General features: G+C 67.5%; 684 protein-coding genes, 1 tRNA gene, 2 pseudogenes and 2 riboswitches (1 of these 689 running past the window's edge). Of the genes and pseudogenes, 344 read left to right on the forward strand and 343 right to left on the reverse strand.

Annotated elements, in window-relative coordinates; genetic code table 11:
* A protein-coding gene (locus NCO8_RS11640; RefSeq protein WP_067638870.1) for an alpha/beta fold hydrolase crosses the window boundary here: on the forward strand, window positions 1-264 show its final stretch. It extends 618 nt beyond the left edge of the window; the window shows 264 of its 882 coding nt (coding positions 619-882); its start codon lies beyond the left edge, outside the window; its stop codon occupies window positions 262-264.
* A gap of 37 nt (window positions 265-301) precedes the next feature.
* Here NCO8_RS11640 and NCO8_RS11645 read toward each other — a convergent pair whose 3' ends face one another.
* Together NCO8_RS11645 and NCO8_RS11650 are read right to left on the reverse strand one after the other, a co-directional pair.
* Window positions 302-694, reverse strand: a complete 393-nt coding sequence (locus tag NCO8_RS11645) for an antibiotic biosynthesis monooxygenase family protein (protein ID WP_067640020.1) — start codon at window positions 692-694, stop codon at window positions 302-304.
* A 332-nt stretch (window positions 695-1,026) separates the two neighbouring features.
* Entirely contained in the window at window positions 1,027-1,626 is a 600-nt protein-coding gene (locus tag NCO8_RS11650) for a TetR/AcrR family transcriptional regulator (RefSeq protein ID WP_067638872.1), read from the reverse strand.
* A 158-nt stretch (window positions 1,627-1,784) separates the two neighbouring features.
* On the opposite strand from NCO8_RS11650, the gene NCO8_RS11655 reads away from it, so the two are divergent.
* Both NCO8_RS11655 and NCO8_RS11660 read left to right on the forward strand, forming a co-directional pair.
* Window positions 1,785-2,909, forward strand: coding sequence for an MFS transporter (locus NCO8_RS11655; protein ID WP_281201972.1), 1,125 nt, complete (start codon window positions 1,785-1,787; stop codon window positions 2,907-2,909).
* A gap of 197 nt (window positions 2,910-3,106) precedes the next feature.
* Window positions 3,107-3,604, forward strand: coding sequence for a nuclear transport factor 2 family protein (locus NCO8_RS11660; protein WP_245655320.1), 498 nt, complete (start codon window positions 3,107-3,109; stop codon window positions 3,602-3,604).
* 28 nt (window positions 3,605-3,632) lie between these two features.
* On the opposite strand, the gene NCO8_RS11665 is transcribed toward NCO8_RS11660, so the two are convergent.
* Complete coding sequence (locus tag NCO8_RS11665; RefSeq protein ID WP_067638878.1) at window positions 3,633-4,397, reverse strand: SDR family oxidoreductase; 765 nt, start codon at window positions 4,395-4,397, stop codon at window positions 3,633-3,635.
* A gap of 36 nt (window positions 4,398-4,433) precedes the next feature.
* Window positions 4,434-5,351, reverse strand: coding sequence for a helix-turn-helix transcriptional regulator (locus tag NCO8_RS11670; protein WP_067638880.1), 918 nt, complete (start codon window positions 5,349-5,351; stop codon window positions 4,434-4,436).
* A 214-nt stretch (window positions 5,352-5,565) separates the two neighbouring features.
* Here NCO8_RS11670 and NCO8_RS11675 point away from each other — a divergent pair, with 214 nt between their 5' ends.
* The 4 genes from NCO8_RS11675 to NCO8_RS11690 are packed head-to-tail and all read left to right on the forward strand — an operon-like array spanning window position 5,566 to window position 9,044.
* Window positions 5,566-6,051: a cyclophilin-like fold protein gene (locus NCO8_RS11675; RefSeq protein WP_067640023.1), complete on the forward strand. Its 486-nt coding sequence runs from the start codon at window positions 5,566-5,568 to the stop codon at window positions 6,049-6,051.
* A gap of 22 nt (window positions 6,052-6,073) precedes the next feature.
* Complete coding sequence (locus NCO8_RS11680) at window positions 6,074-6,841, forward strand: SDR family NAD(P)-dependent oxidoreductase (protein ID WP_067638884.1); 768 nt, start codon at window positions 6,074-6,076, stop codon at window positions 6,839-6,841.
* Between the two features lie 23 nt (window positions 6,842-6,864).
* Window positions 6,865-7,890: a zinc-dependent alcohol dehydrogenase family protein gene (locus tag NCO8_RS11685; RefSeq protein ID WP_067638886.1), complete on the forward strand. Its 1,026-nt coding sequence runs from the start codon at window positions 6,865-6,867 to the stop codon at window positions 7,888-7,890.
* 32 nt (window positions 7,891-7,922) lie between these two features.
* Window positions 7,923-9,044, forward strand: a complete 1,122-nt coding sequence (locus tag NCO8_RS11690) for an alpha/beta hydrolase (RefSeq protein WP_084456941.1) — start codon at window positions 7,923-7,925, stop codon at window positions 9,042-9,044.
* Window positions 9,045-9,139: 95 nt separating this feature from the next.
* Here the strand turns inward: NCO8_RS11690 and NCO8_RS11695 are convergent, their stop codons facing one another.
* Window positions 9,140-10,042: a LysR substrate-binding domain-containing protein gene (locus NCO8_RS11695; RefSeq protein WP_067638889.1), complete on the reverse strand. Its 903-nt coding sequence runs from the start codon at window positions 10,040-10,042 to the stop codon at window positions 9,140-9,142.
* Window positions 10,043-10,121: 79 nt separating this feature from the next.
* Here NCO8_RS11695 and NCO8_RS11700 point away from each other — a divergent pair, with 79 nt between their 5' ends.
* The 6 genes from NCO8_RS11700 to NCO8_RS11725 all read left to right on the forward strand — a co-directional run bounded on the left by NCO8_RS11700 (window position 10,122) and on the right by NCO8_RS11725 (window position 14,977).
* Window positions 10,122-11,072, forward strand: a complete 951-nt coding sequence (locus tag NCO8_RS11700) for an EamA family transporter (RefSeq protein ID WP_312032642.1) — start codon at window positions 10,122-10,124, stop codon at window positions 11,070-11,072.
* A complete protein-coding gene (locus NCO8_RS11705; RefSeq protein ID WP_067638890.1) occupies window positions 11,069-11,932 on the forward strand; it encodes an NmrA/HSCARG family protein in 864 nt (287 codons plus the stop codon). Before NCO8_RS11700 ends, NCO8_RS11705 begins: the two co-directional genes overlap by 4 nt.
* Window positions 11,929-12,888 (forward strand): SMP-30/gluconolactonase/LRE family protein, encoded by a 960-nt coding sequence (locus NCO8_RS11710; protein ID WP_157104886.1) that lies wholly within the window; start codon window positions 11,929-11,931, stop codon window positions 12,886-12,888. Before NCO8_RS11705 ends, NCO8_RS11710 begins: the two co-directional genes overlap by 4 nt.
* 183 nt (window positions 12,889-13,071) lie before the next feature.
* Window positions 13,072-13,308 carry a dienelactone hydrolase family protein gene (locus NCO8_RS32160; protein ID WP_210739959.1) on the forward strand — a complete coding sequence of 79 codons (237 nt, stop codon included), beginning with the start codon at window positions 13,072-13,074 and terminating at the stop codon, window positions 13,306-13,308.
* 233 nt (window positions 13,309-13,541) lie between these two features.
* Window positions 13,542-14,708, forward strand: coding sequence for a hypothetical protein (locus NCO8_RS11720; protein ID WP_067638891.1), 1,167 nt, complete (start codon window positions 13,542-13,544; stop codon window positions 14,706-14,708).
* Window positions 14,705-14,977 (forward strand): hypothetical protein, encoded by a 273-nt coding sequence (locus tag NCO8_RS11725; protein WP_067638892.1) that lies wholly within the window; start codon window positions 14,705-14,707, stop codon window positions 14,975-14,977. The genes NCO8_RS11720 and NCO8_RS11725 overlap by 4 nt, the downstream gene beginning before the upstream one ends.
* A gap of 179 nt (window positions 14,978-15,156) precedes the next feature.
* Here NCO8_RS11725 and NCO8_RS11730 read toward each other — a convergent pair whose 3' ends face one another.
* The gene (locus NCO8_RS11730) at window positions 15,157-15,711 is read right to left on the reverse strand and encodes a hypothetical protein (protein WP_245655321.1); all 555 of its coding nucleotides are present in this window, start codon (window positions 15,709-15,711) and stop codon (window positions 15,157-15,159) included.
* A gap of 1,299 nt (window positions 15,712-17,010) precedes the next feature.
* On the opposite strand from NCO8_RS11730, the gene NCO8_RS11735 reads away from it, so the two are divergent.
* Window positions 17,011-17,871, forward strand: coding sequence for a hypothetical protein (locus NCO8_RS11735; protein WP_157104887.1), 861 nt, complete (start codon window positions 17,011-17,013; stop codon window positions 17,869-17,871).
* On the opposite strand, the gene NCO8_RS11740 is transcribed toward NCO8_RS11735, so the two are convergent.
* The 5 genes from NCO8_RS11740 to NCO8_RS11755 all read right to left on the reverse strand — a co-directional run bounded on the left by NCO8_RS11740 (window position 17,858) and on the right by NCO8_RS11755 (window position 22,295).
* Complete coding sequence (locus NCO8_RS11740) at window positions 17,858-18,061, reverse strand: hypothetical protein (protein ID WP_067638898.1); 204 nt, start codon at window positions 18,059-18,061, stop codon at window positions 17,858-17,860. The two genes, NCO8_RS11735 and NCO8_RS11740, sit on opposite strands and share 14 nt — an antisense overlap.
* An 873-nt stretch (window positions 18,062-18,934) precedes the next feature.
* Window positions 18,935-19,066: a hypothetical protein gene (locus tag NCO8_RS32735; protein ID WP_281201973.1), complete on the reverse strand. Its 132-nt coding sequence runs from the start codon at window positions 19,064-19,066 to the stop codon at window positions 18,935-18,937.
* 43 nt (window positions 19,067-19,109) lie between these two features.
* Window positions 19,110-20,129, reverse strand: coding sequence for a crotonase/enoyl-CoA hydratase family protein (locus NCO8_RS11745; protein ID WP_067638900.1), 1,020 nt, complete (start codon window positions 20,127-20,129; stop codon window positions 19,110-19,112).
* Window positions 20,130-20,197: 68 nt separating this feature from the next.
* Complete coding sequence (locus NCO8_RS11750) at window positions 20,198-20,641, reverse strand: diiron oxygenase (RefSeq protein WP_067638902.1); 444 nt, start codon at window positions 20,639-20,641, stop codon at window positions 20,198-20,200.
* A gap of 22 nt (window positions 20,642-20,663) precedes the next feature.
* Window positions 20,664-22,295: an acyl-CoA dehydrogenase family protein gene (locus tag NCO8_RS11755; RefSeq protein WP_067638907.1), complete on the reverse strand. Its 1,632-nt coding sequence runs from the start codon at window positions 22,293-22,295 to the stop codon at window positions 20,664-20,666.
* Window positions 22,296-22,431: 136 nt separating this feature from the next.
* Here NCO8_RS11755 and NCO8_RS11760 point away from each other — a divergent pair, with 136 nt between their 5' ends.
* On the forward strand, window positions 22,432-23,160 hold the full coding sequence (locus tag NCO8_RS11760; RefSeq protein ID WP_067638908.1) for a PaaX family transcriptional regulator C-terminal domain-containing protein: 729 nt from the start codon (window positions 22,432-22,434) through the stop codon (window positions 23,158-23,160).
* A 221-nt stretch (window positions 23,161-23,381) separates the two neighbouring features.
* Here the strand turns inward: NCO8_RS11760 and NCO8_RS11765 are convergent, their stop codons facing one another.
* From NCO8_RS11765 to NCO8_RS11780, 4 genes are all read right to left on the reverse strand, one after another.
* The gene (locus NCO8_RS11765; RefSeq protein ID WP_067638910.1) at window positions 23,382-24,329 is read right to left on the reverse strand and encodes a capsular polysaccharide synthesis protein; all 948 of its coding nucleotides are present in this window, start codon (window positions 24,327-24,329) and stop codon (window positions 23,382-23,384) included.
* 75 nt (window positions 24,330-24,404) lie between these two features.
* Window positions 24,405-25,793, reverse strand: coding sequence for an MFS transporter (locus tag NCO8_RS11770; RefSeq protein WP_084456944.1), 1,389 nt, complete (start codon window positions 25,791-25,793; stop codon window positions 24,405-24,407).
* A gap of 77 nt (window positions 25,794-25,870) precedes the next feature.
* Window positions 25,871-27,376 (reverse strand): hypothetical protein, encoded by a 1,506-nt coding sequence (locus tag NCO8_RS11775; RefSeq protein WP_067638912.1) that lies wholly within the window; start codon window positions 27,374-27,376, stop codon window positions 25,871-25,873.
* Between the two features lie 580 nt (window positions 27,377-27,956).
* Entirely contained in the window at window positions 27,957-28,529 is a 573-nt protein-coding gene (locus NCO8_RS11780; protein ID WP_067638914.1) for a hypothetical protein, read from the reverse strand.
* 89 nt (window positions 28,530-28,618) lie between these two features.
* On the opposite strand from NCO8_RS11780, the gene NCO8_RS11785 reads away from it, so the two are divergent.
* Window positions 28,619-29,020, forward strand: coding sequence for a nitroreductase family deazaflavin-dependent oxidoreductase (locus NCO8_RS11785; RefSeq protein WP_084456947.1), 402 nt, complete (start codon window positions 28,619-28,621; stop codon window positions 29,018-29,020).
* A 123-nt stretch (window positions 29,021-29,143) separates the two neighbouring features.
* Here NCO8_RS11785 and NCO8_RS11790 read toward each other — a convergent pair whose 3' ends face one another.
* The 7 genes from NCO8_RS11790 to NCO8_RS11820 all read right to left on the reverse strand — a co-directional run bounded on the left by NCO8_RS11790 (window position 29,144) and on the right by NCO8_RS11820 (window position 35,756).
* Window positions 29,144-29,326 carry a DUF1918 domain-containing protein gene (locus NCO8_RS11790; RefSeq protein ID WP_067638918.1) on the reverse strand — a complete coding sequence of 61 codons (183 nt, stop codon included), beginning with the start codon at window positions 29,324-29,326 and terminating at the stop codon, window positions 29,144-29,146.
* Between the two features lie 139 nt (window positions 29,327-29,465).
* On the reverse strand, window positions 29,466-30,281 hold the full coding sequence (locus NCO8_RS11795) for an NAD(P)H-binding protein (protein ID WP_067638920.1): 816 nt from the start codon (window positions 30,279-30,281) through the stop codon (window positions 29,466-29,468).
* A gap of 34 nt (window positions 30,282-30,315) precedes the next feature.
* Window positions 30,316-31,188, reverse strand: a complete 873-nt coding sequence (locus NCO8_RS11800; RefSeq protein ID WP_067640033.1) for an alpha/beta fold hydrolase — start codon at window positions 31,186-31,188, stop codon at window positions 30,316-30,318.
* A gap of 65 nt (window positions 31,189-31,253) precedes the next feature.
* The gene (locus tag NCO8_RS11805; RefSeq protein ID WP_067638921.1) at window positions 31,254-31,859 is read right to left on the reverse strand and encodes a DoxX family protein; all 606 of its coding nucleotides are present in this window, start codon (window positions 31,857-31,859) and stop codon (window positions 31,254-31,256) included.
* 13 nt (window positions 31,860-31,872) lie between these two features.
* Entirely contained in the window at window positions 31,873-32,835 is a 963-nt protein-coding gene (sigJ, locus tag NCO8_RS11810) for an RNA polymerase sigma factor SigJ (RefSeq protein WP_084456950.1), read from the reverse strand.
* Window positions 32,836-32,837: 2 nt separating this feature from the next.
* Entirely contained in the window at window positions 32,838-33,095 is a 258-nt protein-coding gene (locus tag NCO8_RS33005) for a hypothetical protein (RefSeq protein WP_084456953.1), read from the reverse strand.
* A 483-nt stretch (window positions 33,096-33,578) separates the two neighbouring features.
* On the reverse strand, window positions 33,579-35,756 hold the full coding sequence (locus tag NCO8_RS11820; protein WP_067638923.1) for a malate synthase G: 2,178 nt from the start codon (window positions 35,754-35,756) through the stop codon (window positions 33,579-33,581).
* 266 nt (window positions 35,757-36,022) lie between these two features.
* Between NCO8_RS11820 and betT the strand changes: the two genes are divergently transcribed.
* From betT to NCO8_RS11835, 3 genes are read left to right on the forward strand one after another with little or no spacing between them, the layout of a single operon-like run.
* Window positions 36,023-38,149 carry a choline BCCT transporter BetT gene (gene betT / locus NCO8_RS11825; RefSeq protein ID WP_084456956.1) on the forward strand — a complete coding sequence of 709 codons (2,127 nt, stop codon included), beginning with the start codon at window positions 36,023-36,025 and terminating at the stop codon, window positions 38,147-38,149.
* A 10-nt stretch (window positions 38,150-38,159) separates the two neighbouring features.
* Window positions 38,160-39,674 carry an aldehyde dehydrogenase family protein gene (locus tag NCO8_RS11830; protein ID WP_067638927.1) on the forward strand — a complete coding sequence of 505 codons (1,515 nt, stop codon included), beginning with the start codon at window positions 38,160-38,162 and terminating at the stop codon, window positions 39,672-39,674.
* The gene (locus NCO8_RS11835; protein ID WP_067638929.1) at window positions 39,671-41,224 is read left to right on the forward strand and encodes a GMC family oxidoreductase; all 1,554 of its coding nucleotides are present in this window, start codon (window positions 39,671-39,673) and stop codon (window positions 41,222-41,224) included. Before NCO8_RS11830 ends, NCO8_RS11835 begins: the two co-directional genes overlap by 4 nt.
* 1 nt (window position 41,225) lies before the next feature.
* Here NCO8_RS11835 and NCO8_RS11840 read toward each other — a convergent pair whose 3' ends face one another.
* Window positions 41,226-41,684: a winged helix-turn-helix transcriptional regulator gene (locus tag NCO8_RS11840; protein WP_067638931.1), complete on the reverse strand. Its 459-nt coding sequence runs from the start codon at window positions 41,682-41,684 to the stop codon at window positions 41,226-41,228.
* An 84-nt stretch (window positions 41,685-41,768) separates the two neighbouring features.
* Between NCO8_RS11840 and NCO8_RS11845 the strand changes: the two genes are divergently transcribed.
* From NCO8_RS11845 to NCO8_RS11860, 4 genes are all read left to right on the forward strand, one after another.
* The gene (locus NCO8_RS11845; protein WP_245655322.1) at window positions 41,769-42,995 is read left to right on the forward strand and encodes an MFS transporter; all 1,227 of its coding nucleotides are present in this window, start codon (window positions 41,769-41,771) and stop codon (window positions 42,993-42,995) included.
* Window positions 42,996-43,250: 255 nt separating this feature from the next.
* Window positions 43,251-43,793, forward strand: coding sequence for an HNH endonuclease (locus NCO8_RS11850; protein WP_067640037.1), 543 nt, complete (start codon window positions 43,251-43,253; stop codon window positions 43,791-43,793).
* Window positions 43,790-44,035 carry a WhiB family transcriptional regulator gene (locus tag NCO8_RS11855; RefSeq protein WP_067488664.1) on the forward strand — a complete coding sequence of 82 codons (246 nt, stop codon included), beginning with the start codon at window positions 43,790-43,792 and terminating at the stop codon, window positions 44,033-44,035. The genes NCO8_RS11850 and NCO8_RS11855 overlap by 4 nt, the downstream gene beginning before the upstream one ends.
* A gap of 113 nt (window positions 44,036-44,148) precedes the next feature.
* Window positions 44,149-45,816 carry a substrate-binding domain-containing protein gene (locus NCO8_RS11860; RefSeq protein ID WP_084456959.1) on the forward strand — a complete coding sequence of 556 codons (1,668 nt, stop codon included), beginning with the start codon at window positions 44,149-44,151 and terminating at the stop codon, window positions 45,814-45,816.
* Here NCO8_RS11860 and NCO8_RS11865 read toward each other — a convergent pair whose 3' ends face one another.
* Window positions 45,817-46,398 (reverse strand): TetR/AcrR family transcriptional regulator, encoded by a 582-nt coding sequence (locus tag NCO8_RS11865; protein WP_067638935.1) that lies wholly within the window; start codon window positions 46,396-46,398, stop codon window positions 45,817-45,819.
* A 122-nt stretch (window positions 46,399-46,520) separates the two neighbouring features.
* Here NCO8_RS11865 and NCO8_RS11870 point away from each other — a divergent pair, with 122 nt between their 5' ends.
* Window positions 46,521-48,293, forward strand: coding sequence for an ABC transporter ATP-binding protein (locus NCO8_RS11870; protein WP_067638937.1), 1,773 nt, complete (start codon window positions 46,521-46,523; stop codon window positions 48,291-48,293).
* Window positions 48,290-50,005 carry an ABC transporter ATP-binding protein gene (locus NCO8_RS11875; RefSeq protein WP_067638938.1) on the forward strand — a complete coding sequence of 572 codons (1,716 nt, stop codon included), beginning with the start codon at window positions 48,290-48,292 and terminating at the stop codon, window positions 50,003-50,005. The genes NCO8_RS11870 and NCO8_RS11875 overlap by 4 nt, the downstream gene beginning before the upstream one ends.
* A gap of 93 nt (window positions 50,006-50,098) precedes the next feature.
* On the opposite strand, the gene NCO8_RS11880 is transcribed toward NCO8_RS11875, so the two are convergent.
* Both NCO8_RS11880 and gcvP read right to left on the reverse strand, forming a co-directional pair.
* Window positions 50,099-50,950: a Vgb family protein gene (locus NCO8_RS11880; RefSeq protein WP_210739960.1), complete on the reverse strand. Its 852-nt coding sequence runs from the start codon at window positions 50,948-50,950 to the stop codon at window positions 50,099-50,101.
* A gap of 156 nt (window positions 50,951-51,106) precedes the next feature.
* On the reverse strand, window positions 51,107-53,917 hold the full coding sequence (gene gcvP, locus NCO8_RS11885; RefSeq protein WP_067638939.1) for an aminomethyl-transferring glycine dehydrogenase: 2,811 nt from the start codon (window positions 53,915-53,917) through the stop codon (window positions 51,107-51,109).
* Between the two features lie 152 nt (window positions 53,918-54,069).
* Window positions 54,070-54,169: riboswitch (glycine riboswitch) on the reverse strand.
* A gap of 158 nt (window positions 54,170-54,327) precedes the next feature.
* Here gcvP and NCO8_RS11890 point away from each other — a divergent pair.
* The 5 genes from NCO8_RS11890 to NCO8_RS11910 all read left to right on the forward strand — a co-directional run bounded on the left by NCO8_RS11890 (window position 54,328) and on the right by NCO8_RS11910 (window position 60,807).
* Window positions 54,328-55,545: an acyl-CoA dehydrogenase family protein gene (locus tag NCO8_RS11890; protein WP_067638941.1), complete on the forward strand. Its 1,218-nt coding sequence runs from the start codon at window positions 54,328-54,330 to the stop codon at window positions 55,543-55,545.
* Window positions 55,542-56,978: an LLM class flavin-dependent oxidoreductase gene (locus NCO8_RS11895; RefSeq protein WP_067638942.1), complete on the forward strand. Its 1,437-nt coding sequence runs from the start codon at window positions 55,542-55,544 to the stop codon at window positions 56,976-56,978. Before NCO8_RS11890 ends, NCO8_RS11895 begins: the two co-directional genes overlap by 4 nt.
* A 61-nt stretch (window positions 56,979-57,039) precedes the next feature.
* Entirely contained in the window at window positions 57,040-58,422 is a 1,383-nt protein-coding gene (locus NCO8_RS11900) for a styrene monooxygenase/indole monooxygenase family protein (protein WP_067638943.1), read from the forward strand.
* Between the two features lie 40 nt (window positions 58,423-58,462).
* Complete coding sequence (gene sfnG / locus NCO8_RS11905; RefSeq protein WP_067638944.1) at window positions 58,463-59,578, forward strand: dimethylsulfone monooxygenase SfnG; 1,116 nt, start codon at window positions 58,463-58,465, stop codon at window positions 59,576-59,578.
* Window positions 59,578-60,807, forward strand: a complete 1,230-nt coding sequence (locus NCO8_RS11910; RefSeq protein WP_067638945.1) for an SfnB family sulfur acquisition oxidoreductase — start codon at window positions 59,578-59,580, stop codon at window positions 60,805-60,807. The genes sfnG and NCO8_RS11910 overlap by 1 nt, the downstream gene beginning before the upstream one ends.
* An 82-nt stretch (window positions 60,808-60,889) precedes the next feature.
* On the opposite strand, the gene NCO8_RS11915 is transcribed toward NCO8_RS11910, so the two are convergent.
* The 6 genes from NCO8_RS11915 to NCO8_RS11940 all read right to left on the reverse strand — a co-directional run bounded on the left by NCO8_RS11915 (window position 60,890) and on the right by NCO8_RS11940 (window position 64,758).
* Window positions 60,890-61,447, reverse strand: a complete 558-nt coding sequence (locus NCO8_RS11915) for a MerR family transcriptional regulator (RefSeq protein WP_133734085.1) — start codon at window positions 61,445-61,447, stop codon at window positions 60,890-60,892.
* A 167-nt stretch (window positions 61,448-61,614) separates the two neighbouring features.
* On the reverse strand, window positions 61,615-62,088 hold the full coding sequence (locus NCO8_RS11920) for a bifunctional nuclease family protein (protein WP_067488679.1): 474 nt from the start codon (window positions 62,086-62,088) through the stop codon (window positions 61,615-61,617).
* A gap of 173 nt (window positions 62,089-62,261) precedes the next feature.
* Window positions 62,262-63,017, reverse strand: coding sequence for a transcriptional regulator FtsR (gene ftsR, locus NCO8_RS11925; RefSeq protein WP_084456962.1), 756 nt, complete (start codon window positions 63,015-63,017; stop codon window positions 62,262-62,264).
* Window positions 63,018-63,087: 70 nt separating this feature from the next.
* Complete coding sequence (gene odhI / locus NCO8_RS11930) at window positions 63,088-63,573, reverse strand: oxoglutarate dehydrogenase inhibitor Odhl (protein ID WP_067488683.1); 486 nt, start codon at window positions 63,571-63,573, stop codon at window positions 63,088-63,090.
* Window positions 63,574-63,681: 108 nt separating this feature from the next.
* Window positions 63,682-64,080 carry a glycine cleavage system protein GcvH gene (gcvH, locus tag NCO8_RS11935; protein ID WP_067488684.1) on the reverse strand — a complete coding sequence of 133 codons (399 nt, stop codon included), beginning with the start codon at window positions 64,078-64,080 and terminating at the stop codon, window positions 63,682-63,684.
* A gap of 42 nt (window positions 64,081-64,122) precedes the next feature.
* Window positions 64,123-64,758: a CDP-alcohol phosphatidyltransferase family protein gene (locus NCO8_RS11940; RefSeq protein WP_067638947.1), complete on the reverse strand. Its 636-nt coding sequence runs from the start codon at window positions 64,756-64,758 to the stop codon at window positions 64,123-64,125.
* Window positions 64,759-64,880: 122 nt separating this feature from the next.
* Here NCO8_RS11940 and NCO8_RS11945 point away from each other — a divergent pair, with 122 nt between their 5' ends.
* The 3 genes from NCO8_RS11945 to NCO8_RS11955 all read left to right on the forward strand — a co-directional run bounded on the left by NCO8_RS11945 (window position 64,881) and on the right by NCO8_RS11955 (window position 67,965).
* A complete protein-coding gene (locus tag NCO8_RS11945) occupies window positions 64,881-66,278 on the forward strand; it encodes a DUF2252 domain-containing protein (protein ID WP_067638948.1) in 1,398 nt (465 codons plus the stop codon).
* 132 nt (window positions 66,279-66,410) lie between these two features.
* Window positions 66,411-67,292, forward strand: a complete 882-nt coding sequence (locus NCO8_RS11950) for a nuclease-related domain-containing protein (protein ID WP_243749953.1) — start codon at window positions 66,411-66,413, stop codon at window positions 67,290-67,292.
* 22 nt (window positions 67,293-67,314) lie between these two features.
* Window positions 67,315-67,965: a phosphatase PAP2 family protein gene (locus NCO8_RS11955; protein ID WP_067638949.1), complete on the forward strand. Its 651-nt coding sequence runs from the start codon at window positions 67,315-67,317 to the stop codon at window positions 67,963-67,965.
* On the opposite strand, the gene NCO8_RS11960 is transcribed toward NCO8_RS11955, so the two are convergent.
* Window positions 67,880-69,811, reverse strand: a complete 1,932-nt coding sequence (locus NCO8_RS11960) for an acyl-CoA dehydrogenase family protein (protein WP_067640044.1) — start codon at window positions 69,809-69,811, stop codon at window positions 67,880-67,882. The two genes, NCO8_RS11955 and NCO8_RS11960, sit on opposite strands and share 86 nt — an antisense overlap.
* A 101-nt stretch (window positions 69,812-69,912) precedes the next feature.
* Here NCO8_RS11960 and NCO8_RS11965 point away from each other — a divergent pair, with 101 nt between their 5' ends.
* From NCO8_RS11965 to NCO8_RS11975, 3 genes are read left to right on the forward strand one after another with little or no spacing between them, the layout of a single operon-like run.
* Window positions 69,913-70,560, forward strand: coding sequence for a TetR/AcrR family transcriptional regulator (locus NCO8_RS11965; RefSeq protein ID WP_067638950.1), 648 nt, complete (start codon window positions 69,913-69,915; stop codon window positions 70,558-70,560).
* Window positions 70,561-70,574: 14 nt separating this feature from the next.
* The gene (locus NCO8_RS11970; RefSeq protein WP_157104923.1) at window positions 70,575-71,480 is read left to right on the forward strand and encodes an ABC transporter ATP-binding protein; all 906 of its coding nucleotides are present in this window, start codon (window positions 70,575-70,577) and stop codon (window positions 71,478-71,480) included.
* Window positions 71,477-73,108: an ABC transporter permease gene (locus tag NCO8_RS11975; RefSeq protein WP_067638954.1), complete on the forward strand. Its 1,632-nt coding sequence runs from the start codon at window positions 71,477-71,479 to the stop codon at window positions 73,106-73,108. The genes NCO8_RS11970 and NCO8_RS11975 overlap by 4 nt, the downstream gene beginning before the upstream one ends.
* Before the next feature lie 35 nt (window positions 73,109-73,143).
* Here the strand turns inward: NCO8_RS11975 and NCO8_RS11980 are convergent, their stop codons facing one another.
* Window positions 73,144-74,640 (reverse strand): sugar transferase, encoded by a 1,497-nt coding sequence (locus tag NCO8_RS11980; RefSeq protein ID WP_067638956.1) that lies wholly within the window; start codon window positions 74,638-74,640, stop codon window positions 73,144-73,146.
* A gap of 486 nt (window positions 74,641-75,126) precedes the next feature.
* Here NCO8_RS11980 and NCO8_RS11985 point away from each other — a divergent pair, with 486 nt between their 5' ends.
* From NCO8_RS11985 to NCO8_RS12000, 4 genes are read left to right on the forward strand one after another with little or no spacing between them, the layout of a single operon-like run.
* Window positions 75,127-76,368 (forward strand): class I SAM-dependent methyltransferase, encoded by a 1,242-nt coding sequence (locus NCO8_RS11985; protein WP_067640046.1) that lies wholly within the window; start codon window positions 75,127-75,129, stop codon window positions 76,366-76,368.
* Window positions 76,365-77,141, forward strand: coding sequence for a glycosyltransferase family protein (locus NCO8_RS11990; protein WP_067638958.1), 777 nt, complete (start codon window positions 76,365-76,367; stop codon window positions 77,139-77,141). Before NCO8_RS11985 ends, NCO8_RS11990 begins: the two co-directional genes overlap by 4 nt.
* Window positions 77,138-77,788 (forward strand): PIG-L deacetylase family protein, encoded by a 651-nt coding sequence (locus NCO8_RS11995; protein ID WP_067640048.1) that lies wholly within the window; start codon window positions 77,138-77,140, stop codon window positions 77,786-77,788. The genes NCO8_RS11990 and NCO8_RS11995 overlap by 4 nt, the downstream gene beginning before the upstream one ends.
* Window positions 77,789-77,790: 2 nt before the next feature.
* Complete coding sequence (locus NCO8_RS12000) at window positions 77,791-78,825, forward strand: NAD-dependent epimerase/dehydratase family protein (RefSeq protein WP_067638960.1); 1,035 nt, start codon at window positions 77,791-77,793, stop codon at window positions 78,823-78,825.
* On the opposite strand, the gene rfbC is transcribed toward NCO8_RS12000, so the two are convergent.
* Window positions 78,803-79,366 carry a dTDP-4-dehydrorhamnose 3,5-epimerase gene (rfbC, locus tag NCO8_RS12005; protein WP_067638963.1) on the reverse strand — a complete coding sequence of 188 codons (564 nt, stop codon included), beginning with the start codon at window positions 79,364-79,366 and terminating at the stop codon, window positions 78,803-78,805. The genes NCO8_RS12000 and rfbC overlap by 23 nt on opposite strands.
* 14 nt (window positions 79,367-79,380) lie before the next feature.
* Between rfbC and NCO8_RS12010 the strand changes: the two genes are divergently transcribed.
* Window positions 79,381-80,463: a class I SAM-dependent methyltransferase gene (locus NCO8_RS12010; protein ID WP_067638965.1), complete on the forward strand. Its 1,083-nt coding sequence runs from the start codon at window positions 79,381-79,383 to the stop codon at window positions 80,461-80,463.
* 152 nt (window positions 80,464-80,615) lie between these two features.
* On the opposite strand, the gene NCO8_RS12015 is transcribed toward NCO8_RS12010, so the two are convergent.
* Genes NCO8_RS12015 through NCO8_RS12040 form a run of 6 tightly spaced genes read right to left on the reverse strand, consistent with a single transcriptional unit; the run spans window position 80,616 to window position 87,572 of the window.
* A complete protein-coding gene (locus NCO8_RS12015; protein ID WP_067638967.1) occupies window positions 80,616-81,761 on the reverse strand; it encodes a glycosyltransferase family 4 protein in 1,146 nt (381 codons plus the stop codon).
* Window positions 81,748-82,770, reverse strand: coding sequence for a glycoside hydrolase 5 family protein (locus NCO8_RS12020; RefSeq protein ID WP_067638969.1), 1,023 nt, complete (start codon window positions 82,768-82,770; stop codon window positions 81,748-81,750). Before NCO8_RS12020 ends, NCO8_RS12015 begins: the two co-directional genes overlap by 14 nt.
* Entirely contained in the window at window positions 82,724-84,316 is a 1,593-nt protein-coding gene (locus tag NCO8_RS12025) for an oligosaccharide flippase family protein (RefSeq protein ID WP_067638970.1), read from the reverse strand. Before NCO8_RS12025 ends, NCO8_RS12020 begins: the two co-directional genes overlap by 47 nt.
* Window positions 84,313-85,371 carry a glycosyltransferase family 4 protein gene (locus tag NCO8_RS12030; RefSeq protein ID WP_067638972.1) on the reverse strand — a complete coding sequence of 353 codons (1,059 nt, stop codon included), beginning with the start codon at window positions 85,369-85,371 and terminating at the stop codon, window positions 84,313-84,315. The genes NCO8_RS12025 and NCO8_RS12030 overlap by 4 nt, the downstream gene beginning before the upstream one ends.
* Window positions 85,368-86,738 carry an O-antigen ligase family protein gene (locus NCO8_RS12035; protein ID WP_067638974.1) on the reverse strand — a complete coding sequence of 457 codons (1,371 nt, stop codon included), beginning with the start codon at window positions 86,736-86,738 and terminating at the stop codon, window positions 85,368-85,370. The genes NCO8_RS12030 and NCO8_RS12035 overlap by 4 nt, the downstream gene beginning before the upstream one ends.
* Before the next feature lie 6 nt (window positions 86,739-86,744).
* Window positions 86,745-87,572: a glycosyltransferase family 2 protein gene (locus NCO8_RS12040; protein ID WP_245655323.1), complete on the reverse strand. Its 828-nt coding sequence runs from the start codon at window positions 87,570-87,572 to the stop codon at window positions 86,745-86,747.
* Between the two features lie 228 nt (window positions 87,573-87,800).
* On the opposite strand from NCO8_RS12040, the gene NCO8_RS12045 reads away from it, so the two are divergent.
* The 5 genes from NCO8_RS12045 (at window position 87,801) to NCO8_RS12065 (ending at window position 94,876) form a co-directional block, all read left to right on the forward strand.
* On the forward strand, window positions 87,801-88,814 hold the full coding sequence (locus tag NCO8_RS12045) for a hypothetical protein (protein WP_067638977.1): 1,014 nt from the start codon (window positions 87,801-87,803) through the stop codon (window positions 88,812-88,814).
* A gap of 13 nt (window positions 88,815-88,827) precedes the next feature.
* Entirely contained in the window at window positions 88,828-90,177 is a 1,350-nt protein-coding gene (locus NCO8_RS12050) for a GNAT family N-acetyltransferase (RefSeq protein WP_067638979.1), read from the forward strand.
* Complete coding sequence (locus tag NCO8_RS12055; RefSeq protein WP_067638981.1) at window positions 90,177-91,508, forward strand: glutamate-1-semialdehyde 2,1-aminomutase; 1,332 nt, start codon at window positions 90,177-90,179, stop codon at window positions 91,506-91,508. The genes NCO8_RS12050 and NCO8_RS12055 overlap by 1 nt, the downstream gene beginning before the upstream one ends.
* Complete coding sequence (locus NCO8_RS12060; protein ID WP_067638983.1) at window positions 91,505-92,611, forward strand: glycosyltransferase; 1,107 nt, start codon at window positions 91,505-91,507, stop codon at window positions 92,609-92,611. The genes NCO8_RS12055 and NCO8_RS12060 overlap by 4 nt, the downstream gene beginning before the upstream one ends.
* A 246-nt stretch (window positions 92,612-92,857) precedes the next feature.
* On the forward strand, window positions 92,858-94,876 hold the full coding sequence (locus tag NCO8_RS12065) for an SDR family oxidoreductase (protein ID WP_067638985.1): 2,019 nt from the start codon (window positions 92,858-92,860) through the stop codon (window positions 94,874-94,876).
* 107 nt (window positions 94,877-94,983) lie between these two features.
* Here the strand turns inward: NCO8_RS12065 and NCO8_RS12070 are convergent, their stop codons facing one another.
* From NCO8_RS12070 to NCO8_RS12085, 4 genes are all read right to left on the reverse strand, one after another.
* Window positions 94,984-95,862, reverse strand: a complete 879-nt coding sequence (locus tag NCO8_RS12070; protein ID WP_067638987.1) for an NmrA family NAD(P)-binding protein — start codon at window positions 95,860-95,862, stop codon at window positions 94,984-94,986.
* Window positions 95,863-95,913: 51 nt separating this feature from the next.
* Window positions 95,914-96,492: a sugar O-acetyltransferase gene (locus tag NCO8_RS12075; protein ID WP_067638989.1), complete on the reverse strand. Its 579-nt coding sequence runs from the start codon at window positions 96,490-96,492 to the stop codon at window positions 95,914-95,916.
* Between the two features lie 43 nt (window positions 96,493-96,535).
* On the reverse strand, window positions 96,536-97,066 hold the full coding sequence (locus NCO8_RS12080; RefSeq protein ID WP_245655324.1) for a cutinase family protein: 531 nt from the start codon (window positions 97,064-97,066) through the stop codon (window positions 96,536-96,538).
* Window positions 97,067-97,382: 316 nt separating this feature from the next.
* Complete coding sequence (locus NCO8_RS12085) at window positions 97,383-97,595, reverse strand: hypothetical protein (RefSeq protein WP_067488734.1); 213 nt, start codon at window positions 97,593-97,595, stop codon at window positions 97,383-97,385.
* 92 nt (window positions 97,596-97,687) lie between these two features.
* Between NCO8_RS12085 and NCO8_RS12090 the strand changes: the two genes are divergently transcribed.
* Complete coding sequence (locus NCO8_RS12090; protein WP_067638993.1) at window positions 97,688-99,379, forward strand: FAD-binding dehydrogenase; 1,692 nt, start codon at window positions 97,688-97,690, stop codon at window positions 99,377-99,379.
* Here the strand turns inward: NCO8_RS12090 and NCO8_RS12095 are convergent, their stop codons facing one another.
* The 4 genes from NCO8_RS12095 to NCO8_RS12110 form a co-directional block, all read right to left on the reverse strand.
* Entirely contained in the window at window positions 99,380-100,210 is an 831-nt protein-coding gene (locus NCO8_RS12095) for an IclR family transcriptional regulator (RefSeq protein ID WP_067638995.1), read from the reverse strand.
* Window positions 100,211-100,310: 100 nt separating this feature from the next.
* Window positions 100,311-101,231 carry a LysR substrate-binding domain-containing protein gene (locus NCO8_RS12100; protein ID WP_067638997.1) on the reverse strand — a complete coding sequence of 307 codons (921 nt, stop codon included), beginning with the start codon at window positions 101,229-101,231 and terminating at the stop codon, window positions 100,311-100,313.
* Entirely contained in the window at window positions 101,228-101,812 is a 585-nt protein-coding gene (locus NCO8_RS12105) for a YdcF family protein (protein WP_067638999.1), read from the reverse strand. The genes NCO8_RS12100 and NCO8_RS12105 overlap by 4 nt, the downstream gene beginning before the upstream one ends.
* Before the next feature lie 59 nt (window positions 101,813-101,871).
* Window positions 101,872-102,873 (reverse strand): YeiH family protein, encoded by a 1,002-nt coding sequence (locus NCO8_RS12110; RefSeq protein WP_067639001.1) that lies wholly within the window; start codon window positions 102,871-102,873, stop codon window positions 101,872-101,874.
* 174 nt (window positions 102,874-103,047) lie between these two features.
* On the opposite strand from NCO8_RS12110, the gene NCO8_RS12115 reads away from it, so the two are divergent.
* Entirely contained in the window at window positions 103,048-103,308 is a 261-nt protein-coding gene (locus NCO8_RS12115) for a hypothetical protein (RefSeq protein WP_067639003.1), read from the forward strand.
* 46 nt (window positions 103,309-103,354) lie between these two features.
* On the opposite strand, the gene NCO8_RS12120 is transcribed toward NCO8_RS12115, so the two are convergent.
* Window positions 103,355-103,831 carry a hypothetical protein gene (locus NCO8_RS12120; protein ID WP_067639005.1) on the reverse strand — a complete coding sequence of 159 codons (477 nt, stop codon included), beginning with the start codon at window positions 103,829-103,831 and terminating at the stop codon, window positions 103,355-103,357.
* A 96-nt stretch (window positions 103,832-103,927) separates the two neighbouring features.
* On the opposite strand from NCO8_RS12120, the gene NCO8_RS12125 reads away from it, so the two are divergent.
* Window positions 103,928-104,452, forward strand: a complete 525-nt coding sequence (locus NCO8_RS12125; protein WP_067639007.1) for a DinB family protein — start codon at window positions 103,928-103,930, stop codon at window positions 104,450-104,452.
* Here the strand turns inward: NCO8_RS12125 and NCO8_RS12130 are convergent, their stop codons facing one another.
* Window positions 104,453-105,103 (reverse strand): HAD family hydrolase, encoded by a 651-nt coding sequence (locus tag NCO8_RS12130; RefSeq protein ID WP_067639009.1) that lies wholly within the window; start codon window positions 105,101-105,103, stop codon window positions 104,453-104,455.
* Window positions 105,104-105,203: 100 nt separating this feature from the next.
* Here NCO8_RS12130 and NCO8_RS12135 point away from each other — a divergent pair, with 100 nt between their 5' ends.
* From NCO8_RS12135 to NCO8_RS12170, 8 genes are all read left to right on the forward strand, one after another.
* The gene (locus NCO8_RS12135; protein WP_067489130.1) at window positions 105,204-105,875 is read left to right on the forward strand and encodes a PaaI family thioesterase; all 672 of its coding nucleotides are present in this window, start codon (window positions 105,204-105,206) and stop codon (window positions 105,873-105,875) included.
* A gap of 177 nt (window positions 105,876-106,052) precedes the next feature.
* Window positions 106,053-106,823 (forward strand): GntR family transcriptional regulator, encoded by a 771-nt coding sequence (locus NCO8_RS12140; protein WP_067639011.1) that lies wholly within the window; start codon window positions 106,053-106,055, stop codon window positions 106,821-106,823.
* Window positions 106,824-107,051 carry a 4Fe-4S dicluster domain-containing protein gene (locus NCO8_RS12145; RefSeq protein ID WP_019046727.1) on the forward strand — a complete coding sequence of 76 codons (228 nt, stop codon included), beginning with the start codon at window positions 106,824-106,826 and terminating at the stop codon, window positions 107,049-107,051.
* 17 nt (window positions 107,052-107,068) lie between these two features.
* The gene (locus tag NCO8_RS12150) at window positions 107,069-108,496 is read left to right on the forward strand and encodes an ABC transporter substrate-binding protein (RefSeq protein ID WP_067639013.1); all 1,428 of its coding nucleotides are present in this window, start codon (window positions 107,069-107,071) and stop codon (window positions 108,494-108,496) included.
* A 137-nt stretch (window positions 108,497-108,633) separates the two neighbouring features.
* On the forward strand, window positions 108,634-109,476 hold the full coding sequence (locus NCO8_RS12155) for an ABC transporter permease (protein WP_067640052.1): 843 nt from the start codon (window positions 108,634-108,636) through the stop codon (window positions 109,474-109,476).
* Window positions 109,473-110,207 carry an ABC transporter ATP-binding protein gene (locus tag NCO8_RS12160; RefSeq protein ID WP_067639016.1) on the forward strand — a complete coding sequence of 245 codons (735 nt, stop codon included), beginning with the start codon at window positions 109,473-109,475 and terminating at the stop codon, window positions 110,205-110,207. Before NCO8_RS12155 ends, NCO8_RS12160 begins: the two co-directional genes overlap by 4 nt.
* Window positions 110,204-112,924, forward strand: coding sequence for a fumarate reductase/succinate dehydrogenase flavoprotein subunit (locus NCO8_RS12165; RefSeq protein ID WP_067639018.1), 2,721 nt, complete (start codon window positions 110,204-110,206; stop codon window positions 112,922-112,924). The genes NCO8_RS12160 and NCO8_RS12165 overlap by 4 nt, the downstream gene beginning before the upstream one ends.
* A 529-nt stretch (window positions 112,925-113,453) precedes the next feature.
* A complete protein-coding gene (locus NCO8_RS12170) occupies window positions 113,454-113,831 on the forward strand; it encodes a VOC family protein (RefSeq protein WP_067639020.1) in 378 nt (125 codons plus the stop codon).
* A 184-nt stretch (window positions 113,832-114,015) separates the two neighbouring features.
* Here NCO8_RS12170 and NCO8_RS12175 read toward each other — a convergent pair whose 3' ends face one another.
* Window positions 114,016-114,906, reverse strand: a complete 891-nt coding sequence (locus tag NCO8_RS12175; RefSeq protein ID WP_067639022.1) for a phosphotransferase enzyme family protein — start codon at window positions 114,904-114,906, stop codon at window positions 114,016-114,018.
* Window positions 114,903-116,147 (reverse strand): NsdA family TPR-like regulatory protein, encoded by a 1,245-nt coding sequence (locus NCO8_RS12180; protein WP_067640054.1) that lies wholly within the window; start codon window positions 116,145-116,147, stop codon window positions 114,903-114,905. Before NCO8_RS12180 ends, NCO8_RS12175 begins: the two co-directional genes overlap by 4 nt.
* Before the next feature lie 297 nt (window positions 116,148-116,444).
* On the opposite strand from NCO8_RS12180, the gene NCO8_RS31280 reads away from it, so the two are divergent.
* The 8 genes from NCO8_RS31280 to NCO8_RS12215 all read left to right on the forward strand — a co-directional run bounded on the left by NCO8_RS31280 (window position 116,445) and on the right by NCO8_RS12215 (window position 124,440).
* Window positions 116,445-116,843: a hypothetical protein gene (locus tag NCO8_RS31280; RefSeq protein WP_157104888.1), complete on the forward strand. Its 399-nt coding sequence runs from the start codon at window positions 116,445-116,447 to the stop codon at window positions 116,841-116,843.
* On the forward strand, window positions 116,843-117,325 hold the full coding sequence (locus NCO8_RS12185; protein WP_067639024.1) for a hypothetical protein: 483 nt from the start codon (window positions 116,843-116,845) through the stop codon (window positions 117,323-117,325). The genes NCO8_RS31280 and NCO8_RS12185 overlap by 1 nt, the downstream gene beginning before the upstream one ends.
* A gap of 59 nt (window positions 117,326-117,384) precedes the next feature.
* Window positions 117,385-117,543 (forward strand): hypothetical protein, encoded by a 159-nt coding sequence (locus NCO8_RS31285; protein ID WP_157104889.1) that lies wholly within the window; start codon window positions 117,385-117,387, stop codon window positions 117,541-117,543.
* Window positions 117,544-118,052: 509 nt separating this feature from the next.
* Entirely contained in the window at window positions 118,053-119,408 is a 1,356-nt protein-coding gene (locus tag NCO8_RS12195; protein ID WP_157104890.1) for a hypothetical protein, read from the forward strand.
* A gap of 10 nt (window positions 119,409-119,418) precedes the next feature.
* Complete coding sequence (locus NCO8_RS12200; protein ID WP_067639030.1) at window positions 119,419-120,105, forward strand: class I SAM-dependent methyltransferase; 687 nt, start codon at window positions 119,419-119,421, stop codon at window positions 120,103-120,105.
* Window positions 120,105-121,028 (forward strand): glycosyltransferase family 2 protein, encoded by a 924-nt coding sequence (locus NCO8_RS12205; protein WP_067639032.1) that lies wholly within the window; start codon window positions 120,105-120,107, stop codon window positions 121,026-121,028. Before NCO8_RS12200 ends, NCO8_RS12205 begins: the two co-directional genes overlap by 1 nt.
* A gap of 74 nt (window positions 121,029-121,102) precedes the next feature.
* Complete coding sequence (locus NCO8_RS12210; protein ID WP_067640057.1) at window positions 121,103-123,721, forward strand: valine--tRNA ligase; 2,619 nt, start codon at window positions 121,103-121,105, stop codon at window positions 123,719-123,721.
* Between the two features lie 209 nt (window positions 123,722-123,930).
* The gene (locus NCO8_RS12215; RefSeq protein ID WP_067639034.1) at window positions 123,931-124,440 is read left to right on the forward strand and encodes a P-loop NTPase family protein; all 510 of its coding nucleotides are present in this window, start codon (window positions 123,931-123,933) and stop codon (window positions 124,438-124,440) included.
* A 58-nt stretch (window positions 124,441-124,498) separates the two neighbouring features.
* Here the strand turns inward: NCO8_RS12215 and NCO8_RS12220 are convergent, their stop codons facing one another.
* The 3 genes from NCO8_RS12220 to NCO8_RS12230 are packed head-to-tail and all read right to left on the reverse strand — an operon-like array spanning window position 124,499 to window position 128,166.
* A complete protein-coding gene (locus tag NCO8_RS12220) occupies window positions 124,499-125,566 on the reverse strand; it encodes a flavin-containing monooxygenase (RefSeq protein WP_067639036.1) in 1,068 nt (355 codons plus the stop codon).
* Entirely contained in the window at window positions 125,563-126,786 is a 1,224-nt protein-coding gene (locus tag NCO8_RS12225) for an MFS transporter (protein WP_067639038.1), read from the reverse strand. Before NCO8_RS12225 ends, NCO8_RS12220 begins: the two co-directional genes overlap by 4 nt.
* A 9-nt stretch (window positions 126,787-126,795) precedes the next feature.
* Window positions 126,796-128,166 carry an FAD-dependent oxidoreductase gene (locus NCO8_RS12230; protein ID WP_067639040.1) on the reverse strand — a complete coding sequence of 457 codons (1,371 nt, stop codon included), beginning with the start codon at window positions 128,164-128,166 and terminating at the stop codon, window positions 126,796-126,798.
* 101 nt (window positions 128,167-128,267) lie between these two features.
* Here NCO8_RS12230 and NCO8_RS12235 point away from each other — a divergent pair, with 101 nt between their 5' ends.
* From NCO8_RS12235 to NCO8_RS12305, 15 genes are all read left to right on the forward strand, one after another.
* Window positions 128,268-129,107, forward strand: coding sequence for a helix-turn-helix domain-containing GNAT family N-acetyltransferase (locus tag NCO8_RS12235; RefSeq protein WP_245655325.1), 840 nt, complete (start codon window positions 128,268-128,270; stop codon window positions 129,105-129,107).
* A 154-nt stretch (window positions 129,108-129,261) separates the two neighbouring features.
* The gene (locus tag NCO8_RS12240) at window positions 129,262-129,624 is read left to right on the forward strand and encodes an ArsR/SmtB family transcription factor (RefSeq protein ID WP_067639044.1); all 363 of its coding nucleotides are present in this window, start codon (window positions 129,262-129,264) and stop codon (window positions 129,622-129,624) included.
* On the forward strand, window positions 129,621-130,721 hold the full coding sequence (gene arsB, locus NCO8_RS12245; RefSeq protein WP_067639046.1) for an ACR3 family arsenite efflux transporter: 1,101 nt from the start codon (window positions 129,621-129,623) through the stop codon (window positions 130,719-130,721). The genes NCO8_RS12240 and arsB overlap by 4 nt, the downstream gene beginning before the upstream one ends.
* Window positions 130,722-130,774: 53 nt before the next feature.
* Window positions 130,775-131,128, forward strand: a complete 354-nt coding sequence (locus NCO8_RS12250; protein WP_210740087.1) for an arsenate-mycothiol transferase ArsC — start codon at window positions 130,775-130,777, stop codon at window positions 131,126-131,128.
* A gap of 26 nt (window positions 131,129-131,154) precedes the next feature.
* A complete protein-coding gene (locus NCO8_RS12255; protein WP_067639048.1) occupies window positions 131,155-131,826 on the forward strand; it encodes an arsenate reductase ArsC in 672 nt (223 codons plus the stop codon).
* 32 nt (window positions 131,827-131,858) lie between these two features.
* Window positions 131,859-132,269 (forward strand): arsenate reductase ArsC, encoded by a 411-nt coding sequence (locus NCO8_RS12260; RefSeq protein ID WP_067639050.1) that lies wholly within the window; start codon window positions 131,859-131,861, stop codon window positions 132,267-132,269.
* Window positions 132,270-132,298: 29 nt separating this feature from the next.
* Window positions 132,299-132,682 (forward strand): arsenite efflux transporter metallochaperone ArsD, encoded by a 384-nt coding sequence (gene arsD, locus NCO8_RS12265; protein WP_067640063.1) that lies wholly within the window; start codon window positions 132,299-132,301, stop codon window positions 132,680-132,682.
* 5 nt (window positions 132,683-132,687) lie between these two features.
* A complete protein-coding gene (gene arsA, locus NCO8_RS12270; RefSeq protein ID WP_067640061.1) occupies window positions 132,688-134,466 on the forward strand; it encodes an arsenical pump-driving ATPase in 1,779 nt (592 codons plus the stop codon).
* A 158-nt stretch (window positions 134,467-134,624) separates the two neighbouring features.
* Entirely contained in the window at window positions 134,625-135,581 is a 957-nt protein-coding gene (locus NCO8_RS12275; RefSeq protein ID WP_067639052.1) for a PstS family phosphate ABC transporter substrate-binding protein, read from the forward strand.
* 53 nt (window positions 135,582-135,634) lie between these two features.
* Window positions 135,635-136,564 (forward strand): phosphate ABC transporter permease subunit PstC, encoded by a 930-nt coding sequence (pstC, locus tag NCO8_RS12280; protein WP_245655326.1) that lies wholly within the window; start codon window positions 135,635-135,637, stop codon window positions 136,562-136,564.
* The gene (pstA, locus tag NCO8_RS12285) at window positions 136,564-137,454 is read left to right on the forward strand and encodes a phosphate ABC transporter permease PstA (protein ID WP_067639056.1); all 891 of its coding nucleotides are present in this window, start codon (window positions 136,564-136,566) and stop codon (window positions 137,452-137,454) included. Before pstC ends, pstA begins: the two co-directional genes overlap by 1 nt.
* 22 nt (window positions 137,455-137,476) lie before the next feature.
* Window positions 137,477-138,355, forward strand: a complete 879-nt coding sequence (pstB, locus tag NCO8_RS12290) for a phosphate ABC transporter ATP-binding protein PstB (protein WP_084457139.1) — start codon at window positions 137,477-137,479, stop codon at window positions 138,353-138,355.
* Complete coding sequence (locus NCO8_RS12295) at window positions 138,339-139,151, forward strand: response regulator transcription factor (protein WP_067639058.1); 813 nt, start codon at window positions 138,339-138,341, stop codon at window positions 139,149-139,151. The genes pstB and NCO8_RS12295 overlap by 17 nt, the downstream gene beginning before the upstream one ends.
* A gap of 13 nt (window positions 139,152-139,164) precedes the next feature.
* On the forward strand, window positions 139,165-139,539 hold the full coding sequence (locus NCO8_RS12300) for an ArsR/SmtB family transcription factor (protein WP_067639060.1): 375 nt from the start codon (window positions 139,165-139,167) through the stop codon (window positions 139,537-139,539).
* A 121-nt stretch (window positions 139,540-139,660) separates the two neighbouring features.
* Window positions 139,661-141,703, forward strand: coding sequence for a PhoX family protein (locus tag NCO8_RS12305; RefSeq protein ID WP_067639062.1), 2,043 nt, complete (start codon window positions 139,661-139,663; stop codon window positions 141,701-141,703).
* Between the two features lie 275 nt (window positions 141,704-141,978).
* On the opposite strand, the gene NCO8_RS12310 is transcribed toward NCO8_RS12305, so the two are convergent.
* Window positions 141,979-143,358 carry an MFS transporter gene (locus tag NCO8_RS12310; protein WP_281201979.1) on the reverse strand — a complete coding sequence of 460 codons (1,380 nt, stop codon included), beginning with the start codon at window positions 143,356-143,358 and terminating at the stop codon, window positions 141,979-141,981.
* 137 nt (window positions 143,359-143,495) lie between these two features.
* On the opposite strand from NCO8_RS12310, the gene NCO8_RS12315 reads away from it, so the two are divergent.
* Window positions 143,496-144,152, forward strand: coding sequence for a TetR/AcrR family transcriptional regulator (locus NCO8_RS12315; RefSeq protein ID WP_067640067.1), 657 nt, complete (start codon window positions 143,496-143,498; stop codon window positions 144,150-144,152).
* A 235-nt stretch (window positions 144,153-144,387) separates the two neighbouring features.
* Here the strand turns inward: NCO8_RS12315 and NCO8_RS12320 are convergent, their stop codons facing one another.
* Window positions 144,388-144,795: a MerR family transcriptional regulator gene (locus tag NCO8_RS12320; RefSeq protein WP_067639066.1), complete on the reverse strand. Its 408-nt coding sequence runs from the start codon at window positions 144,793-144,795 to the stop codon at window positions 144,388-144,390.
* A 1-nt stretch (window position 144,796) separates the two neighbouring features.
* Window positions 144,797-146,314: a SulP family inorganic anion transporter gene (locus NCO8_RS12325; protein ID WP_067639068.1), complete on the reverse strand. Its 1,518-nt coding sequence runs from the start codon at window positions 146,312-146,314 to the stop codon at window positions 144,797-144,799.
* An 864-nt stretch (window positions 146,315-147,178) separates the two neighbouring features.
* Here NCO8_RS12325 and NCO8_RS12330 point away from each other — a divergent pair.
* Window positions 147,179-148,429, forward strand: coding sequence for a serine hydrolase (locus NCO8_RS12330; protein WP_067639070.1), 1,251 nt, complete (start codon window positions 147,179-147,181; stop codon window positions 148,427-148,429).
* A gap of 1 nt (window position 148,430) precedes the next feature.
* Here NCO8_RS12330 and NCO8_RS12335 read toward each other — a convergent pair whose 3' ends face one another.
* The 4 genes from NCO8_RS12335 to NCO8_RS12350 all read right to left on the reverse strand — a co-directional run bounded on the left by NCO8_RS12335 (window position 148,431) and on the right by NCO8_RS12350 (window position 151,931).
* Window positions 148,431-149,627, reverse strand: a complete 1,197-nt coding sequence (locus NCO8_RS12335) for a GNAT family N-acetyltransferase (RefSeq protein ID WP_067639072.1) — start codon at window positions 149,625-149,627, stop codon at window positions 148,431-148,433.
* Window positions 149,628-149,658: 31 nt separating this feature from the next.
* The gene (locus tag NCO8_RS12340; protein ID WP_174550258.1) at window positions 149,659-149,949 is read right to left on the reverse strand and encodes a hypothetical protein; all 291 of its coding nucleotides are present in this window, start codon (window positions 149,947-149,949) and stop codon (window positions 149,659-149,661) included.
* 195 nt (window positions 149,950-150,144) lie between these two features.
* Window positions 150,145-150,786, reverse strand: coding sequence for a response regulator (locus NCO8_RS12345; RefSeq protein ID WP_067639074.1), 642 nt, complete (start codon window positions 150,784-150,786; stop codon window positions 150,145-150,147).
* Window positions 150,783-151,931 (reverse strand): sensor histidine kinase, encoded by a 1,149-nt coding sequence (locus NCO8_RS12350; protein WP_245655328.1) that lies wholly within the window; start codon window positions 151,929-151,931, stop codon window positions 150,783-150,785. Before NCO8_RS12350 ends, NCO8_RS12345 begins: the two co-directional genes overlap by 4 nt.
* A 108-nt stretch (window positions 151,932-152,039) precedes the next feature.
* Here NCO8_RS12350 and NCO8_RS12355 point away from each other — a divergent pair, with 108 nt between their 5' ends.
* Window positions 152,040-152,588 (forward strand): hypothetical protein, encoded by a 549-nt coding sequence (locus tag NCO8_RS12355; protein WP_067639076.1) that lies wholly within the window; start codon window positions 152,040-152,042, stop codon window positions 152,586-152,588.
* Between the two features lie 152 nt (window positions 152,589-152,740).
* On the opposite strand, the gene NCO8_RS12360 is transcribed toward NCO8_RS12355, so the two are convergent.
* From NCO8_RS12360 to NCO8_RS12395, 8 genes are read right to left on the reverse strand one after another with little or no spacing between them, the layout of a single operon-like run.
* Window positions 152,741-153,685 (reverse strand): ABC transporter substrate-binding protein, encoded by a 945-nt coding sequence (locus NCO8_RS12360; protein WP_067639078.1) that lies wholly within the window; start codon window positions 153,683-153,685, stop codon window positions 152,741-152,743.
* Window positions 153,682-154,401: a class II aldolase/adducin family protein gene (locus tag NCO8_RS12365; RefSeq protein ID WP_067639080.1), complete on the reverse strand. Its 720-nt coding sequence runs from the start codon at window positions 154,399-154,401 to the stop codon at window positions 153,682-153,684. The genes NCO8_RS12360 and NCO8_RS12365 overlap by 4 nt, the downstream gene beginning before the upstream one ends.
* A gap of 14 nt (window positions 154,402-154,415) precedes the next feature.
* Window positions 154,416-155,585, reverse strand: coding sequence for an LLM class flavin-dependent oxidoreductase (locus NCO8_RS12370; protein ID WP_067639082.1), 1,170 nt, complete (start codon window positions 155,583-155,585; stop codon window positions 154,416-154,418).
* Entirely contained in the window at window positions 155,582-156,676 is a 1,095-nt protein-coding gene (locus NCO8_RS12375) for an LLM class flavin-dependent oxidoreductase (protein ID WP_067639084.1), read from the reverse strand. Before NCO8_RS12375 ends, NCO8_RS12370 begins: the two co-directional genes overlap by 4 nt.
* Window positions 156,673-157,698: an ABC transporter substrate-binding protein gene (locus tag NCO8_RS12380; RefSeq protein ID WP_067639086.1), complete on the reverse strand. Its 1,026-nt coding sequence runs from the start codon at window positions 157,696-157,698 to the stop codon at window positions 156,673-156,675. Before NCO8_RS12380 ends, NCO8_RS12375 begins: the two co-directional genes overlap by 4 nt.
* Window positions 157,695-158,450 (reverse strand): ABC transporter ATP-binding protein, encoded by a 756-nt coding sequence (locus NCO8_RS12385; RefSeq protein ID WP_067639088.1) that lies wholly within the window; start codon window positions 158,448-158,450, stop codon window positions 157,695-157,697. The genes NCO8_RS12380 and NCO8_RS12385 overlap by 4 nt, the downstream gene beginning before the upstream one ends.
* On the reverse strand, window positions 158,447-159,262 hold the full coding sequence (locus tag NCO8_RS12390) for an ABC transporter permease (protein ID WP_067639090.1): 816 nt from the start codon (window positions 159,260-159,262) through the stop codon (window positions 158,447-158,449). The genes NCO8_RS12385 and NCO8_RS12390 overlap by 4 nt, the downstream gene beginning before the upstream one ends.
* Window position 159,263: 1 nt before the next feature.
* Complete coding sequence (locus NCO8_RS12395) at window positions 159,264-160,301, reverse strand: NrtA/SsuA/CpmA family ABC transporter substrate-binding protein (RefSeq protein WP_067639092.1); 1,038 nt, start codon at window positions 160,299-160,301, stop codon at window positions 159,264-159,266.
* 209 nt (window positions 160,302-160,510) lie between these two features.
* Between NCO8_RS12395 and NCO8_RS12400 the strand changes: the two genes are divergently transcribed.
* A complete protein-coding gene (locus NCO8_RS12400; protein ID WP_067639094.1) occupies window positions 160,511-161,257 on the forward strand; it encodes an IclR family transcriptional regulator in 747 nt (248 codons plus the stop codon).
* Between the two features lie 94 nt (window positions 161,258-161,351).
* Complete coding sequence (locus NCO8_RS12405; RefSeq protein ID WP_067639096.1) at window positions 161,352-162,761, forward strand: MFS transporter; 1,410 nt, start codon at window positions 161,352-161,354, stop codon at window positions 162,759-162,761.
* A gap of 217 nt (window positions 162,762-162,978) precedes the next feature.
* Here the strand turns inward: NCO8_RS12405 and NCO8_RS12410 are convergent, their stop codons facing one another.
* Both NCO8_RS12410 and NCO8_RS12415 read right to left on the reverse strand, forming a co-directional pair.
* Window positions 162,979-164,238 (reverse strand): hypothetical protein, encoded by a 1,260-nt coding sequence (locus NCO8_RS12410; protein ID WP_067639098.1) that lies wholly within the window; start codon window positions 164,236-164,238, stop codon window positions 162,979-162,981.
* A gap of 123 nt (window positions 164,239-164,361) precedes the next feature.
* Entirely contained in the window at window positions 164,362-165,777 is a 1,416-nt protein-coding gene (locus NCO8_RS12415) for an amino acid permease (protein WP_067639100.1), read from the reverse strand.
* A gap of 142 nt (window positions 165,778-165,919) precedes the next feature.
* On the opposite strand from NCO8_RS12415, the gene NCO8_RS12420 reads away from it, so the two are divergent.
* On the forward strand, window positions 165,920-166,912 hold the full coding sequence (locus NCO8_RS12420; RefSeq protein ID WP_067488782.1) for an LLM class flavin-dependent oxidoreductase: 993 nt from the start codon (window positions 165,920-165,922) through the stop codon (window positions 166,910-166,912).
* Window positions 166,913-166,918: 6 nt separating this feature from the next.
* Here NCO8_RS12420 and NCO8_RS12425 read toward each other — a convergent pair whose 3' ends face one another.
* Entirely contained in the window at window positions 166,919-167,737 is an 819-nt protein-coding gene (locus tag NCO8_RS12425; RefSeq protein ID WP_067640071.1) for an NADPH-dependent oxidoreductase, read from the reverse strand.
* 122 nt (window positions 167,738-167,859) lie between these two features.
* Between NCO8_RS12425 and NCO8_RS12430 the strand changes: the two genes are divergently transcribed.
* On the forward strand, window positions 167,860-168,456 hold the full coding sequence (locus NCO8_RS12430; RefSeq protein ID WP_067488786.1) for a pyridoxamine 5'-phosphate oxidase family protein: 597 nt from the start codon (window positions 167,860-167,862) through the stop codon (window positions 168,454-168,456).
* On the opposite strand, the gene NCO8_RS12435 is transcribed toward NCO8_RS12430, so the two are convergent.
* Window positions 168,434-169,165 carry a glutamine amidotransferase gene (locus tag NCO8_RS12435; protein WP_067639102.1) on the reverse strand — a complete coding sequence of 244 codons (732 nt, stop codon included), beginning with the start codon at window positions 169,163-169,165 and terminating at the stop codon, window positions 168,434-168,436. The genes NCO8_RS12430 and NCO8_RS12435 overlap by 23 nt on opposite strands.
* Before the next feature lie 56 nt (window positions 169,166-169,221).
* Window positions 169,222-170,208: an SMP-30/gluconolactonase/LRE family protein gene (locus NCO8_RS12440; protein WP_167353274.1), complete on the reverse strand. Its 987-nt coding sequence runs from the start codon at window positions 170,206-170,208 to the stop codon at window positions 169,222-169,224.
* Between the two features lie 125 nt (window positions 170,209-170,333).
* Between NCO8_RS12440 and NCO8_RS12445 the strand changes: the two genes are divergently transcribed.
* Window positions 170,334-171,080: a M50 family metallopeptidase gene (locus NCO8_RS12445; protein WP_067640075.1), complete on the forward strand. Its 747-nt coding sequence runs from the start codon at window positions 170,334-170,336 to the stop codon at window positions 171,078-171,080.
* On the opposite strand, the gene NCO8_RS12450 is transcribed toward NCO8_RS12445, so the two are convergent.
* On the reverse strand, window positions 171,071-171,553 hold the full coding sequence (locus tag NCO8_RS12450; RefSeq protein ID WP_067639104.1) for a gluconokinase: 483 nt from the start codon (window positions 171,551-171,553) through the stop codon (window positions 171,071-171,073). The two genes, NCO8_RS12445 and NCO8_RS12450, sit on opposite strands and share 10 nt — an antisense overlap.
* Window positions 171,554-171,651: 98 nt before the next feature.
* Between NCO8_RS12450 and NCO8_RS12455 the strand changes: the two genes are divergently transcribed.
* A complete protein-coding gene (locus NCO8_RS12455; RefSeq protein WP_067640077.1) occupies window positions 171,652-172,569 on the forward strand; it encodes an LLM class F420-dependent oxidoreductase in 918 nt (305 codons plus the stop codon).
* 6 nt (window positions 172,570-172,575) lie between these two features.
* Here the strand turns inward: NCO8_RS12455 and NCO8_RS12460 are convergent, their stop codons facing one another.
* Window positions 172,576-174,618 carry a CocE/NonD family hydrolase gene (locus NCO8_RS12460; RefSeq protein WP_067640079.1) on the reverse strand — a complete coding sequence of 681 codons (2,043 nt, stop codon included), beginning with the start codon at window positions 174,616-174,618 and terminating at the stop codon, window positions 172,576-172,578.
* A 243-nt stretch (window positions 174,619-174,861) separates the two neighbouring features.
* Between NCO8_RS12460 and NCO8_RS12465 the strand changes: the two genes are divergently transcribed.
* Window positions 174,862-175,659, forward strand: coding sequence for a VOC family protein (locus NCO8_RS12465; protein ID WP_067639106.1), 798 nt, complete (start codon window positions 174,862-174,864; stop codon window positions 175,657-175,659).
* 50 nt (window positions 175,660-175,709) lie between these two features.
* On the opposite strand, the gene NCO8_RS12470 is transcribed toward NCO8_RS12465, so the two are convergent.
* Complete coding sequence (locus tag NCO8_RS12470) at window positions 175,710-177,335, reverse strand: PucR family transcriptional regulator (RefSeq protein ID WP_067639108.1); 1,626 nt, start codon at window positions 177,333-177,335, stop codon at window positions 175,710-175,712.
* Window positions 177,336-177,466: 131 nt separating this feature from the next.
* Between NCO8_RS12470 and pruA the strand changes: the two genes are divergently transcribed.
* The 3 genes from pruA to NCO8_RS12485 all read left to right on the forward strand — a co-directional run bounded on the left by pruA (window position 177,467) and on the right by NCO8_RS12485 (window position 181,614).
* Window positions 177,467-179,110 carry an L-glutamate gamma-semialdehyde dehydrogenase gene (gene pruA, locus NCO8_RS12475; protein WP_067639110.1) on the forward strand — a complete coding sequence of 548 codons (1,644 nt, stop codon included), beginning with the start codon at window positions 177,467-177,469 and terminating at the stop codon, window positions 179,108-179,110.
* The gene (locus NCO8_RS12480; RefSeq protein WP_067639112.1) at window positions 179,110-180,072 is read left to right on the forward strand and encodes a proline dehydrogenase family protein; all 963 of its coding nucleotides are present in this window, start codon (window positions 179,110-179,112) and stop codon (window positions 180,070-180,072) included. Before pruA ends, NCO8_RS12480 begins: the two co-directional genes overlap by 1 nt.
* 114 nt (window positions 180,073-180,186) lie before the next feature.
* Window positions 180,187-181,614 (forward strand): amino acid permease, encoded by a 1,428-nt coding sequence (locus NCO8_RS12485; RefSeq protein ID WP_067488801.1) that lies wholly within the window; start codon window positions 180,187-180,189, stop codon window positions 181,612-181,614.
* 25 nt (window positions 181,615-181,639) lie between these two features.
* On the opposite strand, the gene NCO8_RS12490 is transcribed toward NCO8_RS12485, so the two are convergent.
* Window positions 181,640-183,706 (reverse strand): AMP-binding protein, encoded by a 2,067-nt coding sequence (locus NCO8_RS12490; RefSeq protein WP_067639114.1) that lies wholly within the window; start codon window positions 183,704-183,706, stop codon window positions 181,640-181,642.
* A 282-nt stretch (window positions 183,707-183,988) separates the two neighbouring features.
* On the opposite strand from NCO8_RS12490, the gene NCO8_RS12495 reads away from it, so the two are divergent.
* Entirely contained in the window at window positions 183,989-186,547 is a 2,559-nt protein-coding gene (locus NCO8_RS12495; protein ID WP_084456981.1) for an ATP-dependent Clp protease ATP-binding subunit, read from the forward strand.
* A 56-nt stretch (window positions 186,548-186,603) separates the two neighbouring features.
* Here the strand turns inward: NCO8_RS12495 and NCO8_RS12500 are convergent, their stop codons facing one another.
* The 8 genes from NCO8_RS12500 to NCO8_RS12535 form a co-directional block, all read right to left on the reverse strand.
* Window positions 186,604-186,996, reverse strand: a complete 393-nt coding sequence (locus tag NCO8_RS12500) for a hypothetical protein (RefSeq protein ID WP_157104891.1) — start codon at window positions 186,994-186,996, stop codon at window positions 186,604-186,606.
* A 119-nt stretch (window positions 186,997-187,115) separates the two neighbouring features.
* Complete coding sequence (locus tag NCO8_RS30590) at window positions 187,116-187,358, reverse strand: carbohydrate-binding protein (RefSeq protein ID WP_084456984.1); 243 nt, start codon at window positions 187,356-187,358, stop codon at window positions 187,116-187,118.
* A 69-nt stretch (window positions 187,359-187,427) separates the two neighbouring features.
* Window positions 187,428-187,946 (reverse strand): lytic polysaccharide monooxygenase auxiliary activity family 9 protein, encoded by a 519-nt coding sequence (locus NCO8_RS12510; protein ID WP_218022663.1) that lies wholly within the window; start codon window positions 187,944-187,946, stop codon window positions 187,428-187,430.
* 411 nt (window positions 187,947-188,357) lie between these two features.
* Window positions 188,358-189,530 (reverse strand): cytochrome P450, encoded by a 1,173-nt coding sequence (locus NCO8_RS12515; protein WP_084457145.1) that lies wholly within the window; start codon window positions 189,528-189,530, stop codon window positions 188,358-188,360.
* 35 nt (window positions 189,531-189,565) lie between these two features.
* Entirely contained in the window at window positions 189,566-190,168 is a 603-nt protein-coding gene (locus tag NCO8_RS12520) for a GTP-binding protein (protein WP_174550318.1), read from the reverse strand.
* Window positions 190,143-190,493, reverse strand: a complete 351-nt coding sequence (locus NCO8_RS12525; RefSeq protein WP_067488806.1) for a DUF742 domain-containing protein — start codon at window positions 190,491-190,493, stop codon at window positions 190,143-190,145. The genes NCO8_RS12520 and NCO8_RS12525 overlap by 26 nt, the downstream gene beginning before the upstream one ends.
* On the reverse strand, window positions 190,493-190,903 hold the full coding sequence (locus NCO8_RS12530; protein WP_067488807.1) for a roadblock/LC7 domain-containing protein: 411 nt from the start codon (window positions 190,901-190,903) through the stop codon (window positions 190,493-190,495). Before NCO8_RS12530 ends, NCO8_RS12525 begins: the two co-directional genes overlap by 1 nt.
* The gene (locus NCO8_RS12535; RefSeq protein WP_067488808.1) at window positions 190,881-192,269 is read right to left on the reverse strand and encodes an ATP-binding protein; all 1,389 of its coding nucleotides are present in this window, start codon (window positions 192,267-192,269) and stop codon (window positions 190,881-190,883) included. The genes NCO8_RS12530 and NCO8_RS12535 overlap by 23 nt, the downstream gene beginning before the upstream one ends.
* Before the next feature lie 251 nt (window positions 192,270-192,520).
* Between NCO8_RS12535 and NCO8_RS12540 the strand changes: the two genes are divergently transcribed.
* A complete protein-coding gene (locus NCO8_RS12540) occupies window positions 192,521-192,952 on the forward strand; it encodes a type II toxin-antitoxin system Rv0910 family toxin (protein ID WP_067488812.1) in 432 nt (143 codons plus the stop codon).
* On the opposite strand, the gene NCO8_RS12545 is transcribed toward NCO8_RS12540, so the two are convergent.
* Window positions 192,943-193,824, reverse strand: coding sequence for a dihydrodipicolinate synthase family protein (locus NCO8_RS12545; RefSeq protein WP_067639122.1), 882 nt, complete (start codon window positions 193,822-193,824; stop codon window positions 192,943-192,945). The two genes, NCO8_RS12540 and NCO8_RS12545, sit on opposite strands and share 10 nt — an antisense overlap.
* Window positions 193,825-193,894: 70 nt before the next feature.
* On the opposite strand from NCO8_RS12545, the gene NCO8_RS12550 reads away from it, so the two are divergent.
* Window positions 193,895-194,797 (forward strand): LysR family transcriptional regulator, encoded by a 903-nt coding sequence (locus NCO8_RS12550; RefSeq protein ID WP_067639124.1) that lies wholly within the window; start codon window positions 193,895-193,897, stop codon window positions 194,795-194,797.
* Here the strand turns inward: NCO8_RS12550 and NCO8_RS12555 are convergent, their stop codons facing one another.
* Window positions 194,798-195,517, reverse strand: coding sequence for a GntR family transcriptional regulator (locus NCO8_RS12555; protein ID WP_245655329.1), 720 nt, complete (start codon window positions 195,515-195,517; stop codon window positions 194,798-194,800).
* Between the two features lie 160 nt (window positions 195,518-195,677).
* On the opposite strand from NCO8_RS12555, the gene NCO8_RS12560 reads away from it, so the two are divergent.
* From NCO8_RS12560 to NCO8_RS12585, 6 genes are all read left to right on the forward strand, one after another.
* Window positions 195,678-196,670, forward strand: coding sequence for a BMP family protein (locus NCO8_RS12560; RefSeq protein WP_067639126.1), 993 nt, complete (start codon window positions 195,678-195,680; stop codon window positions 196,668-196,670).
* 5 nt (window positions 196,671-196,675) lie between these two features.
* On the forward strand, window positions 196,676-198,331 hold the full coding sequence (locus NCO8_RS12565) for an ABC transporter ATP-binding protein (protein ID WP_067640085.1): 1,656 nt from the start codon (window positions 196,676-196,678) through the stop codon (window positions 198,329-198,331).
* Between the two features lie 143 nt (window positions 198,332-198,474).
* Window positions 198,475-199,530 (forward strand): ABC transporter permease, encoded by a 1,056-nt coding sequence (locus tag NCO8_RS12570; RefSeq protein WP_067640087.1) that lies wholly within the window; start codon window positions 198,475-198,477, stop codon window positions 199,528-199,530.
* Complete coding sequence (locus NCO8_RS12575; RefSeq protein WP_067639128.1) at window positions 199,527-200,453, forward strand: ABC transporter permease; 927 nt, start codon at window positions 199,527-199,529, stop codon at window positions 200,451-200,453. The genes NCO8_RS12570 and NCO8_RS12575 overlap by 4 nt, the downstream gene beginning before the upstream one ends.
* A 24-nt stretch (window positions 200,454-200,477) precedes the next feature.
* The gene (locus NCO8_RS12580) at window positions 200,478-201,458 is read left to right on the forward strand and encodes an ornithine cyclodeaminase family protein (protein WP_067639130.1); all 981 of its coding nucleotides are present in this window, start codon (window positions 200,478-200,480) and stop codon (window positions 201,456-201,458) included.
* Window positions 201,455-201,919, forward strand: a complete 465-nt coding sequence (locus NCO8_RS12585) for a nucleoside deaminase (RefSeq protein WP_067639132.1) — start codon at window positions 201,455-201,457, stop codon at window positions 201,917-201,919. The genes NCO8_RS12580 and NCO8_RS12585 overlap by 4 nt, the downstream gene beginning before the upstream one ends.
* 4 nt (window positions 201,920-201,923) lie before the next feature.
* On the opposite strand, the gene NCO8_RS12590 is transcribed toward NCO8_RS12585, so the two are convergent.
* From NCO8_RS12590 to NCO8_RS12600, 3 genes are read right to left on the reverse strand one after another with little or no spacing between them, the layout of a single operon-like run.
* The gene (locus NCO8_RS12590) at window positions 201,924-203,306 is read right to left on the reverse strand and encodes an MFS transporter (protein ID WP_210739965.1); all 1,383 of its coding nucleotides are present in this window, start codon (window positions 203,304-203,306) and stop codon (window positions 201,924-201,926) included.
* Between the two features lie 57 nt (window positions 203,307-203,363).
* Window positions 203,364-204,656, reverse strand: a complete 1,293-nt coding sequence (locus NCO8_RS12595) for an RNA polymerase sigma factor (protein WP_067639134.1) — start codon at window positions 204,654-204,656, stop codon at window positions 203,364-203,366.
* 4 nt (window positions 204,657-204,660) lie between these two features.
* On the reverse strand, window positions 204,661-205,080 hold the full coding sequence (locus tag NCO8_RS12600) for a YciI family protein (protein ID WP_067488828.1): 420 nt from the start codon (window positions 205,078-205,080) through the stop codon (window positions 204,661-204,663).
* Between the two features lie 209 nt (window positions 205,081-205,289).
* Between NCO8_RS12600 and NCO8_RS12605 the strand changes: the two genes are divergently transcribed.
* Entirely contained in the window at window positions 205,290-206,048 is a 759-nt protein-coding gene (locus tag NCO8_RS12605) for an enoyl-CoA hydratase-related protein (protein WP_067640089.1), read from the forward strand.
* Here the strand turns inward: NCO8_RS12605 and NCO8_RS12610 are convergent, their stop codons facing one another.
* Window positions 206,049-206,867 carry a hypothetical protein gene (locus tag NCO8_RS12610; RefSeq protein ID WP_157104892.1) on the reverse strand — a complete coding sequence of 273 codons (819 nt, stop codon included), beginning with the start codon at window positions 206,865-206,867 and terminating at the stop codon, window positions 206,049-206,051.
* 111 nt (window positions 206,868-206,978) lie between these two features.
* Between NCO8_RS12610 and NCO8_RS12615 the strand changes: the two genes are divergently transcribed.
* A complete protein-coding gene (locus NCO8_RS12615; protein WP_067639138.1) occupies window positions 206,979-207,680 on the forward strand; it encodes a class I SAM-dependent methyltransferase in 702 nt (233 codons plus the stop codon).
* An 11-nt stretch (window positions 207,681-207,691) separates the two neighbouring features.
* Here the strand turns inward: NCO8_RS12615 and NCO8_RS32740 are convergent, their stop codons facing one another.
* Together NCO8_RS32740 and NCO8_RS12620 are read right to left on the reverse strand one after the other, a co-directional pair.
* Complete coding sequence (locus NCO8_RS32740) at window positions 207,692-207,814, reverse strand: hypothetical protein (RefSeq protein ID WP_255284010.1); 123 nt, start codon at window positions 207,812-207,814, stop codon at window positions 207,692-207,694.
* 270 nt (window positions 207,815-208,084) lie between these two features.
* A complete protein-coding gene (locus NCO8_RS12620) occupies window positions 208,085-208,711 on the reverse strand; it encodes a TetR/AcrR family transcriptional regulator (RefSeq protein WP_067639140.1) in 627 nt (208 codons plus the stop codon).
* A gap of 139 nt (window positions 208,712-208,850) precedes the next feature.
* Between NCO8_RS12620 and NCO8_RS12625 the strand changes: the two genes are divergently transcribed.
* A complete protein-coding gene (locus tag NCO8_RS12625; RefSeq protein WP_067639142.1) occupies window positions 208,851-209,777 on the forward strand; it encodes a metal-dependent hydrolase in 927 nt (308 codons plus the stop codon).
* Window positions 209,778-209,789: 12 nt separating this feature from the next.
* Window positions 209,790-210,944: a hypothetical protein gene (locus tag NCO8_RS12630; RefSeq protein ID WP_067639144.1), complete on the forward strand. Its 1,155-nt coding sequence runs from the start codon at window positions 209,790-209,792 to the stop codon at window positions 210,942-210,944.
* Window positions 210,945-210,969: 25 nt separating this feature from the next.
* Here the strand turns inward: NCO8_RS12630 and NCO8_RS12635 are convergent, their stop codons facing one another.
* Entirely contained in the window at window positions 210,970-211,974 is a 1,005-nt protein-coding gene (locus NCO8_RS12635) for an oxygenase MpaB family protein (protein ID WP_084457149.1), read from the reverse strand.
* Between the two features lie 270 nt (window positions 211,975-212,244).
* On the opposite strand from NCO8_RS12635, the gene NCO8_RS12640 reads away from it, so the two are divergent.
* The 4 genes and pseudogenes from NCO8_RS12640 (at window position 212,245) to NCO8_RS12655 (ending at window position 216,393) form a co-directional block, all read left to right on the forward strand.
* On the forward strand, window positions 212,245-213,891 hold the full coding sequence (locus NCO8_RS12640; protein WP_067639146.1) for an AMP-binding protein: 1,647 nt from the start codon (window positions 212,245-212,247) through the stop codon (window positions 213,889-213,891).
* A 107-nt stretch (window positions 213,892-213,998) separates the two neighbouring features.
* A complete protein-coding gene (locus NCO8_RS12645; protein ID WP_067640093.1) occupies window positions 213,999-215,192 on the forward strand; it encodes a PucR family transcriptional regulator in 1,194 nt (397 codons plus the stop codon).
* Window positions 215,193-215,197: 5 nt separating this feature from the next.
* Window positions 215,198-215,347, forward strand: a pseudogene (locus NCO8_RS33010) (DJ-1/PfpI family protein); the annotation flags it as partial.
* Window positions 215,348-215,655: 308 nt separating this feature from the next.
* Window positions 215,656-216,393 (forward strand): oxygenase MpaB family protein, encoded by a 738-nt coding sequence (locus tag NCO8_RS12655; RefSeq protein ID WP_067639149.1) that lies wholly within the window; start codon window positions 215,656-215,658, stop codon window positions 216,391-216,393.
* Window positions 216,394-216,416: 23 nt separating this feature from the next.
* Here NCO8_RS12655 and NCO8_RS12660 read toward each other — a convergent pair whose 3' ends face one another.
* Window positions 216,417-217,265 carry an oxygenase MpaB family protein gene (locus NCO8_RS12660; RefSeq protein ID WP_084456994.1) on the reverse strand — a complete coding sequence of 283 codons (849 nt, stop codon included), beginning with the start codon at window positions 217,263-217,265 and terminating at the stop codon, window positions 216,417-216,419.
* A 46-nt stretch (window positions 217,266-217,311) separates the two neighbouring features.
* Window positions 217,312-218,475, reverse strand: a complete 1,164-nt coding sequence (locus NCO8_RS12665; RefSeq protein ID WP_067639151.1) for a thiolase family protein — start codon at window positions 218,473-218,475, stop codon at window positions 217,312-217,314.
* A 357-nt stretch (window positions 218,476-218,832) separates the two neighbouring features.
* On the opposite strand from NCO8_RS12665, the gene NCO8_RS12670 reads away from it, so the two are divergent.
* From NCO8_RS12670 to NCO8_RS12725, 12 genes are read left to right on the forward strand one after another with little or no spacing between them, the layout of a single operon-like run.
* Window positions 218,833-219,057, forward strand: a complete 225-nt coding sequence (locus NCO8_RS12670) for a hypothetical protein (RefSeq protein WP_067639152.1) — start codon at window positions 218,833-218,835, stop codon at window positions 219,055-219,057.
* Entirely contained in the window at window positions 219,057-219,254 is a 198-nt protein-coding gene (locus tag NCO8_RS12675; RefSeq protein ID WP_067639153.1) for a hypothetical protein, read from the forward strand. Before NCO8_RS12670 ends, NCO8_RS12675 begins: the two co-directional genes overlap by 1 nt.
* A complete protein-coding gene (locus tag NCO8_RS12680) occupies window positions 219,251-220,102 on the forward strand; it encodes an MlaE family ABC transporter permease (RefSeq protein ID WP_067488852.1) in 852 nt (283 codons plus the stop codon). Before NCO8_RS12675 ends, NCO8_RS12680 begins: the two co-directional genes overlap by 4 nt.
* Window positions 220,103-220,130: 28 nt before the next feature.
* The gene (locus tag NCO8_RS12685; RefSeq protein ID WP_210740100.1) at window positions 220,131-220,967 is read left to right on the forward strand and encodes an ABC transporter permease; all 837 of its coding nucleotides are present in this window, start codon (window positions 220,131-220,133) and stop codon (window positions 220,965-220,967) included.
* A gap of 9 nt (window positions 220,968-220,976) precedes the next feature.
* Window positions 220,977-222,401 (forward strand): MCE family protein, encoded by a 1,425-nt coding sequence (locus NCO8_RS12690; RefSeq protein WP_067639158.1) that lies wholly within the window; start codon window positions 220,977-220,979, stop codon window positions 222,399-222,401.
* Window positions 222,398-223,420, forward strand: a complete 1,023-nt coding sequence (locus NCO8_RS12695; RefSeq protein ID WP_067639160.1) for an MlaD family protein — start codon at window positions 222,398-222,400, stop codon at window positions 223,418-223,420. Before NCO8_RS12690 ends, NCO8_RS12695 begins: the two co-directional genes overlap by 4 nt.
* Window positions 223,417-224,433: an MlaD family protein gene (locus NCO8_RS12700; protein WP_067640095.1), complete on the forward strand. Its 1,017-nt coding sequence runs from the start codon at window positions 223,417-223,419 to the stop codon at window positions 224,431-224,433. Before NCO8_RS12695 ends, NCO8_RS12700 begins: the two co-directional genes overlap by 4 nt.
* Window positions 224,430-225,530 carry an MCE family protein gene (locus NCO8_RS12705; RefSeq protein WP_067639162.1) on the forward strand — a complete coding sequence of 367 codons (1,101 nt, stop codon included), beginning with the start codon at window positions 224,430-224,432 and terminating at the stop codon, window positions 225,528-225,530. The genes NCO8_RS12700 and NCO8_RS12705 overlap by 4 nt, the downstream gene beginning before the upstream one ends.
* Window positions 225,527-226,642, forward strand: a complete 1,116-nt coding sequence (locus tag NCO8_RS12710; RefSeq protein ID WP_067639164.1) for an MCE family protein — start codon at window positions 225,527-225,529, stop codon at window positions 226,640-226,642. The genes NCO8_RS12705 and NCO8_RS12710 overlap by 4 nt, the downstream gene beginning before the upstream one ends.
* Window positions 226,639-227,823, forward strand: coding sequence for an MCE family protein (locus tag NCO8_RS12715; protein ID WP_067639166.1), 1,185 nt, complete (start codon window positions 226,639-226,641; stop codon window positions 227,821-227,823). Before NCO8_RS12710 ends, NCO8_RS12715 begins: the two co-directional genes overlap by 4 nt.
* A 10-nt stretch (window positions 227,824-227,833) precedes the next feature.
* Window positions 227,834-228,457 carry an Rv1363c family protein gene (locus tag NCO8_RS12720; protein ID WP_174550319.1) on the forward strand — a complete coding sequence of 208 codons (624 nt, stop codon included), beginning with the start codon at window positions 227,834-227,836 and terminating at the stop codon, window positions 228,455-228,457.
* 40 nt (window positions 228,458-228,497) lie between these two features.
* Window positions 228,498-229,739 carry a TetR/AcrR family transcriptional regulator gene (locus tag NCO8_RS12725; protein WP_067639169.1) on the forward strand — a complete coding sequence of 414 codons (1,242 nt, stop codon included), beginning with the start codon at window positions 228,498-228,500 and terminating at the stop codon, window positions 229,737-229,739.
* Window positions 229,740-229,744: 5 nt separating this feature from the next.
* Here the strand turns inward: NCO8_RS12725 and NCO8_RS12730 are convergent, their stop codons facing one another.
* The 3 genes from NCO8_RS12730 to NCO8_RS12740 form a co-directional block, all read right to left on the reverse strand.
* Window positions 229,745-231,118, reverse strand: a complete 1,374-nt coding sequence (locus NCO8_RS12730; protein WP_067640097.1) for an FAD-dependent oxidoreductase — start codon at window positions 231,116-231,118, stop codon at window positions 229,745-229,747.
* A gap of 69 nt (window positions 231,119-231,187) precedes the next feature.
* Window positions 231,188-232,333 (reverse strand): acyl-CoA dehydrogenase family protein, encoded by a 1,146-nt coding sequence (locus NCO8_RS12735; RefSeq protein WP_067639171.1) that lies wholly within the window; start codon window positions 232,331-232,333, stop codon window positions 231,188-231,190.
* 29 nt (window positions 232,334-232,362) lie between these two features.
* Entirely contained in the window at window positions 232,363-233,871 is a 1,509-nt protein-coding gene (locus NCO8_RS12740; RefSeq protein WP_245655331.1) for an aldehyde dehydrogenase family protein, read from the reverse strand.
* A gap of 215 nt (window positions 233,872-234,086) precedes the next feature.
* On the opposite strand from NCO8_RS12740, the gene NCO8_RS12745 reads away from it, so the two are divergent.
* Genes NCO8_RS12745 through fadD5 form a run of 3 tightly spaced genes read left to right on the forward strand, consistent with a single transcriptional unit; the run spans window position 234,087 to window position 237,475 of the window.
* On the forward strand, window positions 234,087-235,073 hold the full coding sequence (locus NCO8_RS12745) for an NAD(P)H-dependent flavin oxidoreductase (protein WP_067488874.1): 987 nt from the start codon (window positions 234,087-234,089) through the stop codon (window positions 235,071-235,073).
* Window positions 235,070-235,876 (forward strand): enoyl-CoA hydratase, encoded by an 807-nt coding sequence (locus NCO8_RS12750; RefSeq protein ID WP_067639173.1) that lies wholly within the window; start codon window positions 235,070-235,072, stop codon window positions 235,874-235,876. Before NCO8_RS12745 ends, NCO8_RS12750 begins: the two co-directional genes overlap by 4 nt.
* Before the next feature lie 24 nt (window positions 235,877-235,900).
* Window positions 235,901-237,475, forward strand: a complete 1,575-nt coding sequence (fadD5, locus tag NCO8_RS12755; RefSeq protein ID WP_067639175.1) for a fatty-acid--CoA ligase FadD5 — start codon at window positions 235,901-235,903, stop codon at window positions 237,473-237,475.
* Here the strand turns inward: fadD5 and NCO8_RS12760 are convergent.
* From NCO8_RS12760 to NCO8_RS12770, 3 genes are all read right to left on the reverse strand, one after another.
* Window positions 237,465-238,502: an alpha/beta fold hydrolase gene (locus tag NCO8_RS12760; RefSeq protein WP_067639177.1), complete on the reverse strand. Its 1,038-nt coding sequence runs from the start codon at window positions 238,500-238,502 to the stop codon at window positions 237,465-237,467. The genes fadD5 and NCO8_RS12760 overlap by 11 nt on opposite strands.
* An 80-nt stretch (window positions 238,503-238,582) precedes the next feature.
* Entirely contained in the window at window positions 238,583-239,980 is a 1,398-nt protein-coding gene (locus NCO8_RS12765) for a lipase family protein (protein WP_210740102.1), read from the reverse strand.
* Window positions 239,908-240,870, reverse strand: a complete 963-nt coding sequence (locus tag NCO8_RS12770) for an AurF N-oxygenase family protein (protein ID WP_067639181.1) — start codon at window positions 240,868-240,870, stop codon at window positions 239,908-239,910. The genes NCO8_RS12765 and NCO8_RS12770 overlap by 73 nt, the downstream gene beginning before the upstream one ends.
* A 320-nt stretch (window positions 240,871-241,190) precedes the next feature.
* Here NCO8_RS12770 and NCO8_RS12775 point away from each other — a divergent pair, with 320 nt between their 5' ends.
* The 6 genes from NCO8_RS12775 to NCO8_RS32880 all read left to right on the forward strand — a co-directional run bounded on the left by NCO8_RS12775 (window position 241,191) and on the right by NCO8_RS32880 (window position 246,081).
* Complete coding sequence (locus tag NCO8_RS12775) at window positions 241,191-242,585, forward strand: ATP-binding protein (protein WP_067488885.1); 1,395 nt, start codon at window positions 241,191-241,193, stop codon at window positions 242,583-242,585.
* The gene (locus NCO8_RS12780; protein ID WP_067639183.1) at window positions 242,585-243,016 is read left to right on the forward strand and encodes a roadblock/LC7 domain-containing protein; all 432 of its coding nucleotides are present in this window, start codon (window positions 242,585-242,587) and stop codon (window positions 243,014-243,016) included. The genes NCO8_RS12775 and NCO8_RS12780 overlap by 1 nt, the downstream gene beginning before the upstream one ends.
* Window positions 243,013-244,260, forward strand: a complete 1,248-nt coding sequence (locus NCO8_RS12785) for a cytochrome P450 family protein (RefSeq protein WP_067639185.1) — start codon at window positions 243,013-243,015, stop codon at window positions 244,258-244,260. The genes NCO8_RS12780 and NCO8_RS12785 overlap by 4 nt, the downstream gene beginning before the upstream one ends.
* 253 nt (window positions 244,261-244,513) lie before the next feature.
* The gene (locus NCO8_RS12790; RefSeq protein WP_376739920.1) at window positions 244,514-244,864 is read left to right on the forward strand and encodes a helix-turn-helix domain-containing protein; all 351 of its coding nucleotides are present in this window, start codon (window positions 244,514-244,516) and stop codon (window positions 244,862-244,864) included.
* Between the two features lie 4 nt (window positions 244,865-244,868).
* Window positions 244,869-245,942, forward strand: a complete 1,074-nt coding sequence (locus tag NCO8_RS12795) for a DUF885 domain-containing protein (RefSeq protein ID WP_067639187.1) — start codon at window positions 244,869-244,871, stop codon at window positions 245,940-245,942.
* Window positions 245,851-246,081 (forward strand): DUF885 family protein, encoded by a 231-nt coding sequence (locus tag NCO8_RS32880; RefSeq protein ID WP_210739967.1) that lies wholly within the window; start codon window positions 245,851-245,853, stop codon window positions 246,079-246,081. The genes NCO8_RS12795 and NCO8_RS32880 overlap by 92 nt, the downstream gene beginning before the upstream one ends.
* Window positions 246,082-246,086: 5 nt before the next feature.
* Here NCO8_RS32880 and NCO8_RS12800 read toward each other — a convergent pair whose 3' ends face one another.
* Window positions 246,087-246,968 (reverse strand): sigma-70 family RNA polymerase sigma factor, encoded by an 882-nt coding sequence (locus NCO8_RS12800; protein ID WP_067639189.1) that lies wholly within the window; start codon window positions 246,966-246,968, stop codon window positions 246,087-246,089.
* A 172-nt stretch (window positions 246,969-247,140) separates the two neighbouring features.
* Here NCO8_RS12800 and NCO8_RS12805 point away from each other — a divergent pair, with 172 nt between their 5' ends.
* Genes NCO8_RS12805 through NCO8_RS12815 form a run of 3 tightly spaced genes read left to right on the forward strand, consistent with a single transcriptional unit; the run spans window position 247,141 to window position 249,273 of the window.
* Window positions 247,141-248,298, forward strand: coding sequence for a serine hydrolase domain-containing protein (locus NCO8_RS12805; RefSeq protein ID WP_067639191.1), 1,158 nt, complete (start codon window positions 247,141-247,143; stop codon window positions 248,296-248,298).
* 32 nt (window positions 248,299-248,330) lie between these two features.
* Entirely contained in the window at window positions 248,331-248,756 is a 426-nt protein-coding gene (locus NCO8_RS12810; RefSeq protein ID WP_067639193.1) for a DoxX family protein, read from the forward strand.
* 28 nt (window positions 248,757-248,784) lie between these two features.
* Window positions 248,785-249,273 (forward strand): carboxymuconolactone decarboxylase family protein, encoded by a 489-nt coding sequence (locus NCO8_RS12815; protein ID WP_067639195.1) that lies wholly within the window; start codon window positions 248,785-248,787, stop codon window positions 249,271-249,273.
* A gap of 9 nt (window positions 249,274-249,282) precedes the next feature.
* On the opposite strand, the gene NCO8_RS12820 is transcribed toward NCO8_RS12815, so the two are convergent.
* The 6 genes from NCO8_RS12820 to NCO8_RS12845 all read right to left on the reverse strand — a co-directional run bounded on the left by NCO8_RS12820 (window position 249,283) and on the right by NCO8_RS12845 (window position 255,343).
* Window positions 249,283-250,188 (reverse strand): DUF2797 domain-containing protein, encoded by a 906-nt coding sequence (locus NCO8_RS12820; protein WP_067639197.1) that lies wholly within the window; start codon window positions 250,186-250,188, stop codon window positions 249,283-249,285.
* 22 nt (window positions 250,189-250,210) lie between these two features.
* Window positions 250,211-252,283, reverse strand: coding sequence for a xanthine dehydrogenase family protein molybdopterin-binding subunit (locus NCO8_RS12825; protein ID WP_067639199.1), 2,073 nt, complete (start codon window positions 252,281-252,283; stop codon window positions 250,211-250,213).
* Window positions 252,280-253,272 carry an FAD binding domain-containing protein gene (locus NCO8_RS12830; RefSeq protein ID WP_084456998.1) on the reverse strand — a complete coding sequence of 331 codons (993 nt, stop codon included), beginning with the start codon at window positions 253,270-253,272 and terminating at the stop codon, window positions 252,280-252,282. Before NCO8_RS12830 ends, NCO8_RS12825 begins: the two co-directional genes overlap by 4 nt.
* Complete coding sequence (locus tag NCO8_RS12835; protein ID WP_067639201.1) at window positions 253,269-253,772, reverse strand: 2Fe-2S iron-sulfur cluster-binding protein; 504 nt, start codon at window positions 253,770-253,772, stop codon at window positions 253,269-253,271. Before NCO8_RS12835 ends, NCO8_RS12830 begins: the two co-directional genes overlap by 4 nt.
* 151 nt (window positions 253,773-253,923) lie before the next feature.
* Window positions 253,924-254,871, reverse strand: a complete 948-nt coding sequence (locus NCO8_RS12840) for a DUF4129 domain-containing protein (protein WP_218022664.1) — start codon at window positions 254,869-254,871, stop codon at window positions 253,924-253,926.
* A gap of 157 nt (window positions 254,872-255,028) precedes the next feature.
* Window positions 255,029-255,343 (reverse strand): MerR family transcriptional regulator, encoded by a 315-nt coding sequence (locus tag NCO8_RS12845; RefSeq protein ID WP_067639203.1) that lies wholly within the window; start codon window positions 255,341-255,343, stop codon window positions 255,029-255,031.
* 111 nt (window positions 255,344-255,454) lie between these two features.
* On the opposite strand from NCO8_RS12845, the gene NCO8_RS12850 reads away from it, so the two are divergent.
* The 4 genes from NCO8_RS12850 (at window position 255,455) to NCO8_RS12865 (ending at window position 258,307) form a co-directional block, all read left to right on the forward strand.
* Window positions 255,455-255,880 (forward strand): Hsp20/alpha crystallin family protein, encoded by a 426-nt coding sequence (locus tag NCO8_RS12850; protein ID WP_067489192.1) that lies wholly within the window; start codon window positions 255,455-255,457, stop codon window positions 255,878-255,880.
* A gap of 357 nt (window positions 255,881-256,237) precedes the next feature.
* Entirely contained in the window at window positions 256,238-256,444 is a 207-nt protein-coding gene (locus tag NCO8_RS12855) for an Rv3202a family protein (RefSeq protein WP_067639205.1), read from the forward strand.
* A 142-nt stretch (window positions 256,445-256,586) separates the two neighbouring features.
* The gene (locus tag NCO8_RS12860; RefSeq protein ID WP_067639207.1) at window positions 256,587-256,997 is read left to right on the forward strand and encodes a helix-turn-helix domain-containing protein; all 411 of its coding nucleotides are present in this window, start codon (window positions 256,587-256,589) and stop codon (window positions 256,995-256,997) included.
* A gap of 128 nt (window positions 256,998-257,125) precedes the next feature.
* Window positions 257,126-258,307: a sensor domain-containing diguanylate cyclase gene (locus NCO8_RS12865; protein WP_067639209.1), complete on the forward strand. Its 1,182-nt coding sequence runs from the start codon at window positions 257,126-257,128 to the stop codon at window positions 258,305-258,307.
* A gap of 10 nt (window positions 258,308-258,317) precedes the next feature.
* Here NCO8_RS12865 and NCO8_RS12870 read toward each other — a convergent pair whose 3' ends face one another.
* Window positions 258,318-258,734, reverse strand: coding sequence for a hypothetical protein (locus NCO8_RS12870; protein WP_067639211.1), 417 nt, complete (start codon window positions 258,732-258,734; stop codon window positions 258,318-258,320).
* 306 nt (window positions 258,735-259,040) lie between these two features.
* On the opposite strand from NCO8_RS12870, the gene NCO8_RS12875 reads away from it, so the two are divergent.
* From NCO8_RS12875 to katG, 5 genes are all read left to right on the forward strand, one after another.
* Window positions 259,041-259,343: a hypothetical protein gene (locus NCO8_RS12875; RefSeq protein ID WP_067639213.1), complete on the forward strand. Its 303-nt coding sequence runs from the start codon at window positions 259,041-259,043 to the stop codon at window positions 259,341-259,343.
* Window positions 259,344-259,379: 36 nt separating this feature from the next.
* Window positions 259,380-260,153, forward strand: coding sequence for a GTP pyrophosphokinase (locus NCO8_RS12880; RefSeq protein ID WP_067639214.1), 774 nt, complete (start codon window positions 259,380-259,382; stop codon window positions 260,151-260,153).
* Between the two features lie 41 nt (window positions 260,154-260,194).
* On the forward strand, window positions 260,195-260,803 hold the full coding sequence (locus tag NCO8_RS12885; protein ID WP_067639216.1) for a class I SAM-dependent methyltransferase: 609 nt from the start codon (window positions 260,195-260,197) through the stop codon (window positions 260,801-260,803).
* A 77-nt stretch (window positions 260,804-260,880) separates the two neighbouring features.
* Window positions 260,881-261,294 (forward strand): Fur family transcriptional regulator, encoded by a 414-nt coding sequence (locus NCO8_RS12890; RefSeq protein WP_174550330.1) that lies wholly within the window; start codon window positions 260,881-260,883, stop codon window positions 261,292-261,294.
* A 29-nt stretch (window positions 261,295-261,323) separates the two neighbouring features.
* Window positions 261,324-263,552: a catalase/peroxidase HPI gene (gene katG / locus NCO8_RS12895; protein WP_067639221.1), complete on the forward strand. Its 2,229-nt coding sequence runs from the start codon at window positions 261,324-261,326 to the stop codon at window positions 263,550-263,552.
* A gap of 49 nt (window positions 263,553-263,601) precedes the next feature.
* On the opposite strand, the gene NCO8_RS12900 is transcribed toward katG, so the two are convergent.
* From NCO8_RS12900 to NCO8_RS12905, 3 genes are read right to left on the reverse strand one after another with little or no spacing between them, the layout of a single operon-like run.
* A complete protein-coding gene (locus tag NCO8_RS12900; RefSeq protein WP_067639223.1) occupies window positions 263,602-264,105 on the reverse strand; it encodes a flavin reductase family protein in 504 nt (167 codons plus the stop codon).
* A gap of 55 nt (window positions 264,106-264,160) precedes the next feature.
* The gene (locus NCO8_RS31290; RefSeq protein ID WP_157104894.1) at window positions 264,161-264,310 is read right to left on the reverse strand and encodes a hypothetical protein; all 150 of its coding nucleotides are present in this window, start codon (window positions 264,308-264,310) and stop codon (window positions 264,161-264,163) included.
* A 22-nt stretch (window positions 264,311-264,332) separates the two neighbouring features.
* Window positions 264,333-265,382 carry a hypothetical protein gene (locus tag NCO8_RS12905; protein ID WP_067639225.1) on the reverse strand — a complete coding sequence of 350 codons (1,050 nt, stop codon included), beginning with the start codon at window positions 265,380-265,382 and terminating at the stop codon, window positions 264,333-264,335.
* A 154-nt stretch (window positions 265,383-265,536) separates the two neighbouring features.
* On the opposite strand from NCO8_RS12905, the gene NCO8_RS12910 reads away from it, so the two are divergent.
* The gene (locus tag NCO8_RS12910) at window positions 265,537-266,403 is read left to right on the forward strand and encodes a class I SAM-dependent methyltransferase (protein ID WP_067639227.1); all 867 of its coding nucleotides are present in this window, start codon (window positions 265,537-265,539) and stop codon (window positions 266,401-266,403) included.
* A 9-nt stretch (window positions 266,404-266,412) separates the two neighbouring features.
* Here the strand turns inward: NCO8_RS12910 and NCO8_RS12915 are convergent, their stop codons facing one another.
* The 3 genes from NCO8_RS12915 to NCO8_RS12925 are packed head-to-tail and all read right to left on the reverse strand — an operon-like array spanning window position 266,413 to window position 270,374.
* Complete coding sequence (locus NCO8_RS12915) at window positions 266,413-267,615, reverse strand: aminotransferase class V-fold PLP-dependent enzyme (protein ID WP_067639229.1); 1,203 nt, start codon at window positions 267,613-267,615, stop codon at window positions 266,413-266,415.
* A gap of 3 nt (window positions 267,616-267,618) precedes the next feature.
* The gene (locus NCO8_RS12920; protein WP_067639231.1) at window positions 267,619-268,938 is read right to left on the reverse strand and encodes a pyridoxal-phosphate dependent enzyme; all 1,320 of its coding nucleotides are present in this window, start codon (window positions 268,936-268,938) and stop codon (window positions 267,619-267,621) included.
* Window positions 268,935-270,374, reverse strand: coding sequence for a type III PLP-dependent enzyme domain-containing protein (locus tag NCO8_RS12925; protein WP_067639233.1), 1,440 nt, complete (start codon window positions 270,372-270,374; stop codon window positions 268,935-268,937). Before NCO8_RS12925 ends, NCO8_RS12920 begins: the two co-directional genes overlap by 4 nt.
* A 178-nt stretch (window positions 270,375-270,552) precedes the next feature.
* Between NCO8_RS12925 and NCO8_RS12930 the strand changes: the two genes are divergently transcribed.
* The 17 genes from NCO8_RS12930 (at window position 270,553) to NCO8_RS13010 (ending at window position 287,454) form a co-directional block, all read left to right on the forward strand.
* The gene (locus NCO8_RS12930; protein WP_067640108.1) at window positions 270,553-271,572 is read left to right on the forward strand and encodes a glutathione S-transferase family protein; all 1,020 of its coding nucleotides are present in this window, start codon (window positions 270,553-270,555) and stop codon (window positions 271,570-271,572) included.
* Between the two features lie 128 nt (window positions 271,573-271,700).
* Window positions 271,701-271,874: a CsbD family protein gene (locus NCO8_RS12935; RefSeq protein WP_067639236.1), complete on the forward strand. Its 174-nt coding sequence runs from the start codon at window positions 271,701-271,703 to the stop codon at window positions 271,872-271,874.
* A 188-nt stretch (window positions 271,875-272,062) separates the two neighbouring features.
* Entirely contained in the window at window positions 272,063-273,424 is a 1,362-nt protein-coding gene (locus NCO8_RS12940) for an MFS transporter (RefSeq protein ID WP_067639238.1), read from the forward strand.
* A gap of 46 nt (window positions 273,425-273,470) precedes the next feature.
* On the forward strand, window positions 273,471-274,130 hold the full coding sequence (locus NCO8_RS12945) for a response regulator transcription factor (RefSeq protein ID WP_067640110.1): 660 nt from the start codon (window positions 273,471-273,473) through the stop codon (window positions 274,128-274,130).
* Between the two features lie 16 nt (window positions 274,131-274,146).
* The gene (locus NCO8_RS12950) at window positions 274,147-275,817 is read left to right on the forward strand and encodes an ATP-binding protein (protein ID WP_067639240.1); all 1,671 of its coding nucleotides are present in this window, start codon (window positions 274,147-274,149) and stop codon (window positions 275,815-275,817) included.
* Window positions 275,818-275,881: 64 nt separating this feature from the next.
* Window positions 275,882-276,790, forward strand: a complete 909-nt coding sequence (locus tag NCO8_RS12955) for a TAXI family TRAP transporter solute-binding subunit (RefSeq protein ID WP_067640112.1) — start codon at window positions 275,882-275,884, stop codon at window positions 276,788-276,790.
* Between the two features lie 236 nt (window positions 276,791-277,026).
* Entirely contained in the window at window positions 277,027-277,884 is an 858-nt protein-coding gene (locus tag NCO8_RS12960) for an MlaE family ABC transporter permease (protein WP_084457004.1), read from the forward strand.
* Between the two features lies 1 nt (window position 277,885).
* Window positions 277,886-278,746, forward strand: coding sequence for an ABC transporter permease (locus tag NCO8_RS12965; RefSeq protein ID WP_067488943.1), 861 nt, complete (start codon window positions 277,886-277,888; stop codon window positions 278,744-278,746).
* Between the two features lie 10 nt (window positions 278,747-278,756).
* Window positions 278,757-280,142 (forward strand): MCE family protein, encoded by a 1,386-nt coding sequence (locus NCO8_RS12970; RefSeq protein ID WP_067639243.1) that lies wholly within the window; start codon window positions 278,757-278,759, stop codon window positions 280,140-280,142.
* 1 nt (window position 280,143) lies between these two features.
* Window positions 280,144-281,166: an MCE family protein gene (locus NCO8_RS12975; protein WP_067639245.1), complete on the forward strand. Its 1,023-nt coding sequence runs from the start codon at window positions 280,144-280,146 to the stop codon at window positions 281,164-281,166.
* Window positions 281,163-282,194: an MlaD family protein gene (locus tag NCO8_RS12980; protein ID WP_067639247.1), complete on the forward strand. Its 1,032-nt coding sequence runs from the start codon at window positions 281,163-281,165 to the stop codon at window positions 282,192-282,194. Before NCO8_RS12975 ends, NCO8_RS12980 begins: the two co-directional genes overlap by 4 nt.
* A complete protein-coding gene (locus NCO8_RS12985; protein ID WP_067639249.1) occupies window positions 282,195-283,268 on the forward strand; it encodes an MCE family protein in 1,074 nt (357 codons plus the stop codon).
* The gene (locus NCO8_RS12990; protein ID WP_067639251.1) at window positions 283,265-284,344 is read left to right on the forward strand and encodes an MCE family protein; all 1,080 of its coding nucleotides are present in this window, start codon (window positions 283,265-283,267) and stop codon (window positions 284,342-284,344) included. The genes NCO8_RS12985 and NCO8_RS12990 overlap by 4 nt, the downstream gene beginning before the upstream one ends.
* Window positions 284,341-285,537, forward strand: coding sequence for an MCE family protein (locus tag NCO8_RS12995; protein ID WP_084457007.1), 1,197 nt, complete (start codon window positions 284,341-284,343; stop codon window positions 285,535-285,537). The genes NCO8_RS12990 and NCO8_RS12995 overlap by 4 nt, the downstream gene beginning before the upstream one ends.
* A gap of 27 nt (window positions 285,538-285,564) precedes the next feature.
* Entirely contained in the window at window positions 285,565-286,137 is a 573-nt protein-coding gene (locus NCO8_RS13000) for an Rv1363c family protein (protein WP_067639253.1), read from the forward strand.
* Between the two features lie 11 nt (window positions 286,138-286,148).
* Window positions 286,149-287,222: an oxygenase MpaB family protein gene (locus NCO8_RS13005; protein ID WP_067640116.1), complete on the forward strand. Its 1,074-nt coding sequence runs from the start codon at window positions 286,149-286,151 to the stop codon at window positions 287,220-287,222.
* Between the two features lie 16 nt (window positions 287,223-287,238).
* On the forward strand, window positions 287,239-287,454 hold the full coding sequence (locus tag NCO8_RS13010) for a hypothetical protein (protein WP_243749965.1): 216 nt from the start codon (window positions 287,239-287,241) through the stop codon (window positions 287,452-287,454).
* Window positions 287,455-287,466: 12 nt separating this feature from the next.
* Here the strand turns inward: NCO8_RS13010 and NCO8_RS13015 are convergent, their stop codons facing one another.
* The 3 genes from NCO8_RS13015 to NCO8_RS13025 all read right to left on the reverse strand — a co-directional run bounded on the left by NCO8_RS13015 (window position 287,467) and on the right by NCO8_RS13025 (window position 289,345).
* Window positions 287,467-288,126 carry a TetR/AcrR family transcriptional regulator gene (locus NCO8_RS13015; RefSeq protein ID WP_084457009.1) on the reverse strand — a complete coding sequence of 220 codons (660 nt, stop codon included), beginning with the start codon at window positions 288,124-288,126 and terminating at the stop codon, window positions 287,467-287,469.
* A gap of 38 nt (window positions 288,127-288,164) precedes the next feature.
* Window positions 288,165-288,836, reverse strand: coding sequence for a cutinase family protein (locus NCO8_RS13020; RefSeq protein ID WP_245655333.1), 672 nt, complete (start codon window positions 288,834-288,836; stop codon window positions 288,165-288,167).
* Window positions 288,837-288,985: 149 nt separating this feature from the next.
* Entirely contained in the window at window positions 288,986-289,345 is a 360-nt protein-coding gene (locus tag NCO8_RS13025) for an Rv2640c family ArsR-like transcriptional regulator (protein WP_067639255.1), read from the reverse strand.
* Between the two features lie 99 nt (window positions 289,346-289,444).
* Here NCO8_RS13025 and NCO8_RS13030 point away from each other — a divergent pair, with 99 nt between their 5' ends.
* The 5 genes from NCO8_RS13030 to rph all read left to right on the forward strand — a co-directional run bounded on the left by NCO8_RS13030 (window position 289,445) and on the right by rph (window position 295,064).
* The gene (locus tag NCO8_RS13030) at window positions 289,445-289,957 is read left to right on the forward strand and encodes an ArsI/CadI family heavy metal resistance metalloenzyme (RefSeq protein WP_067639257.1); all 513 of its coding nucleotides are present in this window, start codon (window positions 289,445-289,447) and stop codon (window positions 289,955-289,957) included.
* Between the two features lie 94 nt (window positions 289,958-290,051).
* Entirely contained in the window at window positions 290,052-290,621 is a 570-nt protein-coding gene (locus tag NCO8_RS13035; protein WP_067639259.1) for a TetR/AcrR family transcriptional regulator, read from the forward strand.
* 73 nt (window positions 290,622-290,694) lie between these two features.
* Complete coding sequence (locus NCO8_RS13040) at window positions 290,695-291,729, forward strand: medium chain dehydrogenase/reductase family protein (RefSeq protein WP_067639261.1); 1,035 nt, start codon at window positions 290,695-290,697, stop codon at window positions 291,727-291,729.
* A gap of 29 nt (window positions 291,730-291,758) precedes the next feature.
* On the forward strand, window positions 291,759-292,322 hold the full coding sequence (locus tag NCO8_RS13045) for an ABC transporter permease (protein WP_067639263.1): 564 nt from the start codon (window positions 291,759-291,761) through the stop codon (window positions 292,320-292,322).
* 156 nt (window positions 292,323-292,478) lie between these two features.
* Window positions 292,479-295,064: a rifamycin-inactivating phosphotransferase gene (rph, locus tag NCO8_RS13050; protein ID WP_067639264.1), complete on the forward strand. Its 2,586-nt coding sequence runs from the start codon at window positions 292,479-292,481 to the stop codon at window positions 295,062-295,064.
* Here rph and NCO8_RS13055 read toward each other — a convergent pair.
* Complete coding sequence (locus NCO8_RS13055; RefSeq protein ID WP_067640120.1) at window positions 295,061-295,753, reverse strand: LmeA family phospholipid-binding protein; 693 nt, start codon at window positions 295,751-295,753, stop codon at window positions 295,061-295,063. The two genes, rph and NCO8_RS13055, sit on opposite strands and share 4 nt — an antisense overlap.
* A 138-nt stretch (window positions 295,754-295,891) precedes the next feature.
* Here NCO8_RS13055 and NCO8_RS13060 point away from each other — a divergent pair, with 138 nt between their 5' ends.
* Together NCO8_RS13060 and NCO8_RS13065 are read left to right on the forward strand one after the other, a co-directional pair.
* On the forward strand, window positions 295,892-296,215 hold the full coding sequence (locus NCO8_RS13060; RefSeq protein ID WP_245655334.1) for a hypothetical protein: 324 nt from the start codon (window positions 295,892-295,894) through the stop codon (window positions 296,213-296,215).
* A gap of 89 nt (window positions 296,216-296,304) precedes the next feature.
* On the forward strand, window positions 296,305-298,353 hold the full coding sequence (locus NCO8_RS13065; RefSeq protein WP_084457011.1) for a heavy metal translocating P-type ATPase: 2,049 nt from the start codon (window positions 296,305-296,307) through the stop codon (window positions 298,351-298,353).
* Between the two features lie 4 nt (window positions 298,354-298,357).
* On the opposite strand, the gene NCO8_RS13070 is transcribed toward NCO8_RS13065, so the two are convergent.
* A complete protein-coding gene (locus NCO8_RS13070) occupies window positions 298,358-299,044 on the reverse strand; it encodes a ZIP family metal transporter (protein ID WP_067639269.1) in 687 nt (228 codons plus the stop codon).
* 107 nt (window positions 299,045-299,151) lie between these two features.
* On the opposite strand from NCO8_RS13070, the gene NCO8_RS13075 reads away from it, so the two are divergent.
* Entirely contained in the window at window positions 299,152-299,508 is a 357-nt protein-coding gene (locus tag NCO8_RS13075) for an Rv0313 family protein (protein WP_067640124.1), read from the forward strand.
* Window position 299,509: 1 nt separating this feature from the next.
* Here the strand turns inward: NCO8_RS13075 and NCO8_RS31295 are convergent, their stop codons facing one another.
* Together NCO8_RS31295 and NCO8_RS13080 are read right to left on the reverse strand one after the other, a co-directional pair.
* Window positions 299,510-299,749 carry a hypothetical protein gene (locus tag NCO8_RS31295; RefSeq protein ID WP_157104895.1) on the reverse strand — a complete coding sequence of 80 codons (240 nt, stop codon included), beginning with the start codon at window positions 299,747-299,749 and terminating at the stop codon, window positions 299,510-299,512.
* 129 nt (window positions 299,750-299,878) lie between these two features.
* The gene (locus tag NCO8_RS13080; protein WP_067639271.1) at window positions 299,879-300,649 is read right to left on the reverse strand and encodes an ankyrin repeat domain-containing protein; all 771 of its coding nucleotides are present in this window, start codon (window positions 300,647-300,649) and stop codon (window positions 299,879-299,881) included.
* A gap of 411 nt (window positions 300,650-301,060) precedes the next feature.
* Between NCO8_RS13080 and NCO8_RS13085 the strand changes: the two genes are divergently transcribed.
* The 5 genes from NCO8_RS13085 (at window position 301,061) to NCO8_RS13105 (ending at window position 306,745) form a co-directional block, all read left to right on the forward strand.
* Window positions 301,061-302,290 (forward strand): PE-PPE domain-containing protein, encoded by a 1,230-nt coding sequence (locus NCO8_RS13085; RefSeq protein WP_067639273.1) that lies wholly within the window; start codon window positions 301,061-301,063, stop codon window positions 302,288-302,290.
* Window positions 302,291-302,324: 34 nt separating this feature from the next.
* Window positions 302,325-303,245 carry a LysR family transcriptional regulator gene (locus NCO8_RS13090; RefSeq protein ID WP_067639275.1) on the forward strand — a complete coding sequence of 307 codons (921 nt, stop codon included), beginning with the start codon at window positions 302,325-302,327 and terminating at the stop codon, window positions 303,243-303,245.
* A gap of 265 nt (window positions 303,246-303,510) precedes the next feature.
* A complete protein-coding gene (locus NCO8_RS13095; protein ID WP_210740113.1) occupies window positions 303,511-304,713 on the forward strand; it encodes a PP2C family protein-serine/threonine phosphatase in 1,203 nt (400 codons plus the stop codon).
* Entirely contained in the window at window positions 304,710-306,305 is a 1,596-nt protein-coding gene (locus tag NCO8_RS13100) for a sensor histidine kinase (RefSeq protein WP_312032643.1), read from the forward strand. The genes NCO8_RS13095 and NCO8_RS13100 overlap by 4 nt, the downstream gene beginning before the upstream one ends.
* Window positions 306,302-306,745, forward strand: a complete 444-nt coding sequence (locus tag NCO8_RS13105; RefSeq protein ID WP_067639279.1) for a response regulator — start codon at window positions 306,302-306,304, stop codon at window positions 306,743-306,745. The genes NCO8_RS13100 and NCO8_RS13105 overlap by 4 nt, the downstream gene beginning before the upstream one ends.
* A gap of 6 nt (window positions 306,746-306,751) precedes the next feature.
* Here the strand turns inward: NCO8_RS13105 and NCO8_RS13110 are convergent, their stop codons facing one another.
* Window positions 306,752-307,198 carry an ATP-binding protein gene (locus tag NCO8_RS13110; protein WP_084457017.1) on the reverse strand — a complete coding sequence of 149 codons (447 nt, stop codon included), beginning with the start codon at window positions 307,196-307,198 and terminating at the stop codon, window positions 306,752-306,754.
* Between the two features lie 162 nt (window positions 307,199-307,360).
* Between NCO8_RS13110 and NCO8_RS13115 the strand changes: the two genes are divergently transcribed.
* Window positions 307,361-307,732: an STAS domain-containing protein gene (locus NCO8_RS13115; protein ID WP_245655335.1), complete on the forward strand. Its 372-nt coding sequence runs from the start codon at window positions 307,361-307,363 to the stop codon at window positions 307,730-307,732.
* 54 nt (window positions 307,733-307,786) lie between these two features.
* Here NCO8_RS13115 and NCO8_RS13120 read toward each other — a convergent pair whose 3' ends face one another.
* Entirely contained in the window at window positions 307,787-309,340 is a 1,554-nt protein-coding gene (locus tag NCO8_RS13120; protein ID WP_067640130.1) for an acyl-CoA carboxylase subunit beta, read from the reverse strand.
* Between the two features lie 352 nt (window positions 309,341-309,692).
* Here NCO8_RS13120 and NCO8_RS31835 point away from each other — a divergent pair, with 352 nt between their 5' ends.
* The 7 genes from NCO8_RS31835 (at window position 309,693) to NCO8_RS13155 (ending at window position 315,218) form a co-directional block, all read left to right on the forward strand.
* A complete protein-coding gene (locus NCO8_RS31835) occupies window positions 309,693-309,854 on the forward strand; it encodes a hypothetical protein (protein ID WP_167353276.1) in 162 nt (53 codons plus the stop codon).
* Window positions 309,855-310,048: 194 nt separating this feature from the next.
* Window positions 310,049-311,311 carry a PucR family transcriptional regulator gene (locus NCO8_RS13130; RefSeq protein ID WP_067488994.1) on the forward strand — a complete coding sequence of 421 codons (1,263 nt, stop codon included), beginning with the start codon at window positions 310,049-310,051 and terminating at the stop codon, window positions 311,309-311,311.
* Between the two features lie 199 nt (window positions 311,312-311,510).
* Complete coding sequence (locus NCO8_RS13135) at window positions 311,511-312,431, forward strand: alpha/beta hydrolase (RefSeq protein ID WP_245655336.1); 921 nt, start codon at window positions 311,511-311,513, stop codon at window positions 312,429-312,431.
* A gap of 88 nt (window positions 312,432-312,519) precedes the next feature.
* Window positions 312,520-312,915 carry a DUF3592 domain-containing protein gene (locus NCO8_RS13140; protein ID WP_167353277.1) on the forward strand — a complete coding sequence of 132 codons (396 nt, stop codon included), beginning with the start codon at window positions 312,520-312,522 and terminating at the stop codon, window positions 312,913-312,915.
* 80 nt (window positions 312,916-312,995) lie between these two features.
* The gene (locus NCO8_RS13145; protein WP_067639289.1) at window positions 312,996-313,904 is read left to right on the forward strand and encodes a TIGR03564 family F420-dependent LLM class oxidoreductase; all 909 of its coding nucleotides are present in this window, start codon (window positions 312,996-312,998) and stop codon (window positions 313,902-313,904) included.
* Between the two features lie 91 nt (window positions 313,905-313,995).
* Window positions 313,996-315,087 carry a mechanosensitive ion channel family protein gene (locus NCO8_RS13150; RefSeq protein ID WP_067639291.1) on the forward strand — a complete coding sequence of 364 codons (1,092 nt, stop codon included), beginning with the start codon at window positions 313,996-313,998 and terminating at the stop codon, window positions 315,085-315,087.
* A 57-nt stretch (window positions 315,088-315,144) separates the two neighbouring features.
* Window positions 315,145-315,218: transfer RNA gene (locus tag NCO8_RS13155), tRNA-Pro, on the forward strand.
* Window positions 315,219-315,791: 573 nt separating this feature from the next.
* Here the strand turns inward: NCO8_RS13155 and NCO8_RS32885 are convergent.
* On the reverse strand, window positions 315,792-315,944 hold the full coding sequence (locus tag NCO8_RS32885; RefSeq protein WP_369689845.1) for a hypothetical protein: 153 nt from the start codon (window positions 315,942-315,944) through the stop codon (window positions 315,792-315,794).
* 203 nt (window positions 315,945-316,147) lie between these two features.
* On the opposite strand from NCO8_RS32885, the gene NCO8_RS32445 reads away from it, so the two are divergent.
* Window positions 316,148-317,086 carry a recombinase family protein gene (locus NCO8_RS32445; RefSeq protein ID WP_245655337.1) on the forward strand — a complete coding sequence of 313 codons (939 nt, stop codon included), beginning with the start codon at window positions 316,148-316,150 and terminating at the stop codon, window positions 317,084-317,086.
* Between the two features lie 72 nt (window positions 317,087-317,158).
* Here the strand turns inward: NCO8_RS32445 and NCO8_RS13165 are convergent, their stop codons facing one another.
* Window positions 317,159-317,980 (reverse strand): acyl-CoA thioesterase domain-containing protein, encoded by an 822-nt coding sequence (locus NCO8_RS13165; RefSeq protein WP_067639292.1) that lies wholly within the window; start codon window positions 317,978-317,980, stop codon window positions 317,159-317,161.
* A 358-nt stretch (window positions 317,981-318,338) separates the two neighbouring features.
* Between NCO8_RS13165 and NCO8_RS32450 the strand changes: the two genes are divergently transcribed.
* From NCO8_RS32450 to NCO8_RS13185, 4 genes are all read left to right on the forward strand, one after another.
* Entirely contained in the window at window positions 318,339-318,821 is a 483-nt protein-coding gene (locus NCO8_RS32450; protein WP_245655338.1) for a helix-turn-helix domain-containing protein, read from the forward strand.
* Window positions 318,721-320,172 (forward strand): site-specific integrase, encoded by a 1,452-nt coding sequence (locus tag NCO8_RS13175; RefSeq protein WP_157104896.1) that lies wholly within the window; start codon window positions 318,721-318,723, stop codon window positions 320,170-320,172. The genes NCO8_RS32450 and NCO8_RS13175 overlap by 101 nt, the downstream gene beginning before the upstream one ends.
* A 322-nt stretch (window positions 320,173-320,494) precedes the next feature.
* The gene (locus NCO8_RS13180) at window positions 320,495-320,926 is read left to right on the forward strand and encodes a S1 domain-containing protein (protein WP_067639299.1); all 432 of its coding nucleotides are present in this window, start codon (window positions 320,495-320,497) and stop codon (window positions 320,924-320,926) included.
* Complete coding sequence (locus tag NCO8_RS13185; protein ID WP_157104897.1) at window positions 320,923-321,531, forward strand: site-specific integrase; 609 nt, start codon at window positions 320,923-320,925, stop codon at window positions 321,529-321,531. The genes NCO8_RS13180 and NCO8_RS13185 overlap by 4 nt, the downstream gene beginning before the upstream one ends.
* A 108-nt stretch (window positions 321,532-321,639) precedes the next feature.
* On the opposite strand, the gene NCO8_RS13190 is transcribed toward NCO8_RS13185, so the two are convergent.
* Genes NCO8_RS13190 through NCO8_RS13220 form a run of 7 tightly spaced genes read right to left on the reverse strand, consistent with a single transcriptional unit; the run spans window position 321,640 to window position 330,448 of the window.
* The gene (locus tag NCO8_RS13190) at window positions 321,640-323,805 is read right to left on the reverse strand and encodes a 3-hydroxyacyl-CoA dehydrogenase NAD-binding domain-containing protein (RefSeq protein ID WP_067639303.1); all 2,166 of its coding nucleotides are present in this window, start codon (window positions 323,803-323,805) and stop codon (window positions 321,640-321,642) included.
* Between the two features lie 28 nt (window positions 323,806-323,833).
* Window positions 323,834-325,045: an acetyl-CoA C-acetyltransferase gene (locus NCO8_RS13195; protein ID WP_067639305.1), complete on the reverse strand. Its 1,212-nt coding sequence runs from the start codon at window positions 325,043-325,045 to the stop codon at window positions 323,834-323,836.
* A 29-nt stretch (window positions 325,046-325,074) separates the two neighbouring features.
* A complete protein-coding gene (locus tag NCO8_RS13200; RefSeq protein WP_067639307.1) occupies window positions 325,075-325,851 on the reverse strand; it encodes an enoyl-CoA hydratase in 777 nt (258 codons plus the stop codon).
* A complete protein-coding gene (mmsB, locus tag NCO8_RS13205) occupies window positions 325,848-326,741 on the reverse strand; it encodes a 3-hydroxyisobutyrate dehydrogenase (protein ID WP_157104926.1) in 894 nt (297 codons plus the stop codon). Before mmsB ends, NCO8_RS13200 begins: the two co-directional genes overlap by 4 nt.
* Window positions 326,738-327,808, reverse strand: coding sequence for an enoyl-CoA hydratase/isomerase family protein (locus tag NCO8_RS13210; RefSeq protein WP_067639309.1), 1,071 nt, complete (start codon window positions 327,806-327,808; stop codon window positions 326,738-326,740). The genes mmsB and NCO8_RS13210 overlap by 4 nt, the downstream gene beginning before the upstream one ends.
* Complete coding sequence (locus tag NCO8_RS13215; RefSeq protein WP_067639311.1) at window positions 327,805-328,944, reverse strand: acyl-CoA dehydrogenase family protein; 1,140 nt, start codon at window positions 328,942-328,944, stop codon at window positions 327,805-327,807. The genes NCO8_RS13210 and NCO8_RS13215 overlap by 4 nt, the downstream gene beginning before the upstream one ends.
* 4 nt (window positions 328,945-328,948) lie before the next feature.
* Window positions 328,949-330,448, reverse strand: a complete 1,500-nt coding sequence (locus tag NCO8_RS13220; RefSeq protein WP_067639313.1) for a CoA-acylating methylmalonate-semialdehyde dehydrogenase — start codon at window positions 330,446-330,448, stop codon at window positions 328,949-328,951.
* 213 nt (window positions 330,449-330,661) lie between these two features.
* On the opposite strand from NCO8_RS13220, the gene NCO8_RS13225 reads away from it, so the two are divergent.
* Window positions 330,662-331,822, forward strand: coding sequence for an acyl-CoA dehydrogenase family protein (locus tag NCO8_RS13225; protein ID WP_067639315.1), 1,161 nt, complete (start codon window positions 330,662-330,664; stop codon window positions 331,820-331,822).
* Window positions 331,823-332,221: 399 nt separating this feature from the next.
* Here NCO8_RS13225 and NCO8_RS13230 read toward each other — a convergent pair whose 3' ends face one another.
* Entirely contained in the window at window positions 332,222-333,232 is a 1,011-nt protein-coding gene (locus NCO8_RS13230; RefSeq protein WP_067639317.1) for an AraC family transcriptional regulator, read from the reverse strand.
* A gap of 173 nt (window positions 333,233-333,405) precedes the next feature.
* Between NCO8_RS13230 and NCO8_RS13235 the strand changes: the two genes are divergently transcribed.
* The 5 genes from NCO8_RS13235 to NCO8_RS13255 all read left to right on the forward strand — a co-directional run bounded on the left by NCO8_RS13235 (window position 333,406) and on the right by NCO8_RS13255 (window position 340,004).
* Window positions 333,406-334,812, forward strand: a complete 1,407-nt coding sequence (locus tag NCO8_RS13235) for an aldehyde dehydrogenase family protein (protein ID WP_067639319.1) — start codon at window positions 333,406-333,408, stop codon at window positions 334,810-334,812.
* Window positions 334,813-334,855: 43 nt separating this feature from the next.
* Window positions 334,856-336,505 (forward strand): acyl-CoA synthetase, encoded by a 1,650-nt coding sequence (locus tag NCO8_RS13240; RefSeq protein WP_067639321.1) that lies wholly within the window; start codon window positions 334,856-334,858, stop codon window positions 336,503-336,505.
* Window positions 336,502-337,998 carry a flavin-containing monooxygenase gene (locus NCO8_RS13245; RefSeq protein WP_067639323.1) on the forward strand — a complete coding sequence of 499 codons (1,497 nt, stop codon included), beginning with the start codon at window positions 336,502-336,504 and terminating at the stop codon, window positions 337,996-337,998. The genes NCO8_RS13240 and NCO8_RS13245 overlap by 4 nt, the downstream gene beginning before the upstream one ends.
* A complete protein-coding gene (locus NCO8_RS13250) occupies window positions 337,995-338,456 on the forward strand; it encodes an SRPBCC family protein (RefSeq protein ID WP_067639325.1) in 462 nt (153 codons plus the stop codon). Before NCO8_RS13245 ends, NCO8_RS13250 begins: the two co-directional genes overlap by 4 nt.
* Window positions 338,457-338,642: 186 nt before the next feature.
* Window positions 338,643-340,004: a wax ester/triacylglycerol synthase family O-acyltransferase gene (locus tag NCO8_RS13255; protein WP_067639326.1), complete on the forward strand. Its 1,362-nt coding sequence runs from the start codon at window positions 338,643-338,645 to the stop codon at window positions 340,002-340,004.
* Window positions 340,005-340,265: 261 nt separating this feature from the next.
* Here NCO8_RS13255 and NCO8_RS13260 read toward each other — a convergent pair whose 3' ends face one another.
* From NCO8_RS13260 to NCO8_RS13270, 4 genes are all read right to left on the reverse strand, one after another.
* Window positions 340,266-342,209: a linalool dehydratase/isomerase domain-containing protein gene (locus NCO8_RS13260; protein ID WP_157104898.1), complete on the reverse strand. Its 1,944-nt coding sequence runs from the start codon at window positions 342,207-342,209 to the stop codon at window positions 340,266-340,268.
* A 28-nt stretch (window positions 342,210-342,237) separates the two neighbouring features.
* Entirely contained in the window at window positions 342,238-343,071 is an 834-nt protein-coding gene (locus NCO8_RS13265) for an SDR family NAD(P)-dependent oxidoreductase (RefSeq protein WP_067639329.1), read from the reverse strand.
* The gene (locus NCO8_RS31305) at window positions 343,068-343,496 is read right to left on the reverse strand and encodes a hypothetical protein (RefSeq protein ID WP_157104899.1); all 429 of its coding nucleotides are present in this window, start codon (window positions 343,494-343,496) and stop codon (window positions 343,068-343,070) included. Before NCO8_RS31305 ends, NCO8_RS13265 begins: the two co-directional genes overlap by 4 nt.
* Window positions 343,497-343,884: 388 nt before the next feature.
* The gene (locus NCO8_RS13270; protein ID WP_067639331.1) at window positions 343,885-344,523 is read right to left on the reverse strand and encodes a TetR/AcrR family transcriptional regulator; all 639 of its coding nucleotides are present in this window, start codon (window positions 344,521-344,523) and stop codon (window positions 343,885-343,887) included.
* A gap of 247 nt (window positions 344,524-344,770) precedes the next feature.
* On the opposite strand from NCO8_RS13270, the gene NCO8_RS31310 reads away from it, so the two are divergent.
* Window positions 344,771-345,073 carry an MlaD family protein gene (locus NCO8_RS31310; RefSeq protein ID WP_312032644.1) on the forward strand — a complete coding sequence of 101 codons (303 nt, stop codon included), beginning with the start codon at window positions 344,771-344,773 and terminating at the stop codon, window positions 345,071-345,073.
* Between the two features lie 10 nt (window positions 345,074-345,083).
* On the opposite strand, the gene NCO8_RS31840 is transcribed toward NCO8_RS31310, so the two are convergent.
* Window positions 345,084-345,308, reverse strand: a complete 225-nt coding sequence (locus tag NCO8_RS31840; RefSeq protein WP_167353261.1) for a hypothetical protein — start codon at window positions 345,306-345,308, stop codon at window positions 345,084-345,086.
* A 122-nt stretch (window positions 345,309-345,430) separates the two neighbouring features.
* Between NCO8_RS31840 and NCO8_RS13280 the strand changes: the two genes are divergently transcribed.
* Window positions 345,431-345,859 (forward strand): hypothetical protein, encoded by a 429-nt coding sequence (locus NCO8_RS13280; RefSeq protein WP_067639333.1) that lies wholly within the window; start codon window positions 345,431-345,433, stop codon window positions 345,857-345,859.
* A gap of 361 nt (window positions 345,860-346,220) precedes the next feature.
* Here the strand turns inward: NCO8_RS13280 and NCO8_RS31315 are convergent, their stop codons facing one another.
* The 13 genes from NCO8_RS31315 to NCO8_RS13335 all read right to left on the reverse strand — a co-directional run bounded on the left by NCO8_RS31315 (window position 346,221) and on the right by NCO8_RS13335 (window position 358,374).
* Window positions 346,221-346,619: a hypothetical protein gene (locus NCO8_RS31315; RefSeq protein WP_157104900.1), complete on the reverse strand. Its 399-nt coding sequence runs from the start codon at window positions 346,617-346,619 to the stop codon at window positions 346,221-346,223.
* Window positions 346,620-346,816: 197 nt separating this feature from the next.
* Window positions 346,817-347,311 carry a hypothetical protein gene (locus tag NCO8_RS13290; protein WP_067639337.1) on the reverse strand — a complete coding sequence of 165 codons (495 nt, stop codon included), beginning with the start codon at window positions 347,309-347,311 and terminating at the stop codon, window positions 346,817-346,819.
* 180 nt (window positions 347,312-347,491) lie between these two features.
* On the reverse strand, window positions 347,492-347,980 hold the full coding sequence (locus NCO8_RS30620) for an MFS transporter (protein ID WP_084457026.1): 489 nt from the start codon (window positions 347,978-347,980) through the stop codon (window positions 347,492-347,494).
* A gap of 70 nt (window positions 347,981-348,050) precedes the next feature.
* The gene (locus NCO8_RS13295; protein WP_067639339.1) at window positions 348,051-348,269 is read right to left on the reverse strand and encodes a hypothetical protein; all 219 of its coding nucleotides are present in this window, start codon (window positions 348,267-348,269) and stop codon (window positions 348,051-348,053) included.
* Window positions 348,270-349,761: 1,492 nt separating this feature from the next.
* The gene (locus NCO8_RS31320) at window positions 349,762-350,403 is read right to left on the reverse strand and encodes an acyl-CoA dehydrogenase family protein (protein ID WP_157104901.1); all 642 of its coding nucleotides are present in this window, start codon (window positions 350,401-350,403) and stop codon (window positions 349,762-349,764) included.
* A 54-nt stretch (window positions 350,404-350,457) separates the two neighbouring features.
* Window positions 350,458-352,206 (reverse strand): amidohydrolase, encoded by a 1,749-nt coding sequence (locus NCO8_RS13300; protein WP_167353278.1) that lies wholly within the window; start codon window positions 352,204-352,206, stop codon window positions 350,458-350,460.
* A gap of 260 nt (window positions 352,207-352,466) precedes the next feature.
* Window positions 352,467-352,991, reverse strand: a complete 525-nt coding sequence (locus NCO8_RS13305; RefSeq protein ID WP_067639343.1) for a flavin reductase family protein — start codon at window positions 352,989-352,991, stop codon at window positions 352,467-352,469.
* An 11-nt stretch (window positions 352,992-353,002) separates the two neighbouring features.
* Window positions 353,003-353,350, reverse strand: a complete 348-nt coding sequence (locus NCO8_RS13310; RefSeq protein WP_067639345.1) for a cupin domain-containing protein — start codon at window positions 353,348-353,350, stop codon at window positions 353,003-353,005.
* Between the two features lie 12 nt (window positions 353,351-353,362).
* On the reverse strand, window positions 353,363-354,817 hold the full coding sequence (locus tag NCO8_RS13315) for a 4-hydroxyphenylacetate 3-hydroxylase family protein (RefSeq protein WP_067639347.1): 1,455 nt from the start codon (window positions 354,815-354,817) through the stop codon (window positions 353,363-353,365).
* 1 nt (window position 354,818) lies between these two features.
* On the reverse strand, window positions 354,819-355,499 hold the full coding sequence (locus tag NCO8_RS13320; RefSeq protein WP_067639349.1) for a DUF2848 family protein: 681 nt from the start codon (window positions 355,497-355,499) through the stop codon (window positions 354,819-354,821).
* Complete coding sequence (locus tag NCO8_RS13325; RefSeq protein WP_067639351.1) at window positions 355,496-356,308, reverse strand: carbon-nitrogen family hydrolase; 813 nt, start codon at window positions 356,306-356,308, stop codon at window positions 355,496-355,498. The genes NCO8_RS13320 and NCO8_RS13325 overlap by 4 nt, the downstream gene beginning before the upstream one ends.
* 14 nt (window positions 356,309-356,322) lie before the next feature.
* The gene (locus NCO8_RS13330) at window positions 356,323-356,967 is read right to left on the reverse strand and encodes a GntR family transcriptional regulator (protein WP_067639353.1); all 645 of its coding nucleotides are present in this window, start codon (window positions 356,965-356,967) and stop codon (window positions 356,323-356,325) included.
* 21 nt (window positions 356,968-356,988) lie between these two features.
* Window positions 356,989-358,374 carry an MFS transporter gene (locus tag NCO8_RS13335; protein ID WP_067639355.1) on the reverse strand — a complete coding sequence of 462 codons (1,386 nt, stop codon included), beginning with the start codon at window positions 358,372-358,374 and terminating at the stop codon, window positions 356,989-356,991.
* 356 nt (window positions 358,375-358,730) lie between these two features.
* Between NCO8_RS13335 and NCO8_RS13340 the strand changes: the two genes are divergently transcribed.
* Window positions 358,731-359,123 (forward strand): SRPBCC family protein, encoded by a 393-nt coding sequence (locus NCO8_RS13340; protein WP_067639357.1) that lies wholly within the window; start codon window positions 358,731-358,733, stop codon window positions 359,121-359,123.
* A gap of 9 nt (window positions 359,124-359,132) precedes the next feature.
* Here NCO8_RS13340 and NCO8_RS13345 read toward each other — a convergent pair whose 3' ends face one another.
* Window positions 359,133-359,987, reverse strand: coding sequence for a PucR family transcriptional regulator (locus NCO8_RS13345; RefSeq protein ID WP_167353279.1), 855 nt, complete (start codon window positions 359,985-359,987; stop codon window positions 359,133-359,135).
* A gap of 389 nt (window positions 359,988-360,376) precedes the next feature.
* Between NCO8_RS13345 and NCO8_RS13350 the strand changes: the two genes are divergently transcribed.
* From NCO8_RS13350 to NCO8_RS13360, 3 genes are all read left to right on the forward strand, one after another.
* Window positions 360,377-361,360: a 5-oxoprolinase subunit B family protein gene (locus NCO8_RS13350; RefSeq protein ID WP_067639360.1), complete on the forward strand. Its 984-nt coding sequence runs from the start codon at window positions 360,377-360,379 to the stop codon at window positions 361,358-361,360.
* Window positions 361,357-362,349: a 5-oxoprolinase subunit C family protein gene (locus NCO8_RS13355; protein ID WP_157104902.1), complete on the forward strand. Its 993-nt coding sequence runs from the start codon at window positions 361,357-361,359 to the stop codon at window positions 362,347-362,349. Before NCO8_RS13350 ends, NCO8_RS13355 begins: the two co-directional genes overlap by 4 nt.
* A 191-nt stretch (window positions 362,350-362,540) precedes the next feature.
* Window positions 362,541-363,986: an NAD-dependent succinate-semialdehyde dehydrogenase gene (locus NCO8_RS13360; RefSeq protein WP_067639364.1), complete on the forward strand. Its 1,446-nt coding sequence runs from the start codon at window positions 362,541-362,543 to the stop codon at window positions 363,984-363,986.
* Window positions 363,987-364,059: 73 nt separating this feature from the next.
* Here the strand turns inward: NCO8_RS13360 and NCO8_RS13365 are convergent, their stop codons facing one another.
* Genes NCO8_RS13365 through NCO8_RS13425 form a run of 13 tightly spaced genes read right to left on the reverse strand, consistent with a single transcriptional unit; the run spans window position 364,060 to window position 373,803 of the window.
* A complete protein-coding gene (locus NCO8_RS13365) occupies window positions 364,060-365,031 on the reverse strand; it encodes a 5-oxoprolinase subunit C family protein (RefSeq protein WP_067639366.1) in 972 nt (323 codons plus the stop codon).
* Window positions 365,021-365,938 (reverse strand): 5-oxoprolinase subunit B family protein, encoded by a 918-nt coding sequence (locus tag NCO8_RS13370; protein ID WP_067639368.1) that lies wholly within the window; start codon window positions 365,936-365,938, stop codon window positions 365,021-365,023. The genes NCO8_RS13365 and NCO8_RS13370 overlap by 11 nt, the downstream gene beginning before the upstream one ends.
* Complete coding sequence (locus NCO8_RS13375) at window positions 365,931-367,298, reverse strand: acetyl-CoA carboxylase biotin carboxylase subunit (RefSeq protein ID WP_067639370.1); 1,368 nt, start codon at window positions 367,296-367,298, stop codon at window positions 365,931-365,933. The genes NCO8_RS13370 and NCO8_RS13375 overlap by 8 nt, the downstream gene beginning before the upstream one ends.
* Before the next feature lie 7 nt (window positions 367,299-367,305).
* Entirely contained in the window at window positions 367,306-367,551 is a 246-nt protein-coding gene (locus tag NCO8_RS13380) for an acetyl-CoA carboxylase (RefSeq protein WP_067639372.1), read from the reverse strand.
* Between the two features lie 19 nt (window positions 367,552-367,570).
* Window positions 367,571-368,305 carry a 5-oxoprolinase subunit PxpA gene (locus NCO8_RS13385; RefSeq protein ID WP_067639374.1) on the reverse strand — a complete coding sequence of 245 codons (735 nt, stop codon included), beginning with the start codon at window positions 368,303-368,305 and terminating at the stop codon, window positions 367,571-367,573.
* Window position 368,306: 1 nt separating this feature from the next.
* Window positions 368,307-368,522 (reverse strand): tautomerase family protein, encoded by a 216-nt coding sequence (locus NCO8_RS13390; protein ID WP_067640136.1) that lies wholly within the window; start codon window positions 368,520-368,522, stop codon window positions 368,307-368,309.
* 38 nt (window positions 368,523-368,560) lie between these two features.
* Complete coding sequence (locus NCO8_RS13395) at window positions 368,561-368,896, reverse strand: monooxygenase system ferredoxin subunit (RefSeq protein WP_067639376.1); 336 nt, start codon at window positions 368,894-368,896, stop codon at window positions 368,561-368,563.
* Window positions 368,897-368,913: 17 nt separating this feature from the next.
* Window positions 368,914-369,963 carry a 2Fe-2S iron-sulfur cluster-binding protein gene (locus NCO8_RS13400; protein WP_067639378.1) on the reverse strand — a complete coding sequence of 350 codons (1,050 nt, stop codon included), beginning with the start codon at window positions 369,961-369,963 and terminating at the stop codon, window positions 368,914-368,916.
* Between the two features lies 1 nt (window position 369,964).
* Window positions 369,965-370,954: a ferritin family protein gene (locus tag NCO8_RS13405; RefSeq protein WP_067639380.1), complete on the reverse strand. Its 990-nt coding sequence runs from the start codon at window positions 370,952-370,954 to the stop codon at window positions 369,965-369,967.
* An 18-nt stretch (window positions 370,955-370,972) separates the two neighbouring features.
* A complete protein-coding gene (locus tag NCO8_RS13410) occupies window positions 370,973-371,281 on the reverse strand; it encodes an MmoB/DmpM family protein (protein WP_218022665.1) in 309 nt (102 codons plus the stop codon).
* An 8-nt stretch (window positions 371,282-371,289) separates the two neighbouring features.
* On the reverse strand, window positions 371,290-371,544 hold the full coding sequence (locus tag NCO8_RS13415; RefSeq protein WP_067639384.1) for a toluene-4-monooxygenase system B family protein: 255 nt from the start codon (window positions 371,542-371,544) through the stop codon (window positions 371,290-371,292).
* Between the two features lie 11 nt (window positions 371,545-371,555).
* Window positions 371,556-373,052: a YHS domain-containing protein gene (locus tag NCO8_RS13420; protein WP_067639387.1), complete on the reverse strand. Its 1,497-nt coding sequence runs from the start codon at window positions 373,050-373,052 to the stop codon at window positions 371,556-371,558.
* 28 nt (window positions 373,053-373,080) lie between these two features.
* Window positions 373,081-373,803: a hypothetical protein gene (locus NCO8_RS13425; protein WP_067639389.1), complete on the reverse strand. Its 723-nt coding sequence runs from the start codon at window positions 373,801-373,803 to the stop codon at window positions 373,081-373,083.
* Window positions 373,804-374,047: 244 nt separating this feature from the next.
* Between NCO8_RS13425 and NCO8_RS13430 the strand changes: the two genes are divergently transcribed.
* The 6 genes from NCO8_RS13430 to NCO8_RS13455 all read left to right on the forward strand — a co-directional run bounded on the left by NCO8_RS13430 (window position 374,048) and on the right by NCO8_RS13455 (window position 381,028).
* The gene (locus NCO8_RS13430) at window positions 374,048-374,899 is read left to right on the forward strand and encodes an HpcH/HpaI aldolase/citrate lyase family protein (RefSeq protein ID WP_067639391.1); all 852 of its coding nucleotides are present in this window, start codon (window positions 374,048-374,050) and stop codon (window positions 374,897-374,899) included.
* A gap of 1 nt (window position 374,900) precedes the next feature.
* On the forward strand, window positions 374,901-376,076 hold the full coding sequence (locus NCO8_RS13435; RefSeq protein ID WP_067639393.1) for a PucR family transcriptional regulator: 1,176 nt from the start codon (window positions 374,901-374,903) through the stop codon (window positions 376,074-376,076).
* A gap of 144 nt (window positions 376,077-376,220) precedes the next feature.
* A complete protein-coding gene (lpdA, locus tag NCO8_RS13440; protein ID WP_067639395.1) occupies window positions 376,221-377,678 on the forward strand; it encodes a dihydrolipoyl dehydrogenase in 1,458 nt (485 codons plus the stop codon).
* 11 nt (window positions 377,679-377,689) lie between these two features.
* The gene (gene pdhA, locus NCO8_RS13445; protein ID WP_157104903.1) at window positions 377,690-378,748 is read left to right on the forward strand and encodes a pyruvate dehydrogenase (acetyl-transferring) E1 component subunit alpha; all 1,059 of its coding nucleotides are present in this window, start codon (window positions 377,690-377,692) and stop codon (window positions 378,746-378,748) included.
* A gap of 19 nt (window positions 378,749-378,767) precedes the next feature.
* Window positions 378,768-379,751 (forward strand): alpha-ketoacid dehydrogenase subunit beta, encoded by a 984-nt coding sequence (locus NCO8_RS13450; protein WP_210740120.1) that lies wholly within the window; start codon window positions 378,768-378,770, stop codon window positions 379,749-379,751.
* Window positions 379,752-379,804: 53 nt separating this feature from the next.
* Window positions 379,805-381,028: a dihydrolipoamide acetyltransferase family protein gene (locus NCO8_RS13455; protein WP_245655370.1), complete on the forward strand. Its 1,224-nt coding sequence runs from the start codon at window positions 379,805-379,807 to the stop codon at window positions 381,026-381,028.
* A 686-nt stretch (window positions 381,029-381,714) separates the two neighbouring features.
* Here the strand turns inward: NCO8_RS13455 and NCO8_RS13460 are convergent.
* From NCO8_RS13460 to NCO8_RS33015, 3 genes are all read right to left on the reverse strand, one after another.
* Entirely contained in the window at window positions 381,715-383,268 is a 1,554-nt protein-coding gene (locus tag NCO8_RS13460) for an MFS transporter (RefSeq protein WP_067640142.1), read from the reverse strand.
* A 118-nt stretch (window positions 383,269-383,386) separates the two neighbouring features.
* Window positions 383,387-384,370, reverse strand: a complete 984-nt coding sequence (locus NCO8_RS13465; RefSeq protein ID WP_174550321.1) for a dimethylarginine dimethylaminohydrolase family protein — start codon at window positions 384,368-384,370, stop codon at window positions 383,387-383,389.
* A gap of 831 nt (window positions 384,371-385,201) precedes the next feature.
* Window positions 385,202-385,519, reverse strand: coding sequence for an MmyB family transcriptional regulator (locus tag NCO8_RS33015; RefSeq protein WP_067639401.1), 318 nt, complete (start codon window positions 385,517-385,519; stop codon window positions 385,202-385,204).
* Window positions 385,520-385,936: 417 nt separating this feature from the next.
* Here NCO8_RS33015 and NCO8_RS13475 point away from each other — a divergent pair, with 417 nt between their 5' ends.
* From NCO8_RS13475 to NCO8_RS13505, 7 genes and pseudogenes are all read left to right on the forward strand, one after another.
* Complete coding sequence (locus tag NCO8_RS13475) at window positions 385,937-386,734, forward strand: DJ-1/PfpI family protein (RefSeq protein ID WP_157104904.1); 798 nt, start codon at window positions 385,937-385,939, stop codon at window positions 386,732-386,734.
* A gap of 207 nt (window positions 386,735-386,941) precedes the next feature.
* Window positions 386,942-388,075 (forward strand): lipase family protein, encoded by a 1,134-nt coding sequence (locus NCO8_RS13480; RefSeq protein WP_210739971.1) that lies wholly within the window; start codon window positions 386,942-386,944, stop codon window positions 388,073-388,075.
* A 940-nt stretch (window positions 388,076-389,015) separates the two neighbouring features.
* Window positions 389,016-389,801, forward strand: coding sequence for an erythromycin esterase family protein (locus NCO8_RS32890; RefSeq protein ID WP_376739925.1), 786 nt, complete (start codon window positions 389,016-389,018; stop codon window positions 389,799-389,801).
* Window positions 389,802-389,855: 54 nt separating this feature from the next.
* Window positions 389,856-390,479 (forward strand): class I SAM-dependent methyltransferase, encoded by a 624-nt coding sequence (locus NCO8_RS13495; protein WP_210739972.1) that lies wholly within the window; start codon window positions 389,856-389,858, stop codon window positions 390,477-390,479.
* Window positions 390,480-390,775: 296 nt separating this feature from the next.
* Complete coding sequence (locus NCO8_RS32465) at window positions 390,776-391,063, forward strand: phosphotransferase (protein WP_245655340.1); 288 nt, start codon at window positions 390,776-390,778, stop codon at window positions 391,061-391,063.
* Window positions 391,064-391,468: 405 nt separating this feature from the next.
* A pseudogene (locus tag NCO8_RS31850) lies at window positions 391,469-391,772 on the forward strand (HIT family protein).
* A 758-nt stretch (window positions 391,773-392,530) separates the two neighbouring features.
* A complete protein-coding gene (locus NCO8_RS13505) occupies window positions 392,531-393,070 on the forward strand; it encodes a hypothetical protein (RefSeq protein ID WP_157104906.1) in 540 nt (179 codons plus the stop codon).
* Here the strand turns inward: NCO8_RS13505 and NCO8_RS13510 are convergent.
* The 6 genes from NCO8_RS13510 to NCO8_RS13530 all read right to left on the reverse strand — a co-directional run bounded on the left by NCO8_RS13510 (window position 393,045) and on the right by NCO8_RS13530 (window position 398,704).
* Window positions 393,045-394,769 (reverse strand): DUF6196 family protein, encoded by a 1,725-nt coding sequence (locus tag NCO8_RS13510; protein WP_174550322.1) that lies wholly within the window; start codon window positions 394,767-394,769, stop codon window positions 393,045-393,047. The two genes, NCO8_RS13505 and NCO8_RS13510, sit on opposite strands and share 26 nt — an antisense overlap.
* A 40-nt stretch (window positions 394,770-394,809) precedes the next feature.
* A complete protein-coding gene (locus NCO8_RS13515; protein ID WP_084457042.1) occupies window positions 394,810-395,961 on the reverse strand; it encodes an alpha/beta hydrolase family protein in 1,152 nt (383 codons plus the stop codon).
* 207 nt (window positions 395,962-396,168) lie between these two features.
* The gene (locus tag NCO8_RS31330) at window positions 396,169-396,477 is read right to left on the reverse strand and encodes a hypothetical protein (RefSeq protein WP_157104907.1); all 309 of its coding nucleotides are present in this window, start codon (window positions 396,475-396,477) and stop codon (window positions 396,169-396,171) included.
* A 161-nt stretch (window positions 396,478-396,638) separates the two neighbouring features.
* Window positions 396,639-396,824, reverse strand: coding sequence for a DUF2795 domain-containing protein (locus tag NCO8_RS13520; protein WP_067489007.1), 186 nt, complete (start codon window positions 396,822-396,824; stop codon window positions 396,639-396,641).
* Between the two features lie 104 nt (window positions 396,825-396,928).
* Window positions 396,929-397,825: a glycosyltransferase family 2 protein gene (locus NCO8_RS13525; protein WP_067639418.1), complete on the reverse strand. Its 897-nt coding sequence runs from the start codon at window positions 397,823-397,825 to the stop codon at window positions 396,929-396,931.
* A 3-nt stretch (window positions 397,826-397,828) separates the two neighbouring features.
* Entirely contained in the window at window positions 397,829-398,704 is an 876-nt protein-coding gene (locus NCO8_RS13530) for a glycosyltransferase family 2 protein (protein ID WP_067640148.1), read from the reverse strand.
* Between the two features lie 201 nt (window positions 398,705-398,905).
* Between NCO8_RS13530 and NCO8_RS13535 the strand changes: the two genes are divergently transcribed.
* From NCO8_RS13535 to NCO8_RS13575, 9 genes are all read left to right on the forward strand, one after another.
* On the forward strand, window positions 398,906-399,850 hold the full coding sequence (locus NCO8_RS13535) for a glycosyltransferase (protein WP_376739926.1): 945 nt from the start codon (window positions 398,906-398,908) through the stop codon (window positions 399,848-399,850).
* Window positions 399,851-399,881: 31 nt separating this feature from the next.
* Window positions 399,882-401,093, forward strand: coding sequence for a glycosyltransferase (locus NCO8_RS13540; RefSeq protein WP_067639420.1), 1,212 nt, complete (start codon window positions 399,882-399,884; stop codon window positions 401,091-401,093).
* Entirely contained in the window at window positions 401,090-402,052 is a 963-nt protein-coding gene (locus NCO8_RS13545) for a UDP-glucuronic acid decarboxylase family protein (protein ID WP_067639422.1), read from the forward strand. The genes NCO8_RS13540 and NCO8_RS13545 overlap by 4 nt, the downstream gene beginning before the upstream one ends.
* An 80-nt stretch (window positions 402,053-402,132) precedes the next feature.
* A complete protein-coding gene (locus NCO8_RS13550; RefSeq protein WP_067639424.1) occupies window positions 402,133-403,755 on the forward strand; it encodes a carbamoyltransferase family protein in 1,623 nt (540 codons plus the stop codon).
* Window positions 403,752-404,849: a glycosyltransferase family 2 protein gene (locus NCO8_RS13555; RefSeq protein WP_084457165.1), complete on the forward strand. Its 1,098-nt coding sequence runs from the start codon at window positions 403,752-403,754 to the stop codon at window positions 404,847-404,849. The genes NCO8_RS13550 and NCO8_RS13555 overlap by 4 nt, the downstream gene beginning before the upstream one ends.
* 3 nt (window positions 404,850-404,852) lie before the next feature.
* Window positions 404,853-405,416: a D-sedoheptulose-7-phosphate isomerase gene (locus NCO8_RS13560; RefSeq protein WP_067489020.1), complete on the forward strand. Its 564-nt coding sequence runs from the start codon at window positions 404,853-404,855 to the stop codon at window positions 405,414-405,416.
* A gap of 64 nt (window positions 405,417-405,480) precedes the next feature.
* Window positions 405,481-406,431: a glycosyltransferase family 9 protein gene (locus NCO8_RS13565; RefSeq protein WP_067639428.1), complete on the forward strand. Its 951-nt coding sequence runs from the start codon at window positions 405,481-405,483 to the stop codon at window positions 406,429-406,431.
* On the forward strand, window positions 406,424-407,764 hold the full coding sequence (locus NCO8_RS13570; protein ID WP_067639429.1) for a UDP-glucose dehydrogenase family protein: 1,341 nt from the start codon (window positions 406,424-406,426) through the stop codon (window positions 407,762-407,764). Before NCO8_RS13565 ends, NCO8_RS13570 begins: the two co-directional genes overlap by 8 nt.
* A gap of 180 nt (window positions 407,765-407,944) precedes the next feature.
* Window positions 407,945-409,255, forward strand: a complete 1,311-nt coding sequence (locus NCO8_RS13575; protein WP_067639431.1) for an FAD-binding oxidoreductase — start codon at window positions 407,945-407,947, stop codon at window positions 409,253-409,255.
* A 180-nt stretch (window positions 409,256-409,435) separates the two neighbouring features.
* On the opposite strand, the gene NCO8_RS13580 is transcribed toward NCO8_RS13575, so the two are convergent.
* Entirely contained in the window at window positions 409,436-410,749 is a 1,314-nt protein-coding gene (locus tag NCO8_RS13580; RefSeq protein WP_245655341.1) for a replication-associated recombination protein A, read from the reverse strand.
* Window positions 410,746-410,868 (reverse strand): hypothetical protein, encoded by a 123-nt coding sequence (locus NCO8_RS32750; RefSeq protein WP_281201975.1) that lies wholly within the window; start codon window positions 410,866-410,868, stop codon window positions 410,746-410,748. Before NCO8_RS32750 ends, NCO8_RS13580 begins: the two co-directional genes overlap by 4 nt.
* 116 nt (window positions 410,869-410,984) lie before the next feature.
* On the opposite strand from NCO8_RS32750, the gene NCO8_RS13585 reads away from it, so the two are divergent.
* On the forward strand, window positions 410,985-412,118 hold the full coding sequence (locus NCO8_RS13585) for a metallophosphoesterase (protein ID WP_245655342.1): 1,134 nt from the start codon (window positions 410,985-410,987) through the stop codon (window positions 412,116-412,118).
* Between the two features lie 108 nt (window positions 412,119-412,226).
* On the opposite strand, the gene NCO8_RS13590 is transcribed toward NCO8_RS13585, so the two are convergent.
* Window positions 412,227-412,898: a nuclease-related domain-containing protein gene (locus NCO8_RS13590; RefSeq protein WP_167353281.1), complete on the reverse strand. Its 672-nt coding sequence runs from the start codon at window positions 412,896-412,898 to the stop codon at window positions 412,227-412,229.
* 343 nt (window positions 412,899-413,241) lie between these two features.
* Between NCO8_RS13590 and NCO8_RS13595 the strand changes: the two genes are divergently transcribed.
* Window positions 413,242-413,742, forward strand: coding sequence for an alpha/beta hydrolase-fold protein (locus tag NCO8_RS13595; protein WP_067639437.1), 501 nt, complete (start codon window positions 413,242-413,244; stop codon window positions 413,740-413,742).
* 38 nt (window positions 413,743-413,780) lie between these two features.
* Window positions 413,781-414,377 (forward strand): DUF6968 family protein, encoded by a 597-nt coding sequence (locus NCO8_RS33020; RefSeq protein ID WP_376739927.1) that lies wholly within the window; start codon window positions 413,781-413,783, stop codon window positions 414,375-414,377.
* On the opposite strand, the gene NCO8_RS13605 is transcribed toward NCO8_RS33020, so the two are convergent.
* From NCO8_RS13605 to NCO8_RS13615, 3 genes are all read right to left on the reverse strand, one after another.
* On the reverse strand, window positions 414,284-415,333 hold the full coding sequence (locus NCO8_RS13605) for a cytochrome d ubiquinol oxidase subunit II (protein WP_067639441.1): 1,050 nt from the start codon (window positions 415,331-415,333) through the stop codon (window positions 414,284-414,286). The genes NCO8_RS33020 and NCO8_RS13605 overlap by 94 nt on opposite strands.
* 3 nt (window positions 415,334-415,336) lie before the next feature.
* A complete protein-coding gene (locus NCO8_RS13610) occupies window positions 415,337-416,758 on the reverse strand; it encodes a cytochrome ubiquinol oxidase subunit I (RefSeq protein ID WP_067639443.1) in 1,422 nt (473 codons plus the stop codon).
* A gap of 155 nt (window positions 416,759-416,913) precedes the next feature.
* Entirely contained in the window at window positions 416,914-417,213 is a 300-nt protein-coding gene (locus NCO8_RS13615; protein WP_067639445.1) for a winged helix-turn-helix transcriptional regulator, read from the reverse strand.
* A gap of 150 nt (window positions 417,214-417,363) precedes the next feature.
* Between NCO8_RS13615 and NCO8_RS13620 the strand changes: the two genes are divergently transcribed.
* Window positions 417,364-418,227, forward strand: coding sequence for an NAD(P)-dependent oxidoreductase (locus tag NCO8_RS13620; RefSeq protein WP_067639447.1), 864 nt, complete (start codon window positions 417,364-417,366; stop codon window positions 418,225-418,227).
* Between the two features lie 232 nt (window positions 418,228-418,459).
* Window positions 418,460-419,206, forward strand: a complete 747-nt coding sequence (locus NCO8_RS13625; protein WP_067639449.1) for a dienelactone hydrolase family protein — start codon at window positions 418,460-418,462, stop codon at window positions 419,204-419,206.
* A 19-nt stretch (window positions 419,207-419,225) separates the two neighbouring features.
* Here NCO8_RS13625 and NCO8_RS13630 read toward each other — a convergent pair whose 3' ends face one another.
* From NCO8_RS13630 to NCO8_RS13645, 4 genes are read right to left on the reverse strand one after another with little or no spacing between them, the layout of a single operon-like run.
* Window positions 419,226-420,473 carry a cytochrome P450 gene (locus NCO8_RS13630; RefSeq protein ID WP_067639451.1) on the reverse strand — a complete coding sequence of 416 codons (1,248 nt, stop codon included), beginning with the start codon at window positions 420,471-420,473 and terminating at the stop codon, window positions 419,226-419,228.
* Window positions 420,474-420,498: 25 nt separating this feature from the next.
* A complete protein-coding gene (locus tag NCO8_RS13635; protein WP_067639453.1) occupies window positions 420,499-421,791 on the reverse strand; it encodes an NAD(P)/FAD-dependent oxidoreductase in 1,293 nt (430 codons plus the stop codon).
* On the reverse strand, window positions 421,788-423,011 hold the full coding sequence (locus NCO8_RS13640) for a cytochrome P450 (protein ID WP_067639455.1): 1,224 nt from the start codon (window positions 423,009-423,011) through the stop codon (window positions 421,788-421,790). Before NCO8_RS13640 ends, NCO8_RS13635 begins: the two co-directional genes overlap by 4 nt.
* Window positions 423,008-424,246, reverse strand: coding sequence for a cytochrome P450 (locus NCO8_RS13645; RefSeq protein WP_067639457.1), 1,239 nt, complete (start codon window positions 424,244-424,246; stop codon window positions 423,008-423,010). The genes NCO8_RS13640 and NCO8_RS13645 overlap by 4 nt, the downstream gene beginning before the upstream one ends.
* Window positions 424,247-424,460: 214 nt before the next feature.
* Here NCO8_RS13645 and NCO8_RS13650 point away from each other — a divergent pair, with 214 nt between their 5' ends.
* The 6 genes from NCO8_RS13650 to NCO8_RS13675 are packed head-to-tail and all read left to right on the forward strand — an operon-like array spanning window position 424,461 to window position 429,416.
* On the forward strand, window positions 424,461-426,113 hold the full coding sequence (locus NCO8_RS13650; protein WP_067639459.1) for an AMP-binding protein: 1,653 nt from the start codon (window positions 424,461-424,463) through the stop codon (window positions 426,111-426,113).
* Between the two features lie 39 nt (window positions 426,114-426,152).
* On the forward strand, window positions 426,153-426,941 hold the full coding sequence (locus NCO8_RS13655) for a ferritin-like domain-containing protein (protein WP_067639461.1): 789 nt from the start codon (window positions 426,153-426,155) through the stop codon (window positions 426,939-426,941).
* Window positions 426,941-427,477, forward strand: a complete 537-nt coding sequence (locus NCO8_RS13660; RefSeq protein ID WP_067639464.1) for a PaaI family thioesterase — start codon at window positions 426,941-426,943, stop codon at window positions 427,475-427,477. The genes NCO8_RS13655 and NCO8_RS13660 overlap by 1 nt, the downstream gene beginning before the upstream one ends.
* Window positions 427,474-427,740, forward strand: coding sequence for an acyl carrier protein (locus NCO8_RS13665; protein WP_067639466.1), 267 nt, complete (start codon window positions 427,474-427,476; stop codon window positions 427,738-427,740). The genes NCO8_RS13660 and NCO8_RS13665 overlap by 4 nt, the downstream gene beginning before the upstream one ends.
* Complete coding sequence (locus tag NCO8_RS13670; RefSeq protein WP_067639468.1) at window positions 427,737-428,570, forward strand: SAM-dependent methyltransferase; 834 nt, start codon at window positions 427,737-427,739, stop codon at window positions 428,568-428,570. The genes NCO8_RS13665 and NCO8_RS13670 overlap by 4 nt, the downstream gene beginning before the upstream one ends.
* A 3-nt stretch (window positions 428,571-428,573) precedes the next feature.
* Complete coding sequence (locus NCO8_RS13675) at window positions 428,574-429,416, forward strand: acyl-ACP desaturase (RefSeq protein ID WP_067639470.1); 843 nt, start codon at window positions 428,574-428,576, stop codon at window positions 429,414-429,416.
* Window positions 429,417-429,472: 56 nt separating this feature from the next.
* Here the strand turns inward: NCO8_RS13675 and NCO8_RS13680 are convergent, their stop codons facing one another.
* Window positions 429,473-429,940, reverse strand: coding sequence for a PaaI family thioesterase (locus tag NCO8_RS13680; RefSeq protein WP_067639473.1), 468 nt, complete (start codon window positions 429,938-429,940; stop codon window positions 429,473-429,475).
* A 155-nt stretch (window positions 429,941-430,095) separates the two neighbouring features.
* Between NCO8_RS13680 and NCO8_RS13685 the strand changes: the two genes are divergently transcribed.
* The gene (locus tag NCO8_RS13685; protein ID WP_067639475.1) at window positions 430,096-431,316 is read left to right on the forward strand and encodes a cytochrome P450 family protein; all 1,221 of its coding nucleotides are present in this window, start codon (window positions 430,096-430,098) and stop codon (window positions 431,314-431,316) included.
* A gap of 97 nt (window positions 431,317-431,413) precedes the next feature.
* On the opposite strand, the gene NCO8_RS13690 is transcribed toward NCO8_RS13685, so the two are convergent.
* Together NCO8_RS13690 and NCO8_RS13695 are read right to left on the reverse strand one after the other, a co-directional pair.
* Window positions 431,414-432,115 (reverse strand): DUF8020 domain-containing protein, encoded by a 702-nt coding sequence (locus tag NCO8_RS13690; RefSeq protein ID WP_067639477.1) that lies wholly within the window; start codon window positions 432,113-432,115, stop codon window positions 431,414-431,416.
* 88 nt (window positions 432,116-432,203) lie between these two features.
* Window positions 432,204-433,136, reverse strand: coding sequence for a PDR/VanB family oxidoreductase (locus NCO8_RS13695; protein ID WP_439951677.1), 933 nt, complete (start codon window positions 433,134-433,136; stop codon window positions 432,204-432,206).
* A gap of 145 nt (window positions 433,137-433,281) precedes the next feature.
* On the opposite strand from NCO8_RS13695, the gene NCO8_RS13700 reads away from it, so the two are divergent.
* The 8 genes from NCO8_RS13700 to NCO8_RS13735 are packed head-to-tail and all read left to right on the forward strand — an operon-like array spanning window position 433,282 to window position 441,048.
* A complete protein-coding gene (locus NCO8_RS13700; protein WP_067639481.1) occupies window positions 433,282-434,442 on the forward strand; it encodes an acyl-CoA dehydrogenase family protein in 1,161 nt (386 codons plus the stop codon).
* 12 nt (window positions 434,443-434,454) lie between these two features.
* Window positions 434,455-434,979 (forward strand): YiiD C-terminal domain-containing protein, encoded by a 525-nt coding sequence (locus tag NCO8_RS13705; protein ID WP_067639483.1) that lies wholly within the window; start codon window positions 434,455-434,457, stop codon window positions 434,977-434,979.
* Window positions 434,976-435,896, forward strand: coding sequence for an alpha/beta hydrolase family protein (locus NCO8_RS13710; RefSeq protein WP_067639485.1), 921 nt, complete (start codon window positions 434,976-434,978; stop codon window positions 435,894-435,896). The genes NCO8_RS13705 and NCO8_RS13710 overlap by 4 nt, the downstream gene beginning before the upstream one ends.
* 8 nt (window positions 435,897-435,904) lie before the next feature.
* Window positions 435,905-437,035, forward strand: coding sequence for an ABC transporter ATP-binding protein (locus tag NCO8_RS13715; RefSeq protein WP_067639487.1), 1,131 nt, complete (start codon window positions 435,905-435,907; stop codon window positions 437,033-437,035).
* A gap of 31 nt (window positions 437,036-437,066) precedes the next feature.
* Window positions 437,067-438,434, forward strand: coding sequence for an ABC transporter substrate-binding protein (locus NCO8_RS13720; RefSeq protein WP_174550323.1), 1,368 nt, complete (start codon window positions 437,067-437,069; stop codon window positions 438,432-438,434).
* The gene (locus tag NCO8_RS13725) at window positions 438,434-439,291 is read left to right on the forward strand and encodes a metallophosphoesterase (RefSeq protein WP_174550324.1); all 858 of its coding nucleotides are present in this window, start codon (window positions 438,434-438,436) and stop codon (window positions 439,289-439,291) included. Before NCO8_RS13720 ends, NCO8_RS13725 begins: the two co-directional genes overlap by 1 nt.
* Before the next feature lies 1 nt (window position 439,292).
* Window positions 439,293-440,246, forward strand: coding sequence for a carbohydrate ABC transporter permease (locus tag NCO8_RS13730; protein ID WP_174550325.1), 954 nt, complete (start codon window positions 439,293-439,295; stop codon window positions 440,244-440,246).
* On the forward strand, window positions 440,236-441,048 hold the full coding sequence (locus NCO8_RS13735) for a carbohydrate ABC transporter permease (protein WP_067639494.1): 813 nt from the start codon (window positions 440,236-440,238) through the stop codon (window positions 441,046-441,048). The genes NCO8_RS13730 and NCO8_RS13735 overlap by 11 nt, the downstream gene beginning before the upstream one ends.
* A gap of 381 nt (window positions 441,049-441,429) precedes the next feature.
* Here the strand turns inward: NCO8_RS13735 and NCO8_RS13740 are convergent, their stop codons facing one another.
* From NCO8_RS13740 to NCO8_RS13790, 11 genes are all read right to left on the reverse strand, one after another.
* Window positions 441,430-442,794: an acetyl-CoA carboxylase biotin carboxylase subunit gene (locus NCO8_RS13740; RefSeq protein WP_067639496.1), complete on the reverse strand. Its 1,365-nt coding sequence runs from the start codon at window positions 442,792-442,794 to the stop codon at window positions 441,430-441,432.
* Window positions 442,791-443,327, reverse strand: a complete 537-nt coding sequence (locus NCO8_RS13745; RefSeq protein WP_067639499.1) for an acetyl-CoA carboxylase biotin carboxyl carrier protein — start codon at window positions 443,325-443,327, stop codon at window positions 442,791-442,793. The genes NCO8_RS13740 and NCO8_RS13745 overlap by 4 nt, the downstream gene beginning before the upstream one ends.
* Window positions 443,328-443,407: 80 nt before the next feature.
* Window positions 443,408-445,102, reverse strand: a complete 1,695-nt coding sequence (accD, locus tag NCO8_RS13750) for an acetyl-CoA carboxylase, carboxyltransferase subunit beta (RefSeq protein ID WP_067639501.1) — start codon at window positions 445,100-445,102, stop codon at window positions 443,408-443,410.
* Entirely contained in the window at window positions 445,099-446,667 is a 1,569-nt protein-coding gene (locus NCO8_RS13755) for a PfaD family polyunsaturated fatty acid/polyketide biosynthesis protein (protein WP_067639503.1), read from the reverse strand. Before NCO8_RS13755 ends, accD begins: the two co-directional genes overlap by 4 nt.
* Window positions 446,667-448,982 (reverse strand): hotdog family protein, encoded by a 2,316-nt coding sequence (locus tag NCO8_RS13760; protein ID WP_084457044.1) that lies wholly within the window; start codon window positions 448,980-448,982, stop codon window positions 446,667-446,669. The genes NCO8_RS13755 and NCO8_RS13760 overlap by 1 nt, the downstream gene beginning before the upstream one ends.
* 266 nt (window positions 448,983-449,248) lie before the next feature.
* Complete coding sequence (locus NCO8_RS13765) at window positions 449,249-455,908, reverse strand: type I polyketide synthase (protein WP_067639505.1); 6,660 nt, start codon at window positions 455,906-455,908, stop codon at window positions 449,249-449,251.
* 13 nt (window positions 455,909-455,921) lie between these two features.
* Window positions 455,922-456,530 (reverse strand): SGNH/GDSL hydrolase family protein, encoded by a 609-nt coding sequence (locus NCO8_RS13770; protein ID WP_067639507.1) that lies wholly within the window; start codon window positions 456,528-456,530, stop codon window positions 455,922-455,924.
* Window positions 456,527-457,777, reverse strand: a complete 1,251-nt coding sequence (locus tag NCO8_RS13775) for an NAD(P)/FAD-dependent oxidoreductase (RefSeq protein WP_067639508.1) — start codon at window positions 457,775-457,777, stop codon at window positions 456,527-456,529. The genes NCO8_RS13770 and NCO8_RS13775 overlap by 4 nt, the downstream gene beginning before the upstream one ends.
* A 141-nt stretch (window positions 457,778-457,918) precedes the next feature.
* Window positions 457,919-459,583, reverse strand: a complete 1,665-nt coding sequence (locus NCO8_RS13780; protein WP_067639509.1) for an AMP-dependent synthetase/ligase — start codon at window positions 459,581-459,583, stop codon at window positions 457,919-457,921.
* Window positions 459,584-459,670: 87 nt separating this feature from the next.
* Window positions 459,671-460,594, reverse strand: coding sequence for a LysR family transcriptional regulator (locus tag NCO8_RS13785; RefSeq protein ID WP_067498605.1), 924 nt, complete (start codon window positions 460,592-460,594; stop codon window positions 459,671-459,673).
* 107 nt (window positions 460,595-460,701) lie between these two features.
* Window positions 460,702-462,435, reverse strand: a complete 1,734-nt coding sequence (locus NCO8_RS13790) for a 2-isopropylmalate synthase (protein ID WP_084457049.1) — start codon at window positions 462,433-462,435, stop codon at window positions 460,702-460,704.
* Window positions 462,436-462,613: 178 nt separating this feature from the next.
* Here NCO8_RS13790 and NCO8_RS13795 point away from each other — a divergent pair, with 178 nt between their 5' ends.
* Complete coding sequence (locus NCO8_RS13795) at window positions 462,614-463,285, forward strand: FadR/GntR family transcriptional regulator (RefSeq protein WP_067639513.1); 672 nt, start codon at window positions 462,614-462,616, stop codon at window positions 463,283-463,285.
* Window positions 463,282-464,064, forward strand: coding sequence for an ABC transporter ATP-binding protein (locus tag NCO8_RS13800; RefSeq protein WP_067639515.1), 783 nt, complete (start codon window positions 463,282-463,284; stop codon window positions 464,062-464,064). The genes NCO8_RS13795 and NCO8_RS13800 overlap by 4 nt, the downstream gene beginning before the upstream one ends.
* Window positions 464,065-464,097: 33 nt before the next feature.
* Here NCO8_RS13800 and NCO8_RS13805 read toward each other — a convergent pair whose 3' ends face one another.
* Window positions 464,098-464,931, reverse strand: a complete 834-nt coding sequence (locus tag NCO8_RS13805; RefSeq protein WP_067639517.1) for an alpha/beta fold hydrolase — start codon at window positions 464,929-464,931, stop codon at window positions 464,098-464,100.
* A gap of 77 nt (window positions 464,932-465,008) precedes the next feature.
* Between NCO8_RS13805 and NCO8_RS13810 the strand changes: the two genes are divergently transcribed.
* From NCO8_RS13810 to NCO8_RS13820, 3 genes are all read left to right on the forward strand, one after another.
* Complete coding sequence (locus NCO8_RS13810; protein ID WP_245655343.1) at window positions 465,009-465,833, forward strand: helix-turn-helix domain-containing protein; 825 nt, start codon at window positions 465,009-465,011, stop codon at window positions 465,831-465,833.
* 141 nt (window positions 465,834-465,974) lie between these two features.
* On the forward strand, window positions 465,975-466,916 hold the full coding sequence (locus NCO8_RS13815) for a methionyl-tRNA formyltransferase (protein WP_067639519.1): 942 nt from the start codon (window positions 465,975-465,977) through the stop codon (window positions 466,914-466,916).
* Window positions 466,917-466,991: 75 nt separating this feature from the next.
* Complete coding sequence (locus NCO8_RS13820) at window positions 466,992-472,916, forward strand: non-ribosomal peptide synthetase (RefSeq protein ID WP_067639521.1); 5,925 nt, start codon at window positions 466,992-466,994, stop codon at window positions 472,914-472,916.
* Window positions 472,917-472,922: 6 nt separating this feature from the next.
* Here the strand turns inward: NCO8_RS13820 and NCO8_RS31335 are convergent, their stop codons facing one another.
* Window positions 472,923-473,090, reverse strand: a complete 168-nt coding sequence (locus tag NCO8_RS31335) for a hypothetical protein (protein WP_210739974.1) — start codon at window positions 473,088-473,090, stop codon at window positions 472,923-472,925.
* A gap of 49 nt (window positions 473,091-473,139) precedes the next feature.
* Between NCO8_RS31335 and NCO8_RS13825 the strand changes: the two genes are divergently transcribed.
* Window positions 473,140-473,742 carry a TetR/AcrR family transcriptional regulator gene (locus NCO8_RS13825; RefSeq protein WP_067639522.1) on the forward strand — a complete coding sequence of 201 codons (603 nt, stop codon included), beginning with the start codon at window positions 473,140-473,142 and terminating at the stop codon, window positions 473,740-473,742.
* A 17-nt stretch (window positions 473,743-473,759) separates the two neighbouring features.
* Here the strand turns inward: NCO8_RS13825 and NCO8_RS13830 are convergent, their stop codons facing one another.
* Both NCO8_RS13830 and NCO8_RS13835 read right to left on the reverse strand, forming a co-directional pair.
* On the reverse strand, window positions 473,760-474,833 hold the full coding sequence (locus NCO8_RS13830; RefSeq protein WP_218022666.1) for a sensor histidine kinase: 1,074 nt from the start codon (window positions 474,831-474,833) through the stop codon (window positions 473,760-473,762).
* Window positions 474,826-475,500: a response regulator transcription factor gene (locus NCO8_RS13835; RefSeq protein ID WP_067640160.1), complete on the reverse strand. Its 675-nt coding sequence runs from the start codon at window positions 475,498-475,500 to the stop codon at window positions 474,826-474,828. Before NCO8_RS13835 ends, NCO8_RS13830 begins: the two co-directional genes overlap by 8 nt.
* Window positions 475,501-475,588: 88 nt before the next feature.
* Between NCO8_RS13835 and NCO8_RS13840 the strand changes: the two genes are divergently transcribed.
* Complete coding sequence (locus tag NCO8_RS13840; RefSeq protein WP_084457172.1) at window positions 475,589-476,167, forward strand: M15 family metallopeptidase; 579 nt, start codon at window positions 475,589-475,591, stop codon at window positions 476,165-476,167.
* Complete coding sequence (locus NCO8_RS13845; protein WP_067639524.1) at window positions 476,164-477,444, forward strand: DoxX family protein; 1,281 nt, start codon at window positions 476,164-476,166, stop codon at window positions 477,442-477,444. The genes NCO8_RS13840 and NCO8_RS13845 overlap by 4 nt, the downstream gene beginning before the upstream one ends.
* Window positions 477,445-477,457: 13 nt before the next feature.
* Here NCO8_RS13845 and NCO8_RS13850 read toward each other — a convergent pair whose 3' ends face one another.
* The 5 genes from NCO8_RS13850 to NCO8_RS13870 all read right to left on the reverse strand — a co-directional run bounded on the left by NCO8_RS13850 (window position 477,458) and on the right by NCO8_RS13870 (window position 484,335).
* Window positions 477,458-478,174 carry an ankyrin repeat domain-containing protein gene (locus tag NCO8_RS13850; protein WP_167353282.1) on the reverse strand — a complete coding sequence of 239 codons (717 nt, stop codon included), beginning with the start codon at window positions 478,172-478,174 and terminating at the stop codon, window positions 477,458-477,460.
* Entirely contained in the window at window positions 478,171-480,741 is a 2,571-nt protein-coding gene (locus NCO8_RS13855) for an Hsp70 family protein (protein ID WP_067639527.1), read from the reverse strand. Before NCO8_RS13855 ends, NCO8_RS13850 begins: the two co-directional genes overlap by 4 nt.
* A 16-nt stretch (window positions 480,742-480,757) precedes the next feature.
* Window positions 480,758-481,204, reverse strand: a complete 447-nt coding sequence (locus tag NCO8_RS13860) for a hypothetical protein (RefSeq protein WP_067639529.1) — start codon at window positions 481,202-481,204, stop codon at window positions 480,758-480,760.
* Window positions 481,205-481,232: 28 nt separating this feature from the next.
* On the reverse strand, window positions 481,233-483,788 hold the full coding sequence (locus NCO8_RS13865) for a hypothetical protein (protein ID WP_067639531.1): 2,556 nt from the start codon (window positions 483,786-483,788) through the stop codon (window positions 481,233-481,235).
* Between the two features lie 232 nt (window positions 483,789-484,020).
* Complete coding sequence (locus tag NCO8_RS13870) at window positions 484,021-484,335, reverse strand: DMT family transporter (RefSeq protein WP_067639533.1); 315 nt, start codon at window positions 484,333-484,335, stop codon at window positions 484,021-484,023.
* A 10-nt stretch (window positions 484,336-484,345) separates the two neighbouring features.
* Window positions 484,346-484,412: riboswitch (guanidine-III (ykkC-III) riboswitch) on the reverse strand.
* A gap of 90 nt (window positions 484,413-484,502) precedes the next feature.
* Here NCO8_RS13870 and NCO8_RS13875 point away from each other — a divergent pair.
* Entirely contained in the window at window positions 484,503-485,390 is an 888-nt protein-coding gene (locus tag NCO8_RS13875) for a M48 family metalloprotease (protein WP_167353283.1), read from the forward strand.
* Between the two features lie 36 nt (window positions 485,391-485,426).
* Here NCO8_RS13875 and NCO8_RS13880 read toward each other — a convergent pair whose 3' ends face one another.
* The 3 genes from NCO8_RS13880 to NCO8_RS13890 all read right to left on the reverse strand — a co-directional run bounded on the left by NCO8_RS13880 (window position 485,427) and on the right by NCO8_RS13890 (window position 488,048).
* Window positions 485,427-485,948, reverse strand: coding sequence for a VOC family protein (locus tag NCO8_RS13880; RefSeq protein ID WP_174550326.1), 522 nt, complete (start codon window positions 485,946-485,948; stop codon window positions 485,427-485,429).
* A gap of 17 nt (window positions 485,949-485,965) precedes the next feature.
* A complete protein-coding gene (locus NCO8_RS13885; RefSeq protein ID WP_084457056.1) occupies window positions 485,966-487,309 on the reverse strand; it encodes an MFS transporter in 1,344 nt (447 codons plus the stop codon).
* 151 nt (window positions 487,310-487,460) lie between these two features.
* The gene (locus tag NCO8_RS13890) at window positions 487,461-488,048 is read right to left on the reverse strand and encodes a TetR/AcrR family transcriptional regulator (protein WP_067639537.1); all 588 of its coding nucleotides are present in this window, start codon (window positions 488,046-488,048) and stop codon (window positions 487,461-487,463) included.
* Between the two features lie 62 nt (window positions 488,049-488,110).
* Here NCO8_RS13890 and NCO8_RS13895 point away from each other — a divergent pair, with 62 nt between their 5' ends.
* Window positions 488,111-489,040: an oxidoreductase gene (locus NCO8_RS13895; protein WP_067639539.1), complete on the forward strand. Its 930-nt coding sequence runs from the start codon at window positions 488,111-488,113 to the stop codon at window positions 489,038-489,040.
* Between the two features lie 82 nt (window positions 489,041-489,122).
* On the opposite strand, the gene NCO8_RS13900 is transcribed toward NCO8_RS13895, so the two are convergent.
* Both NCO8_RS13900 and NCO8_RS13905 read right to left on the reverse strand, forming a co-directional pair.
* On the reverse strand, window positions 489,123-490,316 hold the full coding sequence (locus tag NCO8_RS13900) for an FAD-dependent monooxygenase (RefSeq protein WP_067639541.1): 1,194 nt from the start codon (window positions 490,314-490,316) through the stop codon (window positions 489,123-489,125).
* A 28-nt stretch (window positions 490,317-490,344) separates the two neighbouring features.
* Entirely contained in the window at window positions 490,345-491,820 is a 1,476-nt protein-coding gene (locus NCO8_RS13905) for an MFS transporter (protein ID WP_067639543.1), read from the reverse strand.
* 260 nt (window positions 491,821-492,080) lie between these two features.
* On the opposite strand from NCO8_RS13905, the gene NCO8_RS13910 reads away from it, so the two are divergent.
* Both NCO8_RS13910 and NCO8_RS13915 read left to right on the forward strand, forming a co-directional pair.
* Window positions 492,081-493,307: a sensor histidine kinase gene (locus NCO8_RS13910; RefSeq protein WP_067639545.1), complete on the forward strand. Its 1,227-nt coding sequence runs from the start codon at window positions 492,081-492,083 to the stop codon at window positions 493,305-493,307.
* Window positions 493,304-493,990 (forward strand): response regulator, encoded by a 687-nt coding sequence (locus NCO8_RS13915; protein WP_067639547.1) that lies wholly within the window; start codon window positions 493,304-493,306, stop codon window positions 493,988-493,990. The genes NCO8_RS13910 and NCO8_RS13915 overlap by 4 nt, the downstream gene beginning before the upstream one ends.
* A 22-nt stretch (window positions 493,991-494,012) precedes the next feature.
* Here NCO8_RS13915 and NCO8_RS13920 read toward each other — a convergent pair whose 3' ends face one another.
* The gene (locus NCO8_RS13920) at window positions 494,013-494,522 is read right to left on the reverse strand and encodes an SgcJ/EcaC family oxidoreductase (protein WP_067639550.1); all 510 of its coding nucleotides are present in this window, start codon (window positions 494,520-494,522) and stop codon (window positions 494,013-494,015) included.
* 62 nt (window positions 494,523-494,584) lie between these two features.
* On the opposite strand from NCO8_RS13920, the gene NCO8_RS13925 reads away from it, so the two are divergent.
* On the forward strand, window positions 494,585-495,067 hold the full coding sequence (locus tag NCO8_RS13925) for a MarR family winged helix-turn-helix transcriptional regulator (protein ID WP_067639552.1): 483 nt from the start codon (window positions 494,585-494,587) through the stop codon (window positions 495,065-495,067).
* On the opposite strand, the gene NCO8_RS13930 is transcribed toward NCO8_RS13925, so the two are convergent.
* Together NCO8_RS13930 and NCO8_RS13935 are read right to left on the reverse strand one after the other, a co-directional pair.
* On the reverse strand, window positions 495,064-495,873 hold the full coding sequence (locus tag NCO8_RS13930; RefSeq protein WP_067639554.1) for an alpha/beta fold hydrolase: 810 nt from the start codon (window positions 495,871-495,873) through the stop codon (window positions 495,064-495,066). The two genes, NCO8_RS13925 and NCO8_RS13930, sit on opposite strands and share 4 nt — an antisense overlap.
* 58 nt (window positions 495,874-495,931) lie before the next feature.
* Window positions 495,932-496,666, reverse strand: coding sequence for a TetR/AcrR family transcriptional regulator (locus tag NCO8_RS13935; protein ID WP_157104910.1), 735 nt, complete (start codon window positions 496,664-496,666; stop codon window positions 495,932-495,934).
* 303 nt (window positions 496,667-496,969) lie between these two features.
* Between NCO8_RS13935 and NCO8_RS13940 the strand changes: the two genes are divergently transcribed.
* Window positions 496,970-497,398, forward strand: coding sequence for a hypothetical protein (locus tag NCO8_RS13940; protein WP_067498666.1), 429 nt, complete (start codon window positions 496,970-496,972; stop codon window positions 497,396-497,398).
* A gap of 12 nt (window positions 497,399-497,410) precedes the next feature.
* Here NCO8_RS13940 and NCO8_RS13945 read toward each other — a convergent pair whose 3' ends face one another.
* Together NCO8_RS13945 and NCO8_RS13950 are read right to left on the reverse strand one after the other, a co-directional pair.
* Window positions 497,411-498,457, reverse strand: a complete 1,047-nt coding sequence (locus tag NCO8_RS13945; RefSeq protein WP_245655345.1) for a fused (3R)-hydroxyacyl-ACP dehydratase subunits HadA/HadB — start codon at window positions 498,455-498,457, stop codon at window positions 497,411-497,413.
* A gap of 114 nt (window positions 498,458-498,571) precedes the next feature.
* Window positions 498,572-499,270 carry a glyoxalase/bleomycin resistance/extradiol dioxygenase family protein gene (locus tag NCO8_RS13950; RefSeq protein ID WP_067639558.1) on the reverse strand — a complete coding sequence of 233 codons (699 nt, stop codon included), beginning with the start codon at window positions 499,268-499,270 and terminating at the stop codon, window positions 498,572-498,574.
* Between the two features lie 220 nt (window positions 499,271-499,490).
* Here NCO8_RS13950 and NCO8_RS13955 point away from each other — a divergent pair, with 220 nt between their 5' ends.
* Entirely contained in the window at window positions 499,491-499,919 is a 429-nt protein-coding gene (locus tag NCO8_RS13955; protein ID WP_084457060.1) for an ATP-binding protein, read from the forward strand.
* On the opposite strand, the gene NCO8_RS13960 is transcribed toward NCO8_RS13955, so the two are convergent.
* Window positions 499,920-501,233, reverse strand: coding sequence for a lipase family protein (locus NCO8_RS13960; RefSeq protein WP_084457063.1), 1,314 nt, complete (start codon window positions 501,231-501,233; stop codon window positions 499,920-499,922).
* A gap of 97 nt (window positions 501,234-501,330) precedes the next feature.
* On the opposite strand from NCO8_RS13960, the gene NCO8_RS13965 reads away from it, so the two are divergent.
* Together NCO8_RS13965 and NCO8_RS13970 are read left to right on the forward strand one after the other, a co-directional pair.
* Complete coding sequence (locus tag NCO8_RS13965; RefSeq protein WP_245655346.1) at window positions 501,331-502,008, forward strand: TetR/AcrR family transcriptional regulator; 678 nt, start codon at window positions 501,331-501,333, stop codon at window positions 502,006-502,008.
* Window positions 502,009-502,075: 67 nt separating this feature from the next.
* Entirely contained in the window at window positions 502,076-503,662 is a 1,587-nt protein-coding gene (locus tag NCO8_RS13970; protein WP_084457065.1) for an AMP-binding protein, read from the forward strand.
* 50 nt (window positions 503,663-503,712) lie between these two features.
* Here NCO8_RS13970 and NCO8_RS13975 read toward each other — a convergent pair whose 3' ends face one another.
* From NCO8_RS13975 to NCO8_RS13990, 4 genes are read right to left on the reverse strand one after another with little or no spacing between them, the layout of a single operon-like run.
* Window positions 503,713-504,126: a nuclear transport factor 2 family protein gene (locus tag NCO8_RS13975; protein WP_210739975.1), complete on the reverse strand. Its 414-nt coding sequence runs from the start codon at window positions 504,124-504,126 to the stop codon at window positions 503,713-503,715.
* Window positions 504,123-505,058, reverse strand: a complete 936-nt coding sequence (locus NCO8_RS13980) for an NAD-dependent epimerase/dehydratase family protein (protein ID WP_084457067.1) — start codon at window positions 505,056-505,058, stop codon at window positions 504,123-504,125. Before NCO8_RS13980 ends, NCO8_RS13975 begins: the two co-directional genes overlap by 4 nt.
* Window positions 505,059-505,069: 11 nt before the next feature.
* Window positions 505,070-507,865, reverse strand: coding sequence for a non-ribosomal peptide synthetase (locus NCO8_RS13985; protein WP_067639566.1), 2,796 nt, complete (start codon window positions 507,863-507,865; stop codon window positions 505,070-505,072).
* 41 nt (window positions 507,866-507,906) lie between these two features.
* A complete protein-coding gene (locus NCO8_RS13990; protein WP_067639568.1) occupies window positions 507,907-508,515 on the reverse strand; it encodes a malonic semialdehyde reductase in 609 nt (202 codons plus the stop codon).
* A gap of 124 nt (window positions 508,516-508,639) precedes the next feature.
* Here NCO8_RS13990 and NCO8_RS13995 point away from each other — a divergent pair, with 124 nt between their 5' ends.
* A complete protein-coding gene (locus NCO8_RS13995) occupies window positions 508,640-509,314 on the forward strand; it encodes a TetR/AcrR family transcriptional regulator (protein ID WP_067639571.1) in 675 nt (224 codons plus the stop codon).
* A gap of 135 nt (window positions 509,315-509,449) precedes the next feature.
* Window positions 509,450-509,896 (forward strand): NUDIX hydrolase, encoded by a 447-nt coding sequence (locus tag NCO8_RS14000; RefSeq protein WP_067639573.1) that lies wholly within the window; start codon window positions 509,450-509,452, stop codon window positions 509,894-509,896.
* A gap of 66 nt (window positions 509,897-509,962) precedes the next feature.
* Here NCO8_RS14000 and NCO8_RS14005 read toward each other — a convergent pair whose 3' ends face one another.
* The 5 genes from NCO8_RS14005 to NCO8_RS14025 all read right to left on the reverse strand — a co-directional run bounded on the left by NCO8_RS14005 (window position 509,963) and on the right by NCO8_RS14025 (window position 517,014).
* Window positions 509,963-510,313, reverse strand: coding sequence for a BP74-related protein (locus NCO8_RS14005; RefSeq protein WP_067639575.1), 351 nt, complete (start codon window positions 510,311-510,313; stop codon window positions 509,963-509,965).
* A 174-nt stretch (window positions 510,314-510,487) separates the two neighbouring features.
* Complete coding sequence (locus tag NCO8_RS14010; protein WP_167353284.1) at window positions 510,488-511,519, reverse strand: peroxiredoxin family protein; 1,032 nt, start codon at window positions 511,517-511,519, stop codon at window positions 510,488-510,490.
* A 155-nt stretch (window positions 511,520-511,674) separates the two neighbouring features.
* Entirely contained in the window at window positions 511,675-512,679 is a 1,005-nt protein-coding gene (locus NCO8_RS14015; protein ID WP_067639579.1) for an ABC transporter permease, read from the reverse strand.
* Window positions 512,680-512,725: 46 nt separating this feature from the next.
* The gene (locus NCO8_RS14020; RefSeq protein ID WP_084457069.1) at window positions 512,726-515,407 is read right to left on the reverse strand and encodes an oligopeptide/dipeptide ABC transporter ATP-binding protein; all 2,682 of its coding nucleotides are present in this window, start codon (window positions 515,405-515,407) and stop codon (window positions 512,726-512,728) included.
* Entirely contained in the window at window positions 515,404-517,014 is a 1,611-nt protein-coding gene (locus NCO8_RS14025; RefSeq protein WP_067639581.1) for an ABC transporter substrate-binding protein, read from the reverse strand. The genes NCO8_RS14020 and NCO8_RS14025 overlap by 4 nt, the downstream gene beginning before the upstream one ends.
* A 564-nt stretch (window positions 517,015-517,578) precedes the next feature.
* Here NCO8_RS14025 and NCO8_RS14030 point away from each other — a divergent pair.
* Entirely contained in the window at window positions 517,579-518,700 is a 1,122-nt protein-coding gene (locus NCO8_RS14030) for a 2OG-Fe(II) oxygenase family protein (RefSeq protein WP_067639583.1), read from the forward strand.
* Between the two features lie 2 nt (window positions 518,701-518,702).
* A complete protein-coding gene (locus tag NCO8_RS14035) occupies window positions 518,703-519,245 on the forward strand; it encodes a DUF6879 family protein (protein ID WP_067639585.1) in 543 nt (180 codons plus the stop codon).
* Between the two features lie 81 nt (window positions 519,246-519,326).
* Here the strand turns inward: NCO8_RS14035 and NCO8_RS14040 are convergent, their stop codons facing one another.
* The 12 genes from NCO8_RS14040 to NCO8_RS14095 form a co-directional block, all read right to left on the reverse strand.
* Window positions 519,327-520,217, reverse strand: a complete 891-nt coding sequence (locus NCO8_RS14040) for a phytanoyl-CoA dioxygenase family protein (RefSeq protein ID WP_067639587.1) — start codon at window positions 520,215-520,217, stop codon at window positions 519,327-519,329.
* A 12-nt stretch (window positions 520,218-520,229) separates the two neighbouring features.
* Window positions 520,230-521,117, reverse strand: coding sequence for a phytanoyl-CoA dioxygenase family protein (locus NCO8_RS14045; protein WP_067639589.1), 888 nt, complete (start codon window positions 521,115-521,117; stop codon window positions 520,230-520,232).
* A 71-nt stretch (window positions 521,118-521,188) separates the two neighbouring features.
* A complete protein-coding gene (locus NCO8_RS14050) occupies window positions 521,189-522,538 on the reverse strand; it encodes a cytochrome P450 (protein WP_067639591.1) in 1,350 nt (449 codons plus the stop codon).
* Window positions 522,531-522,989, reverse strand: coding sequence for an ester cyclase (locus tag NCO8_RS14055; protein WP_067639593.1), 459 nt, complete (start codon window positions 522,987-522,989; stop codon window positions 522,531-522,533). Before NCO8_RS14055 ends, NCO8_RS14050 begins: the two co-directional genes overlap by 8 nt.
* A gap of 13 nt (window positions 522,990-523,002) precedes the next feature.
* Window positions 523,003-523,275, reverse strand: a complete 273-nt coding sequence (locus NCO8_RS14060; protein WP_067639595.1) for an acyl carrier protein — start codon at window positions 523,273-523,275, stop codon at window positions 523,003-523,005.
* Window positions 523,276-523,310: 35 nt separating this feature from the next.
* Window positions 523,311-524,108, reverse strand: a complete 798-nt coding sequence (locus NCO8_RS14065) for a cupin-like domain-containing protein (RefSeq protein WP_067639597.1) — start codon at window positions 524,106-524,108, stop codon at window positions 523,311-523,313.
* A gap of 40 nt (window positions 524,109-524,148) precedes the next feature.
* Window positions 524,149-524,802, reverse strand: coding sequence for a hypothetical protein (locus NCO8_RS14070; protein ID WP_067639599.1), 654 nt, complete (start codon window positions 524,800-524,802; stop codon window positions 524,149-524,151).
* A gap of 29 nt (window positions 524,803-524,831) precedes the next feature.
* A complete protein-coding gene (locus NCO8_RS14075) occupies window positions 524,832-531,071 on the reverse strand; it encodes a type I polyketide synthase (RefSeq protein ID WP_167353285.1) in 6,240 nt (2,079 codons plus the stop codon).
* A 71-nt stretch (window positions 531,072-531,142) separates the two neighbouring features.
* Entirely contained in the window at window positions 531,143-532,189 is a 1,047-nt protein-coding gene (locus NCO8_RS14080) for a 2OG-Fe(II) oxygenase family protein (protein ID WP_067639603.1), read from the reverse strand.
* Between the two features lie 77 nt (window positions 532,190-532,266).
* Window positions 532,267-533,316, reverse strand: a complete 1,050-nt coding sequence (locus tag NCO8_RS14085) for a 2OG-Fe(II) oxygenase family protein (protein WP_067639605.1) — start codon at window positions 533,314-533,316, stop codon at window positions 532,267-532,269.
* Between the two features lie 723 nt (window positions 533,317-534,039).
* A complete protein-coding gene (locus tag NCO8_RS14090) occupies window positions 534,040-535,452 on the reverse strand; it encodes a sugar porter family MFS transporter (protein WP_067639607.1) in 1,413 nt (470 codons plus the stop codon).
* A gap of 1 nt (window position 535,453) precedes the next feature.
* Entirely contained in the window at window positions 535,454-536,881 is a 1,428-nt protein-coding gene (locus tag NCO8_RS14095; RefSeq protein WP_067639609.1) for a glucose-6-phosphate dehydrogenase, read from the reverse strand.
* 246 nt (window positions 536,882-537,127) lie between these two features.
* Here NCO8_RS14095 and NCO8_RS14100 point away from each other — a divergent pair, with 246 nt between their 5' ends.
* A complete protein-coding gene (locus NCO8_RS14100) occupies window positions 537,128-537,556 on the forward strand; it encodes a hypothetical protein (RefSeq protein ID WP_067639611.1) in 429 nt (142 codons plus the stop codon).
* 60 nt (window positions 537,557-537,616) lie between these two features.
* Here NCO8_RS14100 and NCO8_RS14105 read toward each other — a convergent pair whose 3' ends face one another.
* The gene (locus NCO8_RS14105; RefSeq protein WP_174550331.1) at window positions 537,617-539,677 is read right to left on the reverse strand and encodes an MMPL family transporter; all 2,061 of its coding nucleotides are present in this window, start codon (window positions 539,675-539,677) and stop codon (window positions 537,617-537,619) included.
* Between the two features lie 92 nt (window positions 539,678-539,769).
* Here NCO8_RS14105 and NCO8_RS14110 point away from each other — a divergent pair, with 92 nt between their 5' ends.
* Entirely contained in the window at window positions 539,770-540,282 is a 513-nt protein-coding gene (locus NCO8_RS14110; RefSeq protein ID WP_067639613.1) for a MarR family winged helix-turn-helix transcriptional regulator, read from the forward strand.
* Here the strand turns inward: NCO8_RS14110 and NCO8_RS14115 are convergent.
* Window positions 540,259-541,014: an ATP-binding cassette domain-containing protein gene (locus NCO8_RS14115; RefSeq protein ID WP_084457180.1), complete on the reverse strand. Its 756-nt coding sequence runs from the start codon at window positions 541,012-541,014 to the stop codon at window positions 540,259-540,261. The two genes, NCO8_RS14110 and NCO8_RS14115, sit on opposite strands and share 24 nt — an antisense overlap.
* A gap of 96 nt (window positions 541,015-541,110) precedes the next feature.
* Between NCO8_RS14115 and NCO8_RS14120 the strand changes: the two genes are divergently transcribed.
* Complete coding sequence (locus tag NCO8_RS14120) at window positions 541,111-542,205, forward strand: GGDEF domain-containing protein (protein WP_067639615.1); 1,095 nt, start codon at window positions 541,111-541,113, stop codon at window positions 542,203-542,205.
* Window positions 542,206-542,244: 39 nt separating this feature from the next.
* Here NCO8_RS14120 and NCO8_RS14125 read toward each other — a convergent pair whose 3' ends face one another.
* The 5 genes from NCO8_RS14125 to NCO8_RS14145 all read right to left on the reverse strand — a co-directional run bounded on the left by NCO8_RS14125 (window position 542,245) and on the right by NCO8_RS14145 (window position 547,325).
* A complete protein-coding gene (locus NCO8_RS14125) occupies window positions 542,245-543,363 on the reverse strand; it encodes a glycerate kinase (RefSeq protein WP_067639617.1) in 1,119 nt (372 codons plus the stop codon).
* Window positions 543,364-543,393: 30 nt separating this feature from the next.
* A complete protein-coding gene (locus NCO8_RS14130; RefSeq protein WP_067639619.1) occupies window positions 543,394-544,191 on the reverse strand; it encodes an ABC transporter ATP-binding protein in 798 nt (265 codons plus the stop codon).
* Between the two features lie 16 nt (window positions 544,192-544,207).
* Window positions 544,208-545,248, reverse strand: a complete 1,041-nt coding sequence (locus NCO8_RS14135) for an ABC transporter substrate-binding protein (protein ID WP_067639622.1) — start codon at window positions 545,246-545,248, stop codon at window positions 544,208-544,210.
* Window positions 545,249-545,291: 43 nt separating this feature from the next.
* Complete coding sequence (locus tag NCO8_RS14140) at window positions 545,292-546,164, reverse strand: ABC transporter permease (RefSeq protein WP_067494334.1); 873 nt, start codon at window positions 546,162-546,164, stop codon at window positions 545,292-545,294.
* 126 nt (window positions 546,165-546,290) lie between these two features.
* On the reverse strand, window positions 546,291-547,325 hold the full coding sequence (locus NCO8_RS14145; RefSeq protein WP_067494330.1) for a LacI family DNA-binding transcriptional regulator: 1,035 nt from the start codon (window positions 547,323-547,325) through the stop codon (window positions 546,291-546,293).
* Between the two features lie 171 nt (window positions 547,326-547,496).
* On the opposite strand from NCO8_RS14145, the gene NCO8_RS14150 reads away from it, so the two are divergent.
* From NCO8_RS14150 to NCO8_RS14160, 3 genes are read left to right on the forward strand one after another with little or no spacing between them, the layout of a single operon-like run.
* Window positions 547,497-548,660, forward strand: coding sequence for a Gfo/Idh/MocA family protein (locus tag NCO8_RS14150; RefSeq protein WP_067639624.1), 1,164 nt, complete (start codon window positions 547,497-547,499; stop codon window positions 548,658-548,660).
* Window positions 548,657-549,847 carry a dihydrodipicolinate synthase family protein gene (locus NCO8_RS14155; protein ID WP_067639626.1) on the forward strand — a complete coding sequence of 397 codons (1,191 nt, stop codon included), beginning with the start codon at window positions 548,657-548,659 and terminating at the stop codon, window positions 549,845-549,847. The genes NCO8_RS14150 and NCO8_RS14155 overlap by 4 nt, the downstream gene beginning before the upstream one ends.
* Window positions 549,844-550,716: a sugar phosphate isomerase/epimerase family protein gene (locus tag NCO8_RS14160; protein WP_067639628.1), complete on the forward strand. Its 873-nt coding sequence runs from the start codon at window positions 549,844-549,846 to the stop codon at window positions 550,714-550,716. Before NCO8_RS14155 ends, NCO8_RS14160 begins: the two co-directional genes overlap by 4 nt.
* Before the next feature lie 2 nt (window positions 550,717-550,718).
* Here the strand turns inward: NCO8_RS14160 and NCO8_RS14165 are convergent, their stop codons facing one another.
* From NCO8_RS14165 to NCO8_RS14180, 4 genes are all read right to left on the reverse strand, one after another.
* A complete protein-coding gene (locus tag NCO8_RS14165) occupies window positions 550,719-551,756 on the reverse strand; it encodes a hypothetical protein (RefSeq protein ID WP_067639630.1) in 1,038 nt (345 codons plus the stop codon).
* 22 nt (window positions 551,757-551,778) lie between these two features.
* Window positions 551,779-553,137, reverse strand: coding sequence for a flavin monoamine oxidase family protein (locus NCO8_RS14170; RefSeq protein WP_067639632.1), 1,359 nt, complete (start codon window positions 553,135-553,137; stop codon window positions 551,779-551,781).
* A gap of 41 nt (window positions 553,138-553,178) precedes the next feature.
* A complete protein-coding gene (locus NCO8_RS14175) occupies window positions 553,179-553,874 on the reverse strand; it encodes a transporter (RefSeq protein WP_067639634.1) in 696 nt (231 codons plus the stop codon).
* A gap of 214 nt (window positions 553,875-554,088) precedes the next feature.
* Window positions 554,089-555,078, reverse strand: coding sequence for an NAD(P)H-dependent flavin oxidoreductase (locus NCO8_RS14180; protein WP_067640179.1), 990 nt, complete (start codon window positions 555,076-555,078; stop codon window positions 554,089-554,091).
* A gap of 90 nt (window positions 555,079-555,168) precedes the next feature.
* Between NCO8_RS14180 and NCO8_RS14185 the strand changes: the two genes are divergently transcribed.
* Window positions 555,169-555,618: a MaoC family dehydratase gene (locus NCO8_RS14185; protein ID WP_245655349.1), complete on the forward strand. Its 450-nt coding sequence runs from the start codon at window positions 555,169-555,171 to the stop codon at window positions 555,616-555,618.
* Between the two features lie 69 nt (window positions 555,619-555,687).
* Here the strand turns inward: NCO8_RS14185 and NCO8_RS14190 are convergent, their stop codons facing one another.
* From NCO8_RS14190 to NCO8_RS14220, 7 genes are read right to left on the reverse strand one after another with little or no spacing between them, the layout of a single operon-like run.
* Window positions 555,688-556,986 (reverse strand): NAD(P)/FAD-dependent oxidoreductase, encoded by a 1,299-nt coding sequence (locus NCO8_RS14190; RefSeq protein ID WP_067639638.1) that lies wholly within the window; start codon window positions 556,984-556,986, stop codon window positions 555,688-555,690.
* 5 nt (window positions 556,987-556,991) lie between these two features.
* Window positions 556,992-557,366, reverse strand: coding sequence for a 3-aminobutyryl-CoA ammonia lyase (kal, locus tag NCO8_RS14195; RefSeq protein ID WP_067494302.1), 375 nt, complete (start codon window positions 557,364-557,366; stop codon window positions 556,992-556,994).
* Window positions 557,363-559,027: a flavin-containing monooxygenase gene (locus tag NCO8_RS14200; RefSeq protein WP_067639640.1), complete on the reverse strand. Its 1,665-nt coding sequence runs from the start codon at window positions 559,025-559,027 to the stop codon at window positions 557,363-557,365. The genes kal and NCO8_RS14200 overlap by 4 nt, the downstream gene beginning before the upstream one ends.
* A gap of 30 nt (window positions 559,028-559,057) precedes the next feature.
* Window positions 559,058-560,515, reverse strand: a complete 1,458-nt coding sequence (locus tag NCO8_RS14205; protein ID WP_067639642.1) for an aldehyde dehydrogenase family protein — start codon at window positions 560,513-560,515, stop codon at window positions 559,058-559,060.
* 29 nt (window positions 560,516-560,544) lie between these two features.
* Window positions 560,545-561,639 (reverse strand): Zn-dependent alcohol dehydrogenase, encoded by a 1,095-nt coding sequence (locus tag NCO8_RS14210; RefSeq protein ID WP_067639644.1) that lies wholly within the window; start codon window positions 561,637-561,639, stop codon window positions 560,545-560,547.
* Window positions 561,636-562,433, reverse strand: coding sequence for an enoyl-CoA hydratase/isomerase family protein (locus NCO8_RS14215; RefSeq protein WP_067639646.1), 798 nt, complete (start codon window positions 562,431-562,433; stop codon window positions 561,636-561,638). Before NCO8_RS14215 ends, NCO8_RS14210 begins: the two co-directional genes overlap by 4 nt.
* 10 nt (window positions 562,434-562,443) lie before the next feature.
* Window positions 562,444-564,051 carry a class I adenylate-forming enzyme family protein gene (locus tag NCO8_RS14220; protein WP_067639648.1) on the reverse strand — a complete coding sequence of 536 codons (1,608 nt, stop codon included), beginning with the start codon at window positions 564,049-564,051 and terminating at the stop codon, window positions 562,444-562,446.
* Window positions 564,052-564,361: 310 nt separating this feature from the next.
* Between NCO8_RS14220 and NCO8_RS14225 the strand changes: the two genes are divergently transcribed.
* A complete protein-coding gene (locus tag NCO8_RS14225; protein ID WP_067639650.1) occupies window positions 564,362-565,039 on the forward strand; it encodes a TetR/AcrR family transcriptional regulator in 678 nt (225 codons plus the stop codon).
* Window positions 565,040-565,103: 64 nt separating this feature from the next.
* Here the strand turns inward: NCO8_RS14225 and NCO8_RS14230 are convergent, their stop codons facing one another.
* From NCO8_RS14230 to NCO8_RS14240, 3 genes are read right to left on the reverse strand one after another with little or no spacing between them, the layout of a single operon-like run.
* A complete protein-coding gene (locus tag NCO8_RS14230) occupies window positions 565,104-565,868 on the reverse strand; it encodes a gamma-glutamyl-gamma-aminobutyrate hydrolase family protein (protein ID WP_067639652.1) in 765 nt (254 codons plus the stop codon).
* On the reverse strand, window positions 565,865-567,220 hold the full coding sequence (locus NCO8_RS14235; protein ID WP_067639654.1) for a glutamine synthetase family protein: 1,356 nt from the start codon (window positions 567,218-567,220) through the stop codon (window positions 565,865-565,867). The genes NCO8_RS14230 and NCO8_RS14235 overlap by 4 nt, the downstream gene beginning before the upstream one ends.
* Window positions 567,213-567,875 (reverse strand): hypothetical protein, encoded by a 663-nt coding sequence (locus NCO8_RS14240; protein ID WP_067639656.1) that lies wholly within the window; start codon window positions 567,873-567,875, stop codon window positions 567,213-567,215. Before NCO8_RS14240 ends, NCO8_RS14235 begins: the two co-directional genes overlap by 8 nt.
* 155 nt (window positions 567,876-568,030) lie before the next feature.
* Between NCO8_RS14240 and NCO8_RS14245 the strand changes: the two genes are divergently transcribed.
* Window positions 568,031-568,993, forward strand: a complete 963-nt coding sequence (locus NCO8_RS14245; protein WP_067639658.1) for an alpha/beta hydrolase — start codon at window positions 568,031-568,033, stop codon at window positions 568,991-568,993.
* A 116-nt stretch (window positions 568,994-569,109) separates the two neighbouring features.
* Here NCO8_RS14245 and pntB read toward each other — a convergent pair whose 3' ends face one another.
* The 10 genes from pntB to NCO8_RS14295 are packed head-to-tail and all read right to left on the reverse strand — an operon-like array spanning window position 569,110 to window position 579,804.
* Window positions 569,110-570,531 (reverse strand): Re/Si-specific NAD(P)(+) transhydrogenase subunit beta, encoded by a 1,422-nt coding sequence (gene pntB, locus NCO8_RS14250; protein ID WP_067639660.1) that lies wholly within the window; start codon window positions 570,529-570,531, stop codon window positions 569,110-569,112.
* 28 nt (window positions 570,532-570,559) lie between these two features.
* Window positions 570,560-572,083 (reverse strand): Re/Si-specific NAD(P)(+) transhydrogenase subunit alpha, encoded by a 1,524-nt coding sequence (locus NCO8_RS14255; protein ID WP_067639662.1) that lies wholly within the window; start codon window positions 572,081-572,083, stop codon window positions 570,560-570,562.
* Window positions 572,080-573,171: an acyl-CoA dehydrogenase family protein gene (locus NCO8_RS14260; protein WP_067639664.1), complete on the reverse strand. Its 1,092-nt coding sequence runs from the start codon at window positions 573,169-573,171 to the stop codon at window positions 572,080-572,082. The genes NCO8_RS14255 and NCO8_RS14260 overlap by 4 nt, the downstream gene beginning before the upstream one ends.
* Window positions 573,168-574,346, reverse strand: a complete 1,179-nt coding sequence (locus NCO8_RS14265) for an acyl-CoA dehydrogenase family protein (protein WP_067639666.1) — start codon at window positions 574,344-574,346, stop codon at window positions 573,168-573,170. Before NCO8_RS14265 ends, NCO8_RS14260 begins: the two co-directional genes overlap by 4 nt.
* Window positions 574,343-575,566 carry an acyl-CoA dehydrogenase family protein gene (locus tag NCO8_RS14270; RefSeq protein WP_067639668.1) on the reverse strand — a complete coding sequence of 408 codons (1,224 nt, stop codon included), beginning with the start codon at window positions 575,564-575,566 and terminating at the stop codon, window positions 574,343-574,345. The genes NCO8_RS14265 and NCO8_RS14270 overlap by 4 nt, the downstream gene beginning before the upstream one ends.
* Complete coding sequence (locus tag NCO8_RS14275; RefSeq protein WP_067639669.1) at window positions 575,566-576,594, reverse strand: phosphotransferase family protein; 1,029 nt, start codon at window positions 576,592-576,594, stop codon at window positions 575,566-575,568. Before NCO8_RS14275 ends, NCO8_RS14270 begins: the two co-directional genes overlap by 1 nt.
* Window positions 576,594-577,046: a MaoC family dehydratase gene (locus tag NCO8_RS14280; protein WP_067494251.1), complete on the reverse strand. Its 453-nt coding sequence runs from the start codon at window positions 577,044-577,046 to the stop codon at window positions 576,594-576,596. The genes NCO8_RS14275 and NCO8_RS14280 overlap by 1 nt, the downstream gene beginning before the upstream one ends.
* Complete coding sequence (gene fabG, locus NCO8_RS14285; protein ID WP_067639670.1) at window positions 577,043-577,801, reverse strand: 3-oxoacyl-ACP reductase FabG; 759 nt, start codon at window positions 577,799-577,801, stop codon at window positions 577,043-577,045. The genes NCO8_RS14280 and fabG overlap by 4 nt, the downstream gene beginning before the upstream one ends.
* A gap of 30 nt (window positions 577,802-577,831) precedes the next feature.
* A complete protein-coding gene (locus tag NCO8_RS14290) occupies window positions 577,832-578,587 on the reverse strand; it encodes an SDR family oxidoreductase (protein WP_067639671.1) in 756 nt (251 codons plus the stop codon).
* Window positions 578,584-579,804, reverse strand: a complete 1,221-nt coding sequence (locus NCO8_RS14295) for an acetyl-CoA C-acetyltransferase (protein WP_067639672.1) — start codon at window positions 579,802-579,804, stop codon at window positions 578,584-578,586. Before NCO8_RS14295 ends, NCO8_RS14290 begins: the two co-directional genes overlap by 4 nt.
* Before the next feature lie 154 nt (window positions 579,805-579,958).
* On the opposite strand from NCO8_RS14295, the gene NCO8_RS14300 reads away from it, so the two are divergent.
* A complete protein-coding gene (locus NCO8_RS14300; RefSeq protein ID WP_067639673.1) occupies window positions 579,959-580,627 on the forward strand; it encodes a TetR/AcrR family transcriptional regulator in 669 nt (222 codons plus the stop codon).
* A 27-nt stretch (window positions 580,628-580,654) separates the two neighbouring features.
* Here the strand turns inward: NCO8_RS14300 and NCO8_RS14305 are convergent, their stop codons facing one another.
* Both NCO8_RS14305 and NCO8_RS14310 read right to left on the reverse strand, forming a co-directional pair.
* Window positions 580,655-582,076 carry an aldehyde dehydrogenase family protein gene (locus tag NCO8_RS14305; protein ID WP_067639674.1) on the reverse strand — a complete coding sequence of 474 codons (1,422 nt, stop codon included), beginning with the start codon at window positions 582,074-582,076 and terminating at the stop codon, window positions 580,655-580,657.
* A complete protein-coding gene (locus tag NCO8_RS14310) occupies window positions 582,073-583,200 on the reverse strand; it encodes an NDMA-dependent alcohol dehydrogenase (RefSeq protein WP_067639675.1) in 1,128 nt (375 codons plus the stop codon). The genes NCO8_RS14305 and NCO8_RS14310 overlap by 4 nt, the downstream gene beginning before the upstream one ends.
* Before the next feature lie 159 nt (window positions 583,201-583,359).
* Here NCO8_RS14310 and NCO8_RS14315 point away from each other — a divergent pair, with 159 nt between their 5' ends.
* The 4 genes from NCO8_RS14315 to NCO8_RS14330 all read left to right on the forward strand — a co-directional run bounded on the left by NCO8_RS14315 (window position 583,360) and on the right by NCO8_RS14330 (window position 589,367).
* Entirely contained in the window at window positions 583,360-584,757 is a 1,398-nt protein-coding gene (locus NCO8_RS14315; protein ID WP_067639676.1) for an MFS transporter, read from the forward strand.
* 112 nt (window positions 584,758-584,869) lie between these two features.
* Window positions 584,870-586,396, forward strand: coding sequence for an AMP-binding protein (locus tag NCO8_RS14320; protein WP_067639677.1), 1,527 nt, complete (start codon window positions 584,870-584,872; stop codon window positions 586,394-586,396).
* Window positions 586,393-587,814 carry an FAD-binding oxidoreductase gene (locus NCO8_RS14325; protein ID WP_210739977.1) on the forward strand — a complete coding sequence of 474 codons (1,422 nt, stop codon included), beginning with the start codon at window positions 586,393-586,395 and terminating at the stop codon, window positions 587,812-587,814. The genes NCO8_RS14320 and NCO8_RS14325 overlap by 4 nt, the downstream gene beginning before the upstream one ends.
* On the forward strand, window positions 587,811-589,367 hold the full coding sequence (locus tag NCO8_RS14330; RefSeq protein ID WP_067639679.1) for an acetolactate synthase large subunit: 1,557 nt from the start codon (window positions 587,811-587,813) through the stop codon (window positions 589,365-589,367). The genes NCO8_RS14325 and NCO8_RS14330 overlap by 4 nt, the downstream gene beginning before the upstream one ends.
* Window positions 589,368-589,430: 63 nt before the next feature.
* On the opposite strand, the gene NCO8_RS14335 is transcribed toward NCO8_RS14330, so the two are convergent.
* The 6 genes from NCO8_RS14335 to hisD form a co-directional block, all read right to left on the reverse strand.
* Window positions 589,431-590,732 (reverse strand): NAD(P)/FAD-dependent oxidoreductase, encoded by a 1,302-nt coding sequence (locus NCO8_RS14335; RefSeq protein WP_067639680.1) that lies wholly within the window; start codon window positions 590,730-590,732, stop codon window positions 589,431-589,433.
* Complete coding sequence (locus NCO8_RS14340; RefSeq protein WP_157104911.1) at window positions 590,729-592,123, reverse strand: MFS transporter; 1,395 nt, start codon at window positions 592,121-592,123, stop codon at window positions 590,729-590,731. The genes NCO8_RS14335 and NCO8_RS14340 overlap by 4 nt, the downstream gene beginning before the upstream one ends.
* Before the next feature lie 183 nt (window positions 592,124-592,306).
* Window positions 592,307-592,702, reverse strand: coding sequence for a RidA family protein (locus tag NCO8_RS14345; protein ID WP_067639681.1), 396 nt, complete (start codon window positions 592,700-592,702; stop codon window positions 592,307-592,309).
* A gap of 24 nt (window positions 592,703-592,726) precedes the next feature.
* Window positions 592,727-593,557 (reverse strand): phytanoyl-CoA dioxygenase family protein, encoded by an 831-nt coding sequence (locus tag NCO8_RS14350; RefSeq protein ID WP_067639682.1) that lies wholly within the window; start codon window positions 593,555-593,557, stop codon window positions 592,727-592,729.
* A 71-nt stretch (window positions 593,558-593,628) separates the two neighbouring features.
* A complete protein-coding gene (locus NCO8_RS14355) occupies window positions 593,629-594,111 on the reverse strand; it encodes an acyl-CoA thioesterase (protein WP_245655350.1) in 483 nt (160 codons plus the stop codon).
* Window positions 594,108-595,427 carry a histidinol dehydrogenase gene (hisD, locus tag NCO8_RS14360; RefSeq protein WP_067640183.1) on the reverse strand — a complete coding sequence of 440 codons (1,320 nt, stop codon included), beginning with the start codon at window positions 595,425-595,427 and terminating at the stop codon, window positions 594,108-594,110. Before hisD ends, NCO8_RS14355 begins: the two co-directional genes overlap by 4 nt.
* Window positions 595,428-595,518: 91 nt before the next feature.
* Between hisD and NCO8_RS14365 the strand changes: the two genes are divergently transcribed.
* Window positions 595,519-596,520, forward strand: coding sequence for a LacI family DNA-binding transcriptional regulator (locus NCO8_RS14365; RefSeq protein ID WP_067639683.1), 1,002 nt, complete (start codon window positions 595,519-595,521; stop codon window positions 596,518-596,520).
* Between the two features lie 5 nt (window positions 596,521-596,525).
* Here NCO8_RS14365 and NCO8_RS14370 read toward each other — a convergent pair whose 3' ends face one another.
* Complete coding sequence (locus tag NCO8_RS14370) at window positions 596,526-597,710, reverse strand: alpha-hydroxy-acid oxidizing protein (protein WP_245655351.1); 1,185 nt, start codon at window positions 597,708-597,710, stop codon at window positions 596,526-596,528.
* 85 nt (window positions 597,711-597,795) lie between these two features.
* Here NCO8_RS14370 and NCO8_RS14375 point away from each other — a divergent pair, with 85 nt between their 5' ends.
* On the forward strand, window positions 597,796-598,704 hold the full coding sequence (locus tag NCO8_RS14375) for an MBL fold metallo-hydrolase (RefSeq protein ID WP_067639687.1): 909 nt from the start codon (window positions 597,796-597,798) through the stop codon (window positions 598,702-598,704).
* A 66-nt stretch (window positions 598,705-598,770) separates the two neighbouring features.
* Here the strand turns inward: NCO8_RS14375 and NCO8_RS14380 are convergent, their stop codons facing one another.
* Window positions 598,771-600,063, reverse strand: coding sequence for a flavin monoamine oxidase family protein (locus NCO8_RS14380; protein WP_218022667.1), 1,293 nt, complete (start codon window positions 600,061-600,063; stop codon window positions 598,771-598,773).
* A 199-nt stretch (window positions 600,064-600,262) separates the two neighbouring features.
* Between NCO8_RS14380 and NCO8_RS14385 the strand changes: the two genes are divergently transcribed.
* Window positions 600,263-602,620 carry an MMPL family transporter gene (locus NCO8_RS14385; protein WP_084457074.1) on the forward strand — a complete coding sequence of 786 codons (2,358 nt, stop codon included), beginning with the start codon at window positions 600,263-600,265 and terminating at the stop codon, window positions 602,618-602,620.
* A 27-nt stretch (window positions 602,621-602,647) separates the two neighbouring features.
* On the opposite strand, the gene NCO8_RS14390 is transcribed toward NCO8_RS14385, so the two are convergent.
* From NCO8_RS14390 to NCO8_RS14425, 8 genes are all read right to left on the reverse strand, one after another.
* Window positions 602,648-603,298: a TetR/AcrR family transcriptional regulator gene (locus tag NCO8_RS14390; protein WP_245655352.1), complete on the reverse strand. Its 651-nt coding sequence runs from the start codon at window positions 603,296-603,298 to the stop codon at window positions 602,648-602,650.
* A gap of 331 nt (window positions 603,299-603,629) precedes the next feature.
* Complete coding sequence (locus NCO8_RS14395; protein ID WP_067639689.1) at window positions 603,630-604,757, reverse strand: acyl-CoA dehydrogenase family protein; 1,128 nt, start codon at window positions 604,755-604,757, stop codon at window positions 603,630-603,632.
* Between the two features lie 22 nt (window positions 604,758-604,779).
* Window positions 604,780-605,952 carry an acyl-CoA dehydrogenase family protein gene (locus tag NCO8_RS14400; protein WP_067640191.1) on the reverse strand — a complete coding sequence of 391 codons (1,173 nt, stop codon included), beginning with the start codon at window positions 605,950-605,952 and terminating at the stop codon, window positions 604,780-604,782.
* Window positions 605,953-606,040: 88 nt separating this feature from the next.
* Window positions 606,041-607,165, reverse strand: a complete 1,125-nt coding sequence (locus tag NCO8_RS14405; RefSeq protein WP_067640193.1) for an acyl-CoA dehydrogenase family protein — start codon at window positions 607,163-607,165, stop codon at window positions 606,041-606,043.
* A 133-nt stretch (window positions 607,166-607,298) separates the two neighbouring features.
* Window positions 607,299-607,964: an MspA family porin gene (locus NCO8_RS14410; RefSeq protein ID WP_067639691.1), complete on the reverse strand. Its 666-nt coding sequence runs from the start codon at window positions 607,962-607,964 to the stop codon at window positions 607,299-607,301.
* 71 nt (window positions 607,965-608,035) lie between these two features.
* Window positions 608,036-608,713 carry an MspA family porin gene (locus NCO8_RS14415; protein ID WP_067639693.1) on the reverse strand — a complete coding sequence of 226 codons (678 nt, stop codon included), beginning with the start codon at window positions 608,711-608,713 and terminating at the stop codon, window positions 608,036-608,038.
* A 161-nt stretch (window positions 608,714-608,874) separates the two neighbouring features.
* Window positions 608,875-609,687 carry a poly(3-hydroxyalkanoate) depolymerase gene (gene phaZ / locus NCO8_RS14420; RefSeq protein WP_067639694.1) on the reverse strand — a complete coding sequence of 271 codons (813 nt, stop codon included), beginning with the start codon at window positions 609,685-609,687 and terminating at the stop codon, window positions 608,875-608,877.
* 22 nt (window positions 609,688-609,709) lie between these two features.
* A complete protein-coding gene (locus NCO8_RS14425) occupies window positions 609,710-610,921 on the reverse strand; it encodes a PucR family transcriptional regulator (RefSeq protein ID WP_210739978.1) in 1,212 nt (403 codons plus the stop codon).
* Between the two features lie 161 nt (window positions 610,922-611,082).
* Between NCO8_RS14425 and NCO8_RS14430 the strand changes: the two genes are divergently transcribed.
* A complete protein-coding gene (locus NCO8_RS14430; RefSeq protein WP_084457080.1) occupies window positions 611,083-612,984 on the forward strand; it encodes a PHA/PHB synthase family protein in 1,902 nt (633 codons plus the stop codon).
* Between the two features lie 7 nt (window positions 612,985-612,991).
* Here the strand turns inward: NCO8_RS14430 and NCO8_RS14435 are convergent, their stop codons facing one another.
* From NCO8_RS14435 to NCO8_RS14445, 3 genes are all read right to left on the reverse strand, one after another.
* A complete protein-coding gene (locus tag NCO8_RS14435; RefSeq protein WP_167353286.1) occupies window positions 612,992-613,612 on the reverse strand; it encodes a DUF1345 domain-containing protein in 621 nt (206 codons plus the stop codon).
* A gap of 74 nt (window positions 613,613-613,686) precedes the next feature.
* Window positions 613,687-614,397 carry an SDR family oxidoreductase gene (locus NCO8_RS14440; protein WP_210740136.1) on the reverse strand — a complete coding sequence of 237 codons (711 nt, stop codon included), beginning with the start codon at window positions 614,395-614,397 and terminating at the stop codon, window positions 613,687-613,689.
* A gap of 207 nt (window positions 614,398-614,604) precedes the next feature.
* Window positions 614,605-615,234, reverse strand: coding sequence for a TetR/AcrR family transcriptional regulator (locus NCO8_RS14445; RefSeq protein WP_067639704.1), 630 nt, complete (start codon window positions 615,232-615,234; stop codon window positions 614,605-614,607).
* A 244-nt stretch (window positions 615,235-615,478) separates the two neighbouring features.
* Here NCO8_RS14445 and NCO8_RS14450 point away from each other — a divergent pair, with 244 nt between their 5' ends.
* Window positions 615,479-616,981: an endoglycoceramidase I gene (locus NCO8_RS14450; protein ID WP_245655353.1), complete on the forward strand. Its 1,503-nt coding sequence runs from the start codon at window positions 615,479-615,481 to the stop codon at window positions 616,979-616,981.
* A gap of 17 nt (window positions 616,982-616,998) precedes the next feature.
* Here NCO8_RS14450 and NCO8_RS14455 read toward each other — a convergent pair whose 3' ends face one another.
* Window positions 616,999-618,921: an acyl-CoA dehydrogenase family protein gene (locus tag NCO8_RS14455; protein WP_067639707.1), complete on the reverse strand. Its 1,923-nt coding sequence runs from the start codon at window positions 618,919-618,921 to the stop codon at window positions 616,999-617,001.
* Between the two features lie 106 nt (window positions 618,922-619,027).
* Here NCO8_RS14455 and NCO8_RS14460 point away from each other — a divergent pair, with 106 nt between their 5' ends.
* The 8 genes from NCO8_RS14460 to NCO8_RS14495 all read left to right on the forward strand — a co-directional run bounded on the left by NCO8_RS14460 (window position 619,028) and on the right by NCO8_RS14495 (window position 626,128).
* On the forward strand, window positions 619,028-619,654 hold the full coding sequence (locus tag NCO8_RS14460; RefSeq protein ID WP_067639709.1) for a TetR/AcrR family transcriptional regulator: 627 nt from the start codon (window positions 619,028-619,030) through the stop codon (window positions 619,652-619,654).
* A gap of 118 nt (window positions 619,655-619,772) precedes the next feature.
* Window positions 619,773-620,057, forward strand: coding sequence for a hypothetical protein (locus NCO8_RS14465; RefSeq protein WP_157104912.1), 285 nt, complete (start codon window positions 619,773-619,775; stop codon window positions 620,055-620,057).
* Between the two features lie 129 nt (window positions 620,058-620,186).
* Window positions 620,187-621,536 carry an NADP-specific glutamate dehydrogenase gene (gene gdhA, locus NCO8_RS14470; protein WP_067494176.1) on the forward strand — a complete coding sequence of 450 codons (1,350 nt, stop codon included), beginning with the start codon at window positions 620,187-620,189 and terminating at the stop codon, window positions 621,534-621,536.
* A gap of 137 nt (window positions 621,537-621,673) precedes the next feature.
* Window positions 621,674-622,360, forward strand: coding sequence for an esterase/lipase family protein (locus NCO8_RS14475; RefSeq protein ID WP_067494173.1), 687 nt, complete (start codon window positions 621,674-621,676; stop codon window positions 622,358-622,360).
* Window positions 622,361-622,466: 106 nt separating this feature from the next.
* Window positions 622,467-622,865, forward strand: coding sequence for a hypothetical protein (locus NCO8_RS14480; RefSeq protein WP_067639713.1), 399 nt, complete (start codon window positions 622,467-622,469; stop codon window positions 622,863-622,865).
* Between the two features lie 27 nt (window positions 622,866-622,892).
* On the forward strand, window positions 622,893-623,108 hold the full coding sequence (locus tag NCO8_RS14485; RefSeq protein ID WP_067639715.1) for a hypothetical protein: 216 nt from the start codon (window positions 622,893-622,895) through the stop codon (window positions 623,106-623,108).
* Between the two features lie 75 nt (window positions 623,109-623,183).
* Window positions 623,184-624,653: a phospholipase D-like domain-containing protein gene (locus tag NCO8_RS14490; protein ID WP_067639717.1), complete on the forward strand. Its 1,470-nt coding sequence runs from the start codon at window positions 623,184-623,186 to the stop codon at window positions 624,651-624,653.
* Between the two features lie 209 nt (window positions 624,654-624,862).
* Window positions 624,863-626,128: a serine hydrolase domain-containing protein gene (locus NCO8_RS14495; protein WP_245655354.1), complete on the forward strand. Its 1,266-nt coding sequence runs from the start codon at window positions 624,863-624,865 to the stop codon at window positions 626,126-626,128.
* A 52-nt stretch (window positions 626,129-626,180) separates the two neighbouring features.
* Here the strand turns inward: NCO8_RS14495 and NCO8_RS14500 are convergent, their stop codons facing one another.
* Window positions 626,181-626,456 carry a DUF4345 family protein gene (locus NCO8_RS14500; protein WP_245655355.1) on the reverse strand — a complete coding sequence of 92 codons (276 nt, stop codon included), beginning with the start codon at window positions 626,454-626,456 and terminating at the stop codon, window positions 626,181-626,183.
* 322 nt (window positions 626,457-626,778) lie between these two features.
* Here NCO8_RS14500 and NCO8_RS14505 point away from each other — a divergent pair, with 322 nt between their 5' ends.
* The 4 genes from NCO8_RS14505 (at window position 626,779) to NCO8_RS14520 (ending at window position 630,102) form a co-directional block, all read left to right on the forward strand.
* Window positions 626,779-627,174 carry a hypothetical protein gene (locus NCO8_RS14505; protein WP_067639720.1) on the forward strand — a complete coding sequence of 132 codons (396 nt, stop codon included), beginning with the start codon at window positions 626,779-626,781 and terminating at the stop codon, window positions 627,172-627,174.
* A 110-nt stretch (window positions 627,175-627,284) separates the two neighbouring features.
* Window positions 627,285-628,229 (forward strand): SPFH domain-containing protein, encoded by a 945-nt coding sequence (locus NCO8_RS14510; protein ID WP_067640199.1) that lies wholly within the window; start codon window positions 627,285-627,287, stop codon window positions 628,227-628,229.
* 23 nt (window positions 628,230-628,252) lie between these two features.
* Complete coding sequence (locus NCO8_RS14515; RefSeq protein WP_245655356.1) at window positions 628,253-629,077, forward strand: diacylglycerol kinase catalytic domain-containing protein; 825 nt, start codon at window positions 628,253-628,255, stop codon at window positions 629,075-629,077.
* A gap of 122 nt (window positions 629,078-629,199) precedes the next feature.
* Window positions 629,200-630,102 carry a tyrosine-protein phosphatase gene (locus NCO8_RS14520; RefSeq protein ID WP_245655357.1) on the forward strand — a complete coding sequence of 301 codons (903 nt, stop codon included), beginning with the start codon at window positions 629,200-629,202 and terminating at the stop codon, window positions 630,100-630,102.
* A 60-nt stretch (window positions 630,103-630,162) separates the two neighbouring features.
* Here the strand turns inward: NCO8_RS14520 and NCO8_RS14525 are convergent, their stop codons facing one another.
* Window positions 630,163-630,957, reverse strand: a complete 795-nt coding sequence (locus tag NCO8_RS14525; protein WP_067639722.1) for an IclR family transcriptional regulator — start codon at window positions 630,955-630,957, stop codon at window positions 630,163-630,165.
* A 129-nt stretch (window positions 630,958-631,086) separates the two neighbouring features.
* Entirely contained in the window at window positions 631,087-633,315 is a 2,229-nt protein-coding gene (locus tag NCO8_RS14530; protein WP_245655358.1) for an ATP-binding protein, read from the reverse strand.
* Window positions 633,316-633,507: 192 nt separating this feature from the next.
* On the opposite strand from NCO8_RS14530, the gene NCO8_RS14535 reads away from it, so the two are divergent.
* On the forward strand, window positions 633,508-634,566 hold the full coding sequence (locus NCO8_RS14535; RefSeq protein ID WP_067640205.1) for a protein kinase family protein: 1,059 nt from the start codon (window positions 633,508-633,510) through the stop codon (window positions 634,564-634,566).
* 6 nt (window positions 634,567-634,572) lie between these two features.
* On the opposite strand, the gene NCO8_RS14540 is transcribed toward NCO8_RS14535, so the two are convergent.
* On the reverse strand, window positions 634,573-635,676 hold the full coding sequence (locus tag NCO8_RS14540) for an AI-2E family transporter (protein WP_067639725.1): 1,104 nt from the start codon (window positions 635,674-635,676) through the stop codon (window positions 634,573-634,575).
* Between the two features lie 148 nt (window positions 635,677-635,824).
* On the opposite strand from NCO8_RS14540, the gene NCO8_RS14545 reads away from it, so the two are divergent.
* The 6 genes from NCO8_RS14545 to NCO8_RS14570 all read left to right on the forward strand — a co-directional run bounded on the left by NCO8_RS14545 (window position 635,825) and on the right by NCO8_RS14570 (window position 642,313).
* Entirely contained in the window at window positions 635,825-636,796 is a 972-nt protein-coding gene (locus NCO8_RS14545) for a DUF389 domain-containing protein (RefSeq protein WP_067639727.1), read from the forward strand.
* A gap of 72 nt (window positions 636,797-636,868) precedes the next feature.
* Window positions 636,869-637,243 (forward strand): SHOCT domain-containing protein, encoded by a 375-nt coding sequence (locus NCO8_RS14550; RefSeq protein WP_067639729.1) that lies wholly within the window; start codon window positions 636,869-636,871, stop codon window positions 637,241-637,243.
* Window positions 637,244-637,327: 84 nt separating this feature from the next.
* Complete coding sequence (locus tag NCO8_RS14555) at window positions 637,328-637,993, forward strand: GAP family protein (RefSeq protein ID WP_067639731.1); 666 nt, start codon at window positions 637,328-637,330, stop codon at window positions 637,991-637,993.
* A gap of 5 nt (window positions 637,994-637,998) precedes the next feature.
* Window positions 637,999-639,690, forward strand: a complete 1,692-nt coding sequence (locus NCO8_RS14560) for a SulP family inorganic anion transporter (RefSeq protein WP_067639733.1) — start codon at window positions 637,999-638,001, stop codon at window positions 639,688-639,690.
* Window positions 639,687-640,298, forward strand: a complete 612-nt coding sequence (locus tag NCO8_RS14565; protein ID WP_067639736.1) for an ABC-2 transporter permease — start codon at window positions 639,687-639,689, stop codon at window positions 640,296-640,298. Before NCO8_RS14560 ends, NCO8_RS14565 begins: the two co-directional genes overlap by 4 nt.
* Before the next feature lie 119 nt (window positions 640,299-640,417).
* A complete protein-coding gene (locus NCO8_RS14570; RefSeq protein ID WP_067639738.1) occupies window positions 640,418-642,313 on the forward strand; it encodes an alkyl/aryl-sulfatase in 1,896 nt (631 codons plus the stop codon).
* 52 nt (window positions 642,314-642,365) lie between these two features.
* Here the strand turns inward: NCO8_RS14570 and NCO8_RS14575 are convergent, their stop codons facing one another.
* Window positions 642,366-643,208: an SDR family oxidoreductase gene (locus NCO8_RS14575; RefSeq protein WP_067639739.1), complete on the reverse strand. Its 843-nt coding sequence runs from the start codon at window positions 643,206-643,208 to the stop codon at window positions 642,366-642,368.
* Between the two features lie 61 nt (window positions 643,209-643,269).
* On the opposite strand from NCO8_RS14575, the gene NCO8_RS14580 reads away from it, so the two are divergent.
* From NCO8_RS14580 to NCO8_RS14605, 6 genes are all read left to right on the forward strand, one after another.
* The gene (locus NCO8_RS14580; RefSeq protein ID WP_245655359.1) at window positions 643,270-644,004 is read left to right on the forward strand and encodes a PaaX domain-containing protein, C- domain protein; all 735 of its coding nucleotides are present in this window, start codon (window positions 643,270-643,272) and stop codon (window positions 644,002-644,004) included.
* Between the two features lie 138 nt (window positions 644,005-644,142).
* On the forward strand, window positions 644,143-645,525 hold the full coding sequence (locus NCO8_RS14585) for an ABC1 kinase family protein (protein WP_067639741.1): 1,383 nt from the start codon (window positions 644,143-644,145) through the stop codon (window positions 645,523-645,525).
* Between the two features lie 96 nt (window positions 645,526-645,621).
* Window positions 645,622-647,541: a sensor histidine kinase gene (locus tag NCO8_RS32755; protein WP_067639742.1), complete on the forward strand. Its 1,920-nt coding sequence runs from the start codon at window positions 645,622-645,624 to the stop codon at window positions 647,539-647,541.
* 101 nt (window positions 647,542-647,642) lie between these two features.
* Window positions 647,643-648,809 carry a PucR family transcriptional regulator gene (locus NCO8_RS14595; protein WP_067639744.1) on the forward strand — a complete coding sequence of 389 codons (1,167 nt, stop codon included), beginning with the start codon at window positions 647,643-647,645 and terminating at the stop codon, window positions 648,807-648,809.
* Window positions 648,810-648,837: 28 nt separating this feature from the next.
* Window positions 648,838-649,656 carry a poly(ethylene terephthalate) hydrolase family protein gene (locus NCO8_RS14600; RefSeq protein WP_157104913.1) on the forward strand — a complete coding sequence of 273 codons (819 nt, stop codon included), beginning with the start codon at window positions 648,838-648,840 and terminating at the stop codon, window positions 649,654-649,656.
* A 121-nt stretch (window positions 649,657-649,777) separates the two neighbouring features.
* Entirely contained in the window at window positions 649,778-652,060 is a 2,283-nt protein-coding gene (locus NCO8_RS14605) for an ATP-binding protein (RefSeq protein ID WP_067639750.1), read from the forward strand.
* 6 nt (window positions 652,061-652,066) lie between these two features.
* On the opposite strand, the gene NCO8_RS14610 is transcribed toward NCO8_RS14605, so the two are convergent.
* Window positions 652,067-652,489, reverse strand: a complete 423-nt coding sequence (locus NCO8_RS14610) for a MarR family winged helix-turn-helix transcriptional regulator (RefSeq protein WP_067639752.1) — start codon at window positions 652,487-652,489, stop codon at window positions 652,067-652,069.
* Window positions 652,490-652,603: 114 nt separating this feature from the next.
* Here NCO8_RS14610 and NCO8_RS14615 point away from each other — a divergent pair, with 114 nt between their 5' ends.
* A complete protein-coding gene (locus NCO8_RS14615) occupies window positions 652,604-653,731 on the forward strand; it encodes an NADH:flavin oxidoreductase (protein WP_067639754.1) in 1,128 nt (375 codons plus the stop codon).
* Between the two features lie 4 nt (window positions 653,732-653,735).
* Here the strand turns inward: NCO8_RS14615 and NCO8_RS14620 are convergent, their stop codons facing one another.
* A complete protein-coding gene (locus NCO8_RS14620; RefSeq protein WP_067639756.1) occupies window positions 653,736-656,120 on the reverse strand; it encodes an ATP-binding cassette domain-containing protein in 2,385 nt (794 codons plus the stop codon).
* Window positions 656,121-656,226: 106 nt separating this feature from the next.
* Between NCO8_RS14620 and NCO8_RS14625 the strand changes: the two genes are divergently transcribed.
* A complete protein-coding gene (locus tag NCO8_RS14625; RefSeq protein WP_067639758.1) occupies window positions 656,227-656,592 on the forward strand; it encodes a DUF488 domain-containing protein in 366 nt (121 codons plus the stop codon).
* Window positions 656,593-656,727: 135 nt separating this feature from the next.
* A complete protein-coding gene (gene fdhD, locus NCO8_RS14630) occupies window positions 656,728-657,579 on the forward strand; it encodes a formate dehydrogenase accessory sulfurtransferase FdhD (protein ID WP_067639760.1) in 852 nt (283 codons plus the stop codon).
* Here the strand turns inward: fdhD and NCO8_RS32895 are convergent.
* The 4 genes from NCO8_RS32895 to NCO8_RS14645 are packed head-to-tail and all read right to left on the reverse strand — an operon-like array spanning window position 657,569 to window position 660,131.
* A complete protein-coding gene (locus NCO8_RS32895) occupies window positions 657,569-657,712 on the reverse strand; it encodes a DUF1345 domain-containing protein (protein ID WP_312032646.1) in 144 nt (47 codons plus the stop codon). The genes fdhD and NCO8_RS32895 overlap by 11 nt on opposite strands.
* The gene (locus NCO8_RS14635) at window positions 657,709-658,047 is read right to left on the reverse strand and encodes a DUF1345 domain-containing protein (RefSeq protein ID WP_067639762.1); all 339 of its coding nucleotides are present in this window, start codon (window positions 658,045-658,047) and stop codon (window positions 657,709-657,711) included. The genes NCO8_RS32895 and NCO8_RS14635 overlap by 4 nt, the downstream gene beginning before the upstream one ends.
* A gap of 47 nt (window positions 658,048-658,094) precedes the next feature.
* Complete coding sequence (locus tag NCO8_RS14640) at window positions 658,095-659,012, reverse strand: LysR family transcriptional regulator (protein WP_067639764.1); 918 nt, start codon at window positions 659,010-659,012, stop codon at window positions 658,095-658,097.
* A 6-nt stretch (window positions 659,013-659,018) separates the two neighbouring features.
* A complete protein-coding gene (locus NCO8_RS14645) occupies window positions 659,019-660,131 on the reverse strand; it encodes an FUSC family protein (protein ID WP_067640207.1) in 1,113 nt (370 codons plus the stop codon).
* 293 nt (window positions 660,132-660,424) lie between these two features.
* Between NCO8_RS14645 and NCO8_RS14650 the strand changes: the two genes are divergently transcribed.
* Window positions 660,425-662,743 carry an FdhF/YdeP family oxidoreductase gene (locus NCO8_RS14650; protein WP_067639766.1) on the forward strand — a complete coding sequence of 773 codons (2,319 nt, stop codon included), beginning with the start codon at window positions 660,425-660,427 and terminating at the stop codon, window positions 662,741-662,743.
* A 20-nt stretch (window positions 662,744-662,763) separates the two neighbouring features.
* On the opposite strand, the gene NCO8_RS14655 is transcribed toward NCO8_RS14650, so the two are convergent.
* Complete coding sequence (locus NCO8_RS14655; RefSeq protein ID WP_067639768.1) at window positions 662,764-664,209, reverse strand: hypothetical protein; 1,446 nt, start codon at window positions 664,207-664,209, stop codon at window positions 662,764-662,766.
* A 97-nt stretch (window positions 664,210-664,306) separates the two neighbouring features.
* Here NCO8_RS14655 and NCO8_RS14660 point away from each other — a divergent pair, with 97 nt between their 5' ends.
* The 9 genes from NCO8_RS14660 (at window position 664,307) to NCO8_RS14700 (ending at window position 674,057) form a co-directional block, all read left to right on the forward strand.
* Window positions 664,307-665,359 carry a Dyp-type peroxidase gene (locus NCO8_RS14660; protein ID WP_067639770.1) on the forward strand — a complete coding sequence of 351 codons (1,053 nt, stop codon included), beginning with the start codon at window positions 664,307-664,309 and terminating at the stop codon, window positions 665,357-665,359.
* Window positions 665,360-666,157 carry a family 1 encapsulin nanocompartment shell protein gene (locus NCO8_RS14665; protein ID WP_067639773.1) on the forward strand — a complete coding sequence of 266 codons (798 nt, stop codon included), beginning with the start codon at window positions 665,360-665,362 and terminating at the stop codon, window positions 666,155-666,157.
* A gap of 114 nt (window positions 666,158-666,271) precedes the next feature.
* Window positions 666,272-667,768, forward strand: a complete 1,497-nt coding sequence (locus tag NCO8_RS14670) for a cytochrome ubiquinol oxidase subunit I (RefSeq protein ID WP_067639775.1) — start codon at window positions 666,272-666,274, stop codon at window positions 667,766-667,768.
* A gap of 173 nt (window positions 667,769-667,941) precedes the next feature.
* Window positions 667,942-668,889: a hypothetical protein gene (locus NCO8_RS32760; protein WP_167353287.1), complete on the forward strand. Its 948-nt coding sequence runs from the start codon at window positions 667,942-667,944 to the stop codon at window positions 668,887-668,889.
* A 116-nt stretch (window positions 668,890-669,005) separates the two neighbouring features.
* Complete coding sequence (locus NCO8_RS14680; RefSeq protein WP_067639777.1) at window positions 669,006-670,367, forward strand: cytochrome P450; 1,362 nt, start codon at window positions 669,006-669,008, stop codon at window positions 670,365-670,367.
* Window positions 670,368-670,397: 30 nt separating this feature from the next.
* Window positions 670,398-671,417, forward strand: a complete 1,020-nt coding sequence (locus NCO8_RS14685) for a DNA topoisomerase IB (protein ID WP_067639778.1) — start codon at window positions 670,398-670,400, stop codon at window positions 671,415-671,417.
* Between the two features lie 94 nt (window positions 671,418-671,511).
* Window positions 671,512-671,769 (forward strand): hypothetical protein, encoded by a 258-nt coding sequence (locus NCO8_RS14690; protein ID WP_067639784.1) that lies wholly within the window; start codon window positions 671,512-671,514, stop codon window positions 671,767-671,769.
* Window positions 671,770-671,803: 34 nt separating this feature from the next.
* Window positions 671,804-672,259 (forward strand): MarR family winged helix-turn-helix transcriptional regulator, encoded by a 456-nt coding sequence (locus NCO8_RS14695; RefSeq protein ID WP_067494074.1) that lies wholly within the window; start codon window positions 671,804-671,806, stop codon window positions 672,257-672,259.
* Window positions 672,252-674,057, forward strand: a complete 1,806-nt coding sequence (locus NCO8_RS14700) for an AMP-dependent synthetase/ligase (RefSeq protein WP_067639785.1) — start codon at window positions 672,252-672,254, stop codon at window positions 674,055-674,057. The genes NCO8_RS14695 and NCO8_RS14700 overlap by 8 nt, the downstream gene beginning before the upstream one ends.
* Before the next feature lie 66 nt (window positions 674,058-674,123).
* Here the strand turns inward: NCO8_RS14700 and NCO8_RS14705 are convergent, their stop codons facing one another.
* A complete protein-coding gene (locus NCO8_RS14705; protein WP_067639786.1) occupies window positions 674,124-674,414 on the reverse strand; it encodes a hypothetical protein in 291 nt (96 codons plus the stop codon).
* 328 nt (window positions 674,415-674,742) lie between these two features.
* Between NCO8_RS14705 and NCO8_RS14710 the strand changes: the two genes are divergently transcribed.
* Window positions 674,743-676,233, forward strand: coding sequence for an aminotransferase class V-fold PLP-dependent enzyme (locus NCO8_RS14710; protein ID WP_210739980.1), 1,491 nt, complete (start codon window positions 674,743-674,745; stop codon window positions 676,231-676,233).
* 45 nt (window positions 676,234-676,278) lie between these two features.
* On the opposite strand, the gene NCO8_RS14715 is transcribed toward NCO8_RS14710, so the two are convergent.
* On the reverse strand, window positions 676,279-676,827 hold the full coding sequence (locus tag NCO8_RS14715) for a hypothetical protein (RefSeq protein ID WP_067639790.1): 549 nt from the start codon (window positions 676,825-676,827) through the stop codon (window positions 676,279-676,281).
* A gap of 163 nt (window positions 676,828-676,990) precedes the next feature.
* Between NCO8_RS14715 and NCO8_RS14720 the strand changes: the two genes are divergently transcribed.
* Entirely contained in the window at window positions 676,991-677,290 is a 300-nt protein-coding gene (locus tag NCO8_RS14720) for a DUF1905 domain-containing protein (RefSeq protein WP_067639792.1), read from the forward strand.
* A gap of 9 nt (window positions 677,291-677,299) precedes the next feature.
* Here the strand turns inward: NCO8_RS14720 and NCO8_RS14725 are convergent, their stop codons facing one another.
* Window positions 677,300-677,869, reverse strand: a complete 570-nt coding sequence (locus NCO8_RS14725) for a TetR/AcrR family transcriptional regulator (protein WP_210739981.1) — start codon at window positions 677,867-677,869, stop codon at window positions 677,300-677,302.
* A gap of 94 nt (window positions 677,870-677,963) precedes the next feature.
* On the opposite strand from NCO8_RS14725, the gene NCO8_RS14730 reads away from it, so the two are divergent.
* Window positions 677,964-678,686 (forward strand): alpha/beta fold hydrolase, encoded by a 723-nt coding sequence (locus NCO8_RS14730; RefSeq protein WP_067639794.1) that lies wholly within the window; start codon window positions 677,964-677,966, stop codon window positions 678,684-678,686.
* Between the two features lie 94 nt (window positions 678,687-678,780).
* Window positions 678,781-679,203: a winged helix-turn-helix transcriptional regulator gene (locus NCO8_RS14735; protein ID WP_245655360.1), complete on the forward strand. Its 423-nt coding sequence runs from the start codon at window positions 678,781-678,783 to the stop codon at window positions 679,201-679,203.
* A 6-nt stretch (window positions 679,204-679,209) separates the two neighbouring features.
* On the opposite strand, the gene NCO8_RS14740 is transcribed toward NCO8_RS14735, so the two are convergent.
* The 3 genes from NCO8_RS14740 to NCO8_RS14750 all read right to left on the reverse strand — a co-directional run bounded on the left by NCO8_RS14740 (window position 679,210) and on the right by NCO8_RS14750 (window position 682,307).
* Window positions 679,210-679,905, reverse strand: coding sequence for a type 1 glutamine amidotransferase domain-containing protein (locus NCO8_RS14740; RefSeq protein WP_067639796.1), 696 nt, complete (start codon window positions 679,903-679,905; stop codon window positions 679,210-679,212).
* 126 nt (window positions 679,906-680,031) lie between these two features.
* Complete coding sequence (locus NCO8_RS14745) at window positions 680,032-681,054, reverse strand: PQQ-dependent sugar dehydrogenase (protein ID WP_084457091.1); 1,023 nt, start codon at window positions 681,052-681,054, stop codon at window positions 680,032-680,034.
* A gap of 191 nt (window positions 681,055-681,245) precedes the next feature.
* Window positions 681,246-682,307, reverse strand: a complete 1,062-nt coding sequence (locus tag NCO8_RS14750) for a hypothetical protein (protein ID WP_084457093.1) — start codon at window positions 682,305-682,307, stop codon at window positions 681,246-681,248.
* 129 nt (window positions 682,308-682,436) lie between these two features.
* Here NCO8_RS14750 and NCO8_RS14755 point away from each other — a divergent pair, with 129 nt between their 5' ends.
* Together NCO8_RS14755 and NCO8_RS14760 are read left to right on the forward strand one after the other, a co-directional pair.
* Complete coding sequence (locus tag NCO8_RS14755) at window positions 682,437-683,720, forward strand: ATP-grasp domain-containing protein (protein WP_067639800.1); 1,284 nt, start codon at window positions 682,437-682,439, stop codon at window positions 683,718-683,720.
* Complete coding sequence (locus tag NCO8_RS14760; RefSeq protein WP_067639802.1) at window positions 683,721-685,760, forward strand: CocE/NonD family hydrolase; 2,040 nt, start codon at window positions 683,721-683,723, stop codon at window positions 685,758-685,760.
* 5 nt (window positions 685,761-685,765) lie between these two features.
* Here NCO8_RS14760 and NCO8_RS14765 read toward each other — a convergent pair whose 3' ends face one another.
* A complete protein-coding gene (locus tag NCO8_RS14765; RefSeq protein ID WP_067639804.1) occupies window positions 685,766-686,227 on the reverse strand; it encodes a VOC family protein in 462 nt (153 codons plus the stop codon).
* The gene (locus NCO8_RS14770) at window positions 686,224-687,333 is read right to left on the reverse strand and encodes a glutamate--cysteine ligase 2 (protein ID WP_067639806.1); all 1,110 of its coding nucleotides are present in this window, start codon (window positions 687,331-687,333) and stop codon (window positions 686,224-686,226) included. Before NCO8_RS14770 ends, NCO8_RS14765 begins: the two co-directional genes overlap by 4 nt.
* Window positions 687,334-687,444: 111 nt before the next feature.
* Between NCO8_RS14770 and NCO8_RS14775 the strand changes: the two genes are divergently transcribed.
* The gene (locus NCO8_RS14775; protein WP_067639808.1) at window positions 687,445-687,906 is read left to right on the forward strand and encodes a MarR family winged helix-turn-helix transcriptional regulator; all 462 of its coding nucleotides are present in this window, start codon (window positions 687,445-687,447) and stop codon (window positions 687,904-687,906) included.
* Window positions 687,903-688,271: a DUF5313 family protein gene (locus tag NCO8_RS14780; protein WP_067639812.1), complete on the forward strand. Its 369-nt coding sequence runs from the start codon at window positions 687,903-687,905 to the stop codon at window positions 688,269-688,271. The genes NCO8_RS14775 and NCO8_RS14780 overlap by 4 nt, the downstream gene beginning before the upstream one ends.
* Before the next feature lie 35 nt (window positions 688,272-688,306).
* Here the strand turns inward: NCO8_RS14780 and NCO8_RS14785 are convergent, their stop codons facing one another.
* Window positions 688,307-688,627 (reverse strand): hypothetical protein, encoded by a 321-nt coding sequence (locus tag NCO8_RS14785; protein ID WP_067494023.1) that lies wholly within the window; start codon window positions 688,625-688,627, stop codon window positions 688,307-688,309.
* Between the two features lie 245 nt (window positions 688,628-688,872).
* Between NCO8_RS14785 and NCO8_RS14790 the strand changes: the two genes are divergently transcribed.
* The 6 genes from NCO8_RS14790 (at window position 688,873) to NCO8_RS14815 (ending at window position 695,177) form a co-directional block, all read left to right on the forward strand.
* Complete coding sequence (locus NCO8_RS14790) at window positions 688,873-690,351, forward strand: sugar porter family MFS transporter (protein ID WP_067494021.1); 1,479 nt, start codon at window positions 688,873-688,875, stop codon at window positions 690,349-690,351.
* Between the two features lie 33 nt (window positions 690,352-690,384).
* The gene (locus NCO8_RS14795; protein WP_084457095.1) at window positions 690,385-692,712 is read left to right on the forward strand and encodes a glycoside hydrolase family 65 protein; all 2,328 of its coding nucleotides are present in this window, start codon (window positions 690,385-690,387) and stop codon (window positions 692,710-692,712) included.
* Window positions 692,709-693,425, forward strand: coding sequence for an HAD family hydrolase (locus NCO8_RS14800; RefSeq protein WP_067639815.1), 717 nt, complete (start codon window positions 692,709-692,711; stop codon window positions 693,423-693,425). The genes NCO8_RS14795 and NCO8_RS14800 overlap by 4 nt, the downstream gene beginning before the upstream one ends.
* Window positions 693,426-693,523: 98 nt before the next feature.
* Entirely contained in the window at window positions 693,524-693,697 is a 174-nt protein-coding gene (locus tag NCO8_RS14805) for a CsbD family protein (RefSeq protein ID WP_067494014.1), read from the forward strand.
* 98 nt (window positions 693,698-693,795) lie between these two features.
* Window positions 693,796-694,590 carry a metalloregulator ArsR/SmtB family transcription factor gene (locus tag NCO8_RS14810; RefSeq protein WP_067639816.1) on the forward strand — a complete coding sequence of 265 codons (795 nt, stop codon included), beginning with the start codon at window positions 693,796-693,798 and terminating at the stop codon, window positions 694,588-694,590.
* Entirely contained in the window at window positions 694,587-695,177 is a 591-nt protein-coding gene (locus NCO8_RS14815) for a dihydrofolate reductase family protein (protein WP_067639818.1), read from the forward strand. Before NCO8_RS14810 ends, NCO8_RS14815 begins: the two co-directional genes overlap by 4 nt.
* An 8-nt stretch (window positions 695,178-695,185) precedes the next feature.
* On the opposite strand, the gene NCO8_RS14820 is transcribed toward NCO8_RS14815, so the two are convergent.
* Entirely contained in the window at window positions 695,186-696,160 is a 975-nt protein-coding gene (locus tag NCO8_RS14820; protein ID WP_247606902.1) for an alpha/beta fold hydrolase, read from the reverse strand.
* A 52-nt stretch (window positions 696,161-696,212) separates the two neighbouring features.
* On the opposite strand from NCO8_RS14820, the gene NCO8_RS14825 reads away from it, so the two are divergent.
* Entirely contained in the window at window positions 696,213-697,064 is an 852-nt protein-coding gene (locus NCO8_RS14825; RefSeq protein ID WP_067639822.1) for an SDR family NAD(P)-dependent oxidoreductase, read from the forward strand.
* Here NCO8_RS14825 and sigJ (NCO8_RS14830) read toward each other — a convergent pair.
* Complete coding sequence (sigJ, locus tag NCO8_RS14830; protein WP_067639827.1) at window positions 697,061-697,948, reverse strand: RNA polymerase sigma factor SigJ; 888 nt, start codon at window positions 697,946-697,948, stop codon at window positions 697,061-697,063. The two genes, NCO8_RS14825 and sigJ (NCO8_RS14830), sit on opposite strands and share 4 nt — an antisense overlap.
* 99 nt (window positions 697,949-698,047) lie before the next feature.
* Here sigJ (NCO8_RS14830) and NCO8_RS14835 point away from each other — a divergent pair, with 99 nt between their 5' ends.
* Window positions 698,048-699,031 carry an NAD(P)H-dependent oxidoreductase gene (locus NCO8_RS14835; RefSeq protein WP_067639829.1) on the forward strand — a complete coding sequence of 328 codons (984 nt, stop codon included), beginning with the start codon at window positions 698,048-698,050 and terminating at the stop codon, window positions 699,029-699,031.
* A 4-nt stretch (window positions 699,032-699,035) separates the two neighbouring features.
* Here NCO8_RS14835 and NCO8_RS14840 read toward each other — a convergent pair whose 3' ends face one another.
* Window positions 699,036-699,491 carry an SRPBCC family protein gene (locus tag NCO8_RS14840; protein WP_067494425.1) on the reverse strand — a complete coding sequence of 152 codons (456 nt, stop codon included), beginning with the start codon at window positions 699,489-699,491 and terminating at the stop codon, window positions 699,036-699,038.
* Between the two features lie 20 nt (window positions 699,492-699,511).
* Window positions 699,512-699,745, reverse strand: coding sequence for a metallothionein (locus NCO8_RS14845; protein WP_067493989.1), 234 nt, complete (start codon window positions 699,743-699,745; stop codon window positions 699,512-699,514).
* Window positions 699,746-699,889: 144 nt separating this feature from the next.
* Between NCO8_RS14845 and NCO8_RS14850 the strand changes: the two genes are divergently transcribed.
* Complete coding sequence (locus NCO8_RS14850) at window positions 699,890-700,303, forward strand: low affinity iron permease family protein (protein WP_245655361.1); 414 nt, start codon at window positions 699,890-699,892, stop codon at window positions 700,301-700,303.
* A gap of 1 nt (window position 700,304) precedes the next feature.
* Here NCO8_RS14850 and NCO8_RS14855 read toward each other — a convergent pair whose 3' ends face one another.
* Complete coding sequence (locus NCO8_RS14855; protein ID WP_067639831.1) at window positions 700,305-700,799, reverse strand: DUF6328 family protein; 495 nt, start codon at window positions 700,797-700,799, stop codon at window positions 700,305-700,307.
* 178 nt (window positions 700,800-700,977) lie between these two features.
* Here NCO8_RS14855 and NCO8_RS14860 point away from each other — a divergent pair, with 178 nt between their 5' ends.
* From NCO8_RS14860 to NCO8_RS31340, 4 genes are all read left to right on the forward strand, one after another.
* Complete coding sequence (locus tag NCO8_RS14860) at window positions 700,978-701,178, forward strand: hypothetical protein (protein ID WP_067493983.1); 201 nt, start codon at window positions 700,978-700,980, stop codon at window positions 701,176-701,178.
* Window positions 701,179-701,249: 71 nt separating this feature from the next.
* Window positions 701,250-702,062, forward strand: a complete 813-nt coding sequence (locus NCO8_RS14865; RefSeq protein ID WP_067640217.1) for a nucleotidyltransferase — start codon at window positions 701,250-701,252, stop codon at window positions 702,060-702,062.
* A gap of 5 nt (window positions 702,063-702,067) precedes the next feature.
* Complete coding sequence (locus tag NCO8_RS14870) at window positions 702,068-702,799, forward strand: metallophosphoesterase family protein (protein ID WP_067493979.1); 732 nt, start codon at window positions 702,068-702,070, stop codon at window positions 702,797-702,799.
* 12 nt (window positions 702,800-702,811) lie between these two features.
* The gene (locus NCO8_RS31340) at window positions 702,812-702,967 is read left to right on the forward strand and encodes a hypothetical protein (protein ID WP_157104915.1); all 156 of its coding nucleotides are present in this window, start codon (window positions 702,812-702,814) and stop codon (window positions 702,965-702,967) included.
* Here the strand turns inward: NCO8_RS31340 and NCO8_RS14875 are convergent.
* Entirely contained in the window at window positions 702,943-703,236 is a 294-nt protein-coding gene (locus NCO8_RS14875) for a hypothetical protein (RefSeq protein ID WP_067639833.1), read from the reverse strand. The two genes, NCO8_RS31340 and NCO8_RS14875, sit on opposite strands and share 25 nt — an antisense overlap.
* A 566-nt stretch (window positions 703,237-703,802) precedes the next feature.
* Here NCO8_RS14875 and NCO8_RS14880 point away from each other — a divergent pair.
* Window positions 703,803-704,522 carry a GNAT family N-acetyltransferase gene (locus tag NCO8_RS14880; protein ID WP_067639835.1) on the forward strand — a complete coding sequence of 240 codons (720 nt, stop codon included), beginning with the start codon at window positions 703,803-703,805 and terminating at the stop codon, window positions 704,520-704,522.
* Between the two features lie 6 nt (window positions 704,523-704,528).
* On the opposite strand, the gene NCO8_RS14885 is transcribed toward NCO8_RS14880, so the two are convergent.
* Window positions 704,529-705,785, reverse strand: a complete 1,257-nt coding sequence (locus tag NCO8_RS14885; protein WP_067639837.1) for an aspartate kinase — start codon at window positions 705,783-705,785, stop codon at window positions 704,529-704,531.
* 203 nt (window positions 705,786-705,988) lie between these two features.
* Here NCO8_RS14885 and NCO8_RS14890 point away from each other — a divergent pair, with 203 nt between their 5' ends.
* Entirely contained in the window at window positions 705,989-707,110 is a 1,122-nt protein-coding gene (locus tag NCO8_RS14890; RefSeq protein ID WP_084457099.1) for an ACT domain-containing protein, read from the forward strand.
* On the opposite strand, the gene NCO8_RS14895 is transcribed toward NCO8_RS14890, so the two are convergent.
* Together NCO8_RS14895 and NCO8_RS14900 are read right to left on the reverse strand one after the other, a co-directional pair.
* The gene (locus NCO8_RS14895; RefSeq protein ID WP_067493965.1) at window positions 707,100-707,375 is read right to left on the reverse strand and encodes a YggT family protein; all 276 of its coding nucleotides are present in this window, start codon (window positions 707,373-707,375) and stop codon (window positions 707,100-707,102) included. The genes NCO8_RS14890 and NCO8_RS14895 overlap by 11 nt on opposite strands.
* Window positions 707,376-707,488: 113 nt before the next feature.
* Window positions 707,489-708,376, reverse strand: coding sequence for an alpha/beta fold hydrolase (locus NCO8_RS14900; protein ID WP_067639843.1), 888 nt, complete (start codon window positions 708,374-708,376; stop codon window positions 707,489-707,491).
* 93 nt (window positions 708,377-708,469) lie between these two features.
* On the opposite strand from NCO8_RS14900, the gene NCO8_RS14905 reads away from it, so the two are divergent.
* Window positions 708,470-709,066 (forward strand): TetR/AcrR family transcriptional regulator, encoded by a 597-nt coding sequence (locus NCO8_RS14905; RefSeq protein ID WP_067639845.1) that lies wholly within the window; start codon window positions 708,470-708,472, stop codon window positions 709,064-709,066.
* 40 nt (window positions 709,067-709,106) lie between these two features.
* On the opposite strand, the gene der is transcribed toward NCO8_RS14905, so the two are convergent.
* The 11 genes from der to steA form a co-directional block, all read right to left on the reverse strand.
* Window positions 709,107-710,522: a ribosome biogenesis GTPase Der gene (der, locus tag NCO8_RS14910; protein ID WP_067639847.1), complete on the reverse strand. Its 1,416-nt coding sequence runs from the start codon at window positions 710,520-710,522 to the stop codon at window positions 709,107-709,109.
* Window positions 710,519-711,193 carry a (d)CMP kinase gene (gene cmk / locus NCO8_RS14915; RefSeq protein ID WP_067494413.1) on the reverse strand — a complete coding sequence of 225 codons (675 nt, stop codon included), beginning with the start codon at window positions 711,191-711,193 and terminating at the stop codon, window positions 710,519-710,521. The genes der and cmk overlap by 4 nt, the downstream gene beginning before the upstream one ends.
* Window positions 711,194-711,261: 68 nt before the next feature.
* Window positions 711,262-712,605, reverse strand: a complete 1,344-nt coding sequence (locus NCO8_RS30640) for a pseudouridine synthase (RefSeq protein ID WP_084457101.1) — start codon at window positions 712,603-712,605, stop codon at window positions 711,262-711,264.
* A gap of 8 nt (window positions 712,606-712,613) precedes the next feature.
* Window positions 712,614-713,270, reverse strand: a complete 657-nt coding sequence (scpB, locus tag NCO8_RS14925; protein ID WP_067639849.1) for an SMC-Scp complex subunit ScpB — start codon at window positions 713,268-713,270, stop codon at window positions 712,614-712,616.
* Entirely contained in the window at window positions 713,267-714,178 is a 912-nt protein-coding gene (locus NCO8_RS14930) for a segregation and condensation protein A (protein ID WP_376739930.1), read from the reverse strand. Before NCO8_RS14930 ends, scpB begins: the two co-directional genes overlap by 4 nt.
* 62 nt (window positions 714,179-714,240) lie before the next feature.
* On the reverse strand, window positions 714,241-715,134 hold the full coding sequence (locus NCO8_RS14935) for a ParA family protein (protein WP_067494410.1): 894 nt from the start codon (window positions 715,132-715,134) through the stop codon (window positions 714,241-714,243).
* A gap of 191 nt (window positions 715,135-715,325) precedes the next feature.
* On the reverse strand, window positions 715,326-716,264 hold the full coding sequence (gene xerD, locus NCO8_RS14940) for a site-specific tyrosine recombinase XerD (protein ID WP_067639853.1): 939 nt from the start codon (window positions 716,262-716,264) through the stop codon (window positions 715,326-715,328).
* 24 nt (window positions 716,265-716,288) lie between these two features.
* Entirely contained in the window at window positions 716,289-716,942 is a 654-nt protein-coding gene (locus NCO8_RS14945; protein ID WP_067639855.1) for an NUDIX domain-containing protein, read from the reverse strand.
* 18 nt (window positions 716,943-716,960) lie between these two features.
* Window positions 716,961-718,682 carry a CTP synthase gene (gene pyrG, locus NCO8_RS14950; protein ID WP_067639857.1) on the reverse strand — a complete coding sequence of 574 codons (1,722 nt, stop codon included), beginning with the start codon at window positions 718,680-718,682 and terminating at the stop codon, window positions 716,961-716,963.
* Between the two features lie 192 nt (window positions 718,683-718,874).
* The gene (locus NCO8_RS14955) at window positions 718,875-719,816 is read right to left on the reverse strand and encodes a copper transporter (protein WP_157104916.1); all 942 of its coding nucleotides are present in this window, start codon (window positions 719,814-719,816) and stop codon (window positions 718,875-718,877) included.
* Window positions 719,813-721,012, reverse strand: coding sequence for a putative cytokinetic ring protein SteA (steA, locus tag NCO8_RS14960; RefSeq protein ID WP_067639862.1), 1,200 nt, complete (start codon window positions 721,010-721,012; stop codon window positions 719,813-719,815). Before steA ends, NCO8_RS14955 begins: the two co-directional genes overlap by 4 nt.
* Before the next feature lie 114 nt (window positions 721,013-721,126).
* On the opposite strand from steA, the gene NCO8_RS14965 reads away from it, so the two are divergent.
* On the forward strand, window positions 721,127-721,546 hold the full coding sequence (locus NCO8_RS14965; protein WP_067639864.1) for an SRPBCC family protein: 420 nt from the start codon (window positions 721,127-721,129) through the stop codon (window positions 721,544-721,546).
* Here the strand turns inward: NCO8_RS14965 and recN are convergent, their stop codons facing one another.
* From recN to NCO8_RS14990, 5 genes are read right to left on the reverse strand one after another with little or no spacing between them, the layout of a single operon-like run.
* Window positions 721,547-723,319: a DNA repair protein RecN gene (recN, locus tag NCO8_RS14970; protein WP_067639867.1), complete on the reverse strand. Its 1,773-nt coding sequence runs from the start codon at window positions 723,317-723,319 to the stop codon at window positions 721,547-721,549.
* Window positions 723,297-724,253 carry an NAD kinase gene (locus tag NCO8_RS14975; protein WP_067639869.1) on the reverse strand — a complete coding sequence of 319 codons (957 nt, stop codon included), beginning with the start codon at window positions 724,251-724,253 and terminating at the stop codon, window positions 723,297-723,299. The genes recN and NCO8_RS14975 overlap by 23 nt, the downstream gene beginning before the upstream one ends.
* A complete protein-coding gene (locus NCO8_RS14980) occupies window positions 724,250-725,071 on the reverse strand; it encodes a TlyA family RNA methyltransferase (protein WP_067639871.1) in 822 nt (273 codons plus the stop codon). Before NCO8_RS14980 ends, NCO8_RS14975 begins: the two co-directional genes overlap by 4 nt.
* Before the next feature lies 1 nt (window position 725,072).
* On the reverse strand, window positions 725,073-725,357 hold the full coding sequence (locus NCO8_RS14985) for a hypothetical protein (RefSeq protein WP_067639873.1): 285 nt from the start codon (window positions 725,355-725,357) through the stop codon (window positions 725,073-725,075).
* A 13-nt stretch (window positions 725,358-725,370) separates the two neighbouring features.
* Window positions 725,371-726,264, reverse strand: a complete 894-nt coding sequence (locus tag NCO8_RS14990; RefSeq protein ID WP_067639875.1) for an HAD-IIA family hydrolase — start codon at window positions 726,262-726,264, stop codon at window positions 725,371-725,373.
* Window positions 726,265-726,720: the final 456 nt, after the last annotated feature.

Here is a 726,720-nt window from a genome sequence, read left to right on the forward strand (position 1 = left end):
TGGATGACCCGCGCGTACGGCCCATTCGCCATGCGCCTCAACCTTTTACCGGCCCTCCCGGGCATGATTACACCCACGCTGTGGGTCCGAGGTGGCAACGACCGGCTCGTCGGCGCGACCGAGATGTCGGCAGCGGCTGCCGCAACACCGAACGGTCGCCTGGTCACCATCCCGGACGCCGGGCACATCGTCACCTACGACCAGCCCGAGGAATTCAATCGTCTCGCCCGCGAGTTCTTGGATGCGACACTCGATCACTGCTGACCGTGAAGCCGACCCCGAACGCACAGTCCACACCCGGCTATTCGTTGGCGCTGTCAGTCGTCGTCGGCACAAGATCCGGAGGGCGAGCCCACTCGTACTCGCGTTCAACATGGCATATCCGCGCCCTGTAACCCAGGTAAAACCGTTCGCGGCCGTCGCGTTGAGCGGCCACGTGCTCGATGTCCTCCCGCCAGTTGCGCAGGGCATCGAGATCGCGCCAGTACGACACGGTGATTCCACAGTGCTCGTCTCGCGCGAACTCCATCCCCAGATACCCATCGATCCGCACAGCGAGGTCAGCCATTCGTGCCGCCGCCTCCTCGTACCCAGCCAAATCCACAGGGTCGTCCGACAAGGCCGTGGTGAGAATCGCGGCGACATACGGCGGCGACGTTCCACGAACAAATGGCAGCCCACTCCACGACGTCATGGTTCCTCTCACCGCCTCGCCCCTGCAGGGTTGAAGCAGGGAATCCGACCAAGAGACCCGAACTGTTCCGGCACGGCACCGTTCGCTACTCCAGGTGTCACCGCGTCGTCACAGCACTCCGAACAAGCCCCGCAGTGAATAGTCCCGTCACGATACATCGAAAGCTCTGCAACGACTTACAACTACGGACCGGGCTGCCTTCGGCACACTCCATCGCCGCGCTGCCGTCGGGAATCCTGATCAGCGTCGTGGTTGCGGCCGTACTGCGCTACGGGATGGCGTTGTCGCACAAATGGTTATCTGGTCGGCGTTCGCCGCACAGGAAGCCGAGATTACCGGCGTTCCGGGCCGGGGCCGAGCGAGCCGATGGCGAAATCTATCGCGGTGATCAGTCGAGCTGTGTCGTGGCCGGCACGTTCTCTGACACGCAGGCCCAGGACGGTGGTGAACAGGGATTCGACTGCGGCGTCGATGTCGAGATCAGCGGGCAGTTCCCCGGCAGTGCGGCCGCGACGGAGCACATTGCGGAGCGAGTCGCGAGTAACTTCGAAGGCGCCTTCGATGCGCTGCTGCACAGCGGTGTCGGTGGTGCCGAGTTCGGTGGCGGTGTTGACCACGAAGCACCCGTCGGCGTCCTCCGCCCCCGGTGCGCCGCTGATCATCCAGATCATCCAGTCCCGCAACGCTTCTCGGCATGAAGCGGCCTGTTCGAGGCGGCGTTCGGCCTCGGCCGAGTCGTGTGCGCGGTAGTGGTCGAGTGCGCGCAGGAACAGGGTGTGCTTGTCGGTGAATGTCCGGTAGAGACTACTGGGCTTGAGGGCCAGTTCCTCGCCCAAGTCACGCACGGAGGTGGCGTGGTAGCCGCGGCGCCGGAACACGGCGGTCGCCTTGGCGACCACCTCCTGCTCGTCGAACTCGCGCGGGCGTGGCACGAAGCCAATCTATCACAGTTGTGTAGCGATCGCTCCCGTATTAAGGTGCCCGATATGGGAACGATCGCTACCAAATCGGGGAGTCGGCTTTGACCACGACACAACACACGTCCAATCCCGCTGTGCTGCAAAGAAACCGCTGGCCGGCCGTGGCCGCAGTGGCAGTCGGAACGTTTCTGCTTGTGACGGCCGAGCAACTGCCGATCGGGTTGCTGTCCGCGGTGGGGGGAACATTGCGGATCTCCGAGGGCACGGCCGGATTGATGGTGACCGGGGCCAGTATCGTGGCCGCGCTGGCTGCGCCGGTGGTCCCCCTGGTCATCGGCCGGCTCGACCGCCGGATATTGCTCCTCGCCCTGATGGGGCTCATGACCGCGGCCAACACGATTTCGACGGTGGCGCCGAACTTGGGGGTCATGCTGGCCTCCAGAGTGCTGGTCGGCATCGCGATCGGCGGGTTCTGGGCCGTGGCCGCAGGGCTGGCGGTGCGGCTGGTGACCGAGACTGCAGTGCCGAAAGCCACAGCCATCATCTTCGGCGGTGTCGGCGCCGCGAACGTGCTCGGCGTCCCCCTCGGGACAGCACTTGGCGGATTCGCGGGCTGGCGTCTGGCCTTTGCGGCGCTGAGTGTGCTGGCCCTGGTCGTCTTGGTTGTCTTGGTCGCGGTGCTGCCGCCGTTGGTCGCCACCCAACCAGTCGGACTCGCCCAGCTGGCCGAGCAATTCCGCAACCCCGGTGCGCGAGCGGGCATTCTGGCCACATTCCTGCTCGTGACCGGGCATTTCGCCGCCTACACCTTCGTCGGACCGGTCCTGCGGGAGCTATCCGGGATCAGTCCGGAGTTCGTCGGCCCCCTGTTGCTGGGATTCGGCGTAGCGGGCGTGGCCGGAAACTTCCTCGCGGGCGCGCTCATCGGGCAGTCCGTGCACCGGACCGTCTTCGGAATCGCCGCAGGACTGGCCGTGCTGCTATTGCTCTACCCGCTGCTCGGTCGCGTCCCGATCGGCGCGGTGTTGTTGTTGATCGCATGGGGGCTGGTCTTCGGCGGAGTGTCGGTGAGCCTGCAGACATGGATGATCAAAGCAGCCCCCACCGCGGTCGAAGCCGCGTCCGCGCTGTGGGTCGCGGTGTTCAACCTGGCGATCGGGCTCGGTGCGCTGGCCGGCGGACTGGTCGTCGACGCCGTCTCCTTGCCCGCAATGCTGATCTTCGCCGGTGTACTGCTGACCCTCGCCGCACTTGCGGTGTGGACCCACCGCCCCTCCGATAGAGACGCCGGATAACCAGCTCGCGAAGCGACTGAGCAACTGTATTTCGTTTCGGGGGATCGGTTCCGTAAACACGGGAGCGATCCCCTGCCCACCTCCGCTCATGCCGACCGCATTTCCGGACATGCCAATGAGCCTGTGTCGCGGGACGATTGGGGGCGCCGTCCGATTATCGCCAGCAAGCCGCGGACCACGCACCGATAGTGATAGTCGTGACCACACCTTCCGAAGACTCCCCCAGGCTCCTCCTCGAGCGCATGTACCAGGCCGAGGCCGACTATCTTGCCGCCGGCGGACCCGGCGCAGCGTCATTCGCCACGCTTGCTCCGTTCTTCGCGCCAGCCGTCGTGCTGTGGCAGGCAGACTCTCTGCCCTACGGGGGAATCTGGCACGGCCACGACGGTCTTGAACGCTTCTTCCTCGCGATGAGCGCGACCTGGGACCGATTCGAACTGGCTGAACAGACGTTCCTGTCCGATTCCAATCCGCTCGTCGTCCTGACGCACGTCCACGCCCGGTCCCGAGCGAGCGGTCGAGAGCTGAATTTCCCTATCCTGCAGACCATCACCGTAACCGGTGGGCGGATCACCGAGATCCGACCCTTCTACTGGGACACCGCGACAATCGCCGATGCCTGTTTGCCGCCCACTCGCGAGCTCGACGGCACGACCGCCAGGAATCATCTTCCGCTTTATATCGATCCAGCATAAAGACAAGAACTCCATGGCCGTGTGCGGGTCACGTCGTTTGGCCGCCGTCGACGACTAGGGCGTGGCCGATGATGAAGGCGGCTGGGTCGGAGCACAGCCATAGGACGGTTCCCGCGATCTCGTCGGGGGTGCCCATGCGGCCGATGGGTTCTTGGTCGATGACCTGCTGTCGTCCTTCGGGTGTGCCGCCGGAGAATCGGTCCATCATTTCGGTGTCGATGATGCCGGGGCAGATGGCGTTGATGCGGATCCCGGTGGCGGCGTAGTCGAGGGCGGCGGATTTCGTGAGGCCGATGATGCCGTGTTTGGCTGCGGCATAGGCGGACTGGCCTCGGAAGCCTTTGACCCCGGCTCCGGAGGACGTGTTGACGATGCTGCCGCCGTGCTCGCTCATCAGCGGGATCTGGTGCTTCATGCACAGGAATACTCCGCGCAGGTCGACGGCGAGGATGCGGTCCCAGTCGTCGACCGAGATGTCGGCCAGCGGCGCGACGGGTTGTTCGATGCCTGCGTTGTTGAAGGCGACGTCGAGGCGGCCGAAGGTCTGGATCGTCTGGTCCAGGGCCGCGCGCACGTCGTCTTCGTCGGTGACGTCACAGCGGATGGGCAGTGCTGTGCCGCCGTTCTGTTCGATTCGGCGGGCGGTTTCCTCGATGCCGTCGGCGTTGATATCGGCCACGACGACGCGGGCTCCGGCCCGGGCGAAAGCCAGGGCAGTCGCTCGTCCGATTCCGCTGGTGGCCCCGGTCACGAAGGCGACTTTTCCGGTGAAGTTGTAGTCGACGTCCGTCATGAAACGGCTCTCCTAGCCTGGCCGATGGTGGGTCGGTCAGCGGTCGGTGATGCGGCTCGGCTGATCGGAAGTGTGCTCGGCGAAGGTGGTGTCCGCCCAGTTGGCGAGCAGGGTCATCGCGTCCGCCGAGGGGCTGCCGGATCGGGCGGTGTAGAGCGTCAGCACCAGACCGGGGTCCGCGGGCAGTGGCATCGTTTCGTAGTCGATCGTGATGTCGCCGACGACAGGATGGTGGAAGCTCTTGGTGCCCGTGTAGTGCAGGCGCACATTGTGTTTGGCCCAGCGCACCCGGAATTCGTCACTGCGAGTGGATAGTTCGCCGACCAGGTCGGAGATGCCGCGGTCGTAGGGGTCGCGGCCGGCGTCGGTGCGGAGCAGGTTGACCGAGGCGTCTGCCATCTGGTCCCAGTCCGGATAGAACTCGCGGGCTCGGGGGTCGAGGAAGCAGAACCGGACGAAGTTGACCTGCTTGCTCAGGTCCGGGTGCAGCGGGTCGGGGTAGAGGGGCGAGTAGAACGCGTAGGCCAGCCGGTTGGCGGCGACGAGGTCGTGGCGGGCGTTGCGGATGAACGCGGGCCCGGTGAATCCGTCGAGCAGCCGCTGCACCACCGGCCGCACCGTTTTCGTCGTCCGTCGTTGGCGGGTGCGCTGCGGGCTGGTGAGAACATTGCGGTGCAGATCGAACAGGTGTGAACGCTCGGCCTCGTCGAGTTCGAGCGCTCGAGCGATCGCGTCCAACACCGACTCGGAGACGCTGTTGACCTTCCCGCGTTCGATCTGGGTGTAGTAGTCGACCGAGAGCCCGGCCAGGGTCGCGACTTCCTGCCTGCGCAGGCCGGGAACACGCCGTTTCCCGGCGTCGTAGACGGGCAGTCCCACCTGGTCGGGAGTGATCTTGGCTCGGCGCGAAGCCAGGAACCTGCCGATCTCCGCTGCGCGCTTGCTCGACTCCATGTGTCCGAGGCTAGGCGCCTGGCCTGCGTGTTTGCCAGGTGTTGATGAGAGGGGTGCTGCCGGCACCCCCCTGAACTGCACCTCCCACAAACCCGATCGACGACGTTGCATGGAACACGAAGCCCACGGACATGCCGACCCGGCCGGAACAGCACCAGATCAGCGGCCCGGCCCGTGTGAGCTGACCATGCACCGCCTCGACGACAGGAGTCCGATGCGATCGACCCGGCTGTTCGTCGCAAGTCTGATCGCGGCCACCGCGGTGATCACCGCCTGCACGAGCACACCGTCAACCACCCCGAACCCGTCCGCACTCACCCCACCGGCAGCGCAGGAGGACACGTTCATGCGGATCCGGATCCGCACCGCCGCGGGAGAAGCAGGCGGCCACCTGTACGACAACGCCACGGCCCGCGACTTCGCGTCCCTGCTACCGCTCACCCTGACCGTCCACGAGCTCGGCGGCCGGGAGAAGGCAGCCACGCTCCCCCGCGAACTCGCCGACGGCCAGGGCCGAGCCGAGTACCGCGCGGGCCAGCTCGGTTACTGGGCACCCGGCCACGACCTGGCCGTCTACTACCGCGAAGACGGCTTCCGAGTCCCCGCGCCCGGGATCGTGATGATCGGCGAGATCGAGTCCGGTCTGACGGCGATCACCGCCGAATCCGCCGGACTCACCCTCACCGTAACTGCCGCCTGACCGCCAGAAGGAGCACCGCATCGTGAATCCCACCTACGACTTCACCGGACAGGTCGCCTTCGTCACCGGCGCCGCCTCGGGCATGGGACTGGCCACCGCGACCGCCTTCGCCCGCGCAGGTGCCGCGGTCACTCTCACCGACGTCGACGACGAAGCCCTCGAGAGCGCGGTCACCGAGATGCGCGCCGCCGGACGCCAGGTGCTGGCGGTGCACTGCGACGTGGCCGACGAAGATCAGGTCGCCGCCGCCGTGACCGCGACCGTCGAGCAGTTCGGCCGCCTGGACTTCGCGTACAACAACGCGGGCATCCAGTCCCCGACCGTCGACGCCGCCGACGAGCCCGGCGAGGTGTTCGACCGGGTCACCGGCATCAACCTGCGCGGAGTCTGGGCGTGCATGAAACACGAACTCGCCCACATGCGCGAACAGGGCTCCGGAACCATAGTGAACTGCTCCTCCCTCGGTGGGCTGGTCGGGCTACCCGGCCGCGCCGCCTACCACGGCGCCAAACACGGCGTTATCGGCCTGACCCGTTCCGCCGCACTGGAATACGCGCCACGCGGCATCCGGATCAACGCCATCTGCCCCGGCACCATCGAAACCCCCATGGTCACCGCCATGTTCGACTCCGGCGACCTCGACCCCGCCCGAGCCGCCGACGACGAACCCATCGGCCGACTCGGCACCGCCGAGGAAATGGCCGCGGCCGTGCTGTGGCTGTGCAGCCCCGGCTCTTCCTATGTCGTCGGCGTCGCGCTTCCCGTCGACGGCGGCTACACCGCCCGTTGACCCGAACACCGAAAGGACACCCCATGCGTGGAGTAGTCATGTTCGCCCCCGGCGATGTGCGCGTCGTCGACCGTGAAGACCCCGAGATCGTCGAACCGACCGACGCGATCATCCGGCTCACCGCCACCTGCATCTGCGGCTCGGACCTGTGGCCGTACCGCGGCATCGAACCGGCCGAGCACACCCTCATGGGCCACGAATACGTCGGCGTTGTCGAAGAAATCGGTGCCGACGTGCACACCTTGAAGGTCGGAGACTTCGTCGTCGGCTCGTTCTGCATCTCCGACAACACCTGCGAAATCTGCCGCTCCGGATTCCAATCCCGCTGTGTACACGGCTCTTTCGTCGCCGCAGCGATCGGCACCCAGTCCGAATTCGCCCGGATCCCCTATGCCGACGGCACTCTCGTCGCGACGCCGACGATGCCCGAACCCGAGCTGATCCCGTCGCTGCTGGCCGCTTCCGACGTGCTCGGCACCGGTTGGTTCGCCGCCGACGCCGCAGCCGCCGGACCTGGCAAGACGATCGCCGTCGTCGGTGACGGTGCCGTCGGGTTGATGGGTGTGCTCGCCGCGAAACAGCTCGGCGCCGAACGCATCATCGCCATGTCCCGCCATCCCGAACGCCAAGCCCTCGCACGGGAATTCGGCGCCACCGACATCGTCGAAACCCGCGGTGACGAAGGCGCCGCCGCGATCAAGGACCTCACGAACGGGCTCGGCGCCCACGGTGTCATCGAAGCCGTCGGCACGCAGGAATCGATGATGCAGGCCATCAACTCCACCTGCCCCGGCGGGCACGTCGGCTATGTCGGCGTCGCCCACGACGGCGTCACCCTGCCCGCCGACCAGCTCTTCTTCGCCGAAGTCCACCTCCTCGGCGGCCCCGCCCCCGTGCGCCGATTCCTGCCCGACCTCATCGACCGCATCTGGAAGCGCAGCATCGACCCCGGCAAGGTCTTCGACCTCACTCTGCCCCTCGACCGAGCCCCCGACGGCTACCGGGCGATGGACGAACGCCGCGCCGTCAAAACGCTGCTCACCCTCTGACCTCTCCGACACACCGCACCAGGAGCACCACCATGCACACCACGCCCCCTACACCGCACCGTTGGGCCCGCATCACCGGAGCCGGTATCGCCGCTCTCGCCGTGCTGGCGGCCTCGGCCTGCTCCGGCACCGACACCACCACCGCGGTCGCGCCGGTCACCCCCATCGCGGGCCTGGCCTCCGGGGACCTGTCTCGTGGCGCGGACAATTTCTACACCAGCGACCAGGTCACCTCGACCCCCGTGAAGTTCAAGAACCAGTATCAGATGGAGGTCACCGGAAACCTGTTCGTCCCCAAGAATCTCGCCCCCGATACCCGCGCCGCCGCCATGGTGGTCGGCCACCCGATGGGCGCGGTCAAGGAACAATCGGCCAACCTCTACGCCACCAAGATGGCCGAACAAGGCTTCGTCACCCTCGCCCTCGACACAGCGTTCTGGGGCGGCAGCGCAGGCGAACCGCGCAATGCGGTGGCCCCCGACATCTACACCGAAACCTTCAACGCGGGTGTGGACTACCTGCGCACCCAGGACACCGTCGACCCCGAACGCATCGGCGCCCTCGGCATCTGCGGCTCCGGCAGCTTCGTCATCTCCGCCGCCAAGATCGACCCCCGCATCAAAGCCGTCGCCACCGTCAGCATGTACGACATGGGCGCCGCCAACCGCGACGGACTCGACCACTCTGTCACCGCCGAGCAGCGTCAGCAGATCATCGCCCGCGCCGCCGCGCAGCGTGATATCGAATTCCGGGGCGGACCGGTCGAATACACCGGCGGCACCGTCCACGAACTCACCCCCGAATCCACACCCATCGAGCGCGAGTTCTACGACTTCTACCGCACCCAGCGCGGTGCCGTGACCCCCGAGGGCGCAACACCGGACACCACCACCCACCCAACCCTGTCGAGCAACACCAAGTTCATGAACTTCTACCCGTTCAACGACATCGAGACCATCTCCCCGCGCCCGATGCTGTTCATCACCGGCGAGAACGCCCACTCCCGCGAATTCAGCGAAGAGGCCTACCGCCTCGCCGGTGAACGCAAGGAACTGGTGATCGTCCCTGGGGCAGGCCACGTCGACCTCTACGACCGCACCGGACTGATCCCCTTCGCCAAGCTCGCCTCGTTCTACTCCCAGAACCTCGCCTGATCGACCGGCTCAGTCGCCCGTTGTGCCCGGGCGACAACCTGCCCGAGCTGTCGACACGCGGTGCTCGACACCCTCGGGACCGGTCACATCGCGCATCAGCGTGATCGATAGGAGCCGACGTCTACAAGTGGCCCGATGTCGAGAATCTCGAGAAAGGCGGTGGCGGCGGGTGTACAGCCGAAGTGGTTCCAGATGGCGTACTCGACACGGCTCGGCGCATCGACGACCTCGACGATGGTGACGCCGGTGAGTTCCGGCGCGTACGCGGCGGGGAGCATGGCGACGGCCAGGCCTGGACGGACGAGCCGCGCGATGTAATCGGCCGTAGTCACCTCGAAGGCGACGTCGCGGTCCAGGCCCGCGGCGGTGAAAGCATCGTCGGTCTGGCTGCGCCCGGCCGTCCCGGCAGGCAGGTCGACGAACGTTTCGTCGGCAAGCCTGCGCAGATCCACCATGTGCTCCCCCACCAGCGGATGATCCGGTGCGACCACAGCGACGAGCCGGTCGCGAGCGAGTTCCTGTGCTGCCACACCGGCGGGTCGTGCGCTGGTCGGCAACCCGAGAAACGCCACGTCGAGGGTGCCTTGTTCGACCTGTGCGGCGAGGTCGTCGCTGGCACCAACCCGTAGACTGACGCGCACGTGCGGATAGCGCTGCCGGAAGACCCCAAGCGCGCCCGGGACATCCACCGCGGTGACGGTCGGAATCAACCCCACAGCAAGTCGTCCGCGTATTTCGCCGACTGCCGCCGCCACCTCGCCGACCGCCCGTTCGGCCGCTTCGAGACACTGCCGGGCGGCAGGTAGAAACGCCGTGCCCGCAGGGGTGAGGCGAACCCGGCGGCTCGTGCGTTCGAACAGCTTCGCGCCGAGTTCGCGCTCCAGGCGGGCGATCTGGTGGCTGAGCGCGGATTGAACGACATGGCAGCGTTGCGCGGCGCGGGTAAAACTGTTCGTCTCAGCGACGGCGAGGACGTACCGCATCTGTTGGAGCTCCATGGATCAATCTTGGATTGCGATTGATGCGGTGACAAACAAGCATTGGACTCATTGATCGTGCTGCGGTCAGATCAGAAGTGTGAAAAATCCAGCAGCCCAACCACGTTCCACCGGTGCAGGGGGCGGCGCGACCAGGAATAACCTGTCCGGTGTCGCCCTCGCGGCGTTCGCCCCCGCGGTATGGGGTACGACCTACGTCGTCACGACCGAATTGCTGCCACCGGGGCACCCATTCTTCGCCGGGCTCCTGCGCGCACTGCCCGCGGGGCTGATCGTGCTGGCCGCGACCCGGATCCTGCCGAACGGGCAGTGGTGGTGGAAGGCGTCGATACTCGGTGTGCTGAACATCGGCCTGCTCAACGCACTGTTGTTCGTCTCCGCCGAACGCCTGCCCGGTGGGGTCGCGGCGACGCTCGCCGCAGCCCAGCCACTGATCGTCGCGGCCTTGGCCGTCGGGGTTCTGCGAGAGCGGGCCTCCGGGTGGCGGGTCGGCTGGGGTGTGGCCGGGATGGCCGGAGTCGGCTTGGTTGTCATCGGGCCGGACGCCGCACTCGACCTCGTCGGTGTGGCGGCGGGTCTCGGAAGCGCCGCCTCGATGGCCCTGGGTCTTACGCTCACCAAACGATGGGGACGGCCCGCTACGGCCGACCCGGTCACGTTCGCCGGCTGGCAGCTCGCTGCGGGCGGTCTGTTCCTGTTGCCGCTCACCGCGCTTGTCGAAGGCGCTCCGCCTGCGATAGACGGGCCCGCCGCCCTCGGCTACCTCTGGCTCGGTCTCGTCGGCGGGCTGATCGCCTACGTCCTGTGGTTTCGCGGCATCGGCACGCTGCCGGTCACCTCCATCGCCGTTCTGGTCTTGCTCTCACCGCTGGTCGCCGCCGCGCTCGGCGCCGTTCTGCTCGGCCAGACACTCGGTCCGGTCCAAGTCGTGGGATTTGCGCTCTCTCTCGCGGCCATCGTCGCCGGACAGCTGCCTGCACCGGCCCGCACAGCCGCTTCCACACCCATCCAGGAAGGAACATCTCGATGACAACCACCTTGGCTCCCAAGACTGTCCTGGTCACCGGCGCGACCGGCGGCCAGGGCGGTGCCGTGGCCCGCGGTCTGCTCGGCGGCGGTTGGCGGGTGCGGGCCCTCGTCCGCGATCCGCACACCCCGGCAGCCAGGGAGCTGACGGCGCTGGGTGCGGAACTGGTCACCGGCGACCTCGACGACCCGGCATCGTTGCGTGCGGCGGCACACGGCGCCCACGGGGTGTTCAGCGTGCAGCCCGCCGATCTGACCGCACCGCAGCCGGAAACCGAAGTGCGGCAAGGGAAGAACGTTGCCGATGCCGCCGCCGCCGTGGGGGCCGCGCACCTGGTCTACAGCTCCGTCGGCGCCGCCCGGCACAAGTCCGGCGTGGCCCATTTCGAAACCAAAGCCGAAATCGAGGCACACATCGAGGCCCTCGGTGTGCCGGCGACGGTGCTGCGCCCCGTGTTCTTCATGGAGAACTGGCGTCACCTGATGCCGGAGGTGGTGGACGGCGAGCGAGTTGGCTCGCTGGCGCTGGGCTCCGAAACGACCCTGCAGATGATCGCGTTGGCAGATATCGGCTCGATCGCGGTCGAGGTCTTCGGCAACGCCGACGAGTTCATCGGCGAACAACTCGACATCGCGGGCGACCAGCTGACCCCGCGGCAGATCGCGCGGATGTTCACCGAATTCGACGGCATCCCGACCCGATTCACCCGGCAGCCGGTCGAGGAGCTGCGCGGTGTCTCCGGGGAACTGGCGGCCATGTTCAGCTGGCTCGACGAGCACGGATACGAGGCCGATATCCACGCGCTGCGACGGCGCTTCCCGCAACTGCTGACCTTCGAGAACTGGCTGCGAGGTCCGAAGTGAAGCGGGCCGCCGTCGCGACCGTACTCTGCTGCCTCGCCGCCGTCGCGCCCACGCAGAGTGCCGCGGCGTGGCCCTCGCTGTTTCCCACCACGATCGACCTGCCCGCCGGCTTCCGGCCCGAGGGCATCACCATCGGTGCGCGTCCGGTGATGTACGTCGGTTCGGCCGCGGACGGCTCGATCTATCGTGCCGACCTGGTGACCGGGCATGGGGAGATCCTGAGCCGTGGCCCCGGAACACCGTCGCTCGGGCTGCGGCTCGACGACCGTGGCAGGCTGTTCGTCGCGGGCGGGTCGAGCGGCGACGCCCGCGTGCTCGACGCGCGGACGGGCCGGATGCTGGCGAGCTACCATCTGGCGCTCTCCGAGGACACCATCGTCAACGACGTGGTGATCACCCCCGCCGGCGCATGGTTCACGGATTCGCGCACGCCGGTCCTCTATCACCTGCCGTTCGGTCCCGACGGCACGCTCCCACTGCCCGAAGCGGTGGTCCGTGTGCCGTTGACCGGCGACATCGCCTACGTGCCTGCGGCATTCAATGCCAACGGCATCGTCCGCACACCCGACAGCACCGGGCTGATCGTCGTGCAATCGGTGACCGGGCACCTGTTCCGTGTCGACCCGGCGACCGGACACACCCGCAAGGTGGACCTCGGCACCGAAACGGTGCCCCACGGCGATGGTTTGCTTTTACACGCCAACACACTGCTCGTCGTGCAGAACCGGCTCGACACGATCGCCGTGATCACCCTCGACCGCACGGGTACGACGGGCACGGTCGAGCGGCACGTCACCGACCCGCGCCTCGACGTGCCGACCACAGTCGCGGAGTTCGGCGGACACCTGTACCTACCGAACGCCCGCTACGACACCACACCGCAACCGGCTACGCCGTACACCGTTGTGGCACTGGAACCGAGCCACCAACGCTCATCGCGCGAGGGCTGTTCTTGATCGCGATGACTCCAGGGACGGCCCTGCGCCACATACGGATCGGCTATCCGGCGCTGCTGAGCGCCGGATAGGGCCGGTGCGAACCCCTCGCTCCATCGAGAATCTCGCGCCCCGCACGGGCCCCACCTCCGTCGCCATCCTGCTGCGTGACCTGGCCACGAACTCGCGCGCCACGACTACTACGTGCTGGTTCCCAACCTCTTCTACCGGCACGGCCCGGCACCGGTGATCGAATTGCCTTCCTACATAGGCGAAGACGTGCGACTCCCGATCGTCGACCGACTCATGCCGCTGATCGAAGCCCACACCGTCGAACAAGTCCGCCGCGACGTGGACACCTACCTGCGCTTCCTCATCGCACAGCCGGAAGTGCTCGCTGGACCGGTCGCGGTCTGCGGCTACGCATCGGCGGCTTCCTAGCGGCACGCACCGCTGCCACCCGTCCCCGACGTGGTGGCGGCCCTGGCACCCAGATAACGCAACCCGCCAGGACGAACGAGCCGATCGCGCCCGCTCCGACAGAGGACAACACGATCACCCGCGTGCGGCCGACACGACTCGCGGCAGGGATGCCGACAGCGAGCAGCTGACCCGGGAAGTGGGTAAAACCTGATTCGAAGTGAAGGTTCTTGCCGCGCATGTACCTTCGGGACATGGGGAGTGCAGCCGGAGCGGTGCGCAGGTTACGCGGTCCGCTCACGGTGGTGATTGCGATGGTGGTCGCGATTTCGGTCGTGTGCGTGCTACCGCGATGGTGGTGCGGCCGGGACGCCGACGGGTGGTATCGAGGTGACCCGACGTTGCTGCGTGGACTCGCCGAGGAGATGGTCGCCTTCCAAGCCGCCGACGATCATCGGCGAGCCACCGGCGGAGGAGACGGGATCGTCGGCATGTGGGGGCTGCTCGCCCATCAGATGACAGCACAGGGTTTGGCGCAAGCGTGTCTGGAACATCCCGAATGGCGGGAGCGGTACGCCCCGGTCATCACTCGCGCCGCAATCAAAAGTCTTTTGCCCCAGATGCGTTCGGAGTTCACGTCGGCATGGCACGGCCGCGACGGACTCGCCGAACTCGACAGCACCGACGGTCACGCCTACCTCTCCTATCCGGCCCTCGCGCTCGGCATGGCCCGGTGGATCGATCCAGCCTTCCCTGCCGACCTCGCCGTTCAGCACGACGCGCTGATCACCGCCCTCGAGCGGCGGCTGCTCGCTTCGCCGACCGGGCTGCTCGACACCTTCCCCGGCAGGGCGTACCCCACCGATGTGGCCGCGGTCGCGGCGGCGATCGCGGTGCACGGCAGGGTGACAGGAGTCGATCACACGGCGGTCATCGCGCATTGGGTGCGACAGGTGCGCGCGGTTCAGATCGATCGCGACACCGGACTGGTCATCCAGCGCATGGGAACCGACGGCCGACCCCAGGACGCACCACGCGCTTCGGGAACCGGTTTGGCGGCCTATTTCGCCGGCTTCGCGGACCGGTCGCTGGCCGAAGAGTTGGCAGCAGGGCTGTTCGGGCAGGAAAGAACTGTCCTCGGATTCAGCGCGATCGATGAGTACGGTGATGGCTACAGCGGCCTCGGTGATATGGACAGTGGCCCCTTGATCCTTGGAATATCGGTGTCGGCCACCGGTTTCGCACTCGCTCCCGCCCGCGCCTTCGGCCACCGCGACACCTTCACCCGCCTGTTCCGCACAGCCGACCTCTTCGGACTATCACTACACAGCGGAACCCGCACACGATTCGCCACCGGCGGCGTGATCGGCAACGCGCTCATGCTCGCGTTCCTGTCTTCGGGACCGGAACTGGCCCCATGAAGGTCCCCAACGCAGTGTCGACCGTGTGGTGCCTGTTCCGCATTCCGCTGGTCCTGGCGGTGGTCTACCTCGCCCTGCATGCGGCTCTGGCGGCGTCGTCGGCCCGACACGGGTATGGATCGCCCGATGGCCTCGGAGCAGGCTTCGTGACCCTTGCCGTTGTCGTGGTAGCGCTACGCCTCGTGCTGATCATTGCCGTCCCAGCGGTTCTCGCTTACCGCGTCGTAACACTGGTCCTGCCGAAGATCCGGCCAGTCGACACGCGATAGGTGGCTACGGGGCGTGCCAGAACCTCGAAGCGACGTCACGATCCCTTGCGACAACCCCTGCCTCTGACAGCGGGCGGTCCGCCGGATCGAGTCGGTGTGGCGGCGGCACGAGGGACCGAACGCTCCACGATCTTCTGCCCATCGTCAGCAGATTCGCACCGATGCCAGCGTTTGCGTCGTCAGCCTCTCGCTGCGCCTTGGGGCCATACGATGTCGACCGGGATACCGCGTTGGCGCGCCAGTTCGACCACGGTCCCGGTGCCCGCGCGTTGCCCGTCCTGGCCGTCCCAGACCGCGATCATCCGATCCACACCCTGGACTAGGGCTTCATTCGCGGCCTCGTAGGCTTCGCGGCCCGCATTGTCGAAGTCCATGATCCGCACCGTCGTGGCGCGGGCGAGCAGCGCGTCGAACTGGGCAAGGTGGTCCGGCTTCACCTTCGCCTCACGGTAGTTGGCCGAGGGCAGCACCACCTCCAACTGGCCCCCGACGTCGAGGACGGCTTCGGCGAACACACTGTCAGCGCCCCTGGCGATACAGGAGATCCCCACGAGGCCCGTGGTACCTGCCAGCAGTTCGGCGATCGCTTTGCGCACCAGGTCACCCGTCGCGGCGTTGATATTCATGTGTCCGGTGACGCTGATCCTCATACCGCCCATCATGCCGCTCAAAACCGACCTCCACGGCAGCCAGGTATCCACCGGATGATGCCCGGCCTGGACCAAGGCGACCACAACGTCATTCGCTGGATGCTCGCGTACAGGAGCCGTTTCACACACTCCGAACAAACCGCGCCTTCCGCAGCGCTTGGGACGGCACCCCATGCAAATCAACTACAACTGGCGCCGCACACTCATGCGCCTGCGCGTACCCGACACCAAACAACCCCTCGCCCTCAACCTCGAAATAAACGAGTACGGAGCATGTTCTGAAGTCCTCATCGTCCATGGCATCTACAGCACATCCGCAATCGCCTGCTGAGCGTCAGTGAGAACACCGCGCCAGGAGCCAGCCCCCTTGGTGGGCATTGAGGTCGGTGGTGAAGCACTGTCAGAAATCTTCTTCACCGTCAGCACAGCCCCAATACGAACGTCCACTCCTGTCCTACAGAGAACCCCAAAGTGCAGCAAAGCGAGGAGGGGAGGTGCGCTAAGCAGATAGAAGATCTCGCGATAGTCGGGGCGGGTTCGCCAGTTATAGCGCATTCCATCGCCGCGCCTCCGGTCGTGAGCGGTGGGGACGCGATCAGAAGGTCACCGGCGGAGCGGGGTTCGAGTATCGGATCAGCGGCGAGCTGGTCAGGGTCTCCGAGCGGCGAGCCGCAGCCAGTGATCCGACCTTGTTCGAGGTGATCGAGGCAGCTACTGGCCGCACCCTTTGGCAGGCCAGCACGAGTTACCTGAACATCTACGGTGACGCGGTCTACCGGACCGACTGCACGGCAATGGGAACACCCAAAATGCAGTGCACCACAATACAACACGATATCGGCGATGGAAAGGCGTCGTGGCCACACCCCGCCACCGGAACTCTCGGCGACGACATGATCGGAAACCGACACCAGCAGGCTCCACCGGAATCGGAGTATCCGCCTCTCTGGCGAGGCCACCCTGGTCAGCGAATTCACTGACCAGCAACGAGCGGTTGCCCCTTGGTGGTGAGTGACGGCAACGGCATAGGTGAGCTCCAGTCTCACCGCCGAACACTCGGCCGCGGTTTGGGCCGTGAACCTTGGCTTTCGGGCGCCATGTGCCCACCTTTCAAAGAGGTCACCGACAAACCCAGAGCTCGGACCAACTATTGTCCTATTCGATCAATCCGTTTCAGTTGGGCACTCACTCAGACGGAGATTCGCCGGACTATCGAGTGCTCGTCATCGATTCGCCTCGGTGCCAGATTCGACGCAGCTATTTCGCCGCATATGGGTAGGTTTGCCCCCGCGGCCGACGGCGCCTAAATTAGAGACGCATGATAGGATCGCGAATAATTGCGGAAGGCAAATGGGCCTGTCGTATTTTTCACGAGGAATGCAGATGAGATCCCAAGAGTCAGGTCCGGGGCGCGAGGGTTCTCCGCACCCTTATGTATGGGTACGGCACACCATTGAGACGCATGGCAGATCTCGCCTGCCAGTGACCGCCGGGTCGCTCGCGACATCTTTGCTCATCGCATTTGCTGGGCACCTGATGGGCGTCAATCTCATGCTGCGGCTCGGTATAATGTTCGCCGTTATCGCCACCATCGCATTGTCACATTCGATCAGCGTACGGCTGCTTTCCCAAGTTGCCGTCACAACAATTGCAAAGCCGGGCGCCCTTTCGATACATCTACGCCCGGTCGGCACCGCGTCTGCATTTTTGACAAGCCTGATCTTGACTCCGCCTCTATTTGTCATCGGATACCAGAATATGATCCCCGAGGCCATACTGGGAGGCATCGCCGGTCTGGCAATAACCTTGATCCTCCCAGTCGGCGCACTTCTCCATAAGAATCGAGCGTTCCTTCATCTCAGCCCCGAGACGATCCACATCAGCACTGCTTTCGACGATTTCGAATGCGCATGGAAGCATGTCCACCGCATCCGGCTCACCGACCACCGGCCGGGCACCACTATCCTAATCGAGTGCAGGCACGGTGGATTGATTGTTCGCAAGAGAATGCCGGTTTTCTCCCTGATGTTCTCCGGGCCTGACTGGGAGTTCTCGGCGAAAATATGGGGGTCCTCGGTCAACTCACTCTTGTCGACTCTTATTTATCTCCATGAAAACCCGGTCGCCAGACTGTCACTGCAGGAGAGTGAACTCAGAGCGATGCTCGATGACCCGGAGTGGGCTACCGAACGCAGTCCTGGGCGAGTCTCACGCTGTTTGAATTCGTTGTTCAGCAAGCACTGACCCCCAACCCCGGCGGCAGTAGAGTGGGACGGCACAAACCCCCCTCCTTGACCGCCGAGATCTTGGCGTTCGACAGGACGATGCGAAGCTTCTTGTCCTCACTGATCATGTCGAAACTGCAGGCACGGTGAGATAGCACGGCGCCGCTCTCGTGAATGCTGATTCGGATGCCGCCGGTCGTGTCGGCCACGGTGACGGCTTTATCACGGCAGCGGCCAGCACAACTTTGGACAGTCGACCAGTTCCTGGGTATGCAGAGCAAGGCGGGATAGGAAATGACCAAAGTACTTCGAATGGCGAGACCTTGTGGCGCGAAATCATCCCACTGGGACTACACAGCCCGCACCTAGCGTAAGATCAAACTTTCGAACAGCCGTATTGTCAGCGACACGACATGCTTGGCGGGCCACCTCTGCGCTGACGCCATATATTCACAGCCGCGTCTCAATTGAATTTTTGCAGCGGAGTCCAGATGATCCGCGGGCCCAGATTGAAATACATCCTACGGCTAAATCTCTAGCTCTATGCCGTCCTGGTCCCATGCCCTGACGCACCCCTGGGTCGGCGCCTGGATCATGAGGAAGTCTTTGCCATAGACTACTTCGGCGTCCGTCCTGTCACCTGCTAACTCGACCAAAATTCGAGAGTCAGCCTGAAGACTGTATTCCATTCCCGTAGGTTCGAATATAACCTTCAGGACGCTCTCTTCCCAGGACCGTACATAAAATCTAGATATCATCGAAACTCCAAATCCGACGGAACACTTGTTCGCAGATCATTTCACAACAACACGTTCGCGCACGTTTTGGCAACTTCACCTGCCTGCCAAGTGGTCACCGCACCGATGAAGGTCGCGGTGGCCACGCCGGTGGCCTGGACGAATTCAGGGCTCAATCACGACGCCATTCGAATCACCCGCCGATCCGGACACCGGAGTCACCGCCGGCCGGGTATGAGAATCACGCCTGCGGCACCGCCACCTACGCTCGGTGACAGAGGGATCGAGGCGAGTTCGGAAGGAAGGCATACGACCTAAAGACATACTGACCGGACAGACCGCCTATCACGGCGGCTCATCGATCGACGTCGCGGACCCCAGGCGCCCGCTATGGGAGGCAGCGCTCGCTCGGGGCCGGTTGATGCTGATCGTGGTCACCGGCCCGTCGCGCTCGACGGTCACGCTGGGTTCGGTCATCGGTGCGGTTCTCCTCGGCTCGAGCGACCATCGAAGGTAGACATCAGCGCTCGAACTGGTCTCGTTTGTGGTCGCCGTACGGATCGTCGCGTTCGCGCACCGCCTCCCGGAAACCGACAGTGGCCGAACGGGTCTGGAACGCGTAGCCCTCACGGGTGTGCCGGGAGATGCCGTCGAAGACGGTGCTGATCATGGCCGAATTGGCGACGCCCTGGGTGTTGAGCGCGGAGTTTAGCGCTAGCTTGGCCATCATCAACTGGTTGACCGGCATTCGCGCGATGCGCTCCACCAGCGCCTCGGTACGCTCATCGAGTTCCTCGGCGGGGCAAGACTCCACCGCCAGACCCCATTCGGCGGCCTGCTTGCCGCTGATGCAGTCCCCGGTGAACAGCAACCGCTTGGCGCGCTGGTCGCCGAGCCGGTGCGCCCACAGGCCTGCCGCCGGAATGCCCCAGACCCGGGTGGGCGGATAGCCGATCTTGGTGTCGTCGGCGCAGATGATCTGGTCGGCGTGCAGCGCGATGTCGGTGCCGCCCGCGATCGCGAAGCCGTGGAGCTTCGCCACCGTCGGCTTGTTGGCGTGCATCAGGCTGGCGAAACCCTTGGTGAACCGGCTCATCATCGCGTAATCGATCATCGGTTCCCACACCCCCTGCGGGTTGTGGTTGATCGCGTTGACCACCGGGTCGAGCACCGTTCCGGTGACCTCGTCCGGCCCGTGCGCGCCCGCGAAACCTTGTTCGGCGAACATGTCGAGGTCATAGCCGCCGCAGAACCCTTTGCCGCGCCCGGAGACCACGATCACGTGCACGCGCGGGTCCAGATCGGCCCGCTCCACCGCGTGCGCCAGATCCCGCGGGGTGTGCGGGGTGATCGCGTTGCCCTTGTCCGGGCGATTGAACGTGATCCGGGCGACCCGGCCGTCGCGTTCGTAGGTGAGCGTGGAGCACTCGCGCTCGAAGTCCGGATCGGGGCGGTGCAGCCACGGCGAGTCGGGGCCTTCGGCCCAGCTCTCGTACCAGGCCGCCGGTCGTCCGCCGGATTCGTGCTCGGGGTGGGACACAGTGGGTTCCTTCGGGTTCGACAGGTAAAGATCAGCTGGCAGCTCTGGGCGCCGGTTCGCGGACCGGCTCACCGTGATAACGCGTGGGCGGCCCATCGATGCCCGCCAGCTTCCAGACACCGCGCGCCACCGGGTTCATGAGTCCCACTTCGTGGGCGAGCGCGGAATTCGGCCGACCCGCTGGGCAGGTTCAACAGGTAGAGCATGACCCCCGACATCAGCAGCTGCTCGAACTGCAACCCCACCTTCGCCATGCCCGCCTGCCGGTGCATGCCGATCTCGATCCGCGTCGACTCCGGCAGTGATTGATACCAGGGGTGGCGGCCGATGAGGTCGGATTCGGGGAGAATCCACCGGCGATCGCCGGGCGTGACCTGGAATTCCGTTGCGTCCCAGTCGATGTCGTGATACGGACTGAAGCCGCGTCGGACCGAGGCGTCGGCCAACTCGTGCAGCATCTCGGCGTAGTCGAGGGCTTCGCCGGCGGCATTGCGTTCGGGTGTGATCATCATTGATCGCGCTCCTTGTCCGGGCTCAGGCGAGCTTCGGTGTGGATCGTTCGAGAATCGCCGCGGTGTCGATGCCGAGCGGAAGGGTGCCGAAGACGTCGCCACGGTCCCCCGCGAGCCGGGTCCGCAGATACCCGTCGGCGACGGCCGGATGTCCGTAGCGGACCAGCAGCGAACCCTGCAACACCTGCGCCATCTGCCCGACCACGCGGCGAGCCCGGTACTGCATGGTCTCGAAGTCGCCGAATTCCCGCTCGAGGCGAGCGATCGCGGTGTCGAGTTCGGCCGAGGAGCCCGCCGTCGACTTCACCTCGTCCAGGAAGACGCCGAGGGTCTCGGGCTGTTTGGCCATGGCGCGCAGAGTGTCCAGGGCCGCGACATTGCCCGACCCCTCCCACACCGACATCAGCGGCGCCTCCCGGTACAGCCGTGGCATCCGCGACTCTTCGACATACCCGTTGCCGCCCAGGCATTCCAGCGCCTCGGCGGCATGAATCGGGCCACGCTTGCAGACGTGGTACTTGGTCACCGCCAGCGAGATCCGGCGCAGCGTCGAGGCGTGCTCGTCCCCTGCCACCGCGCGGTCGGTAAGCTCGGCCAGCCACAGTCCGGCAAGCGTCGCGGCCTCGGCCTCCACGGCCAGATCGGTGAGCACGTTGCGCATCAACGGCTGGTCGATGAGGGTCGCGCCGAAGGCGCTGCGGTGCGCGGCGTGATGGGCCGCGTTGGTGATTCCGACCCGCATGCCCGCGGCGCTGCCGAGAATGCAGTCGAGGCGAGTGAGGTTCACCATCTCGACGATGGTCGGCACGCCCCGGCCCTCGGCACCGACCAGCCAGCCGACGGTGTCGTCGTACTCGACCTCGCTGCTGGCATTGGAGTGGTTGCCCAGCTTGTCCTTCAGCCGCTGCAGCCGGAACGGGTTGCGCGTGCCGTCGGGAAGCACCCTGGGCACGAAGAAGCAGGACAGCCCGCCTGCCGCCTGCGCGAGCACCAGGAAGAAGTCCGACATCGGCGCCGAGGTGAACCACTTGTGGCCGGTGATCCGATACGAACCGTCGGGTTGGGACACGGCGGTGGTGGTGTTCGCGCGGACGTCGGAGCCGCCCTGCTTCTCGGTCATCGACATTCCCGCGGTGAGGCCGAGTTTGGTAGTGGGCACCCGCAATTCGGGATCGTAGACCGCACTGGTGAGCAGCGGCTCGTAGCGCGCGGCGAGTTCGGGATTCGCCCGCAGCGCGGGCACCACCGCATAGGTCATCGACATCGGGCAACCGTGGCCCGCATCCACCTGCGCCCAGACGCTCATCTTGGCCGCCCGGACCAGGTGCGGAGCCGGGCGGTCGTCGGCCCACGGCACGGCGTGCAGGCCGAAGCTGATGGCTTTGGTCATCAACTGGTGGTAGCTGGGATCGTAGACGACCTCGTCGACGCGATGACCGTAGCGATCATGGGTCTTCAGCACCGGAGGGTGCGCCTCGGCGAGGTCGCCCCACTCCTGCGCCTGCGCGCTGCCCGCCAGCCTGCCGACCTCGTGCAGCTCGTCTAGGGCGTGGCCGGCATCGGTGCGGTGCAGCGCTTCCAGCACCACCGGGTAGTCGGCCGGGTCGTAGTCGACCAGCGGCGGTACCTGATTCGTCACCTCGTGGGTTGCCATGCTGATCCTTCCGGCAGTGCGTGTCGCGGCTCACTCGCGACCGATATTGCAAGTTTGCATCGCGTGACGAAAAATTGCAATGCCTGCTCGACGATCCTTGCGCGTACGCGCGCCGCCGACTGGCTACCATCAACCGATGGTGCGGAACTCGCTGCCGCTGCGCCGGCTCACAGCTCGATCGGCGATCCTGAGCGTCCTGCTCGGCGCACACCCGGCACAAGCATCGGCAGCGACGATCGTGCACATGGCAACTGAACTCGGCCTGCAGGAGTCGACGGTGCGCGCGGCCCTGACCCGCATGGTGTCGGCGGGCGACCTCGAACGCGACGACGCCACCTACCGGCTCACCCCCAGGCTGCTGAATCGCCAGAAACTGCAGGACCTCGCCCTCGACCCGATCCTGCGCCCTTACGACGGCGACTGGCGCCTGGCGATCGTCACCACGGGCGCCGAGGCCGCAGCCGAACGTACCCTGCTCCGGGAATCGCTGCAGACCAACAAGTTCGGCGAGATCCGCGAAGGCGTCTGGGGACGCCCGAACAACTTGGGCACCGCCCAGATCACCGCGGCCCACCGACTGACCTATGTGACCGGCCGCCCCGACGACCCCGCCGAACTCGCCACCCGCCTGTTCCACCCCGCCGACTGGGCCGACACCGCGGCGGAACTACTGACGGCCCTGGCCGCCGCCGACACGATGCGCGACCGTCTCGAAGTGGCAGCAGCGATCGTGCGCCATATCCTGCACGACCCGATCCTGCCCACGGAGTTCCTGCCACAACCGTGGCCCGGTGCCGACCTGCGCCGCACCTATCGCGAATTCCGCGCGGAATTCACCACTTTCGCCACGACTTTCGTACCGTGACACGCGCCCATCTGCGCGAATTGCATCGGCCAGTGGTCCCCGGACCGCGGTGTGCAGCGCCATGGAACCGGCGTCGAACTTGCGTGCTGGGGCGACGTATCCCGGGGCGACGATGTCGGCGGCGGTGCAGTGGAAGGTGTCGTACAGACTGGCAGATCAACGCCGCGACGCGGGCGCGGCGATTCGGTCGAACGTCAGCCCGCCGGAGTTCGTGGAAGTACTCATCTACCAGTTGGTCCGGTGCCGAGAAGGTGCTCGAGGACCGAACCGGGTGGGACCGTGTCGTATTTGTAGCTCAGCTTTTGCAGCGGCGCGGCCGTGAGAATCGCGTCCACGGTTGCGGGGTTCCACGGCTGCATCATCTCCAGTTGCAGCAGATGCGCCGCCGACGACGACAGCCGGGGTGTGCTGTCCCACTGGCCCCGGACTTCCGGGACGAGGGCCCGCAACACCTCGAAGACCCGGTGGTAGAGAAAGTAGTCGGGCAGGTCGTCGTAGGCGTCCCACCATGCCTGCAACGCAAGATACTGCAGGGTGATCAGGGGGGTTCGGGAATGGGAGGCGATGAACCAGTTGGCGATCTGGCGCTTTGTCCAGCTGGGAAAGACGGTGCCGGACCGGAGGTAACGGTGTAGCTGCGCATCGAGGTTGCTGCCGAGCCAGACGGTGGCGTCGAACCAGATACCGCCGTGCTCGGCGAGCAGTCGGGTGCGCAGGTAGTCGGAAAAGTGCGCGGGCCGTGACTGTTCCACCACCGTGGCGATGCGGTCGGGAATATCGACGAGATCGCGTGCCGAAGCACCATCGAGCACCCGCAGGTGCGGGTAGAAGCGCCGGATCTGCGCGATACACGCCTGCACCAACGGTGGTGCGGTGTCCACCGGTTGGTTCCAATAGGTGAAGACGCGATCCGATGGCACCGGCGTCCTGGCATACGGCCCGGCGAAACGGACCTGCCAGCGCGCCATGATCGGCGGCCTGGCCGGCAGACCCGCCGCGACCCGCAACCGGGGCAACTGCGGCCCGAGCAGCTCCAGCACCCGCCAATAGGTGGCGTAGGCAGCGTCGAGATCGAGAGTCTCGTCGAACTTCGCCGAACGCTCCAGTTGAGTCCGCAGCCCAGTCGCGACCCGATCGAGGTCGCGCTGCTGTCGACGGAGTGTGGACATGGGTCCGAGGGTACTGCCGGGCGAAAACACATCCCCCGCCTTACGGGCGGGTCTCTTGGTCCGAAGTCGCTCCGGTCAGGACGGGAAAAGTGGATATTCGTCAGCCGTTGGTGCGGGACTCGTGACTGGGGAACTATCTGGAGATCGTGCCGGTACCCGGTCGACACGCGCCAAGAAGAACAGACTCACCGCCACCAAAACCGCAGGAAGCACCGACATGCCCACGGTGACTCCGATGAGCGCGGTGCCCGACTGCGCGACGGTGACCCCGGCGGGCGAGGCGACGAACCCGGACGCCGCGAGAACCAGCAGGTAGAGGCCCGGACCCACAGCCATGCCGAGGGTCTCGCCCGCCGTCCACAGGCCCGAGAGGACGCCACCATCGTCGCGTCCGGTCTGTGCTGAGCGCTCATCGATCAGATCGGGCAGGATCGAGTACGAAAAGGTTTGAGTCCCCGCGTATCCGATTCCCGCCACGCTGATCGCGACGAACACCCAGGCTCCCGGGTATACCGCCGCCGCGGACAGCACCGATGCGCCACCGACCACCAGAATCGACGCGACCATGAACGCACGGAGTTTGCCCCACCTCCGCCCCGGCAGCGACCACAGGGGCATCACGACGAGCGCCGGTGCGATGTAGGCGAAGAACACCGGCACTATCGCTGCGGCGTCGCCCAGAACATAGGTGGCGAAATACTGTGCACCGGCGAGCATGACCGAGCCCGCGAGAGTCTGAACAATAAAGGCCACCAAGACAATCCGGTATCGGCTGTGTTCACGAAGAACCGCCAACACCGGCGGAACCCCGCGCGAGGCGTCGGTCTCTGCGACGGAGCGCTGCCTTCGTGCCGGTCGCGCCGCTGTGGCGGACGCCAACGACATCCCGGTTGCGATCACCGCGCCGGCCGTCACCGCCATCGCGGCGTACCCGGCGCTACCGCCGACAGCGTCGCGGATCGCCGGGCCTCCCGCGCCGAGCGCGAGGGTCGCGAGCGCGACCACCGCGATGCGGGTGGCGACGAGGCGGGTGCGTTCGTGGTGGTCGGGCGTGAGGTCAGCCGGAAGGGCGACATACGGGACCTGGAAGCACGAATACGCGATCGCGGTGGCAGTGAACGTGACCAGGACCCAGATCGCCCCTACCGTCGGTGTCACCGACGGCGGGACACAGAACATCAGGACGAACGCCGGCACGATCGCCACGGTGCCCAGCCACATCAACCGGGTCCGGGACCCGGTGGCCGCCGCGTCAGCGTCACTCCGGGCGCCGATCACCGGATTGAGACCGATGTCCACGACCTTCGGCGCGACCACGACCACCGCGGCAAGGAGCGGGCTCACCGCGAGCGAGTCCGTCAAGTAGTACGCCAGCACCAGACCCGGGAGCACGCTGAACCCGCCGGTTCCCAGACCACCCGCGGCGAATCCGGCGACGATGCGGTGCGGGAGCCGAAAGGACATGGCGGCGAGCGTAGATTCTCTTAGTCAATTGCTCAAGTCAAATGACCCTGTTTGCCCGAGATACACCTCGTCGGCGGTTATCCTTGTGCCGTTCCCGTGGACCAGGTGATCGACCCTCCGTCGTTGCGGTAGAGCACCAGATTGCCGGTGTCCTCCAAGACCAACGTCGACGGGCCCTGGGTCCACGTCCTCGACGACCACGCCGCGGCCCCGCTTCCGGTGTACAGGACCAGGTTGCCGTCGTTCTGGTTGACCAGATTCTCTCCGTTCGTCGTCGCGGTGGACCACAGCACTTCCCCGCTGGTCCGATAAAGCACCAGGTTGCCATCACCTTGTAGCCACAGCTCGTAGAGTCCGTTGCGGGACCGGAGCGCGGACGCGCGGGGCAGGGTCGCGCCCGCTGCCAACCGCTCGGGCCAACTCGGGACCGGCGTGACACCGTCACCACGCAGGGCCGCGCTGACATCGGCGGTGATCGGCTCCTTGCTCGCCATCGTCGTGGTGACCAGGCCGAAGTGGCACTCGGGATCATCGGCGGCGGTGCAGCGATCACGGTAGGAGTACACGATCAGCGGACCCGCATATGGCAGCGCACGCCACATCCGGACGCCCTGCACGAGGTACTCGCTGACGGTGCTCGCGCTCGGGATGGCTGCGAGTCCGGCTGTCGGATAGCCGAATTCGGTAGCCCACACCTTCTTCGCGGTGTCGCCGTGGCGAACCATCACCGAGTGCACCAGGGCGAGCTCACCACACGGCATGGCCTCCGAGGGTGGCCCGAACATATTCCACCAACGATTGACACATTCGGGGTCGGCAGGACCTTTGCCCGAATTCCACGCCGGATACGGGTGGTGCGCGACAGCATCGAAATAGTTGCGATACCCACGGCTGTACGCCCAGTCCAACCAGACCGACGGCGCGTTCGGATTGGTCCCACCCTGCACCGTCCCCGCCCCCGACGCCCCGGCCAGAACAACACACCCGGGACAGCGCGCCTTCACTCGCGGGTAGGCGAGTTTGACGAGCTGCCAGTAACGCGCTTTGCGGTCGCCGACGAAGTTGGCGAAGTTCACGAAGTTCGGTTCGTTCCAGATCTCGTAGGCCTGGACCTTGCCGCCGAAGTGCGCGACCGTGCGATCCACGATCGAGGTCCAGTCCTGGTCGCGGGTCGGGAACCACTTGTCGCCGCTGTGACCGCCGTTCGCCCACGGCGGCGCGTAGGCGAGGACGAGCAGAACCCGCATTCCGCGGGCGGCGGCGGCATCCACGACCGGGTCCAACCGGTCCCACCGCAACGGCGCCCCACGAGCCGGTTCGACAGACCACCAGTCGAGGTCGAGGCGCAGCACCGGAACCTTGGGCGACACCGCGGACTGCATGGCGGACAGACGCCGCACGATGTCCGCACCGTCACCTGAGCCTTCCGCGAAGCCGACATCGGCGGACGTGAAGGAATCGGCGGGCGCTGCCATCGCCGGGCCGGGCACAGCCGCCATCACCGACAGCGTGCTCGCGACCAACGCGAGCACCGTATTCCCGACGCGAATTCGTCCGAGCAGGGCGAGAATCGATGTCTTCATCCAGAAGGCCCTTCTGTATGAAATCTTCGCGATCGATGCGTGTGCTGTAGTGTGCGCCGACTCTCACGAATGCCCCGAATGACACGCCGTCAACGAGGTTTCGTCACCCAGTCCGGTCTTCGTCCTCGGTTTCGACCCTGATTGCCGATCAGCCTGCCGTTCCCGGCGCAGCCACCGAACAGCAGGTACAAACCGGGGTAGGTGAAGCCGACCATGGCCAGCCCGGATTCGGGTCTGCCCGGCAGGGGCGCGACTACGGTGTGGGCTCAGCGACCTTCGGCGGGCACGATCAGGCCTGCGTCCGGATCTACAGAGCAGTCGCGAATGCGCCGGTGACACAACACCATCGAATACGGTTGCTCATGTTTCCCATGTGGCGCAACGCGTATGTCAGGACGGCGCTTCAACAAATGCCCTGGCGTATCGCCGTTCGCGGGTTGGCGAGTTGGATCGCGACGGTCTGGGCCGTGGCGGTGATTGTCAGGCTCGCGGTCACGGTCGTCTCGGGCTCCTTCGCAGCGCGCTCCACGACATCATGAGTCCCCTCACCGCCTGCCCCACTGTGGCGACACGACGAAGTTCAGTCGGGCAAATAGCGGATCGGGACAGCGCGCTCGAGCCCAGCTGCCTCGAGTTCATCGAGGCTGAACACCTGGTTCGCTCGATCGCCGAGTAGACCGCCCAGGAGCAGGTCGAGCAATTCGCGATGCTTCGCCCGCGAGGCGTCCACTGCCGCACGCAGTTCGAACACGAACTCCCGGTGCGCTTCACCGATCCCGAGTTGGTCCAACTCTTTCAGCAGTGATCCCGCCACGAAGTAACCGTCCCACGGGGTTCCGGTGCGCTGCAACGACTCCACAGTGTCGAGCAGTAGGCCGTGCACATACTGGTTGCGGCCGCAGCCGACGCTCTGGCGTGAGGTCGGCAGATCCAGCTCGAACAACCCGCACAGCCCAACGAAGTAGGCGCGGCGTTCCTCGGCCAACCACCGCGGATTACGTTCGTCGGTAACGACATCGACATAAGCATCACGAAGCTCACCCACCCCGAACCGCGTCGGCGGGTTCGGTACCAAGCTCGCGTAGTCCTCATCCGGCACCACCATGCCATTGTCGTGGAACCACCCCACTGCCGCGATACGAACGATCGTCAAAGACCCAACCCCGGCACCCACATCGAAGCCCCCATGTCGTCGACACCACGACGTCCACCGCTGACGGCCTCGCGTCGTAGCATGTGCTCATGGGGAGTACAGCCGAACGACCGGCGGGGACCTTGCTGCTGTGGAAGGTGATCGGACCGCCGACGAAATTGCTGGCACCGATCAGCCCGTGGTGGGTAGTGATCGAAACCATCGGCCGCCGCAGCGGACTACCGCGGCGAATCCCGTTGGCTCGTGGGCCTCGCGACGGCGACACGCTGCTTTTGCTGGCTGTGCACGGGCGAGCCGCGGACTGGGTCCGCAATATCGAAGCCGACCCGCGCGTACGGATCAAGATCGGCTGGCGATGGCGCTCGGGGCAGGCGAGCGTCCATGAGTTGACCGAAGCCGAGTTGGCCCGGTTCAACGCCTACGCCCGCTCAGCGCAACGAATCTTCGCTATCGACGAAACCGCGGTAGCCGTCCACGTCCAGCTGAACTGACCCGGACATCCGAGCTTCCTCTCCGCCCAGCAACTCCCCGACGCACCCGTACGCATCGTGCGCGGCGATTCCGCGTACCGCGGTCGACAAGTTGCCGGGGATCGCCGGTGCGGCGTCCTGAGCTCAGCTCGGCTCGATCAGGCTGTCCGGCCCGGGGTAGACCAGGCTCTCGTGCCCGTCATCGAAACGCACCACGTACGGGGGTTCACCATCCCTCCCGCGGACTTCGAGGATCTCGCCCCGGCGATCCCGCATGCCCACAGCGCGGCTGTTGACAACCAGATGGTCTCCGACGTTCGCATGCATCGAGCAACCTCCCTGAGCAGTCGTTGTACGCCAGCCGAGTAGTCACAACGGTTCACAGTATGAGCTGCCGGTCAGCAACCATTGGCGCCGAACAGATACCAGGCCGATGACAATCTGCCGCCACGGGCCGGTGGCACTGTCAGCGGAAGGCGCTGGCGTGGTCGTCGGCCCATTGCCGGAAGGTGCGCGGCGCACGACCGAGGATCTGTTCCACCGTGGGGCGGACGATGGATTCGTCGATGGCCCCATTGGCGTAGAAGTCGAAGAAGGCGTCCACGTATTCAACGGGAGTGGTCTCCAACATCTGGGCGCGCGCCTGCTCGTCGGTGAGTTCGAGGCAGGTGAGATCGCGGCCGGTGGCCTCGGCCACGATCGCCACTTGTTCGGCCGGGGTGAGTGGATGCGGCCCGGTGGGCCAGAGGATCTCGCCGTGATGGGAACCGGCTCGCAACACGGTGGCGGCCACCGTGCCGAGGTCCTGGGGATCCAAAACAGCCGTGCGTACCCCGGGGAACGGCACCTTGATCACGTCACCGTCCCGCAGCTGCGGCAGCCAGCGCAGGGCGTTCGATGCGAACGCGCAGGGCCGCAGAATGGTCCACGCCACCCCACTCCCGGTGGCTTCTTCCTCGGCGGCCATCATGTAACGGGTGATCGCGTTGGCGGTATCGCCGGTGGCCGCGGAAACACCGGAGAGCTGCACGATGTGTTCGACGCCTGCCTGCGCGGCCGCCTTCGCCACACCCGGGTAGCCGGGCAGCAGGAACATCGCGCGCACTCCGTCGAAACTCAGTGTCTCGGGTGCGGTGAGATCTCCGGCCACGACCTCCACTCCGTGGGGCGCGTCGGTTCCCGAGGGATCGCGTACCAACGCGCGCACGGGTTCCGCGGCTTCGGCCAGTGCACGCACGACTTCCACGCCGACATTGCCGGTCGCTCCTGTCACCAGAATCATCGGATCGGTTCCTCTCGTTGTCGTATCGGTGCGTTCACAGGGTGCGCTGGAAGTGTGCGGCGACAGCGTCGACGGCGATGGTGACCTGCGGTTCCCGATCGTAGAAGTCGAACTGGGTGCCCTCGGTCCAGACGATGTCCTTGGGCCCGGCCAGGCCTGAGTGGAAGCGACGCACCCCCTCGGGGATGGCGGCGTCCTCGCTGTGCACGAGGATGGTGGGCTGGTCGACGTGCGGGGCCAGCGCGATGGAGTCGTAGGTGAGCCAGTCGGCCCAGGCCATGACCGCGAAGCGGTTGGGCCACGCCGGAATTCCACCGCGCGCGGGGTCGAGGTAGAAGTCGATCTCATAGGGCATGGCGGCACGATCGTCGGTGGCGCTGACCACGGGCACGTAGTCGATCTCACCGGTCCGGTCATAGCGCGAACGGGCGTCGCGGGCCACGGCGATCCTGGCGGCCACCGCCTCGCTGCCGCCGTAGACCTGCTCGCAGATCGTGGCGTCGTGCAGCCACGGCGCGACCAGCGCCAGGGACTTCACGGTGGGATCAGCGGCAGCGTTTCCGGCCATGTACATCGCGGCCGCGCAGATGCCGAGCGCACCGAGCCGGTCCCCGTCCACCGCCGGATGACCGGCCAGGAAGCCGACCGCGTTGCCGATGTCGCGCACCTTGCGCGCCGGGTTCTCGACGTCGCGTGGTTCGCCCGCTGATTCACCGAAGCCGGTGAAGTCGAACGACAATGCCGCGAACCCGCGCTCGGCCAGGCGCTGGGCGTAGCGGTCGGCCATCAGCTCCTTGACGCTGGTCCACGTACCGGCCACCACCACTCCCGGTGCGGTGCCGCGGTCGGTGGGCAAGAACAGATTGCCGACGAGTTTCACACCGTCGCTGTCGAATTCGACTTTCATGAACGTAAACTCCTTCTCGGAAATTGAGATGCGTTCGGGCTTCCCGTGTTCCGGTGACAGGTTCTTCATGGCCGCTGCTCGTCGACCCAGCCGCGCTCGACCGCCCAATCACTCGTGATGTCGGCGGTGACCGGCAGCGTGAGCAGCGAGACCGCGGACAGAGCGACGAGGAGCCCGACCGATGCGGCCCATTCGCGAGGGCTTGTACTCGGCCGATCCGTTGTGGCACGGCCGCCTGGTCGCCGGTCGGCCGGTCGCAGCGCCCACGACGCGACGGCGAAAGCCAGGAACATCAGCGGGGGCGCCCAGGAGACCGGTGCGTCGCCGAGTGCCAGATACGACACCGCGGCGCCCGCCCACATGAAGCAGACACCCGCGTAGGCCCATTCCTTGATCAGCCCGAAACCGGGGACAGCGATGGCGACGGCAGCGGCCACGTGGCACACGCCGAGGATGTAGGCGAAGTAGTCCGGGTATCCGAGATGGGCCAGCTGGTCCTCCATCCAGTCGATGGTCATCAGATCCCATGCCGCTCCGGTGAGCAACTCGCACAGGATGACGAAGGTGGTGGCCCAGTAGACGATCAGGCGGGTCCGGCCACTGCCGGTCGGTTCGGCGGCGACCCGCTTCTCGGCAGTCGCGCGCGCTCGGACATCGGTCACAGTCGGCATCTCGATTCCCCTGTCACATCGTTTTCCGATGGGGCACTGGCATATTCGCGGCGTCGGTGCCATCGTTTACCCGGCTCCGCAGCCGGGTCAGCCGGCGTGGAACCGTCACCGAGAGGAGCTTGTCCGGGTTACGGATGGCATAGATGTCGGTGACCTCGTCGCCGGTGATCGCGAAGAGGAACACCCCCTCCAGGTGGTCGCCGCGGTATGCGGCCAGCGCGGGCGCGCCGTTGCACCGGATCGTCTCGATCCGCAGGCTCGGCAGCGCCCGCCACTTGTGGAAAAGGTTCACCACGCGGGTCGCCACGCTCTGCGCGCCGACCATCGGACGGCGTGCCGCGGCGGCCTTGCCACCGCCGTCGGCGATCAGGATGGCGTCCTTCGCCAGGAGCGTGAGCAGCCCGTCCATATCGCCGGTGGTGGCCGCCGCCATGAATTGCCGGGTGATCCGGGCCGTCGTCGCGGTGTCGGCAGGTTCGAAACGCCTGCGCCTGGCCTGCACGTGCTTGCGGGCTCGGTGGGCGGCCTGCCGCACCGTCGCCACGGATTTTCCTATCGTGGCGGCGATGTCGTCGTGCGCGAAGCCGAACACGTCACGCAGGACGAACACCACGCGTTCGTCGGGGGTGAGTGTCTCGAGGACCACGAGCATCGCCATGGACACCGACTCGGCGAGTACCACATCGGTCGAGGCATCGCTCTCGTCGAGGAGCACGGGCTCGGGCAGCCAGGGGCCGATGTAGTCCTCGCGGCGGCGCACGCTGGCCCGCAACGCGTTGAGTGATTGGCGGGTGACCAGTCGCGCGAGGTAGGACTTGGTGTCCCGCACTGTTGCGAGGTCGACATCGGCCCAGCGCAGGTAGCTGTCCTGCAACACGTCGTCGGCCTCGGTCGCCGAGCCGAGGACCTCATAGGCGATCGTGAACAACAGCGGCCGCAACAGCGTGAACCGCTCGGCGTGTTCATCGGCGGGCACGGCTAGGTGACCTTTTGTGCCGCGGCCGGTTGCTCGGGGCGGTGCCGCCTTTCGGCCACATCAGCGAACCTGGCTTGCGGGCCTCGCGCCGGATCTTCCACATCCCGATGATGCAGCCGGACCCGGTCGACGAAGGCCGCGCGCGGATCGACGACTGTGATGTCCAGGCTGTCGCGCATCCGCAGCCGGTTGGCCGCGAGCGCACCGGCATAGCCACCGCCGATCATGACGACCTTGTTCGATGTGCTGTGTTCAGACATGCCTTCAAGACACCGCCGCACGCTGAAATGTGACAGTCACCGATGTGATGTGACACACAGTCCCGACCGGGGCGCTCACCGCCGAAGACGGGCGCTGGTCGGCTGCTGCCCGTCCGGGAGTGCCGAGTGAGACCAGCAAGAGCCCCACCGAGATCACCGATACGCACGGCACCCGCTTCGGAGTCATGCCCCGACACGGCGATTCGGGCGCGGTCACCGAGAAGCCGCTCGATGATGCCGATATCGAGTACCCGCCGACGTCGGGCTGCCCTACCGGTTCGGTTACGTCACGAGCTTCTCCATGGACCCGCGGCCGACGCACCGACACACGAAATCGAACCGAAACCATAGCTGGCAAGCAGCGCTGCACAGCAGTATCCGAGGTGATCACCGGTGACGACGGAGGCCCCGCATCGGATGTCTCCGATGCGGGGCCTCGAGCGAAAAGTGCTGCTACGAGCTACTTTTCAACCACTCCACACACTACTTCTGCGCAGCCTTGAACTCACGACGACGCCGGTGCAGGATCGGCTCGGTGTAGCCGTTGGGCTGCTTGGTGCCTTCCAGGACCAGTTCCTTGGCGGCCTGGAAAGCGATCGAGGCGTCGAAGTTCGGTGCCATCGGGCGGTAGTTCGGGTCGCCGGCGTTCTGGCGGTCGACCACGGGGGCCATGCGCTCGAGGCTGGCGATCACGTCGGCTTCGGAGACGATGCCGTGACGCAGCCAGTTGGCGACCAGCTGGCTCGAGATGCGCAGGGTGGCACGGTCTTCCATCAGGCCGATGTCGTTGATGTCGGGCACCTTGGAGCAGCCGACGCCGTGGTCGATCCAGCGCACGACGTAGCCGAGGATGCCCTGGGAGTTGTTGTCGAGCTCCTGACGCTTCTCCTCATCGGACCAGTCGGTGGACTGGGCCAGGGGGATTTCCAGGATCTGGTCGACGGTGGCGCGGGGGCCGCCCTTGGCGATCTCGGACTGGCGCTTGAACACGTCCACCTGGTGGTAGTGGGTGGCGTGCAGGGTGGCGGCGGTCGGCGAGGGCACCCACGCGGTGTTGGCGCCTGCCTTGGGGTGGCCGATCTTCTGCTCGAGCATGCCTGCCATCAGGTCGGGCATGGCCCACATGCCCTTGCCGATCTGGGCCTTGCCGGGCAGGCCCTTGGCCAGGCCGGTGTCGACGTTCCAGTCCTCGTAGGAGGTGATCCAGGTCTGGGTCTTCATCTCGGCCTTGCGGACCATCGGCCCGGCCTCCATGGAGGTGTGGATCTCGTCGCCGGTGCGGTCGAGGAAGCCGGTGTTGATGAACACCACGCGGTCCTTGGCGGCCTCGATCGACGCGGCGAGGTTGACCGTGGTGCGGCGCTCCTCGTCCATGATGCCGACCTTGAGGGTGTTGCGGGTCAGGCCGAGGACGTCCTCGATGCGGCCGAACAGCTCGTTGGTGAACGCGGCCTCGTCGGGGCCGTGCATCTTCGGCTTCACGATGTAGACCGAGCCGGTGCGGGTGTTGGCCAGCTCGGCGGTGCCGTTGAGCGAGTGCACGGCGATCAGCGAGGTGATCAGGCCGTCCATGATGCCCTCGGGCACCTCGTTGCCCTCGGCGTCGATGATGGCGTCGGAGGTCATCAGGTGGCCGACGTTGCGGACGAACAGCAGCGAGCGACCGTGCAGCACCAGCTCGGAACCGTCGAGCGCGGTGAACACGCGGTCGGGGTTCATGGTGCGGGTGAAGGTCTTGCCGTTCTTGGTGACCTCTTCGGCGAGGGTGCCCTTCATCAGACCGAGCCAGTTGCGGTAGCAGACGACCTTGTCGTCGGCGTCGACCGCGGCGACCGAGTCCTCGAAGTCCATGATCGTGGTGAGCGCCGACTCGAGCACGATGTCCTTGACGCCGGCGGAGTCGGTGGAGCCGATGGGCGAATTCGGATCGATCTGGATCTCGATGTGCAGACCGTTGTGCTTGAGCAGCACCGAGGTGGGGGCCTCGGGGTCACCGAGGTAGCCGACCAGCTGGGAGGGATCGGCCAGGCCGATGTCGGTGCCGTCTTCCAGGCCGACCTCGAGCTCGCCGTCGACGATCTTGTAGTACGACGAACCGATGTGCGAACCGGTGATGAGGGTGACGGCGTCGTCGAGGAAGTTACGGCCCCACTCGATGACCTTGTCGCCGCGCACACGGTTGTAGCCGGTGCCCTTCTCGGCGCCGTTGGCCTCGGAGATGGCGTCGGTGCCGTAGAGGGCGTCGTAGAGCGAACCCCAGCGCGCGTTGGCGGCGTTGATCGCGAAACGCGCGTTCATCACCGGAACCACCAGCTGCGGGCCTGCGGTGGTGGCGATCTCGGCGTCGACGTTGCCGGTGCCGATCTGGAACGGCGCGGGCTCGGGGCGCAGGTACCCGATCTCGGTGAGGAACTGCTTGTAGGCGCCCTTGTCGTAGTTCGCGCCGGGGCTCTCCTGGTGCCAGGCGTCGAGCTTGCCCTGGATCTCGTCGCGTTCGGCCAGCAGGGCACGGTTGCGCGGGGCGAGGTCGTTGATGACCTGTTCGGCGCCTGCCCAGAACGCGGCGGAATCTACGCCGGTACCGGGAAGCGCCTCGTTCTCGATGAAATCGTGGAGAACGCTCGCCACCTGGAGCCCGCCGACCTGAATCCGCTCTGTCATCTACTGCCTCACTTCGGTTGAAAACCGGCTGGAAAAAGTCGATGTCATGTTACCCGTGGGTACATGTGACATCGCGTGTGGGTGGAACGCCCGGCGGGCGTCACGCATTCCGCCACGCCGAATCGTCGGGGGCCGACGGCTGGGCGTGGCGAACCACCTCTCGATTGTAGGTTCCCGCCTCGCGACCGCCGCGCACGCTCGAACACGGGCGCAGCAACCACCGGATGTCCACGAAAGGACGAGGTGGACGAACTAGCCTTCGTCGCATGGGCGCCCCCAGCAATCCCGGCGACAACAGCACACCTGTCGGGGCGACACAGGTGACGTTGCACCCGGTGGCCGACAAGCGGTCGGTGAACAAGCCCGTGTTCCTCACCGCCGCGGGGCTCGTGCTGGCCTTCGCGGTCTGGGCGCTGGCCTCGCCGGAGAGTGCCGAAAGCGTCGTCGGCGAGGTGAAGACCTTCATCTCCACCTGGTTCGGCTGGTGGTATTTCGTGCTGGCCACCGTGATCCTCGGGCTCGTCGTGTTCCTCGGTGCGGGCCGCTACGGCCGGTACCGCCTCGGCCCGGAGGAGTCACGCCCGGAGTACAGCCTGTTCTCGTGGACGTCGATGCTGTTCGCGGCGGGTATCGGCATCGACCTGATGTTCTTCTCCGTCGCCGAACCGGTCTACAACTATCTGCACCCGCCGGAGGGTCCGGCCCAGACCGATCACACCGCCCGCGAAGCGGTCACCTGGACGATCTTCCATTACGGCATCACCGGGTGGGCGATGTACGCGCTGATGGGCGGGGCGCTCGCGTACTTCGCTTTCCGGCACAACCTGCCGCTGACGATCCGCGCCGCCCTCTACCCGATCTTCGGCAAACGCGTGCACGGGCGCTGGGGTGACGCCATCGATGTGGCCGCGGTGCTCGGCACCATCTTCGGTATCGCCACTTCGCTGGGCATCGGCATCGTCCAGCTCAACTACGGTCTGCACGAGCTGTTCGGCGTCCCGCAGGGCAAGGCGGCACAGATCGGGTTGATCGCGTTGTCGGTGGCCATCACCACCATTTCCGCGACCACCGGGGTCGACAAGGGCATCCGGCGCTTGTCCGAACTCAACGTCATCATGGCCATCGCCCTGCTGGTCTACATCCTGGTGGCCGGTCGCACGTCGTTCCTGCTCAACGGGCTCACCCAGAACGCGGGCGACTACCTGTCGACATTCCTGGACCGCACGCTGAACACCTTTGCCTGGGAACGCAATCCGGAGACGGCGAATCAGCCCTCGACGTGGCTCGACAGCTGGACGCTGTTCTTCTGGGCGTGGTGGGTGGCATGGGCGCCGTTCGTCGGGCTGTTCCTGGCGCGCATCTCGCGCGGACGCACGCTGCGCCAGTTCATCTTCGGTGTGCTCGTCGTGCCGTTCAGCTTCACCCTGCTGTGGATCTCGGTGTTCGGCAACAGCGCGTTGCAGGTGGCGCGTGACGATCAGCAGTTCGCCGAACAGACCGCGGCCCGAGCAGAATTGGGGTTCTACTCCCTGCTCGAGCAGTACCCCGGGGCCACCTTCCTGCTCGGTATAGCCACCATCACCGGGCTGCTGTTCTACGTGACCAGCGCCGACTCCGGTTCGCTCGTGATGGGCAATTTCACCTCGAAACTGCCCGACCCGATGGCGGATTGCGCGCGTGGCACCCGCATATTCTGGTCGGCCGCGATCGGCCTGCTCACGCTGTCGATGCTGTTCGCGGGGGCGGGCGGCTCGATCATCACCCTGCAGAACGCGACGATCATCATGGGCCTGCCGTTCTCGTTCGTGCTGGCTCTGATCGGGATCGCCATGCTGCGCGCGGTGCGCAACGAGTCGTTCAAGATCGACAGCTACCGGGCGGCGCTGCCCAATGCCATCGCGGCCGGGCGCGGACCGAGCGAGCACGGCAGCTGGCGGCGCAGGCTGCTGGCCACCGTCCACTACCCCGGCCCGGCCTCGACCCGGAAGTTCTTGAACAACACCGTGATTCCGGCCATGCGTGAGGTCTCCGAGGAGCTGGCCAGGATGGGACTCACCGCGCACATCGACGAATCGGGCACCCACGAGGGGCTGCCGTATCCGCGGCTGATCGTCGATCAGGGCACCGAGACCGGGTTCGAATACGGTGTGTGGCCGGTCTCGGCGCCCGCACCGTCGTACGCGGTGCTGGCCCAGCGCTCCGGTGACCGGTATTTCCGCTGCGAGGTGTATCTGGCCGAGGGTTCGCAGGGGTACGCCCTCAACGGGTACAGCCGTGAGCAGGTGATCGGCGACATCCTCGACCAGTACGAACGTCATCTCGGTTATCTCTACCTGCGCCGCTCCGCCACCGATCACCACGAACCCGAAGCCGTCGACACCGACGAATCGTGAAGGGACAACCATGAGCCAGACCCTCTATATCGATGGCACCTGGCGCGCGGCCGCGTCCGGTCTGACCCGCGAGATCCGCTGTCCGGCGGACGATTCCGTGGTCGGCACCGTCGCCGAGGCGGGCGCGGAGGACACCGAGGCCGCCATCGCCGCCGCCCGGCGCGCCTTCGACGACGGACCGTGGCGCACCACCACGGCCGGTGAACGCGGCGATCTGCTGCTCGACATCGCCGACGCGATCGAGGGCAGACGCGAACAGTTCGTCGGCGCCGAGACCTTGGACACGGGCAAACGGCCCTACGAGTCCGAGATCGACATGACCGATATCGAGAACTGCTTCCGGTACTTCGGCAAGCTCGCCGCCGAGGACGCGGGCCGGGTGGTCGACGCGGGCAACGCCGACATCGATTCGCGCATCGTCTACGAACCGGTCGGGGTGTGCGGGCTCATCACGCCGTGGAACTATCCGCTGCTGCAGGCCGCCTGGAAGGTGGCACCGGCGCTGGCCGCGGGCAACACCTTCGTGCTCAAGCCCGCCGAACTCACCCCGCACACCGCGATCCTGCTGATGACCGTCCTCGACGACCTCGGGGTGCCGCCTGGCGTGGCCAATCTCGTCCTCGGCGCCGGGCCGACCGCGGGCGCTCCTTTGTCGGCCCATCCGGACGTGGACCTCGTCTCGTTCACCGGCGGACTGTCCACGGGTCGCGTCATCGCCCGTGAGGCGGCGGCGACGGTGAAGAAGGTGGCCCTCGAGTTGGGCGGCAAGAACCCGAACATCATCTTCGCCGATGCCTGCGACACCGACGAGCGCCTCAGCGCCTGTGTCGACAACGCCCTCAACGCGGCGTTCCTGCACTCCGGCCAGGTGTGCTCGGCCGGGGCGCGACTGGTGATCGAAGAGTCGGCGCACGACCGGTTCGTCGACGAACTCGTCCGCCGCGCCCGCCAGATCCGCCTCGGCCTGCCGTTCGCCGACGGCACCGAGACCGGTCCGCTGATCTCGTCGGCGCATCGCGACAAGGTGCACGCCTATGTGGAGCAGGCCCGCGCGGACGGGGCCGATATCCGTACCGGCGGTACCTTCGCCGTCGGCGATCAGGGCTCGGGCAGTCTCGACAACGGCTGGTTCTATCTGCCGACCGTCATCGACCGGGCGAACCGCACGATGGCCTGTGTGCACGACGAGGCGTTCGGCCCGACGGTCACGGTAGAGACGTTCACCACCGAGGAAGAGGCGATCTCCATCGCCAACGACACCGAATACGGCCTGGCGGGCGCGGTGTGGTCCAGCGATTCGGCGCGGGCGCGGCGGGTGGCGGCCCGGGTGCGCGCGGGCACGGTGTGGGTCAACGACTTCGGGCCGTATCTGCCGCAGGCGGAGTGGGGCGGGTTCGGCCGGTCCGGTGTCGGCCGCGAACTCGGCCCGTCCGGGTTGCACGAGTATCGCGAGGCCAAGCACGTGTACGAGAACCTCCGGCCGGGGGTCACCGGCTGGTTCGAGCTGCGGGAGGACCAGCGGTGAATTCCTACGACTACGTGATCGTCGGCGCCGGTTCGGCGGGCGCTGCGGTGGCCGCTCGTCTCTCGGAGGATCCGTCGGTGACGGTGTGCTTGCTCGAGGCGGGTCCGTCCGATGTCGACGATCCGGCGATCCTTCGCCTGGATCGCTGGATGGAGCTGCTGGAATCCGGCTACGACTGGGACTACCCGATCGAGCCGCAGGAGAACGGCAATTCGTTCATGCGCCATGCCAGGGCCAAGGTGCTCGGCGGCTGTTCGTCGCACAACAGCTGCATCGCGTTCTGGGCGCCGCGCGAGGACCTGGACAGCTGGGAACGCGAGCACGGCGCGACCGGTTGGGGGGCGGACTCGGTGTACCGGCTCTACAGCCGGATCGAAACCAACGATGCTCCCGGCGAGCACCACGGTCGCAGCGGGCCGGTGAACATCATGACGGTGCCACCGAACGACCCCTGTGGTGTGGCGGTGCTCGACGCCTGCGCGGAGGTCGGGATTCCGCGTGCGGAGTTCAATGCCGATCGCACAGTTGTCAACGGCGCCAACTTCTTCCAGATCAACAGCCGCACCGACGGCACCCGATCCTCGTCGTCGGTGAGCTACCTGCACCCGATTCTCGACCGGCCGAATCTCACCATTCGGACGGGTGCGTGGGCCAAGCGGATCCTCATCGAGGACGGGCGCGCGGTCGGTGTGGAGTACACCGACAACGCCTTCGGCCGCGCGACCCGGGTCACCGCCGAGCGGGAGGTGATCGTCTCGGCCGGGGCCATCGACTCGCCGAAGCTGCTGATGCTCTCGGGTATCGGTCCGGCGGATCACCTGCGGGAGAACGGAATCGACGTGGTGGTCGACTCTCCCGGTGTCGGTGCGCACCTGCAGGACCACCCCGAGGGGGTGATCGGGTTCGAGACGAAACAGCCGATGGTGCGCAGCTCGACGCAATGGTGGGAGGCGGGCATCTTCACCACCACCGTCGACGGGCTCGACCGGCCCGACCTGATGATGCACTACGGCAGTGTCCCCTTCGACATGCATACGCTGCGCCAGGGTTACCCGACGGCCGAGAACACCTTCTGCCTCACCCCCAATGTCACCCACGCCCGCTCGCGCGGCACCGTGCGGTTGCGCTCGCGCGACTTCCGCGACAAGCCTCGGGTGGACCCGCGCTACTTCACCGACGCCGAGGGCCACGACATGCGGGTGATGATCGCGGGGCTGCGCAAGGCTCGCGAGATCGCTTCCGCCGCAGCGCTTTCGGAATGGGTGGAACGGGAACTGTATCCGGGTCCGCAGGCCGAGACCGATGCCGAACTGGCCGACTACATCCGGCGCACCCACAACACCGTGTACCACCCCGTCGGCACCGTGCGGATGGGCGGACCGGATGATCCGATGAGCCCGCTCGACCCGGAGCTGCGGGTCAAGGGCATCGAGGGACTGCGCGTGGCCGACGCCTCGGTGTTCCCGGCGCACACCACGGTGAACCCGAACATCACCGTCATGCTGGTCGGCGAGCGGTGCGCAGAACTGGTGGCTGCCGACCGGAAGTAGTTCACCCGCAGTCCACTCGCCGCACTTCGGTGGTGGCGGCGGTGACGACCGCGCCTGCCCGATCGCGCGGGCGTAGTTCGGCGAGTGGCCGGCCGTCGCGGTCCACGAGCGTCGAGCGGGGCTCGTCGTCGGCGAAGGCATGACTCTCCCCCCACTGCCGCAGCGCGACGACGACGGTGAACAGGTCCCGCCCCGCCGGCGTCAACTCGTAGACGTACCGTTTGCCGCTCGCGGTCGCGCTGGTGCCGAGGATGCCGTCGTCGACGAGTCGGCGCAGGCGGTCGGCGAGGATATTGCGCGCGATCCCGAGCCGCTGTCGCAACTCGGTGAACGACGCCGACCCTTCCATGGCATCCCGCACGATGAGCAGACTCCACCGATCACCCACCAGGTCGACAGTTCGCGCCACCGGGCAGGTGGCATCGGTCCATTCGCGGTCGACACGGACCGTCGGAGCCATGGGCCACCTCCTAATAGGTTGCAATTCGAAACCATTATTGCCTACCTTTGATTTGGTTTCATTTTGCTACTCTTTGGAGGTCCGGTGGGTACACGACTGACGCGAGCACAACGGGTGATGCTGGCGGTGGTGTGCGCCGCGGCGGTCTCCACGATCTACGCGATCCAGCCCGTTCTCGCCGTGGCGGGTGCGGAATTGGGGCTGTCGCCGCAGTCGTCGGGCGTCCTGATCGCCGCCGGGCAGATCGGGTATTTCGCCGGGCTGATTCTGCTGGTCCCACTCGGTGACCTGGTGAACCGCCGTCGGCTCATCGGCGGCATGCTCGCGCTCACCTCGGTCGGGGCCGCGATCACCGCCGTCGCGCCCACCGGTGTCGTCGCGGTCGCCGGGCTCGCGGTCGCCGGGGTGTTCGCGGTCGTCGTCCAGGTGACCGTGGCATATGTCGCCGCCGTTTCCGCGCCCGGTGAACGGGGCCGCAATATCGGCGCCGTCACCTCCGGTGTGGTGATCGGCATCCTCGGGGTCCGTGTCGTCGCGGGTCTGCTGGGTGACACGCTCGGCTGGCGGGCGGCCTATGCGTTGCTCGCGGTGCTCTGCGCGACGCTCGCCGTCCGCACCCGGAAGGTTCTAAGTCCGGACGTCAGAGCCCGCGAAAATCGGTACACCCAGGTGCTGCGGTCCACGGGACGGCTGGTGACCACGGACCGGCTGTTTCTGAGCCGGGGCTCGATCACCTTCTTCGTCTTCGCGTCGTTCGGATCGCTGTGGAGCGGCCTCGCGCTTCCTCTCGCCGCGCATCCCTGGTCGTTGGGTACGACCGAGATCGGGCTGTTCGGGTTGTTCGGTCTCGCGGGCGCCCTCGGCGCGGGCCGGGCCGGCCGGTGGGCCGATGCCGGTCACGCGCAGCGTGTCACCGGCTCGGCCCTGCTGGTGCTCGCCGTGTCCTGGTTGTTCATCGCGCGGACCGGGACAGCGGTACTGCTCGTCGCCGGCATCGTTCTGCTCGATTTCGCCGTCCAGGCTGTGCATGTGAGCAGTCAGCATGTGCTGACCACCGCACATCCCGACCGCGCGGGCAGCGTCATCGGTGCCTACATGGCCTTCTACTCACTGGGCTCCGCACTCGGCGCGGTCACCACGACGTGGGCTTACACCGTGTGGGGATGGCAGGCGTCCTGCCTGTTCGGCGCGCTCTACGCCCTGGCCGGGTTCGCCGTGTGGGCGGCGGCCCAGCTCTCACGCGTCGGCGTCACGGCCACGCCCGAATCACCCTGGGCGCCGGTGGGATGCGCTGTCGCCCACCGAAAATAAATGAGCCGACATTTCGGACACGGTGTGTCACCATGATTCACACGAGGCCGACATCGCACCAGACGAGACCGGCAGAGCACGCTGAGAGGAGGAGACGACCGTGAAACCAGCTGTACGACAGCATGATTCGAAGCCCGGATATCAGAGCACCGGACATCGCAGCGCCGAGATACGCGAAGCCGGTCGTCTCCCCATCGCGCACTGAGCGTACCCACCTCTCCCTTCCGCTCGCTTCTTCGAAACATGGTGATTCCGATGATGATTCGTCATGCCGTCGTCCCGACGGCTCCCGCCGCCGACAACTGGATACACAGCCGCGTGCTGGTGCTCAACGCCAGCTACGAGGCGCTCGACGAGATCACCGCCGATCGGGCGGTGACACTGCTGCTGAGCGGTGCCGCCGAATCCGTCATCGACCGGGTGCCGCGTTTCCCGATCCGATCGCAGCGGCTCGAGGTGGCGTTGCCGGAGACGATCCGGTTGCTGCGCTACGTGTACCTGGCGCATGTGCGACCGATCGGCGAGGACAGCCGCGCCACCCTGGCCGGTGTACTGCGCCGCGACAAGCACCGCTGCGGCTACTGCGCGAACTGGGCGGCCACCGTCGACCACATTCGCCCGCGCAGCCGGGGCGGCCCCAACACGTGGGGCAACCTCGTCGCCTGCTGCGCACCCTGCAATACGACCAAGGCCGACCGCACCCCCGAAGAGGCGGGGATGCGGTTGCTGTGGGAGCCCAAGGCCCCCGACCCCCTCGCCAGCACACAGCGCCGGATCTGGAAGGAGTACGCGCCGTGACCACCGCACTGACCGACCTGCTCACCCTGTCCGATTCCGGTCGGTGGCATCGCGCCGCCTGCCGGGGCGACCCCAACCACGAGGCGTGGTTTCCGTACCCGTCGCAGGATTTCGACTACGCCCGCCGCATCTGCGCCGGTTGCCCGTTGCTCGCGGGGTGCACCGAGTACGCGGCGCGCACCGGTCAGTCCGGGGTGTGGGGTGGTCGTGAATACGACCGCGGCCGCGTGATCCGCGAATGACCGACCGGAGGCCGGGTGTCGACCACGACGCCCGGCCTCCGGCTGTGAGCTGCGACGATGCGCCGGGGGATGCGCGGTGCGCCGCCCCGGCGACGAGTCCTTAAACTTGCCGCGTGGGTACACATCGCAGCGGGACCAGATCTCGACGTATCAGCAAAGGTCCGGTTATCGCGGCATCGGTGCTCGTGCTCGTACTCGTGGCCGTGTTCGCCTGGTTCCAGTTGCGCGATCGTGCCGCCGAATCCGATGTGGCCGCGGCGGCGGAATGTGTGGAGGGGCCCGCCGCCCTCGATGTCACCGTCGACCCGGCCGTGGCCGGTCCGGTGCGTGCGGCCGCGGAACGGTTCAACGCGACAAAGCCGCGCGTGCGCGACCACTGCGCGCGTGTCGAGGTGACGGCCCGGCCGTCGGCGGCGCTCGTCGGCGCGCTGGCCGACACCAGCACCTGGGAACCCGGCCTCGGCCCGAAGCCCGGGCTGTGGATCGCCGACTCGAGTCGTTCGATCGAGCTGGTCCGGGTGCCCGGTCTGATCGAGGGCACCCCGGCGTCCATCGCGACGAGTCCCATCGTGCTCGCGGTGCCCGATCCGCTGCGCCAGGCACTCGAGCAGCACCAGATCACCTGGGCCGACCTGCCCCGATTGCAGCAGGGCTCGCTCGACGAGATCGGCTTGAACGGCTGGGGTGGACTGCGGATGGCGCTGCCCCCGGGTGATGCGACCACCGCGGCCGCCGCCGCGATCGGGTCGGCGGTGTCGGGCACCGACCCGCTCACCGAGCAGGCCGCCGCGTCCGGGCAGGTGGTGGCCGCCATTTCCGGCCTGGCCGCCGCTGCCGAGAAACCCGCCGACCTGACCACGGCGATGGCGGGGATCAGCGCGGATCCGGCCGCGAACGATATCCACGCGGTGGCCGCTACCGCCCAGCAACTGGGGACCGGTGGGCTCACTCCGTTCCGTCCGGCGGGCACCGCGCCGCTGGCCGACTACCCGGCGGCGGTGCTGTCGGGTCCGTGGGTCGACAAGATCCAGAACCTCATCGCCTCGCGCTTCATCGATTTCCTGCGGGCTCCCGAGCAGGCGGCCGCTTTCGCCGCCGACGGTTTCGGCCCGGCCATCGGTTCGGCGCCCGCGAATCCGGGGAAGGCGGCGCTCGAGAAGGTGCGCGCCACCATCGACAACCCGGTGCTCGGCGTGAATGCCACTGTGCTGCTCGATGTCTCGTCGTCCATGGGCACCACCGACGGCTCGATGACCCGCCTCGCCACGTCGGGCGCCGCGCTCGCCTCGACCCTGCAGGTGATGCCGCCCGACTTCGGGCTCGGCCTGTGGACGTTCGGCAAGAACCTCGACGGAACCAACCCCTACCAGGTGAACGTGGCCACCGGCCTGCTCACCGACAGCCAGCGCAATGCCGTGGGATCGGCGGTCACCTCACTGAAGCCGAGCACGGTGAGTACCGATCAGGCGTATCCGAGTCTGCTCGCCGCCTACCGGGCGGCGGTGGCGAACTACTCCCCCGGCCGCACCAATTCGATTCTGCTCATCACCGACGGACCGGACGACGATTCCTCGCTGACCGGTGCCGACCTGCTCGCCCAGATCGCGGCGGCCAACCAGTCCGGCAAGCCGGTGCGGGTGGACATCATCGTGGTCGGCGGCGAAGGCACCCAGACCTTGCAGGAGTTGTCCGCACAGACGGGCGGCACCTACACCCGGATGCCGACCAGCAACGATCTCGGCTTCGGAACGGCCGTGGTCAAGGCACTGACCACCCCGTAGTCAGTCGCCCCAGACGGCCCGTAAAGGGTCGAGCGCCTCGTCCACATAGGCGGCGACGGGGCGGTCGCCGCCGTCGAGGAACCACTGTTCGAGCGCGGCGAGGTAGCCGAAGATGAGCGCGTTGGTCGCCACCTTGGCCTGCGCCTGGGTGAAGCGGCCGGTCGAGGCGAGCAGCGGTGACAGCCGCTGGCTGGTGCGGTCGGCCGAGGCATAGGCCGCGCGCCGAACCGAGGGTTCGGTGAAGTGATAGCGCAGGCTGCGCCGCCACGGGCCGGGTTCGGAGCCCGATTCGTTCGTGCCCGTGTCGTATTCGCGGACGGACCGGATGAGGCTGCCGATCGGATCGCCCGGGTCGACGACCTTCGCCAGCTGTTCGTCGCTGAGGTTGTCGAACTCGTCGGCGACGATGATGCCCTCCTTGGTGCCGAAGAGCCGGTAGACCGTCGAGGGTGAGACCTCGGCCGCGGCGGCGATCTCCTCGATGGTGACCGCGGCGAAGCCCTTCGCGTCGAACAGATCGAGGGCGCGTTCCTGAACGGTGTGCATGGCGTTGAGCCGCCAGCGTTCGCGTAGTCCAGCCATGCGGCCAGTTTATCAGGAAGTCACTGTCTGGTGACTGTCACTCTCATTTAGACATTGACTGTCTGTAACAACGCTCGTACAGTCGCTGTCTACAGACAGTGACTTTCTGAATCGAGTGTGCGATGACGACGACAATCGAACGTCCCGAGGCGGAGTCGGTGACGCATTCCCCGCCGCCGACTCTTGTGACATCGGTCCGACCCCACGTCCCCAGCTTCGCCGTGGTGATGATCGCGCAGGTCATCGGCTCACTGGCCGGGCTGGCGCCGCTGCTCGCGGTGGTCGAGGTCGGCCGGGTGCTGTTGTCGGCCGGGCCGGTCGATCACGACCGGGTGTGGCTCGCGGTGGCGATCGGCGCGATCGGTCTGCTGGTCCGGCTGGTGTTCACCGGTACGGCGGCGGGGCTCGGCCATGTGCTCGACGGCCGGGTGCAGCTGGCGTTTCGGCGGCAGCTCGCCGCCCAGTTGGGGCGCGTGCCGACCGGCTGGTTCTCGGGCCGCCGGACCGGTGAGCTGGCCAAGGTGGTCGGCGACGACGTGAGCGCGGTGCATCCGGTGCTCGCGCACGCGCCCGGTGAGCTGGTGTCGGCGTTCGTGGTGCCACTGGTGTCGCTGGCGTATCTGTGCACGGTGGACTGGCGGCTCACGCTCATCACGCTCGTCCCGGTCCTGCTCGCGCTCTTGCACGTGCCGCTGCTCCTGCTGCCGGCGAGGGAACGTGAACAGCGGGAGTTCGACGCCGCTATGGGTCGCATCGCCGATGCGGTGGTGGAGTTCGTGCAGGGCATCGCGGTGGTCAAGGCCTTCGGCGGTGGCGATCGGGCGCATCGGCGATTCCGCACGGCCGCAGACGAATTCGCCGATACGTTCCTGCGTTTCGTTCGCGGTCTCGCTCCGGTGGCGGCCGGGATGCAGCTGGCGTTGTCGCCGCCGTTCGTGCTGCTGGTGATTCTGAGCGGCGGCACCTTCCTGCTCACCCGTGGCGAGCTGGCCGCCGCCGATCTGCTGCCGTTCCTACTGCTCGGGCTCGGCCTGACCGCGCCGGTCGCGGCGCTGCAACACGGTTTCGACGATCTGCAGGCGGCCGGTCACGCGATCGGCCGGATCAACGAGGTGCTCGCCGTGCGGCCACTGCCCGAACCCGCGCGACCCGTGGCTCCGCGCGGGCACCGGGTCGAGTTGCGGGACGTGCGCTTCGGCTACGACGACCGGGAGGTGCTGCGCGGTATCGACCTGGTCCTCGAGCCGGGTACCGTCACCGCGCTGGTCGGACCGTCGGGCAGCGGCAAATCGACACTGGCGCAACTACTTCTGCGATTCTTCGACCCGAGTCACGGCAGCGTCGTCCTCGGTGGTGCCGATCTGCGCGACATCGGCAGCGATCGGCTCTACCGGTCGGTGTCGTTCGTCTTCCAGGATGTCCGACTGCTGCGCGCCTCGGTGGCCGACAATATCGCGCTCGCCGTGCCGCACGCCGACCGCGAACGGGTGATCGAGGCCGCCCGGCTGGCCGGGATCCACGAACGGATCCTCGACCTGCCGCACGGGTACGACACCGTTCTCGGCGAACAGGTCGGACTCTCCGGCGGTGAGGCACAACGGCTTTCACTCGCCCGTGCCTTGCTGGCCGACACCCCGGTACTGGTTCTCGACGAGGCGACCGCCTTCGCCGACCCACAGACCGAGCGGGCATTGCGCCGGGCCATGGCGAACCTGCGCGGTGACCGCACGGTGCTCGTCATCGCCCATCGACACGAAACCATCGCCGACGCCGACACCGTCGTCCTGCTGCGGGACGGCGTGATCGTCGAGCGCGGCGCACCCACCCGGCTGCTGGCCGAGGGCGGCGCGTTCGCCGCGTTCTGGCAAGCCGAACAAGGAAGCGACTTGTCATGACCCGCACACTGTTACGGGTGCTCGGTCATCAGTACGCGGGTCCGGTTCGCCGGACCGTGGTGTTGATGAGTGTCACCGCCGTGCTCGAAGGGTTGTCCTACCTGCTGCTCGTTCCCGTGTTGCGTGAGCTGTTCGGCAGCGAACCCGCGCGGGCCTGGCCGTGGCTGATCGGGTTCGGGTGCGCGGTCGCGGTGTACGCCGTGCTGCGTTATGTCAGCGATCTGTCGGGATTCCGCTCGGGCACCACGCTGCTGCGCGGGACCTATCACCGCATCGGCGACCACCTCGCGCGGCTGCCGGTCGGGTGGTTCGGGCCGGACCGGGTGGGTGAGGTGTCGGTGCTGGCCAGTCGGGGCGTGCTCGAGGCGATGGGCGTTATCGCGCACCTGCTCAGCCCGTTCATCACCGCGACGTTGACGCCGGCGACCATCGTGGTGGTGATCGCGGTCTTCGATTGGCGGCTCGGACTTGCCGCGCTGGTCGCCGTCCCCCTGGTGGCCGCGGTGCAGATCCGGGCGAGCCGTGCGCTGGCCGCCGTCGATGCCGAACGCCACGCCCGCGACCACGAGGCGGCGGGCCGCGTCATCGAGTACCTGCGGGCCCAGCCGGTGCTGCGCGCGGGTGGCCGGAGCACCGAGCGGTTCGGTCTGCTCGATGATGCGCTGCGGGAGCTGCAGCGGGCCACTCATCGCTCGGTGCGCACCGCGCTGCCGGGGATGGTCGGTCTCACGCTCGTCGTCCAGACCATGTTCACCGTGGTGCTCGCGCTCGGGGCCTACCTCGCGCTCGGCGGCCGAATCGGTGCGGCCGAGGTGCTGGCGATCCTGGTGCTTGCCGCCCGTTGCGCCGAACCGTTGCTGTCACTGGCCGATCTGGGTGGCAAGCTGCGCAGCGCGCACTCCCAGCTCACCCGGCTGGACGAGCTGCTCAGCACCGAACCGCTTCCCGAGCCACGCGATCCGATCCGACCGCTCCGCCACGATCTCGAGTTCGATGCCGTCGGCTTCGCGCGCGACGGTCACACCGTGCTGGACGGGCTGACGTTCCAGGTGCCGCAGGGTCAGCGGTTCGCGATCGTCGGGCCCTCCGGCGCCGGGAAATCCACGGTGCTTCAATTGCTCGCCCGATTCCACGATGTCGACGCGGGCGCGGTGCGCATCGGCGGTGTCGACGTGCGCGACATCGACACCGCGACTCTGATGTCGTCCATCGCCATCGTCTTCCAGGAGGTGTACCTGTTCGACGGCACGATCGAGGACAACATCCGCCTCGGCCGACCCGACGCCACCGACACCGAGGTGCGGGCGGCAGCGACCGCGGCCGGGCTGGACGAGGTGGTCGACCGTCTGCCGGGTGGCTGGTTTGCTGCTGTCGGCGAGGGCGGCGTACTGCTGTCCGGTGGTGAGCGCCAACGTGTTTCGATCGCCCGCGCCCTCCTGAAGGACGCACCCATCGTGCTGCTCGACGAAGTCACCTCGGCCCTCGACCCCGCCAACGAAGCAGCCGTCCACCAGGGCATCGAACGCCTGATGGCCGGGCGAACCGTCATCATCGTCGCCCACCGCCTGCGCACCGTCCGAACCGCCGACCGCGTACTCTTCCTCGACAAGGGAAGTGTCGTGGAGCATGGCACCCACCATGAACTCGTCGAAAAAGGCGGGCGCTACGCGGATTTCGTGGCAATCACCGACGCTGCGGCCACCACAAGTTGATAACCGCGGTGGTCGACGCCTACCCGGGCTCACTGTCGTCGCGCTGTCCGCACTGCCACAGTGGGATGGAGTCGGCGCGTAGCCTCCGAAACGTCAGCCTGGTGAAACCTCGACCAGGGCACCGGATTCCATAGCCACCCAGAGATGGCCGGTGGAGTCCACGGTGAGTCCGTGGGGTTCGGCGCCAGGAAGGGTCAGGTGGTCGATCTTGCCGTCGGTGTCGATCCGGCCGAGGTTTCCGCTGGCCCATTCGGTGAACCAGAGCGCACCGTCGGGCCCCGTGACGATTGCGTGCGGGCGTGAATCACGGTCTGGCAGAGCGTACTCGGTGACCGTACCCGCGCTGTCGATTCGCCCGATCGCGCCGACACCGATCTCGGTGAACCACACCGCACCGTCCGGGCCTGCGGCGATACCGACCGGGGCCGCCGAAGGGGTGGGCAGAGAGTGCAGTGTCACCGTAAGGTCGGTGTCGATGCGGCCGATCGCATTGCCCTGGTTCACCGTGAACCAGACCGCACCGTCGGAGCCCGCGGTGATCATCGACGGCATTCCGTCGACCGCGACCCCCTCGATCTCGCCGTCGCCCGCGATCCGGCCGACCCGACCGGCCTGCAATTCGGTGAACCACATCCCGCCGGGCCCAGCGCAGACACCGTAGGGCCCGTCCATCGTCAGACTGCTCACCGCGCCGTCGAGGGTGATCCGGCCCAGCCGGCCACCGTGGAACTCGGTGAACCACAAGGCGTTATCGTCTCCCGCCACGATCACCGTTGGTTGTCCGCCGACGGGGTCGAGAGCGAAGGTCTCGACCTGCCCCTCGGCATACCGCCCGATGGCGCTCTGGGTCACCAAGGTGAACCACAACGCACCGTCGGGTCCGATGGTCACCCCGTACGGTGCTCCGGCTACCTCGATCTCGCGCACTATCTCGCCGATACTCAACGATTCGATCCCCTCCTGGTCATGGGAACATCCCGCCCCACCCGCCACCGTACCGACCGTCGCCACGCCGGGCAGCCCACCGGGTGCCCGAATTCCGGGCCGTGAACGAATCCGGGCCCCGCCGAACAGCATCGGCGGGGCCCGGATCAGCGGGGATCAGTCCTGGTACGCGTCGAGCGGCGGGCAGGAGCAGACGAGATTGCGGTCGCCGAACGCGCCATCGATGCGGCGAACGGCAGGCCAGATCTTCGGCCGGGCGTGTCCCACACCGCGCGGGTAGACGGCGGTTTCCCGGCTGTAGGGGTGGTCCCACTCGCCGACGAGGCAGGCCGCGGTGTGCGGTGCGCCGCGCAGCGGGTTGTCGGTGACGGGCCAGACGCCGGCGGCGACCTGGTCGATCTCGCCGCGGATGGCGATCATGGCGTCGATGAAGGCGTCGAGTTCCTCGAGGTTCTCGCTCTCGGTCGGCTCGACCATCAGCGTGCCCGCCACCGGGAAACTCATGGTCGGTGCGTGGAAACCGTAGTCCGCCAGGCGCTTTGCCACATCGTCGACGGTGACACCGGTCTGCTTGGTGATCTCGCGCAGATCCAGGATGCACTCGTGGGCGACCATCCCGTTCTCGCCGGTGTAGAGCACCGGGAAGTAAGCGTCGAGGCGGCGGGCGATGTAGTTGGCCGACGCGATGGCCGTCAACGTGGCCGAGCGCAGGCCATCGGCACCCATCATCCGGATGTAGGCCCAGGTGATCGGGAGGATCGAGGCCGAACCGTAGTTGGCGGCCGACACCGCGTGCGAACCGTTCTCGAGCGGATCACCCGGCAGGTACTGCGCCAGGTGCGAGCGCACCGCGACAGGGCCCACGCCCGGACCGCCACCACCGTGCGGGATGCAGAAGGTCTTGTGCAGGTTCAGGTGGCTCACGTCGCCGCCGAACCGGCCCGGACGGGCAAGTCCGACAAGGGCATTCAGGTTCGCACCGTCCACGTACACCTGACCGCCCGCGTCGTGCACCAGCGCGCACAGCTCGGCGACCTCGTGCTCGTACACGCCGTGGGTGGACGGGTAGGTGATCATGATGCAGGCCAGCCGCTCGGCGTGGTCGGCGATCTTGGCGCGCAGGTCGTCGAGGTCGATGTCGCCGTTCTCGCGGCACTTCACCACCTCGACCCGCATGCCGACCATGGCCGCCGAGGCGGCGTTGGTGCCGTGCGCGCTCGACGGGATCAGGCAGGTGTCGCGGTGGTCGTCGCCACGGTCCAAGTGGTAGCGGCGGATCGCGAGCAGTCCCGCGTACTCACCCTGGCTACCGGCGTTGGGCTGCAGGCTCACCGCGTCGTAGCCGGTGATCTCGCACAGCCACTGCTCGAGGTCGGCGACCAGCTTGCGAATGCCGGGCGAGTCCTCAGTGGGGGCGAAGGGGTGCAGCCGGGCGAAACCGGGCCAGGTGATGGCCTCCATCTCGGCGGTCGCGTTGAGCTTCATGGTGCACGAACCGAGCGGAATCATGCTGCGGTCCAGGGCGATGTCCTTGTCCGAGAGCGAACGCAGGTAGCGCAGCATGGCGGTCTCGGTGTGGTGGCGGGTGAACGCCGGGTGCGTCAGGTATTCGGAGGTGCGGGTCTCGATGCCGACCGGTTCCGCGCCCGCGCCGGACTCGGGAGTCAGTGCGGTGCCGAAGGATTCGACGACGGCGGCGACATGGGCTTCGGTGGTGGCCTCGTCGCAGGCGATGGAGACGTGGTCGGCGTCGACCAGTCGCAGGTTGATCCCCTTCGACTTCGCCTTTGCCACAACGGCTTCCGCACCACCGGGCACGTGCGCGAGCACCGTGTCGAAGAAGGCGCCGTGCACCACCGCACCGCCGAGACCGGTCGCGACGGCGGCGGCGTGCTCGTGCACCCGGCGCGCGATGGCCCGCAGTCCGTTGGCACCGTGGTAGCTCGCGTACATGGCGGCGACGATGGCCAGCAGCACCTGGGCGGTACAGATGTTGGAGGTGGCCTTCTCGCGGCGGATGTGCTGCTCACGGGTCTGCAGCGCCAGGCGGTAGGCCGGTGCGCCGTCGGCGTCGACCGACACACCGACCAGGCGGCCCGGCAGCTGACGGGCGAACGCGGTACGCACGGCCAGGTACCCGGCGTGCGGGCCACCGAAGCCCATGGGCACACCGAAACGCTGGGTGGTCCCGAAGCACACGTCGGCGCCCTGTTCGCCGGGCGGGGTGATCAGGGTCATCGCCAGCAGGTCGGCACCGGCGGCGACCAGCGCGCCACGCTCGTGGGCGGCGGCGAACACCTCGGTCCAGTCGACGATGCGGCCCGACGCGCCGGGGGTCTGCACGATCACGCCGAAGAAGTCGCCCTCGGGCAGCACCCCGGTGGACAGGTCGGCCTCGACGAGTTCGATGCCGAGCGGCTCGGCGCGGGTGCCGATGATGGTCTTGGTCTGCGGGAACAGATCGGCGTCGAGCAGCAGCCGGTTCGACTTGGACTTGCCCGCGCGGCGCAGCAACGTCATCGCCTCGGCGGCGGCGGTCGCCTCGTCGAGCATCGAGGCGTTGGCCACGTCCATGCCGGTCAGGTCCGACACCATGGTCTGGAAGTTGAGCAGCGCCTCGAGCCTGCCCTGACTGATCTCGGGCTGGTACGGGGTGTAGGCGGTGTACCAGGCGGGATTCTCGAGGAGGTTGCGCACCAGCACGGGCGGGGTGAGCGTGTCGTAGTAGCCGAGCCCGATCATCGAGGTGGCGACGGTGTTGGCCTGGGCCAGGCCGGCCAGCTCGGCGAGTACCTCGTGTTCGCTCGCGGGCGCGGGCAGCGCGGCGAGCCCGGACTCGTCGAGGATGGTGGCGGGCAACGCCGTGGTCGCGAGCGCGTCGACGGACTCGACGCCGATGGTCGCGAGGATCCGGGCGAGTTCGTCGGAATCGGGTCCGATGTGGCGGTCGGCGAACGAACGGGTCACGGCAGCTCCAGGTCGGGCGGGTCGACCTCGTGGCCGACGGGTACCAGCCCTCCCCCTCTGTCTGTGCGCCTGAGAGATTCGGTAGCCGGTCGGAACCGTGCCCCTTTCCCCGTGGGCGGGCAGCCGGATGCCACCGCTTTCCAGAGGCGTCGAATCACCGCGCGGTCCCTGTTGCCTGAGAGATTGACGGGGAGGTGCTGCTCCTTCGGCGCCCGGACTCTTGCGATCCCAGGACTCTCCCGCACGACGGCGACGCACCTCCGAGTCTAGAGGCAGCAAACCCCCGGTCGCGCCACCAGGGGCCCGCCGGGGGTGTAGTGCTCGTCACTCCCCCACCGGGACGGGGAGACGTTTCGATCCCCCTGCGCGCAACCGGTGAATCCGGCGGCCCGCTGCGCGATCGTGTCGGCATGACTTCCTCCACCGCGTCCGCGATTACAGATTCCGAGCTCGATGCCGTCTTCGCCCCGATCTTCGACCGGATCGCCGCCGGTGCGGTGGCCAGGGAGGTCGACCGGCGATTGCCGTTCGACGAGGTCTCCTGGCTGAAGGAGGCACGGTTCGGTGCGCTGCGGGTACCGGTCGAGTTCGGCGGCTACGGTGCGAGCGTGCGTCAGCTGTTCCGGCTGCTCATCGACCTGGCGGCCGCCGAGTCGAACCTGCCGCAGGCGCTGCGGGTGCACTGGTCGTTCGTGGAGGATCAGCGGCTGGCCGAGCCCGGCCCGCAGCGGGAGCGGTGGTTGCGGGTGGTGGCCGCAGGGACGCTGGTCGGTAACGCGATCACCGAACCCGGGGTGGGCGCCGTCGACCGGTATCACACCCGGCTGGCCGAGGACGGCGACCGGCTGCTCCTGAACGGGGTGAAGTACTACAGCACCGGTTCGCTGTTCGCCGATCACATCCTGGTCGCCGCCGATCGTGACGGTGAGCGCCTCGGTGTGCTGGTCGACGCGAACGCCGAGGGGGTGGTGCAGCACGACGACTGGGACGGTTTCGGGCAGCGGCTCACCGCCAGCGGCACCACCGAGTTCACCGATGTCGTGGTGGCGCCCGATCGCGTCCTCGGGCCCGGCTACGGTGTCGCGGGCCCCACCTACGGCACCGCCTACCTGCAGTTGGTGCAGCTCGCGGTGCTCGCCGGGATCGCCGCTCGCGCCGAGCGCGACGCCAGGGAATGGGTGAGCGCGCGCACCCGCACCTACACGCACGCCTCGGCGGATCTGCCGCGCGAGGACCCCCTCGTCCAGCAGGTGATCGGGAAGTTGTCGGCGGCGGCATTCACCGCGCGCGCGACCGTCCTGGCCGTCGCGGACATCCTCGACCGGGTCCTCGCCGCCGGGGCGAAGGATCACGGTGACCTCGCCGCCGCCGAATTGGCCGCGGCGCAAGCGCAACTCGCGGTGATCGACATCGTCCTGGCCGCCACGACCCAGCTGTTCGAGCTCGGTGGCGCGTCCATCGTGTCCGAACAGCTGCGCCTGGACCGGCACTGGCGCAATGCGCGCACCGTCTCCGTGCACAATCCGGCGATCTTCAAAGCCCGCGCGGTAGGTGACCACCTGCTCAACGGCACCGAGTTGCCGTTCGGTTGGAGCGCGGGCGAGCGCCGCACGGAGGTGACGCGATGAGCAGGCCGATCGGCTTCAACGCGTTCGACATGAACTGCGTGGCCCACCAGTCACCGGGACTGTGGCGTCATCCGCTCGACCAGTCCCACCGCTACACCGATATCGGGTACTGGACCGAGCTGGCGAAACTCCTGGAACGCGGGCGGTTCGACGGCATCTTCATCGCCGATGTCCTCGGCACCTACGACGTGTACGGCGGCGACGACACCGCCGCGCTGCGCCAGGGTGCGCAGACCCCGGTCGCCGACCCGCTGCTGCTGGTGTCGGCGATGGCGGCGGTGACCGAGCATCTGGGCTTCGGCATCACCACCGGCACCGGGTTCGAGCATCCGTTCCCGTTCGCGCGCCGCATGTCGACCCTCGACCACCTCACGCGCGGGCGCCTCGGCTGGAATGTGGTGACGGGCTATCTGCCTTCGGCGGCAAGGAATTTCGGTGACGCCGATCAGCTCGATCACGACGAACGCTACGACCGGGCCGACGAGTACCTCGAGGTGCTCTACAAGCTCTGGGAGGGCTCGTGGGAGGACGACGCGGTGATCCGCGATGCCGATCGCGGCATCTACACCGACCCGGCGAAGGTGCACCACATCGGTCATTACGGCAAGCACTACACCGTGCCCGGAATTCACGTGTCGGAGCCGTCACCGCAGCGCACGCCGGTGATCTATCAGGCGGGCGCCTCGCCGCGCGGGGTACAGTTCGCGGCCGAGAACGCTGAGGCGATCTTCATCGCAGGTCCCTCCAAACGCGTGCTGGCCCAGACCGTTTCGCGAGTTCGCGACGCGTTGGAGGCGGCGGGACGTGGACGGTACGAGGCCAGGATCTACGCGCTGGCCACCATCATCACCGACGAGACGGACGAGGCGGCACGGGCCAAACACGAGGAATACCTGTCCTACGCGAGCGTCGAGGGCGGGCTGGTGTTCATGTCGGGCTGGATGGGAATCGACCTGTCGCGATACGACCTCGACGACCCGATCGGTGAGGTGCACAGCAACGCCATCCAGTCCGCGGTGGCGGCGTTTCAGGAATTCGACGACGACGGCCGCGAATGGACGGTGCGCGACATCGGGCGCTGGGCCGGTATCGGCGGCATGGGGCCGGTGTTCACCGGTTCCGGCGAAACTGTCGCCGACCTGCTGCAGGAGTGGGTCGCCGACACCGATCTCGACGGGTTCAACCTCGCCTACGCCATCACCCCGGGCACGTTCGAGGACATCGTGAACCATGTCGTTCCGGTGTTGACCGAACGCGGTGTGTACCGCACCGAATACGAGCCGGGGACCTTGCGCAACGCCCTCTTCGGGGCTGGTGATCGGCTACCCGCCCACCATCGTGGTGCCGGGTATCGCGTCGGTGGTCCGCGGTCAACCGTGCTGCCGCACGCGGTGTCACGGCCGGGGTCGGTGAACGAACCGGCGGGCGCGTAGGAATGAATTCGCGCTGATCGCAACACTCTTCATCGGGTGCAGGTCAGCGCAGTATTCCGGTATGACATCGCAGACTCCCGCTTCCCGCTCCACTCGTTCGGCCGCGGTAATCGGCGCCGGCCAAACCGGCGTCACTGCGGCGCTAGGACTACTCGACGCCGGTTTCACCGTCACCCTCTACAGCGACCGAGATCAACGCGCACTGCGCGACGAGGTGCCCGCCACCGGCACCGCCCTCGAATTCGGCGAAACCCAGCAGGCCGAAGCCGCGCTCGGGCTCGACAGCTACACCGGCCGCGCACCCCGCCACACCGGACTCAGTGTCCGCATCGCCGGACCGGAGAACGCCGAACTGATCGCGTTCGACGGCACCTTCGACGGGTATGTCGGGGTCGCGGTCGACACCCGCCTCAAGGCCGACGAACGACTCACCGCCTTCCGGGCCCGCGGCGGCGAGTTCGTCGTCGACAACGTCACCCCGCAGTCACTGGACGCGATCGCCGCCGCCAACGACCTCACCTTGGTCGCCACCGGTCGGGGCGGATTGTCCGACCTCTTCCCGATCGACACCACCCGCACCGTCTACGACAAGCCGCAGCGCTCGCTGCTCACCGTCACCGTGACCGGCCTCGGCTACGACTCCGGTGTGTTCGCGCACCGCGGCCCGGCCGGTGGTGCGCACAGCTTGTTCTCCATCCTGGCCGAGCAGGGCGAAGCGTGGTGGGGCCCGTACCTGCACAAGGATGTGGGTCCGAGCTGGGCGTTCCTCGGTTGGGCGCGTCCCGGTAGCGACTGGGAGACCCGATTCGCCGCGGCCGATTCCGCCGAGTCGGCGTTGCGGATCGTGAAGGACCTCTACCGCGACTACATCGATTGGGATCTGCCGGAGGTGCAGGCCACCCAGGTGATCACCGAAGACCCGCACTCCTGGCTCAAAGGCGCGGTGCGCCCGGTCGTGCGACAGGGTGTGGGACGCACCGAGGGTGGCCACCCGGTCGCCGCCCTCGGCGATACCGCGGTCGCCTACGACCCGGTCGCCGGGCAGGGTGCCCAGAGTGGGCTGATCCAGGCACAGCGCCTGGTCGCGGCCGCCGCGGTGCACGACGGGCCCTTCGACGAGCAGTGGATCGGCGAGCAGTACGCCGCGTTCCTGGCCGCCCGCAGCGATGCCGCCGCCAAGGTGACCCGGCTGTTCCTCAGCGATCCCGAGTTCGCCGACATCGGCGGTGAGTTCTTCGCCACAGCAGCCGTCGACCCGCGCTTCGCCTCGGCGCTGGTCGGGCTGCTGCACCGGCCGCAGCCGTTCCTCGCCATCGACACCCCCGAGGACGCCGCCGCCTACATCACCCAGGTCACCGGTGTGGACGCGGGCGAGTTGCTGGCGAAGTTCGCACCGGCGGGCCGCTTCGCGCGGTCGACGTTCGCACCGGTCGCCGTCGGATAGCGACAGCCAACCCCCTCCCGCACCAACGTCTGGAGCAGCTATGACAACCGAGCGGATCACCGATCAGATCCAGTTCGCCTACTGGGTGCCGAATGTGAGCGGTGGCCTCGTCACCAGCGATATCGAACAGCGCACCAGCTGGGATTACGAGTACAACAAGAAGCTCGCGCAGACCGCGGAACGCAACGGCTTCGACTACGCCCTCTCGCAGGTGCGCTACACCGCCTCCTACGGTGCCGAATTCCAGCACGAATCCACGTCGTTCAGCCTGGCGCTGTTGCTGGCCACCGAACGGCTGAAGGTGATCGCCGCCATTCATCCCGGGCTGTGGCATCCGGCGGTGCTCGCGAAATTCGGCGCGACCGCCGATCACCTCTCGAACGGCCGGTTCGCGATCAATGTGGTGTCGGGCTGGTTCGCGGGCGAATTCCAGGCGCTCGGCGAGCCGTGGCTCGAGCACGACGAACGGTATCGGCGCAGCGGCGAATTCCTCGAGGTGATCCGCAAGATCTGGACCGAGGACGAGGTGAACTACGGTGGCGACTTCTACCGCATCCGCGATTTCACCTTGAAGCCGAAACCGCTGAACACCCCGGAGCGGCCCAATCCCGAACTGTTCCAGGGCGGCAATTCGACGGCGGCCCGGCGCAACGGCGGCCGCTACGCCGACTGGTATTTCTCCAACGGCAAGGACTTCGGCGGCGTCACCGAACAGCTCGACGATCTGCGAGCCGTCGCCCGGGAGAACGACCGCGAGGTGAAATTCGGGCTCAACGGGTTCATCATCGCCCGCGACACCGAGAAGGAAGCGCGCGATACGTTGCGCGAGATCGTCGAGAAGGCGAACAAGCCCGCGGTCGAGGGTTTCCGCGACGCGGTGCAGCAGGCGGGTGCGTCGACCGGCGACCGCAAGGGTATGTGGGCGGATTCGTCGTTCGAGGATCTCGTGCAGTACAACGACGGATTCCGCACGCAGCTGATCGGCACACCCGAGCAGGTGGCCGAGCGGATCGTCGCCTATCGCGATCTCGGTGTGGACCTGATTCTCGGCGGATTCCTGCATTTCCAGGAGGACATCGAGTACTTCGGGGCGAAGGTGCTGCCGTTGGTTCGTGAACTCGAGGCGGCCCGGGTTCCCGCGACGGTGGTCGGCTGATGACCGCGGCCACCGCCCAGCTCATCACCTCCGCCGACCAGGCCGTGTCCGTCGCGGCCGAGCTCGCCCGCGAGTTCGCGCCCGGTGCCGCAGCCCGTGATCGCGACCGCGAACTGCCGTACGCGCAGCTGGATCGGCTGGCGTCCTCGGGTCTGCTCGCGATCACGGTTCCCGCCGAATTCGGTGGGGCCGATCTGGCGCCGAGCGTGGTCACGGAAGTGGTGCGGCTGCTGGCGGTGGCCGATCCGAACATCGCGCAGATCCCGCACAGTCATTTCGTCTATCTGAATCTGCTACGCCTGGCCGGTACCGACGAACAACGACGCGAATACTTTCGAGCGGTGCTCGGCGGTGCGCGCATCGCCAATGCCCAATCCGAGCGCGGTGGCCGGACCATCACCGATATCTCGACGACGCTGCGTCCGGTGGACGACGAATTCCGGATCGACGGCACGAAATACTATTGCACCGGCTCGTTGTTCGCTGATCTGCTCGCCGTGCTGACCCGACTGGACGACCCGGACGCGCGCAGCGGCCTGCCCGCGGGCGAATACATCGCCTACCTACCTGCCCGAACACCGGGCGTCCGGATCGTGGACGACTGGAACGGCCTCGGTCAGCGCACCACCGGCAGCGGCACCGTCGAATTGGACGATGTACGGGTGCGCGCCGAGCAGCTCGTTCCCCGGGCGAAAGCCCTCGCCGGACCCACCGCCTACGGCGCGTACGCCCAGCTCCTGCACGCCGCGATAGACACGGGTATCGCACGCGGAGCACTCACCGCCGCAACAGAATTCGCGCGTGAACATGCCCGGCCATGGTTCGAGGCCGGTGTCGACCGTGCCATCGACGACCCGCTGCTGACCCAGCGATTCGGCGAGTTGGTGGTGACGGTGGCAACGGCCGAAGCGACCCTGACCGCTGCGGCGAACGCCGTCGATTCGGCGATCCGCGCCCCGCTCTCGGGCACCGACGAACAGACCGCGGCCGGTCAAGCGTCCCTCGCCGTCGCGACGGCCAAGATCGTCGCCGACCGCGCGGCCGTGGACGTGTCGAGCGCACTGTTCGAGGTGAGCGGAACCCGCAGTGCCGCAGGGGATCTCAACCTGCACCGTTTCTGGCGCAACGCGAGGACGCACACACTGCACGACCCGGTCCGCTGGAAATACCATCATCTCGGCCGTGCCCTACTCCACGGCACTCCGCCGCCCGCCCACGGCACCTTCTGACTGCTCGGCCGACGGCTGACCGACACCCCGCACACGTGATCGCGCGTACACGGAGTTCACCGCGTACGCGCGAGACACCGCGCTAACCCGTCTTGCGGTTTTCCCTGGCTTTGCGCCGGTAGGACAGTTCGTCCTCCGGGCGGTCGGTGATGGCGGTGGCTCGTTCGGCGGGGAAGTCCGCGATGGCGCCGGTCAGTTCCCGCATGGCGCCGCTGACCGCGATTCCGAAGACGCCCTGCCCGCCCTGCAGTAAATCGACGACTTCCTCGGGTGAGGTGCATTCGTACACCGAGGTGCCGTCGGAGAACAGGGTGATGCCGGCCAGATCGCCCACGCCACGACTGCGCAGGTGATCGACGGCGATCCGGATGTTCTGTAAAGAGATGCCCGCGTCCAGCAGGCGCTTCACGATCTTGAGGACAAGGATGTCCTTGAACGAGTACAGCCGCTGGCTCCCCGATCCCGCCGCGCCTCGGATCGACGGGACGACCAACCCGGTCCGCGCCCAGTAGTCGAGCTGACGGTAGGTGATTCCCGCGACCTGACACGCGCTCGGCACCCGGTAACCGACCAGATCATCCGGAACCGAGTCGTCCGGGAACAAGCCAGGCTGCACTACATCCTGCGTTTGCTCTTCCACTGACCGCTCCTTGCTCTGCCGACGTTCTCGAGTACCGGAGTCACGACGGATGTTGCCCGACTTTCGAGGTTACTCCTGTCATTGTCGGACCCATACGGTCATCGGACCAAGCACCGTGAGCGGCGATTCCCTCGACCTCTACTTCAGGGTCAGGAAATAGTCCGGCCCTAGCTGTCGGTCGCCTTGAAATCGTCGGGAGACACCGAGTCGAGGAACTCCTTGAACTTCTCGACCTCGTCCTCGCGCTCGTCGGGCATCACCAGCCCGGCCTCGGCCAGCACCGGCTCCTCGGCGAAGATCGGGCATCCCACGCGCAACGCGATGGCTACCGAGTCCGATGGTCTGGCCGAGACCCGCAGGTCGCCGTCGAAGACCAGATCGGCGTAGAAGGTGCCCTCCTGCAGATCGACGATCCGCACTTCCTTGAGGGTGTGTCCGAGTTCGGTGATGAGAATCTTGATCAGATCGTGGGTGAGCGGACGGATGGGGGTGACCCCTTCCTGCTCGAGCACGATCGCGGTGGCCTCGGCCTGCCCGATCCAGATCGGCAGATACCGCTCGCCCGCCGCCTCCCGCAGCAGCAGCACGGGCTGGTTCTGTGGCTGCTCGACACGGATGCCGATAACGCGCATCTCACTCATGCTGTTACACCTCGCATGCTCGGGCGGCCTCCGTGGTTACGCTCCGCTGCCGCCTCCGGCCGCTGACCTCTCATGCGTAGTCCTGCCTCCCATACTCGCCGCCGACGGCACGACCGCTGCCCCGCCCGGTATCACGAGTCTAGGCGAATCCGGCCACCCGGCGCTCGCGCGCGTCAGCTACCCAACGCGTTGCGCACTGCGGCTTTCACCAGTGCCGCATGCAGGTTCAGTGACAACGCCGCCAATTCGCGAACTGTTTCCTCGGCGCGGGCCCGCGCGTCGGCGTCACGGCTCTTCGCGATCGGTGCGGCGATCTGGGCGACCAGCGCCGCCTCCCGGTCGGCGGCCAGCTTGAACGCGCGCAGATGCCGTGCCTCCAAACCGAATTCGGCCATCGCCTTGGCCGCGCGCGCCAGTGTCACCGCATCGGCTTCGAAGAATCCACCCGCCCCGGGGACGATGAGTCCGGCCCGGAGCAGGTCGTCGAGGAAACGCTCCTCGATACCCGCCTTGGCGAGCAGATCGGCGCGGGTGAGCCGCACCGCGACATCGAAACGTAATTCTTCGGGCGTGATCTCCCCCGGAACGACACCGAGGCGGCGCGGCGCGGCGGGCGCGTCGTCCTCGGTGTACTCCTTGACGCCACGCAGGGAGTGCGCGCGAGCTCGCGCCTCACGCACACCCATCGTTGCAGCACCGCTGTCGATCGCTTCCAACTGCTCCTTGATCACCTTCAACGGCAGGTACTGATCGCGCTGTGCGGTGAGCACGAAACGCAGCCGTTCGTAGTCGGCCACCGAGAACCGCCGGTATCCCGACGGTGTCCGTTCCGGCCGGATCAGGCCCTCCGATTCGAGGAACCTGATCTTGGAGATGGTGATGTCGGGAAAATCTGGTCGCAGCAGGTCGAGCACGGAGCCGATCGACATCCCTCCGCGCGCCCACTGCGCCGCCCCGGTCACAGCACTGCGCCCTTCGCGAGCACCAGCACCGGACGGGTCATCGCGAACCCGCGCCCGTCGACGACTCGGTGGCCTGCGCGCGCGGGCCCGTCAGGAAGACAAGCCGGAACTTGCCGATCTGGACTTCGTCGCCGTTCTGCAGCTCCGAGGAGTCCACCGGCTCCCGGTTGACGTAGGTGCCGTTGAGGCTGCCCACATCCACCACCTGGAACGAGTCGTCGTCCTGCCGGAACTCGGCGTGCCGACGGCTGACGGTGACGTCGTCGAGAAAGATGTCACTGTCGGGGTGGCGACCGGCCGACGTGGTCGGCTGGTCGAGCAGAAAGCGCGAACCCGCGTTCGGGCCTCGCTTGACCACCAGGAGGGCGGCACCGACCGGCAGGCCCTCGACGCCCTGCACCGGCTGTTCGCCGGCCGGCTCTCCGGAGCGCGACGAATCGACCTCGTTGAGGAAATCCGCGCGGAAGACCGATGTCGTCTCGGCCGCGGTCTCCCCGTAACCCGGGTCCCTGTTCTCGCTCACCGTTTCTCTCCTCCTCGAACCTGATTATCCATGCAAGCAGGTGCTGTCTTCGGCATTGACCGTACCCTGCCGGGGCGTGCCCGTGCAGGGAGAACTGTGAAGGCTGCGTCAGCCCCCGATAACTCCTTGATAACCCGCCGCATCCAGCAGTTCGGCGAGCGCCGCGTCCAGGCTCGCCGCGTCGTCGAAGGCGAGCTCGAACAACCAGCCCGCCTCGTAGGGGTCGCTGTTGAGCGTCTCCGGGGCCTGGACCAGATCCTCGTTCACCGCAACGACTTTGCCGCTGAGCGGGGCGTAGATGTCGGACACGCTCTTGGTCGATTCGACCTCGGCGATGCTCTCGCCCGCCGTGACGTCGGCGTCGGCGTCGGGCAGTTGGACGAACACCACGTCACCGAGCTGTGACTGGGCGTAGTCGGTGATACCGACACGGACCGCTGTGGGGCTGGTCCGCCGCACCCATTCGTGCTCCTCGGTGTAGTGCAGATCCTCAGGGGTCCGGGTCACAGGACGTCCTTTCGTCGTGAACGTTGCACGCAACAGTAACGGCTAGCTCCCTCGGTGCGGCACAGGCGGTATCGATCGTGCGACCGCGACCGCCAGACCCGCGTAGAGCACCCCGGTCCACACGTACAGTGCGGTGCCCCAGATCAACAGTGCCCAACCGAAGGCCCAGCCGAAACCCGCGCCCACCCAGTCCATTTCCCCGGTGAGCAGCCAGGGCAGACCCGACATCAGCGCGAAGGTCGCCGCTTTGCCCAGGTAGATCACTTCCGGCGCGGGCAGCTCACGCCGTTTGTACACCGACAGGGTCACGGTGAGAACAAGGTCGCGAGCGATCAAGATCACTGCCAGCCACCACGGAATCAGGTCGCGCAGGACGAAGGCGGCCAGTGTCGTCAACAGATACAGGCGGTCGACGAACGGGTCGAGCAGGGCGCCAAGGCGCGAGGACTGATCGAGCAGTCTGGCCAGTTTGCCGTCGAGGAAATCGGTGAAGCCGCTGGCGATCAGCAGGGCGAAAGCCCAGCCGTCGGCGTGTTCGACCAGCATCAACCACAGGAAGACGGGGATGCCGATGAGGCGAAGCACGCTCAGGGCGTTGGGCACGGTCAGGATGCGGTCGCTGAACACGCCACCGCCGTCGGTGTCGCTCGTGCCAGGCGTTCCCGATTCGGTTGCCACGCCCCTGCATACCGCACCGACCCCCCGACGCGCCATCCGGCCACGCCGGAACCCACCCCCATTTCGCGGCAGCTGAGCGGTCGTGGCCCTGTCCGGCCGCCGAACCGCTAACCTCGACAGTCGTGTCCGACAGTGGTATCGATCTGCGCTCCTCCATCTCTCCCGAGCAGGCCCGCGCCCGTGGCCGTGCCGCCGCCGCGAAGGTGCCGGTGACCGAGCGCGATCGTCCGGCCGAGAGCCCCGACCGACCAGGGGTGCTCGAGTTCGTCGAGGCCAGCAACCAGGGCAGGCTGGAACACCTGATCCCCTTGCGCATCGGCAGGATGGCGGCCTCGCCGTTCAGCTTCTTCCGCGGTGCGGCGGGCCTGATGGCCGCCGATCTCGCGGCCGGTCCGGACAGCGGCCTGCCCGCCCAGATCTGTGGCGACGCGCACGCCGCCAACTTCGGCCTCTACGGCACCCAGCGGGGCGAGATCGTGATGGATATCAACGATTTCGACGAGACGATTCTCGGGCCGTGGGAATGGGATCTCGAACGCCTCGCCGCGAGCCTCGTCCTGGCCGGACGCGAGAGCGGTGCCGACGCCGACGACTGCCTGCGCGCGGCCCGCGACGCCGCGGCCTCCTATCGCCGGACCGTCGCCGGTCTCGCCGAGCTGCCGTTCCTGCAGTCCTGGACCGATCTGCACGACGAGTCGATTCTCACCAAGGCCAAGGCCCAGGACCTGCACGACGACTTCAAGAAGGCCGCCAAGAAGGCGCGCAAGAACACCAGTGCGAAAGTGGTCGCGAAACTCACCGAGCACATCGACGATCACGAGACCGGCATCCGCAAGCACTGCTTCATCAGCGATCCGCCGGTCCTCACCCCGGTCGACGAGCAGGTCCGCGAGGCGGTGATCGACGGTCTGGAACGCTACGCCGGCACCATCCGGGAATCGCGGCGCACGCTACTGTCGCGGTTCGTGGTCTCCGATGTCGCGTTCCGGATCGTCGGCACCGGCAGCGTGGGCCTGCACAGTTACGTGGTGCTGCTGCACGGCAACGACGGCGAGTCGCTGGTGCTGCAGGCCAAACAGGCGAGGCCGTCCGCGCTTGCGCCGTTCCTTCCGGCGACCACGCACCGGCACGAGGGTGAGCGCATCGTCGCCGGGGCGCGCAGCGTGCAGTCCGACACCGACATCCTGCTCGGCTGGACGACCATCGAGTTCGACACGCCATTGCCGTTCATCGTGCGTCAGTTCCGCAACTTCAAGGGCGCCATCGACCCGGCCGGGTTGTCGGCCGACGACCTGGACGACTACGGCAGGCTGGCGGGTGCCCTGCTGGCGCGGGCGCACGCGCGCTCGCTCGATCCGCGCACGCTGGCCGGATACCTGGACGGTGACGGTGCCGACGACGACCGCTTCGAGGAGGCCGTGGCGCGCTTCGCGGTGCGCTACGCCGACCGCACCGAAGCCGATCACGCGCAGCTCGTCGCCGCCGTCGAGGCGGGCAAGCTCGCCGCCGAGCCCAGCTGAGCCGCGCGGCGCCGACCAGCCACCGGCCGCATCCTGACCGGCATCGGCACGCCGGCGAGCTACGATGTACGCCAACGGTTCTCGGCTTGCGGCGCCACCGACCAAGAAGGGCGGACCTCCATGCTCGTGCGCGTGCAGAATGCGGCAGGCACCGATGCCGAGCGGGCACTGATCAATTGGCTGCGCACCTGGAAGGACCCGTCGAGTCCGCACGGTGTCGCCACCATCAACTGCAGCCTGTTCCACAACGATCGGCTGCACCAGTTCGACGCGGTGGTGTGGACACCGACCAGCTGCGTGGTGATCGAGGCCGAAACGTTCACCGCCACCCAGCACGGTGTCCTCGAGATCCCGCTCAACGGCCCGTGGATGGTCTCCGGTGAACTCGCGCAGTTCGCCGGTGGTGAGAAGTCGACGCCGCTGGAACGCTCCAGGGAGCACACCTTCGCGCTGCAGGACTACCTCGCCGCGCGTGGGCTCGGGCAGCGTGCGGTGCACGGTCTCGGCCTGATCGTGCCGCAGCCCGGCGCCGATATCGACATCCATCAGGGTTGGCACGACCCGAGTTTCGATGTGGTCGTCACCGACGATCCCTACCGGCTCGAGCAGTACTTCGAGGTGCTCGCCGAGAAGGAACACAACCGGTGGACGGCCAACGACATCGCCATCGCGTTCCGTGGCCTCGGCATCCTGCCCTACCTGCCCGCCCCGCAGGATCTGCTCAACGAGGGATTCCTGGGGCCGATCGATGTGACGCTGTGGCACGGCGGGCCCACCCAGGCCCAGGCCGAGGCGTACGCGGAGGAGCAGGCACGGCTCGAGCAGGAGGCGCAGTCGCGGCGAGGTCTCGTCGCACCCTGGTACAGCCCGTGGAAGCTGTATCCCCGGGTCGGTGGTGATCTGGATTTCGGGCGCGCGTTCCTGCGGATCACCCTCGCCGTCGGCATGATCATCGCGATCGTGTGGGTGCTGTGGTTCGTGGTCACCGCCGTGCTCACCTACGGGCCTGCCTGAACCGAACGCTATCGTCGGGGCCGTGATCCACCCCGGCCAGGCACTTCGCACTACCGTCCTCGCGGCCTGCGCGAGCGTCACCGCCCTGATCCCGCTGACGTTTCCGGCCGACGACGGGGCGACCGATATCGACCGGGCGATCGCCGAACCGGTGCGGCGTTCGGTCTCCCCCGAGTGGGGCTCGATTCTGGTGTCGCCGAGCAACGGCGCGACCGTGCTGATCGGGTTGCTGGGGTTTTGCTGCTGGTTCCTGGTGCGGCGCCAGTGGTGGCGCGCGGGGACGATGCTCGTCGTCCCGGAGGTCGCGGTGGCGATCAATACGTGGTTGTTGAAACCTTTGTGGGACAGGCAGTTACACGACTATCTCGCGTACCCGAGCGGCCACACCGTCCACTTGGTCGCAGTCACAACGACATTCGCGTGTCTGGTGACGAGTGCCCGGGCGCGGCTGGTGGTGGTCGCGCTCACCGCGCTGATGCTCGTCCCGGTCACCCTGGGGATGATCGAGCGGGGCTACCACCACGCCACCGATGTCTTCGGTGGCGCGGCGGCAGCGGTCACCCTCGCCGTCGCGGGGGTGTGGGCTTTCAGCTGCGGTCGAAAACGCTGGCGTCGTGCAACATCTCGGCCCGCAGCATCGACTCCGGCACACCCATCGCCTCCACCAGCGTGAGAGCGTCGGGACGCAGCCGGTCGACGAGCTCGTTCACCCCGCGGCGAACCGCCTTGGCCCGCTCCACCGACATGAACCGGTGCATGATGTACCACGACAGGTTTTCCTCCAGCGAGGAATACACGTAGAGGTCGCAGACGGTTTCGGCCAGTGCCCTGGCATCGGGATCCTCGATGGTGGCGATCCCGTCGACGAATTCCTCGAGCACCAGCCGGTCGATGTGGGCGGTGCCTGCGGCGAGGATGTGGTCCTGGGCGTTGTTGAACGCCTCGAAGGGACCGGTGTCCTCGGCGCGGGCGCGCAAGCGGTGCGCGGCGGTGCGCAGCAGGTAGTCCTCACGGTCGGCGAACAACTGCAGCTGCACGTCGCGCTTGGACAGGTCGCCCTCGTCGACCGATTCGTCGTTGCGGTCGCGCAGCGTCTGAATCAGTTGGCGCACACCGGTATTGCGGCGGACCACGTCGCCGGCCATCGTCGCGGCGAAGCGCACCCAGCCGAGTGCGTCCAGGTCACGGACCTCGTCGGCGTAGGCGGTGAGCAGCTCCTTGGCGACCAGCTGGGTGAGGACCACATTGTCGCCCTCGAAGGTGGTGAACACGTCGGTGTCGGCCTTGAGCGTCACGAGACGATTCTCGGTGAGATACCCGGCGCCGCCGCAGGCTTCGCGGCATTCCTGGATGGCGCGCGTGGCGTGCCGGGTCTGGGCGACCTTCAGACCCGCGGCGCGCTTCTCCAGCGAACGCTGCGCACCGGGCTCGATCTCGGCGCCACGCTGGACGAGGTCCATCCGGCGCACCAGGTCGTTCTGCGCGAAGGCCAGCGCGAACGACTTCGCGACCAGCGGCAGCAGCCTGCGCTGGTGGCTGCGGTAGTCCAGCAGCAGGGTTTCCGCCCCGGTGTCGGGGTCGGCGAACTGACGCCGGGCCAGGGCGTAGCGCACCGCGATGCTCAGCGCCACGCGCGCACCCGCTGCGGCGGCGCCACCGACGCTCACCCGTCCGCGCACCAGCGTGCCGAGCGTCGTGAAGAAGCGCCTGCTGGGGTTCTCGATCTCGGAGCTGTAGGTGCCGTCCGGCGCGACATCGGCGTAGCGGTTGAGCAGGTTCTCGCGCGGGATGCGCACGTTGTCGAACACGATGCGACCGTTGTCGACACCGGGCAGACCACCCTTGCGGCCGTCGTCGGAGGTGGTGACACCGGGCAGGTCGGCGCCGTTCTCGTCGCGGATGGGCACCAGGAAGCAGTGCACGCCCTGGTTCTTGCCCTCGGTGACGAGCTGGGCGAACACCGCCGCCATCCGGGCGTGCTCGGCGGCGCCACCGATGTAGTCCTTGCGCGCCGACGGCGTCGGGGTGTTGACCACGAATTCCTGAGTGGCCGGGTCATAGGTGGCCGTGGTCTCGAGAACCGCGACATCGCTGCCGTGCCCGGACTCGGTCATCGCGAAACAGCCGAGCAGGTCGAGCGAGATCAGCCGCTTGATGTAGTCGCGGTGCCGCTCGGTGCCGAGGTTTTCCACGGCGCCGCCGAACAGGCCCCACTGGACGCCGGATTTCACCCACAGCGAGAGGTCTGCGTAAGCCAGCATCTCGAGACCGGTGACCGCGCCGCCCGGATCGCCGGTGCCACCGTTCTCGGGGCGGAACCCGCGCTCGGGATAACCCATTCCCGCGATCACCCGCATCTGCTCGAGCACCCGTGCGCGGGCGTCCTTCAGATCGAGGTCGGGATCGCCGGTGAAGCGGTCGTCCGCCAGCTGGGTGCGTGCCTGTTCCCTGACCGCGCGCCACGGTCCGTCCAGCGCTGCGCGGAGGTGTTCTGCCGTCGTCGATGTGCCGGTAGCCATGCCTTCGACCATAGCCCGGTCGGCGACGTACCGGCGGCGGCGAAACTCCCTCGCACACCCCCTTGTGGACTGATTGAACACTCGTTTAGTATATTGAACATGTGTTTAACCAACAGCCCGTTTCGCAAGGATCCCCCACCGAACTGAGCACGGCCGCGCGCATCCGTGACGCCGCGATCGACCTGTTCGGAGAGCAGGGATTCGGCGTCGGCGTGCGTGCCATCGCCACTGCCGCCGGGGTGTCACCGGGCTTGGTCAATCACCACTTCGGGTCCAAGGACGGCCTGCGCGCGGCGTGCGACGAACGAGTGATCGAGATCATCCGCGACGAGAAGTTGCGGGCCATCCGCGCCACCGGCCCGACCGGGATGCTCGACGCGTTGGCCGAGATCGAGATCTACGCACCCCTGGTGGCCTACATGCTGCGCAGCTTCCAGGCCGGCGGACCGCTCGCCGAGTCGCTGCTCGAGCACATGATCGACGACGCCGTGCAGTACACCCAGGCCGCCGTCGACGAAGGCCGCATCAAACCGAGCCACGATCCCGTGGCCCGTGCCCGCTATCTGGTGCTCTGCCATGTCGGAGCCATGAACCTCTATCTGCAGATGCGTAGTCAGCGCGAGGGAAAACTCGACTACCGCAAGGCGATTCGCGAGCTGTCCACCGAACTCACCTTCCCGGCCATCGAGCTCTACACCCAGGGCATGCTGACCGACCCGTCTCTGCTCGACTCTCTCCTCGAGGAGTAGCAATGCCGTCCCCCATCCAGCAGGTCGTCGAAACCCGGGACCTGCGCAAAACTTTCGGTCGCTTCACCGCTCTCGACGGGCTCGACCTACAGGTCGGGCCCGGTGAGATCCACGGGTTCCTCGGACCCAACGGTGCGGGCAAGTCCACCACCATCCGCATTCTGCTCGGCGTGCTCCGGGCGACCGGCGGTTCGGCGCAGTTGTTCGGCCGCGATCCGTGGGCCGACGCGGTGTCGCTGCACGAGCGGATCGCTTATGTGCCAGGCGATGTCACGCTGTGGCCGTCGCTGTCGGGCGGGGAAACCATCGACCTGCTCGCCCGCATGCGCGGTGGCCTTCACCAGGCGCGCCGCGCCGAGCTGATCGAGCGCTTCGAACTCGACCCGACCAAGAAGGCACGCACCTATTCCAAGGGCAACCGGCAGAAGGTGGCGCTGGTGTCGGCCTTCTCCGCCGAGGCCGACCTGCTCATCCTCGACGAACCGACCTCGGGCCTGGATCCGTTGATGGAGCAGGTCTTTCAGGAATGTGTGCGGGACGCCGCCGCGCGCGGCGCGACGGTGCTGCTGTCGAGCCACATCCTCTCGGAGGTGGAGCACCTGTGCGACCGGGTGACCATCATCCGCGCGGGCCGAACCGTCGAATCCGGTTCGCTGCGCGAACTGCGTCACCTGAGCCGCACCGCGATCACGGCCGAATTGATCGGCGACCCAGGCGATCTGAGCATGCTACCCGGTGTCGACGACGTGGAACGTGACGGTTCGACCCTGCGCTGCCAGGTCGACGCCGACAATCTGGGCGCGCTCATCCGGGTACTCGGTGACGCGGGCGTCCGGAGCCTGACCAGCACTCCCCCGACACTGGAAGACCTGTTCCTGCGCCACTACCACGTCGATCAGCCCGAGAAGGTGCGCGCATGAGCACGCTCACCGCCACCGGTCGTTTCACCGGAACATCGCGTGCCGCAGACGAGTTCACCGGCACCGGGCAGATGCTGCGGCTCGCGCTGCGCCGTGACCGGGTGGTCGCCCCGCTGTGGGCATTGCTGATCGGGCTGATGCCGGCGATCCAAGTGGTGTCGATCAAAGATCTCTACTCCACCCAGGAACAGCTCGACAGTTTCGCCACGACGACAGCCGCCAGCCCGGCTCTGGTCGCCATGTACGGCCCGGTGTTCAGTTCGGCCCTCGGGTCTATCGGCACCTGGAAGGCCGGGGCCATGTACGCGCTCATCGCGATCGCGGCCGTGCTCACCGTGATCCGGCATACCCGAGTCGAGGAGGAGACCGGGCGCGCGGAACTGGTCGGCGCGACGAGCATCGGCCGGTTCGCCGGCCTCACCGGTGCGCTCCTGCTCACCTACGGCGCGTCGGTAATCGCCGGAATCGCCTGTGCGGCTTCGCTGCTCGCGACGGATCTGCCCCTCGCCGGGTCGGTCGCGTTCGGTGCGGCACTGGCCGGGTCCGGTGTCGTCTGGGGCGCGGTGGCCGCGGTCGCCGCGCAGCTGAGCACGGGTGCCAGGATCGCGCGTGGCATCGCTCTGGGATCCCTGGGTGCGGCGTTCGCGGTGCGTGCCGTCGGTGACGCGGGAAACGGTGTCCTGTCGTGGTTTTCGCCGGTGGGCTGGTGCCTGCAGATCCGGCCCTTCGCTCAGGAACGGTGGTGGGTGCTCGTGCCGCTGCTCGTCCTCGGTGCCGGTGCGACACTGCTGGCCTACCAACTGCTGCGCACCCGCGACCTCGGCGCGGGACTGCTGGCCGACCGGCCGGGCCCGGCTACGGCGGGCACCTCGCTGTCGGGACCGTTCGGGCTGGCCTGGCGGCTGCAGCGTGGGTCGCTGCTGGCCTGGACGACCGGGTTCGCCCTCTACGGTCTGCTCATCGGCGGTGCGGTGACGGGCATCGGCGACATGCTCGACGGCAGCGAATCGCTGCGTGATGTCATCATCACGCTCGGCGGTTCGGACGATCTGGAGAAGTCGTTCATCGCCTACGCCATCGCGATGCTCGCGGCCGCCGCGTCGGCCTACTCGGTGTCGGCCGTGCTGCGACTGCACGAGGAGGAGAACACCGGTCGCACCGAAAGCGTGCTGGCGGCCGCTGTCGGCCGGATCCGGTACGCGGGCAGCCATCTGCTGTTCGCCCTCGGCGGCCCGGCGGTGGGCCTGCTGAGCGCCGGACTGGCGATCGGTGTGGTCTGGGGTGCGACCGGTGGCGACCCGGGAAGCAAGATCGGCCAGGCGCTCGCCGCGGCGGCCGTGCAACTGCCCGCCGTGTGGGTGGTCACCGCCGTCGCGGTGCTGCTCGTCGGCGCCCTGCCCCGGTTCGCGCCGCTGAGCTGGGGTGTGTTGAGCGCGATGGTCGTCGGGTTCTTGCTCGGCGCACTGGGTAGCTTCCCGCAGTGGGTGCTCGATCTGGTGCCGTTCGTGCATCCGCCGAAGCTGCCGGGCGCGGAGTTCACCGCCACCCCGATCGTCTGGTTGCTCGCGGTCGCGGGAACCGGCATCGCGGTGGGGTTGTTCGCCTACCGTCGCCGCGATCTGCGCTGAAAGGGACTGGGCCGGTGCGTGTTCGGCGCACCGGCTCAGTACGCGCCCTCGCCCCGGGTGACCACCCCGATGGTTCGGGCGATGAGGGCGACGTCCAGCACCATCGACCAGTTCTCCACGTACGACAGGTCCAGGCGCACCGAATCCTCCGGTGACAGGTCCGAGCGTCCACTCACCTGCCACAACCCGGTGAGCCCCGGCTTCACCAGCAGCCGCCTGCGCATCTCGCCGTCGTAGGTGTCGACCTCACGCTGCACCTGCGGCCTCGGCCCGACCACGCTCATCTCACCGCGCAGCACATTGAAGAACTGGGGCAGCTCGTCGAGACTGTATTTGCGCAGGAAGCGGCCGACCGGCGTCACCCGGGGATCGTCTTTGACCTTGAAGAACACCGGGTTTCCGCCGTGCTCGGCGATGAGCTCGTCGACGGCGGTGTCGGCATCCGGGCGCATACTGCGGAACTTGATCATCCGGAACGGCACGCCGTCGCGGCCGATCCGCTCCGACAGGTAGAAGACTGGGCCGGGGCTGCTCAGCTTCACCGCCAGCGCGATGGCGAGCAGCACCGGAGCGCTGAGCAGCACCACCATGGCCGCGAAACAGAAGTCGAACAGCGCCTTACGAGTGGACTTGGCCCGCCCGTAGCGCGGGCGGTCGATGTGCAGCATCGGCATCCCGGCCACCAGCCGGTGATTGAGGCGCACACCGGCGATATCCACGACACCCGGTGCCACGATCAGATCGACGCCGAGCGGGTCGAGTTCCCATGCCATGCGCCGCAATTCGGCCGGACCCAGATGGTCGGTCGCCGCCACCGCCACCGAGCCCGCCCCGCTGCGGCGCACGGCGTCGAGTACGGAGCGGTCGTCACCGAGAACCGATGCGCCGCCGAGGGTTTCGACCCGCTCCCCCGACCCGGTCGGCACGCACACCCCGACCACCCGGTATCCGGAGGCCGGGTCGTCGGTGAACGCCGTAGCCATGGCGTGGGCGGCTTCGGGCGAGCCGACGACGAGCACCGCGGTGTGGCAGCGACCTTCGGCCCGCAGGCTGCGCAGCTGCCTGCGCCAGGCCAGTCGCCCGGCGATCAGGCCGAACAGCCCGGCGGGCAGGGCGATGGCCAGGTAGCCACGGGCGAATTCGATGCGGAACAGCAGCGCGAGGATGGCGAGGACACCGAACAGGCGCAGGCTCGCCGAAACAAGCCTGCGGAATTCCTCGCTGCCGGTGCCGATCACCTGGGGTGCGCGGGTGCCGTACCCGTGCAAGAGCGCGAGCCAGCCGAGCGCGAGGGCGAGCGACACCGCGGAATAGCCGATGTCGTACGGCAATGGCCAGGCCAGCGTCGAGTCGACGGGTCCGTCGAACCGCAGCACCTGCGCGGTACCGACGGCACCGACGACAGCGACGGCATCGGTGACGACCAGGCGCCGCACGAACGCGGTCTGCCAACTTTCCCGCCGCAAGTCGTGCACCGCGTGCACGCCGGTGACGGCATCCATCTCGCCACTACTGGTGAGCTCGTAGCTCATGAACCGACACACCTCCCCTATCGGGAGTCGAACCCTTCCGATCGCCGGCGACCAGAACGCGACCACTGCGATGGCCGCTACGCCCCTCGATTCGAAACCCGTGGGACGATCGTTACACATCGCCGAAATTCCTCCACATCGAAGCGCAAGCGCCACAATGCGATCCAGAGATTAGCCCAGCAGCACGGAGAGCGGTGGACGAGACGACGGAAAGTCCATGGCATTTCGATATGAAGGCAGGAAAACCGGCTTCTCGAGTGGGTGACATCACATTCATCAGAGGAATGGTCGCCTTCGCCGGAAATTAGCCGATCGCGGTTTCACCTGGCCTGATCGCCGATATGGGCACCGCGGTGTTTCCCAGGTCGCAACATTTTCCGGCGGCTATGGCCTGGGCCGCGCTGTAACGTCTCGTGCCGCAGGACCGAAGTCCGGCATGTCCGGCATCGGCCGCGACAATTCTCGCGTCTGATGAAGGTGGACCCGTTGCAATGTCGGCTGTGTGATTCCGGGCAGCTCACGAGCGTGCTCGACCTGGGCGCCACCCCGGCGTGTGAGAGCTTCCTCGACAGCGAGCGGCTCGAGTCACCCGAAATGACCTATCCGCTGCATCTGCGGCTGTGTGAGCAATGCCTGCTGTTGCAGATCCCGGCGCTGATCACCCCCGAGGACACGTTCACCGAGTACGCCTATTTCTCGTCGTTCTCCGACAGCTGGGTGAGTCACGCCGAGGACTTCGTCGACACCGCGGTGCGGCGTCTCGGACTCGGTGCCGAATCGTTCGTGGTCGAGGTAGCGAGCAACGACGGATATCTGCTGCGGCACGCGGTGGCACGCGGTATCCCGTGCCTGGGCATCGAACCGTCGGTCAATGTCGGTGCCGCGGCCCGCGCGGTCGGTGTGCCGACGGAAACCACGTTCCTGCACGAGGATTCGGCCGCGCGGGTGCGGGCCGAGCACGGAGCGGCCGATCTGGTCGTCGCCAACAACGTCTACGCCCACATCCCCGATCTGCGCGGTTTCACCCGGGCGCTGCGCACCCTGCTCAGCGACGACGGCTGGCTCAGCATCGAAGTGCACCACGCGCTGAACCTGGTGCGCCACGGCCAGTTCGACACCATCTACCACGAGCATTTCCAGTACTACACCCTGCATTCGGCGCAGCGCGCGCTCGCGGTGGGCGGCCTGACGGTCGTCGACGTGGAGTTGCTCGACACCCACGGCGGTTCGCTGCGGCTGTGGGCGCGCCCGGACGCCGTCGCCGAGCCGGGTCCGCGGGTCGTCGAGGTGCTCGACCTCGAACGCGAAGCCGGGCTGCACACCCCCGCCGGATATCTGGACCTGGCGCCACGCGCGGAGGCGGTGCGCCAGGAGTTGCTGCGCTTCCTGCTCGACTGCCGTGCGCAGGGCAAGCGGGTCGTCGGCTACGGTGCTCCCGGCAAGGGCAACACCCTGCTCAACTACTGCGGTATCCGACCCGACCTGCTCGAGTACACCGTCGACCGCAACCCCTACAAACACGGGCGCTACACCCCTGGCACCCGCATCCCGATCCATCCGCCGGAGCGCATCGACGCGGACCGGCCCGACGTTGTGCTCGTGCTGCCCTGGAATCTCGAAACCGAGATCAGCGCGCAGCTGCGCCACGTGGGCGAATGGGGCGGCGAACTGGTCTACCCGCTGCCGGTGCTGCACCGCGGCGAGCTGGAAACGAAAGTGAATCGATGAAGGTCGTGTTGTTCTGCGGCGGGTACGGCATGCGCATGCGCGGCGGGTCCGACGACATCGTGCCCAAGCCGATGCAGCTGGTCGGTCCGCGACCGCTGCTGTGGCACGTGATGCGGTACTACGCGCACTTCGGGCACAAGGAGTTCGTGCTGTGCCTCGGCTACGGTGCCGAGCACATCAAGAACTTCTTCCTCACCTATCAGGAGACGGCGTCCAACGACTTCGTCATCCGCGACGGGCAGGTCGAACTGCTCGGCACCGATATCAGCGACTGGTCGATCACCTTCGTCGACACCGGGGTGGAATCGGCGATCGGTGAGCGGTTGCGCCGGGTGCGCGAGCATCTCGACGGTGACGAATTCTTCCTGGCCAATTACGCCGACGTGCTCACCGACGCACCGCTCGACACCATGATCGAGCGTTTCCACGCTTCGGGGGCGGCGGCGTCGATGATGGTCGTTCCCCCGCAGTCGTCGTTCCATTGTGTGGACATCACCGACAGCGGCGAGGTGAAGGACATCATGCCGGTGGCGCGGATGCCGCTGTGGGAGAACGGCGGATTCTTCGTGCTCAGCCAGGAGATCTTCGATCTGCTGCCACCCGGTGGCGACCTGGTGGCCGACGCGTGCGGCACGCTGGCCGGGCAGGGTCGCCTCTTCGGATATCGGCACCTGGGTTTCTGGAAGCCCGCCGACACGTTCAAGGAGCGCGCCGAACTCGACGACGCCTACCGCAACGGTTCGCGGCCGTGGATGGTGTGGGAGTCGGCGTGATCGGCTTGTTCACCCGTCCGCCGAAGCGGATCGCGGTGCTCGGCGCGCACTGTGACGACATCGCCATCGGCATGGGTGCCACCCTGCTCGCGCTCACCGCCGCAGACCCGGAGGTCGAGGTGCGGGCACTGGTTCTCTCCGGCGGCGGCACCGCGCGCGAAGACGAGGAACGTGCGGCACTCACGGCGTTCTGTTTCGGGACGAAACCCCAGCTCGAGGTGCTCGACGTGCCGGACGGGCGGGCGCCCGCGCACTGGGACCGGATCAAGGACGCGCTCGCCGCGTTCCGCCGCGGCGGTGAACCGGAGGTGGTGTTCGCGCCGCATCGCGGTGATGCCCACCAGGATCACCGGTTGCTCGCCGAGTTGGTGCCCACCGAGTTCCGTGACCACCTGATCCTCGGCTACGAGATCCTCAAGTGGGAGACCGATACTCCGGCCCCGACGCTGTACCACCCGATGGATGCCGAACTGCTGCACCGCAAGTCGCGGTTGCTGCACGAGCACTATCCGTCGCAGGCGGGCCGGGACTGGTTCGACGAACAGGCCTTCCTCGGATTGGCCCGGATGCGTGGCGTGCAGTGTCACGCGCCGTATGCCGAGGCGTTCGTGCTCGACAAAGCGATCATCAGATGGGAACAGACGTGAACATGCGGGTACTGGTCACCGGGCATCAGGGGTACCTCGGCACGGTGATGGTTCCGCTGCTGCAGGCGGCGGGCCACGAGGTCACGGGTCTGGACATCGGGTATTTCGCCGAGTGTGTGCTCGGCGAGTTCGCCGGTGACCCGGCGGGTCTCGCCGTGGATCTGCGGGAGGTGACGGTCGATCAGTTGCGCGGGTTCGACGCGGTGATCCACCTGGCGGCCCTGTCCAACGATCCGCTCGGCGCGCTGGCGCCCGAGATCACCTACGACATCAACCATTACGCCTCGGTCCGGTTGGCACGGCTGGCCAAGGAAGCAGGGGTGCGCCGGTTCCTGTACGCCTCCACGTGTTCGGTGTACGGCGCGGCGGGCGAGGAGCTGGTCACCGAACAGGCGCCGCTGCGCCCGATCACGCCCTACGCCGAGAGCAAGGTGCGGGTCGAAGACGATGTGGCGGCACTGGCCGACGACGACTTCGTCCCGGTATTCCTGCGCAACGCGACGGCTTTCGGGTTCTCGCCGCGGCTGCGTGCCGATATCGTGCTCAACAACCTGGTCGGGTACGCGGTGCTCACCGGTGAGGTGAAGGTGCTGTCCGACGGCACACCGTGGCGCCCGCTGGTGCACGCCGCGGATATCGCGACCGCGTTCGCGATGTGCCTGACCGCGCCGGCGGCCGACGTCTCGTGCCGCGCGTTCAATATCGGCACCGAGGTCAACAACCTCACCGTCGCCGAGATCGCGGGGGCCGTGGTGGACGCGGTGCCGGGTTCGCGGTTGGTGATCACCGGTGAGAGCGGTGCCGATCCGCGCTCGTACCGGGTCGACTTCTCGGCCGCGCGCGAGGTTCTCGGCTTCGAGGCGAAGTGGACGGTGCCCGCGGGTGCCGAGGAACTGTTCACCGAGTACACGACGCGGGGACTCACGTCCGAGGCGTTCTTCCAGCGTTTCACCCGGCTGCCGCACCTGCGTGGGCTGTGCGAGGCGGGTGTGCTCGACGAGCGGTTGCGCCGGATCAGTGCGCGGGCGTCAGCGTAGCGCGCAGCCGCGCCCAGCTGCCCGCGCGCGCGTCGCGGTCGGAGACCACGGTCACCGGCAGCGGCCAGTCGATGTCGAGGTCGGGGTCGTCGTAGGCGACCCCGAGGTCTTCGGCGGGGTCGTGTGGGCGGTCGATGCGGTAGCACACGTCGGCGGCCTCGGTGAGTGCCTGGAAGCCGTGCAGGAAGCCCGGCGGCACGTACAGGTGGTGGAACAGCTCGTCGTCGAGGCGGAAGGCTTGCCGCACACCGAACGTGGGCGAGCCGGGGCGGATGTCGACGAGCACGTCGTGCACCGCGCCGTGCGCGCAACGCACCAGTTTGGCCTCGCCACGACCGCCGCGCCCGTGCATACCCCTGATCACCCCGCGCTTCGACCGCGACTGCGAGTCCTGGACGAATCGCGCTGCGGCACCGTCGATTCCGAGGTGGGCGTCGAATTCTTCGGCGTCGAAGGTGCGGGTGAACAGGCCGCGGTCGTCGCGGAACGGCTCGGGGACGAGCACAACCACATCGGCCAGTTCGGTCGTTTCGATACGCACGAGGACATCCTGCCATGACCGGCCGCTGCCGAGGTTGCGGCGACACCGCGCTGCGCACCCTGCTCGACCTGGGCACGGTGCCCGCCGCCGACCACTTCCCACCTCGCGATTCCCCGGTGCGGCCGACCGAGTCCGGGCATCCGCTGCGGATGGACCGGTGCGCGGCGTGCGGGCTGGCCCAGCTCGCCGACGACGACACCGTCACCGCCGAACCGCGTGGGATCGAGCCGCAGGCGCTGCGCGATCAGGCGGCCGACGCGATCGACCGGGTGCGTGCGGCCGGTCTGCTCACCGGCGCGACCGTGACCGAGTTCGGCAGTCCGCACGGCGGTACCTGGTTGCCGCTTCCCGGTTTCACCGAAGCCACCGGTCCCGCCGACATAGTCCTCGACTGTTTCGGCATCATGCACGAACCCGACCAGCGCGCCGCCTTCGCCGCCCGCGCCGCCGCGACCGCACCCGCGGGCGTGCTGCTCGTGCAGTTCCATTCGCTGGCCGCCATCGTGGCGCAGGGGCAATGGAATGCGTTGCGGCACGGCCACTTCGCCTACTACTCCCTCGCCTCCCTGCGTACCCTTCTCGCCGCGGCGGGGATGAGCATCGTGACGGCATGGAACTTCGACCTCTACGGCGGCACGGTGCTGGTCGCCGCGCGTCACGGTTCGCACCCCGCCGACCGGGCGGTCGAGCAGTTGCTGGCAGCCGAGGAGGAGGTGCTGGCGGCGGCCGGCGGACTGCAGCAGGTGGTGGATCGCCACGTCGGCGCTCTCCACGATTGGCTGGAAGACCGTGCCGCCCAGGGTCTTCGGACCTTCGCCTACGGCGCCGCCTCCCGCGCTGTCGCTCTCCTGGCGATGGCGGGCGCGCACCGGGAACTCCTCGCCGGAGTGGCCGACGCCTCGCCCGGCAAACAGGGCCGACGCATGCCAGGAACCGACGTCCCCATCATCTCCCCCACCGATCTGGTGGCGGCCGAACCCGACGCTGTCCTGCTCACGCTCCCCGACCTCCTCCGCGAAGTCCGAGCTTCCCTCCCGCAACTCGACGGCCGCTGGTTCGTCGACGATCCCCTCCGCCCGCGAAAGGTCGACCGGTAGCCGATTCTCGGCAACTCGTCGTCCCCTAGCCGCACGACCCGCCGGAAACCCACTGGCCGAGCGCGCACGGCTGAGGGAGCCCACCCGTCGAAGGACGGCCGGTACGCCAGGACCCACCCGACGTCCGACCTGCGGGCCGACTCACCGAGGGTTCACGGTGAGTTCGGTGCTGCCGACGTCGAGTTCGCGGCCGGTGTCGACATCGCTCGGTCCCCGTCGCCGACCACCGTGTCGAACATGTGCGGGCGGGTCCGGGTGCGGTTGTGCCGGGTGGCGATATTCGCGAGTCCCGCTTCGCGGAGCCGAGCGCGCAGGGCGTGGTCCTCGGTGACCCGGCTCAGCGCCTCGCGCAGGGCGTGTGGGTCGTCGGGGCGGACGCATACCGCGACGTCGGTGCTCACATTGCCGCCGTGGTCGGTCGCGACCACGGGGACGCCCACGCTCATCGCTTCGAGCACAACCAGCGGTCCCGCTTCGGGGAGGACGCTGGCCGAAACGAGGACGTCCCAGCCTCGGATGGTGGGCAGTGGGTCGACGTGGCCGAGGAAGTGCACACGGCCGGCGAGGTCGGGCCGGCCCGCGCGGTCGCGCAGGCGCGCCAGGTACGGTTCGTCGCCGGGCAGGGCCGTTCCCGCGATCTCGACGCACACGCCGGGCAGTGCCGCGACGGCTTCCAGCAGCACGTGGTGGCCCTTCCACTCGGTGATCACTCCGAGGATGCCGACCACGGGGTGTGAGCGATCCAGCACGGGTGCGGGCTCGACCGGCCACGGCACCCCGAGCCAGGCCACCTCGGTCTCGATCCCGAGCGCGCGCACCGGGGCCGCCGCCCGTTCGGATACCGCGACGGCCCGTGCCAGCGCCATCCGACCGATCCTCGCAACCGCGAATTGCCTTGTGCTGGCGAGAATGTCGTGTACCAGCCAGACCGTGTCACGGCGCCGGGGCACCGACATCGCCACGGCGGGCAGAGCCATCGTCGAGTTCACCACCAGCCGCGCCCGGCCATCGCGCGAGGCCTTTCGCAACGCGGCGGCGGCGAGCACCCAGTGCCACAGCATCACCAGTGCGGCCGCGAACCGCGCACCGCCCTGCTGACCCGACAAGCCGAGTTCCGGGATCGGCACATGTCCCACCGAGCCGGGCAGCCGATCGCTGAGCGCGCCGACCGGGCACGCCACCCGCACCCGGTAACCGCGCGCCACCGCCAGCTCGACCAGATCGAGCATCACCTTCTCCGCGCCCGAGGCCTGTGCGCTGTGGGCGACGAACAGCAGGTCCCGATCAGCGCCCGGCACGCAGCACCTCCGCGTGGTTGCGCACCACGGTCACCGCCGGTTTCTCGGAGTAGTCGCGGCGTAGCAGACCGAAGTTGTCCTCGAGGTCGTGCGGGTCGGCGCCCGCGTCGACCAGCGAGTAGACGAACACGGGGCCGATATCGTGGATGGCGGCGACCATGCCGAGTCCCTGATCGATGATCTGGGCCTGCACGTCTTCGCTCACGGCGCGTGCACCGGAACCGGTCGGCGCACCGAATTCGGTGGGCCACAGCTGCATCGTGGTGTCGTGGTTGGCGTCCATGATGCGCCGGATCCGCATGAGGTTGCCGAAGGCGTTGTACCAGCTCTGCGATTCGGGCAGTTCGGGGTACGAGTACGGGTGCACGGCGACGGCGTCGAAGTCGGGGGCGGCGCCGATGGCGTAGAGCGCTTCGACGAAGGTGGCGGGGGCGATGTCGCGGCCGTCGTCGGCGGCAGGCGCCAGGCCGCCGACGATGATCTGCCCGTGCGGCTGACGGGCGCGCACCGCGAGCGCGGCTTGCCGCAGCAGGTGCGCGTAGGTGGCGACATCAGGCTTCGGCGCGAAGAACGCGGTCACATTGGGTTCGTTCCAGACCTCCCAGTGTGCGATCTGGTCGCGATAGTGATCCACGGCGTCACCGACGAACCGCCCGAACAACACCGGTTGCGGTGCGGTCTTGCTGCCGCCGTCACCGCCGTGCGGGCCGGCCCAGGCGGGCGCGTAGGTCAGGATCGCCAGCACCGAAAGGTTGTGGGCGCGCGCGGCACGCACGGCACGGTCGGTGGCCGACCAATCCTGTTCGCCGCGAACGGGTTCGATGACCGACCAGTCGATGTCGATCCGCACCCAGGTGGCGCCGGTCTGCGCCACGATGCCCATCTGCCGGTCCAGTTCCGCGGCGTCGAGCTGCAGCCAGGTGTGTCCGCCCGAGATGCCGAGACCGCCGCGCACCACCGGTTCAGTGCTCGCCGTCGGCTCCGGTGCGCACCCGAGGACTGTCGCCATGACGACCACTGCGGTCAGTCCCGCCCGAGCGATTCGCCACAGTGTCATCGGTTTCCGGTCCTCGCAAGCTTCGTATGGTCAATCCCTCGGTCCTTCGCATGATGCTTCCGGCGATGAGAACGTATATCAGGCAGGCCGGTACGCAGGTGAGAATCCACGGGGGCGCCCAGTGCCGTTGGGCCAGGCTCGCGACGCCCACGACGGCGACGGCGACTCCGGTGAGCGCGGCCACCGTCGCGACCGGGAGCAGCCGCCGCAGCCGTACCGTCGCGAGCACCGCGATCCACACCGAGATCAGCAGCACCACCTGGGCGATCAACCCGGCGATGGCGGCGCCCTCGTACGACATCCGGTCGATCAACGGCCACGCGACGCCCAGGTTCACCGCGAGCGCCAGCGCGGCGATCCACGGGATCAGGGTGTTGCGTCCGGTCGCCATGAGCGCGACCAGGCCGAGGTTCGCGACCGCACCGAGCAGGCCTGCGGCCACCTGGACGCGGCCCGCGTCGGCCGCCTCGACGAAGTTCTCGCCGAACAGCAACCCGATCACCTGGCCTGCGACCGGCCAGAAGGCCACGAGGGCGAGCAGACCAAGGGCGATCAGCGCGACGTTCGCCTGCCGGAAGTAGCGCCGGAAGCGGGGCGGGTCGTCGGGCCACAGCGCGATCAGCAGGGTCGTCAGTGGCGCGACGACCGAGACGGCGGCGGTGTCGAGCAGGTCGGCGAATTTCATGCCGACGGCGAACAGTCCGACGGCTTCGAAGCTGTCGGCGTGCCCGAGCAACAGCAGCCCGACCTTCTGCAACATGATGATGAGCGCCAGACCGATGCTCAGTGGTAGCGCCTCGCGCAGCATCGGCCCCCACCAGCGCAACTCGATGCGCCGCGCCGGAATGGGCCCGCCGAGGCCGCGCGTCACCGCGACGATCTTCACCGCGACCGCGACGACCTCGTAGGCGATGGCAGGCACCACGACCCACAGCAGCGTCGGCGCCCACAGCACCGCGGCGACAGTGAGCGCCAATTGGACGCAACGCGCGAGGGATTCGGCGGCGGCGACCAGGGTCAGGCGCATCGTCGACTGGAACAGGATGGTCAGCGCGTGGCTCGGAGTGGCGATCACCACCACCAACCCGGCCAGCGCCGTGGCCGCGACAACCGGTGTGGGACACCGCATCACGAGGACATAGCCGATGGCGAGCCCGTAGCCCACCAGGCCGAGAACGGTGCGCAACACGATGAACGAGGCGGCCACCTCGGAGGCCTCGGTGGGATCGCCGTGCACGAGTTTGCCGATGACCGCCCGCCCGACACCCAGGTCGGTGACGATCGCCAGCATGCCGAGCAGCCCGAAAACGAACGAGAAATAGCCCCATTCGACCGTCGGCAGCGATCGCGCGATGAGGGTGGTGCCGAGCAGGCCGAGCGCGGCGGCGAAGATCCGGGCGGCCAGCATGGCGGCGGTATTGTTGGCCGCGGCGCGACCCGATTGGGCGCGGCGCCTGCCCTCGGCTTGCTCGTCGATGGCGGCGGTCTGCTCGCTCACGGCAGGAGTCCGGCCGTGCGATAGGCGGCGACGGTGGCCTCGGCGGTGGCCTGCCAGCTCAGTTTCGTCATCGCGACCAGGCCACGGTCGCGCAGTTCCCGATTGGCGGCCTCGTCGTGCAGCAGCGGACGCATCGCCCGCACCCACGCCTCGGGGTTCGTGCCCTCGACCAGGACCGCACCGTCACCGCAGACCTGGGGCAGCGCGCCGACCGCGCTGGCGACGACCGCGCCACCGCAGGCCATGGCCTCCACCGGCGGCAGACCGAAGCCCTCGTATTCCGAGCAGTAGGCCACCACGGTCGCGGCCGAGTAGAGGGCGGGCAGGTCGGCGAGGTCCACGTAGCCGAGCCCGATCGCCGAGGCCGGTGCCTGCGGGCCGTCGGACCCGGCCCCCGCGAGCACGAGCGGGATGTCGAGGTCGCCCGCCACCTGCGCGAGCATCGCGACCTGTTTGCGTGGTTCGACAGTGCCGACCTGCAGCACGAAACGTGGCGGCAGCGCGTACCGGGCGCGCACCCGATCCACGGCAGTCTCGTCGGGCACCGTGGCCCAGGCGGCCGGGGCGAGCGGGACGACGACGGCCTCGCGCCCGAAGCGGTCCGCGATGCGCTCGGCGGTGAATTCGGAGACGGCGATGAGCAGGTCGGCGCGGGTCAGCGACATCCGCAGCAGCAGTTGCTCGCCGCGGGCCCGGTAGCGGCTGAACGCCCACGGCACGTCGAACACCGACAGGTCGTGCACGGTGCTGACCGTGGCCCTCGGACCGGTGAGCGGGATGTCGACATCGAGTCCGTGGAACACGTCGGCACCGCGCTGCGGGGCAATGCCGTGCCAGGCCCGGCGCGCCCCGGCAGCGACCGGTCGCGTCACCGCGGCGATGCCCTCGGGCAGCACGGGCGCGGCATCGGCCTGGACCAGCGCCGACAGCGCGGTTCCCGGCATCAGCCCGACCATCCTCGCCAGCAGCTCACGCTGGTAGGTGGCGACGCCCGCACCGTTCGGCCGGAACGCCAGCGCCCCGAAACACACTGCGCTACTGACGGATTCATTCATGACGGCACCTGTTCGGGGACAGAGTTCGGCGCGGCGGACACCGGCTCGGGTCGGCGCTGCGTGACGGCACACCCGACGACCGCGGCGAGCAGCCAGAAATAGAAGTCGGTCGGGAAGATCTCGAAGTAGCTGGACGCCACCGCCGCTACCGCGCTGGCGAGCACCGACGCCGCGACACCGAGCGCCAGGGCCGAATCCGGTCCACGCAGTGCACGGGCACCACGGAACGCGAGCAGGAAGATCGCGACCAGGATGGCGCAGAACAGCCACACCCCGATCGGCCCGAGCTCGATGAGCAGCTTCACGTAGTAGTTGTCGGGTTGATAGGGACGCCCGTAGATCTGGACCTCACCGGTGGCGTACGGCATCTCCCCCGCCATCGGTCCGAGTTCCTCGACGAGCAACCGCGCCGCCGCCGCACCGGTGGAACCGAGTCCGTCACCGAAGGGATGACTGCCGACCGTGCGCATCACGGTGTTCCAGCCGGTGCTGCGGTCGGCCAGGCTCGACGAGGAGAACAGCGAACTGCTCGCCTGCGAGGACACCGCGATCCCGCCGACGACGACCACCGCGACTGACCCGAGGATCACCGGCATCAGCTGACGGCGGTACCGCACGACCGCCAGCAACAACGCCCCGACGAGCAAACCGGCCAGCGCCGCCCGCACCACGCTCGCCGCGGCGCCGAGCACCAGGATCGGGGTGGCCATCAAGAACATCCGATTGCGGGCGCGCCGAGAATCGGCCAGCGCCACCGAACCACCCACCAGCAACACCGTCACCAGGTAGAACGCATAGGGGAACGGCTGATTGAACGTGCTGAAGGACCGGAGCAGACCACCGGCGAAGCGGATCGTCTCGTTGTACTCGTAGCCCATCTTCGCCAGCCCGGCACCGCCGATCACCTGCTGGGCCAGGCCGAACAACGCGATACCCACCGATTCGACCATCATGATCGTCACCAGCAGATCGCGGTCGCGGGGGGTGAAGGGCCGCAGGTAGAGAATCAGCGGGATCACGACGAAGTAGAAGAACGTGATCTTGATGGCGAACAGCCCGAGCGTTCCGGCCGTGACGAACGCCGACACCACACCGAACACGCACAGCGCGGCGCCGAAGGGCACCCACGGCAGCGTCGGACGCGGCTCTGTCTGCCGGTGCGGAACGAACAGTGCCACGGCCAGCGTCAGACACAGCAGCGCCTCTTTCCAGCCCGCAACCTGCATCCAACCCGGAGCGATCTCGAGCAGACCGTTGAACGGGACGAGCGCCGCCACCAGCAGCACCCCACGCTGGGGCCGGAAACGAATCCAGCGCAGGAATACCCAGCCCACCGGGACGGCGGCCAGGTACAGCAGCGAGCTCATCGCGCCTCAGCCCCGCCCGGCCAGCTGCCTGGCCCGCGCGCCGAGGCGGACCAGCGCCTGCCGGACCACGGTGGCATCGCCGGCGAGCACGTCGACCGGACGCACCAGATCCCGGTATTCGCGGCGCGCGTGATGGTTGAAGCGCACCACGTCGGAGAACTTGCTCAGCGTCGAGGTGGTGGAGGAATGGTTGAAGATCGACGCCCGGTTCACCGCGAGCGGGCGGTTGTGGCCGTAGAACGCGCCGTGCGCGCACAGCCGGGCGATCAGATCGATGTCCATGGCGTAGAAGAAATCGGTACGGAAGCCCCCGGTCGCCTCGAACTCGCGGCGACGGAACAGGAACGCCGCGGTGGGACACAGGTCGTCGGGCAGTCTGCGCACGAAGGTGCGTAGCGCCGCTCGCGAGGACTTGCGCCCGATCAGCCCGGCCAGCCCTCGAGCTCTGGCCAGGACGGTGCCGTCGTCGTCGATGATGTCGAATTTCGCGCCCGCGACGGCGATTCGGGGGTCGCGCAACGTCTCCACCTGCGCCGACAGGCAATCCGGGGTGATGAGGTCGTCGGCGCAAACCAGTTTCACCAGCTCGCCACCGGCCAGGCTCATCACCCGGTTCCAGTTCTGGGTCATCGGGAGCACGGTGTCGTTGCTGTGGAGCCGGATCCGCTCGTCGTCGATGGACCGGACCAGTTCACCGGTGCCGTCGGTGCTGGCGTTGTCGAGGACGACGATCTCGAAATCCCCGAACTCCTGGGCACGGATCGAATCGATGGTCTCGGTGATGGTGCGCGCCGCGTTGAATGCCGGGACACAGACCGATACAGGCACCCCCACCACAGCACATCCTCCAAGACATTCAGCAGGCCCGCGTCGCGCGTCGGGTGCCCGTTTGCGTGCACAGTACCCGCCGAGCAATCGACATTCACATCGAGACGACGGGCGATAATGTTTCACGATTCCCAGTACGGGTACTCATGACGCTCGCCACAGTGCTCAGAGTTCGCTAGACAGTGGAACCCCAGCTAACATCGCTGCACAAGATCGGCGAAATGTGGGGACAGCGTGAGCGAGACCGACCCGGCGGACACGGGCGCCGATTCCCCGGCCATGTCCGGGGTGAACATTGCCGACCATCTGCGCAAGCTGCTGCGCGCCCTGCCGATCGCCTTGGTCGTCGCCGCGATCGTCGGTGGGGTGGTGTGGGTGGTGCGCGACGGCAGTCCACGCACCTACGAGGCGAGCCTGACCGCGCAGATCTCGCAGCAGTCGATCGGTGCGGTCTTCAACGAACTCACCCAGCCCTACATCGTGCTCGTCACCGAGAGCCGGGTGCTCTCGGATGTGGTGAAGAACGGGCTCGCGCCGTCGGAACAGGATCTGCGGCCACGGGTTTCGGCCATGACCGGTCCCGCGCCCTCGCTGTTGATCATCAAGGCGCAGGCGGGATCGCCCGAGCAAGCCGAGAAGCTGGTCTTCGCGGTGCAGCAGTCCCTGGACAGTGTCGCCTCGCAGATGCGCACCGAGGCCATCGCCCGTTCGGCGGCCGACCTCGAGACGCATCGGCGCGCGGTGGAGGACACTTTCACCAAACGCCTCGCCGACGACCCGCTGCGCCCGGAACTGAGCTTCGATGCCAGGGATGTGGCCCGCGAGATGGAATTCCGGCAGGTGCTCGGCATGCCGCGTCTGACGGTGGTGGCTAATCCCCGCTCCGAACTCGTCGCTCCCCATCCGGTGCAGGAGGGCCTGTTCGCGGCGCTGGCCACATTGATCATCGTCGCGGAGTCGGTGGTGCTCGCTCGTGGCGCGATCGCCCGGCGTGGTGGTCTCCGTCGCGGCGGGGCGAAGCCGGATCCGGCGAAACAGGCCTCGCCGACCCCGGATCCGAAGAAGCCGGAACCCGTCGAGTCACAGCCCGCCACGCCGACACCACCGGCGCGCACCGACACCGCGACCGTGCCGCACGTGACGAGCAGCGCGAGTGTCCACTACGACCCCGAGACGACGGTGCTGCCACGGCAGTGGCCGGTGCGCGCGGCACCGGTGCCGAAGTCCTCCGGTCCGCGCGAGAACTGAGGCGCCGACCGTGATGTCGAGCCTGACCTTCGGCCCGATCCGCCACGGCCACAGCCTCGTTCGCCTGCGCCCGCCGCAACTGTCGGACTTCGACCGGTGGCGTGAGATCAGGTTGCGTGACCGGGCCTGGATCGAACCGCACTGGGGCACCTCACCGCTGAGCTGGGAGCAACGGCACACGCCACGGATCTGGGCGCGCGAGTGCCTCGTGGCTTGGGCCGATATGCGGGCCGGTCGCCGGTTCGTCGGTGTGATCGAGGTCGACGGGCGGTTCGCGGGGCAGATCGAGTACACGATCATCGACGCCGACTCGGGGACAGCGGAGGCCAGCGCCTGGATCGATGCCGGTGCGGCCGGTCGCGGTCTGATCGGCCGGGCCCTGCTGTTGTTGTGCGACTATATGTTCCGCGTGCACAGGGTGGCGCGGGTGCTCGCCCCGGTGTCCATCGACAACGACCCGGCGCTGCGCTGCCTGCGGGGTCTGGGCTTCCGGCACGAGGCGACGATGGTCCGGGCCTACGACGCGGGCGGTGCGCGCAAGGACCACACGCTGTGGGCACTGACCCCCGCCGATCTGGCCGCCGCGCAACTGCCGCCGCTCGTTCCGGCCGATCCAGCGGACGTTCCTGTCGTGGAGCCGAGAACTTCCAGGCCGAACTACCCGCCGAGCACCGCACCGGGCGCAGTCGCGGCGAATACCGGCGTACCGCGCGCGGTGGTCGCACTGGCCGCTCTGCGATGGTCGGTGTGGTCTGTGCGGGAGAGGCTGCGGCGCTACCGTCCCGCCGCCCCAGTTGCGCTGATCGTCCCCGAGGGTCCGAACACGGTGGTGCGCAACCTGACTCGCATGGACAGGGCGCAGTGGAGTCGGGTGGGACACACAAGGGTGACGGCGACGAGCTCGTTCCCCCGGTCCCGGCAGGAGGGGCTCCGCACCGAGGAAGGTTCCTCGGCCGGGCACGACCGGTCGAAGAGCCGCGCCCAGTGGTATCGCACGCTGTGGCACACCCGGTTCGGCCTCCGATCACCGAGTGGACTGCGCCTCGTACTCGACGTGAACGGTACTTACGCAGGCGAATTCCACCTCTACGATTCACCGCTGCCGTGCCAGGCCACCGGGCTCTACACCTGGGTCGATCCACTCCGAGTCGAACCCGAACTGTGGGCGGCAGCCCTGCGCTCGGTCGTCGAGCACGCTTTCGCGGAGCTGGGTGTGCGGCGGATGGCGGCCGAGATTCCCGTCGGCGACACCATCACCGCCGCGGTGGTCGCCGCCGCCGGCTTCGCCCACGAGGGACTGCTGAGGGCCCATCGCGGGCCGAGCGGACTGTGTGCCGATCACGATCTCTGGGGGCTCACCTGATGCGCGACTTCACCCGCAGCACCGAAATCCAGGCGCGTCTGCACGACCTCGTCCCCGGCGGAGCGCATACCTATGCCCGCGGCGCCGACCAGTACCCCGAGTCGATGGCACCGGTGCTGGTGCGCGGCAAGGGCGCTCGCGTCTGGGATGCCGACGGCAACGAGTTCGTGGAATACGGGATGGGATTGCGGTCGGTCACCCTCGGCCACGGATACGAACCGGTCCTGCGTGCGGCCACCGAGGCCGCCGCCGACGGCATGAGCTTCTCCCGCCCTGCCGAACTGGAACTGCTTGCCGCACAGGACTTCCTGCACCTGGTGCCGGGTGCCGACATGGTGAAGTTCGCCAAGAACGGCTCCGACGCCACCACGGCGGCCGTTCGGCTCGCCCGCGCGGTCACCGGGCGAACCACCGTCGCGGTCTGCGCACAGCCGTTTTTCTCCGTCGACGACTGGTTCATCGGCACCACCGACATGTCCGCAGGCATCCCCGCCGTCGACACCGTGACATTCCCCTACAACGATCTCGACGCGCTCGCGGCGGTCCTGGCGGGCGAGACGGTGGCGGCGGTCTTCCTCGAGGCGGCGACCGCGCTGGCCGAGCCGCTACCCGGATATCTGGAAGGTGTCCGCGCACTGTGTGATCAGCACGGGACGCTGCTGGTGTTCGACGAGATGATCACCGGCTTCCGGTGGTCGGCAGGTGGCGCTCAAGCGGTCTACGGGGTGACACCCGATCTGTCGTGCTGGGGCAAGGCGATGGGCAACGGATTCCCGCTGTCCGCACTCGCGGGCAAACGCGAGTACATGGAACTCGGCGGCCTGCGCACCGATCGCGACCGGGTGTTCCTGCTGTCCACCACCCACGGCCCCGAAACCGCCTCGCTCGCGGCGTTCCGCGCCGTGGTGCACGCCTACCGCACCGAGGACCCGATCGCCCGCATGGAAGAGGCGGGCCGGGCCCTCGCCGACGGTGTGAACGCCGTCGCCGCCGAACACGGCATCACCGACCACCTCCAGGTGCGCGGGCGCCCGTCGTGCCTGATCTTCCGCACCCTCGACGCCGAAGGACTGCCGTCGCAAGCCTTTCGGACCCTGTTCCTGCAGGAACTGCTCGAGCACGGCGTGCTCGGACAGTCCTTCGTCACCTCCGCCGCCCACGACGCCGAGGCCGTCGCCGACACGGTCTCCGCGTGCGCCGGGGCCGCCGAGGTGTATCGCCGCGCGATCGAGCGCGGCTCCGTCGACGGGCTGCTGCGTGGCCGCCCGGTCGCGCCCGCGTTGCGCCGCACCGCCGCACCCCGCCGGATCGAAACGAGAACCTCCCCATGACCCGTGTCGCCATCGTCCACGAACGATTCACCGAATTCGGCGGCTCGGAGGCCGTGGTCGGCGAGTTCGTCGAAACCTGGCCCGACGCCCAGGTATTCGCGCCCATCGTGGCGCCCGGCGGGCTGCGCGAGCCGGTGCGCGCGGTGCACGACACCTGGCTCAGCCGCGCCCACACCGTCACCGGCGGCAGGCACGCTCCCCTGCTACCGCTGGTGCCGCGGGCCTTGCGGCGCATGCCGCTTCGCGACTTCGACGTGGTCGTGGTGAGCCACCATGCCTTCGCCACCCAGGCCGCGCTCGCCACCGACGCACCCGTGGTCGCCTATGTGCACAGCCCGGCACGGTGGGCGTGGGATCGGGAATTCCGCGCCCAGGAGGCGGGCGGCCGATTGGGTCAGCTCGCACTCGGTGCGCTCGGAACACTCGCTCGCCGTGGCGAATTGCGCGCCGCACCCCGCCTCACCCATGTGGTCGCCAACTCGCATGCCGTCGCCGACCGGGTACGGGACTGGTGGGGTCTGCCCGCCTCCGTCGTGAATCCGCCGGTGCAGGTCGCCCGCTTCACGCCCGATCCCGGGGTCGCGCGGGAGGACTTCTTCCTGTGCGCCGGCAGGCTCGTGCCGTACAAGCGCGCGGATCTGGCGATCCGCGCGGCTCAGCGCGCGGGCGTGCGGCTGGTCGTGCTCGGCGAAGGCCGGTTCCGGGACCAACTCGAAGAGCTCGCCGGACCGGAGACCACGTTCCTCGGCGCCACCTCCGCCGACGTCCTGCAGGACATGTACCGGCGCTGCCGGGCGCTGCTGATGCCGGGCATCGAGGACTTCGGCATCGTCCCCGTGGAGGCCATGGCCTGTGGCACGCCGGTGCTCGCGGTCGGTGCGGGTGGCTCGCTCGACACGGTGCGACCCGGCGTGACCGGCGAATACGTACCGCCCGGCCACGACGACGCGGTCGTCGCCGCCCTCGCCGAGCGGATGCGCGACTTCGATTCGGGCACCTACGATTCCGCGAAGATCCGCGCCCACGCCGACAGCTTCGCCCCCGACAAATTCCGCGCCAGGATGGCCGACACCGTCGCCGGAGTACTCGCCGCGCACCGTTAGCGAGAAGTTGCCCGAAACTCGGAGTTACGGAAATCAGCTGTCACACATACCCTTTGACCTGCGACGACGGGTGACAATTCCCACACGGTGGCAGACACCCCGTCGCTTGCCCCCTTTGTTACCGACGAGTACGGTTAGCCCCACCCGGACGACGACGTTCCCGGGTTCTCGTGATCCCCACATCCACCGCCGCATGCCGGATCACTTTTGCGCACACCGTGTTTCGAGACATTTTCAGGAGGGGCGATGGTTTCCTACATCGTGACGGGCGGTACCGGTTTTCTCGGTCGGCGAGTGGTACGTGAGCTGCTCGCCGCCGACCCGGCCGCGATCGTGCACGTGCTGGTGCGCGCCGAGTCGCTGGCCAAATTCACCGCGCTCAACGCGCAGCATCCCGACGGCGATCGCGTGTTCGCCCTGGTCGGCGACCTGACCGCCGAGGGACTCGGCTTGGGCGACGAGCCGCCGCGCGCCGACCATGTGCTCCATCTCGGCGCGGTCTACGACATGACCGCCGACGAGGAATCCGCCCACGCGGCCAATGTGAACGGCACCCGCGCGGTGATCGAGCTGGCCCGCGGGCTCGGTGCGGTCCTGCACCACGTGTCCTCGGTGGCGGTGGCGGGCGATCATCACGGCAAGTTCTTCGAGGAGGATTTCGACCTCGGCCAGAACCTCACCTCGCCCTATCACCGCACCAAGTTCGCGGCCGAGAAGCTGGTCCGCGAGGCAGGCGACGTGCGGTGGCGGGTGTATCGCCCCGCGATCGTCGTCGGTGATTCGCGCACCGGCGAGATGGACAAGATCGACGGCCCGTACTACTTCTTCCCGGCGATCGCGGCACTGTCGGACCTGCCTGCCGAATTGCCGCTGCCGCTGCCCGATCTGGGTGCCACCAATGTGGTTCCGGTCGACTACGTGGCCGAGGCGATGGTCCGCCTGGTGCGCCGCCCGGGGCTGGACGGGCGCACATTCCACCTGGTCAACCCGCAGCCGCAGCCGTTCGGCGAGATCTACCGCGCGCTGGCGAGCGCGGCGGGCGGGCCGACCGGGATCGGGACCGTGCCGGGCAGTGCGTTCGCGCTGCGCGGGCTCGGTCAGGTGCCCGGCGCACACGCGGTGCGCGACTTCCTCTTCGAGCAGGCGGGTATCCCCGCGGAGGTGGCGCCGCATGTCGGTTTCACCGCCGAGTTCGTCTCGGACTCCACGCGGGCGCTACTGCCCGGGCTCGCGGTGCCCGCCTTCGAGACCTACGCCGCCCGGCTGTGGGAATTCTGGCGGGCCAACCTCGATCCGCAGCGCGGCCGTGTCGAGTCCGGAGCGCATCCGCTCTCGGGCCGCACCGTGCTCATCACCGGCGCCTCGTCGGGCATCGGGCTGGCCACCGCACATGCTGTCGCGCGTCGTGGCGCGGTGGTGCTGATGGTGGCGCGCGGCGTCGAAGATCTCACTGCCGCAGCGGAATCCATTCGTGCCGACGGTGGGTCGGCTTTCGCCTACCCGTGCGACATCACCGATGCCACGGCCGTCGGCGCGCTGGTGCAGACGGTGCTCGCCGAGCACGGCCACGTCGACTACCTGGTGAACAACGCGGGCCGTTCGATCCGGCGCTCGGTGGCCAATTCGGTGGATCGCATGCACGATTTCGAGCGGACCATGGCCGTGAACTACTTCGGTGCGGTGCGGCTCATCCTCGCGCTGCTGCCGTCGATGCGCGAACGCCACTTCGGCCACATCGTGAACATCTCCTCGATCGCGGTGCAGACCAAGGTGCCGCGCTTCGCCGCGTACGCCGCGAGCAAGTCGGCGCTGGACAATTTCAGTGACATCGCCGCGGTCGAAAACCGTGACGCCGGAATCACTTTCACCTCCATCCGGATGCCGCTGGTGCGCACCCCCATGATCGCGCCGACCGAAATCTACCGGGCGCTGCCGCTGCCGGATCCGGAGCGGGCTGCGGGCATCGTGGTCCGCGCCCTGCTCGAACGCCCCGACCGCATCGACACGCCTGTCGGCACGTTCTCGCAGGCGGTCGAGATGTTCCTGCCGTCGCTGAAACGGACCATCATGCACACCGGGTACCGCCTCTTCGGTGAATCGACCGCGTCGCAGGGCAAGCAGGAACCGGTCATCGCGGAACCCGCCGAGACAGCCGAGCCGTCGCGTGGACCCCTCACGGTCCTCGGCCCGGTCCTCGCCCCGCTGATGGTGGTTCCGAGTCCGGCCGCGCGGATGAGCCGGATGCTGCCCGGCGTCCACTGGTGATCTGAGTTCCGGTCACGACACTCGCTGTGTCGGGGGGTGTCGTGACCGGGCCGGGTCGGCACACATCCCGCGGCCTCGCCCGCGTGGTGTGAGGGCGGGATCGGTGATCAGCGCAGCTGACGGCAGATCCACTCGGCCAGAGTCGTCGGCGTGGTGGTGAGCAGGGTTCGGGGGTCCTCCGGGATGTAGTCCGTGCTGAGACCCGCTGCCATTCCGGCGATTCCGTCGATCTGGCCGTCACCGAGCCCCGCCGATCGCAGGGCGTTGCGGAACTCCTGGTCGGAGAGCTGGATCGGGGTGACGTCGCGCCCGAGTTGTGCGCCGAGGATCTCGGCCACGCGCGCGAAGGTGAGATCCTCGGGTCCGTGGACCGCCTGGACGACGCGGCCCGACCAGTCGTCGGACAGCAAGCGCACCGCGGCGACCTCGCCGATATCGCGCGGATCGACCCAAGGCATGGCGTGGTCCAGTGGCCACGGCGTGGACAGGGTGCCCGCCCGGATCTCGTCGAGTTGGGGCAGCAGGTTCGTGAAGAAGTACCCGCATCGCAGATGCAGCACATCGGCACCGGTGGCGTCGAGTAGCTCCTCGGTGCGTGCGAGTCCGTCGATTTCTCCGGCGCCGGAACGTTTCTCGGCTCCCCCGCTGCTGAGGAACACCGTCTTCTCGATGCTGTTCTCGACTACGGCCCGCGCCGCGGAGGCACCCATCAGCGCGTAGCCGGCTACCGGATCACCGTCCACCAGCGCGGGCGGGTCGACCCAGAACAACCGATCGGCCCCCTCGGTGGCCCGCACCACGGCGTCCGCGTCCCCCTGGTCGACCTGCACCACCTCGACCAGTTCCCGAACGCCATCGTCGAGCCGGTCCGGGTGCCGCATCAGCACCCGCGGCCGAACTCCCGCCTGCACCAACAGCCGCACCACCCGCGACCCGACGTGTCCGGTGGGCGTGGTGACCGCGATCCTCTTCGTTCGATTTCCCATAACCGCACGATAGAAGCCATCGCGGTCACTTTCCGTCCGCGAATGCCGGTGTCACCACGTGCGCAGGACCGACGCCTTGGGACCGGCCACCAGGCTCCGCTCCGGCACGTCGTCACCGACCACCGCACCGGCCGCGATCACCGAGTCGCGTCCGATACTGACGCCGGGCAGAATTGTCGCCCCGGCACCGATCCAGACATTGTCGGCTATATCGATCGGTGCGCCGGTGAGAAACCGGCGCCGTTCCTCGGGGTCGACCGGGTGTCCCATGGTGATGAAGGTGGCCTTGGGGCCGATCATCACGCCGGAGCCCAGCCGGATCCCCGCGTAGTCGAGGAACGTGCACCCCTGGTTGACGAAGACCCGCTCCCCGATGTCGAGACCGAGTCCGTGGTCGGTGTAGAAGGGCGGGTAGATCGTGAGCTTCGGGGGCAGCGGACGCCCGAGGATCTGCTCGAGCAGTTCCGCCTTTCCCGTTTCGTCGTCGAAGGGCAGTGCGTTGAGCCGGGACGTCATCGCGGTCACCGCGAGCACCCGCTCGTGCATGGCCCGGAACTCCTCGCCCAGCACCCGCTCGCCCCGCTCCAGCAGCTCGGGATCGTGGATCAGCATAATGTTCTCGCTCGCCATCTCCCGATTCTGGACTACCGGTCGCCGACCCCGGCGGGCGACTTCACAGCCGGGCGTTCACCTGTCCCGCCGCATCGGCGAAGGCCCATTCGTAGGTGCCGTGGGCGGCGGGGAAGATGCCGCCCGCACACACCGGATCGCCTGCGGCACAGTAGTTCTGCGTGCGATCCGCGTACCAGGGGTGGGCTGTTCCGCCGACGAGGCGGAGTGGGTCACCGAACAGCAGCACCGCGAGGACACGGTGGGACAGCTCGGGCGGGAGGGTCCACATGCCCGGGAGGGCCAGTGCGGCAGGAGAACCTAGCACACCGTGGGTGACCACCGCACCCTGCGAATAGCCGACCAGAATGAACCGCTGGTCCGGGCAGGCCGCCGAGAGGGCGACGAGATGACCTGTCATGGCGCGGGTTCCGTCGCTCACCGAGGACGGCACCAGTAGATCTGCGGGGTATTCCACGCGGTGCGCACTGGTGTCCACCGCCAGATGCTCGCGCAGGACCGCGTAGAGCGGGTCCCCGACGGCGGCCCCTAGATATCCGGGCTCCGTTGTGCCACGGGCGATTACGACATCCACTGCGGCACAACCCTGTGCCCACGCCGTAGGTCCGGGCGATATCGCCGAACCGATTCCCGTGGCGAGAAGCCACACCGACAGCATTGTCGCTGTGCGCTTCCAACCGATACGCATTACCTTCCGATAGGCCATGGGGACCACCTGCTCACGCCGTTGTGAGGATTAGAGAACCGAGCAGTTACCGTCTGCCTCAACGGCATTCGGTGTGCTCAGAGGTGGAATACCCGGTCATCGGCTTCGGCACGGCATGCGTTGCGCATCCCTTGCGCCACGGTTGCGTCTCGGATCGCCTGCGGCACAGGGCCGCCCGAGGGTTTTACTTCTTCTTGGACTTCTTTTTGTACTTCGGCTTGTCGTTGTCGGGTTCCCACTCGTAGCCGGGGGTGTTCTTCTCGCAGTAGGAGTCGGCCACGTGCACATCGCCGAGGTCGCGTTCGCACCAGCGTGACTTGCCGCAGGAGGTGGCGCCGAGGGACGCCAGCACGGCGAGGGCGAGCACGGCGGCGCCCGCGCGGATCCGGACCTTCATGGTTTCTCGAGCCTTTCTTCGGTGAACATCGCTGGTCAGGTGAATTCCAGGACTCCCCCCGGTCACCGTCGCAGCAATGCTAGCTTTCCTACATGTCGAGCGCAGCACCCCAGCCCACCGATGATTTCTCCCCCGACGCGATCGTGGTCGGCTCCGGGCTCGCGGGCCTGGTCGCCACCCACGAACTGGTGCTGGCCGGACGCAAGGTGCTCGTGGTCGATCAGGAGAACCGCGCCAATCTGGGTGGGCAGGCGTTCTGGTCGCTGGGTGGGCTGTTCCTGGTCGACACCCCCGAGCAGCGCCGCCTCGGCATCAAGGATTCCTACGACCTCGCCCTGCAGGACTGGATGGGGTCGGCCGGTTTCGACCGCCTCGACGGCGAGGACAGCATGGCCGTGGAGTGGGCACGCGCCTACGTGCGTTTCGCGACCGACGAGAAGCGGGACTACCTGCACGCCTTGGGTTTACGCATCACACCGATCGTCGGCTGGGCCGAACGCGGCGGCTCCCTCGCCGACGGTCACGGCAATTCGGTTCCCCGTTTCCACCTCACCTGGGGTACCGGTCCGGAGGTCCTGCGGGTGTTCCTCGAACCCGTGCTGGCCGGTGAGGCCGAGGGCCTGGTGCGGTTCGCGTTCCGCCACCGAGTCGACGAACTGGTGGTCACCGACGGTACGGTCACCGGTGTGCGCGGCAGCGTGCTCGCACCGAGCGACACCGAGCGTGGTGTCGCCTCGAACCGGGACGTGGTCGGCGACTTCGATTTCCAGGCGCCTGCGGTGCTGGTGAGCACGGGCGGTATCGGGCACGCGCACGACATCATCCGCCGCAACTGGCCGACCGAGCGCCTCGGCCCGTGCCCGGAGACGATGATCTCGGGCGTACCGGCCTACGTCGACGGGCGGATGCTCGGCATCTCCGAGAGCGCGGGCGCGGCGCTGGTGAACCGTGATCGCATGTGGCACTACACCGAGGGCATCAACAACTGGGATCCGGTGTGGCCCGATCACGCCATCCGCATCCTGCCCGGTCCGTCGCCGCTGTGGTTCGACGCGAACGGCCGACGCATGCCCGCACCGTGCTTCCCCGGCTTCGACACCAATGCCACGATGCGCCAGATCCTGTCGACCGGCTACGACTATTCCTGGTTCGTGCTGAACCAGACCATCATCGAGAAGGAGTTCGCCCTCTCCGGCTCGGAGCAGAACCCCGACATCACCGGCAAGGACTGGAAGCTCACGCTGCGCAGCCGCCTCGCCAAGGGCGCACCGGGTCCGGTCGAGGCGTTCAAGCAGCACGGTGTGGATTTCGTGGTCGCCGACTCGCTCCCCGCCCTGGTGGACGGCATGAACGAGATCGCGCGCGGGCCGAAGCTCGATGCCGCCGAACTGGAACGGCAGATCGTCGCTCGCGATCGCGAGGTGACCAACCCCTTCACCAAGGACGCGCAGATCGCGGCGATCACCGCCGCCCGCAAGTACATCGGTGACAAGTTGCAGCGGGTGGTCACCCCGCATCGCATCCTGGATCCGGCCCACGGCCCGCTCATCGCGGTGCGGCTCAATGTGCTGACCCGCAAGACGTTGGGCGGCTTGCAGACCGACCTCGACTCGCAGGTGCTGCGCCCGGACGGCTCGGTGTTCGACGGCCTGTACGCCGCCGGTGAGGTCGCCGGGTTCGGCGGCGGCGGCGTGCACGGGTACAACGCGCTCGAGGGCACGTTCCTCGGCGGCTGCATCTTCTCCGGCCGCGCCGCGGGCCGGGCGATGGCGCGCCGGAGTTAGTCAGCCGCGCCCGTGCCGGGGTGTCAGCGCGCGCGATGCCTCGTTGGCGACCTCGGCGAGGGCGCGCGCCAGCCGGGCGGTGTCGAGGGCGGCGCGGTCGCCGTTCACGGTGCCCGACAACGAGATCGCGGCTACCGCCACCCCTCGGCCACGGATCGGCACCGCGACACAGCCCACGCCGGGCAGCGATTCCTCGGTGTCGACGGCCACGCCCTGACGGTGCCGGATGCGGGCCAGTTCTCGGTGCAGTTCCACCCGGTCGATGATGGTGCGGGCCGTGCGGGCGACGGTGTTGCCGCGCAGCGAAGCCTCGGCGATACCGGGTTCGAGCGTGGCAAGCAGCGCTTTGCCGAGGGCCGTGCAGTGGGCCGGTAACCGGCCGCCGATGCGGGTGGGGATCGCCACCTGCCCGCGCCTGCCCGCGCGATCCAGGAAAAGCACCTCGCGGCCGTCGAGCACGGCGAGGTGCCCGACCAGGCCCGTGCGCTGGCTGAGGTCGTAGAGCAGCGGGCCGACCACTTCACGTAGTTCGTTGTGTTCGGCGGCGAGCCCGCCGAGTTCGAGCACCCGCAGTCCTAGGCGGTAGCCGCCGGGAGTGTGTGCGAGCCAACGCAATCGGATCATCTGATCGAGGATGCGATGCACCGTGGACCTGGGCAGGCCGGTGCGCTCGGCCAGGCCGAGCAGGGTGAGGGTCGGGGTGGTCGCGTCGAAGGCGTCGAGGATGAGTGTCATCCGCTCGATCATCGACGTAGGCGGTGTGCCGGCCGAGCGGGCCGATCCGGTCCACAGTTCCTCCGTCGCCGGTTCGGTCACGATGTCGACCGTCATAGATCCAACCTCCACAGTGTGTAGCGAATACAGCCTAGAGCTGTCCGTGCCGCCGACGCACCATTTCGCTGGACCGAGCGGTACACCCCGACCGAATTCGCTAGCGGCGGGCCTCTTCGAGGCGGGCGGCGCGCTCGACGAGGAGCTCGGCGGGGCCGGTCGGTGGGCTGCTACGCCGCCAGATGGCCCGGAACTTGCGGGTGAGGCGGGTGGCATCGGTCGAGGACACCTCGACCAGGGCGCCGGTGGCCAGATCGGGTGCGGCGATCAGGCGGCTCAGCACCGCCGGGGCCATCCCCGTTCGCGCGGCGGCGACGATGGCCGCGGCCGAGCCGAGTTCGGCGGCCGGGCCCGCCGGTGCGCCCTCGCTGCTGAGCAGGTCCCAGACGGTGTCGCGGGTGCCGGAGCCGGGTTCACGCCAGAGCAGGGCCGTGTGGGCGAGCTCGGCGAGTGTCACGGGGGTCTTCCGGCGCGCCCACGGGTGGTCCCGCGCCACGACGACGACCAGTTCGTCGGAGCCGAGCACCCGGCTGCCGAGCCCGGTCGGCGGGTGTGGGCCCTCGACGAAACCCACATCGGCGGCGCCGTCGCGGACCAGGGCGGCGACCTGGGTGGAATTCTCGACGTCCAGGGCGACGATCACCTCGGGATGGTCGGTGCGCAACGCCGCCAGCCAATGCGGAATGCGATGATCGGCAATGGTTTTCGATGCGGCGATCCGCAGGCGCGTGGCCTGGGCGGCACGCAGCCGGTCGATGTCGTCGACGAGGTCGCGCACGGCCGCGAGCACCGGCCGCGCGTGCTCGACGACGGCGCGGCCCGCGTCGGTGAGTTCCGATCCGGTCGGCCCGCGGTCGAGCAGTTTGACCCGCATTCGGCGTTCCAGGGCGCTGATGCGCATGCTCGCGGCGGGCTGGGTGATGCCGTGCCGGCGCGCGGCGGCGCCGAGACTACCCAGCTCGGCGACCGACACCAGCAGATCGAGGACGTCGAGGTCGGGGGTTCCCGGTGGCAGCATCACGCACCGGTCGCCGGTGTGCGGCGCAGGTTCTTCGCGACCCCGTAGAGCGCGATCACCGGTTTGAGCGGCATCCACTCCCCGAATCGGTAGTCGCGCCCGCGCACCAGGCGGGTAGCGAGCTCGGGGCTCTGCTCCGCGAGGTAGCGGCGTGCGACGGCGGCGTGCGTCGGCAGGGAGACGATCTTGATCCGATCGACGTCCTTCAGGAACGGGAGGGCGAAGGCGATGTTCTCCCAGGTGGATCGGCTGTTCTCCTCGAGCACGAGCTCACCGGTGTACCCGCGTTCGCGCGCGTAGCGGGCCAGCAGCGATGCCTCGGTGTCGGGCCCCGCGCAGGCACCGCCGCACAGCACCAGCCGCGATTCGCTCGCCCCTGGGTCGCGGGAACGCAGACCCGCGCGCACTCGCCATCGGTTCATGGCGTTGGCGCTGCGACCGGCATTGCGGTATCCGAGCACGACCACCGCCTCCGATCCGCCGGTGTCGGGGCGCGTCTCGGTTCGGGACGCACGCCAGTTCACCCACTCGCCCCACAGCATGGCGCCGAGGGCGGCGGCGGCGATCCGGCTTCGTGTGCGCACCTCTCCAGCAAACCACGATGATCTCCGCCGGGCGCCGAATAGGCACCTGACCTCGGGTTTCAGCACCAGCCGGTGAGCGCCATCAGCGCCAGACTCGAGGTGCCGAGCACCACGCCGATGGCGCCGCCGAGGAGCAGCGGCCGTGGACCCGCGGACCGCAGGCGGTCCAGGCTCAGGGATGTGCCGATGGCGGCCAGGACGGCGGTGATCAACCAGCCGCTCGTCGCGGCGAGGGGCTCGGTGAGAGCCGAGGGCAGGATCCCGGTGGCGGCGACGATGGACGACGCCACGAACATCACGACGAACAAAGGGAAGCTCTCGCGCAGCGAGCCGGGGGATGTGCCCGTTCGCTCGGCCATCCGTCGGCGCCCCAGATGCAGGCCGAGGCAGAGCGGGACGATGGCCAGACTGCGGACCAGCTTCACCACGACGGCGAACTGCGCGGCGCCCGCCCCGAACACCACCCCGGCGGCCAGCACCGAGGAGGTGTCGTTGATGGCGGTTCCCGCCCAGAGTCCGAACGCCTGCGGCGACATCCCGATCGCCCGACCCAGCGGTGGATAGACGAGTACCGCAACGACATTGAAGACGAAGATGGTGCCGAGTGCATAGGCCACCCGTTGCCGATCGGGGCGGAGCACCGCCGTCGCAGCCGCGATGGCGGAGGCACCGCAGATGGTCGACCCGGCGGCGATCAGAGTCGCCGACTCACGGTCCACGGCGAGCATCCGCCCGACGACGAACGCGGCGACGGCACCGGCGACGAGTGTGCCGACCAGGACGACAGCGGTCTCGCGCCCCACACCGAGCACCGAACCCATCGGCAGACCGAGCCCGAGCAGCACGATGGCCCACCCGAGCACCCGCTGCCTGGCCACGTCGAGGCCCGGTTCGAACCTCGTACTCCCCCGGCGCCGCAACCACATTCCGGTCACCGCGCCGGCGATCAGGGCCACCACCGGCGCTCCGGCCATCGGCAGCGCCTTACCCACCGGGGTGGCGACGGCGGCCAGCAGCAGTGCCAGAGCCAGGCCCGGCGCGACAGTTCCTACGCGATTCACCTCCCCACCATCGCCGGGCCGCGCACCCCCGGGTAGATCCCGATCCACGACGAGCACATAAGTGTGGCTTATGCCGCGACACGGCTGCGCCCGCGTGCTTGGACAAGCGGTCCGTGGGTAAGGCGGAGGCAGAATCGAGCCGGCATGGAGTGCCGCCGAAGACAGGAGGATGTTGTGAGAGCTGGTTACCGGATCGTCACCGCCGCGGCCGTCGCGGGTACCTTCGCCCTGAGCTCGGCCGCGGTGGCGAACGCCGAGGAACCCGAAGCGCCGAAGACCCCGCTGGTCCAGTACATCGAGTCCTGGCCACCTGCCCCGGAGAACTGCAACCGGATGTGGGATCCCATCGAGGACGCGGTCGAAGACTCCGTCCCACCCCAGTACGAGGCCGAGTTCGAGGCATTCGACGACTGGTGCGAGGGCGACGAGGACTGACGGGAGGGTCGCCGCGGTGTTCGTCACCGCGGCGACCTTTCCGCCGTCACCCGTCGTCGAAATCCGGTTCGGCGGTGAGTAGTTCGTCGGCTCGGGCGAGAGCCGCGTCGAGGTCGTCGGTGACGCTGTCGAGCAGGGACATGCCGTCGAGCATGTCGGTGAGTTCGGCACGGAGGGCATCGATTTCGGCGAGCGCGGGGTCGACGGTCGTCCAGGCGACGGTGTGCGACCACCAGGTGTCGCCCTGGATCCACGACCAGACGACATCGCGCACCAACACCGCGTCGGTGGTGAACAGATGGCGGTGGTCGGTGCTCGCGATGTGCTCGATCTCGTAGGTGCCGTCGGGCAGGTAGCGGGCCTGGATGTGGTCCGGCCCCCGGGTGAGCAGGAGGAAGGGGTGGTCGGGGGCAGGGTTCACGGCATCGGCGCCGGGACGGGCGGGGTCGACGGCGCGGGGCGCACCCGCACCGTCACCGACGTGGACCACGACCTCGGGCAGGTCGACATGCTCGGCACCCATCCGGCCAGTGTGCCGGACGCCGCCCCTCGACCCGTGACCGGCATCGTCGCGATAATCGGACTGCGGGATCGGACGACGACGACTAGCCTCGCACCCATGACCTGGCAGGCGCCCGAACTCGTGCCGACCCGCACCCTGGTCGGCGCCGACGAACGCCCGATGTTGCAGTCCTGGTTGGACTTCCATCGTCAGACGTTGCTCAACAAATGCGGCGGGCTCGACGCCGCGCAGCTGGCGAAACGTTCGGTTCCGCCGTCGAACCTGTCGCTGCTCGGGTTGGTTCGTCATCTCACCGAGGTCGAACGCGGCTGGTTCCGGGTGTCGGCCGCCGGTGAGGACATCGGCCCGGTGTACGCGTCCGAACTCGAACCCGACGCCGACTTCGACGACCTGGATTCGCGTCCGGCACCGGAGGTCTTCGACCTGTTCCACGCCGAAGTCGCCGCCTGCGACGCCGCCGTCGCCGACCTCTCCCTCGATCATGTGTTCCAGGTGCCGTGGCGTTCCGACGGCTACACGCTGCGCTGGGTGTATCTGCACATGATCGAGGAGTACGCCCGCCACAACGGGCACGCCGATCTGCTGCGCGAACGCATCGACGGTGTGACCGGCAGTTTCTGATCAGCCGGTGATCACGTCGGCGGTGAGCTGATCGAGACCGTCGAGCACCGCCTCGGCATGGGCGAGCGCCTCGGCCGAGGCCGGGAATTCCGGGCGCGGCACCGCGATCACCCGCATCCCCGCGGCGTGCGCGGATCGCAGGCCGTTGGTCGAATCCTCAACCGCCGCACAGTTCTTCGGGTCGACTCCCAACCGCTGCGCGACCGTGAGATACACATCGGGCGCGGGTTTGCCGCGACCCACCTCCTCGGTGGACAGCACGACCGCGAAACTCTCCATCAGCCCCGCCTTCTCCAGTACGAGCGCGATCAGGGAGGCAGGAGAAGAACTGGCGAGCCCGAGCTTCCATGAATCCGCGCAGCGGCGAACGGCGTCGACCGCGCCGGGCAGCAGCGGCAGGTGCTGGGCGTACTCGTCGGCCATCAGATCGATGACATCGGCGGCGACCTTGTCGGCCGGTTGCGCGACACCGAGCTCGTCGGCCAGATACGACGACCACTCCACGGTGGACATGCCCATCATGCGCTGCTGCGAATCCGGTTGCCAGCGACCACCATTGACGGTGACGTAGTCTTTGCGGACCTTTTCCCAGACGGGCTCGGAGTCGATCAGCACACCGTCCATGTCGAACACAACCGCCGCGATACTCATACCAAGCCTCTCGCCGTCGATGATGATCGGCATCGAGCCTAACCGACCGGCGGCGGTCCCCCGCGCGAACGCCCAGCTCGGAAACGATAACGTGTTGCATATGGACGAGAAGAACGTCGGCGACTCGCGGCCCGACCAGACGCATCACGAGGGCGGCTTCCGGCCGATGGCCGAACTCATCGAAGCGCGCGCGAGCGAGAGCGACACCCTGATCGGCGGACCGCACTACGGCGAGTTCATCGAGCAGGTGCGCGAGCTGATGGACCGCGCGCGACTGGCGAACCCGTCCGACGAGCTGGCCAAGGAGACGATCGTCGCGCTCGAGCAGCTCAATGCCCGCCTGGACGAGGCCGTGGTCGACGAGTGGTCCTCGCCGAGCTGGACGCGCACCGATCTACCCGCGCGCGGCAACATCACTCTGCCGCCGTACACGGTGGTCAGCGGTGACCGCGACGGGGTGACCGCGAAGGTCACCTTCCGCACCTTCCACCTGGGTGGCAACCAGGCCGCGCACGGCGGGCACATCTCGCTCGCCTTCGACGACATCCTCGGGATGACCGCCGCGCTGGCCACCGGTGCGGTGACCCGCACGGCCTCGCTCACCGTCGACTATCGATCAGTTACCCCGCTCAACCGTGAACTCACCGTGCGCGCCCATGCCGAACGGCGCGACGGCCGCAAGGTGTACCTGAAGGCGACCATGCACGACGGTGACCGTCTCTGCGCCGAGGCCAACGGCCTGTTCATCGTGCTCAAGCCGGGGCAGCCCTGACATTACGATCGGCCTGATTCCAAGGCCGTCCTCGTGGCGCCGGGTGGCGCAATGCCCGTAGCGGGCCGGGTTCGCGCAGGTCGCGCGACCCGCCACCCGGCGCAAACAGATCGGTACGATTTCGTGCCGTTCCGCGTGCCGCGGGCATCGGCGTAATCGCCACTATCGTCGCTGTTCATGCAGGTCAGCGAGAGAACAGGCACGAAAGAGCCGGGGCACGACCGGCGCGCCGATCGGGCTCGTCGCGTCGCCGACGTGGTGCGCCACCAGATCCTGTCGGGTGCGCTCGACGGCACGGTGCCCGGCGAGCAGGAGTTGGCCGCCGAACACGGCGCCTCCCGCAATACCGTCCGCGCGGCGCTTGCGCTGCTGCGCGACGAGGGACTCATCGACCGTGCCCCGAAGGTGGGCACCCGGGTGGCGGCCCGCAAGTTCGACCACGGACTCGACGTGCTGCTCGGTTTGCAGGAAACCCTCGCCGAGCACGGCACGGTGCGCAACGAAGTGCGTGTGGCGGGCACCGTCACCGCGCCGTCCGCCGTGGCCCGCAGGCTCGGGCTCACACCAGGCGAGCAGGTGGTCTACATCGAGCGGTTGCGGTTCCTCGCCGACCTGCCGCTGAGCCTGGACCTGACCTACCTCGTCCCGGACATCGGTGCCGAGGTGCTGGCCCATGATCTCGCGAGCACCGATGTGTTCGTCCTGCTCGAACAGATCACCGGCCGATCGCTCGGCGACGCGGAGATCGCCCTCGAGGCGGTGGCCGCCGACCCGCACACCGCCGTCACCCTCGACGCCCCGGCCGGTGCGCCGCTGCTGATGCTCGAGCGGCTCACCCGCCTCGACGACGGCAGACCCGTCGATCTCGAGTACATCCGCATGCGCGGCGATCGAATCACCATGCGCGGCAGCCTCGTGCGCAGCGCACCCGAATGGAAGGTCCGTTAGATGGCCCTCGTGCCCCAGCGCGCCGACGTCCCCGTGACGATCGACGAATCCCTGTGCATCACCGGCTGCACGTTGTGCGTCGACATGTGCCCGCTCGATTCCCTTGCCATTCACGAGGATTCGGGCAAGGCGTACATGCATGTGGACGAGTGCTGGTACTGCGGCCCCTGCGCCGCGCGCTGCCCCACCGGCGCCGTCACCGTCAACATGCCCTACCTGCTCCGCTGAACCCGGGAACCCCACGCATGAAGATCACTCGTTTGCTGCCCGTCGCCCTTGCCGTCGCCCTCGCCGCGGCCGGGTGCTCGCTCGAAAGTTCGACGGCCGCACCGGCCGGCACCGTCAAGGTCGTCATCGGCTATCAGTCCAAGACCATCAACACCGTCACCGCGGGCACGCTGCTGCGCGCGCAGGGTTACCTGGAACAGCGCCTGCAGCGCATCACCGATGCGGGTGGTGCGAAGTATCAGGTGGAGTGGCAGGACTACGACACCGGTGCGCCGATCACCGCCCAGATGGTGGCGGAGAAGATCGATATCGGGTCGATGGGTGACTACCCGTTGCTGATCAACGGTTCACGCACCCAGGCAGCCGAGCGTTCCCGCACCGAGCTGGTGTCGATCACCGGCTACAACCCCAAGGGCGCGCTGAACATGGTTGTGGTGCCGCAGGATTCGCCCGCGCGCTCGCTGACCGACCTGGCCGGGCAGAAGATCTCGGCCAGTGTGGGTTCGGCGGGTCACGGCACTCTGGTGCAGGCGTTGAGCCGGGCGGGAATCGATCCGGCGAAGGGTGTGGAGGTGCTCAACCAGCAACCCCAGGTCGGGGCGACGGCACTGGAATCGCATCAGGTGAGCGCGCTGTCGCAGTTCGTGGCCTGGCCGGGTCTGCTGGTGCAGCAGAACAAGGCCAAGCTGCTCTACGACGGTGCCGAGCTGAATGTGCCGACCTTCCACGGGGTGGTCGCCCGGCGGGCGTATGCGGCCGAGCACCCCGAGGTGCTGCAGGCATTCCTGGCCGCGCAACTCGACGCGACCGCGTTCCTCAACGAAAAGCCGTTCGAGGCAGCGGATCTCGTCGCCAAAGGCTCCGGTCTGCCGCAGGAGGTCGTGTACCTCTACAACGGGCCCGGCGGCACCAGCTTCGACACCACCCTCAAGGCGAAGCTGATCGATGCGTTCAAAGGCGATGTGAACTACCTGAAGTCGATCGGTGACTTCGCCGACCTCGATATCGATGCGTTCGTCGAGGACGGGCCGCTGCGGCAGGCGTTCGCCGAGACCGGCCGCGATTACGACGCGACCCTGGCCGAGTCGACGAACCCCAGCAAGGTGACGGGCACCGACCCGATTTGCGCTGTGCCCGTGAGTGATCCGGCGCTGGCAGGTGAAGTGTGGGTCGAGGGCGCCGACAAGCCGCAGCCCGCCGCGAATCCCGACTGCCTGCTGAGGGCTGTGCAGGCGGCCAAGGCGCAGGGCAAGACCGTTCGCGCGGCCTACATCCCGGACGCCGAGCTCCGCACGCGCTGGTTCGCGGACAAGGCAATCTGGTTGCGCGATGATGCCCGCTACTTGCCCTTCACCACCCAGGCCGCGGCCGACCGATACCGCGCCACACACCCGGCGGCCGCACAGGTCACGTACGACCAGGCCGTCACAGAGGTCCGCGGATGAGCCCCACCGCCCGCTCGGACGACCCTGCGACACTCGGCGCCGACGCCACTTCCGTTCAGTCGCGCAGCGACCCACCATCCACCGGTGACATCGACACCGGCATCGCTGTCACTCCCCCAGCCCCCGGCTCATCCTCCATCGCCGGCGACGCAGGCGCGTCCGGCCCGCAAGCAACTCGGACGGACGCACCCGGCGCCGCAGAGGCCTCTGGTTGGAGGTCCCGGTTGATCCGGGTCGGTTCGGTGGTGGCGGCGATCGGGCTGTGGCAGTTGCTCACCGCCAATGATGTGCGCGCCGGCCTGCGGTTCGACACCCTGCCGACGGTGACCGAGATCATCGCCGAGTTCGGTCAGCACCTCGGGAGCGGGCAGTACTACCTGGATGTGGGGCAGTCGCTGATCCGGATCGTCACCGGATTCGGGTTGGCGGCCGTGGTCGGGGTGGCGGCGGGGATCGGGCTCGGTCGGTCGCGGTTGCTGGCCGATGTGTTCGGGCCACTGGCCGAGCTGATCCGGCCGATTCCGGCGATCGCGCTGGTCCCGGTGGCGATCCTGCTGTTTCCCAGCGACGAGTCGGGCATCGTCTTCATCACCTTCACCGCGTCGCTGTTCCCCGTGCTGGTGAGTACCCGGCACGCGACGCGCGCGCTGCCGACCATCTGGGAGGACGCCGTCCGCACCCTGGGTGCCTCGCGGCGCGAGGTACTCACCAGGGTGGTGGTACCCGGGATTCTGCCCGGCGTGTTCAGCGGGTTGTCGGTGGGCATGGGGGTGGCCTGGATCTGCCTCATCTCCGCGGAGATGATCTCCGGTCGCCTCGGGATCGGCTACCGCACCTGGCAGTCCTACACCATCGTCGACTACCCGGCCGTGTTCGTCGGCATGATCACCATCGGCGTGCTCGGCTTCCTCACCTCCGGAATCGTCGAACTGGCCGGTCGGCGGGCGACCCGCTGGCTGCCGAGAGAGGTCGCCTCATGACCATCGCCACCGCCGTCTCGATCGGCATGCGCCTCGATCTGGAATCGGTGCGCGTCGGTTACGGCACCAGAACCGTTGTCCGCGAACTGGATCTGTCGATCGGCGCCGGCGAGATCCTCGTCTTGGTCGGCAAGTCCGGCTGCGGCAAGTCCACCCTGTTGCGCGCGATCGCCGGACTGCGCGAGCCGAGCGGCGGGACGATCCGGGCCGACGGTGATGTCGTCACCCGGCCGTCGGCGGATCGGGCGCTGGTCTTCCAGGACGACGCGCTGCTGCCGTGGCGCACGGCTCGCGCCAATGTCGAACTGGCGTTGCGTCTTCGCGGTGTCGCGCGAGTGGAGCGCCGGGAACAGGCGCTGCGCTGGCTCGGCGAGGTCGGGCTCACCGGGTACGCCGACTATCTGCCTCGCGATCTGTCGGGCGGGATGCGCCAACGTGTGCAACTCGCCCGCAGCCTGGCCGGTTCGCCGCGCGCGGTGCTCATGGACGAACCCTTCGGCGCGCTGGACAGCCAGACCCGCGCTGAGATGCAGCGCCTGCTCGTCGACACCTGGCGCGCACACCCCACCACGATCGTTTTCGTCACCCACGACCTCGACGAAGCGCTGCGCCTCGGCGACCGGATCGCCGTGCTCGGCGCCGGCACGCTGCGCGCGGTCGTCGAGGTCCCCGACCCGCGCGAACCGGTCGACCGGAGCGCGCTGAGGTCCCGAATCCTGGAGTCGCTGTGAACATTCCCGATCTGGACGACCGCGTCCGCCTCGACTGCGATGTGCTCGTGATCGGTGGCGGTACCGCGGGCACGATGGCCGCGCTCACCGCCGCCGAGGCCGGTGCGAACGTGCTGCTGCTCGAGAAAGCGCATGTGCGCCACTCCGGTGCGCTGGCCATGGGAATGGACGGCGTGAACAACGCCGTCATCCCCGGCAAGGCCGAACCGGAGGATTATGTCGCCGAGATCACCCGCGCCAACGACGGCATCGTCGACCAGCGCACCGTGTACCAAACTGCGACAAGAGGTTTCGCCATGGTGCAGCGACTCGAACGCTACGGGGTGAAGTTCGAGAAGGACGAGTACGGCGAGTACGCGGTGCGCCGGGTGCACCGCTCGGGCTCGTATGTGCTGCCGATGCCCGAGGGCAAGGACGTGAAGAAGGCCCTGTACCGGGTGCTGCGTCAGCGCACGATGCGCGAGCGGATCCGCATCGAGAACCGGCTGATGCCCGTGCGGGTCCTCACGGCGAACGGACGGGCGGTCGGTGCGGCCGCGTTGAACACGCGCACCGGCGAATTCGTCGAGGTGGCCGCGAAAGCGGTGATCCTGGCAACGGGTCCGTGCGGCAGGCTCGGGCTGCCCGCCTCGGGTTATCTCTACGGCACCTACGAGAACCCGACCAACGCCGGTGACGGGTACTCGATGGCCTATCACGCTGGCGCCGAGCTCTCGGGCATCGAGTGCTTCCAGATCAACCCGTTGATCAAGGATTACAACGGCCCGGCCTGCGCGTATGTGGCCAACCCATTCGGCGGCTATCAGGTCAATGCCGAGGGTGAACGGTTCGTGGATTCGGACTACTGGTCGGGCCAGATGATGGCCGAGGTGAAGCAGGAGATCGAATCCGCGCGCGGCCCCATCTATCTCAAGGTGTCACATCTGCCCGACGAGACGCTGTCCACCCTCGAATCGATCCTGCACACGACCGAACGCCCCACCCGCGGAACGTTCCACGCCAACCGCGGTCACGACTACCGAACCCACGACATCGAGATGCACATCTCCGAAATCGGTTTGTGCAGTGGGCATTCGGCCTCGGGCGTGTGGGTGGACGAGAACGCGCGCACCACGGTTCCCGGACTGTACGCGGCCGGTGACCTGGCGTGCGTGCCGCACAACTACATGATCGGCGCGTTCGTCTACGGCGACCTCGCGGGTGCGCACGCGGCGTCGACACTGGCCGAGGTCGAGGCGCCGGGTTCGCTGCCCGCCGATCAGCTCGCCGAGGCCCACGAGCTGATCTATCGTCCGTTGCGGCAGCCCGAGGGTCCGCCGCAGACCCAGGTCGAGTACAAGCTGCGCCGGTTCGTGAACGATTATGTGGCGCCGCCGAAGACGGCGGCGAAACTGTCGATCGCGGTGGAGACCTTCGAGCGGATGCGCGCCGAGGTCGACGGGATCGGCGCGACCACACCGCACGAGCTGATGCGCGCGGTGGAGGTCCAGTTCATCCGGGACTGCGCCGAGATGGCCTCGCGCAGTTCGCTGACGCGCACCGAATCGCGGTGGGGGCTCTACCACGATCGCGCCGACCTGCCCGACCGCGACGACGAGTCGTGGAATTTCCACCTGAATCTGCGCAAGACCGCCGACGGGGAGATGCAGTTCGTCAAACGGTCGGTGGCGCCCTATCTGGTGCCGGTGCCCGGCCTCGACGACGTGCCGTCGGCCGAGCCGATCGTCGAGGTGATCGACCAGCCGGAGCTGGTCGGCACCCGGGCACCTCAGCGGGAGGCGCCGGTGCGCGAGGTTGCCGCGCCGGTGTCGCCGTCCTCGCCACGACTGGTCGCGTTGCTCGCACTGGATTCACCTGCGGTCGAGGATATTTCGAGCTATTTGAACGACTCCGATCCGGTGGTTCGGGTAGCAGCGCTGTCGGTGTTGACCGAGAACACCCCTGACGGATTCGCCGACGAACTGGTACGTGCCCTCGGTGACGAGGCCGCCTCGGTGCGCCGTGCGGCCACCGAAAGCCTGCGCGAACTGGTGGAGGTCCTGCCCGGGCCCGGCGAACTGGCCTGGCATCTCAGCTCCCCCGACCCGCTGGTACGTGCCACCGTAGTCGATCTGCTGCGCGCACTGCGAGCAGGGACGGCCGCGGAATTCCGTGCCGCACTGGGTGATACGGATCATCGGGTGCGGATCGAGGCGGTGCGTGCGCTGGTCTCGCTCGACGACGACGCCGCGGTCGCCTCGAACGCAGGCGATGCCAACCGGGAGGTGCGCATCGCGGTCGCCCAGGGGCTTGCCTCGATCGGGGCGGGCGGTCACGAGGTGATCCGCACCCTGGTCGCCGACCCTGACCCGCTGGTCCGCGCCGCCGCGCTCACCGCCTACGCCGCCCTCGGCACCGACGACATCACCGGTCTCGTCGCCGCACTGCGCGATTCCGCCTGGCAGGTTCGAGTCGGCGCCGCGAAAGGCCTGGCGGGTGTGAGCCCGGAGGTGGCGGTCGAACCGCTACGTGCGGCCCTGTCCGACCGCCATCTCGACGTCCGCAAGGCAGCGGTCCTGTCCCTGTCCACCTGGTTGGACAGCCCCAGCGCACTCGACGCCCTCGAATCCGCGGTGACCGACCCCGACGCCGACGTCCGCGCCTACGCCCGCCGGGCGGTCACCGCCGCAGGCCGCACACCCGCCGCCGACCCCCTCCCGGCCGATGCGGTCGCCTGACAACCCGTTCGCCCCTGAAGAAGGACGAGAAATGTCGGCGCAAAAGCATATTGGTTGGAAAGCGGCGGCGGGAGTAGTCGCAGGCGCGATGGTGATATCCGGTGCGGTCAGGTCATCGGGGCGCAGCCGTACGGCGCCCCGGGCGTTCCGTACTTCACCATCCACGCCGGAGGCTGCCCGTGGGGTGGTTATACGACGACGGTCACCCTGAACTGGACGAACCACACCACCCGCGCTTCCGGTTCGGAAACCCAAAGCGGCAACGTGGGATTCATCGTCGGCAACGGCAGCACCCTCTGCTTCCGTCCCCCACGGGCACCGGCATGGTCCGCACCGACTTCACGGTGCACAACAACGGCTTCGCCCCCAGGTGGTCACCTGCTCGGGAACCTCGGAAATCGTCTAGCCCTGGGTGCGGCCTCCCCGTGCGAGGCCGCACCCCTCATATCGGCGATCACTCCACGTTCCGGGCTCACCGGCTGCCGCAATTCTGTGGTGTCGGGCGTGCAGTTTCGGGAATGCTTGCACCATGGTCTCTCTGCTGCAGCACGTGGCGATCGATTGTGCGGACGCCTATGCGCTGTCGCTCTTCTGGAGCAGTGTCACCGACAGCCCGACACATCCGGAGGACGGGCCGGGCGCCGAGGAGACTCAAGTCCTGCTCGCAGAGGGCCCGGTACTCCATTTCAACCAGGTACCCGAGACCAAGACGATCAAAAACAGAATCCATCTGTGCCTGCGCCCCGAAACCTCCCGTGATCAGGAGGTAGACCGCCTGCTCGGCATCGGCGCCACTTTCGTCGCCGATCACCGGAATCCCGACGGTTCGGGCTGGGTGATCCTCGCCGACCCCGAAGGCAACGAGTTCTGCGTGCTGCGCAGTGATTCCGACCGTCCCGACCTCTAGGCGCGCGCCGGCCATGGTTCAGCCGTGCTCATTCCCCAGCTTGACCTTTCGCTGCGCCCACGCTCGGCGCGGACCGTGCACCCTGGACACTCGACCACACACCACTCGGCTACGATTGATCCCAATGCCGCGCTTGTGCGGTGTCCCTGTGGCGGCTACGGCCTGCCAGCAGGGCATCGGCTCCTCAGAGCGCGTCCCAATGCCACGGCCGGGCGACCTCGCCTCGCAGGCACGCCAGACGGTGCCGCACCTGGTTGGCTGCGTTCTCGCTGCTCGATGACCGAGACAGGGCGAAGACGACCCACCGCAACTCTTGAATGTCGGCAAGCAGCCGGAAGGCCGGATCGGTAGTGACGTCAGCACCATACGCATCCACAAACGATCGGTAATCGGCTTCTGACAAGCGGTCGAAGTCGGCACGGTCAGCAGCTACCTGGATGAGGTCCCATGCGGGACGGCCCAACGAAACACGGTCCAAATCAACAACTATCGGAACGCCATCGAGCGGCACAACGACGTTGCCCTGCCACGCATCCCCATGAATCACTGTGCGCTGCACCGGCTCACCAAGAGCCAGGTACCTACTGGACAACGTGTCGAGGTGTTTCAGAAGCCATGCACGATCGTTATCCCCGAGTTCATCTGCGGACGTGATGACTGCGCGCAGGCCGGCGAGTGGTTCGTGCTCCGGTAGAGCAAAAGTCGTCGGTGGCGCGAGTGCGTGCAGGCGGCGAAGCACAGTTGCGAGTTCGGTCGTGCTCGCCGCGCGATGGGCCGGAATACGCTCCCACCAGGTCACCGGGCGATCGTTCACGACCGCAATCGGGTTCGGCACGTCAGCGACTCGAACCGTAGGCAAGCCAGATGCGTTCAGCCACTGGGAGATACGCAGCTCCCGCATTGCCGAGTCCGCCGACCCCACCTTGCCTACCCGACCAACGAGGTCGTCGACCATGAAGATGCTGTTCGACCCGGCTCGTACGAGTTCCGCGTGCCTCGGATCGACGCCGCTTCTGGGCGCTGCCTGTTCGAGAACGGCCCGTGCGCTCAGTTCGGCAGCTTCGGGTCTGTTCATTTCGCTCGCCTACGTGGTGCTGTGGCGGCGATCATCGCCCACAACTCGCCGACGTCAGCGATGCGACGGTGAGTATTCGCCACAGCCGCCAGTCCACGAAGCTCAGCTGCGATACGCGCCGACTTCAGCGCCCGACTGTGCTCTACCGCTTCGCATCCGAGCGCTGCCGCCTCACGTGGGTCACCGAGCTTCATCGTCAACGCAGCAAGCCGAATCTCTGAGAAAGTTCGCGACCTCAGATATTCGGAGCCGTGCATGTCGATTGCGTAGCGAAGCCGAGGTGCGGCGACATCGATCGAGCCGAGTGCTTCGGCTGCAAGCGCGAGCGCTTTTCCTGTGCTTCCGAGATGTTCGGCTGTGTCGTAGAAGCACATCCACGGCGGGTCGCAGTCGGGGGTACGAGCTGCGAAGAGCTCGTCCGCGCGGGCAACCTCACCCACTACCTCACCGCTACGACCCAAGGACGCTAAGTATTGTGCCCGCATGGCACTCAGCATCGCCCGAACGGTGAAGGCCAGCCGGTCGGACCGGACCTGAGCAAGTTCAATCAGGGAGAGTGCGCTGTCAGGGTCACCAACGAACGCGGACCGCCGCGCCATATCAGCGAGCGCACTGGCACGCAGGTCCCACGATCCGGCCGAATCTGCGCACCATAAGGCAAATTGGAAACAGCGGTCGGCATTAAGGAACTCACCCGCGTCGAACGCGGTATAGCCTACGACGCTGCTCAAATTCCCGACCGCCTCGAATAGGGAACGACGCAGCTTAGCGCTCACCGAGCTGTGCACCCATGGCGCAAACCTGGTCAGCTCCCGGCTCGCGATGACAATCGCTGATGAGCCCCCGCCGTGAAGGTTCTCCGTCTCTGCGGCGGCCTGTGTGGCGACGCGGATCGCAGTGATCTCGCTGTTGCCGACACGAGCGGGTCGCGAGCCTTCGAAACCAGAAAAGGTCACCAATGCCGTCGGATCAGCAGACGGGCCAAACGGACTGAACAGATTCACCGCGAGCGTGCTATCGGGTTGCCCCTCATCTGGCTGGCGACGGCGGGAGGCGACAAACCCGAGTTCAGCGTCCGACGCCCCGAGGATGTCGTTCATCGCGCGGCGGTAGTCAGCATTCGGCCAACGCACTACTCCCCGTTCATATCTCGCGATTGCGTGCGCATCCAAGTCTCGTCGTATGCCAGTTGTTCGCCATACATGCTCGTTGATCGCGTCAGCCAGCTCAGCGCGCGTCATCGTCTGTCCTGGCACAAACCGTGACGGCGTGCCTTCCCTGCGTCGTTGCAACTGAGTGTTCGGGGGCACGGCACCTCCGCGTGGAGTACGGGAACGCCATTGAGTGTAGTCGGCAAACGCATCGCAGCGAGCGCCTTGCCACCGCCCTAATCTGCCCCATAACTTGCCCTCTTCCTGCGGCTTTCGACGCTGGATGCTTGGACGTGACCTACCCAATTGCAGCAGGTCCACTCCGGCTACCCGAGCCTTCGAGCAGCGGTCGAGTGTGACACCCGCCGGGCCCTACCAGGGGGATTGATGAGCAGGACGATCCTGAACCACGCCTCGGAAGATGGGCTGTGTCCGCAGTCTCCTGATAGCGGTCCGAGTTCCCAATACAAACGCGATCTGAGCACAGACTGCATGCGCGACCGCGAAGTCGTCGCATGGAGCGATCCTTCATTGCGCGAGCCCTTTCCCGCGCCTTCGACATCCCGCCTGTCCAGTCAGCATCGCGATCCGCAGGGCCGACCAAAGCTGCTGAATACCACGGCTGACCTCGAAAACGCCGGTCTGGTCTGCGCCGCCGTTCAGCCTCCGCCCGGGTGCGATGACCACTCGCTCGCGGTCGAGGCGTACACCCGGCCCGTTCCCAAGCCGACGGCTGCCGTTCTGACTCAGGTGTTCGAGGCGATGATCCAAGCAGGGTGGACGTAATGTCCCAGGGCGCTTCTCCGGCCACTGCCTTCACCGAGACACCGCGCTCCCGCTGCGAGTTCTACCGGCGGATCTGCTCGCTGCCCACAGTGGTCGACCCGGATACGGGACGGATCACGATGCAGGCAGGGCGGCTAATCGGCGCGGTGATGATGCCAAGCCAGCTCGCTCAGCGCGTCAAGACCAGCCTCGACGTGCGCGGAGTTGCGCCGCTGTCCATCATCGGCCACCCCCGGGCGGATATGTGGACCTTCTTGGTTAGAGCCGATCTGCGTCCGATAGATGACCCTGCCGTCGTCGCGCAGCTGTGGCAGGCGCGTGTGGTGGTCATCCGGGACGGAGACATCGCCTTGCCCTCTCCCGTCCCTGACTCATCGATGATCCGCACCTGGATCTCGCCGGCAACCGGGACCTTCCGGCCTTCCGGCGAAGTAGTGATCGAGTGCGCGCGAGCCTTCCTGCCCAGAATGGCTCGGCGATGAGCACCGACGGCAGGCGGTCGCCACGCCCTGACGAACCCGACGTCCGACTCTCGGTCCTGATGTCCAGCGTCCGAATGGAATTCGCCGCCTGTGTCACTGCCGCGCTGGTGTTCGTCTGCGACGTGGCTGCCCACCGCCCCGGAGCCGTGGCGGTGTATCCCGGCCGGTGCACCGGTTTGCCACGGCTGCCCAACGAACGCCTCTACCTCCAGCCCTGACCCCTGCCGTCACACGTCGACCTACCGAATGGCCTCCGCACGTGCCCGGGCGAGATGCCCGCGACGTCTCACCCGGTCGTGGCCTCGTGCCGAGGCCGGCGACTCCGGGGCGACCCCCGAAAACCCGCTCAAGCCAGGGAATCCCAATCCCCATGTATGCCGCATTCGACACCGCTGCCACGCCTCGCTCACATAACCCCTATCAGCCGCGCGACCGCACAACGGTGACCGCGATGCTCGACCGCTACGAGTTACTGCAGCCCGGTCTGGTTTCACCGCACCAGTGGTGGCCAGACATAGGCGACCTGGCACATCAGGCATTTCACCCACCGAAGTACGACCTCAGCACCTACACAGCCGTCGGCCACCGTCAGAGCTAGCCGAAGGAGCCTCATTCCGGGAGCTAGACCTTCACTCCCTTTCAACGCCCCGCCAGCAGGCAGACGCCGTTGGTGGCCCACCTACCAGCGACGGCCATCGAGAACCGCCGCGTGAGAATGGAGGACTCGATGAGCATCCACCAGTTGGTCGTCGTCGGATACGACGAGATCGTCCGCAACAAGTACATGCCCGTGATCAGAACGGCGATCGACGAGGGTCATCTCGATTCCTGGTCGCTGATCGACCTCGAATCCGAGCGTGAGGTGATCGAGGCTCGCCTGGTCGGCGCGGACCCGCAGCCGCGCATGAAGTTTTTCGTCCAGGCCGATCGAGGCGATCGCGCGCTGGCGCTCGACACAGCGCTCACCGCGCTGCGCTTCCTGCGGGTTCCCGGTCTGCCGATGTTGGCCTACATCGCCACCGAGGTCGGTTCGCACGAGCCCTACCTGCGCCGCTGCGTCGAAGAGGGCATCGCCTCGCTGGTCGAGAAGCCGGTCCTGGCTCCGATGAACGCGGGCGCATTCGATCCCACCCAGATCTCGACAACCATGTCCGAGCTGATCGCTGGCGCCTCGGCCAAGAGGTCACGGCACTCGGTGATGACGTTGAGCCGCTACCACAGCATCTACAACGATCGGCTCATCGCACCACTACGGGAACGGATGCTCACGTGGCGGGCGCCGGTGACATCGTTTCACCTGCGAGCCGCCGGTGGTGTCTGGAATCTCGAGCACGAGTTCGTCACCCGCGACGACCACCCCTACCGGTACGGGTACGGGATGCTGATGCACGGCAGCTACCACTACATCGACCTCGCCGTGCAGGTCCTCGCACTCAACAAGCTGCTCTTCGCTCGTCGGCCGCTACGGTTGCAGATCAGCTCGTTCGGGGCGTTTCCCGCCGACCAAGGCAGCAGGGTGTCGTCACTGGCGACGAAGTTGCTCGGCGGCCACGCGAAATGCGCCGTGCTGCGACGGGAACCGCGACGCTTCGGTGAGACCGACATCACCTCGACGTTCCGGCTGGTCGATACCGACACTGACGCCACAATCACCCTGGGCACGCTGTCCTTCGAGCAGACGACACCATCGATCCGGAACTGGTCGACCTTCCCGGACGGGGTGTACAACAAGAACGGCCGTACCAGCAGTGTCGATCTGGAGGCCCAGCTCTCGACGCTGTACTCGGTCCACGTGCACTGCTACGACGTCCCGCGAGGTCCCGATGCCGACAAGATCGGCGCGGTCGCCGAAATCCTCACCCGCGCCAACGCCTCGCTGCTCACCGACGACGACTACGTCACCCGCGAGACCTTCGACGGACTCTTCCACAGCGACAGCAACCGCGCCCTGATGCAGAACTGGTTGCGCGGCACCGAAACCCGCAGCCGCCTGCAAGACCACTACCTACCCATGCGTGTCACCGAGGCCCTCGCGCTATCGCTACGGATACCCGGCCAGATCGTGGAAGTCGACGGATTCTAGGAGCAAACCCATGTGCACAGAACGCTCGCAAAAGGAAGTCACCGCCTTCTATCTCGCCGCGCTGTCAAGCAACGCAGCAACGGCCGAACGACTTTCGGCACCAGTCTCCGACCGGTTCGCCGGATTCCTGAACGCCCTCGATCCGCACACACCGCGAACCGCGCTCGACCTCGGCTACGGCATGGGCACCTACACCGTCGCCCTGGCCCGCGCCGGTTTCGACGTCGTCGCCGTCGACCAGGTCCCGACTGAGATCATGCGCACCCGCCTGATCGGCCCCGACGACTGGGCCGACCGGATCGAACTGGTCCAGCAACGCATCGAGAACTACCCCGTGCGACAACGATTCGGAGTCGTCATAGCCAAGGACGTCCTGCACTACCTACGACAGGACCAGGTCCGCGAAATCCTGACCCGCTGCGTCCAGCGAGCACCGGTTGGCACCGGTCACTTTCTCGAAGTGTTCACCGACATCACGCGCACCGACAGGCAGGGCCGCCGGGTAATGATCGAAAGCGAAGCCGCCTACACCGCCGACACCTTCCGCACCACCATCGAAGGGCTCTACCACGGATGGAGCTGCCACATGAGCCTAACTGGGCACTGCGAACGCAACACCGACTCTCCCGGCAACTACTTCGAGGCCAACAAGTTCACCGTCCGCGCCTACCGCACTACCAACAACCGGGTCCGCTAATGAGTCGAAATGCGCTCGGGCTCACCGTGATCGTGCCCTGTTACAACAGCGGGAGCTTCGTGCGCGAGGCCGTCGAATCCGCACTCCGACAACGGCTGTCGTTCCGCGGTGAGGTCGTGGTGGTCGATGACGGAAGTGACGACCCAGACACCTTGGCCAGCCTCGATGCATGTTCGGCCCTGCCCGAGGTTCGCGTGGTGCGACTAGGCGAGAACCAGGGCGCGCAGGCGGCCCGCAATGCCGGGCTCGACGCCGCTCGATACCCGTTCGTACTGCCACTGGATTCCGACGATCGCCTGGCCGCCAACCCCGCGCTCCTCGCCACTGGCAGCTACCCGGAACGGGCGGTCCGGCTCTTGGAGTCCGCGCCCGATTTAGCGTTCGTCCACACCTACTCCCAGATGTTTGGCACCTTCCAGGGCCTAACGATCTCGGCATACCCGTGCCGCGAAGAATTGATTATCCGCAAGCACCACGCGCCGATGTCGATCGTGTACCGGCGCGCTGACGCCCTCGCCGCGGGCGGCTACGACCCTCGGGTCCGCAAATGGCAGGACTGGTCGTTCGCCATCGACCTGCTCGCCGCCCGGCACCGGCGCGGCCACCCGAACTCGATCGCGTGCATCCCGGGCCCGTTCCACGAGTACCGGGTGCACGCCCGGTTCGCGCGCCTGTCGGTCGCTCAGGTCGATGAACTCCAGGCGGTACGCCTCACCGTCGAGAAGAACCTCGACTACTTCCAGACGATCCTCGCCGACAACCGGCCCGCCGCCGAACTCGCCGGCTTCGTCTGCGCGAGCAAACCCGACCGATTGACCGATCTGCTCCACATGGCCGCAGTCGACCTCGACCAAGCCCTGACCCTCGCCCGGGGCCGCAAAGCCACCCTGGGCAGTCCCATCGACGTGCTGGGGATTCCATGACCGAGACCAACCCGAACCCGACTCCGACCGGCGGCCGTGAAAGCATCGATGCTCAGCCAATATGCTGGTCCACCGTGACCGAAACCCACCGCACAGACAGCATCGACCCGACCACCCTGCCGACGACTTTCGTACCGGTAGAACTAGAGGGCGAGCTGTACGTACGGTGGGTAGATAACGGCTACTTCACAGCCGATGCCGCCAGCGACAAGCCCGCCTACGCCGTCGTTATCCCGCCGCCGAACGTCACCGGCCGCCTGCACATGGGCCACGCCTACGAACACACCCAGATCGACGCCATCACCCGCCGCAAGCGCATGCAGGGTTACGAGACCCTGTGGCAGCCCGGCATGGATCACGCGGGCATCGCCACCCAGAACGTGGTCGAGCGCGAACTCGCCAAGGAGGGTCTTTCCCGCCACGACCTCGGTCGTGAAGCGTTCGAGCAGCGCGTCTGGCAATGGAAGGCTGAGTCCGGCGGCGCGATCTCCGACCAGATGCGCCGCCTCGGCGACGGCGTCGACTGGGACCGCGAGCGCTTCACAATGGACGAGGGCCTTTCGCGAGCGGTCCAGACGATCTTCAAACGCCTCTACGACGACGGCCTCATCTACCGGGCCGAACGCATCATCAACTGGTGCCCGCGCTGTGCCACCGCGATCTCCGACATCGAGGTCGACCACAAAGACCTCGACGGCGAACTCGTATCCATCCGCTACGGCGACGGCGAGGACGAGATCGTCGTCGCGACCACCCGCGCCGAAACCATGCTCGGCGATACCGCTGTCGCCGTACACCCCGCCGACCCGCGCTACCGCGACCTCGTCGGCCGCGAGATCGAACTTCCCTTGACTGGTCGCCGCATCCCCGTCGTCGCCGACGAGCACGTCGATCCCGAATTCGGGACCGGCGCGGTCAAAGTCACCCCAGCCCACGACCCGAACGACTTCGAGATCGGCCAACGCCACCACCTTCCCTCGCTGACGGTGATGGACGAGCACGCGATCATCACCGCCCCCGGCCCGTTCCAAGGACTCGACCGCCTCGAAGCACGCAACGCCGTCGTCGCCGCACTGCGCGCCGACGGCCGCATCGTCGCGGAGAAACGGCCCTACACCCACGCTGTCGGGCACTGCTCACGCTGCGGCACCGTCATCGAACCCCGGCTGTCGATGCAATGGTGGGTCAAGGTCGCACCCCTGGCAAAAGCCGCCGGTGACGCCGTCCGCGACGGCCGCGTCGCCATCCACCCGCCCGAGCTGGCCGGTCGCTACTTCGACTGGGTCGACAACCTGCGCGACTGGAACATCTCCCGCCAACTGTGGTGGGGACACCGCGTCCCCATCTGGTACAGCCCCACCGGCGAGACCATCTGCGTCGGACCCGACGAAACCGCCCCCGAAGGCTGGACCCAAGACCCCGACGTACTCGACACCTGGTTCTCCTCGGCCCTGTGGCCCTTCTCGACCATGGGCTGGCCCGACCAAACCGACAGCCTCGCCAAGTTCTACCCCAACACCGTGCTGTTCACCGGGTATGACCTGCTGTTCTTCTGGATCGCCCGCATGATGATGTTCGGCATCTACGCCACGGGCCGAGCACCGTTCGAGACAATCGCCTTGCACGGCATGGTCCGCGACAAACACGGCAAGAAGATGAGCAAGAGCTTCGGCAACGTGGTCGACCCGATCGACTGGATGGACGCCTACGGCACCGACGCACTCCGCTTCGCCCTCGCCCGCGCCGCCAACCCCGGCACCGACGCACCCATCGCCGAAGAGACCGTGGCGGGTAGCCGCAACTTCACCACCAAGCTCTGGAACGCGAGCCGATTCGCCCTCCTCAACGGCGCTACCACCAGCGGGCCGCTGCCCCCGACCGAGGACCTCTCGGTCACCGACCGGTGGATCCTGTCGCGTCTGAACACCGTGATCGCCGAAGTCGACAACTACTTCGAGGACTACCAGTTCGCGAAACTGTCCGACCTGCTGTACCACTTCGCCTGGGACGAAGCCTTCGACTGGTACCTGGAACTGTCCAAAGCTGTCTTCGCCCAAGGCGGTTCGCCCGCCGAGGCATCACGCCGGGTCCTCGGGCACGTGCTCGACACCTTGCTGCGCCTGCTGCACCCGCTCGTGCCATTCGTCACCGAGAAACTGTGGACAACCCTCACCGGCGAAGAATCGGTCGTCATCGCCGCCTGGCCGCAAGACTCCGGCTTCCGCGACCCCGACGCCGACGCCGACGCCGACGCCACGGTCGCTCAACTCCAGCAACTCGTGACCGATGTTCGCCGATTCCGATCCGAGCAGGGTGTGCGCTCAAGTCAAAGGGTGCCCGCCGAACTCGACCTCGCCGCGGCGCTGTCTGACCACGAGGCAGCTATCCGGCAACTGCTGCGCCTCGATTCCCCGACCGCTGACTTCGCTCCGACCGCGACGCTGCCGATTGGCGATTCGCGTATCAGCCTCGACTTGTCGCAGGCAATCGACGTAGAGGCCGAGAAACGTCGACTTGAGAAGGACCTCGCCGGCGCCCTCAAAGAGATCGAAGCCGCTGAGAAGAAGCTGAACAACAACGCCTTCCTCGCGAAGGCGCCCGACGACATCGTCGCTGGAATCCGCAACCGACACCAAAACGCTGAGACAGCAGCCCAGCGAATCCGCGAACAGCTCGCCACGCTGCTGGGATAACCCTCGCCCCGACAGCCTTCGTCGCAAGCCGAAGGCTGTCGGGTGTCTGAGTCATACAACATCGGCCCAGAAGATCAAGGGTCTCTACAGTGCCAATTCGAGGAGACGACAAGATGAGGCTCCCGCTACGCACAGTTGTCTCTCCTCGACGCCTAAAGAATTGGCAGCCGACCAGCGGCGGGTATTGTGGCCGGGCGTGGACCACGCGAATGGTGATCATCGGTTGCGGCGGCAGCGGCAAGACGCACCTCGCCAACCAGCTCGCCGACCTGCTCGGGCTACCGTTGACCCACCTCGACGCGATCTACTACGACTCCGACTGGAACCCGCTCCCAGCCGAAGAATTCCAGGCCATCCAAGAGCGCCTCGTCGCCGGACCGCGCTGGCTGATCGAGGGCAACTACGCGGGCACGTTGCCGATTCGACTCGCCGCGGCCGACACCGTCGTCTTCCTCGACCTGCCCGCCATCACCTGTATCACCGGCGTGCTGCAACGACGTTGGCGCTACCGGGGCGGTCAACACCGCGACGGCGTCTACGACCGCATCACCTGGGGATTCCTGCGCTACATCTGGAGCTACCGCGCCCAGCTGCGCCCGCGCGTGCGCGAGCTGATTGCCGAACACGGCGACCACGTTGAGCTGATCACGCTGACAAGTCGCCGCCAAGCCACGCGCTACCTCTCCCTCCCACGCTCTCAATCTCCCGCTACTAGCTGACACCAATTGTTCTCGGAGCCGAACCGCACTTCTACCGCGGACGCAATACCCGCTGGGACTACAGGCCGATCTTGGCCGGTGCCCGGTTGATATGGGCGGCCAGCGCGGTGATGACGAGCTCGGCGTCGCGGTGGACTCCGCGCAGGGTGTTGGAAGAGAACGATCGCTGGAATTCGAGTCCGACGTAGACCAGGCCTGGGTGGATGGTCGATACCCCGGCGCTGTGGAGTGGGTAGCCGTCGGCGAGTGCACCGAGCTCGGTGAGGTAGCCGAGGTTGGGGCGGTAGCCGGTGGCGAAGAGCACGGTGTCGACCGGTTCGCGGGTGCCATCAGCCCAGACGATGGCGTCGGTGTCGAAGCTGGTGAACATCGGTTGCCGGTTCAAGCGGCCGGTGGTGAGGGCGTGGTGGTAGTCGCCGGTGTCCATGACGAGGGTGCCGCCGACGTAGCGGATGAGCCATTCGGGTGGGAGTTGGTCGAAACCGGTGGTTACGAGCCAGTGGTGGATGTCGTGTCCGTCGCGGTGTTGGGGCAAGAAGTTGATCGGGTTGTGAGTGGCCAAAGTGACCGTGGCGTGGTCGGTGAGCTCGTAAGCGACTTGGACTGCGGAGTTGCCCGCGCCGACGACGATCACCCGCTGACCGGTGTAGTCCTGGGGGCGGCGGTAGTCGGCGACATGCAGGAGGTTCCCGCCGAACTGGCCTTGCCCGGGAAGTTCAGGCAGATACGGGTTCCCGAAAGAGCCAGTGGCAGCGACGATCCCGGCGGTGTGGAGCTGTTGTCCATCAGCGGTGTGGACGACGAACCCTTGATCGGGGTGGGCCTGCACGGTGGTGACGGTGGTGTTGGTGCGGATGTCGGCGTCGAGGGTTTTCGCGTAGCGGCGTAGGTAGTCGACGACTTCGTCGCGATGCGGGTAGTGGTCGGGATCGGCGGGAAATTCCAGGCCGGGCATGGTGCTGTGCTGGGCGGGTGAGAACAAAGTCAGGCTGTCGTAATAGTGCGGCCAGGACCCGACGGCCTCGGGCCCGGCCTCGAGGACGACCGGGGTCAGGTCGTGATCGGTGAGGGCGCGGGCGGCGGTGAGACCGGATTGTCCGGCGCCGATGACGAGTGCGTCGATCATGAGTGTTGTTCTTTCGGTGAGTGTTTCGGAATGGTGGTCAGTGATAGCGCGGCAGCCGCTGCGGCGGCGAGGCCGAGGATCACGAAGGTGGTGGGGTAGCCGCCCAGTCCGGTGGCCAGGGCGGTGGCGGCGAAGGGGGCCGAGGCCAGGGCGATGGTCATGGGTGCCGATAACCAGCCGGTGAGTTGCCCGTAGTGGGCGGTGCCCCACCGGTCGGTGATCGCGGTGGCCTGTAGGAGGGTGAACACACCGCGTGCCATCCCGGAGAGCACGGCGGCGATGGTCAATGCTGCTGCTGTGGTGAAGATTCCGAGCAGCATCGTGGTGGCCGCGATCGCGACCAGGATGATTGTGGTGCGGGTGCGCACGGTGGTGCGGGCGGCGAAGGCGCTGTAGCCGACGCGGCTGGCGACTTGCCCGACCCCGCCGAGGCCCAGGGCGATCGCGGCGGTCGTGGTGGAGATTCCGCGTTCGGTCATCAACGGCACGAGGGTCACCACGACCGCGAACGAAGCGAACACGGTGACACTCAACGCGATCGCCAGTGCGAGGAAGGCTCGGCTGCGGGCGATCGTGCCGGGGTCAGCTTGATGGATGTGCTCGACTTCGGGTTCGGGGCGGTCGGGCCAGGGCAGTCGCAACCCGAACCAGTGCCCGGGAACGGTCACGATCGCAAGAATCACCGCGAGCACGAGATAGGTTGCACGCCAGTCCATGCGGGAGACCAGTGCGGCGGTCAGGGATGCGAACACGGTGGAGGCGAGTCCACCTGCGAGGGTCAGCACGGTCAGCGCTTTCACTCGGTCGGGTCCGTACCAGCGGGTCAGCGCGGCGAAAGCCGGTGGATACAGCACCGCACCCATCGCCACCCCGACCGATACCCAGCCGAGCAGAAACACCATGAGGGTCTGCGCGGTGGCCACGATGATCAGCGCGGCGACCGCGAGCACAGAGCCCGCGGTCATCACTACTCGTGGTCCGTGGCGGTCCAGGCGTCGGCCGACGAGGATTCCGGTGAGCGCGGTGAGGAGTTGTCCGGCGGAGAACACCGCTGTCAGCGCGGTGGGTGACCATCCGGTGTCGGTGGCGATGGCTCCGAGCAGGACGGGGAAGGCGTAGAACAGGATTCCCCAGCTGGTGATCTCGGTGACGCACAAGACCACCAGCACCCGCCGCAACCCGGCCGCGGCGGGTGCCGTCGGTGTCGAAACAGCCTGCATCGCAGTGGATCAGCGCGCGGGCGAGGAGGTCAGGGGCAGTTCCTGGATCGCGGTCGGCACGCTGAGGGTCAGCTCCTGCACGGCGGTGGGGGCCCCGCAGCATCCGCCCGTGGATTCTTCGGCGGGGGCGTCGAACAGTCCGGATCCGCCGCAGACCCCGGTGTCGGGCAGGGTGAGTTCGACTCGTTGTGCGGCTTCGTGGTCTCCGGCGAGGGCGGCGACGATGGAGCGGACCTGTTCGTAGCCGGTCATCGCCAAGAATGTCGGTGCGCGGCCGTAGCTTTTCATCCCGGCCAGGAAGACTCCGGGTTCGGGGTGGGACAGTTCGGTGACTCCGTGCGGGTAGACCGTGCCGCAGGAATGGGCGTTCGGGTCGATCAGCGGTGCCAGCTTGGTCGGTGCCTGCAAGGTGGCGTCGAGGTCGAGCCGGATTTCCGAGAGCCAGGACAGGTCCGGGCGGAACCCGGTCAGCACGATCACTTCGTCGACGTCGGTGACGGGGTCGCCTTCGGCGGGGATGAGCGTGAGCTGGCCGTGGTCGGCGTGTTCGACGGTCTCGGTGCGGAATCCGGTGACCACGTTGATGTGTCCGGCCTCGACCGCAGCCTGAGCGCGCAGCCCGAGGGCGCCGCGAGCGGGTAGTTCGTCGGCTTGTCCGCCACCGAAAGTGGATCCGATCGTGCCCCGACGCAGCAGCCACGTGATGCGAGTCCCCGGGTGCTCGCCGGCCAGTTCGGCGAGCACGATCAACGCGGTGAGCGCGGAGTGCCCACTTCCGGCGACGACCACGTGACGGCCTGCGTGCCGGGCCGCGATATCAGGGTCGGTGAGGTCTGGCACACGGTAGGAAATACGTTGCGCCGCAGCGGCTTCGCCGATAGCGGGCAGCCCGTCTCCGCCGAGCGGGTTCGGTGTCGTCCAGGTGCCGGAGGTGTCGATAACCGCGCGGGCGATGATTCGTTCCTCACGCCCGTCGGCGCTACGCACGTGCACGGTCAACGGTTCGCTGTCGCGTCCGGCGTCCACGACACGGTCGCGGCCTCGGCGCGCGACACCGGTCACTTCGGTGTTGAACCGGGCCGCGTCACCGAGCGCTGCGCCGAGCGGGCGCAGGTAGTGCTCGACCCACTCCGCGCCGGTCGGGTAGCCCTCGAGGTCGGGTTCGGTCCAGCCGTGAGCATCGAGAATGGGTCGTGCGGCCGGGGCGATCAGCTCGGCCCAACGCGAGAACACCCGCACGTGATGCCACTGCGCGACAGCAGCACCGGCGTGCTCACCGCGCTCGAGCAGCAGGAACGGCAGCTCACGACGGGAAAGCTCGGCAGCGGCGGCCAGACCGACCGGACCAGCTCCGATAACTACGACGGGCAGGGAGTTCATGACGAACCTTCTTTCATCGATGCAGATCGATTAACTACGGCTGAGAGTATCGACTGGCATCGATGAATGCAACCATCGATCTACGTCGATATACTGGCCACATGCCCATCGCTCTGCCCCAAGCCCAGGTCCTGCCGACCGGCGAAGCCACCACCTACGCCGAGTGGTTCGCCTGCCTGGCCGAACCGGTGCGAGTGCGATTGCTGCACGCGGTGGCCACGACCCCGAAAGGCATTACGGTCGGCGCGCTGACCGAGATCCTGGGCACGAGTCAGTCCACGACCTCCCATCACGTCCGCAAGCTCGCCGACGTGGGATTCGTGCGCCTGCACAAGGAAGGCGCCGCGACCATCGTCACCGTCAACGAGGCATGCTGCGCCGGACTGCCCCACGCCGCCGATGCGGTGATGGGCCTGCTCGCGCCGCGTCCGTGCTGCCCCGCCGACCTGCCCGCCGACGTCACCATCCGCGCCCTGGAGCCCAGGGATTGGGCTGACGTGCGCCGCATCTACGGTGAGGGGATCGCCACGGGGATCGCGACCTTCGAGACCGAAGTCCCCACCCGCGCCCACCTCGACAAGCATTGGCTGCCCGCCCACCGATGGGTCGCCGAGATCGACGGCCGCGTCGTCGGCTGGACCGCCGCTGCCCCGGTGTCGAGCCGCGACTGCTACGCCGGTGTCGCCGAGAGCTCGGTCTATGTCGCCGACTCCCACCGTGGACGCGGCGTGGGCAAGGCCCTGCTGCACAAGCAGGTCCTCGCCGCGGACGACGATGGCTTGTGGACGTTGCAGACCTCGATCTTCACCGACAACCGCGCCTCGCTGGCCCTGCATCACAGCGCCGGATACCGCACCGTCGGTGTGCGCGAGCGCATCGCCCAACGCGACGGTGTCTGGCATGACACCGTTCTGCTCGAGCGCCGCTCGCCGGTCAGGTGACCACCCCTTCATGGTGTTCACCCGGCGATTGCTTGCCTATTCGCGACTGCCGACGCAACCCTGGACGAACTCGAGACCATGGCCAGAAGACAATCAGCGGTCGTTCACCGGATGTTTGCTTGCACACTGAATTGATATGCGTCAATATCGAAGGATGTCTAAGTCGGAGCTGAACCTGACCCCGGTCGCGGCCTGTGCCGTAGAGCCGGTCGTCCGCGATCCCTTGCCCCCTACGGAGGCCGCCGAACTCGCCGCCGTATTCAAGGCGTTGTCGGACCCGGTGCGCCTTCGACTGTTCTCGCTGGTCGCGAGCCGCGCCGGTGGAGAAGCATGCGTGTGCGACATCTCCGACGGTGTCGACGTCAGCCAGCCGACCATCTCGCACCACCTCAAGGTGCTGCGCGAAGCCGGACTACTCACCAGCGAGCGCCGTGCCTCCTGGGTGTACTACCGCGTCGTACCCGAAGCATTCGCCCGGATCTCGAGCGCGCTGATCGATGAGGGTGTGACGGCATGAGCGCGACAACGACCGCCGAGCACCCGCCCGTTGTCGGCAAGCTCTCGACCCTCGACCGGTTCCTGCCGGTATGGATCGGCGTGGCGATGGCCGCCGGGTTGTTGCTCGGCCGGATGATTCCGGGCCTCGGCGATACGTTGAGCGCTGTCGAGATCGACGGCATCTCCCTGCCGATCGCGCTCGGTCTGCTGATCATGATGTACCCGGTGCTGGCCAAGGTCCGCTACGACCGCCTCGACACCGTCACCAGCGACCGCAAACTCCTGATCGGGTCCCTACTCCTGAACTGGGTACTCGGCCCGGCGCTGATGTTCGCCCTGGCCTGGATCTTCCTGCCCGATCTGCCCGAGTACCGGACCGGCCTGATCATCGTCGGCCTGGCCCGCTGCATCGCCATGGTCATCATCTGGAACGACCTGGCCTGCGGCGATCGCGACGCCGCGGCCGTGCTGGTCGCCCTGAACTCGGTGTTCCAGGTGTTCATGTTCGCCGTCCTCGGCTGGTTCTACCTGTCGATCCTGCCCGGCTGGCTGGGGCTGGAACAGACCGCGATCGACGTCTCCCCCTGGGAAATCGCGAAATCGGTCCTGATCTTCCTCGGCATCCCGCTGCTGGCCGGATACCTCACCCGCCGCTTCGGCGAACGCGCCAAGGGCCGCGAATGGTACGAGGAGAAGTTCCTTCCCCGCATCGGCCCGTGGGCCCTCTACGGCCTGCTCTTCACGATCGTGGTCCTCTTCGCCCTGCAGGGTGACCAGATCACCTCCCACCCCCTCGACGTCGTCCGCATCGCCATCCCGCTACTGGCCTACTTCGCCGTCATGTGGGGCGGTGGCTACGCTCTCGGCGCCGTCATGGGCCTGGGCTACGCACGCACCACCACGCTCGCTTTCACCGCCGCGGGCAACAACTTCGAACTCGCCATCGCCGTCGCGATCGCCACCTACGGCGCAGCCTCCGGCGAAGCACTCGCCGGTGTCGTCGGCCCGCTGATCGAGGTCCCGGTGCTGGTCGGACTGGTCTACGTCTCGCTGGCGTTGCGAAAGCGATTCTCCGACACCACCTCTGGCCCCACGGTGACCGGAGCCGCCAAGTGAGCGACAAGCCCTCGGTGCTGTTCGTCTGCGTGAAGAACGGCGGCAAGTCCCAGATGGCGGCCGGTCTGATGCGTCACCTGGCCGGTGACCACGTCGAGGTTCACTCCGCCGGTACCCGGCCTGGTTCGGTGTTGAACGAGCTTTCGGTGGCATCGCTGACCGAGCTGGGCATCGACCTGGCCGACGAAATGCCCAAACCGATCGACCCCGACCTGCTGCGCACCGTCGACCTCGTGGTCACCCTTGGCCGCGAAGCACAGGTCGAACCCGTCCCCGGTGTCCGAATCATCAACTGGGACACCGACGAACCCTCCGAACGCGGAATCGACGGCATCGAACGCATGCGCCTGGTGCGCGACGACATCCGTGAACGCGTGGTCCTACTGCTGGAAGAACTCACCGCCTGAGCGCGGACCAACCAAGGGACAGTGTCATGACCGACAGCCCGGTTACCCATGCCAACTACCACCGTGACGACCTCACCCTCGATCAGCAGCACGCGCTGAAAACGGCCGCGACCCGACTGGGCCGTGAATTCGAAGGCACCTTCGGCCTCGAGACGATCGACCGGTTCCTGCACTCCTCCTACGACCAGTTCGCCGGGCGCGCCACCGTGGTGAACTACCTGCCGTTGCTCGCCGAACGCTTCGCCCGCCAGCGACTCAACGCCCTGGCCCGCGTCGAAGGCAAAGCCAACACCGGCACGCCCACGGTGCTGTTCCTGTGCACCCACAACGCGGGCCGTTCGCAGATGGCGCTGGGGTTCTTCACGCACCTCGCCGGTGACAACGCGGTGGCGTGGTCGGGTGGCTCCGAGCCCGGCGACGAGATCAACCCGGCCGCGATCGAAGCGATGGCCGAGATCGGCATCGACATCACCGGCGAATTCCCCAAGCCGTGGACCGAGGAGATCCTGCAGGCCGCCGACGTAATCATCACCATGGGCTGCGGTGACGCCTGCCCGCTGTACCCGGGCCGACGATACGAGGAATGGCAGCTCGACGACCCGGCCGGGCACGACCTCGCAGCGGTCCGCGTGATCCGCGACGATATCGAAACCCGCGTCCGACACCTGCTCGCCGAACTCGACATCCCAGCCAGCTGACCCTTCCCTGCCACCGAAAGGCATTGCCTCCCATGACGACCAAACCCAGCGTGCTCTTCGTCTGCGTCCACAACGCGGGCCGCTCCCAGATGGCGCAAGGTTTCCTGACCAACCTCGCGGGCGACGAGATCGAGGTCCGCTCCGCTGGCAGCGCCCCCGGTGAAACCCTGAACCCGGCCGCGGTCGAAGCGATGGCCGAACTCGGTGTCGACATCACCGACCAGTCCCCCAAGATCCTCACCCCGGAGGCGGTGGAGACCTCGTCGGTCGTGATCACCATGGGCTGCGGCGATGCCTGCCCGTACTTCCCCGGTGTCGACTACCGCGACTGGAAGCTCGAAGACCCGGCGGGCAAGGGCGTCGAATCGGTGCGCCCGATCCGTGACGAAATCAAGAAGCGGATCGAGGAACTGATCGCCGAACTTCTCCCCGCGCGCGCCTGAATCACCCGACTCGAGAAAGCGACATGTTGATGAGCAAGATCGAGGTCTTCGAGCCCGCCCTGTGCTGCAACACCGGCATCTGCGGGCCCGACGTCGACCAGGCCCTGGTGAATTTCTCCGCCGATCTGGATTGGCTTCGCAGCCAGGGCGGGAACATCACCCGGTTCAACATGGCCTCGGAGCCGATGGCGTTCGCAAGCAACGATGCCGTTCGTAGCTTTCTCGAAGTCGCAGGTTCGCAAGGCCTTCCACTCGTTCTGGTCGACGGCGTCACGGCCCTCACCGGCCGGTACCCGACGCGCGAGGAGATCACCTCGTGGTCGGCGCTCGATCAGCCGAATTCGGCGGCATCCAGTGTGGTGTTGCTCGACATCAACCAGGGCGACAACTGCAGCGGACCCGGGTGCTGCTGATTCCCGTGGATACTCCCGCCTTTCTGACCGATACCCCGCGGTTCCTGTTCTTCACCGGGAAGGGCGGGGTCGGCAAAACCTCGGTGGCCTGCGCCTCGGCGATCGCACTGGCTCGCGCCGGTGACAGTGTGCTGCTGGTCAGCACCGATCCCGCCTCGAACATCGGCCATGTGTTCGGCACGACCATCGGCGCGTCGGTCACAGCGATCCCGGCGGTGACCGGGCTGTGGGCGTTGGAGATAGACCCGCACCAGGTCGCGGCAGCCTACCGCGAGCGGATCGTCGGCCCGGTGCGCGGATTGCTGCCCGCAGCCGAGATCGACGCCATCACCGAGCAGTTGTCCGGTTCGTGCACCACCGAGATCGCCTCGTTCAACGAGTTCACCTCGCTGCTCGACCCGGCCGCCGACCAGTTCGCACAGTTCGATCACATCGTGTTCGATACCGCCCCGACCGGACACACCATCAGGCTCCTGCAGCTGCCCGGAGCATGGACCGATTACTTGCAGGGCAGCGGCGACGCCTCCTGTCTGGGACCGCTGTCGGGGTTGGACGCCCAACGCGAAACCTATGCCGCGGCCGTGCGCGCGCTCACCGACCCGCAGCGCACGCGACTGATCCTTGTTGCCCGAGCCCAAGCCGCCGCGCTGCGCGAAGTCGCCCGCACCTACGACGAACTCACCGACATCGGAGTCCGCGCCGGTCACCTGGTTGTCAACGCTGTTCTGCCGCACACCGATACCGAGGACGACCTCGCTGCCGCGATCAGTCGCCGAGAATCGGCCGCGCTCGCGGGGATGCCGGCATCGCTCACCCAACTCCCCTGCGAGCAGATCACGCTCAAACCCGTCGAAATGATCGGGGTAGCGGCGTTGAGCACATTGTTCACCCCCACCACGCCGGTGGCCGAGACCACTTCCGCCGGTGAAACCTTCATCGAACCCGCGCCCTTGTCGGCGCTGATCGATGAACTCGCTCTCGATGACCACGGCCTGATCATGTGTATGGGTAAAGGCGGCGTCGGCAAGACAACCATCGCCGCGGCGATCGCGACAGCCCTGGCCGCCCGCGGCCACCACGTACACCTGAGCACCACCGACCCCGCCGCACATCTGGACAACGCGCTCGGTGAGACCCCCACTACGTTGCAGGTGTCCCGCATCGACCCGGTCGCGGCAACCGAGCAGTACCGCCAGCGAGTGCTGCGCACCCGCGGCACCGATCTCGACGAGCAAGGTCGCGCCGCCCTCGCCGAGGATCTGCGCTCGCCGTGCACCGAGGAAGTCGCGGTGTTCCAAGCCTTTTCACGCCTGGTCAACGAGTCGCGACGGCACTTCGTCGTCGTCGATACCGCCCCGACCGGACACACCCTGCTGCTGCTCGACGCCACCGGCGCCTACCACCGCGAGATCAGCCGCAACCTCGGCACCGACCGCAGCTTCACCACACCACTCATGCGCCTCCAAGACCCCACCCAGACCAAAATCCTCGTCGTCACCTCCCCGGAGTCGACGCCTCTGCTCGAATCCGTCGAACTGTGCGCAGATCTGCAACGCGCGGCGATCACGCCCTGGGCATGGGTGCTGAACAACTCCGTCGCCGCCGCATGCCCCACCGACGCATTGCTCCGTGCCCGAGCCGCGACCGAGGCCGCCCACATCGAGGCGGTGGCAACCCGATACAGCCACCGGCATGCGGTGGTGCCCATGTCGAGTCGAGAGCCGGTCGGTCCCGAACGACTGGCCGAGTTGTCCGGCGAGGCCACCACCCGCAGGCCTGGTTGATCAACACCTCCGGCTGAATCGAAATTTATCGATACATAGGGTGTCGAGTCGTCGTCCGTTCACCTCGGCTTCACATCGAAATATTTGGATTCAAGGGTCCCGAGATGAGGGATCCGGTGGCACACACCGGATCCGGGCAACGACTGGAGGCCCCACCCATGACCAAGCGAACCCGCGTGCACCTGACCGCCGCAAGCGCCGTCGCGGCACTGACCCTTGCCCTGTCCGCATGCGGCAGCGATCCGGCCGGGCCTTCCCTGTCGGGCCCCGTGGTGATCGACGGGTCGAGCACCGTCGAACCGTTGTCCGCAGCGGCAGGCGAGCTGTTCATGCAGGACCACAAGGATGTTCAGGTCACCGTCGGAACCTCCGGCACCGGCGGCGGTTTCAAGAAGTTCTGCGTCGGTGAAACCGACATCTCCAACGCCTCGCGTCCGATCAAGGACGCCGAGAAGCAGTTGTGCACCGACAAGAACGTGCAGTTCAGCGAATTGCACGTCGCCAACGACGCACTGACCGTGGTGGTGAACAAGTCCAATACGTGGGCCAACTGCCTGACCGTCGCGCAGCTGAAGAAGATCTGGGAACCGTCCTCGACTGTCAAGAACTGGAACGAGGTCGATCCGTCGTTCCCGAACGAGCCGCTGAATCTCTATGGCGCGGGCCCTGACTCGGGCACCTTCGACTACTTCACCGGTGTGATCAACGGCAAGGAAGGCGACAGCCGCAAGGATTACAACCCGACCGAGGACGACAACATCACCGTCCAGGGTGTGGCGGGCGCCAAGGGCGGGTTGGGGTACTTCGGCTTCTCCTACTTCGAGGAGAACGAATCCAAGCTCAAGGCCGTCCAGATCGATGGCGGCAACGGCTGCGTCGCGCCGTCGGTCGAGGCCGCTCAGGACGGCACCTACAAGCCGCTGGCGCGCCCGCTGTTCATCTATGTCTCCGACACCGGTGTGAAGAAGCCGCAGGTGGAGAAGTTCGCCGAGTTCTACATCGACCGCAACGACGCCATCGTCGAGGCCGCGAAGTTCGTGCCGCTCACCGACGCACAGAAAGACAAGACCCGCGCCGCGCTGGCCGATCTCAAGGCCAAGGCAGGCGCTAAGTGACCGTTGGTCACCGCACGACCGATGGCCCCTCGACTGCGGGGGGCCATCCCGTCGTGTGGCAAGGAGAACCCGCCGACCTGAGCGCCCGGTCGGCCCGGGTCGGTGAACGCATCATCAAAGTGGTGCTGATGTCGTCAGCCTTCTTCTCGGTGATCGTCACCGTGGGAATCGTGGCGTCGCTGGTACTACCGCTCGGCACGTTCTTTCAGCACGTCGGGCTGGGCGAGTTCTTGTTCGGTACCGAATGGACCGCGGCCTTCGGTGACAAGTTCACCTGGGACGACAAGTCCTGGGGGGTGCTGCCTTTGGTGGTATCGACCCTGATGATCACCCTGATCGCGCTCGCCGTCGCGGTCCCGCTCGGCCTCGGCGTCGCGATCTATCTCAGCGAATACGCCTCACCTCGCGTGCGCAAAGTGCTCAAACCGCTGCTCGAAATCCTGGCCGGCATCCCCACTGTCGTCTACGGATTCCTCGCACTCACCGCCCTGACACCGATCCTCGGCACCATCTTCGAATTCCAGGGGATCTATACCAACCTGGCCCCGGGCATCGTGATGGGCTTCATGATCGTGCCCACGGTCGCCTCGCTCAGCGAGGACGCGATGTCGGCGGTGCCGTTGGCGTTGCGTCAGGGCTCTTACGCGCTGGGCGCCAACCGGATGCAAACCACACTGCGCGTCGTCTTCCCCGCCGCGCTCTCCGGCATCGTCGCCGCGATCGTGCTCGGCATCTCCCGGGCTGTCGGCGAAACGATGATCGTCACGATCGCCGCGGGCAGCAAAGCGCACCTGTCGTTCGATCCGCGTGAGGGAGCGCAGACCATGACCGGGTTCATCGCCCAGATCGCCAGCGGCGACGCACCCCAGGGCAGCCCCGTGTACTACTCGCTGTTCGCGGTCGGCGCGCTGTTGTTCGTGATCACGCTGGTGATCAACATGATCAGCATCCGGCTGGTCCGCAAGTACAGGCAGGCCTACTGATGACCTCGACATCCATCATCCGCCCCGATCTGACCGGTAAGAACCGCAGTTCCGCGCCGTCGACGATTTTCGCGATGCTGCTGTGGGCGAGCTTGGCGATCGTGTGCGTGTTCTTGTTCTTCGTGCTCGCGATCATCGTGCAGAAGGGCATCGCCCGCTTCCACCTGGACCTGGTCACCAACCAGCCCTCCAAGATCACCCCGCAAACCTCCGGAGTCGCCTCGGCGCTGTACGGGACTCTGTGGGTGTGCGTGCTGACGGCGGGTTTCGCACTGCCACTCGGGATCGCCGCCGCTGTGTATCTCGAGGAGTACGCAGATCCTCGTTCGCGCTGGAATCGTTTGGTCGAGTTGAACATTCAGAATCTGGCGGCTGTGCCGACGGTGATCTACGGCATCTTGACCCTCGCGTTCGTGGTGCGTGGCCCGGCTTCCATCGGCGGTGTCGTCCTGGCCGGGGCGATCGCACTGGCGCTGCTGATCCTTCCGGTCGTCATCATCACCACTCGCGAAGCATTGCGCGCGGTTCCTCGCGAAATCCGTGACGGCTCCATGGCATTGGGTGCCACTCTCTGGCAGACCACGTGGAAGCAGACACTGCCCTCGGCGATCCCCGGTATCGCGACCGGCTCGATCTTGGCGCTGTCGCGAGCCATCGGCGAAGCGGCTCCCCTGATCCTGGTCGGTGCCACGACCTTCGTCACCTTCAATCCCGACGGGGTCTTCTCCCGCTACACCACCTTGCCCGTGCAGATCTACAACCTCGTACCGCAGGACCGCCAGGCCTTCCGCGATCTGGCCTACGCCGCAATCCTGCTCCTGCTCATCGTCTTGCTGGCCATGAACGCTGTCGCGATCTGGCTTCGCAACCGCTACCAGCGCCAATGGTGACCCCGTCATGAAGGAGAAAACCATGACCACAGCCGATTCCCACCTCACCGCCGACCGCGGTCGCCGCTCGCCCAGCATCAAGATCGAGGCCTCGCGACCGCTGCCCGCCGTGGGTGGGCAGCCAGACGGTGTGATCAGCCTGCGTCAGCTGTCGGTGTACTACAACGACTTTCGGGCTGTCTCCGGTGTCGACATGTCGTTCAGCAGCAAAGAGATCACCGCGTTGATCGGGCCGTCGGGTTGTGGAAAGTCCACGGTGCTGCGGTGCTTGAACCGGATGAACGACCTCGTTCCCGGCGCCCGCGTCGAAGGCCGCGTCGCCTACCACGGCGCCGACATCTACGGTGCCGGTGTCGATGTCATCGAGGTCCGCCGCCGTATCGGGATGGTGTTCCAGAAGGCCAATCCGTTCCCGAAGTCGCTCTACGACAACATCGCCTACGGCCCCCGCGTCACGGGCATGAAGATCGAGAGCATGGACGACCTCGTCGAACGGGCCCTGCGCGGCGCCGCGCTCTGGGACGAGGTCAAAGACAAACTCAAAGACAACGCCTTCGGCCTGTCGGGCGGTCAGCAGCAACGGCTGTGTATCGCCCGGGCGATCGCGACCTCCCCGGAGGTGATCTTGATGGACGAGCCGTGTTCGGCGCTGGACCCGATCGCCACCGGCAAGATCGAAGATCTGATGACCGAACTGGCTTCGGAATTCACCATCATCATCGTCACCCACAACATGCAGCAGGCCGCCCGCGTCTCCCAGCGCACCGCGTTCTTCACCGCCGCCGCGGACGACAAGGGCCAACGCACCGGCGCCCTGGTCGAATACGCGCCTACCGAGCAGATCTTCGGCAATCCCGTCGACCCGCGAACGGAGGACTACATCAGTGGCCGGTTCGGTTGAGATGGACGACCCACTCACCGATGCATGGGAATCGGGCTACTCGCAGTTCCAAGCGCGCCGCCGTGCCTGCCTCACCGGCACCACCCGGGAACAGATGACGGTACTCGTCGTCGACGAGACCCAGACCGCGCGAACACTGCAAGCGGACCTGGCCGGTCAGCCCATCGAACTGCGAGTGTGTTCCGACCCGGCACACGCCCTGCTCGTCCTCGGGCGGACCTGCCCGGACGCGGTGCTGCTCGGACCGACATCCGGGCGGCTGTCCGCGATCGATTTCCTCGAGATCCTGCGCGCGGAGGAACCCGGCATCCCGGTCCTCGTGGCCGCAGGACCCGGTGACGGCGTGTTCGCCGCCCAAGCCGCCGAGCACGGCGTGACCGCGGTGGTACCCCGGCCCTACCGTAGCCGCGAACTCCTGGCGATCCTGCGGTCGTTGTCGACCACGTCCGAACAGATCACGATCCACCCGATGGTGATCGATCTGGGCCGGTTGCGCATCGACGGCGCCGCACCCAGAATCTGGCTCGACGGACAGCAGATAATGCTGCCGCCGATGGAGTTCCTGCTGCTGCGCTACCTGGCCGACCGCAGAGGGGCGGTGATACCCCGCAAGGACCTCATCCGAGCGTTATGGGGCGACCGCCCCACCTCGAGCAACAGCTTGACCGTGCACGTCCTGCGGTTACGACGACGCCTCGGTGACGACGAACACAATCCGCAATGGATCCGAGCGATCCGTCGGCTCGGATACCAGTTCGACGTGCCGCCACGTTCACCGAACGTTCACCGCGAATGAGCACCATGTCACCATGGCATCGTCACCGAAGGACACCGAACAGCACGGCGACACCGCGGTCGCGACCCTCACCGGTCACGAACCCGCTGTCGCCGCACGCCTGTTCAAAGCCCTCGGCGACCCCATCCGCGTCAAACTCCTCACCCTGGTGCGGCAGTCCCCCGACGGCGAGGCATGCTTCTGCGACCTGGCCGAAGAATTCGACTTCGCCCAGTCCACCCTCAGCCACCACCTGCGGATCCTCGTCGACGCTGGGGTTCTCTCGCGGGCCCGTCGCGGAACGTGGAGCTGGTACAGCGTCGTCCACGAAGCGCTCGACGAGATGGAACTCATCCTGCGCGCCGGTGGACCCCTGCGCGCCAAGCCGAGCACCGACTGCAGCTGCTGATCCGCCCCTTCATATCCATCGGAGATTCACCGGCCGTTCCTTGATCGGTCGTACGCAGCCCCCAGGATCGAAATATGCCGATCCAGCCTGGTCGTCTTGTTCAGAATCCTCGGGAGATTTTGTGACCCTCAAACCACTCGCCCTGTTCGTGAAGCACGACGGGCAGTCGTCGCGCGCTTCTATGACGTGCCAGTACAAGTGCGGCAACGCATGCTTCCACGAGGTCTCCAATACCTCCGACGGGGGCTACTTCGGCGACATCGTCTCGACCCTGTCTCGCCGCGGCGTGCTCAAAGGTGGCGCGGTCGCCGTCCTCGCGGTCGGTGCGGGCAGCGTCCTGGCCGCCTGCGGCGACGACGCCACCACCGATCCGGCGGGATCGCCCGGGATCGGGACCGACTTCACCGCCGTCGCACCCAACACCCGCGACGAGGTCATGATCCCCGACGGGTACGAACAACAGGTCGTCATCCGTTGGGGTGATTCGGTGTTCGCCGACGCACCTGCGTTCGACTTCGACAACCAGACCGCAGCGGCTCAGGCCAAACAATTCGGGTTCAACGCCGACTACGCTGCGCTACTGCCCATCGAGGGCGCACCGCACAAATACCTGCTGGTGGTCAGCCACGAGTACACCACCGAGCCGATGATGTTTCGCGGCTTCTCCCCCGACTCGGTCACCCGGGAACAGTACGAGATCGCCTTGGCCGCACACGGTTTGACCGTCATCGAGGTCCAGGGTCACGCCGATTCCGGCAAGCTCACCCCGGGCTTCGGCAAGTACAACCGGCGCATCACCGGGACCACCGAAATCGGTTTCACCGGCCCCGCCGCGGGCAGCGACCTGCTCAAAACCTCCGTCGATGCTACGGGAACGAAGGTTCTCGGCACACTGAACAACTGCGGCGGCGGTGTCACCCCATGGGGCACTGTGCTCTCGGGCGAGGAGAATTTCAACGGCTACTTCGCCGGGGAAGCCACCGACCCGACTATCGCGGCCCGCCACAAGCGCTACGGCGTCGGCAAGGTCGACATACCGCGCCACTGGGAACGGTTCGACAAACGATTCGATGTCGCCCAGGAACCCAGCGAAGCCAACCGATTCGGCTGGACCCTCGAGATCGACCCCTGGGACGCGTCCTCCACCCCGGTCAAGCACACCGCACTGGGGCGGTTCAAACACGAGAGCGCCGAAATCCACGTCACCGACGACGGCACCGTCGTGCTGTACATGGGCGACGACGAACGCTTCGAGTACATGTACAAGTTCGTATCCTCGAAGAAGATCCAGTCCGGCAACGGAGCGGCCGCCCGCCGCCACAACATGACCATTCTGTCCGAGGGCACCCTCTACGTCGCCAAGATCACCGGAGACCACCCCACCCAGATCGACGGCACCGGAGAAGTCCCCTCCGACAAGGGTTTCACCGGCACCGGACAGTGGCTTCCACTGCTGGAAGCCCGTGCCGACGGACAGAGCAAATCCCTCGTCGAGGGCATGAACGCCGCGGAAGTCGCCGTATTCACCCGCCTCGCCGCCGACAAGGCAGGCGCCACCAAGATGGACCGCCCCGAAGACATCCAGCCCAACCCCAAGACCGGCAAGGTCTACGTCGCGCTGACCAACAACAGCAACCGCGGCAAGGAGGGCTACGCCGGTCCCGACGAAGCCAACCCGCGCAACCAGAACAAGAACGGCCAGATCCTCGAAATCACCGACGACCACACCGGCACCAGCTTCACCTGGACATTGCTCCTGGTCTGCGGCGACCCTGCCGCCGCCGACACCTACTTCGCCGGTTTCGACAAGTCGAAGGTCAGCCCGATCTCCTGCCCGGACAACCTCGCCTTCGACCCCTACGGCAACCTATGGATCTCCACCGACGGCAACGCCCTCAAATCCAACGACGGCCTGTTCTCGGTGGTCCTCGACGGACCCAACCGCGGTGAGACCAAGCAATTCCTCACCGTGCCCATCGGCGCCGAAACCTGCGGCCCGATCATCGAAGAAAACCGCGTCCTCGTCTGCGTGCAGCACCCCGGCGAATCCGACACCGCCACCACCGACAACCCGACCTCCCACTGGCCCGACGGCGGTAGCACTCAGCCACGCGCGTCGGTCGTTGTCGTCTGGAAGAAGAACGGCGGCCGTATCGGCCGATAGGCCCGATGGTTGTCCCGGCCGATTGCGGCCGGGACACCTGTGCTCGCAGCCGTTCCACGCCAGGTCGCGACAAACATCTCTTTGGGCAGTGCTTCGCTGGAAGTTGGCATAAAGTGCTGTTCTGATCACTCGGTGGGCTTGGCGAACGCCATCATGTCTAGCGCGCCCACGAGAGCACAACCGCATTGCGACTGGTCGCCCGCGTCGAGGAAGCCTTCGTCGCCCTGCCCAGCGCTCTCACCTGACCACCGCGCACATCACGGTCGCCGACGCCTTCACTCCCCGGTCGACCTCGTGATCGCCCGACGGCGGCGCGGCACCGTTTGCTCCTGGTCGCGCTGAGCGGGCAGTGCCGCCGCGATCGCAGCAACCGCGAGCATGGCGACTGCGATCAGCCAGAAGGCTCGACCGTATCCATGGTCGGCACCCGTGGCTGTGGTGAGCAGCGCCGCCAGGCCGAGTGCTGCCCCGACTTGTTTGGTCATATTCATCAGCCCGGACGCCGCACCGGCGTCAGCGACAGGTACTCCCGCGTTGACGACGGCAGTGAGCGGAGTGTTCAGCAGTCCGGCACCGACACTGAAAATGATTGCGGGGCCAAGGATTCCGATCACGTAGGTGCTGTTTTCGTCAAGCTGGGCTTGCCATACAAATCCCGACGCTGCCAGTAGCGCACCGCCAATGATGAGGACCCGAGCGTCGACCCGGCGCATCAACCATGGAGTCACCTGGGTGCCGACGGCTATGGTGACGAGCGTGTGAGGCAGGAACGCGAGCCCGGTCTGCATCGCGGTGTAGTCCAGGATGTTCTGCATCGACAAGGCCAAGAAGAACCACATTGGATTCAGGCACGCCCCAGCCAGCAGCATCGCGAGATTGCCGACCGCCACCGACCGAATCCGCAGCAACGACAACGGAACCAGCGGTGCCCGTGCCCATCGCGCCTCGACGATCACGAACACCGTCAACAGCGCCGCCCCGGCCGCGAGCGCCGAGAGGGTCATCGGCGCCGACCATCCCTGTGCCGTGGCCTCGCCGAACCCGAAGGCGATCGCGACGAGCCCGCACGTCACCAACGTAGCCCCGGCGACATCGAGGCGAACCCGGGACCGGATCGGCGAGTCCGGGGCGATGACGCCGACCGCAGCCGCCAGTGCGAGCGCCCCGATGGGCACGTTGATCAGCAAGGTGGCCCGCCACGACCAGAATTCGGTCAAGACACCTCCAAGGAGATTGCCTGCCGTCCCGCCCGCCAGGCCGATCGCGGCCCACGCCGCGAGGGCCTTCGTTCGTCGTGGCCCCTCGGCAAAGCTCGTGGTCAAGATCGTCAGCGTCGCCGGGGCCAGCACCGCCGCACCTACCCCTTGGGCGGCGCGGGCGCCGATCAGCCACCCCGGCGTCGAAGCCAGCCCACCGACCAGGCTCGCGAGGGTGAACAGCAACAGCCCGGCGAGGAAAACGTGCTTGCGCCCATAGAGGTCGGCCAGGCGACCACCGACCAGCAGCAGGCCCGCGAACACCAGCGCATAGGCGTTGACCACCCACCCGAGCCCGGAATCGGTGAAGCCCAGCGACGTCCGCACCGACGGCAACGCAACATTCACCACCGAGACGTCGAGCACCACCATGAACTGCGCCGCGCACACCACCGACATCAGCGCGACCGCGCGTGCCGGAACGGCCGCCGCTCTCTCGTCTGTATCGGGTCGCCGCATACCCACCTCCCGATTGATACAGTTGTATCCAATACATGTGTATCACCGAGATGGTGGTGCCGTCGAGAGGGGATGCCGTGCCCAGAACCGTGGACCACGCCCAACGACGGGCCGAAATCGCCGATGCGGTCGTACGGGTCGCTGCCCGAGACGGGCTACACGCGGTGACGATTCGCGCCGTGGCAGCCGAAGCCGGTTCCTCGATACGGTTCGTGCAGTACTACTTCGCTACGAAGGCCGAGCTGCTCACCGGTACGTTGAACCACCTCGAACAGCTCAGCCACACTCGATGGCAACAGCGACTCGCCGGCCTGCCCGATCCCCCACCGAGCCGCGTGCTCGTCGAGGCATTCTGCGCCGAAGCCCTACCCACCGACGCACCCAGCCGCGCCTTCCATCTGATCGGCACCTCGTACGCGGTCCTGGCCATGACCGATCCCGAACTCGCGCAACACCCTTTCGTCGCGAACATCGACCGTCTCGAAGGGCGGATCGCTCAGGCACTCGGCCAGGCGCAACGGCTAGGCGAGCTCGCTGAGGGCATCGAGGTGGCCGCCGAAGCGACCCGACTGGTCATGCTCACCCACGGCCTCGGCACGAGTGTGCTCATCGGCCAGCACAGCGCGAGCACCGCCACCGCAGTGGTGAGATATCACCTCGATCGAGTCTTCACGGTTGAACCGTCGCAGCAAGCACCGACCTCGGGCAGTCACGAACCTGCCGACGAGCACTGACCGACTGGCGGACCACCGGCCGCCCGGCAACGGGCCGACGACCTCGTTGTCAGGCACGGCGATGTTCACCAGCCAGTTCGGGTCGCCGCTGATGTTCGGGCCGCTGATGGCGGCCTCCATTCACCACCGGATACCCACTCGCCGCGATCGCGGCCGCCATCCTCGCCGGGATCGTCGTCATTCGGATCGATGGCCCCACCGGGGAAGTCCGGCGATACGGCGGCGAGCAGTCAGTTCATGCAGGGGGTTCCGAGGAGCGTGTGGTGAGCAAGTCGGTGAGCTCCTCGGCGTAGGCCAGATGCTTCCGTAGCCGGTCGGCGCTGTCGGCAGCTTTGTCCCGGAACGTGAGCAGATCCGCCTGCGCCGCCTCCCGCGCGGCCGGGTCGGCCGAGGGGTCGTCGAGCACGTCGACCGCGTCGAGCAACTGCTTCATCTCCGCGAGGGTGAATCCGAGGGGCTTCATCCGGCGGATGACCAGCACCCGATTGACATCGGCCTCGGTATAAAGCCGGAACCCGCCCGCCGAGCGGGCCGAGGGCTGGACCAGCCCGACCTCGTCCCAGTGGCGGATCGACTTGAGCGAGAGCTCGGTGCGCTCGGCGACCTGCCCGATCTGCAGGTAACCGCCGGCGTCGGTACCCACCTCAGTGCCCTCCGACCAGGTGCCCGGACAACCTGTCGTGACGTGCTTCCGAGGCCGCGTTGAGTCCGATGATCTCGACGTTCTTGCCCTTGGACTCGTACTTGGTGGTGATCGCGTCGAGGGTGGCCACGGTCGAGGCGTCCCAGATGTGCGCATCCGACATGTCGATCACGATATTGGCCGGATCGTCGACGTAGTCGAACTGGTAGACCAGGTCGTTGCTCGAGGCGAAGAACAACTCTCCGCGCACCTTGTAGACGCGGGTGTCGATGGCACCGTCGTGATCGGTGTCGGAGTCGGAAACCTTGTCGACCTCGGTGAAGTGCGCGACTCGGTGAGCGAACGCGACCATCGCCGTGAGCACGCCGGCGATCACGCCGTAGGCGAGATTGTGGGTCGCCACGGTGACCGCGACGGTGACCGCCATGACGGTGGTTTCGGCGATCGGCATGCGCCGCAGGGTTTTCGGGGCGATCGAGTGCCAGTCCATGGTGCCGACCGAGACCATGATCATCACCGCGACCAATGCGGCCATCGGGATCAGCGCGACCACATCACCGAGTCCGACGACCAGGATCAGCAAGAACACCCCGGCCAGGAACGTCGAGATGCGGGTGCGCGCACCGGAGGATTTCACATTGATCATGGTCTGGCCGATCATCGCGCAACCGCCCATGCCACCGAAGAAACCGGTCACAACGTTGGCCACACCCTGGCCCCAGCCCTCACGGGTCTTGTCGGAATGGGTATCGGTGATGTCGTCGACCAGCTTGGCCGTCATCAACGACTCGAGCAGGCCGACCAGCGCCATCGCCAGCGCGTAGGGCGCGATGATGCTCAACGTGTCGAGGGTGAAGGGGACGTCGGGGATCAGCCAGGACGGCAGACTCGACGGCAACTCGCCCTCGTCGCCGACATTGGGCACGTTGAGCGAGAACACGATGGTGGCCGCGGTGAGCAGCACGATCGCGACCAGTGGCGCCGGAACAACATTCGACAGCTTGGGCAGAAACACCATGATCACGATGCCCAGCGCGACCATTGGATACACCAGCCAGGGCACTCCGAGCAGGTGCGGGATCTGCGCGGTGAAAATCAGGATGGCGAGGGCGTTGACGAACCCGACCATCACGCTGCGCGGAATGAACCGCATCAGCCGGGCGACGCCGACCACGCTGAGCACGATCTGCAGCACACCGGCGAGGATCACCGTCGCGATCAGGTAGTCCAGGCCATGTTCGGCGACCACCGGTGCGATCACCAGAGCGACAGCACCGGTCGCGGCCGAGATCATCGCCCGGCGACCACCGACGATCGCGATCGTCACCGCCATCGTGAACGAGGCGAACAGACCGACGCTCGGGTCGACCCCGGCGATGATCGAGAACGAGATCGCCTCCGGGATCAACGCCAGCGCGACCACCAAACCGGCCAGCACCTCGGTCTTCAGCCGTTTCGGGCTGCGCAACGCGACCAGTACCGATCCTTCATCAACCGGTCGATGTGTCGTCGACACCATCGGCACTCCATTCCAATTATCACGCGCACGCAGGTGCACCCGGACGCCAGCGCCTCGGGCACACATCGGACAGAAAGTCATCGGGATGCGAGAGAACACCTCGCAAGGGTGAAGGCTGACTCGTACTGACCGCATTGGCAGATACATCAGCTACCGTTCCGCGATCGAAACCCTACCTTTACGGGAGGGTATGGTTGCAAGGCAGAGCGCCAGATCGTGTCTTATGTCTCACCCGGCATAGCAACGGCTCTGCATCCGGATGCGGCGACGCTATGGCATGTCGGCGCTGACGAAGACCTCGACTACCAACCGCAGTCCCGGCTCCCACCTCACGCTCCGCGTTCCCAATCGAACCGACCTCGTTGGACTCTTTATAGGGGTCGGCGTAGCGGTGCCTGCCGAACAGCGTGAGCGCCACGGTGGGCGTGCCGGGCGAAGATCCTATGCGGGTAGGCGCTGCGAACGATTCATTGACGTTCCTCGGCGCGCGTAACGTCTGACCTCGCGGTAGTCCTTGAGCGTGCCGTCGATAGCGAAGCCCACGAACCGCACCAGTTTCCGTGCCGATCGCGGGTGTCGGGTCGTGTAGCGGCACGAGCGACCTCGCGTCCGGTTTGCGGTCAATTCACATATCTCATGATCACCACAGCGCCCGCCTACAGCCCGTAGTCGGCTTCGATCCTTAGCTGACCGCGCGAAAACCGCAGGTCGTCTCCGTTCCCATCTTCGATGCGCCCCGCCGGGGAATCGAACCTGCGACGCTGGTTAGAGCTTTGGCCGCGTGCCTTACGAATGGCGACCGCTGACGTGAGCGTGCTTCACTGATGGGAGCAGGTCAGGAGCCGGCGTCGGTAGGCTGGCCTGATGAACGCTCTTGGCGGCGCACTGGTGACAATTGCCGACGATCTGGACTCGGTGACGACCGTCGGGTACGAGGACGATCCGGCCGACGCCGGGTCCACCCGTGCAGATGTCGAGGCGTTGTGGGCCTCGGTGCGGGACTGGTATTCGATGGGCACCACACCGGCCATTCAGGTGTGTCTGCGCCGCAACGGGAAGATCGTGCTGAACCGGGCCATCGGGCACGGGTGGGGCAACGCACCTACCGACGGGCCCGATGCGGAGAAGATCCTCGCCACCCCGGAGACACCGTTCTGCGGGTTCTCCACCGCGAAAGGTGTTGCCGCGACGGTGATGTCGATCCTGATCGAGCAGGGTGCGTTCGCGGCGAACGATCCTGTGTGCGACTACATCCCGGAGTTCGCCTCGCATCGCAAGGGCGCAATCACCATCGGTGATGTGCTGTCGCATTCGGCGGGCATCCCGTTCATCACCCCGCCCTACCAGGGGGCGCAGCTGGCGATCGACGAAGACCTCGCGGTCGAGGCGCTCATCGCACTGCGGCCCAGCTGGCCATCGGGGCGCTTCCGCGTGTATCACGCGCTGACGAGCGGGCTCATCCAGCGGCTGCTCGTGCAGCGGGCGACCGGCAAGCGGATGCGCGAGCACTTGGCCGAGCAGGTCCTCACGCCACTGGGCTTCCGCTGGAACAACTTCGGGGTCGACCCGGCCGACGTCGACAAGGTGGTGCCGAGCGTCAAGACTGGTCCCCCGCCTTCGCGGCTGATGCTGTTCCTGACGAACAAGGCGGTCGGCGGGCGCATGGACAAGGCGTCCAAGGCGACCAACGACGCCTTCCTCACCGCCGAACTGCCGTCGGGCAACCTGGTGACCACCGCCGAGGAGTTGTCCCGGTTCTACGAAATCCTCGCGCGGGGTGGCGAATTGGACGGAATCAGGATCCTCGAACCCGACACCGTGCGCACGGCGATCAGCCCGGCGGACCGCATGCCCGGTGCCGCGGGCCGGGTGAGCCGCGCCGGTTTCGAACTGGGCGCGCGGCGATCGAAGTTCGGCCTCGACACCGAATTCCATTTCGGGCGAAGCGGTTTGACGACCCAGTACGGCTGGGCCGACCCTATCCGCGGACTGTCCGGGGCAATCCTCACCAGCGGCAAAGCCTCGACCGACGCGAAGCGACCGTGGCAACTGGTCGCCCAGGTGTCGCGAACCCTGCGTCCGCTCGGCCCCAGCGAGCAGCTCTTCCGTCCGTGAATCAGAAGAAGGTGCCGCTGAAAGGCTGTGTGGGCGTGGCGAACAGGGCGTCGGCGGCGTCCACGGAGCCGGGGCGGTGCTCGACGACGCGGCCAGCGAGGGCCAGTTGCGCCCACGTCGACCCGCCGAGGTAGACCGCGCCGAGGGTGGCGACATCGACGCTCACGTCGGGTGCGTCGTCCACGCGGGTAACCGCGTCGGCTGCGACCCGGTACCTGCCCGTATTGGCGGACAGGATCGCGTCGTCGACCTCGATGATCACCGGCGGCGCGTCCCGGTAGATACGACGGGCCAGCGCCGCAGCCACATCGACCAGCCGCAACCAGGTCTCGTCTCGCACGGCAGCGACCTGGACCGCGCGTTCGTCGGCGAACAGGTGCCGCAGCGGCGCATCGACCGGGGCGAAGGCAATGGTCATCTTGTCGACCAGATCGACGGTGAGCAGGTGTCGGATCAACCCGATGTAGGCCTGCGGGGTGGTCGCCACCAGGTCGTCCACCACGATCACCCGTTCGGGACTTGTGAACCAGCTCGCGGTGTCGACGGGGTGGTAGCGGGCGAAACCGTCCTCGGCACCGGCGGGGCCGTGCGTCACGGTGTACAGCGGCGGGGTCGCGCCGAGTTCGCGCCGTGTCCACCAGTACTCGGGACGGGCGATCGCACCGGTCCAGGAGACATCGGCGGTGGCGTAGATCTGCGGGAACAGTTTCCAGGCCTGACCAGGCTCGACGAACCGCACCGGCCCGGAGCCGGGCACGGTGTCACGCAGGCGAGCACGGGAGCGACGGATGTCGAAGGTCGCGAAGGAACTGGCCACTCCGTAGCCGAAGCGTTCGTAGATGGAACCCTCCGACGCGCGCAGGGTGGCGACGACTTCACCGCGGTCGGCGATGTCGTGGAGCTGGGTGCGCAGCAGGCTGGTGAGCACGCCGCGGCGCGTATGGGTTGGCAGGACACCGACATGGGTGACGGCGGCGTGCGGCACCCGCGTGCCGCCCGGCACTACCAGCCAGCTCGTATAGGACTCGGCGGTGCCGACCAACTGCCCGTCGATGCGGGCGCCGAGCGTGCGTCCGGGTTCGGACAGGTGGTCGCTGTCGGGCGGGGAAGGTGGCAGGCCGACCATCGCCGCGCGGAACACCGCGCTCGCCGCATGGAGATCTTCGTCGGTGTGCAGGGTGGCTACGTGAACACTCACTCCACCACTGTGCCCGATCGGCGCGGGCGGATCAGGCTCCGATGACCGCGTTCATGATGGTGCCCGCGCTGGTGGCGACCGCGCCACCCGCCATCGCGCTGGCGATCATCTTGGGTGACTGCAGGCCGCCGCCGTTCCACTTCTCCCAGGCGAAGCGGCCGCCGCCGTAGGTGATGGCGGTGACGCCGGACAGCAGAATCATCCAGGTGAAGTACCGGCCGAGCTGCAGCACCTTGTCGGCCATGGGCGGCGCCTCCGGCGTCGGGTTGCCCACCTGCGCGAGAACGATGCCATAGGTGTCGTGCACAGCGGCCAGGATCATGCTCACGATCGTTGCTCCTTCGTCGGTTGTTCGTTGTGACGCCGATGTCGAGAACGCGTGACGCGGTAGAGCCAGATCTATTGAATATTCAACCTCAGGCGGGTCGGGTGGCGTGCGCGACACTCCGCAGGCCACCTCCGCGCCCTGACATGGGTATTGAACCGGCGTGCCCGTTTCAAACGGCACGAATTGGCGTCACGGAAATTCGAGACCGACCTGTGCCGCGATGACAGCGGCCTGCACGCGTGACTGCACGCCCAGCTTGCTCAGCACCCGCGAGACGTGCGTTTTCACCGTCGCCTCACCGATTCGCAGACGGGTGCCGATCTGCATATTGGACAAGCCGGCGCCGAGACCGGCCAGCACCTGCCGTTCGCGGTCGGTGAGGGCCGAGAGGTCGGGTGGGGCGGTTTCCTCGGCGCGTGGGAGGGCGGCGATCACCGCACGGGTCACCTTGGGGTCGAGCACCGCGTCACCGTCGGCCACCGCCCGGACGGCGCGGACCAGGTCGTCGCCGCCCACCGATTTCAGCAGGAATCCGCTCGCGCCTGCCGACAGCGCGCCGAGCACGTAGTCGTCGATGGCGAAGGTGGTGAGGACCAGGACTTTCGCGCTGGTCTCCGCGACGACGGCCGCCGTGGCCGCCAGGCCGTCGACGCGGGGCATGCGCACGTCCATCAGGACGACGTCGGGGCTCAGCGCCTTGGCCTGGCGAACGGCCGCGGCACCGTCGGCCGCTTCACCGACCACCCGCACCTCCCCGGTGGCCTCGAGCAGCATTTTCAGGCCCGCGCGGATCGCGGCGTGATCGTCGGCCACCAGCACGGTCACCGTCATCTGGCCTCCAAGGGGATCCGGACCCGAACATGCCATCGGCCGTCGCGGGCGCCCGCCGTCGCGGTGCCGTCCATCGATTCGGCGCGGAACATCATGTTGCGCAATCCGTTTCCGTGGCCTGTCGCCACCTCGGAACCGAGGGGATTGCTCGCCTCGACCACCAACCCGGCGCCCTCCCGGCGTAGTTCGATGTCCAGGGGTGCGCCCGGTGCGTGTTTGGTCGCGTTGGTGATGGTCTCGCCGAGGATCCGGGTGACCACGGCCTCGATCGCCAGCGGCATCGACAGGTCGTCGGGTCGTCGCAGCGTCACCGACCCGCCCGCCGCCTCGGCCGCCTCGATCAGGCCGTCCAGCGAGGCCAGCCGGGTCGTGACGGCGCTGTCGTCGGGTCCGGTGAGCAGTTCGATCGTGGTCCGCATCTCCTCCATGGCGGCCAGGCTGCTCGACCGGATCGTTTGCAGGACACCGATATTGCCCGGGTCGCGCTGCGCGACCTCGGCGAGGATGGCGACGGCCGAGACGTGACCGGCGACCGCGTCGTGCAGATCGCGGGCCAGGCGCCTGCGCTCCTCCCCGATGGCGGCGGACCGTTCGGCGTCGCGCGCGGCGAGTTCGGCGCGCCCGGCGTCGCGTTCGGCGTCGACCATCCGCCGGGAGGCACGCACTGCCCGGCCGTAGCCGAGGGGCGACCAGGTGAGCGCGACCCCGATCAGACCGGCGTAGAGCGCGGCCCGCACCCCGAGCAGGGCCAGGGCGAGCAGCGCTCCACCGACGGTCACCAGGAACGCGAACCAGCCGACCACCACCGACAGCCGGGCCGACCCGGTGCTCACCGCCAGGAAGATCACGTCGGTCAGCGCGATCCACAGCGGCAGCGAGGGCCCATAGACGAAGTCGCCCGCCAGCAACACGATCATCAGGCCGAAGGCGAGCGCGGGCCTGCGCTGCGCGGTGAGTTGGATGGCGAGGGCGGCGAACAGCAGGGCCAGTTTCGCGGCGGGCGGGTAGAGATCGCGGTCGACGACGATGGACCAGCCACCGACCCCCCACAGCAGCAACCCGACGAGGAAGACCCCGACGGCCGCCGAGGTGGCACTGTCGAACGCCTCCACGAGCCGGTCCATGGGCGCGCGGACGGTGGGCATCTGCTCATTCCAGCACATCGGGCGGTGCAAGACGTCCCCCGAAGGTCGGACCCGCCCGCGACCGGAAGCCGGATGTGCCCACCACATCCGGTTCGGCACCCTGAACGCATGAACGAACTGACGAACCCGGTACTGCTGACGATCGCGGGGTGCGAAATCGGCTTCTGGGTGCTGGTGGTGGGCGGGTTGGCCCTGCGCTACCTGCTGCGGTTGCGGCGTGCCAGCACCGTCACCCTCGCACTGGTTCCCGCGCTGGACGTGGTGCTGGTGGTCGCCGTCGCGATCGACCTGCACCGGGGCGGTGAAGTGACGTTCGCGCACCGGATCGCCGGTATCTACCTCGGGTGCACGGTGATGTTCGGACCGCGCATGATCCGGTGGCTGGACGAGCGCTTCGCCCACCGCTTCGCCGGCGGACCCGCGCCTGTCCGGGTGCCGAAATACGGGCCGGAACGCACACGCAAAGAATGGGCCGATTTCGCCCGCTGGCTCGGCGCGGCCGCCATCGCGGGCGCGCTCACCCTGGCGCTGAGCTACACCGTGGCCGACGCCGAGCAGCGCGAACAGCTGATGGGGACCTTCGGTTCGCTCGGCGTGATCACAATGATCTGGTTGCTCACCGGACCGGTGTGGGTGACGGGGTCGCGGCGGAGTTGATCTGCGACGAACCGTCGCCGACCGGCACGCCGCACGTCGGCGGCGGCGAATCGCCGGCCACGCACCGAGACCTGCGCCGAGAGCGGACTGCGATCGCATCCGATGCCACTGGGCGCCCGAATCGGCCGCCCAGCGGCATCGGATGCGGAGGCTCAGATCGTGGTGGTGGCCTGTTCGCCGATCAGCTCTCCGATCCACGGGAGCACCGCCGAGCGCACCTCGACAGCACGCGGGAGCAGCCCGTTCGCGGCGAGGAGGTCGGCGGCCCGCTGCTGTTCGTCGAGGAAGCCCTCGTTCACGGAGTGCACGCCGAACGGGCGCCCGCGCAGCGCCGCTTCCCAGGCGTCGAGATCGGCGGGGATCCCGTGGCGAAGCGCGTCGTCGACGAAATACTGTGCCGCGGCCCGCGGGTTCTCGACGATCCAGGCGTCGGATTCCCGCAGCGCCGCCAGCACCGCCTCCACGGTGTCGGGATCATCTTCGGCCAGATCGCGGCGGGTGAACCACAGGGACGGGTGACTGAAGACCGAGGCGGTGTCGACCAGCGTGGTGAGTTCGGTGGCGGCCTCGATCTCGTGCAGACCCGGGTAGGTGCCGACCCAGGCATCGAGGTCACCGGCCAGCAGTGCCGCACCACCGTCGCGCACGTCCACGTCGATCGGCTCGACATCCGCCCAGGTCAGACCGACCTTGTCGAGGGCGAACAGCAGCAGCGTGGTCTGCCACGAACCGTGGGCGATGCCTACCCGCTTGCCCCGCAGATCGGCGGCGGAGGTGATGCCGCTCGCGGCGGTCGCGACCAGCCTGCCGTTCTCCACCCGCGGTCCCGAGATGCCGAGGTAGACGATGTCGCGGCCGTTGGCGAGCGCGGTGAGCGGTGGGGTGAAACCGGTGCCGATGATGTCGTAGCCGCCCTCGGTGAACAGCCAGTCCGAATGCTCGCCGGGCAGTGCGGTTTTGGGATCGACCCGCGTGGGCCGGGGCAGCTCGCGCAGGTCGACCCATTCGACCTCGGGCAGCAGCCGTTCGAGAATGCCGCGGTGGCGCAGGACGAACAGCGAGTTGTTGTGCGGGAAGTAGCCGACCCGGATGCTCATCGCGCGTCTCCGATCAGGCCGAGGCGGCGGGCTTCGTCGGCCAGCCCGCTGCGCTGCCACTGCACCGCCAGGTTCGACGGATCGAATTCCACCGAACCGCCGAGGGTTTCGGCGATCGCCTGATACTGCGCACCCTCCTCGAGCAGCACCACGAATTTCGCCAGTTCCAGCAGACCGGCACGGCCGATCACATTGGCCCCGCCGTTCGCCTCGAAGATGGCGGCCAGGTGCGGGTCGGTCTCGAGCTTGCTCAGGATGAACTCGCCCGCGCCGATGGTGCGGTCGATGTGCGGCGGGATCTCGCGCGACAGGGTGAGCCGCTGGGAGGCGGCGTAGCGGATGGGCAGGGTGCGGTGGGTCTGGGCCCAGCCACCCAGCCAGGGCGTGTGGATGTGCACGACCGAGGTGATCTCCGGGTGCGCGCGGAAGACCTTCGCGTAGCCGGTGACGAATCCAGCGGAGCCCTTGCCGGACAGCACTTCTCCGTCGAAGGTCGCCACGACGGGTTCGACCGTGCGGTCGGTGGCCCAGGGGCCGGGTTCGTTGAGGGCGACGGCGATCTCGGTACCCGGCACGCGCTCGACGAAGTTGACGGTGCCGTTGCCGGTGACGGTTCCGGTCTCCCGGAAGACCCGGAACGCGGTCTCGGCGTCGTGGGTAGCCGCCGCGACGAAGGCTGTCACGGTCTCCGGCAGCAGGGTTTCGGTGGTGGTCATGGGCACTCCTGTGGTTATCGGGCCGTCGCGAGGACGGTGTCGGTGGGCGGGGCGGTGAGCCGGGAGCGGCCGAGCAGCGGCAGTACTTCCTCACCGACCCGGTAGGCCTCTTCCAGGTGCGGGTTGCCCGCGAGGATGAAGGCGTCGACGCCGAGGTCGATCAATTCGTCGAGCCGCTGGGCGACCTGTTCGTAGCTGCCGACCAGGCCGAACGCCGGACCGCCCCGGATCAGGCTGAAACCGCACCAGACATTGGGCTGGACTTCCAGATCGCGGTAGCCGGTGATGTTCTCGGGCACCCAGCCCTTGATCCGGGCGGCGCCGACCGAGTCGCCCTGGGCCGCACGGTTGGCGGCGTCGCGATCGACGAAAGCCCAGCCCTGCTCGATCTCGGCCCACGCGGCTTCCTCGGTGTGGCGGGCGACGATGTCGATGCGGACGGCGAACTTCGGTGTGCGCCCGGTGATTTCGGCGTTGCGCCGCACACCGTCGAACTTGGCGCGCAGGTCGGCGTAGGGCTCGAGCCAGGACAGGTAGTAGTCGGCGTGGCGACCCGCGGCGGCCACGGCGGCACCCGACGAACCGGAGAAGTACACCTCGGGGAAGGGCTGACCGGCCAGCCCGGGTGGCAGTGCGGCGCCTTCGGTGCGGAAGAAGCGGCCGTCGTGATCGAAGGGCTCACCATCCCAGACGCCGCGCAGCACGTCGAGGAACTCGCTCGTCCGCGCATAGCGGTCGTCGTGGGACACCTTGTCGCCCCACCACAATTGGGCCGGACCGCCACCACCGCTGATGATGTTGTAGACCAGCCGCCCGCCCGTGGCGCGCCGCAGGCTCGCCGACATGCGCGCCGCCTGCACCGGGTGCAGGAAGCCGGGCTGGAACGCGACCATGAAGCGGTAGGTGGTGGTCTCGGCGGCCAGCGCGGCGGCGAAGGCCCACGGGTCGTCGGTCACCGGGAACGACGGCAGCAACCCGCCGAGGAACCCCGCCGATTCCGTGGCCTTGGCGACCGCGGCGACGTGATCGAGGTAGGTGTACTCGTCGAGCGCGCCGTTCCGCACGGCCGGTGCGATATTGCCCGGACCGTAACCGCCCGCGTTGCCCCGGTTGTAACGACGTGGGGTCCGCAGCGAGGCGTGGTCGCCTTCCATGCCGATGCGCCAGTAGACATCGATGGTCATGCGGTGACCTCCTGAGCGAGGGTGCGGGCGGTCGGGTCGGCGAGGAACAACAGGTGCTCGCCCGCGCGGTGGATCTCCTCGATAGCGGGGTGGCCCGACAGCACGAAGGTCTGTACGCCCGCGGCCGCGTAATCCGAAAGGTGTTGCGCTACCTGCGCGTAGCTGCCGACGAGGCCGATGCGCTGGTCGTAGCCGAACGCGTGGAACCCGGACCAGCGTCCCTCACCGAGGGTGTGGTCGGCGACCTTGTCGGGTCGGTCGAGTTCGGCCCACTGCCGATGCACCCTGGCCCAGGCTTCGGCCTCGGTCTCCCTGGCGATGATCGGCAACTCGAGGCCGACCCGCACGTGGCGGCCGGACGCGGCGGCCCGCTCCCCCAACTCGGTGACCGCACCGGTGATGCCGTCTTCGTGTTCGGCGAACAGGTGGACATCGCCGTGAGCGGCCGAGAGTGCGAGGGCGGCGGGCGTGGTGCCGCTCAGATGCACCGCCGGGAACGGCAGTCCGGACAGGATGCCGCGGAAGCCACCGTCGACCACGTCGTAGTAGCGACCGGCGTAATCGAAGCCGGTGCCCGCGAATCCCGCTGCGCCGACCTCGTTCTCGTTCCAGACACCGCGTGCGACCGTGAGGAATTCCGCGGCGCGGTCGTAGCGTTCGTCGCCGGTGAGCCGGTCACCGCGCGCCCGGGCCTCGGCCGCGTCGGTGTCGACGGCCAAGCGCCAGTTCAGCCGCCCCGCCGAGTGCCGCTGCAGGGTCGCCGACACCTTGGCCGCGTACACCGGGGTGCCGAACGCGGGCTGGAATTCGACTGTTACGCGCGTGTAGCGGGTGGCGCGTAGGGCGGCGGCCGCCACGATCCAGGATTCCTCGCCGAGCGGGTCGTAGGGTGCGAGCACGCCGTCGAAGCCGGTGAGTTCGGCGGCGTCGACGATCTGGGCGAGGTCGTCGAACGGGCCGAAGCGACCCGGCCGCGGATCGGTGGTCTCGACAACGGGGTTCGGCGGTCCGAACCCGCCGCGGCCACGCAGCGCCGGATCGGCGCGTCGTCCGTCACCACGGCTGGGCAGCCGCCACAGGAAATCGGTCATGCCGGCACCCGCTCGGCGGCGACGATCTCACGCGCACGGGCCAACGGCTCAGGGGCGACCCAGGATTCGAGATCGAAATCGGCGGCCAGGAAGCCGTGGGTGTAGAGGAACTGCTTCTGCACACCGAGCAGTTCGACCCGTTCGTCGGTGAGCGAGGGATGCAGGCCGCGGTGGAACTCGGCGCCGTAGGCCGCGACGACACCGGCCGGGCCGGACAGCGTTTCGCGCTGGAGCACCGCGCGGACACCGTCGAGGTCACCGGCGGCCCAGTCGGCGGCGCGCAGGCTCTGCGCGAGGAAACCGACGACGACCTCGGGCCGGGACTCGAGCAGGTCGGCGTGGACCGTGATCGGGCGCGGGGTGCCGTTGTTGACCCGCAGGCGCTTGGTGGCCGAGGCATCGAGGTCGACCGCCACGCGCAGACCGTGCTCGGCGGCCACCTCCTTGGCGCGAGCGCCCTTGACGTAGATCGCGTCGACCCTGCCGTCGAGGAGTTCGTCCACACCCCAGGTCGTCGAGCGACGAGCGCTCTGGATCTCGGTGCGCACCTGCGGGTCCGGCTCGACCGCCAGCTCGACGACGCGCACATCGGCCAGGGTCAGCCCGGCCGGGCGCAGGGCGTTGGCGAAACCGTGCAGCGCCATCGCTCGCGGGAAGCTGCGGGCCTGGTCTTGCGCCCAGGCGGGGACGCCGATGCGCAGCCCGGCGAGCCCGGCGGCATCGGTGACCGGCGAATCGGGGCCGACCAGGATCGCCTGGGACTCGTCGATCCAGGTGAGTCCGATCAGGCGGGTCGGTGAACCCTGTGCGCGTGCGGCGAGGGCGGGCACGTTTCCGCCCTCGCGGATCAGGCCGGACAGATCGTGCAGGAAGTGGTGCCCGGCGAGTTCGGGGCCCGCGTCCTGCAGCACGCCGAACTCGAGGCCCGCGTTCGCGGCGGTCTCACCGAGCCAGCCGAGGCTGTGCGCGAGCCCGCTCGCGGTGGGCACGGGGCAGCGGGTGTACCACAGGGTTTCGGTCATGACAGGCTCCTTGCATGTGGTCCGACACCGAGTTGGGCGAGGAATCGCGTTCGGTAGCCGAGGGTTTCGGGTGCCGCGTGATCGCGCGGGTGGGGTAGGTCGACGGTCTCGTCCACGGCGAAACGGCCGCGGTCGAGGATGATCACCCGGTCGGCGAGCCGGATCGCCTCGTCGACGTCGTGGGTGACCATGAGTACGGCGGGCCGGTGGCGGGCGACGAGATCGCCGACCAGGTCCTGCATGCGCAGCCGGGTCAGCGCGTCGAGTGCCGCGAACGGCTCGTCGAGCAGCAGCAGTTCCGGTTCACGCACCAGGGCCCTCGCCAAGGCGGCACGCTGCGCCTCGCCACCGGACAAGGTGGCGGGCCACTGACCCGCCTTGCCGTCGAGGTGCACTTCGGTCAACGCGCGCAGGCCCGCTTCGCGCTGTGCCTTGCCGCGCCGCAGGCCGACGATCACGTTGGCCAGCACCCGCTTCGACGGGATCAGGCGCGGTTCCTGGTAGACGGTCGTGCGGCGCGGCGGTACGAGAACCTCGCCGCCGTCCGGTGTTTCGAGCCCGGTGAGCAGGCGCAGCAGCGTGGTCTTGCCGGTGCCGCTCGGGCCGAGCAGCACCACGGACTCGCCGCGGCGGATGGTGAGGTCCACGCCGTCGAGCACGGTCTTGTCGCCGAAGGCCTTGCGTAGACCGGTGATCGACACCGCCACCGGGTCCGCCGCTACCTCGATCGGGGCGGCTGCTGTTGTCGTCATCGGATCGCCACCTGCTTGCGCCAGGGCATCGCGTACCGTTCCGCGAGCCGTACGAGTGCGTCGAACACCAGACCGAGCAGCGCGTAGAGGACCACGCACAGCACCATGTAGTCGGTGCGGTTGTATTCCTGGGCCAGCGTCACCAGGTAGCCGACGCCCTGCTGGGTACCGACTTGTTCGGCGGCGATCAGCGCGGTGATGCTGATCGACAAGCACACCCGCAGCGCCATCAGGATGCCGGGCAGCGCGGCGGGCACGATCACCTCGACGACGAGCCGGGTTCCGGTGAGGCCGAAACTGCGTGCCGCCTCGACCATCTTCCGGTCGACATTGCGCACGCCCAGGTAGGTGTAGGCGTACATCGGGGCGGTGGTCGCCACCGCGATCAGCAGCACCTTGTAGAGCTCGTCGATGCCGAACCAGGCGATGAACAACGGGACAAGTGCCAGGAACGGCACAGCACGCACGATCTGCATGGTCGAGTCGACCAGTTCCTCACCGAGGGCGGACAACCCCGACAGCAGGCCGAGGACCAGCCCGACGCCGACCCCGATCGCCACCCCCGCGGCCGCCCGGCCGAACGAGGCGAGGGCGAAGTCGAGCAGTTGACCGCTGCCCGCCAGCTCGACCAGCGCGGACCAGACGGCGCCGGGTCCGGCGATCACCCGCGGTGAGATGGCGCCGCTTGCCAAACCCGCCCACCAGGCGAGCACGATGAGGACGGGTAGCAGCGCGCGCAGACCGAGCGACAACCAGCGTGGCCGCTCCCGGGTGCGCCGGACACGGGGCGCGGCAAGAACGAGGGTGCTCACCTCACTTGTCCTTCAGCGCGGCGAGCTGTTCGGGGGTCAGCTTGGATTTCAGGTCGTAGAAGATGTCGGCGGCGGTGATACGGCGGGCGATGACGCCGTTGTCGGCGAAGGTGTTCACCACATCGGCCAGGTCGGTGGCATCGGAGTCGACAGGCAGCCGGGGCACGGAGGCTTGCGCGCCGACCCGGACGGCGTCGGCCAGCCGCTCACCCGTGAGCGCGCGTGGACCGGACTTGTCGAAGACGTTCTCGAAGTCGGCCGGTGCGGCCTTCTGCTTCGCGGTGAGACCTTGCAGCACTTCCAGATACTTGGCGGCCACGTCGGGGCGCTCGTCGAGGATCTCGGTGCGGAACACCACCACGGAGTTGTCCTTGGAGCCGATCTGCTTCTCGGTGGTGATCTCCACCGCGCCCGCGGCCTTGGCCTCCTGGTACGGCACGAGGAACGACGCCCACGCGTCGACCTTGCCGGTCGCGAACGCCGAGGCGGCATCCTTCTGCTGCAGCGGGACCCGGGTGACCTGATCGGCCGGAATACCGGCCTGGGCAAGGGCTTTGAGGGTGATGTACTCGCCCTTGCCTGCCGGGTTCACCGCGATCCGCTTGCCCGCGAGGCCCGCCACCGAGGTCACCCCCGACTCCGGCCGGACGACGATTCCGCTCTGATCCTGACCCGCCGGGTCGGCCACCGCGACGATCTTCACACCGACGTCCTTGGACAGCGCGCCGACCACGGGACTGAAGGCCGCGCCGGACACGTCGAGCTCGCCGGTGTTGAACAGCTTCAGCATGGAGCTGAAACCCGGTGTGGTGCTGACCCATTGGATCTTGGCGCCCAGCGGTGCGAGGGCCGCGTCGAAGGTGCCGTCGCGTTTGCCGACGGCCAGCGGTCCACTGTTGCCCGGGTCGGTGACCTTGAGGATGTAGGGGGTGTCTGCCCCCTGTTCCGGCGTCGAGCCGGAGCCACATGCCGCGACGAGGGCGACGACGGGGGCGATCGCGAGGGCGATCCGCGAGAAGGCCGACAGCCTGCGGGACATTCGGGGCTCCTGTTCGGGACGGGGTCGATGCCCTCGGAGCGTATGAGCGCACATCGCGTGGAACGAGGTATGCCTTTCCGTGGATCGGAAAGCTTGACAGGAAGGCATCCGCAGATTTATGGCGATTGCACGGTCGCTGCAACGCAACGCTTTCCATATATCGGAATACATCGACAGGCTTGCCCACATACCTGTGTTACCTTCGGTTCGTGGAGACCTCCAGCGTGCAGACCGTCACCCGAGCCCTGTCTGTACTCGACTGCTTCCGCGGTGGCGAGGAACGCGGCGTCTCGGAAGTCGCACGCGCACAAGGGCTCGCGGTGAGCACCACACACCGGTTGCTCGGCGCGCTGGTGCAGGCGGGCTTCCTGGAGAAGGACACCGAGTCCAGCCGGTATCGCATGGGCGGTGCCCTGGCCGAGTACGGCCAGATCGCCTACCGCCAGCACAAGATCTACCTCGCCGAGCCCTGCCTCGAACAGCTCGCCGCCACCACCGGGGCGACCGGCTCGGTGGCCACCCGCCACGGAATCCACGCCGTCCTGCTCGGCACCAGCCGGTGGCGCGAGAGCGACGGGCACAAGCTGCAGGGTGTCCGGCTCCCGCTGCACGCCAGCGCGCTCGGCAAAGCGCTGCTCGCCTGGTCCGATGTCGATGACGACGAGTTGCGTTCGCTGCCCTACGAAGAAGGCACCGAACGGTCGGTGACCGGGCCCGAAGAACTGCGCACCGAACTCGTCACCACCCGCGAGCGCGGCTACGCGTTCAACGACCGCGAACTCGATCCCGGATTCCGCACCATCGGCCTGCCGATCCTCGACTCCGAGGGGCGGTGCCGATTCGCGCTCGGCCTGCGCGGGCCCGTCACGCTGATCATCGATGAACGGGTGCCGTTCTTCGTCGAGTTGGCCAAGGTCACCGCGGCCGAGATCGCCGCCAAGTTCGCGGCGGCCTGATCCCACCGGGCCCGCCCGGCACGGAAATCCCCGCGCGCGAACGCGGGCGCGCCGGATACCGTGGACCGACTGGTTAGTCGAGGAAAGGACCGCAGTGGCGACCGATACGGCGGACACGGCTGTCGGGTTGCGATCCGAACGGGGTGCGGTACTCGCCTCGCTCATGCTCTCGACCTCGCTGATCGCGCTCGACTCCACCATCATCGCCACGGCGGTGCTCACCATCACCGATTCGCTCGGCGGGTTCGCGATGTTCCCGTGGTTGTTCTCGATCTACCTGCTGGCACAGGCGGTCACGGTGCCGATCTACGGCAAGCTGGCCGACATGGTGGGCCGTAAGCCGGTGATCCTGTTCGGGATCGCCGTGTTCGCCGTCGGCTCACTGCTGTGCGGTCTGGCGTCGAACATGCTGGCGCTCATCGTCTTTCGTGCCATCCAGGGAATCGGCGCCGGCGCGATCCAGCCGATGACGATGGTCATCGCGAGCGACCTCTACAACCTGACCGAACGGGCCAGGGTTCAGGGCTATATGGCGGGTGTGTGGGCCGGGTCGGCGGTGCTCGGACCGCTGCTGGGTGGACTGCTCTCCGATCACGCGGACTGGCGGTGGATCTTCCTGATCAACCTGCCGCTGTGTGCGGTCGCGGCGTGGATGTTGGTGCGGCACTTCGCCGAATCGGCGCCGCGCAGCCGTCAGCGGATCGACTACCTCGGCGCCGTGCTACTCACGTTGGGCGCGGGGGCGCTGATCCTGGCACTGCTCGAAGGTGGGCAGGCGTGGGCGTGGGATTCACCGGTGTCGATCGGCCTGTTCGTGGGCAGTACGGTGGTTCTCGCAGTGTTCGCCGTCGTCGAGTTGCGGGTGCCCAATCCGGTACTACCGCTGTGGGTTTTCACGCGCCGGATCGTGATCGCCAGCAGTACGGTGTCGCTGCTCGTCGGCGCGGTGGTGCTCGGATTGACCTCCTACGTCCCGACTTTCGCCCAGGGTGTCCTCGGCACCACCGCCCTGATCGCCGGGCTCGCCGTCGGCGGGCTCACCCTCGGCTGGCCGCTGGCGGCGACACTGTCGGGCAGGTTGTACCTGCGCTGGGGATTCCGCATCGCCGGTCTGCTCGGCAGCACGCTTGCCGTCATCGGTTGCGCGACAACACTGTTCATCGACGCCGGGACCAGCCCGTGGCAGATCGCGGGTTCGTGCTTCCTGATCGGCGGTGGCATGGGCCTGGTCGCCTCTCCCACCCTGATCGCGGCGCAGAACAGCGCCCCCTGGCAGGAGCGGGGCGTGGTGACCTCGGCCAACATGTTCGCCCGATCTTTCGGCAGCGCGCTCGGTGTCGCCGTGTTCGGCGCCATCGTCAACACCGGCATCACCGACCCCGACCACCCCACCCCCACCGAACTCGCCTCCGGCATCCACCTGGTGTTCGCCGCCATCCTCGCCATGGCGGTGATCATGTTCGCGGCGGCCGCCACCATGCCCGGACGTACCGCCGCCGACTGACGGACCACCCCGGCGGCAACCGACATCCGGTCACACCCGGACCGACGGCTGCCCGCGCCGGGGCGTCATCGGTGTCGCGCACGCGGCGGTTGTGCGGGCACCGCCGATACGAGGGTGTCGGTCGCCGCCGGCCGTGCCCGCCGCGGGCGTCGGTTCGTGGCAGGGTGTCCGGTCGACGTCCGCCGAGGACGCCGCGAGCGTCGGTTCGTGGTCGCGGTCAGGCGGATCGTTGCTCGGTGTGGCGCACCACCTCGACTCGCTCCTGCGCCCCGAATTCGACGACGCGGCGGATGCGCGAGTTCGCGACGGGTGCGAGGTCGACGGTGACCGGCGCACCCGCTCCCGCGCGAGTGATCGCGATGATGCGGTCCTGGAGGTACCCGTCGGGAACCGGCACCCTGATGATGTCGCCCACCGCCAGCGCCTCCGCGGCGACCTCACCACCGCTGCCCACCGCGGCGAACTCACCGCACCGAGTCGGTCCGGTGCTCGCGCCGAGCCCGCGTTCGGCGATGGTCCACCACACCGACTCGCGGGCATCGCCCGGCCCGGACGACGCCGCGGCGTCGCCATCGGCACGCGCCTGCCGGTGCGGCCGGGCCGTCTCGGCGAGGTCGCCGACGCTGGGCAGAGCCGCGGTGCCTGGGTCCGAATGCGCCGACCGCTGCGACCGGTCCGCCGGTGCGGCTGCGGGTGCGGGTGCGGGTGCGGGTGCGCCATGGTCACGCAGGACTGTCGTGTCGCCGTATGTGTACGGGATGTCGATGTCCTGCCCAGTTGCCGGCCCGCTACGCCGAGCCGAGGCGGTGAGGCGCTGGTGCCAGGCGAGGATGCGGTCGCGTTCGGCTTCGGCGGCGGCGCGGGTCTCGTGCAGGGAGATATGGCGGCGGGTCGGGGCATTGCGGGGGTGGGTCGTGCCCGCGGCGCCGTCGATCACCAGGATCCAGCGGGCGCCGACGGCACGGTCGCGGCGGGCCGAAACCCGTTCAGCCAGTGCGTGTCCCGGGGTGGCGCCGAGTCGGTCGGCGGCTTCCTCGATGCTCTCGACGAGGCCGAGTGAGCGCAGCAACTCGGCGGCCGAGAGTTCCGAGGTGTCGAGTTCCTGGGCGAGCGCGGGCATGGGCGTCTTACGGCGCCAGCCGATCCGGGCACAGTGTTCGTGGCGGGTGAACCACAAGCGGCTGCCGGAGCGGCGGTGCTGGTCGATCACCACGGCCCACCAGTCCCATTCGGGTTCGGCGACCAGGCGCGTTCGCACCCACCGTTCACGCTCGGCCGTGGATATCCGGTCCTCGGGTGGCACGAAGTTGCGGAGTGCGGTGCGTACCGCCGATTCCGTGCGCCCGAGCGTTCGCGCGGTGCGGGCCAGATCGACACCGGCCCGTAGGTCGTCGGCGAGGATCCGGTATTCCGATTCGCGCCAGGTGGTTCCGTGCCTGCGTGGTGGACGCAGATCGCCGCGGAAGTCGTCACTCATGTCGTGCCCCCGTTCTCGCACCGCCCGGCAACACTCGCCGGGCCAGTTGTGTGACACTTCGACGATACCGATGGGGTATGACAGAAAACGCTTGTCTGCCAGCGGCTTTCCAGCAAACCGGAGTCAGTGGGTGTGCGCTGCTCCCTTGCGGCCGAAGGTGTAGTAGCCCAGGCACACCAGCGCGGCCCACACGGCACCGACGACCAGCGCGGTGCGCCCTCCGTCGGTCCACAGCAGCAGGATCACGACCAGGCCGAGGAAACCCAGAGCCGCCCAGGTGGTCACGGGCGCGCAGGGCAGGCGGTAGTCGCTGCCGGGCAGCTCACCCGCGCGCACCTTGGCGCGATACTTCAAGTGGCACACCAGGATCACGCTCCACACCACGATGATGCCGACCGTGCTCACCGAGGTGATGTAGGCGAAGGCCTTGTCCGGCGAGATCACGTTCACCACCACGCCGATCACCATCGCCGCCGCCGAGGCGCAGATACCGGCGAACGGCACCGACTGCTTGCTCAGTTTCGCGAACCCGCCGGGCGCCTCGTCGCGCAACGCGAGGCTGCGCAGCATTCGGCCGGTCGAGTAGATGCCGGAGTTGCACGACGACAGTGCCGCGGTGAGCAGCACGAAGTTGATGATGCCCGCGGCGGCGGGGATGCCGATCTGCTCGAACACCTCCACGAACGGGCTGCGCCCGGCATGGAAGCTGCGCCAGCTCGCCACCGACATGATGACCACGAGCGCGCCGATATAGAACAGGCCGATGCGGAAGGGCAGGGTGTTGATCGCCTTGCGCAGAGTGGTCTTCGGATCGCGGGCCTCCCCCGCCGTCACGCCGACCAATTCGACACCCACATAAGCGAACACGACGATCTGCAACACCAGCAGGGTCTGTCCGAAGCCGTGGGGGAACACCCCGCCGTCGGCCCACAGGTTCGTCACCGTCGGATCGGCGGCGTGCCCGAACCCGAACACCAGCACACCGATGCCGATCAGGATCATCGCCAGGATGGCGGTCACCTTGATCGCGGAGAACCAGAACTCGCCCTCACCGAAGATCCGCACCGAGATCAGGTTGGCGGTGAACAGCACCGCAAGCACCACCAGCGCGGTCACCCACTGCGGAATGTCGAACCAGTACTGCACGTAGTGCCCGGCGACGGTGATCTCGGCCATGCAGGTCGACACCCACACCGCCCAGTAGGACCACCCCGTGGCGAATCCGGAGAACCGGCCGAGGAACTCGTGCGCGTACTCGGCGAAGCTGCCCGAGACCGGACGGTAGGTGAGCAGCTCACCGAGCGCGCGCATGATGACGAAGATCGCCAGCCCGGCGGCGAGGTAGGCCAGGATCAGCGAGGGGCCCGCCTGTTCGATCGCCGCGCCGGAGCCGTAGAAGAGGCCGGTGCCGATGGCGCCGCCGATGGCGATCATCTGGATCGTGCGCGGATTGAGTCCGCGCGCGTAACCCTCTTCCGACGCTGCGGTGAGGGTCTCGGTCGGCGCGGCGGTGGGTAGGCCGGGACCGTCAGCGGACATGGCGGGATCCTTCCTTCGTGTCGAACAGTCCTGCACGCTACCGCGCGGCAACCGTGCCGCCGATCACCCCTGTCGCTCGCCGGAAATACCGGAGCCCCCGCGCCGGTTGGCCTACTGAGGGGATTTCACGCGAAGGAGACTCATGAGCCCGGTCACGTTGTCGGTTCTCGATCTGGCACCGGTGCAGGCCGATGCGACGGCAGGCGAGGCCCTGCACGCGACGACCCGCTTCGCCCAGCGCGCCGAGGAGCTGGGGATGCGCCGTTTCTGGGTGGCCGAGCACCACAACATGCCCGGCATCGCCAGTTCGGCGCCCGCCGTGGTGCTGGCGCATCTCGCCGCGTCGACCTCGCGTATCCGGGTCGGATCGGGTGGCGTGATGCTGCCCAACCACGCTCCGCTGGTCGTCGCCGAACAGTTCGGCACGCTCGAAGCACTGCATCCGGGCCGCGTCGATCTCGGTATCGGTCGCGCGCCCGGCACCGATCCGGCTACCGCTCGCGCGCTGCGCAGGCACGCCGAAGGTCTCGGCGCCGAATCGTTTCCCCGTGAGCTGACCGCCCTGATGGGTTATTTCGGTGGCACCGATGCGGACGGCATCGTCGCCACTCCTGGTCGCGGTACACAGCCCGAGATGTGGTTGCTCGGCTCGAGCGGGTACAGCGCGCAGGTCGCGGCGGTGCTGGGATTGCCGTTCGCGTTCGCGCACCACTTCGCCGGCGAGAACACCGCCGCCGCGCTCGCGCTTTACCGGGACAACTTCCGGCCCTCAGCGATCCTGGCCGAGCCGTACAGCATGGTCGCGGTCTCGGCGATCTGCGCCGACACCGACGCCGAGGCCGACCGGCTCGCCGCACCACGCGACCTGGCCTTCGTCAACCTGCGCGCCGGCCGCCCGCAGGCACTGGCCACCCCCGAGCAGGCCGAGGGGTTCCCCGGTAGTGATGCCGAACGCCACTTCGCCGCACAGCGCAAGGCCGGTCAATTGCAGGGGTCGCCGGAGACGGTGCGCGCCCAGGCTGCCCAGCTCATCGAGGACACCCGGCCCGACGAACTGATGCTCACCACCCTCGTCTACGACATCGACACCCGCATCCGTTCCCTCGAACTCACCGCCGAGGCGATCAACGGCTGACCCACCTCAGCGGAGCCGGAACCCCATGGCCGCCAAGGACTCCCGGAGTCGGTGGCGACCGTTGAGCGAGGCCTCGGAGCCGAGCCGGGCCAATACCCGCTCGGTCCAGGAGAACGGGAGGTCCTGGTCGCCGTAGACCGCGCCGATCCGCTGCTCGTAGTCGGCGACCGGCCCGCGCTGACGCGGTAGGTCGTAGGTCTCCTGGTGCAGCACGGCCGCCTGCGGCAGTTGCGGCTTCACCTGTGTGCCCTCCGTCGGGTCGGGGTGGCCGACCACCAGCCCGAAGATGGGGAACACGTGGGCGGGCAGGTTCAGTTCCGCCGCGACCCGCTCGGGGTCGTTGCGCAACGCACCGATGTAGACGGTGCCGAGTCCGAGCGATTCGGCGGCGATCACGGCATTCTGGGCGGCGAGCGCGGCATCGACCACGCCGACGTAGCTGGATTCCAGATAGTCGGCGCCGTCGAGGGGCGCGCGATGATCGTCGGCGAGCTGACGCAACCGCGCGAAGTCGGCGGTCCAGACCAGCAGTACCGGCGCCTGCTCGATGTGCGCCTGACCGCCCGCCACCGCCGCCAGCCGGGCCCGTCGCGCCGGATCACGGACCTCGATCACACTCCAGGCCTGCAGGTTCGACGAGGTCGGGGCGGACTGAGCCGCCGAAACCAGGAGCCGGATCGTTTCCGGTTCGACCGGATCGGGCAGGTAGCGCCGGACCGATTTGTGTTCGTGCAACACCTGCAGCACAGAGTTCCACTGCGCGGGAACGGCAGCGTCCGGGTCCGCGTAGCGCTGTCGGACAGGGTGGGGAGCGGTCTGCGTCATGGCCCCATCGTCGGTCACCGCGGTGGGCGCCGTCTGCGATAACTCTCACCGTGAGTCCAACGTCGTGGTCGATACACTCGACCACGGGGAGCTCGCCGCCCGGCGGGACCGGAAAGTGCGTCATGGCCAAGGTGTTCGACCGGATCGACGACAAGTTACGGGCGTTCATCGCCGACCAGCCGATGTACTTCGTAGGGACCGCGCCCTCCGCCGGCGGTCATATCAATGTGTCCCCCAAGGGATATCGCGACACCTTCGCCGTCCTCGACGACCACACCGTCGCCTACCTCGATCTGTTCGGCAGCGGCTCGGAGACGATCGCGCACCTGCGCGACAACGGCCGCATCACCGTGATGTTCTGCTCGTTCTCCCGCGTCGCCCGCATCCTGCGCCTGCTCGGCACCGGGCGGGTCGTGCGGCCCGACTCCCCCGAATTCGACACGCTGCGTGCGCGATTCGGCACCGAGCATCCCGGTATCCGCGCGGTGATCGTGGTCTCGGTCGACCGCATCGCCGATTCGTGCGGCTGGTCGGTGCCGAGGATGGACCTGGTCGAGGAGCGCTCCATTCTGGACGAGGCCCACACCCGGCGAACCGACGAAGATTTCGCGCGGCGCATCGCGGGCGACAACTCCGCCAGCATCGACGGCCTGCCCGCGCTGGAACCGGACCATCCCTTGCCCTCCACCGTCCGGGCTACCCGCGAGAGCGCGAGATGAAGCGCCGCAACAGTTCCCGCGGCACCGGCACCGATTCACGCCGACCCAGTTCGGCCAGCATGTCCGCCTCGCTCGGGTCGAAATAGCCCGCGTGCCGGTAGGCCTCGATCCGCACGGCCAGCCCGGTGCCGTCGAGTTCGGGATGGAACTGGGTGGCGTACACATTGCGCCCCACCCGGATCATCTGCACGGGGCAACCCTCGGAACCGGCGAGCAGCACCGCGCCCGGCGGCACGCCCTGGCAGGCCTCTTTGTGACCGACGAAGGCGCGGAACGAACGCGGGATGCCGGTGAGCAAGGGGTCCTCGGCGCCGTCGGCCAACACGACCGTACTCGCGCCGACAGCTTCGCCGTAGCGGTCGGGGCCGACCTCACCGCCGAGCACGTCGGCCAGGATGCCCAGGCCGTAGCAGGCACCGAAGTACGGGAAATCCCGGTCGACGATCTCGGCGAGCAGCGCACGCAGCGGCGGTTCGAACCGCCGCTGGTAGTCGTACTTGTCCTGTTCCGGTGCGCTCACGTTACTCGGCCCGCCGCCGACGATCACGGCGCAGAAGTCGTCCAGGTCGACCTCGGGCATCCCGCGATCCATCTCGATGCGCACCACCTCGTCGTCGGTGAGCTCGGCGGCGCGCAGCAGTGCGGCGTACTCGTCGTCGGACGCGGCACGTTCGGGACGAAGCTGAAGCAACAGGCAGGGCTTGGTCATCGTCGAGCCATCCCTCCGCAGTCTCATCGGGTCGGCTATCGACGATACTGTGCACGTCACGGCACCGCGCTCACCCCGACGGCCGATTCGGAAAGACTGCCCAGATACAGGGTGCCCTGGTGCTCGATCACCGAGGTGACCATCGCGAAGTCGTCGCCCGCCCGTTGCAGGTCGTGCACGACCGTGCCGTCCAGGTCGAGCGCGATCACCCACGCGGAACGGGCGGGCGCCGGTCGGAGCCACTCGGGCAGCGCCCAGGTGAGGCGCCGGAAGATGCCCGGCAGTGCCAGCATCCGGTCGAGCAGCGGGTTGCGTGGTGCCACCATCCCGATCCAGATCAGGCCGTCGCTGCCGAGGAGCATGTTGTCCGGCGAGCCGGGCAGGTTCTCGACGAGACGGTCGACGGTGCCCGCGCGGGGACCCGAGAGCCAGTACCTCGTGATCCGGTAGGCGCCGGTCTCGGCGACCAGCACACAGGACCGGTCCGGCGCCAGCACCACCCCGTTGGCGAACTGCAGCCCGTCGATCAGCACCTCCACCCGCCCCGCCGGGTCGCGGCGGACCAGTCTGCCGCTGCCGGAATGCTCGAGGATGTCACCCATCCACTGCTCGAACGGCCAGCGCCGCGACGAGATCGAGAAGTAGTCGGTGCCGTCGTCGTCGCGCACCACATTGCTCGGGAAGATGATCGGCTCACCGTCCACTTCGGTGATCACCGGCTCCAGTTCGGCACCGGCCCCGCCCAGCCGGAGCACGCCGTGGCCCGCGACGCAGACGAGTAGCGAACCGTCGGCGTCCGCGTGCATTCCCAGCGGCCTGCCCGGCGCGTGCGCGACCTTCTCCACGGTGCCGTCGGCCGGGTCGACGCGCCAGATGGCACCGTCCTCGGTGCCGGTGATGAGGTGTCCGTCGGTGGTCAGCACGACATCTTCCGGTCCCTTTCCGGGCAGCGGTATCAACCGAACCTCGGGCAGCGCGGGTGTGCTCTGGGTCTGTGCGGCCCGGGCGGTCGCGCGGGGCGGGTTCCATCGGTGCGGTCGCATCTGCATACCCTTTGCTACCACGCCCGGACGCGATTGTTGCCCGGAAAGCGTTGCGGGAACACGGTATCGGCGCATCATGCGCTGACCGGGCCGTGGGCGTGGCGAATCGCGGCTACAGTGCGGCGGTGGACACCGGATCGGTCAGCTCTTCGTTCGAACGTTTACTCGCACCGCAACCCGCGCCGCCGTGGTGGCTGGTGCTCGTCACCGCGGCGCTGGCGCTGATCCTGGTCGGGTATCGGCCGCTGTGGCGGATCACCCGGGCCGCCGTCACCGTGGCGCACGAGGGTGGGCACGCGCTGTTCGCGCTGCTCACCGGGCGCAGACTGCACGCCATCACGCTGCACACCGACACCTCGGGTCTCACGGTGTCCAGTGGCAAACCCACCGGCCCCGGCATGATCCTCACCGCGATGGCCGGCTATCCGGCGCCCGCGCTGCTCGGCGTGGGCTACGCGGCGCTGCTGGGTTCCGGCCGGGTGTCGGTGATGTTGTGGGCCACCCTGGCCATGCTGGTGGCGGTGCTGGTGAAGGTGCGCAATGTGTACGGTCTGCTGACCGTGCTCGTGCTCGGCGCGCTGGTGTTCGGGGTGTCCTGGTACGGCAGCGACCTGCTCCAGGCCGGGTTCGCGTATCTGGCCGCGTGGTTCCTGCTGGCCGCCGCTGTCCGTCCCGTGCTCGAGCTGCAGCGCGGCAGGCGCAGACAACCCGGACGCACCGACTCCGATGCCGATCAGCTGGCCCGTCTCACCCACCTGCCCGCGCTGCTGTGGGTGCTGTTCTTCGCGCTGGTCTGCCTGGCGGCGGCCGTGATCGGCGGATGGTTGATGCTCGCGCCCGTCGAGCAACTGCATCCGCTGTTTCAGCGGTGATCGGCTCTCCACTTCTCGACCGCCTCGGTGACGAGCACCCCTGGCGGCTGTAGCGCGTTGAGGGCGACACCGGCTTCGTCCTGCTCGAGTGGTTCGAGCGTGGCCAGTTGCGAGTCGAGCAGGATGGTCGGCATGAAATGGCCGAGGCGACCGGTCATCCGGCGCATCAGCTCCACCCGGGTGGCGGCCAGATGCACGAAGTAGGTGTCGGGCGCTTTGGCCCGCAGCCGGTCGCGGTACACCCGGCGCAGCGCCGAACAGCTGGCCACCCCGCCCGTCTCGCTGTGCTCGTGCAGCCAGGTGGCGACCGTGTCGAGCCACGGCCACCGGTCCTCGTCGGTGAGCGGGATCCCGGCCGCCATCTTCTCGATATTGGCCAGCGGGTGGAAGTCGTCGCCCTCGGCGTGGGGCACGTCCAGGCGGTCGGCGAGCAGGGCCCCGACGGTCGTCTTGCCGCACCCGGAGACGCCCATGACGACAATGACAGGTTCTCCCACCGCATCCTCCTCCGCCGAGCCGTTGCCCCCTACAGCCTCACACACCCGCGCGCGTCTCGGGCACGATGGTGATCATGGACCTCCGCATCTTCACCGAACCGCAGCAGGGCGCCGACTACGACACGCTGCTCGCCGTGGCGCGCGCCGCCGAGGATCTCGACTTCGACGCCTTCTTCCGCTCCGACCACTATCTGGCCATGGGCGATGCCGACGGCCTGCCCGGCCCCACCGACGCCTGGATCACCCTGGCGGGTCTGGCCCGCGACACCTCCCGCATCCGCCTGGGCACCCTGGTCACCGCCGCCACGTTCCGGCTGCCCGGGCCGCTGGCCATCCAGGTGGCCCAGGTCGACCAGATGTCGGGTGGCCGGGTGGAGCTCGGGCTCGGCAGCGGCTGGTTCGCCGCCGAGCACGCCGCCTACGGAATCCCATTCCCCGACAACAGGTTCGGCCTGCTCGAAGAACAGCTCGCGATCGTCACGGGCCTGTGGTCGACCAAGGTCGGCGATACTTTCTCCTTCGACGGCGAGCACTACCAGCTCACCGACTCCCCCGCCCTGCCGAAACCGGTGCAGGATCCGGTGCCGGTGGTGATCGGCGGCAACGGCAAGGTCCGCACCCCCCGCCTGGCCGCCCGCTACGCCACCGAATTCAATATGCCCTTCGCCTCGGTGGACGACAGCTCGGCACAGTTCGACCGGGTCCGCGACGCCGTGCGCGCGGCCGGTCGCACCGACGAACTGGTGTATTCCAACGCGCTCGTGGCCTGCGTCGGGCGCACCGACGCCGAGGTGGCGCGCCGGGCCGCGGCGATCGGACGTGAGGTCGACGAGCTGAAGACCAACGGGCTGGCCGGCTCGCCCGCCGAGGTGGTGGACAAGATCGCCCGCTACCGCGAGATCGGTGCGAGCCGGATCTACCTGCAGATCCTCGACCTGGCCGATCTCGACCACCTCGAACTCATTGCCGCCGAGGTGAAATCCCAGCTCTGAGCCGACTCACGGGATCGGCTTGTCGGTGGGCAGGTTGACGAAGCTCGGTGCCGCCGGGTCGAGGCGCACCTGCTGCGGTTCCAGCCCGGAGGCGTCGAGCATCGGGCGGAACGGCAGCGCCTTGGGCGCGTTGCCCGCGTACACGTCGATCCGCACGCGGTGCCCCGGTGCGAGCACGGCCTGGGTCGGGATGACAGCGATGTCGATCTCGGTCGGGGCACCGGGGACCACGGGCAGCAGCCGGTCGAGGGTGAGCGGGTTGAACGGTGCGGTGAGATCACCGTTCACCGACCGCGCGCTGCGCCGTTCGTCGATGGCCCGCATGGAGGAGGTGAGCTGACCGGTAGTGAGCACGGTAGAGGTGCCGTCGGGAGCGACATCGTTGACGGTGACGTTCCAGAATCCGTCGCTGCCGGTGTGCACCGTGTTGAGCCGCACATTGATCGGGCCCGAGATCACCGTCTCCTCGGCGACCGGTGCGCTGGTGAAGGTGAGCGCGTTGCGTTCGGCGATGCGCGAGTCCTTGGCGCACGCGTCGAGCGCGGCGGTCATCCCGGCCGAACCCTGCGCCGCGTCCCGCGAGCAGATGGTACTCAAACCCGGTGCCACCGTGAGGTTTTCGACCGCGCCCGGGCCCGTGGGACGCAGCGAACCGTCGTGCAGGCTGTCCTCGGTGGACCCGCTCGGATCGGCCGACAGATATACCCGCCGATGCGTGACACCCGGCTGCGGCCACTCGCGCAGCGTGACCCACCCGCCGCCCTGCTGTTTCACCGTCACCGGGCCGAACGCCTCGACACCGCTGTCGATGTCCTTGAGCCACTTGTCGAACCAGGCGCGCTGCAACACGTCCAGCCGCGGCGGCGCCCCCGGAACACCGGTTCCCGCACCGGGATTGGCGTGATAGGTGTCGCCGACTACCAGCTGCTTGCGGCCCGGGGGCAGCGGGAGCTGTTCGTAGAGTTTGGTCGCGCTGTTGGCGAAGATGTCGTGCCAGCCGCCGTAGACGAACGTCGGCACGTTCACCTTCTCCGGATGACCCATGATCGCCTCGCGAAACGCCGAGGTCTCGTCGAGCGCGCCGTCGAGGGCGGGCGGCATGTCCTCGAGCGACGGGGTGAGCAGGGCCTGGGCGAGCAGGTCGAAATTGGTCGTCGGGTCGGCGATGCGATCGTTGAACCAGGTCCAGTCGAAGGTGCCCTGGATCATCGACGCCACGTCGGGCACGAGTTTGAGCTGGTTGACCGAATTGAGCCACAGCGGAAGGAATGTCGTGCCGACGCCACCGCCGGGGGCGACCACGTCGCGCATCAGATCGCTGCCGGGTTCCACGGGGAAGATGGCCTGCAGCGCGGCGGGCGCGTCTTCGGCGGCCCGCAGCTGGTTGATGCCCGAGTACGAGCCGCCGCTCATGCCGATGCGGCCGTTGGACCACGGCTGGGCGGCCGCCCACTCGATCACCTCACGGGTGTCGAGCTGTTCGCGGGCTCCGAGGGTGTCCCATTTGCCCTGCGACTGACCGGTTCCGCGCACGTCGGCGACCACGACGGTGTAGCCGCTGCCGATGAGTTTGCGGTCGACGCCGAGCATGGTCTGGATCATGCCGCCGTCCAGTGCCTGCATCAGATCGCCGAAACCGCTGATGGGTGTGCTCGACAGATTCAGGCGGCGCACTATGTCGACCGCGGTCGACTGCAGGCCGGGAGTGGCGGCGGCCTGCTCGATCAGGCCGGTCATGAGTTTGGAGTAGGGCGTGAGGCTCACGATCGTGGGCAGCGGCTTCTGCTCGATCACCCCTGCCGCGTCGGCGGGGCGGTACACATCGGCCTTGAGGACCACCCCGTCGCTCATGGTGATGTGCACGCCGCGCTCCACGCGCACTTCCGGATAGGTGCCCGGCGCGTCGTGCTGGGCTGTCCAGCGCACGCCGGGCACATCGCCGCCCGGCCTGCCCGACACCTGGCCTGCCCCGCAGGCGAGCACCGCTGTGATCGCGAGAATCGCCGTCAGCACACGGACGAGCCCACGTTCGGAACCTCTCAACGTCATCGAGTCGCTCCCGACCGGTTCGTTCATCGTTGACCTAGCCACCGCAGATCGGCGCCGAAACTGTAACAGTGGTAACGACTCGCGGCGGGCAGCGCCGGACCGCTCGGAGGGTCGCAGTGAACACGTATCGTTCCAGTTCAGGGCGTTATCCTCGGCGACGGACGTGTCGGTGGGCAGTGGTTGACTTGGCGCGTGCCGACCGACCCGGCCGGTGTCATTCATCGACGAGGAGGACGTTCGACAATGCCGACACGTGACGAACCATGGCCCCAGGGCACGCCGTGCTGGGTCGACTGTCAGGTCGACGACCCCGCCGCCGCCCGCACGTTCTACAGCGCGCTCTTCGGTTGGGACATCCAGGACGCGGGCGCGGGTGGATATCTCATGGCGATGCTCGACGGTAGACCCGCGGCGGGCATCGGACCCAAACCCGACGACATGCGGCAGATGCCGTCGGTGTGGACCACCTATTTCGCGGCCGAACGAGCCGACGAGATCGCCGAGCGCGTCACGAAGGCCGGTGGTCAGGTGTTCATGCCGCCGTTCGACGTTCTCGACGTGGGGCGGATGTTCGTCGCCGCCGACCCGACCGGTGGCGCCTTCGGCGTCTGGGAAGCCAAGCGCCACATCGGTGCCGGGGTGTTCAACCAGCACGGCGCCTACTGCTGGAACGAGCTGCACACCCCCGGCTACGACCAGGCACACGAGTTCTACACCAGTGTGTTCGGCTGGAACTACACCGAGATCGGTGATGGGGTGAACTTCACCTACTCCACCTTCTCGCTGCCCGGTGACAAGCACGAGGTCGGCGGGATCATGGACGCCTCGTCGCTCGGCAATCCGCCGTACTGGCTCACCTGGATCCAGGTCGACGACGCCGACGGCACCCTGAACAAGGCGACCGAACTGGGCGCGAAGGTGATCATGGGACCCGACGACAGTCCGTTCGGGCGCATGGGAATCCTGCAGGCACCCCAGGGCGAGGTGCTCGGTGTGATCGACCCGGCCAAGGCCGTCGGGGAGGTTCCGACGGGAGCGTGACGACACGGCTCGGCGTGGCGCGGGGCGGTTCGTCGCGCCGAGCCGGCATTTCAGGAGTGGTCGCGCGGTGGGCGGGCGGCGAGCTGGATTTCCAGGAGCAGGCGGTCGTCGGGGTCGGTGAGGTCGATGCCGAGGATGGATTCCACGCGGCGCAGGCGGTAGCGCAAAGTGTTCGGGTGCACGCGCAGGGCGGCGGCCGCGGCGCTCACTTCGCCGTGGGCGCGCAGATAGGTGCGGATCGAGTCGCGCAGGTCGGCACCGTGGTCGCGGTCGTAGGTATCGAGGGCGGCCAGGCGCGGGTCGTGCAGGTGGGGGTGGTCGCGGATCAAGTCGATGATCTCGGTGAGCAGCACCGCCGTTCTCGCCTCGGCCAGGGTTGTCACGCGGTTGCCCTCGGCGGTGGCGGCGGGGCTGTCCAGCACGCGGTCGACCTCGGCGCGGGCTCCGGCGACGGCCGTCAGCCCGGCCACGGGCGCGGCCACTGCGGCGCGGACCACCAGCCCACGTGCCTGCTCGAGCTGCGCGACCAGCTCACGCACCCACGATCCGACACCGTGCTCGGAGTGATAGGAGGGCAGCAGCACATACACTCGCTCACCGATCGCCTCGGTAACCGAGTCGCCACGAAAAGCACTGGCGTGCAATCGGATCAGGCCGCTGGACGCGGCGAGTTCGGCGGCCGGACCGAGCGCGGCGAATCCGATCACCGCGGCGGGACCCGCTTCGGGCAGGCGCAGGGCGGCCGCGACCGACGGCACGTCGACTCCTTCGCCGTGCGCGCCGAACAGCCTGCGCACCAGCACGGCCTCGGTGGAGGGTGCGTCCAGTGCCCGCGCGATGATGCGCCCCGCAACCGCCGACGCACCGCTCAGCACCTGGGCGGCATCCGGGCGCAGCGGCCGGTCGCCCTGCTGCAACCAGATCGTGCCGAGCATCCGCTCCTCGGCGCCGACGGTGGGCCGCCGGATACCGACCACCAGCCGGCGGCGGATCCCGAGTTCAGGGTGGTCGGGGACGTCGACCACCTCGCCGGTGCGGCGCACCCGGTCGAACACGCCCCACTCGCGCAGGATCCGCAGGTAGTCGGCCGGGCCCTCGCGGCCGAGGATCGAGCGGATGCGCAACTGGTCGGCGGCGGCGTCGGAGGCCGAATAGGCGAGCACGTGGGAGTGCGGGTCCTCGATGCTCACCATGCCGCCCGTCTCGGCCGCCACCACCTGGGCCAGTCCGAACAGGTCCGTATCAGGGGCGAGCAGGTCGGGTTCACCGGCCTCGGTCCGGCCGCCGGGTGTGCGGGTGAGCATGCGGCGGACGAGGCCGAACACCTGGTCCCAGCGGGCATGCCGGTGCACCTGCACGAGCGCGATCCCGGCCGCATGGGCGGCCGCACGCACGGCGGGTGAGTCGTCGGCGCGCTTGGTCATCAGCAGTCGCGGCCGCTGCGCGAGCGGGTGGGCACCGACACCGCGCAGCCACCGTACGGTCTGTTCGGGATCGACGCCGACCAGCAGATACACCTGTGCCAACACACCGTCGGCCTCGAGGTGTTCGGCCAGGTCGGCGGGCTCGGCGAGGGCGACGGTGCGCACCACTACCTGATCCCCCGCCGGTGCGTCGACCAGCGTGGCCACGGTGTGGTCGAGCGCGCCGAGCAGCTCGGCCAGTGTCGTCTCCATACGCGCGCTCCCTTGTCCGATCGGACCAAAGGCTGGGCAGAACTTCGTCCGATCAGCCGATTATGACCGATGCCGATGGGTGTTGACTACGTCACATCCCGCTACCGCCATACGACGCAGGAGAGGCACTCATGGACGCCATCGCGACCACCCCGCCGCCGGTGAACGAGCCCGTCGGCACCTTCGCGCCGGGCACACCCGAACGCACCCGGCTGCAGACCGCACTCACCGAACTGGCCGCCGCCCCGACCGAGATCTGCCACGTGATCGGCGGTCGGCACCTACCCGGCGACGGACCGGTGTTCGAAGTCGTCCAACCGCACCGCCACAGCGCCGTCCTCGGCACCCTGCACGACGCGACCGCCGGCGAGGCCGCCGCTGCCGTCGAAGCCGCCGGCGAGGCCGCACCCGCCTGGCGGGCGATGTCGTTCGACGACCGCGCCTCGGTGTTCCTGCGCGCGGCCGATCTGCTCGCCGGTCCGTGGCGCGAAAAGATCTGTGCGGCAACGATGCTCGGTCAGTCCAAGTCGCCGTATCAGGCCGAGATCGACGCACCGTGCGAACTGGTCGACTTCTGGCGGTTCAATGTGTCGTTCGCGCGCAAGATCATCGCCGAACAGCCGCTGTCCTCGCGCGGGGTGTGGAACCGCATGCAGTACCGCTCGCTGGAGGGCTTCGTCTACGCGGTGACCCCGTTCAACTTCACCGCCATCGCGGGCAATCTGCCGACCGCGCCCGCACTGATGGGCAACACCGTGGTGTGGAAGCCTGCGCGTTCGCAGGCGGTGGCCGCGTATCTGACGATGTGTCTGCTCGAGGAGGCGGGTCTGCCGCCCGGTGTCATCAATCTCGTGCACGGCGCCGGACCCGAGGTCTCGGAGGTGGTGCTGCCGGATCGGCGCCTGGCCGGTGTGCATTTCACCGGGTCGACCGCCACCTTCCAGCATCTGTGGCGGGAAGTGGCGACGAACCTGGACCGATATCGCACCTATCCCCGGCTGGTCGGCGAGACCGGCGGCAAGGATTTCGTGCTCGCCCATCCTTCGGCGGATCCGGCGGTGCTCACCACCGCGCTGCTGCGTGGCGCCTTCGACTACCAGGGCCAGAAGTGTTCGGCCGCCTCACGGGCGTATGTGCCGCGTTCAGTGTGGTCGGCGATGTCGGAGGACTTGATCGAGAAGACGGCGTCGCTGCGCTACGGCGATGTCACCGATTTCACGAATTTCGGTGGGGCACTGATCGATCGGCGTGCCTTCGACCGCAACACCGCCGCGCTCGAGCGGGCCAAGGCCACCCAGGGGATCACCGTGGTCGCGGGCGGGCACAGCGACGACAGCGTCGGCTGGTTCGTGGAACCGACGGTGGTGGTCGGTGACGACCCGGGCGACGAGATCTTCCACACCGAGTACTTCGGTCCGATCCTGGCGGTGCACGTCTACGACGACTCGACACCCTCGGGTTTCGAGGAGGCCATGAATCTGGTCGACGCGGGCGCCTACGGTCTCACCGGCTCGATCATCGCCCAGGACCGCGCCGCCATCGCCGCCGCCACCGAGCGGCTCACCTTCTCGGCGGGCAACTTCTACATCAACGACAAGCCCTCGGGCGCGGTCGTCGGCCAGCAGCCCTTCGGCGGCGGGCGGGCCTCGGGCACCAACGACAAGGCGGGCTCGGCCCAGAACCTGCTGCGCTGGACCTCCGCGCGCACCATCAAGGAGACCTTCACCCCACCCACCGAGCACGGCTATCCCCATCAGGAATCGGAGGCCAACTGATGTCGGCACTTCTGCGCTCGGCACTGCTCGCGGCGGCGCGCTCGGCACAACTGGAACGCGCGGTCACCCGGCTGCCGGTGAGCCGCGATGTGGTGTCACGGTTCGTCGCGGGAACCAGCACCGACCAGGTGGTGTCCACCGCCGAAACCTTGCTCCGCTCAGGGCGTTTCATCAGCATCGACTACCTCGGTGAGGACACCACCGACCTGACGCAGGCGCAGGCGACGGTCGAGCAGTACCGCGTTCTCATCGCCGCGCTGGGACGCCTGCCCCAGGCCGAGACCACGTCGGGAGCCGTTCGGCCGCTGGAGGTCTCGGTCAAATTGTCGGCGCTCGGACAGGCCCTGCCGCGCGACGGGCACGCGATCGCCCGCGAACACGCCCATCAGATCTGCACCGCCGCCGAGGCGGCCGGACTGTGGGTGACCGTCGATGCCGAAGACCACACGACCACCGATTCGACCCTCGCGATCGTCCGCGAGCTGCGCGAGGACTTCCCGTGGCTCGGCACCGTTCTGCAGGCCTACCTGCGCCGCACCGAGGAGGACTGCCGCGCTCTTGCGGGCCCGCAGTCGCGGATCCGGCTGTGCAAGGGCGCCTATGACGAACCGGAATCGGTGGCCTTCCGTGACCGCGCCGAGGTCGATGCCTCCTATCTGCGCTGCCTCGGTGTGCTCGCCGCCGGGCAGGGTTATCCGATGATCGCCTCCCACGACCCCGCGATCATCGCCGCCGCCGGTGCGGCCGTCGCGGCGGCACGGCGCAAGTGCGAGGAGTACGAGTACCAGATGCTGTACGGCATCCGCGACGACGAACAGCAGCGACTCACCGCCGAGGGCAACCACGTTCGCGTGTACATCCCCTACGGCGACCAGTGGTACGGCTACTTCATGCGCAGGCTGGCCGAACGACCGGCGAATCTCGCCTTCTTCCTGCGTGCGTTGGCAGGCGGACGCGGGTAACGAGCCGCTCTCCATTCGGGCACTACCACTGAACAATATTCATTCTCGGGGTCGGGAACGGCGATGCGGCGGTGTACTGATCACGCGGCCAGGCCGCCGACGGAAGGAACAGCGATGTCTTTCGCAGAGTTGCGCGCCCAGATGCTGCGCCGTAAACCACTCGTCGAAGTCGAAGACGAGATTCCCGGCGACGAACGCCTCGCCAAATCACTCGGCCTGTGGCAGCTCACCGCCATCGGTGTCGGCGGCATCATCGGCGCGGGCATCTTCACCCTCGCCGGATCGGTCGCCCACTCGGTGACCGGGCCCGCGGTACTGATCTCGTTCCTGATCGCCGGCGTCGCCAGCGCGGCCGCCGCGCTGTGCTACGCCGAATTCGCGGGCATGGTGCCGAAGGCGGGCTCGGCCTACACCTACGGGTACGTCTCGCTCGGTGAGCTGGCCGGCTGGTTCATCGGCTGGGACCTGCTGCTCGAGTACATCGCGGTCGCCGCCGTCGTCGCCATCGGGGTGTCGGGGTACTTCGGGTTCCTGCTCGATCAGGTCGGCCTGACGCTGCCCGAGTGGATGCTGGGCGCACCCGATACCGGTGACGGCCGGGTGATCGACCTGTTCGCGGTGCTGTTCTGCCTCGGCACCGCCTGGGTGCTCTCGCGCGGGATCGGCAGCGTCGGCCGGTTCGAGACCGTCGCGGTCGGCATCAAGGTCGCGCTGGTCGTGCTCATCGTGGTGCTCGGTGTGTTCCACATCGACAGCGCCAACTACGACCCGTACTTCCCCTACGGCGCGGGCGCGGTGTGGACGGGCGCGGCGACGGTGTTCTTCGCGGTGTTCGGTTACGACGCCATGAGCACCGCCGCCGAGGAATCCATCGACGGGCGCAAACACCTGCCCAAGGCGATCATCTACTCCCTCGCCATCGCGATGGTGCTCTACGTGCTGTGCACCCTGGTGCTCACCGGCATGCAGAAATACACCGAGATCAGCCCGACCAGCGGGTTCTCCACCGCCTTCGAATCGGTCGGGATGCCGGGCGTCGCCAATATCATCGCCGTCGGCGCGATCGTCGGCATCATCACCGTCGTGCTCACCTTCATGCTCGGTGTCACCCGCGTGTGGTTCGCGATGAGCCGAGACGGGCTGCTGCCCATCTGGTTCGCCAAGACCCACCCCACCCGCAAGGTGCCGACCAGGGTCACCTGGATCGTCGGCATCGGCGCGGCGATCCTGGCCGGTGTGCTGCCGATCAACACCGTCGCCGAGCTCACCAATATCGGCATCCTGATGGCGTTCATCGTGGTCTGTGTGGCCGTGATCGTGTTGCGGCGCACCAGGCCCGACGCGCCGCGCTCGTTCCGGCTGCCGTTGATGCCGGTTATCCCGCTGATCGGGATCGGCTTCTCGGCGTACCTGATCTGGTCGCTGCCGTGGGAGACCTGGGTGCGTTTCGCGGGCTGGTTGCTCGTCGGGCTCGTGGTGTATTTCGCCTACTCGCGCAAACATTCGCTGCTGAACCGGCCCGCACCGGAGAAGATCACCTAGCCGCACCGGGGCAGGCGCCGTGCGATCACTCGCTCAGCACCTGCTCCGGCCGGACGAGCATCCACTTGAGGATCTTGCCGGTCTCCCCGCGCGGCAGCGCGTTGATGAAGGTGACATCGCGCGGCACCGAGAACCGGCTCAGGCGGTGACGGATATAGGTGCGGATCATGTCCGGATCCAGGCCCGCCCCTTCCCGTTTCACCACGAACGCGGCCAGGCGCTGCCCGAACTCGCGATCGGGGACACCGACCACGGCCACCTCGGTGATCTGCGGCAGGTGGGCCAGCGCCTCCTCGACCGGTCTCGGGAAGACGTTCTCGCCGCCGGAGATGATCATCTCGTCGTCGCGGCCCGCCACGAACAGCCTGCCCGAGGCGTCGAGATAGCCCAGGTCGCCGGTGTCGAGCATGCCGTCGGCTTCCTCCGGCGGTGCGGCGTTGACGTACCCGTCGAAGAGCATGTGGTTGGCGACGAAGATGTGCCCGACCGCGCCGACCGGCACCGGGCGCAGATCGGGGCCGAGCACCCCCACGCGGGTACCCAGCGGCGGGCGGCCCGCCGTGGTCGGCGAGACCCGCAGGTCGGCTGGCGTGGCCACGCTTGCCCAGGACACCTCGGTGGAGCCGTACACGTTGTAGAGCACGTCACCGTAGGTGTCGAGGAACCGCAGCACGGTGGCACCGGCCAGCGGCGCACCACAGCTGACCACGTGCCGCAGACTCGACAGGTCGAAACTCGCGCGGACGTCGTCGGGGACGTCGAGGAGGCGTTCGACCATGGTCGGCACCACGATCAGGGTGGTGATGCGGTGTTCGCCGATCGAGCGAAGGCACTCGACCGCGTCGAAGCCGTCACTGAGCACGACGGTCGCGCGCAGTGCCGTGCTGAGCTGCAGCCCGGCCAACCCCCAGGTGTGGAACAACGGCGCGGGCACCAGCACCACTTCCTCCACGCGCAGCGGAATCCGCGACAGCAGGGCGGCGATGGTGCCGAAACCCTTGGCGTGCGGGCGGCGGGCGCCCTTGGGCGAGCCGCTGGTTCCCGAGGTGAGCACGATCAGCCTGCCGGGATGGGCGGGCACGGGAAAGTCCTCGACCCCCGCGGCGATCAGGCCGTCGATGGTCGCGCGTTGCGGATCGGGCGGGTTGGCGTCGGTGGTGAAACGCGGGATCTCGCTGTGCAGGTAGCGGATCAGCGTTTCGAGTTCCCCGTCGACGAACACCGCGCTGAGGCGATGACGCTGCACGATCTCCTCGATGCGCCGCCCGGAAAGCCCCGCGTTGAGCAGCGCGACGTCGACGCCGAGTTTGCCCGCGGCGACCATGGTCTCGACCATGCCCGCGTGATTGCGGGCCAGCAACCCGATCGCGTCACCGGCGCGCATGCCGAGTTCGTACATGGCACCGGCCAGGGCGTCGGATCGCGTGTCGATCTCGCGGTAGGTCCGGGTGCCGAACCGATCGAGCACCGCGACCCGGTCCGGGGAGTGCGCGGCACCGGCGGCGTAACCGCCCGCCAGGTTGAAGCCCCACTTCGACAGGGAGCGAAGCTGTTTGAGGATCGATACCGGTTCCGGACGCATCAGGCCGGTGGCCGCGATGGACCGCGCCACCCCGGCGTTGCGGCGCAACGGGGAGCGTTCGGCGTTGACGACCACCGACGACCTGGTCCCCGCGATCACGTCGGCGGTGCGGCGCAGACCCGCCTTCACCCAGTCGGTGACCACCGAGTTGCTGCGCTGCTCGAGCATCGGATGTACGCGGGCGGCGGCGAACAGCGTGATATCGAGCCGGGTGCGCTGCTGGTCGCCACGCAGCCGCACCGAGGCGAAGCTGCCGAGCGCGGGGCTGCGCAGTTCGAAGCTCTCGTACCAGCGGCCGATGCCGAGGACGAACTCATGGGTGTGGATGCCCGTGTCCACCGAGCCGACCCGGACCTGCCACACCACCGCTCCGTCGGGGTGATCGATCCGCTCGCAGGCGCCGATGCCGGTGAACATGCGGGGATAACTCTGCGGATCGAGCAGGACATCCCAGAGGGCTTGCCTGGCGATGGTGAAATCCGCGCTGACATCGATGACGTCGGTGACCAAACTCCGTGCTCTTCCCAACAACCGGGCACGACGGTCGATCCCGCCGTGCGGGTCGTCACGCTACCGTCGAGCGCCGTCCCAGAACCAAGAATCAGACGAATCCGGTGGTATCGGGCGGTTTCCACCGGATTTTGGTCGGTCCGCCATCGGCTCGACGACGCGGATGTGAAACTGCCCAATGGCTTGCACAGCACCGGAGGATGCCGAAGTATTGCTGGAAGCACGGTCCCGATCTACAGGAGTCGCCGCTGGCTGCGGCACGACGAGCGAAGAGGTGCGGACATGACAGCGAGCTGGCCCGGTTCGAGCGATCCCTTCGACGACATCTTCCAGCGCTTTTTCGGTTCCGGGATGTCGGCGAAACCGCCAGTGCAACGCATCGACCTGAGCCGTCTGATGACCGACGACGCGAAGTTGCTGGTCGGTGCGGCGCGGCAGGCTGCCCAGCAATGGGGCAACCCGGAGATCACGCCCGAGCACCTGCTCTACGCCGCCGCCGAGACCGAACCCGCGCGCGACATGATCGATGAACTGAGCCTCGATGCCGACCAGGTCGCCGAGCAGATGCAGGACTACCTCGACACCGGTGCGGCCGGCGGGTACGACCTGGCCGACATCACCCTCAGCCCGGCGACCAAGCTGGCCATGCGTGCCGCCCAGCGTCAGGCCGCGCAGTCCGGCAGCACCTACATCGGGCCCGAACACATCCTGCTCGGCATCGCCTCGCTGCCCGACAGCATCGCGGCCCAGACGCTGGTCGCGGGTCTGGCGGCCAGCCAGAGCGGTGGCGGCCCGACACCGGGCACGGCAGCCGCGCAGGCCAAACGCCAGCAGCAGAAGACCGATACCCCGACGCTGGACGAATACGGTCGCGATCTCACCGCCGAAGCCCGTGAGGGCCTGATCGACCCGGTGGTCGGGCGGGCGGAGGAGATCGAGGAATCCATCGAGATCCTGTCCCGGCGACGCAAGAACAACCCGGTCCTGATCGGTGATCCCGGTGTCGGCAAGACCGCGATCGTGGAGGGTCTGGCTCAGCGCATCGTCAACGGCGACGTGCCGACCTCGCTCGCCGACCGCCGGGTGATCGCCCTGGACGTCGGCTCCCTGGTGGCGGGCAGCAAGTATCGCGGTGAGTTCGAGGAACGGCTCACCAAGATCCTCGACGAGGTCCGCGCCCACAAGGACGAACTCGTGGTGTTCATCGACGAGCTGCACACCATCGTCGGCGCCGGTGGTGGCGGCGAGGGTTCGATGGACGCGGGCAACCTGCTCAAGCCCGCTCTCGCGCGCGGTGACCTACACGTCGTCGGTGCGACGACGATCGACGAATACCGCAAGTACATCGAGAAGGACGCCGCGCTCGAGCGCCGGTTCCAGCCGGTGATGGTCGCCGAGCCCTCGGTGGCCGACACGATCGAGATCCTGCGCGGGCTGGCCGACGTGTACGAGGAACACCACCAGGTGCGCTACTCCGACGAGTCGCTGGTCGCGGCGGCGCAACTGTCGGATCGCTACATCACCGACCGGTTCATGCCCGACAAGGCGATCGACCTGGTCGACCAGGCCGGCGCGCGGGTGCGGTTGCGTTCGGGCACCGCCGACCCGGAGGTCAAGGCCAAGGAAGACGAGATCGCGCGGCTGTACCGGGAGAAGGACGCGGCGGTCGACAACGAGGATTACGAGAAGGCCAAGGCACTCAAGGCCGAGATCGCCGCCGCCGAGGAGGAACTGGAGGAATCCGGTGCCACCTCCGCGGAACCGGAGGTGCAGGTGGTCGACATCGCCGAGGTCATCTCGCGGCGCACCGGCATTCCGGTGGCCGACCTGACCGCCGAGGAGAAGCAGCGCCTGCTCGAGCTGGAGAACGTGCTGCACAAGCGGGTGATCGGGCAGAACGAGGCGATCGTCGCGGTCGCCGAGGCGGTGCGCCGGGCGCGTGCCGGGCTCAAGGACCCGAACCGGCCCATCGGGTCCTTCCTGTTCCTCGGCCCGACCGGTGTCGGCAAGACCGAGCTGGCCAAGGCGCTGGCCGAGGCGGTGTTCGGCGACGAGGACCGGCTGATCCGCTTCGACATGAGCGAGTTCCAGGAGAAGCACACGGTCTCGCGGCTCGTCGGCGCCCCGCCCGGATATGTCGGGTACGACGATGCCGCCCAGCTCACCGACAAGGTGCGCCGTCAGCCGTACTCGGTGATCCTGTTCGACGAGGTCGAGAAGGCGCACCCCGACGTGTTCAACGTGCTGCTGCAGTTGCTCGACGACGGGCACGTCACCGATTCCAAGGGCCGCACCGTGGATTTCAAGAACACCATCGTCATCATGACCTCCAACATCGGCTCGCAGCTGATTCTCGACGCGCCCGCCGGTGATCTGGATTCGATCGTCCCCCAGCTCGAGGAGAAGTTGCGGTCGCACTTCCGGCCGGAGTTCCTCAACCGGATCGACGAGCAGATCGTGTTCCACCGGCTCGACAAGTCGCAGCTCGAGGAGATCGTCGGGCTCATCCTCGACCGCACACGGCGCATGCTCGCGGCCCAGGACGTCGAACTCGACATCAGTCAGCCGGCGGTGGACTGGTTGGGCGAGAAGGGTTTCCAGCCCGAGTTCGGTGCCCGGCCGTTGCGTCGTACGGTGCAGCGCGAACTCGACAACCGAGTGTCGCGGCTGCTGCTCGACGGCGGGCTGGAGCCCGGCGGCACGGTGCACGTCGACACCTCGGGCGACGATCTGGTGGTCACCGCGACCATGCCCGACAACCCGTCCGCGGGCAACGGTGCGGCACCGAAGAAGAGCTCCAAGAAGAAGGGCTCCGACAAGAAGCTGGTCGACTCGAAGTGAGTCGAACGACGGTGGCCCGGTCCGCGGAAGGACCGGGCCACCGTCGTCTCAGCGAGTCAGCCGCCGGTGACCACGCAGGACTCGCCGAAGCGGTACCCACGGCCGACGCTCACGTCGACGGCGCGACCGACACCGTCCTGGACGGCGGCCAGGGTATGAGCCCCCGTACTCGACGGCACCCACGGCATGGTGGCGATGCCGTCGGTGGGGTTCACGACCGCGAGCAGCGTGCCGTTGTCGTAGAACGCGACAGGAACGATGCCGACACTGAGCCGAGCCTCGAGGTAATGGGTGCACCCGGTGCCGTAGTTCGTCGAACTTCCCACGCTCAGGCTGGGGTTCACCGTCAGTTGTGACACCCCGGCCGAAGCCGTCGGCGCACCGAACATCACTGCCGCGACGGCCGTTCCGACGGCCGCGACGGCCACACCGCAAGTCCTGTCACTCATATCTCACGTCCTTGTGCTGCGAGGCCGGCCGAACGCGAGGCCGGCGAGGTTTTCCCAATCCTGGCCCCATCCGCACACCGATGGTGGGAGAAACACCCGAATCGCTCGCATTCGTCCAGCTACCCCTGCGACCAGAGGGCCGGGGTGTTCGGCGGGGTCCAGTTGGGGTCGTGGACGGTGTGGGCCTGGCGGCAGGTGTAAGTGACGCCCTGGTAGGTGACCCTGTCGCCGATGGCGTAGGTGGCGCCCTGACGCCACGTCGATGCCGCCGGTGCTGTCGTCGTGGGGTGTTCGTGTCCCCCACCCGGCTGCGAGGTCGTCGGCGGCGCGGTGCTGGTGGCCGGTGGATTCGTGGTGGTCACCGGCGGTTTGGTGGTGGTCGGCGGCGCGGGTGGGGTGGTGGTCGGCGCCGGCGGCTTCGTGGTCGTTGCCTACGGGGTGCCGTCGCCGATCTCGAGGTCGACACAGCTGTAGAAGGCGGCCGCGGTGTCTCCGATGTTCCAGACCGCGCGCAATTTCTGCCGACCGGTGTACTGCGACAGGTCGATGGTGTGGGTTACCTCCATCGGGGGCTGCTCGTTCCGCCCGTCGATCACGGCGACCCGGGTATTCCCGATAAAGTACTCCCAGTCGGCGGTGCGATGATTGGCGGTGTTCTTCCAGGTGAATGTGACGCTGCCGGAAACTCGCTGTGGAACCCAGCCGAGGCTGTCGTCGTCGAGTTCCGGGTATTTGTTCGCGCTGCAATTGGTGAGCCCTTTCGGCCCCTCGACACTCTGCGGCTCGTATTTCACCGCACCGCAGGAGACGAGCCCGCGCGCACATTGTTCCTGCCTGCTGGCCGGGCCGGTGACCCAGCCGTGCGCATTCGCGACCGAGGGCGGGGCGAGCAGAGCAGCGACGGGCGCCAAGGCAAGCGCGCCGGCGACCACGACAATTCGACTTCTCACTATCAATACTCCCTTGAAACACACACGGAAATGGACGGCAGAGGCCGGCGTGCCATCCGTGGACCATTTCGAGCGACGATAAAGAACAGTTCGATTCGAACTGACTGGGACAGTAGGGGCAAGAAGATCACGGGTCAACAGTCGTGGCGGCGAAGAATTCGCTTACCCGCCGGTATTTCCACACAATGGACGATTCTGCGAATTCAGCGAATTCCGTCAGCAGAACCAACCGGTACGAACCCGTGGCAATATCTCGGCTAATTGCACAGTTGAGAGAACTGACGCTGTTTGCCGGACATTGTCGACAGTTTGCTCGGGAGCAGACGACAACCGCCCACCACCGAGTAGTTCCGGTGGTGGGCGGTATGAGCGAATCTCGAGCGACTCCCCGAAATTCCGGGGACAACCCGATCAGGGCATCGGCAGGGGCGGTGTATTCGGGAAGACGACCGGCAGCGCGGCCAGGGACCGATGGAACGGGCCGGGGCGCCAGACCAGCTCTTCGGGGGGTACGGCGAGCCGGATCTCCGGCAGGGCGTCGAGCAGCTGATCGATGGCGTCTTGCACGATCAGGTACGCGACCGATTTCGCGGGGCAACCGTGCGGGCCGGTGCTCCATGACAGGTGGGCGCGATTGTGGATCACGTCCAGGCCCGCGATCGCCGGGTCGTTGTTGCAGGCCGCCATGCTGATGACGACCGGTTCGTGCGCGGGCAGCCAGGTGTCCTCGATGAGGGTCGGCTGCCGGGGGTAGGTCATGCAGAAGTTGGCCAGCGGCGGGTCGGTGAACAACACCTCGTCGAGGGCGTCGCGGGTCGACATACTGCCGCCGAGCACATCGCCGGCGAAGCGGTCGTCGGTGAGCATCAGGCGCAGCGTGTTGACCACCAGATTGAGCATGGGCTCGATGCCCGCGCCGTAGAGCACCAGCAGCTGGTGCACCAGTTCCTCGTCGGTGAGCGCCGCCGGGTGCTGCAGCAGCCGGGTCGCCACGTCGTCGCCCGGCTCGCGTTTGCGCAGCCCGACCAGGTCGGCCAGGGCGTTGGCCACCAGGTTGTTGCCCGCCTCGGCGTCGGTGCCGCCCTCGAAGATCTGCGACATCCCGGTGGCCACCTGCTGACCGATCTCGGGCGTGCAGCCGAGCATCGAGTTCAGCGCCTGGAACACCAGGGGAAACGCGTACTGGCTCAACAGGTCCGCCGAGCCGCTGGCACAGAAGTTGTTGATGAGCGGGATGGCGAACTGCTCGACCGTGCTGTGCATCGCGTACAGGTCGACCCCGGCCAGACCGGCCACATTGGCCTGCCGGTAGCGGGCGTGCTCGGCACCGGTGGTGCGCAGGGCCGCGGGACGGAACTGCAGCATCGGCAGCACCGGGCAGTCCTTGGGAATGTTGCGTTCCCACATGCGCGGGTCGGCCGGGAAGTGGTCGGGATCGTTGAGGATCCGTACCGCGGTGTGATAGCCGATCACCAGGGTGGCCCGGATTCCCGGTGAGAGTTCAACGGGGACAAGGGATCCGAACCGTTCCCGCATCTGCCGGTAGGCAGCTTGCGGGTCGGCCGCGAATTCGGGCGAATACATCGGCACCCGGATATCGGCCGCGAGGTCTTGCAAGGTCACCGAACTGCCGCTTCCTGCCTCTGAAATAGGTACTCGGCCAACGTGATCAGCGCACGCAGACCGTGATCGCGGCGTCGCGCGTCGACCGCGATCACCGGGGTGTCGGGGGTGAGGTCGAGCGCCTCACGCACCTCGTCGAGGGGGTAGCGGCGGAAACCCTCGAACTCGTTGACCGCCACCGCGTAGGGGACGCCGCGTTGTTCGAGGGCCGAGAGCACGTCGTCGGCCTTCTCGATGCGCCGGGTGTCGACCAGGACGAGGGCGCCGAGCGCACCGCGAGCCAGCTCCTCCCACAGCGGCGCGAACCGCTCCTGACCCGGCGTACCGAAGAGGTAGAGCGCCAGTTGCGGATTGAGGGTGAGCCTGCCGAAGTCGAGGGCGACGGTGGTCTGCACCTTGCTGCCGAGCCCGGCCAGATCGTCGACACCGATACTCGCCTCGGTGATCGTCTCCTCGGTGCGCAGCGGCCGGATCTCGGACACGCCGCACACGAACGTCGTCTTGCCGACGCCGAAATTGCCGGCGACCAGGATCTTCACCGATCTGGTCACCGTTTCGGCGACGTAGTCGACCTCAGCCTGCGAGGACACGGAGACCATGGAGCACCTCCTTGATCAACGCCAGCTCCGGCTTCACCTCGGCCGGGGTGGGGCAGTGTAGGTGTCCGCTGTCGAGCAGGTCGGACACGATGATCTTCACCACCGAGGCGGGCAGGTCGAGATACGCCGAGAGTTCGGCGATCGACAGCGCGCCACGGCGGCTGGTGAGCGCGAGTACCCGGCGCTCGTCGGGTCGGTGATCGGCGCGCGGGTCGGCGACGGCGCGGACGAGGGTCACCAGATCGAGTTCGTGCGCGGCCCTTGTCCGGCCGCCGGTGCGCACATAGGACCTGACCAGGTCGGGGTCACGCCTGCCTCGGCTCATTACCTGACACCGTGCCGTGGCGCCGCACCGATCTCGTGGCCGACCCGCGCGGCCAGTTCGTTCATCCGGTGCGCCACCAGCGCCACGTCGACATCGGCGGTGGTCGCGACACCGAGCAGCGCGCCGACACCGGCGGCGGTGATCATGATCATGCCCTCGTCGTATTCGGTCATGTTCTGGCGCACCGTGTTCGCCGGTGACCCGCAGAACTCGCCTAGGGCCTTGCCGAGCGAACGTAGACCGGATGCGGCCGCCGCGAACCGTTCGGCGTCGTCCTTGGCGACGCCGTGGGAGTGCGCGATGCGAAGGCCGTCGTCGGATAGCAGCACGGCGAATCGGACGCCGGGGATCTCGAGATCCTCGAGCAGCCATGCCAAACGGTTGGTGCTATCGGCTACCGGTGTGCTCATCGGCTGTTCCTTCCGTGGATCGCTCGGCCGCAGCGGCACGACCGCTGCGGGAACCGCTGTGCCAGGCAGCGGCGAGGTCGGGGCGAGCCTGCCCCACTTCCGTGGTCACCCCCGCCGAATCCGGGGCGACCGGGCGGCGGCGCCGTTTGGGCAGCCCACCGCTGGTGATTTCGTGCACGGCCGCGCGTGGGCCGTCGGTCTCGACAGGGTCGGGCACGGGCACCGGGATGTGCGCGGGCGCGGCCAGTTCGGGTTCGGGGATTCTCGGCGCCTCTCCGCTCACCAGCAGCGCCGACGGCACATAGACCATCGCGCGCATGCCACCGTAGATATTGGGACCGTCGACATGCACGGAGAAGCCGTAGCGGCGTGCGAGTGCGGCGATACCGGGGAAACCGACCTTGGGCGCGGGCCCGAGGTCGTGGATGTCGACCGAGCGCTCACCGCTGAGCACCAGACGCGCGTCCTCGAGCTGCTCGGGGCTCATCCGCATGCCCGCGTCGTCGACGATGATCGTGACGCCGTGATGGCCTTCCTGGAACCCGACCTCGACGAACGAGGACGGCGGCGAGTACCGCAGCGCGTTGTCGAGCAGGGTGGCCAGGGTGTGCACGAGCGGCTCGACGGCGCGGCTGATGACGATGCGTTCCGATTGGGCCGAATGGACCCGGAGGAACTCACGCACGCGTCCGGTTGCGCCGCCCGCGACGTCGGTGAGCGACTGCTGCGGCCAGCGCCTGCCGGGCAGGCCACCGGAGACGATCACGTAGGACTGTGCCTGCCGGATCATCTGCTGCACGGTGTGGTCGATGCGGGTGAGCGTCTCGTAGACGGCATCGTCGCGGTGCTCGCGCAGCGCGGTACTCACCACCTGGCCGAGGTCGGTGCCGAGGCTCACCACCGAGGTGCCGAACGAGCGCACCGCCGCACTGGTCGCCGCGCGGGACGACGCCTGCAGTTCGGCGCGGGTCTCCTCGCGGGCGGCCTGGATCTCGGCGACGCGGCGTTGCTCGCCGTAGCGCTCGACCATCGCCCGTGTCTCCTCGGCGACGACGCGCAGGTCGTCGGCGTGGCCGGTCGCGATCGCCTGCAGCGACTCGCCGAGGGGCGCGTCACGTAATTCGGCGGGCAATTCCACCGCGACCGAGGGAATGTCGTGTCGCCGTACGGCGTCGGTGATGGCGGGCAGGGTGATCTGGGCGAGGTGATGTACCGCCGCCTCACACAGTTCACGCTCCCGCTTGGCGGTGTCGGCGCGCGCGCGTTGTTTGCGCTCGTTGTGCATGGCGAGCACAGCCACAGCGATGGCCGCGAGGACCACCAGGGCTCCGATGATGAGCGACAGCACCGCGATTCCGGAGTTCATCTGATCTTTCGTCGTCGTTCCACCCGGGCAGCCGCCCTCGAGGGAACCATCCCGGATACCCGAAAGACAGTCCCCGCTTCCAGCGACCCGCACACAGTAGCAGCACTGTGACCGATTCGAGATGGAACCTGCTGTCAGGCATGGGAATTGCCGCTGATATTACCCAATATCCGCAGGCACGGGGTTGTCGAAACACACGATGGTCCAGATGCGGTCGTCGCGGAACCGGGAGTACCGGATACTATCCCGCCGTGGCCAAACTGAAGCTCACCATCGACGTCCCCCTCGCCCCGGACAAGGCGTGGGACCACGCCTCCGACCTGGAGCACCTCGGCGACTGGCTGGCGATCCACGAGGCCTGGCGCGGCACCGTCCCCGAAGAACTCACCGAGGGGACCGTGCTGGTCGGTGTGGCGCGGGTGAAGGGGTTTCGCAACAAGGTCACCTGGACGGTGCGCACCGCCCAGCCGCCGCACAAGCTGAAGTTGACCGGCGCGGGCATCGGCGGCACCAAGTTCGGCATCGATCTCGCCGTGCAGCCCAAGGGCGACGGTTCGGCGGTCGACCTGACCGTCGAACTCGGCGGCGCGCCGCTGTTCGGCCCGATCGGCTCGACCGTGGCCAAGGCGCTGCGCGGCGATTTCGAACGGTCGCTGGCGAAGTTCGTCGAACTCTACGGCTGAGTTCCGGCCGCCGACAGCGCCGCCGCGACCGATTCGGCCGAGGCGGGCAGCAACGGCAGACGCACCGCCGCGCTGGGGATTTCGCCCCGTGCGGCGAGCACACCCTTGATGACCGTGGGGTTCGGTTCGGCGAACAGGGCGGCACCGAGGGCATCGAGACGGTTACCCGCCGCGCGGCCACGAGCGAGATCACCTGTCCCCCAGGCTCGCACGAGTTCGGCGTACCCGGCGGGCGCGACATTGGCCGCGGCGAGGATCGCGCCGTCGGCGCCGAGTGCCAGCAGCGGCGAGGCGAAACGGTCGTCGCCCGCCAGCACGGTGGTCCGGTCCCCCACGGTCGCCATCAGTTCCACGGTGGCATCGGTGATGCCACCGACAGAGTGCTTGAAGCCGGCGATGTTCGCGATGGTGGTGAGCCGGATCAGGGTGGCGGCGCCGAGCGGGCGCGCGGTCCGGTACGGCACGTCGTAGACGAGGATCGGCGCCGGGCTCGCGGCCGCGAGTGCGGTGAAGTGCGCGATCACACCCTCCTCGCTCGGCCGGACGTAGTAGGGCACCACCGCCAGCACCGCGGCCGCCGACGGCGGCACGGCAGCCACCGCGGCGGCGGCCTCGGCGGTGGCGTTGCCGCCCGCGCACACGATCAGCGGCGCGTCCCGTTCGGCACACACCGTGGCGCAGATGTCGAGCACCTCGGCGCGTTCGGCGGGCGTCAACGCAGTCGGTTCGGCGGTCGTGCCGAGTGCGACGAGCCCGGTGGCGCCCGCGTCGAGGACCGTGTGGGCGTGTGCGCGGAGTGCGTCGGGAGCGAGGGCGCCGTCGGCGGTGAAGGGTGTGACCAGGGGGACGAACAGGCCGTGCAGCGATGTCATGACTCCATCGTCGAACCCCGCGACCGTAAGGTCCAGTTCACGTTCATGAGGTAGAACGTAAGCTGAACTGATGCTCGATGTCCGCAAACTCCGCCTGCTGCGCGAACTCGCTCACCGCGGGACCATCGCGGCGGTCGCCGAGGCCCTCAGCTACACGCCGTCGGCGGTGTCCCAGCAGCTCAGCGCGCTCGAGAAGGACGCGGGCGTGGCACTGCTCGAGCGATCGGGCCGCCGGGTGACGCTCACCCCCGCCGCCCATCTGCTGGTCGGCCACACCGAGACCGTGCTCGCCGCCCTCGAACGCGCGGATGCTGAATTGGCCGGTGCGCGAACCGCATTGGTCGGCACACTGCGCATCGGCGCGTTCCCCACCGCCGCTCGCACCCTGCTCTCCCCCGCCCTGGTCAGCCTGAGCACCGAACACCCGCGCCTGGAACTCACCGTCACCGAGATCGATCCGGCCGACGTACCCGACGCCCTGCGGGCAGGCACCCTCGATATCGCGCTCACCCACGACTACGACCTGGTGCCCGCCGACACCGACCGGGCGTTGCACACCGAACCACTGCACACCGAAACGGTCTTTCTCGCCACTCGCGATCCGGCTCCCGCCGACGATCCGTTGCGCGCCCACCGCGACTCACCCTGGATCGCGGGCACCCCCGGCACGCTGTGCCACACGATGACCATTCGCGCCTGTCAGGCAACGGGTTTCACACCGCGCGTGCGTCATCACGCCGACGACTTCGACACGGTGCTCGCCCTGGTGGCCGCCGGCGCGGGCGCCGCGATCATCCCAGGCCTGGCGTTGTACGCACCGCCGGAACGGCTCGCGCTCACCGCGTTGCCGATTCGCCGCCGCACCCGTCTCGCCTACCGCAACGGCACCGGCGAGCATCCGGCCGTGCGCGCGGCACGCAGTGCCCTCCACCATGCGGCCGCCGCCGGCCGAGCTCCGGCGGGCGTCGCCTGATCACGCCGATCTGTCGCGGTTCGTGGTGCGCTGACGCGTGCGGGTGGCACTGACCGGGTCGATGACGGGCGTCGCCCACTGCTCGGCAAGAGCCAGGCTGGGTTCGCGGCCGGAGGCGACATGGCGGTAGGCGATGTCGGCCGCGGCCTGCGGGTCGCCTGCCGCGATCGCGGCGTAGAGCGCCTCGTGTTCCTCGCATTGGGTGCCGGGGTCGCGTTCCTTGGTGAGGTGGAACAGCCAGCGCACGCGAGATCCCAAGGGCCGCAACAGCGATTGCAGCAGCGGGTTGCCGGAGATCTCCACGATGAGCGCGTGGAATCCGGCATTGGCAGCCGCGATGGCGGCCTGCTCGCCGCGTTCGGTGGCCCGTCGGGCGGCGGTGAGCTGGGCGCGCAGCGCGGTGAGGTCGGCGGGTTCGGCGCGTTCGGCGGCCAGCCGGGCGGCCAGCACCTCGAGACTCTCGCGCACGTCGAACAGGTCGCGCACATCGGCGACCGTGAACGGGGCGACGATCGCGCCCTGCCGGGGCACGATCACCACCAGCCCTTCGCGTTCGAGCAGGTGCAGCGCTTCGCGCAGCGGAATGCGGGAGATGTCGAGTTCGGTGGCGAGATCGCGTTCCACCAACCGCTGCCCCGGACTCAACCGCAGATCGATGATCCGATCCCGCAGTTCCTCGTACGCCTGATCTCGCAGCGACTTCTTGACCGGTCCCGCCACCACACCATCCTTCCGCCCCGCTTCCGACTCCACGGTAGCCCCGCGCGCACCCTGCGACCGATTCTTACTTTTCGGTAATCCGGCCGTCATTCGCGGACCGCACGCTGACACTTAACGGTATACCGCTAAGTGGGCGGTTCGTTCGACCAAGGAGTACCTCGTGCACAACTCCACCCGGCGCGCGATCGCCTTCGGCTCGGCCGCCCTCGCCGCCGCTGCCCTGTTGTCGGCCTGCGGTTCCGCCGACACCGCCGCGGCGGGCGGCAAGCTGAAGGTCGGCGTGTTCTTCCCCGGTTCGCTCTCCGACACCGGATTCATGCAGTCGGGGTATCTGGGCTACCAGCGCGTCGCCGAAGTCCTCGGCGACAAGGTCGAATTGAGCAAGGTCGAGCAGGTGGCGGCGGCCGACTATCAGCAGGCGCTCGTCCGTTTCGCCTCGACCAACGATCTGGTCATCGCGCTCGGCGGCCAGACCGATGCCGATGTGCGCAAGGTGGCCCCGCAGTTCCCGAGTGTGAAGTTCGTGGAGATCGGTGGGCCCGCCGACGCGAAGCCGATGGCCAACCTGGCCTACTACGACCCGCAGCAGGCCGAGGCCGAGTTTCTCAGTGGCGCGGTGGCCGCGACCGGATCCGAGACCGGCGCGGTGGCCTTCGTCGGGGGCGTCGAACTGCCCGCGATCGTCAACGCCGCCAATGCTTTCGGTAACGGCGCGCGGTTCGCGAAGCTGGACGCCAGGGTGCTGACTCCGCAGTACGTCGGCGATTTCAACGACCCGGCCAAGGCCAAGCAGGCCGCGCTGGCCGACTACGGCGCGGGCGCGGGCACGCTCGGTCAGATCGTGAACCTGGGCAAGGCGGGTCTGGAGCAGGCGGCGGCCCAGTCCGGCGCCACCCTGGTCGGCGGTCCGATCCCCGGTGACTGCACCGATCCCGTATATCTCGGCTACGTGCACACCGATATCGGCGCCGAGGTCGAATACGCGGTGAAGGCGGCGCTCGACAACACGTGGAAGGCCGAGAACGTGCGCTTCGGGCTCACCTCGCCCAACGACGGCACCGATTTCGTGTTGTGTGACAAGGACGCCGCGGTCGCCGACGCGCTCGCCAAGGCGAAGACGGCCCTGTCCACCGGCGCGGTGAAGCCGTACTGATGGTGATGGGCACTCCCGCATTGACCCTGCACGGGGTCGGAAAGAGCTTCGGAGCGGTCCGGGCATTGCACGACGTGGACGTCACCGTCGAATCCGGCACCGTCCACTGCGTTCTCGGTGAGAACGGCGCGGGCAAGTCGACGCTGTGCAATCTCGTGTTCGGCGGCTACCCCGCCGATACCGGACGAATCGAACTGGGCGGTAAAGCCTTCCGGCCCGACTCGCCCGCCGCCGCGATGAGGGCGGGCGTCGCCATGGTGCATCAGCACTTCAGCCTGGTGACCACCATGACCGTCGCGGAGAATCTGCTGCTCACTCAGCACGGGTTGCGGTTGCGCCGTGCGGATCTGACCAACCGTCTCGACGAGATCGCCCACCGTTATCGGCTGCGCATCGATCTCGACCAGCAGGTCGCGACGATGCCGGTGGGCGCCCGGCAGAAGGTCGAGATCGTCAAGGCCCTGCTGCGCGATCCGGCGCTGATCCTGCTCGACGAACCGACGGGAGTGCTCGATCCGGCCGAGATCGACGCGTTGATCGACACCTGCCGTGCCATCGCCGCCGACGGCAAAGCGGTGGTGCTGGTGACGCACAAACTCGGCGAGGTGGCCAGGGTCGCCGATGCCGCGACGGTGCTGCGCCGCGGCACGGTCGCCGGCGGCGGTCCGCTGCCGGAGACCACGATTTCCGAGTTGCTCACCGCGATGGTCGGCCGCGAGGCCACCGATCTCGACCCGACCGTGGCGGCGACGATCGGCTTGGATCCGGGCGAGCCGGCCCAGATCCTCACCGCACCCGGTCCAGTCACCTCGGTCGCCACCGACCCCACCACGAGCCCGGCTGCGGGTGAGCACAGGACCACCGGTCGACGCCGCGGCGAAACCGTCATAACGCACGAATCGAACCAGCCCGCAGCGGTTCTCACCGTCGACAGGGTGACCGTCCACCGAGCCGACGGCAGTATCGCGCTCGACGAAGCGAGCCTGGCCGTGCGGCCGGGCGAGATCGTCGGAATCGCGGGCGTCGAGGGCAACGGACAGAGCGAGCTCGTCGCGGTGCTGGCCGGTGGTACCCCGGTGCGGGCGGGCACTGTCGCGCTCGCCGGAGCCGACATCACCACAGCGAACCCCGCCACCCGAACATCGCTGGGTCTCGGCGTCGTCCCCGAAGATCGCCACCGCGACGGCATGGTCGCCGACATGACGCTGGCCGAGAATCTCTTTCTCGGCAGCCTCGGCCGGTTCCGCCGCTTCGGCCTCCTGGACAAACAGGCCATGGGTCGCGCCGCGCAGGCCGAACTCGACCGCTTCGATGTACGCGCGGCCGGTCCGTGGGTGCCGATGGGATCGCTGTCGGGCGGCAATCAGCAGAAGGTCGTGCTGGCGCGCGAACTGTCGTCGGCGAACCTGCGCTGCCTGGTCGCTGCCCAGCCGACGCGCGGATTGGACATCGGCGCAGTCGATTTCGTGCTTACGCAGCTGCGACAGGCGGCCGCGCGTGGCTGCGGCGTGCTGGTGGTATCGAGCGAGGTACCCGAACTGCTTGCCCTGTGCGACCGAATCTTCGTCGCCTATCGCGGGGAACTGGCCGGGCCGGTCGAAACCACCGATTCCGATGCCGCACAACAGATCAGCGAATTGATGATGGGAGTCGCGGCATGAGCGCACCTGGTCGGACCACAGCGCCCGAGACCCGGTCTCGACCGGCGTCCGTTCCGCGGGGCTTCGGCAAGCTCTCTGCGAGGCAGCAGCCGAGAAGGGTGAGCCGGTGGGCGCACCACCCCCTCGTCGTCGCTGTCGCGGCCATGCTGGCCGCCGGAGTGATCGGGCTGATCCTGGCCGCCGTCGCGGGCGCCGCCCCCGGCGCCACGATGACAGCGCTGTGGGAGGGCATGTTCGGCAGCGACTACGCCGTGGGCGCCTCGCTCAATGTCGCGGCCACGCTGATGCTGGTGGCCGTGGGGTTCACCATCGCCCACCGCGCCGGGCTGGTCAATGTCGGTGGTGAGGGCCAGATCTGCGCCGGTGGGATCGCCGCCACCGCGATCGGCACCACCCTCACCGGCACGCCCGCCGCGATCACGGTGCCAACGGTATTGCTCGGGGCGGCGGCCGCGGGCTGGCTGTGGGCCGCGATCGCGGCGTATCTGCGGGTCGCGCGCGGCACCAGCGAGATCATCACCACGCTGCTGCTCAACTTCGTCGGCCTGGCGCTGGTGCTGCTCGTCGTGCACGAGCCCGCGCTGCTGCGTCAGCCGGTGACCTCCTCGGAGACCCTGCCACAATCCGAGCAGCTCGCCGACGCCGCGCATCTGCCCCTGCTCGGTATCGAACGCTCCCCCGCGACCATCGCCCTGTGGATCGCCGTGCTCGCCGCGTTCGGCACCGCGATTCTGGTGCGCCACACCGCACTCGGTACCCGGTTGCGTGCGGTCGGGCTCAATCCCGACGCGGCGGCGAGGCTGGGTTTGCCGGTGGGCCGACTGCGTTTCCTCAGCCTCTCGGCGGCGGGTGCGTTCGCGGGCGTCGCGGGCGGACTGCTGGTGGCGACGGCGCCGTTCGTCCTCGCCGAGGGATTCTCCTCCGGGTACGGGTTCTCCGGGCTGGTCGTCGGGCTGCTGGCACGTGGCTCCCTGAGCGCCGTCGTCGCGGTGTCGCTCCTGCTCGGATTCCTCGTCTCCGGTGGGATCAACCTGCAGCTGGCCGCGAACGTGCCCGCCTCGACCATCGCGGTCGTGGAGTCCCTGATGATCGTCTTCATCGCGGGCGCTGCCATCTGGACAGCCCGAACGCGTAAAGCCGCTGCGTCACAACCAGTTCCCGACACGAGCACCATCGACGTGGCAGGAGCGAGCCGATGAGCCTCGACACGGTCACCGACATCGCCACCAGCGGCATCGGCTTCACCCTGCCCATCCTCGTCGCGGCGAGCGGTGAGCTGGTCAGTGAGCGCGCGGGCGTGCTCAATCTGAGCCTCGAGGCGATGATGCTCACCGGCGCGTTCGCGGGCGTACTCGGTGCGGTCGCCACCGGGTCGCCGGTGCTCGGCACGACCACCGCGGTGCTGGCCGCCCTGATATTCGGTGCATTACAGGCCGTCTGGAGTATCGGACTGCGTGCCGACCAGATCGTCGTCGGCATCGCGAGCAACGCGCTCGCTCTCGGCGCGACCACCTACGGCGCACGCCTGCTGCTCGCCGACGGCAAAGGGCACAGCGTTGTGGGCTTCGAGGCACTGAGAATTCCTGTGCTGCACAATATTCCGGTCATCGGTCCGGCTCTGTTCGGGCAGACCGTACTCGGATACCTGTGCATCGCCCTCGTCGCGGGGTCGGCGTTCGTGTTCTCCCGCCGCACCAAAATGGGCCTGATGATCGACGCGATCGGCGAGGACGCCGTCGCCGCCGACCGCACCGGCCTGCCCGTGCGCGCCATCCGCTACGGCTGCGTGCTGCTCGCCGCGTTCGCCGCGGGCCTCGGCGGCGCGCAGCTGGCGCTGTCGGAGGTGCACTCGTTCAGCGACAACATGACCGGCGGCATCGGGTATCTGGCCGTGGTCGCGGTGATCGCGGGCCGCTGGCGAGCGCTCGGCGTCATCTGGGCGTCGGTGTTCTTCGGCATCGCCCAGGCGCTGCAGTTCGCGTTGCCCGCGCTCGGTGTCGACGTGCCGTTCGCGCTGCTGGTGATGCTGCCGTATCTGATCGCGATCGTCGCCGTGAGCGGTCTGGTCGGCAACAGCCGTGCACCGCGCGACCTGACCGTCGCCTTCGCCCGAACCTCCTGACCCACCGCTTCCGAGGAGCCACCGATGACTCTGATCCTGTCGCATTCCGATGTGGCCGCCCTGATCGACCGCGACGAGGTGCTCGCCGCCGTCGAAGGCGCGCACGCCGACCTCGCGCTCGGCACGGCGGTGGTCCCCGCGCCGCCCGCGGTCGGTGTCGGCGCCACCGCCTTCGTTCCGATGGTCGCCGCCGCCGAATCCGCCGGGGCCGCCGCCGTGAAACTGCTCGCCGACCTCCCCGCCAACCGGGAACGCGGACTGCCGGTACAGCGCTCGGTGATCCTGGTGACCTCCGCGCTCGACGGCAGCTGCGAGGCGCTCGTCGACGGACGGCTCGTCACCGCCGTGCGTACGGCCGCTGCCAGCGCGGTGGCGACCAAATATCTTGCCAGGCAGGAGAGTTCCACACTGGGGTTGATCGGAGCCGGTGCGCTGGCGATCGAGCACACCCGCGCCGTCGCCCGGGTACGCGACATCGAGACCGTGCTGGTCTGGTCGCGCTCCCCCGCCACCGTCGAGCGGTTCCGCGCTGCGATCGCCGACCTCGGGCTGGAGGTGCGGGCGATGCCGTCACCGGAGTCGGTGACACGGGCGGCCGACGTGCTGTGCACCCTCACCCCCGCACGGGAGCCGATCGTGCGCGGTGACTGGTTCGGCGAGGGGCTGCACGTGAACGCGGTCGGCGCCCCGCCACGCGCCGATCACCGCGAGGTCGACGGGGCTGCCATGCGCCGGGCGCGCGTGATCGTAGACTCGGTTTCGACAACGCTCACCAAGTCGGGCGACACGCTGCTGGCCATCGCCGACGGCGCGATCACCGAAGCCGAGGTGAGCACCGAACTGGGCCAGGTGATTCTCGGCCGGGCGGCCGGCCGAGCCGGCCCACGCGACATCACCCTGTTCAACTCGGTCGGTATCGGCCTGCAAGATCTCGTCACCGCCCGCCTGCTCATCGACAAGGCCCGCGCCCAGGGCCGCGGAACGGAAGTGGAGCTCAGCGCATGACCACACTCACCGACACCGACATCGCCTACCTGCGCCGGGCCATCGACCTCGCTGCCCAGGCGGCAGTGCTCGGTGACCGGCCGTTCGGTGCCGTCACCGTCGACCGCGACGGTACGGTGCTCGCCGAATCCGCGAATGCCGTCGCCACCACCGGCGATGTCACCACCCATGCCGAGCTGGTCGCGATCACCGCCGCCTCCGCCACCGGCAAGGCCGAGGCGCTGCGTGGCGCCACCGTGTACGCCAGCGGTGAGCCGTGCCCGATGTGCGCCGCCGCGATGGTGTGGGCCCAGGTGGGTCGCATCGTGTTCGCGGCGGCGGCCTCGGAGTTCGGGCCGATCCTCGGGCCGGGAGCCAGCTTCACCTTGAGCTGCGCCGACGTGGTCGCCAGTTCGAATGTGGCCATCGAGGTGAGCGGGCCGCACCTCGGCGACGAGGCACTCGCGGTGTTCCGGTCCTGAGGACCTACTTCACCGGGACAGCGGGATCGAGCCCCTCGACGAGTTCCACCGGCTCGCCGAGCTCGCGCTGTTCCTCGAGGGCCTCCGGCGTGCCGGGCACCTGGGTGCCACGCAGCGACATGCCCTTGGTCTCGATCAGGAAGTAGGCCGCGATCAGGCCGACCAGACACGCGCCGAACATGTAGTAGGCCGGGAACAGGTTGTCGCCGGTCAGCTCGATGAGCGACTGGTTGATCACCGGCGCGGTGCCACCGAAGATCGAGGTGGCCACGTTGTAGCCGATCGCCACACCCGCGAACCGCACGATGGTCGGGAACATGGCCGGGAAGGTCGCCGAAATGGTGGCCAGCTGCGGCGCGTAGAGCAGGCCGAGGATGGCGAAGCCGATGATGGCGCCGGTGAGCGAGGTGCCGATCAGGATGTACACCGGGATCACCGTGATCATCAGCGCCGCGCAGGAGAACAACCACATCGGCCTGCGACCGATCCGGTCCGAGAGCGCACCGAGGAACGGCAGGGTCAGCAGCATCACGATCTGGCCGATCAGCGGCACGAGCAGCGCGTCGGATTCCGCCATGCCGATGGTGTTGCCGAGATAGGTCGGCGTGTAGCTCAGCAGGGAGTAATTCACCACGTTCAGGGCGATGACCAGACCGAAAAGCGTCAGCACCGGGCGCAGATATTTGGTCAACAGATCGCGATAGACCCCGACCGTTTCCTCGGTCTCGTCTTTCGCCTCGATTTCGCGGAATACCGGGGTGTCCTCGACCCGGCTGCGCAGATACATACCGATCAAGCCGAGCGGTGCGGCGATCAGGAACGGAATGCGCCAGCCCCACGATTCCATGCTCGTGGCGTCGAGCACATTCACCAGCAGCAGCGCCGTCAGATTGCCGAGCGTGAAACCGGCGAGTGTGCCCACTTCGAGGAAACTGCCGTAGAAACCACGTTTACGGTCGGGCGCGTATTCGGCCATGAACGTCGCCGCGCCACCGTATTCACCACCGGCGGACAGACCCTGCACCATGCGCAGTGCGTACAGCAGGATCGGCGCGGCGATGCCGATGACCTCGTAACTCGGGATCAGACCGACGGCGAGGGTGGACCCGGCCATCAGGATGATGGTCATCGCGAGCACGCGTTTGCGGCCGATGCGGTCACCGAGCGGACCCCAGATCATGCCGCCGATCGGGCGGATCAGAAAGGAGACCGCGAAACCGAGCAGCGTATAGATAACGCTGGATCCGGTTCCGTCGCCGGGGAAAAGCGATGCCGCGATATAGGTGGCGAGGTAGGCGTAGACGCCGTAGTCGAACCATTCGACCGCATTTCCGATCGCCGATGCACCGATTGCCCGGTGCAACACCGATTTCGATTCCTGAGACATCCACAAACCTCTCGTCGTCGCCATTCCGGACTACCCGATCGGTACGCGGACAAAACTTTACGCTTGTGTGTCGCTGGGTCTGAGTGCCTGGAGTTTGCCCGCGAGCACGGCCTTCTCGCGGTCGTTGCGGCAGCGCCGGATCGCCTCGGTGAGCTCGCCGCGCGCCTCCTCGACGCGGCCGAGGCGGATCAGCAGTTCCCCACGCACGCTCGGCAGCAGATGCGACGACGACAACACTCCCCCGGCCGCCAGCTCGTCGACGACGGCGAGACCCGCGGCCGCTCCGGCGGCCATCGACACCGCGACGGCCCGGTTCAGTTCGACCACCGGTGAGGGCGCGAGCCTGCCGAGTGCCTCGTACAGCAGCACGATGCGCTCCCAGTTCGTCTGCTCGACCGACGGGGCGACGGCGTGGCACTCGGCGATCGCGGCCTGCAGTCCGTAGGCGCCGAGCCCACGCCCGACCTGTTCGGCCTTGGCCAGGGCGGCGCGGCCGCGCCGGATCGCGGTCCGGTCCCAGCGGCGCCGGTCCTGCTGCTCGAGCAGGACCGGTTCGCCGTCGGGTCCGGTGCGGGCGGGGAACCGGGCGGCGGTGAGTTCGAGCAGGGCGAGCAGACCGTAGACCTCGGGTTCGCCGGGCATCAGCCGGGCGAGCACCCGGGCCAGGCGCTGCGCTTCCCCGGCGAGGTCGAACCGGATCAGGTCGCCGCCGCTGCTCGCCGTCGATCCCTCGGTGAAGATCAGATAGATCACGCCGAGCACCGAACCGAGCCGCTCGCGGCGTTCGGCGAGCGGCGGCACCTCGAACGGCACCCGTGCCGCGGCCAGGGTCTTCTTGGCCCGGGTGATCCGTGCCTGCACGGTCGCGGTCGGCACCAGGCAGGCCGCGGCGATCTCGTCGCTGGTCAGACCGCCGACCACGCGCAGGGTCAGCGCCAGCCGCGCCTCGCGCGAGAGCACCGGATGGCAGGCGATGAAGATCAGCGCGAGGACGTCGTCGTCGATCTGCTCGGGATCCCACACCGGTTCACCGGCGGGGGCCGGCTCGCCACCGGTGAACGCACCGCCCTCGCCGAGTCCGGCGGCGAGGGCGGTGTAGCGCTCGTCCAGGGCGGCGCGACGGCGGAACGCGTCGATCGCGCGCCGTCGTCCGGTGGTGAGCAACCACCCGGCCGGATGCGCGGGCACACCGTCGCGCGGCCACGTCACCAAGGCCTCGGCCAGTGCCTCCTGGGCGAGGTCCTCGGCCATCGCGAAGTCGCCGGTATACCGGGCAAGCGCGCCGACGATGCGCGCCGACTCGATCCGCCATACGGCGGCGACCGCCGCACGTCCGGTGTGCTCCGTCATCGCCTCAGAGCTGCCCGGTGGACTCGCGCCAGGCGCGTTCCTTCTGTACCCAGACGTTGTCCTTGGGGAATTCGTCGATGGAGGGCACCCGCCGGATCTCGGTCTTGATGCCGGGACCGGTCATCGGCATCCGCTTGGCCCACTCGACGGCCTCTTCCTTCGATGCCACGTTGAGGATGTAGTACCCGCCGAACAGTTCCTTGGTCTCGCCGTAGGGACCGTCAGTAACGACCGGCGGCTCGGACGAGTAGTCGACGACAACGCCCTCGGCGGCGTCCTCGAGCCCTTCCGCGGCGACGAGCACGCCCGCACGGATGAGCTCGTCGTTGAACTTGCCCATCGTGTCGAGCATCTCGTCGAAGCTGACGTTCTCGAACTCGGCGAAGGCCTCGTCGGTGGCGCGCATGATCAGCATGTACTTCATGGTGTGTCTCCTTCGGGTCGGTGCCCCTGGTGGGCGCTGCGTTCATCCGTAGGTCGAACGGGCACCGCGCGAATCGACACCCGCCGGAAATTCTTTCGCGAATTTTTTTCGGAGCCTACTTGCGACGTGGTACTTGTCGGTCGGGTTCCGTCCACGACCGGGCGGGACAACGAAGGCAGGAGTCGATCGTGAGCGCCGTTCTCGTCGAGATGCACGAGCATGTGCTCGTCGCCGTCATCAACCGGCCCGAGGCCATGAACGCGATCGACGGGGAGGTCAGCGCCCAGCTCGGCGCGGCCCTGGAACAGGCCGACAACGATCGGGCCGTGCGGGCCTTCGTCCTCACCGGCGCGGGTGACCGGGCCTTCTGCGCCGGGGCGGATCTGCGCGCACTCGGGCGCGGTGAGTCGATTCTGGCTGCGGGACACGAACACTGGGGTATCGGTGGCTACATGCGCCACCCCATCAGCAAGCCGACCATCGCGGCCGTGAACGGGCTCGCGCTCGGTGGCGGTACCGAGCTGGTGCTGGCCAGCGACCTGGCCGTCGCGGCGTCGACCGCCACCTTCGGGCTGCCCGAGGTGGCACGCGGTCTCTTCGCCGCCGCGGGCGGGGCGTTCCGGCTGCCCGAACAGCTGCCGCGCAAGGTCGCCATGGAGATGATCCTGACCGGCGAGCCGATCACCGCCGCACGTGCGTTGGAGTTCGGACTGGTCAACCGGGTGGTCCCCGCCGACCGGGTCCTCGACACCGCGATGGAGCTGGCGACGCGGATCGCGGCGAACGCGCCACTGGCGGTGCAGGCGAATAAGCGGGTGGCGCTCGGCATCGTCGACGGCGCCCTGCCCGACGACGACGCCTGGGACCGGTCCGACCGCGAGATCGCCGAACTCACCCGTTCGGCGGACGTCCGCGAGGGCCTGATGGCGTTCGTCGAGAAGCGCAGCCCGAACTGGCAGGCTCGCTGATCACCAGCCGCCCGTCATCAGGGCGGCGAGCCCGGGTGCCGGATCGAGCGCGGTGGTCACATTGGCGACCGTGACCACCGCGAACAGCAGGCCGAGGGCCACCGCGGCCAGCGCATAGGCGCCGAGGACGCGACCGGCCGCGCCTGCGCGACGCCGCCACAGCACGACACCGAGCCCGAGGAGCCCGGCCGACGCCGCCGCGGCGAGCGCGGCCATCGCGACGTGATAGCGCGCGAAGTCCTCGACCATCACCTCCAGTGCCGCCGGACCACCGGGGTAGTCGTCGAGCCCCTGCCCCACCTCGGTCAGTACCCCGGCCAGCGACGCGTCGGCCGCACCGTCGACCGCCATCGGCAGCAAGGACGCGAACGGTGTCACGGCCCCTTGAATATTGGCAAGCACCGCCACCCCGGCGACCGCGAGCACCAGCGTGGTGATCACCCCCGCCACCGCGAACATCGTTCGGTTCGGCTGCCGGGTGCGCAGCGACGACCGCCACAGCATCACCCCGAGCGCGACGAGCACGATCGACCACAGCAACGCCACCACCGCCTTCACGACGTGGTACCCGAACCAGTAGTCCACCGCCGCCTGCAGCTCGGGCGTGAGTTCGGCCTGTCCCGCTTGCCAATACGTGACGAACGCGGACCGGAAACCCGCGCGCAGCGCGTGCTCGTCGGCGAAATCGGCACCGGGCAGCCACCCCGCCACCAGGGGCGGCGCGAATACGAACGCGACGGCGAGCACAATCGCCGCGCCGAGGGCGACGACGAGACGACGGGCCGCGCCCGCGCCCGATGCTACGAAGACGGTGGACACGGTCACTCCCTGTTCGGTACGGGTGTTCGACGACCATTGTGACCGCGACGTGGCATCATGGCCGCTCGAACGGACGGACTCACACATTTCGATGGATTGAGGGGACCGAGCGTGACGAGCAGCAATTTCGCCTACACCGGGTGCGACAACCTGGAGGTGATGGCCGAAGCGATCAACTACAACAAATTTCTCCTCGACTGCGTCGAAAAGCATGTCACCACAACGGATCTACGTGTGCTCGATTTCGGTGCGGGACAGGGCACCTATGCCGATCTGCTCGCCGAACGCGAGATCTTCCCCGAGTGTCTGGAACCGGACCCCGACCTGCAGAAAGTACTGCTGGCGAAGGGCTACAAAGTCGTCGACTGCGACACCGAGCCGCCCGAGGCCGAAAAATACGGGCTCATCTATTCTTTCAATGTTTTCGAGCACATCAAGAACGATCAGGAAGCCGCCGAACACCTGGCGTCACTGTTGCGGCCCGGTGGCACGATGGTGATCTACGTGCCCGCGCTCGAGATGCTGTTCTCCTCGATGGATGTGAAAGTCGAGCACTACCGCCGTTACCGGCGCACCCAACTGAACCGGATCCTGCGCAATGCCGGACTCGAGGTGGTGGATTCGCGCTACTGCGATCCGATCGGCTTCTTCGCCACCATGGCCTACAAGCTGCTCGGCAACGACGACGGCAGCATCAATGTGCGCGCGCTCAAGCTCTACGACCAGGTGGTCTTCCCGCTCAGCAAGGCCCTGCAGTCGGTGACCGGCAAGCTGTTCGGGAAGAACGTCCTGGTCGTCGCGAGAAAACCCTGAGCCGGAAACGCTCAGCGCGGCGGATTGCCCGTCCATTCGGGCTCGTCCGGCGGCTTGGGTCCGCCCCGCGTCTTGCGCCACAGCACGACGGCCGCCACCACGACGACCACGGCGAGAATCACGAGAATCTCCATATCCGCCGCCTACCCGGTGAATCCGTCCTCAACCAGCAACCGCGAACCACGTTTGAGCCGTCACCCAGCGGGAACCACCCTGATGTGGTGCTCGACCGGCCCGTTGTACGAGGCGCCGAACGGTCCGGGGGAGCAATGTTTTTCGGTCACGGTGTCGACACCGGTGCACCCGCGGGGTCGGGCCGACGCTCCACCGCGATGCCAACGACGTCATCGCACGGAGTCCTCGTCGGCCGCCCCCGCGGGACACGCCAGAAAACAGCAGCGGCCTCAGCGCTCGAGGAATTCTCCGGCCGCGGTCTGAGCGCTGATGGCCGTGCCCATCCACCGCCGCAGGTAACGGCGTAGTTCGTCGTCGGTGCGCGGCGGGTCACCGGGCGACAAGAAGAACGATTGCATCGTCCGCAGGACGTACTCGACCAGTTCCCGCAGCGCCTGCTCGTCGTAGCCGTGCGCGGCCCAGTCCACGTCGAACCGCCGGATCATGGTCATGCCGAAGGCCTGCGCCTCCTCGGAGGTGAGGCTGTCCGGGCGGACGTTGGAGTAGGAACTCGACAGCAGGATGCCGAGGTGCGGTGTGCGGCGCACCTCGGCCAGCGTGTAGACCACCGCCTCGACCATCGCCTCCACCGGATCACCGAGCCCGCGCACCTGCGCCGCGAGCCGGTCGAGGAAACCCTCCACCGAGGCCATCGCGGCGGCGGTCATCAGCGCGTCGGCGCTCGGGAAGTACCGGTAGACCGTCTGCCGGATGACACCGAGCGATTCCGCCACATCGGCGATGCTGATCTCCGCCCCGGTGCGCCCGATCAATTCGACTGCCGCCGCGACGATCCGGCGCGTCGCCTCCGCATCGTCCCCCGGCGGACTACCGCCCCATCCCCGTCTGCGCGCCACCCGGTGGACGCTAGCACAAGCCCAGGTCACGGCCGATTCCGTCAAAGTAATCATACATACGAACGTTCAGTCGTATGATTACCTCACCCAACCGAGTGGCGGCCGGACCGGCGCACGCCCGAACAACGAGGTACTCACCGTGACCGAACTTCACGTCCGCAAGATGGATTTCGCGTTCGCCGACTACGACGTGCCGTTTCTGTGGAACCCGCAGAATCCGGCGTTCTCCTCGATGGCCAACGCCGTCTCGTTCCTGGCGATCGGCTTCGAGAAGATGATCGTGCAGCTCATCAACCAGGCGAAACCGCAGATCACCGAACCCGAGGTGGCCGAGGAGGCCGACGCGTTCATGCGCCAGGAGGGTCAGCACTCCACCGCTCACCGCCAGCATGTGAAGGGTCTGATCCGTCGCTACCCGGGCCTGCAACAGACCCTCGACGCGGTGATCCGCGAGTTCGACGAACTCACCGCGTCCACCCCGGTCAAGTACCGCCTGGCCTACACCGCCGACCTCGAGGCCACCTTCACCCCGGTGTTCAAGCTGATGCTCGACAACGACTCCACGTTGTTCGCCCCCGGCGACGACCGGGTGGCCTCGCTGTTCATCTGGCATTTCGTCGAGGAGGTCGAACACCGCAGTTCGGCGCTGATCATCTTCAACTCGGTGGTGAACAGCGAGCTGTACCGGATGCGGGTGGCGCCCTCGGTGTTCCGGCACGTGCTGCGGGTGATCCGGGTGGCCTGCGCGGGCTTCAACGAGCATGTGCCACTGGAAGACCGGCAGGTCGACGCCCTGTCGATGTTCGCGAGCTACCGCAATCAGCAGACCCTGCGCCGGCTGCTGCCAGGCCTGCGCCCCGCCGACAACGGCACGATGCCGCGCGCCTTCGACGATCTCGGCCTGAAGGAACAACTCGTCGCCCTTGGCGGGATCATCCGCAGCCAGACGCCGGGGCACAACCCCGCGCACGAGAAGCTGCCCGACCTGGCCGGTGAGTGGTTCCGCCGCTACGACGAGGGCTACGACGTCACCCGCTGGTACACCGCCGATTCCGTGAGCTCCTAGAAGGGCCGACCCATGGCCGAACACTGTTCCCCCACCTTCGCCGACCTCGCGGTCCAACTCGGCTTCTCCTGCGAGGAGGCCGGTGGACTCGTCGAGTTCCGCAGCCCGTTCGGGCTGGAGAACTGGACCCTGCCCGTTCTCGAGCTGACCATCGTGCTCGGTGCGGTGCTGGCGCTCTGGTTCGCGATCGTCCGCCTGCGCCGCCTCGGCGACCCGACCAACCTCGTCCTGTGGTTCGGCGCGACCGCGTACCTGTTCATCATCGAGCCGCCGCTGTACTTCCCCGCCGCGTTCGGTATCGAGGACCACGTCGACACGATGTTCGCGCACAACGTGTTCACCGTCGACTTCCTGTGGGGCCGCCTGCCGATCTACATCATCGCGATCTATCCGCTGATGGCGACGATGGCCTTCGGCCTGGTGCGCATGCTCGGTATCTTCCGCCGGTTCGGGGTGCTGATCGGCGCCACCTGCGTCGGCTTCGTGCACCACGCCTTCTACGAGATCTTCGACCACCTCGGGCCGCAACTGCGCTGGTGGGAGTGGTCGGTGGACAATCCGATCAACCAGCCGATGTTCGATTCGGTGCCGATGGGCAGCGTGGTGGTGTTCGCCGCGCTGTGGCCGATGTCGCTGGCGTTCTGTGTGCAGTACTTCGTCGGACGGCAGGTCGACGCGGGCAAGCGGTTCACGGGCATCGAATTGACCTGGCGCACTGTGGTCATCGGCCTGCTCGCCTCGGTGGGCACCTTCCTGCTGCCGCTTCCGGCGACCGTGCTCGGCATGAGCAGCACCACGGTACGCGGGGTGGTGTACGCGCTGGAACTCGCGGTGCTGATGGTGGTCGCCTCGATCGTCATGTTCCGCCAGTGGTCGGACCTGCGCCGGGGCACCACCCCCGACCCCGGCTACACCGACCCCTTCGTCCAGCGTTTCGCGACCGTCTACCTGTTGGTCTTCGCCGGTCTCTGGCTCGCCGCCCTGCCCGACTTCTTCGCGGCGAGCGACGGCGAGACCGGCAACGGCGACCCCATCGGCAACCTCTGGTACACCGCCGCCTGCTTCGTCGTCGCCGTATTGTCGATCGCGGCGACCTACACGCTGCCTGCCGGCCGATCGGCCGACCCCGACACCTCGGCTCCGACGGCCTCGGAGGTGCGCGGCTGACCGATGCGACGACGTGTGGCCCGCCTCAGATGAGCGGTTTCTGCTTGCGGATGCGGCGCCGCACGTCACGCATCATCGAGTGGGTACCGGCGAATCGGATGAATTTCGGGATGAACCGGTTGACGAAACCGACGAACAGGAAGAGGTTCTCGAACCGGCGCTGGTCGGAATCGCTCCATTCGATCCCCATCTGCTCGCGGAAGTGCGGTGGCAGGAATCCGGAGGTCAGAAACTCCAGGAGGCCGCCGAACAGCAGCCGCAGCGACCAGTGGATCATCCGCAGGTGCACGAGATCGTCGATATAGGCACGGAATTCGTCGTCGCAGACCACCTGCTCGCACGCCCGGAGCCAGTACTCGTCGAAGTCGGCGCGGGTCTTGGGCCACATGTCGGGGTGGACCTGCAGGGTCGTGCCGAAGGTGTCGGCGCCCTGATAGAACGCTTCCAGCTCTTCCTCGGTCATCTTGCCGCACAGCAACTGGTGGGTGTCCTCGAAGCCGATGTAGATGGCGGCGGCGACGTACAGCTGCAGATTGCGGTCGAAGGCGTTGTACTTCACCTTGGATTCGGGACGGGACCTCACCTGTCGATGCGCGACGTTCACCGCCTCGCGCATCGCCTTCTTGTCCTCGTCGGTGCCGAGGATGGCCACCGCGAGGTAGGCGGAGGTGGTGCGCAGCCGCTTCCACGGGTGCACCATGAGGGCTCCCGATTCGACCTGGCTTTCCATGACGCCCGCGGCCACGCCCTGATGGGCGAACTGCATCGCCACGTTCGCGGCCGCACCGGCGAACATCCAGAAGTCCAGGGCGTCGGCCAGCCGCGCGGGCCGCTTGCGCGGTGATCGGTAGGTGTCGGGGATGTGGATGCGTACCCGGTCGAGGGTCAGCTCGCGGGGAACCGGCGCGAGTCCCGATCCCGCGGCCGGTCCGGCCGTGGGCCGCCAGTGCCCGCCCGGACCCTCCTCGACATATCCCTCGCTGTTCGGGTCCGAGTAGTCGGGATCGCCGGGCTTCGTTGCCGTGGTCATCGTCATCCTTTCCCAGAGGCGTCTCGCCCCGGAATCTCGCGAGCGCGGGTCACCGCCGAGCACGCCTCGACGTCAAGTCTATGTTACTGCTAATTCTCACGCTCTCGAGTCAGTTCGAGTCGAAATCGAACGGACTCTCATTGATTCACGATGGCCACACTCGCAATTTCCACGAATAAGTTACCCATGATTCTCTCGACTGCTAGGCTGGCTTCCATTCCGCCTAGCCGGCGGCAACTCCTTGCCGACGACCGACCCTCGGAGGTATCCGTGCCGTCCGTCTCCTTCGCACCGACCGAGGTCGTCCGCGCCGTTGCCGACTCCCTGGCCGCCGCCGCTGTGCTGCACCGACGCGGCGCGATCGAACTCCGGCACCCGATCGAGCTCTTGCGGACGGCCCGTGACGCCGCCGCTCTCGGCCCGGCCGTGACCACGCTCGCACACGCCACCCGCGTCGCGAGTTCGGCCACCGCACTGATCGACGACCGCGGACCGATCACCTTCGAACAGCTCGATCACGCCTCCAACCGCCTCGCCAACGGCCTGGCCGCGCAAGGGATCACGGCCGAGACGGTGGTCGGCGCGTTGTGCCGCGACCACCGTGGTTTCATCCTGTCGCTGCTGGCAGCGGGCAAGCTGGGCGCACGCATCGTCCTGCTCAACACCGGCATGGCAGGCCCGCAGTTGCGCACGGTCGTGGAGCGCGAGCGGATCACGATGTTGCTCGTCGACGCCGAGTTCGCCGACCTGTTCGACGATCTCGCGCGCGAGGTCCCGATCATTCTCACGCGCGCAGGCGACACCGACCGGCCGGGGCGGTCGACGATCCACGCCGTCGCGGCGTGGCACTCCGGCGTTCCACTACCCGCGCCCGCCTCGCCCGGCGGCATCGTCGTGCTCACCAGCGGCACGACCGGAACACCGAAAGGTGCTCCGCGCGGCAAGGTTTCGCCGTTGCAGTCGGCGCAGTTCCTGGATCGCATCCCGCTACCCAAGACGAGCACCATCGTCCTCGCCGCGCCTTTGTTCCACGGCACCGGCCTGTCGCAGCTGATCCTGGGCTGGGCGCTCGGCAACGCGGTTGTCCTGCTGCCGGACCGGTTCGATCCCCGCAACACCCTGGCCGCCGTCGCCCGCCACCGCGCGAGCGCGCTCGTCCTTGTTCCGACCATGCTGCAGCGCATCGTCGATCTGGGCGAGCAGGTGCTGGCCCAATACGACACCTCCGCGTTGACGGTGATCTTCTCGGCAGGCTCAGCACTCGCACCGGACCTCAGCCGGCGCACCGCGCGGCATTTCGGCGAGGTGCTCTACAACCTCTACGCCTCCACCGAGGTCGCCGTGGCCGCCGTCGCGACACCGCAGGATCTGCGCGAGGCGCCGGGCACGGTCGGGCGCCCGCCCGTGGGCTGCCGGGTCGCGATCTACGACGAGCAGCGTCGCCGGATCACCACGCCGGGCGTGGTCGGGACCGTCTTCGTCACCAGCGGCCTCAGCTTCAGCGGCTACACCGACGGCACCGGCAAGGAGATGATCGACGGGATGTGCTCGAGCGGCGATCTCGGCCATTTCGACGCCGAGGGCAGGTTGTTCATCGACGGGCGTGACGACGACATGATCGTCTCCGGTGGGGAGAACGTCTACCCGCTCGAGGTCGAGAACCTGCTCGTCGACCGGCCCGACATCCTCGAAGCGGCCGTCGTCGGCGTCGCCGACCGCGATTTCGGGCAGAGCTTGCGCGCCTATGTGGTGCGCGCCCCGGGCACATCGTGCAGCGAGCGCGAAGTGAAGGAGTACGTGCGCACCACCCTCGCGCGACACAAAGTTCCCCGCGAGGTGCGGTTCGTCGACGCCCTGCCGCGCAACGCCACGGGCAAAGTCCTGCGCCACCGACTGGAAGCCGTGGACACACCATGACAGTCCGAGAACCACAGACAGCACCATCGCTCAGGCCGGTTGCAGCACTCGGCCGTACCCGCGTCGCCGCGGGTGGTGGCACCGAGGCGATCGAGGAGAATCCGACGATGCCGCTGGACCTGGCCGACCAACCACTGCGCTGTGCGCAACCCGATGTCGGCGTCATGACCGGTCGGGTCGTCAGCTACTTCGTCCGCGACCTCGCCAGGCGCCGTGCGCTGCTCGGTGATGCGATCTCGGACGAGCTCACCACGTCCACCGGCATGTGTGCGCGGATCGGCCGGGGCATCGTCGACGACGAGGATGTCGCGGGCGAACTCGACTGGCTCACGACCGCCGCGGCCGTCTGGGCCAGGGAAGGGTTGTCGATCGAGGACATCCTCCGCGCCTTCCACGAGGCGCTGTGGGCGAGCGTGGACACGGTGTTCTCCCCCCGCAACGGTTATGGCGACGACACGCTCGCCGCGGGACTGCGCGCATCAGTGCGACTGTCGAATGTCCTGTCCACCACGATGATCAGCGCGTACCTGTGCGAATACCGCGTGGTCGCGGGCGAACACCACACCGCGATGCGGACCGTGACCTCGGCGCTGCTCGCCGGCCGCGCGACGACCACGATGGCCCGGGAGTCGGGCGTGCACATCGCGGACGCGTATCGGGTGCTCGCCGTGTCGATTCCCCGCAGGCCACCGAAGCAGTGGCAGACCGGCGATACGGCACGGCGCCGACTCCACCGTGTCCACAAGGCACTGGAACGGCACATCGATACCGCCCTCGCGATGCTGTCACCCGACGGCGGCACCATCCTGATCCCCGGTGACGACACCGATGATGTCCGATTCGACAGCCTCGTCGACACACTCTCGACCGCTGCCCGCGCCGAGATCACCGCGGCCGTGGTCGTCAGCGGCACCGCCGACATTCCCGACGCGGCCCAGCTCGCACACGAACTTCTCGACATCGCGGGTCGACTCGGCTACCCACCCGCGCTCTACCGATTCGAAGACCTGGCGCTCGAATACCAGCTCACCCGGCCCGGACCGGGCCTTGCCGGACTCGGCGAATTGCTCGCGCCGCTGGACGATCATCCCGCGTTGTCCAAGACCGTGCGGGTGCTGGTCGCCAACAATATGAATCGCCAGCGCACCGCGCGGCAACTGCACGTGCACACCAACACCATCATCTACCGGCTCGGCCGGATCGCGGCCTTGACCGGCATCGATGCGACCGGCGCCACCGGACTCTGGCAGCTGAAGTCGGCCATGGTGGCCCGCGCCTTCCGCACCGAAAAGCGGTGGTGAACCGCATGCAAATCGCCGTGCTGTGCTACCCGGGCATGACCGCACTGGACGCGATAGGCCCGTACGAGGTCCTCCGGTTCATGCCGGCAACAAGCATCCGATTCGTCTGGCATGAGGCCGGTCCGATCGTCACCGACAGCGGCAGCCTCCCGCTGGTCGGCAGCATATGCGGCACCGAGCGCGCCCGGATCATTCAGCTGGACATCGAGTACGACCCCGCACCGCCCTTCGACATGCCACGGCCGACCGAAACATCGGCGTCGATCCGTCGCGCGGCCCTCGCCGATCGAATTCGGCTCGGCCTGAGCTCCGGAATGGCACCCAGAATCGCCGAGTCGGTGCCGTTGCTGTTGTGGTGCACGGCGATACGGAGGGTACGGCGCGGCACCACCGCGAAGCCCGAGCCCGCGGTGCACGACCTCCCACGCAGCACATCCGAGCTACCGGCCGACGGTGGTCGATGATGTCGCGGCAGCTCGCCTCGACAGATTCGCTGCTGCTTCGCTATCTGGGTGATCGACGATTCGCATTGGCCCTGCCCCGGGCGGTCACCCTGCAGGTTCTGCATCCGGCGATCGCGGCCGGCCTCGTCGATCATGTGTCCTACCGGCTGTGGTGGCACAAGCAACGTTCCGTCTCACAGATGATCCGGCTGGCCTACACCGGCGCGGATGCCCGCTTCGTGATCCGCGCCGCGCACGAACACGTCAAAGGTCGTGACAACCTCGGGCACCGCTACCACGCGTTGCATCCCGAGGTCTTCCACTTCCAGCACGCCACCTACGTGGAGACTCTGTTCACCGCCGTCGACACGTTCATCCGCCCGATGTCGGCCGACGAGCACGAACGGCTCTACGCCGAATGCTGCGAGTGGTATCGGCGATACGAGCTGTCGACCCGCCCCATGCCGAGCACCTGGGCCGACTTCCGCACGTACTTCGATCAGGCCTGTTCGACGATGTTGCAGGTCACCGCAGCCACCGACACCCTTGCGCCGCAGGCACTCCGGCCCGACGCCTGGCTGCCGCGGTTCACACCGAGCGCCGCGATTCCCGCGCTGCTGCACGATCGGGCCGCGCGACTGCTCGGTCTCACGGTGACCCGCAAGGATCGCCTCGCCCTCAGCGCCTACGCCGCGACGCTGCGCGGCGCGGGCCATCTGGCGCCTCGCACGGTTCGCTGTCTGCAGGTCGCTCGATAGCAGTACGGATTCGTGGCAGCCGCTCACACCAACGGCAGGCCGCGCGCCTGTCGGCGCCGCATGTCGTGCAGATATGTCTCGAAGGGGTACAGCCGCCAGGACTCGGGGACCACCGACAGCACCCGGCCGATCGCCCGCATCGTGATCTCGAAGGCGCGCTGCTTGCGGTCACTCCACGGCAACCCGAGCTCATCGCGAAAGTGTTGCGGCAGAAAGCCGGTGGTGAAAAACCTGTTCACCCGGCGGAACAGGAGTCGCTCCCACGGCCGGTAGGGGCCCATGTCGACCACCTGGCTCACCAGATATTCCCGGACCTCGTCGTCCAAGGAGAGGCCGGGGAGCATGGACTCCCAATAGTCGGCGAAGGCGGCACGATCCGCGGGCCAGAGTTCCGGTGGCACCTGCAGGGTTGTCCCGAATCGCGCTGATTCCGAGTACAACTCGTCCGCCGACTCCTCGTCCGGCGCACCGAAGAGAAAGGTCAGCGAATCGAGGGTGCCGCGGTAGAGGCAGGCCGCGACCCACAGTTGCAGCCGCGGATCGAAGGCGTTGTAGCGCACCGGGCTGTCGGGCCGCGATCGCACCTGCCGGTGCGCGGTGTTCACGGCCGCGCGGAAGGCGACCCGATCTTCCTCGGTGCCGAGCATCGCGACCGCCAGGTACGTCAACGTGGTTCGTCCCCGCTTCCGTGGACGCAGATCGAAACGCCCACTGGTCACGGTGCTTTCCACGACCCCGCGACCGACCGGAGCCCAGCTCAGTTGCATGATCACATTCGCTGGGCCACCGAGAAGCGCCGCCGGACCCGCCATGTAACGCCGCGGGTCGCCCGACGGTTCCGATGTTCGTACCGCTGCGGTCCGACGACGCATGGCTACTCCAGGGTCTGGTTGATCACGGGATCGAAGCGCGAGCGCGTCAGAGCCGTTCGATGATGGTGGCGTTGGCCAGGCCACCGGCTTCGCACATGGTCTGCAGCCCGTATCGGCCGCCGGTCTGCTCGAGGTGGTTGACCATGGTGGCGAGCAGGCGGGTGCCGGAGGCGCCGAGCGGGTGGCCGAGCGCGATGGCGCCGCCGCGCGGGTTCACCCGTTCCGGGTCGGCGCCGAGTTCGTGCTGCCACACCAGCGGCACCGGCGCGAACGCCTCGTTCACCTCGAAGGTGTCGATGTCGTCGACGGTCAGCGACACGCGCTCGAGTGCCTTGCGGGTCGCCGGGACGACGGCGGTGAGCATCAGGGTCGGGTCGTCACCGACCACCGCGAACGAGTGGAAGCGGGCGCGCGGGGTCAGGCCGAGTTTCGACGCCATCGCCTCGCTCATGATGAGCGCGGCCGAGGCACCGTCGGTAAGCGGGGAGGAATTACCCGCTGTCACCGACCAGTCGATCTCCGGGAAACGCTGTGCCATAGCCTGATCGGTGAAGGCGGGACGCAGGCCGGCCAGTCCTTCCACGGTGGTGCCGACCCGGATGGTCTCGTCGGCGGTGAGTTCGCCCGCGGACACCAGTTCGGCGTCGAACCCGCCCGCCTGCGCGGTGGCGGCCGCGAGGCGGTGTGAGCGGGCGGCGAATTCGTCGAGGGTGGCCCGGTCCAGTTTCCACCGCGCGGCGAGGATTTCGGCCGCGATACCCTGGCCGATCAGCCCGTCGGGGTAGCGCGCGGCAAGTGGACCGCGCAGGGAGTCCTTGCCCTGGGTGTTGGAGAACATCGGCGCCCGGCTCATCGACTCGACGCCACAGGCGATGGCGATGTCGTAGGCGCCGGCGAGCACTCCCTGGGCCGCGAAATGCACGGCCTGCTGGCTGGATCCGCACTGCCGGTCGACCGTGGTGGCCGGCACGGATTCGGGGAATCCGGCGGCGAGTACCGCCGTGCGGGAGATGTTGTTGGCCTGTTCACCGCTCTGCGTCACGCAACCGCCGATCAAGTCGTCCACCAGGGCGGGGTCGATGCCGGTGCGGGCGACGAGCTCGGCGAGCACACCCGCGAGCAGGGTGGCCGGGTGCACCGACGAGAGCCCACCGCCTTGCTTGCCCCGCCCCGAGGGGGTGCGAACCACATCGACGATCACTGCGGACATTGTGTTCCTCCTGCACAGCCACCCCAGCGGCGACATCACCGATAAGTTACTAGCCATTCTCGCCGACGACAACCAGGCGAGCTCCCGGTCGACTACCTATAGGCAATCAGCGATTCTTGCGCTATGTTACCCGTAATTCTCGTCACAGCGCGAGGAATGCGTAGTAACTTAATCGGTGCAGTCGCCGTAGGTGAGCACCGTAATCCCCACGCTATCCGACGATCCAGGGGAGGTCCCGAATAGCCGATTCCTTTCTCCCCACCGAACACCAAGCAACATCACTCGACCGTCAGCGACGTCGGCCGCCCACCGGCCCCCGCTGATCCACGGTCCTGCAGGAAGGAACAGCGGCACGCCATGTTGCGACGGCTGGACAGATTTCTCAGCTACGAGATGAAGGTGTCCGAATTTCTCGGAACCCTGATCATTCTCGCGATCCCCTACGGTCTCGTCGGGGTGATCTGGACCTACACCCACACGAGCCACCTGCGTGATCTCCACGGCGCGGACCTGGTTGTCTCGTTCCTCGGGTCGATCGTGTGCTGGCCGGTGCTCACCTTCGCGAATGTGACGATGACCTGATGATGGCGCTGGTCTGGGTCATCGATCTGGTGGTGACCGTCGTCAAGGTCCTCGGCGGACGTGCCGAGGTGAATCCGGTGCTCCGATTCGGTATGTGGATCGCCGTTCTGTGCGCGTTCGGGCTCGGCCTCGCCGCCGTCACCGGACTCGTCGTCCTGCTCGAGCACTGGCTCGACACGAGGGTCGGTGCCGCATGACGTCACAACCGGCTACCGAACCGTCCGAGGTCGGACGGATCATCGACAGCGCCACCGGGCTCTGGCGACGACATCCCCAGCGATCGGTCGAGACGCTCGGCAGGCAGGTCCTGCTCGGCAGGTCCGCGATCGTGCAACTGTTCCTCTCACTGGTGCGGCGACGTTTTCCGTTCCAGGAGTTCGTGAAACAGTGCGCCTTCATGGCCAATGTCTCGGCCCTGCCGACCGTCTTCGTCGCCATTCCGGTCGCGGTGGTCGTCTCGATCCAGGTGGGCGCGCTGGTCAACCAGGTCGGTGCGACCACCTTCATCGGCGCGGTCGCCGGCCTCGGCATCATCCGTCAGGGCGCACCGCTGGTGACTTCGCTGATGATCGCGGGGGCGGTCGGTTCGGCGATCTGCGCCGACCTCGGCTCGCGCACGATCCGCGAGGAGATCGACGCGATGAAAGTGATGGGCGTCGACCCGGTGCGCAGGCTCGTCGCACCCCGCCTGGTGGCCGCGGTGGTGGTGAGCATGCTGCTGTGCGGGTTCATCGTGTTCGTCGGCTTCGCCACCGCGTACCTGTTCAATGTGTATGCCCAGCACGGCACACCGGGTTCGTTCATCAGTTCGTTCGCCTCGTTCGCGGTGGCCAACGACCTGCTGGTCGCGCTGTTCAAGGCGGCGATCTTCGGTGCCCTCACCGCGATCATCGCCTGCGATATCGGCCTGCACACCAAGGGCGGTCCCGGCGGGGTCGCGAACTCGGTGAACTCGGCGGTGGTCACCTCGGCGCTGATGCTGTTCGCGACGAACATCATCGTCACCCAGCTCTACAACGCCCTCTTCCCGGCGAAGGTGGTGTGACGTGGCCGCCGAATACATCCCACCCGCGATGCGCCCGGTGCAGGCGCTGGCCGCCACGGCCAAGGTACCGATCCAGGCCAATCAACGGCTCGGTCATCAGGCCATCGTGTTCTTCCAGGCGCTGCTGGCGATCCCGTTCACACTGCGCCACTACCGCAAGGAAGTCGCCCGCCTCGTCGCCGATGTCGGCTGGGGCAACGGGTCGCTGATCGTCGGTGGCGGCACGGTCGGCGTGGTGATCGTGTTGTGCGCGTTCGGCGGCATCACCGTCGGCATGGAGTCCTACTCGGCGCTGAACCTGCTCACCATGGGCCCGCTCACCGGCGCCATCTCCGGCTTCGCGACCACCAGGGAGATCGCGCCGATCCTCGGCACGCTCGCCTTCGCCATCCAGTCGGGGTGCCGGTTCACCGCCCAGCTCGGTTCGATGCGGATCTCCGAGGAGATCGACGCACTCGAGTCCATCGCCATCCGGCCGTTGCCGTACCTGGTGACCACCCGGATGCTCGCGGCGACCATCACCATCGTCCCGCTCTACACCGTCGGTCTCGCGGTGGCCTATGTGGCGACCAAGCTGTCGGTGCTGTTCCTGGGCGGCACGACCGCGGGCACCTACGACCACTACTTCTACCAATTCCTGCTCGGCCCCGATGTGTTCTTCTCACTGCTCAAAGTGGTGGTCTTCGTGCTGATCGCCGCCTTCATCCAGTGCTACTACGGCTTCGTCGCCACCGGTGGCCCCGAAGGCGTCGGCGTGGCGGCCGGACGGGCGATCAAGATGGTCATCGTCGTCATGGTCTTCACGAATCTCTTTCTCACGCTAGCGATCTGGGGCATCGACCCCGGATTCCGGATCTCGGGATAGGTCGATCGGATGATTCTCGATCTCAGCGGCCGCGGCCCCAAACCCCTACAGCTCACCGCGGCGGGCCTGGCGATGATCACCGCGTTCGCGGTCGCGCTGTATCTGCTCGCCCTGCGCTACAACGGCGAGTTCGAGGAAACGGTGGCCGTCGGCGCCGACCTCACCAGCACCGGCGACGGCTTACCGCAGCGCGCGGATGTGAAGTTCCGCGGCATGATCGTCGGTGTCGTCGGCTCGGTGGAGATGGTCGCGGCAGGTGAACGCCAGCGAGCCACCCTCGAGCTGAAACCCGGTCTGGCCGAGACGATTCCGGACACCGTCACCGCCCGTGTGGTGCCCGACAACATCTTCGGTGTCTCGTCCATCCAGCTGGTCGACAACGGCGCCGCCACCTCGGGTCTGCGCGCGGGTGCGGTGATCGCCGAGGACACCAGCGAGGCGACCATCCAGCTGCAGACCACGCTCAACACCCTGCGCGACGTGCTCACCACCATCCAGCCGGAGAAGCTCGGCCGGGTGCTCGCCACCTTGTCGGCGGCGCTCGACCCGGCCGGTCGCGTGCCGGGCTCGACGATCGAGCGCCTCGATCAGTGGCTCACGACCGTGCACCGGATTCCCGAGATCGGCGACCTGCTCGGCGATCTCGGGCGTGCGTCGACGGCGCTGAGCCAGTCGGCGCCGGAGCTGGTCGGTGTGCTCGCCGATTCGGTGAACTCCGCCCGCACCCTCAACGAACACCGGACCGACCTGATCGAACTGCTCATGCAGGGAAACAGTGCCGTGGAATCGGTGAACGTGCTGTTCGGTGCGAACCCGAACGCGGGCAAGGAGTTGGTCGCGGGGCTGGACGACCTGCTCGGCGGCATCGCCCGCGATCCCGGCGCACTGCAGACGACGGCGGCCAATCTCAATGCGTCGCTGCGTAATTTGCAGCAGGTCTTCAACTTCGGGCCGCGCAGGCAGATGACCTGGCGGATGGATGTGACGTTCACGCCCTTCCAGCAGTACACCGCCGCCGACTGCCCCCGCTACGGCGAGATGACCGGCCCCCGTTGCGGCGGCCCGACCGTCCCGGAAGTCGCTCCGCCGCAGGAGTATCCGCCCGGCATGCTGCCGAACCGGCTCGAGGCCGCGGGGCCCGCACCGGTGGTGCCCGCGGTACCGCAGCTGCCCGCGCTGCCGAGCATCACCGTTCCGGCGATCCCCGGCCTGCCACCGATCCCGGGGCTGCCCGCGATCCCGGGGATCACGGCACCGGCCGCGGCGGTCGAACCCACACCCGCCGCCACCCCGGCCGCACAGCGGCTCACCGGCATCGACGCCATATCGGCGCTGGTCGGCGGGAGGCCGACGTTCAGCCAGCTGCTGTTGCTGAGCTCGATCCTCGGCGACACCCCCCTCGTTCCCGACACAGAAGACGGTGTCCGACAGTGAAATCCACCAAAGCACTCATCGGGTTCAGCCTCTTCGCTGTCCTGGCGACCGTGCTCACCTACACGATCTGGTCGACCCTGCAACGCAGTGTGCCGGGAAATACCAGCAGCTATTCGGCGGTGTTCACCGATGTACTCGGCCTGCGGGTCGGCGACGACGTCCGGATGGCCGGCGTTCGCGTCGGGCGGATCGACAAGATCGATTTCGCCGACGACTACACCGCCCGGGTCGATTTCCGGATCGAAGAACGCCAGCGCCTGACCGATACGACCAAGGCGCTGGTGCGGTACCAGAATCTCATCGGTCAGCGCTATCTCGCGCTGGCACCGGGCACCGACGGTGGCACCGTCGTCGCACCGGGCTCGGAGATTCCGCTCGAGCGGACCGAGCCGTCGTTCGACGTGTCCGCGCTGCTGTCGGGCTTCGAGCCGCTGTTCAGCGTGCTGCAGCCCGACCAGATCAACTCGCTGTCGGAAACACTCATCCAGGCGTTGCAGGGCAACGAGGTGTCGCTGTCGGCACTCATCACCCAGGCCGCCCAGTTGGCCGCCACTTTCGGGGAACGCGATCAGATCCTCGGTGACGTGCTGAGCAATCTCAGTTCCGTGATGGCGGGGCTGGCCAATCGCAGCGGCGAACTGGAAACCCTGATCACCCAGACCCGCAGCCTGATGGACGGGCTCTACGCCGAAGGAGAATCGTTGAAGAGTTCGGTCGAACGAGTGGCCGGTGCGACGAACTCGCTGGTCACGATCATCGAACAGGTCAAGCCCGGTGTGTCGGACGCCCAGCGCAACGCGACGACGGGCGTGGCGATGCTGCTGGCCAACGGTGCCGCCCTCGATCGCGGCGCGGTGCAATTGCCCGACTTCCTCAACGGCGTGGCCCGCTTCACCCAGTACGGCACCTACGGCAATGCCTACCTGTGCCGCCTCGATGTGTCGCTGTGGGGAGTGCTGCTGCCGGAGGGCCTGTTCTCGCAGGTCGGCGGCAACGCACAGTCGGGGGTGTGCCGATGAACCGGCCCCGCTTCCCGCAGTTCTTGCGGCACAACCGGAATCTGCGCCTCGGTCTGATCGCGGCCGCCTCGGTGCTCGTGCTGCTCGGCGGTTCCAATCTGCTCGCCCGGATCCAGCTGGGCGACAAGACGATTCATGCCGAATTCGCGCAGGCCGCCGGGTTGCGGCCCGGCGCGACCGTCGACATCTCGGGCATCGAGGTCGGTGAGGTGCAGTCGGTGGAACTCGTGAACGACCGGGTCGACGTGGCGCTGCGCATCCGTCGTGACATCCGCCTCGGCGCCGACGCGCACGCGGCGATCGAGATGTCGACCATCCTCGGCAGGCTGCACATCGACCTGCGCCCCGGCGACGGAAAAGGACTGCCGGACAACCGGATCAAGCTCGAGAACACCACCGTGCCCTACAACCTGAGCAAGGTGATCCAGGACCCGAAGTACTCGTCGTCGTTCGAGCGGATCGAACGCATCGACCCGACCAAGCTGCGCACCGCGCTCGATGTGTTCAGCAGCCAACTGGGCGACTCCCCCGCCATGGCGGTGCAGGCCCTCGACAGCATCGGCGCGCTGGCCCAGGTCATCAACAGCAGGCGCGACGAGGTCGACACCCTGCTGAAAAGCCTGGATCAGGTCTCGCAACTGGTGTCGGACAACCGCAACAGCGTGCTCGTCCTGATCACCAGGGGCGAGGCGATCGGCGCTGCCGTGCAGAAACGCCAGACCCTGCTCACCCAGTTGCTCGACAACGTCGCGCAGATGTCGCGGCTGCTGCAGGAGATGGGCGTCGAGAACAACGGCGAGCTCGCACCGCTGATCACGAATCTCAACACCATGGCGGACGGCCTGACCAAGAACAAGGAGAACCTGGACCGGCTCTACGAGATCGCCCCGGTGACGTTGCGGCAGTTCAACAATCTGCTCGGCAACGGCCCCTACGGCGAGATCTGGGCACCGTGGATCTTCCCGGACAACTGGCTGTGCTTCGCGCAGGCCGTACAGGGGTGCAATAGATGAGGACGACACGTTCGAGCAAACTGGCCGCGCTGTGCCTGGCTCTGGCCGTGACCACCGGCTGTTCCCTGGTGCCCGACAGCGTGTCCGGGTTCGCCGACCGAGCGCTCGGCGAGCAGAAGACCATCAGCGCCGACTTCGAGAACGTCTCCGGGCTGTACCCGGGCAACGAGGTCGCGGTGCTCGGGGTCCCGGTCGGTGTCGTCGATTCGGTGACACCACGCGGCAGCTATGTCGAGGTGGTGATGAAGGTCGATCGCGATGTGCGCATTCCCGCCGACGCCATGGCGGCCCTGATCTCGCCGCAGCTGATCACCAACCGGCACGTCGAACTGGCGCCCGCCTACACCGGGTCGGGTCCCGAGCTCGCCGACGGCGCCCATCTTCCGCTCGGAAAGACAAGGACCCCGGTCGAATTGGACCGCATCCTGGCCAATTTCGATCAGCTCGGTGAGGCGCTGAAGGGCGACAGCCAGAGCGGGCCGATGGCGAGCCGGGTGCTGTTCCCGCTGCTCGACGGCAACGGCGACCGGCTGCGCACCACGCTCGACGAACTGTCGGCGGCGTTCGAGGTGACCTTGGCCAACAAGGACCAGATCGCCAATGCCGTGGTCCGGCTCGGCGAGATCACCCAGATCATCGCCGACAACGATCAGACCGTGCGCGATTTCAGCGGGCGGATCACCGAGCTGGTCGCGCTGTTCGCCCAGCAGTCTCCCGGCTTGCAGGCGGTGCTGAAGCAACTCGACGACTTCATCACCAACACGTCCTCGGTGGTCGGCCAGAACGAGACTCAGCTCGCGGGCGCGCTCACCAAGTTCGTCGACATCGCCGCCCAGATGCGGGCCAACGCCCGCAATCTCACCGAGATCATCGACGTGGGCCCGCTGATGTTCCAGAACTTCGACAACGCGATCAGCCGGGAACATCGAGCCCTTCGCCTGCACGGCTTGCTCGACAAGATCGTGCTCGACAGCGAGATCCTCGCGACGTTCTGCGAGCGCGTGCAGATGCGTCTGGACGGGTGCCGCACCGGCAAGATCTCCGATATGGGCCCGGATTTCGGCTTGACCGCAGCGCTGTTGGGACTCACGAAATGACCACTCACGCAAAGACACTGCGCAGTACCGTCGCCGTCGCCCTGTGCGCGGCCGCCGTCGCGGCATCGAGCGCCGGCTGCTCGATGACCGTCGCCCAGTTGCCGATGCCCGAGCCCGGGATCGGGGGTCCCGGGTACACCGTGCACGCCACCTTCCGCGACGCGCTCAACTTGCCCGACCGGGCCCATGTGAAGATCGGCGGCACCGATATCGGTGTGGTGACCGGCATTTCGACCACCTCGTTCCTGGCGGATGTGGAAATGCTCATCCGCGACGATATCCGGCTGCCGCAGGGCACCACCGTGGAGTTGCGGCAGGCGACGCCACTGGGCGACGTCTTCGTCGCCATGACCCTGCCGAGCGAAGCGAACGCCGGTCCGCCGCTGCGCGAGGGCGCGACCATCGGCACCGAGCACACCGCCTCGGCCGCCTCGGTCGAACAGCTCATGATGTCGGTCTCGATGCTCATCAACGGCGGCGGCATCAATCAGGCCGCCGAGATCACCTCCGAACTGAACTCGATCTTCGCGGGCAAAGCGCCCCAGCTGCAGCACCTGATCGGCGAGATGACCTCGGTCATCACCGCGCTCAACGAGCGCACCGGCGACCTCGACGCCACCCTCGGCGGATTACAGGTGCTCACAGGCGAATTGGCGAGGCGCAAGGCCGAACTCGGTGCGGCGGCCGACAGTTTCCCCCAGTTGATCGGGCTGTTCGCCGAGAACAATCAGGCGATCGTCGATCTCATCAACCGGGTCGCGATCACCATGGATGCCCTCGGTGACTTCAGCGCCACCAACGGGCCGCAGTTCGTGAGCCTGTTCCAGAGCATCCAGAACCTGATGAACGGATTCGTGGGAATGGGCGACGACCTCACCGGCGCCCTCGACGGCTTCAATCAGATCTATCCCTCGGTGATGGACAGCATGCGGGGGCCGAACCTCTCGGTCGGGGCGATCCTGTCCTACCTCGATGTCGGCGCGGTCACCGACCCCACCGGCAGCCGCTGGCCCGACGGCACCGATGTGCCCGCCTTCATCGGCAGCCTCGCCGAGGTGATCGCCAAGGTCACCGGCCGGCTCAACAGCACACCGCAGGAGGGTCCGCGATGAACTCACCCTTGTGGCAGTGGCTGGTGCGGCGCCGCGTCGCGGTCGCCAACGCCGGCCTCGTCGCGGTCCTGGTGCTCGGGGCCCTGTACCTGGGCGGGGTGGTCCTGCGGATCGACCCGACCGATTCGCCCTACGAGGTGACCGTCGAACTGGCCACCTCGGGTGGGCTCACGGCGGGCAGTGATGTCACGTTCCGTGGAGTCCGGGTCGGCCGGGTCCAGGACGTACGTGTCTCCGGTGACGGCATCGCCGCCGTGGCACAGATCGAGGAGGGCACCCGAATCCCGCGGGGTGGCCGGGTGGCAGTCGCCCGCCTGTCGGCGGCCGGTGAGCAGTACCTGGATTTCCGCCCGGAAACCGAGACCGGTCCCTATCTGGAGGACGGCGCCGTGATCGCCCGCGCCGACACCGCGGTGCCCGTGCAGGTGCAGTCGGTGCTGGCCAATATGACCGGCCTGGTGAGCGGGCTGAATCCCGAGCGGCTCAATGTCATCGTCGACGAGCTCGACAAAGCTCTCGCCGGCGGGCCGGACGGATTGCGCAATATGATCTCCGGGCTCAGCCGGGCGATGGCCGGGCTCACCGACCTGCTGCCCCAGACCGAGCACCTGCTGCGCAATCTCGAGGTCATCGCCTCGACCACCGCGCACGCCCAACCCGACCTCGGCACCATCACGCACGCGGGCAGCGCGCTGTTCCGGCAGTTCACCGCCGCCGACGCCGAACTGCGGCACCTGCTCGAGGAAGGGCCGGGCCAGCTGGCCACCCTCGGCGGGTTCGTCTCACGCACCCAGGACCCGATCACCGACCTGGTGACGAACTTCGTCGCGATCACCCGGGCGGCGAAACTGCGTCAGCCCGCCATCGAGCTGCTGTTCCCCAGCCTGAGTCGCTTCGCCGAGGCGGTCGGTGTCCCGGCCCACGACAACGCCTTCTACACCCTCGTCGACCCGTGGCCGCGCCCGACCTGCGACTACGACACGGTGCCGATCGTGCCGACGAACAAGACCACCGACACCAGGGTGCGGCTCTACAACTACTGCGTCACCGACAATCCCGCGCTGCAGGTGCGTGGTTCGGCGAACGCACCCCGACCCCCGGGCCCCGACAACGGCGCGGGCCCGCCGCCCGGTGTCACCGGCGACGAACTGTCCCAGCCCGCGGTGCCAGCACCCCGATAAGGAGATCCCCATGAGCACAGACGAAAAAGACACCGGCACAAGCGAATCCGAGACTTCTGCGGTCGCCGCAGCAGCGGAAAAACCTGCCGTCGCGTCTGAGGCGAGTCCGCCTGCTTCCCGGTGGACGGCCGAGCGCAAGTCCCTGCTGCTGCGCGGTGCCGCCGCCGTCGTCCTCGGCGCCTCGGTGGCGAGTTCGGTGATCCTGTTCCTCGAGAACAAGGAGAGCAAGGACCTGCTCGCCGCCCAGCAGGGCGCCCGCGAAGCCGCCTGCCGCTACGCCCCGGTCCTGGCCGACTACGACAGCAAGAGCCTCGACGGCTATTTCCAGGCCGTCCTCGACGGCGCGACCGGCGACTGGAAGAAGCAGTTCGAAGCGACGAGCACCGAGCTGCGCGAAGCCCTCACCCAGGGCCAGGTCACCTCGAAGGCCACCGACACCCAGTGCGCGCTACGCACCGGCGACGAGGACTCCGCCGAGGCCATCGTGGTGATCGGCACGACCATCTCGAGCCTCGGCACCGAGCACAAGGCCAAGCCGGGCCAGCTGTCGATGGTGATGAGCCTGCACAACGACGGTGGCCGCTGGCTCGTCGAGAAGGTGAACTCCCCGCTGACAGCGACGCCCGCCCAGTGACTCCAGCGGCCGGTCCGACCGGGTACCGACAGGCGATAGCATGACAAGCGAGATGACGAGCAAGCAGATCGACGAACCCGCCGCCCCGGCACGGCAGATCCGCCGCAGGCCGAAGAACCGGCGTGCACAGATCGCGGCCGAGTCCGCGGCGGCCTTCGGTGCGCACGGCTACCACGGCGTGAGCATGGACGACATCGCCCGCAGGCTCGACATCAGTTCCGCCGCTCTCTATCGCCACTTCCCCAGCAAGTACGCGCTGTTCCGGGAGGAGTTGCTGCGGCTGTCGGGGCTGGCGCTCAGCGCGGTCGAACTGCCGCCGGAGGCCGAAGGCTGGTCGCCGAGGGAACGTCTCGATCATGTCTTCGACGCGATCATCGCCGCCACGGTCACCAACCGGCCGACCGTGGCGCTGGCCCGCTGGGAGCGGCGATATCTGGAGCCCGCCGACTTCACCGAGTTCACCGGGCAGTTCGTCACCGCGATCGCCGCACTGCGTGGCCTGATCCGTGACGTGCGCCCCGAACTGGACGGGCACGACCGTGCCGTGCGCGCGGTGTCGGTGTTCGCGGTGGTCAGCAGCATCGGCGACCATCACGCGAGCCTGTCGGCGAAAACCCTTGCGCAGCTGTTGAAGTCGACCTGCTGGGCACTGGTCGACGCCGATCTGCGCGGCGAGCCGAGCACGGCGGCGGCCCGGCGGGGCCCCGACCTACCGCAACCGTTCAAACACGAACTGCTGCTGCGCAAAGCCGTCGAGCTGTTCCACGAGCGTGGCTACCCCAATGTGAGTATGGAAGACATCGCCGTGGCCGCCGACCTGTCGGCGGCCTCCGCGGTGTACCGCTACTACCGCAGCAAGAGCGACCTGCTCGCGGCGGCGTTCCGGCGTGCCGCCGACCGGGTGTCGGCGGCGATTCCCACGGCGATCAACACCGCCGGGACACCCGCCGAGGCGCTGGGCACGCTCATCGATCTCTATGTCGCCGGGTCTTTCGACGAACGGGCGCTGACCTTCGTCTACTACGCCGAGTTCACCCATGTCGACCAGGCCGATCAGGTGACGTTGCGGCACCTGCAGCAACTCATCATCACCGAGTGGGCGAAACTCGTCGCCGAGGCCAGGCCGGAGCTGTCGATCGGCGAGGCCAGGATCCTGGTCCATGCCGCGTTCAGCCTGGTGGTCGACCTCGGACGCGTCTTCGGTGACGACGGGATCTGCCCGCAGGATCTCGTGGTCCGGCTGCTCCAGACCGTCACCCTCGGTCGGCCGCTCCCCCGCTGAGTCGTTCAGTCGCCGCGCGCCACCGCACGGGTGGCCGCGCGGGCGGCGACGAGCACCGGATCCCACACCGGCGAGAACGGTGGCGCGTAGCCGAGGTCTAGGGCGGTCATCTGCTCCACCGTCATCCGGGCGGTGAGTGCGACCGCCGCGATGTCGACGCGCTTGGCCGCGCCCTCGCGCCCGACGATCTGCACACCGAGCAGTCTGCCGGTGCGGCGTTCGGCGAGCATCTTCACCGTCATCGGTTCGGCGCCGGGGAAATAACCCGCACGCCCGGTGGATTCGATGGTGACCGTGTGGAACTGCAGGCCGGCTCGCTCGGCGTCGTCCTCGAGCAGACCGGTGCGGGCGACCTCGAGATCGCACACCTTGCTGACGGCGGTGCCGACCACGCCGGGAAAGGTGGCATACCCGCCGCCGATACCCGTGCCGATCACCTGGCCGTGTTTGTTGGCGTGGGTGCCGAGGGCGATGTGCACCAGCTCACCGGAGACCAGATCGAGTACCTCCACGCAGTCACCGCCCGCCCAGATGTCGTCGTGACCACGCACCCGCTGGGCGAGATCGGTGAGAAGGCCGCCGGATTCACCGAGCGGCAGACCCGCGCGCCGGGCCAGGTCGGTGGCCGGTCGTACGCCGAGACCGAGGACGACCACATCGGCCGGGTACTCGGTGTCGGCGGTGAGCACCGCGCGCACGTGCCCATCGGCATCGGTACGCATACCGGTCACCTCGGTGCCGGTGACCAACCGGATTCCCATGCCGACCATGGCTTCTCGGACAAGGGCGCCCATATCGGGATCCAGTGTCGACATGGGCTCCGAACCCCGGGTCACCATGGTGACCCGGAACCCGCGCCGGATGAGCGCCTCGGCCATCTCGACCCCGATATAGCCCGCCCCCACGACGACGGCGTCGCGTCCCGACGACGAAACCAGCGCCTCGATGAGGTCCTCACCGTCGTCGAGGGTCTGCACGCCGAACACACCGTCGGCGTCGATGCCGGGCAGCGGCGGGCGGATCGGGGTGGCGCCGGTGGCGAGCACCAGCTTGTCGTAGCCGGTCCAGGTCTCGGCGCCGGTGTCGAGGTCCCGCGAGAGCACTTGCCGCCCAGGGATATCGAGCTCGATGGCCTCGGTGCGCATGCGCAGATCGATCGCGCGGGCACGGTGTTCCTCGGGGGTGCGGGCGATCAGGTCGTCGGCCTCGGCGACGTCACCGCTGACCCAGTACGGAATGCCGCACGCCGAATACGAGGCGTGCCTGCCCTTCTCGAACACCACGATCTCGAGTTCGTCGGCGCCGCGCAGTCTGCGCGCCTGCGAGGCCGCCGACATGCCTGTCGCGTCGGCGCCGATGACAACCATGCGTTCGGCCATGCCGACCACGGTAGCGCGTGGGTTCTCGCCGCCACCCCCCAACGGTCGCGGCGGCGAGAACCCCACGGGTCACAGGCCCAGCGTGCGCCCGATGATGTCGCGCTGGATCTCGCTGGTGCCGCCGAAGATGGTCGACACCAGGGCACCGCGCACGTGCTTTTCCATGTCGAACTCGCGCGCGTACCCGTAGCCGCCCATCATCTGCATGCCCTCGAGCGCCACTCGCTTGGCGGTCTCGGTGGCCTTGAGCTTGGCCATCGAGGCCTCACGCGCCAGCATCTTGTCCGGATTCGCGTCGGCCTCGCGGGCCACACTGTAGATCAGCAGCTTGGTGCACTCGATCTCGGTGGCCAGGTCGGCCAGTCGGTGCCGCAGCGCCTGGAAGGTGCCGACCGGCCTGCCGAACTGTTTGCGCTGGGTGACGAACTCCAGGGTGTCGGCGAACGCACGCTCGGCGGCACCGAGACTCATCGCGGCCAGGATCAGCCGCTCGAAGTTCAGGCCGGTCATGAGCTGACGCCAGCCGTTGCCCTCCTCGCCGACCACCGCGTTCTCGGGCAGCACGCAGTCGGTGAAGTACAGGTCGTTGGTTTCCTTCTGGTTGCCCATCAGCTCGATCGGGGTGATCTGCAGCCCCGGCGTGTCCGCGGGCACGTGGAACATGGTGAGCCCCTCGTGCTTTCCGCCCTCCTTGGAGGTGCGGGCCACGAGCAGGATGTTCTCGGAGATGTGCGCGTTGGAACACCAGGTCTTCTGGCCGTTGATCAGCCAGCCGTCGGCGGTCTTGACCGCCTTGGTCGACAGGTTGCCCACATCCGAGCCCGCCTCGGGTTCCGACATCGAGATCGACTGCGACGCACCGCGAACGATGCCGCGCAGCACGTTCTCCTTCTGTGCGTCGGTGCCGAACTTGGCGTAGGCGCCGCCGGTGATCAGGGTCGGCCCGATCGCGCCGATCGGCAGCATGCCCCGGTGGGTCTCCTCGAGCAGGATGCACATGTCGACCATCGAGGCCGCCGACCCGCCGTACTCCTCGGGCACCGTCAGCCCCAGCCAGCCGAGCTCGGCCATCTTCGCGTAGACCGCCGGGTTGTGCTGTTCTCTGTCGTGATCGGTGAGCTCGTCACGCTGCGCCCTTGTCCCCGCCTCGCGCTTGGCGAACGCGGCGACCGCCGCGGCGAAATCCTTCTGTTCCGAGGTGAATTCGACGCCCATACTGTTCCTCTGCTTCCTGATTGCTGGGTCTACTTGGCGCGGCCGAAGCGGCGCACCGTGAGCTTCTTGACCATCGCGATGGTCGATTCGGTTCTGGCGAAGGACTGCAGCGCCATGCCCGGAATCGCGAAGCGCTGCCGCGCGATCGAATGCGGGCGGGTGAAACCGAGCAGCCCGGCCGCACCGTGGATCCGGCCGACCCCCGACTCCCCCACGCCGCCGAACGGCAGCGCGGGAATGGCGGCGTAGGCGGCGGGGCTGTTCACCGAGGTGGCGCCCGCCCGCAGTTCGCGCGCGATGGCCATGCCGCGTTTGCGGGAGAACACCGACGAGGCGAGCCCATAGCGGGAGTCGTTGGCCAGACGGATCGCCTCGGCCACATCCTGGACCTTGCGCACCGTCAGGGTCGGGCCGAAGGTCTCCTCGCGCACCGCGAGGGAGTTCTCCGGGACGTCGACGAGCACGATCGGGCGGACGAACGGCGCCTCGATCGAATCGGCACCACCGACCAGGGCGGTCGCGCCGTCGGCGAGGGCGGCGTCGACGTGCTCGGCGACCACATCGACCTGGGCGGGCAAGGTCATCGGCCCGTAGGCGGCGTCGCCGTCGGAGCCCGGTACGAGCTCGCGCACCCGCTTGGTCAGTTCGGCGAGGAACTCGTCGTACACCGAGGCGACCACGTAGCAGCGTTCGGTGCCCACACAGGTCTGCCCGGAGTTGGCCATCGCCGACCACACGATCGCGTCGGCGGCCGCGGCCACGTCGGCGTCCTCGGCGACGATGGCCGCGTCCTTGCCACCGCATTCCAGCACGACCGGGGTGAGCCGCTCGGCGGCCGCCGCCATGATCCGCTTGCCGGTGGCGGTCGAGCCGGTGAAGGCGATCATGTCGACACCGGACTCCACCAGCGCACGGCCGGTCTCCCCCGGCCCGGTCAGCACACTCAGGATCCCTTCGGGCAGGCCGGGATTGGCCTCGGCGAAGGCGTTCACGTACCAGTGCCCGATACCGACGGTGAGCTCGCTCGGCTTGAACACGACGGTGTTGCCCGCGGCCAGGGCGTAGGCGATGGACCCGTTCGGTGTGTACACCGGGTAGTTCCACGGGCCGATCACACCGACCACACCGTGCGGGCGCTGCTCGATCACCGCCTCGTGGTTGGCCATCATCAGCCCCGGCCAGACCTTCTTGGGTTTCAGCACCCGCTGCGCGTTCTCGGCGGCCCAGTTCAGATGTTCGACCGCGGTGACGACCTCGAGGTAGGCGTCGTCGAGCGGCTTGCCGTTCTCCGCGTGGATCAGCGCGCAGAACTCGTCCGCGCGCAGCACCAGCTGGGACGCCCAGCGTTGTAACGCCCGCTTCCGCTCGGTGAACCCGAGTTCGCGCCATGACTGTGCGGCCACGCGAGCCTGCGCGACGACGGCCGCGACCCGCGCGGCGTCGTCGACCGGCCAGCCGCCGACGGGCTCGCCGGTGGCCGGGTTCGCTGTGGCGATCATCGTCGCAGAAATCGGTGTTGCGGTGGGGGTTTCGGTCATTGTCGACCTTCCTTCAGGTCACTCGTTCGCGGTGTGGCGGTGCGCGGTTCCACTGGGCGGGCAACTCGCCGCACGAGGTGTTGACAGGCCGCGTCGGCCGCCATTAAGTTAATCACAATTCTCGCTAAGTTAATCATGATTCTGTCCGGTTGCCCAGAGCCGTCCTGGTTCTGCCCGCGACCGGCGGGAACGTCTGAATCCGGAGGGAGAGCGCGATGCTGCGCACCCGATTCACCGAGGCATTCGGTGTCGAGCACCCGATCGTGCAGGGCGGGATGATGTGGGTCGGCCGCGCCGAACTCGCCGCCGCCGTGTCCGAAGCTGGTGGTCTCGGCATTATCACCGGCCTCACCCAGCCCACGCCGCAGGCATTGCGCGAAGAGATCGCCCGCACCAGGGATCTCACCGACAAGCCGTTCGGGGTGAACCTGACGATCCTGCCGTCCATCACGCCGCCGCCCTACGAGGAGTACCGGCAGGCGATCATCGACGGCGGGGTGAAGATCGTCGAGATCGCCGGCGGAAACCCGGCCACCCACCTGCCGTTCCTCAAGGACGCGGGCATCAAGGTGCTGCACAAGTGCACCAGCGTCAAGCACGCCCTCAAGGCGCAGCAGGTCGGCGTCGACGGTGTGAGCATCGACGGCTTCGAATGCGCCGGGCACCCCGGCGAGAACGACACCCCGGGCCTGGTCCTCATCCCGGCCGCGGCGCGTGAGCTCGAGATCCCGATGATCGCCTCCGGCGGGATCGCCGACGCGCGCGGCCTGGTGGCGGCCATGGCGCTCGGCGCCGACGGGGTGAACATGGGCACGAGGTTCCTGTGCACCGTGGAGTCACCGATCGCGCACGCCGTGAAGGAGAAGATCGTGGCCAACACCGAGCTCGACACGAAGCTGATCTTCCGCACCATGCACAACACCGCCCGGGTGGCCGACAACGCCGTCAGCCGCCAGGTGGTCGAGATCGAGCGTGGGGGCGGCACTTTCGCCGATGTGCGTGACCTCGTCGCCGGTGCGCGCGGGCGCAAGGTGTACGAGGAGGGCGACCTCGACGCGGGCATCTGGAGCGTCGGCCAGTGCCAGGGCCTCATCCACGACATCCCCACCTGCGCCGACCTGATCGACCGGATGGTGCGCGAGGCCGAGCAACTGATCGCGGACCGCCTGGCCGGCTCGATCGTCGAGGCGGTGGCCCGATGAGCGCGAGCGTTCTCAGCACCGAGGAACACGGCGTCCTGCGGATCACGATCGACCGCCAGGCGCGGATGAACGCCATCGATCTGGCGACCATGACCGAGCTGTGCGACCTGGTCACCGCGGCCGCGACGACGCCGTCGGTGCGGGTCATCGTGCTGACGGGCGCGGGGGCGGCGTTCTGCACCGGTGCCGACCTGGCCGCGGCCAGCGCGGCGGGTGGCAACGAGGCGTCTCCGGAGGTGGTGATGGATCGGGCCAACGACCTTATCCGGGCCATCGTCGATTCGCCGCTGCCGGTGATCGCGCAGGTCAACGGCCCCGCCGCCGGTGTCGGCACGTCCATCGCCTTGGCCGCAGACCTCATCTACGCCGCCGAGAATGCCTACCTGCTGCTGCCGTTCACCTCCATCGGGCTGATGCCCGACGGCGGCGCGACGGCCGTGGTCGCGGCGTCCATGGGCCGCGCCCGCGCCGCCGAATTCGCCCTGCTCGGCGCCCGGTTACCCGCGACCGAGGCCGCTACCGCGGGCCTCATCACTCGCGCGATTCCGTCGGAAGAGCTCGGCGCACACGTCGAAACCGTGGCCGCCAAGCTCGCGGCGGGACCGCGCCGGGCGCTGCAACTGACCAAGGCCGCGCTCAACGCGGCAACCCTCGCCGGACTGGATGCCGCCCTGGCCAGGGAGAAGACCGGCCAGTCCGAACTGCTCACCTCCGCCGATTTCCTCGAGGGAATGACCGCGATGCTCACCCGCCGGGCGCCACGATTCGACGGCGCCGTCCACCCCATCACCGATCCGGCCTGAGTCCGGCGTTCCGCAGGAGACGAGATGTCAACCGCTACCGAACCGATGCGCTCGCGACGCAATCACTGGATGAACCAGATCGCGATCCACGCCACCACGATTCCCGATTCGCCCGCGCTGCGGTTCCTCGGCAAGACGACCACCTGGGGCGAAATGCACGACCGGGTGCAACGCCTGGCCGACGCGCTCGCGCGCCGAGGTGTCGGCGAGGGCGACCGGGTGATGATCCTGATGCTCAACAACGCCGAGTACATCGAGTCGGTGTTCGCGATCAACACCCTCGGCGCCATCGCGGTGCCGGTGAACTTCCGGCTCACCCCGCCCGAGATCGTCTACCAGGTCACCGACAGCGGTGCGCGCACGATCATCACCGACACGGTGCTCGCCCCGCTGGTCGGCGCCGTCGCCGCGCAGACCGACGCGCTGGCCACCCGGATCGTGGTCGGCGGAACCACCGGTGACGGCGTCCTCGGCTACGACGACCTGCTGACCGAACAGGGCGACCCGCACGAGCCGCTCGATGTCCCCGAAGACAGTGCCGCGCTGATCATGTACACCTCGGGCACCACCGGTAATCCCAAGGGCGCGGTGCTCACCCACCTGAACATGAACTCCCAGGCCCTCACCTGTATCCGGGCCATGCAGTACCGCGCCGACGACATCGCCTTCTGCGCCTCACCGCTGTTCCACATCGCCGGATTGGGCAGTGTCGCCGCGTGTTTCGTGCTCGGCGCGCTCACCGTGATCCACCCGCTCAAGGCCTTCGACGCCACCGAGGTGCTCGACGCCTGGGAGCGCGAGCGGGCCACCTCAGTGTTCCTCGTGCCCGCCCAGTGGCAGATCGTGTGCGCCGATCCCACCGTGGCGCAGCGGGATCTGCGTTTGCGCGTGATCAGCTGGGGCGCCGCCCCCGCCTCCGACACCGTGCTGCGCGCGATGGCCGAGACGTTCCCGAACGCATTGAACGTCGCGGTGTTCGGGCAGACGGAGATGTCTCCGATCACCTGCGTGCTCGACGGTGAGGACGCGATCCGCAAACTCGGTTCGGTCGGCAAGCCGATCCCGACCATCGCCACCCGCATCGTCGACGACGAGATGAACGATGTCGGCCCCGGCGAGGTGGGCGAAATCGTCTATCGCGGACCGACCTTGATGCGCGAGTACTGGAACAACCCGCGCGCGACCGCCGACGCGTTCGCCGGCGGCTGGTTCCACTCGGGCGATCTGGTGCGCCGCGACGAGGAGGGCTTCGTCTACGTCGTCGACCGCAAGAAGGACATGATCATCTCCGGCGGCGAGAACATCTACTGCGCCGAGGTGGAGAACGTGCTGTTCGCCCATCCCCGCATCCGGGAGGCGGCGGTGATCGGCCGGGCCGACGACAAGTGGGGCGAGGTGCCCGTCGCCGTCGTGGTCACCGAGGACGGCGGCGAGATCACCCTGACCGACCTCGCCGAGCACCTCGACACCCACCTGGCGCGCTACAAGCACCCCAAGGCGCTGGTGGTGGTCGAGGAGCTGCCGCGCAATGCGGGCGGCAAGGTGGTCAAGCACGCACTGCGCGCCGAGCACGGTTCGGCGCAGGTGGTCAGCGGCTGAGGAACTCGTCGATCGCCGGCCAGGTGATCTGCGCGGCGGTCGCACTGGCGAGCAATCCCAGGTGACCGCCGCGTACCTCGACGAATTCCGCCTCGGCGTTCGGCAGCACGTCCAGGCCGCGGCGCACCGAGGAGGCCGGTACTACCGCGTCGCCGCGGCTGCCGAGCAGCAGCACGGGGCAGGTGACCTTGGCCAGTTCGATCACCAGATCCGAGCGCAGCCGGATGTAGCCCTCGGCGAGTTCGTTGCGCAGCACCAGGCTGCGGTGGATCTGCCAGTAGGAACGCCCCGGGTATCCGGGCATCGAGGCCATGAACCGCTCGGTCGCCTCGAACCGAGCCAGCGCCTCGGTGTCCAGCGCGTTGCGGATCAGGTAGGCGGGCTTGGTGATCTCGCGGTCCAGTGCCTGCAACCGGAAGCCGAGACGCACGAATTCCTGCGGGATACCACCCATGATCCGGGTGGCCAGGGCCATCTCCTTGCCACCGGTGATCTTGGCGGCCAGGCGCATCGGCGCCAGCAGTGGGGTGCGACGCTGGTCGATGGGGGCCGCGAGCGCGGTGATGGACGCGATCGGCAGGCCGGCGTCGGCGGCGGCGGTGAGCAGGGCGAACACCCCGCCCAGCGACCAGCCGATGAGGTCGACCGGCCGGTCGTGTTCGGCGGCGACCCGCGCGATGGCCTCGGGCAGGATGTCGTCGATCCAGTCCTCGAGGCCGAGATTCCGGTCGGCGTAACCGAATTGGCCGTAATCGATCACGTACGGCTGTCGCCCCTGCTCGATCAGGTGGCGGACCAGGCTCTGACCGGGACGCAGATCGAAGCACGCCGGAGTCACCGCCAGCGGCGGCACTAGCAGCACCGGATTTCCCCCGGCGTGGCCGGTGGCCTCGTACCGCTTCAGATGGCGGTGCGGTCGCTCGTACACCGTGGTCGACGGGGTGGGCTCGCCGGATTCGAGCCCACCGCCGAACGAGACGGCCCACACATTCCGTACCGCGCGCGGTACATCGGTCACAATCCCCACCGATAACCCCTTATCTCACCGGCTGCCGTCGGCAGTCCCTACGGGCCAGTATCTTACCAGTGAGTAAGTTGAGGGTTCGCTCAGGCGGCGCGCTGGTCCCGCTTCGCCGGGTTCGCGAGCTCGCGACCGGTCACCGACTTGGTGATCGGGCGCGCGAACAGGACGCGCACCACGGCCCTGGCCAGGTCGGCGAGACCGTGGCGGCCCGCGGGCAGACCGAGCACACTGAGCACGGTCCTGGTCTGCGAGGGTGTCACCGGCAGCCCGGCGAAGCGGTCGGCCAGCCAGTTCAGGCTCAGCGGGGCCGAGCCTGCCAGCAGGCTCAGGTGCTCGCTGAGCCGGTCACGCAGGTAGGTCACGTGCGCGCCGTTGGCCCGGTAGCGCTGCACGAGCGCGTCGATGTCGTCGACCGCGATGATCTGGTCGTGCACCGCTTGGGTCACCAGCAGCGGCGCCGCGGGCGCCCGGTCGCCGAGGGTGAGGTCGGCGAACATCTCGAGCATCGCTTCGAGGGCGAGCAGTTCGGTCATCGGCGCACCGGAGTGCCGGTCGACGCTGTACCTGGCCAGCCGCAGCACCGCACCCACCGTCGTCGACTCCGCCGCCTTGTCGAGCACCGCACGGCCCTCGTCGGAGAAATGGGTGTCGACCAGTTCGGCGAACGCCGGATACACCCGGCGCAGCGCCGCGACCACCAGGGTCGGCAAACCCGCGTGCAGGCCGCCGTTGAGCCGGTGGAAGGTGGAGACGAGGTCACCGACCGGTGAGCCGAGCACCGCACCGGCGATATCGAGCTCGGGCGCGTAGGTCGGCGCCATCTCGGCGGCCCACGCCGAGGCGAGGCCGCCTCCCGAGTAGCCCCACAAGCCCACCTGGGCGTCGGGCGCGAGGCCGCCCGGTTCGAAGGCCAGGGCCGCGCGGATACCGTCGAGGGCGCGGTAGCCCGGTTCGCGTGGCGCACCCCACGCGCCGAGCATGCCCTCGTGATCGGGCACCGACACCGCCCAGCCTCGGGACAACGCGTCGGCGAAGAGCAGCAGTTCGATGTGGGCACAGGTGCCGATCGCCCGCGAGCCGCGGCGCAGCGAGTAGGACGGGAAGGCGCGCGGCGCGATGGCGTCGATCGCGCACTGGAACGACACGAGTGGCGCACCCTCGGCGACACCGTCGGCCGGGGCGATCACCGTGGTGACGGCGGCCTCGGGTACGCCGTTGAGATCGTTGCTGCGATACAGCAGCTGCCAGGCCCGGGCCCGCAGGGGAATCAGCCCGAACGCCGCCAATTCCACCGGGCGCCAGCGCAACAGCGTGCCCGGCGCCGATCTGTCGAATCCGTCGCGTGGCACATAGAACGGATCGGCGTCGGGCAGCAGCACCTCGCTGGGAGCCGCCCAGCTCTCCGGGATCACGCGGTGGCCCGGCGGGCCGGTTCGCTGCGGTAGCGCGAGACGGGGCCGTCGATGCCAAGCGCCCGCCAGACCAGCTTGGCGACGGGGTTCATCAGGCCGATGTCGGTGGCCAGGGCGCGCACGTCGGTGAACACATCACGCTTGGTGTGCCGGGATTCGGTGCTACCCCAGTACGCCTCGCGCATCACCTCGCGCGGAATGTGGAACTTGTCCACGAATTCCTTCGGCGGGGTGGCGATCATCGACAGCATCACCCGCATCACGACGGGGAACAGCACCGAGAGCAGCGACCGGGTGGCCGGGTGCATCGCGGGCACGTTCTTGCGCAGATACTCGTGCGCGAAGGAGATGTGGCGGGCTTCCTCCGCGACATGGATCTGCATCACCCGGTGCACCATCGGATGCAGGTCGAAACCGCCGCGCAGCAACGACTTCTGCAGGTGATCGATCGGCTCCTCGCCGCCGAGCACCAGGGTGAAGAACAACTCGGGAAAATACTTCACCGCGGGCCAGATGACCATCGTCAGCTTGCGGTCGATCGGGCCCATGCCGATCACATCGCGGTAGCCGATGCGGTTGATCATCTCCTGGAACATCATCGTGTGGTTGCACTCTTCGGCAGCCTCGTGCGTGACGTACCGGAATTCCGGATCACCGTTGGGCACCGAGATCAGGTACTGCATCAGACCACGGATGAGTAGTTGCTCGAAGTCGATACCGACTTTGGCGATGCCCGCCTGCCGCCACATACCCATGGCGATCTGGCGTTCCACGGGCTGGGCCCGGTACCAGGGGTGGCGACCCAACGGGTCCTCGGTGGGCATGATCCAGCGGGGGTCGTCGGAATGCACCGCCATTTCCGGTGCGTCCCAGTCGATGTCGACATAGGGGTCGAAGTGTTTACTCACCGATCCCTCGGACAAGCCCTGCAGAATATCGTGGTAAGTGGACAACGTCATCGGTGTCTCCTAGCGGTGGTTCCACTGTTCAGTTTAGTGGTACCGGCGGTTCCATTCAAGTGTAGATGGAACTTCGTGTCACATATATCTTGGCACGCCGTCACCGGATGCGGAATAGGGACGAATCACTTTCGGTACCAACACTTTCCGACCGCGAAATACGCACTGATAAGGTGTGTGCGGATTCGCCGGAAGCGCAGCACAGCGGGACGGGGACAGGCCGCACTCGCACGGTTGCACCACCGGCAACAGTCTCGCCGGAGGGACCGGCGAGGTTCCGGCCACCAGGCTCTTCGGCCGGTGAGACGACAAAGGAACCGATGACCCCGACAATCGCGGTGTTCTTGTTCGGTATCGCAACATTGGTGTTGCTCGGCGCTGTCGCGGTGGCTCTGGTCGCGCTGCGCAACGAGCGTCACGTCCGCGCGCGGCTGTCCTCGGCCGAACGCGAGCTCTACGCGCACGACGAGGCGATGACGCGCCTGATCGAGGCGACCCTGCCGAGGATCACCGAAGCGATCCGCCGCCACGACGAACCCGACGTCACCGCCGAGGTCCCCGCCCAGCTGCGGGACTCGCCGTTCGCGCACAAGATCGCCCGGATCGCGGCCGAGCACGCCGACGATCTCGCCCTGGTGCGCGAGGAAACCCGCCTGGCCGTGGAACACGAGGCGCAGGAGCGCGCCGACGACCGGGTGGAGGCCGTCCGCGCGGAGACCCGCGCGCAGGTCGCCGCCGAAGCCCGTGCCGCGACGGGCAACGCGGTGCGCGCCTTCGGCACCACCGTGGTGAGCCTGGGCGCCGACGTGGGCCAGGTGGTCAGCAACGCGTTGCGCGAGAACCGCAACGACGAGGTGTACGGCACCCTGAGCCGCATCGACCACACCGTGCAGCAGATGATCCGGCAGGCGCAGTCGTATGTGCTCGTCTCCGGCGGCCTGCCCGGCAGGCGCTGGCCGCAACAGACCGTCGACGACGTGGTGGCGGGCGCGACCAGCCGGGTACGCGATTACCTGCGGGTGCGGGCGGGACATTGCGACCGGGTGGTCATCAGCCGCGCCGTCGAGCCGCTGGTGCACACCGTGGCCACCTTGCTCGACAACGCCCTGCGCTACTCGCCGCCTTCGTCGTTCGTCGACGTCGCCTTCCAGCAGGGACACCACGGCGTCACCCTGATCATCGACGACGCGGGCGTGCGGATGAGCCAGGAACAGATGGAGGAGGCGCGCCAGATCCTGTCGGGCGAGCGCGTGATCGATATCAACGCGCTCGGGCCGTCACCGAAGATCGGCTTTCCCGGTGTGGCGGCGCTGGCCCGCCGCTACGGCTTCGCGGCCTATGTCGACGGTCCCAATGTCTACGGCGGCACCCGCGCGATGGTCTTCATCCCCTCCGCGCTGCTCGTCGACAAGTCCGACGCCCGCTCGAACGAGCTCGAGCAGGCCGATGTTCCGCCGGAACCCGTTGTGCGCGAGGATGTTTCCGAGCCACGGGAAGTCGAGGCGGTGGCTGTCGCGGCCCCACCCGAACACACGGCACCCGACACGACCCCCGGCGGTTTACCCAAACGCACGCGACGAGTCGTTGCCCCCGCCACCGGCGGTGCCACGGGCGCGGAATCGCCCGGCAGACCGGAACTGGTCACCGCCTGGCACAGCGGATCCCGGCACGGCCGCGCCGCGGCCGAACGTTCCATCGACGGACAGGACAGCTGATGAGCACTTCCCTCACCGACAGCACCAACCGCCTGGCTTGGCTGTTGGACGATCTGGAGCTCGACGGCGTGCGGTTCGCGGTCCTCTTATCCGATGACGGTCTACGGGTGGCCCACTCGCCCGGTATCAGCAAGGACGAGGCCGAGCGGTTCGCCGCCGCGGCCTCCGGGTTGCGTTCGCTCGGCAAGGCGCTCGGCGAGTTCTGCGGCGGTTTCGCGAATACGGTGCGCCAGAACATGACCGAGTACGACGAGGGGATGATCCTGATCACCGCCGCCGGGGCGGGCACCCTGCTCGGTGTCGCGACGACGACGGATGTCGATCTCGGACTCGTCGCGCACCGGATGAACGATCTGGCCGAACGGGTCGGCCGCGAGCTGGGTGCCGCGCCCCGGCGTGACGAGTTCCGTCGAGCGGAGACGTCGCTGTGACACTCGAGACCTCCTTCGGCCCCACCCCGGTCTCCCCCGATTCGAACAGCGGGCAGGCCAGAGTGGCGTTGTACTCGGAGGAGTTCGCGGCCGACCCGCAGAGCACCTACCGCGAGATGCGGCGCCGTTTCGGCTCGCTGGTCCCGGTCGATCTGGTGCCCGGCGTGCCCGCCACCCTGGTGATCGGCTATCGCACCGCCGTCCAGATCCTCAACGATCCCGACCACTTCCCCGCCGATGCGCGCATGTGGGAACGCACCGTGCCCGAGGACTGCCCGGTGCTGCCGATGATGTGCTACCGCCCCAACGCTCTGCGCACCGCAGGGGCCGAGCACGCCCGCTACCGGCAGGCCACCGTCGCCAGCCTGGCCGGGGTCGACCTGTACCGGTTGCAGCGCACCGTCGAGCAGTTCGCGATTCCCTTGATCAACACGTTCTGTGCCGACGGCAGTGCGGAACTGCTGAGTCAGTACGCCTTCCCGCTCGCCTTCGCGGCTCTGAACTCGATGCTCGGCGTCCCCGAGGACATCGGCGCCCGAGCGGCCGCGGGTATGGCGGCAATCTTCGAGGGCGGCGCGAGCGCGGCGCAGGGCGGTCAGATGCTCGAGGACGCGCTGTACGAACAGATCCGGCACAAACAGCTCGAGCCCGGTGACGATGTCACCACCCGCCTGGTGCAGCACCCGGCCCGGCTCAACGACGAGGAGCTGATGAACCAGCTGCTCACCATGTACGGCGCGGGTATCGAACCGATGTTGAACCTGATCCTCAACACGGTGCGGCTGATCCTCACCGATCAGCGCTTCGCGGGCAGCATCCTCGGCGGCAGCCTGTCGACGCGCGACGCGCTCGACGAGGTGCTCTACACCGATCCGCCGATGGCGAACCACTGCATCACCTATCCGCGTCAGCCGATCCTGGTCGAGGGCGTGTGGCTGCCCGCGCATCAGCCGGTGCTCATCAGCATGGCGGCCTGCAACACCGATCCGGCCATCGGCACGGGTGAGTTCCTCGACAACCGCGCCCACCTGGCCTGGAGCACCGGCCCGCACGGCTGCCCCGCCAAATCACCCGCCTATCTGATCGTCCAGGAGGCCATCGATCAACTGCTCGACGCTCTGCCCGAGATGAAGCTCGCGGTGCCCGAGTCGGAGCTGACGTGGCGTCCGGGTCCCTTCCACCGGGCGCTGACGGCGCTGCCTGTCACATTCCCGGAGACCGCGCCGATGCCGATCCTGAACTGACGCGTCGTCGGACGAGAAAATCTCCAGTGATGAATGTAGACATTTTGCGAGAGCAGTTGTACAGTCGCTGATGTACGCGAGCTTCGACATAACCGGCAGTCACAGGAGGTGGTGGTCACTGAGCAGTCACTTACCAGTCCCGCGTCCCGGAGAGTGTCGGGGTGCGGAGTGAATGTGAAGTCAATCCCTCGTTTGTAGATCCCAGGCCCGGCGCCCAGCGCGCCGGGCCTGCCAGCGTTGACCGAGAGGTGCAGTGCAGCAGGTGAACACCAACGACGGCATCAGTGCCGCCGACCGACTCGAAGACGACGACTACCCCGCGTACAGCATGGGTCGCGCCGCCGAAATCCTCGGCGTCACCCAGGCGTTCCTGCGCGCCCTCGACGCCGCCGAACTGCTGACTCCGCAGCGTTCCGCGGGCGGCCATCGCCGCTACTCCCGGTATCAGCTGCGCATCGCCGCGCGAGTACGCGAACTCGTCGACGCAGGCAACACCCTCGAATCGTCCTGTCGCATCGTGATTCTCGAAGATCAGCTCGCCGAGGCTCATCGGATCAACGCCGATCTGCGCGAGGCGCTCGACAATCGTTCCGTCGACAGCTGACGGCGTGCCCGCCGACTCCGAGGTGCACCGGATCTGCGACCGGTATGTGGAGGATTTTGCCGCCGCGGATCCGGTGACGGCGACCTTGCTCGGCATCACCGGCCACGACGATCGGCTCACCGACTACTCCCCCGCCGGGTACGAAGCCCGTGCCGAACTCGCCCGCCGGGCCGCACAGGCCATCGCCGCCACCACGCCCGCCGACGATGAGCGGGTGGCCGCGGCGGTGTTCGCCGAACGCATCGGCCTCGAGGTCGAGCTGCACGATGCGGGGCTGCGGCTCGGCGCCCTGAATGTCATCGCCTCGCCGGTACAGGACCTGCGTATGGCGTTCGACGTGATGGCCGACGATACAGCCGAGGACTGGGCCGTGATCGGTGATCGCCTCGCCGCCGTTCCGGGCAGTATCGGGGGCCTGCGTGATTCCCTGCTCACCGCTCAGCAGCGGGGCCGTGGCGCGGCGCTGCGGCAGGTTCTCGGCGCGGCCGGACAGGTCGAGACGTGGGCAGCCGGGTTCTTCACCGCCTTCGCCGCGCCGGCCGCCCACGTGCCGGGCGCCCCGGATCTGTCCGGTGTCGCCGCGGCCGCCGACCGCGCATTGGGTGAGCTCGCCGAGTTCCTGCGGACCGAGCTCGCGCCACACGCTCCCCGTGCCGACGCGGTGGGTGCGGATACCTACCGGCTGTGGTCGCGGTACTTCACCGGTGCCGAGATCGACCCGCATGCGGCATACACGTGGGGGTGGGCGGAATTCGGGCGCATCCATGACGAGATGACGACCGTGGCCGGCCGGATCGCACCGGGCGCCTCCCTCGCCGAAACCGCCGCGGTCCTCGACGCCGACCCCCGGTACCACCTGCACGGGCACGCCGCCCTGGCGAGTTGGCTGCAGGAAACATCCGATCGAGCACTGAATGCGTTGCGGGCCGAACACTTCGAGATTCCGGACGAGCTGATGGCACTGGAGTGCCGCATCGCACCGCCGGGTGGCGGAGTCGGCGCTTACTACCTCGGCCCGAGCGAGGATTTCGGCAGGCCCGGCCGTATGTGGTGGTCGGTGGAAGCGGGCCGGGAGTGAACAAGCCTGGCTCGCGGCCCGCGACGACGCCCGGCGCCGCGCGGGCGCGGAATTCGACCTGAAGCACTTCCACACCCGTGCCCTGAAGCTGGGCGGCATGGGGTTGGACACCCTGCGCACCCAGCTGGCCACGGACTGATCGAGCTATCCCAGGACAGGCGTCAGATCGAGACGAGCCAGCCGCTCCCGGTCGGACAGGATGTCGATCGCGGTGATCCGGTCGTCGGCGACGGTGAAGCCGATGATCGAGAACGGGTCACCGTCCATGGTGTTCACCAGCCCGCAGCGGCCGTCGACCAGGGCCGGGTACACGGTGCACAGGGTGGCCATGCGCCGGAACGTCTCGGCCTGGCCCGCGACGGCGGCGGCACCACGGATCACCCGCATCGCCTCACCCGCGTCGGCCCGCAACACCACCTCGGGATCGAGCAGGCGGAGCAATTCGTCGAAATCGCCACCACGCGCGGCGGTGAGGAAGGCGTCGACGACGCGGCGCCTGCGCGCGACATCCGGATCGGGACCCGGCGTTGCGCCCTGCACGCGACGGCGCGCCTGGCTGGCCAGCTTCTTCACCGTCTGTGGCGTGCGGTCGACGATCGGAGCGATCTGCTCGTAGGGCATGGCGAACATGTCGTGCAACACGAAGGCGAGCCGTTCGGCGGGACGCAGCGACTCGAGCACGACGAGCAGTGCCAGGCCGACCGAATCGGCGAGCACCACTTCCTGTTCGGGGTCGGCTACGGTCTCGCACGTGATCACCGGATCGGGCAGGCGATCGTTGTCGAGCGGTTCCTCGCCGCGGCTCTTGCGTGAGCGCAGCATGTCCAGGCAGACCCGCCCGACGACGGTGGTGAGCCAGCCACCGAGATTGTCCACCTCGGCGGTGTCGGTACGGGCCAGCCGCAGCCAGGCCTCCTGCACCGCGTCGTCGGCCTCGGTGAGCGAGCCGAGCATCCGGTAGGCGACCGCCCGCAGGTGGGCGCGGTTGTCCTCGAACTGTTCGGCCAGCAACTGTGCGTTCTGCACGGGTCCTCCTCGATGTCGTCCCACCGTTATGACGAAAGCGGGGCGCCGAGTGTGACCGTAGTGCCGTGACCAGCGTTTTTCCACGACCGGGTCACGTTCTGCCCGTGGCTTACGTCAGTGCGTCAGAACACGATCCGCCGCGGCCGGAAGCCGCGGCCGAAAGGAGAACATCATGGTCGAGGTGCACGGCTTCGTCGCCGAGGGATACGAGCAGGTGCGGGCCGAATTCGCGGCCGTAGTGAGCGAGGAGGGCGACCCGGGCGCACAGTTGGCAGCGTTCGTGCGTGGTCGTCGGGTGGTCGACCTCTGGTCCGGGCGCGAGGTGTCCGGCACGACGCTGACCGGGCTGCATTCCACCAGCAAAGGCGCCGCCGCCCTGGTGATCGCGCTGCTGATCCAGGACGGTGTGCTCGACATCGACCGGCCCGTGGCCGACTACTGGCCGCGCTTCGCCCAGTCGGGCAAGGAACGGATCACGTTGCGCGACATGCTTGTTCACCGCTCCGGTGTGGTCGGGGTCGACGGTGGCTTCACCGTCGCGGAGCTGGCCGACGACCGGGTGATCGCCGAACGGCTCGTCGGGCAGCGGCCCTACTTCGAGCCGGGCACCGTGCACGGATACGGCGGGTTCGTCACCTACGCCGTCGTCGGGGAGGTGGTGCGGGCCGTCACCGGCGCCACCGTGCGCGAACTGTTCGAGCAGCGCATCCGCGCACCCTTCGACCTCGACATCCACCTCGGCCTGCCCGCCGACCTGGAGCACCGCTACCTGCCGATCCTGCCCTGGCGCGCCACACCGGAGGCCGAGGCCGCCTTCGCCGCGAATTCCCCCGCGCCGCACAGCATCGCGGGCATCGCCTACAACCTCAACGCCCACGGCTTCACCGCCGCCGATGTGATGGCGCTGCCCAACGACAGCACCGTGCGCAGGCTCGGCCAGGCCTCGGCGGGCGGGGTGGGCAGCGCCGCGGGTATCGCGGCGATGTACGCGGCGGCCACCACCGGGATCGACGGACGCGAACCACTGCTGTCGCTGGAGACCATCGCGACGGTGTCCACCATCCACTCCGCCGGTCGCGACCTGGTGCGCGGTGACAGCGCACCGTACGCGCTCGGTTTCGAAGCCAAGAGCCTGCTCACTCCGTTCCTCGGCGCCTACGCCATCGGGCACACCGGTTCCGCCGGATCGGACGGGTTCGCCGACCCGCACAGCGGCCTGACCTACGGCTACACCCGCCGTCGCGCCGCCTTCGCCTTCAACGCCCCCGAGAACGCCCGGCTCGCCGCCGTCCTCCACCGGGCCGCGACCCACGTCGCGGCCGCCGCCTGACTGATTCCCTTACCGCACAGGAGAACTCACTGATGACTACTAACCTGTCCCGCGTCGCGAAATTCGCGCGCTGGGTGCCCGTTGCCGCAGTCCTCGCCGAAACCGCCGTCGGCGCCTACTGGGATCTCGCGCGGATCTCCTACGTCCGCGAATCCTTCGACCACCTCGGCTACCCGATGTACTTCGCCACCGTCCTCGGTGTCGCGAAAACCGCCGCGCTGGCCACCATTCTCACGCCCGGCCACCCGCGCACGAAGGAATGGGCCTACGCCGGACTGGTCTTCGTCTACGGCGGTGCGGCGGCGTCCCACCTGGCCGTCGGCGACGGCCCCGACAAATGGGCCATGCCCCTGTTCTTCACCGCCGCCACCTTCGCCGCGCGCGCCTGGCTGCCCACCGGTGGATCCACCACCGCGGCCCTGCGTTCTCTCACCGGCTCCCGAACCCGCATCGCCTGAGAATCACACCACCGGAAAGGAAATCATCATGTCCGACCGTTCCCGCCTGCCCAACCCCCAGCAGCTCGTCCCGGCCCTCGCCGAGGTCGGCGCCGCACTGTTCAAAGCCGTCGGCAACGGGGCCATCCCCCGCTCGACCATCAGCCTGATCCAATTGCGCGCGGGCCAGATCATCGGCAGCACCTACCTGACTGCCCTGCACACCGGAAACCTGCGCGCCGCAGGGGAATCCGAAGACCGCATCGCCGCGGTCGCCACCTGGCGTGACGCCCCGTCGTTCACCGAGCCCGAACGCGCCGCGCTCGCACTCACCGAGGCCGTCCTGCTTCCGGCGGTGCACGGCGAACGGGTCACCGCCGAGCTCTACGACGCCACCGCGAAGCATTACGACGAGACGGCTCTGGCCACCCTTGCCATGGCGATCGGGCAGGTGAACTTCTTCGTCCCGCTCGCGCTCATCGGCAAGCCGCTGCCCGGCCGCCCGCCGGCCGAGCAGTGGACTCCCGTGCCCGCCTGATCCGGCACCTCAGAACAGGCTGGTCTGCGCCGGTTCGGGGGTGACGCTGATCGCCGGATCGAGTTCGATCCGGCGACCGACGAGGCGGGAGTCGTTGACCAACACCAGTTCAGCGGCTCCCGCCGGGTCACGGCAGGCCAGGGTGTGGCCGTGGGCGGCGACCGCGTCGAACACGTATTCGCCTGCGCTGGCCGTGATTTCGATGGGATCCGGGAATCGGCCGCTGGCCTGGATGGTCGCGTAGAAGTCGCGACCGCCCGACCACGCGATATCGGTGCGGACGATGTCGTCGGGCAGGGCGCTCGCCGCGTGCGCGGCCGCCTCGGCTACTCCTTCTTCCACCGCCGACCACGGCCGCAGGGGGCGGGTGAGGATCCGCGTCTTGGTGACGCCGGGCACCGATTGGCGCAGCCCGGCCCGCTCGGTCACCACCCTTTCGAGTTCGCGCACATGCAACCCGTCGGGCGAATCGGTGATGAAGCGGGCGGCCAGCGCACCCTGTTCGAACAGCCTGCGGTGCCTGCGCATCGCCGAGGCCGTCCCGACCTTGGCCATCCCGTCACCGAAGTACGCGATGTAGAGGTGGTGCGGGCGGGCCATGTAATCGCGCACCTGTTCGGGCAGGGTATCGAGCGGGCCGCGATGACTGTGCACCACCGACCACCCCTCCCGGATCCGGCACCGTTCGCACTGGTGACCGGTGTCGATCCGCGCCTCGTGCGGGCAGGTCCGGCGCCCGGGTTCGCCGCCGAACGCACGATAGCCGAGACAGTAGCGGCCCTCGGTGACCCGGAACGCCAGCCGGGTGCCGAGACCGGGCAGCAGGTCGACGGTGTCGTCCGCGCGCAGCAATTCGTAACACCATCGGCCCTGCTCGTCCCAGCGCGTGCCGCAGTACAGGGCGGTGGAGGTCATCCGGCGAATCTAGGCGATGGGCTCAGACGGCGTCGAGGAGGTCCTCGAGGTGGATGGGAACATGGCGGACACGGACGCCGGTGGCGTGGTAGATCGCGTTGCCGACGGCCGCCGCCGAGCCGACGATGCCGATCTCACCGATTCCCTTGGCGCCCATGGGATTCACGTGCGGGTCGTGTTCGTCGATCCAGCTGACGTCGATCTCGCCGATGTCGGCGTTGACGGGAACGTGGTAGCCGGCCAAGTCGTGGTTGACGACCTCGCCGAAACGGGTGTCGAAAACGCTCTCCTCGTGCAGGGCCATGCCGATGCCCATGGTGATGCCACCGATGAACTGCGAGCGGGCGGTGCGCGGGTTGATGATGCGGCCCGCGCCGAACACACTCACCACCCGGGGCACCCGGATCTCGGCGGTGTCGGTATCGACCCGCACCTCGACGAAATGCGCGCCGAAGGCGTGGGTCGAGAAGTTCTCCCGCGCCGGGTCTTTCGACGTTTCCACCGTCGTCTCGGCACCGTCGGCCGGGTCGTCGCCGTAGCGGCGGCGGAAGTCCTCGGCAGCGGCGACCACCGCCGATCCCCACGACGCCATCCCGCTGGAACCACCCGCGACGGTTCCGGCGGGCAGCCGGGAATCGCCGATGCGCAGGTCGATGCGGTCGCCGGTGACGCCGAGGGCGTCGGCGGCGATCTGGCCGAGTGTGGTCCAGGTGCCGGTGCCGATGTCCATGGCGTCGATGGCCACCTCGTAGCGTCCGCCGGTGAAACGCACCCGGGCGCTGTTGCCCGGATTCACATCGGCCGGATATGTGGCCGCCGCGACGCCCGAACCGACCAGCCACCGTCCGTCCCGGCGCGATCTCGGCTCCGGATCGCGGTCGGCCCAGCCGAACCGCCGTGCCCCGGTACGCAGGCACTCGACCAGCCCACGACTGGAGAACGGGCGCCCCGATTCCGGATCGACCTCCGGTTCGTTGTGGATGCGCAGCGCGATCGGGTCCATGCCGAGTTCGACGGCCAGCTCGTCCATCGCCGTTTCGGCCGCGTACATCCCGGGGCAGTGCCCCGGTGCGCGCATCCACGACGACACCGGCACGTCCAGCGCCGCGAACCGGTGGGTGGTGGCGCGGGTACCGGACGCGTACATCACCCGCGACACGATCGTCGTCTGCTCGGCGAATTCCTTGACTTTCGAAACCTGTTGGACCACATCGTGACTCAGTGCCGTCAAGGTACCGTCGTGATGGGCGCCGAGCCGGATCCGCTGCACACTCGGAGTGCGGTAACCGGCGAGGGAGAACAGCTGCTGGCGGGTGAGCGCCAGTTTCAGGGGTTTGCCGCCGGTGAACCGCGCCGCCATGGCCGCGAGCACGATATTGGCGTGCGGTTCGCCCTTCGACCCGAATCCACCACCGACATACGGTGCGATGACATGCACCTGTTCGGGTTCCAGCCCGAACAGCGGCGCCAGCGTCGAGCGCACCACGTGCGGGCCCTGGGTGGAGTCGTAGAGGACCAGGCCGTCCTCGGTCCAGTGCGCGATGGTGGCGTGCGGTTCCATCGGATTGTTGTGCACCATCGCGGTGGTGTAGGTCTGGTCGACGGTCACCGGGGCCAGATCGAGTGCCTTCTCGACATCGCCGATGGTGGTGTCGGTGGCGAAGCCGCCGCTCACGTCCTCGGGTGCGTACAGGTCGTCGCGGTCGGCGTCGAAGACCACGTCGGCGGGGATCTCGTCGTAGCTCACCCGGACCCGTGCGGCCGCCTCGCGCGCCACCTCGGGGCTGGTGGCCACAACCACCCCGATCAGCTGGCCGCGGAAGGCGACCTCGTCGTTCTGCAGGATGAACAGTTCGTTGTCGTCGTCGGCGGCCAGCCGTGGGGCGTTGAGATGGGTGAGTACCGCGACGACACCGTCCATCGTCTCGGCCTCGCGGGTATCGATCGCGCCGATCCGGCCCCGTGCGATGGTTGCCTGAATCGGGAAGGCGTGCAAGGCATCCAGGAGCGGATGTTCCATCGCGTACGGTGCCCGGCCGCGCAGCTTGGCCGGTCCGTCGACACGGGTGGGGGAACTGCCGATCGCGGGTGTCATCGCGCCCCCTGCTCGGTCAGGTCGCGCAAGGTCGCGACGAGGACTCTGCGTGCCAGTGGGATCTTGAAGGCGTTGTGCTGTTGTGGGCGCGCGGCGGCGAGTTCGGCGTCGGCGGCCTCGGCGAAGCTCGTCTCGGTGGCGGGGCGACCGCGCAGCGCGGCTTCGGCGGCGTGGGCGCGCCAGGGTTTGTGCGCGACACCGCCGAACGCGATGCGGCAATCGCGGACCTGCCCGTCGGCGATATCGACGGCCACGGCGACGGAAACCAGGGCGAAGGCGTACGAGGCCCGATCACGCACCTTGCGGTAGGTGGAGTTGGCGGCCCAGACCAGGGCCGGCAGGTCGACGGCGGTGATGAGGTCGCCGTGGGCCAGGACGGTGTCGCGTTCGGGTTCGGTGCCGGGCAACCGGTGCAGGTCGACCAGCGGGATCTCGCGTTCGCCGTCGGCGCCGAGCACGCGGACCGTCGCGTCCAGCGCGGTCATGGCCACCGCCATGTCGGAGGGGTGGGTGGCGATGCACTGGTCCGAGGCGCCGAGGACGGCTTGGTCGCGGTCGTATCCACCGATGGCCGAACAACCGCTGCCGGGCGTGCGCTTGTTGCACGGCGTTGTCACGTCCTGGAAGTACGGGCAGCGGGTGCGCTGCAGCAGGTTGCCCGCGGTGGTTGCCAGATTGCGCAGCTGGGGTGACGCGCCGGCGAGCAACGCGGCCGAGAGCATCGGGTAGCGGGCGCGGATGACCGGGTGCGCCGCGAGGTCCGCGTTGCGCACCGTCGCCCCGACCCGCACGCCACCGTCCGGGCGTTCGGTGATGTCGTCGAACGGCAGCCGGCTCACGTCGACGAGCAGGCCGGGTGCGGTGATGCCGAGCTTGAGGTGATCGACGAGATTGGTTCCGGCGCCGAGGAATACGGCGTCGGGCTCGGCGAGCATCGTCGCCACCGCCTGCTCGGGCCCGATCGCGCGTTCGTAGCCGAAGTCCCTCACCGGGCGGCCTCCGCGATCGCGGCGACGATATGCGGATAGGCGCCGCAGCGGCACAGGTTGCCGCTCATCCGTTCCCGGATCTCGTCGTCGGTGAGCTCGACCGAACCGGTGAGGTCGGCGGTGACATGACTGGGTGCGCCCGCCTTCACCTCCTCGAGCATGCCGACCGCCGAGCAGATCTGGCCCGGCGTGCAGTAACCGCACTGGAAACCGTCGTGCTCGAGAAAGGCCTGCTGCACCGGGTGCAGGTCGTCACCGTCGGCGAGCCCGTCGGCGGTCACGATGGTGGCCCCGTCGTGCGCGACGGCCAGCGCCAGACACAGCGTGGCGCGACGCCCGTCGAGCAACACCGTGCACGAACCGCATTGCCCGTGATCGCACCCCTTCTTCGGAGAGGTCACACCGAGCTGTTCACGCAGGACGTCGAGCAACGTGGCCCGCGTATCGACACCGACCTCCCGCGTATGCCCGTCCACGGTCAAACTGATCTGCGCACGCATCGAACGGCCTCTCGTCGTGGGACACCGACCTCACCACCGACCACCGCGGCACGCCCTCACGGGCCCGCCACCAGCTGCTACCCGAACAGGTGTGCTCCAGCACACATCGCCACCGTAGCAAAGACGCGACGCGCGCCCCCACCGCCGGTCGCTAGGCGACGAGTTCGGCGGTGCGGCGTTGGAGGTCGGCGAGGACGGCGCGCAGGGATTGTTCGGCGCGGATGCGTTGCCAGCCGAGCATGTCGTGGGGGCTGAATCTGGCTTCCTCGAAGAGGGTGACGAGTTCGTGGGCGGAGGAGTCCTGCAGGACGCCGGTGGTGAAGGCGCGGGCCAGGACCTCGTTGGGGGTGTCGGAGATGAGGGGGGCGGCGGCGCGGTCGGCGGACAGGCCGCGTTCCATGGCGGCGTAGCAGGCGATGATGGCCTCGCGGGTGTCCTGGCCGGGGGCGATCATCGCGGCCAGACCCATTTCGGCGGCCCGGGTGAGCGAATCCACTTCGGGCGCGGGCAGTTCGGCGTCGGCCGGTGGGACGTGGTCGGGGACGCGACGCGCGGAACCGAACGCCGCTGCCAGACCGACCATCGCGATCGCCACCAGCAGCAGGGCGAGCGCGGTCGCGACGACGAGGGTGAGACCACTCAGATCCGGTGTGCTGAAAGGTGATTCGGGAGCAGCGGCATCGAGCGAGGTCGGGCGGTCGCGTACCGGTGCATCCTCGGGCGGCGTCTGCTCGGTTTTCGCGCCGGGCAGCAGGAACAGGGCGACGATCCCACCGGCGAACACCAGCGCCGCGGCCCCGACAGCGACCGGGAGGAGCACCGACAGCCGTCCGACCCGCAACCGTGGCAGCCCGCCACCGGTCTCGATCTGCGGCATCGCCAACGGCAAGCGGTGCTGACTGATCAGGACCCCGGCCGCCAGAATGACCACCGAGACGAGCAACAACACCGGCATCACCGCGACCGTCAGCGCGGAGGGCCGCTCCCCCGCCGCCGGGACGACCCCGGGAACCCGACCGCGCAGGGCGATGACGGCCCCGGTCATCAGGGCGATCACCAGCACCGATCGCAGGATCGGCACCCAACTCGTCACACGCACACTCGGTCTTTCGCAGGCGAAATTCGGCCGGACAGCCGCCCTGAAACCTAGGACCCGCCCTCACCCGGAAAAACCGTTAACCGAAGTCATTGGAAGATTCACGACACTTCCCGCGCGACCCCATGCTCACCCACAGGAACAGACCATCAGGTCGGCGCTAATCCGGAGGCAGTTCGCCACGCAGACGAGCGTGCAGAACAGCGTTGGCGTCCTCGAGTTCGAGGATGCGGCCGATCCCCGCGAGGTTCACCCCCGCGGCGGCGAGCGCGACGATGCGCTGCAGGCGCGCCAGGTCGTTGCTGCTGTAGCGGCGGGTACCGCCGTCGCTACGCGCCGGGGTGAGCAGCCCGTGCCGCTCGTAGAGCCTCAGCGTCTGCACACCGACCCCCGTCAGTTCTGCTGTCACCGAGATCCCGTACACGGCCTGCGCCGGGTCGGGTAGCGGGGATCCCGCGTGCGGATCCAGCGACATCTCACTCCTCTCTTGCACTCTCGTGCCGAGAGTGCTAAAACAAATCTATGCCACATGGCATAGGTTACCTGACCTACGAGAGAGAAATGGAGTGAGTTGGAGGTGGCGACCATGCTGATGCGTACCGATCCTTTCCGCGATCTGGACCGTTTCACGCAGCAGGTGCTCGGCACTGCGGCCCGGCCGACGGTGATGCCGATGGACGCCTGGCGTGAGGGCGACGAGTTCTTCGTCGAATTCGACCTGCCGGGTATCGACCCGAGCTCGCTCGACCTGGATATCGAACGCAACGTTGTCACCGTGCGAGCATCGCGACCCGAACTCGACTCGAGCCGCGAGATGATCGCCGCGGAACGCCCGCGCGGGGTGTTCAGCCGTCAGCTGTTCCTCGGCGAGGGCCTCGACACCGACAACGTCCGCGCCGAATACACCGACGGCGTGCTGCGCCTGACGATCCCGGTGGCCGAGAAGGCCAAGCCGCGCAAGATCGAGATCGCACACTCCAACGGACACCAGCGCCAGGCCATCAACGCCTGACCCGTCCGGACGCTTCTCTGCGAGGAGGCGCGTCATGATCCTGCTACCGGTGCGAGATCCCGACGTCGAGCCGCTGTTCGCCGAGGTCGAGGACATCCTGTGCCGGGCCCTGGTAACCCGGACCGTCCGGCCGCACACACCCGTCCCGGTGCCGCGGCCGGCACCGCCGACCAGCACGCCGCGGTCGGACTGTTACCAGCGGTTCCATGGCCGTCGACCGGCGCCGGGTCCGCCTACCCAGCGCGGACCCCCGCCGCAACGGCGAGAACACCTCGAATGTCACGTCGCTCTTCCACCTCGGAGTGGGCCGGTCCGGCAGCCGGCCCACCCCGCCGAATCCGCATCTGGAGGTCGAGAATGATCCCTACCCGCGATGACGCCGACTTCGCCGAACAGCTCGCGGTGGCCGACGACGCCGACCGCGAAGCGGGCCTCGATCTGGACGCACTCACACCCCCGAGCGAATTCGCCCGCGCCGCCTGGGATTCCGCGAACCCGGCCGACGTATTCGACCAGTCGTGGATCACCCCGATGCCGGACGACGACTACCCTCTCGCCTACTGAGGCAGGCCACCGCGTTTCGCCGTGGAACAAACGCCCCGGCCGAATTTCGTGATGGAAGCCACAAGTTAGCTGGCACTATTGCCACCGACACAGCGAGCGGCACAAGATGGTCTTCTGACCAACCTGATGTCGAGGAATCGCCGTGTCGCACTTCGCTACCCGCCTCAACGAGCTCTTCCGCAATCCACCCGAGCAGGTCGCGGACCGGTGCACCAACCGCCAGGTCGCACGCTCGTTGCAGGCGGCGGGGCATCGCATTTCGGCACCGTATCTGTCCCAGCTGCGGTCGGGCGGCCGCAGCAACCCTTCGTGGAGAACCGTTGCCGCACTGGCCGATTACTTCCAAGTGGAACCTGATTACTTCTTCGTCCGCGACCTGAACGAGTCGAACGTCGACGACAGCACCCTGCTCGCACGCCTGCAGCTCGACCGGCCACGCCTGTTCCTCGTGCAGACGATCGGCCTGTCCCGCGACTCGATCGACCTGCTCGTCACCATGGCCGAGCACTTGCGCGCGAGCGAGCGATTGCTGGATGTTCACTTCGACAGCTGAGCCCGCCTGACCCCCGCCGCACCGAATCGGTGCGGCCGAGCGGCCGCTTTCCGGCTCCGACGTGGCATGATCACCACCGACCGCATCGGCCGCGGCAAGGACGCCGCCCACCTGGAACCGGCTTCGCTATGAACCTCGACGACCACGCAGACGAGTGGGCTCGGCGCCTGGCCGAGCTCGGTCCGGTCTCGCGGGATTCGCTCGTCGAACAGGTCCGCCGCATCGTCGCCGAGCTCGGCGAGGCACCGCACGAGTCCGCGTTCGAGGCAGGCGAACGAGCCGCGCGAGCGATAGCCGATCTCGGCCTCACCGACCCGGCCGTCATCGCCGCGTCGGTTCCGGTACTACGCGCGGTCGCCGAATCGGCGAGGCCGCGCGACCTCGCCACCGGCGATGCGCTGCTCGGCGGATTCGGCACCGGCTTCGCGCGCGCCCTGTGCGCCGGGCCACCGCATGCCGAGGGCTATGAGATCGCCTTCCACCACTCCTCGATCGGCATCTCCATCGGTGACGAGAACGGCATGATCCTCGACGCGAACCCGGCCTTCGAACGGCTCATCGGCCGCGACTTGGCCGAGCTGCGCAGCACGACCGGTTTCACCATGTTCCCGGCCGACCGCCAGACCGAGGTGCGTGAGCGGGTGATGCGCGCCCTCGACGACTCGCCCACCGGCAGCATCCAGATCGAAGGCCGATTCCCCCGCCAGGACGGATCGATGGTGTGGACCTCCTGGACCGTCACCCGCTGCGCCTCGGCCGACGGCGAACGCCGGTACCTGCTCGGCTTCGGCGAAGACATCACCGAAAGACGCACGACCACAGAGCAATTGCAGTGGCAGGCGATGCACGACCCGCTCACCGCCCTGCCCAACCGGCGGTACCTGCTCGACCGGCTGCATACCGTCATCGATGAGGCGGATCCGGAGGCGAGGGCGGGGGTGTGCGCGCTGGATCTGGACAACTTCAAAGAGGTCAACGACTCGTTCGGCCACATCGTCGGCGACAATTTGCTCGCCGCCGTGTCGAACAGGCTGGAGTCGGCGGCCGCCGCGCACGGGTGCGTGCTGGCGCGTACCGGCGGCGACGAATTCGTCGTCCTCGCCGAGCCACCGGCCGACCAGGACCTCCTCGACCGGCTGGTCGCCGCGCTCCACAAGGCGCTCAGCACCCCGGTCACCGTCGACACCGTGAGCATCGACGTGACGGTGAGCATCGGCGCGGTCCTCGTCGCGCTGGTGGGCCAGGGGCCCGACCACCTGCTCACCCGCGCCGATCAGGCTCTCTACGCCGCGAAATACGCGGGCAGCTGAACGGTCCGAATCACTCCGGCGGCTCCGGTCTGCGGATCTCGTCGGGCACGGAACCACCGGCCACATCGGCGGCGATGCCGAGGTCCTCTTCGTAGCCGACCCGCGGAGCGACCTCGTTGCCGTCCTGATCGAGTTCGACCGAGGACGACCCGGCCGCCTGTGGCGCGGAACCGGGAACCACATCGGGTTCCTCCTCGGCCAGGCGTTCGTCCAGCCCACGCGGGGTGGCCTCTTCGGCCGGGGTCATCCCGTATTTCGTGACGCCGGTCCAGTGCTCGGGCGGGTCCATACCCGCTTCCAGCGGGTCTTCGCGCAGGCGGTCCTCGTCGAGGTCCTCACTGCTGTTGAGCGCGGCCGGATCGGTTTCGACCGAGTCGGGCGCGCCGGTGTCCTGGGGCGGGTCGTAGGTGTCGTCTGGTTCGGTCATGCCGTGGCCCTACCCCGCCGGCCGCGCCGCAAACGGTACCGGTGTGCCAAAACGTAGCTGGCGCGGAGGTACACACGAGCGCTGGAGCTCACTCCATGCCGCGAGACCACCACTTCCATGCTCGGCGACACGATTTAGCTGGAAAATTGCGACACGCAGATCGGTCCCATCCCATCCGTCCGCAGGACCGAATACATGACGGGTCACCGCCCCATCGGCGGGTGGCGATCCTCGCGCGTCACCGCCGACACGCCCCACTCCCGCTGCCCCCGTTGATATTTCGAGCCCGAACGCGAGGAATTCTCGATGATCACCGACGCACAACCCGACCGCTGCCCCGAGATCGCTCCCCCGGAACCCACTCCCGCGCCGGAACCGAAACGCACCGACCTCGCCCCTCTCGCACTGCCCGCCCTCGGTACCTCGGTGGTGATGCTCGGCCTCGGCGCACTCGCGGTGTTCCCCCTCGGGCGCTGGATGCACGACTACGGCATCGTGCTCGTCCTCACCGCCTACATGCTCTACATCGCCTGCTTCACCGCCCTGGCAGCGTGGGGATTCGCCCAGCTCAACCACCATCGGCTCGACGAGGACGAACCGGGGCTGTGACGCCCCCGCGGGGTCGTCGGCGACGTAACGGGCACAATGGTCGGGGTGAAACCCTGGCAATCCGACACCGGCTCGGCATCCAACGGGCAACTGGTCGATGTCGACGACGTGCGCGCGCTGCGCGACCAGTTCGTCGACTTCATGCTCGGGTACAAGTTCGCGATCGACGAGGTCACCACCAAGATCAACATCCTGCGCGAGGACTTCAACAACACCCACGCCTACAACCCCATCGAGCACGTCGGCTCGCGGCTGAAGTCGCCCGAGAGCGTGCTCGAGAAGGTGCGGCGCAAGAACTACGCGATGAACCTGGCCGCCATCCGCGAGAACGTGCTCGACATCGCCGGTGTGCGGGTGGTGTGCAGCTTCATCTCCGATATCGCCACCATCCGGGACCTGCTGGTCAGCCAGGCCGACATCACCGTGCTCGAGGAGCGCGACTACATCACCCACCGCAAGCCCAACGGGTACCAGAGCCTGCACCTGATCGTGTCGATCCCGGTATTTCGCGCCGGGCACACCCAGCGGGTCCCGGTGGAGATCCAGATCCGGACCATCGCCATGGATTTCTGGGCCAGCCTCGAGCACAAGATCTATTACAAATACCGGGGTGAGGTGCCGCCGAACCTGCGCAGCGACCTCGCCCAGGCAGCCGAGGCGGCCACCCAGCTCGACGAGAAGATGGAAGCGCTGCACCGCCAGGTCGATCGAGCCGCCGAGCCCAAAACCGCCGCCGGAGACGCCCTCGACCTCAGCGTGCTCTATCACAGCCTCACCAGCCGGCCATTTCCCGGAGATCTCCGCGCCTAGTCCGTGAATCGCGCTAGGGTCGGCCGCAGGAGGAGTCGATCATGAGCGCATCGAAGGACCGCACGCCCAGTCAGTGGGAGGAGATCGTCGCCGCCGACCCGTCGCATTCGGCGAGGTACGTGCAACGATTCCGCACCCTCGCGACCGAGGGCACCGACATCGTCGGTGAGGCGCGGCTGGTCGACGCCATGCTCGGACGTGGGGCGCGCGTGCTCGACGCGGGCTGCGGACCCGGCCGGATCGGCGGCTACCTGCACGACGCGGGGCACACCGTGGTCGGTGTCGATGTGGACCCGGTGCTCATCGACGCCGCGCGCGCCGATCACCCCGGCCCCACCTGGCTCGTCGGCGACCTCGCCGAACTGGATCTGCCCACCCGCGATTTCGACGCCATCGTCTGCGCGGGCAATGTGCTCACCTTCCTCGCACCGTCCACCCGGATCGCGGTGCTCGAGGGCTTCGCCCGCCATCTCGCACCCGCGGGCCGCCTGATCACCGGCTTCGGCGCCGAGCGCGGTTACGAGTTCGCCGACTTCCTCGACGACACCGAAAAAGCCGGTCTCACAACCGATCTCCTGCTGGCCACCTGGGACCTGCGCCCCTTCCGCGACGACTCCGACTTCCTCGTCGCGGTGTTCTCACGAACCTGACCCGGAACAAATACTTGACTGATTCAAGAAAACGGGGAAGACTTCGTGGCGTGCCGACGGACCAGGAATTCCAGCAGATGCTGCGGGGAGTTTCACTGCGCGTCACAGCTCCGCGTGTCGCGGTGCTCGGCGCTGTGCACGAACACCCGCACGCCGATACCGATTCGGTGATCCGGGCGGTCCGCTCGCGACTGCCCGGTGTGTCCCACCAGGCGGTCTACGACTCGCTGCGCACCCTGACCGGCGCCGGACTGCTGCGCTGCATCCAGCCACGCGGCCTCGTCGCCCGATACGAGTCGCGCGTCGGCGACAACCATCACCACCTCATCTGCCGGGACTGCGGCGCGATCTTCGACGTCGACTGCCAGGTCGGCGAAGCACCCTGTCTCACCGCGTCCGACGACCACGGCTTCGCCATCGATGAAGCCGAGGTCATCTACTGGGGCCTGTGCCCCGACTGCGCGCACGCACCGTCCACCCCTAACGAGTAGTCCGCACCACCCGTCCAGGAAGGAATATCGTGACCTCCGATAGCCGCCCACCCACTCCTGACACCGAGACCTCGAGCACCAGCGAGAGCGAGAACCCCGCGATCCCCTCGCCCGAGCCCAAGGCGCATCGCCCGCTGACCAATCAGGACTGGTGGCCCGAGCAGATCGACGTCTCGGTCCTGCACGCGCACTCGTCCAAGTCCAACCCGCTCGGCGAGGACTTCGACTACGCGAAGGAATTCGCCCAGCTCGACGTCGAGGCGCTCAAGGCCGACATCGCCGCGGTCCTCACCGATTCCCAGGACTGGTGGCCCGCCGACTACGGCAACTACGGCGGCCTGTTCATCCGGATGAGCTGGCACGCGGCCGGTACCTACCGGATCGCCGACGGCCGCGGCGGCGGCGGGCAGGGCGCGCAGCGCTTCGCCCCGCTCAACAGCTGGCCCGACAACGCCAATCTCGACAAGGCGCGCAGGCTGCTGTGGCCGGTGAAGCAGAAGTACGGCAACAAGATCTCCTGGGCCGACCTCCTGGTCTTCACGGGCAATGTCGCGCTGGAGTCGATGGGCTTCAAGACCTTCGGCTTCGGCTTCGGCCGCCCCGACATCTGGGAGCCCGAAGAGATGTTCTGGGGCCCGGAAGACACCTGGCTCGGCGACGAGCGCTACAGCGGTGACCGTGAGCTCTCCGGACCGCTCGGTGCGGTGCAGATGGGCCTGATCTACGTCAATCCGGAAGGCCCCAACGGCAGGCCCGACCCGGTAGCGGCGGCCCGCGACATCCGCGAGACCTTCGGCCGGATGGCCATGAACGACGAGGAGACCGCGGCACTGATCGTCGGCGGGCACAGCTTCGGCAAGACCCACGGCGCGGGTGACGCGAGCCTGGTCGGACCCGAGCCCGAGGCCGCCCCGATCGAGCAGCAGGGTCTGGGCTGGAAGAGCTCCTTCGGCACCGGCAAGGGCAAGGACGCCATCACCAGTGGACTCGAGGTCGTCTGGACCGCGACACCCACCCAGTGGAGCAACGGCTTCCTGAAGAACCTGTACGGCTTCGAATGGGAACTCACCAAGAGCCCCGCGGGCGCGTGGCAGTGGAAGCCGAAAGACGGTGCGGGCGAAGGACTCATCCCCGATCCGTTCGGCGGTCCGGCCCGCACGCCGACGATGCTCACCACCGACCTGGCCCTGCGCGAGGACCCGATCTACGGTGAGATCACCCGGCGCTGGCTCGATCATCCCGAGGAGCTGGCCGAGGCCTTCGCCAAGGCCTGGTACAAGCTGCTGCACCGCGACATGGGTCCGCTGAGCCGCTACCTCGGCCCGTGGGTGGCCGAGCCGCAGCTGTGGCAGGACCCGGTCCCGGCCGTCGACCACGAACTGGTCGACGACAACGATGTCGCGGCGCTCAAGCGCACTGTGCTCGACTCCGGTCTCACGGTCGCCCAGCTGGTCAAGACGGCGTGGGCGTCGGCGGCCAGCTTCCGCAGCACCGACAAGCGCGGCGGCGCCAACGGCGCCCGCATCCGGCTGGAACCGCAGCGCGACTGGGAGATCAACGAGCCGGCCGAGCTGGCCAAGGTGCTCGAGGTGCTCGAGCGCATCCAGCAGGACTTCAACGCCTCGGCCACCGGTGGCAAGAAGATCTCGCTGGCCGACCTGATCGTCCTCGCGGGTTCCGCGGCGGTCGAGAAGGCCGCCCAGGACGCCGGTCACACGGTGACGGTGCCGTTCCACCCGGGACGCACCGACGCCACCCAGGAGTCCACCGACGTCGAGTCGTTCGCCGTGCTCGAGCCGCGCGCCGATGGTTTCCGCAACTACGTGCGTCCGGGTGAGAAGGCGCCGCTCGAGCGTCTGCTGCTCGACCGCGCGTACATGCTCGATGTGACCGCACCGCAGATGACCGTGCTGGTCGGCGGCTTGCGTGCGCTCGGCGCCAACCACGGTGGCAGCTCGCATGGTGTGTTCACCGACCGTCCGGGTGTGCTGTCCACGGACTTCTTCGTGAATCTGCTCGACCAGAACACCGAGTGGAAGCCGGCCGAGTCGGGCGAGAACGTCTACGAGGGCTTCGATCGCAAGACCGGAGCCAAGCGCTGGACGGCCACGGCCAACGACCTCGTGTTCGGCTCGCACTCGGTGCTGCGCGCGGTCTCGGAGGTGTACGCCCAGAGCGACGCGGGCGAGAAGTTCGTGCGCGACTTCGTCGACGCCTGGGTCAAGGTGGTCGACAACGACCGGTTCGACCTGCGCTGATCCCCGCCGACGGCCCGGAACCCACCACGGTTCCGGGCCGTTGTCGTGTTCAGGCGGGGTGACCCGGCTTCAATTCGGCGACCGCGTTCAGGTGCAGGATCGCGTGGTCGGTCGACGGCGCTTCGGCCGCGACGGGCGCGAGGAGCACGCCGAGATGGTCGCCGAGGTCGATGCGCTCGAGGATCTCCCCCGCGAACCAGCCGGCCGCGCTGGTGAGGATCGGCAGCCCGTGCGGGCCGGTGTGCCAGTCACATCTGGCGAACTTGTCGGTGTCGTCCCCGGTCGTGGTGGCGAACAGCCCGGCCACCTCGAAATGCCGCGCCGCGATCAGATGCACGGCGAGATGTGTTGCGGTGGTGGCTGTTTCGTAGGTGTGGTTGCTCTTGGACAAGCCGACGAGGAACCGGCGCGGCTCGATACTCACCTGCGTGGCGAATCCGACGAGGCAGCCCGCGCGATGGCCGTGCGCGCTGGTGGTGACGATCCAGACGGGCGCGTCGGCCGCCGAGATCACCGCGTCGAAGGAGTCTGTGGGGTCGGTGTCGGCAGACATGGGGTCGAGTCTAGAACTCCTCGTCACGGCCGACGACACGCGAAATCCACACCGATCATCGCTCGAGCCGGATCCGGATGCCCGCCATGCGCTCGGAGCCACCGCGCAGCGCGCTGCCCGCCAGCCCGATGCGAGCGACCAGGCCGTACTTGCGCTTCATCAGACCGGTGAAGTGCGCGAGGCAGTGCGCCGCCTCCTGTGACACGCACGGACGAAACCGTGGCGGGCTAGAAGTCGTCGTCTTCTTCGTCGTCGTCCTCGTCGGGATCGACCAAGTCCACATCCAGGTCGACCGAGAAGCCCGGAATCGACAGTGGGTCGCCCGATTCGTGCATGGTGAGGTACTCGGTGCCGAGGCCGAGGCGGTGCAACAGGACCGTGGTGACGGTCGCGGCGGCGCGGGCATCGGTGGGCACGTCGGACCAGCAGCGCAGCGCGGTGCCATCGGGGCGATCGGTGAAGCCGAGGGCGACCAGGTGGTGGCGCGTGGCATCGGTGACCGCAGCGGACGCGCGGATCTCGTTGGAAGACAGAGTGAATCGCACCTGACGGTCCGGGGACTGCTCGAGGTCGTAGAAGTCGAGCACCAGGGGTTGCGGGCCCGGGCCGAGGGCGCGCATCGCGAGATGGAGGCTGGTCACGAGGTCGGTGAGCAGGCCACGCAGGTGCGCGAGGGTGTACACGCTCCACACTTCGGCCCCGCGACCGGACGATCCCGCGGACCACGTGTAGTCGACCTCGTAGTTGTCGGCGCTGGTGTACTCGAGGTCGTGCTCGTCGGCGGGAATCCAGTCGTCCTCGTCGAGGAGTTCCGGGTAGTGGTATTGCGTTTTCCAGTTCCACCATCGGCGGTTCCCGTCGACCTCGACCGAGCGGATACCCAGCTCGAGGTCTCCGTCGGCCGCGAGTTCGAGGGTGTACAGCGTCGGCCCGTCGATCCAGCCGACGTCGAGATCCTCCGAGAGGCCGCTGTACCAGCTGGGCTCACCCCACGCCGCCACCGCGCGATCGAGGTAGGTGCGGAACTGTTCGGGCTCGATCTTCGCGACGGGAACGGAGAACAGTCGGCACGGCTTGTTCTCGTCGTAGGGATCGTCGTCGCCGAAAGTGTGGGTACCTGCGGGCAGGTCGGGAAGGTCGACCGAGCCGTCGCTCGCGAGTGTGCCGCCCATCGCGCGACAGGCGCGTTCGATGTCGGTGCGCGTGCAGTCACGGAAATCGGCGGCGCGCAGCCGCGCGAACAGGTCGGTCAAGCGGGTGTCGGCCAGGAGCTCCATACCGAGCACAGTAGGCCGGGGTACCGACAGCTTCTCGGTGGAAGCTGTTGCAGGGGTTGTTGATTCATTGCCACGCACCGATTGCCGCCACCGCGGACTCGCGATCGGCGTGTCCCCATTCGAGTTGAAAATGATGTTCAGTAGCATGTGCGCTATGACGATCATTCATGAGCGCCGCGGGGGGCGTGCGGGGACCGGGACCTCGACCGGGGAACCGGCCGCGGCCGAGGCCGTATTCCTCGACGCGACGCTGGCGTTGCTCGAGCCGTTGGCGGTCGCGCCGGGCCAGATTGTCGTCGATGTGGGGCCGGGGGCCGGAACGTCGACCGTCGCGTTGGCCCGAGCTGTCGGTGAGGCGGGGCGTGTGTACGCGGTGGACCTCGATCCGGCCATGCTCGAGCTGACCATCGAGGCCGCGCGTGCGGCCGGGGTCAGCGACCGGGTCCGCGCGGTCCTGCACGACCTCGAGGACGGCGCACCACCACTACCCGAACCGGCCGACGTGGTCTGGTCGTCCTGGTGTGTGCACCACGCGCACGACTGGGACGCGGCCGTCCGGTCCCTCACCCGGCTGCTGCGACCCGGCGGCGTCCTCGGCATCGCCGAAGGCGGTCTGCCCACCCGCTGCCTGCCGTGGGACATCGGAATCGGCAGGCCGGGCCTGGAGATTCGGCTCGACGAGGCGCACGATCAGCAGTTCACGCGCTGGTTCTTCGATCGCCCGGCAGCGGTACGGCCGCGCCGCGCCTGGACCACGATCCTCTCCGACGCCGGTCTCCTCGACGTGACCGCCTCGACGGCACTGGTCGACCTGCCCGCTCCCCTACCCACCGAAGTCCGCCGGGTCGTGCTCGACGAATTCGCCGCTCGGGTGCGCCGAGCGGCACCGTACCTCGACGACGCCGACACGGCGGTCTGGCAGCGACTCCTCGACCCGCACGACGAACACTGGCTGGGCACCCGCGACGACCTCGCCCTCCTCAGCGCACGCACCGCATTCCGAGGCCGCACCCCCGCCTGACCAGATCGCTCAGCTGCTCATTCCCTCGCACCGCCGCACCACCTCGAGCACCCGGTCGATCTCGCCGGGGGTGTTGTAGACGTGCACGCTCACCCGCACGGCGTGGTCATCGGAATCACGGCCCGCCTGGCAGTGCCCGTCGGCGCGCACCATGATCCCCTCGTCGGCGAGCACGAAGCCCAGGTCGTCGGAGCGCACCGCGCGATGCCGGAAGGTCACCAGTGCCTCGCGCCGCTGCACGGTCGATTCGGCGGTGAGACTGTCCTGACAGCCGAGCACCTGTACTCCGGGCAGCTCGGCCAGCCCGTCGGTGAGTCGTAGGGTCAAAGCGCTCGTCCAGGCGCCGATCTCGGCCGTTCCGGCGGCATCGAGCCAGTCGAAGGCGGCAGCCATGCTGACGATGCCCGCCGTGTTCGGCGTCCCCTCCCACCCGCGTAGCGCGAAGCGCGGGCCACGCCGATTGCGCGCCCACACCGCCCCGATGCCGGGCAGTGCCAGCATCTTGTGCCCGGAGAACACCACGAAATCCACATCGAGGTCGGCGACCGACACCGGCCGGTGCCCGACGCTCTGCGCGGCGTCGAGACAGATCGGCACATCGGGCCCCACCGCCTCACGCACCCGGTGCACGTTCATGTCGACACCGAAGACGTGATGCACGTGGGTGACGGCGACGAAGCGGGTGCGGTCGGTGACCACCGACGGCAGGGCCCGGTGGTCGTAGTCACCCGAGGCGGGGTCGACCGGCATCGCGACGATGCGCACGCGAATACCGCCGCGCGCCAAGTCGTCTCGCATATCGAGCCAGGGACGCAGATTGGCTTCGTGGTCACCGAACGGTACGATGATCTCGTCACCGTCGAGGAGCTGATCGGCCAACCAGTCCTGCGCCACCGCCCGCAATCCATGACTCGTGCCGCCGACGAACTCCACCGAGGAACCGGTCGTGGTGTCCCCCAGGGCGATTCGTACCCGATCGCGGGCGCGCTCGATGCGGCTGGTCGTCGCGGTCGCCCACGGATAGGAGCCGCGCCCGACATTGGCATTGCCGGTGGTGAGGAAATCGGTGACCGCGTCGAGCACCGCGGCCGGTTTCTGGGTCGTGGCCGCGCTGTCGAGATAGGCCACATCGGGATTGCGCGTGAGAATCGGGAACTGGGCGCGTAGTCCGGCCTGCCAGTCGGCCAGTCGGTCGAGAACGTCGTCGGTCATGGCTCAGTCCCTGACCAGTGGTGCGCCGGCGTCGCGCCAGGCCACGACACCGCCGCGCAGACTCCGCGCGTCCCGGTGCCCCATCCGGGTGAGCAGGGCCGCGTAGCGCGCGGACTTCTCACCGACCGGGCACACCAGCAGCACCGGGGTGCCCGCACCGAACGGCAGCCCGCCGTGGACGAGTTCGTCGAACAGCTCGTCGACGATATTGATCGAGCCCTCGATGTGGACCGCGCCGTAGGCGAAGGCACCGCGCAGGTCGACGACCACCGGCCGGTCACGGGCGATCCACTCACGCGCCTGGTCCACGTCGACGGTTGCCACGGCGGCGATCTCGGCCTCGGTCACCGTGCTCACCGAATTCGGGCGCACCGGTTGCTCGAGCAGATCGGGCCTGCGCTTGCGCACATAGCTGAGATAGCTCTCCACCCGATCGCACACGATGAACACGGCGGTGCGCCGCTCGGTGAGCTCCGCGTCGACGGCCCGCAGATGACGCAGCGCCCCGAAGTAGGCGGCGCCCGCCGTCGGCCCGCCGAGGATCCCGCAGCGGCGGTTGAGGGTGAGCATGCCCTCGATCGCCTCCTGCGAGGTCACCGCGTCGATGGTGTCGTAGTTGTCCGGGTCGAACAGGCCGACTTCGTTGATCTCGTCGATATTGCGGATGCCGGGGATGAAATCGGACTTGTCGGCGACCAACCCGATCACCGATACCGCCGGATTGTGTTCGCGCAGCACACCGGCCACCCCCGTCGAGGATCCGGCGGTGCCGATACAGGCGACGAAGATGTCGGGGCCCGCGCCGTCGAGGTCCTTGATGATCTCCGGTGCGGTCCCGGTGCGGTGCGCGTCGAGGTTGCGGGTGTTGAAGTACTGATCGGTGTGCAGGTAGCCGCCGCCGTCCTCGGACAGCATCCGGTACATGCGGCTGAGCGGGTCTTCGGTGTCGGTCGGGTCGAGGCATTCGGTCTGGCCCGGCAGCTCCTCGATGCGGGCGCCGAGCAACAGCAGCAACTCTTTGATCTCGGGCACCTTCATGCGGTTGGTGACGCTCTTGAACGGCAGTCCGTGCATCGCCGCGATCACCGCCAGCGCCTTGGCGGTGTTGCCGCTGGACAACTCGACCACCGCGTCACCCTGTTCCACGGCTCGGGACAGGCCGTCGCGCACCATGTTCCAGGCCGGGCGGTCCTTCACCGAACCGAACGGATTGAGCATCTCCATCTTCGCGTAGAGGTCGATATTGGTGAGCCCGTGTACGGCCGGATCGATCCGGACCAGCGGTGTGTCCCCGATGACGTCGAGAATGCTGTCGTACTTCATGCGCGGTTCCCTTCCACGGGCCAATACTGTTCATCCAGGCACCACGTCCACCCGTCCGCGCCGGGGCGGACCGCGATCGTGCGGGCGACCGGTTGCATCAGCGCGGAACCGGCCGCGAAATCCATGAAGTAGCCGGCCGTGTTCACGAACGCGAGCAGATCTCCCGGCACCGGAGTGCGCGCCAGGGTGACTTTGCGGCGGGTGATGAAGTCGTCTTCGAGACAGAGATTGCCCGTGAGGTACACACCGACCGGCTCGCCGGCGCGTTCGGGCAGCAGCACCGGATCCATCAGCACCGCCTGATGTTCGGCGCTGATGTCACGGGAATTCGCGGCCACCCGGACCAGAGTTTCGCCCTCCTCGGTGGTGCGCACCTCCGAGACCAGGGCCAGGGTGAGGCCGCATTGGTCGGTCAGCGAGCGACCGGGTTCGATGTGCAGGTCGTAGAGGTTTTCCAGCAGCAGGGTGGCCAATGTCCGGCCCAGCGAGGGCGACTCGCGGCGCAGCAGTTCGTCCAGGTAGTCCGCACCGGCGAGTTCGCGATGGGCGGGATAGAGGCCGAGGGTGCCGCGTAGCGTGCCCGCCTGTGCGCGCAGGCCGTAACCGTGGCTGTGCCACGTCATGGGTGGGCGTGTGCCGAGCACCGCGTTGCCGAGTTCGGTGGTGTAGCGGTGCCATTCGGCACGGTCACGCAGGTAGCTCACGCCGAAACCGCCGCCGATATCGATCGCGGTGGGGGTGAATCCCCTGATCTGGGCTTCCCGCATCGCCAGCAGGCACCCTTCCAGGGCCAGGGCCTTCTCGTCGAGGCCGGTGGTGTCGAGGTGGTAGGCCATGCCACGCAGGTCGAGGGCGTCGCGGTGCCCGTCGAGAAGGTCGAGGGCCGAGGGCAGTTCGCGGATGTGCAAGCCGAAACGGCTGCGTCTGCTGGCAATGGTCACCCCGGGCGAGTCGAACGCCGACAGCCGGATCATCACCCGCGTTCGCGGCAACCCCGAATCGGTGACCAGCCGGGCCAGCTCGGCGAGCTCCTCGCGGGAGTCGACGTTGACGACCGCACCGACCCGTGCGGCGAGCCACAGGAATTCCCGGCCCTTGGGACCGGTCGCCATGATGCGGTCGCCGGTGAATCCGCACTCGAGCGCGTGCCGCAGCTCCCCGAGCGAGGCCACGTCGATTCCGCACTCCCCCGCCGCCAGCTCGCGGAGGATCGCGCTCGACCGGTTCGCCTTGTGCGCGAAGAAGATGTTCCCGCTCAGCCGGTGCGCGCCGTACACGGCGCGGTAGCTCGCCGCGTTCTCCTCGAGTTGTTGTGGCACAACCACATTCAGTGGCGATCCGAGCGCGGCCACCAGCTCCGTGAGCCTGCCGGGAGTGTCGAGTACCGCGCGAAGCGACCCACCGATTCGCGGCGTCAAGACCAGGTCCGGTTCCACACTGCCCCCATCCGAGCCACGTTTGTTGACAATGATTTTCGCTAGGACATCATGTCCCCGACCCCTTTCCCACACAAGCCGGCGAGCGTCACTGCGCCACAACAGGTTCGATTTCCAGGGTAGCCACCACCGCCCGCAGGTGACCGGTTTCGCCCGTCCGATATGCGACACTGACCCGATGAGCGATGCCGACGCCGGTGCGGGCAGCTACGTCGAGAAGGGCGAGTTCCGCCGCGACACCAACTACATCACCACACGCATCACCACCGACGGCCGCGACGGCTACCCCGTCGAACCCGGCCGCTACCGCTTGGTCGCGGCCCGGGCCTGCCCGTGGGCCAACCGCACCCTGATCGTGCGTCGCCTGCTCGGGCTCGAGCCGGTGCTGTCACTCGGCCTGTGCGGGCCCACCCACGACAAACTCAGCTGGACCTTCGACCTCGACCCGGGCGGCGTCGATCCGGTGCTCGGTATCCATCGCCTGCGTGACGCCTACCTGGCCCGGTTCCCGGACTATCCGCGCGGGATCACCGTGCCCGCGATGGTCGAGATCGCGACCGGGCAGGTGGTCACCAACGACTACGCCCAGATCACTCTCGATTTCTCCACCGAGTGGAGTGCCTATCACCGGCCGGGCGCGCCGCAGCTGTATCCCGAACCGCTGCGCGACGAGATCGACGCGATCAACCGGGAAGTGTTCACCGAGATCAACAACGGCGTGTACCGCTGCGGTTTCGCCGGGGCGCAGGACGCCTACGACGCGGCCTACGACCGGCTCTTCGCCGCGCTCGACCGGGTGAGCGAGCGGTTGCGCACCCAGCGCTATCTCGTCGGCGACACCATCACCGAAGCCGACGTGCGGCTGTTCACCACCCTGGCCCGCTTCGATCCGGTCTATCACGGGCACTTCAAGTGCAACCGCACCAAGCTCAGCGAGATGCCGGTGCTGTGGGCCTACACCCGCGACCTGTTCCAGACACCCGGCTTCGGCGACACCATCGACTTCGGCCAGATCAAGGAGCACTACTACGTGGTGCACCGCGACATCAACCCCACCGGCATCGTCCCGAAGGGCCCGGACCTGTCGAACTGGCTCACCCCGCACCACCGCGAGGAACTCGGCGGCCGCCCCTTCGGCGACGGCACCCCACCGCCCCCGCCGCATCCCGGCGAACAGGTACCCGCGATCACGGAGTGACCAGCCCCACCAGTGAAAATGGTTGCGCCTGATTGCCTTTCCGAATCCGGGGTATGCGCTCAGCGGGTCCAACGGACGGCCCACGGTCACCGACGCTGACCGAGCGATCTGTCTGGAAGGAACGAACTGTGAGTCTCGCGGACAAGGCGAAGCACAAGGCCGAAGAGCTCATCGGCAAGGCCAAGGAAGCGGCGGGCAAGTCGACCGACGACCGCTACCTCGAGCACGAGGGCAAGACCGATCAGACCAAGGCCAACATCAAGGACGCGGGCGAGAAGGCCAAGGACGCCTTCCGCCACTGACACCTGAAGCCCCGCGAAACGCCTCGAACCTCCCGGGTTCGGGGCGTTTCCTTCTGCCCGGACCGCACCCTGGCGGGCATCGTCCTAAGGGAACGTTAGGAACCTTCGTTGTGGCTTCCGTGGGGGCTGTGACAGCCGACACAGTGGTCTGCGACGGCGCACTGCCGCGCCGATAGAGGAGGTCCAAGGTGACAACGACACAGGTCGGTGGTGAGAAGCGGGTCGTCGCGAATGTGTTGCGCGGGTCGATCGGCAATCTCGTCGAGTGGTACGACTGGTACGTCTACGCCGCGTTCAGCGTGTATTTCGCGAAGGCGTTCTTCCCCGACGGCGATCCGACGGCCCAGTTGCTCTCGACGGCGGCGGTTTTCGCGGTCGGGTTCATCATGCGCCCGATCGGTGGGTGGGCGCTGGGCCGCTACGCCGACCGGTTCGGTCGTCGCGCCGCGCTCACCCTGTCGGTCACCGTGATGGCCGCCGGTTCGCTGATGATCGCGGTGACGCCCGGCTTCTCGACCATCGGCATCGCGGCACCTGTGCTGTTGCTGCTGGCGCGGCTGTTGCAAGGACTCTCCGTCGGCGGCGAATACGCCACCAGCGCCACGTATCTGTCGGAGGTGGCCTCACCGGGGCGGCGCGGCTTCTACTCCAGCTTCCAGTACGTGACCCTGGTCGCCGGCCAGCTCACCGCGCTCGGTGTGCAGATCGTGCTGCAGCAGGTGCTCTCCGCCGAACAGATGTACAGCTGGGGCTGGCGCATTCCGTTCCTGATCGGCGCGGGCGGCGCCATCGTGGTGATGCTGCTGCGCCGCGGCATGGACGAGTCGGAGTCGTTCGAGGCCGCGACGAAGACCACCGGCGCGGCACCGAGCAGCTCGCGCGGTTCGCTGCGGGTGCTGCTGCAGTACCCGCGCGAATGCCTGCTGGTCGTGGGCCTGACCATGGGTGGCACCGTGGCGTTCTACACCTACACGACCTACATGCAGAAGTTCATGATCAACACCTCGGGCATCTCCAAGGACACCGTCGCCTGGATCAACTTCGTCGCACTGCTGGTCTTCGTGGTGCTGCAGCCGATCGCGGGCGGACTGTCCGACCGCATCGGTCGCCGCAAGCTGCTCATCTTCTTCGGCGTCGCGGGCACCCTGCTGACGGTGCCGATCATGACCACCCTCGCCCACACCGCCAACCCGCTGGCCGCCTTCGGCCTGATGATGCTCGCATTGGTGATCGTCACCGGCTACACCTCGATCAACTCGATCGTGAAGGCCGAACTGTTCCCGACCAAGATCCGCGCGCTCGGCGTCGGCCTGCCGTACGCGCTGACCGTCGCCATCTTCGGTGGCACCGCCGAGATGATCGCGTTGGCGCTGAAGAAGGCGGACCTCGAGTCGCTGTACTTCTTCTACGTCGCCGGGTGTATCGGGATCTCGCTGCTCACGTACTACTTCATGCGGGAGACCTCGGCCGAGTCGACCATCGAAGCCGAACGCGAGGTCCACGCCGACCCGGTGGAGCCGGAACGGACGATGGCCGCCGTGCGTGGCTGACCGTGCGGTACACGCGCCGATCCAGGCCCTGTGGGAGGATCGGCGCGTGCGGCTTGCGGTGGTCGAAGACGACGACGGAGTGGGCGACGCCCTGGTGGAGGCGCTCACCGCACGCGGCTACCGCGCCGAGCGCATGCGCCGCGGCGCCGACCTGCTCATCGCCCACCGCGACTACGACGCCGTCCTCCTCGACCTCGGCCTGCCGGACGCGGACGGACTGCAGGTACTCCGGCAACTGCGCGGGGTGAGCGCCGTGCCGGTGCTGATCCTGACCGCCCGCAGCGACGAACGGTCCATCGTGCGCGGGCTGCGCGGTGGGGCCGACGACTATGTGGTGAAACCACCGCGGATCGCGGAGCTGATGGCGCGGCTGGAGACGGTGCTGCGGCGGGCGGCCGCCGTCGCCAACCAGAGCAGAACCGAGGTCGTCACCGGGGACGTGCGCGTCGACCTGCGCGCCCGCACGGTCGAGGTGGGCGGAACCCCGGTCTCGCTCACCCAGAAGGAATTCGAGCTGGTCGAGGCGCTCGTGGAGCGACCGGGTGCGGCGGTGAGCAGGCAGCAGCTGATGGACCGCATCTGGGGCGACGCGTTCGTCGCGGTCTCCCGCTCCCTCGACGTCCACATGACCGGGTTGCGCGCCAAACTGAACCGGCCGGGCCTGATCACCACCATTCGCGGCTACGGGTATCGGTGGGGGCAGTGATCACCGGAGGACGCGCGTGCGCCGCCGACTGTTGATCGTCCTCACCGTGTTCGCCGCGCTGGCGGTGCTGGCCTTCGCGGTGCCGCTGTCACTCACCGCCGCCACCAGCCGCACCCAGCAGCTGGTCCTCGGCCGTTCCGGCGACGCCGACCGTTTCGCCACTCTCGCCGACGGGGCCGGTTCCCCCGACGGGGTGCGCGCGCTCGCCGACGAGGTGCACCGCTATCACGAGCTGTACGGCGAAAATGTGCTCGTCGTCGACGCGCGGGGCGCGCCGATCGTCAATGCCGGTGTGGTGGTGACCGATTCGCGTATCAGCGCGGCGCTGGCGGCGGCGCGGCGTAACCAGCGCCCGCAGCACCAGGATCGGCTCACACCGTGGAGCGCACCGGTCATGCTCGTCGCGCGCCCCGTCGGCACCGGCGTGCAGGTGAACGGCGCCGTCGTGATCGAGGCGTCGACCGCGGCGGCTCGTGCCGCTATCGCCAGGACCTGGGCTGTGATCGCGGTCGGCGGGTTGGGCGCGATGATCGGCTTCATGCTGTTGGCGCTCGTTCTGAGCCGCTGGGTGCTGCGTCCGCTGGCCGCGATGTCGGACGCCGTCGCCGAGCTCACCGCCACCCTGCCCAAACCGCGCGGGCGCGCACCGATCACCAGGAACTACGGCGGCCCGCCCGAGGTTCGCGCGCTGGCCGAGTCCGTCGACGCCATGGCGACCGCAGTCGGTGACTCCGCGGACGCACAACGTCAACTCGTCGCCGATACCGCACACGCCATGCGTAATCCCCTGGCTGCCTTGATGATTCGACTGGACTCACTCGAGTTCGCCGTGCCCGACACTGCGTCGGCGACTTTTCGCGGCGCCACCGCGGAGGTGGAACGGTTGACCGCGCTGCTGGATGATCTGCTGGAACTGGCCGTGGCGGAAGCACCCGCGTCGTTCGGGACCGCGGCTTCCGAGGAGGAACAGTGCGATCCGGCGCAAGTCGTCGCCGACCGCATCGATGCATGGGTGTCGGCGTTCCAGGAGGCGGGCGTTCAGTTGGCGGCGGCCCCACGGTCGGCTCCTCGCGTTCAGCCGCTGGATTCGAGTGGTGCGTCCGGTGGGACCAGCGTGACCGCATCTTGTGTTTCCTCGTCGCAAGGCAGCGGCGGGATCAGCTCGGCCGCTACGCACGACCCAATGCCAGACGACAGCGGGGCGATCGACTCGGCCGCAGCGCACATTCCAGCGTCGAACGACAACGGCGCGATCAATTCGGCCACTGCGCACCTTTCGCCACTGGACGGCGCGATCGACTCGGACGCCGCTCGGATTTCGGCGCCTGACGGTGGGGAGGTGACCGCGGCGATCAGTTCGGCGGCGCTGGCGCAGATTCTCGATGTGGCGCTGAGCAATTCCTGCCGATACGCGGGTGCCGGAGCGCACACCCAGGTCGCCATAGAGGCCGAGCAGGGCTGGGTGACGGTGCGGGTCGCCGATGACGGGATCGGTGTCGAACCGGAGGAACTCGCAAAACTCACCACCCGCTTCTTCCGCGGCACCACAGCTGTTCCGGGCGGCACCGGACTCGGACTTTCGATCGCGCAGGCATTGGCCAGAGCACACGGTGGCGAACTGGCGGTGGAGGCGGTGCGGCCACACGGCCTCGCCGTGGCGATCCGGCTACCGGCGGTGCTTCGATGAGCGGCGCCGTGCTGAGCGGGCACTGTCCGATGCAGGCGGTGACCCGGTGAGCGGCGCGGTGCCGATGACGCGTCGTCGGATGCTCGCGCTGACCGCGCTCGCCTCGGCGGCGCTCTTCGGCTGTGGCACGGGCGACCGGTCGACAGTGCGCTTGGCCTCCGGCGAGGACGGCGGCTTCTATTTCGCCTTCGCCCGGCTGCTGGCAGACGCGGCCGCGAAGGAAACCGACCACGTCCGGATCGAGCCGGTGGAAACGGCAGGCTCGCAACAGAATCTGCGGATGATCGCCGACGGCGAGGTCGAAACCGCACTGGCACTGGCGGATTCGGTCAGCGACTTCGGCGGCCGAGTACTGGCATTGGGCCGCGTGTACGAGAACTACCTGCAGTTGGCGGTTCGTGCCGACAGCGGCATCGAACAGGTAGCCGACCTGCGTGGCCGACGGGTGAACCTCGGCGCGGCCGGTTCGGGTGCCGCGGTGACCGGTGCGCGCCTCCTGGCCGCGGCAGGCCTGGACCCGGCCGCCGATGTGGTGATCGAACATCGTCCCCTGCGCGAGGCCACCCGGGCATTGACCGAGGGCGGCATCGACGCCTTGCTGTGGGCAGGCGGCGTACCGACCGCCGCCCTCACCGTGCCCGATCCGATGCGGCTGCTCGACCTCGGCGCACTGGTCGCACCGATGCGCGCGAAGTACGGCCCCGTCTACGACCACGTCGCCATCCCCGCCGACGCCTACCCGGGCAGCCCCGCGGTCCACACCATCGGCGTCACCAACCTGCTTCTCGCCACCGCGACCCTGCCCGACGAGACAGCCGCCGCCATCGTCGAACTCCTCCTCTGGCACGCCGATGCCCTGGTCCCCGCCGAGGCCGCGGGCACCCAATTCCTCGACGGCCGTTTCCTCATCGGCACCGGCACCGTCCCCCTGCACCCCGCCGCCGCCGAGGTCTACCGCCGCTGGCACGGCTGACCGGCCTCCCCGGCACGTTACTCGTGCGGGTTCCCCTATTGCTGCCCGGTACGCCGCACCATCGCGCCACGCGAGCGAAGCCGGGATGCCTCGATTCCTCGACAGTCACGACCACCTCTTGCTACAGTCCCAGACAGAAAACTACGGGCGCGTAGTAATACACCTACGCTGTAGTAGAAATCTCGCCGGTAGTGGTCGCACGAGTCCACCACCGCATTCACACAGAGGCGGTTGTGATGGGTCCGAAATTTGTATCCACCAGTGTGCCAACAGATTTTGACCTCATCGTCTCCTTCTGTCTGGACTGGTGGCGCAACCATCCGCGACGCGCGATAGAGACCGCGGGACGACAGGTGAGCATGGCCTGGCAAGCCACTGCAGAGCTGATCCGAGCACTCGGCAATCGCCGTTTTCCGCTGGCCGAATTTCTCCGGCAGAGCTCGTTCATGGCAACTGTCTCAGTCACTCCGACACTCCTCGTTGCCATTCCCATCGCCGCGATCGTCTCGATCCAGATCGGCGCCCTGGTCAGCCAAGTCGGGGCCACCACGTTCATCGGTGCCGTCAACGGCCTCGGCATCATTCGGCAGGGCGCCCCACTTGTCACCTCGCTGATGATCGCGGGCGCGGTCGGCTCCTCGATCTGCGCGGATCTGGGATCCCGCACGATCCGGGAGGAGATCGACGCGATGCGGGTGATGGGCGTCGACCCGGTGCGCAGGCTCGTGGCACCACGACTGCTGGCGGCGGTGCTGGTGAGCATGCTGTTGTGCGGGTTCGTCGTGTTCATCGGTTTCGCCACCGGCTACCTGTTCGACATCTTCGTCCAGGACGGCACGCCCGGCTCCTACCTCAGTACGTTCGCCTCGTTCGCCGTCGCGAGCGACCTGCTGGTCGCGCTGGTGAAGGCGGCGGTGTTCGGCGCGCTCACCGCGATCATCGCCTGTGATTGCGGCCTGAACACCGAAGGCGGCCCCGGTGGGGTCGCCGACGCGGTGAACTCCGCGGTGGTCAGTTCGGCGATCGTGCTCTTCGCGGCCAATATCGCGCTCACTCAGATCTACAACACCCTGCTGCCGTCCAAGGTGCTCTGAGATGTCGAATTACACGCCACCGCTGCTGCGTCCGTTCCACGCGGCGAGAACAGCGACAACGCCGGTCGTCGAGGCGAACGTGCGGATGGGCCACCAGGGCGTCGTCTTCGTGCGAGCGCTGCTGGCCGTTCCGTTCGTGCTGCGGCACTACCGAAGAGAAGTCACACGGTTGATCATCGATGTCACCTGGGGCAACGGCGCACTGGTCGTCGGCGGTGGCACCGCCGGGGTGATCGTGATCCTGTGCGGTTTCGGGGGCGTCACCGTCGGCATGGAATCGCACACCGCGCTCGATCTGTTGACGATGAGCCCGCTCACCGGCGCGATCTCGGGTTTCGCCACCACCAGGGAGCTGGCCCCGCTACTGGCGACCATCGCATTCGCCGCCCAGGCGGGTTGCCGATTCACCGCACAGATCGGGTCCATGCGGATCGCCGAGGAGATCGACGCGCTCGAGTCGATGGCCATCCGCCCCCTCCCCTACCTGATCACCACTCGCATGCTGGCTGCCGCCGTCGCGATTCTGCCGTTGTACGCCGTCGGCATGGCCACCGCGTACCTGACCACCAAGATCACCGCGATCTTCCTCGGCGGCAACGGCATCGGCACCTACGACCACTACTTCCACCAGTTCCTCGACCCGGGCGACATCGTCTACTCGGTGCTCAAGGCGGTCGCGTTCGTGCTCGTCGCCACGTTCGTCCAGTGCTACTTCGGCTACATCGCCGCCGGCGGACCGGAAGGTGTCGGCGTCGCGGCCGGGCGAGCCATCAAGGTGACGATCATCGTCGTCGTCTTCCTGAATCTGCTTCTCACACTGGCTATCTGGGGCGTCGACTCCGGTATCCGGATCTCGGGATAGGGGAAACGACATGTATCCAGATCCCAGTGGGCGCGGCTGGTCGCGTCGGCGACTCGGCGCGGCCGGGGTGGCGATGACGCTGAGCCTGTCCGGGGTGGTCGCGTTGCTCGGGCTGCGATACAGCGGACACTTCGAGGACACCGTCGCGGTGACCGCCCTCATGACGAGCACCGGCGACGGACTGCCCGCGCGCGCCGACGTGCGCTTTCGCGGACTGCTGGTCGGCTCGGTGTCCGCGGTGGAGATCGCCGAGCAAGGTCTTCGGCAACGCGTGGACCTGGAGCTGGAACCGGCTGCCGCCGCCGGGATCCCGGCCACGGTGACAGCGCGGGTCGTTCCGGCCAACATCTTCGGCGTCACAGCGATCGAGCTCGTTGACAACGGGCCGGCCACCACACCCTTGCACGCCGGAGCGGTGATCGAGCATGACACCGGTCGGGCCACGGTGGCGCTGCAGACGACGCTGACCACCCTGCGCGATGTGCTCGACCGCGTGCAGCCCGCCACGCTTGCCCGGGTGCTCGCCACTCTGGCCGAAGCGCTCGACGGTGACGCCCGGCTACCCGGTTCGACGATCGAACGCCTCGACCGGTGGATCACCGAGGTACGCGCCCTGCCCGGAATAGGTGAGCTGCTCGGGAATCTCGGGGCAGCCACTGCCGCGGTGAACCAGTCGGCGCCAGAACTCGCCGACGCCCTCGGCAAGTCGGTCCAAACGGCGCAGACCATCACCGCGCGCCGCGATCAGGTCATCGAACTGCTCACCTCGGCGGAGGCGGCAACCGCCGCCACCCAGGCGCTCTTCGCGCGCAACCCCGATGCGGGCAAGGAACTCGTGGTCGGACTGGACGCGACCTTCGGTGCGCTCGCTGCCGATCCGGCGGCGATGACCGAAACCGTTACCGCGCTCGGTGATTCGCTCAGCCGGCTCGCCACGGTGTTCCACTGGGGTCCCAGCAGACAGATGCAGTGGGACATCACCGTCTCGTTCACACCGTTCCGCCAGTACACAGCTGCCGACTGCCCCCGCTACGGCAGTCAAGCAGGTCCGCGATGCGGTACCGCGACGATTCCTGATTCTCCTGCGGCACAGATTTTTCCACCGCAGCTGCGGCCCGGCCATCTTCCAGCCGCCGGACCCGCACCCAGCCCGGTGGTGCCTGGCCTCCCGGCCTTGCCACCCGTGCCCGGACTGTCGCTGCCCGGCGCGGCGATCCCCGGCCTCACCGCACCGCCCGGTTCCCCACCGCCCGCCGGACCGATCGCCCTCACCGGACCCGCCGCGGTGGCCGGGTTCCTGGGCGCACGCCCGAACACCACACAGTTGCTTCTGCTCGGCTCCGCGCTCACCGGCGCGACCGTCACAGTCACACCCAAGCCCTCAGGAGGACACTGATATGCGTCCCCGCACAACCCATCTCGGGCTCGCTGTCTTCGTGACCCTGTCCGTGATCGCGACCTTCACGATCTGGTCGACGTTGCAGCGCTCGGTCCCCGGTGACACCCACCGCTACAGTGCGACCTTCACCGACGTGCTCGGTTTACGTACCGGCGACGATGTGCGGATCGCCGGTGTGCGGATCGGCCGGGTGGACGCGATCGACCTGGTCGACCGCAAGCACGCCAGGGTGACCGTGTCCGTGCAGTCGCGGCAACAGCTGAGCACCACCACGAAAGCGCTGATCCGCTATCAGAATCTGATCGGCCAACGCTATGTGGCACTGACTCCGGGGGAATCGCCGGGCGAACCGCTGCCTGCCGGCGGCTCGATCCCCTTGGAACGCACCGAGTCCTCCTTCGACGTCTCGACCATGCTGTCGGGCTTCGAGCCGTTGTTCAGCCTGCTGCAACCCGACGACGTGAACTCGCTGTCGGAAACCCTCGTGCAGGCGCTGCAAGGCGACGGAGTGTCGTTGTCGGCACTGATCACTCAGGCCGCCGCACTGGCAGCCACCTTCTCCGAGCGCGACGAGATCCTCGGCGCGGTGATCAGCAACCTCAGCGATGTGATCACCAGCCTGGCGCATCGCAGCGGCGAGCTGGAAACGTTGATCGCCCAGTCGCGCGCCCTGGTCACCGGGCTCCACGAACAGGGCGCGGTGCTCAGTGGGGCGGTCACCGGGATCGCCGAATCGACGACGAAACTCACCGATCTCATCGCTCGCGTGGCCCCGGGAATGGCGCAGGCACAGCGGCAGGCCGTCGCGGGCGTAGATCTGCTGCTCACCAATGGCGCCCGCTTGGACCAGGCGGCCGTCGAACTACCGCTGATCATGTCCGGGCTCGCCCGGATCAGCGGCGACGGCACCTACGTCAACACCTATGTCTGCAACCTCGATGTCTCGCTGTGGGGCGTGCTGTTCCCCCGCGGCGTGCTCTCCCAGGTCGGCGGCAACGCGCACTCGGAGGTCTGTCGATGATCGGATTCCTGTTCCAGCTGATCCGGACGACCCTGGTCGACGCGTTCGGCAACCGGAACTTCTCGCTGGGCATCGCGGCAGGGGTGACGGTGACAGCGGTGGTCCTCGGGTCCGGGCTGCTGTCTCGTGCGCACCTGGGCGAGGCGACCCTGCGGGCCGAATTCGCCCAGGCGGCCGGTCTTCGCACCGGCAACAGCGTCGATGTAGCCGGGATCGAAGTCGGCACGGTCACTTCGGTACGACTGGAACGCGACCGCGTGCTGGTGACGATGAGCGTGCGCCCCGACCTCGGCCTCGGCCACGACGCCGAGGCTGCGATCAAGATGTCGACCATTCTCGGGAAGATGCATGTCGAGCTCGACCCGGGCACCGGCGGCGAGCTGCCCGATGCCCGTATCCCGTTGTCGGCCACCACCGTTCCTTACAACTTGGCCAAGGTCGTGAACGACCCGACCTACCGCAACTCCTTCGAGCATCTCGAACGGCTCGACCCGAACGCGTTGCGCGCGAGCCTGGACACGGTGGCCACCCAGCTGGGCGATTCACCGCACCTCACCGCGCAGGCACTCGACAGCGTCGGCGCGCTGGCCCGGGTGATCGCCTCCCGTCGCGACGAGGTGGACCAACTGCTGAACAGCATGGACCAGGTGTCGGGTCTGATCGCCGACAACCAGAACAGCGTGCTCGAGCTGCTCACCAAAGGCGAGGCGATCGGCGCCGCCGTCAGCCGCCGCCGCGACCTGATCGCAGATCTGCTCGACAACATCGCCGCCGCGTCGAAGATCTTGCAGGACATGGGCATCGAGGACGGCGGAAGACTCGGCCCGCTCATCCACAGCCTGAACACGATGTCACAGGGCCTGGAAAAGAACCGCGACCACCTCGCCGCGCTGTACCAGGTGATGCCGGTAGCCGTTCGCCATTTCAACAACACGTTCGCGCAGGGACCCTACGGCGACATCTACATGCCGTGGCTGTTCCCGGACAACTGGCTGTGCCTGGCCGGCGCCGTCGAAGGGTGCAAGTAGATGCGACGACTGCTCCGATGCCTCGCGCTGGTGATCACTACCGGGATCGGTGCGGGCTGTTCCTCGGTTCCGGTGTCGCTACAACCGGACGCCGTCCACCTCACCGCCGACTTCGAAAGCACCGCGGGCTTGTTCGTCGGCAACGACGTAGCGGTCCTCGGTGTCCCGGTCGGACGGGTCGACGCGATCGCGCCCAAGGGGGCGTTCGTCGAGGTCGCGATGACCATCGAGCCAGGCATCGAACTGCCCGCCGACGTCAAGGCGGCGCTGGTCTCGCCGCAGCTCATCACCAACCGCCACGTCGAGTTGACCCCGGCGGGCACCGGCGGTGGACCGCCCCTGGCCGACGGCGCCCACATCCCGCTGGCCAGGACGAGGACACCGGTCGAACTCGACCGTATCCTGCGCAATTTCGAACAGCTCGGCGACGCGTTGAAGGGCGACAGCGCGAACGGCCCGATGGCCAGCCGGGTGTTGTTCCCGATGCTCGACGGCAACGGAGACCGGATCCGCGAGACCCTCGACGCGCTGGCGACCACCTTCGACGTGTCGCTGGCCAACAGCGACCAGATCTCGCGCACCATCGTCGAACTCAACGACCTCACCACGATGATCGCCGGAAACGACCGGACGGTGCGAGATTTCAGCGGTCGGCTGACCGAACTGGTCGCGCTGCTCGAAGAGCAGGCTCCGGGGCTGGGCGCGGTCCTCACCCAGGTGAACGATTTCATCGCCAACACCTCCACCGTCCTGGCCGACAACCACACCCCGCTCACCGACGCGGTGAACCGCCTGGTCGCCATCACCGGCCAGATGCGGGACAACGCACGCGGACTCACCGAGATCATCGATGTGACGCCTCTGATGGCCGACAATTTCGCGCGCGCCGTCAACCCGGAACAGGGGGCCCTGCGGTTGCACCTGCTCACCGACAAGTCCGTGCTCGACAGCGAAGCTCTCGCGCTGCTGTGCGCCCGGTTGTCCCTGCGCTCCGACGGCTGCCGGACCGGCAAACTGATGGACTTCGGGCCGGACTTCGGTCTGACGGCCGCACTGCTGGGACTCACCGCATGAGCCGGGCCGCCCGCGTCACGGCCGCCGCGCTCACCGCCCTCGGCGTTTGCTCGTGCACGGTCACCGTCGACGACGTCCCACTGCCCCGTCCCGGTGTCGACGGGCCCTCCTACCGGTTGCACGCGGTCTTCGACGACGCGCTCAACCTGCCCGAGCGCGCACGGGTCAAGATCGGCGGCACCGACGTCGGCGTGGTGACCGGGATCGAGACGACGAACTTCCGCGCCGAGGTCGAACTCGAACTGCGCCGCGATATCGCGTTACCGCACGGCACCCGCGCGGAATTGCGACAACCTACTCCCCTGGGCGACCTCCATGTCGCCATCGTGTTGCCGCAGCACCGTCCCGGCAACTCGCTGCTCACCGACGGTGATGTCATCGACCGCGACCACACCTCGGCGGGCGCCTCGGTGGAGGAGCTGATGACCGCGATGTCGCTGCTGCTCGACGGCGGCGCGATGAATCAGGTCGCGCGGATCACCTCCGAACTCGACGCCATCGTCGGCGGGCGAGGCCCGCAGTTGTCGCATCTGCTCACCGAACTCACCGCGACGCTGACCGCGCTGAATCAGCGTACCGCGCAGCTCGATTCGGTTCTGCACGGTCTCCACGGGCTAACCACCACCCTGCGGGCACGCAAGACCGAACTCGGCCGGGCCGCCGACACCTTCCCGGAACTGATCGGGGTGATCGGCGAGAACAACCGCGCCATCACCGATCTCACGACGAAGGTGTCGACGGTGACCGCCGCGCTCGGCGATTTCACCTCGACCACCGGCCCACAGTTTCTGAGCCTGTTCGACAGTGTGCAGGAACTGATGAGCGGCTTCACCCGGATGGGGGACGACCTGGCCACCACCTTGGACCGGCTCAACACGGTGGCCCCGGTGGCACGGGCTTCGATGCGCGGGTCGAGTCTCGCCGTGGCCGCACGCATCTCGTACCTCGACGTCGGCGCCCTCACCGACACCGAGGGCAGCCGGTTGCCGGACGGCACCGACGTCACCGCCTTCGTCGGCAGCCTTGCCCAGGTGCTCGCGCGGGTGCTCGGCCGCTTGCAAGGGGGTCACCGATGATCGGGTGGACCGCTACCGTCGTCGTCCGGCTGGCCCGCTGGGCGCACGACCACAAGACCATGGGAGCCGTGCTGGGCATGGTCGCCATGCTGGCGGCGGGGTCGGGTTACATCGCCATCGATGTGATCGGCGTGCGGCCGTTGCACACCACCTACACCGTGCGCGTCCAGCTCGACAGCTCCGGCGGACTGCTCCCCCACAGCAACGTCACGGTGCGCGGGGTCGAGGTCGGGTCGGTGCGCGCGATCCGCATCGACGGGTCGGGCGTCCTCGCCGAGACCGAAATCGACAGTGCCACACTGATTCCCGTCGGCACGCCGGTGGCGGTGAGTCGCCTGTCGGCGGCGGGCGAGCAGTACCTCGATTTCCGGCCCGTCACCGGCGAGGCGCCCTATCTCGCCGACGGGGCGACCGTGCCCGCCGACCAGGTGAGCACGCCGGTGACGATCGACTCGTTCCTGGACAACACCGGCGCTCTCATCGCCGGGATGAATCCGGACCGGCTCACCGCGATCGTCGACGAACTCGACCGCGCGCTGCGTGGCGGCCCCCAGGTGCTGCGCAGTGTGATCAGTGGCCTGAGCCAGGCGACGGCCGGACTCGCCGAGCTGCTGCCCCAGACCACCGAACTGATCCGCAACCTGAGCGTCATCGCCGCCACCACCGCACACGCCCAGCCCGACCTCGCCACTCTGGTGCGTGGTTCGAGCACGCTGTTCGACCAGATGAACGCCGCCGACCACGAAGTGCGCGAACTCCTCGACCAGGGGCCCGACCGGCTCGCGACGCTCGACGGTGTTCTCACCGAGACCGGTGACCCGCTGACCAGTCTGGTCACCAATTTCGTCGCCATCACCCGCGCGGCCCGCCTGCGCACACCGGCCATGACAGCATTGTTCCCCTCCTTGCGCTCCGCGGTGATCGCACTGGGAATCCCCGCCCACGACAACGCTTTTCACACCATGGCCGACATCTGGCCGCGCCCCACCTGTGAGTACGAGACCGTCCCGGTCTCCCCTGCCGAGGTCTCCGACGGCCGCACCCGCCTCTACAACTACTGCGTCACCGACCACCCCGAACTGCAGATCCGCGGGTCGGCGAACGCGCCCCGCCCCGCCGGGCCCGACAACGGTTCGGGCCCGCCACCTGGAGTCACCGGCGACGAGTTGTCCGTCCCCTTGCCCGCCAACTGACGCCTACCCACGCAGAGGAATCCTCGTATGACAACCGAACCCGACAACCCACTCCCCGACGACCCGAGTCCGGAGAGCTCCGCCCCGGTTACCGAACCTCGGCGAAACACACTGCGCCGCATCCTGTTTCCGGCAGCTGCGGTCACCACGATCGGCGCCGTCGCGATCGCGACATCGCTCGCCGTGGACAATCACCGCATCCGTGCCCGCGAGCAGGCCCGCGACGCCGCGCTCCAGGCCGCCTGCGCCTACGCCCCCACCCTGGCCAGCTACGACGCCAAGGACCTAGACACCTATTTCGCCGCGGTGCTGGCAGGGGCCACCGGCGCCTGGCGTACCGAATTCGACGCCACCAGCAAGGATCTGCGTGAGGTGCTCGTACAGGGCCAGGTCGTCTCCACCGTCGGCAACGTCACCTGCGCCATCGAGTCCGCCGACGAGACCACCGCGCGGGCCGTGGCCGTCATCAATCAGACCATCACCAGCCTCGGCACCCGAGGCACGCCCGCTCCCGGCCAGCTCTCGGTGAACATGTCGCTGCGCAGGGACACCGACCGCTGGCTGGTCAGCGAACTCAATACTCCGTTGCTCACACGATGAAGGAGGGCCACATGGGCTCTTTGCGAACCTGGTTTTCACTGCCCGAGGTGGAACCGGCCGAGGACTACGGCTTCTTCGGACCCGAATCCGTCGCATGGCGGGTATGGAGTTACCCGACCGGATTGACGATCGGTTTCCAACGCGCGGTCGTCATCGAGGAACTCGATCCGAACCTCATCGCGGCTGTCGATGCGACCAGCGCGATCTATACGCGCCCGCGCACTCGTTACGACCGCACGCTGCGCTATTTCGCCATGGTGATGTTCGCCGACAGCCGGTCGACGGTCAGCGCGGCCGATATTCTGGTCAAGATCCACTCCAAGGCTGTCGGGATCGATCCGGTGACCGGTCGGCACTACGACGCCAACGATCCGGATTCGCAATTGTGGATCCATCTGACCGCATGGCATTCGCTCCTGATCGCCTACGAGAAGTACGGCCCCGGCCGGCTCAGCGCGGCGGACGAATCGCGGTATTGGCACGAGTGCGCCCGTGCCGCGGAACTGCAGACCTGTGACCCGGCAGACATTCCCCGCACCCGCGAGGGCGTCGCCCAGTATTTCGAACGTATGCGCCCGCAGCTGATCGGATCCGACATCGCGAAGAAGGCGATGAATCACCTGCTCGACGCCGAGGTGATGCTGCCGCCGATGCCGCTGGTACTGCGTCCGATGTTCAAGCTCGTGGCGGCTTTCCTGCGACGCGGCACGCTGGCGACGATGCCGCGGTGGATGCGGGAGATGGCGGGCCTGCCGACCGGACGGGTTCTCGACGCACTCGTCGTGCCATGGCTCAGCGCGGCGATGACCCTGGTCAGCTTCAACGCCCGGCTCGAGCTGCTTCTGCTGCAACTGATCTCGCCGACGACGGTGCCGGTTGCGGGGCCGGTCCTGCTCGGCATACCGCCGAAGAACCCGGTGACGACCACACCGCGGCAAGCACAGCGGACATACGGATACGACATCCCCGCTCGAGCCCATCACGCACTCCGCCGCAAGCAGCGCGATCGCGTGTTGAGCAGAGGACTCCCACCCTCGGACGAGGGGCTCATCGAATCACAGCCGATCCTCGGCGACATGGCCTGAACGAAGGAGAGAACACGTGCTCACGAAACTCATGGAACGCCGGCTCAGTATCCGTCAGATGATGTACCTGGCAATCGCGGGTGGCATCCCCTATGTCGCGATCGGACTGGTGTGGTTGCTCTCGCATCGAGATCACCTCGGCGAGCTGTCCGGGCTGGACCGATTCTTCTCGATCCTCGGCCAGGTGATCGCCTGGCCGGTACTGCTCGTCGCCGACGTCGACCTGCGGTAGAAGTCCGCGAAATCACCGGGAGTCGGTGCTCGGCTCCTGGGGCAAGGTCCGCACCATGGAACGGACGGTGGCGCGCAGTCGTTCGGGTGGAAAACGTTGCGGGTCCGAGAGCACCATCCTGCCGAGCACCTCGGTGAAACCGAGCATGACATGGGCGATCAGCTCCACATCGGCATCGTGTGGTCCGCCGCGCACCGCGAAACCCGCGTTCAGCAGGTCCACACACTGGTCGAGCAATTTGTCGCGGGCGGCAGCGAGCAATTCCCGGTAATCGGCGGGGGCGCCGTCGCTGTGCATCAGAATCAGGCGCCAACGCGTCGGCGCCGCCGCCACCGATTCGAGAAAGGCCATGACCGCTCCGACATATTCGCGGTCGGGATCCGATCCGCGCAGATCACCCGGCATCGCCGCGAAAACCTGCGCCATTCCGCGCGAGTGCTCCCGGTGCAGCAGATGTGCCACCAGCTCCGGCGCGGTCGGAAACATCGCGTACAGCACCGGCTTGGCGACGCCCGCTTCCTTGGCGACCGCCTGCATGGTCAAGTTCGCGATACCTTCGCTGCCGACCACCCGCAGGGCGGCGTCGAGCAGTTGCGTTCGACGTTCGTCCGGCGGCAGCCGAGGGCCGTTGCGGCGCTTCGGTCGAACCTCGGAACTGCTGTCGGTACCCACCCGACCATCATCCCCCACGCGCTGTCGTCGACGCGGGGTCAGACCCGGTCGGCGACGAAGGCCGCGGCTTCCTGGGCGTACCCCTGGTATTGCAGGTGGACGTTCCAGTCCGTTCCCTGCGGGTCGCACACCGGGTCGTTGTCGTTGCACACGTCGTAGGTGCGGTCGGCGTACACACCGGTGACCTCACGGCCCACCCCGCGAATAGGGTTGCCGAACAACAGGATCGCCGCGATCCTCGGTGCCAGTTCGGCGGGCAGGGTGGCCACGATCGGGCCGCCGACCCGGGCGCCCTCGCTGCTGATCCCGATCGAGTTGTCCACCACGTTGGCGCCCTGGGAGTAGCCGACGAGCACGAACTTCTGGTCCGGGCAGGCCGCCGCCCGTTCGACCACATGATCGACCAGGTCGCGGTTGCCTGCTTGCACGGAGGCGGGCTGGTCGTAACCGGCCGGGTACTGCACCCGATAGGCGTTCGTCGACTGCGACAAGGCGGCATCGATGGCCGCGTAGACCGGGTTTCCGACCACGGAGCCCAGCCAGTACTGGCTCCACAGGCCGCCGGGTTCGTTGGTTCCGCGCGCGGCGACGACGTGTACGTCTACGCAGCCCGCCGCCTGGGCGGGAGCGGTTCCCAGCACGCTGGTGACGGTGCCTGCCAGTACGGCGGCGGAAAGTGCCAGGCCCACGCGGGCGCGGATGTCGATCACGGTTCGTCCTTCGCATCGGTCGTCGATAGCCGAGAGCGTATGCGGACCGACCCGGGCCGATCGGTGCACGGCACGCGCTTTTGGCCCGGTTCACACCGAATGCAACGACCACGCCACCGTTCGGTCACCGATTTCCAGGGGCCGTCGGCTCAGCTGCAGCAGTTGGGGTCGAGCACCGTGCACAGCGCGGACAGCGCCTCGCGGCGTGCCCGGTGGAAGGTGTTCATCCCGCGTCGCTCGGATTCGACGAGACCGGCCTTGCGCAACTGCCCGAGATGATGCGAGACGGTCGACTCGCTCAGCTCGACGGCACCGGCCAGGTCACCACCATTGCTCTCCCCTGCCGGAGTGGTGAGCAGCAAGGACAGCAGTTTCACCCGGACCGGGTCGGCGATGGCCTTGAGCCGCAACGCCACCTCCAGCGCGGCGGCATCGTCGACCGGCGCCGCCGCCACGGGTGCGCAGCAGACGGGAGCGGACATATCGATCACGGGTAGCGCCTTGGGCATGTCGACGACTCTACGCTCGGTATTGACATATGTCGAAAAGGTGAGCACACTCGAGCTCGCAAGTTCTTCGACATATGTCTCACAAGTGGAGGTTCGATCATGTCCCGAATTCAGCTGGCCCTCAATGTCGACGATCTCGACCAGGCCGTGCGTTTCTACTCGACCCTGTTCGCCACCGAGCCGGCCAAGCGCAAGCCCGGCTACGCCAACTTCGCCGTCACCGATCCGCCGCTCAAGCTGGTGCTGATCGAGAACGCGGGCAAGGGCGGCAGCCTCAACCACCTCGGCGTGGAGGTCGAGTCGTCCGAGCAGGTCCACGGCGAGATCGCGCGCCTTTCGCAGGCGGGGTTGTTCACCGAGGAGCAGATCGCGACGACCTGCTGCTTCGCCACCCAGGACAAGGTATGGGTGAGCGCGCCCGACGCCGAGCGGTGGGAGGTCTACACCGTCCTGGGCGACAGCGAAACCTTCGGTAGCGCACCGCAACTCGTCGAAGCGGAGCAGGCCGACGCGTGCTGCGGCACCGCAGCGGAGGCCGAGGCGGAAGGCGCCTGCTGCGGCACCGAGGCCAAGCAGAAGGCGGTGGCGTCGGGCGCGAGTTGCTGCAGCTGACGAGTCGGCCCGGCGCGGGAACGCCCGAGCCGGGCCGGAACTCGATAATTCGCGGAGTTGACGCACTCGAAAGAGTGAGTGTACAGTCACTCACATGAGCAAGAGCGGAGCAACACTCTCCCGATCCGACATCCGCCGCGACGCCGTGGTCGACGCCGCGATCGTCGAGTTCGCCCGCACCGGTTACCACGGCACGCCGATCAGCACGGTGGCGGCGACGGCACAGATCTCCCCTGCCTATGTATTCAAGCTGTTCCCCGGCAAGGTCGCCCTGTTCGTCGCCGCGCTCGAGCGGTGCTTCGACCGGATCGCGGCGGCCATGTCGGCCGGTGCGGCACAGTCGGCCGGCGACAGCCCCGAGCAGATCCTCTACGACATGGGCGGCGCCTATGCGCAGTTGATCAGCGATCGGAGCCTGCTCATGCTGCAGGTCCACGCCCAATCGGTGGCCGAGGTGCCCGAGATCGGCGCGGCGATGCGCGCCGGGCTCGCCCGGATCACCGAGCTCGCCAAACACCGCTCCGGCGCCGCGGACGAGCACGTCCAGCGGTTCATCGCCTTCGGCCAGCTCTGCCACCTCATCACCACCCTCGGCCTCGACGGTGACGACAGCCCGTGGGCGAGGATCGTCACCGCGGGCATCCGGCACCCCGACGCCGGCTGACCGAACCGATGCCCCCTCGCGGGGCATTTTTTTGACCCATCGAGTGATTGACCAGTCACACACTAGGAGAATCATGTCTGTCATCGCCACCGAAATCGTCCTGCCCGACCGGGTCGATCCTGATGGTCTGCTGGTGACCCGGCGTCCGTTGCCCGCCCCCGGTCCCGGCCAGGCTGTGGTCGCGGTCGAGGCGAGCGGCGTCTCGTTCGCCGAGCAGCAGATGCGGCGCGGCAAGTACTACGACCAGCCACCTTTCCCCTTCGTTCCCGGTTACGACCTGGTCGGTACCGTCCTCGCGGTCGGTGCCGGCGTCGAGCCGGACATGGTCGGCAGGCGGGTGGCCGCGCTGACCAAGATCGGCGGGTGGAGCAGTCACGCCGTGCTCGATGCCGCCGATCTCGTCGCGGTGCCCGACGGACTCGCTGCCGATGCGGCGGAAACCTTTGTCGTCAACGGCATCACGGCCTGGCAGATGTTGTTCCGCGTCGCGAAGGCGCGCACCGGGCAGACCGTGCTGGTGCACGGCGCCAACGGGGGCGTCGGCTCGACACTGGTGCAGCTGGCCCGCTCGAAGGGCATTCAGGTCATCGGCACGTCGTCGGCGCGTCATGCCGAGGCCGTGCGTGCGCTCGGCGCGACGTGGGTGGACTATCGCGGTGATGTGGGTCGGCAGGTCCGGGCGCTGGCACCCGGGGGCGTGGACGCGGTGTTCGACCACATCGGCGGCCCGGGGATCGCGGATTCGTTCGCACTGCTCGCGCCCGGTGGCACCCTGGTGTCCTACGGCACCGCGTCGACCAAGGACGACGAGGGCAATTCGCGGCTTCCGGTCCTGCGGTTGCTCGTCCGGTTGCTGGTCTGGAACGCGTTGCCCAACAAGCGCAATGCGCACTTCTTCAATCTGTGGGCGGGCAAGCGCGATCTGCCGCGTTTCCGTGCCCGCATCGCCGAGGACCTGTCGGCCGTTTTCGATCTCGCCGCGCGCGGCGTGCTGCGCGCGCAGATCGGTGCGCGTGTGCCGCTGTCGGAGGCCGGGCGGGCGATGCGGCTGGCCGAATCGCGCACCGTCGTCGGCAAAGTCGTCCTGGTCGCCGACACCGAGTCCTGAAATCCCCCACTGATCCTGGAGAAATTGCGATGTCCGCTCTGCGTGTTCTGCTCGACAACCGTCCGTCCTACCTCAGTTTCGGTGCCGCGTGGCTGCTCGGGCACGGCGCTTATGCTGTGTCCCACGGTGATTCACCGCTCGTGCGGCTGCCCGCCGCGGTGCCGGGCGCACTGCTGGTCGGTGGCCTGCTGATCGCGATGGTGGTGACCAGTGTGGTCACGATGCGCGCCAAGCGCGGCGCCACCGGGGCCGAGGCGGTGGTCGGCAATCTGCTCGCCGCGTCGTGGCTGGTGGGTTTCGGAGCACTGTTCTTCGTCATCACGGCGCTGAGTTCGGCGCTGGCCGACGACAACGTGCGAATGCTGCTGTGGCCCACCGGTTCCGGACTCGTCGTCGGCCTGCTGTACCTCGCCGGTGGTGCCGCTTACCGTGACGTGTTGCAGTACGCGCTCGGTGCGTGGCTGGCATTGACGTCCTCGGCGGCGCTGTTCCTGACGGGTGCGAGCCCGTATTGGGTGCTGGCGCTGGCCGGTGGTGGCAGTTATTTGGTCGCGGCCGCACTCGAACCCCGTCGCCGCGCTGTCGCTGCCTGAATCGGCGTCCGGCCGTCGTCGAGCCCGGCTCGGCGGCGGTTCGCCGCGTTTCCCTTCCCCTTCTCACTGTATACACGATCGCGGCCGCTCATGAGACATCGAAATGTGGTCCATAATCGCTCGCGTACTGCTGAAATCGCAGGTGAGGAGTGGGTTATGGGTGTTGTTCTCGAGTTCGGGCAGATCGACCGTTCGCAGGTGGGAATCGTCGGGGGCAAGGGTGCGAACCTGGGTGAGCTGGCGCGCATCGAGGGGGTGCGGGTGCCCGAGGGGTTCTGTGTGACGACCGAGGCGTTCGATCGGGCGCTGGCAGGCGCGTCGGCGGTCCGGGAACGGATCGGCGAACTGGCGGCCCTCTCGCCCGACGATCGGGCGGGGATCGCCGCGGCAAGTGCGGCGATCCGCGGGGCTGTCGAGGAACTGCCGGTGCCCGAGGACGTGGCGGCCGAGATCCTCGCCGCGCATGCCCGGCTCGGCACCGACGCCGCGTACGCGGTGCGTTCCAGCGCCACGGCCGAGGATCTGCCGACCGCGTCGTTCGCCGGTCAGCAGGACACCTACCTGAATGTGATCGGCGCGGCGGAGGTACTCATCCATGTCCGCCGGTGCTGGGCGTCGCTGTTCACCGACCGGGCGGTGACCTACCGTCTGCGAAACGGGTTCGACAGCAGCATGATCCGGATGGCGGTCGTGGTGCAGCGGATGGTGTTTCCGCGTGCGTCGGGCATTCTGATGACGGCCGACCCGGTGACGTCGGATCGGACCGTCGTCTCCATCGACGCCGGTTTCGGTCTCGGTGAAGCACTGGTTTCCGGTCTGGTGAACGCCGATGTGTACAAGGTGCGCGACGGGGAGGTCAGCAAGACCATCGCCACCAAGAAGATCGCCGTCGAACCGGTGGGCTCGGGCGGCACCGAGGTGCGCGATATCGACGAGGATCGCCGCAACGAACCGGTGCTCTCGGATGCCGAGGTGCTGCGACTGGCCGAATTGGGCCGGCGCATCGAGGCGCATTTCGGCTCGCCGCAGGACATCGAGTGGTGTCTCGACGACGAGATCCGTCTCGTGCAGAGCAGGCCGATCACCACCCTGTTCCCGATTCCCGAGGCGGCCGACGACGCCCACCGCGTGTATGTGTCGGTGGGTCATCAACAGATGATGACCGACGCCATGAAACCACTCGGGATTTCGCTGTGGCAGCTCACCAGTCACGCGGCGATGCGGGACGCGGGCGGGCGGTTGTTCGTCGACGTCACCGAGCGATTGGCCTCGCCGACGGCCGGCCCCGCGCTGGCCGAGGCGCTCGGGAAGTCCGATCCCCTGATGGGCGACGCGCTGCGCACCGTGCTCGAGCGCGGCTTCGTTCCCGTTGTGCCGCAGACCGATCCGGTTACCGCGCCCCCCGCACCCGCTCCGATCGACACCGACCCGGTGATCGTCGACGAACTGATCGCCGACTGCGAAACCTCGCTCGCCGTGCTGAAACGCGACATCGCCCCCCTGTCCGGGTCCGCCCTGCTCGATTTCATCCACGCCGATATCGCGGAATTGCGGCGAGTGTTGTTCTCCCCGCGCGGATTGCAGATCATCACGGCCGCCATGGAGGCAACCGAATGGCTCAACGACCGCCTGGGCGAATGGCTCGGGGAGAAGAACGCCGCCGATGCGCTCACCCAGTCGGTGCCGGGCAATGTGACCTCGGAAATGGGGTTGGCGTTGCTCGATGTCGCCGATGCCATCCGCCCGCACCCGCAGGTGATCGAATATCTGCGTGCGGTCGAGGAGAACGGCGCGAACGATTTCCTCGGTGAACTCGAGCAGCGTTCGGGTGGCCCGGCGGCGCGGGTCGCGATCACCGAATTCCTCGACAGATACGGCATGCGGTGCGTCGGCGAAATCGACATCACCCGAACACGGTGGAGCGAGGACCCGACCACTCTCGTGCCGACCATCCTCGGCAATGTGCGCAACTTCGAAAACGGCGCGGGCACAGAACGTTTCGAAGACGGTTTGCGCGACGCCGAAGCGCAGCGGGCACGGATCCTGCGGGAATTGCGGGCGCTGCCGGACGGGGAGAGCAAGGCCTCCGAAACCGAGCGGATGATCGATCGGGTCCGCACTTTCGCCGGTTACCGGGAGTACCCGAAGTACGGCATGGTCAGCCGCTACTTCGTATACAAGCAGGCATTGTCGCGTGAAGCCGAGCGACTCGTGGCGGCCGGTGTACTCCAGGAACCCGACGACATCTACTACCTGCGGTTCGACGAACTGCGTGAGGTGGTGCGCGTCCAGCAGGCGGACCAGGCCCTCGTCGCCCAGCGCAGAGATGCGTTCGATATCTTCCGGACGCTCAGTGCGCCAAGGGTTCTCACCTCCGACGGTGAGGCGGTGACCGGGGCGTATCGACGCGAAGACCTGCCCGAGGGCGCTCTGCCGGGCATGGCGGTCTCGGCGGGAACGATCGAAGGGCGAGCCCGGGTGGTCCTCGACATCGGTCAGGCCGATCTGGAAGCGGGCGACATTCTCGTCACCGCCTACACCGACCCCAGTTGGACACCGCTGTTCGTCGGTATCGCCGGCCTGGTCACCGAAGTGGGCGGCCTGATGACCCACGGCGCGGTCATCGCCCGCGAATACGGGCTACCCGCCGTGGTCGGGGTGGAACACGCGACCGACCTGATCCGCGACGGGCAGCGCATCCGGGTGAACGGCGCCGACGGCTATGTCGAAATCCTGACCTAGCCGTCGGCGAGACGCACGTTCTCGGCCGCCGCGGTGACGTGCAGACCGTCGGCGGCCGGGGTGATCGCGGTGATGTGTGCCCCGAGGGGCAGGCTCTGCAAGGGAACGACGAAGGTCAGGCTCCGCTGGATCAGGCCGAGAGAAATCGTCGGACCCCCGGCCGCGTGGCGCACGGACACGGGTGTCACCTCGATGCCGTCGGCGGTCGGTGCGACGGTGACGATGACCGTGGCGGGCACCATGATCCCGGCGACCGGGAACCGGCCCGCCACGCTCAAACCGTCCGACCCGAATTCGATGGACTCGACGTCGTCGGGAGCGAACCCTCGTACGACGTCGTAGGGGACGACAGCCGTCGCCGTGGCCGTCGCCGCCACCAGGTTCGAGGTCCGGTTGCCGAGCACATCACCCAGCGGTGCGGACACATCGCGCAGGGTGACGTCGAGGTCGCGCACGGTGATGTCGTCGCCGGTCCAGTCGCCTACCGCGATGTCGATGACCGGATACCGGCCGTCGAGCGCCTGGGTGAGGAACGGGAAACCAGGGATGTCGACATCGGGCTGTCGCGTGAGCTGGTATTCGGCGGCGATCTGGCGTCCGATCGCGTTCTGTGCCAGCACGAGCGCGACCCGATCGCCGACCACCAGCGCGATCGCCGCCACGATCAGCAACGTCAACAACGTGCGCACGCTCAATCCCTTCGCCGCACCGGTGTAGCCAGTGGTCGCCCATGCTACGGCGCGGGCGCCGGTTCGTCCGGCCCGATTGGACCGCGACACAGTGGGTATTGCCGTCCACACGCAGTCCATCGGAGGGAAGGATCGACCATGGCGTACCCCGCCCATCAACGCTCCCCCATGTCGCGCCGCACCGGGCGCGAATTCCCCGACCACTCCCGAACCACCCGCAGCCACGCCGGTGAAGGCCTGGAGGACGGGTACAACTTCCCCGGCATCATCCTGTGCGCGATGGCCGTGATCGCCCTCGGCCTGTGCCTGACGGCCGCCGGATACGGCTTCGCGGGCTGGGGTGCCATCGCCGCCGTGGCCGCCGCGACGCTGGCCGTCGCCGGTGTCGCCTGGTTGCTGCTGGAACACCGACGCGTGAAGGCGAAGGAAGGCCTGAATCTCACCGATCAACGCGGTCACTAGCCGAGCCGCGCTCGACGCCTCCGGCCTGTGTCAGGTCGGGGGCGTTTTCCTGTGCCGCCCCCGCGACGCTCGGGGGTAGCGTCGGCGTCATGGCCGACGACCACCGGATGGGCAGCGGTTCGGACACGATCCACGACGAGCACCACGACATGTCTTCGGGTCATCATCACGGCGACCACGTGGCCATGTTCCGGCGGTTGTTCTGGGTGATGCTTGCCTTGGCGGTGCCGGTGGTCGCCGCCGACATGATGTTCGCCGAACTCGTCGGCTACACCGTGCCGACGGGGTTGCGGTGGGTGTCGCCGGTCCTCGGCACCGTCATGTATTTCTGGGGCGGCCGACCGTTCCTCACCGGAGCCGTCGACGAGATCCGGGCGCGCAAACCCGCCATGATGCTGCTGATCTCGCTGGCCATCACCGTGGCCTTCCTCGCGTCCTGGGGCTCGACGCTCGGCGTGCTGCACCACGAGCTCGACTACTGGTGGGAACTGGCCCTGCTGATCGTGATCATGCTGCTCGGGCACTGGATCGAGATGCGCTCGCTCGGGCAGGCCTCGAGCGCGCTGGAATCGCTGGCCGCGCTGCTGCCCGACGAGGCCGAACGCGTCCGCGACGACGGCTCGACCGACACCGTCCGGGTCGACGAACTACGCACCGGTGACCGCGTCGTCGTGCGACCGGGCAGTCGGGTGCCCGCCGACGGGCTCGTCGAGTCGGGCAGTGCCGACGTCGACGAGTCCATGATCACCGGCGAATCCCGGCCCGTGCGCCGTGAACCAGGCGACAAGGTCGTCGCGGGCACGGTCACCACCGATTCGGCGCTGCGGGTGCGTGTCACCGCCGTCGGGGCCGATACCGCCCTCGCCGGCATCCAGCGGCTGGTGGCCGAAGCCCAGAATTCCTCCTCCCGCGCCCAGGTACTCGCCGACCGGGCGGCGGGCTGGCTGTTCTGGTTCGCCGCCGGGTCCGCCGCGATCACGGCCGTCGTCTGGCTCGCCCTCGGGCGACCCGAGGATGCCGTCACCCGGACCATCACCGTGCTGGTCATCGCCTGCCCGCACGCCCTCGGCCTGGCGATTCCGCTGGTGGTGTCGATCGCCACCGAACGCGCCGCGAAAGCCGGTGTGCTCATCACCGATCGCCGTGCGCTCGAAGCGATGCGCACCGTCGATGCGATCCTGTTCGACAAGACCGGCACCCTCACGCGTGGCGCGCCCGCCGTCGTCGGAACCACCGCCACCCGGTCGGGCCTCGCGGACGACGAAGTTCTCGCCCTGGCCGCGGCCGCCGAATCCGAGAGCGAGCATCCGCTCGGACGCGCCATCGTCGACACTGCGGCCGAACGCGGAATCGCTGTCCCCACCGCCACGGAGTTCACCGCCCACAACGGTGTGGGTGTGCGTGCGACGGTCGACGGCTCGACGATCGAGGTCGGCGGTCCCGCCCTGCTGCACCGCCACCACCTCGAGCCCGCCGAGGCCACCGCCCGCTGGTCCGCGCAGGGTTCGACGGTGCTGCACGTACTGCGCGACGGCGAGCTGATCGGCGCGCTCGCCCTGGCCGACGAGGTGCGCCCCGAATCCGCGCAGGCGATCCAGGCGCTGCATCGCCGGAGCATCCACGTCGCCATGATCACCGGTGACGCCGAACCGGTGGCCCGCGCGGTCGCCGAGCAGCTCGATATCGACCAGGTGTTCGCCGGGGTCCTGCCGAAGGACAAGGGCGACAAGGTGCGTTCGCTGCAGGAGGCCGGGCACACCGTGGCCATGGTCGGTGACGGTGTCAACGACGCGCCTGCCCTCGCCCAGGCCGATGTGGGTATCGCGATCGGCGCGGGCACCGACGTGGCCATCGCCTCCGCGGGTGTGGTCCTGGCCTCCGACGACCCGCGCGCGGTGGTCTCGGTGATCGAGCTGTCACAGGCCACCTACCGCAAGATGATCCAGAATCTGGTGTGGGCGGCGGGCTACAACATCATCGCCGTGCCGCTGGCCGCCGGTGTGCTCGCGCCCTGGGGTGTCACCATGCCGATGGAGGTCGGGGCGCTGCTCATGTCGGCGTCCACAATCGTGGTCGCGCTGAACGCTCAGTTGTTGCGGCGCATCGACCTCGACCCAGCCACCGTGGTGCGGGAGTGAGCACTCATCCGATGGCGAAGGCCACGAAGAAGCCGGCCGCCGTCGCCATTCCGACCCACCAGCCGCCCTCCCGATAGGCCTCCGGCACAAGGGAATCCGTCAACATCGCGATCGTCGCACCTCCCGCGAACGCCTGCACCGCGCTGATGGCGGTGCCGGAGATGGTGTCGGCCAGCGCGTTGCCGAGCACGGTGACCCCGACGAGTACGGCCGAAGTGACCGCCCACAGGCCGAACGTGCGGCCCGGTGAGAATCCGTGCTGGTCGCGCAGGAACGCGACCGCGCTCACCGCTTCGGGCACGTTGCCCACCGCGATGGCGACCAGCAGCACCAGTCCCCCACCCCCGACCAACGACACGCCGAGCGCCGTGTTCTCGGGAATTCCGTCGAGCACCGTGCCGAGCAACAGCGCCCACCCGATCGCGGCCCCGCCCAGCTTGTTCTCGATCAGATGGTCGGCGACCACATACATCCCGGCGCCCGCGAACAACGCGATTCCCGCGATCACCGCCCCGTCGCGCCGGAACGCGGGCGCGAACAACTCCTCCGACACCGCCGCGATCATCGTTCCCGCGCCGAACGCCATCAGGGTCGCCAGCACCGGCCGAGGCAGCGCCCACCGCACGCCGATCGCCACCCCGATCATCAGCGGAACCACGGTTCCCAACCCGTAGAGCAGCGCAGTCAGCATGCGCAGAGCCTATCGAGACAGTGGCCGCCGCCGGGGTTCATGGCGCGTGGCGCGTTCGGCGAGGACACTTGGGAACAAATACGCCGATGTTCCGAGGAGGACTGATCATGGCGGATGACAGGCCATTCGATGCCGATGATTTCGAACGGGTGCTGCGTGGGGCGAGCGATGAGATCCGCGGATTGATCGGGAAGGCGGGGGGATTCCTGGATCAGTCGGTGCTGAATTCGCTGTTCGGGCAGTTCACCGGACCCCAGCACGCGCCCGAACCCGAGACCACCGGGGACACCGGGGGCGGGGTGTGGGCGATCTACACCATCGACGAGGACGGGCAGGCGCGGGTGGATCAGGTGTTTCCGAGTGAGCTCGAGGCACTGCGGGCGCATCGCGACAACACCGATGAGCGTCGTCGGGTGCGTTTTCTGCCCTACGGGGTTCCGGTCAGCGTGCTCGACGCGCCCTGACCTACTCGGTTCCCTTGCCGCCCTTACCTTTTCCCTTCCCTTTGCCTTTACCCTTACCTTTCCCCTTGCCCTCGCCTTTTCCGCCGGGCTCCTTCTCGTCGTCGACGACGGTCCCCTCGTCTTGGGCGGCGACGACCGGGGGGTGGACGGGTTGGACAGGATGGGCGCTCGCCGCACCGCCTGCCAGCAGGACCGTGAGAACTCCGACCGCCGCGGCGGTGGCGAAAGTGTGAGTCGACAACGTGAGCCCCTTCTCGTGGTGGAAAGTGCTACCTCTGCGATCAACCGGTCCAGCGTAACCGGCTGTCGGCCGGATCGTCGCCGGCGACGCCTGCGCCCCGCCGTGTCACCCGCCGACGAGTGCTTCAGGTCAGGAATGGTTGCGAAGGATCTCGACGATCGCGGTCTGGCCGAGCCGCTCCGCGTTCTCGAGCACCGTGCGGCCTTCGGCGTCGGGGATGTTCGGGTCGGCGCCGGCATCGAGGAGAGCGGTGACCGTGTCCTGGTATCTCTGGGAGCCGTCGCCGTAGATCACGGCTTCCTGCAGGGCCGTCCAGCGGGGTGTGTTCACGTGGTCGACGTCGACACCCGCCTCGATCAGGATCCGTACCGTCGAGACGAATCCGTGCTCTGCCGCCGGGATCAGCGCGGTGCCGCCGTATCGGTTCAGGCTGCGCACGTCGGCACCGTGTGCGAGGGTCATCGTCAGGATCTCGTCGTAGCCTTCGGCGCCCGCATACAGGTAGGCCGAATCTTGCATGTCGTCCTTGGCGTTCACATCGGCACCCGCATCGATCAGGACTCGTGCCGCGGCGGTGGCCTGATTCTTCACGGCCGTCACCAGTGGCGTGCGGCCCTCGTCGTCGCGCGCTTCCAGGGGTGCGCCGCGGTCGAGCAGTTCTTGCACGCGAACGCCGTCGTCGGCGGCCGCGGCCTCGTGCAGCGGTTCGGCGAGCGCGGGATCGGACGGTGCCGACGTCGGCGCGCCGGTCGGACCCGCGGCGGTGGTCGTAGCCGCTGTGGTGGTCGTCTGCGTGGTCGACGGCGCGTCGGACCCGGTGGGTGAGTCGGTCGAGCACGCGGTGGAGAGCACCGCCGTCCCGGCGAGCGCCAGCACAGCCATGCGGATCGAGGTGATCATGGGGAGCCTCCTTTGCCGAGCATCCGGTACATCGGCGAGCCGACCTGCTCCGGCCCCGGTGGACAGGCTCGCCGGTCGAGTTCACGCCCCTGACCACCCACGATGGCTACGTTAGACGCTACGTCGACCGACGCTGTACGCGACAGTCGACAGGACGGCAACGAACCGACGCTCACCGACGTCATCCACACACCCCCCGACTACCTGACCGCGGCGGTAGCCCGACAATCCGGACACACGCTTGTACCGCGGTGGGCCCAGCTGCCACAATTGCTCAGCGGTTGCCGAGGTTTCTCCCTGATGCCGAAGGGGTAGTTCATGAGGCCGAATGCGAGATTTGCCGATGTGCCGAAGAAGCGTGCTCGGCATCGGAAGCGTTCGGCGGCACGGGTCGGTGCTTCCGCGGCATTCATGACTGCGCTCGGCGTCGGCTGGCTCGAGGTGCAGAGCCTGTGTGCGGTGGCTTTGGCGGCGACGTCGGCGCTGATCGTGCCGGGCACCGGGACCAGCGACCCGTCCGTGGCACACGATTTCGAGAGCAACGCCTACCAGAACTTCATCGATCCCGGTGCGCAGGGCTGCACCGACAACGCCTGCCCGGGTGTCGATTTCGTTCCGGTCCCCTACGACGCCTCGCTGTGGCCGGTGATCTCGTCCAAGGGGCCGGGGGCGTCGTCCGCGAAATGGGACACCTCGGTCGCGGGTGGGGTCGCCACGCTCGATCAGCTCACCCGCCGGCAGCTCGGCGCGCCGGGTACCGTGACCGTGTTCGGCTACTCGCAGGGTGCCACGGTCGCCAGTGAGGAAAAGGCAGCGTTGGCCGGGCTTTCGCCCGAGGACAAAGCCAGGTTGTCGTTCGTGCTGATCGCGAATCCGAACCGGCCCAACGGCGGAATCATCGAACGCCCGGTCCTTTTCGGTGGGATACCGGTCGCCGACATCACCTTCGGGCCACCGACACCCACCGACACCGGCATCGCGACCACCGACATCGCCATGCAGTACGACGGCATCTCCGATTTCCCGGCCTACCCGCTCAATGTGCTCGCCGACGCCAACGCGCTGCTCGGCACGCTGCTCATCCACCCGTCCTACCTGCAGCCCAAGGGCAACGGCGCGGGAGGTGAGCCGAAGGCGGGCGCCGCGATCTACGGATACCCGGACCGGTCCGAGTTCATCGCGCAACAGAACTGCGACGAGCTTCCACAGCACTGCCAAAACCACGGCGACACAACATATGTCACCATTCCGAACCCCCAGGGCGCGCTGCCGCTGCTGTATCCCCTGCGCGCCATCGGCAAGCACACGAACCGCACCGATCTCACCGAACCGGCCGCCGCGCTGGCCGAGCCCGCCCTGCGCGTACTCGTCGAAACCGGTTACGACCGCACCGACTACTCCGCGCCGACCCCGTTGCGGTTCGACCAGCCGCTCAACCCGCAGAAGACCGCGACGCTGGCCACCGATCTCCCCGCCGCCATCGACCAGGGCGTCGCCGACGCCACCGCCGAAATCGAGAACCCCACCCACAACACCGACCGCACCCTGCCGGTGGAGACGGTCCTCGCCAACATGGAAGATCTGCTCCCACCCGATCCGGTCGTGTCGCTCGTCCGCGAATTTCTTCCGGCTGCACCCTGACCAGCTGCTATTCTTTCACCAATACACTGGACGAATGAAGCATCGGCACGGTGATGGCAGTCTCGACCTGGTTCAGTTGCGAACCTTCCTGGCCGTCTACCGCTCCGGCTCGCTCACCGCGGCCGCCACCCAGGTCGGCCTGTCCCAGCCCACCGTCACCAGCCAGCTGCAAACACTTGAAAAAGCCGTGGGCCGACCACTTTTCGACCGCCTCCCCCGTGGCGTCTCCCCCACGCCCGCCGCTCACGAACTGGCCGCCCGGATCGCAGACCCGCTCGACGCCCTCGCCGAAGTCACCGGCACCACCACTGGTCACCCGCCGCCCGAACCACCCGTGCTGCTCGGCGGGCCCGCCGAGATCCTGGCCACCCTTGCCCTGCCCGTCCTGGCACCGCTGATCACCGAGGGCGTGCGATTGCAGGTGGTAACCGGCCTCGCCGACGACCTGCTCGCCGAATTACGCACCGGCGCTCTGGATCTGGTCATCTCCGCCATCCGGCCGCGCGGCCGGGCCGTCCTCGCCGAACCCCTGGCCGACGAGGAGTTCGTCCTCGTCGCGAACCCAGCCACCGCCGCTCGCATCGACACCGGACGCCTCGAACGCGGCGACGCCACCGCACTCGCCCACGTCCCACTGGTGAGCTATGCCCCCGATCTGCCGATCCTGCGCCGCTATTGGCGCCACGTCTTCGGGCGCCGCCTCGAACGCCGCCCCGCCGTCGTCGTTCCCGACCTGCGCGCGGTCCTCGCCGTGGTGACAGCAGGCGGTGGCGTGAGCGTGTTGCCACGCTATCTGTGCGCGTCCGCCTTGGCCGCCGGAACCGTTGTCGCGCTTCTCGATCCGGAAGACCCGCCGATCAACACCGCCTACCTTGTCGGCCGTTCCACTCGCACCGAACGCCCCCACGTCGCACTCGTCCGCACCCGCCTTCGCGAGGCGGCGCCGACCTGGTGATTCCCCGGGCGGCCGGGCACCCGAATCGGGTGGGCGCCGAGCGGTTCGGTGATCGGATAAGATCGCAGAGCTCTTTCGGTCCAGCCAGCGGCTGAAGGAGCCAGTTTGCGCTGCGGGCGCTCGGGATCGGAGACATTCGTGCACACCGCTGGATTTCGGCTGTCCACCTGCGGGAGAAGACCCACTCGCCGAAACAGTGTGAGTGTCAGGACCGGCATTCCCACGGGTCGCCGTGCCGCGCAGTGACACAACCGCCGCCGATCTCCTGGTCACCGAGGCCGCGGCCCTGCCGGGCCGGGCAGCCCGGATCCTGCTCGTCGAAGACGACCCGGGTGACGCGCTGCTGGTAGAGGAGCTGGTGGCCGATCTCGGCGCCGGACCGCGCCTGGAGTGGGTGCGCACCCTGGCCGAGGCGGGCGAACGGCTGCGCACCGACACTCCCGATTGTGTCCTGCTCGACCTGCATCTGCCCGATGCCAACGGGCTCGAGGCACTGGCGCGACTGCACCAGATCGACGACCAGATCGCCGTCGTGGTGATGACCGGGCTCGACGAGGAGCAGACCGGGCTCAACGCCCTGGCCGCGGGCGCGCAGGACTACCTCGTGAAGGGCCGGGTGGAGCCCGAATTGTTCGGTCGCGCGGTGCGTTACGCCATCCAGCGTAAGCACGCCGAGCGCACGACCGCCGCCCTGCGGGCCAGCCAGATGCGGGCGCAGGAGAACGCGCGCCTGGAACGCGGCCTGCTGCCCACTCCTCTGCTCGGTGCCGACCGCGCCGTCGAGGTGCTCGCCCGGTACCGGCCCGGCGCCGACCACTCCCTGCTCGGCGGTGACTTCTACGACGCGGTCCAGGACTCCGACGGCGTGGTGCATGTGGTGATCGGCGATGTCGCGGGTCACGGCCCCGACGCCGCCGCGACGGGTGTCGCGCTCCGGTTGGCTTGGCGCACACTAGTTCTCAGCGGCGTCACCGGTGCCCGTCAGCTCTCTTTGCTCGAGGAACTGCTCGTGGCCGAACGCCGCGACGAGCAAACCTTCGCGACGGCGACCGTGTTGCGGCTCGACCCGGCGACCAGGCTGGTTCAGGTCCGCCGAGCGGGCCATCCGGGCATGCTGCGGCGCGCCGCCGGCATCTCGAGCTGGTTGGAGGTCGACGGCGGCCCGGCCCTCGGATTCGTCCCAGGCCACGGGCAGTGGCCTGCGCACGAGCTGAGCCTTGCCGACAACGCCGGACTGATGCTGTTCACCGACGGACTGTTCGAAGGCCACGTCGGCGACGGCAGCCGACGACTGGGCGAGGACGGCCTGCTCGAACTCGCCAACACCCTGCCCATCGCACACCCGGACGAATTCGTCGACGCGCTGATCGAACGAGTAGAAGACCAGGCCGCCACCGCGGGCGGCCTGGACGACGACGTGGCCATCCTCTATGTGCGATGGCGCGACAACGGAAGGCTTGCGCAGTGACGACAACAGCCCACGACCGGAAACGGTTGATCAGCCGGATGACGGCTCAGGGCTGGTTCCAGCTCGTCTTCGCCTCGATGATCGTCGCCGTGATCGTCGGTGCCGTGGCAGGCGCGCAGGTCATCGCCCACACCAACCGCGTCACCGACCGGCTGGTGGCCCAAACGCTTCCGGCCGCCGCCGAGGCCGCGCGACTGCAGGGCGCGCTGGTGAACGAAGAGGCGGGCATCCGGGGTTACGTGCTCACCCGTGATCCCCTGTTCGTCTCGCACTACACCAGCGCCAGACAGGACGAGGCGAAAGCCGTCGAACGGCTCGAGCAGTTGATCGAGGGCCGTCCCGAACTCCAGGCCGACCTGACCGCTCTGCTGACCGCCGCAGACCTGTGGCGCACCGCGTATGCCGAGCCGGTGATCGCCCAGGGCGGCGCACCGAACCGGACAGACATGGGCATCACCTATTTCGGTGAGTTGCAATCACGGTTCGCCACCCAGAACGACAATCTCACCGCCGCCGTCGACCGCGACAACAGCAGGCTCGACACCGCCCGCACCACCCGCAACCTGGTGCTGTCGGGCATCGTGGTCGCCTTCCTGGTGACGGGAGCGGCGCTCACCGTCCTGGTGCGCCGCCTCGTCGTCCGGCCGCTCGGCTATCTCACGGAGTCGTCCCGCCGCGTCGCGGCAGGCGAATTCGACTCCCGCATCGACCCCGTCGGCCCCTCCGACATCGCGCTCGTCTGCGCCGCCGTGGAGAACATGCGCGACCATATCGTCGCCGAACTCGCCTCCTCGCGCGTGCAGGAATCGGTGCTGCACCAGCAGAAACAGGAACTGGCCGACCAGGCGGAGGAACTGCGGCGCTCCAATACCGAACTCGAGCAGTTCGCCTACGTCGCCTCCCACGACCTGCAGGAGCCGCTGCGCAAGGTCGCCTCGTTCTGCCAGCTGCTCGACAAACGCTACGGCGACCAGCTCGACGAACGCGGCAAGCAGTACATCGACTTCGCCGTCGACGGCGCCAAACGCATGCAGATACTCATCAACGACCTGCTCACCTTCTCGCGAGTGGGGCGCGTATCCGACGGCACCGAACCCGTCGAGCTCGCCGACAGCCTCGACGCCGGGCTCACGGCGCTGTCGTCGAGCATCGAGGAGACCGGCGCGGTGATCGAGCGACCGGAGCAGCTGCCACGAGTCGAGGGCGAACCGACACTGCTGGTCATGCTGTGGCAGAACATCATCGGCAACGCGATCAAGTTCCGCACCCCGGGCTCGACGCCGCTGATCCGGATCACCTGCACACCGGACGACGCGGGCTCGGGTTGGCAGTTCAGCGTCGCCGACAACGGCATCGGCGTCGACGCCGAATTCGCGGACAAGGTTTTCGTCATCTTCCAGCGCCTGCACGCCCGCGACGCCTACAGCGGAACCGGTATCGGGCTGGCCGTCTGCAAGAAGATCGTGGAATTCCACGGCGGCCGGATCTGGATCGACACCGACTATCACGACGGCACCCGCCTGTGTTTCACCCTCCCCATCCTCGACGAATCCACCACCGCATCCGACGCCCGGAAAGAGGCAATCGCGTGACAGATCCCGGCCAGCCCATCGATATTCTGCTCGTCGAAGACGACCCCGGCGACGAATTGATGACGAGAGAGGCGTTCGAGGACAACAAAATCGGCAATACCCTGCATGTGGTAAGAGATGGTCAGGAGGCCCTCGACTTTCTCTACCGTAACGGCGACTACGCCGATGCGCCGACACCAGACCTGATCCTGCTCGATCTGAATCTCCCGAGATACGACGGCAGGCAGGTATTGGAGAAGATCAAGGCCGACCCCGAGTTGTCACCGATTCCGGTGGTCGTGCTGACCACATCCGCCGCCGAGGAGGACATTCTGCGTAGTTACAAGCTGCATGCCAACGCCTATGTGACCAAACCGGTCGACCTCGACCAGTTCATCGCTGCCATCCGGCAGATCGACGAATTCTTCGTGCAGGTCGTCCGGCTGCCCAGGGTGCGCTGACCGACTTCACGAGCAGGCGATGAGCATGGTGACGACGGTGCCGGATTCGGTTGTCTCGACGTCGAATTCGCTGCTCACCGCGCGCATGATGGTCAGTCCCCGGCCGCGCGACCCGTCGGCGACCGCGGCACCCGGCCGCCAGCTGCCGTGGTCGGTGACGACCACACGAATGTGATCGTCGGTGACCGATGCGCCGATTTCGACCGGTCCACCATCACCGCGATGTCCGTGCTCGACAGCATTGGTACACGCCTCTCCCGCGGCCAGTACCACATCGTCGACCAGTGTTTGCCGCACCGGAATGTCGCTCAGCCAGGTACGCAGCGCACGACGGACCTCGACCAATCGATCAGCCTTCGCGCAAAATTCCAGATAGAAAGGTTTCAGGGTGTTCTCCTGACCGGACGGGCGCCTCGGCACCGAACTGTGTGCTGTCGGTCTCGCTTCTGGCATTTACCCCATCCGATCCACTGCTAAGCAGGGCGCAAGTGTGATGCATACTTCCGGCGAGGATAGCGCGAGGACATGAGACCTCTTCTGTAAGGTCCGCTTTCATCGGGTAAGTTGAGTAAGATGTGTTCGCCGACCCGGCGACACCGAGGCAAGAGGTGGAAAGTGGCGAATCGCGACCAGAACGGAATCCCCGACCTCGATGTGCAGGTACGCGCCGAAGACGGATTCGAAATCCTCACCGTTCGCGGCGAAGTCGACATGGCATCGGCGCCGCAGTTGCAGGCCGCGCTGGAAAAGGCACAGCAGGGTGGAAATACGCTCGTCGTCGACATGACCCAGGTGGGATTCCTCGGGTCGGCCGGACTCAGCGCACTGCTCATCGTGTCGAAAGCGGCACCGGGCCAGTTGCGGGTGGTCGCCTCCCGTGAGGTCGCCCGCCCCATCGAACTGACCGGCCTGGACAAGCTCCTCGCCGTGTACAGCACCCTCGAAGCGGCCGTCGCCGCCACCGACGGGGCGCCCTCCGCGCTGTAAGCGCACGCCGGGCGGTGCCCGGATCGGTCGTATGCGATCCGGGCACCGCGGCACTCACATCGGATAGACCGAGTGCTTGCGCGGGTTGAATTCCCGTGCCACAGGCGGTTTGTCGCGCAACAGGCGGAGCGCATGGCGGATCTCGAGCCGGGTACGCGCCGGTTCGATGACGGCATCGATATAGCCGCGTTCGGCCGCGATCCAGGGCGTGGCGACCGTCTCGTTGTACTGGTTGATCATGAATTCTCGTGCGGCGGCACGGTGTTCCTCGGGGACCGCCGCCAGCTGCCGCTTACCGATCAGGTCGACCGCGCTCTCGGCGCCGATCACCGCGATCCGCGCCGTCGGCCACGCGAAGCTCACGTCGGCGCCCACCTGACGCGCCGCCATCATCCCGTAGGCACCGCCGTAGGACTTGCGCACCACGAGATTGATGATCGGCACGGTGGCCTCGATGATCGCCCTCGGCACCCGTCCACCACGGATGATCACGCCCGCCGCTTCCTGATCGAGCCCCGGCAGCACACCGGGCGTGTCGACGACGAACACCAGCGGGATGTTGAACGCATCGCAGAGCCGGATGAAGTAGGTCGACTTGTCCGAGCACGCCGCGTCGATCGAACCACCCAGTACGAGCGGCTGATTGGCGATCACGCCGACCGGATACCCGTCCACCCGCGCGAAGCCGGTGATGAGGTTGGGGGCGAAAGCCGCACGGATCTCGTGGAATTCGCCGTCGTCGAAGATCCGCAGCAGGATCTCGTGCATGTCGTAGCCGGTGCGATCGGAGTCGGGAATGATGGTGTCGAGTTCACGGTCCGAGCCGGTGAGCTCCGGCTCCAGGCCGGGATTCACGATCGGCGGCTGCTCGAGACAACTCGACGGCATGTAGCTGAGGTAGGCCCGCGCCCAGGCGTAGGCATCCGCTTCGGTCTTCGCCACGTGGTGCAGCGTGCCGCGCTCGGCCTGCACCGCGGCCCCGCCGAGGTCTTCGGCGCTGATGTCCTCACCGTTGACGGCTTTGATCACCTCCGGCCCGGTGACGAACATGTACGAATCCTCGGTCCCGATCAGCACATCGGTATTGATCGGCCCGTACACCGACCCCGCCGCGCACTTGCCGAGAATGATCGACACCTGCGGCACATACCCCGACAGCTTCTCCAGTACCCGGGAGATGTCACCGAACGACGCGATCGACCCCACCGCGTCCTGGATGCGCGCACCGCCGGAGTCGTTGATCGTCACCACGGGGCAGCCGGAATCGAACGCCAGCTTCAGCGCCCGCATGAACTTGCGCGCCGACACCACACCCACCGATCCGCCGTACACGGTCTGGTCGTGCGCGATCACCACCACCGGCCGCCCGTCGATCAGGCCCCGCCCGGTGACCAGGCCGTCGCCGTAGAGCGCGTCGGGCTGGTCGGGCTGGCGCGCCAAGGCGCCCACCTCGATGAACGTCCCGGGATCGAGCAGCATGTCCAGCCGCTCCCGCACGCTCGGCACGCCCTTCTTCGCCCGCTTCGCGACGCCGGCCGCACCCGCGGGTTCCGCGGCGATCGCCAGGATCTTGACCAACTCGTCGAGCTTCGCCTGCGTTGTCGCCACGCTCGCTGCCACCTTCCAACCACCTGTAGTACTCCGGGCGAACCTAGGCCCAATCGCGCGCGCACACGACGCCTGTGTGCGGTATGTGGACAGGTCACAGTGATCGGTGGCGATCCCTCGTGGTTCCGACAACCCCGTTGTGGTCCGCGCCGAACCTGTGGTCCATACCTGATCGCGCGGCACAAGGCGATATGACGACCGCGCCGAATTGTTGTGGATTTCTCCGAGAATGGCGCGTCGAACCAAATGGAAACGTCAAAAGCCGTCGCCGACACGTGAATTCGAGTTTGCCGCCGTGATCTGATCGAGATGTCCCGAACATGGGATGTTCACCGAACGCGAGGAAGTACGTATGAACTCCAGAATTGCCCGCCCGATTGCCGTTGCCGCCCTTGCCCTCTCGGCCGCCGCGCTCGGCACCGGCACCGCGGCCGCGGCCGGCCCTGTCGCCGGGTCGGTCGAGGTGTGCGCGCCGCTGCCGCTGGGCCCGCTCGAGCTGAGCCTGTGCCTCTGACCGGCTAGATCGGTGCGGTGAGCTGGTGTGGGCGGGCGTCGGGGCCGCCCACACCGGCGTGTATCCGGTACTCGTCGTAACCCTAATCATTCCGCTATTCTCTTGACCTTTGTCACAAGCGAAGCCCGGACGTGACAATGGCCTACGCGGTAGTTTGGTCACTTGCCCAGCGATCTGGGTGGGAAGGATTCATCATGGCTGTCACAACTTCCATCGAACCGTTCTTGACCGCTTCGGGCCGCCCGGTGTCAACCCCGTTGAAAGACGTGCGCACAATCTCGCGCCAGATGGTGGTGCATTTCATCGAAAACGTCGTCCCCTGCGCGACGCTGCCGGGCGAAGCGCTCGACGGCGACGTCACCACCGTCACCAGGGTCTGCCTCGAGCTCACCCGAAGCATGCTCGACGGTCGCGACCTCCCCGGCCGGGTGGAGCGCGTACAGGCCGCCGCCGCCGACTGGGCGCGCGAGGGCATCCCGATCGACACCATCCACCACGCCGTCCACGAAGGCTTCAAACTCGGCTTCGACCTGGTGATCACCAATGTCACCAACCACGACTACGACACCGTGGTCGGCGTGGCCCGGCGCCTGATGGACGCCCAGGACATGATCACCTCCGCCGTCTCCGCGGCCTACGTGCGCGAGCTTCGCGCCGTCGTCAGCGAGCACCACACCGCCGTGCACACCCTCACCTCCGCGCTGCTCGGCGGCCAGAACACCTCGACGATGGCCCGCGAATGCGGCATCGAGGTCGCCGACGAATACCACGTGATGGCCCTGGAGCTGCCACCGCACCCGGAGGAATCCGAGCCCGGCCTGAACGCGAAAGTCGTTGCGCGGCGCAAGTTGCGTCGCGTGCAGGCCGAACTCGCCAACCGCTGCGACGGCAAGGTGCTGTCGCTGCTCAGCGTCGACGGCGGCACCCTGCTGCTGCCCGCCACCGAGTTCACCGAGCCCGAGCTCGACGAGCTGATCGTGCACCTGTCCACCGCCGCCCAGGTGCCGGTGCGCGCCGTGGTGATGTCGGCCGCGCCGGGCGAGATCCCGCGCGCCGCGGAACAAGTCCACGAACTCGTCGAGATCGTGCACCGCCTCGGCGGCCCGAGCAAGGTCTATCGCCCGCACGAACTGGCCTTCGAATACCAGCTCACCCGCCCCGGCCCCGCCCGCGACTACCTGAGTTCGGTCGTCGATTCCCTCGAAGCGCATCCGGAGCTCATGCAAACCCTCGAGGTCTACATGGCCACCAATATGCAGCGCTCACGCACGGCCCGGAAGATGTTCATCCACACCAATACCGTCGACTACCGCCTCAAGCGGATCAGCCAGATGACGGGATTCGACCTCAACGACGTCACCGGATTGTGTTACCTGCGGGCGGCGCTGCTCATCCGAGCGCACCGGGGAACGGCGTCGAGCGATATCTCCCCTGACCGAGGTTCCCGCGCCGGCTGAGGGCCGTGTGCCCCCATTACTGGGGTCTGGCCGCGCTTTCCTACGAACGGGATCGTTCTTCGATAAGGGTGCACTGTCGCGTCGCGCGAGCCTCACAGGGGCTGACAGCGAGCGTGGGCACCTGTCCGAGCACCCGTGATCGCTCTCCCGATCACCGGTTCGGCGATCGAGAGGAACCCCGTTGTCCAGACTCCGGCTTGTGATCCTGACCCTCGTCACCGTTCTGGTCGCCCTGGCGCCCTCGTTCATCCCGGCTCCCGCACAGGCCGCGCCCACGGTGCGGTGGGAAGCGCGGGTCAGTGACCGCATCCTCGATATCGGGATCTCCTCGCCGAACCTCGAGGGTCCCGACTTCGCGGTGAAGGTGGTGCGGTTGCTGCTCCCACCCGGCTGGTCGAAAGACGCCACCCGCACCTGGCCCACGATCTGGGTTCTGCACGGCGGGTTCGACGATCACAAGTCCTGGACCGACAAGGGCGATCTCGAAGCCCTCACCGCGAACACCGACGCCATCTACGTGCTCCCCGAAACCAGTTGGTGCAGTGCGTATTCCGACTGGTGGAACTACGGTTCCTACGGCGCGCCCGCGTGGGAGAAGTATCTGATGGGCGACGTGCGGACCCTGCTGGAATCGACCTACCGCGCGAACACCACCCGCGCCATCGCGGGCAACTCGATGGGCGGTCTCGGCGCGATGAAATTCGCCGCGAAGTACCAGGGTTGGTTCCGTTCGGCGGCCAGTTTCAGCGGCAACGTCGACCCGCTGCACGACTCGGGCGCTCCCGGCGAACCGGACAAGCCCGGCCAGGGATGTGCCGCGGACTGGAAACGCGTCTGGGGTGACTACACGGCCCAGCGCCACATCTGGGAGCAGAACAACCCCTACACCCAGGCAGCCGAGCTGACCGGTATCCCCCTGTTCGTCAGCTACGGCAAGAACGGGCTCGTCGAATCCGCTGTCTACGAGCAGAACTCGCGCTTCGTCGCCAAACTGGAGAACACCCCCGGCGTGGATGTCAGGGAACGCTATGACGCAGGGGCCGGACACGACTGGTCGGCCTGGTCGTCGGCGATGTCCTGGGCGCTGCGGGATCTGCTGCGCTCCGTGGGGGTCGGCTGATCGGTGCCGGACTGCCGGAGGCTGCTCGGCCTCGCGAGCCGGATGCGCGTGAATGTCGTGGGGAGGGAAGACTGTGGCGACGGAATGGTTGTTCGCGCTGATTCCGGGTTGCCTGGGGTCGGTCTTCTTCGTCATCGGCCTGGTCTTGATTCGCCGTACTCGAAAGTTGAAGAGTTCCGGCGCGAAAGCGGTTGGCACAGTAGTCCGATTGGCGGCCAGTTCGGGACAGAACGGCACCCTGTATCACCCGGTGGTCCGGTGGGTTACGGCCGATGGGCGCACCGTGGAGGAACGCGCCGTCATGGGTAAGTCGTGGATTGTGAATTTCCGGCCCGGCACGCCGGTACTCGTCCATTACGATCCGGATCGCCCGGCGAAGATGGTCATCGAGGGCTACAGCGGCGGTTCGGAATGGTTGTTCTGTTTACTGGGCGCGGGCGTGCTCGGTGTGACTCTCGCAGTGTGCCTGGTGGCGGCTTTCTGAGCCCGGCGGCCCTTTCGATCATGGTGATCAGATAGCGGCATTTCGGAACAAAGCCTCCCGAGGGCCCGGTTGGACCGGGCATGACTCTGGGAATCGCGCTCGCCGTCGAAAACGCCACCAACTACGTCGACGACATCGTCGAGCAGGCACGCTATGTCGCCGAACAGGGTGTGCCCGCGGTGTGGTTCGGGCAGCGGATGGACTACGACTCCCCCACCCTCGCCGCGATCGTCGGGCGTGAGATACCCACCTTGCAGGTCGGTACCTCCGCCATTCCGGTGGCGGGGCGGCATCCGCTGCTGATCTCGTCGCAGGCACAGACCGCCCAGGCCGCCACGCGCGGCCGCTACCATCTCGGTCTCGCGGTCGGCTCCACCTTGTCGGCGAGTGCCTTCGGTCAGCCGTTCGATCGGCCCATTGCCCGGTTGCGCGAGTTCCTCACCGCGTTGCGGCAGCTTCTCGACACCGGCACCGCCGACATCCACGGTGAACTGTTCACCACCACCCCGGCGCTACCGACCTCGGTTCCCGGCGGCGAGCGGCTTCCGGTGCTGGTGGCCGCCATGGGACCGCAGGCACTGCGAGTCACCGGCGAACTCGCCGACGGCACCCTGCCCTACCTCGCCGGACCCAAGACGCTGAGCGAACACATCGTTCCCGAAATCACCAGGGCGGCAAGCACTCCCCCGCGAATCGTCGCCTTCGTACCTGCCGTCGTCACCGCCGATGTCGAGAGGGCCCGTTCCGAAGCGTTGCGGCACTTGGCCTTCTACGAACAGATCCCGTCCTATCGCCGCGTCCTCGACCTCGAAGGAGTCACCAGAGCGGCAGAACTCGCACTGATCGGTGACGAGGAAACCGTCGCCGCGGGCATCCGCCGCTACTTCGACGCGGGCGCCACCGAAGTCGTCCTCACCGCGACCGACCTCACCGGCCAGACCGACCACCGCCGCACCATTGCCCTACTGGGCGAACTCGCCCGGCGGTGATCCGCTGCCATCAGAACGTCATGTCTGAGGCCGCGACACCCGGGTAAGCGACCGGCTGAGGCGAGTCGAAGAACGAGAGGAGTTCGATCTCGTGGAAGACCTGTTGCGGCCGATGCTCGTGGTGTTCGGCACGATCGCGATCACCGTGGCCGCCGGCCTGGCGATCGACCGGCTGCTGCGCTACAGCGCCCGCCGCCGTCCCGGTGTCCACCTGAATTCGGTACGCCGGGTCCGGGTGCCCCTCCAATTACTGCTGGGCACACTGCTTTTGCGTGCCCTCTACCCCCTGGCCGACGTGGATCCACGCCGCGACACGGTGGTCCAGAATTTCCTCGCCACCGCCGCGCTGATCGCGGCAGCGTGGTTGGTGATTCGCGCCACCGACGCCGTCGCCGAGCACCTGCTGCGCCGCTATGCCCAACGCACAACCGAGGTTTCGCGGGTGCGACAGTTGCGCACCCAGCTCGGACTGGTGCGCCGCATCATCACCTCGGTGCTCGTCGTCACCACCGCGGCGGTCGTGATCCTGCTGCTGTTCCCCAGCCTGCGCACACTCGGCACCTCGATGCTCGCCTCGGCGGGCGTCATCGGCATCATCGCGGGCGTGGCCGCCCAATCCACCCTGAGCAACCTGATGGCCGGGCTGCAGATCGCCTTCGGCGACTCGGTCAAGATCGGCGACACGGTGGTCGTCGAAGGCGAATGGGGCGTGGTCGAGGACATCACCCTCGCCTTCCTCACCGTCCGCATCTGGGACGACCGCCGCCTCACCATGCCGGTCTCCTACTTCAACAGCAAGCCCTACGAGAACTGGTCACGCGGTGGCTCCGAAGTCACCGGCACCGTCGCCCTCCACCTCGACCACTCCACCCCCATCCCCGCCCTCCGCGAACACCTGCACACCTACCTGCGCCAACGCCCCGACTGGGACGGCCGCACCTGGAGCCTGCTCGTCACCGACAGCACCCCAACCAACATCGTCGTCCGCGCGGCCATGTCCGCCGCCGACGCCGACGACGCCTGGACCCTGCGCTGCGCCGTCCGCGAGGAACTCCTCACCTGGCTCTCCGACCACCACCCCCACGCCGTCCCCAAAATCCCCACCCTCATCACCAACCCCACCGACACACCCCCTGAACCAGTCTCGACCGCGTCCGGAAATGGTCATCTACCAGCCGATTAGTACTCACGCGGACTGTTGCGGTAATCTTTCCGAGCACCCGGCGACGGGGGCAAGGAACGGGCTGTGGCGCAGCTTGGTAGCGCACTTGACTGGGGGTCAAGTGGTCGCAGGTTCAAATCCTGTCAGCCCGACAGGCAAAACCCCCTCCGACCTGGGTCGGAGGGGGTTTTCTTGCGTCCGGGGATTTGACGTGGTTTGCCCGAATCACACAGAAATCCCACATTTATTGCTTGAGTCGACCGGTAGAGGACCGCTCGCGGGGCCCGATTGCGCCTATTCGGGCACCTCCGCACCCGACCACGGCTCCGGCGTGCCAGAGATCACAATCCTCTAGTTCCAGCCCCCACGCCGAGCCTCTCGAGGTTCCCCAGGTTTAGATAGCGCGCTTCACAAGCCGGCAAGCCCGTGCCGATTCGTTCGGGACCTCCGGGCGGCGACGGTGTGGGTCGAGGGTCTGCGGTCCCCGCCCCACACCATCACGGTGATAGTAGCCAGTTCTGTTGTGCCCCAACGTCTTCTGTGATCAGCACTACTCACATAGACAGTCCCGCCCTGTCGATTGTCGAAGTCCTGTTCAGTGCTGACCTGCGGATTCCGTTGCGGTTGAAGAGGTCTAGCGATCATCGGCGTGTCCCGTAGTCGTCGGCAGTACCGTGCATTCAGCTCGTACTCGTCTTCAGCACGGGGGTTGCGGGATGGCCGGTTCAGCGTTGCCCGAGCGTGGTGTTCTGACCGCCGACGAAGTGCGGTGGCAGGTCGCGGTCGCCCGCGCGAAGGTCATCGGCCCCCTCGCGGAATCGGACCGGGTGAGCGTCGCGGCCGCCGACCAGGCCGCCGATCAGCTCGGGGTCACTCAACGCCAGGTGTATGCGCTAGTGCGCCGGTGGCGTGAAGGTGAGGGGGTGGCGTCGGATCTGTTGCCGCGTCGCTCGTCCGGCGGCCGCGGTGGTGCCCGGCTGCCCGAGGAGGTCGAACAGATCATCCGCAAGGTCCTGCGGACCCGGTACCTGACCAGGCAGAAACGGTCGGTGACCGTGATCTGCCGCGAGATCATCCGCGAATGCCGGATCGCCGGGCTCAGGCCGCCGTCGCGGTCGGCGGTCACGCGCCGGATCCGGCGCCTGGACCCGGTCAAGGCCACCACTTCCCGCCAGGGCGCCGACGCCGCCCGCGCACGCCGGGCGGCGGGCGGGACCACCCCGGATCGCCGTGCCGGACCGGCAAGGGCAAGGTCGCCATCCAGTACCACACCGCCCGCTTCCGTCTTGTGCCCTCGCTCGCGAAGGCCCTCAACGTGCCGACCCCCGCGCTGCGCAAACCCGGGACGCCCTGGACCGAACTGCCGCGCCCGGCTGTGGCGCCCACCGAGTCCAGCGGGCACGTGCGCATCGGCTACGCTCGCGCCTCCACCGTGCGCCAGTCCCTCGACGCCCAACTCGACTCGCTGCGCGCCGCCGGTGTCGGCCGCATCTTCTCCGAGAAGATCTCCACCCGCGCCCTGGTCCGCCCCGAACTCGACCGCGCTGTCGCGCTGGCCCGCGAGATCCGCGCCTCCGGTGCCGCGGTCACCCTGGTCGTTCACGAACACAAACGCCTCGGCCGCGGCATCGAACTCGCCGCCCTGGCCGAACAACTCAAGGCCGCCGACATCGGACTGGAATTCCTCACCGGCGAACTGCAAGGCTCCCACGACCCGTCCGGGGTGGTGTTCACCGTGCTGGCCGCCATGTCGGGGATGGAACGCGAGTACGTCCGCGACCGCACCCTCGAAGGCCACGAAGCCGCCCGGGCACGCGGCAAAACCATCGGCGGCGCCCTAGTCGGCGACGAGGCCATGCTGTCGATGGCGCTGCACCTCCGCGACAACGGCCACAGCCTGCGCGACATCGCCACCCGTCTGGTCATCACCAAAGGCAAGAAGAAAGGCCAACACCCCTCACCGGCCACCGTCCTGCGACTGCTTCGCGAGCACGATCGGACCAGCGCGCCGATGGGTTGATCACCTCCGAGTTCCGTTATGTGTTGACCAGGACGGCAGGGCCCCGGGCTCACCCTCACAGATGTCGAATCGTCAAGCCCCGGCCCGCCGGAAGGAGAGTTCAGCGCTCGAGGTGGCGGCGAAGTCGATCTGACGGCGGGCGTTGGACAACGCGGTGACCACGCACGTCCCCACGGGGCCCTGCCGGTCGTAGAGAGTGGCAGCACCGATCGAGACTCCGGCTGCGGCGATAGTGCTGTCGGCGCGCAATCCCAGTTCATGACCGACGGGCAACCGGGAAAGCGCCACGGTCACATCGGTGTTGATGTAGCCAGCCCCCTCCGAGCCCCAATGACACACCAGACTGGTGACATCACCCATGATGGCCGCACGCTGAAACGCGGTGATCGGCTCGCCGTCCACCAACGGCGGCAGGCTCTGCCACGTCGCCTTACGCTCTGCGTTCTGGTTCGCGGCGAAATCGGAGGTCCAGTCGCTGTCGCCACTTTTGAACAGCGGCGGCGAACCCTGCGGTGCACTGCATCCCTGTGGCGGCACGGGCAGGTCCTGCTCCGGGCTCCATACGTGGCCCGGCGGCTGGTCCGCGGCGGTCAGAAACACCGCCGATGCTCGCGCGCGCTGGTGGCCGTCCTGGGACAGCGAGGCATCGACCACGGCGATTCGCGATCCTTGCCGAACAACGACGCTGGACAAATCGAAAGCGGAGGTCGACACGGGTTGGTACAGGTCGACCGTCAGCCGCGCTGGGGTGAAACCAACAGGACACTGCGTTTCGAGCTCGCGGGCGAGCACCCCGCAGATACCGGTACCGCTCAATTTGCTCGGCGCCCACGGGCTCACCGCCAACTGCTGGGCCGCAAGCCGGTCCCCATCCCAGTTGAAGAAGCTCACCATCTAGTCGATTCCCCTCAGACTCTTACGACACAGAAGTGAAACACGTTACAACTATTGGAATCTCGTCGCACGGCGATCGGCCCGACTGAGCCCCAACCCGCAGAACCGGCGCCCACCATGCTTGCTTGTCGGAACTACCGCGCATCGCCAACCTCAGCCTGGGCAGGCCAAGGAGTCCGCGCCCCAACTGAAGAGCACTTCGAGCACCGCTGAACCCGTCTTCGAACATCGACACGCCCGCTCAGCGGAAAGGTCGAAGCTTCGGACCTTGCCATCTATCGGCACGGCGATCATGTAGTCATCTGCCCTACACTGGAATTCAGGAAGAGTCGGTGACCAGGGCAGAAGTGAGTCACTTATGCCCTCTTCCTCCCGCCGACCATCACCTTCCTCCTCCACGCCGCCGGGCGTTGACGGCCCGCCCGAAGAAGAGGCCTGGCTCAGCACCCCCGATCTCGCTGCGCGGTGGAAGCTCCCACCGAAAACGATCGCGTCGTGGGCATCATCCGGGGCCGGGCCGCGCTTCGCCCGACTTGGGCGCCACCGCCGCTATCGCCTCAGCGACATCCGCACGTGGGAATTCCAGCAGCTCGAGAAGACTGGGCCCCACAGTCCCACCGCCGCGGTGTCGGTCCGGCATGACGACGAGACCTGGCTGACCAGTGTCGAACTCGCCGCCCGCCTTCAGATTTCGGCGAGAACCCTCGACAGCTGGGCAACCACGGGCACCGGACCTCGACATGCGCGGCTCGGCCGTCACCGCCGCTACCGGCTGGCCGACATCCGCACCTGGGAAAGTCAACGCCTCGACGCAACCGTCACTGGCCACCCCACCCGATGACATAACACAGGGGATCAGCGGCGGCCATAGCTGCGCGTTAGGCGCCAACCAACATCCGATTCTTGTGACGCGTGGAAAGGGAATCATGGCAGGCCGACCCGCCCGGCCGGTAGGAACGTTCAGCACCCCGTCCGAACCGCGCAAACAACGCAACGGTAAGTGGCGCACTACAGTCCGCCATTACGGTGCATGGGGCATCACCTTCATTGAACGCCACGGTGATACCTCCGATGAGGCCAGCATCAAGCTCGCAGAAGCCATTCGCGACTTCCACGACGTTCCCCTCGGCACGCCGGTCACACGCACCACCACCCTCAACGAACTCGCGCGTGAACTGCTGAACTCGATGTGCCAAGACCCCGACTGCGGTCCCGGACTCATCGAGGACTACCGGCGCGAAATCGAGGTATCGCACGACAAACGGGCCAACCCAGAAACCATCAAGATCGAGAACACCATCGGCCGCCTGCAGATCTGGCAGGCCACCCCGGGAGAGCTCGATCGCCACCTCAAACGCCTCGCAGCCCTCGGACTCCGGCGTAAAGCAAAGCAGCACAAAGTCATTCTCCGAGCGATGATGCAGATCGCCGTTCTCCACGGCGTCCTCAGCACCAACCCGGTCAACAGCGTCGACGCCTTCCGCAGATCCCGTCCCCCAGCGCGCGGCAAAGTGCCCGACATGACGGCCCTTCCTGCCTTTCGCGCACAGGTGAGGGCATGGGCGCGCGGTGAAGAAGTCCCCGGCACCCCTGCCTACACCACCGGGCCGCGACGTGACTGGACGATGGTGTGGGTCGTCGACGTCATCTCCGGAACCGGAGTCCGCCCTTACGAAGCGTTCGCGATACTCCTCGACGACATCAACCTCGCAGCTCCGGATCCCTACCTCGAGGTCACGGGCACCCTCGTCCAGATCCGAGGGGCCGGAAACGGTGGATGGGTCCGTAAACCCGTCCCCAAATCCGAAAACGGGTGGCGCCGGATCCTGCTGCCCCACCACAGCGTCGAATCCATCAACGAGGCCATCGAACACCTTGAACTCAGCGCGACGCCCAATCCGCACGGAGTACTGTTCCCCGCCGCCAACGGCTCCCTTCGCAACCCGAACAACTTCGGACGGATCTGGCGCGCCGCACGCGGCGACAACTTCGCCTGGGTCACACCCCGCACCTTCCGCCGCGGCGTCGGCACAGCCGTCGACAACGCCACCGGAAGCCCCGAAGACGCCGCACGACAACTCGGCAATACCGCCGCTGTTGCGAAAACCCACTACATCGACCGACCGGAAACCGTTCCCGATCACCGCGCCATCCTCGAAAAGTGGGCCCGCGGTGAACCAGACAATCGGTGATGAAGACGCCCTTCACACAATCCCCGATCCAGCCATCAACCTTCATATTCAGGACCTGTCTAGTGGCGGGGATGAGTGACTGGATCGTCAGAAATGCACGACAAAACACCAGGTAGCGCGGGCTGAAGTCCCCTCTCGCGCACAAATTGTTGGCTAGCTGGTCAGATTTCGACTTCTGTGTGTTCGAGTGCACTCGCACACGAAGGAGTTGAGCTGTGCACGTCTTTGACCTGCGCAAACACGCTAGTTCGGGTGACGATCTCGTCACTTTTCGCCCCGGCAAGGGGGCTTGCGGACTCCCGGCATCAGGGAGTGAGGAGCGGTGATCGAACCGGTCATCCCACCCCAGACCTCACTCGAAGAACGCCTCCACGGCCCGCTGCCGTCGAGTGTCATCCCGCGCACCGCAGACCCGAACATCGTCTACGGCATCGCCCTCATCACCCATGCTGGTCACGTCACCGACCACGCCGTGTTCTCCGCTCTGGGCTGGCGACCGGGCACCCGGCTGACGTTGTCGTGTCAGGACGAGCGCCTGATCCTGGTATGTGCCGCCCCTGACGGCTCTATCCGAATGAACAACGGCGGCTTCTTCCGAATCCCCTACCGCCAGCGCCGTCGCGTCGGACTTCTCGAGGGCGATCGGGCGCTGGTCGTCGCGCACCGAGAACAGAAGCGATTGCTGATCCATCCCCCCGCCGTCCTCGACGGGCTGATGAGCCAGAGCCGCCGAATCCTGGAGGGACACCTGTGACCATCCCGAGCACCGGTCAACCCGCAGTCCCCGCAGACACGTTGGCAGCAGCCAGACTCCTGTTGTCCCAAATGGGCATCTCCGCAGCCGATCTCGTCGAGGCCACTCCCATGGCGCCGACATTCGGCGAGGTGATTCCACGTGTTCGAGCCCGTCTGAGCACTGGTACTGCACGCACCTACGGGACACATTTGGATCTGCTCGAATCACTGTGGCCGAACCGGCCGTTGAACGAGCCCACCCTCCACGAACTCGAAGAATTGGCCCGCACGGTGAAAGCGAACGCCCGCCCCAACCGGGCATCTCGGGGCGGGACCAGCGCAGTCGAGCACTACGTGTCCACCGTGCGCCACATCTACCGGTACGCCGAAGAAGCCGGTTGGATTCGGCCACAGGACAATCCAGCGCGGCAGCTCGCGATGCCCGCCCGGCCGGCATCGCATCGATACGCGATCCCCTCTGGCAGGGTTGCCGAGATCTGCCGAGTCGCTGCCATCACCGGCGACGATCCCGAACTCGACACGCTCCTTCTGCGATTCCACCTCGAGACCGCGTGTCGGCGCGGCGGCGGGCGACGAACACCTCGCGTGCGGCGGCGACGATGACGGCCCTACGCTGCGACCGTCTGCCGTCACCGCGGACGCCCCGCGCGCAGGCGTCCCCGGCGTCCGGCAAAACCGGACGCCGGGACGTCGTGTCCGTCGGCAGCACCATCAGCCGAAGGTTTCCCCGGCGGCGGCCTTGGCCCGCAACGACTCCGGGACCTCGAATCGGTCACCGTAGGCAGCGCGCAGCTCATCGGCCCGCGCGACGAATCCTGCCAGGCCACCGGCGTACTGGTTGATGTACTGGATCACTCCACCGGTCCAGGCCGGGAACCCGATCCCGAAAATCGAGCCGATGTTGGCATCGGCCACCGTCCGCAGCACACCTTCGTCGAAACACCGGGCAGTGTCGAGAGACTCGGCGAACAGCATGCGCTCCTGCATGTCGATGAACGGGATGCCGTGATCCTCGCGGGTGTACTTCTCCACCAGCCCCTGCCACAGCCCCAACTTCTTGCCGTCGGCGTCGTATTCGTAGAATCCGCGACCCTCGAGCCGCCCCGGGCGGTCGTACTCGTCGACCATGGCATCGACCAGCGGGTACGCGTTCGAGTCGACCCACCGGCCGCCTTCAGCGATGGTGTTCTCGCGCAGACTGCGCCGGATCTTCTGGCTCAGCTTCATGTTGATCTCGTCGACGAGGGCCAGCGCACCGACGGGGTAGCCGGCCTGGGTGGCAGCCTGCTCGACAGTGGTCGGGTGCACGCCCTCGGCGACCAGTGCGATCGCCTCGTCCATGAACTGACCGATGACACGGCTGGTGAAGAAGCCGCGGCTGTCGTTGACCACGATCGGAGTCTTCTTGATCGCCAGGGTGTAGTCGATGGCACGGGCGATGGCCTCGTCGCTGGTCTTCTCACCGACGACGATCTCGACCAGCGGCATCTTGTCCACCGGGGAGAAGAAGTGCAGACCGATGAAGTCCTCCTGGCGCTGCACGCCGGTCGCCAGATCGGTGACCGGCAGCGTGGAGGTATTGGAGCCGAGCAGGGCATCCGGGTTCACCAGGCCCTCGATCTCGCCGAACACCTTCTTCTTCAGGCCCGGATCCTCGAACACGGCTTCGACTACGAAGTCGCAGCCTGCGGCGTCGGCCGGATCGGCGGTGGGGTGGATGCGGCCGAGGACCTCGTCGCGCTTGTCCTGGGTGATCGCGCCCTTGCGCAGCGCCTTGTCGAGCAGCTTGCGCGAGTAATCCTTACCGCGTTCGGCCGCCTCGATCGTCACGTCCTTCAGCACGACCTGCATGCCCGCGCGGGCCTGCACGTAGGCGATACCGGCGCCCATCATGCCCGCGCCGAGCACGAGAACCTTCTCCGGTGTGCGCACGGGGAAGCCCTCGGGCCGGCTGCCGCCCTTGTTGATCATACCCAGGTCGAAGAACAGGGCCTTGATCATGTTGGCCGAGACCTGCCCGCAGATCAGGTTGGTGCAGTAACGGGTCTCGACCGCGAAGGCGGTGTCGAGGTCGACCTGCGCGCCCTCGACGGCCGTGGCGAGCACCGCGATCGGGGCAGGCATGGGCGCGCCCTTGAGTTGCTTGCGCACATTCGAGGGGAACGCGGGCAGGTTCGCGGCCAGCGGCGGGCTCGACGGGGTGCCGCCGGGGATCTTGTAGCCCTTGACATCCCACGGCTGCGCAGGCTCGGGGTTGGCCGCGATCCAGGCGCGAGCCTTGTCGAACATCTCCTCGCGGGTGGCCGCGACCTCGTGGATGATCCCGACCTGCAGGGCCTTGGCGGGCTTCATCCGCTGGCCCTGGCCGACGACGTTGAGCACCGCATTGGTGATGCCGAGCAGGCGCACGGTGCGGGTGACGCCACCGGCGCCCGGCAGCAGGCCGAAGGTGACCTCGGGCAGGCCGAGCAGGCTGCCCTTGGCGTCGAGCGCGATCCGGTGGTGGGTGGCGAGGGCGAGTTCGAAGCCGCCGCCCAGCGCGGTGCCGTTGATCGCGGCGACCACCGGCTTACCCAGCCGCTCGAGTCGGCGGAACGCTGCCTTGTAGGTGTCAAGGCCACGCGCGATGGCGGGCGCGTCCTCCGGGGTGGCGTCCATCAATAGGTTCAGGTCACCACCGGCGAAGAAGGTGTCCTTGCCGGAGGTGAGGATCACCCCGTCGAAGGTGTCCTTCTCCGCTTCGAGTCGGTCGACGGTCGCGGTGAGATCGCGCGCGAACGCCTCGGTCATGGTGTTGGTGGATTGGCTCGGGTCGTCGATGGTGAGCACGAGCACCCGGTCGGCGCCGAGATCCCAGGCAATCATGTTGTCGGTCATGGTCTTTCCTCTGTATCCGGTCCGGAGCTCAGACGCGCTCGATGATGGTGGCGATGCCCATGCCGCCGCCGATGCACAGCGTCATCAGGGCGCGGCGCGCTCCGCGGCGCTCGAGCTCATCGACCATGATTCCGGTGATCATCGCGCCGGTGGCACCTAGCGGGTGGCCCATCGCGATGGCGCCGCCGTTGACGTTGAGCTTCTCGTCCGGAATGTCGAGCTTCTTCTGGTAGTTCAGCACCACGGACGCGAACGCCTCGTTGAGCTCGAACAGGTCGATGTCGTCAACAGTTAGCCCGGCCAGCCCCAGCACCTTCTCGGTGGCCGGGACCGGCCCGGTCAGCATGATCGTCGAATCACTGCCGCTCACCGCCGAGGCGACAACCCGGGCACGCGGGGCAAGACCCGCTGCTGCACCGGCGGATGCGCTGCCGATCAGGACCAGTGCCGAACCGTCCACGATGCCCGAGGAGTTCCCGGCGTGGTGCACGTGGTTGATCTTCTCCACCTGGTGGTAGCGCTGCAGCGCGACCGCGTCGAAGCCGCCCATCTCCCCCATCGTCGCGAACGACGGTGCCAAAGAGGAGAGGCTATCTACCGTGGTGTCCGGGCGCATCAGCTCGTCGTGGTCGAGAAGGACCGCGCCGTTGATGTCCTTCACAGGCACGACGGATTTGGTGAAGTAGCCGCCCGACCATGCCGCGGCAGCTTTCTGCTGTGAGCGGACCGCGAACGCGTCGACATCCTCGCGGGTGAACCCTTCGATGGTGGCGATCAGGTCCGCACTGACACCCTGCGGCACAAAGTAGGTGTTGTAGTTGGTGATCGGATCCATCGCCCACGCGCCCCCGTCGGAGCCCAGGGGAATCCGCGACATCGATTCCACGCCACCGGCAATCACTAATTGCTCCCACCCGGAGCGCACCTTCTGTGCTGCGGTGTTGACTGCCTCGAGGCCCGAACCGCAGAACCGGTTGAGCTGCACACCGGCGACAGTGTCGGGTAGCCCCGCGGCGAGGGCGGCGGTTTTGGCGATGTCGGCGCCCTGGTCGCCGACCGGGGAGACGACACCGAGGACGATGTCATCGATCGCCGCGGGGTCGAGCTCGGGGTATCGGCTCTTGAGTTCCTCGATGAGCCCGACCACCAGGTCGAGCGGTTTGACGCCGTGCAGGGCACCAGACTGCTTGCCGCGACCACGTGGTGTGCGGATCGCGTCGTAGATGAATGCTTCGGTCATGGTTCCTCGAAACTGAGTCGTGTAACAGGTCAACGGTGGGTGAAGTGCGCGGACCGCTTATCGATGAAGGCACTCATGCCTTCCTTTTGATCGGTGGTCGCGAACAGGGAGTGGAAGACGCGGCGTTCGAAGCGGATTCCTTCGGACAGGGTGGTTTCGAAGGATCGATTCACTGATTCCTTGGCGATCATCGCCACCGGCAGCGACTTGGCCGCGATGGTCTCGGCAGCCTCGGCCGCGGTCTCGAGCAGGGTGTCGGCGGGCACGATCCGCGCGACGAGCCCGGCCCGTTCGGCTTCCTCGGCATCCATGGTGCGCCCGGTGAGCACCAGATCCATCGCTTTGGCTTTGCCGACTGCCCGGGTGAGTCGCTGTGAGCCGCCGATGCCGGGTATCACGCCGAGTTTGATCTCGGGTTGACCGAACTTCGCTGTGTCGGCGGCGATCAAGATGTCACAGAGCATGGCGAGCTCGCAGCCGCCGCCGAGGGCATAGCCCGCGACGGCGGCGATGGTGGGTTTTCGGAACTGCGCCAACCGGTCCCATCGCGAGAAATAGTCCCCCATGAACATGTCCATATAGGACTTGGGCTGCATCTCCTTGATGTCGGCGCCTGCGGCGAAAGCCTTGGCAGAGCCCGTGATCACGACGGCACCGATCGCGGCGTCGTGCTCGAACTCGTCCACGGCGGCGACGATGTCGTCGAGGACCTGGGTGTTGAGCGCGTTGAGGGCTTTGGGCCGGTTGAGGATGATCCAGCCGACGCGGTTCTTGCGTTCGAGCAGGATGGTGTCGAAGTCGGTCATTCGGTGTCCTCTCCGGAACGGTCTCTGATATCGGTGATGATCGCGGAGAAGTCCCGTCCCACATCGGTGTGGTTGAATCGCTCATAGATCGCGGCGGCCAACTGGCCGAGCCGACCGTCGATACCGTTGGCGCGCAAGGCATTCGCGGCCAATGTGAGGTCCTTGGACATCAGCGCGGTGGCGAAGCCCGGCTGATAGTCGTGGTTGGCCGGGCTGGCCGGCACCGGGCCGGGGACCGGACAGTAGCTGGTGAGAGCCCAGCTCTGCCCGGATGCGGTGGAGACCACATCGAAGAACGATTGGTGGCTCAGACCGAGCCGCTCCCCGAGCACCAGCGCCTCGGACAGCCCGATCATCGAGATCCCCAGCAGCATGTTGTTGCAGATCTTGGCGGCCTGCCCGACGCCGGCCTCACCGCAGTGCACAACCTTGCCGCCCATCACCTCGAGCACCTCGCGCGCCTCGGCGAAGTCCGCTGTCGCTCCGCCGACCATGAAGGTGAGGGTGCCTGCTGTCGCACCCGCCACCCCGCCGGAGACCGGCGCGTCCAAAGGTCGATGGCCGACCGCTTCCGCCTGGGCGGCAGCAGCTTTCGCGTCGGCGACATCGATCGTGGAACAGTCGATGAAAAGGGTGCCCGGTTCGGCGGCGGGCAGCAGTTCGGCGTAGACATCGAGCACGAGTTTGCCGTCGGGCAGCATGGTGATCACCACGTCACGGTCCACCGCCGCTTCCCGTGCCGTTGTCATCACCGTCGCACCGTCGGCTCGAGCCCGTTCCTGTGCCGCGGGTGCCGGATCGAAGGCGCACACCTCGTAGCCCGCCTTCACCAGGTTCGCCGCCATGGGCCCACCCATGTGCCCGAGCCCGAGGAAACCGATCTTCTTCACCACTGTGCCTCCTGTGCCATCAGACCGAGTTCTTTCGCCCCGAGTCCGGCGAAGTACGCTGCGACCTCCGCGTCGGCGACCTCGGCCAAGGTCGCCGGGCTCCACCGTGGATTGCGGTCCTTGTCGATGACCTGGGCGCGGATCCCCTCGACAAGGTCGTGCGAGCCGAGCGCGGCGACCGAGACCCGGTATTCCTGGTTCAGCACCTCCTCGAGACTTGTCAGCTCACGCGCCGACCGCAGTGCGCGCAGCGTGACCTTCAGTGCCACAGGCGATTTCGCTAGCAGGTTCTCGAGCGCCTTGGTCGCTTCGGGTGAATCGGCAGTCTGCAAGCGTGCCGCGATTTCCTCGACCGTGTCGGCGCTGTAGCAGCCGTCGATCCAGCTCTGCTGAGCGAGCAGATCCGACGGCGGTGCGGCTTCGGCGACGGCGGCAATCGCCTCGTCGACGGTCGCGGTACGCAGCGCAGTGAGCAACGCGGGCATGGCCGCGGATGGCACATAGTGGTCGGCGAACCCGGCCGCGATGGCATCGCCCGCGGTCATGCGGGCGGTGGTGAGCGCGACGTGGGTGCCGACTTCACCGGGTGCGCGCGAGAGCAGATGGGTGCCACCGACGTCGGGAACGAATCCGATGCCGACTTCGGGCATGCCGATCCGGGACCGCTCGGTGACGATGCGGTGACTGCCGTGCCCGGACAGCCCGACACCACCACCCATCACGATGCCGTCCATGATCACGATGTACGGCTTGGGGTAGCGCCCGATCAACGCGTTGAGGATGTACTCGTCGCGCCAGAACACACCCGTGGGTGAATCAGGGCCTGCTGTCCCGGTTTTGGCGTCCGCGTGGATGGCGACGATGTCACCGCCCGCGCACAGCCCGCGCTCGCCGGCACCGGTGACCACGACAGCGCGCACAGACTCGTCGTCGGCCCACGCCCGCAGAGCCTCGGTGATGGACAACGCCATAGGATGACTCAGGGCATTGATGGCCTTGGGCCGGTTCAGGGTGATCAGACCGAGGCCTTCTTCGGTGGCGATCAGCACTTCGGGTTCGTCGGTCATGCCGCTCCTGTCAACGCACGAGCCACGACAACCCGCATGATCTCGTTGGTGCCCTCAAGGATCTGATGCACGCGCAGGTCGCGGACGATCTTCTCCAACCCGTATTCGTGCAAGTAGCCGTACCCGCCATGCAGCTGCAGCGCCTTATTGGCGACCTCGAAACCGGTATCGGTGGCGAACCGCTTGGCCATCGCACACAGCTCGACCTTGTCAGGCGCCCCAGCGTCCAGCCCTGCCGCAGCCCGCCACAGCAACGTCCGCGCCGCTTCCAACTCGGTCCGCATATCGGCCAACGTGAAGCGCAACGCCTCGTTGCGCGCCAGCGACTTGCCGAAGGCCTGCCGCTCGGACAGATAGCGCACCGACTTGTCCAGTGCTGACTGCGCACCGCCGACCGAGCAGGCGGCGATACTGAGCCGGCCGCCGTTGAGGCCGTTCATCGCGATCGAGAAACCGTCACCCTCTGATCCGAGCCGGTTGGCCACTGGCACCCGCGCATCGTCGAGAATTACTTGCCTGGTCGGCTGCGCGTTCCAGCCCATCTTCCGTTCGTTCGGACCGACGCTCAATCCGGGCGTGTCGGCCGGCACGATCAGCGCCGATATCCCGTGCGGGCCAGAACCTCCGGTACGGACCATCATCACGTAGACATCGTTGGCTCCGGCGCCCGAGATGAACTGTTTGGCACCGCTGAGGACATAGTCGTCGCCGTCGCGAACAGCCTTGGTGTTCAGCGCTGCCGCGTCGGAACCGACACCGGGCTCGGTGAGGGCGTAGCTGCCAAGTAGTTCCATCGACGCCATGTCCTGTACCCAGGTCTGGCGTTGCCACTCCGTGCCATACTCGTCGATCATCCACGTCGCCATGTTGTGGATCGACAGGTAAGCCGCCATCGTCGGACATCCTGTGGCAAGTTCCTCGAAGATCCGCACCGCGTCGAGCCTGCGCAGCCCAGAGCCACCTATGTCCTCGCGGACGTATATACCGCCCAGCCCGACCGGCCCCGCCTTGCGCAGCACATCCACTGGAAAGTGCTTGCGTTCGTCCCACTCCAGTGCGTGCGGTGCGAAGAACTCGTCGGCGAACTGACGTGCGGTCTCCACGATCGCGCGTTCGTCGTCGTTCAGGGTGAGCATCGGGTCAGTCCATCGTCGGGATGACGAACGCGTTGGACTCCTTGAGCCCCGCGGGCCAGCGCTGGGTCACCGTCTTGGTCTTGGTGTAGAAGCGGATCGAATCCGGGCCGTGCTGATTGAGATCACCGAAACCCGATCGCTTCCACCCACCGAAGGTGTAATAGGCAATCGGCACCGGGATCGGCACGTTGATGCCGACCATGCCGACCTGCACCCGGGCGGCGAAATCACGGGCGGTGTCGCCGTCGCGAGTGAAGATCGCCACGCCGTTGCCATATTCGTGCTCGTCGGCCAGCCGCAATGCCTCCGCGTAGTCGGCGGCGCGCACCACGGTGACCACCGGGCCGAAGATCTCCTCCTTGTAGATCCGCATATCGGCGGTGACCCTGTCGAACAGTGTGGCACCCACGAAGTAGCCGTCCTCGGCACCCTCGACGACCAAACCGCGGCCGTCGACCACCAGTTCGGCGCCCTCGTCGACACCGATCTGGACGTAGTTGTTCACCCGGTCCACTCCGTCACGGCCCACCAGCGGGCCGAAATCCGCGCCGGGATCGTCGGATCGGCCGACATTGAGCTTGTGCACCCGCTCGGTCAACTTGGCGACCAACCGATCCGCGGTCTCCTCCCCCACCGGCACGGCCACCGAGATCGCCATGCAGCGCTCGCCCGCGGAGCCGTAACCCGCGCCGATCAGCTGGTCGGCGACATCGTCGAGGTCGGCATCGGGCATCACGATCGCGTGGTTCTTCGCACCCCCGAAGCACTGGGCCCGCTTGCCGTTCGCGGTCGCGGTCTCGTAGATGTACTGCGCGATCGGGGTCGATCCGACGAAGCCGACAGCCTTGATCCGCGGGTCGCGCAGGATGGTGTCGACGGCTTCCTTGTCGCCGTTGACCACGTTGAACACCCCCGGCGGCAGTCCCGCCTCGAGGAACAACTCCGCCAACCGCAACGGCACCGACGGGTCGCGCTCGGAAGGCTTGAGCACGAAGGCATTTCCACACGCCAACGCCGGACCGGCCTTCCACAGCGGGATCATGGCCGGGAAATTGAACGGGGTGATGCCCGCGACCACGCCGAGCGGCTGACGCATCGAGTACACGTCGATGCCGGTGCCGGCGCTCTCGCTGTACTCACCCTTGAGCAAGTGTGGGATACCCACCGCGAACTCGATCACCTCGAGGCCACGCTGGATATCGCCCTTCGCGTCGGCGATGGTCTTGCCGTGCTCCGAGGACAGCAAGGCCGCAAGGCTGTCGATCTCCGCGTTGACCAAGGTCACGAACTTCATCAACACCCTGGCCCGCTTCTGCGGGTTGAGCGCCGCCCACACCGGCTGCGCCGCCGCGGCGTCGGCGATCGCCGCCTCGACTTCGGCAGTATTCGCCAACGGAACCGTGGCCTGCACCTGGCCGGAATTGGGGTCGAACACGTCACCGAACGCGCGCGAAGCGCCCTTGACGTGCTGACCGTGGATGAAGTGTGTGAGTTCGCGAACCATGTCTGCCCTCTTCAGTCGAGGTCATCGCCCGAAGGCGAATCCAAAGGAAGTCAAATAGTTGGATGCCCAAGTATTTTCCAACCTTCGCAACTTGTTGGCGCTCTGTCAACAGTTGCCATACAAGTCCTTCCGCCCTACCTCGGCCGCTGTTGACAAATCGCCAACAGTGGCGTCACGCTTTACGCCGAGCGCCGACCAACGAGGAGAATCCTGATGAGCACTGCCCCAACCGGCCATGCCCCCGACGACCGGTCAGAGCTGCAAAGCCTTGCCGAACTGGCGCGCAACTTCTTCGTCGACACCGTCGCTCCCCACCGCGAAGAGTTCGCAGAACAGGGTTACCCGAACCGGGAGGTGTACCGGCAAGCAGGAGAACTGGGCCTGCTGTGCATGTCGGTTCCGGAGGAGTACGGCGGCGGTGGCGGTACCTTCGCCCACGAGGCGGTGCTGTTCACCGAGCAGGTCAAAGGCGGCGATTCCGCGATGCAACTCGGTGTACACACCGGCATCGTGCCGCACTACATTTTGTCCTACGCCTCCGAGCAGAACAAGAAACGCTGGCTGCCGAGGCTCGCATCCGGCGAGTGGATCGGCGCCATCGCCATGACCGAGCCCGGCACCGGCTCCGACCTACAGAACATCAGCACCAAAGCCGTCAAGGACGGGGACGACTACCTGATCACCGGCGCCAAGACCTTCATCTCCAACGGCCGCAACTGCGATCTGCTTATCATCGCGGTGAAAACCGATCCGGCTCAGGGCGCGAAGGGGGTCTCGCTGGTAGTCGCCGAAGTCGCCGACGACACACCGGGATTCGAGCGCGGCCGACTGCTGAAGAAAATCGGCCAGAAGGGCCAGGACACCACCGAACTGTTCTTCGACGGCCTGCGTGTACCGCGCGCGAATCTGCTCGGAACCGCCGAAGGTCAGGGATTCATCCAGCTCATGCAACAACTACCCCAGGAACGCTTGATTTGCGGCGTCGCAGCCGCGGCGGCGATCGAGGCCGCCGTCGATGAGACACTGACCTACGTCAAGCAGCGCACTGCGTTCGGTAAGCCGTTGTTCGCAATGCAGAACACCCGATTCGAGCTCGCCGAGTGCGCGACCATCGCCGAGGTGGTCCGCACATTCGTCGACTCCGCGGTCGACAAGCACCTACGTGGAGTCTTGGACGTAAAAACGGCCGCTATGGTCAAGTACTGGACCACCGACCAGCAATCCCATGTGATCGATCGGTGCGTCCAGCTGCACGGGGGATATGGATACATGGAGGAGTACCCGATCGCACGAATGTGGGCCGATGGACGCATCTCCCGTATCTACGCCGGAGCCAACGAGGTCATGAAAGATCTCATCGCACGCTCTCTCTGACCGGCAGAGCGACCGGTCACGCTCTCCCCATGGACATTCGGCCGCGTGAAACAAGCGGTGTCCACGAACTACCTCGCCCGGCGTGTAGGCGTACTGATGGTGTATCTCGGCAGCGCCCCCTGCCGGCTGCCATGATGGGCTCATAACTGACCGAACTCGGGTGTTGTATGCCATCGTGACGGGCGCACCGCCAGCTAACACGGTGAGTGGGAGGCCGCGCATGAACGGCAGCAACGAGCCGAACTCATCCCATACCGCGGCGAGGCACGCCGAGGTGGTCGAGTCGGCCGGCGCCCTCACCGAAACCGAGATCCCTCGCGCCGGCCAGAAATGACCTCGGCGCGGAGCCACTCCACGCGATAGCTTCACGGCGAGCCGACGCCCTCGCCGGTTCCGGCTTCAGCGGCGATCGCGAGCGAAGCGCCCTGGAGTCGTCCCAGTCCACCGGGTGAAGGCGTGGGTGAAACTCGATGCGTCGGCATAGCCGAGGCGGACTGCTACGTCTTCGACCGTGGTGCCGATCCGCAGGAGTTCTTCGGCCAGGAGTTGACGCGTTTCCGCGGCGAGTTCACGGTAGGAGGTGTTCTCTTCGGCCAGGCGGCGATGCAGCGTTCGGACGCTGATGCGGAGTTCGGCGGCGACCTGTTCCTGGTGGGTCGTGACGCCGCGGGTGAGCAGGATCTCGCGAACCTTCGCAGCGATGCCCTGGCGCGCGAGGCGTCGTTGCATGATGTCGGCGGCTTGACGTTCCGCGATCACCGCGGCGTGCGGGTTGGCGTGCGGCAGTGGTAGATCGAGCACGTCCTGGGTGAAGGCGAGCCGAGTAACCGGTGCGTCGAATTCCGGCATCGTCCCCAGCAGCTCGACGTACTCGTCGGTGTATGCCGGCTGTGGGCAAGACAGTTCTACGCGGCTCGGGGGCACGGTATGGCCGAACACTTCCCGATCGACGGTGATGGTTTCGGCGATGTCGCGTTCGAGCAGAAAGGTGCGGACCTCGACGGGCACCGCAGAGTAGTCGATAGTCGCCACCGCCTCGGATTGCCGTTCATCGAAGCGCCAGCGGGCGAACGAGAAGCCGATGTCCATCAGCTCCACCCCGACCCGCCAAGCGTGGCGCACCGTCGGACTGCTGATCACAGCGAAGGCCCAGATGCCATGGGCCAGCAGATGATATCGGCGGCCGGCCGCGAGGCCGAGGGCGGGCACGTGTCCGAGGGCGGCGACGACGTTCTGCACCAGGCGTAATTCCTGGCGAGCCAGGATCTCCGCCGCCGGGTCATCGAGATCACCAGGGGTGATGCCGGTGTTGTCGAGGCACTGAGCCACGCTCATACCCTGCTCGGCCGCGAGATCGGTGAGGATCACCGCGCTGGCGATCGAGCGTTGCAGATTGAGCCGATCGGTCATGGAGTGATCATCACCCTCGTGTCCGAAATTAACAAGTATTGACTGTTCTGCTCATGGAATCCCCGGCCTCGCGTCCCTAGCCTCGGTGACAGCCGACACATACAAGGGACCGGGTGATGCAGACCAATTTTATGGAGGGACCGCCCGCGCACAGCGGCCGATCATCCATCGACGTGCCAAACCACGTCGAGCAGCTTCGTGCCGCACAACGCGAATGGGAGCAATCCGGCGTGGCGGCGCGCATCCATTGGCTGCGCCGCTACGCGGAGTGGCTGCTCGACAACCAGGACACGATCGTGGCGCAGCTGGCGTCCGAGGTCGGCAAACCGCTGATCGAAGCCCAGATCGAGTTCATGGTGCCGATCGAACTGATCAACTATCTGACCGGCACGACAGTGCGGTGTCTCGATGCCGAGCGGGTCACTCCGGCGAATCTGCTCGGAGCTCTGAAGACAGCCACCGTCACCCATCGCCCGTACCCGGTGGTCGCCGTGATCACGCCATGGAACTTCCCCCTCGGATTGTCGTTGTGTGATGCGATTCCGGCCCTGCTCGCCGGCGCCGCGGTCGTAGTGAAACCTGCTCCGGCGACGCCGGGCAGCGTGATCACCGCGGTGTCGGGATGGGGCGACATCGGCGCGCCTCCGGTGTTCTCGGTGTTGGCAGGTGACGACACGATCGGGCGCGCACTGGTCGACGAGGTCGACTATGTGCAGTTCACCGGGTCCTCACGAACCGGGCGTGCCATCGCGCAACGCTGCGGGCAGCGACTGATTCCGTGCGGACTCGAGCTGGGCGGCAAGGACCCCGCGTTGGTGCTGGCCGACGCCGATCTCGACCACGCCGCACGAGGAATCGCCTGGGGCGCCCTGGCGAATGCGGGGCAGATGTGCACCTCCATCGAGCGGGTCTTCGTCGAGAAGCCGGTGTTCGAGCAGTTCGTGGCCAAGCTCGCCGCGCACGTCGATTCGCTCCAGGAAGGCCGAGATCTGAGCGCCCTGGTGACTGCCGACCAGTTCGACATCGTCGTGGAACATCTCGACCAGGCGGTGGCTGCGGGCGCGAGTGTGGTGTCCGGCGGCGGCCACGATCGGTCACGACGTTGGGTGCAACCCACGGTTCTGATCGACGTCGACCCGTCGATGGCGTGCATGCGGGAGGAGACCTTCGGCCCCTTGATCCCGGTGCTGGCCGTAGCCGATGAGGATGAGGCGGTGCGGCTGGCCAACGACAGCGACTATGGCCTGTCGGCGAGCGTGTGGTCGAGCGACCGCGCCCGCGCCGAGCGGATCGCCGCGCGGCTCGAGGCCGGCGCGGTGAACATCAACGATTCCCACGCCAACGTGTTCTTGCTGTCGGCACCGATGCACGGGTGGAAGCAGTCGGGCCTGGCCGGCCGTTTCGGCGGCCGCGACGCCGTGCTGAAGTACTGCCGCCCGCAAGCGGTCACCGCCGCACGAATCCCTCTCTCCTATCAGCGCCACCTGCTCTGGTTCCCCTACAGCACGGCGGCCACCGCAGTGCTGGGCCGCACGTTGCGCGTGCTGGCTGCCCGGGGCACCCGCAGGTGGACCTGGTGACGATCAGCCGCCGCTGGGCGCACTCCGATCAGAAAGTCGAACAATGCCGTTGACCTCCAACAGAATTCGCGAGCGACTCCACACCGCTGCGGCCGATGCCAGCGCGGTGGCCACGCTGCACCGCTCCGGCGTCATCGATCTCACCCGCCCCGATCGTGTGCTGTGGACAGCACGCAGTAATCGGCGCTATGGGCCCCAGGCCACACTGATCATGAAGGCTGCCAAGGAATTTCCCGATGCGCCTGCCCTGGTCGACGAGCGCGGCGTCCTGACCTACCGCGAGCTCGACAAGCAGTCCAACGCGTTGGCCAACGCCTTGCTCGCGCGGGGCTTGCGGCCGGGATCTGTGATCGGGGTCCTCGCGCGCGACCACCGCGGTCTGGTGCTGACCATCAGCGCGGCAGGCCGCGCGGGCCTGCGGCTGGCGATGATGAACACCGGATTCGCCAGACCACAGTTCGCCGAGGTCGCCGTGCGCGAGAAGGTCCGCGCAGTGCTGCACGACGAAGAGTTCACCGACCTGCTCTCGGCGCTGCCCGCCGACCTACCTCGGCTTCTCACCTGGACCGACTCGGCACCCACAGTTTCGCTCGGCACACCGACCATCGATGGCCTGATCGCCTCTGCCGGAACCGAGTTGCCTGCTCCGCCCGAACGACCAGGTGGATTCATCATCCTGACCAGCGGAACCACTGGCCTGCCCAAGGGTGCGCCCCGCACCTCGTTGAGCCCGGTCACCAGCGCGATGTTCGTCGATCGAATTCCGTTTCCGCGTCGCGGCACCGTGCTGATCGCCTCACCGATCTTCCACAGCACCGGATTCGCCACCTGGACCATCGCCGCCGCGCTGGCCAACCAGGTGGTCACCATGCGCCGTTTCGATGCGGAAACGACCTTGGCCACGCTGGCGGCGCATCGGGCCGAGATGCTGGTCGCGGTACCGACGATGCTCAATCGCATCCTCGCGCTCGGCACCGAGGTACTCGCCCGCTACGACCTGTCGGCGCTGCGGGTGATCGCTGTGGCGGGGTCGGCGGTGTCGCCCGAACTCTCCGAACGGATCCAGGACGCGTTCGGTGAGGTGCTCTACAACCTGTACGGCTCCACCGAGGTCGCCATCTGCTCGGTGGCACAGCCTGCCGAACTGCGGCTGGCGCCCGGCACCGTCGGCCGCCCACCGGTGACAGCGCAGGTCGCACTGTTCGACGACAACGACCGTCGAATCGAGCGCCCCCTGGTCAAGGGCCGGATCTTCGCACGCACCGCGGCGCCGTTCGAGGGCTATACCGACGGACGCACCAAGCAGATCATCGACGGGTACATGTCCACCGGAGACATGGGCCATTTCGATCGCCACGGCCTGTTGCACGTCGACGGCCGAGACGACGACATGATCGTCTCCGGTGGCGAGAACGTCTACCCGCTCGAGGTCGAGAACCTGCTCGCAGCCCTTCCCGGCGTCCACGATGCCGCCGTCGTCGGTGTCCCCGACGGCGACTTCGGCAAACGCCTGCGCGCAGTCATTGTGGCTGCGCCCGGCTCGTCGTTGGACGCGCACGCGGTCAAAGATCACGTGCGCGCGCATCTGGCCCGCTACAAGGTGCCGCGCGACGTGATCTTCCTCGACGAGCTTCCCCGCAATGCCACCGGCAAGGTGGTCCGTCGTACCCTCGAGAAACTGGACCTGGCATGAGCAGCAACGGAATCCATCCCGTCATCGCCCCGTCGGTGGCGATCATCGGCTGCGGATTCGGCGGACTGGCCGCGGCGATCGAGCTGCGGCGACACGGCATCGACGACTACACCGTTTTCGAAAAGGGGGACGGGGTCGGCGGTGTGTGGCGCGCCAACCACTACCCCGGCGCCGCCTGTGATGTCCCGTCGTCGACCTACTCGTACTCGTTCGAACTCGAGTCGGAGTGGTCGCAGCGGTTCGGCACGCAGGATGAGATCCGGGCCTATCTGGAGCGAACCGCCGCGAAATACGGAGTCACGCCGAAGATCCGCACCAACAGCGAAGTGGTCGCGGCGACCTTCGACGAGCGAACAGGCCAGTGGCTCATCGAGCTGGCATCGGGGCGGCAGCATCGATTCGATGCCGTGATCTGCGCTACCGGCCAGCTCTCGCGGCCCAAGGTGCCGGACCTGCCAGGCCGGGACACCTTCCAGGGTCCGCAGTTCCATTCCGCCGAGTGGGACGACTCTGTCGACTTGACCGGCAAGCGAGTCGCCGTCGTCGGCAGCGGGGCCAGCGCCGTACAGATCGTGCCGGCGATCGTCGATCAGGTGGCCGCGCTGCACGTGGTCCAGCGGTCTCCGAACTGGATCGGCAACAAGTGGAATCACAAGACCAGTCCGGGCATTCGCCGGCTGCTGCGCACTGTCCCCGGGTTGGCGCGAGCCCAGCACAACCTGGAATGGCTCTGGTACGAATCTCGGGTACCCCTGATCTACAACCGGTTCGATCCGCTGCGCGTCGGCCTGCACGCCTGGTTGCGGTTCAAGATCCGCCGCGAGATCTCCGATCCAGTACTGCGTCGCAAAGTCACCCCCGACTACAAGGCCGGCTGCAACCGGCTGCTGCTGTCGAGCGACTGGTATCCAGCCCTTGACCGCCCGCACGTATCGGTGCACACCCACGGCGTATCCGAGGTGACCCCAACCGGACTTGTCCTCGCCGACGGCACCACCGTCGAGGCAGACGTGATCGTGTGGTGCACCGGTTTCTCTGCCACGGAATACCTCGCCCCCATCGACATCACCGGTCGGGACGGGCGCAAATTGCACGCCGAGTGGAAGTCCGGGCCAGAGGCCTACCTGGGTGTCACCGTGTCCGGCTACCCGAATCTGTTCATGATCTACGGCCCGAACACCGGCTCGCTGACCAACACGATCATCTTCCTGCTCGAAAAGCAGGCCCGCTATGCGCGGATGGCCATCGAGTACAGCGCGCGTTCAGGGAAATGGCTCGACGTTCGCAAGAATGTCCAGAACGAGTACAACGAGCGGTTGCAGCACCGGCTCTCGCAGACGGTCTTCACCAGCGGCTGTGCCGGCTGGTATCACACCCCCGACGGCAAGGTCGTCGCAGTCTGGCCGGGGTCACACATCGCCTACGCGCGCGCAACGGCGCGCGTGGATCTGTCCGCCTATCAGACCGGAATCCGTGAGGTAGTCCAGCAGTGATCGTCGCACGCCGTGCCATTCGCGCACCGATCGAGAGCGTCTTCGACTGGCTCGCCGACGCAACCAACTACCCACGGGCGCTGGGCATTCGCCACGCCCGGCTGCTCGCCGCGGGATCCCACGATCGCTTCGGTGTTCGCTCCCGTCGCGAGGTCGCCACGCTCGGGGGCAGTTTCGTCGAAGAGATCGTCGAATACCGGCGGCCCAGTCGCATCCGATACACCGTCCTCAGCAGCCGCCCATCACTGCCACATCGTGGCGGCACAGTCGTACTCGCCGAGACAGCGGCTGGCACCGAGATCACTTGGTCAATCGATCTTGTATTCACCACGCCTCTGGTAGGCCGACTGCTGACCAGCGTGATCGCGGCGGCGATGGGAGTCGGATTCCGACTCATCTTGCGCGCCGCCGAACGCGAACTGACCGCTGTACGCACCGGACCGCGACACCAGCGTTGAAACGCTCCCATCCAGCACAACGGTCAACGGCGATCGGTGTGATGTCCGCTCCCCTTCCGGCATCGGCCGACCACACCCCACCCGAAAGTCGAGGACTCGTTGACCATCAGCGCCTACCAGCCGCCGGTTCCAGCGGCCGCCGTCCCCCGCGCAAACCCCCGCACCGGTGCTTCACCCCGACCGAAGATGGCGGTCACCGATCGGGTCTTCTTCGCCGCGGAGTCGCGACGAAGCCCCCAGCACGTCGGGGTGCTGGTGCGCTTCCGGCTCCCCGACAACGCACCGGCGACCTACATCCGTGACCTGGTCTCGGCCATGCGGGCAGTCGACACCGTGGTGCCTCCGTTCAACTACTGCCTGCGGTCCTCGCCGCTGCAGACATTGCTGCCTGCCTGGGACAGCCTCGACTCCGATCAGGTCGACCTCGACTACCACTGCCGCCATGTGGTTCTGCCCGCACCGGGTGGGGAGCGCGAGCTCGGTGCGTTGGTGTCGAACCTGCACTCCCAGCCGCTGGACCCGGAGCGGCCGTTGTGGGAGTGGACGGTCATCGACGGATTCGATCAGCCCTGCTGGGCACTGTATTTCAAGGTGCACCACGCCCTGATGGATGGCGTCGGCGGCGGCATGCGCGCCCAGGAAATGCTCAGCACAGACCCGCTCGACCCGGTGGTGCGACCGATCTGGAGCCTGGCGCCGACACAGCGTCCGAACCGGGCCCGCGCACACGCCCCTCGGCGCGGCATCGGTCACACGCTGGTCGTCACCGCGGCGCTGACCCGATTGGCCGGCCGCATGATCCGCGACCAGCGCAGCGGTCAGACAGATCTGGCGGTACCGTTCTTCGCCCCACGGACGGTGCTCAACGGTCGCATCGGTGCCCAACGCAGATTTTCGACCCAATCCCTCGAGCTGGCCCGAATCACGGCGGTCGCAGCGGGTGCGGGCGCAACGGTCAACGACGTCTTCCTCTCGATCGTCGGCGGCGGCCTTCGCCGCTACCTCGCCGAAGTCGGCTCTGTGCCGGTGCGGACGTTGACCGCGGGCATCCCGGTCAACGTCCGCACCGACGACGACGGACACACCCGTAACGCGTTCACCATGACAGTCATGAACCTGGCCACCGACATCGCCGATCCGGCCGCCCGGCTGGCCGCGGTCCACAGATCCAGCAACCGTGCCAAAGCCGAATTGCGTCGCCTGCCTGCCCATGTCATCCCACTCTCGGGCGGCTCGTTCATGGGACCGTTCGTGCTGCAGAACCTGCTCGGCCTCGGTGGCCGCACCGCCCCGCCCTACAACGTCGCGGTGTCGAATGTGGCGGTATCCGGCCAGGACATGTTTATGGCCGGTTCCCGCATGGAAGCAGCGTTCCCGCTTGCCATCGCCTTCCACGGCGTCGGTTTGTTCGTCGCGGCGTTCACCGCAGCCGGACGCTTCAACATCGGGTTCACCGGCGACCGGGATTCTCTGCCACATCTACAGCGCCTCGCGGCCTATACCGGCCAGTCCTTCGACGATCTCGAAGCCGTCTGCGGACTGAACTGAAAATTTTGTATCCCGGCGACCGGCAGGTCGCCGGGATACAGATTGTTGTTGCCATGAGAAGCCACGCACACCCCGAAATGCAGTTGTCCTGTGCCGATCACACGACCGACACAGGACAACGACGGAGTAATCAGCGTTGCGGTGTATCCGACGGTTGCCAAGCGGCCGCGTCGGACCGGTCACGTCGCCGCAGTCGGGCGGCGACCAGTCCGATGACTGCGGCGACGGTCACGCACAGTGGGCACATTCGACTCGATCCTTTCAGCTCGCGTCCGGGGTTATCCGAACCTCATGACGACCATCGAGGTCGACCTGGATGCGGGCGGTACCGTCCGCCGCCGCGACCACACTCTCTTCGACCCCGCCGCGCACGCGATACGTACTTCCCGGACGCAAGCGGTCCAAGCCGAGCGAGAAGCGCCCAGCTCCATCACCTGGCAGCAGCACCAGATCCAGTGCGGCACCGTCGGTGACCGCACGGGCGACCAGTACGTGGGGGTAGCTGGCCTCGTCGAGAATCGGCCCGCGCGCCCAGGCTTCGGGCAGCGGACGGTTGACCCGGTCAAAGTGAGCGTTCGCGCGCCCTGTCCCAGCCAATAGCTGACCGAGATTGGCTTGCACGGAGGCGGCAGCGAGCCTGCGTACTCCACGCTCGACCACCGGGCGCCCCTCGACAGCCAGTCGGGCGGCGGCAGCCGCGGCGATCTCGGTATCGCCGAGTTCGGTAGCAGCGGCCTTCACCCAGAGCAGGGCGCCGACGTTGCTGCGGCGGTAGTTGCCGGTGTCGATGTTGTCCCAACCGCTCAGTTCGGCGTCGAGTCGTCCGTCCGCGCCGACCGCGAGTTTCTCGTGCCGCAGGATCTCCCATTGGCGCCGTGCGATGTCGGGGAACACCGGGGCCAGCTGCCAGATCACACTGGCATCGGAGAGCACCGAGGTCATCGCGGGCACGGTGAGCCCGGTCCATTTCGATCGCAAGCCGATTGTGCGTCCGTCTACGCTGAGAAATTCCTCTTCGAAGCCGCGTCGGAAGCCCGGCAGGACCGCAGCGGCGTGGTCGGTGCCGTAGAGCCGGTCGTGGATGGGCAGTGGCAGCACGCCGAACCCGTTGCACAGCGCGTAGATCCAGTTCGGCTCGCACGGGAACAACCCGAACGACGAAGCGGCGAAATTGTCCGCCAGGATCTTGGTCAGCGAATGCAGGTCGTAGTCGTAGCGCATCCCCCGCGGGTGTCTGAAGGAAATCGAGCCGGGCTCGGCATATCGGTGATCACCTGTCGTGGCTGTGTATCCGGCGATCAGGTTCGCCAGCCAGCCCGAGACCATGATGTCGTCGCGCGGAATCGGATCCGGGTTATAGCGCAGATGGCCCCACAGACTCTCCTTCGACCAGAAGGCCCAGCAGATGCGCTCCTGCCACTTGGCGATCGTATTGCGTTGCCCCAGCGAGAGATAGCCGTGAAAGGCCGGGGTGTGGGAGTACTGCACCGAGGTCAGCGCGTATCCACAGATAGCGACCTGGTAGCGGATCGAGGACGTCTGGAACTGATCGATGCGATCGAAACCGGCGAAGTCCGGGACCGGCTGCAGGGCGCGGTCCAGAGCGAAACGCATTTGCGCCACCTGCTCGGCATCCAGCTCGGGAACCTCCGGAGTCGGTGCCGAGCGGGGAAATTCCACGACCGAGGTGGTGGGGTTCTGCAGTTGCCGGAGATATTCGTTGCGAGCGCCGCGCCGGGCAAGGGCTTTGCGAAATGCTCTGCGCCGCAATACAACTGCCACACCGAGTCCGGCGGCAGCAGCCAACGGTACCGCTGTCTTCGCTGTGGGCACCCGCACCTCGTGCCGCGCGGCGGTCACTGCCGTTCCGGCCCAGACCGCGATCGGCGCGAGGACGTTGCCGCTGCCCAGCCACAACCCCAGCGAGGTGGCGAATCCGGCCTGCGTCGCCAAGAATCGCCCCGGCTTGCCAGCGGTGAGATAGCCCGCACCGGGCAAGACCATTCCGGTGCCCGCGTTCACCGCCCGACCACGGCCCCATCTGCCCAGGGCCGCACCAGTTCCGGCCAGCACGGCATATCCGGCGAGGGTCCGGCGTAGACGGCGAGTCGTGACGGGGCCGTCCAGGCGGCTCCGCGGTGGGATCAGAGCAGGCCCCTCGGTGACCGTGGGTGGGGGGAATCGGATGTCTGGCGCGATTGTCATCGGCATTCCTTCGGTTGTGGATCGGCGTTCAGCTGCGGCCGACTCGGGTGTTGTAGGCAAGGCGAGCGGTCAGGTCGGAATCGCGCAGTACGGCGTCTTCAGCACCCAGCGCCCGGGCCAGGGCTTCACCGACCCGCCGCGGCAGCAGCTGCTGCAGACGCAGCAGCACACCGAAGCTGCGCGGCACATAGATCCGTGGACGCGAACGTCCAGACTCGAGGGCAGCCACCACCGCCTCTGCCACGTCCACGGGCTCGACGTTGGGCACACCTTTCGGGCCTCTGATTCCGGTGGCCAATTCAGTGTTCACTGCACCGGGCAGCACACAGGAGAACAGGACCCCCGAGCGGCGGAACTCCAGCCGCGCGGCATCTGCGAAACGGATACTGGCGGCCTTGCTGGCGTTGTAGGTCGCCAAACCAGGCACAGCGGACTCACCCATGGTTGAGGCAATCGTGACGATGTGCCCGCCGCCGCGCGGGACCATCCGTGCCATAGCGAATTTGGCGCCCAGTACGCCGCCGAGCGAATTGATCTCGAAGATTCGCCGGGTCACCCCGTCGGGTTCGGAGAGCAGCGGCCCGGCGGGCATGATGCCGGCATTGTTGATCAGGACATCGACAAGACCGAGTTCGGACTCGACCGAATCCAAGAATCGCCCCCATGACTCGGGATCCGTCACGTCCAATCGCCCGGCCAGCGCGGCTCGGCTAGCAGACCGCGCGCCCTCCAGAGCGCTGTCGTCGATGTCACCGATCGCCACCAATGCCCCCCGGGCCACCAGCTCGGTCGCCAACGTCAAACCAATTCCGCGAGCACCTCCGGTCACCACCACGACCCGACCGACCAACGTGTACTTCATTTCGAACTCCCTTGTCCGACCGAATGATCAAAGCCTGCGGTGCGCGCCCGCCGGGCCACCCATCCGACCCACACCAGCCCAGGAACAACACTCACCACCGGAATCACCCACGTCGCCGCCTGCCAGAGGTGTCCCGGATGCGGGCTGTGACTCAACGACACCGCCGCGATCGCGAACCAGATGTAGGCGCACACCGACCACTCCCCCCGCCCCGCCAGCCAGACCAGCAGAGCTGTCAATGCCACGAGTTCGGGCCAATGCCCGTAGTAGGCCAGCCCACCTCCCGGAGCCATCAGCCCCAGCCCGAACGACGTCAGCCGGGCATTCGACGAAGCCAGAACACAGACTGCGCCGAGCACCCAGAACAGGGCGAACGCCAGCCGATGACACGAAGACAGTGCAGCGCGTCGCGAGTTTCTCGACATAGACAGCTCCTGTGACCTGACCCAGCCCAGCACATTGACGTGAGGGGCCTCACCATCATCCGCCGCCAATTGACACGCTGTCAAGACATAGTGTCAATGTCAGGTGAATGGTGAACCGGGATCAGCGCGGGCCAACGCGGGGAAACCAAGCGACACGAGAACGGTCTAGGCCACGCCAGAAGATCCAGGGAAGCGACAGCGGCGCGATAGATGACTTCTCCGATCAGCGATTTCGAAAGCACGCACGCAGCAGTCGACCCTCGGTCGCATCACCGCAGTTCAGCTCATGGATACACGATCAACGGCCGACAAGGGCAGCCAGCACGCACCCACCGACCAGCACCAGCGCACGCCGAGAATGAGCCGACCCCTCGATGCGCACACTGAATCACTGATCGTCGAAGAGACTTTCGAGGTAGAGGGCGCTCCAGATGATCTCGGCCAACGATCGAGCAATCACAGAGTCGTTCTCCGGCGGAGTGACCCGCACCATCTGATGGCAGACACGTTCGACCATCCAGGTGAGCGCGCCCGCGACCGTTTCAGCAGGCAGTGCGCGGATGGTTCCGGCGGACTGACCGCGGTCGATGACCTGGCGGGTGGCGTCGCTGATCGAGTTGATCATCGTCGTGTAGTCGTCAGAAACGCGCTCGTCGTACGCGGCAGCTTCGATCACCGCCGAAATGAGGAACTGATGGTCGCGGTAGACCGCGACGATGGCGGTGGTCGCGGCCAGCAATGCGTCGGCGTCGTGCAGTTGCTCGGACTGCCACCATGAGCGTGCGGCGAATTCGATGTCGGCCAAGACATGGGTGGCCAGCCCCCGCAGGAGATCACCCTTGTCCTCGAAGTGGACATAGAACGTGGCCCGCGATGTTCCCGCGGCGCCGGCGAGCTTGTCGACACTGAGGTCGGTGTACGCGTGGCCCTCACGCATGAGCTGTTCGGTCGCGGCCAGGAATCGCTGCGTCCACTCGACACGGCGGTCCTGCCGGCGCGACTGAGTCTTGCGTGTTACCGAGGCCATCGTCTTCTCCGCTCGATTCCCGTCCGCCACGTAGACCAAGGCTAACAACAGCACGTCCTGACACTATGTCTTGACATGATGTCAGGCAATGTTCCATGCTGGTGACACCCCTCACGTCTACGTGCTGGCTGGCCTAGATCACACAGGAGCTGTCTATGTCGGGATCCCCGGCGCACGCTGTGAAGACCCCGCATCACCGGCTGATGACTGCCGCGTTCTGGATGGCCGACCCGGTGGCGGGTGGGGCATGAGTATCCGCAAGCCACTGATCAGCTTCAGCGCCTTCGCGGTCGTCTCGGTGCTGGTCATCGCGGGTGTGTGGAATACGCTGGCCCGAACGGTCGACGGAGACACCCGCGAGTACACCGCGATCTTCACCGATGTACTCGGCCTGCGGCCCGGCGACGATGTCCGCATGGCGGGCGTGCGCGTCGGCAAAGTCGAGGAGATCGGACTCGACGACAACTACAACGCCAAAGTGACGCTCATCGTGCAGAGCGACCAGACGATCTTCGACGACACCAAGCCCTTGTCCGCTACCAGAATCTGATCGGCCAGCGCTACATCGCGCTGGCCCCTGGCAAGGCGCAGACCACCTCTCTGGCCTCCAACGCCGACCGCAACCGCCGTTCTTGTTCGAGAAGGTCGGCCCGGCCTTCGAAGTCCATCGCGATCGCCAGCGCGTCACTACAGTTGGCGGGGCCCGACCACTCACCTAAACCCCACCACAGCAGTCGACGCTCGTCGGTCGACAGTTCAATCTCCACAAGGTCATCTGGTTGCACCGGTTAAGGGTGAACTACCCGAACCAGAACGGCCAAAAGTGGGCCCCCACGATTCTGCCGTAGCGCAAGTAGTGCAAGCCACACAACCAACGAGTGCATGAAACGCCTTCAGTCGAGCCACCATGGATAAGCTCACCGGCGTGCCCGAACAGAACAACGAGGATCGACTGTCCGCTCCCTACAGCTGGGATCATCTCAGCGACGACCCCAGCGTCTGGGATCGAGTGCGCGCCAACCATGTTCTCGGACAACGCTTGACCGGAACCGTCGCTCAGATCCCACGTCCGGGCGCGATTGGCATCTTCATCGACCTGGGCCTTCCCGTCAGCGGATTCGTCGATGTACTGCTGCTTCCCAACAGCACAAGCAAATGGCCCATCGAGGGCACCGTCACAGAATTCCTCGTCTGGTGGATGGACCCGAACAGACCACAAATTCGCCTCGTCCCTGCCGAATCCTGCTACCGCCGAGAAGACTTCGCCACATGGTGCCTGGCCCATGCTCCGTTAGGCGACCCGCGAGTTCTCGACCAGTTTAGGTTCGACCCCTGAGGCACTCGGTCCCAACGAAATCCCCTCACCCCACCGACCGGCATGAGTGGCAGTAGGGCTCCATCCTTGTGTACGCAACTCGGCATTACAGGATGCCTGACAGGCTCGGTCATAGCGACGTGGACGCAGACGCAGACCGATTACTGCACGGGAGAGGCTGACTTGTCGTCTCCCCTCGGCCGTCGAGGAGTGTGTAATCAATATCTCACTCCTTCAAGCCGTGTCTGTTCGCGCGCCGCACGCTACGGTCTCCGACCACGCCCGCCGCCAGGCCGACTACCGGCTGGCCTGTCTACGTGGGGATGAGGGCTTGGGGCCCCGGAAGTGGGTTGCGCCCTGAAGGAGTGCCGAATCTCGTACCTCACTGCGCAAACGTGCTATCCAGCGAATATCCGATAATGCCGATGACAGAGTCATCAGGTCCGTGGAGCCGTGAGGGCATGTCCTTGCCAGTCTGTGGGCTCTGGGAGTGGTCCAGGATCGGTGCACCACGCGATGAATTCGGCCACGTGTGTGGGCGGATCTCGTCAGGAAGGCCGAACATCGGGCAGCGAAAGCGGAAAGCTGGGCCGTGCTGGGTCACTCCGCGAAACTCGGGACCCAGCACGGTGACATGCCGGGCTTCCTCGTCTTGGTTCAGGACGTAATTGAGCATGATCCGTCTATCGTCAGTCGCAACCCTAAGGCTCGCTGCACCGGGCGCATGATAGTTCTCCAAGTCTTCGCGGACCCACCATAGGAATTCGCGATAGCCCACCACGATCCTTCCTTGCGATTGCCATGTGCCAACGCTAGAACACCGGTGCAGTGAGCCACGTAATTTTCGTCGGTCGGCACTAAAAATGCCCGGTCACGGTACGCGCAATCCCTTTGCGCCGGCGAAAAGCAGACACCGTGATCATTGTTGCAATGCCCGGATGCGGTGGTCTATCTCGGCGGCACGCGGAAGAAGAACTATCAGATTCCTAAATCTACTGGATCCGCAAGCAGCACCACGCGGTCGGCTGCCGGGTCGAACCCGAGCAGTGGGTAACCATATTGGCCCTCGGCGCCCATAAGTACTGGCTTTCCCAGTCGACGGCCGAGCACGCATACGAAGTCGCACAGGATGTCCACCCCAGCCTGACCTTGCAGCTCGCGAAGGTCCAGGTCGAAATCGATCTCCGTGGCGGACATCGCACGGAAGATCATCAGCACGCCTGGGACGGGCCGGACATACAGCGAGACACTCTCCTCCGCATCTGCGGGGCGTGGCAGTACCTCCGCGGCAAGAGGCAGCGGTCGAATGGTGTCGTCTTCCCTGTAGTCCCATTGCCACCCACTGGACTGGACTAGATCGAATACCGCCTGCCAGTCCTCGACTGAGGCGTCCGGCACCCACACATCCGGCAGGGCACCCATCAGGTTGGGGTCAAAGAAGTTCTTGACGTCGTCCCACAGCAGATCTGGCATCCGGCCATGCTGCCAGGGCGCGCTATCGGACTGCACCCTGATTTCATCACTCCGAGGAAGGAGCGGCCACAGCTCGGCGAACTGGTTACATCAAACTTTCACCGTCACGAGCCACCGATCGACCTAGCCGTCGACACCGAAATCAATTGACCAGTCCGGACTGTGCTGAGCGCTCATCGATCAGATCGGGCAGGATCGAGTACGAAAAGGTCTGAGTCTCTGCGTATCCGATTCCCGCCACGCTGATCGCAACGAACACCCAGACTCCCGGGTATACCGCCGCCGCGGACAGCACCGTCGTGCCGGTCGCGCCGCTGTGGCGGACGCCAGCGACATCCCGGTTGCGATCACCGCGCCGGCCGTCACCGCCATCGCGGCGTACCCGGCGCTACCGCCGACAGCGTCGCGGATCGCCGGGCCTCCCGCGCCGAGCGCGAGGGTCGCGAGCGCGACCACCGCGATGCGGGTGGCGACGAGGCGGGTGCGTTCGTGGTGGTCGGGCGTGAGGTCAGCCGGAAGGGCGACATACGGGACCTGGAAGCACGAATACGCGATCGCGGTGGCAGTGAACATGACCAAGACCCAGATCGCCCCTACCGTCGGTGACTTGGTGGGGAAACGAGTCAGGCCGGGTTCCGATGACTTCTCGGGACCCGGCCTGACCTGCATCTATTGTGGAGCTAAGGGGATTGAACCCCCGACCTTCTCAGTTCGGGTACTCCCCTACTGGGCGGCCGACTTAGAAGGTGTAGTGCTTCGACAGAACCTGCCCGTTGTACTTACCACCCTGGCACACATGCTTCCAACCCTTCGGCTGATACATCTTCTGAACGACGATGTGCCCTCCACCTTTCACACAGAGCATGCTGTTGGAATCAGCCTGGGCCGCGCCGGCATTGATCACCACAACAGCAGTACCGATGAAGGTGCTCGCAACGGCAAAGATGGCTTTTCGCATGGGTCCTCCCCCGCCTCGGATCGATATCACTGTCCACGGCCGCGGAGCCTCCCGCCACGGTCATGGCTAGCGAATTGACCTGCGCAACATACCATTCCATGCAACGCCATGCCAGATCACTCCGAGGCTGTAGCCAGCGACCGATAGCACTCGAATCACCCCCCAACTCATACCGTGCGGGCCAACAACGCAACCGCATGCCGAAACCCAACAGAGAACGATCGTCGTGAACGACACGAGCCCCACCAAGCTCAACATTCAAACACCAGATCTCACCTCGAATGCACCGACACCATCGCGAAGACAGCACCCAACTCGAGGGCTCATCCCCGCTCGCGCGGGGAGCACGAGATGGTCGACGGTGCGACCGCGCGGGGCTGGGGCTCATCCCCGCTCGCGCGGGGAGCACACTAATTGACCTGCGCGTTTGCAGACCAACCAGCCAAATTTCATTCACTTTCGACCACTCCGAAGCCGAAATCACCAACACGGCAGACCAGCATCCGGTTCCACATACACACCACCTCATCACGCGCCCTCAGCAGCCACCGTCACACCGCAGTGCCACAGCACCATAGCCGTCCATCGAGCAGCATGCCGGTGCATCGTCACCACACCGACCGAGCACGGACGCCAGCGGACGACTTCTCGAAACCGCAGCAAAGCCGCGTCCGTAGTACTCGACCCAACACACATTAATCACACAGAAATAACCGGAAACACCGGGAAACGATGGGAAGCAACCAGACTTCGGCGCGCGCCGAAGTCCTGCTCTACCAGTAGTTTTGGGTACTTTCCGGTAGCTTCGAGTCGACGCGAACCGGCGTCAAGTGGTCGCAGGTTCAAATCCTGTCAGCCCGACAGTGAAAACCCCCTCTGACCTGGGTCGGAGGGGTTTTTCTTGTGTCCGGACACTTTGCGCAATTAGGCCCAAACCCACAGTTACAGCACAAAAATGACTCCAGGAGGGTCCACCAGACCGGCCAGGAGCACCTATTTCTCGCCCAATGGCGGCCCTGGACGACTCGTGCGAGTAGTTGTGTCTGGAATCACAGAGTTCGGGGACTCTGAGTTGCCGGCGGCCGCGAAACCGGGCGGAACCCTTCTGCCCGACGACGAAACCTGGCTCACCAGCCCAGATCTTGCCGCACGCCGGCACATGCCTCTCAAAACCATCGCCTGCTTGGCGTCGGCAGGAACCGGGCCCCGCTACAGCCATCTCGGCCGACACCGCAGATTGGGAAGACCAACGCCCCGAGGTCCAGCCGGCACGGCACCGCCGCCACCCCCCAAGCTTCACCACCGACGCCCCGTGACCAGTCGCGCCTTCAGGGTCGCCTCGGCAGCCGTCATTGCGCACTCCACCTGAGAAGAGAAACCGTGCCCGGACGACAAGCCCGACCTGTCGGGACCTTCGGCACCCCGTCCAAACCTCGCAAACAAGCCAATGGAAGCTGGCGTACGACCGTGCGCCACTACGGAGCCTGGCAAGTCACCCTGATCCAACGCTACGGCGCCACTGCCACCGAGGCCAGCAACAAACTCGCCGAGGCGATGCGCGAATTCCACGAATCCAGCCGAGCACGCTGGTGGCGTAGGTCGCTGCCAGCGCCGAGACCAGGTCGCGGCTGACCGTGCCCCGCTCAGCCATCAGGGTCCGGCCACCGGGTCGGCGTTGCCGGGCGTAGTTGATCGTCACCGCCAACCCTGCCCGCGCACCGGCGGCGGACGTGCCCGCCAGATCGAGTCGCCCCTGTCCTAGGGTCGTGATCGCCCGGTGGAACCGTGCCCGCACCGGCACTGTCGATGCCATCCCGTGCGCGCCCATCACGGCCCATGTCCCGCCGAGCAACCCCTCAGCGGGGACGAAGACTTTGTCGAATCGGATCAGCGCGTGATTCATTGGAGCCCAACCTTTATCGGGCAGAGCGGCGACACGCAAACCGGGTGTGAGCCCTTGATCTGTGCGCAACCTCAGGAGCAAGGGCAGAACACCTTCGTCACTGCCGCCGATGATCAATCGGGCGGTAACCACTCCGATCTTGGGCGTTGTCGGGTCGGCGATGTTGGGCATGAATTTCCAGTCCGGACGAATCGCAAGAGAACCCGTGTGCCCGGCATCGACGCCGGGCACACGGGTAGGAAAGGGAGAAACGTAGTCGAGCGAGGTCCTACTTTCTCGATGGGCTCAGTTGCTGCCGACGATCTCCTGCCCCTCGAAGTATGTCGCCAGAATCTTGGCCTCGCCGACGGACGTCTTGGGCAGGTCGAAGAGGTTGCGGTCCAAGACGACGAAGTCGGCCTTCTTACCCACTTCGATCGAACCGCGCTCCTGCTCCGCGAAAATCAGCGTCGCCCCGCCCATGGTGTAACTCTCGATCAGGTCGGCGAGCTCGGCGCGCTCCTGCGGATTCTTGGCTTTGTCGAGGTCAGCCTCGGTGGCCGTATCCACATCGAGACGAGTCATCCCAGCTTCCAGACCGGTCAGGGGGTACATATCGCGGGTGAAGGTATCGGTGGACGGGAAGTCGCTGGACGAGGACACCGTGACACCGGCATCGAGGTAGCTGCGAAAGATCATGGCGTTGTTCGCCTCTGGTGCGGGCGCGTCGTCGTACCAGCCTTTGCCGAACCAGGCCGGCTGCGGAACGGCGATCACGCCTAGGGCATTGAACCGAGTGAGATCTTCTGGGCGGACCCAGTCCAGGTGGGTGATGGCGTGCCGCGAGTCCCTGGTGCCGTTCTGTCGTGCCGCATACTCGAAGGCGTCGAGCACGTTGGCCTCCGGGTAGAAGCCTACGTTCCCGATTGCGTGCACATAGACTCGGAACCCCGCCTTGTCTGCCGCGGCGACGGTCTCGTTCAGTACGTCCTGCTTCCAGACCAGTTTCGCATCGCCCACTCCGTCGGCGAAGATCTTCACCGAGTCCAGCTTGAACTTGTCACCTCGGTACTTGTCGCGCATGTCCTGGAGGTGAGCGATCTGCTCAGGACCTTTGTTCTCGTCGGCCCATTGCGCGAGGTCGAACCGCACGGTGAGCTTCTTCTCGTCGTCGAGCTGCTTGAAGGCCTGTAGCAACGTCTCGGTCGGGTAGTGGACCGGAACGAAGGTCGACGTGATGCCGTCGGCGGCGGCGACCTTCTGCCATTCGAGAATAGTGTTCCGATATTGCTCCACGGTGAAATCAGGCTGGGGCAGTTTCGAGATCACAAGATTCTCAGCACCGAATTCCTCGAGCTCTCCGGTCGGTTCGCCGGTCACCGGATCGCGAACGATCGTCGCGCCCGCGGGATCGGGTGTGTCTTTGGTGATGCCCGCCAGCTCCAGTGCCTTGGAGTTGACGAGCAGGGTGTGATGACTGTTCTCGATAAACGCTACCGGTATGTCTGAGACCGCCTCATCGATGAGCTGTCTCGGCAGGACTCCCCGGGCGCGGGCATCGCTGTCGATATCATCCCAGCCCACGCCGCGCAGCTGTCGCATCCCCGGGTCTTCGGCTCGGAATTCGCGGATGGCCGTCTGCTTCGCTTCGACCGTCTTGTGCGGGTTGAGGCTGAGCCAGAACAGGCTCTCCGCCATCAAGTAGGCGTGGTTGTGACCGTCGATGAAGCCGGGAGTGAGCATTTTCCCCTCGAGATCAACGACTTTCGCTGCTCCGCGCTCATATTTCTCGGCACCGGCGTTGTCGCCGACGTAGATGATTTCGCCGTTGTCGACGGCGATCGCCTCAGCCCAGGACCGGTTGTCATCGACGGTGTAGACCTGGCCGTTCTTGACGACGAGGTCGACGTCGCCGGACTTCTCACTTCCCGAGCAGCCCGCCGTCATCCCCGCCACGAGGGTGGCGACGCAGGCGAGCGCGGCCACAACACCTCGGTTGACGGTCACGCCGGTGGGAGGTCTGGGATTGATAGATTTACTGGTGGCGGTTGCCATGTCGACTCCTGGGTCGCATCGTCGATACCTGACGATCCGCACTCCTCCGTCGACCTGGGCCTCAGGCGATATACCGGGGCGTGCAGATGGTGCTGCTGGGCTCGGTGGTTGTTGGCGCAACCACCGAGCCGCCGTGTGTCCTGCGTGTTCGGCTGTGCAGCCGACCACGCCCGGCCAGTTGTTCGCACGCACCGCTTCTGGTAGGCAGCGACCTGCCTCGGTGGTGTGCATTCGTGGTAGCGATCCCTACGCGGGTGCGCTCAGTAGAGCCAGGGCAGTTCGTCGTGTCCGAAGTCGTGGAAGTCGCCGAACCGGCCCGAGTAGAAGGCCAACCCGGTGCCGTCGCGCCATCGCATGTCGGTCACCTCGCCGTAGAAGACGCGGTGGTCGCCGATGTCGTGCGCGGCGTGCACCCGGCATTCGAGCTGAGCCAACGCGTCGGCGATGAGCGGTAGACCGGACCGGCTGTGGTCGACCGGCATGTCTTCGAATCGGGCGCCGCCGCGGGTGGCGAAGCGCCGTGCGAGGGCTTCCTGACGTGAACCGAGAATCGACACAGCGAAGGCCGACGTGGCGGCGATGGCGTCGGTGGTTCGGCTGCCGTGAGTGAGGGAGACCAGCAGGATCGGTGGCTCCAGGCTGACCGAGGTGAGCGAGCTGATGGTCATGCCGCAGGGGTTGCCGGTGCCGTCGTCGGCGCTGACGACGGCGACGCCGGTGGTGAATCGCCCCATGCTGCGTCGCATATCCGTTGGTGTCGGTGCGTGGAATACGGGGAGTGTCATGGGCTTTCGCCTTACTTGCTGTGGTAGCGCACTTCGAAGGTGACCACACCCTCGTCGGTGCGCCACGGGCCGTGCGGCATGCCGGGCGGGCGGCAGGCGTACATGCCCGCCGTGAAGGTCTCGCCGAGGGTGAGGTCGGTGAACGACCCTTCGAGGATGTACACCTCTTCCCAGAAGTCGTGCTTCTGTACGCCCATCGGGCTGGAGTCTGCGCCGGGCTCATAGCGCAGGATGCGCGTAGCGACGTTGCCCTCGGGGTCACGCGAGAGGATGCGTTCGGTGATCGCCGGGTTGTCGCCGGGACAGACGGTGTAGTCGACGTCGGTGACGGGGAAGAACTCGAATTCGGGCTTGGCCATTGTCGGTGCCTTTCAGGCGGTTTCGGACTTGTAGGAGGCGAGGAACTGTTCGACGTCGCGCAGCGGCTCCTCGTAGCCGTAGTTGCGGTAGGTGTAGGCACCCTTGACGACGAAAGGTGCTCCCGCGTAGAACATCTCGTACTGCTGATGGCGGCCGGCGAATTCCGAGCCGATGATGTCCCAGGCCAGTTTGAACAACTTCACCCGCTCCTCGGAGGTCACGCCGGGCGACTGCACGTATCGGGTGATGTCGGGTGCGGTGACCGAGCTGGTGAGGTCTTCGACGCTCGAGGGCAGTTGCAGGACTCCGCCGCCGACGAGGTCACGCAGGATCGCCAGCACTCGCGGGTAGGTTTCGGACTGCAGTCCCATCGCGCCGTAGAGTGCGCGCTTGCCTGGGATCCACTGGCCCGCACTGTCGGGCTCGGCGGTGTATTCGGCGGCCAGAACTGCGGATTCGATCCCGGAGACGAGAGCGGCGAGTTCGCCGAGCTTCTCCTGCACGCTGGGAATCTTGTCGACACCGTTGACTTGGGTGACTCGGCGCGCCACTCCGGCGATGAACTGGAGTTTGGTCGCGAAGCGGATCTGGGCCTGCCAGTTGCCCAAGGCGTGGGCGCCGGTGTCGAAGAACTGCTTGCGTACGCCTGCGGTGTCGCGGTCGACGAAGACACGATCCCAGGGAATCAGCACGTCGTCGAACACGACCAGAGCGTCGGGCTCGTCGTAACGACTGGTCAGCGGGTAGTCGAAGCTGCTGGTCGCGGCGGGGGCGTAGGGGCGGCGGCAGTACAGCTTGAGGCCCGGCGCGTTGGCGGGGACCACGAAGGAGACGGCGAAGTCCTGGTCGTCGGGACCCAGCGGTTTGATGCACGACACCAGGATCTCGTCGGCGATCGCCGCGCCGGTGGCCAGCATCTGCGAGCCGCGCACCACCAGGCCGTCCTCGGTTTCACGCACCACACCGACCTGCAGGTATTCGCCTTCCCACCCGGAAGCGGTGGTGGCGCGCGAGACCTGGGGCGGAATGATGGCGTAGGACACGTAGAGGTTCTCGTCGAGCAGCCGGCGATGGAACGCGGTGACGTTGGCCGAGAAGTCCCGTGTGCCCTCGGTGAAAACCTCGGGGTGGGCGGCGAAGGACGCCAGGAAGGTGCCGACATGGTCTGGGCTGCGGCCGACCCAGCCGTGGGTGTGTTTGGCCCAGGTCTGGATGGCGGTACGGCGGGCACGCAGTTCGTCGGCGCTGCGCGGGATTCCGAAGACCCGGTTGGCGAGAGCCCCGGTTTCGGGCGCGATGAACTGCATGTCGTTGGCCGGGTCGGCGGCCACGTCGAACAGTTCGGCGATGGTGTGCGCGACCGGCGCGAAAGCGGGATGGGTGGTGACGTCGTCGACCTGTTTGCCGTCGACGAGGACGACGCGACCGTCGTTGAGCGAGGACAGGTAGTCGGCTCCGGTGCGCATGTCATGCTCCTTCGGTGATGGTGTAGCTGTGTGCGAGGGTGCGCCCGTCGGGGAGCACGAGTTCGAGGTCCCAGCGGGTGCCCGGCGTGAACTGCCCGTCCAGCAGCGGCAGGGTGCCGGCGAAGCAGAGCAGGTCGCGGCCGTCGTCGCCGAGTCGTTCGTCGATGACCGTCAGTAGGTCGGTTGGAGTGCGCAGCGCGGCCAGCGTGCCGTCCTGATACAGCTTTCCGTCGACGTGGCTGCGCATTCGGCAACCGTCCCAGTCGAAGCTTGCCCAATCGGCGATCTCGACGACAGTGCCGCCGACCGGTTTGGGGCAGGCGCGTTTGGAATCACCGATGTCGACGGTCTCCAATTCGCGGTCGGTGTGATCGGACCCCACGCCGAGGTAGTAGCGCCCGCTGTGACGGAGCACGACCGGCTCGACTTCGCCGGAGGTGTAGCCGCCCGCGATCGCGGTGTGGGCGCTGGTGGTGAGGGTGGCGCTGTCGATCGGGTAGAGCATCGGGACATCTGCGGGCGGAGCGACCCCGATGGCCGCGAGTTCGTCGATGTGGTGGCGCACGGCGGCTTCGTCGCGACCGGTGTAGCCGGCCACCAGTGCCCTGACCTGCTCGAAGCGAATAGTTTCCGCCGAGTCCAGGACGGTGAAGCCGAGGAGGTCGGCAACGGTCTCGGTCATGAGAGCACCTTTCGCGGGTTCAGGACGCCGTAGTCGGCGAGCCGGTCGGCGAGCACGGGGAATTCGGTTCTGGTCCGTTCGACGACGGACGGGTCGACGACGGCGTAGGTGATGCCTTCGCTGTCGTCGGCCTCGGCGAGCACCTCGCCCCAGGGGTCCACTACTCGGCTGTGGCCGGCGAGTTCGACGCCGTTGTGGGTGCCGACGGCGTTGCAGGCGATAACGATCACCTGGTTGTCCACGGCGCGGGCCGAAGTGAGCAGGCGCCAGTGCGCCAAGCGGGCTTTCGGCCAGGCGGCGGGCACGATCACGATCTCGGCGCCCGCGTCGACGAGCTCGGTCCACAGACCGGGGAAGCGCAAGTCATAGCAGGTGGTCGCGGTGGTGGGGCCGAAGCCGGAGTCGGCCACGGTGATCGACTCGCCGGGCGCGAGCAACTCCACTTCGCGCGACCGGTAACCGAAAACGTGGATCTTGCTGTAGCGGTGCAGAATTCGCCCATCCGGACCGATGGTGATCGCGGTGTTGCGCAGTTTCGCGCCGTCGGCGCGTTCGACGATGCTGCCCGCATGCACGATGCACTGCCGTTCGCGGGCGATGGCCTGAATGGTCTGTACGGTCGGTCCGTCCAGGTCTTCGGCCGCGTCGGGGTAGCCGTCGAAGTTGTTGTATCCGACGCGCCACAGTTCGGGCAGCACGATCAGGTCGGTGTCGGTGTCGACCCCGCCGAGCAGTCGGCGGACCCGCTCGAGGCGGTGCGCCGGGGTCTCGGCGTCGGGGCTGGCTACCTGTACCAGTGCGACTTTCATGATTGTCCTCGGAGTCAGAGTCTTGGTTGTTTGAGCGAGCACAGCGTGGTGTCGAGGTGCTCACGAACTGCGGTGATGGCCGCATGGGTGTCGCGGGCGGCCAGAGCGTCGACGATGGCGCTGTGCTCGATGAGCACTTGGTTCTTGCGTTGTTCGTCGTCGAGCACGATCCGAACACCCATCCGCATCTGCCGGTCGCGCAGCGATCGGTAGAAGTCGTGCATGATGCGGTTGCCCGCGGCCCGGATGACAGTGGTGTGGAATTCGAGATCGTGGGCGATGAATTCGACCGCGTCGGTGTCGGCCGCTTGGGCGGCGACCAGTTCACGGAGCCGCTCGGGGACCGCGCCGGGATTCGGAGCGACCTGGGTGATCGACCATTCCTCCACGACCCGGCGCGCTCCCATCACATCGTCGACGTCCTTGTCGGTGAGTGCGGGAATGTAGGCGCCCTTGTGCGGGACGCGGCGGATGAACCCTTCGGCTTCCAGTCGCAGCAGCGCCTCTCGCACCGGGGTTCGTGAGGTGCCCGAGGCGGCGGCGACCTGGGTTTCGGACAGGAACATCTCTTCGTCACGTGGCAGTGTGAGGATGGTGTTCTTGAGCCACTCGTAGGCCAGTTCCGGTGCGAACGCGGCGCTGGTCTTCGATGTCGTCATGAGATGCCCTTTCCTGGACGTTTACGGGGTGACAGGGACTGCGTCGGCAGCCGAACCCGGTGTGGCGACGGGCTTTTCGTGCGCCGGTTGGTGAACGTCGGACAGATCGACCGTGCGGGTCTCTTTCGCTATCACCGCGGCCACGAGCGAGATGCCGCCCATCACCGCGAGATACACGCCGATCGCCTGACCGGTGCCGAAATATTCGTAGAGGGCGATGGCGATGATCGGCGCGAGCGAGCCCGCAAGCACCGATGCCAGGTTGTAGGCCAGCGAGACACCGGAGTAACGGACTTCGGTGGGGAACATCTCGGAGAAGAAGGCCCCGATCACCGAGCTGTACGCGGCGAAGATGAGCAACCCGACTGCCACCGCGAGATAGATCGCGCCGGTGCGTTCGGTGTCGAGCAGAGCGAAGAAGGCGAAAGCCCAGACGATGGTCGCGATCGAGGCTCCGATGTAGATCGGGCGGCGCCCGATCCGGTCGGCGAGGATCGCGAACACCGGGATCGCCACCACCGCCACCGCCATGCCGACCATCACCGCGTTGAGCCCGGTGGTGCGGGGTAGATCCAGGATCTGGGTGAGGTAGGTGATTACGAACAGCGAGAAGATGTAGAAGCCGGCGTTCTCACCGAAGCGGGTGAACGCGGCCAGCAGGATCTGGCGCCAGTATCCCCGGACCGCGGCCGTCAACGGCATCCGCGCGACGCTGGGGCTCGTCGCGGCGCGCGTCTGTTCGAACAACGGTGTCTCGGCCACATAGAGCCGCAGCACAAGCCCGATCACGACGAGCAGCGCCGACAGCGCGAAGGCGATGCGCCAGCCCCACGACAGGAACGCGGCTTCCGACATCGTCGCGCCGAGCACCGAGAGCACACCGGCGGCCATCAGATTGCCCAGCGGTGGGCCGAGGTTCGGCCAGGCCGACCAGAACGCGCGCCGTTTGGCGTCGCCGTGCTCGGAGACCAGTAGCACCGCGCCACCCCATTCTCCGCCCAGTGCGAAGCCCTGGACGAGCCGCAGCAGGACAAGCATCAGCGGCGCGGCGACGCCGATGGACGCGTAGGTCGGCAGCAGGGCGATCAGGAAGGTGGAGACCCCCATGAGCAACAGGCTGGCGATCAAGGTGGCCCGGCGGCCTTTGACGTCGCCGAAGTGCCCGAGTACTGCCGCACCGACCGGGCGGGCGATGAATCCGACCGCGTAGGTGGCGAAGGCGAGCATGGTGCCGACGAGGGGGTCGTGCGAGGGGAAGAACAGCTTGTTGAACACCAGCGCGGCGGCGGTGCCGTAGAGGAAGAAGTCGTACCACTCCACGGCGGTACCCGCGAGGCTGGAGCCCGCGATCACCGGAAGGCTGGTATGTGGTCGTCGATTGCTAGATTTGGGCTTGGTAGTTGCCATGTCGGCTCCTGGTCGCGTCGTCGCTTCGAGACGATCCGCACGCTCGCGTCTACCTGCACGTAGACGCACGGAGGGCGATGCGGATGGTGCTGCCGGGCTCGGTGACTGTTGGCGCAGTCACCGAGCCGCCCGCCCCGGCTCGGCTGTGAAGCCGATCACTTCCGGGGTGTGTACTAGTTGTATACCGCTTGTCCACGGCCCGTCAACCGATTCGAAGAATCCGACGGATTCCCGAATCCGCGACGTGTCGCCGAAATGGCCCACCCTGGATCCCCCGTATGTGCTTTCCGCGCACAGACAACCCGGTCGTGACGGGAAATGCTGGGCCGACCCACCACGACCACGAGGAGAACCCCGTGACCGAGATCCGCTCACACATCGTCATCGACACCCCCGCCGACACCGTATGGAAGTTGATCGGCGATGTACCCAACATCGCACACTGGATGCCGTCGATGATCGAGTCCCGCGGCGACGCCGACCAGCGCACCGTGACGCTGGCCGACGGTGCCACCCTCATCGAGAAGATCGTCACCAACGACGCGGCACGGCGCCGCCTGCAGTACGCGGTGGTCGGCGGTGACCTCCCGGTGACCACGCACCTCGGGACCGTCGACGTCTTGCCGATCGCCGAGGACCGATCCATCGTCGTCTACAGCACCGAGCTCGAACCCGCCGACCTTGCCGACGCCTTCGATTCCGCCATCTCAGCAGGCCTGGCGCATCTGAAGTCATTGCTCGAACGCTGAGGGGCAGGGTCATTCGTGCGCGAGCCGCAGGGCCATCCACAGTTCGGCGCGGGCGGTGGGATCGTCGAGGTCCCACTCGAGCGTGTCCGCGATCCGCGACATGCGATAGCGCAGGGTGTGGCGGTGGATTCCCAATGCGGTGGCGGACGAGTCAACCTGGCCGTTGTTGCCGAGGAAGGCCCGCAAGGTTTGCAGGAAGTCGACCTTTGATCCCTCGTTGAGCGCGACGATGGGGGCGAGAACCGCGTTCGCCCAGGCGATCGCGTCGTCGCTCTGCAGGTGCCGCAGCAGTCCCGCGTCCGACAGGTCGCGCGTCTCGTAGAGGCGTCCGGTCACATCGGAGGCCGCGTCGAACACGCTGCGTACCCGACGCCACTGATCGGGCAGATCTTCGATCGGCGTCGGCTCCGACACCGCACCGCGCGCGAAGGGGACACGCCGCAGGATGGCCTCGAGGGTTCGCACGTCCCCTTCGGCCGCCGACAGCACCACACCGACGCGGCCGGGCCGGATCTCGGCGACGATGGTCTCGACCCGTTGCAGCGCAGGGTCCTGCTCGACCGCCTCGACCAGGTCGCCACGATAGTGGCGCGGCACGCCCAACAATGCGGCACGTACGGTGTCGTCGGGCGTCGGCACCCGCAGGATCTCACCCAGATTCCGGGCTACGTCGCGACGACCTTCGAGCAACACTTGGAGCAAGGCGCGGCGATGCCGCCGAGCAGGCAGGACGAGCGCGTCTTCCTTGGCCCACTCAGCGGTGAGCAGCAGGCCCGCGGTGTCGACCAGGGACCGCTCGTCCGGGTCGAGTCCGGCGCTGCGGCCGAGCGCGAGGTAGCCGCGCACCCGCCCCCTGCTCTGCACAGGGAAGATCGAAACAGCTTCTCCCGGGAGCGAAATGCCCACGGCGGCGGCGCTGGAATGCTCGGTGAACCGCGCCAGTTCCGTGCGAACACGAGGCAGGTAGGAGCGCGCGGTGGAGGGCACGGCCGCGCGCAGCGCGCCGTCGATGTCGACCAGCAGAACCCATCCACCGATGGCCTCGACGAGGCACTCGGCGATCCGGCGTGGGCCTTCGGCCGAGACGGCCGCGCGTACGAGGTCCCGATGGGCATGGGCGATCGAATCAACTGTGGTGATGATGGGATGCTCCTCTACGGTTGCTGCTACATATTGGTAACACGCATTGCCGAATCGGCAGCACGAATCAGCCGAAACCCGTCAGCGCAATGCGCGGAGGAGAAAACAACGTTATGAGTTCCGCGGTAGTACTGCGGTCGGTGGAAGCCGTGGGGCAGCGTCCGATCACTCGCATCCGGCAGGCCGGCGATCACCAATTGCTCGTCGAGTACGGTGATATGACGCTCGATCTCACTTTGAATCTGCGTGTGCATGCGCTGCGCAACGAACTGGACCAGCGACCAATAAATGGGGTCACCGAGACCGCACCCGGATTCCGTTCCCTGATGATCGGATTCGACCCCACCCGTGTCGATCGCGAGGACGTTCTCGATGAACTCGTCGAACGGCAGCGGAGTTTGCCGGAACTGTCGTCACTCGTGCTGCAGAGCAGAGTTATCGAATTGCCGATCGCTTTCGACGACGAAATGACCAGACAAGCGGTCCAGCAATACCGGATAACCACCCGGCCGGACGCACCCAATGTGGTCGACGGCGACAATGTCGACTATATCGTCCGCTACAACGGGTTCACTTCGAGGGAAGAGTTCTACACAGAATTCCTGGCGACGACCTGGTGGAATGCGTTCATCGGGTACTTTCCCGGTCTGCCGTCGCTGTTCGCCCTCGATCCACGCACCCATTTGTCGGCACCCAAATACAACCCTGCTCGCATGTGGACAGCCGAGGGCGCGGTGGGGATAGGTGGCCCCTGCGTGGTGCTGTATCCGATCGAATCACCTGGTGGATACCAACTGTTCGGTCGTACGGTGCCGATCGGAGTAGACCACCTCGGGCCGGACGACGGCCGTGATCGACTGAATCCCGCGGGCACCAACTTGTTCCATCCGGGCGACCGCGTTCGTTTCACCCGCGTCACCGAACGCGAATTGCTCGCCCTGCGACAGCAAGTTTTCGAGGGCACCTATCGCTATCGGATCGAGGAGGGTGAGTTCGTGGTCGCCGAATATCTGGCGATGGTGGAGCATTCGGCTCCGCGCAGTGCGGAGGTGGCTCGCGCACGCGCCGCCGCCGCGGCCCGAGTGGAGGTCCCGTGATCAGACGGCCGGTCTTGGAAATGATCGACCCCGGTATTCAGACCACTGTTCAGGCGTGGCCGGGTCGCACCGGAATTCTGTCCGACGGGTATTTCCCGTCAGGTCCGATGGACCACCTGAGTTTCCGCGCGGCAAACGTGCTCGTCGGCAACGATCCTGGTGTGTCCGCCTTGGAGGTGGACAAGGTCGCCGTGTCGGTGGCCTTCCTCGCCGAGACCCAGATCGCGCTCACCGGACCGGAGGGCGTCCACGCCCGCCTCAACGACGCCCCGGTTCCGCTGTGGGAGACGATCCGGGTGAGCGCGGGCGATACGTTGCGCACCGCTAATCCCGGTCGGCCGGGTTACCGGCTCTATCTGGCCGTGCGTGGTGGTTTCGACGTGCCCGAGGTGCTGGGGTCCGCTGCCACCTCGGTGATCACCGGGACCGGAGGCATCGAAGGCCGCGCCCTGTTGCGGGGAGACGTGCTCGGGGCACCACAGAAGGAGCCCGCGGTCCACCGGCGGCTTCCGGAGGATCAGCGACCACGGTTCACCGCGAACTGGGAGATCGAGATCCTGGCCGGTCCACGGGCGACCCCTGACTTCCTCACCGACGAGGACTGGCGCGATCTGCTCACCATGTCGTGGCGGGTCGACCTCAATTCCGATCGGGTGGGCACCCGGTTGCACCCGCATCGGTTCCGGTGGGCCACCGGGTATGGCACCGTGGCCGGCGGGCATCCGTCGAATGTGCTCGACGACGCCTATCCGATGGGCGGAGTGCTGGCCAACGGTGACGTTCTCACCATTTTGGGCATGGATGCCAACACCTCTGGTGGATTCGCGGTGGTCGCCACCGTTCCGCACTGCGCGCTCTGGAAGGTCGGGCAGGTGCGACCGGGCCGCGACACCATCAGGTTCCGCGAGATCGAGTATCAGGAAGCGTTGGCGCTGAACCGACAAGTCGATTTCACCGTCGACCAGAGCCGAGTCGGGGTCGTGCGATAGCTGTGGTCCGAGTCTCTGCCCGATCAGGCCAAGGCGATGCGCCGGTCCACTCCATCCGGAGCACTGCCACACGCCTCCGCGGCGAGGAAGGTGAGAGGGTCACTACCCTTGAATCCACACGGAGGCCCAGCGGTGATCGCATACCCAGCATGTTTCTCTTCGCATCCACACCTGTTCTCGGCGGTGGGCGCATGACCGCCACGGTGGCTGTGCATGGCCTGTTCCTCGGCGGCAGCGAGGTCGAAGCGGCCGATGGCCGAACGTTCCCCGTGATCGATCCGGCGACCGGTGAGCCGATCGCCGAGGTCGCCGACGCGGGGGCCGAAGATGCGCGCGCCGCATTGGCGGCCGCTCATGCCGCAGCGCCCGGCTGGGCCTCCACCCCACCCCGGGTACGCTCGCGGATCCTGCGGCGGGCTTTCGAGCTCGTGACCGAGCGTGCCGAGGAGTTCGCTGCGCTCATCACTGCGGAGATGGGCAAGACCCTGACCGACAGCCGGGGCGAAGTCGCTTACGGTGCGAGCTTTCTCGAATGGTTCGCCGAGGAGGCGGTGCGTATCGGTGGTCGCAACGCGGTCGCGCCGTCGGGCTTCGGCGCGATCAGTGTGGTCCAGGAGCCGGTAGGGCTTTGTTACGCGATCACGCCGTGGAACTTCCCACTGGCGATGATCACCAGGAAGGTCGGTCCGGCCCTGGCCGCCGGTAACACGATGATCGTAAAACCTGCGGAGGCCACTCCCCTGACAGCACTGCTGATGGCGCGCGTCCTCACCGAGGCGGGGTTGCCGCCGGGAGTGCTGTCGGTGCTGCCCTGCCAGAATCCGACCGCGGTTTCGGACACCGTCTTCGCCGATCCCTGGCTGCGCAAGCTGACGTTCACCGGGTCCACCGCGGTCGGCCGGATGTTGCTCGCCAGAGCTGCCGACGGTGTGCTGCGCACCTCGATGGAACTGGGCGGCAACGCACCGTTGCTGGTGTTCGAGGACGCCGACCTCGACGTCGCAGTCGACGGGGCGATGGCGGCCAAAATGCGTAACGGCGGCCAGGCCTGCACCGCAGCCAACCGGTTTCTTGTGCACAACAGTGTCCGTGCCGAGTTCGTGGACCGTTTGACCGCACGTATCGAGGCCTTGCGTGTCGGCGCGGGCGCAGACCCGGGCTCGGAGGTCGGCCCGATGATCACCGAACGCCAGCGCGCCGCGGTCCACACGCTCGTGTCGGCCGCGTTGGCCGACGGTGCGGTACTACGGACGGGCGGAACGCCCTTGCCGGGCAACGGCTTCTTCTACGCGCCGACAGTGCTCGACGAGGTGCCCGCCGACTCACGGATCGTCTCCGAGGAGATCTTCGGCCCGGTCGCCGCGATCCGCGGCTTCGACACCGAGGACGAGGCGCTCGCCGCCGCCAACGCCACCGACTACGGTCTCGCCGCTTACTTGTTCACCACCGATTTTGCTCGGGTGCAGCGTGTTTCGGCCGCACTGCAGGCAGGAATGGTGGGGGTCAACCGGGGTCTGATCTCGGATGCGGCTGCCCCGTTCGGTGGGATCAAAGCATCGGGTCTCGGATCGGAGGGCGGCTCCGAGGGCCTTCACGAGTACCTGAACACAAAATACGTGGCGTTGCCCAAATATTGAGACGCAAACACGTGATCAGGGCCTTGCTTCAGCGGAAGCAAGGCCCTGATCGTTGTCGGTCGATGTATCCGCCTCAGGCGGTCAGTGCCGCACGCACCTGATCGAGGCGGCGCCGACGATCCGTGCGGGCAGCGAGCGCGTCGTCGAGGTCGACCGCGACGAGCCGGGTCGATGTCCCCGGCGCGCACTGTCCGACGATATCCATGTCGGTGCTGATGACGGTCCCGACCATGGCGTAGCCACCGCCGGAGACGGCGTCGCGGTGCAGGATGATCGGCTCGGACCCGCTCGGGACCTGGATCGAACCGATCGGGTAGCCGGCGTCGACGATGTTGGACGGGTCCGACCCGGCGCCGAAGGGCTGCTCCCGGTCCCGGAACGTCAACGGTGGTCCGCTGTAACGGAATCCGGTGCGATCGGCGACCGGGGTGAGTTGCCAGTCGGACTCGAGCAGACTCGACAACCCGTCGGTGGTGAGCCGGTAGTCGTACAACCCGAGCACGATCCGCAATCGGACGTCCTTACCGAAGCGGGGCCGCAGCTGCTCGGGTACCTGACGTGGGATGAAACCGGTGCGAGCCGGCCCCACCGGCAGGATGTCACCGGCTTGCAGGGAACGACCGCTGAAGCCGCCGAGCCCACCGAGAGCATAGGTCGACCGTGAACCCAACACCTCGGGGACGTCGATCCCACCCGCGACCGCGATGTACACCCGTGCACCGGCGGTGACGAACCCGAAGGACAATTCGTCTCCGGCGGCGACCGGGACGGCCTCCCAGGCGGGCACCGGTTCTCCGTTCACCTTGACCTCGGCGGTGGCGCCGGCGACCGCCAGTGTCGTCGGCGCCGTCACGCGTAGTTTCGGCGCCAGATACGGCGCTTCCAGCAGGGCCGCGGTCTCGGGGTTGCCGACGAGCAGGTTGGCCACCCGCGCGGAGAACTGGTCGAGTGCCCCGGACGGCGGGATACCGACGTTGTAGGAGCCGGACCGGCCCAAATCCTGAACCGTGGTCGCCAGACCCGGTTCGATGATCTCAATCGCCATCGAGCACTCCTGCCAAACGGGTGGTGTAGCCGTCGGGGTCGGCGAGGAAGTCACCGAGAACGAAGTCGACCGGAACGATGCGATACACATCCTCCCCGCGGTCGACCGCAGCCTCGAGTTCACGGAATTCCGCCTCCTCGACCGGACGGAACTTGACGATGTCACCGGGCCGGAATAGCACCATCGACTCGGCGAACACACTGTGCTCCTGTGCCGGGTCGAAAATCGGCAACGGGGTCAGACCGAACATCTGGTACCCGCCGGCACCTTTCACCGAGTAGATGCACGCGAAGCAACCACCATGAGCCACGGTGAGTCTCGGCGTCTCGGTGCGCGGTCGCAGGTACTTCGGCAGCTCGATCTGCTGTGCCCGCTCGACCATCTGGAACATGAACGGCAGGCCCGCGACGAATCCGACCATCGAAACCATCCACGGTGTGCCGGAGTGCCGTTCGGCGAATGCCCGCACGGAGTCGAGGCCGAGTTCGGCCATCGCGTACTCGAGGTCGCTGCCCTCGGGACGCTGATGGCGGTCGCGGAATTTCGCGCCGACCTCGCGGGTGTACGGGTCGTCGTACCAGCACGGGATCTCGATGATGCGCGTGCTGATCGAAGGTGAGCGCTGTTGGGCGACCTCGGCTTCGATCCGGCGTACCGTCGCCTCGAGCTGCGCCGGTGCCAGCACATCCGGGTCGAAACGGATCAGCAGCGAGGCGTTGGCCGGGCAGATGTCGAGCACCCCGCCCAGCTCCTCGGCCGCCAGCCCCGAACTGATCGCCATAGCACGGAAATTCGCGGTCAGCGTCATTTCCTCGGCGATCTGGACCACGAGGTGCTCGTCGGCGCCCCAGGAGTAGCGCGCCGCACCCAGCTCGGGGGCCGCCGCGGTGGTGGTGGTCTCAGACATCGACCGACTCCCGCTCGGTACGCTCGGCCATCCACGGCTCGAGCCAGGTGGTGTGGAACTGGCCTGCCGCGAACTCCGGTGACCGCAGGACCGACTCGACGAAGTCGGCCGTAGTCGTAACCCCTTCGATGCGCAGTTCGCCGAGAGCGCGCAACAACCGAGCCAGGGCGGAGGGGCGGTCGTTGCCCCACGCGATGACCTTGGCCAGCATCGAATCGTAATAGGGCGCGACCGCCGAGCCGGCGACGAACCCGCTGTCGACCCTGACGAACGGGCCGGCAGGCAGATCGAACCGTTCGATGGTGCCCGGTGAGGGCAGGAAACCCATCGCTGCGTTCTCGGCGTTGATCCGCACCTCGATCGCGTGCCCGCGCGGGGACAGCTGGTCCTGATGCAGCGACAGCGGTTGGCCGGCAGCGACGCGCAACTGCTCACCGACCAGATCCTGGCCGTACACCATTTCGGTAACCGGATGCTCCACTTGGATGCGGGTGTTCATCTCGATGAAGTAGTACTCGCCCCGGGTCTCGTCGTAGAGGTACTCGACTGTTCCGGCGCCCTTGTAACCGACCGCGACCGCCAGGGCGACCGCCGACTCACACATGCCCAGGGCCGCGGACTCGGGCAACCGCAGATCGCCTGCCTCCTCGACGACTTTCTGCCGTCGCCGCTGCACCGAACAGTCACGCAGCCCGAGATGTACCGCGCGCTCACCGTCACCGAAGACCTGCACCTCGATGTGGCGGGCCCGGGGAACGAAACGCTCGAGGTACACCTCGGCGCTGCCGAACGCCGCACGCGCCTCGGCCTGAGCGGTGGAAATCGCGGGCGCGAGTTCCGACTCCTGCTCCACGATCCGGATTCCGCGCCCGCCGCCGCCCGCCGCGGCCTTGATGGCTACCGGGAAACCGATCTCCTCGACGACGGTGCGCACCTGGTCCGGATCACTGACAGCGCCGTCGGATCCGGGGACGGTGGGCACACCCGCGGCCTGCGCGCTCTTACGGGCGGCGACTTTGTCGCCCATTTCGCGAATCGCGCTGGGGCTGGGCCCGACCCACGTGACGCCGGCGTCGATGACGGCTTCGGCGAAGTCGGCGTTCTCGGACAGGAAGCCGTAGCCGGGATGCACCGCGTCGACTCCGTTGGCGACGATCACCGCGAGCAACTTGTCCGTATCGAGGTAGCTGGCCCCGGCGGGCGGGGGGCCGAGCAGCACCGCTTCGTCGGCGGCCTTGACGTGTTCGGCCTGTGCGTCGGCCTCGCTGTACACCGCCACCGAGGTGATGCCCTGCTCACGGGCGGCGCGCGCGATCCGCACCGCGATCTCACCGCGATTGGCGATCAGAAGTTTGCGCATCTGGCTCTCACTCCCCCTCGACGACTGCGATGACATCACCGGGGGCGACGGTGCCGTAGTCGTCGACACGGAACGACTTCAGCGTCCCCGCGGTCTCGGTCTTGATCTCGCTGAACTGCTTCATGATTTCCACGAGCCCGACCGTCTGGCCGGGACTCACCGGGCTGCCGACCTCGACGAACGGTGGCTGGCCGGGTGCTGGGGAACGGTAGAACACACCGGGCAGCGGTGATGCGATGTTGTGCTCGCTCACAGGATTGCCTTTCTCTCGATCACTTGGCGATACTCAGCTTCAATTCGTCGAGCACTGAACGCACCAAGGTCGCGATCTCGACAGCGTTCGGGGTGTCCGAATGGACACAGACAGAATCGACGCGGATGGGGAATTGCTCCCCGGTGACCGCGGTGGCGATTCCTTCGCTCAGTGCCTGATGCGCACGCTGACGCGCCTCGTCTACAGGGGTGGCGTGCGGGCGCCGAGCCACGATCAGGCCGCCCTCGGCGGTGTAGCCCAGGTCGACATAGAACTCGGCGACGAAGGGCACACCGACTTTCTCGGCCGCCTTCTCGTGCTCGGAATTCGGAATGCCGAAGATCGGCACCTCGTACTCCGCAGCGACCTCGGCGACGGCCACCGCCAGATCCGAATCGCGCGACGTCATGCCGTACAGAGAACCGTGTGTCTTGATGTGGTCGAGTTGTCCGCCCTCGGCCTTGAGGAACGCCACCAGCGCCCCGACCTGGTAGCGCACGATGTCGGCGGCCTCGTCGGGGAACAGCTTCATCTCCCGGCGGCCGAACCCGACCAGGTCGGGCAGCCCCGGGTGCGCACCCACGGTCACACCTGCCTCGAGGTTCTTACGCACCGTTTCATGGATGCCGACGGGGTCGCCCGCGTGGTATCCGCATGCGATGTTGACGGTGTCGACGAGCGACACCAGCGCATCGTCGTTTCCGAAGCTGTGGATGCCGAAGGACTCACCCATATCGGAATTCAGCGATACCATGTCAATTCTCCTCGGGGTCGTTTTCGTATTCGTATTCATCGCAGAACAGGTAACCGTTGCGGCCCCAGTCCTCGCGGCTGACGTCGGTGAAAATGAAATTGATGGTCTGCGGTTTACATTTGGCGATGCGGGCAATTTCCGGGGTCAGCACCTTGATCATTTCGCGCTTCTGCTCCAAGGTGCGACCGGGGAACCAGTCGATTCTGACGAATGGCATGTTTCGGTCCTCCACAAAAAACTGGGGTCGACAAGTGTCTACGAGTGCGCGACTTTCGGTGTGTCTCCCGTCGGATCCACGTAGATGTCCTCGCCATCGATCTTGACCGGGTAACGTGCGAGTTCCGCGTGCCCCGGGTTGATGCCTTTGCACGTGTTCAGGTCGAATTGCCACAGATGCAGCCGGCAGGTGAGCTTGGTCCCCGCCAGCTCTCCTTCGACGAGTTCCACCTGCTGGTGCGGGCAGATCGCCTGGGTGGCAACGATTTCCCCGCCGTCCAGGTGGGCGATCAGAATTTCCTGGTCCCCGACGGTGAACGACTCCATGTCGCCCTCCCACAAATCGTCGAGGGACGTGACGCGTTCGAAGGCCATGCTCGTACTGCTCCTTCTCAGAAGAATCTGTCGTAGTGGATCTGCTCGACCGGAATACGCCACTCCAGCACCAGCATTCGCACCACGGCATCGGTCATCGGTGGTGGACCGGCGATGTAGATGTCGCGGTCGGCCAGCTCGGCCGGGCCTGCTGCGGCCAGGGCCTCGTGTACATATCCGCGGGGCCCGTCCCAGTCGTCCTCGTCGGCGGCAGAGAGGACCTCCACGAAACGGACCTGCGACAACGCGCCCGAGATCTCGGCGACGAATTCCTGCGCACAGCGGTCGCGGCAGGCGCGACCGCCGTAGAAGAAGTCCAATCGGCGACGGCTCGCGTCCGGGCGGACAGCCAGCCCACGAGCTACCGACACCATCGGCGCCAGTCCGGATCCACCTGCCACGCAGACGATGTCGCGGTCGGTGTCCTGCAGGTGTGCGTTGCCATAGGGGCCGTCCAGGTGCACCACGGCACCCCTGGTCAATCCAGTCACCCGCCCCGACACCGCGCCATCCGGTACCCGTTTGACCTGAAATTGCCAAATCCCCTCAGGATTAGCCAGATTCGACATCGAGTAGGCGCGTTCGGTGTGCGCGGGCCCGCCGGCGACGCCGTCGAGACCGACCATGGCGAACTGCCCGGGCAGGAAGTCGGCAGGGCGGTCGGTGACGATGGTGATCTCGACCAGATCGTGGGTCAGCGGACGAACCGCGGTGACTTCGCCGCTGAACCGGCGGGGTCGGGCGTGGCCACTGGGCCACTGCGGGTTCAGTAGCAGCTGGGCGGTGAGGTCACCCAGCGGAACCGTCTGGCAGGCGAGCTGTTTGCCCTTGCGGCGATCCCGTGCGGTCAGACCGGCCGGCTCCTCCTGGAGTACCGCGACTTCGCCGTCCTCGACGACGAACTTGCAGGTGCCACATCCCCCGCTGTTGCATTCGTAGGCAGCCGGGACCCCGGCCCGCAGGGCGGCACGCAGCAGCGTGTCGCCCTGCGAGCAGGGGAACGACGACGCGCCGGGAACGGAGACCGCGTAGGTCTCGTCTCGACGGGTCATGGCGTCGGGTGACATCTCAGGCTCCGAGCGGCAGCTGCGCGCGGAAGGAACGAGTGGCGGCGAGCGCATTGTCCGTCGCGTCGGGGTTGTCGGCCAGGCCCGCGCTGAAGATGCCGATGGCAGCCTCCCCGAGGGGAACCCATTTGGTGAGCCACCCGTTGATGACGTCGATGTTCGCCGGGTTCTGCACGAGGTAGCGCACCAGCTCCACCGACCACCGGCGCGAGCGTTCGCTGTCACGCAGTGCCGCCTCGCTCAGGAGCGCGAACAAAATGTCACCGTGACGGCGGGCGCTGACGCCCTGCTGCCGGAAGAACGCTTCGTCGATCGCCGGTTTGGCCACGAGGTTGAGTGCGACGAACGCTTCGGCCCAATCCCATGTCGCCAGAATGGATTCCATCAGTTCGCGGAAACCCTGCCAGGCGGGCAGTGTCTCCCACAGCCGTCGCTCGTTCTCGCCGAACCCGGCGGAGGGATGTGACTGCGCGAGTTCGGCCGTGCGGTAGGCGGTGTGCGAGAGCCAGCGCAGGGAGTCGGCGGACTGGAACGCCGCGCAGTTGCAGATGGTGCTCGCCGGCGCCATGTGTACCAGGTAGGCGCTGGCCATCTGCACGGTGTGCAGCAGGTAGCGGCCGGGGGCGTAGCGCTCGGCCAGACTGGTGACCCACTCGGCGTCGAGGCTCTTGTCGTGCTCCTCGTCGCTGTGCTGATCGAGCAGGCCGTCGATGTAGTTCTCCTGGCCGTCCTGCAGGATGTTGTAGGTGCGGTAGACCAGTTCGTCCGGGTCGCGGAACCCGTCGAAGTCCTCGTGCTGGATCGGGCTGCCGTTGCGGTACTTGCGGTACCAGTCGGCCATCACCCCGCGGTGCCCGACGTCCCAGGGCTCGGCCTTGTCGCGGGTGTGCCACAGCAGGTTCGTCGAGACGATCTCGTACTCGCTGGGGCGCCTGCGGCGCTTGGCGAGGTGGCTCCACGTCTTGAGGGGCTTCATCGTTGTCTCGGTCATGATCTCTCCTCGAATTCCTCAGCCGGCCCGGTGTGCCAGGAAGAAGCGCACCTGCTCGGTGCCTGTCTCGATGCGTCCGACGAAGGACGGCATGCTGATCTCCAACTCGCGCATCTGGAACGGACGGCCGAGCTGTTCCTCGATGGTGGTGCGGCGCAGCACGCACTGGCCGCCGTCGACCTCGACGCGGACATACGAGCCGCGGTTGCGGACGTCGACACGCTGGCCGGGGTTGTCTATGGCTGCGGCCTCGGCGACGGCTTCGGCGAGCTCACCGGACTGCACCACGGGGCCGACCGGATCTGCGATGGGGGTTTCGGTGCTCACGGGCTGCCTCACTCGAAGTAGAACTCGACGGTTTGGGTCGGTTCCAGGCCCGACTCACTGATCCGCATATCGCGGGGGAACGGTTCCTCGGCGCCTTGGGCACGGGCCCGGATGGTCTTGCCGGGCTGGTCGGGGACGTGGATTCCCACCGAGTGCTCGGCCGCCGCGCGGGCGAGTTCGTCCATCGTGAACTCGGTGTCGGCGGGCACGAGCTTGAGCACGAAATCGCCGTGGAAGTGGGAGGAAACGGGAAACGCTGTCATCGTCGCTGCTCCTAGCTGGCGGTCGGAATGGCTTGGCGGTACTTGTCGAGCCAGGCGAAGCCGTGGGCGTCCTCGCCGCCGGGTCCGATCACACCGAGGCCCATGTATTCGAGGACACCCTCGAGGTTCGCCGGCTGGATATCGCCGCCGAGGAAGCGGTCGATCAGATTGCGGTGGTGGCGGTAGCGCTCGGGGTCCTGGGTGAAGATCCACTTGTCGACCTCGGAAGCGAAGTGGTACTTGCGGCCCTCGTGCACCAGGCTGATGTCTTTCAGCGTCTTGCCCGGCGTCCCGACGATCGGCAGCTGCGACACGTTGCACACCATGGGCAACGTCCCCGGGACCGTCTTGTCGGTGCGGCCCTGCACGAAGTTGTCGATCATGACGTCCCAGACCTTGCCGAAGGTGTCGTTCCAGCCGGGGTACTTCTCCTCGAGCCAGTCCCGCTCCTCCGGGCTGACCCCGGCGGCCGGGTTCCACCACAGCGTGGGCCGCCACGAATAGGTGCCCAGCTGCTGACCGTGGTGATGCTCGTCGAGGTCGGCCATGAAAATGTCCCAGTACCAGGGCTTCTTCAGCCCGAGGTCCTCGATCGACTTGATGAACTGGGTGACGATCCACTCCTGCATGAACTCCTTGAAGGAGCTCTCGCGCACATCCAGCGGGACGTAGTAGTCCATCGGGATGCCGGACAGAATGGTGAACAGCCGGTAGGAGCGCCAGAATGAGACGTCGATGTGGTTCTGCGCCTTGTCCTTCTGACCGTTCTCGATCAGCATCTGCAGCAGCGGCGTACCGAGCTGGGCGTGGCGTGCCTCGTCGGACTGGATCGACTGGATCAGCTTGGAGAAGGTGAAATCGCCTGCGTTGGCGGCGTCACCGGACAGGCCGATGAACTGCAGGTTGGTGAAGCCGGTCTCGAAGGCGAAGTTCGCATAGATCGAGGTGGTCACCGCGTCGCGGGTCATCATGATGTCGTCGAAGTAGTGACGCGCACCGAGCGCGACCCAGTTGTTCGACCACATGGTCTGGTGCGACCAGTCGAATTGGCGGTCCTTGCCGACGTATTCGTGCGGGAAGAACAGCTGGATCTGGCCGTGGCGCATTTCGTCGAGCATCCCGAAGGTGGCCATGTTCCGCATCCCGGGCGCCTTACACCAGCGGACGAACCGGGCCTCCTGCAAGGAAGCGCCGTATTCGACAAGAGCAACGGCCGCGTAGTGCTCCTTGAGGATATTGATCCAACCCGGGTCCGCCTTGTTGTACAGGTCGGCGCGTTCGAGCGCCGCCTTCACCGAATACGCGCCTTCGTCCTTCTGCCGCTGGACGTCCACGTATTCGCGGTAGGACACCTTGTAGGGCTCGTCGTAGGTGCCCCACACCTGTGCCGGAATACCTTCGCCACCCGACATCTCCGGGGGGAACAGTTCGTCTTCGGTGATGTAGCACGGTGTCCATTCCGTGGAGCGCGCCAGGTCGTACCAGGCATCGCGGTCCAGAAGTGCCATGAGGTTTCCTTCCTCGTTGATCTGATGGTCAGTTGCCGTGGAAGCTGCCGAGCGGGCCTTCGCCCCCCGGGTAGCAGAAGGTGATGTCGGGCGAGTAGAAACCGAAGGTGACCGTGAGCGGATCGGCGGGCCGCAGGTCGTAGATCGGTGAATCCGGGTCGAGGAACTCCAGTGACTCCACGGCGAAGCCACCGGCGGTGTCCATGACGAACGGGTAACGGCCACTGGTGAATCCACCGCCGTCAGCCCGGGTGATGTACCGCAGCTGACCGGTGGCGCGGGTCAGCGGCGACTCGTCGATGCGCACGGTTGTGCGGATGGTCGGTACCCCGTCGAGCATGGTCGTCGCGACCACCGAGGTCGCCGTCACCTCGAGCGTGGTCTCGCCGTGGGACGCGGGCACCCCGCGCTCGGCGGCGTAGCGGATCATCGGCTCACTGCTGTTGAAGTAGTGCGTCCACCATCGGGCCGGCGTTCCCGCCTCGGTGTCGAGTCCGTCGAGATCCGCACCGAGATAGGTCAGCGAGTACGCACCGAAGGAGTCGGTGTCCTCGGCCGCGTTCGAGGTCTGTCCCGGATCGGCGACGAGATACTGGTTCATGAAGACCTCGCCGGAGGCCTTGGGGGTGAGTCCGGCCGGGACCAGCGCCTTCACCTTCTCCGGGTCGGCGGGCAGCCAAACCAGGTACAGCATCTGACAGTTGGCGATCAGCTGCGGGGCGTGCAGCGCACTGCCTGCGACCTGCGACATCGGCTACCTCCGTGGTGTGTACTGGGTCACTCTGTGGTGCGGATCACCAAACAATGCGCGGTCGCGGCGCGAAAAGACCTGCCCGCTCTGGACAAGTTCGCCGGCCCGGTTGTCCACGATGAATAAAAACGCAGGTCACAGCCATGCCGACCCAGGAGTAGTGCGCACACAGGCCACTAGGCAACTCTCGGGTACTCCAGAACGGACAGCGCCTTGGCGGTGCTCGGCGCGTACGGTCGCGGTCATGTCATCAGGTGTGCAAACCCCTACCGTCCCGAGCAGCACGATCTCGATCGAATTCGCCCGTTCGTGGCTGCTGGTGTCCGCAGCCGAGACGCACCGATTCGGGGCACCAACCGAAGCGGATGTCACCGTCATCGACCTCGAGGACGGAGTGGTCGGCGAACGCCGGGCCACCGCGCGCCACGAGGTGGTGCGCTTCTTGCAGACCTCCGACGCCTGGGTGCGCATCAACCCCTGCGGCACGACCGATTACTCAGCAGATGTGACCGCGCTGCAGTCGGTACCCGGGCTCCAGGGCGTGGTCCTGGCGAAAACCGAGTCGGCCGAACAGATTTCGACACTGGTCACTGATCTGCCCGGCATCGCGGTTGTTGCCCTGGTAGAAACGGCGCTGGGGATCGAATGTGCCTTCGAGATCGCGTCCACACCGGGAACGACACGTCTGGCCTTCGGCAAAGGCGACTATCGCCGCGACACCCTCACCGCCGACGAACCCGGTGCGCTGGCTTACGCCCGCGGCCGTCTGGTGAACGCCAGCCGCGCCGCCCGTCTACCCGGCCCGATCGACGGCCCTTGCCTGGCGGGGATGCCCGCACTGGAGGAGGCGACCAAGCTTGCCTCCGACGCAGGCATGACCGGGCTGCTGTGTATCGACCCGACCGATGCACCCGTCATCAACCGGCGCTTCGTGCCCTCCCCCGCCGACATCACCTGGGCCATGACAGTCATCGATCGGCTCGGCGAGAACGGGGAGAACATCACGGCCGGCTGCGATCTGCCCATGCTCGCGCGGGCCCGTCGAATCCTGATGCTGGTCGAAGTCTTCGAGTCCTCACCCGCACTTCCGCGATGACATGGTGAATTCTGTCGACCTCGTTGCCGCCTGTCGCACCGAAGTCGCGGTCCTCACCGACCGGTTGATCGACCAGATATTCACCGACAATCCGGCATGGACGGATTACTCGCCGGTGACCCGGACAGATCTCGCCGACGGTTGCGGCCGATACCTGACGCGACTACTGGATCTGTTGGAAAGGCCGACCGACAGCGCCGATGATGACGTGGCGGCCCGGATCGGTCGTCGCCGCGCCGAGCAGGGTGTCCCGATGGAAGCGATGCTCCGTACTTTTCGCCTGGGCGGCCGCATCGTGTGGGAATTGCTGCTCGACAAGGCGAGCGATTTCCCGCCCGAGCATATCCGGGCCGCGGGCACAGCCTTGTGGACAGCAATCGACAGCCTGTCCTCGGCATTGGTCACCGCCTATCGCACAACCGAACTCGAACAATTGCGGTGTGACGAGCGCCGACGCCACGCTCTGCTCGAGGACCTGATCTCGGGCCGGGCCGAGGGCGACGGAGCGTTCATCACACGGGCGGCGCGTGATCTCGGCCTGCCCGTGAGGAGCGGGTATCTCGTGGTGGTCTGCGATCGCGACAACACGATGCAGCATGCGCCCGAGTTCGCGCTGTCCGCGGTGGGCATCCGATCCCTGTGGCACGACCGGGCCGATTCCACCGTCGGTGTCGTCGCGGTCGAAAAGCACGACCCGACCCTGGTGCTGCGTCGGATCAGTCAACACGTCGGCGGCCGGGCGGGCGCGTCTCCGCTGGTCACCGGCCTCGATCAGGTTGCCCGCGCGCACCCGCTGGCATTGCTGGCACTGCACACGGTGCCCGACACCGCCACCGGACTGGTCTCACTCGACGAGCGCCTCCCGCAGGCGTTGCTGATCCGTTCGCCCGACCTGATGAACATGCTGGTCACCACCATCTTGGGCCCGGTGCTGGCGCTCCCCGACGTCGAACGGACCACCCTGCTGCAAACACTGTCGGCGTGGCTCGCCCACAATTGCTCGGCGGCGAACGCGGCCACCGGTCTGCACTGCCACCGCAATACGGTCATCAATCGATTGCATCGGGTGGCGACCCTGCTCGGTCGTCCCATCGAAGGGCAGCGCAGTTATGTCGAACTGTCACTGGCCCTGTTCGCTCTCGAACTACTCGACCCCGCCCTGGTGCGCTCGCGCTGATTGTGCGCTGCGCACAGTGACACGTGGCGAACACTGGGCGCTGCGGCGATGGTGCGGACTTTTTGCCGCTGGAACACTCGAATGTGACTGAGCCCCTTCATATCCGGAGCGGTTCGGAACCATCGATGACGAGGAGCACCACGAGTGCGGGATTTCGATCTATTGGTAATCGGCGGGGGTCCCGGCGGATATGTCGCCGCCATCCGCGCGGCCCAGCGCGGCTTACAGGTCGGGTTGGTGGAGAAGGAACGACCGGGCGGAGTGTGCCTCAATTGGGGGTGCATTCCTACCAAGGCGATGCTCAGATCCGCCGAGGTGTTCCAGACCCTCAGCGCCGCGCGCGAATTCGGAATTCGAGCCGATAATGTGGGATTCGACTTCACTGCGGTACGCGAACGCAAAGACGGCATCGTCGACCAGCTCACCGGTGGTGTCACGGGGCTGCTTGCGGCCAACAAGGTGACGATGATCGAGGGCCATGCGCGCTTCCTCGGGCCGACAGAAGTCGAGGTGCTGACAGTCGGTGAGTCCCCGGTCTTTCCCGGCGGGCCCCGCTACGGCGCAGCGCCGACCACCACCGCCACCCGCACCGTGACCGCGACCGATGTCATCGTCGCCACCGGTTCCGTCCCCGCCACCCTGCCTGTACCCGGCGCGGATCTGTCGGGGGTGATCACCTCCGACGGCGCGTTCGGGCTCACCGACATCCCCGGCAGGCTGGTGGTGATCGGAGGCAGCGCGGTCGGTGCGGAATGGGCCGACCTCTTCGCGAGCTTCGGCAGCCACGTCACGATCGTCGAGATGCGCGACTGCCTCGTTCCGCTCGAGGACAGCGACATCGGCCGGGCGCTGGGTCAATCGTTCACCAAGCGCGGGATCGAGGTACTCACCGGCACGACCGTCGAACGGATCGAGCAATCGCCCACCACCGGATTGCGGGTCCGGGTCACCGGGGCGGCCGCCGCCGAACTCGATGCCGACGTCGTCCTGGTCGGGGTGGGTCGCCGCCCCAACACCGCGCACCTCGACTTGGCCGCCGCCGGCGTCGCCACCGACGAGCGCGGATTCGTCGTCATCGACGACGAACTGCGAACCTCGGTCGAGCACGTCTATGCCATCGGCGATGTGACCGGCCGGGCCATGCTGGCCCACGTCGCCTCACACCAGGGCCTGGCCGCCGCCGACACTATCGCCGGTCACCCCGCGAAGATCGACTACACGGTGATCCCGGCCGCGACCTTCACCCATCCCGAGATCGCCTCCGTCGGCCTGACCGAACAGGCGGCGCGTGCGGCGGGCCACCAGGTGCTCACCGCGCGGTTCCCGTTCGGCGCGCTGGGCCGGTCGCTGACCGTCGGCACTACCGAGGGGTTCGTGAAAATTATTGCCGGACAAACCTTCCGGGAAGTTCTCGGGGTGCACATCATCGGCCCGTCGGCCGGTGACCTGATCACCGAGGGCGCGCTGGCCATCGCCCTGGAGGCGACCCTCGACGAGCTGGCCGACACGATCCACGCGCACCCCACCTTCGGTGAGATCGGCATGGAAGCGGCCCTGGCCGGGCTCGGCCTGCCGGTCCACACTGCGCCACGCACACGTTGAGGAGCTCCCCTGTGACCATCATCGACACCACTGTCGACCACACCGATGAGCGAATCGCGGCCGAGCCGCCCGACACACTGCGCACCCTCTACCGCGACATGCTGTTCGTCCGACGGTTCGAGGAACGCACAGCACGCAGCTACCAGCAGGCGCTCATCGGCGGTTACTGCCATCTCAACCTCGGTGAAGAAGCCACCGTGATCGGAGTGGGCGCTGCGATGCGTCCCACCGACTACTTGTTCACCAACTACCGCGAACACGGATACGCATTGGCCAAAGGGATCGACCCCGGGCGCGTGATGGCCGAGCTGTACGGCCGCTCCACCGGCACTTCCAAGGGGTGGGGCGGGTCGATGCACATGTTCGACACCGCCACCCGCATGCTCGGCGGCTACGCAATCGTCGGTGGTCAGGTGCCGCTGGCGGTCGGTGCCGCGATGGCCATCGACTACCGTGGCGGCGACGAGGTCGTGGTGTGCCAGATGGGTGAGGGCACAACCAATATCGGCGCCTTCCACGAGTCGCTCAATATCGCGGCACTGTGGCGGCTGCCCATCGTATTCCTGGTGGTCAACAACCAGACCGGGATGGGCACGACCGTGGAGCGGTCCTCCGCGGAGCCGGAACTGTGGAAACGTGCGGCGGCGTATCGGATGCACGGTCACCGCGTCGACGGGACCGACGTACTCGCCGTCCGCGACAGCGCTTCGCAACTCATCGAGGCAGCACGCAGCGACGGCACCCCCGCGCTCCTCGAGGCGGTCAGCTACCGGCTCAAAGGCCATTCTGTGGTCGACCCGGCCAAGTATCGCAGCGAAGATGCTGTGTCGGACGCGCGTGATAACGACCCCATCCTCCGCTGGCAAGCGATGCTCACCGCGACAGGCGTCCTCGACGAGGACACTCTCGGCGAAATCGAAACCGAGGTCAACGAAAAGGTCGCCGCAGCAGTGGAATTCGCCGAATCCAGCCCGCATCCCGAGCCGACCAGCCTGTTCGACTACAACTACGCGACGCCGGTCGCGGGCGATTCGCGCCGCCTGCCCGCCGACCCGCTCTTCACCTCCTGAGGACATCACCGTGGCTGTCATGACCTACCGCGAAGCACTGCGCGAGACCCTGCGCGAGCAGATGCGCGGCGACGACGACATCTTCCTGATCGGGGAAGAAATCGGCGTCTTCGAGGGCTCCTACAAGATCACCGCGGGCCTGCTCGCCGAGTTCGGCGAGAAACGGGTGCGCGACACCCCGATCGCCGAGGAAGGGTTCGTCGGTGCCGCCATCGGTGCCGCGATGCTCGGCCTGCGCCCCATCGTCGAGATCATGACGATCAACTTCTCCCTCCTGGCGCTGGACCAGATCGTCAACCACGCCGCGAAGATCTACGGCATGTTCGGTGGGCAGACCAGCGTGCCGATGGTGATCCGCACCCCCGGCGGCGGTGGTCAGCAACTCGGCGCCACGCACTCGCAGAATATCGAGCTGTACTACGCGTTCGTTCCGGGGCTGAAAGTCGTCGCTCCCAGCACCCCTGCCGACGCGCGAGCCCTGCTGAAGGCGGCCATCGCGGACGACGATCCCGTGTTGTTCCTGGAGAACCTCTCCCTCTACAACACCAAAGGCGAAGTGCCCGAGGATATTCCCCCCGCCCAGATCGGGAAGGCAGCGGTCACCCGCATCGGCACCGACATCACTCTCATCGGCTACTCCCGAATGGCCACCATCTGCACCGAGGTCGCCGAACGCCTTGCCGCCGAAGGGTTCTCGGCCGAGGTAATCGATCTGCGCAGTCTGCGACCGCTCGACCGCGCGACCCTCGTCGAGTCCGTCCGCAAGACCGGATGTGCGGTAATCGGCGAAGACGACTGGCTCACCTACGGCATCGGCGCGGAGGTGGCGGCCTCGATCTCCGACGGCGCCTTCGACTACCTCGACGCACCCGTGCGCCGGGTCGCGATGGCCGAGGTACCCCTCCCCTATGCGAAACCGCTCGAACGACTCGCCCTGCCCTCGGCCGAATCCCTGTACGCCGCAGCCGTCGAGACCCTCGCTGCCGTCGGCAAGAAGCGCTGAACCCCTGGAGAACTGACATGCCCGAAATCACCATGCCCCGGCTCTCCGACACCATGGAGGAAGGGGTCGTCGTCGCCTGGCTCAAAAAGGTCGGCGACACCGTCGAACCCGGTGAGATCCTCGCCGAGATCGAAACCGACAAAGCGCTGATGGAACTCGAAGCCTACGACCACGGTGTTCTCGAACAGATCCTCGCCACCGAAGGAACCCGAGTCGCGATCGGTGCGCCGATCGGGATGATCGGCGACGGGACCGCAACGACCGCCCCCGCCCCGCCGCCGGTCCCCCATCAGCGCGCCGTGCTGGACCAGCCTCCGAACGCAGCCGCTCTTGTCCAGGCGAACGCCTCGACGAGCGGTAACGCCCCCCGTGCATCCGTCTCCCGACCCAAAGCCTCCCCACTCGCGCGCAAGATCGCCGCAGAACGCGGCATCGACATCACCGCCCTGACAGGCACCGGACCAGGCGGACGCATCACCCGCCAAGATGTCGAAAACGCGGCCGACACAACGTCACCCGAAAACCCCGGCACCACCACATCATCGGCCGGATCGCCGGCAACTCCGTCCTCCACCACCACTACCTGCGACCACGAGCAGATCCCGTTGACCACCGTCCAGCAAATCTCGGCAACCCGGCTGACCGAGAGCAAGCAAACCGCACCACACATATATCTGACGGTCACCATCGATGTCACGGAGCTGCTGGCGTTCCGCACCCGGCTCAACGACACACTCGCCACCACAGGAACCGGAAAGATCAGTCTGAACGACCTCTTGATCAAAGCGGTCGCCACAACCCTCCGTTCCCATCCTGCCGTCAACGTCTCGTTCGCGGGCGACCACCTCTTGCGCCACCATCACATCAACATCGGAATGGCCGTCGCCACACCGACCGGCCTGCTCGTCCCCGTCCTGCACGACGCCGACCGCAAGAGCATCACCGAAATCGCCACAGAAAGCCGTGACAAAGCCGAACGCGCCCGAAACCGCAAACTCCGCACCGACGAAATGAGCGCAGGCACCTTCACCATCTCCAACCTCGGCATGTACGGCATCCGACACTTCACCGCCGTCATCAATCCCCCAGAAGCCGCCATCCTCGCGGTCGGTGCGGTAACAGATCAACTTCGTTTAGCCGGTGACGAAGTCGTAGCCCGCAAAACCCTCCAAACGACAATGTCAGCCGACCACAGAGCTATCGATGGAGCTGTGGCCGCGCGATTCCTGCACGACCTCATGACGGTGCTGGAGAATCCACTTCGAATAGTGACGTGAGTGTCCGCAACTATCGGCTCACACGCGCTCTCGCGAGGAGCTCTGCCACGACCGGCCAGCCCTGGTCGTCAGCGAGGGCTCATCCCCAGCCATGCGGAGGCACATAAGACGACATGGCTGCGAACGCGCACGAGCGGTTCGAGGAGGCTCGCGAGATGCAGGGATCGGTAAGGTCGCGCAGGCAGCGATTCCGCGACCCCTCGACGCCGAGCGCCGAAATCTGGCCGCCCTGAATACCGGATGCCGTGACTCGAGCAATTTGCGGACGCAGGTCGCGAGGACTAGATCAGTATCCCAAGGTTTGGCCTTCTGTTCCGACTATTGAGGTGATGCGCAGTTGTTCGCTCGCGTATCGAAGCGCGGCGGGGAGTGTGACCGTGGTGGGGACCGCCAGAAACGCGCCCGTGACCCCGAACAAGGCACCCCGGCGGTGACGGTGAGCAGCACGAAACGGTGTGCAGGCTCATTGCGCGATCTGAAACCACGGCAGCAGCAGATTGCTCTCGAGCTGGCCTAGGATGATCATCCACAATTGTCCGATCAACCAACCGCTCACCCAGGCCGCGGCCGTGATCAGGACGACCCGAAGTGACCACCGTGCCAACCAGCGTCCAATCCACTCGACGTCTGACCGCGAGCCGACACGGCCTGTCGTCTTCGACGTCGCGTGTGCGGCGGCTCCGTTATCACCTGTCGGCGAAGTCTTTGCGCGTCTTCTCGTACTCGCCGCCGCTCGTGGACATCGTGAAGGCGCGCGGCGTCAGACGCACTACCAGAAGCGCCGCCAGTACGGTGATGACGGCTCCTACGAACGCGGTCGTGGTCAATGCCGCATCGAACGCGCTACGTGCCTGATCCATGATCGTCTCCCCTGCCTGCCCGCCTACGCGCGCCGCGACTGCCGCCGCGCCACCAACCGAGCCACGTGCGGAGTCCAGATCCGCGCCGGTGAGAGGCAAATCAGTCATGTGCGTGGCGAATATTGCGCCGTGGATGCTGCCCAGCAGCGCGACGCCGACACCTTGCCCGAGGTCGTAGCTGGTTTCCGACACCGCTCCGGCTTGGCCCGCCCGGTCGGCCGGCACCGCAGCGACCAGAACCGACGAGGCGATGGTGGTCACCACTCCCGCGCCCAAGCCCAGCGCGATTTGCACTCCGGCGATTGTGGGATAGGTAGTGGGAACCGGCGCGAAGCCCAGCGTTATGAACCCGGCAACGACCGCGACAAGGCTGGCCCCCATGGTCGTTCGCACTCCAGCCTTGTCCATGACATGGGGCGCGATCAACGCGCCGACGAGCGCGGCAAATGCCACCGGCAAGATGCGCAGACCGGCCTGGATCGGGCTGTAGCCCTGAATATATTGCAGCCACAACGTGAATAGCAGCAGCATGGCGCCCAGTGCGACTTGCGGTACGAAGGTCGCGATCGTAGCCGCGGTGAACGGGCCGCGGCGGAACAGACGCACATCCAGCAGCGGATCGTCGAGGCGAAGTTGACGACGAGCGAACAGAACCAACAACCCCATCGCGAGCGCGAGCACGAGGACATCGCCGAGGGTGAGACCGCCGGCCGCTGTGTGCTTGATACCCCAGGCCAGGGTCATGATGCCCACCACCGACAAAACCGCGCCGACCCAGTCCAGAGAACCACGGCTCGGCGACCGGAATTCGGGTAGCAGCGGGATCGCTACCAGCAGTAGCGCGATCGCACACGGCACGTTGAGCCAGAAGGCCGAGCGCCATCCGTAGTTCTGCACCAGCAAGCCACCGACGACGGGCCCGGCTGCCGCGCCGAGTCCGGTCACCGCAGACCAGACCGCGATCGCTCGCACCCGTTCTCGGTCGTCGGTGAATATGTTGCGGATCATCGACACCGTCGAGGGCATCAGCATCGCCGCACCGATCGCGCACAGCGCGCGCCCCAAGATCAGCTGCCATGACGCCGAGGCGGTAGCTGCGATCACTGAGGCGAGCGCGAACACCACCCATCCGGCGAGGAACATGCGCTTGCGCCCGATCCGGTCGCCGAGACCGCCGCACAGGACCAGTAGTCCCCCCAGTAGCAGCGAGTAGATATCGACAATCCACAACTGCGTCAACGGATCTGGTTGCAAGTCGGTGATCAGCGCAGGGAGTGCGACGTTGAGAATGGTCACGTCCATCATGACCAGGAAGACGCTCGCGCACAGCACGGCGAGCATCCCCCAGCGCGCTCTCGACTCGATTCGCTCACTATTCATATCGGCGTCCTTTGTGGTGCGGATCCCGCGCTGCGCCTTTCGCACAGGCCTCGACGCCGATGCGGGCAATCGCTCGCACCTCGCGTCAGCGACGGAATCTGTATTTACGGTGGCGCGCTCAGTTGGCGCGCAGTAGGGGTTGGGTAGAGCAGCGGAACGCGCCGCCGAACAGGCGCGAGACCGAGAAATCGATGTACTCCACGGTGATCCCGCGCGCCTCGAGTTCCCTGCCGACGCGTTCGAATTCCGGGTCAGTGATGTAGGTGCCCGGGTCGATGGACAGCCCGTTGGTGGCCATGGCAGCGGCTTCGTCTTCGCTGACCTCGATATGTTCCCAATCACGCAGGGCCGCAGGCAATCCAGCGGGAAGGCGCTCAGGGCAGGCGATCATCAGACCGTCGCGGATCAGACTGATAGCGCAATCCAGATGCAGCACGTGCGGCGGTAGCTCGACCTTGCTGACGGTGAAACCGAACGGCACCAAATATTTTGCGAGCCAATGGTATCCGAGCTCGTTGGTGGCCATGCCCGAGCAGCCGACGAAGACCTCGGTGCCCAGCACCAAGACGTCACCGCCCTCGAGGAACGGCCCGGCCCCGGGGTGACCGAGTGGTGATGCCTCCGGTTGCGGCAGGGAGACGTAGCGCGCAGCCGAGGGCACGACCCGATCCAGCAATAGTTGACGACTGGGCAGGACCTCCATCCTGCGATGCGGAAATTGCAGGACACCCTCGATCACGTGCTCGCCTACAGTGAACCAGGGATCACGCACGAAGAAGTTGGCGTAACCGGTCTCACCAGCAGCGGCCCTTTCCGCGTCGTTGAACAACCGCGGTCGCAGCACTTCGACGCCGTGTCGGGTCAGCACTGCCGCCAGCTCGTCGCGTTCGGCTTCCCACGCTGCTTGCTTCTCCGGGTAGACCTCCCTGAAGTCTTTGCCCCACACCGCTTCGAGGATCTCCACCGCGCTGGGTTCCACAGGCATCGAGTGCCCGAGGATCGCGGCATCGGCCGGCGCGCGGAATTCACTTTGGGAAACGACCACGCTTCGCAGCGGTGCGAACTCACTGTCCAATCGCACGTCCATAGCTTCAGCAATCATGGGATCCGAGCGTAAATAGCCGAATCGAGGACTGTCCACCTGTGACAGAGGCCGCACTACCTGCGAAAATGGGCTACTAAGCGGGAGCAAGTGGCGTTGTTATCACAGGACCCGAGAAAATTCGCAACTATACAGCAATCACTTTTCGAGCCGATCGTTATCGAAGTCTGCAGCTGATCACGGCTACGACTGCGCCCGGCCGACAAGTATGCGGCGGTCACCGGCGCCGAGTGGAGCGAGTTCGAGGAGCACTTCGGTCAGCGCAAGGTCGAGCTCGGCGGGTGCGCCCTCCCGTACTGGTCACCGTGCCAGCATGAGCCTGCCTGCATCCGGCGCCCGATGCTGGCGATCAACCCCGAAAGGCTTCCCGTCCGGGCGATTTCGAAATCAACCCTGACCCCCGTCCTCGGCGATGATCGCTCTAGATCCGCGAATGTCCGAACAGCGGTAGGGATGAGCTCCGTGCTCTGACGGCGCTATGCGACCACTGCGTGGGCGGATCTGATTGTCATTTGCGGCTTGCTCGCACTTCGATGGCGTCCATGAACAACTCGAGCGCGACATCGAATTGGTAGCCGAGGCCTCAGTTGGGTCGTGACGTGCGGTCAGTTCGACGGTGCTCGAGAGATGCGTTGCTTGCCGCACTTCCTCTACGGCACGTGAAAGGACCCGCTTGAAATCAGGCTGCCCGGCTCGCCACATCAGCGCGACCTATGGATACCGGCCGACCTCGCTCTTGGGTTCCATCACCTCGAACGCTCCGACCCGATTGGCCAGGATCTCGCAGCGGGGCATGCGCTCGGCTACGGTACCTTGTGGCTCGCGGGCGTGTCAGCAGGTCCAGGCCTCGGCATGCTCGCTCTCGGCCCACAGGGGTAGCAGGTGCAGGCGATCGGCGTCGACGGTCCCTTCCTCGGCGGAGTAGGTGATGATCGACAAGCCCTTCTCGCCTGGCATCGCGAAGCCGTCGAAGCTGACGCGGATCGGTCCGAGGTGGGGGTGGTTGAACGTCATTTCTCCGCAGCGGTGCTCGTGGACCTCCTGCCGGGCCCAGTCCTGCCGGAATTGTGGGCTGCGGGTGGCGAGCTCGCCGATGAGAGCGGTGAGCGCTTCGTTCAGCGGGTCGCGACCGGCGTTGAGGCGCAGCATCGCCGCGGCCGCTCGCCGTGCCTTCGCAGCCCGCTCACCCGCCGACAGTCGTCGAGTTCGGGCAGCCCGACTCGAGCGGGGGTGACCTTGGCTCGTCGTGACATCAGGAAGTCCCGAACCTCGTCCTTCTTGCTCATCAGACCAATCTACGTTCGGCCGGCTAGGGCTGGGGGGCACGGACAGGGCCCCCACCGCCGGCTACGCGGCCCGCCGTCGCGTAGCCGGCGGCCACGCTGCCGGTCCTGGGCGGCGCCGGCGCTTGGCGTCCACGATCCCTGGTGCGAAGCGGAGCCGCAGGTCACAGTCGACCGCACGGATGAATGCACGTGGCAACGGCCATAGGGCGCCCCCGAGGCGCCGTCGTTACGGTGGGGCCCACGTGTCCAGGGATTGTTTTCATTCGGAAAGAGGATCGACGTGACCGCAAAGCCCTCTCGTCGCACCGCGATCACCGGAGGGCTGGCAGGGCTTGTCGCGCTTCCGATGGCGATCTCCGGCTGCTCCTCGGCCGAGGCGACCTCGCATATCGAAGAACACGGTGTAGCGCCCCAGCCCTTCGCGCCGTCAGCGCCCATCAAGGTGGCCATTGTGCTCTACGACGGCATGACGGCCCTCGATGCCATCGGGCCGTACGACCTGATGAACTATGTGCCGAATTTGACGATGCAGTTCGTCGCGATCTCAGCGGATCCGGTTCGCACCGATTCCGGATTGCTGGCGCTCACGCCGACCAACACCTTCGCCGACGCCGACCAGCCGGACGTGCTCCTCGTGCCGGGCGGACCGTCGGCGGCGACGATGTCGAAGAACCCCGAAATGCTGCGGTGGGTGCAGGGAGCCGCTGGGGAGGCCACCTGGGTGGTTTCGGTCTGTACCGGCGCCTTGATTCTCGGTGGGGCGCAGTTGCTGGAGGGGCGACCGGCCACCACACACTGGATCGCGATGGACGCGCTCGCCGGCTTCGGGGCCCAACCCCGACCAGACTCGCGGATTGTGCGCTCCGACAATGTCGTCACCGCGGCCGGTGTGTCGGCGGGGCTGGACGCGGCGTTGTGGCTGATCTCGATGCTGCGGGGTGTCGACGCCGCCGAAACCGCCCAACTGTGCATCGAATACGACCCACAACCGCCGTTCGACAACGGCCATTACGGTAGCGCGAAAGAGGCTACTCGCGCCGACGCGAAGGCACTACTGGCCCACGCCCTCAAACGCTGACCTCGGAGGGACGCAAGCCTGTTGGTGTGCCTACGCTCTCGACAGTCTGCACTCGAGCCGCCGGGAAATCCGAGCGGCTACGCTTCTCGTGATCGCCGCAATCGCTTACCGGTTTCCCCGAGCGTGTTTCGCACTATTCAGTCGCCCAAGAGATCTCGAATGGTCTCGTCGTCGCAAGCTGTCGCTGAGAGACAAAGAGGTGAACAAGTGAAAGGCCGTCCTATCCGTCGTTTCCTTGCCGTTCTGGCCACCACCGCCGCAGTTGGGGTGTCCTCGGTCGCCGTAGCCGTCGCCGACCCGGCCGACCCTGCACCGGGTACGGTCGTGAGCACCGGACCGTTGCCCTCGGTTGCCGAGGTGCCGGGCGCGGCCAAGAGCCAGCGGGTGACCTATTGGACGCGCACCAACAACGACGCACCCGCCCAATCGACCGGCGCGATCTTCCTCCCAGCGGGTAGCCCGCCGGCCGGTGGCTGGCCGGTGGTGTCCTGGGAACACGGCACAGTCGGGTTGGCAGATCACTGCCAGCCCTCGGTTGCCGGGCGAATTCAGCGCGACAACGACTATTTGTCACATTGGCTCGGCCAGGGGTACGCGATCGTGGCCACCGACTATCTGAGCGTCAACGGGGTCCAGCCCTACCTCGACGGCCGCGCCGAGGCCCACTCCGGCATCGACATGGTTCGCGCTGCCCGCAGCATCGAACCATCGTTGTCGTCGAAGTGGGTCGCGATCGGACAATCCCAGGGCGGTGGTGCGGCAGTGTGGACAGCGTCGATGGCGACTCGCTACGCCCCCGAACTCGACTATCGCGGCGCGGTGGCCACCGGGCCCGCCAGCCACGTCGTGGAGGAGATGATTCTGGCCACCAGTCCCGCTGCACCCACAATCGCCAACCCACACACCAACGTCTACCCCGCCTTCGTCCTCGCCGCGCTGCACTCCGCGCGCCCGGACTTCGAGCCCGACTACTATCTCACCCCACGCGGCAAGGACGTCGTGCGCGCCGCGACCACCGTGTGCCTGGACCAACTGGTCGACGTGCACCCCGGCGCCACCATCAAGGACCTGTTCGCGCGTCCGTTGAGCGAAGGAAACTTCGCCGAGATCGGCCACCAAGTCTTCGATGTTCCGGTCACCGGCTACGACCGGCCACTGTTCATCGGACAAGGACTGGCCGACACCGACGTGATCGCTCCAGGCACCATGGCGCTCATTGCCGAACTCGAGGCCAACGGCACCCACCCAGAAGCCCACTTCTACCCCGGCAAAGACCACAGCGCCACCGTGAACGGCTCCCTGCCCGACAGCACACCCTTCGTCGCCCGCCTGCTCGCCTGAACGACATACCCGCTCGGCAACAATTGTCAAAGCAAGTCCCACACAAGGATTAGTGGCGACTTAGTGGAGAAACGAGTCAGGCCAGGTTCCGATGATTTCTCGGAACCTGGCCTGGCCTGCACTTACTGTGGAGCTATGGGGAATTGAACCCCCGGACCTTCTCGGTTCGGGTACTCGCGCCCACGGGGCGGCCGACTTAGAAGGTGTAGTGCTTCGACAGAACCTGCCCGTTGTACTCGCCACCCTGGCACACATGCTTCCAACCCTTCGGCTGATACATCTTCTGAACGACGATGTGCCCTCCGCCTTTCACACAGAGCATGCTGTTTGAATCAGTCTGGGCCGCACCGGCATTCACCACCACAACAGCAGCACCGATGAAGGTGCTCGCAACGGCAAACACTACTTTCGCATGGGACCTCCCCCGCCTCGGATTCGATATCACTCCTCCATGGCCGCGGAGCCTCCCGGCACGCCCATGGCAAGCGAATTGGCCTGCAACAAACCAGTTCGCGCAACGCCACGCCAGATCACGCTGCAGCTGTAGTCAGCGACGCCGACGGCACGGCGAAGTGGCGCCGGAATCACGCGCCCTCAGCAGCCACCGTCACACCGCAGGGGCACAGCACCATAGCCGTCCATCGAGCGGCCTGCCGGTGCATCGTCACGACACCGACCGAGCACAGGCACAGTTGACGACTTCTCGAAGGCGCAGCAAAGCCGCGTCCGCGGTACTCGATCCAACACATCAATCACACAGAAATAGCCGGAAACAGCGGGAAACGATGGGAAGCAACCAGGATGCGGCGCGCACCAAAGTCCTGTTCTACCAGTAGTTTTGGGTCCTTCCCGGTAGCTTCGAGTCTACGTGAACCGGCGTCGGACCGGCCGCGATCAGATCGGGCGCGTGTTGGCCAACGGAGTGACCTCGCTGTTGGGGATGTGCCGCGAGCAGCGGGACCTGCTGGAACGGCTTCGCGCGCACAATGAATCAGCGCTTCGGCCGGTGCATTGGTACGGCGTCGACCAGCCCGGGTCGAACCTGGCCCTGCTGCCGGGCATCGATCGGGTGTTGCAGTATCTCGACCAGGTCGACCCCGAGTACCGGGTCGATCCCGCCCTGCGTGAGACGGCGGCGGCCTTCGCCGCCGCGTCGGTCTTCAGTGCCGGTGCCGCCTTCAGTGCGCATGCAGCACTCGACCAGTCCGTCCGGGATGCACTGACCGCCGGTCTGGTGGTGATTATGGCTCGGCTGCAGGCCAGCCGGCCCGCCTACGTACGGCGCAGCAGCGCCACGGAGTTCGAGAGTGTCTGCCAAGCGCTGCGCGTGAAGATCGCGGAGGACGTCCAGGCGCGGGATCGGCTCATCAATGTTCGCGACGCGGCGCAGGCAGACACCGTGCGGTGGATCCTCGAGCGCGAGAACGGATCGTTCTGGCGCGATCACCATCCAGCGCTCCAGCGGCATGACCTGTCCGATCGACCCGCTAACCGCCTTCGACGCTGTTGTCCACGTCGCCCGCGTCAGCCCGGCCCAACCGGACCCGGATGCCATCACCGCGGCCCCTGCCGCGGTAGCCGGTGCCTTCCGCGCCTGGCAGACCGATCGAGGAGACGCACTCTGAGCGCAGGCTCGGATGTGACACTCGTGCAGCGCCCCAAACAGTCGGTGGCATGCCTTCTCAACGGTCCGCCTGGCTCGGCTGCGCCTCTCGGTGGAGACTGATCTGATCGGACGCCGCCTGTACCGGTCCTCGGTGCCTATCGCTAGCGTGTACGAGTGATCGATCCGCAGCCCCTGTCCAGTACCGCCGGCTATGGCGAAGACGCAGAGGCACTCGTTGAACAGTACGAGAGCGTTTCCTTCACCGACGTCCACCGCGACGTACTACACCTGTTCCCGTCTCAGCCCAGCGTGATCCTCGACATCGGCGCAGGCAGCGGCCGCGATGCCGCCGCGCTGGTAAGCCAGGGGCATGTGGTCGTCGCCGCCGAGCCCACTGCCGAACTTCGAGCCCTCGGCCGAAACACCCACGTCGGCCGGGACATCGAATGGGTCGACGACTCGTTGCCAGAAATGAAGGTGCTTCGCGGTCGCGGTGCACGCTTCGACCTGATCCTTCTGACGGCGGTGTGGATGCATCTGGACGAACTACAGCGGACGTTGGCGATGGAGGCAATCACCGGCATGCTTGCCCCCGCAGGGCGGGTAGTCCTCTCCTTGCGGCATGGTCCCGTCCCGCCCGGGCGGCGGATGTTCGATGTTTCGGCGCACGAGACGAGTGAGCTCGCACGTGGCTATGGTCTGAGTGTTGTGCACTTCAGCGAGCGTGCGGACCCGCACGGTCGACAAGGCGTGCACTGGAGCAACCTGGGATTGCAACCACAGACTGCCACCAGCTGACGAAGCCAGCGGCATGGCCCGAATCGGCCGTTTCCGGCCATGGTCAGCGTGCTCTTCACGATCGCGCGACTTTGCGCGTCGGCGGGGCGTTTCTGAGGATTGACGCTGATCAGTCGAACACCGACGTCGAGGTCGAGGCGATAGACAGGCACCGATCCCGACTCCGGAGGTTCTGTGGCGCAAGCCGCCCGTGCTCGCGCTCGCCGCTCTGCCAGAGACGGCACTCGGCGGGCCGCCTCGGTGAGCCGTCGACCGCGGCGCCAGCGGCGTGGGCTGCGGTGGGTACCGGCGTATGGATGCTGCACGACGCGCCGCCGCCGCCATGGCCCGGCTGCAACCTCGACGAGATCGCATCGGAGCTCGACCGAGAATGTACATGGCTTGTCAGGAGCGGGGTGGTGCCCACCGACGTAGTCGCATACAACCGCCGGATAGCCGAGATCGCGCTCCGGCCGTGGACGCCGGCGTTCACACACGGCGACCTCCAGCTCTCCCACGCGTTCGTCGAACGCGATGAGGTCACTGGCATTATCGACTGGTCCGAGGCGGCACAGGGCGATCCCCTGTACGACCTCGCCCCCTGACGCTCGGACACCAGGAACACCTCGGTCGACTCAGAATTCGCCAACACAACCAGTGGCGGGTGTCGACGAACAACGTCGTCGCGTCACGGCTCGCGATCGGTATGAACTCGGGCAAGAACAACTCGCTCGCCGAGCAGGCAGTCTCTGCGCAAAGCACGTTGGAGTCGAATGCGGCCACGAACTCAGGGAACAGGCGTCGTTGGTCTGCCTCGACCTCGAGCCACAGGTGTCGAACTGGCTCGCCGCCTTCGGCGGTTGGCAGGTCATAGCCGGACGTCGTTGACGTCGCGGGGTGTGCCGGGATCGCGGATCACGGTGGCGTCCAGCCCCAACACATACCGGCTTCGGTGGCTCCACCACGGTCCGCGCGAAGTGGCCCTGCGCCAGGGATCAGTGCTGCTGTCGATGACCGGTCTCGGTTGTATAGACCCAGCTTCGGATGGCCACCTGTTGGTAGTTCCGAAGCGGCACAGAAGGGATCTCCTCGACATCCCCACCGAAGATCAGAACTCGGTGCCGATGGGGTGAACCTACTCAACTGCTGTGGTGCCGATGCCTGGCAGACGGTTTCCACTTTCACCTGCATGTTGTCCCCAGCTACGTCGACAAGGCCAAGGACAGCCCGACGCTGCCATGGCAGCCTCGCGTCCCCGCCGACATCGACACTGTGAATATCTGGGGTGAGCGGCTTCGCATCGCATTGACATGACGCATTGATCTGTGAACGACCAACGCGACCCCCGATGAGCATCACGTAGTGCCGCACGGACCTGTCGTCGACGCCGGATGTCAAGCACTGCCGCGACGTCAGGTTTCGCCGATACGCCATTTTGGACGGTCGGCCCGACCTCAGAATTCACCGATGAACGACGTCACGGTTCACCGATTTAGCCACATGGGTACACCACGATCGGCCCGAATCATAAGCGCTCCAGACGAGACACGCCGGTCATGTCGGAGCTTCAACGTTGTCGACAGAACGCCGAAGCCGTATCACCGCCCTGGCCGATCGAAACAACACACATTATCCACACAGAAATAACCGGAATCAGCGGGAAATGTTGGGAAACGACCAGCGCACGTCGTTCGTCAGATGCCTTATCTACCAGTAGTTTTGAGTACTTTCAAGCAGCTTCGGGACGACGTGAACCGGCGCCAAGTGGTCGCAGGTTCAAATCCTGTCAGCCCGACAGTGAAACCCCTCCGACTCGAGTCGGAGGGGTTTTCTTGTGTCCGGGATTCAACGTGGCTTGCCCGGATCACAGTGAAACAACCGGTCAGCAGCTGCCCTCGTTTAGACAGTGACCTCGTCGTACGGCGGTTCAGCGTTGCGGCTACGCTCCGGTCTGTGACGTGGACGGCGGCAGTCTCGTGAGTAGAAGCGGTGTGGTCGAGGCAGCGCGCGTCGCCTTGTCCGCACAGCACCCGGCCGGCTCGTCTGAGCCGTGCGCCTATGCCGTCGTGCGGATGTTCGACGCTACCGTGGGGATCGCGTATCTACCCGACGTCCAGGAAATCGAACGCCGCCGACGGTTCGGTCTCGGCGCGGTCACCCGGTTGGATCTGTTGGACGCTGTGATGAATTTGCCGGTCGGGCTGCCGGTCTCCGTCGGTGATCTCACCAGCCGTGAGCGCCGGATCATCGGGCAGGCGCCGGCCGGTGTCGTCGAGGTCGAGGGCGGCAACTACGTCCGACGTGCCAGGGCGCCGATATCGGCCCGGTTGGCCGTGGTGGCGAGCCGAACATGGCAGGAAGGGCTGCGCTCGGCGGGTCGGTTCGCCCCGTTCTGTAGCCGTGCGATGCTGCTGCGGTCGATCCCGACCGATCTCGCGGAAGCACAAATGCAAGCCTCGTTCTTCGGGATCGGCATCTGCGTGTCCGACGCATCCGGGCCGCGGACGCTCGTCGAACCGCAACTGTATGTGCGACAACGGCATTCGTGCGGTCAGTGGTTGTTCGCCGAGAAGCTGTACGAGAAGACTAGCGCGCCCGAACTCGCGCGGTAGTTCCCGGCATCGGCCACCACTCGGGTAGCTCTGCCCAGGAACGCAGAGTACTCGGCGGCTGGAACGCACCGGGCTGCCTGATCCGCGCATTGAGCACCGCGGCGTAATCCACGGCTGCCGAGCACAGGTTCTTCCACCAGGTGGCCCGCCCGTCCACTGTCGGCTGGCCGTAGAGGTCGTTCGCCCAGGACGCCCACACGTGCACATTGTGTCGGTGCGCGTCGAGAGTGTCGTCTCGGCCGACGAACCGGTCCATCGGCTGTCCCTGACACGACAGGCACGCACACACCGGCGGCCGACTGTCGGCGAACCGCTCGACGAGCGTCGAGCCCTTGTAGAAGGACATCAGTTCGGCGAGCAATACGGTCGGTGAGGGGTCGTTTCCCCCGCCGAATGGCCGCTGTCCGAACGGGATGACGTGGCGAAGGCTGCCGCCGGTGCCGAGGGACGTCGCGTAGGCGCCGTGACTCATGGCGTCGAAGCCGGTGAGATCTGTTCGCAGCACGGCGACATCGCCTCCCTCGGCCACCAGTCGACGCAAATTCTGGACCGCCTCCGCGTTTCTTCGCATGGGGTCGAACTGTCCACCGAGCAGCACCGCCTTGGGCCGTTCGAGCCCGGCGGCTGCCGCGATGAGGTGGTCGATGTGAGCGTCGCGCAGCCAGGCGATATCGATCGGCAGACTGACGATGACATCGTCGCGCCCGATCCGGTCGGCCGTACGGATCACCGCCCTCAGCGCGTCATCATTCCCGGCGCCGAGGTAGCCGGTCGGCGTCAGCGCCAGGTCGGCGCCGCAGTCGCGCTGAGCTTGCAAGTAGTCGTCGAGTGACAGCGGGAACAGATGTTGCGACTCGTCGTCATCGAGCACGAAAGGCTCGTGCTCGGTGGCCAGGGCACGGCGGTACCCTTCGGGATCCCGGAGCAGCAGCAGGTCCGGATGCTCGCGGCGCAGGGTCTTGATCCCGGTGGCCGCCGTCTTGCCCGTCAGCACCAGCCCAGCGACAGGGGTGGGAAGGGGCACGAGCGCGCGGGCGGTATGCCTGTTGGCGTGCAGCAGGATTCGATCGTGCAGCACGGACACCGGCTCCGGCAGCGGCGTAGGCCCGGACCGGCGCGCGATGTCGGGCACCTCGGCCCCGCCGCCGTCTTCATTCGATCCGCCCATCCTCGTCATCGAACGACCACCCCCAATTGCCTCGCCGACCGACTCCGAAAACGATTGTCCCAAGCCGACGGTGCCTTCCGCGCCTAATCGCGTGAACGACGGGAATCCGTCGCAGCGCCCGACGGCCACCGAATACGCGTACGCCGCAACCGCACCGCAAGACGCGCCCCAGTAGTCATAGACCCCACCGCGCTCGCGCTTGCTGCCGCAGACAACGAACACGCCTGTCCCGAACTCAACCTCGAGACATGTGGCCAACGTCGCCTGTGAAGTGAAAGGAGAAGATTCCGAAGCGTTCGACGAGATCGTCATCTCGGTCGAACGGGACCAGGTGGCTCCAAACCTGTTGGTACCGACAATGGCGAGCGTCTCGGTGGTGAGTGCGGGTGGCTGGTCGGCCGGAAACTCTTCGAAACACCAGACGCCCTTGTGCACACGAGGTCGGCCTGGGCGATCACCCGACGTAGCGCGCGATACAGACGCTGTTGCCCGCCGATAACAGAGGCGACTCACGAAGATCGACCGGACCATTCGAGAAGCACTCTTTCCAGAACACGGTGATCACGTCGATCTACGGGTACGGCATGACTTCCGGCTGCGCCAGGCCGGTGACGGTTGTGGTGAGGTCGGCGCGGCCGAAGACGGTGTCGAACCAGGTGCGTAGGTAGGTGCGTTGCAGGTCGATCGAGCGGGCCGGGTCGATGGCACCGACCGCCTTCTGTCGCACCTCATCGGGCAGGAGCCCGGTGTCGGCGAGACGGGCAAGAATCAGTTGCTGGTCGCAGAACGACATGTGCTGAGTTCCCCGTACCCGCAGTGGGAATTTCAGCCCGGTATTGTTCTGCCAATACGGCTCCCAGCCCGGCTCACCGAACCACGGCGAGAACTCGCCGGCCAACATCAGCAGCGGTTGGTCTAGACCGCTCTCGGCGACGGATCCGAGCACAGGGCCGTCCAAGTTCACCCCCGCCCGGATCCGGTGGTCCTCGTGTAGGGCTTGCATAGTGGTCGACCCCCCGAGCGAGTGGCCGAACATCGCCACCCGGCTCGAGTCCAGGTTCTCGATGAGTCCGACAGGTAGCGCCTTCGTGCTCCGATCGTCGGTGTGGGCGGCGGTCAGTTCGTCGAGGACGAAGCGGGTGTCGGCCACCCGGGTGGGCAGCAACAGGTCACGCAGAACTTCCTGAGGGGAATCCAGCGGTACCTGTGTCAGGGCGGTGCGGCCGTCGGGGAACTCGACGGCGAACGCTTCGTGGGTGTGATTGAGGGCGACGACCACGTAACCGTGGCTGGCGAGATCCTCGGCTTGGGCGGTGCTCCAGCCGGTGGCGTCGCCCATTCCGGGAGAGTTCAACAGGACCGGGAACCCGCCATCGCGCTTGCGGACCGGTGCGTCGCGGCGGCTGTGGCTCGAGGCGAGGGTCCAGGTGCCGGCGGGAACGTCGAGCTCGCTGAGGAATTCCTCCTGCGCGGCCGAAGCACCCGGCGGCATCCACGATGCAGCCTCGGCCGCGGTGTTCTCGGCGGGGTACCAGATCTGGGCCAGCACTTCCCGCGGCCCGCCGGTCCACGGATCGGTGCGGTTCCTGTCGATCAGATGCCATTCGGTGACCCCGACCGGGGACAGGCCGGTCGGCGCGGGCAGCTCCACGCTCACCACGGTCGGCGCCTGCGGAGCCGCAGCACCCAGCCCCGCACCGCTACCTGTTGCGACCAGTGCCATCGCCAGGACTGCCGCGACTCGGCGTAATCCCTTGCCTGCCAATGCCTACCCCCACATCGAATCGGTGATGTGTGGAGCCTACAAGCGCGTACGCCGGGCAGCTTCGTCCAACGGCTGCTTCCAGCAAGGAGTTCGATAAACGGTCGTTTCCGAACGACCTGTGGATTTCCGATCAAGCTGTCGGCGACGCGCTCCCCCTGCGCTTCGCTATCTGCCGAGGTAGTAAGCGAGCACCAGCACCGCGATCACTGCCACCACGATCTTGATCGTTGTGATGAGGATGGTGATCACCCAACCCACGGCGCTCCGCCCCGCTCGCCAGCCCAACTCCGACACCTCATCCGCCATCAAGTTCCGCACCGGTTGCTCCCGATCTCGTTCCCGCTGCGGGGTTTCACCATCGGTGTCCCATATTCGCAGTTCAGGGCATACTTCCGCTTCTGTTCGAGGAGTAGCCGAAGCAATACGGAGTTCCCCGCAGATCGTGATGGAAGGAGCCTTCGATGCGGAGTTCACGCCGGCCCACCGGCTGAACTTGCAGGTCAGGTGGTCGCAGGTTCAAATCCTCTGCGAAGGCGCTCGGTGACCGCGTAATCGCCGCGAGGAGGCCGGGGTCACCCGTTCGCCGGCCGAACCGATCGGGTCGGTCCGGCCGGTTCTCGGGTGTGATCGCGGGGTCAGGAGATCGCTTGGCTTACGGCGTTGGGGCCGTCGAACGTGCGGTCGGGCAGGTCCTGCAAAGCGTCGAGGATGTCGGAATCCGCACCGTTGCTGCGGGCGGTGTTCACGATGCCGTCGCGATCGCACGGGTAGTCGATGCCGGACAGGTACTTCTGGACCTGGATCGGATTGATCTGGCTCATGCTGTGCTCCCTTCGGTTGGATTAGCGGACAACGTGGGGGCCTTACCACCGCGCTCGGCTTTTAAGCAGGTGCGAAGAGGTCGATGGTTCGTGAGGCACACCGACTAGCCGACGTAGCGGCGGGCGGTGGAGTTGCGTTGGGAGGCTTCGAGCAGGACGAGGCCCGCCTCGACCTGGGCGGGCAGGACTTTTCGTTCGCGCAATACCCATGGCAGCCCGCGTAGGGCCGCGAATACGGCGGCGGCCGTCGTTCGGTCGGCGGGGGCCGATCTGAGGATGTCGGCGGTACGGCGGGCCGCGCTGCGGGCCGGTCGGCGCAGCCACAGGGTCCACAGCGTGTTGCGGATTCCGAGCCCGCGACGGTGGGTGGCGTCGCGGGTGCGGGAGGGCTCGTGGTGGATGATCATGTCTTCCACCCAGCACATCCACCATCCGCGGGCCGCGAGATCCAACGCGAGCAGCTCTTCCTCGCCCGCGAACCACAGGCGCCGCGAAAAGCCTCCCACCTCCTCGAACGCGCGCACGCGGAAGGCGGACAGGCCGGCCATCACTCCCAGGAGCGCGGGCCCGGGCAGCCAGTCGGGGCCGGAGATCGGCGAATCGCGGAATTCGGGAGTGATCGGGTCTTCACGCAGGTCGGGTGCGACGAGACAGCGTCCCGTCACCGATCCCAGGCCGGGATACTCGTCGAGGAGATCCGCCGCGCGAGTCAGCGCACCGGGCTGCCAGCGGGTGTCGTCGTCGCAGAAGGCCACGTAGGGCGTTCGCACCCGTTCGACGGCGAGGTTTCGACCGAGAGCGCCCAGGTTTTCGGCGGAGCGGATCAATTGCACCTGCGGGTAGTTCGCCGCGACCGCGTCGGCCGTGCCGTCGGCGGAACCGTTGTCGACGAGGATGATCGGGGCCGCGTCGGGCAGCGCGGTCATATGCGCGAGGGTCTGCAGCAGCTGGTCACGCCGGTCTCGGGTGATGATGACAACCGTCATCCGGTGTGTCGACATCGGTCAGCTCCTTGTGTGGGCGAGTTCGAGTGTCCTGGCTCGGGTTTCGATCTCCGGGGGCAGAGGACGCCGCTGTGCCAACGCTTTCGGCAGTCGTTGGACGATCTGGGCGACGGTCAACAGCGTCTGCGGCTCGCGCACGATCCGGCGAACCAGGTCGAGCGACTCCGCGGCGCAGTGCCGTAGTGGTCGCCGCATCCAGGTGATCAAGGCGTTGTTGCGCTGTTCGGCCCGCCGCCGCCACGCCTGCGGGGGTCGGTGGGTGGAGGGGTGATGGTGGGCCCGCACCGTCGGCACGTAACACAGATGCCAACCGCGGGCGGCCAGGTCGAGCGAGAGCAAGCGTTCCTCGGCACCGAAATGCAGCAGCGGGCTGAATCCGGCGGCCTGCGCATACGCCTCTTTCCGCACGATCGCCGCACACGCCAGAAAGCCGAGCACCGACGGACCGGGCAGGTCCGGATCGTGTCCGAGCGGGCTGTCGGCCATCAGTTCGTTGACGGGGTCGTCTCGATGTTCCGAGCCGACGAGTGTGCGGCCGGCGATCAGGCCCACCTGCGGATAGGAGTCCAATATCCGTTCGGCTTCGGCGAGCGCGTCGCTTGCCCACCAAGAGTCGTCGTCGCTGAAGGCGACGTACGGTGTTCGGGCGATCGCCACGCCGAGATTGCGGGCGGCCGCTCCACGATTGTCGGCCAACCGGACAACGTGTACCCCCGGGAAGGTTTCGGCCGTGTCGGCGGTGTTGTCGTCGGATGCGTTGTCGAGTACGACGATCGCCGGGCGCGGTCGCAGCGCGCACAACTCGGTGAGCGTTCTCGCCAATTCCGTCGCGCGATTTCGAGTGGCGATGACGACCGTGATCTTGCTCGTACTCATGACGCGCATCCCGGCAGCGGCTCGTCGAGCGACTCCGAAATCGATGTGTCCATCGTGCAGAAATTTGCCCATCCGATGACGAATACGCACATGCCTCGACACATACCCGGTGTCCGCCGCGCCAATCAGCGGGGCACCGCGCGGTTTGATCACGCGGCGAACGGCAAGAACTACGGCATGATCAGTCCGCGCAGAATTCTTCTGTGGCATGTGCACGGCTCGTGGACTACCGCCTTCGTCCAAGGGCCGCATCGCTATCTGTTACCGGTGACCGACGAGCGCGGACCCTGGGGCCTCGGCCGTTGCGGACGTGACTGGCCGAATGCCGAAGAGGTCACCGTCGGCGCGTTGCGCGACATCGAGGTGGATGTGATCGTGCTGCAGCGTCCCGAGGAGATCGACCTCGCGCATCGATGGCTCGGGCGGCGACCCGGCGTCGACATCCCCGCCGTCTATGTAGAGCACAACACCCCACGTCCCAGCGCGGCGCTGACCGCGCATCCGATGGCGGAGCGAACCGATATACCGGTCGTGCACGTCACCCATTTCAACGAGGTGATGTGGGACAACGGCACGGCGCCCACGCGTGTCATCCCGCACGGGATCGTGGATCCCGGTGAGCTCTACACCGGCGAACTGCCCCACGGTGTCGCGCTGATCAACGAGCCGATGCGGCGCGGGCGGATCACCGGCAGCGATCTGCTGACCCGCTTCGCGCGCGAAGGGCCGGTCGATCTCTACGGGATCGGCGCGCAGGACTTCCGGCCGCAAGGGCCGACCGCGCATCCGGTCAACGGGATAGCGGATCTGCGGCAGTCGGCATTGCACCCCGAGATGGCCAAGAGGCGGGTCTACCTGCACACCGCGCGGTGGACTTCGCTCGGGCTGTCGCTGCTGGAAGCCATGCACCTGGGGATGCCGGTGGTGGCGCTGGCGACCACCGAGGCCGTCAGCGCGGTACCGCCCGAGGCGGGCGCTCTCTCCACGGACGTCACCGCCCTCACCACGAGATTTCGCGAATTGCTGCACGAACCCGATCTGGCGGTGCTCGCGGGGAAATCGGGACGGCAGTTCGCGCTGGAGCACTACGGCCTCGAGAGCTTCCTGCATCGCTGGGATCGCCTACTGGCCGAGATCACCGAATAAGGGCGGCATCCAGGTCAGGAAAGGCGGAAACATGAAGATCGCGATGGTGTCCGAACACGCCAGCCCGCTCGCCACCTTGGGTGGCGTCGATGCCGGCGGACAGAACGTGCACGTCGCGGAGTTGTCCGCGGCCCTGTGCCGACAGGGTCACGACGTCACGGTGTACACACGGCGCGAGAGCGCGCGGGTGCCCGACACTGTCACCACCGCACCGGGCTATCGCGTGGTGCACGTTCCGGCGGGACCCGCGCATCCCGTGCCGAAGGACGAACTTCTGCCCTATATGCCGGAATTCGGAAACTTTCTGCGCGCGCGGTGGCGCGACGACTGTCCCGATGTGGTGCACGCCCATTTCTGGATGTCGGGTCTGGCCGCTCTGGCCGCGGTTCGCGACACCGATATCCCGGTGGTACAGACTTTTCACGCACTGGGTGTCGTGAAACGACGGTATCAAGGCAGCGCCGACACCAGCCCGCCCGACCGGCTGCGGCTGGAACAGCAGGTGGCCGAGCAGGCAGACCGAATCATCGCGACCTGCACCGACGAAGTGTTCGAACTCGCTCGAATGGGAGTTCCGCGCCACCGGACGTCGGTGGTTCCCTGCGGCGTGGACCTGCACCAGTTCTCCCCCGAGGGCCCGAAAGCCGCGAGAACAGCCGAACACCGCCTCATCAGTGTGGGGCGACTCGTGCCGCGAAAGGGTTTCGACGTCGCCGTCACCGCCCTCGCCGAGCTGGCCGGGACCGAACTGGTACTGGTCGGCGGACCGGACGGCCGACTGGCCGATGACCCGGAAGCGCAGCGGCTGCTGCGGTTGGCCGACGATCTCGGCGTCGGCGACCGGCTGCACATGCTCGGCCAGGTGCCTCGAACGCAGATGGCTCCCCTGTTGCGTTCGGCCGACGTCGCGGTGTGCACACCGTGGTACGAGCCGTTCGGCATCACCCCCCTCGAGGCCATGGCGTGCGGTGTTCCTGTCGTGGCCGCCGCCGTCGGCGGTCTCATCGACACCGTCGTCGACGGCGGCACCGGCACCTTGGTTCCCCCGCGTGATCCCTCCGGGTTGGCAGCGGCGATCCGCGAACTGATCGACGCGCCCGCACTCCGGCGCCGGTACGGTGCGGCCGGGCACGAGCGCGTCCATACGCGCTATTCGTGGGACCGGGTCGCGGTGGAGACGCTGCGCGCCTATCGCCGGACCGCGGGCGCACGCGTCGCCGGCGAGCGAAAGCAAGCACAGTGAGTACCGCCGCGACGCGCGCGTTGGTCACCGGCGGTTGTGGTTTCGTCGGATCCCATCTGTGCGAGCAACTGCTCGCGGCGGGCACCGACGTCGTCGCCGTCGACAACTTCGCCACCTCCACCCCGGAGAATGTGGCGGGGCTACTGCATCGGCCGGGCTTCGAACTGCTCCAGCACGACGTCACCGAGCCGTTGCCCGACATCGGCTCCTTCGACGTCATCTACCATCTCGCGTCGGCCGCCTCGCCGCCGGACTATCTGCGACTACCGATCGAGACGCTGCGAGCCGGCTCGCTGGGCACGACCAACGCCCTGGAACTCGCCGAGCGGGATCACGCGCGTTTCGTACTCGCGTCCACGAGCGAGGTCTACGGCGATCCCGCGGTGCATCCTCAGCCCGAGAGTTATTGGGGCAATGTCAATTCCGTCGGCCCGCGCAGCGTGTACGACGAAGCCAAGCGGTACGCCGAGGCGTTGACGATGGCGTACCGCCGCGAGCGCGGGGTCGACACCGGCATCGCCCGGATCTTCAACACCTACGGCCCACGCATGCGCGCCGACGACGGCCGGGTGGTGCCGACGTTCATCGCGCGGGCGTTGGCGAACGCACCGCTGACCGTGGCGGGCACCGGTGAGCAGACCCGTTCGCTGTGTTACGTCGAGGACACCGTGCTCGGGTTGCGCGCATTGGCCGGGTCCGATCATCCCGGACCGATCAACATCGGTAATCCGCACGAGTTGTCCGTGCGGGCGCTCGCCGAAGAGATCCGTATCGCCACCGACAGCTCGTCGACGCTGGAATACATCGAGGAGGCGGTCGACGATCCGAAGCGGCGCTGCCCGGACATCTCGCTGGCACAACGCGAATTGGGCTGGCAGCCGATGATCACCCGGACCGAGGGGTTGCGCCGCACGATCGAGTGGTTCGCCCGGCAGCGATGCGTGGCGCGGACGGTTTAGCCCCGACTTAACCGGGTAGCGCGTACGCAGGTACCGGCGGGGGTGCAATCTTCCGCCGCCTCGATGAGAAAGGCGAGCCGTTGCGCATTCTCGGAATCAACGCAGTGTTCCACGATCCCGCCGCAGCGCTGATCGTGGACGGCGAAATCGTCTCGGCGGCGGAAGAGGAACGGTTCAGCCGCCGCAAGCACGGTAAGAGGCCGGTGCCGTTCTCGACGTGGGAGCTGCCCGAGCAGTCGGCCGCGTGGTGCTTGGCGCAGGCGGGCATACGTCCCGATCAGCTCGACGCGGTGGGTTACTCCTACGATCCGGGGCTGGTCGATCATTCGCTCGACGGTCTCGATCAGCAGAGCGAGCAGACTCGCACGGATTACGCCCGCCGCGCGCCCGCCTTTCTGCGCGCCGCACTTCCCGGTCTGGATCCATCGATCGTCCGCTTCGTCCGCCATCACGTCGCGCACGCTGCGTCGACAGCGCTGGCGGCGCCGCTGGGTGATTCGGCGGTGTTGGTCGCCGACGGACGCGGGGAGAGCACGTCCTATCTGGCCGGGGAATACCGGGACGGCAAATTCGTGGAACTGGCGTCGCAGCGGCTGCCGCATTCGCTGGGGTTGATGTATGAGGATCTCACCCAACACCTCGGATTCGAGCGTTCCAGCGACGAGTACAAGGTCATGGCCCTGGCCTCGTACGGCGAGCCGCGATTTCTCGACCGGTTCCGGGAACTGCTGTACACCACCGGCGACGGCGGATTCCGCACCGAACCGGTGCCGTGGGAGAGCTTCGCACCGGCCGGGCACGGCGGTGACTTCGGCAGCGAGCACGCCGACCTGACCGCAAGCGTCCAGCGCCGGTTGGAGGACGTGCTGCTCGAGCTGATCACGTGGCTGCATCGGCAAACGGGTCAACGCAACCTCACGCTGGCAGGCGGTATCGCCTTGAACTGTGTGGCCAATACGCGCCTGCACGACGAAGGACCGTTCGACAACGTCTGGGTCCAGCCGGCCGCGGGCGACGCGGGCACCGCGCTGGGCGCGGCATTGCAACTGGCCGCGGAGTTCGGTGAGCCCGTCGCCCCGATGCGCGGTGCCGACCTCGGCCGTGAATGGAGCGACGCCGAACTCGAATCCATTCTCCGTGCGGCGAAGGTCCGCTACACCCGCTCGGACGATGTGGCGGCCGAGGTGGCGCAAGCCCTGGCCGACGACGGCATCGTCGCCTGGTTCCAGGGCCGGGCCGAATTCGGCCCGCGTGCGCTCGGGCACCGCTCGCTGCTGGCCCACCCCGGTCGGGCGGCGAACCTCGAGCGTCTCAACGATGTGAAGGGCCGCGAGCAGTTCCGGCCGGTGGCCCCGATGGTGCTCGCGGATCGAGCGCCCGAGATCTTCTCGCGGGGGCCGCTGCCCAGTCCCTACATGTTGTTCGTCCACGATGTCGCCGCCGACTGGCGCGAGCGGATTCCGGCGGTCACCCACGTCGACGGGACCGCGCGGGTGCAGACGGTCGACCCCGCCGACAATGCGCTACTGGCCCGGATGCTCTCGGAATTCGACAAGCGCACCGGTGTGCCCGTCGTGGTCAATACGAGCCTCAACACCGCGGGGAGACCCATGGTCGATTCCCCCCGTGACGCGCTCGAATGCTTCGGTTCCGCGCCGATCGACCTGCTCGCCATCGGCCCGTTCCTGGTGTGGCGCCGATGAATTCACCCATCGACTACAGCATCGTCATCCCGACCACAGGCCGCGAGAGCCTGCGGGTGTTGCTGCGCGCGCTCGCTGCCGCCACCGGCCCGCAGCCCAGGGAGATCATCGTCGTCGACGATCGCCCGGACGGTGGAGAACTTCCCCTGGTGGACACCTCGCCGCCGGTGCGGGTGCTCCACTCCGGTGGTCGCGGACCGGCCGCCGCGAGAAATGTCGGCTGGCGGCACGCATCGGGTACCTGGGTGGCCTTCCTCGACGACGATGTCGTCACCACACCCGATTGGCCCCACCGATTGGCCGAGGACCTCGCGGGTCTCGATGAGACGACGGCCGCTTCCACCGCGCACATCGAGGTGCCGCTGCCGACCGATCGCAAACCGACCGACGAGGAACGGGGAACGGCGGGCTTGACCGTCGCGCGCTGGATCACCGCCGACATGGCCTACCGCAGAGCGGTGCTACTCGCCGTGGACGGTTTCGACGAACGCTTTCCCCGTGCCTTTCGCGAAGACGCGGATCTGGCGATGCGGGTGTGCCTGGCCGGCTACCGGATCGCCCAAGGTGAGCGGGTCACCACCCATCCGACGCGCAGGTCGGGGCCGATGGCCAGTGTTCGAGCCCAACGGGGAAACTTCGACAACGCGCTGATGCGGCGAAAGTTCGGTCCTCGGTGGCGGCAGCGGATCGGCGAAAGACCCGGCAGGCTCGGCCGCCACGCGTTCACCACCGCACTGGGCGCGGCCGCCGTGGGTTCAGGCGTGGCGGGCCGTCAGCGCCGGGCTCTCGGTTTCGCGGCGGCATGGGCGGCGCTGACGACCGAATTCGCCGCGCGCCGAATCGTGCAGGGTCCTCGAACCGCGGGTGAGATCGGACGAATGGTGGTGACCAGTGCGCTGATCCCGCCTGCCGCATGCTGGTATCGGCTCCGCGGCGAACTGCGGCATCGCAACGCGACGCCCAGCTCACCGCCGGCCCCGCTGTTCGACGGGGACGACACCGTCATCGGGGACGTTCCCGACCTCGCCGATCCGTCGATGGTCTCGGTGGCAGAAGAACTCACCGCCGGAAGTGAGTCCGCGAACAGGAGGTAGGCCTTGAACGAGGATCATTTCGCCGTCTTGTCCAGCGCGTTGGAGCGGAACCGTTCCTTGGCACCGGGACTTCGCAGATGGGGTCGGGAACTGGCCGCGGTATTCGACAACGGCGGCAGATTGCTGGCCTGCGGCAACGGCGGCAGCGCCGCCGAAGCCCAGCATCTGACCGCGGAACTGGTCGGGCGCTTCCGCAACGAACGACGGCCGCTCTCGGCGATCGCGCTGCACGCCGACACCTCCGCGGGCACCGCGATCGTGAACGATTACGGCGAGGCCGAACTGTTCGCGCGTCAGGTCCGGGCACACGGCAGGACCGGGGACGTGCTCGTGCTGCTGTCCACCAGCGGAACCAGCCAGAACGTGGTTGCGGCGGCCAAGGCCGCGCAGGAGATAGGCGTCACCACCTGGGCGATGACCGGACCCGCGCCCAATCCCCTCGCCGCGCTCTGCGACGACGCGCTGCCGGTCGACGCGCCGAGCACGGCCACCGTGCAGGAGGTTCATCTGGTCATGGTGCACGCGCTGTGCGAGTCGCTCGACGAAGCACTGGGAATCCCGACATGAGGCCCGTGGTCGTGGTCGGCGCGAGCTCGCAGTGGTACCCACGGCGCACGACCGAAGCGGGGTCGTGGCCTTGACCGGCACGATTCTCGTGCTGCGCGCGCTCGGCCTCGGCGACCTGCTGACGATCGTGCCCGCCCTGCGTGGGCTGCGGACCGCGTACCCCGACGATCGCCTGGTGCTCGCCGCGCCGGAGCCTCTGCGCCCCTTGGTCGACCTGATCGACGCGGTCGCCGAGTTGCTGCCGACTCCAGGCTTGGGCGCCCTGCGGTGGAGCGGCGCATCACCGAGGTTGGCGGTGAACCTGCACGGCAGTGGGCCGCAGAGCATTCGGGACCTGGCGGCGGTGCGCCCAGCCACGATGCTGACTCATCAGCACCCGGATTTTCCCGAAATCCCCGGGCCGCGGTGGTCCGCGGAATTGCACGAGGTGCAGCGGTGGTGCCGGCTGCTGGGGTACGCGCGTATCGACACCGATCCGCGTGCGCTGGCGCTGCCCAAGCCGGATATCGCCGCCGCGGAGTCGAACGTGATCGTGATCCATCCCGGCGCGGCGTCGAACGCGCGACGTTGGCCCGCTGAACATTTCGCGACGGTGGCCCGGGAGCTCAGCGCCGATGGTCATCGAGTGGTGGTCACCGGTTCGGCGGATGAAGTCTCGTTGGCGACCGCGGTCGCACGCGCTGCGGGACTCCCGCCCTCCGCGGTGTACGCGGGCCGTACCGACTTGGCCGAACTCGCCGCGATCGTCGCCGACGCGGCTCTGGTGGTCTGCGGCGACACCGGTGTCGGTCATCTCGCCACCGCCTTCGGCACACCGTCGGTCCTGCTGTTCGGACCGACCCCACCGCGTGTGTGGGGGCCACCCCCCGACGCGCGCAGCCACGTCACGCTCTGGGCTGGTGTAGTCGGCGATCCACATGCCGACCGACCGAATCCCGGACTGCTCTCCATCACACCGCAACAAGTGCTTTCGACCGCGGCGACACTGATCGGACAGGAGGCGCGCCATGGGTAACCGCGTGGGTGTGGTCGGTGCGGGCTATGTCGGCCTCACCAGTGCCGCATGCCTGGCACATCTGGGCCATCATGTGACCTGTCTGGACAACGACGAAGCCAAGGTCGAAGCCCTACGTGCGGGCACCGTCAAGATTGTCGAGCCGGGCCTCCCCGAACTGGTCCGTGAAGGACTCGCCGAGGACCGCTTGACCTTCACTTCCGACCCGCAGTCACTGGCCGAGTCCGAAGTGGTCATGCTGTGCCTGCCCACACCCATGGGCACCGACGGCACAGCGGATCTCAGCATCCTCGAGGACGCGCTGGTAACGCTGAGTCCGATCCTGTCCCCGGGTTGCGTGCTCGTCACCAAGTCCACCGTCCCCGTCGGCACCGCCACGCGCATCCCCGAGCTGACCGGCCACCGGCATCCGGTCGTCAGCAATCCGGAATTCCTGCGCGAGGGTTACGCCGTGCACGACTTCCTGCACCCCGACCGCGTCGTCGTCGGTGCGGATGAGCCGGATCACGAGGCGGCCGAGCACGTCGCCGGTCTCTACGAGGGAACGGATGCGCCGGTCCTGCGATGCGACACGGCCAGCGCCGAGCTCGCCAAGTACGCCAGCAACGCGTTTCTCGCCGTCAAACTCTCTTTCGTCAACACCGTGGCCGAACTGTGCGAACGCGTCGACGCCGACATCTCGAAGGTCACCGACGCGATGGGCAAGGACGCGCGTATCGGGCCGTCGTTCCTCGCACCCGGACCCGGTTGGGGCGGTTCGTGTCTGCCCAAGGACACCCGCGCCCTCTTGGCGGTAGCGCAGGCCTCCGGTGTGGATTTCGCCATCGTCCGCGACGCTGTGCGTGCCAACGACCACCAGCGCGCGATGGTCTTGCGCAAGGTCCGTCGCGCTGTCACCGGTACGGTCGACGGCTCCCTCGCGGGGATGCGGATCGGGGTGTTCGGGCTCGCGTTCAAAGCCGGCACGGGCGATCTACGCGACTCCCCCGCCGTGGCCATCGCTCGTCAACTCGCCCACCACGACGCCCTCGTGACGGCATACGACCCCTGCGTGCCGCAATCCGGCGCACACGACCTCACAGCGGGCCCCGATGCGATCCAGGTCGTCGACGACCCCTACCTCGCCGCGAAGGACGCCAACGCGATCCTCATCCTCACCGAGTGGCCCGAGTTCCGAACGCTCGACTGGAAGAAGATCGCCGACGCCGTCGAACACCCCGTCATCGTGGACACCCGCAACCTGCTCGATGAACAACTACTGGACGGCACAGGGTTCACGGTGGCGGGCATCGGGTCATCCGCCCCTGCCGGATTCAGGGATCGGTCGAAGTAGCCGGGGTAGGTTGGGCGCCCCTTGCGGCTTTCGCCCTGAGCGCGATGGAACAACGACGGTGCCCGCCGACCACGTCCAGGCCAAATTCCGGTTCACCCATCGCATGTCACACTTGCCCGCCTTACGTCGTCAACCAGGCAGCAACCTGAGACCACAGCAACAGCAAGCGAGGACATGGCAATGGGTATCGAAGAATTGCGTAGTGCGGTCCGTGGACGTGTGCTGCTGCCCGGTGACGCGGGATTCGAACAGGCGGTGCAGCCGTGGAATCTTGCTGTGGCGCAGCCCGTTTCGGGTGTCGTCGCGGTCGCCGACGCCCAGGACGCCGCCGACGTGGTGAAGTTCGCGCGCAGCACGAACCGGCAAGTGGTCACGCAGACAACCGGGCACGGCGCGACCGGCGGCATCGAGGACGCGATCCTCCTCCGCACCGGCGCCCTGGACCGTCTAGAGATCGACGCCGAGCGCCGCACGGCCCGGGTCGGTACCGGCGTGCAATGGGGTGCCGTCCAAGCCGCCACCGCCACGCACGGACTGACCGGGCTGGCCGGTAGCAATCCCGTCGTCGGCGTCACCGGCTACACCCTCGGCGGCGGATTCGGCTGGCTCGCACGCAAATACGGCTGGGCCGCCGATGCGGTGCGCGTCTTCGAGATCGTCGACGCCGACGGCCGATGCGCGCGGATCACCGCCGATTCCGACCCGGAGCTGTTCTGGGCACTGCGCGGCGGCGGCGGCGATTTCGCGATCGTCACCGAGATCGAGTTCGACCTGTTCCCGCTGCCGCGCCTGTTCGGCGGCCGCGTGATGTGGCCGGCCGACCGCACCCGCGCGGTGTTCGACCTCTTCACCGAGCTCACCAAGGACGCGCCGCCCGAACTGTCGGTCTGGTTGCAGCGCTACCAGATCCCCGGCGCCGCACCGACCGTCGCCATCGACTTCGCCTACCTCGGCGAGCCGGACGAAGGCCGCGCGCTGACCGCCCGGCTCGACAGCATCGAGGGAATCCTCGCCGACACCCGAGGCGCGTTGACCCCGGCTCAGATCGGCCGGATCACCGCCGAACCGACCGATCCCAGCCCGTCGCTGTCGCGCGGTGAACTGCTCACCGATCTCGATGACGCGGTGGTCAAAACCCTCATCGAGGCTCCGGTCGCGCCGCTGCTCAACATCCAACTCCGCGGCCTCGGCGGCGCCCTCGCCGAACCCCGGCCCGAAGGTGGCGCCCGCGGGCCCGTCACCGAGCCGTACGCGCTCTACATGCTTGGCCTCGGCCTTCCGCACCTGCTCGACGACATCCAGACCAGGTTCACCGAAATTCTCGACGCCCTCGGCCCCCACATCACCGGCTCCAAGCCCTACACCTTCCTCGCTCCCGGCGAGGCGGCTTCAGCAGCCTTCGATCCGGAAACCCTTGCGCGCCTACGTCAGATCAAAACCACCCGCGATCCGCACAACACCATCCGAGCCAACTTCCCACTCCACCACTGAAACCCGAGGCTCGGAGGATCCACAGGCGTCGTGGGGTTCTCCGAGGTCGTCGTGATCGACAGCCGCGAGGTCTCCGAATTCGCCACGATCGGTGCGGGCAGCCCGGTGCCGAGGGCTTGCCGCGGCGGACTGACGAAAAGTGGCTGTCACCGGTTCGGTTGAGCCAAGCCATGATTCACGTCATGAGTCGGTGTCGGAGCCGGGGTCGCCGTCCTTGCGGAGTCGCGCCCAGTGGCGGAGACGTTCGGTGATCGCTGCCTCGTATCCGCCGGTGGTCGGCTCGTAGAAGGTCTGCCGTGGCATGCCGTCGGGGAAGTAGTTCGCCCCGGAGAAGCCGGTCTCGGTGTCGGGGTCGTACTGGTAGTTCGCACCGTAACCCAGGTCCTTCATGAGCCGGGTCGGGGCGTTGAGAATGTGCGCCGGTGGCATCAGGGAGCCGGTGCGTTTCGCCGCGGCGCGGGCTTTGCCGAAGGCGCGGTACACCCCGATCGACTTCGGCGCGGTCGCCAGATAGAGCACTGCCTGCGCGATCGCGAGTTCGCCTTCGGGCGAGCCGAGCCGCTCGTACACATCCCATGCGGCGAGGGCCTGCTGCACCGCGGCGGGATCGGCGAGGCCGATGTCCTCGGTGGCAAATCGGGTGATGCGGCGGGCGATGAACAACGGGTCCTCGCCACCGTCGAGCATCCGCGCCAACCAGTACAGCGCCGCATCGGGGTCGGAGCCACGCATCGATTTGTGAAGCGCGGAGATGAGGTTGTAGTGGCCTTCCTGCGACTTGTCGTACAGCGGTGCCCGTTTCTGCACCGCGGCGGCGAGGGCGAGCGGGTCGACGGGTGCGGGCAACGCCTGCACCTGCTCGATCATGTTCAGCAAGTACCGGCCGTCCCCGTCCGCCATCGCGACGAGCGCCTGCCGAGCGTCCTCGTCGAGTGGCAGCGGGCCGAGCAGGGTTTCGGCCCGACCGATGAGCGCGCGCAGGGCGGTGGCGTCGAGGCGTCTCAGGACGAAGACCTGACAGCGCGACAGCAATGCGCCGTTGAGTTCGAAGCTGGGGTTCTCCGTGGTCGCGCCGACGAGGACGATCGTGCCGTCCTCGACGTAGGGCAGAAACGAGTCCTGTTGCGCACGGTTGAAGCGGTGGATCTCGTCGACGAACAGCAGCGTGCCCTGTCCGACCTCTTTCCGTCGCTGTGCCGCGTGGAACACCTTCCGCAGGTCCGCGACACCGGAGAACGTCGCCGACAACGGTTCGAAGGTGAGGTCGGTCCGCTCGGCGAGGAGCCGGGCGATGGTGGTCTTCCCACAGCCGGGCGGGCCCCACAGGACCATCGACGCCAACCGGTGCGCGGCGACCATCCGCCCGATCGGGGCGTCCTCGGCCAGCAGATGGTCCTGACCGACGACATCGGTCAGGGTCCGGGGCCGCAACCGGTCCGCCAGCGGCCGGGAAGCGTCGTCGGCCTCGAACAGCGACGGCGGCTGTTCGCTCACGATTTCTTCCCTGGGTCCACATCGAGGTGCGGGGTGAACGGCCGCCCGTGGCCGACGTGGGCGAGCGCCCCCGCGGTTTCGCGGGCGACCTGCTGAAGCTGCTCCCCCGAGAGGGTCATCGCTCTGCCTTTCCGAAGCTACCGGTCGTCATCGACATCTCGCGTTGTCGCACAATAGCCGTGTCACGCCGAAACCGCGTCCCGCCCCGGGGGTGCCTTGTGAAGAACGGGATTTCGTGAGCTCCGCTGTCTTTCTGGTACTGATCGTGTTGATTCCGGCGGTGATGCTCGCTGTGCCGTGGTGGGCGCTGATCGCTGCCCCTACCGAACGCAGTGGTCTGCTGTACCGGGTCGGCACTGCGGCTTTCGTCGCCGGGTACATCTGCCTGCCGGCCGCGCTGATCCTCGGGCACGGGCCGCCGCAGATCGACTCGGCAGCGATCGTCGGGGACGTCCTGCTCGGGGTGGTGTGGGTGCTGTTCAGCTGGTCGGTGATCGGGCTGGTGGTCCGTGGTGGGCTGCGGATGATCGGTGCACGGGGAGTTCGTGCGAGTCGAGTAGTCGCGCTCGCCGTGGTGGTGGTGTCGGTGGTGCTGACCGGGTACGGCGTCTACGAGGCGCGGCGGGTGCCGCAGGTGCGCACCGTCGACGTCGCGATACCGGGGCTGGCGCCGGGCCTCGACGGATTGCGGGTGGTGGTCCTTACCGACACCCACTTCGCCGCGCTGGACCGGGAGGGCTGGTCGCGGCGGGTGGTCGAGGAAGTCAACGCGCAGCGACCCGACATCGTGGGACTGGCGGGTGACCTCGTCGACGGCTCGGTGGACGAGCGGCGCCATCAGGTTGCTCCGCTCGCCGGGGTGCGGGCGCCGCTGGGGCGGTTCTACATCACCGGTAATCACGAGTACCTCGGCGACGCCCAGTCGTGGCTGGACTACATGACCTCGATCGGGTGGCAGCCGCTGCACAACGCGCACCGGACCGTCGAACGCGACGGGGACAGGTTGACCGTTGCCGGGATTGACGATCCCACGGGCGACGATGTGCCAGGCCACGGCCCTGATCTCGCGGCCGCGCTCGCGGGCACCGACCGGGGGTTGCCGGTGGTTCTGTTCGCACATCAGCCCAGCCAGGTCGCCGACAGTTCGGCGGCTGGGGTGGAACTGCAGATCTCCGGACACACCCACGGCGGTCAGATCTGGCCTTTCCATTACCTGATCCGACTCGACCAGCCGGTCGTCTCCGGATTGAGCAGCCACGCGAACGGCACCCAGCTCTACACCAGCCGTGGTACCGGGTACTGGGGGCCGCCGATGCGAGTGTTCGCGCCCAGCGAGATCACCGTGCTGGTCCTGCATCCGCAGAAGTGAAGGGGCGACAGCTCCCGAGCCCCCGCTGATCTCGCGGCGTTCGATTCTCACCGAGGACGATCACACAGGCTTCGTCGGACACCGCGCCGAGCAGAACACGCTTGCCTTTCAGTAGCAGCGCAGTGGAGGCGCACCGGGAACACCGTCGTCGAGGTAGACAGGTTCGCCGAGCGCGGCAGCGATCGTCTCCCGACGGCCGTCGTAGCGATGCGCGACACCGAGGCGCGTCAGCAGGGTATGCACCCGGTCCGCGTCCCACTGCACCTTCTGATCGTCCAACCGGTGCAGGTAATACCGGAACACGTCGAAGTCTTCGACGATGATGTCGGTCTTCTCCGGATGGGCGTCGACCTCCAGCGACGGGACATCCTGGCCGGGGAGCAGCATCACCACGACCAGGCCCCAGACGAAGCATGGCCGCCGGGTCGCGCTGGTGGCCCAGTTCTTCACCGCCAAGGAGTTCGCGCGGACCTGTTTGACGGGGTCGTGGTTGTAGCCGTTGCCGTAGATGTCGGCGACCTCACCGTCGTCCATCACCCACGGCCCGTTCGGCGGAATGATCAACGTTCCGTGCTGCACGCTGCGGAATCCCTTGACCTCGACCGCGATACACCGCTGACGGGTGAAGATCAGCGCGTCGAGCCGACGGCTGTGACCGCGGTACGGAACGTTGACGTCGAGCAACACCACACCGGCCTGGGCCGGACTCCACTCGACCCAGTCGGCGAAACGCTCCTCGGCGGACGACAACTCCGAATCCGGGTCGACCAACAGCAACACAACGACCTCCCCGACAGACCGGCCTCGCGGGTTCATCAGGCCGGTTTCGCGCACCGATCTCTACCTCCATGCCAGTGTCGCACGCCGCACCGATACCCCGAAGTCGTTCGCACACAACGGTTTACAGCCGCAGACACTGACTTGGGATCAACGCGATGAACAGTGGCGCCGAAGCGATGACCTGGCGCGCCGAATCCTGCTCGCACCAGATATCCGAACGACCAAACCGCGGACGGGGGCAGCGCGAACTTCCGCTAGGGCCGTTTCGGGTAGCCGATCCGTCCCCGGCACACCCTGCGATGTCCTCATCCGGAGGACGCGACGGCACGAGAGGTTCTCGACAGTGCGACAACATCGTCCCACCCGCACAGCAACCCTGCGATCGACCCTTGTCTGCCTCCTGATCGCCGGCGCACTCGGCGGCTCGGTCACCTCCGCGACCGCGGCACCCGAGCCGGCCAGGATGTTGTCCGCCGACGCGGTCGACGACCGGCAACTCAACGTGACGGTGTACTCCCCCGCCATGAACAGGCCGATTCCGCTGCAGGTCATCCGTGCTGCCGACACCTCGAATCCGCGGCCGACGATGTACCTTCTCAACGGCTCACAAGGCGGCCCCGGTGGAAGCGGCTGGGACGCGCAAACCGATGCCGTCAGCTTCCTGCGCGACAAGGACGTCAACGTCGTCACCCCGGTCGGCGGCGCCAGCTCCTACTACACCGATTGGGTGCGCGACGATGCGGCGCTGGGGCGCAACAAGTGGCAGACCTTCCTCAACGAGGAGCTGCCCCCGGTGATCGAGGACTTCCTGCGCGCCGACGGCAACCGAACCCTGGTCGGGTGAACAACGAACTGGGCCAAGTAGTCGTCGCCACCACCGTGGTGAACGGCGAACGAGAAGTGCGCATCGAGGTAGGCGATCCGCGACCGGACCACTCTGCGCACGACTGGCTGTGCACCTATCGGATCGACGGCAGCCGTGAACACACGGTCCGTGGACCGGACAGGTTGGCCGCCGTCTACGTGGCGCTGCTGGCGGCCGAGAACACCGCGGCCCGAGCCGTGCCGGGGGTACGTCGGCTACGGCACGCCGCACGCGCGGTGGTGGCCGACGCCCGCGAGTTCGGTGCCCCGCTGGGAGCCCGTGCGGTCCACACTTCCGCGGGCCCGGTGGTGATCACCATCGGGCGGCCACGCCAGGATCCGAACCGTCCACACACCTACCTGTGTCCCTTCCGAATCGACGACCGCACCGAGGCCTTCGGGCAAGGATTCGACGAGATTCGGGCGGTGATGTCAGCGATCCGCAGCGTCGGCGCGATCGTGGGATACCGGGCAACTGGCTTGCACCCGCGGAAAACACTGTGCCAGAAGGGTTTCCTCGATCAACTCGATGAGCCACTCGTGTGTCGTTGGTCCTGTGCGCCGGGCTCCTCTTCATGTCCCCAGGCTTCTGATTGGGTGAGCCAGAACAGGTAGCCGAGAGCGGGTAGCACAGTCACGGCCGCGATCGCGACCACTACGAGCAGCGCGACGAGTGTGGAACGTGCTCCCGCGGCGTCGGCGATCAGCATCTGGTCGACCAGCATCCACGGCGTCTGGGCCACCGCCCACCCGATGACGATCGCGGCCACGGCGATCAGCGCGGACACTCTCGCCCACCCGAATTTGCGGCGGAACACCAGAGCCAGTGTGAGTACCCCGGCTGCGGCGGAGAGCACGATCAAGGGCAGCGCCCGCCCGAGTAGTTCGTTACCGAGGGTCGGGGCGTCTCGACGGATGGGGGCGATCGCGGCTATCGCAATCGCACCGGTCACGACACCGACCGCGAGGGTGCGTGGGCGTAGGTATTCCGCGAGCCGGAGATCGCCGGAGCGCGCGGCGTCCGCGGTGAGAAACACTCCCGCCAGAAACGCCGAGGTACCGACGGCCAGCGTGCCACCGAGCAAGGAGGTCGGGTTCAACCACGAACTCACCCGGTCGCCGTAACCTTGCGCGGGCACACGGCCCGAGGCGATCGCACCGACGACGGTGCCGAAGAAGAACGGGGCGATCAGCGACGCCCCGGCGAAGAGTGCGCCGAACAGGCGTGCCTGCGTCATCGTCGCGGAGTACTTGCGGAACGCGAAGTTCGCCCCGCGCAGCACGATTCCCAGCAGGGCCAAGCTCATCGGAATGAACAGCGTCGTCATGATGGCCGCGAACGCGGTGGGATAGGCGGTCCACAGGAAGACCAGGATGTAGATGAGCCACACGTGGTTCGCTTCCCAGACAGGCCCGATGCTGTGGTCGATCAGCACCCGCAGGCGGCCACCACGGGCAGGCCCACCCGCGGTCAGGTCCCAGAAACCGGAGCCGAAGTCCGCGCCGGCGAACAGCGCGTACAGCACCACCCCGGTGAACATCGCGGTCGCGACGACATCCGACAGGTCCATCGGTCACCGCCCTCCGCGGTCGTGTTCCCGTTGCGCCTGGTCGACGGGCGAGGCGCCGGGACCGTAGGGAGCCGCGATCGATTCGGCGCCTGCGCGCCAGCGCCGGGTCATCGAACGCAACACGACGACGGCACCGACCGTCATACCGAGGTAGACCAGCAGCACACCGGCGTAGCTCCACCACAGCCCGGTACTCGTGCTCGCGGCGTCTTCGGTGCGCAGGACCTGCCACACGGTCCATGGTTGCCTGCCGACTTCCGTGGCGATCCAGCCGCATTCGAGCGCGAGCACCGCCAGCGGCCCCGCGACGACGGCGAAGCGCAGGAACCACCGGTTGCCCAGCAGGTCGTGGCGGCGCCACCGCATCAGCCAGAACACCACCACCGCGAGCGCCAGCAGGGTGCCGATGCCGACCATGGTCTGGAACGCCAGGTGGGTGATGTTGACCGGCGGGCGGTCGTGCACCGGGACCGAGTCCAGACCGGGCACCGGCGCGGTCAGGGAATTGCGGGCGATGATCGAACCCAGACGTGGGATGTCGAGCGCCCAGCGGACCTCGCCGTCCACCAGCACTCCACCCAGACGCAAGGGAGCCGGGCTTTCGGTGGTGGTGGCAAGTTCGAACGCGGCCAGTTTCGCCGGCTGACTGTCGTGCACCCGCATTCCGAGAATGTGCCCGATGACCGGTTGCATCAGTGCGGCGACCGTCGCGAAGACGAAGGGAACCGTGAAGCCCAGCCGGTGGTGGGCATCGTGGCGCCCCCGCAGCACTCCGGCCGCGTAGACGCCCGAGACGATGAAGCCGACCACCATGAACGCCCCGACCCACATGTGCGCGAATTGCAGCACAGCCCCGTCGTTGAACATCGCCCGCCACGGCTCGACGTCGGTGACCTCACCGTCGACGATCCGGAAACCCGTCGGGTTGTTCATCCAGGCGTTGACGCTGACCACACAGAAGGTGCCGACCACGCCCGCCACCCCCATCGGGATGAGCATCGCGAGATGCCTGCGCGGCGGCATCCGCCCCCAGCCGTACAGATAGATCCCGAGGAATATCGCTTCGATGAAGAACGACAGGCCCTCCAGGGCGAACGGCAGACCGAGCACATCGCCGTAGCGGCCCATGAGCCCCGGCCACAACAGCCCCATTTCGAAACTGAGCACCGTCCCCGAAACTGCGCCGATCGCGAACAGGATCGCCGAGACCGTCGCCCACCGTTTGGCCAGCCCGAGCGCGACGGAATCCTCCCGGACCAGGCCGCGCCGATGTACGACATAGATCATGGCGGGAAAGGCGACACCGAAACAGGCCAGCACAATGTGCCAGCCCAACGAGAACGCCATCTGCTGCCGAGCGGGCAACAAGCCCGGCGGCCCCTCCCCACTCGCCACCAGGAGCGAGACCACTGTGCTCGACACCATCACAGCCCCTTTCGCCCCCGGTGACAGGTCAGTTCGTCACCCGGGCCCACACGATCCGAACTCGGCCACTGCGCGACATGTTGCGAAATGCCCGCACCTGAGCACCCAAAACCACCGATCCCCCCACTTCTCCGTAGTCCCCGACCTGAACCGGCTCAGGAACCGGACCGGACGACCTCTTCATCCATGAGGTGTTCTCGACCCCACGCCTCCAAGGGGAGCAGTGCGTTGTTGAGGAGCTCGCCGAGTGGGGTCAGGGAGTACTCGACGCGGGGTGGGACCTCGTTGTACACCGTGCGATGGACGATCCCGTCGGCCTCCAACTCGCGCAGTTGCGTGGTGAGGACCTTCTCGGTGACGCCGTTCACCTCACGGCGCAACTCACCGAAGCGGTAGGGGCGTTCGCTCAGCGGCCAGAGGATCATCATCTTCCACTTGCCGTTGAGTACCGACATGGTGGCGTCGAGTCCGCATCGGTACGCGCCCGGCCTGCGTGTGATCGGCACGATGGTTCCTTTCCTCTACCTGTTCGCTATCCCGGAAGTGCGCACCCACTTCGGTGTGCGTACTTGTTCGGCCCGGATGCCACGCCAACACTAAACCGCATGTCCGACAACAAAAATAAAACGCTCACCGTCCTCGGGCTCGGCGACATGGGCTCGGCCCTCACCCGTTCGTGGCTCGCGGCGGGATACACCGTCACCGTGTGGAACCGCAGCCCCCGGCGGGCCCCGGTGGGGGCGGCGGTCGCCGCGACCGTTGCCGAAGCCGTCGGCGCGAACACGCTCGTGGTGGTGTGTCTCCTCGACGACGCGTCGGTGCGCGCGACCCTCGACGGCGTCGATCTGACCGGCCGCGACATCGTCAACCTGACCACGAGCACACCCGCCGAGGCCCGTGCGCTCGCCGAGTGGATCACCGCGCGCGGCGGAAATTTTCTGGACGGCGGGATCATGGCCGTCCCCTCCATGATCGGCGCACCCGACTCGGGTGCGTACGTGTTCTACAGCGGTTCGGCGCGGCTGCACGAGACCCATGCCGAGGCCTTGGCGGTGCCCGCTGGCGTCACCTACGTCGGCACCGACGCCGGTTTCGCAGCGCTGTACGACATCGCGCTGCTCAGTGCGATGTGGGGCATGTTCGCGGGCGCCACACACGCGTTCGCTCTCATCGGTGGCGAGGACATCTCACCGGTCGAATTCGCGCCACTCATGGTGGCCTACCAGCAGGCCATGGCCGGCTACGCCTTCGGCACGGCCGCGCAGCTGGCGAGCGGGGACTACACGCAGGACGTGGAGTCGAACCTGGCGATGATGGCCACGACGAACGACACGCTGCGACGTACTGCCCTGGAACAGCGCGTCAGCCCGGAACTTCTCGAGCCCTTCATGACACTGATGGAACGTCGAGTCGCCGAGGGCGGCGGAAAGGAGTCGACCACCGGCGTCGTCGACCTGCTACGCCGCTGATCGAGCGGCTCCTGTCGGTGCGCGGCGGCGACTGTTTCCCGTGCGGCTATAGTTCGTGTCGATGACTACCGGGACGGCCTTGCGCCACACACGGATCGGTGACCCGGTGCTCTTCTGAGCACCGCACGGGCCCGTGGCCCGTTGTCCGATCGAAGTTCCAGCGCCGCTGCGCGGGCTCCGCCTCCTTCGTGTTGATCACAGGCTCCACACATCAACCACGACAGGAGAATTCATGCATACCAAGACGCTGCAGATCCCCACCCTCGACGGCCACGCGGACGCGTTCGCCGCCTTCCCCGACTCCGGTGAGCAGTACCCGGGCGTACTGATGTACCCGGACGGCTTCGGTATACGGCCCGTGCTGCGGGAGATGGCCGAGGAACTGGCCGGGCACGGGTACTACGTGCTCGTCCCCAACTTCTTCTACCGGCACGGCCCGGCACCGGTGATCGAACTGCCCGAACACATCGGCGAAGACGCCCGCTCCGCCTTGTTCGCCAAGCTGATGCCCTTGATCGAGGCACACACCGCCGAACGTGCGCTCCGCGACGCCGACTCCTACCTCGAGTTCCTCACCACCCGACCCGAGGTCAGCGCCGGACCCGTCGCAGTGACGGGTTATTGCATAGGCGGGCTCCTGGCGGTGCGCACCGCTGTAGCCCACCCCGGCCGAGTGGCCGCCCTCGCCGCATTCCACGCCCCCGTAGGCGCCGACGGACTCGACAATCTCTCCGAACTCGCCGCCGAAGTCCATTTCGGCCACGCCGAAACCGATCTGACGCCCGAGGATCTCCGTCGGCTCGACCAGGCATTGGCTGCCGCGGGCGTCGAATACACCTCCGAGATCTACCCGGGCACCGTCCACGGCTTCACCATGTCCGACACCGACGACTTCGATCCCTCCGCACTGCGACGTCATTGGGACCGGCTGCTCCCCCTCCTCAGCCGCGCATTGGGCAACGGTGGCGGTTCCCGGTAGTCGCCGACCAACTCGTCGTTCAGGCCGGGGTGACCGCCACCGGCAGCGATTCCAGGCCGCGGATGACCACATTCGGCTTGAACGGCGGATTCTCGCTGCGCAGTTCCAGCGAGCCGACCTTGCGCAACAGCACGTCGAGCAGGATCTCCATCTCGAGCAACGCCAGCGGGGCGCCGAGGCAGTAGTGGATGCCGAGACTGAAGCCCAGGTGCTTCTTGGCCGGGTTCTTCGGATCGGAGTAGCGGGTCACGTCCAACCGCTCCGGGTCGGGGAAGGCGGCGGGGTCGTGGTTGCTCGAATTGATCAGCACCACAACACCTTCGCCCTGCTCGAACCGGTGCCCGGCGACGGTGATCGGCCGGGTCGCGGCGCGCGTGGTGATCTGCACCGACGGGTCGAGGCGCAGCAGTTCGTCGGGTGCGTGGACGAGCATCTCGGGACGTTCGCGCAGCACCTGGATCTGGTCGGGGTTGCGCAGCAGGCGCAGCATGCCGGTGCCGATGAGATTGGCGGTGGTCTCGTGCCCGGCGACGAAGGTGGTGATGCAGGTGGCGAGCAGCTCCTGTTCGGAGAGCACGTCACCGCGATCCTCGACCTGGGACAGCGCGCTGAGCAGATCGTCGCGCGGGCTGACGCGGCGATCGTTGAGCAGCTCACGGAAGTAGCCCATGAATCCGCGCGAGGCCGCGCTGCGCGCCCGCAGGCATTCCTCGGGCAGCGTGTAGTCGTGATCGAAGCCGCGGGCCAGGTCCTGCGACCAGCGGTGCACCTGGTCGTAGGCCTCCTTCGGCACACCGATCAGCTCGCAGGCGATGATCAACGGCAGCGGGTAGGCGATCAGCTCGACGAGGTCGAATTCGCCCGCGGCCACGGCATCGTCGACGAGCTGTTCGCACAGCTGCTCGATCCGCGGCCGCAATCGGGTCACCATGCGCGGGGTGAATCCCTTGGTGACGAGGTTGCGCAGGCGGGTGTGGTCCGGCGGCTCCATCCACAGGAACGACGTGGGCAGTTCCTCGGGGGCGTTCTCCGGCGATACCGTCGGGTGCATCATCGCCGCTTCCTCGGCGTGGCTCCACGCGGTGGTCGACAGCACCGCCGCGCAGTCCTCGTAGCGGGTGAGCACGTGATGGCCGAGTGGGGTCTGGTGGATCGGGCCCGCTTCGCGCAGTACGCGGGCGGGGCTGTAGGGGTCGGCGCGGCCGTCGGGGCCGAACAGCTGGAGCAGGGCGGTCTGGACGGCGTCGGTGTCGATCGTGGAGGTCATGGGTTGGTCTCCTCGCGAGGGGTGGTCAGGGCAGGAGGATGCGGCGCAGCGTGGCCGGCGCGGTGAGCGCGGCGGGTGGGTCGACCAGGTGGGCGACTCGCAGGAAGGTCCTGGCCACGTGCGGATCGTGGTGGGCCACGCGCTGCACCCTTGTCACGAAGACGTCGGTGAGCCGGGTGCGCAGGGTGCGCCTGCCCTCGACGCCCGGATTGCGCAGATCCGAGCCGGCGGCCAACTGCCAGGCCACCGCGACGGCGTCGGCGGCGGCCGCGTAGAAGCGGGCAGGCAGGTCGTCGGCGTCGAGGCAGTCCCGCAGGGCGGCGGCTTGCAGCGCGGCCACGGTCATGCCCTGGGCGTAGAGCGGGTTGAACGCGCACTGGGCGTCTCCGAGCACGAGCAGCCCCGCGGGCGCGGCGCGCTGGCGGTCGAAGCGTCGGCGCACGGCGGTGCGGAAGCGGTACGGGACCGGTTCGCCGAGCGGGTCGGAGCCGACCACGATGGTGTGGATATCGGGCGCCGACAGCGACGCGGCGTACGCGCGGAAGCCCTGCTCGTCGGTCGGTGGATGGTCGCCGAGCATCCCGGCGATGGTGACGTGCCAGCGGTCGCCCTCCACCCGCACCGCGCCGCCACCGCGCCCGTCGGCGCCGGTCGACACGATCACCGAGGCCTGGCCGTCGAGCTGGCCCGGCCGGTGCCGGAAGAACCGCGACGCGTAGCCGAGGTCGACCTCCAGGCGTTCCTCGTCGGGCACCTCCGCACCGATCGCGGTGAGCCACAGGGTGATTCGTGAGCCGCGGCCGCCGGCGTCGACGATCAGATCGGCGGCCAGGGTCTGCTCCCCCGCCGGGCCGGTCACCCGGACGCCGCGCACCCGCTGGGCGTCGCCGATCAGGCCCTGCACGGTCGTCCTGGTCAACAGTTCGATGCCACGCATCCGCAGGGTGCGCCTGCGCAGCACGGTTTCGAGCAGCGACCGGGTCGCGATCAGCGAGGTGAGTCCGGTTGCGCCCGCCGCCAGCCGGGAACCGCCGACATACCAGCGGGTGCCGACGAGCACCTCGGCCACGGTCGCGCCGTCGGCGACTGCCTCCTCGGTGAAGCCCGGATACAGCTCCTCCATGATTCGGCGGCCCCGGTCGAGCAGGCCGTGCAGATGCCAGGCCTGCGGAACACCGCGGCGCACAGTCTCTTTCGTGTCCAGCTCGTCGCGTTCCACCACGGTGACCCGGTCGAAACGCTCGGCGAGCACTCGCGCGGCCAGCAGCCCGGAGACGCCCGCGCCGATGACGAGCGCGTGCTGACGCGGCGCGGTCACAGGGTCACCGGGAGGTGGCGGACGCCGCGGTGGATCAGGCTGGGCCGGTACTCGATCGACTGCTCGGCCAGCGCCAGTTCGGGCGCCCGGTCGAGCAGGGTGCGGATCGCGGCCTCGGCCTCGATGCGGGCCAGCGGCGCGCCGACGCAGTAGTGGATGCCGAGGCTGAAGCCCAGATGCTTACGCGGCGGGCGGTTTCCGGTGAAGCGGGTGATGTCGAAGGTGTCGGGGTCGTGGTAGACCCGTTCGTCGCGGTTGGCCGAGCCGGTGAGCACGACGACGCCGTCGCCGCGGCGGAAGCTGTGCTCGCCGACCCGGGTGTCGGCCAGCGCGACGCGGATCGTGAACTGGGTGGGCGCGTCGTAGCGCAGCATCTCGTCGATGGCGGGCCCGATCAGTTCGGGCTGTGCGCGCAGCAGCGCGAGCTGATCGGGATGGCGCAGCAGGGCGAGCATGCCGTTGCCGATCAGGTTGATCGAGGTCTCCATGCCCGCCACGAGCAGCAGCAGCGACATCCCGATCACCTCGGGCTCGGTGAGGAAGTCGTCGTCCACGCTGGCCGCGACCAGTTCGCTGAGCAGGTCGGTGCCGGGCCGCTGCTTCTTCTCGGCGATGAGCCCGGCGAAATGGCCCATGCAGGCGATGGCCGCGTCGGTGCGGGCGCTGATGTCGTCGGGACCGAGCAGCGAGTCGGGGTCGCTGCCGCGGGCGATGGCCAACTGCCAGGCACGGAAACTGGGGCCGTCGGCGGCGTCGGCGCCGAGCAGCCGGACCGCGACCATTGCGACGGCCAGCGGGACCGCCAGATCCTCGAGCACATCGAGTTCGCCGCGCTCGAGTGCCGCGTCGACCAGGCCGTCGACCACCGTGCCGGCCACCGGCGCCATCTCGCCGATCATCTTCGGGGTGAACGCCTTGGCCACCAGCTTGCGGTAGCGGCCGTGCTCGGGCGGGTCCATGCGGACGAACGAGCCGGGGATGGCGGCGCTGGTGTCCCGGAAGGGGCTGATGCCCGCCGCGTAACCGTGCCCCCAGTCGGTGCCGGTGAGCACCGCCGCGCACTCCTCGTAGCGGGTCACCAGGCGCACCGGCACGTCGCCGAGCTCGTACGGGAACAGCGGGGTGGCGGTGCGGACCCTGGCGTAGGCGGGATACGGGTCGGCGCGGTGGTCGGGGGCGAAGGCGTCGAAGGTGAGGTCGGCGGGGACAGCGGTACTCATCGGCCCTCCAGGCTGATTCGCAGTTCGGACATGCCGCGCACGACCACATTCGGGCGATACGGCGGTTCGGCGAGCAGGTGCATCCGCTCGACCCGGGTGGCGACGGCGCGCAGCACCGCCTGCATCTCGAGGCGGGCCAACGGTGCGCCGAGGCAGTAGTGCAGGCCGAGACCGAACGACAGGTGCCGTTCGGGGCGCTTGCCCGGCAGGTAGCGGCCGATGTCGAAGCGGTCGGCCTCGGGAAAGGCTTCGGGGTCGCGGGCGGCCGAGCCGATCAGCACGATCACCGCGTCACCGGGCGCGAAAGTCTTTCCGGCGAGCTCGATCTCGTGCCGCGCGGTGCGGGTAGTCAGGTGCACGGGTGGGTCGTAGCGCAACACCTCGTCGACGGCGGGACCGCACAGCGCGGGGTCCTCGCGCAGCCGCCGGAACTGGTCGGGATGGCGGATCAGGGCGAGCAGTCCGTTGCCGATGAGGTTGACCGTGGTCTCGTGCCCGGCCACCACCAGGATGAGCAGGGTGCCGATCAGTTCGGTCCTGGTCAGCCGGACCCCGGCCTCCTCGGCGTGCACCAGTGCGGTGATCAGATCGTCACGCGGATCGGCGCGGCGCTGGGCGACCAGGTCGCCGAAGAACGCGTCGAACGCGTGCACCGCCTCGGTGCGCGCGGCCAGTTCCTCGGGGCTCAGCAGGGTGTCGGGGTCGAGGCCGCGCGCGATGTGGGCGGAGATCTCCCGCACGTGGGCGTGGGCTTCGGCGGGGACGCCGAGCAGTTCACAGATCAAGGTCAGCGGCACCGGGTAGGCCAGCGCCTCGAGCACATCGGTCTCGCCCTCGGCCAACATCGCCGTGAGCAGCCCGTCGACGAGCCGGTCGGCGCGCTCGTGCAGGCCCGCGACGGTGCGGGCGGTGAACGCCTTGCCCACAAGGCCGCGCAGACGGGTGTGGTCCGGTGGTTCCATCCACAGGAACGAGCCGGGCAGCTCCACCTCGCTGTCGCCGTGCAGCAGCTCCGGTTCCTCGGCGTGGCTCCAGCGCGGATCGCTCAGGATGGCCTGGGCCTGCGCGTGCCGCGGCACCAGGTGGGTCTCACGGGGTCCTGGCACGAACGGTCCAGCGGCGCGCAGGGTTTCGTAGCTGGGATACGGGTCGTGGCGGCAGTGCGGCGCGACGCTCTCCAGCACCGCGATCTGCACCGGGGTCGGGTCGTCGACCGCGACATGATCGGAAGTCACCGGCAGCTCCTAGGGGCGATTTCGGTGCGGGGATTTCGCCGCTCATCGTCGTCGCGCGGTGGCCCCGAATTCGCGCAGTATTGTCTGCTCCGATCGGGCGATAGCCGAATATCTTTATCAGGCAGGGCAATTGGACGATCGACGGTGATTATCGGCGCGCGTAATTCGTTATTCGTTCAACGCGATGTCAGCTGGCACTGTTGTCGTTTCCGGCATGAATTCCTCGCGTTCGAGCGACACGCTCACCACCCTCCTGGCAGGGGTAGCCGCCGAACGGCCGCGCGTCACGGCGACGTTCTGGTCGGTGTCGGAGCAGCTGGACAACGCCGAGATGCAGGCACGCGCCCAGGCGACGGCGACCGCGTTGGTGCGGCGCGGGATCGGGCATGGCGAGCCCGTCGGCCTGCTGAGCCCCAACGCGCCGGAGTTCCTGACCTCGCTGTTCGGCATCGCCGCGGCGGGCGCCGCCGCCACTCCCCTGCCGCTGCCCGCCGGCACACGGGCGACGGCCGTCTATCCGACGAAGCTGGCGGCGATCACCGCGGCCGCGGGCATGCGCACTGTCCTGGTCTCGCCCCGGTTCGCCTCGATGATCCCGCTGATCGGGGACATCGGCGTCGAATTCGTCGACACCGGCGCGCTCGTCGACGATGTCATCGCCGACGAAGACATCTTGCCGACGCCGGGCCCCGACGATCTGGCCATCGTGCAATTCACCTCCGGCAGCACCGCACTGCCCAAGGGCGTGCGACTCACCCATGCGAATGTGGTGAGCGGACTGGCCGCCATCCGCACCGGTATCGATCTCGGACTCGACGATCAGGGCGGATTCTGGTTGCCGCTGTTCCACGACATGGGACTGTTCGGCACCCTGTCGGCGGTGCTGCGCGGCATCCCGGCGCACGTATGGTCGCCGATCGCGTTCGTGAAGGATCCGGCGCGCTGGCTCGCCGAGTTCGCCGCGACGAAGACCACCATCACCGCGATGCCGAACTTCGGCTACGAGGCGCTGCTTGCGGCGATCCCGCCGGAGCGGGTCACCGACTACGACCTGCGGCACTGGCGGATCGCGTTCAACGGCGCCGAACCGATCGCCGAATCGGTGGTCAGCGCGTTCTGCGAGCGGTTCGCGCCCGCCGGTTTCGCGCCGTCGACGATGTTCGGCGTATACGGCATGGCCGAGGCCACCCTCGCCGTCGCGTTCCCACCGCTGCTGCGCGAGCCGGTCTTCGAGTGGGTCGACCGCGCCCTGCTCTCGGACGCCGCGGTCGCCGACGTGGTCGCGCGGGACGCCGACGGTGCGCGGGCGGTCGCCTCGGTCGGCGGGCCCGTCGACGGGATCGCCGTGCGGATCGTGCACCCCGACACCGGCGCCGACCTGCCCGACGGCCGGGTCGGCGAGATCCTGATCCAGGGCGCCCCGGTGACCGACGGCTATCTCACCGCCGACCCCGAGGCCGCCGCCGACCGGTTCGTCGACGGCTGGCTGCGCACCGGCGACCTCGGCTACCAGCGTGACGGCGAACTGTTCGTCACCGGCCGCTGCAAGGACATGATCACCGTGCGCGGCGTGAACTACTACGCCCAGGACGTCGAGGCCGCCGTCCGTGACCTCGACGGCGTCCACAAGGGCCGCTGCACCGCCGCCGTCGATCTTGATGGCGACGACGTGATCGCCCTCATCGCCGAAACCGAACGCACCGGCGCGGCCGCCGACGCGCTCGCCGACGCCATCCGCGCCGCCGTCACCGCCCACCTCGGACTCAGCGCGGTCCAGGTGCACCTGGTCGCGCCGCGCAGTATCCCCCGCACCAGCAGCGGCAAGCTCCAACGCCTCGCCGCCCGCGAACTGATCGGCCGGCGATGACGCCGCGCCCGGCTCCCCCTCGATCGAACGGAGTGCCTCGTGCACAGCTTTGACGTGTTCCGCCACTACGAACGCCTGCACTGGAAACTGAGCGATCTCGACCTGCCCGCCGTCGACCCGACGCTGGTCCGCCCGGAGTACATCACCCTCGCCAAGAGCGCGGCCATGGGTGAGTCCAATGTGATCGCCGCGGTACACGGCTTCCTCAACGAATTCGTCGACGACTACGACTTCTCCACCTTCGCGGTGGTGTGGGGCTATCAGGAAGTGCAGCACCACTACGCGTTCCGTTCCTGGCTCGGCGCGATCGGCGAGGACGTCGAGGACCGCGCCGTCGACGCCATGCGCGAGCCGTACGCACCGGGCAGCACGCCCTCGGCGACCTTGGCGACCAACATCATCTCCGAGCTCACCGTCAACCACGTGTACCGCGCGGTGTCGAGCTGGGTGGGCGAACCGGTGCTGAAGGAGTTGCTGCTCAACGCCAGTCGCGACGAGGCAGGGCACGCGCGCGAGTTCATCCACTACACCAACGAGCGATTGAAGAAGCGCCCCGAGGAACTGCCATCGGTGCTCGAAACCTTGTACGTCTACAGCTCCGAGGCCAAGATCAAGCATCCGGTGAGCACCTTCAAGGCGGGCATCGCCGAGCTCGGTGACCACGAGACCATCGACACCGGCTTCGAGCTGTTCCTCGAGCAGGTCGCCGCCGAGGGCGAGCTGGAGGTGCTGCACGACAAGGTGCGCCGCACCTTCGCCTCGATCACCGGGCTCGACCTGTCCAGCAACGCGAAGGTGCGTCGCGCGCTGGCCGACGCCATCGCCTGATGACGGCCGCCGACGCCGTCGTGGTGCCGTGGTCGGTGATCCCCGACTACCACTGCTTCGGCTGCTCCCCGCACAATGCCGCCGGGTTGCGCCTGAGTTTCACCCCGCGCCCCGACGGCGCGCTGGAGGCCGGGTTCCGGCTGGGCCGGGCCTTCGAATCCTATCCCGGTGTCGTGCACGGCGGGCTGATCGGCGTGGTGTGCGACGAGGTGATGGGCAATCTCATCGTGCTCGCGCGCAACGTACCCGCCTTCACTGTCTCCCAGCGCACCCGCTTCCTCACGCCCCTGCTGGTCGATCGCGAATACCGCTGCGTGGCAACGCTTCCGCCCGAGCGCGGGCCGGGTCCGATCGCCGCGCACGCGGAGATCCTCGACGCCGACGGCGCGGTGTGCGCGTCGTCGACGGCCACCTATCAGCCCTTCGATCTGCACGCGGTCCGCGACCAGCTCACCCTCGACGACGACGAAGTCGCCTTGCTCGACCACGCCCTGTCCACGGCGAACACCTTCTCCCCGAACGGAGCCCGGCCATGACAACCACTTCCGCCGACACCATCCTGCGCACGGTCACCGAGATCGCGATCTCCGAAACCGGCCTGCCCGCCGCCGAGCTGACCCCCGACGCCGACCTGCGCGCCATGGCCGGTGTCGATTCGGTGCGGGTGCTGCGGATGATCGCCCGCATCGAGCGCACCTTCGACATCGAGCTCGAGGACGAAGACGTCTTCGGCATGTCCACCCTGGCCGAGGTCACCGCCGTGGTGGAGCGCTCCGTCGCCGAGGGGCGGCAGGCATGACGGTCGTCGCCGATACCAATCAGCACTACGATCTCGATCCCGACATCTTCGGCGAGTTCCTCGATCCGCTGCGCAAATACAGTGCGGCACTGTACGAATCGGCCGACGACACCCTGGAGATGGCGCAGCGCAACAAGCTGCGTTTCGTCGCCGAGCGGCTCGGCCTGCGCGGCGGGGAACAGCTGCTCGACGTGGGCTGCGGCTGGGGTTCGCTGATCCTCTACATGGCAAGCGAATTGGGTTGCCGCACATTGGGGATCAGCCCGGCGCCGCGGCAGCACGACTACATCGCCGCGCAGGCCGCCGCCCGTGGGGTGAGCGAGCTGGTGCGCACTCGCGTCGGGCATTTCGAGCAGCTCGACCTGCCCGCGCGTGGCTTCGACGCCGTCACCCTGCTCGGCTCGATCGTGCACATGCCCGATCCCGACGAGGTGTTCCGCCGCGCCAAGGCGGTGCTGCGCCGCGACGGCACCCTCTACGTCTCGGAGAGCTGCTTCCGCAATGCGGCCATCCGCACCGCGTTCGACGATCGCGACGGCACCGGGTTCGTCCGCGAGGACATCTTCGGTTTCGGTGAGCTGCGCCCGCTCTCGGAGCTGGTCGCGGCCGCCGAGAACGCGGGCTTCTCGGTGATCTCGGTCGACGACCTCACCGAGAACTACCGGCGCACGATCGAGGACTGGATCGCCAATGTCGACGCCGCCGCCGACCGCATCGACGCGCACGGCGCCGGCCTGGCGGCCAAGCTGCGCCACTATCTCGAGATCGCCAACGCGGGCTGGGGTTACACCACCAAGCATTACGCGCTGGTCTGCCGGAATGCCAGGTAGGACATGATCAGCACACCAGGGTTGCTGCCCGTCACCGAGCTGACCGCCGCGGTCGACGGCTTCCTCGCCGCCTCCCCCGCGACCCGCGCCTGGGACGTCGAGACCGCCTTCGACTGGACGGCCGCCGACGCGGGCAGGCTCACCGAGGGACAACGATCCGCGGTCCAGTTCGTCACCCTCATCGAAGACCACCTGCCCGGCTATTTCGATGTCTACCACCGGCATTTCCCGGTCGACGACAGCGTGGACCTGCCGACCTTCGAACACAATCGGGAGCTCTACCACTTCACGGTGCGGTGGGCGCTCGAGGAGGACACCCACGCCAGGGCACTGGCCCGCTACCAGGAGGCCGCGGGTATGGCCGAACGGTCCACGCTGCGTTCGGAATTGGCGATCGAAGGGCACAAACCGTTCGACCTGCCCTACGACCATCCCGTGCAGTTCTTCGCCTACGCGCTGGTGCAGGAGAAGGCGACACAGATGTACTACCAGCAGCTGCGCGACGTCGTCACCGATCCGGTGCTCGCCGCGGTCCTCACCCGGTTGTCCCGCGACGAGGCAAGGCATTTCAGCTTCATGGCCGAGGTGGTGACGCGATACCTGCGCCACGACGGTGACGCGGTGGTGGCGCCGATCCGCGACGTCATCGCCCATTTCCGGATGCCGCTGTCGGACACGCTGCGCGGCTACTGGCGGTGGGCGCTGCGCATCGCCGAAGTCGCCGACTACGACCACACCGCCGCCTACGAGCACCTCGTGAAGGTGATCGACCGCGCGGTCGACACCCGAACCGAGCCGATCGACGAGCTCGTCAGGTTCGTCGAGAGCTGTCGGGCGCTTGCCTGATCCGACGGCACCGGCCCCGCCCCCGATCGGTTCGGGGCGGGGCCGGTGCCGTGTGGTCAGTTGCCCTGTGCCAGTAGGAGAATCGTCGTGGTGCCGTGGGCGATGAGCTTGCCCGCCGCGTCGGTGATGCGCCCCTCCGCGGTGGCGGTGCGCCGCCCGACGTGCACGGCGGTGGCGTCGCAGGTGAGCCTGCTGCCGTCCAGCGTCACGGCCCGGATGAAGTTCACCTTCAGTTCCAGCGTGGTGTAGGCGACACCGTCGCCGAGCTCGGTGAACACCGCACTCCCCATGGCGGTGTCCATGAGGGTCGCCAGGACACCACCGTGCACCGTGAACATCGCGTTGATGGTCGCCGGATTGGGGTCGAGATAGTAGCGCGTGTGTCCTTTCGACGCGCTTTCCAAGCGAATTCCGAGCGAATCACCGACACCCAGTTTTTCTTGCAGTCCGCGTTCGAATACCGCGGTCAATTCGTCGACCCGCCGCTGCGCGGTCACGTCGACGTCCATGTCGGTACTTGTCATGATCTTCCTCCCTGCGGACGATTTTCCCCTCCCATTCGAGCAGCGTTCGGTGAATTGCGGTTTGCCGCAGCCCATTCCATGCCGAACTCCGATTGCCTGATCGGGATCGCGCGCACCCGGCGAATCGTTCGCCGGACGCCGGTACCGTCGGTGAGATGGCCGACACCACCGCTGCTCCCCGCGTCGAGTCCATCGGCGCCGACTTCTTCGACGATCCGCACGCCCACTACCGGCGCTGGCGCGCCGCTGGCCCGGTCCATCGGGTCCGCTTCCCCGACGACGTGGTCCGCTGGGTGATCATCGGCTACGCCGAAGCCCGTGCGGCGCTGGCCGATCCGCGCCTGGCCAAGGATGTCGGGCAGGTCGAGGCGATCCTGCACGAGAAGCGCCGCGAAACGCGGTCGGATCCCAATGTGAGCGCGCTGCTGAGCCACATGCTCGGCACCGACCCGCCGGCGCACACGCGCCTGCGCAAGCTGGTGAACAAGGCGTTCACCGCCAAGCAGGTCGCCGGGCTGCGTCCCCGGATCGAGCAGATCACCGAGGACCTGCTGGATGCGACCGCCGACCGTGACGAGTTCGATCTGATGGAAGAGTTCGCCGATCCCCTACCGGTGGCCGTGATCTGCGAGCTGCTCGGTGTGCCGTTCGCCGACCGTGCGGATTTCCAGGCGTGGACTCGTGCGCTGGTCACCGTCGTCGGCGAGGACGAAGGGCGCCCGGCCGCGGGCGCCGCCATGGTCGGTTATCTGACCGATCTGGTGCGGACCAAGCAGGCCGACCCGGCCGACGATCTGCTCTCGGAACTGGTGCTGGCCGACGACGACGGCGACCGGCTCACGGACAAGGAGCTGGTGTCGATGGCGTTCCTGCTGCTGGTCGCCGGGCACGAGACCACCGTCAATCTGATCGGCAACGGCATGAACGCGCTGCTGCGCGACCGGGCACAGTGGCAGGCGCTGTGCGCCGATCCGGCGGCGGTGCCCCTGGCGATCGAGGAGTTCCTGCGCTTCGACGGGCCGGTCGACATGGCCACGGTGCGCTACACCGCCGAGCCGGTCACCCTGGGCGGCACCGAGATCCCGGCGGGCGAACTCGTCTATGTGTCGGTGGCAGCCGCCAATCGCGATCCCGCACGGTTCGCCGACCCGGACACGCTCGCCACCGACGGGCACACCACCGGGCACCTGGCGTTCGGCCACGGCATCCATTTCTGTGTCGGCGCTCCCCTGGCCCGGCTCGAGGCCACGATCGCCGTCACCGCCCTCCAGCGTCGTTACCCCGACCTGCGGCTGGCCCCGGCCGCCCTGACGCCACGCTGGCAGACCAGCACGCTCATCCGCGGTCTGCTCGCGTTGCCCGTGCTGACGCGCTGATCGCAGCGACGCCCGGACGGCGAAAGACCCCGCCCGATCACAGGATCGGGCGGGGTCGGTGTCCCCCGGTCGCTCTATACCGGGTCTTCGACCACCCCTACTTCGCCGGTGCGTTGAACGGCTGGTTGATGGTGGTGAAGTACTGGATCGCCGCGCCGATGGCCACGGGCGCGGTGATGAAGATCTGCCCGGCCAGGGTGCCGAGCGCACCGACGGCGAGGATGCCGCCGATGCAGCCGACCGCGGCGGCGGGCAGGAACGGGCCGAACAGGCCGACGATGGTGGCCGCGGCGACGGTGGCGCCGACGATGCCGCCGAGCACGCAACCCACCGCGGCGCCGCCGATGCCACCGACCAGGGTGCCGATGGCGGCGCCGGTGGAGATGGTGGTGGTCAGCCTGGTCCAGGCCGCCACCTCACGCTCGTATTCGCTCTTCCAGGGTGCCTTGTCCTCGAAGGGCAGGGCGACCGGCTTGTAGACGGCCTGCGAGGCATCCAGCTGCGGGCTCAGTGTCGCCGTGTTGCCCGCGATCTCGGCCACGATGGGCAACTCGAACTCGTCCAGCCGGAAGGTCAGCGGGGTGGCGGCGACGGTGGTGCCGTCGGGCGCCTTCACCTTGAACGCGCCGTCCTCGACGACCATGGAGCCGGCACCTGTGGTGATGACGGACTTACCGGCCACTTCCTGCGCAGTGAACTCGATCGGGGCGGGGGCCTGGGCCGACGCCGAGCCGGTGATACCGGCCGTGACGCCGATCGCGGCGGCGAGCAGCGCCGCGGCCGCAGCAGATTTCCTCATCGTATATTTCTTCCTCTCACATTCCCGGACGGGAATCGGGCGCGTCCGTTACGCGCACGTTCTGGGGGACAACCGATTCCGCGCGCGCTCACAGGTCGAGCACCAGGACGCCGGAGCGGGCCCGCGAGACGCAGAGCATCATCGTGGCGCCGCTGTCGCGTTCCTCCGCGGTGAGCAGCGAGTCGCGGTGATCCACCTCGCCGTCGAGCACCGGGGTCTCGCAACTGCCGCAGGTGCCTTCGCGGCACGAGGTGAGTACCGCGATGCCCGCCGATTCGAGGACGTCGACGATGGACCGATCGGCCGCCACGCGCAGCGTCCGGCCCGTCTGCGCCAATCGGATCTCGAAGGCGGTGTCGGCTTCCGCGGGCACGACCGGCCGTGGCACGAAGCGTTCGGTACGCACTGTGACACCGCCCCGCGCGCCCGCTGCCTCGACCGCCGCCAGCAGCGGTTCGGGACCGCAGCAGTACACGGTCGCGCCCGGCCGGTCGGCCAGGATCTGCGCGATCGGCAGCAACCCGGCCTCGTCCTGCGGCACCAGCCGCACCCGGGGGTCCGCGGCGAGGACGTCGGCGAAGGCCATGTGCGCGCGGCTCCGGGCGCCGTAGTGCAGCGTCCAGTCCGCACCCGCCCGGTCGGCGGCGGCGATCATCGGCAGGATCGGGGTGATCCCGATCCCGCCCGCCACGAAGGTGTACCGGGCGGCAGGCGTCAGCTCGAAGTTGTTGCGGGGCAACGAGACCGACAGTGTGGTGCCGGGCAACGCTGTCCGGAACAGGGCGGCCGAACCGCCCCGGCCCCGGGGTTCGTGCAGTACCGCGATCCGCCAGTGGTCCCGGTCGGCGGGGTCGCCGCACAGCGAGTACTGGCGCACCCCGGCGGCGCCCACCGCCACGTCGATGTGCGCGCCCGGCGTCCAGGCGGGCAACTGCCCGCCGTCGACCGCGGCGAGCACCAGGGCGAACACCGCGTCGGCTTCCTCGGTGCGGTCGATCACCCGCACGCTCACTTCGGTCATGCCCATCCCCTCGGCGGAATCGTTGTCGAGATCACCGTGGTGCAGCGGCGCCCGGTTCGCCGCCGTGGCATGGCGAGACGATTGGACCGATCGACGTTCACTATCGCCCCGGCCTCCGACCTGCCCGCCGCCCGAAACTGGCGGCATGACTCCCGTGTCGGAACTGGTCGACAGGACCAGGCAGTTCGTTCGAGATCACGTCATTCCGGTGGAACGCGAGGTCGTGGTCGGTGGCCGGGTCACCGACGACGCCCTGCGCCTCGATTTGCAAAAGAAGGCCAAGGAAGCCGGTGTCTTCGGTCCCCTGTCCGATCCCGCCTACGGCGGCCTCGGCCTCGACACGAGGGCGCAGGCCGAGGTGCTCGAGGCGGCGGGCGCGAGCCTGCTCGGCCCGCTGGCGGTCAACGCCTGGGCTCCCGACGACGGCAACATCCACCTGCTGGCCGCGGTGGCCAACCCCGAACAGCAGCAGCGGTATCTGGCCCCACTGGCCTCCGGCGAGGTGCGCTCGGCCATCGCCATGACCGAGCCTGCCCCCGGCGCGGGTTCCGATCCGCGGATGCTGGCGACCGTGGCCGAGGAGACCGACACCGGCTGGGTCATCAACGGCCGCAAACACTTCACCACCGGCGCGCAGGGCGCCGCGTTCACCATCTGTGTCGCCGCGACCACGGACGGTCCGACGATGTTCCTGGTCGACCAGGACAATCCCGGCCTGCGGGTGGGACGGCGGATGCCGACGCTGGATCACACCAGCGCCCCGGGCGGACACTGCGAGGTCGAGTTCGTCGATTGCGAGGTCGAGGAGTCCGCGATCCTCGGCACCGTCGGCGGCGGCCTGGACCTGGCGCAGGCGCGGTTGGCGCCGTCGCGGCTGGTGTTCTGCATGAACTGGCTCGGTCTGGCGGTACGCGCCCAGCAGCTGGCCGCCGAGCACATCACCGGCAGGCAGTCGTTCGGGGTCCCGATCGCCGACCACGGCATGGCCCAGGGCCTGATCGCCGACAACGAGATCGACATCGCCGCCGCGCGCAGCCTGATCCGCGCCACCGCCGCCACGATCGACGAGCACGGCGCCACCTCCGGGCAGGCCAGGCACGAGGCCTCGATCACCAAGACCTTCGTCTCCGAGGCGGTATGGCGGGTGCTCGACCGCGCGGTGCAGCTGCACGGCGGGCTCGGCGTCTGCGAGGACTACCTGGTGGCCCGATTCCTGGTGGAGGCCAGGGCTTTCCGCATCTACGAGGGTCCGTCGGAGGTGTTGCGCTGGTCGATCGCGCGACGCGTCCTGCGCGGGCCGCGCTGAGAGGACGACGTAATGACCCGCAGCATCGCCGGATTCGGCGCCGCTTACCCCGCCCTCGACCCCGATGCCGTCGACTTCGGCTATCTGCGCGACGCCTCGCAGGCGCTTGTGCCGTTCGGCGCGCACGTCGGCACCGTGATCACCGAGATCTCGGCCACGCGTTCGGTGGTGGAGATCCCCGCCGAACCGGTGATGTGCAACCACATGGGCACCGTCCACGCGGGCGCACTGTTCACCGCCGCCGACATCGCGGGCGCCGCGGCGTTCGTCGGTGCGGCCGCGCACCGCCTGCACACCATCGACCGGCTGGTCCTGCGCGGCGGCACCGCCGCCTACCGGAAGCCGGCGCGTGGCCGCATCCGTGCGGTCGCCACCGTCGAAGCCGCGGAGCTGGCCATGATCCTGGCCGCCACCGCGTCGAGCCGTTTCGGCCTTTCCGGCCGCGCCGAACTGCTCGACGACAACGACGTGCTCACCGCCGAATTCACCTTCGACTACGTGTGCGATGTCCGCATCGCCGGAACGGACGACCAATGAATTCCGCAACGCCCAGCGATTCCGCGACCGGGGGCGGACGGGTGGCGGACGGGCCCGCGACCTCGCCTGACACCAGCACAGTCGAGACCGTCGACGGCGTGCGGTTCACCGTGCGCCGGCTGGCCGCCGCGGACCCCACCGCCCCGGTGGTGCTGATCCTGCCCGCGATGGCGATGAAGGCCCGCAACTACCAGTCGCTGGCCAAGGCGCTGCACGCCACCGGGCTTTCGGTGGCCACCGTCGATCTGCGCGCGCACGGCGAGGCCGAGCCCGCGCTCGGCGAGCACACCGATTTCGGGTACCGCGAGATGCTCGAAATAGACCTGCCCGCCATCGTTTCCGCGATCGAGGAGCACTTCCCGCAGGCGCCGCTGCACCTGTTCGGGCACAGCCTGGGTGGCCAGCTGGCCCTGCTGTTCGCCGCCGCCGAACCCGAGCGGGTCGCCGGGGTGACCGTGATCGGCACCGGCACCGTGTTCTGGTGGGCGTTCGGTCCGCGCCGCTGGTTCGAGGCGCTGAGTCAGATCCAGTGGATCGGTCTGGTCGCCCGCGTCAAAGGGCACTGGCCGGGTGGGGTGCTTATCCCGGCGCCGATGCCGGGCGGGGTGATGGTCGACTGGTCGATCCACTCGCTGACCAGCTACTACCGTCCGCGCGGCACCACCCGTCGGTACAACTCGCTGCTGGCGGAGATGACGTTGCCGGTGCTCGCGATCTCGCTGTCCGAGGACGTGCTCGGCCCGAAGTCCAATGTCGACTTCCTGGTGTCGCGCATGCCCGCCGCACAGGTCACCCAGTGGCACATCGACGCGGACTCCGCGGTCGAGCACCGCGATCACTTCGCCTGGTTGAAGGATTCGCCCGCGATCGCGACCCAGGTGTCGCGCTGGATCACCACCGGCTCCGCGCCGGCCTGAGGAGAGACGTGGCACGACTGCAGATCCAAGCGGTGTCGAAGAAGTTCGACACCGACTACGCGGTGCGCGAGGTGAGCCTCGACATCGCCGACGGCGAATTCATGGTGCTGCTCGGCCCCAGCGGCTGCGGCAAATCCACCCTGCTGCGGATGATCGCCGGACTGGAGGAACCGAGCGAGGGCCGGATCCTGGTGGGCGGCACCGACGTCACCGACGCCGCGCCGCAACGACGCGACCTGGCGATGGTGTTCCAGAGCTACGCGCTCTACCCGCACCTGTCGGTGGCCAAGAACATCGGCTTCCCGCTGCGGGCCCGGCGCAGGCCGCGCGCGGAGATCGCCGAGCGGGTGGCGGAGGTGTCGGCCACTTTGGAGTTGTCGGCGCTGCTGGACCGGCGCCCGGTGGCGCTCTCCGGTGGTCAGCGGCAGCGAGTCGCGTTGGCGCGGGCCATGGTTCGCGATCCGGGCGCGTTCCTGATGGACGAGCCGCTGTCGAACCTCGACGCCAAACTGCGCAGCGCGACGCGCGCGGAACTGATCGCGCTGCACCAGCGGTTGGGGGCGACGTTCCTCTACGTCACCCACGACCAGGTGGAGGCGATGACGATGGCCTCGCGCATCGCGCTGCTCAACGAGGGCCGGGTCGAGCAGTGCGGCACGCCCGCCGAGCTCTACGACCAGCCCCGCTCGACCTTCGTCGCCGGGTTCCTCGGTGCGCCGCCTATGAACCTGTTCCCCGCCGTCGTCACTGCGGCCGAGGGCGCGCTGCGGGTGACCGCCGACGGCGTCGACGCCGCCCTCGCCATCACCGACGATCTCGACGCCGCCACCCCGGTGATCGCGGGCATTCGCCCTGAGCGCCTGCGCATCGATCCCGCGGCCAACGACGTCCGCGGGACGGTGCGCATGGTCGAGAACCTCGGCAGCGAGGAGCTGGTGCATCTCGACGCGGGCGCGACCAGCCTGTGCGTGCGTGCCGCGCGCCCGGCCGGGGTCGCCGCGGGCGAGAACATCACCCTGCGCGTGGATCACGCCGACATCCACCTGTTCGACCCCGACACCGGCTTGCGGCTGACCTGGCGTGCGCCGCAACCGGATTCGCCGAAGGCCGTGGACGCGGCGGCCGTGCCCGTCCCCTGATTTCCCGCACCACTCGATGAGGAGAACCACCATGAAACGCACCCTGCCCATCTTGGGCGTGGTGTTCACCACCGCCGTCGCCCTGAGCGGCTGCGGTCTGGGCGGCACCGTGTCCTCGGACACCACTTCGACCGCGCAGATCCCGGAGCTGAAGCCCGACCAGCAGGTCTCGATCACCTTCGAGTCCTACAACTACGGTCTCGCCGGTGCCTGGACCGATACGTTCAACGCGCTGATCGCCGACTTCGGCAAGAAGTACCCCAATATCAAGGTGACCGCGCAGAAGCCGCAGGGCAACAGCCCGAACCCGGCCACCGACACCATCTCCAGCATCCAGAACCAGATGGTCGCGGGCACCCCGCCCGATGTCGCCCAGCTCGGCTTCTCCGACCTGGACTTCACCATCAACCAGCTGCAGGCCAAGCCGCTCGACACCCTCGTCGGCAAGCAGGAGGTGGACCGCAACTTCGACGGCCGCCACGCCTACGCGCCGCGCGCCCGCGTTCTCGACGACTGGAACGGCCACACCTACGGCGTGCCGTTCGTGTTCTCCACCCCGGTGCTGTATTTCAACGCCTCGCTGTTCACCGAGGCCGGGCTCGATCCGGCAAAGCCACCGGCCACCTGGGCCGAGGTCGCCACCACGGCCGCGCAGATCGCCGACCGCACCGGCAAGGGCGGGGTGTACATCGACTGCCTGACCAAGACCGCCAAGGACTGGTGCTTCCAGTCGCTGGTGCGTTCCAACGGCGGCCGGGTCATCTCCGAGGACCGGCGCACCCTCACCTACGCCGACGCACCCGTGGTCGAGGTGACGCAGATGGCGCAGAACCTGGTGAACTCGGGCAGCATGCCCAAGCTCAACCAGAAGCAGGGTTACGAGGCGTTCGCGCGCGGCGAGATCGGCATGATCCTCGAGACCAGCGCCATCCAGGGCACCTTCGTCACCGGCGCCAAGGACAAGTGGGATCTGCGTTCGGCGGCGATGCCCGCGTTCGGCGACAAGCCGACCGTGCCGACCAATTCCGGTGCGGGCCTGCACATCCTGTCCAACGATCCAGCCAAGCAGCGGGCCTCGTGGGAACTGATCAAGTTCCTCACCAGCGAGGAGTCCTACATCAAGATCGCGCAGAACATCGGCTACCTGCCGCTGCGCACCGGTCTGCTCGAAGATCCCGACGGCCTGAAGGACTGGGCCGCGAAGAACCCGCTGCTGAAACCGAACGTCGCCCAGCTCGCCACCATGGAGCCGTGGGTCTCCATGCCCGGCAACAACTATCTGCAGATGCGTGACGGCATGATGGACGCGGTCGAGGCGATCGTCTTCCAGGGCAAGGATCCGCAAGCGACCCTGACCGCGGCGCAGGCCGAGGGCGCCAAGCTCATCCCGGCGGCATGATGAGTGATCTGACCATCGTCCAGCTCACCGACACCCACCTGCGTCCGGCCGGTGAGCTCGTCCACGGTGTCGTCGACACCGACGCCAACCTCGCGCGGGTGCTCACCCAGCTGCGCGCGGCCGGGCAGCACGTGGATGCTCTGGTGCTCTCGGGTGACCTGTCCGACAACGGGTCACCCGAGGCGTACCGGCGGTTGCGTGCGGCGGTGGAGCCGGTCGCGGCCGAGCTCGGGGCCGAGATCGTCTATGTGATGGGCAATCACGACGAGCGGGTCGGCTTCGGCGAGCAACTGCTCGACCTGGCCCCCGGTTCGGTGGATCCGGCCCTTCCGCACGATTCGTGCGTCGAGATCGCGGGCCTGCGCGTCATCGCGCTCGACAGCACGACACCGCTGCGACACGAGGGCAGGCTCGAACTCGAGCAGCTGGCCTGGCTCACCGAGCGGCTGCGCGTGCCCGCGCCGCGCGGCACCCTGCTCGTGCTGCACCACCCGCCGATTCCCTCGCCGATGGCCACCACCGACTTCCTCAAACTCGAGGACGCCGAACGGCTGGCCGACGTGCTCGCGGGCTCCGACGTGCGGATGATCCTGTGCGGGCACAATCACCTGACCGCCGCGGCGGCGGTGGCGGGGATCCCGGTGTGGATCGGTCCGGCGCTGTCGTACCGGATCGATCCGATGGCGCCGGTGGGCAGGCACCGTGGGCTGGCCGGATTCGGGTACAGCCGCATCGATCTCGTCGGCGACACGATGCTCGCGACGGCCATCGAGGCCACCCCGGCGGCCGCGGTCTACGACCGGCCCGAGGCCGAGGTGCTCGAGCAATTGGCGGCGATCGCCGCCCGGACGCGGTGACATGTTCGTCATCGACGACCGGCAGGACCCGGCGCAGGCGGTGCCGAACACCGCCGCGCCGGGTCCGCGCCGGTTCACCCGCCGCGCGCTGACCCGCCTCGTCGCGCCCTACCTGTATCTCGCGCCCGCTCTCGTCCTGTTGGTCGTGTGGACCTATCAGCCGCTGGCCCAGGCGGTCGAGCTGTCCACGTATTCGTGGAATCTGCTGCCGACCGCGCCGATGAAACCGGTCGGCACCGCCAATTACGAACGGCTGCTGGATCTTCCGGCGTTCTGGGGTTCCCTCGGCCGCACCGCGACCCTGATCCTTGGGTTGCTGCCGTTCACGGTGCTGTTGCCGGTGCTCATCGCGCTGGCGAGCAGGCGCGTGCACGGCCGGGCCAGGACCGTCTATCAGGCGCTGGTGTTCGCGCCGTTCCTCGTCGCGCCGGTCGCCGCGGCGGCGGTGTGGCGGTGGCTGCTGCATCCGGGCACCGGATTCGTCGACCAGCTGCTCGGCACCGGCCACAACTGGGTCTACGACGCCTCGACCGCGCAGGCGGTGATCATCGCGATCACGGGGTGGCAGCTGCTCGGTTTCGCGACGCTGGTGGTCTGGGCCGGACTGGCCGGGATCAGCGGCGACTACAGCGAAGCCGCGCGGGTCGACGGGGCGACACCGGGGCAGATCCGGCGCTGGATCACGCTGCCCCTGCTCTCCCCCACCCTGTTGTTCCTGGTGCTCACCACCGTGCTGCTCAGTCCCACCCTGTCCTTCCCGCTGATCGACTCGATGACCCAGGGCGGTCCGTCGCAGGCCACGACCAACATCTACTACCTGCTCTGGGACTACGCGTTCCACAGCTTCGACGCCGGGCTCAGCGCCGCGGCGGGTGTGCTGTTGTTCGTCGGCTTCGGCGCGCTGGCCGCGGTGCTGGTCTGGATATCGGAAAAGGTTGCCGTCCATGATGATTGACCGTCTGCGCGCGGCGGGCAGCCACCTGCTGCTCGCCGGCACGGCGCTGCTGTGCGTATTTCCCATCTACTGGCTGTTCGCCACGGCACTGCGCCGGCCGGAAGACGTCACCTCCCTCGCGCCGTTGCCGTGGCCGCTGTCGATCGACAACTACCTCGACGCGGCGCAGAAGGTGGATGTCGCGGGCCTGATCGCCAATACGTTCTTCGTGGCGGTCCTGTCCGCGGCCGGGCAGCTGCTCATCGCGCTGCTCGCCTCGTACGCGTTCGCCATGTACACCTTTCCGCTCCAGCGGCTGATGTACCTGGCGTTCGTCGGTGTCTGGCTGGTGCCGTTCCAGGTGACCATGTTGCCCAACTACATCCTGCTCAACGAGCTGGGCCTGATCAACACGCTCATCGGCTGTGTGCTGCCGACCCTGTGCTCGGCGCTGGGCGTGCTGCTGTTGCGCCAGCACATGTCGGCATTCCCGAAGGAACTCATCGCGGCCGCGAAAATGGACGGCCGCTCCTCCTGGGCCATCCTGTGGACCGTGGTCGTCCCCAACCTGCGCCCCGCGCTGGCCGCCCTCGGCATCCTGCTGTTCATCAACGCCTGGAACGAATACTTCTGGCCCGCCGTGGTGCTGCGCCAGTCCAACGACGTCCTCCAGTTGGGCCTGCGCAGCTTCATGGGCACCGAAGGCGACCAGTGGGGCCCCATGATGGCCCTCGCCAGCCTCGCCTGCCTACCGGTCCTGCTGCTCTACCTGGTGTTACAGCGCCACATCGTGAACGCTTTCGTCCGCTCGGGTCTCAAGTGAGGTCAGGGCGTCACCCACAATGGCCTGGTGGGATTCGAACTGTGCCGTGGCGCTGCGGCCGCTGCCTGGCTCCTCCAGCAAGGGCAGCCATGGCGGCGGCTCGCCGCGCGCGGGGTATCAGAAGTATGCGCGGCTCAGGTTCGTCTCCGATCCTGACTTCCCCGGGCAAAGCCTGAACGACGTCCGCCCAGACCAGCCGGAACTGCCCGAAAGCAGCAGGTCGGCATCGCGCTGGAAACCCTAGCGCCAGCGACGACCTGGTCATGACGCGCGCTCCAGCCCGCACCGGAGAATCTCTGAGCCGGAGTCGATTCAGTCGGATGGACGGGCAGTGCACACGGCCGGTTGGGTCAGACCCGTCCGGCCGGTGCGTGGCGATGCTCAGTGCACGGCGGCCGGGGCGTTCAGGGCGCCGATGAGGGCCGTGTCGTGGGTGGCGGACCGGAAGGCGGGGTGGTCGAGGATGTCGTGGAGGAAGTCGGTGGTGGTGGCCACGCCGGGGCCGGCGATCGTGGTCTCGGCGAGCGCGCGGCGCATGCGGGCGATGGCCGTCGGCCGATCCGGCGCCCAGACGATGACCTTGGCGAGCAGCGAATCGTAATGTGGCGGAATGGCATAGCCCTGCGCCACATGGGTGTCCACTCGGACGAAGGGACCGGCGGGGAGTGCGCACTCGACGAGCGTGCCGGGGGCGGGCGCGAACGCTCGTTCCGGGTCTTCGGCATTGAGGCGGCATTCGATGGCTACACCGTGCGGCACGCGCTCGCCGAGGGTCAGTGGCTCGCCCGCGGCGATGCGTAGCTGCTCCGCGACCAGGTCGACGCCGGTGACCATCTCGGTGACGGGGTGCTCGACCTGGAGGCGGCAGTTGACCTCCATGAAGTAGAACCGGCCGTCGGATGCGAGCAGGAACTCCACCGTGCCCGCGCCGACGTAACCGGCTGCCTCGCAGCCGCGGACGGCCGCGGCGGCGATGCGTTCGGCGAGTTCGGGCGACAGGCCCGGCGCCGGCGATTCCTCGACCAGCTTCTGATGCCTGCGCTGCAGCGAACAGTCACGCAGACCCAGGTGACGGACGGTGCCATGGGTGTCGGCGAGGATCTGCACCTCCACGTGCCTGGCTGATTCCAGGTAGCGCTCGACATAGAGCCTGCCGTCGCCGAACACGGCGGCGGCCGCGGCCCTGGTGTGCTGCCAGGCCGTGGCGAACTCGTCGCCGTCGCGCACGACCCGCATCCCACGGCCACCACCGCCGGCGACGGCTTTGATGATCACCGGGTAGCCGATCTCGTCGGCCAGGGCGCGCGCCGCGTCGGGATTGTCGATGGCGTCGCGGCTGCCGGGCAGCAGGGGCAGGCCCGCGTCGGCCATCAGCGCACGGGCGGTCGATTTGTCACCGAGCCGGGCCATGACCGTCGACGGTGCGCCGACGAACACGAAGCCCTCCGCCTGACACACCTCGGCGAAATCCGGGTCCTCCGAGAGGAATCCGTAGCCGGGATGGATCGCGTCGGCGCCGGTGGCGCGGGCCGCCTCGATGATCGCGGGGATCGAGAGGTAGCTGCGTTTGGCCGGGGCCGGACCGATCTGGACGTGTTCGTCGGCCAGGCGCACCGCCGCGGAGTCACGGTCCGCGGCCGAGTGCACCGCCACGGTGGCGATGCCCAGCTCGCGGCAGGTACGGATGACTCGTACCGCGATCTCCCCGCGGTTGGCGATCAGGACCTTGCCGAAGGGGCGGGTCATCGCAGCGCCTCGAACACGATCAGGGCCTGGCCGTGCTCCACGGCGTCACCGTTGTCGACGAGGATTTCCACCACCACACCCTCGCGGGTCGCGGTGACCGGGATCATCAGCTTCATCGCCTCGATGATGCCCACCTGCTGGCCGGCGCGGACGGGGTCGCCCACGGCGACGAACGGCGCGGCACCGGGTTCCGGCGCTCGATAGAACACGCCGACGGTCTCGGCGGTGAGCGGGAAGGTCGATGCGGCACCGTTGTCGGCGGCCCTGTCCACCCGGGCTGTGACCCCATCGGCGGGTTCGGTCGGGACGAGAACCAGCTGTCCCGCCGAATCGCCCTCGGCGGCGGCCGCCACGGGTCGCTCTCCCCAGGTGATCCGCAGAGACACCGGACCGTTGGCGACCGTCACCGAGGTCGGTGCGGACCCGGTGGCGCCCACCGTCATGGCGTGGCGGCTGAGCACCGCGAGGCTGTGGTCCGCTTCGGTCGGGCTCACGGCCCGCACGGGAGGGTCGTTGGTCACGGACTCGGTCATCGATTCTGCTCCTGAATCTTGGTGTGCGGGTTGGTCGGTGCTCCACAAGCTCTGTCGCAAAGCGGTCAACGGATGGCGGATCAGGAAGCCGACCACGAGGTCTCCGGGAGGTCGCGGGCCAGGCCGTAGGCGCGGAAACGATTGTGCCGCTGGGCAATCAGGTCGGCGCTCGGGCAGGACGCCAGCTCGTGGACGGCTCGGCGCACCGCCCGCCGCAGCAGCGCCGCCGCGCCGACGGGATCGCGGTCGGCGCCACCGGCCGGTTCGGGGACGACCGCGTCGGCGATGCCGAGCTCGAGCAGCGCGGCCGCGTCCACCCGCAGGGCGGCGGCGGCACGGGGCGCGGCGGCCGGGTCCTTCCACAGGATGGCCGCGCAGCCCTCGGGGCTGATCACCGAGTAGATCGCGTTCTCGCACACCAGGACCCGATCGGCCAAGGCGAGCGCGAGCGCGCCGCCGCTGCCACCTTCCCCGGTGATCACGGTGACCACCGGCACGGGCAGTCCGGCCAGCAGTTTCAGTGATTCGGCGATGGCCACCGCCTGACCCTGTTTCTCGGCCTCGATGCCGGGATAGGCGCCCGCCGTGTCCACCAGCGTGACGACGGGCCTGCCGAGCTTGGCGGCCAGGCGCAGCACCCGGACGGCCTTGCGATAGCCCGCGGGGGTGGGCATTCCGTAGTTGCGTTCGGTGAGTTCGGGCCCGGTGTGGCCCTTCTGGGTGCCGAGGACCACGACCGGCAGGCCGTCGAGGCGGGCAAGGCCCGCGATCATGGCGGGGCAGTCGGTCGACATGCGGTCGCCGTGCAGTTCGACGAAATCGTCGAAGGCACCGGCGAGATAGTCCAGGGTGGTCGGCCTGCCGAGCCTGCGGGCCGCGCGCACGCGATCCCAGGATTCGCCGACGGTGAGGGCGGCGGGGTCGGTGATCACGGCGTCGGCGTCACCGGGGTCGGTGCGGCGCGGTGGCGGATCGGTTGTCGCGACCAGGCGGGCGAGCCGGCTGCGCAGCGCCCAACGGTGGCAGATCATGTCGACGATGCCGTGCTCGAGCAGGAATTCCGCGGTCTGGAAACCCTCGGGCAGGGTCTGGCCGATGGTCTGCTGAATCACCCGCGGGCCCGCGAAGCCAAGTCGCGCACCGGGTTCGGCGACGATGATGTCGGTGGCGGTGGCGAACGACGCCGCGACACCGCCGTAGGTCGGGTCGGTGATGATCGAGACGGTCAGCACGCCCGCGTCGTCGAGGCGGCGCAGCGCCCGGCTGGTCTTGGCCATCTGCATGAGCGCGACGATGCCCTCCTGCATCCGCGCCCCGCCGGAGGCGGTCACGAGCACCAGCGGCGCCCGGTCGGCCAGTGCCGCTTCCGCCGCCGCGGTCACCGCCTCGCCGACGGCACTGCCGAGACTGCCGCCGAGGAAGCGGAAATCCATGACCGCCAGCACGATCGGTGTGCCGTCGACGGTGCCGCGCACGCAGCGGATCGCGTCGGACAGCTCGGTGCTCTCGCGCGCCTGCCTGATCCGTTCGGGGTAGGCGCGGGTGTCGGTGAACCCGAGCGGGTCGGTGACGGTCGCCGCGGTCGCGATCGGACTGGCCGAATCCGCGTCGAGGAGCTGGTCGACGCGCTGGTCGGCGGTGAGCATGCCGTGGGCGTCGCATTCGGGGCACACCCGGCTCGCCCGCTCGTAGCGTTTGCGGTAGATCATCGTGTCGCAGGCCGGGCACAGCATCCAGGCCGTGCCGGTGGTCGCGGTGGTGTCGACGACGGTCATCGGTCCTCCAGCGGGCGTGGGATGTAACGGGCGCAGGCGGCGGGCAGCCGCACACCCGCGGTGCGCAGCTGGGCGACGCGGGTGAGGTAGGCGGCGCCGAACAGGAGCTGGCCTGCGATCTCGGCGACGGCGCGGTTCTCCGGGGCGGCGAGATGGGTCCCGGCCGTCCAGGTGTTGAAAGCGCCCATCGCGGGGCCGCACCAGATCTGGTAGTCGGTGACCCGGTCGGTGTCGCCGCGGATGCTCCAGCCCGAGGAGAGGCCCAGGTACCAGCGGAACACCAACGCCATCTTGGTTTTCGGGTCCCGCTCCGCGCCGATCAGCTGGGCGGGGTCGCGCTCGGTGAAGTACCGGACGCACTCCTGCCACACCTCGTCGAGCGGCCTGCGGAACAGGGTGGCTTCGAGCTCGGCGCGCAGCGCGGTCGGCAGCGCGTCGAGCCCCGGGTAGGCGCGGTAGGTGTCGTAAAGCTTCTGCGCGCGGGCCGCGAACATCGTGCCCCGGCGCAGCACCTGCACCTGCACGCCGAGTTCGAACATGTCCGAGGAGGGCGACATGGCGCAGTCGGCGAACTCGGCGCGCGCCAGCAGAGTCTTGGTGGCACCGCACTGCGCCGCCTCGACGGCCGACTGGTTGACCGACCCGGTCACCACGTAGGCCGCGCCGAGTCCGAAGGCGGCCGCGACGGCGTCGGGGGTGCCGAGTCCACCGGCGGCGCCGATGCGGACGCGGTCGGCGCCGGGCACCGTGGCGGCCAGGCGATCCCGGGCCGCGATCAGCTCCGGCAGCAGCACCGTCAGCGGCCTGCGGTCGGTGTGGCCGCCGGAGTCGGCTTCGGCGGTGACGTCGTCGGCCATCGGCACCTGTTCGGCGAGGCGGGCCTGCTCGGCGGTGATCCGGCCCGCCGCCACGAGCTCGCGCAGCAACCTGGCAGGTGCCGGACGCAGGAACAGTTCGGCGACTTCGACCCGGGAGACCTTGGCGATCACCCGGTGCCCGATCTCGATGTCGCCGCGCTGGTCGACGCGGAGGCCGAGGGCTCGATAGCGCACGACCTCGGCGGTCAGGTCCATGAAGGCGGACGCCTCCACGCAGCGGACACCGTGCCGCAGGCAGGCGTCGACGATCGCACGTTCCAGGGCGGGTTCGCTCGGGCTGTGGATGAGGTTGCAGGCGAATGGCTGTGCGCCCAGGTCGGCGGCGAGCTCGCCCAGTGCCGCGTCGACCGTGGCAGGCGCGACGCCCGCGGCGCCGTAGGCGGACAGGTAGCCGTGCCGCGCCATGGCTTTCACCAGGGCGGGCGAGGCGATGCCGTTGGCCATCGCGCCCGCGGCGTAGGCCGCGCGGACACCGTGTGCCGTGCGGAACGCGCTGTCGCCGAGGCGTTCCGGCGGGAGCGGCCCGACCGCGGCGAGTACCTCGGCACGCGTGGCGACGGTCTGGTCGGCGGTGGCGCCGACCTGTCCGTCGGCGCGGACGATCCAGACCGGCGAGTCCAGATCGAGCAGCAGGGCCGTGATTGCCTCGGTGGTGGTGGCGACCGCCACGGTGCGCATCGTGGTCATCACGCTCTCCGATCGACGAGTTCGACGGCCAGGTCGGTCACTTCGTAGATGCGCAGGCCCGGCTTCCACAGCGAGCCGTCCACCACCGCCGTCACCCCGTGTGGTCCGCGATGCAGCGCCTTGACGTGGGCTTCGAGTTCCACGGTGCCGTCGGTGGGCAGGAACTGACCGCGGTAGCGCCAGCTGAAGGGAATGTCGGCTGGGATGCGGAACACCGGGTCGGCCATGTCCGCGGCGTGACCCGCGTCCAGCAGCCATTCCTGGACGGCGTGGATCACCGATTCGACGCCGAGTGAGCCGGGGATGACCGGGTCGAGGTGGAAGTGGCGGGCGAAGAACCAGTCGGCCGGGTCGATCGGCCGCAGCGAATGCAGGTATCCCGCACCGTGTTTCCCGCCGCCGTCGACCACGTCGACCTGGTCGATGAGGGCCAGGGTGCGGCGCGAGCACAGGGGCGCGGTCGGGTCGGCGCGGCGGCCGGCCACGTCGATCGTCCGAACCTCGGCGGTGGGGTTCTCGGCCAGCCAGGACGGTGCGGGGCGCCCGGCGTCGAGCCCGGTCTGGTTGGCGAGGGCCTCGTCGCTGAAGTAGCCGAACATGGTCTCGCCGGTGTAGAACGGCTCGCCGTCGACGCTGAGCGTGTAGTCGAAGGTCTGCAGGGAAGAGCCGGGCAGGATCGTCGTCGACAGCAGCCGCGAGGACTGTTCGATGGTGCGGTCGCGCAGGTCGACCTGGCGCAGGAATGTCGCCGTGCCGCCGAGGTTGCGCAGGCTGAGAGTTGTACCTGGTTGGGTCAGCGTCGGTCCCGCGTAGTAGCCCATGAGCAGGGCCGCCTGCAGCGAGGTCTCCATGTACACGAAATGCGGCATGGATTCGTTGGCGGTGTCGGCGTAATACCAGGAGTCGGCGGGCGAGTCGTACTCGGTGGTGTAGGTGGCGTGGTCGAGAGTGCCTCGCGCACCGTCGAATTCGCGCACCCGGTCGACCAGCAGCAGGCCGCCGGTGGGCAGTCGGGTCGCGCGGACCCCGGTGTACTCCGCGAACTCGGGGCCCATGGCGATCGCCTGGTCGCCGCGGGCCAGGTGGGTCATGTGGAATTCGTTGAGCAGCAGACTCGGAACGGCCTCGCCGGGCCCGACACCCGCGCCGGGTGCCTCGGTGACGGTGACCTCCACGGACAGACCGGGCTCCCCTGTGGAGAAGCTCACCGTGCCCGTGACGTGCGGGCGGGATACGAGATCCAGGGCGCTCACGATGAGCTCCAAGGTGCGGTGGGCCGCGACGCGTCCGGCGACAGCAGAACCGGTCGAGTACCTCTGGCCCACGGGACGCGCAGGGGAGCTCGGCGCTCGAAGTGACTCGGTTGCCGCGGTCAATGTGCTCCCCGACAGGCACAGGTGCATGCCGGTGAACAGCGCGAACACCTCGGCGGCCTGGCGGGCGGCGGCGTCGGGCGCGCCGTCGTACCGGGCGACGACCCGGCCGTCACCCGTACCGCCGTAGAGCTCGATCGCTTCGACCGCGTTGAGCGCCAACGGTTCTCCGCCTGCCAAGCAGGCCGCGACTTCGACGCCGTCGCGCCGGTAGGCCGGCCCGAACACCTCTGCGATCGCGCCCGCGGTGAGCGACTCGAGGGCCGCGCGGTCCAACTCTGTGCGTGTGGTGCGAGCCAGTGGCTTGAACGCGCCCTCCCTGGCGACGACGGACGCACGGGATGCTCGATCGCCGACCGGTGCCGTGACGCCCACCGGTGCCGTGCCACGGTGGCCTGGCACTGCCACGCCGGGCCCTGCCACGGACCGTTGTGTGCCCGCGATGGGGGCCGCGATTCCGGTGCCGAGTCGTTCGGTCGTTTCGCCTGCGGACACCTCGCCGTTCGCGGGTGACTCGACAGCGGCACCGAATGTCCGAGCCTGATGCCCGCCGAGAACGGCGGTGGAGATTCTTGCGTCGTCGGCTGCGCCACCGGGTACACCGTGGAGCGCGAACGATGTCCCCTCACCGGCGGGAACCACAGCGGAATCCGCCGCACGCTGTTGACCCCGAACGGCGATGGAGTCCGTCGCACGGACGCCAACGCTGTTGCTGAGCAGGGGTGTTCCCACAGCCCGCGTCCACAGCGCACGCTGTAGGGCGACTTGCGCGGCGAGGGCGGCGCGGTGGGCGGTGACGACGCCGGTGCGGAGTTGGGCGATGGCGGCTCGAGGTGCGGCGGCGCTCCCCTCACTCGTCTCAGCGATCGCGGGCGCTCCCGCATGTGTGGCACGTTCCCCTGCGGACTGGGCGCCATCCCGCGTCTGCCGAGCGAATTCCACTGCGCGCCCATCGGACACAATCGCGTGCCCGGCTGGCTCCACTGCTGAGGCGTGGCCAGTCGTCCGGCTCGCGGATCCGGGCGCAGGCCGGGCGGGTGCGGAGTCAGGCGCCGACCGGGCAGGTGCGGAGTCAGGCGCCGACCGCGCGGGTGCGGAGTCGGGCGCTGGTCGGGCGGGTGGCGCGGTGTGCGGCGGCGCGGTCAGGGCGGGTTGGGCGGGGGGCGCGCCGGTCGGGTCGAAGGCGATGCCGTCGAAGTCGAGGGCTGTCATCGGGTCCACTTCCTCACCGAGGTCTGGAACTTGTCCGTCAGGTCGGGCGTCGTGAGGACGGTGACGTCCGAGAAGCGTTGCAGCACTGTGCCGTCGGTGGACAGTGCGGTGGCGTCGATGCGAGCTTCGAGCCTGCTCGCGCGTGGATTGTCGACTACCAGGACGAACGGTTCGGTGGTCGGGAGCGGGTGGTGGTAGTCGATGCGGCCGACGCCGAGGGGCAGGCAGGCCGTGCCGAGCAGTCGGTGACCGAGGACGGGCGGGCCCTGCAGGATCAGGTCGGCGGCGACCGGGTCGTGCAGGTGGCCCGCGTAGGCGCCCGCGGCGACGGGGTCGGTGGGCAGGTGGCAGTCCAGGACGATCGCGCTGTCGCTCTCGGCCCGGATCGCGCGCAGGCCCTGCAGCGCGGGACCGTGGAACTGGATGGCGTCCCGGTAGATCCGGTCCGCGGGGGTGCCCGGTCCGGCGGGAATCGTTTGCCTGGCACCGCCGTCCGGATTCGCGGCCAGCAGTAGGGTCGCCCGGAAGTGGGCGAGCTTGCCGTCGAAGACGGTGGCGCGCACCGCCGTACGGCCGTCGAGGTCGTCGATCGGGACGAGCTCGATCTCTAGCGCGGTGACCGGATGATCGAAGACGAGTCCCTTGAGCACATGGTAGTCACGGACGCCGACCACGGTGCGGCCCGGCCTGGTTCGCTCGGCGAGGTGGATCATCGCGCCGAGGCCGAAGGTGGCGGGCAGCACGATGTGGTCACCGATGCGGTGTGCCTCGATCACGGGTTCGTCGACCAAGCCCGCGATGTCGCGACGGGCCCGCACCGTGGCGAGCACGTGTTCGCCGGTCGACAGGGCGGTGGCGGCGCCGACCAGCAGGATCGGCTCGGGCCGGCGGTCCTCGGTGAACTGGGTGGTGAAGGCGGCCGCGCCCGCGGCCGGGGCCAGCAGCGGGATGCCGCGCGCCCGGAAGTGCTCGCGCAGGTCGGCGGTCACCATGCCGCCGTCCCAGGCGCCCCAGTCGATCGCGGTGACGCGGTGCCCGGGATGCCTGCGCCGCCAGCTCACCGCGAACCGGCACAGCGCCTCGTTGGCGGCGGCGTAATCCGCCTGGCCCGCATTGCCGAACAAACCCGCCACCGAGGTGAAGAAAACCAGATCCTTCGGCTCGCCCACCGCGGCGAGGACGGCGGCCAGACCACCGAGCTTCGGACGCAACACGCGAGCGATCGAGTCGGCGGTCTTGTCGGGGATCATCGAGTCCGCCAGGACCCCGGCGCCGTGGACGACACCGGTGATCCGGTCGCGCCACGGCGCGACGGCCTCGGCGAGTGCCGTCGCGTCGGTGGCGTCGACGGCCAGGTAGTCGGCGCGGTCACCGAGCGTCGCCAGGGTCGAGCGGATCTCACGGACGGCACGGACGTCGCCGCAGGCCCGCTCGATGTCCTTGGGCCGCGCGCCGGTTCCCGCCAGCGCGCGCACCGCGGCGGGCTTGAGGTCGGTGTCGGGGACACCGGCCGCCCAGGTGGGCTCTTCACCGAGCGTGGTGCGGCCGAGCAGCAGGAAGCGCGCCGCGCTGTGCCGGGCGAGGGCGAGGACGCAGGTCGCCGTCACTCCCCTGGCTCCGCCGGTCACCAGCAGCAGATCGTCCTCGGTGAGCAGCGTCGGCCCGAAACCCGCTGCGGTACTGACTATCTCGGTGACGACAGCGGGCTTGTGCCTGCTCGGCACCGGTGTGCGGCGCAGGCCCGAGGCGTCGACGCCGACCTCGACGGTGTCGATCGCGGCGTCGCACAGCTCCTCGAGCACGATCTGCGCCACCCGCGCCGGAGTCGCCGCCGGCGCGATGTCGAGCGCGCGGCAGAACAGTGTGGGTTCCTCGGCGGCAAGGGTTTTCACGACGCCGCCGAGCCCGCCGAGCAAGGCGTGGACCGGGTCGGCGTCCCCGCGCAGGCCCAGATGACCGTCGAGCCGGGTGACCGTCACGAACCCGGCGCGTCCGGTCGCGCCGCGCAGGGCGGGCACCACGCGGCCGGCGACCAGGATCGTCTCGGTCAGGATCCGCTCGGCCTGCGCCCACTCCGTGGCGACACCCGCGACGACCACGCACAGGTCGGCGGCACCGGTGTCGTCGCCGGGTTCGACCCGCCGCACCGTCCAGCTGAGCGCGCGCAGCGCTTCCTCGATCGCCTCCACATCGGTTTCGGCGGACTCGTCCAGGCACACCACCAGCGCCCGACCCGCGGGCCGATACGGCTCGACAGCGAGGTCGACCGGGGCGAGCTCGACGAGTTCGACGACATGCCGCGGCGTTTCGGCCGCGGCCTCAGCTTTTGGGTGGACATCACCCCCGGCCAGCTCAGCCACGATCTGATCCAGCGAGCGGAGCGTGCCGAGTTGTTCGGGTCCGAGACTCGGCAGGGTCGGAAACCGTTCCTGTAATGCGCCGATCACCTGGACCCGTTTGATCGAATCGACCCCCAGATCCGCTTCCAGATCCATTGCCGGATCGACCATCTCGACCGGGTACCCGGTTTTGTCGGCGACCACTTCCCGCAGCGCCTGCCGCAGGGCATCGGCAGAATGCGCGAGATCCGCATCGGCTGAGGCGATCTCGTCCCTAGCCGCCGAACCACCGGACGGCGCGGCCGTGCCGCTCGCCGCACCCGCCGCGACAGGACCGCTGGTCGCCTCGGTCGACGCGTCGGCGGCGAGCAGATCGGCGATCTGATCGAGGGTGCGCAGCGTACCCAGCTGCTCGGGGCCGAGGCTCGGCAGCGACGGGAATCGCTCCTGCAGAGCGCCGATCACCTGCACCCGTTTGATCGAATCGACACCGAGATCGGCTTCCAGATCCATTGCCGGATCGATCATCTCGACCGGATAGCCGGTCTTGTCGGCGACCACTTCCCGCAGTGCCGCGCGGATCGCTTCGCCGTTCAGCGCCTGCGCCCCCGGCGCCCCCGGCTCAGTATCGCCGGCGGAGTTCTGGACGTCGGAACCGGCTGTGCGAGCGGCTGTCTGCGCGACCGCTGCCGACGACGTCGCTGCACGCTCCTGGGCCACCGGTACAGTTCCGGCTGCCCGCGGTGCGGTGTCGCTCGCACCGGTGAAGTTCTGACCGGCCTGATGACCCGTCGGGTAGGCGGTGTCGCTTGCGGCGGGAGTCACCGATCCGGGCACGGTGTTCGTTGGGGCGGTACCGCTGGACAGCGGGGCCGGCGCGGGTAGGTGGCCGTTCGCCGGGGCCTGTGTGGGCGCCGCTGTCAAGGCCTGGGTCGGCGCGGGGGCGTTCACCGCGGGCGGGGCCGCCCGGTAACTGGTCACCGAGTGCGAACCGGCGGCTCCCCCTTCGATCTCGGCCAGCTGGCCGAGCACTTCGCTTGCCCGCGAGTGGCTCTCGCTGATGGCGACTCCGTGATCCTTCACGGCTTCGATGGCGCGCAGTAGGCGGTCGTCGATGGCACCGGCATTCAGCGCGCCCGCCAGCCCGCGGGCCAGGTCGAGCTGGCCGTCGAGGTACTGCCGGTGCGTGTCCAGATGCTGGACGAGTGCGGTATCGAGCGGGTCGACGGGGATGGTCACGAGCTGTTCCTCCACGAGCGGGGGCACCGAGGATCGGTGCGAAAGTTCGGATACGGCAGGTGATTCGGAGATCGGGTGCGGTGGCGCGCCGGTCCGGCCGCCGACCACGGCGTGCGAATCCGCCACAGCCGAACCAGGAACAGTCGCCGGAACATCAGGCAGGGTCGAGCCGCCCCGCGGGGACGCGGTGGGTGAATCAACAAGTGCGGACACAGGTTCAGGGCCGACGAGGGAGTGTGGTGCCGCATCGTCCGCGAGCTGGATGCGGTAGTCGCCCGACAACGCTTCGGCGTAGGCGGCGCGGCGGGCGGCGGGAACGTATTCGGGGGCTGAAAGGATCACAGTCATCCGGTCGGCCGCCGGAGTGGTCGGCGCGGTGGCGGGGGCGGCGTAGCGATTGATACCCGACATCTCGACACCGAGGACGGCGAGACGGACAGCCGCCCGCTTGAGCGCCACGTCTCCGTTGCCGATGGGTCCGGAATCGGTGGCGAAGGCGATCACGTCCTCGCCGAGGGTGCGGCGGACCAGCGAGGTCAGCACCTGTTTCGGACCGCACTCGACGAAGATCGTGCAGCCGTCGGCGTGCATGGCCCGCAGCGCGTCGACGAACTCGACCGGCCGGCTCAGCTGCTCGGTCAGGGTTGCCCGGTTGGCGGCGACATCGGCGCCGTAGGACGCGCCCGCGGTGTCGGCATAGACCCGCGCATCGGGCTCGACGATGTCGACTTCCTCGACGGCGGCACCGAATTCGGTGACCGCGTGCGCCACATACGGGGTGTGGAAGGCAGCCGCCACCGGCAGATCCCGGGTAGCCCAGGCTTTCTCGGCGCTGCGTGCGGTGAAGGCGGCGATGCCGTCGGGTCCACCACCGACCACGATCTGGTCGGGCGCGTTGTGATTGCAGATCCACACGTCGTCCAGATCGGCGATCACCTCGGCGACCTCGTCGCGGGCCGCGTTGACGGCCACCATCGTGCCCGCCTCCGCGTCGTCGGCGACCGTCATCGCCGCGCCACGCGCCCTGGCCAGACCGAAGAAGTCCTCGGTGCTCATCGCGCCGGAGGCCCACAGCGCGGTCAGCTCACCGAAGCTGTGGCCGAGGTAACCGTTGGCCCTCAGCCCGAATTCGGTGAGCACCCGGAACTGCCCGGCCGCGAGCGCGCCGATGGCGGGCTGCGCGAATTCGGTACGCCGCAGGGCGGATTCCTGCTCGGCGCGGGTCTGCTCGGTGAACGCGGGCGGCGGGAACACCACTGCGCCCAGTCGCTGCTCGGCGCCGACGAACGCGGCGTTGGCCTCGTCGAACGCCGCCCCGACGGGCGGATTGTTCAGCACGGTGTCCAGGCCCATGTCCACGTATTGGCTGCCCTGCCCCGCGAACAGCACACCGACCTTCGGGTTCGGTACGGCGGCTGCGCGGAAGTACACGCCCTCGGGGTGATCCCACTGCGCGGCATCGGGATTGCGGACCAGTTCGTCGACCGCGAGCGTCCGCAGGTCCGCGGCGGTGTCCTCGTCGACCGAGACGAAGCCGATCCTGGCGTGCCCGGCCGGAATGTCACCACCGTCGGAGCCGGGGGTACTGCGCACGACGTCGATCAGCGCGGCGACATCGGGGGCGTGCCACAGGTGTGCACGCGGCACCCGGTGCAGGACCTGCCCGCGCGTCTGGTCGGCTTCCTCCAGCACGATGTGGAAGTTGGTGCCGCCGAAGCCCATCGCCGAGGCGGCCGCCCGGCGCACCGGACGCTGCGGGTCACGCACCCACGGGCGGGTCCTGGTGTTCACGTAGAAGGGCGTCCGGGCGGCGTCGATCTCACTGTTGGGCGCGTCGACATTGATCGTCGAGGGCAGCACCTTCTGGTGCAGGGCAAGCGCCAGCTTCATCACCCCGGCCGTGCCCGCGGCGCCCTTGGTGTGCCCGATCTGGGACTTCACGCTGCCGAGCGCCGCGAACCCAGTCTCCGAACTCGACTCGGCGAGCAGCCCTTTCAGCGCGGTCAGCTCGGTCTTGTCACCGACGGCGGTGCCGGTGGCATGCGCCTCGATCAGTTCGACGTCGGCGGGTGAGCATTCCGCGTCGGCGTAGGCGCGGTCCAGCGCCACCCGCTGCCCCTCCGCGCGCGGCGCGTAGATGCTCTTGGAGCGGCCGTCGCTGGAGGAACCGAGACCGCGGATCACCGCGTAGATCCGGTTACCGTCGCGGCGCGCGTCGGCGAGGCGGCGCAGGGCCAGCATGGTGATGCCCTCACCGAGCAGGGTGCCGTCGGCCTCGGCGGAGAACGGGCTGATCCGGCCGGTCGGCGAAAGCGCGCCGACCTTGCTGAAGCACAGGTAGATGAAGATCGAGTTCTCGGTGTCGACGCCGCCGGTGATCATCATGTCGGCGCGCCCGTCCTGCAGTTCGGCGATCGCGGTGCGGATGGCGGCCAGCGAGGCCGCGCAGGCCGCGTCGACGGTGCAGTTCATGCCACCGAGCCCGAGCCGGTTCGCCACCCGGCCCGCCACCACATTGGCGAGCAGGCCCGGGAAGGAGTTCTCCTCCCACGGCGCGAACGCGGCGACGAACCGGCGCGAGATCTCGCTGACGTCGCTCTCGGACAGCCCCATCGACCGCCCCGCCTCCGCCAACACCGGCGTCGACAGGCGCGCGGCCAGCGGATGCATCAGCGGCACCGGGCCGGTGGTGCCGAGCACCACGCCGGTGCGCGCGGGGTCGTACCACTGCGAACCGGTCGCGCCGGCATCGGCCAGCAGGTCACGCGCAACCCCGAGGCTCAGGGTCTGCATGGTGCTGGTGACCTCGAGCTGGTTCGGCGGCAGCCCGAACTCGAGCGGATCGAACGCGACATCGGGCAGGAAAGCGCCGCGGCGCGAATAGGTCTTGTCCGGCGCCGAGCGGTCGGCGTCGTAGTAGTCGTCCAGGCTCCAGCGCGACGCGGGCACCTCGGAGGTGCAGTCGACGCCGTCGATGATGTTCTGCCAGTACTCGCGGTGGGTGTGTGCCTTGGGCAGCAGACCCGACATCCCGACAATGGCGATCGGGTCGCGTGCCAGGCGTCGTTCGACGGTCACGAAAGGGTTCCTCTCAGGCGGCGACAGTGGTGGCGGTGGCCGAGGCGATCAGTTCGGCCGCGGCGGCGGCGAACAGGCGGTGGCCCACCGAACTCGGGTGCAGACCGTCGGCGGTCCACACCTCGGGCCGGGCCCATTCGGGCCTGGCGGCGATATCGAGAAGCAGGGCGCCGGTGTCGTCGGTGACCCGGGCGAGGACATCGTTGGCGGCGGCGAAACGCTCGCGCAGCAGCGCACGGAAGCCGTCCGGCACGGGCAGGCGGGCGGGAATATCGGGGTAACTCGCGGTGAACACCGTGGCTTCCCCTGCCCGCAAGGTGGTGAAGATGGTGTGCAGGTTGTCGGCGAAACGAGCCTCGTCATACGCGCTGACCAGGTCGTTCACGCCGACGACCACGCCGTAGAGGCCGGCCCGCGCCGCCGATGTCGCCGGTGCGAGCTGGCTCGCGACGACATCGCCGGTGGTGGCGCCGTGCGTGCCGAAGTTGCGAATCGTGGTTGGCCGCAATCCGAGCTGACCGCCGAGGCGCGAGACCCAGCCGCGGTAGCCACCCGCCGCGGCGGGGTCGCCACGGCCCTCCACGAAGCTGTCTCCGAGCGCCGTCAGGCCGGCCGCGATCACGCCGACACCCCGGTATTCACCACGTGCCGGTCGGCGACCGGGAAGTCCACTTCCTCGTAGAGCGCCGTGAGCTCGGCCTCACCGAAGAACTTGTCCGGCGGGTACAGCCCGGCGATCAGCCCGAAGAACTTCTTCGAGTAGTGCTCGCTGCGGCTGGCCGCGCGGAACACCGAGTCGTAGTACGGGGTGAGGGTGAGCTCGGAGATGGACTGGGTGAGTTCGTAGGTGCTGGCGCTCTGGGCGTCGCGCTCACGCTGGTACTCCGGCAGCGTCTCCTCGAACGGGCGTGCGCCCGAAAGGCTTTCGTGCACCAGATCGGCCAGCAGCTGGCCGTACTTGAAGGCGTCGGTGATGCCCCAGCCGGTGAACGGGTCCTTGTGGTAGCCAGCGTCGCCGACCAGCGCCCAGCCGGGACCGAAGGACTGGCGACGGTAGTTGTCGGGGTAGAGCATCGGCCGGAACGGCTCGACCCGCTTGCCGGTTTCGCGCAACCGCGCGCCGATCTCCGGGTCGATCTGCTCGACGATCTCCTGCACACCGGCATCGGGATCGGTGCGGAAGTCACGGAACCGGTCGCGCTTGCGCATGACCGCTACCAGGGCCAGGCCGTCGTTGGTCGGCCAGGAGGCGAACTGCTGCTCACCGAACCCGGTGCGGTGGTGCATGCCCCAGTCCACGCCCTCGTAGTACGAGTAGTAGACGAAGCAGGCCGCGGGCGAACCCTCGTAGGTGGCCGCACCGACCTCCTTGGCGACGAGGGAGTTCGAACCGTCCGCGCCGACGACGAGTTTCGCGCGGAATTCCTGCTCGGGACCCTCGCCGACGCGGCCACGGATACCGGCGACCCGGTCACCGTCGCGCAGCAGGCCGGTGACGGTGAAGCCCTCGATCACCTCGGCGCCGGACTCGCCCGCCGCGTCGACCAGGATCTTGTCGAGGACAGTGCGGCGCGGGCAGTAGACGGCGTCGATGCCGTCGGCCGAGGGATCGGCCATGCCCGGGATCTCGATGTCGGTGTAGGTGAAGTTCAGGTGCCGGATCGGCGGGCAGCCGGTGGCCACCACCGTGTCCAGCAGACCCCAGGACTTCAGAAAGCCGAGACCGGCCTGGTGGATGTAGTGCGTGGACGGGGTGTCGCTGGGAAAACTCGCGCGATCAACGGCGAGCACGCGGTGGCCCTGACGGGCCAGCAGCATGGCCAGGGGCGAACCCGCGACCCGGGTTCCGACGACGATGACGTCATACATGATGTGATCACTTTCGGTGGTCGAATTCCGATTTCGAGTCTGTCGCCGGTGGAATACGGAAACCACTGGGGGCACCGCAATTCATCGGCCGATCGGTCCCGGCTATCGTCGGCGGGACCGGTGGGAGAATTTCGTGTCGCGTTACCCGCGCGACATGTAGAGCTGATCTATTTCGCCGGAATAGGTTTCGGCGATCGCGGCCCGGCGCAATTTCAACGACGAGGTGAGCAGGCCGGCGTCGACGGTGAAATCGCCGTCGACGATGCGGAATGCGCGAATGGATTCCGGCCGCGACACCAAGGAATTCGCCTCGTCCACGGCGGCCTGAATCGTCTCGGCCGGATCGTCGTCGGGATGCTCGGCACGCCACTTCGCGTACCGCTCGGCGTCGAGGGTGATCAGCGCCGTCACGAACCGTCGACCGTCACCGACGACCATGCAGTTGCTCACCAGCGGATGCAGCCGCACCCGGTCCTCGAGCGGGGTCGGGGCCACGTTCTTGCCCCCGGAGGTCACCAGGATCTCCTTCTTGCGCCCGGTGATCCGCAGGTGCCCGTCGTCGAGCTCGCCGATGTCGCCGGTGTGCAGCCAGCCGTCGGCGTCGACGGACCGCTGGTCGGCGGCCGCGCCCCAGTAGCCGGGTGAGACGTGTGGGCCGCGGACGAGGACTTCGCCGTCGGCGCCGATGCCGACCTCGGTGCCCGGGATGGGACGGCCCACGGTGCCGAGCCGGTTGGTGGACGGCGCGCTCACGGTGACCGCGGTGGCCGCCTCGGTGAGGCCGTAGCAGTTCAGGATCACCACGCCGAACCCGGCGTAGAAGCCGACGGTGGTGTCGTCGAGGGAGGCGCCGCCGGAGATCACGTAGCGAAGGCGTCCACCGAACGCGGCCGCGACGGCTTCGTCGGTGGCGGTGGGTGCGGCGCCCTCGGCCAGCAGCGTAAGGCCACGCTCGACGGCCGCGTCCTCCTGCCCTTCGGTGAGCAGCGCGCGGACGTGTTTGCGAATCTTCTCCAGCGCGTACGGAATCAGCGCGAGGAAGGTCGGACGCAGCGTCGCCAGCGCCGGGACCAGGTCGGGCACGCCGGGCAGCAGATGGGTCCGGCTGCCGCCGTACAGGCAGGCGAACAGGATCGTCTGGCCGAACACGTGGGACAGCGGCAGCGCGAGCACCGTCGTGCCGTCGAAGATGCCCTCGGTCTGGCGCGCGGTGTTCGCGGCGGTGACATACATGTTGCGGTGGCTGATCATGCAGCCCTTGGCCAGGCCGGTCGTGCCGCTGGTGTAGACGATCATCGCGAGGTCGGCGGCGCCCACCGCGGCGATCCGCGCGTCGAGGTCGGCGTGCTCGACGCCCTCCGCCCATGACCCGATCTCGGCGAAGGACCACACCGTGCCGCTCGCGCCCGCGTCGGTCAGGCGGGCCGCGTCGTCGGCGGTCTCGGCCGCGTGGAACCGGCTGCCGCTGTCGCTCAGGATGTGTGCGATCTGCGCCGGCGAGGAGGTCGGGTACACCGGCACGATCACCGCGCCGACAGCCATGGCCGCGCAGTCGAGCAGCGCCCATTCCAGGCTCGTGCGGCCGAGCACGGCCACCCGGTCCCCCGCCGCGACCCCGCGGTCGAGCAGGGCCGAGGCGAGTCCGCGGACCCGGGTGTCGAGCTCGCCGGTGGTCAGCTGGGTGCCGTCGGCGGCACACAGTGACGGGCGGGCCGGATCACGCCGCGCCGCGTCGGAAACAATCTCGTACAGACTGGACGAATCGGCCGGAACGAATCCGTTCGCGGTAGCAGACACTGTGTTCACGAATCGAATTCTTCACGGCGTCAACCATTCCCGTCGCTGCCGCACTCGCTGTTCCTACCGCACGAAAGTCATGTCCTATCGAGGGGTTCAGGCCGACAATGCGCGGACATCATCGAGTTGTGCCGATTCCACGCATTCCAGGAACAACGCGACCGCGGGATTCGGTTCGTCGGCCCGCCAGACGGCGTGTAAATCAAGGGTCGGTACCGGATCGAACAATTTCACCGCCACCGAACTACTGCCCGGCACACCCATTCCCATCGAAATCGCGCGCGGCAGCGAGGCGAATCCGACGAGTGGTCGCACCGAGACCATGTGTGCGGTCGCGCCGGGGTCGTCGGCCGAATGCGTGACATTGAGCGAGATCCTGGTTTCGGCCGCCGACCGCAGGATGGTGTCGTACATCGCCGGACACTGTTCGCGGGCGAACAGCACGCAATCCTGACTCTGTAGTTCCGCGAACGGGACACCGGGCCGGTCGGCCCACCGATGTCGGCGGCCGACTACCGCGACGAGCGGAACCCGGTGCAGCAGGCGGCGATAGCGGAAATCGGCGGTACTGGGATGACCGTAGACCAGGGCCACATCGAGGGAACCGTCGGCGAGGGCGGCCAGCTGGGGGCCGGTCCGCTTCTCCCACAGCGACACCACGATGTCGGGGTGCCGTTCGGTCATCCTGGTGAGTGCCTCCGGCAGCACATGCCTGCTGGCGGGCAGGTTGTAGCCGATGCTGAGGCTGCCCGCCCTGCCCTCGGCGGTGGCCTTGGCCGCCTGGGCGGCGCGGTCGAGCTGAGCGACGATCAGGCGGGCCTGGCTTTCGAACTCGCGCCCCGCGGGGGTCAGCCGGACCTCGTGGGAGTTCCGGGCGACCAGCTGGACGCCGAGCGATTTCTCCAGCTTCTGCAGCTGGGCACTGAGACTTGGTTGGGTCAGATGGAGGCGCTGCGCTGCGCGACCGAAATGCAACTCTTCGGCGATGGTGATAAACGAAACGAGATGTCGGAATTCCATGACGCCGGCTCCTTCCGAGTACCACCACGCTATCGAGGCCGGATAACCGGTGATGAATAGCGGTCGCCGCGCGCATTGCCGGTCGGTGAACCTGGCCGCGCAGCTTCCTATGGCGCCGTGTTCGCGGCGTTCATCACCGCCTCGAGCGACGCGGCGACGGGCGAGGCGTCGAGGCCGAATGCCCATCCGCTTCGGCCCGCGGCTCGATACTCGACGTAGCTCGCAGCGGTGCCGTCAGCGGCGCCGTGCTGGGTGAGGCCGAGGATCTCGATGGAGTTGGCGGTCTCGGCGAGGGCGGTGGTCAGGGCATCGACCGGGCTCGCCACGTGGGTCGAGTGGTGTTCGGTGCCGTGCACGTCCAGGACGATTTCGGTGGTTCCGTCGACAAATTTCCACTGTACCAAGGTGATTCGACGCTCGTCGGCGGTGTAGCTCTGCTCGAACAGGGCTCGGAGTTCATCGGCGCCGATCTCCGCGCCGGTGTCGTCGGTGTGTTCCTGCACCCGCTGCGCGAAGTCGATTTGCAGGCGGCGCGGCAGCTCGAGACCGTATTCGGTGTGCAACAGGTAGGCGATACCGCCCTTGCCGGACTGTGAGTTGACCCGGATCACGGCATCGTAGGAGCGACCGAGGTCGGTGGGGTCGATCGGCAGATACGGGACCCGCCATTCCGATTCGCGCTCGTGCACGCCGAGGGCCGCTGCCCGCTCACGATGCTCGGTCATGCCTTTGCCGATCGCGTCCTGGTGGGTACCGGAAAACGCCGTGTGTACAAGATCGCCCACGTACGGGTGCCTTTCGTGGACGGGCAGACGCGTGCAGTACTCGACGGTGCGGCGGATCTCGTCGATATCGGAGAAGTCGATCATCGGGTCGACCCCTTGGGCGTGCAGGTTCAGCGCCAGGGTGGCGATATCGACATTCCCGGTGCGCTCACCATTGCCGAAGACGCAGCCCTCCACCCGTTGGGCACCGGCCAGGACGGCCAGTTCGGCGCAGGCGACACCGGTCCCCCGATCGTTGTGCGGGTGCACCGACAGGATCACCGCGTCCCGCCGGGCGAGATTGCGGTGCATGTATTCGATCTGGTCGGCGTAGACGTTCGGCGTCGCCACCTCCACGGTCGCGGGCAGATTCAGCGTGACGGGGCGCTGTGGGGTCGCCTCCCACAACTCGGTGACGGCGTCGCAGATCTCGAGGGCGAAATCCGGTTCGGTCAGGTTGAACACTTCCGGCGAGAACTGGAACCGGACATTCGGCAGCTCGCCGGCCAGTTCCAGGACATCGCGGGCACCGGTGACGATCAACTCGCGCAGTTGCTTCCTGTCCTTGCCGAGAACCACCTCGCGCCAGACCGGCGCCGTGGCCGTGTACAGGTGGATGATCACGTCGTTGGTGATGCCGCGGACCGACTCGACGGTCCGTGCGATCAGGTCGCGACGCGCCGGGGTGAACACGACCAAGGCCACATCCGGCGGCGCGATGGGGCACTCGGCCAGCAGGCGTACGAAGTCGAAGTCGGTTTGCGACGCGGACGGGTAGCCGACCTCGATCTCTTTGTAGCCCATGGTGACCAGGAGTTCGAAGAACCGGCGTTTGCGCGCAGGGTCCATCGGTTCGGCCAGTGCCTGGTTGCCGTCGCGCAGGTCGACCGGGACCCACAGTGGCGCGGTGGTGATCCGCGCGCTCGGCCAGTCGCGATGCCCGGCAGGCACTTCCACGCGACGGTGGACATCTCGATATCGGTACGACGGCATCGCCGAGTGACGTTGCCGGTTCCATGCGGGCGCACCATCGGCAAGAGAACCCGAAGGTGTTGTCAGGGTGGGGAATTCGGTCATGACCTGCTCTACTTCCCGGCCATCCAGGGCCGAAGACGACGGAGACCGGCCACGACGGAGCCCCACGGCGGGGCGGCCGGTCGTCAGGCCCCGCCGTGGCGGCCGAGGAAGAGCGCGGTGTAGGTCATGATGGGTACACTTCTACCACAACTCCTCAGACAAGTAGAGAGGTCCTCGGGTGATACCGCAGGTAAGGCGCCAGCCACTGGCGGCACAAGCGGCCGAACTGCTGCTCGCGCGGATCCGGGCGGGCGAGTGGCCCTTGGGTCATCGATTACCGGGCGAGACCTTGCTCGCCACCCAGTTGGGGGTCGGGCGGTCGACCGTGCGTGAGGCGATCCGGGAACTCGCGGGCAAGGGCGTGCTCGACAGCAGGCAGGGCGCAGGCGTGTTCGTCACCGCGCTCGATGTGACCGAGGACTGGGATGTGGTGCTGCGTGGTGCCACCATCGTCGCGGTGATCGAGGCCCGCATTGCCATCGAGGCGGAGGCCGCGGCCCTCGCCGCCCGACGACGGACACCCGCCGATCTGCGGGCCATCCGGCGAACCCTGGCGGAACGCCGCGTCGGAGGTCGGCCCGTCGCCGATCACGTCGATGCCGACATGGCCTTCCATCGTGCGGTCGTCGTCGCCGCGCACAACGATGTCCTCACCCAGCTTTTCGACAGCCTTCTTCCGCGTCTGCGTCTGGCCATGATCGACATGCTCGAGCTTCGCCCGGTCCGCTCCGAGCAGGACGACCAGCACGCGCACGAGCAACTCGCGCAGGCGATCGCGGAACGAACACCGACTGCCGCAGCAGAATTCAGCCGCACGCACCTTTCCGCCCTCAAGGAGGCCTTCACATGACCGGCAGCGCCGTGATCGAACTGGACGATGTGACCTTCCGCCGGGACGGCAAGAAGATCATCAACGGGATCTCGCTGACGGTGCGCGCCGGCGAGCACTGGGCGCTCCTGGGGCCCAACGGCGCAGGCAAGAGCACGCTGCTGGGATTCTGCGGTGCCGTCACCTTTCCGACGACGGGGATCGTGCGGGTGCTCGGGGAGCAATTCGGGCGGGTCGAGTTGGCTCGGCTGCGGCGCTCGATCGGGCATGTGAACCCGCGGCATCGGCTGCCGCACGCCCTCTCGGTGCGCGAGGTCGTGCTCACCGGCATCACGGGCACGATCGACACACCGATGCGCTGGTCACCGAGTTCCGGCGACCTGGAGCGTGCCGAGCAGATCATCGACACTCTCGGCCTGTCCGGCAAGGCCGACGACCTCTGGCCCACCCTTTCCCAGGGTGAGCGCGGCCGCACTCTCATCGCCCGGGCCCTGATCAGCGATCCCCGGGTCCTGCTCCTGGACGAACCGTCCACCGGCCTCGACCTGGCCGCCCGCGAACAACTGCTCACCACCCTGGACAGCCTCGACCGAACCCACCCCGAAGTCGCCTCGATCCTGGTCACCCACCACCTCGAGGAACTACCGAGCACCACCACCCACGCCCTGCTCATCGCCGACGGTCACACCGTCGCCGCAGGCCCGGCCACCGAGGTCATCACCACCGACCACGTCTCGACGGCCTTCGCCCACCCGATCGAAGTCCGCTACGACGGACGCTGGAGCGCCCGCGCCCGCTGAGCGCCGACGAAATCCGCGATGCGCGGCGCTCCTTCAGATGGCGCGGTCTGCCTCCGCGCTGGCGAGGATCGAGCGGGCGAGGGCGTCGGGGTCTTCGAGCATCGCGAGATGACCGACTCCGCGAAGGTATTCCAGCTGGGCACCCGGCACCGCCTCGTAGTGGTGCGCCGACGCCGGGTCCCAGCGAGGATCGGAGTCTCCGAAGATCACGAGGAGGGGCTTTCCGGCGTCGATGAGGCGCTGGGGCACGGTTCGTGCGGCGAGGTAGTCGATGTTGGCGGCGATAATCGCACGGAAAGTTCGATAGGACATCGCGCGTAAGTCGGCCACGGCACCGTCGGGCACCGTGATCGTCGTCGCCGCGGTCGCTGCCAGTCCGCGACGGATCATCGAGTCGGTGCGCAGCGCCCACACGAGCGGACCGAACGGCGGCGAGGTGAGCGCCCGGATGATCGCGGGCTCAGGGAGCAGCGCTGCCAGATTCGGGCCCGTACTGACCAGGACCAGATCGCCGACCAGATCGGGACGACTCTCGACGAGGGCCGTCGCGACATACCCGCCGCTGGAGTGACCGACCACCCGCAGATTTCGGACGCCGAGCTCGTCCAACACCTTCGCCACTCGATCCGCTTGTTGCGCAACGGCGTACGTCGATGCCGACTCCGACCGGCCGCATCCTGGCAGGTCGATCGTGATCACCCGATACTTCGCGGCGAGCGACGGCACCACGGGTGCCCACATCGAACCGGTCGCGCCCGAGCCGTGCACGAGTAGCAGGGGCGGTGCGGTCGGGTTCCCGTCGATGACGACGTGCAACCCGTGGATTGTCGTATCCTCGCGTGGCTTGGTGGGACTCGATGCGCTCATACCGCCAGCATCGCCGTCGACCCGTCACGCCGTATTGGACAAATGTCAGGCTGTTTGACTCCGGTTAGCCTGGAGGCGTGGACGCGGCGAGCCGATGGGACTGGAGTCGGGTCGATGTCGCTGTGCCGGGCCGAGTGCCCATGCCGGGAATCCAGATGGCGGGATTCCGGTACCACGGGGATGCCGCCGTGGAAATCACCATGATTCCGCATCCCTCGATCACGCTCCTGCTCGACCTCAGCGAACACGGAGTCGTATACGACGTTCTGGGGTGCCAAGTCGTCGGGAACGCGATCATCGGCCTCCACGCAGGCCCGCTACGGATCACCAGCACAGGAGTCGGTGACGTCCTGCAGATCCGCATGTCCCCCGTCGTCGCCGCGGTGGTTCTCCAAGACACCAGCATCATCGGCGGCACGGTGACACCGCTGCCGGACCTGTGGGGTAACGAAACCGCCGGCTTGACCGAGCGGCTCCGTGCGACGCCGTCGTGGAACGAGCGGTTCGCGATCGTGGCCGCATTCCTGCGAAGCCGGGTGCGTCGCGGATCGGGTGTAGCACCCGAGATCACGTATGCCTGGGGCCGGACCGTCCGCAGCCGCGGCCGGATCCGCATCGAGACCCTTGCCGCGGAGACCGGCTGGACCCGCCAGCGACTATGGTCCCGCTTCCAGTCCAGTATCGGAGTATCACCCAAGCACGCGTCCGACCTGGTCCGCTTCGACCATGCCGCCCACCTCCTGGTGGCAGGGCGCTCGCCCGCGGCCGCCGCCGCCGAGGCGGGCTATGTCGACCAATCGCATTTTCATCGTCGCACCAAGGCGATCACCGACATGACCCCCGCCGTGGTCGCGAAGGCTCCGTGGCTCGCGATCGACGAAGTGGCCTGGCCGACAATCTGATTCCTGCCTCCACCTGCGAGCGACGCGGCCCCGTGTCGTGGGCAGCGTCGAGGAGCACCGGGTCGGCGCAGCGGCCGCGCACACGAGCATATTGACATCTATGTAAGGTAAGCCTACACATAGACGAAAGTAGGCAGTTCCATGCGCATCGTGTCGTTCGGTTTCCAAACCTGGGGTCGTAAGACCCTGCAGGCCCTGATCGACTCGGAGCACGAGGTGGTCCTGGCGGTCACCCACCCGGCCGCGGATTCCGCCTACAAGGCGATCTGGAACGACTCGGTCGAGGAACTGGCCACCGAACACGGCATTCCGGTGCACCTCACCGAACGCGCCGACGCCGAGACCATCGATCTCGTGAAGCGTGCCCGACCCGACGTGATCGTGGTCAACAGCTGGTACACCTGGATGCCCGCGGAGCTCTACGACATGCCGCCCCATGGCACCCTGAACCTGCACGATTCGCTGTTACCGAAATTCACCGGGTTCTCACCGGTGCTGTGGGCGCTGATCAGCGGTGCGGAGGAATTCGGCCTGACGGTGCATCGCATGGACGAGCAACTCGACACCGGCGACATCCTGGTCCAGAAGCGCCTGCCGATCCCGCCCGACGCCACCGGCACCGAACTCGTCCTGGCCGGCATGGAGCTGATCCCCGGTGCGGTGCACGAGGCGCTCGCGGCGCTCGAGAACGGCACCGCGGTGTGGACACCGCAGAACAAGGCCGAGCGCACCTACTTCCACAAGCGGTCCGACCGTGACAGCCGGATCGACTGGTCCCTTGACGCGACCGAATCGGAACGGTTCGTGCGGGCGCTGTCCGCGCCGTATCCGCGCGCCTACTCCTACTACCGCGGTGAGCGCGTCGAGATTCTCGACGCGGTGGTCTCCGAGGCCCGTTACGGCGGCACCGCGGGCAGGGTGATCGTTCAGGAAGGTGGCGGCGCGGTCGTGTGTGGAGCCGACCCGCACCGCGGTGGCAATCACGCATTGGTGATCAAACGTGTCCGTAGCGCGACGGGTACCGAGTACGACGGTGCCGAATTCTTCGCTCGCGGTGGATATCTCACCGATTTTCCCGCCTGAGTTCCCGGTTCCGCAGCGCCCGTCCGACGGCACGGGCGCGGACTTCCCACCTTCGCTCCCAGCTTCTGAGGCACCATGATCTCCCACCGTTCGGCCCCTGCTGTCCGCCCGCTCACCGCGGCACAACGCGAGGTGTGGTTCGCTCAGCAATTGCTCGGGCCGGTGCCGCTCGCGGTCGGCCAGTATGTCGACCTGCGCGGACCGCTCGATGTGGCGGCATATCGCCGCGCGGTCCGCTCGGCCGCGCGGGATCTGGGTGCCTATGTGCGGTTCACCCTCGTCGAGGGGCAGCCTGGACAGGTGCACGACGATGGCATCGACGATGCCATCGCCCTCGTCGACTGCAGTGGAGAGGCCGACCCGGAGGCCGCAGCCCACGCGTGGATGCGGGCCGATCAGTGTGCGCCGTTCGCTCTGATCGCCGACCCACCCATCGTGACCACGGTCCTGCGCCTCAGCTCGGAGCATCACCTGCTCTACACCCGCGCGCATCACCTGGCGCTCGACGGCTTCGGCGCCGTCCGCATGCAGCATCTGCTGAGCACCTATTACACGGCCCTGCTGGAGGGACACGAATTACCCTCGGCCGCAGTGGATTCGACAGCGGTTCTGGCCGCTGCGGAGCAGAGTTACCTGGGCTCGCGACGGTATGGGATCGACCGCGAATACTGGCGCGAGCAGCTCGCCGTGCTGCCCGCCCCGGTCACTCTCGCGACGCGACCAGGTGCTCCCGACCCGCTCCCGATCCACGCCCGCGCCGAGCTGCCGCCATCGCTGGTCGAGCGACTGCGCACACGCGCTGGCTTCCCCGGCATCGCGCCCGTGCTGGTGGCGGCGTTCGCCGCCTTTCTCGGCAGGCTGACCGACACCGAGGCGGTGGCGCTGAGCCTGCCGGTCACCGCGCGCACGACCGCCGCGATGCGCGAATGCGGTGCCATGACTTCGAATATCGTCCCGCTGCGCTGCTCGGGCGCCACCGTGGGCGCCGCCATCGCCCGCGCGCGTGCCGAACTGAGCGGGGCATTACGCCATCAGCGCTATCGCGGTGCCGACATGATCCGCGACAGTGGTCGCCGAGCCGAGTCGCTGAACTTCGGACCGGCCGTCAACATCATGAACTTCCACACCGAGTTGATGCTCGGCCCGGCGCGTGGCGTCATCGAGCTGCTGTCCACCGGGCCGGTCGAGGACCTCGCGCTCAATGTGTATCCGCTGACCGATTCCGGGTTGCGGGTCGAGTTCGAAGCCAACCGCCATCGATACACCGAGGCCGAGGTCACCGCGCACCTGGAGCGATTCGTCGGCTTCCTGACAGAGTTCGCGACCGCCGACGACGAGGTCGCGATCGACCGGTTGCCGGTCCTCACCGGCGCCGAGTCGAGCCTGCTCGTCCCCTGGTGCGGGCCGACGGCTGGTCAACCGGCCACGTTGGGCGAGCTGATCGCCGCCGCCGTCGCGGAAAACCCGGACGGGATCGCCGTCGTCTACGGCGAGAAGCGTTGGACCTACCGGGAATTCGGCGCGTGGACCGACCGCCTCGCCGGCACGCTGCAGGCCGCTGGGGCCGGCCCCGAGACCTTGGTCGCGATGGTCATGGAACGCTCCGCCGCCTCGGTCGGAGCTGTCTGGGCGATCACCAAGACCGGGGCGGGCTTCGTACCGATCGACGCGGGATACCCGGCCGAGCGCATCGCGCACATCCTCGACGACTGCGGTGCCGTCCTCGGCGTCACCGGTGTCGAGCACCCGGCGGATCTGCCCGGATCGGTCCACTGGACGATCGTCGACCCCGATGCGACCCCGGACGCAGAGCTGCTGCCGGTCGCCGCGCGGCCCGAGCACCCCGCCTACCTCATCTACACCTCCGGTTCCACCGGTGTCCCCAAGGGCGTGCTGGTGACCCACGGCGGTCTCGCGAACCTGGCGGCGGAGCGGCGCGACCGGTACGCGCTGCGGCCCGGAGCCCGGACCCTGCACCACGCCTCCCCCGGTTTCGACATGGCGGTCGGCGAGATCCTGTGCGGGCTGGCCGGTGCCGCGACACTGGTGGTTGCCCCGCGCTACGTAATGGCCGGACCGGATCTGGCCGAGCTCATGCGTCGCGAGCGGGTGACCAACGCCATCATCACCCCCGCGGTGCTGGCGACCCTCGCTCCCGAGACCCTGCCGGAACTGCGTGTCCTCGGTGTCGGCGGGGAGGCGATCCGCGCCGACCTGGTTTCGGCCTGGTCGCGAAACCGGTTGATGCGCAACGGATACGGCCCTACCGAGGCGACCGACATCGCGACCATCGCGGAACTGACACCGGATCGATCGGTGACGATCGGCGCGCCGCTGCGCGGATTCCACGCCCTGGTACTCGACGCCCGGCTGCGCCCGGTGCCACCCGGTGTCGTCGGCGAGCTCTACCTCGGCGGCCCGGCCCTGGCGCGCGGCTACCACGGTCGGCACTCGTTGACCGCGGCCCGATTCGTCGCCGATCCGTTCGGCCCACCCGGCGGGCGGGTGTACCGCACCGGTGACCTGGTCACGCTCACCACCAGCGCCGAGCCCGAACTGATCTACCACGGCCGCAGCGACTTCCAGATCAAGGTGCGCGGGCACCGCATCGAGCCGGGCGAGATCGAGACCACTCTCACCGGCCTGCCCGGCGTCGGCCGGGCAGCCGTCACTGCCCATCAGGACTCGAGGGGTACCCATCTGGTGGCCTACCTGGTGCCGGACGGCCCGCTCGATGTGGAGCAGGTGCGGCTCCGGATCGCCGAGCAACTGCCCGCGTATCTACGTCCGAGCGCCTACCTCATGCTCGACACGCTGCCGTTGACTCCGAACGGCAAACTCGACACCCGTCGCCTGCCCGCGCCCGTGTTCGGTCACCACGGTTCCCGGCCCGTCGCGACAGATTCGGAGCGGAAGGTGGCAGCGGCCTTCACCGAGGTTCTCGCGATCGAAGTGGCCGGGGCCGAGAGCGACTTCTTCGAACTCGGCGGGACCTCGCTCACCGCCACCGCGCTCGCGGGACGGCTCGGCCTCGATGTCCGCACCGTCTTCGACGCACCGACCGTCGCGGGGTTGGCACTGCGACTCGACGACGCCGAAGACCCGGACGCACCGGCGCCGCTGACCCGGCCCGAGCACCTGTCGCCTGCCCCGGCGCAGCTGCGGATGTGGTTGCTCAATCAGCTGTACCCGGAGTCGTCGGCCTATCATCTGCCGATCGCGTTGCGGCTCAGGGGATCTCTCAATGTGGCAGCGCTCGACGCGGCGGTACGGGATGTGGTCACCCGGCACGAGGTGCTGCGCACGGTGTACCCCGGCAGCAGCGCCGGGCCGCGCGTCCGCATCCTCACCGTCGACGAGGCCCTCGGCCGGGCACCGCTGACCGCGCGCACCCTCGACCGGGACGATCTAGACGCCGAACTCGCGCAGGCGGTCACCGCACCCTTCGACGTCACCACCGACGCACCGATCCGGTTGGCGCTGTGGAATATCGGCTCCGACGAGCACGTACTCGCGCTGGTGGCACATCACATCGCCGCCGACGGCTGGTCGCACGGTCCGCTCGTGGCCGATCTGTCCGCCGCGTACACCGCGCGGGCCGCCCGACGCCAACCGCGATGGGAACCGCTTCCGCTGCAGTACGCCGACTACACACTGTGGCAGCATCGGCGACTCGGCGATCGGCACGATCCGCCGTCCCGCGCCGCCGGTCAGCTCGCGCACTGGGTGCGTGCGCTGGACGGGGCGTCCGACCGACCGCCGCTACCGACCGACCGAGTCCGCGCCCCCGGCATCGGCAGGCCGGGTGGTGCCGGTGCGGTGGTGGAGTTCGAGATCGGCGCCGACGTCGCGACAGCGCTTGCCGAACTGGCCCGACGACACAACGCGACTCCCTTCATGGCCGGGTACGCGGCGTTCACCGTGCTGCTCGGTGACCTGGCCGGAAGCGCGGATGTGACGATCGGGACCCCGGTCGCGGGTCGCGCACACCCCGCCCTCGACCGCCTGGTCGGCATGTTCGTGAACACCCTGCCGTTGCGCCTGACCCTCGATCCGCAGGAACACTTCACCGCGCTGGTGGTGCGTGCGAGGGAAGTCTCGCTCGCCGCGCTCGGCAATGCCGAGGTCCCCTTCGACCACATCGTCGAAGCGGTGAATCCGCCACGTGACAACACCAGGCACCCGCTGTTCGACGCCGTGTTCTCCTACGAGAACCTGCCCGCACCGCCTTCGCTCGACCTCGGTGACCTGACCATATCCGTTGTCGACTTCCCTTGGGAAACAACGCATTTCGACCTGAGTCTCACGCTGAGCGAAGACCCGGGCACCGGTGGCCTGACGGGGAACCTGCGCTACGCCACCGACCTCTACGAGGAGGCGACGGTCACCGCGTTCGCGGCACGGTTCCGCGACATCCTGACGACCGTCGCCACGCATCCCGAGGTGACCCTCGCGCAGCTGTCCGGCACGACCGGGCTCGGCATGCCCGAACGCCCGGAAGTCGACCCCGCGTCCGACGCGCCTGCCCACAGCGGCGAACCGGCGACCGTGCGCGAGCTCGCGGTGGCACGGGTGTTCGCCGATGTGCTGGAACGAGATTCGGTCGAGATCGACGACAGCTTCTTCGATCTCGGTGGCACCTCGCTGCTCGTCTTCACGCTCCGAACGGAGCTGCGGACCCGGCTCGGCATCGACGCCGACCCGCGCCTGCTGTTCGAAGCGCCGACGCCGCGTGCGGTGACGGCGGCGGTGACAGCGGAATCCGGCGCGGCGGCGGCCGGACAGTGGACCGACATGCTGATCGCCGACGCCCAGCTCGATCCAAACATCACGGTGCCGGCGGCCTTCCCGCCGCCGCCGACCTCGGCCGACGATGTGCTCCTGACCGGCGCCACCGGTTTCGTCGGCATCCATCTGTTGCGCGAGCTGCTCGACCGCACCCCGTCGCGCGTCTGGTGCCTGGTCCGCGCCGACGACATCGACGACGCGCGCCGCCGTCTGGAAACAACCCTGCGGCGCTACGGACTACGGACCGACGGACTCGCCGGCCGCGTCGTGCCGGTGCCCGGCGACCTCGCCGCACCGCGGTTCGGGCTCGACACCGACACGTGGACCGAGCTGGCCGCGCGTATCGAGGTGATCTACCACAACGGTGCCCGCGTGAATCACCTGGAATCCTATGCCGCCCTGCGCCCGGCGAACGTCGCCGGAACCGTCGAGATCCTGCGACTGGCTGTCGATACCAGGGTGAAGGCCTTGCATTTCGTGTCGACCGTGTCGGCGGCTGTCGGTGTCGGCCACACCGGAGTCGTCACCGAACACACGGCGATCACCGCCGACCAGGTACCGCGCAACGGGTACCTGGCGACCAAATGGGTGGCCGAGCAGCTGGTCCTCGCGGCAGCCGAACGCGGGTTGCCGGTCGCCGTGCACCGGCCCGGCCTGGTCGCAGGATCGATCAGCAGCGGCGCGAACGGCGCCGACGACGCGTTCTGGACACTGATCCGATCGGCCGCCCATCTCGGGGTCGCGCCCGACATCGAGTCCGCCGAGGTCACATTGGCCCCGGTCGACTACGTGGCACGCGCCTTGGTCACGCTCGCCACCGGACGGCAGCCCGCCACCGAGATCTACCATTTGGTCAACAGTGCGCCGACCAATGTCGGCGACATCCTGAACACCCTGCGCCGCACCGGTTTTCCCATCGACATCGTGCCGGTGGCCGATGCCGCCGAACGCTTGGCCGGACGGATCGCGCAGCATGCCGACCTGATGCGCGCGGCACTCGTGGCCGAGAACTACCTCAACGGTGGCGGCGACGCCCTGATCGTCGACGACACCGGCACCCGCGCGGTCCTGGCTCGATCCGGTGTTCGTTGTCCGGACATCGACGGGGCTGTCCTCCAGCGTTATGTCGACGGTTTCATCACCGAGGGCCTGCTACCGACCCCGGTCGAAGCGGTGTCGCGAACCCGGCCGGCTGGCCGACGACCGTCGTGAGCCGGGTCAACGCAGGGTCAACGGGGTCTCCGATTCGATCCTGGTCAGCTTGTGCGGGTTGCGGACGAAGTAGAGGCCTGTGATGCGGTCCTTGTCGACCCGGAACGCCATGACTCCATCGATCTCGCCGTCCAACCGGAAGACCAGGGCCGGCTGCCGTTGAGCAGAGCGCACTCCTTGTCAACCGAACCGTCTCGTCTCGGTTGATTGATAAGCTGCCCTCATGACCGACGCCAAGGGAAGTTCGCGGCGCAGCGAGCGTTCGCGCCAAGCCATCCTCGCGGCCACCCGCGCATTGATCTCCGAGGTCGGGTATACGAAGGTCTCCATCGAGGCCATCGCGGCACGCGCCGGGGTTGGCAAGCAGACGATCTACCGGTGGTGGCCGTCCAAGGGAGCCGTCATCTTCGATTCGTTCCTCGCCCTCAGCACAACAGAGGAAGGGCCGCAGGTGGAGCTGCCCGACACCGGGGACATCGAGGCCGATCTGAAGGTGGTCATGCGGGCCACGGCCGCGGAGTTCGCCGACCCTGAGTTCGAGCGTCCGATTCGCGCCCTCGAGGTCGAGATCGTCAACGACCCCGAGCTCGCTGCCCAGTTCCGCGAGAAGCTCGCGCGCCCGGTGGACGAAGCGAAGAAGGCTCGCTTGCGCAGCGCACAGCGGGCAGGCCAACTCGACCCCGGCGCGGATCTCGACCTGGTCCTGGAGGTGCTCTACGCCCCGTTGTTCCAGCGGTGGCTACACAGGTCCGGGCCCCTCACCGCCGAATACGCCGATTCCCTCGTCGATGTCACGCTGCGCGCATTTCGGGCTCCCTCATCGTGACCGACCTCCCCGGCGATCTAACGAGCCGGCAGCTGCACCGACACGCACAACCCACCGCCCGGACGCGGGGTGAGAGTAAGAGTGCCCGCGTGGGCTCGGGTGATGCTGTCGACGATGGCCAGTCCGAGGCCGACGCCGGAATCGTGGGTGCGAATGCGTTCGGACCCACGCTGGAACGGTTCGACGAGTGTGGAAACCGTTCTCGGAGTGAGGTTTTCGCCCGTGTTCTCGACGGTGAGGACCACCGAGTCGGGCAGGCGGCGGGTTGTTGTCCACGCGGTGCCGCCGGGCAGGTTGTGGACTATCGCGTTGTGAACGAGATTCGTGGTCAGCTGCAGGAGCAGGGCGTGCGAGCCGACGGTGGGGGTCGGCTCGCCTGCGGTTTCGAGGGTGATGGCGTGCTTTTCGGCGAAGGGGATGAGCGTCTCGGTGGCTTCTTCGGCGAGCAGGGACAGGTCGACGGGCTCGGGCGTGAACGACCGCTGGTCGGCTCGACTGAGCACGAGCAGGGCTTCGGTGAGATCGATGGCCCGGCTGTTGACGGTCTGGAGGCGTTCGATCAGGTCACTCGGGTCGTCGGGGGGATCGTCACGGGCCACCTCGAGCATGGTTCGGGTGATCGCCAAGGGGGTGCGTAGTTCGTGGGATGCGTTGGCGGCGAACCGCTGGTTCTCGGTGACGTGGGCTTCCAGCCGGGCGAGCATGGCGTCGAAAGTGTCGGCCAGTTCCCGGAATTCGTCGGCGGTGCCGGCGAGCCGGATGCGGTGCGACAGCGAGCCGTTGGCGGCCAGGCGGGCAGCGGCGGTGATCCGGGTCAGCGGGGCGAGCATGCGTCCGGCCAGAAACCAGCCGCCGACCAGGCCGAAGACCATGAGGAAGAGCAGGACGGCGGCCATGAACGGCGCGAACGAGCGGAGCAGCAGCCGCCGGTTGATCCAGAAGTTGCCGGTGGTGTCGATCCATCCGGCAGGCAGGTAGTACAGGTAGAACACCAGGACGGCGACGAGTAACAAGGTGCCCGCGAGCATGACGAAACCGGCGTAACTGAGGGTGAGCTTGAGGCGGACACTCAGCCCGGGTGCCCTATCCACCGTCACCTCCCGTACTGATGCGGTAGCCGACGCCGGGAACGGTCGCGATGATCCATGGTTCGCCGAGACGTTTGCGCAGCGCCGAGACGGTGATGCGGACGGCATTGGTGAACGGGTCCGCGTTCTCGTCCCAGGCGCGTTCCAGAAGTTCCTCCGCGCTCACCACACCGCCGTCGGCCGCGACGAGCACCTCGAGCACCGCGAACTGTTTGCGCGTCAGCGCGACATAGCGGCCGTCGCGGTAGACCTCGCGACGGAACGGGTCAAGACGCAGCCCGGCGATCTCGCGGACGGGTGGCCGGCTGTGGGCGCGCCTGCGGTCGAGGGCGCGCAGGCGCAGAACCAGTTCGCGCAGATCGAACGGTTTGGTGAGGTAGTCGTCGGCGCCGAGCTCGAAACCGGTCGCCTTGTCGTCGAGGCGATCGGCGGCGGTGAGCATCAGGATCGGCAGCCCGCTGCCCGCGGCGACGATGTGTTCGGCGATCTCGTCTCCGGAGGGACCGGGGATGTCACGGTCGAGGACGGCGATGTCGTAGGTGTTGATGTCGAGCAGCATCAGTGCCGTGTCGCCGTCGCCCGCGATGTCGGCGGCGATGGCTTCCAGGCGCAGGCCGTCGCGGATTGCTTCGGCCAGATAGGGTTCGTCCTCGACGATCAGTACACGCATCGCTCTCGATTCTTCCAGCGGGAACATATCGTCGGCGTATCGAAAATCGCATACGTGCGTGCAACGCCGCATTGTCTTGACTGACTGCATGAATCAGAGAAATATCCGGGGAATTCTAGCGACTGCTGTCGCCGCTCTTACCGCGGCAGGCGCTGTCGCGTTCTTTGTCCACCAATCGCCGGACCGGTTCTCCTCCGTCGCGTTGTCGATCGATATTCCCCGTGGCGACCCCGGTTCGCCCGGTGCGGGGGTCTTCGACGACCAGTCGCCCTCGGTGGCCAATCTCGACCCTGAATTGCTCGATGCGCTGCGTCGGGCCGCCGTCGACGCGGGTAGCGAGGGGGTGGAATTCGTGGTCACCAGTGGCTGGCGGTCCGCGGAACACCAGACGCGGCTGCTGCACGAGGCGGTCGGCAAGTACGGGTCCGAGGCCGAGGCCGCCCGCTGGGTGGCTACCGCGGAAACCTCCGCGCACGTGTCGGGTGACGCGGTCGACATCGGGCACAGCGCGGCGACGGCGTGGTTGTCCGCCCACGGCGCCGCCTACGGGCTGTGCCAGATCTACGACAACGAACCCTGGCATTACGAACTGCGCCGCGACGCCGCGGAAAACGGGTGCCCGGCACGGTTTGCCGATCCCACCGAGGACCCGAGGATGCAGCGGTGACCACTCCCCGGCCCGCCACGTTCGTCGCGTTTCGGTTCTGCGTGGTCTATTTCGTTCTGTTCTGCCTGCTGAACACCTACATTCCGTTCGCGTTGCTCGGCATCCTCGGGCGCTGGGTGCGCCGTTATGTGAGCCCGTGGGACATGTCGCTGACCGACCCCGTCACCGGGTGGGTAGGCCGGACGTTCTTCGGCGTCGATGCGGTGCAGCACAAGGATTCCGGTGCCGGTGATCAGGCGGCGGTGTGGGTGCTGGTGCTGTGTCTGCTGGTCCTCGCGATGGTTGTCGCCGCGGTGTGGACGGCATTCGATCGCCGCACGGCCTACCCTCGGCTCACCGCCTGGTTCTCCCTGTTCCTGCGGTTGTGCCTCGGTGCGCAGATGGTGGGGTTCGGGTTCGCGAAACTGATCCCGACCCAGATGCCCGGGCCGTCGTTGGCACAGCTGCTGCAACCGTACGGCGATCTGAGTCCGGCCTCGGTGCTGTGGTTGCAGGTGGGCAGTTCCCCCGCATACGAGATGTCGCTCGGTGCTGTGGAAGTCGTGGCGGGTCTGCTGCTGTTCTTCTCCCGAACGATGGTGCTCGGTGCGCTGTTGTGCTTGCTCAGTACGGCGCAAATCCTCCTGCTGAACATGACGTTCGACATCCCGGAGAAGTTGCTCGCCGCGCATTTGCTGTTGATCAGCCTGGTGCTGCTCGCGCCCTATCTGCGGCGGCTTGTGGATGTCTTCGTGCTGCAGGGTGGTTGCGCGCCGCTGTCGCTACCGTCGCTCTTCGCCGAAGAACGCAAGAACCGCATCGCGAAAGGGGTCGTGGCGGGTCTGGGACTCTGGGTCGCACTGGCCAGCGGGTACGACCGGTGGGTGGTGTGGCAGGAACAGCACGGGGCAGGCAGCCCCAAATCCGAGCTGTACGGAATCTGGGACGTGCGGGAATTCACCGTCGACGGACAGGTCGCACTACCGCTCACCACCGACGGAACCCGTTGGCAACGACTGATTTTCGAACATCCGGGATCGGCCACCATTCAACGGATGGATGGTGAATTCGTTCCGGTGGAAGCCGAACTCTCCCCCGGCGGACAGCTCGAACTCGCCCGACCGACAGGACCACTCGCGACTGTATCCACCCAGAGACCCACCCCCGACCTCCTGATACTGCGCGGGGAACTGCACGACCGCCCACTCGTCGTCACCTTGGAACGCCTGGACCTCGACAGCTTCACCTTGCGCAGTCGCGGATTCCACTGGGTGCAGAACTATCCGTACTTCCGCTAGCTGACACGTCCACTCAGAACCGGCCCCAGCCGACATTGGCCCAACCCGACCGACTGAAGATGCGGTAGTTGTTCGCCCTGGCCCACTGCTCGGCTGCGTCGTGCAGGAATCGCGAGCCGCAGTTGAGGTAGTCCTCGGCCATGTGCTTGTCACCGAAGGCTTGCAACGCTTCAGCCAGCTTTTCCTCGGAGCCCGTCCGGCCGAGCTTGATCGCCAGGATCAGCAGTTCCCTGCGCTGTTCGCGCCGCAATACCTGACGCACGACTGCCGGATTGTAGATCCGTTCCGGGAACTGGCCGAGCCGGGTGTACACCCTGTACCCCTGGCCCCTATCGCGCCAGCTGCCGTCGCGGTTGAGATACCAGACACCTTCGCGCAGCAGGTTCTCGATTTGGACCAGCGAGCTCATCTCGGCCGGAGTGAGCCCCTCGTTGTTGCGCAAATTGGCGTCTGCGCCGTAAGCCCGCAGATTCTCGATCGCTTCCTGCTGGCCGGTGTAGTACGCCAGATGCAGCGCGCTGTTTCCCTGCGCTGCCACCGTATTGATGGACGCACCGGTTTCGACGATTTCGCGCAGCCGCGCGGTATCCCCCGACGCCGCCACCGACAGCAGCTGATCGACCACGCGCTGACGGCGCCGCTCTCGGCTGCTGCGGACGATCAGCCAGAGCAGCCACACCACCAGCGCCAAGCCGAGGAGCCCGATCACCAGCACTACGGGGCTGCTCACGCCACACCAGGGTGCCAGCGAATCCCGGTTTCCCGGCCCCACCGCTCGACGCGCGCGTGCAGCGGCTGCAGGCGGCCGGTGTAGATGGTGTGCAGATGCTCGCGGGCGGCGGGGCGGGACAGGTCGACCTCCCGCACGGTCGCGGCGATCAGCTGCAGCTCACCGAGGAAGAGGTCGCGCTCCGTTGGCAGCTTCGACTTCTCCGCCGACGCCAGACGTGGATCGTTCAGCAGGGTGTCGTACTTGCGGCGGATCAGTTGATCGGCTGTCTCGATCTCACCCGTCAGCCAGGCGCGGTATTCCGTCGGCGACGCACCGACGGCCAGGATTTCCCGGATCAGCGGGGTCCGCACGACCTCGCGGACCAGATCGTCGAGCTTCTCGTTCGCCCTGCGCCACGCGGTGAAATCACCGGCCTCGTAGGCGGCCCGTGCCTCGGCCGCCACCCCGTCCTGACGGTACCGGAACGGCTGCGCCTCACCGGGAAGGTCACGTTCGAGCCAGACCACCAGATTGGTGAGCGTGCCCATTCTGTCCTCGAAATCGGCCAGCGGCGGCTCCAGATACGCCTCAGGGCCCTCGCTCTCCTGCAAGGTCTGCAAGATCGTCTCGGCTTCGAGCAGCATGTGGTGCGCTTTCGCCTGGTCCTTCGCGCCGACGATCAGCCCTTCCACAGCGAGCAACCGCTGTTCGAGATCCGGTCCCGCCTTCGCCGACTCGAACTTATGCACCTCGGGACGCACCTGGCGCCACGCGGCGTGCGCCCGTACGGTCCTCGACCGGATCTCTGTCCACGACGCGACCTGACGGACCGGGATGTCGATGACGGCGGTGGCCGTCCGGTCCAGCTGCGGCAGCCGCACCGACGCGTGAATGGTCCACCCGACCGCGAATTCCAGGGACAGTTCTACAGCGGTACCCGGAGCCACATCCTCGGGCAGGTCGTGGATCTGCACCGAACCGATCGGTATGCGGCCCTCGTAGAGCCGTACCCGCAAAGCGGTACCCGCTCGCGCGGTCTCCAGATGCTGGCTGACGCGGTGCGGGATCTTGGTGCCCGCCTTCACGATTCGCGCCAGCCGACCGTCCACGAGCTCCACCGAGAAGTCGTGTGCGAGCACATCTCCCGCCAGGTCGAGTGCCGGCGTCTCGTCGTGTGCTGTCACGGTGAGGTGTCCAGTGTCGACCTGTTGCCCCTCGGCAAGCACTCGCACGGTGAAGGAGCTTTCGCCCTCGGCGAACAGCGGAACGTCGATGAACAGGAAAGCGCCGTCACCGTTGACCCGCTGTTCGAGCGGTGCGCCGTCGGCGGTCTCGACCAGGACGAGCACCGGTTGACCCAGCTCGTCGGGACACCGCACCCGGCCGGCGATATCGACCGAATCGCCTTGCGGCACCAGCGGTTCCAGTTCTAGGACCGAGCTACGGGTAGCGCGGCTCGCCGCCTTGAGAGCCGCGCCGACCGCGACGACGAGTTCCGGATGGAACAGGCGCGGTGGGATACCGAAGCGTTGTTCCAGCAACGTCGCGACCAGCGGGATTCTCGACGAGCCGCCGACCAGCACGATCTCGTCGAGAGCGGCGTCGCTCAACCGAGCCTTGGACAGCGCTTCTGCGCAATGGTCGAGGGTCGCGCGGAGATGGTCTTCGATCATCCGATCGAAGACGGGCCTGCTGATGGGCAGGTTGATGGTCATCGGATTTCCGGACCGATCTTCCAGGTCCTGGCTGATGATTTCGGTCTCCGTCTCGCGGCTCAGCTCGTGCTTCGCCGCCTCGGCCAAACTCAGCAGCCGTGCGAGCAATTCGGCGTCACGTGGTTGGTCCGGCCGGAAACCGAGGTCGTAGCCGGGCAGCTGGGCGATCATCCAGTCGACGATGGCCTGATCGAAGTCGTACCCACCGAGGTAACGGTTGCCGTCGAAGGATCGACTGCTGAATCCGCCGTCCGGGTCCCAGCTCACCACCGAGGTGTCGAAGGTGCCGCCGCCGAGGTCGTAGATCAGGAACCGGCGTCCCTCGGAGTCCTTCATGCGGTACTCGTGCATGTGCGCCAACGCTGCCGCGACCGGTTCCATCAGCGTTTCGACCACCTCGAGCCCGGCCTCGGCACCCGCCAGTCCGGTCTGTGTCTTCGCGCTGGTCTCGAAGTATGCGGGCACCGTGATCACGGCGCGGTCGATCGGCACACCGAGCACGTCCTGCGCCATTGTTTTGAGATGACGCAGCAGGTGCACCGAGGCCTGCAGCGGTGTGATGGTCGCATGTCCCGCGGTGACCGGCTGATCGGTGCCCATATTGCGCTTGAAGAACATGGCGGGCGGTGAACCGGGATGGCGCGCTTTGCGTTTGGCGAGCGCACCGACCAGCACGGTGCCGTCGGGTGAGATCCAGATCGCCGACGGTGTGGTCAGCGACAGGTCGGGATTGGCGACGATCAGCGCTGACCCGAACTGCCGCAACCGGCGTCGGTCGATCAGCGCTTGTTTGTTCGGGATGTCGGCGTCGGCCGGAATGGCCACGCAGCAGTTCGTCGTGCCGAGGTCGATTCCGGCGACCAGCGTCATTCGGTGTTCTCCTGTTTCAGCGCAGTGCGTGCAGTTCGGGGCCGAGAGCGGGTGGCAGCAGCTTGGGCAGGACCTGGTAGTTCAGCCCCGGCACGACGCCGGGTACCGCCTCGGCCGCGGCCTCGGCATCACGGGCGACCGCGGCATCCAGTTCGTCCGCGAGTTGCTGTAGTTCGGCGAGCTCGGCCACCTCCGATTCGGCGGGCACGGGCCGGTGGGTGAGCAATTCCGCCGTCAGCCGGGTTTCCGGCGACCCAAGTTGCTCATCGGCGGCATTGACCTGCGCCACGGTGAGCACCGCGCCGAACAGGGGAAACCTGCCCGGGTCGAAGGCGATCCGCTTGCGCCGCGCCGCGATACGGGCACGGGCCACCGACGGGCCCGCTGTGGGGTCGAGGTCCAGGATCTGAAATGCCGTGGAGTAGTAGGGGTTCGACCCGGTCCATTGCCATGGGTTCGTCATTTCCGTCGCCCTCCGGTGAGTTCCATCGTCAGCGCTCCCCGATCGAGGCGGTCGCCAGCAGTTCACGCACCGAGTCGTAGGGCGGTAGGTCTGGCAGTCCGAGGCCGATAGCCCACCGGAAGTGCCCGGCCGCTTCACCGCACAGCCGAAGCGCCGACATCTGGTGGCGCTGGTCGAAGGCGATGAACATCAGGCAAGTGCCGAACCAGAATTCGTGTCGGGCCAGTTTCGCCGCGTAGGCCGAACGGTCCGCCGCCGACACCGCGGCCGACCACTGCTGGGTGGTGGTGGCGGTGGTCCGGGAACGGGTGAGTCCGAGCGTGTCGTTGATCGGGGCGGTCATCTCGGTGATCCGGTCCAGCAACAACCGAGCCGGGTACATCTGCGCAGAGATGTTCTGTCTGGCTTGCATATGGTCGATGCCGATATCGAGGGCGGCTTCGGCCAATTGGACGCTGTCCGGATCTACGCGCAACCACGCGGCGACCAGATCCAGGGCTTGCCCTTCACTTCCCGCCTTGGCCAGCCGCCGCACCGCCACCTCGGCCTCATAGCCCCCTCTCGACCGCGTGGCCGACTTGACCGTCTCCGGGAACGGCGCCGTACGGATCGTGCGCATATGCGCTCGGGCACGTGCAGGCTGCTTCTGCCACAGCGTTCGGATCCGCGTGGCATGCGGTTCGAGCAGCTGTTCGGGCAGGTCCGCGCGGACCCGATCGATCGCCCGCTCCAGTTCCGGCGGTGTCACGTCCGACATCACCTCGCCGAGATGTCCGCGCATCGACTCCCAGAACTCGGCGCTGTCGTACAGCGTCGCCCAGTGCCGCAGCGCGGCGTCCCAATGGAGGAAGGCGGTGTGATCGCCCTCGAGTTCGAGGTAGTAGGCCTTGGCGTGCTCGGCGATCGCGCGATGGTGGACCGATACCAGATCGCCGGGATCGTACTTCTCCCACAGTCGCATGGCCGGCTGCGTCCACGGCCGGATCACGCCGTCCTGCCGTAAGGCGGTCAGCGCCAGCCGGGCCGATGGCGGTGGTGACGACGGGTCGCTGCCTGCCGCGATGTCGCCGATCCGGTCGGCGATGCGGGTCAGTTCCGCGGCCTGACCGCCGCGGGCGACCCCGATGATCCGGCGGACCCGCGCGAGCGAAGCGTTTGCTTCCTCCGCACGCGAAATCAGCGCCGACCGTGTGGCTTCGGCGAGATTCGCGCGGGCGTGCCGGAGCTGGGCAGGATCGAGGTCGGAGGCTTCGGGCGTGTCCGCCGCCGCTGCCTCTCTCGCGGCGGCGCGGGCGCGCATGGTCGATATCGCCTCCTGATCGACCATCGACACGCTCGCCCATCGGTCGCCGTGCCGATCGCGAAGCTGTCGTACCCCCGCCGCCAACAGTCGCGAATCCTGCAGGAGGAGCCCGAGTACGAGATGGGCGTTCGCGTGCATGTCCTCGTCGGCCGGCAATTCGGCGGGTTCGCGGATGATTTCACGCAATTCGGCTTCGGCGGCGGCCTGGTCACCCTCGCGCAGCCGGGACAACGCGGTGACGAACAGAACCGCCATCCGCAGCGGCTGCTCGACCGACTGCGGCGGGCTGTCAGCCAATCGTGGTGCGCCCGAACGGCCGTGCATGACATCCGACGCCGCGAGCAGGAGTTTCCTGCTCACGTCGACAGGGGTCTGGCGCGAGGGTGTCGACGAAGCCGCAGGCTCAGGGGTGGGCGGTCGTGCGGGAGTCGGCGGTTCCTTGCGCGGCGGCGAGACCGTCACCGGTGCGGAACCCATCTCGAATCCGAGCCGCGCCGATGTTGCCCGCGGCGGCTGGTGATCCGCCCGCCGGGAAGGCCCCGTCGTGTATCCCGGACGGGTCGGCGACCGCGACGGCTGCGCAGCGCTGTCGCCACCGAACCGTTCCGCGAGCGCGTAGCGTCGTCGGGCACCCGCCTTGTCGCCACGCGCGGCGGCGCGGTCACCGAATCGGCGATACCACTCCGCGCGCGTGCCGGGCCCGAGCGCGTACATCACCTGCCACTCCACGCTGGAACCACCGCTGAATGCGTACTTCTCGAACTGGGCATCCACCAGCTCGGTCAGGTGTGCGGTGGCGATGGCACGAAACTCCGGTGACACGTCGGGATCCTCGGCCCGAACAGCGTCTCCGAACCACACGCACAGCGACGACGGCTGCGACACTCCGGTGACTGCCTTCATCAATCCGGCGGCAATGGACCAGGTTTCGGCGAAGGCACCGGCATCAGGGCGACGTAGCCACGCACGGAATATCAGTTGAACCGTGTCGTCGGTGAGCCCGCAACGCTTCTCGACGGTAGGCAGCAGCCGAATCGTCGCATCGGGCAAGGTCGAGGCGGCTTCGACGAGGTCGTCGTGCAGTCGCTGCCGCAACTCCGGGGTGATGGGTGTGCCGGGGCGACCGAGGAACGTTTCGATCATCGTCAGCCGGGCTCGCGCCTGATCGGCGATGCTCAGTGGCTTGCCGACGGGCGGTTGTGCGGGGCCGGCCGGTTGTGCGGGCGCACGCTTCTCCGCGTTGCCGCGCTCCTTGTCACCCGACGACCAGGGCCATTTCACCGCGAAGTACTCCGGTCGGCCGACCCTGATCGATCCGCAGCCACGGCTATCCCCTCTCCGAACGAGCCCCGGCATCCTCCCGATACCGGGCAACTCGGAAGACAGTGCTCAACCATGTTGCGGCCGAACAGCCTTCAGCTTTCACGATCGACGACGCGAGGAACTTCGTCAAGTCCGAGCCCGGCGCTGCCCCCGAAGCACGAACGAATGCCCCGGGAGCAGGCGGTCTGATTCAGTGGGCGAGTTTGAGCCCGACGACGCCCGTCACGATCATCGTGAGAAACAGGAGCTTGAATATCGTCACCGGCTCTTCACCGGTGGCCATGGCGAAGGCGACGGTGAGGACCGCGCCGATACCCACCCAGACCGCGTACGCGGTACCTACCGGAAGTTCGCGCATCGCGATCGCCAATCCGGCCATACTCGCCAGCAGAGCGACGAAGAACAGCACCGACGGCACGACCCGGGTGAAGCCTTCGGATTTGCCCAGTGCGGTCGCCCACACCGCTTCCAGAAACCCCGACACGACAAGCAGAATCCACGACATCGCAGCCCTCCTCGGGCCGTCTTGTCGCACTCCGGGTACGGCACCCCTCGTCCGGAAGCCCGATCGCCGGGCTCACTTCCACCATGGCACGCCGGCTATCGGCCGGCAAGCGATGGTGGTTCGTCTCACCAGCAAAGATGTCGGTGGGTAGCCGTAAACTCGGGCAGGTGGGGAGGATTCGGGAAACGGCCGGTGGACTCGCATTGACGCTGCCGAGCGTGGCGCTCAACGGTGTCCTGGTCTACGTCGTGATCGTCGGCTTCGGCCTGTGGGCGGCGATCATCATGCTCGTGTTGTGGACCGGGTTCGGCTGCGGCATGGCCAGCGCACTGTGGTTCCATCCGAATCGGGGCCGAGCGGCGGCAGCCTATGGATTCCGCAAGCCCGTCGGATCGGAGCCCGATATTCTCGCGACCGCTTGGGCCGAGGTCACCCGGAAGGCGGGGGTGGACGGCTGGCCCTACTCGCTGTGGGTGCAGCAGTCGGCCACGTTCAACGCGTTCGCGGCGCCCGCGCGCATGGTCGCGGTGACGAGCTGGGCGATCGAATCGCTTCGCCCACGGCAGCTGGCGGCAGTGCTCGCCCACGAACTCAGCCACCATCTCATGCTCGATCCACGTGTGCGACTGCTCGACGCCTGGTTCTCAGTCCCCACCCGCGTGGTCAGGGGTATCGGCGCGGTCCCGGCCCGCGCGGCACGTGGTCCCGGCACTCTCCGATGTCTCGCGCGAGCGGCGATCGCGACGGCGCTGCTGGTGGCCGTGGCATTCTTCCTCACACCACGAATCGGCGGGCCCGCCGTCGCGGTGCTGATCGCACTACTCGTCCTGGAACCCCTGACCGCTGCGGCGCGCGCACGGCGCGGAGAGTTCGCCGCGGACCGGATGGCTGTTCACCTCGGGTACGGCCGCGAACTCCACGGCGCGCTCCGCAGGTGGCTGCCGCACGAGACAGCTCACACATCCGCACTGCTCGCGGCCCGCGCCCGATGGCTCGACACGCATCCGCCGATCAGGCAACGGCTGAAAGTGATTCGACGAACCGCCGCGACCTGATCGCTTCGACCGCCGGGGCGCATCAACCGGAGGTCTTCATCGCCGTGCCGCGATGCGGGCCCATACCTGCGGGTCGGTGCGGAGACCGCCCGGTGTGTCGGCGCCGTACCGCGCGATCTGGGCGTCGAGGTCCAAGGGTGCGGTCAACGAGGTTCCAGGTGCGAGGGCGTCCTCGACGTGTTCGTCGGGCACCAGCCAGCACACCTCGAACTCGATGCCGTCGGGGTCGCGCGCGTAGAGCGCTTTGGTCGACCCGTGGTCGCTCGCCCCGGTCAGTGCGTTCGCCGCGAGCAGGCGACCGCGGATATCGGCGAGCTCGCGCAACGTGTCGACCTCCCAGGCGACGTGGTAGAGCCCGACCGATCCCGGCGGTCCCGCCGCGGGCCGCCTGGCCTGGAACAGCCCGAGATCGTGATCGTTGGCCGAGCCGGGGTGGCGCAGGAAGGCGCCGCCCGGGAATCCCTCGGCGAGTCGCTCGAAGCCGAGGACGTTTTCGTAGAAGGCGATGCTGCGCTCCAGCTCCGCGACGAACAAGACGATGTGGTTGATTCCCCGCATAGCGATGACCTCCTGGCCTACGACTGTGGGCGGTCGTCGGCGTCGACACGCAGATCCCGGCCCGTGACCTCCACCGTAGCGACCAGGGCCGCCAGGCTCAGGGCGGCGGTGACCACGATGATTCCGCTCAGCGCGACGCTCGACCCGTCGAAGGCGACAAGCAGGCTGCTCGCGATCAGCGGGGTGAAGCCCGCGCCGACGAGCGCCGCGGTCTGATAGGCGATGGACACACCGGTGTATCGCACACCGGTGGGGAACATTTCCGACAGCATCGGGGTCAGCGGCGCGTACATCAGGTTCTGCAGCAGCTGCGCGAACATCAGTGCGACCGTCATGATCCACCACGAATCGCTGTTGATCAGGCTGTACAGGGGGAAGGCGTAGACGATGGCCCCGATCGCGCCCGTCATCATCGTTCGCCGCCTGCCCAACCGATCCGACAGGGCCGCGCTCGCGGGAATAGCGACGATCGAGACGACGACCACCAGCAGCAGCGATCGCATCACCTCGCCGACCGCGTAACCGATGCCGGTCGCGTAGGCGATGATGTGCGAACTGGTCAGGGCGGTGAGCGCGAACGGTGCGAGACCGGCGAACACGGCGGGGACGAGCAGGCGTGGGCGACGCAGCACCTGCGCCGCGGGAATCGAGTCACGCGGCGGCTCGGCGGCGGCGAAAACCGGGCTCTCGGCGACCCGCAGCCGCACATACATCCCGAGCACGAGCAGGGCCGCGCTCAGCAGGAACGGCACCCGCCACCCCCAGGTCGAGAACTGTGGTTCGGGAAGCTGGGTCACCGCGGCGACCGCCCCGGTGGACAGCAGAAAACCGAGAGGTGTTCCCAGCTGCATGATTCCGGCCCAGCGACCGCGATTGCGCGCATCGGCATGCTCGACGACCATCAGCGCGGCGCCACCCCATTCCCCGCCGACGGCCACCCCTTGCACCACGCGCAGCAGCACCAGCAGGATCGGCGCCGCGACGCCGATGGTGTGATAGGTCGGCAGCAGGCCGATCGCCGCGCTGGCGATACCCATCATCAGCATGGTGATCAGCAACATCGACTTGCGACCCACGCGGTCACCGAAATGACCGAAGATCACGCCGCCGAGCGGACGTGCGACATACCCGGCGGCGAGGGTGCCGAACGAGGCGATCGTGCTCAACGCCGGATTCGAGCCGGGAAAAAACAGCGGCCCGAACACCACCGCGGCCATCGTCCCGTACAGCAAGAAGTCGTAGTACTCGATCGTCGTACCGAGCAGGCTCGACAAGGCCGCACGGCGGCGAGCTCTCGCGTCGGTCGGGATAAACGCCTGTGGCGCAGACGGACTCGCCTTCTCGGGTGGCAGCGTGGTCACCGAGACTCCTTCGGTTCGGCCGCGACATCCTCGTTCGATATCGCGGTCACCGCGACGTTTCCAGCGCGACCCGACGCCCGGCAATACCGCCGACCACTGAGCGGAATCTTCAGTGACTCCGGCAGCGCAAAGCCATTGCGTGCCTTCCGCGTTATCGCCCGTCGCGCCCCTGCGGGAATTGCGCGACAGCCTCAACGATCAACCCGCCGAGCTGGTCGGCGGTGATCATGCCGCAGTTCACGAGCCCGGCCAGCCCCTGCAAGGTGGCGAGGAAGATCAGTGCGGTCCGCTGCGGGCTCGTGCCCGGCGGCTCGTCGGCCAGACCCTGCTCGAACACCAGCAACATCGGCGCGAAGGCCGCCTCCGCGGCCGTGCTCACGGCCTCGCCACCTTCGCCGTGTTTGTGGGCGAACATCAGCTCGGCCAGGTTCGCCTCGGACGTCACGAAGTCGAGGTAGGCCCGGGCCAGCGAGCGGATCCGGGCGCGGTAGTCGGGCGCGGCGTCGACCGCGTCCCGCAGTCGCGTGCCGAGCAAGGCGAACCCTTCGACGGCCAGTGCGTCGTGAAGCTGCCGACGGTCAGGGAAGTGCCGGCGCACAGCGGCGTGCGAAACACCGACGGCGGCGGCCAGCTCACGCAGCGACAACTCCGAGGCCCCTCGGTCACGCACCACCGGCGTCGCCTGCTCCAGTACGGCCTGCCGCAGGTTGCCGTGGTGGTAGGGGCGGTCGGGCGTCATTCGGGCAGCCTATCAAGGATGTTTCCGTTGACTAGATTGTTTCCAGTGGATACATTGGCTCCATGCTCACACTTGCCTCTCCTTCTCGGATTCCGGATCAGACCGGCCGCACCGTCATCGTCACCGGCGCCACCAGCGGGATAGGCCGTGCCGCGGCGGCTGTCCTTGCCGCCAAGGGCGCACGGCTCATACTCGCTGTCCGCGACCAGGAAAAGGGCCGTGCCGTCGCCGCCGAAATGAGTGGGAGGGTGGAAGTTCGTCCGCTCGACTTCAGCTCGCTGGCATCGGTCCGGCAGTTCGCGGACGGCATCGACAGCACGGTGGACGTGCTCATCAACAACGCCGGAACCATGACCGATTCGCTACAGCACACCGCCGACGGTTTCGAGCTCCAGTTCGGGGTCAACCACCTGGCGCCCTTCGCGTTGACGAACCTGCTGCTCGACCGGATCACCGACCGCGTCGTGTCCACCTCGTCGACCGCCTACCGCTCCGCGCAGCTCGATTTCGACGACCTGCAGTGGGCGCATCGCCCCTACAAGCCGTTCGGCGCCTACGGTGCGTCGAAGTTGTCGGTCCTGCTGTTCACCGACGAACTACAACGCCGCCTGAGCGCGGTCGGCTCGTCGGTCATCGCGACCACCGCGCATCCCGGCTGGGCCTCCACCGGCTTCCGGATCACCAGCGGTAACCGGCTCATCGACGCCCTGTCTGCCATCTTCACGCCCATGCTCGCCCAAGGCCCCGACGCCGGTGCGCTGCCCACACTGCTGGCGGCTGTCGGTGACATCCCCGGTGGCAGTTTCGTCGGTCCGAGCCGCTTCGGCGGTGTTCGCGGTCCGGCAGCGGTGGGCGAGATATCCCCGGTGGCCAAGGATCCGGACTCCGCCGCGCGGCTTTGGCGCGCCTCCGAACAGCTCACCGGCACGCACTTCCCCTTCACCTCCGCCTCGCCGTCACCGGCCCCGACCACAGACGTCTCTGGAGCATGACGATGCCGGCGCATCAGTACGTCGAATCGAGAAGTGTTGCGGCTGGACAACTTCGAGCCCCGTCGGCCGCAGACATCGGTGGTCACGAGGCCATCCGTCTGACATCGGGCAGCGTCAGAGCTGTGTGGGCCGGTCGACCGGTGGCCGGGGCCGACATGGTGAGGTCGCGGAGTCGATGGTTGCGGGCTTGCAGGGCTTCGGCCGTGGTGGGAAAGAGTGCCGCTTCGCCGGTGGAGATCTGTGATTGGTTGAGTTCGACGAATGGGCGGCTGGCGCGTTCGTAGGCGGTGAAGGCGGTGGTGTGGTCCTCGTGTGCGGCCAGGGATTCGGCGAGCATGTAGGCGCCGACGAGCGCGAGGCTCGACCCCTGCCCGGTCAGGAACGACGGTGCGTAGGCGGCATCGCCGACGAGGGCCACACGCCCAGCCGACCATTGCGGCATGTGGATCTGACTTACCGTGTCGAAGAACGGATCTGGGGAACCGCACACGGCCTCGACGATGTCCGGCACCTTCCAGCCGTCGTCGCCGAAGAGCGTGGATATCAGTGCACGTCGAGTCTCACTGTCCCGGAAAGCTTCGTGGGGTGGTTCGGGGTGGGCGAAGGTCAGGAGGGCGTGTACGTCGTCGCTGTTTCCCACGGCGTAGAGAGCGGCGGCGCGTCCGGGGGTGTTCCAGATGACCGCTTCGCGTGCGAGCCCGAATGTATTGGGCATGGTGCAGATCGCGAAGCAGTAGCCGAGGTAGCGCAGGTAGTTCTGTTCGGGGCCGAAGGCGAGAGTCCTGGTGCGTGAGTGCAATCCGTCGGCGCCGACAACAACATCGAAACTGCGTTGGGCGCCGCTGTGGAAGGTGACGTCCACACCGTGCTCGTGTTCGGTGAGGGCGTCGACGGAATCGTCGAAGACGAACTCCACGTCGTCACGGACTGCCGTGTACAGGACGCTCGTCAGCGTCTCCCTCGGGACTTCGAGGTCGTGTCCGTCGACTCCCCCGGCCACCGCCTGTGGATGAACGACAGCGGCCCGACTGCCGTCGGCCTCGAGGAAGGTGACCCGCTGTGTGTCGATATGGGCTCGCTGTAGCTGCGGCAGAATGCCCATCCGGTGCGTGACTTCGACGGCGGTGCCACGCAGGTCGATCGGGTATCCGCCGCCGCGCACACCGGCGGACTTCTCGACCACCGTCACCTCGAATCCATACTTGTGCAACCAGAACGCCGATGCGGGACCCGCGATACTCGCGCCGGAAATCAGCACAGTTCCTCTGGATTTCATGTCAACTCCTCTGTTTCCGATGAAAGGGTCACGCGCGCGTTTCGACAGCCTGGCGCTCGCGATTCGGCGCCGGCATCCGACGCGGTGGGCGCGTGGTTCGAACAAGAAGGACGACCACGATCGCGGCGATCAGGAAGGCCGCGGTGGCGATCGCGATATAGCTGAATACGCCGGTAGCCGAGTTCACCGTCGCGCCGTCCGCGACGACAGTGGTCGATGCGAGAACGGCCGCGCCGACGAAGTTGAACACCACGGCCCCTGTGGAGACCATCACCATGACCAGGCTGGACACGACGCCCTGCCGCTGCGCTGATGCCAAGTCGCCCGCCGTGTTGAAGCCCGACGCACCCAACGCCGCGACCGTGACCCCGAGCAGGAACGCGAAGCACAGCGCCGCGACCAACTGGGACGCACCGAGGAACATCCCGATGGTGGCAACGGTTCCGAGCATGACCGCCCCGGCAAGAGTTCGGGCAGGCCCGATGCGCGTACCCAACCAGCCGGCCGCCGGCCCGCCGAGCATGACACCGACAGCGGGTGCCGCGAGAAGCAACGCCACCGACCCGCGACCGCCGAGTCCGTAGCCCAAGTTCTGGTCCGCCGAGACATCACTGATGAGCGGGATGAGCTGCAGCATGCTCTGGTAGGAACCGGCACCGAGGAAGACGACCAGAAGCGTGAGAAGCAGTGGCTTGCCGAGGTTTCCGACGTCGATCAGCGGATCAGCCTTCCGGCTCGAGACCGTGAACCAGCTGACCAACGCCACGGCCCCGCCGAGGAGCAGGGCGAGCGGTCCGATAGCGGACCACCCGAGCTCGGGACCCATGCTGATGTAGCCGAGCACTCCGAGCAGACCGCCGCCGAGCAGCAGCGCACCCGAGATGTCGAGCCGGCCCGGCGTCTTCACGAGCGATTCGGGAACAAGGAAACGCACGCACACAGCCATCGCGACCGCGACAGCGGCCGAGATGAGAAACAGGATCTGAAAGCCGAACTCCGTCGCCAGCTTCTCGACGAGGAACCGGGAGGCGACATTGAGGATCGCGGTTCCGGTGGTCACGATGCCGACGATGATCATGGCCAGGCGTGGCGTGCAGACGGTTCGCACGATCGCGACCGACAGGAACATGGCGGCCAACGCGGCTCCCTGCAACATGCGACCGATCACGAATATCCACATTGTCGGGGCGACCGCGCAGATCAGCGCGCCGACACAACTGATGAGCAAGGTCAGCACGAGGACTCGGCGTTTTCCGTATATGTCGGCGCTCTTACCGAGCAACGGGGCCCACATCACGCCCGCCAGCATCGCGGTGGCATTGAGCCACGCCGCCTGGTCGGTGCCGAAATGGTCGAGCATCTCGGGCAGGACGATCAGCGGTGCGCCGATCGCCGAATCCACCACGAAGTTCACCAGGGCCAGGATCGCCACGAGGCCGAGTAGTCGCCGACTCCACCTCGTGTGAAGACCGACGTTCACACCGTCGGTTGTGTTCTGCTGCATCGACTTCGGCTCCTCACCAGACTTGATTCCCCGACTGAGCGGGACTCGCGCCGCCCAGGGACTTTCTGGTTACAACCGTTCCAGCGGAGCCGTCGGCGGGCATCGTCTCTCGTCACCGATTGCCGCTGGTGCTGTCGCACCAGACGACCACGCACTCCTGGTGCGTAGGAACCGAGTCGTGCGCCTTACGGTTGCGGGACCCTCGCCACGCGTATCTTGGGCGAGGTGTTGCCGAACCAGCAGCGTCCCCCGATCCGGTGATGACCACCCAGCAGGTGGCACGACGACCGGTGTGGTGGCGCGAGGCGCTCGTCCTCGCGACGGCGTTCCTGCTGTGCCTGTCCGGCGGGATCTTTCACCCCGACAACACCCTCGGATGGCCACCGATCGCCACCTATGCCGTCGCGGGTGTCTCGTGTGCGGCGCTGGTCGTGCGGCATCGGGCGCCCGTAGCCGTGGTCGCGGTAACCACCGCGTGCGGCATGCTGGTCGCACCGTTGGGCCTGCTGTCGACCCCCCTGATCGTGGTGCCCGTCGCGATCGCCGCCTACGCGCTGGCACTGCACACCGAGCTGAGGGTGACGATCGCGGTCCTGCTCCCCGCCGTGGCCTTGCTGGTCGCGGCTACCCCGCTTCTCGACGGGCTGTCCTGGCAGGACGCCGGCCGGCTGCTGTCGGTGGCGGCGCTCCCGCTGATCGCCGGGGCGCTCGGCAATGCGACGCAGAGCAGGCGCGCCTACCTGGCCGCCATGGAAGAGCGGGCACTGCGCGCCGAGGAGAGCCGGGAGAGCGAAGCGCGGCGCAGCGTCGCCGAGGAACGGGTGCGCATCGCCCGCGAGCTCCACGATGTCGTCGCACACCAGATCACCCTCGCCAATGCCCAAGCTGTTGTCGCCGCGCACGTGTTCGACTCCCAGCCGGACCAGACCCGCTCGAATCTGGACAACATCATCGAGACCACGAGAAACGCCCTCGACGACCTACGCGCCACGGTCGGACTGCTACGCCAGGCCGGGGACGCGAACACTCCCGCCGAACCGTCACCCGGCCTGGCCCAGCTCCCCCGGCTGCTCGAGTCGTTCGACCGTGCGGGGCTGCGAGTGACGACGGACAACGACGGCACGCCCGTACCGCTACCGCCAGGCGTGGATCTCACCGCCTTCCGGATCATCCAGGAGGCCCTGACCAACGTAGGCAAACACGCCGGAACCAGCCACGCTCGAATCCGCCTGTCCTGGGGCCACGACCTGCTCGGCATCACCGTCGCCGACGACGGACCCGGCTCGCGAGCAGCGAACAGGCCGAGCTTCACGGGGTCGGACCGGCCATCGGGCTACGGGCTCATGGGTATGCGAGAACGTGCCAAGGCGGTCGGGGGTCAGCTCTTCACCGAAAACAGCCCGGCGGGTGGCTTCATCGTCTCCGCCCACTTGCCACTCACATCGGCGAACACGACCGGCGACACGGAGAACGGTGGTACCCCATGACAATTCGAGTGCTCCTCGCCGACGACCAGGCCCTGCTCCGCCAGGCGTTCCGCACGCTCCTCGACACCGCCGACGACATCACCGTGGTCGGCGAGGCCGCCGACGGCTCACAAGCGGTGCGGCTCACCCGTGAACTGCACCCCGATGTGATCGTCATGGACATCCGGATGCCCGAGACCGACGGCATCACCGCCACTACACAGATCTGCGCGGACCCGCACCTGCGCGACAGCCGGGTCCTCGTCCTCACCACCTATGAGACCGACGAAAATGTCGCACAGGCACTACGCGCGGGCGCGAGCGGCTTCATCGGAAAGGGCATCGGCGCAGCGGAACTGCTCACTGCCGTGCGCACCATCGCAGACGGCGAAACCCTCCTCTCCCCCGCCGCGACGCGGACCTTGATCGCCCGCTTCCTCGCAACCCCACCCGACGACAGCGCTACGCACACCTCCGAGAAACTCGACGTGCTCACCCCGCGAGAACGCGAAATGACGACGCTTGTCGCACAAGGACTGTCCAACAACGAGATTGCCGAACAGCTGTTCGTCAGCCCGTTCACCGTCCGCGCCCACGTGCAGCGTGCCATGAACAAGCTGCACGCTCGCGATCGAGCACAACTCGTCGTCATCGCCCACCAGACCGGACTGGTCAACCACGCCAACGACGGCGGCCTTCCCTGACCGCCGGTTGCCCGCAGCAGGGTCAGGGCTTCGACCGCGGGTCGGCAGCGATCCCGAGCGTGCGGGCGATCCGCGCCATGAGCTGAGACATCTTCGACGGGAACGAATTCGGTTCCGGCACGGTGACCGGGCGGACCCGGCCGTTGTGAATCGCCGTTATTTTCCAGCCGTTTTCGGTGCGCAGCAGCACGATGGTCTGCCGGGAGAGCCGGCGCTTCGGCAGGCGCGAGCGCCACGGCATCAGCACCGAGGCGGTGCCGTACACGATCGCCACATCCGGGGTGATGTAGCGGATGGACTCCAGTTCACCGGTCAGGGCTGATCCGGCCAGGACTCCACGGAACAGCCGGTCGTGGTTGCGCTGATGCTGTTCACGGCCGATGGCACGGGTGCCGTCGTAGGAAACGTAATCGGAGTCCTCGGTGAAGAGCGCGCCGAAGGCTTCGGCGTCATTGGCGGTCCAGGTCCGCTGGAGCTGTTGGAAGACCTCCGCGATGGCGATGTCGTCGGTGGTGTGCCGGGTCTGGTTCATGGATCGAGCCCCTCGGTGCTATCGTTTCGATCGTCGAAATAAACGATAACAGGAAGTTTCGAATGTCGAAAGATGAGATCATCGGCGAGATCGGACAGCAGTTGCGGCTGCTGCAGCGCAGCTTCGACACCTTCGACGAGGCGGTCGCCGCGCACTTGCGGCTCAATCGCACGGATATGCGGTGCCTCGACATCGTGTTGGGCCGCGGGCCCCTCTCCGCGGGTGAGCTGAGTTCCGCGCTGCGGCTCAGCCCGGCCGCAACCACCACGGTCATCGACCGGCTCGAACGGGCCGGATATGTCTCGCGCGCACAGGATCCGGACAATCGGCGGCGCGTGCTCATCGAGCCGACCGCCGACGCGCGACACATGGCGGAGCTCATCTTCGAACCCGTGGGCCGGGCCGGTGCGGCGGCGCTCCGGCGCTACGACAGCGACCAACTGCGCCTCGTTCTCGACTTTCTCGCAACGGCTCTGCGCGTCCATCAGGAGCAGACCGACCTGGTTGCCGAACGCACCCGGAACGACGGATCCGCATCGAGTTAGTGGCCGAGACCCTCGGCCTGTGAATCCTCGGGGTGCGGATGGCCGGCCGTGGTGGCGAGGATGGTTCGCGCGACCAGTTCGGGATCGTCGATCATGGGGACGTGACCGACGCCTCGGAGGACCCGGAAGTGAGTTTGTTCGGACAGGCGCAGCCGGGCGATGGGGGTGTTCACCGCGAGCGGCGGGAGGCGATCGTGCTCGGCCCAGGCCACCGTCATGGGGCACGGAAGATCCGGCAGCGGTGCGATGTACTCGTCGGTGCTGAGCAGGTCGGTGGTGACCGGGCATTCGGTCAGGTCATGGACGATATCGAGAGCTTGCGCACGGCTGATGCGATCGCCACGAGTCGCGACGTTGCGCAGTGCGAGCCGCCGGATCAGAGGTGAACGCAAGCCGAGCGGTGCCAGGGGCCTGCCGAGACGAGCGGTTGCCGCCTCGCGAGCGATGATCGAGGTCCCGTGAGTTTGACTGGCGCGGCGCGGTTCCCAGAACCCGGCCGGCGACAGGGCGCATACACTGCGGGCCCGGCCCCGGCGTGCCAGTTCGATCGCGATCCATCCGCCGAGGGAGTTCCCGGCCAGATGCACCTGGTGAAGGCCGCGGGTATCCAGCAGCGCTTCGATGTCGTCCACCAGATGACTCACCCGCGTGGGCCGCTGTGTCGGTTTCGGTCCGTCGCGATGGCCGAGCAGCGTGGGGGTGATGACGTGGTGGTGCGGCGCCAACAGCGGCACAACCTCGGCCCAGGCGCGTTCCGACATCGTGAGCCCGTGCAGCAGAACCAGCGGTGGTCGGTCGGCATTCATGATCGTCCTTTGCGAGGCGCTGATCTCGACGGCGGCGTTCCCTTACCGTCGGTGGCGGTCAGGGGCGTGGTCGGGTGCGGCGCATCGCTTCCAGGCGGTCGAGTAACGCCTCGAGGGATTCTTCGAACTCGTCGGCCGCGCGGTCGGCCGCCAGGTGACTCTGCAGGCGATGCACGTTCGGGTAGTCGGCCAGATCCGAGGATTCGTGCTGCCCGGGCTCGGTGGTGGTGATCGGGCTCAGCTCGACCCCCTTGGTCGCCACCTCGAGCAGGAGGTGGCCCAGGAGGAACGTGGCGAAGGACCGGTAGGCCTGCACCGCCTGCCGGTCGTCGAACCCGAAGCGAAGCATGGTGTCGAGGAAGGACTCCATCCAGTTCAGGCTGCGCAACGGCGGGCACAGCCACGGCGCCTGGGGTGGGCTCGATGCCATCAACGGGAACACCTCGGGGTGCTCGATGGCGACGCGGCGAACGCCGTGCGCGAGGCGCTGCAGATAACCCTGCCAGCTGCCGCCCGCACCGTCGGGCTCCATCAGGTTCTGCTCGTAGAGCTGGTCGACGAGGTGATCGACCACCCCGGCCAGCAGATCGTCACGCCCGGACACGTATCGGTACAGGGCCATGGCTTCCACGCCGAGCCAGGAACCGAGGCGGCGCATCGTGAGGTGCCCCAGGCCTTCCTCATCGATCAGCGCGATCGCGGATTCCAGGATCAGGACCCGATCCAGTCGCGGGGCGCGCCGATTGCCTCCGTCGCGTGGACTGTTGTCGCGCAGCTCGGCGCCCGAGTCGATCGTGTCCTCGCTCAGGGCGGAGCTCCTGTCAAAATCCTCGGGCCCTGGTCTTCCAGCACGCCACTATAACCCCAGGATACCGGGATGTTCCGGCTCGACTCAACGTACCCCGTCACGCGGTAGTCGATACACCGGTTTACAAGATAAACCGCCATATGTTTATCTTGTAAACGGCAGCCGTGGCACACGGCCGGAGCCCGAGCGGCACGGCTCGAGGCCGCGGCCGGCAGCGCTCAGCAGTATTGACGGCGATCAGAGGTCGCGGGCACGAGCCACTCGGTTCGGGAATTGAGGAGTGACGTGATGGACAAGCCCGCGATGCTGCGGATGGACAGTACGGCGCGGACGACGCCCGGTTACTCCGACCGGCAGTGGGCTGTGCGCGAGGCGGTGCTGAAATGGGCACACAACGAAGACCTTTCCGACAACGCCGGGCGGGCCCTCGGCGCCTTCGTCGTCGGGGCGTCGGTCGGTTGGCCGGGCGAGTCCCTCACCGAGAACGAGGTAGTTCGCGCGTCGCAGTGGTTGACGAGGATGGGTCTGTTCGACTCCGTCGATCTCGACCCGGCATTCGGTCACCGGACCACGGTCTATCGCCCTCGGATCACCGCCGAAGGAATCCGTGTCGCTCGCGGCCAGGGTGGAGTTCGCGGAATTTCCTGGCCGGGCATGGCGATTCAACCATCCAGTCCGCCGAGCGATCTCACTCCTCCACCGCAGCAGACCGGGTAGTCGATCCGGTTGTCAGGTCGACGAGAGTCGGACCTTCGCCGTTGCTCGTCCGAAGATCTTCCGCCCCTGAGATATGGCGACGATTGCCACGACCGCCGCCCGCTGCCGAGGATCGACCGACCTCACGGTCCCCGAGAACTCGACGCGCGCTCCGGCGCTGGTCACATAGACCGGGCTGGTGAACCGGACCGCGTACTCGAGGACAGCACCGGGATCACCCAGCCACGAGGTGAGATAACCCGCGCCCAGACCGACGGTCAGCATGCCGTGAGCAACCGGAGCGTCCAGATTCACCGCTCGCGCGGCTTGCGGGTGCCAGTGGATCGGATTCGGATCACCCGCCACACCGGCGTAATTGACCAGATCTCCGAGGGTGAGAGAAAAGACCCGTGGTGGTAGCTTCTCACCCTCCGCGACGGTCTCGAAGCGACGCGTTCGGCCGCCGCATGCGCCTTCCGATTTCGGCCGAGGATCAGATCCCTTGCGCATCCGTGAACGGAGTCCAGCACCCGACGGTCTGTCGTGAAAACCGCGCATCACAAGGTCATCGGCCGAATGAGACCTCGGGCCGCCTGCCTCGGCTCGACCCACGAAACTTGTCCGCGAGGTGATCAGCGGGCAGTCGTATTGGTCTGTGATCTCGGTCTTGAATTCGAAGAGTTCGCTGCCGAAGGCTCCGCGAAACGACTCGAAACCCACATCGCAGGTCAGCGCGTCACCAGGACGAATCGGCCTGTGGTAGTTGACAACCTGATCGGTCTGCATGATCCGGCTCAGATCGTATCCACCGGCCACAGTGTCGAACATCGCTCGTTGCGCCCGAAACGCGGGAATCGCGAAGAAGGTGAGTGGCGCGATGAGCCCACCGTAACCGAACTCCACACCGGCAGCTTCCGACCGATGCACCGGATGGCTGTCCTGGACAGCGCGTGCGAATTGCCGAATATCCTCTCGCCCAACGACATACCGGTCGTCGCAGCGATAGGTGCACCCCACCATGGTCGACGGGTGGAGGGCGACGACCGCCGCTCCCCCGATCTTCGCGCTGGTCATCACCATAGCGAGCAGAGTAGTGTCCGCTGCCGCGTCGGCGGTGCCACCGGAGCCCGGAGTGTCGACAGCTTCGCAGCGAATGTGCCGGGGCCAGCCCCTCCACCGTCAGCCGGTGACGAGTCACAGGCCGGCTTCGAGCTCCGCTATTCGCCGACGCTCATCGCCGAGCTCCGGCCCGTCGGTCCCGACTCCTCTGGCGCGGGCCAACAGCTCCCGCGCCAGCACCGGATCAGCTTGGCGCACCGCCACATCCGCGCGCACCACCAACAGCTTGACCAGCTGGACCGCCGTCGGCTCCTCATCGGTGCGGCTCAGAGCCCGGTCGAGGACCTTCACCGCCAACTCCAGATCCTGCTTGGAATCAGCGAAGAGCGACCCCATGTGGACGGCCCGATCGAAGGTCTCCTTCGGCAACGGGCGATGCCGCTGGTCCGGACTGATCGGCTGTGCGACCTGAATGGTGTTCCCACCCGGATCGGTCAGGAGGAACTCGCGCACCCCATAGCTCCTGTCCGTCAACGCACCGACCCGCGGCACACCGTGAACGGGCACCGACCCGTACACCGCCCGCAGCCCTTCGGTGAAAACCTCGTACAGGTAATCGACGTCGTCAGTGTCGACCAGGCAACCGTGCGTCGAAGACGTGGGATCGAACTTCTTGTCCCCGTAGAAGTTCAGCTCGATACCCCCGCGCTTCACACTCAGAAACTGGTAGGGCGCCGTCTGTTGGAACGTGATCTCGAATCCGATCGCGACATAGAAGTCGCCCACCGGCTCGATCGACTGAGCCATCAATCTGGGAATCACCTTTTCGGTCATGCTCTCGAAGCTAAGAGGTTGGCTCAACCGGACGCACATAGAAGTGAGAACGCCGACATTCGCTGGTCATCGACCGTCCGGATCTATCTCCGGCGCCTGTCAGGCCACACTCGTCGAATCAAAATTCCTGCGGTGGAATTCGTTTCGGCCAGCCATCGTTTCGCAATGGCGCAGCCGGGTAGCCGTCCTGTAACGAGCCACGAGGCAGGAGGGAAGGGTCATGACGAGACCGGTACTGGAAGCCCGGCGCCGCGACACGGTCCACCACGGGGACCTGGAAGTCGACTTGGACTCCCTCACACCCGCGAGCACGCGGGTAATGGTGCGCGAATTCCTCGCACCATTACCCGAAACCTCAGCCGCGGACACGATCCAGGTATTCGACGAACTCGCGAGCAACGCCCGCCGCCACGGGCTCCCGCCCCGGCGTGCCCGGCTATCGCTGGACCACGTCCGCGACCGTGTGCGCATCGAAGTAGACGACACCGGCCCCGGTGAACCGCACCCGCGCGCCCCCGACCACACCGGCGGTCTCGGACTTCTCCTGGTCGGCAACCTCGCCGACACCTGGTCATGTAGCCGCTACGACGGGCACAAAACCATCCAGGCCGAACTCACCTTCGCCCACGACGTCCGCCCGGCGGCGTGATCATCTGGGCAGCGGGATGTCGGCCTTGAAGCGGTCGCCGGGGGGAAGTCCGCGTAGTACGGCGCTGGTCCAGGCCACCGCCGGTGGCCAGCCGGCCGTGGCATTGACGAGGTGTTCGGGGAGGGGCATGGTGTAGAAGCGCAGGTCGGCGCCGCGGTTCCAGTAGTCCTCGACCGTCGGTAGAACGACGTCGGCGGGGATCAGTTCGTCCCAGATGCCGTGCCACCAGAAGATCGGGCTGTCCGGAATGTGGTGGCCGAGACTCTGTTCCGCGAGAATCCGCATGACCTCGGGGGTGGTGTCGAGCGATTTTCCCGGCTTGAAGTAGGCACTGATCGGCCGGTACGCGCCGGCCGCCGCGATCGTGTAGACACAGCGCTTACCCATGTCCGCGACAATCGCTTGACCCTCCGGGGTCAGCAGCTCCTCGGCGTCGAACGCATCGGGGAATTCCCGTGACAGCGCGGCGAATCCGAGCCACATGGTGAAGTTGCTGATACCGGTGAGCCCGGGCTGTGCCGCCACGGCGAAGCGGGCCTGGGCCTGCAGATCAGCAGGGAAGCCGCCGACCGCGGTACCGAGCAGCCGCACGTCGGGCGCGTAGGTCCGGCGCAGTTCGGCGGCGCGGATCGACCCCGAGCCACCACCGGAGTAGCCGTAGAGCGCGATGCCGGAATCGGCAAGCCCCAGCGCAGAATTCTTCATGGCGCGCAGGCTGTCGAGCACCATCTTGCCTTCGTCGTAGGTGTTGAAGGTGTTGAACTTGCCGTCGAAGTCCGGGACGTTGATCGCGAAACCCTGGGCCAGCCAATAGACCGCGAGCGCGGCTTCTTTCATCGTCCCGGTCCGCAAGGTGTAGGACGGATTGCACGACGAGTCGGTCGAGTCGATCGCCTCCTGGAACGACAGCACCGGACGCGGGCTGCCCGACCAGGGAATGCCGGGAATGATCACCGAAGTTGCCGTGGCGATCGGATTGTCGTGCACATCGTTGCTGCGGTACAGCAGCTGTTCGGTGTGGACGGGGAAGGGTAGCCCGAGCAGCCGGGTCTGCACCGTGCGGGAACGGATGATCTGCCCAGGGGCGTAAGAACTCAGGTCCGCAGGGTCGTCGTACCACGGGTCCTCAGCGGGGACCGGAATCGGCAACAGATCGTAGAGCTGGGGCTCGGTGGGCAATTGCGGCAGCTGATTCTGATCCGGCGGAAAGCTCGGATACGGATCGGCCGCGGCGACCGTGGTGCCCGATACCGCCAGACACATCGCCGCCAGCGGGGCAACCGCCCATCTCCGCGCAACTCTCGGGTTCTTCATCGAATCCTCACTTCGGTAGGTGACGCCGATTACAACACGCCATCTTGTTGTTAACAAGAGTTCTTGTTGCAATTTCGCATTCGATACGCTGATCTGCGTGACATCGATCGAAAAGCGCCCACGGCGAATCCAGGGCCTCGACGCCGAGCAGCGCCGAGCCCGCAGGCGCGAGCAGATCCTGCACGCCGCGTTCGAGCTGATCGCCGCCAACGGATACCCCAACACCTCCATCGAGCAGATCTGCCAGACCGCACTGGTCGGCAACAAGGCGTTCTACGAGCTGTTCGACAGCAAGGAGGCCTGCTACCTCGCCCTGCTGCAGCAGGTCAGCGAGCGATTGCAAGCCGACGTCGCCGCCGCGCTCGCTCGCGCGCAGGGCGATCGCGATGCCGTCGTCGTCGAGACCCTCAGCGCCTTCGCGCACGCGCTGGTCGACGACCCCCGCGTCGCCATCGTCACCTTCGGTGAGGCGAGCGCGATCTCGGCCACGGTCGAACAGCAGCGCCGCACCAACCGGAGATGGGCGGCCGAGTTCCTCGAAACACTGTGGCGCGATTACGGATTCGTGCCCGCAACCGGTTCGCGCGTCGACCTGCACGCCCTGGCTGTCGCCACCATCGGCGGGCTGTTCGACACGGTCTCGGACTGGTTGCACCACACCACCCGCGGCACCTCGGGCGATATCGACACCCTCATCCGCGACCTCACGGCATTCACCCAGATCGTCCACCTCGGCCTGGGCGCAGCCGCGCGGACACCCGACTCGACCGATTAAGAACAAGCGCTCTTGTTACGAACAAGAGCCCGTGTTCTAATTGGCTGCACCTACCGAAGGAGCAGCTATGCAGTGCCGCGCGGCCGAGATCAACATCACCGGGCTTCGGCATTCCGTTGCCACCACCGCACGCCAGATCGGTGCACTCCAGCGATCCGGGGTCATCGACCTTCGGCGACCACTCCAGGTGGCACGCACCGCACGCACGATGCGCACTTACGGCCCGATCACCGGTGGCGTACGCAGCTCCGCGCAACGGACGCCGGACCGGATCGCGCTCATCGACGGCGACCGGCGAATCAGCTATCGCGAACTCGACGAGCGCACCGATGCCATCGCCGCCCGCTGGTACCGGGACGGGCTCAGCGCCGACCACACCATCGGCGTCCTCTACCCGGATGGTGCGGCACTGGTCGAAACCATGATCGCCGCAGGCAAACTCGGCGCGCGGCTGGTTCTGCTCAACACCGGTTTCGGCGCCACCCAGCTCACCGACGTGCTCGCCCGCGAACAGGTCGACGCACTCGTCGCCGATCCGAGCTTGCCGGTGGCGGCCACTCCCCTACCCGACACCATCACCGTGCTCACCCTCGATGGCAGCGGTTCCCAGCGGCCACCGTCGCCAGCCAGGCAGGGCGGGTTCGTCCTGCTCACCGGTGGCACGACGGGCACTCCGAAGGGCGCGCCACGCCGGGTCGAATCCCCCTTGGCGGCAGCGCAATTCGTCGACCGGGTACCGCTGCGACGCGAGCAGACCGTGCTGTTGTGCGCGCCGTTGTTCCACGGAACCGCCCTGTCACAGTTCATCCTGTCGCTCAACCTCGGTTCCACCATCGTGCTGCACGGCAAATTCGACGCCGCCCGCGCGCTCGCCCAGATCGCCGAACACCGCGTCGAGATGGTCGTCCTGGTACCGACCATGCTGCGGCGCATACTCGATCTGAGCCCAGAAGTGGTGGCACACACCGACACCACCTCGCTACGAATCGTGTTCACCGCGGGCGCGGCGCTCCCCTCGGCGCTCGGCACCAGGGCGATCCAGACCTTCGGACCCGTGCTCTACAACTTCTACGGCTGCACCGAAACCGGCACCGCCACCATCGCGACTCCACAGGACTGGACAGCCGCACCCGGTACCGTCGGCAAAGCCCCGGTCGGCATCACCGTCGCGCTCTACCACCCCGACGGCACCCGCATCACCGAACCCGACGTGGTCGGGACCGTCTACGTCGGCAACTCGATCGCCTTCGCCGGATACTCCGGCGGCGGCTCCAAACAGACCCGCGACGGCCTGATGAGCACCGGCGACCTCGGCCACTTCGACTCCGGCGGAAGACTTTTCATCGACGGCCGCGACGACGACATGATCGTTTCCGGCGGCGAAAACGTCTTCCCCGGAGAAATCGAAGACCTCCTCTACACCCACCCCGCGATCACCGAAGCAGCCGTCATCGGCGTCCCCGACGACGAATTCGGCCAACGCCTCGCCGCCTTCATCGTCCCCACCGGCAACCGCGACGCCGACACCGTCCGCACCTACGTAAAAACCCACCTCGCCCGCTTCAAAGCCCCCCGCGACGTCGTCTTCCTCGACGACCTCCCCCGCACCCCCACCGGCAAGATCGACCGCCGCACCCTCCTCACCCTCACCTGACCACCGCCGCGGGCAACGACCTCGGGGTCGGCCCGCGGCGTGGTCGGGTGTCAGCTTTCGATGGCGGCGTGGAAGGCGACGGTGTCGAAGATGTCTTCCATTCGGGTGGCTTTGCCCTCGCGCATGGTCCAGGAATGCAGGAAGGGCAAGGTGGTCGAGGTTCCGCTGCGGGCGATGACCTGGCGTGTGCCCAGGACGATGACGCGGTCGTTCTGTTCGATGAACTCGGCCGGGTCGAGGACCATGCCGCCGAGCACCGACGGGACGCGAGCGAGGAACTCCTTGATCCCGTCGTGGCCGATCTTGGTTCCGCCCAGGCCGTATTTGTGCATGCCGTCGGGGTGCACCCACTCGACGTCGTCGTGCATGGCGGAGAGGATCTTGCCGACATCGCGGGTCGCGAAACCCTCGTACGCGGTGCGGATTACCGCGATGTTCGGGGTCGTCACCTGAGTGTGGTTCATCGCGGCGTCACCTCACGGACGTGCGCGGGGTGGTGCGCGGCGAGGGTGCGCCGGATTCCCTCGCGCCAGTCGACGGTGCAGGGGCCGGTGATGGAGCGGCGCATTTCGGGATCGAACTGGTAGGTCTCGCGGGTGACCTCGGACGGGACGAGCTGCGCCTCGATGCCACTGAGTTCTTCGAGGTAACGGACGCAATCGGTGATCCCGACCGACTCGTCACCACCCCAGTTGACCACCCTGGCAGGTACCGACGCCGCGTTCCACAGCGCGGGAACCTGGGCGACGAGGTCGTCGGTGTAGAGCAGCGAACACCAATTCTGCCCCTCGAGCGGAACCGGAATCGGTTCGCCTGCCAGCATCCGCTTGAAGTACAGCATGGGCACCCCACCGTATCCGCCGGGACCGTAGGCGATATTGAGCCGGGCGATCGTGGTCGGCAGTTCGAGTGTGTTCGCCAACGCTCGCACGGTGCCTTCGGCCGCGATCTTGCCGACCGGGTAGGTGGGCAGCCAGTCGGCGACACCGTCGATCGGGTCGGATTCGCGATAGGCGTGGTCGAGGGTCTGCCGTTTGTACAGCGCGCCGGTCGACACGAACAGAAACGCCTCGGCGGTGCGGCAGTGGGTCATCAGCCGCGCGCACGCGGTGGAGTTGACGGTGAGCGCGTCCTCGAAATCGGTGCCGTCACCGCGGTGGACCGCCGAGTGCAGCACGTGGGTGAAATCGGTCGGCAGCTGCGCGTAATCCGCGGCCGTCGTGTCGTTCATGTCCCAGTGCCGGGTGGTCACGCCGGCGGCGCGCAGTTCGTCCTCGACACCCGGTGTGCCGAAGCGGCCGAGGCACCAGACCTCGTTGTGGGCGGCGAGCGCCTCGGCGACCGGTCTGGCGACCTGCCCCGTGCCGCCGGTGATCAGAATCTTCTTGCCCTGCAACGTATTTCTCCCTATCGGTCGGCGTCGGCCTGTGCCAGCGCGCGGTCGAGTTCTTTGCGCAGAATGGACTGGAACGCGGTGACGTGCCGTGGTCCCATCAATGTGTAGTGCTCACCGGGCACATCGATGTAGCGGTTCGCCTCGGTGGTGAATTCGTCCCACCGGCGCAGTTCGTTGTCGATCCAGTCCTGTTTGGTGCCGCGCAACGGGACCGCGCAGAACACACTCATCGAGCGAACGGCACCGCTCGGCGTGTAGGTACGGCCGAGGCCGGTGAGCCCGTCGGCGAGTTCGGCCCAGGCCGTGAACTTCGTCAGATCCAGGTCGAGTTCGGCGACGCGGTCGGGCGGGGCCAGTTCGATCAGGCGAGCGAGCTGGCCCCCCTTGGACAGCGCTCGCAATTCGGCGGGCAGTTCGACGGCCTGCCGCTTGGTGATCAGGTCGAGGAACATCGCGAGATTCGTCGCGGTCTCGGTGAAATCGAGCTCGTCCATGCGGTATTTGATGTGCGGTGGCAGGTTGAAGCTGCCGAGGAAATCGACCCGTTCACCCTCGGCTTCGAGCCGCTTGGCGATCTCGAACGCCACCGCGGCGCCGAAGGAATAACCGGCCAGGGCATACGGACCATGCGGTTGCCGCCGTCGGATGGCGCTCGTATAGACATCGACCATCTCGTCGAACGTGTGGAACGGCTCCTCCCCCTTGTTGAAACCGCGGGCGCGCAGCGCGTAGAACGGGCGGTCGCCGACGAAGTACTTGGCCAGATTGACAAACACCAGCACCTCGCCGACACCGGGGTGCACACAAAACAGCGGCGTCTTCGTACCGCTGGTCTGCAACCCCACGATCGGATCGTAACGGCGCGGCCCGCCACCGCCCCCGTCCACGACAGCTGCCAGCTCCCGCACCGAGGGTGCGGTGAGGATGGCGATGATCGGCAGATCCGCCACCCCGAAGCGGCGCGCGATCTGCTGCTGCAGCCGAAGGATGTCCAGCGAGGTGCCGCCGAGGTCGAAAAAGCTGGCCGTGGCGCTGATTTCGGTTGCCGGAACATCGAACAGCTCCGCGTAGACATCGGTCAGGATCGACTCGGTACCCCCCTGCGGTGCCGAGTATCCACCGAGCTGGCGGGTCGTGAGTGCCGCGGTGTCGGCGATGACGTGGTCGTAGCCACCTGATTCGAGCTGTTGGCGCATGCGCGGCCGCAAGGTCTTGCCAAGACTCGTCTTCGGGAAGTCCGCTTTGCTCAGGGGCAGAATGAATCCGGGGCGGAACCCGCACAGCAGCACCACCGTGGAACGGACGGCCGTCAGTAGGCGGTGGAGGTCGGCTTCGTCGGCGGTCTCGGCGTGCAGGGCGATCACGAGCTGTTCGGTGTCACTGCCGGGGCGACGCGTCGGGAACGCGGCCACATAGCCACGGGCGATGCCGTCGAGTTCTTCGACGGCCGTTTCGATCTCGTGGCTGAAGTAGTTCACGCCGTTGACGATGATGCTGTCCTTGCTGCGGCCGACCAGCGTGAGCCTGCCGTCGGTCAACCGGCCGAGGTCGCCCGTGCGGAACCAGCCGTCGGCGGTGAACGCCGCGCGGGTGGCCTCGTCGTTGTTGAAGTAGCCGCGGGTGACCATGGGACCACGCAGCTGCACCTCCCCGGCGGCACCCGCGGGTAACGATCGCCCCTCCTGGTCGGCGACCCGCAGCCGTAATCCGGGCACCGGATGTCCGACGGCGGCGAACTCCTGCCCGGCGTCGGCGTTCGGGAAGTCGCGATTGTAGATACTTCCCGCGCAGGTCTCGGTCATCCCGAACGCCGGCCACAGCGCGGTCTCGCGCAGACCGTAGGCGGCGAAGGTGTCGAGGAACCGTGTCCCGGTCGCGACGACATTGGCTTCGCCGCCGCTCACGATATGCCGCAGACAGCTCAGTTCGAGACGGGCGCCGTCGATTTCGGGTTCGAACAGCGCATTCAGTTGCCCGAGCAAAAAATTGGGTGTGAAGGTCATGGACACCCGGTGGCGGGAGATGATCCGCAGGAATTCCATCGGATCGTCGGCGACCACCTCACTCGGCGCATGGATCTGTCGCGCACCGCAATACAGCGGCAGCAGATGCGTTTCGAGCAGGGCAGCGACGTGATCGAACGAGATCCAATTGAAGGTGATGTCGTCGGGATCCAGGTGCTGTACCGCGGCTTTGGCCGCCATGGAGCTGAGCAGATTGCCGTGGGTGAGTGCCACCGCTTTGGCGTTTCCGGTGGATCCGGAGGTGAGTACCAGCAGCGCGAGGTCGTCGGCGGAGGCGAGGTACGGAGTGGGCTCGTGTTCGCCGGTGCGCAACGATTCCACCGTCACCGTTGCCAATCCGGGAACCGCCGGCATGGTGTCTTCGGTCGACTGTGACGTCACGACGAGTGGGCGTTCCAGCAATTCGTCGACATGACGCAACGCGCTCGCCCAGCGCGTCGGGTCGGTGGGCTGGGCGACCATCGGGCACGGCACGAACCCGCCGAGGAAACACGCCCATAGCACGGTGACGAAGTCTTCGTGATCATCGAGCAGGAGAGCGACTTTCGACTGCGGACGCACCCCGCGGTCGCGCAACGCACCGGTGAGCGACAAGGCCTCGTCGAGCAGTTGGGGGTACGAACGGTGCACCCGCACGGTCGGTCCGTCGCCGGTGCGCTGCAGGTAGGTCGTGCCGCTCGTGGGGTGGTGCCGGGCGGCGTGCAGGAGAATCTGAGCCACCGACCCGGCGTCGTTGACCGCGTGTGGTACAGGAATGGTCGAAATATTCGATGTAGCAGTCATTGTGCCTATCCACTGATCAGAGTTGCGCCATGGCGCGATATTCAGGCGGTGGCGAAGACCTCGTCGTACTCCAGCCGTGGCAGCCGTCCCATCCAGGCGTCCGGGCCCGGCTTGCCGATGTTGATGACGCACAGCGGGACATGCCTGCCGTCGGGGAAGAACTCTCGTCGCACGGCGTCGCCGTCGAAGCCGACCATCGGGCCCGCGGCCAGACCCGCCGCGCGAATGCCGACGATGAGGTAGGCAACCTGCAATGCGGCGTTGAACGTGGCCGAGGGCTCCCGGACCGCCGGATCGGCGAAGACGTTCTGCGGGTTCTCCATGAACGGAACGAGTTTGGGCAACTCGTCGTGGAAGTCGAGATCGGCCGCGACCACGACTGTCAGCGGCGCCCGCGCGGTCTTGTCCTTGTTGCGGTCGGTCATCGCCTCGACCAGCTTCGATTTGGCTCCGTCCGACCGCACGAGGACACCGCGCAGCGGTTGCTGGTTCATCGAGGTGGGCCCGAACTTCACGAGTTCGTAGACGGCCCGGAACTGCTCGTCGGTCACCGGCTCGTCGGTGAACGTGTTGGCGGTGCGGGCGGCGCGGAACAACATGTCCTGCGCCGCCGCGTCGAGCGCCAGTAGATCGGTCGATGTCGCCGTCATGAAACCTCCGCGGCTCGAGTTACTTAGACTAGTCAGTCCAGTCCAGTAAATAGTAGATAGACTGGCTCGTCCACCCACAGTCTTGGTGACCCAGGCCACTCATCCGTGAAAGGCGCCGACGGACATGTCGACATCGGCAACGCGATCGACCGGACCCGGCGGCCGCCCCCCAGGGGGTGATCCGGGTAAGCGGCGAGCCATCCTCGACGCCGCGATCGACACATTCCTGCGCGACGGCTACGAGCGGGCAACCCTCGACGTGATCGCCGAACGGGCCGGCGTGGCAAAACAGACCGCCTACAACCACTTCGGCGACAAACAGACCCTGTTCCTTGCCGCGGTCGAGCACGAACGCGCCCAGGTGGCAACGACCTTCGGCACCGCGATCGCCGGGTCGGATCGCACCGACGTCACCGCCGCGCTCGTCGAGATCGGCCACCGCGTCCTTCGGGTGCTGCTCGACGAGCGGGCGTCCGCTCTGCGCCGTCTCATCATCAGCGAGGTCGCCCGGATCCCGTCGCTGCGCCCCGCCTGCGCCGACGGCGAACCGAAACAGCTGGTGGCCCAGATCGCCGACCTGCTGCGCTCCCGCAGTGAACTCGATGTCGAGGACCCCGCGACCGCGGCCCGTCAGTTCGTCTCGCTGCTCGTCCAACAGGGTCTGCACGCGTCGATGTACGGCACGATCCCGCTCCCCCGCACCGAAGCCGACACCATCTGCACCGAGGCCGCCAACCTGATCGTGCGCGCCTTCCGCACCGATCCGGGGTTCTCCCGATCCTCGCCGACAGCAGAGTGACCCTCGACGCGATTCGCGGCTGCCACGGCCGCGCTATTCGAGCGCGTCGACCTGGTGTCGAGGGGTAACCTATTCAATCGATACAGTCGTCGGATCCGGCGAGGTCGGATCCGGAATCGGAAGTCGGTAAGTCCCATGGTCTCCGCATCGGAGTTGGAAGAACTGGCCCGCCAAGCCGAGGTCGACGGCACCGCTCCGAGAGTCGGTGTGATCATCGAACGCGACGGAACAGTACTACTCCTGGAGCGTCACGACAGCGGCCCGGTCAAGGTCCCGCTGAAGCTTCCCGGGGCCACCGTGAAGCCCGGTGAAACCCTCGCCGCGGCGGTAGCCCGTGGGGTGCGCGAGGAAATAGGGCTGGTCGTCACCGGGATCCGCCACCACGTAGGCGATTTCGACTACCTGTCGCCCGACGCGCACCGCGTCCGCCGCCTGCATTTCGCCGTGGATGTAGCGGCCTTCGAACCGATTCGACTCACCGCCCACGCGCGGTACGCCTGGACACCGCTCGACGGCCACCTCCCGGTGACATCCTCCATCCGCAGCATCCTCGGTACGTACCGCGATCTCGTGAATCACTGATACCCCGGGGCCGGCTGCGATTCGAGCATTCCTGCCGACGCTCACAGCGCCGGCAGGAACGCGACGTCAGGCGTTGACCGAGGCCGTCACTTCCCGAGTGAGCCGCGACGACCACGGGCACCAGAAGGCCCCCGGCAAGAATGCCCCGCCCGCTTCGTCGAGGTGGTCCTCGGTGTAGGTGATGCTGGAGTCGCAGACTTCGATGGCCATGGTGAAGAAGGTGATGGTGTCGGGATCGAGGTGGAAGCTCCACTCCGGGTTGTAGCTCTGCGTGGTCTTGCGGATCCTGCCCATCACATGGACGGACATCGTCTCGTCGCCCGACAGGATGCGCCGTGCCTCGGCGATCCGTTGCTCATTGTCCAGCTGGAAAATGAACTCTTTCCCGCTGTAGTCGGTGAATGCAAAGTGCGCCATGACCGTTCCCCTTGTCGATGTGTTCGAGCGAATGGGTTGCCGAGCGTGTTGCGAGGTCGAGTGTATCGGCCGGATCGCAGCCGGGTGTCCGCAATGCTCCCGAAAGATGTTGGGAATCAACCGTTTTGGGGACGCTGCCGGTTTCCTTTCATGAAACGGGCGTGACGGGAGCGCCTATCGGCGTGTCCCTGAGATGAGTTCGTCTCGACGCGTTGTTTGCCGCCCCGCTCCCGACTTCGCCGAGGTGATCAGCTCACGAACCGCGATGGCACCCCGGGCGACAGCGGCCGCGACCCGACCGTCCGCGCCGACCAGCACCGCCGACGGTGTTCCCCGGACCCGGTAGCGGAGGGCCGCCTCGTTGCCCTGCTGCACCAGCACGGGGATGTCGCCCACCTCCTGTGCACGGCCCCACGCGGCGTGCTCGGTGAGATCACCGTTGCCGACCAGCACGATCGTCAATACGTCACGCACCCGCGACTGCCATCGGGGCAGCTCACGTGCCAGCGCCGCGCACATTTCACATCCTGGGTGGACGAATACGAGTAGCACTGCCCTACCAGGCGACAAGAGCGACGCCAGATCGACCCGCTCACCCTCGACAGCCTGCAACTCGAACTCGGGCGCCACCGCGCCGACCGGCAAGCCCTCGGCCCCGAGGGTCGACAAAGCCTGTTCGTCGACCCGCCGACGAAGCCAACGCAGTTCGCCGAGAGCCCAGCACAGAACCGCCGCTATCGTCACGATCAGCATGAGGCCGACCGCGGCCTCGGCGGGCAAACTGCCGGGGACCTGCGGGTATCGCAGCGCACCTACCGTGACCAGCGCGGCGAGGGCAACCAGTAGGGCGTTTCGAACCAAGGGCGCGGGCCCGATGGGCTCCGCGTTCACAGCACCGAAACAGGAGCAGTTCGGGTGCTCACCCCGTAGCAGCAATCGCACGATCGCCGCGGTGAAACACACCAGCAGCAGCAAGGCGACCGCGCCTGCGAATCCCGCCGTCCACGGCAGCAATATCCCGGCAGCCACCGACCCCTCGACGACCGGCAACCCGATCGCTACAGCGGGTGCCCACCTGATGTGTATCCCGAAGTCCACCACCGCCTTCCGTGTCGCGGGCCCGTTCGCCAACTTCCCCCACGTCGACAACCCGAAGGCCCCGGCCAGTACCAATCGCGAACCCCACACTCCGTATTCGATCAGCATCCCGGCACCATCCCACATGAGGAGAGAGGTGAAACATGATTTGTCGGACAGACTTTCGCCACGCCAGGCTTCGAGAGGGTGAAACAGCGAACGAAGTGGAACCCTGGAGCGCCCCACCCACTATTGGTCCAGCGATTCGATGACGGCAACTGTTGTCACGCAGCGGTTTCAGACGTCCGCGGGTCGGCGATTGCTTGAGCGAGGTCGACGAGGAAGTTCGTCAGGACGTAGATCGCGCCGAGGATCAGGGTGATCCCGGCGATCGTGGTGTAGTCACCGGCTTTCACCGCTTGGGCGGTGTAGAGGCCGATGCCTGGCCAGGCGAAGATCAGCTCCAGCACGATGTCGGCGCCGAACATGGCGGCCACCTGCATGCCCGCGATCGACAGTGTCGAGCTCACCGAATTGCGCATGGCGTGTCTACCGAGGACGCGTAGCTCGGTGAGGCCTTTGACGCGGGCGGTGCGAACGAAGTCCGAGCGCAGCGTGTGCTGCAAGCTGCTGCGCAGGGCCCGGCCGATCGCGACGGCGGGCACCAGGGACAAGCAGACCACGGGGAGGATCAGATGCTCGACGGCATCGAGGAATACGCTCGGCCGCCCGGCGAGTACGGAGTCGACGAGCAGGAACCCGGTGGGCCCGTCGGGCGCGTCGGCGTAGGAACTGCGACCGCGAGCGGGGAGGACGCCGAATTCCTTGTAGAACACCAGGATCGCGAGCAATGCCGCGAGGAAGATCGGCATCGATGATCCGCCGATCAACACCACTCGCAGCGCACCCGATCCTGGCCAGCGCAGTGCCGTCGCCGTGCCGAGCAGCACACCGAGCAGAACCGCGAGCGCGAACGCGCAGATGATCAGTTCCGCTGTGGCGGGCAGGAATTCGCCGATATCGGAGCTGACCGGTCGCCTGGTCACCGCGGACTGCCCGAGGTCGCCGGTCGCCGCCCTTTCGACGTATTCGGCATACTGCACGGGCAGCGGCCGATCGAGACCGAGATCCTCGCGTGCTCGTTCCACCACCTCGGCGGAGGCCCGGTCGCCGACGACCGCGCGGGCGGGGTCCACCGGCGAGACTTGCCGCAGCACGAACACCACCGCGACGAGCGCGAGCAACACCAGGACAGTCCCACCGGCGCGCCGGGCTATGACTGTGAGCATTCGGAGTTCTCCCTTGCGCTGGAGGAGAGGCGATCCCGGCCTGCGGTCAGCGATCGGTGAGGCGGTCGCGGATGACATCGCCGGCGAGGTTGGCGATCGTGGCGAGCACCAACAGTCCGATCGCGGGCATGATCGGCACCCACCAGGAATCGAGCAGGTACGGCAGTCCCCTCGCGGACATCGCGCCCAGCTCGGGAGCGGGGGCGGGGGCACCGAGACCGATGAAGGAGAGTCCGGACAGCATCAGGATCAAGGCGCCGACGTCCAGACTCGCCGCGACAATGGTCGGCGGCCATGCGCCCGGAAGCAGGTGGAGCCGGCCGAGTTCGAAGCTGCCTGCACCGGACATCCGTGCGGCGTCGATGTGCGGCTGCGATCGGAGTCTTGTCACCTCGCCCCGCACGACTCGCGCGTACAACGGCCACCAGACCAGTGCCACCGCCACCAGCGTATGACCATACGACGGCCCGATCGCTGCTACGACGGCGATTGCGAGCAAGGCCGCAGGCAGGGCGATGAAGATGTCGGTGATCCGCATCAGGATCCGGTCGACGATTCCGCCGAGGGTGCCCGCGACCGCTCCCACGGTCCCGCCGATGACGATTCCCGAGGCGATCACGCACAGGGCGCCCCACCAACTGGCGCGCATGCCGACCAACACGCGGCTCGCGATGTCGCGCCCGACCTCATCGGTACCGAGCCAGTGCGCCGCATCGGGCGGGGATACGGGCTTCCCGACGGGGAGATCGGGGTCGTACGGCGCGAGCCAGGGTGCGCCGAGCATGACGACGATCAGCGTCGCGAGCACACACAACGTGATCACCTCACTCGGTTTCACGCGTCCGCGCACCGCTACAGCCGCCGTTTCGACGTCGGCACCGCCGGTCAACGGCGCCGACGCCGGCACGGCACCTGCCGGCTCGGCGAGCCGCTGTTCCGGTGCGCTCCCGATATTCGGTACGGCTTCCACCAGCGCCTTGCTGTAGGGGTGCGACGGTGCGTGGGCGACCTTCTCGGCGGCGCCGATCTCGACGATCTCGCCGCGAAACATCACGGCGATGCGGTCGGCGACGAAACGCGCCGCGGCCAGATCGTGGGTGACGAAGACGACCGTCAGCCCGAACTCGCGTCGCAGCGTCTGGATCAGGTTCAACGTCGACGCCGCCAGTGGTGCGTCCAGCGCCGAAGTCGGCTCGTCACACAGCAATACGTCGGGAACGACGATCGTCGCCCGCGCGAACGCCACGCGCTGCCGCTGCCCTGTCGACAAACTGTCGGCACGCAGGTCGGCGACGGCCGCCGGGAGCCCCACGCGTTCGAGGGCGGCGATCACCCGGGCCCGGCGCTCGGCCCGGCCGAGTGTCCTCGGCAGCCGTTCACCGACCTGTCGCTCGACGGTCAGCCACGGTGTCAGCGACGCGCTGACGTCTTGGAAGATCATCTGCGTCGACGTACCGGACACCTCGACGACGCCGCGGTCCGGTTTCTCCAATCCCGCGATCAGCCTGAGCAGAGTCGATTTTCCCGACCCCGACTCGCCGACCACCGCGACGGCTTCGCCTGCTCCCACCTGCAGGTCGAGGTCGCACAGCACCGTATGCACCTCGCGCCTGACCGACCCGGTGCGAAGGCGGAAGCTCTTGCCGACACCGCGGCACCGGACTGCCGGTCGCGAGCGCTCGGGCTCCTCCAACGGCGGGAAGGCGGAGGCCGGCCCACGCGCTCGGTTCCGGTCGACCTCTGCCGGAAGGATGCACGCGGCCTCGCCCGCGTGGAAACCGGCCGGTGTCAGCGGGATCGGCGACTTCGCACAGTCCTCGGTGCGAAGCGAACATCGCGGAGCGAACGGGCAACCCGGCGCTGGGTCCCGGGGATCCGGTGGCATGCCTGTCAGCACAGGTATTCGGTGGTTCACCGGCAGGCTGAGATCGAGGCGCGAATCCAGAAGGCCGACGGTGTAGGGGTGCGCGGGAGTGGCGAGGACGTCGGCCATGGCGCCGACCTCGACCAGGCGCCCGCCGTACATGACCGCGACCCGGTCGGCGACCGCGGCGGCGACGCCTATCTCGTGGGTGATCAGCAATACCGAACAGCCGAGTTCGGCCCGCAGGTCCCGGAGCAGGGCCAGAATCTGCGCCTGCACCGTGACATCGAGCGCCGACGTCGGCTCGTCGGCGATGATCAGGTCCGGTCGCGTGGCGATCGCGATCGCGATCATGACTCGTTGCCGCATTCCCGCCGACAGTTCGTGCGGATACGAGCGCAGCCTGCGACCTGGCTGTGGGATGCCGACCAGATCGAGCAGCCGGACCGCCTCCGCGGTCGAGCCCGCGACCTCCCGCACCTGCTCGCCGATCCGCATCGTCGGGTTCAGCGAAGTCATCGGATTCTGGAACACCGCACCCAGATGCGCGCGCCGGACTCTCCGTCGCTCGGCCGGTGAGGCGGCAATCAGGTCGACACCACACACCTCGGCCCGCCCGGTGACGACGGCAGGTGGGTCGCCCACCGGCAGTCCGAGCAGGCTCAGCCCCAAAACGCTCTTGCCGGAACCGGATTCGCCCACGAGCGCGATGATCTCCCCGGCCGCGATCTCGATGCTCACTCCCCGAACCGCGCGCACCGCGACGCCCCGGTGGCGGAACGTCACCTCGAGGTCGCTGACACATGCACGCGGAACGCGGCCGCCTTCGTCCCCGTCGGCTGCTCCTTTGCGGAAGTGCTTCACCTCGCTGTCACCTTCCGGAGCAGGTTGACAGGAACCATGCCCGTGCCGAGCAGCGTATGGACGATCTCGCCGATGCCCGAACCGGTCACGATCACGTCCTCGATATCGCAGAGGTTGATGATCCAGGCCTGACCCATCACGATCTCGGCGCCCTCGACCCAGTACCGTTCGGCCTCGGCTTTGCCGAGTGATCGTTTCCCGGCGTCCATGACGGCGTCCAGCGTGGTGTCCGAATAGTTGAACCAGTTGATCGGCGAGACGCCGGTGCGGAAGAAGATCCGCAGTGTGGTGTCGGCGTTGAGCGCGTCGCCGCCGGACCCGTGGACCAGCATGTGCGGCTGCTGCCCGACCGGTGTCGAATGCAGGGCGAATACCTGCGAGGTCGGCATGGCCCGTACCGTCGCGGCCAGTCCCAACGCGGCCAGCTGCGTCTGGAGGAGTTCGGCGACACGGGCATCGGTGGCGCCACCGGCCTCGTCGTAGGCGACGTCGATCCGCTTGTCGCCGTCCGGCAGTTTCGCGATCAATGCCTTCAGTTCGGCGGTGTCGTGGTCCGGCGCATCCGGTGCGGCGCCTTCCGGCAGCACTCCGGCCGGGTAGAACTGGGTGGATCGTGCGACGGTCGGGCCGTAGGCGGGCTCGATCAGCGCGGGAACGTCCACCGCCTTGCGCATCGCCTGGCGGAACGCGGTATCGGCGAACGGGCCCTTCTTCCAGTTCAGGAAGATCGACGATTTGAACGCCGTCGGGTGCTCCGTCACGGTCAACGCCGGGTTCGCCCGCATCGCCTCGATCGCGGCGATCGGCAGACCCTTGGTGATCATGTCCAGCTGGCCCTGCTCGAGCAACAGGCGTTGCGACATGATGTCCGGGATGATCTCGATCCGCAGGGTGGTGAATTCCGGTTTCGTTCCCCAGTAGCCGTCGTACGCGGTGAGCGTGTAGTGACTGCTCGGCACGAATTCGGTGATCCGATAGGGGCCTGTTCCCGCATCGTGGGTGCTCAACCAGTCCTGAGCCAGGTCACCGTTCACGCTGTGGGCCTGTATCGCGGTCGGGCTGACTGCTTTGAGTCCCCACGGGCAGGCGAGGTAGTCGAGGAACGGTTGGACCGGATGGGCGAGTTCGATCACGAGCGTGGAGTCGTCGGGCGCGGACATCGACTCGACGTCGGCGATCAGGTAGGCGGGTGCTTGCCCGATCGACGAGCGTCGTTCATAGCTTTTGATGATCGTGGCGGCTGTCATCGGCGTGCCGTCGTGAAAGGTGACGCCGGCACGGAGCTTGAACATGTAGGTGAGCCCGTCGTCGGTGACCGTCCACGACTCGGCCAGGCCGGGCACGATCTCGGACGAATCGGGGGCGTAGGCGACCAAGCCTTCGTAGGCGTTCAGGGTCACTTGTAGACCCTCGCCCTCGTAGAAGATGTCGGGGTCGGGTACCTGCATGTCGGCCAGGAACCCGAAGCGGATCGTGTCACCGAACGTCCCGGCTCCACGGGACCCGCCCGAACATGCCGACAGCAACGCCGATACTCCGAGGGCTTCCGCCACCGCGACGAGCGCGGTGGCCTTCAGGAACGTCCGTCGGTCCGCGGTAGTGCTCATATCGCAACGCACCTTTCAGAGCCGTCGCGGGCGAGGTGCCGGGCTCTACCGGCATCGCGAGCGACATCCGATTTCGTTCCGAGGTCCGCCACCAACCCCTTGCGACGACCTCACGCATGATCCGAATCTCAAGTGTCACACAGGAATCCGGCGACAGATCTCGAAATCGTGCGCGGCACAACCGGAACCCGCGCTCCACAGCGAGCGGCGAGCCGGTCGACCAGCCGACGTCGAGGGTGCACGGATGACCGAATTACGGCGGCGTTCGGCGCGTTTTCGGAAGCCGAAGCAGGACTGGATGATCCGAGGCGATGCGCTCCGGAGTCGCGGTCCACAGGGCTTGACACGAGAGCTCCGTAATGTGCGACATCTATTGACAGCACGCCCGTGGTGATGCGATGTTGAATACAGCACAGACCCGCGACAACCGAGACGCGGACGATCACGCTTTCAGTGATTCACAGATCCGGTCCGTGCTTCTATCGTGTACCTCTCCTCGACTATTTCCCGGGCGCCTGCCCGAGTTGTTGTGCTTGGATATCATCGTCCGTCAGGGGTGAAGACGTGAGCGACAAAGAAACCAACGATGCGGTATCCGATTTCGGAGTCCCGGAAACCGACCGAGCATATTCCGGATACACACTCGTCGAGAGCCGCGAGGACAATTTCGACGATGATTTCCGACCACAGGTCTGCGACATGGCGGACCTGCGTGGCGCCCCGGCAGCACGAGATCGTTTCATCGACCGGTTCGGTACCGCCATGGTGGACGTCGGTATCGCGATATTGACCGGCCACGGAATCGACGCCGACGAACTTCAGGCCATCGATCGCAACGCACTGAACATTTTCACAACGGTGCCCGAAGACCAGAAGATGAAGTTCGTTTCGACGGACTGCGCATACGGCGAACCCTACTATCTGGGGTACGTTCCGCTCCAGGAAAGTATGCCTGCGCTGCCACATGCGGTGGAAGCGTGGGAATTCGACCGATCAGCGTTCCGAATCACCGGCGAAGACGCGGACGCGGCTCTCGGCTACTGGCCCGACGAGAAATACGAATCAGCATTCAGAAAATTCTGGCACGCGTGCGAGGAGCTGACCCAGCAGCTCGGCAGAGCCCTGCTGCAATACCTCGACGTCGATCCGTCGCTCTACGACCAGAACATCTCCCCCACGAACGACGTCCTGAGGTTGAATCACTACCCACCGATCAGCTCACCCATCGAGGACCTCGCCTCGCCCGCGCGCGTGCTGTCCCACGAGGACTACGGGCTGCTCAGTTTGATGACCGGAAGCCCGGTCGAAGGACTACAGGTATATCGCCCGCAGAACGAGGCGTGGAGCAGGGTGTACACGCCGGCCGACTCCCTTGTCGTCATCAGTGGGAAATGGCTCAGCTATATCAGCGACAATCGCTTTCGCGCCTGCACACATCGTGTCAGCGTGCCACGCGATCCCGCCCAGCGCGCCGTGCCCCGGGTGACTGTCCTCTATACACTTCATCCCTACGAGGCGGCGACTCTCGAAGTTCTACCGGGATTTCAACCGGAACGGCCGCCGATCAGTGGCAAAGAATTCATGACACGGGTTGCCGACAGGCTGTCCGAACGATGCCGGAATATGACGGACCCGAACACCTCTGGGCATGCCGGGATCCGCCCCTCGATCAACGGAGCGTGGTGACGATGCTGTTTCTCCCCCGCGCCGAGCTGGCTTCGCTGTTCGAGCAGGCCCGGTATCGTGCCTTTCAATTCGAGGTGGAAGACGACCACGTCGTGAGCGACGAACACGAACCGATGCGTCGATACCAGGCCGGCCTGGTACCGCTCGACCCGGACGACTACCCGGTGTTGTGGAAGGAATGGGAAGATCTGAGCGACGCGACCACCGCACGAGGAGTCGCTATGCAACGCGTGCGGGTGGTCACCGAACCCCTGACCGATTACATCCGTTTTCTCCACGCGGTGACCGATCGCAACCAGGCACACGGTGAAGACATTCGCTGGCTCCCCCGGCACTGGTGCCCGCCGGAGGACTACACCACGGACGAGTGGTGCCTGATCGACGACGACACACTCGCCTGGACCTTGTTCGACGCGGAGGATTTCGTGGGTTACGGCCTGACGCACGACCCGGTCGAAGTCGCCCGCGCGATCGCCATACGTGACGCGTTGTGGGCAAAGGCCGTGCCCCACAACGACTACGTACCGGGGGCCGACCTCCCCTGACGTGACCGGTCACCACCGTCCCGCGAACCGCGCCGCCCTGCGGCGCGTACCCGCACCTCCAGGACGGCTTACGGCCCACCGTTACAACGAAGTCGCATCCCAGAGCACGGGACAGATCTTGGGGTCGCTGTAGTCGACATCCCCGTTCGGGAGTCTGCCGCACAGTTGATCGTTGACATGCGACTGCAATTGTCCCGTTTCGTCGTAGATTCGCTGGTATCGGTTCGCGCCATCCTGCATGTGCACGATCAGTCCCACTCGCGCGAGGTTGCTCAGATTCGAGCCACTGCCGTGAATCGTCATACAGCTGTGGAAACTCACCTGCCCTTTGCGTAGCAACAGCGGCACGCGCCGAATCGGCATTCCGGTACTCATGAGCAAACTGTCCGCCTTCGCCGGGTCGGCGCCGAGAATGAACTCGTCGTTATAGCGAATCGCGCGTATCTGCTCGGTATCCGACCATCTGTGACTCCCGTCGATCATGACGACGGGTCCCATGGATTCGTCACTGTCCTGTAGCGCGATCCATGCGGTCAACATCTTGGTGGAGGTGCAGGTGCGCCAATGAACACGGTCGGAATGCCATTCGATGGTGTGCTCCGTGCGCGGTGGTTTGTATATCAAGCTGCTCAACCAGAGCCTGATCTGACCGGTCCGCGCCAGTCGCGCCGCGATGGCCCCGATCAACGGCTGGAGCATGAAACTTCCGAGACGTTCGCTGGTCAGTGCGACGTGATCATTGAACCGGAGACGGTGCGGCGAACCCTCGATCCAGTCGTCCACCTCGTCGAGCGTGACAGGTAACGTCCTGTCGCGCTCGCCCCGGTGATGCGCAGCCAACGCAGCCGACGCGGCATCGACCACTTCGTCGGTGAACAAACGTGGAGTAACGAACCAGCCGTGCTGCTGATAGAACTCGACGTCCTCGCCGGATGGCAGCAATTGCTGTTCGGCCGGTGACAATTCGAACATGATTCCTCGTTCCTACTCGTCCCACAGCACCGGACAGATCGCGGGGTCGCTGTAGTCGAAATCGCCGTTCGGCAGCCTGCGGCACATCCGGTCGTTCGCCGTGGTGAGCAGTTCTCCCGATCGGTCGTAGACCGCTTGATAGCGATTCGGGCGATCCTGCATATCCACCGTCGCACCGACCCTGGCCCGCCCGCTCAGGTTGGGGCCGCTGCCGTGCAGCGTCAGGCAGTGATGGAAACTGACTTCGCCCTTGCGCAACAACATGGGAACGGTGCGCAGTGGCATGCCGGTCCGCTCGAGGCGGTCCTGCAACAACGCGGGATCGGCACCGAAGAATGTTCGACCGTATCTGATGGCACGAATTTCCTCGGTATCCGGCCAGCGGTGGCTTCCGTCGATCATCACCACCGGACCCATGGACTCGTCGCAATCCTGTAGCGCGATCCACGCGGTCAACATATTGGTGGAGGTACAGGTACGCAGGTAGGCGCGTTCGGCGTGCCATCCGATAGTGGTATCGCCGCCGCCGGTTTGTGGTTGCTTGTACACAATGCTGCTCTGCCACAATCTGATCTGACTCGTCTGCGCCAACCGTGCGGCGACGGCCGCGACCATCGGCCGCAGCATGAAATCGCGGAGGCGGCGATTGGTCAGCGCGACATAGTCGTTGAAGCGGATCTGGTGCACCGCGCCCGGGGTCCAGTCGTACAGTTCGTCGATCTCGCCCGGCAGCTCGTAATCACGCTCGCGCCGGTGATGTGCCTCCAAAGCGTCCAACGCGTCGTCGACCGCCCCCTCGGTGAACAAGCGCGGTGTGATGAACCAGCCGTGCTCCCGATAGAACTCGACATCGTCATCCGACGGAAGCAATTCTTGTTCAGCACTGGTCAATTCGAACACCGAACACCTCTTTCACATCGGCAATACGATGCCCGGACGCTGCGCATCGCTGTCCGGACTCACTTCAGCCCCTAGCCGCCGGCCCGGCGGTCGACCACACGCAGGCGCAGTCCTCCTGGCACCAGGGACACCGACAGCGGGGGGCGCATGCTTGTTCCGGGAACGGTCTCGACCCGCCAGCGACTCGCGATGATCACCAAGGCAAGCACCACCTCCGTCATCCCGAAGGTTTCCCCGATACATTTCCTCGCCCCACCGCCGAAAGGCAGGAGTGCTCCCGGCGGCGATGCCGTGCGTTCCGGCAGCCACCGGTCGGGATCGAAACGGCCGGGATCGTCGTAGAGGTCTGCCCGCCGGTGGATGAGGTAGGGGCTCACCGCAACGGTGCTGCCGACCGGCAGCTCGTAGGGACCGAGTTCCACGTCTGCAGTGACCTTCCGGGTGAAGAACCACGCAGGGGGATAGAGGCGAAGGGTTTCGGTGACGATCCTGCTCGCGACCGAAAGGCGCTCCAGATCAACGTATTCGGGCCGCCGGCCGGCGAGCACTGTATCGACCTCGGCATGCAACCGCGCCTCGATGTCGGGGTTCTCGGCGAGCACGTACAGCACCCACGCCAACGCGGAGGAAGTGGTTTCCGTTCCCGCGACGAAGAACGTCACGACGGCATCGCTGACGTCGTCGTCGATCGTGCCGGGGGCCTCGCTTTCACGATCGTGGACGGTCAGCAAGGCCGAGAGCAGGTCCCCGTTGTCGATGCCGCTCGCGCGCCGTTCGGCGATGATGCCGTTCATCGTCGTGCGCAACCGCCGATTGGCGTGGTTGTACCGCCTGGTGCTGGGAATCGGGAGCCTGCTGATCACGTCGGGCAGCAGCGTGCGTTGGAAAGTGCCGTCGAAGGTGGCGGTGAGATCGCCGATCACCTCGTGCAGCACCCCCGCTGGGAGCGTGCTGGAGAACATGGCGGCGCCGAAGACCTTGGAGGTGATCGTGAACATTTCCGGACAGACGTCGAGGACTCGGCCCGATTGCCAACCGTCGACGACGGAGGCGATCTGGGTTGTCATCGTGTGCGCGTAGTCCGCGAGACGTCTGGGGTGAAAGGCAGGCTGGGCCAGGCGGCGCTTGTGCCGATGCTTGCTGTGTGTGCAGGTGGCGACGCTTTCGCCCAGCCACTCCCGCTCGCGGTCCAGGAACAGACCGCCTTTGTCGAAGGTCCGGTCGTCGATCAGGACCTTGCGGGTGAGTCCGGGATCACACACCACCACAGCGGTTTTCGGGCCGAGGCGGATCTTCACGAGATCACCGTGTTCGGGCAGCTGCGACAGAAAGGTGAAGGGCTGCTTCACGAAAGGCAGGAGATGGCCGATCACCGGCCGGGCACCTGGCGCAGTCGGTATCTCGCGGGAAGGCTCAGTCATGAGTCGCTACGTTCCCTTCATAGATCCCGGGCTCAGCGCTGCCTGCGGCCCCCACCTGGCGAAGCCATCCGAACCAGTCCTCGAGGCCCCACGACCGGACAACGAGTCCGTCGGTGATCTGGTGGAATTCGTGGATCCGGATCCGGACGGCTCTTCCGGTGGGGGGAACACCGAGCCACTCCCCCTCGTGGACGCCGCGCATCTCCCCGCGGACCGCGACCATCCCGTTGCCGTCGGACCCGCGTCCGTCGACGATCGCGTGCACGACGATCCTGAAGTCGGCGAAGGCGTGATCGACTGCGGCGACAAGGCTTTCGATCCCGGCACGACCTGACGCGGGCCCGGGCGAGTCGTCGACCCAGTCGGGAGCCATCACGTCGTCCAGCAGACCGACGTCGCCGCTCAAACCGCGGTAGAACGTGGTGATCAGGTCGTCGACCGATCGCGTCATCGCCGAGCTCCTTCTATCGGTTTTCGTATGCCGCGGCCAAGAGCTTGTTGACGTATTCGAGGGCGAGCCGCGGCGTCCGGAGAATCTCGACGGTCTCGTTCGGCAGCAGCATCGGTATGCGGACATGCCATTCCCGCTGAATTCGTTCGGCCAGTTCGATCGTGCCGAGCGAGTCCAGCCCGAGTTCCTCGAAGGGCTCGTCGAGTGTTTTCTCGGTGAGCTCGAGATCGGCTCCTTCACACGCCCGATACAGTCGGCTCAAGTCGTCGAGGGCGAACTCTCTCATCAGTACTCCTTGTTCGGAAAGGCAGCGACTCGAGGTCAGGCTGTGGTTTCGTGGCAGGTGCACGCGGTGACCCGATCGAGGCGCGCGAGGTGCAGAATGTGGCGTGCCGCTACCCGGATCGCGCAGGACGCGACGTGTTTGTAGGTGCCGAAGAAACCACTGAGCAGAATGCTCGGCGAGCGGTTGTACACCTCGTGCCACCAGTGATCGGGCACGTACAGTGCGTCACCGGCCTGGAGCTCGACTTCGAACGGGCGCTGACCGGAATTCGTCGCACCAGCTGCTATCTCGGCCAACGGCCGAGCCGAAAGACGCGCGAACGGATCGTATTTCGCCGACAGCGCATCGGCGTCTTCGACGAAACCGGGTGGTGCTATGCGGAAGCGTTTGGTTCCGCGGATCGCGACGGCGATGTTTCCGAGCAGGTCGTAGTGCGCACCGGTGCGCGCGCCCGCGGGACCTACCCAGACTCCGGGCGGCGGAGCGACCACATGCTTCGGGAACAGCCTCTTTCGAGGAAGTATGTCGGCCTGAAGCTGTGGGAACCTGCGTAAGAGATCGAATTCTTTGAGGTAGAGGGTTTCTTCGCCGGGTTCGTCGTGCGCGAGGAACTTCATGTACGCACCCAGCGTCGACTCGGTGAAATGTGTTGCGGCGCTTTCGCGATCGCCCCGAACCAGCTCGATGGGCAACTCTGGCCGCAGCTTTGCGAGGAAGTCGAAATCCCACCGGTGCACGGCGGGCCAATCGGCGGCCAGCCCCGGAAGGAACGCTGGTTCTTTTCTGGCGATGTACTCGCTCAACGGCACAGTCGCCGGTTGTAGCTGCAGCATTTCTTCTCCCCTCGGCTCGCGCACGGCACTCACAGCCCGATCAGAGACTTCTGTGGATCACGGCGCCGTAGTCCAGGGACTGCGGGTGGGGAAAGTAGTTGGGTTTGACCGCGACTATCGTCGTGAATCCGTTCAAGTAGTAGTAGCGAAGCTGCCGGTCGACGGGCGTCCCGTCGTCGTTGGTCGCCCGCACATAGGAGACCGGTGAACCCTCCGGGTTGGCCATGATCCATTCACGTAATCCGGGGACGGTCGACCCGCCGTACAGGTTGCGATAGCCCAATTCGGCAAGCTGCGGCAAGAACGAGCGAAAGAGAGCTCCGGCCGCCGCGGAACTGGTGCTGGTCAGGCTCACGCCGAACACGCAATTGGTACTGCCCGGCGGGGGAAGTGGGGCGTAGGCGCACGCCCGCCAACTCTGTGCCGCGTGCACCGTTTCCTCGGTGATCGGTCGGGCGAACATGGACGCGAGGAGCCGGTCCCCGTCCGGCGCGAACGCTCCCGCGGCGAGGTCGGGTAGTCGATCGATTCTGTCGAACAGTTCCTCGGCTGTCGCCGCCTGTTCGTGGTCCCACTTGGTTTGCTCCATGTCCACGAGCTGGTCCAGGTCGGACAACCGCAGGTTGCGTACCTCGATATCGTTCGCACCGACGGTTCGAACGGCAGCACGCGGAAGGTTTTCCCCTGTTGGCATGTGTTTTCCCTTCGAAAGCATTTCTCCGCCTATGGGAGGTCGGGGGGTAGGGAGCCGCTGTCTCGCTCGAGAACCTCGTTGATGTAGACGGCGAGGCGAGTCGGGGTCGGATGGTCCAGGATTCCCGCGACCGTGAGCCGGACGCCGGTGGCGCCGCTGAGGCGAGTGCGCAGCTCCACATTGGACAGCGAGTCGAACCCGGCGTCTCGGAAGGTCCGATCCGCGGCGAGGGCGTCGGGGTCCTGGTGTCCGAGCACGACAGCGGCGTGGGTACGAATCAGGGTCGTCAGCGCTTTGACCCGTTCGCCGGGCGCCAGGCCCAGCAGTTTAGGTTGTGGGAAACCTTCTGTGGCGGAGTTGGATTCGTCGTCTACTGATGACGGGGTGTGGTGCCGAGACAGATCGGCCAGGACCGCGACGGGCGGCGCTGCGGGGTCGATGGGCGAGAGGGCGGTCGCGGCGAGGAGCGGCTCATCCTGTTCCAGGGCCAGGTCGAAGACGTCGAGCGCGCCTGCCGTGTCGAGCGGGGCAAGACCCTGCCGGGCGAGACGCGCCAGGTCGGTGTCGTCCAGATGGGCGGTGAGACCGCTGGACTGCCGCCACAGTCCCCACGCGATGGAGGTGGCGGGCAGACCGATGCTGTGCCGGTGGTAGGCCAGCGCATCGAGGAAGGCGTTGGCTGCCGCGTAGTTCGATTGTCCGGCCGTGCCGACCACGTCGGCGATGGACGAGTACAGCACGAACGCGCGCAGATTCATGTCGGCGGTGAGCTCGTGGAGATGCCGAGCCGCGATCGCTTTGGGTGCCAGCACCCGCTCGAGCCGGTCGGGGGTCAGGTCGGTGAACAGGCAATCGTCCAAGACCCCGGCGGCGTGCACGACAGCGCCGAGCGGGTGGCGGGGCGAGATGTCCCGGATCACCGAGGACAGGGCGGCGCGGTCTGTGACATCGCAGGCGGCGATGGTGACCTGCGCACCCATTTCACCGAGTTCAGCTGCCAGTTTCCGGGCCTCGGACGACTCATGGCGGCTGACGAGCAGAAGCCGGCGGCAACCGTGCGCGATGACGAGGTGACGCGCGAGCAATCGACCGAGGCTGCCCGTACCGCCGGTGATCAGCACCGTCTCCTCGGGGACGAGCGCAGTGGGCTGAGTCAGGACGAGTTTGCCCGTGCTGTGCCCCTGGCTGAGGTGTCGCAGCACTTCCCGCGCGTGACCGATGTTCCAGGTCCGGACGGGCAGCGGGCTCAGCGCGCCGTCGGCGAACAGCTTCTCGAGCTGGCCGAGAACGGCGTGCACCCGAGACATCGGAAGTACCGCGATATTGACGGTGTCGTAGGTGATTTCGGGATGCCCGGCGGTGACAGTGGCCGGGTCCCGGAGATCGGTCCTGCCCATCTCGAGGTAGATCCCGCCGGGCCGCAGCAGCCGAAGCGAGGCATCTACCGCTTCACCCGCGAGGCTGCCGAGGACGACATCGACACCGGTGGCGCCGGTGACCTCGGTGAAGTGCTGTTCGAATTCGAGAGTGCGTGAGTCGGCGATCCGTTCGCGCGCGACCCCCATCGCCTCGACGATCCCCTGTTTGGAAAGGCTTGCGGTCGCGTAGATTTCGGCGCCGAGCATGGTGGCGATCCGGACGGCGGCCATGCCGACGCCGCCCGCCGCCGAGTGGATCAGGACCCGCATGCCCGGTTTCACCTCGGCGAGCTCGACGAGCGCGTGGTAAGCCGTGAGGAACACGATGGGCGCGCCGGCGGCCTGAGCGTGACTCCAGTGCGCGGGCACAGTCAGGACGGCACGCCGGTCGACGACGGCGAAGGGTCCGTAAGCCCCCGGCCTCGAGCCGGTATGCAGCACGACCGCGGCGACCCGCGCGCCGAGTTCTACGTCGCCGACCTGCTCGCCGACCTCCACGACCTCACCGACCACTTCGAAACCGAGCGCGGTTTCGTCGAGCATGCCGAGCGCTACCAACGGATCACGGAAGTTCACGCCGGTGGCCAGCACGCGGATGCGCACCTGGTCTGGTTCGAGCCGCACCGTGAGGTCGGGTGCCGGGGCGACCGCGACGCTGTCCAAGGTCTTGTCCCGACCTCGCACCAGCCGCCAGGATTGCTCGACGACCGGTGGCCGGAGAAGACCTTCGGCCGCGGGAGCCAGGCGTGGGACCAATGCCCGCGCACCGCGCAGAGCTACCTGCTGATGGCCGGTGCCGATCACACCGGCTATCAGCCGATGATCGACCGGGTCGCCATCGAGATCGATCAGGCGCACCCGATCCAGATGCTCGGTCGCGACGGAACGCATCATGCCCGCGCATGCTGCTCCGATCGCGTCCGGCGCGCATTCGGTGATGCTCGTGCTGTTGGCGCGGTGAGTGACGCAGACGATCAGCGTCTCGACGAGCAGTTCGTCGCGCAGGAGCGTTTGTGCGTCGACCATCGATCGCGAAAGATGTTGCCGCAGTGCGGTTTCCTCGGCCAGCTCGCCACTGGGTGTCGAGGAACGAAGATCGAGCAGGACAACCTCCGGAACATCTCGACCGTGCCGCAGCGCTGAGGCCAACGAGCGGGCGTCGGGGTGAACGTCGGCTCCTGGCAGGTCGCGCTGTGCGCCGACGACCGCCCACCGTGCGCAGTCCCCCGCGCCCCCGGTGCTCACCTCGACCGGCCGCCAGAGGAGTCGGAACGCATGGCCGGCGCCGGTGGCGAGCATGCCGCGCAGTGCGCGTTTCGTCACCGGACGCAGGAGCAGATCCCGGAAGTCGGCGACCTGGTTTCCGTGCGGGTCGGTGACCCGCACGTGGTAGCGGTCCTGTCCGGCCGGGCTGATCGTGGCGCGCAGAGCGTCCGTCCTGCACGGCAGTATCCGGGCGGCTCCGATGGAGTACGGCAGTATCGTGCTCTGCTCCGCTCCGGTCAGCAGCAGGGCGTGCAGGATCGAGTCGACGAGAGCGGGATGAACAGCGAAGCCTTCGGTACGCGGCGGCCGGCGACGCCCCAGCTGGACTTCGACGTACAGCGTGGCGTCCTTGCGCCAGACGGCGGTGAGGTTCTGAAAGGCGGCACCGTAGTCGTAGCCTCTGTCGTGCAGTACGCGATAGGTTCCGTCCAAGGGCAGGCGATGACTCCCTTCGGGCGGCCAAACCTGTTCCTGTGGAACGTCTTCGGTCGCAGCCGCGATGGTGCCCGCGGTTGTCGCCTGGCCGTGGCAGCGCCACGGGCCCTTGTCCCCGCGATCACGCGAGTGCAGGGTCAGCCGTCGACGTCCGTCCTGTCCCACCGGTCCGCACATCACCTGGATGTCGACCGTGGTATCCGTCAGCGGCAGCGGCGAACTCAGGACCAGGTCCTGCACCCCGCTCCGGCCCGCTCGGGCAGCGCACCAGGTGAGAATTTCGACCGTCACCGTGGCGGGGACGATGACCCGGTCGAACACCTTGTGGTCCGCCAGCCACGAGTGTTCTCTCGGGTCGAGGCGACCCACACACACCGTGCCGCCGTCGGAAAGGTCGGTGGTGGCGGTGATGAGCGGGTGGTCCGCGATGTCGAACGATCCGTCCCGCGGATTCCGTGACGTGCCGGTCGCAGGTAACCAATAGGGCCGACGTTGCAGCGCGTAGGTGGGCAAGTCGACCTCGCGGGCACCGGGATACAGTGTCTCCCAGTTCACCTCGGCGCCCTGAGCGTGCGCGTCGGCCACGGCGGCGAGAAAGTCCTCGCCTCCGCCTCGCCCGCGTTGCAGCGTGCCGGTGACGCCGGCGTCGATGTCGACCATCGATGCGACTTCGGCGATGGCGCCGACCAGTACGGGATGCGGAGACACCTCGACGAATTGCCGATATCCGGCGGTCAGCGCACTGCGTATCGCCTCGTCGAAATGCACAGTGCGGCGGAGGTTCTCGAACCAGTACGGTGCATCGAGGCCGGCCGAATCGATGATCTCGCCGGTGGTCGAGGAGATGATGGGCAGCCGGGCCGCACGCGAGGTGATCGCGCCGAGATCGGCGAGGATACGGTCGCGCAGCGCCTCCATGTGCCGACTGTGGGAAGCATAGTCCACGGGCAGCAGGCGGCCTTCGACACCGCTTTGCTCGCAGTGCCGCAGAAATTCCGTCATCGCGTCGGCGTCGCCGGCGACCACCGTGGCCGACGGCCCATTGACCACTGCCACCTCGAGCTGGTTGTTCCACCTCTCGAGTGCTTCCCGCGTGCGCTCGACGGGCATAGCCACCGATGCCATGGCTCCGCGCCGGTCGACCGACCGCAGTGCGGCGCTGCGCAACGCCACCACGCGGGCGGCCTCGTCGAGCGTGAGAGCTCCGGCGATATGAGCCGCCGCGATCTCACCTTGACTGTGCCCGATGACGGCGGCGGGCTCTACCCCTAGGCTCTGCCACAATTCGGCCAGCGACACATACATCGCGAACAACAGCGGCTGGATGACCTCGGCCCGCTCGAGCGGTGCACTCCGCTCTCCACGCAACACCGCCACGACGTCGAAGTCCACGTAGGGACTCAACGCTTCGGCGCAGCGTGCCATCGATCGGGCGAAATCGGGTGAGTCGGTGAGCAACCGTTCCCCCATGCCGACCCATTGCGACCCCTGGCCGGGGAAGACGAAAACGGGGCCTGGACCGTGCCGCACCTTCCCGACGGCAACGCCCGAAGAGGAGGTAATCGCCTCTGCGGCAAAGGCTTCCAGCCTCGCTACCAGTTCCTCTTTCTGTCCTCCGGTGACGACAGCTCGATGTGTCAGAGGGCTGCGCGTGGTTCCGAGCGACCAGCTGAGATCCACGGCGGAAAAGTCCGCGTTGCCGCGCACATGAGTAGCGAGCGCCGCGGCCTGTGCGACGAGAGCCGACGGCGACGCCGCGTACAGCGGCCACATCGGCAGTCGCGTGCGCAGCGGCGAAGGCTCACGCCTGCCTCTCCGCCGATGCCCGGCAGCTGCGGGCTGCGGAGCTTCTTCGAGAATGACATGGGCGTTGGTGCCGGTGATCCCGTACGACAGGACACCGGCCCGCCGAGGTTCTGCCGTACGCGGCCAGGGGCGCGACTCCCGCAGCAACCGCATGCCGCCCGTCGTCCAGTCGACACCGGCGATGGGCCTGTCCACATGCAGGGTGGCGGGCAACCGCTCGTGCTGTAGCGCCAGCACCATTTTCATCAGACCGGCGAGACCGGCAGTGGCGAGTGTGTGGCCGATGTTCGATTTCACCGAACCCACCCACAGGGGGTCGTCCGCGGAATGCTGGCGCGCATAACTGGTCTGCAGAGTCGCGGCCTCGGTCGCGTCACCGAGCGGCGTTCCGGGACCGTGCGCTTCGATCGCACCGATGTCCTGCGGACGCAACCCGGCATCGTCGAGGGCGGTGGCGATCACGGCCTGCTGGGCACGCCCGTTGGGCGCCTGCAGCGTGGCGCTCGCTCCGTCCTCGTTGACGGCGCTTCCGCGGATCACCGCGAGAACCGGCTTGCCGAGGAACTGGGCTCGTTCCAGCGGCATCAAGATCAACGACGCGACGCCCTCCGCCGGTGCGAAACCGTTGCCGTCGGCGGAGAATCCCCGGGAGTAGCCGTCCACCGACAGGACGCGATGCCGGGAGTATCGTGCCAGCATCGACGGGTCGGAGATCGCGGTAGCGCCGCCGACGATCGTGACATCGCACTCACCGGAGCGCAGCGCCCGCACCGCCAGGTGCACGGCCACCAGCGCGGACGAACAGGCCGTATCCACGGTGATGGCCGGGCCGTTGAGGCCGAGCGCGTACGCGATCCGGCCCGAGGTCGCGCTCAGCATCGTGCCCATCAGCAGATGGCGTTCCAGGCCGGGAATTCTGGAGCCCGCCAGACCGTAATAGCTGTCGGTCGCGCCGACATACACGCCGGAGCGGACGGTGCGCAACGACTGTGGACTCGAGCGCGCACGTTCCAGGGCCAGCCACGAACTCTCCAGCAGCATCCGTTGTTGCGGATCCATCGTGGTGGCCTCACGCGGTCCTATCCCGAACAGGCTCGCGTCGAAGTCGCCGATGTCGCGGAGGAAGCCACCCCGCTGGATATACGTGGTCCCTTCGACAGCCGGGTCCTCGTTGTACACCCGGTCGAGGTCCCATCCGCGTTCGGTGGGCAGGCCGTGGGACACATGCCGTCCCTCGTCCAGCAGCTTCCAGAACTCGTCCGGACCATCGGCACCCGGGAATCGGCAGTCCATGCCTACGATCGCGATCAATCCACCCGGCCCGGTGTCGCTGTGGTCAATCATGGCACCATTCATTCCTCGTGTTCGGGCACAGTGGCAGACCGGATATCGGCAGGAAGCTGCTCGACGCGCGGCTAGTCGTCGTAGTCCACGTACTTGCCTGCCAGCTTCGCCATGAAGTCCTTGGCACCGATGGGCCCGTACTTCGGGGCGCGGCCGGGCCATACCTCGAGAACCGAATCCTCCCGGGGCAGAACGAGATAGGGAACAGAGATCCGCGACACCGCCCGGTGGGCCGGATCCCTTGGCGCGCAGACTCGATGCGAACACGAACGGAAGCGGTCGTTACTGACCATTTGGAGCCAGTCGCCGCTGTTCAAGATCATGGACCCGGACGGGGCGGACACCCTGCTCCAGGTTTTGCGCTCCGGGTGGAAAACCTGCAGCCCTTCGATCGGGTTGGCGGGCAGCAGGGTGATGAGGCCGTAGTCTTCGTGGGTCATGAAGCGACCCGTGTTCTCGGTATCGCTGTCGCGGCTCTCGAACGCCGGATAGTGGTTGATCCTCAGCACGCCGTTCGGCGGTGACAGTTCCTCGTCGTAGATCGATGGATCGATATCCAGATACTCGAGCAGGGCTCGGACGAGCGGCAGCGTCATGTCCTCACACGCCCGCCAATACGGTCGCAGACCCGTTTCGAACTTCTCCTCCGGCCAGAAGGACAGCGCCTTCTGTGAGTCCTCACCGGGCATACGGAAGGAATCGCGAAAGAACTCCCATGCTTCCACCGCGTTCGGCCGCGTCGGCGTCCACTCCTGGACTGCGAAATACCCGCGGCGGAACGCTCCGCCGTACACGTAGTCGGTCGCGGCGAACTTCAGTTTCTGCTCGCCGGGAACCGACGTGAACAATTCCAGTGCGCACCCATCGGTGGCCCGGAGCGAGTCGGCATCGATCCCATGGTTCACCAAGATCGCCAGTCCGATATCTTCCATGGCACGCCCGAGCGTATCGACGAAACGTTTCCGTGCCGCCGCGTCGCCCTGGAGATCGGCCATATCACAGATCACCGGTTCGAAACTGTCGTCGAATATGTCGTCGGGACTTTCCTCGAGGGAATAGTCGAGGTCTTTGTCCACCACCCCGAATTTGCCGAGCGCTTCATTGGCATTGGAACCCACGTTGTCACCTCTGAATGAATCCGAGCCGTCGGCAGACGACTACATTTACACGCCGCCGGTCCGACGCATAGAAGACCTCAGCGATCCAGATACCTGGCAGCCAGCCTGGTCATGAAATCCCGGCCGCTGATCGGCTGATACTTCGGCTCGAACCCGGGCAGCACTTCCACGATCGACGTCTCGTGCGGATGTACGACATAGGGAATGGTGAGGCGAGGCACCGCCCGCTGTGCACGGTCGCGAGGAACGCTGACGCGATGGGTGCAGGAGTGGAAGTGATCGTTGCTGATCATTTTCAGCCAGTCGCCACTGTTCAGCACGAAAGAACCGGCAGGCGCGTGGACCCTGCTCCACGTCTTGCGCCGGGGGTGGTAGAGCTGCAACCCCTCCACCGGGGTGGCGGGCAACAGCGTGATCAGCCCGTAGTCCTCGTGGGCGATAACCCGGCCCGTGTTCCCGGCCGCCACCGCCGCGTCGTCGATCGGCGGGTAGTGATTGAACCTCAGCACACTGTTCGGCGGCGAGAGTTCTTCGTCGTAGAGCGATGGGTCGACGCCCAGATACCGGAACATGGCGTGCACGAGCGGGAGCACCATCCGCTCACACGCCTGCCAGTAGGGTCGCAGCGCCGTTTCGAAACGCTCATCCGGCCAGAAAGTGAGCGCCTTGTCGGGGTCTTCGCCCGGAATGCGGAAAGCCGCTTTGTCGAGTTCCCACGCTTCTACCGAATTCGGCAGGGAAGGCGTACTTTCCTGGAGGGGGATGTACCCCATTTGCAGCGGCTCACCGAAGGTGGTGTCCGTCGCGATGTACCGCATCTTTTCTTCGATGGGTGTGGCCGTGAACATCTGGAGTGCCGCGTCGGCGGCCGCCGGCAGGACGGGCTCGGCGCCATGGTTGATCAAGATGGCCAGTCCGACCTCCTCCATCGCCTCCCCGAGCTGGTCGATGAAGCGGTTTCGTGCCGCCGCACCGCCGTCGAGGTCGGCCATGTCGCAGACTTGTGGCTCGAAGCTGTCGTCGAATACGTCGCCGGGACTTTCGACGAGAGAATATTCCAGACAGTCGAGATCATTCTCCACCACGGCGGATTCCGGGTGCTCCACATCGGATTTGTTTGCACTCATACTGGCCCCCTTCAAGATATTCGATCAGGTATCCGGGCAGAGTTCCACTCGGTGACTGGAAAGCTTGAGAAAGGTCGAATAAGGCGGAACTGCTGGGTAGATCAAGATTGCATCACCGCTGGTGCACTGTCAATAGCGGTCGTAGCAGCGACCAGTCGCAGAGAATTTGCTCGCCGCGAAGCAAAATTTCGGCAATCCGACCGGACAGTCATCGAACTCTCGCATAGACAAGCCATTCCCGAATCACAGATCTTCGCAGTCCGGCAATCGAAATGAGTGCACGGAGTATTACGACTTTCGGCCGGCACGAAACCATTCCACCGGCAGCGGCGATCATGGCACGACCGCACTCACCGCGCCCTGCCATTTCGCAACGAGCAGCCCGCGTTGCGCCGTGGAGTCGCTACCCGACTCGCGTCCATCGAAACGACGGTCCGCTACGGACTACTTTACGGTGACTCATGTTGAGACAGAGCGTGTTTCGGTCACTTCGTCGATCTTCCGACCGAATGCCCAGATCACCGCGGTGGCACCGCCGGTAGCGATCGGTATGCCGGGCTCCGACTCGGCTACCGCGCTAACCGGAACCAAAGCCGTTGTCGGCGCGTGTCTTTCGCGCCGCCATTAGTTCGCGGCGGTGGTGCCGACCGCCGGGCAATGCGGCCGACGAGCAGCTCACCCGGTTTCGTCGGATGCCGTGAACGCTCTTCGCCCACCTATGCGCTAGTTCGGGATGTGCCTACCGGCGCGGGCCTGCAGATCTTCGTCGATCTGCGCGAAGTCGCGGTCCTTGGTCTCGGGGACCCGGCGGTAGACGAATATCAAGGCCACCAGGCAGATCACGGCGAAGATCAGGAAGACAGGTCCTGATCCGATCGCCCCGGTCAGCGGCAGGAAGGCCGTCGACATGATGAAGTTCGACAACCAGCTCACCGCTGAGCCCGCGCCCGAGCCCTGTGCCTGCACGTCGGGTGGGAAGACCTCGGCGAGGATCACCCAGAACACCGGGCCCATCCCGATGGCGAAGGACGACACGAACACCAGCATGCACACCAGCAGGATCACCGAACCGAGATCGACGATGAACGAGACGCCGAGCAGTGCCACCGAGATCCCCATTCCGACCAGGGAGATCAGCAGCAGCGGTCGGCGTCCGAGCCGGTCGATCAAGCGCAGCGAGACGAATGTCATCGCGAGATTCACGATGCCGATGATCACCGAATAGACGATCGAGTTCGACGCGCTGAGGCCGGTCTCCTCCATGATCGTCGGCGCGTAATAGAGCACGGTGTTGATGCCGACGAACTGCTGCAGGACGGCGAGTCCGAGTGCCACGACCAGCGCGGGGCGGACGCGGGGTGCCAGCAGCACCCGCCACCCCTTCTGCTCGGGACTCTTGTCCTGTTCCCGAAGGCGCCGGCGTTCGGCTTCTTGGTGGCGGTAGTGCTCGATCACCTTCTCGGCACCCGCGGCACCGACGACCGAGCCGATGGTGGTTCGTGCTTCATCGATACGCCCCTGCGCGATCAACCAGGTGGGCGTTTCCGGTAGCCGTTTCACGATCAGCACCAGCAAGACCGCCGGAATCGCGCCGACCCAGAACATCGCGCGCCAGTCGCCACTACCGCTGAAGGCGAGGTTCACGAGGTAGGCGACGAGCATGCCGACCGTCTGCAGCAGCTGATTGAGGGTGAGCATTCGCCCACGGATCTGTGGCGGCGAAATCTCGCCCAAGTAGGTGGGAACCAGTGCCGAGGCGATGCCGACGCCGAAGCCCATGACCAGGCGGCCGAGGACGAGCAGCGGGAATCCGGTCGCCAGCGCCGACACGATGAAGCCGACCGCGAACAGCAGCCCGGCGCCGCCGAGCACCATCTTGCGGCCGAATCGGTCCGCGAGCCCGCCGGTGAACATCGCCGCGACCAGCGCGCCGAGCAGCAGAATACTTGTCACCAGGCCCTGTTGGGCGTCGTGGAGGTCGAGGTCGCCGCGGATGTAGAGCAACGCACCGGAGATGACGCCGGTGGCGTAGCCGATCATGAAGGTGGCGAGGTTGATCCACAGTCCCCACCGAGCGACCATGCGCAATCCCGCGTTGGGGACGTCGAGTTGGGAACTCTCTGAACCGTTGGTCATCTCATTCCCCCTGGCCGGGGAGCCCGGTCGGAGCCCAGCCGGTAGGGCCCGTGCTGCCTGCCGCGTATTCCCCTATCGGCACCCGGTTCTCACGCCAGGCCTCGCGGACCGGCTCGATGATGCGCCAGCACTGGACGGCCATGTCGCCACGAACCGACAGTGGTGGGATGCCCTCGATCACGCCCCGGAGTACTTGGCCGTAGGGCGGCAGCATGCCCGCGCCGAACTCGCCGGCCAAGCTCACCGGATCGATCTCGAACGAGTCGCCCGGTCCGCTGATGTTCACGTCGAGCCCGAAAGTGTTTGCGCCGAGGGGTATTCCGATGTGGAGCCGGTTGGGTTGCGGGCTGCCGGTCATGCCGACCGGTATTTGTTGCGGCGGCTTGAAGGTGACCGTCACCTCGGTGCGCGGTGAGCCGAGCGCTTTGCCCGAGCGCACCCGGAACGGCACACCCGACCAGCGCCAGGTATCGACCGCGAGCACCAGTTCGGCGAAGGTCTCGGTATTGCGGGAGCCGTCGATGCCCTTCTCGTCCACGAAGGAGGGCACCTGACGGCCGTCGATCTCACCCGCGGTGTAGCGGGCGCGGCGGCTGTAGGTGATCGGGTCGTCGTCCCAGATCCGGGTGGCCCGCAGGATCTGGGCCTTCCCGTCGCGCACGGCGTCCCCGTGCAGCGACGGTACGGGCTCCATCGCGAACAGCGACAGCACCTCGAGCAGGTGGCTCTGGATCATGTCCGCCAGCGCACCGGTGCCGTCGTAGAAGGCGGCCCGACCTTCCAGCGTCAGGCTCTCGTCGAAGACCACGTCCACGCTGTGCACGTGCTGGTTGTTGAGCAGGGGTTCGATCATGCGGTTGGCGAACCGCACGCCCAGGATGTTGAGAACGGTCGACATGGCGACGAAGTGGTCGATCCGGTGCACATGGTCTTCCGGAACGAGCTGGGTCACCAACTCGTTGAGCGCGGCGGCGCTTTCGGCGTCGCTGCCGAACGGCTTCTCGATCGCCAGCCGGGTGCCCTCGGGCAGGTCCACTCCGGTGAGCACGCGGCAGACCTTCTCGGTGACAGCGGGCGGCAGCGCGAAATAGATGATCAGCTGTCCTGTGCAGGAGTCGAGCAATGCGCGCAGATCGTTCTCGTCGGTGGCATCCGCTGTGACATAGCGGGTGGTCGCGACTACGGCTTCCACCTGCGGTCCGTGCGCGTCCACCGTCGCGAAGGACTCGGTGACCTGCGAACGCCAGCGGTCGTCGTCCCAGCTTTCCACCGCGCTGCCGACGAGCTGAAGCTTGTCCACACCACCGGTGGTCAACAGCGCACCGAGCCCCGGCAGCAGCAGCCGCGCCGTGAGATCGCCGCTCGCACCGAGAATCACGAGCGTCTGATCACGTGAACTGTTCGCACCAGTTGTCGAGTCCGAGGTCATAGTCCTTCGCTCCTGTCGTGCGTATTGCGACGAGCAACGCGGCCTGCAATGCCGATCCGACCCTGCGCCCACAATGGAGCGCCTCCTGCATGAACTTGCGCGGGACAACTCTATGTTGCCGATGTACCCGGCGCCGGGAGGTCGTGAGCAGCGCGTCACCGGGTCACGTGCTGCGGAGCCATGCCGATCCACGACCAGATGGCAACGCGCGACCGTCCGTGGTCGGGGTGCGCCAGAATCGACGACATGAGTACCGCATCGGCAGTCGCCATCGCCGTCGTGTTCGTCTGGCTCGGCATGGTGCTGGCCATCTCGTTCCTCGAGGCCCCGCTCAAGTTCCGCGCACCGAACGTCACCCTCGCGATCGGGCTCGGCATCGGCAGGATCGTCTTCCGCGCCCTCAACATCGTCGAAACATGTTGGGCGGCAATTCTTGTGGCGTCGTTGATACTCGGCCTTCCCGGCGCCGCGGCCGGTTCCGCTGTCATGGTCGCGGTGATCGCCCTCGCCGCCCAGGTGATCGCCGTCCGTCCGCGACTGGCCCGTCGCAGCGACGCGGTGCTGGCGGGGCTCGACGCACCTCGCTCACTCGGCCATTACGTCTACATCGCGCTGGAAGTCGTGAAGACGATCGCACTGCTCGTCGCGGGCATCGCCCTGCTGATTTCCGCCTGACACCTCGCGGAGGCCGCCTCGAAGGCGCGATCGCCTGCATTGGTTCCCGGGCGCGCTCGCCTACTTCTCGGGGACCGAGGGCCACCAGACCTTGTCACCCAGGAGTTCGAACAGGGCTGGGACCACCAGGGTTCTGACTACGAAAGTGTCGAGGAGGATGCCGATGCCGACGACGATGCCGAGTTGGGTGAGGGTGATCAGCGGAAGTACGCCCAAGACGCAGAACACCGCGGCCAGCACCGCGCCCGCGCTGGTGATCACCGCGCCGGTGGATGCGACGGCGCGGACCATGCCCTGGGTGGTGCCGTTGGCCGCTGCTTCCTCGCGCGCCCTGGTCACCAGGAAGATCGTGTAGTCCACGCCGAGGGCGACCAGGAACAGGAAACCGAACAGTGGCACGTTGGTGTCCAAGGCCGGGAAACCGAACACGGTGCCGCTGATCCAGCTGCCCGCGCCGAGTGCGGCGAGCGCGCTCAGGACCGTGACGCCGACGAGCAATACCGCCGCCGGAACCGCTCGCAACAGGGCAAGCAACACCAGCAGAACGACGACCAGGATCAGCGGGATGACCAGTCCCTGGTCCCGGCGGGCGGCGTCGCGGATATCGAGGGCCTCGGCATCGGAGCCGCCGACGAGCGCTGCACCGTCGGGGATCGCGCCGAGTGCCGACCGCATCGCCTCGACGGTGCTGAACGCGTCGGCCGAGCCGGGCGGCGCGTCGAGGACGACCGACCAGCGCGTCATTCCGGTGTCGGAGGTTCCGGTGCGGGTCGCCCGGGAAATCCCTGGCACGGTATCGAGTTCGGCCTGCACCGACGGTGCGGCCGCCGTGCGGGCGATCACGACGGCGGGATCGGCGGAGCCGGAGGGGAAGTGTTCGGCCAAGGTCTGTAGTCCGTCGACGGATTCGGCTTCGACCCGGAACTGCTCGGTGCGTGACAGGCCGATGTCGGTGGTCGCGAGACCGGCGGCGAAGACCACGAGGACGGCCGACGCGACACCGGCGACGAGGGCCGGGCGGCGCACCACGCGCTGCGCGACGTTCGCCCAGATGCCGTGCTCGGCCGGATCGCGACCGTCGGCGTGCGGCACGAACGGCCAGAAGATCTTTCGCCCACACAGGGCCAGTGCCGGGGGCAGGGCGAACAGGACGAAGATCACCGCGACGACGAGTCCGGCCGCGGCGAACGCGCCGAGGCTTCGCGTGTTCGGCAGCGCGGCCAGCAGCAGGGTCAGCAGTGCGAGCACAACGGTGACATTGCTGGCCAGGATGGCGGGCGCGGCATGGCGTACGGCGGCGCGCAAAGCGTCGCGATGGTCGTCGTGGCGATGCAGTTCGTCGCGGTACCGGGAGACGAGCAGCAGTGCGTAGTTCGTGCCCGCGCCGAAGACGAGGACGCTGGTGATGCCGGAGGTCGAGCCGTCGAAGGTGAGACCGGTGAGCTGGGCCAGTGCGGTGCCGACGCTGGTGGCGACGCGGTCGGCCAGGCCGACGACCGTCAGCGGGACGAGCCAGAGCACCGGTGAGCGGTAGGTGAGGATCAGCAGCACCATCACCACCAGCGCTGTGACGATCAGCAGCAGGGTGTTGGCACCGGAGAAGGAGTCGGCGATGTCGGCGCCGAAGGCGGGACCGCCGGTCACTTGCACGCGCAGCGGTTCGGGAAGGTCCGTGGTGAAGGTGGTGCGAAGTTCGTCGATGCGATCGGTCAGCGCGAACCCGTTCAGGTCCGCAGGCACCGGGATCTGGGCGATGGCGGCGCGGCCGTCGGGAGCCGGGACGACACGTGGACCGCCCGACGCGGAGACCTCGGCCCGGGTAAGTGCGGCATCGAGTGCGGCCAGGTCGGTCGGGGTGAGCACGCCGTCATCGGTGCGGGTCGCCACCAAGATCGCGGCGGCTTCGTCCGCGCCTGGGAAGTCGTCGGCGGCAGCGGCGGCCCGAGCGGATTCCGCCGAGGACGGCAGCGACACCGGCGCCTGCCCGGCGCTCTGGTTGCTGCCGGCAGACGCGACAACAGCCACCGCGGCCACGAACACCGCGAGTAGCAGCGCCCACGATCGCCGCCCGGTCACCATCCGGGCGAACCGATCCCATCCCTGCCCGTCGCTGAGTCGCATCACGCGGTCGACTATTTCAGAAACTTAACTATCTGACAATGTCGCGACCCGGGAGCGGCTAAGCTCGCAACCGGATCGAGAGGAGACAAGCGTTGGGTGACCAGACCACCGAGGACGCCGATCCGGCTCGCGACCGGTCGGAGCTGGAAACCGAGATCGCCCGCGATCTGCGCGCGCTGACCGCGATCTCCGAACAGATCGGTCACGTCTTCGCGCGGTCGAACGATCTGCGCCCCAACGACTTCCGTGCCCTGATGCATGTGGCAACCGCACAGGCCGAAGGCACACCGGTGACCGCGGGCCGGCTGAGCACACTGATGGGGATTTCCGCGCCCGCGGTCACCTATCTGGTCGAGCGGATGATCGAATCCGGCCATCTCGAGCGAGTACCCGACGCCACGGACCGCCGACGAGTGCACCTCGGCTACACCGACCACGGCATGTCCGTGGCGGCCGGATTCTTCGGACCCCTCAGCACCCGCACCCGTGCTGCGATGGCCGATCTGCCCGCCGCCGACCTCGAGGCAGCCCACCGGGTGTTCGTCGCGATCACCGGCGCGCTGCGCGATTTCTACAGCGAGTTACCGGCGCAGATGGACCGCTGAGCTCGTCGCAGGTCCCGATGTCCGGCCCGGCTCACCGTGCGAAGCAGCGCCTCCCACATACATCCGCACCCGCGGATCCGCGGCGGCGGACAGTTCCGCCATCGTCCCGGCGGCCAGAATCCGCCCTTTGCTGATGACAACCAGGCGGTCGGCGTAACCGGTGGCGGCGAGCAGGGCGATGTCGTGGGTGATGACGAGCAGGGCCGCACCGGTGTCGGCGTACTCGCGCAGCGACTTCCACACCGCGTAGGCGGTGCCCTGGTCCAGGGAGGCGGTCGGGCCGTCCGCGACCAGGACATCGGGAGCGGTCAGCAGGGCGGCCGCGACGGCTGCGCGTTGGATCTGGCCCGCGGAGTTGTGCCGCGCGAGCAGCTCCAAAGCGTCGATCGGGTAATGAGCGGCAGCGCAGGCTTGTTCGACGGTCCAGGCTCGGTGTCGAAGCTCCGATCGGCGGAGTTGCTCGCCGACGGTCTGGTCGGGCACGAAGGCATCGATACCGTCCTGAGGGATATAGCCGACGCGACCGTCGATCAGGACTTCACCACTCGCCCGTGCCGATTCGGGTAGGCGACCGGTCAGCGCGTAGGCGATCATCGTCTTGCCGTCGCCGGGACCGCCGAGCAGCGCGGTGAGCTGTCCGGCGGGAACACTCAGATCCACGCTCGTGAGGACTGTGTCGCGCCACCGGCCGGTGTCGATGTCGACGGTGAGGGAACGCAGTTCGGCTGTCACGACTCCAGTGTGGCCGGGTTCGCCGGCGACGACACCTAGACTGCTGCGAACCATTCGGTGGGAGGTGGCTATGCCGTCGGGTCCAAGGGTTAGTCGATGAGGGACGGTACGACGCTGCGGTCCTGGTGGAAGGACCCGGTCGACTACCGCTGGCTGGTGCGTACCCTCGCCGTTCGCTCGGCGCTGCTGCCGCTGAAGGTGCTGATGGGCACCGCCGGCGCGGGGATCGCGGTCATGGGTCTGGTGATCGCGGGCACGCCAGCGGGGCCGCCCGTCGCGGCGTCCGTTGTCGGAGTTCTGGCGGGCGCGCTGTGGGCCGCGCGCTGGTGGCTGCTGCCCTGGCCCGGCAGGACAGAGTCGCTGGCCCTGATCGCCTGCGCCGATCTGTTGTTCACGATCGAGTTCCTCCAGGTGCACAACCGACTGTTCGGTGCCATGGGTGCTGTCCTGCTGCTGGCGACCGGCAGCTATCTGAGTTTCTTCCACAGCGCACGGGCCGTGGCCGCGCATTCGGCCTGGTCGGTGCTGTCGGTGGTGGTGTTGTCCGTGCGGATCGCGACGGGCGGGGACGGTGTCACCCTCGCGGTCGCGGTGGGTCTGCTGTTGGCGACGGTGATCACCGCGGTGCCCGCGTTCCAGCTGCTCTACTGGCTGCTGCGCATCGAGTCGCTCTCGGATCCCCTCACCGAACTGCTCAACCGGCGAGGACTCGAGAACCGGCTCCCCCGACTCGTCGAGGATCATCGCGCCGTCTGCGTCATCTCCTTCGACCTGGACCGGTTCAAGAGCGTCAACGACACCTGGGGTCACCGCATCGGCGACATCGTGCTGATGCGAACCGCCCGGCGTCTGCGCGAGGCCGCCCCGGATTCGGCGGTGGTGGCGCGGACCGGCGGCGAGGAGTTCGTCGTGGCCGCCCCGATCGCGGCGGCAGACGCCCGCGACATCGCCGAACGCCTCCGCCGGGTGGTCGCCGCGCCTTCGGATACCGCGGTGGGCGTGACGGCCAGCATCGGCGTCGCGGTCTTCGACGCGACGGTCTGCCCGCAGTGCCCACGCCCCACCCCCGACCGCTTGCTGCAATCCGCCGACGCGGCGATGTACCAGGCGAAACAGTCCGGTGGAAACCTGGTCGTCCTCGACGACCTCACCCGGCCACCCGGGCACTCCCACACGCCGGGCGGGGAATGAACCGGGAGTTACAGCTGCCGACGGCGCGCACCACGGTGATCAGCCGGAAATCACTGGAATGCCGCCGATCTCGCGGCCGATCCGGGTGAGAAGTCGGCTGGTCAGGTCCGGGTCGTCGGCGGTGTTCGAGTCGGTGTAGTCGCCCAGAGAGTAGACGGCCGTGAAACCGGCTCGGTGCCAATGGTCGCGGGGCAGGGTGTTGCGTCCGGCGACCGCCACGACGGGGGTGGGGTGGGCTCGGGCGGCCAGAACCGCGGGGAGTTTTCCGTGGGCGGTCTGCTCATCGATGCTGCCCTCGCCGGTGATCACCAGGTCGACATCGGGCAGGTGGCGGTCGAATTCGAGCAGTTCGAGAAAGAACTCGGCGCCGGAGACGATGGTGCCGCCGAGCAGCAGGGCGGCGAAGCCGATCCCGCCCGCGCTGCCCGCACCGGACGAGGCCGCGACAGTCGCCGCGTCCGGATAGCCGCTGCGGACGAAAGCGCGGACCAGGTTACGCAGCCCGTCGTCGAGGAACCGGACGTCGGACTCAGTGGCGCCCTTCTGCGGGCCGTACACGGCGGCCGCACCGTCCGGTCCGAGCAGCGGGTTGGTGACATCACTCGCGACCACGATGTCCACCTCGCTCAACCGGACCGCCCGCGACGAGTCGACGGTGTGGACGCGGGCCAGACTCCGCCCACACGCGCGCAATCGCTGTCCGCTCGCGTCGGCGAAGGTGACGCCGAGCGCGGCGAGCATCCCCATCCCACCGTCGGTGCAGGCGCTGCCGCCGAGCGCGAGCACCAGGCGTCGCGGCCGGTGCCGCAGTGCCTGCGAGATCGCTTGTCCCACACCGAGACTGCTCGCGTCCAGCGGCAGCTTCCGGCCGTTCGGCAGGGTGGCGAGACCGCAGGTGTTCGCGACCTCGACCACCGCGGTGCCGTCGCCGACGGCGATCCGCGCGTACCTCGGGGTTCCCGACGCCCCGGCCACCGTCACCGGATGCGGCGTGAAACCGGCCGCGACCGCCGCGTCGACGCTCCCGTCGCCGCCGTCGGCCATCGGCATCCGCAGGCTGTCGATCCCCGCCGCCGCCAAGCCGTCGGCGAGGCGGTCGGCCACCTCGGCCGCGGTGAGGCTTCCTTTGAATTTGTCCGGGGCGAGGAGAACCCTCACGCGGTCGACGTCCTCTCTGCGGTCCGGATCTCAGTCCGCCTGCGCCACCGCGCCGAGCAGTTCCCTGACCCGGTTGGCGACGGTGATGAATTCCGGCGTCTCCATCGTCGTGGCGTACTCGCGGTGCGCGGGCAGGTCGACGTCGAGCAACTCGATGATCTTGCCCGGCCGTGGACTCATCACCACGACCCGATTGGCGAGATAGACGGCCTCGGCCACCGAATGCGTGACCAGCAGGACCGTGGTGCCCGTCTCCCGCCAGATGCGGTGCAGTTCGACGTTCATCCGTTCCCGGGTGAGCGCGTCGAGCGCACCGAACGGCTCGTCCATCAACAGTACTTCCGGTCGATGCAACAGGGCTCGGCACAGCGAAACCCGTTGCTGCATACCACCGGAGAGTTCGTGCGGCAGGGCGTTCTCGAAGCCGCCGAGCCCGGTCATCTCGATGAGCCGATCGCATTCGGCGGCCGCTGCCCGCTTGTCCATGCCGCGCATCTCCGCCTGCAGCAGGATGTTCTTGCGTACGGTTCGCCATTCCAGCAAAGCTGCACGCTGGAATACGTAGCCGATATTGCGCTGCGGCCCCCGCACGGAGGCGCCGCCGAGTTCGACGCTGCCCCCGCTCGGGTCGGTGAGGCCCGCGACGACTTTCAGCAGCGTCGACTTGCCGCAACCGGAGGGGCCGACGATCGACACGAACTCGCCGAGACCGACGTGGAGGTCGACATCGTGCAGTGCGGTGACCTCGCCGCGGTTGGACGAGAACCTTACGGTCAGCCCGTCTACGGCGACCGCGGTGCCGGTGCGGGTGTCGGTGGGTGTGCTCATTTCGTCACCTGTTCCGTCACGGCCGGCTGGTCGGGGTGAATTTGGAGTCCCAGTACTTGGCCGGGTCCTCGGCCTTCTCGAGGAGCTTCGCGGTGCTGAGCACCTCGACGGTGGCGCGCCAGTTCGCCTCGGCATTGGTTCCGGGCGCCTTGCCGACGGTTTCCGGGGTGGTGAGCAGCGGAATGGTCTGCTGCCACTGCTGCAGCAGCACCGGCTGCGGCGGCAGTTGCGGGTCCTTGCCTTCCATCGCGGCGACCGCGGCCTCGGGCTTCGCCGCCGCGGCGGCGAATGCCTCGCTGGTCGCGTCGACCATGGCCTGCACCAGTTTGGGCGAGGAGTCGATCGTGGCCTGGTTCGCGATCAGGCCGTTGCTGAAGAAGTTGAGTCCCTGCTCCGAATACCGCAGGTAGCGCACCTCTTTGCCGCTCTTGTTCGCGATGGTCGGCCCTTGGTCGTGCGCGAAGCCGATCAGCCCGTCGACGCGGCCCGAGAGCATCGCCGACATCTTGCCCGCGGAGTCGAGACTCTGCTGGGTGACCTGATCGGCGGGTACACCCGCCTTGTCGAGATAGACCGGGAAGGTGGTGGTCGGCGCGTCGCCCGCCGAGACGGCGATAGTCTTGCCCACCAGGTCGGCCGGAGTCCGGATATTCGAATCGGCGAACACCTGCACCGCCGACGGCGTGGTCTGCAGGAAGACGCCGACGCTCTTGACCTTGACGCCCTTGTCGATATTGCTGAGGACGGCGGGCGTATCGGCCCAGCCGAAGTCGGTCTGCTTGGAACCGGTGGCCTGCGTGGTCTTCGTCGACCCCTGGCCGGCCGAGATCTTCAGATCGATGCCGTGCTTGGCGAAAATGCCTTCCTGCACTCCGTAATAGAACGGGGCGTGCTCGCCGTAGGGGTACCAGTTGAGCATCAGCGACACCGAGGTGGTCTTCCCGTCGGTGCCGGGCTCCTTGGCCTCGGTGCCGCCGCCTCCGCAGCCGGTCAAGACCAGCACCGATGCCACCGCGGCGGCCGCGATGGACGTGAGTGTGCGTGTTCGGAATTTCATGCGAGTTCTCCAGCTGTGGCGCGAATACGATGGTTCGGCATGCTCAAGCCGCCCCGACGACCGAGGCCGTGGATCGACGGGAGGCGTGCCAGGGAATGAGGAACTGTTCGGCGATCTCGATGATCGCGAACAGGATGATGCCGAGCAGCGACATGATGATCAGGGCCGCGAACAGCATTGCGGTGTCGATGTTTCCGTTGGCCTGCAGAATCACATAACCCAGACCTTCGTTGGCGCCGACGAATTCGCCGACGACGGCACCGGTGACCGCGAGGGTGGCGGCGATCTTGAGCCCGGACATCAGTTGCGGAAGCGACGCCGGGAAACGCACCTTCACAAACGTCTTCCAATTGCTCGCGCCCATGGTGGAGGTGAGTTCGAGGATCTCCGGGTCGACCGAGCGCAGGCCGGCCATACCGGAGATGACGATCGGGAAGAACGCCATCAGCACGGCGACGAGAATCTTGGGACTGGTGCCGAAGCCCAGCCAGACGATGAACAGCGGGGCGATGGCGATTTTCGGGATGACCTGCGCGAAAAGGATGAGCGGGTACATCGTTCGCTCGACGCCACGCGAATAGATCATCACCAGGGCGACGGCTTCGCCGATCAGCGCGGCGATGATGAAGCCGACCACCGTTTCGTAGGTGGTGACCCAGGTGTTCTCGAGCAGGTACGCCGAGTTGTCGACGGTGGTGCGCCAGGTATCGGCGGGCGACGGCAGGATGTAGGGCTCGACGAGCTCGAATTTCGTGACGGCCCACCAGGCGACGACGAGCACCGCCACCAGGGCGAGTGGCCGCCAGACGGTCGACCAGAGACCGGCCGGGGATGGAAGCTTTCGGCGCCGGGGGCGAACGGGTTGCGCCGCTTTCGGTGCGGGGGAACCGGCCTCGACGGACGTGACTACCGCCATCTGGAGTCCTAAAGCTAGTAGTGGAGCGGGATTCGAACTGCACCCGCTGGGAATGCGCTTTCCGAAGCTGGATCCGAGGCTAGTGTGACCCGACCCACAGTGTCAAGGGTTTCGAATCGGGCCAGGTCAGGGGCGGTGCAAAACGCTGCTGTCGCGCAGGATCACCCGGCCGGGCACGAATTCGTGTGCGCGCGAGGACGTTGCGGTGTCGTCGAGCGCGAGCGCGACGGCCCGTTCGCCGATGTCCACCAGCGACAGCGCCACCGTCGAGAGCCCTGGCACGTGGTCGCGCAGCGTGGGAATGTCGTCGAACCCGGCGACGCAGACATCGTCGGGAACCGCCAAGCCGAGCTCGCGCCAGGCCGCGATCGCCCCGATTGCCATCACGTCGCTCACGGCGAAGACGCAGGGCGGGACCGCCTGCCCGTGGCGCAGATCCAAGGCCGCGGCGAGGCGGCGCGCCGCGCTGAAACCACCGTCGCGGGAGAAGTCTCCCGCGATCTCCACCAGCGGTGTCACACCCTGCGAGGCGAGTGCCTCGACGAAGCCGTTGCGCCGGTCGACGGCGGTCCTGATGTGACCGGGCCCGCCGATCACCGCGAAGTCGCGATGCCCCTGACCGAGCAGCGCGTGCGCCAATTCCGCTGATGCCGCATAGTTTTCGGGCTCGACGGCGGCACCGAAGGACAGTGGTTGACCGACGACGACCACCTTGCCGTTGTTGTCCAGATACCGCGCGCACTCCTTCTCGAGATCGCGGTCGAGATCGCCGCTCTGGCGCGAACCCGCGAGGATGATCGCGTCGGCGCGGTGCGAGATGAACGTGCTCACCGATTCGCGCTCGATGTCGAAATCGCGTTGCGTGCTGGCCAGCAGGACGAGCTTGCCCGCCCGGCGCGCCGCCGTCTGCACCCCCTGCACGATCGAGGAGAAGTAGGGGTCGGCGATGTCGTGCACGACGAGTCCGATCAGCCCGGTGGAGGACCGCGCCAGGGCCTGGGCCTGGGCATTCGGCACATAGCCGAGCTCCGCGGCGGCGGCACGGACCCGGTCGGCCACGCCTTCGCCGGGCACCCGTGACGACCCGTTGAGCACGCGCGAGGCGGTCGCCTGGGAGACGCCCGCCCGGATCGCGACGTCTTGCAATCTCACAGCCGCCATGACTTCTCGTTCCCTCGGTTCGGGGTGGGGTTGACCGGACTCGGTGACTTAGCATAGCTTGGAAAGCGCATTCCGAGCTGACTTGTCCATCGCCGTGTGCGGAGTTGTCCGCACCGTCCGCGACCCATTCTGCGGGTCGTCAGCCACGCAAATCAGAAGAGGCACAGAACAATGCCCGATTCCACTCCCCCGCGCACGCTCCGCATCGCCATGAACGGCGTCACCGGGCGCATGGGTTACCGCCAGCACCTCGTGCGCTCGATCCTGCCGATCCGCGACGCGGGCGGCCTCCTGCTCCCGGACGGCAGCCGCGTCCAGGTGGAGCCCATCCTGGTGGGCCGCAACGCCGCCAAGCTGGCCGAACTCGCGGCACAGCACGGTATCGCCGAATGGAGCACCGATGCCGCCGCCGTCATCGCCGACCCGTCCGTCGACATCTACTTCGACGCACAGGTCACGTCCCGGCGCGCCGAGGCGCTCGCGGCGGCGATGAAGGCGGGCAAGCACGTGTTCACCGAGAAGCCGACCGCCGAAACGCTCACCGAGGCGGTAGAACTCGCCAGGGTCGCCGCGAACGCGGGCGTCACCGCGGGTGTCGTGCACGACAAGCTCTATCTGCCCGGCCTGGTCAAATTGCGCAGGCTGGTCGACGAGGGCTTCTTCGGGCGGATCCTGTCGTTGCGTGGCGAATTCGGCTACTGGGTCTTCGAAGGTGACGGCCAGCCCGCCCAGCGTCCCAGCTGGAACTACCGCGCCGAGGACGGCGGCGGCATCGTCGTCGACATGTTCTGCCACTGGAACTACGTGCTCGAGGGGTTGCTCGGCAAGGTCGAGGCGGTCACCGCGAAGGCGACGACCCATATCCCCACCCGGTGGGACGAGCAGGGCAAGCCGTACGACGCCACCGCCGACGATGCCGCCTACGGCATCTTCGAGATGGCTGACGGCGTTGTCGCGCAGATCAATTCGTCGTGGGCGGTGCGGGTGTATCGAGACGAGCTCGTCGAGTTCCAGATCGACGGCACGCACGGTTCGGCCGTGGCCGGATTGCGTAAATGTGTCGCGCAGCATCGCTCGCATACGCCCAAACCCGTGTGGAACCCGGATCTTCCGGTCACCGAACCGTTCCGCGAGCAATGGCTCGAGGTGCCGGCGAACGCCGATCTGGACAACGGTTTCAAATTGCAGTGGGAGGAGTTCCTCGCCGACGTGGTGAACGAGCGGCCGCACCGCTACGGGCTGCTCTCCGCCGCGCGCGGGGTTCAGCTCGCCGAACTCGGCCTGCGCAGCTCCGCCGAAGGCCGCCGCATCGAGATTCCGGAGGTGACGCTGTGACCGCGGCCCCGACCGATGTGTCGGTGCTGCTGCCCGCCGGTGACCGGCTCGAACGGTACGTCCTCGGCGCTCCGGGCCCGTGGACGCGGCCGACCGGGCCGATCACCTCGCGGGTGGCTTTCGCTGCGGCGCATGTGATTCCGCGTGCCACAGCCGACAACACGCCGGGCGCGCCCGTGACGATCGACTGGGACGCGACGCTGGCCTACCGGCACGAGCTGTGGTCCTACGGGCTCGGTGTCGCCGATGCCATGGACACCGCGCAGCGCGGGATGGGCCTCGACTGGCGGACCACCGCCGAATTGATCCGGCGTTCCGGCGGCGAGGCCGCTTCCACCGGGGGCAGGCTCGCCTGCGGTGCGGGCACCGATCAGCTCGACCTCGCCGGCCTGCCCGCCGGATCGGCCGGGCTCACCAGGATCGTCGACGCCTACCATGAGCAGATCGACGTGGTGACCGAGGCGGGCGCGCAGGTGATCGTGATGGCTTCGCGGGCTCTCGTGCGGGTCGCGGAGTCGACGGCCGACTATGTGGACGTCTACGAACGGCTGCTGACAGGTGTCGACCGGCCGGTGATCCTGCACTGGCTCGGCACCATGTTCGACCCCGCGCTGCACGGCTATTGGGGTAGCGACGATATCGCCACCGCCACCGAGACTTTCCGGACGCTCATCGAGAACAACCGGTCGAAGATCGACGGCGTCAAGGTCTCGCTGCTGGATGCCGGACACGAGATCGCGCTGCGGCGCGCCTTGCCGCCGGGGGTCCGGCTCTACACCGGCGACGATTTCAACTATCCCGAGCTCATCGTCGGTGACGCGCAGGGACATTCGGACGCACTGCTCGGCATCTTCGCGGCGATCTATCCGGCCGCGTCGACCGCGCTGCAGGAGCTCGACAACGGCAACGTGGCGCGGGCATCCGAAATACTCGGCAGCACACAGGAACTCGGACGGCACATCTTCGCGGCGCCCACGTACTACTACAAGACCGGAATCGCGTTCCTGTCGTGGCTCAACGGTCGTCAGCCCGGCTTCTCCATGGTCGGCGGGTTGTCCACGGGCCGTTCCGTCCCGCACCTGGCCGAGCTGTTCCGGCTCGCCGACCGGGCCGGTCTGCTGGCGGACCCCGAACTGGCCGCGCACCGCATGCGGCTGTACCTCGAACTGAACGGACTCGGATCATGACATCGGTTGTCGCGCAGCAGATCCCGTACGACTCAGCTGCTCCGTACCGGTCGCTGTCGCTGAACACCGCGACGACCAAGCGGTGGACCCTGGCCGAGGCGGTGGACGGTGCGGCAAGGGCCGGACTCGGTGCGATCGGACTGTGGCGTGACCGGGTCGACGAGGTCGGGGCCACCACCGCGGCGAAGATCGTGGCCGATGCGGGTCTGCGCGTCTCCAGCCTGTGCCGCGGCGGCTTCCTGACCGGCAGGGAGCACGGACCGGCCGCGCTCGACGACAACCGCCGCGCGATCGACGACGCGGCGACACTCCGCACGCGGGAACTGGTGATGGTGATGGGCGGAATTCCCGATCGGGATCTCGCCGGTGCCCGGGCACGGGTCGAGGAGCGGCTCGCGCTCCTGGTCCCCTACGCCGCCGAACGCGGCGTACGCCTGGCGCTGGAACCGCTGCACCCCATGTTCTGTGCCGATCGAGCGGTGATTTCCACACTGGCGCAGGCACTCTCGATGGCCGAACCGCATCCGTCGGAGACCGTGGGCGTTGTGGTCGACACCTTCCATCTCTGGTGGGACCCGACCCTGGCGGACCAGATCGCGCAGGCCGGTGCGGCCGGACGGATCAGCTCGTACCAGGTGTGCGACTGGCTGAACCCGATGGCCCCCGACCCCCTGCTGTCGCGGGGCATGATGGGCGACGGCGTCATCGACTTCGCGGCCATCGGCCGCTGGGTCCGCGACGCCGGATACCGCGGCGACGTGGAAGTCGAGATCTTCAACGCCACGGTGTGGTCCAGCGACGGCCACGAGGTGATCGAGACGATGAAGCGGCGGTATCGGGAGCTGGTACTGCCGTCCCTCGTCGGCTGAGGTCACCCGGCCGCGGTGCTGTCAGAGCTGACGGCTGCCCATCGGGCTATGCGCCAGAACTTCTTTCGAGCCCGCCGGCCATGGGCTGCTCGCCCGTGACTGTCATGTCCAGACAGGTGACGGATGAGGTCGGCACGCTCGGCAGCGGAGATTTCCGGGTGTGCGAGGGCGCAGGCCACGGCGTCGTGTGCGTAGTAGGGACGTCTCCTGTCGTAGGCACTTCGAGCCGCGTCGAGGACGTGGGCGGGAGGGTAGTGCCCTGTCGATGCCAGGCATAGGCGGGCGAGTTTCGTGATGGGGCTGGGGAACAGGCCGTGGGAGACGGTGTCGCCTGGCATGCCTTCGGCGAGTGTGACCAGACCGGCGAGCATCCGTGGGCTGTCCGGGGTAGGGATATCGACCGGGGGTGGAAAATCACGGGCCAAGTAGGTCGAGACGGCCCATGCACCGTCCGTGGAGTCGAATGCCGCGTGCACCGCCTCGAGGAGGTCCGGTCGCCGCAGCCGGGCCATGCAGAGCAATTGCGCGTCGGGGACGTCGCACAGGACATGGCTCAGTCGCCGCGTGTCCGTAGCCGAGATTTTGTCCAGCGCCGCGAGAGAGTCGGTGGACCCGGCGAATTCGACATCGCGAGGCCGGATGCCGGAGAACACGGTGCGTAGGACGGAGTCCGACAGCAACTCCATCGGTACCGGCCCGAAGAACGCTACGAGCCGGATAACAGCTTCTTCCACCGGGATTCGGACTGCCGGCTCCATCGGGAGACGGACAATCACATCACCCAGGGCAGCCGAGAGCCGACTTCGCGAAAATTCCGGCAGGACTTCGTGAATCGTATATCCGTAGGCATACCGAGAGTGGACGTAGCGGCTGATGCCGAGCAGGTCGCCCACGAGCTGCTCGTGGTCGATGTGGCCACCGACCACGAGCTGTCGCCACGCCTGGAACGAGGCATACCGCCGGTGCTCGATGAAGTCCGGTGGGCGAGGATCCCTGCGGAAGAGCTCGGCTTCAGAATCCGCTCGGCCGGTCATGATCATGGAGGATAAGCCGACTCCTCCGCTACCGCGAGCGACCGAGGCTTGCCAGTACCGCCTGTGCCGATCGTTCACCCGAGGTGGCTGCGTCGGCCAGGGAGGGTACGTCGAGCTGGTAGTCGCCGGCCAGATAGATGGTGCCGAGTGGGTCGCGCAAGGTGGGGAGGGTCTTGCGTCTGCCGGGTGCCCAGAACGGCACGACCCGGCGGTGCCTGCGCAGAATGCCCTCCCCCAGCTTGTCTTCCAGCTCGGGCAGCACGGTGAGCAGGTCGTTCCGGAAGCGGGACACGATCTCCTCGTCGGGCAGGTCCAGCAACGCGTCGGCCTTGCCGCCACCGGCGAAACAAGCCAGGGCACCGCCCGGTTTGCGGTCGTCACCGGTGCGCAGCGCCGCGGCATGATTGAACACCGCCTGGAACGACAGCTGCGGCGCCGAGATGCCGAAGTACTTGTCCCACCGTTGCGGACCGACCTCGTCGGTGAAGAAGCCGACCACGACATAGCGGCCGTAGGTGATGTCGTTGAACGCGTTGCGGTACTGCTGGGGCAGGTCGGGGATGATCCGCTCGGTGATGTCGGCCGGGGTGGTCACGATAGCCCGCCGGGCCCGAAGTCGCGCCGGACGATCGCCGTCGAGATAGTCGACGACCACGCCGTCACCATCGCGGCGCACCGTGTGTACCACCGCGTTGCGCCGGATGCGGGCACCGAGGTCTTCGGTGAGCACATCGGTCAGTGTCTGGTTGCCGCCCGAGGGCAGCGAGAAGTTCGGCACCTTCTCCGGGTCGGTGAGTGCGATGCCCACCGAGTACACGAACTGAGCGGCCGCCGTCTCCTCCGGATCACATCCCATCCACTGCGCCGACCACGACCGGACGATCGTGGCGGCCAGTTCCGAGCGGACGCCGTTCAGCAGATACGACGCCAGCCTGGACTCGAGCCTCGCGCGGACACGCTGGGCGAAGCGGCTCTGCGATTCGAGGAACGGCGCGGCCGAGAGGATGCGCGCGCCGACGATGGCCAGCCCGATCCGATCCATCATGGTCATGCGGGTGCGGAACATGAGTGCCAGCGGATTCGAGGTGTCGACCGTCGAACCGTTCAGGTGCAGCGCGATACTCTTGCCCGCGAGCGAGCCCATCTCGATGTTGTGCCGCTCCAGCGCGTCGATCAGTGTGCCGGTGCCCTCGGTGAACTGGGTGCCGAGGTTGATCCAGTAGTCGCCCTGACGGACGGTTTCGACGCGCCCGCCCGTGCGATCGGTGGACTCGAGCACGACCACCTCGGCCGCGGGCGCCAAGGTGGTCGCCGCCGTCAAACCCGCCATTCCGGCGCCGATCACGACAACCTCGGTGGCTTCTTCTCGAATATTCTGCGTTGCCATGTCGGCTCCAGCCTGTAGATCGGTCGGAATGGATTCGTCGATTACGCCGTGACGGTGGCGTCACCGGCTACCGCCGGCGCGGCGACCCGCTTGTTGTAAGCGTCGAAAGCGCGGTAGGCGCGGTAGTAGGCGAACATCTGCAGTCCCCACGTCGACAGGGCGAAGATGTAGAAGATCGTGTGCTCGGCGTCGTCACCGGGGATCTTGACGAAGTCGTAGGTCGCCGCGATCACGAAACCGCATGCGGTGGCGACGGCCGCCCACACGGCGTGTCGACGCTCCCCGATCTGCCACAGCCGCTTGACGAAGTAGGCGAGGAAGATCGTGGTGAGCACGTTGACCACGATGAAGAAGATCGCGGCAGGCAGACCGATGGTGTCCTGGTAGCCGAGCAGCAGCAGGCCGGCCACACCCGCGAGCGCGAACGCGCCGATGTCCACCGCCGCCGACGGCTTGTACCGGTGGGTCACCTGCATGAGCCCGAGGACCAGGATCAGCGTGATACCGACCGATCGGGAGAAGGCGTCCAAATAGGCCGCGCCGGTATACATCGGGCTGTCGTGGCCCGCTTTGAGCAGACCGTAGATCAGGAAATTCGTCCCCGAGGTCGCGACGATGATCCACTCGATACCGAGCAGATAATTCTTGTAGTTCCGGATGAATTTGATGCCGTAGGTGAAACCGACGGCGATCATCCAGATGTCCGCGACCGCGAAAAGCAGTTCCTTGATGGACATGATCTTCTCCTTGAAAGTGCCACCCGCCGACCAGCGGCAATGGGGTCTTTTCTGCCGAGCGATCGAGGATCGGTAGCCGTTTCGCTCCGGCAAGACGTATGGGTCCGGCATCCGACTGTCGAACCGGATATGCGCGCAGCCCCGACACTGAGGTCGGAATGTGATGCCAGTCATAACGCTACAGCGAGTGGGTCATATGATCAAGGCGTTTGACTCACAATTTTCCGCCGCCGAGCTGATCGGGCAGCGTCGAGGTGATGATCTGCCGCGCCTCGGCGAGGATGGTGTCGACCACGTCCCGGCAGCTGCCGATGTCGTGGATCAACCCCTGGGCCTGGCTCGCCCACCACAGTCCACCGTCGACATCGCCGTCGCCGTACACGCGCTCGCGGGCGCGAGCACCGCTGGCCAGGTGGGCGATGTCGTCGAAGGTCGCGCCGGGCTCGCGGGAGACCGCGGCGATCTCCTCAGACACCGCGTTGCGGGCCACCCGGGCGGAGTTGTGGAACTCGCGGAACACGATGACCGTGTCGCGTTCGCTGTTGTCGACGATCTGCCGCTTGACGTTGTCGTGGATGGGCGCCTCGGTGGTCGCCATGAACCGCGTGCCCATGTTCACCGCGCACGCGCCGAGTGCGAGGGCCGCGACAAGCCCTGCCCCGGTGGCGATTCCGCCGCTGGCGATGATCGGAACGGTCAGCGCTCGCGCGGCGGCGGGGATCAACACCAGACCGGGAACATCGTCCTCACCGGGGTGTCCCGCGCATTCGAAACCGTCGATGCTCACCGCGTCGACACCGAGCTGCTGGGCTTTGAGCGCGTGGCGAACGGTGACCGCCTTGTGGATCACCTTCACCCCCGCCGCCTTGAAGGTGGGCAGGTGCGGCTGCGGGTTACCGCCGGCGGTTTCGACGATGGTGATGCCGCTCTCGACGATCGCGTCGCGATATTCGTCGTAGGGCACCGGCTTGATGGTCGGCAGGATCGTCAGATTCACACCGAAGGGCTTGTCGGTGAGGTCACGACAGCGGTTGATCTCCTTGACCAGCGCCTCCGGTGTGGGCTGGGTGAGAGCGGTGAGGAATCCGAGGGCACCGGCGTTGGCCACCGCGCCGATCAGGTCCGCCGTGCCGACGGCGGTCATGCCGCCACAGACGAGGGGGTGCTCGATGCCGAACGTTTCCGTGAAGGTGTTGGTGAACATGTACATCCTGACCGAATCGTAGTCATTTGTCTAAGTCATGTGACTATGATCGTGGGTCAAGAATCACTCTTTGTCAATGAGGAGCATCCAGTGACCACCAACGTTCTCTGGCTGGACGACATCGCCGTCGGCGATCGGTTCCGCACCGCCACCTACGACCTCGGGGCCGACGCCATCGTCGACTTCGCCACAGAGTGGGACCCGCAACCGTTCCACCTCGGCGAGGACAGCGCGAAGGACACCTTCTTCGGAGGCCTGGCGGCCAGCGGCTGGCACACCGCCGCGATCACCATGCGCCTGTTGGTCACCACGGGACTGCCGTTGGCCACCGGCATCATCGGCGCTTCCATCGAACTGGCCTGGCCGTCACCGACCCGGCCGGGAGACCGCTTGCACGTCGAACTGGAGGTGACCGATGTGCGACCATCCCGGTCCGATCCCCGCCGCGGATTCATCACCGCGACCTATGACACGCTCAACCAGCACGGCGAGGTCCGCCAGCACACCACCGCCCGGTTGCTGGCCTTCACCCGGCCATGAAAGACGACCGCGCACCACGCGCCTGCCGACGGCGAAGAGTGCCTTCGCCGACGGCGGCGCGAGCGCGGTTCACTTCCAGAGCGAGGCCCAGCGGTCGACGGTGCGGTCGGCGAGCCAACCGAGGTACAGCGCGGGGTTGTTGACGAAGCTGGGCCAGAACCGTTTGCCGCCGTGCCAGATCGCTTCGAGGTCCTCGTGCCGCGGTGCACCGGTGACATGGTCGGCCAGCAGGTGTCCCACGTATTGCGCCTGGGCGAAGCCGTGGCCGTTGCAGGCCGCCGAGTACAGCACGTTCTCGGAGGCCTCGCCCGCGGCGGGCAACCAGGTGGAGCTCATGCCGATCCAGCCACCCCAGGCCCGCACCGGCTCGATGTCGCGCAGGCCGGGGAAGCGGTCGTGGAAGCCACGGACGAGATCGTCGACGACCTGCGGCGCGGGAGTACGGGTCGGCAGCGGGTTGCGACCTGCCTGGATGCGGCGGGTGCCGAACGCGATGGTGCCGCGCGGAGTGACGCGATAACTCTCGAGGATCATGTGCAGGGTGACCAGCGGCGCCCTGCTGGTCCAGCCGATCTCGTCGAGCCGCTCGGGCGGGATCGGTTCGGTTTCGACCAGCGAGGTCCACACCGGGGTCGCGAGGTGTTTCGGCGCGATGGACAGGCTGTTGCTCGCGGCGTTGGTGGTGAGTAGCGCCTTGCGTGCCCTGACCTTTCCGTGCGGGGTTTCGACGGTGACCCGGTCACCGGTATCGACGACGTCGACCGCCGGAGTGGACTCGTAGACGCGCACACCGGCGGCGATCGTCGCGGCGCGCAGACCGAGGGCGAACTTGCCCGGGTTGACCGTGCCGCCCACGCCTTCACGGATTCCACCGAGGAAGCCCTCCGGCAGCCCAGCCTCGGGACCCTCGACGAATTCGCCCGACGATCCGGCGGCGGCCAGGACCTTCGCGTTGCGGCGGGCGTGCCGCAACTGTCCCTTCGACACCGCGGCCATCACGATGCCTTCCTGCTTGTAATCACAGTCGATCGCGTGGTGCTCGATCGCGTCCTCGGCGAAATGCACCGCGTGCTCGGCGTAGCGGTACAGCTCGCGCAACCGCTCGCGCTTCAGCAGGAACCCCAGCAGTTCGGGATCGGCGGCGACCGAGTTCGTGATGTAGCCCGCGTTGCGGGAGGTGGCGCCCCAGCCGAGGGTTTTCGCCTCGAGCAGCACCACGTCCACGCCCTTGTCGGCGAGGCGCAGGGCCGCCGACATACCGCCGCCACCGCCACCGATCACGACGACGTCGCAGTCGATGTCACCGGTGAGCGATGGTTCGACCGTGGTGGGTTGTTCGGCCCAACCGGTGTCGTCGATCAATTCCATGGCGCCTACTCCGTTCCGTCTGCGGGGATGACCGCGGTACCGCGAGCGCGTACCGCGACCAGGGGTGGGTCGAGGACCTGCGCCCGGCCGGTGTCGTCGGAGCCGCGGCAGATCACCCGGAGCTCGAAATCGACCGTGCGGCTGCGGTTTCCCTTCTTCACCAGGGTTGCTTCGGCCTCGACGACATCGCCACCACGGACCGGGGCGAGGAATTCCACCGACGAGTAACCGGCGAACAACCCCTCATGGCCGTCCATTTCGATCGCGAGATTGGTGCCGACATCGCCGAAGAGCTTCAAGGCGTAGGCGCCGTCGACGAGGTTACCGGCGTAGTGGGCGTCGGAGAAGGCGACATACCGCCGGTGGACTGCGCTGCTCATGCGATCTCCTCGTGAATCGGGCCGACTGTGCGCGACGTCGCTTCGCCGTCGATCGCGACGCCGGGATAGCCCCGCTTGGCGATCTCGGTGCACATGCGGCGGTACTTGCCGACCCCGCCCAGGTAGCCCATGAAGGTGTTGGGTTTGCCCTCGATGTTCGAGCCCCGATACCAGGAGTCGGTGGTGGCGTACAGCGTCTGGGACACGGTCCACTCGGTGATGTCGACCCACTCCTGCTGGGCCTCGGGGGTGGCTTCGATCTGCGTCGCGCCGGTGTCGCGGGCGTGTTCGATCAGGTCGGCGATCCAGTCGACGGCCTGCTCGATGGTCACCACCACATTGCTGGCGAGCGCGGGACTCAGCGGGCCGCCGACCATGAAGAAGTTGGGGAAGTCGGCCGCCATGATTCCGAGGTAGGAGCGGATACCGTCACTCCACGCTTCCTGCAGTTTCTTGCCGGACGCACCGGTCAGGTTGAGCCCGTAGAGCGGGCCGGTGAAAGCGTCGAACCCGATCGCGAGCACGATGGCGTCCACCTCGTAGGTGCCGTTCGAGGTGACGATCGCGTTCTCGGTCATCGTCTCGATCGACTCTTCACGCAGTGAAACAAGCGACACGTTCGGCCGGTTGTAGGTCTCGTAGTAGTCCGTGCCGAAGACGCTGCGCTTGGCGCCGAGCGGGTGGTACTTGGGGACCAGCCGTTCCGCGGTGACCGGGTCTTTCACGATCTCGCGGATCTTGTCGTGGATGAACTCCGACGCGGTCCGGTTCGCTTCCTCGTCGAACAGCAGGTCGGCGAATTCCGCGCCGACGCCGAGGAACCCGCTGCGCTCGTAGGCCGCCTCGTACCGGCGCTTGCGCTCGGAGTCCGAGACATCGAAGGCCCGGTCGGTGACGGGGCGATCGGGAATGCCACCCGGCGAGTGCCTGCACTCCTCCCGAATCGCCACATAGTTGTCCTTGACGGCGGCGACCTGGTCGGGGGCGAGTTCGGCGTTGCGGGCGGGCATCACGTAGTTCGGGGTGCGCTGGAACACCGTGAGGTGCTCGGCGACCTCGGCGATCAGCGGAATCGCCTGCACGCCGGAGGATCCCGTGCCGATCACGGCGACGCGCTTGCCCGCGAGGTCGTCGAGGGAGATGTTCCACCGGCTCGTCGACACCTTCAACCCGGTGAAGTTCGACAGGCCGGGCACGTCGAAGTCCTTCGGCGTCGACAGGCCGCCCGCACCCGAGATCAGATAGCGGCTGCGCCGGATCTCACCGTTGTCGAGCCGCACCTCCCAGAGCCGATCGGCGGCGTTCCAGGTGGAGGCGACCACGCGGGTGTTGAAGGTGAAGTGCTTGCGCAGGTCGAAGCGGTCGGCGACATGCTCGATGTAACTGAGGATCTCGGCCTGCGGGGCGAAGCGCTGGCTCCACGTCCACTCCTGCTGGAGTGCCTCGTCGAAGGAGTAGGAGTAGTAGATGCTCTCGACGTCACAGCGTGCGCCCGGGTAGGTGTTCCAGAACCAGGTGCCGCCGACGCTGGGTCCGGCTTCGAAACCGGCGAAGGTCCAGCCCGCTGTGGTCAGCCGGTGGGCGAGGTACACGCCGGTGAAGCCGGCGCCGACACCGATGACGTCGACAACCTCTTGGTCGGTGGTTGAGGTGGAGTTCATGGCAGTGGCCGCTTTCGTTGAGGGAGTCGATTACATGGGGAGATCGGGGGAATCGACGCCGACAACGCGGTCGCCGCAGAACACCCGGACGGACTCACCGGGGGCGTGACCGCCGATTCCGGAAGTGCCCCAGAAGCTTTGGGCCGATCCGTCGGCCAGATCGGCGACCTTGGCGCCGTTGACGCGCACCTCGCCGGACAGGATTCGCGAGCCGACATCGACGGCGCGGTTCAGGTCGCCGCCGAACACGTAGGCGTCGAGCCCCGACGGGTCGGCGTTGGCCACGCGCAGCGCGTCCTCGTCGGACTCCACGGCGTGCAGGCTGATCAGCGGGCCGAACAGTTCGGCGGTGGCCAGCGACGCGTCGACGCCCGTCGCGACGGTCGGCGACAGGAAGAAACCGCCGAGGTCGGGGAGCTTCGCGGGCTGGTGGATGGTCGCGCCATGGGTGCGAAGCCCTTCGATCCGGCTCTGCAGCGTCGCGAAGTGCGGGGCGTTGGAGATGGGGCCGAGTTCGGTGCTCTCGTCGAGCGAGTTGCCGATCTCGATGTGGGCGATCCGGTCCAGCAGCGCCTCGAGCAGCGGTTGGACCAGGCTCTTGTGCGCGAGCACCTTGCCGGGGCCCTCGCACCACTGACCGTTGAGCTTGGTCATCCCGTCGAGGATGCCGTCGGCCGCCACGTCGATATCGGCGTCGTCGAGCACCAGGGCCGGATTGTTGCCGCCGAGCTCGAGCTGGAGCACCTTGAAGTCCTCGGCGGCCGCGCGGGCGATCGCCCGGCCGGCGTTCGGGCCGCCGGTGAAGGAGACGATCTTCACGCGCCGGTCACCGGTGACGGCGGCGCCCACGTCACCCGCGCCGTGCAGCAGCTGCAACGCGCCGGCGGGCAGTCCGGCCTTGACGAAGCTCTCGACGATGATCTGGGCGCTGCTCGGCGCGTGTTCGGACGGCTTGAGGATCACCGGGCAGCCGGCGGCCAGCGCGCTCACCATCTTCGCGGCCGGAATGAAACTCGGGCCGTTCCACGGGGTGAGGATGGCGGCCGGGCCCCACGGGACCTTGTACAGCCGCACGTCCCGGCCACCGGCCTCGAGCGCGGTGCGACGCGGGATGGTCCGCAACTCCGCGGCCGCCGCACGGATCCGGTACGGCAGGAACTGCGCGACCATCCGGGCCTTGGCGATCGGGACACCGCTGGTGAGAGCGTCGGTGCGGGCGATGTCCTCGATGCGGGACTCGACGATGTCGGCCGCGCGCTCGATGATCTCGGCGCGTTCCTCGCTCGCCGCGTCGTCCCAGCGTTCGAAACCGTAGGACTGCTCGGCATGGCGCAGGGCGCGTTCCACGTCCTCAGGGGTGGTGGTGACGGCGCGGTGCACCGGCAGGCCGGTGTTGGGGTCGAGGTTCCAGGCGTCGGGAATCGTCGCGCACTCGGACCACTCGTCGGCGATGTAGTTGATCGGTTGGGGCAGTTGGGGATTCGTCATCAGGTGCTCCTTCGGTGCGCGAACGGATCTCAGACAGTGAGGTCGGCGACGATGCGGGTGACTTCGCCGGACTTCATCGCCTCGAAGCCCTTGTCGACGTCGTGGAACGGGATGACATCGCTGACCATCTCGTCGAGCAGCAGCCGCCCCTGCTGGTACAGGCGGGCGAACTGGGCGATGTCCTCCTGCGCCTGTCCCGACCCCATGTAGGAACCGATGAGACGCTTCTCGGAGAAGAAGAAGTTCCACGCGGGCAGCTTCAGATCGGTGCCGTCGGGAGCGATACCGACCAGGCACGCGGTGCCGGTGGGGCGCAGCACCTCGAGGGCGGTGGCCGCGGTCCGCGCGCTGCCGACGGCTTCGAAGGAGTAGTCCACGCCGTCCCCGAGCAGGTTCTGGATCTCGGCGGCCACATCGGCCGCGCCGTTCACGACGTGGGTGGCGCCGTAGGTCCTGGCGGCGGCGAGGCGGGCGTCGTCGAGGTCGACGGCGACGATCGCCGAGGCACCGGCCAGCCGTGCGCCCTGGATGATGGCCGAACCCACACCGCCGCAACCGATCACGGCGACGGTGGCGCCGGGACGCACTTCGGCACCACGGAACACGGCGCCGACACCGGTGATGATGCAGCACGAGAGCAGGCAGCCTACGTGCAGACCCACCTCGTCGGCCACCTTCACCAGCGCGTTCTCGCGCATCAGGGTGTGCCGGGAGAACGCACCGACATCGCCGAGGCGATGGACGACCCGCCCGTCGGGCAGCTGGAAGGCGGGGCGGGGACGCTGCCGGATCTGGGTGATGCGCTGGCACTGGGTCGAGTGACCGACCTGGCAGTTGCGGCACTGCCCGCACGAAGGCGTGAGAGCGCCGACGACGCGATCGCCGGGACGCAGCGTGGTCACCGCCGAGCCGACCGACTCGACCACGCCCGCCACCTCGTGCCCGACCACCACGGGTAGGTCGGCGCCGACGGTGCCGGTCATGTAGTGCAGGTCGCTGTGGCACAGACCGACATTCGAGACCGCGAGGCGAACCTCGTTGGGCTCCGGGTCGTCGACCAGGATCTCGGTGAACTCCAGCGGTTCACCGACCGCCGTGAGGACAGCTGCTTCGGTGGTGATCATGATCGGCTCCGATCTCGGTTGCTCTGCGCGGGCGCCGGGGACGCCGCGTTCTTCGATGTCCAGAAACTTTCGATGCCCTCGCTGAAGGCGCCGGACTCCCAGGCCTGGCGGGCGGCGTCGTCCTCGCGGGCGAACGCGGCCTCGATCTCGGCGGGCAGCGGCCGCAGCAGGCCCAGGTGCAATGCCGTGATGCGGGGATCGGAGTTCCACTGGCGGGCCACCTCGACGGCGCGGTCGACCAGCATCTCCGGGGCGACGATCTCGTCGAGCAGACCGATGCGCAGGGCCTCCTCGGCGGCGACTCGCTGCGAGCCGAGGACGATGCGCATCGCGTGGTTGCGGACCAGCCTGCCCATCAGGAAGCTCGAGGCGTTGGAGATGATGATGCCGCGGTGGTTCTCCGGCTGGAAGTACTCGGCGGCCGGGCTGCCGATCCGCCCGTCACAGGACAGCGTGATCTCCGAGGCGCCGCCGACGGCGATCCCGTTCACCGCCGCGATCACCGGGACCTTGGTCTCGAAAATCGCGCGGGTGACGTCGTGGAAGGTCGAGACCGCCTCGCGGATCTCCTCGTACGTGGACGGAACCGCCTGCAGGTCCTCCCCCGCGGAGAAGGCCCGGCCGGTGCCGGTGAGCACGATCCCGCGCACCAGATCGCCGGTGCCGAAGTGGCGGATGGTCTGCGCGAGCAGCACCCGGGTGGCCACATCGAGCACGTTCAGCTTCGCCGGGCGGTTCAGCGTGAGCACCGCGACGTCGTCGTCGATGCGTACGTCCAGATAGTTGTCGGTCATGTCCGGCTCCTCAGTCGCGCGGTGGTTGCAGGTCGTAGGTGGTGCCGGGGTTCTCGGCGGCGCGTGCCTTCAGCGCGGGTTTGGACACCCGCTCGGACGGGGTGCGCGGGAAGTCGGCGACGAATTCCACGTAGCGCGGAAGTTTGAAGCGCGCCAATTGGTTTCGTGCGTCGTCGAGGATGCGCTGCGCGGTCTCGCGGCTCTCCGCGACACCGGGCGCCAGCTGCACGAAGGCCTTGACCTCCTCGCCGAACAACTCGTCCGGTACCCCGACGACGGCGGTGGCGACAACGCTGTCGTCGCGTTCGAGCACGCGTTCGACCTCGGCGCTGGCGATGTTCTCCCCGCCCCGGCGCACCATGTCCTTGAGCCGGCCGACCAGGCGGTAGCTGCCTTCCTCGCGGACCGCGACATCGCCCGTGTGCAACCAGCCGTCACGCAGTACCTGGGCGGTGTCCTCGGGCCGGTTCCAGTAACCGAGCATCATCGGTTTGCCGGAGGTGACGAGTTCGCCGGATTCGCCCTCGCCGACTTCGCGGCCCTGGGGGTCGATCACCCGGACCTGCTTGGTCGGCACCGGCCGGCCGAGCCGCCCGCTGCCGACGTCCTCGGTGGATTCGGGCAGGCTGACCAGGTCGACGCCGCTCTCGGTCATCCCGAAGATCTCCCGCCACGGCGCGCCCCACCGCTGTTCGAGCTCGGCGTGCAAAGCGGCGGGAACCCCCGAGCACAGCACGATGCGCAGGTCGTTGTCGCGGTCCTGCGGGGTCGGCGCCTGCTTGTACAGCAGTGTCGGCATCGAACCGAGGACGTAGCAGAAGGTGGCCCGATGCTTGCGGACGTCGGCCATGAAGCCCGACGCGGAGAACCGGGGAAGCACCACCAGCGGCGCACCGATCGTCAGGCACAGTGCGGTGTTCCACTGCGGGTCCATGTAGGAGAACGGTTGTGAGGTGAGCGCCACGTCGTCGGGGCCGAGGTCGGTCGCGTTCGCGCAGACCCAGCCCAGCCGGGTCCAGTAGTCGTGGGTGAGCATGCACGCCTTGGGGAACCCGGTCGTGCCCGAGGTGTATTGGAGGTTGGCGAGCGTCTCGCCGGTGATGTCGAGTACCGGACGGCCCGCCGGGAGGTGCGCGAGTTCGCCGACCGCGGAAACGTCGATGATGCGGACGTCGGCCAGGTCGTCGGCGCCGGTGCGGACCTCTTCGACCAGGGCCCGATGCTCGGCGTCGGTGAAGATCAGCCGTGCGCCCGAATCGCGGAGCACGAATTCCAGGTCCGCGCGTTGATACGACGAGTTCACCGGGACCGTGACACCGCCCGCGCCGAGGATCGACAGCCAGGCCACCGGCCACTCGACGACGTTGGGGAGCATGATCGCCACCCGGTCGCCGGGGCGGACGCCGTCCTCGGCGACCAGTCGCCGCGCCAGGCGCGATGTCCAGTCGTCGATCTCGCCGAACGTCCACGTGCCCGCCGTGAAGCGGAGGAACTCACGCTCGGGCGAGCGCGCGGCCTGGTCCGCCAGGAGATCGACGAGGGTGTCGATGGGCGGGTCCATGGCCAGGCGAGCGAGCGTGATCTCACGTTCGGGATGGACCGATTCGACTCGGGTCATGTCGTCCTCTTCGCGGTTGGCAGGTGATAGGTCGTCGGTCGACCTGCAGCCGGCCGGGTTTGCGGCCGAGCGCGGCGGGCGCGCCGTCACGGGTGTTTTCGATGGGCCTGGATCGCCGGTGGGTATGGCCACTGGTCGGTGGGAATGTGAGGCCTGCCATAACGGTAGCCGGAGTGGGTCATTTGATCAAGGCGTATGACCATCTTTTCTTCGCGACAGGCGCGGTCACACGTGAGCGATGCGCTGTCGTACTGGTAATGTCGAAGTTGACTTGATCAATCGTTCAGATATGAATCGACAGGAGTTACGCATGGCTCGCATTCCCGCCGCCGAACGCCGCGCCGATCTGGTGGCCGCGGCCGTGCGCGTGATCGCCGCCCACGGGGTAGACGGAGCCACGACGCGCCGCATCGCGGAAGAGGCGAGCGCTCCCCTGGCCACCCTGCACTACTGCTTCGCCACCAAAGAGGTGCTGTTCGCAGCGGTGTTCGAGTACCTCGCCAACGAGTACCGCGACGTGCTGCACCGCAGCGACGTCCACAGCGACACGCAGAACACGGCTCGCGGGCTGTTGCGCGGCGTACTCGAGTGGTATCTGGCGAACCCGGATTTCGGGGCGACCATCCTCGAGCTGATCAGCTGGGGTCAACGGGAGGGCGAGCAGGCCGAGGTCGTGTATGCCAAAGCCTTCTCGACCATGCACTCGATCCTCGAGGGCACCACCGTCGCGCCCGGCCGACCGGTCGACGCGGGCACGATCGACAAGCTGATCTACGTGGTGTCCGCGCTGTCCGACGGCTTCGCCCTCAATTGGCTGGTCTTCACCGACGAGAACGCGGCGCAGGCCCAGATGGCACTCACCCTCGGCGTGCTCGACGCCTGGATGGCGGTGAACCTGGGCGAGCCCGCCGCCCCCGCGGCCGAGCCGGTGGTCCATGAACCCGAGCCCGACATGCGCTCGCTGGTGTCGTGGGTTCGCATGGGCTGACCCGAGACGAAGTACACGCCGCTGTGGCCGCCACCGACGAGGTGGCGGCCACAGTCGTCGTTGTTCAGCGCTGCTCGGCGGCCGCTTCGACCAGCCAGCGCAGGGCGCCGTCGTCGGTGACCATCCACTCGGGATGCCATTGCACGCCGAGCACCGGGGCGCCGGGCAGCTCGATGGCCTCGGCGACGCCGTCCTCGGTGCGGCCGGTGACGACCAGCCCGTCACCGCACGCGTCGACCGCCTGGTGGTGCCACGAATTGGTGACGAGCCGATCGCCGAACACCTTCTGCGCCACCGTTCCCGGGTCGAAGGTGACGACGTGCCCGGGGTCGCCGTCCGAGAGCGGACCGGCCGCCGCCAGGTGCTCGATCGGCCCGGGCGGCAGGTCGGCGATCAGCGTGCCACCGAGGGTCACGTTGAGCACCTGCATGCCGCGACACACGCCGAGCAGCGGGATCTGCCGTTCGATCGCGACCGTGGTGAGCTCGGTCTCGAAGCGGTCGCGGTCGGGATCGTGCACCGACGGGTTGTCGACCGCGTCGATCTCACCGACCACCGACTCGTCGCCACCCCACCAGCGCGGGTGCACATCCTGACCGCCCGTGATCACCACACCCGACAGCCAGTCGCCGAGCGCGGCCGGATCGGCGTCGTAGGGCAGCATCACCGGCACGCCACCCGCGCGGGTGATCCGTTCCGCGAAATCGGCGAAGAAGGCGTCGGTGAGCCGTCGGCTGTAGCCCGGATGACTGCCGCTGATCAGGCCCATCCTGAACCGTCGTCCGGTGAGCCCGATCAGCGGTTTCACCGGGGTCGAGCGCGCGGTCACGGGAACTCGAAGTAGCGCGTGGATTCCCACTCCGACAGCTCGGCGAACGGATCGCCGCCGGTGGTGTGGAACTGCATCCATTCCCAGCGCCGCGTGCCGACCCAGTAGTCGACGAACTCGTCGCCGAGCTGCTCACGCAGGATCAGATCGGACTCGAGCGCGTCGGCCGCCTTGGTGATGGTGTCCGGCAGCCGTTCGAGATCCGGTGCGCACCAAGCCATGTCGCTGATCGGGTCGGCCGGTTCGAGCTTGCCGTCGATCCCGGCGATCACACCGGCCAGAATCGTCGCGACCGCGAGGTACAGGTTGGCGTCGGCACCCGGAACGCGGTACTCGAGGCGCGAGTACTTCGGGTGACCACACACCGCGCGCACGGCTGTCGTCTTGTTGGCGATGCCCCACGTCACCGTGGTCGGCGGCCCGCTCAGGTCGACCAGGCGGCGGAAGGAGGTGATCTGCGGGAGCATCACCGAGGTCGCGCCGCGCATCGTCGCGAGCAGTCCGGCGACCGCGTGCCGCATGGTGTCCGACGGCCCGTCGGCGGCGTAGAACGCATTGACACCGTCGCGCTGCAACGACAGGTTGACGTGTGAGGCCTGGCCGTAACCGGCGGTCGGTTTGGCCATGAAGGTGACGGTGTGACCGAGCTCGAAGGCCACCTCACGCATCACCTGCCGGGCGCGAGCCCAGTTGTCGCACACCGAGATCGGGTCGGCGGGGACGAGATTGAGCTCGACCTGACCGGCCGCGTCCTCATCGCTCCACGCCTCCCACTCGATGCCGATCTCCTCGAGCCGTCGCGCGACCGCCGACATGTAGTCGACCCAGTCCTTGGACTTGGCCAGGTTGTAGGCGGTGCCCGCGGATCCGCCGAGCGGGGTGAGATCGCGGTACCCCTTCGCGCGTGCCTCGTGCACCGACTCCTGGAACAGGGTGGCCTCGATCTCGACGGCGATGGTCGCGGTGAAACCGCGGTCGGCGAGCCGATCGACCAGCTTGCGGGCGAGATTGCGCGGACAGGTGCCGATCGGGGTGCCGTCGGGCTGCCAGTAGTCACCGATCACCGACTGCACACCGGGCGCCCACTGCACCATGGTCGCCGGGTCGGGCCGGAACTGCAGGTCGGCGAGATGACCGCGCCAGTCGGGGTAGGCGAACCCGAGCGTCGGCGCGTTGCCGAGGTCGAGACCGAACAGCAGGTCGGCCATCGCGAAACCGGAGTCCGCGCAGGCGGTGTACTTCGCGGGCGAGACGTTCTTGCCGTGGAACGAGCCGTCGTGATTGGTCGACTCGATCCGGACCGTGTGCACGCCCGGCTCGAGAACCGTTGCGGTGGTGGCGATTTCAGACATCGTAACGAACCTTCCAGGAGGCGCCGACCAGTACGGACAGCTGCGAGAGCGTGCCGCGCACGCCGACGAGGCCGGTGGACAGAGCGGCGAGCAGATCGACCGCGCCGGTGAAGACGGCGGCCAGCAGGTCCGGCGGGCCCGCGATGACGTAGTGGGTCTCCCCCTCACCCGCGACGACCTGCTCCACGCCGTCGGGTCCTTCGATGACGGCGACGAGCATGTCGGGGATGCCGGGTACCGAGCGGGCCTTCTCCCAGAAGCTCAGCGCGGCGGTCTTCCAGTCCGGCAGCGGCGGCGACAGCAGGGCGACCGCGGCGGCCGCGAACTCCGCCGAGCCGACGGGCTCGCCCACCGGGGCGAAGAACTGGTTCAGATCGACGGTCGCGTCGAGGTCGGGCTCGACGAACACACCGCCCGACACCGCGATCGCGCCGTCGGCGAGGGTGATCGTGGCCGCCTGCGGTGTGTCGTGGGAACGGATCGCGATCGTGCCGGTGAGTCCGGCGGGCAGCAGCGAGCTGTCGGCGCGGAGGGAATCGGCGATGGTCCGGGCGATCAGCCGGACGATCGGACTTGCGTCGTCCTCGATCCGGATGTCGACCCCGGCGACCGCCTCGGCCCCGCGCGTCGCGGGACCGATCGTCGTTTCGGTCATCTTGTTGTCCTTTCGATGCGACGAGATCGCGTGCGCGGTACACCGTCGACAGCGGATCCCAAATGGAACGTGAACTTCTAGTCAAATGTCTGGGTCACGTGACTATGATGGTGAGGCACAGATCACTTCTTGTCAACGACGAGCGAGGATTTCCCATGAACGACGACACTCCCGCGAGCTGGAAACTGCTCGATGACCAGGCGACGGCCGTAGCGACCATGATCAGCCGGATCTTGGCGAAACCCCTCCACGAACTGGGTCCGGAGCAAGCTCGCGCGCTGGTGAACTCGGCACCGTCGGCCGAGCCGATCACCCCGCTCGACCATGTGGCACAACTGACCGTGCCGACCCGAACCGGCACCATCGCGGCGCGCCTCTACCGCGCGAACGCGACGACCACGACTGCCGCACCCACCCTGGTCTACCTGCACGGCGGCGGTTTCGTCCTCGGCACCCTCGACGGCGCCGACGAGCTGTGCCGGGCCATCGCGGACAAATCGGGGTGGACAGTTGTGTCACTCGAGTACCGCCTGGCGCCGGAGAACCCCTACCCGGCGGCGCTGCACGACTGTGTCGACGCCTACGCCTGGCTGCGCCGATCGGCCGCCGACCTGGGCATCGACCCGGATCGGATGGCGATCGGCGGCGATTCCGCCGGGGGGAATCTCGCTGTCGCCCTGTGCCTTCACCGCCGCGAGAACGGCAGCGACCTGCCCGTCGCGCAGGTGCTCGCCTACCCCGCCGTCGACGACACGTTCACCAGGCCGTCGTGGTCGGAGTTCGCCGACGCACCGCTGCTCGGCGCCGCGGAAGGACGCTGGTTCTGGGAGCAGTACGTCGGGGCCGGACATCCCGGCGGCGATCCCCTGGCGGCGCCGATGCGGGCGGAATCGTTGCGGGACCTGCCGCCCGCGCTGGTCATCACGGCCGAGGTCGACCCGATCCGCGATGACGCCGAGGCGTACGCACGACGCTTGCGGGACGAGGGCGTGCCGGTGTCGTCGACCAGATACACCGGGGTCTTCCACGGCTTCTTCACCGAGGTCGGGGTGTTCCCGCAGACCGAGCAGGCGATCGACGAGGTCTGCGGGTACCTGCGCGATCTCGCGTCCCCGTAACTCGGATCTCGACGGTTGACCGGATCCGTCGCCGGTCATGTGACATGGTCAGTTGATCATGATGAGCCTGTCGGTCCGGTGGCGCTGGAGATGCGCCGCCGTACCGAGGCTTCGAGTCACAGCGCTTTCACGATGTCGTCGACTCGGTCCTTCGCGTCACCGAACAGCATCGCGGAGTTCTCGCGGAAGAACAGGGGATTCTGGACGCCGGCGTAGCCCGAGGCCATGGAACGTTTGAAGACGACGACGTTGTCGGCCTCCCACACCGTGAGGACGGGCATGCCCGCGATGGGGCTGGCCGGGTCCTCGGCGGCGGCGGGGTTGACGGTGTCGTTGGCGCCGATCACCAGGACCACGTCGGTCCCGGTGAAATCGTCGTTGATCTCGTCCATTTCCAGGACGATGTCGTAGGGCACCTTCGCCTCGGCCAACAGCACGTTCATGTGGCCGGGCAGCCTGCCCGCGACGGGGTGCACACCGAACCGCACGGTGACTCCCCGCTCGCGCAGCTTGCGGGTGAGTTCGGCGACGCCGTGCTGGGCCTGGGCCACGGCCATGCCGTAGCCGGGCGTGATGATCACCGACGACGCCCCGGCGAGCAGTTCGGCGACCGCATCGGCGCTGATCTCGCGGTGCTCACCCAGGTCGGTGTCACCGGCCGGGCCCGCGGTGATGCCGAAGCCGCCCGCGATCACCGACACGAACGAGCGGTTCATGGCCTTGCACATGACATAGGACAGATAGGCACCCGAGGAACCGACCAGCGCACCGGTGATGATCAGCAGATCGTTGCCGAGCAGGAAGCCCGACGCGGCCGCCGCCCAGCCGGAGTAGCTGTTGAGCATCGACACCACGACCGGCATGTCGCCGCCGCCGATGGAGGCCACCAGGTGCCAGCCGAGCAGCAGTGCCACGACCGTGATCGCCACCAGCGTCCACAACCGGGGGTCGAGGACGAACCACACGGTCAGCGCGGCGAACAGCACAAGTGCGCCGACATTGAGAATGTTCTTGCCCGGCAACATCATCGGTGCCGACGCGATGCGCGCCGACAGCTTCAGGTAGGCCACGATCGAGCCGGTGAACGTCACCGCGCCGATGAACACCCCGATCGCGACCTCGGCACCGTGGATTCCCAGTAGTCCGTCGGCGCGCAGCAGCGCGGCCTCGGCGCCGCCGGGATGTCGTTCGACATGCAGGTAACCGTTCCAGCCGACCAGCACCGCCGCCACACCGACGAACGAATGCAGCAGCGCGATCAGCTCGGGCATCCCGGTCATCTCGACGACCCGGGCCCGCCACAGGCCGATCGCCGCGCCGATCGCGGTGGCGCCCACCAGCAACAGCAGGCCTGAGGGCTCGATGTCGCGGCTGATCGCGAGGACGACGGTGGCGCCGAGGGCCACCGCCATTCCGACGATGCCGAAGGTGTTGCCCATCTTCGCGGTGTCGTGCCTGGCCAGGCTGCCCAGCGCGAGGATGAACAACAGCGCCGCGACGAGGTAGGCCGAATCGGCCACGGTTTCAACGGAAATCATGAGAATTCGCTCCGGGGTCGGGCGCAGCTCAGCTGCGGGAGAACATGGCGAGCATGCGGCGGGTCACCGCGAAGCCACCGAAGATGTTGATGCTCGCCAGCAGGATCGCCGCGCACGACAGGCCGGTGATCCACGCATCGCCGTGCCCGATCTGCAGCAGCGCGCCGACCACGATGATCCCGGAGATCGCGTTGGTCACCGACATCAACGGGGTGTGCAGCGCGTGATGGACATGGCCGATCACGTAGTAGCCGATCACGATCGCGAGCGCGAAGACCGTCAGATGGCCCTGGAGCGCGGGTGGTGAGATCGCGATCAGCCCGAACACCGCGGCCGCGGCGATCAGTACCAGCCCGATGCGGCGCGCGGCGGACAGGGGCTCCTTCGCCGCGGCCGGTTCCGGCGGTTCGACGGGTTCGGCCGCCGGTTTCGCCGAGACGGCGACCGGGGGCGGCGGCCAGGTGATTTCGCCGCCGCGCACGACGGTGATGGATCGCTGGACGACATCGTCGAAGTCCAGGACCAGCCTGCCGTCCTTGCCCGGGGTCATCAGCTCGATCAGGTTCGCCACGTTCGTGCCGTAGAGCTGGGAGGCCTGCGTGGGCAGGCGACCGGCGAGGTCGGTGTAACCGATGATGGTGACGCCGTTGTCGGTGACGATCGCCCGGTCGGTGACGGTGCCCTCGACATTGCCACCGTTCTGCGCGGCCATGTCGACGATGACACTGCCGGGCTTCATCGAGGCCACCATCTCGGCGGTGATGATGCGCGGCGCCGGGCGCCCGGGGATCAGCGCGGTGGTGATGATGATGTCGACGTCGGCGCACTGCTCGGCGTACAGCTGAGCCTCGCGCGCCCGGTAGTCGTCGCCCATCTCCTTGGCGTACCCGGTGGCCGACACCTCCGCCTCGGCGGAGTCAATCGAAAGGTATTCGCCGCCAAGGGATTTCACCTGGTCGGCGACTTCCGGGCGCGGGTCGGTTGCCCGCACGACCGCACCGAGACTGCCCGCGGCACCGATGGCGGCCAACCCGGCCACCCCGGCACCGACGACCAGCACCTTGGCGGGTGGCACCTTGCCCGCGGCGGTGACCTGGCCGGTGAAGAACCGGCCGAACGCGTGGGCGGCCTCCACGACCGCGCGATAGCCCGCGATATTCGCCATCGACGACAGCACGTCCAGCGACTGGGCCCGCGAGATCCGCGGCACGGCATCCATCGCCAAGGCGGTGAGCGGCCGCTTGCCGAGCTCGGTGACCACGTCGGGGTCGTTCAGCACCCCGAGCAGACTGATGACGGTGGTGCCGGGGTTCAGGTCGGCGAGCTGGTAGGTGGCGGGGGCATTGACGCCGAGCACGATGTCGGCGGCGCGAGCGTCGCCGATCGTGGCACCCGCCTCGACGTAGGCGTCGTCGGAGAACGACGCGAGGGTGCCCGCGCCCGGGTCGACCACCACCTCGTAGCCGAGCCGGACGAGCCGGGTGACCGTCGCCGGAGTGGCGGCCACCCGGGTCTCGCGTGGGCGTGCTTCGCGCAGGACACCGATGATCATGGTCGGGGCACCTCGACCAGCTCGGCCAGCCGCACCCGGTGTGCCCCGGCGGTACCGAAGGCGAGCTGGTCGGCCTTGGCGCGCTTGAGGTACAGATGGGCCGGATGCTCCCAGGTCATGCCCATGCCGCCGTGCAGCTGCACCGCCTCCTCACCGGCGTGGACCGCGAGGTCGCTGCAGAACGCCTGGGCCACCGAGGCCGCGACGGGCGCGTCGGTGTCGTCGGTGGCGAGCGTGGCGGCCGCATAGCGGGCAGCGGCGTTGCCGGATTCGACCGCGGTGTAGAGGTCGGCCAGCCGGTGTTTGATCGCCTGGAATCCGCCGACCACGCGGCCGAACTGGCGACGTTCCCGCAGGTACGCCACGGTCTCGTCGAGGCACCACCGCGCCACGCCGTACTGCTCGGAGGCGAGCAGGGCGGTGCCCGCGGCGAGCGCCCGGCGCACCGCCGCCTCGCCGTCGGCGACCACGAGTTCGCCTGCGGCGCCGTCGAACTCGAGGTCGGCGAGCTGGCGGGTCATGTCGAGGGAGACGACCGCGGTGAGTCGCGCGTCGGCGGTCGAAACCGCGTACAGCGCGATACCTTCGGGCCCGGTGGCCGGGACAAGCAGCACGTCGGCCTCGAGCGCACCGGCGACACTGGTGACAGTGCCTGTCAGCCGTCCGTCGTCGGCCGACACGGTGGGCAGCGCGCCGTGAGCGGCAGTCGTCAGCGGCACGGCCAGTGCGGCCGTGCGCTCCCCCGCCGCGAGCTGACCGAGCAGTGCCGAACCGGAGCCGAGCAGTGCGGCCGTCGCGACCACGGCACTGGTCAGGAAGGGCACCGGGGCGACGAAACGCCCGAGCTCCTCGAGCACCACCGCCGCCTCACGAGCCGAGGCACCCGCGCCCCCGTCCGCTTCGGGAACGAGCAGCCCGGCCAGGCCGAGGTCGACGGCGATGTTCTTCCACAGGCCCGCGACCAGCGCACGGTCGCCGTCGTAGAGGGCGGTGACCGCGCCGGGTTCGCAATGCGCGGTCAGCACCGAGCGCACCACGGCGCGCAGGTCGTCCTCGACTTCGGTGTAGAGCAGATCAACGTCGGTCATCGCGCGACTTCTTTCCAGGGACGGTCCTTGTCGGTACGCGGCTCGGCGGGCAGGCCGAGAATGCGTTCGGACACGATGTTTCGCAGGATCTCGGAGGTGCCGCCCTCGATGGAATTGCCCTTGGCTCGCAGGTAGCGGTATCCGGCGTCGCGGGCGTTCATGTCGACACGCTCCGGACGGACCATGGTCCAGTCGGAATAGCGAAGGCCGTCCTCGCCGAGCAGTTCGACCTCGAGTCCGGACAGCTGCTGCGCGATCCGCGCGAAGGACAGCTTCATCGCCGAGCCCTCCGGACCTGGCTGTCCCTGAGCCAGCTTCTGGCGCAGGCGAAGTCCGGTGAGCCGGGCGACCTCGGCGTCGACCCACAGCCGCAGCAACCGGTCGTGCAGTTCCGGGGTGCGCCGATCCGGGTTCGCCCGCCACGTGTCGGTGACCACGCCGATGAGCCCCGATTCGCGGGCACTCGCCCGGCCGCCGATGGCGACGCGCTCGGTGTTGAGGGTGGTGTTGGCGATGCGCCACCCGTCGCCCTCGGCGCCGAGGCGCTGTTCGTCGGGGACGCGGGCGTCGGTGATGAAGACCTCGTTGAACTCGGCCTCACCGGTGATCTGGCGCAGCGGCCGCACCTCGACACCCGGCTGGGTCATGTCGATCAGGAAGTACGACATGCCACGGTGTTTGGGGACGTTCGGGTCGGTGCGGGCGAGCAGGATGGCGAACTGTGCCAGGTGCGCGCTCGAGGTCCACACCTTCTGCCCGTTGACCACCCACTCGTGACCGTCGCGGACCGCGCGGGTGCTGACATTGGCCAGGTCGGAGCCGGCGCCGGGTTCGCTGAACAGCTGGCACCAGATCTCCTCGCCCGTCCACAGCGGACGCAGGAAACGCTTCTTCTGCTCCTCGGTACCGCAGGCCAGGATGGTCGGACCCGCCATGCCGAGACCGATCACGTTGGCCGCCGGATTGTTGTCCGGGGCCCCGGCCTGCTCGAAGAGCTGGTCCACCTCGGGCTGCCAGCCGTGCGGCAGACCGAGACCACCGTGACCTTCGGGGAAGTACACCCACGCCAGCCCCGCGTCGTAGCGAGCGCGCAGGAACTCCAGGCGCTCGGTGGTCGCGGGATCGTTGGCGGCGAGGAATTCCCGGATCCTGGTGCGGAGTTCGTCGATGGTCATCGGCCCTCCCGATGCTTGCGCAGCTCGTTCTTGGCCAGCGCGTTCTTGTGGACCTCGTCCGGTCCGTCGGCGAAACGCAGGGTGCGGTTGCCCGCGTAGGCGGCGGCCAGCGAGAAGTCCTGGGACACACCGGCGGCGCCGTGCACCTGGATGGCTTTGTCGAGAATCCACTGGACGGTGGCCGGGGTGGCGATCTTGATCGCCTGGATCTCGGTGTGGGCGCCCTTGTTGCCCACGGTGTCCATCAGCCACGCGGTCTTGAGCACCAGCAGCCGCAACTGCTCGAGCTTGACCCGCGACTCGGCGATCCAGTCGCGGATCACGCCCTGCTCGCTGAGCGGCTTGCCGAAGGCGACACGCTCCTCGGCGCGGGCGCACATCGCCTCGATGGCCCGCTCGGCCACGCCGATGGCCCGCATGCAGTGGTGGATACGGCCGGGCCCGAGGCGGGCCTGCGCGATGGCGAAGCCGTACCCTTCGCCGCCGATCAGATTGGTGGCCGGGACCCGCACATCGGTGAAACGCATCTCCGCGTGGCCACCGTGATCGTGGTCGTCGTAGCCGAAGACCTCCATGCCGCGAATGATCTCCACGCCAGGGGTGTCGCGCGGGACCAGGATCATCGACTGCTGCTGGTGCCTGCTCGCGGTCGGATCGGTCTTGCCCATCACGATGAAGATGCGGCAGTTGGGGTTCATGGCGCCGGTGATCCACCACTTGCGCCCGTTGAGCACGTAGTCGTCGCCGTCGCGCTCGATGCGGGTGGAGATGTTGGTCGCGTCGGAGGAGGCCACATCGGGTTCGGTCATCGCGAACGCCGACCGGATCCGCCCGTCCAGCAACGGCTCGAGCCATTCCTTGCGCTGCTCTTCGGTGCCGAATTGGGCCAGCACCTCCATGTTGCCGGTGTCGGGTGCCGCGCAGTTGAGCGTGGCCGGCGCCAGATGGCCACTGCGCCCGGTGATCTCGGCCAGCGGTGCGTACTGCAGGTTGGTCAGCCCGGCACCTTCCTCGCCGGGCAGGAACAGATTCCACAGGCCGCGCCTGCGGGCCTCGGCCCGCAGTTCGGTCATGATCGACACCGAATCCCAGGCCCAGCGGTTGTCGAGCTGGGACACCTGTTCACGGAACACCGGTTCGGCCGGGTAGACGTGGGTGTCCATGAAGTCGAGCAGCGAGGCACGCAATTCCTCGGTGCGGGCGTCGTAGGCGAAATCCATCAGCGGTACTCCTTCAGTGCGGTGAGGCCGGTTTCGAGGAGGGGCTCGATGGCCGAACCGATGGCATCGAAACCTTCGCCGACAGTCTGGCCGTGCAGATAGCGGTAGTGGATGCCTTCGAGGATCGCGGCCAGTTTGAACGCGGCGAGCCCGAGGTAGAAACCGAACCGCGACATGTCGCGCTCGCTGCGCGCGGTGTAGCGGGCGATGATCTCGTCCTCGGTCAGGAAGCCCGGTGCCACCGTCGCGTCGGCCACCACGGCGCTGCCCGCCCTGGCCGCGAGGCGGCCGTAGACGACCATCAGCGCCAGGTCGGTCAGCGGATCACCGAGGGTGGCCATCTCCCAGTCGACGACCGCCGCGAGCCGGTCCGTGGGATCGGTGAGCACATTGTCGAGCCGGTAGTCACCGTGCACGATGCCCACCGCCGACTCGGCGGGGACGTCCGCGGCGAGCAGCGCGTGCAGTTCCTCGGCCAGCGGGAGGTCGCGGGTGTGCGACGCGTCGAGCTGCTTCTTCCACCGGCGCACCTGGCGTTCCAGGAAACCCTCGGGACGACCGAAATCGGCCAACCCGACTGCCGCGGGATCGACCGCGTGCAGTACCGCGAGGGTGTCGATCAGATCGGTCGAAATGGCGCGGGTGCGTTCGGGTCCCAGCTCACGCAGTTCAGCGGCAGTCCGGTACGGCGTGCCCTCGACGTACTCCATCACGTAGAAGGGGGCACCGAGCACGGTGTCGTCCTGGCACAGTGCGTACATGGTCGGCACCGGGACGTCGGTGTGCTGCAGGGCTGCCATCACCCGGTATTCGCGGGCCATGTCGTGAGCGGTGGCCAGCACGTGACCCAGCGGGGGCCGGCGCACGATCCACCGGCTGGTGCCGTCGGTGACCGCGTAGGTCAGGTTCGACTTGCCGCCCGCGATCAGCGAGCCGCTCAGGGCCGAGCCCGCCACCGGCAGCTGACCACGGAGCCAGGTGGAGAGCCGACCGAGATCCAGGCCGGGAAGGTCGGCCCGGGTCTCCATCAGGCCACCACGAGGGTCAGCGATTCGACCACGCAGACCGGCTTGTCGCCGCCTTCGCGCTCGACCGTCACCCGGGATGTGACCAGGTGGCCGGCAGCACCCGCCGCGACCGAGACCAGCTCGATGCCGGCGCGCACCTTCGAGTCCACCGGGACCGGCGCCGGGAAACGCAGCTTGTTGGCGCCGTAGTTGACGGCCATCTGCACGCCCTCGACCCGGTACACCTGCGGGACCAGCAGCGGCAGCAGCGACAAGGTCAGGTAACCGTGCGCGATCGTGGTGCCGAACGGACCCGCGGCGGCCTTCTCGGTGTCGATGTGGATCCACTGGTGGTCACCGGTCGCGTCGGCGAACGCGTTGATCTGCGCCTGGGTGATGGTGTGCCACCCGGAGTAGCCCAAATGGGTTCCGACAGCGCCCTCGAGTTCGGCGACGCCCTGGAAAATTCTCATGCCTTCGGCCCTCCCGCGACGTAGAGCACCTGACCGGACACGAAACCCGCTCCCTCACTGGCGAAGAACGACACGGCGTGCGCGATGTCCTCGGGCACACCGGTCCGCGCGACCGGAATCTCCTTGGCCGCACCGGCTTTGAAGTCCTCGAACGGAATGCCGACGCGTGCCGCGGTGGCCGCGGTCATCTCGGTCTCGATGAAACCGGGGGCGATGGCATTGGCGGTGACGCCGAACTTGCCGAGCTCGAACGCGAGGGTCTTGGTGAAGCCCTGCACGCCCGCCTTGGCCGCGGCGTAGTTGGCCTGGCCACGGTTGCCCAGCGCCGAGGTGCTCGACAGGTTGACGATGCGGCCGAACTTCGCTTCCGTCATGTACTTCTGGACCGCGCGGGTCATCAGGAACGCGCCGCGTAGGTGCACGTTCATCACGGTATCCCAGTCGTCGGTGGTCATCCGGAACAACAGGTTGTCGCGGATGACACCCGCGTTGTTGACCAGCACGGTCGGGGCACCCAGCTCGGCGACGACCCGCTCGACGGCGCCGGTGACGGCCGCCTCGTCGGCGACATCGGCGCCGACGGCGATCGCCCGGCCGCCCGCGGCCTGGATCTGCTCGACGACCGGCTTACAGGCGACCTCGTCGAGGTCGATCACGGCGACGGCCATGCCGTCGGCGGCGAGCCGACGGGCGACGCCGGCGCCGATGCCACGGGCGGCGCCGGTGACGATCGCGGTCTTGGTCGGTGTGCTCATTGTTTCTCCTGAGGTTTTCGCCAGTAGTTGTCAGACGCCGCCGGTCAGCGTGACGCCGCCGTCGAGGACCAGTAGTTGTCCGGTGACCCAGGACGCGTCGTCGGAGAGCAGGAACGCCACCGCGCCCGCGATGTCCTCGGGCACGCCGAGCCGCTTGAGCGGGTAGGTCTCGGCGAGCTCCTGCTCCTTGCCCTCGTACAGGGCGGTGGCGAACTTCGTCTTCACCACGGCGGGCGCGACCGCGTTCACCCGGAGCTTCGGGCCGAGCTCCACGGCCAGCTCCTGGGTGATGTAGGTCAGCATGGCTTTGCTGGCCCCATAGAATCCGATGCCGGGTGCGGGCTTGATCCCGGCCACCGACGACACGTTCACCACCGCGCCGCCGTGCTCGGCCATCCACGCCTTGTGCACCTGCTGGGTCCACGCCAGTGCCGCAAGGCAATTGACCTCGATGATTTTGCGCGCGGCCTGCAGGTCCATCTCGATCATCGGACCGTACACCGGGTTGATGCCGGTGTTGTTCACCAGCAGATCGACGCTGCCGAACGTCTCGATCGCGCGGGCGACGGCGTCTTCCTGATGGGTGGTGTCATCGGCGCGGCCCGCCACGCCGAGCGCGTGCTCGGGGCCGCCGAGCTGGGCAACCGCCGCGTCAAGGGCGTCCTGCTTGCGGGCGGTGACGACGACCTTCGCGCCGTCGTCGACCAGGCGCTGCGCGATGCCGAGCCCGATCCCTCGGCTGGCGCCGGTGACGATCGCGGTCTTGCCCGCGAAACGGCCGGTCACGAGAGCCGCTCCAGCACCATGGCCATACCCTGGCCGCCGCCGACGCACATCGTCTCCAAGCCGAACTGCTTGTCGTGGAAGCGCAGCGAGTTGATCAGCGTGCTGGTGATGCGGGCGCCGGTCATGCCGAACGGGTGACCGACCGCGATCGCACCACCGTTGACGTTCAGCTTGTCCTCGGGGATGCCGAGTTCGCGGGCGGAGCCGAGCACCTGCACGGCGAAGGCCTCGTTGATCTCGACCAGGTCGATGTCGTCGATGCTCAGACCCGCGCGGCGCAGGGCCTGCTTGGAGGCTTCGATCGGACCCAGGCCCATGATCTCCGGCGACAGGCCCGAGACACCGGTGCTGACGACCCGGGCGAGCGGGGTCAGTCCCAGTTCCCTGGCCTTGGTGTCGGACATGACGACCAGAGCGGCGGCGCCGTCGTTGAGCGCGCAGCAGTTGCCCGCGGTGACGGTGCCGTCGGGACGGAACACCGGCTTCAGCTGACTCACCGCCTCGAGGGTGACACCGGCACGCGGGCCGTCGTCGGCGCTGACCACCGTGCCGTCGGGCAGTGTCACCGGAGTGATGTCGGTGGCCCAGAAGCCGTTGGCGATGGCCTTCTCGGCCAGATTCTGCGAGCGGACACCGAATTCGTCCTGCTCGGCCCGGGTGATCCCGGTGAACTGGGCGACGTTCTCCGCGGTCTGACCCATGGCGATGTAGACATCGGGCAGCTGACCGTTCACGCGGGGGTCGGCCCAGGACGGTGCCCCACCGGCGGCCCGTTCGGCGGTCCGCGCGACCGCGTCGGCGAAGACCGGGTTCTGGGTGTCGGGCATACCGTCGGCATTGCCCTTGGTGAAGCGGCTCACCGTCTCGACGCCGGCCGAGATGAAGACGTCGCCCTCGCCGGCCTTGATCGCGTGCAGCGCCATCCGGGTGGTCTGCAGGCTCGACGAACAGTAGCGATTGACGGTCGTGCCGGGCACCGTGTCGAGCCCGGCCAGCACAGCCACCGTGCGGGCCATGTTGAAGCCCGATTCGCCCGCCGGCTGACCGCAGCCGAGGACGAGGTCCTCGATCTGGGTCGGGTCGAGGTCGGGCACCTGAGCCAGCGCGGCACGCACCATCTGCACGGTCAGGTCGTCGGGACGCATGTCCTTGAGCGAGCCCTTGCCCGCGCGACCGATCGGGGAACGGGCAGCGGCGACGATCACAGCTTCCGGCATTCGGATCTCCTTTGATAACTAAGCGCTTGCTTAGTAGCATAGTGCAGGGTGGTCCCCGTCACCGTCAACAGCAATCAGGACTTCAGCTCCTGTTAACCACATCACATCAGCCGTGACCAGTGCGGTTCCAACGAGACGAGATAATGGCGATCCCATGACCGAGACAACCGAACCCCGCGGCGACTCGACCCGCGCCCGGCTGCTGGAAGCCGCCCTCGAGGCATTTGCCGAGAAGGGCTTCAACGGGACGACGACACGCGATATCGCCGGGGCCGCCGGCATGAGCCCGGCCGCGGTCTATGTGCATCACAAATCGAAGGAAGAGCTGCTCTATCTGATCTCGCGATCGGGCCACGACGAGACACTCGAGCTGATCCGGAAGGCGGCCGCGTCGTCCAGCGATCCAGCCACCGCACTGCGCAACGTGATCCACGATTTCGCGGTACATCACGCACGCGCGCATACCAGCGCCCGGATCGTCAATTACGAGCTGAACTCGCTGTACCCGGAACACCTGACCGAGATCCGCGCCATCCGTCAGCAGATCGACCACGCCATGCGCGAATTGGTGCAGCGCGGGATCGAGGAGGGCGCCTTCGACACCCCTGACGCGCGAATCGCGGCCACCGCCCTGCTTTCCCTCGGCATCGATATCGCCCGCTGGTACCGCGAGGCGGGCACCTGGTCACCGGAGGATATCGCCACGGCCTATGCCGAGATCGCGCTACGAATCGTCGGCGCCGCTCGACCCCGCCCGAACCGGGACGATCAGCTCGACAGCGCACCGACGAGTTCCCCGGCACGGGCAGGGGGCGAAGGGTAGCGAGGGGAATCCCCCGCTACCCCGCCTCTACCGGAAGATCGCCTTGATCTCGAGGAATTCCTCGAAACCGAAGACGCCGGCCTCCCGGCCGACACCGGACTGCTTGTATCCGCCGAACGGTGCGCTGATGTCGAATTCGCCGCCGTTGACTTCGACCTGCCCAGCCCGGATCCGCCGCGCGACGCGCATCGCCCGCTCGGCGTCGCCGGACCACACGCCGCCCGCCAGGCCGTAGTCGGAGTCGTTCGCGATCCGCACCGCGTCCTCCTCGTCGCGGTAACCCATGATCGACAGAACGGGTCCGAAGATCTCCTCGCGCGCGATGGTCATGTCCTCGGTGACATCGGCGAACACGGTCGCACCGACGAAATAGCCTGTCGCTTCGCTGGTTTCGCGACCGTCGAGCACCAGTGACGCACCTTCGGCGACACCGCCGTCGATGTAGCCGCGCACGCGAGCGAGCTGGTTGGCGTTCACCAGTGGACCGAGCAGAGTGGTCTCGGCGGCCGGGTCACCGACCTGGTATTCGCCGGCCACCTTCGCCGCGATCTGGGCGGCGTCGGCCATCCGGTCCTGCGGAACCAGCATCCTGGTCAGCGCCGAGCAGGTCTGACCCGAGTTCAGGAAGCACTTGCCGACGCCGTCGGTGACAGCCTGCTCCAGGTCGGCGTCGTCGAGGATGACGTTGGCGGATTTGCCGCCCAATTCGAGCGCCACCTTCTTCACGGTCTCCGCGGCCACCTTCGCGACCCGCTTGCCCGCCCCGGTCGAGCCGGTGAAGGTCACCATGTCGATATCGGGGTGCGCGGCGATCGCCTCGCCGACAACGGGCCCGTATCCACTGACGAGATTGAGCACGCCCGCGGGCAGACCGATCGCGTCGAAGACGCCGACCAGCTCGTAGGTGATCAGCGGCGCGACCTCGGTCGGCTTGAGGACCACGGTGCAACCCGCGGCGAGCGCGGCGCCGATCTTGAGCACCACTTGGTGCAGCGGATAGTTCCACGGGGTGATCGCGCCGACCACCCCGATCGGCTCGCGCACGATCAGGGTGTTGCCGTCCTCGTGCGCATCGAAGCTGTACGTCCGCGCCAGTTCGGCGAAGACGGCGAGGTTGGCCGCGGGCATCTCGATCTGCACCGGACCGGCGAAGGCCACCGGCATACCCATGTCCCTGGTGACGAGCGCGGTGAGTTCGGCCGAACGCGCCAGCACGGCCTCGTGGGCCCGCTGCAGGTATTCGGCACGCTCGCCACCGCTGAGCGCGGACCACGCGGGGAAGGCCGCGCGGGCGGCGCGCACCGCACGGTCCACATCCTCGGCGGTGCCCTCGGCGACCGCCGCGATGGGCTTCTCGGTAGTCGGGTCGACCACCTCGATGCGGCCGGTGCCCGCCGAATCGACCCAGGCGCCGTCGAGGTAGATCTTGGTGTAGTCGATGTCGGTCATCGGTCGGCCTCCGTGTACTTGATGACGCCACGCAGGTTCTTGCCGTCGAGCATGTCCTGGTAGCCCTGATTGATGTCCTCGAGCCGGTAGGTGTTGGTGATCAGGGCGTCCAGCTCGAGCTTGCCCGCCTGATACATCGACAGCAGCGACGGAATCTCCTTGCGTGGGTTGGCGCCACCGAAGAGAGCGCCGTGCAGCGTGTGCTGCATGACCGCGAGCAACGCCAGGCTGAGCTTGACGTCCATGTCGTCGACGTGGCCCATACCGACCACCACGCAACGGCCCGTCTTCCCGGTGAGCCACATCGCGGGTTCGATGTGTTCGCCCTGGATGCGCCCGATGGTGAGGACGACCACGTCGGCCAACCGTCCCCAGGTCAGCTCTGTAACCGGCTCGAGCGCTTCCTCCATCGACGCGAAGGTATGTGTCGCCCCGAACCGCTTGGCTTGTTCGCGCTTGTAGGCCACCGGGTCGATCGCGATGATGTTGTTCGCGCCCGCGGCGACCGCGGCCTGGACCGAGTTGATCCCGACCCCACCGATGCCGACTACCACCACGTTCTCCCCGGGGCGCACCTGGGCGACGTTGGTGACCGAACCCCACCCGGTGGTCACCCCGCAGCCGACCAGGGCGGCCACCTCGAGCGGGATGTGGTCGTCGATCTTGACCACCGAGTACTGGTGCACGGTGACGTAGGGCGCGAAGGTGCCGAGCAGGCACATCGGGATCACGTCCTTGCCACGCGCCCGGATCCGGGAGGTGCCGTCGCTGATCGACTTGCCGGTGAGCAGGTCGGCACCGAGATCGCACAGGTTCTGGTGACCGGTCGAGCACGGCACGCATTGCCCACAGGCGGGGATGAACGAGAGGACCACATGGTCGCCTTCCTGTAGACCTTTGACCCCCGGCCCGATCTTGGTGATCACGCCCGCGCCCTCGTGACCACCGATCGCCGGATACGACTCGAGCGGGCTGTCGCCGGTGAACAGGTGATGGTCGGAGTGACAGAGTCCGGAGGCGGCGAGCTGCACCTGGACCTCCCCCTCCCGAGGGTCGTCTATCTCGATCTCCTCCACCGACCACGGCTCGTTCACGTTCCAGAGAATCGCGCCCTTGGTTTTCATGTCGCTTGCCTTCCGTCGACGCCGGGAGCAGGGCTTATCGCCCGATCGGTCCCGTCGGTTGCCGTGCCAGAATTTACATCACAACTGTTGTGCAAAACACAGCGTAGCTCCTACAGTGACTTCCGTCACGTAAATACGCTTCGTCGATAAGGCACCCTCATGACCCTGCTCGATACCGAGGCCGGCCCCGCCTCCGAAATGAACCCGGCGGAGATCCCCGCTCGCCTCGATCGGTTGCCGGTGATGGCGCCACACCTCGTGTGGATCACCCTGCTCACCGTGAACCTGGGGCTCGGGTTCTACGACAACGCCCTGTTCGCCTACGTCACACCGGCCATCGTCGAGCACGCGGGACTGACCGTCGGACAGGTCGGCCTGGCGAGCACCGCCTTCTTCGCGGGCATGGTGGTCGGCGGCCTGCTCGGCGGACGCCTGGCCGACCGGTTCGGCCGGCGCGCGGTCATGGTGTGGGGCACCGCGATCTGCTCACTCGGCGTGATCGCCACCGGCCTCGCTCCGAACTTCGAGACCATTCTCATCTCGCGCACGATTACCGGTATCGGCGTGCAAGCGTCGATGTCGGCGCTGCTGGTCTACATCGTCGAGATGTTCCCCGCGGCCACTCGCGGCCGATTCGTCTCCGTCGTGACCTCGGCGTTCGTTGTCGTCGCGCCGATCGTCGCGCTGCTCGCCCTGGTCACGGTTCCCGCGGGCGGGCCCGATACCTGGCGGCACCTGTTCCTCCTCGGCGGCGTGGGCCTGCTGATCGCACCGATCGCCTACTTCGTCATGCCGGAATCCGTGCGCTGGCATATCTCGCGGAACCAGGTCGGCAAGGCCGAGCGGATCGTCGCGAACCTCGAGACCCGCGCACTGCGGCGCGGCCCGCTCGCCGAGCCCGAACCCGTCGCCGCGGGGGCGCAGCACGTGTCGTTGCGCAAGGCGCTGGGCAGCAGGCGCATCATCGGCACACTCGTCGCCCTCTCGATCGGCTATTTCGGCGCCACCTTCGGGCTGTACCTGTACCAGAACTGGGCGATGTACGTGCTCGTCGACGGTTTGGCCTACACCGAAGGCGACGCCTACCGCATCCAGCTCATCTGGAACGTCGTCTACTTCGCCACTCCCCTGCTGGCGATGCTGATGATCGACCGGGTCGAACGCAAGACCTTCATCCTGGTGTCGTCGCTCCTGTCGGCCGTGCCGCTGGTCGGTCTCGGCGTGGCGAGCGCAGACTGGCTGGTCACCACCGCGGGCGGAGCCGCCGCCGTCGTCACCGGACTCGTGATCACCGCGTACTTCGCCTACATCCCGGAGACCATTCCCACCGAGGCCCGCGGGCTCGGCAGCGGGATCATCATCAGCGTCGGCAATATCGGCGGCGCGCTGTCGGGCGTGCTCGGTGCGTCGCTGTACGGCGCGTGGGGCGGTGCGGGCGTGATGATCTCCGCGGCGGTGGCCTTCGTCGCGTTCTCGATCGTCATTCTCTTCTTCGGTCCGCGCACGACAAATCGCTCGCTCGAAGGTGTCACCGCCGAGGAGCTGAAAGCCGCGTGAGAGCGGATTCCAATTTACATCACACCTGTTGTGTAAATTACTTCCCGCTGGTTACAGTGACCCCCGGCACATCAGCTGCGCCCCATCGCCTGTTCCGAAAGGCAGCCACCCCATGTCCAATGTGATCGACCCGATCGTCCTGCACGCCCGAACGCATCCCGAGCGTGTAGCGATCCACACCTCGGCCGGCCCTTGGTCCTACGCCGAACTGCGCACGCGCAGCCTGCGCTACGCGGGCCTGCTCACCTCACACGGCGTCGGCGCGGGCCATCGCGTGTTGCTCGCCGCGCCGTCCTGTCCCGAATTCGTGGTGGCCTACATGGGAATTCAGGCCGTCGGCGCGACCGTGGTGCCCATCAACACCATGTCCACCGAACCCGAAGCCGCCTACTTCCTGGCCGATGCGGGAGCGTCGCTCGCGATCAGCTGGCAGGAGGTCGGGCCCGCGGTGTCGCGCGCCGCCGAGAACGCGGGCATCACCCACCTGACGCTGACCACCGGCGCGGAGACCGACAGCACTCCCCTGGCTCGCGCGCTCGACCGAGAGCCGAGCGAAACCGCCGCGATCCTCTACACCTCCGGCACCACCGGACGGCCCAAGGGCGCCGAACTCAGCGTCGCCAACCTGCTCGCGGCGGGCGAGATCAGCTGCATCGTGGCGGGTACATCGAGCGAGGACCGCACCGGAACCGCCCTGCCGCTGTTCCATGTCTTCGGGCAAGCCGCGGTGATGATGGCGTCCTTCACCGGGGGCGGCTCGCTGTCGCTGCTCCCGAAATTCACCCCACAGGGGCTGATCGATCTGCTGCGCCGTGACGAGCTGACGGTGATGTGCGGCGTCCCGACGATGTGGAACGCCATGCTGCACGCCGCGGATGACGCCGACAGCACCGATTTCGCGACCCTGCGCGTCGCCGTCTCCGGTGGCGCCACGCTGCCCGGCGAGGTGGCGCGTGCCTTCGAGGAGAAATTCGGCTGCACGATTCTCGAGGGCTACGGGCTCACCGAGACCACCTCTCTCGGCGCCTTCAACGACATCGAACGCGGCGGCAAGATCGGCTCGGTCGGCCGCGTGGTGCCCCGGCTCGAGATGCAGATCCGCGCACACAACGGCGAGGTGTGCGGGCCCGGTGAGGTCGGTGAGATCTTCGTCCGCGGCGATACCGTCTTCAAGGGCTACCGCAACCGCCCGGACGCGACAGCCGATTCCCTCACCGCCGACGGCTGGTTCCGCACCGGCGACCTCGGCCGGTTCGACGCCGAGCACGACCTGCGGATCGTCGACCGGCTCAAGGACATGATCATCCGCGGCGGCTACAACGTCTACCCGAGCGAGGTCGAAGAAGTGCTCTACGAGCACCCGGACGTGGTCGAGGCCGCGGTGGTCGGGGTGCCCGACGAGTACTACGGCGAAGAGGTCGCGGCGGTGCTCACTCCGCGCGCCGGGGCAGCGCTCACCACGGCCGATATCGACACCTGGACGCGGGAACGGCTGTCCGCGTACAAGATTCCGCGCATCATCCAGTTCGTCGACCAGCTGCCGAAAGGCACGACCGGCAAGATCCTCAAGCGCGAGATCGACCGGGACGCACTCCGCGCCACCGCGTCGTCACGTGACACCCAGGCGGCGCGCCCTTGAGTACCGCTCCGCTCGCCGGCACAGCGCCGGATCCACGCGTGCTCGACCGGTTCGCGGCCGTCGTCGGATCGGCACACGTGGTCACCGGGGACAGGATCGGCCCCGACTACCACCATGACGAAGCGCTCGTCGGCACCCCGGTGGCGCCGCGCTATCTGGCTCGTCCGGCCACGGCCGAGGAGACCGCCGAACTCCTCGCCGTGGCCGCGGCGGCTCGGGTCCCGGTGACCGCGCGGGGCGCGGGCACCGGGCTGTCCGGCGCCTGCCGTCCCGCCGAGAACGGCCTGGTCATCTCCTTCGAACGCATGGCAGCCGTGCTCGACATCGACGTCGACAACCAGGTGGCGGTCGTGCAGCCGGGTGTCACCCTCGCCGAGCTCGACGCGGCGACCAGCCCGCACGGCCTGATGTACACCGTGTTCCCCGGCGAACTGTCGGCCAGCATCGGCGGCACGGTCGGGACCAACGCGGGCGGCATGCGGGCGGTCCGTTACGGCGTCACCCGCCACAATGTGCTCGGCCTGCAGGCCGCGATGCCGTCGGGGCAACTCGTGCGCACCGGCGGCAAGCTCACCAAGATGTCCACCGGCTACGACCTCACCCAGCTGATCATCGGGTCCGAGGGCACGCTTGCCCTGGCCACCGAGATCACCGTCCGCCTCTACCCACGGCCCGCGCACAGCGCCACGCTGATGGCCGTTTTCACCGATCTTCCCGCGGTCATGCGGGCGGTGCCCGAGGTGCTGCGCACCGGGGTGGCCCCGACCATCCTCGAATACCTCGACACCACAACCATGGAAGCGATCAGCCGGGCCCAGGATCTCGAACTCGGCATCGCCCCCGAGGTCCGGGCGGCGGCCGAGGCGTACCTGGTGATCGGGCTGGACAACCGTGAACGCGCGCCCCTCGACACCGGCATCGGCCTGCTCGGCGAGCTACTCGACACGCTCGGCGCGCTGGATACCTATGTGCTGGAAGGCAATTCGGCCCGACTGTTGATCGAGGCCAGGGAGAAGGCGTTCTGGTCGGCGAAGGCCTCTGGTGCCGACGAGATTCTCGACGTCGTGGTGCCGCGGGCCGTGATGCCCGAGTTCTTCGACGGTGCCACCGCACTGGCCCGCGCCGTCGACGCGCATCTGGTCGGTTGCGGTCACGCGGGCGACGGCAATGTGCACATGGCCGTGTACTGCCGCGACGACCACACCCGCGAGTCGCTGCTGCATCGCGTCTTCGCCCTCGCGATCGAACTGGGCGGCGCGATCTCCGGCGAGCACGGCCTCGGACGGATCAAGACCGCCCACTTCACCGCGCTGGCCGACCCGGTCGCGCTCGCCCTGATGCACGGGATCAAGCAGGCCTTCGATCCGGCCGGAATACTCAATCCCGGCGTCGTTCTCGATGGAAAGGTGCTCGGATGACCAACGGTGCGCAAGCGCTGATCGCCACACTCGCCGAGGCGGGAGTCGAGGTGTGCTTCGGCAACCCGGGCACCTCGGAGATGCATTTCGTGGCCGCGCTGGACTCGGTACCACGGATGCGTGGCGTGCTGTGCCTGTTCGAGGGGGTGGTCACCGGCGCGGCCGACGGGTACGCCCGCATCACGGGCAAACCGGCCGTCACCCTGCTGCATCTGGGCCCCGGCCTGGCCAACGGTCTGGCGAACCTGCACAACGCCCGGCGGGCGCAGTCGCCGATCGTCAATGTCGTCGGCGAACACGCCGCGGACCACAAACAGTACGACGCGCCACTGGATTCCGATATCGAGGCGCTCACGGGGTGGAGTCACAGCTGGACCCGCCGGGGCAGCTCCCCCGACCGGATCGGGCGCGACGCCGCCGATGCCGTCGCTGCCGCGCGCTCGACGCCCCCGCGCATCGCCACCCTGGTGCTGCCCGCCGACGTGTCGTGGGGCGAGGGCGGTGTGGCCGCGACCCCCGTGACACCGGTCCCGGCGACCGCACCCGACCCGGCGACCGTCGCCGAGATCGCGAAGATCCTGCGCAGCGGCGAACAGGCGGTGCTGCTGCTCGGTGGACCCGCGGGCACCGAGCGCGGTCTCGTGGCCGCCGACCGGATCGCCACCGCGACGGGCGCGCGCCTGCTGATGGAGACCCACCCCGCGCGACTCACCCGGGGCGCGGGGGTACCGGCGATCGATCGGCTGGGGTATCTGGCCGAACAGGCCACCGGTCAGCTCGCAGGCGCCGAGCATGTCGTCGTGGCGGGTAGCCGCTCGCCGGTGTCGTTCTTCGCCTACCCGGACAAGCCGAGCGATCTGGTTCCGGTGGGCGCGCAGGTGCACCGGCTCGCCGAACCGGAAGCCGATGTCGTCGCCGCCCTGGAGGCACTCGCCGCCGAGGTCGCGCCCGACACGGACGCGCGCCTCGTCGCCGCCTCGGTGCCCGAATTGCCGTCCGGCCCTTTGGATGTGCGCACCTGGGTGCAGGTGATCGGTGCCCTGCTGCCGGAAAACGCGATCATCTCCGACGAGTCCAACACCTCCGGTGTCTTCCTCGCCGCGGCCACCGCCGGTTCGCCCCGCCACGATGTCCTGTCCCTCACCGGCGGCGCCATCGGACAAGGCCTGCCGGTCGCGGTCGGTGCTGCGGTGGCGGCCCCCGACCGGCCGGTCATCGCCCTGCAGAGCGACGGCAGCGCCGCCTACACGATCTCGGCGCTGTGGACGATGGCACGCGAGAACCTGAACATCACGACGGTGCTGATCAACAACCGCGCCTATGCGATCCTGCGGATGGAGCTGGGTCGGGTCGGCGCGACCGAAGTCGGCCCGAAGGCAGCGGACCTGCTCGACCTGTCGCGCCCCGAGATGGATTTCGCCGAGATCGCCCGCGGTTTCGGCGTCCCCGCGACCGTCGCCACCACCTGTGAGGAGTTGGCCGAGCAGTTCCGGGCCGCGCTGGCCGAGCCGGGCCCGCATCTAATCGACGCCCGAATCCCTTCGCTGTTCTGAAGCAGGACCGAAGAGAACTGCCCTGCACCGGATTTCGGTGCAGGGCAGTTTTCTTGAGGGCCTTCAGCGTGCCGCGCGACGATCGCCGATCCGGTCCGCGAGCCAGGCCGCCCGCAGCACCGGGTTGTGCAGGTACAGCGAGCGGGAGAATCGGGGTTCGGTGTGCCAGTACGGCAGCAGATCGTGGTGGATCTCGTCGGTGGTGAGCTGGTCGGCGAGCAGGGTACCGAGGTACGGCGCCTGCCCGAGACCGTGGCCGTTGCAACCGATGATGTAGTAGATGTTCTTCGACGCCTGCCCGGCTGCGGGCAGCCGGGAGGTCGTCATGGCGATCCAGCCGCCCCACGTCTTGGTGACCGGCACATCGCGCAGCGACGGAAAGCGGGCGTGGAAGGCGGCGGTGAGGTCGGCCACGACCGCCGGGTCCGAGGTGCGGTCGGTGAGCGGGTTCTTGCCGACCTCGAGCCGGCGGACGCCGACGGCGATCGTGTTGGTCGGCGTCACGTGATAGCTCTCCATCACATTGTGCCGGGTAGCCAGACCCGAGCGGCTCGTCCAACCGGTTGCCACCAGCCGTTCGGCCTCCACCGGTGCCGTTTCGACCATGCTCACCCAGACCGGTTTCGCCAGACGCCTTGGGGTGGCTCCGATTTCGGGGGCGTAGGCATTGTTCGCGAGCACCACCCGCCCGGCACGTACCCGGCCCAGCGGCGTGCTCACCTGCGCGCCCGCACCGAGTTCGGTCACCGATTCCACCGGAGACTGCTCGAAGACGCGCACCCCCGAACGCAGCAGCGCCGCGCGCACACCGAGTGTGAACAGGCCGGGGTTCATCGTCCCGCCGACGGTGGTGAGCAGACCGCCGAGGAAGGTGTCGGGGATGCCGAGTTCACGCTGGTCGCCGAAGCGGTCGGCGGCGCCCGCCGCGATCAGCGCCGCCGCTTGGCGGCGGGCCTTGCGCAATTGCCCCGCGGTGGCGGCCACCCCGACGTTTCCGACGGGTTCGTAGTCGCAGTCGATGCCGAGTTGTTTGATCAGGTCCTCGACGAAGCCGACGGAGGCCTCGGCGAAGCGGACCTGATCACGCAGCAACTGCGGGTTCATCTTGGCCAGGAGCTCGGGATCACCGGTCGGTTTGCCCGACAGCTGACCGGCGTTGCGCGAACTGGCTCCGTACCCGCAGAAGTCCGATTCCAGGAGCACGACGTCGGCGCCGCGCTCGGCCAGCCGCAGCGCGATGGCCATGCCGCCCAGGCCGCCGCCGACCACGGCGACGTCGCAGGTGATATCGGTGTCGAGCGGTGCGGCGAGGTCGGTCGGCCGATCGATCCAGCCGGTGAAGGTGGTGTAGGTGGTTGCGGTCATCCCTTGACTTCCTCTACTGCGACGCCCTCGAGCGAACGCTGGGTGGTGCGTGGCCCGAACAGCAGGACCACGGCGGAGAACACGATGTAGCAGATGGCGGCCGCGATCATCACGCCGTCGATGCTCCATCGGCCGAACAGCGCGGCTCCGAGCACACCGGAGACCGCGCCGCCTGCGCGGCCGATCCCGATGACGATGCCGGTGCCGATGCCACGGCCCTGCGGGGGCATCGCTTCGGGGATGTAGGCGTAATAGACGTTGACCACCAGCCCGGTCGTGATGGCCGCGGCGCCACCGGCGGCGGTGACCACCCAGCTCTGGGTGGAGACGCCGAGCAGCACCAGCGGAATCGCACTGACGATCGCCCCGCCGAAGATCAGCGTCTTGCGCTCGACCCGGTCCATCAGCACCAGCGCGACGAGCGGGGTGACGCAATAGACCACATTCCAGACGAGCTGGATCTGGTAAGCCTTGCCTTCGTCGTACTTCAGCCCTTCGATCAGCGAGTAGAGCGCCCAGTTCCCGAACAGGTAATAGCCGAGCGTCGAGCCGAAGTAGCCGATGCCGACGACGGCCAGCACGCGGATCACCTTCGGATTCGCGAGCACCTCACGCAGCGACTTCTTCTCCAGCGGAGCGTCGGGGACAACGGCAGGCTCTGGCAGCGGGCCACGCCGCAGCGCGATCGTCTCGAGCTCGACCACCAAGCGCTCGGCCTCGTCGTAGCGGCCACGCGAGATCTGCCAGCGCACCGATTCCGGCAGGATGAAACGCGCAATGGGCGCGATCACGAGGCCGGCGCTGCCGATGATGAACAGGTGGCGCCAGGTGTCGGGACCACCATTGGGGATCGCGACCAGCGCCAGGAAGGCAACCAGCGGCGCGACGACCACGAAGCCCGTGGTGAGCACCGAGGCGAACCGCCCACGGGTCTTGCTGGGAAACATCTCGGCGACATAGACCAGCAGCACCGAGGTCGCCGCCTGTACCCCGAGCCCGGTGATGAAGCGCGCGAACAACATCGCCTCGAAGCTGGTGGCGAACGCAGTGGCCAGCGCACCGGCGGAGTAGACGACGGTGGCCCAGATCAGGATCTGCCGTCTGCCGAACCGGTCCGACAGCCTGCCCCCCGCCAGCGCGCCGACGACCATGCCGACGAAGAACGCGCTGCCGACCGTCCCGAGCTGCGGCAGGCTGAGGCCGGTGCTCTCCGCGATGGAGGGTAGGACGTAAGCGAACAGCGCGTTGTCGTAGTACTCGAGCGCCAGATTGATCGCCAGGACCGAAATCCAGGCGATATGCGGCGAAATCACCGGCAGCCGGTCCAGTCTGGCGGCCAGCCGCGCACCGGAAACGGAGGCAGCCGTATCCATGGTGTCCAAGGGTGTCATGGTTTTCCATCCCGCGGCGGGACCGGTTACACTCGGACGGGTAGCGTGGGGACGTCTACACGCCGGCTGTCGGCAACGACCGCTGAGCTAAGAAATCAAGTGAGAGTGCAGCTTTCGGGTGTGGCGCCCGTGCCGCGTTCAGGTGCGATCCCGGCGTGTGCGGCACGCCGGGTCCGCCTCGCGTCAGTCGCCTACGGCCGCGACGACCCGGACTTCCACCAGCAGGCCGTCACGGGCCAACTGGGAGACGCCCACCCCGGTCCAGGCCGGGAAGTCCGCGGGCAGGTACTCGTCCTTCACCTTGACGAATTCCTCGATATCGGTGCGCATATCGATGTGGAAAGTCATCAGCTCGACGATGTCGCTCATGCTCGCTCCCGCCGCTTCGAGCACGGTGCGTACGCCTTCGAAGGCGATACGGGCCTGGGCGTCCATGCCCTCGGCCGGCGCTCCGGTCGACCTGTCGATCCCGACCTGACCGGAGACCCAGATCAGATTCCCGGCCCTGACCGCCTGGGAGAAATGAAGCCTGTCGTACGTCGCCTCGGTTCCGGGCGGGTTGATCAGTTGTCGCTGCATGTACTCGGTTCTCCTTCGGAATGACTAGACGAGCTGACGGAAGACCGGGGAGCGGAACGGGTCGCCCGCGTCGAGCTTGGCCATCTCCTCGGCGAACAGCGGCCCGTTGCGGGCGTAGCGCGGGTTGGATTCCGGCAGCGGCCGGAACGTCGCGTCGTCGCCGAAGAACCGCAGCACCAGGGTGTGACGGTCGGGGAAGTCCTCGTCCACCGCGGCGCCGCCGTGCAGGCAGTGCGGATGCAGAGCGACGATGTCGCCTGGTTCGACCTCCCACGAGAGCACGTCGTAGGCGTTGGGATCGGCGGCGAGTTCCTTGTCGATGGCAGGCAGCCGGGGCCAGGTGCCGTCGCCGTAGACCGGGTCGGTCGGATCGTCGGGATTGCGGAAGCTGGCACCGTCGTACTGGATACCGAGGTGCGAGCCGCGCACGATCTCGAGCGAGTTCTTCTTGGGCACCTTCTGGAAGGAGATCCAGGCGTTGCCCCAGTGCCTGCCCGCCCACGGCAGTACCGAGGTGTCCTGATGCCACGGTCCGCGACCGCTCTTGCCGCCTTCCTTGACGAACACTTCCTCGGCGAAATACCAGACGTGCTTCGATCCCCACAGTTCGGCGAACAGCTCGCCGAACGGCATCTTCGCCACCATCTCGTCCAGCTTGGGCTTGGCCAGTGGATTCGAATTGTCGATGTGGGTCTGCAGCGCCGTCCCGTCCAAGGCGCGGAAGACGTAGGGTCCCGGATTCTCGACATCCCACTTGAATGCGTCGTAGCACTGCGCCAATTGGGAGTCGCTGAGGCAATCCTTGATGAGGACCGCACCGTCCTTGCGGAACGCTTCCTTCACTGACTCGTCCATGTATGACCTTCCTGCGAAACGGGGTGACTCACGTCACGGTAGCCCGAGTCACCCCGTTTACACAACACTTGTTATGTAAATATTTTCCGGGCGGCCGCGACCAGCTCCTCCGCATCGTCGGCGGCCGACGGCTCGAGCACCGCGCGGACTTCCGCCGGAATCGGAACCGGTCTGCGCGTCTCCGGGTCGACGTAGACGTGTACGAACTCGCCGTACGCGCACAACGTGAGTTCTTCGCCCGCGCCGAGCAGGAAGATCGCGGGTCGATAGGTCACACTGCTGCGGCCGAGGCGTTCCACCGCGATGCCGACCCGCAAGCAGTCGGGGAAACGCACCTCCCGGACGAACCGGCACGAACTGGCGACCACCAGGCTCAGCGCAGGCAGTGCACGCACTCCAGGAAGGTTCTCCGCCAGCCAGCCGTTGACGGCGGAGTCGAAGTACTCGTAGTAGACGGCGTTGTTGACATGCGCGTAGTGGTCCTCGTCGCCCAGGCGCACCCGCAGGTCGTACCAGGCGTGAATGGTGGCCGGATCGGGCTGCGGGAGGTTCATCGCGGATCCCATCCCAGCCGCTCGCCACGGACCTTCGCGAGGCGGACGTCCCCGGAGCGGGCATGCCCCTCGAAGGTTTCGATCCGCGACGCGCGCCCGCACAGCTCGCCGAGTTCGGCGCTCACCCGTGGGTCGGTCACCTCCTGGTAGGTCACCGTCTTGAGGTACTTGCCCACCCAGAGTCCGCCCGTGTAGCGGGCGGCGCCACGAGTGGGCAGGGTGTGGTTGGTACCGATCACCTTGTCGCCGTAGGAAACACAGGTCCCCTCGCCGAGGAACAACGCGCCGTAGTTGCGCATGACCTCGAGTGCGACGCGCGGCTCCCTGGTCAGGATCTGGACGTGCTCACTGGCGTAGGTGTCGGCGACGCGGTAGGCGTCCTCGATGCTGCCGTGCACGACCACGACTTCGCCGTGGTCACGCCAAGCGGGTTCGGCGTAGTCACGGGTGGGCATGGTCGGCAAGACGGCCTCGACAAGGCGGATCACCTCGGTCGCGAGTTCGGTGGAGGTGGTGATCAGCACGGCGGGCGAATCCGGACCGTGCTCGGCCTGGCTGAGCAGATCCACCGCGACGACGAACGGGTCGGCGAATTCGTCGGCGACGACGAGGATTTCGGTCGGACCGGCGAACAGGTCGATACCGACCTCGCCGAACAGCTGCCGCTTGGCCTCGGCGACGAAGGCGTTGCCCGGGCCGGCGAGCATGTCGACCTTCGCGATCGACTCGGTGCCGACGGCCATCGCGGCGACGGCTTGCACCCCACCCAGCACGTTGATCTGATCGGCGCCGGCCAGGTGCATGGCGGCGATGGTGGCGGCGGGCAGTCCACCCTCGAGCGGCGGCGTGCACGCGGTGACGTGCTCCACCCCGGCGACCTTGGCCGTGACCACCGTCATGTGCGCGGACGCGACAAGGGGGTAGCGGCCACCGGGCACATAGGCGCCCGCGCGGTCGACCGGCAGCGAGCGCTGACCGAGGAACACCCCCGGCCGCACCTCGGCTTCGAAGTCGAGCAGCGAATCCCGTTGCCGCTGAGCGAAGTCGCGCACACTCGCCTGCACCGTGCGGATGTCGTCGAGCACCGTCGACGGCACGCCCGCCACGACGGCCCGGATCCGGTCGGGGGCGAGTTCGAAGCTGTCCGGGGACCAGTTGTCGAACTTCGCTGAGTAGTGGCGCACGGCGAGATCGCCGTCGGCGCGGATGTCATCGATGACACCGCGCACGATATCGGCGACGTCACGCTGCTGGGCGACGACTGCGGTCGCGCCCTTCTTGAGGACCGTGGTTTCGGTGAGAACAGGTAGGGACATGGTGGCGACCCTGGATTGCATACGTATACATGTCAATGGATTGGAAGCCTGACCAACACTATGAATCGCTACGCATACGTATGCTCTAGGGATGGCAGTGACGAGTATCGACGTCGCCAAGCGGGCGGGCGTCTCCCAGGCGACGGTGTCGCGGGCGCTGCGCGATCAGCGCGGTACCTCCGAAGCGACCCGACGGCTCGTTCGTGAGGTCGCGCGCGAATTGGGTTATGTCCCCTTGCAGTCCGGGCGGTCCTTGTCCACGAGCCGATCACGGCGCATCGGCATCGTGGTCGGCGAACTCACCAACCCGTTCTACGGTGCGCTGGTCGCACCGATCGTGCGCGAACTGGACGCGCGCGGCTATCTCGGTGTCCTGCTGCACGACGCCGACATCCGCGAACCCGGCAGCGCTCCGATCTTCGACGGGTCCTTCGACGGTGTCCTGCTCACCACCACCTCCGATTCGCGGCTGGCCGACGAGATCGAGCGCCGCGGTATCCCCTATTGCCTCATCAACCGCGAAATCTCCGGTCGCACAACGGCATCGGCCGCCGTTCCCGACAACATCCGCGGCGCGCGACTCGTCGCCGACCTGTTCGTCGAGCTGGGTCACACCGACATCGGGATCATCACCGGGCCCGCGACCACGAGCACCGGCAGCGAGCGGCTCCGCGGTTTCCGGGATGCGCTGGCTCGCCGCGGCATCGCGATCCACCCGGACGCGGTGCGCGAGGTGCCCTTCGGCATCGATGACGGCCGCGCGGCACTCCACGACATCCTCGCCGCCCGGCCCGGCGTCACCGCGGTGTTCTGCGCCAACGATGTCCTGGCCATCGGCGCGCTCGAGGCGGCGGCGCGGGCCACACGGCCGGTACCCGAACAGCTCACCGTCGTCGGCTTCGACGACATTCCGTTGGCCGGGTTGCGCGCCTTCGACCTCACCACCGTGGCGGTCGACCTCACCGCGCTGGCGCGCCAGGCGACGGCGCACCTGCTCGACCGCGTGGAGGATCCGCAGATCGAACCCGAACGAACGGTGCACGAGGTGCGGCTGGTGCGGCGTGGCACGCATGCCGCGCCGCTGCCACGCTGACGGGCTCACAAGACGCGGCGCATCGATTCCGGCGTCAGATCGGCCAGCGCCGGATAGCCGTCGACCGCCATCAGCAGATCGGCCTCGGCCAGCACCGAGCGCAGGTGATGGACGAGCCCGTCCTCGCCGCCGGCGGCCGTGGCGAAGACATACGAGCGCCCGAGACCCACCGCGGTGGCACCGAGCGCGAGCGCTTTGACCACGTCGGTTCCGCTGCGCACACCGGAGTCGAACAGGACCGGCAGGCCCTGGGCCGCGGCGACCACTTCGGGCAGCATGTCGAGGGCGGGCAGGCCGCCATTGGCTTGGCGCCCACCGTGATTGGAGCAGTAGATGCCGTCGGCGCCTGCGTCGATCGCCCGCCGCACATCGTCGCCGTGGCACACGCCTTTGACGACGATCGGCAGCGTGGTGGCTTCCCGCATCCAGGCGAGGTCGTCCCAGCGTATCGATTTCCCGAAGACCCGCGTCCAGAGCTGGACGGCGCCGTCGGGGTCGTCCTCCGGGTCGCGGCCGAGCAAGCTGCGGAACCGTTCGTCGGTGAAGTAGTTGGACAGACACAAGCCACGCAGTTGCGGGAAGTTGCCGGTGTTCAGATCCCGTGGCCGCCAGCCCGTCACCCACGTGTCGAGAGTGACGACGATGGCCCGGTAGCCGGCCCGTTCGGCCCGCTGCATGAAGCTGATCGCGAGGTCGCGGTCGGTCGGAGTGTAGAGCTGGAACAGCCCGGGCGTCTGCCGGTGGACGGCGCCGGTGACTTCGACCGGGTCCATGGCCAGCGTCGATTGGATCGCCGGGACACCCGTCCGTTCGGATGCTCGCGCCACCGCCAGGTCGCCGTGGAAGTCAGGGGTGCAGATGCCGATCACACCGACCGGGGCCAGGAAGACAGGGCTGGGCAGGGTCATCCCGAACAACTCGACGGACATGTCGCGCACCTCGGCGCCGTTACCCATCCGTGGGACGATGCCCCATTTCTGGAAGGCGGCCACGTTCGCCCGCTGGGTGTGTTCGTCGCCGCAGCCGCCGGCCACATAGGACCAGATCCAGCTCGGCAGGACCTCGGACGCCTTGCGTTCGAGGGACGCGACGTCCACCGGATAACGCGGTAGCCTGCCCCGCAGCCCGTCCCCGTAGATTTCGTTCTGAAAGTCACCGAACCTGCGCATCATCGGTCCGACAGTAGCCATCCGCCATTATTTACACAACGCTTGTTGTGTAAATAATGTTCCGCCGATAACCTGGACCGATCAGGCCCTACGCGAAGGAGCAACGATGGTCGAAACGACCAGGACGTCATCCGTCACGCCCACCACCTTCGGTCGCGTCACCGTGCTGGTCGCCGACAACGGCGGGGTGCTGCCCTACGGCAATTCCGTAGTAGTGCGAGGCAGCGAACGGACTCTGGTCATCGACCCCTCGCTGGCGCTCGGCCCCGACACCGTCGCGGCTGACCTGGTCTTCCTCAGCCACGGCCACGAGGATCACATCGCCGGGCTGCGGCATTTCGACGCGCCGACCTACGCCCATCACCTCGACGTGGCGGCGGTGTCCTCACTCGACGCGATGGTCGCGCAATTCGGGCTACCTCCCCACGTGCGCGACGAGGCCGTGCGGAACCTGCACGAGGAGTACGGCATTCCCCGGCGGCGCGACGGCGTGATCGGCGTCGCCGACGGCCATGTGTTCGAACTGGGCGATGTCACCGCCACCGTCGTGCACCTGCCCGGTCACACCCCTGGCCACTGCGGCGTCCTCGTCGAGCCCGACGGCTTCTTCTACGTCGGCGATATCGACCTGACCTCGTTCGGCCCGATGTACGGCGACGTGCACAGCAGTGCCGACGACTTCCTCACCTCCATCGACCGGGCCGCCGCCACCGAGGCCCGCTGGTACGGCACCTTCCACCAGAAGGGCGTGATCTCCGGCGCCGACGAGTTTCGCGAGCGCCTCGGCGAGTACCGCGCGAAACTGTTCGAGCGCGAACGCCGGCTGCTGGAGTTTCTCGACGAACCGCGAACGCTCGCAGAGATCGTCGCCCACCGGCTCGTGTACCGGCCGCACGTGTCGGCACCGTATGTCGAGCCCATCGAACAGCGGGTGGCCGAACAGCATCTGGAACGGCTCGTCGAAGCCGGTGATGTCGCCGCCTCACCCGAAGGCACGTTCGCGCGCACCGTCTGACCCACTCCCTCGGCCGCGAATCCCCGGGAAGCTCCCGGGGATTCGCGGTTTCGGCGTCCACCCTCGCTAGGCATCCATCCGCAACGCCTCGACCACATCGCGCGCCGCGCGCGCACCGGTCTCGATCGCACCGTCGATCCCACCGACCCCCAGCGCCGCGAGATCGCCACCGGCGAAATGGATCCGGCCGTGCGGTCGGCGCAGCAGTGGCGCGGCCTGCGTCAGGTACCCCGGCCGGTGATGCACCCAGGTCCCCTGCGAGTAGGGATCGCTCACCCAGTCGTGGCAGGCGACATCGAGTACCTCGAGATCGGGTACGAAGAACCGCAGCGCCCGCTCCACGGCGCCGCGGTCGGTGGGGTCGATCGCACTGGCGTCACCACAGAAGCAGACGACCAGAGTGTCGCCCTCGTAGCGGTATTCGGTTCGCGCCGAATTGATCGGATGCTTGCCGACGGGCGCGTTGGCCGAGAAGGGCGTGACCTCACCCTTCACCCGCGCCCAGATCTTCATCGTCCGCATCGGATGCTTCTGCTCGATCATGTCCGCGGCAGGCGGCGGCGGCGTGACGGCCACGTCGGCGAGGGTGTTGAGCGGAACCGCGAGCACCACCTGGCGGGCCCGGATCCGTCGGCCGTCCGCGGTGGTCACGGTGACGGCGGACCCGTCGTCGTCGACCGCGGTGACCGGCGTGGACAGGCGCAGCTCGGCGGTGGATTCGCCGTTGATCGCATCGAGTAGGCGTTTGGTGCCGCCGTCGATCGGGAATCCGCCCGCGCACTCCATGAAGGTTTCCCAGCTGCCACCGTTGAGAGAGGTCCAGAACAGGAACTGGGCCATGCCCTGCTCCGCCGGGGCGGCAACCAGCGAGCCCATGACATCGCAGAGCACGTCACGCTCGGCCGGGGACAGGTCCATGGCGTCGAGCCGGTCGGCGAAAGTTTCCTTCTCGATCACGGTGGTGTCGGCAGCGTGGATGTCACCGGGCATCGGAAACCATTCCCGCGCGTCGGCCAGACAGCGGGTGGCCAGCGACTTGCTCACCGCGTGGTATTCGGCGGGCGTACCGGTGTGCACCGTTGCGTCGGCCAGCCAGTTGCACTGTTCGATCGTCAGCCGTCTGACCAAGCCGATGTCGTAGCGCTTCAGTTCGTGCCAGACGTGCGCCTGGGACCAGTGCGCGTAGGTGCCGCCGAATTCCACCTGCCGCCCGAAGGCCTCCCCCACGAACGTCCGGCCACCGATCCGGTCGCGAGCTTCGAGGTGGACCACCGAATGGCCGGCGAGGGTGAGATCACGGGCCGCGGTGACGCCGGCAAAGCCCGCACCGATCACCGCGACATCGTAGGTAGAGGTCACGAGCATCTCCTTTGCGAAGGACAGCAGATACAAGCAACCTATCGAGATCCGTCCTTTTTCACAACGCTCGTTGTGTAAATAATCCGGCCGGTGCCGTGCCGGGACTCACACTGCCGGATAGCGGCTACACCCGCGCCTGTCAGGCGATCCTCAGGTTTGCCTGGGAAGGTCGGTGACGCAGCAGACAAAGGAGTCGTTTGTGTTCAACCGTTGGGGCGACCTTGTCCATCGATTTCGCTTCGCCGTCATCGCGATCGTCGGTGCCGCGCTGCTCGGGCTCGGTGGGTACGGGCTCGGATTGTCCGACCATCTCACCTCGAGCGGGTGGGACGACCCGGGTTCGGAATCCTCGCAGGGCTCGCGGATCGCCGACCAGGCATTCGGGCGCGACCATACCGCCGACGTCATCGTGCTCTACAACGCTCCCGACGGTAGGACGATCGACGATCCGGAGTTCAGCGGCACGGTCGTCGCGGGTCTGAACAAGGCACTGGCCGAGCACCCCGACGAGATCGACAAGATCAACGGCGCCTACTGGCGGGTGGGCGACGCGCCCGCGGTGCCGTCGGTGTTCGGGTCGGCCGACAAGCGGCACGCGTTCGCCTCGGTCGCGCTCGTCGGCGACAACGACACCGATCTGCTGCGGAGTTACCGGGCGGTGAGCGACGCCTTCCACATCGACGGTGTGGACGTGGAGGTCTCGGGGCTGCAGGCCATCGGCGGCACCCTCAACGACACCATCGCCACCGATGTCCACCGGATGGAACTGCTGGCCATTCCCGCTGTGGCGGTGCTCCTGTTCTTCATCTTCGGTGGCGTCGTCGCCGCCGCGCTGCCGCTGATCATCGGTGGGCTCACCATCTTCGGCGCCAACGGCATCGTCATGGCGATCACGAACTTCACCGACGTCAACTCGTTCGTCTCCGCCGTGGTGTCGATGATCGGCCTCGGCCTGGCCATCGACTTCGCCTTGTTCATCGTCAGCCGGTTCCGGGAAGAGCTCGCCGCCGGTTACGACACGCGCGCGGCAGTCCGGCGCACGGTGATGACGGCCGGACGCACCGTCGTCTCCTCGGCGACGATGATCGTCGCCAGCCTCGGCGGCATCCTGCTGTTCCCCCAGGGCTTTCTCCGCTCGGTCGCCTACGGCACCATCGCGACGGTGTCACTCGCCGCCCTGACCGCGGTGACGATCCTGCCCGCGATGCTGGCCGTGCTCGGGCCACGGGTGGACATGCTCGGCATCAAACGCTTCCGCAAGACCAAATCCGCCGAGGAGATCGAGAACGGCTTCTGGGGCAGGCTCCCCCGCTGGGTGATGCGACACCCCTTGAAGGTGGCGGTGGCGGTCGTCGTCGGGCTGCTGTTGCTGATCATCCCGATCAAGAACCTCGCCTTCGGCGGCATCAACGAGAAATATCTCCCGCCCGACAACAGCACCCGGCTCGCCCTCGAACACTTCTACGAGGTGTTCCCACTGAAGAAGACCGACCCGATCCAGCTGGTCTTCGTCGGCGAGAACACCAACGCCATCGGCGCGGTATGGAAGCAGGCCAACCAGGCGCCCGGGCTCGTCGGCCAGTTCGGCGTGCCGAGCAACACCGGCTCCAACGATCCGGCGGTATACCGCACCTCGGCCACCCTGGTCGACCCCACCGGCAACGCCGAGCCGACGATCGACTACCTGCGCGCCATCGACGTACCGGACGGAGTGGACATGTACGTCGCGGGGCAGCCCGCGATCATGGCCGACAGCATCGACAGCCTGCTCGACCGGATGCCGCTGATGATCGGGCTGGTCCTGCTCGTCACCACGCTGCTGATGTTCCTCACCTTCGGTTCACTGGTGCTGCCGATCAAGGCGGCGCTGATGAACGCCCTCGGGCTCGGTTCCACACTCGGCATCCTGACCTGGATCTTCATCGACGGTCACGGCGCCGGGGTACTGAACTTCACGCCACAGCCGATCAGCGCACCGGTGCTCATGCTGATCATCGCGGTGATCTACGGCTTGTCGACCGATTACGAGGTCTTCCTGATCTCGCGCATGGTCGAGGCACGCGCCCATGGCGCGTCCACCACCGAAGCCATCCGCACCGGCACCGCGCAGACGGGCCGCATCATCACCGCGGCCGCGCTGATCCTGCTCGTCGTCACGGGCGCGTTCGCGTTCTCCGATCTGGTGATGATGCAGTACATCGCCTACGGCATGATCGCGGCGCTGTTCATCGACGCGACCATCCTTCGCATGCTGCTCGTCCCCGCCATCATGAAACTGCTCGGCGACGACTGCTGGTGGGCGCCCAAGTGGGCCAAGCGAATCCAGGAAAAGGTCGGGCTGTCCGAACCGAGCCTCGCCGACGAACGACCCGACCGGGACGCGATGGTCGACCTGGTGCGGACGACACCGGTCACCGACCCGCCGACCATGCGGATGGCCGCGGTGCCCGACAGCAAGTTGGCACGCACACCCCGCCGCCCGCGCACCGTCGCCGAGATCGAAGCCGAAGCCCCGACCCATCGACTGGGCCGGATCACCGACCGGCCGCCGAGGTAGCGGAACGGCCGGTGCGGAAGGCGGGTTCTATCGCGGTGCGATGAGGGTCAGGGTGGCGTCGATCAGATCCTTCGCATGAGCGGGGGTGAAACGCTGCGGCTCCACCGGATACATCAATGCCCAACCGTCGCCCATGGCACTGAGCTGGTCGGACAGGACGTCCGCCGGAATGTCGTCACGGATCGCGCCGCGCTCCTGCGCGGCGGCCAGCACCGCGGCGTAGTCGGCGCGGAACTTCGCGTAGCGCGTGACGATGACCTCGGCGATGCGCGGTTCCGACCGCACCGAGGTGAGCAGCTCCGGCATCAACGGCCAGAACTTCACGTCCTTGCCCAGCTGGAACCATTGCGCCAGCAGCTCGCGGACGTCGGTCGTGTCGCGGATCGCCTCGACCATCGCGTCGTAGCGATCGAATCGGCTCAGCACCAGCGCGAGAACCATGTCCTCTTTGTTGGCGAAGTAGTAGGTGACCGCACCGGTGGTGTACCCGGCGTGCTCGGCGACGCGTCGCATCGACGCCTTGACATAGCCTTCGGCCGCGATCACGGAGGCCGCCGCGTCGAGCAGCTCCGCGCGCTTGGCCGCGTGATCGCCCGCCGGCCTGCCGCGTTGCGCGGTCGCCACCGCCCCGCCGACTTCGCCCAGCTCCCCCACGCCCTGCTTCTGTTTCTGCGCCACGCCAACAGTTTCGCACAGGCATTTCACATAACGACCGTCAGGTAAAGGTATGCCGCGTCGGTGCGCGCGTTTGACAGCCCCGATGCGCCGCCGCATACTCGAACTAGATTCGAGTTCTACCAAACCTCACGAAGGAACCGGTGAAATGGTCGCAGCGGTCGAAGTCCTCCTCATCACCTGCACCATCGCGATCATCTGGTTCGCCTGCTACGTCGTCTACCGCCTGGTGACCGACGACTCCCCCCGACGCTGAGCCGTCGGACCGACCTCGTCCCTGCCCCGCGCCGGCGAGTCGAACCTACGGCCCGCCGGCGTCGCACAGGCACTACGTCTAGAGCTCGACCAGGGTGTAGTCGGCGACCTGGCCGCTGAGCAGCCGCAGATGGTCATCGGCGGCACCGAAGATCTGGTCGATCACGGTGAGCCGGGCGAAGTAGTGACCGACGGGGTATTCGGCGGTCATGCCGATACCACCGTGCATCTGGATGGACTCCTGCCCGATGTGCTTGGCGGAGCGGCCGATCTGCAATTTGGCGCGGGAGGCCACGATCGGGTCGATACGCCCTTCGGCCAGACAGGCCGTCGCGTACAGCACCATGCTGCGCGCTTCCTCGAGGGAGACGTACATGTCGGCGGCACGCTGGGTGAGCGTCTGGAACTTCGACAATGTCACCCCGAACTGCTTGCGCGTCTTCAGGTATTCGGTGGTGAGCCGCAGCGACTCCTCCATCGCACCGAGCGCCTCCGCGCACAACGCGGCCTGCGCCCGAACGATGCCCCGTTCGACAGCCGGGGTCGCGTCGGTGGTGTCACCGAGCAGTTCGGCTGGGGCACCGGCGAATTCGATGTCGGCGGCGCGACCACCGTCATGTGTCCGGTACGACCGCCTCGCCACCCCCTCAGCCGCGGCGTCCACCAGGAACAGGCCGGTGCCCCCGTCGGGCAGGGCCGCGCTCACCACGAGCTTGTCGGCGCAGTCGCCTCGAAGCACCGGGTTCTTGCGCCCGTTGATCGTCCATCCACCGTCGTGTTCGGCGGCGGTCGTGGTGACCTCGGTCGACGGCCACCGGATGCCGGGTTCGGTGTGCGCGAAGGCCAGCAGCAGGGCACCTTCGGCGACCTGGGTCAGCACCTGTTTGCGCTGCACGGCGGTGCCCACTTCGGCGATCAGGCCGCCCGGCACCAGCACGCTGTCGAGGATTGGTTCCGGGGCGAGCCTGCGGCCGAGTTCGACCATGACGGCCATGGTTTCGACCGGGCCCGCGCCCATACCGCCGTCGTCTTCGGCGAAAGCGAGCCCGAGCAGGCCGATCTCGGCCAGCTTGGCCCACACGTCCCGGCTCCAGCCGAGTTCGGAGCCGATCACCTCGGCCCGCTTCTCCGGGTCGTAGCTGCGAGCGAGCAGTTCGCGGGTGGTGTCACGCAGCAGTTGCTGCTCGTCGTCGAGAGCGAAATCCATGGGATCGACTCACAATCTGTGTTCAGAGACCAAGGATGGTCGAGGCGATGATGCTGCGCTGCACCTCGTTGGACCCTCCGTAGATGGACGTCTTGCGGTAGTTGAGGTAGGTGGCGGTGCTGCGCTGCGCCCATTGCGGACTAGCGATCTGCGCGCCCGCGTCGAACGGGAGCGAGTCCGGCCCGGCGATATCCACCAGCAGCTCCGTCGCCGCCTGCTGCAACTCGGTGCCGCGCAGCTTCAACACCGACGACGCCGGGTTCGGCTTACCGTCGGCAGAACCCGACACCACCCGCAGGAGCGTCAATTCCAGTGCCAGCAGCTGGTTTTCGAGCTCCGCCAGCCGTGCGGCGAACAACGGATCCGCCAGCAGCGTGCCGCCCGCCGTCTTCGTCTGCGCGGCACGTTCCTTGGCCAGCGCGAGGGCCACCTTCGTCCGCCCCACCGCGGTGATGCCGGTGCGCTCGTTGCCGAGCAGGAACTTGGCGTAGGTCCAGCCCTGGTTCTCTTCGCCGACGAGCTGGTCGGCGGGCACCCGCACATTGTCGAAGAACACCTCGTTGACCTCGAAGCCGCCGTCGATCAACTCGATCGGCCGGACCGTGATGCCGGGCGAGGTCAACTCGATGAGCAGGAACGAGATGCCCGCCTGCTTCTTCGCGTTCGGGTCGGTGCGGACCAGGCAGAAGATCCAGTCCGCCCACTGGCCCATCGTCGTCCAGGTCTTCTGGCCGTTGACGACATAACTGTCACCGTCACGCACCGCGGTGGTGCGCAGCGAGGCGAGGTCGGATCCGGCCTCCGGCTCAGAAAAGCCCTGGCACCACCAGATGTCGAGATTCGCCGTCGACGGCAGGAATCGCTGCTTGAGTTCCTGGGAACCGAAGGTGGCGATCACCGGACCGACCATGTTCACGTTGAAGGTCAGCGGTTCGGGAACCGAGGCCAGCTGCATCTCGTCGTGCCAGATGTGGCGTTGCGTCGCCGACCACTGCTGACCACCCCACTCCACCGGCCAGTTCGGCACCGCCAGCCCGTGCGCGTTGAGCGTCTGCTGGCAGGCCACGACCTCCGCTTTGGTCAGCTCCTCCCCCTGCCGCACCTTCTCGCGAATCTCCGCGGGAATCTCCGTCCGGAAGAACTCCCGCAGTTTGTCGCGAAAGGCGGTCTCGTCGGCGGTCAAAGCCAATTTCATCGCGCGCACCGGCTTCCCTCGCCGGCACCCGGCGAAGCGATCGTGAACTGCGTCATGTCTACCTCCAGATTTCTTGCGGGAGAAACGATCAACGGAAGGCACCGATACCGGTGAGCGCCTTGCCGATGGAAAGCTGATGCATCTCGCTTGTGCCCTCGTAGGTCAACACCGATTCCAGATTGTTCGCGTGCCGAAGGGGCGAGTACTCGAGGGTTATTCCGCTGGCGCCGAGGATCGTCCGGCATTCCCTGGCTATCCCGATGGCCTCGCGGACATTGTTGAGTTTGCCGAGGCTGATCTGTTCGGGCCGCAACTGCCCGGCGTCCTTGAGCCTGCCCAGGCGCAGGGCGAGCAGCATTCCCTTGCCGAGTTCGAGTGTCATGTCGGCCAGCTTTGCCTGAGTCAGCTGGAAGCTCGCCAGCGAGCGATCGAACACCTCACGAGTTCGCGCGTATTCGAGGGCGGTCTCCAGGCTGTCGCGGGCGGCGCCGAGCGCACCGAACACGATGCCGAAACGGGCTTCGTTCAGGCACGACAGCGGTGCGCCAAGCGAATTCGCTTGCGGCAGCTGGGCCGACGCGGGCAGGCGGACCTCGTCGAGGATCAGTTCCGAGGTGATCGAAGCACGCAAGGAGAGCTTGTTCGCGATGTCGCGGGTCTCGAAACCGGGTGTGCCGCGGGGTACGAGGAAGCCGCGCACGCCGTCGTCGGTCTGCGCCCACACCGTGGCGATATCGGCAGAGCCGCCATTGGTGATCCACATCTTGGTTCCGGTGAGAATCCAATCTGTGCCGTCGCGCCGCGCCCGGGTCCGCATGCCCGCCGGGTTCGAGCCGAAATCAGGTTCGGTGAGCCCGAAGCAACCGATCGCCTCGCCTGCGGCCAGACGGGGCAACCATTCGTTCTTCTGTTCTTCGGAGCCGTAGCGATGGATCGAGAACATCGACAGTGATCCCTGCACGGAGACAAAACTGCGGAATCCGCTGTCGGCCGCTTCGAGTTCGAGACAGGCGAGACCGTAGCTCACCGCATTGGTTCCCGCACACCCGTAACCGTCCAGGTGCATGCCGAGCAGACCCAATCTGCCGAATTCGCGGGCGATCTCGCGGGGCAGAGTGGCCGATTCGAAGCTGTGGGCGATTGTCGGCCGGAGGTGTTCGCGGGCGAACTCGCGCACGGTCGTCTGGATGTCGCGCTCGTCATCGTCGAGCATCTCGTCGATGCCGAACAGCCCGAGCGGCGTACTGCGCGCAGACACGGTGGTCACGTCGAGCCTCCTGGTAACTAAGCGCTTGTTCACCTCATGGTGCTACAGCGATTCGACAGCCGTCAAGCCGGGGGCCGGGTCAGCCGAGACTGAAGGGCTGTCCCCACAGCGTCACCCAGCTGGTGACGCTGTCGGTGACGATTTCGACGCTGACGAAGGCTCTGGCCTGGGCGTAGCCGCCACAGCCGGTCAGGCCGATGGTCTGATCGGCCCAGGCGACCGAGCCTGCGTCCCCGGTGAATTCGTTGTAGACCTTGTGCGACTCGTTGCCGAAGTCGTCGGCCTTTTCCCGGTCGAGGATGTAGAAGGACTTCGCCTGCCCCGGCCCGAGCGACAACTCGCCGCTGGTACTGGCACCGAGACTCGCGTTACCCTCCCAGTCCGAGGCGCCTTCGACGCCGCCGCCTGCACCACCACCAGCGATATTGACCTGGCAGCCAACGGTGTAACCGGGAATGATGAGCCCGTAGGTGCCCGCACCCGCACCCGCGAGTTCCACCTGGGCAGTGCCCGAAACCCAGGCGTTACGGTGCGCCGGGGTCGACCCGAGCGATGGATTGATGTTGGCGGATTCGCCGACGAGCCGGACCGTGACCACGGTGCCGTCGGAGAGGGTCTTGACCATCTCACCGCCCGGGAGCGGCACGAATGTGTCGGCACCGGCGGGCGTAGTGGCGAGCAGGCCGAGCGCCAGGGCGGCGACAGCACCGAAGCTGGTGCGCGCGAGATTCTTTCGGTTGAACATGGGGGTACACCTTCGGATTCGGTTTCGCGGACGCGAAAGAAAGACAGGTAGTCGGAGGCGAGAAACGGGGTTCAGCCGATGCTGAACGGCGCACCGTAAAGAGTTGTCTTCGAATAGTGGTCACCGATGATCTCGACCACCGTGTAGGCGCGGGCCTGGGCGTACCCCGCACAGCCTTGTATCTCGATCTCGGCGTCCTGATATTCCACCGAGTATCGGCCCGGCCGCAGAATGTCCTTGTAATCGATCTGGACGAATTTCACCTCACCCGGACCGAGATTCACCCCGATCGAGCCGCCCGCGCTCACCCCACCGGTGGAGATGCCACCGGACACCCCGGCACCGATCGCGTCGTCGGCGATGCTCACCTGGCAACCGACCAGATACCCCGTGTTCAGCTGCGATGCGCCGTGCGTGGAGGAATTGTTGCTACCCGGAATACCGGCGGGACCATTTGTCGGACCTACTTCACCCTCCGGTGTCGCGGTGACATCGGCGATCGCGTTACCCGAGACCCAGACCACCCGTCCAGCACCATTGGCCGCCATGGAAGGCGAGACGATCGCGTGTTCGCCGGTGCGGGTCAGCGTCACCCCCGGGCCCGCCTTCGACCCGTCCGGCAGCGGCACGAACGTATCCGCGGTCGCCGCGGTCGGCATCAGCACACCGATGGCTACCACACCGATTCCGGACAGTCCGGCGACTGCGGCACAGCGACCGGTTCGGACCCGAGTCCAACGAGAAATCATGATGATCAAATCTCCTTTGCACGTGCTGGACCGCCAGCCATTTCAGAAATGGGGCTGCCGGAAATACCGTCGACCGCTTTCCGTGTCGAGGTGGCGTGCATCACTGTAGTGAGAACTATGCGTTCACACAACAGTTGTTGTGAAAATTATCCGGGTCGTATCTACTCGGGTTCGGGGCGGAGGAACTCGGCGACGCGCGGTCCGAGGTCGTCGGCGCGGGTGACGAGCCCGAGATGGCCGTCGGGGTAGATGTGCAGGGCCGAGTCGGGCATCAGCCGGTGCATGATTTTCGCGTTGATCACCGGCACGATGGGGTCGTCGTCGCCGGCGAGGATCAGCGTGGGCTGGCGGATCAGCGGCAGGAACGGCAGGCTGGTCCAGCCGGCGCCCGCGAGCAGCTGCAGCGCGTAACCCGGACCGGGAGCGCGACCCGCATGGTGATGCAGGATCTCCTGGGCGAGCGCGGGTTCCGCACGCAGGCGGCCCCCGTAGATCGTCGCGGCGATCGCGGCCGCGTAGGCGCGATCGCGGTACCGGCGCGGGGTGATCATCTTGCTCAGCACCCGGGGATGCGCCGGAATCATCAGCATGCCGGTCGCCGTGGCGACGAGCACCAGGCGCCGGCATCGCCGGGGGTTCTGCAAGGCGAATTGCTGCGCGAGACCACCACCCCACGAGATGCCGAGCACGTCGGTCTCCGGGTAGCCGAGTTCGTCGAGGACATCGCCGAGCGCGCAGGCCAGAGTCGCGAAATTGTAAGGCAGGCGCGGCATTTCGGAACCGCCGATACCGGGCACATCGAACCGGATCACCGGGATCGCCGGGTCGAGTCGATCGAGGAAGGGCTCGAGCAGCTCGAGCCTCGCCCCGATGCCGTTGCACATGAGCACTGGGCGCCCCTGCCCCGCGCGCACCGCGACACGCCATCGTCGCCCGTTGATCCGCACTTCCCGAACGGTCTCGACCTCGGCCACGCGACCTCCTTCAGGTTGGGACTCAGGAGTCGAGTCGGTTGCCGAGCTCCGGGAACGTGCGGATCGCCTGCAGCGCGATGGTGAGATCGCTCAGCACCCGCGGGTCGTCGAGCGAGCCGCCGAGGCGTTCCTCGAGGCGGCGGATACGTTGCCGAACCGTATTGGGATGGCAGTAGAGTTCCCGGCCCGCATTGGCCGCCGAGCCACGCGCGTCGATCCACGCGGTCGCGGTGGCCAGCAGCGTCGTGCGGTCGTAGTCGGGCAGGGCGAGCACACCGTGCAACACGCGCACCACGAATCGCCGCGTCGTCTCCCGGTCGCGCACGAGGAGATCGATATGCGGCTCGTCGTCGAGCCCGCGGATGCCCTTGGTGCCGGGCGACAGCGTTTCGAGGGCGACCTGGGCCAGCCGCAATGCCCGGGCGGCCCCGTCGAGGCGGTGGAACACCGGACTCACTCCGACACGTCCGAGGGCCACCTGCGCGACCTCGGCGAGCACCACCTGCGGGTCACGGCTGTTGCCCAGTGAGAGCACGCCGATCTCGTGTTGCGGCTGGGATCGCCACGCCGACCCCACATCGAGCCGCCGGAGGCGGTCCTCGAGCTGCGGCAGGGCCGCGGAATGCGCGCCGGTCACCTCCGCGACGACCACGAGAAAGGTTCCCTCGTAAGGCAAGTCGAGAAGCTTCGCGACCTCCCAGGCACTGAGCGAACCGGAAGCCGGTCCGTCGAGGATCGCCGAGATGATGCCGGATCGCCTGCGGTCCGCCTCGATCATGCGTTCGCTCATCGCCTGCCGGTACGACTCGGTCAGCGCGAGGGAGAAGTCGTCGGCCAGCTCCCAGATCGCCGTGGCGGTATCGAGCAGCGCGTCCACCGACTTGCGCCCCGAGACGCGGGCGGCGGCCAGCAATCGCTCCCACACGAACGCGAAGCCGAGGCGATAGGCGCGCAACACCTCCGGCAGCGGCATGTCCTGTGAGGCCCGGGCGCGACCGATGTCGCGCGGAGCCGAGAGGTCGACCCCGCGTTCACCACTCAACCGTTCGAGGATCTGATTCATATTGGCTATCAGCGAGGCTCGCAATTCGTCCCGGTCGACGATGCCCGCCGTGCGATAGATCTCGATCTGCTCGAGAATCCGGACGAGCAGCTGGTCGGCCAGCGTATCGATCTGCTCGAGCAGGTCGGCGGCGAGTTCGGCCACCGGCTGAGCGAGACTCGAAGTAGGCACCTCGACAGGGTATCCACGGGCCGCGAGGCACATCGCATCCGGCAGAGCAGAGTGTGCGTGCCGACACAGTCGCGCCGGATCTGGTGTCGGCGCCGACATTGGCTGGACCGGCCCGATGCGCGAATCTGTGAGCACGCGTTCGGCACGGTGGCCGCACTGAGATGCGGGTCATCGTGCGTTCGCCACCGGATAGCGACAAGACCCTCCTCTCGGTCGTCGACCACCGCACCAGATCTGGCAAGCAGATCGACGCGGAGCGACCAGACACCCGCTGCGCGGACTGTGCCCGCGCGGCCGACAGGAGTGGAGACGCCATCATCAATTCCGGTACGAAACCCAAGGAAAACGCCGAACACGCGGCCGTCGATTCGCCTGAGCGCCGGACGACGAGTGAAACCCCGGAGTTCGTCGCGCCTCTCGATCAGCTGCTGAGCGAGGCCGCACTGCGGCCCGTGAACCGGTGGCTGCCCGGCGACTCGGGGGTTCGGTTCCTCGATGCGCTGGCCAAACGCCCCGACCGGGTCAAGCGCAGGGTCGGGGCACTCGTCGACGAACTCGGCCGGATCGTCATGGGCACATCGCAGCTCGCACCGCAGCCGAAGGACCGGCGCTTCAGTGACCCGGAGTGGTCGCAGAACCCGCTACTGAAGCGCGTCGTGCAGGCCTACCTGGCCGCGGACGAACTGGCCGAGGGGCTCCTCGAGGACGCGCCGCTGGAGTGGCGCGATGCCCAGCGGATGAAGTTCGTCCTCTCGAACATCCTCGAAGCCGCCGCCCCGAGCAACAATCCACTGATCAGCCCCGTCGCGTGGAAGACGTTCTTCGCCACCAAAGGCGCCAACGCGGTCTCGGGGCCGCGCAATCTCCTGCGGGACTTCGCCGGCTCACCCCGGATCCCCGCGATGGTCGAGCCGGACGCGTTCCGGGTGGGTGTCGATCTCGGTATCACCCCCGGCGCGGTCGTGTACCGGACAGAGATGTTCGAGCTGATCCAGTATCTGCCGCAGACCGAGACCGTGCGTGCGGTGCCGCTGCTGATCGTTCCGCCGACCATCAACAAGTACTACGTCCTCGATCTGGCGCCCGGCCGCAGCCTGGTCGAGTACCTCGTCCGACAAGGCCAGCAGGTGTTCATGATCTCGTGGCGCAACCCCGATGAACGCCATCGTGATTGGGGTATCGACGCCTATGCCGAAGCCGTGATCGAGGCGTTCGGTGTGGTCGACCGGATCGCGGGTGCCGGATCCGTGCACACGATGGCGGCCTGCTCGGGTGGCCTGATCGCCTGCATGGCGGCCGCGCACCGCGCGCGGACCGGCGGTCTCGGCAAACTCGCCAGCCTCAATCTGCTGGTCACCATGATCGACCAGCACCGGGGAGGCATGGTGGGCTCACTCATCGACGAAGGTGTCGCTCGTGCCGCGATCGCCCGGTCGCAGCACATGGGATACCTGGACGGCCGCGCTCTCGCCGAAGTCTTCGCCTGGTTGCGACCGTCCGATCTGGTCTGGAACTACTGGGTCAACAACTATCTGCAAGGGAAGACCCCACCCAAGTTCGACATCCTGTTCTGGAACGCCGACACCACCCGGATGCCCGCCGCGCTGCATCGTGACTTCATCGAAGCCGCACTGCACAACAAGCTGGCCACCGCGGGCGCGGTCACGGTGCTCGGCACCCCCATCGAACTGAACAAGATCACCGTCGACTCCTATGTCGTGGCCGGCTCGGCGGACCACATCTGTCCCTGGGCCAACTGCTACCGCAGTGCCCAACTGCTCGGCGGCAAGGTGCGTTTCGTCCTGTCGACCAACGGTCATATCGCCGCGCTGGTCAACCCGCCCGGCAACCGCAAGTCCAATTACCAGGTGTCCGAGGACACCTCGCTCGATCCCGCGGACTGGCGCGGCGCGGCGGCGACCGTGCAGGGGTCGTGGTGGCCCGACTACGCCGCGTGGCTCGGCGACCGTTCCGGGCCGGACAAACCTGCCTCGGCCATGCTCGGCAGCGCCGAGTTCCGGCCGCTCGGCGTCGCGCCCGGCACTTACGTCTTGTCCGACTGACCCCGGTTCACCATCCACCTTTCACCACGTCGACCGCGACGCCGATCACCGCGACGTTGTAGAAGAACCCGATCACCGAGTGGAGCAGCACTTGCGCCCGGATGGAACGGGTTCGGGTGTTGACGTCGGAGACCGCGAACGAGACACCGATGGTGAAGGAGAAATAGGCGAAGTCCAGCAGATTCGGGCGCGGGGTGTCGGGGAACGACAGAGGTTGTTCCGGGAGCCGCCGGTGGTAGGTGCGGGCGTACTGTTCGGCGAAACCGAGGTGCAGCAGGAACCAGGCCAGCAGGGCCACAACGACAGCGATGATGTCGGTGGGCACCGCGTGGTCGTCGCCCGCGTCGCCTGCGACGATCGAGAGCACCGTGGCCAAACCGACGGTGCTCGTGACCACTGTCAAGACGAGTGCCGTCCAGCTGTCGGGGATCGCGTCCATCCACTCGGCGGGGTCGTCGGCGTGGCGGTTCCGCAGCAACAGAACCAGCCACGCACCGATGTACACGGCGGCGAGAAGCCCCCAGCCGAGCAACCATCCGCGCGGCTCACCGGCCCACAGCGCGGCAACGCCGAGCACCACCAGGCCCGCCTCGAGGACCCGGCTCGCGATCACCCTCGGGCTGTGCACAGAGACGACTCCTTCACTCCGGCTGGAGGGAGGCCGTGCGTGGCAGTGCCGACCCGCCCTGCCGCATCGTATGTTCAGAGTGCGCGGACGAGGCCGGTCGACGCGCCTCTGTCGACGACCAAGGTCTCGCCCGTCACCCATCGCTGCGCGTCCGAGGCGAGGTGGGCGATGATTTCGCCGGGGTCGTCCGGCTCGCCGGACGGTGGCGGTGTGGTGGTCGCCCCGGCGAGTCCACCGCCGAGCGCGATGGCGTTGACCCGTACGGCCGGTGAGAGCTCGGCCGCCAATTGTCCGGTGACGTGGATCAGTGCGGCATGTGCCGCGCTGTACAGGCCGGAGTCCGCCCCACCGACCGTGTTGATCACTACGCCGCCGTGCTCGCTCATCCACGCGCGCGCCACGAGTGAGGTCCACAGGATCGGCGCCCACAGGTTCACGCCGAGGGTTTTGGTGAATCTCAGGTAGTCCTGATCGACGAGCCGGCCGCGGGCATGGTCGGTGCCCGACGTGTTGACCAGGATGTCGACGCTACCGAAACGGTCGATCGCCGATTCCACACATCGTTGCGCTGCTTCCTGGTCGACGGCACCGACGGCCACGCCGACGGCGTTGCCTCCGACTGCGGCCGCGGCCGCGTTCGCGGCGTCCCGACCGGGTAAGGCCAGTACGACATTGCCGCCTGCTCGGGAAATCGCCTGTGCCGCAGCCGAAGCGGCCCCCCGCATGCCACCGGTGATGACGGCCGTCCGGCCGGAGAAATCGAATCGGCTCACCTCGGCCCCCATCACTGTCTGCTCGTCGGGCGACTGTGCGGGCAGGCCCTCAACGGACATCGTCGGCCTTCCCGGTGCGCCGTTGCACCGAGCAGGAGCCTGCATCGCGGTGATCCCACTTCGCTGCGTTATCGAAGTCGAATCTAATTCGAGTTTAGGAGCGAGTCGCTGCACTGTCAACCGGCGGTAAGGCCGATCTCAGACCTGCGGCCGCCGTGGTCAGTCCTGCGGCGCGTAGGTGCCGAGGTATGCCGTGACCAGTCGCTTCAACTCGGCGATGGTCGGCTCGTCGCCCCCCGCCGACCGACGGAATGCCACGTCGAACAGTCGGCTACCGGCTTCGAAAGCGAGCTCGACGGCGAGCTGGGGAGTATCGCCGTCGAGGAGGTTCCGGTCGATCAGGTAGCGCCAGAACCGCTCGGCGAGTTCCGCGTCGAAGGCCTTGGCCACCTCGCCGATCGCCGGGGAGCGCCCGAAGTACCAGAGTTCGACGAAGTCGGGGAACTCCCGGCAGTACCCGACCAGAATGTCGACGATTCCGCCGACGGCCTGGCTCAGGCTCCCCGGGGCCGCATGCTCGAGCGCGTCGGCGATCCGGCTGTCCAATCGCTCCGCGTGCCGGCGCACCAGCTCGACATCCACGTGGTTGCGATCAGCGAAGTAGTGGTACATCGAGGCCAGTGGGATGCCGGTCCGTTCACTGATCGCCTTCAACGTGGCGGCCTCGTATCCCTGCTCCCGCAGCAGCGTTTCAGCCGCCTCGAGGATGGCCTGTACCCGCTCGACTCCGCGGCGCTGCACCGGGGCCGGTCGAGCGGACGCTTTGCGCGCCGGCGATTTATCGAACACGATTCCAGATCGTAACCCCTGCCCGACCGGTCCGCACCTATCTGATCGGCCGGCCATGCCGCCTCGAAACCGTCCTGTGCGCATCCACAGGACTCCGTCCCACCTGAGATCGACTCTGCTTCAAGCTCTTTCACAGGTGTTACCTTGACCACTCCGATAGTCACCCGCTATGTTCACTCGCCAACAGAACTGGTCACACGTTCAAATGGGCGTGCGACCAACTGCGGGAGTCTGAGGGACGCGGATGATCGAAACAGCAAGACGCGGTGGACGCGCCGTGCGGTGGATGACAACGATCGCGCTGGTCGCCGGAATCGGCGTGGCCGGGAGCGCTCCGGTCGCGGCGCAACCCGGTTCGGAGCTGACACCGCTGCGTGCCGAGGGCGCCGAGCTGGTCGACGGATTCGGCCGCACCGTGCTGCTGCACGGAGTCAACAATGTCGACAAGCGCGCACCCTTCCTGATGCCCGGCGACAATTTCACCCTCACCGACGAGTCCGCGGCGGTGCTCGCCCGGCACGGGTTCAACACGGTTCGCCTCGGGGTGTCGTTCGAGGGCTTGATGCCGACCGAGGGCGTGATCGACACCGCCTACCTCGATCGCGTCGAAGACGTCGTGGACACCTTGGCCGCGCACGGCATCTACACCCTGCTCGACAATCACCAGGACGGACTGTCGAACGTATGGGGCGGCAACGGTTTTCCCGCCTGGTCCATCCGGGCTCGGCCGCACGCCGACGAACCCAACCCCCGTTTTCCGCTGTACTTCCTCATGCCGAGCATGAACCTCGGCTGGGACGAAGTGTGGAACAACACCCACGGCGTCCTCGACCACCTGGCTACCGCGCTCGGCGCGCTGGCCGAACGGATGAACGGCCGCGCGGGCGTGCTCGGCATCGAGCTGCTCAACGAACCCTGGCCGGGCACACCGTTTCTCACCTGTTTTCCCGACGGCTGCCCCAGCTTCGACGCCACCTATCAACGCGCCCTGCAGCGACTGACCGATGCCGTCCGGGCCCGCAATGCCACGGTGCCGGTGTTCTGGGAGCCCAATGTCACGTGGAACGAGACGATGCCGAGTCACCTCGGCAAGAATCCGCCGATCACCAGCTCCGACATCGTGTTCGCCCCGCACGACTACTGCGTCCCGAGCCAGCTCGCCATCTACCTCGACCTGCCGGAGGACCTGCGCGCGGTGTGCCCGGTGCAGCAGGACAAGACCTGGTCCAACATCGATTCGTTCACCGCTCGCACCGATATCCCGACCATGATCACCGAATTCGGTGACGGCGACCCGACGGTGTTGCGCAACACCACGATTCGCGCCGACGAACGGTTCGTCGGCTGGCACTACTGGCATTACAGCGCCGGTGACGGCGATCCGTTCCGCGGTGACCTGGGCCGCGAACTGGTGCGCACCTACCCACGTGCCACCGCGGGGACGCCCGAAGCCCTGATCTACGACTCCGGCAACGGTGATTTCGCGTACCGGTTCCGCCCACGAGCCGCATCGGCGCCCACCGAGATCTATGTCTCCGACCTGGCCTATCCGGATGGGTACGAGGTCGAGGTCACCAAGGGTCGTGTCACCTCACCGACAGGTGCTCGTGTCGTCACCGTGGAGGCCGACGGCACGGCCCCCGTCACCGTCCGCATCCATCGCCCGGGCTCCGACGGCGCCGACCTGTCGACCGGATCCGGCACCGGCTCGGGTATCCCCTGGCCGTTCACCGGTTCGGCGGGCTGAAGTCGACGCGTGCCGGGTCAGGCCTTCATCTCGTAGGTCCCGGCCAGTCCGCGCGCCTTGCCGAGCACACGCTCGAAGCGGGCCTTGTCGAAGGCGGGGCGGCGCACCAGGTCGAGTGCCCGGCGTTGCTGGACCGCGGTGGCGGTCGGCTTGTTCTGCAGGGCAAGGGCGTTCGTGGAGAAGCCGCGGACGAAGCCGTCGAAGATCTGGTCGATGACCGCGGGGTCGGTGCCCTCGATCACCGCCTGCTCCAGTACCAGCTGCGCGTAGGGCACCGCCGTGAACAGCTCACCGAAGGCGAACAGGAAGTCGACGTCTTGCTGCTGCGACGGCGTCGGAGCGGCGACGGCGAGCAGTGCCTGCAGCGCGAGGACCTGCTCGAGGAACACCGCGACATTCGGCACCTCACGGAAGCTCTCGAAGACCGGACGCCAGTCGGCGAAGCGGATCCGGCCGAGGCCACTGCTCGGTCCCTGCCGGAACAGGAACTCGTCGTCGACGGCGTCGTGCCGTGTCGGTACCGGTTCGTAAGCGGCGCAAGCCAATTCGTCGCCGAGCGGTTTCACGATCGAGCCGAGACGCGGAGTGAGCTTGCGACTCGTCCAGGACAGCGCACCGGCGGCGGCGCGGGTGGCGACCGTGGGCGCCACCGCGACACCGGGCAGCGATCGCATCGCGGCCAGACCGGCATCGGCCGGGTGGAACATGTAGTTGGCCATGAACTTCAGCGACAGTGCCATGTTGACGTGGACGGTGCCCTCCAGCCTCGGGAGCCCGAACATGGCCGTCATCGCGACCGGGAAGTACATGTCGTTCTCGAACCCGCGCGCGGCGATCACATCGGCGAGGTCCTCGATCACGCGCTGTCCCTGGCGGGTCACCGACATCTTCTCGATGGCGTTGAACAGCAGGTAGCGCCGGTCCCCGGGTGAGGCCGAACGCATGTAGTCCACCGCGCGAGCACTGTAGAGCTTCATCGCGGCGATCCGCGCGTAGGAATCGGTGATCAGGGCTCGGACCTGCGGGAACTCGGTGACTCGGTGCCCGAACAGAATCCGGTTCTCGGCGTGGTCGATCGCCTCGTAGAAGGAGTGCTCGCACGCGCCGATCGCGCCGAAGCCGAGGTTGAACTTGCCCACGTTGACCGTGTTCATCGCCGCGTGGAAGGCATCCTCCCCGCGGTGCAGGATGTCTTCCTCGGCGACGGGATAGTTCTCGAGCTCGAACGCGGCGACATAGATCTGGCTGTTGACGACGTTCTTGCGCAGCTTGTACGCCTCGTGCTGGGAGTCCGCGACGAAGAAGAGATACCCCTCGTAATCCTCCTGCGTCGGTTTACCCCGCATGGCCGCGGCGCTGTCGATGATCGGCTTGTCCGAGCGACGGCCGAATACCGAGACCATCGAGGCCAGGTTGCCGTTGCCGATGTAGTACTTGCCGCCGGTCGCGGTGTATCCGCCGTCGGGCTGGGGGTCGACGATCATGTCGGTGGAGTACACGTCGGCGCCGTGTTCCTTCTCCGACAGGCCGAACGCGAAGATCTCGCCGGCCTCGAGCTGCGCGGCCGCCTTCTGCTTGGCGACGGTGTTGTCGCTCTGCCAGATCGGCCCGAGACCCAGGATGGTGACCTGCCAGATGTACCAGTAGGTCATGCCGTAGAAGCCGAAGATCTGGCTCAACATGGCGTTGCGCGCGGTGTCCCAGCGCTTGTTCGGGTCACCGCCCGCCTCGGCCGCCGGGGTGAGGAAGGTCGCGAACAAGCGCTCCTTCTTCACGAAATCGAGGAATTCCGACGGCCAGACGCGGGCCCGGTCGTCGTCGAGCAGCCTGGTCTTGCCCCGCGACTCGAACCAGTCGACCGTCGCGCGCAGCAACCTGCGCGTCTCCGGGTCGAACTGCGCGAAGTCGGCGGTGTTCGGGTTGAAGAGATCTCGGGGCATCACGGCTCCTCCTGCGGGCGTCCGGCACGGTCGGACGGTTCATTCAGCACTGTAGCATTTTCATACAGTGATGTAGGAACAGTGGCCGGGTTGCTATTGTGTGCGCATGGGTAGCGAGACGGCAGTGCAGCGGCGAGGGCGGGCCGCACATCTCGGCCCCGAGCGGCGCAGACCACAGGTGCTCGACGCGGCGTTGGCCATCGCCGCCGACCATGGGGTCGCGGCGGTCACGATGGGCGCGGTCGCCGATTACATGAACGTGACCCGCCCGGTGGTCTACGCCTGCTTCCCCGATCGGGTCGAACTGATCGACGCACTGATCCAGCGCGAGGAGAACTTCTTGATCTCCGGCGTGCTCGACGTGCTGCCGCCGCGCACCACCGACGCCGACGAGACGGTCTTCGTGGAAGGGTTCCGCACTCTGCTGCACAAGGCGTCCGAACGGCCCGACGCCTGGCGGCTGATCTCCGGCAATCCCGATCCCGCGGTCGTCGGTTCTTTCGGTCGCGGTCGGCGGCTGGCCGTCGACCGCTGTACGGCGCTGCTGCGCCCGACCTTGCACGCCTGGGGCGTCGAGGACGCCGAGCGCAAACTCCCCGCGCTGGTGGAGTTGTGGGTCTCGGCGGCGGAAGGCGCGGTCCGGACCCTGTTCACCAACCCGGACGAGTGGAATCCGGATGATCTCGGCGCCTTCGTCGGCTCGGCGGTGTACCGCGCGATGCGCAGCGCATAAGGCCGCTCAACCCTCCCGCACCAGCCCCGGCGCGCCGGTTGCCGGTACCAGCGTTACCGGATACCCTGAGCCTGTCGGTGCACAACTGTTCACTCAAATATGACAGGCAGGGCGGACCATGGGGTCTCGTTACACAGATTCGGTCAGTGCGTGGCGCGAGCAGGTGCGAAAGGACCTGCGCACGGTCACCGAGTTCGCCCAGGAAGCCCGGGCGGCCGCCACCGTCCGCGGGCGCGGCATCGGCCGCGTCGCCGACGGAGCCCGTCGTGATGTGACCGCGGAGGCACGGGCACTCGCCGAGGATCTCGCCGACCTCGCCGATGCCGCCCTGCGCTCACGCACGGACGGCCGAAAGTCGCGGCTGGGCAACCTCTTCGGGAGCCGTGCGCGCCGACGCCGTTGACCGCCGCCGCCCGCGCGGCGTACGCGCGGTCGGGACCTCACGACCCACCCGGCTAGCCTGTGAGGAAATGGCCGTGTGCGCGTATGTCGTCCGGCCACGGTGGCAACGACGACGACAAGGAGTCCACGGGTGGCTGTCCTGGACGCGAAGCTGAGCGGCATCTACGACGAGGTATTGCGCCGCAATCCCGGGGAATCCGAGTTCCACCAGGCGGTACACGAGGTTCTCGACAGTCTCGGTCCCGTCGTCGCCAAACACCCGCAGTACGCGGACGCCGCGGTGATCCGTCGCTTGTGCGAGCCCGAACGGCAGATCATCTTCCGGGTGCCGTGGGTCGACGATTCCGGCACCGTGCAGATCAATCGTGGCTTCCGGGTGGAGTTCAATTCCGCGCTCGGCCCGTACAAGGGCGGACTCCGCTTCCATCCCTCGGTCTATCTGGGCATCGTCAAGTTCCTGGGATTCGAGCAGATCTTCAAGAACTCGCTCACCGGACTTCCCATCGGTGGCGGTAAGGGCGGCTCGGACTTCGACCCGAAGGGCCGCTCGGAGGGCGAGGTGATGCGGTTCTGTCAGGCGTTCATGACCGAGCTCTACCGGCATCTCGGTGAACACACCGACGTCCCCGCCGGCGACACCGGAGTGGGCGGCCGCGAAATCGGCTACCTGTTCGGCCAGTACAAGCGCATCACCAACCGATACGAGTCCGGGGTACTCACCGGCAAGGGCCTGACCTGGGGTGGTTCGCAGGTGCGCCGGGAAGCCACCGGCTACGGAGCGGTGTTCTTCGTCGACGAAATCCTTTCCGCCGCTGGCCGATCCATGGAGGGCCAGAAGGTGGTGGTGTCGGGTTCGGGCAACGTCGCGATCTACGCGATCGAGAAGGTCCACCAGCTCGGCGGCATCGTGGTGGCCTGCTCCGATTCCAGCGGTTACGTCGTCGACGAGCAGGGCATCGATCTCGAACTGCTCAAGGAGATCAAAGAAGTACAGCGCGGCAGGATCGCCGACTACGCCGAAAAACGTGGCGGTGCCGCACGATTCGTCGCGGGCGGTTCGCTGTGGGAGGTGCCCTGCGATATCGCGCTGCCGTGCGCGACCCAGAACGAACTCGACGGCGCCGCCGCGGGCAAACTCGTCGCGAACGGCTGCCGGATCGTCGCCGAGGGCGCCAATATGCCGTGCAGGCCGGAGGCGGTGCGGTTGTTCAACGAGGCGGGGGTGATCTTCGCGCCCGGCAAGGCGGCCAACGCGGGCGGCGTCGCGACCAGCGCGCTCGAGATGCAGCAGAACGCCTCGCGCGACTCGTGGAGCTTCGAGCACACCGAGGAGCGCCTGGCCGAGATCATGCGCGGCATCCACGATCGCTGCCTGGCCACCGCCGACGAATACGGCGTACCGGGCAACTATCAAGCAGGCGCCAATATCGGTGGCTTCATCCAGGTCGCCGACGCGATGCTGGCACTCGGCGTCATCTGAGCGCTACCTCCCGGCGAACACCGCGCCGCCCCCAATTGTGGGGGCTGGTGCGAATTCTCGGAATCTGCCCGAGGTGAATGCCTCGCGGCGCTACCTTCTGTCTGCTCGCCGCTCAACGAGCAGATCGGAGTCGTTTGATGTTCGCCTTGTCCCTGTCGCACCGCCTTCGGGTGGCGGCGATCGCTGTTGTCACAACCGCCGCCGCGTTCTGCGCGGTAGCGCCACCCGCCGCCGCCGCGCCCGCACGAGATCCCATCCTCTTCGTCCACGGGTGGCGGGGTTCGGCCGCGAACTGGGACTACATGTGGGGACGGTTCCTGAACGACGGGTACTCCACCGATCGGCTCGCGCGGTTCACCTACGACAGCACCCAGTCGAACAAGGACATCGCGGTGCAGGTGCAGGCGCAGGCCGACGCGTTGCGGGCGCGAACCGGCGCCGCGAAGGTCGACATCGTCACGCACTCGATGGGTGGCCTCAACAGCCGCTGGTACCTGAGGAATCTGGGCGGCCTCGACCTCGTCGACGACTGGGTCTCCCTCGGCGGACCCAATCACGGCACCGACACCAGCAACAGTTGTTACGACGTCTCCTGTGTGGAGATGCGGGCCGGTTCGGCCTTCCTCACCGACCTCAACAGCGGCGACGAAACACCGGGCCGGGTGAACTACGGGACCTGGTGGTCACCGTGCGACGAGATCATCAACCCGGATGAGAGCACAATCCTCAACGGCGCCACCAACACCCGCACGGCCTGCCTCGGCCATCTCCCCCTGCTGTCCTCGGCACAGGTGTACGAAGGAGTACGTGATTTCGTGAGGTAGCGGCCCCGCCCCGCCCCTTCCAGGCCACCGACGGTCGTTTGTCTTTCGCAGGCTGGGTAGTCCCGTGCAGTAAGGACAAAAGGGGCGGGATGCGAGGAGTAGACCCATGAGCACCACCAGTTGGATCGTGACGATCGTCGTCGCTGTTCTGATAGTCGCCGTGCTGGCCGGCGTCGTCGCGGCGCTGCTGCGTAAGCGGCGTGAACACCACCGGGTCGAAGCGGCCGGAATCCGGGAACGAGTGGCGGGGCAGGAACTCGAGGTCGGGCAGCGGGAGGCGCGGGCGGAGGAGCTCGCCGCCAGGAGCCGCGCGGTGCAGGCCGAAGCGGACGCCAAGGCCGCGCAGGCCGAACAGCTCGCTCAGCAGGCCCAGGTGCACCACAGCGACGCCGCGGATTCACGAGCCGAGCTGGACAAGGAACGGGAACGCGCGGACCGGCTCGACCCGGACCGTAAGCGGGCGCGGACCGCGGACGACCAGCCCGAGCAGACGCCGAAAGCCTGACCAAGCCGAACCCATGAGGAGGTCGCCATGACATCGGCCGACGCCGATTCCACCCGCCTACGCGAAGAACGCGCGGAACTGCTCGACAGACGAGCGAAGTTGAGCGAGTCGATCGAACGCGTCCAGCACGTCGGAAGTGCCGCGGACGGTGAGGAATACGTCGAGGCGCGGGAAGAGAAGGCGCTCATCCAAACCCGTCTCGACGAGATCGACGAGATCCTGGCCGGGGATCGGCGGTCCTGACGCGTCGGCCCCCGGCGTCCGGCAAGTATCGTTCACTTGCGCCGAACGTGTGCTGGACGAGGGGGCTGACCACAGATGAACGACGTGCCGCACATCCTCACCCCCGGCCAGACCTGCTGGCAGATCGCCCGAGCCGACCGCCTGGCCTGCATCATCGACGCGGCCGACTACTTCCGCTACGCCAAATCCGCGATGCTGCGGGCGCGCAAACGCATCGTTCTGATCGGCTGGGACTTCGACACCCGGATCAAGTTCGAACCGCAGGAGAAGACCCTCGACGGGCCGGACCGATTGGGCAAATTCCTGTCGTGGCTGCCGAAACAACGGCCGGACCTCGACATCTATCTGCTGAAGTGGAATGTCGGCGCGTTCGCCGCGATCGGCCGGGGGATGACACCGATCTTCGTCGCCAACTGGCTCACCGACCGGCGGCTGCACTTCGAAATGGACGGCGCGCATCCGATCGGCTCGGCGCATCATCAGAAGATCATCGTGATCGATGACCAGCTCGCGTTCTGCGGCGGCATCGACATGACCGTCGACCGCTGGGACACCAGTGACCACCGCGACGACAACGCCTACCGAACCGCACCGAACGGCCGCCGCTACGGCCCGTGGCACGACGCGACCACCGCGGTGGACGGCGCCGCCGCGAAGGCGATCGGCGAGCTGGCCAGAGCCAGGTGGAAGGCGGCGACCGGGCAGGAACTGGCCCCGGTCGACGAGATCGCCGGGGAAACGCCGTGGCCGGCGGGGCTGGAGCCGACGATGCGGTCCGTGGACGTGGGGATCGCCCGAACCCTTCCCGAACTCGCCGACCGCGCCGAGGTCCGCGAGATCGAGGCGCTGTATCTCGCGGCGATCGCGGGCGCGACCCGTTCGCTGTACATCGAGAGCCAGTACCTGGCTTCGCGCACCCTCGCCGAGGCGATCGCCGCCCGCCTGCGCGAACCGGACGGCCCGGAGATCGTGCTGGTCCTCCCCCGGCACGCCGACGGCTGGCTCGAGCAACTGGCCATGGACGGTGCCCGCCGACGCCTGCTGCATCTGCTGTGGAAAGCCGACACCGAGCAGCGGCTCGGTGTGTACTACCCCGTCACCGCCGACGGTGCGCCCATCTACGTCCATGCCAAGGTGCTGGTGGTGGACGACCGCCTGCTTCGGGTCGGGTCGTCGAACCTCAACAACCGGTCGATGGGTTTCGACACCGAGTGCGACCTCGCCGTCGAGGTCACGCCCGCCACCCCCGACGGCGAGGTCCTGCGCGAAACCATTCTCGGCATCCGCCGCCGCCTGCTCTGCGAACACCTCGACACCGACCCGGCCAAGTTCGACGCCACCCTCGCCGAAACGTCCTCGCTCGTTCGCACCGTCGAAGCGCTGCGCGGCGAAGGCCGGACCCTGATCCGATTCGAGCCCGAAACCGTCGCCGACGAGGACAGCCCGCTGGCCGAAAGCGAACTGATGGACCCCGAACGCACACCGGCGAGATTGTGGGACAGTCTTTTTCCGAGAGGCATTCGCCGCCCGGGGCCGACTCGATAAGCGCGGGGCGGTTCGACTCAGGGAACCGGGCGGTGAGAATACGCGTTACGACGCTGGTCGCGCGCCATTCCACTGTTACCGGGTCTTGATTGCTTCCTCGGTTCACACGGAGCAGAGTTGGATTGCACAGCGCGAAACACCCCTCCCGAGCACACGCTGATCGGAGAATCATGGGTCACCGGACGAGTTTCGCAGTGTTTGTCGCGACCGTGAGTTTGTTCATCGCCACGGCCTGCGGAACGTCGTCGGATTCCGGCGGCGATACCACCGGCACATCGGCCGGTGCACAGGCCGAACCCGCGTACGCGGCCACCCTCCGGCCGATGATCACCCAGCTCATGAAGGACAACGTCATTCCCGGAGCTGTCGTTGTCGTCAAATCGCCGAAGGAAGGCGACTGGACCGAGACGTTCGGCACCCGCGTCATCGGTGCCGACGATCCCCTGTCGGCGGACGACTACTTCCGGATCGGCAGCAACACCAAGACCATGACCTCGACGGTCATCCTGCAGTTGGTGCAGGAGGGAAAGCTCGCGCTCGAGGACCCGATCGGCAAATACTGGCCGGGAGTACCGAACGGGGACCAGATTACCATCGCACAGCTCTCCGAAATGCGCAGTGGGCTATACAGTTACACGTTCGACCCGGAATTCAATGCCACACTGGACAGCGACCCGGACAAGGTGTGGACGCCCGAGGAGATGCTCGCGATCGCCTTCTCCCATCCCGTGAATTTCGCGCCGGGGGAGAAATTCGAGTACAGCAATACCAATACGATCCTGCTCGGCCTCGTGATCGAGAAGGTCACGCAGATGTCGGCTGCCGAGAATTTCCAGAAGCGGATCTTCGAACCGCTCGGCCTGAAGCACACCTCGATGCCCGCCGCGACGGACAACTCGATCCCCGACCCGCACCCGCAGGGCTACGCGTTCGGCACCAATGTCTCCACCATCGACACCTTCGCCCTGCCACCCGAGGAGCAGGCCGCCGCCCTCGCGGGCACGCTGCGACCCGGCAACGCCACCGACGCGAGCCCGTCGTGGACGTGGACCGCCGGTGCCGCGATCGCGACGGCAGGCGATATGGCGACGTACGTGCGGGCACTCGTCGAGGGCGACATGCTCGACGAGCAGCAGCAGCGAATCCGGATGGACAGCATCCAACCCATCGACCCCGCCGCCCCCGACGTCGCCGGCTACGGACTCGGCATCGTCCGATTCGGCAAGCATCTGTTCGGGCACGACGGTCAGATCCCCGGATACATGACCTTCATGGGACACGACCCCGCCTCGGACCTCACGATCGTGGTCGCCACGAACCTCGCGACAGTGCCGTCGGGCGAGGGTTCGGCCCTCGTCCTGGCCAAAGCCATGCTGCCGGTCTTCTACGGCAACGAACCGGCGCCGGACAGCCCGGCCGCGCCCGACACCGACGCAACGATCGCGCCCACCGGCCCGACCACGATGCCCCGGTGACGATGCCGCGAGCCCGACGCATTCCGCCGTGCGCGGCGCTTGCGGCCGAGACCTAAGCGGGAACCGGGTTCGCTACACGTTCGAAACGCCGCACGAGAACCGCGTGCGCCACCGGGACCAGCAATTCGACGGGAATCATCAGGACGTAGAACCCGTGCGGCGCTCCGGCAACGGCCCATGCCAGGATCCTGGCCAGCCCACCGAGAAAGAACAACAGCCCCAGCGCGTCGATCACCCGGGCGCGCCCGACGATATCGGCCGCGGCCCAGACGAACGCCGCACCGTACGCGGCGAAGAGCACGCTGTAGAAACGCAGATCCGACTCCATGGTGGCATTCCTCGCCGCCACCGATGTAGGTCGACTGACCGAACAGCAAGTGCGCCAACGCGATACCGACCACGGCAACGCCGAAAACACGAAGCCATACCTGAAATACGCGCATCCCCATCCCCCTTGTTTGACAACTGCCGAACAGGATCACGGTAGCCGCTGTCTTCGATGCTCGTGGTGATCCACGCGGGCGGACCGTGTCAGTGGAGGTGTCAGGAGGACGTCAGGCTCGTGTCAGTGACGGCCGACAGAGTGTGTTCATCGAAGAAGGCGGGCCCGCCGAAAAGGGCGGGGCCACAAGCGAAACGAGGAACACGACATGATCACCACCGCTTCCCTGACCGACCAAGACAAGGCCACCCTGCGCACCGCCGCCTACGGCGCAGTCTCGCTCATTGCCGCCGCGGGCGCGCCGCACAAGGCCGTCTCCCAGGGCACCACCGCGCTGACCTCGGCGACCGGGCTTGTCGGGCATGTGCTCTCGGCCAAGTCGCGCGATATCCATCTGCCGGGCAAGACTGTCGCCGAGTTCGCCGATCATGTCCTGCCTGCCCTGACGGCCGCGGTGGAACTGCTCGACGCCCATGACCCCGCCGAGGCCGACAACTTCCGCGACACCGTCCTCGTCGCCGTCCAGGCCGCTACCCACACCAAGAAGGACCCCACGCCCGCGGTGACCGCGATGGCCGCCAAGATCACCGCCGCCCTGGCCTGACGGCGGCCGGAACCGTAAGGGCTGTGCGCAGCTTCCCGGATCACGCACAGCCCTCGACGGCTGCCGCCGGTCCTGTTATGGTCACTATGACCATAATGAAGGAGAAGGCGATGGCCGACATCAGCAGCTACCCGGGACTGCGGCACCTCAGGGGAGCCCCGACAGTGCACGTCAGACACGTCCGCAAGGGCAAGCTGCTGCACGACGGCACAGGGCTGAGCTTCTGGTTCCGCCCGAGCACGGCGGTGCTCAGCGAGGTTCCGGTGGACGACCGAGAGCTGCCGATGCTCTTCCACGCCCGCACGCACGACCATCAGGACGTCACGGTCCAGCTGACGGTCACCTACCGCTGCACCGATCCCGCGACGACGACGAGCCGGATCGACTTCTCGATCGACCCCGACACGGGGACCTTGCGGCAGGACCCGCTGAGCCAGATCGCCAACACCCTCACCGAAAACACCCAGCAACACGCCCTCGAGGTGCTCGCTACGCTCGATCTCGAGACCGCCATCCGCACCGGCGTCGAAAAGGTCAAGGAAGCCACCCGCAATCTGACCGCGGCCCACATCGGGCTGGAGATCATCGACGTCCGCGTGGTCGCGATCCGCCCCGACGCGGAGATGGAGAAGGCGCTCCAGACCACGGTCCGCGAGAAGGTCCAGCAGGAAGCGGACCGGGCGACCTACGAACGGCGCGCGCTCGCCGTCGAACGCGAGCGCGCGATCAGCGAGAACGAACTGCAGAACCAGATCGAACTGGCGAAACGGGAGGAGCTCCTGGTGGTCCAGCGTGGCGCGAACGCGCTGGAGAAGGCCGAGAGTCAGGCCAGGGCCGACCGGATCGCCGTCGACGCCAAGGCCGACGGGATCCGCAAGCTCGCCGAGGCCGAGGCGGCCGGCGAGAAGGCGCGCCTGGATGCCTACCGGGACGTCCCGCGGGAGACGCTGTACGCGTTGGCGGCGAAGGAACTCGCGGGCAACCTGCCGGAGATCGGCAGCCTCACCCTGACGCCGGACATGATCGCGCCGATCCTGCAACGGTTCACCCGATGAGCCTGGCGCCGCGAATCGTACTGGTGCACAGGCGAACCGAGCTGTCGGAGCTGCTGGCGCGGCACGGGACGCGCGGGCAGGTGGAGTTCTTCCTGAACTCGCGCGGCCGGTCACTCGACGAGGTGGTGGAACGCGACCGGCGGACCCGCGCGGCGATCGCCGAGGTCAGTGCGGCCATTCCGCTCGACTGGCGGCGCGGCACGGTCGAGCGGGAAGACCTGTCGCGGTTCCTGTTCGCCCCCGAGGACATCGTGGTGATCGTCGGGCAGGACGGGCTGGTCGCCAACGTGGCCAAGTACCTCGACGGCCAGCCCGTCATCGGCATCAGCCCGGAACCGGGCGTGCTCGCCAAGCACTCCCCCGCCGACGCGACCGAACTCCTGCACAGCACCGGTAACACCGAGGACCGCACGATGGTCGAGGCGAGAACGGACGACGGCGCGACCCTGCGCGCGCTCAACGAGATCTACATCGGCCATCCGAGCCACCAGACCAGCCGGTACCGCCTCCGCGACGAGCGCCAGGCATCGTCGGGCATCCTCGTGGGCAGCGGTACGGGTGCGACAGGCTGGTGCCTGTCGGCTCACCGCGAACGGAAAAGCCCTGTCGCCCTTCCTCATCCCACCGAGCGCAGACTCGTCTGGTTCGTCCGGGAGGCGTGGCCGTCACCGGCCACCGGGATCGCGCACACCGAAGGCGAGATCACCGGCGAAAGCCTGCACATCGACGTGGAGTCCGACGGACTGGTGGCCTTCGGCGACGGCATCGAGCACGACGCACTACGTCTCGGCTGGGGCCAGCGGCTCAGCGTCGGCCTCGCCACCACCAGTCTGCGCCTGGTGCGTTGAAGTAGGACAGTCGGCCGTCGCTACCGTGGAGGCGGAAGAATCAGAGGCTGCGTGTCAAGACACAATCCCGGCCATTGATTGTGGAACCTGGCGGAGACGGGGAAATAAATACCGTTTTCGATGTGAAAGCAATTCGCACGAAACGCATCATCGTCTCCGTGATGACCACCGCGCTGGCCTCCCTCGCGCTCGTGAGCACCGCCGCATTGCCGTCGGCACCCGCTGTGGCGGTTCCGAGTTCGGGCGGGCAGATATCCCTGCAAGGGGCGGTCAATGTCCGCGATATCGGCGGCTACCGCACATACGACGGGGCAACTGTCAAGTCCGGCAAGGCGATTCGCGCCGACGCCTTGCCCAAGCTGACCGATGGCGATGTGGCCACCCTGGCCGGGCGCAATCTGAAATCCGTGGTCGACCTCCGCACCCCCGGGGAGGTGCAATTCATGGGGGCCGACCGATTGCCCGCCGGGGTACCCCTGGTTGCCCGACCTGTCGACGACACCGGATTGTTCGTCCAGATGATGCAGATCATCCAGTCCAAGGACCCACAGCGTCAGCAGGAAGTATTGGGTAACGGTGGGGCCGAACGGATCATGAGCGGTGTCTACGCCAGTTTCCTCACCGACGCCTCGCGTGCCGCGTTCGGTGCGACCGTTCGTGAACTCGCGGCCACCGACGGTGCTCTGCTCTATCACTGCACGTCCGGTAAGGATCGGACCGGGTTCCTCACCTATGTGGTGTTGCGCGCGGTCGGCGTCCCCGAGCAGACCGCCCGCCAGGATTATCTGCGCTCCAACGAATTCCGTGCCGCCGCGGATGCGAAACTACGGGAGCAGGTGAAACAGGCCGGCTATATGCAGAACCCCGATCTACTCATCCCGCTGCAGGAAGTCCGCACCGAATATCTCGACACCGCGGTGCGGAAATTGGAACAGGACTACGGCAGCTTCGGCAAATTCCTTACCGACGGCCTCGGTATCGACGGGATGACGCTGGTGAAATTGCGGAAGAACCTCGTCGGCTGACCGGTATCGAGAACTGTGCCCGCGTGGTGGGTCATGGCCGCACGAGCCGTGACCCACCACCTATTCGTGCCGGGGACTGATCGCTCGCGCGGCTTCGGCGGCGTCGAGCAGGATCCGGGCCAGCTTGGCGGTGCCCGGCGGATGCTGCCCACCGATCCGCCCGGACAGCGACAGCGCGGCGATCCCACCGTCGACCCTGATCGGAACCCCGACGCACACGATCCCGGTAATCGACTCCTCACGATCGAGGGCGACTCCCTGATGGTTCCGCACGCGGTCCAGTTCGCGGTGCAGTTCGCCACGGAGAGCGATGGTGCGGGAGGTGCGGCGCGAAAGATGGTGGGGGAAGGCCATTTCGATGACACTCGGCTGGAGCGTGGCCAGCAGTGCCTTGCCGACGGCAGTGCAGTGCGCGGGGATGCGGCCGCCGAGGCGGGTCGGGATACCGACACCGCCGCGACCGACCACTTTGTCGATGATGAGCACCTCGGGTCCGTCGAGCACGCCGAGGTGCGCGACCATGCCGGTGGTTCGGCACAATTCGTGCAGCAGTGGTCCCATCGCGTCGCGGATCTCGTTGTGTTCGATGGCGAGTCCGCCGAGTTCCAGTGCCCGGGTGCCCAGCCGGTAGCCGCCGGGTGCGTGCGCGAGCCAGCGCAGCCGGATCATCTGATCGATGATGCGGTGCACGCTCGAACGGGGCAGACCGGTGCGTTCGGCGACGTCGATCAGGGTGCGCATCGGCACGGGTCCGTCGAAGCTGTCCAGGATCAGGGTCATCCGCTCGATCATCGAGACCGGTGCGTGGCCGGTGTGCGCCGTTGTCCGTGGCGCGACGCGTTCGTCGACGGTCATGCCTCACCTCACTGCTGTTCGCTGTGGGCATCACTGTGCCGGTCCGGCGGCGCGCGGGAATCGCGGAAACTACGGAAGTCGTGCGTGAGGACTACGGAGATCACCTCACCAGAACTCGATTTCGCGACATCAGGCGGTGAGTCGGCTCACCCAGGCGGCGATCTGGGTGCGGGAGGTGAAGCCCAGTTTGGTGAGGATGTGGTCGACGTGGCTCTCGGCGGTGCGGACCGAGATCACCAGTTCCTGCGCGATCCGGCGGTTGCCGTAACCGCGGGCGATCAACATCGCCACGTCGCGCTCCCTTCGGGTCAGCACTTCCAGTCCCGTGTGGACGGCGGTGACCGTCGACGGTTCGCTGCCTGTCGCGTAGTCGACGGCGTCCTCGGCGGTGAGCGCGGCGCCCGCGTCGAAGCAGGCGGCGAACTCCCGCGCGCCGAGTGCGTTCTCGACCTGTTCGCGGATCCGCCGGCCGATGAGCTGGGTCATCGCGTGCGCGAGTCGTTGCGAGCTGCCCCGGCGGACGGCTGTCGCCGCACCCATCAACCGTGCCGCACGCTCGAGGTCGCCGTCGGCGGCGGCCGCCCAGGCCAGGCCGTCGACGCTGGTGGCGATCCAGGCACACCGGTCGAAGAGCCGGAACAATTCGATCGATCGGCGGAGAGCCGCGACCGCGCCGGGCTGATCACCGTCGCGCTGTCGCTTGGTGCCGACCGCCCAATGGGCGAGTCCGCCGAGCAGGTGGGAGCCGTGTTCGCTGGTCACGGCCAGGAGTTGCTCGGTGAGGGCGGCGGCGTGCGGGTCGTCGAGGGCCAGCGCGCAGACAGCGGCGAAGGCCAGACTCTCCATCTCCACGCGCGGGTGCGTGCACTCGCGCGCGCAGACCGACACCGCCAGGGCGATCTCGAATGCGCCACGCGGATCGCCCGCACCGAAAACCAAGACGGCTCTGGCCATCTCGGCCTCGGAACGCACTCGCGCCGACCCGGTTTCGGCAGCGATCGCGGCACCGGCTCCGGCGAATTCCGCCGCTTTCTCGGACTCGCCGCGCATAGCTGCGATCACCGCGCAGGCAGCCAGCGCCCTCGCTCGGACGACGGTGTGTTCGGCGTTCTTCGCCAGTGCCTCCGACAGCCAGCGGTAACCCTCCAGCAGCAGGTGGCAGTGCTCCCAGAACGGCCACAGCTCGGTCGCGATCTCGAGCGCGCGCCGGGACCCGGCGGGATCGTCGAGGCAGAACTGCAGCGCGGCACGCAGATTGGCGTGTTCCCGGGCGACATCACCGAACCAGGTGGTGTCCGCGGAGCTCCAGTACTCGTCGCGGCCGCGGCGCGCGAGGCGGTAGTAGTACTCGCGATGGGCTCTACGGGCGGCGTATTCGGCGCCGCGCGCCCGCAAACGATCACCGGCGAACTGGCGCAGCGGCTCGAGCATCGTGTACCGGCCCGTGCCGTCGACGCCCGGACCGTAGCTCAGCACGGACTTGTCGACCAGCCCGGTGAGCGCGTCGAGCAGGGTCCGCGGTGTGCCGAGGTGACAGACCGCTTCGGCGGCGGCGAGGTCGACACCGCCCGCGAAGACCGACAGCTGCTCCCATAGCCTTTGCTCGTCCGGTGTACACAGGTCGTAGCTCCAGCGAATCGCCGAGGCCAGCGTCTGCTGGCGTTCGGGTGCGGCGCGCGGCCCGGTGGTGAGCAGCCCCATCGCGTCGTCGAGGCGGGCAAGAACCTGCTCGGGCGTGAACATCCGCATCCGCAGCGCCGCCAACTCGAGGGCGAGCGGAATGCCGTCGAGACGGCGGCAGATCGCGACCAGTGTCGCCGGATCGGCTTCGCGCCGTGCGAAATTGGGGTCCGCGGCGGTGGCGCGGTCGATCAGCAGGCGGGTCGCCGGGTTGTCGAGATCGGCGTGGTCGGGGCCGGGCACCGGCAGCGGGGCCACGGGCAGAATCTGCTCGCCGGGGACGCCGAGCGGCTCGCGGCTGGTCGCGAGGATCCGCAGGCCGGTGGTCGCCGGGATCAGCCGGTCCGCGAGCGCGGCACACGCGTCGATCACGTGCTCGCAGTTGTCCAGGATCAGCAGGAGATCGGCGTCGGCCAGGTGCTCGGTCAGGGCGGTGAGCGGCGCACTGATGTCGTCACGCAATCCGAGCTCGCGTGCCACCGTCGACGCGACAAGACCCGGATCGTTCACATGCGCCAGCTCCACCAGCCACACCCCGTCGGGAAACGCCCGCCGAGCCACCTCCCCCACCCGCCTGCTCAACCGCGTCTTGCCGACCCCACCCACTCCGGTCAACGTGAGCAACCGCGTCCCCCCGAGCAGCTTCCTGGCCGCGGCGACATCATCGTCGCGCCCCACAAAGCTGGTCACCTCCGCCGGAAGATTCCCCGACACCCGCCTGCTCACACCCCACTGTCGCACACGGCGTTCCAGTACACAGGCGGACCGCGACGCTGATCGGAAGGCCATCGGTACGCTCGCGGGATGGGCGGGGACTTCTCACATCGAGCCGGGCGAAGCACGGGCAACCAAGTGGATGAGCACCCGGACATGTCGCGCCCGGCCCGCCTCGACGCTCACAGTGCTGTCGCCACCGCCCTCGCCCTGCACAGCGATCACGCCTTGCGCCAACTCGTCGACGCGGCCACGCCGGTCGGCACCGGGATCGGCGGGAAGTCGGCGCTGCTCGAGGTTGCCGGGACACCGGTTTTCGTGAAGCGGGTGCCACTCACCGACCTGGAACGGGAGCCGGAGCACGTCCGGTCAACGGCGAATCTGTTCGATCTGCCGCAGTTCTACCACTACGGCGTCGGCCTCATCGGTGGGGCGGGGTTCGGGGCCTGGCGCGAGCTCGCCGTGCACATCATGACGACGAACTGGGTGCTGGCCGCCGAACACGCGGGCTTTCCGTTGATGTACCACTGGCGGGTGCTGCCCGACACCACCCCACTGCCGGACGAGCTTGCCGACATCGATCGCGTCGTCGCCTATTGGGACGACCGGCCGCAGGTACGCCGACGGATCGAAGCTGTCCGGGACTCTTCGGCGAGCATCGCGCTGTTCCTGGAGTACATCCCACACACCCTGCACGAGTGGCTCGACGCCCGGATCGAGGCAGGCGCAGAGGCCACCGATCAGGCCTGCGCCATGGTGGAACGAGAACTGGCGGATGGCACCGCGTTCATGAACAGCCGTGGACTGCTGCACCTCGACGCGCACTTCCACAACATCCTGACCGACGGTCGACGCCTCTACTTCGCCGACTACGGTCTCGCGCTCGCCTCCGGCTTCGACCTCTCACCGCACGAAGCCGTGTTCTTCGCCCGGAACCAGAGCTACGACCGCGGTTTCACCGCTACCTACCTGGTGAACTGGCTGCTCACCGCGCTGTACGGACTCCGCCGGGAAGACCGGGAGAAGCGCCTCACGATGGTGCGCGACATCGCCGACGGCGAACCCGCGACAGGAATTCCGGACGGAGCCGCCGCAATCATCACCCGGCACGCACCGGTCGCCGCCACGATGTCGGCGTTCATGCGCGCGTTCCAGCAGACGACTCGGCGCACGCCGTATCCGGACGAGGAGATCAGGCGACTGTGCGGCGGCTGAGTGCCTTCAGGTGGATGTGTCGGCAGCGCTGTTCCTCTTCTTCGGGAGTGGGCCGCCGATCAGGACGTCGGCCCAGCGGGTGGAGGGGTCGATGTCGAGGAGGAGGGCTTTCACCAGGAGGGTGAGGGGGATGGCGAGGATGGCCCCGAGGCCGCCGAGTACCCAGGACCAGAACACCAGGGACAGGAAGGTGATGGTGACGCCGAGTCCTACGGCGTCGCCGACGAATTTGGGCTGGATGATCGACTGGATGACGAAATTGATCACGCTGTAGACCACGATCACCCACACCATCAGAACCGGTCCGCTGTCGAGCAGAGCCAGCAGCGCGGGTGGGATCACGCCGATGATGAAGCCGATGTTCGGGATGTAGTTGGTGATGAACGACAGCAGCGCCCACAGCAGCGGTAACGGCACTCCGAGCAACCACAGTGCACCGCCGTCGATCACCGCCACGATCGCACCGAACACCGTCGAAACGACCAGATATTTGCGGGTGCCCGCCGCGAAACTGCCGAGTGCCTGGGCGATGGCGGGTCGTTCGACCGCGACCACGGCCATCCTCGGCCGCATGCTCATCCCGTCGACCGCCATGAACAGCAACAGCGCGGCCACGAAGAATAGATTCGAGAACACCCCGACCACACCGCCGAGCAGGTTGTCGAGCAAACCGACGAGTTTGCCGAGGTCGATGCCCTGCAAAGCCTTTTGGATCTGGTCGTGACTCAAGCCCGCGGCGTCGAGCCAGCCACGAACGGTGTCGAGCAGATCGTCGAGGCTGCCGGTGTACTGCGGTAGCCGCGAAGCCAATTGTGCGACCGAAAGCGCGAGCGCCCCACCGAATCCCACCAGAATGAGCAATACCGCACCGAAGGCGAGCAGCATGCCGAGCCAGGCCGGACCACCGCGCTGCTGCACCCTGGCCTGGATCGGCTGCACGGCGATGGTGAGCATCAGGGCCAGAAATGTCGGACCGACCACACCGGCGAAGGCTTTCAATCCCGTGACGCAGATGATGATCGCGGCGATCGACAACAGCACGACGAGACCGCGGGGAATGGACCACCCACCCGCACCGGGAAACTGCCGGACCGTGTCCGTGGTGTGCATGCGACGACGCTAATCCCGTGCACACTGCCTCCGGATCACCCGTTCGGGGTGAATTCGCCGCGCGGTCGGTGCGAAATTCATCCATTACGGGTGATTTCGTGGGCGCCGCCGCTTTCTACGCTTGGCCGGACATGGCGAAAGGATCGCGATGCTCGGCTTTCTCGTCCCCACCGATCAGCGCCGTACCCTCGACGAACTGACCGACAAACTCGACCTGTCGGTGGGCTCGGTCGCGGCGAAGCGCTCGGCGTTCTGGATCATGCTCGTGCTCTCGGCGGTGATCGCGATCTCCGGTGTGGTCGGTGATTCCACGGCGACCGTGATCGGCGCGATGATCGTCGCCCCGCTGTCGATCCCGATCCTCGGGGTAGCTCTCGGTGTGGCGACCGGGCGCGCGGCGCTGGTGGGTCGCAGCCTGCTGCTGGTGGTCGCCGGTATCGCGGTGGTTGTCGTGCTCGGTTTCCTGTTCGCGCAGCTGCTACCGAATCCGGTGAACGTGCTGTCGAACGCGCAGGTCGTCGGGCGGACCTCACCCAAACTGATGGATCTGACCGCGGCCCTCGCCACCGGTCTCGTCGCGGCAGTGGCGATCACTCGCCGTGATGTGGGTGACGTGCTGCCCGGTGTCGCCATCGCGATTTCGCTGGTGCCGCCGCTGGGTGTGGTCGGGGTGTGCCTCGGTTCGCAGGCGCCCGCCCTCGCACTGGGCGCGTTCGTGCTGTTCGCCTCCAACATGCTGGCGATGATCATCACCACCACCACGGTGCTGCTGCTGGCCGGATACGGGCGCGACGCCGAGGCGCCGACCGGTCGGCGCGGGCGGGCCTACCTGGTGCTCGGTGCGGCGCTGATCCTGGTGGCGGTGCCGATGGTGATCAATTCGCTGTCGACGCTGTGGGCCGGGCAGATCTCCGACGTCGCCCGCGACTGGCTGCGCGAGCAACCCAGCGCCCAGGTGGTGGACGTGACACTGCACAGCGACACCGCCACCATCACCGTCCTCGGTCCGCAACAGCTGCCCGACCTGGCCGAATTACAGCGCCGGGTCGACGATCTCGTGCCCTGGCACCCTGACGTCGTGGTCGTGCACAACGTCGGGGGCCGGGTGCGACCACGGTGACACCGACGTCGCCGCACCACCCGACGTGTTCACCGGCCGGTGGGCGCTCAGCACGAAAGTGAGGGATCAACAATGGATTTCTGGGACGTCATCTGGACCATTGTCGTAAGTTTCGCGTTCATCGCCTATCTGCTGCTGATCTTCGTCATCCTCACCGATCTCTTCCGGGACCGGAAAACCTCGGGCTGGGTGAAGGCGATTTGGGTGCTGTGCCTGTTCCTCTTCCCGCTGATCACCGGGCTGGTGTATTTGATCGTGCGCGGTGACGGAATGGGCGAACGCACCGCCGAAGCCGAGCAGCAGGCCAAAGCCGCGACCGACCAATACATCAGGGAAACCGCGGGCACCAGTTCCGCCGCCCAGATCGCGGACGCGAAAAGGTTATTGGACTCGGGCGCCATCACCGAGGCCGAATTCCAGCAGCTCAAAGCCAAAGCGCTGGCCTGATTTCCCCGCCATGCGCGTGCGGTGGGCGAATCTCATCCGTCTCGTGTGAGGCGGGGCGGCCACCTGTGCGTTTACGGTCGCGCTATGGGTCCGGTCATCGGAGATCTGCTTCCGCTCGCCGTCGGTGTCGCGCTGTCGCCGATACCGATCGTGGCGACGATTCTCATGATTCTGTCGGCGCGTGGAAAAGGCGCGGCGATCGGATTCGCCACCGGGTGGGTACTCGGCATTTTGGTGGTGACCGGGGTGGTGACGCTGTTCGCCGGCAACCTGGGCGGATCCGACGACAGCGAACCCGGTGCGGCGGCGGCGTGGATCAAGATCGTCCTCGGGGTGCTGCTCGTGGTGTTGGCGGTGAAACAGTGGCAGGCGCGGTCGCAGACCGAGGTGCCGGGCTGGATGCGGGCGATCGACACCCTCACCCCGGCGAAGGCGACCGGGCTCGGGGCGCTGCTGTCCGGCATCAACCCGAAGAACCTGCTGCTGTGTGTGTCGGCGGGTGTCGCGATCGGGGCGGCAGGCCTTGGCACCGGCGGCGCGGTCGGTGCGATCGTGGTGTTCACGGTGCTCGCGTCGGCCACGGTGCTGACCGTGGTGCTCGGCTATCTCGTGGCGGCCGAGCGACTCGGCCCGGCGCTGGACCGGCTCCGAGTGTGGTTGCAGGACAACAATCACGCCGTCATGGCCATCGTGCTGCTGATCATGGGTGCGGTGGTCCTCGGTAAAGGGCTGGGCGGATTGCCGGGGTGAGACGGATGTCGGTACCGGTGTTCACATCCCTGCGTGGTTATCGCGGCGACTGGGTGCGTCCCGATGTGATCGCCGGGCTCACGGTGTGGGCGGTGCTGGTGCCCGAGGCGCTGGCCTACGCCTCCATCGCCGGGGTGCCGCCGGTGGTCGGGCTGTACGCGGCGATACCCGCCCTGGTGCTCTACGCGCTGGCGGGCAGTTCGCGCCACCTGGTGGTCGGCCCGATGTCGGCGACCGCGGCGCTGTCGGCGGCGATCGTCGCCCCGATGGCCGGCGCCGACGGCGGCCGCTACCTCGCCCTGACCGCGGCCCTGGCCGTCTGCACCGGCATCGTCGGCCTGCTGGCCGGGCTGATCCGGCTGGGATTCATCGCGAGCTTCATCTCCGGACCGGTCTTGAAGGGCTTCATCGTCGGGCTGGCCCTCGTGATCATCATCGGCCAGGTACCCAAGCTCATCGGGCTGCACAAGCACGAGGGCAACTTCTTCGAACAAGCCTGGCGCATCCTGCGCAATCCCGGTGAGATCGACTGGCGCACAACACTTGTCGGCACCGTGAGCCTGGTCCTCGTGCTGGCGGTGCGGCGCTGGCTGCCGATGGTGCCCGGCGCCCTGCTCGCAGTGGTACTCGGCATCGCCGCGGTGCACCTGCTCGGTCTCGACGACAAGGGCGTCGCGATCGTCGGGCACATCGACGCGGGTCTCCCCCATCTCGGCCTGCCCGGCGGACTCGATCTCGGCGACTATCTCGAGCTGCTCGGTCCCGCGGTCGGCGTGGTGCTGATCGGCTTCGCCGAAGGCCTCGGCGCCGCCAAAACCTATGCGGCCAAGGCCGATTACCAGGTCGACCCCGACCGGGAGCTACTCGGGCTCGGCGCCGCCAATATCGGCTCCGGGCTGAGTTCGGGCATGGTGGTCAACGGCAGCCTGTCCAAGACCGCCGTCAACGGTGGCGCCGGGGCGAAAACACAGCTCAGCGGCCTGGTGGTGGCCGCACTGACCATCCTCACACTGCTGTTTCTCACCGGCCTGTTCGAGAAGCTGCCGGAGGCGACCCTCGCGGCGGTGGTGATCGCGGCGGTGATCGAACTCGTCGACTTCGCCGCCCTGCGCAGGCTCTACGGGGTGTGGACCGGCCTGCTCGGTGGCATCTACGGGCACGCCGCCCGCGCCGATTTCGTCGCCGCCATGGCGGCCCTGCTCGGCGTGCTGCTGTTCGACACGCTGCCCGGACTGCTCATCGGGATCGGTGTCGCGGTGCTGCTGCTGGTCTACCGCGCCTCCCAGCCGCACGTCGCCGAACTGGGCAAGAGCGGCTCGCTCTGGGTGGACAAGGCCAGACACGCGGATCTGCCGACCCGGCCCGACCTGCTGGTGGTGCGCGTCGAATCCGGTCTGTTCTTCGCCAACGCCGACTTCGTGCGCGAACACATCGAGGCACTGTGCACCGAGTCGACCCGGCTGGTGGTCCTCGACGCCGAAACCTCGCCCTCCCTGGACGTCACCGCCGCCGACATGCTGCTCGACCTGCGAAAAGAACTGGCCCGCAAGCGCATCGACTTCCGCATCGCCCGCTCGGTGGCGCAGTTCGGGGCCGAACTCGGTTCCGCCGTGGTCGGCGCGACCCCCATCCAGGTGTATCCGACGGTCGCCGAGGCCGCCGCCGACCTACCCGATTCCGGAAAGGAACACCCATGAACGGCATGATCGTCGCGCTGGTCGGTGCCCTGCTGTGCTTCTACGGGGTCCGCTCGGTGCACCTGGGCATCCTCGCCATCGGGTTCGGCCTCGGCTGGCTGATCGCCGACCTGTGCAACGCGTCGTTCTGGTGGCTGCTGCTGATCGCGCTGATCGGCGCGGTGTCGGCATGGGTGGTGACCTCGCTGATCTTCCGCTTCGCGGCCTATTTCATCGGCGGCCTCACCGGCGCGATGATCGGCACCAAACTCGCCACGGTGCTACAGCCGGGCGACAAGAACTGGGCACTGAGCATGATCGTCGCCGCCGCGGTGTGCGTGTCCGGCGCCTTCCTGGCCGACAAGTTCCGGGCCCGCGCCCTGCTGTGGCTGACGTCGATCGGCGGCGCGAGCATGATCCTGTCGGGCCTCGGCCGCATGGGCGACCTCGAGTTCCTGCGCGATCCCGAACCCGGCTGGCAGCAGATCACCGCCACCCTGTCCTGGATCGGGCTGTCGGTCTGCGGGTGGCTCGTTCAGCGTCGGCTGTTCGCCGAGCGGCTCGGCATCGAACCGGCGGCGGACGAGCCGCCCTCGCGCAACATCGGCGGCAAATGGCCGAGCCGGTGACGACAGGAATTTCACCCGGAGCGGGTGAGGCGGCGTCACCTCCCCCGATGTGATGCTGCGGGAGCGGGCCGTCCGGCACGGGCGCCGCGGGGTAACCGAGCAGAGTGGAAAGGGATTCGATGACCAGTCCGCAGGAAGCTTCCGAAACCATCGAGGCAGGCAACGCCGCGGCGCTGCGCACGATGCCCTTCGGCGACGACCAGGATTTCGCGGACGCCGACCGCGGGTTCATCGCCGCGCTCACCCCGCCGGTGGTCCGCAATGCCGACGGCGACGTGGTGTGGGACAGCGGGTCCTTCTCCTTCCTCGACGACGACTGCCCCGCCACGGTGAATCCGAGCCTGTGGCGGCAGTCGAAACTGACGGTGAAGCAAGGGTTGTACGAGGTCACCGAGGGCATCTACCAGATTCGCGGGCTCGACCTGTCGAATATGACGGTGATCGAGGGCGACACCGGGGTGATCGTGATCGACCCGCTGATCTCGGTGGAAACCGCGGCCGCCGGGCTGGCGCTGTATCGCGAACATCGTGGTGATCGTCCGGTGGTCGGGGTCATCTACTCGCACTCCCATATCGACCACTTCGGTGGGGTGAAGGGGGTGACAACTCAGGAAGACGTCGACGCGCAACGGTGCGTGATCATCGCGCCCGCCGGCTTCACCGAGCACGCCGTCGAGGAGAACGTCTACGCGGGCACAGCCATGGCCCGGCGCGCGGCCTACATGTACGGCGCCGCACTGCCGCGTGGGCCGGTCGGCGCCGTGGGCGCGGGCCTGGGACCGACCACCTCGATCGGTCAGCCGAGTCTGATCACCCCCACCGTGTCGGTCGACCACACCGGTCAGGCCGTCACAGTCGACGGTGTGGCGATCGAATTCCAGATGACCCCCGGCACCGAGGCGCCCTCGGAGATGAACTTCTACTTCCCCGCCCGGCGCGCGTTGTGTATGGCCGAGAACGCCACGCACACCCTGCACAACCTGCTCACCCTGCGCGGCGCCCTGGTACGCGACCCGCATGTGTGGTCGAAGTACCTCACCGAGGCGATCAACCGCTACGCCGCCCGAACCGACGTGGTGTTCGCCTCGCACCACTGGCCCACTTGGGGCACCGAGCGGCTCACCGAGTACCTGTCGATCCAGCGCGACCTCTACGGCTACCTGCACGACCAGACGTTGCGCTGGATCAACAAGGGCGCCACCGGAACCGAGATCGCCGAGGACTTTCCGATACCGCCCGCGCTGGCGGACAACTGGTCGGCCCACGGGTACTACGGTTCGATCAGCCACAACGTCAAAGCCATCTATCAGCGCTACATGGGCTGGTTCGACGGCAACCCGGCGAATCTGTGGCAGCACAGCACCGTCGATGCCGCCGTCCGGCACGTGGACTTCATGGGTGGCGCCGACGAGGTCGTCGCCAAGGCGCGAAAGTCCTTCGCCGACGGCGACTTCCGGTGGGTCGCGCAGGTACTGAACTACGTGGTCTTCGCCGACCCGGACCATGCCGAGGCCAAGGCGCTGCAGGCCGACGCCCTCGAACAGCTCGGCTACGGTTGCGAGAACGGGACCTGGCGCAACTTCTTCCTGATGGGCGCCTACGAATTGCGCAACGGCAGCATCGGCACCCCGACCGTCACGGCTTCCCCGGACATCATGAGCCAGCTGACGGTGGAGCAGGCCTTCGACGCGATCGCGCTGCGCATCGACGGACCGCGATCCTGGTCGGCCGACATCGTGATCGACTGGCGCATCAGCGACACCGGCGTTGTGCATCGCACTCATCTGCGCAACGGCCTGCTCGTCCACTTCGACGTCGACGGAGACCTCCCGCCCGCGATGACCACCTTCACGCTCGCTGCCGACGATCTGCGCTCGGCGCTACTCGCCGGGGGCGACCTGGCGGCGATGATCGAAGCCGGCGCGGTCACCGTCGAAGGCGACGCCGGCAAGCTGACCGAACTGGTCGGCTACCTCGACGCCCCCGACCCCGACTTCGCCATCGTCACTCCCTGATCCGTCATCCGTCCGCGCGCCGGGGCTCCGCGCGGTCCGGATTCGGGCGAGCTCAGGCCTGGGGCGGGTCGACGAAGATGTCGTATTCGAGATCGTCACTGCCGCCGTAGGCGGAGAAGTCGGTCCGGCCTTCGGCTCGCAGGACTTCCACGTCGAGGAAGGTGTTGCCGGTGACCGTGCGGGCGTCCTTCTCGAGGATCGCGATCGCGGCGTCGGCCACGATCTGCGGGGTGCGGGCCTTCGCGGTCGCCTCGTCGCCGCCGAGCAGGTTCTGGACCGCGGCGGTGGCGATGAGCGTCTCGGGCCACAGGCAGTTTGCGGCGACGCCGTGTTCGGCGTACTCGGCGGCCCAGCCGAGCGTCAACAGGGACATGCCGTACTTGGCCACCATGTAGGCGGGGTGGGCGCCCAGCCAGGCGGGTGCGAGGTTCAGCGGAGGCGACAGGCTCAGGATGTGGGCGTTGTCGCTGCGGCGCAGGTGCGGCAGGCAGGTGCTGGTGAGCAGATAGGTTCCGCGCAGCTGGATCTGCTGCATGAGATCGAACCGTTTGACGGGCAACTCTTCGGTCGGGGCGAGCGCGATGGCCGACGCGTTGTTGACGCAGTAGTCGATGCCACCGAACCGTTCGACGGTCCGGCGCACGGCCTCGGTGACCGATGCCTCGTCGCGGACGTCGCCGACCACCGCCAGCGCCCGCCCACCCGCGGCCTCGATCTCGGCGGCCGCCGTGTGGATGGTGCCGGGCAGCCGTGGATCGGGAACGTCGGTCTTGGCCAGCAGCGCGATATTGGCGCCCTGACGTGCGGCGGCGAGCGCGATGGCCAGCCCGATGCCGCGGCTGCCGCCCGACATGATCATCGTGCGTCCGGCCAGCGGTGAGGTAGATGTCGTCATGCCCGGCGACATTACATATCTTCAACAGCCGTAGCAATAGTGAAATATGTACACTCGACCCGTGAAATCCGAGGTCACCGGTTCCGGCGTGATGGTGCGTCCGGTGTCGGCGCGGTCGGCGCTGATCCGCATCCTCATCGCGGCCGACTCGCCGACGATGACGTCACAGCAGATCTGCGCCGCCACGACCGCGGCGGGTTACCCGGAGGCCACCGTGCGCGTCGCGGTGTCGCGGATGGTCGCGGCCGGTGAGCTCGTGCGCGCGCGTCGCGTCTACACCCTCGCCCCACACCTGCGTGCCCGGCGCGTAGACCTCCTCGCGCCCCGGACGCTGCCCTGGCAAGGCGATTGGGAACAGGTCGTCATCACCGCGACGGGACGACCCGCCGCCGACCGCGCGGCACTGCGCGCGACACTGCTCTCGCTGCGCCTCGCCGAACTCCGCGAAGGTGTGTGGATGCGCCCGGCCAACCTCGCGCGCGACCTGCCCGACGACCTCGGCGACGCCACGATCGTCCTGCGCACCCGTGCCGTGGACGATCCGGTCTCGCTGTGTGCTCGGCTGTGGCCGCTGACCGACATCGACCGCCGGGCCCGTGAGCTGCTCGAAGCCATCGAAACCGCCGACCCCGCCGCCAGGTTCACGACGGTGTGCGCCGGCCTCGACCTGCTCACCACCGACCCCGCGCTGCCCTCCGAACTGCGGCCCGCCGGCTGGGCGGTCGACGCACTGCGCGAGACCACGACGGCCTATCTCGCCTGGTTCCAGGAACTGAGCCGCGGCACCGGGGACTGACAACGACCTCAGCCGCGAAGAATTCGTGCTCCGCCACGACGGCATTGGTGATCCGGCACAAGTCCGCGCCCGTTCGCCTGTGAGTACGGCGCCGTAGGCCGAGAATGCCCATGAGCGCACCGCGGGAAAGAGGCACCCATGGCAGACAAGCAGGTACCGACCGGACGACTGTCACGCAGCGCACGGCTCGGCCGGTTGGCCGCGGGGCAGGCGGCCCGCGGCCTCGGTACCCGGCTGGCGATGATCGGGCGAACCGAACAGGCGCGCCGCACACTCGCCGAACGCTCGACACTGCAAGCCGCACAGCAGATCGTCACCGTGCTCGGTGGGATGAAGGGCGCGGCAATGAAATTGGGGCAGATGGCCTCGGTGCTGGATCTGGACATGATCCCGGAGGAGCACCGCGAGATGTTCCGCACGAAACTGGCGAAGCTGCGCGACAGCGCACCCGAGGTGCCGTTCGCGCAGATGCGCGCGGTGATCGAACAGGATCTCGGGCGGCTGAGCCGGGTGTTCGCCGACTTCGACCCGGAACCGGTGGCGGCGGCCTCGATCGGCCAGGTGTACCGCGCCCGGCTGCGCGACGGGCGGATGGTCGCGGTGAAGGTGAAGTATCCCGGCGTGGATCGGGCGGTGCACGCCGATATGCGCAATCTCGAATTCTTCAGCGGCCTGTGGAAATCGTTTCTGCCCTCGGCCGCCGACACCGAGGTGCTCGCCGAGATCTCCGGCAATATCGTCGCCGAACTGGACTACCGGCGCGAAGCGGCCAATCAGCATCGGGTCGCCGCACGCTACCGGGACCACCCGTTCATCCTGGTCCCCGACGCCGTCGAGGAGTTCTGTGGCGACAATGTGCTGGTCACCGAATTCGTCGAAGGCATCTCGTTCGACGACATCCGCCGCCTGCCCGCCGCGCGCCGCGATCACATCGGTGAGCTGGTGTACCGCTTCTACATCACCGGCATGTTCCGCGACGGCGAGTACTGCGCCGACCCGCATCCGGGCAATGTGCTGCTCGCCGACGACGGCCGGGTCGGTTTCGTCGACTTCGGGCTGTACAACACGATCGAGCGCGCCGACCTGGATTTCGAGCGGCAGGTGATCCGCGCGGCTCACCGCTTCGACAGCGACGAGGTGTTCCGGCGCTGGTCCGAGCGCGGCATCATCGCACCCGACTCGCCGGTGACGCCCCAGTCGGTGCTCGAATACGTGTGGGCCGCCTCGGGCTGGCATCTGCTCGACGAGGAGATCACCCTCACCCCGGAGATCGCCACCAGCGCGGTCGTGCTCGCCACCGACCCGCGGGCGGCGCAGCGGCGCGAGGTCCGCCACCTGCTGCTGCCGCCCGAGCACGTCTTCTCCCGCCGCGCCGACCTTTTCACCCTCACCGCGCTCGGTCAGCTCGAGGCGACCCGGAACTGGCACGATCTGGCGCGCGAATGGCTCTACGACGAACCGCCGGTGACCGAGGTCGGCCGGGAGATCGAGGCCTGGAGGCACACGGTCACCAATGCCTGAGGTGTTTCGTGAAATACCACAATGCGGATGGTTTTCCGGCACAAGAAGCGGAACATAGGCCGTACCGGGTGCGGGGCGCGCGCCTACGTTCGCTCGATGTTCCCGGCACGGCTCGGCGTTCGCACCAGAATTCTGGCGATAGCGCTCATTCCCAGTCTCACCCTGCTCGGTCTCGGCATGTTCACCGCGGGCGACCTGGTGCGCGACAGCGCTCAGGTCCGGCGGTGGATCGACGACCTGGAGCAGATCCGCCCCGCCGCCTCCGAACTCGGCGCCGCCGCCCAGGTCGAGCGGGTGCTCTCACTGCGCAAGCTCACCACCGGCGAGATCGTGCCGGAGCTGGTCTCGGCGCGGGCGCGGGTCGATCGCGGGTTCGAGGCACTGGTGCGCGCGGATGCGCGCAGGCACGAACCGTCTCCGTACATCCCGGCCGCGCACGCGAAGTTCCAGGAGACCATCACGAAGGTGCGGGCCGGTATCGATGGGCGCGTGCTCGGCCCGGTCGAGGTGTACCAGTACTTCAACGGCCCGTTCACGTTGTTCCACACCGGTTTCCGGCGTGCACAGCAGGTCGCGCCGGACCCGTTGTTCGCCACGCGGATCTCCGAGGCCGTGCGGTTGCTCGCCGCGACCGAGGCGATGTCGCGGGGCAATGCGATCGGTGTCGCGCTCTGGGGTTCGGACGGGCGGGCGTTCCCGCTCGAAGACTTCACCACCCAGGTGGGCTTCTACAAGGCCGAGATCACCAATCTGATCGCCGAATTCGGTGAGCCACGCAACCGGCTGCTCGCCGAGATCGTGGCTTCCGGGGCGTGGCAACAGATTTCGACGATGGAGGCGGCGCTCGCCGAACGGCTCGCGTCCCACGAGCGGACCCGGACACCGGAGCTGCCACTCTCGCTACAGCAGTGGCAGGATGCCGCCGCCGAGGTGAATACGAAGCTCTTCGCCGCCTACTCCGAACATCTCGACCGAGCCCGTGGCAGTGCCATCGAGGCCGCGCAGCGCACCGAGCGGTCCGCGTGGGTGGCGGGGGCCGTCGTGCTGGTGGGCAGTGTGGTCGCCATGCTGATCGCGGTGGTACTGGCCGACCGCATCATCCGCAGGTTGCGGCGGCTGCGCGATGCCACGCTCGAGGTGGCCGACACCGAACTGCCCAAGGCCGTCCGGCGGGCGAAAGCCGGTGAGCGCACCGAACTCGCCCCGATCCTCGACTTCGGCACCGACGAGATCGGTGAAGTGGCAACCGCTTTCGAGCAGGCCGCGACCGTGGCGGTGGGGGCGGCGGTGGAGGAGGCGCGCACCAGGGAAGGAGTGCGCTCGGTATTCGTCAATATCGCCCATCGCAGCCAGGTGGTGGTGCACCGTCAGCTCGAGATCCTCGACGAGGCCGAGAGCAAGCAGCAGGACCCGGCCCTGCTCGAGGTGTACTTCCAGCTCGATCACCTGGCGACCCGCGCACGACGCAATGCCGAGAACCTGCTGATCCTCGGCGGCAGCAGGCCCGGGCGACGGTGGAGCACACCGGTGCCGCTGCTCGATGTGCTGCGCAGCGCGGTGGGTGAGACGAAAGAGTATGTGCGCGTGCGGGTCGGCGGCGTACCGGAGGCGCGGCTGTACGGCGCGGCGGTGGCCGACCTGATCCACCTCATCGCCGAACTCGTCGACAACGCCACCGCCTTCTCCCCGCCCGCGACGATGGTCGATGTCAGCGCGGGTGTCGTCGGCAAGGGCCTGGCGGTCGAGGTCGCCGATCAGGGGATCGGCCTCACCGAAGCCGAATTCGAGCGGTACAACTCCCTGCTCGCCGCCCCGCCGGATTTCGGGTTCGCGGCATTGTCGCGCGATTCGCGCATGGGCTTGTTCGTGGTGGCCCAGCTCGCGAGCACCCACGCGGTGTCGGTGCGGTTGGCCGAGTCACCGTACGGCGGGGTGCGCGCCGTCGTGGTCATCCCCGGCACCCTCGTCGACGGCCACGAAGCGGCGCTCGCCGGCGGACGGAAGGTCTCTCGGTGAACCCCGCGGACTTCGTGGGCGGAGCCGAATACGCACCTCGGTGCGCAGAGATACGCAGTTCTACCGATGCCCCGGCGTGCTCGGCCCGGCACGCTCGACGAATGCCACATCGGACACCCTCCGGGACCGCCCTCCTGAGCAGATCGGCACCGGCGCACGCGGCACAGGAATCGACGATCGACCGCCTGGTACGGACGGCCTTCACCGACGGCCCCGCGGGGCGGAATATGTTGCGCCCCCAGCAGATCCGCAACATCGGGCTGGCCTGCCTCGATCTGATCGCGGCCACGAGTTCCGGGTCGGCCACGGCCGTCCCGCTCGCTCGCCTCGAACACGCCACCGTCGAATGGGCACGCGACGGCATCGGGGTGGAGGCGATCCTGCACTCCCTGCACCGCTGTGCGCGCATCGCCGTCGATCTGACCGGAGCCGAGATCGACGTGGTCGACCTGCTCGAGCACGCCGCCACGACGGTCGCGAGCGCCTACGTGCGGTACACACTGGAACTGGCGGGCCGCTCCGAACACGCCAGAGACGCACTGGCCCACCAGGTCATCGCGGGTACCCACTCGCGCGCCGTGGCCCGCGACTGCGGCGTCGAACTGGCCGACGAGTACTGGGTGCTCGCGCTGAGCATCGCGGGCGAACCGACGGACGGGCCCGCCGACGGCGTCGACGAGCGAGTACGCGCCCGCCGCGCCATCACCCGCATGCGCGCCGAACTCGACCGTCGTTGCGACGGTGAGTGCCTGGTCGCCCTGTCCACGCGCGGCGGCACCGCACTGGTGCCGCGCCATACCGACGCCGACATCGACGTCGTGGCGGCCGCGCTCACCCGCGCCGCCGGTCGCCAGGTGACGGTGGCGGTCGTGCTGTCCGACCTCGACGAGGTGGCCGACGCGACCGAGTGCGCGCACGAACTGCTCGAGATCGTCCGGCGGCTCGGGCGCAGGGGTGGCGTGCACCGGTTCAGCGATTACGCGCTCGAATACCAGCTCACCCGGCCCGGCCCGGCCCGCGACCACCTCGCGACCGTGCTCGAGCCACTGACCGGGCACCCCGAACTCCTCGAAACGCTGCGCTGCCACGTCGCCAACAACCTGAACCGGCGCCGCACCGCAACCATGCTGCACCTGCACACCAACTCGATCGACTACCGCATCAAGCGCATCGCCGAACTCACCGGCTACGACGCCACCCGGTGCGCCGATCTGTGGTACCTGCGCTCCGCGCTCGTGGTGTCGGGGTTGCACGATCCGGCCGCGTAGTACCGCGGCACCGTAGGAAAGGACAACGATGTTTTTCCGATGCACAACCCTGGCGGCGGTCGCGGTGACCGGTCTGCTGGCCGCCGCGCCCGCTGTGGCGAACCCGCCCTCGGCCGGGTCGGCCGGTTCGTCGCAGGTGGCCGACCCGGTGGGCACCGTGACGGTCGACAAGTGGGCCGACCACACGGTGTACCGTCCCACCGAGCTCGGCACGACCCGCCATCCGGTGGTGCTCTGGGGCAACGGCACCGGCGCCGGGCCCGGCGTCTACGCCGACACACTGCTGAAGCCCTGGGCCGCAGCGGGTTTCATCGTCGTCGCCGCGAACACCGCGATGGCGAACTCGGGTGCGGAGATGCTCGCGGGCGGGCGGGAACTGCTGCGGCGCAACGACACCCCGGGCAACGCGTACACCGGCAAGGTGGCCACCGATCAGGTGGCGGCCGCGGGCCATTCCCAGGGCGGGGCGGGCGCGATCAACGCGGGCGCCGACGAGATGGTGCGCACCGTGCTAGCCCTGCAACCCGGCCCGCTGGCGGCTCCCGGAAAGATGGTCGGGCCCGCGCTGTTCCTGGCCGGGGAGGCCGACCGCATCGTCGACGCCGACGGCATCGTCATGCCCCTGTTCGAGAAGGCCGACCAGGTACCCGCGATCTTCGCCGAACTCGGTGGTGCCGGGCACCTGGTCTGGGGACGATACGCCGAGGTGATGGCCGACTGGCTGAAGTACCAGCTGCTCGGCGACCCCGTCGCGAAGGCCCGTTTCCTCGGTGCCGTGTGCGGCCTGTGCACCGACGTCGCGTGGACGAGAGTTCTGCACAACGCGAAGGCGCAAGCGCTGAGCTGAGTGCGGACATCAGCGAATTCGTGCCGCTCCCGGGACCACGGCTGAGTACGATCGCCGGTACCGATCACACCCGTGAGCCGGATCGACAGCACGTGTCGTCCGGTACGACCCGAGACGGCGGATGGTGCGAAGCACGCTCGACCCGGCGGCGACCAGCTACCTCGGCCGCGATGCCGAGGTAGCCGCGGTGCGCGCCCTGCTCGACGACGGCTGCCTGGTCTCCATCACCGGCCAGGGCGGACTCGGCAAGACCCGCCTGGCACGCAAGGTCGCCGGGCAGCTCGCCGCCGACTACGACGACGGCGTCTACTTCGTGGAACTGTCCGGGCTGCGCCACGATCACGAGGTCGGCACGGCGGTGGCAGCAGCACTCAGGTTGCGGATCAAGGCCGGCGAGTCGGCGACCGAACGGGTACTCGACCATCTGGTTCGCCGGGCACCGCTGCTGGTCCTGGACAACTGCGAACATCTGCTCGACGGCTGCGCCGACCTCGTCATCCAGGTCCTCGCGACCTGCCCCGGGGTGACCCTGCTCGTCACCAGCAGGCAGACACTCAGCGTGGCGGGCGAGCAGGTCTACCGGCTCCCGCCACTGGCCGTGCCACCACCGGAGCTCGACGATCCCGCCCGGATCGCCGAATACCCGGCGGTGGCCCTGCTCGTCGACCGGGCGAGGGCGGTGCGCGCCGATTTCCGGATCACCGAGTCGAACGCCGCCGCCATCGCCCACCTGTGCCGGTTGCTCGACGGGATCCCACTGGCCATCGAACTGGCGGCGGCCCGGCACCGCTCGCTGTCGCCCGCGCAGGTCATCGACCGCTGGTCGTGCGGGCTGACGCTGCCGACGGCCTGGACGCACGGGGTGCCCGACCGGCACCAGACGCTGCGCAACACGGTCGACTGGAGCTATCGGTTGTGCACCGACGACGAGAAGCAGGTGTGGGCGCGCCTGTCGATCTTCCAGGACTGGTTCGAGCTGGAAGCCGCCGAATATGTCTGCGCCGACACGCGTTCGGTCGCGCCGGTGGTGTCGATCGTCGATTCGCTGGTCGACAAGTCGATCCTGGAACGGCGCGGCGACGACATCACGCACTACCGCTTGTTGCGGCCGGTGCGCGAGTTCGGCGCCGAGAAGCTGACCGAGGAGGGTGCGACCGCGGTCGTCGCCCGCAGGCATCGGGACTGGTTCCGGGACGTGATTCTGCTGGCCGACCGGGAGTTCTTCAGCAAGAAGCAGTTCGAACACGTGCGTCGGTTGCAGGTCTGCCAACTCGATCTGCGATTGGCGCTCGAATGGTCGCTCGAGACGCCCGGCGAGGCCGAGACCGCCCTCGAGATGGCGGCCTGCGTCGACGAGTTCTGGCGGATGGCAGGCTCGGATCAGCTGGTGAAGGTCTGGTTGCAGCGTGCGCTGCACGCGGTGCCGCATTCGCCGCACGCGGGACGCGGCTGGGCGGTGCTCGCCCTGCATTCGATCTGGATGACCGATCGTGACAGCGCCTATCGCGAACTCGATCAAGCCGATCGGGAGGCGGCGCGCTCCGGCGACCCGGTCCTTATCGCCCTCGCGAAGGCCGCCCGGTCCGCCGCGGCCAAGATCGACCTGGACAACGAGAAGGCGGCCGCCCTCGCCTGGGAGGCCACCCACACCCTGCGCAGCCACGGACACCTGCGTGAGTCGATGGGAGCGTGGAACATCTACGCGCTGGCGACCGCCGCCGCCGACCCCACCGGTCGCCTCCGAGAGCTACGCGAGGCGGTGCGGCTCTGCGAGGAGCACGGCGATTACTACTATCGCGGGCTCTATCTGTTCGCCATCTCGCTGATCGAAGTGATGCTCGGCAATCCCGACGCGGCCGAGCGAGCCGGACACACCGCCCTGCGGATCTCGCGCCGATGGGGCAGCAGATTCGGCGACGCCTATCACGTGGAAGCACTGGCGTGGGTGGCCTCGGCCCGCAACCAGCACCTGCGCGCGGCCACCCTGTTCGGTGTCGCCGCGTCCGCGTGGGAGCAGCTGGGTTCCGATCCCGACGTCATCCTCGTGCGCCCGCACACGCTCTTTCGCGACGCGTCGATCCAGGCACTGGGTGACGACCGTTTCGAAACCGCGTTCCTGGCCGGGCAGGCCATGCCGATCGACGAGGCCTTCGAGTTCGCACTGACCCCGCACCGTGAACCGGCGACTCGGCATCCGGTCGACATCGCGCCGCTGACCCCGCGCGAGTACGAAGTGGCGACCCTGATCGCCACCGGGCTGACGAACAAGGAGATCGCCGCCCGCCTCGTCATCGCGCCCCGCACCGCCGACACGCACGTGGGCAACATCCTCACCAAGCTCGGCTCGTCGAACCGGGCCCAGATCGCCACCTGGGTCGCCACCCGCGGCGCGCACGCCGACTGAGGCTCCCTACTTCCGGAAGACCTCCGACAGCAGGGCCGACAGCGTCCGGCGTTGTTGCGCGTCGAGCCGCTCGAGACCCGCGCGCGTGCGGTGCATCTTCGCGCGGATCGCGTCGGCGACCTGCTCACCCTCCGGGGTGATGACGAGGTTGGTGACGCGCCGATCGGCGGCGCTGGTCTCCCGGCGCACGAGCCCACGCTTCTCGAGCCGGTTGATGATGCCGGTGATGTTGGAGGCATCGCAGTACATGGTCTCGGCCAGCCTTCGCATGGCGATGGGCCCATGGCGCAGCACGGTGAGCGTCTTGGCCTGGATCGCGGTGAGCTGCTCGCCGGCCGCGGCAGCGGTGAAGTCTCCGTAATACACGCCGAGCGACACCGACAACAGCTCTATGAGCTGGTCGGGATCGTCGCGGGGAGGCTCTGACATGGCTCAAGACTAGCGCCAGAAACTTGACGACCTCAAATATCTCCGCCTACGGTGGCGGCATTGCTTGAAGTTCTCAACCTTCGACAATCTCAAGTAAGTATGTTAGGAGCATTCATGACCGTCACCGTGTCCGACGCCGCCCGTGCGACGCAGGCCCTGTCACGACCCATCACCCTGAACGGCCTGACCGTCCCCAACCGGATCGCCATGGCCCCGATGACCCGCATGTTCTCCCCCGGCGGTATCCCCGGTGACGACGTGGCTTCCTACTACGCCCGCCGCGCCGCGGCAGGCGTCGGCCTGATCGTCACCGAGGGCACCTACGTCGGTCACGAGTCGGCGGGACAGAGCGATCGCGTTCCGCGCTTCCACGGCGAGGCGCAACTGGCCGGGTGGGCGAAGGTCGCCGCCGACGTGCACGCGGCGGGCGGCACCATCGTCCCGCAGCTGTGGCACATCGGCATGGTGCGCAACCACGGTGAAGCGCCCTACCCCGACGCCCCGGCCATGGGCCCCTCCGGCATTCGCGTCGACGGCACCGAGGGCGCGGGCCACGCCATGACCCAGCGCGACCTCGACGACGTGATCGCCGCCTTCGCCGACGCCGCCGCGGCCGCCGAACGCCTCGGATTCGACGGGGTGGAACTCCACGGCGCCCACGGCTATCTCCTCGATCAGTTCCTGTGGTCACGCACGAATCGCCGCACCGACGCCTATGGCGGGGACGCGGTGGCCCGGACCAGGTTCGTCGCCGAGGTGGTGCGGGCCGTGCGCGCCGCCGTCTCGCCGACCTTCCCGGTGATCCTGCGCTATTCGCAGTGGAAGCAGGACGCCTACGACGGGCGCCTGGCGCAGACACCCCAGGAGCTGGAGGCGATCCTCGCCCCGCTGGCCGAGGCAGGCGTCGATGTCTTCCATGCCTCGACCCGCCGCTACTGGCTCCCCGAATTCGACGGCTCCGACCTGAATCTGGCCGGCTGGACCAAGAAGCTCACCGGTAAGCCGGTGATCACCGTCGGCTCGGTCGGCCTCGACGGTGACTTCCTGAACGCCTTCCGCGGGCACGGCGCCGAACTGGGCAGCCTCGACAATCTGCTCGAACGGATGGAACGCGACGAGGTCGACATGGTCGCCGTGGGACGTGCGCTGCTGCAGGATCCCGAGTGGGCGCGCAAGGTCCTCGACGGACGCTTCGACGAGCTGAAGCCCTTCGACCCCGCCGCTCAGAAGACCCTCAGCTGAGCGGTCACAGCACCTGCGCCAGGTAGGGGGCGGTTCGGCTGTCCGGCGCGGCCGCGACGTGTTTCGGGGTGCCCTCGGCGACGATCCGGCCGCCGCGGGCGCCGCCGTCGGGGCCCATGTCGATCACGTGATCGGACTGCCCGACAGCGATCATGTCGTGTTCGGCGACCACCACGGTCGCGCCGGAGTCGACGAGCGAATCGAGTTGGGCGAGCAGCACTTCGGTGTCGGCGGGGTGCAGCCCGGTGGTCGGCTCGTCCAGCAGGTACAGCGTGCCCGCGCGGCGGGTGCGTTGCAGTTCGGTGGCCAGCTTCACCCGTTGGGCTTCGCCACCGGACAGTTCTGTGGCGGGCTGGCCGAGCCGCAAGTAGCCGAGCCCGACATCGAGGAGCGTGTGGAGTGCGCGGTGCACCGCGGGCACGTCGGCGAAGAACGGTTCGGCCTGTTCGACGGTCATGTCGAGTACCCCGGCGATCGTCGTGTCCCGGTAGGTGATCTCGAGGGTTTCGGGGTTGTAGCGGGCGCCGTGGCAGTCCGGGCACGGGGTGTAGGTACTGGGCAGGAAGAGCAGTTCCACGGTGATGTATCCCTCGCCCTGACAGGTGGGGCAGCGTCCTTCGGCTACGTTGAAGGAGAAGCGGCCGATCCCGTAACCGCGCGCCCGCGCCGCGGGGGTATCGGCGAAAAGGGCTCGGACAGTGTCGAACAGGCCGGTGTAGGTGGCCAGGTTCGAACGCGGAGTGCGCCCGATCGGCGCCTGATCCACCTCGACCACCCGGTTTACCACCGGGTCAGCTTCGGCGCCCGCCGAAATCGCCCGCAGCAGACTGGTTTTGCCCGCACCCGACACCCCGGTCACGGCGGTGAAGACCCCGAGCGGCAGGTCGACGTCGACTCCGCGCACGTTGTTGATCTCGATCCCACGCAACTGCAGCGTGCCGGTGCGCACGCGTGGCACCCGCGGTTCGCGCGACACCTCGTCGAACAGGTAGCGCCGGGTCACCGAATCGGGCACCGCACGCAGACCGGCCACCGCTCCGCTGTAGAGCACCCGTCCCCCGTTGACGCCGGCTCCCGGACCGACGTCGATCACCCAGTCGGCGTGGCGCACCACATCCATGTCGTGTTCGACGAGAAGGACACTGTTGCCGGACTTTTCGAGTCTGCGCAGGACGGTCGTGAGCGCGGCGGTGTCGGCGGGGTGCAGCCCGGCCGAGGGTTCGTCCAGCACGTAGACGACACCGAACAGCCCCGACCGCAACTGCCCCGCCAACCGCAGGCGCTGCAGTTCGCCACCGGAGAGTGTCGGGCTTTCCCGGTCGATGCCGAGGTAGCCGAGGCCGAGTTCGATCAGCACATCCAGCCGGGACGTGAGGTCCTGGGTGAGGACGGCCACCGCGCCGGTGCCGGTGGTGTAGGGCCGTAGCACCTCGGCCAGTTCGTGCAACGGCAGTTCACCGAGTTCGGCGATGTTGTAACCGGCGAAGGTCACCGCCAGCGATTCGGGCTTGAGCCGGTGTCCATGGCACAGCGGGCACACGGTGGTGTGCAGGAATTCCGCGGCCTTGGCGCGGGTCTTCTCGCTCTTGGATTCGGCGTGGGCTCTGAGCAGCAGCCTGCGGGCGCTGCTGAAGGTGCCCTGGTAGGGGCGATGGATGCGGTGGGCCTCGCGCTCGGGATGCACGGTGACGACGGGTTGTTCGTCGCTGAACAGGATCCACTCACGCTCGGCCGCATCGAGTTCGCGCCAGGGGCGGTCGATGTCGTAACCCAGCGCGGCGACCACATCGCGCAGATTCTTGCCCTGCCAGGCGCCGGGCCACGACGCGATCGCCCCCGCCCTGATGCTCAGCGACGGGTCGGGCACCATCGATTCCTCGGTGGCTTCGTGGACAACGCCCTGCCCGTGGCAGCGCGGACACGCGCCCTCGACGGTGTTGGGCGAGAAGGCATCCGAGTACAACCGGTTGGTTCCCGCCGGATAGTGTCCGGGCCCGGTCCGCGCGGGCCCCTCCGGGTAGTCGCCTTCGCGCGACATCAACAGCCGCAGCGTGTTCGACAGGGCACTCACCGTGCCGACGGTGGACCGGGACGACGGCGTGGACCGGCGCTGGGCCAGCGCCACCGTCGGCGGCATCCCCGAAACCTCGTCCACGTCGGGCGCTTCGACCTGATTCAGCAACCGCCGGGCATACGGCGCGACCGACTCCAGGTACCGGCGCTGCGATTCGGCATAGAGCGTCCCGAACGCCAGCGAGGACTTCCCCGAGCCCGACACACCGGTGAACGCGACCAAGGCATTACGCGGCAGGTCGACATCGACATCGCGCAGATTGTGGACCCGGGCACCACGCACCCGAATCGAAGAATCGATCTCGCGCGAATCCACGGCTATCGACCCTACTCCCCGCGATGCGTTGCTACCGCCGTTGCCGGGGCGCCCGCTATACAGTGACCGGCAGCTTCCGCCTACATCGACCGGCGAAAGAGGGCACATGACGAAGTCTCGGAATGTTCGCGTGCGCAGGATCTACGAAGACCCCGAACCGGCCGACGGCCGACGCGTCCTCGTCGACCGGCTGTGGCCGCGCGGCATCAGCAAGGAACGAGCCGACCTGGCCGCCTGGTGCAAGGACGTCGCACCGTCGACCGAACTGCGCAAGTGGTACCACCACACACCGGAGAAGTTCGACGAGTTCACGCGCAGATACCGAGCCGAACTCGAGCAGCCGCCACAGGCTGCCGCCCTCGCCGAACTGCGTGAGATGGCGAAAAGCGGTCCGCTGACCCTGCTGACCGCGTCCCGCCTCGTCGACATGAGCGAGGCGACGGTGCTCGCCGACATCCTCGACGGGAAGTAGACCCTGTAACCGGTGCCTCGGATGATAAGTCGCGGTTGTCGACCGATCGGAGAGGCGACTTTGACGCGAATCACCCGGCAGCCTTGACTGTCGGTGAGCAGTGCCTGCGATCCGACCAGAGAAGCGGAGAACACAGTGGGACGAGTGACCGTGCGACGACCTGTGCTGCGCATCAGGGACGGCGTCCGCAGCGAACGTCCCGACACCCTGGTGAGCGAGGAACCCCTCGAGATCCGGGTGGGCGGCCGTCCGCTGACCGTGACGATGCGGACGCCGGGAAACGATTTCGACCTCGCGGCAGGCTTTCTGGTGAGCGAGGGGGTCGTTCGATCGCCGGATCAGATCGCCGGAATCCGCTACTGCGCGGGCGCGACCGCCGAGGGCACCAATACCTACAACATCGTGGACGTGGTCCTGGCACCCGGTGTCGCCGCCCCCGACCCGTCGCTGGAACGCAACTTCTACACCACGTCCTCCTGCGGACTGTGCGGCAAGGCCAGCCTCGACGCGGTGCGCACCGCTGCGACCTGGTCGGTGGCAGACGATCCCGTGCGTTGCCCGCCCGAAGTCCTGTCGACCCTGCCGGACCGGCTTCGCGACGCACAGAAGGTGTTCGACACCACCGGCGGCTTGCACGCGGCCGGACTGTTCACCGCCGACGGATCGATGCTGTACCTGCGTGAGGACGTCGGCAGGCACAACGCGGTCGACAAGGTGATCGGCGCCGCCGTGCGGGCCGCACTGCTGCCGTTGCGCGAAACCGTTCTGATGGTGAGCGGACGGGCATCCTTCGAACTGGTACAGAAGGCACTCATGGCGGGCATTCCGGTATTGGCGGCGGTATCGGCGCCGTCGTCGCTGGCGGTGGATCTCGCTGCCGACAACGGGTTGACCCTGGTCGGATTCCTGCGCGGTGATTCGATGAACGTCTACGCCGGTGCGCAGCGACTGGCGACGGACGATCGCCAAGGGCTGCTCACTCGCTGACGATACCGGCGACGAGGTTGATCGTGGTCGCGAGAATGACGGTGCCGAAGGCGTAGGACAGCAGACAGTGGCGGAGCACGATGGAGCGGATCCCCGCCTTCGTGACGTTGGTGTCGGAGACCTGATAGGTCATGCCGTCGCGGCCGCTATATGGCCTTCGTCGGATCTGCCGAGCACGAGGATGAGGACGATGGCGACGAGCCCGCTGAGCGCGGCGACGACGACCGACGTCTCCTCGATCAACGGCTGGAAGTCCTCGCGCCGGGCATTGGCTCTGGTCCGCTCGGCATCCATCGGCCAGAGCACTACCCAACCGGACACGACGAAAATCGTTGCGGCAGTGGCGATGCCGGTGAGCACACCGAGTGCCGGTTCGCTGCCGATACCGATGACCGCTCCTGCCGCGGCACCGAGCACGACAGAACCGAGCAGGCGGGTGACCGCCGACAACAGCAACGGACTGCTCATGGCGGTGCAGCGTACCCAACGGCCCTCGACGATCGCGTGATCGTCGGTCAGCCCGGTGCCGGCTCGCCGAGCACGGCGTCCAGGTCGGCGGCCCCAGCGGTCGTGACCAGTGCCTTGGCCAGTACCGAGCCTGGCTCCCCCGCCGCCGTGACCAGCACGATCTCGGCGGAGACCACCGGGTCGTCGAGAGCGAGTACCCGAACTCCGGCGGGCGTGGGCAAGGTGCGCAGCCAGGGTTGTGGCACGACACACGCCCAGCGACCGGTGCTCACATGCGCGAGCAACGCGACCACGGAATCGGTCTCGATCTGCGGCGTAGCGCGCAGTCCGTGCCCGGCGAGCGCTTCGTCGAGCAGCTGTCGTCCCCGCATTTCCTTGTGCAGCAGGCACATCGGCATTTCCAGCGCCTCCGCCCAGGTGATCGTTGCGGTGCGTCCCGCCAGGAGTTCGGTGCCTGCGAGCAGCACGTGCCGTTCGGTGTAGAGCGGGGTGCGGACGAGCCCGTTGGTGTCGACCCCTTGCGCGTAGACGATGCCCGCGTCGAGTTCGTACCGGCGGATGCGCTCGACGATGTCGAGTGAGCGCAGTTTGGTTTCCAGCCGCACCCGAACCAGCGGATGTTCGACGCAGAACGGGTCGGTGAGCAGGGCGACGGTGCTCGATGCCGCCGGAATCACGCCGATCCGTAGCTCGCCGGTCAAACCGGTTTGCAGGGCGGCGACTTCGTGTTCGAGCGCGTCGCGGTCGGCCAGGATCCGCCGGGCCCACAGGACCAGCCGCTCCCCTTCCGGCGTGAGCCCCTCGAAGGCATGGCCCCGCCGGACCAGCGGCACGCCGAGCTCGTGCTCGAGCTTGCGCAGCGCTTCGGACAGCGCGGGTTGGGATACGTAGCAGGACTTGGCCGCACGGGCGAAGTGACGTTCCCTGGCGAGCGCCACGAAGTACTCGAGCTGACGGAAGAGCACGTCTGCCTAGTCGTCGTCTCGGACGGCGGCCGTCGCGTGGCGGGCGTGGGCGATCTCGCGCGCGTGCTCGGCGGGCGCCTTGTCCGGGTACGGTCCCATGACGACAGTATGCGGGGCCGGATCCCGGATCAGCAATGCGACAGCTAATCCCACCGCCACGCCGATCACCGTGTCGAGCCCGCGCTCGGTCAGCATGGTGAGCGGATCGGTCGGGTCGGCGAGCTCGGTCATCGCCATGATCAGCGGTGTGAAGAAGCCGAGCGCCAGCGCGTAGTGGCGCGCCATGAACAGCTCGGTCGGATACAGCAGCGCGATGATCGCGAGCCCGAGCACCGCCGGGCTCGGTCCCGGGATCAGCAGCGGTGTCGCCACGAGCAGACCGAGGAAGGTGCCGATCACCCGGTGCATCCCCCGGGTCAGCCGGTCGCGCGAGGTCGCCGCCGCCAACGGCACGGCCGCACCGGCCATGGCCCAGTTGGCGTGCCCGACACCGAGCAGCAGACCGATGCCACCGGACAGTGAGATCGCCAGGGCGTAGCGGCCCGCCTGGGTCGTCGAGTCGATGCCGTGGCGGTGCGGTGGACACCGGCTCGGCACGTCGGTGGCCGTACCGCGCCGCACCCTGCGAGTGGATTCCAGGTATCCGACGGCGACGCACAGGATCGCGGTGCCGGCGCAGACCAGCAGCGCGGTGACCGGATGACGCTGGGTGTCGGCCACCATCGCGATCGCACCGAAAGCGAAGATCCCGAAGAACGGGCCCTCCGGCCGCAACCCGAGCCGGTCGGTGACCGGTGACGCCACCGCGGCGAACACGGCGACGGCCGCGACAAGCACCGCGGGCGGAGCGTGCAGCCGACCGAGCAGAATGCCCGCCCCGACCGCGCCGACCAGCATCACGGCGGCCTCGCACTGGTGGGCGAGTCGTTGCCTCGGTGCTTCGGCGAACCCGTACATGCCGGTGAAGGAACCGAACACCGCGTAGATGAGCAGGTCGGTGCGTCCGGCGGCGACGAGCATCAGACCGGGGATCGCCAAGCCGACGAAGACGCGGGCGGCGGGCAGATGATCGATCTCGGTGACGAATCGCCGAAACACCGGGCGCGCCTGGTTCAGCATGGTGCGCAAGATTCCTCCGAGGGTCGGTCGCGGGCATGCCCGTAGGGCCGATGAACCACGGTGCATGAATCGTTCGCGAGGCGTCAACAGGCCGAAATCGGGCACATCGAACGAATTCGTGGCGTACGCGGCAGCGATAAGCCACACCTATCGAGCAGTCGGAAGTCGGTCTTGGCCATGGCCGCCCGCGACGGCGACGATAGTGACGGCCCGCCTACCTCGAATCGTGGCTCCCCGGGGAGAGAATTCCGGCGGACGGGAAGACCGGCTTCGAAATCGTCGAAGGGACTGTCATGACCGATGCGTTTGGAGAGTTCGACCCCGACGACGGCCCGAGCGGTGCTCGCGACCGCGCGGCGACCCCGGAATTCAAGCCGTACCATCATCCGGCCGCCGGGTGGGGCGCAGCGAAAGCGGTCACCGAATTCATGATCGGCCAGGAGAAAGAACCACTGCTGGGCACCCGCGCCATCATCAAGATGAATCACGAGAACGGTGGTTTCGACTGCCCGGGATGTGCGTGGCCCGATTCGATCAAGGGCATTCATCTCGACATCTGTGAGAACGGCATCAAACACGTCACCTGGGAGATGACGCACAAACGGGTGACGCGGGAATTCTTCGCCGAGCATTCGGTGGCGGAACTGTCCACCTGGAGCGACCACGACCTCGAGAACCAGGGCAGGCTCACCGAGCCGATGCGCTACGACCCGGTCACCGACCATTACGTCCCGATCAGCTGGGACGACGCGTTCGCGATGGCGGGCAAGGCATTACGCGAACTCGACGACCCGAATCTTGCGGCCTATTACACCTCGGGCCGGCTCGGCAACGAGGCGACGTTCCTCTATCAGCTGATGGCCCGGGAGCTCGGCACCAACAATCTGCCCGACTGCTCGAACATGTGCCACGAGGCGAGTGGACGTGCGCTGCAGGCCGCGCTCGGGACCGGTAAGGGCACCTGCGACCTCGAGGACTGGGAAACCACCGACGCGCTGTTCATCCTCGGCGTGAACGCCGCCTCCAACGCACCACGCATGCTGACCGCCCTCGCCGAGGCCGACCGGCGTGGCGCGCAGATCGTGCACATCAACCCGCTCGTCGAAGCCGGCGCCACCCGCACGATCATCCCGCACGAGATCCTGCGGATGGCGACGTTCCGCACGACCGATACCTCGACACTGAACTTGCAGCCGCGCATCGGCGGTGACTTCGCCCTGATGCGTGGCATCGCCAAGGCCGTGTTCGAGGAATCCGAATCCGATCCCAAGGCGCTCGATCACCAGTTCATCGGGCGGCACACCCACGGCTTCGAGGAATACCGCGCGGTCGTCGAGGCCACGCCGTGGTCGACGATCGAGGAACAGTCCGGGCTCACCGAGGACGATGTCCGCAAGGCCGCGCGCGTGTACTGCGAGGCCGATCGCAGCATCATCAGCTGGTGCCTCGGGGTGACCCAGCACGAGCACGGCGTCGACACCGTTCGCGAGATCGTGAACGTGCTGCTGTTGCGCGGCAATCTGGGGCGCGAGGGTGCCGGTCCGTCGCCGGTGCGCGGGCACAGCAATGTGCAGGGCAACCGCACCTGCGGCATCGCCAACAAGCCTGCGGCGCGGTTCCTCGATCGGCTCGACGAGGCGTGCGGCATCACCTCACCGCGTGCCGACGGCTACGACGTCGTCGCCACCATCGAGGCAATGCAGGCCGGAAAACTGAAAGTCTTCATGGCGATGGGCGGCAATTTCGCGCTCGCCGCACCCGACACCGCCTACACCTACCAGGCCCTGCGCAAATGCGACCTCACCATCCAGGTGAGCACCAAACTCAACCGCAGCCACCTCGTGCACGGCACCGAAGCCCTGATCCTGCCGTGCCTGGGCCGCACGGAGAAGGACATCCAGCGCGGCGGGGAACAGCAGACCTCGGTCGAGGACTCGATGGCGATGGTCCACCTGTCCAAGGGCATGAAGAAGCCGGCCTCCCGGCACCTGCTGTCCGAGCCGGCCATCATCGCCGGAATCGCGAAAGCCGCACTGCCACAGAGCAAAACACCGTGGGACTACTACGTCGCCGACTACGACCGCATTCGCGACACCATGTCGCAGGTGCTCGATGGATTCGAGGATTTCAACCGGCGCGTGCGTTTGCCACTCGGCTTCCGCATCAAGCAACCGGCCCGGGAACTGATCTTCCTCACGCCCTCGGGCAAAGCCGAGTTCTCCTGCGCCGATCTGCCCGACCTCACCCAGGAACCCGGCGTCCTGCGCCTGGCGACGCTGCGTTCACACGACCAGTGGAACACCACCATCTATTCCGACAACGACCGCTATCGCGGCATCAAGAATCTGCGCACCCTCGTTTTCATGAACGACGACGACATGCGCGAACGCGGCCTGTCGCAATTCGACGACGTCGATATCACCAGCATCGCCCGCGACGGCAGCACCCGGTCGGTCCACAACTACAAGGTCATTCCCTACGACATCCCCCGCGGTTGCGCAGCCGGATACATGCCCGAACTCAATGTGTTGTGCGCGATCGGCGACATCAGCACCCAGAGCGATCAGCCGATCATGAAAAACGTGAAGGTCACCATCACCCGCTCGGCCTGAAACCCCGTCATCGAGGAAATTCAGCGACCGATTCGGACGATGCCTGTGGTTACTCCCTGAAGTACCTCGCCGTTGCGCAGGATCAACGGCGAGGTTTGTAGTGGGTCGGCGAGCATGGTGGGTGGCAGTTCGTTTCGGCTCACCACCGCGCCGTCCTCGGGATCGATGACGGTGAAGGAGTAGCCGTCGATGGGTGTCGTGTTCGGTGTGCCGTCGCGGGTGATCGTGTAGACGAGCCCGTCCGCTGTCGAGATGTGCGGTACCGCGGCACTGCGCACCGTGTTCTCCCAGACCGTTCGGCAGCCGTCGCGGTCCACGTCGACGCGCGTCATGCCGCCGGCGAACGGCGCTGTTTCGGGTTGCGCCGGACCGGCGCCCTCCGGCACCGCCGGGTACGGATATCCGTAGGTGGAGGCCACGAAGACCGAGCCGCCGATACCGATCGGTGAATTCTCGCTGCCCGCACCGCCTTCGGTGAGCACCGGCCGAGAGCAGACGAGTTCGCCACTGCCGGAACGGAATACGAGCACCTTCACCTGATCGGCGGCGTTGTCGACGACGGTGAGATAGTCGGCGCCGGTATCCGGTCCGAAATACGTCGGCGTCGACCCGGTGCCCCACGACAGCTGCCCCGGTTTGCGGGCCGGGCCCCGGTCGTAGGCCGCGCGCCACAGCCGCACCGGCTCGCCCGAAGCATCGGTGCCGAATTCGTAGAGCGCGTGCGTGGTCGCGACCGCCACCCGGCCGCTCGGCGCGGAGGAGATGCTGTTGGCCACCTTCTCCTCGGCGGGCAGAGTCACCGTGGCGATCTCGCCCTCCGCGGTGACTGTCCCGACGATGCCGTTCTCGGTCGCGAACCACACCGTGCCCGACCAGTCGGGCACCAGGCCGGTGACACCGTCGTCCGCCGGAATGGCCGTGGTCAGGTCGACGGCTTCCACCACCCGCAATTCCCATCCCCTGGCGCCGCGTTCGTGGGCGATCCGCAGGAGCGCGCGATTGCCGTCGACCACGACCAGCCGGTCGGCGTGGTCGAGATAGGCGTACACCCCGCCGAGCAGGCCGCCTTTGGCCAAGGTCAACTGTGCGAGCGACCCGGACATCGCCGACCCGGTACCCGAAATCCCCCCGGCGGACGGGTCGATCAAATGCACTACCGGCGCACGATCGGCCACCGCCGTACACAGCGCCACAACGAGCCCGTCGGAGCCCTGCAGCAGGGTCGGGCAGGCCGCCCCGAGTGGGTACCCACCGATGCCTCGCGCGCCGGGCCCGGGTCCCGCGTGCGGCACCGCGTCCGACGATCCCGCGTCGCCGTGCATCGTCGCCGTACCGGTCGGCCCGAGGAACGGATTCGGCCCGGCGAGCGGCCCCCAGCCGGGCCCGGCCGTGCCGGTGCCCGAGGACAACACAGCCATCGCGCCGAGCACGAGCAGAACTGATCGGCTGGTATGACGAGCGAACATGGGGCAGATACTGCCGTATTCCGGCGAAGGGGACACACTGCCTGACACGCACCGATGAAGCACATCCCCAACATCGGTGGGCCGTAGGCTGACCGCCATGGGTGAGCCGCAGCGGGTCCTCGTTCCACTCACACAGGCAGCGATCTTTCTCGTCGCCACCATCGATGAGGGCGGTGAGGCGGCGGTCCGCGAGCTCCTGGCCGAGGTCGACGACCTACGCAAGTCGGTCGGTTTCCGCACTCCCGATCAGAACCTCAGCTGTGTCGTCGGTATCGGGCACCGCGCCTGGGGCCGGTTGTTCACCGGTCCCGAGCCCGCCGAGCTGCACGAGTTCCCCGGCTATGCCGGGCCGGTGCACTCCTGCCCCGCCACCCCCGGCGATCTGCTGTTCCACATCAGGAGCGAGATGACGGGCACCTGTTACGAATTGGCGATGGCGATCGCGACCAGGCTGCGCGACGCGGCGACCGTTGTCGACGAGACATCGGGGTTCCGGTACTTCGAACAGCGCGATCTGCTCGGGTTCGTCGACGGCACCGCGAATCCGGAGGGCGGCGCGGCCGAGGCGGCAGTTCTCGTCGGCGACGAGGATCCGGCCTTCGCCGGTGGCAGTTACGTGATGGTGCAGAAATACCTGCACCCACTCGACGAATGGAATGCTCTGACGATCGAGGAGCAGGAGCTCATCATCGGGCGTACCAAACTCAGCGATTACGAACTGCCCGACGACGTGAAGCCACCCAGCTCCCATGTCACCATGAACACGATCGTCGATGCCGACGGAGTGGAGCACGATATCGTGCGCGCGAATATGCCGTTCGGCACCGTCGGAGACGGCCGACTCGGCACGTATTACATCGCCTATTGCGCCACACCGTCCGTACCGGAGAAGATGCTCGAGCGCATGTTTCTCGGCACCGACGAAGCACCCTACGACCGTATTCTCGACTTCTCCACCGCTGTCACCGGCAGTCTGTTCTTCGCTCCGTCCGCCGATTTCCTCGGCGATCTACCTGATGCACCCTCATCCGTCGCCGACGAAGACGTCGATATCGATGTTCCCGAGTTCGCTCCGGTCATTGCCGCCGAGGCAGCCCCGGTGGTCTCGGACGGTTCGCTCTCCATCGGGTCCATGAAAGGGAGTAACTGAATGAACAACCTGCATCGCGAACTCGCGCCGATCACCGACGAGGCCTGGACACAGATCGAAGAAGAAGCTACCCGCACGTTCAAGCGCAATATCGCCGGGCGCCGGGTCGTCGACGTGTCCGGCGCCCGAGGTGTGGCCTATTCGGCGCTCAACCGGGGCAGGCTCACCCCGACCGACTCCCCCGACGACGGTGTGCAGGCACACCAGCGCGTCGTACAACCGCTCGTGGAACTCCGGGTGCCCTTCACGTTGAAGCGCTCCGAACTCGACGACATCGAACGCGGCGCGCCCGATGCCGACCTCGACAACCTCAAAGACGCCGCCCAGAAGATCGCCTTCGCCGAAGACCGCGCGATCTTCGAGGGCTACGCCGCCGCGGGCATCACCGGCATCCGCGCCGCCGCCTCCAACTCGCCCGTCGCCCTGCCCGGCAATGTGGTCGACATCCCCGACGCCATTTCCCACGCCCTCACCGAGTTGCGCCTGGCCGGTGTCCAGGGACCGTATTCGGTACTACTCAGTGCCGACCTCTACACCAAGGTCAGCGAAACCTCCGACCACGGCCACCCGATCCGCACCCACATCGAACGCCTCATCGATAGCGAGATCATCTGGGCACCCGCCATCACCGGCGGTTTCGCCCTCACCACCCGCGGCGGCGACTTCGAACTCGCCATCGGCCAAGACCTCTCCATCGGCTACCTCAGCCACGACGCCGACACCGTCCAGCTGTACTTCCAGGAAACCTTCACCTTCCTGGTCGAGACCTCCGAAGCCGCGGTATCACTCGGGTCCTGAACCTCAACTGCCGAGAACATCACGTTCGACGCTCGTCTCGACAACGGCGCACACGCGTCTGCTTCGGCGACAGTTCATAACGACGGCAGGAGACCGACGATGAGTACGCTGGCGATGAGCACCGTCGATATCTCGAGGTGGCAATTCGGTATCACCACGGTGTATCACTTCATCTTCGTACCGCTCACCATCGGCCTTGCTCCGATCGTCGCGGGAATGCAGACCGCGTGGGTCGTCACGGGCGACGAGAAATGGTATCGGCTCACCAAGTTCTTCGGCAGATTGTTCCTGATCAATTTCGCCATCGGCGTGGCCACCGGCATCGTGCAGGAGTTCCAGTTCGGGATGAACTGGAGCGAGTACTCCCGTTTCGTCGGCGATATCTTCGGCGCCCCTTTGGCTTTGGAGGCCTTGGTCGCCTTCTTCCTCGAATCGACCTTCATCGGACTATGGATCTTCGGCTGGTCCCGGCTGCCGAAACTCGTTCACCTGGCCACGATCTGGTTGGTGGCCATCGGGGTGAACGCGTCGGCGTATTTCATCATCGCGGCCAACTCGTTCATGCAGCATCCGGTCGGTGCCAGGTTCAATCCCGAGACCGGCCGGGCCGAACTGGACAGCATCTGGACGTTGCTCACCAACAACACGACGCTGGCGGCGTTCCCGCACGTGGTCGCCGGTGTGTTCCTCACCGCGTCGGTGTTCGTCGCCGGTATCTGCGGATGGTTCATGGTGCGCAACAGGCGCAGCGGTGACCCGGTGAAACAGTCCGAAGCCACCACGCTCTGGCGTCCCGCCGCCCGCGGTTCGCTGTATGTGGTGGCGGCATCGATCGTGGTGGTGGCACTCACGGGCGATATCCAGGGCAAGATCATGTTCGATCAGCAGCCGATGAAGATGGCCTCGGCGGAATCGCTGTGCCACACGGCGACCGACCCGAAGTTCTCGGTGCTCACCGTCGGCACACACAACAACTGCGACAGCGTGGAGCACCTGATCGAGGTTCCCTATGTGCTGTCTTTCCTGGCCAAGGATCAGTTCACCGGCGTGACCCTGCAGGGCGTCGAGGATCTGCAACGTTCCTATGTCGAGCAATACGGGCCGGGCAATTACCGGCCGAACCTGTTCGTCACCTACTGGTCGTTCCGCACCATGGTCGGCCTGCTCGCCGGCCCGATGGTGCTGCTGCTCGCCGGATTCTGGGTGACCCGAGGTGGTCGCGCCCCCGACCGGCGCTGGTTCGCCTGGCTGAGCCTGCTCGCCATCCCGACGCCGTTCCTGGCCAACAGCGCGGGCTGGGTGTTCACCGAGATGGGGCGCCAGCCCTGGGTGGTCGTTCCCGACCTCGCCGGCGACCTCACCATCCGCATGACCGTGGACCAGGGTGTCTCGGACCACGCACCGGGCACCGTGCTGTTCTCATTGATCGTGTTCACCCTGCTCTACGGTGTGCTCGCGGTGGTCTGGTACTACCTCATGCATCGGTACACCGTCGCAGGCCCGGCGCCGGATTCGACCACGTCGCAGCACGACGATTCGGGCCCCGACGACGGCAGTGGTGGCGGCAGACACCGCGCCGAACCCGTCGAACCGCTGTCTTTCGCCTACTAGAGCGCCGATGGTCCGACGCCGTTCGGGCGGTGTCGACGATTGCGGACTCGGGACCGATCGACGGTCGGGAACAGTAACGCCAGGCCCTCCGAATCCGACCGCAATGGTGTGTGGTGGGCTTTCGGCGACGGGACGGAGGGCAAGTGGCAGCCGGTCGGATGAGACGAACCGCCGTGGCAGCCGGGGCCGCGGGTGTCCTCGGGCTCCTCGGCTACGGCGGGCTCGCGGCTGCCCAGCCCACTCCTGCGCCGGACGGCCGAGTTGCCGTCGCGGGGCTCGACCCTACCGCCGTGCCCGACACCTCGAGACTCCCCGACAGCGGCGCGATCCGGTTCGTCGCCGAACCGGGAGACCACGGCAACGGCGGAGGCAACGGGAACTCGGACCCGGGAAGCGGCAACGGCAACGAAGGCAACGGCGGCGGCAACCAGGGTAACTCGGACCCCGGCAACGGAAACGGCAACCAGGGAAACGGCGGCGGGAACCAAGGCAACAACGGCAACCCGGACCCAGGTAACGGAAACGGCAACCAGGGAAACGGGGGCGGGAACCAGGGCAACAACGGCAACCCGAATCCCGGCAACGGAAACGGCAACCAAGGCAACGGCGGCGGGAACCAAGGCAACGGCGGCGGGAACCAAGGCAACAACCCGGGGAATCCGCCCGAACCGCAAGCCCCTGCCCCGCAGTCCGCGCCTGCGGCCCCTGTCCCAGACGCTCCCGCACCCGCCCAGCCGGAGGCTCCCCAGCCGGACGCGGGCGAATCCGGCGGCGCGCCGGGTGGTGGAGCACCCGGTGGCGGCGCGCCCGGCGGTGGCGGCGCACCACCGGCCGGAGCAGGCCCCGGCGGTGACTCACCCTCCGCACCGGCCCCCGGTGGAGCGGCCGATCCGCCCGCCGCTCCCGCACCCGGCGGCGGCCCGGCGGCCCCCGCCCACGACGTCACACCGACCAGCGACACCGGCCTCCTCCCCGACCCGAACCTCCTCTCGGTCATAGGCGGTCTGCTGGCGCTCGGCCTCGCCGGCGGCGGTTCGGCCGCGGTCAGTTTCCAGGGCGCCGCCCAGGCGCAGGCACGTGTCGACGCCGCCCGAGCCGAGTTCTTCGGCTCACGGGCGTGATGCCGGGTTCCCTCCGGAATCGGCGGGCCGTTTAGATGGTCGTTCGCGTGGAATGACCGCAAGTAGCTCGCGTGCCGGCCACACCGACGTCGGCATTCCGCTGCTCAGGAGGTCACATGCCGGGTCATCGGTTGGGAGGTGTCCGCGCGGCGGCGACGCTGGCGGACCTGGGGTTCGCCGGATTCGCCGCGGGCGTCATCGCCCGTCGCCGCAGGATGATGGGAATACTGGAACGCACGCAGGCGGACGGTCGTGCCGTCCGGCGGATGCATGCGCTGCGTGACGAATTCGGTTCGGGGCCGGTGGAATTGGTCTTGCCCGGCCGACGGGTGGTCGTGGTCACCGATCCCGCCGATGTGGGCCGGGTGCTGGCGCAAGCACCGTCGCCGTTCGATCCGGCGAATCGGGAGAAGCGCGCCGCATTGCGCCAATTCCAGCCGCACGGTGTCCTGATCTCGGAGGGTCCCATCCGCAAGGAGCGCCGGGCGGTGAACGAAGCCGCTCTCGAGACCGGCCGTCCGCTGCACCGGCTGGCGACCCCGTTCGCCGAGGTCATCGCCGACGAAGCGGCCAGGATGCTGGCGGCGGCCTCGTCGACCGGCACGCTGGACGCCGCACAGTTCACCACCGCCTGGTGGCGGCTGGTCCGTCGGCTGGTCCTCGGCTCCTCAGCGCGCGAGGACCACGACATCACCGATCGGCTGTGGCAGCTGCGTTCGGCCGCCAACTGGTCATTTCTCGTGCCACAACGCAGGCGCTCGGGCGAGAAGTTCTCCGAGAGCCTCTACCGCTATGCCGAATCAGCGGAGAAGGACAGCCTCCTGGGGGCGCTCACCGAGGTATCCGCTTCCGGCGCAACCGATCCCGTCGGCCAGGTGCCGCATTGGCTGTTCGCCTTCGACGCGGCGGGGATGGCACTGAGTCGCGCGGTGGCATTGCTGGCCACCCATCCCGATCAGCGCGCCGCGGCCGTCGCCGAGGCACAGCACGCCACGACTCCGGCGACGCTCCCCTACCTCCGGGCATGTGTCCTGGAATCGGTGCGGCTGTGGCCGACGACGCCGCTCATCCTGCGCGACGTCACCGAGGACACCGCCTGGCGCGACGACGAGCAGCGTTTCACCACCGAGGCCGGTGCGGCGCTCCTGATCGCCGCCGTCGCGTTCCACCGTGACCCGCGGTCGCTTCCGTTCGCCGACGATTTCGTTCCCGACATCTGGTTGGACGGCCGCGCGAAGGACTACCCGCAGTTGGTGCCGTTCAGCGCCGGACCAGCCGCCTGCCCCGGGCAGGACCTGGTGCTGTTCGTCACCAGTACCCTGCTCGGGGAAATGCTGCGCGCGGCGCGGTTCGAGCTGACCTCGACCCCATCTCTCGATCCGTCGACCCCCTTGCCGTTCACCCTGAACAACTTCGGCCTCGAATTCCGCGTGGAATCCCGGCACGACGCGCCGATCCTGAACAAGTCCATGTCCTGACCCGATCGGCGGCAGCGAACAGGAGGTTTCGTGCGCTTACGGCGAAGCACTCCCTACGGCCCCGGGATCCGGCGAGTCACCCGGGGTCGTGGTTTCTCCTACCTGACCACCGACGGCGAACGCGTCTCGGACGAAGACCTCCTCGAGCGGATCAACGGCCTGGTGATTCCGCCCGCGTGGCGCAAGGTGTGGATCTGCCCGCACGCCAACGGTCATATCCAGGCGATCGGTGTCGATGCCGCCGGCCGCCGCCAATACCTGTATCACGAGCAGTGGCGCCGGGAGCGCGACGAGGAGAAGTTCGACCGCGTCCTCGATCTGGCTGCTCGCCTGCCTCCGCTGCGCGACCGGCTGACCGCCGATGTGCGCCGCTCCGGCCTGCACCGGCACCGGGTGGAGGCCGTGGCCATCGGGTTGATCGACCTCGGGGTGTTCCGGGTCGGCGGCGAGGAGTACGCCGAGGAGAACGGCACCCGAGGCGTCGCCACGCTGCTGCGCGAACAGGTGCGCGTCGAGGGCGAGCAGATGCTGTTCGACTATGTCGCCAAGGGCGGTCTGCGGCGTCGCGTCCGGATACACGACGCCGATCTGGCCCGCGCTGTCACTTCGCTGCGGCGCAGCCGCGCGGATTCGCCCCGGCTACTGGTCTACCGCGACAAGAACGGCTACCGAGAACTGCATGCCGACGACATCAACGCCCGCTTCAAAACACTCACCGAAACGGACTGCACCGTCAAGGACCTCCGGACCTGGCAGGCCACCGTGCTGGCCGCCGAGGGATTCGCGCAGGCCGAACCCCCGACCTCCGAGCGTGCGCGCAAGCGGGCCGAACGCGCCGTGATCACCGAAGTCGCTGCCGCACTGGGCAATACCCCCGCCGTCGCCCGCGCCTCCTATGTCGACCCGAGGATCGCCGAAGCGTACGCCGAGGGCGTCACGATTTCCCGAGCGCTGGACAGAGCCGCCCGCGCCGCCGAGAGCGAGCGCCGAGCAATCATCGAACGGGCAGTACTCCGACTGCTCCGGCGCGCCACCCACCGCGGGCATTGATCCCCGGCTCCGTCGGCCGGCGTTCCCGCGATTCGTCACGAGGCAGCCGGGTATTGCGCCCCGGGGGATACGACGACGAGCGGAAAGGAACATCATGAGCACCACCGAAACCGGTCGCTACACCGGAACCAAAGACAAAGACTACGACCTCATCTGGTTCGTCGAGGCCTGCCTGAGCAACGCACTGCGGATGGAGCAGTACAGCGCCGACGCCGAAAGCTCCGGCGACAGCGAACTCGCGGAATTCTTCCGGCGCGCCCTACACGAGAGCCGCAAGGGCGCCGAAGAGGGCAAGGAGCTGCTCACCCGCCGCCTGGTCGGCGAACGAGGCAACACCACACCGGGGCAGTGAACAGCTAGGCCCCGGCCGGGGATATAGTTGCGTGATGCAACACCAGTCGGGTGGATGGTCGCCCGAGCTCGTCGCGGTGCACGACGCGCTCACGCAGATCGTCCGCGAAGCCATCGCGGCGCGGCCCGCGTCGGAGGGGATACCGTCGTTCGCGCAGCGATCGGCGCTGTCCTACATCGAACGGAATCCGGGCTGTCGTGCCACCGAGCTGGCCGAAGCTTTCGGCGTGCACCGCTCGACGGTGTCACGACAGCTGCGGACCTGCGTCGACGCGGGCTGGGTGGCGGCGGGCGAGGGAAATTCCCGTGCGGGCTACCCGCTGACGCTCACCGCGTCGGGCCGCCGCGCGCATCGAGCCGCGATCGAACACGACCTCATGCTGCTCGAGGAGCGGATGAGCGACTGGACTGCCGACGACATCACCGACTTCGCGCACGCCTTGCGGCGATTCCAGCGACCCGACCAGCCCCTTGGAGGCGAGCATGCGTGAGTTCACCACGCCGGCCACGTTCACCATCGCCGAGGACGAGACCATCGTCGGCTCGGTCTACACCCAGGCCGAACAGTTCCCGCGGCGGGTGCTGTTCTCCCGTCCCGTCGGGGACCGCTGGGTCGACGTCACCGCGGCCGAGTTCGCGCGGCTGGTGTCCGCGGCGGCGAAAGGCTTGATCGCCAACGGTATTCAGGCGGGCGATCGGGTGGTACTCGCGTCGGCGACGCGCTTCGAGTGGACGCTGTTCGATTTCGCGATCTGGGCCGCCGGCGCGGTCACCGTTCCCGTCTACGACTCGTCCTCCGCCGAGCAGGTGCGGTGGATCCTCGAGGATTCCGGTGCGGCGCTTGCCATCGTGGAGACCGCACGGCACAAGGATCTGCTCGCGAACGCACCGGCAACGCTGCGCCGGTCCCTGGTCATCGACGACGGCGCCGAGGCGCTGCTGATCGCCGAGGGCACCGACCGCTCCGACGACTCCCTGCGGGAACGGCTCGAGGGCCTGCGCGCCGACGGCCTCGCCTCCCTGGTGTACACCTCCGGCACCACCGGTCGTCCCAAAGGCTGCATGCTCACCCATCGCAACTTCCTGTCGGAGGTGCGCGGCATCCTGACCGCGAGCATCGGTGAGGTCGCCCGCCCGGGACAGCGGATGCTCACTTTCCTGCCGCTCGCGCACGTGCTGGCCAGGGCGGTGTCGCTGGCCGCGTTCGAGGCCGGGATGACGCAGGCGCACTGGGCGGACTTCAAGACCATCACCGGTCAGTTCACCCGCTTCCGCCCGCACACGATCCTCGGCGTGCCACGCGTGTTCGAGAAGGTGCGCGACGGCGCCGAGAAGAAGGCACGCGACGGCGGCGGGATCAAGGCGGCCGTCTTCCGGTTCGCCGAGCAGACCGCGGTCCGGTGGAGTGAAAACCTCGACCACACCGGCGGATTCGCGCGCACGCCCTCGCTGTTGCTGCGTGCCGAGTACGCCCTGTGCGACCGGCTGGTGTACACCCCGCTGCGGGCCGCGCTGGGTGGTGATTGCGAGTTCGTCATCTCCGGCGGCGGCGCGTTGACGCCTCGGCTCGGGCACTTCTTCCGAGGTGTCGGTGTTCCGGTGTACGAGGGCTACGGCCTGACCGAATCCACCGCCGCGCACTGTGTGAACGTGCCGGGTGCGGTGAAGATCGGCACGGTGGGACAACCGTTGGGCGGCAACGCTGTTCGCATCGCCGAGGACGGCGAGATCGAGGTGTCCGGTGGCGTCGTGTTCGCCGGGTACTGGCGCAGCGAGGAAGCTACCGCCGCCGCGCTGACCGACGGGTGGTTGCGCACCGGCGACCTCGGCGCCATCGACGACGACGGGTTCCTGTCGATCACCGGGCGTAAGAAGGACCTCCTCGTCACGGCGGGCGGCAAGAACGTCTCGCCCGGCCCGATGGAGGATCGCATCCGTTCGCACGCGCTGATCTCGCAAGCGGTGGTGGTCGGCGACGGTCGCTCGTTCATCACCGCGCTCATCACCATCGACCCGGAGACGTTCACCGGATGGAAGGAAGCGGCCGATCGACCGGCCGAGGCGGCCGTCGCCGATCTCCGTACGGATCCGGCGCTGCTCGCCGAGGTGCAGCAGGCGATCGACGATGCCAACAGCACCGTCTCTCATGCCGAATCCATCAAGAAGTTCGTCGTCCTCGACCGCGACCTGACCGAGGAGTCGGGCGAACTCACCGCCACGCTCAAGGTGAAGCGGCACGTGGTCGCCGAGCGGTTCGCCGATGAGATCGACGGCATGTACCGGGTCTGAGAGCCGATCCGCAGGGCACCGGCGCCGCGTGGGCGACGACGAGATCCCCGACGTCGCCGACAGCGATCAGGCGCCCAGCAAGCGGACTTCGCTGTCCAGCAGGGCCGCCTGTTCGGTCAGCGCGGTCGGGTCCGGGTTCGCGCCGAGCCGCCGCTGAACCTCCGCCCGGCTGACGACGACCATCCCGCTCTGCTCGTCCTCTGATCCCGGGACGACCCGCACCCGTCCACCTTCGAGAACCAGGCAGGCCTGCGCGTCGTCGGCGCCCAGCAGTTCTCGCAACATGTCGACGGTGACCAAGTCCTCGGCCGCGCTCGCAGGTGACGGTGTGGTGCCATTTTGCTCGTCAGTTGCCATGGTGTGCGCTTGCCCAGACGGCAACCACCGAAACACCGGCGTTCCATCGACCCGCGCACGGGACGGGAGCGACTCGAAAAGGTCCTGACCGAGGAGCACAATCGGAGGTGGAGAGAGCGTCGAGGTCTGCGGTCCCCGCCGCTCGCTCCACCAGGCAGGAGTGTAGCAATCCTGTTGCCCGACAACCACTTTCGTGTCTCAACTCACCCGTTGGACGGGACCGGATCCCTGCGCTTCCGGACGAGAACCCGTTTCAGCGCCGCGTCGGCTGCGCCGACACGCCTCGCAGCGCGGCGGATCGGCGCGGCGGACCTCTACCCTCTGATCGGTGGCGACCACCCCGCGCGTTGCTCCAGCACATCAGCATGTCCTCGCACCCGTTCCCCCGCATATGACGGCTGCCCAATTCCGGGCGCACGGCCGGGCCGTGGTGGACTGGGTGGCCGACTACTGGGAGCGGGTGGAGTCGTTGCCGGTGCGGTCGAGCGTCGTTCCCGGTGAGGTCCGCGCACAACTGCCTGCCGAGCCGCCCGAGACCGGCGAACCGTTCGAGGCACTGCTCGCCGACATGGATCGGATCGTCGTGCCCGGCTCGACACACTGGCAGCATCCCGGCTTCCTCGCCTACTACCCGAGCGGGGCGTCGGGCCCCTCGGCGCTGGCCGAACTGCTGATCTCCGGATTGGGCGTACAGGGCATGCTCTGGCAGACCGCACCGGCGTGCACCGAGCTGGAACAGCTCGTTCTCGACTGGCTGGCCGGTTTGATCGGGCTACCCGAGCGTTTCACCTTCGCGGGCGGCGGTGGCGGTGTGGTGCAGGACGGCGCGAGCACCGCGATGCTGATCGCCCTGCTGGCCGCCCTGCAGCGGGCGTCGGGCGGACAGGTCGCGCGTGCGGGCGTCGAGCGTGGCCGCTACGTCGTCTACACCTCGGCCGAAGCGAACTGCGGCTTCGAAAAAGCCACGCGGATAACGGGTCTCGGTACCAGCGCCATCCGCTTCGTCGACACCCGCGCGGACCTGTCGATGGACCCGATGGCACTGCGTACGGCGATGGCACACGACGCCGCGGCCGGCCGGATACCCGTGCTGGTGATGGCGACGGTCGGCACCACCTCCACGGGCGCCATCGACCCGGTTCCCCTCATCGGCCCGGTCTGTCGCGAATTCGGCGCCTGGTTGCACGTGGACGCGGCGTACGCGGGCGTGGCCGCGATGTGCCCGGAGCTGCGCTGGGTCAACGACGGCGTGGCGGACTTCGCCGATTCCTACGCGACCAATCCGCACAAATGGTTGCTCACCGCCTTGGAATTCGACGCCTGCTACCTAGCCGACCGCTCGGCGCTGACGGACGTGCTGTCGGTACTGCCGGAATACCTGCGCAACAGCGCGACGGAGTCCGGTGCGGTGGTGGACTATCGGGATTGGCAACTGCCGGTGGGCCGCCGGTTCCGGGCACTGAAGTTGTGGGCGGTGATCCGCTGGTACGGCGCGTCCGGTTTGCGCGAGCACATTCGCTACAGCGTGTCGGCGGCGCAGCAGTTCGCGGCGTGGGTCGAGGCCGACGACCGGTTCGACGTGCTCGCGCCGCATCCGCTGTCGGTGATCTGTTTCCGCCTGCGCGCCGCCGACGACGTCAACCGGGCCCTGCTGGACGCTGTCAACGGGACGGGCCGGGTCCTGTTGTCGCACACCATGATTCGCGGGCAGTTCGCTCTTCGCGTGGCGATCGGTGGCTGCGCGACCCGCCTCGAACACGTGGCAACAGCATGGGAGCTGTTGAGCGAGTGGGCCGATATCGTCGCCGGGCCGAACTGATGCCCGACGAGCGTCGCCGGAGGGATTCCGGCGACGCTCGTGGCGTCAGTGCACGGTGAACGTGCCGGTCAGCGCCGCTTCGGTGACCCCGGGACAGGTTTGTTCGGTGGTCACGGTGTTGTCGTCGGTGGCGGAGTGCCCGGCGAGCGTGCCGGAGTCGATGGTGATCGGGAAGGTGGCCGGGCCACCACCTTTGGACTTGGTCTGGTTGCCCGCGGCTTTGCTGCTGGTGGTGCTCGTGCTGCCGTCGGACCAGGTGATGGTGCCCGTGCCCTCGTGCACGGTCACCTTCCCCTCGCAGGAGGCCACCTCGGTGCCCTGCTCCGCCATGCTCACGGGGTACGGCCCACCCTCGTCGACGGCGGACCCCGCGCAGTCGGTGAACTCGGTGGTGGCCGACCACTCGACGCGGGTCGGCTTCTCCCCCAGCCCGTCGCCCGCCCAGGAGACGGTGCCGTTCTGGGTGCAGGTGATGATCGGCTCCGCCTGGTTCGCACCGGGTGGCGCGGCGATGCCCGGTGCGGCGAACGGGACGAGCCCGATCGACGCGGTGGCGAGAACAACGGCTCCGGTCAGACGATATCGGGTGAACATTCGTCTCCTCTGTCGTTCCTGCTGGGCTGATGAACGCCCGAGACAGTACTTCGCCGCCGCTCGGCTCCCACCTCACCACCCTCCCCGGGTCCACACCGAGTCGAACCCGCAACAACACCGTTGCCGACCGGAACCTGTCGGTGCCCGGCGCTATTCTGCGCGCATGAAGCCGTGGGAGTACGAATTCGCCGCCGAGGTCTGGCAGGCACCAGGCGCCACCTGGCATTTCGTCGCGGTCCCCGAGCCGGTCGCCGACGATATCGCCGACCGGCATCCCCGCACCGGACCCGGTTTCGGCGCCGTCCCGGTCACGGCCTCTGTCGGCGCGACCACCTGGTCGACATCGGTGTTCCCGGACAAGAAGCGCGGCACATACATCCTGCCCATGAAGAAGCCGGTCCTGCAGGCCGAAGAGCTGGCCGAGGGCGATACCGCACACGTGCGGCTGCGCACCGGCCGGTAAGCGAGCGCATCACGCCGGACGCGAGCGCGTCCCGCGCACGATGACACCAACCACCGTGCGCACATACGACTCGCTGAACCCTTCACCGCGCAGCACGAGATGCGTCCACAACGAACCCGCGAGCAGGTCGACGACGACCGCCGGATCGAGTCCGGCCGGGATCTCACCCCGTGCGGCGGCGCGGTCGAAGATCACCTGCTCGCGTTCGAGCCGATCGCTGAAGAAGCGATGCCCCACCGAGGCGAGCTCGGGGCGTGAGGCCGACGCGGACAGGACCGCTGTGACGATGGGCGAGGTGTCCTCGGCGGTCAGCAGCCGGCCGATCTCGAGCCCGAGCGCGGTGAGGTCACCTTCGAAGGTGCCGGTGTCGGGAATCGAAATGCGCAGGGGCGCGGCAACAGTCAGCGCCGCGGCGAGCAGCGCGTCTTTCGACGGCCACCAGCGGTAGAGCGTCGTCTTGTTGACACCGGACCGTCGGGCGACCGCCTCCATCGTCAGGTCGTCGTAGCCGTCCCGGGCCAGCAACTCCAGAGCACAGAGGTAGATGGTTTCGGCTTTTCGCGGGCCCGAGGTCGTCACCCGCCCAACAATACAACGCAACGTTGCGTTGCATCGTCAGCAGAGGTACCTTTGCAACGCAACGTTGCGTTGTATTACCTGAGGAGGGGTAGCTATGCCGGACCGTCTACCGGTGGTTTTCGTCCATGGAATTCGGATGAGCGGGGCGGCCTGGACGTTGGTCGCCGACCGCGCCGGCCGGGTGCGCCCTGTCACCGCTGTCGACCTGCCCGGCCACGGGCGCAGACGCGGCGAACGGTTCACCGTCGCCGGGTCCGCCGAAACGGTCTGCGAGGCAATAGATTCCCTCGGCGGCCGCGCCCTAGTCGTCGGACATTCGCTGGGTGGGTACGTCGGTATCGCCACTGCGGAAATGGCTCCGGCGAAGGTGGCGGGGCTCGTGGTCGCGGGTTCGACGTGCGTGCCCACGCGAACTCTGATGACACCGTTCACTGTGATGCATCGAGTGCTCTCGCGGCAGCCCGACGGTGGCCAACGGGCGAGTTCACGCGTGTTCGACCGGGTCCTTCCACCAGCCATCGCCCGCGCCGTCGAGACCGCGGGTATCGCGACCGAGGTCATCCCCGATGTCGTCGACGAACTGAGCGGCTTCGACGTGCTCGCCGCCCTCGGCTCCTATGCGGGGCCGATATCCCTGGTCAACGGCCGCCACGATCACTTCCGCGTGCAGGAGCGCCGGTTCCTGCGGCAGTGCCGCGACGGCCGCCTGATCGTCGTCGCCGGCGCCGGACACTATCTGCCCCTGATCCATCCGGAACGGTTCACCGAACTCGTACTCGAGGCCGCGACAGCAGCCGAGGCAGCCTCCTATCGGTAAGCCCGGCTTACCGCTGCGGCGAGAAGATCGTCGTTGTTCCGGGCTGTTCGCGGCGTCAAGCTGGTGCGATACAGCCCGAGGTTAGGAAAATTGGATGCTTCGACACGACGAATTCGATCGGACCGGCGGTGGCACGATGCTGGTCGCCGACCGGTGTGCGCCGGATCTGCGCCACGCGGCGTGCGAGGTGCGCGACGTGCTGAACCGGATCGGCGACAAGTGGTCGGTGTTGGTGATCACGGAGCTGATCGGTGGGGCACGACGCTTTCTGCAACTGCACCGGAGCGTGCCCGGCATCTCCCAGCGCATGCTCACGGTGACCCTGCGCCGACTCGAACGCGACGGCCTGGTGGCCCGCCGGATCTATCCGACGGTGCCGGTGCAGGTGGAGTACACCCTGACACCGGTCGGACGCAGCTTGCTCACGGTGCTCGACGTGGTCGCCGAATGGTCGGTGCGCCACCGCGCCGAGGTGATGTCGGCGCGGGCCCGCTGGGACATCACCGTCGACGCCTGAGCGGCTTCAGGCGAGAGCTTTGAGGACCGCGGCGGCCAGTGGAGCCGACGAGGCGGGGTTCTGACCGGTGAACAGGTTGCGGTCGGTGACAACGTGCGGCGCCCACGGTTCGCCCGAGGTGTAGTCGGCACCGAGCGCGACGAGACGGTCCTCGAGCAACCATTTCGCCTTGTCAGCGAGGCCTGCCTGGGATTCTTCGGCGTTGCTGAAGCCGGTGAGGCGGTACCCGGCGAACGGCGAGACGCCCGCGTCGCCGGTGGTGGCCAGCAGCGCGGCGGGTGCGTGGCAGACGACCGCCAGGGGCTTGCCGGAGGCGAGGGCGGCGTTGAGGAGCGCGCCCGAATCCTTGTTCACCGCAAGGTCTTCCATCGGGCCGTGGCCGCCCGGATAGTAGACGGCATCGAATTCGGCCAGGTCGACATCTTCCAGTCGCACCGGATCGTGCAGCTCCTTGGCGCCCTCGATCACCTCCCTGACGCGCTGCGCACCGGCGGCGCCGCCGTTGACCTCCGCCTCGAGGCTGCCCGTGTCGACGGGCGGTACGACACCACCCGGGGTGGCGACCACGATCTGGTGGCCCGCCCCCGTGAAGGCCTCGTAGGGTGCCACGAATTCCTCGGCCCAGTAGCCGGTGGGGTGCTCGGTGCCGTCGGCCAGGGTCCAGTGATCCGCGCCGGTCATCACGAACAGAAATTTAGCCATCGAAGCTCCTTCGGGCTCAGTGGGGAGACCGCCTGTCGAACGGTTCCGCCACCCGAAGGTAGGCCGGGCCGCATCCGATGACCAATAGGCTTGCCGATATCGGACATCGAAATATCGATGGGTCGCTCAGCGGGCCGGGAAGCGCAGGATCCGATCGTCGCCGTCGCGGAGGTCGCCGCGGCCGTCGGTGTTGGAGGTGGTGAGCCAGAGGGCGCCGTCGGGGGCGACCGCGACTGTGCGCAGGCGGCCGTAGGTGTCGCGCAGGTAGTCGCGGGGCGCGGTCAGGTCTGCACCGGAAAGGGTTGCTGTCCAGAGTCTTTCGCCGCGCAGGGCGGCGACGTAGAGGGTGTCGCCTGCGATGGCGATACCCGATGGTGAGGCCTCGTCGGTCGACCACGTGAGCAACGGATCGGTGAAACCCCGGTCGGCGCCGCCCCCGCCTTCGACGTCGGGCCACCCGTAGTCGCGGCCGGGTTCGATGCGGTTGATCTCGTCGAGGCGGTTCTGCCCGAACTCCGCCGCGTACAGCGTGCCGGTCCGGTCCCAGGCCAAGCCCTGCACATTGCGGTGCCCCGTGCTCAGCACCGGTGAACCGGGCGTGGGATTTCCCGGCGCGGGCGCACCCTCGGCTGTCAGCCGCAGAATCTTGCCGTTCGGACTGCCGGGATCCTGCGACCGCGACGGCTGCCCGGCATCCCCGGTGCCGACATACAGCATTCCGTCGGGCCCGAAGGCGATGCGCCCGCCATTGTGGTTGCCCGCCTTGGCGATTCCGCTGAACACCACCTCCACCGGTCCGCCCGGCCGGAATCGGACGATGCGATTGTCGTCGGACGCGGTGAAGTAGGCGTACACGTAGTCGTCGCGGACGGCGAGACCGAGCAGGCCGCCCTCCCCGCGCGCCACCACACCCGGCACCTCGAAGAACGGCTCAGGAGTGCGGCCCGGTACCACCCGCAGAATCCGCCCGGAGTCCCGTTCGGCCACCAATGCGGTGCCGTCGGGGAGGAAGGCCAGTCCCCACGGCACCTCGATTCCCTGCGCGACCACCTCGGGCACCCCGAGATCGGGTACGCCCTCGGACCGGCTCGGCGCGGTCGAAGGGGCGATCGGCGAGGTCGGCGCGCTCGCCTGCTCGTTCGCGCACACGACGCAACGACGACGACCGCCGCAAGGGCGACGACCAGCCCTCGTGCCACTGTCCTGACGCCCATCAGCCGGCGCTCCGTCCCGGTGGGCGTCCCTTCACCACCACCGGTATCGAGGATATCCGGTGGTCTCCCCGACGACGCCCGGTCAGCTGGCCCGTGATCCGAAACAGCCCTGATCATGCTGTGCGCCTATCGCTCTCGGGCTCGACGCTGGTCTTCGGCGACCCGGCGACGCTCTTGTTCGCGGTAGCCGTAGGTGGCTTTGCGTACGGTCACATCGTCTTCGAGGCCCGAGCCGACCGCGCCTGCCACCGTGCCGAGTACCGTCGCCATCAGGGCGATCGTCAGGTAGTCGGAGGGGCCGCACGGGCGGCCGAGAGTGCTGGTCAGGTAGTCCGGCGGGATGACGACGGCCACCGCCACCAGGGTGATCGAGTACAGCGCGAGGAAGAACACGATGGTGCCGACGGCGACGGTGCTCACGGTTCCCGCGTTGCGCAACGCCAGATACCGATCGTCCCGGCCGTCGATCCGTCGCTCCCACAGCCCGTGCCCGGCGATGATCCACGCCGACAAGGCAACCAGCGCCGACACCGTGATTCCCGTCAACCGCAGCGGCCCCATCGCCGTTGCCAGCAACCAGATCGAGGAGTACAGCACCCCGAATGCCGTTCCGGCCATCGCACCGGCCAGCGCCGACGACAACCCGACGACCAGCTGCCACGGCCGATTCGCGCGCACCATCCCCGCCAGCAGGAATAGCGAGCCGAACCGCACGGACCGCACCAATCGCATTTCGCCGCCCTGCTCCACCACTCGCAGCCCGCGCGCATTCGATCGCGTAAGCGCGGCCGAGCGACGCGAGCGCAGGGCTTCGACGATTCGCACCGCAAGGTTGCGCAACCGCTGCCGCAGCCGCATCCCACCGAGCGCGGGTAGCGAGATCAGGGCGACTTGATGCGCCGGGTCGATATCGGCGACCAGCACCGACCGCCCGTCGCGCAACGGCAGGTCGGTGACGCACAACGCCAGGTCCCAGGTGGTTTCCCGGACGTATTCGCGGGCCTTGTCGATCAGGTGGACGCTGTCGGGATACATCGCCTCGAACGGATCGTCGTTGACGAGCACCCGCCACTCGACCTGTTCGCCGACGACCCGGGCGAGTTCATCCGGCAGGTCGTCGCGCAGTGAGCGGGCGAGCCGCGTAGCCAGGTCGGGGTCGGCGAGTACACCGATCGTCACTTCCGTCATCCACCGGCCACCTGTCCTCGCCGTGCACATCTCACTGCTCGCGCGTTCCCTGAACCGCCGCCGGGAAACGACCGGTGATCGCCGGGTCGCGCCCTGTTTCGGACCGCCCGTTCCGGTTAGACGCCACCAATGAAGAATGTTTTCGTCCCCGGTCTGACCGAGTTGCAGCGAGCCGAGATCAGCACAGTCGAGATTCCCGGCGGCCTGCGCCTGCACGGACTGCTCGACTACGACTCGCTGGTCAAGGCCGAGGAGTTCGATTTCGACGAGTTGCTCGACCGGGCCCGCACCGAACTGGATGCCTTCGACGGCACGGTGGACGCCATCATCGCCCACTGGGATTTCCCCACGAGTGTGATCGTGCCCATCCTCGCCGCGGAACGCGGCCTGCCCGCACCGAGCCTCGAGAGCGTGCTGCGTTCGGAGCACAAACTGTGGAGCCGGATACTGCAACGCGAGTCGGTACCCGAATGCGTTCCGGATTTCTGCGCGTTCGACCCCTTCGACCCGAACGCCCTCGACAGCATCGATCTCGATTTCCCGTTCTGGGTGAAGCCGGTGAAGGCGCACTCCTCGCAACTGGGTTTCGAGGTACACGACCCCGAGGAATTCGCAACGGCGACCGAGACCATCCGCGCCGAGATCGGCCGCATCGCCGACCCGTTCGACCAGGCCCTCGCCCGGGTGACGGTGCCGGAGGACGTGCGCGTGGCCGGTGGCCGCACGTGTCTGGCCGAGCAGATCGTCACCGGAACCCAGGCAGCGCCGGAGGGGTCGATGGCCGCCGGTGAGTACCGGGTGCACGGCGTGTTCGACATGCGCAAGGACGCCACCGGGCACAGCTTCGCCCACCTGGACTACCCGGCGCGCACGGTGCCGGAGTCGGTGCGCGACACCATGATCGAGGTCAGCGAACGCTATCTGCGCCACGTCGGTTACGACAACGGCTGCTTCAACTCCGAGTTCATGTGGGACGCCGACACCGGGAAGTTGTGGTTGATCGAGATCAACACGCGCATCTCGCAGTCGCACAGCGACCTGTTCGTCAAGGTCGACGGCACCTCCAACCACGCTGTCGCCATCGACGTCGCACTCGGGCGCACCCCCGAAATGCCGCACCGCAAGGGGCGTTTCGCCGTCGCCGCGCAATGCATGGTGCCGCGCTACGAGGACGGTGTCGTCACCCGCGTGCCCGACGAGTCGCAGATCGAGGCCCTGCGCCGCAGGTTCCCCGACACGGTGGTGAACATCGATGTGGCCCCGGGTGAGCGGCTCTCGGAGCTGCCCAACCAGGACCCCTACCGCTACAAACTGGCCACCCTCTATCTCGGCGCCGCCGACCACGACGAGTTGGAGCAGCGCTACCAGGACTGTCTCGAGGCACTGCCGTTCGAATTCGAGGAGGTCGATTGAGTGCACACGGTCGAGTCGTTCCCGTACGAGGTGCGGGTCACCGAGAACGTTTTCATCCCGATGCGCGACGGCGCCCGGCTGGCGGCCCGCATCTGGCGGCCGGTCACCGAGGAACCGCTGCCCGCGGTGTTCGAATACATCCCGTACCGCAAGCGGGACCTGACCCGCGGCCGTGACGCGCTGAACCACCCCTATCTCGCGGGCCACGGGTACGTGTCGGTGCGGGTGGACCTGCGCGGCAGCGGCGACTCCGACGGTGTGCTCCACGACGAGTACCTGCCCGCCGAGCACGACGACGCCTGCGACGTCATCGCGTGGCTGGCCGAACAACCCTGGTGCGACGGCAATGTCGGCATGATGGGCATCTCGTGGGGTGGTTTCAACAGCCTCCAGGTCGCCGCGCACCGGCCACCCGCGCTCAAAGCCGTCGTCAGCGCGTCGGCGACGGAGGATCTCTACGTCGACAACATGCACTACATGGGCGGGTGCCTGTTGTCGGACAACCTGTCCGAGGCGACGGTGATGTTCGCCTTCAACAGCCTCCCGCCGGACCCGGCGATCGTCGGTGACCGGTGGCGCGAGATGTGGCACGAACGTCTCTCGGGCAGCGGGTTGTGGATCGAGCAGTGGCTGGAACACCAACGCCGCGACGACTATTGGAAGCGCGCCTCGGTGAACGAGGACTACAGCGCTGTGCAGTGTCCGGTGCTCGCCGTCGGCGGCTGGGCCGACGGGTACACCAATGCGATCTTCCGCCTGCTCGAGCACCTCGATGTGCCGCGCCTGGGGTTGATCGGCCCGTGGGGGCACAAGTATCCGCATCTGGGTGTGCCCGGCCCGGCCATCGGGTTCCTGCAGGAGATGGTGCGGTGGTGGGACCACTGGCTCAAGGGCCGCGACACCGCCATCATGGACGAACCGATGCTGCGAGTGTGGTTGCAGGACAGCGTGTCCCCGCACCCGTCTTATGAGGACCGCCCCGGCCGCTGGGTGGGCGAGCCGAGCTGGCACTCACCGAACATCGAACCGCGCCGGTTCGTGCTCGGCCGCTACGCCCTCGGCGAGGAGCCGGCACCGACGCATCACGTGCACCTGCAGTCGCCGCTGAGTGTCGGCATGTTCGCGGGCAAGTGGGCGTCCTACGCCGCGACTCCGGACCTGCCGTCGGACCAGCGCGACGAGGACGGTGGCTCACTGGTGTTCGAGACCGAGACCCTCGACCAGCCGTGCGAGATCCTCGGCCTGCCGACCCTGGACCTCGAGGTCTCGGCGGACCGCCCGAACGCGATGCTGGCCGCCCGGCTCTCGGACGTGGCACCCAACGGCGAGGCGACCCGGGTCACCTACGGCCTGCTCAACCTCACCCACCGCGACGGCAGCGCCGAACCACGTCCGCTCGAGCCGGGGCGCACCTATCGGGTTCACCTGCCGCTCAACGGAATCGCGCATTCGTTCCCGCCCGGGCACCGGATCCGGCTCTCGGTGTCGTCGTCGTACTGGCCGTTGGCCTGGCCGTCGCCGGAACCGGTGATGCTCACGATCAATACCGGAACGAGCACGCTGACCCTTCCGCAACGCGCGCCGCGGGCCGAGGACGCGACCCTTCGCCCCTTCGGGGAACCGGAGGCCGCGCCACCCGCGCCCGCGACGCATGTCGAACCGGGACAACACCATTGGAAGGTCCAGCGCGATCTGGCCAGTGGGGTGTCGACCCTGGAGATCGAGAACGACCAGGGCACGATCGTGCTCGACGACATCGGGACCTCGGTGCGCCGCGCCACCACGGAATGGTTCAGCTTCCAGGACAACGACGTCACCTCCGTGCGCGGGCAGACCCGCACCGTGCGCCGCCTGGAACGCGACGACTGGCGAACCGAGGTGGTCACCGACACCGTATTACGGTGCACCGCCGACGAATTCGTCATCGACGCCCAGCTCGACGCCTACGAACTGGAGGACTCCCCCGCCGACCCGCGCTCGCTGCGCAACCGGGTGTACTCACAGAACTGGCACCGCCGGATACCCCGTGATCTGGTCTGAGCCCGTCAGTCCAAACAGAACTCGTTGCCCTCGGGATCGGCCATCACGATGAACCCGGCGCTCATGGGCGGTTCCGGCTCGAAACGCCGCAGGCGGGTGGCTCCGAGGGCGACCAGGCGCTCGCATTCGGCTTCCAGGGCGGTCATGCGCTGCTCGCCCTGGAGGCCGGGCGCGGCCCGCACGTCGAGGTGGACGCGATTCTTGGCGACCTTGTCCTCGGGCACCCGCTGGAAGAACACACGCGGGCCTTCCCCGTCGGGGTCCTCGATCGCCGAGCGCGAATTGCGGTCCTCGGCAGGCACTCCGATACGGGTGAGGAACTCGTCCCACGCGGCGAGCGGGTCGGCGCCCTCGGGAAGTTCTACACCGGGCGGGCCGGGGTGCACGTAACCGAGCACTTCGCGCCAGAAGATCGACAGCGCTCGTGGGTCGTGCGCGTCGAAGGTGATCTGTACGTGGCGGCTCATGGGCATCCTTCCAGGGTGGCTTTCGCCGACTCCGTGACCACATCGGCGATTTCGTGTCGCGAGCGTAGAGCACGCATCTGACGAAAAGCGCCGTTGCCGCGCTCGGCCAGGGCGGCGACCGCCCCTGTCACGAACTCGAGGTCGCCCGCCTCGCGCAACGCTGGGCCGATCCGTTCGATGAGCAGGGCGAGCAGTTCGCGATGCGGCAGCACCCGGCCCTCGATCGGGTCGAGCCCGTCACCGAAGAAGCCGGAGTGCGCGGCGTTCCAATACGCCGCGCGCAGCACCTCGCTCGGCACCGCCGTGGCGGGTTCGTCGCGGGCGATCGCGTCCAATCCGGTGCTCACGATCCCCCGGATCAGCGCGGCGAGCAAAGCCGATTCCTCGGCCGTTGCGGGCACGTCGCTCACCCGGACCTCCACGGTGGGAAAGGATTCCGACAGTCGGATGTCCCAATACACCATCTTGTTGTCGAGGATGCTTCCGCTGGCGAGCATCATCGCCACGATCGCCTCGTACTCGTCCAGGGAAGAGAAATACGGTGGCGGTCCCGCGCTCGGCCAGCGCCGCCACAGAATGCTGCGCCAGCTCGCGTACCCGGTCTCGCGGCCACGATAGATCGCCGAATTCGCGGTGAGCGAGAGCAGCACCGGCAACCACGGACGCACGTGGTTGCTCACCTGCACCGCCGTCGCCCGGTCGGGCACCCCGACGTGCACATGGCACCCGCACAGCCCCTGCTCGTGGGCGATCATGCCGAAGGTGTGGGCGATGCGCTGGTAGCGCGGCGTATCGGTGACCGGGTACCCCTCGGGGACCGTCGGCGGCACGGCGACCGCGAGCAGGGAGGCGTCGTGCTGTGCGGCGCATTCGGCGACCCGCCGGCGCGAGGTGCGCAGTTCGGTGAGCAGCTCACCGATGTCGGTGTGTACGCCGGTGCTGGTCTCCACCTGACAGCTGGTCAGCTCGAGCTGTAGATCGATGCCTGCCTTCTCGGCGGTGGCGGCGACCTCGGTGTTCTTCGGTGCGGGCGCGCCGCTGACGGGGTCGGTGAGCAGGAACTCCTCTTCGACTCCGACAGTCGGTACCTGTGCGGGCCTACCCACGGCGATCCTCCTCCACCGGCGTGAACGAGCGTGCTGGGACGATACCCGCAGGTGAGTGAGCCAAACAACAGATACTTTGTGCACTAACTGTTCATGGGCTAACCTGGCTGCGTGACCGAGATCGACGACCCGCTGCGGCTGGATCGGCAGGTGTGTTTCGCCCTCGCCGTGGCCAACCGCTCGGTCCTTGCCGTCTACCGCCCGCTGCTCGAGCCGATGGGCCTGACCCATCCGCAGTACCTGGTGATGCTCGCGCTCTGGGGCCAGACGCCGATGTCGGTCAAAGCCGTCGCCGATGCCGTCCAGCTCGATTCGGCCACGCTGTCACCGCTGCTCAAACGGCTCGAGTCCGCCGGGCTCCTCACCCGCCGCCGCGACCCCAACAACGAGCGAACCCTGCTGATCGACCTCACCGCGGCGGGACGCGCGCTGCGTACCGAGGCCGAACGCATTCCGCCCGCAGTGGTGGAACGACTCGGCGTGAGCCTGGCCGAACTGGAAGAACTGCGCGATGTGCTGGGCCGGGTGAACACGGCCGCACGCCGCGCCGAGGAATCGAGGCAGAACCGATGACCACCCCGAACCTCTGGCAGCGCCTGCGCTACATCGGCGGTGCCACCTTGCCGCCGTCGATGTCGGACTGGGTGCTCGCCGACCTCACCGGCCCCGGCGCGACGCGACGATATCTGCTGCGCATACTGGTTCCGGTGCTGCCGCTGCTGTGCCTGTTCCTGTTGACGCCGGGGCCGCTGTGGATCGGGTTGTCGATGATGGCGCTGCTGTATCTGCCGCTGATCTACTTCACCGTCGCGCTGGTGTACGTCTACCGCAGGCACCGGCTGGTCAGCCACGGGTTCGATCCCGAACTCGCCTTCGCAGCGCAACGTCGTCGCGCCGATGCCGACCGGGCCGCCTACGAGCAGCGCCATCGTCCCTGAATCACACTGCGGCCCCGTCGCTGTGCCGCGTCCGACTACTTCGGAACCAGCGCACCCGTGAGATCGGCCTCCTTGATGGGCGTATCCGGGTTCGCCTGGGCACTGCACATCAGGTCGATCGCGCCGATCGACAGGTCGATGGTGTTCTGATCGATCTGCGCGTCCTCGCCCCGTTCCTGCTCGAGGAACTTGGTGACGGTGGTGCGCTTCTTTTCCGTGTCCTGCGCGGTGAATTCACTGCACGGGGTGTCCCCACCCTTGTTGACCGCCTTCTCCGCCTCGGCACACCCTGCCGCCAGCGTGCCGAGCGCGGCCACGGCGAGCGCCGTGGCGCAGGCCTTCCTCCGTAGCGTCATCGTTCGCCTTTCCTTCGCACAGGGCCCGGCAATCCGGGCCTCGTTGCCCGCTTTACCCGAATTCGGCCGGTCGAATACGACGACGGCTCGCCCGGGCGCGGCGTGCGTGACGGCCGGTGCGCCTGCGGGAGTGCGACAATCGGCGGAGAGTTCCGCCTGTACACAGTTCCATTCGGATGGCTTGGCCGTGACCGTTCACGGTCGGCCCGCGAGGCACTCGTCTCGCCGCGGAGAGGATCGGACCGATGCATGAGGGTGGCGCGACAACCGACCGGCCGGACCTGCCGGACGGCGACTCCGCGAGTAATGGGCAGGTCGTCCGCATCGCGTCGGTAGCGGCGCTCGGCGGTTTGCTCTTCGGCTACGACAGCGCCGTGATCAACGGCGCCGTCGCCGCGATTCAGGACGAATTCGACGTCGCCGACGCAGCGCTCGGCTTCGCCGTCGCCTCGGCACTGCTCGGCGCCGCCGCCGGTGCCATGACGGCGGGCCGCATCGCCGACCGCATCGGCCGCATCAAGGTCATGAAGATCGCCGCCCTGCTGTTCCTGATCAGCGCGATCGGCACGGCTTTCGCCCCCGACCTGTGGGTCCTGGTACTCGGCCGTGTCATCGGCGGGCTCGGCGTCGGCGTGGCCTCGGTGATCGCGCCCGCCTACATCGCCGAGACCTCCCCCGCCAACATTCGCGGCCGGCTCGGATCGCTGCAACAGCTCGCGATCGTCCTCGGTATCTTCTTGTCCCTGCTGGTCGACTACGTCCTGGCGCATCTGGCGGGCGGCGCGGGCGAGCAGCTGTGGTTCGGGCTCGAAGCCTGGCGGTGGATGTTCCTGTCGATGGCGGTTCCGGCCGTGGTCTACGGCCTGCTCGCCTCGACGATCCCGGAATCGCCGCGCTTCCTCGTGGCGACCCATCGGATTCCCGAAGCACGAAGCGTGCTGTCGACGCTGTTCGGCCAGCGCAACCTCGAGGTGACCATCGGCCGCATCGAGCACAGCCTCGAGGGTGAGACCAAACCGTCGTGGCGCGATCTGAAGAATCCCGCGGGCAAGATCTACCCGATCGTCTGGATCGGCCTGATGCTCTCGGTGTTCCAGCAGGCGGTCGGCATCAACGTGATCTTCTACTACTCGAACGTGCTGTGGGAAGCGGTGGGTTTCGAGGAGTCCAGTTCGTTCCAGATCAGTGTGTTCACCTCGGTGGTCAATATCGCCACAACCATCGTGGCGATCATGCTGGTCGACAAGGTCGGGCGCAGACCGCTGCTGCTCACCGGTTCCATCGGCATGACCATCACCCTGGCCACCATGGCGGTGTGTTTCGGGACCGCGCCGCAGGTGCCCAATGCCGAGGGGGTGCTCGAACCGCACCTGACCGGTGTTCCCGGTGTCCTCGCGCTCGTCGCGGCCAATCTGTTCGTGGTGTTCTTCGGGATGAGCTGGGGTCCGGTGGTCTGGGTGCTGCTGGGCGAGATGTTCCCCAATCGCATTCGCGGAGCGGCCCTCTCGCTCGCCGCCGCCGGTCAGTGGGCGGCCAACTGGGCGATCACGGTGAGCTTCCCCAGCCTGAAGACGTTCTCACTGGGTTTCGCCTACGGCATGTACGCGGTGTTCGCGCTGCTGTCGCTGCTGTTCGTCGCCAGGTTCGTGCCCGAGACCAAGGGCAAATCGCTCGAGGACATGGACGAGGCCACCGGCTACCAGCATCCGACCGCGACCGCCTGATCCGCACCTTCGATACCATCCCGGAGGGCCGCCATGAACCCGTGGACCGTTGTCGAGAACGAATGGGACCCGCACCGCGCCAATTACTTCGAGACCATCTTCACCGTCGGTAACGGCCGCCTCGGTACCAGGGGCTCGCTCGAGGAACGGCATACCGGCTCGCTGCCCGGCACATTTCTGGCCGGGGTGTACGACGCCTTCGACGCGCCGGTCGTCGACCTGGTGAACGCGCCGGACTGGCTGGTCACCGAGGTGTTCGCCGACGGAACCCGGCTCGACACCGAATCGGCGGCGGTGCTCAGCCATCACCGCGAGCTCGACCTACGCCGCGGAGTCCTCACCCGCGAGACCGAATTCGCGCTGCCCGACGGTGCGCGATTCGTGCTGCGCACCGAACGTTTCGCGAGTATGGCCGATCGCGATCTGTGCTGCCTGCGGGTTCGGGTGACCGCCCTGGATCGCGCGGCCACGGTGATGATCCGCACCGGAATCGACGGGCACCGGCGCAACCGCGAGCGACTGCCCACCTACCGTGAGGACACCGAGTTCGGGTACGATCGCAAGTGGGACAAGTGGGCGCTGTCCACCCACTTCCGTTCCACCGGAACCGGATTCGCCGAGGGCATGGGAATGCTCGAATGCCGGACGATCGACAGCGGTGTCGACCTGGCCTACGCGTTGCGCACCGACCTGCCGACCACACCGCAACGCCGCGTCGAGGTGCGCAGTCACGAGTCGATCGCGGTCGAAGTGGACTTCGCCGTGACGGCGGGCGAGACGGTCGGCGTCGACAAATTCGTCGGCGTCGCCACCAGTCGCGATCCGGAAGCCGCTGCGGCACCGGGCGATCGGGCGCGAGCGACCGTCGCGCGGGTCACCGATTTCGACCAGGCGAGCACCGCGAACGCGGCGGCGTGGGAACGGTTGTGGGCCGAATCGGACTGCGAGGTGGTCGGCGACGACCGCGTCACCCAGGCATTGCGCTTCGCCGTCTATCACCTGCTCATCGCCGCCAACCCCGACGACCCCACGGTGAGCATCGGCGCCAAATCCCTGTCCGGCGAAGGGTATCGCGGCCACGTCTTCTGGGACACCGAGATCATGCTGCTGCCGTTCTACCTGTTCACCCAGCCGCGGGCGGCTCGTGCCCTGCTCGGTTACCGCCACCACACCCTGCCCGGCGCCCGTGCGGTCGCCGCCGACAACGGCGCCACCGGTGCCCGCTTTCCGTGGGAATCGGCCGACACGGGCCGCGAGGAATGCCCGCAGTACACCCACGACGGCTCGGGCCGCTTCTACACCAGGGAGGAGGAACTGCACGTCACCGCCGATGTCGCCTACGCCGTCATCCGCTACACCGAGGTCACCGGTGACGACATGTACCTGTTCACCGAGGGTGCGCCGATCCTGTTCGAGACCGCCCGCTACTGGGTACAGCGATGCGAACCCGAAGGCGACGCGCTGGTGCTGCGAACGGTGATGGGGCCGGACGAATTCCATTCCCACGTCGACAACAACGCCTTCACCAACCGGCTGGTGCGCTGGCACCTGGAACAGGCTGCGGCGGTCTATCGGCGGATGGCCGCCGAACAGCCGGAACTGCTTGCCGCCCACGCCGAACCGTTGGCGTTGTCGGCGGCGGAAGCCGAGCAGTGGGTCGATGCGGCCCGGCGTATCCGCGTGCCGGTCGACCCCGACTGCGGGGTGATCGAGCAGTTCGACGGCTATTTCGAGCGCACTGTCGTCCCCATCACCGAATGGGACGACAACGACATGCCGCGATACCCGGCGGGTTTCGACCACTTCAACTGTGAGGACACGTCACTGCTCAAACAGCCCGACGTGGTGATGCTCATGCATCTGCTGCCCGAGGAGTACTCGCTCGAGACACGCAGGCAGAACTACTTGTTCTACGAGGCGCGCACACTGCACAAGTCGTCGCTGAGCCCCTCCATCCATGCCATCGTCGGCTTGCGGGTGGGCGAGGCGGACACGGCCGAAAGGTATTTCGGCCGTTCGGCATTCGTCGATCTCGACGACAATCAGGGCAATACCGAAGAGGGCATACACATCGCGTCGGCGGCGGGCACCTGGCAGGTCGCCACGCACGGGTTCGGCGGGTTCCAGGCCACCCGCGACGGATTACGGTTCGCCCCCGCGCTGCCCTCGTCGTGGCAGCGGTTGCGGTTCTCGGTGCACTGGCGCGGGCGAGTGGTGCGCGCCGACCTCGGCCACCACGACGCCCGGTTCGAGCTGATCGGCGACGGACCCGCCGAGACCATCAGCGTGTGGGGAGATCCCGTGCAGGTGTGGCCGGGAGAGGTCGTCGAGGTGCGTGCGCCCGAAAGCGTCGCCTCATGACCGAGCGGGTGGCCGTACAGCAGGCCGCCGCCGTGCTGTTCGACCTGGACGGGGTACTGACCGATACCGCTGCCGTGCACCGCCGCGCGTGGACCACGCTGTTCACCGAGTTCCTGCCACCACAGGTCGCGCCGTTCACCGATGACGACTACTACAACCTCGTCGACGGCAAACCACGGATCGACGGTGTGCGAGCGGTGCTGTCCTCGCGCGGGTTGCGACTACCCGACGGCACCGTCGACGACGTGCCCGAGGCAGCCACCGTGCACGGCCTCGGCAACCGGAAGAACGGGCGATTCACCGAGATCGTGCACCGCGACGGGGTCGACGTGTTCGACGGCTCGCTGCGTCTGGTCAATGCTCTTGCGGCGCTCCGGATTCCGATGGGAGTGGTGTCCAGTTCGCGCAACGCGGTGCTGGTGCTCGACACCGCCGGACTGCTCGACAGATTCGCGGTGATCGTCGACGGCGCCGTCGCCGAGCGTGACGGGCTCGCGGGCAAGCCCGATCCGGCGATGTTCCTCGCCGCCGCCCGAGCACTGGGTGTCGAGCCCACCGAGACGATCGTCATCGAGGACGCGGTATCGGGCGTCGAGGCAGGTCGTCGAGGCGGTTTCCGGGTGATCGGGGTCGATCGCGGCACGGGCCCGGCCGCCCTGCGTGCGGCGGGCGCCGATGTGGTGATCGGTGATCTGGCCGACCTTCTCACCTAGCCCTGTTTGCGTTCGGTGGCCCCGGGTAGACGCCCCGTGGGTCCCAAGGATGGCCCATCGATCACCTGTGGTCGAGCGTTCTGTCCGGAAGGAATGCCATGAGCTTGGCAGACAAGGCGAAGAACAAGGCCGAAGAGCTGGCCGGCAAGGCCAAGGAAGCGACCGGCAAGGCCACCGACGACCGCGATCTGCAGAACGAGGGCCGCGGCGACCAGGCCAAGTCCAACCTGAAGGATGCCGGCGAGAAGGTCAAGGACGCTTTCCGCGACTGATCCGGCTCCCCGTTTCGCACTGTGGCCCCCAGCTGACAAGCGGGGGCCACAGTTGTATTCCTTGACAGGAATATTCTTCATGGTGAATACTTCTGGTCATGGAAGAGATCGCAGCCGCACTCGGCGACAGCGCACGGTGGCGCATCGTCGAACTCCTCGCGCAGCGGCCCCGGTCGGTCGGCGAACTCGCCACCCACACCGGGTTGCGTCAGCCGCAGACGACCAAGCACCTCCAAACGCTCGCCAAGGCGGGTCTCGTCTCGGTGTTCCCACTGGGGCAGCGGCGGGTCTACGCCGTGGAACCCGGCCCGTTGCGGGAGCTCGACAATCGGTTGCGCGCGATGCTCGCGACCATCGAGGAGCACGCCGACGAGCGGGATGTGGTGGAGCGCTATCTGGCCGCTATCGAAGCCGAAACCGCCGCAGCACAGCATGATCGGTGGGCCGACGGTCGCAGCTTCACCTTCGAGCGGACGTTCGGGATCGCGCCCGAGGTGCTGTGGCGGCACTGGGTGGATCCGGATTTGCTCGCCCAGTGGTGGGTGCCGCCGTCGATGACCGTCACCGACTGCCGGATCGAGCCGTTTGCCGGTGGGCGGGTGGTGCTCGACTACCGCGACGACGACGGCGGGCGTTATCGGTCGGCCGGACGAGTCGTCGAGGCCGACGAATCTCACCGCCTCGCCTTCGACCTGTCGGTACTCGACGCGACAGGCGAAGTCTCCTTCACCGGCCACTACACCCTCACCTTCGAGCACGACGGGTCAGGGACCCGATTCCGGCTCGACCTCGTCGTCGCCGAAACCACGGTGGCGGCAGCCTCTTTCATCGCCGGTATCGAAACCGGCTGGTCCCAGGTCCTAGACAACCTCGACAGGAAAACCCGATCATGAGCACTCGCCGCGTCACCACCAACATCAGCCTCACCCTCGACGGCCGCTACCACGGACCGGCCGGCCCGGCCGATCTCGGCGCCATCGTCACTTACGCGAGCACCGAAACCGCCCGCGACTACCTCAGCGGAATTCACGTCGACGCCACAACCGCGGTTCTCGGGCGCGGCAACGCCGAGGGATTCCTCGGCTACTGGCCGACCGTCGCCGCCGACGAGAACGCCGACCCGCGCGACCGCGCCTACGCGAAGTGGCTCGTCGACGTGGACAAGGTGGTGCTGTCGAGCACGCTCACCGAATCACCCTGGGAGCGAACGCGCGTCGTGAACGCGCCCGCCGCCGAGGTGATCACCGAATTGAAGAGCTCCGGCACCGGCGACATCCTGGTCAACACCAGTCCGACGATCGTGGCCGATCTGCTCGCCGCCGATCTGATCGACCGTCTGCATCTGATGATCGTTCCCGAGATCGCCGGGGGCGGCGCGCTGTTCTTCACCGACGGGCTGCCGGCTTCCCGGTGGACACTGACCAGCCACACCGCCGGTACTTCCGGCGAGCTCGCCCTCGTGTACGACCGCGCACGCTGAACCGACCGCTACGGCCGCGGCGCCACGTCACCGAGCGCGCTGAGCACGAACTCGTTCACCGGGTCCGTGCGTTCCAGATGGACCAGGTGCCCCGCACCGGGAACCTGCACTACCGCACGGAGATCGGTCACATTGGCGCGCAGCGTGGCCAGCGGGTCGCGGCCGCTGAAACCCTCCATGTCGGGGTCGTTCTCGCCGTAGAGGAAGTAGGTCGGGACGGTGACGGGACGGCCGGCCAGCGACTCGGTGAGGTGCCAGTTGCGGTCGAGGTTGCGATACCAGTTGAGTCCGCCGGTGAACCCGGTGCGCTCGAATTCGGTGGCCAGCGTGTCGAATTCGGACTCACTGAGCCAGGACCACGGCAGGTCGGGGGCTTTCGGCAGGACATCGAGATAGCCGAGCCCCGGCGGGTTCTTCCAGGTGTCGAGGTAGTGGTAGTCCCCGGAGAGCGAGTAGTACACCCTGGCCAGGAATTCACGGGGACGCTCGGCGAGTTCGGCGTCGGCCCGACCGGGTTCCTGGAAATAGGACAGGTGCAGGAAGTGGCGCTGAGCGGCCTTGGTCCAGAAATCGGACGGCGGGCGGGGCGGGCGCGGCGCGAAGGGATTGTTCAGCACCACCGCGGCGGCCACCCGTTCGGGCGCACGCAACGACAACTCCCACACCAGCTGGGCACCGAAGTCGAGGCCGACGAAAACCGCCTGCCGCGCGCCGATGTCGTCGAGCAGGGCGAGCAGATCGCCGATCACGGCGGCATTCGTGTACGCCTCCACGTCGTCGGGCGCCTGCGTGCGTCCGTAGCCGCGCAGATCGGGCGCGATCGCGTGGAAGCCCGCCTCGGCGACGGCCGCGAGCTGGCGGTGCCAGATATAGCCGGTGTGTGGGAAGCCGTGACAGAACACCACCGGATACCCCTGCCCCTGCTCGGTCACATGTAGCCGGACGTCGCCGGCGTCCAGGAATCGATGCCGAAGTTCCACCAGCGCCTCCAAGAATCTAGAACGTGTTCCTATTTCAAGGTAGTGTCCCGAGGCCATGAGCGGAACACCCAAGATTCTCGGCGGACGGGTCGCGGTAGTGACCGGAGCCAGCCGCGGCATCGGCAAAGGCATTGCCCAGGAACTCGGCGCGGCGGGGGCGACGGTGTACGTCACCGGCCGCACGACCACCGCGGGCAGACTCCCCGGCACCGTGCACGACACCGCCGCCGAGGTGACCGCCCTCGGCGGGCTCGGCGTGGCGGTGGTCTGCGATCATCGCGACGACGGGGCGGTCGAGGAACTGTTCACGCGGGTGCGCGCCGAACAGGGGCGCCTCGACGTGCTGGTGAACAATGTCTACAACTCCCCCGCCGCCGCCCGCTGGCTCGGCCGCAAATTCTGGGAGGTGCCGCCTGCGGCCTGGGACGAGACCTTCGACATCGGCGTCCGATCCCATTACGCGGCAAGCGTTTTCGCCGCGCCACTGCTGATCGAGTCGAAGGGTTTGATCGTCAACGTCTCCTCCCCCGGTTCGCAGCGCTACCTGCACAACGCGGTGTACGGGGTCGCCAAGACCGCCCTCGACCGGCTCACCGCCGACCTCGCCCACGATCTCGACGGCACCGCGACCACCGCGGTATCCCTCTGGCCCGGCATCGTGAATACCGAACTGCTGCAAATGGTTCCCGCCGACGACCAGGGCCGCCGCCTGGTGACCTTGCCCGGCGAGGGAACCTTCGACCTGAACGCCGCCGAAACACCGCGGTTTCCCGGCCGGGCCGTAGTCGCCCTCGCCGCCGACCCCGACCGGCTCGCGCGCACCGGAAAGGCGTGGAAGGTCGCCGATCTGGCCGAGGAGTACGGATTCACCGACCTCGACGGCCGCATTCCCCGCAGCGACCCCTAGCCTCTCCACGCGCGCAGTTTCTCCGGATTCCGCATGACCCAGATCCGGCTGATCCGGTCGTCGACGATGTCGAACGAGTAGACCGAGATGACCTTCCCGTCGGCCTCGGCGACCAGACCGAGCTGCCCGTTCACCATGCGCTCCACCAGCACCACCGTCGACAACCGCGTGCCGATGTGGATCCACGTCGTCGCGATCTCACTGCTGCCCACCAGCGGCTCCAGGAAGGCGGGGACCAGCCCGCCGCTGTCCGCCGTCGCGACCGCGGCCGGGTCGAGCAACCCGACGAGCCCCTCGATATCGCCCGCCTCCCAGGCCCGTTTGAAATTCCGCACCACCTCGGCGCGTGCGGTTTCGGGTGGGCGCGGCGAGGTGTCGATGCGACGGCGGGCGCTCGAGGCGAGCTGACGGCACGCGGCCGGAGTGCGCCCCACCACCTCGGCTATTTCGGCGAAGGAGTAGCGGAACACGTCGTGCAACACGAAGGCCACCCGCTCGGCGGGGGTCATGGAGTCGAGCACGACGAGGAAGGCCATGCTGATCGACTCGTCGAGCGTCACCCGGTCGGCGGGGTCGGGCGCCGCGGTACCGCCGAAGAAGTCGGAGCGGCCGGGGACGGGTTCCGGAATCCATTCGCCCACATAGCGTTCCCGGCGGGCGCGGGCGGAGCCGAGCAGGTCGAGACAGATGCGTCCCGCCACTGTCGTCAACCAGGCGCCGGGCGTGGTCACCTCGGCGCGACGCTGTTCGCTCATCGCGTACCAGCGCGCATAGGTCTCCTGTACCACGTCCTCGGCCTCGGCCAGCGATCCGAGCAGCCGGTACGCGAGATTGAGCAACTGGCGGCGCTCACTCATCACCTCGGACAGGTGGGGGTCGGTCATGATCGGCTCCTCGCGGTCGGTTCCCTCACCATGACCGACGAAACAGCGACCCGATCTGTGAGGGCCTGACATTTCCGGTGTCCGCGTCGTCGGAAGGGCATGATCAGAATCGGCATCATTCTCGGCAGCACTCGATCCAACCGCAACGGAGTCCAGGTCGCCCGGTGGGTACTGGATTCGGCGTCGCGACGCGGCGACGCCGAATTCGAGCTCGTCGACCTGCGCGACCACCCGCTCCCGCACTTCGACGAGACGTCGCCCCCGATGTTCGGCCCGTCGGAGAACGAACACACCCGCGCCTGGGCTGCCCGGATCGCGCCGTTCGACGGGTTCGTCATCGTCACCCCCGAGTACAACGGCGGCATCCCCGGCGTCCTGAAGAACGCCCTCGACCACGCCTTCGCGGAATGGACCGACAAGACCGTCGCCTTCGTCGGGTACGGCGTCAACGGCGGCGCCCGCTCGGTGGTGCAGTTGCGCACCGTGTGCGGGACGCTGGGGATGGCCGACATCGGCCATTCGGTCTCGATCGGCGTACTCACCGATTTCGAGAACGCCACGACCTTCGTCGCGCGCGAGCACCACGACCTCGCGTTGCGCAAGACGCTGGAACAGCTCGTCGCTTGGACAACAGCCCTGGCGCCGCTGCGGCGGCCTGCCGACGAAACCGCCGAGATCCGCGCACAGATCGACCGGCTGGTCGAGTGCCTGCGGCACAAGGACCTCGACGGTATCGGCGCGCTCTACACCGACGACGCTGTCTCGTTCGATATCGAGCCGCCCCTGCAACACCGGGGCAGGGCTGCGAAGCTGGAGAACTGGGCGCGAGTGTTCCAGGTGTTCGACACCCTGAGCTACGAGTTCCGCGACCTGACCTTCACGACCGGCACCGACGTGGCGTACGGGCACGGTTTCGGCAGGCTGCGCGGCACGCTGCGCGACGGCACTGTCACCGACGGCATGTGGGTGCGCGCAACGCTGTGCCTGCGCAAGGTGAGTGGCAGCTGGTTGATCGCCCACGACCAGGTCTCGGTGCCGCTCGATATCCCGAGCGGTAAGGCGCTCACCGACCTGGAACCCTGACGGCTCAGCCGCCGGCCGCGGCGCGGCTCCTGCCGACGGCCAGGTCCGACAGCCGGTCGAGGGTTTCGCGGTTGCGTGGGGTCAGCAGCAACTCCTGCGCGGCGCGTGGGACGAGCTTGCCCGGCCCACGCACCGCCAGTTCCCCCATCCGCACCTCGGTGGTGGCCGGGGCGACCTCGCGTAGCTCGAAGCGGATGACGGCCGCACCCATCGGCCACAACCGCGCGTCGAGTTCCAGGGTGTGCGGTGCCTCCGATGCCCGCACCTCGGTGGTGTCCTCGATGACGAGCGGCCACGGCCCCACGCTGTGGTGGATGCGGGTGCCGACCGCGGGCCAGCCCTTGTCGACGCGGCGGATGTGCGAGGCGCCCACCACCCACCCCGAATACGACCACCCGTCGGCGAGCACCGCGAAGACGTCGTCCACTCCGGCGGGCACGGTGAGTTGCACCCAGATCATGTCGTCGTGCACGGCTCCTCCTACACGCTGTCGACGAGGGCGTCGTGCCCGGCGCGGCGGGCACAATTGGCGCAACAGAAGACGGTCTGTCCGGCCTCGACCCCGTGGCCGAGAACCCGGCATCCGCAGTGCGCGCAGTCCGGGGCGAGCTTCGATGCCGCGCATTCGATGCTGTCGAATGTCCAGCTCTGCCCGTCGCGGCTCACGGTGAACGCGCGAGCGTAGTCGTTGCCACACGTCTCACAGACGGCCATGCTTCACCTCTTTCGAATCGGTGGACAGCGGGCGCTTACCCGGTGTCGCCGAACCGAACCGACCTTCTGGTTGAAATCCCGCGAAACGGATATTCGCCAGTCACAGAGTTTCTGTGCCCGAACCGGTGAAGGTGGGTGGTCGACATGTCCGGACACAAGTCGAACAAGGCGACGATGCCGTCGGACATCTCCGACCACAAACCCTTCTTCGACCGTTTCGCCACGGCAGCAAGCAATTTCGCGTCCAAGGCGTGGTTCTTCGCGGCCTGTCTCACGCTGGTCCTGGTCTGGGCACCCTCGGTCTTCCTGTTCCCCAGCATCGACACCTGGCAACTGGTGATCAACACGGTGACGACCATCGTCACGTTCCTACTCGTGGCGTTGCTGCAGAACACCCAGGCCCGCAATGACGACGCCACCCAGCACAAGCTCAACGCGCTCGCCGCGGGCCTCGCGGCGCTCATGGGTGAGCTGAGCAACGAGTATCCGGCGCTGGGCAGGGAACGCGAGGAACTGTCCGATGCCGTGGGGCTGGAGGATCGCGAGAGCAGCGAATAGCTCAGTCCGTCTGCGGCCCGTTCCGATAGACGAGCGGCTGGATCACCCACAGCCCGAGGAACGTGATCGAGGCCACCACCCCGGCGATGATGCCCGCAGCCGTCCCGGCGACCACGTCGAAGATCAGCACCGCGATGCCGGTGAGCGCGACCCCGAGCAGGGCGATACCGGCCAGCGCGAGCCGGTGCGCGCCGGTGACCAGGGCATCGAGGCGGTGCCTGCGGAACAGCAGCCGGTGCAGCGCCACCGGGGCGACCAGCAGGGCGGTCGCGGTGATCGACGCGGTGACGACGACGAGATACACCACCCGTAGTTCTGTGCTCAAGGCGTCGAAATGGGACTGGAACGGCAAGGTCAGCAGGATGCCTGTGAGCACTTGCACACCGGTTTGCAGCACCCGCAGCTCCTGCAGCAAGGAGGCCCAGTTGCGGTCGAGACGCTGAATGGTGTTCTCGCCACGCACCCGCCGATTCCATTCGGCGTCATCGTCGTCCATCACCACTCCTCGTCGCCCGGGCCGCTGCCCTCTTCGCGCGCATACCCGGCACACACCGCCCGAATCCCGCCACGACCGGCGTACCCGTGATTGAACGGCCTACGGCCGGGTAGTGCGACGGTGTGGTCGAGAACAACGGCCACATGCCAGAAGACCAGACGACACGAGGAGGGCATCCATGCCTGACCCGAACAACCCTGGACAGTTCGGCAACCGAAACGACACCCAGGAGCAGGCGGCCCGTGGCGGCCATGCCAGCAGCGGCAGCTTCGGCGATCGCAATTCCGCCGACCCGCGCGAGGCAGGCCGCAAGGGCGCCCAGGCGCAGCCCACCGAGGCCAAGCGCGAGGGCGGTCAGCACAGCCACGGCGGCCGCTGACTCTCTGCTACCGACCCCGGGCCTGGCACGATGCCGGGCCCGGGGTGTCCCCGGCGAAAGGTGGTGGCCTGATGACCGCCGAGATCTCGGACCTGCTGCAGACGCTGACCCGTGTGGTCAACACCCTGCACGACAACGGCATTCGCTTCGCGGTGGCCGGTGGCTGCGCGGTGTACGCGCACGGCGGTCCGGCCAGCGATCACGATGTGGACATCTTCCTCCGTGCCGAGGACGCCTATGCCGCACGGGACGCGTTGGCGGCCAAGGGCTTACGGCCCGTCGACCCGCCGGAGAACTGGCTGACCAAGGTCTATGACGGGGAGATCCTCGTCGACCTGATCTTCCGCACCAACCATCGCACCGTCGACGACGAGCTGCTCGACCGTGCCGAGTCGATGTCGGTCGGCCCGGCGACCGCACCGGTGCTGCCCGCCACCGACGTGCTGGTCGACAAACTCATGGTGCTCGACGCGCACCGTCTCGATTTCACCCGCCTGCTCGAGGTCGCCCGCGCCCTGCGCGAGCAGATCGACTGGGGCCGGGTGCACCGCGACACGGCCGAATCGCCTTACGCGCGGGCATTTCTGGGACTGCTCGACGACCTCGGTGTCTACCACGTGCCACCCGTGCCTGCCGCCGAGCCACCGCAGTACGTGGTCGCCAACCTGCGCCGCGCCTTCGCCGAGGATCCACGGACCGCGACGATGAGTGTGCACGTGACGCTGCGTTCCGATGTCGTCGTACTCACCGGCGAGGTCGCCGACGAACAGAGCAGGCAGGCGCTGGAGGCGGTGCTGCACGAGCGGATCGGTGACCTGCGGGTCCACAACGACGTGCGGGTGCGCAGACTCGCCGAACCGGCCGAACCGGAAGTGCTGAGGTGAGCGGGATGCGAGTAGCGGCGGTAGGCGATGTGCATCTCGGCGCGGATTCGCGTGGTCGGTGCAGGCCGGTGTTCGAACGGCTGCCCGAGCACGCGGATGTGTTGCTGCTCGCCGGTGACCTCACCCGCCTGGGCACCATCGAAGAGGCGGAGGTGGTGGCGAGCGAGTTCGGCGATCTCGACGTCCCGGTCGTGGCGGTGCTCGGCAATCACGACTATCACAGCGACCGCGAGCAGGAGATGAGCGCGCTGCTGTCCGCGCACGGCATCACCGTGCTCGAGGGCACCTCGACGGTGCTCACCATCGGTGAACGCACGCTCGGCATCGCCGGAACCAAGGGTTTCGGCGGCGGGTTCGCAGGCAAGTGCGCGAGCGCGTTCGGCGAACCGCAGATGCGCGAGTTCGCGACCCACACAGTCGAGCTCGCCGAACAGCTCCACACGGCGCTGAGCAGGCTCGACACCGACGTGACCATCGCGCTCACCCACTACTCGCCCGTGTCGGACACCCTGCACGGCGAGCCGCCGGAGATCTACCCGTTCCTCGGCTCCTACCTGCTCGGGGAGGCGATCGATGCGTGCGGCGCCGACCTGGCGGTCCACGGTCACGCCCACGCGGGCACCGAACGCGGCACCACCCCGGGCGGAATCCGGGTGCGCAATGTCGCCCAGCCGGTGATCGGCACCGAATACGCCGTCTACGACCTGGCGCCCGCCACGTCGTCGGCATACATCTGAAGGAGGATTCTCATGGTTTCGCAGGACACTATCGCCCAGCTACGCCAGGACATCACCACGGCCGCCGACGCGGGCGACGAGGTAACGGCGCAGCGTCTGCGCCGGGAACTGTCGGAGGCACTCGCGGCGGCGGGCCGCGACGATCAGGACGACCCGGCCGGTCCGTGACCGCGCTGCGACCGGACGGTCGCCGCACTCCAGACCACCAGCCAACCGGACGCCGCCATGTAGAGGGCATAGGCGGAGATGACCAGTTCGGGCCCATAGTTGGCGAACCAGTCGCCGAGGCGAAGCAGCGCGATCAGGCCGAGGCCGACCAGGAACATGCCGAGCACGAGGCTCGGGAGCGCCAGCGGGGCGATGGCGTCGTCGGTGACGCGGCGGTCACGCCTGGTAACTGACAGGTTGCTGTTCGATTCGAAGTAGATGCTGCTCATAGTCACGAGCTCCCTTCCGGACGGCCGTCCCGACACAGCCGGTAGGTCAAACCACGCAGGTGGCGCACGCAGTGATCACAAACGGTTAACGTTCAGCAATACCGAGCGTGCCAGGTCTAACCGGAGGATAACAGACCATGTGATCTGGGTCACATCGAATGCGTGTTCGACACGAAGCGATAACGGTTGTTACATTTCCCAGGAATAGGCGTTCGAACTGGAATAGTCCGACAATTCTGGACAATTGCCCAACAAGCCGACAATCATGTGATTTATAGAACCGTTATAGCCTCTGAGGTGCGTAAACGTTCCCCGAGACAGACAGCGGAGCGGTTTGTGACCGGACCGAGTCGGCGACACCCGAATCAGGGGCCATTTCGTGTCGTGCACACGCGCGCGACATACGGGTGCGTTCGAGTGTTTGAACGGCGCACGTTCGGCTATCGTCCATCCAGTTTCTTTTCGATGCTGCTGGATCGTTCGTGTCGCTTCGCCGAATCATGTGCCGCGTGAGGATCCACGCCTCGTGATTCGGTGACCCTCTCAAACGAAGGACGCCGGTCACCATGCCCGCACCCGTTATCCTCGACGGCCGCATCGTACGGCTGGAACCCCTTGCACCCCACCATGTTCCCGGTCTGGCAGCGGCCGCGCAGGCGCTGCGCGGCCAACCGGGGTTCACCGTTGTCCCGCACGGCGAACAGGAAGCGCGCACGTATGTCTTCCAGGCCGAGGCCGCCCAGCTGGCGGGTTCGGCGCTGGCCTTCGCCATCGTCACGATCGGTGACGAATGCGTGGTCGGCGCCACCCGCTTCACCCGCCTGGATTACTGGCAGGGTCCGCTCACCTGGCCGCTGTCAGCCGAACCGGTCACCGCCTCCCCCGGCGGCGCGATTCCCGACGCCGTGGAGATCGGCAACACCTGGCTCACCCCCGCCGTGCGCGGTGGCCAGGTGAATCTCGACTCCAAGCTGCTGTTGCTCACCCACGCCTTCGACACGTGGCGGGTGCGGCGGGTGACCCTGCGCGCCGATGCACGCAACCTGCGCTCCCGGGCGGCCATCGAACGGCTCGGCGCGGTCAGCGACGGTGTACGCCGGGCGCATTCCCGTGGCCTCGACGGCGAGGTGCGCGACACCGCGTTCTATTCGATCCTGCGCGACGAATGGCCGGGGGTGCGCGAGCGGATCATGGAACAACTGGCCGCTCGCGCCGCGCAACGGCGGGCGCCGCTCATCCCGGCCACCGCCGAGGCGTTGCGCGCCCTCACCGCCTCGATCGGCTGAACCAGGTCAGCGTCCCGTTCCGCCGTGCACGACGGCCACCTCGGCCCCACCCAGGTCGAAGGCGCGGTGCAGGATGCGCACCGCCTCGTCGAGCTCGGTGTCGCGCACCAGCACGGAGATGCGGATCTCGGAGGTGGCGATCAGGTCGAGATTGATGCCCGCCGCCGCCAGTGCCTCGCAGAAGGTGGCGGTGACACCGGGGTTGTTGCGCATGCCCGCACCGATGAGCGACACCTTGCCGACGCGGTCGTCGTAGCGCACATCGGCGAAGCCGATCTCGGCACGACGCGAGCGCAACAGCGCGACCGCGCGGTCGCCGTCGGCGGCCGGCAGCGTGAAGGTGATGTCGGTGCGGCCGGTTCCGGTGTTCTGCACGACCATGTCGATGCCCACCTCGGCATCGGCCACGGCCCGGAACACCTGCGCGGCGTAGCCGGGTTCGTCGGGCACGCCGACCACGGTCACCTTGGCCTCGTTGCGGTCGTGCGCGACACCGGTGAGCACGGCCTGGTCGGCGGGGATGTCGGCCATCGAACCGAACACGGTGGTGCCGACGGTGTCGGTGTAGGACGAGCGCACGTGCACCGGGACCTGATAGCGGCGGGCGTACTCGACGCAACGCAGCATGAGCACCTTGGAACCGCACGCCGCCATCTCGAGCATCTCCTCGTAGGAGACCTGGTCGAGTTTCTGCGCGTCGCCGACGATGCGCGGATCGGCGGTGAACACGCCGTCGACATCGGTGTAGATCTCGCACACGTCCGCGTGCAGCGCGGCGGCCAGGGCAACGGCGGTGGTGTCGGAACCGCCACGACCCAGCGTGGTGACGTCACGACTGTCCTGGCTCACGCCCTGGAAGCCGGCGACCAGCACGATCTCGCCGTCGTCGAGGGCGCGCCGCACCCGGCCGGGATCGACCTCGATGATCTTGGCGTTGCCGTGCGCGCCCGTGGTGATCACCCCGGCCTGTGAACCGGTGAGCGAACGCGCGTCCGCGCCGAGGGAATGGATGGCCATGGCCACCAACGCGTTCGAGATCCGCTCACCCGAGGTGAGCAGCATGTCCATCTCCCTCGGCGGCGGTGCCGGTGCCACCTGACCCGCCAGATCCAGCAATTCGTCGGTGGTGTCGCCCATCGCCGAGCACACGACGACCACGTCGTTGCCCTGCTTCTTGGTCTCCACGATCCGCTCGGCGACCCGGCGGATGCGCTCCGCGGTCGCGACCGACGAGCCACCGAATTTCTGTACAACCAGGGCCATCCCGCTGTCCTCTCCCTGCTCGCCCGCGAGGTACTCGCGGGTAACTCCCGTCGAGTATCCCGGCAATCCGGGCGTGGCTGGGTGGTTTGTGACGCGAAAAGTGGTGCCGCCGTGCCGTTTCTGGCGCGATACTGGCGGCATGGGGGGTCGCGCATGTGCGTCGGCTCCGATGTTCGGCGGTTCTCGGCGTTAGGCGAATTCGGATGACTACTCGGCACTTTCGTTCCCGTTCGTTGCGTGTCGCGGTGCTCGGCACCGGGGCGCAGGCCGGGGAGGTGGTGCGGATCATCGCCGAATCCGGTGACGAACTGAGCGCACGAGCCGGGGCGCGATTGACCCTCGTCACGGACGCGGCCGATCTCGTCGTCGACACCACCGCGACCACCGAGAGCCTGGGCGCCGTCCTCGGCGCATTGCGGGCGGGGCGGTCGGTGGTGACCGCGAATACCGCGCTCATCGCCTCGCACGGTGCCGAATTGATGTCGGCTGCCGAGGAATTCGGGGCGGATCTGTGTTTCGAGGCCGCCGTTGCGGGCGGGGTGCCGGTGGTCCGGCCGCTCACGCAGTCGCTGTCGGGCGATCGCGTGCGTGAGGTGCTCGGCGTCTTCGCCGCGGCCGACGCGCACGCGGCGGCGATCCTCGCCACGTTGGCCTTCCATACCCGGGTGGAGGTCACCGACGTGCATTTCGAGGAGTTCGGGGTGGCGCCGGCACACGACCTGGCGGCTGCCGACGCGTTGTCGTTGCGGTTGCGTCAGCTGACCGTGTGCACTCGCATCAGTGAGCCCGAAGACGGTGGCAAGGAATGGATCTCGGTACGGGTGCATCCCGCACTGCTGCCTGCCGCGCACCCGCTGGCCCAGGTGGAGGCGCCGTTCAGCGCGGTGACGGTGGATGCCGAGGGCGCCGGGCGACTGATGTTCTCCGGTCGTGACGCGACGCGGGCCACCGCCTCGGCACTGCTCGGTGATCTGGTGAGCGCGGCGCGCAACCGCGTGAACGGTGGCCGGGCTCCACGCGCCTCGTATTACGCCGAGCTACCGGTTGCACCGTTCGGCGACATTCCCACCCGCTACTACCTGAACCTGCGGGTCACCGATCACGCGGGCGCGCTCGCGCAGGTGGCCTCGATCTTCGCCGACCACGCGGTGAGCATCGAGCGCGTGCGTCAGGAACACCACGGCGACGAGGCCCACCTCATCGTCCTCACCCACCGCGCCCGCGAATCGGCGCTGGCCGACACGGTCGACGCCCTCACCGACGCCACCTGTGTGAGCGCGGTGCTCACCAGGTGGCGGGTGGAAGGTGCGCCGGTCACAGGCTGAACGCCACCGCCCGCAGGATCAGTACGGCGATGAACACCACGGTGAAGGCGAGGTCGATGGAGACCTCGCCGAGCCGAACCGGCTTGAGCACCTTGCGCACCGGCGCGATCACCGGTTCTGTCGCCGCATGGGTCACCGACCGGACCTTCCCCACCCACGGCGACCGATTGCCCAGCGTGTCGAGCCAGTCGACCACCATCCGCGCGATCAACAGCACCAAGAACACCGTCAGCACCCACCCGAGCAGGGTTCCGATGAGACTCATGACGCACTCCTTCCGGAGGCCACCGTCGACCTCTTACCGAAACAACGCCTCAGCCGCCCCCAAGGTGTCCACTATGCACCGTTCTCAGCGGATTATCAGTCCGGACAGGTCAGTTACTCGGCGTGGCGTGCGTCGGTGTGTTCGTAGCGGCGGGCGAAGTCCAGGATGCGCGCGGTCACCTGCCGGGAAATCTGATAGAAGAGCCCGTGCCCCACACCGGGGAAGATCTCGACCTCGCAGGTGGGCAGGTTGCCGCGCACGCGACGCTCGGCCAGTTGCGGATCGACCACCAACGACTCCGACCCGAGCAGCATCAGGGTCGGTGTCGTGATCGTCGCGAGTCGCTCGTCGGTGAACATCTTCGGATAGCCGATCGTCGGGACATACCCGAGAGCCGCCTTCACACCGGCGAATTCGGCGTCGGTCAGGGTGACGCCCGGGTTGAGCCGAGCGTTCATCGCGCGCAGATTCTTGTCCGTCGGCCGGGCACCGACGCGGAGCATCATCCACAGTAGGCTCCATTTGATCTTCGTCAAGGTGCCGCTCGGCTCCACCACACTCAGGCTCGCCAGTCGCGCCTGCTGAGTGGTCGCGACAGCCATCGCCTGCCATGCACCTTGTGAATAGCCGACCAGATGAACCCGGTCGACACCGAGTCCGTCGAGCACCTCACCCAGCCACGCACCGAACTTCGTCTCGTCGATCGGCGCGGTCTGCACACTGAGCCCCGGTGTACCGATCATCTCCGGCGCGTACACCACGTGATCGCGGGCGAAGTCCTCGATCACGTGACGCCACATCACGCTGTTACCGCCGAGAGAGTGCATCAGCACGAACGGAATACCTTGTCCCGCACCGGATTTACGGACCTTCGTCATGCCGAAGGAAGTAGGGATGTCGAGCATTTCCGACGGAACGGGCCACTGCTTCTCCAGCTCCCGATAGGTCCGCAGGTACTCCTCACGCGCGGCGTCGTTCTTGAATCGCCCGATCTTGGCCATGACCGCCCCTGCTCCTCGTTGATGATATCAACGTACCACATAGATGGTATGGTCGTACCATAAAGGTTCGCTGCTACAGACGAAGGAGGCAGGGTGCCACGCTTGGCCGACCATGACGAGCGCCGCGGGGTTATCACCGATGCCGCGCGGCGGGTGATCGCGCGGGGCGGGCTCGACGCGGCCACGTTCCAGTCCGTCGCCGCCGAGGCCGGGGTGTCGGTGCGGTCGGTGCAGTACTACTTCGGCACGAAGCGGGAGTTCCTGCTCGCCACACATCGCGCGGTGGTGGCGGATTCCGGCGCGCGGCTCGGCGCGGGACTGGCGGGCCTCGCACCTGGCGCCGGACCACGCGACGTCGTCCGGACGATCCTGCTCGGACTACTCCCCCTCGATGAACCGAGCAGGCAGGACGCCGTCATCCTCGGAATCTTCCACGCTGCCGCGCTGACGGGCCCGGACATCGGATCCGCCGACACCGCGGGGGCGCCGAACTACATCGTCGACGCGGTCGCCGACCAGCTGCGGGCCTCGCGCGGCCCGGAGGCGGACGAGTCAATGGTCCGCGGCGATGCCGAGGTCATCTTGCTCGCCCTCGGCGGACTCGCGCAGGGCATGCTCACCAACGACGACTACGCCACGCGCGCGACACAATTGGTGGATCACCTGCTCGATCGCGTCTTCGACGCATGACAAAGCCCCGGCGGGATACGCCGGGGCTTGTCGGGTCGAACTACTTTCTGCGTTCCTTCTTCTCGCGCACGCGCACCGAGATACGCACGGGCGAGCCGTCGAAACCGAACTCCTCGCGCAGGCGCCGTTCCAGGAAGCGGCGGTAACCCGCCTCGAGGAAACCGGTGGTGAACAGCACGAACGTCGGCGGACGCGTGCTGGCCTGGGTGGCGAACATGACGCGGGGCTGACGGCCGCCGCGCATCGGCGGCGGGGTGGCCGCGATGACTTCCTTGAGCCAGGTGTTCAACCGGCCGGTGGAGATGCGCTTGTCCCAGGACTCGAGCGCGGTCTCCATCTGTGGCACCAGCTTCGCCACGGCGCGACCGGTGTGGGCGGAGATGTTCACCCGCTGCGCCCACGGCACGCGCACGAGATCACGATCGATCTCGCGCTCGAGCATGTAGCGGCGATCCTCGTCGACCAGGTCCCACTTGTTGAACGCCAGCACCAGCGCGCGACCGGAGTCGGCGACCAGGCTGATCACCCGCAGGTCCTGTTCGGTGATCGGCACCGAGGCGTCGATCAGCATGATCGCCACCTCCGACGCCTCGAGCGCCGACTTGGTCCGCAGCGAGGCGTAGAACTCGGTGCCGGTGGCATTGGAGACCTTGCGGCGCAGACCGGCGGTGTCGACGAACTTCCACACCTTGCCGCCCAGCTCCACCAGGGAGTCGACCGGATCGACGGTGGTGCCCGCGACATCGTGGACCACCGAACGCTCGTCGCCCGCCAGCTTGTTCAGCAGGCTCGACTTGCCGACATTGGGCTTGCCGACCAGCGCCACCCGGCGCGGCCCGGCCACACCCGTGCCCTCGCGCGGGGTCTCGGGCAGTGCGGCGAGCACGTCGTCGAGCAGGTCACCGGTACCGCGACCGTGTGCGGCCGAGACCATGCGCGGCTCGCCGAGTCCGAGCGACCACAGCGTCGCGGCCTCGATCTCGACCTTCTGATCGTCGACCTTGTTGGCGACCAGGATCACCGGGATCTTGGAGCGACGCAGCTTGCGCACCGCCGCCTCGTCGGTCGCGGTCGCGCCGACGGTGGCGTCGACGACGAGCAGGATCGCGTCGGCGGTCTCCATCGCGACCTCGGCCTGCCGGGCCACATGCTGCTGCAGGCCCTTGGCGTCGGGCTCCCAGCCGCCGGTGTCCTGCACGAGGAAGCGGCGTCCGGCCCAGCTGGCCTCATACGAGATCCGGTCACGGGTAACGCCGGGAACGTCCTCGACCACGGCTTCGCGCCTGCCGAGGATGCGGTTCACCAGGGTCGACTTGCCGACATTCGGACGGCCGACCACCGCGACCGTCGGCATGGCGAGGTGTTCCTCACCCTCGCCCTCACCTTCGAGATCGGCGATCTCCCAGTCGGTTTCATCGGTCCAGATACCGTCGCCCTCGAGTACGTCCTCGATCATCGCGACCCTCCTGTCGTGGCCGAAAGCTGCTGGGCCACCACGCGATACAGCTCGTCGATGGTCTGTTCCATCGTGAGATCGCTGGTATCGACGAGCACCGCGTCGGCGGCGGGGCGCAACGGCGAGACCTTGCGGGTGGAATCGAGGGTGTCGCGGCGCTGCACGTCGGCCAGCACGGCCGGGTAGTCGTCGCCGCGTCCCTCGCGGATGTTCTGGGCATTGCGCCGCTGGGCGCGCGCCTCCGCGGAGGCGGTGAGGTAGATCTTGGCGTCGGCATCGGTGAGCACGACGGTGCCGATATCGCGGCCCTCGACCACGATCCGGCCGGCCACGGCGGCGATCTCACGCTGTAGGGCGACGAGCTGCTCGCGCACCTGCGCCACCGCCGACACCGCCGAAACGGCCTTGGTCACCGCGTCACCGCGGATCTCGGCCGACACGTCGTCGCCGTCGAGCTCGACGACCTCGTGACTGGGATCGGTGCCGATCGAAAGAGGCAGCGCCGCAACGGCTTGCGCGATCGCCTCGGCATCGGTGAGATCCACGCCCGCACGCAGCACCCGCAGCGTCGCCACCCGGTACATGGCACCGGTGTCGAGGTAGCGGGCGTTCAGACGGGTGGCCAGCTTGCGCGACACACTGGACTTGCCGGTGCCGGACGGGCCGTCCATGGCGACGACGAGCGTGCCGTCGCCGGCGAGCCTGCCCTGGGCAGGTTCCACCGAGAAATCCACTCCGTTCACAGCTGCACCGCCTCGTAGAGTTTGCCGATTTCGTCGCGGCCGAGCACCCGAAGGGTGCCGGGACGCTGATCACCGAGTGCCACCGGACCGAGGTGCGTGCGGACCAGGCGGATCACCGGGTGACCCACCTCGTCGAGCAGGCGGCGCACGATGTGCTTGCGGCCTTCGTGCAGCACCAGCTTCACCAGCGACCGGCCCTCGTAGGACTCGAGCACCATGAACTTGTCGACCTTGGCCGGACCGTCCTCGAGCTCGACGCCTTCGCGCAGCCGCTTGCCGACGAGCCGGTAGTTCACCTCGCCGTACACGGTGGCCAGGTAGGTCTTGGGCACCTCGAACGACGGGTGCATCAGGCGGTGCGCCATCTCGCCGTCGTTGGTGAGCAGCAGCAGGCCCTCGGTGTCGGCGTCGAGGCGACCCACGTGGAACAGGCGCTGACCCGCGGCGATCCGCTCGGCGACGATGTCACCGACACAGGGGCGGCCAAGGTCGTCGGACATGGTGGACTGCCAGCCCTTGGGCTTGTTCAGCACCAGGTGCACGAGTTCGTCCCGCACCACCACGCGGGTGCCGTCCACGCGCACGACGGCGTTCTCGGCGTCGATGCGCAGACCCTGTTCGCGCACGATCTTGCCGTCGACCTCGACGCGGCCCTGGGCGATCATCTCCTCGGCGGCGCGGCGCGAGGCCACACCGGCCTTGGCGAGCACCTTCTGCAGCCGTTCGCCTTCACCCCACGGGAGCTTCTTGGGGCCCTCGGCGGTGTCGGCGTGCTGATGACGGGCCGGCTTGGCGTTGTTCAGGATCGTCGGGGCGACGACCTTGCGCTGCGGTTTCGCGGACTTCTTGTTGCGCGCCGCGAAGGCCTGCGAGCCTGCCGAAGCGCCGCTGCGCTGTCCGGCGGTGTCGCCACGCTGTCCGCGGTCGGCGTCACCACGCGGGTAACCGCCACCGTTGGCAGCGCCGGTGCCGCGCTGGTAACCACCGGCGGACGGGCCGCGACGGTCGCCACCGGCCGGGGCGCTGCGTCGATCGTCACGCTGGTAGCCACCGGGGGCGCTGCGACGGTCGTCGCGCTGGTAGCCCCCGGTCGAGCCACGGCGACCACCGGATTCGGCGTCGCGCTGGAAGGAGCCGGCCGACCGGGCCGCTGTCTGATTGCCGCGCTGGAAGCCACCCGCGCTGGTGCCGCGGCGGCCGGGGGCCTCGCCACGGGAACCGGCCTGACCGGTGCGCGCACTGCCGCCGCGGGGAGCCGCGGTTCGGTTCGCGCCACTACGGGGCTGGTCGCTGCGTTTTCTTCGATCCGGTGTGCCATCTCGGCGAGCGGAATTATTCATCTGTCCTGTCAATCGTCGGTGCCGAGATCCATGTCGGACTCGGCGGGTTTTTGCAGCCTGGTGTACCGGGGATCGGTGTCCAGGCTCTCGCTGATCTCGTCGATCAGATCGACGCCGGGAAGCAGCGGCGCCAGCGGTGGCAGGTCGCCCAGTGAGGCGAGCCCGATCCGTTCGAGGAACAACTCGGTGGTGCGGTAGAGCGTGCCGTTGGTTTCCGGGTCCTGACCCGCTTCCGCGATCAAGCCCCGCGCCAGCAGCGTGCGCATCACTCCGTCGACGTTCACCCCGCGAACCGCGCTGACCCGGGTGCGGGTCACCGGCTGGCGGTAGGCGACCACCGCCAAGGTTTCCAAGGCGGCCCGGGTGAGCTTCGTCCGGGCCCCGTCGAGCAGTACCCGCTCGACATAGGGCGCGTACTCCTGTCGAGTATAGAAGCGCCAACCGTCACCGACGAAACGCAGGTCGATGCCGCTGCCGCGCGCGGTCAGTTCCGCCGACATCGCGCGCAGGGTTTCCTCGACCCGTTCGCTGGTGTCGTCCAGGGCGGCGGCCAGCTGTTCTACCGGCGCGGGAGCGTCGACGACGAGCAGCATGGCCTCGAGCGCGGACCGCAGTTCCGCGTCGTCGAGCTGCTCAGAAGTGAGTTCAGCCACTAGGTCGCTCATCCGTAATCCTCCTCGAAGGTCAAGGCCGCCGCCTCGGCGTCGGGGTCGAGTTCGCCGAGCCAGCTCACGGCCAGCGGGCCGAGCGGGTCGGGCTGGTCGAAGGCGATGGTCTTGCCGCGATACAACTCGAGCAACGCCAGGAACCGGGCCACGATTTCCACCGGAACAGTGCAATCGGACACCAGCTCGGCGAAGGTCGTCCACCCGCCGGCCCCGCGTTCCTTGAGCCGGGCCAGCACCAGCTCGGCCTGTTCGGCCACCGAGATGGTGTGCATGTGCAGATGTCCGAGCCCGACCTCGGGAACCGGTCGCGGCCGGAACGCGGCGGCCGCGATCTGGGCGAACGCGGCGACGTCCACCCCGAGGGTCACTTCGGGGAGCAGCCCGGCGAACTGGTCTTCCAGCGCCACCGACCTGGGATACCGGCGCAGCGCGGCGGCTTCCAGCTCGGCGAGCAACTCGGCGACCTGTTTGAACGCGCGGTACTGCAGCAGCCGGGCGAACAGCAGGTCGCGTGCCTCGAGCAGTTCGAGGTCCTCGGCGTCGGTCATCTCCCCCGACGGCAGCAGCCGCGCGGCTTTCAGGTCGAGCAGAGTCGCGGCGACGACGAGGAATTCGGTGGTCTGATCGAGGATCTTGTCCGCGCGCAGCTTGGTGTTCTCGGCCAGCTCGGCGGTCAATGCCTTGGTGTAGGCGATGAATTCGTCGGTGACCTTGTGCAGCGCCACCTCGGTGACGTCGAGTTTGCGGGAACTGATCAGCGTCAGCAGCAGATCGAACGGCCCCTCGAAGTTGGTGAGCCGCAGATGGAATACAGAGTTGTCGGCGGCTGGCGCCGCGGATTCTCGGCCCTGAGGCCTCGATTCTTCCCTCCCTGCGGGCACTCCTTCGTCGCACCCTCCGGTCAGTCCAGAATCGAGGCGGCCGAGAATCTTTCCAGTCTTGCCTTGCACCGCAGGTTGTGCCTCGATCACCGGCCCGACCGGTGGATGACCTCGCGTGCCATCGCCCGATACGCTTCCGCGCCCGCCGATTTCGGCGCCCAGGTGGTGATCGGCTCACCGGCGACGCTGGCGTCGGGGAACCGCACGGTGCGCGAGATGGCGGTGTCGTAGACGAGGTCGCCGAACACCTCGACCACTCGCGACATCACCTGACGCGAATGCAGCAGTCGGGCATCGAACATGGTGACCACGATGCCGTACAGGCTCAGCCTGGGGTTGAGACGGTCGCGCACCTTCTCCACGGTGTCGTTGAGCAGGGCGAGCCCGCGCAGCGAGAAATACTCGCATTCCATCGGGATGATGACTCCGTCGGAGCAGGCGAGCGCGTTGACGGTGAGCAGTCCGAGCGAGGGCTGGCAGTCGATGAGGATGTAGTCGTAGCGATCACGCACTCCGGCCAATGCCCGGCCGAGGGACTGTTCGCGGCCCACCTCGTTGACCAGCTGGATCTCGGCGGCCGAGAGGTCGATGTTGCTGGGTAGCAGGTCCATGCCGTCGACCTTGGTGGTCTGCAGCACGTCGTCGACCGATGCCTTGCCGCCGATCAGCAGGTTGTGCACGGTGAGGTCGAGATCGTGATGGGCAACCCCGAGACCGGCCGACAGCGCGCCCTGCGGGTCGAGGTCGACCAGCAGTACGCGGCGCCCGTATTCGGCCAGTGCCGCACCGAGATTGATGGTCGAGGTGGTCTTGCCGACCCCGCCCTTCTGATTGCACATGGCCACGACGAGCGCGTCGCCGTGCTGCTTGACCTGCGGTGGTTCGGGTACCAGGCGCAGCGGGCGGCCCGTCGGGCCGATCTCGACGGCCTCGGTGACCTGTTCCGGCCCACCGTCCCACGGTGTTTCCGCTGTCGTCACGATCCGCTGCTCCTTATACGTTTCCTTGCCGGTAACCCCTGTCGAGGGTAGCGAGGCCGGTTCGCCACCCACCTCACTTTCGTACGGTCCAGCTCCGGGTAGACGCTACCGCTCGCACCGCTCGGGTACGGCATGGCAACGCCGGGCGTGTTCGCACGATACCCGCTTCACCCGAAGTGAGGAGGTCACCCTCAGCGGGCGCGCGGGTGGGCCGTCGCCCACACTTCACGCAGGGTGCTCACCGTGACGAGGGTGTAGATCTGGGTGGTCGTCACCGAGGCGTGCCCGAGTAGTTCCTGCACCACGCGCACGTCGGCGCCGCCGTCGAGCAGGTGGGTGGCGAAGGAGTGGCGCAGTGTGTGCGGCGACACCGTCGCACCGATGCCCGCGCGTTCGGCGGCGGTCTGCAACACCTGCCAGGCGCTCTGCCGTGACAGCCTGCCGCCCCGGTTGTTGAGGAAAAGGGCGCCGCCGCTTCCCTTTCCGTTCGCGGCGAGCGAGGGCCTGCCGCGCACGAGGTAGGCGTCGACGGCGGCGAGCGCGGGCCTGCCGATGGGGACGAGGCGCTGTTTGCCACCTTTACCGCGCAACACGACGCACCGCTGTTCGCTGTCTATGTCGTCGACGTCGAGGCCGACCATCTCCGAGATGCGCGCGCCGGTGGAGTACAGCAGTTCCAGCAATGCCCGGTCCCGCAGGCCGCGCGGTCCGCCGTCGTCGGCTCCGCCCTCGCCGCCCGCGGCTTCGAGCACGCGCAGAACCTGGTCGTACGGAAGGGCTTTGGGCAACCTCCGACCCGGCGCGGGCGGTTTGACCGCGTGCGCCACATCGGTGTCGGTGATTCCCTCGGCCGCCGCGAACCGGTGCAACCCGCGCACCGCGATCAACGCCCTGGCCACGGACCCGGCGGCCAGCGGCGGATGATCCTCGCCGCCCGCCCGCAGCGCCATCGTGAATTCGGCTACGTCACCCTGCGATACGTCCCGCAGCGAGTCCACCCCACGTGTCGTCAGAAACGCCTGGTAACGGGACAGATCACGACGATAGGCACCGAGGGTGTTGCGCGCGGCGCCGCGCTCGACCGCCAGATGGTCGAGGTAGGCATCGATCTCCCGCGCCAGCACACTCATCCGCGACCGCGACGCCGTGTCACGTCACGACCGGGCGTCGGTTCGCGCCTCGGCCGCTTTGCGCCGCAGGAAGGCCGTCGGCTGACCCGGCCACGGAGCGTCGGCCGGGCGCAACGCCAACCCGTTCGCCCGAGCCGAGGCATAGGCGAGGACACCGGCCACCGCGGTGGCGTTCACGATCTCTCCCGACAGCGCCGCTCGCACCGCCTCGTCGAGCGGCATGCGCACCAATTCCAGATCGGCTTCCTCGTGCTCGGGATCCGGACGATGAGTCTCGGTGAGCCCGGTCGCGAAGAACACCCGCAGCGCCTCGTCGGTGAACCCCGGCGACAACGCCACATCCACCAGCACCGACCACTCGGCGGCGGCCAGGCCCGTCTCCTCTGCCAGCTCACGCTTGGCCGCGGTGAGCGGGTCCTCGCCGTCGATATCGAGCAGCCCGGCGGGCAGTTCAAGCAGCCGGGTGCGGATGGGATGGCGGTACTGGCGGATAAGCACCACCCGTCCCTCGTCGTCGAGCGCGAGGACCGCCACCGCACCGTGATGCTCGATGACCTCACGCTCGGCGATCCGCCCGTCGGGCATCGCGACCTGGTCTTGGCGCAAGGCCACGATCGCGCCGCTGTAGAGCACCCGGCTCGATACCGTCTCGAAGTCGTGCTTACCGGGTTCGCTCATCGCCGCCTTGCCACCGATTCAGAGTTCCGCGGCCTGCTCCGCGAGCTCTTCCTCCGGGAAGTCTACGGGAAGGCGTTCGGCCAGTTTGTATTTCAACGCGGCGTGGATCAGCGCGGCGAACAGCGGATGCGGCCGGGTCGGACGGCTCTTGAGCTCCGGGTGCGCCTGGGTGGCCACGAAGAATGGATGCACCGAGGCCGGGTACTCCACGAACTCCACCAGGTGCCCGTCGGGCGAGGTACCCGAGAACACCAGACCGCTCTTGGCGATCGCGTCGCGGTAGACGTTGTTCACCTCGAAGCGATGCCGGTGCCGCTCGGACACGTGCTCGCTGCCGTAGGCCTGCGCCACGACCGAACCCTTCTGCAGGGTGGCCGGGTAGGCGCCCAGACGCATGGTGCCGCCCAGATCGGCCTCACCGGCGACCACGTCTTCCTGGTCGGCCATGGTCGAGATGACGGGGTTCTTGGTGTCGGGCTCGAACTCCGCGGAGTTCGCGTCCGCGATGCCGACCGAACGGGCTGCCTCGATCACCACACACTGCAGACCGAGACACAGGCCGAGCAGCGGGATACCGCGCCTGCGCGCGTAACTGATGGCGCCGAGCTTGCCCTCGATGCCACGGATACCGAAACCGCCGGGGATCAGTACCGCGTCCACATCACGCAACGCGGCCTGCGCGCCCGCCTCGGTCTCGCACTCGTCGGAGGGCACCCAGCGGATCTGCACCTTCGAACGATGCGCGAAGCCGCCCGCACGCAGCGCCTCGGTCACCGACAGGTAGGCATCGGGCAGATCGACGTACTTGCCGACCAGGGCCACCTCCACGGTCTCGCGCGGCGAGTGCACCCGCTCGAGCAGGTCGCCCCACACCGTCCAGTCGACATCGCGGAACGGCAGCCCCAGCTTGCGCACGACGTAGGCGTCCAGGCCCTCGCTGTGCAGCACCTTCGGGATGTCGTAGATCGACGGCGCGTCCGGCGTGGAGATGCACGCCTCGACATCCACGTCGCACATCAGCGCGATCTTGTTCTTCAGACCCTGCGGCACCTCACGGTCACAGCGCAGGATCAACGCGTCGGGCTGGATACCGATATTGCGCAGCGCCGCCACCGAATGCTGCGTCGGCTTGGTCTTGAGCTCACCCGAGGGCGCCAGATACGGCACCAACGACACATGCAGGAAGAACACATTGTCGCGGCCCACATCGTGACGGATCTGGCGCGCCGCCTCGAGGAACGGCTGCGACTCGATGTCACCGACGGTGCCACCGATCTCGGTGATCACCACATCCGGCACATGACCCTGCAGATCCGGACCGGTCATCGCCATGATGCGGTTCTTGATCTCGTCGGTGATGTGCGGGATCACCTGCACGGTGTCACCCAGGTATTCGCCGCGCCGCTCCTTGGCGATCACGGTCGAATAGATCTGACCGGTCGTCACATTCGCCGCACCGGACAGATCGCGATCGAGGAAACGCTCGTAATGGCCGACATCCAGATCGGTCTCGGCGCCGTCCTCGGTGACGAACACCTCACCGTGCTGGAACGGGTTCATGGTGCCCGGATCGACGTTCAGATACGGGTCGAGCTTCTGCATCGTCACCCGCATACCGCGCGCGGTCAGCAACTGACCGAGGCTGGAAGCGGTGAGACCCTTACCCAAAGAGGAGGCGACGCCACCGCTCACGAAGATGTGCTTGGTGGCATTTCGAGCCTGATTCCGTTGATGACCCACGGACCACCACTGTACCGCCTCCCCGGAACTTCAAGCGCAACCGAGGTGGGTTGACTGTCGCGTCGGCCGCTTGCGGTTGGGTGGGGAGGACTTAGCCCGTACCCGGTGAGTTACCCATGTGCTTGCCAGATCAGCGGTTTTGTTGGGATCGCTGGCGCGGGATCTCGCCTTTTGTGGTGGTGAGAGTCTCAGTCAGCGGGGCATGGCTACGAGGGTCAGGGAGGTTGCTGACGGGCCTGTTCCGTAACGTCCGGCTACGCCGTTGAGTTGTTCGGGGAGGGCGAGGGCTGTTGTTACGCGGCCTGTTTCGCGGTCGATGTTGTCGACGGTGGTGACGGTGGTGGCGAGGGGGGCTTGGGCGCGGACGTGGGCGATGGGGGCGTTGCCTTCGGCGGCGCCGGGGCGGCCTGCCAGGACGGTGGCGGCGGTGCGGGCGCGGAGGGCGCCGGTGAAGCGGGCGATGGTCGCGCCCTGGCCGGAATCGTCGGCGATGCCGTCGCCGGTGACGACAACGGCCATCTGGGCGGGGTCGGTCGGCGTGTCGCCGTAGGCGAGGAAGCCGCCGCCGCGCAGGGTTTCCAGGAGCAAGGCCTGTTCTTGGGGTGTGGCGCGTGAATTGTTGGTCGCGGGGTCGGTGAACAGGGTCAGGCCGAGCAGGTCGCCCGCCATGCTGCCCTGGTCGACGGCGCCGGTGCGCAGCTGCGCGCCCGCGGGGACGACATTGGTCAGCGCCGATCGCAGGCGATCACCCTCACCGCTGTCGACGAAAGCATCGGTGAGTGCGATCCGGCCGGTCACCGAGGCGCCCGCCGTTTCGAGCGCCTTGCGCACGCCGTCGACATCGGCGGGATCGGCGTCGGGAGTGGTGAACACCAGCACGCGCCGGTCGGCCAATGTGCCTGCCAGAATACGGCCCGACGCGCCGGCGATGAATCCGTCCGTCGCATCCAGACGACTGGTGAGCTGGGCGTTCTCGGCACTCAATGCCTCGACCTGGCTGCCGAGATCGTCCTTGTCCGCACGCAGACCCGACAGCAGATCGGCGGCCACCGTCTGCGAACCGAGAACCACGCCGATAGCGAGAGCCAGGAAGATCGCCGCGATCGAAATGGCGTGCTGACGCAGCGAGATCACAGCTGGCCCCGCACCCACTCGACGAGCCGGTCCCAATACCCGGCGGCCACATCGAACACCTCGGACCCGCTCTGCGAAGCCAGAATCACCACGACCACCGCCACCAGCGCGGCCAGCACCACGAACGCCAGCGCCGCGCCGGTCGACCGGTGCCGGTACAACGTCGACACCGCATTCGCGTCCACCAGCTTCGCGCCGACCTTCAGCCGGGTCAGGAACGTCGCCGGATTGCTGTCGCGGCGGCCACGATCGAAGAAGTCCTCCAGCGACGCGTGCGCACCGGCCAGCACGATCAGCGACGCGCCGTGGTGATCGGCGAGCATCAACGCCAGATCGGTCGGCGACCCCGACGAGGGGAACGTCGTCGCGCCGATACCGAGGTCCTGGATGCGTTCCAGCCCACGGGCGTGGCCGTCGGTGTCGGCGGGCAGGATCATCTCCGCGCCGGAACGCAAGGTGGGCGTGCTGATCTCGTCCGGATCGCCGACGATCAGATCCGGCTTGTACTTGAGCTTGCGCAACGTATCCGCACCGCGGCCCACCCCGATCAGGATCGGCGCGTACTCCTTGATGAACGGCTTGAGCCGCTGCAACTCCTCGAGATGCCCCGGCCCGTCCGCGATCACGACCACATGCCGGTTGCGCAGATCCAGTTCGATATCGGGCACGCCGATACCGTCGATCAGCAGCGCGCTCTCGGTGCGCACGAACTCGGTGGTGTTGCCCGCGAAGGCGTCGAGGTGATCGGCCAGCCCGTTGCGGGCCTCGATCATCCGGTCGGCGATCGTCGACTCGTCGAACTCGATGCCCTCGACCAGGACCTCGGGTTCCTTCTTGGTCAGCTTGTCGGCATAGACCACACCGGCATCGATGCGGATCTTCGCACCGTCTTTGATCTTGCCGAAGGCATCCGAGGAGACCGCGTCCATGAGCACGATCCCGTTGGCGACCAGCACCTCCGGACCGAGGTTCGGATAGCGACCCGAAATCGACGGCGACGTGTTGATCACCGCCACGACGCCCGCCTCGACCAGCCGGTCGGCGGTATGGCGATCCAGATCGGTCTCGTCCAGGACCGCGACATCCCCCGCACCGACCCGGCCGAGCAGTCGCCGGGTATTGCGATCCACCCGCGCGATCCCGGCGACACCGGGCAGCGTTTCGGTGTTCCGTGACAACAACGCCGGCATCTTCATGAGCCCGATGATGAAGCCAAACCCTCAACCTTTGGTGGAGGCGCGCCGAGTCACCGACCGCCCCGATACCCGTATGCTCCCTGTCACAGATACTTCGATCAGGAGCAGAAAACAATGCCGAGCAGCACTGTCGAGACGGTTCTCGACGCCCCACGCGACATCGTCTACCGCCTCTTCAGTGAGCGGGAGAGCGTGAGCCCCCACCTGCCTATCCAGGTCAAGCTCGTGAAGCAGGGCGACGCCGTCACCGGTATCGGCGCCCAGCACCTGCTCGGCTTCGGCAAGCTCGGCGTCACCGAGGAGATCACCGCGCTGGTCCCCGGCGAGCGCATGGAGTACAAGATCGTCAAGGGTGCGCCGGTCAAGCGCCACGTCGGCATCATCACCTTCGCCGACACCGCCGAGGGCGGCACCCGAGTGGTCTACACCATGGAATCCGAGCCGTCGCTGCCCGTTCCGGCCAAGGCCATGGAGTTCGGCCTGCGCCAGCTGACCAACCAGCTCATCGGCGGCATTCGCAAGGCGCTGCGCTGATCAGAGCGAGACGCTTCGCTCTGATCGAGCGGTCTCCAGCAGTTCCTCCGCGTGTGCCCGGCCGGTCTCGGTGTCGTCGAGGCCGGCCAGCATGCGCGCCAGTTCCACCACGCGTTCCTCGTCGGTGAGCGTGCGGACTCCGCTGTCCACCTTGCCTTTTCCGTCGTCGGACTTGTTCACCACCAGGTGGGTGTCGGCGAAGGCCGCCACCTGCGGTAGGTGGGTCACGACGATCACCTGATGGGTTCGGGCCAGGCGGGCGAGGCGTTTGCCGATCTCCACCGCGGCCCGACCACCGACGCCCGCGTCGACCTCGTCGAACACCATGGTCGCACCGTGGTCCGAGCCGGCCAGCACTACTTCCAGCGCGAGCATCACGCGCGAGAGCTCACCACCGGACGCGCTCTTGCTCAGCGGTAACGACTGCGCGCCCGAGTGCGCCGACAGCCGGAATTCCACCTCGTCGACGCCGTTGGATCCCGCGTGCAGGGTCGTCCCGTCGACGTCGAGCGGCGCGGAGTCCTGGGCACTGGCCCGCAGCGGCCGGACCTGAACTTCCAAGCGCGCCTTGCCCATTGCCAGCCCACCGAGTTCGGTGCTCACCGCGGCGGCCAGTTTGGACGCGGCCTTCGTGCGGGCGGCGCTGAGTTTGCGTGCGGCCTCGCGCACCTTGCCCGCGGCGGTCTCGACCTCGGCGGCCAGTTTGGCCAGCGCGTCCTCGGACACGTCGAGGGAGTCGAGGCGGGCGCGGGATTCGTCGGCCCACGCGATCACGCCGTCGATGTCGGGGGCGTATTTGCGGGTGAGTGATTTCAGTTCGGCCTGGCGGTTGAGCATCGTGTCCAGGGCGCTGGGGTCCGACGGCAGTTCGGACAGGTAGCCGCTGAGTTCGGTCGTCACATCCACGACCACCGCGATCGCCTCACCGAGGCGCGGAGCGAGTGCGGTCAGGGCGGGGTCGTCGGCCGAGTCGAGGCGGGCACGCGCCCCACCGAGCAGGTCGAGCACCCCGCCGCCGTCGGCGCTGGAATCGGCGGCCCCGGACAGCGCCTCGTGTGCGCCTGCAGCGGCCTCACGCAGTGAGTCGAGGTCGCTGAGCCTGCGGATCTCGGCGACCAACCGGGTGTCCTCACCGGGTTCGGGTGCGATGCCGTCGATTTCGGCGAGCGAATGCTTGAGCCGGTCGGCTTCCAGGGCGAGTTCGCGGCTGCGGGCGGTGCGTTCGAGGAGTTCGGTGCGCGCGTCGAGCCAGGTGCGGCGGTGCACCTGGTACTTGCGCAGCAACGACGCCACGCCGTCGCCCGCGAACTGGTCGAGCGCGGCGAGTTGCTGTTCGGGACGCTGCAGGCGCAGCTGATCGTTCTGTCCGTGCACGGTCAGCAGACGGGAGGTGAACTCGCCGAGCACCGCCGCGGGCACGCCGCGACCACCCAGGTGGGCTCGTGAACGCCCGTCGCTGTTGACGGTGCGCACGGCGATCACGCTGCCGTCCTCGTCGGCCTCGGCGCCGGCCGATTCCAGTACCTCGCCGATCGCGGCACGGGCCGCGTCGTTCACGTCGTCGACGACGAAACGGCCTTCGACCACCGCTTTCGACGCGCCGACCCGTACCCGGCCCGCGTCCGCGCGGGCGCCGCTGAGCAGGTGCAGGCTGGTGACGACCATCGTCTTACCGGCACCGGTCTCGCCGGTGAGCACAGTCAGACCTTCGTGGAATTGCGCGGTGGCCGTCGAGATGACGCCGAGTCCGTCAATCCTGATCTCGGTCAGCATCGGTGTCCTTCCCCGTTCGCTGTCTACCCCGCCAGCCCGTGACCGGCAGCTGGAACTTGCGCACCATCCGGTCGGCGAAGGGCGCGGAGTCCAGCCGCACCCACCGCACCGGTCGTTCGCCGCGCACCACCTCGGCACGGCCGCCGCGTGGCAAGGCGAGCGTGCGCCGCCCGTCCAGGAAGACGATCGCGTCGTGACCGGTCGCCACCGCTTCCACGGCGATCAACGATTCCGGGCTCGTCACCAGCGGCCGGGCGAACAGCGCGTGTGCGTTGCTGGGAATCACCAGCATGGCCTCGAGCTCCGGCCACACCACCGGACCACCCGCCGAGAAGGCGTACGCGGTCGAACCGGTGGGGGTGGCGATGAGAATCCCGTCGCAGCCGAAGGCCGAGACCGGGCGCCCATCCACTTCGAGCACCACCTCGAGCACGCCCATGCGCTGTGCGTTCTCGATGCTCGCCTCGTTCAGCGCCCAGCCGCGTTCGGTGACGACATCGTCCACCCGGACGGTGACATCGATGGTCAGCCGGTCCTCGACCCGGTAGTCGCGGTCGACCACCTGGGCGAGGGCTTCGTCGAGGTGTTCGGCCTCGGCCTCGGTGAGGAAACCGATGCGGCCCAGGTTGATGCCGAGCACCGGCACACCGGTCGGCCTGCCCAGTTCGGCGGCGCGCAGGAACGTTCCGTCGCCGCCGAGGGCGAGCACCATCTCGCAGCCTTTGGCCGCCGACGGGCTGTGCGGGACGACGCGCACCGGGTATCCCCCCGGCTCGTCCTCGAATCGGGTGCTGTCGGCCTCGTCGGCCAGCACGCGCAGGCAGATGCCCGCCGCGGCGAAGATCTTCGCCACCCGGTGCGCCGTTTCGATGATCTCCGCACGTCCCGGATGGGCGACGAGCAGAATTTCGCGGCCGCTCTCACGCGAACTCACTGCGGCCCCTCCTCCACAGCCTGGGCGACCAGCGCCGCCACCTGTTCCGCGTCGTAGTCGAACGGTCCGACCTTGCGCAACCACAGAAAATATTCGACATTGCCCGACGGTCCCGGCAGTGGGCTGGCGACCACACCGAGGGTGCGCAGACCGAGCGCGCCCGCCGCCGCCGCGACCTCGCACACCACTTCGCTCCGCAGTGCCGGGTCACGCACCACGCCGCCGGAACCGACTCGTTCCTTACCGACCTCGAATTGCGGCTTCACCATCGGCAGCAGATCGGCGCCGTCGCTCACGCAGGCCGCCAGCGCGGGCAGTACCAGTCCCAGCGAGATGAACGACAGATCGCCGACGACCAATTCGACTGTGCCGCCGATGGTTTCAGGCGTGATTCCGCGCACGTTGGTGCGGTCGAACACGCGCACGCGTTCGTCGTTCTGCAGACGCCAGATCAGCTGTCCGTAGCCGACGTCGACCGCGACGACCTCCCGCGCACCCTTGCTCAGCAGCACGTCGGTGAACCCGCCCGTCGAGGCGCCCGCGTCCAGGCACCGCTTACCGGCGACCTCGAGCCCCTGCGGCTCGAACGCCTCGAGGGCACCCAGCAGCTTGTGGGCGCCACGAGACGCCCACGACACCTCGTCGGGTTCCTCCCGCACGATCAACGGTGTGCCCGCCTCCACCGCGGTAGCCGGCTTCACCGCGACAGTCCCGGCGATCAAGACCCGGCCCGCGCCGATCAGTTCGACCGCGTGTTCCCGCGATCGGGCCAATCCGCGGCGAACCAGTTCGGCATCCACCCGCGCTCGTCTGGCCACCTCAGATCTTGTCCACGGTCGCCAGGGCGTCCACCAGCACCTCGTGCGCCTGCTCGAGGATGCGCGCGCGGCGGGTGATGTCGGCCCCGGTCTCGGTGTTCTCCGCGGGTCCCGGTGTGGGCCGCTCGCCGAGTTCGGCGAGCAACTCGTCGACCTGGGATCTGATCCGATTCGGGTCGGCCGGTACGTGATGCGCCTGAGCGCCCGGCAGGTGACTGCCGGGCATCGGGATCCCTGGTCGGGGTTGCGGTGACGCGCCGGGCGGCGGCGAACTCGGAGTACTCATCGTGACGTCAACGCTATCGGATTTCCGAATCGACCGCGCGCACCCGTACCGCCCTGCCCGGGTGCTGCCGCAACAGATCCGCGACATCGGCGGGCGCGACCGCTCCCGGCACGATCTCGGCGTTGAGGGCGTCGAGGGACTGCGCGATGTAGGTGGGCACCTGCGCGGGCGACGCGGCGGCCACCTCGTCGATGGTGCTCACCCCGGTCAAAACCAGCAGCGAATCGAGACCGAGACCGTTCGCACCCTCGATGTCGGTGTCGAGCCGGTCCCCGACGACCAGCGCGTTTCGGGTCCCCGCCCGCTCGACGGCGTCTTCCATCAGCGGCGCGTAGGGCTTGCCCGCCACCAGCGGTTCGCGATCGGACGCGGCCCGCAGCGCGGCGACCATCGAACCGTTGCCGGGCGCGAGCCCCCGTTCGTTCGGCAGCGTCCGGTCGGTATTGGCAGCCACCCACAGCACCCCAGCACGCAAGGCGTAGGCAGCCTCGGCAAGGTCGGGCCACGCCGTGGTCGGCGAATGCCCCTGCACCACAGCCGCGGGCGGCACGTCCGCGAACCGGCGAACCGGCTTCAGCCCGACCGCCTCGACTTCGGCCGCGAGATCATCGGTGCCGACAACCAGCACCTCCTCCCCCGCCGACAGCCGCTGACCGAGCATGCGCGCGGCCGCCTGCGCACTCGTCACCACGTCCTCGGCAGTCGCCGGATACCCCAATTCGGCCAGATGCCCCGCGACCTTCGCGGGCCCACGCGCCGCGTTATTGGTCACATAAACCAACCGCTGCGCCGAATCACCCTGTGGCACAAGCGCTTCGGGTGCGCCATCGATCACCTCGGGCCCGCGGTACAGCGTCCCGTCCAGATCGAGCAGCAAGGCCTCATATTGATCCCGTAGCCGATTCACACACCCTCACTCCGTCGTCGTGCCGGGCCGAGTACATCTGCGACCCTAAGCGAGACCACCGACAAATTCGGCTCACCCCGAATCGCCCTCGCCACCTTCATGATCAAGCATCCCCACCACCCCCGACCCCCAGAGTGCCCATGTTCACCCCACCCCCCGGCGCGTCGCCCACTGGCACCACCCGAGTCCGCCACCTACCGCACTCCCATCCCCGTGGCACTTCTCGAGTCCACCGCCTATTGCACTCTCAGCCTGCGTGGCACTACTCGAGTCGCCACCTACCGGGCTCCCGGCCACACGGCACCACTTGAGTTCGCCACCTACCGCGCTCCCAGCCCGCGTGGCACTACTCGAGTCCGCCACCTACCGCGCTCCCAGCCCGCGTGGCACTACTCGAGTCCGCCGCCTACCGCGCTCCCAGCCACACGGCACCACTTAAGTCCGCCATGACCGCAC

Source organism: Nocardia coubleae NBRC 108252, from assembly GCF_001612805.1.
Classification (GTDB): domain Bacteria; phylum Actinomycetota; class Actinomycetes; order Mycobacteriales; family Mycobacteriaceae; genus Nocardia; species Nocardia coubleae.

What these genes read in the sequence shown, in the direction of transcription:
- NCO8_RS13660 (WP_067639464.1), top strand. Translation starts at nt 426,941, where the DNA reads ATGACGGCCGCCGACGCCGTCGTGGTGCCGTGGTCGGTGATCCCCGAC.
- NCO8_RS12485 (WP_067488801.1), top strand. Translation starts at nt 180,187, where the DNA reads ATGTCTTTCGCAGAGTTGCGCGCCCAGATGCTGCGCCGTAAACCACTC.
- NCO8_RS14090 (WP_067639607.1), bottom strand. Translation starts at nt 535,452, where the DNA reads ATGACCAACGGTTCAGAGAGTTCCCAACTCGACGTCCCCAACGCGGGA.
- NCO8_RS14350 (WP_067639682.1), bottom strand. Translation starts at nt 593,557, where the DNA reads ATGGACGAGTCAGTGAAGGAAGCGTTCCGCAAGGACGGTGCGGTCCTC.
- NCO8_RS13000 (WP_067639253.1), top strand. Translation starts at nt 285,565, where the DNA reads ATGACAACCGAACCCGACAACCCACTCCCCGACGACCCGAGTCCGGAG.
- NCO8_RS13110 (WP_084457017.1), bottom strand. Translation starts at nt 307,198, where the DNA reads ATGCCAGAAGCGAGACCGACAGCACACAGTTCGGTGCCGAGGCGCCCG.
- ftsR (WP_084456962.1), bottom strand. Translation starts at nt 63,017, where the DNA reads ATGTCGATCGGCTCCGTGCTCGACCTGCTGCGACCAGATTTTCCCGAC.
- NCO8_RS13175 (WP_157104896.1), top strand. Translation starts at nt 318,721, where the DNA reads ATGCGCGGCTCGGCCGTCACCGCCGCTACCGGCTGGCCGACATCCGCA.
- NCO8_RS13215 (WP_067639311.1), bottom strand. Translation starts at nt 328,944, where the DNA reads ATGCTCACCCTGAACGACGACGAACGCGCGATCGTGGAGACCGCACGT.
- NCO8_RS14510 (WP_067640199.1), top strand. Translation starts at nt 627,285, where the DNA reads ATGGCCGACATCAGCAGCTACCCGGGACTGCGGCACCTCAGGGGAGCC.
- NCO8_RS14740 (WP_067639796.1), bottom strand. Translation starts at nt 679,905, where the DNA reads ATGGCTAAATTTCTGTTCGTGATGACCGGCGCGGATCACTGGACCCTG.
- NCO8_RS14665 (WP_067639773.1), top strand. Translation starts at nt 665,360, where the DNA reads ATGAACAACCTGCATCGCGAACTCGCGCCGATCACCGACGAGGCCTGG.
- NCO8_RS12330 (WP_067639070.1), top strand. Translation starts at nt 147,179, where the DNA reads ATGAACGCTCTTGGCGGCGCACTGGTGACAATTGCCGACGATCTGGAC.
- NCO8_RS13625 (WP_067639449.1), top strand. Translation starts at nt 418,460, where the DNA reads ATGCATACCAAGACGCTGCAGATCCCCACCCTCGACGGCCACGCGGAC.
- NCO8_RS13745 (WP_067639499.1), bottom strand. Translation starts at nt 443,327, where the DNA reads ATGACCGAGTCCGTGACCAACGACCCTCCCGTGCGGGCCGTGAGCCCG.
- NCO8_RS12575 (WP_067639128.1), top strand. Translation starts at nt 199,527, where the DNA reads ATGAGCCTCGACACGGTCACCGACATCGCCACCAGCGGCATCGGCTTC.
- NCO8_RS13060 (WP_245655334.1), top strand. Translation starts at nt 295,892, where the DNA reads ATGGCGTACCCCGCCCATCAACGCTCCCCCATGTCGCGCCGCACCGGG.
- NCO8_RS14265 (WP_067639666.1), bottom strand. Translation starts at nt 574,346, where the DNA reads ATGACCATCGACGAACTCCGCACCAGGATCCGGGAATTCCTCGCCGCC.
- NCO8_RS13895 (WP_067639539.1), top strand. Translation starts at nt 488,111, where the DNA reads ATGCTCACACTTGCCTCTCCTTCTCGGATTCCGGATCAGACCGGCCGC.
- NCO8_RS13520 (WP_067489007.1), bottom strand. Translation starts at nt 396,824, where the DNA reads ATGAGCCAGATCAATCCGATCCAGGTCCAGAAGTACCTGTCCGGCATC.
- NCO8_RS13870 (WP_067639533.1), bottom strand. Translation starts at nt 484,335, where the DNA reads ATGTCGTGGATTCTGCTTGTCGTGTCGGGGTTTCTGGAAGCGGTGTGG.
- NCO8_RS13430 (WP_067639391.1), top strand. Translation starts at nt 374,048, where the DNA reads ATGTCATCAGGTGTGCAAACCCCTACCGTCCCGAGCAGCACGATCTCG.
- NCO8_RS12370 (WP_067639082.1), bottom strand. Translation starts at nt 155,585, where the DNA reads ATGACCATCGATGTCTACTGGCGCATCGGCATGGAAGGCGACCACGCC.
- NCO8_RS13420 (WP_067639387.1), bottom strand. Translation starts at nt 373,052, where the DNA reads ATGGCACTTCTGGACCGCGATGCCTGGTACGACCTGGCGCGCTCCACG.
- NCO8_RS13970 (WP_084457065.1), top strand. Translation starts at nt 502,076, where the DNA reads ATGCAGTGCCGCGCGGCCGAGATCAACATCACCGGGCTTCGGCATTCC.
- NCO8_RS12440 (WP_167353274.1), bottom strand. Translation starts at nt 170,208, where the DNA reads ATGCGACCGCACCGATGGAACCCGCCCCGCGCGACCGCCCGGGCCGCA.
- NCO8_RS11900 (WP_067638943.1), top strand. Translation starts at nt 57,040, where the DNA reads ATGACATCGCAGACTCCCGCTTCCCGCTCCACTCGTTCGGCCGCGGTA.
- NCO8_RS13190 (WP_067639303.1), bottom strand. Translation starts at nt 323,805, where the DNA reads ATGACCGACAACATGATTGCCTGGGATCTCGGCGCCGACCGGGTGCTC.
- NCO8_RS12230 (WP_067639040.1), bottom strand. Translation starts at nt 128,166, where the DNA reads ATGAACTCCCTGCCCGTCGTAGTTATCGGAGCTGGTCCGGTCGGTCTG.
- NCO8_RS13230 (WP_067639317.1), bottom strand. Translation starts at nt 333,232, where the DNA reads ATGACCGATCGGCTCAATCTGCAACGCTCGATCGCCAGCGCGGTGATC.
- NCO8_RS13245 (WP_067639323.1), top strand. Translation starts at nt 336,502, where the DNA reads ATGAGCAGCAACGGAATCCATCCCGTCATCGCCCCGTCGGTGGCGATC.
- NCO8_RS14245 (WP_067639658.1), top strand. Translation starts at nt 568,031, where the DNA reads ATGAACGACGACACTCCCGCGAGCTGGAAACTGCTCGATGACCAGGCG.
- NCO8_RS31835 (WP_167353276.1), top strand. Translation starts at nt 309,693, where the DNA reads ATGAACTCCAGAATTGCCCGCCCGATTGCCGTTGCCGCCCTTGCCCTC.
- NCO8_RS11830 (WP_067638927.1), top strand. Translation starts at nt 38,160, where the DNA reads ATGAGCCAGACCCTCTATATCGATGGCACCTGGCGCGCGGCCGCGTCC.
- NCO8_RS14130 (WP_067639619.1), bottom strand. Translation starts at nt 544,191, where the DNA reads ATGAGCACACCCACCGACACCCGCACCGGCACCGCGGTCGCCGTAGAC.
- NCO8_RS11720 (WP_067638891.1), top strand. Translation starts at nt 13,542, where the DNA reads ATGGGGAGTGCAGCCGGAGCGGTGCGCAGGTTACGCGGTCCGCTCACG.
- NCO8_RS12070 (WP_067638987.1), bottom strand. Translation starts at nt 95,862, where the DNA reads ATGGGAAATCGAACGAAGAGGATCGCGGTCACCACGCCCACCGGACAC.
- NCO8_RS11870 (WP_067638937.1), top strand. Translation starts at nt 46,521, where the DNA reads ATGACGACGACAATCGAACGTCCCGAGGCGGAGTCGGTGACGCATTCC.
- NCO8_RS11805 (WP_067638921.1), bottom strand. Translation starts at nt 31,859, where the DNA reads ATGCCGACTGTGACCGATGTCCGAGCGCGCGCGACTGCCGAGAAGCGG.
- NCO8_RS11665 (WP_067638878.1), bottom strand. Translation starts at nt 4,397, where the DNA reads ATGACGGACGTCGACTACAACTTCACCGGAAAAGTCGCCTTCGTGACC.
- NCO8_RS12185 (WP_067639024.1), top strand. Translation starts at nt 116,843, where the DNA reads ATGTCCCAGGGCGCTTCTCCGGCCACTGCCTTCACCGAGACACCGCGC.
- NCO8_RS13710 (WP_067639485.1), top strand. Translation starts at nt 434,976, where the DNA reads ATGAATTCCGCAACGCCCAGCGATTCCGCGACCGGGGGCGGACGGGTG.
- NCO8_RS13350 (WP_067639360.1), top strand. Translation starts at nt 360,377, where the DNA reads ATGAGTTCCGCGGTAGTACTGCGGTCGGTGGAAGCCGTGGGGCAGCGT.
- NCO8_RS13040 (WP_067639261.1), top strand. Translation starts at nt 290,695, where the DNA reads ATGTCTGTCATCGCCACCGAAATCGTCCTGCCCGACCGGGTCGATCCT.
- NCO8_RS30620 (WP_084457026.1), bottom strand. Translation starts at nt 347,980, where the DNA reads ATGCAGGTCAGGCCGGGTCCCGAGAAGTCATCGGAACCCGGCCTGACT.
- NCO8_RS14705 (WP_067639786.1), bottom strand. Translation starts at nt 674,414, where the DNA reads ATGGCAACTGACGAGCAAAATGGCACCACACCGTCACCTGCGAGCGCG.
- NCO8_RS12460 (WP_067640079.1), bottom strand. Translation starts at nt 174,618, where the DNA reads ATGACGTTGAGAGGTTCCGAACGTGGGCTCGTCCGTGTGCTGACGGCG.
- NCO8_RS13325 (WP_067639351.1), bottom strand. Translation starts at nt 356,308, where the DNA reads ATGAAAGTCGCACTGGTACAGGTAGCCAGCCCCGACGCCGAGACCCCG.
- NCO8_RS13310 (WP_067639345.1), bottom strand. Translation starts at nt 353,350, where the DNA reads ATGGCCAAGCCCGAATTCGAGTTCTTCCCCGTCACCGACGTCGACTAC.
- NCO8_RS13145 (WP_067639289.1), top strand. Translation starts at nt 312,996, where the DNA reads ATGACTCTGGGAATCGCGCTCGCCGTCGAAAACGCCACCAACTACGTC.
- NCO8_RS14085 (WP_067639605.1), bottom strand. Translation starts at nt 533,316, where the DNA reads ATGAGTGCAAACAAATCCGATGTGGAGCACCCGGAATCCGCCGTGGTG.
- NCO8_RS14320 (WP_067639677.1), top strand. Translation starts at nt 584,870, where the DNA reads ATGTCCAATGTGATCGACCCGATCGTCCTGCACGCCCGAACGCATCCC.
- NCO8_RS12670 (WP_067639152.1), top strand. Translation starts at nt 218,833, where the DNA reads ATGTTGCGACGGCTGGACAGATTTCTCAGCTACGAGATGAAGGTGTCC.
- NCO8_RS13375 (WP_067639370.1), bottom strand. Translation starts at nt 367,298, where the DNA reads ATGCGCAAACTTCTGATCGCCAATCGCGGTGAGATCGCGGTGCGGATC.
- NCO8_RS12275 (WP_067639052.1), top strand. Translation starts at nt 134,625, where the DNA reads ATGACCAAGCGAACCCGCGTGCACCTGACCGCCGCAAGCGCCGTCGCG.
- NCO8_RS13820 (WP_067639521.1), top strand. Translation starts at nt 466,992, where the DNA reads ATGATCTCCCACCGTTCGGCCCCTGCTGTCCGCCCGCTCACCGCGGCA.
- NCO8_RS11990 (WP_067638958.1), top strand. Translation starts at nt 76,365, where the DNA reads ATGAAGGTCGTGTTGTTCTGCGGCGGGTACGGCATGCGCATGCGCGGC.
- NCO8_RS12700 (WP_067640095.1), top strand. Translation starts at nt 223,417, where the DNA reads ATGAACCGGCCCCGCTTCCCGCAGTTCTTGCGGCACAACCGGAATCTG.
- NCO8_RS13940 (WP_067498666.1), top strand. Translation starts at nt 496,970, where the DNA reads ATGGACAAGCCCGCGATGCTGCGGATGGACAGTACGGCGCGGACGACG.
- NCO8_RS14370 (WP_245655351.1), bottom strand. Translation starts at nt 597,710, where the DNA reads ATGGCTACTGTCGGACCGATGATGCGCAGGTTCGGTGACTTTCAGAAC.
- NCO8_RS11960 (WP_067640044.1), bottom strand. Translation starts at nt 69,811, where the DNA reads ATGGCTACCGGCACATCGACGACGGCAGAACACCTCCGCGCAGCGCTG.
- NCO8_RS12855 (WP_067639205.1), top strand. Translation starts at nt 256,238, where the DNA reads ATGATCCCTACCCGCGATGACGCCGACTTCGCCGAACAGCTCGCGGTG.
- NCO8_RS13720 (WP_174550323.1), top strand. Translation starts at nt 437,067, where the DNA reads ATGAAACGCACCCTGCCCATCTTGGGCGTGGTGTTCACCACCGCCGTC.
- NCO8_RS14225 (WP_067639650.1), top strand. Translation starts at nt 564,362, where the DNA reads ATGGCTCGCATTCCCGCCGCCGAACGCCGCGCCGATCTGGTGGCCGCG.
- NCO8_RS14140 (WP_067494334.1), bottom strand. Translation starts at nt 546,164, where the DNA reads ATGGCGGTAGTCACGTCCGTCGAGGCCGGTTCCCCCGCACCGAAAGCG.
- NCO8_RS13080 (WP_067639271.1), bottom strand. Translation starts at nt 300,649, where the DNA reads ATGATCACCTCGATCCGCATGGCTGTGCTGGCGCTCGCCGGGACGGCG.
- NCO8_RS13890 (WP_067639537.1), bottom strand. Translation starts at nt 488,048, where the DNA reads ATGACGCCCGACCGCCCCTACCACCACGGCAACCTGCGGCAGGCCGTA.
- NCO8_RS13920 (WP_067639550.1), bottom strand. Translation starts at nt 494,522, where the DNA reads ATGAACCAGACCCGGCACACCACCGACGACATCGCCATCGCGGAGGTC.
- NCO8_RS14660 (WP_067639770.1), top strand. Translation starts at nt 664,307, where the DNA reads ATGGGTGAGCCGCAGCGGGTCCTCGTTCCACTCACACAGGCAGCGATC.
- NCO8_RS14870 (WP_067493979.1), top strand. Translation starts at nt 702,068, where the DNA reads ATGCGAGTAGCGGCGGTAGGCGATGTGCATCTCGGCGCGGATTCGCGT.
- NCO8_RS13320 (WP_067639349.1), bottom strand. Translation starts at nt 355,499, where the DNA reads ATGACCGAGACCGTTGCCGACCTCCTCGGCTTCACCGTCCTGGACTCG.
- NCO8_RS12175 (WP_067639022.1), bottom strand. Translation starts at nt 114,906, where the DNA reads ATGAACAGACCCGAAGCTGCCGAACTGAGCGCACGGGCCGTTCTCGAA.
- NCO8_RS12820 (WP_067639197.1), bottom strand. Translation starts at nt 250,188, where the DNA reads ATGACCTCCACCGCCCTGTACTGCGGCACGCGCTGGGACGAGCAGGGC.
- NCO8_RS14070 (WP_067639599.1), bottom strand. Translation starts at nt 524,802, where the DNA reads ATGCCAACAGGGGAAAACCTTCCGCGTGCTGCCGTTCGAACCGTCGGT.
- NCO8_RS14890 (WP_084457099.1), top strand. Translation starts at nt 705,989, where the DNA reads ATGACTACTCGGCACTTTCGTTCCCGTTCGTTGCGTGTCGCGGTGCTC.
- NCO8_RS14825 (WP_067639822.1), top strand. Translation starts at nt 696,213, where the DNA reads ATGAGCGGAACACCCAAGATTCTCGGCGGACGGGTCGCGGTAGTGACC.
- NCO8_RS12225 (WP_067639038.1), bottom strand. Translation starts at nt 126,786, where the DNA reads ATGCAGGCTGTTTCGACACCGACGGCACCCGCCGCGGCCGGGTTGCGG.
- NCO8_RS12630 (WP_067639144.1), top strand. Translation starts at nt 209,790, where the DNA reads ATGGCCGAACACTGTTCCCCCACCTTCGCCGACCTCGCGGTCCAACTC.
- NCO8_RS14600 (WP_157104913.1), top strand. Translation starts at nt 648,838, where the DNA reads ATGTTTTTCCGATGCACAACCCTGGCGGCGGTCGCGGTGACCGGTCTG.
- NCO8_RS12380 (WP_067639086.1), bottom strand. Translation starts at nt 157,698, where the DNA reads ATGACCGAAACCCTGTGGTACACCCGCTGCCCCGTGCCCACCGCGAGC.
- NCO8_RS12915 (WP_067639229.1), bottom strand. Translation starts at nt 267,615, where the DNA reads ATGACCGACGACGTTCTCGACCGACTGGCCGACTGGCAGGCCGGACTA.
- rph (WP_067639264.1), top strand. Translation starts at nt 292,479, where the DNA reads ATGGGTGTTGTTCTCGAGTTCGGGCAGATCGACCGTTCGCAGGTGGGA.
- NCO8_RS13395 (WP_067639376.1), bottom strand. Translation starts at nt 368,896, where the DNA reads ATGGCCTTCGAACGCGTCACGTCCCTCGACGATTTGTGGGAGGGCGAC.
- NCO8_RS12995 (WP_084457007.1), top strand. Translation starts at nt 284,341, where the DNA reads ATGATCGGGTGGACCGCTACCGTCGTCGTCCGGCTGGCCCGCTGGGCG.
- NCO8_RS11685 (WP_067638886.1), top strand. Translation starts at nt 6,865, where the DNA reads ATGCGTGGAGTAGTCATGTTCGCCCCCGGCGATGTGCGCGTCGTCGAC.
- fabG (WP_067639670.1), bottom strand. Translation starts at nt 577,801, where the DNA reads ATGAGCACACCGACCAAGACCGCGATCGTCACCGGCGCCGCCCGTGGC.
- NCO8_RS33015 (WP_067639401.1), bottom strand. Translation starts at nt 385,519, where the DNA reads ATGCTGCGCCTCAACGCCGGTCGCGACCCGCTGAACGAAGCGCTCACC.
- NCO8_RS14440 (WP_210740136.1), bottom strand. Translation starts at nt 614,397, where the DNA reads ATGGGGGCCGAGGTGAGCCGATTCGATTTCTCCGGCCGGACGGCCGTC.
- NCO8_RS13465 (WP_174550321.1), bottom strand. Translation starts at nt 384,370, where the DNA reads ATGATTGCTGAAGCTATGGACGTGCGATTGGACAGTGAGTTCGCACCG.
- NCO8_RS14560 (WP_067639733.1), top strand. Translation starts at nt 637,999, where the DNA reads ATGTCGGTACCGGTGTTCACATCCCTGCGTGGTTATCGCGGCGACTGG.
- NCO8_RS11775 (WP_067638912.1), bottom strand. Translation starts at nt 27,376, where the DNA reads ATGAAGACATCGATTCTCGCCCTGCTCGGACGAATTCGCGTCGGGAAT.
- NCO8_RS12500 (WP_157104891.1), bottom strand. Translation starts at nt 186,996, where the DNA reads ATGAGTGACAGGACTTGCGGTGTGGCCGTCGCGGCCGTCGGAACGGCC.
- NCO8_RS14965 (WP_067639864.1), top strand. Translation starts at nt 721,127, where the DNA reads ATGCCGAGCAGCACTGTCGAGACGGTTCTCGACGCCCCACGCGACATC.
- NCO8_RS13195 (WP_067639305.1), bottom strand. Translation starts at nt 325,045, where the DNA reads ATGACCGAAGCATTCATCTACGACGCGATCCGCACACCACGTGGTCGC.
- NCO8_RS13705 (WP_067639483.1), top strand. Translation starts at nt 434,455, where the DNA reads ATGACCCGCAGCATCGCCGGATTCGGCGCCGCTTACCCCGCCCTCGAC.
- NCO8_RS14255 (WP_067639662.1), bottom strand. Translation starts at nt 572,083, where the DNA reads ATGATCATCGGTGTCCTGCGCGAAGCACGCCCACGCGAGACCCGGGTG.
- NCO8_RS13065 (WP_084457011.1), top strand. Translation starts at nt 296,305, where the DNA reads ATGGCCGACGACCACCGGATGGGCAGCGGTTCGGACACGATCCACGAC.
- NCO8_RS13610 (WP_067639443.1), bottom strand. Translation starts at nt 416,758, where the DNA reads ATGGTGTCGAGCACAGTGGTCTCGCTCCTGGTGGCGAGTGGGGAGGGG.
- NCO8_RS13510 (WP_174550322.1), bottom strand. Translation starts at nt 394,769, where the DNA reads ATGGTCCGGTCGATCTTCGTGAGTCGCCTCTGTTATCGGCGGGCAACA.
- NCO8_RS13385 (WP_067639374.1), bottom strand. Translation starts at nt 368,305, where the DNA reads ATGGTATCGCTGAATTCCGATATGGGTGAGTCCTTCGGCATCCACAGC.
- NCO8_RS12075 (WP_067638989.1), bottom strand. Translation starts at nt 96,492, where the DNA reads ATGGCGAGCGAGAACATTATGCTGATCCACGATCCCGAGCTGCTGGAG.
- NCO8_RS12960 (WP_084457004.1), top strand. Translation starts at nt 277,027, where the DNA reads ATGGGTCCGAAATTTGTATCCACCAGTGTGCCAACAGATTTTGACCTC.
- NCO8_RS12055 (WP_067638981.1), top strand. Translation starts at nt 90,177, where the DNA reads ATGCGCGACTTCACCCGCAGCACCGAAATCCAGGCGCGTCTGCACGAC.
- NCO8_RS12020 (WP_067638969.1), bottom strand. Translation starts at nt 82,770, where the DNA reads ATGGCGACAGTCCTCGGGTGCGCACCGGAGCCGACGGCGAGCACTGAA.
- NCO8_RS14875 (WP_067639833.1), bottom strand. Translation starts at nt 703,236, where the DNA reads ATGAGCAGCATCTACTTCGAATCGAACAGCAACCTGTCAGTTACCAGG.
- NCO8_RS11760 (WP_067638908.1), top strand. Translation starts at nt 22,432, where the DNA reads ATGGTGCGGAACTCGCTGCCGCTGCGCCGGCTCACAGCTCGATCGGCG.
- NCO8_RS32750 (WP_281201975.1), bottom strand. Translation starts at nt 410,868, where the DNA reads ATGACCCTCTCGGGGGAGCAGCTTCAGCAGGTCGCCCGCGAAACCGCG.
- NCO8_RS13210 (WP_067639309.1), bottom strand. Translation starts at nt 327,808, where the DNA reads ATGACCGACGAACCCGAAGTGCTGATCGCCACCGAAGAAGGCCTCGGT.
- NCO8_RS11865 (WP_067638935.1), bottom strand. Translation starts at nt 46,398, where the DNA reads ATGGCTGGACTACGCGAACGCTGGCGGCTCAACGCCATGCACACCGTT.
- NCO8_RS12050 (WP_067638979.1), top strand. Translation starts at nt 88,828, where the DNA reads ATGTCGAGCCTGACCTTCGGCCCGATCCGCCACGGCCACAGCCTCGTT.
- NCO8_RS13370 (WP_067639368.1), bottom strand. Translation starts at nt 365,938, where the DNA reads ATGTCTGAGACCACCACCACCGCGGCGGCCCCCGAGCTGGGTGCGGCG.
- NCO8_RS13615 (WP_067639445.1), bottom strand. Translation starts at nt 417,213, where the DNA reads ATGTCGGTACTCAACGGCAAGTGGAAGATGATGATCCTCTGGCCGCTG.
- NCO8_RS14840 (WP_067494425.1), bottom strand. Translation starts at nt 699,491, where the DNA reads ATGATCTGGGTGCAACTCACCGTGCCCGCCGGAGTGGACGACGTCTTC.
- NCO8_RS12570 (WP_067640087.1), top strand. Translation starts at nt 198,475, where the DNA reads ATGCTGGCCGCCGGAGTGATCGGGCTGATCCTGGCCGCCGTCGCGGGC.
- NCO8_RS13640 (WP_067639455.1), bottom strand. Translation starts at nt 423,011, where the DNA reads ATGAGTACCGCTGTCCCCGCCGACCTCACCTTCGACGCCTTCGCCCCC.
- NCO8_RS14275 (WP_067639669.1), bottom strand. Translation starts at nt 576,594, where the DNA reads ATGGAGACCCGGGCCGACCTTCCCGGCCTGGATCTCGGTCGGCTCTCC.
- NCO8_RS13575 (WP_067639431.1), top strand. Translation starts at nt 407,945, where the DNA reads ATGGGTATCGAAGAATTGCGTAGTGCGGTCCGTGGACGTGTGCTGCTG.
- NCO8_RS12170 (WP_067639020.1), top strand. Translation starts at nt 113,454, where the DNA reads ATGGTCTCTCTGCTGCAGCACGTGGCGATCGATTGTGCGGACGCCTAT.
- NCO8_RS12955 (WP_067640112.1), top strand. Translation starts at nt 275,882, where the DNA reads ATGACGCGTCGTCGGATGCTCGCGCTGACCGCGCTCGCCTCGGCGGCG.
- NCO8_RS12705 (WP_067639162.1), top strand. Translation starts at nt 224,430, where the DNA reads ATGAGGACGACACGTTCGAGCAAACTGGCCGCGCTGTGCCTGGCTCTG.
- NCO8_RS12590 (WP_210739965.1), bottom strand. Translation starts at nt 203,306, where the DNA reads ATGTCTCAGGAATCGAAATCGGTGTTGCACCGGGCAATCGGTGCATCG.
- NCO8_RS13540 (WP_067639420.1), top strand. Translation starts at nt 399,882, where the DNA reads ATGAAGATCGCGATGGTGTCCGAACACGCCAGCCCGCTCGCCACCTTG.
- NCO8_RS13675 (WP_067639470.1), top strand. Translation starts at nt 428,574, where the DNA reads ATGATCAGCACACCAGGGTTGCTGCCCGTCACCGAGCTGACCGCCGCG.
- NCO8_RS13605 (WP_067639441.1), bottom strand. Translation starts at nt 415,333, where the DNA reads ATGGACCTGTCGGATGTCGTCGCGACCGCGATGTTCACCGGGGTGGTG.
- NCO8_RS14720 (WP_067639792.1), top strand. Translation starts at nt 676,991, where the DNA reads ATGAAGCCGTGGGAGTACGAATTCGCCGCCGAGGTCTGGCAGGCACCA.
- NCO8_RS14765 (WP_067639804.1), bottom strand. Translation starts at nt 686,227, where the DNA reads ATGAGCCGCCACGTACAGATCACCTTCGACGCGCACGACCCACGAGCG.
- NCO8_RS13740 (WP_067639496.1), bottom strand. Translation starts at nt 442,794, where the DNA reads ATGACCCGCCCCTTCGGCAAGGTCCTGATCGCCAACCGCGGGGAGATC.
- NCO8_RS13130 (WP_067488994.1), top strand. Translation starts at nt 310,049, where the DNA reads ATGGCTGTCACAACTTCCATCGAACCGTTCTTGACCGCTTCGGGCCGC.
- NCO8_RS31310 (WP_312032644.1), top strand. Translation starts at nt 344,771, where the DNA reads ATGAGTATCCGCAAGCCACTGATCAGCTTCAGCGCCTTCGCGGTCGTC.
- NCO8_RS12920 (WP_067639231.1), bottom strand. Translation starts at nt 268,938, where the DNA reads ATGAAGTACGACAGCATTCTCGACGTCATCGGGGACACACCGCTGGTC.
- NCO8_RS14015 (WP_067639579.1), bottom strand. Translation starts at nt 512,679, where the DNA reads ATGCTCACAGTCATAGCCCGGCGCGCCGGTGGGACTGTCCTGGTGTTG.
- NCO8_RS14945 (WP_067639855.1), bottom strand. Translation starts at nt 716,942, where the DNA reads ATGAGCGAACCCGGTAAGCACGACTTCGAGACGGTATCGAGCCGGGTG.
- NCO8_RS12865 (WP_067639209.1), top strand. Translation starts at nt 257,126, where the DNA reads ATGAACCTCGACGACCACGCAGACGAGTGGGCTCGGCGCCTGGCCGAG.
- NCO8_RS14200 (WP_067639640.1), bottom strand. Translation starts at nt 559,027, where the DNA reads ATGAACTCCACCTCAACCACCGACCAAGAGGTTGTCGACGTCATCGGT.
- NCO8_RS11690 (WP_084456941.1), top strand. Translation starts at nt 7,923, where the DNA reads ATGCACACCACGCCCCCTACACCGCACCGTTGGGCCCGCATCACCGGA.
- NCO8_RS14210 (WP_067639644.1), bottom strand. Translation starts at nt 561,639, where the DNA reads ATGATCACCACCGAAGCAGCTGTCCTCACGGCGGTCGGTGAACCGCTG.
- pstA (WP_067639056.1), top strand. Translation starts at nt 136,564, where the DNA reads ATGACCTCGACATCCATCATCCGCCCCGATCTGACCGGTAAGAACCGC.
- NCO8_RS13255 (WP_067639326.1), top strand. Translation starts at nt 338,643, where the DNA reads ATGGCGGTCACCGATCGGGTCTTCTTCGCCGCGGAGTCGCGACGAAGC.
- NCO8_RS14635 (WP_067639762.1), bottom strand. Translation starts at nt 658,047, where the DNA reads ATGAGCAGTCCGTTGCTGTTGTCGGCGGTCACCCGCCTGCTCGGTTCT.
- NCO8_RS14260 (WP_067639664.1), bottom strand. Translation starts at nt 573,171, where the DNA reads ATGACCGACGTTGATCTGCTCTACACCGAAGTCGAGGACGACCTGCGC.
- NCO8_RS12340 (WP_174550258.1), bottom strand. Translation starts at nt 149,949, where the DNA reads ATGATCCTGGCCGCTGTGCACGACACCTATGGCATCGTTCTCGCGCAG.
- NCO8_RS14455 (WP_067639707.1), bottom strand. Translation starts at nt 618,921, where the DNA reads ATGCCCCGAGATCTCTTCAACCCGAACACCGCCGACTTCGCGCAGTTC.
- NCO8_RS12975 (WP_067639245.1), top strand. Translation starts at nt 280,144, where the DNA reads ATGCGTCCCCGCACAACCCATCTCGGGCTCGCTGTCTTCGTGACCCTG.
- steA (WP_067639862.1), bottom strand. Translation starts at nt 721,012, where the DNA reads ATGAAGATGCCGGCGTTGTTGTCACGGAACACCGAAACGCTGCCCGGT.
- NCO8_RS13905 (WP_067639543.1), bottom strand. Translation starts at nt 491,820, where the DNA reads ATGCAGCAGAACACAACCGACGGTGTGAACGTCGGTCTTCACACGAGG.
- NCO8_RS12880 (WP_067639214.1), top strand. Translation starts at nt 259,380, where the DNA reads ATGGTCGGGGTGAAACCCTGGCAATCCGACACCGGCTCGGCATCCAAC.
- NCO8_RS14850 (WP_245655361.1), top strand. Translation starts at nt 699,890, where the DNA reads ATGTCCGGACACAAGTCGAACAAGGCGACGATGCCGTCGGACATCTCC.
- NCO8_RS13030 (WP_067639257.1), top strand. Translation starts at nt 289,445, where the DNA reads ATGTCCCGAATTCAGCTGGCCCTCAATGTCGACGATCTCGACCAGGCC.
- NCO8_RS12910 (WP_067639227.1), top strand. Translation starts at nt 265,537, where the DNA reads ATGACGATCATTCATGAGCGCCGCGGGGGGCGTGCGGGGACCGGGACC.
- NCO8_RS12355 (WP_067639076.1), top strand. Translation starts at nt 152,040, where the DNA reads ATGAACGAACTGACGAACCCGGTACTGCTGACGATCGCGGGGTGCGAA.
- accD (WP_067639501.1), bottom strand. Translation starts at nt 445,102, where the DNA reads ATGACCGTCGTCGACACCACCGCGACCACCGGCACGGCCTGGATGCTG.
- NCO8_RS12980 (WP_067639247.1), top strand. Translation starts at nt 281,163, where the DNA reads ATGATCGGATTCCTGTTCCAGCTGATCCGGACGACCCTGGTCGACGCG.
- kal (WP_067494302.1), bottom strand. Translation starts at nt 557,366, where the DNA reads ATGAGCAGCGCAGTCCACCGGCGGTATGTCGCCTTCTCCGACGCCCAC.
- NCO8_RS14400 (WP_067640191.1), bottom strand. Translation starts at nt 605,952, where the DNA reads ATGAAATTGGCTTTGACCGCCGACGAGACCGCCTTTCGCGACAAACTG.
- NCO8_RS14025 (WP_067639581.1), bottom strand. Translation starts at nt 517,014, where the DNA reads ATGAGCACTACCGCGGACCGACGGACGTTCCTGAAGGCCACCGCGCTC.
- NCO8_RS13360 (WP_067639364.1), top strand. Translation starts at nt 362,541, where the DNA reads ATGACCGCCACGGTGGCTGTGCATGGCCTGTTCCTCGGCGGCAGCGAG.
- NCO8_RS13330 (WP_067639353.1), bottom strand. Translation starts at nt 356,967, where the DNA reads ATGACGACATCGAAGACCAGCGCCGCGTTCGCACCGGAACTGGCCTAC.
- NCO8_RS13930 (WP_067639554.1), bottom strand. Translation starts at nt 495,873, where the DNA reads ATGAATGCCGACCGACCACCGCTGGTTCTGCTGCACGGGCTCACGATG.
- NCO8_RS12195 (WP_157104890.1), top strand. Translation starts at nt 118,053, where the DNA reads ATGAGCATCCACCAGTTGGTCGTCGTCGGATACGACGAGATCGTCCGC.
- NCO8_RS12035 (WP_067638974.1), bottom strand. Translation starts at nt 86,738, where the DNA reads ATGAGCTCGCTGCTGTACCTGGCCGCCGTCCCGGTGGGCTGGGTATTC.
- NCO8_RS14855 (WP_067639831.1), bottom strand. Translation starts at nt 700,799, where the DNA reads ATGGACGACGATGACGCCGAATGGAATCGGCGGGTGCGTGGCGAGAAC.
- NCO8_RS14235 (WP_067639654.1), bottom strand. Translation starts at nt 567,220, where the DNA reads ATGTCTGAAATCGCCACCACCGCAACGGTTCTCGAGCCGGGCGTGCAC.
- xerD (WP_067639853.1), bottom strand. Translation starts at nt 716,264, where the DNA reads ATGAGTGTGCTGGCGCGGGAGATCGATGCCTACCTCGACCATCTGGCG.
- NCO8_RS12775 (WP_067488885.1), top strand. Translation starts at nt 241,191, where the DNA reads ATGACCCCGACAATCGCGGTGTTCTTGTTCGGTATCGCAACATTGGTG.
- NCO8_RS14060 (WP_067639595.1), bottom strand. Translation starts at nt 523,275, where the DNA reads ATGAGAGAGTTCGCCCTCGACGACTTGAGCCGACTGTATCGGGCGTGT.
- NCO8_RS11910 (WP_067638945.1), top strand. Translation starts at nt 59,578, where the DNA reads ATGACCGCGGCCACCGCCCAGCTCATCACCTCCGCCGACCAGGCCGTG.
- NCO8_RS12770 (WP_067639181.1), bottom strand. Translation starts at nt 240,870, where the DNA reads ATGACGTTGTCCACTTACCACGATATTCTGCAGGGCTTGTCCGAGGGA.
- NCO8_RS13220 (WP_067639313.1), bottom strand. Translation starts at nt 330,448, where the DNA reads ATGGTTCGCGAACTCACACACTTCATCCACGGTCAGCACGTCAAGGGC.
- NCO8_RS14800 (WP_067639815.1), top strand. Translation starts at nt 692,709, where the DNA reads ATGACCGAGCGGGTGGCCGTACAGCAGGCCGCCGCCGTGCTGTTCGAC.
- NCO8_RS14035 (WP_067639585.1), top strand. Translation starts at nt 518,703, where the DNA reads ATGCTGTTTCTCCCCCGCGCCGAGCTGGCTTCGCTGTTCGAGCAGGCC.
- NCO8_RS12365 (WP_067639080.1), bottom strand. Translation starts at nt 154,401, where the DNA reads ATGACCACCACCGAAACCCTGCTGCCGGAGACCGTGACAGCCTTCGTC.
- NCO8_RS14605 (WP_067639750.1), top strand. Translation starts at nt 649,778, where the DNA reads ATGGTGCGAAGCACGCTCGACCCGGCGGCGACCAGCTACCTCGGCCGC.
- NCO8_RS13455 (WP_245655370.1), top strand. Translation starts at nt 379,805, where the DNA reads ATGGAGGAAGGGGTCGTCGTCGCCTGGCTCAAAAAGGTCGGCGACACC.
- NCO8_RS12580 (WP_067639130.1), top strand. Translation starts at nt 200,478, where the DNA reads ATGACTCTGATCCTGTCGCATTCCGATGTGGCCGCCCTGATCGACCGC.
- NCO8_RS13860 (WP_067639529.1), bottom strand. Translation starts at nt 481,204, where the DNA reads ATGACGAACCCATGGCAATGGACCGGGTCGAACCCCTACTACTCCACG.
- NCO8_RS13530 (WP_067640148.1), bottom strand. Translation starts at nt 398,704, where the DNA reads ATGAGTACGAGCAAGATCACGGTCGTCATCGCCACTCGAAATCGCGCG.
- NCO8_RS14205 (WP_067639642.1), bottom strand. Translation starts at nt 560,515, where the DNA reads ATGACGAATCCCCAACTGCCCCAACCGATCAACTACATCGCCGACGAG.
- NCO8_RS12970 (WP_067639243.1), top strand. Translation starts at nt 278,757, where the DNA reads ATGTATCCAGATCCCAGTGGGCGCGGCTGGTCGCGTCGGCGACTCGGC.
- NCO8_RS11670 (WP_067638880.1), bottom strand. Translation starts at nt 5,351, where the DNA reads ATGGAGTCGAGCAAGCGCGCAGCGGAGATCGGCAGGTTCCTGGCTTCG.
- NCO8_RS13735 (WP_067639494.1), top strand. Translation starts at nt 440,236, where the DNA reads ATGATGATTGACCGTCTGCGCGCGGCGGGCAGCCACCTGCTGCTCGCC.
- NCO8_RS12675 (WP_067639153.1), top strand. Translation starts at nt 219,057, where the DNA reads ATGATGGCGCTGGTCTGGGTCATCGATCTGGTGGTGACCGTCGTCAAG.
- NCO8_RS14700 (WP_067639785.1), top strand. Translation starts at nt 672,252, where the DNA reads ATGCGTGAGTTCACCACGCCGGCCACGTTCACCATCGCCGAGGACGAG.
- NCO8_RS14750 (WP_084457093.1), bottom strand. Translation starts at nt 682,307, where the DNA reads ATGACGGAAGTGACGATCGGTGTACTCGCCGACCCCGACCTGGCTACG.
- NCO8_RS13950 (WP_067639558.1), bottom strand. Translation starts at nt 499,270, where the DNA reads ATGACCGAAAAGGTGATTCCCAGATTGATGGCTCAGTCGATCGAGCCG.
- NCO8_RS12180 (WP_067640054.1), bottom strand. Translation starts at nt 116,147, where the DNA reads ATGACGCGCGCTGAGCTGGCTGACGCGATCAACGAGCATGTATGGCGA.
- NCO8_RS12780 (WP_067639183.1), top strand. Translation starts at nt 242,585, where the DNA reads ATGAGCACTTCCCTCACCGACAGCACCAACCGCCTGGCTTGGCTGTTG.
- NCO8_RS12595 (WP_067639134.1), bottom strand. Translation starts at nt 204,656, where the DNA reads ATGACGGAGCACACCGGACGTGCGGCGGTCGCCGCCGTATGGCGGATC.
- NCO8_RS14735 (WP_245655360.1), top strand. Translation starts at nt 678,781, where the DNA reads ATGCTTCGACACGACGAATTCGATCGGACCGGCGGTGGCACGATGCTG.
- NCO8_RS14450 (WP_245655353.1), top strand. Translation starts at nt 615,479, where the DNA reads ATGATCGAAACAGCAAGACGCGGTGGACGCGCCGTGCGGTGGATGACA.
- NCO8_RS12835 (WP_067639201.1), bottom strand. Translation starts at nt 253,772, where the DNA reads ATGCGTGCGCAGATCAGTTTGACCGTGGACGGGCATACGCGGGAGGTC.
- NCO8_RS14805 (WP_067494014.1), top strand. Translation starts at nt 693,524, where the DNA reads ATGAGCTTGGCAGACAAGGCGAAGAACAAGGCCGAAGAGCTGGCCGGC.
- NCO8_RS14430 (WP_084457080.1), top strand. Translation starts at nt 611,083, where the DNA reads ATGCGGGTCATCGTGCGTTCGCCACCGGATAGCGACAAGACCCTCCTC.
- NCO8_RS11785 (WP_084456947.1), top strand. Translation starts at nt 28,619, where the DNA reads ATGGGGAGTACAGCCGAACGACCGGCGGGGACCTTGCTGCTGTGGAAG.
- NCO8_RS12090 (WP_067638993.1), top strand. Translation starts at nt 97,688, where the DNA reads ATGTCGAGCGCAGCACCCCAGCCCACCGATGATTTCTCCCCCGACGCG.
- NCO8_RS13365 (WP_067639366.1), bottom strand. Translation starts at nt 365,031, where the DNA reads ATGGCGATTGAGATCATCGAACCGGGTCTGGCGACCACGGTTCAGGAT.
- NCO8_RS12990 (WP_067639251.1), top strand. Translation starts at nt 283,265, where the DNA reads ATGAGCCGGGCCGCCCGCGTCACGGCCGCCGCGCTCACCGCCCTCGGC.
- NCO8_RS32895 (WP_312032646.1), bottom strand. Translation starts at nt 657,712, where the DNA reads ATGACCTATCAGGTCTCCGACACCAACGTCACGAAGGCGGGGATCCGC.
- NCO8_RS12655 (WP_067639149.1), top strand. Translation starts at nt 215,656, where the DNA reads ATGTCGCGGCAGCTCGCCTCGACAGATTCGCTGCTGCTTCGCTATCTG.
- NCO8_RS12850 (WP_067489192.1), top strand. Translation starts at nt 255,455, where the DNA reads ATGCTGATGCGTACCGATCCTTTCCGCGATCTGGACCGTTTCACGCAG.
- NCO8_RS14900 (WP_067639843.1), bottom strand. Translation starts at nt 708,376, where the DNA reads ATGGCCAAGATCGGGCGATTCAAGAACGACGCCGCGCGTGAGGAGTAC.
- NCO8_RS13690 (WP_067639477.1), bottom strand. Translation starts at nt 432,115, where the DNA reads ATGAGGAAATCTGCTGCGGCCGCGGCGCTGCTCGCCGCCGCGATCGGC.
- NCO8_RS13665 (WP_067639466.1), top strand. Translation starts at nt 427,474, where the DNA reads ATGACAACCACTTCCGCCGACACCATCCTGCGCACGGTCACCGAGATC.
- NCO8_RS12665 (WP_067639151.1), bottom strand. Translation starts at nt 218,475, where the DNA reads ATGTCCGCAGTGATCGTCGATGTGGTTCGCACCCCCTCGGGGCGGGGC.
- NCO8_RS14120 (WP_067639615.1), top strand. Translation starts at nt 541,111, where the DNA reads ATGAGGGACGGTACGACGCTGCGGTCCTGGTGGAAGGACCCGGTCGAC.
- NCO8_RS12750 (WP_067639173.1), top strand. Translation starts at nt 235,070, where the DNA reads ATGAGCGCGAGCGTTCTCAGCACCGAGGAACACGGCGTCCTGCGGATC.
- NCO8_RS14715 (WP_067639790.1), bottom strand. Translation starts at nt 676,827, where the DNA reads ATGTTCACCCGATATCGTCTGACCGGAGCCGTTGTTCTCGCCACCGCG.
- NCO8_RS12200 (WP_067639030.1), top strand. Translation starts at nt 119,419, where the DNA reads ATGTGCACAGAACGCTCGCAAAAGGAAGTCACCGCCTTCTATCTCGCC.
- NCO8_RS13335 (WP_067639355.1), bottom strand. Translation starts at nt 358,374, where the DNA reads ATGGCAACTACCAAGCCCAAATCTAGCAATCGACGACCACATACCAGC.
- NCO8_RS13270 (WP_067639331.1), bottom strand. Translation starts at nt 344,523, where the DNA reads ATGGCCTCGGTAACACGCAAGACTCAGTCGCGCCGGCAGGACCGCCGT.
- NCO8_RS11840 (WP_067638931.1), bottom strand. Translation starts at nt 41,684, where the DNA reads ATGGCTCCGACGGTCCGTGTCGACCGCGAATGGACCGATGCCACCTGC.
- NCO8_RS13855 (WP_067639527.1), bottom strand. Translation starts at nt 480,741, where the DNA reads ATGACGCTGGTCGCCGGAATCGACCTCGGCACGACGAACTGCTGCGTG.
- NCO8_RS11980 (WP_067638956.1), bottom strand. Translation starts at nt 74,640, where the DNA reads ATGAGCTACGAGCTCACCAGTAGTGGCGAGATGGATGCCGTCACCGGC.
- NCO8_RS12930 (WP_067640108.1), top strand. Translation starts at nt 270,553, where the DNA reads ATGAGCGATGCCGACGCCGGTGCGGGCAGCTACGTCGAGAAGGGCGAG.
- NCO8_RS13670 (WP_067639468.1), top strand. Translation starts at nt 427,737, where the DNA reads ATGACGGTCGTCGCCGATACCAATCAGCACTACGATCTCGATCCCGAC.
- NCO8_RS12905 (WP_067639225.1), bottom strand. Translation starts at nt 265,382, where the DNA reads ATGGAGCTCCTGGCCGACACCCGCTTGACCGACCTGTTCGCGCGGCTG.
- NCO8_RS14135 (WP_067639622.1), bottom strand. Translation starts at nt 545,248, where the DNA reads ATGAAATTCCGAACACGCACACTCACGTCCATCGCGGCCGCCGCGGTG.
- arsD (WP_067640063.1), top strand. Translation starts at nt 132,299, where the DNA reads ATGAGCAAGATCGAGGTCTTCGAGCCCGCCCTGTGCTGCAACACCGGC.
- NCO8_RS14295 (WP_067639672.1), bottom strand. Translation starts at nt 579,804, where the DNA reads ATGCCGGAAGCTGTGATCGTCGCCGCTGCCCGTTCCCCGATCGGTCGC.
- NCO8_RS12150 (WP_067639013.1), top strand. Translation starts at nt 107,069, where the DNA reads ATGAAGATCACTCGTTTGCTGCCCGTCGCCCTTGCCGTCGCCCTCGCC.
- NCO8_RS11695 (WP_067638889.1), bottom strand. Translation starts at nt 10,042, where the DNA reads ATGGAGCTCCAACAGATGCGGTACGTCCTCGCCGTCGCTGAGACGAAC.
- NCO8_RS12385 (WP_067639088.1), bottom strand. Translation starts at nt 158,450, where the DNA reads ATGACGACAACAGCAGCCGCCCCGATCGAGGTAGCGGCGGACCCGGTG.
- NCO8_RS11975 (WP_067638954.1), top strand. Translation starts at nt 71,477, where the DNA reads ATGAGCACGCTCACCGCCACCGGTCGTTTCACCGGAACATCGCGTGCC.
- NCO8_RS12605 (WP_067640089.1), top strand. Translation starts at nt 205,290, where the DNA reads ATGCACGAGCATGTGCTCGTCGCCGTCATCAACCGGCCCGAGGCCATG.
- NCO8_RS14835 (WP_067639829.1), top strand. Translation starts at nt 698,048, where the DNA reads ATGATCAGAATCGGCATCATTCTCGGCAGCACTCGATCCAACCGCAAC.
- NCO8_RS14670 (WP_067639775.1), top strand. Translation starts at nt 666,272, where the DNA reads ATGAGCACCGTCGATATCTCGAGGTGGCAATTCGGTATCACCACGGTG.
- NCO8_RS13280 (WP_067639333.1), top strand. Translation starts at nt 345,431, where the DNA reads ATGGATAAGCTCACCGGCGTGCCCGAACAGAACAACGAGGATCGACTG.
- NCO8_RS14335 (WP_067639680.1), bottom strand. Translation starts at nt 590,732, where the DNA reads ATGACCGCAACCACCTACACCACCTTCACCGGCTGGATCGATCGGCCG.
- NCO8_RS12530 (WP_067488807.1), bottom strand. Translation starts at nt 190,903, where the DNA reads ATGAGCACACCGGTAGCCGATAGCACCAACCGTTTGGCATGGCTGCTC.
- NCO8_RS12410 (WP_067639098.1), bottom strand. Translation starts at nt 164,238, where the DNA reads ATGAGTGACGACTTCCGCGGCGATCTGCGTCCACCACGCAGGCACGGA.
- NCO8_RS12525 (WP_067488806.1), bottom strand. Translation starts at nt 190,493, where the DNA reads ATGAGCCGAGGCAGGCGTGACCCCGACCTGGTCAGGTCCTATGTGCGC.
- NCO8_RS12085 (WP_067488734.1), bottom strand. Translation starts at nt 97,595, where the DNA reads ATGAAGGTCCGGATCCGCGCGGGCGCCGCCGTGCTCGCCCTCGCCGTG.
- NCO8_RS14145 (WP_067494330.1), bottom strand. Translation starts at nt 547,325, where the DNA reads ATGGCGGCTGTGAGATTGCAAGACGTCGCGATCCGGGCGGGCGTCTCC.
- NCO8_RS14780 (WP_067639812.1), top strand. Translation starts at nt 687,903, where the DNA reads ATGACCACCCCGAACCTCTGGCAGCGCCTGCGCTACATCGGCGGTGCC.
- NCO8_RS13925 (WP_067639552.1), top strand. Translation starts at nt 494,585, where the DNA reads ATGTCGAAAGATGAGATCATCGGCGAGATCGGACAGCAGTTGCGGCTG.
- NCO8_RS12470 (WP_067639108.1), bottom strand. Translation starts at nt 177,335, where the DNA reads ATGGAGACGACACTGGCCGAGCTGCTCGGCGCGCTCGACCACACCGTG.
- NCO8_RS13290 (WP_067639337.1), bottom strand. Translation starts at nt 347,311, where the DNA reads ATGCCAGATCTGCTGTGGGACGACGTCAAGAACTTCTTTGACCCCAAC.
- NCO8_RS14105 (WP_174550331.1), bottom strand. Translation starts at nt 539,677, where the DNA reads ATGCGACTCAGCGACGGGCAGGGATGGGATCGGTTCGCCCGGATGGTG.
- NCO8_RS14570 (WP_067639738.1), top strand. Translation starts at nt 640,418, where the DNA reads ATGACCAGTCCGCAGGAAGCTTCCGAAACCATCGAGGCAGGCAACGCC.
- NCO8_RS14165 (WP_067639630.1), bottom strand. Translation starts at nt 551,756, where the DNA reads ATGATCATGACCGGCCGAGCGGATTCTGAAGCCGAGCTCTTCCGCAGG.
- NCO8_RS12220 (WP_067639036.1), bottom strand. Translation starts at nt 125,566, where the DNA reads ATGATCGACGCACTCGTCATCGGCGCCGGACAATCCGGTCTCACCGCC.
- betT (WP_084456956.1), top strand. Translation starts at nt 36,023, where the DNA reads ATGGGCGCCCCCAGCAATCCCGGCGACAACAGCACACCTGTCGGGGCG.
- NCO8_RS12125 (WP_067639007.1), top strand. Translation starts at nt 103,928, where the DNA reads ATGACCTGGCAGGCGCCCGAACTCGTGCCGACCCGCACCCTGGTCGGC.
- NCO8_RS13405 (WP_067639380.1), bottom strand. Translation starts at nt 370,954, where the DNA reads ATGACCGAGACAACGATGAAGCCCCTCAAGACGTGGAGCCACCTCGCC.
- NCO8_RS32465 (WP_245655340.1), top strand. Translation starts at nt 390,776, where the DNA reads ATGCTGCACGACGCGCCGCCGCCGCCATGGCCCGGCTGCAACCTCGAC.
- NCO8_RS14000 (WP_067639573.1), top strand. Translation starts at nt 509,450, where the DNA reads ATGGTCTCCGCATCGGAGTTGGAAGAACTGGCCCGCCAAGCCGAGGTC.
- NCO8_RS14655 (WP_067639768.1), bottom strand. Translation starts at nt 664,209, where the DNA reads ATGTTCGCTCGTCATACCAGCCGATCAGTTCTGCTCGTGCTCGGCGCG.
- NCO8_RS14475 (WP_067494173.1), top strand. Translation starts at nt 621,674, where the DNA reads ATGTTCGCCTTGTCCCTGTCGCACCGCCTTCGGGTGGCGGCGATCGCT.
- NCO8_RS14595 (WP_067639744.1), top strand. Translation starts at nt 647,643, where the DNA reads ATGCCACATCGGACACCCTCCGGGACCGCCCTCCTGAGCAGATCGGCA.
- NCO8_RS14215 (WP_067639646.1), bottom strand. Translation starts at nt 562,433, where the DNA reads ATGACCGACAACTATCTGGACGTACGCATCGACGACGACGTCGCGGTG.
- NCO8_RS12810 (WP_067639193.1), top strand. Translation starts at nt 248,331, where the DNA reads ATGACTACTAACCTGTCCCGCGTCGCGAAATTCGCGCGCTGGGTGCCC.
- NCO8_RS12375 (WP_067639084.1), bottom strand. Translation starts at nt 156,676, where the DNA reads ATGACCGATTTCCTGTGGCGGCTGCCCAGCCGTGGTGACGGACGACGC.
- NCO8_RS14885 (WP_067639837.1), bottom strand. Translation starts at nt 705,785, where the DNA reads ATGGCCCTGGTTGTACAGAAATTCGGTGGCTCGTCGGTCGCGACCGCG.
- NCO8_RS12520 (WP_174550318.1), bottom strand. Translation starts at nt 190,168, where the DNA reads ATGGTCTCCGTGTCCTCGCAGGCTGAGGTCGACTACGTCGCCGAAACG.
- NCO8_RS14985 (WP_067639873.1), bottom strand. Translation starts at nt 725,357, where the DNA reads ATGAGTACTCCGAGTTCGCCGCCGCCCGGCGCGTCACCGCAACCCCGA.
- NCO8_RS13945 (WP_245655345.1), bottom strand. Translation starts at nt 498,457, where the DNA reads ATGGTGATGACCAGCGCGAAGATCGGGGGAGCGGCGGTCGTCGCCCTC.
- NCO8_RS14480 (WP_067639713.1), top strand. Translation starts at nt 622,467, where the DNA reads ATGAGCACCACCAGTTGGATCGTGACGATCGTCGTCGCTGTTCTGATA.
- NCO8_RS14405 (WP_067640193.1), bottom strand. Translation starts at nt 607,165, where the DNA reads ATGCTCGACGATGACGAGCGCGACATCCAGACGACCGTGCGCGAGTTC.
- NCO8_RS13390 (WP_067640136.1), bottom strand. Translation starts at nt 368,522, where the DNA reads ATGCCATTCGTCAGAATCGACTGGTTCCCCGGTCGCACCTTGGAGCAG.
- NCO8_RS11800 (WP_067640033.1), bottom strand. Translation starts at nt 31,188, where the DNA reads ATGAAAGTCGAATTCGACAGCGACGGTGTGAAACTCGTCGGCAATCTG.
- NCO8_RS12310 (WP_281201979.1), bottom strand. Translation starts at nt 143,358, where the DNA reads ATGTCGGTGGTGTGCGCGGCGCAGTTCATGGTGGTGCTCGACGTCTCG.
- NCO8_RS12845 (WP_067639203.1), bottom strand. Translation starts at nt 255,343, where the DNA reads ATGTCGCTGGATCCGCACGCGGGATCCCCGCTACCCGACCCGGCGCAG.
- NCO8_RS13685 (WP_067639475.1), top strand. Translation starts at nt 430,096, where the DNA reads ATGGCCGACACCACCGCTGCTCCCCGCGTCGAGTCCATCGGCGCCGAC.
- NCO8_RS32445 (WP_245655337.1), top strand. Translation starts at nt 316,148, where the DNA reads ATGCCGGATCGCCGGGCTCAGGCCGCCGTCGCGGTCGGCGGTCACGCG.
- NCO8_RS11850 (WP_067640037.1), top strand. Translation starts at nt 43,251, where the DNA reads ATGATGATTCGTCATGCCGTCGTCCCGACGGCTCCCGCCGCCGACAAC.
- NCO8_RS14460 (WP_067639709.1), top strand. Translation starts at nt 619,028, where the DNA reads ATGGGTAGCGAGACGGCAGTGCAGCGGCGAGGGCGGGCCGCACATCTC.
- NCO8_RS14375 (WP_067639687.1), top strand. Translation starts at nt 597,796, where the DNA reads ATGGTCGAAACGACCAGGACGTCATCCGTCACGCCCACCACCTTCGGT.
- NCO8_RS13295 (WP_067639339.1), bottom strand. Translation starts at nt 348,269, where the DNA reads ATGCGAAAAGCCATCTTTGCCGTTGCGAGCACCTTCATCGGTACTGCT.
- NCO8_RS13315 (WP_067639347.1), bottom strand. Translation starts at nt 354,817, where the DNA reads ATGCGCACCGGAGCCGACTACCTGTCCTCGCTCAACGACGGTCGCGTC.
- sigJ (WP_067639827.1), bottom strand. Translation starts at nt 697,948, where the DNA reads ATGACCGACCCCCACCTGTCCGAGGTGATGAGTGAGCGCCGCCAGTTG.
- NCO8_RS13915 (WP_067639547.1), top strand. Translation starts at nt 493,304, where the DNA reads ATGACAATTCGAGTGCTCCTCGCCGACGACCAGGCCCTGCTCCGCCAG.
- NCO8_RS12010 (WP_067638965.1), top strand. Translation starts at nt 79,381, where the DNA reads ATGACCGGCCGCTGCCGAGGTTGCGGCGACACCGCGCTGCGCACCCTG.
- NCO8_RS11675 (WP_067640023.1), top strand. Translation starts at nt 5,566, where the DNA reads ATGCGATCGACCCGGCTGTTCGTCGCAAGTCTGATCGCGGCCACCGCG.
- NCO8_RS14190 (WP_067639638.1), bottom strand. Translation starts at nt 556,986, where the DNA reads ATGGAATTGATCGACGACACCGGTTGGGCCGAACAACCCACCACGGTC.
- NCO8_RS12710 (WP_067639164.1), top strand. Translation starts at nt 225,527, where the DNA reads ATGACCACTCACGCAAAGACACTGCGCAGTACCGTCGCCGTCGCCCTG.
- NCO8_RS12495 (WP_084456981.1), top strand. Translation starts at nt 183,989, where the DNA reads ATGACAGCGAGCTGGCCCGGTTCGAGCGATCCCTTCGACGACATCTTC.
- NCO8_RS31305 (WP_157104899.1), bottom strand. Translation starts at nt 343,496, where the DNA reads ATGTCGAGAAACTCGCGACGCGCTGCACTGTCTTCGTGTCATCGGCTG.
- NCO8_RS13505 (WP_157104906.1), top strand. Translation starts at nt 392,531, where the DNA reads ATGTTCGACGCTACCGTGGGGATCGCGTATCTACCCGACGTCCAGGAA.
- NCO8_RS32740 (WP_255284010.1), bottom strand. Translation starts at nt 207,814, where the DNA reads ATGGAGATTCTCGTGATTCTCGCCGTGGTCGTCGTGGTGGCGGCCGTC.
- NCO8_RS13515 (WP_084457042.1), bottom strand. Translation starts at nt 395,961, where the DNA reads ATGGCACTGGTCGCAACAGGTAGCGGTGCGGGGCTGGGTGCTGCGGCT.
- NCO8_RS14465 (WP_157104912.1), top strand. Translation starts at nt 619,773, where the DNA reads ATGGGGTCTCGTTACACAGATTCGGTCAGTGCGTGGCGCGAGCAGGTG.
- NCO8_RS14315 (WP_067639676.1), top strand. Translation starts at nt 583,360, where the DNA reads ATGACCCTGCTCGATACCGAGGCCGGCCCCGCCTCCGAAATGAACCCG.
- NCO8_RS33005 (WP_084456953.1), bottom strand. Translation starts at nt 33,095, where the DNA reads ATGTCTGAACACAGCACATCGAACAAGGTCGTCATGATCGGCGGTGGC.
- NCO8_RS12235 (WP_245655325.1), top strand. Translation starts at nt 128,268, where the DNA reads ATGCCCATCGCTCTGCCCCAAGCCCAGGTCCTGCCGACCGGCGAAGCC.
- NCO8_RS14810 (WP_067639816.1), top strand. Translation starts at nt 693,796, where the DNA reads ATGGAAGAGATCGCAGCCGCACTCGGCGACAGCGCACGGTGGCGCATC.
- NCO8_RS13300 (WP_167353278.1), bottom strand. Translation starts at nt 352,206, where the DNA reads ATGGCAACCGCCACCAGTAAATCTATCAATCCCAGACCTCCCACCGGC.
- NCO8_RS14345 (WP_067639681.1), bottom strand. Translation starts at nt 592,702, where the DNA reads ATGCAGCGACAACTGATCAACCCGCCCGGAACCGAGGCGACGTACGAC.
- NCO8_RS12725 (WP_067639169.1), top strand. Translation starts at nt 228,498, where the DNA reads ATGACAAGCGAGATGACGAGCAAGCAGATCGACGAACCCGCCGCCCCG.
- NCO8_RS13415 (WP_067639384.1), bottom strand. Translation starts at nt 371,544, where the DNA reads ATGACAGCGTTTCCCGTTTCCTCCCACTTCCACGGCGATTTCGTGCTC.
- NCO8_RS12815 (WP_067639195.1), top strand. Translation starts at nt 248,785, where the DNA reads ATGTCCGACCGTTCCCGCCTGCCCAACCCCCAGCAGCTCGTCCCGGCC.
- NCO8_RS12825 (WP_067639199.1), bottom strand. Translation starts at nt 252,283, where the DNA reads ATGACACCCGCGATCGGCAGTTCCCCCACCCGTGTCGACGGACCGGCC.
- NCO8_RS14170 (WP_067639632.1), bottom strand. Translation starts at nt 553,137, where the DNA reads ATGGCAACGCAGAATATTCGAGAAGAAGCCACCGAGGTTGTCGTGATC.
- NCO8_RS14795 (WP_084457095.1), top strand. Translation starts at nt 690,385, where the DNA reads ATGAACCCGTGGACCGTTGTCGAGAACGAATGGGACCCGCACCGCGCC.
- NCO8_RS12720 (WP_174550319.1), top strand. Translation starts at nt 227,834, where the DNA reads ATGAGCACAGACGAAAAAGACACCGGCACAAGCGAATCCGAGACTTCT.
- NCO8_RS14100 (WP_067639611.1), top strand. Translation starts at nt 537,128, where the DNA reads ATGAGTACCGCATCGGCAGTCGCCATCGCCGTCGTGTTCGTCTGGCTC.
- NCO8_RS13800 (WP_067639515.1), top strand. Translation starts at nt 463,282, where the DNA reads ATGACCGGCAGCGCCGTGATCGAACTGGACGATGTGACCTTCCGCCGG.
- NCO8_RS11770 (WP_084456944.1), bottom strand. Translation starts at nt 25,793, where the DNA reads ATGTCCTTTCGGCTCCCGCACCGCATCGTCGCCGGATTCGCCGCGGGT.
- NCO8_RS11735 (WP_157104887.1), top strand. Translation starts at nt 17,011, where the DNA reads ATGAGATCCCAAGAGTCAGGTCCGGGGCGCGAGGGTTCTCCGCACCCT.
- NCO8_RS14730 (WP_067639794.1), top strand. Translation starts at nt 677,964, where the DNA reads ATGCCGGACCGTCTACCGGTGGTTTTCGTCCATGGAATTCGGATGAGC.
- NCO8_RS13305 (WP_067639343.1), bottom strand. Translation starts at nt 352,991, where the DNA reads ATGACACTCCCCGTATTCCACGCACCGACACCAACGGATATGCGACGC.
- NCO8_RS14010 (WP_167353284.1), bottom strand. Translation starts at nt 511,519, where the DNA reads ATGCTGATCGAATACGGAGTGTGGGGTTCGCGATTGGTACTGGCCGGG.
- pruA (WP_067639110.1), top strand. Translation starts at nt 177,467, where the DNA reads ATGGACGCCATCGCGACCACCCCGCCGCCGGTGAACGAGCCCGTCGGC.
- NCO8_RS12635 (WP_084457149.1), bottom strand. Translation starts at nt 211,974, where the DNA reads ATGACCACGGCAACGAAGCCCGGCGATCCCGACTACTCGGACCCGAAC.
- NCO8_RS13955 (WP_084457060.1), top strand. Translation starts at nt 499,491, where the DNA reads ATGACGAGACCGGTACTGGAAGCCCGGCGCCGCGACACGGTCCACCAC.
- NCO8_RS12000 (WP_067638960.1), top strand. Translation starts at nt 77,791, where the DNA reads ATGCGGGTACTGGTCACCGGGCATCAGGGGTACCTCGGCACGGTGATG.
- NCO8_RS14180 (WP_067640179.1), bottom strand. Translation starts at nt 555,078, where the DNA reads ATGTTCACCAACACCTTCACGGAAACGTTCGGCATCGAGCACCCCCTC.
- NCO8_RS13225 (WP_067639315.1), top strand. Translation starts at nt 330,662, where the DNA reads ATGAGCACTGCCCCAACCGGCCATGCCCCCGACGACCGGTCAGAGCTG.
- NCO8_RS13460 (WP_067640142.1), bottom strand. Translation starts at nt 383,268, where the DNA reads ATGAATAGTGAGCGAATCGAGTCGAGAGCGCGCTGGGGGATGCTCGCC.
- NCO8_RS13815 (WP_067639519.1), top strand. Translation starts at nt 465,975, where the DNA reads ATGCGCATCGTGTCGTTCGGTTTCCAAACCTGGGGTCGTAAGACCCTG.
- NCO8_RS13400 (WP_067639378.1), bottom strand. Translation starts at nt 369,963, where the DNA reads ATGTCACCCGACGCCATGACCCGTCGAGACGAGACCTACGCGGTCTCC.
- NCO8_RS12130 (WP_067639009.1), bottom strand. Translation starts at nt 105,103, where the DNA reads ATGAGTATCGCGGCGGTTGTGTTCGACATGGACGGTGTGCTGATCGAC.
- NCO8_RS14550 (WP_067639729.1), top strand. Translation starts at nt 636,869, where the DNA reads ATGGATTTCTGGGACGTCATCTGGACCATTGTCGTAAGTTTCGCGTTC.
- NCO8_RS13435 (WP_067639393.1), top strand. Translation starts at nt 374,901, where the DNA reads ATGGTGAATTCTGTCGACCTCGTTGCCGCCTGTCGCACCGAAGTCGCG.
- NCO8_RS14075 (WP_167353285.1), bottom strand. Translation starts at nt 531,071, where the DNA reads ATGATTGACCACAGCGACACCGGGCCGGGTGGATTGATCGCGATCGTA.
- scpB (WP_067639849.1), bottom strand. Translation starts at nt 713,270, where the DNA reads ATGAGCGACCTAGTGGCTGAACTCACTTCTGAGCAGCTCGACGACGCG.
- NCO8_RS13680 (WP_067639473.1), bottom strand. Translation starts at nt 429,940, where the DNA reads ATGACAAGTACCGACATGGACGTCGACGTGACCGCGCAGCGGCGGGTC.
- NCO8_RS12425 (WP_067640071.1), bottom strand. Translation starts at nt 167,737, where the DNA reads ATGACGCAGACCGCTCCCCACCCTGTCCGACAGCGCTACGCGGACCCG.
- NCO8_RS12890 (WP_174550330.1), top strand. Translation starts at nt 260,881, where the DNA reads ATGCTGCGGGGAGTTTCACTGCGCGTCACAGCTCCGCGTGTCGCGGTG.
- NCO8_RS13075 (WP_067640124.1), top strand. Translation starts at nt 299,152, where the DNA reads ATGGCGGATGACAGGCCATTCGATGCCGATGATTTCGAACGGGTGCTG.
- NCO8_RS14160 (WP_067639628.1), top strand. Translation starts at nt 549,844, where the DNA reads ATGACATCGGTTGTCGCGCAGCAGATCCCGTACGACTCAGCTGCTCCG.
- NCO8_RS12030 (WP_067638972.1), bottom strand. Translation starts at nt 85,371, where the DNA reads ATGAATGAATCCGTCAGTAGCGCAGTGTGTTTCGGGGCGCTGGCGTTC.
- NCO8_RS14095 (WP_067639609.1), bottom strand. Translation starts at nt 536,881, where the DNA reads ATGACCTCGGACTCGACAACTGGTGCGAACAGTTCACGTGATCAGACG.
- NCO8_RS12065 (WP_067638985.1), top strand. Translation starts at nt 92,858, where the DNA reads ATGGTTTCCTACATCGTGACGGGCGGTACCGGTTTTCTCGGTCGGCGA.
- NCO8_RS31280 (WP_157104888.1), top strand. Translation starts at nt 116,445, where the DNA reads ATGAGCAGGACGATCCTGAACCACGCCTCGGAAGATGGGCTGTGTCCG.
- NCO8_RS12145 (WP_019046727.1), top strand. Translation starts at nt 106,824, where the DNA reads ATGGCCCTCGTGCCCCAGCGCGCCGACGTCCCCGTGACGATCGACGAA.
- NCO8_RS12680 (WP_067488852.1), top strand. Translation starts at nt 219,251, where the DNA reads ATGACGTCACAACCGGCTACCGAACCGTCCGAGGTCGGACGGATCATC.
- NCO8_RS14615 (WP_067639754.1), top strand. Translation starts at nt 652,604, where the DNA reads ATGACCGTCACCGTGTCCGACGCCGCCCGTGCGACGCAGGCCCTGTCA.
- NCO8_RS13725 (WP_174550324.1), top strand. Translation starts at nt 438,434, where the DNA reads ATGAGTGATCTGACCATCGTCCAGCTCACCGACACCCACCTGCGTCCG.
- NCO8_RS13085 (WP_067639273.1), top strand. Translation starts at nt 301,061, where the DNA reads ATGACTGCGCTCGGCGTCGGCTGGCTCGAGGTGCAGAGCCTGTGTGCG.
- NCO8_RS12260 (WP_067639050.1), top strand. Translation starts at nt 131,859, where the DNA reads ATGACGACCAAACCCAGCGTGCTCTTCGTCTGCGTCCACAACGCGGGC.
- NCO8_RS14340 (WP_157104911.1), bottom strand. Translation starts at nt 592,123, where the DNA reads ATGACACCCTTGGACACCATGGATACGGCTGCCTCCGTTTCCGGTGCG.
- NCO8_RS14610 (WP_067639752.1), bottom strand. Translation starts at nt 652,489, where the DNA reads ATGTCAGAGCCTCCCCGCGACGATCCCGACCAGCTCATAGAGCTGTTG.
- NCO8_RS11750 (WP_067638902.1), bottom strand. Translation starts at nt 20,641, where the DNA reads ATGATGATCACACCCGAACGCAATGCCGCCGGCGAAGCCCTCGACTAC.
- NCO8_RS12740 (WP_245655331.1), bottom strand. Translation starts at nt 233,871, where the DNA reads ATGACCGAAACCCCCACCGCAACACCGATTTCTGCGACGATGATCGCC.
- NCO8_RS13620 (WP_067639447.1), top strand. Translation starts at nt 417,364, where the DNA reads ATGTCCGACAACAAAAATAAAACGCTCACCGTCCTCGGGCTCGGCGAC.
- NCO8_RS12060 (WP_067638983.1), top strand. Translation starts at nt 91,505, where the DNA reads ATGACCCGTGTCGCCATCGTCCACGAACGATTCACCGAATTCGGCGGC.
- NCO8_RS12745 (WP_067488874.1), top strand. Translation starts at nt 234,087, where the DNA reads ATGCTGCGCACCCGATTCACCGAGGCATTCGGTGTCGAGCACCCGATC.
- NCO8_RS11820 (WP_067638923.1), bottom strand. Translation starts at nt 35,756, where the DNA reads ATGACAGAGCGGATTCAGGTCGGCGGGCTCCAGGTGGCGAGCGTTCTC.
- NCO8_RS14365 (WP_067639683.1), top strand. Translation starts at nt 595,519, where the DNA reads ATGGCAGTGACGAGTATCGACGTCGCCAAGCGGGCGGGCGTCTCCCAG.
- NCO8_RS11725 (WP_067638892.1), top strand. Translation starts at nt 14,705, where the DNA reads ATGAAGGTCCCCAACGCAGTGTCGACCGTGTGGTGCCTGTTCCGCATT.
- NCO8_RS31285 (WP_157104889.1), top strand. Translation starts at nt 117,385, where the DNA reads ATGTCCAGCGTCCGAATGGAATTCGCCGCCTGTGTCACTGCCGCGCTG.
- NCO8_RS14650 (WP_067639766.1), top strand. Translation starts at nt 660,425, where the DNA reads ATGACCGATGCGTTTGGAGAGTTCGACCCCGACGACGGCCCGAGCGGT.
- NCO8_RS11645 (WP_067640020.1), bottom strand. Translation starts at nt 694, where the DNA reads ATGACGTCGTGGAGTGGGCTGCCATTTGTTCGTGGAACGTCGCCGCCG.
- NCO8_RS12350 (WP_245655328.1), bottom strand. Translation starts at nt 151,931, where the DNA reads ATGCCCACCGTCCGCGCGCCCATGGACCGGCTCGTGGAGGCGTTCGAC.
- NCO8_RS13755 (WP_067639503.1), bottom strand. Translation starts at nt 446,667, where the DNA reads ATGACCACGATGCGCACCGTGGCGGTCGCCACCACCACCGAGGCAATC.
- NCO8_RS13570 (WP_067639429.1), top strand. Translation starts at nt 406,424, where the DNA reads ATGGGTAACCGCGTGGGTGTGGTCGGTGCGGGCTATGTCGGCCTCACC.
- NCO8_RS12565 (WP_067640085.1), top strand. Translation starts at nt 196,676, where the DNA reads ATGGGCACTCCCGCATTGACCCTGCACGGGGTCGGAAAGAGCTTCGGA.
- NCO8_RS14680 (WP_067639777.1), top strand. Translation starts at nt 669,006, where the DNA reads ATGCCGGGTCATCGGTTGGGAGGTGTCCGCGCGGCGGCGACGCTGGCG.
- NCO8_RS14755 (WP_067639800.1), top strand. Translation starts at nt 682,437, where the DNA reads ATGAAGAATGTTTTCGTCCCCGGTCTGACCGAGTTGCAGCGAGCCGAG.
- NCO8_RS13840 (WP_084457172.1), top strand. Translation starts at nt 475,589, where the DNA reads ATGAATCAGAGAAATATCCGGGGAATTCTAGCGACTGCTGTCGCCGCT.
- NCO8_RS14790 (WP_067494021.1), top strand. Translation starts at nt 688,873, where the DNA reads ATGCATGAGGGTGGCGCGACAACCGACCGGCCGGACCTGCCGGACGGC.
- NCO8_RS13070 (WP_067639269.1), bottom strand. Translation starts at nt 299,044, where the DNA reads ATGCTGACTGCGCTGCTCTACGGGTTGGGAACCGTGGTTCCGCTGATG.
- NCO8_RS12205 (WP_067639032.1), top strand. Translation starts at nt 120,105, where the DNA reads ATGAGTCGAAATGCGCTCGGGCTCACCGTGATCGTGCCCTGTTACAAC.
- NCO8_RS12415 (WP_067639100.1), bottom strand. Translation starts at nt 165,777, where the DNA reads ATGTCCGCTGACGGTCCCGGCCTACCCACCGCCGCGCCGACCGAGACC.
- NCO8_RS12250 (WP_210740087.1), top strand. Translation starts at nt 130,775, where the DNA reads ATGGCGGCCGGTCTGATGCGTCACCTGGCCGGTGACCACGTCGAGGTT.
- NCO8_RS14785 (WP_067494023.1), bottom strand. Translation starts at nt 688,627, where the DNA reads ATGACGCTACGGAGGAAGGCCTGCGCCACGGCGCTCGCCGTGGCCGCG.
- NCO8_RS13995 (WP_067639571.1), top strand. Translation starts at nt 508,640, where the DNA reads ATGTCGACATCGGCAACGCGATCGACCGGACCCGGCGGCCGCCCCCCA.
- NCO8_RS12455 (WP_067640077.1), top strand. Translation starts at nt 171,652, where the DNA reads ATGGACCTCCGCATCTTCACCGAACCGCAGCAGGGCGCCGACTACGAC.
- NCO8_RS12515 (WP_084457145.1), bottom strand. Translation starts at nt 189,530, where the DNA reads ATGTATTCGCCCGAATTCGCGGCCGACCCGCAAGCTGCCTACCGGCAG.
- NCO8_RS12735 (WP_067639171.1), bottom strand. Translation starts at nt 232,333, where the DNA reads ATGGGCGTCGAATTCACCTCGGAACAGAAGGATTTCGCCGCGGCGGTC.
- NCO8_RS14585 (WP_067639741.1), top strand. Translation starts at nt 644,143, where the DNA reads ATGGCAGACAAGCAGGTACCGACCGGACGACTGTCACGCAGCGCACGG.
- NCO8_RS12600 (WP_067488828.1), bottom strand. Translation starts at nt 205,080, where the DNA reads ATGAAGTACATGCTGATCATGCGCGCCACCGACGAGGCCTTCGCCGAG.
- NCO8_RS14050 (WP_067639591.1), bottom strand. Translation starts at nt 522,538, where the DNA reads ATGACTGAGCCTTCCCGCGAGATACCGACTGCGCCAGGTGCCCGGCCG.
- NCO8_RS13805 (WP_067639517.1), bottom strand. Translation starts at nt 464,931, where the DNA reads ATGAGCGCATCGAGTCCCACCAAGCCACGCGAGGATACGACAATCCAC.
- NCO8_RS14300 (WP_067639673.1), top strand. Translation starts at nt 579,959, where the DNA reads ATGACCGAGACAACCGAACCCCGCGGCGACTCGACCCGCGCCCGGCTG.
- NCO8_RS12885 (WP_067639216.1), top strand. Translation starts at nt 260,195, where the DNA reads ATGAGCGCATCGAAGGACCGCACGCCCAGTCAGTGGGAGGAGATCGTC.
- NCO8_RS12450 (WP_067639104.1), bottom strand. Translation starts at nt 171,553, where the DNA reads ATGGGCGTCTCCGGGTGCGGCAAGACGACCGTCGGGGCCCTGCTCGCC.
- NCO8_RS14410 (WP_067639691.1), bottom strand. Translation starts at nt 607,964, where the DNA reads ATGTTCAACCGAAAGAATCTCGCGCGCACCAGCTTCGGTGCTGTCGCC.
- NCO8_RS14815 (WP_067639818.1), top strand. Translation starts at nt 694,587, where the DNA reads ATGAGCACTCGCCGCGTCACCACCAACATCAGCCTCACCCTCGACGGC.
- NCO8_RS13090 (WP_067639275.1), top strand. Translation starts at nt 302,325, where the DNA reads ATGAAGCATCGGCACGGTGATGGCAGTCTCGACCTGGTTCAGTTGCGA.
- NCO8_RS14220 (WP_067639648.1), bottom strand. Translation starts at nt 564,051, where the DNA reads ATGACCCGAGTCGAATCGGTCCATCCCGAACGTGAGATCACGCTCGCT.
- NCO8_RS14895 (WP_067493965.1), bottom strand. Translation starts at nt 707,375, where the DNA reads ATGAGTCTCATCGGAACCCTGCTCGGGTGGGTGCTGACGGTGTTCTTG.
- NCO8_RS12300 (WP_067639060.1), top strand. Translation starts at nt 139,165, where the DNA reads ATGGCATCGTCACCGAAGGACACCGAACAGCACGGCGACACCGCGGTC.
- NCO8_RS12715 (WP_067639166.1), top strand. Translation starts at nt 226,639, where the DNA reads ATGAACTCACCCTTGTGGCAGTGGCTGGTGCGGCGCCGCGTCGCGGTC.
- fadD5 (WP_067639175.1), top strand. Translation starts at nt 235,901, where the DNA reads ATGTCAACCGCTACCGAACCGATGCGCTCGCGACGCAATCACTGGATG.
- NCO8_RS30640 (WP_084457101.1), bottom strand. Translation starts at nt 712,605, where the DNA reads ATGAATAATTCCGCTCGCCGAGATGGCACACCGGATCGAAGAAAACGC.
- NCO8_RS13790 (WP_084457049.1), bottom strand. Translation starts at nt 462,435, where the DNA reads ATGACCGAATTCCCCACCCTGACAACACCTTCGGGTTCTCTTGCCGAT.
- NCO8_RS13200 (WP_067639307.1), bottom strand. Translation starts at nt 325,851, where the DNA reads ATGACCGACTTCGACACCATCCTGCTCGAACGCAAGAACCGCGTCGGC.
- NCO8_RS13975 (WP_210739975.1), bottom strand. Translation starts at nt 504,126, where the DNA reads ATGAACCACACTCAGGTGACGACCCCGAACATCGCGGTAATCCGCACC.
- NCO8_RS12255 (WP_067639048.1), top strand. Translation starts at nt 131,155, where the DNA reads ATGACCGACAGCCCGGTTACCCATGCCAACTACCACCGTGACGACCTC.
- NCO8_RS12550 (WP_067639124.1), top strand. Translation starts at nt 193,895, where the DNA reads ATGCTCGATGTCCGCAAACTCCGCCTGCTGCGCGAACTCGCTCACCGC.
- NCO8_RS12120 (WP_067639005.1), bottom strand. Translation starts at nt 103,831, where the DNA reads ATGGGTGCCGAGCATGTCGACCTGCCCGAGGTCGTGGTCCACGTCGGT.
- NCO8_RS14355 (WP_245655350.1), bottom strand. Translation starts at nt 594,111, where the DNA reads ATGAACCTCCCGCAGCCCGATCCGGCCACCATTCACGCCTGGTACGAC.
- NCO8_RS12985 (WP_067639249.1), top strand. Translation starts at nt 282,195, where the DNA reads ATGCGACGACTGCTCCGATGCCTCGCGCTGGTGATCACTACCGGGATC.
- NCO8_RS12870 (WP_067639211.1), bottom strand. Translation starts at nt 258,734, where the DNA reads ATGACCGAACCAGACGACACCTACGACCCGCCCCAGGACACCGGCGCG.
- NCO8_RS14625 (WP_067639758.1), top strand. Translation starts at nt 656,227, where the DNA reads ATGACGAAGTCTCGGAATGTTCGCGTGCGCAGGATCTACGAAGACCCC.
- NCO8_RS14860 (WP_067493983.1), top strand. Translation starts at nt 700,978, where the DNA reads ATGCCTGACCCGAACAACCCTGGACAGTTCGGCAACCGAAACGACACC.
- NCO8_RS12325 (WP_067639068.1), bottom strand. Translation starts at nt 146,314, where the DNA reads ATGGTGTCGACGACACATCGACCGGTTGATGAAGGATCGGTACTGGTC.
- NCO8_RS14485 (WP_067639715.1), top strand. Translation starts at nt 622,893, where the DNA reads ATGACATCGGCCGACGCCGATTCCACCCGCCTACGCGAAGAACGCGCG.
- NCO8_RS12160 (WP_067639016.1), top strand. Translation starts at nt 109,473, where the DNA reads ATGACCATCGCCACCGCCGTCTCGATCGGCATGCGCCTCGATCTGGAA.
- NCO8_RS12430 (WP_067488786.1), top strand. Translation starts at nt 167,860, where the DNA reads ATGGCCAAGGTGTTCGACCGGATCGACGACAAGTTACGGGCGTTCATC.
- NCO8_RS14545 (WP_067639727.1), top strand. Translation starts at nt 635,825, where the DNA reads ATGCTCGGCTTTCTCGTCCCCACCGATCAGCGCCGTACCCTCGACGAA.
- NCO8_RS12685 (WP_210740100.1), top strand. Translation starts at nt 220,131, where the DNA reads ATGCGCCCGGTGCAGGCGCTGGCCGCCACGGCCAAGGTACCGATCCAG.
- NCO8_RS13835 (WP_067640160.1), bottom strand. Translation starts at nt 475,500, where the DNA reads ATGCGTGTACTGATCGTCGAGGACGAACCCTATCTGGCCGAAGCAATC.
- NCO8_RS13695 (WP_439951677.1), bottom strand. Translation starts at nt 433,136, where the DNA reads ATGACCGAAGTGAGCGTGCGGGTGATCGACCGCACCGAGGAAGCCGAC.
- NCO8_RS14845 (WP_067493989.1), bottom strand. Translation starts at nt 699,745, where the DNA reads ATGGCCGTCTGTGAGACGTGTGGCAACGACTACGCTCGCGCGTTCACC.
- NCO8_RS11755 (WP_067638907.1), bottom strand. Translation starts at nt 22,295, where the DNA reads ATGGCAACCCACGAGGTGACGAATCAGGTACCGCCGCTGGTCGACTAC.
- NCO8_RS13880 (WP_174550326.1), bottom strand. Translation starts at nt 485,948, where the DNA reads ATGCGGGGAATCAACCACATCGTCTTGTTCGTCGCGGAGCTGGAGCGC.
- NCO8_RS12900 (WP_067639223.1), bottom strand. Translation starts at nt 264,105, where the DNA reads ATGTCTGCCGACACCGACCCCACAGACTCCTTCGACGCGGTGATCTCG.
- NCO8_RS14690 (WP_067639784.1), top strand. Translation starts at nt 671,512, where the DNA reads ATGAGCACCACCGAAACCGGTCGCTACACCGGAACCAAAGACAAAGAC.
- NCO8_RS13425 (WP_067639389.1), bottom strand. Translation starts at nt 373,803, where the DNA reads ATGTCGCAGGTCGCAGGCAGTGCGCTGCACGCCCCGCAGCTGATCGCC.
- NCO8_RS32890 (WP_376739925.1), top strand. Translation starts at nt 389,016, where the DNA reads ATGTGCCGCGAGCAGCGGGACCTGCTGGAACGGCTTCGCGCGCACAAT.
- NCO8_RS14055 (WP_067639593.1), bottom strand. Translation starts at nt 522,989, where the DNA reads ATGACGCGATCGGTCGACGACCTGATCACCACGTTCTACCGCGGTTTG.
- NCO8_RS13900 (WP_067639541.1), bottom strand. Translation starts at nt 490,316, where the DNA reads ATGAAATCCAGAGGAACTGTGCTGATTTCCGGCGCGAGTATCGCGGGT.
- NCO8_RS14490 (WP_067639717.1), top strand. Translation starts at nt 623,184, where the DNA reads ATGAACGACGTGCCGCACATCCTCACCCCCGGCCAGACCTGCTGGCAG.
- NCO8_RS12535 (WP_067488808.1), bottom strand. Translation starts at nt 192,269, where the DNA reads ATGAACTCCGGAATCGCGGTGCTGTCGCTCATCATCGGAGCCCTGGTG.
- NCO8_RS13990 (WP_067639568.1), bottom strand. Translation starts at nt 508,515, where the DNA reads ATGACGGCGACATCGACCGATCTACTGGCGCTCGACGCGGCGGCGCAG.
- NCO8_RS13240 (WP_067639321.1), top strand. Translation starts at nt 334,856, where the DNA reads ATGCCGTTGACCTCCAACAGAATTCGCGAGCGACTCCACACCGCTGCG.
- NCO8_RS14525 (WP_067639722.1), bottom strand. Translation starts at nt 630,957, where the DNA reads ATGACCGTCGACGAACGCGTCGCGCCACGGACAACGGCGCACACCGGC.
- NCO8_RS12585 (WP_067639132.1), top strand. Translation starts at nt 201,455, where the DNA reads ATGACCACACTCACCGACACCGACATCGCCTACCTGCGCCGGGCCATC.
- NCO8_RS14500 (WP_245655355.1), bottom strand. Translation starts at nt 626,456, where the DNA reads ATGGAGTCGGATCTGCGTTTCTACAGCGTGCTCTTCGCCGCGTACGGT.
- NCO8_RS11765 (WP_067638910.1), bottom strand. Translation starts at nt 24,329, where the DNA reads ATGTCCACACTCCGTCGACAGCAGCGCGACCTCGATCGGGTCGCGACT.
- NCO8_RS12690 (WP_067639158.1), top strand. Translation starts at nt 220,977, where the DNA reads ATGATTCTCGATCTCAGCGGCCGCGGCCCCAAACCCCTACAGCTCACC.
- NCO8_RS12435 (WP_067639102.1), bottom strand. Translation starts at nt 169,165, where the DNA reads ATGACCAAGCCCTGCCTGTTGCTTCAGCTTCGTCCCGAACGTGCCGCG.
- NCO8_RS13985 (WP_067639566.1), bottom strand. Translation starts at nt 507,865, where the DNA reads ATGACTGCTACATCGAATATTTCGACCATTCCTGTACCACACGCGGTC.
- NCO8_RS13045 (WP_067639263.1), top strand. Translation starts at nt 291,759, where the DNA reads ATGTCCGCTCTGCGTGTTCTGCTCGACAACCGTCCGTCCTACCTCAGT.
- NCO8_RS11790 (WP_067638918.1), bottom strand. Translation starts at nt 29,326, where the DNA reads ATGCATGCGAACGTCGGAGACCATCTGGTTGTCAACAGCCGCGCTGTG.
- NCO8_RS13525 (WP_067639418.1), bottom strand. Translation starts at nt 397,825, where the DNA reads ATGTCGACACACCGGATGACGGTTGTCATCATCACCCGAGACCGGCGT.
- NCO8_RS12645 (WP_067640093.1), top strand. Translation starts at nt 213,999, where the DNA reads ATGCCGCTGGACCTGGCCGACCAACCACTGCGCTGTGCGCAACCCGAT.
- NCO8_RS14065 (WP_067639597.1), bottom strand. Translation starts at nt 524,108, where the DNA reads ATGCTGCAGCTACAACCGGCGACTGTGCCGTTGAGCGAGTACATCGCC.
- NCO8_RS12215 (WP_067639034.1), top strand. Translation starts at nt 123,931, where the DNA reads ATGGTGATCATCGGTTGCGGCGGCAGCGGCAAGACGCACCTCGCCAAC.
- NCO8_RS14535 (WP_067640205.1), top strand. Translation starts at nt 633,508, where the DNA reads ATGTCGCGCCCGGCCCGCCTCGACGCTCACAGTGCTGTCGCCACCGCC.
- NCO8_RS13450 (WP_210740120.1), top strand. Translation starts at nt 378,768, where the DNA reads ATGACCTACCGCGAAGCACTGCGCGAGACCCTGCGCGAGCAGATGCGC.
- NCO8_RS14415 (WP_067639693.1), bottom strand. Translation starts at nt 608,713, where the DNA reads ATGATTTCTCGTTGGACTCGGGTCCGAACCGGTCGCTGTGCCGCAGTC.
- NCO8_RS31340 (WP_157104915.1), top strand. Translation starts at nt 702,812, where the DNA reads ATGGTTTCGCAGGACACTATCGCCCAGCTACGCCAGGACATCACCACG.
- NCO8_RS14005 (WP_067639575.1), bottom strand. Translation starts at nt 510,313, where the DNA reads ATGGCGCACTTTGCATTCACCGACTACAGCGGGAAAGAGTTCATTTTC.
- NCO8_RS13555 (WP_084457165.1), top strand. Translation starts at nt 403,752, where the DNA reads ATGAATTCACCCATCGACTACAGCATCGTCATCCCGACCACAGGCCGC.
- NCO8_RS12730 (WP_067640097.1), bottom strand. Translation starts at nt 231,118, where the DNA reads ATGGCCGAACGCATGGTTGTCATCGGCGCCGACGCGACAGGCATGTCG.
- NCO8_RS13260 (WP_157104898.1), bottom strand. Translation starts at nt 342,209, where the DNA reads ATGACAATCGCGCCAGACATCCGATTCCCCCCACCCACGGTCACCGAG.
- NCO8_RS14695 (WP_067494074.1), top strand. Translation starts at nt 671,804, where the DNA reads ATGCAACACCAGTCGGGTGGATGGTCGCCCGAGCTCGTCGCGGTGCAC.
- arsB (WP_067639046.1), top strand. Translation starts at nt 129,621, where the DNA reads ATGAGCGCGACAACGACCGCCGAGCACCCGCCCGTTGTCGGCAAGCTC.
- NCO8_RS12135 (WP_067489130.1), top strand. Translation starts at nt 105,204, where the DNA reads ATGGACGAGAAGAACGTCGGCGACTCGCGGCCCGACCAGACGCATCAC.
- NCO8_RS14880 (WP_067639835.1), top strand. Translation starts at nt 703,803, where the DNA reads ATGCCCGCACCCGTTATCCTCGACGGCCGCATCGTACGGCTGGAACCC.
- NCO8_RS12140 (WP_067639011.1), top strand. Translation starts at nt 106,053, where the DNA reads ATGCAGGTCAGCGAGAGAACAGGCACGAAAGAGCCGGGGCACGACCGG.
- NCO8_RS13025 (WP_067639255.1), bottom strand. Translation starts at nt 289,345, where the DNA reads ATGCCCAAGGCGCTACCCGTGATCGATATGTCCGCTCCCGTCTGCTGC.
- NCO8_RS32735 (WP_281201973.1), bottom strand. Translation starts at nt 19,066, where the DNA reads ATGACCGAACCCAGCGTGACCGTCGAGCGCGACGGGCCGGTGACCACG.
- NCO8_RS13165 (WP_067639292.1), bottom strand. Translation starts at nt 317,980, where the DNA reads ATGGTGAGCTTCTTCAACTGGGATGGGGACCGGCTTGCGGCCCAGCAG.
- NCO8_RS12345 (WP_067639074.1), bottom strand. Translation starts at nt 150,786, where the DNA reads ATGACGGTGACCGTGCTGGTGGCCGACGATCACGCCGCGATCCGCGCG.
- sfnG (WP_067638944.1), top strand. Translation starts at nt 58,463, where the DNA reads ATGACAACCGAGCGGATCACCGATCAGATCCAGTTCGCCTACTGGGTG.
- NCO8_RS14280 (WP_067494251.1), bottom strand. Translation starts at nt 577,046, where the DNA reads ATGAGAATTTTCCAGGGCGTCGCCGAACTCGAGGGCGCTGTCGGAACC.
- NCO8_RS14330 (WP_067639679.1), top strand. Translation starts at nt 587,811, where the DNA reads ATGACCAACGGTGCGCAAGCGCTGATCGCCACACTCGCCGAGGCGGGA.
- NCO8_RS14270 (WP_067639668.1), bottom strand. Translation starts at nt 575,566, where the DNA reads ATGGATTTCGCCTACGACGCCCGCACCGAGGAATTGCGTGCCTCGCTG.
- hisD (WP_067640183.1), bottom strand. Translation starts at nt 595,427, where the DNA reads ATGTCCCTACCTGTTCTCACCGAAACCACGGTCCTCAAGAAGGGCGCG.
- NCO8_RS32755 (WP_067639742.1), top strand. Translation starts at nt 645,622, where the DNA reads ATGTTCCCGGCACGGCTCGGCGTTCGCACCAGAATTCTGGCGATAGCG.
- NCO8_RS11875 (WP_067638938.1), top strand. Translation starts at nt 48,290, where the DNA reads ATGACCCGCACACTGTTACGGGTGCTCGGTCATCAGTACGCGGGTCCG.
- NCO8_RS14310 (WP_067639675.1), bottom strand. Translation starts at nt 583,200, where the DNA reads ATGAAAACCAAGGGCGCGATTCTCTGGAACGTGAACGAGCCGTGGTCG.
- recN (WP_067639867.1), bottom strand. Translation starts at nt 723,319, where the DNA reads ATGCTGACCGAGATCAGGATTGACGGACTCGGCGTCATCTCGACGGCC.
- NCO8_RS13035 (WP_067639259.1), top strand. Translation starts at nt 290,052, where the DNA reads ATGAGCAAGAGCGGAGCAACACTCTCCCGATCCGACATCCGCCGCGAC.
- NCO8_RS13775 (WP_067639508.1), bottom strand. Translation starts at nt 457,777, where the DNA reads ATGTATGACGTCATCGTCGTCGGAACCCGGGTCGCGGGTTCGCCCCTG.
- NCO8_RS12360 (WP_067639078.1), bottom strand. Translation starts at nt 153,685, where the DNA reads ATGAGCATCCGGGTCGGCTACTTCCCGCACAACAACTCGCTGTTCGTC.
- NCO8_RS14865 (WP_067640217.1), top strand. Translation starts at nt 701,250, where the DNA reads ATGACCGCCGAGATCTCGGACCTGCTGCAGACGCTGACCCGTGTGGTC.
- NCO8_RS12395 (WP_067639092.1), bottom strand. Translation starts at nt 160,301, where the DNA reads ATGTCCCGCAGGCTGTCGGCCTTCTCGCGGATCGCCCTCGCGATCGCC.
- NCO8_RS11895 (WP_067638942.1), top strand. Translation starts at nt 55,542, where the DNA reads ATGAGCAGGCCGATCGGCTTCAACGCGTTCGACATGAACTGCGTGGCC.
- NCO8_RS13630 (WP_067639451.1), bottom strand. Translation starts at nt 420,473, where the DNA reads ATGACCTCCACGATCGACACCGACGCCGTCCAGACCGCCCTGCTCCAG.
- NCO8_RS14540 (WP_067639725.1), bottom strand. Translation starts at nt 635,676, where the DNA reads ATGCACACCACGGACACGGTCCGGCAGTTTCCCGGTGCGGGTGGGTGG.
- cmk (WP_067494413.1), bottom strand. Translation starts at nt 711,193, where the DNA reads ATGGACGGCCCGTCCGGCACCGGCAAGTCCAGTGTGTCGCGCAAGCTG.
- pstB (WP_084457139.1), top strand. Translation starts at nt 137,477, where the DNA reads ATGACCACAGCCGATTCCCACCTCACCGCCGACCGCGGTCGCCGCTCG.
- NCO8_RS14645 (WP_067640207.1), bottom strand. Translation starts at nt 660,131, where the DNA reads ATGCTGAACCAGGCGCGCCCGGTGTTTCGGCGATTCGTCACCGAGATC.
- pntB (WP_067639660.1), bottom strand. Translation starts at nt 570,531, where the DNA reads ATGATTTCCGTTGAAACCGTGGCCGATTCGGCCTACCTCGTCGCGGCG.
- NCO8_RS14040 (WP_067639587.1), bottom strand. Translation starts at nt 520,217, where the DNA reads ATGTTCGAATTGTCACCGGCCGAACAGCAATTGCTGCCATCCGGCGAG.
- NCO8_RS11890 (WP_067638941.1), top strand. Translation starts at nt 54,328, where the DNA reads ATGACTTCCTCCACCGCGTCCGCGATTACAGATTCCGAGCTCGATGCC.
- NCO8_RS14575 (WP_067639739.1), bottom strand. Translation starts at nt 643,208, where the DNA reads ATGACGACATCTACCTCACCGCTGGCCGGACGCACGATGATCATGTCG.
- NCO8_RS12965 (WP_067488943.1), top strand. Translation starts at nt 277,886, where the DNA reads ATGTCGAATTACACGCCACCGCTGCTGCGTCCGTTCCACGCGGCGAGA.
- NCO8_RS11705 (WP_067638890.1), top strand. Translation starts at nt 11,069, where the DNA reads ATGACAACCACCTTGGCTCCCAAGACTGTCCTGGTCACCGGCGCGACC.
- der (WP_067639847.1), bottom strand. Translation starts at nt 710,522, where the DNA reads ATGATCGAGGACGTACTCGAGGGCGACGGTATCTGGACCGATGAAACC.
- NCO8_RS14395 (WP_067639689.1), bottom strand. Translation starts at nt 604,757, where the DNA reads ATGGATTTCGCTCTCGACGACGAGCAGCAACTGCTGCGTGACACCACC.
- NCO8_RS12875 (WP_067639213.1), top strand. Translation starts at nt 259,041, where the DNA reads ATGATCACCGACGCACAACCCGACCGCTGCCCCGAGATCGCTCCCCCG.
- NCO8_RS11920 (WP_067488679.1), bottom strand. Translation starts at nt 62,088, where the DNA reads ATGAGTGAGATGCGCGTTATCGGCATCCGTGTCGAGCAGCCACAGAAC.
- NCO8_RS13785 (WP_067498605.1), bottom strand. Translation starts at nt 460,594, where the DNA reads ATGGAATTCCGACATCTCGTTTCGTTTATCACCATCGCCGAAGAGTTG.
- NCO8_RS14555 (WP_067639731.1), top strand. Translation starts at nt 637,328, where the DNA reads ATGGGTCCGGTCATCGGAGATCTGCTTCCGCTCGCCGTCGGTGTCGCG.
- NCO8_RS14305 (WP_067639674.1), bottom strand. Translation starts at nt 582,076, where the DNA reads ATGACCGACATCGACTACACCAAGATCTACCTCGACGGCGCCTGGGTC.
- NCO8_RS14240 (WP_067639656.1), bottom strand. Translation starts at nt 567,875, where the DNA reads ATGACCGAAACGACGATCGGTCCCGCGACGCGCGGGGCCGAGGCGGTC.
- NCO8_RS14175 (WP_067639634.1), bottom strand. Translation starts at nt 553,874, where the DNA reads ATGTCCATCAAGGAACTGCTTTTCGCGGTCGCGGACATCTGGATGATC.
- NCO8_RS13730 (WP_174550325.1), top strand. Translation starts at nt 439,293, where the DNA reads ATGTTCGTCATCGACGACCGGCAGGACCCGGCGCAGGCGGTGCCGAAC.
- NCO8_RS12465 (WP_067639106.1), top strand. Translation starts at nt 174,862, where the DNA reads ATGCCGACACGTGACGAACCATGGCCCCAGGGCACGCCGTGCTGGGTC.
- NCO8_RS13825 (WP_067639522.1), top strand. Translation starts at nt 473,140, where the DNA reads ATGACCGACGCCAAGGGAAGTTCGCGGCGCAGCGAGCGTTCGCGCCAA.
- NCO8_RS32450 (WP_245655338.1), top strand. Translation starts at nt 318,339, where the DNA reads ATGCCCTCTTCCTCCCGCCGACCATCACCTTCCTCCTCCACGCCGCCG.
- NCO8_RS12660 (WP_084456994.1), bottom strand. Translation starts at nt 217,265, where the DNA reads ATGCGTCGTCGGACCGCAGCGGTACGAACATCGGAACCGTCGGGCGAC.
- NCO8_RS14565 (WP_067639736.1), top strand. Translation starts at nt 639,687, where the DNA reads ATGAACGGCATGATCGTCGCGCTGGTCGGTGCCCTGCTGTGCTTCTAC.
- NCO8_RS12240 (WP_067639044.1), top strand. Translation starts at nt 129,262, where the DNA reads ATGTCTAAGTCGGAGCTGAACCTGACCCCGGTCGCGGCCTGTGCCGTA.
- NCO8_RS12420 (WP_067488782.1), top strand. Translation starts at nt 165,920, where the DNA reads ATGAGCCCGGTCACGTTGTCGGTTCTCGATCTGGCACCGGTGCAGGCC.
- NCO8_RS12805 (WP_067639191.1), top strand. Translation starts at nt 247,141, where the DNA reads ATGGTCGAGGTGCACGGCTTCGTCGCCGAGGGATACGAGCAGGTGCGG.
- NCO8_RS12095 (WP_067638995.1), bottom strand. Translation starts at nt 100,210, where the DNA reads ATGACGGTCGACATCGTGACCGAACCGGCGACGGAGGAACTGTGGACC.
- NCO8_RS12545 (WP_067639122.1), bottom strand. Translation starts at nt 193,824, where the DNA reads ATGACATCGCTGCACGGCCTGTTCGTCCCCCTGGTCACACCCTTCACC.
- NCO8_RS11795 (WP_067638920.1), bottom strand. Translation starts at nt 30,281, where the DNA reads ATGATTCTGGTGACAGGAGCGACCGGCAATGTCGGCGTGGAAGTCGTG.
- NCO8_RS13265 (WP_067639329.1), bottom strand. Translation starts at nt 343,071, where the DNA reads ATGAAGTACACGTTGGTCGGTCGGGTCGTGGTGGTGACCGGAGGTGCT.
- NCO8_RS13005 (WP_067640116.1), top strand. Translation starts at nt 286,149, where the DNA reads ATGGGCTCTTTGCGAACCTGGTTTTCACTGCCCGAGGTGGAACCGGCC.
- NCO8_RS13960 (WP_084457063.1), bottom strand. Translation starts at nt 501,233, where the DNA reads ATGAAGAACCCGAGAGTTGCGCGGAGATGGGCGGTTGCCCCGCTGGCG.
- NCO8_RS13650 (WP_067639459.1), top strand. Translation starts at nt 424,461, where the DNA reads ATGAATTCCTCGCGTTCGAGCGACACGCTCACCACCCTCCTGGCAGGG.
- NCO8_RS14505 (WP_067639720.1), top strand. Translation starts at nt 626,779, where the DNA reads ATGATCACCACCGCTTCCCTGACCGACCAAGACAAGGCCACCCTGCGC.
- NCO8_RS12480 (WP_067639112.1), top strand. Translation starts at nt 179,110, where the DNA reads ATGTCGGCACTTCTGCGCTCGGCACTGCTCGCGGCGGCGCGCTCGGCA.
- NCO8_RS13910 (WP_067639545.1), top strand. Translation starts at nt 492,081, where the DNA reads ATGACCACCCAGCAGGTGGCACGACGACCGGTGTGGTGGCGCGAGGCG.
- NCO8_RS14150 (WP_067639624.1), top strand. Translation starts at nt 547,497, where the DNA reads ATGCCCGATTCCACTCCCCCGCGCACGCTCCGCATCGCCATGAACGGC.
- NCO8_RS13700 (WP_067639481.1), top strand. Translation starts at nt 433,282, where the DNA reads ATGACTCCCGTGTCGGAACTGGTCGACAGGACCAGGCAGTTCGTTCGA.